This is a genomic window from Comamonas sp. B21-038 (genome assembly GCF_022387135.1).
Lineage (GTDB): Bacteria > Pseudomonadota > Gammaproteobacteria > Burkholderiales > Burkholderiaceae_C > Comamonas > Comamonas sediminis.
This window is the reverse complement of record NZ_CP092462.1, coordinates 1,723,681-2,638,646: the sequence shown is the minus strand read 5'-3', so window position 1 is coordinate 2,638,646 and position 914,966 is coordinate 1,723,681. Positions and strand designations below refer to the sequence as shown.

At 62.8% G+C, this 914,966-nt stretch carries 829 protein-coding genes, 11 tRNA genes, 3 rRNA genes, 1 other RNA gene, 12 pseudogenes and 1 riboswitch (1 of these 857 running past the window's edge); of the genes and pseudogenes, 452 read left to right on the top strand and 404 right to left on the bottom strand.

Features of this window, described 5'->3' with window-relative positions; translation table 11 throughout:
* Both MJ205_RS12035 and MJ205_RS23785 read right to left on the bottom strand, forming a co-directional pair.
* Positions 1-411, bottom strand: the 5' portion of a protein-coding gene (locus MJ205_RS12035; protein WP_239808694.1) for a BRO-N domain-containing protein. Its footprint begins 405 nt before the window's first position; the window shows 411 of its 816 coding nt (coding positions 1-411); it begins with the start codon at positions 409-411; its stop codon lies beyond the left edge, outside the window.
* The gene (locus MJ205_RS23785; protein WP_446715026.1) at positions 408-581 is read right to left on the bottom strand and encodes an Arc family DNA-binding protein; all 174 of its coding nucleotides are present in this window, start codon (positions 579-581) and stop codon (positions 408-410) included. The genes MJ205_RS12035 and MJ205_RS23785 overlap by 4 nt, the downstream gene beginning before the upstream one ends.
* Positions 582-701: 120 nt before the next feature.
* On the opposite strand from MJ205_RS23785, the gene MJ205_RS12030 reads away from it, so the two are divergent.
* Positions 702-1,160, top strand: coding sequence for an Arc family DNA-binding protein (locus MJ205_RS12030; RefSeq protein ID WP_239808693.1), 459 nt, complete (start codon positions 702-704; stop codon positions 1,158-1,160).
* Positions 1,161-1,218: 58 nt separating this feature from the next.
* Here the strand turns inward: MJ205_RS12030 and MJ205_RS12025 are convergent, their stop codons facing one another.
* The 3 genes from MJ205_RS12025 to MJ205_RS12015 are packed head-to-tail and all read right to left on the bottom strand — an operon-like array spanning position 1,219 to position 2,270.
* Entirely contained in the window at positions 1,219-1,821 is a 603-nt protein-coding gene (locus MJ205_RS12025; protein ID WP_239808692.1) for a hypothetical protein, read from the bottom strand.
* The gene (locus MJ205_RS12020) at positions 1,818-2,099 is read right to left on the bottom strand and encodes a hypothetical protein (RefSeq protein WP_230772965.1); all 282 of its coding nucleotides are present in this window, start codon (positions 2,097-2,099) and stop codon (positions 1,818-1,820) included. The genes MJ205_RS12025 and MJ205_RS12020 overlap by 4 nt, the downstream gene beginning before the upstream one ends.
* 33 nt (positions 2,100-2,132) lie before the next feature.
* The gene (locus tag MJ205_RS12015; RefSeq protein ID WP_239808691.1) at positions 2,133-2,270 is read right to left on the bottom strand and encodes a hypothetical protein; all 138 of its coding nucleotides are present in this window, start codon (positions 2,268-2,270) and stop codon (positions 2,133-2,135) included.
* A 284-nt stretch (positions 2,271-2,554) separates the two neighbouring features.
* On the opposite strand from MJ205_RS12015, the gene MJ205_RS12010 reads away from it, so the two are divergent.
* The gene (locus MJ205_RS12010; protein ID WP_239808690.1) at positions 2,555-3,280 is read left to right on the top strand and encodes a hypothetical protein; all 726 of its coding nucleotides are present in this window, start codon (positions 2,555-2,557) and stop codon (positions 3,278-3,280) included.
* Between the two features lie 529 nt (positions 3,281-3,809).
* Here MJ205_RS12010 and MJ205_RS12005 read toward each other — a convergent pair.
* Both MJ205_RS12005 and MJ205_RS12000 read right to left on the bottom strand, forming a co-directional pair.
* Entirely contained in the window at positions 3,810-4,493 is a 684-nt protein-coding gene (locus MJ205_RS12005; protein ID WP_239808689.1) for a LexA family transcriptional regulator, read from the bottom strand.
* A 270-nt stretch (positions 4,494-4,763) separates the two neighbouring features.
* The gene (locus MJ205_RS12000) at positions 4,764-4,982 is read right to left on the bottom strand and encodes a hypothetical protein (protein WP_239808688.1); all 219 of its coding nucleotides are present in this window, start codon (positions 4,980-4,982) and stop codon (positions 4,764-4,766) included.
* A 69-nt stretch (positions 4,983-5,051) separates the two neighbouring features.
* Between MJ205_RS12000 and MJ205_RS11995 the strand changes: the two genes are divergently transcribed.
* From MJ205_RS11995 to MJ205_RS11955, 10 genes are all read left to right on the top strand, one after another.
* Positions 5,052-5,570, top strand: coding sequence for a hypothetical protein (locus MJ205_RS11995; protein ID WP_239808687.1), 519 nt, complete (start codon positions 5,052-5,054; stop codon positions 5,568-5,570).
* The gene (locus tag MJ205_RS23685) at positions 5,567-5,698 is read left to right on the top strand and encodes a hypothetical protein (protein WP_256460928.1); all 132 of its coding nucleotides are present in this window, start codon (positions 5,567-5,569) and stop codon (positions 5,696-5,698) included. Before MJ205_RS11995 ends, MJ205_RS23685 begins: the two co-directional genes overlap by 4 nt.
* Positions 5,695-6,630: a hypothetical protein gene (locus MJ205_RS11990; protein WP_239808686.1), complete on the top strand. Its 936-nt coding sequence runs from the start codon at positions 5,695-5,697 to the stop codon at positions 6,628-6,630. The genes MJ205_RS23685 and MJ205_RS11990 overlap by 4 nt, the downstream gene beginning before the upstream one ends.
* The gene (locus MJ205_RS11985; RefSeq protein WP_239808685.1) at positions 6,627-8,174 is read left to right on the top strand and encodes a DEAD/DEAH box helicase; all 1,548 of its coding nucleotides are present in this window, start codon (positions 6,627-6,629) and stop codon (positions 8,172-8,174) included. The genes MJ205_RS11990 and MJ205_RS11985 overlap by 4 nt, the downstream gene beginning before the upstream one ends.
* Positions 8,171-9,076, top strand: coding sequence for a toprim domain-containing protein (locus MJ205_RS11980; protein WP_239808684.1), 906 nt, complete (start codon positions 8,171-8,173; stop codon positions 9,074-9,076). Before MJ205_RS11985 ends, MJ205_RS11980 begins: the two co-directional genes overlap by 4 nt.
* The gene (locus MJ205_RS11975) at positions 9,073-9,288 is read left to right on the top strand and encodes a hypothetical protein (protein WP_239808683.1); all 216 of its coding nucleotides are present in this window, start codon (positions 9,073-9,075) and stop codon (positions 9,286-9,288) included. The genes MJ205_RS11980 and MJ205_RS11975 overlap by 4 nt, the downstream gene beginning before the upstream one ends.
* Before the next feature lie 363 nt (positions 9,289-9,651).
* On the top strand, positions 9,652-10,077 hold the full coding sequence (locus MJ205_RS11970; protein WP_239808682.1) for a hypothetical protein: 426 nt from the start codon (positions 9,652-9,654) through the stop codon (positions 10,075-10,077).
* Position 10,078: 1 nt separating this feature from the next.
* On the top strand, positions 10,079-10,522 hold the full coding sequence (locus MJ205_RS11965) for a hypothetical protein (protein WP_239808681.1): 444 nt from the start codon (positions 10,079-10,081) through the stop codon (positions 10,520-10,522).
* A gap of 721 nt (positions 10,523-11,243) precedes the next feature.
* On the top strand, positions 11,244-11,504 hold the full coding sequence (locus MJ205_RS11960) for a hypothetical protein (RefSeq protein WP_239808680.1): 261 nt from the start codon (positions 11,244-11,246) through the stop codon (positions 11,502-11,504).
* Between the two features lie 81 nt (positions 11,505-11,585).
* A complete protein-coding gene (locus MJ205_RS11955; protein WP_239808679.1) occupies positions 11,586-11,774 on the top strand; it encodes a hypothetical protein in 189 nt (62 codons plus the stop codon).
* A 115-nt stretch (positions 11,775-11,889) separates the two neighbouring features.
* Here the strand turns inward: MJ205_RS11955 and MJ205_RS11950 are convergent, their stop codons facing one another.
* Positions 11,890-12,279 carry a Rap1a/Tai family immunity protein gene (locus MJ205_RS11950; protein WP_239808678.1) on the bottom strand — a complete coding sequence of 130 codons (390 nt, stop codon included), beginning with the start codon at positions 12,277-12,279 and terminating at the stop codon, positions 11,890-11,892.
* 36 nt (positions 12,280-12,315) lie between these two features.
* Between MJ205_RS11950 and MJ205_RS11945 the strand changes: the two genes are divergently transcribed.
* From MJ205_RS11945 to MJ205_RS11820, 27 genes are all read left to right on the top strand, one after another.
* Entirely contained in the window at positions 12,316-12,555 is a 240-nt protein-coding gene (locus MJ205_RS11945; RefSeq protein WP_239808677.1) for a hypothetical protein, read from the top strand.
* Positions 12,556-12,840: 285 nt separating this feature from the next.
* Entirely contained in the window at positions 12,841-13,014 is a 174-nt protein-coding gene (locus tag MJ205_RS23780) for a DUF2158 domain-containing protein (protein ID WP_446715025.1), read from the top strand.
* 12 nt (positions 13,015-13,026) lie between these two features.
* On the top strand, positions 13,027-13,245 hold the full coding sequence (locus tag MJ205_RS11940; RefSeq protein ID WP_239808676.1) for a hypothetical protein: 219 nt from the start codon (positions 13,027-13,029) through the stop codon (positions 13,243-13,245).
* A 9-nt stretch (positions 13,246-13,254) separates the two neighbouring features.
* Positions 13,255-13,617, top strand: coding sequence for an HNH endonuclease (locus tag MJ205_RS11935; RefSeq protein WP_239808675.1), 363 nt, complete (start codon positions 13,255-13,257; stop codon positions 13,615-13,617).
* Between the two features lie 209 nt (positions 13,618-13,826).
* Positions 13,827-14,303: a phage terminase small subunit P27 family gene (locus MJ205_RS11930; protein WP_239808674.1), complete on the top strand. Its 477-nt coding sequence runs from the start codon at positions 13,827-13,829 to the stop codon at positions 14,301-14,303.
* A complete protein-coding gene (locus MJ205_RS11925) occupies positions 14,296-15,996 on the top strand; it encodes a terminase large subunit (RefSeq protein ID WP_239808673.1) in 1,701 nt (566 codons plus the stop codon). The genes MJ205_RS11930 and MJ205_RS11925 overlap by 8 nt, the downstream gene beginning before the upstream one ends.
* A 9-nt stretch (positions 15,997-16,005) precedes the next feature.
* Positions 16,006-18,000: a phage major capsid protein gene (locus MJ205_RS11920; protein WP_239808672.1), complete on the top strand. Its 1,995-nt coding sequence runs from the start codon at positions 16,006-16,008 to the stop codon at positions 17,998-18,000.
* Positions 18,001-18,076: 76 nt separating this feature from the next.
* Positions 18,077-18,424, top strand: coding sequence for a hypothetical protein (locus MJ205_RS11915; RefSeq protein WP_239808671.1), 348 nt, complete (start codon positions 18,077-18,079; stop codon positions 18,422-18,424).
* A gap of 8 nt (positions 18,425-18,432) precedes the next feature.
* Positions 18,433-18,642: a hypothetical protein gene (locus MJ205_RS11910; protein ID WP_239808670.1), complete on the top strand. Its 210-nt coding sequence runs from the start codon at positions 18,433-18,435 to the stop codon at positions 18,640-18,642.
* Positions 18,635-20,011 (top strand): phage portal protein, encoded by a 1,377-nt coding sequence (locus MJ205_RS11905; RefSeq protein WP_239808669.1) that lies wholly within the window; start codon positions 18,635-18,637, stop codon positions 20,009-20,011. Before MJ205_RS11910 ends, MJ205_RS11905 begins: the two co-directional genes overlap by 8 nt.
* Entirely contained in the window at positions 19,992-20,759 is a 768-nt protein-coding gene (locus tag MJ205_RS11900; protein WP_239808668.1) for a collagen-like protein, read from the top strand. The genes MJ205_RS11905 and MJ205_RS11900 overlap by 20 nt, the downstream gene beginning before the upstream one ends.
* A gap of 2 nt (positions 20,760-20,761) precedes the next feature.
* Positions 20,762-21,112: a head-tail connector protein gene (locus tag MJ205_RS11895; RefSeq protein WP_239808667.1), complete on the top strand. Its 351-nt coding sequence runs from the start codon at positions 20,762-20,764 to the stop codon at positions 21,110-21,112.
* Between the two features lie 7 nt (positions 21,113-21,119).
* The gene (locus MJ205_RS11890) at positions 21,120-21,440 is read left to right on the top strand and encodes a phage head closure protein (RefSeq protein ID WP_239808666.1); all 321 of its coding nucleotides are present in this window, start codon (positions 21,120-21,122) and stop codon (positions 21,438-21,440) included.
* Position 21,441: 1 nt separating this feature from the next.
* Positions 21,442-22,038, top strand: a complete 597-nt coding sequence (locus tag MJ205_RS11885) for an HK97 gp10 family phage protein (protein WP_239808665.1) — start codon at positions 21,442-21,444, stop codon at positions 22,036-22,038.
* Positions 22,039-22,041: 3 nt separating this feature from the next.
* On the top strand, positions 22,042-22,395 hold the full coding sequence (locus tag MJ205_RS11880) for a DUF3168 domain-containing protein (RefSeq protein WP_239808664.1): 354 nt from the start codon (positions 22,042-22,044) through the stop codon (positions 22,393-22,395).
* A 108-nt stretch (positions 22,396-22,503) separates the two neighbouring features.
* A complete protein-coding gene (locus MJ205_RS11875; RefSeq protein WP_239808663.1) occupies positions 22,504-23,145 on the top strand; it encodes a phage tail protein in 642 nt (213 codons plus the stop codon).
* Between the two features lie 103 nt (positions 23,146-23,248).
* The gene (locus tag MJ205_RS11870; protein WP_239808662.1) at positions 23,249-23,641 is read left to right on the top strand and encodes a phage tail assembly chaperone; all 393 of its coding nucleotides are present in this window, start codon (positions 23,249-23,251) and stop codon (positions 23,639-23,641) included.
* 53 nt (positions 23,642-23,694) lie between these two features.
* On the top strand, positions 23,695-23,973 hold the full coding sequence (locus MJ205_RS11865; protein WP_239808661.1) for a DUF1799 domain-containing protein: 279 nt from the start codon (positions 23,695-23,697) through the stop codon (positions 23,971-23,973).
* An 87-nt stretch (positions 23,974-24,060) separates the two neighbouring features.
* The gene (locus tag MJ205_RS11860) at positions 24,061-29,787 is read left to right on the top strand and encodes a phage tail length tape measure family protein (RefSeq protein WP_239808660.1); all 5,727 of its coding nucleotides are present in this window, start codon (positions 24,061-24,063) and stop codon (positions 29,785-29,787) included.
* Between the two features lie 12 nt (positions 29,788-29,799).
* A complete protein-coding gene (locus tag MJ205_RS11855) occupies positions 29,800-30,729 on the top strand; it encodes a hypothetical protein (RefSeq protein ID WP_239808659.1) in 930 nt (309 codons plus the stop codon).
* Between the two features lie 81 nt (positions 30,730-30,810).
* A complete protein-coding gene (locus MJ205_RS11850; RefSeq protein WP_239808658.1) occupies positions 30,811-31,875 on the top strand; it encodes a hypothetical protein in 1,065 nt (354 codons plus the stop codon).
* 232 nt (positions 31,876-32,107) lie between these two features.
* Positions 32,108-32,914: a hypothetical protein gene (locus MJ205_RS11845; protein ID WP_239808657.1), complete on the top strand. Its 807-nt coding sequence runs from the start codon at positions 32,108-32,110 to the stop codon at positions 32,912-32,914.
* Between the two features lie 9 nt (positions 32,915-32,923).
* A complete protein-coding gene (locus MJ205_RS11840) occupies positions 32,924-33,466 on the top strand; it encodes a hypothetical protein (protein ID WP_239808656.1) in 543 nt (180 codons plus the stop codon).
* A gap of 65 nt (positions 33,467-33,531) precedes the next feature.
* Positions 33,532-33,873, top strand: coding sequence for a hypothetical protein (locus MJ205_RS11835; RefSeq protein WP_239808655.1), 342 nt, complete (start codon positions 33,532-33,534; stop codon positions 33,871-33,873).
* Positions 33,870-34,394 carry a glycoside hydrolase family protein gene (locus tag MJ205_RS11830; protein WP_239808654.1) on the top strand — a complete coding sequence of 175 codons (525 nt, stop codon included), beginning with the start codon at positions 33,870-33,872 and terminating at the stop codon, positions 34,392-34,394. The genes MJ205_RS11835 and MJ205_RS11830 overlap by 4 nt, the downstream gene beginning before the upstream one ends.
* Entirely contained in the window at positions 34,391-34,930 is a 540-nt protein-coding gene (locus tag MJ205_RS11825; RefSeq protein ID WP_239808653.1) for a hypothetical protein, read from the top strand. Before MJ205_RS11830 ends, MJ205_RS11825 begins: the two co-directional genes overlap by 4 nt.
* Positions 34,931-35,158: 228 nt before the next feature.
* Complete coding sequence (locus MJ205_RS11820; protein ID WP_239808652.1) at positions 35,159-36,397, top strand: DmpA family aminopeptidase; 1,239 nt, start codon at positions 35,159-35,161, stop codon at positions 36,395-36,397.
* A gap of 383 nt (positions 36,398-36,780) precedes the next feature.
* Here the strand turns inward: MJ205_RS11820 and MJ205_RS11815 are convergent, their stop codons facing one another.
* The 4 genes from MJ205_RS11815 to MJ205_RS11800 all read right to left on the bottom strand — a co-directional run bounded on the left by MJ205_RS11815 (position 36,781) and on the right by MJ205_RS11800 (position 42,450).
* Complete coding sequence (locus MJ205_RS11815; RefSeq protein WP_239808651.1) at positions 36,781-37,194, bottom strand: helix-hairpin-helix domain-containing protein; 414 nt, start codon at positions 37,192-37,194, stop codon at positions 36,781-36,783.
* Between the two features lie 81 nt (positions 37,195-37,275).
* Positions 37,276-38,667, bottom strand: coding sequence for an NF038132 family protein (locus MJ205_RS11810; RefSeq protein WP_239808650.1), 1,392 nt, complete (start codon positions 38,665-38,667; stop codon positions 37,276-37,278).
* Positions 38,668-39,647: 980 nt separating this feature from the next.
* The gene (locus MJ205_RS11805; RefSeq protein ID WP_239808649.1) at positions 39,648-40,580 is read right to left on the bottom strand and encodes a pyridoxal-phosphate dependent enzyme; all 933 of its coding nucleotides are present in this window, start codon (positions 40,578-40,580) and stop codon (positions 39,648-39,650) included.
* A 304-nt stretch (positions 40,581-40,884) separates the two neighbouring features.
* Positions 40,885-42,450, bottom strand: coding sequence for an MFS transporter (locus MJ205_RS11800; protein ID WP_239812731.1), 1,566 nt, complete (start codon positions 42,448-42,450; stop codon positions 40,885-40,887).
* A 128-nt stretch (positions 42,451-42,578) separates the two neighbouring features.
* Between MJ205_RS11800 and MJ205_RS11795 the strand changes: the two genes are divergently transcribed.
* Positions 42,579-43,523 carry a LysR family transcriptional regulator gene (locus tag MJ205_RS11795; protein ID WP_239808648.1) on the top strand — a complete coding sequence of 315 codons (945 nt, stop codon included), beginning with the start codon at positions 42,579-42,581 and terminating at the stop codon, positions 43,521-43,523.
* Between the two features lie 217 nt (positions 43,524-43,740).
* Here MJ205_RS11795 and MJ205_RS11790 read toward each other — a convergent pair whose 3' ends face one another.
* The 4 genes from MJ205_RS11790 to MJ205_RS11775 form a co-directional block, all read right to left on the bottom strand.
* Complete coding sequence (locus MJ205_RS11790) at positions 43,741-45,717, bottom strand: HEAT repeat domain-containing protein (RefSeq protein ID WP_239808647.1); 1,977 nt, start codon at positions 45,715-45,717, stop codon at positions 43,741-43,743.
* Between the two features lie 292 nt (positions 45,718-46,009).
* Entirely contained in the window at positions 46,010-47,005 is a 996-nt protein-coding gene (locus tag MJ205_RS11785; RefSeq protein ID WP_239808646.1) for a Bug family tripartite tricarboxylate transporter substrate binding protein, read from the bottom strand.
* Between the two features lie 65 nt (positions 47,006-47,070).
* Positions 47,071-48,276 (bottom strand): CaiB/BaiF CoA transferase family protein, encoded by a 1,206-nt coding sequence (locus MJ205_RS11780; protein ID WP_239812614.1) that lies wholly within the window; start codon positions 48,274-48,276, stop codon positions 47,071-47,073.
* A gap of 57 nt (positions 48,277-48,333) precedes the next feature.
* A complete protein-coding gene (locus tag MJ205_RS11775; RefSeq protein WP_239812613.1) occupies positions 48,334-49,287 on the bottom strand; it encodes a hydroxymethylglutaryl-CoA lyase in 954 nt (317 codons plus the stop codon).
* 98 nt (positions 49,288-49,385) lie between these two features.
* On the opposite strand from MJ205_RS11775, the gene MJ205_RS11770 reads away from it, so the two are divergent.
* Entirely contained in the window at positions 49,386-50,312 is a 927-nt protein-coding gene (locus MJ205_RS11770) for a LysR family transcriptional regulator (protein ID WP_239812612.1), read from the top strand.
* A gap of 73 nt (positions 50,313-50,385) precedes the next feature.
* On the opposite strand, the gene MJ205_RS11765 is transcribed toward MJ205_RS11770, so the two are convergent.
* From MJ205_RS11765 to MJ205_RS11715, 11 genes are all read right to left on the bottom strand, one after another.
* Positions 50,386-52,026 carry an ABC transporter ATP-binding protein gene (locus MJ205_RS11765; protein ID WP_239812611.1) on the bottom strand — a complete coding sequence of 547 codons (1,641 nt, stop codon included), beginning with the start codon at positions 52,024-52,026 and terminating at the stop codon, positions 50,386-50,388.
* 44 nt (positions 52,027-52,070) lie between these two features.
* Entirely contained in the window at positions 52,071-52,844 is a 774-nt protein-coding gene (locus tag MJ205_RS11760; RefSeq protein WP_239812610.1) for an SDR family oxidoreductase, read from the bottom strand.
* Positions 52,841-54,376 (bottom strand): class I adenylate-forming enzyme family protein, encoded by a 1,536-nt coding sequence (locus tag MJ205_RS11755; protein WP_239812609.1) that lies wholly within the window; start codon positions 54,374-54,376, stop codon positions 52,841-52,843. Before MJ205_RS11755 ends, MJ205_RS11760 begins: the two co-directional genes overlap by 4 nt.
* Before the next feature lie 38 nt (positions 54,377-54,414).
* On the bottom strand, positions 54,415-55,299 hold the full coding sequence (locus MJ205_RS11750; RefSeq protein ID WP_239812608.1) for an ABC transporter permease: 885 nt from the start codon (positions 55,297-55,299) through the stop codon (positions 54,415-54,417).
* Between the two features lies 1 nt (position 55,300).
* Entirely contained in the window at positions 55,301-56,269 is a 969-nt protein-coding gene (locus MJ205_RS11745) for an ABC transporter permease (RefSeq protein ID WP_239812607.1), read from the bottom strand.
* Positions 56,270-56,283: 14 nt separating this feature from the next.
* The gene (locus tag MJ205_RS11740; RefSeq protein WP_239812606.1) at positions 56,284-57,903 is read right to left on the bottom strand and encodes an ABC transporter substrate-binding protein; all 1,620 of its coding nucleotides are present in this window, start codon (positions 57,901-57,903) and stop codon (positions 56,284-56,286) included.
* A gap of 15 nt (positions 57,904-57,918) precedes the next feature.
* Positions 57,919-58,347 (bottom strand): PaaI family thioesterase, encoded by a 429-nt coding sequence (locus MJ205_RS11735; protein ID WP_239812605.1) that lies wholly within the window; start codon positions 58,345-58,347, stop codon positions 57,919-57,921.
* A complete protein-coding gene (locus tag MJ205_RS11730) occupies positions 58,344-59,357 on the bottom strand; it encodes a quinone oxidoreductase family protein (RefSeq protein WP_239812604.1) in 1,014 nt (337 codons plus the stop codon). Before MJ205_RS11730 ends, MJ205_RS11735 begins: the two co-directional genes overlap by 4 nt.
* A 21-nt stretch (positions 59,358-59,378) precedes the next feature.
* Positions 59,379-60,518, bottom strand: a complete 1,140-nt coding sequence (locus MJ205_RS11725; RefSeq protein WP_239812603.1) for a M14 family metallopeptidase — start codon at positions 60,516-60,518, stop codon at positions 59,379-59,381.
* Positions 60,515-60,829, bottom strand: coding sequence for a VOC family protein (locus MJ205_RS11720; protein WP_239812602.1), 315 nt, complete (start codon positions 60,827-60,829; stop codon positions 60,515-60,517). The genes MJ205_RS11725 and MJ205_RS11720 overlap by 4 nt, the downstream gene beginning before the upstream one ends.
* 272 nt (positions 60,830-61,101) lie before the next feature.
* Positions 61,102-61,323 (bottom strand): hypothetical protein, encoded by a 222-nt coding sequence (locus MJ205_RS11715; RefSeq protein WP_239812601.1) that lies wholly within the window; start codon positions 61,321-61,323, stop codon positions 61,102-61,104.
* 189 nt (positions 61,324-61,512) lie between these two features.
* Here MJ205_RS11715 and MJ205_RS11710 point away from each other — a divergent pair, with 189 nt between their 5' ends.
* The 5 genes from MJ205_RS11710 (at position 61,513) to MJ205_RS11690 (ending at position 67,182) form a co-directional block, all read left to right on the top strand.
* Complete coding sequence (locus MJ205_RS11710; protein WP_239812600.1) at positions 61,513-61,929, top strand: hypothetical protein; 417 nt, start codon at positions 61,513-61,515, stop codon at positions 61,927-61,929.
* Between the two features lie 211 nt (positions 61,930-62,140).
* Positions 62,141-62,542, top strand: coding sequence for a BLUF domain-containing protein (locus tag MJ205_RS11705; protein ID WP_239812599.1), 402 nt, complete (start codon positions 62,141-62,143; stop codon positions 62,540-62,542).
* A 634-nt stretch (positions 62,543-63,176) separates the two neighbouring features.
* Positions 63,177-63,998 (top strand): 2Fe-2S iron-sulfur cluster-binding protein, encoded by an 822-nt coding sequence (locus tag MJ205_RS11700; protein ID WP_239812598.1) that lies wholly within the window; start codon positions 63,177-63,179, stop codon positions 63,996-63,998.
* On the top strand, positions 63,985-64,977 hold the full coding sequence (locus tag MJ205_RS11695) for an FAD binding domain-containing protein (protein WP_239812597.1): 993 nt from the start codon (positions 63,985-63,987) through the stop codon (positions 64,975-64,977). The genes MJ205_RS11700 and MJ205_RS11695 overlap by 14 nt, the downstream gene beginning before the upstream one ends.
* Positions 64,978-64,995: 18 nt before the next feature.
* Complete coding sequence (locus MJ205_RS11690; RefSeq protein WP_239812596.1) at positions 64,996-67,182, top strand: xanthine dehydrogenase family protein molybdopterin-binding subunit; 2,187 nt, start codon at positions 64,996-64,998, stop codon at positions 67,180-67,182.
* A 68-nt stretch (positions 67,183-67,250) separates the two neighbouring features.
* Here MJ205_RS11690 and MJ205_RS11685 read toward each other — a convergent pair whose 3' ends face one another.
* The 3 genes from MJ205_RS11685 to MJ205_RS11675 form a co-directional block, all read right to left on the bottom strand.
* Positions 67,251-68,222 carry an XdhC family protein gene (locus tag MJ205_RS11685; protein ID WP_239812595.1) on the bottom strand — a complete coding sequence of 324 codons (972 nt, stop codon included), beginning with the start codon at positions 68,220-68,222 and terminating at the stop codon, positions 67,251-67,253.
* Positions 68,209-68,814, bottom strand: coding sequence for a nucleotidyltransferase family protein (locus tag MJ205_RS11680; RefSeq protein ID WP_239812594.1), 606 nt, complete (start codon positions 68,812-68,814; stop codon positions 68,209-68,211). The genes MJ205_RS11685 and MJ205_RS11680 overlap by 14 nt, the downstream gene beginning before the upstream one ends.
* Positions 68,815-69,132: 318 nt before the next feature.
* Complete coding sequence (locus MJ205_RS11675; RefSeq protein ID WP_446715070.1) at positions 69,133-70,074, bottom strand: LysR family transcriptional regulator; 942 nt, start codon at positions 70,072-70,074, stop codon at positions 69,133-69,135.
* Positions 70,075-70,178: 104 nt separating this feature from the next.
* Between MJ205_RS11675 and MJ205_RS11670 the strand changes: the two genes are divergently transcribed.
* The 3 genes from MJ205_RS11670 (at position 70,179) to MJ205_RS11660 (ending at position 74,484) form a co-directional block, all read left to right on the top strand.
* Positions 70,179-71,315 (top strand): iron-containing alcohol dehydrogenase, encoded by a 1,137-nt coding sequence (locus tag MJ205_RS11670; protein ID WP_239812593.1) that lies wholly within the window; start codon positions 70,179-70,181, stop codon positions 71,313-71,315.
* 111 nt (positions 71,316-71,426) lie between these two features.
* Positions 71,427-72,758: an MFS transporter gene (locus MJ205_RS11665; protein WP_239812592.1), complete on the top strand. Its 1,332-nt coding sequence runs from the start codon at positions 71,427-71,429 to the stop codon at positions 72,756-72,758.
* 133 nt (positions 72,759-72,891) lie between these two features.
* Entirely contained in the window at positions 72,892-74,484 is a 1,593-nt protein-coding gene (locus MJ205_RS11660) for an aldehyde dehydrogenase (NADP(+)) (protein WP_239812591.1), read from the top strand.
* A 174-nt stretch (positions 74,485-74,658) separates the two neighbouring features.
* On the opposite strand, the gene MJ205_RS11655 is transcribed toward MJ205_RS11660, so the two are convergent.
* Positions 74,659-75,099, bottom strand: a complete 441-nt coding sequence (locus MJ205_RS11655; RefSeq protein ID WP_239812590.1) for a hypothetical protein — start codon at positions 75,097-75,099, stop codon at positions 74,659-74,661.
* A 362-nt stretch (positions 75,100-75,461) separates the two neighbouring features.
* Between MJ205_RS11655 and MJ205_RS11650 the strand changes: the two genes are divergently transcribed.
* Positions 75,462-79,544 (top strand): CheR family methyltransferase, encoded by a 4,083-nt coding sequence (locus MJ205_RS11650; RefSeq protein ID WP_239812589.1) that lies wholly within the window; start codon positions 75,462-75,464, stop codon positions 79,542-79,544.
* A gap of 331 nt (positions 79,545-79,875) precedes the next feature.
* Here the strand turns inward: MJ205_RS11650 and MJ205_RS11645 are convergent, their stop codons facing one another.
* On the bottom strand, positions 79,876-80,367 hold the full coding sequence (locus MJ205_RS11645) for a hypothetical protein (RefSeq protein WP_239812588.1): 492 nt from the start codon (positions 80,365-80,367) through the stop codon (positions 79,876-79,878).
* Positions 80,368-80,873: 506 nt separating this feature from the next.
* On the opposite strand from MJ205_RS11645, the gene MJ205_RS11640 reads away from it, so the two are divergent.
* Positions 80,874-81,773: an aminoglycoside phosphotransferase family protein gene (locus tag MJ205_RS11640; protein WP_342395181.1), complete on the top strand. Its 900-nt coding sequence runs from the start codon at positions 80,874-80,876 to the stop codon at positions 81,771-81,773.
* A 99-nt stretch (positions 81,774-81,872) separates the two neighbouring features.
* Here the strand turns inward: MJ205_RS11640 and MJ205_RS11635 are convergent, their stop codons facing one another.
* Positions 81,873-82,622: an SDR family oxidoreductase gene (locus MJ205_RS11635; RefSeq protein ID WP_239812587.1), complete on the bottom strand. Its 750-nt coding sequence runs from the start codon at positions 82,620-82,622 to the stop codon at positions 81,873-81,875.
* 135 nt (positions 82,623-82,757) lie between these two features.
* Between MJ205_RS11635 and MJ205_RS11630 the strand changes: the two genes are divergently transcribed.
* On the top strand, positions 82,758-83,675 hold the full coding sequence (locus tag MJ205_RS11630; RefSeq protein ID WP_239812586.1) for a LysR family transcriptional regulator: 918 nt from the start codon (positions 82,758-82,760) through the stop codon (positions 83,673-83,675).
* On the opposite strand, the gene MJ205_RS11625 is transcribed toward MJ205_RS11630, so the two are convergent.
* Complete coding sequence (locus tag MJ205_RS11625; RefSeq protein ID WP_239812585.1) at positions 83,669-84,304, bottom strand: HAD family hydrolase; 636 nt, start codon at positions 84,302-84,304, stop codon at positions 83,669-83,671. The genes MJ205_RS11630 and MJ205_RS11625 overlap by 7 nt on opposite strands.
* 261 nt (positions 84,305-84,565) lie before the next feature.
* Here MJ205_RS11625 and MJ205_RS11620 point away from each other — a divergent pair, with 261 nt between their 5' ends.
* Both MJ205_RS11620 and MJ205_RS11615 read left to right on the top strand, forming a co-directional pair.
* Positions 84,566-85,033 carry a GNAT family N-acetyltransferase gene (locus MJ205_RS11620; RefSeq protein WP_239812584.1) on the top strand — a complete coding sequence of 156 codons (468 nt, stop codon included), beginning with the start codon at positions 84,566-84,568 and terminating at the stop codon, positions 85,031-85,033.
* 119 nt (positions 85,034-85,152) lie between these two features.
* Positions 85,153-85,539, top strand: a complete 387-nt coding sequence (locus tag MJ205_RS11615; RefSeq protein WP_239812583.1) for a hypothetical protein — start codon at positions 85,153-85,155, stop codon at positions 85,537-85,539.
* Positions 85,540-85,686: 147 nt separating this feature from the next.
* Here the strand turns inward: MJ205_RS11615 and MJ205_RS11610 are convergent, their stop codons facing one another.
* Positions 85,687-87,027 (bottom strand): midcut-by-XrtH protein, encoded by a 1,341-nt coding sequence (locus tag MJ205_RS11610; RefSeq protein WP_239812582.1) that lies wholly within the window; start codon positions 87,025-87,027, stop codon positions 85,687-85,689.
* Positions 87,028-87,582: 555 nt separating this feature from the next.
* On the opposite strand from MJ205_RS11610, the gene MJ205_RS11605 reads away from it, so the two are divergent.
* Together MJ205_RS11605 and MJ205_RS11600 are read left to right on the top strand one after the other, a co-directional pair.
* On the top strand, positions 87,583-88,212 hold the full coding sequence (locus tag MJ205_RS11605) for a LuxR C-terminal-related transcriptional regulator (protein WP_239812581.1): 630 nt from the start codon (positions 87,583-87,585) through the stop codon (positions 88,210-88,212).
* Positions 88,213-88,221: 9 nt separating this feature from the next.
* Positions 88,222-89,994 carry a hybrid sensor histidine kinase/response regulator gene (locus tag MJ205_RS11600; RefSeq protein ID WP_239812580.1) on the top strand — a complete coding sequence of 591 codons (1,773 nt, stop codon included), beginning with the start codon at positions 88,222-88,224 and terminating at the stop codon, positions 89,992-89,994.
* An 88-nt stretch (positions 89,995-90,082) separates the two neighbouring features.
* Here the strand turns inward: MJ205_RS11600 and MJ205_RS11595 are convergent, their stop codons facing one another.
* Positions 90,083-90,382 carry a hypothetical protein gene (locus tag MJ205_RS11595; protein ID WP_239812579.1) on the bottom strand — a complete coding sequence of 100 codons (300 nt, stop codon included), beginning with the start codon at positions 90,380-90,382 and terminating at the stop codon, positions 90,083-90,085.
* Between the two features lie 41 nt (positions 90,383-90,423).
* Between MJ205_RS11595 and MJ205_RS11590 the strand changes: the two genes are divergently transcribed.
* The 8 genes from MJ205_RS11590 (at position 90,424) to MJ205_RS11555 (ending at position 97,185) form a co-directional block, all read left to right on the top strand.
* Positions 90,424-90,618 carry a hypothetical protein gene (locus tag MJ205_RS11590; RefSeq protein ID WP_239812578.1) on the top strand — a complete coding sequence of 65 codons (195 nt, stop codon included), beginning with the start codon at positions 90,424-90,426 and terminating at the stop codon, positions 90,616-90,618.
* Positions 90,619-90,670: 52 nt separating this feature from the next.
* On the top strand, positions 90,671-91,045 hold the full coding sequence (locus MJ205_RS11585) for a hypothetical protein (RefSeq protein WP_239812577.1): 375 nt from the start codon (positions 90,671-90,673) through the stop codon (positions 91,043-91,045).
* Positions 91,014-92,051: an aliphatic amidase gene (locus tag MJ205_RS11580; RefSeq protein ID WP_239812576.1), complete on the top strand. Its 1,038-nt coding sequence runs from the start codon at positions 91,014-91,016 to the stop codon at positions 92,049-92,051. The genes MJ205_RS11585 and MJ205_RS11580 overlap by 32 nt, the downstream gene beginning before the upstream one ends.
* A gap of 74 nt (positions 92,052-92,125) precedes the next feature.
* Positions 92,126-92,608, top strand: a complete 483-nt coding sequence (locus tag MJ205_RS11575; RefSeq protein WP_239812575.1) for an AmiS/UreI family transporter — start codon at positions 92,126-92,128, stop codon at positions 92,606-92,608.
* Positions 92,609-92,613: 5 nt separating this feature from the next.
* Positions 92,614-93,456, top strand: coding sequence for a CbbQ/NirQ/NorQ/GpvN family protein (locus tag MJ205_RS11570; RefSeq protein ID WP_239812574.1), 843 nt, complete (start codon positions 92,614-92,616; stop codon positions 93,454-93,456).
* Positions 93,457-93,469: 13 nt separating this feature from the next.
* Positions 93,470-95,272, top strand: a complete 1,803-nt coding sequence (locus MJ205_RS11565; RefSeq protein ID WP_239812573.1) for a nitric oxide reductase activation protein NorD — start codon at positions 93,470-93,472, stop codon at positions 95,270-95,272.
* Positions 95,273-95,413: 141 nt separating this feature from the next.
* Positions 95,414-96,559, top strand: a complete 1,146-nt coding sequence (locus MJ205_RS11560) for a transporter substrate-binding domain-containing protein (RefSeq protein WP_239812572.1) — start codon at positions 95,414-95,416, stop codon at positions 96,557-96,559.
* A 2-nt stretch (positions 96,560-96,561) separates the two neighbouring features.
* A complete protein-coding gene (locus tag MJ205_RS11555) occupies positions 96,562-97,185 on the top strand; it encodes an ANTAR domain-containing response regulator (RefSeq protein WP_239812571.1) in 624 nt (207 codons plus the stop codon).
* 142 nt (positions 97,186-97,327) lie between these two features.
* Here the strand turns inward: MJ205_RS11555 and MJ205_RS11550 are convergent, their stop codons facing one another.
* Positions 97,328-97,891 carry a GNAT family N-acetyltransferase gene (locus MJ205_RS11550; RefSeq protein ID WP_239812570.1) on the bottom strand — a complete coding sequence of 188 codons (564 nt, stop codon included), beginning with the start codon at positions 97,889-97,891 and terminating at the stop codon, positions 97,328-97,330.
* A 165-nt stretch (positions 97,892-98,056) separates the two neighbouring features.
* On the opposite strand from MJ205_RS11550, the gene MJ205_RS11545 reads away from it, so the two are divergent.
* Positions 98,057-98,593: a hypothetical protein gene (locus MJ205_RS11545; protein ID WP_239812569.1), complete on the top strand. Its 537-nt coding sequence runs from the start codon at positions 98,057-98,059 to the stop codon at positions 98,591-98,593.
* A gap of 92 nt (positions 98,594-98,685) precedes the next feature.
* On the opposite strand, the gene MJ205_RS11540 is transcribed toward MJ205_RS11545, so the two are convergent.
* Entirely contained in the window at positions 98,686-99,678 is a 993-nt protein-coding gene (locus MJ205_RS11540) for a LysR family transcriptional regulator (RefSeq protein ID WP_239812568.1), read from the bottom strand.
* A gap of 123 nt (positions 99,679-99,801) precedes the next feature.
* Between MJ205_RS11540 and MJ205_RS11535 the strand changes: the two genes are divergently transcribed.
* The 12 genes from MJ205_RS11535 (at position 99,802) to MJ205_RS11480 (ending at position 113,953) form a co-directional block, all read left to right on the top strand.
* Positions 99,802-100,740, top strand: a complete 939-nt coding sequence (locus MJ205_RS11535; protein WP_239812567.1) for a dihydrodipicolinate synthase family protein — start codon at positions 99,802-99,804, stop codon at positions 100,738-100,740.
* A 316-nt stretch (positions 100,741-101,056) separates the two neighbouring features.
* Positions 101,057-102,031 carry a Bug family tripartite tricarboxylate transporter substrate binding protein gene (locus MJ205_RS11530; protein WP_239812566.1) on the top strand — a complete coding sequence of 325 codons (975 nt, stop codon included), beginning with the start codon at positions 101,057-101,059 and terminating at the stop codon, positions 102,029-102,031.
* Entirely contained in the window at positions 102,021-102,719 is a 699-nt protein-coding gene (locus MJ205_RS11525) for an SDR family NAD(P)-dependent oxidoreductase (protein WP_239812565.1), read from the top strand. Before MJ205_RS11530 ends, MJ205_RS11525 begins: the two co-directional genes overlap by 11 nt.
* 35 nt (positions 102,720-102,754) lie before the next feature.
* Positions 102,755-103,921 carry a mandelate racemase/muconate lactonizing enzyme family protein gene (locus MJ205_RS11520; protein WP_239812564.1) on the top strand — a complete coding sequence of 389 codons (1,167 nt, stop codon included), beginning with the start codon at positions 102,755-102,757 and terminating at the stop codon, positions 103,919-103,921.
* A gap of 449 nt (positions 103,922-104,370) precedes the next feature.
* On the top strand, positions 104,371-105,594 hold the full coding sequence (locus MJ205_RS11515; protein ID WP_239812563.1) for an ABC transporter substrate-binding protein: 1,224 nt from the start codon (positions 104,371-104,373) through the stop codon (positions 105,592-105,594).
* Positions 105,594-106,424 (top strand): SDR family NAD(P)-dependent oxidoreductase, encoded by an 831-nt coding sequence (locus MJ205_RS11510; RefSeq protein WP_239812562.1) that lies wholly within the window; start codon positions 105,594-105,596, stop codon positions 106,422-106,424. The genes MJ205_RS11515 and MJ205_RS11510 overlap by 1 nt, the downstream gene beginning before the upstream one ends.
* A 52-nt stretch (positions 106,425-106,476) precedes the next feature.
* Positions 106,477-107,460, top strand: a complete 984-nt coding sequence (locus MJ205_RS11505; RefSeq protein WP_239812561.1) for a Bug family tripartite tricarboxylate transporter substrate binding protein — start codon at positions 106,477-106,479, stop codon at positions 107,458-107,460.
* Between the two features lie 63 nt (positions 107,461-107,523).
* On the top strand, positions 107,524-108,702 hold the full coding sequence (locus MJ205_RS11500) for an acyl-CoA dehydrogenase family protein (RefSeq protein ID WP_239812560.1): 1,179 nt from the start codon (positions 107,524-107,526) through the stop codon (positions 108,700-108,702).
* Between the two features lie 3 nt (positions 108,703-108,705).
* Positions 108,706-109,857, top strand: a complete 1,152-nt coding sequence (locus MJ205_RS11495; protein WP_239812559.1) for an acyl-CoA dehydrogenase family protein — start codon at positions 108,706-108,708, stop codon at positions 109,855-109,857.
* 11 nt (positions 109,858-109,868) lie between these two features.
* The gene (locus MJ205_RS11490) at positions 109,869-111,986 is read left to right on the top strand and encodes an acetate--CoA ligase family protein (protein ID WP_239812558.1); all 2,118 of its coding nucleotides are present in this window, start codon (positions 109,869-109,871) and stop codon (positions 111,984-111,986) included.
* Positions 111,983-112,564 carry a nuclear transport factor 2 family protein gene (locus MJ205_RS11485; RefSeq protein ID WP_342395180.1) on the top strand — a complete coding sequence of 194 codons (582 nt, stop codon included), beginning with the start codon at positions 111,983-111,985 and terminating at the stop codon, positions 112,562-112,564. The genes MJ205_RS11490 and MJ205_RS11485 overlap by 4 nt, the downstream gene beginning before the upstream one ends.
* A 195-nt stretch (positions 112,565-112,759) precedes the next feature.
* The gene (locus tag MJ205_RS11480; protein ID WP_239812557.1) at positions 112,760-113,953 is read left to right on the top strand and encodes a porin; all 1,194 of its coding nucleotides are present in this window, start codon (positions 112,760-112,762) and stop codon (positions 113,951-113,953) included.
* Positions 113,954-114,018: 65 nt separating this feature from the next.
* Here the strand turns inward: MJ205_RS11480 and MJ205_RS11475 are convergent, their stop codons facing one another.
* Together MJ205_RS11475 and MJ205_RS11470 are read right to left on the bottom strand one after the other, a co-directional pair.
* Entirely contained in the window at positions 114,019-114,666 is a 648-nt protein-coding gene (locus MJ205_RS11475) for a TetR/AcrR family transcriptional regulator (protein WP_239812556.1), read from the bottom strand.
* A 348-nt stretch (positions 114,667-115,014) separates the two neighbouring features.
* A complete protein-coding gene (locus MJ205_RS11470) occupies positions 115,015-115,788 on the bottom strand; it encodes an enoyl-CoA hydratase/isomerase family protein (protein WP_021028139.1) in 774 nt (257 codons plus the stop codon).
* A 388-nt stretch (positions 115,789-116,176) separates the two neighbouring features.
* On the opposite strand from MJ205_RS11470, the gene MJ205_RS11465 reads away from it, so the two are divergent.
* The 3 genes from MJ205_RS11465 (at position 116,177) to MJ205_RS11455 (ending at position 120,684) form a co-directional block, all read left to right on the top strand.
* Positions 116,177-117,883, top strand: a complete 1,707-nt coding sequence (locus MJ205_RS11465; RefSeq protein ID WP_239812555.1) for an ATP-dependent nuclease — start codon at positions 116,177-116,179, stop codon at positions 117,881-117,883.
* A gap of 1 nt (position 117,884) precedes the next feature.
* Positions 117,885-119,516 carry a UvrD-helicase domain-containing protein gene (locus tag MJ205_RS11460; protein WP_239812554.1) on the top strand — a complete coding sequence of 544 codons (1,632 nt, stop codon included), beginning with the start codon at positions 117,885-117,887 and terminating at the stop codon, positions 119,514-119,516.
* Positions 119,517-119,700: 184 nt separating this feature from the next.
* Positions 119,701-120,684: a hypothetical protein gene (locus MJ205_RS11455; RefSeq protein WP_239812553.1), complete on the top strand. Its 984-nt coding sequence runs from the start codon at positions 119,701-119,703 to the stop codon at positions 120,682-120,684.
* Between the two features lie 269 nt (positions 120,685-120,953).
* On the opposite strand, the gene MJ205_RS11450 is transcribed toward MJ205_RS11455, so the two are convergent.
* From MJ205_RS11450 to MJ205_RS11415, 8 genes are all read right to left on the bottom strand, one after another.
* Entirely contained in the window at positions 120,954-121,778 is an 825-nt protein-coding gene (locus MJ205_RS11450) for an SDR family NAD(P)-dependent oxidoreductase (RefSeq protein ID WP_239812552.1), read from the bottom strand.
* A gap of 2 nt (positions 121,779-121,780) precedes the next feature.
* Positions 121,781-122,794: a branched-chain amino acid ABC transporter permease gene (locus tag MJ205_RS11445; protein ID WP_239812551.1), complete on the bottom strand. Its 1,014-nt coding sequence runs from the start codon at positions 122,792-122,794 to the stop codon at positions 121,781-121,783.
* 64 nt (positions 122,795-122,858) lie between these two features.
* A complete protein-coding gene (locus tag MJ205_RS11440) occupies positions 122,859-123,740 on the bottom strand; it encodes a branched-chain amino acid ABC transporter permease (protein ID WP_021028133.1) in 882 nt (293 codons plus the stop codon).
* A gap of 17 nt (positions 123,741-123,757) precedes the next feature.
* Positions 123,758-124,450, bottom strand: a complete 693-nt coding sequence (locus MJ205_RS11435; protein ID WP_239812727.1) for an ABC transporter ATP-binding protein — start codon at positions 124,448-124,450, stop codon at positions 123,758-123,760.
* 52 nt (positions 124,451-124,502) lie between these two features.
* Positions 124,503-125,276, bottom strand: coding sequence for an ABC transporter ATP-binding protein (locus MJ205_RS11430; protein ID WP_239812550.1), 774 nt, complete (start codon positions 125,274-125,276; stop codon positions 124,503-124,505).
* Positions 125,277-125,290: 14 nt separating this feature from the next.
* Complete coding sequence (locus MJ205_RS11425; RefSeq protein WP_182327830.1) at positions 125,291-126,043, bottom strand: SDR family NAD(P)-dependent oxidoreductase; 753 nt, start codon at positions 126,041-126,043, stop codon at positions 125,291-125,293.
* A gap of 48 nt (positions 126,044-126,091) precedes the next feature.
* Positions 126,092-127,012 carry an SMP-30/gluconolactonase/LRE family protein gene (locus MJ205_RS11420; protein WP_239812549.1) on the bottom strand — a complete coding sequence of 307 codons (921 nt, stop codon included), beginning with the start codon at positions 127,010-127,012 and terminating at the stop codon, positions 126,092-126,094.
* A gap of 97 nt (positions 127,013-127,109) precedes the next feature.
* Positions 127,110-128,762: a long-chain fatty acid--CoA ligase gene (locus tag MJ205_RS11415; protein ID WP_239812548.1), complete on the bottom strand. Its 1,653-nt coding sequence runs from the start codon at positions 128,760-128,762 to the stop codon at positions 127,110-127,112.
* Between the two features lie 254 nt (positions 128,763-129,016).
* Between MJ205_RS11415 and MJ205_RS11410 the strand changes: the two genes are divergently transcribed.
* The 7 genes from MJ205_RS11410 (at position 129,017) to MJ205_RS11385 (ending at position 138,994) form a co-directional block, all read left to right on the top strand.
* Complete coding sequence (locus MJ205_RS11410; protein ID WP_239812547.1) at positions 129,017-130,681, top strand: flavin-containing monooxygenase; 1,665 nt, start codon at positions 129,017-129,019, stop codon at positions 130,679-130,681.
* Between the two features lie 105 nt (positions 130,682-130,786).
* On the top strand, positions 130,787-132,892 hold the full coding sequence (locus tag MJ205_RS11405) for a 3-hydroxyacyl-CoA dehydrogenase NAD-binding domain-containing protein (protein WP_239812546.1): 2,106 nt from the start codon (positions 130,787-130,789) through the stop codon (positions 132,890-132,892).
* A 65-nt stretch (positions 132,893-132,957) separates the two neighbouring features.
* Positions 132,958-134,142 carry an acetyl-CoA C-acyltransferase gene (locus tag MJ205_RS11400; protein ID WP_239812545.1) on the top strand — a complete coding sequence of 395 codons (1,185 nt, stop codon included), beginning with the start codon at positions 132,958-132,960 and terminating at the stop codon, positions 134,140-134,142.
* A gap of 177 nt (positions 134,143-134,319) precedes the next feature.
* Positions 134,320-136,167: an acyl-CoA dehydrogenase gene (locus MJ205_RS11395; RefSeq protein WP_239812544.1), complete on the top strand. Its 1,848-nt coding sequence runs from the start codon at positions 134,320-134,322 to the stop codon at positions 136,165-136,167.
* 153 nt (positions 136,168-136,320) lie between these two features.
* Positions 136,321-136,620: a hypothetical protein gene (locus MJ205_RS11390; protein ID WP_239812543.1), complete on the top strand. Its 300-nt coding sequence runs from the start codon at positions 136,321-136,323 to the stop codon at positions 136,618-136,620.
* Positions 136,621-137,558: 938 nt separating this feature from the next.
* Complete coding sequence (locus MJ205_RS23775; protein WP_446715069.1) at positions 137,559-137,858, top strand: SMI1/KNR4 family protein; 300 nt, start codon at positions 137,559-137,561, stop codon at positions 137,856-137,858.
* A 782-nt stretch (positions 137,859-138,640) separates the two neighbouring features.
* The gene (locus MJ205_RS11385; protein WP_239812542.1) at positions 138,641-138,994 is read left to right on the top strand and encodes a hypothetical protein; all 354 of its coding nucleotides are present in this window, start codon (positions 138,641-138,643) and stop codon (positions 138,992-138,994) included.
* A 141-nt stretch (positions 138,995-139,135) separates the two neighbouring features.
* Here MJ205_RS11385 and MJ205_RS11380 read toward each other — a convergent pair whose 3' ends face one another.
* Positions 139,136-140,119: an NAD(P)H-binding protein gene (locus tag MJ205_RS11380; protein ID WP_239812541.1), complete on the bottom strand. Its 984-nt coding sequence runs from the start codon at positions 140,117-140,119 to the stop codon at positions 139,136-139,138.
* 96 nt (positions 140,120-140,215) lie between these two features.
* Here MJ205_RS11380 and MJ205_RS11375 point away from each other — a divergent pair, with 96 nt between their 5' ends.
* Positions 140,216-141,118, top strand: coding sequence for a LysR family transcriptional regulator (locus MJ205_RS11375; RefSeq protein ID WP_239812540.1), 903 nt, complete (start codon positions 140,216-140,218; stop codon positions 141,116-141,118).
* A gap of 182 nt (positions 141,119-141,300) precedes the next feature.
* On the opposite strand, the gene MJ205_RS11370 is transcribed toward MJ205_RS11375, so the two are convergent.
* Together MJ205_RS11370 and MJ205_RS11365 are read right to left on the bottom strand one after the other, a co-directional pair.
* A complete protein-coding gene (locus MJ205_RS11370) occupies positions 141,301-141,930 on the bottom strand; it encodes a hypothetical protein (RefSeq protein ID WP_239812539.1) in 630 nt (209 codons plus the stop codon).
* Positions 141,931-142,046: 116 nt separating this feature from the next.
* Positions 142,047-142,211, bottom strand: a complete 165-nt coding sequence (locus tag MJ205_RS11365) for a hypothetical protein (RefSeq protein ID WP_239812538.1) — start codon at positions 142,209-142,211, stop codon at positions 142,047-142,049.
* Positions 142,212-142,885: 674 nt separating this feature from the next.
* Between MJ205_RS11365 and blaOXA the strand changes: the two genes are divergently transcribed.
* The 3 genes from blaOXA (at position 142,886) to MJ205_RS11350 (ending at position 145,879) form a co-directional block, all read left to right on the top strand.
* On the top strand, positions 142,886-143,692 hold the full coding sequence (blaOXA, locus tag MJ205_RS11360) for a class D beta-lactamase (protein ID WP_239812726.1): 807 nt from the start codon (positions 142,886-142,888) through the stop codon (positions 143,690-143,692).
* A gap of 13 nt (positions 143,693-143,705) precedes the next feature.
* On the top strand, positions 143,706-144,632 hold the full coding sequence (locus tag MJ205_RS11355; protein ID WP_239812537.1) for a polysaccharide deacetylase family protein: 927 nt from the start codon (positions 143,706-143,708) through the stop codon (positions 144,630-144,632).
* Positions 144,633-144,952: 320 nt separating this feature from the next.
* A complete protein-coding gene (locus MJ205_RS11350) occupies positions 144,953-145,879 on the top strand; it encodes an NAD-dependent epimerase/dehydratase family protein (protein WP_239812536.1) in 927 nt (308 codons plus the stop codon).
* A gap of 138 nt (positions 145,880-146,017) precedes the next feature.
* Here the strand turns inward: MJ205_RS11350 and MJ205_RS11345 are convergent, their stop codons facing one another.
* The gene (locus MJ205_RS11345) at positions 146,018-146,518 is read right to left on the bottom strand and encodes a MerR family transcriptional regulator (RefSeq protein WP_239812535.1); all 501 of its coding nucleotides are present in this window, start codon (positions 146,516-146,518) and stop codon (positions 146,018-146,020) included.
* 236 nt (positions 146,519-146,754) lie between these two features.
* On the opposite strand from MJ205_RS11345, the gene MJ205_RS11340 reads away from it, so the two are divergent.
* Positions 146,755-147,591, top strand: coding sequence for an alpha/beta fold hydrolase (locus tag MJ205_RS11340; RefSeq protein WP_239812534.1), 837 nt, complete (start codon positions 146,755-146,757; stop codon positions 147,589-147,591).
* Between the two features lie 221 nt (positions 147,592-147,812).
* Here MJ205_RS11340 and MJ205_RS11335 read toward each other — a convergent pair whose 3' ends face one another.
* A complete protein-coding gene (locus MJ205_RS11335) occupies positions 147,813-149,615 on the bottom strand; it encodes an IPTL-CTERM sorting domain-containing protein (RefSeq protein WP_239812533.1) in 1,803 nt (600 codons plus the stop codon).
* A gap of 642 nt (positions 149,616-150,257) precedes the next feature.
* On the bottom strand, positions 150,258-151,214 hold the full coding sequence (locus MJ205_RS11330; protein WP_239812532.1) for a DMT family transporter: 957 nt from the start codon (positions 151,212-151,214) through the stop codon (positions 150,258-150,260).
* Positions 151,215-151,322: 108 nt separating this feature from the next.
* Between MJ205_RS11330 and MJ205_RS11325 the strand changes: the two genes are divergently transcribed.
* Positions 151,323-152,297, top strand: coding sequence for a LysR family transcriptional regulator (locus MJ205_RS11325; protein ID WP_239812531.1), 975 nt, complete (start codon positions 151,323-151,325; stop codon positions 152,295-152,297).
* A 215-nt stretch (positions 152,298-152,512) separates the two neighbouring features.
* On the opposite strand, the pseudogene MJ205_RS11320 reads toward MJ205_RS11325, so the two are convergent.
* The 10 genes and pseudogenes from MJ205_RS11320 to MJ205_RS11275 all read right to left on the bottom strand — a co-directional run bounded on the left by MJ205_RS11320 (position 152,513) and on the right by MJ205_RS11275 (position 161,775).
* Positions 152,513-153,495, bottom strand: a pseudogene (locus tag MJ205_RS11320) (tripartite tricarboxylate transporter substrate binding protein).
* Positions 153,496-153,513: 18 nt separating this feature from the next.
* Positions 153,514-153,793: pseudogene (catC, locus tag MJ205_RS11315) on the bottom strand (muconolactone Delta-isomerase).
* A gap of 22 nt (positions 153,794-153,815) precedes the next feature.
* Positions 153,816-155,166: pseudogene (locus MJ205_RS11310) on the bottom strand (MFS transporter).
* Between the two features lie 30 nt (positions 155,167-155,196).
* Positions 155,197-155,614 (bottom strand): annotated as a pseudogene (locus MJ205_RS11305) (RidA family protein).
* A gap of 102 nt (positions 155,615-155,716) precedes the next feature.
* Complete coding sequence (gene benD, locus MJ205_RS11300) at positions 155,717-156,514, bottom strand: benzoate diol dehydrogenase BenD (protein ID WP_239812530.1); 798 nt, start codon at positions 156,512-156,514, stop codon at positions 155,717-155,719.
* Positions 156,511-157,548 carry a benzoate 1,2-dioxygenase electron transfer component BenC gene (gene benC, locus MJ205_RS11295; protein WP_239812529.1) on the bottom strand — a complete coding sequence of 346 codons (1,038 nt, stop codon included), beginning with the start codon at positions 157,546-157,548 and terminating at the stop codon, positions 156,511-156,513. Before benC ends, benD begins: the two co-directional genes overlap by 4 nt.
* A gap of 17 nt (positions 157,549-157,565) precedes the next feature.
* The gene (benB, locus tag MJ205_RS11290) at positions 157,566-158,075 is read right to left on the bottom strand and encodes a benzoate 1,2-dioxygenase small subunit (protein ID WP_239812528.1); all 510 of its coding nucleotides are present in this window, start codon (positions 158,073-158,075) and stop codon (positions 157,566-157,568) included.
* Positions 158,072-159,436 (bottom strand): Rieske 2Fe-2S domain-containing protein, encoded by a 1,365-nt coding sequence (locus MJ205_RS11285; RefSeq protein WP_239812527.1) that lies wholly within the window; start codon positions 159,434-159,436, stop codon positions 158,072-158,074. The genes benB and MJ205_RS11285 overlap by 4 nt, the downstream gene beginning before the upstream one ends.
* Before the next feature lie 133 nt (positions 159,437-159,569).
* On the bottom strand, positions 159,570-160,505 hold the full coding sequence (gene catA, locus MJ205_RS11280; protein ID WP_239812526.1) for a catechol 1,2-dioxygenase: 936 nt from the start codon (positions 160,503-160,505) through the stop codon (positions 159,570-159,572).
* A gap of 58 nt (positions 160,506-160,563) precedes the next feature.
* Positions 160,564-161,775, bottom strand: coding sequence for a muconate/chloromuconate family cycloisomerase (locus MJ205_RS11275; protein WP_239812525.1), 1,212 nt, complete (start codon positions 161,773-161,775; stop codon positions 160,564-160,566).
* A 143-nt stretch (positions 161,776-161,918) separates the two neighbouring features.
* Between MJ205_RS11275 and MJ205_RS11270 the strand changes: the two genes are divergently transcribed.
* Positions 161,919-162,872, top strand: a complete 954-nt coding sequence (locus MJ205_RS11270; protein ID WP_239812524.1) for a LysR family transcriptional regulator — start codon at positions 161,919-161,921, stop codon at positions 162,870-162,872.
* A 231-nt stretch (positions 162,873-163,103) separates the two neighbouring features.
* On the opposite strand, the gene MJ205_RS11265 is transcribed toward MJ205_RS11270, so the two are convergent.
* Positions 163,104-165,596 (bottom strand): DUF11 domain-containing protein, encoded by a 2,493-nt coding sequence (locus MJ205_RS11265; protein ID WP_239812523.1) that lies wholly within the window; start codon positions 165,594-165,596, stop codon positions 163,104-163,106.
* A gap of 338 nt (positions 165,597-165,934) precedes the next feature.
* Positions 165,935-166,555, bottom strand: coding sequence for a LysE family translocator (locus MJ205_RS11260; RefSeq protein ID WP_239812522.1), 621 nt, complete (start codon positions 166,553-166,555; stop codon positions 165,935-165,937).
* 104 nt (positions 166,556-166,659) lie between these two features.
* Here MJ205_RS11260 and MJ205_RS11255 point away from each other — a divergent pair, with 104 nt between their 5' ends.
* Positions 166,660-167,115, top strand: a complete 456-nt coding sequence (locus MJ205_RS11255) for an Lrp/AsnC family transcriptional regulator (protein WP_239812521.1) — start codon at positions 166,660-166,662, stop codon at positions 167,113-167,115.
* Between the two features lie 245 nt (positions 167,116-167,360).
* Here MJ205_RS11255 and MJ205_RS23680 read toward each other — a convergent pair whose 3' ends face one another.
* The 6 genes from MJ205_RS23680 to MJ205_RS11220 form a co-directional block, all read right to left on the bottom strand.
* Entirely contained in the window at positions 167,361-171,140 is a 3,780-nt protein-coding gene (locus tag MJ205_RS23680; RefSeq protein ID WP_256460977.1) for a DUF1566 domain-containing protein, read from the bottom strand.
* Between the two features lie 809 nt (positions 171,141-171,949).
* Positions 171,950-172,168, bottom strand: coding sequence for a HEPN domain-containing protein (locus MJ205_RS11240; RefSeq protein ID WP_239812520.1), 219 nt, complete (start codon positions 172,166-172,168; stop codon positions 171,950-171,952).
* A 17-nt stretch (positions 172,169-172,185) separates the two neighbouring features.
* Positions 172,186-174,132, bottom strand: coding sequence for a sensor histidine kinase (locus MJ205_RS11235; protein ID WP_239812519.1), 1,947 nt, complete (start codon positions 174,130-174,132; stop codon positions 172,186-172,188).
* Positions 174,030-174,722, bottom strand: a complete 693-nt coding sequence (locus MJ205_RS11230) for a LuxR C-terminal-related transcriptional regulator (RefSeq protein WP_239812518.1) — start codon at positions 174,720-174,722, stop codon at positions 174,030-174,032. The genes MJ205_RS11235 and MJ205_RS11230 overlap by 103 nt, the downstream gene beginning before the upstream one ends.
* 112 nt (positions 174,723-174,834) lie before the next feature.
* Positions 174,835-175,140 carry an excalibur calcium-binding domain-containing protein gene (locus tag MJ205_RS11225; RefSeq protein WP_239812517.1) on the bottom strand — a complete coding sequence of 102 codons (306 nt, stop codon included), beginning with the start codon at positions 175,138-175,140 and terminating at the stop codon, positions 174,835-174,837.
* A 132-nt stretch (positions 175,141-175,272) separates the two neighbouring features.
* A complete protein-coding gene (locus MJ205_RS11220) occupies positions 175,273-176,301 on the bottom strand; it encodes a DNA topoisomerase IB (RefSeq protein ID WP_239812516.1) in 1,029 nt (342 codons plus the stop codon).
* A gap of 306 nt (positions 176,302-176,607) precedes the next feature.
* On the opposite strand from MJ205_RS11220, the gene MJ205_RS11215 reads away from it, so the two are divergent.
* Positions 176,608-176,829, top strand: coding sequence for a hypothetical protein (locus MJ205_RS11215; protein WP_239812515.1), 222 nt, complete (start codon positions 176,608-176,610; stop codon positions 176,827-176,829).
* Positions 176,830-177,023: 194 nt separating this feature from the next.
* Here MJ205_RS11215 and MJ205_RS11210 read toward each other — a convergent pair whose 3' ends face one another.
* Entirely contained in the window at positions 177,024-178,373 is a 1,350-nt protein-coding gene (locus MJ205_RS11210) for an aminotransferase-like domain-containing protein (RefSeq protein ID WP_239812514.1), read from the bottom strand.
* Positions 178,374-178,517: 144 nt separating this feature from the next.
* On the opposite strand from MJ205_RS11210, the gene MJ205_RS11205 reads away from it, so the two are divergent.
* From MJ205_RS11205 to MJ205_RS11190, 4 genes are read left to right on the top strand one after another with little or no spacing between them, the layout of a single operon-like run.
* The gene (locus tag MJ205_RS11205) at positions 178,518-178,961 is read left to right on the top strand and encodes a VOC family protein (protein ID WP_239812513.1); all 444 of its coding nucleotides are present in this window, start codon (positions 178,518-178,520) and stop codon (positions 178,959-178,961) included.
* On the top strand, positions 178,958-179,590 hold the full coding sequence (locus MJ205_RS11200; RefSeq protein WP_239812512.1) for a LysE family translocator: 633 nt from the start codon (positions 178,958-178,960) through the stop codon (positions 179,588-179,590). Before MJ205_RS11205 ends, MJ205_RS11200 begins: the two co-directional genes overlap by 4 nt.
* 48 nt (positions 179,591-179,638) lie before the next feature.
* Positions 179,639-180,484, top strand: a complete 846-nt coding sequence (locus tag MJ205_RS11195) for a PhzF family phenazine biosynthesis protein (RefSeq protein WP_239812511.1) — start codon at positions 179,639-179,641, stop codon at positions 180,482-180,484.
* A gap of 21 nt (positions 180,485-180,505) precedes the next feature.
* A complete protein-coding gene (locus MJ205_RS11190; RefSeq protein WP_239812510.1) occupies positions 180,506-181,081 on the top strand; it encodes a DinB family protein in 576 nt (191 codons plus the stop codon).
* A 5-nt stretch (positions 181,082-181,086) separates the two neighbouring features.
* On the opposite strand, the gene MJ205_RS11185 is transcribed toward MJ205_RS11190, so the two are convergent.
* The gene (locus MJ205_RS11185) at positions 181,087-182,313 is read right to left on the bottom strand and encodes a DUF11 domain-containing protein (protein WP_239812509.1); all 1,227 of its coding nucleotides are present in this window, start codon (positions 182,311-182,313) and stop codon (positions 181,087-181,089) included.
* Between MJ205_RS11185 and MJ205_RS11180 the strand changes: the two genes are divergently transcribed.
* The 8 genes from MJ205_RS11180 (at position 182,312) to MJ205_RS11145 (ending at position 190,173) form a co-directional block, all read left to right on the top strand.
* The gene (locus tag MJ205_RS11180; protein ID WP_239812508.1) at positions 182,312-182,539 is read left to right on the top strand and encodes a hypothetical protein; all 228 of its coding nucleotides are present in this window, start codon (positions 182,312-182,314) and stop codon (positions 182,537-182,539) included. The genes MJ205_RS11185 and MJ205_RS11180 overlap by 2 nt on opposite strands.
* Before the next feature lie 200 nt (positions 182,540-182,739).
* Complete coding sequence (locus tag MJ205_RS11175; protein ID WP_239812507.1) at positions 182,740-183,951, top strand: hypothetical protein; 1,212 nt, start codon at positions 182,740-182,742, stop codon at positions 183,949-183,951.
* 65 nt (positions 183,952-184,016) lie between these two features.
* A complete protein-coding gene (locus MJ205_RS11170) occupies positions 184,017-184,265 on the top strand; it encodes an acyl carrier protein (RefSeq protein ID WP_239812506.1) in 249 nt (82 codons plus the stop codon).
* 17 nt (positions 184,266-184,282) lie between these two features.
* A complete protein-coding gene (locus MJ205_RS11165; RefSeq protein ID WP_239812505.1) occupies positions 184,283-185,524 on the top strand; it encodes a cytochrome P450 in 1,242 nt (413 codons plus the stop codon).
* A gap of 6 nt (positions 185,525-185,530) precedes the next feature.
* Positions 185,531-186,283, top strand: coding sequence for a SapC family protein (locus tag MJ205_RS11160; RefSeq protein ID WP_239812504.1), 753 nt, complete (start codon positions 185,531-185,533; stop codon positions 186,281-186,283).
* Positions 186,270-187,907, top strand: coding sequence for an AMP-binding protein (locus tag MJ205_RS11155; protein ID WP_239812503.1), 1,638 nt, complete (start codon positions 186,270-186,272; stop codon positions 187,905-187,907). The genes MJ205_RS11160 and MJ205_RS11155 overlap by 14 nt, the downstream gene beginning before the upstream one ends.
* Positions 187,900-189,129, top strand: a complete 1,230-nt coding sequence (locus MJ205_RS11150; protein WP_239812502.1) for a GNAT family protein — start codon at positions 187,900-187,902, stop codon at positions 189,127-189,129. The genes MJ205_RS11155 and MJ205_RS11150 overlap by 8 nt, the downstream gene beginning before the upstream one ends.
* Positions 189,130-189,732: 603 nt before the next feature.
* Positions 189,733-190,173, top strand: a complete 441-nt coding sequence (locus tag MJ205_RS11145) for a DNA-directed RNA polymerase subunit alpha C-terminal domain-containing protein (protein ID WP_239812501.1) — start codon at positions 189,733-189,735, stop codon at positions 190,171-190,173.
* Positions 190,174-190,342: 169 nt separating this feature from the next.
* Here MJ205_RS11145 and MJ205_RS11140 read toward each other — a convergent pair whose 3' ends face one another.
* Entirely contained in the window at positions 190,343-190,486 is a 144-nt protein-coding gene (locus MJ205_RS11140) for a hypothetical protein (RefSeq protein ID WP_239812500.1), read from the bottom strand.
* 416 nt (positions 190,487-190,902) lie between these two features.
* Here MJ205_RS11140 and MJ205_RS11135 point away from each other — a divergent pair, with 416 nt between their 5' ends.
* The gene (locus tag MJ205_RS11135) at positions 190,903-191,646 is read left to right on the top strand and encodes a sulfite exporter TauE/SafE family protein (protein WP_239812499.1); all 744 of its coding nucleotides are present in this window, start codon (positions 190,903-190,905) and stop codon (positions 191,644-191,646) included.
* A 199-nt stretch (positions 191,647-191,845) separates the two neighbouring features.
* On the top strand, positions 191,846-192,217 hold the full coding sequence (locus MJ205_RS11130) for a response regulator (protein ID WP_239812498.1): 372 nt from the start codon (positions 191,846-191,848) through the stop codon (positions 192,215-192,217).
* Between the two features lie 34 nt (positions 192,218-192,251).
* On the opposite strand, the gene MJ205_RS11125 is transcribed toward MJ205_RS11130, so the two are convergent.
* From MJ205_RS11125 to MJ205_RS11100, 6 genes are all read right to left on the bottom strand, one after another.
* Positions 192,252-194,225 carry a response regulator gene (locus MJ205_RS11125; RefSeq protein WP_239812497.1) on the bottom strand — a complete coding sequence of 658 codons (1,974 nt, stop codon included), beginning with the start codon at positions 194,223-194,225 and terminating at the stop codon, positions 192,252-192,254.
* 5 nt (positions 194,226-194,230) lie between these two features.
* Complete coding sequence (locus MJ205_RS11120) at positions 194,231-195,106, bottom strand: sensor histidine kinase (protein ID WP_239812724.1); 876 nt, start codon at positions 195,104-195,106, stop codon at positions 194,231-194,233.
* Positions 195,107-195,171: 65 nt separating this feature from the next.
* Positions 195,172-196,188, bottom strand: coding sequence for an ATP-binding protein (locus MJ205_RS11115; RefSeq protein ID WP_239812496.1), 1,017 nt, complete (start codon positions 196,186-196,188; stop codon positions 195,172-195,174).
* Positions 196,179-196,595: an anti-sigma regulatory factor gene (locus tag MJ205_RS11110; protein ID WP_239812495.1), complete on the bottom strand. Its 417-nt coding sequence runs from the start codon at positions 196,593-196,595 to the stop codon at positions 196,179-196,181. Before MJ205_RS11110 ends, MJ205_RS11115 begins: the two co-directional genes overlap by 10 nt.
* Positions 196,573-196,947 carry an STAS domain-containing protein gene (locus MJ205_RS11105; RefSeq protein WP_239812494.1) on the bottom strand — a complete coding sequence of 125 codons (375 nt, stop codon included), beginning with the start codon at positions 196,945-196,947 and terminating at the stop codon, positions 196,573-196,575. The genes MJ205_RS11110 and MJ205_RS11105 overlap by 23 nt, the downstream gene beginning before the upstream one ends.
* Before the next feature lie 10 nt (positions 196,948-196,957).
* Positions 196,958-197,794, bottom strand: a complete 837-nt coding sequence (locus MJ205_RS11100) for an STAS domain-containing protein (protein WP_256460976.1) — start codon at positions 197,792-197,794, stop codon at positions 196,958-196,960.
* Between the two features lie 406 nt (positions 197,795-198,200).
* Between MJ205_RS11100 and MJ205_RS11095 the strand changes: the two genes are divergently transcribed.
* The 4 genes from MJ205_RS11095 to galE all read left to right on the top strand — a co-directional run bounded on the left by MJ205_RS11095 (position 198,201) and on the right by galE (position 201,159).
* On the top strand, positions 198,201-198,809 hold the full coding sequence (locus MJ205_RS11095) for a hypothetical protein (RefSeq protein WP_239812493.1): 609 nt from the start codon (positions 198,201-198,203) through the stop codon (positions 198,807-198,809).
* 16 nt (positions 198,810-198,825) lie between these two features.
* Positions 198,826-199,395: a cysteine hydrolase family protein gene (locus MJ205_RS11090; RefSeq protein ID WP_239812492.1), complete on the top strand. Its 570-nt coding sequence runs from the start codon at positions 198,826-198,828 to the stop codon at positions 199,393-199,395.
* Positions 199,396-199,414: 19 nt separating this feature from the next.
* Positions 199,415-199,894, top strand: coding sequence for a DUF421 domain-containing protein (locus tag MJ205_RS11085; RefSeq protein ID WP_239812491.1), 480 nt, complete (start codon positions 199,415-199,417; stop codon positions 199,892-199,894).
* A 200-nt stretch (positions 199,895-200,094) separates the two neighbouring features.
* Positions 200,095-201,159: a UDP-glucose 4-epimerase GalE gene (gene galE, locus MJ205_RS11080; RefSeq protein ID WP_239812490.1), complete on the top strand. Its 1,065-nt coding sequence runs from the start codon at positions 200,095-200,097 to the stop codon at positions 201,157-201,159.
* A gap of 21 nt (positions 201,160-201,180) precedes the next feature.
* Here galE and MJ205_RS11075 read toward each other — a convergent pair whose 3' ends face one another.
* Genes MJ205_RS11075 through MJ205_RS11060 form a run of 4 tightly spaced genes read right to left on the bottom strand, consistent with a single transcriptional unit; the run spans position 201,181 to position 204,256 of the window.
* Positions 201,181-201,831 (bottom strand): D-sedoheptulose-7-phosphate isomerase, encoded by a 651-nt coding sequence (locus MJ205_RS11075; RefSeq protein WP_256460975.1) that lies wholly within the window; start codon positions 201,829-201,831, stop codon positions 201,181-201,183.
* On the bottom strand, positions 201,828-202,319 hold the full coding sequence (locus tag MJ205_RS11070; RefSeq protein ID WP_239812489.1) for an adenylyltransferase/cytidyltransferase family protein: 492 nt from the start codon (positions 202,317-202,319) through the stop codon (positions 201,828-201,830). Before MJ205_RS11070 ends, MJ205_RS11075 begins: the two co-directional genes overlap by 4 nt.
* A 21-nt stretch (positions 202,320-202,340) precedes the next feature.
* Positions 202,341-203,522, bottom strand: a complete 1,182-nt coding sequence (waaF, locus tag MJ205_RS11065) for a lipopolysaccharide heptosyltransferase II (protein WP_239812488.1) — start codon at positions 203,520-203,522, stop codon at positions 202,341-202,343.
* A complete protein-coding gene (locus tag MJ205_RS11060) occupies positions 203,513-204,256 on the bottom strand; it encodes an SDR family oxidoreductase (RefSeq protein ID WP_239812487.1) in 744 nt (247 codons plus the stop codon). The genes waaF and MJ205_RS11060 overlap by 10 nt, the downstream gene beginning before the upstream one ends.
* A 198-nt stretch (positions 204,257-204,454) precedes the next feature.
* Here MJ205_RS11060 and MJ205_RS11055 point away from each other — a divergent pair, with 198 nt between their 5' ends.
* Genes MJ205_RS11055 through MJ205_RS11045 form a run of 3 tightly spaced genes read left to right on the top strand, consistent with a single transcriptional unit; the run spans position 204,455 to position 209,120 of the window.
* Entirely contained in the window at positions 204,455-205,282 is an 828-nt protein-coding gene (locus tag MJ205_RS11055) for a mechanosensitive ion channel family protein (protein WP_239812486.1), read from the top strand.
* Positions 205,275-208,091 carry an ATP-binding cassette domain-containing protein gene (locus MJ205_RS11050; RefSeq protein WP_239812485.1) on the top strand — a complete coding sequence of 939 codons (2,817 nt, stop codon included), beginning with the start codon at positions 205,275-205,277 and terminating at the stop codon, positions 208,089-208,091. Before MJ205_RS11055 ends, MJ205_RS11050 begins: the two co-directional genes overlap by 8 nt.
* Positions 208,092-208,103: 12 nt before the next feature.
* Positions 208,104-209,120: a hypothetical protein gene (locus MJ205_RS11045; RefSeq protein WP_239812484.1), complete on the top strand. Its 1,017-nt coding sequence runs from the start codon at positions 208,104-208,106 to the stop codon at positions 209,118-209,120.
* A gap of 70 nt (positions 209,121-209,190) precedes the next feature.
* Here MJ205_RS11045 and rpoN read toward each other — a convergent pair whose 3' ends face one another.
* On the bottom strand, positions 209,191-210,567 hold the full coding sequence (rpoN, locus tag MJ205_RS11040; RefSeq protein WP_239812483.1) for an RNA polymerase factor sigma-54: 1,377 nt from the start codon (positions 210,565-210,567) through the stop codon (positions 209,191-209,193).
* 338 nt (positions 210,568-210,905) lie between these two features.
* On the opposite strand from rpoN, the gene MJ205_RS11035 reads away from it, so the two are divergent.
* Positions 210,906-211,838 (top strand): hypothetical protein, encoded by a 933-nt coding sequence (locus MJ205_RS11035; protein WP_239812482.1) that lies wholly within the window; start codon positions 210,906-210,908, stop codon positions 211,836-211,838.
* Between the two features lie 401 nt (positions 211,839-212,239).
* Here MJ205_RS11035 and MJ205_RS11030 read toward each other — a convergent pair whose 3' ends face one another.
* Positions 212,240-213,004 (bottom strand): L,D-transpeptidase, encoded by a 765-nt coding sequence (locus MJ205_RS11030; RefSeq protein WP_239812481.1) that lies wholly within the window; start codon positions 213,002-213,004, stop codon positions 212,240-212,242.
* Positions 213,005-213,164: 160 nt separating this feature from the next.
* Between MJ205_RS11030 and MJ205_RS11025 the strand changes: the two genes are divergently transcribed.
* The 5 genes from MJ205_RS11025 to MJ205_RS11005 are packed head-to-tail and all read left to right on the top strand — an operon-like array spanning position 213,165 to position 217,721.
* A complete protein-coding gene (locus tag MJ205_RS11025) occupies positions 213,165-213,659 on the top strand; it encodes a hypothetical protein (RefSeq protein ID WP_239812480.1) in 495 nt (164 codons plus the stop codon).
* 34 nt (positions 213,660-213,693) lie between these two features.
* Positions 213,694-215,046, top strand: coding sequence for a glycosyltransferase family 4 protein (locus tag MJ205_RS11020; RefSeq protein WP_239812479.1), 1,353 nt, complete (start codon positions 213,694-213,696; stop codon positions 215,044-215,046).
* Complete coding sequence (locus MJ205_RS11015; protein WP_239812478.1) at positions 215,043-215,603, top strand: D-glycero-alpha-D-manno-heptose-1,7-bisphosphate 7-phosphatase; 561 nt, start codon at positions 215,043-215,045, stop codon at positions 215,601-215,603. The genes MJ205_RS11020 and MJ205_RS11015 overlap by 4 nt, the downstream gene beginning before the upstream one ends.
* Positions 215,600-216,751, top strand: coding sequence for a glycosyltransferase family 9 protein (locus MJ205_RS11010; protein ID WP_239812477.1), 1,152 nt, complete (start codon positions 215,600-215,602; stop codon positions 216,749-216,751). Before MJ205_RS11015 ends, MJ205_RS11010 begins: the two co-directional genes overlap by 4 nt.
* Complete coding sequence (locus MJ205_RS11005) at positions 216,729-217,721, top strand: glycosyltransferase family 4 protein (protein ID WP_239812476.1); 993 nt, start codon at positions 216,729-216,731, stop codon at positions 217,719-217,721. Before MJ205_RS11010 ends, MJ205_RS11005 begins: the two co-directional genes overlap by 23 nt.
* 54 nt (positions 217,722-217,775) lie before the next feature.
* Here the strand turns inward: MJ205_RS11005 and MJ205_RS11000 are convergent, their stop codons facing one another.
* From MJ205_RS11000 to MJ205_RS10990, 3 genes are all read right to left on the bottom strand, one after another.
* Complete coding sequence (locus MJ205_RS11000; RefSeq protein WP_239812475.1) at positions 217,776-219,227, bottom strand: sigma-54-dependent transcriptional regulator; 1,452 nt, start codon at positions 219,225-219,227, stop codon at positions 217,776-217,778.
* A gap of 392 nt (positions 219,228-219,619) precedes the next feature.
* Entirely contained in the window at positions 219,620-220,621 is a 1,002-nt protein-coding gene (locus MJ205_RS10995) for a bifunctional heptose 7-phosphate kinase/heptose 1-phosphate adenyltransferase (protein WP_239812474.1), read from the bottom strand.
* 110 nt (positions 220,622-220,731) lie between these two features.
* A complete protein-coding gene (locus MJ205_RS10990) occupies positions 220,732-223,131 on the bottom strand; it encodes a catalase (protein ID WP_239812473.1) in 2,400 nt (799 codons plus the stop codon).
* A 264-nt stretch (positions 223,132-223,395) separates the two neighbouring features.
* Between MJ205_RS10990 and MJ205_RS10985 the strand changes: the two genes are divergently transcribed.
* The 6 genes from MJ205_RS10985 to MJ205_RS10960 all read left to right on the top strand — a co-directional run bounded on the left by MJ205_RS10985 (position 223,396) and on the right by MJ205_RS10960 (position 228,540).
* Entirely contained in the window at positions 223,396-223,818 is a 423-nt protein-coding gene (locus MJ205_RS10985; protein WP_239812472.1) for a hypothetical protein, read from the top strand.
* A 41-nt stretch (positions 223,819-223,859) separates the two neighbouring features.
* A complete protein-coding gene (locus tag MJ205_RS10980; protein WP_239812471.1) occupies positions 223,860-225,023 on the top strand; it encodes a zinc-dependent alcohol dehydrogenase in 1,164 nt (387 codons plus the stop codon).
* Between the two features lie 188 nt (positions 225,024-225,211).
* Positions 225,212-225,391, top strand: a complete 180-nt coding sequence (locus tag MJ205_RS10975; RefSeq protein ID WP_239812470.1) for a hypothetical protein — start codon at positions 225,212-225,214, stop codon at positions 225,389-225,391.
* A 243-nt stretch (positions 225,392-225,634) separates the two neighbouring features.
* Complete coding sequence (locus MJ205_RS10970; protein WP_239812469.1) at positions 225,635-227,446, top strand: S9 family peptidase; 1,812 nt, start codon at positions 225,635-225,637, stop codon at positions 227,444-227,446.
* Positions 227,447-227,531: 85 nt separating this feature from the next.
* Complete coding sequence (locus MJ205_RS10965; RefSeq protein ID WP_239812468.1) at positions 227,532-227,969, top strand: hypothetical protein; 438 nt, start codon at positions 227,532-227,534, stop codon at positions 227,967-227,969.
* A gap of 67 nt (positions 227,970-228,036) precedes the next feature.
* The gene (locus tag MJ205_RS10960; RefSeq protein WP_239812467.1) at positions 228,037-228,540 is read left to right on the top strand and encodes a DUF4142 domain-containing protein; all 504 of its coding nucleotides are present in this window, start codon (positions 228,037-228,039) and stop codon (positions 228,538-228,540) included.
* A gap of 94 nt (positions 228,541-228,634) precedes the next feature.
* Here MJ205_RS10960 and MJ205_RS10955 read toward each other — a convergent pair whose 3' ends face one another.
* From MJ205_RS10955 to MJ205_RS10935, 5 genes are all read right to left on the bottom strand, one after another.
* Positions 228,635-230,836, bottom strand: a complete 2,202-nt coding sequence (locus MJ205_RS10955) for a hybrid sensor histidine kinase/response regulator (protein ID WP_239812466.1) — start codon at positions 230,834-230,836, stop codon at positions 228,635-228,637.
* Positions 230,837-231,339: 503 nt separating this feature from the next.
* Positions 231,340-231,513 (bottom strand): hypothetical protein, encoded by a 174-nt coding sequence (locus MJ205_RS10950; RefSeq protein ID WP_158400602.1) that lies wholly within the window; start codon positions 231,511-231,513, stop codon positions 231,340-231,342.
* Between the two features lie 216 nt (positions 231,514-231,729).
* Positions 231,730-231,894: a hypothetical protein gene (locus tag MJ205_RS10945; RefSeq protein ID WP_239812465.1), complete on the bottom strand. Its 165-nt coding sequence runs from the start codon at positions 231,892-231,894 to the stop codon at positions 231,730-231,732.
* Positions 231,895-232,077: 183 nt separating this feature from the next.
* A complete protein-coding gene (locus MJ205_RS10940) occupies positions 232,078-232,347 on the bottom strand; it encodes a hypothetical protein (RefSeq protein ID WP_239812464.1) in 270 nt (89 codons plus the stop codon).
* A gap of 633 nt (positions 232,348-232,980) precedes the next feature.
* The gene (locus tag MJ205_RS10935; RefSeq protein ID WP_239812463.1) at positions 232,981-233,586 is read right to left on the bottom strand and encodes a hypothetical protein; all 606 of its coding nucleotides are present in this window, start codon (positions 233,584-233,586) and stop codon (positions 232,981-232,983) included.
* A 1,093-nt stretch (positions 233,587-234,679) separates the two neighbouring features.
* Between MJ205_RS10935 and MJ205_RS10930 the strand changes: the two genes are divergently transcribed.
* Together MJ205_RS10930 and MJ205_RS10925 are read left to right on the top strand one after the other, a co-directional pair.
* A complete protein-coding gene (locus tag MJ205_RS10930; protein ID WP_239812462.1) occupies positions 234,680-238,591 on the top strand; it encodes a prealbumin-like fold domain-containing protein in 3,912 nt (1,303 codons plus the stop codon).
* Positions 238,489-240,189 (top strand): DUF11 domain-containing protein, encoded by a 1,701-nt coding sequence (locus tag MJ205_RS10925; protein ID WP_239812461.1) that lies wholly within the window; start codon positions 238,489-238,491, stop codon positions 240,187-240,189. Before MJ205_RS10930 ends, MJ205_RS10925 begins: the two co-directional genes overlap by 103 nt.
* A 170-nt stretch (positions 240,190-240,359) precedes the next feature.
* Here MJ205_RS10925 and MJ205_RS10920 read toward each other — a convergent pair whose 3' ends face one another.
* The 7 genes from MJ205_RS10920 to MJ205_RS10890 form a co-directional block, all read right to left on the bottom strand.
* Positions 240,360-241,031 (bottom strand): glycosyltransferase, encoded by a 672-nt coding sequence (locus tag MJ205_RS10920; protein WP_239812460.1) that lies wholly within the window; start codon positions 241,029-241,031, stop codon positions 240,360-240,362.
* Between the two features lie 10 nt (positions 241,032-241,041).
* The gene (locus MJ205_RS10915) at positions 241,042-241,620 is read right to left on the bottom strand and encodes a methyltransferase domain-containing protein (protein WP_239812459.1); all 579 of its coding nucleotides are present in this window, start codon (positions 241,618-241,620) and stop codon (positions 241,042-241,044) included.
* Positions 241,617-242,375: a PIG-L deacetylase family protein gene (locus MJ205_RS10910; RefSeq protein ID WP_239812458.1), complete on the bottom strand. Its 759-nt coding sequence runs from the start codon at positions 242,373-242,375 to the stop codon at positions 241,617-241,619. The genes MJ205_RS10915 and MJ205_RS10910 overlap by 4 nt, the downstream gene beginning before the upstream one ends.
* Entirely contained in the window at positions 242,363-243,349 is a 987-nt protein-coding gene (locus MJ205_RS10905; RefSeq protein WP_239812457.1) for an acyl-CoA dehydrogenase family protein, read from the bottom strand. The genes MJ205_RS10910 and MJ205_RS10905 overlap by 13 nt, the downstream gene beginning before the upstream one ends.
* A 167-nt stretch (positions 243,350-243,516) precedes the next feature.
* Positions 243,517-244,950: an alpha,alpha-trehalose-phosphate synthase (UDP-forming) gene (locus MJ205_RS10900; RefSeq protein ID WP_239812456.1), complete on the bottom strand. Its 1,434-nt coding sequence runs from the start codon at positions 244,948-244,950 to the stop codon at positions 243,517-243,519.
* The gene (otsB, locus tag MJ205_RS10895; RefSeq protein WP_239812455.1) at positions 244,947-245,714 is read right to left on the bottom strand and encodes a trehalose-phosphatase; all 768 of its coding nucleotides are present in this window, start codon (positions 245,712-245,714) and stop codon (positions 244,947-244,949) included. The genes MJ205_RS10900 and otsB overlap by 4 nt, the downstream gene beginning before the upstream one ends.
* Positions 245,715-245,756: 42 nt before the next feature.
* A complete protein-coding gene (locus MJ205_RS10890) occupies positions 245,757-245,969 on the bottom strand; it encodes a hypothetical protein (protein ID WP_239812454.1) in 213 nt (70 codons plus the stop codon).
* Between the two features lie 298 nt (positions 245,970-246,267).
* Here MJ205_RS10890 and ku point away from each other — a divergent pair, with 298 nt between their 5' ends.
* The 4 genes from ku (at position 246,268) to MJ205_RS10870 (ending at position 250,568) form a co-directional block, all read left to right on the top strand.
* Complete coding sequence (gene ku / locus MJ205_RS10885; protein WP_239812453.1) at positions 246,268-247,284, top strand: non-homologous end joining protein Ku; 1,017 nt, start codon at positions 246,268-246,270, stop codon at positions 247,282-247,284.
* A gap of 23 nt (positions 247,285-247,307) precedes the next feature.
* Positions 247,308-249,857: a DNA ligase D gene (ligD, locus tag MJ205_RS10880; protein ID WP_239812452.1), complete on the top strand. Its 2,550-nt coding sequence runs from the start codon at positions 247,308-247,310 to the stop codon at positions 249,855-249,857.
* Between the two features lie 203 nt (positions 249,858-250,060).
* Complete coding sequence (locus MJ205_RS10875; RefSeq protein WP_239812451.1) at positions 250,061-250,255, top strand: hypothetical protein; 195 nt, start codon at positions 250,061-250,063, stop codon at positions 250,253-250,255.
* A gap of 142 nt (positions 250,256-250,397) precedes the next feature.
* A complete protein-coding gene (locus tag MJ205_RS10870; protein WP_239812450.1) occupies positions 250,398-250,568 on the top strand; it encodes a hypothetical protein in 171 nt (56 codons plus the stop codon).
* Positions 250,569-250,637: 69 nt separating this feature from the next.
* Here MJ205_RS10870 and MJ205_RS10865 read toward each other — a convergent pair whose 3' ends face one another.
* Entirely contained in the window at positions 250,638-250,790 is a 153-nt protein-coding gene (locus MJ205_RS10865) for a hypothetical protein (RefSeq protein ID WP_239812449.1), read from the bottom strand.
* 796 nt (positions 250,791-251,586) lie between these two features.
* Here MJ205_RS10865 and MJ205_RS10860 point away from each other — a divergent pair.
* Together MJ205_RS10860 and MJ205_RS10855 are read left to right on the top strand one after the other, a co-directional pair.
* Positions 251,587-252,276: a response regulator transcription factor gene (locus MJ205_RS10860; protein WP_239812448.1), complete on the top strand. Its 690-nt coding sequence runs from the start codon at positions 251,587-251,589 to the stop codon at positions 252,274-252,276.
* A 30-nt stretch (positions 252,277-252,306) separates the two neighbouring features.
* On the top strand, positions 252,307-253,524 hold the full coding sequence (locus tag MJ205_RS10855) for a sensor histidine kinase (RefSeq protein ID WP_239812447.1): 1,218 nt from the start codon (positions 252,307-252,309) through the stop codon (positions 253,522-253,524).
* Between the two features lie 24 nt (positions 253,525-253,548).
* Here the strand turns inward: MJ205_RS10855 and MJ205_RS10850 are convergent, their stop codons facing one another.
* The gene (locus tag MJ205_RS10850; RefSeq protein ID WP_239812446.1) at positions 253,549-255,216 is read right to left on the bottom strand and encodes a phosphoethanolamine transferase; all 1,668 of its coding nucleotides are present in this window, start codon (positions 255,214-255,216) and stop codon (positions 253,549-253,551) included.
* A gap of 246 nt (positions 255,217-255,462) precedes the next feature.
* Here MJ205_RS10850 and MJ205_RS10845 point away from each other — a divergent pair, with 246 nt between their 5' ends.
* From MJ205_RS10845 to MJ205_RS10815, 7 genes are all read left to right on the top strand, one after another.
* Positions 255,463-257,004 carry a rhodanese-like domain-containing protein gene (locus MJ205_RS10845; RefSeq protein ID WP_239812445.1) on the top strand — a complete coding sequence of 514 codons (1,542 nt, stop codon included), beginning with the start codon at positions 255,463-255,465 and terminating at the stop codon, positions 257,002-257,004.
* 89 nt (positions 257,005-257,093) lie between these two features.
* Complete coding sequence (locus MJ205_RS10840; protein WP_239812444.1) at positions 257,094-258,632, top strand: ABC transporter substrate-binding protein; 1,539 nt, start codon at positions 257,094-257,096, stop codon at positions 258,630-258,632.
* Entirely contained in the window at positions 258,629-259,546 is a 918-nt protein-coding gene (locus MJ205_RS10835) for an ABC transporter permease (protein WP_239812443.1), read from the top strand. The genes MJ205_RS10840 and MJ205_RS10835 overlap by 4 nt, the downstream gene beginning before the upstream one ends.
* Complete coding sequence (locus MJ205_RS10830; RefSeq protein WP_239812442.1) at positions 259,543-260,463, top strand: ABC transporter permease; 921 nt, start codon at positions 259,543-259,545, stop codon at positions 260,461-260,463. Before MJ205_RS10835 ends, MJ205_RS10830 begins: the two co-directional genes overlap by 4 nt.
* The gene (locus MJ205_RS10825) at positions 260,460-262,220 is read left to right on the top strand and encodes a dipeptide ABC transporter ATP-binding protein (RefSeq protein ID WP_239812441.1); all 1,761 of its coding nucleotides are present in this window, start codon (positions 260,460-260,462) and stop codon (positions 262,218-262,220) included. The genes MJ205_RS10830 and MJ205_RS10825 overlap by 4 nt, the downstream gene beginning before the upstream one ends.
* 55 nt (positions 262,221-262,275) lie before the next feature.
* Entirely contained in the window at positions 262,276-263,580 is a 1,305-nt protein-coding gene (locus MJ205_RS10820; protein ID WP_239812440.1) for an NtaA/DmoA family FMN-dependent monooxygenase, read from the top strand.
* A gap of 55 nt (positions 263,581-263,635) precedes the next feature.
* Positions 263,636-264,868, top strand: a complete 1,233-nt coding sequence (locus MJ205_RS10815; RefSeq protein WP_239812439.1) for an acyl-CoA dehydrogenase — start codon at positions 263,636-263,638, stop codon at positions 264,866-264,868.
* 1 nt (position 264,869) lies between these two features.
* On the opposite strand, the gene MJ205_RS10810 is transcribed toward MJ205_RS10815, so the two are convergent.
* Positions 264,870-266,414, bottom strand: coding sequence for an MFS transporter (locus MJ205_RS10810; protein ID WP_239812438.1), 1,545 nt, complete (start codon positions 266,412-266,414; stop codon positions 264,870-264,872).
* Positions 266,415-266,416: 2 nt separating this feature from the next.
* Complete coding sequence (locus MJ205_RS10805; RefSeq protein WP_239812437.1) at positions 266,417-266,953, bottom strand: GNAT family N-acetyltransferase; 537 nt, start codon at positions 266,951-266,953, stop codon at positions 266,417-266,419.
* 83 nt (positions 266,954-267,036) lie between these two features.
* Here MJ205_RS10805 and MJ205_RS10800 point away from each other — a divergent pair, with 83 nt between their 5' ends.
* Entirely contained in the window at positions 267,037-267,909 is an 873-nt protein-coding gene (locus MJ205_RS10800; RefSeq protein WP_239812436.1) for a LysR family transcriptional regulator, read from the top strand.
* Here the strand turns inward: MJ205_RS10800 and MJ205_RS10795 are convergent.
* Entirely contained in the window at positions 267,906-269,327 is a 1,422-nt protein-coding gene (locus MJ205_RS10795) for a short-chain fatty acyl-CoA regulator family protein (RefSeq protein WP_239812435.1), read from the bottom strand. The two genes, MJ205_RS10800 and MJ205_RS10795, sit on opposite strands and share 4 nt — an antisense overlap.
* A 162-nt stretch (positions 269,328-269,489) precedes the next feature.
* On the opposite strand from MJ205_RS10795, the gene MJ205_RS10790 reads away from it, so the two are divergent.
* The 12 genes from MJ205_RS10790 to MJ205_RS10735 all read left to right on the top strand — a co-directional run bounded on the left by MJ205_RS10790 (position 269,490) and on the right by MJ205_RS10735 (position 285,131).
* Complete coding sequence (locus tag MJ205_RS10790) at positions 269,490-269,888, top strand: acyl-CoA thioesterase (RefSeq protein WP_239812434.1); 399 nt, start codon at positions 269,490-269,492, stop codon at positions 269,886-269,888.
* The gene (gene prpC, locus MJ205_RS10785) at positions 269,885-271,063 is read left to right on the top strand and encodes a bifunctional 2-methylcitrate synthase/citrate synthase (RefSeq protein ID WP_239812433.1); all 1,179 of its coding nucleotides are present in this window, start codon (positions 269,885-269,887) and stop codon (positions 271,061-271,063) included. Before MJ205_RS10790 ends, prpC begins: the two co-directional genes overlap by 4 nt.
* A gap of 87 nt (positions 271,064-271,150) precedes the next feature.
* Positions 271,151-273,790 (top strand): Fe/S-dependent 2-methylisocitrate dehydratase AcnD, encoded by a 2,640-nt coding sequence (gene acnD, locus MJ205_RS10780; protein ID WP_239812432.1) that lies wholly within the window; start codon positions 271,151-271,153, stop codon positions 273,788-273,790.
* A 25-nt stretch (positions 273,791-273,815) separates the two neighbouring features.
* Complete coding sequence (gene prpF, locus MJ205_RS10775; RefSeq protein ID WP_239812431.1) at positions 273,816-275,015, top strand: 2-methylaconitate cis-trans isomerase PrpF; 1,200 nt, start codon at positions 273,816-273,818, stop codon at positions 275,013-275,015.
* Positions 275,016-275,030: 15 nt separating this feature from the next.
* Complete coding sequence (locus MJ205_RS10770) at positions 275,031-275,891, top strand: isocitrate lyase/PEP mutase family protein (RefSeq protein WP_239812430.1); 861 nt, start codon at positions 275,031-275,033, stop codon at positions 275,889-275,891.
* Positions 275,892-276,021: 130 nt separating this feature from the next.
* Positions 276,022-276,711 (top strand): response regulator, encoded by a 690-nt coding sequence (locus MJ205_RS10765; protein WP_239812429.1) that lies wholly within the window; start codon positions 276,022-276,024, stop codon positions 276,709-276,711.
* A 70-nt stretch (positions 276,712-276,781) separates the two neighbouring features.
* Positions 276,782-277,612, top strand: coding sequence for a hypothetical protein (locus MJ205_RS10760; RefSeq protein WP_239812428.1), 831 nt, complete (start codon positions 276,782-276,784; stop codon positions 277,610-277,612).
* Between the two features lie 13 nt (positions 277,613-277,625).
* Positions 277,626-278,690, top strand: coding sequence for a PAS domain-containing sensor histidine kinase (locus MJ205_RS10755; RefSeq protein ID WP_239812427.1), 1,065 nt, complete (start codon positions 277,626-277,628; stop codon positions 278,688-278,690).
* Positions 278,691-278,822: 132 nt separating this feature from the next.
* On the top strand, positions 278,823-279,419 hold the full coding sequence (locus MJ205_RS10750) for a GbsR/MarR family transcriptional regulator (protein ID WP_239812426.1): 597 nt from the start codon (positions 278,823-278,825) through the stop codon (positions 279,417-279,419).
* A 9-nt stretch (positions 279,420-279,428) separates the two neighbouring features.
* Entirely contained in the window at positions 279,429-280,871 is a 1,443-nt protein-coding gene (locus tag MJ205_RS10745; RefSeq protein WP_239812425.1) for an efflux transporter outer membrane subunit, read from the top strand.
* A 22-nt stretch (positions 280,872-280,893) separates the two neighbouring features.
* Positions 280,894-282,051 carry an efflux RND transporter periplasmic adaptor subunit gene (locus tag MJ205_RS10740; protein ID WP_239812424.1) on the top strand — a complete coding sequence of 386 codons (1,158 nt, stop codon included), beginning with the start codon at positions 280,894-280,896 and terminating at the stop codon, positions 282,049-282,051.
* The gene (locus MJ205_RS10735) at positions 282,048-285,131 is read left to right on the top strand and encodes an efflux RND transporter permease subunit (RefSeq protein ID WP_239812423.1); all 3,084 of its coding nucleotides are present in this window, start codon (positions 282,048-282,050) and stop codon (positions 285,129-285,131) included. The genes MJ205_RS10740 and MJ205_RS10735 overlap by 4 nt, the downstream gene beginning before the upstream one ends.
* Before the next feature lie 166 nt (positions 285,132-285,297).
* On the opposite strand, the gene MJ205_RS10730 is transcribed toward MJ205_RS10735, so the two are convergent.
* Positions 285,298-285,534 carry a hypothetical protein gene (locus MJ205_RS10730; protein ID WP_239812422.1) on the bottom strand — a complete coding sequence of 79 codons (237 nt, stop codon included), beginning with the start codon at positions 285,532-285,534 and terminating at the stop codon, positions 285,298-285,300.
* Between the two features lie 139 nt (positions 285,535-285,673).
* Positions 285,674-285,928, bottom strand: a complete 255-nt coding sequence (locus tag MJ205_RS10725) for a hypothetical protein (protein ID WP_239812421.1) — start codon at positions 285,926-285,928, stop codon at positions 285,674-285,676.
* 233 nt (positions 285,929-286,161) lie between these two features.
* On the opposite strand from MJ205_RS10725, the gene MJ205_RS10720 reads away from it, so the two are divergent.
* Positions 286,162-286,464, top strand: a complete 303-nt coding sequence (locus tag MJ205_RS10720) for a DUF883 family protein (RefSeq protein WP_239812420.1) — start codon at positions 286,162-286,164, stop codon at positions 286,462-286,464.
* Between the two features lie 169 nt (positions 286,465-286,633).
* On the opposite strand, the gene MJ205_RS10715 is transcribed toward MJ205_RS10720, so the two are convergent.
* The gene (locus MJ205_RS10715) at positions 286,634-287,167 is read right to left on the bottom strand and encodes a hypothetical protein (RefSeq protein WP_239812419.1); all 534 of its coding nucleotides are present in this window, start codon (positions 287,165-287,167) and stop codon (positions 286,634-286,636) included.
* A gap of 261 nt (positions 287,168-287,428) precedes the next feature.
* Between MJ205_RS10715 and MJ205_RS10710 the strand changes: the two genes are divergently transcribed.
* The 8 genes from MJ205_RS10710 to MJ205_RS10675 all read left to right on the top strand — a co-directional run bounded on the left by MJ205_RS10710 (position 287,429) and on the right by MJ205_RS10675 (position 294,791).
* Complete coding sequence (locus MJ205_RS10710) at positions 287,429-288,547, top strand: 4-oxalomesaconate tautomerase (RefSeq protein WP_239812418.1); 1,119 nt, start codon at positions 287,429-287,431, stop codon at positions 288,545-288,547.
* Between the two features lie 69 nt (positions 288,548-288,616).
* Positions 288,617-289,645, top strand: coding sequence for an amidohydrolase family protein (locus MJ205_RS10705; RefSeq protein WP_239812417.1), 1,029 nt, complete (start codon positions 288,617-288,619; stop codon positions 289,643-289,645).
* 29 nt (positions 289,646-289,674) lie between these two features.
* Positions 289,675-290,358: a 4-carboxy-4-hydroxy-2-oxoadipate aldolase/oxaloacetate decarboxylase gene (gene ligK / locus MJ205_RS10700; RefSeq protein ID WP_239812416.1), complete on the top strand. Its 684-nt coding sequence runs from the start codon at positions 289,675-289,677 to the stop codon at positions 290,356-290,358.
* 10 nt (positions 290,359-290,368) lie between these two features.
* Positions 290,369-291,289 carry an amidohydrolase family protein gene (locus MJ205_RS10695; RefSeq protein ID WP_239812415.1) on the top strand — a complete coding sequence of 307 codons (921 nt, stop codon included), beginning with the start codon at positions 290,369-290,371 and terminating at the stop codon, positions 291,287-291,289.
* A gap of 76 nt (positions 291,290-291,365) precedes the next feature.
* Entirely contained in the window at positions 291,366-291,803 is a 438-nt protein-coding gene (gene ligA / locus MJ205_RS10690; protein ID WP_239812414.1) for a protocatechuate 4,5-dioxygenase subunit alpha, read from the top strand.
* A gap of 1 nt (position 291,804) precedes the next feature.
* Entirely contained in the window at positions 291,805-292,671 is an 867-nt protein-coding gene (locus MJ205_RS10685; RefSeq protein ID WP_239812413.1) for a class III extradiol dioxygenase subunit beta, read from the top strand.
* 77 nt (positions 292,672-292,748) lie between these two features.
* Positions 292,749-293,705 (top strand): Gfo/Idh/MocA family oxidoreductase, encoded by a 957-nt coding sequence (locus MJ205_RS10680; RefSeq protein WP_239812412.1) that lies wholly within the window; start codon positions 292,749-292,751, stop codon positions 293,703-293,705.
* 69 nt (positions 293,706-293,774) lie between these two features.
* On the top strand, positions 293,775-294,791 hold the full coding sequence (locus MJ205_RS10675; protein ID WP_239812411.1) for an aldo/keto reductase: 1,017 nt from the start codon (positions 293,775-293,777) through the stop codon (positions 294,789-294,791).
* Between the two features lie 105 nt (positions 294,792-294,896).
* On the opposite strand, the gene MJ205_RS10670 is transcribed toward MJ205_RS10675, so the two are convergent.
* From MJ205_RS10670 to MJ205_RS10655, 4 genes are read right to left on the bottom strand one after another with little or no spacing between them, the layout of a single operon-like run.
* Positions 294,897-295,613 (bottom strand): SDR family NAD(P)-dependent oxidoreductase, encoded by a 717-nt coding sequence (locus MJ205_RS10670; RefSeq protein ID WP_239812410.1) that lies wholly within the window; start codon positions 295,611-295,613, stop codon positions 294,897-294,899.
* Positions 295,614-295,622: 9 nt separating this feature from the next.
* Positions 295,623-296,702, bottom strand: a complete 1,080-nt coding sequence (locus tag MJ205_RS10665) for a 2,3-butanediol dehydrogenase (protein ID WP_239812721.1) — start codon at positions 296,700-296,702, stop codon at positions 295,623-295,625.
* The gene (locus MJ205_RS10660) at positions 296,702-297,946 is read right to left on the bottom strand and encodes an MFS transporter (RefSeq protein ID WP_239812409.1); all 1,245 of its coding nucleotides are present in this window, start codon (positions 297,944-297,946) and stop codon (positions 296,702-296,704) included. The genes MJ205_RS10665 and MJ205_RS10660 overlap by 1 nt, the downstream gene beginning before the upstream one ends.
* 24 nt (positions 297,947-297,970) lie before the next feature.
* On the bottom strand, positions 297,971-298,504 hold the full coding sequence (locus MJ205_RS10655; RefSeq protein WP_239812408.1) for a 2,4'-dihydroxyacetophenone dioxygenase family protein: 534 nt from the start codon (positions 298,502-298,504) through the stop codon (positions 297,971-297,973).
* A gap of 391 nt (positions 298,505-298,895) precedes the next feature.
* Between MJ205_RS10655 and MJ205_RS10650 the strand changes: the two genes are divergently transcribed.
* From MJ205_RS10650 to MJ205_RS10455, 40 genes are all read left to right on the top strand, one after another.
* Complete coding sequence (locus MJ205_RS10650) at positions 298,896-299,831, top strand: LysR family transcriptional regulator (protein ID WP_239812407.1); 936 nt, start codon at positions 298,896-298,898, stop codon at positions 299,829-299,831.
* Positions 299,832-300,034: 203 nt separating this feature from the next.
* On the top strand, positions 300,035-300,814 hold the full coding sequence (surE, locus tag MJ205_RS10645) for a 5'/3'-nucleotidase SurE (RefSeq protein WP_239812406.1): 780 nt from the start codon (positions 300,035-300,037) through the stop codon (positions 300,812-300,814).
* Positions 300,811-301,611, top strand: a complete 801-nt coding sequence (locus MJ205_RS10640) for a protein-L-isoaspartate(D-aspartate) O-methyltransferase (protein WP_394681916.1) — start codon at positions 300,811-300,813, stop codon at positions 301,609-301,611. Before surE ends, MJ205_RS10640 begins: the two co-directional genes overlap by 4 nt.
* Positions 301,612-301,622: 11 nt before the next feature.
* The gene (locus tag MJ205_RS10635) at positions 301,623-302,468 is read left to right on the top strand and encodes a peptidoglycan DD-metalloendopeptidase family protein (RefSeq protein WP_239812405.1); all 846 of its coding nucleotides are present in this window, start codon (positions 301,623-301,625) and stop codon (positions 302,466-302,468) included.
* Positions 302,468-303,535 carry an RluA family pseudouridine synthase gene (locus tag MJ205_RS10630; protein ID WP_446715068.1) on the top strand — a complete coding sequence of 356 codons (1,068 nt, stop codon included), beginning with the start codon at positions 302,468-302,470 and terminating at the stop codon, positions 303,533-303,535. Before MJ205_RS10635 ends, MJ205_RS10630 begins: the two co-directional genes overlap by 1 nt.
* 198 nt (positions 303,536-303,733) lie before the next feature.
* On the top strand, positions 303,734-304,612 hold the full coding sequence (gene scpB, locus MJ205_RS10625) for an SMC-Scp complex subunit ScpB (protein ID WP_239812404.1): 879 nt from the start codon (positions 303,734-303,736) through the stop codon (positions 304,610-304,612).
* Positions 304,602-306,059 (top strand): pseudouridine synthase, encoded by a 1,458-nt coding sequence (locus tag MJ205_RS10620; RefSeq protein ID WP_239812403.1) that lies wholly within the window; start codon positions 304,602-304,604, stop codon positions 306,057-306,059. The genes scpB and MJ205_RS10620 overlap by 11 nt, the downstream gene beginning before the upstream one ends.
* A 79-nt stretch (positions 306,060-306,138) precedes the next feature.
* Positions 306,139-306,564 (top strand): nucleoside-diphosphate kinase, encoded by a 426-nt coding sequence (ndk, locus tag MJ205_RS10615; RefSeq protein WP_021027513.1) that lies wholly within the window; start codon positions 306,139-306,141, stop codon positions 306,562-306,564.
* Positions 306,565-306,623: 59 nt separating this feature from the next.
* The gene (rlmN, locus tag MJ205_RS10610; RefSeq protein WP_239812402.1) at positions 306,624-307,745 is read left to right on the top strand and encodes a 23S rRNA (adenine(2503)-C(2))-methyltransferase RlmN; all 1,122 of its coding nucleotides are present in this window, start codon (positions 306,624-306,626) and stop codon (positions 307,743-307,745) included.
* A 97-nt stretch (positions 307,746-307,842) separates the two neighbouring features.
* Positions 307,843-308,604, top strand: a complete 762-nt coding sequence (gene pilW / locus MJ205_RS10605; protein WP_239812401.1) for a type IV pilus biogenesis/stability protein PilW — start codon at positions 307,843-307,845, stop codon at positions 308,602-308,604.
* Entirely contained in the window at positions 308,601-309,518 is a 918-nt protein-coding gene (locus MJ205_RS10600; protein ID WP_239812400.1) for a helix-turn-helix domain-containing protein, read from the top strand. Before pilW ends, MJ205_RS10600 begins: the two co-directional genes overlap by 4 nt.
* A gap of 33 nt (positions 309,519-309,551) precedes the next feature.
* Positions 309,552-310,796: a flavodoxin-dependent (E)-4-hydroxy-3-methylbut-2-enyl-diphosphate synthase gene (gene ispG, locus MJ205_RS10595; protein WP_239812719.1), complete on the top strand. Its 1,245-nt coding sequence runs from the start codon at positions 309,552-309,554 to the stop codon at positions 310,794-310,796.
* A gap of 61 nt (positions 310,797-310,857) precedes the next feature.
* The gene (hisS, locus tag MJ205_RS10590) at positions 310,858-312,162 is read left to right on the top strand and encodes a histidine--tRNA ligase (protein WP_239812399.1); all 1,305 of its coding nucleotides are present in this window, start codon (positions 310,858-310,860) and stop codon (positions 312,160-312,162) included.
* Between the two features lie 50 nt (positions 312,163-312,212).
* Positions 312,213-312,857, top strand: coding sequence for a YfgM family protein (locus MJ205_RS10585; RefSeq protein WP_239812398.1), 645 nt, complete (start codon positions 312,213-312,215; stop codon positions 312,855-312,857).
* A 22-nt stretch (positions 312,858-312,879) separates the two neighbouring features.
* On the top strand, positions 312,880-314,031 hold the full coding sequence (bamB, locus tag MJ205_RS10580) for an outer membrane protein assembly factor BamB (RefSeq protein ID WP_239812397.1): 1,152 nt from the start codon (positions 312,880-312,882) through the stop codon (positions 314,029-314,031).
* A 21-nt stretch (positions 314,032-314,052) separates the two neighbouring features.
* Positions 314,053-315,393 carry a ribosome biogenesis GTPase Der gene (gene der / locus MJ205_RS10575; protein WP_239812396.1) on the top strand — a complete coding sequence of 447 codons (1,341 nt, stop codon included), beginning with the start codon at positions 314,053-314,055 and terminating at the stop codon, positions 315,391-315,393.
* Between the two features lie 128 nt (positions 315,394-315,521).
* Positions 315,522-315,773: an RNA chaperone Hfq gene (gene hfq / locus MJ205_RS10570; RefSeq protein ID WP_021027521.1), complete on the top strand. Its 252-nt coding sequence runs from the start codon at positions 315,522-315,524 to the stop codon at positions 315,771-315,773.
* Positions 315,774-315,870: 97 nt separating this feature from the next.
* The gene (hflX, locus tag MJ205_RS10565; RefSeq protein WP_239812718.1) at positions 315,871-317,028 is read left to right on the top strand and encodes a GTPase HflX; all 1,158 of its coding nucleotides are present in this window, start codon (positions 315,871-315,873) and stop codon (positions 317,026-317,028) included.
* 57 nt (positions 317,029-317,085) lie between these two features.
* On the top strand, positions 317,086-318,450 hold the full coding sequence (hflK, locus tag MJ205_RS10560; RefSeq protein WP_239812395.1) for an FtsH protease activity modulator HflK: 1,365 nt from the start codon (positions 317,086-317,088) through the stop codon (positions 318,448-318,450).
* 9 nt (positions 318,451-318,459) lie between these two features.
* Positions 318,460-319,344, top strand: a complete 885-nt coding sequence (gene hflC, locus MJ205_RS10555; protein WP_230776001.1) for a protease modulator HflC — start codon at positions 318,460-318,462, stop codon at positions 319,342-319,344.
* A 189-nt stretch (positions 319,345-319,533) separates the two neighbouring features.
* Positions 319,534-320,682 carry an ATP phosphoribosyltransferase regulatory subunit gene (locus MJ205_RS10550; RefSeq protein ID WP_239812394.1) on the top strand — a complete coding sequence of 383 codons (1,149 nt, stop codon included), beginning with the start codon at positions 319,534-319,536 and terminating at the stop codon, positions 320,680-320,682.
* A 29-nt stretch (positions 320,683-320,711) separates the two neighbouring features.
* Positions 320,712-322,085 (top strand): adenylosuccinate synthase, encoded by a 1,374-nt coding sequence (locus MJ205_RS10545; protein ID WP_239812393.1) that lies wholly within the window; start codon positions 320,712-320,714, stop codon positions 322,083-322,085.
* 32 nt (positions 322,086-322,117) lie between these two features.
* Positions 322,118-322,642, top strand: a complete 525-nt coding sequence (locus tag MJ205_RS10540) for a phosphoribosyltransferase (RefSeq protein ID WP_239812392.1) — start codon at positions 322,118-322,120, stop codon at positions 322,640-322,642.
* 428 nt (positions 322,643-323,070) lie between these two features.
* Positions 323,071-324,599: ribosomal RNA gene (locus tag MJ205_RS10535) — 16S ribosomal RNA — on the top strand.
* Positions 324,600-324,770: 171 nt separating this feature from the next.
* Positions 324,771-324,847 (top strand) — tRNA-Ile (locus MJ205_RS10530).
* 158 nt (positions 324,848-325,005) lie between these two features.
* Positions 325,006-325,081 (top strand) — tRNA-Ala (locus MJ205_RS10525).
* Positions 325,082-325,488: 407 nt separating this feature from the next.
* Positions 325,489-328,366, top strand: a 23S ribosomal RNA gene (locus MJ205_RS10520).
* A gap of 228 nt (positions 328,367-328,594) precedes the next feature.
* A 5S ribosomal RNA gene (rrf, locus tag MJ205_RS10515) occupies positions 328,595-328,707 on the top strand.
* The 16S, 23S and 5S rRNA genes sit together here with 2 tRNA genes alongside, the layout of an rRNA operon.
* A gap of 96 nt (positions 328,708-328,803) precedes the next feature.
* Complete coding sequence (locus MJ205_RS10510; RefSeq protein ID WP_239812391.1) at positions 328,804-329,544, top strand: 16S rRNA pseudouridine(516) synthase; 741 nt, start codon at positions 328,804-328,806, stop codon at positions 329,542-329,544.
* A 164-nt stretch (positions 329,545-329,708) separates the two neighbouring features.
* Positions 329,709-330,644, top strand: coding sequence for a YncE family protein (locus MJ205_RS10505; RefSeq protein WP_239812717.1), 936 nt, complete (start codon positions 329,709-329,711; stop codon positions 330,642-330,644).
* Positions 330,645-330,682: 38 nt separating this feature from the next.
* Complete coding sequence (locus MJ205_RS10500) at positions 330,683-331,519, top strand: polysaccharide deacetylase family protein (protein WP_239812390.1); 837 nt, start codon at positions 330,683-330,685, stop codon at positions 331,517-331,519.
* Between the two features lie 64 nt (positions 331,520-331,583).
* Positions 331,584-332,603: a sterol desaturase family protein gene (locus MJ205_RS10495; RefSeq protein ID WP_239812389.1), complete on the top strand. Its 1,020-nt coding sequence runs from the start codon at positions 331,584-331,586 to the stop codon at positions 332,601-332,603.
* Between the two features lie 84 nt (positions 332,604-332,687).
* Positions 332,688-333,596 carry an EI24 domain-containing protein gene (locus MJ205_RS10490; protein ID WP_239812388.1) on the top strand — a complete coding sequence of 303 codons (909 nt, stop codon included), beginning with the start codon at positions 332,688-332,690 and terminating at the stop codon, positions 333,594-333,596.
* 383 nt (positions 333,597-333,979) lie between these two features.
* A complete protein-coding gene (gene glnA, locus MJ205_RS10485) occupies positions 333,980-335,395 on the top strand; it encodes a type I glutamate--ammonia ligase (RefSeq protein ID WP_116927832.1) in 1,416 nt (471 codons plus the stop codon).
* Between the two features lie 261 nt (positions 335,396-335,656).
* Positions 335,657-336,184 (top strand): hypothetical protein, encoded by a 528-nt coding sequence (locus MJ205_RS10480; RefSeq protein WP_239812387.1) that lies wholly within the window; start codon positions 335,657-335,659, stop codon positions 336,182-336,184.
* Positions 336,185-336,214: 30 nt separating this feature from the next.
* Positions 336,215-337,288 carry a nitrogen regulation protein NR(II) gene (gene glnL, locus MJ205_RS10475; protein ID WP_239812386.1) on the top strand — a complete coding sequence of 358 codons (1,074 nt, stop codon included), beginning with the start codon at positions 336,215-336,217 and terminating at the stop codon, positions 337,286-337,288.
* Positions 337,289-337,356: 68 nt separating this feature from the next.
* Complete coding sequence (ntrC, locus tag MJ205_RS10470) at positions 337,357-338,925, top strand: nitrogen regulation protein NR(I) (RefSeq protein WP_305852728.1); 1,569 nt, start codon at positions 337,357-337,359, stop codon at positions 338,923-338,925.
* A 133-nt stretch (positions 338,926-339,058) separates the two neighbouring features.
* A complete protein-coding gene (locus MJ205_RS10465) occupies positions 339,059-339,985 on the top strand; it encodes a hypothetical protein (RefSeq protein WP_239812385.1) in 927 nt (308 codons plus the stop codon).
* 403 nt (positions 339,986-340,388) lie between these two features.
* Positions 340,389-341,720 (top strand): dicarboxylate/amino acid:cation symporter, encoded by a 1,332-nt coding sequence (locus MJ205_RS10460; protein WP_239812384.1) that lies wholly within the window; start codon positions 340,389-340,391, stop codon positions 341,718-341,720.
* Positions 341,721-341,884: 164 nt separating this feature from the next.
* The gene (locus MJ205_RS10455; RefSeq protein WP_239811420.1) at positions 341,885-343,165 is read left to right on the top strand and encodes an IS4 family transposase; all 1,281 of its coding nucleotides are present in this window, start codon (positions 341,885-341,887) and stop codon (positions 343,163-343,165) included.
* A 50-nt stretch (positions 343,166-343,215) separates the two neighbouring features.
* Here MJ205_RS10455 and xth read toward each other — a convergent pair whose 3' ends face one another.
* Positions 343,216-343,992, bottom strand: a complete 777-nt coding sequence (xth, locus tag MJ205_RS10450; protein WP_239812383.1) for an exodeoxyribonuclease III — start codon at positions 343,990-343,992, stop codon at positions 343,216-343,218.
* A gap of 335 nt (positions 343,993-344,327) precedes the next feature.
* Between xth and MJ205_RS10445 the strand changes: the two genes are divergently transcribed.
* Together MJ205_RS10445 and MJ205_RS10440 are read left to right on the top strand one after the other, a co-directional pair.
* Entirely contained in the window at positions 344,328-344,501 is a 174-nt protein-coding gene (locus MJ205_RS10445) for a hypothetical protein (RefSeq protein WP_239812382.1), read from the top strand.
* 586 nt (positions 344,502-345,087) lie between these two features.
* Entirely contained in the window at positions 345,088-346,884 is a 1,797-nt protein-coding gene (locus tag MJ205_RS10440) for a S8 family serine peptidase (protein ID WP_239812381.1), read from the top strand.
* A gap of 460 nt (positions 346,885-347,344) precedes the next feature.
* On the opposite strand, the gene MJ205_RS10435 is transcribed toward MJ205_RS10440, so the two are convergent.
* Positions 347,345-348,469, bottom strand: a complete 1,125-nt coding sequence (locus tag MJ205_RS10435; protein ID WP_239812380.1) for an SLC13 family permease — start codon at positions 348,467-348,469, stop codon at positions 347,345-347,347.
* Positions 348,470-348,605: 136 nt separating this feature from the next.
* Here MJ205_RS10435 and MJ205_RS10430 point away from each other — a divergent pair, with 136 nt between their 5' ends.
* Positions 348,606-349,310, top strand: a complete 705-nt coding sequence (locus tag MJ205_RS10430; protein ID WP_239812379.1) for a nitroreductase — start codon at positions 348,606-348,608, stop codon at positions 349,308-349,310.
* 14 nt (positions 349,311-349,324) lie between these two features.
* Here the strand turns inward: MJ205_RS10430 and MJ205_RS10425 are convergent, their stop codons facing one another.
* From MJ205_RS10425 to MJ205_RS10400, 6 genes are read right to left on the bottom strand one after another with little or no spacing between them, the layout of a single operon-like run.
* Complete coding sequence (locus tag MJ205_RS10425) at positions 349,325-350,518, bottom strand: AAA family ATPase (RefSeq protein WP_239812378.1); 1,194 nt, start codon at positions 350,516-350,518, stop codon at positions 349,325-349,327.
* A 4-nt stretch (positions 350,519-350,522) separates the two neighbouring features.
* Positions 350,523-351,716, bottom strand: a complete 1,194-nt coding sequence (locus tag MJ205_RS10420; RefSeq protein ID WP_239812377.1) for a thiolase family protein — start codon at positions 351,714-351,716, stop codon at positions 350,523-350,525.
* A 14-nt stretch (positions 351,717-351,730) separates the two neighbouring features.
* A complete protein-coding gene (locus MJ205_RS10415; RefSeq protein WP_239812376.1) occupies positions 351,731-353,227 on the bottom strand; it encodes an AMP-binding protein in 1,497 nt (498 codons plus the stop codon).
* Positions 353,224-353,820, bottom strand: coding sequence for a biotin transporter BioY (locus MJ205_RS10410; protein WP_239812375.1), 597 nt, complete (start codon positions 353,818-353,820; stop codon positions 353,224-353,226). The genes MJ205_RS10415 and MJ205_RS10410 overlap by 4 nt, the downstream gene beginning before the upstream one ends.
* Before the next feature lie 46 nt (positions 353,821-353,866).
* Complete coding sequence (locus MJ205_RS10405) at positions 353,867-354,460, bottom strand: energy-coupling factor transporter transmembrane component T (protein WP_239812374.1); 594 nt, start codon at positions 354,458-354,460, stop codon at positions 353,867-353,869.
* On the bottom strand, positions 354,460-355,242 hold the full coding sequence (locus MJ205_RS10400) for an energy-coupling factor ABC transporter ATP-binding protein (protein ID WP_239812373.1): 783 nt from the start codon (positions 355,240-355,242) through the stop codon (positions 354,460-354,462). The genes MJ205_RS10405 and MJ205_RS10400 overlap by 1 nt, the downstream gene beginning before the upstream one ends.
* 679 nt (positions 355,243-355,921) lie before the next feature.
* Here MJ205_RS10400 and MJ205_RS10395 point away from each other — a divergent pair.
* Together MJ205_RS10395 and MJ205_RS10390 are read left to right on the top strand one after the other, a co-directional pair.
* Positions 355,922-356,089, top strand: coding sequence for a hypothetical protein (locus MJ205_RS10395; RefSeq protein ID WP_239812372.1), 168 nt, complete (start codon positions 355,922-355,924; stop codon positions 356,087-356,089).
* Positions 356,090-356,345: 256 nt separating this feature from the next.
* Positions 356,346-357,182 carry a MetQ/NlpA family ABC transporter substrate-binding protein gene (locus tag MJ205_RS10390; protein WP_239812371.1) on the top strand — a complete coding sequence of 279 codons (837 nt, stop codon included), beginning with the start codon at positions 356,346-356,348 and terminating at the stop codon, positions 357,180-357,182.
* Positions 357,183-357,219: 37 nt separating this feature from the next.
* On the opposite strand, the gene MJ205_RS10385 is transcribed toward MJ205_RS10390, so the two are convergent.
* The 10 genes from MJ205_RS10385 to MJ205_RS10340 form a co-directional block, all read right to left on the bottom strand.
* Positions 357,220-358,437, bottom strand: coding sequence for a leucine-rich repeat-containing protein kinase family protein (locus tag MJ205_RS10385; protein ID WP_239812370.1), 1,218 nt, complete (start codon positions 358,435-358,437; stop codon positions 357,220-357,222).
* A gap of 69 nt (positions 358,438-358,506) precedes the next feature.
* A complete protein-coding gene (locus MJ205_RS10380; protein ID WP_239812369.1) occupies positions 358,507-358,893 on the bottom strand; it encodes a copper-binding protein in 387 nt (128 codons plus the stop codon).
* Between the two features lie 38 nt (positions 358,894-358,931).
* A complete protein-coding gene (locus MJ205_RS10375) occupies positions 358,932-359,462 on the bottom strand; it encodes a DUF411 domain-containing protein (RefSeq protein ID WP_239812368.1) in 531 nt (176 codons plus the stop codon).
* A 2-nt stretch (positions 359,463-359,464) separates the two neighbouring features.
* Positions 359,465-359,968, bottom strand: a complete 504-nt coding sequence (locus MJ205_RS10370) for a cupredoxin domain-containing protein (protein WP_239812367.1) — start codon at positions 359,966-359,968, stop codon at positions 359,465-359,467.
* A 16-nt stretch (positions 359,969-359,984) separates the two neighbouring features.
* The gene (locus MJ205_RS10365; RefSeq protein WP_239812366.1) at positions 359,985-361,370 is read right to left on the bottom strand and encodes a multicopper oxidase family protein; all 1,386 of its coding nucleotides are present in this window, start codon (positions 361,368-361,370) and stop codon (positions 359,985-359,987) included.
* Position 361,371: 1 nt separating this feature from the next.
* On the bottom strand, positions 361,372-362,826 hold the full coding sequence (locus MJ205_RS10360) for a TolC family protein (RefSeq protein ID WP_239812365.1): 1,455 nt from the start codon (positions 362,824-362,826) through the stop codon (positions 361,372-361,374).
* Positions 362,823-363,185: a hypothetical protein gene (locus tag MJ205_RS10355; protein WP_239812364.1), complete on the bottom strand. Its 363-nt coding sequence runs from the start codon at positions 363,183-363,185 to the stop codon at positions 362,823-362,825. Before MJ205_RS10355 ends, MJ205_RS10360 begins: the two co-directional genes overlap by 4 nt.
* Before the next feature lie 77 nt (positions 363,186-363,262).
* Entirely contained in the window at positions 363,263-363,745 is a 483-nt protein-coding gene (locus MJ205_RS10350) for a hypothetical protein (RefSeq protein ID WP_239812363.1), read from the bottom strand.
* A gap of 83 nt (positions 363,746-363,828) precedes the next feature.
* A complete protein-coding gene (locus tag MJ205_RS10345; RefSeq protein WP_239812362.1) occupies positions 363,829-365,079 on the bottom strand; it encodes an aspartate aminotransferase family protein in 1,251 nt (416 codons plus the stop codon).
* Between the two features lie 23 nt (positions 365,080-365,102).
* The gene (locus MJ205_RS10340) at positions 365,103-366,239 is read right to left on the bottom strand and encodes a phosphotransferase (protein WP_239812361.1); all 1,137 of its coding nucleotides are present in this window, start codon (positions 366,237-366,239) and stop codon (positions 365,103-365,105) included.
* 272 nt (positions 366,240-366,511) lie between these two features.
* Here MJ205_RS10340 and MJ205_RS10335 point away from each other — a divergent pair, with 272 nt between their 5' ends.
* A complete protein-coding gene (locus MJ205_RS10335) occupies positions 366,512-367,183 on the top strand; it encodes a GntR family transcriptional regulator (protein WP_239812360.1) in 672 nt (223 codons plus the stop codon).
* 36 nt (positions 367,184-367,219) lie between these two features.
* Here the strand turns inward: MJ205_RS10335 and MJ205_RS10330 are convergent, their stop codons facing one another.
* Together MJ205_RS10330 and MJ205_RS10325 are read right to left on the bottom strand one after the other, a co-directional pair.
* Complete coding sequence (locus MJ205_RS10330) at positions 367,220-368,563, bottom strand: HipA domain-containing protein (RefSeq protein WP_239812359.1); 1,344 nt, start codon at positions 368,561-368,563, stop codon at positions 367,220-367,222.
* 98 nt (positions 368,564-368,661) lie between these two features.
* On the bottom strand, positions 368,662-369,546 hold the full coding sequence (locus MJ205_RS10325) for a LysR family transcriptional regulator (protein WP_239812358.1): 885 nt from the start codon (positions 369,544-369,546) through the stop codon (positions 368,662-368,664).
* 77 nt (positions 369,547-369,623) lie between these two features.
* Between MJ205_RS10325 and MJ205_RS10320 the strand changes: the two genes are divergently transcribed.
* Positions 369,624-370,583 carry a DMT family transporter gene (locus tag MJ205_RS10320; protein ID WP_256460974.1) on the top strand — a complete coding sequence of 320 codons (960 nt, stop codon included), beginning with the start codon at positions 369,624-369,626 and terminating at the stop codon, positions 370,581-370,583.
* A 10-nt stretch (positions 370,584-370,593) separates the two neighbouring features.
* Here the strand turns inward: MJ205_RS10320 and MJ205_RS10315 are convergent, their stop codons facing one another.
* Both MJ205_RS10315 and MJ205_RS10310 read right to left on the bottom strand, forming a co-directional pair.
* Positions 370,594-371,049, bottom strand: coding sequence for a hypothetical protein (locus MJ205_RS10315; RefSeq protein WP_239812357.1), 456 nt, complete (start codon positions 371,047-371,049; stop codon positions 370,594-370,596).
* 83 nt (positions 371,050-371,132) lie between these two features.
* The gene (locus MJ205_RS10310; protein WP_239812356.1) at positions 371,133-372,023 is read right to left on the bottom strand and encodes a LysR family transcriptional regulator; all 891 of its coding nucleotides are present in this window, start codon (positions 372,021-372,023) and stop codon (positions 371,133-371,135) included.
* A 202-nt stretch (positions 372,024-372,225) separates the two neighbouring features.
* On the opposite strand from MJ205_RS10310, the gene MJ205_RS10305 reads away from it, so the two are divergent.
* Positions 372,226-373,374, top strand: coding sequence for a serine hydrolase domain-containing protein (locus MJ205_RS10305; protein WP_239812714.1), 1,149 nt, complete (start codon positions 372,226-372,228; stop codon positions 373,372-373,374).
* A gap of 243 nt (positions 373,375-373,617) precedes the next feature.
* Here MJ205_RS10305 and MJ205_RS10300 read toward each other — a convergent pair whose 3' ends face one another.
* The 3 genes from MJ205_RS10300 to MJ205_RS10290 all read right to left on the bottom strand — a co-directional run bounded on the left by MJ205_RS10300 (position 373,618) and on the right by MJ205_RS10290 (position 375,023).
* The gene (locus tag MJ205_RS10300; RefSeq protein ID WP_256460973.1) at positions 373,618-374,004 is read right to left on the bottom strand and encodes a GNAT family N-acetyltransferase; all 387 of its coding nucleotides are present in this window, start codon (positions 374,002-374,004) and stop codon (positions 373,618-373,620) included.
* A gap of 209 nt (positions 374,005-374,213) precedes the next feature.
* Positions 374,214-374,621 carry a GFA family protein gene (locus tag MJ205_RS10295; RefSeq protein ID WP_239812354.1) on the bottom strand — a complete coding sequence of 136 codons (408 nt, stop codon included), beginning with the start codon at positions 374,619-374,621 and terminating at the stop codon, positions 374,214-374,216.
* A 105-nt stretch (positions 374,622-374,726) separates the two neighbouring features.
* The gene (locus MJ205_RS10290; RefSeq protein ID WP_239812353.1) at positions 374,727-375,023 is read right to left on the bottom strand and encodes a cupin domain-containing protein; all 297 of its coding nucleotides are present in this window, start codon (positions 375,021-375,023) and stop codon (positions 374,727-374,729) included.
* Between the two features lie 290 nt (positions 375,024-375,313).
* Between MJ205_RS10290 and MJ205_RS10285 the strand changes: the two genes are divergently transcribed.
* Positions 375,314-376,042 carry a right-handed parallel beta-helix repeat-containing protein gene (locus tag MJ205_RS10285; protein WP_230777501.1) on the top strand — a complete coding sequence of 243 codons (729 nt, stop codon included), beginning with the start codon at positions 375,314-375,316 and terminating at the stop codon, positions 376,040-376,042.
* Between the two features lie 16 nt (positions 376,043-376,058).
* Positions 376,059-377,111, top strand: coding sequence for a fibronectin type III domain-containing protein (locus MJ205_RS10280; RefSeq protein ID WP_239812352.1), 1,053 nt, complete (start codon positions 376,059-376,061; stop codon positions 377,109-377,111).
* A 102-nt stretch (positions 377,112-377,213) separates the two neighbouring features.
* On the opposite strand, the gene MJ205_RS10275 is transcribed toward MJ205_RS10280, so the two are convergent.
* The 4 genes from MJ205_RS10275 to MJ205_RS10260 form a co-directional block, all read right to left on the bottom strand.
* Complete coding sequence (locus MJ205_RS10275) at positions 377,214-378,566, bottom strand: Nramp family divalent metal transporter (RefSeq protein WP_446715084.1); 1,353 nt, start codon at positions 378,564-378,566, stop codon at positions 377,214-377,216.
* A gap of 60 nt (positions 378,567-378,626) precedes the next feature.
* Positions 378,627-378,854, bottom strand: a complete 228-nt coding sequence (locus MJ205_RS10270; protein ID WP_239812350.1) for a hypothetical protein — start codon at positions 378,852-378,854, stop codon at positions 378,627-378,629.
* A gap of 83 nt (positions 378,855-378,937) precedes the next feature.
* A complete protein-coding gene (locus MJ205_RS10265; protein ID WP_239812349.1) occupies positions 378,938-379,909 on the bottom strand; it encodes a ferritin-like domain-containing protein in 972 nt (323 codons plus the stop codon).
* A gap of 451 nt (positions 379,910-380,360) precedes the next feature.
* On the bottom strand, positions 380,361-381,272 hold the full coding sequence (locus MJ205_RS10260) for a LysR substrate-binding domain-containing protein (RefSeq protein WP_239812348.1): 912 nt from the start codon (positions 381,270-381,272) through the stop codon (positions 380,361-380,363).
* Positions 381,273-381,383: 111 nt separating this feature from the next.
* Between MJ205_RS10260 and MJ205_RS10255 the strand changes: the two genes are divergently transcribed.
* Positions 381,384-382,727, top strand: coding sequence for an SGNH/GDSL hydrolase family protein (locus tag MJ205_RS10255; RefSeq protein ID WP_239812347.1), 1,344 nt, complete (start codon positions 381,384-381,386; stop codon positions 382,725-382,727).
* Between the two features lie 77 nt (positions 382,728-382,804).
* On the opposite strand, the gene chrA is transcribed toward MJ205_RS10255, so the two are convergent.
* The 12 genes from chrA to MJ205_RS10195 all read right to left on the bottom strand — a co-directional run bounded on the left by chrA (position 382,805) and on the right by MJ205_RS10195 (position 396,801).
* Positions 382,805-384,163: a chromate efflux transporter gene (gene chrA / locus MJ205_RS10250; RefSeq protein WP_239812346.1), complete on the bottom strand. Its 1,359-nt coding sequence runs from the start codon at positions 384,161-384,163 to the stop codon at positions 382,805-382,807.
* A gap of 92 nt (positions 384,164-384,255) precedes the next feature.
* The gene (locus MJ205_RS10245) at positions 384,256-385,293 is read right to left on the bottom strand and encodes a histone deacetylase family protein (RefSeq protein ID WP_239812345.1); all 1,038 of its coding nucleotides are present in this window, start codon (positions 385,291-385,293) and stop codon (positions 384,256-384,258) included.
* The gene (locus MJ205_RS10240; RefSeq protein ID WP_239812344.1) at positions 385,290-386,135 is read right to left on the bottom strand and encodes a GntR family transcriptional regulator; all 846 of its coding nucleotides are present in this window, start codon (positions 386,133-386,135) and stop codon (positions 385,290-385,292) included. The genes MJ205_RS10245 and MJ205_RS10240 overlap by 4 nt, the downstream gene beginning before the upstream one ends.
* Position 386,136: 1 nt before the next feature.
* Positions 386,137-387,102 carry a DMT family transporter gene (locus MJ205_RS10235; RefSeq protein ID WP_239812343.1) on the bottom strand — a complete coding sequence of 322 codons (966 nt, stop codon included), beginning with the start codon at positions 387,100-387,102 and terminating at the stop codon, positions 386,137-386,139.
* Positions 387,095-388,147 carry a histone deacetylase family protein gene (locus MJ205_RS10230; protein ID WP_239812713.1) on the bottom strand — a complete coding sequence of 351 codons (1,053 nt, stop codon included), beginning with the start codon at positions 388,145-388,147 and terminating at the stop codon, positions 387,095-387,097. Before MJ205_RS10230 ends, MJ205_RS10235 begins: the two co-directional genes overlap by 8 nt.
* A gap of 8 nt (positions 388,148-388,155) precedes the next feature.
* On the bottom strand, positions 388,156-389,538 hold the full coding sequence (locus MJ205_RS10225; protein WP_239812342.1) for an aspartate aminotransferase family protein: 1,383 nt from the start codon (positions 389,536-389,538) through the stop codon (positions 388,156-388,158).
* Positions 389,539-389,594: 56 nt separating this feature from the next.
* Positions 389,595-390,605 (bottom strand): 2-hydroxyacid dehydrogenase, encoded by a 1,011-nt coding sequence (locus tag MJ205_RS10220; protein ID WP_239812341.1) that lies wholly within the window; start codon positions 390,603-390,605, stop codon positions 389,595-389,597.
* Positions 390,602-392,260, bottom strand: a complete 1,659-nt coding sequence (locus MJ205_RS10215; RefSeq protein WP_446715083.1) for a dipeptide ABC transporter ATP-binding protein — start codon at positions 392,258-392,260, stop codon at positions 390,602-390,604. Before MJ205_RS10215 ends, MJ205_RS10220 begins: the two co-directional genes overlap by 4 nt.
* 38 nt (positions 392,261-392,298) lie before the next feature.
* On the bottom strand, positions 392,299-393,198 hold the full coding sequence (locus tag MJ205_RS10210; RefSeq protein ID WP_239812340.1) for an ABC transporter permease: 900 nt from the start codon (positions 393,196-393,198) through the stop codon (positions 392,299-392,301).
* Positions 393,199-393,212: 14 nt separating this feature from the next.
* On the bottom strand, positions 393,213-394,187 hold the full coding sequence (locus tag MJ205_RS10205) for an ABC transporter permease (protein ID WP_239812339.1): 975 nt from the start codon (positions 394,185-394,187) through the stop codon (positions 393,213-393,215).
* 118 nt (positions 394,188-394,305) lie between these two features.
* Positions 394,306-395,868, bottom strand: a complete 1,563-nt coding sequence (locus MJ205_RS10200) for an ABC transporter substrate-binding protein (protein WP_446715082.1) — start codon at positions 395,866-395,868, stop codon at positions 394,306-394,308.
* A 120-nt stretch (positions 395,869-395,988) separates the two neighbouring features.
* Positions 395,989-396,801, bottom strand: coding sequence for a class II aldolase/adducin family protein (locus MJ205_RS10195; protein WP_230777563.1), 813 nt, complete (start codon positions 396,799-396,801; stop codon positions 395,989-395,991).
* Between the two features lie 532 nt (positions 396,802-397,333).
* Between MJ205_RS10195 and MJ205_RS10190 the strand changes: the two genes are divergently transcribed.
* The 6 genes from MJ205_RS10190 to MJ205_RS10165 are packed head-to-tail and all read left to right on the top strand — an operon-like array spanning position 397,334 to position 403,309.
* Positions 397,334-398,416 carry a LuxE/PaaK family acyltransferase gene (locus MJ205_RS10190; RefSeq protein WP_239812337.1) on the top strand — a complete coding sequence of 361 codons (1,083 nt, stop codon included), beginning with the start codon at positions 397,334-397,336 and terminating at the stop codon, positions 398,414-398,416.
* Positions 398,413-399,918, top strand: a complete 1,506-nt coding sequence (locus MJ205_RS10185; protein ID WP_239812336.1) for an acyl-CoA reductase — start codon at positions 398,413-398,415, stop codon at positions 399,916-399,918. The genes MJ205_RS10190 and MJ205_RS10185 overlap by 4 nt, the downstream gene beginning before the upstream one ends.
* A gap of 10 nt (positions 399,919-399,928) precedes the next feature.
* The gene (locus MJ205_RS10180) at positions 399,929-400,675 is read left to right on the top strand and encodes an ABC transporter ATP-binding protein (protein ID WP_239812335.1); all 747 of its coding nucleotides are present in this window, start codon (positions 399,929-399,931) and stop codon (positions 400,673-400,675) included.
* Positions 400,672-401,445: an ABC transporter permease gene (locus tag MJ205_RS10175; protein WP_239812334.1), complete on the top strand. Its 774-nt coding sequence runs from the start codon at positions 400,672-400,674 to the stop codon at positions 401,443-401,445. Before MJ205_RS10180 ends, MJ205_RS10175 begins: the two co-directional genes overlap by 4 nt.
* 39 nt (positions 401,446-401,484) lie before the next feature.
* Entirely contained in the window at positions 401,485-402,522 is a 1,038-nt protein-coding gene (locus MJ205_RS10170; protein ID WP_239812333.1) for an ABC transporter substrate-binding protein, read from the top strand.
* Between the two features lies 1 nt (position 402,523).
* Complete coding sequence (locus MJ205_RS10165) at positions 402,524-403,309, top strand: SDR family oxidoreductase (RefSeq protein WP_239812332.1); 786 nt, start codon at positions 402,524-402,526, stop codon at positions 403,307-403,309.
* Positions 403,310-403,342: 33 nt separating this feature from the next.
* Here MJ205_RS10165 and MJ205_RS10160 read toward each other — a convergent pair whose 3' ends face one another.
* From MJ205_RS10160 to MJ205_RS10150, 3 genes are read right to left on the bottom strand one after another with little or no spacing between them, the layout of a single operon-like run.
* Positions 403,343-403,945 carry a hypothetical protein gene (locus MJ205_RS10160; protein WP_239812331.1) on the bottom strand — a complete coding sequence of 201 codons (603 nt, stop codon included), beginning with the start codon at positions 403,943-403,945 and terminating at the stop codon, positions 403,343-403,345.
* The gene (locus MJ205_RS10155; RefSeq protein ID WP_239812330.1) at positions 403,946-404,860 is read right to left on the bottom strand and encodes a glycosyltransferase; all 915 of its coding nucleotides are present in this window, start codon (positions 404,858-404,860) and stop codon (positions 403,946-403,948) included. It lies immediately after the preceding gene.
* Positions 404,790-405,848, bottom strand: coding sequence for a UDP-glucuronic acid decarboxylase family protein (locus MJ205_RS10150; RefSeq protein WP_239812329.1), 1,059 nt, complete (start codon positions 405,846-405,848; stop codon positions 404,790-404,792). Before MJ205_RS10150 ends, MJ205_RS10155 begins: the two co-directional genes overlap by 71 nt.
* Before the next feature lie 370 nt (positions 405,849-406,218).
* Here MJ205_RS10150 and MJ205_RS10145 point away from each other — a divergent pair, with 370 nt between their 5' ends.
* The gene (locus MJ205_RS10145; RefSeq protein WP_239812328.1) at positions 406,219-409,203 is read left to right on the top strand and encodes a hypothetical protein; all 2,985 of its coding nucleotides are present in this window, start codon (positions 406,219-406,221) and stop codon (positions 409,201-409,203) included.
* A complete protein-coding gene (locus MJ205_RS10140; RefSeq protein WP_239812327.1) occupies positions 409,157-410,140 on the top strand; it encodes a UbiA family prenyltransferase in 984 nt (327 codons plus the stop codon). Before MJ205_RS10145 ends, MJ205_RS10140 begins: the two co-directional genes overlap by 47 nt.
* A 1-nt stretch (position 410,141) precedes the next feature.
* Here the strand turns inward: MJ205_RS10140 and MJ205_RS10135 are convergent, their stop codons facing one another.
* The gene (locus MJ205_RS10135) at positions 410,142-411,248 is read right to left on the bottom strand and encodes an MrcB family domain-containing protein (protein ID WP_239812326.1); all 1,107 of its coding nucleotides are present in this window, start codon (positions 411,246-411,248) and stop codon (positions 410,142-410,144) included.
* 411 nt (positions 411,249-411,659) lie between these two features.
* Here MJ205_RS10135 and MJ205_RS10130 point away from each other — a divergent pair, with 411 nt between their 5' ends.
* The 5 genes from MJ205_RS10130 (at position 411,660) to MJ205_RS10110 (ending at position 419,796) form a co-directional block, all read left to right on the top strand.
* Positions 411,660-414,062, top strand: coding sequence for a glycosyltransferase (locus MJ205_RS10130; protein WP_239812325.1), 2,403 nt, complete (start codon positions 411,660-411,662; stop codon positions 414,060-414,062).
* Positions 414,059-416,635, top strand: a complete 2,577-nt coding sequence (locus tag MJ205_RS10125; RefSeq protein WP_239812324.1) for a phytanoyl-CoA dioxygenase family protein — start codon at positions 414,059-414,061, stop codon at positions 416,633-416,635. The genes MJ205_RS10130 and MJ205_RS10125 overlap by 4 nt, the downstream gene beginning before the upstream one ends.
* Positions 416,635-417,483, top strand: a complete 849-nt coding sequence (locus MJ205_RS10120; protein ID WP_239812323.1) for an ABC transporter permease — start codon at positions 416,635-416,637, stop codon at positions 417,481-417,483. Before MJ205_RS10125 ends, MJ205_RS10120 begins: the two co-directional genes overlap by 1 nt.
* Before the next feature lie 28 nt (positions 417,484-417,511).
* A complete protein-coding gene (locus MJ205_RS10115; protein ID WP_239812322.1) occupies positions 417,512-418,264 on the top strand; it encodes an ABC transporter ATP-binding protein in 753 nt (250 codons plus the stop codon).
* A 74-nt stretch (positions 418,265-418,338) separates the two neighbouring features.
* Entirely contained in the window at positions 418,339-419,796 is a 1,458-nt protein-coding gene (locus MJ205_RS10110) for a cryptochrome/photolyase family protein (RefSeq protein ID WP_239812321.1), read from the top strand.
* A 53-nt stretch (positions 419,797-419,849) separates the two neighbouring features.
* On the opposite strand, the gene MJ205_RS10105 is transcribed toward MJ205_RS10110, so the two are convergent.
* The 3 genes from MJ205_RS10105 to MJ205_RS10095 form a co-directional block, all read right to left on the bottom strand.
* Entirely contained in the window at positions 419,850-420,374 is a 525-nt protein-coding gene (locus tag MJ205_RS10105; RefSeq protein ID WP_239812320.1) for a GNAT family N-acetyltransferase, read from the bottom strand.
* Positions 420,375-420,552: 178 nt separating this feature from the next.
* A complete protein-coding gene (locus MJ205_RS10100; RefSeq protein ID WP_239812319.1) occupies positions 420,553-420,798 on the bottom strand; it encodes a hypothetical protein in 246 nt (81 codons plus the stop codon).
* A gap of 88 nt (positions 420,799-420,886) precedes the next feature.
* Positions 420,887-421,051 carry a hypothetical protein gene (locus tag MJ205_RS10095; RefSeq protein WP_239812318.1) on the bottom strand — a complete coding sequence of 55 codons (165 nt, stop codon included), beginning with the start codon at positions 421,049-421,051 and terminating at the stop codon, positions 420,887-420,889.
* A 214-nt stretch (positions 421,052-421,265) separates the two neighbouring features.
* Here MJ205_RS10095 and MJ205_RS10090 point away from each other — a divergent pair, with 214 nt between their 5' ends.
* From MJ205_RS10090 to MJ205_RS10080, 3 genes are all read left to right on the top strand, one after another.
* A complete protein-coding gene (locus MJ205_RS10090) occupies positions 421,266-421,520 on the top strand; it encodes a hypothetical protein (protein WP_239812317.1) in 255 nt (84 codons plus the stop codon).
* A 163-nt stretch (positions 421,521-421,683) separates the two neighbouring features.
* Positions 421,684-422,226: a Chromate resistance protein ChrB gene (locus MJ205_RS10085; RefSeq protein ID WP_239812316.1), complete on the top strand. Its 543-nt coding sequence runs from the start codon at positions 421,684-421,686 to the stop codon at positions 422,224-422,226.
* The gene (locus MJ205_RS10080; RefSeq protein WP_239812315.1) at positions 422,210-423,439 is read left to right on the top strand and encodes an MFS transporter; all 1,230 of its coding nucleotides are present in this window, start codon (positions 422,210-422,212) and stop codon (positions 423,437-423,439) included. The genes MJ205_RS10085 and MJ205_RS10080 overlap by 17 nt, the downstream gene beginning before the upstream one ends.
* A 203-nt stretch (positions 423,440-423,642) precedes the next feature.
* Here MJ205_RS10080 and MJ205_RS10075 read toward each other — a convergent pair whose 3' ends face one another.
* Positions 423,643-424,137, bottom strand: a complete 495-nt coding sequence (locus MJ205_RS10075) for a hypothetical protein (RefSeq protein ID WP_239812314.1) — start codon at positions 424,135-424,137, stop codon at positions 423,643-423,645.
* Positions 424,138-424,415: 278 nt separating this feature from the next.
* Here MJ205_RS10075 and MJ205_RS10070 point away from each other — a divergent pair, with 278 nt between their 5' ends.
* A complete protein-coding gene (locus MJ205_RS10070; protein WP_312451139.1) occupies positions 424,416-425,330 on the top strand; it encodes a transglutaminase-like domain-containing protein in 915 nt (304 codons plus the stop codon).
* A gap of 394 nt (positions 425,331-425,724) precedes the next feature.
* Entirely contained in the window at positions 425,725-427,371 is a 1,647-nt protein-coding gene (locus tag MJ205_RS10065; RefSeq protein ID WP_239812313.1) for an IPTL-CTERM sorting domain-containing protein, read from the top strand.
* A 1,050-nt stretch (positions 427,372-428,421) separates the two neighbouring features.
* Here the strand turns inward: MJ205_RS10065 and MJ205_RS10060 are convergent.
* Together MJ205_RS10060 and MJ205_RS10055 are read right to left on the bottom strand one after the other, a co-directional pair.
* Positions 428,422-429,429 carry a Bug family tripartite tricarboxylate transporter substrate binding protein gene (locus MJ205_RS10060; RefSeq protein WP_239812312.1) on the bottom strand — a complete coding sequence of 336 codons (1,008 nt, stop codon included), beginning with the start codon at positions 429,427-429,429 and terminating at the stop codon, positions 428,422-428,424.
* Positions 429,430-429,449: 20 nt separating this feature from the next.
* Positions 429,450-430,631 (bottom strand): M20 aminoacylase family protein, encoded by a 1,182-nt coding sequence (locus tag MJ205_RS10055; protein WP_239812311.1) that lies wholly within the window; start codon positions 430,629-430,631, stop codon positions 429,450-429,452.
* A gap of 128 nt (positions 430,632-430,759) precedes the next feature.
* On the opposite strand from MJ205_RS10055, the gene MJ205_RS10050 reads away from it, so the two are divergent.
* Positions 430,760-431,668: a LysR family transcriptional regulator gene (locus tag MJ205_RS10050; RefSeq protein ID WP_239812710.1), complete on the top strand. Its 909-nt coding sequence runs from the start codon at positions 430,760-430,762 to the stop codon at positions 431,666-431,668.
* 49 nt (positions 431,669-431,717) lie between these two features.
* Here MJ205_RS10050 and MJ205_RS10045 read toward each other — a convergent pair whose 3' ends face one another.
* From MJ205_RS10045 to MJ205_RS10015, 7 genes are all read right to left on the bottom strand, one after another.
* Positions 431,718-432,344 carry a LysE family translocator gene (locus MJ205_RS10045; RefSeq protein ID WP_239812310.1) on the bottom strand — a complete coding sequence of 209 codons (627 nt, stop codon included), beginning with the start codon at positions 432,342-432,344 and terminating at the stop codon, positions 431,718-431,720.
* A 129-nt stretch (positions 432,345-432,473) separates the two neighbouring features.
* Positions 432,474-432,851 carry a nuclear transport factor 2 family protein gene (locus MJ205_RS10040; RefSeq protein WP_239812309.1) on the bottom strand — a complete coding sequence of 126 codons (378 nt, stop codon included), beginning with the start codon at positions 432,849-432,851 and terminating at the stop codon, positions 432,474-432,476.
* 74 nt (positions 432,852-432,925) lie between these two features.
* Positions 432,926-434,695, bottom strand: coding sequence for a cytochrome c biogenesis protein DipZ (locus tag MJ205_RS10035; protein WP_239812308.1), 1,770 nt, complete (start codon positions 434,693-434,695; stop codon positions 432,926-432,928).
* Positions 434,696-434,724: 29 nt separating this feature from the next.
* Entirely contained in the window at positions 434,725-435,747 is a 1,023-nt protein-coding gene (locus MJ205_RS10030; RefSeq protein WP_239812307.1) for an alpha/beta fold hydrolase, read from the bottom strand.
* Positions 435,748-436,127: 380 nt separating this feature from the next.
* A complete protein-coding gene (locus MJ205_RS10025) occupies positions 436,128-436,877 on the bottom strand; it encodes a response regulator (protein WP_239812306.1) in 750 nt (249 codons plus the stop codon).
* A gap of 30 nt (positions 436,878-436,907) precedes the next feature.
* Positions 436,908-438,221 (bottom strand): ATP-binding protein, encoded by a 1,314-nt coding sequence (locus tag MJ205_RS10020; RefSeq protein ID WP_239812305.1) that lies wholly within the window; start codon positions 438,219-438,221, stop codon positions 436,908-436,910.
* Between the two features lie 35 nt (positions 438,222-438,256).
* Complete coding sequence (locus MJ205_RS10015) at positions 438,257-438,676, bottom strand: Ohr family peroxiredoxin (RefSeq protein WP_239812304.1); 420 nt, start codon at positions 438,674-438,676, stop codon at positions 438,257-438,259.
* A 246-nt stretch (positions 438,677-438,922) separates the two neighbouring features.
* Here MJ205_RS10015 and MJ205_RS10010 point away from each other — a divergent pair, with 246 nt between their 5' ends.
* From MJ205_RS10010 to MJ205_RS09995, 4 genes are all read left to right on the top strand, one after another.
* Positions 438,923-439,237, top strand: coding sequence for a type II toxin-antitoxin system RelE/ParE family toxin (locus MJ205_RS10010; protein ID WP_021026784.1), 315 nt, complete (start codon positions 438,923-438,925; stop codon positions 439,235-439,237).
* Positions 439,238-439,240: 3 nt separating this feature from the next.
* Entirely contained in the window at positions 439,241-439,537 is a 297-nt protein-coding gene (locus tag MJ205_RS10005; protein ID WP_043339850.1) for an addiction module antidote protein, read from the top strand.
* Between the two features lie 89 nt (positions 439,538-439,626).
* The gene (locus tag MJ205_RS10000) at positions 439,627-440,148 is read left to right on the top strand and encodes a demethoxyubiquinone hydroxylase family protein (RefSeq protein WP_239812303.1); all 522 of its coding nucleotides are present in this window, start codon (positions 439,627-439,629) and stop codon (positions 440,146-440,148) included.
* 686 nt (positions 440,149-440,834) lie between these two features.
* Complete coding sequence (locus MJ205_RS09995) at positions 440,835-441,254, top strand: hypothetical protein (RefSeq protein WP_239812302.1); 420 nt, start codon at positions 440,835-440,837, stop codon at positions 441,252-441,254.
* Between the two features lie 216 nt (positions 441,255-441,470).
* On the opposite strand, the gene MJ205_RS09990 is transcribed toward MJ205_RS09995, so the two are convergent.
* The 12 genes from MJ205_RS09990 to MJ205_RS09935 form a co-directional block, all read right to left on the bottom strand.
* The gene (locus MJ205_RS09990; protein WP_239812301.1) at positions 441,471-443,342 is read right to left on the bottom strand and encodes a DUF2075 domain-containing protein; all 1,872 of its coding nucleotides are present in this window, start codon (positions 443,340-443,342) and stop codon (positions 441,471-441,473) included.
* Complete coding sequence (locus MJ205_RS09985; RefSeq protein ID WP_182340752.1) at positions 443,339-443,713, bottom strand: nucleotide pyrophosphohydrolase; 375 nt, start codon at positions 443,711-443,713, stop codon at positions 443,339-443,341. The genes MJ205_RS09990 and MJ205_RS09985 overlap by 4 nt, the downstream gene beginning before the upstream one ends.
* 1,042 nt (positions 443,714-444,755) lie before the next feature.
* Positions 444,756-445,196, bottom strand: coding sequence for a hypothetical protein (locus MJ205_RS09980; RefSeq protein ID WP_239812300.1), 441 nt, complete (start codon positions 445,194-445,196; stop codon positions 444,756-444,758).
* 361 nt (positions 445,197-445,557) lie between these two features.
* Positions 445,558-446,763: a reverse transcriptase domain-containing protein gene (locus tag MJ205_RS09975; RefSeq protein ID WP_239812299.1), complete on the bottom strand. Its 1,206-nt coding sequence runs from the start codon at positions 446,761-446,763 to the stop codon at positions 445,558-445,560.
* Between the two features lie 46 nt (positions 446,764-446,809).
* A complete protein-coding gene (locus tag MJ205_RS09970; RefSeq protein ID WP_239812298.1) occupies positions 446,810-447,226 on the bottom strand; it encodes a hypothetical protein in 417 nt (138 codons plus the stop codon).
* An 803-nt stretch (positions 447,227-448,029) separates the two neighbouring features.
* Positions 448,030-448,105 (bottom strand) — tRNA-Thr (locus MJ205_RS09965).
* A 53-nt stretch (positions 448,106-448,158) separates the two neighbouring features.
* Positions 448,159-449,166, bottom strand: a complete 1,008-nt coding sequence (locus tag MJ205_RS09960; protein ID WP_021026772.1) for a class 1 fructose-bisphosphatase — start codon at positions 449,164-449,166, stop codon at positions 448,159-448,161.
* A gap of 38 nt (positions 449,167-449,204) precedes the next feature.
* Positions 449,205-450,305, bottom strand: coding sequence for a tetratricopeptide repeat protein (locus tag MJ205_RS09955; RefSeq protein WP_239812297.1), 1,101 nt, complete (start codon positions 450,303-450,305; stop codon positions 449,205-449,207).
* On the bottom strand, positions 450,305-453,031 hold the full coding sequence (gene pepN, locus MJ205_RS09950; RefSeq protein ID WP_239812296.1) for an aminopeptidase N: 2,727 nt from the start codon (positions 453,029-453,031) through the stop codon (positions 450,305-450,307). The genes MJ205_RS09955 and pepN overlap by 1 nt, the downstream gene beginning before the upstream one ends.
* The gene (locus MJ205_RS09945) at positions 453,021-453,692 is read right to left on the bottom strand and encodes an HAD family hydrolase (RefSeq protein ID WP_239812295.1); all 672 of its coding nucleotides are present in this window, start codon (positions 453,690-453,692) and stop codon (positions 453,021-453,023) included. The genes pepN and MJ205_RS09945 overlap by 11 nt, the downstream gene beginning before the upstream one ends.
* Positions 453,693-453,807: 115 nt before the next feature.
* Positions 453,808-454,912 (bottom strand): peptide chain release factor 2 gene (prfB, locus tag MJ205_RS09940; protein ID WP_239812294.1). Its coding sequence is split into 2 segments (ribosomal slippage): positions 453,808-454,830 and positions 454,832-454,912, totalling 1,104 coding nucleotides; the frame shifts between segments, so codons are not numbered across the junction.
* A 147-nt stretch (positions 454,913-455,059) separates the two neighbouring features.
* The gene (locus tag MJ205_RS09935; RefSeq protein WP_239812293.1) at positions 455,060-455,731 is read right to left on the bottom strand and encodes an NUDIX hydrolase; all 672 of its coding nucleotides are present in this window, start codon (positions 455,729-455,731) and stop codon (positions 455,060-455,062) included.
* 886 nt (positions 455,732-456,617) lie between these two features.
* On the opposite strand from MJ205_RS09935, the gene MJ205_RS09930 reads away from it, so the two are divergent.
* The 3 genes from MJ205_RS09930 (at position 456,618) to plsY (ending at position 459,049) form a co-directional block, all read left to right on the top strand.
* Positions 456,618-457,679, top strand: coding sequence for an aldo/keto reductase (locus MJ205_RS09930; protein WP_239812292.1), 1,062 nt, complete (start codon positions 456,618-456,620; stop codon positions 457,677-457,679).
* 177 nt (positions 457,680-457,856) lie between these two features.
* A complete protein-coding gene (ybaK, locus tag MJ205_RS09925) occupies positions 457,857-458,348 on the top strand; it encodes a Cys-tRNA(Pro) deacylase (RefSeq protein WP_239812291.1) in 492 nt (163 codons plus the stop codon).
* Positions 458,349-458,416: 68 nt separating this feature from the next.
* Positions 458,417-459,049, top strand: coding sequence for a glycerol-3-phosphate 1-O-acyltransferase PlsY (plsY, locus tag MJ205_RS09920; RefSeq protein ID WP_239812290.1), 633 nt, complete (start codon positions 458,417-458,419; stop codon positions 459,047-459,049).
* A gap of 96 nt (positions 459,050-459,145) precedes the next feature.
* On the opposite strand, the gene MJ205_RS09915 is transcribed toward plsY, so the two are convergent.
* Positions 459,146-459,856 carry a retropepsin-like aspartic protease family protein gene (locus MJ205_RS09915; RefSeq protein WP_239812289.1) on the bottom strand — a complete coding sequence of 237 codons (711 nt, stop codon included), beginning with the start codon at positions 459,854-459,856 and terminating at the stop codon, positions 459,146-459,148.
* Between the two features lie 273 nt (positions 459,857-460,129).
* Here MJ205_RS09915 and MJ205_RS09910 point away from each other — a divergent pair, with 273 nt between their 5' ends.
* Positions 460,130-462,271 carry a TonB-dependent receptor gene (locus tag MJ205_RS09910; RefSeq protein WP_239812288.1) on the top strand — a complete coding sequence of 714 codons (2,142 nt, stop codon included), beginning with the start codon at positions 460,130-460,132 and terminating at the stop codon, positions 462,269-462,271.
* A gap of 74 nt (positions 462,272-462,345) precedes the next feature.
* Here the strand turns inward: MJ205_RS09910 and MJ205_RS09905 are convergent, their stop codons facing one another.
* Entirely contained in the window at positions 462,346-462,831 is a 486-nt protein-coding gene (locus tag MJ205_RS09905) for a YajQ family cyclic di-GMP-binding protein (RefSeq protein WP_021026760.1), read from the bottom strand.
* Between the two features lie 65 nt (positions 462,832-462,896).
* Here MJ205_RS09905 and murB point away from each other — a divergent pair, with 65 nt between their 5' ends.
* Entirely contained in the window at positions 462,897-463,997 is a 1,101-nt protein-coding gene (gene murB / locus MJ205_RS09900; protein WP_239812287.1) for a UDP-N-acetylmuramate dehydrogenase, read from the top strand.
* A 37-nt stretch (positions 463,998-464,034) separates the two neighbouring features.
* Here the strand turns inward: murB and MJ205_RS09895 are convergent, their stop codons facing one another.
* The 6 genes from MJ205_RS09895 to MJ205_RS09870 all read right to left on the bottom strand — a co-directional run bounded on the left by MJ205_RS09895 (position 464,035) and on the right by MJ205_RS09870 (position 469,346).
* Entirely contained in the window at positions 464,035-465,264 is a 1,230-nt protein-coding gene (locus MJ205_RS09895; protein WP_239812286.1) for an MFS transporter, read from the bottom strand.
* 159 nt (positions 465,265-465,423) lie between these two features.
* Entirely contained in the window at positions 465,424-466,200 is a 777-nt protein-coding gene (locus tag MJ205_RS09890) for an ABC transporter ATP-binding protein (protein ID WP_239812285.1), read from the bottom strand.
* Between the two features lie 19 nt (positions 466,201-466,219).
* Complete coding sequence (locus MJ205_RS09885; protein ID WP_239812284.1) at positions 466,220-466,933, bottom strand: ABC transporter permease; 714 nt, start codon at positions 466,931-466,933, stop codon at positions 466,220-466,222.
* On the bottom strand, positions 466,930-467,616 hold the full coding sequence (locus tag MJ205_RS09880) for an ABC transporter permease (RefSeq protein WP_239812283.1): 687 nt from the start codon (positions 467,614-467,616) through the stop codon (positions 466,930-466,932). Before MJ205_RS09880 ends, MJ205_RS09885 begins: the two co-directional genes overlap by 4 nt.
* 208 nt (positions 467,617-467,824) lie before the next feature.
* Complete coding sequence (locus MJ205_RS09875; RefSeq protein ID WP_239812282.1) at positions 467,825-468,586, bottom strand: transporter substrate-binding domain-containing protein; 762 nt, start codon at positions 468,584-468,586, stop codon at positions 467,825-467,827.
* A 280-nt stretch (positions 468,587-468,866) separates the two neighbouring features.
* Positions 468,867-469,346, bottom strand: a complete 480-nt coding sequence (locus MJ205_RS09870) for a hypothetical protein (RefSeq protein WP_239812281.1) — start codon at positions 469,344-469,346, stop codon at positions 468,867-468,869.
* A gap of 413 nt (positions 469,347-469,759) precedes the next feature.
* Here MJ205_RS09870 and MJ205_RS09865 point away from each other — a divergent pair, with 413 nt between their 5' ends.
* The 3 genes from MJ205_RS09865 (at position 469,760) to MJ205_RS09855 (ending at position 474,195) form a co-directional block, all read left to right on the top strand.
* The gene (locus MJ205_RS09865) at positions 469,760-471,304 is read left to right on the top strand and encodes an acetolactate synthase large subunit (protein ID WP_239812280.1); all 1,545 of its coding nucleotides are present in this window, start codon (positions 469,760-469,762) and stop codon (positions 471,302-471,304) included.
* A gap of 49 nt (positions 471,305-471,353) precedes the next feature.
* Complete coding sequence (locus MJ205_RS09860; protein WP_239812279.1) at positions 471,354-471,791, top strand: hypothetical protein; 438 nt, start codon at positions 471,354-471,356, stop codon at positions 471,789-471,791.
* Between the two features lie 220 nt (positions 471,792-472,011).
* Positions 472,012-474,195, top strand: coding sequence for a TonB-dependent copper receptor (locus MJ205_RS09855; protein WP_446715067.1), 2,184 nt, complete (start codon positions 472,012-472,014; stop codon positions 474,193-474,195).
* Positions 474,196-474,252: 57 nt separating this feature from the next.
* Here the strand turns inward: MJ205_RS09855 and MJ205_RS09850 are convergent, their stop codons facing one another.
* Both MJ205_RS09850 and MJ205_RS09845 read right to left on the bottom strand, forming a co-directional pair.
* Positions 474,253-474,723 carry a CopD family protein gene (locus MJ205_RS09850; protein WP_239812278.1) on the bottom strand — a complete coding sequence of 157 codons (471 nt, stop codon included), beginning with the start codon at positions 474,721-474,723 and terminating at the stop codon, positions 474,253-474,255.
* A 76-nt stretch (positions 474,724-474,799) separates the two neighbouring features.
* Positions 474,800-475,297 carry a flavodoxin family protein gene (locus MJ205_RS09845; RefSeq protein WP_239812277.1) on the bottom strand — a complete coding sequence of 166 codons (498 nt, stop codon included), beginning with the start codon at positions 475,295-475,297 and terminating at the stop codon, positions 474,800-474,802.
* Positions 475,298-475,416: 119 nt separating this feature from the next.
* On the opposite strand from MJ205_RS09845, the gene MJ205_RS09840 reads away from it, so the two are divergent.
* Complete coding sequence (locus MJ205_RS09840) at positions 475,417-475,842, top strand: PaaI family thioesterase (RefSeq protein WP_239812276.1); 426 nt, start codon at positions 475,417-475,419, stop codon at positions 475,840-475,842.
* Between the two features lie 57 nt (positions 475,843-475,899).
* Here the strand turns inward: MJ205_RS09840 and MJ205_RS09835 are convergent, their stop codons facing one another.
* Both MJ205_RS09835 and MJ205_RS09830 read right to left on the bottom strand, forming a co-directional pair.
* The gene (locus MJ205_RS09835; RefSeq protein ID WP_239812275.1) at positions 475,900-476,688 is read right to left on the bottom strand and encodes an enoyl-CoA hydratase/isomerase family protein; all 789 of its coding nucleotides are present in this window, start codon (positions 476,686-476,688) and stop codon (positions 475,900-475,902) included.
* 54 nt (positions 476,689-476,742) lie between these two features.
* Positions 476,743-477,732, bottom strand: coding sequence for a Bug family tripartite tricarboxylate transporter substrate binding protein (locus MJ205_RS09830; RefSeq protein WP_239812274.1), 990 nt, complete (start codon positions 477,730-477,732; stop codon positions 476,743-476,745).
* Positions 477,733-477,941: 209 nt separating this feature from the next.
* Here MJ205_RS09830 and MJ205_RS09825 point away from each other — a divergent pair, with 209 nt between their 5' ends.
* Entirely contained in the window at positions 477,942-478,736 is a 795-nt protein-coding gene (locus MJ205_RS09825; RefSeq protein ID WP_239812273.1) for a crotonase/enoyl-CoA hydratase family protein, read from the top strand.
* A 15-nt stretch (positions 478,737-478,751) separates the two neighbouring features.
* On the opposite strand, the gene pdxR is transcribed toward MJ205_RS09825, so the two are convergent.
* Entirely contained in the window at positions 478,752-480,188 is a 1,437-nt protein-coding gene (gene pdxR / locus MJ205_RS09820; RefSeq protein ID WP_239812272.1) for a MocR-like pyridoxine biosynthesis transcription factor PdxR, read from the bottom strand.
* A 123-nt stretch (positions 480,189-480,311) separates the two neighbouring features.
* Here pdxR and MJ205_RS09815 point away from each other — a divergent pair, with 123 nt between their 5' ends.
* The 3 genes from MJ205_RS09815 (at position 480,312) to MJ205_RS09805 (ending at position 482,239) form a co-directional block, all read left to right on the top strand.
* Complete coding sequence (locus MJ205_RS09815; protein ID WP_239812271.1) at positions 480,312-480,749, top strand: carboxymuconolactone decarboxylase family protein; 438 nt, start codon at positions 480,312-480,314, stop codon at positions 480,747-480,749.
* A gap of 33 nt (positions 480,750-480,782) precedes the next feature.
* Complete coding sequence (locus MJ205_RS09810) at positions 480,783-481,508, top strand: SDR family oxidoreductase (RefSeq protein ID WP_239812270.1); 726 nt, start codon at positions 480,783-480,785, stop codon at positions 481,506-481,508.
* Positions 481,509-481,570: 62 nt separating this feature from the next.
* A complete protein-coding gene (locus tag MJ205_RS09805) occupies positions 481,571-482,239 on the top strand; it encodes an FMN-dependent NADH-azoreductase (RefSeq protein WP_239812269.1) in 669 nt (222 codons plus the stop codon).
* A 221-nt stretch (positions 482,240-482,460) separates the two neighbouring features.
* Here the strand turns inward: MJ205_RS09805 and MJ205_RS09800 are convergent, their stop codons facing one another.
* Positions 482,461-483,003, bottom strand: a complete 543-nt coding sequence (locus MJ205_RS09800) for a hypothetical protein (RefSeq protein ID WP_239812268.1) — start codon at positions 483,001-483,003, stop codon at positions 482,461-482,463.
* 144 nt (positions 483,004-483,147) lie between these two features.
* Positions 483,148-483,865: pseudogene (gene lexA, locus MJ205_RS09795) on the bottom strand (transcriptional repressor LexA).
* Positions 483,866-483,995: 130 nt separating this feature from the next.
* Here lexA and MJ205_RS09790 point away from each other — a divergent pair.
* Positions 483,996-485,000, top strand: coding sequence for an asparaginase (locus tag MJ205_RS09790; protein WP_342395179.1), 1,005 nt, complete (start codon positions 483,996-483,998; stop codon positions 484,998-485,000).
* A gap of 113 nt (positions 485,001-485,113) precedes the next feature.
* On the opposite strand, the pseudogene adk reads toward MJ205_RS09790, so the two are convergent.
* The 7 genes and pseudogenes from adk to MJ205_RS09755 form a co-directional block, all read right to left on the bottom strand.
* A pseudogene (gene adk, locus MJ205_RS09785) lies at positions 485,114-485,771 on the bottom strand (adenylate kinase).
* Between the two features lie 220 nt (positions 485,772-485,991).
* The gene (gene kdsB / locus MJ205_RS09780; protein WP_239812267.1) at positions 485,992-486,786 is read right to left on the bottom strand and encodes a 3-deoxy-manno-octulosonate cytidylyltransferase; all 795 of its coding nucleotides are present in this window, start codon (positions 486,784-486,786) and stop codon (positions 485,992-485,994) included.
* Positions 486,787-486,895: 109 nt separating this feature from the next.
* Positions 486,896-487,480: a hypothetical protein gene (locus tag MJ205_RS09775; RefSeq protein WP_239812266.1), complete on the bottom strand. Its 585-nt coding sequence runs from the start codon at positions 487,478-487,480 to the stop codon at positions 486,896-486,898.
* A gap of 184 nt (positions 487,481-487,664) precedes the next feature.
* Complete coding sequence (locus MJ205_RS09770) at positions 487,665-487,862, bottom strand: Trm112 family protein (RefSeq protein WP_239812265.1); 198 nt, start codon at positions 487,860-487,862, stop codon at positions 487,665-487,667.
* A gap of 8 nt (positions 487,863-487,870) precedes the next feature.
* Entirely contained in the window at positions 487,871-488,992 is a 1,122-nt protein-coding gene (gene lpxK / locus MJ205_RS09765; protein ID WP_239812264.1) for a tetraacyldisaccharide 4'-kinase, read from the bottom strand.
* 42 nt (positions 488,993-489,034) lie between these two features.
* Entirely contained in the window at positions 489,035-489,451 is a 417-nt protein-coding gene (locus MJ205_RS09760) for an ExbD/TolR family protein (protein WP_239812263.1), read from the bottom strand.
* A 19-nt stretch (positions 489,452-489,470) separates the two neighbouring features.
* The gene (locus tag MJ205_RS09755) at positions 489,471-490,091 is read right to left on the bottom strand and encodes a MotA/TolQ/ExbB proton channel family protein (RefSeq protein ID WP_239812262.1); all 621 of its coding nucleotides are present in this window, start codon (positions 490,089-490,091) and stop codon (positions 489,471-489,473) included.
* A 619-nt stretch (positions 490,092-490,710) separates the two neighbouring features.
* Between MJ205_RS09755 and xseA the strand changes: the two genes are divergently transcribed.
* The 11 genes and pseudogenes from xseA to MJ205_RS09700 all read left to right on the top strand — a co-directional run bounded on the left by xseA (position 490,711) and on the right by MJ205_RS09700 (position 505,730).
* Positions 490,711-492,066 carry an exodeoxyribonuclease VII large subunit gene (gene xseA / locus MJ205_RS09750; protein ID WP_239812261.1) on the top strand — a complete coding sequence of 452 codons (1,356 nt, stop codon included), beginning with the start codon at positions 490,711-490,713 and terminating at the stop codon, positions 492,064-492,066.
* A gap of 252 nt (positions 492,067-492,318) precedes the next feature.
* Positions 492,319-492,900, top strand: a complete 582-nt coding sequence (locus tag MJ205_RS09745) for a superoxide dismutase (protein WP_021026539.1) — start codon at positions 492,319-492,321, stop codon at positions 492,898-492,900.
* Positions 492,901-493,129: 229 nt separating this feature from the next.
* Positions 493,130-495,382: a TonB-dependent receptor gene (locus MJ205_RS09740; RefSeq protein WP_239812260.1), complete on the top strand. Its 2,253-nt coding sequence runs from the start codon at positions 493,130-493,132 to the stop codon at positions 495,380-495,382.
* A gap of 473 nt (positions 495,383-495,855) precedes the next feature.
* Entirely contained in the window at positions 495,856-496,491 is a 636-nt protein-coding gene (locus MJ205_RS09735; RefSeq protein WP_239812259.1) for an RNA polymerase sigma factor, read from the top strand.
* Positions 496,488-497,564, top strand: a complete 1,077-nt coding sequence (locus tag MJ205_RS09730; protein WP_239812258.1) for a FecR family protein — start codon at positions 496,488-496,490, stop codon at positions 497,562-497,564. The genes MJ205_RS09735 and MJ205_RS09730 overlap by 4 nt, the downstream gene beginning before the upstream one ends.
* A 267-nt stretch (positions 497,565-497,831) precedes the next feature.
* Positions 497,832-500,297, top strand: a complete 2,466-nt coding sequence (locus MJ205_RS09725) for a TonB-dependent siderophore receptor (RefSeq protein ID WP_239812257.1) — start codon at positions 497,832-497,834, stop codon at positions 500,295-500,297.
* 634 nt (positions 500,298-500,931) lie between these two features.
* Positions 500,932-501,504, top strand: coding sequence for a hypothetical protein (locus MJ205_RS09720; protein ID WP_239812256.1), 573 nt, complete (start codon positions 500,932-500,934; stop codon positions 501,502-501,504).
* A gap of 292 nt (positions 501,505-501,796) precedes the next feature.
* Complete coding sequence (msrP, locus tag MJ205_RS09715) at positions 501,797-502,777, top strand: protein-methionine-sulfoxide reductase catalytic subunit MsrP (protein WP_239812255.1); 981 nt, start codon at positions 501,797-501,799, stop codon at positions 502,775-502,777.
* A 9-nt stretch (positions 502,778-502,786) separates the two neighbouring features.
* A complete protein-coding gene (locus tag MJ205_RS09710; protein ID WP_239812254.1) occupies positions 502,787-503,425 on the top strand; it encodes a sulfite oxidase heme-binding subunit YedZ in 639 nt (212 codons plus the stop codon).
* A 114-nt stretch (positions 503,426-503,539) separates the two neighbouring features.
* Complete coding sequence (locus MJ205_RS09705; RefSeq protein WP_239812253.1) at positions 503,540-504,250, top strand: response regulator transcription factor; 711 nt, start codon at positions 503,540-503,542, stop codon at positions 504,248-504,250.
* Positions 504,247-505,730: pseudogene (locus MJ205_RS09700) on the top strand (sensor histidine kinase). The gene MJ205_RS09705 and the pseudogene MJ205_RS09700 overlap by 4 nt, the downstream one beginning before the upstream one ends.
* Positions 505,731-505,855: 125 nt before the next feature.
* Here the strand turns inward: MJ205_RS09700 and MJ205_RS09695 are convergent.
* From MJ205_RS09695 to MJ205_RS09680, 4 genes are all read right to left on the bottom strand, one after another.
* Positions 505,856-505,946, bottom strand: a tRNA-Ser gene (locus MJ205_RS09695).
* A gap of 87 nt (positions 505,947-506,033) precedes the next feature.
* Positions 506,034-506,124 (bottom strand) — tRNA-Ser (locus MJ205_RS09690).
* A 120-nt stretch (positions 506,125-506,244) separates the two neighbouring features.
* Entirely contained in the window at positions 506,245-507,159 is a 915-nt protein-coding gene (locus MJ205_RS09685) for an SPFH domain-containing protein (RefSeq protein WP_230778027.1), read from the bottom strand.
* 192 nt (positions 507,160-507,351) lie between these two features.
* Positions 507,352-507,792: an NfeD family protein gene (locus MJ205_RS09680; protein WP_239812252.1), complete on the bottom strand. Its 441-nt coding sequence runs from the start codon at positions 507,790-507,792 to the stop codon at positions 507,352-507,354.
* Positions 507,793-507,950: 158 nt separating this feature from the next.
* On the opposite strand from MJ205_RS09680, the gene MJ205_RS09675 reads away from it, so the two are divergent.
* Positions 507,951-510,509 (top strand): arginine/lysine/ornithine decarboxylase, encoded by a 2,559-nt coding sequence (locus tag MJ205_RS09675; RefSeq protein WP_239812251.1) that lies wholly within the window; start codon positions 507,951-507,953, stop codon positions 510,507-510,509.
* 103 nt (positions 510,510-510,612) lie between these two features.
* Here MJ205_RS09675 and MJ205_RS09670 read toward each other — a convergent pair whose 3' ends face one another.
* The gene (locus MJ205_RS09670) at positions 510,613-511,509 is read right to left on the bottom strand and encodes a DNA ligase (RefSeq protein WP_239812250.1); all 897 of its coding nucleotides are present in this window, start codon (positions 511,507-511,509) and stop codon (positions 510,613-510,615) included.
* 133 nt (positions 511,510-511,642) lie between these two features.
* Positions 511,643-513,373, bottom strand: a complete 1,731-nt coding sequence (gene msbA / locus MJ205_RS09665) for a lipid A export permease/ATP-binding protein MsbA (RefSeq protein ID WP_239812249.1) — start codon at positions 513,371-513,373, stop codon at positions 511,643-511,645.
* Between the two features lie 211 nt (positions 513,374-513,584).
* Here msbA and tolB point away from each other — a divergent pair, with 211 nt between their 5' ends.
* The 5 genes from tolB (at position 513,585) to MJ205_RS09640 (ending at position 517,216) form a co-directional block, all read left to right on the top strand.
* A complete protein-coding gene (gene tolB / locus MJ205_RS09660; RefSeq protein ID WP_239812248.1) occupies positions 513,585-514,898 on the top strand; it encodes a Tol-Pal system beta propeller repeat protein TolB in 1,314 nt (437 codons plus the stop codon).
* A gap of 58 nt (positions 514,899-514,956) precedes the next feature.
* Entirely contained in the window at positions 514,957-515,493 is a 537-nt protein-coding gene (gene pal / locus MJ205_RS09655) for a peptidoglycan-associated lipoprotein Pal (RefSeq protein ID WP_239812247.1), read from the top strand.
* A 9-nt stretch (positions 515,494-515,502) separates the two neighbouring features.
* Complete coding sequence (gene ybgF, locus MJ205_RS09650) at positions 515,503-516,264, top strand: tol-pal system protein YbgF (protein WP_239812246.1); 762 nt, start codon at positions 515,503-515,505, stop codon at positions 516,262-516,264.
* Between the two features lies 1 nt (position 516,265).
* On the top strand, positions 516,266-517,066 hold the full coding sequence (locus MJ205_RS09645; RefSeq protein ID WP_239812245.1) for a tRNA threonylcarbamoyladenosine dehydratase: 801 nt from the start codon (positions 516,266-516,268) through the stop codon (positions 517,064-517,066).
* 74 nt (positions 517,067-517,140) lie between these two features.
* Positions 517,141-517,216: transfer RNA gene (locus MJ205_RS09640), tRNA-Lys, on the top strand.
* A gap of 495 nt (positions 517,217-517,711) precedes the next feature.
* On the opposite strand, the gene MJ205_RS09635 is transcribed toward MJ205_RS09640, so the two are convergent.
* The 3 genes from MJ205_RS09635 to MJ205_RS09625 are packed head-to-tail and all read right to left on the bottom strand — an operon-like array spanning position 517,712 to position 523,573.
* Positions 517,712-519,181: an efflux transporter outer membrane subunit gene (locus MJ205_RS09635; protein WP_446715081.1), complete on the bottom strand. Its 1,470-nt coding sequence runs from the start codon at positions 519,179-519,181 to the stop codon at positions 517,712-517,714.
* Positions 519,174-522,377 (bottom strand): efflux RND transporter permease subunit, encoded by a 3,204-nt coding sequence (locus MJ205_RS09630; RefSeq protein WP_239812707.1) that lies wholly within the window; start codon positions 522,375-522,377, stop codon positions 519,174-519,176. The genes MJ205_RS09635 and MJ205_RS09630 overlap by 8 nt, the downstream gene beginning before the upstream one ends.
* Positions 522,378-522,388: 11 nt before the next feature.
* Positions 522,389-523,573, bottom strand: a complete 1,185-nt coding sequence (locus MJ205_RS09625; RefSeq protein ID WP_239812243.1) for an efflux RND transporter periplasmic adaptor subunit — start codon at positions 523,571-523,573, stop codon at positions 522,389-522,391.
* A 218-nt stretch (positions 523,574-523,791) separates the two neighbouring features.
* Between MJ205_RS09625 and soxR the strand changes: the two genes are divergently transcribed.
* Positions 523,792-524,262 carry a redox-sensitive transcriptional activator SoxR gene (gene soxR / locus MJ205_RS09620; protein WP_239812242.1) on the top strand — a complete coding sequence of 157 codons (471 nt, stop codon included), beginning with the start codon at positions 523,792-523,794 and terminating at the stop codon, positions 524,260-524,262.
* 141 nt (positions 524,263-524,403) lie between these two features.
* On the opposite strand, the gene MJ205_RS09615 is transcribed toward soxR, so the two are convergent.
* Both MJ205_RS09615 and MJ205_RS09610 read right to left on the bottom strand, forming a co-directional pair.
* The gene (locus tag MJ205_RS09615) at positions 524,404-524,727 is read right to left on the bottom strand and encodes a helix-hairpin-helix domain-containing protein (protein ID WP_239812241.1); all 324 of its coding nucleotides are present in this window, start codon (positions 524,725-524,727) and stop codon (positions 524,404-524,406) included.
* Positions 524,728-525,133: 406 nt separating this feature from the next.
* Entirely contained in the window at positions 525,134-525,574 is a 441-nt protein-coding gene (locus tag MJ205_RS09610; RefSeq protein WP_239812240.1) for a hypothetical protein, read from the bottom strand.
* A gap of 59 nt (positions 525,575-525,633) precedes the next feature.
* Here MJ205_RS09610 and MJ205_RS09605 point away from each other — a divergent pair, with 59 nt between their 5' ends.
* Entirely contained in the window at positions 525,634-525,816 is a 183-nt protein-coding gene (locus MJ205_RS09605) for a hypothetical protein (protein ID WP_239812239.1), read from the top strand.
* 23 nt (positions 525,817-525,839) lie between these two features.
* Positions 525,840-525,896, top strand: a pseudogene (locus MJ205_RS23770) (hypothetical protein); the annotation flags it as partial.
* Between the two features lie 559 nt (positions 525,897-526,455).
* On the opposite strand, the gene MJ205_RS09600 reads toward MJ205_RS23770, so the two are convergent.
* Positions 526,456-526,674 carry a hypothetical protein gene (locus MJ205_RS09600; RefSeq protein WP_239812238.1) on the bottom strand — a complete coding sequence of 73 codons (219 nt, stop codon included), beginning with the start codon at positions 526,672-526,674 and terminating at the stop codon, positions 526,456-526,458.
* Positions 526,675-527,063: 389 nt separating this feature from the next.
* Between MJ205_RS09600 and MJ205_RS09595 the strand changes: the two genes are divergently transcribed.
* Positions 527,064-527,273: a hypothetical protein gene (locus tag MJ205_RS09595; protein ID WP_239812237.1), complete on the top strand. Its 210-nt coding sequence runs from the start codon at positions 527,064-527,066 to the stop codon at positions 527,271-527,273.
* A gap of 118 nt (positions 527,274-527,391) precedes the next feature.
* Here the strand turns inward: MJ205_RS09595 and MJ205_RS09590 are convergent, their stop codons facing one another.
* Positions 527,392-527,616, bottom strand: coding sequence for a hypothetical protein (locus MJ205_RS09590; RefSeq protein WP_239812236.1), 225 nt, complete (start codon positions 527,614-527,616; stop codon positions 527,392-527,394).
* Between the two features lie 706 nt (positions 527,617-528,322).
* Here MJ205_RS09590 and MJ205_RS09585 point away from each other — a divergent pair.
* The 5 genes from MJ205_RS09585 to MJ205_RS09565 all read left to right on the top strand — a co-directional run bounded on the left by MJ205_RS09585 (position 528,323) and on the right by MJ205_RS09565 (position 533,204).
* Complete coding sequence (locus MJ205_RS09585; RefSeq protein ID WP_239812235.1) at positions 528,323-529,447, top strand: branched-chain amino acid ABC transporter substrate-binding protein; 1,125 nt, start codon at positions 528,323-528,325, stop codon at positions 529,445-529,447.
* Between the two features lie 89 nt (positions 529,448-529,536).
* Entirely contained in the window at positions 529,537-530,460 is a 924-nt protein-coding gene (livH, locus tag MJ205_RS09580; protein ID WP_116927424.1) for a high-affinity branched-chain amino acid ABC transporter permease LivH, read from the top strand.
* Positions 530,457-531,689 carry a high-affinity branched-chain amino acid ABC transporter permease LivM gene (locus MJ205_RS09575; RefSeq protein ID WP_446715080.1) on the top strand — a complete coding sequence of 411 codons (1,233 nt, stop codon included), beginning with the start codon at positions 530,457-530,459 and terminating at the stop codon, positions 531,687-531,689. The genes livH and MJ205_RS09575 overlap by 4 nt, the downstream gene beginning before the upstream one ends.
* Before the next feature lie 37 nt (positions 531,690-531,726).
* On the top strand, positions 531,727-532,494 hold the full coding sequence (gene livG / locus MJ205_RS09570) for a high-affinity branched-chain amino acid ABC transporter ATP-binding protein LivG (protein WP_239812234.1): 768 nt from the start codon (positions 531,727-531,729) through the stop codon (positions 532,492-532,494).
* Positions 532,495-532,502: 8 nt separating this feature from the next.
* Positions 532,503-533,204 (top strand): ABC transporter ATP-binding protein, encoded by a 702-nt coding sequence (locus tag MJ205_RS09565; protein WP_239812705.1) that lies wholly within the window; start codon positions 532,503-532,505, stop codon positions 533,202-533,204.
* Between the two features lie 92 nt (positions 533,205-533,296).
* Here the strand turns inward: MJ205_RS09565 and MJ205_RS09560 are convergent, their stop codons facing one another.
* From MJ205_RS09560 to ffs, 12 genes and pseudogenes are all read right to left on the bottom strand, one after another.
* The gene (locus tag MJ205_RS09560; RefSeq protein ID WP_239812233.1) at positions 533,297-534,160 is read right to left on the bottom strand and encodes an LOG family protein; all 864 of its coding nucleotides are present in this window, start codon (positions 534,158-534,160) and stop codon (positions 533,297-533,299) included.
* A 145-nt stretch (positions 534,161-534,305) separates the two neighbouring features.
* Positions 534,306-534,689: a fluoride efflux transporter CrcB gene (crcB, locus tag MJ205_RS09555; RefSeq protein ID WP_230778069.1), complete on the bottom strand. Its 384-nt coding sequence runs from the start codon at positions 534,687-534,689 to the stop codon at positions 534,306-534,308.
* Positions 534,690-534,758: 69 nt separating this feature from the next.
* Positions 534,759-536,579, bottom strand: a complete 1,821-nt coding sequence (locus MJ205_RS09550) for a peptidase M14 (RefSeq protein WP_239812232.1) — start codon at positions 536,577-536,579, stop codon at positions 534,759-534,761.
* 136 nt (positions 536,580-536,715) lie between these two features.
* Entirely contained in the window at positions 536,716-537,093 is a 378-nt protein-coding gene (locus MJ205_RS09545) for a monovalent cation/H(+) antiporter subunit G (RefSeq protein ID WP_239812231.1), read from the bottom strand.
* Complete coding sequence (locus tag MJ205_RS09540; RefSeq protein WP_182322531.1) at positions 537,090-537,368, bottom strand: K+/H+ antiporter subunit F; 279 nt, start codon at positions 537,366-537,368, stop codon at positions 537,090-537,092. Before MJ205_RS09540 ends, MJ205_RS09545 begins: the two co-directional genes overlap by 4 nt.
* On the bottom strand, positions 537,365-537,853 hold the full coding sequence (locus MJ205_RS09535; RefSeq protein WP_239812230.1) for a Na+/H+ antiporter subunit E: 489 nt from the start codon (positions 537,851-537,853) through the stop codon (positions 537,365-537,367). Before MJ205_RS09535 ends, MJ205_RS09540 begins: the two co-directional genes overlap by 4 nt.
* Positions 537,850-539,619 (bottom strand): monovalent cation/H+ antiporter subunit D, encoded by a 1,770-nt coding sequence (locus MJ205_RS09530; RefSeq protein ID WP_239812229.1) that lies wholly within the window; start codon positions 539,617-539,619, stop codon positions 537,850-537,852. Before MJ205_RS09530 ends, MJ205_RS09535 begins: the two co-directional genes overlap by 4 nt.
* Positions 539,619-539,984, bottom strand: a complete 366-nt coding sequence (locus MJ205_RS09525; protein ID WP_021028259.1) for a Na+/H+ antiporter subunit C — start codon at positions 539,982-539,984, stop codon at positions 539,619-539,621. The genes MJ205_RS09530 and MJ205_RS09525 overlap by 1 nt, the downstream gene beginning before the upstream one ends.
* A gap of 12 nt (positions 539,985-539,996) precedes the next feature.
* Positions 539,997-542,919, bottom strand: a pseudogene (locus MJ205_RS09520) (monovalent cation/H+ antiporter subunit A).
* A gap of 420 nt (positions 542,920-543,339) precedes the next feature.
* Positions 543,340-544,506, bottom strand: a complete 1,167-nt coding sequence (lapB, locus tag MJ205_RS09515) for a lipopolysaccharide assembly protein LapB (protein ID WP_239812228.1) — start codon at positions 544,504-544,506, stop codon at positions 543,340-543,342.
* Entirely contained in the window at positions 544,496-544,807 is a 312-nt protein-coding gene (locus tag MJ205_RS09510; RefSeq protein WP_239812227.1) for a LapA family protein, read from the bottom strand. Before MJ205_RS09510 ends, lapB begins: the two co-directional genes overlap by 11 nt.
* 98 nt (positions 544,808-544,905) lie before the next feature.
* Positions 544,906-545,001: signal recognition particle sRNA small type (gene ffs, locus MJ205_RS09505), an RNA gene on the bottom strand.
* Positions 545,002-545,156: 155 nt separating this feature from the next.
* Here ffs and dnaX point away from each other — a divergent pair.
* The 4 genes from dnaX (at position 545,157) to MJ205_RS09485 (ending at position 550,184) form a co-directional block, all read left to right on the top strand.
* The gene (dnaX, locus tag MJ205_RS09500; RefSeq protein WP_239812226.1) at positions 545,157-547,418 is read left to right on the top strand and encodes a DNA polymerase III subunit gamma/tau; all 2,262 of its coding nucleotides are present in this window, start codon (positions 545,157-545,159) and stop codon (positions 547,416-547,418) included.
* Positions 547,419-547,482: 64 nt separating this feature from the next.
* The gene (locus MJ205_RS09495) at positions 547,483-547,815 is read left to right on the top strand and encodes a YbaB/EbfC family nucleoid-associated protein (RefSeq protein ID WP_239812225.1); all 333 of its coding nucleotides are present in this window, start codon (positions 547,483-547,485) and stop codon (positions 547,813-547,815) included.
* A 101-nt stretch (positions 547,816-547,916) separates the two neighbouring features.
* Positions 547,917-548,507, top strand: a complete 591-nt coding sequence (gene recR / locus MJ205_RS09490; protein ID WP_239812224.1) for a recombination mediator RecR — start codon at positions 547,917-547,919, stop codon at positions 548,505-548,507.
* Between the two features lie 363 nt (positions 548,508-548,870).
* Positions 548,871-550,184: an MFS transporter gene (locus MJ205_RS09485; protein WP_239812223.1), complete on the top strand. Its 1,314-nt coding sequence runs from the start codon at positions 548,871-548,873 to the stop codon at positions 550,182-550,184.
* A gap of 105 nt (positions 550,185-550,289) precedes the next feature.
* Here the strand turns inward: MJ205_RS09485 and MJ205_RS09480 are convergent, their stop codons facing one another.
* Both MJ205_RS09480 and MJ205_RS09475 read right to left on the bottom strand, forming a co-directional pair.
* Positions 550,290-551,411 carry an EAL domain-containing protein gene (locus tag MJ205_RS09480; RefSeq protein WP_239812222.1) on the bottom strand — a complete coding sequence of 374 codons (1,122 nt, stop codon included), beginning with the start codon at positions 551,409-551,411 and terminating at the stop codon, positions 550,290-550,292.
* Positions 551,412-551,643: 232 nt separating this feature from the next.
* Positions 551,644-552,450: a ferritin-like domain-containing protein gene (locus MJ205_RS09475; RefSeq protein ID WP_239812221.1), complete on the bottom strand. Its 807-nt coding sequence runs from the start codon at positions 552,448-552,450 to the stop codon at positions 551,644-551,646.
* Between the two features lie 105 nt (positions 552,451-552,555).
* Between MJ205_RS09475 and MJ205_RS09470 the strand changes: the two genes are divergently transcribed.
* A complete protein-coding gene (locus tag MJ205_RS09470) occupies positions 552,556-553,083 on the top strand; it encodes a gamma carbonic anhydrase family protein (protein WP_239812220.1) in 528 nt (175 codons plus the stop codon).
* 68 nt (positions 553,084-553,151) lie between these two features.
* Entirely contained in the window at positions 553,152-554,141 is a 990-nt protein-coding gene (gene hslO / locus MJ205_RS09465) for an Hsp33 family molecular chaperone HslO (RefSeq protein WP_239812219.1), read from the top strand.
* A gap of 21 nt (positions 554,142-554,162) precedes the next feature.
* Here hslO and MJ205_RS09460 read toward each other — a convergent pair whose 3' ends face one another.
* From MJ205_RS09460 to MJ205_RS09435, 6 genes are all read right to left on the bottom strand, one after another.
* Positions 554,163-554,723: a hypothetical protein gene (locus MJ205_RS09460; RefSeq protein WP_239812218.1), complete on the bottom strand. Its 561-nt coding sequence runs from the start codon at positions 554,721-554,723 to the stop codon at positions 554,163-554,165.
* A gap of 86 nt (positions 554,724-554,809) precedes the next feature.
* Complete coding sequence (locus tag MJ205_RS09455; protein WP_021028246.1) at positions 554,810-555,088, bottom strand: FtsB family cell division protein; 279 nt, start codon at positions 555,086-555,088, stop codon at positions 554,810-554,812.
* 60 nt (positions 555,089-555,148) lie between these two features.
* Positions 555,149-556,435 (bottom strand): phosphopyruvate hydratase, encoded by a 1,287-nt coding sequence (gene eno / locus MJ205_RS09450; protein WP_239812217.1) that lies wholly within the window; start codon positions 556,433-556,435, stop codon positions 555,149-555,151.
* A 99-nt stretch (positions 556,436-556,534) separates the two neighbouring features.
* Positions 556,535-556,825, bottom strand: a complete 291-nt coding sequence (locus MJ205_RS09445) for a DUF1330 domain-containing protein (RefSeq protein WP_239812216.1) — start codon at positions 556,823-556,825, stop codon at positions 556,535-556,537.
* Positions 556,826-557,683: a 3-deoxy-8-phosphooctulonate synthase gene (kdsA, locus tag MJ205_RS09440; protein WP_239812215.1), complete on the bottom strand. Its 858-nt coding sequence runs from the start codon at positions 557,681-557,683 to the stop codon at positions 556,826-556,828. It lies immediately after the preceding gene.
* 111 nt (positions 557,684-557,794) lie between these two features.
* On the bottom strand, positions 557,795-559,450 hold the full coding sequence (locus MJ205_RS09435; protein WP_230778111.1) for a CTP synthase: 1,656 nt from the start codon (positions 559,448-559,450) through the stop codon (positions 557,795-557,797).
* Between the two features lie 189 nt (positions 559,451-559,639).
* Between MJ205_RS09435 and coaBC the strand changes: the two genes are divergently transcribed.
* A complete protein-coding gene (gene coaBC, locus MJ205_RS09430; RefSeq protein WP_239812214.1) occupies positions 559,640-560,854 on the top strand; it encodes a bifunctional phosphopantothenoylcysteine decarboxylase/phosphopantothenate--cysteine ligase CoaBC in 1,215 nt (404 codons plus the stop codon).
* Positions 560,855-560,907: 53 nt separating this feature from the next.
* Here the strand turns inward: coaBC and MJ205_RS09425 are convergent, their stop codons facing one another.
* The 3 genes from MJ205_RS09425 to MJ205_RS09415 form a co-directional block, all read right to left on the bottom strand.
* Complete coding sequence (locus tag MJ205_RS09425; protein ID WP_239812213.1) at positions 560,908-561,933, bottom strand: Ldh family oxidoreductase; 1,026 nt, start codon at positions 561,931-561,933, stop codon at positions 560,908-560,910.
* A gap of 12 nt (positions 561,934-561,945) precedes the next feature.
* Positions 561,946-562,530, bottom strand: a complete 585-nt coding sequence (locus MJ205_RS09420) for a peroxidase-related enzyme (protein ID WP_239812212.1) — start codon at positions 562,528-562,530, stop codon at positions 561,946-561,948.
* Positions 562,531-562,662: 132 nt separating this feature from the next.
* On the bottom strand, positions 562,663-563,106 hold the full coding sequence (locus MJ205_RS09415) for a DUF192 domain-containing protein (RefSeq protein WP_446715079.1): 444 nt from the start codon (positions 563,104-563,106) through the stop codon (positions 562,663-562,665).
* A gap of 316 nt (positions 563,107-563,422) precedes the next feature.
* Here MJ205_RS09415 and icd point away from each other — a divergent pair, with 316 nt between their 5' ends.
* From icd to MJ205_RS09370, 9 genes are all read left to right on the top strand, one after another.
* Positions 563,423-564,691 (top strand): NADP-dependent isocitrate dehydrogenase, encoded by a 1,269-nt coding sequence (gene icd, locus MJ205_RS09410; RefSeq protein ID WP_239812211.1) that lies wholly within the window; start codon positions 563,423-563,425, stop codon positions 564,689-564,691.
* A gap of 62 nt (positions 564,692-564,753) precedes the next feature.
* Positions 564,754-565,392, top strand: coding sequence for a trimeric intracellular cation channel family protein (locus tag MJ205_RS09405; protein ID WP_239812210.1), 639 nt, complete (start codon positions 564,754-564,756; stop codon positions 565,390-565,392).
* A 31-nt stretch (positions 565,393-565,423) separates the two neighbouring features.
* Entirely contained in the window at positions 565,424-565,975 is a 552-nt protein-coding gene (locus MJ205_RS09400; protein ID WP_239812209.1) for a DUF1439 domain-containing protein, read from the top strand.
* Positions 565,976-566,198: 223 nt separating this feature from the next.
* Complete coding sequence (locus MJ205_RS09395) at positions 566,199-567,188, top strand: sulfate ABC transporter substrate-binding protein (RefSeq protein ID WP_239812208.1); 990 nt, start codon at positions 566,199-566,201, stop codon at positions 567,186-567,188.
* Positions 567,189-567,260: 72 nt separating this feature from the next.
* Positions 567,261-568,133 carry a sulfate ABC transporter permease subunit CysT gene (gene cysT / locus MJ205_RS09390; RefSeq protein WP_239812207.1) on the top strand — a complete coding sequence of 291 codons (873 nt, stop codon included), beginning with the start codon at positions 567,261-567,263 and terminating at the stop codon, positions 568,131-568,133.
* A gap of 12 nt (positions 568,134-568,145) precedes the next feature.
* Complete coding sequence (cysW, locus tag MJ205_RS09385) at positions 568,146-569,111, top strand: sulfate ABC transporter permease subunit CysW (RefSeq protein ID WP_239812206.1); 966 nt, start codon at positions 568,146-568,148, stop codon at positions 569,109-569,111.
* Between the two features lie 23 nt (positions 569,112-569,134).
* A complete protein-coding gene (locus MJ205_RS09380; protein WP_239812205.1) occupies positions 569,135-570,268 on the top strand; it encodes a sulfate/molybdate ABC transporter ATP-binding protein in 1,134 nt (377 codons plus the stop codon).
* 132 nt (positions 570,269-570,400) lie between these two features.
* Positions 570,401-570,898 (top strand): disulfide bond formation protein B, encoded by a 498-nt coding sequence (locus MJ205_RS09375; RefSeq protein ID WP_239812204.1) that lies wholly within the window; start codon positions 570,401-570,403, stop codon positions 570,896-570,898.
* A 218-nt stretch (positions 570,899-571,116) separates the two neighbouring features.
* Positions 571,117-572,190 carry an alcohol dehydrogenase gene (locus MJ205_RS09370; protein WP_239812203.1) on the top strand — a complete coding sequence of 358 codons (1,074 nt, stop codon included), beginning with the start codon at positions 571,117-571,119 and terminating at the stop codon, positions 572,188-572,190.
* A 96-nt stretch (positions 572,191-572,286) separates the two neighbouring features.
* Here MJ205_RS09370 and MJ205_RS09365 read toward each other — a convergent pair whose 3' ends face one another.
* Positions 572,287-572,607 carry an FHA domain-containing protein gene (locus MJ205_RS09365; RefSeq protein WP_239812202.1) on the bottom strand — a complete coding sequence of 107 codons (321 nt, stop codon included), beginning with the start codon at positions 572,605-572,607 and terminating at the stop codon, positions 572,287-572,289.
* 539 nt (positions 572,608-573,146) lie between these two features.
* On the opposite strand from MJ205_RS09365, the gene MJ205_RS09360 reads away from it, so the two are divergent.
* The 3 genes from MJ205_RS09360 (at position 573,147) to MJ205_RS09350 (ending at position 574,090) form a co-directional block, all read left to right on the top strand.
* Positions 573,147-573,326 (top strand): CsbD family protein, encoded by a 180-nt coding sequence (locus tag MJ205_RS09360; protein ID WP_239812201.1) that lies wholly within the window; start codon positions 573,147-573,149, stop codon positions 573,324-573,326.
* A 34-nt stretch (positions 573,327-573,360) separates the two neighbouring features.
* On the top strand, positions 573,361-573,747 hold the full coding sequence (locus MJ205_RS09355; protein WP_373449083.1) for a PRC-barrel domain-containing protein: 387 nt from the start codon (positions 573,361-573,363) through the stop codon (positions 573,745-573,747).
* Between the two features lie 266 nt (positions 573,748-574,013).
* Positions 574,014-574,090, top strand: a tRNA-Arg gene (locus MJ205_RS09350).
* 195 nt (positions 574,091-574,285) lie between these two features.
* On the opposite strand, the gene MJ205_RS09345 is transcribed toward MJ205_RS09350, so the two are convergent.
* Complete coding sequence (locus MJ205_RS09345) at positions 574,286-575,827, bottom strand: M14 family metallopeptidase (RefSeq protein ID WP_239812199.1); 1,542 nt, start codon at positions 575,825-575,827, stop codon at positions 574,286-574,288.
* 58 nt (positions 575,828-575,885) lie between these two features.
* Between MJ205_RS09345 and MJ205_RS09340 the strand changes: the two genes are divergently transcribed.
* Positions 575,886-576,134 (top strand): hypothetical protein, encoded by a 249-nt coding sequence (locus MJ205_RS09340; RefSeq protein WP_239812198.1) that lies wholly within the window; start codon positions 575,886-575,888, stop codon positions 576,132-576,134.
* Between the two features lie 177 nt (positions 576,135-576,311).
* Here MJ205_RS09340 and MJ205_RS09335 read toward each other — a convergent pair whose 3' ends face one another.
* Entirely contained in the window at positions 576,312-577,424 is a 1,113-nt protein-coding gene (locus tag MJ205_RS09335) for an endonuclease/exonuclease/phosphatase family protein (protein WP_239812197.1), read from the bottom strand.
* 115 nt (positions 577,425-577,539) lie between these two features.
* The gene (locus MJ205_RS09330; RefSeq protein WP_239812196.1) at positions 577,540-579,318 is read right to left on the bottom strand and encodes a DEAD/DEAH box helicase; all 1,779 of its coding nucleotides are present in this window, start codon (positions 579,316-579,318) and stop codon (positions 577,540-577,542) included.
* A gap of 254 nt (positions 579,319-579,572) precedes the next feature.
* Between MJ205_RS09330 and ettA the strand changes: the two genes are divergently transcribed.
* The 9 genes from ettA (at position 579,573) to MJ205_RS09285 (ending at position 597,293) form a co-directional block, all read left to right on the top strand.
* Entirely contained in the window at positions 579,573-581,234 is a 1,662-nt protein-coding gene (gene ettA / locus MJ205_RS09325; protein WP_230778157.1) for an energy-dependent translational throttle protein EttA, read from the top strand.
* Positions 581,235-581,297: 63 nt separating this feature from the next.
* Positions 581,298-583,337 carry a DUF1631 family protein gene (locus MJ205_RS09320; RefSeq protein WP_239812195.1) on the top strand — a complete coding sequence of 680 codons (2,040 nt, stop codon included), beginning with the start codon at positions 581,298-581,300 and terminating at the stop codon, positions 583,335-583,337.
* Between the two features lie 195 nt (positions 583,338-583,532).
* Positions 583,533-584,555, top strand: a complete 1,023-nt coding sequence (locus tag MJ205_RS09315; RefSeq protein ID WP_239812194.1) for a tripartite tricarboxylate transporter substrate binding protein — start codon at positions 583,533-583,535, stop codon at positions 584,553-584,555.
* A 136-nt stretch (positions 584,556-584,691) separates the two neighbouring features.
* Positions 584,692-588,285 carry an exodeoxyribonuclease V subunit gamma gene (recC, locus tag MJ205_RS09310; RefSeq protein ID WP_239812193.1) on the top strand — a complete coding sequence of 1,198 codons (3,594 nt, stop codon included), beginning with the start codon at positions 584,692-584,694 and terminating at the stop codon, positions 588,283-588,285.
* Positions 588,282-592,103: an exodeoxyribonuclease V subunit beta gene (gene recB, locus MJ205_RS09305; protein WP_239812192.1), complete on the top strand. Its 3,822-nt coding sequence runs from the start codon at positions 588,282-588,284 to the stop codon at positions 592,101-592,103. Before recC ends, recB begins: the two co-directional genes overlap by 4 nt.
* Positions 592,104-592,114: 11 nt before the next feature.
* The gene (gene recD, locus MJ205_RS09300; protein ID WP_239812191.1) at positions 592,115-594,322 is read left to right on the top strand and encodes an exodeoxyribonuclease V subunit alpha; all 2,208 of its coding nucleotides are present in this window, start codon (positions 592,115-592,117) and stop codon (positions 594,320-594,322) included.
* Positions 594,323-594,753: 431 nt separating this feature from the next.
* On the top strand, positions 594,754-595,083 hold the full coding sequence (locus MJ205_RS09295; protein ID WP_239812190.1) for a hypothetical protein: 330 nt from the start codon (positions 594,754-594,756) through the stop codon (positions 595,081-595,083).
* Positions 595,084-595,216: 133 nt separating this feature from the next.
* Positions 595,217-596,758, top strand: a complete 1,542-nt coding sequence (gene rlmD / locus MJ205_RS09290) for a 23S rRNA (uracil(1939)-C(5))-methyltransferase RlmD (RefSeq protein ID WP_256460972.1) — start codon at positions 595,217-595,219, stop codon at positions 596,756-596,758.
* A 127-nt stretch (positions 596,759-596,885) separates the two neighbouring features.
* Positions 596,886-597,293 (top strand): GlcG/HbpS family heme-binding protein, encoded by a 408-nt coding sequence (locus tag MJ205_RS09285; RefSeq protein ID WP_239812189.1) that lies wholly within the window; start codon positions 596,886-596,888, stop codon positions 597,291-597,293.
* A 90-nt stretch (positions 597,294-597,383) separates the two neighbouring features.
* Here MJ205_RS09285 and MJ205_RS09280 read toward each other — a convergent pair whose 3' ends face one another.
* From MJ205_RS09280 to MJ205_RS09250, 7 genes and pseudogenes are all read right to left on the bottom strand, one after another.
* Positions 597,384-598,469 (bottom strand): metallophosphoesterase, encoded by a 1,086-nt coding sequence (locus MJ205_RS09280; protein ID WP_239812188.1) that lies wholly within the window; start codon positions 598,467-598,469, stop codon positions 597,384-597,386.
* Positions 598,470-598,606: 137 nt separating this feature from the next.
* Entirely contained in the window at positions 598,607-599,131 is a 525-nt protein-coding gene (locus MJ205_RS09275) for a dihydrofolate reductase (RefSeq protein WP_239812187.1), read from the bottom strand.
* Positions 599,128-600,207 (bottom strand): acyltransferase family protein, encoded by a 1,080-nt coding sequence (locus MJ205_RS09270; RefSeq protein WP_239812186.1) that lies wholly within the window; start codon positions 600,205-600,207, stop codon positions 599,128-599,130. The genes MJ205_RS09275 and MJ205_RS09270 overlap by 4 nt, the downstream gene beginning before the upstream one ends.
* 113 nt (positions 600,208-600,320) lie before the next feature.
* A complete protein-coding gene (locus MJ205_RS09265) occupies positions 600,321-600,989 on the bottom strand; it encodes a glutathione S-transferase (RefSeq protein ID WP_239812702.1) in 669 nt (222 codons plus the stop codon).
* A gap of 300 nt (positions 600,990-601,289) precedes the next feature.
* A pseudogene (gene trhO, locus MJ205_RS09260) lies at positions 601,290-601,946 on the bottom strand (oxygen-dependent tRNA uridine(34) hydroxylase TrhO); the annotation flags it as partial.
* A 284-nt stretch (positions 601,947-602,230) separates the two neighbouring features.
* Positions 602,231-602,761, bottom strand: coding sequence for a DUF3617 domain-containing protein (locus MJ205_RS09255; protein WP_239812185.1), 531 nt, complete (start codon positions 602,759-602,761; stop codon positions 602,231-602,233).
* Positions 602,762-602,923: 162 nt separating this feature from the next.
* Positions 602,924-603,799: a LysR family transcriptional regulator gene (locus tag MJ205_RS09250; protein ID WP_239812184.1), complete on the bottom strand. Its 876-nt coding sequence runs from the start codon at positions 603,797-603,799 to the stop codon at positions 602,924-602,926.
* A 157-nt stretch (positions 603,800-603,956) separates the two neighbouring features.
* On the opposite strand from MJ205_RS09250, the gene bla reads away from it, so the two are divergent.
* Positions 603,957-604,805, top strand: a complete 849-nt coding sequence (bla, locus tag MJ205_RS09245) for a class A beta-lactamase (protein WP_239812183.1) — start codon at positions 603,957-603,959, stop codon at positions 604,803-604,805.
* 83 nt (positions 604,806-604,888) lie between these two features.
* On the opposite strand, the pseudogene argA reads toward bla, so the two are convergent.
* A pseudogene (argA, locus tag MJ205_RS09240) lies at positions 604,889-606,236 on the bottom strand (amino-acid N-acetyltransferase).
* Between the two features lie 264 nt (positions 606,237-606,500).
* Between argA and MJ205_RS09235 the strand changes: the two are divergent.
* The 4 genes from MJ205_RS09235 to hrpA all read left to right on the top strand — a co-directional run bounded on the left by MJ205_RS09235 (position 606,501) and on the right by hrpA (position 613,126).
* A complete protein-coding gene (locus MJ205_RS09235; RefSeq protein ID WP_239812182.1) occupies positions 606,501-607,496 on the top strand; it encodes a tripartite tricarboxylate transporter substrate binding protein in 996 nt (331 codons plus the stop codon).
* Positions 607,497-607,562: 66 nt separating this feature from the next.
* The gene (locus tag MJ205_RS09230; RefSeq protein WP_239812181.1) at positions 607,563-608,168 is read left to right on the top strand and encodes a flavin reductase family protein; all 606 of its coding nucleotides are present in this window, start codon (positions 607,563-607,565) and stop codon (positions 608,166-608,168) included.
* Positions 608,169-608,216: 48 nt separating this feature from the next.
* On the top strand, positions 608,217-608,975 hold the full coding sequence (locus MJ205_RS09225) for a glycine-rich domain-containing protein (protein WP_239812180.1): 759 nt from the start codon (positions 608,217-608,219) through the stop codon (positions 608,973-608,975).
* 80 nt (positions 608,976-609,055) lie between these two features.
* A complete protein-coding gene (hrpA, locus tag MJ205_RS09220; RefSeq protein ID WP_239812179.1) occupies positions 609,056-613,126 on the top strand; it encodes an ATP-dependent RNA helicase HrpA in 4,071 nt (1,356 codons plus the stop codon).
* Between the two features lie 55 nt (positions 613,127-613,181).
* Here the strand turns inward: hrpA and MJ205_RS09215 are convergent, their stop codons facing one another.
* The 4 genes from MJ205_RS09215 to MJ205_RS09200 are packed head-to-tail and all read right to left on the bottom strand — an operon-like array spanning position 613,182 to position 616,538.
* Positions 613,182-613,847, bottom strand: coding sequence for a cysteine hydrolase (locus MJ205_RS09215; RefSeq protein ID WP_239812178.1), 666 nt, complete (start codon positions 613,845-613,847; stop codon positions 613,182-613,184).
* 40 nt (positions 613,848-613,887) lie between these two features.
* A complete protein-coding gene (locus MJ205_RS09210; protein WP_239812177.1) occupies positions 613,888-614,730 on the bottom strand; it encodes an ABC transporter permease in 843 nt (280 codons plus the stop codon).
* Between the two features lie 2 nt (positions 614,731-614,732).
* A complete protein-coding gene (locus tag MJ205_RS09205; RefSeq protein ID WP_239812176.1) occupies positions 614,733-615,521 on the bottom strand; it encodes an ABC transporter ATP-binding protein in 789 nt (262 codons plus the stop codon).
* Positions 615,522-615,530: 9 nt separating this feature from the next.
* Positions 615,531-616,538, bottom strand: a complete 1,008-nt coding sequence (locus MJ205_RS09200) for an ABC transporter substrate-binding protein (protein WP_239812175.1) — start codon at positions 616,536-616,538, stop codon at positions 615,531-615,533.
* Between the two features lie 218 nt (positions 616,539-616,756).
* Here MJ205_RS09200 and MJ205_RS09195 point away from each other — a divergent pair, with 218 nt between their 5' ends.
* Both MJ205_RS09195 and MJ205_RS09190 read left to right on the top strand, forming a co-directional pair.
* Positions 616,757-617,377 carry a hypothetical protein gene (locus tag MJ205_RS09195; protein ID WP_239812174.1) on the top strand — a complete coding sequence of 207 codons (621 nt, stop codon included), beginning with the start codon at positions 616,757-616,759 and terminating at the stop codon, positions 617,375-617,377.
* 71 nt (positions 617,378-617,448) lie between these two features.
* Positions 617,449-619,170, top strand: a complete 1,722-nt coding sequence (locus MJ205_RS09190) for a long-chain fatty acid--CoA ligase (RefSeq protein WP_239812173.1) — start codon at positions 617,449-617,451, stop codon at positions 619,168-619,170.
* Positions 619,171-619,210: 40 nt separating this feature from the next.
* Here MJ205_RS09190 and MJ205_RS09185 read toward each other — a convergent pair whose 3' ends face one another.
* From MJ205_RS09185 to MJ205_RS09175, 3 genes are all read right to left on the bottom strand, one after another.
* Positions 619,211-619,435, bottom strand: coding sequence for a hypothetical protein (locus MJ205_RS09185; protein WP_239812172.1), 225 nt, complete (start codon positions 619,433-619,435; stop codon positions 619,211-619,213).
* Between the two features lie 77 nt (positions 619,436-619,512).
* On the bottom strand, positions 619,513-619,827 hold the full coding sequence (locus tag MJ205_RS09180; RefSeq protein WP_239812171.1) for a cupin: 315 nt from the start codon (positions 619,825-619,827) through the stop codon (positions 619,513-619,515).
* A gap of 16 nt (positions 619,828-619,843) precedes the next feature.
* A complete protein-coding gene (locus MJ205_RS09175; RefSeq protein WP_239812170.1) occupies positions 619,844-621,889 on the bottom strand; it encodes an ABC-F family ATP-binding cassette domain-containing protein in 2,046 nt (681 codons plus the stop codon).
* Between the two features lie 241 nt (positions 621,890-622,130).
* Here MJ205_RS09175 and MJ205_RS09170 point away from each other — a divergent pair, with 241 nt between their 5' ends.
* On the top strand, positions 622,131-623,009 hold the full coding sequence (locus MJ205_RS09170) for a ferritin-like domain-containing protein (RefSeq protein WP_239812169.1): 879 nt from the start codon (positions 622,131-622,133) through the stop codon (positions 623,007-623,009).
* A gap of 30 nt (positions 623,010-623,039) precedes the next feature.
* Here the strand turns inward: MJ205_RS09170 and prmB are convergent, their stop codons facing one another.
* The 9 genes from prmB to MJ205_RS09125 all read right to left on the bottom strand — a co-directional run bounded on the left by prmB (position 623,040) and on the right by MJ205_RS09125 (position 633,487).
* Complete coding sequence (gene prmB, locus MJ205_RS09165) at positions 623,040-623,951, bottom strand: 50S ribosomal protein L3 N(5)-glutamine methyltransferase (RefSeq protein ID WP_239812168.1); 912 nt, start codon at positions 623,949-623,951, stop codon at positions 623,040-623,042.
* Between the two features lie 98 nt (positions 623,952-624,049).
* Positions 624,050-625,198 carry a succinyl-diaminopimelate desuccinylase gene (gene dapE, locus MJ205_RS09160; protein WP_239812167.1) on the bottom strand — a complete coding sequence of 383 codons (1,149 nt, stop codon included), beginning with the start codon at positions 625,196-625,198 and terminating at the stop codon, positions 624,050-624,052.
* A gap of 104 nt (positions 625,199-625,302) precedes the next feature.
* On the bottom strand, positions 625,303-626,463 hold the full coding sequence (locus tag MJ205_RS09155; protein ID WP_230778243.1) for a PilT/PilU family type 4a pilus ATPase: 1,161 nt from the start codon (positions 626,461-626,463) through the stop codon (positions 625,303-625,305).
* A 289-nt stretch (positions 626,464-626,752) separates the two neighbouring features.
* Complete coding sequence (gene dapD, locus MJ205_RS09150; protein ID WP_239812166.1) at positions 626,753-627,577, bottom strand: 2,3,4,5-tetrahydropyridine-2,6-dicarboxylate N-succinyltransferase; 825 nt, start codon at positions 627,575-627,577, stop codon at positions 626,753-626,755.
* A 3-nt stretch (positions 627,578-627,580) separates the two neighbouring features.
* Positions 627,581-628,789 carry a succinyldiaminopimelate transaminase gene (gene dapC / locus MJ205_RS09145; protein WP_239812165.1) on the bottom strand — a complete coding sequence of 403 codons (1,209 nt, stop codon included), beginning with the start codon at positions 628,787-628,789 and terminating at the stop codon, positions 627,581-627,583.
* A 103-nt stretch (positions 628,790-628,892) separates the two neighbouring features.
* Positions 628,893-629,624: an RnfABCDGE type electron transport complex subunit B gene (locus tag MJ205_RS09140; RefSeq protein WP_239812701.1), complete on the bottom strand. Its 732-nt coding sequence runs from the start codon at positions 629,622-629,624 to the stop codon at positions 628,893-628,895.
* Positions 629,625-629,662: 38 nt separating this feature from the next.
* Positions 629,663-630,991, bottom strand: a complete 1,329-nt coding sequence (locus MJ205_RS09135) for a polyhydroxyalkanoate depolymerase (RefSeq protein ID WP_239812164.1) — start codon at positions 630,989-630,991, stop codon at positions 629,663-629,665.
* A gap of 286 nt (positions 630,992-631,277) precedes the next feature.
* Positions 631,278-632,348, bottom strand: a complete 1,071-nt coding sequence (locus tag MJ205_RS09130) for a GTP pyrophosphokinase (protein WP_239812163.1) — start codon at positions 632,346-632,348, stop codon at positions 631,278-631,280.
* Positions 632,349-632,401: 53 nt separating this feature from the next.
* Positions 632,402-633,487 carry an AI-2E family transporter gene (locus MJ205_RS09125; protein ID WP_239812700.1) on the bottom strand — a complete coding sequence of 362 codons (1,086 nt, stop codon included), beginning with the start codon at positions 633,485-633,487 and terminating at the stop codon, positions 632,402-632,404.
* A 247-nt stretch (positions 633,488-633,734) separates the two neighbouring features.
* Here MJ205_RS09125 and MJ205_RS09120 point away from each other — a divergent pair, with 247 nt between their 5' ends.
* From MJ205_RS09120 to MJ205_RS09080, 9 genes are all read left to right on the top strand, one after another.
* A complete protein-coding gene (locus MJ205_RS09120; RefSeq protein ID WP_239812162.1) occupies positions 633,735-636,614 on the top strand; it encodes a 2-oxoglutarate dehydrogenase E1 component in 2,880 nt (959 codons plus the stop codon).
* Between the two features lie 39 nt (positions 636,615-636,653).
* Complete coding sequence (odhB, locus tag MJ205_RS09115) at positions 636,654-637,916, top strand: 2-oxoglutarate dehydrogenase complex dihydrolipoyllysine-residue succinyltransferase (protein WP_239812161.1); 1,263 nt, start codon at positions 636,654-636,656, stop codon at positions 637,914-637,916.
* 18 nt (positions 637,917-637,934) lie between these two features.
* Positions 637,935-638,444, top strand: a complete 510-nt coding sequence (locus tag MJ205_RS09110) for a hypothetical protein (RefSeq protein ID WP_239812160.1) — start codon at positions 637,935-637,937, stop codon at positions 638,442-638,444.
* Positions 638,445-638,446: 2 nt separating this feature from the next.
* A complete protein-coding gene (lpdA, locus tag MJ205_RS09105) occupies positions 638,447-639,874 on the top strand; it encodes a dihydrolipoyl dehydrogenase (RefSeq protein ID WP_239812159.1) in 1,428 nt (475 codons plus the stop codon).
* A 113-nt stretch (positions 639,875-639,987) separates the two neighbouring features.
* Positions 639,988-641,091, top strand: a complete 1,104-nt coding sequence (gene zapE / locus MJ205_RS09100; protein WP_239812158.1) for a cell division protein ZapE — start codon at positions 639,988-639,990, stop codon at positions 641,089-641,091.
* A gap of 14 nt (positions 641,092-641,105) precedes the next feature.
* Positions 641,106-641,813: a hypothetical protein gene (locus tag MJ205_RS09095; RefSeq protein ID WP_239812157.1), complete on the top strand. Its 708-nt coding sequence runs from the start codon at positions 641,106-641,108 to the stop codon at positions 641,811-641,813.
* A gap of 119 nt (positions 641,814-641,932) precedes the next feature.
* Positions 641,933-644,557, top strand: a complete 2,625-nt coding sequence (gene alaS / locus MJ205_RS09090; protein WP_239812156.1) for an alanine--tRNA ligase — start codon at positions 641,933-641,935, stop codon at positions 644,555-644,557.
* Positions 644,558-644,752: 195 nt separating this feature from the next.
* Complete coding sequence (locus MJ205_RS09085; RefSeq protein WP_239812155.1) at positions 644,753-646,171, top strand: short-chain fatty acid transporter; 1,419 nt, start codon at positions 644,753-644,755, stop codon at positions 646,169-646,171.
* Between the two features lie 133 nt (positions 646,172-646,304).
* Positions 646,305-647,048, top strand: a complete 744-nt coding sequence (locus MJ205_RS09080; RefSeq protein WP_239812154.1) for a DUF3011 domain-containing protein — start codon at positions 646,305-646,307, stop codon at positions 647,046-647,048.
* 30 nt (positions 647,049-647,078) lie between these two features.
* On the opposite strand, the gene MJ205_RS09075 is transcribed toward MJ205_RS09080, so the two are convergent.
* Entirely contained in the window at positions 647,079-648,497 is a 1,419-nt protein-coding gene (locus MJ205_RS09075; protein ID WP_239812153.1) for a glycerate kinase type-2 family protein, read from the bottom strand.
* Positions 648,498-648,608: 111 nt separating this feature from the next.
* Between MJ205_RS09075 and rlmB the strand changes: the two genes are divergently transcribed.
* Positions 648,609-649,370 (top strand): 23S rRNA (guanosine(2251)-2'-O)-methyltransferase RlmB, encoded by a 762-nt coding sequence (gene rlmB, locus MJ205_RS09070; RefSeq protein WP_116925577.1) that lies wholly within the window; start codon positions 648,609-648,611, stop codon positions 649,368-649,370.
* A 94-nt stretch (positions 649,371-649,464) separates the two neighbouring features.
* On the opposite strand, the gene MJ205_RS09065 is transcribed toward rlmB, so the two are convergent.
* Positions 649,465-650,115 (bottom strand): PepSY domain-containing protein, encoded by a 651-nt coding sequence (locus MJ205_RS09065; protein WP_239812152.1) that lies wholly within the window; start codon positions 650,113-650,115, stop codon positions 649,465-649,467.
* 141 nt (positions 650,116-650,256) lie between these two features.
* Between MJ205_RS09065 and MJ205_RS09060 the strand changes: the two genes are divergently transcribed.
* The 3 genes from MJ205_RS09060 to MJ205_RS09050 are packed head-to-tail and all read left to right on the top strand — an operon-like array spanning position 650,257 to position 653,138.
* Positions 650,257-650,997 carry a PepSY domain-containing protein gene (locus MJ205_RS09060; protein ID WP_239812151.1) on the top strand — a complete coding sequence of 247 codons (741 nt, stop codon included), beginning with the start codon at positions 650,257-650,259 and terminating at the stop codon, positions 650,995-650,997.
* A 6-nt stretch (positions 650,998-651,003) separates the two neighbouring features.
* Positions 651,004-651,669, top strand: coding sequence for a response regulator transcription factor (locus MJ205_RS09055; RefSeq protein WP_239812150.1), 666 nt, complete (start codon positions 651,004-651,006; stop codon positions 651,667-651,669).
* A gap of 20 nt (positions 651,670-651,689) precedes the next feature.
* Positions 651,690-653,138, top strand: a complete 1,449-nt coding sequence (locus MJ205_RS09050; RefSeq protein WP_239812149.1) for a sensor histidine kinase — start codon at positions 651,690-651,692, stop codon at positions 653,136-653,138.
* A 40-nt stretch (positions 653,139-653,178) separates the two neighbouring features.
* On the opposite strand, the gene MJ205_RS09045 is transcribed toward MJ205_RS09050, so the two are convergent.
* The 3 genes from MJ205_RS09045 to MJ205_RS09035 all read right to left on the bottom strand — a co-directional run bounded on the left by MJ205_RS09045 (position 653,179) and on the right by MJ205_RS09035 (position 654,583).
* Positions 653,179-653,541 carry a DUF1428 domain-containing protein gene (locus MJ205_RS09045; RefSeq protein ID WP_239812148.1) on the bottom strand — a complete coding sequence of 121 codons (363 nt, stop codon included), beginning with the start codon at positions 653,539-653,541 and terminating at the stop codon, positions 653,179-653,181.
* Between the two features lie 73 nt (positions 653,542-653,614).
* A complete protein-coding gene (locus tag MJ205_RS09040) occupies positions 653,615-654,082 on the bottom strand; it encodes an SRPBCC family protein (protein ID WP_239812147.1) in 468 nt (155 codons plus the stop codon).
* 42 nt (positions 654,083-654,124) lie between these two features.
* Positions 654,125-654,583 carry a VOC family protein gene (locus tag MJ205_RS09035; protein ID WP_239812146.1) on the bottom strand — a complete coding sequence of 153 codons (459 nt, stop codon included), beginning with the start codon at positions 654,581-654,583 and terminating at the stop codon, positions 654,125-654,127.
* A gap of 183 nt (positions 654,584-654,766) precedes the next feature.
* Here MJ205_RS09035 and MJ205_RS09030 point away from each other — a divergent pair, with 183 nt between their 5' ends.
* Positions 654,767-655,540 (top strand): SIR2 family NAD-dependent protein deacylase, encoded by a 774-nt coding sequence (locus MJ205_RS09030; protein WP_239812145.1) that lies wholly within the window; start codon positions 654,767-654,769, stop codon positions 655,538-655,540.
* 19 nt (positions 655,541-655,559) lie between these two features.
* Here the strand turns inward: MJ205_RS09030 and MJ205_RS09025 are convergent, their stop codons facing one another.
* Positions 655,560-656,522: an aldo/keto reductase gene (locus tag MJ205_RS09025; protein ID WP_239812144.1), complete on the bottom strand. Its 963-nt coding sequence runs from the start codon at positions 656,520-656,522 to the stop codon at positions 655,560-655,562.
* A 197-nt stretch (positions 656,523-656,719) separates the two neighbouring features.
* On the opposite strand from MJ205_RS09025, the gene MJ205_RS09020 reads away from it, so the two are divergent.
* Positions 656,720-657,157 carry a universal stress protein gene (locus MJ205_RS09020; RefSeq protein ID WP_239812143.1) on the top strand — a complete coding sequence of 146 codons (438 nt, stop codon included), beginning with the start codon at positions 656,720-656,722 and terminating at the stop codon, positions 657,155-657,157.
* Positions 657,158-657,313: 156 nt separating this feature from the next.
* The gene (locus tag MJ205_RS09015) at positions 657,314-658,063 is read left to right on the top strand and encodes a 2OG-Fe dioxygenase family protein (protein ID WP_239812142.1); all 750 of its coding nucleotides are present in this window, start codon (positions 657,314-657,316) and stop codon (positions 658,061-658,063) included.
* Between the two features lie 83 nt (positions 658,064-658,146).
* Here the strand turns inward: MJ205_RS09015 and MJ205_RS09010 are convergent.
* Positions 658,147-659,132 (bottom strand): annotated as a pseudogene (locus tag MJ205_RS09010) (Bug family tripartite tricarboxylate transporter substrate binding protein).
* Between the two features lie 240 nt (positions 659,133-659,372).
* On the opposite strand from MJ205_RS09010, the gene MJ205_RS09005 reads away from it, so the two are divergent.
* Positions 659,373-659,930, top strand: a complete 558-nt coding sequence (locus MJ205_RS09005; protein ID WP_239812141.1) for a peroxiredoxin — start codon at positions 659,373-659,375, stop codon at positions 659,928-659,930.
* A gap of 92 nt (positions 659,931-660,022) precedes the next feature.
* On the top strand, positions 660,023-660,838 hold the full coding sequence (locus MJ205_RS09000) for an MlaE family ABC transporter permease (protein WP_239812699.1): 816 nt from the start codon (positions 660,023-660,025) through the stop codon (positions 660,836-660,838).
* Here MJ205_RS09000 and MJ205_RS08995 read toward each other — a convergent pair.
* From MJ205_RS08995 to MJ205_RS08925, 15 genes are all read right to left on the bottom strand, one after another.
* Positions 660,835-661,056 carry a hypothetical protein gene (locus MJ205_RS08995; protein WP_239812140.1) on the bottom strand — a complete coding sequence of 74 codons (222 nt, stop codon included), beginning with the start codon at positions 661,054-661,056 and terminating at the stop codon, positions 660,835-660,837. The genes MJ205_RS09000 and MJ205_RS08995 overlap by 4 nt on opposite strands.
* A 255-nt stretch (positions 661,057-661,311) precedes the next feature.
* Positions 661,312-661,590: a pyocin activator PrtN family protein gene (locus MJ205_RS08990; RefSeq protein ID WP_239812139.1), complete on the bottom strand. Its 279-nt coding sequence runs from the start codon at positions 661,588-661,590 to the stop codon at positions 661,312-661,314.
* Between the two features lie 105 nt (positions 661,591-661,695).
* Positions 661,696-662,175 carry a hypothetical protein gene (locus MJ205_RS08985; protein ID WP_239812138.1) on the bottom strand — a complete coding sequence of 160 codons (480 nt, stop codon included), beginning with the start codon at positions 662,173-662,175 and terminating at the stop codon, positions 661,696-661,698.
* Between the two features lie 2 nt (positions 662,176-662,177).
* Positions 662,178-662,573, bottom strand: coding sequence for a hypothetical protein (locus tag MJ205_RS08980; protein WP_239812137.1), 396 nt, complete (start codon positions 662,571-662,573; stop codon positions 662,178-662,180).
* A 120-nt stretch (positions 662,574-662,693) separates the two neighbouring features.
* Positions 662,694-663,362 (bottom strand): hypothetical protein, encoded by a 669-nt coding sequence (locus MJ205_RS08975; RefSeq protein WP_239812136.1) that lies wholly within the window; start codon positions 663,360-663,362, stop codon positions 662,694-662,696.
* Positions 663,363-663,386: 24 nt separating this feature from the next.
* Complete coding sequence (rdgC, locus tag MJ205_RS08970) at positions 663,387-663,581, bottom strand: recombination-associated protein RdgC (protein WP_446715066.1); 195 nt, start codon at positions 663,579-663,581, stop codon at positions 663,387-663,389.
* Positions 663,582-663,640: 59 nt separating this feature from the next.
* On the bottom strand, positions 663,641-664,714 hold the full coding sequence (locus tag MJ205_RS08965; protein ID WP_239812135.1) for a hypothetical protein: 1,074 nt from the start codon (positions 664,712-664,714) through the stop codon (positions 663,641-663,643).
* A 7-nt stretch (positions 664,715-664,721) separates the two neighbouring features.
* Positions 664,722-665,456, bottom strand: coding sequence for a hypothetical protein (locus MJ205_RS08960; RefSeq protein WP_239812134.1), 735 nt, complete (start codon positions 665,454-665,456; stop codon positions 664,722-664,724).
* Positions 665,449-666,216 carry an ERF family protein gene (locus MJ205_RS08955; protein WP_239812133.1) on the bottom strand — a complete coding sequence of 256 codons (768 nt, stop codon included), beginning with the start codon at positions 666,214-666,216 and terminating at the stop codon, positions 665,449-665,451. The genes MJ205_RS08960 and MJ205_RS08955 overlap by 8 nt, the downstream gene beginning before the upstream one ends.
* Before the next feature lie 99 nt (positions 666,217-666,315).
* Positions 666,316-666,492, bottom strand: coding sequence for a hypothetical protein (locus MJ205_RS08950; RefSeq protein WP_239812132.1), 177 nt, complete (start codon positions 666,490-666,492; stop codon positions 666,316-666,318).
* Positions 666,485-666,670, bottom strand: coding sequence for a hypothetical protein (locus tag MJ205_RS08945; RefSeq protein ID WP_239812131.1), 186 nt, complete (start codon positions 666,668-666,670; stop codon positions 666,485-666,487). Before MJ205_RS08945 ends, MJ205_RS08950 begins: the two co-directional genes overlap by 8 nt.
* Positions 666,660-666,857 (bottom strand): hypothetical protein, encoded by a 198-nt coding sequence (locus MJ205_RS08940; RefSeq protein ID WP_239812130.1) that lies wholly within the window; start codon positions 666,855-666,857, stop codon positions 666,660-666,662. The genes MJ205_RS08945 and MJ205_RS08940 overlap by 11 nt, the downstream gene beginning before the upstream one ends.
* Entirely contained in the window at positions 666,857-667,168 is a 312-nt protein-coding gene (locus MJ205_RS08935) for a hypothetical protein (protein WP_239812129.1), read from the bottom strand. Before MJ205_RS08935 ends, MJ205_RS08940 begins: the two co-directional genes overlap by 1 nt.
* A gap of 340 nt (positions 667,169-667,508) precedes the next feature.
* A complete protein-coding gene (locus MJ205_RS08930) occupies positions 667,509-668,048 on the bottom strand; it encodes a hypothetical protein (RefSeq protein WP_239812128.1) in 540 nt (179 codons plus the stop codon).
* A 488-nt stretch (positions 668,049-668,536) separates the two neighbouring features.
* Positions 668,537-669,235: a LexA family protein gene (locus tag MJ205_RS08925; RefSeq protein WP_239812127.1), complete on the bottom strand. Its 699-nt coding sequence runs from the start codon at positions 669,233-669,235 to the stop codon at positions 668,537-668,539.
* Positions 669,236-669,319: 84 nt separating this feature from the next.
* On the opposite strand from MJ205_RS08925, the gene MJ205_RS08920 reads away from it, so the two are divergent.
* From MJ205_RS08920 to MJ205_RS08740, 37 genes are all read left to right on the top strand, one after another.
* Positions 669,320-669,565 carry a transcriptional regulator gene (locus MJ205_RS08920; RefSeq protein ID WP_239812126.1) on the top strand — a complete coding sequence of 82 codons (246 nt, stop codon included), beginning with the start codon at positions 669,320-669,322 and terminating at the stop codon, positions 669,563-669,565.
* A gap of 191 nt (positions 669,566-669,756) precedes the next feature.
* Positions 669,757-670,035 carry a hypothetical protein gene (locus MJ205_RS08915; RefSeq protein ID WP_239812125.1) on the top strand — a complete coding sequence of 93 codons (279 nt, stop codon included), beginning with the start codon at positions 669,757-669,759 and terminating at the stop codon, positions 670,033-670,035.
* Positions 670,032-670,334, top strand: coding sequence for a hypothetical protein (locus MJ205_RS08910; RefSeq protein ID WP_239812124.1), 303 nt, complete (start codon positions 670,032-670,034; stop codon positions 670,332-670,334). Before MJ205_RS08915 ends, MJ205_RS08910 begins: the two co-directional genes overlap by 4 nt.
* A complete protein-coding gene (locus tag MJ205_RS08905; protein WP_239812123.1) occupies positions 670,331-671,278 on the top strand; it encodes a helix-turn-helix domain-containing protein in 948 nt (315 codons plus the stop codon). Before MJ205_RS08910 ends, MJ205_RS08905 begins: the two co-directional genes overlap by 4 nt.
* Positions 671,279-671,280: 2 nt before the next feature.
* Positions 671,281-672,054, top strand: coding sequence for a hypothetical protein (locus MJ205_RS08900; RefSeq protein WP_239812122.1), 774 nt, complete (start codon positions 671,281-671,283; stop codon positions 672,052-672,054).
* A complete protein-coding gene (locus MJ205_RS08895) occupies positions 672,051-672,275 on the top strand; it encodes a LexA family protein (protein WP_239812121.1) in 225 nt (74 codons plus the stop codon). Before MJ205_RS08900 ends, MJ205_RS08895 begins: the two co-directional genes overlap by 4 nt.
* Positions 672,272-672,772, top strand: coding sequence for a hypothetical protein (locus tag MJ205_RS08890; protein ID WP_239812120.1), 501 nt, complete (start codon positions 672,272-672,274; stop codon positions 672,770-672,772). The genes MJ205_RS08895 and MJ205_RS08890 overlap by 4 nt, the downstream gene beginning before the upstream one ends.
* Positions 672,773-672,781: 9 nt before the next feature.
* Positions 672,782-672,988, top strand: a complete 207-nt coding sequence (locus MJ205_RS08885; protein WP_239812119.1) for a hypothetical protein — start codon at positions 672,782-672,784, stop codon at positions 672,986-672,988.
* Entirely contained in the window at positions 672,985-673,407 is a 423-nt protein-coding gene (locus tag MJ205_RS08880; protein WP_239812118.1) for a hypothetical protein, read from the top strand. Before MJ205_RS08885 ends, MJ205_RS08880 begins: the two co-directional genes overlap by 4 nt.
* Positions 673,400-673,921: a DUF1367 family protein gene (locus tag MJ205_RS08875; protein ID WP_239812117.1), complete on the top strand. Its 522-nt coding sequence runs from the start codon at positions 673,400-673,402 to the stop codon at positions 673,919-673,921. The genes MJ205_RS08880 and MJ205_RS08875 overlap by 8 nt, the downstream gene beginning before the upstream one ends.
* The gene (locus MJ205_RS08870) at positions 673,918-674,235 is read left to right on the top strand and encodes a hypothetical protein (RefSeq protein ID WP_239812116.1); all 318 of its coding nucleotides are present in this window, start codon (positions 673,918-673,920) and stop codon (positions 674,233-674,235) included. The genes MJ205_RS08875 and MJ205_RS08870 overlap by 4 nt, the downstream gene beginning before the upstream one ends.
* A 47-nt stretch (positions 674,236-674,282) precedes the next feature.
* Positions 674,283-674,693 carry a hypothetical protein gene (locus tag MJ205_RS08865; protein ID WP_239812115.1) on the top strand — a complete coding sequence of 137 codons (411 nt, stop codon included), beginning with the start codon at positions 674,283-674,285 and terminating at the stop codon, positions 674,691-674,693.
* A gap of 109 nt (positions 674,694-674,802) precedes the next feature.
* Complete coding sequence (locus MJ205_RS08860; RefSeq protein ID WP_239812114.1) at positions 674,803-674,991, top strand: hypothetical protein; 189 nt, start codon at positions 674,803-674,805, stop codon at positions 674,989-674,991.
* Between the two features lie 99 nt (positions 674,992-675,090).
* Entirely contained in the window at positions 675,091-675,741 is a 651-nt protein-coding gene (locus MJ205_RS08855) for a hypothetical protein (RefSeq protein WP_239812113.1), read from the top strand.
* Positions 675,734-677,011: a PBSX family phage terminase large subunit gene (locus tag MJ205_RS08850; RefSeq protein ID WP_239812112.1), complete on the top strand. Its 1,278-nt coding sequence runs from the start codon at positions 675,734-675,736 to the stop codon at positions 677,009-677,011. The genes MJ205_RS08855 and MJ205_RS08850 overlap by 8 nt, the downstream gene beginning before the upstream one ends.
* A gap of 81 nt (positions 677,012-677,092) precedes the next feature.
* Positions 677,093-677,464 (top strand): hypothetical protein, encoded by a 372-nt coding sequence (locus MJ205_RS08845; protein ID WP_239812111.1) that lies wholly within the window; start codon positions 677,093-677,095, stop codon positions 677,462-677,464.
* Positions 677,457-679,808, top strand: a complete 2,352-nt coding sequence (locus tag MJ205_RS08840) for a portal protein (RefSeq protein ID WP_239812110.1) — start codon at positions 677,457-677,459, stop codon at positions 679,806-679,808. The genes MJ205_RS08845 and MJ205_RS08840 overlap by 8 nt, the downstream gene beginning before the upstream one ends.
* Complete coding sequence (locus MJ205_RS08835) at positions 679,792-680,127, top strand: holin (protein ID WP_239812109.1); 336 nt, start codon at positions 679,792-679,794, stop codon at positions 680,125-680,127. Before MJ205_RS08840 ends, MJ205_RS08835 begins: the two co-directional genes overlap by 17 nt.
* Positions 680,124-680,735, top strand: a complete 612-nt coding sequence (locus MJ205_RS08830; protein ID WP_239812108.1) for a glycoside hydrolase family 108 protein — start codon at positions 680,124-680,126, stop codon at positions 680,733-680,735. Before MJ205_RS08835 ends, MJ205_RS08830 begins: the two co-directional genes overlap by 4 nt.
* Positions 680,732-681,262, top strand: coding sequence for a hypothetical protein (locus MJ205_RS08825; protein ID WP_239812107.1), 531 nt, complete (start codon positions 680,732-680,734; stop codon positions 681,260-681,262). The genes MJ205_RS08830 and MJ205_RS08825 overlap by 4 nt, the downstream gene beginning before the upstream one ends.
* 11 nt (positions 681,263-681,273) lie before the next feature.
* The gene (locus MJ205_RS08820) at positions 681,274-682,296 is read left to right on the top strand and encodes a hypothetical protein (protein WP_239812106.1); all 1,023 of its coding nucleotides are present in this window, start codon (positions 681,274-681,276) and stop codon (positions 682,294-682,296) included.
* Between the two features lie 50 nt (positions 682,297-682,346).
* Positions 682,347-682,508, top strand: a complete 162-nt coding sequence (locus MJ205_RS08815; RefSeq protein WP_239812105.1) for a hypothetical protein — start codon at positions 682,347-682,349, stop codon at positions 682,506-682,508.
* Positions 682,509-682,588: 80 nt separating this feature from the next.
* Complete coding sequence (locus MJ205_RS08810; RefSeq protein WP_239812104.1) at positions 682,589-683,704, top strand: N4-gp56 family major capsid protein; 1,116 nt, start codon at positions 682,589-682,591, stop codon at positions 683,702-683,704.
* A 35-nt stretch (positions 683,705-683,739) separates the two neighbouring features.
* Positions 683,740-684,195, top strand: a complete 456-nt coding sequence (locus tag MJ205_RS08805) for a hypothetical protein (RefSeq protein ID WP_239812103.1) — start codon at positions 683,740-683,742, stop codon at positions 684,193-684,195.
* A gap of 76 nt (positions 684,196-684,271) precedes the next feature.
* Complete coding sequence (locus tag MJ205_RS08800; RefSeq protein ID WP_239812102.1) at positions 684,272-684,631, top strand: hypothetical protein; 360 nt, start codon at positions 684,272-684,274, stop codon at positions 684,629-684,631.
* Between the two features lie 9 nt (positions 684,632-684,640).
* Complete coding sequence (locus MJ205_RS08795; protein WP_239812101.1) at positions 684,641-685,261, top strand: hypothetical protein; 621 nt, start codon at positions 684,641-684,643, stop codon at positions 685,259-685,261.
* Positions 685,252-685,878 (top strand): phage adaptor protein, encoded by a 627-nt coding sequence (locus MJ205_RS08790; protein WP_239812100.1) that lies wholly within the window; start codon positions 685,252-685,254, stop codon positions 685,876-685,878. The genes MJ205_RS08795 and MJ205_RS08790 overlap by 10 nt, the downstream gene beginning before the upstream one ends.
* Before the next feature lie 74 nt (positions 685,879-685,952).
* Positions 685,953-686,369, top strand: coding sequence for a phage tail fiber protein (locus MJ205_RS08785; RefSeq protein ID WP_239812099.1), 417 nt, complete (start codon positions 685,953-685,955; stop codon positions 686,367-686,369).
* A 16-nt stretch (positions 686,370-686,385) separates the two neighbouring features.
* Positions 686,386-687,144, top strand: a complete 759-nt coding sequence (locus MJ205_RS08780) for a hypothetical protein (protein WP_239812098.1) — start codon at positions 686,386-686,388, stop codon at positions 687,142-687,144.
* Between the two features lie 4 nt (positions 687,145-687,148).
* A complete protein-coding gene (locus tag MJ205_RS08775) occupies positions 687,149-687,433 on the top strand; it encodes a phage fiber-tail adaptor protein (protein ID WP_239812097.1) in 285 nt (94 codons plus the stop codon).
* Between the two features lie 3 nt (positions 687,434-687,436).
* A complete protein-coding gene (locus MJ205_RS08770; RefSeq protein WP_239812096.1) occupies positions 687,437-688,903 on the top strand; it encodes a hypothetical protein in 1,467 nt (488 codons plus the stop codon).
* Entirely contained in the window at positions 688,903-689,211 is a 309-nt protein-coding gene (locus MJ205_RS08765) for a hypothetical protein (protein WP_239812095.1), read from the top strand. The genes MJ205_RS08770 and MJ205_RS08765 overlap by 1 nt, the downstream gene beginning before the upstream one ends.
* Positions 689,204-689,524 carry a hypothetical protein gene (locus MJ205_RS08760; protein ID WP_239812094.1) on the top strand — a complete coding sequence of 107 codons (321 nt, stop codon included), beginning with the start codon at positions 689,204-689,206 and terminating at the stop codon, positions 689,522-689,524. Before MJ205_RS08765 ends, MJ205_RS08760 begins: the two co-directional genes overlap by 8 nt.
* Positions 689,525-689,570: 46 nt before the next feature.
* Complete coding sequence (locus MJ205_RS08755; protein ID WP_239812093.1) at positions 689,571-692,150, top strand: hypothetical protein; 2,580 nt, start codon at positions 689,571-689,573, stop codon at positions 692,148-692,150.
* Positions 692,147-694,039, top strand: a complete 1,893-nt coding sequence (locus tag MJ205_RS08750; protein WP_239812092.1) for a phage tail tip fiber protein — start codon at positions 692,147-692,149, stop codon at positions 694,037-694,039. Before MJ205_RS08755 ends, MJ205_RS08750 begins: the two co-directional genes overlap by 4 nt.
* Positions 694,036-694,434 (top strand): tail fiber assembly protein, encoded by a 399-nt coding sequence (locus MJ205_RS08745; protein ID WP_239812091.1) that lies wholly within the window; start codon positions 694,036-694,038, stop codon positions 694,432-694,434. The genes MJ205_RS08750 and MJ205_RS08745 overlap by 4 nt, the downstream gene beginning before the upstream one ends.
* Before the next feature lie 346 nt (positions 694,435-694,780).
* Positions 694,781-695,101: an FHA domain-containing protein gene (locus MJ205_RS08740; protein ID WP_239812090.1), complete on the top strand. Its 321-nt coding sequence runs from the start codon at positions 694,781-694,783 to the stop codon at positions 695,099-695,101.
* A gap of 682 nt (positions 695,102-695,783) precedes the next feature.
* Here MJ205_RS08740 and MJ205_RS08735 read toward each other — a convergent pair.
* The 6 genes from MJ205_RS08735 to MJ205_RS08710 form a co-directional block, all read right to left on the bottom strand.
* Complete coding sequence (locus MJ205_RS08735) at positions 695,784-695,957, bottom strand: hypothetical protein (protein ID WP_239812089.1); 174 nt, start codon at positions 695,955-695,957, stop codon at positions 695,784-695,786.
* Between the two features lie 523 nt (positions 695,958-696,480).
* Positions 696,481-697,359, bottom strand: a complete 879-nt coding sequence (locus MJ205_RS08730) for a DNA adenine methylase (RefSeq protein WP_239812088.1) — start codon at positions 697,357-697,359, stop codon at positions 696,481-696,483.
* Positions 697,360-697,376: 17 nt separating this feature from the next.
* The gene (locus MJ205_RS08725; RefSeq protein WP_239812087.1) at positions 697,377-699,098 is read right to left on the bottom strand and encodes an ATP-dependent nuclease; all 1,722 of its coding nucleotides are present in this window, start codon (positions 699,096-699,098) and stop codon (positions 697,377-697,379) included.
* Positions 699,099-699,289: 191 nt separating this feature from the next.
* The gene (locus MJ205_RS08720; RefSeq protein ID WP_239812086.1) at positions 699,290-699,937 is read right to left on the bottom strand and encodes a helix-hairpin-helix domain-containing protein; all 648 of its coding nucleotides are present in this window, start codon (positions 699,935-699,937) and stop codon (positions 699,290-699,292) included.
* Positions 699,938-699,957: 20 nt separating this feature from the next.
* On the bottom strand, positions 699,958-700,455 hold the full coding sequence (locus MJ205_RS08715; RefSeq protein WP_239812085.1) for a helix-hairpin-helix domain-containing protein: 498 nt from the start codon (positions 700,453-700,455) through the stop codon (positions 699,958-699,960).
* Positions 700,456-700,525: 70 nt separating this feature from the next.
* Entirely contained in the window at positions 700,526-701,989 is a 1,464-nt protein-coding gene (locus tag MJ205_RS08710) for an NF038132 family protein (protein WP_239812084.1), read from the bottom strand.
* A gap of 373 nt (positions 701,990-702,362) precedes the next feature.
* Between MJ205_RS08710 and MJ205_RS08705 the strand changes: the two genes are divergently transcribed.
* The 4 genes from MJ205_RS08705 to MJ205_RS08690 are packed head-to-tail and all read left to right on the top strand — an operon-like array spanning position 702,363 to position 705,913.
* On the top strand, positions 702,363-702,767 hold the full coding sequence (locus MJ205_RS08705; protein WP_239812083.1) for a GNAT family N-acetyltransferase: 405 nt from the start codon (positions 702,363-702,365) through the stop codon (positions 702,765-702,767).
* Entirely contained in the window at positions 702,745-703,602 is an 858-nt protein-coding gene (locus MJ205_RS08700; protein ID WP_239812082.1) for a hypothetical protein, read from the top strand. Before MJ205_RS08705 ends, MJ205_RS08700 begins: the two co-directional genes overlap by 23 nt.
* Positions 703,603-703,625: 23 nt before the next feature.
* Positions 703,626-704,372, top strand: a complete 747-nt coding sequence (locus tag MJ205_RS08695) for a phosphoadenosine phosphosulfate reductase family protein (RefSeq protein WP_239812081.1) — start codon at positions 703,626-703,628, stop codon at positions 704,370-704,372.
* Positions 704,363-705,913, top strand: a complete 1,551-nt coding sequence (locus MJ205_RS08690) for a hypothetical protein (protein WP_239812080.1) — start codon at positions 704,363-704,365, stop codon at positions 705,911-705,913. Before MJ205_RS08695 ends, MJ205_RS08690 begins: the two co-directional genes overlap by 10 nt.
* 1 nt (position 705,914) lies before the next feature.
* Here MJ205_RS08690 and MJ205_RS08685 read toward each other — a convergent pair whose 3' ends face one another.
* On the bottom strand, positions 705,915-706,130 hold the full coding sequence (locus tag MJ205_RS08685) for a hypothetical protein (protein WP_239812079.1): 216 nt from the start codon (positions 706,128-706,130) through the stop codon (positions 705,915-705,917).
* A gap of 93 nt (positions 706,131-706,223) precedes the next feature.
* Between MJ205_RS08685 and MJ205_RS08680 the strand changes: the two genes are divergently transcribed.
* Positions 706,224-714,002, top strand: coding sequence for an LPD38 domain-containing protein (locus MJ205_RS08680; RefSeq protein ID WP_239812078.1), 7,779 nt, complete (start codon positions 706,224-706,226; stop codon positions 714,000-714,002).
* 64 nt (positions 714,003-714,066) lie between these two features.
* On the opposite strand, the gene MJ205_RS08675 is transcribed toward MJ205_RS08680, so the two are convergent.
* Positions 714,067-715,524, bottom strand: coding sequence for a KAP family P-loop NTPase fold protein (locus tag MJ205_RS08675; RefSeq protein ID WP_239812077.1), 1,458 nt, complete (start codon positions 715,522-715,524; stop codon positions 714,067-714,069).
* A 204-nt stretch (positions 715,525-715,728) separates the two neighbouring features.
* Here MJ205_RS08675 and MJ205_RS08670 point away from each other — a divergent pair, with 204 nt between their 5' ends.
* Together MJ205_RS08670 and MJ205_RS08665 are read left to right on the top strand one after the other, a co-directional pair.
* Positions 715,729-716,004, top strand: coding sequence for a hypothetical protein (locus MJ205_RS08670; protein WP_239812076.1), 276 nt, complete (start codon positions 715,729-715,731; stop codon positions 716,002-716,004).
* Between the two features lie 25 nt (positions 716,005-716,029).
* Complete coding sequence (locus tag MJ205_RS08665; protein WP_239812075.1) at positions 716,030-716,686, top strand: SOS response-associated peptidase; 657 nt, start codon at positions 716,030-716,032, stop codon at positions 716,684-716,686.
* Here MJ205_RS08665 and MJ205_RS08660 read toward each other — a convergent pair.
* Both MJ205_RS08660 and MJ205_RS08655 read right to left on the bottom strand, forming a co-directional pair.
* Positions 716,683-716,922, bottom strand: coding sequence for a hypothetical protein (locus MJ205_RS08660; protein WP_239812074.1), 240 nt, complete (start codon positions 716,920-716,922; stop codon positions 716,683-716,685). The genes MJ205_RS08665 and MJ205_RS08660 overlap by 4 nt on opposite strands.
* 718 nt (positions 716,923-717,640) lie before the next feature.
* On the bottom strand, positions 717,641-718,666 hold the full coding sequence (locus tag MJ205_RS08655; RefSeq protein WP_239812073.1) for a site-specific integrase: 1,026 nt from the start codon (positions 718,664-718,666) through the stop codon (positions 717,641-717,643).
* A 116-nt stretch (positions 718,667-718,782) separates the two neighbouring features.
* On the opposite strand from MJ205_RS08655, the gene dusA reads away from it, so the two are divergent.
* From dusA to MJ205_RS08640, 3 genes are all read left to right on the top strand, one after another.
* On the top strand, positions 718,783-719,841 hold the full coding sequence (gene dusA, locus MJ205_RS08650) for a tRNA dihydrouridine(20/20a) synthase DusA (RefSeq protein WP_256460971.1): 1,059 nt from the start codon (positions 718,783-718,785) through the stop codon (positions 719,839-719,841).
* Between the two features lie 283 nt (positions 719,842-720,124).
* Positions 720,125-721,717 (top strand): TM2 domain-containing protein, encoded by a 1,593-nt coding sequence (locus MJ205_RS08645; RefSeq protein ID WP_239812071.1) that lies wholly within the window; start codon positions 720,125-720,127, stop codon positions 721,715-721,717.
* On the top strand, positions 721,714-722,151 hold the full coding sequence (locus MJ205_RS08640; protein WP_239812070.1) for a YfbM family protein: 438 nt from the start codon (positions 721,714-721,716) through the stop codon (positions 722,149-722,151). The genes MJ205_RS08645 and MJ205_RS08640 overlap by 4 nt, the downstream gene beginning before the upstream one ends.
* 12 nt (positions 722,152-722,163) lie before the next feature.
* Here the strand turns inward: MJ205_RS08640 and MJ205_RS08635 are convergent, their stop codons facing one another.
* The 4 genes from MJ205_RS08635 to MJ205_RS08620 form a co-directional block, all read right to left on the bottom strand.
* Positions 722,164-723,078, bottom strand: coding sequence for a thiamine phosphate synthase (locus MJ205_RS08635; protein WP_239812069.1), 915 nt, complete (start codon positions 723,076-723,078; stop codon positions 722,164-722,166).
* Positions 723,079-723,090: 12 nt separating this feature from the next.
* Positions 723,091-723,900 (bottom strand): thiazole synthase, encoded by an 810-nt coding sequence (locus tag MJ205_RS08630; RefSeq protein ID WP_239812068.1) that lies wholly within the window; start codon positions 723,898-723,900, stop codon positions 723,091-723,093.
* Positions 723,901-723,970: 70 nt separating this feature from the next.
* Positions 723,971-724,168, bottom strand: coding sequence for a sulfur carrier protein ThiS (thiS, locus tag MJ205_RS08625; protein WP_133857360.1), 198 nt, complete (start codon positions 724,166-724,168; stop codon positions 723,971-723,973).
* Between the two features lie 37 nt (positions 724,169-724,205).
* Positions 724,206-725,318, bottom strand: a complete 1,113-nt coding sequence (locus MJ205_RS08620) for an FAD-dependent oxidoreductase (RefSeq protein ID WP_239812067.1) — start codon at positions 725,316-725,318, stop codon at positions 724,206-724,208.
* 289 nt (positions 725,319-725,607) lie between these two features.
* On the opposite strand from MJ205_RS08620, the gene thiD reads away from it, so the two are divergent.
* Positions 725,608-726,462, top strand: a complete 855-nt coding sequence (gene thiD / locus MJ205_RS08615; protein WP_239812066.1) for a bifunctional hydroxymethylpyrimidine kinase/phosphomethylpyrimidine kinase — start codon at positions 725,608-725,610, stop codon at positions 726,460-726,462.
* A 750-nt stretch (positions 726,463-727,212) separates the two neighbouring features.
* Here the strand turns inward: thiD and MJ205_RS08610 are convergent.
* The gene (locus tag MJ205_RS08610) at positions 727,213-727,869 is read right to left on the bottom strand and encodes a gamma-glutamylcyclotransferase (RefSeq protein ID WP_239812065.1); all 657 of its coding nucleotides are present in this window, start codon (positions 727,867-727,869) and stop codon (positions 727,213-727,215) included.
* Positions 727,870-728,311: 442 nt separating this feature from the next.
* Here MJ205_RS08610 and MJ205_RS08605 point away from each other — a divergent pair, with 442 nt between their 5' ends.
* On the top strand, positions 728,312-729,319 hold the full coding sequence (locus tag MJ205_RS08605; RefSeq protein WP_239812064.1) for a D-2-hydroxyacid dehydrogenase family protein: 1,008 nt from the start codon (positions 728,312-728,314) through the stop codon (positions 729,317-729,319).
* A 148-nt stretch (positions 729,320-729,467) separates the two neighbouring features.
* Complete coding sequence (locus tag MJ205_RS08600) at positions 729,468-730,748, top strand: IS4 family transposase (RefSeq protein WP_239811420.1); 1,281 nt, start codon at positions 729,468-729,470, stop codon at positions 730,746-730,748.
* 50 nt (positions 730,749-730,798) lie between these two features.
* On the opposite strand, the gene MJ205_RS08595 is transcribed toward MJ205_RS08600, so the two are convergent.
* Positions 730,799-731,791 (bottom strand): Bug family tripartite tricarboxylate transporter substrate binding protein, encoded by a 993-nt coding sequence (locus MJ205_RS08595; RefSeq protein WP_239812063.1) that lies wholly within the window; start codon positions 731,789-731,791, stop codon positions 730,799-730,801.
* 309 nt (positions 731,792-732,100) lie between these two features.
* On the opposite strand from MJ205_RS08595, the gene MJ205_RS08590 reads away from it, so the two are divergent.
* A complete protein-coding gene (locus tag MJ205_RS08590) occupies positions 732,101-732,628 on the top strand; it encodes a retropepsin-like aspartic protease family protein (protein WP_239812062.1) in 528 nt (175 codons plus the stop codon).
* Between the two features lie 13 nt (positions 732,629-732,641).
* On the opposite strand, the gene MJ205_RS08585 is transcribed toward MJ205_RS08590, so the two are convergent.
* From MJ205_RS08585 to MJ205_RS08575, 3 genes are all read right to left on the bottom strand, one after another.
* Positions 732,642-733,073 (bottom strand): hypothetical protein, encoded by a 432-nt coding sequence (locus MJ205_RS08585; RefSeq protein WP_239812061.1) that lies wholly within the window; start codon positions 733,071-733,073, stop codon positions 732,642-732,644.
* 152 nt (positions 733,074-733,225) lie between these two features.
* Positions 733,226-733,858 (bottom strand): uracil phosphoribosyltransferase, encoded by a 633-nt coding sequence (gene upp, locus MJ205_RS08580; protein ID WP_021028434.1) that lies wholly within the window; start codon positions 733,856-733,858, stop codon positions 733,226-733,228.
* 113 nt (positions 733,859-733,971) lie between these two features.
* Positions 733,972-734,955, bottom strand: a complete 984-nt coding sequence (locus MJ205_RS08575) for a threo-3-hydroxy-L-aspartate ammonia-lyase (RefSeq protein WP_239812060.1) — start codon at positions 734,953-734,955, stop codon at positions 733,972-733,974.
* A gap of 248 nt (positions 734,956-735,203) precedes the next feature.
* Here MJ205_RS08575 and MJ205_RS08570 point away from each other — a divergent pair, with 248 nt between their 5' ends.
* Both MJ205_RS08570 and MJ205_RS08565 read left to right on the top strand, forming a co-directional pair.
* On the top strand, positions 735,204-735,968 hold the full coding sequence (locus MJ205_RS08570) for a basic amino acid ABC transporter substrate-binding protein (RefSeq protein WP_239812059.1): 765 nt from the start codon (positions 735,204-735,206) through the stop codon (positions 735,966-735,968).
* A gap of 65 nt (positions 735,969-736,033) precedes the next feature.
* On the top strand, positions 736,034-736,810 hold the full coding sequence (locus MJ205_RS08565; RefSeq protein WP_239812058.1) for an amino acid ABC transporter permease: 777 nt from the start codon (positions 736,034-736,036) through the stop codon (positions 736,808-736,810).
* Between the two features lie 62 nt (positions 736,811-736,872).
* Here the strand turns inward: MJ205_RS08565 and MJ205_RS08560 are convergent, their stop codons facing one another.
* Positions 736,873-738,381: a helicase HerA-like C-terminal domain-containing protein gene (locus tag MJ205_RS08560; RefSeq protein ID WP_239812057.1), complete on the bottom strand. Its 1,509-nt coding sequence runs from the start codon at positions 738,379-738,381 to the stop codon at positions 736,873-736,875.
* Between the two features lie 78 nt (positions 738,382-738,459).
* Here MJ205_RS08560 and MJ205_RS08555 point away from each other — a divergent pair, with 78 nt between their 5' ends.
* The 7 genes from MJ205_RS08555 (at position 738,460) to rng (ending at position 745,238) form a co-directional block, all read left to right on the top strand.
* Positions 738,460-739,179, top strand: coding sequence for a YebC/PmpR family DNA-binding transcriptional regulator (locus MJ205_RS08555; protein ID WP_133858840.1), 720 nt, complete (start codon positions 738,460-738,462; stop codon positions 739,177-739,179).
* The gene (purD, locus tag MJ205_RS08550) at positions 739,176-740,453 is read left to right on the top strand and encodes a phosphoribosylamine--glycine ligase (RefSeq protein WP_116925614.1); all 1,278 of its coding nucleotides are present in this window, start codon (positions 739,176-739,178) and stop codon (positions 740,451-740,453) included. Before MJ205_RS08555 ends, purD begins: the two co-directional genes overlap by 4 nt.
* Before the next feature lie 30 nt (positions 740,454-740,483).
* Positions 740,484-741,443, top strand: a complete 960-nt coding sequence (gene hemF / locus MJ205_RS08545; RefSeq protein ID WP_239812056.1) for an oxygen-dependent coproporphyrinogen oxidase — start codon at positions 740,484-740,486, stop codon at positions 741,441-741,443.
* A 269-nt stretch (positions 741,444-741,712) separates the two neighbouring features.
* Positions 741,713-742,429: a ribosome silencing factor gene (gene rsfS / locus MJ205_RS08540; RefSeq protein ID WP_239812055.1), complete on the top strand. Its 717-nt coding sequence runs from the start codon at positions 741,713-741,715 to the stop codon at positions 742,427-742,429.
* Between the two features lie 72 nt (positions 742,430-742,501).
* On the top strand, positions 742,502-742,969 hold the full coding sequence (gene rlmH / locus MJ205_RS08535; protein ID WP_239812054.1) for a 23S rRNA (pseudouridine(1915)-N(3))-methyltransferase RlmH: 468 nt from the start codon (positions 742,502-742,504) through the stop codon (positions 742,967-742,969).
* Positions 742,970-743,124: 155 nt separating this feature from the next.
* Positions 743,125-743,739, top strand: coding sequence for a Maf family protein (locus tag MJ205_RS08530; RefSeq protein WP_239812053.1), 615 nt, complete (start codon positions 743,125-743,127; stop codon positions 743,737-743,739).
* 11 nt (positions 743,740-743,750) lie between these two features.
* On the top strand, positions 743,751-745,238 hold the full coding sequence (gene rng / locus MJ205_RS08525) for a ribonuclease G (RefSeq protein ID WP_239812052.1): 1,488 nt from the start codon (positions 743,751-743,753) through the stop codon (positions 745,236-745,238).
* 91 nt (positions 745,239-745,329) lie between these two features.
* Here the strand turns inward: rng and MJ205_RS08520 are convergent, their stop codons facing one another.
* The 3 genes from MJ205_RS08520 to MJ205_RS08510 form a co-directional block, all read right to left on the bottom strand.
* Positions 745,330-746,493: a pyridoxal phosphate-dependent aminotransferase gene (locus tag MJ205_RS08520; protein ID WP_239812051.1), complete on the bottom strand. Its 1,164-nt coding sequence runs from the start codon at positions 746,491-746,493 to the stop codon at positions 745,330-745,332.
* A 90-nt stretch (positions 746,494-746,583) separates the two neighbouring features.
* Entirely contained in the window at positions 746,584-747,525 is a 942-nt protein-coding gene (locus tag MJ205_RS08515) for a CysB family HTH-type transcriptional regulator (RefSeq protein WP_239812050.1), read from the bottom strand.
* 168 nt (positions 747,526-747,693) lie between these two features.
* A complete protein-coding gene (locus MJ205_RS08510; RefSeq protein WP_239812049.1) occupies positions 747,694-748,089 on the bottom strand; it encodes a sirohydrochlorin chelatase in 396 nt (131 codons plus the stop codon).
* Between the two features lie 239 nt (positions 748,090-748,328).
* Here MJ205_RS08510 and MJ205_RS08505 point away from each other — a divergent pair, with 239 nt between their 5' ends.
* From MJ205_RS08505 to MJ205_RS08490, 4 genes are read left to right on the top strand one after another with little or no spacing between them, the layout of a single operon-like run.
* Positions 748,329-749,621, top strand: coding sequence for an efflux RND transporter periplasmic adaptor subunit (locus tag MJ205_RS08505; RefSeq protein WP_446715065.1), 1,293 nt, complete (start codon positions 748,329-748,331; stop codon positions 749,619-749,621).
* A 26-nt stretch (positions 749,622-749,647) separates the two neighbouring features.
* The gene (locus MJ205_RS08500; protein ID WP_239812048.1) at positions 749,648-752,818 is read left to right on the top strand and encodes an efflux RND transporter permease subunit; all 3,171 of its coding nucleotides are present in this window, start codon (positions 749,648-749,650) and stop codon (positions 752,816-752,818) included.
* A gap of 20 nt (positions 752,819-752,838) precedes the next feature.
* Positions 752,839-754,359 (top strand): efflux transporter outer membrane subunit, encoded by a 1,521-nt coding sequence (locus tag MJ205_RS08495; protein ID WP_239812697.1) that lies wholly within the window; start codon positions 752,839-752,841, stop codon positions 754,357-754,359.
* 54 nt (positions 754,360-754,413) lie between these two features.
* Complete coding sequence (locus MJ205_RS08490; protein WP_256460970.1) at positions 754,414-755,550, top strand: NAD(P)/FAD-dependent oxidoreductase; 1,137 nt, start codon at positions 754,414-754,416, stop codon at positions 755,548-755,550.
* Between the two features lie 34 nt (positions 755,551-755,584).
* Here the strand turns inward: MJ205_RS08490 and MJ205_RS08485 are convergent, their stop codons facing one another.
* From MJ205_RS08485 to MJ205_RS08470, 4 genes are all read right to left on the bottom strand, one after another.
* A complete protein-coding gene (locus MJ205_RS08485) occupies positions 755,585-756,124 on the bottom strand; it encodes a GNAT family N-acetyltransferase (RefSeq protein ID WP_239812695.1) in 540 nt (179 codons plus the stop codon).
* Between the two features lie 5 nt (positions 756,125-756,129).
* Positions 756,130-756,801: a pyridoxamine 5'-phosphate oxidase gene (gene pdxH / locus MJ205_RS08480; protein WP_239812047.1), complete on the bottom strand. Its 672-nt coding sequence runs from the start codon at positions 756,799-756,801 to the stop codon at positions 756,130-756,132.
* An 87-nt stretch (positions 756,802-756,888) separates the two neighbouring features.
* On the bottom strand, positions 756,889-757,425 hold the full coding sequence (locus MJ205_RS08475; RefSeq protein ID WP_239812046.1) for a superoxide dismutase family protein: 537 nt from the start codon (positions 757,423-757,425) through the stop codon (positions 756,889-756,891).
* A gap of 107 nt (positions 757,426-757,532) precedes the next feature.
* Positions 757,533-758,471 carry a LysR family transcriptional regulator gene (locus tag MJ205_RS08470; RefSeq protein WP_239812045.1) on the bottom strand — a complete coding sequence of 313 codons (939 nt, stop codon included), beginning with the start codon at positions 758,469-758,471 and terminating at the stop codon, positions 757,533-757,535.
* Positions 758,472-758,557: 86 nt separating this feature from the next.
* Here MJ205_RS08470 and MJ205_RS08465 point away from each other — a divergent pair, with 86 nt between their 5' ends.
* Positions 758,558-759,565 (top strand): bile acid:sodium symporter family protein, encoded by a 1,008-nt coding sequence (locus tag MJ205_RS08465; protein ID WP_239812044.1) that lies wholly within the window; start codon positions 758,558-758,560, stop codon positions 759,563-759,565.
* 51 nt (positions 759,566-759,616) lie between these two features.
* Here the strand turns inward: MJ205_RS08465 and MJ205_RS08460 are convergent, their stop codons facing one another.
* A complete protein-coding gene (locus MJ205_RS08460) occupies positions 759,617-760,099 on the bottom strand; it encodes a hypothetical protein (RefSeq protein ID WP_239812043.1) in 483 nt (160 codons plus the stop codon).
* Between the two features lie 158 nt (positions 760,100-760,257).
* Complete coding sequence (locus MJ205_RS08455; RefSeq protein ID WP_239812042.1) at positions 760,258-761,412, bottom strand: DUF72 domain-containing protein; 1,155 nt, start codon at positions 761,410-761,412, stop codon at positions 760,258-760,260.
* Positions 761,413-761,628: 216 nt separating this feature from the next.
* Between MJ205_RS08455 and MJ205_RS08450 the strand changes: the two genes are divergently transcribed.
* Positions 761,629-764,019 (top strand): Tex family protein, encoded by a 2,391-nt coding sequence (locus tag MJ205_RS08450; RefSeq protein ID WP_239812041.1) that lies wholly within the window; start codon positions 761,629-761,631, stop codon positions 764,017-764,019.
* A 162-nt stretch (positions 764,020-764,181) separates the two neighbouring features.
* On the top strand, positions 764,182-766,146 hold the full coding sequence (locus tag MJ205_RS08445; RefSeq protein ID WP_239812040.1) for an AI-2E family transporter: 1,965 nt from the start codon (positions 764,182-764,184) through the stop codon (positions 766,144-766,146).
* 78 nt (positions 766,147-766,224) lie between these two features.
* Here MJ205_RS08445 and MJ205_RS08440 read toward each other — a convergent pair whose 3' ends face one another.
* Positions 766,225-767,124: a LysR family transcriptional regulator gene (locus MJ205_RS08440; protein ID WP_239812039.1), complete on the bottom strand. Its 900-nt coding sequence runs from the start codon at positions 767,122-767,124 to the stop codon at positions 766,225-766,227.
* A gap of 75 nt (positions 767,125-767,199) precedes the next feature.
* On the opposite strand from MJ205_RS08440, the gene MJ205_RS08435 reads away from it, so the two are divergent.
* Entirely contained in the window at positions 767,200-768,381 is a 1,182-nt protein-coding gene (locus MJ205_RS08435) for an MFS transporter (RefSeq protein ID WP_239812038.1), read from the top strand.
* 284 nt (positions 768,382-768,665) lie between these two features.
* Entirely contained in the window at positions 768,666-769,469 is an 804-nt protein-coding gene (gene dkgB / locus MJ205_RS08430; protein ID WP_239812037.1) for a 2,5-didehydrogluconate reductase DkgB, read from the top strand.
* An 85-nt stretch (positions 769,470-769,554) separates the two neighbouring features.
* On the opposite strand, the gene MJ205_RS08425 is transcribed toward dkgB, so the two are convergent.
* The gene (locus MJ205_RS08425; RefSeq protein ID WP_239812036.1) at positions 769,555-770,499 is read right to left on the bottom strand and encodes a LysR family transcriptional regulator; all 945 of its coding nucleotides are present in this window, start codon (positions 770,497-770,499) and stop codon (positions 769,555-769,557) included.
* A 172-nt stretch (positions 770,500-770,671) separates the two neighbouring features.
* On the opposite strand from MJ205_RS08425, the gene MJ205_RS08420 reads away from it, so the two are divergent.
* The 14 genes from MJ205_RS08420 to MJ205_RS08355 all read left to right on the top strand — a co-directional run bounded on the left by MJ205_RS08420 (position 770,672) and on the right by MJ205_RS08355 (position 782,090).
* The gene (locus tag MJ205_RS08420) at positions 770,672-771,340 is read left to right on the top strand and encodes an aspartate/glutamate racemase family protein (RefSeq protein WP_239812035.1); all 669 of its coding nucleotides are present in this window, start codon (positions 770,672-770,674) and stop codon (positions 771,338-771,340) included.
* 140 nt (positions 771,341-771,480) lie between these two features.
* Entirely contained in the window at positions 771,481-772,497 is a 1,017-nt protein-coding gene (locus MJ205_RS08415) for an N-carbamoyl-D-amino-acid hydrolase (protein WP_239812034.1), read from the top strand.
* Positions 772,494-773,528 (top strand): threonine/serine dehydratase, encoded by a 1,035-nt coding sequence (locus tag MJ205_RS08410; RefSeq protein ID WP_239812033.1) that lies wholly within the window; start codon positions 772,494-772,496, stop codon positions 773,526-773,528. Before MJ205_RS08415 ends, MJ205_RS08410 begins: the two co-directional genes overlap by 4 nt.
* Positions 773,529-773,620: 92 nt before the next feature.
* Positions 773,621-774,040, top strand: coding sequence for a VOC family protein (locus tag MJ205_RS08405; RefSeq protein ID WP_239812032.1), 420 nt, complete (start codon positions 773,621-773,623; stop codon positions 774,038-774,040).
* Positions 774,041-774,188: 148 nt separating this feature from the next.
* A complete protein-coding gene (gene hydA, locus MJ205_RS08400) occupies positions 774,189-775,661 on the top strand; it encodes a dihydropyrimidinase (protein WP_239812031.1) in 1,473 nt (490 codons plus the stop codon).
* A 198-nt stretch (positions 775,662-775,859) separates the two neighbouring features.
* Positions 775,860-776,714 carry a transporter substrate-binding domain-containing protein gene (locus tag MJ205_RS08395; protein ID WP_239812030.1) on the top strand — a complete coding sequence of 285 codons (855 nt, stop codon included), beginning with the start codon at positions 775,860-775,862 and terminating at the stop codon, positions 776,712-776,714.
* Between the two features lie 40 nt (positions 776,715-776,754).
* Entirely contained in the window at positions 776,755-777,552 is a 798-nt protein-coding gene (locus MJ205_RS08390; RefSeq protein WP_305852727.1) for an amino acid ABC transporter ATP-binding protein, read from the top strand.
* The gene (locus tag MJ205_RS08385) at positions 777,549-778,232 is read left to right on the top strand and encodes an amino acid ABC transporter permease (RefSeq protein ID WP_239812029.1); all 684 of its coding nucleotides are present in this window, start codon (positions 777,549-777,551) and stop codon (positions 778,230-778,232) included. The genes MJ205_RS08390 and MJ205_RS08385 overlap by 4 nt, the downstream gene beginning before the upstream one ends.
* Before the next feature lie 10 nt (positions 778,233-778,242).
* Positions 778,243-778,923, top strand: coding sequence for an amino acid ABC transporter permease (locus tag MJ205_RS08380; protein WP_239812028.1), 681 nt, complete (start codon positions 778,243-778,245; stop codon positions 778,921-778,923).
* 115 nt (positions 778,924-779,038) lie between these two features.
* The gene (locus tag MJ205_RS08375) at positions 779,039-779,989 is read left to right on the top strand and encodes a 2-hydroxyacid dehydrogenase (RefSeq protein WP_239812027.1); all 951 of its coding nucleotides are present in this window, start codon (positions 779,039-779,041) and stop codon (positions 779,987-779,989) included.
* A gap of 440 nt (positions 779,990-780,429) precedes the next feature.
* On the top strand, positions 780,430-780,579 hold the full coding sequence (locus MJ205_RS08370; protein WP_239812026.1) for a hypothetical protein: 150 nt from the start codon (positions 780,430-780,432) through the stop codon (positions 780,577-780,579).
* 122 nt (positions 780,580-780,701) lie between these two features.
* Positions 780,702-781,226, top strand: a complete 525-nt coding sequence (locus MJ205_RS08365) for a hypothetical protein (protein WP_239812025.1) — start codon at positions 780,702-780,704, stop codon at positions 781,224-781,226.
* An 80-nt stretch (positions 781,227-781,306) separates the two neighbouring features.
* On the top strand, positions 781,307-781,567 hold the full coding sequence (locus MJ205_RS08360; RefSeq protein ID WP_239812024.1) for a hypothetical protein: 261 nt from the start codon (positions 781,307-781,309) through the stop codon (positions 781,565-781,567).
* A 232-nt stretch (positions 781,568-781,799) separates the two neighbouring features.
* Entirely contained in the window at positions 781,800-782,090 is a 291-nt protein-coding gene (locus MJ205_RS08355; protein ID WP_239812023.1) for a hypothetical protein, read from the top strand.
* Between the two features lie 294 nt (positions 782,091-782,384).
* On the opposite strand, the gene MJ205_RS08350 is transcribed toward MJ205_RS08355, so the two are convergent.
* From MJ205_RS08350 to MJ205_RS08300, 11 genes are all read right to left on the bottom strand, one after another.
* On the bottom strand, positions 782,385-783,488 hold the full coding sequence (locus tag MJ205_RS08350) for a hypothetical protein (RefSeq protein ID WP_239812022.1): 1,104 nt from the start codon (positions 783,486-783,488) through the stop codon (positions 782,385-782,387).
* A 357-nt stretch (positions 783,489-783,845) separates the two neighbouring features.
* Complete coding sequence (locus MJ205_RS08345; protein ID WP_239812021.1) at positions 783,846-785,198, bottom strand: zonular occludens toxin domain-containing protein; 1,353 nt, start codon at positions 785,196-785,198, stop codon at positions 783,846-783,848.
* Positions 785,195-785,518, bottom strand: a complete 324-nt coding sequence (locus tag MJ205_RS08340; protein ID WP_239812020.1) for a DUF2523 family protein — start codon at positions 785,516-785,518, stop codon at positions 785,195-785,197. Before MJ205_RS08340 ends, MJ205_RS08345 begins: the two co-directional genes overlap by 4 nt.
* A 3-nt stretch (positions 785,519-785,521) precedes the next feature.
* A complete protein-coding gene (locus MJ205_RS08335; protein ID WP_239812019.1) occupies positions 785,522-786,928 on the bottom strand; it encodes a hypothetical protein in 1,407 nt (468 codons plus the stop codon).
* A gap of 107 nt (positions 786,929-787,035) precedes the next feature.
* Positions 787,036-787,278, bottom strand: coding sequence for a hypothetical protein (locus MJ205_RS08330; RefSeq protein ID WP_239812018.1), 243 nt, complete (start codon positions 787,276-787,278; stop codon positions 787,036-787,038).
* 79 nt (positions 787,279-787,357) lie between these two features.
* On the bottom strand, positions 787,358-787,573 hold the full coding sequence (locus MJ205_RS08325) for a hypothetical protein (protein ID WP_239812017.1): 216 nt from the start codon (positions 787,571-787,573) through the stop codon (positions 787,358-787,360).
* Complete coding sequence (locus MJ205_RS08320) at positions 787,573-787,695, bottom strand: zinc ribbon domain-containing protein (RefSeq protein WP_239812016.1); 123 nt, start codon at positions 787,693-787,695, stop codon at positions 787,573-787,575. The genes MJ205_RS08325 and MJ205_RS08320 overlap by 1 nt, the downstream gene beginning before the upstream one ends.
* Positions 787,688-787,903, bottom strand: coding sequence for a hypothetical protein (locus MJ205_RS08315; protein ID WP_239812015.1), 216 nt, complete (start codon positions 787,901-787,903; stop codon positions 787,688-787,690). Before MJ205_RS08315 ends, MJ205_RS08320 begins: the two co-directional genes overlap by 8 nt.
* The gene (locus MJ205_RS08310; protein WP_239812014.1) at positions 787,903-788,118 is read right to left on the bottom strand and encodes a hypothetical protein; all 216 of its coding nucleotides are present in this window, start codon (positions 788,116-788,118) and stop codon (positions 787,903-787,905) included. Before MJ205_RS08310 ends, MJ205_RS08315 begins: the two co-directional genes overlap by 1 nt.
* A gap of 2 nt (positions 788,119-788,120) precedes the next feature.
* Positions 788,121-788,438, bottom strand: a complete 318-nt coding sequence (locus MJ205_RS08305; protein WP_239812013.1) for a hypothetical protein — start codon at positions 788,436-788,438, stop codon at positions 788,121-788,123.
* Positions 788,439-788,461: 23 nt separating this feature from the next.
* Positions 788,462-789,688, bottom strand: a complete 1,227-nt coding sequence (locus MJ205_RS08300; protein WP_239812012.1) for a replication initiation factor domain-containing protein — start codon at positions 789,686-789,688, stop codon at positions 788,462-788,464.
* A gap of 359 nt (positions 789,689-790,047) precedes the next feature.
* Here MJ205_RS08300 and MJ205_RS08295 point away from each other — a divergent pair, with 359 nt between their 5' ends.
* Together MJ205_RS08295 and ggt are read left to right on the top strand one after the other, a co-directional pair.
* Complete coding sequence (locus MJ205_RS08295) at positions 790,048-790,398, top strand: hypothetical protein (protein ID WP_239812011.1); 351 nt, start codon at positions 790,048-790,050, stop codon at positions 790,396-790,398.
* Between the two features lie 176 nt (positions 790,399-790,574).
* Positions 790,575-792,575, top strand: coding sequence for a gamma-glutamyltransferase (gene ggt / locus MJ205_RS08290; RefSeq protein WP_239812010.1), 2,001 nt, complete (start codon positions 790,575-790,577; stop codon positions 792,573-792,575).
* A 97-nt stretch (positions 792,576-792,672) separates the two neighbouring features.
* Here ggt and phnX read toward each other — a convergent pair whose 3' ends face one another.
* The 5 genes from phnX to MJ205_RS08265 form a co-directional block, all read right to left on the bottom strand.
* Positions 792,673-793,509, bottom strand: a complete 837-nt coding sequence (gene phnX, locus MJ205_RS08285; protein ID WP_239812009.1) for a phosphonoacetaldehyde hydrolase — start codon at positions 793,507-793,509, stop codon at positions 792,673-792,675.
* A 90-nt stretch (positions 793,510-793,599) separates the two neighbouring features.
* On the bottom strand, positions 793,600-794,733 hold the full coding sequence (locus tag MJ205_RS08280) for a TIGR03364 family FAD-dependent oxidoreductase (protein ID WP_239812008.1): 1,134 nt from the start codon (positions 794,731-794,733) through the stop codon (positions 793,600-793,602).
* A 44-nt stretch (positions 794,734-794,777) separates the two neighbouring features.
* A complete protein-coding gene (locus MJ205_RS08275) occupies positions 794,778-796,499 on the bottom strand; it encodes a putative 2-aminoethylphosphonate ABC transporter permease subunit (RefSeq protein WP_239812007.1) in 1,722 nt (573 codons plus the stop codon).
* Positions 796,500-796,580: 81 nt separating this feature from the next.
* A complete protein-coding gene (locus MJ205_RS08270; RefSeq protein ID WP_409411467.1) occupies positions 796,581-797,711 on the bottom strand; it encodes a putative 2-aminoethylphosphonate ABC transporter ATP-binding protein in 1,131 nt (376 codons plus the stop codon).
* A 101-nt stretch (positions 797,712-797,812) separates the two neighbouring features.
* Positions 797,813-798,847 carry a putative 2-aminoethylphosphonate ABC transporter substrate-binding protein gene (locus MJ205_RS08265; RefSeq protein WP_239812006.1) on the bottom strand — a complete coding sequence of 345 codons (1,035 nt, stop codon included), beginning with the start codon at positions 798,845-798,847 and terminating at the stop codon, positions 797,813-797,815.
* Positions 798,848-799,096: 249 nt separating this feature from the next.
* On the opposite strand from MJ205_RS08265, the gene MJ205_RS08260 reads away from it, so the two are divergent.
* Positions 799,097-799,543, top strand: a complete 447-nt coding sequence (locus MJ205_RS08260; protein ID WP_239812005.1) for a ribonuclease HI family protein — start codon at positions 799,097-799,099, stop codon at positions 799,541-799,543.
* 34 nt (positions 799,544-799,577) lie between these two features.
* On the opposite strand, the gene MJ205_RS08255 is transcribed toward MJ205_RS08260, so the two are convergent.
* Positions 799,578-800,666, bottom strand: a complete 1,089-nt coding sequence (locus tag MJ205_RS08255) for a DNA-binding protein (RefSeq protein WP_239812004.1) — start codon at positions 800,664-800,666, stop codon at positions 799,578-799,580.
* A 103-nt stretch (positions 800,667-800,769) separates the two neighbouring features.
* Between MJ205_RS08255 and MJ205_RS08250 the strand changes: the two genes are divergently transcribed.
* Positions 800,770-801,882, top strand: a complete 1,113-nt coding sequence (locus MJ205_RS08250; protein ID WP_239812003.1) for a site-specific integrase — start codon at positions 800,770-800,772, stop codon at positions 801,880-801,882.
* Positions 801,883-801,916: 34 nt separating this feature from the next.
* Here the strand turns inward: MJ205_RS08250 and MJ205_RS08245 are convergent, their stop codons facing one another.
* From MJ205_RS08245 to MJ205_RS08220, 6 genes are all read right to left on the bottom strand, one after another.
* Positions 801,917-802,738 carry a heparan-alpha-glucosaminide N-acetyltransferase gene (locus tag MJ205_RS08245; RefSeq protein ID WP_239812002.1) on the bottom strand — a complete coding sequence of 274 codons (822 nt, stop codon included), beginning with the start codon at positions 802,736-802,738 and terminating at the stop codon, positions 801,917-801,919.
* A 149-nt stretch (positions 802,739-802,887) separates the two neighbouring features.
* Positions 802,888-802,964, bottom strand: a tRNA-Pro gene (locus MJ205_RS08240).
* 160 nt (positions 802,965-803,124) lie between these two features.
* Positions 803,125-804,639 (bottom strand): efflux transporter outer membrane subunit, encoded by a 1,515-nt coding sequence (locus MJ205_RS08235; protein WP_446715064.1) that lies wholly within the window; start codon positions 804,637-804,639, stop codon positions 803,125-803,127.
* A 21-nt stretch (positions 804,640-804,660) separates the two neighbouring features.
* Positions 804,661-807,906, bottom strand: a complete 3,246-nt coding sequence (locus MJ205_RS08230; RefSeq protein WP_239812001.1) for an efflux RND transporter permease subunit — start codon at positions 807,904-807,906, stop codon at positions 804,661-804,663.
* A 24-nt stretch (positions 807,907-807,930) separates the two neighbouring features.
* On the bottom strand, positions 807,931-809,181 hold the full coding sequence (locus MJ205_RS08225; protein WP_239812000.1) for an efflux RND transporter periplasmic adaptor subunit: 1,251 nt from the start codon (positions 809,179-809,181) through the stop codon (positions 807,931-807,933).
* Positions 809,182-809,561: 380 nt separating this feature from the next.
* On the bottom strand, positions 809,562-810,413 hold the full coding sequence (locus MJ205_RS08220; protein ID WP_239811999.1) for an alpha/beta hydrolase: 852 nt from the start codon (positions 810,411-810,413) through the stop codon (positions 809,562-809,564).
* 173 nt (positions 810,414-810,586) lie between these two features.
* Here MJ205_RS08220 and MJ205_RS08215 point away from each other — a divergent pair, with 173 nt between their 5' ends.
* A complete protein-coding gene (locus MJ205_RS08215; RefSeq protein WP_239811998.1) occupies positions 810,587-811,501 on the top strand; it encodes a LysR family transcriptional regulator in 915 nt (304 codons plus the stop codon).
* 10 nt (positions 811,502-811,511) lie between these two features.
* On the opposite strand, the gene MJ205_RS08210 is transcribed toward MJ205_RS08215, so the two are convergent.
* The 15 genes from MJ205_RS08210 to infA all read right to left on the bottom strand — a co-directional run bounded on the left by MJ205_RS08210 (position 811,512) and on the right by infA (position 829,686).
* Positions 811,512-812,309 carry a (2Fe-2S) ferredoxin domain-containing protein gene (locus MJ205_RS08210; protein ID WP_239811997.1) on the bottom strand — a complete coding sequence of 266 codons (798 nt, stop codon included), beginning with the start codon at positions 812,307-812,309 and terminating at the stop codon, positions 811,512-811,514.
* Positions 812,302-813,093 (bottom strand): ABC transporter ATP-binding protein, encoded by a 792-nt coding sequence (locus tag MJ205_RS08205; protein WP_239811996.1) that lies wholly within the window; start codon positions 813,091-813,093, stop codon positions 812,302-812,304. Before MJ205_RS08205 ends, MJ205_RS08210 begins: the two co-directional genes overlap by 8 nt.
* Positions 813,090-814,196, bottom strand: coding sequence for a FecCD family ABC transporter permease (locus MJ205_RS08200; protein WP_239811995.1), 1,107 nt, complete (start codon positions 814,194-814,196; stop codon positions 813,090-813,092). The genes MJ205_RS08205 and MJ205_RS08200 overlap by 4 nt, the downstream gene beginning before the upstream one ends.
* Positions 814,193-815,296 (bottom strand): ABC transporter substrate-binding protein, encoded by a 1,104-nt coding sequence (locus tag MJ205_RS08195; protein ID WP_239811994.1) that lies wholly within the window; start codon positions 815,294-815,296, stop codon positions 814,193-814,195. Before MJ205_RS08195 ends, MJ205_RS08200 begins: the two co-directional genes overlap by 4 nt.
* A 13-nt stretch (positions 815,297-815,309) precedes the next feature.
* The gene (locus MJ205_RS08190; RefSeq protein ID WP_239811993.1) at positions 815,310-817,361 is read right to left on the bottom strand and encodes a TonB-dependent receptor; all 2,052 of its coding nucleotides are present in this window, start codon (positions 817,359-817,361) and stop codon (positions 815,310-815,312) included.
* Positions 817,362-817,587: 226 nt separating this feature from the next.
* A riboswitch (cobalamin riboswitch) is annotated at positions 817,588-817,861 on the bottom strand.
* A gap of 59 nt (positions 817,862-817,920) precedes the next feature.
* Positions 817,921-818,901: a LysR substrate-binding domain-containing protein gene (locus tag MJ205_RS08185; RefSeq protein ID WP_239811992.1), complete on the bottom strand. Its 981-nt coding sequence runs from the start codon at positions 818,899-818,901 to the stop codon at positions 817,921-817,923.
* A gap of 182 nt (positions 818,902-819,083) precedes the next feature.
* Positions 819,084-820,466: an MFS transporter gene (locus MJ205_RS08180; protein ID WP_239811991.1), complete on the bottom strand. Its 1,383-nt coding sequence runs from the start codon at positions 820,464-820,466 to the stop codon at positions 819,084-819,086.
* A gap of 94 nt (positions 820,467-820,560) precedes the next feature.
* Positions 820,561-822,237: a hydantoinase B/oxoprolinase family protein gene (locus tag MJ205_RS08175; protein ID WP_239811990.1), complete on the bottom strand. Its 1,677-nt coding sequence runs from the start codon at positions 822,235-822,237 to the stop codon at positions 820,561-820,563.
* A 2-nt stretch (positions 822,238-822,239) separates the two neighbouring features.
* A complete protein-coding gene (locus MJ205_RS08170; protein ID WP_239811989.1) occupies positions 822,240-824,342 on the bottom strand; it encodes a hydantoinase/oxoprolinase family protein in 2,103 nt (700 codons plus the stop codon).
* A 439-nt stretch (positions 824,343-824,781) separates the two neighbouring features.
* Positions 824,782-825,084, bottom strand: coding sequence for a class I ribonucleotide reductase maintenance protein YfaE (yfaE, locus tag MJ205_RS08165; RefSeq protein ID WP_305852726.1), 303 nt, complete (start codon positions 825,082-825,084; stop codon positions 824,782-824,784).
* On the bottom strand, positions 825,081-826,214 hold the full coding sequence (gene nrdB / locus MJ205_RS08160) for a class Ia ribonucleoside-diphosphate reductase subunit beta (protein WP_239811988.1): 1,134 nt from the start codon (positions 826,212-826,214) through the stop codon (positions 825,081-825,083). The genes yfaE and nrdB overlap by 4 nt, the downstream gene beginning before the upstream one ends.
* Before the next feature lie 14 nt (positions 826,215-826,228).
* The gene (nrdA, locus tag MJ205_RS08155) at positions 826,229-828,490 is read right to left on the bottom strand and encodes a class 1a ribonucleoside-diphosphate reductase subunit alpha (RefSeq protein WP_373448923.1); all 2,262 of its coding nucleotides are present in this window, start codon (positions 828,488-828,490) and stop codon (positions 826,229-826,231) included.
* A gap of 496 nt (positions 828,491-828,986) precedes the next feature.
* A tRNA-Pro gene (locus MJ205_RS08150) sits at positions 828,987-829,063 on the bottom strand.
* A 218-nt stretch (positions 829,064-829,281) separates the two neighbouring features.
* Positions 829,282-829,358 (bottom strand) — tRNA-Pro (locus MJ205_RS08145).
* 79 nt (positions 829,359-829,437) lie between these two features.
* Positions 829,438-829,686, bottom strand: a complete 249-nt coding sequence (gene infA / locus MJ205_RS08140; RefSeq protein WP_133856176.1) for a translation initiation factor IF-1 — start codon at positions 829,684-829,686, stop codon at positions 829,438-829,440.
* A 456-nt stretch (positions 829,687-830,142) separates the two neighbouring features.
* Between infA and MJ205_RS08135 the strand changes: the two genes are divergently transcribed.
* Positions 830,143-830,625, top strand: coding sequence for an EVE domain-containing protein (locus MJ205_RS08135; protein WP_239811986.1), 483 nt, complete (start codon positions 830,143-830,145; stop codon positions 830,623-830,625).
* A gap of 140 nt (positions 830,626-830,765) precedes the next feature.
* Positions 830,766-831,080 carry a DUF2322 family protein gene (locus tag MJ205_RS08130; protein WP_239811985.1) on the top strand — a complete coding sequence of 105 codons (315 nt, stop codon included), beginning with the start codon at positions 830,766-830,768 and terminating at the stop codon, positions 831,078-831,080.
* Here MJ205_RS08130 and MJ205_RS08125 read toward each other — a convergent pair.
* The 3 genes from MJ205_RS08125 to MJ205_RS08115 all read right to left on the bottom strand — a co-directional run bounded on the left by MJ205_RS08125 (position 831,053) and on the right by MJ205_RS08115 (position 834,298).
* Positions 831,053-831,835: a glutamine amidotransferase gene (locus MJ205_RS08125; protein WP_239811984.1), complete on the bottom strand. Its 783-nt coding sequence runs from the start codon at positions 831,833-831,835 to the stop codon at positions 831,053-831,055. The two genes, MJ205_RS08130 and MJ205_RS08125, sit on opposite strands and share 28 nt — an antisense overlap.
* A gap of 77 nt (positions 831,836-831,912) precedes the next feature.
* Positions 831,913-833,025 (bottom strand): YbdK family carboxylate-amine ligase, encoded by a 1,113-nt coding sequence (locus tag MJ205_RS08120; protein WP_239811983.1) that lies wholly within the window; start codon positions 833,023-833,025, stop codon positions 831,913-831,915.
* Complete coding sequence (locus MJ205_RS08115) at positions 833,015-834,298, bottom strand: cation:proton antiporter domain-containing protein (RefSeq protein WP_239811982.1); 1,284 nt, start codon at positions 834,296-834,298, stop codon at positions 833,015-833,017. The genes MJ205_RS08120 and MJ205_RS08115 overlap by 11 nt, the downstream gene beginning before the upstream one ends.
* 736 nt (positions 834,299-835,034) lie before the next feature.
* Here MJ205_RS08115 and panS point away from each other — a divergent pair.
* Positions 835,035-835,988, top strand: a complete 954-nt coding sequence (panS, locus tag MJ205_RS08110; protein ID WP_239811981.1) for a ketopantoate/pantoate/pantothenate transporter PanS — start codon at positions 835,035-835,037, stop codon at positions 835,986-835,988.
* A 22-nt stretch (positions 835,989-836,010) separates the two neighbouring features.
* Here the strand turns inward: panS and MJ205_RS08105 are convergent, their stop codons facing one another.
* The 4 genes from MJ205_RS08105 to MJ205_RS08090 form a co-directional block, all read right to left on the bottom strand.
* Positions 836,011-836,913, bottom strand: coding sequence for a TIGR03915 family putative DNA repair protein (locus MJ205_RS08105; RefSeq protein ID WP_239811980.1), 903 nt, complete (start codon positions 836,911-836,913; stop codon positions 836,011-836,013).
* Between the two features lie 11 nt (positions 836,914-836,924).
* On the bottom strand, positions 836,925-838,253 hold the full coding sequence (locus MJ205_RS08100) for a putative DNA modification/repair radical SAM protein (protein WP_239811979.1): 1,329 nt from the start codon (positions 838,251-838,253) through the stop codon (positions 836,925-836,927).
* A 200-nt stretch (positions 838,254-838,453) separates the two neighbouring features.
* Positions 838,454-839,386 carry a tripartite tricarboxylate transporter substrate binding protein gene (locus MJ205_RS08095; RefSeq protein WP_239811978.1) on the bottom strand — a complete coding sequence of 311 codons (933 nt, stop codon included), beginning with the start codon at positions 839,384-839,386 and terminating at the stop codon, positions 838,454-838,456.
* A gap of 173 nt (positions 839,387-839,559) precedes the next feature.
* The gene (locus MJ205_RS08090; RefSeq protein WP_239811977.1) at positions 839,560-840,507 is read right to left on the bottom strand and encodes a tripartite tricarboxylate transporter substrate binding protein; all 948 of its coding nucleotides are present in this window, start codon (positions 840,505-840,507) and stop codon (positions 839,560-839,562) included.
* 265 nt (positions 840,508-840,772) lie between these two features.
* Here MJ205_RS08090 and MJ205_RS08085 point away from each other — a divergent pair, with 265 nt between their 5' ends.
* Positions 840,773-841,414 (top strand): VOC family protein, encoded by a 642-nt coding sequence (locus MJ205_RS08085; RefSeq protein ID WP_239811976.1) that lies wholly within the window; start codon positions 840,773-840,775, stop codon positions 841,412-841,414.
* Positions 841,415-841,515: 101 nt separating this feature from the next.
* Here MJ205_RS08085 and lpdA (MJ205_RS08080) read toward each other — a convergent pair whose 3' ends face one another.
* Genes lpdA (MJ205_RS08080) through aceE form a run of 3 tightly spaced genes read right to left on the bottom strand, consistent with a single transcriptional unit; the run spans position 841,516 to position 847,797 of the window.
* A complete protein-coding gene (gene lpdA, locus MJ205_RS08080) occupies positions 841,516-843,375 on the bottom strand; it encodes a dihydrolipoyl dehydrogenase (protein WP_239811975.1) in 1,860 nt (619 codons plus the stop codon).
* A gap of 15 nt (positions 843,376-843,390) precedes the next feature.
* A complete protein-coding gene (gene aceF, locus MJ205_RS08075) occupies positions 843,391-845,070 on the bottom strand; it encodes a dihydrolipoyllysine-residue acetyltransferase (RefSeq protein ID WP_239811974.1) in 1,680 nt (559 codons plus the stop codon).
* A 21-nt stretch (positions 845,071-845,091) separates the two neighbouring features.
* Positions 845,092-847,797 (bottom strand): pyruvate dehydrogenase (acetyl-transferring), homodimeric type, encoded by a 2,706-nt coding sequence (gene aceE / locus MJ205_RS08070; RefSeq protein ID WP_239811973.1) that lies wholly within the window; start codon positions 847,795-847,797, stop codon positions 845,092-845,094.
* Between the two features lie 216 nt (positions 847,798-848,013).
* On the opposite strand from aceE, the gene MJ205_RS08065 reads away from it, so the two are divergent.
* The 5 genes from MJ205_RS08065 to MJ205_RS08045 all read left to right on the top strand — a co-directional run bounded on the left by MJ205_RS08065 (position 848,014) and on the right by MJ205_RS08045 (position 855,234).
* Positions 848,014-850,533, top strand: a complete 2,520-nt coding sequence (locus MJ205_RS08065; RefSeq protein WP_239811972.1) for a PAS domain-containing sensor histidine kinase — start codon at positions 848,014-848,016, stop codon at positions 850,531-850,533.
* Between the two features lie 36 nt (positions 850,534-850,569).
* Positions 850,570-851,202, top strand: a complete 633-nt coding sequence (locus MJ205_RS08060) for a response regulator transcription factor (protein ID WP_133856160.1) — start codon at positions 850,570-850,572, stop codon at positions 851,200-851,202.
* 162 nt (positions 851,203-851,364) lie between these two features.
* A complete protein-coding gene (folD, locus tag MJ205_RS08055) occupies positions 851,365-852,213 on the top strand; it encodes a bifunctional methylenetetrahydrofolate dehydrogenase/methenyltetrahydrofolate cyclohydrolase FolD (RefSeq protein ID WP_239811971.1) in 849 nt (282 codons plus the stop codon).
* Between the two features lie 202 nt (positions 852,214-852,415).
* Positions 852,416-854,473, top strand: coding sequence for a M3 family metallopeptidase (locus MJ205_RS08050; protein ID WP_239811970.1), 2,058 nt, complete (start codon positions 852,416-852,418; stop codon positions 854,471-854,473).
* A 104-nt stretch (positions 854,474-854,577) separates the two neighbouring features.
* Positions 854,578-855,234 (top strand): glutathione S-transferase N-terminal domain-containing protein, encoded by a 657-nt coding sequence (locus MJ205_RS08045; RefSeq protein WP_239811969.1) that lies wholly within the window; start codon positions 854,578-854,580, stop codon positions 855,232-855,234.
* A 76-nt stretch (positions 855,235-855,310) separates the two neighbouring features.
* Here the strand turns inward: MJ205_RS08045 and rpiA are convergent, their stop codons facing one another.
* A complete protein-coding gene (gene rpiA / locus MJ205_RS08040; protein WP_239811968.1) occupies positions 855,311-855,982 on the bottom strand; it encodes a ribose-5-phosphate isomerase RpiA in 672 nt (223 codons plus the stop codon).
* Positions 855,983-856,036: 54 nt separating this feature from the next.
* Between rpiA and MJ205_RS08035 the strand changes: the two genes are divergently transcribed.
* Positions 856,037-857,092: a quinone-dependent dihydroorotate dehydrogenase gene (locus MJ205_RS08035; protein ID WP_239811967.1), complete on the top strand. Its 1,056-nt coding sequence runs from the start codon at positions 856,037-856,039 to the stop codon at positions 857,090-857,092.
* Between the two features lie 85 nt (positions 857,093-857,177).
* Here MJ205_RS08035 and bioB read toward each other — a convergent pair whose 3' ends face one another.
* From bioB to MJ205_RS08020, 3 genes are all read right to left on the bottom strand, one after another.
* Positions 857,178-858,206 carry a biotin synthase BioB gene (gene bioB / locus MJ205_RS08030; RefSeq protein ID WP_239811966.1) on the bottom strand — a complete coding sequence of 343 codons (1,029 nt, stop codon included), beginning with the start codon at positions 858,204-858,206 and terminating at the stop codon, positions 857,178-857,180.
* A 476-nt stretch (positions 858,207-858,682) separates the two neighbouring features.
* On the bottom strand, positions 858,683-859,102 hold the full coding sequence (locus MJ205_RS08025) for a glyoxalase superfamily protein (RefSeq protein WP_239811965.1): 420 nt from the start codon (positions 859,100-859,102) through the stop codon (positions 858,683-858,685).
* A gap of 13 nt (positions 859,103-859,115) precedes the next feature.
* Positions 859,116-859,583, bottom strand: coding sequence for a VOC family protein (locus MJ205_RS08020; protein ID WP_239811964.1), 468 nt, complete (start codon positions 859,581-859,583; stop codon positions 859,116-859,118).
* A 383-nt stretch (positions 859,584-859,966) separates the two neighbouring features.
* On the opposite strand from MJ205_RS08020, the gene MJ205_RS08015 reads away from it, so the two are divergent.
* Both MJ205_RS08015 and MJ205_RS08010 read left to right on the top strand, forming a co-directional pair.
* On the top strand, positions 859,967-862,486 hold the full coding sequence (locus MJ205_RS08015; RefSeq protein ID WP_239811963.1) for a putative bifunctional diguanylate cyclase/phosphodiesterase: 2,520 nt from the start codon (positions 859,967-859,969) through the stop codon (positions 862,484-862,486).
* Positions 862,487-862,834: 348 nt separating this feature from the next.
* Positions 862,835-863,974, top strand: coding sequence for a YncE family protein (locus MJ205_RS08010; RefSeq protein WP_239811962.1), 1,140 nt, complete (start codon positions 862,835-862,837; stop codon positions 863,972-863,974).
* Positions 863,975-864,088: 114 nt separating this feature from the next.
* On the opposite strand, the gene MJ205_RS08005 is transcribed toward MJ205_RS08010, so the two are convergent.
* Positions 864,089-866,602 carry a YgiQ family radical SAM protein gene (locus tag MJ205_RS08005; protein WP_239811961.1) on the bottom strand — a complete coding sequence of 838 codons (2,514 nt, stop codon included), beginning with the start codon at positions 866,600-866,602 and terminating at the stop codon, positions 864,089-864,091.
* Positions 866,603-867,007: 405 nt separating this feature from the next.
* Complete coding sequence (locus MJ205_RS08000) at positions 867,008-867,190, bottom strand: hypothetical protein (RefSeq protein WP_239811960.1); 183 nt, start codon at positions 867,188-867,190, stop codon at positions 867,008-867,010.
* 217 nt (positions 867,191-867,407) lie between these two features.
* Between MJ205_RS08000 and MJ205_RS07995 the strand changes: the two genes are divergently transcribed.
* The 3 genes from MJ205_RS07995 (at position 867,408) to MJ205_RS07985 (ending at position 868,925) form a co-directional block, all read left to right on the top strand.
* Complete coding sequence (locus MJ205_RS07995; protein WP_239811959.1) at positions 867,408-868,001, top strand: IMPACT family protein; 594 nt, start codon at positions 867,408-867,410, stop codon at positions 867,999-868,001.
* Between the two features lie 158 nt (positions 868,002-868,159).
* Positions 868,160-868,774 carry a GAF domain-containing protein gene (locus MJ205_RS07990; RefSeq protein WP_239811958.1) on the top strand — a complete coding sequence of 205 codons (615 nt, stop codon included), beginning with the start codon at positions 868,160-868,162 and terminating at the stop codon, positions 868,772-868,774.
* Between the two features lie 77 nt (positions 868,775-868,851).
* Positions 868,852-868,925, top strand: a tRNA-Gly gene (locus tag MJ205_RS07985).
* Positions 868,926-868,981: 56 nt separating this feature from the next.
* On the opposite strand, the gene phbB is transcribed toward MJ205_RS07985, so the two are convergent.
* The 3 genes from phbB to MJ205_RS07970 form a co-directional block, all read right to left on the bottom strand.
* Positions 868,982-869,719, bottom strand: a complete 738-nt coding sequence (gene phbB, locus MJ205_RS07980; protein WP_230777286.1) for an acetoacetyl-CoA reductase — start codon at positions 869,717-869,719, stop codon at positions 868,982-868,984.
* Between the two features lie 363 nt (positions 869,720-870,082).
* Positions 870,083-871,264 (bottom strand): acetyl-CoA C-acetyltransferase, encoded by a 1,182-nt coding sequence (locus tag MJ205_RS07975; protein ID WP_239811957.1) that lies wholly within the window; start codon positions 871,262-871,264, stop codon positions 870,083-870,085.
* 133 nt (positions 871,265-871,397) lie between these two features.
* Positions 871,398-873,164 (bottom strand): PHA/PHB synthase family protein, encoded by a 1,767-nt coding sequence (locus MJ205_RS07970; RefSeq protein ID WP_239811956.1) that lies wholly within the window; start codon positions 873,162-873,164, stop codon positions 871,398-871,400.
* 110 nt (positions 873,165-873,274) lie between these two features.
* On the opposite strand from MJ205_RS07970, the gene MJ205_RS07965 reads away from it, so the two are divergent.
* Positions 873,275-873,508: a hypothetical protein gene (locus MJ205_RS07965; RefSeq protein ID WP_239812847.1), complete on the top strand. Its 234-nt coding sequence runs from the start codon at positions 873,275-873,277 to the stop codon at positions 873,506-873,508.
* On the opposite strand, the gene MJ205_RS07960 is transcribed toward MJ205_RS07965, so the two are convergent.
* The 7 genes from MJ205_RS07960 to maiA form a co-directional block, all read right to left on the bottom strand.
* A complete protein-coding gene (locus MJ205_RS07960) occupies positions 873,505-874,926 on the bottom strand; it encodes an MFS transporter (protein WP_239811955.1) in 1,422 nt (473 codons plus the stop codon). The genes MJ205_RS07965 and MJ205_RS07960 overlap by 4 nt on opposite strands.
* A gap of 33 nt (positions 874,927-874,959) precedes the next feature.
* Positions 874,960-875,463, bottom strand: a complete 504-nt coding sequence (locus tag MJ205_RS07955) for a GNAT family N-acetyltransferase (RefSeq protein ID WP_239811954.1) — start codon at positions 875,461-875,463, stop codon at positions 874,960-874,962.
* Positions 875,464-875,545: 82 nt separating this feature from the next.
* The gene (locus MJ205_RS07950; protein WP_239811953.1) at positions 875,546-875,974 is read right to left on the bottom strand and encodes a PaaI family thioesterase; all 429 of its coding nucleotides are present in this window, start codon (positions 875,972-875,974) and stop codon (positions 875,546-875,548) included.
* Between the two features lie 112 nt (positions 875,975-876,086).
* The gene (locus MJ205_RS07945; RefSeq protein ID WP_239811952.1) at positions 876,087-877,400 is read right to left on the bottom strand and encodes a type II toxin-antitoxin system HipA family toxin; all 1,314 of its coding nucleotides are present in this window, start codon (positions 877,398-877,400) and stop codon (positions 876,087-876,089) included.
* Positions 877,401-877,429: 29 nt separating this feature from the next.
* Positions 877,430-877,741, bottom strand: coding sequence for a helix-turn-helix transcriptional regulator (locus MJ205_RS07940; protein ID WP_239811951.1), 312 nt, complete (start codon positions 877,739-877,741; stop codon positions 877,430-877,432).
* Between the two features lie 128 nt (positions 877,742-877,869).
* A complete protein-coding gene (locus MJ205_RS07935) occupies positions 877,870-878,751 on the bottom strand; it encodes a polyphenol oxidase family protein (protein WP_239811950.1) in 882 nt (293 codons plus the stop codon).
* Positions 878,748-879,419 (bottom strand): maleylacetoacetate isomerase, encoded by a 672-nt coding sequence (maiA, locus tag MJ205_RS07930; RefSeq protein ID WP_239811949.1) that lies wholly within the window; start codon positions 879,417-879,419, stop codon positions 878,748-878,750. Before maiA ends, MJ205_RS07935 begins: the two co-directional genes overlap by 4 nt.
* A 191-nt stretch (positions 879,420-879,610) precedes the next feature.
* On the opposite strand from maiA, the gene MJ205_RS07925 reads away from it, so the two are divergent.
* The 3 genes from MJ205_RS07925 (at position 879,611) to MJ205_RS07915 (ending at position 881,567) form a co-directional block, all read left to right on the top strand.
* Positions 879,611-880,309 carry a fumarylacetoacetate hydrolase family protein gene (locus MJ205_RS07925; protein ID WP_239811948.1) on the top strand — a complete coding sequence of 233 codons (699 nt, stop codon included), beginning with the start codon at positions 879,611-879,613 and terminating at the stop codon, positions 880,307-880,309.
* A gap of 86 nt (positions 880,310-880,395) precedes the next feature.
* The gene (locus tag MJ205_RS07920) at positions 880,396-881,007 is read left to right on the top strand and encodes an NUDIX hydrolase (protein WP_239811947.1); all 612 of its coding nucleotides are present in this window, start codon (positions 880,396-880,398) and stop codon (positions 881,005-881,007) included.
* Positions 881,008-881,021: 14 nt separating this feature from the next.
* On the top strand, positions 881,022-881,567 hold the full coding sequence (locus MJ205_RS07915; protein WP_239811946.1) for a hypothetical protein: 546 nt from the start codon (positions 881,022-881,024) through the stop codon (positions 881,565-881,567).
* Between the two features lie 110 nt (positions 881,568-881,677).
* On the opposite strand, the gene MJ205_RS07910 is transcribed toward MJ205_RS07915, so the two are convergent.
* From MJ205_RS07910 to smc, 4 genes are all read right to left on the bottom strand, one after another.
* On the bottom strand, positions 881,678-882,442 hold the full coding sequence (locus MJ205_RS07910; protein ID WP_239811945.1) for a hypothetical protein: 765 nt from the start codon (positions 882,440-882,442) through the stop codon (positions 881,678-881,680).
* A 170-nt stretch (positions 882,443-882,612) separates the two neighbouring features.
* Positions 882,613-884,706 (bottom strand): NAD-dependent DNA ligase LigA, encoded by a 2,094-nt coding sequence (gene ligA, locus MJ205_RS07905; protein ID WP_239811944.1) that lies wholly within the window; start codon positions 884,704-884,706, stop codon positions 882,613-882,615.
* A gap of 154 nt (positions 884,707-884,860) precedes the next feature.
* Positions 884,861-885,994, bottom strand: coding sequence for a cell division protein ZipA C-terminal FtsZ-binding domain-containing protein (locus MJ205_RS07900; RefSeq protein ID WP_239811943.1), 1,134 nt, complete (start codon positions 885,992-885,994; stop codon positions 884,861-884,863).
* Positions 885,995-886,016: 22 nt separating this feature from the next.
* Entirely contained in the window at positions 886,017-889,544 is a 3,528-nt protein-coding gene (smc, locus tag MJ205_RS07895; RefSeq protein WP_239811942.1) for a chromosome segregation protein SMC, read from the bottom strand.
* Between the two features lie 341 nt (positions 889,545-889,885).
* Between smc and MJ205_RS07890 the strand changes: the two genes are divergently transcribed.
* From MJ205_RS07890 to gloA, 6 genes are all read left to right on the top strand, one after another.
* The gene (locus MJ205_RS07890) at positions 889,886-891,427 is read left to right on the top strand and encodes a protein adenylyltransferase SelO (protein WP_239811941.1); all 1,542 of its coding nucleotides are present in this window, start codon (positions 889,886-889,888) and stop codon (positions 891,425-891,427) included.
* The gene (gene msrB / locus MJ205_RS07885; protein WP_239811940.1) at positions 891,424-891,834 is read left to right on the top strand and encodes a peptide-methionine (R)-S-oxide reductase MsrB; all 411 of its coding nucleotides are present in this window, start codon (positions 891,424-891,426) and stop codon (positions 891,832-891,834) included. The genes MJ205_RS07890 and msrB overlap by 4 nt, the downstream gene beginning before the upstream one ends.
* Before the next feature lie 255 nt (positions 891,835-892,089).
* Positions 892,090-892,635, top strand: a complete 546-nt coding sequence (locus MJ205_RS07880) for a septation protein A (protein WP_239811939.1) — start codon at positions 892,090-892,092, stop codon at positions 892,633-892,635.
* 85 nt (positions 892,636-892,720) lie between these two features.
* Positions 892,721-893,005, top strand: a complete 285-nt coding sequence (locus tag MJ205_RS07875) for a BolA family protein (RefSeq protein ID WP_239811938.1) — start codon at positions 892,721-892,723, stop codon at positions 893,003-893,005.
* A 47-nt stretch (positions 893,006-893,052) separates the two neighbouring features.
* Entirely contained in the window at positions 893,053-893,838 is a 786-nt protein-coding gene (locus MJ205_RS07870; protein ID WP_239811937.1) for a peptidylprolyl isomerase, read from the top strand.
* A 177-nt stretch (positions 893,839-894,015) separates the two neighbouring features.
* On the top strand, positions 894,016-894,429 hold the full coding sequence (gene gloA, locus MJ205_RS07865) for a lactoylglutathione lyase (protein ID WP_239811936.1): 414 nt from the start codon (positions 894,016-894,018) through the stop codon (positions 894,427-894,429).
* Between the two features lie 98 nt (positions 894,430-894,527).
* Here the strand turns inward: gloA and MJ205_RS07860 are convergent, their stop codons facing one another.
* Positions 894,528-896,252 carry a diguanylate cyclase domain-containing protein gene (locus MJ205_RS07860; RefSeq protein ID WP_239811935.1) on the bottom strand — a complete coding sequence of 575 codons (1,725 nt, stop codon included), beginning with the start codon at positions 896,250-896,252 and terminating at the stop codon, positions 894,528-894,530.
* 576 nt (positions 896,253-896,828) lie between these two features.
* Here MJ205_RS07860 and MJ205_RS07855 point away from each other — a divergent pair.
* A complete protein-coding gene (locus MJ205_RS07855; RefSeq protein WP_239811934.1) occupies positions 896,829-897,098 on the top strand; it encodes a DNA-directed RNA polymerase subunit alpha C-terminal domain-containing protein in 270 nt (89 codons plus the stop codon).
* Positions 897,099-897,351: 253 nt separating this feature from the next.
* On the opposite strand, the gene eda is transcribed toward MJ205_RS07855, so the two are convergent.
* The 3 genes from eda to MJ205_RS07840 all read right to left on the bottom strand — a co-directional run bounded on the left by eda (position 897,352) and on the right by MJ205_RS07840 (position 900,495).
* Positions 897,352-897,993 carry a bifunctional 4-hydroxy-2-oxoglutarate aldolase/2-dehydro-3-deoxy-phosphogluconate aldolase gene (gene eda, locus MJ205_RS07850; protein WP_239811933.1) on the bottom strand — a complete coding sequence of 214 codons (642 nt, stop codon included), beginning with the start codon at positions 897,991-897,993 and terminating at the stop codon, positions 897,352-897,354.
* A complete protein-coding gene (gene edd, locus MJ205_RS07845) occupies positions 897,978-899,825 on the bottom strand; it encodes a phosphogluconate dehydratase (protein ID WP_239812691.1) in 1,848 nt (615 codons plus the stop codon). The genes eda and edd overlap by 16 nt, the downstream gene beginning before the upstream one ends.
* 136 nt (positions 899,826-899,961) lie before the next feature.
* Entirely contained in the window at positions 899,962-900,495 is a 534-nt protein-coding gene (locus MJ205_RS07840; RefSeq protein ID WP_239811932.1) for a gluconokinase, read from the bottom strand.
* A 189-nt stretch (positions 900,496-900,684) separates the two neighbouring features.
* Here MJ205_RS07840 and MJ205_RS07835 point away from each other — a divergent pair, with 189 nt between their 5' ends.
* Positions 900,685-901,758, top strand: a complete 1,074-nt coding sequence (locus MJ205_RS07835) for a LacI family DNA-binding transcriptional regulator (protein WP_446715063.1) — start codon at positions 900,685-900,687, stop codon at positions 901,756-901,758.
* 12 nt (positions 901,759-901,770) lie between these two features.
* Here the strand turns inward: MJ205_RS07835 and MJ205_RS07830 are convergent, their stop codons facing one another.
* The 8 genes from MJ205_RS07830 to scpA all read right to left on the bottom strand — a co-directional run bounded on the left by MJ205_RS07830 (position 901,771) and on the right by scpA (position 911,526).
* Positions 901,771-902,541 (bottom strand): YdcF family protein, encoded by a 771-nt coding sequence (locus tag MJ205_RS07830; protein WP_239811931.1) that lies wholly within the window; start codon positions 902,539-902,541, stop codon positions 901,771-901,773.
* 83 nt (positions 902,542-902,624) lie between these two features.
* The gene (accC, locus tag MJ205_RS07825) at positions 902,625-904,673 is read right to left on the bottom strand and encodes an acetyl-CoA carboxylase biotin carboxylase subunit (RefSeq protein WP_239811930.1); all 2,049 of its coding nucleotides are present in this window, start codon (positions 904,671-904,673) and stop codon (positions 902,625-902,627) included.
* A gap of 50 nt (positions 904,674-904,723) precedes the next feature.
* The gene (locus MJ205_RS07820; RefSeq protein ID WP_239811929.1) at positions 904,724-905,929 is read right to left on the bottom strand and encodes a hypothetical protein; all 1,206 of its coding nucleotides are present in this window, start codon (positions 905,927-905,929) and stop codon (positions 904,724-904,726) included.
* A 14-nt stretch (positions 905,930-905,943) separates the two neighbouring features.
* On the bottom strand, positions 905,944-907,476 hold the full coding sequence (locus tag MJ205_RS07815; RefSeq protein WP_230777196.1) for an acyl-CoA carboxylase subunit beta: 1,533 nt from the start codon (positions 907,474-907,476) through the stop codon (positions 905,944-905,946).
* 60 nt (positions 907,477-907,536) lie between these two features.
* Positions 907,537-908,574 carry a methylmalonyl Co-A mutase-associated GTPase MeaB gene (gene meaB / locus MJ205_RS07810; protein ID WP_239811928.1) on the bottom strand — a complete coding sequence of 346 codons (1,038 nt, stop codon included), beginning with the start codon at positions 908,572-908,574 and terminating at the stop codon, positions 907,537-907,539.
* 91 nt (positions 908,575-908,665) lie between these two features.
* Positions 908,666-909,124 (bottom strand): GNAT family N-acetyltransferase, encoded by a 459-nt coding sequence (locus MJ205_RS07805; RefSeq protein WP_239811927.1) that lies wholly within the window; start codon positions 909,122-909,124, stop codon positions 908,666-908,668.
* Complete coding sequence (locus tag MJ205_RS07800; protein WP_239811926.1) at positions 909,121-909,291, bottom strand: hypothetical protein; 171 nt, start codon at positions 909,289-909,291, stop codon at positions 909,121-909,123. Before MJ205_RS07800 ends, MJ205_RS07805 begins: the two co-directional genes overlap by 4 nt.
* 60 nt (positions 909,292-909,351) lie before the next feature.
* Positions 909,352-911,526 carry a methylmalonyl-CoA mutase gene (scpA, locus tag MJ205_RS07795; RefSeq protein ID WP_239811925.1) on the bottom strand — a complete coding sequence of 725 codons (2,175 nt, stop codon included), beginning with the start codon at positions 911,524-911,526 and terminating at the stop codon, positions 909,352-909,354.
* 131 nt (positions 911,527-911,657) lie between these two features.
* On the opposite strand from scpA, the gene MJ205_RS07790 reads away from it, so the two are divergent.
* Positions 911,658-912,296, top strand: a complete 639-nt coding sequence (locus tag MJ205_RS07790) for a GntR family transcriptional regulator (RefSeq protein WP_239811924.1) — start codon at positions 911,658-911,660, stop codon at positions 912,294-912,296.
* Positions 912,297-912,316: 20 nt separating this feature from the next.
* On the opposite strand, the gene MJ205_RS07785 is transcribed toward MJ205_RS07790, so the two are convergent.
* Positions 912,317-913,609, bottom strand: coding sequence for a TIGR03862 family flavoprotein (locus MJ205_RS07785; RefSeq protein WP_239811923.1), 1,293 nt, complete (start codon positions 913,607-913,609; stop codon positions 912,317-912,319).
* Positions 913,610-913,762: 153 nt separating this feature from the next.
* Between MJ205_RS07785 and moaA the strand changes: the two genes are divergently transcribed.
* A complete protein-coding gene (moaA, locus tag MJ205_RS07780; protein ID WP_305852725.1) occupies positions 913,763-914,905 on the top strand; it encodes a GTP 3',8-cyclase MoaA in 1,143 nt (380 codons plus the stop codon).
* Positions 914,906-914,966: the final 61 nt, after the last annotated feature.

Genomic DNA, 914,966 nt, shown 5'->3' with positions numbered 1-914,966 from the left:
AGCTTTAATCTCGGCCTGCTTTTGCTCAACAGCCAGCAGGGCCTGCGCGCTGGCCAGCAGCATCTCGCCGGGGGTGCGCGGGGCAGCTTGGTAGCCGCCGGTCTGGCGGATGCTTGGCAGCACCTCCTCAAACACCCAGCGCTCAACCCGTTCGGCGGTGGGTAGGGTGCTGTTAACGATGAGGCGCATCAGATCCGGCTCGTCAATGATTCGAGTGTCCTGCAGCCGGCCGAGCGCATCGGGGATGGGGTAGCGTTTGGCGACCCCACGGCAATGCGTGTTCAGCGCGTCCGATTCATTTGCGTAGCCCAACGATGCGGCTGCGTCCTTGCCGACAAAGTAGGTCTTGCCGTCGATCTGGACTGTGCGAACGGTGATGTTCTCCAGTCGGTGGAGAAGGATGGTGCTCATGGCGGGGTTCCTTTCTGCGCGTCTGGCGCTTGGGGGCGGGTTGATTCAAGCCTAATAATCACTTCAGCGGTGAGGCTTCGGCGTTGGGCTTCGGCTTGCCCTTGGAGCCATTGCTTAAGCTCTAGAGGCAGCCGCACTTTGAACTGTCCGGTGTCTGCGTTCTTAAGCATTTGCTGCTCCTTCTTTGGACCACCGTGGTCCGTTAACTAAATGTACACCACCGTGGTCCATTTCTATAATTCCTTGCTTGATGATGTGGTCTTTGCACCACCGTGGTCTATGATTGCGTCATGAGCCGTGAAGACCCACAGATGAAGATCCGCTTGCCCGCTGAGTTGAAGGCGCGCATTGAAGCTGCTGCCACGGCAAGCACTCGAACGCTCAATGCTGAAGTTGTTGATCGACTTCAAGGTAGCTTTGAGGCCGGCGCCTCACCGGACTTAATCGTTGATCAAGCGAAGCAGATTTACGATTTGCGCCGACAACTAGCTTTCAACCTCATGGCTATGGCGGAGGCGGCGGCTTTGATTGGCGAATTGAAGCCTGATGAAAAAGCATTGATTCAAAGCCTCAAGGAAGAAGTTGAGAAGGCTAAACCGCAAGTGGCCCTGGGGTTAACCAAGATTTCCGACGGCGCTACTGATGACGAGCGGGCCAAGCAGCTTTCATTCATGGAGCAATTCATCGACTCCGCTATAACTAGCTACGGCCGAAAGGCGAAGGGTCGCGTCAGTAGTAAAAAGAACTGATCTCTCTACGACGGCGTAGTCAAAAACGGTGAGGTGCCGTTTTCTGTTTTTAGCAGCGTCATTGAACAGATGTTCCTGCCAGACGATCCATAAGCGGCGTTTCCCGAAACTCGCCAAACGCGCCACCAAAGGTTTCATTGGCTATGTCGTGCACAGCCTTGCTCAGCTTCCCGTTGGTCTGCATGGCGTTCATAAATGCCATCGTGTGGCACCACTTCAGCGGCCGGATCTCGATGTCATCATCTTGGGTCGCGGAGTTTTCAAGGTCCAGGATGCAGATCAAGTGGTGAGATTTATCGCCATACTTGCGCACATCCTCGGTGTCTCGGTCTGCATGGCTGGTGTTGATGGCGTCAAAAATCAGCGCCCGGGGCACCTTCTGATCCATTTCATGGCAAAGGAACATCAAGTACTTGCCAATTTCAATTTCATGGAATTCGCAGGCGAGACGGTTTTCTTCGATTGCCGCGATCAAGTGGTTTGTTAGGGTCCAGTCATCAGACCCTACGGCTGTGAGCGCCAGTTTTGCCCTGTATCCCGCCAGCAGCTCACCGGATTGCCTGCGGGTTCGCACGTTTTGCCGGGCCAGCATGCGCAGCGCCACCAATTGTTTGACCAGATCGGCGGCTGTCTCTTCGCCCGTTATTTCCAGCGCTTTCAAAGCTGCACCCCTCTCGCAATTGCGCTGTGCAGCCGGCGCAGCGCGTTGCGCTCCTTGCGCTTTGCGGCTTCCTGCAGCTGGTACTCCGGATCGGTCGCAACCATCATCCGGTCCCATTCATCGCTGTCTCGTTCTATGCGATGAAAAGTACCCGTGCCGTGGGCCCAGCGCACATAAGCCGCTTTGAGGTTGTCGCTGGCCTCCTTCCGGCGCTTGGTGCATTGGTGCAACTCGACGGCAATCAATCCAATCTCTTCCAGGGTCTTAGTCTGTGCCATGTATCGGCTCCTTCTCGGTTAAGTGGTGACGGGTTAAAGGCGTGCGCGCAATTCGGTGCGCGCGTTGCGCCACACCAGGCCGAGGGCCCAGGCAGCAGCTTTGAACCAGCTGGCGCCGGCCCAGCGGCGCATGTTGAAGAGGCGATAGGCGAGGGTGATTTGTTCGGCCATAGCGGCTCCGTTGTCAGTGCCCAAGTGGGCGGGGTTATCAGTGGCCGCAGGGCAGGCCTTCGCCTGGCTGTGGTTCGCGTTCAACGGGAGCACCGCAGCTGCCGCAGCGGAAGGGAGCGGAAGAGTTGTTTTCAGCCATGTTGGGCTCCAGAAAAGAAAGCGCCCGCTCAGGTGGCGGGCTGGGTTGAAGGGTGCCGGGCCCCAAAGGGCGAACCAAACGCGGAGGAGGACGCGCATGGACCGGCGAAAACCGATTAATAATCTCCAGATACAGGAGGTTACGAATGTCAATGTCTGCTGAGGGTCAGCTTCGCTTGGAGGGGTGTACTGTGCTGGGCGCGAACGGATTTCCGTTTGCAGCTGGAGGCACGTTGAGCGTGCAGTTTGAAGAGAAATCTGTCAATTTCATCGGGCCAGGTAGAACGGCATCATTCAGCTATGCCGAGCTTGCCGAGCTAGATATTTCCGGTCCTGGATCTGTGACCACGGGGGGTGGCTTTGTTGGGGGTGGCTTTGGGGTTGAAGGAGCGCTTCAAGGAATGGCAATTGCGACGGTACTCAATCTGATATCTACACGTACCAAAATCCACACCTTTTTGACTCTCATCACCAACTTTGGAGAGATTCATCTTCACTATTCGGGCATGGAGCCAAGTGCTCTCCGCATCGCGTTGGCTCCCGTCTTCGTAAAGTTACGACGTTTGGACCCTGCCTGGATTGCTCAGAGAACAAGCGTCCTGGATCAGCAATGCGCAGCTGGTGTAATAGATCGAGAATCGTACGTAGCTGCTATGCGCAGATTGAGCGTTGCCTCTGATTGGAAGGACCCCGTTCTTGAGATGCGGGATTTAAAGGCCCTCAAAGAGGCCAGTGACCAAGCGCTTCTCGATAGTGCCCCTAAAGGATCCTGTCCAAACTGCGGGAGCGTCATCCCGGTGATTTCCGAGTCATGCCCGAAATGCAAAGCTGCCTTTGGAATCGGTTCAGCTTGGCAAATTCTTCCGTTATAAAGCGGAAACCTAAGCCCTCTGTCACAAGGCTTGGGTTTCCCGCCCGGATACGCTCCGGGTAGGCGCGCTGGCATTCCAACCAGCGTTGCCGTTCCTGTTCTTGGTCGCATTCACCTCACCAGTTGAGCCTTGCAGGGCTACGGCTGGGCACCGCGCAGAGCAGCGGCCGTGCCCGCTGGTGCAATTGGCCGGACGAATGCCCCACTGGCGGGGCAGGCAACATCGGCTGCTGACTTTTTAAAGACCTGGAGGGGGCTCGCTCGATCACTGGCACCCATCGCCTGGTGCAACTGCTGCGTGGCCATCCCGGTGTGTTGGGCCTGGCCTCCAGCTGCCGGCGGTGATTCACCGGCTTAGGCCCCTACGCATACCAATCGCTTCGGGGTGGCTGGATCGCTTCGTTGCTACGATGGAATGTAATGTAAGTGTGCTAACTTAAATTGTCAAGCATACTTACATCTTGAAGTAAGCATGCTGCATTCGGGCGAAAAAAACCCGCCTAAGGGCGGGCTGGATGCGTGGATTGATCTCAGAGTCTCTCACTCTGTTTATGGATGATTTCTCCGATGAGGTGAACGTCCGCATGACACGCTTTGCGCGGATAGCGACGCTGGTCAGGATTGTCTGAAGACAGCCACCATTGCCCCTCATCTCGAATCAGGCGCTTAATGACAAGTTCCCCCTCGTAGTTCACGGCAAAAACCCGCCCATCCTTAGGCTCGGATTGCTCTGTATTCACGATCACAGTGTCCCCGTCATAAAGGCCAGGTTCCATACTGCCATTCGCCACATCAGTCGCAAAGAGTTTGTTAGGCCTGTAGCCATTGCGCTCAAACCATTCGCGCTGGAACACGATTGGAGCACCCCGACCCTTGTCGTATTCAACACTGAAGCCAGAGGCGCCCGCAGACAGCTTGAATCGCACACGCTGAATCGCCGGGTAATCGGGATTGTTCTCTAAATCAATAGGCGTGAGAGAAGTCAGCCCATCATCCTGCATTTTCTTGGGACCGTCCCCAGTTGCGATCCACATGGCTCGGTAGCCAGTCTTTTCGGACAAACGTGTCGCTGGTGCAGTCTTGATCGTCTTAGTCGGGCCCTCCTTCCATTGAGTGACAGCCGACGAAGACACCCCTGCGATGTCTGCAATGTCCCCAACCGATAGGCCGGCGGTCGCCATGATTTCCGCGATGCGTTCTTGAAGCGTGCTCATAACGTTAGCTTACTTGTTGTTTTGGTTAGCGTGCTTGCCGAGTGCTAGTAAGAGTGCTAACATGCGGTCGCATATGAACAAGCATGACGCAATCCAACTCCTCGGCGGTTCAGTTAGTTCCGCCGCCAAGGCCATGGGCATTAAGTCTCAGGCGATTTCTCAATGGCCCGAGGTGCTGACGCCAAGGTTGGTTGACCGGGTACAGGCCGCACTTTGGCGCACTCATGTCGCGCGCCGCTCGAAGCCTGCGGCAAGCCAGCGAGCCACCGCTTAGGCCCCAACCTTCGCCAACTCTATGGTCGAGCCCGAAAACCGGATCAGAAGCTCACCGCTCACCCAGTTCAACTCCAAGCAAGAAGTTTGCAGAGTGCGGGTGGAGTGGCCGGATGCATCGACGTTTTGGGCGAATCGGGTTTGGGTGCTGCTGTGTACCTGCTTACCAAGCAAGGGTTGGCGGCGGGCGGTGGCGGAGGTGTTTTGCATTTTCATGCAGCCAGTATCTGAAATCAAAGCCAGGCCCGCCAGCCTGAAATGAACTCACTTTCAAGGGATAGAAAAATGACTTGCCACCTCTCTCAAACCGACTGGCGCGATGTTGTCTACAACACGGTCCGCAGCACCTCAGGCGGCGTTGTGGATGCAGCCCGCTTCCTTACCGAGCGCCGCGGTCGTTCGATACATCCAGAGACTTTGCGCGCTCGGCTGCGCGGCATCGATTCGGAATTTATCAACCTCGAAATGCTGGAGCTGCTGACCGAGTGGATGCAGGAGAAGACCGGATCCAAACCTTTGGACTGGCTCAAGGCCCTGAGTCACCGCTTTGGCATGGTCTCCATGGAGCTGCCGCCAGCTCCAGAGGGTGGCTGGGCCTGCGAGGTCAGCGCCATCAGGCAAAAGCTGCTGCAGCTGAACGTGGAGGGCGGATCGCTCACAGCGCTGGGGATGAAGGTCACTGATGACCTGTCGATCAGCCCCCGCGAAGCCGAGGAAATGTCGGCCCAGATCATGGCCGAGGTCGAGCTGCTGCTGCGCTTGCGCCGCAATATCTGCCGCGCTGCAGGGATGGAGTCGGCATGACCACTCCCGCGAAGACTGTCGAGCAACTCGAAGCTGAGTTGGCTGAGGCAGAGCGCATCGCTGCCGGGCTGCGTGAGCAGCTGGAGCACGCGAAATGGATCAAGGAATATACCGAAGCACAGGCATGAATCAGTACCAGCAGCATCCCCTCTCCGCCGCATTTCCAGCAATGAGCGATGAGGAGTTTCAGACCTTAAAGGCCAGCATCGAGGAGATCGGCGTCCAAAACCCTATCACCTTGTTTGAGGGGATGGTCCTGGATGGGTGGAACCGCTACCGCGCAGCGCATGAGGCAGTCATGTCTTGCCCAAGCGTCGAGCTGGCAGATAGTGTTGACCCTCGGGACTTCGTGCTGGCGCAGAACAAAGCCCGCAGGCATGTGACGCAGGCGCAATTGGCTATGGCCACTACAGCGGTTTATGCATGGGCGCCTGCAGGAAAACCCAAACTGCACACTGAATGTGCAGTTAAGACAGCCAGCGAAATGGCGGGCATTGCTGGAGTGCATCGCAACACGATTGTGCAGGCCCAGGCAGTGCAAGCCAAGGGATCCCCTGCAGTGGTGGAGGCGGTGAAGTCGGGTGCGATCGGCCTGCCCAAGGCTGCGGCAATCGCGCAATTGCCCGAGGCAGAGCAGGCTGCCGCAATTGACAAGCCCCTGTCTGAAATCAAGTCGAAGGCCTCACCCCAGGAAAAAGTCGAGGCAGCACGCAAGGCTGCCGGCCCCTCGCTGGCTGAGATGTCCAAGGCGGAATTGATTCAGGCCAAGGCAGCCGTGGACCGCACCTTGGCACAAGACATTCCCGAATACGACGGCCCCAGCGACGAGGAAATCCGAGCCGCTCAGATGCAGGAGGCGGCAGACCAAGCTGCGTTCAATGCCTTGCTCCTGGCGGACGACAAGCTTGCAGCGGCATATGCAGAGGTCAAGCGCCTCAACGGCATCAACTCTGTCCTAGAGAGTCGTCTGCAGGGGTTGATGAACGAAAAGAACGAAGCCATCAAGCTTTGCAAGAGCTTGCAGCGGCAGGTCGATCGCTTGAAGAAGGGGGCAGCATGACCGCTTACGCAATGATGCAGCGACTGTTTGACGATGCCCCACGGTACGCTAACACCTCATTCCCACCACCGCGCCCGTTCCAGCAGGCAGCTCACGATGCCCTCCGCCAGGGCTTCCGCGAAGGCCACAAGAACCAGTTGATCATGGCTCCCACCGGTGCAGGTAAAACCTACCTGGGCCACCGCATTGCCCATGAGGCACTGGTGAAGCACAAGAAGGTTGTGTTCGTCTGTGATCGCACCACTTTGATCAATCAGACCAGCGAAGCAGCAGACGAGTATGGGCTGTCCGCGCACGGAGTTGTCCAGGCAAATCACTGGCGCCGAGCGGTCGATATGCCTTACCAGATCGCCAGCGCGCAGACCATCGCCAAACGTGGCTACTGGCCCGAAGCGGATGTAATCATCATCGATGAGGCGCACACGCAGCTGAAGGTCTGGACGGAATTCGTGAACCAAACCAAGGCGGCTTGCATTGGCCTGTCCGCAACGCCGTTCTCACCCGGCCTGGGCAAGCTCTTCACGAACTTGATCAACGCTACCACTATGCACGACCTCACGCAGTCGGGCGTACTGGTGCCTATGCGCGTGCTCTCTTGCAAGCGTGCTGATATGAATGGCGCCGCTACCTCAGGGGGCGAGTGGACCGATTCTGCCGCGGAAGAGCGGGGCATGCAGATCGTCGGCGATGTAGTCAAAGAGTGGATTGCCCACGGCCAGCATCGCAAGACCATCGTCTTTGGCGCCACTATCAACCACTGCAAGGAATTGGCCAGGCAATTTGTTGACGCCGGAGTGATGGCCGCAGTTTTCACCAGCGAGACAACAGAGGTTGAGCGGGAGATGCTGCGGGCTGAATTCAAGAAGCCAGACGCAACGCTACGAGTTTTGATCAGCGTGGAAGCGTTGGCCAAGGGCTTTGACGTGCGCGATGTGGGCTGCGTGGTGGACTGCCGACCGCTGCGTAAATCTCTATCCACGGCAATCCAGATGTGGGGGCGCGGCTTGCGCGCATCGCCGGAGACAGGCAAAAAGGATTGCATCCTGCTTGACCACAGCGGCAACATCACGCGCTTTGCAGAAGACTTTTCAGAGGTCTATTTCCACGGCCTGGAAGCTCTGGATATGGGCGAAAAACTGGATAAGAAGGTCCGTCACGACGACGAAGATCGAGAGGCCAAAGGCTGCCCCTCGTGTGGCTACAAGCCCTTCCACAAGCGCTGCATGTCCTGCGGATTTGAGAGAAATGAGCCGGTGCTGCAGGAAGCTGTAGCAGGGGTCATGGAAGAAGTGGTGATGCTGGGCAAGAAGAAGCTGGCAGACGATCAGCGCCACTTGTGGGCGCAGTTGTGTGCCTACGCTCGCGCTCACAGCCTGCCCAGCAAACAGCGCGGCCGCGCCTGGCACCTGTTCCAGAAGATCACGGGCCAGCAGCCACCCAGCACATGGGACTTTGACAGCACGCCCAGCGCTGAGGTCACCGCAAACGTGCGCAACAAGATCAAAAGCATGGACCTGGCATTCGTGAAGGCGCGCAAATCATGAGCGACTTCATCACATTCGCCCGGGCCCATGGAGTGGACATCAACCCGACAAAGTTCTGTGCCCGAGACAAGGTGCAGCGCTGCGGAACTGTGGACAAGCCCAAATCAAGCAACGGCGCCTACTTCTGGGATGGTGAGCGGGGCTGGGTGTTCAACTGGTCCGCAGAAGCGCGGGTGCAGTGGTACAGCGATTCCAACGCGAAGCCATGGACGGAGGAAGAGAAGGCCGCATGGCGCCAGCGCAAGAATGCCGCGCAGGCCTCCCAGGAGCAGAACTATGCGAAGGCCTCGATACGCGCACAGGAGCTGATGAAGGCGACTAAGCCAGATCAGCACGCGTACTTGCATCGCAAAGGCTTCCCAGAGGCAAAAGGCTTGATCGCTGAGGACGGTGCGTTATTGGTGCCCATGCGTGACTTCCAGACTGGCAACGTGAGCGGGGTCCAGACCATCCGCTGGTTGGAAGACGAGCGCAAGTTTGAAAAGAAGATGCAGCCCGGGATGCGCGCCAAGGGCGCCGTGTTCCGCATTGGCACAGGCCGCGAGTCGATCCTCTGCGAAGGCTACGCCACCGGCCTCTCGATTGCGAGCGCAGCGCGCTCCGTGGGCCTGTCTGCCGCAGTGATCGTCTGTTTCAGCGCCCACAACCTGGAGCACGTTGCACGCCTGATGAAGGGTAGGGCATTCGTGTTCGCCGATCACGATGAAACCACCAAGCCCGAGCGCGAGAAGCGCGACCGCGGCGAGCCCTTCGAGGCCCGAGGCCCTGGTGAACTGGCGGCGGTTCATACCGGCCTGCCGTACTGCATGAGCCCTGTTCTTGGCGAGGACGCCAACGACTTGCATCTGCGCGCTGGCTTGTTTGCCGTGGCACAGCTGCTGATGGAGGTGCGCCGCAAATGATCTACCTGTTCAACGAACGCAAGTCGAAGTCGATGGCCCACCTGTGGTTCGGCTCGGACACCACATGCCGCCTCTGGAGCACTGGCGGGATTAAACAAAGCCGCCCGGGCTGGATTACTTCGCCTACGCCTATGGGCCGCTCCTTGTGTCAGATGTGCCTGCTCAATGCCGGGACCGAACCCGCACGTAAACAGCCCTCAGCAGTGCCGTGAGTGCAAGCGTGGGTCCCGCGCAAATGTATTGGGCTTGTATCGGCCAGCAGGACAAGAAAGACAAGGGCAGCGACCCCTTCAAAAAACCGCTACCGAGGTCTTAGGTGCAATTCCAGACTCTCGGCAGGTGCTGGCTGACCTTCGGGGCCGTTCTACCTGGGGACTGTGGGGAAAGAGAGCCGATACCCATGGAAAGAACGGATACATGCTGGAGAGTCTCCCGCCCCTTGGGGGTAGGGGGGCTATTGGCTGGAGCCACTTCTAAAAGATAGGAGAGGCAATTAAGCAATTTGCGCCGCGGCGATGGGCACAACGGCTCATTTTTGAACCGAAACGAATTTTGATCAGATGGAAGGCCAAACAATGAACTTTGCAGAGACAGCAGCACTATCCACCCCAGCGCGCCGCAGCGCCCGGGGCTATGTGGACTTCAACGCGGTGCCAGCGGAACACCGGCAAATCGATGCTCGCCTGGTCAACTGGGGGCGCTGGTGCCATGGCTCCGTGGCTCGCCAGGTCTCGCCGATGTTCCGCATGGTGCCCCCAGAGCCGAAGGACAGCGCACAGGCGCGCATCGAGACTGGCGAGCGGATTGACCACCTGGACGCCGCCAAGATTCATGCTGCTGTGATCCATCTGCCTCTGCAGCATCGCGGCGTTCTGAACTGGGTTTATGTGAAGCCCTGGATGACACCGAAGAAGGCGTGCCAGGTCATCGGGACAAGTCTGGTGGAGCTGGGCCGACTGCTCACCGACAGCCGCAACATGCTGCTGACCAAGGGGGTGTGAAATGCAAGGGCCTTACCCATCCATTGAAGAGATGCTGGTGAATGAGCACATCCTCGAACAGTGCATGCACCCCGGCTTCAAGATTTGCCGGGATGAGTCACTGCTCTACAGCGTGTGCCCGATTTGCCAAAAGATGATCTATCTCAAGGGTAGGCCCAGCCGTGAGGAAGTCAGCAACGAGTGGCGCCGCAACCAGATCCGGCCGGCGCACAACCCCATCAACGCCAATCATGTGGTGCGCAGGTTGTCAGCTCAGGGTTGGACCGTCATGCACTTCCAGCGAGACGGAGTGCGCTTTCGGTGCATTGCGCAACGGGCCGGTGAGCGGCTGCAATCTGAGGTCTGCGCATCAAGAAATGAAGCCATTGTGCAGGTCGCTGCAAAAATAGTTCGCGGGGGCTTGTTTACCCACTATGGATGTGGTATCGTCCTACCCATCGATTGAGCGCAGACGCACAAGAATCGCGGCATCCCTGGAAGGAGGCGGCGGTGTCTTTAAAGCTCAGTGATTGAGCGCTCCAACAGGGGCGCTTTTTGTTTCTGCCTGAGCATCCATTTACGCGGCACCGGTGTGCGACAAGGTGTTACATTTGCTGCATGACAAGACAGAACTTTGAACTCGGAGTGTGGCGCCTTTACCATGTGGTATGGGTCTTTGGCATTCTTTCATTGCTGGTACTGATTGGTTTTGCTATTAGTGACGCATACAGTTTTGAGGAGAGTCCTGAGTGGTCAAAATTTCTCTTGGTGTTAGTTTCCTCAGTCTTGGGGCCACTCATTTTTAAGTACGTTGTGCGATGGATTTACCGAGGATTTTTTCCGCAGGCATAGATCCCGCGCTGTAGCCAACATCTACCCAGCCTCGCCAAGTGCGGGGCTTTTTCATGTCAGCTGCAGCAAGCGCGGCCCGCACCCGAGCGGTATGAAGGTGCGGCATCTCCTACTGAGAGTTTCCCAGTGCTTGAAGAAGCAAACAGCAACCCCAGCCCATGAGGGTTGTCTGATGTGGTGACATTTACGCTGTGTGCCCGAGTGGAAGGGTGACCATATCAAGAGGATGCACGGGGCGAATGGAGCCAATGCGTGTGTGCTTCCCCGGTTCGAGTCCGGGCACAGCAACTATTCCAAGGCCAGCCAAGTGCTGGCTTTTCTTTTGGAGCAAGCGAATGAAAGAGCGAATTGCAAGGCTGATCGACTACATGACGGCGCGCGAGGCGCTCGCTCAAGGGTTCACCAATGAGGGCGCTATGTATGGCGTGCCTTGTTGGATTGGTGACGTGGACTCAATGGGTCCGATGGTTGCCACGAAGTGGGGCCCTATGGGGCATTTCATTTCACTTGGCCATTGGATCATGGGTTTCATGCAGAGCATTCGAGGTGATGAGCCTCACTTTGCAATCCAGATCGGGGCCGAGATCAAGCGCTAACCAGTTACCGCAGGGCAGGCTCTCCGCACACGCGACCTACACACTTGGAGCCTAGCCCCTGCGACCCGATAGGAGAGAGCGATGACCGACCAGCAGTATCTGCATGAGCGCACGGTGTTGGCTGCTCGATTCAGCGCCTTCGTCTTGACAGCATGCAGATGGCTGTACCGGCGTCCAGTGGGAGCCAGGCGCGCTGCTTGGGTTGTGATGTTCGACCGCAAGCTGCTGGGATACCAAGGCGCAGCGACGAGGCGAGCAGAATGGGATTGAAGACACTCAAGCCCAGGCTACAGACTCACACCAGTAGCAGACTGGCAACCCTCAAGACTCAGACTCCAGTACAGAAGGCTCGCACTCGCACAAATTGAAATGTATCGGGGTGCCGTCAATTCCGCTTTGTGGCCGGCTGTCCTTTAGCGTCACATGGGAATTCTTTATGCAGCGCTAGAAGAACAAAAACATTTGCAGAAAGACTCTTGGAGTGGTCTTGCGGCCGAGAGCGCAGATCTCGGGAAACAACGTCAGCAAGATCTAGCAAAGTGCGTGATTTTGGAACGCAGATCCTGCCATGGGCTGTAAGTTCATCGGCCATTGCTCTCATGTATCCGAAAGCTGCTCCAGCTTGAAATTGATCTGCCGCGACCCCCTTATTTACCTTTTGAAGTTCAGCTAAAGCCTCTGCTAGTTCATAGCCTGAGAAGGGGATGGACGCTCGGTTGGCGAGCGCAGGCCCTTGAATTAAGAGGGCTAGAGAAAGCGCGATGTAGCGGAACAAGCTGGCTCCTGGGGGTGGTAGTTCTGGAAATTCTATATGGCAAATCATCTTGTGCCAGAGCGAAAACGCGGCCGATGGCTGCTGCGCTTCAGGGATCGCCACTTCGCGGCCAACCCTTTGTGTGTGATGTGTGAGCGCGAGGGGCGAGTAAGCCTGGCGACTCAGCTGGACCACATCGTTGCGCTGACCAATGGTGGTCTGGATTTCGACAAGGACCCGAGCCAAGCTCAAGGGGTGCTTGAAGAGCGAGCGGCAATCCTCAGCCCGTCCGGGTAGTCCGATGAGGCGAACTATTCAGGAGCCAGCCATTGCGCTGGCCTCATTCATTTTGGAGAGAGCCATGAGCGCAGTTCAGTATTTCGGCTTGATCACGATGATCTGTGTAGCCCACAACATTACGCCTTCCCAGCGGACCGTACTCGGTGGCCTGAGCTTAGTGCTCGCTGCACTCTCTGCTGTGTTCCTTGGGGGTAAGCCTTGACAGCCCCAAGCAATGGTCGCACGGGCCTGAGCAGCGGAGCATTCCTCGCTTCTGACCTTGTGAAGTTGCAGCGCCCACCTATGTTGGCCAAGGTCTGGCCTGGAAACCGCGTGCAGCTCGCATCCGGTGGACCGGAGATGACCGTGATGGATGTAGCAGGGGATCAGGTGACGTGCTGGTGGGATGCTGGCGACGGTACTACAGGCAAGCACACCTTTGATTTAGCGCTGCTGACCTGCTATGGGGCGCGCTGACAGGAGGCGGACATGAGCCTGGACAAAGCAATCGCCTCCGGTAAAGAACACCGCAAGGGATATGCAGAGCGAGGCAAGCCGGGCCGGTATGACAAGACGTGTAGGCCGCACGGCGGCGGCTGCGCACCCGCAATGGTCTGCACCTACTGTGTGCGCAACCGGCTGTTTCGGCAGCTGCGCCAGGTAGATGCAGTTGCTCGGACCCAAGAGGGATGGGACCTGCAGGATTGAGGAGATGAGATGCCAAGGAAGCTGCCTAAGCCTTGCACCCAGCCCGGATGCAAAGCGCTCTCGGTTGATGGTAGCGGTAGATGCCCGGCACACCCGAAGCCCAAATGGGAGAAGAGGTCAGATGCGACAAAGCGGATCACCGGCAGAACACTCCAACGACTGAGGGAAAGATTGTTTAGCGCCGAGCCACTGTGTGCCGAGTGCTCCCGGCAAGGGAGTGTGGCAGAGGCCACTGAGCGCGATCACATCATCCCTCTCTCGGAAGGGGGAGAAGACATTGAAAGCAATGTTCAAGGGTTATGCCTCTCATGCCATGAGGCGAAGAGCAAGGCGGAGCGGCTTAGAGCGATCAAGCGGGGCAGGAGAGGTTAGAGAGGGCTGTGGCTACCTTGGTATGGACCGGATGCATTCGTTCGCGTGTGGAGGCTGTGAAAGGCGTGACGCGCCATCTTCAACGAAGTGAGCCGGCAGACATACACGGGGGGGGGGAGTAGGTCAGGTCGGGGGCGATCCGACCGTAAACCGACCTGTTCGTCACATTTCTACGCCCGCGAAATATGAGATTTAACCGGGGAGGGGCTATGCCTGGAACAACGCGGTCAGGCCGGCGCCCAAAACCAACGGCCAAGAAACAGCTTGCGGGAAACCCCGGCAAGCGTGCATTGAACACCAATGAGCCTGATTTCGGTCTGGTCGTGACAGTGGAATGCCCGTTCTGGATGGGCGACAACGGTCGGGCGCTATGGGACACGGTCTGCCCGCTGCTGTGCCGTGAGCGTGTGCTTGCGGCAACTGACATTCAGAACCTGGAGGTCTACTGCAACGCCTATGACCAATTCCGCATGGCGCAGGAAGAGATCAAGAACAACGGAGTGACGGTCGCTGGAGCGACTGGCGGGGTGGTCAAGAACCCGGCAGCTACGGTTTTGAAGGAAGCGGCGGCAATGATGGCCACCTACGGCAGCATGCTGGGCCTGGACCCTTCCAGCCGTCAACGCCTGATCGGCAAGCCACCAGAGGGAGGCGGCAACCCGTTTGCCGAGTTGATCAATGGCTAAACAACCCGCAATTGAGCTGGCGCACAAGTGGGCCAAGGACGTTATCGCCGGGAAGTTTCCGGCCTGCCGCTATGTGGTTCAGGCCTGCCAGCGACATTTCGACAACCTGGAAGCCAGCAAGGGCGATGATTACCCGTACTACTTCGATGAGAAGGAAGCGGCCAAGAAAATCGCCTTTATCGAGTTGCTTCCCCACACCAAGGGGGAATGGGCATTCAAGCGGCAGCTTGTGACCCTGGAGCCCTGGCAGAAGTTCGGCATAGCTTGCACCTTCGGCTGGAGGCGCAAGAAGGACGGCATGCGCCGCTTCCGAGAGAGCTATTGGGAGGTCAACCGCAAGAACGGCAAGAGCGTGATTGCTGCTGGCGTGGGCCTGTCTATGTTTGCCGCTGATGGCGAATTCGGCGCAGAGGTCTACTCAGGTGCCACCACGGAAAAGCAGGCCTGGGAAGTGTTCCGGCCTGCCCGGCTGATGGTCAAGCGCTCTCCGATGCTGGTCGAGGCTGCGGGAATCGAGGTAAACGCTTCAAATCTGAACAAGCCAGCCGACGGCAGCCGGTTCGAGCCGATCATTGGCGATCCTGGCGACGGTGCGAGCCCATCATGCGCCATCGTGGATGAGTACCATGAACACGATTCTGACGCGCTGTACACCACAATGCTGACCGGCATGGGGGCGCGCAAACAGCCGCTGATGTTCATGATCACGACAGCAGGCTACGACATTGAGGGCCCGTGCTACGACAAGCGCCGCGAAGTGATCGAAATGCTGGAGGGAACCGTCCCGAATGATGAATTGTTCGGGTGGATCTTCACCATTGACGAAGGCGACGATTGGAAATCTCCCCTGGTGCTGGCCAAGGCCAACCCGAACATGGGCGTGTCGGTCTATCAGGAGTACCTGGAGAGCCAGCAGCGCCGGGGCATACAGCAGGCCCGCTTTACCAACACCTTCAAGACCAAGCATCTGGGCGTGTGGGTGACGGCAAAGGCGGGTTTCTTCAATATGGCCCAGTGGGAGGCGGCGAAAGACACCTCCCTGACCCTGGAGCAGTTCGAGGGTCAGTCTTGTGTGCTGGCATTCGACCTGGCGCGCAAGCTGGACATGAACAGCATGGCGCGGCTTTTCTGGCGGGACATTGCAGGCAAGCGGCATTACTACTCGGTCGCTCCCAAGTTCTGGGTTCCCGAGGACACGATTGCCAACATGGACAACCGGCGTATGGCCGAGCGCTATCAAAAGTGGATGAATGCAGGATTGATGATCCCTACCGATGGTGCAGAGATCGACTACCGGGAGATTCTGGAGGAGGCCAAGGAGGCCAACCGCCTCAACCCCGTGCAGTGCGCTCCGCTGGATCCGCATGGAGCGACCAACTTGGGGCACCACCTGGATGACGAAGGGCTCACGCCCATCACCATCACCCAGAACTACATGAATATGTCCGACCCGATGAAGGAAATCGAGGCGGCTATTGCGTCTGGGCGGTTCCACCATGACGGCAATCCGATCCTGACCTGGTGCATCTCAAACGTCATTGGTAAGTACCTGCCTGGCAATGACGACATTGTGAGACCCATCAAGCAGGGCAATGACAACAAGATTGACGGGGCAGTGTCCCTGATCATGGGCGTGGGGCGCATCCTCCTACCGCCTGAACCGGAAAAGAACTACGGAGTCTTTTTCATCTGAGGAATGTTTATGAATCAGCCAGATCGTATTTATGGCGTCATGCGCGTCAAGTCGGTGGATGAGGATGCCCGGGAAATCACGGGCATTGCCTCGACCATTGGCAGCGACCGGGACGGGGACATTGTTGACCCCCAGGGAGCGCAGTTCAAGCTACCGATCCCGCTGCTGTGGCAGCACGACAGCAGCCAGCCTATTGGCCAAGTCGTGACGGCCAAAGTGACGGCAGAGGGGATTGAGATCAAGGCCAAGCTGGCGCTGCCCACTGCGGACATGCCCAGCCAGATGGTTGCGCGCTTGAATGAGGCCTGGGCCTCGATCAAGTCCGGCCTGGTGCGGGGCCTGTCCATCGGCTTTCGCGCGCTGGAATATGCCTTCCTTGACTCGGGCGGCATCCACTTTACGCGCTGGGATTGGCATGAGCTGTCAGCCGTCACGATCCCGGCCAACTCCGAGGCGACCATTACCGCCATCAAATCTCTGGACCTGTCACAGCGCGCCGCGTCTGGCACACCGCCTGACAAGTTCAAAGCACCTCCCGGCGTTTCGGGAACCCAGAAGCAGCCCGCACCAAGCGGGTTTTTTTACGCCCAAACACAGAGAGGCAACAACGTGAACGTACAAGATCAAATCAAGGCGCTGGAAGACAAGCGCAAAGAACTGGCAGCAGAGCGCCTGTCTATCCAGACCAAGGCCGCAGACGAAGGCCGCACCAAGGACGCCGACGAGCGCGAGCGCTTTACCACGCTGAATGCGGAGATTTCGGCGATCGATACCGAGCTGGAAGATCTGCAGGTGATGGCCAAGGACCTGGCCAAGAGCGCCAAGCCTGTCGCCGGTGGCAATACTGCTGATGCAGCAGCTTCGCGCACCCCTGGTGCTGGCCAGCCTCACATCACTGTGAAGCACAACCATGCCGAAAAGGGACTGGCCATGGCGCAGTACATCCGTATCCTGCACCAGTCCAAGGGCATCCCCCATTACGCGCTGCAGCTTGCAGAAGGCCAGAAGGGTGCCATCGACCCCCGCGTGATCGACCTGGTGAAAGCGGCTGTACCGGCTGCCAGCACCGGTGTTCCCGAGTGGGGCGGCAACCTGATTGCCCCAGGTGGTGTGATCGGTGACTTCGTGGAATTCTTGCGCCCTGCAACCGTGCTGGGCAAGTTCGGCACGGGTGGCATTCCTGCCCTGCGAACTGTTCCATTCGATGTGCCCCTGATCGGCCAGACCTCTGGCGGTGAGGGCTACTGGGTGGGTGAGGGCAAGGCCAAGCCGCTGACCAAGTTCAGCTACGGTTCGGCAACCCTGACCCGCCTGAAGGTGGCGAACATCGCAGTGATCACCGATCAACTGCTCAAGCGCGCCAGTCTGCCAGCCGACACCATGATCCGCGATCAACTGGTTGCAGCCCTGGCATCGCGCATGGATACCGACTTCCTGCTGCCTACCAAGGGTGCAGTTGCTGGCGTGTCGCCTGCCTCTGTCACCAATGGCGTGACGGGCATTGCCTCCAGCGGCAACGATGCTGCCGATGTGCGCACCGATGTGCAGAAGGTCTTTGCGGCCTTCCTGGCTGATGGCAACGTGCCTTCGGCTGGTGTGTGGGTGATGCGTAGCGAGACGGCCATGGCGCTGACGCTGATGCGCAATGCGCTGGGTGGCCGCGAATTCCCCGACATGACCATGACCGGTGGCATTTTCGAGGGCCTCCCTGCCATCGTCTCCGACTACGCCCCTGTGGGTGTGGTGGCGCTGATCAACGCCCAGGACGTGTATTTCGCGGACGAAGGCGGCTTCCAAGTCGATATGTCCACCGAGGCATCGCTGGAGATGAAGACCGACCCAGCGCATGACAGCACGACCCCAACGCCTGCTGAACTGGTGTCCATGTTCCAGACCAACTCTGTTGCATTCCGCGCAGAGCGTGAGCTGAACTGGTCCAAGCGCCGCCCAGGCGCTGTGCAGGTGCTGACCGGCGTGAAGTGGGGCCAGCCTGAAACGCCATAAGGCGCCATAACTCAGGGGTCAGGCAATAGGGGGTTTCTTAATGGGAGCCCCCTTTTTCAAGACAAGAGGATCCGCAATGAATGTGATATTCACCTACAACAGTGGCCGCGAGCGCCGCATGACGCGCGCTGAAGCTGAAGTGCTGCAGCTCCTGGGCCATGGTCGCTATGAGGCGCAAGCCGTCTCTGCTCCATCCCCAGCGCCTGCACCTTCCGCAGCCACTGCACCTGTTGCGCAAGAGCCCGCACTGGCTCCGGACGGCACTGCCCCTGCGGCCCCACCCTCTGTCCCTATGGATGAGCTGGACGGCCTGGATGCCGCAGCGCTGCATGCCTTGGCAAAGGAGCGCGGTGTCAAAGTCCACCACAACGCCGGGGCTGACAAGGTGCGCGCGGCACTGCGCGATGCAGCTCTGGCCAACTGAGGAGGCCCATGAAGCAGAGCATCGCCAAGTTGGCCAATTTCCTAGGCTCCCTCCTGGTATCAGCATTCTTTTGGCTGCTGGTGTTCTCGGTGGGCGGCGCCGCGCTGATCGCGGTGGGCGTGGGCATGCAGTTCGGCGTAGGCCTGGGCTGCGCTGCTGGCGGTGTTTTGGCGGTGCTTTACAGCGCTGTCGTGTTGAAGGGGATGAGTGATGGCTAAAACACTGGCGTCAGCAATCACGAAGGCGGCGAGTCCATCGGCAGCGCCTGTGCATAGCGGTAGTGGTGGATGGCGCTCGATCATCAAAGAATCGTTTGCTGGCGCCTGGCAACGCAATCAGGCGCTGAGCCAAGAGGATGTGCTTTCTTCCCCCATCGTGTATGCCTGTGTGACCCGGATTTCCAACGACTTCGGCAAGCTGCGCGCACGCAAGGTGGTGTGTGACAAAGATGGCATCTGGACAGAAGATCAGTCGGCCAACGCGATCAATCGCCTGCTGCGCCGCCCGAACCGCTACCAGAACCAGGTGCAATTCAAGCAGTGGTGGCAGACCTCCAAGCTGACCAAGGGCAACGCCTATGGCCTCAAGCAGCTCAATGCCAAGGGGGAGATTGAGAGTATCTACATACTCAACCCCGACATGGTGACGCCTTTGGTGTCCGATGACGGCACGGTTTTCTACCAGCTTGGCCAAGACAATTTGGCGGGCCTGCAGCAGGGGGTGATTGCGCCGGCAGAGGCGATCATCCACGACCGCATGAATTGCCTGTATCACCCGCTGGTGGGTGTCGCGCCCCTGTATGCAGCGGCAATCGCTGCGGGCATTGGGGTGAAGATCCAAAACAACACTATGCAGTTCTTCGCCAACAGCGCAACGCCCAGCGGGATTCTGATTGCGCCCGGGACGATTTCGCCGGAAAACGCAGCTTCCATCAAGGAACAATGGCAGTCGGGCTATTCGGGCGCGAACGCTGGCAAGGTGGCGGTGCTGGGTGAAGGCATGAAGTTTGAGCCCATGGCCCAGACGGCAAGCGATTCTCAGTTGATCGAAACCCTGCGCTGGACGGATGAGCGAATCTGCTCAGTATTCCATGTTCCTGGGTACAAGGTCGGGGTTGGGGAGACGCCCGCCTACAACAACATTGAAGCGCTGGATCGGGCCTATTACTCGGATTGCCTGCAGTCGCCTATTGAGGAGTTTGAGGCAGTAATGGATGACGGCATGGGGTTTGACGGCATCAAGCAGGGTATCGAGGTCGATATTGATGGCCTGATGCGGATGGACTCCAAGACCCTGATGGAAACGCTCTCTGAAGGTGTGAAGGGCCGGATCCTGGCGCCGAACAACGCCCGCAAGCGCGTGAACTTGCCTCCATTGAAGGGTGGCGACACGGTGTACATGCAGCAGCAGGACTATCCGCTGGAGCAGGTGCGTTTGAACCGGATCGACCAGGGTACGACAACTCCAGCGCCTCTGCCACCTGTGGCGCCACCACCTCAAGAGGACAAGGGGCTAACCCCTGAACAGGTCGCCTACTTGGCTGACCGCATTCGCAAGGCAAACGCCCATGAACACAAAACAACTTGATTCAATCGCGGAGGTGGTCTCCCTGGTGGTAGCCGAGTCCCTTGCGCCTGTGCTTCAACGCCTCAAAGCGCTGGAGGAGCTGCGCACCAAGGCTGCAGAGCCTGGCCAACCTGGCCGAGATGGCAAGGATGGAGCTGACGGGCGTGACGGCAAGGACGGTGAACCCGGTACAGATGGGCGTGACGGCCTAGATGGTAAGGATGGCCAGCCCGGAAAGGATGGGGTGGATGGCAGGAGCTTCACCATCGAGGACGCCGACGCGCTGCTGAGCGAGAAGATGGCCCGGTGGGAACTGGATTTCGAGCGCCGAGCAGCCGACAAGCTGGATGCAGCCATTGCCAAGATGCCTATACCCAAGGATGGACGCGACGGGCGCGATGGTGCGGATGGCAAGAATGGCGCTGATGGACTGGATGCCTTCCAGCTAGAAGACGCGGCATTTGAGATGCAGGCCGATGGCCGGACTCTCAAGATTCTGTTCCAGCGCGAAGGCGATGCATGGAAGTACACCCATGCCGTCAAGCTCTCGCACATGGTCTATCAGGGGATTTACTCCGAGGCCAAGAGCTACGACAAAGGCGACTGTGTGACTTTCGGCGGCAGCCTCTGGCACGCCAAGCACGATGCAGTGACCGCCAAGCCCGGCACCGATGAGGATGCATGGGCGCTGGCTGTCAAGAAGGGGCGTGATGGCCGAGACGGGCGAGATGGAGTCGACAAATCAGCACCAGTCAAGCTGGGAGGTTGACGATGGAAATCATAACGATAACCCAGGCTCGAGAGCATTTGCGCAGCGACACAAACGATGATGATGCTGACCTGCATATGAAGATTGATGCGGCCACGGATGCGGTGTTGGATTACATCAGCGTTCCTGCGAGTGATCTGTTTGATGCGGATGGAGAGCCTAAAACGGGAGAGGATGGCCAGGTTGTTCGCGGCGCTCGCCGGGTGCAGCAGGCCATTTTGCTCACTGTGGGATGGTTCTATGAGGACCGAGACGGATCGATGGAGCAGGCGGTGAAAACCGGCCATGGATACCCACTTCCCCGAGGTGCTACGGCCTTGCTGTATTCGTTGCGAAAACCCACTATTGCGTGAGGAATCGATGACAACCATTGGCCAACTTCGCGACCGCGTTACGATCCAGCGCCGCACTGGCGGTGCTAACGAGGTGGGTGAGCCCTTGCCTGAGGCATGGGAGGACTTCGCCACCCTCTGGGCTTATGTGCGGCACCCGTCCGGCGTTGAGTCCATTCGCTCAGGCGCTGACACCTCGGTGGTCAAGGCCTCGGCGCGCATCCGCTGGCGAACCGATGTCAACGCTGGCATGCGTATGGTCCACCTGGGCCAGAACTACGACATTGAGGCGGTGTTGCCAGGCCTGGATCGCAAGTTCACTGATCTGTCATGCAAACTGGTGGTGTGACATGGTGCGCCGTAGCGATACAACGCTCAGCCGCAACGGTCAGCGCAAACTTGGCGGGCGCAACACCTTCTCCATGGATTTGGACACCTCCGGGCTAAAGCAATATTTGCAGCAGCTCGATGATGGGGTGAAGGAAGCCATTCGGCCAGCTGCGCAAGCGGCGGCCCAGGTGGTGTACGACCGTGTGAAGCTCAACGTGCAGGGCATCGGTAAGGTGACTGGCAATCTGGACCGGTCTATCTACCAGGCCTTCAGCCCGGAGAAGTCCAAGACTGGCCATCGCGCCGAATATCACATCAGCTGGAACCACAAGAAGGCGCCGCATGGCCACCTGCTTGAGTACGGCTGGACGCAGCGGTATGTCGCCATCACAAACAAGCGAGGGCAATGGGTGACGCTTGTTCGACCTGAAAAGGTTGGCACGCCCAAACCCAAACGCCGGGCATCGCTTGCAGAGAAGGATGCCTATTACGTTCTGCGGCCAGGCGGCCCTAAGCAGCATCCTGCGACCGCGTTCATGCGCAGCGCATCGAGCGCCATGCCGGCGGCCTTGGCTGCGGCGCAAGAGACGCTTATCGCACGCATCAGGAAGGGGTAAAAAGTGCTTGAAATTGATCTGCAGGCCGTCTTGAAGACGGTTTGCCCCCAGGTGTTCATGCGCGTTGCGCCATCGGGCACCAAGGGGCAATACATCACCTGGCAGCACCTCGGCGGCGATCCGATCATCTTCTTGGACAACAACCAGGGAGACAAGCGCAATGCGCAGATCCAGATCAATGCCTATGACAGCACCGGCCTGGATGCGCTGCGGCTCCTGCAGGCCGCTCAGGCCGCCGTGCTGGCAGCGACCGACAAGTTTGCCGCCAGTCCATTGTCCGAGCCCATTACCGCGCTTGATGATGCGGACGACGTTGCAGGCTACCTGCAGTCTTACTCCATAACCGGGAAGCGATAGCAACCCACCCAGACTCCGGCTTAGGCCGGTTTTTTGTGCCCGTCATGGGCTGATCCCACCCGCAAAGCAATGGCCGAGCGGGATTTTTCGTTCTTGAAAGGCCCAATTATGGCTATTCGTCTCCCTGACGGCTCGACCGTCGCAATCGCTACCGCTTACGGCGCCGTCAAGTCCGTGACGGCCATCTCCAACGCAAACCCTGCGGTGCTGACCTCGGCGGCGCACGGAGTGCCCAACAACTCGTTTTTCGAGTTCAAGACGCCTTGGCAAAAGGTCAGTGAGCGTATCTGGAAGGCGGGCAATGTCGCGGCCAATTCGCTCGAAATGGTTGGTGCTGACACTACCGATCTGAACCGCTTCCCTGCAGGCCCCACCGGCAGCACATTGCGCGAGATCACGGCCTGGACGCAGATCTCCCAGATTCTGGACTTCCAGACCTCTGGCGGTGATCAGCAGTTCTGGACGGGCTCATTCCTGGAAGACGACTTCGAGCGCCAGTTGCCGACTGTGACCAGCGCCCAGTCCATCACCCTGGGCATTGGTGATGACCCAACCCTGGCCGGTTACCAGGCGCTCAAGCTCGCAGGTGAACGCCGCGACATTCGCGCGCTGAAAGTAACTCTGCCCGATGGATCGGCGATCCTCTACAACGGCTACGTTTCGTTCAACGAGACCCCAACCCTGTCCAAGGGCCAAGTGATGCAGGTGACTGCGACTTTCTCCCTGAACGGTCGCCCAGTCCGCTACTAAGCGGCATCAACCCTCTGCACCGACCCAGCCGCTTCGCTCCTTTCAGTGGGGCGGGCGGCTGGGCACGGGCTTTATCTTTCCTCTCCACTGAAAAGAACACATCATGGCAAAAATCGTACTGGGCAAGCGCCCCGAAACCATCACCGCATTCGTTGACATCCCGCTGATGAGCGGCGAGAAGGCCAAGGTCTCTTGCCAGTTCAAATACCGCACCCGCCAGGAGTTTGCCAAGTTCCTGGATGAGAACGCCGAGGCCAAGCCAGAAGTCGGCACGGACGGCGAGAAGATCACCTTTGAGAGCCTGGCCGTCAAGGGCATGGCATCCAATGCTGCCCGGGCACTGGAATTCCTCAAAGGCTGGAATCTGGAGGACATCGAGCTGACCCAGGACAACCTGGCGCAGCTTTTCAACGAAGAGCCAGCCGCCGGCGCCGCGCTGTGGGGCGCCTACCGTGCAGCTTGCACCGAGGGCTACCTGGGAAACTCCGAAGCGTAGCCCGGGCGAAGTACGAAGCGCCGCCCAGCGATGCAGAGATGGCGGCCTTCGGCATGAAACGGTCAGACTATGCGAAAGACATCGTGCTGCTCTGGCCGGAGACTGAGCCAGTTTGGAGCCTCTGGGAGCAAATCCGCAACCAGTGGCGTGCTGGCGCAGTCGGTGCCTATGCTCTGGACTACAACGTGCTGTTCTACCGACTCGACCGCATGGGCTTGCCGCCAGACGAGCATCAAGACCTGTTTGACGGCATCCGGGTGATCGAGGCTGAAGTTCTGTCCATCTGGATGGAAGAGCGTGAGGCTGAAGAGAAGAAGCGGGCCAAGGCCTAGGCTTCTCGCGATTAGGTGTGACGCCATCAAGGCGTCTTTTCATTTTGGGCTCGCCTTTTGGCGGGCCTTTTCTATTGGTGGCGCAGCATGTCAACTGAAAACCAAAAATTCGGCTTCACTGTTGCTGCTGAGAACGAGGCCTCGCAGACCTTCCAGCAGATTGGCAATGACGCCGACAAGATGGCCGCCAAGGTCAACCAAGCCGGTCAGAAGGCCGCCGAGGGCGTGGGCGCCATTGGCGACGGTGCTGAGAATGCAGCGGAAAAGCTCACCCGCGCCGAGAGCCGCATCGCTTCTGCCATGCGCAAGGCCACCGAGGAGACTTTACAGGCCGCTCAGGCTGCCAAGAGCCTCTCGGGCAGCTTCGAGCTCAAGATGGATATGCGGGGCATGGATGCCTCGCGCCTGCAGCCTTACATCAAGGCTCTGCGCGATGCAGAGAGTGAGCTGTCGGTTTTCAAGGCTGCTGAGGCGGAGGTGGGCCGCCAGAACGTATTTGCTGAGAAGCACCGCCAAGCACAGCAGCTTGCGAAGTCGGCAGATTACGTGCGCTTCTGGAATCAGGAGTTGGACCGCATGTCGGCCGCTGAAAAGCGTGCGGCCAGTGAGAGCGCTTTTCTCAACTCGTTACGCGAGCAGTCGAGCGCCATCGGCAAGACCCGTGCCGATCTTCTGGAGCTGCAGGCAGCGCAACTGGGTGTTGCTACCCAAGCAGCGCCAATGATTGCAAAGCTGCGTGAGGCTGAGAGCGGAGTGGGGAAGGTTGGAATGAGTGCGGCTGCCATGAATGCCGCGCTGCGCAACGTGCCCGCCCAGTTCACCGATATTGTTGTGAGCTTGCAGGCCGGCCAGGCGCCGCTTACCGTGTTGCTGCAGCAGGGTGGCCAGCTCAAGGACATGTTTGGCGGCGCTGGCGCTGCAGCAAAGGCATTGGGCGGCTATGTGTTGGGCCTGATGAATCCTTTCACTGTAGCAGCGGCTGCTGCTGCGACCCTAGGCCTTGCGTACTATCAAGGTCACCAAGAGCAGATTGCCTTCGTGAAGGCACTCACCCTGTCGGGCAATGCGGCAGGCGTGACCACCACACAACTGACGGAATATGCGCGCCAGATTGACGCCATTGTGGGTACTCAAGCGCAGGCGACTGCAGCGCTTGTGGCCTTCACACAGGCTGGTGTGACCGGTGCGGACCAGCTGCGAAAGTATGCGCAGACCGCTATCGAATGGGAAAAGGCCACCGGCCAGGCAGTGGGTGACACGGCAAAGCAATTTGCGGACCTGCAGAAAGACCCATTAAGTGCTGTCGTCAAGCTCAATGAGGGGATGAATTTCCTCACAGCTGATGTGTACGAGCAGATCAAGGCCCTCAACGATCAAGGCAAGTCTGCCCAGGCCTCAGCGGTGGCGATGGATGCGCTGGACAGCGCTATGCGCGATCGCAGCAAGACCATCAAGGAAAGCCTGGGATACCTAGAGCGTGCGTGGAACGCCATCAAGGGCGCTGCTGCTGACGCATGGGATGCAATGCTGAATGTGGGCCGCCCCAATACGATCAATGATCGACTGGGTGCTGTGCGCAAGGAGCTGAACTCGCTGATCGATCAGCAGGGCTGGGGCGAGACTGGGGGCGGAGCTGCAACCGGTCGCGTGACTGCGGAGACTAAGCGCCGCGTGCAGGAGCGGATCGAGGCACTGCGCGCTGAAGAGTGGCAGCTTGAGAATAATGCCGCGGCTGAGCAGATGAACGCCGCAGCGCAAGAGGTATCCGCCAAAGCCACCCAGGCTTCGATCAAGTGGCAGGAAACGCTCGACCAGCATCTGACTAAGTCGGAAAAGCTGACTCGGGCTCTGGCTGCCGCTCGGGAGGAGTACAACAATAAGCTGTCATTCGTCCCTCAGGATGACCTCAAGAAGCGCAGCGAATTGGCGCAACAGCTCGCCAAGGTCGAGGCCAGCCTGCGCGACCAGTACAAGGAGAAAGGCCCGAGCAAGACTGGCGGCGTCAGCATGAGCGACACCCGTCTGTCTGGGCTTGAAGCTCAGCTAGAAGCGGCCCGCCAGTACGGCAAGCAGCTGCAGGAGCTGGGTCTCGCGGCAAAGGACCTGAATGCTGGCGAGCGCGAGTCGCTGAAGATCTCCGCCGAGATGGAGAAAGCGACCGATGCGAAAACCGTCGCCAAGCTTAAAAACGCCAAGGCGATTGCAGACGAGCTGGGAGCGCAGCTGCGAAGTAATGAGACCTCCGAAGAGTCGATGAAGGCCAAGGATGCTCTGATCAAGGGCATGTACAAGAGCGCTGACGCGACCTCAGAAGAAGCCGCTCGCTTGGAGGCATCGTTGAGCGTCTATGGCAAGGCCCGGGTAGAGATCGAGCGCATGACGTTGGCTAAGCTGCAGCAGCAGAAAGCCGACATGGGCTTGATCGCCAATCCTGAGTACATGGCCGCGTTGGACAAACAGATTGCGAGTCAACAGGCTGTGATTGCAGGCCTGGAGAAGCTGGACTTCAAGAAATTCAGCGAGACCATGGGCAAGTCGCTGGACGCCGCCAAAGAAGAGTTGGCTCTTCAACAGGAGGGAATTTCTCTTTTGGGGATGGATGAAGTGGCCCGCCGCAAGATTCTGGCCGTTCGCAAGATCGATCTGGAGGTTGCCAAGCAGATCGCTGAAGTGGAAAAGACCAAATACAGCGACAACAGCGATGACAACGAGCGCGAGAAGGCGGCGCGGCGCAAGCTGATCTGGGAGAAGTCCGAGGTGGACACCCAGATTGCTATCGGCAAGATACAAGAAGAGTATGCGCTGCAGAACGCCGAGAAATACAACGACATCTTCCGTCAAGGCTTCGCTGACTTCGTGAACAACGGCGCTGATGGCCTCAAGGCCTTTGGCAAGTCGCTCAAGACCACCATCTTGACTTCTGCGTCCGACGCCCTTTACCAGGCATTCGCGCAGAAGTTCGTGATGAATATCGCCGCGAACGTCACGGGTTTGATAGGTGCTGGTGCAGGCTTCCTTGCAAGCTTGTTTGGCGGCGGATCTGAAGGTTCTGCCGGCGGCAATGTTGGGAACCTCATCAGTGCTGGATCGACTGGCTACAGCCTGTACTCCGGCCAAGGTCTTGTGGGACAGGGGTCGCGCTACTTGGCCAACTTGGCGGGGTGGGGCACCGAAGCTGCGCCTGCAGCGGGTTACGCAGCACCAGCAGGGGCCGGCTTTGCAGAAGGTGCGGGTGGAGCGGCAATTCCAGAGGCGTCCTGGGCTTCCAGTGCATCCGAATGGGTGGCGGCTGGCGGCTGGGTCATGGCTGTGCCGCTGATCGCAGCCTATCTGGGTGGCATGTTCAAGGAGGAAAAGCAAGTCGGGAGTGGCATTACTGGCGAGTTGGGTGGCGACCTCTACGGCTACCAATTAATGCGAGAAAGCGGCAGCCTGTTTGGCGGTCCGAAGTACCGCTACCTGGTGGCAGAGAAGGAGATCGAGAAGTCCAAGGCAGAGATCGAGCGCCTCAAAAAGGAGATCGCCGATAACCCGAACGATGCCCGAAACGCTTACCGTGAGCGCCAAATCCAGCAGCAGTACAGCCGCTTGGACATGCTCTCACAGTACGACGGAGCCATTGAAGGCTCTAAGGGACCCATCAAGGTTCTGCAGGATGCCTTCAAGGGCATGCGTGAGGACACAGCCTCTCGGGCCGATAGCTTGGGCCTTGACGGCGACGCGATTCGGGCCATGAAGGTGACCCTGGGGCTGGACGAAATCCACCCGGACACCGGCGGCAAGGGGCTGAACCTGACGGGGCTTTCGCAAGAGGAGGCATCGGCAAAGGTGCAGCAAGCGCTGGCGGAGGCCAATGAGGAATTGGCGCGCTCGGTTCTTGGCAAATGGGAGGAGCAAACCCGCGAAGTGGCCCGCATGCAGTGGGATAGGGTCGAACTGCCATCCGATGGCGACACCCAGCAATACGGCATGGTTGGCCGCGAGGTGACAGAGACGATCACCGAGCAAGTATTCGTTATGAGCGAGTACGTGCGTGCAGGTGAAACGGCTGTGCAGGCACTTACCCGCCTCTCTGACTCGCTCTTTAGCGTGAACTCCGTCTTCGACATGCTTGGGCTCACCCTCATGGATACGTCGCTGGCCGGTGCTGATATGGCCTCGGACATCATCGATGCCTTTGGGGGCGCTGATAAGTTCTCTGCAGCTACCGGCAACTACTACGACAAGTTCTACACCGACCAAGAGAAGGTGAAGAACCAGACGCGACTGCTCAACGACCAGCTCAAAAAGCTGGGCATTGAGACCATGCCGGCAAGCCGCGAGGCGTTCAAGGAATACATCAACGGGATCGACAAGAGCACGGAAGAGGGCCAAAAGCTCTTTGCCAGCCTGCTGGGGCTCGTGGATGTGTTCGACATGATCTACACCTCTGCCGAGAACATTGCCTCGCTCAAGGGCGATCTGCAGATTCAGCTGCTGCGTGCCAAGGGCAACGATGCGGAAGCAACCCGCCTGGAGCGCGCCAAGCAGATTAAGGAGCTGGAGAAGTTCAACGATCCAGAGCTGGTGAAACTGCAGGTTGAGATCTGGGACACCGAGGACAAGGCCAAGGCCGATGAGGCCGCCAAGACGCTGGCCCAGCAGAACCTGCAAGCCGCCATCTCCCGTGAAAAGGAGTACTGGAACCAGTTTGCAGCGGACGCAAAGGATGCCTTCACAAAGGCGTCCAGCTATGTGGACCTGTTCAAGGGCAGTGCCAAGTCTCTGCGGGCGAGCGTGGACGACATGGCGAACTCGCAGGCTGCGGCCGGCATGGTGTACATCGAGCAAGCGCTCGAGAATGCGCGCCGAGGCCTTGGCTTTGGAGACTACGACCAGACGCAAAGCGCGATCAATGCAGCCACTGGCGGCCTCGTCATGGACAACTACGCCACCCAGGCGGAGCTGGACTATGACAAGAAGGTTCTTGCTGGCCAGTTGGACGAGTTGGGCGAGTTCGCGGAGTTGGCCAAGACCGATGCGCAGAAGCAAATCGACTTGGCAACCTCGCAGCTTAAGCGCCTGGACGATATCCAGACCTTCTGGCAGACCTTTGGTGAAGACCAGGTGGATGCGACGCTCAGCGTTACAGATGCCGTCAATGCCCTCTATAAGCTCTTGGACCCCAAGGAACAGGAGCGGATTAAGAAGGAGGAGGCTGCAAAGGCTGGGCTGGGCGGCGCAGTCACACCAACCGGGAGCGGCTCGGGTGGAGGCTCAGGCGCGGCACTCGGTGGAACGGTCTCCGGCACGGTGGGGCGCAGAGTAATCGGCTTCACGGCAGACGGTCGAGCCATGTGGTCGGATGGCACTGTCGAAAAGTATGCCGCAGGGCAGTCCGAGTACGACGGCCATTTGATGATCGGGTCAGGCAACTTGACCGCCGAGCAGTGGGCAGCCATGCAAGCCGGCCAGAACGTCTACGGCAGCGGCTGGGACTGGGATGCGAAGCAAGGCCTGTGGGTCAAGCGCAAGTCATTTGCCGTGGGTACGAACTATGTGCCCTACGACATGACGGCGAACATCCACAAGGGCGAGCGGATCATTCCAGCGGCCGAAAACCGCGCGCTGATGGAAGCAGTTCACGGCCAGTCTCGTGGTCCAGATACGGCTGCAGGGGCTGCGCGTGTAGAGGCCATTCTCTTGCGCGTGGAAGCTGTGGTGGTTTCGGTCAATGAGCATGCCCGCAAGCTGTCCGACAACCTGGATCGCGTGACCAATGGCGGATCGGTCATAACCGCTGAGGTTGTGAACCGTATTCGCGTTCAACAATAGAAAGGAAGGGGCATGGCAATTGTCTTAGTCCCCATCCCCATCACCGATGCAGCGTTTCGCCCGGGCTCCGTGCCTGAGGTGGACGCTACAGCTGGTGAGGTGGCATGGACATCGGGTCAGGTTGTGGCAGTGGGTACAGAGCGCGTTTATCAGCGGCGAGTGTGGAAGTGTGCAGTGGTTCCCGCTGACGCGACCGTGCCGCCAAACATCGACCAGCGCGCCTGGGAGGATATGCGACCCAGTAATCGCTGGGCGCCTTTTGATAACGAAGTACAGACCGCAGGGGTAGGGCGCAAGGGGTCGGCCAAATATGTGCTGTTCATGCGTTTTGTCTCTGGAATAGCTGTGCACAACCCTATTGGCAACCGGCTCACCTTGACCGTCAAGGATGCGGACACTGGGGAGGACTTGAGCCCGCCCATCGACCGCTCGCTGCGCGCCTCAAGGCCTTCGCTCTGGAACTACCTCTATGGTCCCAAAACGCCAGTAACCAGCTTTCGGGTGGATGGGATCACACTTCGCCCCCGAGTGCTGGTGACGCTGGAGGTGACTGGCGGTGCGACAGACGATGTAGGCGTGGGTTTCTTCTCGATTGGTTCATGGGTGACTATGGGCCTGTTCACGGGGCGGCCTGGTGTTCTGTACACGGCGCGGGCAGAAGTCGTGAACTACACCACCAGGACAGAAGGGGTGGATGGGCGATACCGGCAGGTCCCGCGCGGCAGTGCCACGAATCTGACGCTTCCCGTTGCAATCAATCCCGAGGACGCAAACCGCATCTGGTCAGCGCTGGTGCAGCTCAAGGACACGCCCGTTTCAGTGTTTGCGAGCCGGCAGGAAAAGTTTCGCTATCTCAGCTCGGTCGGTTTTGTGACTTCGGATCTGTCGCCTGAGAACCAGGCCATTACCAAGGCCAACATCTTTGTGAAAGGGATTGTCTAAATGGCAACTCCAGTACCTCCTATTGACCCCCAATTGCCACCGTTCCCAGGGCCTAACACGCCCGAATCGGCATATGACGATATGGCATTTGATTGGGGCTCGGCCATGCCTGGCTTCGGAAATCGAATCGCGGTAATTGGCCAAAATGTTTATAACAATGCTGAGGAAGCAAGGCTGAAGGCCCTGGCAGCTGAAGGATCTGCGGAGGCGGCAGCCGCACGCCTGGTCGATGTGCAAACGGCAGCAAATGGCGCCTTTGCTGCAGCGAACTACAAAGGGGAGTGGTCCACTCTCACCGGATCTTTGAACGTGCCGGCCACGGTTACCCACCTTGGGCGCCTGTGGTATCTCAAGCTGAACCTGGCCAACGTGACCACACAGGCCCCGGCTCTGGGTTCCACCTACTGGGGTGAGGTGAGCCGCAACGATTTCACGGTACTGCCTTGTCCTGCTGGGACGACAAATGCGGCGGACCGTGGCTTGTATCGGATGACTTCCAGCACTTCGGTGCTGCTGCTTCCTGCTGCGCCTTGGCACGGGATGGTCGTGGCGGCGGCCAATGTCTCTGGCACGTTGACGCCTGTGATCTCGCGCAACGGCAAAACCATCTGCGGTGATGCTGAGAACTTCACGATGAATGTTCTGGGTTTCCAGATCGTGTTGCAGTACGACTCCATATCCGGAGATTGGATGCGGGTTTCTGGCCTGACGGCATTTACAGCCGCGCAGCCCGCTATCGGAACCTCCAATATCTGGACAGCCTCCCAAAACTTTACTGGCGGGCTGAATATGAACAGCATCCCGATTGTGGAGAGAGGTAGTAACTCGGATGGGGAATATGTGAGGTATGCAGATGGAACGCAATTTTGCTCAAAAATCCAAACTGTAAATACCGCGATTTCCAATAGTGACGGAGGTGGTGTTCTGTACAGTCCTGCGGTTAATCTTGGCTCTTTCGCCAGGGCTTTCTCGCCACAGGCCCCGTCTGTAACTTTGACTGTCTCAGGCGGCGCCGGTGCATTTATTACTAGCGGCTCGACACCACAGACGACTACAAGTTGGGGGAATTGCTTTGTGTCCTCTGGCGCGTCTCGTGCTGCGACCAACTATTACATATCGTGCCTTGCAAAAGGCAATTGGTTTTGATTAGGGGATGACATGGCTAATGCGGCACAACTTGCTCAAACAACCCTTGCAGCGCCCTTTACAGGCGGAGTTTGTGATCTGTCTAAGAGGACCTACTTTGCTGACACAGTATCAGGTGCAATTGTTTTCTCATTTGTGAACAGACCGGCCGACTGCATGATGTTTGAAGTGGAGGCAAATCTGGTTTCTGGAACAATGACCTGGCCTGCAAATGTGAGATGGGTATGGGGTGGTGGGCTTCCTCAAAATCTCCAGACTGCGAAGATTCATCTTTTCCAGTTCAGGCGGCCCCAATCCACTGGAACCGATCAATGGCTCGGGTCCTATCAGGGGAACTATTGAAATGGCTCATAGACCATTCCTTCTAAAAGGCCCGGTGTACATCACCATTACAGCCAGCGTCAGGAGCCCGGATATCCGGGCTCTTGCTATTTCTGCGGGTTGGGTTGGCTACGAGCCTCTTTACTGCACCATCAACGCGGGAGTGGATGTAGCGGCGCTCAGCATTGCAAATATCCCAAGCGGGTTGCTCACCATCATCAATCGCGGGCGAATTGGCGCAATGGTTGGCGGCGCCTTTGGACTCTACACCCGAACCTTGATCAATATCGACAATGCGGGCGGCACGATCTTCGGCGCCGGTGGCGCAGGCGGGACCGGCGGATCCTTGCGCATTCAAAACCCTAACTCACCTTCGTACTACGCCGCAGGTAATGGCGGAGCTGGAGGGGCAGGTGCGGGCTTCACTACCACCAGCACACTGACTTTGCAGCCTGCGGGCAACGGCGATTCTGGGCAATCCGAGACGCTTGGAGGATCCTCGGTCGGTGGCATTGGCGTCTCAACAGGCGGACGCGGGGGCAATGGAGGGGCCATTGGCCAGCCTGGCGCAAGTGGCGAGTCCGGTACTGCATCTGGCAACTACAACCTGATTCAAGTCTTCCCACCAGGTGCAGGGCAGGCCGCAGGCAACTATGTGGACGGCAACGCCTATATCAACTGGCTAGCTACGGGCACGCGCCTGGGCAACGCAATCTAAAGGACCAGCATGTACATCGACAAAGAAACAGGCGACTACCCGCTGAGCCAGGCTGACATCATCTCCAGGCACGCCCACAACATGTCTTTTCCCGTGCCGTTTGAGGCGCCAGAGCAGTATGCCCTGGTAGAGCCGGCAAGCCCGCCCGCGTTCGTTCAGACCACCCACAAAGCAGTGGAGCTGGCCCCACTGGAGACAGAGGAAGGCTATCTGCAGCAGTGGGAAGTCGTGCCGCTGAGCGCTGATGAGCTGGCTCAACTGGAAGCCGATCGGCTAGCAGCAGAACAAGCGGCACGAGACGCTGCACGGGTGACCGTGACCAAGCGCCAGGCATTGCTTGCGCTGTTCGATATGAAGGGCATCAAGAACGAGGACATTGAGGCACAGATCAACCTGATCCCCGATGAGTTCGACCGCTACCGGGCCCTGGTGGACTGGCAGGGATCGGCGGCCATCGAATCGGACAGTCCCACCGTGCTTAAGCTGGCGGCAGGCCTGAACCTGACCGAGGCCGATTTGCACGAGCTGTTCGGGTACGCCGAGACCCTGTAGCCCTCGCCACAACACACAACACAACCCGCTTCGGCGGGTTTTCTTATTTCTGAGGGAGTGTCTCAATGCAGAGCACAGATATCAGCATGCCGATCGCAAAGGCAACCAGTGCGGTGACATTGGCCACGGCCGCGCAAGCCGATGTGGCAGACAAGATCGCCCAGGCGGCGACGGTCAATTCCAGCTTTGAGACTTGGTTCTGGGTGAACTCCATCCCGTGGGGGACCATTGCCTCTATCGTGGCGGCGCTCTATACGGTGCTGCTCATCTGCGAGTGGTTCTGGAAGAAGCTATGGCGGCCGGCGTTTGAGCGCTGGGGCTGGGTCAAGCCACGACTGGGCCCGCGCATCATCACGCTGGACGAGTACCGCCAGATGAGCGAGACGCAGAGGGCGGACCTATCATGAGCAACAAGCAACGGGTCGCAGTGGCGGCCCTTACTGTTTCTGCCGCGGCGATCCTGAGCTTGTTCGGCGCGGAGGGCTTCCGCTCTGCACCCTACATCCCCACACAGGGCGATGTGCCGACCATTGGCTACGGCTCTACGGTCTACGAAGACGGCACCCGCGTGACTCTGGCAGACCCGCCCATCAGCAAGGAAAGGGCCCTGCAAATCGTGCGTGACCACAAGAGCAAGGACGAAGCCATGTTCCGGGCCAGCCTGCCAGGGGTGAAACTCACACAGGGCGAGTATGACCTGTACATGGACTTCACCTACCAGTTTGGCATCACCAACTGGCGGGCCAGTTCCATGCGCCGGCACCTCCTCAATGGTGAGTACCTGCAGGCCTGCAATGCTCTGCCTGCTTGGCGCAAGCAAGCGGGCCGGGATTGCTCACTGCCTCAGAACTGGGGCCCGAAAGGCTGCAAAGGGGTATGGACCCGGCAGCTGGAGCGACAGGCCAAGTGCCTCGGGGAGCAATCATGACCTGGCAGGTCAAATCCACTCTCGCCGCCGTCATCACCGCGCTGGCCTTCTCCGCCGGCTGGGTTGTCAAAGGCTGGCAGGCCAGCAAGACCATCGCCGAGCTGCGCGCCGAGCAATCCCAGGGCCAGGCCACCCGCGCCAAAGCCGCCCGCACCGACGAAACCCAAACCGCGATCAAGGAAAGCAAGCATGCCCAAGAAACGATCTACAACGCCGATCGACTGGCGAACCTCAAGACTGGCATTGATGTGGATGTGCGCGCTGAGCTTGCCCGCGCTGAGCGCCTGCACCGCGACACCGACAGCCGAGCCGCCACTTATCGTGCGCAAGCCCAGGCCGACGCCGCTGCCCACAGCGATCTTGCAGATAAAGCGGCAGCCCTCGACCGACAGCTTGCAGAAGGCCTCGGCGTGGTCGCAAGCCTCGGAGGCGACCTTAGGCGACGAGACGCCGAAGTAGCCGCGCTATGCAACCAGGTGAACATCGAGCGCCGGCTGAACGGCGACGACAGCGACCAGGCCTGCACAGCGCAATAAAAAACCGCCCGGAGGAGGTTTGGAATTTAGTCTTGACGCCTACGGAGTCTACTAATGCCAAACATGGCCATCAGAGAGGTCAAGCCTATCAAAGTCCATGTTGTCTGCTTGGCGACCGAGCATGGCATGGTTGTTGCTTGAAAATACGCCGCTACCCGATCTAGGCGCCTTGCGGTGCAAATGCGCCCCTGAGGGTAATGCAACTCCAACTTCACTAGAAAGCACACCATGCGTTTTACACGCTCGATTTTAGCCAGTGCATTGATCGCTGCATCGCTCACCTCCACTTATGCGCAAAATGCCGACAACGTCGCGCAGCGCCCGCGTGCCCGTGATATTGGTCTAGTCAACGGCGTATTGCCGACGGGCAAGCTCAATGCCATTACCGATGTGGCGGGCGTGCGTGTAGGCCAGACCACGCTTATCCAGAATGAGGGTGTTCGCACTGGCGTGACAGCCATCTTGCCGCACGGTGGAAACTTGTTTCAAGAGAAGGTGCCCGCTGCGGTCTACGTTGGCAACGGTTTTGGCAAGCTGATGGGCGTCACGCAGATCAAAGAGTTGGGTGAGATTGAATCCCCCATTTTGCTAACAGGGACGCTGAATGTGCCGCGCGTGGCCGATGCGGGAATGGACTGGATGCTGGGCCTGCCAGGCAACGAACAGGTGCGCTCGATCAATATGGTGGTGGGCGAGACCAATGACGGTTACCTCAACGATATTCGCGGTCGCCATGTCGGTAAGGCAGAGGTGTTCGCTGCATTGAAGAGTGCAAATGAAGGCCCGGTGCAGGAGGGTGTCGTGGGCGCGGGTGTCGGTACGCAGGCTTTTGGTTTCAAGGGTGGAATTGGAACCGCATCGCGTGTGGTGCCACAAAGTGCGGGCGGCTATACCGTAGGCGTGCTGGTGCAAACCAACTTTGGAGGAGTGCTAACGATGAACGGCGCGCCCGTGGGACAAGAGTTAGGCCGCTACTTCCTGAAAGAGGAGCTTGAGCGTGAAAAAGCCAACAAGCAGTCCAGCGCGACCGGTGGTCCAGTTCAAGTGGCGGCTAATGTGATTGATTTGGACAAGGTTAGCGACAAGGCTGATGGCTCCATCATGATGGTGGTGGCCACGGACGCGCCATTGGGTGCGCGAAATCTAGAGCGCTTGGCCAAGCGCGCCATGATGGGTTTGGCGCGGACGGGGTCACCCGCCACCAATGGCAGTGGAGACTACGTGATTGCCTTCAGCACGGCCACGCAGGTGCGTGTGAAGGCCTCAGAAGCGCTGCGCACTACGCCGGTGCTGGGTAATGGCTCAGTCTCGCCACTTTTTTTGGCAACGGTTGAAGCAACCGAGGAGGCTATCTACAACTCACTGCTGCGTGCTACCACGACCAAGGGCGTAGATGGTCATGTGGTCGACGCCCTGCCAATCGACGAGACTGTCAAGATCTTGAAAAAATACAACGCGATTCGGTAATTAGCCGCGCCGCTCTAACAGAAAGAAAGGGTTTTCAAAACTGCCTGGAGCGGACTCAAGGGTGCGCTGCTGTCCCTGGTGTTTTCGAAGTCCAGAAAATCACACGCGGTGCGTAAGGGGAGCGAGGAGCCTATTCTCTGGAGAATCCTACAAGGCCCGTCGAACAGCTAGCTTCTGGTGCTGATGTGTTCGAGCTGCTGCATGTGGCGTGCTTACCAACTACACCCGACCAGCGCTGAAATAGACATAGCCTCCCCGGCGCCACTACGGCACTGGGGAGGCTCTTTTTCTGTTTGTGGGGCTGTTCTAAGTGGCGGACTACAGGCACCATACATTCACAACTCAGGCAACGTCGTCCACTTCCTCCAACCGCGAGGCAGCTCTTAGCGTTTGCTGGGATAGAAGATCTTCTCGATCTCCCTGAGCTTCGCAGGTCCAAAGCCTTCGATCTTCAGCAGATCTTTTGGCTCAAATTCAACAAGCTGTTCAGCCGTAAAGAGTCCCCCACGAGCGAGGGCTTGGACAGTAGCTGGTGATAGGACGCCGTTAAGAGACGAGCTCTTGACCCGTTTTATCGGGCGGTAGCTTCGCTCTGGAATGTAAAACTGACCTGGGAACAGGACAGTCTCAATTTGCCTGAAGCGAAGAAGTCCCAAGCCCCATAAGTTGAGCAGCTCATACGGATAGGCCTTACGCACTCCCTCCACGTTGGTGATCTCGTTCCGCGCTAGAACCCGTGTCACGTACTTGGGTAGCAAACTGCTCAATGGGGTTTCGGTTCCTGATTCTTCCGACATGCTGAACATCATAGGCGAGCTATGTCCTATGGAATAGGGCCAGGTTGAGACGTGAAAAAGCCCTCCGAAGAGGGCTGCCGATCAGTTCGACTTGCGTCGGCGGATGATGCCCATGGATCCAGCAAACAGCCCCGAGAGCAGAAGCAGGCCAACGCCGCCCACGGCGGGTACTGGGGTTGGAGAAGACCCGTTTCCATTGCCTTGCACATTAAATGTGAGTACTGCATCGTCACACACCGTGCTGTTTGGTGTCGGCAAGCATACACGAACTGTAGCCGTAGTCGTACCCGAGAAATTGGGAGTGGGTGAGTATGTAAACGCGCCAGTTGATGGATCGATGGACAACTGCCCTTGAGCGGGTGGTGTCAATACCTCGAAGACAGAGTCAGGAGGGACTTGTCCGCCATTGCCTGCATTCCCAATAACTGCGTTACTTGCTTGAGTGCTGAAGCTTGCATCGTTGATGACGGGGGGCGTTACAGGAAGTGCTGTAACCGTAAAGTCTTGCGTTTGAGTGCTAGTCGAACCCGTGAGAGTTGCGGTCACAGAGTACTGACCGGCAGGCAAACCTGCACCTTGCGTACTATAGGTATTGTCCGGATTCAGCGTAACTTGAATGTTTTCGGTGTATCCATTAGGACCAGTGATCACTAGGTCCACCGTTGTGGATGAGCCGGGGTTTGCGACTGAACCAGAGTACAAAGGCTGGGTCATGGCTGGTAATGTTCCGGGATTCGTAAGAGCCAAACTTGAAGGCAGTTGTCCTGCCACAAGTAGTCCATCGACGGCGAGTCCGGACTGATAACCGGTGTCAGACCAGTTAACTACTCCAATTTCAAGACGGTAGGACCCTGCAGAAGGAACATTGTATGTAGCTTGAACCCAACCAGAATAGCCGCAGCCTGCATTGAAGCATGTATTCGTGCCGTAGTTAACAGTCCCCAATGGTGTCCAACTGGGAGCGCCCGCAATGATTGGCACACTTGGCGGAGTGAGTGTTGCTTGATGCGGTGGCATTCCGTTACCAGGCACTACGGATTCCACTGGATCTGTACGCGCCGTAAAAAGAAGCGCCACTTCATTCCCTGAACTATCCAAGAGTCTCGCCCATGCAAAATCTGAGTAGATTCCGCCGTCGCTGGTTACATAGTTAAATTGAAAACTAATAGGTGAATTAGCCGCAGGGACGGCAAATGTGGGAGAAGTGTAGGTTGCGCCGTTACTAATTTGAGCTGTCGGAACTCCAGTGGGGAGACCGGAAAGGGGAAAATTAGGAGGTGTGGCGCTGCTCTGTTGTGTGCTTACCCATGCATATCCAGTGGTTCCCGCAACAGGAGCGTCAGTTACAACACCGTTGGCCGTTGATGTGCCACACCCAATAAGATTGCTGCATGTCCAGCCAGTGGTGTCAATTGCCCAGGACTGGGCAGAAAAAAATAATCCGGCTGTAGCTAATAGGGTCGTAATTTTCATGTTTTCTCCTCATAATTGAGCTGTAAAAACTTTGGATGCTTCTTCAATGTCGTTGTTGCGGGATTAATCACGCCGTTAAAGCGAACACACTTGAGCAAAAAAAGGAATCGCTCTGCAGTTTTCAGTAAATGTATGAATGTGAACGTATTGTCACGAAATGTCTATCCCTGAAATTAGTGATAGTGAAAACCCGGAGCCGTCAGTAAAAGCGCGCAAAAAAGCCCGCGTCTGCGGGCGGCTGGGTGGGGTGGATGGTGCCTGGCTCTGGAGCCGCCTGCATGCGGCGCAGACCCAGCGGGCTGCCCCTGGTCCAGCATCCGCCATCCCTAAATCTGCCCCAAAATGAGCCAATTCCAGCGTATCCAGGCGGATAGCTCACCTCTGGAAAAGCCGCTTGGATACGCTGTAAAACTCACTCTCTAGGGTTCGAATCCCTCCGTTTCCGCCAAGTACCAACCCCTGAGTGTTCGCACTCAGGGGTTTTTGGTTTTCGGGGCCCTCCATACCGCAAAACCCGCCAATGCGGTCTTTTCGGCCGGATTGCCGGGGAGAAATCCCGCTATCGACCTCTCGGCAGCCAGATTCATCCAGGCGTGGCCCAGCGACCCCATCGTATGCATGGCCTGCGCCATGGCTTACAGGCTTTTGGAAAGGCAGCATGCCAAGGCTCGCAGTGACATGGAGGCTGTGCAAGCCCCGGTGCCGAAGGCGGGAGCGCCTGCGCTAGGCATTGTCCCGTGGCTTTTGCTGAGGGGCGATGGCGCCCGCAAGGTGTGGGTGTTGCGATTTGCCTTCAACGGCAGATGCAGCAGGAGAGTTCACCGGGCAGTGACCGGATAGCGCAGCGCGGCACCAAAAGAGTAAGGCTGCACAGCAGCTGGCGGCCCCTGCGCCCAACAGCCTCTGCGCATCTCTGGCGATGCGGGAGCCCGCGACCTCCACCCGGGCGCGGGTGGATGGCGCCGCCGCTGCGGTCTCTGTCAGGCGGCAGCACCCAGCTGCTGCCGCCATAGGCGCAGCTGTTCGACAGTCGCCGTAGCGCCACCACAAACGATGACCAACGGCGCTTTCAACCCGTCGAGAGCGGGAGGCTGGGCACTGTAGAGCGGGGCGAGCGAAGCGCCACATGCTGGCTCAACGAGAATGCGATGGTCGAAAAGGAAGCGTTCGCAGGCGTCGAGTGCTTCCAGGTCAGTGACGACGTGCGTGCGAATGTCATGCGTGCGGGTCAGGTTGAAAGCGTTCTCGCACACCTGCTTTGCGCCGAGCGACGTGGCGATGCTGGTGATGGCAGGCAGCTCGATGCGGGCACTATGCTGGACAGACTGCGACAGCGAATCAGCACCTGCCGTCTCGATCGCTACCACGGGCATCTTGCTCAGCCCATTGCGGTCCAGGCCTGCCACGACACCGGAGAGCAAGCCGCCGCCGCCCACGGACAGCACAACGCAGTCGAACTCGACCCCGGCGCGCACCGCCTCATCGACCATCGTCGCGTGGCCTTGCCACATGGTCTCGTTGTCGAACGGATGCACGAATGCGGTGTCGTCATCGAGTTGCGCCAGCGCGAGCGTATTGGCCTCCTGCCAGGAGGCGCCATGCACGACAACTGCGGCACCTTCCTGTTCAATCAGTTGCTTGGCGCGTGCGGTCGTGGTTTCCGGCACGTAGACCGTCACCGGGATGCCAAGCTGACGACCGCTATAGGCGACCGCAATTCCGGCATTGCCGCCGGACGAGGAGATGAATCGCTTCTTGCCCTGGCGCACATGGGCTTCGCAAAGGGCACCTACACCGCGAAGCTTGAAAGAGCCCGAGGGTTGCAACGCGTCCAACTTCAGCCAGACGTCTTTGGCGCTCAGCAGGCTGAGCGGTTGCGATCGGACGAGAGGGGTTTCAATGTGGAGTGGCATGGCAGATCATGGGCCCGATGGGCGCGGTTCGTTGGCGGGGATTTGGCGTGCTGACAATGGCGGCATACGCAGGCTTGCCAAGGCGAAGCTGCTGAGGATCAGCAGCATGCCCGCCCAGACGGGTGGTGCGGACTCGCGAAGCAGCAAGGCGCCCGTGAGCGCCCTGAAAACCAGGAGCCAGTGTATGCGCTGCCGGGTGCTCCCTGAATAGCCAGCGGTAGCTTGCGCGATACCGGCAAGCGGCTTGGGCGGACGCGCCCCGGCGTTTGTACGTCCCTCATCGATGCCTTCGGCGATGGGGCGGTCACCGCCTGGGCCTGCCACCGAAAAATATCACAGCGCTTCCCAGCGCCAGCAGCCATACCGCAATCGCTGCATACAGCATCAAGTCGCTGAAGCCATGGGCCAGTGCCTCGCGGGCAATGCCGGTCAGAGACGGCGTGGACGTGCCGGCGTCGGCGCTCGCCTGCAGCGCGTGCAAGTTGCCGGACGCAACCCCATTGGCCATCTTGCGCAGTGACTCGGCATCCACAGCGCCAGGCAATGCAGCCTGCAGGTGCTGCTGCACGCCATGGACCAGCAAAAAGCCCATCAACGAGATGTTGATCGACAGCGTGATCATGCGCGCACTCATGTCAATGCCGGAGGCCATGCCGGCGCGGTTGTGGGCGACCGAGCCCGTGGTGGTGTTGGTGACCGGGGTGTTGGTAAGCCCCAGCCCGGCACCAGCCATCAGGCAGCCTGGCAGCACGTACAGCCAGTGGAGATGGACAAGCTGGCTGCCTATCAGCATCAGCACGAAACCCAGTCCAATGACAAACAACCCCAGCGGAATCGCAATATGCGGGCCATAGCGCATCGCGATGCGCTCGCCAACCACTGGAAACACCAGCGTTGGAAGCGTGTAGGCCAGCAGGGAAACACTGGCAGCCGCGACATCCTGGCCCAGCGCGCTCTGAAAATAAATGGGCAGGTAGATGATAAATGCCCAAAAGCTGAAGTTCATGCCCATGGAGCCCATCAGCGCACCCGAGAAATGGCGCACCCGAAAGACGGAGAAGTCGAACATGGGATGCGGGGCATGCAACTCCACCCACACAAACGCAGCAAAACTCAGCAGGCCAACAGTGATGGCGGCCAGCGCGGGCACGCTGGCAAAACCGGTGTATGCGCCCTGCGTCACAAAGAAAGCCAGACCGAACACCGCGAGAGACAGCGTCACGATGCCCGCGATATCCAGCGTGCCGGCGTCCGGATCATGGGATTCCTGCACGGCCATCGCGGCCGGAATCAGCGTGAATGCGGCCAGGAATACATGTACCCAGAACACCCAGCGCCAGTCTGCCAGGGCGACGATCAGGCCGCCTATCAGCGGGCCAAAACCCAGACCGATACCCAAAATGATGCCCCAGATGCTGAATGCGCGGCTGCGCTCGGCGCCTTGGGGAAACTGGTGAGAGAGGACGGACACCAGGCAGATCAGCATGGCGCCGCCGCTGGCTCCCTGGAAGGCGCGGCTGGCAATCAATAGCGGCGTGTTCCATGCCATGCCGCACAACAGCGATGCGACTGCGAACAGCACGGTAGAGATCAGAAAGACCCTCTTGCGGCCAAAACGATCGGCCAACGATCCGGTCGCCATGAGCACCGAGACGCATGCAATGGTGTAGGCATTCATGATCCACTGAATGTCCTTGAAGTCGCTGTGGAGCACGGACTCCAGCGTTGGCAAGATCACCGGCACGCTGGAGATCTCGAGGCTGAACATCAGCGCTGCCAGACAGACAGAAAGCAGCGCGAGGCGATTGCGGCGGGCCATGGTCAGAGGCAGGCGGTCTGTGGTTGATCCATGGGTATCTCTCAAGGACATGGTTAAACGCTCCAAAAACAGGAAAGCGGCGTTCTGGTGCAGAACACTCCATGCGAGTTTGCGGGAATATAATTCCCGGATTAGCGCAATAAATTCCCGCTTATGACGCCTTTTGGGAACCAATAAAGATGGCAGTACAGGACCCTCTCGACGGTGTATCCACATTTGTGCATGTGGTGGACGCCGGTGGCTTCACCTCGGCTGCTGCGCGTATGGGTGTGACGCGTTCGGCGGTCGGCAAGGCCGTGGCCAAGCTGGAGGCGCGCCTGGGAACACGGCTTTTGCAGCGCAACACGCGCAGGCAGACCCTCACCGAGGAAGGGCAGATCTATTACGAGCGCTGTATTCGCGCCCTGAAGGAGCTGGAGGCGGCCGAGTCGGATCTGGACAGCGGACGAATGCAGCCCAGCGGCCGCCTGCGGGTGAGTGTGCCCGAAGGCTTCGGTCAGTTGTGCGTGACACCCATCCTGCTGAATCTGACGCGGTTGTACCCGCGATTGAGCATGGATCTGTCATTCAGTGACCGGGCCGTCGATCTGATCGAAGAGGGCTTTGATCTGGCCATACGCATAGGCCCGCTGCATGACAGTGGCACGTTGTCTGCGCGCCTGCTGGGCACGCAGCACATCAGCATCGGTGCGTCTCCGGCCTATTTGGCCCGCCATGGAACACCCCGGAATCTGGAGGCGCTCGATGGCCACACCGTCCTGGGCTATTCGAGATCGGGTGTGCTTGCGCCGTGGAATGCCCTGCCAGCCACAGGGGGCAGCGCGCCAGCAAGCCATCGCCCGCAACTGCGCTCTCAAATCAGCATGGACGATATCCAGGCCCTGGCTGCTGCTGCCGTCGCCGGCTATGGCATTGCCTGGGTACCTTGCTGGCTGCTGAGCAGCTATGTCCAACGTGGTGAGCTGGTACACATCCTGCCCGCATACCGGGTCCGTTCCTATGAGATCCATGCTATCTGGCCCCAGACGCGGCAATTGCGTTGCAAGCTCCGCGTGGCCATCGATGCGCTGGTGGCAGAGATCCCTGCATTGCTGAATGCAGATGGGGTGCAGAAATCACCATGAACGGCGTCACGTCCTGCACTGCTCCAGCCTGCGCGTCTCCAGCGGGTGGACTGTGTATGTCTCCATCCGCACCGGCACTGCAGATCGAGAGAATGCCTGCGGGATCGGGATGTACCGCGTGCGCCGCAATGGGGGCAGGAGGTGCCTGCCAGCCCCGCTCACCCCATCCGGCAATCCGCTGACAAAGGCACTGCGCCGGCGCCGCCGGACCTGCGTGCTAGCGTTGCTTGCACCGCTGCCGGGCATGGGCCAACAGGAATGCGCGCGTGCCCGGCACATCCTGCCCGTCGAGTGCGCCACCGTCTACCGCTCCGCTGGCCAGCCAGGCATGCATTGCAGCCTGTGCCACCGCCAGATCAAGCTCGGTCAGCAGCAGCTTGACCAGCGGCGCCCCTGCTGCAGGGTCTGCGATCTGGCCCAGCGCCATGGCAGCACCCTGGCGGCGGCGCGCATGGGGGCTGCTGAGTTGGTCGACCAGTGCAGGCACGGCCGCTCGATCGCCCAGGCGGCCCAAGGCCTCCAATACCGCCTCGGTGGCGGCATCGGTCTGCAGCGCCCGTATCAAATCGGGGATCGCCTCGCGCGTGGCTGCTTGCGCCAGCGCTTCGGTGATCAGCCGCGCATCGGCAGGCGACGCCGCCAGCGGCAATGCAGCAGCCAGCGCTGCATGGGTCTCGGCGCTGGGCGTGGCCGACAGCGACAGCGTGGCCGCGTCCCGCAAGGGGTTGCGGCGGACCATGAGCGGTGCCAACAAGCTGGCGCCTTGCGGGTCGCGGAACTCGGCAAGCGCCGCACTGTAGCGGTACCGCAAGCCGTCGCCGGCCTCCTGGGCTGCGCCGATCAGCGCAGGCAACACCTCAGCCCCTTGCGCAGCCAGCGCTGCGCAGACGTTATGGACATACTCGTTGCGGATGCCGGGCAGCAGGCCCAAGAGCAGGGCCTGCACCTGGGGGCCGCGAAGATTCTTGCAGGCGTATGCGACGGCGCTGGCGTTCCAGTGATGGGGATCGTCTTCCAATGCCCGCGCGAAGCCTTCGAAACCCTCCCCACAGCCCATGGAGACCAGCGCCTCGGCCACGCGCACAGCGTCGCCGCTGGAGAGCTGGGGCAGCAGGGCGCGCAGATGCTCTGCCGCGTCCTCGGGCGCCGTGCGCGCCAGTTGCAGCGCAGCGGCCCGGCGCACCTGCAACGACGCCGACTGCAACCCGGCGCGGGGCCACTGCTGCTCGCCGGGCCCTTCCAACTGCGCCAAAACTTCGGCCCATTCGCTGGCATCGCGCGGTGTCCTGGCCTGCTCCAGCAGGGCCATCAGTTCGGGCACGGCTTCTTGCGCCTTCAGCAGGCCCAGCGCCGGGCCGGCAACCGCCACCCCGGCACGCAGCAGCGGCGCGATCGCACGCGCGTCGCCCAACTCGCCAAGCACCTTGACCAGTTCCATCCGCAGCTGCAGAGGCATCCCCCGGCGCGGGTGTTCCAACGTCTCGATAAGCGGGACCACCGCTGCCGCGTCGCCCAGGCGCCCTAGTGCGCTGATGCAGGTCCGGCGGACTCTCGCGTCCGCGTCGCCGAGTCCTTCGATCAGCAGTTCGAGGTTGGAGCGCGTGGATTTCTGGACCACCGTGCTGCACAGCGTGTTGATCACCTCGTCGAAGTCCTTCTTTTTGTCGGCCTCTTCGCGCCGCAGCGTGCGGATGGCCTCCAGCAGTTCGGCAATCCAGTGCTCGTCGGCATGGCTGTGGATGGATGTCGCGGCATACGCGCGCACCGCCGCGCTGCGGTGGCCCAGGGCCTTGAACAAGGGCGCACGCGCCTGCGGCGAGGAGATACGGCCCAGGAACATGCAACCCGAGCAGGCTTCGTCAACGCTCTTGGATTTGGCCATGCGCAGGTACAGGGGCAACGCATCATTGGAGGGGCGGGCCAACAAGGCCTGCTTGGCCGCGTCTGCCACCTTGGCGTCTTCGTCCAGCGTGGCTTTGAGCAAAAGCGCGGGCGCACGATCCGCCAATGCGTGCAGCGCACTTCGGGCCAGCGGCGCCCGATTTTCCGGCGCGGACCGTAAAAAGGCCGTGGTGGCCTCGAAGGCCACTGCCGGGTCTGCATGAGACAGCGCTTCCAGCGCCAGGAACACATCGACGTTTTTCGTCGAGCTCTGCAACTGGTCTGCCAGTGCCTGGCTGAGATTGTCGTTCATAAGTACTAGAAGGCTCGGCAGGTTTGCCGGGGTGCTACCTGCCCAAGAACGGTCCCCGCATGGCAACCGCCCCGAGGCCGCCAGGGAACAAGTCGCCCGCCCATAAATCGTCCGCTTGCAGGGCAGTGGGCCAGTGTAGCGTGCTAACACACTCGGCGGGAATGACGCTGTCGCAGAGCGGGGAAGTGGCGGCATGCGTGCTCAGCCGTGCTGCCCGGTTGCGATGCCGCAGCTGCCGCCATTCAGCGTCCGGTGTGGGAGTTCATTGGAGGAGCTTGACCCATCCGCGGGCTCAATCCATTTTGACTTGGGCGGCTTTCACCGCCGCCTGCATGCGCTGCTTTTCGCTCGCCATAAAACGGGCTGCCACTTCCGGCGGGGTGAGCTGGATCTCGTAGCCTTGGGCGATGAGCGCTTCGCGGGCTTCTGGGGAGGCAATGCCTTGCACAAAGCCTTGGTAGAGGCGGTCCATCTCGGCCTTGGGTACACCCGCTGGGGCAATGGCGGCGATCCAGCCGTCCAGCTCGTACTGCGGCAGGCCTTGTTCGGCAATGGTGGGCACATCGGGCAGGCTGGCGCTGCGTTTGGCGCTGGTGATGCCGATGGCGCGCAGGCTCCCGGCCTTGATGTGGGCCATGGCGGGTGCGACCGCCACCACGCCCAGCTGCACCTGGCCGCTGAGCAAGTCATTCATCAGCTGGCCCATGCCTTTGTAGGGGATGTGGGGCACATCGATCTGGGCCTGCTCGACAAACATGGCGGCGCCCAAGTGCAGGATGGTGCCATTGCCCGATGAGCCGTAATTGAGCGTGCCGGGATGGGCCTTGGCGTGGGCAATCAGCTCCTGCACGGTACGTGCGGGCACCTTGGGGTTGGCGACCAGCACAAAGGGCGTGGTGCCGATGATGGTGATGGGCGCGATGTCCTTGATTGAATCAAAGGGAATGTTTTTGTACAGGCTGGGGTTGACGACATGGTTGTTGCTGACGATGCCGATGGTGTCCCCATCTTTGGGCGCCCGCACAATCTGCGCCGTGCCGGTGATGCCGCCTGCGCCGGGCAGGTTCTCAATCACCAGGGGCTGGCCCAGGGCTTTGCTGATGGGCGTGCTGATGGCGCGGATGGCGCCGTCGGCCCCCGAGCCCGCCGATAGCGGCAAGATGACGCGCAGCGCTTTGTCGTGCCCTGCAGCCTTGGTTTGCGCCAGCGCGGGCAAGGCGCCACTGGCGAGGCTGGCCAGAACCATCGCCAGTGCGGTGCGGCGGGGGATTGGGCGGGTGGGGTGCATGTTTGTCTCCTGATTGCGGCTTTTCGCCTGTCTGTAAAGGATGGTTTGCTCTTATATTGGTAGCGTTACGTCGCTGCCTGGGTAGCCTGCATGGCGCTGATCTGCGCGGCGTCGTAACCCAGGCTGGCCAGCAACTCGGCGGTGTGCTCGCCCAGGCGCGGCGGGTTTTGGCGTACGGCCAGGCGCTCGCCCGCCATGCGCAGCGGCAGCAAGGTGGTCTGTGCGGTTTGGCCGGCGCGTTCGCCGTCGGTCAGCGTTACCTCGGCCAAGCCGCCGGTGGCCAGCAGGTGCGGGTCATCCAGCAGTTGTTCTGGCTTGCTGATGGGGGCGTAGGGCAGGCCGTTGTCTTCAAAGATTTTGGCGACCTGTTCGACATCCATGCGGGCCAGGCGCGCGCGCAGATCGGCGAGCAGGGCCGGGCGCGCGCGTACGCGTTCGTTGTTGGTGGTGTAGTGCGGGTTGGCCAGCAGATCGGCCCAGCCAAAGGCCTGGCACATGGCGCGCCACTGGGCATCGCTCACGGCCGCCAGAAAGATCTGCTCGCCGTCCTGGACGGTGAACACGTCGTACACCGACCAGGCCGAGATGCGGTTGGGCATGGGATCGGCCGCCTCGCCCGTCACGGCGTACTGCATCATGTGCTGGCCGACGAGAAAGACGTTGTTCTCGAACAGCGCCGAGTCAATCTCTTGCCCCTTGCCGGTCTGTGCGCGCTGCATCAGCGCTGCCATGGCGCCGATTGCGCCAAACATGCCGCCCATGATGTCGTTCACGCTGGTGCCCGCGCGCAGCGGGTCGCCGGGGCGGCCTGTCATGTAGGCCAGGCCCCCCATCATCTGCACGACCTCGTCCAGCGCCGTGCGGTGCTCATAAGGCCCGGGCAAAAAGCCGGTATGGTTCACATAGATCAGGCGCTCGTTGAGCTTGGACAGCGCGGCATAGTCCAGGCCGTACTTGGTCATCACGCCGGGCTTGAAGTTTTGCGCCACCACATCGGCCGTGCTGGCCAGGCGAATGGCGGCTTCCAGTCCCTGGGGCTGGCGCAGGTCCAGCGCAATGCTTTTTTTGTTGCGATTGAACATGGGGAAGAAGCCGGCACCCGCACCCAGCAAGTGGCGCGTGCGGTCGCCCTCGACAGGTTCAACCTTGATGACTTCGGCGCCCAGGTCGGCCAGCACCATGCCGCAGGTGGGGCCCATGACCATGTGGGTGAATTCGACCACGCGGATACCGGCGAGGGGGAGCGATGGGGTGGGAGAGGGGTTACTCATATTTGGGTAGCTACTAGCGCGCATGGTGTGGCACCAGCGGTTGATTGGGTTTAAGAATTAAGTGCAAATGGCGGCACAAGCCTGGGGGGCTGCAATCACACCGGCTTGCCACAGGCTGCCGTGCAGTTTCTCGTTGGGCAGCCAGGCGTGCATGCGCTGGCGCAACTGCAAAAGGGCGGGAACATCCAGACCCGTATCAACGCCCATGCGCTGCAGCATATAGGCCAGGTCTTCGGTGGTGACATTGCCGCTGGCACCCGGTGCATGCGGGCAGCCGCCAATGCCGCCCAGGCAGGCGTCAAAGTGGGTGATGCCGGTTTGCCAGGCCGCATAGGCGTTGGCCAGACCCATGCCGCGGGTGTCGTGAAAATGGGCGGTACGCAGCCGGCCGTCCACCAGGCGCCGGGCTTTTTCAAACAAACGGCGCACACTGTCGGGGTCGGCATAGCCCACGGTATCGGCCAGGCTCACATGGTCGGCGCCGGCGTCCAGCAAGGCCTGCATCAGGCGCAGCACCTCGCTTTCGGCCACATCGCCTTGCAGGGTGCAGCCAAAGGCCGTGCCCACGCCGCCCTCAATTTGGGTGTGGCTCCCCGCTGCGTCGCGCACTGCGCGGATGCGGGCGACTTCTGCCACGACTTCGTCCGGGGTTTTGCGCAGGTTGGCCAGGCTGTGCGCGTGGCTGGCCGACAGCGGCACGACCATGGACTGCGCGCCCGCTGCCAAGGCGCGCTCGGCGCCTTTGAGGTTGGGCACTAGCACGGACGCGAGCAAGCCCGGTTTGCTGCAGGCATGGGCGAGCACGGCTTCGGTATCGGCCAGCTGGGGCAGCAGGTGTGCTGGCACCATCGATCCCACCTCCATCTCGCGCATGCCGGCGTCGTAGGCGGCGTCAATCCAGGCGCATTTGTCGGCGGTGCTGACGATGCTGGCCAGGCTTTGCAGGCCATCGCGCAGGCCAACTTCGCGGATGCTGGCGCGCTGTGTCGCAAGGGTTGAGGTGGCGGTCATCGTGTCTCCAGGCTTTTGTCGTTGGTTTTGATTTTAGATTTTCCAAAGTATCAGCAATAATCGAATACGGAACCGGTTTCGTTCCAAAAAGGAAAATCATGTATGACCTGAGTCTGCTGAACCTGCGGCTGTTTGTGCAGGTCTGTGAGCAGCGCAGCATTGCCCGTGTGGCGCAGGCCGAGGCGCTGGTGGCATCGGCCATCAGCAAGCGGCTGGCCCAGCTTGAGCACCAGATGGGCGCGCCCTTGTTCATCCGCGAACGGCGCGGCCTGCGCCCCACGGCGGCGGGTGAGACTTTGCTGGAACATGCGCGCACCATGCTGGCCGCCGCCAACCACATGCAGCAGGAGATGGCGGCCTATAGCAAGGGCGTACAGGGGCAGGTACGGGTGCTGGTCACGGCGTCGGTGATGGCCGAATCCTTGGCTGACCATGTCGCAAGTTTTTTGCAGCAACCTGCGCACGCCAGTATCCGTGTGACTTTGGAGGAGTGCGTGAGCCCGGATGTGGTGCGCGGCGTGCGCGAAGGGCGCGCGGCCATGGGGATTTGCTGGGACGCAGCCGATTTGAGCGGCCTGCAGACCCAGCCCTATGGCAGCGACCACCTGGCCATTGCGGCGCACAAAAGCCACCCCATCGCACGCATGGCGCAAAGCGCAGCAGTGCACTTCTCCGACGTACTGGACTACGAACATGTCAGCATGCCGGCGTTGAGCGCAGTGCAAATCTTGCTCACCCGCGCTGCCGCGCAAGAAGGAAAGGCGCTGCGCCACCGCGTGCACGTCTCCAACTTCGATGCCGCGCTGCGCGTGGTTCAGGCCAACCTGGCGATCAGCGTGGTGCCGCGCGAAGTGGCACTGAGCTTTGCCGCCAACACGGATGTTCGGGTGATTCCGCTGGCGGACGGCTGGGCGCAGCGGCAGTTTGCGATCAGCTACCGGGATGCGGCCTTGCTGTCGTCGGCGGCCAAGGCGTTGTTGAGCCATTTGGCGGCGCAGTCGCCGCAGGCGTTGCACACGCCATGAATAATCCTTTTGCGGCGCAGCAGGGGCATGGTTTTCGCGGCCAAGCAGGCAGGCGGCCCGGGGGACGAGGCGCTCAGGCGACCTCGGCCATCTTCGTCTGGACGGCTGCCTCGGGATGCCAGTGCCGGCCCGGCACTGCCGCCAGCAAGGCCTGCGTATAGGGATGGGACGGCTTGCCGAAGACATGGGTGCTCTCACCCTGTTCCACGATCTGGCCCGACTTCATCACTGCGATGCGGTCGCAGACCTGCGCAGCAACGCGCAAATCGTGGGTGATAAAGAGAATGGACAGATGCAACTGGTCCTGCAGCCGTGCAAGCAGCTCCAGCACCTGTGCCTGCACAGATACATCGAGTGCAGAGACAGGTTCATCGGCCACCAGAATCTTGGGATCCATCGCCAGTGCGCGTGCCAGGCCGACGCGCTGGCGCTGCCCGCCGGAGAACTCATGGGGATAACGCTCCAGCGCATCCGGCGCCAAGCCGACCAGATCGAACAATTCGCGCGCATGCCGCCATGCACCATCATGCGTCTTGCCGTGGGCGATGGGCCCTTGGGTGACGATATCGCCCACGCGGCGGCGCGGGTTCAGCGATGCATATGGATCCTGAAACACCATCTGCACCAGTGACGCGTGGTGCCGGCGTCCGGAGGGCGTGCGCAGGTCCACCGCTTCGCCGAACACCTTCATCTCACCGGCTTCGGGCACCAGCAGGCCCAGCACATTGCGCGCCAATGTGGATTTGCCCGATCCACTTTCACCCACGATGCCCAGCGTGCTGCCGGCGGCCAGTTCGATCGAGACGTCGCTCACCGCATGCGTGATGCGCGCATTGCGCTTGAACCAGCGCTTCTTGCCATAGGTCTTGGATAAATGGCTGACAGACAACGCCACCGGCCGTCCTTCGGCACGCGCGCGCAGCGCTGGCTCCAGCGGCGGCACGGCCGCAATCAAGGCACGCGTATAGCGGTCCTGCGGATGGTTGAGCACTTGCTCGGCCGGGCCGCTTTCTACCAGCTTGCCTTTCTGGATCACTGCCACGCGGTCGGCAATGTCGGCCACCACGCCGAAGTCGTGGGTAATGAACAGCACGGCGGTGCCTTTGCGGCGTTGCAGCTCATGGATCAGCTTCAGGATCTGCGCCTGCGTGGTCACATCCAGCGCCGTGGTGGGCTCATCGGCGATCAGAAGCTGGGGTTCCAATGCCAACGCCATGGCAATCATGGCGCGCTGGCGCTGGCCGCCGGACAGCTCGTGCGGGTACGCCTTTGCGGCAGCAGCCGGGTTCGGAATATGCACCGACTCCAGCAACGCCACCGTGCGCGCTTCGATCTCCTTGCGGCGGAGTGGGGTGTGGGTGCGGAACAACTCGGCAATCTGGTCGCCAATGGTTCGCAGCGGATTGAGTGCCGTCATCGGCTCCTGGAAGATCGTGCCCACTTCCTTGCCGCGCAGCTGGCGCAGGCGCTCGGGGCTCGCGCAGCGCAGGTCTTCGCCGTTCCAGGCGATGCGGCCGCCGGTGACAGACACACCCTCGGGCAGCAGGCCCAGCACGGCCGCTGCCGTCAGCGATTTTCCCGACCCGCTTTCACCGACCACGCACAGCACTTCGCCGGGATGTATGTCCAGGTTGACGCCGGAGAGCGCATGGGGACGGTCAGCACCGGGCGGCAGCGCGACGGTGAGGTTCTGGAGTGAAAGCAGGGCAGTCATAAATCAATCTTGGCGATCTTGGTGTGGACCGGTCCAATGCGGTTTCAGAGGCGTTGGCCACCGGTGGCATCGATGTTCTGGCCGGTCACCCAGCGGCCCGCGTTGCTGGCCAGAAAGGTGACGATGTCGGCGATGTCATCGGGCTGGCCGACGCGGCCCAATGCGACCGTCTGGGCAATGACCTTGGCGGTTTCAGGATCGCGGGCGCGCTGGTTGAGGTCGGTTGCCGTCGCGCCGGGCAGCACGGCATTCACCGTGATGTTGCGCGGGCCGAGTTCCGCTGCCAGCAGCAAGGTCAGCGCTTCCAGCCCGCCCTTGGCCGGGGCATACACGCTCATTTCCGGATAGGCCGCCCGTGTGCCCATCGACGACACGTTGATGATGCGGCCGCCGTCGCGCAGCACCGGCAGCAATTGCTGGATCAGGAAGAACGGCGTCTTCAGGTTCACCTGCAGCACGCGGTCAAAGTCTTCTTCGCGCACATCGGCAATGCGTGCGCGTAAGCCAACACCGGCGTTGTTGACCAGGATGTCCAGGCCTCCTGCGGACGCGTCCCTGACGATGGCCTTGACCGCATGGGCCAGCACGCTTGCACCATCGGCGGCAGACAGGTCTGCGGCCACGGTCCAGGCCTCGCCGCCTTGTGCGCGGATCTCGGATGCCAATCCGTCAGCGGCATCGCCGGCCTGGTGGTAATGCACGATGATGCGCGCACCTTGTTCCGCCAAGGCCACGGCGATGGCACGGCCGATACCGCGGCTGGCGCCGGTCACCAGCGCGATTTTTCCGGTCAGATCAAAGCGGTTGTGCTGGCTCATGCGACCACCTCGTCATCGGCGTGCAGCCAGCCTTGCCCGGCTTCAAGCTGGCGTGCCAACTGGATCAGCACATGGCGGTCCACCTTGTTGGTGCCGGCCCATGGCAACTCCGCGACAAAGCGCACACGGCGCGGATGCTGGTAGGCGGGGCCGTTGTCCAGCGCAAAGCGCTTGAGCGTGTCGGCATCGAGCGTGCTGCCCGGGCGGCGCACCACAAAGGCCACCGGCACATGCGCGCGTTCTTCATCCGGCAATGGCACCACGCTGACCTGGATGACATCGGGATGGCGCTCCAGCAGTTTTTCCACTTCCACCGGATAGATGTTTTCACCCGAGCAGACAAACATGTCGTCGGCGCGGCCGATGAAGTAGTAAAAGCCTTGCTCGTCGCGCCGCATCACATCGCCGCTGGTGTACCAGCCGTCATGGAGCACCTGTGCGCTCTTCTCGGGCAGGTTGTGGTAGCCGGCCAGCACGGCGGGGTTGCGCATCAGCAGCACGCCTTCGTTCTCATTGGGGCCATCGACCAGCCGCACATGGTCCACATGGATCGGATGGCCGACCGCCAGGTCCGGCAAGGGGATGCCGTCCGGATGGGGGCCAAACACCGCCGGCCCGGCTTCGGTCGTGCCATAGCCATGGGCAAACTGGGTCGCGGGAAAGAGGGCCTTGAGGCGGCCGAGAAGGTCCAGTGTCATCGGAGCGGATGCCAATGCCACGCGCTTGAGGGACGAGAAATCGCGGCCTTGCAGACGTGCCGGATCACGGATCAAGCGGGCGAACATGGTCGGCACAGCGGTCACCGTGTTGATGCGGTAGCGTTCCAACGCGGTCAGGTAATGGTCCACATCGAAGCCCGGCAGGATCACCAGCTGCGAATGCAACGCAAAGGCGCGTTTGGCCATGAACAGGCCATTCATGTGGAACAGCGGTTGCGCCAGCAGCAGGCGTTGCGGCTCCGCCGGCGGCGGCGTGGTGACTTGGAGCGCCCACAATTGCCCGCTATGGGTCAGCGGCACACCCTTGGGTATGCCGGTCGATCCGGAGGTGTACAGCATCTGGCCTTCTTCATCCGCTTGCGGGCGAATGCTCTCGAACTCGGCCGGTGTGATCTGTGCAGCAAAGCCCTCGGGGCCGGCATCGTCGAAGTCGACCACGCGCACATAGGCAGAAAAGGTATTGCGTCGTGCACCATCGACAAACGCCAGCACGATATGGGCGTCCTGGAGCACGTAGGCAATGGTTTGCTCGGGTTGCTTGATGTTGATCGGCACGGCGACGTAGCCGGCGCGCATGATGCCGAAATAGCTGATCAGAAACTCAGCCCGGTTGAGCGAGGCGATGGCGATGCGCGAACCACGCGGCAGGCCTTGCGCCTGCAACCAGCGAGCGACGCCGCCGGCCAGCCCCCGGATATCCGCATGGCTGTATTCACGGGGCTGGTCAAAGTCACGCAGGTCGACGATGGCCGGAAGGTCAAGGGGAAGGGCGGGATCGTTCAGATCGCCGAGGTTGTAGCGAAAGTCAGTCATGGTGCGTTGGCGTAAGGAAAGGATTGCAGCGCGGGCGGTCAGCGTTTGCGCAGTTTGGGATTCAGGGCGTCGTTCAGACCGTCGCCGACCAGGTTCAGGGCGAGCACGATCAACATAATCGCCACGCCGGGCACGGCACTCAGGAACCATGACGATCGGATCAAGGTGCGGCCCTCGCCGACCATGCGGCCCCAGCTGGCGATGTTCGGGTCACCGAGGCCCAGGAAGGACACCACCGATTCGTACAGGATGGCGCCGGCCACCACCAGCGACGCCATCACGATGACCGGCGGCAGCGCGTTGGGCAGAATCTCGCGGAAGATGATGCGCCCCGGACTGAGCGCCACGGCACGGCAGGCCTGTACGAACTCACGCTCCTTCAGCGACAGGAATTCAGCACGGGTGAGTCGTGCAATCGGCGGCCATGACACCAAGCCCACGGCGATCGTGATGTTGCCGATCTTCGGTCCCAGCACAGACACCACCGTGAGCACGAAGACCACGTTCGGGATGATCTGGAACAGCTCGGTCAGGCGCATCAAAATCTCTTCCACCCAGCCGCCGTACCAGGTCGCCAGCGCGCCGACGGTAACGCCAATGGCGGTGGCCGCCGCAGCCGCCACCAGGCCGATCAGCAAGGTGGCGCGCGCGCCATGCACGATCATGGCGGTGATGTCGCGGCCCAATGCATCGGTGCCGAGCGGGTAGGCGCGGTCGGTGAAGGGCCAGATCTCCGGCGCGGCGACGATGCGCAGCGGATTGCCGGGGTACAGCAGGTCTGCCGTCATTGCCATCAGCACTACTAGCGCGAGCAACAAGGCACCGACCACTGCGCCGCGATGGCGGGCAAAACGGGCGATGAGTTGGTCGCTGCGCTTGGCGCGAACGGTGGGCGCCGGCGCGAGCGTTAAGGGCGTTGTCATGTCAGTGGGCCTTGATGCGCGGATCGAGCCGGGCGTAGAGAAGATCGATCAGGATGTTGGCCAGAATGACCACCACGGAACTCAGCACCAGAATGCCGAGCACCACCGGATAGTTGCGGCTCATCACGCTGTCGAACAGCACCCCGCCGATACCCGGCCAGCTGAAAACGGCCTCGACCACGATGCTGCCGCCCAGCACCGCGCCAAGTTGCAGACCAAACAGCGTGACCACTGGCAGCATGGCGTTGCGCGCCATGTGCCGCAGCACCACGGCACTGTGTTTCAGGCCTTTGGCGTGGGCGGTACGCACGTGGTCCATGCGGCTGACTTCCAGCATCGAGGCGCGCATCACGCGGGCATAGTTGGCGCTGTAGAACAGCCCGAGGGTCAGCGCGGGCAGGAACAGGTGATGCAAGATATCCACCGCTTGCGTCCACCAGCCCCCGTCGAGGCCGATGGTGACCATGCCGCCCACCGGGAACCAGCCCAGCTTCACGCAGAACAGGATGATCAGCATGATGCCGAGCCAGAAGCTTGGCGCGGCAAAGCACAGCACGGCAAACACCGACACCGCCGTGTCCCACCAGGTGTTCACCTTGAGCGCAGAGACGATGCCCGCAGCCGACCCCACCAGCACCGCGATCAGCAAGGCTGCAAACATCAGCAGCAAGGTCGCCGGCAGGTGCGCCCACAGCACGTCGATCACCGGCAGGTTGTGGCGGTACGAATAGCCCAGGTCCAGCTTGGCGACCGAGCCGATGTACTTCGCCAGCTGAATGGCCGGTGGCTGGTCCACCCCGTAGGTCACGCGCAAGCGATCGATCATGGCCTGGTCGGTCACCTGCTGCTCGGCCGTCATGACGTCCAGGAAGGTGCCGGGCACCATCTGGATCAACGTAAAGTTGAGGACAATCACGCCAAGCAGCAGGGGCACGGCCTGCAGGAGCCGGCGCAGCAGAAGAGCAAGCATTTCAACCCACCTTTTTAGCTGTCGATCCAGGCGTCATCGAGCGACTCGCCCTGGACGTTGGCACCACGCGTGACATTGCGTACCTTCTTGCCGGCCAGCGTGAAGGACTCCATTTCCACCAGCGGTACGATCGGCACATCGGTCGAGGCCAGCTTGGCAAAGTCTGCAGCCAGTTTCTGGCGTGCCTTTGGATTGGTTTCCGTCATCAGCTGTGACACCAGCGCATCCATGTCCTTGCTGGAGTACCCGGTTGCATTGCGGAAGGCTGCACCCTTGACGATGCCATCGGTCGTGAAAAACTGCGTCACCGTCGGCACCAGCTCCAGCGGCGCGGTGAAGTTGGAGATGGCAATGTCGTAGTCGTAGTCGCCATAGATGCGCTTGAGCGCGGTAGCGCGATCGACCGAGTCCAGCTTGACCTCCACGCCCACATCTTCGAGCGCCTGCTTGATGTACTGACCAAGCTTGGCATTCTCTTCAAACCATGCAGCAGCCACCACATTGACGGAAAAGCGCTTGCCGTCTTTCAGCGGCAGGCCGGCGGCGTCCAGCAGCGCGCCCGCCTTCTTGGGATCGAACGCATAGCGCGGCACATCGTCGGTATAGAACTGCTTGTTGCTGCTGAAGATCGGCGAGATGGCGGGCTTGCCCCGGCCGAAATAGATCGTATCGACGATGAACTGGCGGTTGATTGCATGCAGCAGCGCCTGGCGCACCTCCTTGCGCTTCACATGCTCACGGCGCTGGTTGAATTCGGCAGTCACGGTCCATGCCGAGTTCTCGTAGCCACGCGTGTCGACGACGACCTTGCCGGTTTTCACCAGACGGTCGATATCGCGTGCAGGCACCGGATTCGAATAGGCCACCGACAGCTCGCCGGTCTCCAGCGCCGCCGCGCGCGAAGCCGGGTCGCCCCACCAGCGGATGATCAGTTTGTCGAGATAGGGGCGGTTGGCGCTCCAGTAATTGGCATTGCGCGCATACAGCACATGGCTGCCGCGCACCCACTGGCCGTATTTCCACGGGCCGGTGCCGACCGGCGTGTTGTTCAGCGGGTTGGTCAGCAGGTCCTTGCCTTCGTACAGATGGCGCGGTACCACCAATTGGTATTGGCCCGCCAGGATGGACTTCAGGAAGAACTCAGGGGTCGGCTGGTCGAAGGTCAGCACCACGGTGTGGCTGTCGGGGGCGGTGACCTTGCTCAGGGCCTTGAGCGCGATGCCGGCCGAAATCGGCTTCCAGTGCTGCAGGAAGTTATAGACCACGTCTTTGGCGTCGAACTCTGCACCGTCATGCCACTTCACGCCTTTGCGCAAGGTGATGGTGTATTGCTTGAAGTCGGCAGATGGCGTGATGGTTTCTGCCAGCACCGGTTGGAACTCCAGTTTTTCGTCCAGCTTGAGCAGGCGCTCCAGGATTTTGGTCGAAGTCTGGAACGGGCTTGAACCTCCGCCGCCCGGCACGAACAGCGCTTGCGGCTCCAGGCCGCCCCAGGTGGCGACCAAGGTACCGCCGCGTTTGGGCGTGGCGGTTTGCGCGAAGGACGGAAGCGCCCAACCGCCAGAGGCCGCTAGTGCTACGCCAGAGATGCTGCGGAAATTGAATTGACGGCGTGACAGGCCGGACGTGCTCATAGGTGGTTCCTTGGTTCAGGGCAGGGTGGAGTAGCTGGCGCGACCGATGGCCAGCAGCACGCCTTGGTCGTTGTACAGGTCGACATCGGCGACGCCGACCGACTTGCCGGCGCGGCGCACGGTGGCAACGGCCAGCAAGTTGGTGTTGATGGCCGGGCGCAGGTAGTCGACGCGGAAGTTGATGGTCGGCAGGCCACGGCCGATCTGCATGCCGACAGCGAAGTCGCCCACCGTGTCGATGATGGCGGCCAGCGGACCGCCATGCCATTGGCCGGTGTTCGCACCGCGCTCGAAGGCCGGCAGAAAAGGAGCGGCCACCGTCAGCACGCCCTTGTCATGGTCGACTTCCTTCACATCCAGCTTCAGCGATGCGATGAAGGGGGAGTTCTCGAAGATGGCCTGGATATCGGCGGCGCCGAGTTTTTGGGGAGAGGGGATGCTCATGCGCCCACCAGTACCTTGCCGAAGACGTTGCGGTCTTCCAGGCTGGCGAGTGCCTGCGCGCCTTGCTCCAGCGGCCATTGCTTGTTGACAAGCACTTTGAGCTTCTTGGTTTGCACCAGCTCCAGCAGGCGGTGCAGGTCCTGGCGCTCCCAACCGTTCGAGCCAAGGATCTGCAGCTCGAAGGTCCAGATGAAGCGCAGGTCTTCCTTCGGATCGTAGCCGGCGGTGGCGCCGCAGGTCAGCACGCGGCCTCCCACACGCAGCACGCGAAGCGATTGGGTCCAGGTATCGCCGCCGGTGAAGTTGACCACGACATCGACACCGCCTTGCGGACCGTTGCGGCGGCGTCCGGGCTTGCCGTAGCGTGCGTAGATGGCTTTGACGAAATCCTCTTCGGTATACAGGATCACGTCGTCCGCCCCCAATTCACGCAGACGGTCGGCCTTTTCTTTGGAGCCGGCAGCAGCGATGACGGTGGCGCCGGCCAGCTTGGCCAGCTGCACGGCGCAGACGCCAACGCCGCCGCTGGCGCCGAGGATCAAGACCTTCTCTCCGGCTTTCACCTGGCCAATGGTTTCCATCATGCGCAGCGCGGTGCCATAGGCCACCGGCAAGGCGGCGGCTTCAGCAAAGCTGACGTCTTCCGGCAGCTTGATCAACTGGTGCGCGCCGACGCGGCACAACTCGGCCAGGCCGCCGTGGATGGTCTCGCCGACCAGGCCTCCGTTGACACGGTCGATCGGATCCACCAGCACGCGGTCGCCGACTTTCCAGTCGCTGACGTTGGCGCCGACTTCCGCTATTTCACCGGCCACGTCCAGGCCGATGATGATCGGGAAATCCAGGCGGATGCCCGGCATGCCACGGCGCGTGAACACATCGTGGTAGTTCAGCGACGATGCCTTGACGCGGACGACGACGTCATCAGGGCCGGGTGCCGGATCGGGGAATTGGGTGTCCAGCGTCAACTTGTCGTTGCCGCCGTGTTCGTGCAAAACAATGGCTTTCATGGGGAAACTCGCATCAAAAAATTACCAGGAGGCCAGACCTTGCAAGGCCTGCTCCGTGATGTGAATGCCGTGGCTCAGCACCGACTGGCGCCAGCCGCTGGCATAAGGAACGAATGCGTCGATCAGGTCATGGCGAAGGATGTCGTCGCGGGTGGCGTCCGCTGCCTGGCTGCTCTTGAAGCGCAGCCATTGGTCCAGCCGCAGCGCTTCGCCGACCTGGCGGCCGCGTGTGCCGAATTCGACGACGGCGCCGGCCACCTGGCGGCCCGGCAGGAACTGCTCGACACCACGGAATACCAGGCCTTGGTAGTTGGGGCGCGCCAAGCCGTGCGGACGCTGGTCGAGCACGCGCTCCTTGCCCCACCAGCTGGCGGCTTGTTGCTGCTCTTCGCTGCCTTCTTCGTTGAAGCACAGGAAGAAAGGCTCGCCGTATTCACCAATGCCGGTGTGCCAGTCGATCAGCGCCACTTTTTGCGACTGCGCCAGGTGCTCGCGCAGGATGGTTTCCAGTGTCAGGTTCGACCACTCACGCTGCTCTCCGCCATAGACCAGCCCTTGCGGATACTTGTATTGACCGCTGGCAGTGGCGTTGAAGGTGGCGTCTGCACCGTGCTCCTTGCGGAAGGCATCGACCGCTGCTGTTGCGGCTGCCAGCCCGGCCTGCGTCCACTGCGCCGGCACCAGGTGCGGGTGCAGAAGATCGTAGGCATCGTTGGGCGGATACGGCTTGCTGTGGTCGACAAAGTTGCGGTTCAGGTCGACGTTGTTTTCCGTTGTGCGTGTCTGGTGCGACCAGCCGTAGGGATTGATCGCGTGGATCAGCACCACGTTGGTGTCCGCCGGCAACGCGCGGGCGCTGCCGGTGGCCAGCCAGCCGATCTGCGCGGCCGAACCCGCAGCACCTTCGAGGCCGTGCGTGCCGCTGATGAGCAGCAAGGTGCGCGTTGCATCCGCAGGGCCGAGCCGGGCGACATCGATGCGCAGCGGCTGGCCATCGGGCGTCGTCTTGTCGGGGTGCGTGTAGCTGTGTACCGACGCGCCGACCGATTGGGCTTGCGTGATGAAGCGCAGGCGCGCATCGGCGTAGTCGCGCGAGAAAGCCTGCCAGTATTCCGGAATGGTGTCGGGCACTGGAGCCTCTACCGTAGACGCGGTGCTCATATTTGTTTCTCCTGCCCGAAGGCTTGCAAGCTGCCGGCCGCGATACCAGTGGTTTGCAGCGCCACCGCCACCGGGCCTTCATCGGTGTCGGCGAAATCGTTGAAAAGCGACGTGGCACGCTGGCCGGGCGCAAAGTTCAGCAGCTCGATGTAGTTGGCATCGAGGATCAGCGTTTGGTTGGTGGTTCCGGTGTGGTGGCGCCCCTGGGGCGCAAGTGAAAAACCCAGCTTCTGGTACGACGCGGTGGCGGCTTGCAGATCGTTGACGCGGACAATGGAATGGACCAGCCCGGTCACGGAAGGCAGTGACATCAAAGGTTCCTTGCTTGCTTGAAAGGGGGCAAGGTTCGCATGCAGCGCTGATGTGCGTCTACGAAGATTTCTTAATATTGGTATGCGGAATTTGGGTCGGCCGTCACTGTCTTCACTCTCTCCCGCTCGGCATGAAGCGGGGTAATCGGCGAGGTGTTGCATGGACCCGTGGCGTTGGCAGACTCAAGCGGGTTGCTGCCCCAAGCCGGTTTCCCGGCAGTTGCTGCCGCCCATTCAGACGGCTTGGAGCGCCGCCTCGCAGCCTCGTCGGATCAGCCCACACCCTGGCCATTCACGGCGCTGCCAGCAGCCCGGTGGGATGTCAGCTGCTGGATGGCAGAAAAATCAAACCGTTCCAGCAGATCGCGGAGCGCAGCGAAGAAGGGTGCGCTATCGCCCGAGGCGCTTTGGACGTCGATCCAGCGCTCCATATCGGTCAGGCGGCCCTGAAGCGCCAGATGGGTGAGTTCCTCCAAAGCCTGGTCTGCCGGCATGGCGTTCAGGGTTGGTGCAGCATCTCCCGTCTGCTTGGCAGGCTGCATCGGTGTTCGTGCCAGAACGGGCCACTCTGCCCAGGGGCCCTCGGTTAGCGGTGCAAGAAAGCTGAACGAAAACGTCGTTCCTGCGCCCGCGGTGCTCGTGACTCTCAGGGAGCCCCGATCGCCGAGACAATGCGTTGTGCAATGAACAGCCCCAAACCGGTGCTGCCGTTTTCCTTCTGCATTTGCTGGAAGGCGCCAAAAAATACCAATGCCCCGGTCCAGGTCAATGCCTGTTCCGGTATCGCTGACCGCAAAGCACAGCCCGCAGCCGCTTGCCTCCGGCCTGGTTCGGCCGCGGACTATCCGCGCGCGGGTGAAGCCGGCTTGCCCGCGCTTGCCGCCCGCACGGGCCACCAGGTCGCTCAGCTGTTGGGGCTCGCGAAGGCACCACCTCTGCGGTCCGAAGGCGCTGCCCAGCGCCCGATGACGTTCGACGACCGGCCGCTGTGCGGCTATGTGGAGGGGATCGACGGGCTGTTTGCATTGGTGGCGCATCCTGGCGTGATCCTGGCACCGTTCTTGGGCCGCCGCTGCGCGCAATCCGTTCTGATGGCATGAGGCGGACAGTGGCCGTCGGCCGAACCAGGCCGGTGGCACGCGGCCCAGGGCGTCCCGTAGCTGCTGCACTGCCGAACCCCCGCACGACTACTGTCTGCCGGCCCGGATTTTGTGGGCAGTCATTGCGCTACTTCACCAAATAAGCTGCAAAAAAGCAAAGGTCTATTGAATAAGGGTTTACAGTGGGTCAATATTCTTGAAAGGCGCCACCATGTCGACACTGTTGGGTTACTTCCTCTATTCAAGTCGGCTGGCTCCCGATTGCGATCCCACCGAAGTGGGCGCCATTGTGAAGGTAGCGCGGGAATTCAATGCGCTGCACGGCATCACCGGCATCCTGGTGTTCGATGGTGAGCGATTCACCCAGTACATCGAAGGGCCCGGTAGCGAAATCGATGCACTCGTACGCAATCTTGTCCGGGACCGCCGGCATACGGACTTTCTGCAACTGAATGCAGGCAGCGCACTGGAAGAGCGCCGCTATGCGACATGGTCGATGGGTTACAGCGATGTCAGCCTGGAAGAGCTGGACATCGACCTGATGGCCACCATTGATGGGGATGCGGCGCTGGACCTGTTTACGTCCGCCGTGGCGGAATTGGACCGTTTGTAACCCGTTGACAGCAGCAGCGATGGCACCCTCGGTGCTGCTGTCCCGGTGCATCCTGATCCCCCGATCAGCGATCCGCTCAACTTTCCTCCCACGATGGCGCAGCCGCCATACATTGCGCCGTCACCGCCTGGTTGGTGGTGACAACAGCGCAGGCAGGCCCTCTGCCGCCGTGCTGCCATGTCCACTGGATGCGCATCCGGGGGCGGGCGCGGCGCCTGCAGCGCCCTAGCCCAGCACAGTCTTGCCGCCAGCGCTGAAGGGGCCGGCCAGATGCGGCCGGGTGTGAACCCCGGCATGCTTGCGCTTAGGCTCCGGCCGCCTCGCCCATCCTCGTTCGTGTCGCCCGCAGTTTGTACGACCAGCCCTTCGGACAAACGGGGTTGCAGTCCCACCTGCGTTTTCCGCTACCGGCACTAGGATGTACTGGCGTGCGGTGCAACAGGTCCCGGGCCGGGCCACGGCACCGCGCAGCGCCAGGCGGGACATGCTGGAAAGCTGGAGAGCGCCGCTATGGCCTCCGCGACCCACTGCTCCGTTGCATGCCAAGCCCCATGCGTCGCCTCGAACGGCCTGGCCTGGTCAGCGCTGTCCCATTGCATGCGCCTTTTTCCGGCGCGCCACCAAGGAACCCACGATGACACATTCCGACGATGCTGATTTTCCGGCAAGGCTGAGCGCTGACGAGGCGGCCTTGCTCCAAGCAATGCCGCAACTCCAGGGCGTAGGCCAGGCACGGCGCAGCTTCATGATCCACTCGGCTGCCGGCAGTGTGGGCCTGTTTGCCGCTGATCTGCTGGCGCAGGAGGCGGCGCTGGCGCAGATGCCGCTGCCCCACGGTGCGGCGGTGGCGCCCACCAATGCGCAGAACGTGGTGAAGGTGGCTTTCCAGGTCAACGGCACAGCGCAGACGCTTGAGCTCGACTCGCGCGTGGTGTTGCTGGACGCGTTGCGTGAGCATCTGGCGTTGACGGGCTCCAAGAAGGGCTGCGACCAGGGGCAGTGCGGCGCCTGCACGGTACTGGTGGACGGCCAGCGCGTGCTGTCCTGCCTGACCCTGGCGGCGACGCTGGAAGGGCGCGAGGTGACCACCATCGAGGGCCTGGCCCAGGGCGAGCAGCTGCACCCGGTGCAAGCGGCCTTTATCAAGCACGACGGCTTTCAGTGTGGCTACTGCACCCCGGGACAGATCTGCTCGGCCATCGGTATGCTCGACGAGGCCCAGCGCGGCCATGTCAGCCATGTCACGGGCGACGTGCGCAAAACTACCACTCGCCTGACGGACGAAGAAATCAAGGAACGCATGAGTGGCAACATCTGCCGCTGCGGTGCCTACCCGGGCATGGTGGCGGCCGTGCAGGATGTCCATTCAGGGCGGCAAGCGGCCCAGACCTGGGGCTACGCCACCCAGACGCAGATCGCGTCCGACCGCAAGGAGGATGGCCATGCGACCATTTGAATATCTCCGGGTGTCCGATGCCGCATCTGCCGCCTCGGCCATCGGTGGCGTGCCAGGCGCCCAGTTTCTCGCTGGCGGCTCCAACCTTGTCGATCTGATGAAGGAGGATATCGAGCGGCCCACGCGCCTGGTCGACATCCGCCAACTGCCGCTGCGGCAGATCCAGCGCAGCCGCGCGGGACTGTCGCTGGGCGCGTTGGCCACCAACACCGAGACCGCCAACCATCCCCTGGTGCGCGAGAACTATCCGCTGCTGACCCAGGCCATCGTCGCAGGCGCCTCGGGGCAGTTGCGCAACATGGCGACCAATGGCGGCAATTTGCTGCAGCGCACGCGCTGCAATTATTTTTATGACACTGCCTCGCCCTGCAACAAGCGCGAGCCCGGCACCGGCTGCGGTGCGCGCGAAGGGCTGAACAAGATCCATGCGGTGTTCGGCTGGAGCGATGCCTGCGTCGCCACCTACCCGGGCGATATGGCCAACGCGCTGTATGCCCTCGATGCCAGCGTGCGCGTGCGGGCCACGGACGGGCGCGAGCGGCTGGTTCCGATTGCCGATCTCCACCGTTTGCCCGGCGATACGCCGCAGCGCGATACCAACCTGGCGCATGGCGACCTCATCGTGGCCATCGAGCTGCCCGTTGCGTCTGCGGAATTTGCCAGGCATTGCCACTATTTGAAAGTGCGCGACCGCAGCTCCTACGCCTTTGCGATGGTGTCCGTGGCAGCAGCGCTGCAACTGGAAGGGGGCACCATCCGCCAGGCGCGCGTGGTACTGGGCGGTGTTGCCCACAAGCCCTGGCGCAGTGCCGAGGCCGAGGCGGCCCTGGTGGGCCAGCGTGCCGACGAGGCAGTTTTCGCCAAGGCCGCCCAAGCGGCGCTGAGCGGTGCCAGGCCGCTGGCCCATAACGGCTACAAGGTGGAGCTGGGCCAACGTTCCGTGGTACGGGCGCTGATGCGTGCCGCCCAATGGGTTTGACGGCGAAGGAGGATCACCATGGCACGTTATCTAGGTAAAGGGACCACCCGCGTGGACGGGGTGGCCAAGGTCACTGGCAAGGCCAAGTACACGGCTGAATTCCGGGTGCCGCATGTCGCCTATGGCTTTGTCGTGCTGAGCACGGTGGCCAAAGGGCGCATCACGGCCATCGACACCCGCGAGGCCGAGCAGGCGGCCGGCGTGGTGCGCGTGTTCACCCATCTCAATGCCGGGCGGCTGGGCAAAGCGCCGGCTGCCGACGCAGAGCCGCAATGGGCCTGGCCGCTGCAATCGGACCGGGTGTTTTTCAACGGCCAGCCGATAGCGTTGGTGGTCGCGGAAAGCTACGAGCAGGCGCGCCATGCGGCGCGTCTGGTCAAGGCCAGCTACCAGAGCGAGGCCCATACCACGGCGTTGGAGGCGGTGCTGGACAAGGCCAAGCCCTCGTCTGACAACACGCCCCCACGCGGTGACCCTGACAAGGCACTGCAAGCAGCGGCCGTCAAGGTGGACGCCGAGTACCACATCCCCATCAACCACCACAACCCGATCGAGCCGCATGCCGCGATCGCACTGTGGGAGGGCGACAAGCTCACGGTCTTTGACAAGACCCAGGAGGTCTATGGCGTGCAAAAGCACCTGGCCGAAGGCCTGGGCGTGCCGGCGGAGAACATCCGTGTGGTGTCGCCCTTTGTCGGCGGCGCCTTTGGCTCCTCGCTCAAGCCCAACTACTATCCCTCGCTGACGGCGATGGCCGCCCGCGAGCTCAAGCGTCCGGTCAAGCTGGTGCTGACGCGCGCGCAGATGTTCACCGCGCATGGCTACCGGCCGCAGACGATCCAGAAGGTCAGGCTGGGCGCAGACGCCCATGGCAAGCTGCAGGCGATGGTGCAGGAGGCTTTCCACAACACCTCGTCGTTCGAGACCTTCTCGGACAACACGACCGGATTTCTCAAGCAGGTTTATGCCTGCGAGAACCTGAACATGCCGCTGAAGGTGGCCGCCACCGACCTGGCCACCCCCACCTGGATGCGTGCACCCGGCGCAGTGAGCGGTATGTTTGCGCTGGAGAGCGCGATGGACGAGCTGGCCTATGCGCTGAAGATGGATCCGATGGAGCTGCGCCTGGTCAACTATGCCGAGGTGGATCCCGAGAGTGGCAAGCCTTTCTCCAGCAAGGCGCTGCGCGAGTGCTACCGACTGGGGGCCGAGAAGTTCGGCTGGAAAAACCGCAAGCCTGAGCCGCGGTCGATGCGCGACGGCAAGCTGCTGGTGGGCTGGGGCATGGCATCGAGCGTGTGGGGAGCCATGCAGATGCCTGCAAGCGCCAAGATCACGTTCCGGCCGGATGGGACGGCGACCGTCTCGAGTGCCACCAGCGACATTGGCCCGGGCACCTACACCGTGATGACGATGATTGCGGCCGAGTTTCTGGGCCTGCAGCTGGACCAGGTGAGCTTTGAGCTGGGCGACACGCGCCAGCCGAAGGCGCCTGCGCAAGGCGGGTCCTGGACCACCTCCAGCGTCGGCTCGGCGGTGCGCGGCGCGGCCCTGGCCATCACCGCCAAGCTGCTGGCGCTGGCCCAGCGCGATGCCCACTCGCCATTGCAAGGCGCCAGTGCTGACGATGTGGAGATGCTCGATGGCCGCTTGCAGCGCAAGAGCGATACGGCGCGCGGGGTGGATATTGCCGGGCTCATGCGCAGCACCGGCACGGACGAGATCACCGAGGTCTACCAATCAACCCCATCGCCCGAGCGTGACAAATATGCCTCGCTCGCCCATGGCGCACAGTTTGTCGAGGTCAAGGTAGACCCCGATCTGGGGACGGTCCAGGTCACCCGCGTGATCGAGATCACTGCCTGCGGCAAGATCCTCAATCCGCTCGCCTCGCACAGCCAGGAGATTGGGGGAGTGGTGTGGGGCATCGGGATGGCGCTCGAAGAGGGCACCGAGGTGGACCACCGCACCGGGCGTTTCATGAATGCCAATTTGCAGCACTACCATGTGCCGGTCAATGCCGATATCCATGCGATCGAGACCGTGTTTGTCGAGGAGGACGACACCATCGTCAATCCGCTGGGGGTCAAGGGCATGGGCGAGCTGGGCATGGTCGGCATTCCGGCGGCCATCGCCAATGCCGTCTACCATGCCACCGGCAAGCGCATCCGCAGTCTTCCGATCACCCCGGACAAGCTGCTGTAAGTGCAACGTGTAAGGCAGCGGGCCGCGCACCGGTCCGCTGCAGTCCATCCGCTCGCCGCCGGATACGGTCAGCGGCGGGGTTGCAGAATGCTGTTCTTCACGGCCAGCACTTCGGCCATCGCGCTCACCGCGATCTCGGCCGGGGTCTTGCTGCCAATAGGCAGGCCCACTGGCGAATGCAGCCGCTGCAGCGATTGCTCCGTCTCGTCAAAGTGCTCGATAAAGCGTTGCTTGCGGCTGTCGGCGTTGCGCCGCGATCCTATTGCACCGACAAAGAAAGCCGGGCTGTGCAGTGCTTCCAGCAGCGCCAGGTCATCGAGCTTGGGGTCATGGCTCAACGCCAGGATGCAGCTGCGCGCGTCCGGCTTCATGCGGCGCACGGCGTCGTCCGGCATCTCGGTGCTGAGCTGGGCGCCTGCCACCGACCAGGTGTCGCGGTGCTCCATGCGCGGATCGCAGACAGTCACCTCGAAGTGGTTGAACAGCGCCATCACGGCCACATACTCTGCCAGTGCGCCCGCGCCGATCAGCAGCATGCGGTACTGGGGCCCCAGGGTGACTGAGAGCCTGGCACCATCAAATTGCACCGCCTCAGGTGCCGAGGCATCTGCCAGGCTGACACGCCCGGATTGGCAATCGACCGTGCGCTGCACCAGCTGACCTGCCTCCAGGCGCTGCACCAGCTCATCCATCACCGCTGGCGCCGGCGCAAACTCCAGCAGCAATTCCAAGGTGCCGCCACAGGGCAGGCCAAAGCGGTGGGCCTCGTCGGCGGTGATGCCATAACGCACCAGCTCCGGTGTGGACTGCGGCAGGGGACTGGCGCCATAGGCGCTGGTGTAGCGGTGCACCAGGTCGTCCTCAATGCAACCGCCGGACACCGAGCCGATGCAGGGACCGTCTTCGCGCAGCGCCATCATCGAGCCGATGGGGCGGGGGGACGATCCCCAGGTCTTGACGACGGTCACCAGCATGACGCGGTAGCCGCTGGCCAGCCAGCCGCGCGCGCAGCGCAGCACCCGCGCATCAACGTTTTCCATCGCTGGCCCCCTGTGCAAAAGCTCCGCTGGCCAGCAGCGCCTGTGCCCGCGCCAGGTCATCGCAGGTGTCGATATCGATGGCGATGCCAGGATCGTCCAGCAGCAAGCTGTGGGCCGTTCCCGCTTGCCGATGGGCACGCACAATGGCGCTGGCCCCTGTGTCGCCCTGCAGCTGCAGCAATGCCTCACGGCAAGTTCTGCCAAAACCCACCGGGTGGCCCTGTTGATCGCCACATTGCGGCACCACCACCGCATGCGTGGCCAGGCTTTGCGCTACCGCTGTCAGGCTCTGCCAGCGCACCAACGGCAGGTCGCCAGGCAGGACAAGCCAGCCATCGGCGTCTGCCGTCGCCGCCACGCCCCGGGCAATCGAATAGCCCATACCGTCCATCCCGGAGGATGAAACACCCTCGGCACGGCGAACCACATGGCAGGGCAGACCGGATGCCATAACGCTGCGCAGCACCTGCGCCAGCACCGTCCCATCTCCCAGCATCGCGTCGAGCTTGTAGGTTGTACCGCCCGAGCGCGCAAAGCGCCGGCCGTGGCCCGCGGCCAGGACCAGGACGGTAGGGCTGAAAGCTTGCAACATCTGGCTAGACCTCGGAATTGTTGCCTTGCACAGGCGGCAGGCTGACCGGCTGCCTGCCGGTGTGGGGCTGGGCGTTGAATGGTGGCTGGAGCACAGGCAAAACTTTCGTGCGGAGGGCACACGATCCATGCTGTGCCCCAGGTGGTTCTCCCGCTCGATTCTGATGGAAGCGATCGCGGGAACTCATTTGTGAAGCTAATAAGTGTATGAAGTGCTCATCAGCCGGTGATGTCCCGAACCGAGGCAGTGTCTGTCAGACCAGATGGACAGTGGCGTGATCGCTTGGCGGCCTTGTTCAGCCCAAACGCGCTCCGCTCTTCACATTGCTGGCGTGCCCCCGCACAGCGCATCCACCAGCAGCCCCAGTGCAGCGCTGCGGGGCGCGCCCTTGCGCAGCACCAGCTCATAGGGCTCGCTGCGCGATTGGAGGGTCAGATCGATGATGCCGACCAGGCCGTTGCGCGAGAAGTAGGTCGCGATGTCGTCGGAGACCAGGGCCACCAGGTCGTTGTTGCGCCCGAGCATCGTGACGGTGGCCAGCGCCGAAGTGGTCTCGATCAGGTGCGAGGGGAAATGGAGTCCCGCTTCCTGGAACTCGCGCTCCAGCAAACGGCGCATCGGCATGCGGGCGCGGTACACCAGCCAGCGGCTGTCCTGCAGGTCTTGCAATTGCACGGCCTTGGCGCCCATGGCAGGGTGGCGCACGCTGGCAATCACCGACAGCGACTCCTGCTTGATGAACAGGGAGTCATAGACCTCGGGCGTGCGGCTGACCGAGGAGCGGCAGATCGCCGCATGGATCTGGCCGCGCTCGATCATGCCCAGCAAGGTCTCGCTGGTGTCCTCGATGATCTCCACCGACATATGCGGCTGGCGCGCCAGCACGTTCGACAGCGCATCGGACAGCAGCGGCACCGCGCCCATGATGGTGCCGATGGCCAGGTGGCCGCCGACGCCGCTGGCGATGGCATCGAGCTCAAAGCGCAGCTGGTTGATGTCCGACTGGATCAGGCGGGCGAAACGCAGCGCGCAGTGCCCGGCCTCCGTCGGGATTAACCCTCGGTTTGTGCGTTCGAACAGGTCCACCTGCAACGTCGACTCCAGCTCGCGCAGCGCCTTGCTGGCGCCCGGCTGCGTGAGGCCGACTTTGTCCGCGGCGCCAAGCAGGGAGCCGCTTTCCTCGATGGCGATGAGCAGGCGCAGCTGCTTGGCATGCAGACGCGACATGACGGAATTGAGGCTGGGGATGCCGCTGGCCATGAATAAAAGTTATATCGGTATGGGAAGTCGTCAGTGTACCGAATGGGCCGTGCTGCCTAGACTTCGGGCCTTCTGATAGCAATGGATATAACTGGTAAAACGTTATGGCTCTGATCAACTATGTGACCGAAGTGCGCTTTGGCGCCGGTGTGCTGGCGGAACTGAAGGAAGTGTGCGAGAAGCTGGGTATTACCAATCCTTTGATCGTGACCGACAAAGGGGTGGAGGCCGCTGGCATCATCGACCAGGTCAAGCAGGCGCTGGGCGCTGCCCGGTTCAGCCTGTTCAACGGCACACCGCCCAATCCGTCGGAGACGGCCGTGCGCGCCGGCGTCGAGGCGCTGAATGGCAGCGACTGCGACGGCATCATCGCCGTGGGTGGCGGCTCGTCGATTGACCTGGCCAAGGCGGTGGCAGTATCGGCCCGCCATGAAGGCCCGCTGCGCCAGTTTGCGCTGATCGAGGGCGGTGCGCTGAAGATCACCGCCGCCACCTTGCCCCTCATCGCCGTGCCCACCACGGCGGGCACCGGCAGCGAAGTAGGGCGTGGCGCCATCATCATCCTGGACGATGGCCGCAAGGTCGGCATCCTCTCGCCCCATGTGATTCCCAAGGTCGCCATCTGCGACCCCAACCTGACCCTGGGCCTGCCGGCGGGCCTGACAGCCGCCACCGGCATGGATGCGATTGCGCACTGCATCGAGACCTTTCTGGCGCCTGCCTTCAACCCGCCGGCCGATGGCATTGCGCTCGATGGCCTGTGGCGCGCCTGGCGCCATATCGAGGTGGCCTTCCGCGATCCCGCCGATGTGGAGGCGCGCAGCAACATGATGAGTGCCTCGCTGCAAGGTGCGCTCGCCTTCCAGAAGGGCCTGGGCTGCGTGCACAGCCTCAGCCATTCGCTGGGCGGCATCAACCCCAAGCTGCACCACGGCACGCTCAACGCCATCCTGCTGCCGGCGGTGATCCGCTTCAACCGGGGCGCAGAGTCGGTGGTGCGCGACGACAAGATCGCGCGCCTGGCGCAGGCCATGGGTCTGCCCGAGGGCGTTTCGGTGGAGGAAGCCCTGGTCACCAAATCCCGCGCACTGCAGCTGCCCACGGGCCTGGCCGAGCTGGGCGTGAGCGAAGACCTGTTTGAGCGCATTGTGAAGGGCGCGCTGGCCGACCACAGCCACCGCACCAACCCGCGCGAGGCCAGCGCAGACGACTACGTCGAGATGCTGCGCCAGTCGATGTAATCCGGCACCTTCTACAAAACAGACGCAAGCCCGGCCGCCGCCGCGACGGCTGGCAGGCCGCAGGCTTGCGCACAGGCAGACATTCATAAATCAACAACCCGAGGTGGAGACATGAGCAGCAGCTCTCTGAATCACACGGCCACGATGGCCGACAAGGAAACCATGGTTCCGGATGCGGAACGCAAGCGCGCGCTGATTGGCAGCGCCGTGGGCAGCACCATCGAGTGGTACGACTACTTCCTCTACGGAACCATGTCGTCCATCATTTTTGCCAAGCAGTTTTTCCCCAGCGACAACGCGCTGGTCAGCCAGATGCTGTCGCTGGCCACGTTTGCGCTGGCCTTCCTGATCCGCCCGATTGGCGGCGTGATCTTCTCGCACATCGGCGACCGCATTGGCCGCAAGAAGACCTTGGCGATGACCCTGTCGATGATGGGCCTGTCGACCGTGCTGATGGGCCTGCTGCCCAATTACGCGCAGATTGGGATACTGGCGCCCATCCTGCTGACGGTATTGCGCCTGCTGCAAGGCCTGGCGCTGGGCGGCGAGTGGGGCGGCGGCGTGCTGCTGGCGGTCGAGTATTCGCCCCGCAAGAAGCGCGGTTTCTACGGCGCCGTGCCGCAGACCGGCGCGGTGCTGGGCCTGGCGCTGGGCAACATCATCACCTCGCTGCTGAGCGCAAGCATGAGCGAAGAGGCCTTCCTCTCCTGGGGCTGGCGCATTCCTTTTGTCGGCTCCATTGTGCTGGTGATGGTCGGCATGTGGATCCGCAATGCGGTGGGTGAGACGCCCTCGTTCAAGAAAATCCAGGCCAGCCGCAGCAGCGCGCCGATTCCGATCAAGCAGACCCTGCAGTTCCACTGGCGGGAAGTGCTGATCGCCATCGGCGCCAAGGTGGTGGAGACCTCGACCTTCTTCCTCTACGCCACCTTCACCATCTCGTACATGATGGACCACGGCTTTGCCCGCGCGACGATTCTCAATATCGTGCTGGTCTGCGCGCTGGTCGCCTTCCCCTGCATGCTGTGCTTCGGGCACCTGTCGGACAAGATCGGCCGCAAGAAGGTCTTCATTGGCGGCAGCATCGCGTTCATGCTCTGGATCTTCCCGTACTTCTGGCTGCTCGACCAGAAATCCGTCGGGGCAGCGGCGCTGGCCGTCGGCGTGGGTCTGGGCATCATCTGGTCCAGCTATGGCGCGATGATCGGCACCCTGCTGGCCGAGGCCTTCCCGCCGGACATCCGCTACACCGGCATGTCGCTGGGCTACCAGATTGGTGCAGCCCTGGTGGGCGGCCCGATGCCACTGATCGCCACCGCGCTGATCGCCTACTACAGCGGCAGTTATGTGCCGGTGGTGGTCTTCCTGGTGCTCTGTGCGCTGGTCTCCATCGTCGCCGTCGGCATTGCCCGCGACCGCAGCGGCCTGCCGCTGGACGAGTGATGGCCGGAATGCTGGCCTGAGCGGCCGGACCTGCCGCAGCGCTGCTGGCCTGCGGCAGGTCTTGCCCTTCCTGGCGGCCTTCGCGCGTCCCCTTCATCTTTTCCCCCAACGCAACTTCTTGAGGAAATCCTCCATGCAGATCACTGGAGACATGGTCATTGGCTACCGCACAGTGCGCGGCACCAGCGGCAGCCAACGCGCCTTCAACCCCACACTGAACGCCCCCATTGCCGAGCCCGAGTTTGGCCTGGGTGGCGACCACGAGGTCGAGCGGGCGGCCCGCCTGGCCGCTGCTGCCTTCGACCCGTATCGCCATCTGCCGCTGGCGCAGCGCGCGGCCTTTTTGGAGGCGATTGCCGAAGAAATCCTGCAACTGGGCGATGCGCTGATCGAGCGCGCCCATGCGGAAAGCGGTCTGCCGATTGCCCGGCTGACGGGCGAGCGCGGCCGCACCGTGGGCCAGTTGCGCCTGTTTGCCCAGGTGGTGCGCGACGGGCATTTTCTGCGCGCCACCATCGACACCGCCCAGCCCGATCGCCAGCCGCTGCCGCGTGCCGATCTGCGCCTGGCCAAGATCCCGCTGGGCCCGGTGGCAGTGTTTGGTGCCAGCAATTTTCCGCTGGCATTCTCGGTGGCTGGGGGTGACACCGCATCGGCACTGGCCGCTGGCGCGCCGGTGATTGTGAAGGCGCACAGCGCGCATCTGGGCACCTCTGAAATGGTGGCGCGGGCCGTGCAAAAGGCCGCGCAGCGCCAAGGCATGCCCGAAGGCGTATTCTCGCTGCTGGTGGGCGCAGGCCGTGGGCTGGGCGAGGCGCTGGTGGCCCACCCGGAGATCAAGGCCGTTGGCTTTACCGGCTCGCGGCAAGGTGGCCTGGCGCTATTGCGCATTGCCAACCACCGTGCGGAGCCCATCCCCGTCTATGCCGAGATGAGCAGCATCAACCCCGTCTTCTTGCTGCCCCAGGCGCTGGCTGCGCGGCCCGAGGCGCTGGCCCAGGGCTTTGCCGATTCGCTGGCGATGGGGGCAGGGCAGTTCTGCACCAACCCCGGCCTGGTGCTGGCCATCGACAGCCCTGCGCTCAGCACCTTTATCAGCGCGGCAGCCACCGCTATCCGCGCCAAGGGCGCACAAACCATGCTGACCGCCGGCATCCACCAGGCCTATGAGGCCGGCCGTGCGCAGCTGCAAGCCGCCGCTGGCGTGGAGCAGCTGGCCGCTGGCGTGGCCGCTGACCATGCCAACGCAGCCCAGGCCGCGCTGTATGTGACCAGCGCCCAGACCTGGTTGGCGAACGAGGCCTTGCAGTCAGAAATGTTTGGCCCGGCTTCCATCGTCGTCAAAGCCAGCAGCGTGGAGGAGTTGCTGCAGGTCGCCCAGCACCTGGAAGGCCAGCTCACCGCCACCTTGCACCTGGAGCAGGGCGACCACGACGGCGCCCGCGCGCTGCTGCCGGTGCTGGAGCGCAAGTGTGGCCGCATCCTCGTCAATGGCTTCCCCACCGGCGTCGAAGTGAGCCACGCGATGGTCCACGGCGGCCCGTTCCCCGCCACCTCCAACGCCATGTACACCTCCGTCGGCGCGAGTGCGATCGACCGCTTCCTGCGCCCGGTCTGCTACCAGGACCTGCCCGATGCGCTGCGGCCCGTGGCTTTGCAGAATGGCAATGCGCTGGGGCTGTGGCGGTTGGTGGATGGGCAGCCCAGCCAGGGGGCGGTGGGCTGAGGTTGGGTGCCAGCGCGCTGCAAGGGCTTTTTTGAGTAGCAAGCCAGGCGTTCCACCGCAATGGGGCGCCTGGCTCTCTGGGTGGAGGTAGCGCGCATCACCGGTGCCCGTCTTGCTGCGCTGGAGCGCCTGTTTTTGGTGGCGCGCACGCTGCCGCCACCACCTGGCGCGCGCTTATACCTTGGCGAGAAAGGCCGCCGCGTCACCCGCTTCGCACTTCCAGTCCGCGAAGACGCCCACCAGATTGCATTCCACGCAGTGGCAAGCGATGTAGTACCAGCGCACGTCATGTGTGCCCTTGTACACGGAGACGCCGGACACTAGCTCGAACACCTCGTTCTCACACACGCAGGCATGCCCCTCGGGGGTGGCTTCTTCCAGGTAGTCCGCGCTGTCGCCCATCAGGTGTTCCTGCCCGCAGTCGCTGCAGGTGCGGATGGCCACGCCGGCTTCTTCATCGGTCTGCAGCGCAAAAGTACGGCAGCCGCAATCGCATTTGGACGAGGCAAACCGGGTGGCCTCATAGCCATTCGCAACGCTGTAGCTGCGCAGCTCGGCCTGGGTGTCGCCGGACGTCGTCCCGTACATGAAATCGCCCTTTTTCGTCAGTGCCATTGGTGTTGTTCCATTCTTCAAGGTGGGCATACCGGCAGACCTGAGCCCAGGCTGCCTCGATCGGCTGAATTTTGCCTGAATGCACGGTGAATCGGCGCGAAGGGGCCAGGGCGGGGTGGTTGCCGACCATGCACACGCCAAACAGGCCGCGCTGTAGGTGACTAGCACGATCCTGACACTATGGCGAAAGCCTCTGTCTTGACGCTTTGGCACAAGAAAGGTACGCAATTCAGGCGCAATCTCAGGCGGGCTGTAACGGTATATCGCCCATAATGTTCCTTCGCCGATTCGGGCAACAATATCTCGCTTAGCGTTGGACTCACTACCAGGTCGGTCCTGGGCGGGCTTCAGAGGGACGCATCATGAGCGAACACAAGACCAGCCCGCAGGGTAAAACCATCCAGTTGTCAACACTGCCATTTCCCGTGGTGGGCATTGGCGCTTCGGCGGGGGGCATTTCGGCCGTCATTCGCCTGCTTGAGCATGTACCGCGCGACAGTGGCATGGCTTTTGTGGTGGTGCTGCACCTGTCGTCCAGCCACGAGAGCCACGCGCCGAAGATATTTCAGCACGCAACGCCGATGAAGGTCGTCCAGGTCAGAGAGACGACTGCCATCGAAGCGGACCATGTCTATGTGATAGCACCGGGCTCTCAGCTGCAGATGGATGACAGCCACCTGGTCGTCGAGCCGGGCCAGCGTCCCCGCGGTGCCCTGGTGACCATCGATGTGTTTTTCCGCACGCTCGCCATCGCGCATCGTGAGCGGGCGATTGCGCTGGTGCTGTCGGGTGGCGGCAGTGACGGCTCCGTGGGCCTTGCCGAGATCAAGCAGGAAGGTGGCGTCACGATGGTGCAGAAGCCTTCGGACGCAGAGCACTCCAGCATGCCCAATGCGGCTGTGGAAACGGGCCTGGCCGACTTCATACTGCCGGTGCACGAGATGGGCCAGAAGCTGGTGGACTTGTGGCAAAACGCCCGCACCATGCTGCTGCCCCAGGTACCGGAGCCGCAGCCTGAGGCATCGTCTTCTGCAGAGATCGAGGACGAGATGGCGCAGAGAGCCATCCGCGACGTTCTCGATATTCTGTTGCAACGTACGCAGAATGATTTTCACCACTACAAGCTGGGGACGGTACTGCGACGGCTGCAGCGAAGGATGCAGATCACCCGTCAGCCCAGTCTGCAGCATTACCGCGAATACCTGGTCAGCCATCCGCAAGAAACCAGCCCGCTGCTGCAGGACATGCTGATCAGCGTGACCAGCTTCTTTCGCGACCGCGAAGCCTTTGACATGCTCGACCAGCTCTACGGGCAGTTGCTTGCCAAGCAGCGTCCGGAGCAAGCCAGAGCTTGGGTGGTAGGTTGCGCGACCGGTGAGGAGGCTTACTCGGTGGCCATGATGCTCAACGACCACGTGGCCGAGATGAAGAGCGTGAGTGCACAGATATTCGCATCGGACATCGACGAGCGGGCCTTGGCCCGCGCGCGTACGGGCCACTATCCATCGGGCGCCGCCCACGATATCTCTGCGACACGTTTGCGTCGGTATCTGGAGCCCACTGACAACGGCCTGCGTGTCAAGAAGGCACTGCGCGAGCAGATCCTGTTCACCCGCCACAACGTGTTGCGCGATGCGCCTTTCTCGCGGGTCGACATCATTTCATGCCGCAATCTGCTGATCTACCTGGACCGTTCCATCCAGATTGAGGTGCTCAAGGTCTTCCACTTTGCATTGAATCCGGGCGGGCTGCTCATCTTGGGCTCGGCGGAAACGGCAGACGCCATGCCCAACCACTTTGCGGTGGTGGACAAGAAGCACCGCATCTACCGCGCCACCCCATTGGCGGCTCAGCGCCGCGAGTTGCTGCCGCTGCGCACGGTCTCGATCCCTACCGCACCCGTGCCTGAGCTGGAATCGCAGTCATCTCCGATTGCTGATCTGCACCAGCGTTTTTTGCAAGTCCATGCTGGCGTCAGCATTTTTGTCGATGCGCAATTCAAGATACTGCACACCAGCAAGGGTGCGAGCCATTATTTGCGCTATGCCGAGGGCCAGCCCTCGCAAGGGCTGATGGAATCCCTGCTTCCCAAGCTCGTGCCATCGCTGCGTCCAGCGCTGTTGCTGGTGGCCCGCGAGGGCGGCAGCGCAGCTGCTCGGCCGGTCACCATCGATGGAGAAGTGGGCCCGATTGTGGTGCGCATGTCTGTGTATGGCGGCTCGCTAATGGCTGCCAGCGGCCAGCTGCTGATCAGGTTCGAAGAGGTGCATCAGGACCTGGGTATGGGCAGTGAAGGCGTCGATCCCGCCGTGGATATCCTGGAGAGGGAGCTGCAGCGGCTGGGACAGCAGCTGCAGGGGACATTGGGTGAATCGGTCTATTCGGACGAGGCATTGCGCGCCTCGAATGAGGAGCTGCAGTCGATGAACGAGGAAATGCGTTCAACGACGGAAGAGCTGGAAACCAGCAAGGAAGAACTTCAGTCGGTCAATGAGGAACTGTCTACCGTCAACTTTGAGCTCAAGCACAAGGTGGAGGAGGCGGACCGGGTCAATGACGATCTGAGCAATCTGATCGCGTCGATGAACATCGCCACGCTGTTCGTAGACCGCGATCTCCGCATCAAAGGATTCACACCGCTGGCAAGCTCGGTGTTCAGCGTTCTGTCGTCGGATGTCGGGCGGTCCTTGCTGGACCTCACCCACCGCCTCAAGCATGAGGGGCTGAGCGAAGATGTGCAGCATGTGATCGCCACCCTGAGCCCGATCGAGCGCGAGCTGGCTTCGGCAGATGGCCGCTGGTACCTGATGCGTGTCTCGGTCTACCGCACCAGCGAAAACCGTATCAATGGCGCCGTGCTCAACTTCATTGACGTAACCGAGCGCCGCCAGGCGCAGGAGGCCGTACGCGTTCGGGACGAGCGCCTGCGCATGGTGGCAGAGACCACGCGTGACTATGCGATGGTCACCATGGACAGTGCAGGCGCCATCACGGGCTGGAACCGAGGCGCCGAGCTGATGTTCGGCTACACCGAGCTGGAAGTGCTGGACCAGCATTTCCGCATGCTGTTTTCACCTGAAGACCGCCAGGCCGGTCAACCCGAAGAAGAGCTGCGCCAGGCCCTTGCAGAGGGCCGCGCTCTGGATGAGCGTTGGCATCTGCGCAAGGATGGTTCGCGTTTTTACTGCAGCGGAATCACCAGCTGCTTTTTTGAAGGCACCACCCATGCGTTCGCAAAGATTGCGCGCGATCTGACTGAGCGGCAACGCTTGGAGAAGCAGCAGGCCGATCTGCTGCGTGCCGAGCAGCAGGTGCGCAAGCGCCTGGAATCCGCTACCGCGGCGGGCAGCGAGTTTCTGGCGGTGATGTCCCATGAGCTCAAGGGGCCGCTGAACCTGATGCTCTTGAACGCCGAGGTGCTCAGCCGCGCCGAGCAGATCCAGTCCGCTGCTCCGCTGATCCGGGCCGCTGAAAACATCAAGCGCACGGTGCGCTCGCAGGCACGCATCATTGATGACCTGCTCGACCTGTCGCGCCTGAACACCGGAAAACTGGCATTGCAGCCAAGCACCTTCGCCGTTCGGCCATTGATTGATCGCATCATTGAAGCGATCCAGGTCCATGCACGCACCAAGCAGATTTCGGTGAGCTGCAGCGGAGACGATGTCACCATCGAAGCCGACCCTATTCGCATAGAGCAAGTCATCTGGAACCTGGTGAGCAACGCAGTCAAGTTCACGCCGCCTGGAGGCACGGTCAAGGTGGCGGTGGGCGAGAGCGATGGCTGGGCTTCCATCTCGGTGGCGGACAGCGGCAAGGGCATTGCGCCGCAGTTTCTCCCGTATGTCTTTGACATGTTCATGCAGGAAGATGGCAGCGCCTACACCCGCAAGTCCGAAGGGCTGGGGATTGGGCTTGCGCTCGTCAAGAGTCTTGTAGAGCTGCATGGCGGTGAGGTGGGTGTGACTTCCTCCGGGCTTGACCAAGGTGCCTGTTTTACCCTGCGTCTGCCCTTGCTGGTCGGCTCCAGGGGCAGCCCGCAGCCCGGAAAGCCCGGTGGGCTGCCGTCGCAGGGCGTGCGCGTGCTGCTGGTCGATGATGACGAAGATGCGCTGGAGCTGACATCACTGCTGCTGGAAGACAGTGGTTTTGCGGTAACCAAGGCGGGAGATGCCAGCCAAGCCATTGCGCATGCCCAGCAGTCCGATTTTGACGTGATCGTTTCCGATATTGCGATGCCCGTCATGGACGGGCGCCATATGCTCAGGGAGCTCAAACACTTGCCGGGCACGGCCAATGCAGCGGCCATCGCGGTCAGCGGCTTCGGGCGGCCGGAAGATGAGCAACTGTCGCTGCAGGCGGGGTTCGACCTTCACCTGAAAAAGCCTATCACGATCCAGGTGCTGGTGACCGCCATCGGCATGTTGCTGGAGCGGGCGCGCTGAGATCAGCAACGCAGTTGCAAGCTGGGCACAGGCGGCTCCTCGTGGCTTGGGCTGCTGACCTGGCCTGTGGGTGATGACGAAATGCTGGGCGGCTCTAGGGAAGCTGTCCGACACAAACCATGCGGTGGAGACGAAGCTGTGCCAAAGCAGGCAAGAGTCGCCGGGAACTAGTAGACTTGCCGCCGCCATCGGCCCAGCTTCACATCTGGCCCATCCCCCATCCGCAAAAAACGCCGTCCCCACAATGAACCCGGACTCCATGGCCGCCAGGCGCAGCAACGTCGCAGCGATTTCTTCCGGCGTGCCAAATTGGGCCAGCGCGGCCTGAAGCTCAGTCCTCGCCGGGACGCGGATAGCCTGCTTCGGCCCAACGTTGCGCAGACGCTCGGCTAAGGCTATGGTCCGGCCTGACGCGGGCCTTGGCCAACGCGCTGCCATCCTCTGCGGTGGCGGTGAGGGTCGCGGAGGGATTGTCCTCGTCGGGCTCAATATCGAGAGAGACGGTCACGCGCGATCCATTCACCACGATCTGGATGTCCTTGTGCAACTGGGCCGCCAGGTGCTGCTCATGCCGCCGCATGACTTCGTGGGCAGTCTTGACGAGGGTGTTGAAGGCAGAAACGTCAAGCGGCTTGGGATTTTTCTTGTCGCGGCCCATCGTCCATGGCCCCACCAGGCTGGGCTCGGCCTGGCCGTCCTGGGTCATGGCAACCGCCCAGCCATCGTCGTCTTCATTCTTGATGACGCGGGCCTCCCAGCCGTTGTGATGCCAAAGGCAGTCTTCGAAGACGGAGGCAGCTTCTTGTTGGAGCTCTTCAGACATTTTTGGGCCTTTGTGAAAACTATCAAGGGCAGAATTTTACTGTATATTCATACAGTCTTGCGTGCTTGGGTCTTATCTTAACGGTGTCGGCTTCAGAAGGTCGTCAGCAAGCCCGGTGTTCAAAGCGGCTGACATCAAAGATCCAGGCCGCGTAGTTGCGTCGATCGCTGGCATCCACAGCCTAAAGCTGTCACTGGCAGCAAATGCGTCAACTGCAGCTTCAAGACCCAGGCAGTAACTGCGGCGCAGCGGTCTAAGCCCATGCGCCGGCACCTGCTGCCCCCACCTCACATCTGGCTCATCCCCCCATCCGCAATAATCTCTGTCCCCACAATAAACCCAGATTCCTTGGACGGCAGGCTGCCACGATGGCGCGGTGCTCGTCTTGTGACGCCTTGAGGCCGAAGCGATGTGATGGCTGGGTGCGCAGTTGTATATCGATGCTGCGCACCAGGTCTTCGATCATCTGCAGCAGTCTGGAGCGGGCGCAGGCGGCACCTGCACCTATGTTTATCAACGGGCTTGCCGCTGGATGCCTGGGAACTTCCACGACAATCTGGTGGATGCCAGACCTCGACCTCCATCTCTTCCAAGCCCATCTCCAGCGCTGGGGCGCGCAGCCCGCAGGCAGGCCTTTGGCCACGTCTACCAGCGATCTTCTGCCTGTCAGCCTGACGGGGAAGTGGAATGGCCTCCCGGCGATGATCAAAATCAGCCGAGACTTGGACGAGCGCATCGGCGGACAAGTGTTGCAATGGTGGGATGGCGCCGGTGCGGCTCGCGTTTATGCTTCTGACCCGCCGTCAGGCGCGCTGCTGATGGAGCGGGCCACGGGCTCCAGGCATTTGCTGCGCATGGCTTTAGAGGGAGAAGATGACGCAGCGACGACCTGTATCTGCCTCAGCCTTCATCAACTGCATTCCCACCGGCCTTCTGCGCCGCCGCCTGAAAACCTGCTGCCTTTGGCGGATTTCTTTCGATCGCTGGCGCCGATGGCCGCGCAGCAGGGCGGCCTGATGGCTGAATGCGCAATGGTGGCGCAAGAGCTGCTGCAGGATCAGCGTGAGCAGGTCGTCCTGCACGGGGATGCACACCATAGCAATATCCTCGATTTTGAACAGCGCGGATGGCTCGCGATAGACCCCAAGCGCGTCACCGGTGAGCGGTATTACGACTACGTGAATGTGCTGTGCAACCCGGACCTGAAAACCTGTACCGACCCGGAGCGCTTTGCGCGGCAGTTGGCCGTGGTGGTCGATGTGGCAGGCCTGGAGCGTCAGCGCCTGCTCCGGTGGGTGATGGCCCATGCCGCGTTGTCAGCGGCCTGGTTTTTGGAAGACGGATGCAGAACCGAGGCCGATGAGGAGTTGGCTGTTGCACAACTGGCCAGGCAGGCGTTGGCTTGACGATCCCATCGCTGCGGTCTTCTCAGTTGCTTCCACTCGCTGTACCCCACCGCCTGGCCCATGCGGGGGGCGTTTGCGGCAGAACGTGCGCCCACCCCCTCACATCTGGCTCATCCCCCCATCCGCAATAATCTCCGTCCCCACAATAAACCCAGACTCCTTGGACACCATATGCAACACCGTCGCAGCGATTTCTTCTGGCGTGCCAAAGCGGCCCAGTGGAATCTGCGTCTGGATGCCGGCGGCCATGGCCTGGGCCTGGTCGGGTGCCAGGCCCAGCTTGCCGTAGAGCGGGGTGCTGACGGGGCCGGGGCTCACGACATTCACACGCACGCCTTGGGGCAGCAGCTCGGCCGACAAGGTCTTGGCCAGGGAGATCAGTGCGGCCTTGCTGGCCGCGTAGACGCTGGAGTTGGCCATGCCGATGTGGGCGTTGATCGAGCCGTTCAGCACGATGGAGCCGCCTCGCGTCATCAGCGCAGCGAGGCGTTGGATCAGGAAGTAGGGGCCTTTGACATTGGTGTCAAAGCTGCTGTCCCACAGCGCCTCGTCGATCTGCGGCAGCGGGCCAAACTTGGCCACGCCGGCGTTGATGAACACACCATCGATCACGCCCATCTGCGTTTGCAACGCGGCGACCAGCGCGGCTTGGGCGGAGACGTCACCGGCTTCGCTGACCAGGGCCAGCGCGTCAGGGCCCAACGCGGCCTTGACGCGGGCCAGGCTGTCGGTATCGCGGCCGGTGATCGCTACCCGGGCGCCTTCACGGGCAAAGGCGATGGCGGCTGCAGCGCCGATGCCGCTGCTGCCACCGGTGACCAAAATATTCTTTCCTTCAAAGCGGTTCATGATTTTTCTTTCGTTTGTTTCGTTGATGTGTTGCTGGGTTATCAGCCCCAATGCAGGGCTGATGGATGAAGTATCTGCCGATGGATCGCGCTACAGACACCAGGATTTCGATGAACTCGTGCAAAAATACCGAACATGTTGAGTCTCGAAGATCTCCAGCTGCTCGAAGCGGTGCGCGCCACCGGTAGCCTGTCGCGCGCGGCCGAGCGGCTGGGCAAGGCCGCATCCACCGTGTCCTATGCGGCGCGCCAGCTGGAGGAGCGGCTCGATGCCCTGCTGTTTGACCGTGCGGGCTACCGCATCGCGCTCACGCCTGCCGGCTTGCTGCTGGTGGAGCAGGGCGCGCAACTGCACGCCCAGGCGCGGCGGCTGACGGAGCGGGTCAAGCAGGTGGCGCGGGGCTGGGAGTCCGAGCTGCGCATCGTGACCGACGAACTGGCCAATACCGAGGCGCTGCTGCCCTTGATCGCCGACTTTGATGCGCTCAAGAGTGGCGTGCGGCTGCGCATGGCCCATGAGGTGCTGGGCGGCACCTGGGAGGCCTTGCTGGACCAGCGCGCCGACCTGGTGGTAGCCGCCACAAACGAGCCGCCGGCGATGGCGCATCTGCAATGGTTTGAGCTGGCGCAGCTGGAATGGGTGTTTGCCGTGGCACCGCACCACCCGCTGGCACGCGAGGCACAAGACGGGCAACCGCTATCGGTGGAGGCCATCGCCGCGCACCGCTCGGTCGTCGTGGCCGATACCTCGCGCCTGGCGGTCGCCCGCAGCTACGGTGTGCAGACGCACCAGGAGCGCCTGGCGCTGCCCAGCATGCGCGCCAAGATCGCCGCCCAGGTAGCAGGACTGGGCGTTGGCTGGCTACCGCTGGAGAAGGTGCGCGATCACCTGGCCCACGGCAGCCTGGTGGCGCTGGCCACGCAGGACTCGCGTGACCCCAACCTGCTGTTTGTCGGATGGCATTCGCACCGCGCAGGGCCGGCGCTGCAGTGGTGGGTGGACAAGCTGCGTGATCCGCGCCTGGTGCCGCCATTGCTGCATAGGAACTACTGAGCCCGTTCGCTGATCTCCATCCCCAGTGCCCGCAATCTCGCCCGAAGATCCTCAGCACCCGCAAAATGGATCGCTTGCATTCCCTGGCGCATCGCTGCCTCGACATTGCGCAGGCTGTCGTCAATGAATACCGCCGATGCAGGATTCAGGTTGAAACGGGCGATGACCAGCTCGAAAATTTCTGCTTGGGGCTTGGCAAGGCGTTCATGGCCGGACACCACGATGCCGTCGAACCAGGCGAGAAAATCAAAGCGCGCCTGCGCAATCGGAAAGGTTTCGGCGGACCAGTTGGTCAAAGCGAGCAAACGCAGCGGCTGTTGCCGCAGCTCCTTGAGGATGGCAACGGCATCGTCGATTGCTCCAGGCACCATCTCCGGCCAGCGGTCGAAGTAGGCGCGAATGGCAGCCTCCTGCGCCGGATGCCGTTCAATGGCCTCGGCAATGCCTTGCTTCCACGGCCGGCCCCGATCCTGCTGGTCGTTCCACTCGGCGGTACACACCTCCGCCAGAAAGGCTTCCATGCCCGCCTCATCGCCCACAAAGATTTTCCGGTACAGATGTCTGGGATCCCACTGGATCAAAACGTTGCCAAGATCGAAGATGACGGTGTCGATGGGTGGTGTTTTCATCTGAATGGTGGGTGCGGCCCACTTTAAAAAATTGGTTCTCAGCGCGTCGGGGCGCCTTGTACAGCGGCGGCCTGTAGCTGCGTGAAAGGGGTCACCGCAGTGGAGGCCAGCGCAACGCAGCCGTTGCGATGCTTGTCCTGGCCCGGGGGACGACAGCGTGCTGCGGCGAAAGGCGCTCTTCCTGCGCTGCAAAGCCTGCTGCATCGCCTCGCGATGAGGCATGATCCTGCCAGCCAACCAGTTTAAAGGGATCCATTGCCCATGCCCGCTGTCCCCGACCTCGTATTCCGCCCAGCGCTGGACGCTGATCTGCCGCAGCTCTATGCCTGTGATCCGTATGCACAGGAGCATGGAAGCAGACGGTCCGAGCTCAGGCGCATGGTCGAGCAATCCTCCTGTATCGTGGCCGTCGAGGGCGGCCTGCCGCTGGGGTTTGCGGTGCTGGAATACCACTTCTTCGGATGCGGTTTCATACCGCTGGTGTGCGTCGCTCCCGCACACCGCGGCAAAGGGGTTGCGCTTGCTTTGCTCATCGAGCTGGCGTATCGCTGCGTCACCCCCAAGCTGTTTACCAGTACGAATGCTTCCAATGCACCGGCGCAGAGCCTGTTTGTCCGCGCGGGTTTCATGCGAAGCGGCATCGTCGAGAATCTCGACCCGGGTGACCCTGAGCTCATCTACTTCCAGGATCTGGCCAGCGGCAAGGCGCAGCAGCCGCTGGATCCATAGGGGGCGAGCACCGGGGGTGCCGTGGCGTTGGCGCTGCTTGCCCGCACCTCTGCCGGCCCACCTGGAGCCGGGATTGGCATACACTCCCCCGCATCCCTCCATTGCGCTATAACCCACCCGTGACGACCCAGCACCAGATAACCGATGCCGAACTGCAGGCCTTTGCGGCCGAGGCGGCAGCCCAACCCCGTTGTGCTGACTGCGCGCCGTTGTGGCGGCGGGGTTGGGAGTCGATGTCTGCCGCAGCGGGTACCGACCACCTGGCGTTGCTGGGCGCGCTGGGCAGCGAAGCGTCGTGGGAGCAGCTGGAAGAGTTTCATCCAGCGGGCACCAACTTCTGGTCCCCCGATGCCCCGATAGCGCCTGGCTGGCACCCCTACACCCGCAGTACCTTGTGGCGCTGCGCCCGCTGTTCGGGGGCGTTTCTCCGGTACACCGAATACGGCGGCTATTACCTGGAAGAGCGCATCCGCCCGTTGTGGGCGGATCTCATCGTTCGGCCTTAGATCAGGCGGTGCCGGAGCGGCCGGACCGCCAAACGGGCCTGCCTGCCGCCGCCACCGGCCCTCACGGCCAGTGCCCATCAGACTGTGGAGGCCTGATCCGCTGCGCATGGCCGCTGATCACGCCTCCATCATTGGCAGTTGCCAGATTTAAGCCGGCTCGTTCCAGCAGGCGTACGGCAGTGTCCAGGTCATTGTCTTGGTGTTGCCGGGTACAAACACATAGCCGTCCGGCGCGGTGGAGGTGACGATGGTGAACCCCGAGGTCAGCGCTTCCGGGTTCGACACGAAATTGTTGCTGTCGTAGGTGGCCTCGGTGGCATTGCGGACATAGCTGCTGACGGTCGTCACGCCCGTCTCATTGAAGGTGGGCTCGTTCACGAGACGCGGTGCATACGCATAGAGCAGTCCATCCAGTGGCTCGGCCGAGTTGTAGGGGTAGCTTGCAATGATGTCCGTCGTGCAGGTGTTGGTAGGCGCAGCGGTGACGCTGATGGGCAGAAGCGGCGCGGGCGGTGTGCATGAATAGGCTTGCGTGGTGCAACTGGCGCCTGGTGCGATTTCTGAATTCACTACACAGCTTCCCGTCTCTGCGGAATTGCCGTTCGCGGTAATGCGCATGCGTACGCCACTGGTATTGGTGACCGTCAGCAGCGGCGCAGGATCGGCGTAGGGCACACTGCTGTCTGCCAGCGTGCCGCCCGCTGGATTGACAAGTTCATAAGGGCCCGCTGCGCGCACTGATTCGATCCATGATCCACCCCCCAGCGACAACAGACTGACCGCCGCTGCCATGCCTGCGATGGCCAGCATGCGCGCTTTGTAGCCATCGCGGCGGCTGCGCCAGGCAAGCACTGCAATGAATGCCGCCAATGCTGCCACGGCAAAAATGCCCAGGCTGGGAACTGGCGTGGTAGGTCCCACAGGCACCGTGACCACCGGCGTATAGCCCAAGGATATGTCGCAGGTGTTCACGACCTGGTCGGTGACCGTGATGGATATGGCGGTCGGTGGAGCGCATTTTTCCGACAAGGTTTCTGCGGTCATCTCGCCGGTGGAATTATTCATTCGGAATCCCCCCGGGAAGCACACCTGGTATTCCATTGAATACGTGCCCGGGGGCACCGAAGCGGCTGCTTTCACTGCACCCGTCGATGTATTCAGCGTCACTCCCGGATGGGACGCCGGGGTGACCACGGCCAGTTGAAAATAGTGGATGCTGGCTGGCTCCACCCTGTCCGGCTCAAAGGTATCATCCGTACTCCAAAACACCGTGTCATTCGCCAGCACATTGGCAATGGCGATCGTGTCTGCGCCGGAAGGCGTACTCCCTGAGTCTGGTGACGCGCTGAGATAGGTCGCATCCGACACTATCTGACAGGCTTGGAGCGTGGACATGTAGATTTGGCCAGCGGGACACACCAGCAACGATAAATCCTGCGCTTGCGCCTGCGTCAGCCCGCCAAGCACAAGCAGCAAGCTGCACATCATGCGCTGTCGTGCTCTGCCAAAACAGGATTTGAAATTTATCATGGCGCCGCCTCTCGTTTGAGAATATCTAGCTGAAGTTATTCCAGTGCAGCACCATTATTTTGGTGATTTATTATTTTCTGTATGCGTGTTTTTCCTATCCCTATTAATGGCTTATAAAATGCTTTTTTAATGAGTTTTCCAAGAAAACCAAAGATACTTCAAATTAATAAAAGGATTTGAATATCTGGCTGTGCTAGGGATTCTCTGCAAAACTCCCTGCCGTGGTCAGAATGCAGGCCCGGGCGATTTGCGGCGTTGTCTTTCTTGTCTATAACCTTGCAATTGACTGCAGAAGACGCCTCGCGTCTTATCTGGTCCGCGTCCATCCGATGGGGCACGGGTTCTGCAGACGATCCCCTGGAGCGCCTGGCCGCCGCAGCAGTCGGCCGGCATCAGCAGCGGCACTGCCATCCGTCTATAGGACAAATAGCTGGGGTTGCCTGCACGCGGCCAGCGTCATACTGTGCATATGTCTTCCCGTCCCGCCCATCTGCTGTTGATTGAGACCACGCCTTGTTTCGGACAGGTCTGCGCCTGATCGTGCAGGAGCATCCGGAGGTGGGTGCCATTTCCGAGGCCGGCTCCATCGCCGAGGCCTGTGCGCTCGCGCAGCGTGCCCCAGCATCGGGTGGGGGTGGGGCGGTTGACCTGGTGTTGCTCGATATCATGCTGCCCGGTATGAACGGGTTCGATGGCATGCCCTCGTTGCGCAAGGCATTTCCGCAGGCGCGCATCGTGTTTGTGTCGGCCAGCGTGGCGCCTGATGGCGTGCGCGAGGCGCGCGCACGGGGCGCCGATGGCTTTCTGTCCAAATCCGCCAGCGGCAATGACATTCTGCAGGCCATCGGTGCGGTGCTGGCGGGGCAGCCGTGCTTTGCGGTGCCAGCGTCCTCCGGCCCGCTGCCGGACGGGGTTGCGCTTACGCCGCGTCAGCGTGACGTGTTGCGCCTGCTGAGTGCCGGCAAGCCCAACAAGGTCATTGCACGGCAGCTCGACTTGAGCGAAAGCACAGTGCGTGGGCATGTGACAGCGATCTTTGCGCAACTGGGCGTCGACAACCGCAGCGCCGCCTTGCTGCGCGCGCAGCACCTGGGCCTGGTGGATGTATTGCCTGCCTATGCCGGGCCTGCGTCCGCGGCTTGAAGGTCTGGTATGCCCAACGACGCAAGCCTTGCCCCTCTTTGTGCCGCTGAGCAGACGGCGCTGGTGGATCTGCTCTACCGGCAGTCGCACGCGATGCTGTTCATCAATTTCGTGATCCCCATTCCAGCGGTCGCCGTCTTCTGGTCCCATCTGCCGCACGCGCTACTGCTGGCCTGGGGTGCATCGATCATGTTGGTAACGCTTGCACGCATTGCGCTGGCACGTGGCTGGAGCCGCCATACGCAGAACCCCGCAATGGCTGCCAGGGGCGACGCCAGCCGGGTCTGGGCCTGGCGCTTTGCCGTGGCCTGCGGGCTGTCCAGCGCGCTGTGGGGCGCCATGGGCTGGGCGTTCTACCTTTCAGACCAGCCGCAGTTGCTGGCGTTCCTGGCCTTTGTCATCGCGGGCATGTCCTGCGGCTCCATCACCTCCTTCGCCGCGTTTCCTCCAGCAGCCGTGGCAGCGCAAACGCTGCTGATCCTGCCCTTTGCGGTGCGCAATCTGGGCCAGGGGCATGGGCTGCCGCTCGTCTACGGGGTGTTCGCGCTGTGTCTGTATGGCGCCAACCTGTTCTATACCCGGGTCTCCTACCGCACGCTGGTGGACAGCGTGCGCCTGCGCTTCGAGAATGCCGCGCTGGTCGATCAGTTGAAAAAAGAGCGCGACCGCGCAGAAACCGCCAACCTGGCCAAATCGAAATTTCTGGCCGCCGCCAGCCACGACCTGCGCCAGCCGCTGCACGCGCTGGGACTGTTTCTGGACTCGCTGCAGCGCAGCGCCCTGTCGGAGCGGCAGGCAGAGGTGTTGGGGCATGCGCGCGCCGCCTCGGTCGCCGCGTCTGAAATGCTCACGACGCTGCTGGACTACTCGCGCGTTGAAGCGGGGGTGGTGCGCACGCAGGAGGCACCCTTTGCCATCCAGCCGCTGTTGAGCGCGCTGGAGCGGGAGTTCGGTGCGCAGGCCGATGACGCAGGCTTGGTCTACCGCTCGCGCGAAACCACGGCAGCGGCATTGGCGGACAAAGCATTGGTGGACCTGGTGATGCGCAACCTGCTGTCCAACGCGCTGCGCTATACGCAGACCGGTGGCGTTCTGGTGGCCTGCCGGCGCCGGGGCCAGCAACTGGCGCTGGAGGTGTGGGACACCGGCTGCGGCATTGCGCCCGAACACCTGCAGTCCATCTTTGAAGAGTTCCACCAGCTGGGCAACCCCGAGCGCGACCGCCGCAAGGGCCTGGGACTGGGTCTGGCCATCGCACAACGCCTGGCCTTGCAACTGCATACCCGCATCGACGTGCGCTCGCTGCCCGGGCGTGGCTCGGTGTTCCGCCTGTGTTTGCCGCTGTGGTCGGGTGCGCTGCAGAGCGTGCCGGACCCGCTTGCAGCCCCTGCGGCATCCGAAGACCGCCTAGCCGGGCTGCACATCGTCGTGATCGATGACGACGAGGCGGCACGGCGCGCGATGCAATCGCTGCTGGAGAGTTGGCATTGCCACTGCACCTGCGCAGAGTCGGGACCGGATGCATTGCAGCAACTCAGCGCCACAAAGCAGCTTCCGGATGCGATCATCACCGACTTCCGTCTGCGCAACGGCGAGACCGGCAAGGAAGCGCTGCAGCTGCTGCGGGAGCATGGGCAGCATCCCGTGCCCGCCATCATCGTCACCGGAGACACCTCGCCGCAACGCCTGCGTGATGCGCAGTCCACGGCGGCCCTGCTGCTGCACAAACCGGTATCCACGGCGGACCTGCAGCAGGCGCTGATCCGGCTTTTGCACCCCTAGGCACTGCGCCATGGTCCTCATGCGCGCTGCCCAGGCTGCTACCAGTCCCCGGTCGCGTGCCCGATCAGCCCGGTGCCGTTGACCGGCATCACTGCGGCTCCCGGAGCAGCTGCGCGTATTTTCGGTAGCCCCATACCGCTGCGACGACGACCCCGATACCGACTCCCCAGGCTACGGGGACACCGAAGCCCAACACCAGCAGCAGGGTCAGGCCGATGCTGACCAGCGCGATCCACACGGCGGTGACGAAGTCAAAACGGGCCACCGCGATGGCGTCATCGGCGATGCCGCGACTGGCATGGCCCCGTTTCTGGCGCTGGCGCCTGAACACCCATACATCGGCAAAGAATGCCGCGACCCCGGCGAGAAGATCGGTGACGAGACTCATGGTGGAACGGCTTTCGTTGCAGTGGTTGGGGTCTTCAGCAGATGGCTGGGTCCATCGCGCTGATCCCGATCGCGAATGTAGCCGAAAAACAGGAAACCGGAGCCACCCGGCTCAAGCAGGTCAAGCTGGGCACCGCGCTGTCTGCGCAGGCGGCCACGGCGGCAGGTGGTTTTGGTGGGCACTGGACCGGCGCGCGGGGGCGCTGCACTGCCAGCCTTGCACCGCTGTGCCCCTAAGTGCTGTGCCTGGCGCGCATCGGTCCGGTTCCTGCAGAGGGCCAGGCGCGGCTTGCCAAATACCACCATCGCTCAACAGCTGCAACCGGTAGATGTTCTAGGCGGCCATCGCCACAATCGCTTTAACATGGCCTGGCGGCGGACCAACGCCACGCAGATTTCGTTGCAGATTTTTGACATCAGCTGCCAAGGTTGCCAGCGCAGATGTCCGGCAATAAAGCCCGAATCGATTCATTCCAGAGTCGATTCGGGCTTTTTTTTGTCCGCTTTTGCATTCCCGTTTTCCGAACCCTGCATGGGTTCGCAGGCGGAGCTTTGCCTACGCTGCTCTGAAGCCTCTGCGCTGCTGCCCGCCGGACCAGTCGCACTTTTTCTCACCAACTTGGAGCACAGCCATGAGACATGGAGATATTTCGAGCAGCAATGATTGCGTAGGGGTTGCCGTCGTCAACTACAAGATGCCACGCCTGCACACCAAGGCCGAGGTGCTGGACAACTGCCGCAAGATCGCAGACATGGTGGTGGGCATGAAGCGAGGGCTGCCGGGCATGGACCTGGTGGTGTTCCCCGAGTATTCGACGCACGGCATCATGTACGACGCCAAGGAGATGTACGAGACCGCTTCGGCCATTCCCGGTGAAGAGACGGCCATCTTTGCCGATGCCTGCCGCAAGGCCAATGTCTGGGGCATTTTCTCGCTCACCGGAGAACGCCATGAAGAGCACCCCAACAAGGCGCCCTACAACACCTTGATCCTCATGAACAACCAGGGCGAGATCGTGCAGAAATACCGCAAGATCATGCCCTGGGTGCCTATCGAAGGCTGGTATCCCGGCGACTGCACCTATGTCAGCGAAGGCCCCAAGGGCATGAAGATCAGCCTGATCATCTGCGACGATGGCAACTACCCCGAGATCTGGCGCGATTGTGCGATGCGCGGCGCCGAGCTGATCGTCCGCTGCCAAGGCTATATGTACCCGGCCAAAGAGCAGCAGATCATGGTGTCCAAGGCCATGGCGTTCATGAACAACACCTACGTGGCCGTGGCCAATGCGGCAGGCTTTGACGGGGTCTACTCCTATTTCGGGCACTCCGCCATCATCGGTTTTGACGGCCGCACCCTGGGCGAGACGGGTGAAGAGGAAATGGGCATCCAGTATGCCGAGCTGTCCAAATCGCTGATTCGCGACGCCCGCAAGAACGGCCAGTCGCAGAACCACCTCTTCAAATTGGTGCACCGGGGCTACACCGGCACCATCAACTCGGGCGACGGCGACAAGGGCGTTGCCGCCTGCCCCTACAGCTTCTACAGCCAGTGGGTCAACGATCCCGAGGGAACGCGGGAGATGGTCGAGTCGTTCACGCGCACGACAGTGGGCACCCCTGAATGCCCCATAGAAGGGATTCCGCACGAAGCGCCCCAGCACCGCTAAAGCCTGCACCCCAGTGGGCATGGCCGCCCGGTAGCGCGCAGCCATGCCATCCAATAAAAAACAAGGAGACAAGCATGCTGGGTATTGCGCTTTTTTTCATTGGCGTCGTGCTGATCGTCAACGGTGTGGGGCTGAGCGGCCGCATGGATGCGCGGGACTCTGCGCCGGTCAATCTGCTCGTGGGTTTGCTGGCTTTGTTCCTCAATGCCGTAGGCATTCTGCGTGCAGACACCGACCCCGATTTTTTCGCTGCCGCAGGCGGCCTGCTTTTTGCTTTCACCTACCTGTATCTGGCGGTGGTGCAGTGGTGGGCCCTCAAAGGCGTGGGCCTGGGTTGGTACTGTCTGTTTGTAGCGGTCAGCGCGCTGGCCTTTGCCGCCACTGCGGGTGATGTCCGCGTCATCGCCATGTGGCTGGTCTGGTCGAGTCTGTGGTTTTTCTTCTTTCTTGCGCTGGGGTTGGGCAAGCAACTGCGCTTTCTGGCGGCCTACACGGTGCTGGTGGGCATTGTGACCTGCTGGATTCCAGGTTTGATGTTGTTGACGGGGAAATGGTGAACATGATGAACGCAAAAGACCCTCTGCTAGCCGCTCGCGGCGATGACCCGCTGGCCGGGTACCGCCTGGCCCAAGAGCCGTTTTACCGGCCCGCGCGCAATGAGATCGCGCTGTACGAACAGGCCTACCGGCACCGTATGCCGCTGATTCTGAAAGGGCCGACCGGATGCGGAAAGACGCGCTTTGTCGAGCGCATGGCCTGGGCGCTTCGGCGCCCGCTCATCACGCTGGCCTGCAACGAAGACATGACCGCCTCTGACCTGGTCGGCCGCTACTTGCTCGATGCCGGTGGCACGGCCTGGCACGACGGGCCGCTCACCATGGCGGTGCGTTACGGTGCCATCTGCTACCTCGATGAGGTGGTGGAGGCACGGCAGGACACGACGGTCGTCATCCATCCGCTGACCGACGCGCGCCGTGTGCTTCCGCTCGACAAGAAAGGGGAGGTCGTGCACGCCCATCCGGATTTTCAGCTGGTGGTCTCCTACAACCCCGGCTACCAGAGCAGCGCCAAGGACATGAAGCCCTCGACACGGCAGCGATTTGCCGCGCTGGAGTTTGACTACCCCGACCTTGCCACCGAGGCCGACATCGTCGCGCACGAAGCGGGCATAGACCATGCGCAGGCCGAGCGCTTGGTCGCGCTGGCCCACAGCACGCGCGCGCTCAAACACCATGGCCTGGATGAAGGCGCCTCCACCCGCATGCTCATCTATGCCGGCTTGCTGATGCGCGATGGTGTATCGCCCGCCGACAGCTGCGACATGACCATCACCCAGGCCTTGACGGATGACCCCGATACCACCGAGGCGCTGAAGAAACTCGTGCATGCCAAATTTGGTAGCTAGGAAGCACACCGCCATGGCCCCACCATCCGCGCCTCTGTACAGCGAGCGCTCAGCGACACGCTGGATCGACGACGGCACACCCGCTTTCGAGCGCCTGGCCAGGCTGGCATCCGGTCTGGCGTTGATGCAGGTGCAAGTCCATCCGTTGCAGGCTGCCAGCCCGCGTCAGCAGGCGGGCGGACTGCTGGGTGGCGCAGCGGCCCCACCTGCCTCTGCGCAGCGCGCCATTGTGCTGGCTGCAGACGAGGGGGCGTCTTCAAGCGCAGTGCGCTTGGTGCTGCCACCGCTGCACGGTGTGCCCGACGCTGAACGTATCCACCGGCACACCGCGATGGTGGCGCATGCTGCGGCGCATCTGCTGCATTCACCCGCGCGCCAACCGAGCCAGGCCTTGAAGCCCATGGGCCAGGCGGTCGTCTCGGCGATAGAAGACGCCCGCGCCGAGCGCCTGTTGCTGCGCGACTACCCCGGCGCACGCCCCTGGTTCCAGGCGCAGATCGCGCCCGAGCCCGAAGCGGAAGACCTGGGTTTCACCGCTTTCATCGCGCGGCTGGACCGGATCTTGTTGCAGGTGGACAGCGACAGCGCCAACCACTGGGTGCACAAGGCGCAGCAGCTTTTTGAAGACACGGTGCACCGGCATGGACTGGAAGACTATGCGGCATTCCGTGCCATTTCCTCCATCCTCGCCAATGACCTTGGCCAGATGCGCGTGCGGATGGATCCACAGCACTACGCCGGGCCCACGCTCTACCGGGATGACAACAGCTACCTCTGGGCACATCCCGAATCCGAAGACAACCAGGACGAGGCCTTGCATCTGCCCCAGGCCGCCGCGCAACCGCAGGCGGCGCGCCCTAGAGACGCGCAACAGCCACCCGAGCCGTCGCAAACGCCCCAGGCGGCTGAAGAGTTCGAGATCGCCCGCTTTCACTACCCGGAATGGGACTGCCAGCGCGAGCAGATGAAGCACGACTGGTGCCAGGTGATCGAAAAGCTCCCTGCGTGGCAGGGGCTGAGCGAGATCGGCGGCCCGCGCCCCTCCAGTACCACCCGTGTCGACCGTCTGGCGCTGCGCCATCCCCACATCCTCGACCGGCACCACCGGCTCCGCCGCCAGTGGGAGGGCGATGCGCTGGACCTCAATGCAGCCATCGAGGTGCAGGTGGACATGCGTATGCAGCTGCGCCCCGACCCGCGCCTTTTCATGCGCGCCGGCAAGGGCCCACGCCCTGGCAGCATGTTGGTGCTGCTGGACATTTCCGAATCGGTCAACGACCTAGGGCCACAGGGCCAGAGCCTGCTGGCTTTGGAAAAGCAGGCCGCATTGTTGCTGGCGCAGGCCAGCTCGCGCAGCGCTGAGCGCCTGGCCATCCATGCGTTCTCGTCCAACACCCGTGCCGAAGTCAACTACTACCGCCTGCTGGATTTTGGCCAAGGGCACAGCCGCGCCACGGCCGCGATGATCCAGGCGGTGCGCGGGCGCTTTTCCACCCGCATGGGCGCGGCGCTGCGCCACGCCAGCAGCTTGCTGCGCCATGAACCCGAAGGGCAGCGCAGCCTGTTGGTGGTCACCGATGGCGCGCCCCACGATATCGATGTACACGACAAGCGCTACCTGATCGAAGACGCACGGCATGCTGTTCAAGAGGCCAAGCGTGCCGGTGTGCGCGTTTGCTGTCTGGCCGTCGATGCCCAGGCCGATGCCTATGTGCGCCACATCTTCGGCTGGCGGGGTTACGACATCGCGGACGACGCCGCGCAACTGGTGCCGCGCCTGACCAGGATGAGCGCGCGCCTGGCGGCTGGGAGCTAGATGCGCAGGGCGCTGTCCAGCCTGGCACAGAACAGGCAAGCCAGCGCCCGCAGTTGCGCTAAGCTGGCTGGCTTGCAGCCATTTCACCGTGCCCGCTCCACTGCACAGCGCAGGGGTGCGGGACAGACCAGGAGACAGGTTTTGGCAAACAACGATCCCTTGCGCGTCGGCATTCTTTTTTCGGAAACTGGCACCACGTCCACCATCGGTCAATCGCAGCTGCAGGGCAGCCTGCTGGCCATCGACGAAATCAACAACGCCGGCGGCGTGCTTGGGCGGGAGCTGGTGGCCGTGCGCTACGACCCGGCTTCCAACCCTGCCGAGTACGCGCGCCTGGCCGAGCAGTTGATCATGCACGACCGCGTCAACACCATCTTTGGCTGCTATATGTCCAGCAGCCGCAAGGCCGTGCTGCCCGTGGTCGAGAAATGGAACAAGCTCTTGTTCTACCCCACGCTCTACGAAGGCTTCGAGTTCTCGGCGAACATCATCTACACCGGCGCCGCCCCCAACCAGAACAGCGTGCAGTTGGCCGATTTCATGACCAGCAGCTTTGGTGCGCGTGTGTACCTCATCGGCTCGGACTACATCTACCCGTACGAATCCAACCGCATACTGCGCGAATTGGTTCTGCAGCACCCCGAGGGAGAAATCCTCGGCGAGCGCTACCTGCCGCTGGCGGCCACCGAGCAGGACTACCAAATCGTCATGGAGGATGTACGCCAGAAGCGCCCTGACTTCATCTTTTCCACGGTGGTCGGCGACTCCACCGCCCGGCTGTACCGCGCCTATGCCGATGCCGGGTTCGACACCAAGGAAATGCCCATTTGCAGCCTCACGACGTCGGAGGCCGAGATCGGACAAATGGGTTTTGACATCGCAGCCGGCCACATCACCTCGGCGCCTTATTTCCAGTCGATCCAGTCTGCTGCCAACCAGCGCTGCCTGGCCCACCTCAAACGGCTGTTCGGCGATGACTGCCGCCCCAATCTGTGCTGGGAAGCGTCCTATTTCCAGATGCATATGTTTGCCAACGCCTTTCGCCGCTCGGGCAGCGACACCATCAGCGAGTTGCTGCCTCATCTGCTGGGCAGCGAGTTTGATGCCCCGCAGGGGCGTGTGCGCATCGATCCCGGCAACCACCACACCTGGGTCTACCCCCGTATTGGCCGGGCCAATGCGCAAGGAGCGTTCAGCATTCTGCGCGAGGCCAAACGCGCCGTATCGCCTGACCCTTATCTGGTCACCCATTCCCTGGGCGACTGGACGGCGAAGATCGAGGTCTGAGCGTGAACCAGCAGCAGCCCCGCGCCACCTCGCAGCACCTCAAAGAGCTGCGGCAACTCAACATCATCCTGATGCACCCCGATGATGCCGATGGCTTGCTGCTGGCCCAGCAGCTCCAGCGTATCGGCTGCCAGGTGCGCAGCGTCTGGCCACCGGTGCAGCAGTTGCCGGGCGACCCGGATATCGTGCTGTTGGCGGTACGCCCTGATTTTTTACACCTGCTCATGCCGTGGGCGAGCGGCGAGCAGGCGCCCGCCCTGGTCGCGGTGGTGAACTATGAAAACCCCACCATCGTGTCTGCCGTGCTGGAGCTCAAGGCCCAGGCCGTCCTGCCTTCGCCGATACGCTCCTTTGGCCTGCTCTCCACCCTGGTCGTTGCGCGGCAGATCCACAAGGAGCACCGGCAGATGCAGCAGCACGTGCACAAACTGCAAAACAAGCTGCTGGGCCAACGCCGTGTGACCGACGCCAAAGCCATCCTCATCGCCACCCACCAGGTCAGTGAAGACCGCGCCTACGAAATGCTGCGCGAGCAGGCCATGAAAAAGCGCGTATCCGTCGAAGAGATCGCCCAGGCCATCATCGGCGCGAGCGAATTGTTGGGGATGAAAGGCAAGCCCGAGTAATTGCAGCCGGGTTGTGGGGAGGCGTGGAAGACCCTCGGTCTGCTGCAGAGATGGCCATGGGCGCATGGCACCGAGGCGAGGCTGACAGCCCACAGCAGCCCATCTGCCCAGCCCGCCGCCGTCCCATTACGGCACTCGCCGGCTACCGTGTAGAGGCATAGACGCAGCCGTTCTTCAACTGCCCCGACGGGGTGATGCGCTCATTTTTCATCACGCCCTCCAGCAGCATCCCCGCGCTGGCGCAGGTCGCGCGGCTGCCCGCGTTGTCTTCATCGGTGCGCGCAAACACCCGCCGCGCCTTCAATTGCGTGAACGCCAAGTGCAGCACTGCGGTGACCGCTTCTTTCGCAAATCCGTTTCGGTGCATGCCAGTGCGCATCCAAAAACCCATCTCCATGCTGGGAATGTCCCAGCGGATCGTGTGCAGGCCCACGCTGCCGACCAATCGCTGCTGGTGGTCCCACACCAGAAATGCCAGGCCCGTGCCGTTTTCGCGGTCACGCATGCTCGCCAGGCAGAAGTCTTCGGAGGCGGATGCCGATGGCTCATACAGTGCCCAGGGCAGCGAGGTGGGCCAGGCGCGCAGGCTGTCCAGGCTTTCTACGACGGCAGCGTAAACGGCTTGGCCATCGCCGGGGCCGGCTAGGCGCAAGCTCAGGCGGGGTGTTGGAATGGGGGTGTCGACACTGTCAGGGAACACGGGCATTGTCATTGGCTTGCACAAGGCTTGTTAAAAGGCAGAGGCTGGCAGTGTACGACGCCCACAAAATGATCGAATGGGTTTATTCAGCGGAGCATGTAGTATCCAGGCGTCCGGCACTTAAACGCCGTTTTGATGGCGCACACCCGTTAGAAAAATTGGAATACCCACATGGACCAAAGCTTTCCAAATCGCACGATAAAGCCTTTTCGCATGGGTCGAATCCCCAGCTATCCAGTCTCGGGCGATCAACTGGTGGCCGATGCAGAAAATCGGCTCCAAAACCAGGGCGATATTTTTGGCTGTGCGCTATTCCAATCGCGCAACGACATTCTCTCCACGCTGGCTGCGCTGGTCGAGGACGAGGATTACCGCGAGAAATTTGGAAAAGTAAACAGCGAGCCCTTTGCCGCGCTGGCCGAGCTGCCTCCGGAATCGCAAGCCGCTGCCATGAAAATCGCGGAGCTGGCGATGAATCGGCTCATTGAAGCCATGGTGGGCCAACTAGCCGCAGGCGAAAGAGCATTGCCTGGCGACTATTGCGTCAGCTACAAGCTAGAGGCGCAGCTGGAGAAAATCACAGGCGCCACCGCCAATGGCGTCAAGCTGAGGAAGGTTGATAAATGCACAATCGTAGATGCGAACCAGAGTGTGTTGCCCGCGTCCCTGAATAGCTGGCTTCGGCGCTTTGGCCAAAGCGCCGTTTGAGTGCTTGGTAGAACGCACTGGGTGGAGCGCCGCTCCACATGAACAGGTCATCCAGCGCGATATTCGCTGCTTGACTGCAGCTCTATGGCTCATCAGCCGGCTTGCTTCTTATCCGTACTCTCAGCCTGCTGCCCCTGCACCAGCGCCCACAAAGCCTCCGCCGCCGGCGCCATCTCCGACCGTTGGCGGTACAGGCGGATCTCCACCGGTACGTTCCAGCGGTCGTCGCCAGCGGGCACCAAGCTGCCGCTGCGCAGTTCTTCGGCGATGAGGCTGTGGGGCAGCCAGGCGATGCCTCGGCCTTCCAGCGCCATGGTTTTGAGTAAGGCAGCGTGGTGGGCGGTGAACACGACGGCGACGCCATGCTCGATGCCGGGCTGGGCGGCGTGCACGGCGTCGGCGCCGTCGGCAAACATGCCGCGCATGCGCGATCGCATGATGCGGCCCAGGCCCGAGGCTTCGCTGTAGGCGAGGACCGGGACGGCGCTGTGCTGGCCGATGCGGTGCAGCGGCTGGCCGGGGGCATCGGGTGCGGCGGCGCTGACGGGGCACAGCAAATCATCGGACAGGCGGAGCATGGGGTACTGGCCTTCGTCCAGGCGGCCGGGCACGGCGGCATGGCCGTGGCACAGCACAAACTGCACGCGCCGCTGCAGCATCAGGTCTTCACAGGCGAGGGAGCTGTCGCTCATCGTCTGGATCGGGCCCATGCGCAGCTGCGCTTCCATGCCCACCAGCCAGCGCGGAAAGAAAGTGAGCGACAGCACATGGGTGGCAGCAAAGCGCAGGCTGGCGGCCGCCGCATCATGCGCGGCGCGGGCCTTGATGCGGGCGGCCTCCAGGTTGGCCAGCACGTTCTGCAGCAGCGGCAGAAAGCGCTGGCCGGCAGGGGTGAGCGCCGCAGGGTGGGCGCTGCGGTCAAACAGCTCCACGCCGACCCAGTCTTCCAGCGATCGGATATGGCGGCTGAAGGCCGGCTGTGCAATGGCGCGGGCCTCGGCTGCGCGCGAGAAGTTGCCGGTGTCGGCCAGTGCCATGAAGTCTTCGAGCCACTCCAGATCGAGCGGGCGGTTGCCGGGTCCCATGGGTTTCCTTGGAGCCTTCCTGGCTCATAGATACATGTATGCGTTTCGGGTATTGGACAGCAGGGGCAGCGTGCGAAATGATGAACACCGTTGACCACCAGCACCCCTCACGGAGACAAAAACATGCCTGCCATCGCGAATTATCGTGGAATTATTCCTGCCATCTCTTGCCCTTTCACCCCGGACCACCGCATTGACGAACCCGCACTGCGCAAGCTCGCATCCTGGCTAGCCGGCCACGATGGCGTGGTGGCGATCATGACCAACGGCCATACCGGCGAGGTGTTCTCGCTGACTCCGGCCGAGCGCGCTGAGGTGACACGCATTGTGGCCGACGAGCTCAAGGGCCGCATGCCGGTGATCTCGTCCATCGTTTGCGAAGGCCTGGCCGATGCGGCCGAACATGCCCGCGCTGCGGTGGAAGCCGGTGCCGTGGCGCTGGATGTGATGCCCCCGCACCACTGGCTGCGCTTTGGCTTCACCTCCGGCCATGCGCTGCAGTATTTCGAAGCCATCCACAAAGCCGCCCCCAATGCCGACCTGGTCTGCCATGTCTACCCGGCGTGGACGCGTGCTTCCTACTCGTCGCAACTGCTGGCCGACCTGGCCAAGCTGCCATACCTGCAGGCCTTCAAGGTGGGCCAGCGCGACATGAACAAGTACGCCCGAGACATCCAGGCGATCCGCGAGGCCGATGCCTCCAAGGCCATCCTGACCTGCCATGACGAGTACCTGCTCGCCTCGATGGTGCAGGGCGTGGACGGCGCGCTGGTGGGCTTTGCGACGTTTATTCCGCAGCTGATCATCGACCTGTGGAACGCGGTGAAGGCAGGCGACCTGAAGAAGGCGATGGACGTGCAGGCCATCATCACCCCGCTCAAGGATGCCGTGTACGGCGGGGGCGAGCCCACCGGCGAGGCCCATGCCCGCATGAAGGGCGGCATGTACCTGGCCGGCGTGATCGACGACGCCACCGTGCGCCCACCGACCGAAGCGCCCAATGCCAAGGAAGTGGAGGCACTGCGCGCCGCCGTCAAGCAAGCCGGGCTGCTCAAGCGCTAAGCCTGCTGTTGAAGCGGGGCAGGGGATTATGAGTCCTCTGCTCCTGGGGTCCCGAAGAACGTGTTGACGATTTCCTCGCGCCTCGACAGTGCCCTTGCGGAATGAAGTGATGCGTGCACCTCAAGACGGGGTGTCCGCAAAGTCACTGTCCCTACGGGTTGACGTGAAATCGGGCGATTTCTTCGCGTTGGCTCTTGCTTGCACCTCGGTGCAAGCTGCGAACCACCGCTTCGAACTCATCCCGATTGCACGCCAACGCGGCTGCGTAGAGATCGTCAACACGTTCTAGAAAAAAATCGACAGGAGACAAGACACCATGCAACGCCAACAATTCATCCGCACCGCGCTACGTACCGCCATTGGCGCTGCCGCCTTGGCCATGGCCGCCAGCGGCTTTGCGCAGACCTACCCGAACAAGGCGATCCGTGTAGTGATCCCCTTTCCACCAGGCGGCACCCTCGATGCGGTGGGCCGCATGCTGGGGCAAAAGCTGGCCGACCAACTGGGCCAGCCCTTTGTTATCGAGAACAAGCCCGGCGCCAGCGGCGTGATCGGCGGCGAGACGGTGGCCCGCGCGCCGGCCGATGGCTACACCCTGCTGTTCAGTGCTTCTACGCATGTGACAGCGCCACTCACCCTCAAGTCCGTGCCCTACAACGTGACGCAGGATTTTGCGCCGCTTGCGCTGGTGGCCAAGGCCCCGCTGTCGGTGGCCATCAACAAGAACTTGCCGGTGACCGATATCAAGTCGCTCATCGCCTATGGCAAGGCCAACCCCGGCAAGATGACCTTTGCCGTGGGTTCGCTAGGCTCGGCCGGGCATTTGTCGACCGAGCTGCTCAAGCGCGCGGGCGGGCTGGATTACCTGATCGTTCCCTACAAGGGCACGGCGCCCGCGTTCCAGGATTTGATCGGCGGGCAGATCGACGGTTTTATCGACCCCATCCTTGGCTCGCTCCAGTACCACAAGGGCGGCATGCTGCGCGTGGTGGCCGTTACCTCGGCCCAGCGCGTACCCAACTTGCCAGATGTACCCACGGTAGCAGAGACCATTCCAGGCTATGAGTTCTACAGCTGGTATGGCCTCTGGGCACCGGCCAAGACCCCGCCCGCACTGGTGCAGCGGCTGAACGCCGAGGTCAACAAGGCCCTGGCCGAGATGGGCCCCAAGCTCAAGGAGCAGGGCCTGCTGTCCACCCCGGGCAGCGTGGAGGACTTTGCCCAATTCCAGCGCAGCGAGATCGAGCGCGCGCAAAAGATCGTGAGCGAAGGGAACATCCGTGCCGAATGACGCCCGCCATGCCGTCGTGACCGGTGCCAGCAGTGGCATTGGCCGGGCCATTGCCCAGGCGCTGCTGGCGGCGGGCTGGCGCGTCACGGGGCTGGACCTGGCGCCGGCCGCCATCGTGCATGGCAGCTATGCGCATGTGGCGGTCGATCTGACGGACGGCGCTGCCATCGCACGTACCGCTGCCGACCTGCCCGCCGTGGATGCGCTAGTGCATGCTGCCGGCGTGCTGCGCGTGGGTGCGCTGGGCCAGCTTGACCATGATGGCGGCACGCTGATGTGGCGCCTGCATGTGGATGCCGCCACGCGCCTGGCCGATGCCATCGTGCCTGGCATGGCGCAGCGCGGCCAGGGCCGGGTGGTGTTTATTGGCAGCCGGGTGGCGCAGGGCATGGCAGGGCGCGGCCAGTATGCGGCCACCAAGGCGGCCTTAATCGCGCTGGCGCGCAGCTGGGCGGCCGAGGTGGCTGCGCAGGGCGTGACAGTAAATGTGGTCTCGCCCGCAGCCACGGCAACGGGCATGTTGAACGACCCGGCCCGCGCCGGCAGTGCGCCGCGCCTGCCACCCATTGGCCGCTTGATCGAGCCGGCCGAGATCGCCGCCCTGGTGGGCTTTCTTCTGTCTCCGGCGGCGGCAGCCATTACCGGGCAGGACATTGCCATCTGCGGTGGCTCGTCCCTGGCCCGCTGATATTTCATCCACTATTTTCACAACCGATGACCACCATGAAGATCGTCAACATCCTCGAATCCACCCGTCCCATCAAGTCGGACATCCGCAACGCCTACATCGACTTCTCCAAGATGACCTTGAGCCTGGTCGCCGTGGTCACCGATGTGATCCGCGATGGCAAGCCCGTCATTGGCTATGGCTTCAACTCCAACGGCCGCTACGGGCAGGGCGCGCTGATGCGCGACCGCTTTATCCCCCGCGTTCTGGAGGCCGAGCCTGGCAGCCTGCTGGACGAGACCGGCGAGAACCTGTACCCGCACAAGGTCTGGGCGCGCATGATGATCAATGAAAAGCCCGGCGGCCATGGTGAACGCTCGGTGGCTGTCGGCACCATCGACATGGCTGTCTGGGATGCCACCGCCAAGATCGCCGGCAAGCCCTTGTTCCAGCTGCTGGCCGAACGCTATGGCAATGGCACGCCCAACCCGCGCGTGTTTGTCTATGCAGCTGGCGGCTACTACTACCCCGGCAAGGGCCTGGATGGGTTGAAGAAGGAAATGGAAAGCTACCTGGCGCGCGGCTACTCGGTGGTCAAGATGAAGATCGGCGGCGCCACCCTGGCCGAGGACTGCGAGCGCATTGAATCGGTGCTGAAGATCCTGGGCCCTGGCCAGCAGCTGGCGGTGGATGCCAATGGCCGCTTTGACCTGCATACTGCTATCGACTATGGCAAGGCGCTGTCGCAGTACCCGCTGTTCTGGTACGAAGAGGCCGGTGACCCGCTGGATTTTGAACTGCAGGCCAAACTGGGTGAGGTCTACAAGGGCCCCATGGCCACCGGGGAGAACCTGTTCTCCATGCAGGATGCCCGCAACCTGATCCGCCACGGCGGCATGCACAAGGACCGCGACTGGCTGCAGTTTGACTGCGCGCTGAGCTATGGCCTGGTGGAGTACCTGCGCACCTTGGACATGCTCAAGGAATACGGCTGGTCGCCCAGCCGCTGCATTCCCCACGGCGGCCACCAGATGTCGCTGGCCATCGCCGCAGGCCTGGGCCTGGGTGGCAACGAAAGCTACCCGGACCTGTTCCAGCCCTATGGCGGCTTCCCCGATGGCGTGAAGGTGGACAACGGCTATGTCACCCTGCCAGCGCTGCCGGGCATTGGCTTTGAAGGCAAGTCCGATCTGATCGCGGAGATGCGGGCCCTGGCGTCTTGATCGTGTCCGGCCACAAGCGCTTGGGAACAGGGCGCTTGCGGCAATTAATTTGAGAATCGGCAAGTGCTCGCGCCAGGCGACGCTTGCTACGGCCTCCCCCAGCGGCGCCTTCTATGCGCCTTCGCGCCTCTGCTTATCCAAAGCCGAGGGGTTTTCTTGTTGGCCCCTGCCTGCTGGGGCATGCGCAACGGCCGCCCAGAGCAGGGCGCCTTCGGCAGTTTCTCAGGCCTTTGGTTCCCGCCAGCACTACCCGTGCATCAGCCTCCCCAGCCCCATCCAGCAGCGGCAAAAACACACAGCTCCGAGCGACCAAGGGTTAGCACTGAAAGCCATTCAGGCTTTTGTTTGTACTATTTACCTGTCGGCAGGTATGTAGTCCAACGCCAAGATCTGGACGGCCGGCCAAAGACACGGTTCATCGCAAAAAAAGAGCTGATCAAGGAGACAACGTGAAATCTGTACGCCCGCATGCATTGCTTTTGTCGTTATCGGCGGCCATGGCCGCGCCGTCCGCGTCCTGGGCCCAGGTCAGTGATGACGTGGTCCGCATTGGTGTGATGGGGGACCAGACGGGGCCTTATTCGGGCAACGGCGGGCCCGGCCATGCGCTGGCCGTCAAGATGGCGGTCGAGGACTTTGGTGGCAAGGTGCTGGGCAAGCCCATCGAGGTGGTGGTAGCGGATGACCAGAACAAGCCCGACATTGGCCTGAGCATCACCCGCCGCTGGCTGGATGTGGAGAAGTTCGACACGATCGTCGGCAACTCCGCCTCGTCGATCGCGCTGACGGTGGCCCAGCTGATGAAGGAGCGCAGCAAGCCCTACCTGATCGCAGGCACCACGACGGCCGACCTGACCAACAAGGCCTGCTCGCCGATGAATTTCAACTTTGTCGCCGACTCCTACGCGATGCCCAAGGCAGGGGTGAAGGCGCTGCTGAAGCAGGGCGTCAAGAGCTTCTACTTCATCGCGGTCGACTACGCCTTTGGCCAGGCCTACCTGGACGAGGCCACCCGCTTTATCAAAGAGGGCGGCGGCAAGGTCGCCGGGGTCACGCGCCATCCGCTGGGCACGGCCGATTTCTCGTCCTACCTGCTGCAGGCGCAGGCCAGCGGTGCCGAGGCGATTGTCATCATCAACGCGGGGCTGGATCTGTCCAACGCACTCAAGCAAGCGGCTGAATACCGCATTGCGCGGGGTGGACAGAAGGTCGCCGTGTTTGGCATGACGATCAACAGCGTCACCGCCATGGGCCTGGATGTGGCCCAGGGCCTGCAGCTGGCGCTGCCCTTCTACTGGGACCAGAACGACGAGACCCGGGCCTGGTCCAAGCGCTTCATGGCGCGCTATAACAATGGCGCACCCACCTACCTGATGGCCGGTGCCTACAGCGCCACCACGCACTACCTGCAGGCGGTGCAGGCTGCCGGTACCGACGAGGGCAAGGCCGTGGCGGCCAAGATCCGCGAGCTGCCGGTCAACGACTTCTTCTCCAAGCAGGTCAAGGTGCGGGCCGACGGCCAGGTGCTGCGGCCGCTCTATGCGGTGCAGGTCAAGACGCCGGCGGAGTCCAAGGCCAAGTTCGACTACTACAAGATCATCGGCACCATCGCGCCGGAAGACGCCTGGCGCCCCGCCTCCGAAAGCGTCTGCGACCTGCTCAAGGGGCAGTGATGGGCCGCACCCTCGTCACCGGTGCCGCACGCGGCATTGGCCGCGCCATTGCGCTGCGCCTGGCCCAGGATGCCCAGGACCAGGGCGGTAGGGCGCAGCTGACCCTGCTGGACCAGCATGCCGCCGAGCTGGATGCGCTGGCCGCCGAGCTGCAAGCGCTGGGCGCCCAGGTCCAGGTGCTGGCGGGTGATCTGTCGGGGCTGGACTTTGCCGCCCAGGCCCTGGCCGCTGCCGTGCAGCACTGGGGCGGGCTCGATGGGCTGGTCAGCAATGCGGGCGCGGCCTTTCCCGGTGCGCTGAGCGATTACCCAGTCGCCGACTGGGACCGGACCTTCGCGCTCAATGCACGTGCGCCGTTGCTGCTGGCCCAGGCGGCGCTGGCGCCGCTGCGTGCCAGTGGCGGCAGCATCGTGGTCATCACCTCGGTATCGGCCAGCCATGCCACGCCGCCGCTGGGCGCCTACAGTGCCAGCAAGGCAGCCGCGCTGATGCTGGTGCGCCAGCTGGCGACCGAGTGGGGGCCGCTGGGTGTACGCACCAATGCGCTGTCGCCCGGTTTGATTGCCACGCCGGGTACTGCGCTGGCCTATGCCGACCCGGCCGCCAAGGCCCACCGCGAGCAGCGCGTGCCGCTGCGCCGCATTGGCGGGCCGGGTGATATAGCGGGCGCCGTCAGCTTCTTGCTGAGCGATGCGGCTGCCTACATCAACGGCGCCGAGCTGGTGGTCGATGGCGGGCTGGCCCACACCATGATGGCCTCGCTGCCCCAACAGGCCTGGCAGGACCAGGCGGCGCAGCGCCGCGTGCCCCAGGCCGCTGCCGCTGGCTAGGCCGCAGTTGGCCAGCCCATAGCAACAACGTACTGTGTGATGGAGACCTGCCGTGTCTATCTCTCAAAAATTCAAGCGGGCCGCCAGCTGGGGCGTGCTCATCGGTGCCTGGGCCGGGGCGGTGGTGCAGGCGGCGGAGTTCCCTGACAAGCAGGTCACCATCGTCGTGCCCTATGCGGCCGGCGGCTTTACCGACCAGGTGGCCCGCGCCATGGCACCGGTGCTGGCCGAGAAATGGGGCAAGCCGGTGGTGATCGACAACCGCCCCGGCGGCGGCACCACGATTGGCACGGCCCTGGTCGCCCGGGCCCCGGCCGATGGCCATACCCTGCTGCTGAGCAGCCTGGGTTACCTGACCAACCCGCTGATGATGGCCCGGCTGCCCTATGACCCGCAGGACCTCAAGCCGCTGATGATGGTGTCCGAATCACCCAGCGTGCTCTATGTGGGCAAGCAGGTGCCCGCCAGCAACCTGGCCGAGTTCGCCAGCTATATGCGCGCCAACGATGGCAAGGTAGCCTTCGCCTCGTCGGGCGTCGGATCCAGCCCGCATATCTGTGCCGAGATGCTGGCCTCGGCCGTGGGCGCGCACATCATCCACGCACCGTACCGGGGCAATGCCCCGGCGTTGAATGCCTTGATGGCTGGCGAGGTGGCTGCGTTGCTGGATGCGCCCAGCTCGGTCAGCTACGTACAGGCAGGTCGCATGAAGGTGCTGGGCGTTGCCAGTGACAAACCGGTGCGCAGCGCGCTGCCGCTGACCCCGTTCTCCCAGTCGTCCGCGCCTGAGCTCAAGCGCTACAGCTGCAGCAGCTTCTTTGGCTTTTTCATGCCGGCCAAGGTGCCCGCCGCACTGCAGCAGCGCATCTACCGCGATCTGCGCGCCGTGGTGGAAGTGCCAACCGTAGCAGAGGGCGTGACCCGTCCCGGTGGCGAGCTGCATCTGCTCGGCCCCGAAGACTTCACGGCCTACCTGGATGCCCAGCGCCCGCGCTGGGCCGCCGTGATCCGAGAAAAGCACATTACCCAGGAATGAGGGCAGGGGGCCCTCAGCCCCTGCCAACCCCTTGTCGTTTGATTTGACCTTGAACCCGGAAACATGACAGCAACCACCGATCCCTATGCCGACTTTCGACAAACCCTGCGCGACTTTGCGCAGCAGCACTGCCCGCCCGCGCTGAAAGCCAAGGTCCGCGCCAACGAGAAGCTGGGCCGCGCCGAGATGAGCGCGTGGGCCAAGATCCTGCAACGCAAGGGCTGGAGCGCCCCCAACTGGCCGATCGAGTGGGGCGGCACCGGCTGGGACATGCAGCAGCGCTACCTGTTTGAGGAGGTGATGGCGCAGGAAGACTGCCCGCCGCTCTACCACCATGGCATCGGCCATATCGGCCCGGTGATCATGCACTTTGGCACGCCCGTGCAAAAGGAGCGCTACCTGCCGCGCATTGTGGACGGCAGCGAATGGTGGTGCCAGGGCTACTCCGAGCCCGGTGCCGGCTCCGACCTGGCCTCGCTGCGCACCGCAGCAGTGCGCGATGGCGATGACTATGTCATCAACGGCCAGAAGATCTGGACCTCCCATGCGCAGGAGGCGGACATGATGTACACCCTGGTGCGTACTTCCAAAGAGGGCAAGAAGCAGGCCGGCATCTCCTTGCTGCTGGTGCCGATGGACACGCCCGGCATCGAGGTGCGCCCCATCCCGACGATTGACCACTGGCACCATGTCAACGAGGTGTTCCTGCGCGATGTGCGCGTGCCCGTGGCCAACCTGATTGGCGAAGAGGGCGGCGGCTGGGCTTGCGCCAAGTTCCTGCTCGACCGCGAGCGCCTGTCGCCCGCCACCGTGCCGCGCCTGGTGCGCCTGTTGGAGCAGATCGAGCAGCCGCTGCGCGAGCGCGGCCGCACGCAACAGGGCGCCAGCCAGCACATGCTGCTGGAGCGTCTGTTCCTGGCCCAGGCAGCCGTGGCTGGCGCCAAGGAGATGCTGATCAGCGCCATCGACGAAGAGATGCAGGGCACCCTGGCCTCGTCCAAATCCTCGGCGCTCAAGCTGTTCTGCTCCGACCTGGCCCAGCAGATCATCGGTATCGCCTTCGACATGAGCCCCGACTACGCGGCGCGCCTGATTCCGAGCCTGCCCGAGGGCAGCCCCGCCGATGTGGAGCTCAAGCGCGAGCTGATCCACACCTATCTCTTCTACCGCTCACGCACCCTGGCCGGCGGTACCAGCGAAGTACAAAAAAACGTGATTGCACGCGATATCTTTGGAGCCTGACCCATGCCTTTTCAAGCCTCTCCCATGTTTCCGGGCGACCTGTATGACACAACGCTGCGGGTGGCGGCCAATGCCCAGGCGGTGAATGCCACGCTGACCGAAGCCGAGCCCTCCGACCAGGCCAGTGACAGCTGGCAGCAGTTTCTGGAACTCGGCTGGCAAGCCGTGCTGGTGCCCGAGGCCAGTGGCGGCGCGGGCTCGACCTTTGCCGATGTGGCCTCCATCGCAGAGGCCGCTGGCCGCTATGGCCTGACCACGCCGCTGGTCGCACGCTGCGCCGTGGTGCCAGCGGTGCTGGGCGCCATCCCCGGCCGCGACGATGTGGCCCAGATGCTGGGCCTGCTGGCCGCGGGCGAAGTCTCCATCGCCCCCGTGTTTGCGCATGACGGCAGCTGCAGCCTGACGGCGATGGTCGATGCCGAAGGCGTGCAACTGCAGGGCAGCCTGCGCGGCATCGACTTGAGCGAGCCGGCCAGCCATCTGCTCTTTCTGGCCCGCAGCGCTGCTGGCGAAGCCTTGCTGCTGCTGGCCAGCCGCGACCAGCTGGGCGGCAGCCTGCAAAGCTGGGCTGGCCATGACGGCCGGTTGACCGCCGACTTGAGCCTGAAGGCCACACGCCTGCCCGCCAGTGCCGTGCTGCAACGGGGCCGGGCGGCCGTGGCCGCTGCCGAGCGCGCCAATACCGTGGGCGCGCTGGTCTGCTGCGCGCAGATCGTCGGCGCCATTGGCGCGATGGTGGAGCAGACCATCGAGTACCTGAACACGCGCCAGCAGTTTGGCGTGCAGCTCTCCACCTTCCAGGCGCTGCGCCACCGCACGGTAGAGATGTATGTGGCCTATGAGAGCGTGCGCGGCATGGTGCGCGAGCGCGTCGTGGCCTTTGACCTGGGGGATAGTGACGCGCATGCAGTGGCGCTGCTCAAGCACTACCTGTCGATCGCGGCCCGCCAGGTGGGCGAGTCGGCGATCCAGCTGCATGGCGGCATTGGCATGTCGCGCGAGCTGCCTGCGGCCCGCCTGGCCATGCATGCGATAGGCTGCAGCCTGCAGTGGGGCGACCGCTACGAGCAGCTCGACAGCCTGGCAGCCGACATGGCCGCCGAGATTGCGGCTGAAGTCGCCGCAGAATCGGCACCCACCGCCGCCCGCGCCTGAGAGGAGCCGCCATGAGCCACGCATCTTCGTCCCTCGACGCCTTGTTCCACCCCCGTTCGGTAGCGCTGGTGGGCGCCTCGTCCGATCCCGAGCGCATTGGCGGCCGCCCGCTGCGCTTCATGCTCGAAGCCGGCTTTGCCGCGCCCATCTACCCGGTCAACCGCAGCGGCGCGCTGATCCAGGGCCTGCAGTCCTACCAAAAGGTGTCCGATATCCCTTTCCCGGTCGACCAGGCCATCATCTGCGTGCCGGTGGCCGGGGTGGAAGAGGCCGTGCGCGATGCCATTGCCAAGGGCGTCAAGGCCATCCAGGTGATGACGGCCGGCTTTGCCGAGATTGATGCGGCCGGCCGCGCGCTGCAGGACCGCATGGTGGGCCTGTGCCGCGCTGCCGATGTGCGCATGCTCGGCCCCAACTCGCTGGGCCTGCTCAATGTGCCGGCGCGCTTTTTCTCGACCTTCTCCACCTTTCTCAATGGCGCCCAGCCCCGGCCGGGCGCCATCTCGCTGGCCACGCAAAGCGGCGCCTTTGGCTCGGCCGCCTACGGCATGGCCACCTTGCGCGGCCTGGGTTTCAGCAAGATCATCGCCACCGGCAACGAGGCCGATGTCGATGTGGCCGAGAGCATCGACTACCTGGCCGACGACCCGGACACCCGCATCATCTGCGCGGCGGTCGAATCTTGCCGCGACGGCAACCGCCTGCGCCGCGCCCTGCTCAAGGCGGCCCGCGCCGGCAAGCCAGTGCTGATCATGAAGGTAGGGCGCACCGAGCTGGGTGCCGCCGCTGCCTCCACCCATACCGGCTCGCTGGCCGGCAATGACAAGGTCTACGACACGGTGTTCCGCGAATGCGGCGCCCTGCGGCCCGAGTCCATCGAGGAGATGCTGGACATCGCCTACCTCTACACCGTCAGCGGCGTGCTGCCGGCCAATGACGAGTTGGGCGTGTTCACCGGCTCGGGCGGCATTGGCGTGCTGATGGCCGACGAGGCGGGCGCCCAGGGCATGGAGCTGCCACCGTTGCCCGCCCCCGCCCGCGAGGCGACCCTGGCGCTGCTGCCTTTTGCGGTGGCCGCCAACCCGCTGGACATGACGGCCCAGGTCACCTCGGTGGCCAGTGGCACCGCGCGCACCCTGGGTGTGATGCTGGAGCACACGCGCTATGGCGCGGTGCTGGGCTACCTGGCCCATGTGGGCCTGTCGCCCGAGCGCTTTGCCAGCACCCAGCAAGAGATTGCGGAACTGGCCGCGCAGCACCGCGAGCGCCTGACCATCCTGGTGATGCTGGCCTTGCCCCAGGTGCGCAGCGCGCTGGAGCAGCAGGGCGTGGCCGTGTTTGAGGACCCGACCCGCGCCGTGCGCGCCGTAGCCGGCCTGGCCAAGATCCGCCAGCGCTGGCAGGCGCTGTACCAGCTGCCCGGCGGCGAACCGCCTGCCGCGCCCGCGTTGGCGCTGGACGATGTGCATACCGAAAGCGGCGCCAAGCGCGCGCTGTCGGCTGCCGGCCTGCCGGTGCCGCCGGAGTACCTGTGCAGCACCGCCGCCCAGGCGGCCGCAGCAGCGGCAGAAGTCGGTTTCCCGGTCGTGGCCAAGATTGTCTCGCCCGACATCGCGCACAAGACCGAGGTCGGCGGTGTACTGCTCAACCTGCAGGATGCTGCTGCCGTCGAACGCGCCTTTGGTACCTTGATGGACCGCGCCCGCACAGCGCGGCCCGGTGCCCGCCTGGAGGGCGTGCTGATCGCCCCGATGCTCAGTGGCGGTGTGGAGGTGATCCTGGGCCTGCACCGCGACCCGACCTTTGGCCAGATGGTGATGTATGGCAGCGGCGGCACGGCGGTGGAGCTGTTCCAGGATGTGGCGCTGGCATCGGCACCGCTCACGGCAGACCGCGCCCAGGCGCTGGTCGATGCGGTGCGCTCCAGCCAGCTGCTGCGCGGCTGGCGCGGTGGGCCGCACTACGACGAGGCCGCACTGGTGCAGGCGTTGTGCCGGCTGTCGGAGTTTGCGATGCAGCATGCCGACAGCATCCAGAGCGTGGACATCAACCCGCTGATGGTGCGCACCCGGGGCGCCATGTGCCTGGATGCGGTGATCGAGCTGCGCGCGCAGGAGGAACAGCCATGAGCATGAGCAGCGAAGCCAGGCTGGCCCAGCTGGAGGCGCGGCTCCAGGCGCTGAGCGACCGCGAGGCGATCCGCGAAGCCCTCTACTCCTACTGCCGGGGTATTGACCGGGGCGACGAAGCCGCCCTGCGCGCCGCCTACTGGCCGGATGCCACCGACCGCCATGGCGCCTACCAGGGCAGTGCGGAAGGCTTTATCCAGGCAGCGCTGCCCCAGCTGGCCAAGGGGCGCTACATCCACAACATTGCCAACCTGTCCATCCACCTGAACGGCGATGCCGCTGCGGTGGAGGCGTATTTTCTGGCCTACCAGACGGACACCGATGCCGCTGGCGCGCCGCGCGCCACCTTCTTGTGTGGCCGCTATGTCGATCTGTTCACCTGCCGCGCCACGGCCACCGCAGAGCGTGAATGGCGGGTGGCCAGGCGCGTGGTGGTTTATGACTGGCAGGACATCTGGTCCGCGCCCACGCAGGACGAAGCCACGCGCTTTGGCCGGCGCCTACCGATTGGCGCCAGGGCGCCTGACGACCCCTGGTACGCGTTGATGCGCGAGGTGGCCATGCCTGCCAGTCCCTAAGCGCACCCCTACTCAGGCGGATCGCATCCGCCCCTTCTGCCCCTGCGCCTGATGCCAGGGACTTCCTTTCTCACTGCGCTACCTAGCGCGGTGCGGATCTGCTCGGTCTAACAAAACAGCAAAGCGTTTTCACCGTGGTCGTGCATGGGGCCAGGCCCGACCACGTCTTTCCAAAAGTACTACAGGAGACAAACCATGAAAGCCAACAAGCCCAGACTTCATCCGCTGCTCGCAGCACTCATCGCTACCGCGGCGGCCGGGGGCGCAGCGGCGCAAACCGCGCAGACCCAGGAGCTCAAGCAGATTACCTCGCCAGCCGGGGGGCTGGCACTGGGCAGCAGCAGCTCGGTACAGGTCTATGGTCTGATCGACAGCAGCGTGGCCAGCGTATCGATGCAAGGCCAACGGGCCACCAAGCTGGAGAGCGGCCACATGATGGGCTCGCGCCTGGGCTTCAAGGGGAGCGAGGACCTGGGCGGCGGCCTGCGGGCCAACTTCCAGCTGGAGATGGGCATCAACACCTCCAACGGCGCGCAGCAACAAAACCAGGGCTTTGGCGCCAAGGCCTTTGGCCGGGGCTCGCTGATCAGCCTGACCGGCAACTTTGGCGAGCTGCGCATGGGCCGTACCCTGGCATCGCTGCCGACCGAGGTGCAGGCGGTGGGTGACCCCTTTGGCCTGGGCGGCGGCGGCAACCTGCAGGGCATCCAGCCATCGCCCGGCCGGCAGAACAACAACATCCTCTACCAGAGCCCGTCGATCGGTGGCTTTATCGGCAAGGCCGCCTACACGATCAGCGAGTACACGCGCCAGAACATCGACATCGAGCACCGCGCCCACCAGTACACCCTGGCGCTGTTCTACAAGAACGATGCCTGGAGCGCAGCCGTATCGGCCACGCGCATGACCAACCCCACCGATGGATCGGCAACGCGCTATTTCAACTCGGCGCTGGCCTATGACTTCAAGGCCTTCAAGCTGTTTGGCTCGTTTGCCACCTTCAAGAACCCCGGCGCGGCCATCACACCGACCGTGAACACCGGCCTGGACAACAGCGGCCAGCTCGCCGGCTTCCCCTCGGTCGGCTACTACGAAGGCCAGGACGACCGCAGCTTCTCGATCGGCGCCTCCGTCAAGCTGGGCCCTGGCACCTTGCTGCTCAACGCCATCGACCTGAACGACACCGGCCCGCTGAACCGCGATGCACGCCAGTACGGCGTGGCCTACCTGTACCCCATGTCCAAGCGCACTACCTTGTACACCGACTATGGCTATGTGAAGAACAAGAACGGTGCTGGCTACACCTTGACCGGCGCGGTGACTGCGGCCGGCTTTACCAACAACGGCAACAGCAATGCCTACCGGGTGGGCATCATCCACAGCTTCTAACGGCAGGCGAAAGCAACAAGGCCCAGGCGTTTGCAGCGCCTGGGCCCTTTTTATGGGGAGTAGCTTTAGCGTGTTGGATTGCTAGCCAGCAGCCCCTGGAAAATCATGTCAATGTACTGCTGCACCACCTGGCGGGTGCTGAGCCGCCCGGTGGGCGAGTGCCAGCGGGGCAGCTGGTTCAGCACGGCCAGCAGCATGCGGCTGGCAATGGTGGGGTCCACCTTCTGGAACACCTGGCTGTCCACAGCTTGCTGGATCGCGTCGCGCAGCAGTTTTTCATACTGGTCGCGCAGGGCCAGATTCTCGGTACGGGGCTTGGCATTGTCGCCAAACCAGAACATGTTGGAGCCGGCGATCCAGGAGTCGCGGTTGCGCTCCATATAGTCTGCCGAGGACAGCATGAACTCGCGCACCTTGGCCTCGGGGCTGGTCACCTTGCCCATGGCTGCAGACACGTAGTTGACGAGGGTGCGCATGCCATCGACCAGGATGCTTTCGTAGAGCGCATCCTTGTTGGGGAAGTGGTAGTACAGCGCGGCCTTGGTGATCTGGGCCTCTTCGGCAATGTCGCGCAGCGAGGTGCCGTCAAAGCCCTTGGTGGCAAACAGCCGCATCGCTATTTCTATCAGTTGCTCTTTCCGGTCTTCCACACGCATGCGCGTGATGCTGCCTTCTTCGGGGGCGTCGGAGGTTTTCGTCGTGTTTTTTTGCATAGTCACCAAAATTTATTTGCCCTGATATCGCCCGGGAGACGGTCGATCCGCACCCGGCGGCTTGTGGCTTCTGGGCGGTGGCACCATCATAGTTCAACGAAAATCATCCATCCATCGGGCCCAGCCCGACGCTGTCGGGGGGGCGCAAAGGCTGCGTTGCCCCAGGGTTGTAGCCCAGGGGCGGCAGCGATCGATGATTCTCGGCACGTGGGAAGGGGGGCCGCTAACAAGGCCCAGCAAACCGATGGTTTGCAGTTGAGGCTCGCCCCCGGCAGGACAGGGCGCGACCGGCGAGGCAACAACCTATCAAGGCCTGTGTCAGCGGCTCTTAGCGGTACCCGGCTAGTCTCAGCGGCCCTTGTAGACCGGCTCGCGCTTTTCCAAAAACGCCTGCTGCGCCTCGCGCGTGTCTTCCGTCTTGGACAGCGCCACGGTGTTGCCTTGCTCGTAGCGGTAGGCATCACGCGTGGGCATCAGCAAGGTCATGCGCGCAGCTTCCTTGGCCAGGCGCAAGGCGATGGGGCTCTTGGAGGCAATCTCGCGCGCCATCTCCATCGCATAGGGCATCAGCTGGTCGGCGGGCAGGCAGGCCTCGATCAGGCCCAGGCGGTACATCTCTTGCGCCGACACCTTCATGCCGGTAAAGAACATGCGGCGCGCGCGCGATTGGCTGAAATAGCGCTGCAAGAAGGTCACGCCCCCCGCCAGGCCCACATTGATTTCAGGCATCGAGAAATAGGCATCTTCCGAGGCCACCCAGATGTCCGAAGCCATCACCAGCCCAAACCCAGCCCCCAGCGCCGGGCCGTTGATCGCCGCAATGATGGGCTTGGAGCATTCCATGATCGCGTTGTTCGACTCGCGCACCAGGCGGTTGTGGCGGCCATAGGCACCGGGCTCACCCGCCAGGTTGGGGCGCTCGCGAATGTCGGCACCGGCCGAGAACACCTTGCCCGTGCCCGTGAGCACGATGCAGGCCACATCGTCGCGGTCAGACAGCTCGTCAAACAGCTCCATGATCTCGTTGCGAAACTCCTTGTTCTGCGCGTTGACGGGCGGGCGGTTGAGGGTGACAACGGCAATCTTGTCCTTGATGTCGACGATGAGCGTGTTGTAGGCCATGCAGGGTCTCCTGGTTGAATACTAGTAATTTACCGGTCGGCAAGTAAATATTAGCGAATAACGGCGGAGGGCTCAAGCGGGTTGGTACGGGGAGGGGGTGGGGGTGTCGCTCAGGTGATTGGGGGGATGAAAAGCTTGGCTCGGATATGGCGCTACTGGGGCGGGGGACTTCTCGTGTGGGCGTTGAAAGTACATGGGATATGCATGGGCCGTTGTACCCAGTGGAAGTCATCTATTGACTTCAGTTAGCTGCGGAGGCCTGGAGACATTCACGGTTAGGATAAGGGGAGACGTATCTGAACTTACCGAAAATTAGCCTTTCATCATGGATAGGTTTGACTTCTGAGGCGGGTGAGCTGCTTTCTAAGACTTGTAAAAAGGAAGAGAAATGGAAATAGAGAAGATTTCAATAGCAGGTTTTCGAAACTATCTAAATGCTGAAATTAATTTCAATAAAAGCACTTTGGTGATAGGGGCCAACGATAGCGGGAAGACCAATCTAATATATGCGATGCGCCTCTTGCTTGATAAAAGCTTGGCGGAAAGTGAACTTGAACCATCCGAGGCAGATTTTCACTTTGAACTCAATGGCAAACAAAGTGATGACATATGCATCGATCTGTATTTTAAAGAAGTTACAGAGGATGCAGTTCTTTCAATACTCAAAGGAAAAGTTGGAGATGATGGTAAATGTATCCTACGGTATGCCGCAAAACGGGATAGTCTAAGCTATACATTGTGGTGTGGTCCTGCGTTGAATGATCTTGAAGAGGTTGCCGGGAGATATTATTTAAAATATTTGAATTTGAGATATGTTAAATCCCAAAGAGACTTGGAAAAATATATCAACGCTGAAAAGCGCCAACTTCTGAAAATTTCGCAAGAGAATCGTTGTGAAAAACAAATAGAGGAAGATAAAGTTAAGCTTACGACGATTGAGAAGGGGTTAAGTTCCATCAATAAACGTGTTCAAGAGTTGCACTACGTAAAAGGAGCAACCGAGGCGGTAAATGCTGAATTGTCAAAGCTCTCTCATGACCTTTCTTCTTATTCTGTGCATTTGGACTCAGGGGCGATAGAGACACAGCAGTTCATTGACAGTTTGAAATTGGGAGCAAGCACTGCTGGTGCTCGTATTTCACTTGGCGGAGATGGTAGAAATAATCAAATTCTGCTTTCACTTTGGAAAGCAAAAAGCGAAAGGGAATTCGACCCTGATAGTGAAGTTGTATTCTATTGTATCGAGGAGCCTGAGGCACACCTTCATCCGCATCAGCAAAGAAAGCTGGCTGACTACCTAATAAGCGAGCTTCCCGGGCAAACATTTATTACTACGCACTCCCCTCAAATAACAGCTAGATTTTCTCCTGAATCTATTGTGCATATAAAGTTGAAGGGCGGTAAAAGTCATGCTGCAAGTGGAGGTTGTGCAAAATGTATCGACGATGCCTGGGATGAGCTAGGGTATAGAATGAGTATTCTTCCAGCAGAAGCATTTTTTGCGAAAAGCGTGTTTCTCGTCGAGGGCCCGTCAGAACAGCTATTTTACACGGAATTAGCAAAATGTCTTGATATAGATCTTGATTTTTATAATATTTCTATTCTTGGTGTTGATGGTGTGCAGTTTCAAGTCTATGTCAATATATTAAATGCGATGGAAATCCCTTGGACAATAAGAACCGATAATGATTTATCTGATGTCACAAAAAAGAAAAGGTTATATAAAAATTTAGCTGGAATTAATCGATGTTTAACAATAGCAGGTTTTAAGAAGCAAAATCATATGAGTGAAAAAACTACTCATGATGACTTAATTTCTAATGGACTTTGGCAGGAATGCTCTAGAAAAGTTAACAAGAAGGGAATTTTTCTTTCCAAAATTGACTTGGAGCATGATTTGGCAATAGAAATGCAGAGTGAAATTTTGGAATATACGTCAAAAGCAGATATTTCATCGGCTATCACATACCTTCAAGCTAAGAAGGCTATAAGGATGCGGGAGTTTCTAAGTAGCCAATCTTCCAATTTGTCTAAAATCAGAGATGGAGAAATAGCTCGCGCTTTATTCCACTGCATTAATCAAGCAAGAGGATAAAATGATAGATTTCACCGACGGCCAGATAGATGCTATCAAATATCCTGGAAATTTAGTTATCACTGCATGTCCAGGGAGTGGGAAAACGACTGTTATTTCTGAAAAAATTAGAAACGAAGTTGATTCTCTAAAACGGCATCAAGGTATTGTTGCTATTACATTCACGCGAAAAGCTAGCATGGAGCTCTCAGAGAGGTGTAAGCGCCAGGGGAAAGATGTTAAGGCTAGCTTTTTTGGCACTATAGATGCATTCTGTATATCGGAAATAATCCTCCCCTTTTCTAAATTTATTTTTAATTGCACATCTAAGCAAGAACCAAAATTTCCAGATGAGCTATCAAGTCAAGAGAAGGAGGCCATTGATGAGATTGAGCAGCAAATTGGGGAAATGACTTCTGAAAACTTCGAGAGCTATTTAGCTACGATAGAAGAGCTTTACAAAATTGGGTGCTTATATTTTCCATATATACCATTTCTTGCAAATCATATTCTTAGTAAATCTGAGGCGTGTCGTCGTTATATTAAGGCAAGATATTCTACCGTTTATATAGATGAATATCAGGATACTTCGGCTGCCCAACATCAGTTATTTTTGCAGTTGCTGAAGATTAATATTCGTGGAGTTTGCGTGGGAGATGTACAGCAATCAATATATGGCTGGAGAAAAAGTAGTCCAGAATTTCTCAAGCAGCTTGTAGCACTTTCAAGCTTTCATCATATTGCTATCTCCATGAATCACCGCTGTCATATATCAATTTCTAATTACGCGAATCGACTTTTCTCATCGAGTGTTAGTATTTCTGAATGTGATGATTTGCGAGTGTATCAAATTTTAATGGATGGCACTGAGCTTGATGCTGCCGAAAAAATAAACAAAATAGTTCCCCAAATTGCTAAAAAATTTGCAGTGAAAAGCAACTCAAATATTGGGATTCTTACAAGGTATAATTCAGGTCTTAAACGGCTTCGGGAGAAACTCTCCATACCCTGTAAAATTTTCTTCGACGATGATCTTACGAAGATAGAGTCCAAGATCTCTCAGCTTTGGGTGTTGCTTCTCGAATACAAATTTAATAATGAGTTGCTGGCTGATGATATCGTAAACGCATATAGCTCAGTATCAGATGGTAATAGAGGTCGAATTAGATCACTCCGTGACAGCATTAAAAAAGTACGGAGCGTTGCTGTAGATGAGTTGGAGGAGTGCTTAGTTGCTGCTTCTACAGTTCTGCTCGACAAGCTGCCTACAGCCTACGAACAGGATGTACTTCGTCGGATTATCAACGATCGTGAGGCACTAAATTATTATCTTCCAGCGACCCAAGATCAAGTTCAGTGTATGACACTTCACAAATCGAAGGGTTTAGAGTTTGATGTCGTAATTCATTTAGATTTGGTTGACTGGGTCTTTCCCAAGCGCGTGCCTGGTAAGAGCTACAGTGATCGTGTTTTCCCGGATTGGGAACAAGATCTCAACCTGCATTATGTTGGGATCACTAGAGCAAAAAACGCATGTTTCTTAGTTCACACTAGTAAGCGAATTAATGCAAGTGGTGAAACTAAAAATGCCAGTCCTTCGGATTTCTTGGGGTTGCCTGGTCTTGAAAATCTATTCAAATCTTTGAATCGTTAAAAATAAATTCCGATCGATATTGCCATAGGGCCTAGTTTGGTTCATGCATTGAGAATGCCATTAATATATCTTTGGTGCTAGCGCTTGATTCTCAGTAGGAATTTTCCAGTTTAAATATAATGAATCGCGCGTCACGGGTGAGGAAATATATTGAAGTAATGGGCGCCATAGAAGGAAGAGAGTGATGATTGATCTGCTGCCAGTGCTTGAAACAACTACGAAAAATATCAGAAAATCGATGAGGCAATGGTTTTCAGGCTACCCTGCAGGTATGCCATGGACAATCGTTTCAGATTACTGCATCGACGATAAAGAAAAGAAGAACGATGTTTTCTCGTTTGTGGTCATCGCGCACCACGACAAGACAGCGGAAATCATGGAGTACCTCTCAGCGGTTGCACCGCAGGATATAAAAAAAGTTCAACGAGTGCCAATAGGGTTGATGCAGTACCTGACGTGTCCAGAGCCGGTAACGTTTAGCGTATCTTTCGTCATAGAAAGAAAGTCTGCTCTGCTACGAGACTATTTGCGTATCGAAGACATGTTAAATTTCATACCCGACGTCTGTGATTTTATTGAATCGATGGGCATTAATTCGCCTGCTAGCGATGCAGTCGATTCGATGTATTTTAAGGAAGTGACTCAGCGGCTGCGAATTTTTGCGAAAGATTTGGCAAGGAAGCAGCCGAATGCCAAGCTGGCTAGGCAGATTCACCTCGCGTCTGCATTCGCAGCGACCATGTTCTATCTTGTTGCGCATTCTACTCGCGCGGGGGATATGAGGTGGATTTCAGACAGGGATAAGCTAATTGAGCATAACGACACTGTGGTTTATGACTTGGCGTATGTCTATTTTGTGCTGATGATGTCTTCTCAGGCTCGGTCGCAAGAGGTTGGTGCACAAGGTAGACTAATATTGGAGCTGCCGAAAATCTGGTTTGAATTGCCAGAGAAGGCAGGTGAGAATAGGTTCGACGCGCTTATCCGTCTGGCTGATTATCTCGCTGGGACACTGGCAGACCTGGGGCCAGACCTGTCATATTCAAAACCGAAGTTTGGTGAGATGCTAGACGGTGTCTTAGTTGACTCTTCAACAAATTGCGTCGTACAAATGCTGTCGGATGGTGAGCGTATTGGGGGAAGATACGCATCCATCCGTTCGCTCTAGATGGCATGCGTCGCGTAGTCGGCCCCTGTCCACACGCGCACGTCAGCGCCATACGTGTAAGCTTCTTAAGGTCTTCTACCGTCGCTCTTGCTACTAGATCAAGTAGGGTCGGTGCCTAGCTAGATCTTGCTGAAGTAGCTAAAGGGGCGATTAAGAATGATGCCCTTATCGCGCAGCGTCATCATTTGCACGTACGCCTTAGCCAGTACATAGACGGTTGTCTTCGATCATTGTTAGAGATGATCGACGGCGCTTAACAAACACCCGCCCTAAACCGCCACCGTCCCTCCATCCACCGGCAACGTCACCCCATTCACATAACTAGCCAGCCCCGACACCAAAAACACCGCCGGCCCGGCCAGCTCTTGCGGCACGCCAATCCGCCCAGCAGGCGTGCGCTGGATAAAGCCTTGTAGGCGCTGCGGGTTGTTGCGGGTGGCTTCGGTCATGGGGGTGTGGATGACGCCGGGGGCGAGGGCGTTGACGCGGATGCCGTCGCGGCCCAGGTCCAGGGCCAAGGTCTGGGTGGCCATTTTTACGGCACCTTTGGAGGCGGAGTAGCCCATGGCGTTGCCTTGGGCGATAAAGGCCGCGCCGGAGGCGATGTTGAGGATGCAGCCGCGCGTGGCGCGCAGCGCAGGCAGCCAGGACTGCACCATGTTGTAGAGGCCAAACACGTTCACATCGATGACCTGGCGCAGGTGGCGCGATGCCTGGGGGTGGTCGATGCCTTCGCGGATCAGCAGGCCGGCGTTGTTGACGAGGGTGTCCACCGGGCCGATGTCGCTGCCGATGCGGGCGGCCAGTGTTTGGCAGGCCTCCAGATCGGTGACGTCGAGCGCAAAGGCCCAGCCGTCTGTGCCTGCGGCTTTTACCTGGGCCAGGGTGTCGGCGCAGCGTGCAGTGTCCAGGTCGGTCACGATGACGCGGGCGCCGGCCTTGGCAAAGCTGATGGCTATGGCCTGGCCGATGCCGCTGGCTGCGCCGGTGATGAGGGCCAGGCGGCCTTGCAGCAAGCCGGGCGTTTCGGGGAAATGGCTGGGGGCTTGGGGCTGGACAGCGGCTTGCGCGGGTACGGATGTTGGGTCGCTCATGCTCATGCTCCTTGTCCAGTTTGGCTGCGGCTCTGGCGCTCGGCTTGGTTGTGGGCCTCCAACTGTGGTGCCGCCTGGCGTGCCTGGCGGGTTTCCAGCCAGGCGTAGAGCTGGCCGATGATGCCCTTGCGGAACAGCATCACGACGACGACAAAGACGAGGCCCTGGATGATCAGCACCCACTCGGCCATGGCGACCAGGTAGTTCTGCATGCTGACGATGATGGCCGCGCCGATGACAGGGCCCAGCAAGGTCTGCAGGCCGCCGACGATGCAGATGAGCAGCGCCTCGCCCGAGGTGGTCCAGTTCACATCGTTGAGGGTGGCCAGCTGGAAGGTGATGACCTTGAGCGCACCGGCCAGGCCGGCGAGCGCGGCCGACAGCACAAAGATCACCAGCTTGTAGCGCAGCACCTGGTAGCCCAGCGACTGGGCGCGCGCCTCGCTGTCGCGGATGGCGCGCAGCACCTGGCCGAAGGGCGAATAGACGATGCGGTAGATGAGCCAGAAGGCGGCGGCGACCAGGGTGGCGGCAAAGTAGTACAGCGTGGTGTTGTCGGCCAGCGAGATAAAGCCAAACACCTCCGGCCGGGGCACGTTCTGGATGCCGTCCTCACCACCGGTAAAGGGCAGGCGCAACGCGAAGAAGTAGATGACCTGGGAGAAGGCCAAGGTGATCATCGAGAAGTAGATGCCATGGCGGCGGATGGCCAGCAGCCCGGTGACCACGGCCACGGCCATCGCGCAGAGCATGGCCAGCAGGATGGCGGCCGAGCCGTCCCAGCCCCAGACCTTGATGGCATGCGCGGCGGCGTAGCCGGCCGTGCCAAAGAACATGGCGTGGCCAAAGGACAGCAGGCCGGCGTAACCCATCAGCAGGTTGACCGATGCGGCCAGCAGCGCGTAGCACATCAGCTTGATCAGAAAGACCGGGTAGGCCACCAGCGGCGCCAGCAGCAGGGCCACCAGCGCCAGCACCAGCAAGATGGTGTTGGTGCGTTGTGAGAAGAAATGCATGTTCAATCCTTGGGAAAGACAAGAGCTTGGGTGGAGACCCAGGGTGCAGGGCGGCGCGGGCGCATCAGTGCGCTCTACCAAACAGGCCGTTGGGGCGCACGGCCAGCACGATGATCATCACGATGAAGATGACCACGCCGGCGCCTTCGGGGTAGATGACGCGGGTCAGGCCTTCGATGGCGCCCAGCGCAAAGCCGGTGATGATCGATCCCATGATCGAGCCCATGCCGCCGATGACGACCACGGCAAAGACGATGATCATCAGGTTCGAACCCATCAGCGGGCTGACCTGGTAGATGGGCGCGGCCATCACGCCGCTGAAGCCGGCCAGGCCCACGCCCAGCGCATAGGTCAGGGTCAGCATGCGCGGCACATTGATGCCGAAAGTGCGCACCAGCGGCGTGTTCTCGTTGGCGGCGCGCAGGTAGGCGCCCAGCTTGGTTTTTTCGATAAAGTACCAGGTCACCAGGCAGACGGCCAGGCCCGCCAGGATCACCCAGACGCGGTACATCGGCAAAAAGCTCAGGCCCACATCGATGCCGCCTTGCAGCGGGTTGGGGTAGGGCTGGCCGCTGACGCCAAACCACAGCCGGAAGGCGCCCTCCATCAGGATGGAGATGCCGAAGGTGAGCAGCAGCGCGTAGACATGGTCCACCGCGTACAAGTGGCGCAGCATCGTGCGCTCCAGCAGGATGCCAAAGGCCGCCACCACCAGCGGCGCCAGGATCAGCGCCCACCAGTAGCTCAGCCCCAGGTAGTGCAGCAGGCCCCAGGCCACAAAGGCGCCCAGCATGTACTGTGCGCCGTGGGCAAAGTTCACCACATGCAGCAGGCCGAAGATGATCGACAGGCCCAGGCTCATCAGCGCGTAGAACGAGCCATTGATCAGGCCCACCACGAGCTGGCCGATCAGCGCGGCTGTCGGGATTCCGAAAAGAGTATCCATCGTATTGTCTCCGCCTGTCACAGTCCCAGCAGCGCTTCGATCTCGTCGCGCCGCGTTTCCAGCTCGGCGCGGTGGAAGTGGCTGGCCAGGCGCCCTTCCTCGATCACGTAGAAGCGGTCCGCCACCGATGCGGCAAAGCGGAAGTTCTGCTCCACCATCAGCACCGTGTAGCCGCGCGCGCGGATCATCTCCAGCGTCTGGCCGATCTTCTGCACGATGACCGGTGCCAGCCCTTCGGTGGCCTCATCGAGCAGCAGCAGGCGCGCGCCGGTGCGCAGAATGCGGGCAATGGCCAGCATCTGCTGCTCACCGCCCGACAGGCGGGTGCCCGGGCTTTTGCGGCGCGCATGCAGGTTGGGGAAGACCTGGTAGATCTCCTCCACCGTCAGCCCGCCGGGGTGCAGCAGGGGCGGCAGCATCAGGTTCTCTTCGGTGCTGAGGCTGGCAAAAATGCCGCGCTCCTCCGGGCAATAGGCCACGCCCAGGTGGGCAATGGCCTCGGGCGGCAGGCCTTCGGTGGGCTTGCCCTGGATGCTGATCTGGCCCTCACGCTTTTTGAGCAGGCCCATGATGGCGCGCAAGGTGGTTGTCTTACCGGCGCCATTGCGGCCCAGCAGGCAGACGACCTCGCCTTCGCCGACATGCAGGTCGATGCCGTCGAGCGCCAGCGTTTCGCCATACCAGGCGCGCAGGTTCTGCACCTGCAGCATCTGGCGCGGTGCGGTGTTGCTGCCGTTGTTGGCGTGGGCGTTTTGGTTGTTCTCAGGCATGGGCGGCCCCTCCGACATAGGCTTCAATGACCCTCGGGTCGCGCGATACCTCGTCATAGCTGCCTTCGGCCAGCACCTGGCCGGCCTGCAGCACGGTGACGGTCTCGCACAGCTGCGATATCACCTTCATGTTGTGCTCCACCATCAGCACGGTGCGCCCCTGCGCCACCTTGCCGATCAGCTCCACCACCGGCCAGATGTCCTCATGGCCCAGGCCCGCCATGGGCTCGTCCAGCAGGATCATTTCGGGCTCCATCGCGATCGTGGTGACCAGCTCCAGCACGCGCTTGCGGCCATAGGGCAGGTCGCAAGCCTTGACGTTTTTCCAGCGCGTCAGGCCCACGCTATCGAGCAGGTCCATCGCGCGCTCGTCCAGCGCGCTCAGCACCTTGACTGAGCGCCAGAAGGTGAACGTGCCGCCGGTCTTGCGCTGCAGCGCAATGCGCACGTTCTCCAGCACCGTCATGTGGCTGAAGACAGCCGCAATCTGGAACGAGCGCACCAGACCCAGCGCCGACACGCTGGCCGGGTCGCTGCGCGAGATATCACGCCCGTTGAACAGCACCTGGCCCGAGCTGGGGCGCAAAAAGGTGGTCAGCAGGTTGAAGCAGGTGGTCTTGCCGGCACCATTGGGGCCGATCAGCGCATGCACCGAATGGCGCTTGACCTGGAGGTTCACATCCTTGACGGCATAGAAGCCGCTGAACTGGCGGCAGAGCTGGCGCGCCTCCAGGATGGGGGCATCGGCCTCGGGGGGAGCAGTCATCGCGGCGCCTCCGATCAGATGAAGGACTGGGTGGCGCCGCCGTCGACCAGCATCGATTCGCCGGTGACAAAGCGGCTGTCGTCAGACGCGAAAAAGCAGGCGGCGCGGGCAATGTCCTGCACCGTGCCCAGGCGCCCCATCGGCGTCTTGGCGATGCGCAGGCGTACTTTTTCTGCATCGACATTGATGCCCACGCCTTCGGTCGGGATGGAGCCGGGGCAGACCGAGTTGACGCGGATGCCGCGTGGCCCCAGCTCTGCCGCTGCTGCGCGCGACAGGCCCAGCGCCCCGGCCTTGACGCCGCAGTACACCATGCCCTGGGGCATGCCGATAAAGGCGGCCGCCGAGGCGATGTTGACGATGCTGCCGCCGTCGTCCATGGCTTCTGCTGCTGTCTGGATGCCCCAGACGATGGAGTTGAAGCCGGTGCCCACCATGCGCTGCAGCGCCTCTGGCGTGATGTCGGCAATCGGGCCGTAGCGCACCCAGATGGCGTTGTTGACCATGATGTCGAAGCGGCCGTAGCGCTGCTTCAGATCGGCAATCGCGCTGCTAAAGCTGTCGCGGTCGGCCACATTGCCGCCATAGGCATGGGCGCGGCCGCCCTGGGCCACGATGGCTGCGGCCACCTCGGCGGCCTTGTCCTCGGCGCGGTCCAGAATGCCGACGCTGCCGCCCTCATCAGCGATGGCCTGGACGATGGCGCGGCCGATGCCCTGTGCGCCGCCGGTCACGAGTGCGACCTTGCCTGCAAAGCGTTGTGTCATGGTGTTTGTCTCCTGGTATCAATAAAAATGGGGTTCGCCGCGCCGGTCTCAGCGGGGGCTCTGGCTGTCGTCAAAACGCGCTTCTTCCAGCCCCGGCAGGGCCAGGCCGTCGATGACGAAGACGGCCCCCGCATCCGGGTGGCTGGAGCGCAGCAGGTTGCCGCTGTTGCTGATCGAGGTGAGGTAGATGGTCTGCAGCGCGGGGCCACCAAAGGCCGGGCAGGTGATGAAGGCATCGGCGGGAAAGTCCACCGTGGCCGCCAGCTCGCCACTGGGCGTAAAGCGGGCCAGCTGGCCGTTGAGCACCATGGCCACCCAGAGGTAGCCCTGGGCATCGACGGTGGCGCCATCGGGCGCCAGGCCCAGTGCAGCGGTATCAATAAAAGCCTCACGCGCACCGCAGGCACCGGTGGCCGGGTCATAGGCATAGCGCCAGATCTGGCGTGCCGGGCTGTCGGCAAAGTAGAGCCAGCGGCCGTTGGGGCTAAAACAGGTGGCGTTCGCGACCTGAAAGCCTTGGTCCAGCTCGCGCAAGCGGCCATCGCCGCTCAGCTGGTAGAGCTTGCCGGTGGGGGACTGCGGCGTCATGCTCATCGAGCCGACCACAAAGCGGCCGCCCCGGTCGCAGCGCCCGTCGTTCAGGCGCATGCGCTCGGCGCTGTGCTGTACCTGCACGCGCATCGGCGTGGTCTGGCCGCTGTCCGGGTCCAGAAAATGGAAGTCATCTTCCAGCGCCAGCAGCAGGCGCCCGCTGCGGCACAGCGCGATCGAGCCGATATGGGCATGCAGCGCCCACTGCTGCTGCCGGCCATCTGCCGGCCAGTAGCGGTGTACCAACTGGGCGCGGCCATCAATCCAGTACAGCGATTGCGTGGCCACATCCCACAGCGGGCATTCGCCCAGCAGATCGCGCTGGGGCAGCAGAGGATGGATGCGCGCGGCCAGCGCCGGCGCGGTGAGGGCGTTCATGTCTTGTCTCCTGGTGCGGCAGCCAACGGGGCCCGGCTGCTGCGGCTGCGCCGGCCTTTTCTGGTGGGGCCGTGCGCGTACCGGGCGGGTGTTTTAGTTAGTGGGCAGCTGTTGCGGCCGGCAGCTGGTAGCCTTTGAACTGCTCGCGCAGCCGGGTCTTGAGCAGCTTGCCGGTAGCCGTGTGGGGCAGCTCATCGACAAACTCCACCGCATCGGGCAGCCACCAGCGCGCCAGCCGGTCCTTCATAAAGTCCAGCACGTCCTGGCCGCTCACATCGGTGCCGGGTTTGCGCACGATGACCAGCAGCGGGCGTTCCTGCCAGCGTTCGTGGTGCACGCCGATGACGGCGGCTTCCTTGACAGCGGGGTGGGCCAGCGCCAGGTTCTCGATGTCGATCGACGAGATCCATTCGCCGCCGGACTTGATGACATCCTTGGCGCGGTCGGTGATCTGCACAAAGCCTTCTTCATCCATCCGTGCCACATCGCCGGTGCTGAACCAGCCTTGCGCATCCAGCGCCGAGCCGGCCTCTTGCCCGTAATAGGCGGAGATGACCCAGGGGCCGCGCACGCGCAGCTCGCCAGGGGCCGGGTCGCCGGGCGGCAGCTGCTGACCCTCGTCATTGAAGATGGCCACATCCACGCCATACATGGGCCGGCCCTGGCGGGCGCGCACATCGATGCGCGCGTCGCGGGCCAGTGCCTCATGCTGGGGCAGCAGGGTGCTGACGGTGGCGACGGGGCTGGTCTCGGTCATGCCCCAGGCCTGGTTGGCGGTCACACCCAGCAGGCTGTCGAACTGGTCGATCATTGCGCGGGGCGCGGCAGAGCCGCCCATCATGATGCGTTCGAGCTTTAAGGCCTCCTTGTCGCCGGCGGGCAGGCTCTCTACATATTGCAAAAAGCCCATCCAGACGGTGGGAACGCCCAGCGAGAAGGTGCAGCCCTCATCGCGCATCAGCTGGTACAGCGCCTTGCCACTCAAGTCCGGCCCGGGCAGCACCAGCTTGGCGCCGCACATGGCGCTGGCATAGGGCAGGCCCCAGGCGTTGACATGGAACATCGGCACGGTGAGCAGCACGCAATCGCGGGCGCGCAAGGCCAGGCCATCGGCAGCGCAGACCACCCAGGAATGCAGCACGGTAGAGCGGTGGCTGTAGAGCACGCCCTTGGGGTTGCCGGTGGTGCCCGAGGTGTAGCACAGCGATGAGGCGCTGTCTTCGGCCAACTCGGGCCAGTCAAAATCGCCGGCGTCCTGGGCCACCAGGTCTTCGTAGCACAGCAGCGGGGCGGGCAGGTCCATGGCGGGCAGCTGGCCGGGCTGGCACAGCGCCACATAGGCCTTCACGGTTGTGAGGCTGGGCGCCAGTTCGGCCACCAGGCCGGCAAAGCTCAGGTCAAAGAACACATAATCATCGGCCGCGTGGTTGAGGATGTAGCGGATCTGGTCGGCAAACAGGCGCGGGTTGACAGTGTGCAGCACGGCGCCCGCGCCCGACACGGCGTAGTACAGCTCCAGGTGGCGGTGCGTGTTCCAGGCCAGAGTAGCCACGCGTGCACCGCTGGCCATGCCCTGGCGCAGCAGGGCGGCGGCCAGGCGCCGCGAGCGCTGGGACACGGTCAGCCAGTTCGAGCGCGTGAGCGCGCCATCCGGCGTGCGGGAGACGACTTCCACCTGGGGATGAAAGCGTGCTGCATGTTCCAGCAAGCCGGAAATCCGCAGCGCGCGCTGCTGCATTAACCCTTGCATGTTGCTCCTTGTTTTGTTTTATATACCTGTCGGCAGGTAAAAAGTTTAGCAGCCGCAGCAGCGCTGCAAGCCCGGGATTACCCTGGACCTGTCCCCTCCAAAACGCTTGCGGGGAAACCCTGTTGTTTACCGGTCGGCAAGTAGGCATGATGCAGCGAGAACAAGGCGGAGGCGGCCTGCCATCCCCTATCGAGCCGGTGCCCCGCTGCGGTGTGGCGGGGCGGCCGGCACCAGCCAGCAGGAGACAAAGAGCAATGGACAATCACACAATCCACCAGGTGGATGCGGTCATCGTGGGCGCCGGTTTTGGCGGTCTGTGCGCAGTGCACAAGTTCCGGGAGATGGGGCTGAAGATCCAGGCCTTCGAGGCCGGCGGCGATGTGGGCGGCGTCTGGTACTGGAACCGCTACCCCGGCGCGCGGGTGGACCTGCCCAGCATCGACTACAGCTTCTCCTTCTCGCCCGAGATCGAGCAGGAATGGACCTGGTCGGAGCAGTTTGCAGCGCAGCCCGAGCTGATGCGCTACTTCAATTTTGTCGCCGAGCGGCTGGACCTGCGCAAGCACTACCAGTTCAACACCCGCGTCGACAGCGCCCGCTGGGACGATGCCCGCCAGCTCTGGGTAGTACGCACCAACCGGGGCGAGTGCTATGAGGCGCGCTACTGCATCATGGCGACCGGCCCGCTGTCGGTGCCCAAGGAGCCCGAGATTGAAGGCATTGCGCGCTTTGGCGGGCAGATTCTGCGTGCAGCGCGCTGGCCCCATGAGCCGGTGGATTTCAGCGGCAAGCGCGTGGGCGTGATCGGCACCGGATCGACCGGCATCCAGATCGTGCAGGAAGTGGGCAAGCAGGCGGGCGAGCTGTTCGTGTTTCAGCGCACGCCGAGCTTTACGATGCCGATGCGCAATGTGCCGCTGGAGCCCACGTACGTGGCCGAAGTCAAGCGCCACTATGCCGGCATCCGCGAGCTGGCGCGCAACAGCAATGTGGGCGGCGTGCGGCCGCAGTCGAGCCGCCCGTTTTTCAGCGTGACGCCAGCGCAGCGCCGGGCGCTGCTGGAAGATGCCTGGCTGCAAGGCGGCCTGGCGATGCTGGGCACCTTTGCCGACCTGATGCAAAACGAGCAGGCCAACGAGGAAGTGGCCGAGTTTGTGCGCGGCAAGATTGGCGAGGCGGTGGATGACCCGGCCACCGCCGAGGCGCTGAAGCCGCGCGGCTACCCCATCTTTGCGCGCCGCCCCTGCCTGGACACCGGCTACTACGAAACCTACAACCAGCCCCATGTGCATCTGCGCGACTGCATCACGGACCCGATCGTGTCCATCACCGAGAAGGGCGTGCGCACGCAATCGGGCGAGGTGGAACTGGATGTGCTGATCTTTGCCACCGGCTACGACGGCCTGACCGGCGCGCTGCTGGCCTTTGAGGTGGAAGGGCGCGACGGCCTGACGGTGCAGCAGAAGTGGAAGGAGGGCGCGACCTCGTGCCTGGGCATCATGATGCATGGCTTCCCCAACCTGTTCATGACCACCGGGCCCAACGGCCCTTCGGCCCTGGCCAATGTGGTGCGCACCAGCGAGAACGATGTGGACTGGACGGCTGCTGCCATCCGCCACCTGCAGGCCCATGGCTTGAGCAGCATCGAGCCGAGCGCGCAAGAGGAGCAGGCCTGGATGGACCTGGTCCATTCGCTGGCGCCGCGCACCCTGCTGTCCAAGGCCAAGACCTGGTACGTGGGCGCTAACGTGCAGGGCAAGGCCCCGGGCCTGACGATGTTTACCGGCGGCTTCCAGAAGTACCGCGAGCACTGCCTGGCTGCTATCCACAAGGGCTTCAGCGGCTACCACTTTGCGCAAAAGCGCGAACGCGAGCGCGCGGCAGACGCCAGCGCAACAGTGGAAAACGCCACGCACTGATAACCTCAGTCCCCGAACCTTTGGATGGCCCTGCGGCCATCCAGGCGCTGTGCCTGCCTGCACCCTGCAGGGGGCATTGTTGTCTTCCACCAAGAGCTGCCAGCCATGAGCAACGTCACCTTTCACAGCGCAGACGGGATAGGCCGTATCTGCATCTCCCACCCGCCGTTGAACCTGTTCTCGCACCGCCTGCTGACGGGGCTGAGCGCCGCGCTGGCGCAGTTTGAGGCCGATGCCTCGCTGCCGCTGCTGCTGATCTACTGCGAGGGCCCGTCCTTTGTCGCGGGCGCGGACATTGCCGAGTTCGACAACCCGGCCTTTTCTGCCGAGGCCATCAATGCGCTGCTGAACCGCATCGAGGCGCAGACGCGTCCGGTGGTGGTGGCCGTGCATGGCACGGTGCTCGGCGCCGGCATGGAGCTGGCCTTGGCCTGCCACTACCGTGTGGCGCAACAGGGCACCAGACTGGGCCTGCCCGAGGTGAAGCTGGGCATTCTGCCCGGCGCAGGCGGCACCCAGCGCTTGCCGCGCCTGGTGGGCGCAACGCTGGCGCTGGACATGATGCTGAGCGGCCGCCCGGTGCCCGCGCAAGAGGCGCTGGCCAGCGGCATCGTCGATGCGGTGGAAAAGGGCGACCCGCTGGCATTCGGCCTGGCCTTTGGCCGCCAGTTGCTGGCCAGCGGCGCCCAGCCGCGCCGCCTGAGCGCGCAAACTGCCCCGCCCGGCGAGCACAGCCAGGCCATTGCAGCGGCGCTGGACGCTGCGCGCAAGAGCCCGCAGTACCCCGCCAAAGAGGCCATCGTGCTGTGCGTGCAGCAGGCACTGAATGGGGACTTTGCCAGCGGCGCCCGCGCCGAGGCCGAGGCCTTCAACCGCTTGCTGCCATCGGCACAGTCGCGCGCACTGCGCCATTTGTTTTTTGCACAGCGCCGCAGCCGGCAGATTCCCGGTCTGGAGCGGCAGGTGCCGGCCGGCAACATCGAGCAGGTCGGCATTTTGGGAGCAGGCACCATGGGCAGCGGCATTGCAATGTGCTTTTTGAACGCCGGCATCCGCACCGTGCTGGTGGATGCCGCGCCTGCGGGGCTGGAGCGCGGGCTGCAGCTGATCCGCTCGACCTACGAGGCCCAGGTGGCCAAGGGCCGCATGGGTGCCGACCAGGCCAGTGCGCGCCTGGCTTTGCTGACCACCTCACTGGACGACCAGGCGCTGGCGCCCTGCGATCTGGTGATCGAAGCGGTGTTTGAGGACATGGCGCTGAAGCTGCAGGTCTGCCGCCGCCTGGGCGAGGTCTGCAAACCCGGCGCCATCATCGCCAGCAATACCTCGACCCTGGATGTGGATGCGCTGGCCCAGGCCACCGGGCGGCCTGCCGATGTGGTCGGCATGCACTTCTTCAGCCCGGCCAACATCATGCGCTTGCTGGAGGTGGTGCGCGGCGCGCACACCGCCCCGCAGGTGCTCAAGACCGTCATCGACCTGGCCGGCAAGATCGGCAAGACGCCGGTGGTATCGGGCGTCTGCTTTGGCTTTATTGGCAACCGCATGGCCGAGGTTTACCTGCGCGAGGCCGAATTTTTGCTGATGGAAGGCGCAAGCCCCGCGCAGATTGATGAGGCCGTGCAGGCGCTGGGCCTGGCGATGGGCCCTTGCCGCATGCTGGATATGGCCGGGCTCGATGTGGGCGCCAAGACCGTCATCGAATGCGGCAAGGCCGGCGGCCTGCCGCCCGATGCCAGCTACCGCGCAGTGGTGCGCAAGATGTTTGAACTGGGCCGCTTTGGCCAAAAAAGCGGCCTGGGCTACTACCGCTACGAGGGCCGCCAGGCGCTGCCCGACCCCGAGACGGGCCGCATTGCTGCAGAACTTGCCCAGGCGCATGGCATTGCCCAGCGCAGCGATATTGCGGCGCAGGAGATTGTCGAGCGCCTGCTCTACAGCATGGTCAACGAAGGCTGCAAGATTCTGGACGAGGGCATTGCCTACCGCGCCAGCGATATCGATGTGGTCTGGGCGGCCGGCTATGGCTTTCCGGATTTTCGGGGCGGGCCGATGTTCATGGCCGAGCAGATCGGCCTGGCGCAGATCGTGGAGCGGCTCGAGCACCAGGCCACAACGCGCGGCAACCGCTATGGCTACTGGAACGTATCGCCGCTGCTGCAGCGGCTGGCCGCTGAGCGCCAGGGATTTGACAGCCTGCAAGCCGCCTGAGGGCCTGAGCACCAGAGCCTCAGCGCCTCAGCGCCGCAACCCCATCACCATCCAGGAGCACCGCCATGAAAGACGCCGTCATTGTTTCCACCGCCCGCACGGGCATCGGCCGGGCCTACAGAGGCTCACTCAACCACACCCGCTCGCCCCACCTGATGGGCCACACCATCGAGCACGCGGTGGCGCGCGCCGGGGTGGACCCGGCGGAGGTGGACGATGTGATCGTCGGCTGCGTGCTGACCGGAGGCACCGCCGGCATGAACCTGGCACGCAATGCCTTGCTGGCCGCAGGCCTGCCGATGAGCGTGGCGGGCCAGACGGTAGACCGGCAATGCGCCTCCGGCCTGATGGCGATTGCCAGCGCAGCCAAGCAGGTGCTGGTCGATGGCATGCAGGTGGTGGTGGCAGGCGGCTGCGAGAACATCACCGCCGTGCAAACGCCTTATATGGAATGGGCCAGCCGCGAGCGCGATCCGGCCGTCATCGCCCATGCCGCCCATGCCTATATGCCGATGCTGCAAACGGCCGAGCATGTGGCGCGCCAGTACCGCATCAGCCGCGAGGCGCAGGATGCCTATGCGCTGGAGTCCCAACTGCGCACCGCACGCGCCCAGGCCGCTGGCCTGTTCGACCGCGAGATCGTGCCCTTCAGCACCCAGATGGAGGTGACCGACAAGCAAACCAAGGAAGTCAGCCTGCAGGCCGTGACCCTGGCCCGCGACGAAGGCAACCGCCCTGACACCAGCCTGGCAGGGCTGGCCGCCCTCAAACCGGTGATCGAGGGCGGCGTCATTACCGCCGGCAATGCCAGCCAGCTGTCGGATGGCGCCTCGGCCTGCGTGGTCATGGATTCGGTATTGGCCGAGCGCCGGGGCCTGGAGGTGCTGGGCATTTACCGGGGCATGGCGGTAGCAGGATGCGCGCCGGAAGAGATGGGCATCGGCCCCATCTATGCGATCCCCAAACTGCTGGCCCAGCACGGGCTGGGCGTGCAGGACATCGGCCTGTGGGAGCTGAACGAGGCCTTTGCCTGCCAGGCGCTGTACTGCCGCGACCAGCTGGGCATCGATCCCGAGCGCTTCAATGTCAACGGCGGCGGCATCTCCATCGGCCACCCCTATGGCATGACGGGCGCCCGCATCGCCTGCCACGCGTTGCTGGAAGGCCAGCGCCGGGGCGTGCGCTATGTGGTGGCCACCATGTGCGTGGGCGGGGGCATGGGGGCCGCTGCGCTGTTTGAGGTGGGGTAAGAACGTGCTGACGATCTCCTCGCGCCGCGACAGTGTCCCTACGGGTTGGAGCGAAATCGGGCGATTTCTTCGCGCTGGCCCTTGCTTGCACCCCGGTGCAAGCTGCGTTCCATCCCTTCGAACTCATCCCGATGGCTCTCCAACGCAGCTGCGTAGAGATCCTCAACACGTTCTAACATGCAACTCGACTACGCCAGCATCCGCCAGACCCTGGATTTTTTGCTCTACGACTGGCTAGAGGTAGAAACGCTCGGCCGCCATGCGCGCTATGCCGGGCACGACCGCCAGACCTATGGCGCGGTGCTGGACCTGTGCGAGCGGCTGGCCGCCGACAAGTTCGAGCCCTTCAACCGCCTGGTCGACCAGCAGGAGCCGCATTTTGACGGGCAGCAGCTGCACCTGCCCGACTGCACACCGGCGGCATGCGCCGCCTATGCCGAATCGGGCATGCTGGCGGCATCGCACGACTACGAGGTGGGGGGGATGCAGCTGCCCTGCGTGCTGGAGATGGCGGCCAACAGCATGGTTTCGGCGGCCAGCATTGCCCTGAAGGCCTATTCAATGCTGACGGCGGCCAATGCCGGCCTGCTGATGGCCCATGGCACGCCCGCGCAGCAAAAGGCCTTTGCGCTGCCCCAGCTGCAAGGCCGCTTTTTTGGCACGATGAACCTCAGCGAGCCGCAGGCCGGCTCCAGCCTGTCGGACATCACGACGCGTGCCGTGCCCGATGGCGCCGGCTTTGCCGACGACCCGCTGGGCCCGCGCTACCGGCTGACGGGCCGCAAGATGTGGATCTCTGGCGGCGAGCATGCGATGGGCGAGAACATCGTCCACCTGGTGCTGGCCAAGGTGCCCGACGACAGCGGCCAACTGCCCGCAGGCGTGGGTGGCATCTCGCTGTTCATCGTGCCCAAATACTTGGTCGATACCGAAGGCCGGGTGACCGGCGAGCGCAACGATATTGCACTGGCCGGGCTGAACCACAAGCTGGGCTACCGGGGCACCGTCAACACCTTGCTGCACTATGGCGAGCGGGGCGGGGCCATTGGCTACCGCGTGGGCGCGCTGGGCGCGGGCCTGCAGTGCATGTTCCACATGATGAACGAGGCCCGCATCCAGGTGGGCCTGGGCGCCACGATGCTGGGCTATGCCGGCTACCTGCAATCGCGCGACTATGCCCGCCAGCGGCCCCAGGGCCGCCCGGTCGCTGCCGGCCAGAAGGTGGTGAAGAACGCGCAGCAGCCCCAGGTACCCATTGCCGAGCATGCCGACGTCAAACGCATGCTGCTGGCGCAAAAAAGCTATGCCGAAGGCGCGCTCGCGCTGCAGCTGTACTGCGCCAGGCTGGTCGATACCCAGCGCGCCGGCGCGCCGCAGCAGGGCGATGCCGCCCAGTTGCTGCTGCAGGTGCTCACCCCCATCGCCAAGAGCTGGCCCAGCCAGTGGTGCCAGGAGGGCAACAGCCTCGCCATCCAGGTGCTGGGCCGCTATGGCTACACGCGCGACTATGCGGTAGAGCAGCACTGGCGCGACAACCGGCTCAACATGATCCATGAAGGCACCCACGGCATCCAGGCCCTCGACCTGCTGGGCCGCAAAATGCGCATGGACGGCGGCGCCGCCTGGGCCTTGCTGCAGGCTGAGATCGCACAAACCGTCGCCGCTGCCAGAACGGTCCCCGCATGCACCCCCTGGGCCGACAGCCTGGCCACCGCCACCCAAGCCCTACAAGCCGCCACCGATGCCGCCTGGTCCAGCGGCAACGCCCAACTGGCCCTCGCCAACGCCACCGCCTACATGACCGCCTTCGGCCATGTCACGCTGGCCTGGCTGTGGCTGGATATCGCTGTCAAAGCGCATGCGGGCATGGCGGCGGCCGATGCTGGGCAGCAGGCCTTCTTGCAAGGCAAGCTCGATTGCGCGCGCTATTTTTACGCGTATGAGTTGCCGCTGGTGCAGGCCTGGCTGGCGCCGGTGATGGCGGGGGAGGGGTTGTTTTTGGAGGTGGAGGGGAGCGGTTTTTGAGCGGAGGGGTGTGAAATGGCCAGGTCGGGGCTTGTGTTGGATGCTCCGCCGCGTCGCCGTTTCAGGGCAGAATCCGCCAACCTGCGGACTCTCCATCGCCAGCAATTGCAAACCGAATAGCGGTGCCTGGCTTTACTTCACTGACAACGCTGCATGAACCAAGCGCAAATTTCTACCTGCCTGCTTGCCGGACTCGTTCAACTCGAGGATTCTGGCGATGTGGTCATGACACACAGCAACCTAAAGGCACTCGCAGATCAACTAGGCAGCCTCTTGGTCAAGGAGTGGGGCGCGGAGTTCTTCGATGAGCCTCCTTATGGGGTCATGGTCGAGAATTGCATTCAATCCTGCACTTCCATCTTGCAGCGCAAGTTTTCCATGGATGAGGCTGAAGCCCGTTCAGCGGTCTCAAGGTTTCTTCGAGAAATCGGCGCGGACACGACCCGTCGGTAGCTTTGCGAACTGGTCTTGCATCAGGGCGACATGGAGATATCGGACGGAACTTACTATTGCATCTGTCTTGGCAACGGCAGCGATACCTATTACAGCGACCACCATCTGCGCTGGAGAAGCGCGTGCTACCTCAGCGCGCAACGCTGAGAGCAGCGTTGATCGAGCCGATTTGGACATGGTTCCTTTGGTTGCAGGCGCGGCGACAGATAGCTAATGGGAGTGATCGCCCGTTTGCTGCAACCAGACTGTTGAGCTGCTAACGCTCATCGTCCTCATGAGGCAGCCGCTCCAAATACACACCAGACCCGGATAGCCGCAACTCCACGTCCGTCAGGCGATAAGTCTGTAATGTGCCAACCAGCAGTCCGTCGGACGATGACAGTTGTGCCGCAAGCACGCCCAAGGGGAGCTGTCTTGCCTCAGCGAAGACGTCTCGCACGCATTTGAGTGCTGCCGCTGACGCTGGCCCTGTAACCTTTGCCGCCATGATGGGCATGCGCTCCGAAGGCCGCATGTCTGGCCAGTTGTAGCTGACGGTCCCCTCGACCGTCCAATCACAGCTCAGACAATGAATCTCGAAGAGTCCACCAGCTTCGCTGAATGTTATTTTTCCATGGCATTGGGGACAGGATGGGTGCATGCCGTCAGGATATCCGATGGAGAGTACGTCCGCAGCGACTGCCGGGTGCAGCTGCCAAGCTGCGCTAGGATGCAGCTTGCGACCGAAAGCGATCTTTCTTGCCTCGCCGCTGATCTATGACTTTGCAACCATGACATACGCATTCTGTGAACGGCCAGCATCCGGCTATCGCTTGCTCAAGGACTCGCTTGTTTAAAGCCTTTACTGATCATTTTCGACCAGACCTGTCCCCCGAGCCCGTGGCAAACGGAAGATCGCGTCAGAGTCAGCTGCAGTGGACTATCTTTTTGAGGAATCCATGAAAACTGTGCGTGAGAGGCTCATAGCCGCGTCAGCAAACGGGAGAGATATATGGACTGCTGGTGGTGCGAATGAGGCGCAAATCCAAGCGCTGGAACGCGCATTGCAGCTGAAGTTGCCGCCATGTTATCGGGAGTTTCTTAGTTCCACGGGCGCTGAACTTAGACGGAGTCGAAGTCGCCGGAATCATCGACGGGAATCCTCTCGACCTCTCGGGTGGATCGGCGTATGGGGAGACCATGCGCTCTCGGATGGACTTCGGTTTGCCTCTCTCGCTTCTGGTCATTCAGCCGGATGATGCTCCACACTGCATTGATTTGGCATCTACCAACTCGTCAGGAGAGATGGCAGTCGTCTGTTCCCAACTCAACACCCATCGTCCTTCGCCAGTGGCGAAGGACTTCAACGCTTGGCTCCGCACCAGGGTGCTGGAGGTTGAATAGCCCCAAATGGATATTTGATCTTGTGTCTAAATTCGATGAAACATCCGCTTTGCGTCCATGCCGCGCTTGATCAGCTTGCCACTTTAGTCGGTGGCGACGTCGCAGTGCAGGGTATCCTTTGCTTTGAATTCGAAGGAACTGCCTTGGACCATTTCCCCAAGGCAGAACGTCGCAATGTGCCAGATGGGGGGCCGGTAATGCCATCTAGCATCTGGCTGAGTATTGGGACGGGCGCATTGCAGTTCAACGAAAAACAGCTCCGGCGATGGCATGGCAAACGAGTCATCGTGCTCGGGACCTTGCTTGGTCCTAATGAGAAGCTTGGAGGGTGCGGCCATTTCTCGGCATTTCCTGCTGAGATTCTGGCTAGATCAATCGAACGGCTTTAGTCGGCCAGCAGCGGAAGTTGGGGAAATGAGCGATACAGACATGGAGCGGTAACAGGAGACACCCATTAAGCGGCTTGCCGACATCTATGTGATGGACGTAATAGGCGCACTACCTGCAGACATTCGCGTCAAGATGCACTGGGTGGACTATTGCGTAGGGAGGCTGTCTCAATTGATGCAATACTGCAGATGGCTATGAAAGCCGCTCGAGTCTGAGAAAATTATGCAATAAATGGCCATGTGAAGTCATGAAAAAATTAATTATTTCTTCAGCTTTTATCGGGAGGGGAAGATTTGTGCGCCAGGCTGGTGGAATCCATCGGTATGGAGAAGTCATGCTGTCAATCGAGAACTCGCTTGGAGATCTTGCATTTAGCTGGCAGGTGTCTCAAGAGCAAATCCCCGATATTTTCAAAGCGTCCGTATTTAATGCAGTTAAAAGGTGCTTCGAAATTAATGGATCATTAGATGGTTTTGCTTCGAGTGGATTGCTAGTGCGTATATTGGATGGCGAGTTTCATGAGGCGGATTCGAATGAAGGAAGCTTTATGATAGCTACTTTTATGGCTATCTCTAATGCCCTAGCTTCTCGTAATGCATAGCTTGGTGTGCCACATCGAAGTCCCATAGCATTTGCTCGGGCACTTCTCATTTCAGAGCAGGTCAGTCACAACATTCCAACGTGGATATCGCTCAAGCGCATGCGGTAGGCACCGCTGCGATGAAGACTATTTGACGGGGCGTCACTTGCCAACAGCCATTGCCGGCAGGCAACCCATACCTTCCAAGGCAGCCTCCACAGCGTCATCCAGCGGCGTATGCGGTTCATGCCCAAGCGTTGCGACCAGCTTGGCGTTCTTCATCTCTACCCGGGTGGTCCACAAATAGCGCATCTCACGCAGCTCATGCAGTGTCGGTACAAAGGTAGCGGCAAGCGCGGTAAGCCGCCAAGGGAAGGCTCTGACTTTAGGCCGGACTCCGCCGCGCTTGACGACTACGCGGCAGATTGCTTCGGCCAGCTGGGTGCCGTCGGCATCCCAATGGCCGGCCATGTGGAAGCTAGCAAAGGGTGCCAGCGTGTCGCGCCGTTCCGCCAGCTCCACCATCGTGCGGGCAACGTCAGGGAGGTAAGACCATTGATGTCCCACGCCGGGTGCGTTGGGAACGCTGATGGCCTTGACGGGGCGGCCCGGCTTTAGCATGCCCTGTGAGAACCAGCTATTGCCTGGCTTAGGTCCGAAAAAATCCCCCGCGCGCACCACAACCACTTTGCAACTTCCACTGCTGGCCTGCTGCAGGCGCCGCTCCATCTCGACACGGATGGCCCCCTTCCGGGTGACGGGCTGTTGCGGTGAATCCTCACCTAAGGTGGGAAAGGCGCTGGGGCCATAGTTGTAGACGGTGCCGGGCAGCACGATGGTGGCGCAGTTTGCCTGCGCGGCAGCGATGGTGTTGTCCAGCATGGGCAGTACCAACTCACCCCAGCGAAGGTAGCCGGGAGGGTTGACGGCATGGACAATGACGGAGCAGCCTTTGGCAGCGGCCAGGACGTTGTCCAAGCTCATCGCATCGCCGCGTACCCAGACCATGCCGTCGCGCTGCTCAATGTGGTGCTCACCGCTGCGGCGCAATGCACGCACTGTCCAGCCTGCATCGCGTAGTTGTCGGGCTACTTCACCACCGATACCGCCAGTGGCGCCTAGAACCAAGGCCATGTTGCTTGCCATTTCAATACTCCTGAATCTGTTGCGATGTTGGGAGTTTCGGGCGAGCCATGCTATTAAGCAATTGACCAATATATGATAGTCGTTATACATTTTTGTATGACTATCGACAACACCACCGAGATTGGCTGGGAGCTGTACCGCTCTTTCTTGGGCGTGCTGGACGCGGGTTCACTGTCCGGTGCGGCGCGCGCCATGGGAATTGCCCAGCCAACTGTGGGACGGCACGTGGTCTCGCTGGAAAAGGCGCTGGGCGTGACGCTATTTACCCGTTCGCAAACGGGGCTGCTGCCCACCGAGGCGGCGCTGGCCCTGCAGCCCTTGGCTCAGGCCATGCAACGGGCGGCCACTGCGTTACAACGTGCGGCCAAAAGTCAAGGATCGGGCATCCAGGGTACGGTGCGGGTGACGGCCAGTGAAGTGATAGGTCAAGAGGTGTTGCCACCGCTCCTGGCACAACTGCAGGACACCTACCCCGACCTGACGGTGGAACTGGTGCTGACCAGCCGTGTGCAGGACTTGCTGCAGCGTGAGGCCGACATCGCTGTACGTATGACACAACCCCGCCAAGAGCAATTGATTGCCCGGCGCGTGGGGGTGATACCACTTGGCCTGCATGCGCATAAGCGTTATCTGGAAAAGCATGGCACCCCTGCCTCGCTGGCCGATCTGACGCAGCACGCGCTGATTGGCTTTGATGAAGAGACGCCGTTTGTTCGTGCCGCGCGCAAAGCATTCCCAATCTGGAGCCGGGAGAACTTTGCGCTGCGCACCGATAACGATATGGCGCAGATGGCGCTGATCCGAGCAGGCTACGGTATTGGCGTGTGCCAAGTGAATCTGGCAGCGCGCGAGCCCAATCTGGTGAACATATTGCCGGGAAGCATACCGTTGAGCCTGGAGACTTGGATCACCATGCACGAAGATCTGCGCAACAACCCGAGTTGCAAGGTGACGTTTGATGCGCTTTTGACCGGGCTAAAGAGCTACATAGCTTCATAATAGCCCGGCATAGCGCATGGCAAGGTGCGGTAGTTTGCCAATGGCGCAAGCAGCAGATTGAGATGAGCAGTGAAGCAATACAGGCGTTGCCATTCAAAGGACGGCTTGAATTACGAGAGCAAGGATCTGGTACCACTGACTCTTCAATTGAGCCTACGGTCACAGGCTACCGCTAAGCAAAATCAATCCGCTCTGAGCAAACGAGGCCGCACTGCCGAGGCCCCCTCAACTTTCAAGTACGCGATCCTGGTCTTGAAACGCTCTTTCAGTGATTGAAGTGCAGCTTCCAATTCCCTAGTGTCATCGGTCAAGGTTTTCACGATGAAGCGATCAGTTGCGGGATCGTAGTGGCCGCTGTATACGAGTTCCAGCAGATTTGCATCCTTGGCCAGCGTTTCGCCAATGGTCTGGTTGATCTGCGCTGCCTCGGTTTTGTTGAGCTGGCTGTTGACCAGCGTCACTAGCGCATATTGCGGCTGGGAGGCGATGTACTTTCTGTCCTGGGGGCGGAGGTTCTTGACATATACCTTCAGCGATGGGTAGCCCGCCCGGGTATTGTCGATCTCGGATTGCATGTGGCGGTCAGAAAAGTAGGCCACCAGTTCCTCGTTGAGTTGGGCGATAACGGCAGATGCCTGGATGTGCTGGTTGACGGTCCCCGGGCTCAGATCCTTGTTGCCGTTTTGAAGAAGGTTCTCCTTGACGGCTTCATAGAGGGGGCTGCCGGGCGGAAAGGTCGAGACCGTTTGCGCAGTGGCCATGCCGTTGAGAAATACGACCAGCAAACACCCAACCATACGGCTCTTGAGCATCGTCCACACCTTTGAAAAAAATGGGCATGTTGTTGCCCGAAGCCCGAATGGGGTTTCAAGCAGTGACTCTATGTGGCAGGTCAGGAGATATATGGGAGAGTTGAGGCCGTTTGCAGTCAGCCACGCAGCGACATGCCTAAATCCTGCAGATCCTGCACGCACCGTCGCAGGTGCGCCTGCATCTTCTCGGTTTGCACCAGCATCGGCTCCAGCGCATGGCTGCAAGCATCCACCGCAGCAGCAAACGCAGCCACCATCTGCACGCACACAGCATTTTGCAAAGCCGCGTAAAGCGCATCAGGGCCAGTAACACCCGCTGGCAGCACCACGGCAGCGGCTTCCGTTGGCAGCACCGGCAACCCATAGCCCCCCAAATGCCCTCGCAGTGGCTCGCGGATCTCTACCTCAACCCGCGCAGCAACCTCAGCAGACCACACAGACAGCGGACCCGCGTACAACTCCAGCAACCCAGGCAGCGCTGGGATGGTCTTGCGCCAAGCGGCGCGCCGCATGGCCGCCTTGCAGTGCTGCAGCCGCTTTGCTCCTGGGCCAAAGCCAGTTGCAACTGCTGCAGCTGGGGCAGCAACTCGGTGTCGATGGCGCCTAGTACGTTTTCTTCCTGGTGGTGCAGCAGCACCTCGGCCGGTTTGCGCTGTTGGCAGGCCTGGGCGGGGGCCAGTATTTCAGTGATGCCGGGAGAGGGGCTATTTGTGGAGGTGGCGTCGGGCAGTCTTTGAGTGGCGGCTGAAGCCCGCTACGGCGGTGCCTGGGGGGGGCCTGGCGCGCTGGCGCCGAAACCATTTTGTGAAATACGCCACGCGCGAGGCCAGAACACTGCGACACTACCCCCACACTGGGCCGGCATCGTCGGGTTCTTGGGGTGACAGGACCCGCAGGACGCTCCACCGGCATGCCCGGCGCTGTAGTCCTCTCCTTTCTTTTGGAAACCTTTTACATGTGCAAACGCGCTCTCCAGGCCACTGCCGCCGCAGTGGTCTTCGTTCTTTCAGCGCCCATCGCCACCGCGCGTACGCTATGCACGCTGATGGCAGACGCCGATTCCGGCCAGCTGCTGGTGCAGCAAGGCCCGGCCTGCTCCGAGCGCGTGACACCTGCCTCGACTTTCAAGCTCGCCATCAGCCTCATGGGCTACGACGCGGGAGTGCTCAAGGATGCTGCAGAGCCTGCCTTGCCGTACCAGACGGGCTATCCGGATTGGGCGGGCGATGCCTGGCGGCGGGACATCACGCCGACCACCTGGATGCGGGATTCGGTCTTCTGGTACTCGCAGCAGGTGGTCAAGCGGCTAGGGCAGGAGCGCCTCGCGCACTACGTGAAGGCATTCGAATATGGCAATGCCGATGTCTCTGCGGTACCGGTCGATGAACCGGGGCAGAACGGGGTCTGGGTGATGAGTTCGCTGCGTATCTCCGCTGAGGAACAGCTCGCGTTCATGCGCAAGATCGTGCGCCGCCAACTGCCGGTGAGTGCACATGCCTATGACATGACCGCCGGCATTTCGAACTACGGCACCGAGGTCAACGGCTGGACTGTGCATGGCAAGACGGGCACCGGGTCGCCGGGCAGCGACCACCGCTATGACGCGAACCACGCGTATGGCTGGTACGTCGGCTGGGCGACCAGGGGCGCGCGCAGGCTGGCGTTTGTGCGCCTGATCCAGGATGCGCAAGCCCTCAAGCCCAACGCGGGGCTGCGTGCGCGCCAAGAGCTCCTTGGGCTTTTGCCCACCACTGACCAGTAAGAAGGGCATCGCCATGGTCGTGCTGCGTCGCGCGCTTGCCGCCGTTCTTTTGCTTTTCAGCGCATCCTGTGTTCCGGCCCAGACCTTGGCACTGACGTTTGATGACGGCTTGGACCCTTCAACCGAGCCTGCGGCTGCATCGTGGAACCGGCAGATCCTGAAATCGCTCCGCGATGCGGGCATCTCGTCCATGGTGTTTCCGTCACTGGTGCGTACCGGCCGGGGTGAGGGGTTGGACCTCATTGGGGACTGGGGGCGTGCAGGCCACGCCGTGGGCAACCACACGTCCCGGCACCGCAGCCTGGGGTCGCCTCAAGTGCCGCTTGCGGACTTTATTGGCGATGTCAAGGAGGCCGGCGCCGTGCTGAGCCGGGTACCTGGTTGGACGAAGATGCTGCGCTTTCCGTACCTCAAGGAAGGCAACACGCTGGCCAAGCGGGACGGCATGCGCCTGTGGATGCAGGCCGCAGGCTACAGGGCGGCTCCGGTGTCGATCGACGCGAGCGACTGGTACTACAACCAGGTGTATGTGGCCTGGCTGAACGACGCAAATGCCGCCAAGGCCGACCAGGTGAAGGCCGCGTACATCGCGCATCTGCTGGACCGCGCGGCCTACTACGACGGCCTGGCCCGGCAGGTCCTGGGCCGCAGTCCAGCCCATGTGATGCTGCTGCACACCAACAGGATCAATGCTGCCGCGCTCGATGAATTGATCCGGGCATTCCGGGAGCGCGGGTGGAGTTTCACCACGGCCAGGAGCGCCTTCGATGACCCGATCTATACCGAGCAGATCGATACCTTGCCAGCAGGCGAGAGCATCCTCTGGGCCAGCGCCAAGGCGGCGGGGATACCGGGTCTGCGCTACCCGGCCGAGGATTCCGTCTACGAGGCGCCCCCGCTACGCGCCCAGGGACTGATACCGGCGCACATGGCGCAGTAATGCACTGGCAAGGGGTTTGACGATGGTGCGGCAGGGGAGCCGCGCTGGGCATTGCCAGCAGCTCGCCGTCTCTCGGCATCGGTTTGCGCAACACCACCCAGCGCAGCGGGCGGCCGCCCTCAGCGCAGTAACCGTGCCAACCAGCGGCGGCGGGCCTGTGTACGGCCTTCGGCAGGTGGGCGATGCCCCTTTGGCGCGCAAAGCCTGCGGTCTGGTCTTCTGCCCGAAGCCGGACGGGTGCCGTGAGCGCTTGACATTCAACTTAACTTGAAGCTTAAGCTCGCTGTCTTCTCACCACATCCGATGCTGCAAGGGTAGACATGCAAACCATCTTGGGGGCCAATGGCCAAATCGCGACCGAGTTGGCGCGTGCGTTGAAGCGCCACTACACGCAGAACCTGCGCCTGGTCAGCCGCCAGCCGCGCAAGGTCAACGATACCGACGCACTGGTCCGCGCCGACCTGCTCGATGCCATACAGACCCTGGACGCAGTGCGTGGCAGTGAGGTCGTGTATTTCACCGCTGGCCTGCCTCCGGACAGCGCATTATGGGAAACGCAATTTCCGGCCATGCTGCGTAACGCAATCGATGCCAGCCGGGCAGCGGGGGCCAAGTTTGTCTACTTTGACAACACCTATATGTATCCGCAAAGCGCGCAGCGGCAAACCGAGGAAACCGTTTTTGCCCCGACAGGGCGCAAGGGCCGCGTGCGGGCCTTGATGGCAGAGATGGTGCTGGCCGAGATGCAACGCGGCGATATCCCCGTTGCCATTGCCCGTGCGCCAGAGTTCTATGGCCCTGGCAAGACCCAGAGCGTCACCAACACGCTGGTGATTGAGCCGCTCAAGGCTGGCCGAAAGGCCAAGGTACCGGTACGGGATGACACGCTGCGTACGCTGATCTGGACGCCCGATGCCAGCCGCGCGATGGCGATCATTGGCAATACGGAGGATGCATACGGCCAGACCTGGCACCTGCCTTGCTGGGACGAGCGCCTGACTTACCAAGCCTTTGTGCACGTGGCCGCCACCACTTTCGGGGTGGCGCCACGCTACCGCGTGCTGAGCCATTGGGCGCTGGTGGCTGCGAGCTGGGTGTCCAAGCCGGTGCGCGAGCTGCGCGAACTGCTACCACGCTACGCGCACGACCTTGTTTTTGATTCGTCCAAGTTCCGGCGTCGTTTTCCGCACTTTGTGGTCACCAGCTACGAACAGGGATTGAGGCACATCGCGCAAGCGTCTTCCTGAGCACACAGCGTTCCCTGCAGGGCGCCGCCCAGCGCGAGGATGGCGGCCACCCTGTGCACGCCAGGGCGCGGTGGCTGCCAGAGTTGAGCCGGACCGGCCCGGGAGGTGTTTGCCGCGCAACGCGACTTGGGCACCTGTTCAGGTCTTGGCGCCGTTGGCCCGCTGCTTGCGCCCGGCACGCATCAGCCGGCCCATCTTCTCTTCGGCAGCGGATGCAGAGGGCAGCGATGCAGACTGCTGTGCCAGCACATGGGTGAGCACGCGGCGCGCGTTGTCCTGGCAATCCATGTCATCTGGCCGCGCCTCTATGTCGGCCAACAAGGCCTGCACCTGCCTTTTGCTGGTTTGCAGTTGTTTTTCCATGGCCTTGATGTCGGCCAGTTTCTGGCGCAAGGTGGCCACGACTCCGTCATGGTCCCAGCCTTGCAGGCCGCGTGGCAGCAATGCGCGAATGTCCTCCAGGCTGAAACCCACCTTTTGCGCCATGACCACCAACTCCAGCATCTGCACCATCTCCGGCGGGTAGCTGCGGTAGCCGTTCAAGCCCCGCTGCGCCGCTGGCAGCAGGCCGCTTTGCTCGTAGAAGCGGATGCGCGATGTGGACAGACCTGTGCGTTTGCTCAGTTCACCAATATTCATACGTCATTCTCGTGGTGCATTGAACGTCCCTGCACGTTGAAGCTTACTGCGCTGGCAAGGCCAGTGCTGCAGAGGCGGTTGGTGGTGCGCGCCCTCCACCCGCCATGCCAGCGGACGCAACCGGGCCATTGCCGCACGCGGCCCCCTGACAACGTCTTACACAGCGGTGCAACAGCCTTATTTTAACGTTCACAGGCTTGGCACCCTTCTTTTTCGTCAACCGCTAGGAGTTTTTCATGTCCTTTGTCACTACCAAAGACGGCGTCCAGATTTTTTACAAAGACTGGGGGCCCAAGGACGCACAGCCGATCGTCTTTCACCATGGTTGGCCGCTGAGCGCTGATGACTGGGACAACCAAATGCTGTTCTTTCTTGCCCAGGGCTTTCGCGTGGTTGCGCATGACCGCCGTGGCCATGGCCGCTCCAGCCAGGTCAGCGAAGGCCATGACATGGACCATTACGCGGCGGACGCTGCGGCGGTAGCCGAGCATCTGGATCTGCAGCGGGCCATCCATGTGGGCCACTCCACCGGCGGTGGTCAGGTGGCGCGCTATGTGGCCCAGTACGGTCAGCCCCAGGGACGGGTGGCGAAGGCCGTCCTCATCAGCGCCGTGCCACCATTGATGGTCAAGACCCCGGCCAACCCCGAAGGCACACCGATGGAAGTTTTTGACGGTTTTCGCGCCGCGCTGGCCGCCAACCGTGCGCAGTTCTACATCGACGTGCCCACTGGCCCCTTCTACGGCTATAACCGCGCTGGGGCCAAACCGGTGCAGGGCACCATCCAGAACTGGTGGCGCCAAGGCATGATGGGCAGCGCCCAAGCGCACTATGAAGGCATCAAGGCATTTTCAGAAACGGACCAGACGGCCGACCTGAAAGCCATCACCGTGCCTACCTTGGTGCTGCAAGGCGATGACGACCAGGTGGTGCCCTATAAAAACGCGGCGGTGCTGCAAGACCAGCTGCTGGCCAACAGCGAGTTGAAAATCTACAAGGGCTATTCGCACGGCATGCATACCGAAAACGCGGATGCCATCAACGCAGATCTGCTTGCGTTCATTCAAAAGTAAGCGCTAGAAGACCGGGGCGCCCTGCTGATGAGCCGCCTTGGACCATGCGGCAATGGTCCAGGGTGGGCGCGCCGAACGGCGCCCTGGGTGGATAGGCACCCGCATTCAACCCATGGGGGCCTCAGCCGCTGATGGGCGTCTGCCCATCGACAGCGTTCCAGCGCAGGACAGGCTTTGCTATGGCCATCCACTGCCGTTGCGCCTTGCACGGCTTTGCGCCATCAAGACGCTGGTGGCACAGGCACGCGCTGCCCAGGCCGGCGTGTTCGCCAGCCACCGGCCATCAGCATCAAAGATACCAGCAGTATCGAGCCCCATTGGCCCAGCGTAGGCACCGGGGTGGCTACCGCGTTGACGGGGACGCCGCCAACGATGGTCAGCGTTGCCAGCGCCGTGTTGTTGGCGGTATTGCTGTCTGTGCTATCGGTCACAGCCGCTGTGGCAGCAAAGCTGCCTGCCGCTGTGGGCGTGCCGGTGATGGCACAGGTGACACTGCCGCCGACTGCGAGATTGGCGATATCGCAGGCGCCTAACACCAGGCCTGCGGGCAGGCCGGTCACCGAAGCGGCAGCGCTTGCACTGGCAGGCGCCGTACCACTGTTGGTGATGGTGATACTGCCGCTGTAAGCCGATCCAACCGTGCCTGCGGGGAGGTTGGTGCTCACGGCCAGGTCTGGAAAAGCACCCACGGCAATGGTGGCGATGGCGCTGTTGTTGCGGGGGTCGAGATCGGCCGTGTCCGTGGCAGCCGCCGTCACAGCGAAGCTGCCTGCTGTGTTAGCGGTGCCGTTCACGCTGCAGGTGACGCTGGCGCCGGCGGCCAGATGGGCCACGTTGCAGCTGCCCAGCGTGAGTCCATTGGGCAGGCCTGTGATGGACACCGAGGCAGCGGCATCTGCCGGTCCCGAGCCGTTGTTGGTGATGGTGACCGTGCCGCTGTACGGCATGCCGACCGTAGCGTTGCCAGGCAGGGCGACTGCCATCACCAAGTCGGAAAACACCACCTTGCGGACCACCCCGTTATAGGCGTCACTGATAAACAGGGCGCCTGCGCTGTTGAACGCGACTGCCGAAGCGCCTCTCAGTTGTGCACTGGTAGCAGGACCCCCATCGCCCGAATAGCCGGCAGCACCGGTTCCGGCCACCACCGTGTTGACGCCATTGGCGTCCACTTTGAGGACGTCGTTATCCTGCCCGTTGGAAATATAGAGATTGCCGACACGGTCAAAAGCGAGGCCCGAGGAGTAGCGGCTGGTTCCCATGTCATTGCTGAAGTTTGCTCCTGGCACCGTGCTGATGATTCCACCGGCATCGATCTTGCGCACGACCCGGTTCTGTACATCGGCCATGTGCAGATGGCCCGCTGCGTCAAAGGCAAGTCCGGTGGGGAAGTTCAGGGCCGCGCTGGTGGCGGCTCCTCCATCGCCGCTGTAGCCCGCAGAGCCCACTCCCGAAACCGTGGTGATGGCGCCGCCGCCATCTACTTTGACAACGAGGTGTTGAAACGCCAGCGACGTATAGAGGTTGCCGCTGCTGTCCACCGCTATTCCGAATGGACTGCGGCCATTCAAATCAGAGAACAAGGTCACCGTGCCGCTGGCATCGATCTTGCGAATCCCTCCCGCCATCGAGCCCACATACAGGTTGCCAGCGTTGTCGAACGCGAGCCCGGTGATCTCGTTGAAGGAGGCGCTGGTGGCAGGGCCACCGTCCCCACTGTTTCCCGCACTCCCATTGCCCGCAAACGTGGTGATGCTTCCATTGGTATCCAACTTGCATATGACATTGCTTTCGGCTATGTATAAATTGCCTTGGCTGTCCACTGCGATATCGTTGCCGCCGTACTCCAAATTGACCTGGGTCGCGGCCCCACTGCCGCAACTGCTAATAGGAGTAATGGTGGTGCCGGTGCCCGCCACTGTCGAGATGGTCTGGGCCTGTGCGATACCAGTAATGGCGAGCAAGCCGGTGATGACCAGGCTTCGCCTGGCAGAAGACGAGCCAATAAAACGCTTGAACCACATGGGAAATACTCCTGAACCCCATAGACCTGTTATGAGGGGTTGGTAATCATTGGTTTGGTATGGGTACCGTCATCCAGCTGCACGCTGAGAGGTCAATATCCAAGGCAAGCAGAGCCATTCATTGGACTGGTCATCGGATGGCTAGGCGCCTATAAAGAGGCAGTGCTTATTGAGTCAAGGGGGTGAATGGCCGGCATCACAAAAAAATAATATATATGCTTGATGCGGGTCTGTTGGGTGATTGAGGGTATGACTATGGCGGCAATATTCCATGATATGGATATCGGATGGCTGCAAAACACCTCATGCTGGTGCCGGATAACTTTGACGCATGATTGGCTTTTACTCCATTCGGACAATCACGTAGAAATAAACAAAGAGTTTTGAATGAAATCAAAAATACTGGGCGCGCTCTCGCTCGGATAATGGGAGGGTTTGAATGCCTGTGGCGCTGAAAATGCAAGCTCCGCGGTGTTAGCTGCGATAAACGCGTGCCATTTAACCCGCGGTGCAGCCATGCGCCCACTTTCCCGGGAAGCGCATCCGGCCTCAGGCCTTGCCGGTGTGCCCCTGGAGGCGCGAGGTGGATAGGCAGGAGGCCGCGCTCCATGCCGCGCATGGCGCCCTCTTGCCAGCGCGCAATCAAGCAGCCTGCGGGCGCAGATCCTGCCAACGATAGCCCAGCACCGCCAACACGATGGTGCCCATGCCCAACCACTGAGGCACGGTGGGGTGGGTGCCAAACCAGAGAAGATCCACCGCCAACGCAACTGCCGGGTAGATAAAGCTCAGCATCGCCACTGCCGGGGCGCTGAGCCGCTGAAACGCACCGTACATCAGTCCATACATCCAAGCGGTGTGCAGCAGCCCCAGAATCAGCACGCAGACCACGGTGCTGGCACCGGGAAGACCGGTGCTGTGGCGCATGGCCTGCAACAGCGCAGGGGCGGACCAGCATGCCAATGCGGCGCCGCCTGCCAGCATCTGCACCATCGCAATCTGCGCTGGCACGATGTTCTTGACCCGCCGGGTGCTGATGACGGTGGCGGTGTAAAGCGCGGCAGCCAGCAGCGCCAGCGCTATTCCCCATACCGGCGCGCTCGTGGACGGGGCCAAACTGGCCACGGCATCCGTGCCCAGTCCGCTGCTCAGTACCACGCCGCACAGTGCCGGCAGCATCCATAGCAGCTTGCGCCAACCGATCGCCTCGCCGCCCAACGCTGCCGCCAGTACCAGCATGAAAGGCTGCACATGGTAGACCACGGTGGCAACGGCGATTCCCACGTAGGCATAGGCATGGAACAGCGCCACCCAGTTGGCGACCAGAGCCGCGCCACCGAGCACCATGGAGAGCCAGCCCGACCTGCTCGGCGGCACCCAGGCTCGTTGCCACAAGATCCACAGGCCCAATCCCAGCGCGCCAAGCAGGCAGCGCAGCAGGACGACATGCTCTACCGGCAAACCACTTTCGATGACGACCAGCCCGATCGTCCCTGACAGAGCCATCGCGGCCACCATGCGCCAGGTGCCGCCGCCTTGCACTGCAGTGAATGCACTGGCCTTGACTGGAGGGATGCCCGCTACGCTTGAGGAGTTCATGATTTCATCGAGGAGATAAGAGGAGTGCGATGGTCAGGCCTTTCGATAGAATTGACAATATGGCTTGAAATCAATTAATTGTTGCCTGTGATGCAACGATCTATGCCCATGAATACCGACTCTCTTCCGCTCGCCGACATGCAGGTATTTGTCCAGGTGGTGGCCCAGCATAGTTTTGCGGGTGCGGCGCGCCACCTGCGCCTCACCACCAGTGCCGTGAGCCGTAGCGTTGGCCGCCTGGAGTCCGAGCTGGGGGTGAAGCTGCTCAACCGCACGACCCGGTCCTTGTCGTTGACGGAGGTGGGTGCGGCCGTGCACGCCGATTGTGTGCTGATGCTGCAAAGCGCCGAGCTTGCGGTGTCGCGTGCCACTGCCCACCGCCAACAGCCGCAGGGCGTGTTGCGCATGAGTGCCCCCTTGGTCTTTGGCGATTGGTGGCTGGCCCCGCTGCTGCCCGGTTTCTGCGCGCTTTTTCCCGAAGTTCAAGTCCAGCTGACCATGCGCGATGAACTGCTCGACCTGACCGCCGAAGGGCTGGACCTGGCGATCCGCATCAGCGGGGCCGATGCGCTGCCGCCCGCGATGGTGGCTCGGCCGCTCAAGCGCATTCGTTATCTGCTGGTCGCGCACCCAGCCTACCTGCAGACCCGGCCGCCCATCACCGAACCCCAGGATCTGATGGCCCATCGCTGCATGAGCCTGGGTTATGGGCCGTTTCAGAACGTGGTGGAACTCGCTTGCGTTGCGAGCCCTGCTGCGCCCCCCGTCAAGCTGCGGCTGAACACGCCCATCACGATTGCCAGCAGCCATGGTTTGCTCAACGCGCTGCAATCCAATGCCGTCGCTGGCATTGCGCTCATGGCCGAATTCGTGGCCTGCAACCATCTCGCCCAGGGCAGCCTGGTGGAGGTGCTGCCCGGTTGGCAGTTGGTGGGAAGCTATGCCCCTCGGACCGCCTATGCCTTGCATGCACCAGGCCCCCATGTACCCCCTAAATTGCGGGCCATGCTGGACTATTTGCAAAGCCAGACCGCCGAGGCGGTGACGAGCGGCACACCCCTTGCAAGCGCTGGTTCCAGGTAGCTCGGCAGACAACAGCGGCCACTGGTCCGCATACCGCTCCAGCAACGCCGGCAGCGCTGGGATGGTCTGGCGCCAAGTGGCGCGCAGCATGGCTGCCTTGCTTTGCTGCAGGCGCTCCTGCTCCTGGGCCAAGGCCAGTTGCAGCTGCTGCAGCTGGGGCAGCAGTTCAGTGTCGATGGCGCCTTGGACGTTTTCTTCCAGGCCAGGCTGCGGCGTCAATCCAGGCGGATGCCGCGCTCTTTGATCAGCTTGCCCCAGCGCGCCAGCTCCTGCTGCAGGTGCGTGGCCAGTGCCTGGGGCGTGCTGCCAATGGGCTCGGCGCCCACGCTTTCGAGCTTTTTGAGAGTATCGGGCTGCTGCATCGCGCCGTTGAGCACCTGGTTGAGCCGGGCCACCACCTGGGGCGGCGTGCCGGCGGGCGCAAACACCGCAAACCAGGGTGATACCTCGTAGCCGGGCAGGCCGGCTTCGGCAATCGTGGGCACGTCGGGCAGCGCGGAGGAGCGCTTGGCAGTCGTCACACCCAGCGCGCGCAGCTTGCCCGACTGGATATGGGGCCGCGCCGAGGTGATGCTGTCAAACATCAGATCGACCTGGCCGCCCAGCATGTCGGTAATGGCCGGGCCGCTGCCTTTGTAGGGCACATGCATCAGCGCCACCCCGGCGGTGGAGGCAAAACACCTCACCGGCCAAATGGATGGAGGTGCCGTTGCCAGCGGAGGCATAGCTGAGCTTGCCGGGGTTGCGGCGCGCATGGGCCAGCACATCCTGCACCGATGTGTCGGGGCTGCGGGCGGCATTGACCACCAGCACATTGGGCACCACCGCCAGCAGGCTGATGGGCGCAAAGTCCTTGACCGGGTCATAGGCCAGCTTGGCGTACAGCGCCGGGTTGGTAGCCATGCCGATCGAGGTGATCATGATCGTGTAGCCATCGGCAGGCTGCTTGGCGACATAGTCGGCGCCGATATTGCCACCGGCGCCGGGCCGGTTCTCGACCACAAAGGGCTGGCCCAGCTCGCGTGCGGCTCTATCACCTGAAGTTCGGGCAATCACATCCATCGCGCCACCCGGCGGAAAAGGGCACCACCCATTTGATGGGCTTGGCCGGCCAGGCGGCATCGGGTTGTGCCATTGCCGCGCCTGGCAGCGCCAGCGCTGCCAGCAGCAGGGCCAGGGTTCTGCGTTGCATTGTCATCTGCATATGCCTGTCTGCTTATCGGATGGAGGAGGGGTGCTTGGCCAAAGGCGTCACTGTTATCTGCATGTAGGGGAACAGCGGCAGCTGGCTCAGCGTGCTGTGCAGCTCGTCGTTGCTGGCTACATCGAAGACGCTGTAGTTCGCATACTCGCCCACCACACGCCACAGGTGCGGCCATTGTCCGGATTCCTGCAGCTGCTGCGAATAGGCTTTTTTCCGCAGCCTTGATGCGCGCGGCCTCTTCGGCGGGCACGCTGGCGGGGATGTTGACGACCATATGAACGAGATAGAGCATGGGTTTTTTTCCTAAGGAGCGATCAAACGGCGGGGCGCACGGCAGCAACGACGACCTGGGGCGCCTCTTGCTTGCCACGGTAGTAAAGGATGAAGAAGCCGATCGCGAGCGCCGCCACCAGGCCCGGTACGGCAAATACCAGGAAGTTCATCTGCAGCGGCAGCGCTGCGGCCATCAGCCAGCCGCCCAGCAGCGGGCCCACAATGGCGCCGGTGCGCCCGACACCCGAGGCCCAGCCCAGCCCGGTGGAGCGGATGGCCTGTGGGTAGAACTGGGCGGTGTTGGCATACAGCAGTATCTGCGTGCCGATGGTGGTGGCGCCGGCTATCGCGATCAGCAAGTACAGCACCGGCATGGGGCTGTTGAAGCCCAGCAGCGCGATGGCCACGGTGCCCAGCGCAAAGAAGGCCAGCACCACCTTGGGCAGGCTGAAGCGGTCCCCCAGCCAGCCGCCGGCAATGGCGCCGACGACGCCGCCAAAGTTCAGCATCAGCAGGAACGACAGGCTAGACCCCAGGCTGTAGCCGGCCGTCGCCATCAGCTTGGGCAACCAGGAGCCCAGTGCATAGACCATCAGCAGGCAGCAGAAGAAGGACAGCCAGATCATGAAGGTGCCCATGGCGCGGCCCTTGAGGAACAAATCAAGCATGGGCACGCCTGCGCCCTTGGCATCGGTCTGCAGCAAATGCACATCGCTGCCCAGGGCTACACCGGGTGCTACCTGCGACAGCATCTGCCGCGCCTTGGCCTGCTGGCCCTGGCGCAGCAAAAAGCCCACGGACTCGGGCAGCTTCCACAAGATCAGCGGCAGCAGCACCAGCGGCAGGGCGGCGGCCAAGAACATGGACTGCCAGCCAAAGCGCGGCAGCATGTAGATGCCCAGGCCCGCGCAGAGCACGCCGCCCAGCGAGTAGCCGCTGAACATCAGCGCCACCAGGGTGCTGCGGGCGCGCTTGGGCGCGTATTCATTGATCAAGGCCACGGCATTGGGCATCAGTCCGCCGCAGCCCAGACCGGCGATAAAGCGGAAGATGCCAAACTCGGTCGGCGAGGTGGCAAAGCCGCTCATGAAGGTGGAGATGCTGAACAGCACAAAGCTGATCGCCACGCCCTTTTTTGCGGCCGATGCGGTCGGCCAGCGGACCAAAGATGAAGGCGCCAAACATCATGCCGAACAGCGCATAGCTGCCCAGGGCGCCGGCCTGCACCGGCGAGAGGCTCCACTCCTTCATCAGCACCGGCAGCACGGCGCCGTAGATGAACAGGTCATAGCCATCAAACACCAGCAGCAAGCCGCATAGCAGGGTGACCATCCAGTGGAAGCGCGTAAAGCGGGCGTTGTCTATGACTTGGTTGACGTCCAAGGTTGTCATCTCTGTCTCCTTTTATAGGGGCTGGGGGGTTCAGCCCGGTTGGGCTTCATGGGCCGGTATCACTGCAATGGCCTTGATCTCCACGATGTAGCCGGGCGCGCCGCCCAGCATGTGCGCGCCCCACCGCCGTCCAGGCGGGAAGCGGGTCACTGCGCAAGAAACGGTTGCGCACCTGCATGAACAAAGGCAGGTCGCGCATATCGGTGTGGAAGCTGGTCAGATCGACCACATCGGCCAGGCTGGCGCCTGCGGCCTCCAGCACCCGCTGCAGGTTGGCAAAGGCCTGCGTGATCTGGGCTTCGCGGTCTTCGACCAGCTCCAAGCCGGGCGTGCGGCCGATCTGGCCGGATACATAGACGGTCTGCCCGACCCGGATGGCCGGGGCATAGCCGATCTGCTCGTACACCGCCTCCATGCCGGGCGGAACAATGGCTTGGCGATCAGTCATGGTGTCTCCTGGGCCCGCGCATTGCTGCAGCCTTGCAGTGCTGCGCGGGCGCGGTTTTTTCTTTTTTAGCGTGGGTAGGGCGGTCGGCGGCGGGTCAGCAGCTCAGCCGTTGTCGCCACCGGCTACAGGCAGCACCGCACCGGTGATGTAGGCCGCCTCGTCGGAGGCCAGAAACAGGATCGGGCCGACCTGGTCATCGAGGCTGCCGTAGCGCTTGAAGTAGTTGGACTCGGTCACCTGCTGCACGGCCTCGCGCATCCAGGCCTGCTCCTCAGGGCTGTCGCCTGCGGCATTGCGCGGCACACGCCGGGGCGGCGCATGGGTGCCGCCGGGGGCCGAGGCGACGACGCGGATGTTCTGCGGTGCGTATTCCATCGCCAGCGACTGCGTCAAGGCATTGACGCCGCCCTTGGCCGCCGAGTACGGCACCCGGCGAATGCCGCGCGTGGCGTTGGACGACACATTGACGATGGTGCCGCCGCCGCGTGCCAGCAGATGCGGCAGCACGGCATGGCAGGCGTACAGCGTTGGCATCAGCGAGCGGCGGATTTCTGCGTCGATCTGCGCGGGCTCGAACTCGGCAAAAGGGCGCATGCGGATCGCGCCGCCCACGCCGTTGACGAGGATGTCGATGCCGCCAAACAGCTGGCTCGCCCGCGCCATGGCGGCCTGCGCGCCTTCGTAGGTTTCCAGGTCGGCCACCAGGCCAGCGGCATTGGCGCTGCCCGCCTCGGCCGCCACCTCGGCGATAAAGTCGGCCCGGTCCACCAACAGCACCTGGGCGCCTTCGGCCACGGCGCGCAGCGCCACGCCCCGGCCAATGCCCTGGGCCGCGCCGGTGACCACCATCACCTTGCCGGCAAAGCGCTGGTAGCTTGCGGGGTGCAGGGGCGCGGTCATGCCAGAGCCTCCGCCACGGCGGCCAGCGGTTGGGTGGGCGTGAACTTCTCGTAATGGAAGTGGGCGGGCACTATGCCTTCGGCCTTGAAGTGCTGCTGCACGGCATCGACCATGGGCGGCGGGCCGCAGAGGTAGACATCGACATTGCCGCCATGCAGCGCCTGGGCGGGCAGATGCTGGGTCACATAGCCTTGGCGCGCGTGCACGGTTTGCGGATCGGCCACGCAGGTGCTGAAGGTGAAGCCCGGGATCTGCAGCGCATAGGCCTGCAGGCGCTCGACCAGCACCAGGTCTGCATCGCGGGTGACGCCATAGACCATGTGTATGGGCTGGGTTGCTCCGTTGCGGGCCAGCACTTCCAGCATCGACAGGAAGGGCGCCAGGCCCGTGCCGCCGGCCAAGAACAGCAGCGGCCGTGTGACTGCGCGCAGGTAGAAGCTGCCCAGCGGCCCGGTCATCTGCAGCGGCTCGCCCTGGCTGGCGCCCTGGAGCCAGCTGCTCATCAGGCCGCCCGGCACCTGCTTGATCAGGAAGCTCATGCGGCCATTGCCGGGCGCGGAACTGAACGAGTAGGACCGGTGCAGGCTGCTGCCCGGCACGCCGATATTGATGTACTGCCCGGGCAGAAACGCGGGTGCGGCGTCTGCCACATCCAGCACCAGTTCATAGGCGGCATCGCCAAGGGGCTGCACGGCGCTCACCGTGGCGCTGAACTGGCCCGTGCCGGTCTTGCAGGCGGTGGAGGGCACCGGCACCGCGATCACGCAGTCGGACTGCGGCACCATCTGGCAGGTCAGCACCAGGCCCTGGCCGGCCTCATCCTCGGTCAGCGCGTCATCGATGTAGTCGTCGCCCAGGTCGTAGGTGCCGCTTTCGGCCTTGCACTTGCAGGTGCCGCAGACGCCGTCCGAGCAGTCCATCGGCAGGTTGATGCGGTTGCGGAAAGCGGCATCGAGCACCTTCTCATGGGCGCCGCAGTCCACAAAGCGGGTAACCCCGTCCTCAAAATTCAGGGCAATGCGATAGCTGTTCATGCTGGTCTCCTGGCGTGTCAGATGTGGTAGACATCAATGACCTGGCGGATGTAGTCGTTCTTGAGAACGATCTTCTTGCGGGCGATCAGAAAGCTGTCAGCCACTTTGCGCAGGGTCAGAAAGACCGTTCCGAAGAAATGATCGGTCTGCTTGTAGCGGTGGCTCAGCGTGTGAAAGTTGTAGCGCAGCTCCACCGTATCGGCGTGCTCGGCCAGCACTTCCACATTGGTGATCATGTGGTTGGTGCGCGGCTCGGGCATCGAGGCGCTGGAGCGCTCGGTCTTGATGCGGAAGACCCGGTCCTCCAGCCCATTGCGGTTGGGGTAGTAGATCAGCGAGATCTGGCTGTGCGGGTCGTCGGTGAGCTGGTCATCGTCGTCCCAGGCGGGCATCCAGTACTCGGCATCGGGCGCGTAGAGCGCGAGCCAGGGCTCCCATTCGCGGTCGTCCAGGTAGCGGGCCTCGCGGTACAGAAAGGCGCAGATGGCGCGGTGGTCTGCCGTGTTGCTGTAGCTGCCCGTGCTCATGGCTGGGCTCCTGCGCGCTCTTGCTGCACGGCCTTGCGCATGGTCTTGGCCCAGTAATCATGCTGGCAGACAAACAGGCCCTCGTCCTCGCTGCGCTCGCCGCTGAGCAAGGGGCGCATGCCCATCTTCTTCGCGTTCTCGTCGGGGCCCTCGATCCACAGCGGCGCGCCCCGGCTCATGTCGTTCCAGCGCACTGCGCTGCCGGCGTAACCTGCCTGGCAGGCGCGGAACTCTTCCAGGTCATCGGCCGTGCCCATGCCCGAGACATTGAAGAAATCCTCGTACTGGCGGATGCGGGTGGCGCGGTCTTGCGCGCTTTCGCCCTTGGGGCCAAAGCAGAAGATGCTGATCTCCGTCTGGTTCACGTTCAACGGGCGGGCCACGCGGATCTGGGTGCCGAACTGGTCCATCAGGAACACATTGGGGTAGAGGCAGAGGTTGCGGGTCTGGCGCACGATGAAATCCGCGCGCTCCTGGCCCACGCGCTGGGCGAGTTCCTCGCGCTGGTTCCAGATCGGGCGCACCTCGGGGTTCAAGGTGTTGGTCCACAGCAGGATGTGGCCGTTCTCGAAGCCATAGACGCCGGCGACCGACTTGCTCCAGTTGTTGGCATCGGTGGCCTTGGTGCCTTCGGCATTGCGGCGGCTCATCGTGGCGGCATAGTTCCAGTGCACGGAGCTGACGTGGTAGCCATCGCAGCCGTTTTCCATCTGCATCTTCCAGTTGCCGTCATAGATGTAGCTGGAGTTGCCGCGCAGCACTTCCAGGCCTTCGGGGGCCTGGTCCACGATCTGGTCGATGATGACCCGGGTCTCGCCCAGGTAGTCCTCCAGCGGCTGCACATCGGCGTTCAGGCTGCCAAACAGAAAGCCCCGGTAGTTCTGGAAGCGCGCCACCCGGGTCAGGTCGTGCGAGCCGTTCTTGTTGAAAGTGATGGGGTACTCGGTGGTCTTCTCGTCCTTGACCTTGAGCAGCTTGCCGGCGTTGCTGAAGGTCCAGCCGTGGAACGGGCAGGTGAAGCTGCCCTTGTTGCCATGCTTTTTGCGGCACAGCATCGCGCCCTTGTGTGCGCAGGCGTTGATCACCGCATGCAGCTCGCCCTGCTTGTCACGGGTGATGATGATGGGCTGGCGGCCGATCGACGTGGTGTAGTAGTCGTTGTTGTCGGGGATCTGGCTCTCATGCGCCAGGTAGACCCAGTTCGACTCGAACAGGTACTTCATCTCCAGCTCGAACAGCTCGGGGTTGGTGAAGATGTCGCGTCGGCAGCGGAAGATGCCGGCGTCCTTGTCGTCTTGCAGTGCCGTCTCGAGCAGCTGTTCGACGGCGCCGAAGCGGTCGGCAGAGGCAATCGTGGTCATGGTGAGGTCTCCTGGGGGTACAGCTCCGCCTCGCTACGCAGAGTGCGGCGCGACAGGCAAGGGGCGGGAGGATGGGTCTCGGCGCTGGGGCACTGCCTGCTCGGCAGTACCCCGGCCGTGTGGCGTCAGGCGATCAGGCCGCCAAGCGCGGGCGGACCACGATCTGGTTGTCGACACCGTCCACCAGCGCGCTGAGCCGGATGTCGAAAACGATTTCTGCAAACGGGCCGCTCAGACCGTGGGCGCGGATGCTGGCCTCGTCGCTGCGCTCGGTCAGCGGCGGCACCAGACCTTCGCGGGTGGCGTAGGCAAAGTCGTCGAACACCAGCGGGTCGCCATCGATGTTGATCTGCGTGGTGAGCTTGCGGTGGCCATCGGCCGTGACGAAGAGGTGGATGTGCGCCGGGCGGTTGCCGTGGCGGCCCAACTGGTTGAGCAGGGCCTGCGTGGGGCCATCGGGCGGGCAGCCGTAGCCCATGGGCACGATGCTCTGGAATTTGTAGCGGCCTTGCTCATCGGCAATGATGGTGCGGCGCATATTGAACGGCTTTTGCTCGCCGGTGGGATCGAAGTGCGAGTAAAAGCCCTTGGTGTTGGCATGCCAGACCTCGACCTGCGCCCCGGGCAGCGGCTGGCCATCGGCGCCGTAGACGGTGCCGTGCATGATGAGGGTGTGGCCAGCGGTGTCGCTGCCGTCATCGAGGCGGCCATGGCCTTGCACCACGGGGGCGCCTGCCACGTAGAGCGGGCCTTCAATCGTGCGTGGCGTGCCGTTGGCCACGCCCAGCGCGGCGTCTTCGGCATCCATGCGCATGTCGAAGTAGCGGTCCAGCCCCAGGCCGGGCGACAGCAGACCGGCCTCGCCGCGCGCACCGAGCTGGTTCAGGTAGGCCACGCCGGCCCAGTATTCGTCGGGTGTGATATCCAGGTCCTCGATGGCCTTGAACAGGTCGGACAGGATGCGGTGGATGATCTGCTTGGTGCGCGGGTTGCCACCGTCCTGGTTGAGGCCGCTGGCCAGACGCAGAAAATCCTGCACATCGGGGGTGTGGAAGATAGGGGCGCTCATCGTAGTCTCCTTGTCATGAATTCTTGGGGTGAATCCGTCTGTCCGTCTATGGGCGGCGTCAGGCGGCGGCTGGCGCGGCGACCGGCACGGTGATGCTGCTGCGGTCCCTGCGGAAGTGCCGCACGCGTTCTTCATCCAGTGTGATGCCCAGGCCCGGTGCCGTGGGCACCGTCAGGTGGAAATCCTTGTACTCCAGCGGCGTGGCCAGAATCTCTTCGGTCAGCAGCAGCGAGCCGAACAGCTCGGTGCCCCATTGCAGCGCGCGGAACGTGGAAAACGCATGGGCCGACGCGATGGTGCCCACGCCGCCTTCGAGCATGGTGCCGCCGTACAGCTCGATGCCGGCTGCATCGGCAATGGCCGCCACCTGTTGCGCCGCCTGCAGCCCGCCCGATTGCTCTGTCTTGATCGCAAACACATCGGCGCCGGCCACGCGTGCCAGTGCCAAGGCGGAGGCCGGGCCGGTCAGCGATTCATCGGCCATGATGGCAATCGGGTAGCGGCCTTTGAGGCGGGCCAGCACATCGGCGCTGGCCACCGGCTGCTCGGCCAGCTCGCAGCCCGCATCCACCAGGCCGGCCAGGCCGTGGTGCGCCTCCAGCTCGCTCCAGGCCATGTTCACATCAACCCGCACCGAGGCCAGATCGCCCAGCGCCTTCTTGATGGCCGCTACGTGGGCCACATCATCGCGCACTGCCTTGCGGCCGATCTTGAGCTTGAAGATCTGGTGGCGGCGCGTCTCCAGCATGCGCTGCGCTTCTTCGATGTCGCGGCCGGTGTCGCCCGAGGCCAGCGTCCAGGCGACGGGCAGGCGGTCACGCAGGCGGCCGCCCAGCAGCTCGGACACCGGCAGGCCGGTGCGCTGGCCCAGCGCATCGAACAGCGCCGTCTCGACCGCGCACTTGGCAAAGCGGTTGTCGCGGATGGCCTGATTCAGCCGCGCCATCAGCGCTGGCACACGGTTGGCGTTGGCGCCCACCATCTGCGGCACAAAATAGGTATCGATGGCCAGCTTCATGCCCTCGGGCGATTCCGCGCCATAGGCAAGCCCGCCAATGGTCGTGCCCTCGCCGATGCCCACCGTGCCATCGGAGCAGCGCACGCGCACCAGCATCAGGGTCTGGCCGTTCATCGTGGCCATCGACAGCTTGTGGGGGCGGATGGTGGGCAGATCGACCAGCAAGGTCTCCACCTGTTCGACGACAACGGAGCCTGCTGCCGTAGATGCCGCAGGTCGGGCGCTGTCTTGGTGCGGGTGTGTGTTTTGCATAGGTGCTATTGAACGACGCAGGCCCACACTTGATCCAACACCAAATTTGTCTTGTTTCATACCTTACAGGTATGGTGTGTGGTTTGATTATTAAATAACAATGACTTAAAATCGCTGCATTCCCATATCTATGGTTTTCCCTGATGGATCTGCGCCATATCCGGTATTTCGTGGCCGTGGCCACTACCCGCAACTTCACCCGCGCGGCTGAGCAAATGCATATCGCGCAGCCGCCATTCAGCCGCCAGATCCAGCAGCTGGAGGACGAGCTGGGCGTGCAACTGATCCAGCGCAACAGCCGCCCGGTGCGCCTGACCGAAGCAGGGCGCCTGTTTTATGAGCAATCGCTGCAGGTGCTGCAGCGGGTGGAGCAGATGAAAAGCGCGGCCCGCCAGGTGGGGCTGAACCAGCGCCAATCGATCTCGATCGCCTATGTGGCCTCTACCTTGTACGGCGGCCTGCCGATGCTGGTGCGCATGTTCCGCAAGCGCTACCCGGATACCGACGTGCACCTGGTGGACATGGGCTCGATCCAGCAGATCCAGGAGCTGCGCTCGGGCCGCATCGACCTGGGATTTGGCCGCATCCGCACCAATGACACCTCGGTCGCGCGCACCGTGCTGCGCGAAGAAAAGCTGGTGCTGGCCATTGCGCCGGGCACCCCGCTGGCCACCGACACCGGCCGCATCCGCCTGCCCGCGCTGGCAGGCCAGCGCCTCATCGTCTACCCCAAGGACCCCCGCCCCAGCTTTGCCGACCATGTGCTGGGCCTGTTGCATGACCAGGGCATACAACCCGCCGAGGTGCATGAGGTGCGCGAACTGCAGGCCGGCCTGGGCCTGGTCGCCGCCGAGATGGGCGTCTGCATCGTGCCTGCAGCGGCACGGCTGCGCTCGGACCTGGTCTACCGCCTGATCGACGACGAGCGCGCCACCTCACCGATCATCCTGAGCCACCGGGTCAATGACGACTCCTGGTACATCGCGGCGATCAAGGAGCTGACGGCCGAGATGTACGCGCAGAACCCGCCCTGGCTGGATTTTGAGACGAATGCGTTTCCGGCGGGGGATAGCTATGGGCTTGCCGGGAAGCGGTGAGGGGCTTGCTGAGCTCTTGGAGTCTCAGTTGCGGGTGGGGCGAGTGAGCGCTTTGTCTGTTCTCAGATTATTGCGATGATCGTAGAGACGGGGCGTTGATGAATTGGATGGCGGTTAGCGACCCAAGACCGACGCTCACGCTTTCGCAAAGCAGCCATTCATCGCAAGCTTTGTCTCATCAAAAGCCAAGCCACCCGAACTTGGCCCGGCGATGCTTTGAGGTGCAGGCGTTCAAGCACGGGCAGACCTGTTTCTCCAACGGAAGCCCAAAACGCTCAGCACGGCAATCAGATTCAGCAGCGCGACACCCCAAGCTCCAATGGAAGGGACCGGTGTAGCCGCAGTTGGCGTAGCCGCAGCCACCATGCCGGTAAACACTTGGCTGGCAGTAGCGGCGGCCTTGGTGGTGACGGACATCCGCTGGGATGTTCCACCGCCATCTGCAACGGTTATCAAGGTGCTGTAACTACCCGCAGACGTGGGTGTTCCTGTCAGTAAACCAGATGCTGACAGACTCAATCCCGCAGGCAATGGCTGTGCAGCATCGGCTGCAGACCATAGGTAGCTTCCGCTGCCACCAGATGCGCTCAACTGCAGGTCCGAGAGCGCTTGCCCGACTTGCAAACTGCCGAACCCCGTCGTCGTGATGGCCAAACTAGAAACGCAACTCACCGCCACATCACTCACATTGCTGACCCCCATCGTGCCGCTGCCTTGACTCACAGTGCAAGTCTGCTCTGCGGGCTGGCTCAACACAGTCACCACATAAGCATTGCCGTTGGTGACTTGGGTAGCAAAGGTGAACACACCATTGGCAAACACAGTCAGGTTGTCACCGCCATTGTTTTGCAAGACCACCGATTTGCCGGTTGCCAGGCCAGACACGTTGCCACCGACTGAACGGGGCAAGGCGGAAATCGAGTCTGTATCGGTTGCACTGTTGTTCCCGGGATTCGGGTCTGTCACGCCTGCGGGAGCTGCCACCGTTGCGGTATTGCTAAGAGTGCCTGTCGCAGCGGCAGACAACACCGCACTGGCCGTGTAAGTGACGCTGCCCCCGGCGGGAAGGTTCACCGTATCGTTGATGTTGCCACTGCCCGCTGCGGTACAGGTTCCTCCACCCGCTCCGACACAGGTCCAATGAGCGGTCAGGCTTGCGGGAAGAGTGTCTGCCACTGTTGCGCCAGCGACATTGCTCGGGCCCATGTTGCTGGCTGTGATGGTGTAGTTCACACTGCCACCCGCCGCCACTACGGTCACGCCGTCGGTGTTGGTGATCGACAAATCTGCACTGCGGACGATGGTGTCAGTATCGGTCGCACTGTTGTTCCCGGGATTCGGGTCTGTAACGCCTGCGGGTGCCGCTACCGTAGCGGTATTGCTGAGAGAACCTGTCGCAGCGGCAGATAACACCGCGCTGGCCGTGTAAGTGACGCTGCCTCCGGCCGGAAGGTTTACCGTATCGTGGATGTTGCCGCTGCCCGATGCTGTGCAGGTGCCTCCACCGGATCCGGCGCAGGTCCACGTTGCCGTCAGGCTTGCGGGGAAAGTGTCCGCCACGGTCGCGCCGATGGCATCGCTTGGGCCTGCATTGCTGGCTGTGATGGTGTAGGTCACGCTGCCACCCGCGATCGCCGTCGTCACACCCTCAGTTTGGGTGACACTGAGGTCCGCCAGCGGCACAAAGCAGACTGTCGCATCATTGAGCGTGGGTGTCAGCGCGGTGTCTGCCGAGGCCAGATAAGCCTTGTACTTCAGATATCGAAGCCCGTTGAACTGCGACAACGATGAACCGGAAGTCTGGAAATACGTATCAGCAGTGCCATCGGGCCCGACAAAATTAAAGGGGCCCGCAGGGTTGCTGGAGCCCGCCGCTTGGAACCCTACCGAAGTGTTGGCCGGGGTGATGGATGTCCATGTCAGCGCGTCCCAATCGGTGGCTGCGCCAGCGTCTTTCAGGCTCGAGACAAGGTTGCCCGACGAGTAGCCTTGGTCAATGTAAATCTTGAAGTTGTAATCCCTGGTGGTGTCAGTGCTCCAAGACGTACCACTGTTGGTCGCAACTACGCGCGAGCCGCTGGAGTAGGTGCTGGGAGAAGACCGGATCCAGAAATAGCCGCTCCCAGTGGGTGCCGATACGGGACGCAGAACCAATGCATACTGCGCTCCGGATGTCAGCGTGAGGGGAGTGCCAAAGGTCGCAGTAAAACTGGCTGTCGTACCACTGGCGAATGTGGTGCCAGGGATGGTTGTGTTTGCGAGGTCTGCACCTGTCGGGAGTCCGGCACTTGTGGCACGCACGGAAAGCATGAGGTCGGGAGGAGAGGCTCCGCAACCATTGCAGAAGAGTTGAACCTCGGCTTGGGTGAGCCGGCCAGTCATCCCTGAGATGAAGGTTTGGCCAGTCCAGTTGGATGCCCCAAAACCTGTGCCAGTCGTGGTTCCTTCAGTGTTCTGTTGGTCGATAACCAGCGCGTGCGTCAGTGTTGCGTCTCCGGGGCTGGTGTTGAGATCAACGTTTGTTGGCACGCCAGCCAGGAAATCCGATTGGGTGGTATCGGCAAGGCAAGTGGCTCCCACAGCCGAGTGGGTCACGGGAACATAAAGCACCATTCCCAGCAAGCCGAGCAACATGGGCATAGCAGCGCTCCGCACTGTTTTGTTGAGCATTCCCCTATGCAGCCGCTGAAGACTCAGCACACCAAGTTTCTTGATTGCATCCATGATGCCCCCGTCAAATGTAGAAAACCACGAATTGCATCGCAGGCAAAAGCAATCAGACGCACGACGGTGGGCAAAACTGAAAAGAGCCGGACATAGGCTCGCGGAAGGTCTCTCTTTGGGCTTCCTCAATCGATTCCACAGTCAGCGTTTAATATGTAACCATACGAAATATAAATCTAATTTTAGTAAGAATATGCACAATTTTGGCAGTTGCCTATCCCTGAAACAAGTGAATTTGCGGGATGACGGGCTGGTGTTTCCTCTTGGTTTGGACCTGAATGCCAAGTTTGGGTGGGTTGGGTGGTGCCGCAGCTGCTAATCCACTGCCGCTACCTCCATCAATGCATCGCCCGCTCAGCCAGCAGCAACAACGCGATACCGACCATCAGCGCCCCTGACACACGGGATACCACCAGTGCCGCGCCTGGACGCGTGCCCAGCACGCGCTGCGCTGTAAAACCAACCGTTAGATACACGCCGCAGCAGCTCAGCGCATGCACGGCACCGAGCACCATGATCTGCAGTGCGATGGGCCATGCACTTTCGGCGTGCACAAACTGGGGCAGCAACGCCAGGAGCAAGAGAATCAGCTTGGGATTGAAGCCGCTGATGCCTGCGCCTTTGCATGCCCATTTCCATCCGCCTCCCACCAGCGCGGATTGCGCACTGACTGCGGCTGCAGGGCTGCGCAACATGGCCACGCCCATCCAGAGTAGATAGGCAGAGCCGGCCACCGTGAGCACCGTCAAGACCACAGGGTGGCGGGCGACCAGCGCGCCAACGCCTGCGGCCACGGCCGCAGTGGCCAGCAAGGCACCACAGGCCAGACCGACGACCGCTGCGCAAGCCAGGCGGCGACCCCGCAGGCCTGCAGAAATGACATAGGCCCAATCGGCACCCGGGGTGATCACCAACGCAAACGACACCGCCCAGAAGGCGGCTACAGCGGTCAAAGGCACAGTACTTCTCTCGTCAAGCAAAGGAGAGAAGGATAGGCAACATGTAGCAGAATGTGCTCTCAATAAATTCCGATAAATGACAGAAAAGTGGAAGCTATTACAGAATGAATGCACTGGACCGGAAAATTCTTGCAGCGCTGGAGCTGGATGGGCGCTTGAGCCTCACCGACCTGGCCGCTCAGGTGGGGCTGAGTTTGTCCTCCTGCCACCGGCGGGTGCGCACCTTGGAGGAGGCGGGGGCCATTCGCGGCTACCGTGCCGATCTGGCACCTGCGGCACTGGGTTTGGAATTTGCAGCCATCGTGTTTGTCACGCTCAACAGCAGCAAGATCGTGCGCGACTTTGAAAAAGCGGTCGCCGAGCTGGACAACGTGATCCAGGCCCAGCGGCTCTTTGGTGACCCAGACTATCTGCTGCAGATCGTTGTCAGGGACTTGCCTGCTTTTCAGAAGCTCTACGACGAGAAGCTGACGGCCTTGCCGGGGATGCAGCGCATGACATCGACCTTGGTCATGAAGGATGTGGTGATCAACCGCCCGCTGACCTCGGCGTTGGGCTGATCGGCGCCGCCAGGCACGGCACCCAAAGCCTGGTCCACCCTCCAGATTGCAAATTCAACGCTGGCCGCGTGCTAGGCTGCACCGCAAATGGGGCGATGCGCGCCGTGCGGCCCATCTGGCGCAGGGTGTTTTTTGAGCCTGCCATTGCGCCATGGACCAGTGGCAGCACCGGATCGGCGTGCTTGTCTGACCACTGCTGGCAATCGGCGCGGCTGAAGGCGCGCAGACACCTTCAACAGCATTCCCTAGGCGTTTCGCTGCCGCCAAGCTGCGAACCCGATGCCAATGGTCATCAACATCCATACCAGCTTCGCCCACTGCCCCAGCATCGGAACCGGTACCGGTACTGCGGCCGGTTGAACGGCGGTCGGCGCTACCGGGTCGACAATGGTGCCGTTCTCCTGCCAGTCGTCGTCGCCTTTCTGCCCGTCGATCACGGTGAATGTCGTGGTGTTGCCGCTCACGCTCAGGTTGCTCGGTGCGAAATAGCTGGGCGGTGCTCCAGCGCTTTCCTGCCCCCACTTGGTCAGTCCGCCGACGGGTTGCGGCCAGTCGATGCTGACCGTGACGGGGGTGGTGTCACAGCCCATCAGTTGAAATTTGAACATGCCCATGGGCAACAGCTGGCCGGCAGGCGGAGCAACGGGCGCTGCAATGAATGCGGTGTTGGCGGCATCGACCCGGCAGGTATCACCGCCACCGGTGAAATGCGCCGTGGCCTCGCCACCGGCGGCATCCGGCGAAATGGTAATGCCGCTAAAGGTGGTGACCGGAACGAACTTCGCGGTGACCTTCTGCGGGGCTTGAACATTCAGCAGGTTGCAATCAGAACCGCTGCAATCCTGCGCAAACCCCGCCAACGTAAAGCCAATGGCTGGGCTGGCCATGCAATGGGCGTCAGCGCCATGGGGCACCGGGTTGGGGCTACAAGTGACGGTGCCACCCGCCGTTGGTTGGGCCACCACGGAAATGGGATAGATCTTGGCCTCAAAGCGGGCTGTGACCGTTTGCTGCCCTTGCGGCTCGAACACACAGACCGGCGATGCACCCGCCGTGGAACAAGCCCCATCCCACCCAACGAAGACATGGGCATCATCAGAATGGGCCGTGAGCGTCACGTTGACGGGATCGCTTTCGCTCTGAAATTCAGCGCTGCATGGGTGGTCGGGTGTGCACTCGGCCAATGAACCCGAGCCCGGCAGATGGGGGCTAACCGGCACACCGGTCACCACACCAGCGCCCGACACGTTGACGACCAGCGTGCGCAAACCGACACGCCGCTCCACCGCACCCACATCACAGCGCGTGCCCTGTGGCCGCGATACGCCGCGCTGGTCCATGGTCATGCCAGGTTCGCAGCTGACACCGTCGAGCAAGGGGCTATCCGGTTCGGGCACCAGCACATCGGCCAGGCCGCCGTGCAACACGGACGGCTGAGATGCGAGCCGCGCAGCCGCGACCGACGTGCTGCCTCCGGCAAAACCTCGCTGGCTGCTCATCAGATTGCCCGTGCCTTGGCTTGTACTGCTTCCGTCTCGAATGGCGTCCACTACCACCTGCGCCGTGCCGCTTACCGCGCCCACTGCAGCAGAACGATGGATCTCCAACGCCGCTACGCCGCCTGTTGCACAGGGGTTGGTGCCAGCGGTGCACTGGGCATCGCCCAGGCTGTAGACGGCGGCGCCGTCGGCATCGCCCGGTGCAGGGCGCTGCGGATCCGAGCTGCGTCCAAATGGCAGGTTGGCTCCGTTGTCTGCAGGAGCGGCGCCAGCGACAACCGCGTTGTCCGACAGCGTGACATGGTCCAGCCGCAGTGTGCCTGCGTAGTTGAACAGCGCACCACCATAGCCGGCACCCCCAGCGCCGTAGCTAAAGCTTTGTCCCCCGGCTGCCTGGTTGGCATGCAGGCTCACGTTGACCAGTGTCACCGTGCCAGCATCGTTGAAAACCGCACCGCCCATGCCGGCGCCGGCTCCTCCCTCCTTGCCTCCAACCCCTCCACCAAAACCACCGGCCTCTCCCCGGGGGTAGGTCGGTTTTGGTTCTGTATCACCCACCTTGACGATTCCATAGCCGCCGCCACCAGCACCGAAACCGCCGCCGCCGGCTGCTCCACCAAAGCCGCGGGGGACCGATGTCGCACCCCCGCCTCCAAATCCGCCCCAGTTGCTTCCCGTGCCGTAACCACCGCCGCCACCATATCCCCCTGAGGCGCCGGCGCCGTTGGACATGCAAACGGGCTTTCCGTCTGGCCCCACATAACAGGACACCTCCGCCGAGGCACCGCTGTTGGGGCCGCCGCTGAAGTGCTCGCCCGTCGCTGCATCTGCGCTGGCAGATGCGCCAACGCCTCCGCCTGCGGAGCCAACGGCATAGCTGAAGCTCCCGCTGTACCCGCCTGTGGCCTGGTTTGCGATGAAACTGCTGCGCTCTGCCACCAGCACGCCACGGTTGAAGATGGCGCCACCCGCCCCCAGTGCACCGCCACCCGCAAAGCCCCCACCGCCCCAGGCCACACCGCCTGTGAGGGTGACGCCCCGCAAGGTCAGGCCGCTGCCCACGGAGGCATCAATGTCAAAGAGGCGAAAGCATGAACCCGCCGAGCAACCGGCATTGGCTGCGGTTGCCGACAGCACTACGCCTTGGGTAAGTCCCGCCGTGGCGTCGATAGTGATCGATTTCCCACTGATGAAGAATGCACTCGGTCCGAACTGCGTGACATGCCGCTGCGTGAACGATCCTGGCACCAGCGGCCACTGGGAAGGCGGCAGGCAAGTGGCTCCAGCCTCCTGATTGAGCTTCAGGCAATTGGTATGGCGCGTGAGCGAGATGGTCTGTCCGTCGAGTTCGGCCGCAAAAACGATCTTCTCGCCGTGGCGAGCGCTGTTGATGGCATCGCGCAAGGTGCTGCAGCGGCGATCGCCACTGTCGGCACTGCACTGCGCGCGTCCCAGATCATCACCGGGGCCGATGTCGCCCACGCTGGTGACGGTAATCGTTCCAAGCTGCGCCTGTGCCACCGGCTCGAAGTTGGCCAACACGGTGCCCGAGCCCATGACTGTATCGAGCTTGCAGGCCGTGGTGGTATCGGTGCCCGCACAGATGCCGCCCCAACGGTAAAGCCGGTAGCCCGGTGCTGCCGTGGCGGCGCAAGTGGTGGACGTGCCTTGGCGCAGCGGGTTAGGCGAACAGGCCACGACCCCGCCGTTGCCCGGCTCGGCAACGGCATTGAGAGTGATCATCAAGGCCTTGAAACTGATGTTCAAGTCGCAGTCGGCGTTGGGCATGCCCATCACATAGATCCGGTTGCCGTCGATCCGGCGCAGCGGGCAGGTGGTCGTGGCAGTGTCGAGTTGATAGCCGAGCTCCGGCTCAATATCGAACCGGGCACCACTGCCTTCACCGCCAAAGGCTACAGGCAAGCGCGACGGCACCGCTGCGCCCCCAGGACCCGTGACAACAGCATTGATATGCGCCACCCGGGAGGGGTCAGGCGAACGTACCAGCAGCACCATGCCTGAAAAGCGGGCTGGCGCCATAAAACCTGCATCGTCGCTGCGAAAATCCACCAGCCAGGTGTTGTCGCCGTCTGAGAGCAAACTCGACCACACACGACGCTGCGAGTTGAGCCAGGGCACGGTGGGAAACGCCGCTCCCGATGTATCCGGCTCGCCAGTGGCCAGTGCATAGAGCTCATCACGGCCCGGCAAACGCCAGTCGTTGAAGCCATCACGCCCGGCTCCTGCGTTTTGCGCGTTGGCGGCGCGCACGGCATCAAAGGCCTCGCCAAGACTCAAGTCGCGCACGGTGCCGGTACAGGTATTGGCCTGCGCGTCCCAGGTCAGACCTTCGATGCAGCGTTGCCACATCAGACCCGTGCTTCCATCGGAAACCAATGCCGGATTTTGCGGGTCAAAAACAAACGGTCCGGCAGCCTGTGCCACGGCACATGCCAGCCCCGCGCACAACACAGTCAGCCGCGCAGCGAGCGCGGTGATGAAACGAAGCAGAACAGAGTTTTTCATCGGGGGACCTCCGGCATCGGCTGCGGTTGCCACAAGGTCAGCGCGCTGTGCATGGCGCAAGATGAAGCACGGGCGTAAGAGGGTATTCAAGCCGGTAGCAATGCCAAAGCTGCGCAGCTTTAGCAAAAGCTGCGGCTTATGGAGGACCTTGGTATCTGGCGCTTCGCCATTGCTGGCGTCCAAGCCATTTGACATGCTGTTCAACATCTACTCCCCCCGCTTATAAAAATGGAATGGGGCCCGGCGTGGTCGGAGCTTTTTCTTCGTCACGCCTTCTCTGCTGCTGCACCCTCAACATGGCAGCCAGGCGCGACAGCGCCATTCCCAACTGCCCCCACTTGCACCACCAGGGGCGGCTTCACTGCCGCAGCGCTGGAGGCCAGACGCAGGTTCTGAGTGGTTGCGCGGTGATGCTACGGAAATAAACGATTCTGCGAATCACGTAAATTAGTGAGAGAGGACGCGCCCGTCGGTGGCGGTGACGTTAACGACGCTGGCGCTGTGACCTTGACCCAGTTGCGAGTGGTGGTCACCGCGCCTCCTGGTAGCGGCGGCAGCAATCCGATCGCGGAACAATTGCTGTCTGGCTGGGTGCAGGCATGTTGGCGACGCTGCTAGGCGGGATGGGCTTGGTCGCGCGCGAGGTGCAGCGGCGCCGGGCCATTCTGCATTGCAGGGGCCTTGTGCCGAGATTTTTGGATAAGCAGAGGAGGAGGTAGTGCAGGAGGGCAGGGTGACGAGACCCTAGAGCAGGGCTGGCTTGGCAGCGGCGGCTAGGTAAGCGGTTTGCCTTTTCGACGCTTGTACCATCACTCGCCCTCAAGAGCATGTTCCCTGGCAGTGACAAGGCCAGTTAAAAAACGGATGGCTTTTTCCAAGTCATCACGCTTGACCAAATGAGGCGCGGGTGTCCCAACTGTTACTGGTTTCGAGCGATGAACCACATCTCCACGGCGGCTGATGAGTTGATCCAGCGTCTTTTTTGCTAGCGCAGTATCGTAGGGAAGCCATTTCCATCCTGCGGTCACATCGGCCTGCAAGTGAGTCAGGCTTCAGTTATATCCCGCACTTCTGCCTCAGCCGGCAGCGGCACCCGCAACTCCACCATCGTCCGCCCCCCTCGCGACCCCACCGACAGTTGCGCGCCCAGGCGCTGCGCCCGGGCCTGCATGCTGCGCAGGCCGGTGCCGTGCGTGGGGGTGTTGGCTGCCTGGGCCGCAGGCAGACCTACGCCGTTGTCTTGCACCTGCAGCAGCAGCTGGCCGGCCTCACGGGCCAGCACCACGTCCACGCGTCTGGCCTGGCTGTGTTTGAAGGCGTTGGTCAGGGCCTCCTGCAGAATCCGCAGCACCTCCAGGCTGGCGCTGGTGGGCAGGTGCAGTTGCTCGATATGGCTCAGCTGCCAGTGCACCTCGATACCATGCACCTCGAAGAGCTGGCTCATGCGGTGGCGCATGGGGGCGAGCAGCTCGCCCAGCGACAGCTCGCCATAGTGCTGGGCAGAGGCCAGGTCGATGATCAGCCGCAGGTCATCGCGCATGCCTCGGAGCATGCCCAGCACCTGGTCGGGCGGTAGCGGCCCGCGTGTGCGTTCCAAGGTGGTGATATTGCCGATCAGCATGCCGCCCAGGCCATCGTGCAAGTCATGGGCGATGTTGACCCGCTCGCCCAGCCGGGCCTGCAGCAGCTCCAGCTCATGGCGGCCAGCCAGCGATTCGGTCAGCTCGGCGCGGGCCTCGGCCACATGGTGCTGCATCTCGTCGTTGAAGCTCTCGACGCGCCGGGTGTTCTGGACAAAGGTCCAGGCCAGGGTCAGCGCAATGCCCACCGTGGCCAGGGGCTCCGTGTAGGTGGCCAGGTAAAAGTTGTCGTCCACGATGCGGGTGAAGACAAGCAGGTCATGCGCCATCGCCAGGGCGCTGGCCAGTGCCGTGAGCGACAGCAGGCGCTGCGCCTGGTTGCCGTTGCGCCAGGCCAGGCCGACAAATACGCCAGCGGTGGTGAACAGCAGGGCCGACGAGGCCCAGGCCATCACGTTGCGCATGTCTCGAAGCTGCGCCTCGGGCACCAGCAAGGTGGCGGCCGACAGCACGGCGATGGCCAGCCACATGCCCGCTTCGCGCCTGGGCCAGCGGCGGCCCATGAAGCGCAGCACAAACATGGCATTGCAGCCGTGGTAGAGCACATAGGCAACCGACACCATGGCCGCATAGGTGTTGAGGTTGTGGAAGGGCCAGGGCGTAGCGCTGACAAAGTTCACGGTAAAGCCCACCCAGGCGGCCTGGCGTGCGGCATACCAGCCATAGGCGGCCTCTTGCCGGCGCATCAGCCACAGCACCAGGAAGAAGCAGCCCAAGGTTGCCCCCACGCCCAGGTGCAGCCAGTTGAGGTTGTGCCGTACCAGGTAGCTGTGCTGCTGCGCCGTGCGCAGCAGCTCCGGTGGGCCGATCTCGACCGGGCCCAGCGCAGGCTGGTAGGCGTAGTAGCCGCTCACGCGGATCAGCAGCTCATTGCTGCCGCTGTGCAGCAGGGGCGCCGGCAGCACCAGGTAGCGTGGTGTGTTCCAGGCGCGGGTCATCGGCTCGGTGAGCTGCGGGTCGCGCTGCAACTCGACGCCGTTGACCGCAATGACCCCGGCTTGCATCAGGTAGTGGATGTAAAGGCCCTGGGTCTGCGGCTCGCCGGCAATGTCCCAGCGCAGCCGGTACCAGACGACACCGCTGTAGCCAGGCCATTGCTGGTTCCAGTCGTTGGGCACCTTCACCGGCACCCAGCCGGTAGCGGGTGGCTGCTGGGCATCCCAGTCCGAGCGCGCAGCCTCGGCCGTGCCCGGCCAGGGTTGGGCCTGGGCCTGCGCGGGCAGCGCCAGGCACAGCGCCGCCAGGCAGATCAGTGCAGCAAGCCATGCTCGCGCGCACGCCGCAAGGCCTGCGTGCGCGAGCTCACCGCCAATTTGTCGTAGATATGCCGGATATGGGTGTCTATGGTCCATCGGGATAGGTGCAGGCATTCGGCGATTTCGCGGTTGCTCATGCCGGCGGCGACATGGTCCAGGATCTGCCGCTCGCGCTCGGTCAGGGCCTCGCGCAGCGCGGGGTCGGGTGGCTGCGACGGGGTGGCGGGGCGGCCAGCCGGGCGGCCCACCAGGTCGAGAATGCGCCGGGCAATGAAGGGGTCGATGGGCGCACCGCCCTTGAGCACATTGCGCACCGACAGCGCAATCTCCAGGTCGTCGCGCTCCTTGAGCACATAGCCGTTGGCGCCTGCGCGCAGCGCGCCCAGGATCATTTCCTCGGTGCTCCAGGCCGACACCACCAGAATCGGCAGCTGGGGGTTGCGCGCACGCAGCCAGCCAATCAGGTCGATGCCATTGCCATCGGGCAGGCCCAGGTCGATCAGCGCCATCACCAGCGGCTGCAGGCCGCCGTCAGGCGCGGTCACCCATCGCTGGCATTCGGCCAGCGAGCCGGCCCCGAGCAGCTGCTCGCGCCCCACGCCCACCGAGCCCAGCACTTCGCCCAGCCGGGCCAGCATGTCCGGATCGTCATCAACCAGCAGTACGGGGAGGGGGGAAACAGCCATCGCTACATTTTGACGCAAAGCGGATGGTCTGCCATCACGCATTTACGGTAAATGGGCGGGTTGCCGCTGCATGGTATTGCCAGAGCAGACGGAGAGGGCCAGCCGACGCCCGCTACGGCCGTTTGTTGACGGTGCACAGCTGACGCTCGCAAGGCACGCCGTCGTTGTCGCCGTCCATCTGGGTATCAGGGCAGTTCTGCAGGAAAAAGGTGGCCTCCTGGCAGGAGGTCATTTGCGAGCACCGGGTGCGGCCGTCGCACTTGAACAGCGGGTGGGCAGCGCTGGGGCGCGGGGTATCCGGCTCGGAGAGCACAGGCTCGGAATCGCCCTGCAGCGACGCCGCCTGCTGATGCGCATAGCGGCTGTACACCGCCCATGCGGCCAATGCAATCAGCAGACAGATGACGGGCCTGAACACGGTCTCCCCTTCGTTGAGTGTTAGTGAGTGTAACTACTCTAGCCCAAGTGCTGTGCACGCTGGGGAGGGGGAAGCCCTTGAACTTGGTGGGCATCCGTTGCCGGGCCTGCGGCAGCGCCATGGCTGCCGCGATCACGGGCGTTGCTTGGCGCCTCTCTTACTGCGGGCCAAAAAAGCCATCAGCGCACGTTCGGCCGCATGCAATCCCGAGCTGCCCCGCAGCTTGCCGGCGTACGCGTCGCAACGGGCCCCCGCTTCGGGGCCTTCGCACACCTCCATCACCAGCGGGTGGATGTAGAACTTGCGGCAGACGGAGACCGTGTTGCCCAGGTGCTGGGCCACCTGCTTGACGATGTCGGGCGCGGTCAGCGGCGTATCACTGCTGCGCGACTGCAAGGCCAGCGACAGTGCCAGCACGCTGGCATGCCAGGTGCGAAAGTCCTTGGCGCTGAAATCTTCCCCTGCAATCTCGTGCAGGTAGGCGTTGACATGCTCGGAGCGCAGCTGCTTGCGCTGGCCGTCGTCATCGAGGTACTGGAACAGGCGCTGGCCCGGCAAGTCCTGGCAGCGCCGCACGATGCGGGCCACGCGGGGGTCTTCGAGCTCCACGCGCTGCTCCACGCCGCTCTTGCCTTTGAAGGCCAGCTGTATGCGCGATGACCGCATCTTCACATGGCGGTTGCGCAGGGTCGTCAGCCCAAACGATCCGTTCTCGCGCGCATAGCTGTCGTTGCCAATACGCAGTGCGGTGGTGTCCAGCAGCCGGACCACGGCGGCCGACACCGAGGTCTGCGTGGTATCTCCGGCTTTCAGGTCGCGCTGAATGCGCCGGCGGATCAGCCCCAGCTTGGCCGCAAAGGCCGCCATGCGGTCGAACTTGGTCTGCTTGCGTTGCTCTTGCCACAGCGGGTGGTAGCGGTACTGCTTGCGCCCCCGTGCATCGCGGCCGGTGGCCTGCAGATGGCCTTGCGGATCCGGACAGATCCAGACATCGGTGTAGGCGGGCGGTATCACCAGCTTGCGGATGCGATCGAGGTGACCGGCGTTGCGAATCACCTGACCACGCTGGTTCTTGTAGACAAAGCCATCCCCCTGCGGGATGCGCTGCCACCCCGGAGTTGCGTCCGTCACATAGGCCAGCGGCCTGGGGAGTTTGACCATGGGTATGCCTTTGTGCCTTCGCGGTGGGGGTGATGCGCTGAGATTAGCGGGCGCCGATGCGCGGCGCTGTCAGAGCGCAGCTTGCGACGGCGGGTCGTTTGCTCGCATTTGTGTTTCGGACGGAGCCGGGCGCTGGGCCTGCCGGTGCAGCGCTGCAGCCAGGCCGCATGCGGTGCAAGCGCCACAGGCCGGATGCACGGGTGTGTAAGCGCAGGACTGTCGTTCTTGTAGTCCACGCCCTGGCTGATAGTTTTTGCCCCATAAATATGAATATTCAATTTTCCAAAGAAAAACAAGGAAAACCAAATGTCAACGCATGCGGATGACCAGAAGGACCCGGGGGTGAGGCTGACGGCATTGAGAGAAGAGGGCGCCGAGTTGCTGGCTCGCAGGCCGGTGCCCGGCAGCAGCGACCATGCACGTCTGGCCTGGATCGACGCCGAGATCGCCGAGGTGACGCAGCGGCTGCCGCGCGGTGGCATCCAGCCTGCAGCGCACGATCGGATGCCTCCAGGCTGTGCCGGCTAGAAATCCCCATACAGCCGTCGCTCATGAGGGTGGATGCGGGCCGGGCTGCGCGGCAATGCGTCTTTGAAAAGCGGCAGGCACCGTACAACGCCCCGGCGGGGAGCTTGCCGCCCTCCGGCCACTGCAAGCGGCACATCCCGATGGTGGCCGGGGCGCAGGTCTGCCGCTTTCCCTCGGCGCGCTGGCATGTCCCTTCACGCCGCGCTTGCGCTCAGCAGGGCTGCCAGCAATGCCAACGCGGCATTCAGATCGTCCCAACTGGCGGCACCCAGGCAGATGCGCAAGCCGCTCGCACTGTCACTGGGTCTGAGCACCATGCTGTCGGGCGGTGTCAGTTGCACGCCCCTTGCCGCTGCTGCCGCCACCAGGGCCTGGGCAGCGTCGCGTGGCATCGGCAGCCAGACGTTGTAGGCATCCGGGTGCGCGACCAGGCCGCTCGAACCCAGCAGTGAGACGGCCAGCTGGGTGCGGCGCTGCGCCTCATGGCGCAAGTCTTGCTGGATCGACGCCACGGCGCCAGAGGCCAGCCAGTCATCGACCACGGCACAGGACAGCGCGGATGGCGCCATCGGCATCTCGGCCAGCAGCGCCTGCGCGGCGGGGCAGTGGCTTGCGGGCAAGGCCAGCATGCCGATCTGCAGCCCCGGGCCCAGCGATTTGGAGAGCCCGTTCACATGCAGGCAGATGTCGGGCGCCAGGGCCGCGATGGGCGGCAAGCCAGGAGACGAGGCCGCGTACACGCCGTCTTCAATGATCCAGGCCCCTGCCTCGCGGCAGATATCGGCAATGGCCTGCCGCCGCCCGATCCCCATCGAGGCGGTGGTCGGATTGTGGAGCGTCGGCGTCACGTACACCACGGGCTGGGGATGGCGCTTGCGCCTTGCAAGTGCTTGAGCAAGTGCCTCGGGCACCATCCCCTCGGCATCGATCTCCACCCCTTGCGCCCGGTATCCCTTGCGCCGCATCAGCGCGATGGCACCGGGGTAGGTGATCCTTTCGGTCAGGACCAGGCCCTGCCGGTCACACACCAGGTCGAAAGCGAGCGCCAATGCCTGGCGGGCGCCGCTGGTCAGAAACAGATGCGCGGGTTCCACGTTCAGACCCAGCAGGCTCAGCCAGTGGGCGAGTACGCGGCGGTGTTCATCATGGCCGCCCGCCGGTGCATACAGATTGATGTGGTCTGCGTCGATCCTGCGCGCAATTGCCACCAACGTGCGCGCCAGAAGGCGCGCGCCCAGCGCTGCCGGCGGCGCGTTGCTGGACAGATCGATATGCCGATGGCCATGGGCCTGCTGGATCGCCACGAAGGTGCCCCGTCCCTGAACGCTGCGCGTCAGGCCGCGTCGCTCCAGCAGTGCGTAGGCCTTGGTCACGCTCCCCAAGCCGATCTGCAGGGTCCTGGCGAGGTCCCGGTGGGCTGGCAGCCGATCGCCTGCGGCCAGCCGCCCTTCAACAATGTCATCGGCCAAAGCCAGCGCCAGTTGTTCGGCCACGGTGGCCCCTTTGCTGGCCAGATGGGGAATCCAGGGGGATGCAAGCAGCACGGGATCGCCTCCAGAAAAATATTAGTGTCACGTTACACTATTTAATTTATCCAATAGTGTAACGTGCAGGTTGGTGCTTGCAGAGAGCAGTTGTCGTTGTGAAAAGCGCCCCGGCGCTGGTGCCGGGAAGGCCTGGAGGGCGGTATGTTCAGTCACATTACGGTCGGTGCACGGGAGCTGGAGCGAAGTGGCCGCTTCTATGACGCGTTGCTCACCCCGTTGGGGCTGGCGCGCAGAATGGTCACGCCCGATGGCGGGCCTGCCGCGCTGTGCTGGGCCGCGGCAGATGCCAGCTTGCCGCGCTTTTACGTCTACCGCCCCTTCAATGGCGCATTGGCAAGCGCTGGCAACGGCAGCATGGTGGCCTTTCTTGCACCGTCCATCGAGGCGGTGCATGCCGCCTATGCCGGGGGCCTGCAGCACGGCGGCGGGGATGACGGTGCCCCCGGGCCGCGCCCCCGCTATGGCGCGGGCTATTACGGCGCCTACCTGCGCGATCCGGACGGCAACAAGCTGCATATCGTCCATCGCGCCGACCTGCTGCCCCGGCGCATGGAGCGCACGCCCGCCAAGGACTCGCTGCCATGACCGCAAGCCAGATCGCCCTGGTCTATGGCACCTACCTGATCGCCACCGCCAGCCCTGGGCCCAGCAACATGGCCATCATGGCCAGGGCCATGCGCAGCGGACGGCGGCCTGCGCTGGTCCTGGCCGCAGGGGTCGTCACCGGCTCGCTCTTTTGGGCGATCCTGGCGGCGACCGGCGTTTCGGCGGTGCTGACCGCCTATGCACAGGCGCTGGTGGCGCTCAAGATCGCGGGCGGCCTCTATCTGCTGTGGCTGGCCTCTCGCGCAGCCAAGTCCGCGATGAAGCGGGGCCACGATGCCGGTGGGATGGCCCTTGCGGACGAGCAGCCACGCTATCGGTCCCTCTACCGGCAGGGCGTGCTGATGCACATCGGCAACCCCAAGGCCATTTTGTCCTGGGTGGCCATCATGTCGCTGGGCCTGCGCGAGCAGTCCCCTGCCCAGGGGCCGCTGATGGTGGTGGGCGGCTGTGTACTCCTGGGCATTCTGGTGTTCGGTGGCTATGCCATCCTCTTCTCGACCCCGGCAATGGTGGCGCTGTATGCACGTTTGCGCCGAGGGATCGAGGGCGTTCTCTCGCTGGTGTTTGCGGTGGCCGGCCTGAGGCTGCTGGCCATGCGCGGCGGATGAAGCGCCGCCAGCCTCAGCGCCGACCATTTCATCAGAAGGGACCTCTCCATGGCTTTGGCTATCCATATCGTCGACGTTTTCGGCGCCGGCCCCTGCTCGGGCAATCCTCTGGCCGTTGTCTCCGGCGCCGAGGGGTTGGACAGGGCTGAGATGCTGCGCTTGACGCGCTGGCTCCACTTTTCCGAGACTGCCTTCGTGTTTGCGCCTACCGATGCGCAGGCCGACTACCGGGTCAGAATTTTCACGCTGGACAGAGAGATGCCGTTTGCAGGCCACCCGACGCTTGGCAGCTGCCACATGTGGCTGGCGGCCCACCCCGAGCGCGCGCAGCAGGCGCAGATCGTGCAGGAATGCGGCGCAGGGCTGGTGAGGATTCGCCGCGACGGCGAGCGGCTGGCATTCGCAGCGCCGCCGCTGGCCCGCTTTGGCCCACCGACGCCGGCAGAGCGCGACCAGGCGCGGCAATTACTAGGTTTGGACGACAGCGACATTCTGGATGCCGCCTGGATCGACAACGGCCCCGGCTGGCTGGGGCTCAGGCTGGCGTCGGCGGAGAAAGTGCGGTCGATCGATCCCGCCAGGCGATGGCCGACCCGCATGGACATCGGCGTCATCGGCCCGCACCACGGCGCAAGCGGCTCCGGTTTTGAAGTCCGTGCCTTTTTTACCGACCATCTCGGCGCCATCGTTGAAGACCCCGTGACAGGAAGCCTCAACGGCGCATTTGCGCAATGGCTGTTCGGTACCGGTCTCATCGGTGACGACTATGTGGCCACCCAGGGCGCCTGCCTGGGCCGGCAAGGCCGCATTTACCTGGCCCGCGACGATGCCCAGCAGGTGTGGGTCGGCGGAGAAACACGCACCCATGTGGCGGGCGCGTTGCGCGGCCATTGACAGCATAGAAGGATCTCGGTCATGACAACCAGCTTGCAGAATGCATCCGTTCCCACCCCGCCCGGTGATGGCCCGGGCAGCCCGGCTTCGGCGATCAGCACCTTGAGGATGCTGGTGCGCTACAAGCGTTGGGCCAATGGGCTGACATTCGACAGTGTGCGCGAGCTCCCTGAAGGGGAGGCTTTGCGCCAGCGGCCCACGCGCTTTGGCAACATGGTGCACACCTTGAACCATGTCTATGTCGTCGACGATATCTTCCGCCACCATCTGCTGGGAAAAAAGCACGGCTACACGTCGCGCAATACCGATGGCACGCCCGCCGTGGACGCTTTATGGGCGTCTGTCCAGGAGATGGATGCCTGGTATATCGATCTGGTCGACAGCTGGTCGAATGACGATCTGGCGAAGGTCGTCCGTTTTGAGTTCGTCGGCGGTGGACAAGGCGCGATGACCCGCGAACAGATCGTTCTGCATGTCGTCAACCACGGCACCTACCACCGTGGCTTTGTCGGCGACATGATGTACCAGGTGCCGTTCATGCCACCGTCGAACGATCTGCCGGTCTTCATCCGCGACCATGTCCAGGGGCGGTACTGACACCGTCAGCTGCGGCGCCTGAAGAAGCTGCCCACACCCGCCAAGCCCATCAACGAGGACAGTGCCAGCAGGCCCAGGAGGCTGGTGGCAGGCACAGGCGTTGGTGCTGCCACGGGCGGCACCGTGGCTGGGGTGTCGGTATCCGTCGCCGAATCATTGGAAGGATCGGGATCGGGGTTGGTATTGATGGCGCTGGCGCTGGTGCCATCGGCCTGCACCGTGGCGGTATTGACGAGATCGCCGCTGAAACTGGCGGGTACCGACAGCGTCAAGGTGTAGGTGGCGGTGGCGTCCTTGGGCAGCGTGATGGTGTCTGCAATGCCGCCGCTGCCGCTTGCGGTACAGCTGCCGCCGGACGAGGCGGTGCATGACCAGGTGGCTGCAGTGACGCCCGCTGGCAGCGCATCGGTCACCTGGGCACCGGTCGCGGTGAAGGGGCCATTGTTGGTCACCGTGATCGTATACACCACATTGGTTCCCGGCCTGTAGGTGGTCTGGTTGTTGGTTTTGGTGATGGCCAGATCGGCCGGGAAACGAATCGGAGCGTCGGGGCAATTGGCACCGTCATTGCTTCCAGAGCCGGGCGAACCTGAAATCAGGGTCTTGGCGCCGGTCAGCAGATTGATCTGGTAAAAGCCGCTGCCGTTGTTGGCAGAGCCAAACATCCCATTGGTTGCGCCGAACTGTGCCCCGAGTACGCCACCGGTATTATCAGCGGTGCCCAAGGCCGTTACCGTGCCGTCCCCCACGTTAATGGCGTAGAGCTGCCCGGTATCCGACACCGAATACAGCCCGCCCGAGGCGCCGCCCACCCACGCCAGGTCGGACGTGGTGAATGCGAGGCTGAGGTTGATGGCGGTGGCGGTATTTGCCGCCGTGTCGATGGCATATACCACTTGGGTATTGCCCAGGGGTTTCACGTAGTAAACCCCATTGCTGCCCACGGTACCCGAGTTATAAACCGGCGTTGCAGGCAGGCCGGTGACGGCCCCGGTATCCGTGACCACGCCGGTTGTCTGATTGATGGCCAGCAGGTGGTTGCCGTTGCTGTCCGTGCGCATCGCGTAGAGCGTGCCGTTGCTCGCCGAATAACCCAATGCGTTGTATCCCTCTGCGGCGGTCGTGCCAATGTCGGTAAAGACCAGCGGATTGGCCTCGGTTGACACGCCATTGAGCTTGGTGGGGGAGCCCTGGGACAGAAACAGTTTTCCATCACAAGCGGACTGCGCCATGGCGAAGGCGGGCGCTATCAAACCAAGCGCCAAGATCATTTTCCTGGCTTTGTGGCTGCCGCGCTGTACGGCGATTGAACGAGAAATCATCGGTGTACCTACATCAGATGTGAACGGAACGGACCAGGCAAAACGCAAACCATGGTATGCGCTCGGAAATATTATCCGCACCCGCCGTGTAAATGCTTTCTTCGTGGTGGTTTCACCACAAAGTCTCGGTATTTAAAATCCAGCTTTAAGGGTTATCGAGTGGGTTGGAGAGGGGTGTCAGTGAAAAAACAAAGATATTTAATAAATAGCAAAAAATTAATAAAAAACTAGCGAGTTTTAAACAGTCATTTTGTATTTCTATAATCGTATTAAATGATTGCATATCGCTGCTTCGGTATTTAAACTTCGGCGCATCGGTTAACTTTGAATCACGCCATGAACGCATTTTTGGATCGCTCGCTCCCATCGCCGCTCAGGATCCGCAGTCCTCTGGTGCAGTCACTGGTGCTCGTAGGGCTGTTGGGTGCCCAAAGTGCCTGGGCGGCCACCTGGAATATCAACTTCACGCCCAAGCAAACCACCGGCACACCTTCCCAGCCGGTGTTCAGTTGGACACCGCCAGACAGCGCCACCTTATTTGGCACCACGGTGGAATGCACCGATGGCACCATCACGCCGAGCTCGAGTGTCTATGGCCTGGAAGCCGCGCCTTACCGCCGTGCGTTTGTTCAATTCAGCCAGATCTACGCGTCGCCTTCGAGCGCAGCAGTGACCGTCACACCGGATACGCCCGGCGGAACCGCCAACTGCGCGCTGTCGCCGATCCCGACAAGCTTTAATCCCGGCTCGGGAGAAGGGCCTGCGTACGACGTCAATGCCAGCATCCGTGATGGCTGGGTGTCTGGGATCTTTGCGAATGAGGATCCAGCCGGCTGGCAGCTGGCTTATTCGGCGGGCACTAATTTCGGCTCCAACACCATCTTCTTGAACGACCCGTATACCGGCAACGGCATTGGAACCGGGCTGGAATCGGGCCCGATCACCGACAGTGCGCCGGTAACGACGAACCTGTTCATGAATGGCAAGACCACGTCTGCGACGGTCGAGTACGCGCTGACGCAGCCGCAACCGACGGACACCACCATCACGTTCACGGTGCAAGCCGATCCGCAGTCGTATGACACGGTCTATGATCCGGAGGCGCTGGGTTATCAACAGCCCGCATACACGACGCCCAAGACGATCACGGTGACGATTCCTGCGGGTGCCACCTCGGTTCAAGTGCCGATTCCCGATATCTTGCCGGGCTCGCAGGTCACCGTGACTCCGGTGAGCCATGATGGTTTCAATATCGTGAACAGCCCGGTGCTCATCAAGACCACGCCACTGCCCGTCGCCACGTCAATGGACCCTTCAACCTTGGTCAATCTGGTGCCCCCGGGTACTGCCGGTGTCTATACCCAGACCTCTGCGACCAACGCCGTTGATTTCAAGGTGGTACTGGACAAGCCGGTGGTCCAACCGCCCGATCCTGAGCCCAAACCTGCCACCCCGGTGCCGGCGCTGAATGCAGCGGGCCTGGGTCTGCTGGGGCTGTTGATGGCAGGCGCCGCCGCTCTACGCAGCCGTGCAGTGCGCAGGCGTTGAGCTTGCCATCAGCATGACGTTCACCAGCGGCAGGCGACCGCATGCCGCTTTTTCACCCTCTGACCATGACCACCAGCCTGCTGCGCGCCAAGACACTGCTTTCGCATTGTTTGCTGATTCCTGTAGACCACATCGAAGACGACGCAGAGGTGGGCGATTTGCGCGATGTCGACAGCCTCATGTTCGAGGGCATCGTGATCGAGATTGAAAACACCATCGGCACCGAGGTGGATGTGATGGACCTGTTGCAGCTGCGAACCGTGCGCGACGTCGCCAAGCTTTTGGATGGGCAATCCCTGAGCCTGCCGGGCTGAGCGCTGCGCGGGGCCTGATGAATCCATCCGATATCTGCAATGAGCTTTACCGCCTCGCGCGTACGCAGCCAGGCGAGACTTTGCTGGACCACCACAGCGGCCGCAGGATATGGGTCGTGCAGAACCAGCAAGACGCCCAGTGGATTCTCAAAGCCCATGCGGGTAACTGGCCCAAGCACATGGCCTGGATGCGCCAGACGCTGGGGCCATCGCGCATGTCGGAAAACGGCAGAGGCTGGATGGTGCGGCGCTCATTGACGCAGCCGCATTTCAACCACTACGACGCGGAAAAAACCGCCGATGCCGCGCGCCGCGCGCTCAGGCAGACGCTGCCTGCATTGATTGCGCACACGGCCAGCGGCCCCTTGCCTGATGCGCTGCTGCGTACGATGACGCTGCAGGTGCTGTCGGAAGTGCTTTTTGACATCGACTTTCGCCAGACCGGTGTGGACCCGCAGCATCTGTTTGAGCTTTTGGAGCTGAGCGCGCAATATGCGTTCGTACCTGCCGGTGATCTTGCAGGCGACACGCGGCGCCGGCACCTGCGCCTGCTGAATGCGGCCAAGGCGCAGCTCATGCAGGACTTGCGGATTTTCCGCAGCGCCGAATACGCATCCAAGCCGGTGATCCGGGAGATGCTCGCTGCCGAGGCCGCAAGCCGCCACCTGCCCGATCGCTTCGTCCTGGAGCAGGAGCTGATCACGCTGCTGGCAGCGGGCTCGGAGACCAGCGCCAGCACCTTCGGCTGGGCCTGCCACTTGCTGGCCCAGCATCCGCAAGTGCAGGAACAGCTGCGCGATGAAGCAAGCCGGCCAGCGGCGGGATCGGCCTTGCTTGACGCATTCCTCAGCGAAACCATGCGCCTGTTTCCTGCGAACCCGATCCTGGCACGGTACGCGCTGGGCGAGGACAGGCTGAGCGCAGGAGCAGTGCTGCCCGGTGATGTGGCGCTCGTGTCATTGGTGGGGCTGCAGACGCAGGCAGGCACCGGCCAGAGGCCCTGGCAGCTTGCACTGTCAACCTCTCGATCCGCTGAGAGGACCGAGCGGAGCTTTGGCACCGCATTCGGCCTCGGTGAGCGCGTCTGCGGAGGCAGGCTCTTTGCCATCACTGAAATGCGCACGCTGGTGCAGGAGCTGCTGCTGAGCGCGCGCTTGCAGCCCATCGCCCACGAGCCGCCCGACCAGCCGCTCGATATGCAATGGTGTTCCCTGATGGTTCGGCGTGGTGGACACCGTCTTCGTATACAAGCTTGGTAATTCTTTATGGCTCCTCACCTTCAGCCTCTTTCTGCAGACCAGCATCTGGGTCTCGGCCTGCGTTCCTCGGCGGACTGGGCGTTTTGCAGGACGCTGGATGCCGTACCGATTGCGCTGCCGGAGTTTGCCGACCTGGCGGGCTGGCATCCCATCGTTTTTTCCGCAGGGAGCGTGCCGGTGCCGATGGCAGTGCTGGGAGCGCAGCAGGGGAGCAATGACTATCTGGACTGCTGCGGCCACTGGCCTGCGTACCTGCAGCCCGCGACCGTGCTCAAGCTCCATCCGTTCTCCTTGGCGCTGAATGCATCAGACAGCCAGCGCGCTGTCGTGCTGGTCGATGTGCAGGACAAGCGGCTTGTGCCGCTGGAAGAAGATGAGGAGGCGCAGCCCCTGTTCACCTTTGACGGCCAGCCATCGCCCACGCTGGCGTCGATCACCCAACGGCTCTCGGCCCATGCATCCGCGTTGAAGGAGGCCGCTGCGCTGGGGAAGGCGCTGCAGCAGAGGGGCCTGTTGGTGCAGATGCATGCCGACATCCGCGCGCCCGACGGGACGAGCCACCGGACCCGGAGCTTTCGGAGCGTCGATGGCTCCAAGTTCCGCCAGTTGCCCACGGCGGAGCTGGACCGGTGGTTTCGCCGGGGCTGGACCGATGCCATCGCACTGCATCTGGCTAGTCTGCAGCGCTGGGTCCAGCTGTTCGAGAGGCAACACGCGCGCATCGCCGCGTCCGCCTGCGCATCCCATGCCGCCGATTGACCCGGGCGCAGCCGCCCCGCCAGCTTCCAGCCTGGCCCAGGCGCTTGCGCACGCTGCGGCGGGCACGCAGGGGCTGCGGATCTTCAACGGGCAGGGCGAGCTGGAGACGCAGGCCAGCTACCGCGAGCTGCTGCTGCAAGCGCGTGCGCGGGCCACGCAACTGCGCGGCCTGGCCAGAAGGGGCCCGGTCCCCACCGTGGTGGGCTTGATTGCGCAGACGCACTGGCCGTTTCTGGTGAACTTCATGGCCTGCCAGTGGGCGGGCATGTTGCCGTGCCCGCTGCCCCCGCCGTCAGTGGGTCAGGGGATCGGTCCCTATGCCCGGCGCATCCGCGCCATGCTGGCCGCTGTTCAGGCCAGCGCTTTGTTGCTCGATGACCTGCACAGCCCGTTGCAGAGCCATTTCAGCGCGCTGGAGACGCCAGAAACCACCGAACTGCCCGTGGTGCCGGTCTGCGCGCTGCCACCTGCCGATGAGACCGCCGCGTTGCAGCCGCTCCAACCCGATGAAGGCGCCTATATCCAGTTTTCGTCGGGGACCACCAGCGCTCCCAAAGGCATAGAGATTTCGCAACGGGCGATATGCAACAACCTGAACAGCATTCTGCATGGCGGCCTGCGCATCCAAGCGGGCGATCGCGCCTTTTCCTGGCTGCCGCTCTACCATGACATGGGACTGGTTGGCTTCTTTCTGGCGCCGGTCATGGGCGGCGTTCCGCTGGACCTGCTGCCTGCGCAGGCCTTTGCACGCCGGCCCCAACTGTGGCCCAGGCTCATGGCGCAGCTGCAAAGCACGGTCTGCTTTGCGCCCAGCTTTGCCTGGCGGCTCGCCGCCGACAGAACCACGCCCCACGAAGCCGCTGAGCTGCAGCTGCGTCTGCGGGTCGCAGGCGTCGGCGGCGATGTTGTGCGGACCGATGACCTGAACCGCTTTGCCGCGCGATTTGCCGCCAGCGGCTTTGCGCCCGGGCAATTTCAGCCTTCGTATGGCCTGGCAGAGGCCACGCTGGCCGTGTGCATGGGGCCGGTGCATGTCGATGAGGAAGGCCGCCTTGCGTGCGGCCGGCCTTTGCCGGGCTGGCAGGTCCGGGTTGTCGATGACAGCGGCGCCAGCGTGCCCGCGTTGCAGACCGGGCGTATTCAGATACAGGGCAATGCCTTGATGACCGGTTACTGGCAGGGCGGCCAGCGGCAGCCGGTGGCGCCAGGTGACTGGTTCCAGACCGATGACCTGGGCTATCTGGCGCGCTCTGGCGCGTTGGTGGTGACCGGCAGGCAGCAGTCACTGCTGGTGCTGCGCGGACGCAATGTGCAGGCCGAGGCCATCGAGACCGCAGTCGGCGCTGCGTTGCAACTGCCCCATGGCACGGTGATGGCGTTCCAGGATGCCACGGCTGCCTCATCGGCTTCGTCGGCCTCGGGGCTGACAGTGCTGGTCGAGTGTGCGCTGCAGGACGAGGCGATGCGCGAGCAGTGCCGGTCCATCGCCCGCAAGGCCGTGTTCATTGCCTGCGGCAATGCAGCGGACGTCCGTCTGGTGCCGCCCCGCACGGTGAAGCTGACCACCTCGGGAAAGGTGGCCAGGCGCAGCACCATTGACCAATTGGCGAGAGCCCATGACTGATCGCGCTTCTTCCTCTGCCACCTCCGCTGCGCCTGCCGGGCTGCTGCCCCGGCTTGTCCGTCTGCAGCGCACGGACCCACCCCGAGACTGGTCCTGGCTCGGCCCTGAGGCCCGCGCCAGTCTGGGTACGGTGATCCCGCTCACCGGGGGCGAGCAGATGCCCGCCATCCTGGCCCGTGCGAATGTACAAGCCTGGGCGGTCGAGGTGGCCGGTCAATGGCAGGGCGTCTACCTGTGCGCCGACAACGTCCAGCACCGGGTGACGCGCGTGGCCTGGGCTGCACTGCCGGGCGCTGCCGGGCTGGCGCTGCTGGAGCGCAGCTTTGCGCAGCTGACCGACCAACTGCTGTCGGGCGGTAGCGAGAAAGTGACGGTTCAGTTGTTGGCCAGCGCATGCAGGCGGCTGTGGCCGTTGCTGCGGCGCAATACGCGGTTCTTTCTGGAGGGGCGGCTGCGCCAGCAATGGCAGCCCGGCCTGCAACGGTATGAAGATCTGTTCATCCTCTCGGCGCTTGCACAAGCCGACATGCGGCCGCAACGCGGCAGCTTGTGGTTGAGCGAGCCTGCCAGAGCGTCGGGGCAGCGCTTTTTTGGCCGTTGGGCTGCGTTGCCCCCCAGCGCACCGCTGGCCGAATCGACGGCGCGCGGCAGCACGCTGATCGACACTCCGCCTTACCAGTTGCGCACCCTGGGTGCCAAGGATGTCAATGACCGGCTGGTGGAGTTTCTCAATGCCCCAGAGCTTGCCGCCAGCATGAACCTGCCGCGCTTTCGCTTCACGCTGGCAAGCGCCCGTGCGCTGCTCGCCAGCTTTGACCGCCACCTGCACCAGTTCATTGGCATCTTCCGGCAGGAAACGGCAGAACTCATCGGTTTCTACACGGTGTCGGTCAACGAGGCTGCGCGGCACGCCCATCTCGCGCTCGGAATCCATCCTGCGCAAGCGGCAGCCTCGCACACCATGGTGGACACCATCACCCCGCTGACGGACAGCTATTTTCAGCGCTTCGCGATAGAGAAGATCACCGGCAACGTGCTGGTCTCCAACCGAAGGATGCTGCTGACCCTGGCGCACAACTACACGTTCCTGCTGGAGGCCGTGCTGCGCCAGGAATGCGTGGTCGGCGGCAGCCGGCAGGATGTGGTGGTCTTCTCCACGTTCCGGGACCGGTCCCTGCGCCCGCAACGCGGCAGTTTCTCGCCCGGCCGCGAGCAGGAGTGACTGGGTCCGGTGCCAGGTGGGCGATGCACCTGGCATCACCAGACCCCAAGGAGTGACAGCTGCGGTCAGGTAGGGCGGTCGGCCTGGGGCCGGCCGCCCCATTGCTTCGCGGCCCTGGCTCCAGCGCAGCGCTGCAGCGAACACGCAGATCCCGCCCCGCCTGGTGCGGCCGGCCCGTCAGCGCAGCAGACGTGGCCGGCGATGCACGGCAGATTATCAAAGCGGGCGGTGTGGGAATGCGGGTTGGCATTTACCGGATGGATGCGGCTGAGAGAGACGATAGAAAAATAGGTTTTTGCAGCTTAATCAAATTATTTTAAATTTAAGCAAACAATAATATGCAAATGATCTGCTAGATTTGTCATTGCTTCTTGGTTTCAGCCAGATCTATAGAAATTATTAACCAGGAACTGGTCGGTGGCCAGCGCCTGGTTGGGCCGATGGCGTGTGGCAGGCGGGGTGTCCGGTCCAGCAATGGCTGCTGCCCTTGCAGAGCGCGTTCCGGACTGCGCTGACAAGGCGCTTGCCATCAAGGAAAGCCTGCCACAGAGGGCCCTGGTGTTCGTGATTTGTGCTGTGCTGAATAATCAATAAACAGTATCTATGAATACCAGAATCTGGGTGGCGGATAGGCCGCTCAAAGATATATTGCCTTTGCATCTGTGGCGTATGCTCGCCCGCCACGACATTACTACGCTGGAGCAGCTGGAATCCCTCTATCCAGAGAAACTATGGAGAATGCACTATGTCGGGAAAATCAGCTTCCGGCAACTGGAGCAGTATCTGTTCCCGGGCAAGCACTATGAGCCCGCGGCACCGGAGTCCCCCGAGCGGCGGGTGCTGGAAGATGGCTCGCTCGACGGATTGGTCTCCGCGCGGGTGCTGCGCACGCTCAGAAGAAACGGAATCGATACCGTGCGGCAGCTGCGGGCGGCCTACCCCGAGCGCCTGAAACAATTGTCCGGATTCGGGAGAACGGCCATGCAGGAGGTAGAGGGCGCTTTTCAGGTGCTGACGCCGGCCGAGCCCAGGACGCGTAACTGATCCTGGTCTCCGTTCCGTTGTCGCAGCCGGAGAGGGCGGGTTCGGGGGGCGATCCCCAGCACTGCATCGCAGAAGCCCGTCGCTGGCAGCCCGCTCCAGGCCCTGTATTTCCACGCTGAATGCGCCTGTCGCTGCCCGCGCCTGCCGTGAGCGGCGCACGGCTTGCCCATCAGCAGTTCCCCTTTTTGGCCTGGCCGGGCGGACAACCATGGGGATGCGGTTTTTTGCCGGCGTCGTCATAGTAGCCGTCGCTGTAGACCGCACAACCGCTGAGCATCCAGGCCAGCGCAGCGAGTGAGAAAAGCTTTTTCATAGAACTACCTGAAGTGATCAGAGGTTGAGTTTATAAGGTTGGCTCCGTGTGGCGGTAAATCATTGTTTCGCCATTGCTTTGCGGCGAAGCAGTCCGGACCGCTGACAGCCAGCCATACCGCCCGTGCGACGACGGTGGCGTTGCGCATCCGCTGCCATTGCGGGCGCGGTGGCGGCCATCCTCAGGATGGGCCGAAGCAAGGACCGCAAATTCCGAATTGTGCTGCGGTGTGCAAACCCGTCCAATAGCACCCTATGGCGTTGCGCTGCAAGCCCGCTGGCTGGGTGGCGACCGCCGGGGGGCTGCCGCGTTGTCTTGCTGCCATGGGCCCCGCTGCACGACACGCCTGGTGTACCACGGACCGGTGTGCGGCCCCTGTAGTGAGGGCTGTGCAAAGGGCTGCCTCAAGGTTTGGAATGAATGATCTGCTTTTCCACGGGTTGCTGACCGCTACCTTCGTTGTTGCCGGAATCGTCAAGGGCGTCACCGGCATGGGGCTGCCTACGGTGGCCATGGGGCTGCTGGGCATGGTCATGCCCCCGGCGATGGCGGCGTCGCTGTTGGTCATGCCTTCGCTGGTGACCAATGTCTGGCAGCTCTTTTCCGGCGGCGCTGTGGGAGGGCTCGTGCGGCGCCTATGGCCGATGCTGGTGGCCATTGTGTTCGGTACCGTGGGTGGCTCCGCGCTGCTGGTGTACATCGACCCCGCCTGGTCAGGCCTGGCGCTCGGTTCGGCGTTGGTCGTCTACGCGCTGTATGCATTGTGGGCACCGGCGCTGTCCGTGCCGCGCGGAACCGAACCATGGCTGTCCCCGGCCGTGGGGCTTGTCACAGGGCTGGTGACGGGCGCCACCGGTGTCTTTGTGGTGCCTGCCGTCCCGTACCTGGGCGCGCTGGGACTGCCAAAGAACGAGCTGGTGCAAGCACTAGGGCTGTCGTTTACCGTGTCGACCCTGGCCCTTGCGGCAGGCTTGCTGCTGAATGACGTGTTTCGCGTCCACCAGCTGGGCCTGTCGGCGCTGAGCGTGCTGCCTGCGTTGGCGGGGATGTGGCTGGGCACCCGCATAAGAGCGCGTATCAGCCCCAGACGTTTTCGGCAGTGCTTCCTTCTTTTCCTGGTCGTATTGGGACTGGAGCTTGCTGCGAGGCCCTTCTTCTGAGGCCAGGCGGGCTATGCCAGCTGGCAGACGCCTTCAACTCCCAGGCTGACGCGCGCGCCAATGGCTGGCCGGTGTGGCCGCTGTCCCACACTGCAAGCAGACCGCTCCGGCAGAGACAGCGGGCTGTGGATCGCAGAATAGCTAAAGATGCTTTTTCCCAGCCGCAACGGCGGCGGAGCATGCTGTAACGATGGAAGCCATGATCACCTATCTGTATGTAGAGGATGACGAAGACATCCGCGAAGGCTTTATGGCCGTCATGGAAGCGCCGCACCGCAAGATCGTTGGCGTGGCCGATGCGGAAGCTGCACTCGCGCTCGATGGCCACGAACGCTTTGATGTGCTGGTGACCGATGTGAGCCTGCCGGGTATGTCAGGCAGCGATCTGGCCCGGCAGTGGCTGGTAAATGACAGCCAACGCCATGTGCTGCTGATATCCGGCTATGAGTTCAAGCAGGGTCTGACCAATATCGGCACCAACGTGCGGGCCCTGCTCAAAAGCTGCGAGCCCGAGGACCTGGAAGCGATGTTGACGAACATCGAGACGCTGCTGGCCGCCCAGCGCCAATAGGTGCTAACGGACCGCCCACGCGTGTCCTCCGCAGTCAGGCGCGCGGGTTGTCGCTCAATGACTTGATCAGCGCCACCAGTTTCTGAGGCTGCAGCGGCTTGGCCATATGGACATCAAAGCCCGCGGCAAGCGCAGCCTGCCGGTCCTCTTCGCGGCCAAAGGCCGTCAACGCAATCGCCGGAACGCGGGAAAAGCGGTCTTGCGCAGCGCGTATATGGCGCATCAGCGCATAACCGTCCTTGCCGGGCAGGCCGATGTCACTGACCACGATGTCGGCTTGCGACGATTGCAGCGACGCCAGCGCGCTGTCAAAGTCTCCTGCGAGCGCAACGCTGGCGCCACGCTCCTGCAGGATCAGCACCAGCAGATTGGCGACTTCCGCATCGTCTTCAACGACGAGGATGCGGATGCCGCCCAGTTCATCCTGCCCGCCATCCTGGGCAGAGCCCGCAGATTCGTGCTTGGGCAGCTCCTTCGGGGCGCCATGGCCCAGCGGCAGCGTCACCGTCACCAAGGTACCCAGACCCAGGCCTTCGCTGGCCACCGTGATGGTGCCGGCATGCAGATCGACCAGGTGCTTGACGATGGGCATGCCCAGGCCCAGGCCGCTGGCAGGGCGGCTGCCGGGGCTGGCAGCCTGGGTGAATTTTTCGAATATGCGCTCCAGAAAGGCCGCTTCGATGCCCTTGCCATGGTCGCGCACGCTGAGTACCAGCTGCGTGTCCTGCACGGCCAGCGCCACCTCGAGCAGGCCTGCATCCTGCGAGAACTTCACGGCATTGCTCAGGATGTTCCAGAACACCTGCTGGAACCGCGCCGGATCGACCAGTGCCTTGCGGCCCTGGGTGTCCATCGCCACATGCAGCACCAGCTTCTTGGCATCGATCGCCGCCTTCAGCGAGTCAAGCGAGGAGGTGATCAGTGCCGCCGGATCCACCCATTCCCGCTCCAACGTCAGTTTGCCGGAATTGATGCGCGAGACGTCGAGGATATCGCTGATGATGCGCGCCTGCGTGCTGGCATTGCGCTTGATCGCGTCCAGGTTTTTCGCGAACTCAGGCGGCGGTGATTTGCGCAGCACCTGGTGCACATTCATCATGATGGCGCTCAGCGGGTTGCGCAGCTCATGCGACAGCACGGCGACAAAGTCATCCTTGGAGCGGCTGTAGCGCTCCGCGGTGGCGCGCGCCGCCTGCTCACGCTCGAGCAGCTGTTTGCGCTCGAGCTCCAGCTGGATGCGGTTGGAGACGTTGGCCACGGCGGCCACGCGCAGCTCGCCGTTGACGCGAGCGGCCATGCTCCACTCCACATGCAGCGCTTGGCCGGTGGCGTCCAGCAGCACCACTTCCTCGCGCCACAGGGCCTGGCTGCTTTGGGGGGCGCACATCGCCTCGATGCGGGCCTGATGACTGGGTGCGGCAAAGGCCGATACCGGACGGCCCAACACCTCTGCGGCGCTGCGGCCCAGCATCTCCAGCATGGCCGGGTTGGCATCCACAAAGCACCCGTCGTCGTCGATCAACGCAATGCCGCTCTGGGCCTGCTCGTAGATCGAGCGGAACTTGGCTTCGCTGCGGTGCACCCGCACTTCGGCCATTCTGGCACGTACCAGTGCCTGGATGGTCGCCACCAGCATCGCCGGCTCGGCCGGGTGGGTCAGGTAGGCATCGGCGCCGGCGTTCAGGCCTGCGACCTTGTCGGTGTCCGCGACAAAGGCCGCAGACAGATGCACGATCGGCAGCGACATGGTCTGCTCCCGATCCCGCATCATCGCGCAGACTTCGAAACCGCCGATGTCAGGCAGGTGGACATCCAGCACGACGGCGGAGATATCACCGAGCGACAGATCCAGGGCTTCCTGTCCGGTGCCTGCTTCGACCGTCTTGAAGCCGGCCGCCCGCAGGGCGCGGGCAGTGGCATAGCAAGTCGCAGGGTTGTCATCGACCACCAGCACCGTGTGCTTCGAGCGGTCGATGCTGACATTGAGCCGGGCTGAGACAGAGGGCATGGCGCTTAGGAGGGTGAGCTTTCATCAAAAACATGCGCGGACGCAGGCGCCACGCTGATCGGGATCGTGACATAGAAAGTCGAGCCCTTGTGCGCTTCGCTCTCCAATGCTACTTCGCCGCCCAGCAGTTCGGCAAGCCGCTTGCTCAGCGACAGGCCCAGACCTGTGCCGCGCAGCCGTTTCTGGATCGGGGAGTCGATCTGGGAATAGTCCTGGAAGATCGCGTGGTGGAACTCCGGGGCAATCCCGATGCCCGTGTCGGCCACGGCAAACTGCACGGCCTGGTCCGACACCCGCTTCGCGCTGACGCGGATCTCGCCGTGCTGGGTGAATTTCAACGCGTTGCTGATGAAATTGCGCAGGATCTGTGCGAGCTTGCGGTCGTCCGAGAACAGCTTGGGCACGCCATGCGGCTCTTCAAAGATCAGCACCACGTCGGGATTGGTGATCACCGGTTTGAACATGCCGCGCAGCGCGGAGAACACATCGACCATCTCGAACCAGCCCGGCGACACCTCGATGCGGCCGGCCTCCACCTTGGCCAGGTCCAGCAGGTCGTTGACCATGTCGGCAAACTCGGCCGATGTGGTCTGGATGAAACGCACCTGCTTTTCCTGCTCGTCGGTGAGCGGGCCGTCCACCCGGTCCTGCAGAATGCGCGCAATGCTCTGTATCGCGCCGATCGGTGTGCGGAATTCGTGGCTCATATAGGCCAGAAAACGGCTTTTCAACTCGGTCGCCTGGCGCAGGTTCTCGGCCTGGGCATCGAGTTCGGCGTAGAGCGCCAACACGCCGCGGTTGGTCTCGTCGAGCTCGGCACGCAGGGCCTCCAGCTCGGCCTGGGTGGCGGCCAGCGTCCGGGCCATCTCGTCCGCGGGCATCGGAGCGGGAGCCGCCGGGCCCGCTGCGCCGCTAGGCGGTGGGGTCACGTGGTTCATGGTGTCTTTCATTCTGTGCGGCGCACGATGAGCACGGTCACATCGTCGCGCCCGCGCCCGTAGTCACGTACCAGTACCGCAACGGCCAGGCCCGGGTCACGGCCGAGCAGCGCGGTCACCGCCTCTGGGGGCCAGCGCGATTGCAGGCCGTCGCTGTGGCACACCACCATCGCATGCGCGGGCCAGTCCATGCAAATGTCCTGCACCTGGCGCATCTGTACCCCGACGGTGCCGTGTTGCACCAAGACCGACCGGTTGTACACGCCGCTCACCAGCCGTATGGCGACATTGCCGGCACCGGCAGCCAGCAGTGTGCCCGCCTCGCCATCGAGCTGCACGCAGGTCACCGCAGCGCCGCGTGTCATCCGCAAAGCGGCATGGGCATCTTCAAGGCCAGCCTTGATATCGCCAAACGGCTGCTTCAAAAAAACCTCGACTGCCGCCTGTGAGGCTTCGGCCGCGCGCACACCATGGCCCAAGCCATCGGCCACGAGGAGCGCAGCGCGCGGGCCATCCAGTGCCAGGGCCCAGGCATCGCCGCAGACGGTTTCGCCCGGCGCCGGCACGGCCATCACCGACACGCGAAATGCCCGCTGCTGCGCGGCTTGCGTGGTCGCGGGCCGAAAGCGCGCCAGCACCACGGTGCCCTTGCCAGGCTCGGAGTGGATGTCGAAATCCGCCGACAGGCGCTCCACGGCGCCCAGGCCTGTGCCTGGCGTGCCTCCCGTCGAGTACCCGTCGCGCATCGCCTGCGGCAGATCGGCAATGCCGGGCCCCTCATCGACCGACAGGATCTCCAGCTCGGGCGCGTCGCCACTGCGGGTGGCGATCCACAGCTGCCCCTGCTGCGCATGCCGGCAAAGGTTGTTGCCCAGCTCGTTGACGACAATCGCCGCCTGGCCAGCCAGCACATCGTCAAAGCCCAGCGTGCGCGACAAGTGGGCGACATGGCGCCTGGCTTCGCCCACGCAACTGGGGTCGGAGACGGAAAAGGCGCGGTGGGTCGTGCCCTGAATTATTTCCATCGGGTCACGCTGACGCAGGTGCCAACCCCCACCGTTGATTCCAGCTCGAAGTCATGGACCAGCCGCTTGCTGCCCGACAGTCCCAGCCCCATGCCCTTGCCCGAGGTCCAGCCATCTTTGAGGGCCAGGCCCAGGTCCGGGATACCCGGCCCCTGGTCCCGAAAGCGCAGGCGAAGCCCCTGGCGCAGGCCATCGGCCAGCAGCTCCCATTCCATGTCACCGCCCCCGCCGTAGACCACCGTATTGCGCGACAACTCGCTGGCAGCCGTGATCATCTTGGTCTGGTCGACCAGCGAGAACTTCAGCTGAACGGCCAGCTTGCGCACCATCTGGCGGCTGGCGACGATGTCAGCCTCACTGCGCAAGGGTACGGAGCCCTGGGTTTCATGCGACAAAGTCATCTCCATCAGCGCGGGCTTGCAAAAGCGCCATCCCGCGGCTCACATTCAGTGCGGTTTTGACACCGTCGAGCGACATGCCCAGCTCTACCAGCGTGATGGCGACCGCCGGCTGCATGCCGACAACCACCGTGGTGGCATCCAGAATCTGGCCAATGCCCGATATCGCCGCCAGCATGCGGCCCACGAAGGAATCGACGATTTCCAGGGCGGAGATGTCGATCAGCACGCCGCTGGCGCCCGTCTTCGAGATCTGCTCGGCCAGGTCATCCTGCAGCGCCATGGCAGTCTGGTCTTCCATATCGATCTGGATGGTGACCAGCAAGGTCTGCCCCATGCGCAAAATAGGAATGCGGTACATGGTGCGTGGCCTACTTGGTCTTTGTGAAGGTATAGCCGTTGCGCTTGAGCGCCAGCGCCAGTGCATCGGCCAAGGTCGCCTTGGTCGTCACCGACTGCAGGTCGATGCCCAGATGCACGATGGTTTGTGCAATTTGCGGACGGATGCCGCAAATAATGCAATCGGCGCCCATCAGGCGGATGGCGGTCACGGTCTTGAGCAGGTGCTGGGCCACCAGGGTGTCCACCGTAGGCACGCCGGTGATGTCAATGATGGCCAAGGCCGACTCGGTCTCCACGATGCGCTGGAGGAGCGACTCCATCACCAGCTGCGTCCGGCTCGAATCGAGTGTGCCGATCATCGGTACCGCCAGCACACCCTCCCACAGCTTGATGACCGGGGTGGACAGCTCCAGCAGTTCCTCCTGCTGGCGGGAGATGAGTTGCTCGCGTGTGCGCTGGTAAGCGTCCATCGTCCATTGCGCCAGTGCATCGACGTACCGCGTCACCTGTGCAATCGCCTCGACCAGCGTATGCGAGTCGGTGGCCAGCTCCCGCTGCAAGGCTTCGAAGATCGGTTGCTTGAGCGCCAGCACAAAGGCACTGGTGCTGCCTGCCGTGCTGCCCTGCGCCGCGCGCGAGGCGGACAGGCGCTCCAACGCTGCTTTGACCGGCTGCCATGCGGCAGAGCCGGAGTTCTGCAGATCACCGGAGGCCACCGCGGGCAGCAAGGCCGTCAGGATTTCTGCGGCCTCGGTTCGCGCTTTTTCCGGGGCCTGCGGACCGCTAGCAGCCAGCATCCAAGAATCGACCAGCGCGGATTTCTCGCGCTCCAACAACCCGACCAATAACTGCTGATGAGTGCGCACGGCAACCCCTTTGTGAACGTCAATATGTTTACACCTGTAAGAATTATGGTGCAGCGCCACTGCGGCTGGCCCCGTCAGCAGGGTTCTGCCTGCATGTCGGCGCCTTGGCCTACACAACGGACAGGGCTGTGGGGGATCGGACCCCCTGCCCGACAGGCGTTTGCGCTTCTCCCGATGAGATCGCGCCCGGCCCCAGGCCAGCCGCCAGAATATGTGTCCGCGCACCGGAGGAGGGCATGGCAAACAGCGTGCCTGGCACGCCCTTCAAGCCCATGAATCCATGTAAAAAAGTTCAATTTTGGTTTTTTGGATCGGCGGCTACAGCGCTATACGCCAACTCCTACTTGGAACCTGCGAGGAGGAAGGCCACCATCAAGGGCATCTTTTCCACCCACAGGAGTCCACGATGACCAAACCACGCTATGACGAAGCCGCCTTGAAAGACCTGCTGCTGCAGATGATGGAGACTGAACTCGGGGGTGAGCAGGTCTACCGCGCTGCACTGGACTGCGCGGTCAACGAAGACCTCAAGAAGGAATGGCAGGAATACCTGGACGAAACCCTGACCCACCAGAAAATCGTGCGCGCCACCTGTGAAAGGCTGGGCATCAACGCCGATGAGGCGGCCCCGTCGCGCCAGGTCGTCAAGCACATTGGCCTGTCGCTGGTCAAGGCGATGCAGCTGGCCCAGGCCGGCGGCGATCCCCAGGCAGCCGAAGTGGTCGCCTGCGAATGCGTGGTCCATGCCGAAACCAAGGACCATGCGAACTGGGAGCTGCTTGGCAAGGTGGCAGACGTGGCCAAGGGGGATACGGCCAAGGCATTGAAGGAGGCACACAGCCAGGTGGAGAAGGACGAGGACCACCACCTCTACCACACCCAGGGCTGGTGCCGTGAGCTGTCGATCGCGCGCATGGGCATGCCAGCGGTGCTGCCGCCGCCTGAAGAAGTGAAGAACGTCGAGACGGCGATTGGTGCCTCCCGGGCCGAGCAGCAGCGCGAGCGCATGCTCTGAGGAGGGGCGTCTGCCCATGCCTGCCCAGCCGTCCTTGCAGCCCACGCGGCTGCCTCGCAGCCAGGTGGCGATGCTGTTGGTGGATGTGATCAACCCGTTCCAGTTTCCGGGGGCCGACCGCATGCTGCCGGACATTCTGGAGGCAGCACGTGCCATCGCGCAGCTCAAGCGCCGCATGCGCCAGCGCGGGGCCATCGCCGTCTATGCCAACGACAATTACGGCACCTGGCACAGTGAGTTCAGCGATGTGCTGGGCAACTGCCAAGCGTTGCCGGGGCTGCGCGGCGATGTTGCACAAATGCTGGCACCGCACGCGCAGGACCTGCGCGTTCTCAAACCCCAGCATTCGGGCTTCCATTCCACCCCTTTGCAGCATCTGCTGTCCAAGATGGGGGTCAAGAAGGTCGTCGTCGTCGGCTTCATCACCGATATGTGCGTGTTCACGACGGCGACCGATGCCTGCATGCTGGGCTACCAGGTGGCGGTGCCGTCGGATTGCACTGCCAGCGTGACGGCCGAGCGCAAGTGCGCGGCACTCGCGCAGCTGAAAACCGCGTTTGGCTGCTCCACGGCCAAAGGCCGCTGAAACGTCCCAAGAGGTGTTCATGTTCGAAATGGATCTGGATGTGTGGGAGCTCATCGCCAGAGGGGCGGTGGTCTATGTCGTGTTGCTGCTGCTGATGCGGATGAGCGGCAAGCGTACGGTCGGCCAGTTCACGCCGTTTGATCTGCTGGTGGTGATGCTGCTGAGCGAGGCGGCGGGGCCCTCGATGGTCGGCAAGGACCAGTCGCTGTGGGGCGGGCTGATCGTCTGCGCAGTGCTGCTGCTGGTCAATGCCCTGGTGGCCTTGGTGACGACCCACTTCGGCGCGGCCGAGCGCATTTTGGAGGGAGAGGCGGTGCTGCTGGGCCGCGACGGGGTGCTGTTCGACGCCGTCAGAAAGCGCCACCGCATCTCCCGCAACGAGATCAACACCGCCTTGCGGGCATGCGACTGCGAGATGGACCAGGTGCAGTCGATGTTTCTGGAGGCTGATGGCCAGATCACGGTGCAAAAAATCCCGTCCGCGCGCACCGAACGCTGACGCAGCAACCGCTGACGCGGCCGCGCGGACCCGGGCGCGGCTGCGGTGCAAGACACTGCGCCCACGCCACACCGCCCCGCCATGCCCATGCAGGCATGGCGATTGCCGCCGGGGCTGGTATCGCTCCATGTCAGGGGCACCTGCCGTGCTGCGGGTGCGCTGACCTCCATCCCGGGGAGCGAGGCCCACGGAGAGCGCGCATGCACCTGCTGGTGACTGGCGGCGCAGGCTATATCGGATCGCATATGTGCCTGCGCCTGCTCGAACACGGCGATGACGTCACGGTCATCGACAACCTCTGCAACAGCGCCCCAGAGGCGCTGCGCCGCGTGCAGCAGATGGCAGGGCGCAAATTGCGCCTGGTGGTCGGCGACGTGCGTGATGGCAGCGCACTGCAGCAGGCGTTGACGGGCCCACACAAGGTGGATGCGGTGCTGCATTTTGCCGGACTGAAGGCCGCAGGCGCCTCGGTGGCGCTGCCGGTCCACTATTACGCCAGCAATGTCGCCGGGAGCTTGCAGCTGCTGGAAGCGATGCAGGCCCAGGGCGTGCAGACCCTGGTGTTTTCGTCGTCGGCCACCGTCTACGGCGCGCCGCTGCCCCAGCACCTGCCGCTGACCGAATCGGCCCCCTGCGGCAACACGCAGAACCCCTATGCGAGCAGCAAATGGATGGTGGAGCGCTGCCTGGCCGATCTGCAGGCGGCGTCGCCGGACTGGCGTATCGCCTGCCTGCGCTATTTCAACCCGTTCGGCGCGCATGCCAGCGGGCGGCTGGGGGAGCACCCGATCGGCGTTCCCAACAACCTGATGCCGTTCATCAGCCAGGTCGCCAGTGGGCGCCGCGCCCACCTGTCCATCTTTGGGGCGGATTACCCCACGGCCGATGGCACCTGTGTGCGCGACTATCTCCATGTGATGGACCTGGTGGAGGGCCATATGGCTGCGTTGCAGTACCTGCGTGGCCAGCGCCAAGGGGGGATGGTCACCGTCAACCTGGGCACCGGCCGGGGCTATTCGGTGCTGGAGATGGTGCGCGCCTTTGAAGCCGCCAACGGCCTGCGCATTCCGTTCCGGATCGAGGCGCGGCGGCCGGGCGATGTGCCGGCCTACTTTGCCGACGCAACGCGCGCCAGGCAGTTGCTGGGCTGGCGTGCCACCCGCAGCCTGCACGACATGTGTGTGGACAGCTGGCGCTGGCAGCGCGACAACCCCGACGGCTACACCGAGCGGCATTGCGGGAGCCCGCTGGGCGCTTGCCGGTAAGGCGCCGCCCGGTGCCCCGGCTCAGTGCAGCGGCGCGGTGGTGCTAAGTTGGCCGTTTTTGTACAGGCCCTCTTCAATGAGCGCGCACAGCGCGTGGCCGACAAAGATATGCGCTTCCTGGATGCGGGCCGTGGTCGCAGAAGGCACGACGATCGCCGCATCACACAGGCTGCGCAGGCGCCCGCCGTCGCGGCCGGACAGTGCGACCGTGCTGATCTGCAGGCGCTGGGCGGCCTCGACCGCCTTGACGACATTCGCCGAAGTACCCGAGGTGGAGATGGCCAACAGGCAGTCACCGGGGCGCCCCAGGCCGATGACCTGGCGGGAGAACACCTCGCTGAAATCGTAGTCGTTGCCAATACAGGTCAGCGCCGAGCTGTCGGTGGTTAGCGCGATGGCCGCCAGGGGACGGCGGTCCTGCACAAAGCGGCCGGTCAGCTCGGCGGCAATGTGCTGGCTGTCGGCGGCCGATCCGCCATTGCCGCAGAGCATCAGCTTGCCGCCGCTGCTCAGGGTGCGCACCACCATCGCGGCGGCGTTCTGCACGTCCGCCTGCAGGCTGTCCAAGGTGTCAAACAGGCTCAGGTGCTCGCGCAGTGCCACGGCATAGGAGCGCGGCTCTTCGGCGCTGAGCGGAAGCGGCGGGAGGGGCAGGTTCTTGAAGGCTCTCATGTGGAAATCCCCATGGTTTGGATATGGTGGGCGCGGCGTATCAGCGCGGTGGTCGAGTGGCCGGGCAGGTAGTCGAGGATGGCGGTGATGCCGCCCCATTGCTCCATCAGGCGCGCTTCCTGCAAGGTGCTTTCGTGGTAGTCGCCGCCCTTGACGTAGATGTCTGGCCGCAGCGCTTCGATCAGGGCCAGCGGGGTTTTTTCGTCGAACAGCACCACCAGGGACACGCACTCCAGCGCGGCAATCAGTGCGGCACGCTCGGCTTCCGGGTTCAGCGGCCGGCCGGGGCCCTTGGCCAGCATCTGGACCGAACGGTCGGTATTGATGCCGACCACCAGCGACGCGCCCTGCTGCTGCGCCGCTTCCAGGCATTCGACATGGCCCAGGTGCAGCAGGTCGAACACGCCATTGGTGAACACCAGCGGGCGGGGCAGCGCCCGGGCACGCTGCGGCATATCGGGGCGGGGGCAGATTTTGTCGGTGTACATAGGATGGGAGGCCTGTGGTGGTCAGGGAATGCCGCGCAGCAGCGCTGGCATCGGGGTGGTGATCAGGGGTGCATGGGCGCGCGAGGGCAACGGCTGTGCCACTGAAGGCGATGGCGCTGGCACCGGCAGTCCCAGCAGGTCGAGTACGGCGTGCACCACGCGTTCCGGCTCGATCAGCGCCAGGCAGTGGTGGTGCAGCTGCGGGCACAGGCTCTTGAGGCAGTTCCTGCAAGGCACGTCGTGGCTCAGCACCCGCGAGGGAGACTGCCATGGCGTGTGCTGCGGGTTGGTCAACGCATACAGCACGACCACCGGCGTCTGCAGCGCCGCTGCGATGTGCGCCGGCCCGGTGTTGTTGCAGACCAGGGCGCGCGCACCGGCAATCAGCGCGGCCAGCTCACCCAGGCTCAGATGGCCCATCAGGTTGACCGGCATCTGCGGCATCTGGGCCGTGGCCTCGATGGCCAGGCCGATCTCATCACGCGCGCCGCTGAAGATGATCTGCATGCCCGTGTGTGCCTGCAACTGCGCAGCTGCACGCCCAAAGGCCGCCGCCGGATAGCGCCGGGATGCGGCGCTGGCACCGGGGTGCACCACCAGATAGGGGCGGCTGGCATCGCCGCCAAAGGCGGCCATCGTCTCGCGCATGCGCTGCACATCCTGCGCACTGTACTGCAGCTGCAGGCGCTCGTCGCGGGTCTCGAAGCCCACATGGCACACCAGGTCCAGCTGCCGTTGCACCTCATGGCGTGCCACGGCGATCGCGGTGTCGGTCTCCGGCACCCAGTCGCTCAGCAGCGCATAGGGGTTCTCACGCGCATGGGCCAGCCGCAGCGGAATGCCCGCCAGCCTGCAGGTCAGCGCGGCCGGCAGCGCGCTTTGCGTACAGACCGTGAACACCACGGCCGCATCGAACTGGTGCCGGGCCAAGGTCTCGATCAGGCGCAGATCGGTCTGCGCCGAGCGGCTTTGGCTGCCAGGACCGCCAGACCAGGGCGCGTCATAGATGAGGGTCCGGTCGACCGCCTTGATGCGGCGGGCCGCCTGCGCGCCGGCGGCCGAGGTCAGCAAGGTGACGCGTGCCTGGGGGTGGCCGCTGTGCAGCGCACGCAGTGCCGGCGAGGTCATCAGCACATCGCCCATGTTGTCCAGGCGCACCGCCAGGATGTTGCGGGCCTGGGCCCAGCGGCTGTTCATGGCCATGAGGTCTCCTGGTCGGGCAGCACCATCACTTCGGCCACGACCGAGCCGCGCGGCATGCCCAGCAGAAACTGCACCATGCTGGCCACGTTGTCCGGGTCCTGCAGCAGCGTCTGGTCGATATCCGGAAAGCGCTCCAGCAGAAAAGGGGTGCGCATGCCGCCAGCAAACAGCGTGGTCACCCGGATGCCCAGCGCGCGCAGCTCGGTATGCATCGCTTCACTCAGGCCCCGCAGGCCCCATTTGCTGGCGTGGTAGGCACTGGCATTGGGCCAAGCCCGCAAGGAGGCTGTCGACGCGACGTTGACGATGTGCCCGCCCCGGCCCGCGTCCGATTGGCGCAGCAGCGGCAGCGCCGCCTTGGTCAGCAAAAACGGCCCATAGAGGTTGGTGTCCACCACGCGGCGCCATTCCTGCTCGCCGATCTCGTCAATCGATGCCGTATGGTCGGTGCCGGCGTTGTTCACCAGGATATCGAGGCCGCCCCATTGCGCCTGCAACGCGGCCATGGCCTCGGCCACTTCGGCGGGCTTGCTGACATCAAAGTGCAAGGACATCGTTGCGGTGCCCCAGCCGTCGGAGCACAGCGCCACCTTGCCGACTTTGCCGCCCTGGCCCGAGGGCAGGTCGGCCAGCGCAACGCGGGCACCAGCGCCCACCAGCTGCTTGGCGATGGCAGCGCCCAGGCCGCTGGCCGCTCCGGTGACCAGCGCAATCTTGTTGTGCAAAGCATGCATGTTGGGTTCCCATTGATAGTCTTCCCATCCCTGGGCAATCGCCATGCCCGCACGCTGCCCACCGCTGCCGCAGCGCCGGCTGGGCTGCGGGTAAGCGATGCCGCAACGCTGCCATGCCATCGGTAAATGCTGCCGCAGCATCGTCCAGCACCCCCGGCGCGGCGTGGCTGGCAGGTACGCCGCTTGCCCCCGGTTGGCATGCTCTTGGACACCCTGACTTCCCAATCGGCCTGGCTTTCCAGGATCTTCGGCTTTGTGCTGGTGCAGATGGGCGACCTCCGGGTCACCGTCGGCACCCTTGCCAAACTGCTGCTGCTGGTCACCCTGCTGGTATGGTTTGCCGGCGCGATGCAGCGCTGGCTGGTGCGCCATATGCCGCAGCGCTGGCATGTGGACGAGGGCACCCGCATCGCGATTGCGTCGGTGCTGCGCTACCTGGTGCTGGTGCTGGGCATGGTGCTGATCCTGCAGAATGTCGGCATCAAGTTGTCGGCGCTGGGTGTTGTCGCCGGGGCCGTGGGTGTCGGCGTGGGTTTTGGTCTGCAGAACATCGTCAGCAACTTCATCAGCGGGCTGATCGTGATGCTGGAGCGTCCGATCAAGGTCGGCGACCGGGTCGAAGTGGGCGCCGTCGAGGGCGTGGTGCGCGAGATATCGGCCCGGCGCACGACGATTGTCACGGCGGACAACATCGCGGTGCTGATACCGAACCAGCGCTTCATTGTCGAGAATGTCAGCAATGCCGCGTACCTGGGCGAGCCGGTACGCCTGCGGCTGACTGCCGGTGTGCCGCCGGCCACGGACCGGGCTGCACTGCTGCAACTGTGGCGCCAGGTGGCAAGCGCCCATGCAAAGGTGCTGGCCGAGCCTGCGCCCGCGCTGCTGCTGCGCAACCCGGGCGGCAGCCCGCAGTGGGAGCTGACCGCCTGGTACTGGCCCGAATCGACCAGCCGCGAGCAGCTGTCCAGTGAGCTGGCGGCGGCTTTCGCCGAGCACGTGCCGCGCCTCGAGGCAGCACATGGTTGAGGCCGCAACGCCAGGCCCGGCTGCTGCCGCTGAGGCGCCGCCGCCGCAGCGCTGGGCGCTGGCGGCGCAGCTGTGGCAGGCCGCCTGGCGTTTTCGGGGGCGTACCGTGCTGGCCGTGCTGCTGCTGGTGCTGGCCAAGCTCGCCAGCGTGGCGGTGCCGCTGGTGTTCAAGAAGATCATCGACCTGTTCAGCACCCCGGGCAGCCTGGTCAGCGACGTGGTGCCCGGCACCTCGCCGCTGTTGCCCGGCGGCGGCCATGTGCTGGTGCTGCCATTGCTGCTGCTGGCCGGCTACGCGCTGCTGCGCTTTTGCAGCACCTTGTTCACCGAGCTGCGTGACCTGTGCTTTGCGCGGGTGACGCTGGTGACGGTGGCCGATTTTGCGCAGCGCGCGCTGGCGCATCTGCACCGCATGGGGCCGCGCTTTCACCTGCAGATGCAGACCGGTGCGCTGATCCGCGATGTGGAGCGGGGCACGGCAGCGGCCGGTTTCTTGCTGGCGGCGGCGCTGTTCACCTTGCTGCCTACGGTGGTGGAGATCGCTGCGGTGGTGGCGATTCTGGCGATGGCCTACAGCGCCTGGTTCACCGCCATCATTGGCGCCACCTTTGTCGCCTATGCGGCCTACACCGCAGTCATGACGCGGCGCCGCGTGGCGCGCCAGCGCCAGGTCAATGCGATGGACTCCCGGGCCAGCGGCCTGCTGCTGGACAGCCTGGTGAACCAGGAGGCCGTGCGCAACCATGCGCATGAAGCGCAGGAAGTGGCACGCTACGGGAGCGCGCGGCTGCAGTGGGTGGCGCAAAGCGTCGAGAGCCAGAAGGCGCTGTCGGCCCTGCACCTGGGCCAGGGCGCGATCATCGCCGCCGGTGTCGGCGCGGTCATGGTGTTTGCCGGGCTGCAGGCGCTGCAGGGGCACATCACGGTAGGCGATCTGGTGCTGCTCAATGCCTATGTGATCCAGATCTGCCTGCCGCTCAATGCGCTGGGCTTTCTGTTCCGCGAGGCGAGAGACGCGCAGACCCATCTGGAGACCTTGCGGCAATTGCTGGCCTGGCCGCCCGAGGTGCAGGACGGTCCCCAGGCGCAGCCACTGCCGGTCTCGCATGGCGAGGTGGTGTTTGAGCATGTGGATTTCTCCTATGAACCCGGCCGGCAGGTGCTCTGGGATGTGAGCTTTCGCATCGCTGCAGGGCAGACCTTGGCGGTGGTCGGCGGCAGCGGCTCGGGCAAATCCACGCTGGCACGGCTGCTGCTACGTGTCTACGATCCGCAGCAGGGCAGGGTGCTGGTCGATGGCACCGATATCCGCACGGCCACCTTGGCCAGTCTGCGCCAGGCCGTCGGCATTGTTCCGCAGGACAGCAGCCTGTTCAACGACAGCGTGGCCTACAACATCGCCTATGGCCGCCCGGGCGCGGGCATGGCCGATATCGTCCAGGCCGCACAGGCGGCCCAGATCGATGCGCTGATCCGCACGCTGCCGCAGCAGTACGACACGCCGGTAGGCGAGCGGGGCATGAAACTCTCGGGCGGCGAAAAGCAGCGCATCGCGATTGCGCGGGCGTTCCTGAAAAATGCGCCGGTCATGATCCTGGACGAGGCAACCTCGGCGCTCGACACCCGCTCGGAAAAGGCCATCCAGGTGCAGCTGGACCGGCTCTCGGCGCAGCGCACCACGCTGGTGATCGCGCACCGGCTCTCGACCATCGTCGATGCCGACCAGATCCTGGTGCTGGACAAGGGCCGCATCGTCGAGCAGGGGCGCCACGACGAGCTGCTGGCGCAGCGCGGCCTGTATGCGCAGCTGTGGGAGCTGCAGCTGCAAAAGCAGGAGTTCGACCGGGCTGAGCGGCGCCTGTTGCGCCAGTCGCTCCAGTTGGCGGTGCTGCTGGCCAATGTCGTCGATGGCATTCGCGCTCCGCTCGACGCCCGCGGGGTGCAGCTGTACACCCATCTGGCGTCCGAGCCGCTGTATGTCAGTGGCGACCCGGCAGTGCTGTCGCAGGCGCTGACCGACATTGCGCTGCATGCCATCCAGGCGAGCCCGCCGGGCGGGCGTATCGAAATCCGGCTGGAGCGTGTGCAGCAGCGTGCGCGCATCCTGTTGAGCGACAGCAGCCACCGCGCGCCAGCGCCGTCCCAGGCCCCGCCCCCCGGGGCGGCCAGGCTGGACCCGCTGGTGCTGGCCTCGGCCCTTGAGCGCCAGGGCGGGCGCTTCGAGATACAGCTGCCCACGGCGCTGCGTGGCGCGCGTTACCTGGTCGAGCTGCCGCTGCGGGCGCCGGAGGAATCCCCCGATGCCGCGCCCCAGGCGCAGCAGCAGCCCGGCCAGCGCCTGGCGGCGCTGCAGGTGATGGTCGTCGATGACAGCGGCAGTGCCCGCGCATCACTGGCGCAGCTGCTCGGCCAGGAGGGCGCGGAGGCCGCGTTGTTTGCCGACGGTGCGCAAGCGCTCGGCTGGCTGCAAAGCCGGGGTGGGGCGAATGGCGCGCCTTGGCCGCAGGCACTGCTCTGCGATATATCGCTGGGCGAGGAGGATGGACGGCAGGTATTGCGGCAAATTCGGGCGTTGGAGGAGGAGCGCGGCCTGCCGTTGGAGCAGCGCATGTTCGCCGTGGCCCTGACCGGCGCCGACCTGCCCAGCGAACGGCTGGTGGCGCTGATGTCCGGCTTTCAGACGCATCTGCCCAAGGCGGCGCTGCCTACTGCGCTGGTGCCGATGCTGGCCCAGCTCACCGGGACCGCGCAGGCACGCGGATTGCCCGATGAACCAGGCAGGCCCGCTCCGAGGCCTGATGTCACATGAAAGGACTCAGCAATGACACAGCATGACGACAACGGCCGCCAAAGTGCACGCCGCCAGATGCAGCAGGACATGGAAGACCGGCAGCAAGGCGGTGGGCGCAGCCAGGAAGACTACCGCCGCCCATCCGGTGGCAGCGGCCAGGGTGACTGGCGGTCCGAGCAACAGCAAGGCGGCTACCAGAACGAGCAGCAAGGCGGCTACCGGGGCGAACAGCAAGGCGGCTACCGGGGCGAGCAGCAAGGCGGCAGCTACGGCGGTGAGGGCGGCTATGGACGCGGCGCTTCAGGCGGCTACCAGGACGACTATGACCGTGGCTATGGACGCGGTTCGCAGGGGCGCGGCCAGCCAGGGCGCGGTCAAGGCGGCGAGGCCTGGGGCGGGGGCTACCAGGGCAGTACGGGCGGCGGTGGCTATTCGCAAGGCTATGGCTCCAGCTCCGGCCAGCGTGGCTTCTATGACGACCAGGACTTCTCACGCGGCGGACGCCAGGGTGGCCAGGGTGGCTACCAGGGGAACTACCAGGGCTCGCAGGGCGGCTACCAAGGGGGCTCGCAGGGCAGCTACCAGGGCGGTTTTCCCGGCGGCGGCCCGCAGGACTTTGGCCGCAGCTACGACAGCCAGGGTCAGGGCGGGCAGACCTACTCCCGCCAGGGACAGCAAGGTGGGCGCCACCAGCAAGAGCACTACGACCCCGACTACCACCAGTGGCGCGATGAGCAACTCCACGCGCTCGACGAGGATTACCGCTCCTGGCGCAACGACCGCTACAAGAAGTTCTCCGATGAGTTCTCCCAGTGGCGCAGCCAGCGCGCAGGCCAGGGCGGCCAACGGGGTGGCAGTACCGGCAGCGGCAGCACCGCCGGCAACACCAGCGCCAGCACCGGTGGCGGCTCCAGCGCGGGCACCAGTGGCAGTGCGGACTCCGGCGCCGGCAGCAGTGCCGGTGGCAGCACGAGCAGTGGCAAGGACAGCGGTACCTTGTCGACCGGCCAGAGCGGCTCGGCGTCCGGCGGCAAGACCAGCAAGTAAACCCGGCTTCGCGGTCTGAACGCTGCCCCCGCCTGTGATGGGCGGGGGCATTGCCATTCCTATTGCCGCTTCAGCTGTGGCGCCGGCGCTTTTCCACCGGCTCCAGCCGCAGCAGCTGCCGGTACTTGGTCACCGTACGGCGGGCCACGACCAGGCCTTGCGCGGCCAATTGGCGGGTGATGTCGGCATCCGACAGCGGCTGCAACGGGTTTTCTGCAGCGATCAACTCGGCAATCACCTCGCGGATCGCGGTGGCCGAACAGGTCTTGCCACTGGCGCTCAGCAACGGGCGAGAGAAAAAATGCTTGAGCTCGAACACGCCCTGGGGCGTGGCGATGTACTTGTTGTTGGTGACACGCGAGACGGTGGATTCATGGATGCCCAGCTCCTGCGCAATTTCGCGCAGCATCAGCGGCTTCATCGCCATCGCGCCAAACTCCAGAAAGCGGTGCTGGCGCCGCACCAGCGCCTGCGCAACATCCAGGATCGTCGCGCAGCGCTGCTCGACGTTGCGCAAGGTCCAGCGGGCATCCTGCAGATGCTCGCCCAGATCGGCATGGCCGCGTTGCCGGTGGCGCTGGAACAGGCTTTCATAGACCCGGTTCATCCGCACCCGGGGCATCGCTGCGGGGTTGAGCTGCACATGCCAGTGCGCACCGCTGCGCTGCACGATCACATCCGGCACGATGTAGTCCACCTGCTGGGCGCCATAGGCCCAGCCGGGGTGCGGGTTGAAGCGCTTGATGGCATCCATCGCCCGCTCGATGTCACAGCGGCCTTTTTTCAGCTGCCGGGACAGTTTGGCCACATCATGGGACGCCAGCGCGCGCAGATGGTCCTGCACCATCGCCAGCGCCAGCGCGCGTACTTCCGGATCGGCAATCGTCTCGCACTGCAGCGCCAGGCATTCGCCAACATTGCGGGCGGCCGTGCCGGCGGGCTCCAGCGATTGCACCAGGCGCAGTGCCACCAGCAGCTCGTCCATCTCGAGTGCAGGGCTGGCGGGCAGCAGCGCCAACAGGTCCTCGAGCGGCGTGCGAAGATAGCCGTCATCGTCCAGCGACTCGACAATGGCGCGCGCCGCACACAGGTCTCTGGGATTCAACGGCATCACGTTGAGCTGGCTGTGCAGGTGCATGGCCAGGCTGACCGGGCTGGCGGCCAGGTCCATCGCCGACGGCTCGAGCCCGGCACTGACCTGGGCGCCCAGGCCCGGCTCAGCGGTCCACATCAGCCGGTCGTCGGCCGCCGCATCATGCAGCACCACACTGGGCTCCTGTTCCTCGCTGTCATCGGGCTCTTCGAGAAACGGGTTTTCGTCGATCTTGTGCCGCAGCAGCGCCGAAAATTCGAGCGACGACATCTGCAGCATCTGCACCGCCCGCTGCAGCCGTGGTGACAGGGTCTGGGACTGGTGCGTGTCGGCGCGCAATAGCATGGAGCCCATGTGCATTCCTTGTGGTGAAGCTAAACACAGCCGTCAATGCAATGATCATGCCCAGTGGCGCAGTGGGGGCGGGCCTGCATGCCGCCGGGAGCGCAAACTGCAGAGGCAGTGGGGACCGGCGCGGTGGTTGCGGCGAAAACGGCCCGCAGCGCAGATCCGGATGCCCGTATTTGCAGAAAATCTTTCCGTCTGATGGCGGTTCCATCGGCAATTTCTGCCAGCGCGGCAAAGCTAGGAAGAGGTACAGACATGCACAACAGCAGCGGGCCAGGCCCGGCAAGAACGGGCGATAGCCGCAGCGGTACCCACTGCGGCGGCAAAAGCGGGCAGGACACAGCATGGACAGCACATTGAAACCGGGGCTCGTCTGTCTGCTGGTCGTCGCCGCCGCTGCCGGTGCGGCGGCGGCGATGGCCCTGGTGGACCGCTGGGGTGCAGGCACATCCAGCCGCGCTGCGGCCGGCTGGCTGGCACTGTGGCTGGCCGTGGCGTTGGGCGTGCTGCTGGGCTGGCGCTGGCGGGCGGCGGCAACTGCCAGCCGGCCCACGGCAGTAGACCCCGGATTGCGGGCAGCCGCTTACCGCCAGGTCGCCGACCGCTTTTCCCATGAGCTGAACAACCAGCTGGGCATCATGAGCAACAGCGCCTACCTGATCGAGCGGCGCTCGCAGGACCCCCGGCTGGACATGCCGGTGCAGGCCATGCTGCGGGCGGCCGACTGTGCGAGCAAGCTGGGCTTTCACCTGTACCGGCTCAGCAGCAGCCAGGGCAGGCCGGGGCAGACCATGGACATCAGCCATTGGCTGCCCAGCCTGCAGGATGTGATGGCGCTGGCGTTGGGCAAACGTGCCAGCCTCGACCTGCATGCCGCGCCTGCAGGCCTGCAGATCTGCATCGATCCAGATGCGCTGGAGCTGGCGATGGCGAGCCTGCTGTCCGGCATCGGGCCCAAGCTGGAACCTGGCAGCCGTGTCGGCCTGAGCGTGCACCAACTGGAGACTGCAGAAGGCTGGCCGATCCCGCCCGGCGCCTATGTGGGCCTGCATTTGCAAATGCTCTGTGTGGTGCCGCCCGGCGCGGTGGGCGAGGGGCCCCGGCCTGATGCGCAATGGGTCCCTGCCCAGCAAGCGGACGACGCCGGCATGCAGTTGCTCGGCCAGGTGGTGACGCTCGAAGGGGGGCATGCGCGGCTGCGCGAGGAGCCCGGTGGACGGGTGGCGCTGTGGGTACTGCTGCCCCAGGCGCTGAGCCCGCTGCGGGCAGCCACTTAAGCCCTTGTCCCACGGCCGCTGGGCATGGACCTTGCCGGACCGGGAGGCGGTCGCCTTTGACCGTCACCACAGTCACAGGAGCACACCATGCACTCGTTCCATACCTCGGCCCTGGTAGCCATCTCCGCCTGCATCCTCATGCCTCTGGCCGCCAGCCATGCGCAAACGCCCTCGACGGGCATGTCCGGCAATGCCGACGCCCAGCAGACCCAGCCCGCGTCATCCGGCGCCAACGCCACTGGCCAAGGTGGCAGCAACGCCAGCGGCAGCACGAGCGGCGCCACCGGCAGCAGCGGCACAGCGACGCCACCGGTAGGGGATTACTCCAACCGTCCGGGCGCTCCGAGTTCGCCCGCCAATGCAGGCGGCACGAGCGGTGCAGGCAGTACCGCAACGGACCGTCAGTCCACCGGAGGCGCGGGCACGGGCGGCACCGGCGGCACCAATGGCAACGCCAGCGGTGCCACCGGTGGCAGCAGCAGCGGCAATGGCGCCATGGGCAACACGCGTCCTGCACGCGCCGACCGGGGCTGAGCGCCCCCCACGCCCCCCTGCGCCCTGGCAGCCGCAGCCCGCGCTGCCAAGGGCTGCACGAACGGAAAGGCCTGCCGCAAGCTTTGCACCTCCGGGAGCACATAGGCGTAGCCACCGCCGCTGGAAAATGCAGCGTGTAGGCTGCGGTTGTAAACGGCGATCGGCACGTTGATGCAGCCGTAGGAGATACGGTTGTCGGCGGCCGAGCGGGTCATCAGCCGCGGCAGCCGCCGATCCTGCGGTCCGCCGGGCCGTACCCGGTGCAGCGAGACGGCCGCACCATAGTCCAGCCACAAGATGTCTTCCCCCGCCAGATTGCGTCCCGGCTCCAGCCAGAAGCGCCCGGCAGGTGTCGTGCGTTCATCAGCGCGAATCTGGCCGAGCGGGCGCTGGCCGATGCCGGGCACTGAGGCATCACCTCTGGCACTTCCCAGCAGCACCGCCGTGCTCTCAACCAACTGGCCGCGCGCATCGTAGATCCACAGCCGGGCCTCGCGCTTGTCGACGATCACGAACGGGCGCGCGCGGTGGTCGCCGGTCCGCACAATCCAGTGCTGCATGCTGGCCGCCTCGGCTGAGGGCTGCGCCACCTGCGCTTGGCTGGTGGGCACCAGCAGTACCAGAACGGGCATCAGCGCCCGCGCTGCACTGCAGCGCAGAGAGCCGGCGGTTCGCCGCTGTGGCGGTGGTTGCATACGAATTCCTTCGCTGGGGGGTGGCGCTGGCAGGGCAAATGCTGTGCCGATGCCGCCGCGCGTGGCCCGCAGGAATGCCGATTGCCCGAGACCGGCCATGAAACCCCATAGCCATTTTGTAGACCACGATGCGGCCCGCGCGGCCGTTGCGCTGGCGCTGCCGTCCATCGAGAAACTGCTGCAGTGCCCCGGCGTCAGCGCCTGCCATGTGCTGCATCTGGTGGTGCTCGACCCCGGCCGCCCCCATGGCAGCTGCCCGTTTGATGAAGCGGTGCTCTACGAGCATTCGGTGGGTCCGCGCGCGCACTGGGATGCCGACTACGCCCAGTTTGCGCGCGACAAGGCGCGGCTGTGCTGGCGCCACCGCATGGGGGGCCGCCAGCTGATCCTGATGGAGCCCCACCGTTTGGCCCATGACGACTCCCTGCTCTGGGGCGGCGTCTGGCTGGACGGCCTGGTGGTCGCGGCCAGTGGCGCCCTGTCCAGCTGGGACGAGGCCTGCTCGCTGATGGTGGCGGCCCACTTGCGTGCGATTGCGCTGGACCGCTCCACGGGTATGGAAATTGCCGGGGTACTGGCAGTGAAGTCTTGAACCGGTACAGCGATCCAACAGCAAGGAGCGAGTGATGGATGACGACAAGCGTTTGAACATTGCAATGATCAGCGAGCATGCCTCGCCCCTTGCGTTGACCGGCAGCACCGATGCCGGGGGCCAAAATGTCTATGTGGACAGCGTCGCCCGCTGCCTGGGGGAGATGGGCCACCAGGTGGATGTGCTGACGCGCCGCGACGACCCCCATCTGCCGGCCGAGGTTGAGATGGCGCCTGGCGTGCGGGTGCTGCATATCGATGCAGGCCCTGCCCACCACATTCCCAAGGAAAAATTGCTGCAGTGGATGCCTGATTTTGCGCAGCAAGCGCGCAGCTTGCTGGAGCCCCGCCGCCGTTATGACGCGATCCATGCGAACTTTTTCATGTCCGGTTGGGTGGGCATGGCCCTGCGCAGTGCGCTGCGTGCGCCGTTGGTGACGACCTTCCATGCGCTGGGGCTGGTCCGGCGCGAACACCAGGGCGCGGCCGACGGGTTTCCGAATGAGCGCGAGACCATCGAGCGGGCGCTGGTCCATGGCTCGGACCGGCTGATTGCCGAATGCCCGCAGGACCGCAGCGACCTGATCCGGCTCTATGGCGCAATGCCGTCGCATATCGACACGGTGGCCTGCGGGGTCGACACCCAGCTGTTCCGTCCCGGCTCGCGCAGCGAGGCGAGGGCGCGGCTCGGACTGGTGCAGGATGAATTCATCGTGCTGCAGCTGGGGCGCATGGTGCCACGCAAGGGCATTGACAACGTGATCCGCGCACTGGCGCTGTTGCCGCGCACAGTGCCCGCCCGGCTGGTGGTGGTCGGTGGCGAGCAGCGCATTCCGGACCCCGAGACCTGCCCTGAGCTGCACCGGTTGATGGGCCTGTCGCATTCGCTGGGTATCAGCGAACGGGTGAGCTTTGCCGGCCGCCGCGATCGTGAGGAGCTGCGTGACTGGTACCTGGCGGCCGATGTATTCGTCACCACGCCCTGGTACGAGCCGTTCGGCATCACGCCGCTGGAGGCGATGGCATGCGGCACCCCGGTGATCGGCAGCAAGGTGGGCGGCATTGCCTATACCGTCTGTGATGGGGTGACGGGCTACCTCGTCGAGCCCAAGCAACCGCAGGCGCTGGCGCAGGCTCTGCAGAAGCTCCATGCGCAGCCGCGCCTGGCCCGGGCGATGGGGCTGGCCGGGATGCAGCGCGTGCACAAGCATTTCACCTGGGGCCAGATTGCACGCGACCTCGCTGCTGTGTTCCAGCGCCTGTCGTCCGCCGGCGGGCGCCTGGGGGCTGCAGCCCCGGCATCGCCGGGCCCCTGGAACGCGCTGTCTGCGCCGCCCTGGCAAACTCCCGCGCTGGGGCAGGGGGGCTATGCGGGGTGGCAGCGATGACCGGCCGCAAGCCCGCGATTTTTGTCGACAAGGACGGCACCCTGGTCGAAAACGTGCCTTACAACGTCAACCCTGAGCTGCTGGAGTTCCGCCCGGGGGCATTGCAGGCCATGGCCGACTTGGCGCAGCAGGGCTATGAGCTGGTGGTGGTGACCAACCAGAGCGGCGTGGCCCGCGGCTATTTCTCGGAAGCAGAGCTGCTCGTGCTGCGCGATGCGCTGGCCCGGCGTCTGCGCGAGGAAGCCGGTGTGCAGCTGCGTGGTTTCCAGTTCTGCCCCCACCAGGCCAGCCCGGATGGGGCGCCGGTCTGTGTGTGCCGCAAACCTCTGCCCGGCATGATCGAGGAGGCCGGTGATCTCTACGACATCGACCTGGCGCGTTCCTGGATGATCGGAGATACCTTGGACGATGTCGAAGCGGGCAGCGGCGCCGGTTGCCGCACCATCCTTTACGACTCCGGCGGGGAGACCGTCTGGAAGCCAGGACCCGGGCGCGCGCCTTCGGCGCGCTGCACGGCGTGGGAAGAGGTCGTCCGCATCATTCTGGAGCCCGCATGACCTCGGCCTCTGGCGCACTGGCGCCACGCCGGGTGGCGGTGTTCCGGGCGCTGATGCTGGGGGACATGCTGGTGGCGACCCCTGCATTGCGTGCTGTCCGCGCGGCTTGGCCGCAGGCGGAAATCACCCTGGTGGGGCTGCCCTGGGCCGAGGCGCTGGCCGACCGGCTGGACAGCATCGATCGTTTTGAGCCCTTTGCCGGTTGGCCCGGTCTGCCCGAAGTGGCTGAGCCCACGCGGCAGCAGCGCGAGCGGTTTCTGCAGCGCATGCGCGCGCGCCATTTTGACCTGGTGCTGCAACTGCACGGCTCGGGCGGCATCGTCAATGCGATGCTGGCCCAGTGGCAGGCCGGCCGCTTGGCCGGGTTCTGCGAAGAGGGGGCCTGCCCGGGCGGGCGGGATGCGCCGGATGCCCCGGATGCAGCCCTTTTTTTGCGCTGGCCGGTCCAGGGCCATGAGCTGCAGCGCCTGCTGGCGCTGACCCGGCACCTGGGCCTGCCCGCCACCAGCAGCGACCTGGATTTCCCGCTGCACGCGGCAGACTACCAGCGCGCCCATGCGCTGGTGCCGCGCAACCGCCGCTACGTGATCGTGCATGTGGGCTCGCAACTGCCGTCGCGCCGCTGGCCGGCCGGCTATTTTGCCGAGGTGGCCGACCGCCTGGCCGAGGCGGGCTGGCCGGTGGTACTGACTGGCACTGCGGCCGAGCGCGAGCTGGTCGCCTCGGTGGCCTCGCTGATGCGTGCGCCGTGCACCAACCTCTGCGGCCAGACCGATCTGTGGACCCTGGGCGTGTTGATCGACAGCGCCGCGCTGCTGGTCTGCAATGACACCGGCGTCTCCCATATCGCCGCTGCACTGCAGACGCCCAGCGTCGTGGCGGCCTGCGGCAGTGACACCGGCCGCTGGGCGCCGCTGGACCGTTCCCGCCATCGGGTGCTGGCCCATGCGCTTGAGTGCCGGCCCTGTGCGCACCGGGTCTGTCCCATCGGCCATCCCTGTGCCTGGGGGCTGTCGGCCGATACGGTGGCGCAGGCCGCTCTGGAGCTGCTCACCACCGGCCGGTGGCACACCGGCCCCTCGTCAGGCGCACCGCAAGTGCCCGCCTGGCCTTACAAGGAACACCATGAGCATGCAACTCTCCGCTGAGCGGACCGTGCCCGTACTGCTGCAGCCGCGCAGAAAACTGCGGGTGCTGACCTGGCACGTCCACGGCAACTATCTCTACAACCTGACGCAGGTGCCGCACGCGTTCTGGCTCGTCACCGATACGGCGCGCAGCACCCACCACAGTGGCCGCAGTGGCAGCTTGCCCTGGGGGCCGGATGTCCATGAAGCGCCGCTGGCGCAGATCCAGTCGATGGAGTTCGACGTGGTGCTGTACCAGTCCAGACAGGCCTGGGAGACGGACCGCCATCTGCTGAGCGCGGCGCAGCAGCGCCTGCCCCGCATCGTGCTGGAGCATGACCCGCCGCAGGACAGCCCTACCAACACGCTGCACTGGTGCCAGGACCCGCAGGCTTTGCTGGTCCATGTGACCCATTTCAATGCGCTGATGTGGGACAACGGCGTCACGCCTTTCCGGGTGGTGGAGCACGGCGTCAAGCCGCTGGCCGAGCATGTCTGGAGCGGCGAGCTGGCCCAGGGGCTGGTGGTGGTCAACAACATCGGGCGGCGCGGCAGGCGGTTGGGGCTGGATGTATGGCAGCAGGCTGCAGCGCAGGTGCCGTTGTGTCTGGTGGGCATAGGCAGCAAGGACGTGGGAGGCGCTGGCGAGGTGGCGCAGCAGGCCTTGCCCGAGCTGATGGCGCGCCACCGCTTCTTCTTCCATCCCGTGCGCTACACCAGCCTGGGCTTGGCCGTCATCGAGGCGATGATGATGGGCTTGCCGGTCGTCGGGCTGGCGACCACCGAGCTGGCCACGGTCATCACCAGTGGCAAGAACGGCTTTATCGACAACCGGATCGACCGCCTGGTCGAGACCATGCAGCTCCTGCTGCTTGACCGTGGCCTGGCGGCGGAGTGGGGCAGCCAGGGCCGCCGGCTGGCGCGCGAGCGCTTTGCGATCGAACGCTTTGCCAGCGACTGGAGCCGGGTGCTGGAGGAAGTGACCGCATGACCAGGGGGCGGTTACCCGGCCACGCGGACAGGCCACCCGCCCTGTGCAGCGCGCTCACTGTGGGCTGGTGTAGCCCTTGAGGCGGTTGTACAGGGTCTTGAGACTGATGCCCAGCACGGCGGCCGTGCGCTCCTTCTGGTAGAGGCATTCCTTCAGCGTCGCCTCGATCAGCTGGCGCTCGGCGGTCGCCATCGAGATACCTACCGGAAGCTGCAAGGTGGCCTCGGCTGCCGGCGGCTGCGGCGTGTCGGGGTCCCCGGCGGCGGCGGTTGCCGCCAGCGGGCGGATCTGTGCCGGCTCCTGGACGTCCATCACCGCCAGCGGCGCGCCGGTTCCGGTCTTGGGCAACCATTCCTCGTCAATGACGCCGCCCTCGGCCATGACATAGGCCCGCTGGATGGCATTGCGCAACTCGCGCACATTGCCCGGCCAGCGGTAGCTGGTGATCTGCGCGATGGCGGCTGCGCCGAGCTTCTTGGGCTCGCCTTCCTGGGCCGAGATGGCACGCAGAAAATGCTCGGCAAGCAGGGGCACATCGCTGAGCCGCTCGCGCAACGGCGGCATCTGCAGCGGAAACACATTGAGGCGGTAGAGCAGGTCCTCGCGCAGCCGGCCTTCCTTGACCGCTTCGAAAGGGCAGCGGTTGGAGGCGGCAATGATACGGACATCGGCCTGCAGGCTCTGGGCCGAGCCGACGCGATGGAAAGTGCTGGTCTCCAGCACCCGCAGCAGCTTGACCTGCAGGTCCAGCGGCATTTCGGTCACTTCGTCCAAAAACAGGGTGCCGCCGGCGGCGCGCTCAAAAAAGCCCTGGTGCTGGCGGTCGGCGCCGGTGAAACTGCCTTTTTCGTGGCCGAAGAATTCACTCTCCATCAGGTTCGGAGAAATCGCGCCGCAATTGACGGCGACAAACGGCTTGGCGCTGCGGGCACTCCTGTCATGCAGGGTCTGCGCCGCCATCTCCTTGCCGGTCCCACTCTCTCCGGTGATGAAGACCGTGATGGACGTGGGAGCCACGCGGGCAATCTGCGCATAGATGCGCTGCATCACAGGCGCGCGGCCCCACAGCCGCCCAAACTGGCCCTGCGCGGTCATCGTGGGCGCCAGTGCCGCATCGCGCGCTTCGGCGCTCAGCGGGCGGGACGCGGGTGACAACGCGGTCAGCTGCGCCAGAATTTTTTTCAACCGGGGAAACTGCACCGGCTTGACCAGGTAATCGGTAGCGCCATGGCGCAGGGCCGCGATCGAGGTGTCCAGGCTGGCATGGCCGGTGACCAGCACCACCAACGCATCACCGACGACGTCGGCGTCCTTGAGCAGGTCCATACCACTGCCGTCAGGCAGCTGGATGTCCAGCAATACCAGCGCCGGTTGCTGCAGCGCCATCTGGCGCCGCGCGTCGCGCAAGCTGTGCGCCACGGCGACCGAAAAATCATCGTCGGCGATCAAGGCCCGCATACTGGCTGCCGAGTCGGTATCGTCATCGACGATCAATACATGCTTCATAACCCTCGTTCCTCCACGACCCCCACAGACAAATCAACACTGTCATGATGGCACCGAAGGCGGCGACAGACTGTGTGAAAAAGTGTCAATTTAGGTGAAGATGCTATTTGCCTTGTAGGAGAAATCTGGAGAATCCTGTCCCGCAACTGACGCTGGCTACAGGAGGCGCTATCGCATGGTGTGCTGGCAGGCGAAGACCCTGGGGCAGGCGGCTGCGGTGGCGCTAGGTATTTTTATTCGTAAAATCTATAACGATTGTTTATAGCTACATAGGCAGCGGACCGATAGTGTGGCTGCTGTCGGGTGGGCACGGCGCCATTGCGCGTCGTGAATGCCATGCCATCCAACTGTCAGGTGCCCACGGCATGCGCTGCGCGGGCGGTAGGGGGGTGTCAGTGCGCCGGCAACCGCGCCTTGCGGGCAGTTTGGGCCCGCGCCTGCAGCAGCTCCGCTTCTGTCACTACGGCGGTACCGAACTTGGCTACCGCGAGGCCAGCAGCGGCATTGGCGCCCCGCACCGCATCGTGCAACGGCTCGCCTGCCGCCAGGCAGGCCGCCAGCGCGGCCAGCACCGTGTCGCCCGCGCCGCTGACATCGAACACCTCATGCGCTGCCGACGCGATGTGCACCGCAGGCTGGCCGGCGCTGAACAGTGACATGCCCCGGCTCCCCCGGGTCACGAGCAGATGCTCCAGGCGCAGCCGCGCCCGCAGCGCTTCCATCAGAGAGGCGAACTCGGTGTCATCGCTCCAGCTGCCGGTGACGGCAGCCGCTTCCTTTTCATTGGGTTTGAGCAGCCAGGCACCGGCATACTGGTCAAAGCAGCTGCCCTTGGGGTCCACCAGCACCTGGCAGCCCTGTTGCCGGGCCTGTTGCAGCAGCTGGTCGCACTGGGCCAGCACGCCTTTGTGGTAATCGCTCAGCACCACCCAGGGGTGTTGCGGCAGCAGCTCGGCCACCAGCGCGCACAGCGCCTGCAGCGCGTCCGGCGGAATGGGCTGCTCAATGTCGACGCGCAGCAGCTGGTGGTGGCTGCAGACGGCCCGGATCTTCTGGGTCGTCGTCGCCTGCGGGCTGCGTACGGCCTTCAGGGTCACACCGGCCGCCTCAATGAGACCGCTCAACTGGTCACCCGCTGCATCGCCACCCAGCCAGGTGACCAGGGTGGAGACACTGCCGAGCGACGCCAGATTGGCAGCCACATTCGCCGCGCCCCCTGCGCGTTGCCACTCATGGTGCATCGACAGGACCGGCACCGGCGCCTCTGGGGAGATGCGGTCCACCTGGCCGTCCCAGTAGCGGTCAAGCATGCCATCGCCCACGACGAGTACGGGCTGCGCCGCGCGGGACGGCAGGAAGCCGGATGGATAGCCATCAAGAGGGAGATAAGTCATCATGTGCTCCTGCAAAAATGCCTGTCGAAGCGGAATATCCGGTTCTGTGGCGGGCGTGCGCCAGCGCAGGGCGCAGGCCGGCCGGGTCCGCCGGCCAGCCTGCCCGGCGCTTACACACGCGGTGGATCGCTCTCGCGTTCGAAATGGCGATGCTGGGTGATCGCGCTGACGAAGTCCTCGAAATCGGAGGCCGTCGCACCCATCACCACCCCAGGGTCCTGCTCGCCGCTGGGCAGCGACGTCGGAATCTTGGCCATCTGCATCAGCGCCGAGGCATCGGGCATCACCAGGATGGGCTTGCAATGGCGGTACTGGTTCAGGATGTACTCGGCGGTATAGCCATTGGCGGCCAGCGCCTGCACCCCTGCATCCCCATTGGCCAGCGCCAGCGCGTCGAACAGAAAGCTCGGCTCGTTTTCCAGCGATGCATCGGCATCGATCGCGACGCCGTCAGCGGTTGCCACCGGGCCGATGCGCGGCGCGACAAAGCGGGGCACCGCGCCCTGCGCAAACAGCGCCTGGTGCAATGCGACGGCGCTCTCTCCATCGGAGCCGTCCGCCACCAGGATGGCGACCTTGCGGCCCTGGATATGCATCTCGCCGGGGCGCGAGACCAGCGACAGCGCGGGCGACTGCAACACCTCGGGCGTGGCAGGTTGCACCAGCGCCAGCGGCATGGCCTCGGGCAGCGCCGCGATGCCCAACCCCTGGGCGACCTGCATGGCCAGCGCGTCGGAGACATTGCGCAGCGACGAGACCATGCGCTCGCGGATGGCGGGCACCGTCACCTTGCTCAGCTCGAAACGGAAGGCGGCAGCAATATGGGCCTGCTCGACCGGGCTTTGGCTATCGAAGAACAGCTTGGCCTGCGTGTAGTGGTCGGCAAACTTCTCCGGTTTGGCGCGCACCTTGCCTTGGGCCTCCTGCGCCTGCATGCGCGCCGGCACCGAGACAAAGCCCTGCGCGGCGCCCGCCTGGAACGGGCAGCCACCGGCCAGCGAATTGGGCTCATAGGCGACCTTGCCCCGCGCAATGGCCTGCCGGTGCATGCCATCGCGCTGGTTGTTGTGCACCTGCACGACCGGTGCATTGATCGGGATTTCATGGAAATTGGGGCCGCCCAGCCGAGATATCTGGGTGTCCACATAGGAGTGGATGCGGCCGGCCAACAGCGGGTCGTTGGAGAAGTCGATGCCCGGGATCACATGGGCGGCGCAGAACGCGACCTGTTCGGTCTCGGCAAAGAAGTTGTCCGGGTTGCGGTTGAGCACCATGCGCCCGACGGGGCGCACAGGCACCAGCTCTTCCGGGATGATCTTGGTGGCATCCAGGATGTCGAAGCTGAAGCCATCGGCTTCTTCCTCGGTGAAGACCTGCACGCCGAGTTCGTACTCGGGGTAGGCGCCGGCCTCGATGCGCTCCCACAGATCGCGGCGGTGGTAGTCGGGATCGGCGCCGGAGATCTTCAGTGCTTCGTCCCACACCAGGGAATGCGTGCCGGCCATCGGCGTCCAGTGGAATTTGACAAACACCGACTGCCCTTCGGCATTGACCAGACGGAAGGTGTGCACCCCGAAGCCCTGCATCGTCGCATAGCTGCGCGGTATTGCCCGGTCCGACATCAGCCACATCAGCATGTGGGTGGACTCGGGCATCAGCGACACAAAGTCCCAGAACGTGTCGTGCGCACTGGCGGCCTGGGGCATCTGGTGGTGGGGCTCGGGCTTGACGGCATGGACCAGGTCGGGAAACTTCATCGCATCCTGGATGAAGAACACCGGCATGTTGTTGCCGACCAGGTCCCAGTTGCCTTCGTTGGTATAGAACTTGACGGCAAAGCCTCGCACATCGCGGGCCGTGTCCTTGGAGCCGCGTTCTCCCTGCACCGTTGAAAAGCGCACGAAGACCGGGGTGACCTTGCCGGCCTTCTGAAAAGGCGCCGCACGCGTCAGGTCGGTCAGCGGCTCGTAGCACTCGAAATAGCCATGGGCCCCAGAGCCTCGGGCATGGACGATGCGCTCAGGAATGCGCTCATGGTCGAAGTGCGTGATCTTCTCGCGCAGGATGAAGTCCTCCAGCAGCGCTGGACCTCGCTCGCCATATTTGAGCGAGTTCTGGTTGTCGGCAACCGGCACCCCCTGGTTGGTGGTCAGGACCTGGCCCTCGGAGTCCACGCGCACCCGGTCGAGCGTGCCGATGGTCGCGTTCGTGCCAGCGGGCGCGATGCTGCCGGTCTTGGCCGAGGTTTCCAGCTCCGACAGCGTGCTGGCGGTGGGAAGCCGGGATGGCGCATCGGCATGTGCGCCGGGCGCCGGGCTGAGGCCGCTGTCGAAGCCATGCTCGCCCGCCTTGTTGGGGTTGTAGGGGCGGGCTGCGGCCAGTTCCTCGGTTTGCGCTGCTTTGAGCGACAGCAGATCGGCCGCCCCGCTGGCAGCCGGCCCGCTGTCCGTATTGCGCGCAGGTGCGGCTTGGGTGCTGGGGCTGGACACGGAATCAGTGGTTTTGGGCATGGAACACCTTTTCATGGGGGAGGGAAGAGCAGGCCCGCGAGCGGGTCACAGAGCGCGACGGCGCCTTCGGCCTGTTAGGCATCTGCCTGTACCGCATGCCACAAGAGGCTTGCGGCAACGGACGGCTCCCCACACAGGGCAAATGCCGTGCCTGCGGGCCTGCGGCGGCAGAAACCAAGGCAGAACCCATCTCCTCGCGGCCAGGCACGCCAATTGCCGGTGGCATGTCGAGGATCTATGCCCTGCATCACCCAGGAGAGCCCTATGACCCCTTCTTATGACCGTGCACCCTTCCTCGCTGCCGTGCTGGGACTGGCGGCGGCGCTGCTGCCACCGCTGGGGTATGCCCAAGCGGCTGCTGCGGCCCCCGACGCGGATGCGTCGCATGGCGCGATCATCGACCGGACGCCCGAGCGCCGGGTGCCGGAGCGCCCCGCTGTTCCGGCCCCCCGCAGCACCGATCCGGAACCCGATGGCAGCCGCCAGACGCTTCCCGATGCCGACAGGCGGCATGACACGCGCCCGGACCACGACGCATCTGGGCGCCTGGCTGTGCCGCAGCCCGACCGCGATGGCATTCCGGATGCGTCCACGGCACCTGCTGCCCCTGCGGCCAACGGTGCCCCCGGCGCACCGCCTGACCGACCCGCTCCCGGACGGACCCCTGTACCTGCCCCCGTCCGCTGAACCCCGGCCCCCAAGAACCTCGACACCGAAGGAAACCCCCTATGAAAGCCTTGACCTACCACGCTGCCAAGGATGTGCGCTACGAATCGATGCCCGACCCCGTTCTTCGCGACGATGAGGACATCATCATCCAGGTCACCGCCACGGCGATCTGCGGCTCGGACCTGCATATCTACCGGGGCAAGATTCCGGACATGGAGTCCGGGGACATCCTGGGCCACGAATTCATGGGCGTGGTGCAGGAGGTCGGGCCCGCAGTGCGCCATGTCCAGAGAGGCGACCGCGTGGTGGTGCCGTTTGTCATCGCCTGTGGGGAGTGCTTTTTCTGTGACAAGGCCTTGTTTGCCGCCTGCGAAGAGACCAACCCCGGGCGGGGGGCGATTCTCAACAAGAAAAAACTCCGGCCGGGCGCGGGCATGTTCGGCTACAGCCACCTCTACGGCGGCTATTCCGGCGGCCAGGCGGAATATGCGCGGGTGCCCAAGGCCAATACCGGGCCCATCGTGATACCGGCGGCCCTCAGCGATGAGCAGGTGCTGTTTCTGTCCGATATTTTGCCGACCGGTTACCAGGCGGCGCTGAACGCGCGTGTGAGCCCGGGCTCATCGCTGGCCATTTTTGGCGCCGGGCCGGTGGGCCTGATGGCGGCGCTGTGTGCCCGTTTTCTCGGTGCGGAGCGGATCTTCATGGTCGACGACAACGATGAGCGCCTCGATTTCGCGCGGCAGACCTACGGTGTCACGCCGATCAATTTCGACAAGATCGACGATCCGGCCGACTTCATCCTCGAAGTGACGAAGGGCCGGGGGGTGGACGCGACGATCGACGCCGTGGGCTTTGAGGCCAAGGGCAGCGCGGTCGAGACCTTGCTGACGAACCTGAGGATCGAAGGCTCCAGCGGCAAGGCGCTGCGCCAGTGCATTGCCGCCACGCGCCGGGGCGGCGTGGTCAGCGTTCCCGGGGTCTATGCCGGGTTCATCCACGGCTTCCTGTTCGGCGATGCGTTTGAAAAGGGGCTGTGTTTCGAGATGGGCCAGACCCATGTGCAAAAGTACCTGCCGGAGCTGCTGGGCCATATTCTCAGCGGCGCGATGCATCCCGAGGTGATCATTTCCCACCGCATGGCCTTGGCCGATATCGTCAAGGGCTATGAGATTTTCGACAAGCAGCAGGACCATTGCCGCAAGGTGATATTGACGCCCTGATGCGGGCAGGCACTGCCGGGGCATGGTGGTTTCATGCGCAAGCCTGCAATTGTTTCTGCAAATCTTTCTCTCCGCTGCGGGAGTAAAGCCCGGCACAACGGCGTTTCCCTCGACGTGTTCCCATGGCATGGATCCTGCATTAATCGGTGTGCCGAAGCTCTTTTCGGTAATTCCTCCAGGAGAGAATCATGACCCAGCAACATCGCAATGATACGAACCAGAAGCAGGACAACAACGCCAAGTCCGAGCAGCAACGCGGCGGCGCGCAGCAGCAGAACCAGGACAGCAGCCAGCGCAAGCAAGACCAGCAAGGCAACAAGAGCGAAGGCAGCAGGAACGACGCCAACAAAGGCAGTCAGCAGCGCTAAGCGGCCTGCGGCTTGGTAGCCATTACCAAGCCGCTTTTTGATGACCTCATCGCTTCCAGGTTCTATCCCATGCCCGATGCTTTCACGCCCGATGATGTTTTTCTTGACCAGGTTATCTCCGGCTTGGATATGTCCCAAGATAACCAGGTGCTGTGCACAGTCCAATATGCGGACAAGGACAAAGATGATTATCTCTCCGATATATGGCTGCTTCCCACCGAACCGGGGGCAGCACCGCGGAAGTTGACGGCTGAGCAGTCCAAGAATACAGCGGCGCGCTGGTCTCCGGACGGCCGGCAGATCGCGTCTCTGTCGGACCGGCGTGATGGCACCGCGCAGCTGTACCTGATGCCGGGTGAGGGCGGTGAGGCCCGGCAGATCACCAACCTGGCCCGTGGCGCCAACGATATCCGCTGGCGCCCCGATGGCCAGGCACTGCTGGCGCTGGGCAATGTCACCGTGGACCCCGACGCGGGCCGCGAAGGTGCGCGCCAACGCGACGGCGCCCACCGGGCAGCCCCGGATCTGAATGCGCCGCAGCGCTGCTGGCGGCTGCCGTACAAGATGGATGGCAGGGACTACACGCTGCATACCCGCAACCACCTGTTTTTGGTGGCGGTGCCCGGCGGCCAGACCACGCAGCTGACCGCAGGTGACTACGATGTGCGCGCGGCCGCCTGGAGCCCGGACGGCAACAGCATCTGCATTGCCAGGACGCGTGAGGCAGACAACGAATACCACTGCACCGATATCTGGTTGCTGCACTTGCAGGACGGCCAGGTTGCGCAGTCCGAGCGCCTCAGTGTGGCGCAAAGCAACAGCGCCTCGCCGAGCTGGTCACCCGATGGCCGCTGGATCGTCTTCATGGGGGCCGAGCAGGCCGGCGATGCCCAGAACCGGCTGTGGCTGATCGATCTGCACAGCAAGAAGGTCAGCGGCCTCGGGTCCGCATCGCTGGAGGTGCTGGCCGGCGATCTGTGCTGGTCCAAGGATTCGCGGTCACTGGGCTTTGTGCAGGTCAAAAACGGTCTGCAGTGCGCCGCCTCGATAGCCATACCTGCGGGCGAGGTCCGGATATTGCGGGGCGGAGATTTCCATGTCGGCGCGCTGGTTCAGGCCGATGGCCTGGCGTACACGCGGGAAGACCTGGTGCATCCGCAGGAAGTCTATTTCCAAGGGCCCGGCGATGCGCAGGAACGCGCCATCAGCCATTTCAACGACTGGCGGAATGACCGGCACGCGCTGGTGGCCGAATACCGCCGTTTTCAGGTGCCCGATGGCAACGGAGGCAAGGAGTCTGTGGATGCCTGGATATTGCGTCCGGACAAGGCATCGGGGTGTTTTGCTCCGTCCACCAGGCCCTTGCTGCTCGATTTTCACGGCGGCCCTGCCAGCTATGTGGACCTGACATTTGCATCGCACGCTTACTGGCAGATGCTGGCATCCCAGGGCTGGACGGTGGTGTCGGCGAACGCGGTGGGATCGAGCAGCTACGGCAGAGCGTTTTGTGGCCGCCTGCGCGGCAAATGGGGCGAGCTGGACCTGCCCCAGCACCTGGATATTGTCCGTCAGCTCCAAGCGGAGGACCTGGTGGACGCGCATGTGGCAGTGACTGGCAACTCCTATGGCGGATTCATGACGGCCTACAGCATCGCGCATGAGAGCAGCTTGAAAGCCGCCGTTGTCAGTGCGCCTGTCGCGAATATCGAATCCCATTTCGGCACGTCGGACAGCGGGTACTACTCGGATACCTATTCGATGGACGTGCCGCAGGAAGATTTCCGCCGCACAGTCTACCGCCTGTCGCCGACCTTTTCGATCGAACATGCGACGGCACCGACCTTGTTCATTCAGGGGCTGGAAGACCAGCGTTGCCCGCGTTCGCAGACCGAAGAGCTGTATGTGAAGCTGGCCTACCTGGGTCAGGCCAGAACCGAGATGGTGCTGTATCCGGGAGGCAGCCATTCGTTCGCGGTGTCCGGCAAGCCGTCGCACCGGGTCGATCTGCTCGAGCGCATGCGGGCCTGGATGGCCGATTCGCTGCCAAAGGCATGACCGGGATGCGCTTTTTCAATCGAGGGCTGAGCGGCGGTGACCTTGTGTCCGCAGCCGCCAACAGCCCAGCAACCAGGAGACCGAGATGAATGCAGACAAATCGCCCAGCCGGGCCCGGCGGGTATTGCCGGGGCTGGCGTTAGCCCTGGCCAGCATGCTGGTGCTGAGCGCCTGTGACCGCGACAAGGCAGACTCCGCGTTTCCCGTCCCCAAGGTGCCGCCACCGCCTGCAGAGCCTGGCGGACCGGGCGCGACCTACCCGGGTGCCGGCAGCCCGGAAAGAGGCAGCAATGCCGCGCGGGTGGATGCCCAGGGCCATGGCGCCACGATCACCGGCAAGGACCCGGACCTGGGCGTGACGCCGAAAGCGCCCGATTCCGGCGCTGGAGGCGCCAGCGCGCCGCCTGCAAGCAGCGCTGCGCCGAGCGACAACGCAGCCTCCGGTGGGGCTGCGCCCGGGGGCAGCGGTGCGGTGCCCGACGGCTCCACCCCCAGTGCGCCTGCCGGTGGTGGCGGCCACTGAGCCCGCACAGGCCATTCCATCCCAGGCAACCGACGTTCCCCTTTCCGTGTATTTCAAAGGAGCAGCCATGACAACCATCACCCGTTTTTCAGCGATTCTCTGCGGTCTGGCATGGGCGGCCTCGGCGCAAGCCGACGTCAGCAAGCAGGACGAGGCCTTCCTGCAGCAGGCCGCTGCCGGGGGGCTGTACGAGGTCCAGGCAGGCCATCTGGCGCAGCAAAAGGGCACCAGCTCGGCGGTCCAGTCGTTCGGCTCGACGCTGGTCAAGGACCACACGGCGGCCAACGCGGAACTCAAGGCGCTCGCCAGCAGCAAGGGCGTGCGTTTACCGACAACGCTGCCGAATGACAAAACCCAGCGCCTGGCCAATGTGGCGCAAGCGAAAAACTTCGACCAGACCTTTATCGATGAGGTGGGGTTGAACGACCATGCGCACGACATCGGGCTTTTCGAGAAGGCCAGCAGGTCCGCTGATGATGCCCAGGTGCGGGCCTTTGCCGCCAAGACCTTGCCGGCCCTCCAGGCCCACCGCACACATGCGCTGGGCATGAAAAAGAACCAGGGACAATAGGCAGTGCCGGCCCAGGCTGTGGCAACTGCCCCGCGTCCGGCATTGCAGCAGCGCAGGTCTGCTGCCCGCTTTGCCGGACGGGCTGACACGGGGCTCACATGCCGGTGCCAAACGATGCCATCAGCTTTTGCATTGGCAACGTGCTGAGCATGTCGGTCAGCAGCTTGATGTTGACGGGCTTGACCAGGTGGGCGTCAAAGCCTGCTTCCTCGGACTGGCGCCTGTCTTCTTGCTGGCCCAGACCGGTCAACGCGATGATGGTGATGGCCCGGCCCCAGGGCAGCTGGCGCATGCGGCGGCAGACTTCCAGGCCATTCATGTCGGGCATACCAATGTCCAGCAGCACCACTTCAGGCTGCAGGACCTGGCCCTGGCTCAGCGCGTGGGCACCACTGCAGGCGGTTTGCACATGGTGACCTTCCATTTTGAGTATCGTGGCCAGCGACATCGCTGCGTCGGCATTGTCGTCGGCAATCAGCACGCGGCGCGGGATGCTGTTGCGTGGAGCGAGTGGCAGCGGCAGCGGCGGGGTTTCCAGCTCAGCCTGCGGCAAAGCGACGCAGAAGCGGCTTCCCCTGCCCAGGCCTTCACTGTGCGCCTGGACGCTTCCTCCGTGCATCTCCACCAGCCGCTTGACGAGCATCAGGCCTATGCCCAGCCCACCCTGTGAACGCTCCAGGCTGCGGTCCACCTGGCTGAACATTTCAAAGATATGGTCGAGTTGGTCCTGGGGGATGCCCGAGCCGTTGTCCTGGACGGCGATCAGAACGCGAGGACCACTGCTCTCCACCTGCAACTGGATGAGCCCGCCCGGGGCCGTGTATTTGGCTGCATTGGTCAGCAAATTGCCTAGGATCTGCGTCAACCGGGCAGAGTCGCCATTGACCGCCACGGGTTGCGAGGGCAGTGTCAATTGCAGTTGGTGGCCCCGTGCGTCCAGCGCGGGGCGGCACATTTCAACGGCTTGCCGAACGGCGTCTTCCACCGCGACGTTCTCCATGCGCAGCTCCAGCTTGCCGCGGTTGATGCGGTTGACATCGAGCAGGTCATCCACCAGGCGCACCAGCTGCTGGAGCTGGCGCTCCATGACTTCATTGGCTTCCATCACCTGCTGCCAGTTGCCGCGCGAGCGTCTCTGCACCTCCAGCATGTTGCGCATCGGTGCCAGCGGGTTGCGCAGCTCATGGGCCAGCATCGCCAAGAATTCGTCCTTGTGCTGGCGCTCCTTCGCCAACTCCGATTCGCTTTGGTGCCGCTCAATGAGTTCGGCCGCCTGACGCGCCAGCAGATCGATGTAGCGCAGCGCATCGGGGGAGGGCCCCCCGGGCTGGCGGTAATGGTTGTTGAGCATGCCCAGCAGCCGCCCATCGCGGCTCAGCAAAGGGGTGCACTGGATAGCGCGGATGTCATCCTCGACGACGATCTCCAGCCCGACGGTGCCGCGCAGCGCTTCGAGTTCCAGCACATCGGGAACGACCAGGCGCTGTATATTCCGCGCTGCCTCACCGCAACTGGCATCCCAGCCATCTTCAAGAAAGTGTGCGACGAGGCGCTCGCCCAAGCCCTGGTGCACGACGATACGCAGGCTGCGTTTGTCTGGATCCCATATCTGGATATTGCCCTTATCGGTGCCCGAGATATCGGCCGCCGCCGCCAGAATCTTTTTCAGCAGCAGCTCGAACTGGCCCGGCCCGACCAGCTCGGCGCTCAGCGCCTGCAGGCGGGCCAGCGAATCGAGCTCCTTGCGCAGATGCGCCGCAGCGCGTTCGCGCTCCACGACGATGACGGTCGCCAACGCACCGAATTCGGCCACGCGGCGCTCCCAGGCATTGGGCTCGCGTGCCTCGCTCAGACACAGAAAGAAAGAGCCGACAGCCCTGGAGCCATGGCCTTGGGCCGGGTGGGAGTGGCACGCGCGAATTCCGTTTTCCAGGCACAGCCGCCGCCAAGCGGGGGACCATTGCGACGAATTCTCTACGTCGGCGCAGGTGACCGGCTCGCCGGCGTAGATCGCGGTGCCACAGGTGCCGATCAGGGCCTCGCCGATGGGCAGACCCCGGACCGACTCCGAAAAAGACGGCGGAAAATGCGAGGAATAGCCACCGGCCATCTCGCTGCGGTCATGGTTGGTCAGCAGCACACAGGCCCGTGTGCCCGGAGCCAGGCGCCCCACGGCCTCGGTCAGCGCATCCAGGCACGTGGCCATTGGTGCGCCTGAGGCGATCATCAGCAGCGCCTGCCTTTGCTCCAGGTCGAGCTGCGCCATCTGCTGGGCCAGTTGAAATGGTGAATCCAAGGGGCTCTCCAAATAGGTACAGCGAGGCCGTACGAGGAAATCGCTACAAAGGCATGGAGAACAGGGAGTGCTAATTCCGCAGGCCATGGCGGCAGTAAGGACGGTCACCCATTGTCCGCACAATATGAACAATTGTGAGTCAGCAGGTGCCTCTATACGGCGTAGGAGTCACCTAGGCGGCTCCCGGGCTGGACATCGTCCGGTGAAAGGAGTAGAGCACCGAGTGGAATGCGAAAGCCCGCTGGCAGGGCCAGTGGGCTTCGGACAACGCAGAGGGCCGTCAGGTCATTGCGATAAGAAAGCCGATGCTTGCGAGAAGCCGTTCATGCCAACTTGAACCGGATGGAGGGGAAATGCATGAACTCGGCAGGAAACGGAATGGGAGGTTGGAGAACCTCACGCAGACGTTCTGCGCACGGACATCTCACGGTCGTGCGCTCCAGACAACTGCGCATTGACAATGCTTTATCTGCATCGCGCAGTGCGCAGGTCTACGAACGCGTCTACGTTGCCAACTGCTTGGCGTTTTGGAGGGCGGCGAGACGGCGGTATTTTTCGAAGGTCTTGCTGATGTCCGTGGACACGGCGGGAACATAGCGGTTTTGCTTCTCACCACGCTGCGCGACTAAGGGTCGGGTTGGCATGGTCAGCATCGGAAATGATGGCTGGTGTTGCATGACGAACTCCTTTCTTCGATGGCTCCATCATCTGCGCTCAAGCGGGGGTGCAGTGTAGGCATCGTCTGAGGAATGTCAAAAGGTTTTAGCTGACTGCCTGTAGTGCTTTTGCCATTGCAGCCATCGCAGCTGTCCCGGTTACCGCCAGTGTCTGGTCTACGGTGAGCAAAAAAACGCCCGCATGAGCGGGCGTACAGTAAGAGGAATGCCGAGCCATCACTGCTGCGACTGCTGGCGCAGGCGCTCGCGTTCAGCATCGCCCCCGTCCTGGTGCTCGCGCTCCTGGTGTTCAGGGGGGAGCCTCAGTTGGTCCTGCATCTTGGCTTCATCCTCGGGCTTTTCGCCATTGGGACTTTGGAATCCTTGCTGTCGGTTCGTCATCGCTATCTCCTCATCGGTACACGCAGCTGTCAAGGCTGCAAGACCAGCTTAGGCGCGAAGGGGCTTGCGCGGTGTAGTCGCTGTTCTCGCATGGTCGTAGTGCGGCGAATGCGCCGCAACTGCCTCAACTTCCTCAACTCCCTGCGGGCATGCGGGACGGGCTGTCCGCACAGCCGCCTTCAGTCACTTTGCGCTAGGAGAAGGAGGCTGCCTGTCCAGCAGCACGAGTTCGCCGTCCACTTCGATGGCGTTATGCGCCAAGGATTTTTGCAATGGCATCCCCAATACCCGTTGTTCCCAGAAATCCGGGATGCTGGGTGTCCAGGAAGCTCCCAACGTTGGGTCGTTGATCAGCGTTTGAAGACCTGCCTCGGTGAGATGGAGCCGGTGAGGAGTGCGCCCGCTTTTCAACACCTGAAGGAAAGCCGATTCAATCGTGTCGTACAAGCTCATAGCAGTGGTTGGATGAATAAGGTGATAGGCCCTGTAATTAGTGCGGAGGAAATGGTAGCGCAGTTCCCAACGCTGTGAAAAGCGGGGTGGAGGCACGTGTAACGCAGGCGCGGGGAAATGGCCGGCAATGGATGCCTTGCCATGGCGCGCACGGCGTGCGCCTTATCGGCGATCTGCAATAACGTCAGATGCGCAGCCCCTATAAGCCGTTGGCAGGCGATGGCCATCGAGGGACCCTCTGCATATTTCCCTGCCCGGGCCGCGCGGCCTCAGGTAATCGCCAGGTGGTCTCTGTTGTCAATGACCGGCTATGAACTGCAAGAGACGCGTTGCCTGCCATGCCGGCCTGCGTCCTTCGCATGGGGGCGAGGATTTTGCAGACTCCCTGGCGCATGGCGAAGGGAGTAGGCGCGATAGGCCGATTCCAGTGCATAAAGCCGCCTGAAGAGGCGGGTCCCGAAAAGGTCCGGCCGGCGTTGCGGTACCTTATTTGAATCGGCGGGTTAATAGCATGTTTTATTTTTTAAATAACCACGGAGAATTTTGTAGCGAGCGGGCTCGGATGGCCATAGCCCAGGCGCTGTCGGCAGTGGCTCAAAAAAGCCGGCGCTGTCGGGGCCGGCGATAGGTCATTTACTGGGAGGGCTTGCTTTTATTGTCGGAAACAGCAGTGGCGTCTGTGGTGGTGGTGCTGCTGCGGTTGCGGCTGCCGCGCCAGCGGTTGAAGTCATCGGAAAATGTCTGATAACGCTCACCACGCCAGGCTTCATAATCGCTGTCCAGATTCGCGATCTGCTCCTGGCGCCACTGGTGATAATCCTGGTCATGCTGGGAATACTGCCGGCCTGGCGCGTCCTGGCCTGGGCCGTAGGCCGAGTGGGCCCCAGATGGATGGCGGCTCCCGGAAAAGCTGCCTTCGTCGCTGCTGCCCGCGCCGGAGCTGCGGCGCATGCCATATTGGGGATAGACATCGTCGGGCTGCGCGATGGAAGGATCAGCGGCCCCGCGGCGCCAGTCTGGCGAGGCTGAGAATCGCCCCCCGTTCTCCCGCCTTTCATACTCGGCATTCCAGCCCCGGTTGTCGCCCCAGCCTTGCTCCCGGTAGCTGCGGTCCTGTGCCCGGCTGGACCTATAAGGCCCAGAGCTGCCGCGCTCGGCGTCGCCGCTATCGTTTGTCGCGGTGCCATGTCGGACCTGGCTGGGATCCGCATATCCACTATCACCGTCCGAGTGCCTCATGTCAGATCCTCCATGGGGGTCATCCCGGCCATGTCCCTGCTTGTCAAAATACCTGGTGCTCATCGGTGTGCTCCTGTTGTCGACCGCTCGGTCGGTCATTCCAATTTATGGCTCCTGACCATCCCGGTTTGTAGGGCATGTCTTGTGTAGTCGTAGGCGTTCGAGGGGCGGAGAAGGCCTACCAACGCTCATTACTGGTGAGGGTGCGTTTGGGAATTGAACGACGGCGCCCTTTATTCAATAAATTTACTTCTAGATACGATTTAATGGCGAACTATCGAAGCTTGCGCTGTTTCGGCAGCGCTCCCTAGAGCGAACCGCGATCCAGCTGGCGTTTCAATGAAGGCGTATGGGACCGTACGGAGCGGGTGTTGGTGGTTACCTGCGGTTCGTCGCCAAATGCCTGCCGACGGGTGTGGATTTTTGTTCTGGCAACAAATGCGGTTCTCTCATCGCTCAACAGAAGCAGCCGTGGACAAGGATGCTTGGTACCCGGTGCCAACGCCCTGTAACTGGCGATACTGCGCAAAGTGGGCACAGCGATGGTGAATGCCTGGCGTTAATGCCTGGCCTGCGCCCGAATACCGCGCAGGTATTTTCAGTGCGCTGCGCGCGACCTATACGTTTGTATATTTTGTCAATACCTTTTTCAAGTTTCAGCCGCGAAATGCCGTGAGGCCTGCGGCCGATCCCATGGTTTACACCTATTTTTCCATAGCATTTGCAGTATTCCTGCTACAAGACCATTAAATGAATTGTATTTGGAGCCAGGCTGGTTAGAATATTAATAATGCCCATTAATTATTAAAGTACTTAAATTGATAGATGTTTTAAATAATTGATGCCGCATGTGCGTGCAGAGGCACGCTGCCATTTGATTTTTCGGTGAGTGACTTCTAACCATTTGAGGTTTCCGATGAAAAGAACCATTGGTGTTTTTAATGTGCATTCAGGGTCGAGATGGCTGGTGCTATGGGTATTGCTGGTTTGTGCATGGTCTGCACGGGCGCAGACCTGTGACCTGGGCGGCAACAGCGCTGCCTCGGGGCAGACGTTTCCACTGGTGGGCTATAACAGCACTGCTTCGGTGACGATGAGCACCGCCTCCACGTTCAACAACGGCGGCACCGTGACATTTCAAAATGTCCAGGGCCTGGAGAGATCGGTCACGACACCGGCCTTTTTGCGAGCCACCGGCAACACGGTGCTCAGCTATACGTTTTCCCCTCCGGTGCCTGCCAATCGCATAGCGCTGTTCATTTTTGACATCGGCATTGCCTCGACACCCACTTATACGCCGAGCATGACTCTGGCCGTGACCGGCGGGGCCAGCCCCAGCCATTTCTCCTTGTCGACGATGTCGGCCGGTGGTGCTGCGCCGTATGATGTCTTCAATTACAACCCCGCAACGGGTGTGATCTCGCGAGGCAACCCGTCGCCGACCGTCAGAGAATCGGGTGCCGTTGTCGGTAACTCCAGCAGTCTCGTCTCCAGCCTGACACTGACGACGTCCGGCCTGGCCAACGGTGATCTGGTAGGTTATGGATTGGCCTCGATACCGACCTGCGTCACGACAAGCAAAGTGAGCTACGGGGCAACCGGCAATTTTGCGTTTGCCCATACCAACCTTTCATCGCCCACAGCGTCGCTGACGACCACGGCTGTCAACACGCCCGTTACCAGCGCCCCCGCTTACGTTCCCAATCCCACATTGCCGGTCAGCATCGCGGAAACGCTGCCGGCGTCTCCACCGGGTTGGCGCCTGGCAACGGCTTCCTGCACCGATGCCAACAGCGCCATCACCGGCAACACCGGCCTGTTGGGCAGCCGCACAGGCAATACCATTTCCCTGCCAGCCAGCGTGCTCCATCCCGCTGCCAACATCAGTTGCCAGATGACCAATTCGCTGCTGCTCGCAGCGGACGACACCCAGACCACCTTGATGGATGTGCCAGTCAACGGGACGGCTTCGATCTTCGCCAACGATACCGGGACCAATGTGGCCTTGGTCGGTCTGAACGGCGCTGCCTGCACCGCCTTTCCCTGTGTGCGCAATCTGGCGGGCGGAACGCTCTCGGTCAGCGCGGCGGGCGACTACGGCTTTGTACCAGCAGCTGGCTTCACTGGGGTCGTCACCGTACCGTACCAAATCACCGATGCAGCCGGACTGACGGCGAATGCCAATATCATCATCACGGTGACACCGGCGCCCCGGCTGGGCCTGGCGAAATCCAGCAACGGGCCCTGGGCGGTGCAGCAGAGCGGGGCGCTTTATACATTGAGCGTCAGCAACACCGGAACGGCGCCCACCTCGGGTCTGGTGACCGTGCGTGACAGCCTGCCAGCAGGTATTTCTGCGACTGCGGGCACCTACGGCGGCTGGAACTGTGCGGTCAGCGGCCAGGCGGTCAGCTGCACCAGCAGCGCGCCGATTGCGGTTGGCGCTGTCTCTGCGATTGCCCTGCCGGTGACGGTGGGCGCCGCCGCGGTGCCCGGTGTGGCCAACAGTGCCACCGTGGGCGGCGGCGGAGACCCGGCCAACGGCGGCAATGCGCCGGAACCCGGCAGTTGCAGCGCCGGCGATCCACGCTGCGCCAGCACCAGTACGGCAGTGGCCGTGCAGGCCGATCTGGGCATCACCAAATCGGCCAGTCCCAGTGGCAGCTATCTGCCCGGGCAAGCCCTCAACTACCAGATCGTCGTCAGCAACGCCGGCCCCAGCGATGCCAATGGCGTCACGGTGACCGACAATGTGCCGGCCAATGTGGCAGTCAGCAGCTGGAGCTGCACGCCGGTGGCCAACTGCGGGGCCAGCAGCAGCGGCACCGGCAACGCCATCAGCCTGACCGGCGTCAACCTGGCGAGCGGCCAGAGCGTGACGGTGAATGTCAGCGGCGTGGCGCAACTGAGCGCCACCGGTGACATCGTCAATAGCGCCTCGGTCACGCCCCCGGCCGGGGTGGGCTGCAGCGTGCTGCCTTGCGCGAAGACGAGCACCACCACCAACACCAACAGCGGCGCGCCAGCGCTACGTATCCAGAAATCGGCGACCCCTGCGGCCTTTGCGGTCGGCCAGCCCGGCACCTACTCGATTCTGGTGGGCAATAGCGGCACCAGCAGCACGGTGGGCCCCATCACCGTCAATGACACGATGCCCGCCGGTGTAAGCATCAACCTGCCTGTTACCGCAACGGGCTGGGATTGCAGTGCCAGCTCGTCCAGCCAATTGGCCTGTACCACCAATGCGGTGTTGCTGCCGGGCTCCAACGCCCCGGTCATCAATGCACCGGTCAGCGTGGCCAATGGCACATCTGCTTTGGTCAGCAATTCTGCGACGGTCTCCGGCGGTGGCGCCAGTTGTACGACTGGTTGCCAAAGCACGGTCAATACCAGCGTCAACACGCCCCGACTGGATGTCGTCAAAACCCTCAGCAGCCCGTTTGTCGTGGGCGTTGCCAGCCAGTATGTGATCACGGCCACCAACAACGGCCAGGCACCCACCTTGGCCGGCACCATCACCGACGATATCCCGGCCGGCTTGGCCATCGGCAACCTGCCTGCAGCCTGCACGGCCGCAGGCCAGACCGTGACTTGCCAGGTCCCTGCTGGCATTGCCACCGGCGGCGCGGTCAGCTTCACGATTCCCGTGACGCCCCAGCCCAGTGCCATTGGCCAAAGCCTGGTCAACACCGCGCAGGCCGATGCCAACACCGGCGACCCCAGCTGCCCGGCTGAGGCGCACTGCAGCGGCACCACCGACAACCCCGTCACCGCCCCGCAGCTGAGCTTGACCAAGCAAAGCTCCGTCGGTGCCTTCACCGTCGGTGTGCCTGCCCAGTACGTGCTGACCTTGAGCAACACCGGCACGGCTGCCACCACCGAGGCAGCGGTGGTGACCGACACCATGCCGGCGGGCCTGACCATCGATACGGCCAACCTTCCTGCCGCGTGCACGCAAGCGCCAGCGGGCAGCCAGACGCTGGTCTGCACGGCAGCGGCCGGCTTGGCCAGTGGTGCCAGCACCAGCTTCACCATCGGTGTGACGGCGCAAATCGCAGTCAACGGCCAATCGGTCAGCAACCAGGCGACCGCTACCGGCGGTGGCGATCCGCTGTGCGCAGCAGGCACGGCCACGGCTGACCTGCCCGCACGCTGCAAGCCCCAGTCCACCACCGCAGTGGATGCGCCCCAGCTCACGCTGGCCAAAACGGCCGGTAGCCTGTCGGTCGGTGTCCCTTCGAGCTACACCTTGACGGTGACCAACACCGGTACGGCGCCCACCAACGCGCCCATCACGGTGACCGACCTGGTGCCATCGAGCATGACCCTGGGCACCTTGCCCGCAGGCTGCACCGCCGCCGGCCAGCAAGTGAACTGCGTGAGCGCCGCGAGCCTGGCGGCCGGATCGAGCATCAGCTTTGTGCTGCCCGTCACCCCCCAGGCGAGCGCAGCACCGAGCGTGAGCAACTCAGCGAGCGTGCAAGGCGGTGGTGACCCCACTTGCCCCACGACGGACAACTGCAAGGTCACCAACACCACGGCCGTCGATGCGCCCAGCCTGCAGCTGAGCAAGACCGACAATGGCCCCTGGGTGGTTGGCCAGGCAGGCGCCCAGTACACGTTGACCGTTGCCAACACCAACGCCAGCGTGGCCACGGTGGGCCCCATCACCGTGCGTGACAGCATGCCAGCTGGCATCACCCCGGCAGCGGGCACCTACGGCAACTGGGTTTGCACCGTCAGCGGCCAGGAGGTGGGCTGCAACAGCGCGGCCAGCATTGCCGGCGGCGCCAGCGATACGATCAACCTGCCTGTCGCTGTGACGGCAGGAGCCAGCGGTGTAGCGGCAATGTCACCAACCATGCCTCGGCCGCAGGTGGTGGTGATCCCTACAACGGCGGTGTGGTACCGCAGCCGGGTGCCGCCTGCAGGGATGCATCGCATTGCACCAGCAAGCTTACTTCCGTCAGCACCGCTGCAGCGCTCAGCATCGCGAAGGCGCTGACCCAGGTCAATGGCGCAGCATCGCCCGCCGGCTACCAGGCGCAGCCCGGCGATACCCTGACCTACACCATCACCGTGACCAACAGTGGCGGTACGCCGGGGCAGGTCACATTGACGGAGACGGTCTCGGCGGGCACCAGCTATGCCGGTACGGCAGAAGGCTGGAGCGCGGGCGAATGCACGACCGCAGGCACCAGCTGCACGCAAACGGTCCAGGTGGCAGCCGCATCGAGTGCCGTGGTGGGCTTCACGGTACTGGTGGATACGCCACTGGCGCAGGCGGCGATCAGCAATGCCATTACCAGCAATCTGCCAGGCGCTTGCGGGGCGGACTGCACGGTGAGCACCTCCGCGGCCTCTGCCAATGTGGTGGTAGCGACGCAGCCGCCGGTCACTGTGGCCGTGGGCAGCCCTGTCACCGTTGTCAGCGGCTGTACCAACCAAGGCCCTGCGGCGGCGCGCAATGCGGACTGCGTGGTCTCTGGCGTGCCCGCTGATGCCACCAATGTGAGCACGGTATGCACGGTCGACGGCACGCCAGTGACCCCCCCGGTGGCCAATCTGGCAAGTGGCGCGGCCATCAGCTGCACGACCACCTTCACGCCGGCAAGTCCGGGCGTGGTGAGCATCACCACCGCTGGCCGGAGCAACAGCTATGACCCCGACAGCAGCAACAATACCGCCTCCACGGGGGTGAACGTCAGCCTGACACCGCCTGCGTTGGCACTGAGCAAGACCAGTGCCGGGTCGGTGGTCGGTGGTGAAAGCCTCAGCTACACCTTGACGGTGACCAACAGTGGCCAGACCGACGCTGCTGCAGGCGTGCTGGTCTATGACCAGCTGCCAGCGGGCATGGTGGCTACGGCGGCCACCGGCGGCGTCTGCACGCCATTGGGCAGCGCCGGTGCGTTGCTCAGCTGCGCCGTGGGCAGCCCGGTGCCGGCCAACGGTGGCACCGCAGCGATAGTGCTGACTGCCACTGCGCCCGATGTGGAAGGCAATCTGACCAACTACGCCTCGGTGGACCCTGCTGGCGGCACGCCGGCCGTGCCGGGTCCTGGCTGCGCGGGAGCGAACTGCGCCAGCGCCACGACAGCCGTCAGCGCCCAGCCGGGGCTGGTGCTGCGCAAGACCAACAACGCGAGCAGCGTGACCGCGGGCAGCACGGTGACCTATACCGTCAGTATTTCGAACCCCGGCAGTGTGGCGGTCAGTGGATTGCGCTGGTCGGACACCCCGGGCAGCGGACTGAGCGATGTGGCGGTCACTGGGCAAACGGGTGATGACAAGGGCTCCGACCCGGGCGCCTGCACGGGCCTGACCTGCAGTGCCATCAGCGTGGCTGCCGGTGGCCAGGTGAGCTATACCGTGCGCGCCAAGGTCAACGGCGCCGCCGGTGGCACTGCCGCCAACAGTGCCGTGCTGGAGGGTGGCCGCTGCACGGTGGATGCCCCCTGTACGGCCACCGACAGCGATGCCATCGTCTCTGGTGAGGTGATCCCGGTGCCTCTGGGTTCAGACGCGGTCCTGGTGCTGCTGGCGCTGCTTTTGCTGGCAGGGGGCTGGACCCAACTGCCTGCCCGAGCCAGGCGGCGCTGATATTGTTGGGCCTGGCGCCTGGCCTGGCACTGGGCGCCAGTCCCGCCAGAAGACGGAAAGAGCTAAAAAACAGCAGGCCACCGTAGAGGTGGCCTGTTGATGTCTGCTTCTTGTTTTCAGCGCGTCGCTGGTGCCTGGGGCGGCAGGTTCAAAAGGGCAGGCTGGCGCGTTCAGCGCAGCGCCTGCGCCGGATGGAGCCGGATGGCACCGGCAAAGCCATGTTCGACGCGCGAGAAAGGACGGCCGCTCGTCAGAACGCGCGGCCGTGCCGTCCAGGCGATATGGGCGCCCAGTGCTTCCAGCCTGTCCACCAGCGCCTGGTCTTCGCCGCATTCGCGGGCATCAAAACCCCCGGCCTGCAGGTAACAGCTGGCAGACAGCGCGAGATTGGCGCCGTGCACATGCCGGTGCCCTTCGCGGTCCTGGTAACTGGCTTCGAAGCGGCTGCGCGCGGCCTGGGCCTGCAGCCCATGGGCGGCCCAGCTGTCGACCTCGACCGTGCCGCAGACGACATCGGCGCCCAGCGAAAGTTGCGCTGCGAGCCAGTCGGGTGCGACACAGGTGTCCGCGTCGGTGAAGGCCAGCCAGCGGGCCTGGTGGTGCAGCAGATGGCGGGCGCCTGCGGCCCGGGCACGGCCGACGTTGTGTGCGTCCACTGACAAGGCGATGACCGGCCATTTCGCCACCAACGCAGCGGTGCCGTCCGTGCAACTGTCGAGCACGACCACTACCTTGACAGCTTCGCCGCCCAGGTCGGGGTGCGCGGCCGCCGTCAGGACGCTGTGCAGGCAGGCCTCCACCAGGTCCTCTTCGTCATGTGCAGGTATACAGATGCCAATCATGGTGTGCCCTCTAGAGTTTTTCCCAGACGTCCAGCAAGAAATCGGGTTCGCGGTGCTCAACCAGGCTGCGCAGCGCGGTATTGGCGCCCATCTGCGCATGCAGCGTGTCTGCGGCCTGTAACAGGTCAGCGGCCTCGTGGCGCCAGTGGCACATCAGCCAATGGCCGCCGGGCGCCAGCGATTGCAGGCAGCGCTCGCTGAAAAGCCCCAGCTCCGAGTCGCTGAGGTAATAAGCCAGTTCGGACACCACCAGCAGGTCAAAGCCGCCTTCGGGCACCTGCGGCCACTGCCGGGGCACCTCCAGCTTTTGCAGATGCAGGTCCCGCCGGCTTTCGCGCTGGATGCGCGCATTGCACAGCAGGATCGCGGACTCGGAGAAGTCGGCGGCGACCAGCTGGTCGCAGCGGTCCAGCAGCGCTATCGTCATTTCACCATTGCCGCAGCCTGGCTCGAACGCGTGGCGGTAGCGCTCGCGCGGAAGCGCAGCCAGCAGCAACTGCCGTTTGCGCCGCTCGTACCACGCGGTTTGCACGTTCCAGGGATCCGCACAGGCCTGGTACAAAGACTCAAAATGCTGGCGCTGGCTCATCGCAGTACCACCTCGAAGTTGCGCAGCAGGCGCGCCGTGGCCCAGCGGGGCAGGATGGCAGGCCGGCCGGTCGACGGATCGGGCAGAAGCTGGGTGCGGAAGCAGGACACGGCCAGGCATTTGCGGTCCAGCTGCTCAGCGCTGAGCGGAATGCGCACGGCCTGCTGCCAGGGAACCCGCACATCGCCCGGGCTGGCCCAGTGCCAGGTCCAGATCGGCACCTCGAACCGGCGGCTGCCGACTTCCTGGGCCGCCGCAGCGCAGGCCTCGCCGGTCGCCTCGTGGTCAGGGTGGCCGTCGTAGCGCCAGGGGCAGAACACCGCATCGGTCGGCCGCAGCAGTTGCTGCAGGCGCGACTCCAGCTGGGGCTGGTGGTCCTGCACCTGGCCGTCGGGAATGCGCAGGTGGATGATCTGGCTGCCGGGGCATAGCAGCGCCAGTGCCTGCGCGCTTTCCCGCTCGCGGGCCTGGGCCAGCTGGTCGGGCGTCCACAGGCGCGAACCAGGGTGGCTGGCCTCGCCGGAGGTGACGGCGATCACCGTGCAGGGCAATCCGCTATCGGCACAGTGCTGCATGATGCCGGCGGTCGCCAGGATTTCATCATCGGGATGGGGGGAGACGATGACCACCCGCTGGCAGCCTTGCAGCAGACCGGACAAGGGATCGTCGGCCAGCGGTGCCTGGGCCAGCCAGGGCTGCCACTGCAGTTCAGGTGTGCCTTCGCCGAAAATCTCACGGGATATCAGAGCTTCCATGGAAGGGTGTCTTTCTGTTCGGTAATGGATTGGCCCAGCGCTGCCAGATCGCGCTCGGCATGGCTTTGGCGGATGAAGATCGGCAGATCGGCAAGCAGCAGCGCCAGCTGGCGGTCCTTGCACAGCGGCCCCGGGCCCAGCGCGCGCGGCACACGCCGCAACACCTGCTGCGCCGCCGACTCGGCCGCCAGACGGGTGCGATTGACCTCCAGGTGCCAGCCCTGGTCAGGACGGGTGTCGATGCGGGCGGCAGTGGCGCGCAGCAGCGCAGCGGTACTGCTGAGTGCGACATCGACCGCACCGAGGTGTGCCAGCGCATGCGGGTCTTCGCTGGTGCAGGCGCTGGCAAGCAGGTAGTCGGCGATGCGGGTGCTGGCGCCATACCAGCAGGCCGCAACGCCGGCGCCCCCATGGGTGAAACCGGGGCGGGCCAGGTAGTCGCCGGGCTTGCCGACCAGCGTGCCCGATGCGTTCTTCAAGCGCACATCGACGCTGGCGCTGGCGGCCATGCCGACGGCTTCCCAGCCATCGCCGGTAACCTCGACACCTGGCTGGTCCAGTGCGACCGCCACCAGGCAGCGTTTCGCGCCGGGAAGCCAGGCGGTGATCAGCGCATGGTCCACACTGCGTGCGCCGGAGCACCAGGCCTTGGTGCCCGACAACTGGACCGGGCTTCCGGGATCGAGGCGATGGACGGTGTTCAGCGGCGTTGCCTGCACCTGGTTGCCGGGCGGCTCTGCGCCCCATACGGCCCAGGTCTGGTTGCCCGCCAGGGCCGTGGCGCCCAGTTCGGCGAGAATCGCCAGCGCATCGGTATGGCCTTCATAGAGTTTAGCCAGGCTCAAATTGCAGGCGGCTACGCTCGCCAGCGCTTGCCAGCGGCTCAGTGTCTGGCCATGGCCGGGCAGCGGCAACTGGTCCAGCTGCTGGTCGATCAGCGCACGCAGCTGGGCCATGGGTTCCGCCTGGGGCATGCGGTCCAAGAGGTCGGATATATCGTCGGAATCAATCATTGTGAGGCCGCCCCGTTGCGGCACCGGACAGGGGCCGCACAGCGGGGGCGGGGGCTGGAAACATGCACATCCATGTATCCTGCATGGCATACCGCGTGGACGTGGAAGGACGGCCCACCGACTCCTTGTCAGTGCCGGCTGACCGCGGTGGCATGGCGCTCGAAGGCGTAGCGCGCGGGAGGCGGCATGCCGAACGTCGTGGGCCGCGCAAGCGCTGCCAAGAAACGCTTGCACCACCAATGCACATCCTGGGCCTGGATGCGCGCCAGCAGCCGCCGGTGGCGGTCAAGGCGTTCGTCCAGCGGCATCTGCAGCGCCTGGTCGATGGTGTTGGCCGTCGTATGAATGTCGTAGGGGTTGACGAGCAGCGCTTCCTGCAGCTGCTCAGCCGCCCCGGCAAAGCGGGACAGCACCAGCACACCGGGGTCGTCCGGATCCTGGGCGGCAACAAACTCCTTGGCGACCAGGTTCATGCCGTCGCGCAACGGGGTGACCAGGCCGACAGCGGCGGCGCGGCACAGACCCGCCAGGTGGGCGCGGGTCAGCACCTGGTGGATGTAGCGTACCGGCATCCAGTCGAGCTCACCGAAGTCGCCATTGATGGCCCCGCACAAGGTCTCGAGCCGTGCCCGTATCTCCGCATAGGCCTGCACGCTTTCGCGGGTGGGCGAGCCGATCTGCACCAGCGTGGCACTGCGCCGGTGCTGCGGATGGCGGGCCAGCAGATCGCGGAAGGCGCAGATGCGCTCGGGCAGGCCCTTGGAGTAGTCGAGCCGGTCGATGCCGAGCACCAGCCGGCGCTGGCTGTATTCGCGTTGCATCGTCGCATGGACCTGCAGCGCCTCGCTGGTCGTGGTCAGCGACGCAAAGGCCTGGGCATCGATGCCGATCGGGAACGACTCGCACCGGGTGCGTTTGCCAAAAGCCTGGAAGTGGCCGCCAGGCCGTGCCTGGCCGCGCGCCTGGTCAACCACATAGCTGCTGAAATGCCGCAGGTCCTGTTTGCTCTGCAGCCCCACCAGGTCATAGGTCATCAGGGACTGCATCAGTGCCTCGTGCTGCGGCAGCGCCATGAAGATGACCGGTGGCGGAAACGGGATGTGCAAAAAGAAGCCGATCCGCTGGCGGCAGCCCAGCGCCCGCAACTCCGCTGCCAGGCCGATCAGGTGGTAGTCATGCACCCAGACCACGTCGTCCTCCTGCAGCAGCGGCAGCAGCTGCCGGGCGAACTGCTGGTTGACGCGGCGGTAGCCATCCCAGTAGCCCGCGTCGAAGGCCGCCAGATCGAGCCGGTTGTGGAACACCGGCCAGAGCATGTTGTTGCAGTAACCGGCGTAGTGGCTGTCATGGTCCTGGCGGCGCAGCTCGGTGGTGACCCGGGTCACGTCATGCCACTGTTCGCAGTGCATCTGCGGCGTGTCGCTGTCGGTGACGGCACCGCTCCACCCAAACCAGAGGCCGCCCTGGCGCTGCAGCGCCTCTTCCAGCGCCACCGCGAGCCCGCCCGGCGCAGTGTCATGCGGGTCTGCGACGCGGTTGGAGACAATGACCAGGCGGCTCATACGCGCGCCTCCAGGCTGTGCCGCGCAGTGAGCTGCGCACTGGCGGTATGCAGCCAGGCATGGACCTGGGGTACGCGGCCGAGCCGATAGCGGGCGCAGCTGGCGCCGGGCCCGACCTTGATGGCCACCCCTTGCTGCTGCTGGACCACTGAAAAACCGGTTTCATCCGTCACATCATCTCCTGCAAAGCAGGCCGTGCGGCCTGCAAATGGTGCCTCTTGCATGAACGCCGCAATGGCGGCGCCTTTGTTGATGCCTGCCGGCAGGGCCTCGATCACGCATTTGCCACGCACCAGCACCCAGTCGGGGCGGCCTGCGACGGCTGCCTCCAGCACACGCAGGCATTGCTGCTCGAGGGTGGGATCGCGGCGGTAGTGCAGCGCCACACCGCTGGGTTTGGGCTCCACCAACAACGCAGGGTGGCGCGCGGCCAGTTGCCAACAGGCAGTAGCGATGTGCTCCAGACCATCGCCCAATAGTTGGCTTTGCTGCCCATTTGCCCGCCTGCGCTCGGCACCATGGCTGCCTGCGCAGGGCAGGCGCAGCGGATGGACATACCGGTCAACGGCGGCAATCTCGCGGCCGGAGATGATCGCCACAGCGCCGCCCAGCACGGTCTGCAACTGCTCCAGCAGCGGCACCAGACCCGGCGGCACGACGATGCTGTCGGGCGTTGCAGCCAGCGGCACCAAGGTGCCATCGAAGTCAAGGAAAAGCGCCATATCCGGCTGCGGATAGGGCGGCATCAGCGGGTCAGTGGGCATCACAGCCTTTTGCAACAGGTTCAGGAACGGCGCGAGGGGATATCAGGGATCTAATGGCTCGGGGCTCACGACCCGCTCCGCTTCAGGGTCCTGCGGAATGTCGGGCTCGTTGTCCGGGGAGAAGGGCGGGTGGGGCGGGTCATCGCCGGGCTCGGGCGTCAGCGGCTCCTGCTCGGGATACGGTTCGCCGACCGGGTCCATCGATTCGTCTTCGGGGAAATTCCGGGGTTCGCCGGTGGGTTGGGCAGTGGCCATGGTGCGCTCCTCAAATCAATGGTGGATGGTCCAACGGTCAGCGCCGCCACGGGCGGGGACCGCATGTCCTGTAGATTGACCCGGCCAGCGCCGCAGGTCTGTAGGATTTGTGCGCCCGCGCTTGGAGTCCTGCGGGCGCGTTACTGCGCCGTGCAGCGTGGTGGCTGTGATGGCCTCGCCAGGCTTGTGGGACCTCTCCGGCAGGCCCGTCGTCCCGCGTCTGCTGCGCAAGTTGTCATTTCCTCTCACGGGGTTCGGGGCCAGACGTTCACACTGGAGCGAACCACAGGAGGCAGGCATGAAAGACCAGCAAGGGAACGCTCCAACATCGACACGCACCATCTGGAAAGGCGCCATCAGCTTTGGGCTGGTGCATGTGCCGATCGGCCTGTACACGGCCACGCGCGACTCGGGCATTGACTTTGACTGGCTCGACAAGCGCTCGATGGAGCCGGTGGGCTACAAACGCATCAACAAGCGAACCGGCAAGGAGATCGCGAGCAGCGACATCGTCAAGGGCGTCGAGTATGAGGACGGACGCTATGTGATCCTGAGTGCTGAGGAGATCAGCGCGGCGTTTCCGAAGACGACGCAGACCATCGAGATCGAGGCCTTTGTCGATGCCGACGAGATTCCGCTTATTTATCTGGAGCGGCCCTATTACACGGCGCCGCTCAAGCGCGGCGAGAAGGTCTACGCGCTGTTGCGCGAAGCGCTGCGCAAGACCAACAAGGTGGGCGTGGCCAAGGTGGTGATCCAGACCAAGCAGCACCTGGCGGTGCTGGTGCCCTGCGGGCGGGCGCTGGTGCTGAACCTGCTGCGCTGGGGCGGCGATATCCGCTCGTTCGAACAGCTCGATCTGCCGCCGATGACCGCCAAGGCGGCGGGCATTTCCAGCACCGAGATGGACATGGCGGTCGCGTTGATCGAGGACAAGGCCCAGGCCTGGAATGCCGATGACTTCCGCAACTCGTTCTCGGAGGAGATCCACAAGCTGATCGACGCCAAGGTCAAATCGGGCGATGTCGAAGAGGTCGCCAAGGTGGAGCAGAAGCCCGAGCTGTCGGCAGGCGCCGAGATTCTGGACCTGACGGCCTTGCTCAAGCGCAGCCTGGCCGGTGGAGCGGGCGCCAAAACCGGCGGGGATTCCAAGCCTGCGCCGGCGGCGTCCAAACCCAAGGCGGCGCCGGCAAAGAAGAAGGCAGCCACGGCCACCCAGTCTGCCCGCGCTGCAAGCAAGGGCCGGGCCGGCACTGCGAAGGCATCCAAGACTTCCAAGACGGCCAAGGCTGCGCCAAGGCGCCGCAGCGCCTGAGCTGCTGGTAGGAGGATTTCAGCATGCCCAGCTCCTTGTCCAAATACCAGAGCAAGCGCAATTTCGCGGTCACGCCCGAGCCGGCCGAGGGCGGTGAACCGGTCGCCGGCCAGCTGCAGTTCGTCATCCAGAAACACTGGGCCAGCCATCTGCACTACGACCTGCGGCTGGAGCTCGACGGCGTGATGAAAAGCTGGGCGGTGCCCAAGGGGCCAAGCCTCGACCCCAGCCACAAGCGTATGGCTGTACAGGTGGAAGACCACCCCATTTCCTACAACCGTTTTGAAGGCCAGATTCCCGCAGGCAACTATGGCGCAGGCAAGGTCATCGTCTGGGACAAGGGCCTGTGGACGCCGCTGGCCGACCCGATGGAGGGCTACCGCAAAGGCAAGCTGCACTTTGAGTTGCAAGGCCACAAGCTGCAAGGCCGCTGGACCCTCGTGCGCATGAAGGGCAAGGAGAGCGACCGGCAGCCGCCCTGGCTGCTGATCAAGGAGGCGGACGACTTTGCCCGCAGTGCCGAGGAGTTTGAGGTGGTCGAGGCCCAGCCCGACAGCGTGGCAGGCCTGGCGCCGCCGCTGCCGCCTGCCCAGGCCCCAGGGCGTGCAACGCCCGCTGTTCCGGCAAAGCCCAAGGCCAAGGCGAAGGTGAAGGTGAAGGCGACGGCGAGTACCAGGACCAAGACATCGCCGCTGCCCAAGACCTTGGAGCCCCAGCTGGCCGTGCTGGTTGATGCCCCGCCTGCCGACGCCGAGCATTGGGCCTGGGAACTCAAGTTTGACGGCTACCGCATGGTGGCGCGGAAAAAGGGTGCGCAGGTTCAGCTGTGGACGCGCAATGGCAAGGACTGGACGGCGAAGATGCCCGGCCTGGCGCAAGCGCTGGGCCGGCTGCCGCTTGCCGATGCCTGGCTGGATGGGGAAGTGGTGGCACTCAATGCCCAGGGGCTGCCCGATTTTCAGCTGCTGCAAAATGCGTTCGATGGCAGCGCCCAGACCCCGCTGGTCTACTACCTGTTTGACCTGGCCTTTGCCGATGGCCAGGATTTGCGCGGACAGCCCTGGCAGGCGCGGCGCGAGACCTTGCAGGCGGCGCTGCAGTCCAGCGAGCAACTGGGCGACGCGATTCGCCTCAGTGAGGCTTTCGCAGGGGATGCGGCGCAGCTGCTGGCCTCGTCCTGCGCGTTGGGCATGGAGGGCATCATCGGCAAACGCAAGGATGCCGCCTACCACGCGGGACGCACGGCCGACTGGATCAAGCTCAAATGCCAGAAGCGGCAGGAGTTCGTCATTGGCGGCTACACCATTCCCAAGGGATCGCGCACCGGGCTGGGCTCGCTGTTGCTGGGTGTGCATGATGGCCAAGGGCGGCTGGTCTATGCCGGCAATGTCGGCACCGGCTTCAATGAGGCCAGCCTGCGCGAGCTGACCCGGCAGCTCGAGCGCATCCAGGTGCGCATCTGCCCCTTTGCAGATCCTGAGCGCATTGACTACCAGGCGCAGTGGGTCAAGCCCATGCTGGTCGCCGAAGTCGCGTTTGCCGGGTGGACGGCACAAGGCCGGGTGCGCCAGGCAGTTTTCCATGGATTGCGGCAGGACAAGCCTGCGCGCCAGATCACCAGGGAGGATAGTGCGACGATGCCCCCAACGCAAAAAGCAAAGCCTGCGCCCGCTGCAGCGATCGAGGTCAGCCACCCGGAGCGCGTGATGGACGCCTCCACCGGTGTGACCAAGCTGGACCTGGTGCGCTATTACGAGCGGGTCGGCCCGCTGATGATGCCGCACCTCAAAGGCCGGCCCACGTCGCTGATGCGCACGCCCGACGGCGTGGCGGGCGAGCATTTCTTCCAAAAGCATCTGCAGACGCGCGAGATGGAGGGAATCGTTCAGCTGCCCCAGTCGCTGGATCCGGAGCATCCGCCGCTGCTGAGCATTGCCAGCATCCAGGGCCTGCTGCAGGCGGCACAGTTCAATGTGGTCGAGTTTCACACCTGGAATGCCCAGCGCGACAAGATCTTGCGGCCTGACCGCATGACCTTTGATCTGGACCCCGGCGAGGGCGTGCCCTGGTCTGCGGTGCAGGAGGGCGCAGAACTGGTGCGGGTGCTGCTGCAGGAGCTGGGGCTGTCTGCTTTCTTGAAGACCAGCGGCGGCAAGGGCCTGCATGTGGTGGTTCCGATCCAGCGGCGCCATGACTGGGACACCGTCAAGGGTTTCTCCAAGGCGATCGTGCAGCATCTGGGCGAGACCATCGCGCAGCGCTTTGTCGCGAAAAGCGGGCCCAGCAACCGCAAAGGCAAGATCTTTGTTGACTACCTGCGCAATGGCTGGGGCGCGACCACGGTCAGCGCCTGGTCGGCACGGGCGCGGCCCGGGATGGGGGTGTCGGTACCTATCGAATGGGCTGAGCTGGATCGGGTCTCGAGCGGCGCGCACTGGTCCATCACCTCGGTGGAAGAGCGTTTTCGCAAGGGCAATGCACCCTGGGATGGCTACAGCGCCGCAGCCGTGTCGATCACCGCAGCGATGAAGCAGCTCGGCTATTCGGCCGAGCATTCCGCAGCCCAGCGCTAACGATGCCAGCGCGCGCCGAGCAGCCGGTCTTTCGGCTGTTGAATGGATATTGAAATGGCTATCCGTCAGTCAAATAACTGCGCAGCGCTTTCCGATGGGCCTGTAGGAATTTATGGGTTCTCTCTGTAATTTAGTGTTTTCTGACTAGAAATTCTTGGTAGTTTTGTTACAGTTTCTGCACCATAAAGCATTGGAGGCCAGAGATGTCTACGCAAACCGGAAACGACCAGGAAAAAGATGCCTATCTGGACACCCTGAAAGCCCAGGGTGCGGAGCTGCTGGCTGAGTTGCCGGCCGAAGGTACGATTGAACACGCCCGCCTGTCGCTGATCGACGCCAAAATCGAGCAGCTGACCCGGCCGATTACCGCCGGCAGCTGGAAGCTGCCCGACGAGTGAGCCGGGCACCGGTGCCAGGCACCGGTGGCCAGCGTGGGTATATGTAAAAGAACTTTGCAATCTGCTTGAAAAGCGTTAAGGTAAATAACCTGAATATATAAACACTTTTGCATCGTTTATGCTCGGGTGGAAAGGGGGTCTGATGCGACAAGCACAGGACCTGCTTGTGACTACACAGGCGCAGTACGAGCGTTTGGAACTGGAAGTGATTGGTTTGCGGGACCTGGAGCCCCTGTTGGGCTCGCCGCAATATGATCGTCTGCAGGATGTGGAATTGGCACTGAAGCATTACCAAGCGCAATTTCGCCGCTAAGCGACACGACATAAAGCCCGCATTTGCGGGCTTTTTCATGCGTGCCTGAGACAGGCTGCCGCACAGGCGTTATTGCTGCTGCGACTGCTCTTGCTGGCGCTGGTTCTGTTCGCGGCCTTGTTGCTGCTGCTGCGCAGGGCGTTGCTGGTTTTGCTGGTCCTGCTGCTTTTCTGCAGGTTGCTGGCCATTGGGGTTCTGGTTGGGTTGCTGCTGGTAGGTCATTCGGGGTCTCCTGAAAGTGGAATCACAGCATCTGTTTCGCTGCCCTGTCAGGTTAAGGCTGCCAGGCCCTGGGGACTGTAGTCGGGTTGCTTGCAAGGTTGTAGTGGCCGGCGGTGCGCTGCCGTCAACGCAGCGCCCGGCGGTTTGACTGTCTGGTCAGACAGCAGGGCTGCGTTTCATCGGCCTTGGTAACAAGCTAGGATTGGATGCTGTCCGCCCACGTCCTGCTGGGTTTGTGCATGGGGAGCTGGCGGTAGCGGGTGGATTGGCGACGCACTTGGTGCTAGCAGCGGCGGTGGGCTGGCGACGTCCATCATCGTTGGGGGGCGTGGACTAGATGAGCTGGATGATGGAGGCCGCGGCAGCGCTGTATGTCGGGATGCTCAACACCGGCATTGCGAGGGCAGGTGGTGCATGGCGGGGGTCTGCAGGCCAATCATTGGCTGGCAACGGCTTGGGCTGCATTGGCGCTGTTGCTGATCCTGGGCCCGGCGATGGCCCGGCGTGGTGCAGAGTCAACAAGCAAGGCCTCTACCAACGCAGAGCCCAGTGAGCCCAAGTTGAACTAATTTCATTAAATTTATCAATAATCAAAAACGAATAGAAATTAACGATAAATAAAGATTAGAGTCATGCCTTGCAGCGCAATGCCGCTAGTTTCGGGATTCTCTATAACTTCAGATTCTTTTTAAAACGTAACCGAGACCCTCTGTGCTGCTATTGATTTAATAGCTTCAATCATCTTCCCCAGTCTGCCGGGACTAGATCATTCAAGAATTTCAAATGCCTATTGACTATGACCCGAGTGCTGATTGTGGAAGACAACCCCGAGCTGGTGGGCTGTCTGTATGCCTTTTTGGAGCCGCTGGGCTATGTGCTGGACGATGCCCGCGATGGGCTGACAGGGCTCAGGACGGCGACCCAGAATGACTACGACGCTGTCTTGCTGGATGTGACGCTGCCGCAACTCGACGGTCTCGCGCTGTGCCGAAGGTTGCGCCAAGAGTTCCAAAACCCGGTTCCGGTGCTGATGCTCACGGCGCAGGCCAGCGTCGATGACCGCGTGCGCGGCTTGGCACAAGGGGCCGATGACTACCTCGTCAAACCCTTCTCTTTGCAAGAGCTGCATGCCCGTATCCAGGCCATAGTGCGCCGCGCCCAGTGCCGGCTGGTGCAAGGCAGCTTGGTCTGGGAGGATTTGACGGTGGACACCCAATTGCCGCAAGCCTGGCGGCAGGGCCAGCACATCAGCCTGACGCCAACGACCCATAAGCTGCTGCTCTGCCTGATGCGCACGGCACCGGCTGTGGTCCGAAAGCAGGAGATGGTCTACCTGCTTTGGGGTGATGAGCCCCCCGCAAGTGATGCCTTGCGCACCCATATCCATGATCTGCGCCAGCAGATTGGCAGGAACTTCTCATCGGCTCTTATCAAAACCGTGCACGGCATCGGCTGGAGCCTGGACCGGGGCCAGGACGCGGCATAGCCCTGATCGATTGCCGAGGAGGTGGTCAGCATGATGCGTTTTGCCAACCAGATGACGCTAAAAGTGCGCATCACATGCGGCATTGTCCTGTTGATGTTGGCGGCACTGGCCCTGATCGCCGCTGCGGAGTGGCTGGATGCAGAGGCGCGGAAAGAATGCATCATCTCGGAGCATTTGCACCAGGAGAAGGACCGTATCCAGCGTGCGATGCAGCAGGGCAAGTCTCCCGTCATGGCCGATGACTACCAGCTCTATGACATGCGCAACGTGGCAGAGTCATTCAGGCACTATGGCGTGGGTTACCACAAAGTTGACGGAAGCCGCTGGCACCTGTTGGTATTTGACATCCAGGGGCAGCCGTACTTCCTCGTTCATACCGATGCTCGGCGCAGCTATTTTGAACGCGTTATTGCAGGATATGCCTTGCTGGCTATCGTGCTGTGCCTGCTGGGCGCAGCGTGGGCAGGCCATTGGGTATCCAAGCGAGCCGTGGCGCCCATCAGCGATCTGGTTTATGCCCTGCAGCGCAAGCAAAAGTCGTTTCCATTTCTCCATGAAACCCATGAAATTGGGGTGCTGGCGCGCGCCATTGCACAACGCCAGCAGGAGGCCGAACAGTTTCTACAGCGTGAGCAGTGCTTTGTGAGTGATGCCAGCCATGAGTTGCGCACGTCGCTGGCGATTGTTGCTTGTGCAGCGGAGACACTCGTGTACCAACTGCCTCAGGACAGTGCCCTGACTGCCAGCGCTGCGCGCATTGTGCGCACGGCGCAAGAGATGGAGTTGCAGCTGGAGAGCTATTTGCTGCTATCTCGGGAGCCGCAAAAGCTGTCGCGCACTGTCCTCCCTCTGCTTCCCTTAGTGCAAGATTGCGTAGACCGCTGCCAGCCCTGGGTGGCCGATAAACCTCTCTTGCTGGTACTGGATGTATTGGCGGAGGCGCGAACCAGCGCCAACGCTGAATTGGTGCGCAGCGTGGTCTGGAATTTGGTGCGCAATGCTTGCCAATACACCAGCTGTGGAGAAGTGCGTATTACCCTCAGTGCGCGCAGCCTGGTGGTCTCCGACACCGGGCCAGGCTTGCCTGCAGGTATGGACACGCATCATTTTGAGCGTTTTGCGCCCAGCGCAAGCGCCCGTGGGCAAGGACTGGGTCTGTCGATCGCGCAACGCATGGTGGCCCACCTGGGCTGGCGTATGGTGGTGCACAGCAGCAGCCGAGGTTGTCGCTTTGGTCTGGAGTGGTAGAGGGCGTGCTTGGGCTCACATCCCTCAAAAGCCGGGAGCGTTGGCAGCCACACGGCAAGGCGAGAACAGGTCGAGATGCGGCTGGTAGACACTGGTTTCGATGTTGAAGAGCCCCAGCATGGAGTGGTAGAAATGGTCGTGGCTGTAGTGCGCGCTGTCCGCATTCTGGCGCAGGCAGGAGACATCCACTTGGCTGCTCTTGGCGAATTCTGGTGAGAGCCACATCACCAGCGGCACATGGGTCTGCTCTTTAGGGGCAATGATGTAAGGAGTGCCGTGCAAATACATGCCCTTTTCTCCCAGTGATTCACCATGGTCCGAGAGGTAGACCATCGCCACATCGCGCACCATCGCATGCCGTTGCAGCAGTGCAATCGCCTTGCTCAGTTTGCGGTCGGTGTAGACCAGTGTGTTGTCGTAGGTGTTGGTAAGCGCTTCGTTGCTGCAATTCTGAATCTGATTGCTATTGCAGACAGGATGAAAGCTGGCGGTTTCTGCAGGGAAGCGCTCAAAATACGTCGGGCCATGGCTGCCCAGCTGGTGCAGCACGATCAGCGCATCTCCTTGCAGCGCTTGGATGCGGGCGTCCAGCTCGTGCAGCAGCACATCGTCATAGCAGGTGCCATCCTTGTTGACGCAAAGCCCGGCCACCTTCACTTTGGGCATGTTGTCGGTGGGCACGCGCGCGCAGACCCCTTTGCAACCACCGTTGTTGTTGTTGCGCCATAAAACGTCCACGCCGGTGCGTTGCAGCACATCGAGCAGGTTCTCTTCGGTCGCTGCGCGGACCTGGTCGAACTGCTGCCGGCTCAGGCGCGAAAACATGCAAGGCAGCGACACGGCGGTGGACGTGCCGCAGGAAGACACATTTTTGAAGCTGATGATGTCATCTCTTTGAGAGAGCTCAGGGTTTGTCGCGCGCGGGTAGCCGTTGAGCTGGAAGTTCTGCGCGCGCGCTGTCTCGCCGATGACGGCAATGACGAGCTTGGGTCGGCTGTCGGCGGCGCTTTGTGTGCGCCGTGCATCCTCTGCCACGGTCCGGATCGGTTGGGAGCGTGCCTGGTGCTTGCGCTTGAGGTAGCTGTTGGTGTTGTGGACGAAGTTGAAGAAGAGGACCTGGCTTCGGATTTCCTGGTTGTTGCGAAGCAGTGATGCGTAGTCTTTGTAGAACAGCATGGCCAGCGTTGCCAGCATGGTGGCTGCCACCACCACATTGCCCAGCCACCAAAAGGCAGTGTGCCAGCAGCTGGGCAGGCTTTTGCTCGGGATCGACACCATCAGTGCTGCGGGCAGTACGCCGAGTACAACGATGGTGAGCAGCAGGGAAATGGAGAAATAGGAGCTGAACTCCGCCTGGTTGGTCTCAAAGAAGTTCTGAACCATGCTGCGGTCGATGAGCACCTGGTAGTGGTACATGAAGTAACTACAGCTTGCGCTGACCACCACCAAGCACACCAGGATGGGCTTGCGCACATAGGGCAGCGCCAGCACAGGCGAGAGCAATAGATTCAAAAAGCAGAAAAGGAAAACAGGCAGGCTGAGGAAGAACAGCAGGCTGTGCAGGCTGTTGACTTCCACCTTCGCGAACAAGGTTTGCCACAGCACCAGGTTTCCCAACGTGGTAAAGAAAAGAGCGGCGACCCAGCTGAGCTGCACCGGGTTCAATCGTATGGAGGTAAAAGGTCTTGGCACGCACAGGTTCCTGGGAATAAACGGTGTGTGCAGTGTCAAAAACCAAGTGTCAGAAAGTTGTTAAGCATCACGCGGCGTGGCAACTATGCACGCAGCCTCTTGACGGCACCCGGACACGCTGGCAATACCTCCATAGTCACTGAGCAAATATGCTAAGTAGATTTAATTCGTTTTCGCGGCGTGGGCCCCTGCGCACAATCGCAGCTCTCCCCCGGGCGCCTTTGCGTCCGGGGCTGTGTCCGAGAGATGATGGTTTTTATGCAAGCACTGAGTCCCCTGTCCGTGAAAGCCCTGTTGGCGGACGGCAAAGAGTTCGCGTTTCTGGATGTGCGCGAAGCTGGTGAGTTTGGGGAGGGGCATCCGTTCCTGGCGATTCCGCTGGCCTATAGCCGGCTGGAAGCCGATATCGACCGCCTCGTGCCCAGGCGGTCCACCCGCATCATCCTGATCGATGGCGGCAACGGCGTTGCCCGCCGCGCTGCAGAGGCCCTGGCCGCATGGGGTTACAGCGATCTGTCCATCACCGAGGGCGGGGTGGCTGCCTGGCAGGCCGCTGGCCTGGTGCTGTTCAAGGGGGTCAACCTGCCTTCCAAAACCTTTGGTGAGCTGGCCGAGGCCGCGCTGGGCACGCCCCATATCAGCGCGCGGCAGCTGCAGCAATGGCAGGCATCTGGCCACCCGCTGGTGGTACTGGATGGCAGGCCGCTGGCTGAGTTCAACAAGATGAGCATTCCCGGCGCGATCAGCTGTCCCAATGGGGAGCTGGCGCTGCGCCATGCAGACCTGATACCCGATGCGCAAACCACGGTGGTGGTCAACTGCGCAGGCCGCACCCGCTCCATTGTGGGCGCGCAGACCCTGCGCGATCTGGGCCTGCCCAACCCCATCTATGCGCTGGAAAACGGCACCCAGGGCTGGTATCTGAACGACCTGCCGCTCGACCATGGCCAAAGCCGCAGCTACCCCGAACACCGCCGTGCACCGGCACCCGAGGTAGCGGCCCGTCTTGCCCAGCTGAGCGCCGAGCATGGGGTGGAGCGGATCGGCGCGGCTGGCCTGGCTGCCTGGCTGGCCGATCCGGAACGCACCACCTATCTGCTGGATGTGCGCTCGCCCGAAGAATTTGCTGCCAGCCCGATCGCCGGGGTGGCCCATGCGCCCGGCGGCCAGCTGGTGCAGGCCACCGACCAGTACCTGGGAACGCGCAATGCGCGCCTGGTGCTGGTGGATACCGACGGCCTGCGCGCGCCGATGACGGCGGTCTGGCTGCGCCGCCTGGGGCATGAGGCCTATCTGGCCACGCCCGATGCGCTGCCTGCCATCCCCGCAGTGCAGCCGGCCGCAGCGGCGTTGCCCCGCATCCGCAGTGCCGATCTGGCTGCAGACCTTGGCGCCTATGACCTGGTCGATTTGCGCGACAGCGCCAGCTACCGCGCTGGCCATATTGCGGGCGCGCGCTGGTCCATCCGGCCGCTGCTGCAGCGCAACGATGGTGCCCGTCCCACCGTGTTCATCACGGCGGAGCCAGCGCTGGCGGCCGCCGCGGCACGCGATGTGGGCGGCAACGCGCTGGTGCTGACCGAGGGGCCCGCGCAGTGGCGGCATGCGGGTCTGGAGGTGGTGGCCAGCGCCGATGTGCCCAGCGACGCCGAGCGCATCGACTACCTGTTTTTTGTGCATGACCGCCACAGCGGCAACAAGGCGGCCGCACAGGCCTACCTGGAATGGGAAACCGGCCTGCTCGCGCAGATCGATGCGCAGGAACGGGCGCTGTTCTGTTTGCGCTGATCCGCGCCTTCCATTGCCTGCATTCGCCAGGGGCCGTAGCGCGGCCCTTGGCAGCCTCTTTCTCCCTCTCTTTTTGATTCGAACACTCCATGCCTACCAGCCGCCGTATCTTTTTGAAAAACGCCGCCGCCTCCGCCAGCGTAGCCGCGCTGCCCTTTGCGCTGCCGCAGATCGCCTTTGCCGCAGGGTCCACGACGTTGACCATTGCACAGAGCAACGACATCCTGTCGCTCGACCCCGCCAACCACGAGAACAACAGCACGCAGTCGGCGCTGGTCAACCTCTACGAATACCTGGTCAACAAGGAGTTTCCGAACGGCAAGATGGTGTTCACGCCAGCACTGGCCCAGTCCTGGAAGCAGGAAGACCCGCGCACCTGGGTGTTTGAGCTGCGCAGCGATGTGCGCTGGCATGACGGCAAACCGTTCACCGCCGACGATGTGAAGTTCACCGTCGAGCGCATGAAGGGCAACCCCAAGCTGCTCAGCGCGGTGGAGAAGTTCCGCTCGGTCGAGAAGGTCGAGGTGCTGGGACCGCACCGGGTGCGCCTGGTTACCAGCAAGCCCGATCCGCTGTTCCTGCACAACTTTGTCGGCAATGGCGGCTCGATCCTGCCCCAGCATGCCTTCCAGGCCGCAGGCAGCGAAGAGGCCTTTTTTGCCAAGCCCATCGGCACCGGGCCCTACCGGTTTGTCGAGTGGAAAAAGGCCGACCGCCTGGTGCTGGCGCGCAATCCGCAGTGGTGGGGTGGGGCGCCGCATTGGGAACGGGTCGTGATCCGTGCGATCCCGGAGACGGCGACGCGGGTGGCCGAGGCGCTGTCCGGCGGGGTGGACCTGGCGGTGAACATTCCGCCCGAGGATATCGGCCGTCTCAAGTCCAATGCCGATACCGGCATCGTCGCCTTCAATATTGCGCGCAACTTTGGTTTGCACCTGCGTACCGAGCCCGGTGTGGTCACCCACGATGCGCGGGTGCGTGAGGCGATCGACCTGGCGATCAACCGGCAGGAACTGGCCGACGTCGTGGCCGATGGCTACGCCACCGCCACGCGCGGCCTGTTCCCGCCCGAGATTCCCAATGCCAACACCCGCCTGACGGCAACCAACTCCTTCAACCCCGACAAGGCCCGCCAGCTGATCCAGGCGGCCGGCGCCAAGGGGGCGAAGATCCGCTTTGGCTCGCCCAGTGGCCGCTACATCAAGGACCGCGAGGTCTCCGAGGCCATTGTCGGCTACCTGCAGGATGTGGGGCTCAATGCGCAGCTCGAAGTGCAGGAGTGGAGCATCTACAACGCGCGTGTGGGCAGTGACTCGCATGGCGAGATCTACTTCTGGGGCATGGGCTCCTACACCGATGCCTCCTTCATCCTGAACATGGGCTCGCTCAAGCGCTTCAACCCGCACTGGAAGAATGCCGAGTTCGAGCGCTTGGCAGCCGAGCTGCCCGCCACTACGGGCGAGAAGGAGCGCCAGGCCATCATCTGGCGTGCGCAGGAGATCATCACGCAGGACCGCGCCCGCATCGGCGTGCTCTACCCCAAGGCGATCTACAGCGTCAACAAGCGGGTGCAGTTTGCCGGCCGCTTTGACGAGATGATCCCGGCTGAACAAGTGCGGCGCGCATGATTTTCTCGGCCTTGTGGCGCTTGCTGCTCCAGGCAGTGCCGGTGCTGTTCACGGTCACCCTGATCGTGTTTGCGCTGGTGTTTCTGGCCGGCGACCCGACCGTGATGATGATCCCGGACCAGGCCTCGGAGGCGGACCGCCTGGCCATGGTGGCCGCCTGGGGGCTGGACCAGCCGGTGCACATGCAGTACTTCAACTACATGCGCAACCTGCTGCATGGCGATTTTGGGACCTCCTACCGCTATGGCAGTTCGGCGCTGCCCATCGTGCTCGAACGCCTGCCCGCCACGTTGCTGCTGGCCGCTGCATCGATGCTGGTGGCCGTGCTGATCGCGGTGCCTGCCGGCATGGCAGCGGCCTTGCGTCGCGGCAGCTGGGTCGACCATGCGGTCTCCGGCGTGGCCGTGCTGGGCAAGGCCATGCCCAATTTCTGGGTCGCCATCATGCTGATCCTGGTGTTTGGCGTCAGCCTGCGCTGGCTGCCGGTATCGGGCAGCGGTACCTGGGCGCACCTGGTGATGCCGGCATTGACCCTGGGCACCGCCTTTGCCGGGGACCTGGCCAAGCTGGTGCGGGCCAGCATGCTTGAGACCTTGAGCCAGGACTACATGCGCACCGCCTATGCCAAAGGCATCCCCGACTGGCTGGTGATCGGCAAGCACGCGCTGCGCAATGCCGCGATTCCGACGGTGACGATGACCTCGCTGCACGTCGTGGCGCTGCTGGGCGGGGCGCTGGTGACCGAGACCATTTTTGCCTGGCCGGGCCTGGGCCAGTTGATCGTGCAGGCGATCAACACCAAGGACATGGCGGTGATCCAGATCAGTGTGCTGGTGATCACCGCGATGACCTTGCTGGTGAACTTTCTTACCGATGTGGTCTACCGCCTGATTGATCCGAGGATGAAACTATGAGCGGCGTGGTTCTGAACACCGGCACGGCCCTGCAGGCCGATGCGCCCGCAGTGGCGGCCCAGCCATCGCGCCTGCGGCACTTTTTGCGCGCGCTGTGGCGCAGCCGCAGTGGCCGCTTTGGCGCCATCTTGCTGCTGCTGATCCTGCTGGCCACCTTGGGCGCCGATCTGCTGCCGCTGGCCGACCCGGTCAAACGCCATCTGTCGCTGCGCTACCTGCCGCCCGTCTGGCTGGACAAGGGCCAGTGGGCCTATCCGCTGGGCACCGATGGCCAGGGCCGCGACATGCTGGCGCGCATCATCTATGGCGCGCGCAGCTCGGTGGTGGTGGGGCTGGCGGCGGTCGCGCTCTCGGGCGCCATCGGGGTGGCCATCGGCGTGCTGGCAGGGCTGCGCGGCGGCTGGCTGGACCAGGTGCTGATGCGTGTGGTCGATGCGATCCTGGCGATTCCGGCCATGCTGTTCATGCTGGTGGTTGCCCTGGTGGCCGGCGCGGGCCTGGCACCGCTGATTGTGGTGATAGCGCTCACCAACTGGGTGATCTACACCCGCATTGCGCGGGCCGAGGTGCTGCGCGTCAAGGAGCTGGAGTTCGTGGCGGCGGCGCGGGTCAGCCGTGTGCGCAGCTCACGCCTGCTGCTGCGCCACATCTTGCCCAATATCCTGCCGGCGCTGGTCGTCGTGGCCACCTTGAACATCGGCACCGTCATCCTGACGGAGTCCTCGCTGAGCTTTCTGGGCTTTGGCATCCAGCCGCCCGATATCTCCTGGGGCCAGATGCTGGCCGACGGACGCCAGCAGCTGGCGACCAGCTGGTGGATCAGCACCTTTCCCGGTGTGGCGCTGACGGCCACCGTCTTTAGCATCATCTTGCTGGGCGATTGGCTCAGAGACTACCTGGACCCCCGCCTGCCATGACTGCTGCCCCAAGCCTCGCCCCTGCGGCCAACGCCCCCAGCCTCGCCGTGCTGCAGACCCGCCGGGCAGATACGGTTCTGCGCTACCGCAATGCCGGTGTCACGCTGCAACCCCACGATGGCGGCGAGCCGCTGCGCCTGGTGCGTGGCGTGGACCTGGAAGTTCAACGCAGCCAGGTGGTGGCACTGGTGGGCGAGAGCGGCTCTGGCAAGACCTTGACGGCCTTGAGCGTGCTGGGCCTGCTGCCGGGCAATGCCCGCTTCAGTGCGGATGAGGCCCTGCTCAATGGCCGTGATCTGCGCCAGCTGGGCAAGGCCGATTGGCGCCGCCTGCGCGGGGCCGACGTGGGCATGGTGTTCCAGGAGCCGCTGTCGTCACTGAACCCGGTGCTGACCATTGGCGACCAGATCGAAGAGGTGCTGTACTACAAGCGCCAGCTCACGCGCCGCCAGCGCCGGGCCGAGGCCATTGACCTGCTGGCCCGCATGGGCCTGCCCCGACCGGCGCAGCTGCTGCAGGATTACCCGTTCCAGCTCTCGGGCGGCATGCGCCAGCGTGTGATGCTGGCCATTGCGATGGCGGGCGAGCCAGCCTTGCTGATTGCCGACGAGCCCACCACCGCGCTGGACAACACCGTCCAGGCCCAGGTGCTGGAGCTGATGGTGCGCACCGCCGAGCAGTCCGATGTGGGGGTGCTGCTGATCACCCATGACCTGTCGGTCGTCGCCCAGGTAGCCGACCAGGTGCATGTGATGCGCCACGGCGAGATGGTCGAGTCTGCGCCGGTGCAGCAGCTGTTTGCCCGGCCGCAGGCCGCCTATACGCGCCAGTTGCTGGCGCTGGCGCCGCGCATTCCTGCGGTGGCGCGCCAGCCGCTGGCGGCAGCCGGCTTGCCAGCGCCGCAGGCTGCGCAGCAAGCGCCAGCGATTCTGCAACTTGATGCCGTGAGCAAGTACTACCAACAGCCCCGCGCCTGGCATTTCAAAGCCCAGAAGCACCTGGCGCTCGATAGCGTGTCATTCTCTCTGCAACGCGGCCGCACCCTGGGCCTGGTGGGCGAGTCGGGTAGCGGCAAGTCATCGCTGGCACGCATCATTGCCGGCCTGGCGCAGGCCGATGGCGGGCAACTGCGCTTTGAGGGCGCCGATCTGAGCGACCCGGCAGTGCGCGCAGGCGCCAGTATCCAGATGGTGTTCCAGGACCCGTATGCATCGCTGAACCCGCGCATGCGCATTGGCCAGTTGATCACCGAGCCGCTGGCCGAGCAACCGGGCTGGACCGCAGCGCAACTGCGGGCGCAAGCGGCCCGGTTGCTGGAGATGGTGGGCCTGCCGGCCTCGGCCCTGGACCGCTTTGCCCATGAGCTGTCGGGCGGTCAGCGCCAGCGCGTCTGCATTGCGCGGGCGCTGAGCGTGAAGCCCCAGTTGCTGGTCTGCGACGAGCCCGTCTCCGCACTCGATGTCTCGGTGCAGGCCGAAATCCTGGCGCTGCTGCAGCGGCTCAAGAAGGAGCTGCAGCTGAGCATGGTGTTCATCGCCCATGGGCTGGAGAGCGTCTACGCGATCTCGGACGACATCGTGGTGCTGGAAAAGGGCCGGGTGGTGGAAGCCGGCCCGCGTGACCAGATCTTTGGCGCGCCGCGCCACGCCTACACCCGCAGCCTGCTCGATGCGATGCTCGACATCGACCCGGCGCGCAGCCGCTTCAAGACCCGCCCGGCTGCGCCGGCCGGCGCCGCGCTGGCCCGGGTGGCCTGATGCCGCGCCGTGCTTGCGCTGATTTCTTTTTGATTCCCACAGTGTGTAGAACACGATGAGCCTGCCCACCCAACTTCATCTCAACCTCAATATCTATGGTGCAGGCGCCCATGCCGCTGCCTGGCTGTGGCCGCAGAACGACCCGCTGTGGCCGGTAACGCCCGACTATTTTGTCCGCCTGGCCCAGACGGCAGAGCGGGGCGGCTTTGACGCGGTGTTCTTCTCGGACCGCGCGGCCTTCCCCGGCAACAGTCTGCACCGCCCGTTTCCGGCCATCGAGCCCAGCATCCTGCTGACCCTCATCGCCGCGAAGACCCAGCACATCGGCCTGTTGGCGACGGTGTCTTCGTCGTACAACGAGCCCTTCAACATTGCGCGGCGCTTTGCATCGCTGGATCTGGTCAGTGGCGGGCGCTCGGGGGTGAACATCGTCACCTCGGCCGATGTCGAGGCTGCGCGCAACTTTGGCCGCAGCGCGCCGCTGGCGCATGCCGACCGCTACCGGCGCGCGGCGGAGTTCAGCCAGGTGCTCAAGGACCTGTGGGCCAGCTGGGGCCCCGGCGGCATTGTGGCCGACCGCGCAACGGGCCAGTACTTTGACCCGGCGCAGATCCATCCGATCGCGCACCACGGCGAGTTCTTCTCGGTCGAAGGGCCCATCAACGTGCCGCCCAGCCCGCAAGGCCGGCCGCTGGTGGTGCAGGCCGGCGGCTCGGATGCCGGCCTGGACCTGGCCGCCCAGCATGCCGATGCGGTGTTTACGTTGGCGCCGTCGCTGGCGCAGGCGCAAGGCTACCGCCAGGCGTTGGATACCCGGCTGAAGGCGCTCGGCCGTGCCACCAGCGCCGTCAAGGTGTTCCCCGGCCTGGTCACCGTGCTGGGCGGCACCGAACAGGCTGCGCAGCAGCGCGCCCAGGCGCTGGCCGACCTGGTGCCCATCGAGCAGGGGCTCAACTACCTGTCCGACCTGCTGCAGACCCGCTTTGGCCATGCCGACCTGGACCAGCCGCTGCCCGCTGACCTGCAACTGCCAGGCAACGGCATGACCACCTTTGCGAAGAATGTGCTGGACAAGGCGCGCAGCCATGGCTGGACGGTGCGCGAGCTGATCCGCGCGCAAAACGGCGGCGGCAGCAACCACAACACCATCGTCGGCACGCCAGAGCAGGTGGCCGACTACATGCTGACCTGGTTCCGCAGTGGCGCCATCGATGGCTTCAACCTGATGCATGACGTGCTGCCCTCGGGGCTGGAGGACTTTGTCGACCAGGTGGTGCCGCTGCTGCGCAAGGCAGGGGTCTACCGCGACAGCTATAACGCCAGCACCTTGCGCGGCAACCTGGGGCTGGCTGCGGCCTGAGCCCCTCTTACAACACCCCCGCCGGGCCCGGCCCGCGCTTTTTGCAGAACCGTTTATGAAAATCGACCCTCCCCAGACCCTGACCCCCGCAGCACAGAGCGCGGCCAGCGGAACCGCCCGCACCGACTGGCAAGCGCTGTTTGACGAGATCGCCGCCGGCTCGGCCGAGCGCGAGGAAAAGCGCATTCTGCCGTTTGCGCAGATCCAAGCCTTGAAGGACCGCCGCTTTGGCGCCTACCGCCTGCCGGTGGCCGATGGCGGCACGGGGGCCAGCATGGCGGGGCTGATGGAGCAGGTGATAGCGCTGGGCGCAGCCGATTCCAACGTTGCGCATATCTTGCGCAACCACTTTGTCTTTGTGGAGCGCTTTGCGCGCAACCCGGTCAGTGCGCAGGCGCATTTCTGGCGCGATCAGGTGGCCCAGGGGGCGATCTTCGGCCTCGCCAACACCGAGCTGGCGCAGGCCAGAAGCGGCGAAAAGACCTTCACACGCCTGGTGCCCGACGGCGCCCACTTTCGCATGACCGGCGCCAAGTTCTACAGCACTGGCAGCCTGTATGCGGATTTCGTCATCGTGCGGGCACGCGACGCGCAGGAGCGCGATGTCACTGCCATCATCCCCACGCGGCGCGAAGGCGTGAACCTGGTCGATGACTGGGATGCCATGGGCCAGCGCATGACCGGCAGCGGCACCACCTTGTTCGACAGCGTGCGGGTGGAGCCCGAGGAGATCATCGTGGACAGCGCCGGCACCGGCTACAGCCGGCCCTACAAAAGCACCTTGCCCCAGCTGTTCCTGACGGCGGTGAACACCGGCATCTTGCGGGCCATTGTGCGTGATGCGTCGGCGATGCTGCACAAGCGGTCGCGCAAGGGCTTTTTCTTTGCCGCTGCCGATACCCCGGCAGAAGACCCGTTGCTGCTGAAGATCGTCGGCGATCTGTCGGCCCAGCTGTTTGCCGCTGAGGCAGTGGTGGCTGCGGCCAGCCATGCGCAGGATGCCTCGCTGGCCACGGCGGAGGGCGACCCCGCGCTGAAAGACACTGCCCACCATGCCGCCGTGCTGGCTGCCAAGGCCAAGCTCATCGTCGATGGCCTGGTGCTGCAGGCCGGCACGGCAGTGTTTGACCTGGGCGGCGCCTCCTCCACGTTGCGCACGCAGAACCTGGACCGCCACTGGCGCAATGCCCGCACCGTGGCATCGCACAACCCGGCGCTGTACAAGGCGCTGGCGCTGGGCAAGCTGGCCGTGCATGGCGAGCCGCTGCCCGACAAGGACTTTTTCTAAGTCAGTGCCCTTCGCTGGCCACCGCGCCGCTGCGGTGCCCCACGGTGGCCTGTTGCTGACCACGGCTGCGCAGCAGCGCCACCGCCAGCGCTGCGGCCAACACCAGCACCACGGCAGTGGCCATCACCGCCATAAAGCCCTGGTCAAACGCCGCGTGGGCCAGGCCCAGCAGCTGGGCCGCTGCCTCGGGCGGCAACTTTTCTGCAGCCAGCAACGCGGCGTCGATGCCATCGCTGGCGCCGGTGGCCTGCAGGTTGGCCGGCAGCACCAGGCTGCTGGTATAGCGCCAGGACAGCACGCTGCCCAGTAGCGCCACGCCCAGCACGCCGCCAAACTCGTAGGAGACCTCTTCGACCGAGGCGGCCATGCCCGCGTGCTCGGGCGGCGCGCTGTTCATCACCGCATTGGAGGCGGCGGTGATGGTGGCGCCCACGCCCAGGCCCAGGACGGCCAGCACGGCGATTTTCTGCAGGCTGTGGGCGCCCGTGTTGAGGCTCATCGTCAATGCACACAGTGCCACTGCGCTGACCACCAGGCCCGCCAGAATCAGCCGCTGCGTGCCAAAGCGCGACAGCGCCCAGCCAGCAATGGGGCCGGCCACAAAGGCCGCCACCGGGATCGGCAAGATCGCCAGCCCCGCTTGCAGCGGGCTCAGCCCCAGCACCAGCTGCAGGCGCTGGCTGAACACCAGCTCCACGCCCACCAACGCGACGGCTGCCACCACGGCCGCAATCACACCGCCCGAGAACGTCGGAATGCGGAACAGGCGCAGCTCGATCAGCGGCTGGGGACGGCTGAGCTGGCGGCGGATAAAGACCGCCAGCACCACCGCGCTGAGCACGCCCATCAGCGCGGCAAAGCCCAGTGATGGCGCAGGCTTGGCCAGCTCCTTGATGCTCAGCACCAGACTGACCATGGCCACCATGGCCTGCAGCGAGCTGGTGTAGTCCCAGCCAGCCAGGCTGGCCTTGTGCTGGAGGCGGTCTGCGGGAATCAGCCACACGGTCAGCACCAGCGCCAGTGCCACGATGGGCACATTGACCAAAAACACCGAGCCCCACCAGAAGTACTCCAGCAGCACGCCGCCGACGACAGGGCCCAGCGCCGCGCCGCCCGAGGCGACCGAGGCCCAGATGCCGATGGCCACCGAGCGCTCGCGCTGGTCGGGAAAACTCATGCGGATGATGGCCAGGGTCGCGGGCATCATGATGGCCGCGCCCACGCCCAGCAGCGCGCGGGCGGCAATCAACATGCCTGCATTGGGGGAATAGGCAGCCGCCAGCGAGGCGGTGCCAAAGACCACCAGGCCGAGCATGAACATGCGCCGGTAGCCCAGGCGGTCGCCTAAAGCGCCGGTGCTCAGCAGCAGGCCGGCGACGACCAGCGCATAGGCGTTGACGATCCACAGCTTCATCGAGGTGGACGCGGCCAGGTCATGGGTGAGCGTCGGCAGCGCGGTGTAGAGCACCGTCATGTCGACGACGATCAGCAGCAGGGCCATGGATACGATGGCCAGCACCAGCCATCTTCTGGAATGCAGTGCCATGGTCAGACTCCCAGTTCTTTCATCATCGTGACGGACACGGGCTGGCAGCCCAGGCGCTCGAACAGCCGGTGCGCGCCCTGGTTGCCGATGCCGCTTTCCAGAAACAGGCGTTGCAGCCCTTGGGCCTGCAACTGCGCGCAGACCCAGCCAAACAGCGCCTGGCCCAGGCCCTGGCCGCGTGCGGCGGGGCTGACCACGAGGTCATCCAGGGTGGCAAACGGGGTGGGCGCGCGCTGCTCCTCGTCGAGCGAGACAAAGGCGATGCCGACCAGCGCATCGCCCTGGTGGGCGGTGGCGATGCGCTGCATCGCGTTTGCTTTGGGCGCGGCCAAGGTGGCCTCAATTTGTCGGGCCATGTTGTCGGCTAGCTGGGGGCTCCATTGGCCCGGTGCGATGGCGCGCGGAGACTGCAGCTCGCCATGGGAGATGTAATGGGGACTGAGCTGGCCCATGAACAGCGCCAGGATCGCTGGCGACTGTGCGGGGTCGTGGCACCAGGCCATCGTCAGGGCGGGTGCTTGTTTGTTGATCGATTGCATAGCCTGGATATTGCGCCATAAAAATAGATCGATAAAGTTGGAATCCATCAGTAAAACAGATGGATGCGTTACAGTGCCAGGCTATGGAATGGACCATTGAACAATTGCGGCAGTTTGTGGCCACCGCCGACAGCGGCTCTTTCTCAGCCGCTGCACGCAGCCTGGGCAAGGCGCAATCTGCTGTCAGCACCGCGGTGGGCATGCTGGAGGTAGACCTGGGCGTGGTGCTGTTTGACCGCTCGCACCGCAATGCCCAACTGACCGATGCGGGCCGGGTGCTGCTGCTGGAGGCGCGCGAGCTGCTGCGCCAGGCCGAGCAGCTGGACCAGCGCGCGCAGGCGCTCAGCGGCGGGGCCGATGCCGAGCTGGCACTGGCCATTGACGAGGCGCTGCCCTATACCGCCGTGGCGACCATGCTGCGCGAGATGGCGCAGCGGTTTCCGAGCCTGGAATTGCTGCTGCTCAACGGCACCGCCACCGAGGTGGCCGACTATGTGGCCCAGGGGCGCGCCGGCATCGCCATCCACATCGACCGGGGGCCCGTGCTGCACCATTTTGAGCAGCGCCACCTGGGCACCGTGCCCCAGGGCGTGTTTGTGGCCGCCGACCACCCACTGGCCGATGGCCAGGCCGTGAGCCTGCAGGCGCTGGCCCAGCACCGGCAGCTGCTGATGCACACCGAGGACGTGCATGAGCGCGCCTATAGCCCGCGCGTCTGGCGCTCGGACAGCTTCTACAACATCGCTGACATGGTGGCCGACAACCTGGGCTGGGCGGTGCTGCCGGTCAATATTGCGCACTACGAGGGCAACCGCCAGGCGCTGCGTGAAGTGCCTTGCCCGGCGCTGGCGCTGCCCCGGCTGTCGGTGCGCATGCTCTGGCGCCAGGGCGCGCAACGCAGCCCGACAGCGAAGTATGTGGAAGCCCGCTTTGGCCAGTTGTTGGCGGCTATTTAGTGCGCGCCGTAGGGCGTGGAGTAGCTGGTGTTTTCATCGACTGCCAGCTTGGCGCCCAGATACGGAAAAGCCCGCTGCGGGCACTGCGTGCGCTCGCAGACCTTGCAGCCCATGCCGATGGGGGTGGCGGCTTCCGGGTCTTCCAGCGCGATGCCGTTGGCATAGACCAGCTGCGGTGCATGGCGCAGGTCGCAGCCCAGGCCGATGGAAAAGGTTTTGCGGGGGGCGCCATAGCCGCGCTGCCCGCCGGAGACGCTGCGGGCGATCCACAGATAGCGCCGGCCATCGGGCATGGCAGCCAGCTGCGCGAGTACCTGGCCGGGCTGGCCAAAGGCCTCGTAGACATTCCACAGCGGGCAGGTGCCACCGGTGCGGCTGAAATGGAAATGCGTGGCCGACTGGCGCTTGGAGATATTGCCGGCCCGGTCCACGCGCACAAAGAAAAAGGGCACGCCGGGGTTGTCGGGCCGCTGCAAGGTGCTGAGCCGGTGGCAGACGGTTTCAAAGCCGACGGCAAAGCGCTGGCCCAGCAGGTCGATGTCGTAGCGCAGCGCCTGGGCGGCCTGCAAAAACGGGTCATAGGGCAGCAGCAGCGCACCGGCAAAGTAGTTGGCCAGGCCCAGGCGCGCCAGCCGCTGCGCGGAAGGGTCGTCGGCCAGCGCGGGCACGCGGATGAGGCTGTCGAGTTGGGGGCCGATCTCCAGCAGCGCCAGCTGCGTGGCCAACTGAAAGGCTTGCTGCGCCGGCGCCAGCGTGGGTGACAGCTGCAGCAGGCGCGAGGCCGGGTCAAACTGCCGCTTGCTGGCGCCTGCGCTTTGCACCTGCTGCACCTGAACCTGGTGCTCGCGCTCCAGGCGCTGCACCAGCCAGTCCACCAGGGGACCGCCCTGGGCCTGCGCCTGCATCGCCAGGTCTTCGGCTGCGCGGTCCACCGCATCGAAATAGTTCTGGTGCGAGAAGAAGAAATCGCGCACCACCTCGAATGGCATCGCGGCCGGCCCTTTGGCATGGGCACGTTCATCGCTGCGGTCGTCACCCAACTGCAGCGACAGCGCTTCGAGCCGCTCCATGGTGTCCAGATGGCGGCGGTACAGCGCCACCACCGCCGCGCCCAGCGCCGGCATTTGCGCGGCCACTTCTTGCAGCTCGGGCAGGGCGATGGCCTCGGGTGCATCGGCCAGGGCTTCGCGCAGCCCCGCAACCAGGCGTGCCTCCTCGTCTTCGGAAAACTGCTGGATGTCCACCCCCAGGCTGCGGTGCAGCTTGAGCAGCACCGACACCGTCAAGGGCCGCTGGTTTTGCTCCAGCTGGTTGAGGTAGCTGGGCGACAGGCCCAGCGCGTGGGCCAGCGCAATCTGCGACAGGTTGCGCTCGGCACGCAGCTTGCGCAGCTTCACGCCCATAAAGGTTTTTTTCATAGCCAGATCTCTTGTTTCATCCGGGGTAGTAGTCGCGGCGAGGGTTTGCCAATTTTGCGGATTCTATCAATTCGCAAAATTCGCAAAATGGCTATTTTCATTCGCAGAAATTCGCCATTTCAGTGCTATCCACGGCATGGCATTTTGCGTAAATTGCGAAGCATGACACAACCCATCGGCATTGTTGAACTGCAGGAACTGGTACTGCCGGCGCTGGCCAACCACCACGGCACGCTGTTTGCGGGCCAGGGTCTGCAGTTGATGGCCAAGGCCGCGTTTCTGGCGGCCCGCAGCCTCGCGCAACGTGAGGTGGTGATGGCGGCAGTCAGCCGTGTGGACTTTGTGGCACCGGCACCGGTAGGCCATGGGCTGACCCTGCGTGCCTGGGTCAGCCGGGTGGGGCGCAGCTCGATGACCGTCTGCGTCACCGGCCTGGCCGATCTGCCGGGCATCCCACCCGAAGAAGTTCTCAAAGGTTTGTTTGAAATGGTGGCCGTCGATGCCAAAGGCCGGCCAGTCTCCCTTGATTGCGCGTATTTGAACCAGGAAACCCCGCTATGACCACCACGACCACCGAGGCCGCAGCGCCCAGCACGCCTTCGACCTTCAAACCCAAGAAATCGGTTGCGCTCTCAGGCGTGACGGCGGGCAACACCGCCTTGTGCACCGTGGGCCGCAGCGGCAATGACCTGCACTACCGGGGCTATGACATTCTGGACATGGCCCAGGTCTGTGAGTTTGAGGAAATTGCCCACCTGCTGGTACACGGCAAGCTGCCCAACCGGGCGGAACTGCGGGCCTACAAGGACAAGCTCAAGGCACTGCGCGGCCTGCCCGCCAGCGTCAAGCAGGCGCTGGAGCAGCTGCCGGCGGCCAGCCACCCGATGGATGTGATGCGCACGGGCGTATCGGTGCTGGGCTGCACCCTGCCCGAGAAGGACGACCACAACCTGCCCGGCGCCCGCGACATTGCCGACCGCCTGATGGCCTCGCTGGGCTCGATGCTGCTGTACTGGTACCACTTCAGCACCTCGGGCAAATGCATTGATGTGGAGACCGATGACGACTCCATCGGCGCGCATTTTCTGCACCTGCTGCATGGCAAAAAGCCCAGCGCGCTGTGGGAGCGGGCCATGCACACCTCGCTCAATCTGTATGCCGAGCATGAGTTCAACGCCTCGACTTTCACCGCGCGTGTGGTGGCCGGTACCGGCAGCGACATGTATTCGTCGATCACCGGCGCGATTGGCGCGCTGCGCGGCCCCAAGCACGGCGGCGCCAACGAGGTGGCCTTCGAGATCCAGAAGCGCTACGACAGCGCCGATGCTGCCGAGGCCGATATCCGCCGCCGGGTGGAGAACAAGGAGGTGGTGATCGGCTTTGGCCACCCCGTCTACACCGTCAGCGACCCGCGCAACGTCGTCATCAAGGGCGTCGCCAAGGAGCTGTCGCTGGAGGCCGGATCCACGAAGATGTACGACATTGCCGAGCGCCTGGAGACGGTGATGTGGGAGGTCAAGAAGATGTTCCCCAACCTCGACTGGTTCAGCGCTGTGAGCTACCACATGATGGGCGTGCCCACTGCGATGTTCACGCCGCTGTTTGTGATTGCGCGCACCAGCGGCTGGGCTGCGCATGTGATCGAGCAGCGCGTGGACAACAAGATCATCCGCCCCAGCGCGCATTACACGGGGCCGGAAGACCAGGTGTTCCAGCCCATCGACCAGCGCGGATGATCAACTGCCGGCTGATCCGACTTCTCCCGATCCCTATAGATATAGCGACACCGTGCGGGTGGCCTGCCCGCCGGTTTGCACTGCCCCATGAACACCGATTACAGACAAGCACTGGCCGGCACCGGCCTGGATTATTTTGATGCGCAGGCGGCAGTCGATGCGCTGGCGCCCGGCGCCTGGGCCCGCCTGCCGTACACGGCGCGGGTGCATGCCGAAAACCTGGTGCGCCGCGCCGACCCGGCCCAGTTGCCGGACTACCTGCGCCAGCTGATCGAGCGCAGGCGCGATATCGACTTTCCCTGGTTCCCCGTGCGCGTGGTCTGCCATGACATCCTGGGCCAGACCGCCTTGGTGGACCTGGCGGGCCTGCGCGATGCGATTGCCCAGGCGGGCGGTGACCCGGCCGCCGTCAACCCGGTGGTGCCGGTGCAGCTGATCGTGGACCATTCGCTGGCCGTGGAATGCGGCGGGTTTGACCCCGAGGCCTTTGAGAAGAACCGTGCGATCGAAGACCGCCGAAACGAGGACCGCTTCCATTTCATCGAATGGAGCAAGAAGGCCTTTGCGAACGTGGACGTGATCCCGGCGGGCAACGGCATCATGCACCAGATCAATCTGGAGAAGATGTCGCCCGTCGTCTATGTGCAGCATGGTGTGGCCTTTCCTGATACCTGCGTGGGCACGGACAGCCATACCCCGCATGTGGATGCGCTGGGCGTGATTGCGGTGGGCGTGGGCGGCCTGGAGGCCGAGAACGTGATGCTGGGCCGGGCCTCGTGGATGCGGCTGCCCGACATTGTCGGCGTGGCCCTGAGCGGCCGGCCCGAGCCTGGCATCACCGCGACCGACATCGTGCTGGCGCTGACGGAGTTTTTGCGCCAGCAAAAGGTGGTGGGCGCCTATGTGGAGTTTTATGGCGAGGGCGCGCGCAGCCTCTCGATTGGCGACCGCGCCACCATCGCCAATATGTGCCCGGAGTACGGCGCCACTGCCGCGCTGTTTGCGGTGGATGAGCAGACCTTGGCCTACCTGCGGCTGACGGGCCGCGATGAAAAGCAGGTGCAGCTGGTCGAGACCTATGCCAAGACCGCGGGCTTCTGGGCCGACAGCCTGGCCCAGGTGAGCTATGAACGGGTGCTGCAGTTTGACCTGTCGACCGTGGTGCGCAATATGGCCGGCCCCTCCAACCCGCACCGCCGCCTGCCGACTTCGCAGCTGGCCGAGCGCGGCATTGCCGGCGCCGAGCCCCTGGCGCTGGCGCGCGCCCAAGAGGCGCAGGGCCTGCTGCCCGATGGCGCCGTCATCATCGCCGCCATCACCAGCTGCACCAACACCAGCAACCCGCGCAATGTGATGGCTGCAGCGCTGCTGGCGCGCAATGCCCGGTGCCTGGGCCTCGTGCGCAAGCCCTGGGTGAAGACCTCGCTCGCGCCCGGCTCCAAGGCGGTGGAGCTGTATCTGCAAGAGGCTGGGCTGCTGGAGGACCTGAAGGCGCTGGGTTTTGGCATCGTCGCCTTTGCCTGCACCACCTGCAATGGCATGAGTGGCGCGCTCGATCCCCGGATTCAGCAGGAGATCATCGATCGCGACCTGTATGCCACGGCCGTGCTCTCGGGCAACCGCAATTTCGATGGCCGCATCCACCCCTATGCCAAGCAGGCGTTTCTGGCCTCGCCCCCGCTGGTGGTGGCCTATGCGATTGCGGGCACGGTGCGCTTTGATATCGAGAAGGATGTGCTGGGCGTCGTCGATGGGCGGGAGATCCGTCTGCAAGACCTCTGGCCCAGCGACGCAGAGATCGATGCCGTGGTGGCCCAGGCCGTGAAGCCAGCGCAGTACCGCGCCGTGTATGAGCCCATGTTTGCGCTGCGCGTGGACGATGGCGAGCAGGCCGAGGCGCAGTATGCCTGGCGCCCCCAGTCCACCTATATCCGCCGGCCGCCGTATTGGGACACCGAAGGCGTGGGCGCGCTGGCCGCGCACCCGCGCAGCCTGCAGGGCATGCGGCCGCTGGCGCTGCTGCCGGACAACATCACCACTGACCACCTGTCGCCCTCCAATGCCATTCTGGCCAGCTCGGCCGCCGGGGAGTACCTGGCCAAGATGGGCCTGCCCGAGGAGGACTTCAACTCCTACGCCACCCACCGGGGCGACCACCTGACGGCGATGCGCGCCACCTTTGCCAACCCCCAGCTTGTCAACGAGATGGCCGTGGTTGATGGCCAGGTGCAAAAGGGTTCGCTGGCCCGCATCGAGCCCGAGGGCCGGGTGGTGCGCATGTGGGAGGCGATGGAGACCTATCTGGCGCGCCGCCAGCCGCTGATCATCATTGCCGGCGCCGACTACGGCCAGGGCTCCAGCCGCGACTGGGCCGCCAAGGGCGTGCGCCTGGCCGGGGTGGAGACGGTGGTGGCCGAGGGCTTTGAGCGCATCCACCGCACCAACCTGATCGGCATGGGCGTGCTGCCATTGGAGTTCAGGCCCGGCACCACGCGCAAGACGCTGCAACTGGATGGCACGGAGACCTATGATGTGGAAGGTGAACGCACACCGCTGGCCACGCTGAGCCTGGTGGTCCGGCGCCGCAATGGCCAGATTGACCGCGTGCCGGTGACCTGCCGCCTGGATACCGGCGAGGAGCTGTCTGTCTACGAGGCAGGCGGAGTGCTGCAGCGCTTTGCGCAGGATTTTCTGGCATCCCGCGCTGCGCAAGCCGCCCCGGTGTGAATGCACAGTTTTTTTCTGAACGACCATGACAACCCTGACCGCCCATCCTCCCCAGATCAAGATCCCCGCCATCTATATGCGCGGTGGCACCAGCAAGGGGGTGTTTTTCCACGTGCCGGATTTGCCGCTGCCCGCGCAGCAGCCCGGCGCGGCGCGCGACGCCATCCTGCTGCGCACCCTGGGCAGCCCCGATCCCTATGGCAAGCAGATCGATGGCATGGGCAATGCGTCGTCGAGCACCAGCAAGGCGGTGCTGCTGGCCAGGAGCACGCAGCCGGACCATGATGTGGACTACCTCTTTGGCCAGGTCGCTATCGACAAGCCCTTTGTGGACTGGACTGGCAACTGCGGCAACCTGTCGGCAGCGGTGGGCCCTTGCGCCATCGCGATGGGCCTGATCGATCCGGCCCGCATCCCGCAGGACGGCGTTTGCACCGTGCGCATCTGGCAAGCCAATATCGGCAAGACCATCATTGCCCAGGTGCCTATCAGTAACGGACAGGTGCAGGAGACTGGCGACTTCGAGTTGGACGGCGTGAGCTTTCCGGCCGCCGAGGTGCAGCTGGCCTTTATGGACCCTGCCGACGAGGGCGAGGATGGTGGTGCGATGTTCCCCACTGGCCAGTTGGTGGACCGGCTCGATGTGCCCGGGGTAGGCAGTTTTGCCGCCACCTTGATCAATGCGGGCATCCCGACGATCTTTCTGAACGCACAAGACCTGGGCTACAGCGGCCGGGAGCTGCAAGGCGACATCAATGGCGATGCCCAGGCCTTGGCGCGGCTGGAGACCATTCGTGCCCATGGCGCGCTGAAGATGGGCCTGATCCAGGACCTGAGCGAGGCCGCCAGCCGCCAGCACACGCCCAAGCTTGCCTTTGTGGCGCCGCCGGCCAGCTACACGGCATCCAGCGGCAAGGCGGTGGAGGCGCAGGATGTGGACCTGCTGGTGCGGGCGCTGTCGATGGGCCAGTTGCACCACGCGATGATGGGCACGGCAGCGGTGGCGATTGGCACCGCAGCGGCGGTGCCGGGCACTCTGGTCAACCTGGCCGCCGGCGGGGGCGAGCGCAACGCGGTGCGCTTTGGCCACCCCTCGGGCAGCTTGCGGGTGGGGGCCGAGGCACGCTTGCAGGATGGCCAGTGGGTGGTGGCCAAGGCGCTGATGAGCCGCAGCGCACGCATTCTGATGGAAGGCGCCGTGCGCGTGCCGGGCGATTGTTTTTGAACAGGGGACTGTGGAATGGATACCAAGAAACTGCTGAAAGACATGGTGGCAGCACGCCGGGGCGTGCTGGTGCCGGGGGCCTTCAATGCGCTGTCGGCCAAGGTGATCGAGGACCTGGGCTTTGAGGCCATCTATGTGACCGGCGCGGGCGTGACCAACATGTGGTTTGGCCTGCCGGACCAGGGCTTTATGGGGCTGGCGGAGATTGCCGACCACACGGCGCGCATCCGCGATACGGTCAGCCTGCCCTTGCTGGTGGATGCCGATACCGGCTTTGGCAATGCGCTCAATGTCTACCACACGGTGCGCACCCTGGAGCGCGCCGGTGCGGATTGCATCCAGCTGGAGGACCAGGTGGCGCCCAAGCGCTGCGGGCATTTCAACGGCAAGGAGGTGGTCTCCACCGACGAGGCGGTGAGCAAGATCAAGGCCGCCGTTGATGCCCGGCGCGATCCGAACCTGCTGGTCATGGCGCGCACCGATGCGGCGGCCACCCATGGTTTTGAGGCGGCCGTGGAGCGTGCCCAGCGCTTTGCCGAAGCCGGGGCCGATATTCTGTTTGTGGAGGCCGTCACCACGGCCGAAGAGATCCGCGCACTGCCGGCCCGGCTGGCTACCCCGCAGCTGATGAACATGGTGATTGGCGGCAAGACCCCCATTTTTGATGCGGAGCAGCTGGGCGAACTGGGCTACGGCATCGTGCTCTATGCCAATGCGGCGCTGCAGGGCGCTGTGGCCGGCATGCAGAACACCTTGACCGTGCTGCGCGACCAGAAGGCGGTGCAGGAGTCCAGCGGTTGGGTGGCGACCTTTGCCGAGCGCCAGCGCCTGGTGGGCAAGCCCGGCTGGGATGCGCTGGAGAAGCGCTTTACCTGATAGCTCCATGCTGCCCGCTGCCATGCGGTGGTCGTGAAACTGTCATGGCGCTGAAATTCACCATTTTCAGTGAGGGGCAAGGGCCTGGGCTTGCGGAATAATTGCAGCACTTGGAATATAAACGGACCCCATGCCCACCCAGATGCTCACCGCCGATCTCGCACTGCCCGCACCGGTACTGGTGGTGGAGGACAACCCGCTGGTGCGCAACCGGCTCCAGGGCCTGCTGCAGCAGCTGGGCTACAGCAGCGATGCGCTGGTGATGACCGGATCGCTGGCCGAAGCGCGCGCTTACCTGGCGGGCGAGGCGCACACGGTATCGCTGGTGCTGGTGGACCTGGGCCTGCCCGATGGCAGTGGTGTGGAGCTGATCGAAGAGCTGCATGCCCAGGCGCCCAACCTGCCGATGCTGGTGGTATCGGCCTGGAGCACGCAGGAGATGATCTGGGCTGCGTTGCGCGCTGGCGCCGTGGGTTATGTGCTCAAGGAGCGCGATGACATGGAAATGGCCATGGCCTTGCGCAGCGTGCTGCGCGGCGGCGCGCCCATCGACCCCTTTATTGCGCGGCGCATCATTGAGGAGCTGCCGCTACAGGCCCCGCCTGCCGTGCAGGCGGCAGATGACCCCGGCTTGAGCGCCCGTGAGCACACCATCCTGCACCTGGTGGTCGAAGGCCTGAGCAACCGCGAGATTGCCGAGCGGCTATTTTTGTCGCGCTACACGGTGGAGTCGCACATCAAGAATGTCTACCGCAAGCTGTCGGTGTCCTCGCGCACCCAGGCGGCGCAGGAAGCGCGCCGGCGCCGCCTGGTGGATTGAGCCGCGCAGCGCGCAGCCCTGTCTCGCTGTCCCCGTAATCGCCCGCCCATCCGATCTGGAGTGACTGACCGTGCCCCACACTTATTTTGATCCGCCTTTGCTGATTCGAGACGGCATGGGCACATGGGTCGATACGCAGACGACGCCTTATGTCTGCAACATCGATGGCATGCCCCAATTCAACGAAGCACTTCCTGCAGGCGTCAAGGAGCTGCAGCCTGTGGCCGGCAGTCCGGTGGCCGGCACCCCGGTGGCCGGGACGCTTGAGCCTTCCTGGGGGCGCGGTTACCAGGTCAGTGGCACGCATAGCCAGCCGCCGACAAAATTTGGTGAGGAGACCAAGCTGGAGTTCCTCGCCACCGAGGTGGTGTACGAGCCGCTGTGGGCCACGCGGGACGCAGCAGCTGCCTTTGGCATCACATTGATCGAGCCGGGGCAGGGGCTGCGCATGCAAAGCCCGATCCGCCATCTGGAGAACACCCCGTTCGAGTACGGCATGTTTGCCGGTCAGCAGTGCCCCTATCTGGACGAGGCGCACCGCAACCAGCTGCAGCCCACGGTGTGTACCGATCTGGAGCACCATGATTTTCCGCATGTGTTCTCTTCGGTGGATCCCCAGCTTCCGCTGGTGATTTCGGTCGGGCGCTATTGGCCGCAGCGGGCTAAAATCTTTCTCGCCGATCTTTGGGTGCCGCAAGGCATGGCCCTGTACATTCCGCCCAGGCCCAAAAATCCCCATGCGGCCTATATCGATCTGCACGGCAATCGCAATTCCGCGCTGGCCTGTTGGCGGGGTGGCACGCAAACCAGCGTGCAGACCCTGACCTTGCTGCCCAAGGACAGTGGCTACTTCTACTGGTTCTGGAATGCATTGCCGACGGTTCACCCTTTGTTGAAGTAACGCTGACACCTCTATGCTCGATACGCAGCCCCGTCTACGCACCCTGGAGCCAGACACCCACAACGGTCTCTACCAGACGCTGCTGGAGTCCACCTTGGCGATTCCGTTCCGCATCGATTGGGCGAGCAAAAAGTACACCTATGTGGGGCCGCAGATCGAGGCGCTGCTGGGCTGGACCCCGGACAGCTGGCAGACGGTGAACGACTGGGCCGAGCGCATCCACCCCGACGAGCGCGACACGACGGTCAACCGCTGCGTGGAACTGTGTCTGGCAGGGGTTGACCATGAAGCCGAGTACCGGGCATTGACCAGCGATGGCAACTTTGTCTGGGTGCGCGAGGTGGTGCATGTGCTTTGCGATGCGCAGGGCGAGACCACGGGGCTGATCGGTTTCACCTTTGACATCAGCGAGCAGAAGAAGGCCGAGCAACTGCGTGCCGAGCTGGATGCGCAGAAGCTGTCGAATGCGCGCCTGCAGGAGCGCCTGAACCTGACCCATGACCTGCATGACGGACTGGGCGGCTCCTTGGTACACATGATTGCCGCCGTGGAGCAGGGCGGCGATGGCGGCCTAACCCGGCCGCAGGTGCTGTCCATGCTCAAGCACATCCGCGATGACCTGCGCCAGACCATCGACAGCAATTCTTCGGCCCAGGTGCGCGTGCCTGGCTCTCCGCAGGAATGGCTGGCACCTCTGCGCCACCGCTTTGCCAACCTGTTCGATGCACTCGACATCCGCTGCGACTGGCAGTACGCGCCCGCCTGGCGCACGCCGCCCGATGCGCTGCAGTACCTGGCGATGACGCGCCTGGTCGAGGAAGCGCTCACCAATGTGATCAAGCACAGCCAGGCGCGCCATGTGCGCCTGTCCTTCCTGCAGCCCGAGGCTGACGACCTGGTGCTGGAGATCGAGGACGATGGCGTAGGCTTTGATGTGGCGGCGGTGGATGCCTCGGGTCTGGGCATTGGCATGCGCTCGATGGCCGTGCGTATGGGCCGCGTCGGCGGTGTGCTGGAGATCGATTCCGAGCCGGGACGCACCCTGCTGACCGCGCGGCTGGCTTTGCGCCAGTCCTGACTCTCCGAACGGAAGGGCTGTATACCTCGGCCTCTTTTTCCAATTTAGCGTTACTTTTGAAAACCAGGGTCAACCCGAATTCGTTTATATTGTTCAGCGGTGACTGAACAATATGAATGAAGGATGGTGGCTGTGACCCAGCAGGACAAGGCGAAAGCGGCGTTGGAGGCGCGCGAGCTGTTCATCGAGCGCAATGCGATCCAGGCGGAGACCAGCGGTCTGCCCCGGATCGCGGGGCGCCTGATCGGCATTTTTTTGCTCGATGGCGGGCCCATTAGCTTTGCCGAACTGGCCGAGCGCATGCAGGCCAGCCGGGCCAGCGTGAGCACCAATACCCGTCTGCTGGAGCGCATGGGCATCATTGAGCGGGTGGCGATGCGCGGTGAGCGGCAGGATTTTTTCAGTCTGCGCGCCAACCCCTTCTTGATTGTGCTGGAGCAGAGCATTGCCGATTGCCAGCGCTTTACAACCTATGTGGACGAGTTGCTGGCAGCCAGCCCGCTGCCCGCCGAGGCCACCGCGCGCCTGCAGCAGGCGCAGGATTTTCACGCTGTGACGGCCCAGACCTTGCAGGAGCTGCTGGGCAAACTGGCCGATCGGCAAACGCAGACGGCCACCCGAGCGGTGCCGGCCAAGCGCAAGGCAGGTGCTCCTGCCTCGGCCCCTGCCTCTGCACCGAAAGCGCGCAAAGCGCGCAGCACTGCAGCCCGCCGCACCACCAAAGACTGAGGCCCTGCAATGAAACACGTTCTATGGGCGGCAGCGCCGCTGTGCCTGGCGGCTTTGTCGGGCTGCTCCTCGGTGCCCGATGCGCGCGCGCCGGCCCCGGTGGTGGCCGCCCAGTTTTCGGTCGCGCCTTCTGCGGCCGGTCCCCAGGCTGTGCAGGCCGCGCCGCAACTCGATACCTGGTGGACCTTGTTCGAGCAGCCGCTGCTCAATCGCCTGGTGGACCAGGCCTTGGCCGCCAGCACCGAGGTGCGCATGGGCCTGGCGCGGGTGCGCGAGGCCCGTGCGCTGCGCGAGGCCGCACTGACGCAGTACCAGCCCCAAGGGGGGCTGCGTGCCAGTGGCGACCACCGCAACGTGCAGCGCCTGGGCGGTGCCGCGGCGGGCGGCGCCGGCCTGGGCCGGCAAAGCAGCGCCGGGCTGGACTTTCAGGTGTCCTGGGAGCTCGATGTGCTGGGCCGGGGCGATGCGCTGGCGCGCCAGGCCGATGGCGACTACGGCGCGGCGCTCTATGGCGCCTATGGCGAGCGCGCCACCTTGGTCGCCGAAGTGGCGCGCAGCCTGTTTGAGGCGCAGCGCCTGACCGCCGCGCTCGCCGATGCGCAGGCGACGATCACCATCCAGACGCGGCTGCAGCAGGTGCTGGCGCGCAAGCTCGAGCGTGGCCTGGTGGCGCTGGCCGATGTGGCGCGGGTCGATGCCAGCTTGCTGGCGGCCCAGGCCAATGCACTGGTGCTGCAGTCGCAGCTGGATGCCGCGCGCCGCGCGTTGCTGGTGCTGGTGGGGCAGGGCGACCAGCCCTTGTCCGCGCTGGTGCTCGATGACAGCCAGACCCGCGCGCCGGCGCTGCCGCAGGCCTTGCCGGCGGATTTGCTGGCACGGCGCCCCGATGTGCTGCAGGCCCAGGCCCAGATGGATGCGGCCGCTGGCGGGCTGGAGCTGTCGCGCCTGGCGCTGCTGCCCAGCATCACTTTGACCCCCGGGCTGGGGCTGAACTGGCAAAAGCAGGGCGCGTCACTCAGCACCGGGCTGTGGTCGCTGGCTGGCAATGTGGCCATGCCGGTGCTGGACCGGCCGCGTTTGCTGGCCAATGCCCGCGCCCAGGGCGCCCGCGCCGAGCAGGCGGTGATCGCCTATGAGCAGGTGGTGCAGCGCGCGTTCTCCGAAACGGACCAGGCGCTGCTGCGCATGGCGCCCGATCGGCAAAGGCTGCAGGTGCTGGCGCAGGCTGAGGCACGCGCGCAGACCGCGTATGAAGCGGCACGCAAAGGCTATGAGGCCGGTTTTTTTGACCTGGTCGTGGTGCTCGATGCCGAGCAGGTCTACCGCGACTCACGCGGTGGCCTGACCCAGGCGCGCGCCGAGGCGCTGGCGCATGCGGTGCAGGTGTTCCAGGCGCTGGGCGGCGGTTGGCCCCGGGATGCGCTGGGCGCCGATACAAAGAAGACGAATTGAGAGGGATGCAATGCGGCAATCAATGAAAAGCGGATGGCGTGTGGGTGTGGGGCTGGGCCTGGGGTCGGTCGCGCTGCTGGGGCTGGTGGCCTGCTCCGACGGCAGTGCAAACAAAGCCCCCAAGCCGGTGGCCGAGGTGGTGCGCACGGTGAGCGTGGCGCAGGTGGAGCTGCGGCCCATGGGCGGGGTGCAGCAGGCATCGGGCCTCTTGGTGGCGCGCGAAGAGATCGCCATTGGCCCGGAGCTGGGTGGCTACCGCGTGGCGGCATTGCTGGCCGATGAGGGCGATACGGTGCGCGCCGGCCAAGCGCTGGCGCGGCTGGACGATGGCCTGCTGCAGGCCAAGATCGCCCAGGCGCAGGCCAGCCTGGTGCAGGCCCGGGCGCAGGCCAAGCAGGCCCAGGCCGAATCGGCGCGGGTCGAAGGGCTGGACGGCCAGGGCGTGCTGTCGGACGAGCAGATCCAGCAGCGCCGCACGGCCGCAGCCAGTGCCACTGCGAATGCCGATGTGGCCGCAGCCAACCTGGCCGGGCTGCGCGTGGAGGCCGAGCGCATGGTGCTGCGCGCGCCGGTGGCCGGTGTGGTGCTGCAGCGCAATGTGCGCCGTGGCGATGTGGCCAGCCCCGGCGGCGAAGCGATGTTCCGCCTGGCGCGGGACGGCATGGTGGAGCTGGCTGCCGAGGTGCCCGAGGACCAGGTGGACCGCATCCAGCCCGGCGACAAGGTGGACGTGGCGCTGGCATCAGGCGTGGAGCTGGAAGGGAAGGTGCGCCTGCTGTCGCGCCGCGTGGACGACAAGACCAAGCTGGCCCAGGTGCGCGTGGTGCTGCCGGTGCGGGCCGATCTGCGCCCGGGCGGCTTTGCGCAGGCGCGTTTTGCCCAAGCCGCGGCCCCGGTGGCGGCGGTGCCGGAAAAAGCCATCCACTTTGAAGCCGGTGGCCCGCAACTGGCCACCATTGATGCGGACAGCCGCATCCGCAAGCTGCCGGTGAGCCTGGGCGCCCGCGCCCAGGGCTGGGTGGCCTTGCGCGATGGCCCACCGGTGGGCACCCGCCTGGCCTTGGGCGGCGGCGCCTTTGTGCTGGATGGCGACCGGGTACAGGTCAGCACAGCAGCCAAACCGGCGGTAGAGCCCGCTAAGGCGGCAGACAGTGCTGCAGCGGCCGGAGGCCAGCCATGAAGCTGCGTATCTCCGCCTGGTCCATCCAGAACCCGATCCCCGTGGTGGTGCTGTTCATCGCCATCATGGTGGCCGGCCTGATGGCCTACCGGGTCATGCCGATCAAGCTCTACCCGGATGTGTCCTTTCCGATTGTGCAGGTGGCCGTCGCCTTGCCCAGCGCGGCGGCCACCGAGGTGGAAACCCAGGTCACCCGGGTCGTGGAAGACGGCGTGGCCAATGTGGCCCGGGTCAAGCATGTGATCTCTACCGTCACCCAGGGCATGTCCCTGACCGTGGTGGAGTTCGAGATCGGGCTGGACCCGCAGCGGGCTGTGGACGAGGTGCGGGCCGCCATTGACCGGGTGCGTGCCAACCTGCCAGCCAGCATCGAGCCGCCGATTGTGGAGCGGCTGGATTTTGATGCGCTGCCGTTGCTGACCTATGCGGTCGCAGCGCCGGGCATGGACGATGTGGAACTGAACTGGTTCATCGAGGATGTGGTGGCGCGCAAGCTGGTGGCCCAGCCAGGGGTGGGCCAGGTCACCCAGGTGGGCGGTGTGGCGCGTGATATCACGGTGACCCTGGACCCCGCCCGCTTGCAGGCGCTGGGCCTGACGGCCGTGGCCGTGAACGATGCGCTGCGCGCCCACAACCTGGATGCATCGGGTGGCCGCACGCAGATTGGCGCGCAGGAGCAGCAGGTGCGTATCCTCGCTGCTGCCCCCTCGGTGCAGGAGCTCGAGCAGCTGGTGATTGCCACGCGCGATGGCCGCCATCTGCGGCTGGGCGATGTGGCCACGGTGGCCAGCGGCGCCAGCGACCGGCGCGGCTTTGCGGCCTTGAATGGCGAGGCGGTGGTGGGTTTTCAGGTGATGAAGACCAAGGCCGCATCGGATGTGGATGTGGAGAGGGCGGTGGCCAAGGCGGTGGCGGCCCTGGCCAAGGAGCAGCCGGGTGTCTCCTTCCAGCTGGTGTCGTCGGGCGCCAAGAACACCCGCGATAGCTTTGATGCCACGGTGGCGACCTTGCTCGAAGGCATGCTGCTGGCGGCGGTGGTCGTCTTCATGTTCTTGCGCGACTGGCGCGCGACAGTGATTGCCGCCGTGGCCATGCCGATCTCGCTGATCCCGACATTTGCGGTGAACCACTGGCTGGGCTATTCGCTCAACATGCTGTCCTTGCTGGCGCTGACCCTGGTGATCGGCGTGCTGGTCGATGACGCCATCGTCGAGGTGGAGAACATCCAGAAACGGGTGCAGGCGGGGGCATCGCCCTGGCGTGCCGCCATGGAAGGGGCGGACGCCATTGGTCTGGCGGTGGTGGCCACCACGTTGGCGATTGCCGTGGTGTTTTTGCCGGTGGCATTCATGGGCGGCTATGCCGGGCCGTACTTCCGCGAGTTTGGGGTGACGGTGGCCGTGTCGGTGATGTTCTCGCTGCTGGTGGCGCGCCTCTTGTCGCCGCTGATGTGCGCCTATCTGCTCAAGCCCTCGGCGCAGCCCCATCCGCACAAGCCCTTTGTGGGCCGCTACCGCCGGCTGCTGGAATGGGCGCTGGCGCACCGCTGGCTGTCGCTGACGGCCGGTGTGCTGATCTTTGTCGGCTCGCTGATGCTGGCCTCGCTGTTGCCCACCGGCTTTGCGCCCAAAGGGGATGGCGGCACGGTGCAGATCAGCCTGCAAGGCCCGCCGGGCGCCACCACCGAGGACATGCGCTCCTCGGCCGCCAGCCTGACCCGCTTGCTGCGCCAGCAGGTTGATGTGCAGGATGTGTTCGTCAGCGTGGGCAGCAGCCAGCGCGATGGCGATCCGCGCAAGGGCTCGGTGATTGTGCAGCTGAAGTCGCCGCGCTCGATGACGACCAAGGCCTTCCAGGACCATATGCGGCCCTTGCTGCTGCAGGTGCCGGATGTGCGGCTGAGCTACAGTGAAAGCGAAGGCGGCGGCACGCAGAACCTGCAGGTGATCCTGGGCGGCCATGATGGCGAGCTGCTGCGGCGCACGGCCGCAGATGCCGAGCGCGAGCTGCGCAGCCTGCCGATGCTGGCCAATGTGCACCAGGTGGCGCCCAACCCGGGCCCCGAGTTGGTAATACGGCTCAAGCCCGATGCCGCCGCACGCCTGGGCGTGACCCCCGATGTGGTGGCCGAGGTGGCACGCATGGCCAGCCTGGGCGATCTGGATGCCACGGCCTCCAAGTTCAACACCGGACGCCAGCGCCTGTCGGTGCGGGTGCGGCTGCCGCAGGATGCCTTGCGCGATCTGGACGGTATTGGCGCGCTGCGCGTACCCACGGGGCAGGGCGGCACGGTGCCCCTGTCGGCGGTGGCGGACATGCATTTCCAGGTGGGCGAATCGCACATCGACCGCTTTGACCGCGAGCGCCGCATCACCTTGGAGGCGGAGGTCAATGGCGTGTCGCTGGGCCAGGCCAAGGCGGCCGTGGATGCGCTGCCGTTCCTGAAGAACCTGCCCGCAGGGGTATCGCGCCCGCTGTACGGCGATGCCGAGGGCATGCAGGAGCTGTTTGCCAGCTTTGGCCTGGCCATCATGGCGGGGGTGGGGCTGATCTTTGGCGTGCTGATCCTGCTGTTCCGCAGCTTCGTCAAGCCAGTGGTGATCCTGGCGGCGCTGCCGCTGTCACTGGCGGGCGCCTTTTTGGCCTTGCTGGCGACGGGTGGGGAGCTGAACCTGCCGGTGCTGATTGGCTTGCTGATGCTGATGGGCCTGGCGGCCAAGAACTCAATCCTGCTGGTGGAGCATGCGGTGGAGGCCGAGCGCATGGGTAAGAGCCAGACGGAGGCCTTGCTGGAAGCCGCGCATGAGCGGACCCGGCCGATCATCATGACGACGATTGCGATGGCCATGGGCATGCTGCCGACGGCGCTGGGCGTGAGCAGCGGTTCGGAGTTCCGCCAGCCGCTCGCCGTCGCCGTCATCGGCGGGCTGGTGTCGTCCACGGCGCTGTCACTGGTGCTGGTGCCGGTGGTCTACGCGGTGATGGATGATTTCGAGAACTGGCTGCGGCCCAAGCTGGCCCGCTGGGTGACTCTGCCGAGCGCCCAGGAACAGCAAGAGACGCTGCAGACCGGCGCATAAACGGCCGGGCGCCTGCGCTGGATCTCTCATCGCCAGGCCGGGCGGCAGGGACGTAGACCGGGAGGGCGCCCCATCATGCCCGGTCTGCGGGCTGGCTGTGCAGCGCGGTGCCTGTGCGTTGCGATGGCTCGGGCCAATAAAAAGCCCGCTTGAAGCGGGCGGCGTCTCAGGAGCCTGTGTCCTTCCAGTGGGGGACCGTTATGGGGCTGGTGAGTTGGTCAATCTTGGCATCAATCAGCATCATCTTGGCGTGCTCGGGCGTACCTTCCTGTGGATTGCGCATCAAGAGACTGGCGCCCTCAGCTTTGAGCTGGTCTAGGTACTCGTCTCTGGCGGCATCCTCTTGCTTTCGTTGCAACACGGCATACCTTCCTGTCAGCGCCACGTACATGGGCACTAACATGGTCAGGGTAACCGTTATGCAGGAATTGTCCTATAGGGTTTGGCAATAAATCTATATTGTTACCGCTTGATGCCTGTTTTCGCATGCGCTTGATCGCAGGGCAGTGCCTCTTTGGAGCTTCATTCTCTCCTCTGAAGCTCTAGGCAGTGGGTTTTTTGCTGCCCTTGGGACGCCCGTCAGCAGCCCGCTCATCGGTGTCCACCAAACCGTCTTTCAGGTCCTGGTGCGCCTGTTCAATCGGCGGGGAAGGCTCGGGATTCACCTCTCCGACAGACTGGTCCCGTTCATGGGGCATCTTGGCGTGGACGCCCGGATCCTGGGGATGCTGCTTGCGGGTGGTGTTGATCTGGGTTTCTTCACTGGGCGGGGGGTTCTTCAGTTCTTTGTCTTTCATAGGTCCTCCAACAGCGGGGCCGCTGTGCCACCATCGTCGCCCATCAGCCTTCCTGCCCCTGTAGGAAAACCTATCTCAGTCCATGTACGGCAATGCGGCAACTGTATCTGGCGCTGCGTTGTGCTGCGGTCAGCACATGCAGGCGGGCCGCATTCCTACATGGCCGGTGCATGGCTTTGGATAAGGTAATGACCGAAGCACGTTGTGGACGTGCGCACAAGAAAGGAAAAAGCATGTTCTTCAAAAAGCACCAGGTCAGCCTGTCGGATGTAAAGGGCGATGTCGACAAGCTGGTGGACGATGTGCGGTCGCTGCTGTCGGTCAAGGAGCTCGACGCCATCCCGGAAATCAAGCGCATCCGTGAGCGCATGGACGAAGGGATGGGGATCGCCAAGGATTCGGCCGCCCGCGCGATTGCCCAGACCAAACACACTGCTGCCTGCACGGACAAATATGCGCATGATGAGCCCTGGCGGTTTGCGGGCGCAGCCCTGGCCATCGGGGTGGTGCTGGGCTATGCAGTCTGCCGGCGCTAGATCGGTAGGCAGTGATCGGACGGAGGCCATTGCGCTTCCCTGCGTGTAGAACAAAGGCCTCTGGCCGATGCCCTCTTCAAGGGGTGCATCAGCCAGGGGCTTTTGGTTTTCTTTCACATCGTCATCTGATCCATCGCGCCCATACCATCGCAGCCGCGCGGCCGCTGCATCAGCGTGCGGGCGGCGGCAGCGGTGCTGCGCTGTCCAGCGGCGCCTGCGGAGGTGTCTGCAGGGGTGCCAACGTGGAGTCGGTCGAGACCGCAGGAGGCGCTTCCACCTGGCGAATGCGTGCATCCTGCTGCGCGCGCAGGTAGGCCTGTTCCGCGTCTCGCTTGCAAACCTTCACCGCCTCTCCGCGCATGTCGTTGCAGCGTTCATGGGCGACGCGGTAGTCCGCCTGGGCCCGGGCGAGCCTCACCTGGTATTCGTGCTCGGCGCCCCCTTGCAGCTTCAGATCGCGCTCGGCCTGCGCCACGCGCCGGCTGCCTTTGGCATCCTCTTCGCATATCTCACGCATATTGCCCTGCAGCGTGCGGCAGTGCGCCATCGTCTGCTCATACTGCAACGCGATGCGCTGGGTTTCTGCACGTGCCTCTTCGGCGCTCATCGCCGAGACGCTGGTGGCCGTGGTCAGTGCTGCGGCCGTGATCGCCATGGTGCCGGCCCTCAGGAAAATGGCGGTGTTCAAACGGTGGATAAACATGGTTCCGATGCTATCGGCGCGGCCTGCACCGCATTGAAGGTGCTCGCTTGCAGCGCCCGTAGGACGGGACAGTATTCATGGCCGCGCCGCAGCCGGGACCCGCAAAGCACCTGCCGGCGCCGATGGCAGCGTGTTCTGGCGCGGCCCCGGGGCTTGGCTTAGATATGCTCAGAGGTTATAGCTGCTAGGCGGGCGCGTACGTGGCTCTTTGGCATGTCTCTCTCCAGAATGGATGGCACGAGACCACACCGGGAGAAATGCATGCCAACGGCCATTCCATGTCTGCTGATGCGAGGCGGCACCTCCAAGGGGCCGTTCTTCAACGCCGCCCATCTGCCCGACGATGTGGCCACCCGCGACCGGGTGCTGCTGGCCGCGCTGGGCTCGCCCGACCGCAGGCAGATCGATGGCCTGGGCGGGGCGCATCCGCTGAGCAGCAAGATCGGCATCGTCAGCCTGTCGACGCAGCCCGGGGTGGACCTGGAATTTCTGTTTGCCCAGGTGCAGCCCGACCGGGATGCCGTCGATACCCGCCCCAATTGCGGCAATATGCTGGCCGCAGCGGTGCCATTTGCGCTGGAGACCGGCATGCTGCAGCCCCGCGGCGATCGCGCCACCTACTGCGTGCTGAGCCGCAATACCGGCATGCGTACAGAGATCACGGTTCCGCTGGACAAGGGCCAGCTCGCCGAGCTTGGTGATGCGCATATCGATGGCGTGCCCGGCAGCGCAGCACCGATCGAGGTCCGTTTTCTGGAGACGGCCGGCTCGGTCTGCAAGCGCTTGCTGCCGACCGGCAATCCGCGCGACCGCTTCAACGTCCGGGGTGCGGGGTTTGCGCCGTTCATTCTCGATGCGACCTGTATCGACAACGGCATGCCACTGGTCATCTTCGAGGCTGCCCATGTCGGCGCGACCGGCTATGAGACGGTTGCCGAGCTGGATGCCCACATGGATCTGCGCCGCCGGGTGGAAGCGCTGCGCCTGCAGGCCGCCGTCGCGATGGGCCTGGGCGATGTGAGCGCCAAGAGCTATCCCAAGATGACGATGATCGCGCCGCCCCGCCATGGTGGCGCGCTGACCACCCGCAGCTTCATTCCCCATGTCTGCCACGAGAGCATTGGCGTATTGGCCGCCGTTACCGTTGCCACGGCCATCACCTTGCCCGGTACGGTCTGCGACGGACTGGCGGTGCGCTGTCCAGGTCCTGGCACCGAGCGGCTGTCGATCGAGCATCCCTCCGGGGCGCTGGCGATGAACCTCAGCGATGCAGCGGCGCAGAACCCCGCGTTGCCGAAGGTGGCCCTGCTGCGCACGGCCCGCGTGCTGATGCGCGGCGAGGTGATGGTGCCCAGCACCGTCTGGAAAGGGCCCGCATGAGGCGGCTCGCACCGGGCGCCGCCGAACGGCCCGCGCCTACACCCCCCTACACGCAAGGAGACATTCCGCATGATCATTGATGTACATGGCCATTACACCACTGCACCGGCAGCCTTGGGCCAGTGGCGCGATCTGCAGATGGCCGGCCTGCGGGACCCGCGCAAGGCACCTGCCGCCACCGATCTGCGCATCAGCGACGACGAAATCCGCGAGACGATCGAGAACAACCAGCTCAGGCTGATGCGGGAGCGGGGGCTGGACCTGACCGTTTTCAGTCCACGTGCCAGCTTCATGGCCCACCACATCGGGGATTTCGACACTTCAAGTGCCTGGGCCGAGGTCTGCAATGAGCTGTGCTTTCGCGTCAGCGAACTGTTCCCCGAGCACTTCGTGCCTGCAGCGATGCTGCCGCAGTCCCCCGGCGTCGATCCCCGCAGCTGCATCACCGAGCTGGTCCGCTGCGTCGAGCACTACGGCAATGTGGCGATCAACCTGAACCCTGATCCCTCCGGCGGGCACTGGACGGCCCCGCCGCTGTCCGACCGCTTCTGGTACCCGATCTACGAAAAGATGGTGGAGTACGACATTCCCGCGATGGTGCATGTCTCCACCAGTTGCAACGCCTGCTTTCACACCACTGGCGCCCATTACCTGAATGCCGACACCACGGCTTTCATGCAGTGCCTGAACAGCGCATTGTTCCAGGACTTTCCGACGCTGCGGTTCGTGATTCCCCACGGCGGCGGGGCCGTGCCCTACCACTGGGGGCGGTTTCGGGGTTTGGCGCAGGCGCTGAACACGCCACCGCTGGAGACCCATCTGCTGAACAACCTGTTTTTCGATACCTGCGTTTACCACCAGGCCGGCATTGACCTGCTGACCCGTGTCATTCCGACGAAGAACATTTTGTTTGCCAGCGAGATGGTCGGCGCGGTGCGCGGCATGGATCCGCTGACCGGCCACCACTTCGACGACACCAAACGCTATATCGAGGCCACGCCTTACCTCAGTGAGGAAGACCGTCGCCAGGTGTACGAGGGCAACGCGCGCCGCGTGTTTCCGCGTCTGGATGCCGTACTTCGCAACCAAGGGCGGTAAAGCGCCCGCCCACAGACAAGGAAATGCTTATGTATGAACTCGGCGTTGTGTACCGCCATATCCAGCGTGCGGATCGTGCGGCTGCCGACGGGCTGGCCTGCTTGGGATCGGCTACCGTGCACGAGGCCTTGGGGCGGGTGGGGCTGCTGCAGCCAGCGCTGCGCCCCATCGCAACGGGTCAGCAAGTTTCCGGGACGGCCGTCACCGTGTTGCTGCAGCCGGGCGACAACTGGATGCTGCATGTCGCCGCCGAGCAAATCCAGCCTGGCGACATCGTCGTAGCGGCGGTGACCTCCCCATGCAGCGATGGCTATTTTGGCGATCTGCTGGCCACCAGCTTCCAGGCGCGCGGCGCGCGGGGCCTGGTCATTGACGCGGGTGTGCGCGATACCAAGACCTTGCAGGACATGGGCTTTCCTGTTTGGAGCCGCACCGTGTCGTCCAAGGGCACGATCAAGGCGACGTTAGGCTCCGTCAATATCCCGATTGTGTGTGCCGGCATGTGGGTGACCCCTGGGGATGTGATCGTGGCCGATGACGATGGGGTGGTCTGCGTCCCTGCGGACAGGGCCGTTACCACGTTGGAGACCGGCTTGGAGCGTGAGCGGCTCGAGCGCAGCAAACGGGCCCAGCTCGCTGCCGGGGTACTGGGTCTGGACCTGTACCAGATGCGCGGCCCGCTGGCCGGCTCCGGCTTGCGCTACATCGACTGAGGAGCGCAGCATGCAGTCACTCCCCCCTAAAACCCCCGGCTGGCTGGACTGGCATCCCAAGCCCGCGAAGCCGCGCTTGGTATTGCCGCCAAGTGCGGTGGATGCGCATTGCCATGTGTTTGGCCCGGCGGCAGAGTTCCCCTTTGCCGCAGAGCGCAAGTACACCCCTTGCGACGCGAGCAAGCAGCAGCTTTTTGCGTTGCGCGACCATCTGGGCTTCTCGCGCAATGTGATCGTGCAAGCCACCTGCCATGGTGCGGACAACCGGGCGATGGTCGATGCCTGCAAGGCCTCGGAAGGCAGGGCCCGGGACGTGGCCACGGTCAGGCGCGACGTCAGCGACCGGGAGCTGGAAGCGCTGCACCTGGCCGGCGTGCGGGGCGTGCGCTTCAATTTTGTCAAAAGGCTGGTGGACGTGACGCCGCAAGATGAGTTGCAGGAGATTGCCGAGCGCATCGCTGACCTGGGCTGGCATGTGGTGGTCTATTTTGAAGCGGAAGACCTGCCAGATTTGTGGCACTTCTTCAGCCGCCTGCCCACCCCTGTAGTGGTCGACCACATGGGGCGGCCCGATGTCAGCAAGCCCGCGCATGGGCCCGAGTTCGGTCTGTTTCTGCAACTGATGCAGGCGCATGACAACGTCTGGTGCAAGGTCAGCTGCCCGGAGCGGCTGTCGCTGACGGGCCCGCAGGCGCTGCAGGGTGAACAGCGCGCCTACCAGGATGTCGTGCCTTTTGCGCGCCGGGTGGTCGAGGCCTTTCCCACCCGCGTGCTTTGGGGCACGGACTGGCCCCATCCCAATCTGAAGGACCACATGCCCGATGACGGTCTGCTGGTGGATTTCATCAGCCAGATCGCCCCCACGCCCGCCCTGCGGCAGCAGTTGCTGGTGGACAACCCGCTGCGCTTGTATTGGCCCGAGGACGCGTAAATCCAGAGATGCACTTGTCTTGGGTTGGCTGCCTCCGTGCAGGCCAGGAATCAATAACAAACTTGGAAAGATAAATATGGCATTGGAAAAACCCTATCTCGATGTGCCCGGCACCGTTATTTTTGATGCCGACCAGTCACGCAAAGGGTACTGGCTCAACCAGTTTTGCATGTCTTTGATGAAGCCTGAAAACCGCGCGCGTTTCAAAGCAGACGAGCGCGCCTATCTGGAAGAATGGGAGATGAGCGAGGAGCAAAGGCAGGCGGTGATGGCCCGGGACCTGAACTGGTGCATACGCACCGGGGGCAATATCTATTTCCTCGCCAAGATTGGCGCCACCGACGGCAAGAGCTTTCAGCAGATGGCCGGATCCATGACGGGGATGAGCGAGGAGGCCTACCGCGCGATGATGGTGGCCGGTGGTCGGTCGGTGGAGGGGAACCGGTTCATGCATGAGGCAGCGGGCACACCCGCCCAGACCACAGGCGCAGGCGCCGGCAAGGAGGGTGTCTGACATGGCACGCATCAGCGCATCGGTATTTACGTCGCACGTGCCCGCCATTGGCGTGGCCATCGACCAGGGCAAGACCCAGGAGGCTTATTGGCAGCCGCTTTTCAAAGGCTATGAATACTCGCGCCAGTGGATGCGCGATAACCGGCCCGATGTCATTTTTCTGATTTACAACGACCACGCCACGGCTTTCAGCCTGGATCTCATTCCCACCTTCGCGATAGGGACCGGGGCCGAGTACTTCCCCGCCGATGAAGGCTGGGGGCCGCGCCGCGTGCCCAAGGTGGTGGGGCATCCCCAGTTGGCATCCCATATTGCGCAGTCGGTGATCCAGCAGGACTTTGACCTGACCATCGTCAACCAACTGGACGTGGACCATGGGCTGACGGTTCCGCTGTCTTTGATGTGCGGAGAGCAGCCGGTGGACGGAGCCTGGCCTTGTCCGGTGATTCCCTTTGCGGTGAATGTGGTGCAGTACCCGGTGCCTTCGGGCCAACGCTGCTTCAACCTGGGCCGTTCGATCCGCAAAGCCGTGGAGAGCTTTGACGAGGACCTCAATGTTCAGATCTGGGGGACGGGAGGCATGAGCCACCAACTGCAAGGTGCACGCGCGGGGCTGATCAACCAGGAATGGGACAACTGCTTTCTGGACCAGCTCGTCCATCACCCTGCGACCTTGGCCAAGGTACCCCATATCGACTATGTACGTGAAGCAGGCTCGGAAGGCATCGAGCTGGTCATGTGGCTGATTGCGCGGGGTGCCATGGCGGATGTCGATGACCCGGCGAGAACGCCGACGGTCAAACACCGCTTCTACCACGTGCCGGCCTCCAACACCGCTGTGGGTCACCTGATTCTAGAGAACGGTTGAAAAACACTTATGCCGCTGATTTTCGGTATGTATCGCCCCGGCGCTCTCTGGGGCACCCAGACTTTCTGGAGGATGTCATGACACTTCGCAAGCTCAAAGTGGCGCTCGCAGGAGCGGGCGCCTTCGGCCTCAAACACCTTGAGGGCATCCGCCAGATCCCCGGGGCGGAAGTCGTCTCCCTTGTCGACCCGGATCTGTCCAAGGCGCGCGAGCTGGCCGAGCAGTATGGGATTGGGCATGTGGCCACCAATCTGCAGGACAGCCTGGCGCGACCGGAGGTGGATGCGGTCATTCTGTGCACGCCCACGCAGATGCACGCCAGCCAGGCCCGCCAGTGTCTGCTGGCCGGCAAGCATGTGCAGGTCGAAATTCCGCTGGCCGACCGGCTCGAGGATGCGCTGGCCGTGGTGGCCCTGCAAAAATCCAGTGGATTGGTGGCCATGTGCGGGCACACCCGCCGCTTCAACCCCAGCCACCAGTGGGTTCAGCAACGGGTGCAGGCGGGCAGGTTCAAACTCCAGCAATTGGATGTGCAGACCTACTTCTTCCGGCGCAGCAATATGAATGCGTTGGGCCAGCCGCGCAGCTGGACGGACCATCTGCTTTGGCACCATGCGGCCCACACCGTGGATCTGTTCGCCCACCAGGCAGCCAGCCCCATTGTCCAGGCCAATGCGGTGCAGGGGCCGCTGCACCCGGAGCTGGGCATTGCGATGGACATGGGCATCGTGCTCAAAGCCGCCAACGGCGCCATCTGCACGTTGAGCCTGTCGTTCAACAACGATGGTCCTTTGGGAACCTTCTTTCGCTATATCGGCGATACAGGGACCTATGTGGCCCGCTACGATGGGCTGGTCAATGGCAAGGATGAGGCCATCGATGTATCCGGGGTGGATGTATCGATGAATGGCATTGAACTGCAGGACCGTGAGTTTTTTGCGGCGATCCGGGAGGGCCGCCAACCGCGCTCGAGCATCTCCCAGGTACTGCCTTGCTACCAGGTTCTGCATGCATTGGAGCAGCAGCTGCAGTAATATCCACCCAAGCCGCCGCTGACCGCCCGCACAAGTTTCAGCGGGCGGTTTGGTTTTTGAGGAGAGATGATGAGTGAGCGTTCTATAGGCCCCTTCCAGGTTGGTCCCGTCGCGCTGGGATGCATGAACCTGAGCCATGCCTATGGCCACCCGGCCACGGCCGAGCAATCCCAGGCGCTGCTGCATGCAGCGCTGGATGCTGGCGTCGACCTGTTCGATACCGCAGCGCTGTATGGCTTTGGCGCCAATGAGTCGTTGGTGGGGCCGATCCTCAGGCCCCACCGCAGCCGGATCACGCTGGCCAGCAAGGGCGGCATGGCTGGCGAGCGAGGGGACGATGGCGCCATGCGCCGTGTGATCGATGGCCATCCCAGAACATTGCGCCGCAACTGCGAAGACAGCCTGAAGCGCCTGGGGACCGATGTCATCGACCTGTATTACCTGCACCGCTGGGATCCCCGGGTGCCGATCGAAGAGTCGGTCGGTGAAATGTCGCGCCTGGTGGAGGAGGGCAAGGTGCGGGCGCTGGGTGTGTCAGAAGTCGGTGTCGACACCTTGCGCCGTGCCCATGCCACTTACCCGATTGCAGCCTTGCAGAGCGAGTATTCGCTGTGGTCGCGCAATGCCGAGCTGGGCACCTTGCAGGCCAGCCGCGAACTGGGCATTGCCTATGTGGCCTTCAGTCCGATGGGCCGGGCTTTTCTGTCGGGCAAATTGCCCGCTGACACCACCTGGGTGCCAGGAGACATCCGTGCCGGCATGCCACGCTTTCAGCCCGAGGCCTATGCAGCGAATCTGCGGCTGCTGGCCCCCATGCAAGCCATTGCGAAGCGCGCGGACTGCAGCCTGGCCGAACTGGCCATTGCCTGGGTGCTGCACCAGGGCGAGCATGTGGTGGCATTGCCAGGCACCACCCGTATCGATCACCTGCATGAAAATCTGCGCGGTGGCCAGGTGGCCTTGGATGCTGCGTTGCTGGCCGAGCTTGACGCGCTGTTTGCACCCGAGGCGATCCGTGGTGACCGCTATGCGCTGGCCTCGCAGCGCGAGGTGGATACCGAGAAATATGCGTTTGAGCAGCGCTGATGCCAGGCTGATAGACGGCTGGTAGCGTACGCAGAGCCTGAGGCAGATCACGCTGCCTGCAGGCTCTGCCATCTTTGGCTGCCTGTAGCCCATCCTGGACTGCTGTTACACGGTCAGATAACCACCATCGACGGGGATGACGGCACCGTTGACAAAAGATGCCGCTGGCGAGCACAGAAACCCGATGACTGCCGCCACTTCGGCGGCCTGGCCCCAGCGCTGCAGCGGGGTGCGGGACAGAATCGTTGCCGAGGCGGCTGGGTCGGCCATCAGCCCCTCGCTCAGCGGCGTAGCGATCCAGCCGGGCGCTACCGCATTGACGCGCACGCCTTCATGCGCCCAGGTTTGTGCAAGGGAGCGCGTCAGTTGCATGATGCCACCCTTGCTGGCGCTGTAAGCGGGGCGGTCCTTGCTGCCGAAATAGCTGTACATCGAGGCCACGTTGACAATGCAGCCGCTGCTTTGCAACAGGCGTGGGGCTGCGGCCATCGATGCCCGCATGACCGCAGTGAGGTTGGTGTGCAGCACTTGCAGGAAGGCCTCCGGTTCGTACTCCTGCGCATGCCGGCTGATGCCTGCTGCGTTGATCAGCGCATCGAGTCGGGGTAGCGCGGCGATGGTCTGCTGCAGTTGGCCGCTGTCGCAGACATCCAGCTCGATGCACCGGATGCGGGGATGGCGCGGGGCATGCCGCCCGTGCGCATCCAGCCCCAGCGCAAGCACGGAGGCGCCGGCCTCGGCAAAATGCAGCGCCGTGCTTGCACCGATGCCGGAAGTGCCTCCAGTTACGAGGATGGTTCTTTGTTCCTGGGAGTTGTTCATTGCGGTGTCCTAACGCTTGTGGTTGCGGCCCATCGGCGGGCTGACCAGAATCTTGATCTGCGAACGGTCCTGCACCAGTGCTGCAAAGCCTTCGCTGACTGCGTGCTCCAGCGGAACCGTCTTCGTGATGATCGAGGTGGGGTCGAAGCGGCCCGCTTCGATGAGGCCCATCAGCTCTTGGTAGACATCGCGGTAACCGACGCTGGCGACCAGGCTCAACTCGCGGTTGACGGCGTCGAATGCGTCGAGGCGGGCCTCGGACATCAGGCCGACCATGACCATGTTTCCGCCTTTGCGCAGTGCGCGCAACGCCCCTTCAAAGGTGGCTTGCAGACCTGCGGCCTCAAAGCTGGTGTCCACGCCCAAGCCGTCGGTGGCCGAGGCAATGGTGTGCCGCAAGGCGCGAGGAGTGAGGCCCTTGCCGTCGATGACCAGGCTGGCACCAGCCTGTCGTGCCATTTCAAGGCGCTGCGGCGATACATCCACCGCAATGATGGTGCCTGCTCCCTGCAGTTTGGCGAGCTGGACCAGCAGCAATCCGATGGGGCCCAGCCCAAAGATGGCGCAGCTGCCGCCAGCCGGCAGCTGGCTGCGGCGCAGCGCATGCAGTGCGACGGCGGCGGGCTCCATCACGGCAGCCTGCTCCAGGCTTACCCCTTCGGGCAGGCGGTGCAGCATATAACTGGGCACCACGGCAAAGTCGGCCATGCCGCCATCGCCCATCAGCCCGGCGAAGCCCATATCGGCGCAGAGGTTGTAGGCGCCGCTGCGGCAGTAGGCGCAGTGGCTGCAGCGGTATTCGGGTTCCACCGCGACGCGGTCGCCCACCTGCAGGCTGCTGACCGCGCTCCCCAGCTCGACCACCGTGCCGCAGAACTCGTGGCCCAAGGTCAGTGGCGCGGTACGGCCCGAGACTGCGTGGGGGGTGCCAACGGGGATAGCATGCGGCCCCGATTCGAATTCGTGCAGATCGCTGCCGCAGATGCCGCAGTATTGCACGGCGATGCGTACTTCCTGAGGTCCGGGCTTCGGGGTCGGGATCTGCTCCACGCGCAGGTCCTGGGCGCTGTGCCAGCGCAGTGCGCGCATCATGGCGTTGCTCCTGCCGCCGCACGGCGTTGCAGCACCAGCGGTGCGGTTTCCTTCAAACCCAGCGCAAGCGCACCGGCGATCAATGCGCCGCCTGCCGACATCCACATTGCGACGGGCAGGCCGTAATGGTCTGCCGCAAAGCCCGCAATCGTGGGGGCGAGGAAGCCGCCTACCAGTTCGCCCGCGCCCATGATGAGACCGAGCGCGCCCGTCAGCACTTGGGGCGGAACGGTTTCTGCGGGGACGGTGGCCATGAAGAGCGTGAAACAGCCCAGGCCGGTATAGGTGAAGAACACCACCATACCCAGTGCGAGGACGGAGTCACCGTAGATCAAGGCGATGGGGCACAGTGCCGCAATCGGCGCAAAGATGACCAGGGTGGGTTTGCGTCCGATGCGGTCGGAGATGGCTGGCACCGCAAAGCCCCAGAATACCCAGGCGGCGCCCAGGCAGCTCATCACAAAGCCCATGTCAGCGGCCGAGAACTCGCGGTACTTGACGAGGAAGGTGGGTGCAAACGAGATGATGATGATGAACCAGGTGAGGAAGAAGCAGCTGATCAGCATGCACAGCAATACATTGCGCTCCCGCAGCAGCGCCCAGCGGTTGATGGCAGGCGCCTTGGCCTGGGTGGCCGCTGGGGCTTGGCCTGGATGCTCATGGACCCAGCGCCAGATGGACAGGGCGATCAAAATGCCAGGAATGACAGTGACATAGAAGGCGACGCGCCAGCCGAAATTCGTGGCCAGACCAATGACCACGGGCGGGCCAATCATTGCGCCAATCAGGCCCGCAGACGAGCCCTGCAGCAGGCCCATGTTCAGGCCGCGCCGCGCTGGGGTGGAGCTTTGGATCATCAAAGACTGGGCAATGGGCAGCACCGGCCCTTCAGCCAGGCCCATCAGCGCGCGGAACACCAGCAAGCTGACGAAGCCGCCCACCAGCCCGGACATGGCCGAGCAGATGGAAAACCCCAGCACGGACACCACCAGCAGCGCCTTGCGCTTGGAGCGCGAATCGGACCAGGCACCTGCGATGGCCCCGGAGATGGCCCAAGTCAGCGCCAGGGCCGATGAGATCATGCCCAGCTGGGTTTGGCTCAGGTCGAGCTCATCCTGCATGAACGGGAACAGAAACGACAGGGCCAGGCGGTCAAAGAAGACAAAGCCAAAGGTCAGGAAGAGGATCAGCAACAGCCGATTCTCGTAGGTCCACAAGGAGCGAGAGGGGGTTGGGTGCATGGTGTTCTCCAGAGTCGGTGGCCGTTAGCGGAAGAGCTTTTCCACGGCTTCGGCGCCCAGACCCACTTTTTCGTAATGGGCCTTGCACATGGCGATGTAGGAATGGACATCAAAGTAGCCGTCCGGTTTGCCCTGCTCGTCCAGCCAGATCAGCGGACCCTTGACGATGAAGAAGGCCCGCATGGGTTCGGGATGGTCGAACGCCACCAAGGTATGGCCTTCTCCGGGCGTCTCGTAGACGAAGTCGCCCTTGGTCGCTGTCCAGTCATGCTCCAGATAGCCCCATTTGCCGGAGATCGTGTAGGCAAAGACTTCATGGGGGTGGTAGTGGCGGTTGACCAGGCCGGCTTGCTTGGCCATCAGGATGTCGCACCACTTGTTCTGGGATGGCGAGATCCAGAGAGGCCGCGAGAACACGGTGTCGGTGAACGGCACATACAGGCGTTCGTCTTCGGGCACGGCGTTGGGGGTGTACACCTCTGGCAGTGCATCGGGCATGAAGGGGTTGGCGATGGGGCTGAGGCTTTGCCAAAACTCGCTGCTGGCTTTTTCGACCATGGTTGTGCTCCTTGAATAGCGGAATAGGAAATGGAAAGAGGGCAAGGCTGGCGATGGCGCCAAGCGGATGCAGCCCGGACTGATGAAGGTCACCGGAGAGCGGGGGGCAGGGCAGCCGAAGACGCTGCCGTCACTGTCTGGGGGAGGGGTGTCTGTCAGGTTTGCGCGTCCAACTCCGACTGAGACAGCGCGGAGACGCAATGCCTGGCCAGGCGGTGGTGGGGGGGAACGGCATGCAGGGTCTCCTTGGCTCTATGTGTGGGGGATGTGAAACTTCATTCTGTGGAAGATGTCCCCAACGACCTAGGTGCCCGTATAGCTAGCAGCTATAGCAAAATGGCATAATAATAGCTAAAAATTATTAATATTCAATGCACTAAAGAGGGTGGCTATGAATTTGCAGCAAATCGAAACTTTTGTCGCTGTTGCCGAGACCGGCAGTTTCAGCAAAGCGGCGATGTTGTCCGATTCAGCGCAGCCGGCACTGAGCCGTCAGGTGCGGGCGCTCGAGATGGAACTGCGCGAGACGCTGCTGATCCGTACCGGGCGGGGTGTGACCTTGACGGAGGCAGGGCGCCGGTTGCTCGAACATAGCCATGCGATCTTGCAGCATGTGGCCCAAGCCAAGGAGGATCTGGGTTGCGAGCGCAATGAACCGGTAGGCCGCATCGTCGTGGGCCTGCCCCCGAGCCTGGCCCGGCGTTTGACCTTGCCACTGATCGATGCCTTCAGCTGCACGATGCCCAAGGCGCGCATCGCCATCGTCGAAGGCTTCTCGGTGCAGATGGCCGAATGGCTGGCCTCCGGGCGCATGGATCTGGGTCTGGTCTATGCACCCGAACCCCATCCCCATATTGAAACCACGCCAGTGCTTCAGGAGCGGCTGTGTTTGGTGGGCCCCGCCTCCGCGCTGGGAGGGCTGGGGACGCTGGGCTTTGAGGGACTGTCTGCGTTTCCGCTGATCATGCCCCAGTACGGCCAAATCTTCCGCAAGCTGATGGAAGCACAGGCCAGGCTCTCCCAGGTCAAACTCAATGTTGTCTGGGAGGTGTCCAGTGTTCCTGCCATTTTGGACCTGGTGCGCGGCGGCTATGGGTATGCTGCGTTGACGCGCAGCGCCCTTGACGGGCATGAAGTGGGTGACCAACTCGTCGTGGCACCGATCGAGACGCCTGCGGTGATGATCCCTCTGTTCATGGCCCAATCGGCCAAGCGCAAGGCCACACCGTTGCTGCGCTGCACAGCTGCTGTGCTGCATGAGCTGGCCACCCAGGTGTGCAAAAAGGCCGAACTGGCTGCGAATGCTGCAGGTGAGCCGCTGGCCTAGGCGCTTCATCGTAAATTTGTGTAGCAAATGCACTGCTGCACGGAGTCAGTGCCGCCGCGCTCACTACAATGCGGAGGCTTGACAAGGCGCCCTTGCGCGCCATGGGCTGCGGGCGCCGAAGGGCCTGCAGGTCGCTTTGCTGCCACACTCCGCTCGGGTTCTGTGTTGGCACCCCTACAATGCAGTGCAACTGGTTCAATGACATGAAGATACTGCTTTGTAACGATGATGGTTATCAAGCGCCCGGCATCGTGGCGTTGCATGATGCATTGCAGGCAGTGGCCGATGTCGAGGTGGTCGCACCAGAACACAACAACAGTGCCAAATCCAATGCGCTGACCTTGCATTCGCCGTTGTACGTGCAGCGTGCCGCCAATGGCTTCCGCTACGTCAATGGTACGCCGGCGGACTGCGTGCATATCGCGCTGACGGGGCTATTGGGTTATAGGCCTGATCTGGTCATCTCCGGCATCAATAACGGTGCCAATATGGGCGATGACACCATCTACTCGGGCACCGTGGGCGCTGCGATGGAAGGCTATCTGTTCGGCATCCCGGCGATGGCCTTCTCCCAGATCGACAAGGGTTGGGGCGAGCTGGAGTCAGCCGCCAAAAAGGCCTGCGAGCTGGTGCAGCAGTTCGAGGCCTCCAAGCTCGTCACGCTCAAGCCCTGGCTGCTCAATATCAATATTCCCAATCTGCCGTTTGCGCAGATCAAGCCCCTCAAGCTGTGCCGCCTGGGGCGCAGGCATGCGGCAGAGAAAGTCATCACCCAGACCAGCCCCCGGGGCGAGACCATGTACTGGATCGGCAATGCCGGCCTGGCCATGGATGATGCAGAGGGCACCGACTTCCATGCGACGGCGGCAGGCCATATGGCGGTGACACCGCTGAAGGTGGATTTGACCGACCATGAGAGCCTGGCCTATTGGGCGCAGACGGCCACCAGTTTGCGCAGCAACGACCTGGAGGTGCCAGGGTGACCTTGCGCAAGCCCGGCTTTCCTGCCCGTGGTGCCCTGCCTGTGAGCACCAAGCCCCAGGCGAGCAGCGTGCACCGGCAATGGGCCAGGCTGCCGGCGGAGCTGTCACCGGTGCCGATGGCCGTGCGTGAATCGCTCGGCCCCGAAAGCGTGGATTTCACATCGGCGCGCTTGCGCATGGTGCAGCGCCTGGCCGCATCGGGGGTGGAGCACACCCGGGTGCTGAAGGTGATGAATTCGGTGCTGCGCCACCAGTTTGTTGACAGTGCACTGGCCGTTCAAGCCTATGAAGACACCAGTTTGCCTATAGGATTAGGGCAGACCATCTCCAAGCCCAGCGTGGTGGCACGGATGTGCGAGCTGCTGCTGCAATCTCCGGCAGGCAAAATGGGGCTGGGGCGCATTTTGGAGATTGGCACCGGCTGCGGCTACCAGGCGGCGGTTTTGAGCCTGATGGCCAAGGAGGTGTATACCATTGAGCGGCTGCGTGCGTTGCATGAAAAGGCGCGGGTCAACCTGCGGCCTTTGCGGCTGGCCAATGTGCACCTGATCCTGGGCGATGGCATGCTGGGTTTTGAGAAGGGTGCGCCTTACGCCGGGATCATCGCAGCGGCTGGTGGGGATTCCGTCCCGCAGGCATGGTGCGACCAGCTGGCGGAAGGCGGCCGGCTCGTGGCCCCGGTGATGGGACCGGGCCAGCAACAGGTTTTGCTCGTCGTGGACCGCAGTGCTGATGGGTTTCAGCGCACGGTTCTGGAGCATGTTCATTTCGTGCCCCTAAAATCGGGGCTTGGTTAAGAAGGATAGGTATGTTGGATTCACGTGGTGTTTTGACGTGGGGTGCCAGTGTGGTGGCAGCCATGGTGCTGGCAGGATGCGGTAGTACATCGCTGAACCAAGCGCCCGTGGAAGATCGGGGCTTGTCGGCAGGTCGCGCACCGACGTCGACCACGGCCACCCCGAACCGCATTGATCCAGCAACCCTGCCGGGTGCCGAAAACGCGGGCAAGCCTGGTTACTACACCGTCAAGCCGGGCGAGACCTTGATGCGCATTGCCGCCGACAACGGCCAGAACTGGCGTGACATCGCGCGCTGGAGCAATTTGGAAAATCCGAATGTCATCGAAGTGGGTCAGGTGCTGCGCGTGGTGCCACCGGTCACGGCCACCGCCACCGCTGCCCCGGCAGCTACCGCACCTGCAGTAACCGGCGCCAACACGCCAGCGGCGACGCCTGCACCGGCCCCGGCGCCTGCTGCTGCAGCGTCTGCACCCGCTGCAGCCGATGGCAACCTGGGCTTTATCTGGCCCTCGTCGGGCGCCGTGATTGCGGGCTTTGACGACGCGCGCAACAAGGGTCTGGACATCGGTGGCAAGGCGGGTGACCCCGTCGTGGCAGCCGCCGATGGCCGCGTGATCTACTCGGGGGCCGGCCTGCGCGGCTACGGCAACCTGATTCTGATCAAGCACAACAACACCTACCTGACCGCCTACGCCCATAACCAAACCTTGCTGGTCAAGGACGACCAGGTCGTCAAGAAGGGCCAGAAGATTGCCGAGATGGGCAGCTCCGACGCCGACCGCGTGAAGCTGCACTTCGAGGTGCGCCGCCAGGGCAAGCCGGTCGATCCATCGCGCTACCTGCCTTCCCGCTGATGCCAGGTCCTTCATTGAAGCCGACATCGCCGCCCGCCGACGATGTCGGCTTTTCCCATTTGGACGACGCTGCGCTGGCGCCGCAAGAAGGGGATGAAGAGCCGGCGGAGGTCGAGTCGCAGAGCTGGGAAAGCCGGACGGTCACCGCTGGCGTGGATGCGCACGGCATGCGCCTGGACAAGGCGCTGGCGCTGTGGGTGCCGGAGTTCTCGCGCAGCTATCTGCAGGCCTTGCTGCTGCAAGGCGCAGTGCTGGTCAATGGCAAATCCGGTCTCAAGCCCAGTGCCAAGGTCAAGGCCGGTGACCAGGCGGTGGTCGAGCTGCGCCCCACACAGCAAAGCCAGGCGTTCTTGCCGCAGGATATTCCGCTGGACGTGGTCTACCAGGATGAGCACCTGCTCATCATCAACAAGCCTGCCGGCATGGTGGTGCACCCGGCGCCGGGCAACTGGAGTGGTACCTTGCTCAATGCGCTGCTGGCCCACGACGCGAAGGCGGCCCAGCTGCCGCGCGCAGGCATCGTGCACCGGCTGGACAAGGACACCAGCGGCCTGATGGTGGTCGCGCGCGAGCGCCAGACGATGGACGCGCTGGTCAAGCTGATCGCTGCACGCGATGTGCGCCGCAACTACCTGGCGCTGGGCCACAAGCCCTGGCAGGGCGCGGCGCAGACCTCGGTCAGCCTGCCCATTGGCCGCGATCCGCGCAACCGCCTGCGCATGGCGGCGGTCGATCTGGCCCAGCACCCAGGCAAACCGGCGCGTACCGATATCCGCCTGCTGGTCAATGGCCAGCAAGGTTGCGCGGTGTTCTGCAGCCTGCATACCGGGCGCACCCACCAGATCCGCGTGCATATGGCTTCGCTCCAGCACCCACTGCTGGCCGACACGCTCTATGGCGGCACGCCTGCGGCTGGCATGGAGCGCCAGGCCCTGCATGCGCTGCGGCTGGCCTTTGTCCATCCGGTCACGGGCCAGAGCATGTCCTGGTTCGCGATGCCGCCCGCCGATATCACCTCGGCGATGGAAAATTGGGATCTTCGGTATAATTTGGCGGAATTGGCCTAAGCGCTGCCCCTGCAGGTCTGGTTTTTCAGCCAGCGCAAACACCCGGTTTGCACACTGCATCGGTGGCGCCCAGTGCCGGCGGCTATGGGCGCTTATGCCTGCGCCGTGATCTTGGCCATGCAAACGCGGCCCTCTTGATACGCATTCCTTTGTCTCAACACGCAGCTGCGCGCTGGCGTGAAAACAGGGATTTATCGCATGCATACTTTGGAAGCAAAACGGGTGCTGGAGACTGCGCTGATCTGCGCGCCCCAGCCCATCACCGTGCGTGAGCTGCGGGGATTGTTTGCGGATGATCTGGGAACGGACACGCTCAAGGTGCTGTTGCAGGAGCTGCAACTGGACTGGGCGCACCGGGGGGTGGAACTGGTGCAGGTGGCATCGGGCTGGCGCTTTCAGAGCCGGCCGGAGATGCGCGAATACCTCGATCGCCTGCACCCGGAAAAACCGCCCAAGTACTCGCGTGCGACTCTGGAAACCTTGGCCATCATTGCCTATCGGCAGCCGGTGACCCGTGGCGATATCGAAGATATCCGGGGTGTGACGGTCAACAGCTTGATCATCAAGCAGCTGGAAGACCGGGGTTGGGTGGAAGTGATTGGCTACCGGGAGACCATCGGGCGGCCTGCGCTGCTGGCAACCACCCGGCAGTTTTTGGATGATCTGGGCCTGCAGTCGCTGGACCAGTTGCCCGAGCTGGACAGCAGCAACCAGACGCAGGCGATGTTTGACAGCCTGCCGCTGGAGGCGCCGCAAGGCGAGGCCGAGCAGCAGGACGCAGGGCCAGCGGATGCCGAGGCATTCGAGCTGGTGGGCGAGTCGATGGCCATGGCGGCGCCGGTTGCCGATGGCGAGGCGTTGGAAGACGCAGAGGATGCGCAGACTTTGCCTGAGGCTGGGTCTGCTGATGATGAAGATGCGGCCGCCGTGACGGCGGCAGAGTCCCCGCAGGCAGGTGGTGATGCGGATGCCGCCACTGCCGGGGTTGAAGACAAAGATGCGGATCCTTTGGTCCGTGATGACGATGCACATAATTCCGCAGCAGGCGGGGTAGAAAAGCAAAAAGATGATGAGTGATACCAGCGATATGAATGCGCCCCAGGACGGAGATAAGGTCTTGCAAGAAGGTGCTGCGCCGTCTGAAAAGCGCCGTGCACCGCGCAAGCGTGCCGCGCCGGCGCAAGCCGTGCCGGCAGATACGGCCGACGCGGCAGCGGCCCACGAAGGCGAGGGTGAAGGGTCGGCGCAGCCGGCTGCCGAGCCTCGTACACGCCGTGATGGCGAGCAGCGCGTGAGCCGTTACCCGGCCCGGGCTCGCCGTTTCCGTGAGCGTGATGGACAGCCGCGTGATGCGCAGGGCGCAGAAGGCGATGCGCCTGCCGCCCGTGGCCGCGGTCCGGCGGGCCGTCCGCAACGCCATGCCGAGCCGGAAGGCTATGCATTCGAGGACGTGGTGGCTGGCGCGCTGGAGGCGGCGGAAGACTCGGATGCACCGGCTCCGGTCAAGCGCGTGCTCCAGCCCCATGTGGAAGCGCCCAAGCTGCACAAGCTGCTGGCGCAGGCCGGCATGGGCTCGCGCCTGGAGATGGAGCGCCTGATTCTGGAAGGCCGCATCTCCGTCAACAATGAGCCGGCCCACGTGGGTCAGCGCATTTTGCACAGTGACAAGATCCGTGTGAACGGCAAGCTGATCACGTTCCGCATCGAGCAGCCGCCAGCGCGCGTGCTGGCCTACCACAAGCCAGTGGGCGAGGTGGTAACGCATGACGATCCGCAGAACCGCCCAACGGTGTTCCGCAAGCTGCCGCGCGTCTCGCACGGCAAGTGGCAGTCCATTGGCCGTCTTGATCTGAATACCGAAGGTCTGCTGCTGTTCACCAACTCCGGTGAGCTGGCCAACAACCTGATGCACCCGCGCTTCGGTCTGGAGCGTGAGTACGCGGTGCGCGTGCTGGGCGCGCTGACCAATGAAGAAAAGGCCTTGCTGCTGGCTGGTGTGAACCTGGAAGACGGCGTGGCCAGCTTCGGCTCCATCGACGATGGCGGTGGCGAGGGCGCCAACTGCTGGTACCGGGTCACCATCTCCGAAGGCCGCAACCGCGAAGTGCGCCGCATGTTCGAGTCGGTCGGTCACGCGGTCAGCCGCCTGATCCGTATCCGCTACGGTGCCATGGTGCTGCCGCGCGGCTTGCGCCGGGGCTCCTGGGTGGAGCTCGATCAGCGCGACATCCAGGCGCTGACGGTGGCTGCCGGCGGTGTGGTCGAGCGCAAGCCCCGTGAGCAGAATGCGGCTGGCCGGGGAGGGCGCAGTGACAACCGTCCCCAGCACAACGGCCCGCGCCCATCGGTCGGCCCGGCCAAGAACACCCGCGGTGGCGGCTTGCGCAAGGCACCCGAGAAGCGCAATACCCAGCCCGATCCGATGAAGACCTCGCTGGGCTACATCGGTCATGACAGCCTGACGCGTCAGCGCCAGGGCCAACGCAAGAGCGGTGGCGGATTCAAGCGCGGTGGAAGGTCGTAGTCACGCCGCTGACTTCCAGGACACCGTACAATCAAAGGTTTGCTTTCAGAGCAAAAAAACCATCAACAGGAAATTTATTATGGCAATCGAACGTACCCTCTCGATCATCAAGCCCGATGCAGTGGCTAAGAATGTTATCGGTCAAATCTACGCACGCTTTGAAGCTGCTGGCCTGAAGATCGTGGCCGCCAAGCTGGTGCAACTGTCGCGTCAAGACGCTGAGCAGTTCTATGCTGTGCACGCTGCCCGTCCTTTCTTCAAGGATCTGGTGGACTTCATGATCTCCGGTCCTGTGATGATCCAGGCTCTGGAAGGCGAAAACGCCATCCTGAAGAACCGTGAGCTGATGGGCGCTACCGACCCCAAGAAGGCCGACAAGGGCACGATCCGCGCTGACTTCGCTGACAGCATCGACGCCAACGCCGTGCACGGCTCCGACGCCGCTGAGACCGCTGCTGTGGAAGTGGCGTTCTTCTTCCCCGGCATGAACGTTTACTCCCGTTAATTGACTTGTGCGCGGCCTTCAGGCCGCGTGGCATAGGTAAGTGGCCCGAGCGTATATCCATGACCACCAATTTGCTTGATTTTGATTTGGCTGGTTTGACCGCCTTTTGCGAAGGGCTGGGAGAGAAGCGCTTCCGGGCCACGCAGCTTTTTCGCTGGATCCACCAGCGCGGTGCAGCCGATTTCGACCAGATGACCGATCTGGCCAAGTCCCTGCGCGAAAAACTCAAGGGCACGGCCCATGTCACGGCCTTGCCCGTGATCACCGAGCATGTGTCCTCCGACGGAACGGTCAAGTGGCTGTTCGACGTGGGTGACGGCAATGCCGTCGAATCCGTATTCATTCCCGAAGATGACCGTGGCACCTTGTGCGTCTCTTCGCAGGCAGGTTGCGCGGTGGGATGCCGCTTTTGCTCGACGGGGCACCAGGGCTTCAGCCGCAACCTGACCACCGGCGAGATCATGGCGCAGCTGTGGTTTGCCGAACACGCGCTGCGCAAGCGCCTGGGGCGCGATGAGCGCATCATCTCCAATGTGGTGATGATGGGCATGGGCGAGCCCCTGCAAAATTACACGGCCCTGGTGCCCGCGCTGCGCACCATGCTCGATGACCATGGCTATGGCCTGTCGCGCCGCCGCGTCACCGTTTCCACCTCAGGTGTGGTGCCGATGATGGATCGCCTGTCGCAGGACTGTGCGGTGGCTCTGGCGGTCTCGCTGCATGCACCCAACGATCCCCTGCGCGATGCCCTGGTGCCGCTGAACAAGAAATACCCGCTCGACGAGCTGATGCAGTCCTGCCGCCGCTACCTGGAGTTTGCGCCGCGTGACTTCATTACCTTTGAGTACTGCATGCTCGATGGCGTCAACGACCAACCCGAGCATGCCCAGCAATTGATAGCACTGGTGCGAGAGTATGCGGGCAACGGCGGGGCATGGTGCAAGTTCAATTTGATTCCATTCAACCCTTTTCCGGCATCGGGTCTGTTACGATCACCTGCCAACCGGGTGACCGAATTTGCCAAGATGCTCTCGGATGCCGGTGTGGTGACCACCGTGCGCAAGACCCGGGGCGATGACATCGATGCGGCCTGTGGCCAGCTCGCTGGCGATGTGAAAGACCGCACCAAAGCGGCGGAGCGCATGGCCAAGAACCGGGTCATACCGCTGGCACAAGTCTAGAAATAGTCCAATCAGTTTGAGGAGGGTGTGCATGCAAGAGGCTGTGACAACAGGGCAACCGAGGGTGCATCGCCTCACGGCTGCCACCTTTTTAGGCTTGGCCCTGATAGGTGGTTTGTCGGGCTGCGGTACCGCCAGTAACACGGCCCGCGAGGATGCCGCCTATGTCACGCAATCCGATGAGAGCGAGATCCACCGGCGCGCACGCATCCGGCTGGAACTGGCAGCGAGCTATTTCCAGACCGGCCGCGCCACGATCGCGCTCGACGAGATCAAGCAGGTGCTGGCGCTGGATCCTTCCAATGGCGATGCCTACAACATGCGCGGGCTCATCTACATGCAGTTGGGCGAGCCGGACATTGCCGACGAGAGCTTCAGCAAGGCACAGTCGCTCAAGCCCACTGATGCGAACATCATGCACAACCATGGCTGGTTGCTCTGCCAAGAGAAAAAATACGACGCGGCAGACCGCTACTTCAACCAGGCTCTGGTGCAGCGCCAGTATTTTCAACAAGCCAAGACCTTGATGGCGCAGGGCCTGTGCCACGAGGCCGCCGGCAAGCCTGCCGAGGCCGAGGCGAGCTTGCTCAAGGCCTATGAGTACGATGCGGGCAACCCGGTAGTCAGCTTCAATTTGGCCAAGCTGATGAACCAGCGTGGCGACCCGCGCCGCGCCCAGTTCTATATCCGCCGCCTCAACAATGGCGAGCTGGCCAATTCCGAGTCCTTGTTCCTCGGTATTCAAATTGAAAAAGCCCTGGGTGATGGAGCGAGCGCGCGTTCGCTGGCAGCCCAATTGCAAAAGCGTTTCCCCGACTCCAAAGAGGCGGCACGTATTGCTGGTGGAGGCGTGCTGTGATCGAGTCTGATATCCAAGAAGCAACCAACGCAAACCATGCAGCCACGGGTGCACCCCTCAGCGCGGGCGAGATGCTGCGCCATGCGCGCGAGGAGCTGGGCTACCACCTGCCCGCCGTGGCAGCGCACCTGAAGGTGTCCGTCCACAAGCTCGAAGCGCTGGAAGCGGGCGACTGGAGCGCCTTCCCGGATGTGGTCTTTGTGCGCGCGCTGGCCTCTGCCGTGTGCCGTGTGCTCAAGATCGATCCCGCGCCCGTGCTGGCCCAGCTGCCCAAGCCGCCTGGCAAGGACCTGAGCCCAGGCGTGGAAAGCGTCAAGACCCGCGTGGCCGTGGGCCCGGCGCAGAGCAAGAAAAATGACTTCCCCAGCAGCAAGCCCTTCCCCTGGATGGGGGTGGTCGTGCTGCTGATCGTGGCGACCGTCGGGGTGCTGTTCTATCCGCAGTTGGCAGACTACTGGAAGAGCCGGGCCGCCGCTTCTGCCCCCGCGCCTGTGCGCTCCAACAACGTCGCCGGCGTGGCTGACCAGTCCGAGTCGGTCGCGCTGGGTGGTAGCTCGACCGATCCGGTGCCCGAGGCGCCGGCCAATGGCCCCGCCGAAGTGGGTGGCACTGCTGCGCTGGCAGGCCCGGTTAGCCCAGCCGCTACAGCCCCGGTGGCGGCTGCTCCTGCAGAAGGCGCGCCATTGTTGCATTTCAAGGCTAGCCAGGACAGCTGGGTGCAGGTCAAGGAAGCCAGTGGCAAGGTGGTGTTTGAGAAGACCATCCGTGCCGGCGCGACCGAAGATATCGCGGCCACGCCGCCCCTCAAGCTCATCGTGGGCAATGCGGTGGGTGTGGAGATGCAGCTGCGCGGGTCGGTTTTTGATCTGAAAAAAGTGACCAAGGGCAGCACCGCCCGTTTTGAGGTGAATTAAGTGCAAGAAGAGAACATCCTGTTGCCCGTGCCCATGGTGGCGCCGGCCGCCCGCAAAAGTCGCCAGGCCCGTGTGGTCTGGGGTGACCGTGTGGTGACGGTGGGGGGCGATGCGCCCGTGCGCATACAGTCGATGACGAATACCGACACCGTGGATGTGATCGAGACGGCCATCCAGGTCAAGGAGCTGGCGCAGGCGGGCTCGGAGATGGTGCGCATCACCGTCAACACGCCAGAGGCCGCAGCTGCGGTGCCCTATGTGCGCGAGCAGCTCGACCGCATGGGTGAGAACGTGCCGCTGGTGGGCGACTTCCACTACAACGGCCACCGCCTGCTGACCGAGTTTCCTGACTGCGCCAAGGCGCTGTCCAAGTACCGGATCAACCCCGGCAATGTAGGCAAGGGCGACAAGAAGGACAAGCAGTTCGGCCAGATGATCGAGGCGGCCATGCAGTACGACAAGGCCGTGCGCATTGGCGTGAACTGGGGCAGCCTGGACCAGGAGCTGCTGGCCGAGCTGATGGACGAGAACAACCGCCGCGCCGTACCCTGGGATGGGCGCCAGGTGATGTATGAGGCGCTGATCACCTCGGCCATTTCCTCAGCGCAGCGTGCCGAGGAAATGGGGCTGAACGGCGACCAGATCATTCTGTCCTGCAAGGTCAGTGGCGTGCAGGATCTGGTGGCGGTCTACCGCGGCCTGTCCGCCCGCTGCGACTATGCCCTGCACCTGGGTTTGACCGAGGCGGGCATGGGTACCAAGGGCACGGTGGCCTCAGCCGCTGCGCTGTCGATCCTGCTGCAAGATGGCATTGGCGACACCATTCGCGTGTCGCTGACCCCGCAGCCGGGCGAGGCCCGCACGCAGGAGGTGGTGGTCGCCAGCGAGATTCTGCAAGCGATGGGCATGCGCAGCTTTGTGCCCAGCGTCACCGCCTGTCCGGGCTGTGGCCGCACCACCAGCACCACCTTCCAGGAGCTGGCGCGCGACATCGACCAGCACCTGCGCTCGCAAATGCCGGTATGGCGTGTGAAGTACCCCGGCGTCGAGAAGATGAAGGTGGCCGTGATGGGCTGCATCGTCAATGGCCCTGGTGAAAGCAAGCATGCCGATATCGGCATCAGCCTGCCGGGCAATGGCGAATCGCCCGCAGCGCCCGTCTTCATTGACGGCGAAAAGGCCATGACCTTGCGCGGTGACCGGATTGCGCAGGAGTTCCACGAGATCGTGCAGGCCTATGTGGAACGCCGCTACGGTGCTGCCAAGGTAGATAATTGATAGCTGCACTTGCTGGCCTGGCAAGTGTTTGCAAGCATACTGAACAGAGAGATTGAAGCCCATGGGCATGAATGAAAAGCTGGCCGCCATCAAAGGCATGAACGATATCCTGCCGCCCGATTCGGCCATGTGGGAATGGTTTGAAGGCAAGGTGCGCGACTTGATGGGGCGCTTCGCGTACCGCAACATCCGCACGCCGCTGGCAGAACACACGGCGCTGTTTGTGCGCGGTCTGGGCGAGGTCACCGACATTGTCGAGAAGGAAATGTATTCCTTCGAAGACCGGGCTGACAAGCATGGCCAAGCCGAGCACCTGACCCTGCGCCCCGAAGGCACCGCCGGTGTGGTGCGCGCCGTGGTCGAGAACAACATGCTCTATGACGGCGGCAAGCGCCTGTTCTACATCGGCGCCATGTTCCGCCGTGAGAAGCCGCAGCGAGGCCGCTACCGCCAGTTCCACCAGGTCGGCGTTGAAGCCATGGGCTTTGGCGGCGCCGAGCTCGATGCCGAAGTCATCCTGCTGGCGGCGCAGCTGTGGAAGGACCTGGGCATTGAAGGCGTGCGCCTGGAGCTCAACAGCCTGGGCCAGCCCGAGGAGCGCCGCGCCCACCGCGAGGCATTGGTGGCCTATTTTGAGCAGCACACCGATGTGATGGACGAAGAAGGCAAGCGCCGCATGTACAGCAATCCGCTGCGCGTGCTCGATACCAAGAACCCGGCGATGCAGGCGATGGTCAATGCTGCGCCCCAACTGCTGGACTTTCTGGGTGAGGATTCCAAGGCCCACTTGAAGGCCGTGCAGGACATTCTGGACGCCAATGGTGTGGCCTGGTCGGTCAACCCGCGCCTGGTGCGCGGCATGGACTACTACAACCTGACGGTGTTCGAGTTCATCACCGACAAACTCGGCTCGCAAGGCACGATCTGTGGCGGCGGCCGTTATGACTACCTGATCGAGCAGATCGGCGGCAAGCCCGCACCAGCCGTGGGCTGGGGCATGGGCATCGAGCGCGTTCTGGAGCTGATCAAGGAGCTGAATATCCAGTGGGATCGCCCGTCTATTGACGCCTACGCTATCCTGCCGGACGCAGTATTGCTGCCGCAAGCCATGCGTGTGATCCAGACCTTGCGACAAGCAGGGGTGCGGGTGCAGATGCATGGCTCGGCCGTGGCAGGAAGCCTGGGCAGCATGAAGTCGCAGTTCAAGAAGGCCGATGCCAGCGGCGCCGCGTGCGCACTGATCTTTGGCAGCGACGAGATGCAGCGCGGCATGGTGACCGTCAAGCAACTGCGCGATGGCGAGGGGGCCCAGGCCGAACATGCGATCGACGCCGTGGCCCACTGGGCAGCGCAACTGCGCGCATAAGTGCAGCCTCGGCTGCAAGCAATTTTTTGAACCAACTCCCTTAGAACAATATGGCTACGCATTTAGATCTGGAAGAACAGGAACAGATAGACCAGCTCAAGCACTTCTGGAACAAGTGGGGCACCTTGATCACCACGGTGCTGGTGATTATGCTGGGTGGCTTTGCCGCCTGGAACGGCTACCAGTACTGGCAGAACCGCCAGGCCTCGCAAGCCAGCGCGCTGTCGTCTGCGGTCGAGGCTGCGGTCAACTCCGGTGACAAGACCCGCATCGACCAGGCCTTTGGCGACCTGCGCAGCAACTATGGCAGCACCATGCAAGCGGCACATGCCGGCCTGCTGGTGGCCAAGGCTGCGGGTGACAAGGGCCAGATGGACGATGCCAAGGCCGCGCTCACCTGGGTGGCAGAAAATGCTTCGGATGAGGGCCTCAAGGCCACTGCCCGCGTGCGTTTGGCTGCGGTGCTGCTCAACAGCCAGGCCTACGATGAGGCGCTCAAGGTGCTGGGCACCAAGATGCCGACCGAGTTCGATGCCGTGGTGGCAGACCACAAGGGTGATGTTTATCTGGCCAAGGGCGACAAGGCGCAAGCCATTGAGTCGTACAAGGCGGCTTTGCAAAAGACCGAACCGGGCGTGGAATACCGCAACGTGATCTCCGTCAAGCTCAATGCGCTGGGCGAAGATCTGAAGTGATGGATGGCAGAAGGCAGTGCGCATGAAACAACAACAGGCATATGCTGCAGCGGCTGCTGCAGCCAAGGTTTTGACGGTATCGGCAGTGGCCCTGGCCATTGCGGGCTGCTCTTTGTTCTCGTCGGACAAGCGCAAGCCTGCCGAGCTTGAGCCCAATGTCGCACTGCTGTCGGTGCAGCAGGTGTGGACGCAGCGTATGGGCAAGAGCAATCCCACCCTGGTGATGAATGTCAGCGGCAATGTGGTGACCTTGGCCTCTGCCGATGGCCAGGTGGCCGCCGTCAATGCGGACACGGGTGCTGATCTGTGGCGCGTCAATGTGGGCCAGAAGCTCTCGGCCGGCGTAGGCAGCGATGGCAAATGGGCTGCGGTGGTGACCGAAGACGGCAACCTCGTCGCGCTGAGCCAGGGCAAGGAAATGTGGCGCAAGCGCCTGACAGCGCGTGTCTATACCGCGCCGCTGGTGGCGGGCGAGCGCATCTTTGTGCAAAGCGCGGACCGCTCGGTGCAGGCCTTTGATGCGGCCTCCGGCCAGGCGCTGTGGAGCCAGGCCAAGACCACGGAAGCGCTGGTGCTGCGCCAAAGCGGGGTGCTGACCGCCTACCAGGACACGCTGGTCGCTGGCGTGTCGGGCCGTTTTGTCGGTATCGACCCCAACAGCGGTGCATTGCGCTGGGAAGTGCCGATCGCCAGCCCCCGTGGCACCAATGACGTCGAGCGTCTGGTGGAGCTGGTGGGCGGCGTTGCGCGCCAGGGCTCGGTGCTGTGCACCCGTGCCTACCAGATGGCGGTGGGCTGTATTGACGCATCCACGGCGCAGCTGCGCTGGACCGTGCGTGCCGACGGTATCAATGGCATCTCCGGTGATGCCGATGTGGTGGCTGGTGCCGATGGCAATGGCGTGATCACGGCCTGGGCGCACGATGGCGGCAGCGTGGTGTGGACGAGCAATCGCCTGCGCTACCGCAAGCTGAGCCAGCCGCTGGTATTGGGCCGCTCTGTGATTTTTGGTGATAGTTCGGGTACGGTGCATATGCTGTCCAAGAAAGACGGCTCGCCACTGAACCGCTTCTCGACCAACAGCTCTGGTATTTCCGTGGCGCCGGTCGTGGCGGGCAACACCATGGTGGTGCAGACGAATGATGGCGCGGTGTATGGCTTTCGGCCCGAGTAAGAAAAGAAAAAGTAGTCAGGAATGAAGCCAGTTATTGCTTTGGTGGGGCGCCCCAATGTGGGCAAATCCACCTTGTTCAACCGGATGACAAAGTCGCGCGACGCCATTGTTGCCGACTTTGCCGGTTTGACGCGTGACCGCCACTACGGCCAAGGCCGTCAGGGCAAGCACGAATACATCGTGATCGATACCGGTGGTTTCGAGCCCGATGCGACCAGTGGCATTTTCAAGGAAATGGCCAAGCAGACCCGCCAGGCCGTGGCCGAGGCGGATGTGGTGCTGTTCGTCGTCGATGTACGTCTGGGCCTCTCGGCCCAGGACCATGAAATTGCCGGCTACCTGCGCCGCCTGGGCAAGCCCGCCATGCTGGTGGGCAACAAGGCCGAAGGCATGAAGGATGGCGGCCAGCTGGCCGAGTTCTACGAGCTGGGTCTGGGCGAGGTGTTTCCGGTCTCGGCTGCGCATGGCCAAGGCATCCGGACGATGATCGACATGGCGCTCGAGCAGTTGCCCTGGCTCAACCAGGACGAGGATGCCGAAGCCGAAGAAGACGAACAGGTCATCAAGCTGGCCGTGGCCGGGCGCCCCAATGTGGGCAAGTCCACATTGATCAACACCTGGCTGGGCGAAGAGCGTCTGGTGGCCTTCGACATGGCTGGAACCACGCGGGATGCGATCGCGGTGCCGTTCGAGAAGAATGGCCAGAAGTTCCAGCTGATCGACACCGCTGGCTTGCGCCGCAAGGGCCGCGTGTTCGAGGCGATCGAGAAGTTCTCGGTGGTCAAGACCTTGCAGGCCATTGAAGGCGCCAACGTCGTGTTGCTGCTGCTCGATGCCACCCAAGGCGTGACCGACCAGGATGCCCACATCGCCGGCTACATTCTGGAAAGCGGCCGCGCCGTGGTGCTGGCCGTCAACAAATGGGATGCGCTCGACGACTATGGCCGCCAGATGCTGGAGCGCTCGATCGAGCTGCGCCTGTCCTTCCTCAAGTTTGCCCCGCTGCATTTCATCTCGGCCAAGAAGCGCCAGGGTCTGGGCCCGTTGTGGACCTCGATGACCCAGGCGCACAAGTCGGCCCTCTGCAAGATGCCCACGCCGGTGCTCACGCGTGTGCTGCTGGAGTCGGTGCAGTACCAGACGCCCAAGAAGATCGGGCCATACCGCCCCAAGCTGCGCTACGCACACCAAGGGGGCATGAACCCGCCGGTGATCGTGATCCACGGCAACTCGCTCGAACACATCACCGATGCCTACAAGCGCTTCCTGGAAGGGCGTTTCCGCAAGGAATTTAATTTGATCGGTACCCCCTTGCGGATTGAATTCAAGACCTCACATAACCCTTACGCTGACAAAGATTGATAGCGTACAAGTGAGATGAGGTCTGATCCACAGACCCATCACATGAAACAACCATTTATCGTTCAGTTAGGTTGCCACTGTGGTAAGGTGGCGTTTTACAACAACACTGTCCGAACACGGAGAATATCGTGAGCAACAAAGGCCAACTTCTGCAAGACCCCTTCCTCAACGCTCTGCGCCGCGAGCATGTGCCTGTGTCCATTTACTTGGTCAACGGCATCAAGCTCCAAGGCCAGATCGAATCCTTTGACCAGTACGTTGTGCTGCTGCGCAACACCGTTACCCAGATGGTGTACAAGCATGCGATCTCGACCATTGTCCCCGGTCGTGCTGTGAATTTCTCGGCACCTGACTCGCAAGACAACGAAGCTGCAGCCTAACGCTTTTGATAGCAACACACTCGCGCCAATCGCGGGTGAAAGCTCTACATCATTGAGTAATCAACAAAATTCCAACGACAATAAATCCACCCCGGTCATGCTGGTCGGGGTGGATTTTGGTTTTCCGCACTTCGATTCCGAGCTCGAAGAGCTGGGTCTGCTGGCGCAAACGGCCGGCTTGAACCCGGTGGCGCGCCTGGTGTGCAAGCGCAAAGTGCCCGATGCCGCACTGTTTGTGGGCAGTGGCAAAGCCGATGAGATCCGCATGGTGGCGCAGACCTATGGCGCGACCGAGATTCTGTTCGACCAGGCGCTCAGCCCGGCCCAGCAGCGCAATCTGGAGCGCCATTTGCAGATGCCGGTCAATGACCGTACCTTGCTGATCCTGGAGATCTTTGCCCAGCGCGCGCGCAGCCATGAGGGCAAGCTCCAGGTCGAGCTGGCCAAGCTGCAGTACCTCAGCACCCGCCTGGTGCGCCGCTGGTCGCACTTGGAGCGGCAGCGCGGTGGCATTGGCACGCGCGGCGGCCCGGGTGAGACGCAGATCGAGCTGGACCGCCGCATGATCAACGATGCGATCAAGCGGACGAAGGACCGGCTCGTCAAGGTCAAGAAGCAGCGCAGTACCCAGCGCCGCCAGCGGCAGCGCAATGACACCTTCAATGTGTCGCTGGTCGGCTATACCAATGCGGGTAAATCGACCTTCTTCAATGCCGTGGTCAAGGCACGCGCCTATGCCGCTGACCAGTTGTTTGCGACCTTGGATACGACGACGCGGCAGATGTACCTGGAGTCGGCACAGCGCTCCATCTCCATCTCCGACACGGTCGGTTTCATTCGGGACCTGCCCCACGGGCTGGTCAATGCTTTCGAGGCAACGCTGCAAGAGGCGGTAGATGCAGATCTGCTGCTGCATGTGGTCGATGCCTCCAACCCTGCCCACCCGGAACAAATACAACAAGTCCAAAAGGTTCTTCGGGAAATTGGGGCAGAAAACGTGCCGCAGGTTCTGGTATTCAATAAACTGGATGCCATTGAGCCAGACCGGCGGCCACCAGCGCTTGCAGACAGCTATGAGCTCGATGGGGTGCAGGTTCCACGATTCTTTGTCAGTGCCGCCAAGGGGCAGGGGCTGGAGGCCGTGCGTGAGCACCTGGCCCAGGCTTTGCTGGCGCGGCAGGCATCGCTTGATGCAGCCGGCAACTGGGAGATAGCCCCAGATGCCGATGACGAATTGCTGGGAAATGCTCCTTAGGGTGCCACAATGGTTGCTTGCATGCGCTTGTAACGCTGATTCATAGAGACATCGCTAATGAAACTTCATTCACGTTTTCCGCGCCTGGCCTTGCTGCCGCAAGGCCTGCGCGGAATGTTCAACCTGAACGATCCTCGCTGGGGGCGGGGTGATGATGGCAAGGACGACAGCAGCAATGCAGGTCAAGAGCCTTCCCGTCCGCCCTACAACCCACCCGAGCAAAACAACCGGCCCAACGCCCAGCGACCCAGCACCAATGGTGCGCCGGATCTGGACGAGCTGTGGCAGGACCTGAACAAGAAGCTCGGTGGTCTGTTCGGCGGTGGCAAAGGCGGTGGCTCGGGTCGAGGCAATGCCAGCCAGCCGCCGGAGTTCAAGGGCGCCGGTGTCGGCCTGGGCTTGATCGTGGGTGTCGCTGCGCTGATCTGGCTGGGCACCGGCTTTTTCATCGTGCAGGAAGGCCAGCAGGCTGTCATCACGCAGTTCGGCAAGTACCACAAGACCGTCAATGCCGGTATCAACTGGCGCCTGCCGTACCCGGTTCAGCGCCATGAGCTGGTCTATGTCTCGCAGATCCGCTCTGCCGATGTGGGCCGCGACAGCATCATCAAGACCACCGGCCTGCGCGAATCGGCGATGCTGACCGAAGACGAGAACATCGTCGAGATCAAGTTTGCCGTGCAATACCGCCTGAGCGACGCCCGAGCCTGGCTGTTCGAGAGCAAGGCGCCTGCAGACACCGTCATCCAGGTGGCTGAAACCGCTGTGCGTGAGGTGGTCGGCAAGATGAAGATGGACGCCGCACTAGCGGAAGAGCGCGACCAGATTGCGCCCCGTGTGCGCGAGCTGATGCAGGTGATTCTGGATCGCTACAAGATCGGTGTCGAAGTCGTCGGCGTCAATCTGCAGCAAGGCGGCGTGCGTCCGCCGGAGCAGGTGCAGGCGGCATTCGATGATGTGCTTAAGGCCGGTCAGGAGCGTGAGCGCACCAAGAACCAGGCCGAAGCCTATGCCAACGATGTGGTGCCCCGTGCCACCGGTACGGCTTCGCGTCTGATGGAAGAGGCTGCGGCGTACAAGGCGCGGATCGTGGCACAGGCGCAGGGTGATGCCCAGCGTTTCTCGTCGATCTATGCCGAGTACCAGAAGGCGCCGGTGGTCACGCGTGACCGTCTGTACCTGGAGACCATGCAACAGGTCTACAGCAATGTGACCAAGGTGGTGGTCGATTCCAAGCAAGGCTCCAACCTGCTGTACCTGCCGCTGGACAAGATCATGCAACAGACCCAGGGCGGGGCTGCTGCAGGTGATGCTGCTGCCAGCTCGAACGCGTCCACGACCAGCGCACCTGCGCCCGCACCATCGGTGCCCGATGCCCGTGCCCGTGATACCAGCCGTACCCGTGACCGCGAGTCGCGCTAGGAGTGATTTGTGAATCGAATGGGATTTTTAGCTTCAACCGTCCTGGTGGTGCTGGCGTTGCTCAGCTCCACCGTGTTTGTGGTCGATCAGCGGCAGTTCGGCATCAAGTATGCACTCGGCCAGATCAAGGAAGTCATCACGGAGCCGGGCTTGAACTTCAAGCTGCCGCCGCCGCTGCAGAACGTGACCTACCTGGACAAGCGCCTGCTGACCTTGGACAGTACGGACACCGAATCGATGCTGACTGCTGAAAAGCAGCGTGTGGTGATCGACTGGTATGTGCGCTGGCGCATCACCGACCCATCGGCCTATATCCGCAATGTGGGTACGACCGAAGGCCAGGGCGCGATCCAGCTCAACCGTGTGGTGCGCAATGCTTTCCAGGAGGAAGTCAACCGCCGTACCGTGCAGGACATGATCTCGGGCAAGCGCGAGCAGACGATGGCTGACGTCAAGCGTGAAGTGCTCGAAGCCGTCAAGGGCAGCAAGCCCTGGGGTATCGACATTGTCGACGTGCGTATCACGCGTGTCGACTATGTGGAGGCCATTACCGAATCGGTCTACAGCCGTATGGAAGCCGAGCGCAAGCGCGTGGCCAATGAGCTGCGCTCTACCGGTGGCGCCGTGGGTGAAAAGATCCGCGCCGATGCCGATCGCCAGCGCGAAGTGACCGTGGCCAATGCCTACCGGGATGCCCAGGCCCTGAAGGGCGAGGGCGATGCCGAAGCGGCCAAGGTCTATGCCGACGCGTTTGGCAAAGACCCGCAGTTCGCGCAGTTCTACCGCAGCCTGGAGGCCTACAAGTCCAGCTTCAACAAGAAGTCGGACGTGATCGTGGTCGATCCATCGTCTTCGGACTTCTTCAAGGGCTATCGCTCGTCAGGCTCCAAGTAAGCACGGCATAGCGCCTTCATCAAGCCACTTTGCATTCGCAAAGTGGCTTTTTTCATTGGGGTTTCTTATAGCACCCCGAGGAGCTCAGCCGGGTAATGGCCGCAAAGGCGCAGTGCCGAGAGCAGGAAATGCGGATCGCCTGCTGTCATCCCTGTAGAATCACGTTTTTAACAGCCCTCCCAATTCCCCATGTCTGCTTGGATCCTTCCGGATCACATTGCCGATGTGCTGCCTTCTGAAGCGCGACACATCGAAGAGCTTCGGCGTGGCCTGCTCGACACGGCTTGTGCTTACGGCTACGAACTGGTGATGCCTCCGCTGCTGGAGCATCTGGACTCTCTGTTATCCGGATCCGGCGAAGCGCTGGATCTGCTGACGTTCAAGCTCGTGGACCAGCTATCGGGCCGCACCCTGGGCATTCGCCCTGACACCACCCAACAAGTCGCGCGCATCGATGCCCATTTGCTCAACCGCAAGGGTGTTACGCGTCTGTGCTACTGCGGGCCGGTGCTGCATGCCAAGCCCGACCGCCCCCATGCCACCCGCGAGCCTTTGCAGTTCGGTGCCGAAATCTACGGCCATGCAGGGGTGGAGGCGGATGTCGAGGTGATTGCGCTGGCGACCCAGTCGCTGCGCGTCGCCCAGCTGCATGACTTCTCCGTGGATCTGGCCGATGTGCGCATTGTTCAGCGTCTGCTCGCCGGCCTGTTGGTGGATCTGCCGACCCTGCGCCGCGTGCATGCGGCGCTCGCGGTCAAGGATGCGTCCGAGCTTGCCTCGCTGACCCGCGATTTCCCGCAGGCACAGCGTGACGGTTTGCGCGCCTTGCTCCACCTGTACGGCGATGTGGAGGTGCTGGCCGAGGCTGAAAAGGCGCTGGCGGCCATCCCGGGTGTAGCACCCATTCTGGCCGACCTGCGCCAGTTGGCCAGCCGCATCGACAGCCCGGCCGTCACGTTTGACCTGGCTGATCTGCGTGGCTACTCGTACTACAGCGGCATGCGCTTTGCGATCTATGCGCAAGGGGTGACCGACGCGCTGGTGCGTGGTGGCCGCTATGACGAAGTGGGCGCTGCTTTTGGCCGTAGCCGTCCCGCTGTCGGTTTCAGTCTCGATATCAAGCAGCTGGTGCCGGTGGTCGAGCCGCGTCCGCTGAAGGCCGCAATCCGTGCGCCCTGGGTGGACCGCCACGACATGCGTGAGGTCATCGCCCGCCTGCGCCAGACCGGCGAAACCGTGGTCTGCGCGTTGCCGGGGCATGACGATGAAGTCGACGAATTCAATTGCGACCGCGAACTGGCCGAAGTGGATGGCCAGTGGATCGTGCGCAGCATTTAACCGTATTTTGTTCTTGGATGGGAAAAGACATGGCTATCTCCAAAGGTCGCAACGTTGTTGTGGTTGGCACTCAATGGGGTGACGAAGGCAAGGGTAAGTTGGTCGATTGGCTGACGGAGAGCGCACAAGGTGTGGTGCGCTTCCAGGGCGGCCACAATGCGGGCCACACCCTCGTCATCAATGGCGTGAAGACGGCACTGCATCTGATCCCCAGCGGCATCATGCGCCCCGGCGTCAAGTGCTTCATTGGCAACGGTGTGGTGTTGTCGGTGGGCAAGCTATTTGAAGAAATCGAAGGCCTGGAGAAGGCCGGCGTTCAGGTCCGTGATCGTCTGCGTGTGTCCGAAGCCTGCCCGCTGATCCTGCCTTTCCACCAAGCGCTGGATGTGGCCCGTGAGGCAGCCCGTGAACAAGGCGGTGTGCAAAAGATTGGCACTACCGGCAAGGGCATTGGCCCCGCCTACGAAGACAAGATTGCCCGCCGTGCACTGCGTGTGCAGGACCTCAAGCACCCAGAGCGTTTTGCCACCAAGCTGCGCGAACTGCTGAATCTGCACAACCATATTCTGGTGAGCGTGCTGGGTTCGCAGAAGTTTGACTTCGGTCCGCAACTGGCTCCGTACATGAAGAATGGCGAGATCCAGTTCGATGCCGTCTACAACGAAGCGATGCAACACGCCGAGCTGATCAAGCCGATGATTGCCGATGTGTCGTCCGAGCTGAACCAACTGCACGCCGAAGGCAGCAACCTGCTGTTCGAGGGCGCGCAAGGCTCCCTGCTGGATGTGGACCATGGCACCTACCCCTATGTGACCTCGTCCAACTGCGTGGCTGGCAATGCCGCCGCCGGTGCGGGCGTCGGCCCGGGCCTGCTGCACTATGTGCTGGGCATCACCAAGGCGTACTGCACCCGTGTCGGCGGCGGTCCCTTCCCGACTGAGCTGGAATGGCAAAAGGAAGGTACGCCAGGCTGGGTGATGAGCACCGTGGGCGCGGAGAAGGGCGTCACCACCGGTCGCTATCGCCGCTGCGGCTGGTTTGATGCAGCGTTGCTCAAGCGCTCCGCCCAAATCAACGGCCTGTCCGGTCTGTGCATCACCAAGCTGGATGTGCTTGATGGCATCGAAGAGCTGCAACTGTGCGTGGGCTATGAGCTCGACGGCGAACGCATCGACCTGCTGCCACTGGGTGCAGACGACATCGAGCGTTGCAAACCCATCTATGAAGCCATCCCCGGCTGGACCGACACGACCGTGGGCGTCACCGAATACGACAAGCTGCCTGTCAATGCGCGCCGTTATCTGGACCGCATTGCCGAAGTCACCGGCGTGCCGATCGCCGTTGTCTCGACCAGCCCAGATCGCGACCACACGATCCTGATGCACAACCCCTACCAGGCCTGAGCCCTGGTTGCTACTTTTGATTGAGGAAACCCATGCTTACTGAAGACGGCAAGCACCTGTATGTCAGCTACGACGAATACCATGGCCTGATTGAAAAACTGGCCATCAAGATTCACCAATCCGGCTGGGAATTCGATACCATCCTGTGCCTGGCGCGTGGAGGCATGCGTCCTGGCGACATCCTGAGCCGTATTTTTGACAAGCCCCTGGCCATCATGTCGACCAGTTCCTACCGCGCCGAGGCCGGCACGCAGCAGGGCCATCTGGACATAGCGCGCTTCATCACCACGCCCAAGGGCGAGATTGCAGGGCGCGTGTTGCTGGTGGATGACCTGGCGGACTCGGGCCACACGCTCAAGGCCGTGATCAACATGCTCAAGAACAACTACGCGCCCATCACCGAGCTGCGCAGTGCGGTGATCTGGACCAAGGGTGTCTCCACCTTCACCCCGGATTACTCGGTGGATTTCCTGGCAACCAACCCCTGGATCCACCAGCCATTCGAAGGCTACGACACGTTGCGCCCGGAGAAGCTGCTGGAGAAGTGGAAGGTCTGAGCCGCCTCTGCAGTTGAAAAAAATTGCAATTTCGTGAAGTGCTGTCGGAAAACGCCTATACAATAGCGTCTATCGACAGCATGATGCCTTGCAAAGCTGCCAGACTCGAAAGAGGGCGGTTCGCAAGGTTTGTTTTTTTGAGGTGCTGACAAGGGGCTGGCGGAGACGCTGAAAACTTTGTCAAACAGTTCAAAAAACTGTGCTACAATACAAGGCTTCGCTGATCGCGGCGAGGGGAATCTGAGGGTCAAGGCTCTTGGGTCAGGTCTTTAAAAATTAACAGCCGATAAGCGTGGGCGTTTGGTGGCGATTGCCATATGTTCTTCGGAGCAAAACAAGCGCTCACTTTAAACAGTAATGAGGAAGATTTTTAATCTTCTTGATTCCGTCAAGTGAGTGAGTAGTCGAGAGACTTTAAATTCAAGATCGAACTATAGAGTTTGATCCTGGCTCAGATTGAACGCTGGCGGCATGCTTTACACATGCAAGTCGAACGGTAACAGGTCTTCGGACGCTGACGAGTGGCGAACGGGTGAGTAACACATCGGAACGTGCCTAGTAGTGGGGGATAACTACTCGAAAGAGTAGCTAATACCGCATGAGATCTAAGGATGAAAGCAGGGGACCTTCGGGCCTTGCGCTACTAGAGCGGCTGATGGCAGATTAGGTAGTTGGTGGGATAAAAGCTTACCAAGCCGACGATCTGTAGCTGGTCTGAGAGGACGACCAGCCACACTGGGACTGAGACACGGCCCAGACTCCTACGGGAGGCAGCAGTGGGGAATTTTGGACAATGGGCGAAAGCCTGATCCAGCAATGCCGCGTGCAGGATGAAGGCCCTCGGGTTGTAAACTGCTTTTGTACGGAACGAAAAGACCTTTTCTAATAAAGAGGGTTGATGACGGTACCGTAAGAATAAGCACCGGCTAACTACGTGCCAGCAGCCGCGGTAATACGTAGGGTGCGAGCGTTAATCGGAATTACTGGGCGTAAAGCGTGCGCAGGCGGTTATGTAAGACAGAGGTGAAATCCCCGGGCTCAACCTGGGAACGGCCTTTGTGACTGCATGGCTAGAGTGCGGCAGAGGGGGATGGAATTCCGCGTGTAGCAGTGAAATGCGTAGATATGCGGAGGAACACCGATGGCGAAGGCAATCCCCTGGGCCTGCACTGACGCTCATGCACGAAAGCGTGGGGAGCAAACAGGATTAGATACCCTGGTAGTCCACGCCCTAAACGATGTCAACTGGTTGTTGGGAATTAACTTTCTCAGTAACGAAGCTAACGCGTGAAGTTGACCGCCTGGGGAGTACGGCCGCAAGGTTGAAACTCAAAGGAATTGACGGGGACCCGCACAAGCGGTGGATGATGTGGTTTAATTCGATGCAACGCGAAAAACCTTACCCACCTTTGACATGTACGGAAGTGACCAGAGATGGACATGTGCTCGAAAGAGAACCGTAACACAGGTGCTGCATGGCTGTCGTCAGCTCGTGTCGTGAGATGTTGGGTTAAGTCCCGCAACGAGCGCAACCCTTGCCATTAGTTGCTACGAAAGGGCACTCTAATGGGACTGCCGGTGACAAACCGGAGGAAGGTGGGGATGACGTCAAGTCCTCATGGCCCTTATAGGTGGGGCTACACACGTCATACAATGGCTGGTACAAAGGGTTGCCAACCCGCGAGGGGGAGCTAATCCCATAAAGCCAGTCGTAGTCCGGATCGCAGTCTGCAACTCGACTGCGTGAAGTCGGAATCGCTAGTAATCGTGGATCAGAATGTCACGGTGAATACGTTCCCGGGTCTTGTACACACCGCCCGTCACACCATGGGAGCGGGTCTCGCCAGAAGTAGGTAGCCTAACCGTAAGGAGGGCGCTTACCACGGCGGGGTTCGTGACTGGGGTGAAGTCGTAACAAGGTAGCCGTATCGGAAGGTGCGGCTGGATCACCTCCTTTCTGGAAAACAGCTTCGCTGTTTCGGTGGATGCTAACTTTGTGCAAACAAAGTTAAGTGCCATCGGCACGGCAGGAGCCAAAAAAGCAATCAAGATTGAACGCCCACACTTATCGGTTGTTGGAACACAAGCCAAGCAGCTAGCTCACTAAAAAGAGCCAGTTGCATGGAATGGGTCTGTAGCTCAGCTGGTTAGAGCACTGTGTTGATAACGCAGGGGTCGTTGGTTCGAGCCCAACTAGACCCACCAAATACTTCCAACGGATTTAGAGGTTGAGCTTATGCCGCTTTGGTTGATTGGCTAAATGCTGATTGACTAGAGCCAAGCAGTGCGAGGCGTCTGATGCGAAGCACACTAGCGTGTGTGAGCAGCAGGCAACGAAGCAATGCGCCGGCTATAGGCAATCAGGGGGATTAGCTCAGCTGGGAGAGCACCTGCTTTGCAAGCAGGGGGTCGTCGGTTCGATCCCGTCATCCTCCACCAATACCACGATAAAAACTTATCAAGATTGACCTTAATGGTCATCAACACCAAAGCAGTTTGGCGACAGACTGTTTTGTTGTTGAGCGATATAGATCGCACAACACGGCTGTTCTTTAAAAATTCATAGAGTCGAAAATCAGCGTTGCTGGTGGAAACTGCACAAACGTAGAAGGTTTAGTGCAGACCGTGCCGCCAGCAACAATTTGATTGCGTCAAAACGAATGAAACTTTGCGAGAGCAATTTTTATTCAGTAATGACGAATATTCTTCAAGAATGTGAATCTGGGAAACTGGGTTTACAGCAAAGATATTCACATTACGGCATAACGCGCGAGGTGAGAGACCTCGCATAAGCAGTTGCTTGGGTTCTTGTGCTTGAGATCTAGCGATAGATATCAAAGTTATAGGGTCAAGTGACTAAGAGCATGTGGTGGATGCCTTGGCGATGATAGGCGACGAAAGACGTGATAGCCTGCGATAAGCTTCGGGGAGTTGGCAAATAAACTTTGATCCGGAGATTTCTGAATGGGGGAACCCACCTAGCAATAGGTATCACTGAGTGAATACATAGCGCAGTGAAGCGAACCTGGAGAACTGAAACATCTAAGTACCCAGAGGAAAAGACATCAACCGAGATTCCGATAGTAGTGGCGAGCGAATTCGGAAGAGCCTTGCAGTGATAGTCAGTGTGTTAACAAAACGGAATGGAAAGTCCGGCCATAGTGGGTGATAGCCCCGTATGTGAAAACGCATTGGTGGTACTAGGCTGCAGATAAGTAGGGCGGGGCACGAGAAACCCTGTCTGAATATGGGGGGACCATCCTCCAAGGCTAAATACTCATCATCGACCGATAGTGAACAAGTACCGTGAGGGAAAGGCGAAAAGAACCCCGGGAGGGGAGTGAAATAGATCCTGAAACCGCATGCTTACAAAAAGTCGGAGCCCTTAGGGGTGACGGCGTACCTTTTGTATAATGGGTCAGCGACTTACATTCAGTGGCAAGCTTAACCGAATAGGGAAGGCGCAGAGAAATCGAGTCCGAATAGGGCGACAAGTCGCTGGGTGTAGACCCGAAACCAAGTGATCTATCCATGGCCAGGATGAAGGTGCCGTAACAGGTACTGGAGGTCCGAACCCACTAGTGTTGCAAAACTAGGGGATGAGCTGTGGATAGGGGTGAAAGGCTAAACAAACTTGGAAATAGCTGGTTCTCTCCGAAAACTATTTAGGTAGTGCCTCAAGTATTACCTGCGGGGTAGAGCACTGTTTAGGCTAGGGGGTCATGGCGACTTACCAAACCTATGCAAACTCCGAATACCGCAGAGTACAGCTTGGGAGACAGAGCACCGGGTGCTAACGTCCGGACTCAAGAGGGAAACAACCCAGACCGCCAGCTAAGGTCCCTAAAACGGGCTAAGTGGGAAACGAAGTGGGAAGGCTAAAACAGTCAGGATGTTGGCTTAGAAGCAGCCATCATTTAAAGAAAGCGTAATAGCTCACTGATCGAGTCGTCCTGCGCGGAAGATGTAACGGGGCTAAGCCAGTTACCGAAGCTGCGGATGCACAGTTTTACTGTGCGTGGTAGGAGAGCGTTCTGTAAGCCTGTGAAGGTGTCTGGTAACGGATGCTGGAGGTATCAGAAGTGCGAATGCTGACATGAGTAGCGTTAAAGCGGGTGAAAAGCCCGCTCGCCGTAAGCGCAAGGTTTTCTACGCAACGTTCATCGGCGTAGAGTAAGTCGGCCCCTAAGGTGAGGCAGAGATGCGTAACTGATGGGAAACGGGTCAATATTCCCGTACCGATGTGTAGTGCGATGTGGGGACGAAGAAGGTTAGCTCAGCCAACTGTTGGATATGTTGGTTCAAGCCTGTAGTCGTGCTCGGTAGGCAAATCCGCCGGGCTAAGATGAGGGGTGATAACGGGTCTGCTTGCAGACGAAGTGAGTGATACCCAGCTTCCAGGAAAAGCCACTAAGCTTCAGCTACACACGACCGTACCGCAAACCGACACTGGTGCGCGAGATGAGTATTCTAAGGCGCTTGAGAGAACTCAGGAGAAGGAACTCGGCAAATTGACACCGTAACTTCGGGAGAAGGTGTGCCCCAAGTAAGTGAAGTTGAACAAATGGAGCTAAACGGGGTTGCAAAGAATAGGTGGCTGCGACTGTTTAATAAAAACACAGCACTCTGCAAACACGAAAGTGGACGTATAGGGTGTGACGCCTGCCCGGTGCTGGAAGATTAAATGATGGGGTGCAAGCTCTTGATTGAAGTCCCAGTAAACGGCGGCCGTAACTATAACGGTCCTAAGGTAGCGAAATTCCTTGTCGGGTAAGTTCCGACCTGCACGAATGGCGTAACGATGGCCACACTGTCTCCTCCTGAGACTCAGCGAAGTTGAAATGTTTGTGATGATGCAATCTCCCCGCGGAAAGACGGAAAGACCCCATGAACCTTTACTGTAGCTTTGTATTGGACTTTGAACAGATCTGTGTAGGATAGGTGGGAGGCTTTGAAGTGAGGATGCTAGTTCTCATGGAGCCAACGTTGAAATACCACCCTGGTGTGTTTGAGGTTCTAACCTTGGTCCATGATCTGGATCGGGGACAGTGCATGGTAGGCAGTTTGACTGGGGCGGTCTCCTCCCAAAGCGTAACGGAGGAGTTCGAAGGTACGCTAGTTACGGTCGGACATCGTGACGATAGTGCAATGGCATAAGCGTGCTTAACTGCGAGACTGACAAGTCGAGCAGATGCGAAAGCAGGACATAGTGATCCGGTGGTTCTGTATGGAAGGGCCATCGCTCAACGGATAAAAGGTACTCTGGGGATAACAGGCTGATACCGCCCAAGAGTTCATATCGACGGCGGTGTTTGGCACCTCGATGTCGGCTCATCTCATCCTGGGGCTGTAGTCGGTCCCAAGGGTATGGCTGTTCGCCATTTAAAGAGGTACGTGAGCTGGGTTTAAAACGTCGTGAGACAGTTTGGTCCCTATCTTCCGTGGGCGCTGCAGATTTGAGGAAGCCTGCTCCTAGTACGAGAGGACCGGAGTGGACACACCTCTGGTGTATCGGTTGTCACGCCAGTGGCATTGCCGAGTAGCTATGTGTGGAAGAGATAACCGCTGAAAGCATCTAAGCGGGAAACTCGTTCCAAGATGAGATCTGCCGGGGGCTTGACCCCCCTGAAGAGTCGTTCTAGACCAGGACGTTGATAGGTTGGGTGTGGAAGCGCAGCAATGCGTTAAGCTAACCAATACTAATTGCTCGTGCGGCTTGACCCTATAACTTTGATCGGCCCCTCCCTTAGATGGGGGCCCAAGCAAAGAAACACTGCAACTGCAGTTATGCCAAAGACTTGAGATCAGATGAACACCACAGCGTGTTACAATCATTGGCTCAGGTCGGCGCAATCAAATTAAACGCTGATAGCACCAAGCCCAAAGCTTGATGCCGACTCTATGAATTCGCTGCGCTGCCTAACAAACCTGGCAGCAAAGCAAAAAGTTATGCCTGATGACCATAGCAAGTTGGTACCACTCCTTCCCATCCCGAACAGGACAGTGAAACGACTTCGCGCCGATGATAGTGCGGATTCCCGTGTGAAAGTAGGTCATCGTCAGGCTTTTATACTGATCAACCCCTCTGCTCTACCGAGTAGAGGGGTTTTTCTTTTTATCTCGCTGCAGCAGCGGTCTGCAGCTCGCTTGTAGAGGTTGTGATGCAGTTGCAGGATATGTTGTATTCGCAGGGTTTTGGTGTACGCCGCGTGTGTTCCGGCTTGGTGCAGCAAGGCTGGGTGCAGTTGTGGGATGCACAGGCGAATGAATGGCTGTCCGTCACCGACTCGACCGCCGAGGTGGATCCGGATGGCCTGCGCTTCAAGGTCCAGGGCGTGGAGTGGGAATACCATGCACTGGGCTATGTGCTGCTGAACAAGCCTGCGGGTACCGAATGCTCGCAAAAGCCGTCGGCCTACCCCAGTATCTACAGCCTGCTGCCGGTGCCATTGCGCACCAGGCCCAACAAGAATGCCATTCAGGGTCTGCAGGCGGTGGGGCGGTTGGACCAGGACACCACCGGCATGCTGCTGCTCAGCGATGATGGCCAGTTTATCCATCGCATGAGCTCGCCCAAAAAGCATGTTCCCAAGCGCTACCAGGTGACGGCCAAGCATGCGGTCACCGAGCAGCAGGTCGAGCGTCTGTTGGCAGGCGTGGTGCTCGATGACGACCCCAAGCCCGTGAAGGCTGCTGCCTGCGTGAAGACGGGCGACAATACCTTGGATCTGACCCTGACCGAAGGCAAGTACCACCAGGTCAAACGCATGTTGGCGGCGGTGGGCAACCGTGTGGAAGGGCTGCACCGGGCCCAGATTGGCGGTCTGGTTCTGACGGAAGAGCTCAAGCCGGGTCAGTGGCGCTGGCTCACTGCCGAAGAGCTGGCACTGCTCAAGCCCTGACGGTTTTTGACCTTGTGTGGCTTTGGCGCAAGTTCAACGATTATTTACATCACCAATCGCCCCCAAGCGGTGCTGCCATTTATCGCAGGCAGCTACACTCGCTGCGTTACTAGTAGGAATCGCTTGTGAAGCCCCTCGTTTTTGTCCGTTCTCTGGTCGCGGTGATGGCCCTTGCAGCCACTGCGGTGCATGCTGCCAACCCGATCCTTGTGCTCAATTCCCTCGATGCCAGCATCAGCGTCATCGATCCGGCAACCTGGAAAGAGGTCAAGCGCATTCCCACCGGCAAGGAGCCGCATCACCTGTACCTGACGCCGGACAGCAAGTCGGTGATCGTGGCCAATGCCACCGGCGATTCGCTGACCTTTGTCGATCCCAAGACAGCGGAGGTGCAGCGCGTGATCCAGGGTATTTCCGATCCCTACCACCTGCGTTTTTCGCCGGACATGAAGTGGTTCGTTACCGCCGCCAATCGTCTCAACCATATCGACATCTATCGTTGGGATGGGCAGGAACCCAAGCTGGCCAAGCGCATAGCGACAGGCAAAACTCCGAGCCACCTGTGGATCGACAGCAAGAGCACAACGATCTACTCGACGATGCAGGACAGCGACGAGCTGGTGGCGATCGACATAGCCACACAGACCCTCAAGTGGCGCACCAAGACGGGGCAGATGCCGGCCGATCTGTATGGGAGCCCGGACGATAAATTCGTGTTCATTGCGCTCACCGGCAGTGACGGCGTTCAGGTGTTCGACGTCAGTGGCGCCGAGCCCCGGCTGGTCAATACGATCAAGACCGACAAGGGTGCGCACGCCTTCCGCGCGACCGGCGATGGCCGCCATCTTTTCGTCAGCAACCGGGTGGCCAATACCATCAGCAAGCTCGACATGGTGAGCCAGAAGGTGGTCGACCGCTACCCTGGACCGAGCGGCCCCGATTGCATGGATGTGAGCCCGGACGGCCGCTACATCTACCTCAGTTCGCGTTGGGCAGGCAAGATGAGTGTGATCGACACGGTTGAGCGCAAGGTGGTCAACCAGGTCAAGGTCGGCAAATCGCCGCACGGCATCTGGGTGCTGGACCACGCACCGCGCTAGTGCATCGTTGAGTCAGCCGCAGAGGGGATAGCCACGCCATGCGCAGCACATTTTTCTGGCTTCTGGCCGCCCATTTGGGCAGCGCCGTTGCCTTTGCCCAGCCTGCTGCTTCAGCGCCTGCCGCAGCGGCCGCTGCGGGAGCGAGTTGCAGCAAGCCCGTCTATCTGACCTTGGACACTGGCCACATGGGGGTGGCCAACCAGATCGCCGAGGTTCTGCACAAGACGCAGGTCAAGGTCACCTTCTTTGCGGCCAATGAACGCACCAAGGAGGGCGATGGCAGCCTGGGTGACCACTGGGCGCCCTGGTGGCGTGCGCGCGCCGCAGAAGGCCATGCCTTTGCCTCCCACACCTGGGACCACACCTACTGGCGTGGCGATGTCAAAGTGCCGGCAGGCGCTGCGCCCCGGTTCAAAGTGCAGCCGTCACAAGGCCCGCAGGCCGGGCAACGCTTTGAATGGACGGCCGCGCAGTACTGCGCGCAGATTCAACAATCCGAGGACCGTCTCGCCAAGATCACCGGCGTCAAGCCCTTGCCGCTGTTTCGCGCGCCGGGTGGCAAGACCTCGCCCAGCCTGATAGCCGCCGCCAAGGGCTGCGGCTATGCGCATGTCGGTTGGTCGCCGGCGGGTTTTTTGGGCGATGAACTGCCCAGTGACCAATACCCCAACCAGCAGTTGCTGAACAAGGCGCTCCGGGACATCCGCCCCGGCGATATCTTGCTGGCCCACCTGGGCATCTGGGACCGCAAGGACCCTTGGGCGCCGGCCGTACTGCAGCCGCTGATCGAAGGCCTGCAGGCCAAGGGATTTTGTTTTGCCACCTTGCGTGAGCATCCGCAATACAAGGATTGGATTCGTCAGCATGGTGGCTGAAAGCGCGCGCAGTAGCGCACACTGGCTGCAGCGCTGGAAGCCCGATTCGCACTAATGGTTTGCCATGGAATTTCTCAGCACGCTTTTTGATAACGCGCAGCAGTGGCTGTTCGAGCAGCTGCTGCAGCCGCTGCTGTTCAACCTGGGCCTTGCCAGCTACCTGGAAGATGGCTACACGGCAGCGGGCTGGTTCTTGGTCGGTTGCCTGCAGATCGTCATTATGGTCCTGGTCATCGCGCCGCTGCAGCGCTGGCGGCCCGTCGAGGCGGTGACCGACCGGCATGCGATCCGTGTGGACATGCTCTACACCTTTATCCATCGCCTGGGTCTGTTCCGTCTGGCCTTGTTCTTCACCATCGATCCGCTGTGGGACATGGTGGTGGGCGCGCTGCGCGTGCGCGGTTTTGAGACCTGGCATCTGGATGCACTCTGGCCTGGTGTCACGGACCTGGGCTGGGTAAGCCTGCTGATCTACCTGGTGGTGTTCGACTTCGTCGCGTACTGGATCCACCGGGGCCAGCACCAGTTTGTCTGGTGGTGGCGGCTGCATGCCTTGCACCATTCCCAGCGGCAGATGACGATGTGGAGCGACAACCGCAACCACCTGCTCGATGACCTGGTGCATGACAGTATTTTGGTGTTCATCGCCGTCTTGATCGGTGTGGCGCCCAGCCAGTTCGTCGCGATTGTCGCCATCACCCAATTGAGCGAAAGCCTGCAGCACGCCAATCTGCGCCTGTGGTTTGGCCGCCTGGGCGAGCGCCTGTGGATCAGCCCGCGCTTTCACCGCCGCCACCATGCCATCGGCATTGGCCACGAGTCACCCACGTCTTCTGCGGCGCCCAGCCCTGCCGTCAAGGCCGGAGAGGCCGTGCCCCGTACGCGATTGGGGGGCTGTAATTTTGGTGTACTGCTGCCATGGTGGGATATGCTTTTTGGCACTGCCAACTTTGAGCTACGCTATGACCCCACCGGTATCCGTGACCAGGTGCAGCCCAACCGCCACGGGCAGTTGCGCGATTACGGGCGCGGTTTTTGGAGCCAGCAGTGGCGTGGTCTGTTGCGGTTGCTGGGCCGTGCCTGAAGCGAAGTCCATGCCTGCCATCCGCTTCCGCAGAGGGCAATTCCCTGTCCTGCGGTGCCGCTGAAACCTACAAGGAGTTCACCCATGCCCTCAGCGTCTGCCGGCTCCAGCCTGATGTTTGATGCTTTCTGGCGCGCTGCCGCCTATTGCTTCCGTCCGCGTGTGATGCTGCTGTCCATTTTGCCGCTGGTGGTGATGTTGGTGGCTCTGGGGGGCTGGAGCTATTTCTTCTGGTCGGGCACGGTCGCGACCATGCAGCACTGGGTGGAGACCATTGGCTGGCTGCGCACGGTGTTCAGCTGGTTTGGCAGCAGCGGCACCGAGGGTTTTGCAGCGGGCATCGCGCCCTTTGTGGTGCTGATCCTGATCACGCCCGTGGCAGCGGTGGTTGCGCTGCTGGTGATTGCACTGCTGATGACGCCCGCGCTGGTCAATATGGTGACCGAGCAGCGCTTCCCCCTTTTGGAGAAGAAAAAAGGCATGGGCCTGGTGACCAGTGTGCTCTGGGCCCTGAGCACCTCGGCAGTGGCTGTCGTGGCCTTTGTCGTGACGATGCCGCTGTGGCTGATCCCCCCTTTGGTGCTGATTGTGCCTCCCGTCATCTGGGGCTGGCTCACCTACCGCGTGATGAGTGTGGATGCGCTGGCCGACCATGCCAGCAAGGCCGAACGCGACACCCTCCTGCAGCGCCACCGCTGGCCGCTGCTGCTGATGGGCATCATCTCCGGCTATATCGGCATCGCGCCCAGCATCGTCTGGGCTTCGGGCATGGTCTTCACGATTGGCTTTGTGGTGCTGATTCCGATCGCCGTATGGATCTATGCGATCACCTTTGCGTTTTCCTCGCTATGGTTCATCCATTTCTGCCTGGCTGCGCTGCAGCAGCTGCGGATTGCCGATGGAGATCCGGGCGCACAGCTGCCGGTGACGGAGCCCGCGCTGCGCGGCAAAACCGATGGTGTGCGAGTGCCAGACTCCGGAGATGCGATGTAGGGGTCTGGGCGGGGCAGGGCGCGGAGGTTGCAGGCTCACAGCCTATTCCTGCAGGCAGCGCACCAATGCAGTGCGCTAATACCCATTTTGGTGCACTAACGCTTCTCAAGTTGCGTCACCCCCGATTTGCACCATTTTGGTGCCAATGCCGTATCCTAGCCCTCGCGCTGCACGGATCTGGGCCGCCGGCTGCAAAATCCTCAGCGCCCCTCTGGGGGTAGGCCAAAAGCGCGGTACAGTCTGGCTTTGGGCACAGTACGAATGCAGGGGCATTCGCCAAGCCCGCGTTTTCCGGTCGGTATGGGCATGTCACAAAACTGGCACGTAAACTGCTTTAGTCTTGGCACAGCCCTTTTTATTCACGATTTTCTTTGGAGCATTAGATGGCCAAGAGCGTTGCAGATGTGATGAGCATGTTGGACGAGAACGAGGTCAAGTTCGTTGATCTGCGTTTCACCGACACCCGTGGCAAGGAACAGCACGTCACGGTGCCTATCTCGCACTTTGACGAAGACAAGTTCACCTCGGGCCACGCGTTTGATGGCTCCTCCATCGCTGGCTGGAAGGGTATTGAAGCCTCCGACATGCTGCTGATGCCCGATCCCAACACGGCCAACATCGATCCGTTCTTTGACGAAACCACGATGTTCCTGCAGTGCGACGTGATCGAGCCCGGTGACGGCAAGGCCTATGACCGCGATCCACGTTCGGTGGCCAAGCGCGCTGAAGCCTACCTGAAGGCATCGGGCCTGGGCGATACCGCCTATTTCGGTCCAGAGCCAGAATTCTTCATCTTCGACGGCGTGCGTTGGAGCACCGAACCTAACAACCCGTTCTTCGACATCGAAGAATACGAAGCACCCTGGAACAGCGGCGCCAAGTTCGACAATGGCAACCGTGGTCACCGTCCACGCGTCAAAGGCGGCTACTTCCCCGTGCCTCCCGTGGACAGCACCCAGGACATGCGCGCTGAAATGTCCCTGCTGCTCGAGTCGCTGGGCATCCCCGTCGAAGTGTTCCACCACGAAGTGGCCGGCGCTGGCCAGAACGAACTGGGCACCCGCTTCTCCACGCTGGTGGAGCGTGCAGACTGGACCCAGGTGCAGAAGTACGTGATCTGGAACGTGGCGGACACCTACGGCAAGACCGCAACGTTCATGCCCAAGCCCTATTCGGGCGACAACGGCTCGGGCATGCACGTGCACCAGTCTGTGTGGAAAGACGGCAAGAACCTGTTCGCCGGTGACGGCTATGCCGGTCTGTCCGATTTCGCGCTGTACTACATCGGCGGCATCATCAAGCACGCCCGTGCACTGAACGCCATCACCAACCCTGGCACCAACAGCTACAAGCGCCTGGTTCCTGGTTTCGAAGCCCCTGTGAAGCTGGCTTACTCGGCCAAGAACCGCTCGGCATCGATCCGTATTCCTTACGTGAGCAACCCCAAGGGCCGCCGCGTGGAAGCACGTTTCCCCGATCCACTGATGAACCCCTACCTGGGCTTCGCAGCGTTGCTGATGGCCGGTCTGGACGGCGTGGAAAACAAGATCCATCCAGGCGAAGCTGCCACCAAGGACCTGTACCATCTGCCTCCGGAAGAAGACAAGCTGGTCCCCACCGTGTGCCACAGCCTGGACCAGGCCCTGGAAGCACTGGATGCCGACCGCGCCTTCCTGACCAAGGGCGGTGTGTTCAGCGACAGCATGCTGGATGCCTACATTGAGCTGAAGATGGGCGAAGTGACCCGCTTCCGCCAAGCGGTGCACCCTGTCGAATACGATATGTACTACTCGCTGTAAAGCCGTTCCCGCCAGGCTTTTCGGCCTAGCCCCGCTGGACAAAGCGACCTGTCAACCTTCCAAGGTGGCAGGTCGTTTTTTATCAGGGGTCCGCCGCGCTGGCGTTGGCGGCTTGCGGCGAATCTGTAACAGCAGGAACTGTTCGGCGTGATCGACCTCCTTTGTAGCTACACTGCGGGTTGCAGAGGGGTCATCGTGCAAAGTCGCTAAAGGCTGTCACGGGTTTAAAGGCAAAGTGGAGCGAACGGGCGAAACGGGGTTATGCATACAAAGTTGTTGTTTTTGATGGTGGCAGTGGCATGTGCGCAAGGCGCGGTGGCGCAGGATCGCATTTACCGCTGTGGCAATGAATACACCAACGATGTGGCCAAGGCACGGCAAAAAGGCTGTGCCGTGGTGGAAGGCGCCAACGTCACCGTCGTGCAAGGCACACGCCCGCATACGCCCGCTGCCAGCCCGGCACCCGCACCAAATGCCCCGGCCGCTGCGCCACGCCCCGCGCGTGCACCCGCTGCCGCCACACCCGCGCCACGCTCTACCACGGCCGAGGGCCGCGCCCGCGATTCCGACGCGCGCCTCATCCTGGAGACCGAGCTGAAAAAAGCCCAGGACAAGAAGACCGCGTTGGCGCGCGAGTACAACAATGGCGAGCCTGAGAAAAACGCCTTGGAGATGCGCAACCCCGCCTTCTACACCAAGCGCGTGGAAGATCTGAAGCAGGAAATCGCGCGCAACGACAGCGATATCGCTGGCATTCAGCGCGAGCTCCAGCGCTTGCCGGCCCCATAATCAGGGCTTCTACCTTTCTGGGCACACCCCATGTCTGACCTCCGTGCCATCGATCGTGAATGGCAGGCGCTGGAACATATCGCCACCCTGGTCGCCGTGATTCGTCTCGACGGCGCCGCTGAACGGGTCAATGCAGCCCTGGAGAACGCGCTGGGCGTCTCGCGCAAAAGCATCCTGGGGCATTACTTCGGCGGTTTTTTTCAGGATGACGAACTGGTCCACAAGGCCCTGGTCGATGCGCGGGCGCAGCGCTTCTCGTCGCTGCGCTTCGAGGCGCAGTTGCGGCGCAGCTTGCAGGACTCCTTTCCGGTGCATGCCAACCTCTCGTGGTGGGAAGAGGAGGAGAGCATTCTGGTGGAGCTGTGGCCGCTGGAGCAGCAGGTGCGCCAGGACCGCGAGGAGCGCGTGCGCGAGCAGGCGTTGGCCAACAAGGAGTTGATACGCAACCTTGCCCATGAGATCAAGAATCCGCTGGGTGGCATACGCGGTGCTGCCCAGCTGCTGGAGCTGGAGCTGCCCGATGCCCAGCTCAAGGAATACACCGACGTCATCATCCATGAGGCCGACCGCCTGCAGGCGCTGGTCGACCGTTTGCTTGCGCCACACCGCCATCCGCACACGGTCGGCGATGTCAATATCCACGAGGTCTGCGAGCGCGTCTGCCAGCTGGTGTTGCTGGAGTACCCGCAAGGCCTGCGCATTGAGCGTGATTACGACACCTCGCTGCCCGAAATCCGCGGTGATCGCGAGCAGTTGATTCAGGCATTGCTGAACATTGTGCAGAATGCAGCACAGGTGCTGGTGCCGCAGATTGCGCAGGACAATGCACGCATCACGTTGCGTACACGCATTGCCCGGCAGTTGACCCTGGGTCGCAAGCGGCACAAGTTGGCACTGGAATTGCATGTCATTGACAACGGTCCTGGCATCGAGCCGGACATCAAGGAGCGGATCTTCTACCCCTTGGTGACCGGACGTGATGGCGGCACAGGCCTGGGTTTGCCTTTGGCGCAGACCTTTGTGCAGCGGCACGAAGGCCTTATCGAATGCGAGAGCGAGCCTGGGCGCACGGATTTCCGCATCATGCTGCCGTTGACAGACTAGGGTGCAGATCGCATCCCTTGCTGCAGGACCACGGTATGTAGAACTGTAAGGGTAGGGTGATAGCGACAATGAAACCAATCTGGATAGTGGATGATGACCCGTCGATCCGATTCGTACTGGAAAAGGCACTCGCCCGCGAGCAGCTGCCCACACGCAGCTTTGTGCATCCCAAGGAAGTACTGGAAGCCTTTGAAAGCGTGAGCGACCAGGCACTGGCCCCGTCAGTGTTGGTCAGCGACATCCGCATGCCAGGCGGCAATGGCCTGCAACTGCTGGAACAAGTGCATGAGGACCACCCGCAGCTGCCGGTCATCATCATGACCGCCTACTCGGATCTGGACAGCGCCGTCTCGGCCTTCCAGCGCGGCGCATTTGAATACCTGCCCAAGCCCTTTGACCTGCCCAAGGCGGTGGAGCTGATCAAGCGTGCCGTGCAGCAAAGCGAGAGCCAGGCGCCAGAGCTGTCGCAGTCCGCCGGCAACGGTGAGATGCTGGGCCAGGCCCCGGCGATGCAGGATGTGTTTCGTGCCATCGGCCGGCTGTCGCAAAGCAATGTCACGGTCATGGTGACCGGCGAATCGGGCTCGGGCAAGGAGCTGGTCGCACGCGCGCTGCACAAGCATTCGCCGGTGGCGGGCGGTCCGTTTGTGGCCATCAACACGGCCGCCATCCCCAAGGATTTGCTCGAGAGCGAGCTGTTTGGCCATGAGCGTGGCGCCTTCACTGGCGCCCAGACCCAGCGCCGAGGCCGCTTTGAGCAGGCCGAGGGCGGCACCCTGTTCCTCGATGAAATCGGTGACATGCCGTTTGACCTGCAGACCCGCCTGCTGCGCGTGCTGTCTGATGGGCATTTCTACCGCGTGGGGGGCCATGTGCCTGTCAAGTCCCACGTGCGCGTGATTGCCGCGACCCACCAGAATCTGGAAGACCGGGTGCACAAGGGCGTGTTCCGCGAAGACTTGTTCCACCGCCTCAATGTCATCCGCTTGCGCCTGCCGCCTCTGCGTGAGCGCAAGGAGGACATTCCAATGCTGGCGCGCCACTTTCTGGCGGCCAGCGCCAAGCAACTGGGGGTAGAGCCCAAGCAGCTGTCCGAAGCTGCACTGACCCAGTTGGCCCAGTTCGCCTTTCCGGGCAATGTGCGGCAGCTGGAGAACATCTGCCACTGGATCACCGTGATGGCGCCCGCGCAGTGGGTCTCCGCACAGGATCTGCCGCCGGAAGTGCTGCAGGCCACACCGGCGGCGCCGCTGGCCTCTGCGGGCATGCCTGGCCTGGCACCTGCGGTGCAGGCACCCGCACAGGAATACAGCTACCGGCCCGCCGCCGTTGAGCCGCCTGCCCAGCCCGCAGCCCTGTCCATGCCCGTCCACGGCAGCGCGAGCGGTGCCATCCACGGCGCAGCTGCGGGCGGTGATTGGGAGGGCGATCTGGCGCGCGAGGCCGATGCGCTGCTGCAGTCCGGCAGTACCGAGGTCTGGGATGTGCTCAGCCGCCGCTTCGAATCGCAGCTGATCAAAAGCGCGCTGGCCGCAACCCATGGCCGGCGCATGGAGGCAGCCCAGCGTCTGGGCATTGGCCGCAACACCATCACCCGCAAGATCCAGGAGCTTGGGTTGTCGGCCAGTGACGATTGAGGCAGCGCAACCTGGGATCCCCCGATAAACCGCCGCCTCCCCAGGCGGCGGTTTGGCTTACAGACACCTGCCACGGCTGCGGTTTGAACCGTGCCACAATGGGTGATTCCCTGTCTGCCCGGTGGTGCTCTCCATGCAAAAGATGACTTCGGTGTTTTCGGCCCAGGCGTACCGCAATTCGCCTGAGCGCATTGGCCGCCAGCGCTCGGCGCTGTTCAATACCTTGCGGCTGGCAGCGTCCACCGCCAGTGGCATGGCCCATCTGGCGGGCGATGCACTGCACGGCGCAATGGCTGGTGGCCTGCCACCCAAGGCCAAGGCCTTGTGGGGCAATCCGGCGCGGGAAGACAGCTACTGGCGCAGCCACTACCAGAGCATGGATTTTTATGTGGCGGGTCAGCCCTTCGAGGCCTACCGCCCGGCGCTGGCACTGGGCTGGTATGCAGCACAGCGCAACCCTTCAGGCTTTGACGCGTTGGTCAACCAGCTCGAAGTGCAGTGGCAGCACGTACGCGGCAGCAACCCCATGGATTGGCCCGAGGCGAGCGCCATCGCCCGCGCCGCCTATGAGCATGCGATCAGCGGTCTGGAGGGGGAGCAGTTGTCTGGCGCGGAGGTGCAGCATGCGGTACGCGTGCTGCAGCAAGGCCTGGCTGATTGTGAGGAGTGTCTGGTAGCAGGCAGCGAGCAAGCGCGAGCCATTGCGTTGCGCAGCCACTTGTATGCGCTGGCCGAGCACTTCCGTGCGATGGACTGGCAGCTGCAGGATGTGCAGTTGCAACTGGCCGAGCCCAGCCCGCTGGTGGAGCGGCCCGGGCTCAGCGCGGCAGGCCGCATGCACCGCCGCTGGACCGAATTCAAGCAGCGGGCCAACCTCCACAGCGACCGTGACCTGATCGCCGAATGCAATCTGTGCCTGGTGCTGGTGGCCGAGCGCTACCAGCGCGTGCTGGAATCGGCCTTGCCACTGGAGGTGCGTCCCCTGCTGCAAGCGCAGGCGCAGCAGCTGCGCCGCTATACCGATGAGCTGCAGCACATGCAGGACGCCCGCGCCCGCTAGCACGGTTGTCTCTCAATAGGCTCGTACAAAGCGTCGATCCACAGTGGAGAAGGTCGGCAACGCACCCGCCTGCGGCCCGATGAAACTTACTGGGTAGCCGCGCAAAATTCCCGTGAATTGGGAAAAAAACTCCATGTAGGCGCCCACTTTCTCGGGTTAGGCGCGCTCAGCCGCAAAAACTTGCGGCTACAATCGGGCCCGCAGAACCTGCAATCCTGCCGTCCAAGGCAGCCTCATCGCTCTTTCCTTGTGCAGCGGATTTACCACCTTCACCCGGCAGCCAGCCTGCCCGGGCTGGTCATGGCGCACTCCCTCCAGCATGGCCCCCGTGCTGGTGTGCCGCACAAGAGGCCCGCAGCGCCCTGGACAGCACCATAAATCACACACATCAAAGGTATTGGTTATGGCTCTCACGGGCAAAAAGGGCTCTTCGTCCGCGCTGTGGATTTTGGCGGCGATGCTGGCTGGCATTGCGCTGGGCTACGCAGTCAACGCAAGCGCCGGTGATGCAGCCGCCGCCAAGGATATTGCTGGCTACATCTCCATCGTCTCCGATGTGTTCCTGCGGCTGATCAAGATGCTGATCGGGCCGCTGGTGTTCTCGACCCTGGTCGTGGGCATTGCGCACATGGGCGATGCCGCATCGGTGGGCCGGGTGTTTTTCAAGGCGATGATGTGGTTCCTCACCGCATCCTTGGTGTCGCTGCTGTTGGGCATGGTGCTGGCCAATGTGCTGCAGCCCGGCGCCAACCTCGGCCTGCCGCTGCCGGACGTGAGCGCGGCCACCAACCTCGCCACCGGCAAGTTCACGTTGCGCGAGTTCATCAACCACACGGTACCCAAATCGTTTGCCGAAGCCATGGCAAACAACGAGATTCTGCAGATTGTCGTGTTCTCGATGTTCTTCGGCGTGGCCATGGCTGCGCTGGGCGACAAGGCCAAGACCTTGCTGGCCGCCATCGATGAGCTCTCGCATGTGATGCTCAAGATCACCGGCTATGTGATGAAGCTCGCGCCACTGGCAGTGCTGTCGGCCATGGCTTCGACCGTCGCCATCAATGGCCTGGGCATTCTGCTGAAGTTCGCCGTGTTCATGGGTGAGTTCTACCTGGGCCTGTTCATCCTGTGGTCGCTGCTGGTGCTGGCAGGTATGGCCTTCCTGGGCAAGCGCGTGTTCAAGCTGCTGACCTTGATCAAGGAAGCCTTCATGGTCTCCTTTGCCACCGCCAGCTCCGAGGCCGCCTATCCCAAGATCCTCGACGCGCTCGACCGCTTTGGCGTCAAGCGCAAGATCTCGAGCTTTGTCATGCCCATGGGCTACTCCTTCAACCTTGATGGCTCGATGATGTACTGCACCTTTGCGACCTTGTTCATCGCACAGGCCTATGGCATCGAGCTGTCCTTGGGCACGCAGATCACCATGCTGCTGGTGCTGATGCTCACCTCCAAAGGCATTGCCGGCGTGCCGCGCGCGTCGCTGGTGGTGATTGCTGCCACCTTGAGCCACTTCAACATCCCTGAAGCCGGCCTGCTGCTGATCCTGGGCATCGACACCTTCCTGGACATGGGCCGCTCTGCGACCAATGCCGTCGGCAACTCGCTGGCCTCTGCCGTGGTTGCGAAGTGGGAGGGCGAACTGCTGTCTGAAGAAGACGCCGAAGCGCTGAGCCGCAAGCTCGATGCCGAGGCTGCGCTGGCGATGCATGCGCTGCCGGAGACCGACAGCAAGGCTTGATCTGGATGCTGCGCTCAGCGTAGTACAGACACAAAAAAACGGGCTGCGGCCCAATGCCAATCAGTTAAGCTCAGGCGAGGCTAATAGCGGCTACAAAGGGAACGTGTTCAACGCGTTCCCTTTTTCTTTTGGCCGGCCTGCTGCAAACCACCCTGAATGAGACCTTGGCCGACCTGCCTGCTGGCGGCGTGTCCGAGTTGAGCGCGTTGATTGATCCAGCCTGGATCGAACAAGCTCTATGTGCCACCGGTAAAGCGTCCATCCGGCGTCGCAAGCTGCCGGCCGAACACGCGGTGTGGCTGGTGATCGGGCTGGCCCTGTTCCGTCAGATGCCTCTGTGGCAAGTTGTGCAGGAGATGGCACTGACGCTGGAGGGCAAAGAGCTGCCCGTCCCCAGCGCCAGTGTGCAGGCCCGTCAGAGACTGGGTGCTGAGCCGCTGGAGCATCTGTTCGGACTGCTCACCCAGGCCTGGGGACGGGTCCACCCGGTGCACGAGGAGACGTTGCGGGTGTTGGCAGTCGATGGCGTGGTCTGGTCAGCCCCGGACAGCACGGACAACCGCCAGGTGCTGGGCAGTGGCCAGACGCAGTACGGCCCGCAGCCCTGGCCCATGGTGCGAGCCGTGTGCTTGCTGGACACCGACAGCCACGAGCTGCTCGACGCCAAGCTGGGCGATTACAGTTGTGGCGAGCTGACGCTGGCTGCAGGTTTGCGCGGGCTGGACCACTCGATCACGCTGTTCGACCGGGCCTACTTCTCCTCGGCTTTTCTGCTGGACTGGCAGCAAGGCGGCGCAGAGCGCCATTGGCTCATGCGCGCGCGGGACAACCTGCGCCATGAGGTGGTGCAGACGCTGGGAGAGGACGACTGGCTGATCCGCATGCCCGTCTCGCAGCGGGCCAGGCAACTGCGCGCGGAACTGCCTAGCCACTGGCAGGCCCGGATGATCCAGACGCAGGTCGATGGCAAGCCCAGGCGTTTCATCACCTCCATGCTCGATGCCCAAAGGTTCGCAGCACCACAGTTGGCGCAGTTGTACCGCCAGCGCTGGGAGATCGAGCTGGGGTTTCGGGAGATCAAGCAATCACTGCAGCAAGGCCATAGCGTGCTGCGCAGCCGCCAGCCCGAGTTGGTCATGCAGGAGGTCTGGGGCGTCTTGATCGCCCACACGTTGCTGCGCCGGTGCATGCGGCTGATGGCCCAGCATGTGCAAGTGGAGCCCGTGCGCATCAGCTTTCACACGGCGCGCCACGCCATCGTGGGCGCACTGCGCAGCGTGCACCTAGCCCGTGTGGGTGTGGTCCCTCAACACCTGCAATGGCTGATGGACGAGGCCCGGCACTTCGTGCTGCCGCCACGCAGGCACGGCCGCAGCTTTCCTCGTGAAGTCAAGCGCTCTACACGCGGCAAGTACCCACCAAAGAAAATGCCAGTCAGGGCTTAACTGACTGGCATTGGGCTGCGGCCCGTTTTTTGCATGGGTTGAAAGCCGGATCAGCCCAGGGTCACCACCACCGGTGCATGGTCGCTGGGCTGCTTGTTCTTGCGCGGTGCGCGGTCGATCGTGCAGGCGCTCACCGAGCCCTTGAGTGCTTCGCTCACCAGGATATGGTCAATGCGCAGGCCCCGGTTCTTCTGAAAGCCCAGCATGCGGTAGTCCCACCAGCTGTAGCTTTTCTCGGGCTGCTCGAACAGGCGGTAGGCGTCGGTCAGACCCAGCGCCAACAGTCCCTGGAAGGCATCGCGCTCTTCCTTGGTGTGGTGGATGGTGTCGCGCAGACCATCGGGGTCGTAGCTGTCGCGGTCTTCCGGCGCGACGTTGAAGTCGCCCACCAGCACCAGGCGCGGGTGCAAGGCCATCTCGGCCTTCACATAGGCTTCCAGTCCTGTGAGCCAGCGCAGCTTGTAGGCAAACTTGTCCGAGCCCGGCTCCTGGCCGTTGACGAAATAGCAGTTGATCACGCGGATATCGCCGGCCGGGCTGGCCACCGTGCCGGCAATGATGCGCGACTGCTCATCGGCAAACTGCGGGTTGGCGCGCACCACATCCTTGAGCTCGCCCCGGCTGAGCAGCGCCACTCCGTTGTAAGTCTTCTGGCCAAACGCCACCGCCTGGTAGCCAGCCTCCGCCAGCGCCTCATGCGGAAACTTGTCGTCGGTGAGCTTGAGTTCCTGCAGGCCCAGCACATCGACGGGGTTGGCGGCCAGCCATTCCAGCACCTGCGGCAGACGGACGGAGAGGGAGTTGACGTTCCAGGTGGCTATGCGCATAACAATTTCTTTCTATTAATCAATGATGTGCAGGAGCGTTGGGGCCGCTGAAAAACTCTGGCTACCATCCCCGCTGCTGGTCCTTCGCACCATCGGAATTCTTGCTAGGCTCCATTTTGCTGCATGCTGGCGTTCGGATGCTTGTCGATCCGGTCGGCGGTGGTTTTGCTAGCTCTTTATCGACCTATAGCAAGGCAATTACTATCCCCATGACCAACCTGAAGATGATGGCTGGTCGCCGTCCTTCCGGGTGAACGTGCAGGACCTTGATCGCAATGGATTCCACGTGGCGTTCACAGCATAGACTCTGAAAAGGAGCGGGAGGGCGCCGATTCATGACGCACATCGTAGGAATGCTGATGATCGAGCACCCTGCGGAGAAAGTTGAATTCTCTTTCGAAGATCTGGTGAAGAACGGCATGCGCCAAGCGGCCGACCTCGTGACCGGCTGGAATCTGAAAGGATGGATTCAATGTGGACAGCCTGGTCGAGCTGGAAGGGCTCGCTGACAAAAGTGCTAGGCAAGTACCAGGCAGCCCTACTCACTCCCCAACTGGGAAACTCAAGCGGATAGCCCGATCACCGCTTGAGCCTCCTGCCACGAACGCTGAGGCTCAAGCAGCAGAGCTTGAGCTAGAAGACTGCCCACACTCCGAGATCGTCGAAGTCTGGCCAACAATGAGGCGGCGCTGGATATCGCGCTGGTGATGGGCACACGATCGATCTTCACAGCGACGAGTGGGGCGCCGCTCGGAGTGCAGAGAGGTGACTGTCTACTAATCGGCTGCCTACTAATCGGTCGGAAGGCCACTGGTGAGGTTTGGAACGAACTTATCAGTATCTTATGTTCATCGACGCTGCGCACCCACGAACCCCCGCGAATTTGCTCCATAAAGTAAACAATCACCCAACCTGTTTTTGTATTCGTCCCAAGTCAGAGTAATTTAAGCTATGAAAAGCATAGTAAATATTTGCAGACTTACACATAACTACAAAGTACGTCGCTGACGTAAATTTCACGTAAGTATTCGGCGGTAAAAAGGATGGGCTGTTTATTATTCTCAGCAATCATTACTATCTTCTTGGAGAGATAAATTGAAAAAAACGGCTATTGCATTCGCTGCATTAACTTTGACATCTTTGACCTACGCCGGGCTTTATAAGCCAGAGGGGTTTACTCCAATTTCAATCGAAAAAGCTGATAATCCGATATACTACACTAATATTGTATCAAGAGGTGAAAATAAAAATCTCAAGTTGCATCAAGTAGAGTTAAATCCCTTTTTTGTACGCCATATTTCGGATGCCAACCCTCTGTCGAAGGATCGCACAATTGATTTTGACGGATTGTTGGTGCCTGAGATCTACGACATCGCAGTATCTGAGTTAATTTCTGACTATAAGATCGTCGGTGTTGAACATAAAAGTGAATATCGCGCTGTTGTTAATGCTTTTCTAAATGAGGCTCAGGCTAATAGCTTGTCGTCGGATGAAAGAGTTACTTACATCAAAGAGTTGCATAAAAAAGAATTTACTCCCAAGCAAATTTACTCAAAAGTTTCTGGTGATGTTGTTGTTGGGTCTCAGGTTAAACCGTGGCTGGTAGATTTTGTTAATGCTCAGTCGGGAACTGCTACAAATCCAATGTATTTGGTGGAGGGGTATGAAACATATTATACCAACCCCCAAATGCATCCTAATATTAATCTTGACCTAAATTTAATTATTCATGGTCACCCCTGTGCCGGCTGCACCGGTGAGGGAATACAATATAACTATCATTTCGGCCATATTGCCGGCATTGTGGGGGCGAAGGATAATAATCTTAACATCCGAGGGGTGAATCCGGGTCAGCCTATTAAATATTATCGCTCTGTTATGGGTGATGGCCCAAATATAAGGGAGGCCTTAGAAAGGGCTGCGAGAGACGCCGAGGCTGAAAATATCTTTTCCACGCTGAATTTGTCTTCTAACTACGACGGAGACGCGGAGGTAAATTCCTTCGGGGCGAACGATGATGTGGGTCTTGGTATTAGGTATGCAAGCAATCGCCTGTTTGTGACAGAGTCTGCAGGGAATTACGAAGCAAATGCCTGTCAATATTCCTATAATAATCCGCAGGCCTACGATGGAGTTATGGTTGTGGGGGCAGTTAAACAAAATGGATCTCGGATGTTAACGGCAGATGGCGGTACAAATCCAACGCCTGTAGATCCCCAATATAACCCAGCACTCTCGGGGGTTAAGGGTTCTAATTATGGGTCGTGCGTTGAGGCTTGGGCCCCTGGATATCAAATAACTTCACTTGACTATTATACCGGCGGTACGCGTGTTTCTTCTGGCACCTCTTATGCTTCTCCCATTGTGGGCGCCATTGCCTCGAGAGCCGGAGGTTCTCAAATTCGACCCATAACCCGAGAAGATTACATCTATCAGAACGTTGTTTCCGGTCTGGCTGGGCCTCTCGCCAAAATAGGAACAAACTCGATCCTCATGCATCATTTGCCGCTTTCAAAGGTGGAGAATATTGCATCTCCAGGAGATATTCCATATTTGCGGAATGGGAAGTATTTTGATGGTCAGGCCTATAATTTTATGGCTAAAGTGGGTAGTATGCGGGTTAATATGGCGAGTGGTTCGCCAATAGTAAGGGGGGTAAGGATTTCACTCGGGACCTCAGCTGGTCCTAAGGAGGTGGCTCCGATAACTATTGTAGCTTATGATGCTAACAATAACTTAATTGGCAATCAAACGATTGTTAATCAGTATGATAACACTCCAATTTTTATGGCTTTTACTAATCATGTGCGGACGAACTCGATAAGATTTGAGGTTAATAACCAAGTGTCATGGTTCGCCTTGTATGAAGTCGAAATCTACGGTTCGCCATAACATGTCGATGGAAACGTGGAATCTGACGAGCAATTCTGTGATTCTTTAATTCTTATTCATTGTCTCGAGGCTCGCTTCGGCGGGCCTTTTGCATGTGCTCACGCATATTTGTGGGCCTTTTTTATTCGGTACGCCATATCACCGATGTATCAGCAGTCGGAATCTCGATAGAGACCTCAGTTCTCGATAAGGGCATCAAGAAGCTAGACGAGTTAACTCAGCAAGGGCCCAGAAAGCCGCATGTTCGGGCCGGTCGTTTGGTCAACAAAGCAGCTCGTTATTCCGATAGAACGGAGCAAGAGATTTACGCACTTTACTGTCCTAAAGGCTTGCGAAGTTGAGACAGGTCTTCGCGTCACCAAACCCGCAGGCGGCCGCATGAGCTCCGCAAAGGCGAAAGCCCAGCAATCGCGAATTGCGACGCTTTCTGAATGACTCGGTATAAAGGTTAAACGCTTTATCACCCCAAGCGCAACAACGCCGCCGAGGCCGCGCACACCAGCAAAAACGGAATGCTGATGCGATGAAACTCCCACAAACCATTGGGCAGCCGGGCCAGGCGCAGCGCGATTAGGTTGGCCAGCGAGCCCAGCACGCAGCCAAAGCCGCCGACGCTCACGCCAGCGGCCAGGGCGGGCAGGTCGCGTACGGTGCCGTCCAGCAAGATGGTGGCCGGCACATTGCTGATGACTTGTGAGGCCACAATGGCGGCCAGGTAGGCGCGCCAGCCCTCGGCAATCGGCCACTGCAGCAGCAGCGTTTGCATGGCGGGCAACTCTGCTACCTGGCGCAGCACCACAAACATCAGCGCAATGGTGGCCAGCAAGGCCCAGTCCACGCCGCGCAGCACCCGCGGTGCTGCCAGTGCAAACACGCCAAACACCAGGCCCAGGCCGGCCAGGGTCCAGTGGCGCTCCAGCGCGATGACAAAGACCACAAACAGCAGCACCGCCATGGTCAGCAAACGGGGCTGCACAGCGGTGGGTGCTGCCGCTGGCTTGAGGGTGATGGCCGTGCGTGGCACCAGCCACCACACTGCCACAAAGACCCAGGCCAGCATGATGGCCACGGTCGGGCCCATCATCGCCATAAAGCCCAGAAAGCTCTCGCCAGAGCGGTGCCAGAGGTAGAGGTTTTGCGGGTTGCCGATGGGGGTGAGGGCGGAGCCGGCATTCACCGCCAAGGCCTGCAGCACCACCAGCCGCGCCAATGGCAAATGGGCCTGGGCGGCCAGCACCGCCGTCAGCGGCACCAGCAGGAAGAGGCTGACATCGTTGGTCACCAAGGCCGAGAGCAGGGCAGCCGTTGCGGTGAGCAGCAGCGCCAGGCCGCGCAAGGTCGATACCCGTGTCAGCAGCCGCTGCGCGGTGGCTTGCAGCATGCCGCTGCGCTCGACGGCCTGGGTGATCGCCAACAGGCCCGCCAACGCGCCAATGGTCTGCCAATCGACCAGCGCCATGGTCGCCTGCGGGCTGCGCGGCTGCCAGGCGGCGAAACCTATCGCCAGCGCCAACAAAATCCAGAGCAGCATATTGCCGCTGGGGGCGTCTTGCGGCGAGTCAGAAGAGGGAGAGGAGGTCGTCATAGCGGTCGCCGAGGAAAAACACTCCGGCACGGCGGAGAAGTGGATGGATTGTGCTGCAAGTCGGTGCTGCCTGCGCGCCTCAACGCGGCTGGATGGCAAATTCAGGAGCCCATTCACTACAATGGCGGCCACTGCCATGAACAAGCCCCTGTCTCCATCTCTTATCCGAACCGCATCAGCATCACCCCACAGCGCACAGCTGCGCCGTTCGGTGCGCGGTTTTACCTCGCAGCCGGTGGCCGATGCGTTGCTGCGCGATTGCCTGCAGGAAGCGCGGCGCGCGCCCAGTGGCGCCAATTTGCAGCCTGGCTACTTCTGGCAGGTGTGCGGCGCGCGGCGCGAACAGCTCACCAGCCGTCTGCAGCAGGCCTATGAGGCGGGCGCCCAAGAGGCGGAGGATTACGGTTATTTCCCCAACCCACTGCCGCTGTCGCTGCGCAAGCGCCAGGTCGCAGCCGCCCAGGCTTTGTATGGTGCGCTGGGGGTGGAGCGGGGCGATGCAGCGGGGCGGGGCGCGCAGTTCGGGCGCAACTTTCGCTTTTTTGATGCACCGGTGGCCCTCATCATCACCATCGACAGCGGCTTTGGGCCGGGCGGCTATATGGATCTGGGCATGGCCATCTACGGCCTGATGCTGGCGGCCCAGTCACGCGGCTTGGCGACCTGTGCCATTGGGGCCATGGCCTCCTACCCGGGCCTGATCCGCGATGCGCTGGCGCTACCCGCCACGCAAACCGTGGTCTGCGGCATGGCGCTGGGCTACGAGGATACCGCTGCCGCAGTGAACCGGACATTGACGGCCCGTGCCGAGCTCGACGCGTACTTCCAACGGCTGGACTGAGGCCGAGCGTCTGGCTAGCGCTCATGCCATTGCCAGCGCGGTAGCTCGCTGGCCGGGATATTGGCGATATGGGTCTCGCCCAGGTTCTTTTCCAAATGGATGGCCTGGTAGTCCAGCTCGGCGGCGGCATCTTCCAGCGCGGCCAGCAGGCGGTTGGCGTGTGTGACGACGATCACCTGGGTCTGGCGCGCAGCCAGGGCGACCAGGCGGCCCAGCGCGGGCAGCAGATCGGGGTGCAGGCTGGTTTCCGGCTCGTTGAGTACCAGCATCTGTGGCGGGCGCGGCGTCAGCAGCGCGGCAATCCATAGCAGATAGCGCAAGGTGCCGTCCGACAGCTCATTGGTTTGCAGCGGGCGCAGCAGGCCGGGCTGGTGCATCAGCAGCGCCAGGCGGCTGCCATCCTGGTGCACGGAGATCTTGGCGCCGGCAAAGGCATCGTCCACGGCCGCCATCAGCGCCTCATGGTCGCCAATGGCGGTGATGGTTTCCCATGCGGCGGCCAAGTCCGCGCCATCGTTGCTGAGCACCGGCGTGTAGGTGCCCAGCTGCGGCTGGCGGGCAGGGGCATCCACATCGCTGCGGAAATGGTCGTAAAAACGCCAGGAGCGCAGTTGCTCGCGCACCGTCAGCATCTCCGGCGCGGCAACCGGATCGACAAACTCGGTCAGCATGCTGGCCCAGCGCGGGACAGGGCGCTCCACCGGCAACCAGCTCGCTGCACTGCGGCCACCTCCGCGCAACCGCAGTTGTGCGGCCTGGCGTTCCACCAAGGTGGCGCTCGGGCGCCACAGCGGCCCAGCCCAGAGCGCTTCGTGCTTGATCTCCGGGTCATGTGCAAATGCTTTGAGAATCGTCGAGGGCGTGGGCATGCCAATATCGATCGCGTAGCCGAAGCCGTCTTCATCCGACGCGAAACCCAACTGCAGCTGCACCGGTTTGCGCCGCACCGTGCCTTGCACCGGTACGTCGCCACGGCGCATGCGTGCGGTGATTTCTTCCGGCCCGGCCCACAGTGTCGACGCCAGCCCGCCCTCGCGCACCAGCGAGCGCACCACGCCGCCATGGGCGATATCGGCCAGCAGGCGCAGGGCCTTGTAGACGCTGCTTTTGCCGCTGCCGTTGGGCCCGGTGATGACGGTAATCTGCCCCAGGGGCACCAGCAGTTGGCGCAAGGAGCGGTAGTTGGCAATGGCTAAGGTGCTGAGCATCCGGTCAATATAGCAGCGGCGCCTGGCGCACCAGGGCCGCGCTGCCCAGGCCACCGGCACCGGCGGCGGCAGCAAGCCCGAGGGCGGCAGATGTGCCCGCCGTTGCCTGCAAATCAGCCAATACGCGGACCAACGCGACAGCGGCCGATGCCCCAATCGGGTGGCCGCGTGCAATGCCGCTGCCATGGCGGTTCAGGAGGCTGGCATCCGCATCCTGGTCTTGCAGCAGCGCCTGCCATTGCAGGCCTTGTACCGCAAAGGCGTCATGCAACTCGATGGCAGCCAGCTGCGGCCAGGACACTCCCTGGCGCTGCAGCAAGGCCTGCGCAGCGTCAAAAGCCAGCACCAAGGGCATCGCAGGGGAGCCGCCCTGCGACCGGTGGCCCAGCCATTGCGCGCTGGGCTGCACGCGCCAGCGGCGGCAGGCCGCTTCGCTGACCAGCAGCACCAGCGCCGCTGCGTCGGCCTTGGGGGAGATGGCGACCGTGCTGACGGCATGCGCGCGGCGCGCCTCATCGGCAAGGCTGGCATCGGTCTGCGCTACCACCGGCATGCGGTCCAGCTGGCGCTGGCTCAAGGCGCGCGGAAAGGGGTCTTGCACGACACCCGCCACGGGAATGATCTCTTGCGCCATCACCGCAGCGCTTGCCAGCGCACGTGCATGGCTGGCGGCCGCATAGCCGTCTTGTACGGCGCGGCTGTAACCCGCACTGGCGGCATAGCGGGCGGCGGCCAGCAGCAGATCCGGGTCCTCATGCGGTGGAGGGGCAAACGGCGGGCGCTCATACGGCACGGCGCTGTCCCCGGCTTGCAAGGGGCGGGCCGCGCGGATGGGGGCACGGCTCCAGGCCTCAGCACCGCCGGCCACCACCACCTCGGCCTGGCCGCTGGCGACCAGGCTGGCGCCCAGCGCGATGGCGTCGAGCCCGGCGCAGCACTGTGTATCGACCGAGTAGGCGGCGCAGTGCAGCGGCAGCTGGCCCGCCAGCGCCAGCATGCGTGCCGGGTTGCCACCAGCACCCAAGGCGTTGCCCAGCACGACGGCATCCACAGCATCTGCCGTCAGCCCGGCGCGTTGCAGCAGGCCTTGCAGCACAGGCGCGGCAATCTCATGCGTGTGCAGATGCTTGAACGCGCCGCCCACCGGCACCACGGCGCTGCGCGCATGGCTGGCGATAAAGACGGGTGGGTTGGGCATGGTAGCGCGCGCGATCAAGCGGTTTTGTCGGCACTGGGCAGTGCTGCTGCCAGCCATTGTGCGAGCCTGGGGTGGTCCGTCTTGCCGCTGGCCGTCTGGGGCCAGGGCGCGGCGCTGAACCAGCGGCGTGGGCACTTGTGTGCTTCCAGCCGGCTGCGGCACCACTCGGCCAGCTCGCGGGCCAGCGCGGCATCGGCCAGCGGCTGCAATGGCGCCTGCGCAGGCAATGTGGGAGTATCGTCACGCAATTGCAGCGCCACCCAGACCTGCTTGCCGCGCAGCGCATCGTCGACGCCATGCACCGATGCCGCAGCCACGCGCGGGTGCTCGCAGAGCACCGCCTCCACCTCTTCGGGGAACAGGTTCTTTCCCTGGGTGACGATCATGCGCTTCTCGCGCCCCACCAGGGTCAGCATGCCTTGCGCATCGAGGCTGCCCATGTCGCGTACGCTGAGCCATTCGCCATCGCGCAGTGCAGCCGTCGCATCCGCCTGCGCGCCCACATAGTCGGTAAACAGCATGGGGCTGCGCAGCCAGATGGTGCCCACCTCGCCGTGGGGCAGCGGCTGCAGCCTGGCATCGCGGATCTGCAACTGCACATTGCTGAAGGGCCGGCCCACCACTTGCGGTGCGGTGTCCGCGTGGGCGTCCATCCAGGCGATAAAGCTCGCCTCGGAAGCGCCATAGAACTCCACAATCCGGGCGTTCGGGAACAGCGCCTGCAGCGCCGGCGTGTGCTGGCGCATCCAGCGCGCACCGCTGATCATCAGCAGCGCCAGCGAGGTGATCGGCGCCAGCGCGCGGCGCTCGGCCAGCTGCAGCATCACAAGCAACTGGCTGGGCACGGCGACGAGGCAGGGCGTCGCCTGCTGGCGCAACGTGGCCAGGCACTGGCTGGCAGAAAAGCGCGGTTGCAGCTGCGTGCCGCCACCCGTCCAGATGCCTTGCACCGCACCAAACAAAAACAGCGAATGCGACAGGCTGCCTGGCGCCATCACGCAGCTGTTCGCGGCCTGGCCAAAGCTGTCCACGCAGACGCGAAAGCTCTCGCTCCAGGACTGGTGGTGGCGCCTGAAGCCCTTGGGCAGGCCCGTGCTGCCCGAGGTAAAGCCAATGTAGAAAGGTTGCAGTGCGGCATCGCCATGATCATCGCTGCGTGGCGTGGCGGCCAGCGCATCAATCCATTGCTGCGCCTGCGCTTGCTGTGCGGGTGACCAGGCCCTGTCGCCCAGCGCCGCGCAGCGGCCGCTGGCATTGGTGGCCAAAAAATCGGTGATCAGCGCTGCCGGCGGCTGGCTGGCATCCAGCAAGCGGGTGTGGGGGGCATTCTGGGCCTCCAGGGCCTGGGCGTGTTGCTGCACGGCGGCATGCAGATGAGCAAAGCGGATGCGTTGCTGGCCGTCATCGATGGCAATGGCATCGGGCCGCTGCTGGGCCCAATGGGCCAGCGGGCCATGCACCAGGCGTTGCCAGCCGGCCAGCGGGGCCGATGGCGCTTGCGAGCCGCTCACAGGCGGCGCCCGCCAAAGCGCCAGTCGGGCAGGCCGCGCGCCACCGTGTGCACCATCAGTGCCACCAGCACGCACTTGACCAGATCCCCCGGCACAAACACCAGGGTGCCTAATGCCGCCTGCACAAAGCTCAGCTTGGCCAGCAGCATCAGGCCCAGCACCCCAAACACATGGACGACCACGATTCCGCCCAGCACCGAGGCCACAAAGGCACAAGTGGCCAGCCGCATGGGCGATGACGGGCCGGTGCCGGCCAAGCTGCGCATGACCAGCCCGGCAACCGCAGCGGCCAGCGGGTAGGAGAGGAGATAGCCTGCGGAAGGCAGGAAAAACACGCCCATGCCACCCCGGCCGCCCGACAGCAACGGCAGGCCCAGCGCGACCGCCGCGAGAAACAGCAAAAGGGCCTGGAAGCCCATCGCGGCTCCCAGCATGCAGCCGGCCAGCATCACGCCCATCGTCTGCGCGGTAATCGGCACGCCCAACGGCAGATCGATTTTGGGAATCAGGCCAAAAGCGGCCATCAGCGCGGCAAACAGCGCCACCAGGGCTATGCGCTGAGCGCGGGTTTCGGGGCGGTGCTCGGAGGTCATAGGCATGTCCGTGTCTTTCAAAAAAGGGGATGAGGGCGCAGCGCTGCTAGAGCTTGAGACGAATGGCCAGCGCATCGGCCACCTTGCGGGCGGTGATGAGCATATGAATGGTGAGAGGTGCCAGCAAACGCCAGCCGCCTGCGCGGCCGGTGCGCACCCGGTAGGCATCGGCCAGGCGCTGCCACTGCACAAAAAACTGCTCGGCAAAGCGCAGCATCAGCCCCAGTTGCAAGGCCAGGCGCTCCACCGGCACGCCCAGGCGGGCGAGCGGCGACAGCAGCCATTCGGCCACACCCAGCAGATCGCCAAAACGGGTGGTCGCCGTCAGCATCGCGCCCAGCATCGTCGTGCTGACCAGGCGCAGGCCGCTGGCCAGGCCCAGCCAGGGCTGGCCGGTCGCCGCATGCAGGCCGCCTACCAGCGCAGACGCCATAACGGCCACCACTACCAGCCGGCGCGTGGGGCGGGAGGCTGCGCCCAGGCTGGCGTACAACAAGACAATCGCCGCAAAGGCCAGCGCTTGCAGGCGCAGATCACTGAGCGCCAACAGGGCGATACTGCTCAAGGCCAGCAGCAGGAGCTTGAGCCCGGCAGGCAGCCGGTGCATCCAGCTGGGGATGTCGCTGTAGAGGGTGCCCATCACTGCGCCCCTGGTCGGTTGTGGGCAGCGTCTGCTGTTGCCGCTGCTGCATCCAGGGGCTGGCCCATGCGTGCCTGCACGTCGGCCTCATAAGCCGCGCAAACATCGGCCCCCGGGCCATCGCCACGCACTTGGCCATGGTCCAGCCACAGCACGCGCTCAAAGTGGCGCACATGGTCCAGCACATGGGTGGAGATGATGACCTGGGCGGGTGCAGCATCCAGCTCACGCGACAGGCGTGCCTGGCCAGGCAGATCCAGGCTGGCAAAAGGCTCGTCGAGCAGCATCACCTGCGGAGCCGCCATCAGCATGGCCAAAAAACAAACCTGCTGGCGCTGGCCCTGGCTCAGGCCACTGACGGCGCGCGGCGCCCAGTCTGCCAGGCCCCGCGCCGCCAAAAAATCCCGTGCCTGCACGATGGCTGCCTTGCGGGATACGCCCCGGTATTGCAGGCTCAGGCCCAGCTCCTCCTCCACGGTCGGGAAGATGATCTGGTCATCGGGGTTCTGGAACATCAGGCCGACAACGCCGGGCAGTTGCTCGCGCTGGCGTTGCACATCGCATCCTGCGACCTGCACGCTGCCCTGGTAGGCATGCTCCAGCCCGCACAGCAGCCGGAACAGGCTGGTCTTGCCAGCACCGTTGTCACCGATCAGCCCGATGCGCCGCTCGGTCACCTGCAGGTTGAGGCCCTGAAACACCGTCTGTGCACCGCGCTTGAGGTGCACATCGCTCAGGCGGATGTCTGCCACGGAAACGGTGTGGGCCAAGGAGGGTGTCATGTCAGCATTGCAAGGCAGGGCGCAAGCCGCTGCCGCTGGTTTCAAAAAATACACGTGCTCGCCTTCGCAAGGGGCGATAGGGTGGCAGGTTTAGTACCCCATCGCCTGTGCCGGTGGTGGCCGCGCGGCGGGTGGGCAGGTCTGCCTGTCACGGGTAGCAAAGCCCATACGGACGCGGCTTGCGGGCGTCCTGCAGAGCGGTGCCGTATTGTCGCACCAAGCGCAGGCCCGGTGCAGGGGGGCAGAGGGGCGCAGCCGGTGACCGCTGCCGTGGTTTGGGACCGTGTTTTGCACGTGGTTGCCAGATGTTGAGGCACAGATGTCGGCAAGTTCGCCTAACCATGCGGCAACATGCTGGCTCTGGCGACCACCACGCATGCCGACAGGCAGACGCCTGATATCAAAAAAGATAGCACCGGATGAGATGGACTAAGGGCTTGTGTAGATCTGCCTTCTGAAGCGCAGATCGACTCCCAAAAAGTGCCAAGCTGCTTGTGGGGTTATCAGCCCGTTTCCGAGGCGCCGTGTTCAAGAAATCGCTGTACAAGCACAGAACTTTTCTGACAGACACCGGGGAATCCCCATGGTGCAATAGAGACATTCCACAGTTCCCATCTCATGTCGGGGTGGCAGAGGCCTCTGTTCAGCAGTACCCGTCTCGGTGGAAAGGAGGTTCACCATGTTTCACCACCACAGCCATTGGTTAGATGCAGCCTCTTTTATTGCCTTGGTGCTGGCCGTATTGCTGGCATTCATGTTGACGATCTGGCCCGTCACCACGGCGGCGGCCGCAGACTCTCTGGCGCATATGCTGCAAGGCATGATCCAGGTCTGGGACCGCCCCTGAATTCTTAAGCGCTCCGGTCGATGCCTGATGGCACCGGCCGTTTCATGACGAGCCGCCTGTTTTCGCGACAGGCGGCTTTTTGCTGGATGCTTCTGAGACATTAGCTCTATATATGCGTTTGGAATGAGCTGATTTCGATAATTTCTGAGTGAAAGGTAGTATGCAGGTTCATACTCGCTGCTTTGCTGCGGTACCGAGAAAACGTTGAAATGTTTTGTCGGGTCAGCAGCTGTTTTCTGATTGCTCGGAGTTTCTGATGTCCGCTCGTTTTTCCTTCGCCGCTGGGCGCCGTGCCGTGATGGCTGGCGCTGCCCTTGCTCTGATCGCTGCTGTGTCTCTGCCTGCCATGGCCCAGGATGCGGCCAAGAAGAGCCTGAAGATTGGCGCTACCGCCGGCTCCAACTACGACCTGCTGCAAAAAGGCATCCTGCCGCAGCTGGAGAAAAAGGGCTACCAGATCAAGCTCATCGAGTTCAACGACTATGTGCAGCCCAACCTAGCGCTGTCCGATGGCTCGCTGGACGCAAACTTCTTCCAGCACCGCGCCTACTTTGACCAGTTCACCACCGACCGCAAACTGGCGCTGACGGCCATCGTGCAAGGCCCGGTGGCACCGATGGGCGTGTACAGCAAAAAGCACAAGACTCTGGCCGATATCCAGAACGGTGCCAAGGTGGCCTTGCCCAATGACCCGAGCAACCTGGCGCGTGCACTGCTGGTGCTGCAGCAGGCAGGCCTGGTCAAGGTGAAGGAGGGTGTGAACCCTGCCCGTATCTCTGAGCTGGACCTGGCCGCGAACCCGCACAAGCTCAAGTTTTTGGCGCTGGATGCGGCCCAATTGCCGCGTGTGCTGGAAGACGCCGATTACGTGGTCGTCAACGGCAACTTTGCCGTCTCCTCGGGCCTGAAGCTGAGTGAGGCCGTGGTGCTGGAGAATACGCCCGACCAGTACCTGAACGTGGTCGCCGTCAAGACCGGCAACGAAAAGAGCGCTTGGGCCCAGGACCTGGCTGCCGCCTACCGCTCGCCTGAGTTCAAGGCCGTGGTGGACAGCCAGTTCGCCGGCTACGCCAAGCCTGCTTTCCTGAAGTAAAGCATTGCGCCCGTTGCGCCCGGCGCGCCGGGCGCAGTCAGTGCGTCCGCGCCTGCACCTCGGCTTCCAGATGCTGCAGCGCGCGCAGCTCCATCTGCTGCAGCTGCAGGCGCTGCGCCGCCGGCAGCTCGCCCAGCATCGATGCCGCCCCCAGGTCGCTCAGCACCGCATCGCCGGTGGCTGGGTTCCACAAGATATTGTGGGCATACAGGTCACCATGCAACATGCCGTGGCCATGCAGATGCGCGACGGCGCTGCGCACTTGCGCCAGCATGCGCTGCGCGGCAGCCGCAGAAAACCGGGCACCATCGGCATAGACATCACGTGTGCAGCTGGCCAGGCTGGGGGGGCCCGCCAGCGGTTGCAGGCCGGGCGGCAGCAATGGCAATACCATCGCCAGTTCTTGTGAGCTGGCATGCACATCCGCCTGCAAAATCGCCAGCGGTGTCAGCAAATGTGGGTGCTGTCCCGCTGCCAGACCCGCCGCCATTTCTGATTGGGGCGTGCCGTCGCTGGTCTGCCCCGCCTTGAACACTTTAAGCGCTACATCGGGCCCACCATCCACAGCGCTGGCGCGGTAGATGTGGCCGCTGGCGCCCTGGCCCAGCAGCTCCTGCCGTTGTAGATCGTCACCGCGCCAAGCCGCTGCCGCGTTGGCCTGCAGCACCTGCTGCTCACTGTGCAAGGTCATCGGGTTGCCGGCCATCGCCAGCCAGGCCAGCGCTGGCATGGCCAGCACTTCGGGCGGCAGTGCGGCAAAGCGGTTGCCGGCCAGCCGCAGCAGCTCCAGCCGGGGGCTGTGGGCCAGGCCGCTTGGCAGGCTCTGCAGCTGGTTGCAGGCCAGCATCAGCTTTTGCAGGCGGGGGCGCTCGCCCAGGGTATCGGGCAACTCCGTGATCTGGTTGTCGGTCAGGATCAGCCAGCGCAACTGCGGCGGCAGGCTGTCGGCCGTCACCGTGCGGATCTGGCAGGCCTTGAAGCCCACCATCTCCAGCCGGGGCATGCGGCCCAGCACGCGCGGCAGTTCGGTGAACGGGTTGTTCGACGCAAACAGCACCCGCAACTGGCTAAAACGGGTCAGGTCATCGGGCAGGCTGGAGAGCTGGTTGCCGCTGAGGTCGAGCATTTCGAGGGTGTCTGCGAGCGCAAAAAGCTCGCGTGGAAACTCGCGCAGATCCGCAGTCAGCGTGATCTGGCGGGCTCCGCGCAGCGCACCGCTGTGCAGCTGCTCTTGAAGGGCTTGTAGGCTTTGCATGGCTGCACAGTGTAGGTGCTGGCAGCGCATGCCGGCCCCAGATCTGGCTTGATTTGGGGTGTGCGGCGATTACTGGGTTCGCTCAATGCGGGTGATGGTCAGGCTGCCGCCTTCATCCTGCACATGAAAGCGCACCTTGTCGCCCGCGTTGAACTGCGCTATTTGCGTGGCGTCCTTGAGCCCGAACACCATGGTCATCGGCGGCATGTCCAGGTTCTTGATCTCTGCATGGCGAATGGTCAGCTTGCTGCCGCGCTTGTCCACGCGGGTGATCTCGCCTGCGGTCATCACCGCATCGGCGGCTGTGGCTGCCATGGGTGAGGATGCCGGTGCTGCGGCCGCAGCCGGTGCAGCCCCGCCATGGCTGGCGTGGTCGGCGTGGTTCTGGGCCAGAGCCGGGCTCAGCAGGCTGCAAGCCAGGGTCAACGCGGCCAGGGTGGTGGTGGTGTGGTTCATGTGATGCTCCAAATGTCAATGCAAAAAGATCCGCGCGCTCAGTCGCGGTAGGCGCTGAAAACGCGGGTGGTGACGTCGCTGCCCGCGCCAGTCCTGGTGACCAGCAGCACATCGAACGGGTCTTTGCGGCCGCCGTAGGCGGGGCCGTCCATGCCGGGGCTGCCGATGGGCATGCCGGGCACCGCAATGCCCAGCGCCTTGGGCTTTTGCTGCAGCAGCTTGCGCACATCGGCAGGTGGTACATGGCCTTCCACCAGGTAACCGCCTACCAGCGCGGTGTGGCAGGAGCCCAGGCGTGCAGGCAGGCCCAGCTGGGCGCGCACGGCGTTGTTGCCGCTGTCGTGGACCTTGGCGCTAAAGCCGGCTTGTTCCATCAGCGCGATCCAGTCCTTGCAGCAGCCGCAGTTCGGGTCTTTCCAGACTTCGATGGGGGTGGGTGCTGGCTGGGCCGCCAGCGCGGCTTGGCCGGTGGCTGCGGCAGTGGCCAGACCGGCTGCCAGCATCTGCAGGGTGCGGCGGCGGTTATAGGCATGGGGGTTGCGCATCGTGGGCTCCTGGCTGTGGTTCATCGTCATTCCGTTACCGTGAAGGTGCCCGTCATCCCCGCCTGGTAGTGGCCGGGGATCAGGCAGGCAAAGTCAAAACTGCCGGCGCGGTTGAAGTGCCAGACCAGGTCCTCGCTTTTTTGCGGCGCCACATGGGCCATGTAGGGCTCGGCATGCTCCATGCCGGGGTACTTCAGCATCATTTGCGCGTGCTGCGCGAGCGAGGCCTTGGTGCCCAGCACCACTTCGTGCATCACCTGGCCCTTGTTGATGACGCGTAGGCGCAGGGTTTCGCCCTTTTTGACGCTGAAGTGCGCGGGCGAGAAGCGCATGTCATCACCCATGTTCAGATCGATGCTGCGGCTGGCCTGCCTGGCATCGCCGGCAATGCCCCAGTCCTTTTGTACCGGGGGTGCGGTGTGGGATGCTGCCTCTGTGGGTGCAGTGGCGTGGCTTTCATTGCCGTGTGCAAAGGCGTTGCTGGCGCTGGCCAGCAGGGTGCATGCCAGCAGGTGTGAAATAGTTTTCATAGGGTCACTCCGGGGTTCAGTGGTTGGCATGGCCGCTGCCAGCGGCGGGCTTGTGGACGCTGGGCGCACCGGGCGCCGTGCCGGGCAGGGTCTGGCGTGGCGCCTGCGCGTCCAGCGGCGCGCCTTGCCATTCATAGGCCACGGTGCCTGGAGGCTGCGCATACCAGCCCGGGTCGCGGTAGTCCTGCGCGGCCAGCCCTTTGCGCACCTTGAAGCTGGTGAACATGCCGCCCATCTCGATATTGCCGAAGGGGCCCTTGCCGGTCATCATCGGGAAGGTGTTGTCGGGCAGCGGCATCTGCATGGCACCCATATCGCCCATGCCGCGCTCGCCCATCAGCATGTAGTCGGGCACGATCTTCTGGATCTTGCCGACCAGGCCTTGGTGCTCCACGCCGATCATGGTTGGCACATCGTGGCCCATCGCACCCATGGTGTGGTGGCTCTTGTGGCAGTGAAAGGCCCAGTCGCCGGGCTCGTCGGCGATCAGCTCGATCTGGCGCATCTGGCCCACGGCCACATCGGTGGTCACCTCGGGCCAGCGCGCGCTGCGCGGCACCGGGCCGCCATCGGTGCCGGTCACCTCAAACTCATGGCCATGGATATGGATCGGGTGGTTGGTCATCGTGAGGTTGCCCACGCGGATGCGCACGCGCTCGCCCAGGCCGGCCACCAGTGGCGTGATGGCGGGAAAGGCGCGGCTGTTGAAGGTCCAGATGTTGAAGTCCGTCATCTCGGCCACGCGGGGTGTCATCGCGCCGGGCTCCACCGCATAGGCGCTGAGCAGGAAGGCGTAGTCGCGCGCCACATCGGCAATCTGCGGGTGGCGGCCCTTGGGGTGGGTGATCCACAGGCCCATCATGCCCATGGCCATCTGCACCATCTCGTCCGAATGCGGGTGGTACATGAAGGTGCCGGGGCGGCGCGCATCGAACTCATAGACAAAGGTCTTGCCAGGCGGGATGTGGGGCTGGTTGAGCCCGCCCACGCCGTCCATGCCATTGGGCAGGCGCTGGCCATGCCAGTGCACGGTCGTGGCTTCGGGCAGGCGGTTGGTGACGAAGATGCGCACCCGGTCACCTTCGACCACCTCGATCGTGGGGCCGGGTGACTGGCCGTTGTAGCCCCACATGTTGACAAAAAAGCCCGGTGCCACCTCGCGCACCACGGCCTCGGCCACCAGGTGGAACTCCTTGACACCAGCGTTCATGCGCCAGGGCAGCGTCCAGCCGTTGAGGGTGACCACCGGCTGATAAGGCCGGCCATTGGGCGGCGCCAGCGGCGCGGCGGTATCAGCGCTGGTCTGGATGACGGGCTCGGGCAGGGCAGCCATGGCTACCGGGCTGACGGCGGCAGCCGCCACGGCCGAGGCGGCGCCGGAGAAGAATTGACGGCGTTGCATATCAGTGGCCTTGGGGTTCGGTTGCGGGAGCGGCAGGTGCTGCAGTGTTGCGGGCAGCGCGCGCATTGGCGCCTGCCGCTTGCGGCGATGTGCCGCTGAGCGCCAGTTGCAGATCGGTCTCGGCGAGCCAGAAGTCGCGCTGCGCCTCGGTCGCCGTCAGCACCGCCTGCGTGGTGCTGCGGGCCTGGGCCAGCAGCTGCCAGACGCTGACAAACATGCCGTTGTAGCGGTAGATGGTTTCTTCCTGCACCAGCTGGGCCAGGGGCAGCACTTCGGTCTGCTGCTGGTGGGCCAGATCCCAGGCAGTACGGTAGGCGCGCCAGCTGCTGCGGGCCTCGCTGCGCGCCCGGATGGCGCTTTCACGCAGCTGCGCCGCATTGGCCTGCACCTGGTGGCGCGCCATGCTGCTGGCCGCTGACCCCCAGTCGAACAGCGGCAACGGCACATCCAGCTCCCAGCCCCGCGTGCGGTCCTGGTGGCCGCTGTCCCGCTCGGTGCTGGTAGTGCGGCTGTAGGTGGCGCCAATATCGCCAAACACCGCGCCGAGGGTGGCCCAGCCCTGGCGGTCGGCGCTGACCTCCAGGTTGCGGCGCAGCGCGCCCAGGTCCAGGCGCTCGCGCAGCGCCGTGGCCTCGGCATCGTCACCGCTGCGCAGCTCGCTGGCCGCTTTGGGCAATGGTGGCAGCGCCTGGGGCAGCACAAAATCCAGCTGCTGGCCCCACAGGCCCATGCGCTGGGCCAGTTGCTCACGCGCCTGTTGCGCGGCCAGCGCGGCCCGCGCCAGTTGCGCAGCGGCTTGCTGCTGCTGGGCCAGCTCGCGTGCCTGGTCCAGTTTGCTGAAATTGCCCACCGCCGCCATGCGCCGGGCCAGCTCGCCGCCCAGTGCGGCTGCCTCGTGCATGCGGGTATGGGCAGCCAGAGCTTGCTCGGCGGCCACGGCGTTGAGCCAGGCGCGGCGCGTGTCGGCCGCAAGCAGCAAGGTTTGCTGCGCCGCTTCCAACGTGGCCTGCTCCATCTGCCAGCCTTGCCAGCGGCTGCGCCAGGGCAGGGTCAGCAGATCGACCAGGCCAAAGCCCAGCTTGCGTTCAAGCTCCCGCTCATGGCCATTGCGAAACCAGCCCAAGGTCAGACTGGGGTTGGGCAGGGTGATGGCCTGCACGCGCTGGGCATCGGCAATGCCCAGTTGCGCCAGCTGTGCCTGCAGACCGGGATTGTTCAGCAGCGCGATGCGCACGGCGGTGTCCGCATCGACCGGTTGCTGCAGCCAGGCGTCGATCTGCATCTGCGCCGATTGCTGGCCCTGTGCATCGGGGGCGGGCAGTTGGGCCTGGTCGGGCAGGCGCCCTTGCAGCCGCTGGGCAACATCGCTGCGCAGCCCATCGGGCGAGACGCTGGCGCAGCCGGCCAGCAGCAGCGCGGCGGCGAGGGTGGAAAGGCGAAGGCTCAGACGCTTCATCGCGGGCCTCCTTCGCCGTGCTGGCCATGGGCGCTGTGTTCGCCATGCGCGCCATGGCCGGGCAGCGCCGTTGAGCCGGCCGGTATGGCCTGGGCGGCGCCCGGGGTGGCCTGGGATTTTTCCCAGGCGACAACATCGGCATGGCCGCGCGCAAACGCGCCTACGGCTGCATTGGCCTGGCGCCAATCACTGGGCGCATTGACGATGCTGCCGCTGCTGGCGAGCGGCCGGTGCTGGAGCGCCGATGTGGGCGCGTTGGGGTCGGCGGGGGCCGGAGCCACCGTTTGGGCAGATAGCCAGCTGGTGACAGCCAGCCCGCCCGCGCCGGCAAGCCAGCGCAAGACATGCGCAGTGCGCATAGGGTTCTCCTGAAAGCGTGGTCAAAGCAGACGCCTGCACGGCAGCTGCCATGCGGACGCACCTCGGGTGTCAGCGATCAGGAAATGGGTGGTTTGGAGACTTGGGCGAGCAGCGCGCTGGCAAAGGGCGCGCTGCCGCTGGCACGGGCCAGCAAAGAGGCGGGAAGGGCAGCAAAGCCCGCTTCGTTGAACAGGTCCACCGCCGAGTGGCAGATGCCACAGGCCGAGCAGCTGGCGCCATGCTGGGCCGGGTCATGCTCGCTGTGTTGGCCATGGCTGTTGTGGTCACCATGGCCCGTGGCCTCGATCCCGGTAGCGCAGTGGCTGGGGGTTTGGAGGGCATCTGCTGTGCCATGCTCGGCATGGTCCAGCATGCAGCTGGCGTGGTGTTCGGCCAGCGCCACAGGCATGACCGGTGCGACGATGCCCATGGCCATGGCGTCGCCCATGAGGCCGCGCAAGGCCAGCATCAGCATCAGCAACAGGGACAAACAGGCACGCATGGTGGGGTCAGACAGCGCAGGGTTCGGAAAGTTCCACAGCGGCTGAGTGTAGCGCAAGCTGCACGCCAGCGGTGCCAGCCGTGCGGGCAAAGCGTGGCCGGACGGCGGTGCCGCCGCTCGGCCGCTCCAGCGGGCAGCCCTCAGGCCCGTACACGCAAGGCCTCGTCGAGCGCCGAGGTCAGCAGATCGGCATGCTCGGTCTCAAAGGGCAGTGGCGGGCGGATCTTGAGGGTATCTCCCAACGGGCCGCTGGTGCTGATCAGCACGCCGGCCTGGCGCAGGTGGTTGACGACGGCGCTGGCCAGGCTGCCGCTTTGCAGCTGCACGCCCCAGTACAGGCCTTCGCCACGTATCTGCGTAATGCTGGCGTGCTGCGCCGCCAGCGACTGCAGTGCCTGCTGCAGATGGCCGCCCACGCGGCGCACATGGGCGGGGGCATCCATGCGCTCCAGCTCGTCAAGCACGGCCATCGCTACTGCGGCCGATACCGTGTTGCCGCCAAAGGTGTTGAAGTAGCGGCAGCGCTTGCCAAATACCTCCATCAGCGGTGTCTTCAATACCAGCGCGGCGATCGGGTGGCCATTGCCCATCGGTTTGCCCATGGTCACCATATCGGGCACCACCGATTCGCGGCCAAAGGCCCACCAGCGGCCTGTGCGGGCAAAGCCGCCTTGCACCTCATCGGCAATGAAAAGACCGCCGCGCTTGCGCACCGCCTGGGCAGCGGCTTGCAGGATGGGCGCGGCATCGATATGCACGCCATCGCTGGCAAACACGGTGTCGAGCAGCAAGGCGCTGACCGGCGTGCCCCGCGCCTGCAGCGCGTCGGCGGCAGCATCCACGCGCTGGGCAAAGGCAGCGGCAGCGGCCTGCGCATCCATGCCCTGGAAGGCGGGCGGGTCGATGACTTCCACATGCGCTGCCGGCGGGCACAGCGACGGCGAGCACTGCGCCAGCGCCATGGTCACGCCGTGGTAGGCATGGCGGGTGATGACCAGGCCCTGGCGGCCGGTATATTCCTGCGCCACGCGCAAGGCCAGGTCATTGGCTTCGCTGCCGGTGCAGGTGAAGACGCTGGTGTCCAGCTCGGCCGGAAACAGCGCCCGCAGGCGCTCGGCCAGCTGCACCACGTTGTCATGCAGGTAGCGGGTATGCGTGTTGAGCAGCTGGCTTTGGGCGATGAGCGCCGCGTTGACCGCTGCGTTGGCATGGCCGACCACTGGCACGTTGTTGTAGGCATCCAGGTAGCGGCGGCCCCCAGCATCGAACAGCCAGACGCCTTCGCCGCGCACCGGGTGCAGGGGCTCGTCGTAGAACAGGCGGTAAGAGGGGCCGAGCGCGCTTTGGCGGCGCGCCAGCAGGCGCTGGTCGTCTGCGGAAAGGGTTGGCATGGCGTGGTGCTCCAAAAGTCGGGTCAGGCAGTGGCCGGGGTGGTTGCGCTGCTGGCTGCGCGCTCAGCGGCAGGGGCGGCATGGCGCTGCAGCCAGTCGCCAATCATGTGGCTGAACAAGGCCGTGGCGGTGGCCTGGCTGCGCAGGATATAGACGCGGTTGTCCGGGTAAAGGCGGGCGCGCCAGGCGGTGATCACCATGCGCTGTGTGAGCCGGGCCAGGATCAGATCGGGCAGCAGCGCTTGCTCGGCAGCCGTCAGCGGCAGCAGGCTTTCATAACCGGTCCGCATCGCCGCCAGCGCAGCTTCGGGCCTGTCCGTCAGCGGCATTTGGTACGAGGCGGCAATGGCCAGATCGGCCACGCGCGGGGCCAGCAGCATGTCGCCAAAATCCAGCACGCCGGCAATGCCCAGGCCATCGTCGCTGCTCAGCAGGTTGCTGGGGGAGAGATCGTTGTGGATGGTCTGCACCGGCAGCGCAGGTCCCTGCTGCGCCATCCGCTGCTCAAAGGCCGTCCAGAACGCGGCAATCTGCGCGCGCAGCTGTGCATCGTCCACTACCTCCAGCCAGGGGCGCAGCAGCGGCGCGCGGCGTGCATCCCATAAAAAAGGGCGCTCGGTAGCAGGGTGGGCAAAGTCTGCCATGGCTCCATGCAACTGGGCAATCGCCCTGCCGCAGGCCTGCCAGGCGCTGGTATGGCGCTGCAGATCGCTGCCCGCCTTGCCATCGAGAAAGCTGTAGCAGCGCACCCGCAACAGTTCACCGGTGGGGCTGCACCAGTCCAGCCAATCGGTGCTGGCGATGCTGCTGGCAGTGGCAGTGCGTCGCAGCGGATAGTGCAAGGGCACCGGCACGGCGCAGCGGCCTGCCAGGTGCTTGAGCACTGCGATCTGCATCTCCGTCTCCGCCAGTGATTCGGCCGTGCTGATGAATTTGAGGGTGACGGCGCTGCCATTGTCCGAGCGGATCACAAAGTTGCGGTCCCGCTCACCGGACAGGGCTTGTGCTTTGCCTTGAATGCCATAGGCCTCATGGGCCAGGGCCGTCGCCTGTTCTGCGCTGACTTGGGGCACCGCCGTCAGGAAGGCTTGGCTGGCTTGTGCCAATGCATCGGGTTCATCAGGCGGGACGGAATTAGTAGCTGGCGGGGGGCGTTTCATGGCGGCGGCAGGTGGTGCGAGGCGGGAGGCTTTGGCAAAGAGGGTGCGGATGGCTTGCGGCCGGGTCAAAGCGGCAAGGTTCTAATTTGATGTTTGATGCATCATAAATGGGATGGGTTGATTGGAACAGCAACCATGAAGGTAGGCATCCGGGTAAACCTGAGTGCGCGCATTTTTGCTTATGATGCATCTTGCAGTGTGGGTCGGCGCAAGGTGTGCATCGTTTTTGCCGACTGCAGTGCCTACAAGAACACCAGCGGGAGCAATGGCAGATGGCAGAGCGATTTGAGAGTGTCAACACCGAGAGCAAGGGCGAGCAGATCTACGCCCAGCTGGCGCAGGCGCTGGTCAAAGGGCAGCTGCTGCCGGGCGAACGCCTGAAGATACGCGAGCTGGCCGCGCAAATGGGCACCAGCGTGACGCCGGTGCGCGATGCCATCCTGCGGCTGGTGCAGCATGGGGTATTGGTGATGCTCAGCCCCCGCGACATACGGGTGCGGCGCCTGACGCTGGACGAGTACCTGGAGATCCGCAATATCCGCGTCGAGCTCGAAGGCATGGCCGCCAGCCAGGCGGCCCTGCGTGCCACCGCCGACGAAGTGCAGCGCCTGGCCGAGCAGGTGCAGCACAACGAAGAGGCCGTGCGGCGCGGCGACATCGCCCAGGCCATTGCGCTGAACCAGGATTTTCACTTTACGCTGTGCCAGCTGGCGCGCATGCCGTTGCTGTCCGAAATCCTCTACGGGCTGTGGCTCAAGATGGGGCCGCTGATAGCACAGAGCTACAGCGAAGGCGGCCGCAGCATGATCGACCACCATTACCCTGTCGTCGAGGCCCTGCGCCGCAACGATCCGCATGCTGCGCGGGTGGCGATTCAGACGGATTTGCTGTCTGGTGGGCAGTCGATTTACGAGCGGTTTGGGCAGGCGGAGGCGGGCAGGTAAGCCCTGCGGGCCATAACACCCAACCGTTGAGCTGGCTTACTGCGCGGGCAGCAGCGGCGCCGCAAACGCCCGCGCCACCTCGCGGTTGCGCGCCGCCAGCTCGCGCATCGCCTCTGAGATAGGCGCCGCCAGCTGGGCATGGCTGGCAGCCTGCCAAAACGCATCGGCGGCGCGGGCCGCCAGGCTCCAGACCTGGGGCACGGCGCCGATGGTGCTGACCTGGGGCTCGATCGGCACCAGCGCCGGATCCAGTCCTCCGCCAATGGGCGCGTAGCGCATCGGCAGAATGTCATAGGCCGGTGCGATGCCCAGGTATTCACCATCGTCGCCGATCAGCAGCGAGATGTTTTCAAAATGGCGGTCGGTATTGCCGATCAACTCGCTGAACGCAGCCATCACGGCCACACGCTGGGCGTGCTGTGCGCTGAAGTAGTCCGCGTGCACGCAGCGTGCAGCGAACTCCGGCCACGTATCGCGCGCACCAAAGAACTCGTCATCCACGGCGCCTGCCGAAAGCATGCCCAAGCGTCCTTGTTGGCCCACGCGGTCAAAGCGCTGCACCTCCAGAAAGACATATTCGTCTGCCATGAGAATCTGGGTCTTGGCGGCGGGCACCCCGACATCGGCCAGTGCCGACAGTGCCAAATGCTCCAGTGGCAGCAGCTCGGCCATGCGGCTGCCCAGCCGTGCGAATTTGACGATGACCGAGCCCGAATCCTCGGCCACCCAGAGGAACTTGGGCTGCTCGCCGCCGGCGCTCGACCCATAGGATTCATGCTTGAGTTGCTGTGCGAGCCCCACATAGATGCCGAGCTTGTCCTGCGGCTGCTGGCGTGGCTGGCGCAGCAGATCCAGCTCGCGTTGCAGAGGCTGGTCGCCAAAGATCAGGTTGCCCGGCAGGTTCAGCCCCTGGGTAAACAAAAAGGCGATGCGGTGGTCGTCGCTCCAGTCGTTGAGGCTGGCCGGAAAAGGCTGGTTGCGCGCAGCGGTCTGGGCCAGTTGGCGGCCCAGAAAACCCGAGGGAGCCGCGAACAGCATGTAGGGCGGCAGGCCCTCGTAGAGGCGAATGGCGCCTGCCTCCTGGCGCTCCAGGGTCCCTCCGCCGGCGAGAAATTCCAGATCCGCGTATGGAACGATGTGGCCGGTCGACAGAAAGCGATAGACACGCTGGCGCGGGTTGAGCCCCAGCGGCAGTTTGCGCAACCACGCGTATTGGGGTGTGCGCTGCCCCGGTTCGCGAAACATGCTGACCGCAGCGGATAGTTCGCGAATAGTTCGAGATAGAGTCGGCTGGCTGACGCCCAGCGACTCCAGCAACTGCTGGCCCGAGCGCGGTCCACCGGCCAGTGCGCGTTGAATGGCCTGGTGAAGATCGGTCATCGGAGATCGAAGGGGGGCAGACATGAGGTAAGTGCTGAATAGATCAAGAATTTTATATGAATATGAAATCTGGTGTCTTATGGCGGTAGCGATGGCCTTTAGCCAGCTGCTGTCCCAAGTCCCTCGCGCAAGGTATTCACCAGCAGCTTGTACAAACCATCGACCGCTTTGGAGCGCCGCGATTCCTTGCTGCGGTACACGGCCACCTCCATCGGCGCCAAAGGACCCAGGCCGTGCTTGCTGCCCAGCACCTGCAAATGCGGCGGGGCACTGCACTGGGTCAATGCCGCTACCGCCAGACCGCTCTCAACGGCGGCAATCTGGCCCGCCAGGCTGGAGCTGTTGTAGACCACGCGGTGCTGGCGCCCTTGCTGGGCCAGCGCATGCAGCGCGCCGCGCCGGGCCAGGCTGGCCTCTTCGTACACGGCAATCGGCAGCGGATCGCGCCGCCAGAGTTCAAAATGCTCCGAGCCCACCCAGACCATCGGCTCGTGGAACAGCAGACTACCGCGCCGGGCGTGGTCGCGCGAGATAAGGGCCAGATCCAGCTCACCTGCCGCTACGCGCGGAATCAGTGCGGTCGATTGCTCGCAGCTGAGGATGATCTCCACACCGCTATGGCGAGGCGCAAAGCGCCTGAGAACGGGGGTGAGGTACTTGGCGGCATAGTCATCGGGGACGCCCAGGCGCACGCTGCCCTTGAGTTCCTCGCCGTGCAGCGCCCACTGCGCTTCACTGTGCAGATCCAGAATGCGCCGGGCGTAGCCCAGCAGGCGCTGGCCCTCTGGCGTGATTTGCTGGCTGCGGCTGTCGCGCTCCAGCAGGCGATGGCCGACTGCCGCCTCAAGCTTTTTGAGCTGCATGCTGACGGCGGATTGGGAGCGGTGCACCTCGCCCGCCGCGCCCGACAGCGATCCGGTGTCGACCACTGCGACAAAGCACTTGAGCCAATCCATCTGAAGGTCTTGCGAGGTGTCAGGCATGGGTTTTCGAAAAGCGAATAGCTGATGCGAGAATTATGCGCTTTTCGGTGGGTGCTCCACGCAGCACACTGGCATCCATGACCAGATACCCAGACCCAGCGCAGATGGCCGCTGCAAGCATTCAGCACTCCACCGACCCGGTGCCCCGCACTGCGGGCGATGCGCTCGGTGGCGTGCTGCCCTTCGTGGCAGGCAGTGCATTGCTGGGCAGCATTGGCATTTTTGTGCATATGGCCCAGGCCGGTGCGCTGACGGCAACCTGGTTCCGCTGCGCATTCGGGCTGCTGGGCTTGACGGCCTGGCTGCTGTGGCGCGGGCAACTGCGCTTTTTGCGTCTGGGCCGGGGCAGCGCGGGATGGGCGCTGCTGGCCAGTGGCCTGATGGTGCTGGGCTGGGTGCTGTTCTTTGCGGCGATGGAACGCATCTCTGCCGGGGTGGCCGTGGTGCTGTTCCATATGCAGCCTATGTGGGTGCTGGTGCTCGGTGCCCTCTGCCTGGGGGAGCGGCCAGGCCGCCAACGGGTAGTTGCCGTGGCGGTGGCCATGCTCGGGCTGGTGCTGGCCACCGGTGTCTTGCAGCAAGCCGCATCGCCGCATGCCGCACAGCCGCAGTACTGGTGGGGCGTGGGCATGTGCTTGCTGGGCGCGTTCTTGACCGCGGCTGTCACCGTCATGGCGCGCCGCCTGCGCGCACTGCCTGCCGGCGTGCTGGCCTGGTGGCAATGCGCCATCGGCACCGCCATGCTGTGGATGGCACCCGCCACGCAGGGCTGGCCGGCCTGGGGCGCTACTTGGGGCTGGTTGGCTGCCTTGGGCCTGGTGCATACCGCTACCGCCTATGCGTTGATCTACACCGGCATGGCCAGGCTGCCCACGGGGCGCATTGCGGTATTGCAGTTTGTCTACCCGGCCATCGCCATCCTTGTGGATTGGCAGTACTTTGGGCACCGGCTGGGGGCGTGGCAGATGGTCGGGGTGGTGGTGATGGGGGTGGCTATTGGGTATGCGGAACGCCGGGCATCCGCTAAAACCGTCTGATTGTCAGGGGCTAGCGTCGCTTGTTCTGCCACACCAAGACAGCAAAGCCAAGCCAGGTCAAGACCAGGGGGATCAGTGACCAGATGAGCGCGTTTGACTTGCTGACGATCGCGTAAAGCGCTGCACCCAGTAAAGCGCTCAGCAAAACATGGAGCTGCGGACGGTTACGCGCCATTTTGGCTACCACATAGCCTGAGAGCCCAGGCGGAAACAACAGGAACAACAGGATCAGAAAAGCGGGCGCAAATCCGTAGAAGGGGGTATCGGGCAATAAGGCGGTTAGCAGCGCAAACGTGATTTTCTGCAGTACGAGTGCGATCGCACCATAGCTCACGGCAAACGCGACCAGGATCGCTTTGAGGTCAATGTTGAAGAGCATCTCTATCTGTAACGTTGTTGCTTTCGGGACCGCATGGCCTTCATCACACACTGTGGAATGCCGATGCCTTGTGGGGATCGACAACATTCTGGGTCTTCAGCAGCCTGTTTTGACCGTTGGGTTGCCTGCATGCCACGTTGTCCTCTCAAGAGAGATGGCTGTCAATGCGATCAATGGTCAGCAAACATCCGCGCACAAAGATAATCCACCAGTGCCCTGACTTTGGGCGCTGCATGCCGGCCTGCAGGCCACAGAATGTGGAACACCCCAGTGCGCTCCGCCAGCCCCGGCATGACCTGCACCAGCCTGCCCTCGGCCAGCGCATCGCGGATCGCAAAGTCGGGCAGGCAGGCGATGCCGCGTCCCCGCAGCGCAAAGCAGGCGCGGGTTTCGATGTTGTTGCAGACCATCGAGACGGGCAGGTTGACGGGCTCGCCGCTGTCGGGCGGCGGTAGCGGCCAGGCCTCCAGCTTGCCGCTGTGGGGCCAGCGGAAATGCATGCATTGGTGGGCTTGCAGGTCTTGCACCTGCCGGGGCATGCCATGGGCGGCGATGTAGTCCGGCGACGCCACCAGCAGCATCTTGAAATGGCCGAGCTTGCGGGCCACCAGGCGCGAATCGGCCGGCTCGCCGGTGCGCACCACAGCGTCAAAGCCTTCTTCCACCACATCCACCAGGCGGTCGGAAAAATCCAGGTCCAGCTGGATGTCCGGGTAGTCGCGCATGAAATCGGCCAACACTGGCAGCACCAAGGTACTGACCAAGGGCAGGCTCACCCGCAGCCGCCCCCGGGGTGCCGACGAGGCTTGTGACAGCTCCGTCTGTGCCGCCTCGATCTCTGCCAGGATGCGCCTGCTGCGCTCCAGCAGCAGCAGGCCTTCGGCCGTCGGGGTGATGCTGCGGGTGCTGCGGTGGAACAGGCGCACACCGAGCTTTTCTTCCAGCCGCGCCACGCTCTTGCCCACGGCGGATGCAGAAATGCCCAGCAGCCGGCCAGCCGCTGTAAAGCTGCGGGTTTCGGCCACCTGCACAAACACCGTAAATGCGTTGAGGCTATCCATGCGTTTTCACCTGCGTTTCTGGACCGGTATCACGGCCCATGATTGCGGACATTGCAGTCCTGAAAGTGCGGAACTCTATCCTAGTTTTTCTGGGATCGCTGACTGCCTAAGCTGATGCCTGTGTTCCAACCAAGGTAGCGATGCGATGGATTTTTCAGTTTCAGACATGCACGACAGCCGTGTGCAGCCGGGTGTTTCTGGCATGGCGGCGCAATGGGCACCGGTCGCCCAGGTGTTGAATACGTCCCTGGCCGAGCAGCGCCTGGTGGGGGCCGTGGTGCTTGTCTACCAGCATGGGCTGGCGCTATGCCGCATCGCAGCTGGCTGGGCGGACCGGGAGGCCCGCATCGCGATGGCCGAGGATACGGTGTTTCGCTGGGCCTCCGTCAGCAAGCCCGTTGTCAGTGCGGCGGTCATGCGGCTGGTAGCCGATGGGCGAGTGGACTTGGACGAGCCCATCACCACGTGGCTGCCGACCTTTCGCCCCCGCTTGCCGGACGGGCGCGAAGCGCGCATCTCCGTGCGCCAGTTGCTGAGCCATACCGCCGGGCTGGGCTACCGCTTTTTTGAGGCAGACGACCAAGGGCCTTATGCCAAAGCGGGGGTATCCGACGGCATGGATGCCAGCGGCATCGACCTGCAGGAGAACCTGCGCCGCATCGCCAAGGTGCCGCTGCTGTACGCGCCGGGCACCAGTTGGGGTTACTCGTTGGCGGTGGATGTGCTCGGTGCGCTGATCGAGGCGGTATGCAACACCCGCTTGCCGCAGACGGTAGAAGCGTTGGTGACGCGCCCCTTGGGCATGGCCGATGCCGGCTTTGTCTGCCGGGATGCGGCGCGCCTGGCAACGCCCTATGTCAATGGCGGCCCGGTGCCCCATCGCCTGCAGGAGGGCGAGGTGGTGGCCCCGTTCGATGGAACGGTGGGCATCATCTACAGCCCATCCCGTGCCTTGGATGCGGGCGCCTTTCCCTCTGGCGGCGCCGGCATGGCCGGTACGGCCGATTATGTGCTGCGGCTGCTGGAGGCGCTACGCACTGGCCATAATGGCTGGATGCCCGGGCATCTGGTCGCTGAGATGGCCCGCGACCAGACCCACGGGCAGGCACTGGCTGCCGGCCCGGGTCTGGGGTTTGGCCTGGGCTTTTCGGTGCTGCGCGATCCCGCGCTGGCACAGTCTCCTGAATCGCCAGGCACCTGGCGCTGGGGCGGCGCTTACGGCCACGCGTGGTGGGTGGACCGGCCCCGAGGCCTCACGGTGGTGGCGCTGACGAATACCTTGTACGAGGGGATGTCGGGTCGGTTTGTGGTGGAGCTGCGGGATGCCGTGTATCAGGGTCTCGGGGGGTGACGGTTGAGAGCTGAGGGCTGAGGGCTGCGCTCGGGATGACAGGCGAGACCGCTGCGCAAGGCGGCGGCTGTTTCCGGGCACCATCCATCGTCCACCTGGATCCCTGCGGGGGACGCCTATGAACGCTTTGGGGCCAACAGGCTTACCGCGCAGCGGGCTCTTCAAGAACCACCTCTCGAGCGCTGATGGCCGGAGACCTCCCGCCGGTGCACATCCTGTACGCAGCGCCACACGGCCCATCGCCTATGCCTGCGAATACACCATCGGTACAAAGACCACGCCCCGGGACTGCTGCGGACCAGCCACGGCAACAAAGCCCAAGCGTTCATAGACCGGGACTGCATGCAGGGAGGCGTTGACCGTGAACGTGGCGTGGCTTGACTGCTGCTTGGCATGCAGCCAAAGGGCGCGAGCGATTCCCCGGCCTTGGGCATCCGCCCGCACAAACAGATGGTAGACATGCGAGCCGTCGCGCAATGCCACAATGCCACACAATCCGGCTGCGTCCTCTGCAACGTAATGCTTGAATGGCGAGGAACTGAGCCGCTCAGCGTAGGCCGAGGGGCTCAGTCCTGCCATGAAAGGAGCGGCCTGCGCAGAAGCCGGATCAGCGAGGAAGTAATGTGCCAAGCCGGTGACAAGGTGGCTGGCCGCTTCTGCATCGAACGCGGCGCTTGACGAATGGTGAAATTCATAGGTGCTCAGGACGGATCCACAGACGCGGGGTTTCGCAGGGACTGGCCTTCAGCCGGCCCCCCGTGCAGGCTGCCCGCCGCAAAAGCCGCTGATCTGGCCGGCACACAGGCGTCCCACTGCCAGGCTGCCAAAAATCCATCGCATCAGGGTTGACCGTCGTGTGTCTCGCTCACCCCTGCAAGGGCCACCCAGGGCCGGCGCCGTTTCGTCCAGATCTCCCGCTGCGGGGTTCCCAGCGCATCGCGTTGCTGGAGGACGCCAGTGCGCAGCGAGTAGGCCTGCGGATTCTCCACGGCGCAGGCATACAGCGGGCTGCCACAGGTCTCGCAGAACGCCAGATTGCGCTTGGTACCGCTGGCAGTCGTCTTGACGAAGGTGCGCGGCACGCCCTTGGTCAGTTTGAAACCGGCCGCCGGGGCAGAGATATTGGCTCGGAAGGCTGAGCCCGAGTGCGTTTGGCAATCGAGGCAATGGCAGACCGTCATGCTGCCTGGTTGCACCTCTGCCTCAAATTCAATGGCGCCACATAGGCATCGGCCTGCTACTTTCATGCGCATCCTTTTTTAGAAACGCCGTCGCAGTGGCGTTGATACGTCGGTCAAAGCTAGGGATGGCCCAGGCTTTGCAGTCGAGCCCATCACCCCAGGTTCGGCAGGTCAGAGGTCCACAATCACCAGAATGCCCTGGCTGCCGGATAGAACAGCATGAGGAACGCCAGCCTCGGCCATGTACATCTGACCCGCTTCCACACACAGGGCCTGGCCGGCCACTTCCAGCATCATCTGGCCACTGACGACCAGCAACGCCTCGTCGTAGTCGTGCACCTCTTCGCCATAGGGCATCTGGTCCATGCGCAGCAACTTGACGTTGGACGCGCCTACTTTGCCCAACACAGTGGAACGCCACGCAGCGGGCAGACCATCGGCGATGGTATGGAGGTCAAATAAGGACATGCTTGTCTACTTTCCAGTCTCGATCAATCAGCAGCCACCATCCGTGCGCGTCGCAAGCACCGCAGATGCGCTGAAAGAACAAACTTTACCCGAAAGGCGCATCGGTTTCGTGCGTGCAATTATTTTGATGATGTGCCTATCACCTGCATCACTTTTAGGCGGGTCAGCAGTTGCCCGGTGCCGGCGTGGTAAAGCGCCTCACTGGCACGATCCAGGGTAAACACGAGGGTGGAAACAAAGGGGTAGAGCTACATTTCGATAACTAATCCACATTTGCGAACGAGGCAGCCATGCGCATCCATCTGAGCCGGATCCATTCTCGCGGGGTTCCGCTGCTGGCGGCATCGCTGGTGGCCCTTGCAGGCGCCATGGCGGCGCCGTCCGCCTTTGCCCAGGCTACGCGAACCTGGGTGTCCGGGGTCGGGGACGACGCCAATCCCTGTAGCAGAACGGCGCCCTGCAAGACTTTTGCCGGAGCCATCTCCAAAACTGCCACCGGGGGGCTGATCAACAGCCTCGATCCCGGTGGGTTTGGTGCAGTCACCATTACCAAACCTATCTCCCTGGATGGAGCCGCTTCTGGCACCGCAGGCGTGCTGGCCGCTGGAACGAACGCCATCATCATCAATATCGACCCGGCAGTGCACGCCAATGGCACTGTGGTTCTGAGAAATCTGAATGTCGAAGGAGCGGGCTCGGGCCAGTCCGGGGTTCAGGTCCGCCGCGCGTCCAAGGTGGTCATTGAGCACACCCAGATTCAAGGCTTTCAGACGGGCGTTGAAGTGCAGAGCGGCGCCAATGCGCAGTTGCTGGTGCAACGCGCTGACATCGTGAACAACAGCACCGCAGGCATTTCATTGAGCGATGCCAATAGCAAACTCTATCTCTCCGACTCCTCGTTGTTTGGCAACGCTACCGCGTTCAGCATCAGCGCAGGCAATGTGACGACCTATAACAATAATCGTCTGGAGGGCAATACCAGCCCCAGCACGCCCACCGCAACGCTGTACGAGCGCTGAGCAGCAGGGGATCGTCATGGCATGTCCTCGACACTACCGGCTTGGCAGCGGCACGGCGCTGGTCTTGCTGGCCGGCATCCTCACCCCTGCTGCGCACGCTGCAGAGCTGGTGGTCAATGGCGGCTTTGAGCAAAACGCCGGCGCAGGTTCCATGGGCTTTAGCGGCTGGCAGGCGATGTCACAGCCAGGATCGCAGGGCGGCTTCTATGCCCAGCAGGGCAGCCAAAGTGCGCTGACGCCTGTCGCCGTCGCCGCGCCGCCCCAAGGGGTGTTTGCGGCGATGTCCGATCAGCCCGGCCCTGGCGCGCATGCGCTGTACCAGGACATCGCCATTCCGTCAGGCAAGAGCGCTACGCTGAGCGTGCAGGTCTATCTGCAAAATGCCGCTGCTCCTTCGGTAGCACCCGCGACCCTCGACTTTCTGACGGTGCCCAACCAGCAGGCACGTATCGACATCATGGATCCGGCAGCGGCCTGGAACGATGTGGGAGCAGGTGTCCTGGCCAATGTCTTTCAATGGTCTGGCGGCGCAACCTCTGGCGGTTACCAGAGCATTCAGCGCGATGTGACCGCCTATGCAGGGCGCACGATTCGTCTGCGGCTCGCCGAGGTGGACAATCGCCAGAGCCTGTTCTTCGGGGTGGACGCGGTCAGCGTCATCTCCTCCGATGTCACGCCTCCGGCGAGTGTTGGCGCAGACAGGCAAGGCAATACCGTCACCCTGACTTTCCCTCCCGTCGCATCCACCCCCACCGAGACCGTCACGGGCTACCAGGCGCAGTGCGTGCCCGCGGGCGGAGGTGACACCATCACGGCCACCGGCACGCAGTCACCCATCGCGGTGTCGGGCTTGGTGCCAGGCGTGGCGTACACCTGTACGGTGGCAGCGCAGACCAGCGTCGGCAGCGGGCCAAGCAGCCCACCGGTCACGGTGCCCGGTTCGCCTGCCGCAGCAGCGGCTCCCATACCCGCCTGGAGCCTGCTCAGCACGCTGCTGGCGTCGTTGCTGGTGCTTGGCGGCGTGGGCTTGGGTGCCCGGCGCAGGGCCGTGCGTGTTCTGCGGCGCTGACAAGCCTTTGCATACCGCTTGCCCCACCGGGTGACGATGAACTGTCCATGGGCGCGTTCCGCATCAGGGCGCCATTCTGCAAAGGGCGCCAACGGAGCTGCCTCACAGCGTTAAAAGCCTTTGCAGCATCCACAGGTTCAGCGACACGACGAGGGCTGCACCGCTCCACAACAGTATCGACATGGGCCGGCCAAAGGTCAGCGCGCCCAGTGCATTGCGGCGGGTCGTGAACATCAGCAGCGGCACGATCGCAAACGGCAGCTGCATGCTGAGGACCACCTGGCTGAACACCAGCAGCGCGCTGGCGCCCTCGTTGCCGTACCAGGCGGTGGCGATGACGGCGGGCACGATGGCGATAAGCCGGGTCAGCAGCGCCCGCATCGCCGGCGATAGCCGAATTTGCAGAAAGCCTTCCATCACGATCTGGCCCGCCAAGGTGCCCGTTACCGAAGCGCTGAGGCCCGAGGCGAGCAGGGCGGTGCCAAACACTGCGCTGGCGATGCCGACTCCCAGGATAGGCGACAGCAAATGGTAGGCGTCTGACAGCTCGGTGACGGGGGGTGTTCCCGGGCGGTTAAAAGCACCCGCTGCCACGACCAGGATCGCGGCATTGACGAACAGCGCCAAACCCAGCGCCACGGTGGAGTCGATCGTAGCGAAGCGGATCGCCTGGCGTGTGCCCTCCAGGGTCCGGCTGTGTTCACGCGTCTGCACGATGGCCGAATGCAGATACAGGTTGTGTGGCATGACCGTCGCGCCGACGATGCCGACGGCCAGGTAGAGCATCTCCGGGTTGGCCACGATCTCCGAGCGCGGAATGAAGCCGGACAGCACCGTCGCGAGCGGCGGGTGCAGCCACAGCAGTTGGGCGCCAAAGCAAATGCCGATCAAGGCCACCAGCCCGATGACGACTGCCTCCAGCGCACGAAACCCTCTACTTTGCAGCGCAAGAATCAGCATCACATCGACCATCGTGATGCATACGCCCACGATCAGTGGCAGGCCAAACAGCAGGTTCAGGCCGATGGCCATGCCCAGCACCTCGGCCAGGTTGCAGGCCACGATGGCAATCTCGCAAAAGAACCAGAGCATCAGGTTGATGCGCGGCGGAAACTGTTCGCGGCAGGCCTGGGCCAGGTCGCGCCCGCTGGCCAGACCCAGCCGCACTGCAGCTGCCTGGAACAGCATGGCCATCAGGTTGGACGCAAAAATCACCGCCAGCAACGAATAGCCAAACTGAGATCCGCCTGCAATCGAGGTGGCCCAGTTGCCGGGGTCCATGTACCCGACCGCCACCAGATAACCGGGCCCGGCAAATGCCAGCATGCGCCTTGCGTTGGCCGAGCGGCTGGTGCCGCCCGGCACCGCAATGCTGCGGTGAACCTGGGGCAGGCTGGGCATGCCTGACTTCACGCTGTCCGGATCCGCTTTGCCTGAGGCCTGTGGCTTTGGCATGCCCCCTTCGTTGTGGAGGGGGCTGCAGGTGGTGAAGGCAGGTGGCGGCATGGTCGCTCCTTATCTGGAGGCCGGTGCCAGGTGCAGCGCAGCGGAAGCGGGTGTTGCAGCTGGTCCCGCAGTGATGGCGCCGCCGTTTAACAGTGCCAGCACATCCGAGGTGACGATGGCAAGCCCTGCCAGCACGATCAAGCTCCCTACACAACGGCGCAGCAACGTGGCGGGTTTCAGCCGCCGCGTCTTGCTGGGGGCCGTTGCTTGCGAGGATGGAGACAATATGGACTTCATCGCAACTCCTTGGCAGAGAAACACCGGTCTCGGGTCCGTCTTGCGCATTCCTGCCCCGGAAAGGGGCAGGTTGAACGACCGCGTCAAGCGTAGGCCGTGCTCATCACCAGCGCACCATTGACGCCTGCCGGGAAGAAGCCGCCCTTGGTGGCAGAGTCCTTGGTCAGGTAGACGATGTTCAGCACGTCGCCGGGTGAGCGGCTGTAGGCAATGCCGTCGGCATCCAGCGGCACGATGTTGGAGGTGCTGTCGTCCCCGGTGATGCCCTGGTCCACATCGGAGGAGCCGTCGAGGCTGTCGCGCGCATCCGAGATGGCGCCGGCTGCCGAGCGCAGCGCAGGCGTGGCGAGGCCCTTGGCGTAGAGTACCGTGCGCACCAGACCTGCGTGGTAGGCCTCGGCAGACAGAATGCCTGCAGCAGCTTCCAGGTAGGTCTTGTTGGTGATCAGCGGCGAGGCGCCCTTGTAGGCGGTCACCCCCACGTCCTCGAAGATAAACGCGCCGAGCAGGAAGTTCTCGTCACTGGCATAGGGATCGAAGGCCACGCCCGCACCTACCAGACCGGCTGCGCGTGCGGCCACCGAGAAGGCCCCGTTCGGGTCGGTGCCGCCGATATCGATCTGTGGCTGCGCGACCGCTGCAGAGCCCAGCGCCTTGCGCAAAAAGGCCACATGGGCCACCTCATCCTGGGCAATCTCCTTGGCGTACTGCGCGACCAGCGGGTCCTTGAACGCCACCGCCCGCCCGCCGGTGATACTGCCTTGCGTGCCAGTGCCCGATTGCATATTGGCGGGCAGCCCGGTGCCAAACACGGCGTAATGGTAGAACTGCGACTCCAGGTATTCCAGGTTCAGCGCAAAGTTCAGGATCTCCACATCGGTCGGGCCGTTGTTCTGCGCATTGGCATCACTGCCACCACCCCCGCAAGCCGTCAGGATGGCACCGCCTGCCATACCCGCTGCCACGCCTCCGGTCTTGCGGAAGAATTGACGCCGGTCTTCCAGTTTTCTGGCCCGCTGTTGCAATACACCTATCAACACTGATTCGTCAGACATGTGATTTCCTTTCGAGTTGCGCTAAACGCGCCTACCTACACAGGAATGCGCCGTCACGCGGAGGGCACACGGTGCAGCAAGAAGCAGCTCAGCACCAAATCCTTGTCAGTGGAGACGGAGGATGTCGACTCTTGCTACTTGCGGTGTACGCAGCAGGTGGCAAGGTGGATTCACCAATGTTGGCATCTTTACAATTCGCCGCTTCTTTCCAACTCGTCGGGAGGAATGGGGGATTACCAATTTTTGGATTGCTGGGTCTAGAAGGCTGTGACACCAACAATGGCCTGGACGGCATCCAGGAGCCATCGGCTGCGCTTGCCTGTGCTGGAACTGACCAATGCCGGGCTGAACGACAAGTGCACATTGTTGCAGTTCTGGACGGGGTACCCAACGAGCCGATGGATGACCGCTGTTAGGAATTTCCTAACCCGTCTTAGTACCTTTGTCTGCCTCAATGCTTGCTGAGATCGACCGTCTGCACCAGAAAATCAAGAAAAGCGCGCACGCGCAGCGGCAGATAGCCGCCTTGGCCGACATAGACGGCGTGTACCTCTTCGATATCGCCCGGATTGCAGTCTTCAAGAACTGGTAGCAGGCGGCCTGCGGCCACGTCCTCGCGTACCTGGAAAGCGGCCAGACGCGCCAGGCCCAGCCCCGCCAGCGCCAACTGGCGCAAGGCTTCGCCGTCACTGGCCTGCGTATTGCCATTGATGGGAAGGACGGTATCTTCACCAGCGTGCCGCAGCGGCCAGCCCGGTTGCGCCCGGGCATAGTTTGCACCCAGGCGGTTGTGGTGCTGCAGTTCCTGCGGCGTGGCGGGCATGCCATGGCGGGCCAGGTAGCTGGGCGCCCCCACTATCAGCATGCGTGTGCCGCCCAACTTTCGCGCCACCAGGCTGGAATCCTTCATCGGCCCGGCACGCACGGCCACATCGGTACGCTGCTCCAGGATGTCGATCACCGCATCGGTCAATACGATATCCAGGGTCACGTCGGGATGGGACGCCAGAAAGGCAGGCGCGAGCGGCAGCAAAAAATGGTGGCCGAAGGGGACGTTGGCATTGACGCGCAGCCGGCCGCGCGGCGCAGTGTGTGTACTGGCGCAATGCTCTGCCTCTTCCAGATCGGCCAGGATACGCACCCCGCGCTCGTAGAAAACGCAGCCTTCGGGCGTGAGCTGGAGCTGCCGGGTCGACCGGTTCACCAGCCTGGTGCCCAGCCGCTGTTCCAGGCGCGCTACCAACTTGCTGACCGCAGAAGGCGTCATGCCAAAGGCGCGCGCAGCGGCGGAGAAGCCCCCCGATTCGATCACGCGCACAAATACCTCCAGTTCGCCGGACCGATTGACTTCCAGACGCGCCATGCGGGCCTCCTTGATGAGATCAATTCACAAATGATGTTCTTGCGGCCAGTCTATGCCAATCTGGTCTTTGAATTCATCATCCGTTCTTCTAAGGACTTCGAATTCACTGATATGACAAGACTGACTGTGCCGCTCGCAAGCGCCGAAGCCGCCGCGATGCTGGCGTTGACCCTCACGCTGGGCGCCGTGACCGTCGTGCCCGCACGGGCAGCGGATGCTGCTCCCGGCAACCGCTGGGTGGCCACCTGGCAGGCCAGCCCGCAGCCTGTGTGGGGCACGGATTTTCTGTTTCCGACCCACCTCCCGGCCGCGTTGCATGCGCAAACCGTGCGCCAGGTGGCGCGCATCAGCCTGGGGGGCGAGCGATTGCGCATCTTGCTGTCCAACGCCTACGGCAAGCAACCGCTCTTCGTGGGCAAGGCGACAGTGGCCCGTTTTCGGGAGGCCAGCGCCGCTGGCGCGGTCACCGATGGCAGCCTGCGGGCCGTCAGTTTTGGTGGTCAGGAGGGCGTGACGATCCCGCCGGGGGCCTCATGGATCAGCGATCCGGTGGCACTCCCGGTGCCGGCGCTGTCTCAGGTGGCGGTGAGCCTGTACCTGCCCCAGGCCACACCGATCAGCACGTTCCACTGGGATGGCCGCCAGACGGGCTGGATCGTGCCTGGCGATCAAACCCAGGTGCCGAGCCTGCAGATCACCGATCCCGACAGGCAAAGCACCACGGCCCGCCCATTGCTGACCGGGATTGCGGTGGAGACCGGGCCGGCCGCGCGCGCTGTGGCGGTGCTGGGTGATTCCATCACCGATGGCGCCACAGCCAGCCTGGACAAGGACAGCCGCTGGCCGGACTTTCTGGCTGCCCGGCTGGCGCCGCATGGCGTGGCGGTGGTCAATGCGGGGATCTCAGGGGCAAGGTTGTTGTCCGATGGCATGGGCGCCAATGCGCTGGCGCGGCTGGAGCGTGATGTGCTGGCGCAACCGGGGGTGCGAAGCGTCATCGTGCTGCTGGGTATCAACGACATATCCTGGCCCGGTACCGCATTTGCAAAGCATGCAGAGCCGCCCACCCTGGCATCCCTGACCGCGGGCTACCGCCAATTGATAGCACAAGCGCACAGCCGGGGCATTCGCGTTCTCGGTGCCACCCTGACGCCATTCGAGGGCGCATTGCCCGGCACGCCGCTGGCCGACTACTACCAACCCGGCAAGGACGCGCTGCGCGCACAGGTGAACGACTGGATCCGCCACAGCGGAGCCTTCGACGCCGTCATCGATTTTGACGCGGCGCTGCGCGATCCAGCGAATCCGGCACGCATCGCCGCGCGATTCGACTCGGGAGACCATTTGCACCCCGGCGATGCAGGCCATAGAGCCATGGCCGAGGCCGTTGCGGTCGATGCCCTGCTACCGGGCCTGGAGTCAAAGGCCGCTGGTGCGTTGCCGCAGGCGCGCTAGAGCCATCGCTATGCGGTGTTGTCCGTTGCGGCTCGCACTTCTGCTGCTGCGTCTGGCCCTGCATGCGCTGCGGGCAGTCAGAGCAACAGCCGCACCAACAGGCCGGCAAAGCCCGCAGCCACAATCACATACACCACATTGACCCGGTAGCGGAGCAAGGCAATGGCCGCCGCCAGCCCGATGGCCATCGATGCCCCATCCAGGCTTCCCGCGAAGCCCTGGGGCCACAGCACATGGTAGGCAAAGAAGACAGCCAGATTCACGATGACACCGACAACGGCTGCGGTGATGCCCACCAATGGCGCGGTGAACTTCAGGTTGCCGTGGGTGGACTCGATGAACGGGCCGCCCAGCAATATGAAAAGGAACGAAGGCAGAAAGGTGAAGAACGTGACCACCACGGCCGACACCACGCCCGCCAGCAGCAGTGAATCCGCACCGAAGACGGCCTTGGTCCAACCCCCGACAAAAGCCACGAAGGACACCACCATGATGAGCGGGCCAGGGGTGGTCTCACCCAAGGCCAACCCGTCCATCATTTGGGGGGCGGTCAACCACTGGAAGTTCTCCACGGCCCCTTGGTAGACGTAAGGCAGCACTGCATAGGCGCCTCCAAAGGTCATCAGCGCTGCCTTGGTAAAGAACCAGCCCATTTGTACCAACACGGAATCCAGCCCAAACAGCGCCGCAAGCAGGGCCATGGCACCGGCCCACAGTGCCAGGCATACCAGCGCCACGGACCAGAATCTCCGCCAGGAAAACCGGGCATGCGGCGGCGTGGGGGTGTCGTCGTCTATCAGTGCATGTTCCCCCTGCCGCACTGCGGTGCCTTGGCCATGGCTGGCGCCACCAAAGGCGTCTGGCTGCAGCTTGCCGCCGAGGTAACCGACCGCAGCAGCCACCACCACAATGAGCGGAAACGGAACATTCAGCGCAAAGATGGCCATGAACGCAGCGGCCGCAATGCCCCAATGCCAGCGGTTCTTGAGGGAGCGGGACCCCACGCGGTAGGCGGCCTGTGCCACCAGCGCCGTGACAGCCGGCTTTATGCCATAGAAGAAACCTGCAATGACGGGCATGTCACCATGGGCCATATACAGCCACGCCAGCGCAATGATGAGAAAGAGGGACGGCAGAACAAAAAGAACGCCGGCCAGCACACCGCCCCAGGTCCGGTGCAGCAGCCAGCCCAGATAGGTGGCCAGCTGCTGCGCTTCCGGCCCGGGCAGCAGCATGCAATAGTTGAGGGCGTGCAGAAAGCGCTTTTCGGAGATCCACCGGCGGCGGTCAACCAGCTCCTCATGCATGAGGGCGATTTGACCGGCAGGGCCGCCAAAGCTGATGAACCCCAGCTTCAGCCAGAAGCGTAAAGCGTCAGACAGTGACAGAGACGTAGGTGCAACGGGGTCCGTTGATCTGGGCAAACCGGTGTCCATAAAAAACTCCATAGAGAATACCCAGCACTTGGACGGGACACCGTCTACCCTTGCGGGCCGGGAGGCTGCTATCCCGGTCGCAGAATTCTAGCCTACCTGTAGCCTGCTCCCGTTTCGAACCCGCGCAGCGCACTCTCCAGGTTCAAGCCCAAATCCTCACTCAGATACCCGCCTTCCTGCACGATCACCGTGGGCAGCCCCAGCTGCGCGATTTTTTCGGTGATGCGGGCGAAGCCGGGGGTGTCGATGGCCAGGGCCTGGTAGGGGTCGTGTTCGTGGGCGTCCAGGCCCAGCGCCAGCACCAGGGCGCCGGGCGCGTACTGGCGGATGGTGGTGAGGGCGGTTTCCAGCGCGCGCAGGTACTGGTCGGTGGTGGTGCCCTTGGGCTGGGGCAGGTTCAGGTTGTAGCCCAGGCCTTCGCCTTCGCCGCGCTCATGCGCATGGCCGGTGAAGAAGGGGGTGCAGAAATGCGGATCGGCATGGATCGATACGGTCAGCACATCGTTGCGGCGCCAGAAGATGCCCTGGGTGCCGTTGCCGTGGTGCACGTCGATGTCGAGCACGGCCACGCGGGCATGCTTGCTGCGCAGGTGCTGGGCGGCAATGGCGGCGTTGTTCAGGTAGCAAAAGCCGTTGGCGCGGTCCACATAGGCGTGGTGGCCCGGTGGGCGGCACAGCGCGTAGGCGGCTTGTTCGCCTTGCAGCACCAGCTCGGCGGCATGGGTGGCGCAGTGGGCGGAGTGGATCGCCGCGTGCCAGGTGTGCTCGCCCATGCTGCAGGCGCAGTCACCCATGTGGTAGCCGGCCTGGCCGACCAGGTGGTCCGGGTAGGTAAAGGGCTGGCCGGGGAAGGGGAAGACATTGGGCAGCACTTCGAGCGAGGCATCGGGCAGCGCCTGCCAGCGTTGCCAGGCGGTTTGCAGAAAGTGCAGGTACTCGGGGGTGTGGACGGCTGCGCGCGGGCCGGGGCCAAAATCTTCGGCCAGCATCGGCTGGTGGCCCGCCTTTTGCGCGGAGCGCAGCAGGATCTCGGCGCGTTCGGGTTGCTCATTGCTGCGCTTGAGTTGGCCGCGCACCATGAATTGCTGCGGGTCGTGGCTGCGGTGCGCGTGGCTGTAGATGAATTTCATGGTCTGGGCGGTTTTCGTCGGGAGGAAGAAACGGGAGATGCGGTGGCGCCGGCCTTGGGCTTGGCCTGGGTGGCGGGTACCGGTGCGGATGAGGGCATGGCGCTGGGGCGGGCATCCGGCGCCTGGTCGCCGTGCAGCACCTGGGCATGGGCCTTGTCCTGCGCGTCCACCAAGTGCACGCGCAGCGCTTTTTCTGCGGCATCGGCATCGCGGCGCAGGATGGCATCGACCACCGGGAAGTGCGATTGCGCGATGAACACCGGGTCGCGGTACTGGCGCTCGATAAAGCCCTGGCAGATGCGGATCTCGGCCTGCATATTGGCAAAGATGCGCTGCAGGTATTCGTTGCCCGACAGGCGCGAGATGGCGGTGTGCATGCCCAGGTCCATCGTGACGCGCTCGATATTGCTCAGGGTCGGTGCGCGCTCGAGCATGTCATCGGCATAGGCCTTGAGCGATGCCAGCTGCGCATCGGTGGCCACCTCGCAGGCCAGGCGTGCGGCCATCACTTCCAGGCCCAGGCGCACCTGGAACAGGTCCTGGATCTCCTTGGGGCTGAAGGTGCGCACGGTAAAGCCTTTGCGTGGCGTCGAGACGATGACGCCCTGGCTCTCGAGCCGCCGGGCCGCTTCGCGCAGCGGGGCGCGGCTCACGCCCATCTGGCGCGACAGCTCGGCCTCGACAATGCGCGAGCCCGGTGGCAGCCGGCCTTCAAAAATGGCCTGCAGCAGCTGGCGCTCCACCAGCTCCACCAGATCGGGCACGCGGATCGACGAAAAGCCGGGGTTGTCTGTCTCCTCGCCGTGCAAGGCGATGTTTTTGCGAAGGGTCTCAGATGTCATGTCAGGATGCCTGGTGAGCGGTGTGCTTTTGCCGCCGGGGCCATGCAAGGTAGACGCCGGCAGCGCTGATCATCAGCATGCCATAAAGGGCCAGGCTGTCTGGCGGTCGTTGGAACCAGAAGGTGCTGATCAGCACCGCCAGCAACAGTTGTACATAGTTCATCGGCGCCAGGGTCGAGGCCGAGGCGCGCTGGAAGGCCTGCAGCAGCAGCAACTGCGCGCCACCGCTGACAAAACCACCGGCCAGCAGCAAGGCCAGCTGTGGCGCATCGGGCCATTCGGTGATCGGGTGGAAGAGGGCCGGCAGGTTGGTGATGACCAGGCAAAACAGCGCCATATAGGCAAACTGCACCGCCGTCGGCACCACCCCCGAGAGCTTGCGCGTGAGCACCTGGAACAGCGCATAGCAGACCGCCGAGACGGCCATCAGCACGGTGCCGGCAAGTGGCAGGGCATTGCCCGGGCGGACGATGAGCAGCATGCCGGCAAAGCCCAGCAGCACCGCCACCCATTGCACGCGGCCGACCCGCTCGCCCAGCAGCCAGGGCGAAAGCGCCACCATGATGAGCGGCGCGGTGAAATAGATGGCGGTGGCCTCGGCCAGCGGCATGGTGGCCAGCGCCGTCATGAAGCAGGTGGCCACAATGGCCAGCATCAGGCTGCGCAGCAGCAGCAACTTGCCGCTGCGCAGGCGTCCCCAGCGCAGTGCCGACCAGTCGCCATGCCGGTGCATCACCCACAAGGCCAGCACGCCGATAGCGGTGTAGCGCGAGAGGTTCATCACCGTGGCCGGGTAGCGGGCCAGCATGTGCTTGGCAAAGGCGTCATAACAGGCAAAGCACAGCAGCGCTGCCAGAAACAGGCCCAGCCCCTGGCGCAGCCGGCGCGCGGCATCGGCCTCGCGCTGCGCTGGCAAGGGCGCTGGGCTGCCGATCTGGCTGTGGTGCTGCGCAGCCTGCTCAGCCATGGAGGCCCTCCAAAAAGGCCTGCAGGCCCGGGCCGATGGCTTCCACCAGGTAGCCGCCTTCCTGCACGACCACCAGAGGCAGGCCGAGTGCGCGCAGCTTTTGGCCGACGGCGCGGTAGGCCTCAAAGTCCACCTTCAGCACGCTGATCGGGTCGTCCTTGAAGGTGTCAAAGCCCAGGGCCAGCACCACGGCCTGCGGGGCAAAGGCACGCACTGCTTCCAAGCCGGTGTCCACCGCAGCCAAAAACTCCGCATTGCCGCTGCCATGGGCCAGCGGCAGGTTCAGGTTGCAGCCCTCGCCCGCGCCGGCGCCGCGCTCATCGGCGTAGCCGGTGTAGAACGGAAAGTAGCTGCTCGTCTCCGCATGGGTAGAGACCGTCAGCACATCGTCCCGGGCATAGAAGATGCTCTGCGTGCCATCGCCATGGTGGGCGTCGACATCGAGCACGGCCACCCGCCCAAAATGCCCGGCCAGGCGCGCGGTGGCGCAGGCGTTGTTGTTGACATAGCAAAAGCCGCTGGCCCGGTCCCAGTGCGCATGGTGGCCCGAGGGACGGCACAGCGCATAGGCCATGCGGTCGCCGGCAATCACCGCATCGGCAGCGGCCACGGCACTGTGGGCCGAGCGCAGGATGGACTGCCAGCTGTCCGGCCCCAGCGGGCAGGACAGGTCACCCAGGTAGTAGCCTGTTTGCGGTATCAGCGCCGGCGATGGGCAGCGCGGGCGGCGCTGGCCGGCAGGCACGCCGGCGTAGGGCGCGAGGTTGGCCATCACCTCGGGGCCGGCATTGGCGCCGCTGGCCAGCATGGCTTGCCAGCGCGGCCAGGCGGTTTGCAGATAGTCCAGGTAGTGCGGGGCGTGCACGGCCTCCAGCGGCGCGCGGCCCATGTCGGGCGGGGTGCTGACGGCCAGGCCCGCCTGCTGCAAGGCATCGGCCAGGGTTTCGGCGCGGCTGGGCAGATCGGGCGCGGGCACCAGCTTGCCCAGGCGCATGAACTGGCTGGGGTGGTGCAGCGCTTGGTCAGGGCTGTAGAAGGCTTGCATGGCGGCGCTCATGGCAGGGTGGCCTGCAGCTTGTCCAGCGCCCGGTCCAGGCGCGCAAACATCTCGGCCATCTCGGCTTCGGTGATGATCAGCGGCGGACACAGTGCCACCGCGTCGCCCATGGCGCGCACGATCAGGCCTTCTTCCTGTGCGTACTGGGCCAGGCGGTAGCCCAGCTTCAGCGCCGGGTCAAAAGGCTGGCGCGTGGCCTTGTCGGCCACCAGCTCGAGGGCACCGATCATGCCCACGCCCCGCGCCTCGCCGACATGGGCGCGCTCCAGGTAGCCGCGCAGGCGGCCTTGGAAGATGGGGCTGAGCCGGTGGACATGGGCGAGGATCTGCTCGTCCTCGTAGACCTTGAGCGTCTCCAGCGCCACCGCCGCCGCCACAGGGTGGCCAGAATACGTATAGCCATGGCCAAAGGTGCCGATCTTGCCGCTGTTGGCGGCCATGGCCTCGTAGATCCTGGGCGAGACCATGACGGCCGATATCGGCACATAGCCGGAGGACAGCGCCTTGGCGCAGGTCAGGATGTCGGGCTGGATGCCGAAGGTCTGCGAGCCAAACATCTGGCCGGTGCGGCCAAAGCCGCAGATGACCTCGTCGGCCACCATCAGCACCTCGTACTTGCGCAGCACGGCCTGAATTTTTTCAAAATAGGTCTCGGGCGGCACGATGACGCCGCCAGCGCCCATCACCGGCTCGGCAATGAAGGCGGCGACGGTATCGGGCCCCTCCTGCAGGATGCGCTGCTCCAGCGCATCGGCCAGGCGGGTCGCAAAGTCGGCCTCGCTTTCGCCGGGCTGGGCAAAGCGGTAGTGGTGCGGGCATTCCACATGGCCGATGCGCGCAATCGGCAGGTCAAAATCCTGGTGGTTGGCGGGCAGGCCGGTCAGGCTGGCGGCTGCCACCGTCACGCCGTGGTAGCCCCGCTGGCGCGCCAGGATCTTTTTCTTGGCGGGTTTGCCAATGGCGTTGTGGTAGTACCAGATGATCTTGATGGCCGTGTCATTGGCTTCCGAGCCCGAATTGGCAAAGAAGACCTTGGCCATCGGTGCCGGGGCCAGCTGGATCAGCCGGTCCGCCAACTGGGCAATCGCCGGGTTGGAGCGGTGGTTGAAGGTGTGGTAGTAGGGCAGCGTTTGCAGCGCATCGGTGCCGGCCTGCACCAGGCGCGGGTGGCTAAAGCCCAGCGAACTGCACCACAGCGCCGACATGCCCTCGATGTACTTGCGGCCTTGTTCGTCGATCACATGGATGCCATCGCCCCGCGTGATCATCAGCGGGCCCACGTCCTCATGCGCTGCCAGGTTGGTGTAGGGGTGCAGGTGGGCGCCAATGTCCTGTGCGTCCAGCGCGCTGCGTTTGGGGGTGTTGTCTGCTGCGTTCATGTCCAAATCTCCTGGGGGCTGGGTGGTGCTTACTCTCTAACGGGCTTGCGGGGGCGTCAGTAACCGCGTCCCAGGTCCACGGCCACCTCGGCGGCCTGGCCTGCACGGATGCGGCTGAAGTTGTGGGCGGTCTGCCGGGCGATGACGCGCGGATCGGTGCGGGTGGCGATATGCGGGGTCACCAGAATGCGCGGGTCCTGCCAGAACGGGTGGTCCGCTGGCAGCGGCTCGGTGCTGAAGGTGTCCAGGGTGGCGGCGCCAATCTGGCCTTCGGCCAGCGCGGTCAGCAGATCGGCCTCGACCAGGTGGGCGCCCCGGCCCACATTGACCAGGTGCGCGCCGCGCGGCAGCTGGCGCATCAAGGCCAGATCGAGAAAGCCATGGGTCTCATCGGTCAGCGGCAGCAGGCACACGAGGGTGTCGCATCCGCTCAAAAACTCTGCCTTCTGCGCCTGGCCGTGGAAGGTCTGCAATCCCTCCAGTCCAGCGGGCAGACCCTGCTTGGCCGACCGGCTCCAACCGCGCACCTGGTAGCCCATGGCCAGCAGCGCTTTCGCGCAGCCCTGGCCCAGGGTGCCCAGGCCGGCAATGCCCACCCGGTGCTGGCTGGGGGCGGCGATGGGCTCCTCGCGCCACTGGCGCTGCGCTGCATGGGCCACATAGCGGTCCATATGGCGCTGGCGGTGGATCACCGCCCAGCTGACAAACGCTGTCATGCCATAGCCCATGGTGCTGTCCACAATGCGGCACACGGGCGTGCTCGCAGGCAGCGCCTGGGTGTCGATATGGTCAATGCCGGCGGCAATCGATTGCACCAGCTGCAGGCCAGCGGACTGGGTCAGCTGCGCGAGTTGGGCAGCGGGCGGGTGCCAGCAGACTGCCACCTCGATATCGCTGTGCTGGCCAGCATCGAGCAGCGCCTGCAGCTCGGCACCCAGCAGCAGCCGGCTGCCGGGGAACTGCGCCTGGTAGGCGGGCAGCAAAAAGTCCATCGCAATGCTCTTGCTCAAAAAGGCAATGCTGCGGGGTGCGGCCGTGGGGGCATCGGTGCTGGGCATGGCGGTCATGCGCGGCTCCGCTGTTCTGCGATGGGCGCTTCATCGCTGCGGTGCTCCAGCGAGGGGATGGCGTCGATCAAGGTTTGCGTATAAGCGTGCTGCGGGTTACCCAACACCTGGGCGGTGGGGCCGTATTCCACAATGCGGCCCCGCTGCATGACGGCCAGGTGGTCGCACATCTGGCCGGCCACGCGCAGGTCATGGGTGATGAAGACCATGCTGAGCTGAAAGCGCTCGCGCACCTCGGCAAACAGCTTGAGCACCTGGGCCTGCACGGACACATCGAGCGCGGAAACCGGCTCATCGGCCACCAGCAACGAAGGCTCCATCGCCAGTGCGCGGGCAATGCCGATGCGCTGGCGCTGGCCGCCGGAGAACTCATGCGGGTAGCGCTCGGCCGCCTCTGGGCCCAGGCCGACCAGCTCCAGCAGCTCCATCGTGCGGCGCATGGCCTCGGCCTTGGGGACACCCTGGGCAATGGGGCCGCTGGCAATGGCCGCGCCAATCTTGTGGCGCGGGTTGAGCGATGCGTACGGGTCCTGGAAGACCATCTGGATCTTGCCCTTGGCCTGGCGGCGCAGTGCGGCGCCCGAGCTCAGGCGCTGGCCGTTGAAGAGGATATCGCCGCTGTCAAACGGTGCCAGGCCCACAATGCAGCGGCCGAGCGACGACTTGCCCGAGCCCGACTCGCCGACGACGCCCAGGGTCTGGGCGCGCCCCAGGTCAAAGCTGATGCGCTCGGCGGCCACCACCTCACGGGCGGGCCGCAAAAAGCCGCCGCCCGTGCGGTAGACCTTGCACAGGTCCTTGACCTGCAGCACCGGCTGCGCCGTGCTGGCCTGGGTCTCGCGCACATTGCCATGCGGAATGGCGGCCAGCAGCTTCTTCGTATAGGCATGTTGGGGATTGCGCAGCACCTGGCGGGCCGGGCCGGCTTCGACCACGACGCCGGTCTGCATCACCACCACATGGTCGGCAATCTCGGCCACCACGCCAAAGTCATGGGTGATAAAGAGAATGGCCATGCCGCGCTTTTTCTGCAGAGCACGCATCAGCTGCAGGATCTGCGCCTGCGTCGTCACATCCAGCGCGGTGGTGGGCTCGTCGGCAATCAGCAGGCTGGGCTCCAGCAGCATCGCGATGGCGATCATCACGCGCTGGCGCTGGCCGCCCGACAGCCGAAACGGGTAGGCATCGATCAGGCGCTCGGGCTCGGGCAGGCCCACATCGGTCAGCGCGGCGATGATGCGGCGGCGCTTGTCGGCAGCGGGCAGCTGCAAGTGGGCATCCAGTGCCTCGGCCATCTGGTCGCCAATGCGCATCACCGGGTTCAGCGCCGTCATCGGCTCCTGGAACACCATGGCCATGCGGCTGCCCCGCAGCTCGCGCAGCTGGTCTTCGCTCAGGCGCAGCAGGTCCTGGCCATCAAACAGGATCTCGCCGGCCACCGGCTCCACCTTGGGGCGGGGCAGCAGGCCCATGATGGCGTTGGCGATCATCGACTTGCCCGAGCCCGATTCGCCGACCACGCAGAGGGTCTGGCCGGGCAGGATCTGCAGGTTGGCCTGGGTGACGGCCAACGCGCGGTCGGCGCCCCGCGGCAGGCGGATGTCCAGGCCGCGCACGGTCAGCACCGGCTCCGGGGTGTTGGGCTGGTCAGGCATGTGTGCAAGCATATGCAGGGCTTCGTGTGAGTAGGCGTTCATTTCGTCTTCCCGTCCTGGCGCGCATTGAGTCCGTCGTTCAGCCCTTCGCCCACCAGGTTGAAGGCCAGCACGGTGAGCAGAATGGCGACGCCGGGGAACACGGCCATCCACCAGGCCTGGCGCAGCACGGTGCGGGCCGAGCCAATCATGTAGCCCCAGCTCATCAGGTTGGGGTCACCCAGGCCCATGAAGCTCAGGCTCGATTCCAGCAGGATGGCGGTGGCCACCATCAGCGAGGCCATCACCACGATGGACGAGGCCGCATTGGGCAGGATCTGCGCCAGGATGATGCGCGGCGTGCTTTGGCCGGCCAGCTGGGCGGCGGCCACAAAATCACGCTGGCGCAAGGTCAAAAATTCGCCGCGCACCAGGCGCGCCACCGGCGGCCAGGAGACCAGCGCAATGGCCACGATGATGGAGTTGACCGAGGGCTCAAAAATGGCCACCAGCACCAGGGCCAGCGCAAAGCTGGGCACGGACTGGAACATTTCGGTAAAGCGCATCAGGCTGGCATCGACCCAGCCGCCAAAGTAGCCCGAGATGGCACCCATGCCCACACCGATCAGCAGCGACACCAAGGTGGAGATCACCGCAATCAGCAGCGAGATGCGGGCGCCCAGGACCAGGCCCGAGAGAATGTCGCGGCCCATGGTGTCGGTGCCCATCGCAAAGCCTTCGCGCTCCATCGGCGGCAAAAATGGTTGCTCCACCATGTCCCAGGGGTTGTGCGCGGCCAGCAGCGGGCCAAAGCAGACCAGCAGCGCCACCAGCAGCAAGATGGCCAGGCCCAGCAGGGCGCCACGGTTGCGGCAAAAGCGGCGCCAGAAGGTGGACCGGTGCTTGTTCTTGGCGGGGGGCGTGTCGGCCGCCAGGGCCGGTTCAGAGAGGGCAGTCATCGCAAGGCTCCGTTTCAGCCCAGCTCGATCCGGGGATCGACCAGGGTGTAGACAAAATCAGTGATCAGGTTGAACAGCACCGCCACGGCGGCTGCGACCAGGAAGCAGCCCAGCAGCAGGTTGTAGTCGCGCTGCAGCAGGGCATCGAACATCAGGCGGCCAATGCCGGGCCAGGCAAACACGGTCTCGGTCAGCACCGCCCCGCCAATGAGGCCGCCAGCCTGGATGCCCGCCAGGGTGACGATGGGCAGCAGGGCATTGCGCAGAATGTGCTGGCGCTGGATGCGGCCCATGCGCACGCCCTTGGCGCGGGCGGTTTTGACAAAGTCCATCTGCGCGACTTCGAGCATCGAGGCCCGGGTCATGCGGGCATAGACCGCCATATAGAAAAGCGCCAACGTGAGCGAGGGCAGCACCAGGTGCTGGGCAATGTCCCAGGCGCGGGCCAGGCCGGTGGCATCGCTGCCGACGGTGAAGTAGCCAAAACCGGGCAGCCAGCTCAGCTGCACCGAGAACACCAGCACCGCCATCATCGCCAGCCAGTACAGCGGCGTGGCATAGAACACCAGCGCCACAAAGGTAATGGCGCTGTCCACCCATTTGCCGGCATGGCGGCTGGCCGTGGCGCCCAAGGCCACGCCAAAGATCAGCGACATCACAAAGGCACTGCCGGTGAGCAGCAAGGTGGCGGGCAGGCGCTCGGCAATCAGCTCCAGCACCGGGCGCTGCTGCCGGTAGGAAAAGCCCAGGTCCAGCTGCGTGATGTGGCCCAGGTAGTTGGCCAGCTGGGTGGTGACGGGCTTGTCCAGGCCAAACTGCTCGCGCAGCTGGGCGACGAACTGCGGGTCCGAGGCGCCGGCTTCACCGGCGATCACCGCGACCGGGTCGCCGGGCGCAGCCCGTATCAGCATGAAGTTGACGGTGGCTATGCACATGAGTACCAGCAGACCCTGGAGCACCCGGACGGACATGTAGCGGAGGCGGTTCATAGCGGGGAGACCTTGGAGCGAGACAAAAGCGTAGCCATCCCGCACGCGCCAGTGGGGCTGGCAGCGTGCAGAGTTCAGCAAGAAGAGATGCGCTGTGGCCGGGGGCCACAACCGGTGCTTAGCCTATCGAGGCTCGGCTCAGGCTGTCATTCAGCCCCACGCCGGAGCTGATCGGGTTCTTGATCTTGGTGCGGTAGAGCGTGGGGAAGTTGATCTCATGTAACCACGCCACCGGCACCTCCTCGGTCAGGATCTTCTGCACCTCGGCATAAGCCTTGGCGCGGTCGGCATCGGTCAGCGCCTTGGCGCCGGCGTCAAACAGCGCATCCACCTTGGGGTTGACATAGCCTTCGATGTTGTTGAAAGGCGAGCCCTTGGCGATCGTGTGGCTGGTGTAGGTACGGGCCACGCCCAGCGCCGGATCGGGGTACTGGTAGACATAGATGATGGCCATGTCGAAATCCCATTCGGCGGTGCGCTGGTTCCAGCCGGCCACATCGGTGCCGGTGGTCTCCACCTTGATGCCGGCCTGGATCAGGTTCTGGCGGATCATCTCGGCCAGGCGCTGCCAGGATTCGCCATAGGGCAGCGGCAGCAGGCGCACGGACTCGCCCTTGTAGCCGGCTTCCTTGAGCAAGGCCTTGGCCTTGTTCAGATCACGCGGGTACTTGGTGACGTCGTCGGAGGCGAACTTCACATGCTGGTTGAAGGGGCCGGCCGCCGTCTTGGCAAAGCCCTGCCAGGCGACCTTGACCATGGCCTCGCGGTCCATCGCATACATGACGGCCTGGCGGAACTTGGGGTTGTCAAACGGCGCCTTGCGGTTGTTCAGCACCAGCCAGGAATGGGGCGAGTAGAACTCCCAGCCCTTGGTGGTGACGGCAGCTCCAGGCAGCTTGGCCAGGCGCGCCACGTCAAAGAACTCGACCGCGCCCCCTGGCACCACATCGACCTTGCCCGATTCAAACGCCGCAGCGCGCGAGGCTGCATCGGGAATGATGTGGAAGTAGAGGTTCTCCACCATCGGCTCGCCCTTGGTGTGGTAGAGCTCATTGGCCACCAGCTGGATGTAGGAGCCCCGCACCCATTCCTTGTACTTGAAGGGGCCCGTGCCAATCGGCTTGGCATTGGCCGGGTTGGTGGCGTAGTCGGTGTTGTCGTAGATGTGCTTGGGGATCATCGGCATCGAGCCGGTGTCGAACAGGCTGATGAAGGGGCCAAACGGGTACTTGAGCTTGAATTCCACCGTCTGCGCATCGATGGCGCGCACGCTCTCGAGCGGCTCCAGCGATGCGCGCAGGCGGGCATGGGTCTTGCGCAGAAACTTGTCGACCGAGAACACCACGTCATCGGCAGAGAAGGGCTTGCCGTCATGCCACTTGACGCCGGACTTGAGCTTGAAGGTGTAGGTCAGGCCGTCGTCGGAGCGGCTCCAGGCCGTCGCCAGCAGGCCATGTGGCTCCAGCTTGTCGTCGTAGCGCAGCAGGCCCTCGTAGATATAGCCCGATACCAGCTGGGTCGGGCCGTTTTGCACGATGCCCAGCATCAGGCCCGAGGGCTCGGGCTGCACCATCACGTTGATCGTTCCCTTGGTCTGCTGTGCCAGGGCCGCCATGGGCACGCCCGCGATGCTGAGGCCGGCTCCTGCCAGGCTGTAGGAGATGAGTTCACGCCGATTGATCATGGTTGCTTCCTGTCTTGGTATCGAGGGGTGCCTGGCCCGTTGGGGTTGCGGCGGAGGGGCCGCAAAGGCGGCGGCATGCAAGGGTCGGGGGCGTCAGTCGCAGGTCCGTCGCGCTGGTCAGTCGCGGTAGTGGCTGCGGCCGGGCGGCTGCAAAAAGCCCAGCAGGCCCTGCCATTCGCGCTCATGCGGGTCGGCGCGCTTGGGCTGGCCGGGCATCACATCGGTGTCGCCGCTTTCGTACTGGCGCGCGGTCAGCTCGCACACCTCGGGCGGCACGGGGTTGATGGCCTGGCCGCTGGACTGGATGGCCAGCTGCACACGGCAGGCGCGGTCCAGGTTCAGCATCAGGATGAAGGCTTCGGCGACGCTGTTGCCCAAGGTGAGCAGGCCGTGGTTGCGCAGCACCATGGCCTTGGCCGTGCTGCCCAGGTCGGCGACCAGGCGCTCGCGCTCATGCAGATCCAGCGCGATGCCTTCGAAGGTGTGGTAGACAACGCGGTTGTAGAACTGCAGTGCCCATTGGTTGCTGGGCTGCAGCCCGCATTGCAGCGACGACACCGCCACGCCCGCTTCGGTGTGGGAGTGCACGACGCAGGCGGCGTCGTGCCGCGCGGCATGCACGGCGCTGTGGATCACAAAGCCGGCCGGGTTCACCTGGTAGGGCGTGTCCTCGACGATGCGGCCCTCGGCGTCGATCTTGACCAGCGAGCTGGCCGTGATGTCCTTGAACAGGGTGCCAAAGGGGTTGATGAGGAACTGGTCAGTACGGCCCGGCACCCGCGCCGAGATGTGCGTGTAGATGCTGTCGTCCATCCCGAAATGGGCCATCAGGCGGTAGGCGGCGGCCAGGTCTTCGCGAACCCGCTGTTCGCTCTCGGTATGCGATTTGTCGTAGCCGGATTGGACGTCGGCATCAGCCATTGCAAGCATTGTTGTCCTCGTTGAATTTATGTCGTCTAGCGACAGTCGTCTGTCGACAGGACATAAGTTAACAGACTGAATCGCAGAAGAAAAGGGTGCCGGACTAGGTGATTTCCAGCATGGCTGCTTTGATCTGCCGCAGAAAATTTGCAAGGCACCACAATGGGTTACGTGGATACCGGGCCGCCTGGATATGGTGCAAGAATGGGCAGGAAATGCCTTGGCCTGGTGCATGTGCGACTGGTGGAAGGACGCGCATGCACCATCGCGGTGGCTCTGGTGTTTTCCCTGGTTTGGGCTTGGCGGAGGTCGTGGGATTGACCGTGGCGCAGACCATGGCTTGAAGCCCGCTCGGCCTCGTGCCGGTGGTGCTCGGTTAAGATGGCGCCTGCTCCGGGGTGCACGCCAGTGCTGAGATCTACACCCGAGAACTTGAACCGGGTCATTCCGGCGGAAGAAGAGCCAGTTCCCTGCCATGGGCCGCGTTGCGCGCATGGGGGGAGCCTTCGGAGCATGATGTCACCGCTCTCGAAGGAATTCCATGGACAAGGCCGATACGCTGGTCGCAGACCTGCTTGCATTCATCGCAATGGATGGCTGCACCGATGACCAGTTTGACCAGCTCGCGCTGCGCCTTTTTGCCTACCAATACGCATCGAATACGCCGTTCCGCAGCTTTTGCCAGCGCCGTGGCGCCAGCCCGCGCACGGTCAAGACCTGGAGCGACATCCCGGCCGTGCCCATCGATGCCTTCAAGGCGCTGGAGCTGCGGAGCGAGCCGCCGTCGCAGGCCGAACGCGTCTTCATGACCAGCGGCACCACCGGCCGCGCCGCACGGGGCCGGCATTTTCATCCGGGCTTGCAGGTGTATGACCTGTCGATGCAGCGGCACTTCGCCACCCGCTTCATGCAGGGCACGGCGCGCATGCCGATGGGCATCCTGTTCCCCGATGAAGTGGCCATGCCCAACTCCTCGCTGGCGCATTACCTGGCGCTGGCCAAGTCGAGCTTTGGTACGCCGGAGAGCCGCTATTTTCTGGGGCCGGAGGGCCTGGATATGGACGGGCTCTGCGCGGTGCTGGAAGCGGCCGAGCGCACCGGCCAGCCCTATGCGCTGCTGGGCGCGAGCTTCAGCCTCGTGCATGTGATGGATGCGCTGCGCGCCCAGGGCCGCCGCTTTCAGCTGCCGGCGGGCAGCCGTATTTTGGACACCGGCGGCTACAAGGGCCAGTCGCGCGATTTGCCGTTGGCCGATTTTTATGCCGGCCTGACCGAACTGCTGGGCGTGCCGCCCGAGCTCTGCATCAACATGTATGGCATGACCGAGCTGAGCACCCAGTTCTATGACAACGGCAATGCCCGCTTGCCTTCGGTAAAGTCCGGACCGCACTGGATTCGCTCGCGCCTGGTCGAGCCCGTCAGCGGCCGCAGTGTGGCGCCGGGTGAGCGCGGCATTCTGGTGCACTGCGACCTGGCCAACTACAACGCGGTCAGCACCATCCTGACCGAGGATGTGGGCCAGTGGGCCGAGGGCGGCTTTTTGCTGCTGGGCCGGGCCGAAGGGGCTGCCGCCAAGGGCTGCTCGCTGGCGGTTGACGAGTTTGTGCAAGCGGCGCGCGCATGAGGGCGCCGCAAGCGCCTGAACGCGGGGCCGAGCGCATGCGGGCCGGCTACCTGCCCGGCCTGGATGACAACCAGGTGCGCTGGCAGGTGCTGGTGTTCGAGCGCGCGGGCGCCCACCTGGAGGTCGAGGTGCCGGTGCTCAGTGGCGCACAGATGCAGGCGCTGACGGCGCGGGTGCGAGCGGCCGCGCAGCGCCAGCTGCAGCCCATGCCGCTGGCCGAGATCGTCGCCGCCATTGACCGCGCGATGGCCCGCCTGCTGGACCCGGCCGACCCCTATCGCCGCCAGATCGATGCCTGCCTGCCGCTGGTCTGCGGATATGACGCGGCAATGGTGCGCCTGGGGCTCAACGGCCTGTTCAAGACCTTTCGGGCGCCCCAGCTGTGGCGCTTTGCCGGCGAGGATTTTGCCAACCCTGCTGTGCTCGATGGCTTTGTGCCTGCCGTCAAAGGCGGGGCCGTGCGCGCCTATGGCCCGGGCCTGCTGCTGCACAGCTGGGCCGGCAATGTGCCGGCGCTGTCGCTGTGGAGCCTGGTGTGCGGCCTGCTCGTCAAAGCGCCCAGCATTGGCAAGCTGGCCAGTGCCGAGCCGCTGTTTGCCGGCTGGTTTGCGCGTTTGCTGGCCGAAGTGCATCCACCCCTGGCCGACTGCCTGGCGGTGGTCTGGTGGCCCGGCGGCGCGCAGACGGGCGACAGCGCCGACGGTGCGCAAGTGCTCTACGCCCAGGCCGATACCGTGATGGCCTATGGCAGCAACCAGACCCTGGCCGCGCTGCGCCAGCAGTTGCCGGTGACGACGCGATTTTTGCCCCATGGCCACAAGCTGGGGTTTGGCATGGTGGGTAAGGCGGCGCTGGATGCCGTCAAGGCGCCGGCCAATGCGCGGCTGGCTGCCTGGGATGTCATGCGCTACGACCAGCAGGGCTGCTACTCGCCCCATGTGTTCTATGTAGAGCGGGGCGCTACGGTCGCGCCCCGCGCCTTTGCCGATTACCTGGCGGCCGAGCTCGCCAATCTGCAGCAGCGCTTTGCACGCCGGCCGCTGGATTTGGAAGAGGGCGCTGGCATGGCCCGCTGGCAGCAGTCGCTGGAATGGCGCGCGCCCGCCGATGACGGCACCGTCCCGCAGCTGATTGGCCCGGCCGATGCGCCCTGGAGCGTCGCCTATAGCGACAGCCTAGAGCCGCTCGCGCCCACCGCGCTGTACCGCAGCATTGTGGTGGTGGGGGTGGACCGCCTGGAGCAGGCGCTGCCGCTGGTGGCAGCCCAGCGCGACTACCTGCAAACCGCAGGCCTGGCTGTGGGCCCCGAGGATTTGTACCGCCTCGCCAGCCTTCTGGGCGCTGCCGGAGTCACCCGCATCAGCGCCTTGGGCGCCATGGGCGTGCCCGAGGCCGGTTGGCACCATGATGGGCGCTTCAGCCTGCTCGACCTGGTGCGGATGACCGAGATTGATGCCGCTGCCGAGGCCGCCGCCCAGCCGCTGGCGCGCTATGCAGACTGAGAGTGGCGCAATGGCATGGATTGATATTGAACGCCTGCACTTTGCCTACCCGGGCCAGGCCCCGGTTGTGGATGGCGTGAGCTGGCAGATGGCGCAAGGCGCCTTCCACTGCCTGCTGGGCCGCAGCGGCTGCGGCAAGACCAGCTTGCTGCAGCTGGTTGCTGGCCTGCTGCAGCCCCAGGCGGGCCGCATTGTGCGCGCCGGCGGCAGCCTGGCCGCACCCGGCCCGCAGTTGGGCGTAATGTTCCAGTCGCCCACGTTGCTGGACTGGTTGACGGTGCTGGACAATGTGCTGCTGCCGCTGTCGCTGCAGCGCAAGCCCACGGCGCAGGACCGTCACGCGGCCGAGCAGCTGCTGGCCCAACTGGGCCTGGCAGCGCTGGCCCGGCAGCAACCCGGCCAACTGTCCGGCGGGCAGCAAAGCCGGGTGGCGCTGGCGCGGGCCTTGATGCGTGAGCCCGCCTTGCTGCTGCTCGACGAGCCCTTTGCCGCCCTCGACGCCATCACCCGCGCCGAGCTGCAGGATGAGCTGCTGCGCAGCTGCCGCGCGCGGGGCACCACGGTGCTCTTTGTCACCCATGACATCAACGAGGCCGTGTACCTGGGGGACCGGGTGGCGTTGATGCACGGCGGGCGCCTCGTCGCCGATATCGCCATTGATCTGCCGGCGCCGCGCACCCAGGCCATGCGCCATGGCCCGGCCTTCAACGTCTATGCGGCCCAGGTGCGCGCTGCGATGGACGGGGCCAGCGCATGACCCCCCTGTTGAAAGCCCGGCTGTGGGCCGCTGCGCTGCTGGTGCTGCTGCTGGCAGTGTGGGAGGGCGCAGGGCGCCTGGGAGGTATCTCGGCGCTGGTGCTGCCGGTGCCGTCGGCGGTGCTGCAGGCCTTGTGGACGGGGCTCGCGTCGGGCTATTTCTGGCCGCACATTGCCGCCACCGTGCAGGCGGTGCTGCTGGGCCTGGCGGCGGGCGCGTCTTTTGGCTTGCTGGCCGGCATGGCCTTGGCCGAGTCGGTGTTGCTGGAGCGCGTGCTCCGGCCCTATGTGGTGGTCAGCCAGGTGGTGCCCAAGCTGGCACTGGCGCCGCTGTTTGTGCTGTGGTTTGGTTTTGGCATGCTGCCGACGGTGCTGATCACGGCCCTGGTTTGCTTTTTTCCGCTGATGGAAAACACCTTGACGGGCCTGCGCCAGGTCGATCTGCAGCGCCTGCAGCTGTTTCGCATGCTGGGGGCCAGCCGGCTGCAGACGTTATTGCGGCTCAAGCTGCCCACAGGCTTGCCGGCCATTCTGGCGGGCCTGCGCGTGGCTGTGGTGCTGGCGCTGGTGGGTGCGGTGGTGGCAGAGTTCATGGGCGCCAGCCAGGGGCTGGGCGCGGTGGTGATTGCCGCCCAGGGAATGATGGACACCACGTTGATGTTTGCCGCACTGCTGCTGATCGCAGCACTGGGCCTGCTGCTGTACCAGGCCTGTTTGCTGCTGGAGCGCAGATTGCTGCGTCGCCATGCGGTCGCTGGCGCAGGCCGTTGATTTTTGATTTTTGCCCGATTGCTTCTGGATGGACCGTTTATGTCTGCACTTTTTCTGACCTCCTCCCTCTCGCGCCGCCGCTGGCTGGGCGCCTCTGCTGGCCTCTTGGGCCTGGGCCTGGCGGGCACGGGCATCACAGCGGGCGCTGCAACCCCGGTCAGCGGCAAGATCCGCCTGGCCGGCTGGAGCAAGCCGATCAGCGAAATCACCAACATCCTGGCCGAACCGGACAAGGGCTTTTTCAAGGCCCAGGGGGTGGACCTGACCTACCTGCCCGGTGCCGGTGGCGGCGATGCGATCCGCAATATCCTGAGCGGCCAGGGCGATGTGGCCTTTACCGACCCGGGCTCGTTCTTCATGGCGCTGGACAAGGGCGAGAAGCTGGTCGCCATCTACGACATCTACCCGCAAAACGTGTTCAATGTCGTGTCGCTGCGCTCCAGCGGCATCCGTACACCGGCGGATCTGAAGGGCAAGACCATTGGCGTCTACAGCCTGGCCAGCGGCACGCGCCAGAACCTGCTGGTGATGCTGCACCAGGCGGGGCTCAAGGAATCGGATGTGCGCATTGTCGTCACCGGCCTCTTGAACTTTGCGCCGCTGATGCAAGGCCAGGTCGATGCGACGGCCGCCACTGACACCGGCCTGGCCGTGGGCCTGCGCAAGGGCATGGGCGAGGTGCATGTGATGCCCGTGCGCGACTACCTCAATATGTCGAGCGACATGTTTGTGGTGCGCCGGCAGACGCTGGAGCAGCAGCCGGCGTTGCTGCAGGCTTTCTTGCGCGGCTACCGCGACAGTGCGGCCTGGATGATCGCCCAGCCTGAAGAGGCCGCCACTCTGGCCACCAAACGCGCGATCGATGGCACCCAGCGCGACATCAACCTCGATGTGATCGGGCTGCGCAATGCATCGGCCCAGCCTAGCTTGCGGGTGCAGGGCAAGGCCGCGCCGCTGGGCAGCTTTGACCTGGATGCGCTGCAAAAGGGTGCCGATGCCTACCATGCGCTGGGTATGGTGCAGCAGCCCATCAAGGTGGCCGATGTGGTGGACAGCCGTTGGCTGCCGGGGGCCTGAGATGCTGGACAGCAGTGCGTTGAACCTGCGCGGCAAGGTGGTGCTGGTAACAGGTGCCAGCCGGGGCATTGGCGCGGCCATTGCCCAGGCCTTTGCGCGCGAAGGCGCCACCGTGGCGGTGAACTACCTGGCCAATGAGGCGGCAGCGGCCCAGACCGTGGCCGCCTGCCAGGCCGCTGGTGGCGACGCCTGGGCCGTGCAGGCCGATGTGGGCAACCCGGCGGCAGTGGACGCGATGGCCCAGGCGATTGCGCAGGAGGCCGGGCCCATCGATGTCGTCGTGAACAATGCCTTGCGCCCCTATGCCTTTGACCCGGAGCGCCGCCAGCCGCTCGATGCCCTGGCCTGGAGCGACTACCAGGCGCAGTTCGATGCCGCCGTGGGCGGCGCCTTCCATGTCTGCCGCGCGGTGCTGCCGCAAATGCGCCAGCGCGCCCGGGGCAGCATCGTCAATATCACCAGCAATCTGGTGGAGCACCCTGTTGTCGCTTACCACGACTACAGCACGGCCAAGGCCTCGCTGGTGGGCTTCAGCCGCAACCTCGCCAGCGAGCTGGGGCCCTTTGGGATACGCGTCAATTGTGTCGCCCCGGGCCTCGTCTACCCCACCCAGGGCAGCGCGCAAACCCGCGAATCCTTCCGCGAATCGCTGATGGCCGCCACCCCGCTGCGCCGCCTGGCCAGCCCCGAGGATGTGGCCGGGCCGGTGCTTTTCCTGGCATCGGACCTGAGCCGGTTCATGACGGGGCAGGTGTTGCTGGTAGATGGGGGCTTGGTGATGCGCTGATGGGCCACAGGAAGCCCAGGCCACGCAAGCTGTTCAATGGCAGCGGTAGTCGGGCGCTGACTGGCTGTGGGCAAAAGGGTCAACCAGATCGGCCGAGTAGCTGTCGCCAATCAGGCGCTGGTGTGGCAGGCCATAGTGGCGGAACCACCGGCTGAAATGCGCCAGACGCTCGCCCCGGGGCGTCAACAGCACGCAGCCTTGGTCATCGATGCGGATGGTGCCCGATACCAGCTGTTCGGTGAGCCGGATGTCGATCAGGCGGTGCTCGTGCATGTATTCGTCTTTGAAGACCTGGTCCATCTTGCTGCGCGCAATGCCGCCGCCCCGTTGCTGCAGCTTCTCCAGAATGTAGAACGACAGCGAACGGTCAATCACCGTGGGCACGCTCAGGGCCAGCGCGTAACCCGTCAGCGCGCAGACCAACAGATGCTGGCATTTCTCCAGGATGCTGAAGGCCCGCCAGGTTGACAGGCAGCACAGCAGCAGTGCCTGCAGCACCAGCGCAAGCGCTGCAGCGGCCAAGGCAGCGTAGAGCACTACATCGACCGTGAGCAGCCGAATATAGAGCAGGTAGCTGAGGGCCGCCAGCACGGGGTAAGCCAGCCAGGACAGAAGCGCGAACCGCAGCTTTTTCATTCAGGCCTCCGGTGCCTTGCGCTCAGGTGCTGGCACATCAATGGTCGCGGCGACCATGGCCATGTCGGGCTGAGGATAGCTGTCTCCCAGCTTCCAGGCCAGCAGCCCGTACACCAGCGCGTACAGCAAGGCCAGCGCCGTGCAGCCCCAGAACCCGAACAGCGCCAGGCCTGCGCCCCTCTGTCCAGTGCTGAGCCAGGCCAGCACGGCCGCCAAACCCGCCAGCAGCAGCGCGGCGTGGCGCAGACGCTGCAGTACGCGGGCCTTGAATACCCGGATGGCGCGCAGCCCATGGCCCACCAGTGCAGGCAGGTTCATCTTGGAGACCCCGGCATAGCGCTTGGCCCGGTCCACTGTATGGCGGCCCAGGCGCAAGTCGCTGGCCAGCAGGCTGGCGGCAATATGGACGGGCAAGCTGGGGTAGGCGGCGAGCGCCTGCGCGGCGGGCGCAGACAGCACCATGAAATTGCCAAAATCCAGCACCCGCCCTGTGCTGAGGCGAAAGAGCAACTGGTAGGCGCGGTAGCAGGCGACAAAGGTCCAGCGCTCACGGCGCTTGCCCCGGGCTGCGACGATGGCATCGATGGCGCCGGCAGATTGGCTGAGCTTGGCCAGCAGGCCGGGGACGGCCTCGGGCGCATCTTCGCCATCGGAATCCATGAGCACCAGTTGCTGCTGGGAATGCAGATGTGGGGCCAGGTACTGCAGGCCCAGGGCCAGCGCCTGCTGGTGGCCGGCATTGCGGCGCAAGCGCAGAATGCGCCCGGGCAGTCCTGCGTTGGAGAGTGCGCTCGCCGTCAGGGACTGCTGGGGCGAGCAGTCGTCGACGAAGAGCACAAAGCAGTCAGGTCCGAGCTGTGCGTGCAGCGCTTGCAGCAAAAGCTGACAGGCCTGGATGTCCTCGTAGTAAGGCATCAGCAACAGGGTCTTGGCTGTGGGCGGTAGCAAAGGCGGCAGCACGTTGCAGCTGGGCATGGGTGTGGGAGAGTCCATTGTCAAGCGAAACCTGGGGAGCCCAGCCCAGCATCTGCCGCGCCTGGGAAATATCGGGCTTGCGCTGCCGAGGATCGTCCGGCTGGCCGGGGAGAAATACCGGGGCAGCGGCGCTCCCTGTCAGTGCAGCAATCTTTCTGGCCAGGCCGAGCACGTCGATCTCTTCGGGGTTGCCCAGGTTCAGCGGGCCGGTGATGGCGGCATCGCTGTTCATCATGCGCATCAGGCCCTCTACCATGTCGCTCACATAGCAAAAACTGCGGGTCTGGTGGCCATCACCATGAATGGGCATGCCACTGCCTTGTAGTGCATGGCTGAAAAAGCTGCTGATGACCCGGCCATCACTGGGCAGCATACGCGGCCCATAGGTGTTGAAGATGCGCACGATCTTGATGGACAGGCCGTGCTGGCGCTGGTAGTCGGCAAACAGGGTTTCCGCGCAGCGCTTGCCCTCGTCATAGCAGGCGCGTGGGCCAATGGGGTTCACATTGCCAAGATAGCTCTCAGGCTGCGGGTGCACCAGCGGATCGCCATAGACCTCGCTGGTGGACGCCTGGAGCACCCTGGCTCCGCAGCGCAGGGCCAGATCGAGCACCTGCATGGCGCCCAGCACATTGGTCTTGAGGGTCTGTACCGGGTTGCGCTGGTACAGCTGCGGTGAGGCAATGCTGGCCAGGTTGTAGATCTGGTCGACTTGCAGCAGCCCAATGGGATCCACCACATCCTGCTGCAGCAGACTGAACGCGGGGTGGTCGAGCAGTGCGGTGATGTTGCCCGGCGAGCCGCTGGAGAAATTGTCCAGGCAGACCACCTGGTGGCCTTCGGTCAGCAGGCGTTCGCACAGGTGGGAGCCCAGAAAACCCGCACCTCCGGTGACCAGAATGCACTTGGGAGATGGTGTGACTGTCATAGGGCTCTGCGCAGCGGATGGATTAGAAAATAAATTCGATCAATTGGTAAATAAATTACTAATCTCAATTGTCACAATGGCTTGCATCGCATTGTGCAGTATCAAGCTATCTTTCCCAGATATTTACATGCGGCAGTGGGCGCATACTGCCCGACAAACGTAGAATTATGCTTGCAAAAAGTAACGTGTAGCAACATTTAAATAACCGCCGTGTATGCGTTTTCACTTGGTTCGCAGGGTTTGGGAGAAGGCTCTGAGAGCACTGACGCAGATACCGGTGCTGAGCCATCGACCCCAGCCCTTCCGTATAAGGCATCTCGCGGCCTGTCTGCTGCTGGGCGTGGTCAGCTTTGCTGTGTACAACGCGAATATGCGCTCTATAGGCGCGGGCGACAACTATCCAGCGCGCTACCTGCCACTGTCGCTGTGGAAATACACCACCCTGAGCCTGGACCCCGTTGCTGACCTGGTGGCACAAGGGCACAGGCTGCCCAGCAAGCCTGGCGAGATTGGCAAAGCTGGCTGGGTGGTGCGCGGCACGGACGGACGCCTGTTCTCGCTCTATCCCATTGTCACCCCCTTGCTGGTAGCGCCGCTGTACCTTCCCGCTGCGCTGTATCTGTCGTACTGGGACTGGGCCCCTGCGCATGTGGATTCGGTGGCCCGCATCATGGAAAAGCTCGTGGCCTCGCTCGTCGCATCGGCTTCGGTGATGCTGATATACCTCTTGCTGCTGCGCCAATGCAGTGGCCGCATGGCAATGGGGCTGGCGCTGGCCTATGCCTTTGGCACCAGCACCTGGGTGATCAGCAGCCAGGCGCTGTGGATGCATGGTGTGGCCCAATTGCTGGTGACTTGCGCGCTATGGATTGCTACCAGTGAGCGCTGCACTCCCAGGCGGGCCTGGGCCTATGGCCTGGTATGCAGTCTGATTGCCTGTAACCGCCAGCCCGACACGTGGCTGGCACTGGGCTTTGCCGCCTACGCGCTGGTCTGGGCACGGGGGCACTACCGGCTGTTTCTGGCCGGCGCCTTGCCACCGGCGCTGCTGACCCTGGCCTACAACCTGTGGTGGGTGGGCTCATACATGGGCGGCTACTACGTTTTTGTGCTGAACCACAGCACCGATGCCTCCTGGCTGGGCCTGCCCGAAGGGGTCGCCGCCTTGCTGTTCAGCCCCGTGTATGGGTTGTTGGTGTTCTCGCCATTCTTGCTGCTGCTGCCGCTGCGTGGGTCCGCCATCTGGCGCCTTAGCCGCTGGCGCTTACTGGCCATGGTGATGGTGGCGGCGGTGGTGCTCCAGATTCTGTTCTATGCGGCTGCGCACTGGATCCAGGGCATCAGCTGGGGAAGCCGTTTTTTGACCGACATGCTGCCCATTCTGGTCTGGTTGCTGCCGCCCGCGTTGCTGGGTCTGTCTGCTTGGGGTAGAGGGGCATTCACGCTGGCTGTGCTGGCGGCGGTGGTTGCAGAAGCCATTGGGGCCTTTGGCTACACTGGGCAAGCCCATGCGGCCTATATTGAGCGCCAGGGCGCAGCCACAGTGGCCGAGCGTTTTGCCGCGCAAAAGCGTGCGGCCTGGCAGTTGCAGAACTCGCCGTTACTCAGCCATCCGAGGTGGCTGCATGACCTGGGCTGGCTGCTGCACGGTGGGGTGGAACAGGTCAGTCTCAGCAATGACGACCAGGTGGTTGTGGAGGGCTGGGCGCTGGCGGGGGGCCGTACACCGTATGACTTGCACCTGCTTGTCGATGGCCAGCCATGGCCTGCCGCCACGGCCCAGTTTGCGCCCCGCAAGGGGCAAGGGGCGGGGGCAGGCCAGGCACCAGCGAGCGGCTGGGCGCTGACCTTTGCGCGTGGCAATTTGGCCGTGGGTGAGCATGCGTTCAGCGCTCTGGTGCGGGCAAGTGCCGATACCCAGCCCCGGTTGCTGCCCGTCACCATGCACCGCGTAGCCGCTGCACCGCAGGCCTCTGGCCGCTTGCCCGGAGCGCATGGATCGATCGACACGGCCCAGGTAACCGCTGGTGACGCCGTCGATGTGGCCGGCTGGGCCCTGGTCGATGGGCAGACCCCTGCCGGGGTCGCGGTATTGCTGGACGGCGGCCAGGTGCTGGCCAGCAGCAAGGCGTTTTTCACGCGCCCGGACGTGGTGCAGTCGCTGGGCATCGCGAATGCAGCAGGCTGGCGGCTGCGTTTTCCGGTCGGCACTTTGGCGGCTGGCAAGCACCGGCTGCGTGTGCTGGTGACGCCGGTGTCGGGCGCGCCTGTCTACTTGGCGGCCAGTGCCGAATTTGAGGTCACTCGGCCAGCACCCGTAATGCCATCCCAGGGCAGCCCGCTGTCCGAAGCGGCGCGCTACGCGGCCCAGATGTTGGCCTACCGGCAGCAAGAAGGCGGTTACTGGCTGACCGAGCACACCCAGACTGCCATGTTCCGCCAGCCCGCGCCAGAGCTGAATATCTTTGCCAATGCGCAGATCGTGGACATTCTGACTCCCGTGGCGGCGGCTGCTGAGGTGCAGCCGATGGTGGCGCGTACGCGCCAATTTCTGCAGCAGCAGATCGAAAGCACCGGCCTAGTGCGCTACCACGGCAACCCCGCGCTGCCGACCCACGGCAGCCTGAGCTGCAAGATCACACCGGATGCCGATGACACAGCCCTGGTTTGGCGTCTGGCGCCATTGGCCGATACCGCGCTGCAGGACAGAGCGCTGGCGACACTGCAGCGGTTCCGCAACAGCGATGGCCTTTACCGGACTTGGTTGGCCCGGCGCGAAGATTACGAATGCATAGATCCAGGCAGAGACCCCAATCCGGTCGATATCGGCATCCAGATCAATGTGTTGCGCTGGCTGTACGAAGTGCAGCCGCCCGCCGCCCAAGCCTTGTGCCAGGCACTGCAGCAGCGGGCAGGAGATACGAACTTGTGGGTCTACTACCAACGGGCACCGGCGGTGGTGCGCTGGTCGCGTGATGGCTTGCAGCGTGCTGGCTGCACGCTGTCGTTGCCTGAGGGACTGCTGAGCACCTCGGTGCCTGGCCAGCAGCGCTGGCTGGATCTTATTGACCGCATCCACCGCCTGGGCGCACCACAGCGCTCGCAACCCACGCCAGCGGAGCGAGCCGCCGACGCGGAGATGCTGGCGAGCCTGGCAGCCGACGGCTTTGCGGCACTGCGGCAGGAGCCGCTGCTCTTCTACCACAACGACCTGACTGCCACGGTTAGCCGCTATTACTGGTCGCAAGAGATGGCCTATGCGCTGTGGCTACGGCTTTATTACGAGCATCTGGGCCAGGCGCAGGGAGATGCACCGCCTTCTGGCCGACAAGACCCGGGTGGACGCCATGGCTGAGGCCCGCCAGCCCACTGCTGGCGCCCGCCAGTTCCTCCAGCCGCAATGGCTTCGCCTGTTGGCCAGTATCCGGCTCGGCGAGGTGCTGGTGTTGCAAGGCACCCCGCTGATGGGTGCCATCTTGGCACTGGGCAACCTTGCGCCATGGCATGGGTGGACCATAGTCTGGCAAGGCCTGTGGCTGGTGACTGCCAACCTCTTGTTTGTGGCGCATGTGTTTGTCGCCAACGATTGGGCCGGCATTGATGCGGATCTGCGCGACCCCCAGCGCCAGGGCCTTACTTTCGTGAATCAGGGCGTAGGGCGGCGCCTGTTTGGTTGGCTGGGCGTGGTGCTGTTTGTGGGCGCCCTTCTGGCGCTGCTGCCTCTGGGCTTCCAGGCGCTGCTCCTGGGGCTGGCGCTCTGCGCCGCCAGCGCGCTGTATTCGCTGCCTCCTTGGCAACTGAAGGGCCGGCCACTGTGGAGCTCGCTAATGCATTTGCTGGGAGGCAGCCTGCACTTTCTGCTGGGCTGGGTGGCATTTGCGCCCATCCATGGCCCCAGTCTTGCGATCAGCGCATTTTTTGGTCTGGTGTTTGCGGCCGGCCACCTGGTGCATGAGGCCCGAGGTGTGCAGGGTGACTGTCTCAATGGCATCCAGACCAATGCCGTTCGCTTTGGCGCCAAGCGCTGTTTTGTAGCCGCGTTTGTGCTGTTCAGCGCCGCCTACCTGCTGCTCGCCGTGCTGTGCCTGCGCCAACTGCTGCCCACCGCGCTGCTGCTGGCGGTCTGCCTCTACCCCCTGCATGTCTGGGCGACCTGGCAGGCCTACCGGCAGCAACTGAGTTACCTGAGCCTGCTGCGTCTGCAAAAGTGCTACCGAGCCATGTATGCGCTGACAGGTATGTTGATCCTGGGGGCGGTACTGTGGGAGCGAGGGCTGGGTGCGGGCTGGTAGCCTAATCAACCGGCACTTGATAGCGGAACGATAACGCCGTAAGGCGTTCGCTCTCCACCCTCCATGGGTGTACGGCCAATAGCTCTCCTCCAGTGGCGGTGGGTTGGTGATGGCAACGGTTCAGGTGCACGCCATGGACAACAATCAAAAAGGTGTAAGGGTACCGCGCCTGACTGAGCTGGACTTCATTGGTGGTAAGGAAGACTTCCGCCGGTCCGGACGTCGTGCCCTTTACTTCAACGGTGTATTCCTGGCCTGCCGCGTCGGTAGCCAAAATGTCATAGGACTCCGAAGCGGATACGTCTTTAGTGGTGTAGCCGAGCTGTTCCAAGTAACAGGTGGCTTGGGACATAGCCCGCTGCTCAACGGCGCGGCGCTCTGGGGCAGTCAGACCAAATCCTTGGCCAGTTCTTTTTTGAGTTTGAAGTGGGTTGGCAATTTTGTCGATGGACTGTATCGCTGCAGCGATATCCGGGGCGGGCGCCTCGGGAGCATTCCCGGTGTCCTGGGCGTCATAAACCGTTGCGAGCAATTGAGAAAATAACTTGGCATCGTCCAGCAGTTGGTCTGCCAACGGAAGTGCATCGAGGCTGTACCGGATCGCGAGAGCTGTACTTCTCTCGTATGACGGTCCTAGTTTGGTACGCCCATTGAGGGAGATTGAACTGATGATTCGAGGATGGTCGAGCGCAGATTTCTGCAATAACCCCCGAGCCCAGGATACCAGACCCTCCAGTTCTTCAGCACTTCTGGGTTTGAACTCTCCATCTCGGAAGCGGGTGGCTGCATGCATCAAACAGAGGTAAAGAGCATTGCCTTTGGCTTCGAAGAGATACACGCAGTACCAGCCCTCTGTGGCGCTGGGAGAGTGCGATTTTGAGCAAAATCGAACCCAAGGAATTTCAGTCTTTCTCCCCGTGCCATCCCTGCCTTCAACGACAAAATCTGGTTCAGGCCTGCCTAAGGCTTGCACCAGCTCGGCACGGTGTCTGCGCAGCCATAGAGGGATCTCTGACCTGATCAGCGCGCCTCGCTCTTGCATTTCTGCAGAGTTTTTATGGGTCCAAAAGGGCTGTAAGCCCATCACTTTTAACGCAACGCTATGCATTACTTCTCACCTGCTTTTCTTTCGATCTTATTCGAAGGAGAGAAGTGAATTGAATAATATGATTAAAGCAATAGATGGATACGTGGGGGCTAGCAACGGCCGGGGCTCTGACCCTCGGTCCCAGCAGCGTGATCTGTGTGACCTCCAGCCTTTCTCTAACGCCGAGCCTTGATTTACTAAGCTGAGCAACACGGAGGAACGGCCAAGTGAGGCCGAACCACTTGTCTAGATTGGGGACGCTCACTGTTGTTCGTTAGCACTGTCTAATGGCCGTCGCCGCCCCACGATCGAGCCGTCCTATACGATAATTCACGATGTTTCACAAAGTGAATCTGGTAAACATCTGATTTCCCTACAGACGCTCCAGTGCAGGTCTGGGGTGTGTTTGCCAAGGCATCCCCTGGCATATCCATGATTCCGAACAGCCGGCGCACTATTTTTACCATCTGCTCGAACAACTACCTGCCCATGGCCAGGGTGTTGCTCCAAAGTGCGGGCCAGCAGCATCCCGAAGCAGATATCTATCTTTGCCTAGCCGATGCGCTGTTGGAAGAGCCGGACTTCTATGCGGGCGACTTTGAGGTGGTCACCGCCGAGGCGCTGGGCATTCCGGATTTCAGGGAGTTTGCGTTTCGCTACGGGATCATGGAATTCAACACGGCGGTGAAGCCGTTCATGTTCCGCTACCTGATGGCGCAGGGCTATAACCAGATGGTCTACCTCGACCCGGATATTGAGGTGATGGCGCCGCTGGTCCATGTCTTTGCCTTGCTGGACGATGGCGCTTCCCTGGTGCTGACCCCGCACCTGACCCGGCCCGCGGAGCGGGACGCGTTTCCGGACGATGTGGGCATCATGCGCGCGGGGGTTTTCAACCTGGGTTTTCTGGCGGTGAGTGCATGCCCGGAGGCCGAACGCATCATGGCCTGGTGGGGCGGACGGCTGCAGTACCAATGTGTTAACGAGCCCGAGCGCGGCCTCTTTGTCGACCAGAAGTTCATGGACCTGGTACCGGGCTTTGCCGCGGATGCTCGCATTCTGCGCGAGCCAGGCTACAACCTGGCGTACTGGAACCTGCACCAGCGCAACCTTCAAAAGCACGGCAATGGCTGGACGGTCGATGGTGAGCCGCTGCGGTTTTTCCATTTCAGCGGCATTGACCCTGCAGACCTGCGGCAGCTCTCCAAATACACCACGGCCTTTGGCCCCGGCGCCATCTCCCCTGCATTGGCGGCCCTGATGCAGCGCTATGCTCGGCAGGTGCTGGCGAATGGCCATGGCCGCGTGCCAGCGGCCAGCTATGTTTATGGACGGTTTGCCTCGGGCACGCTGATTCCCGATGCCGTGCGCCGCATGTTCCGGGATGGGCACCGCTGCTGGTCGGGCGGCGATCCTTTTGAGACCTATGAGGCCTACCTGCAACTGCCCAGCCCCCACAGTCCCCTGTGTGGCAAAGGTTATGTTACGCGGATGATGGCAGGGTTGCATGCGCGCGAGGCCTGGTTGCAGCAGACCTTTGACCTGCGTTCCACGCAAGGGGTCGCTGCCTATATTGACTGGTTCTGTCTGCATGCCCGCACCCAACTGGGCGATGCACGCTTGGTGGAGCCGGTGCAGCTGCGAGCGGCGCGCGTGTCCGTTGCGCTGCCGCCAGTGCGCATGCCAGTGCCGGCCTCGCTTGGCGAGGCACAGTTGACTGTGGTGGGCTACCTGCAGGTGGCATCGGGCGTTGGGGAGGCTGGGCGGCAGACGCTGAGGGCCGCGATGCATGCGGGTTTTCGCGCGCAGGGCCTGGCGATCCGGCCACCTTCCTTGCCTGAGGCAGTCGACGTGGAGCAGGCGCCCTGGATCACCGAGGCCCAAGCCGCCCAAGTGCAGATCTTCAATGTGAATGCCGACCAGTTGCCCACGGTCATCCGCGACCTGGCGGACCGCTTGCCGCGCAACAGCTGGCGGTCGGTGGTGCCATTTTGGGAGCTGGAGCATTTTCCGGATGACTGGATGCCAGCCTTCGACCTGGTGGATGAGGTGTGGGCCCCGACACGCTATGTGCAGAAAATGCTGGTCAACCGCTTGAACAAGCCGGTGCTGTATATGCCGCCGCAACTGAGCTTTGTGCCGCCGCCGCCGGCACCGCGAGCGCAGTGGGGCGTGCCTGAGCAGGCCTTTGTGTTCTTCTTTGCATTTGATTTTCTGTCTTATGTCGAACGCAAAAATCCACAGGCCTTGTTGCGTGCGTTCCGCGATGCCTTTCCGTCCCAGGGAGCCGCAGAGGTTTGCCTGGTCATCAAGACGCTGAACGGCCACCAGGCCGGCGCGCACAGCCAGGCCTTGTTGGAGACGCTGCAGCGCGATCCCGGCGTGGTATTGGTCGACCAACTGCTAAGCCGTGCGCAGAGCCTGCAGTTGATGGCCTGCTGCGACGCCGTAGTATCGCTGCATCGCAGTGAGGGGCTGGGCTTGCTGGTGGCTGAGGCCATGCAGCTGGGGCTGCCTGTGGTGGCGACTGACTATTCGGCCACTACCGAGCTTGTTTCTCCCTCCACCGGATGGCCGGTGGCCTGCAAGCTGTGCCCTGTGCCGGAAGGTGCTTATCCCTACCACGAAGGGCAGGTGTGGGCCGAGCCGGATGTGGAGCATGCTGCCTGGCAAATGCGGCAGGTCTACCTGCACCGGGCCGAGGCCGCGCGCCGTGCCAGCCATGCGCGTGCGCGGCTGGAGGCGGAATTTGGCGCCGATGCCACTGCACAGCGGCTGCGCCGCCGGCTTGCAGCGTTGCTGGCCGGTGGCGAGCGCTTGGGAGATGCGGCATGACCAAACCGGCCAGCACCCCAGCAGCGACCATGATGCGGCGCTGGCTCGTCGTTGGTGATATCGGCGGCGCGGCGCAGTTCCATGTTGGTGACGAGGCCATGTTTGCAGCCAATCTGCAACTCCTGCAGCGCCTGTGCCCGCAAGCGCAGCGCATAGCCGTCTCCCGGGATCCGGCATTCACGGCGGCCACCTATGGCATCGCTGCCGTGCCGCGCCTGGGCTTTGCCGATTGCGCGGATGAGGCCGAGCGCGAAGCCTTGCTGGCGCAGCTCTGCGCAGCTTCGCATGCCCATTGGACGCAGCGCAGGCCCGCCGCGATGGAAGCTTTGCGTAATGCGCAGGATGGCCTGCTCATCTCCGGTGGTGGCAACCTGCGCAGCACCTGGCCGGCTTTTTTGTACGAACGCCTGGCCTTGGCGCGCCATGCACAGCGCCTTGGTGCGCCCGTCGTGGTCCTGGGCCAGACCCTCGGCCCGGAGCTGACCGACCGCCACCGCGCCATGCTGGCCGAGCTGCTGGCGATGGCTACGTGGGTCGGGGTGCGAGAGCAGCCCAGCTACCAATTGGCGCTGGCGCTGGGCGTGGATGCCAGCCGGCTGTCTCTGCAGCTGGATGATGCCCATGGACTTTGGCAGCAGCCCATTCGCGATGGCTATCTGCCGCAGCCCTTTGCGTTGGACCGGCCCTGGATGGCGCTGAGTTTTCATCCACTTTGCGATCTGAGCCGCAACGATCGCTTACTCGACAGCCTCGCCCAGCAGCTGGAGCAGGCGGCGCGGTTGACCGGCTGTAGCCCGGTGTTCATCCCCCATGCAAGGGCAGATGCAGCCCATGGCGCGCCCTGGTCCGATGAGGATATGGGTCGGGCGCTGGCGGAGCGCATGCGTCATACCCCCATGCTTCTGCTGCCTGTGATGTTGCCGGAGCAGGTGGCATGGCTCACCGCACAGGCCCATCTGGTGATCAGCTCGCGCTACCACCCGCTGGTGTTTGGCCTGGCGGCTGCCAAGCCTTGTCTGGGTGTCTGGAGCGACCAGTACACCCGCACCAAACTGCGAGGCGCCTTGGAGCATCACGGCAGCGCCCATGCCGCCTGCAATGTGCAAGAGCTGGATGAAGGCTTGCTGATCCGCCGCCTTGCCGCGTTGTGGCAGGGCCGCCAAGCCTGGCAGGCCCACCTGGCCGCGCAAGGCCGGTTGCTGGCCGAAGACGAAGCGCGCAGGCAACAGGCGCTGGCGACCTTGCTGGTGACCGGCCAGAGGCTAGAAACGCCCATTCCTTCCATCGCTGTCGGCAAGTCCACCGCTGCGGTGGATGACACGCCGGCCAGCGCACCGCCTCTTTCTCCCGACGCTTTCCACAGGAGGTCTCCGATGCTTACCGAGGCAGACTGGCAACAATTCGCCCAAGACGGTTATCTGCACCTGGGCCAGGTGCTTGCGCCCGAGGCGCTGGAGGCATTGCGGCAGCGTGCCGATGCGCTGGCGCTGGGAGAGGTGTACAACCCGGGGGTGCAGATGCAGCTCGATACCGGTGGGGCCTACGAGGAGCTGCCCGGGGCCGTCGAACGCTTTGACGAAGGCACACTTCGTTACCGCAAGATCCAGGGGCTGGAGCATGACCCGCTGTACGCAAAGCTGATCGAGCAGCCGGTCTTCAGGACCATCTGCGCAGGCATGTATGGCGCGCATGCGGCGGTATCGATCTTCCGGGCGATGGTGATGAACAAGCCTGCCGGCCATGGCACATTGCTGCCCTGGCACCAGGATGGCGGCGCCGTCTGGCAGCTGGACCGTGACCCCTTGGTCACCATCTGGGTCGCGCTGGACGATGCCAATACCTCCAATGGTTGCATGGATGCGGTCCGGGGATCGCACCGGCTGGGCTTGCTCAGCACGCAGGGCAGCACCTTGACCGAAGACGCGGTGCGCGCGCATTGCCCACCCGAATTGACAGTGCCGCTGGAGGTGAAAGCCGGGCATGCGCTGCTGATGCACAACTGGCTGATCCACCGCTCGGGCCTCAATACGTCGCGCACGCCCCGGCGCGCCTTCACGATGTGCTGCATGGATGCGCGCACGCGCAACCTGCTGACCGGGACGCATTTTCCGGTGGTGTATGGCTCGCAAGTCAGTGCGCCCGATGCCTACGTGCAACAGCTGCAGGCGGACTTGGCCGCGCAGACTGAGCGATTCGACAATGCAGAGCGCTATGCCCAGGACCTGCTGGCGACCAATGACGAGCGCCAAGCGATGATCGATGAGGCCACGCAATATGCGCGCAGCCTCGAGGCCGAGCTGGCGCGTTGTCAGCAAGGTGGCAACGCTGCGCAAGACGTACGGCGTGCCAGCGCTGCGGTGGCGCAGATGCGTGACGAGATTCTGGAATTGAACCATGCCCTCAAAACCGCGTATGAGCAGGGCGTTGGAGACGGGCACGAAATGGCGCGCTTGCGCCAGCAGGTGGTCGATTTGCATGCGAGCGTCGAGGCGCTGCACCAATCGGCTTCATGGCGCATCACCGCGCCACTGCGCCACTTGTATGAGCTCCTGGTGCTGCGCACGAAACGCTGATGGCCCCACGTAGCATTCCCCCCACAGAGCGACAGGCTCCGGAAAGCCGCTGGCAGCACCAGGCTCAGTTGCTGCTGCAGGACCTGTCGCAGTCGCTGCGGCAGTGGTCGCTGTGGACACATCTGGGCTGGCAAGATTTGCTGCGGCAGTACCGTCGGTCTGTATTCGGACCAGCCTGGATTGCCATCAATATGGCGATATTTACCGCTGCCTTTGGCTGGATCGGCTCACAGCTCTTCAACCAAAACCCCAAGACCTATGTGCCTTACTTCTGCCTGGGCAATGTGTTTTTCGGCTTTCTGACGACGATGTTCAATGAGGGCTGTCGCACCTATGTCGATGCAGCGGCCTTCCTCAAGCAGGCCGCTTACCCCAAGTTCAGCTTTGTGTTCCGAGTGATGTGGCGCAGCCTGCTGATGTTGCTGCATCAGCTGCCGCTGATCGTGGTGGTGCTCTGGTATGGCGGTAACCTGGGTGGCGCGCTGTGGCTGCTTTGGTTGGCAGGGCTGGCCCTGACCGTGCTCAGCGCCACATTGGTGTTAGCCGTGTTGGCGGCACTGGCCACGCGCTACCGTGATGTGCCCATGGTGGTGGCCAGCGTGCTGCAAATCGCCTTTTTTGTGACCCCAGTGATGTGGCATGCCAGCCAACTGAGCAGCGAACGCGCGCAGTTGCTGACCGCCCTCAATCCGCTGGCCGTTTGGCTGGATCTGATGCGCCAACCGCTGCTGGGAGCTGCGCCCCCGACCAGTACTTGGCTGGCGTCCGGGCTGGTGTTGGGACTTCTGCTGGTGGTGTGCAGCTTCACCTATCTAATTGCGCGCCGGCGTATCAATTACTGGCTCTAAGCCCTGCAAGACACCCCGAGGAGGCAGTATGCAACCCTTCATCCAGCTCCGCGATGTCGACATTGCGTTCCCTGTGTTTGATGCGCAAAGCCTGGGCCTCATCAATACGCTGGTGCGGTTCGGCGGCCTGCGTGGCAGGCGTGTTGCGGGGCCGGCGCCGATGCGCTCCGTGCAGGCCCTGCATGGCATCAACCTGTCTCTGCAGTCGGGCGACCGCATTGGCCTCATCGGCCACAACGGAGCGGGCAAGTCCACGTTGCTGCGGGTGCTATCCGGGGTGTATGAGCCGGTCCGGGGTGAGGTGTGCCAGCACGGCAGCGTCTCGGCACTGACTGACATCATGCTGGGCATGGACCCGGAGGCCTCGGGCCTCGATTTCATCATTACCCGCGGCATTGTGATGGGACTGTCGAAACGGCAGGCGGCTGACTGGGTAGAAGAGATTGGCGCCTTTACCGAGCTGAGCGAGCGGCTGCACATGCCCGTGCGTACCTATTCTGCAGGCATGCTGCTCAAACTCGCCTTTGCGGTGGCCACGGCGATCACGCCCGATATTTTGCTGATGGACGAGGTCGTGGGTGCCGGGGATGCCAAGTTCCAGGAGCGGGCGCAAAAGCGCCTGCATGCACTGATGTCGCGGGTGAGCATTCTCGTGGTGGCCAGCCATAACGAGCAGCTGCTCAAGTCCTTTTGCTCGCATGCGCTGGTGCTGCGGCAGGGCACAATAGAGTACCGGGGCACGGTGGACGATTGCCTGGCTTACTACCATGCACATGCCTGAGCAGCCGCAGGGCAAGCAGCAGGCTGCCGTATCCCCATCACCGGATAGATAGCCAGAACAGGAAACCGATCACCATGGCCAGCCGCGCCCTGGTATGGATGCGCCGCGATTTGCGCTGCGACGACCATGCCGCTCTCTACCATGCCTTGCGCCGCTTCGAGCAGGTGTATTGCGTCTTCGTCTTTGACACCGACATCCTGGACCTGCTGCCGACGCGCGAGGACAGGCGGGTGGACTTTATCCATGCCAGCGTGCTGGCGCTGGATGAGGACCTGCGCCAGCTGGCAGCGGGCAGCGGTACGCCTGGCGCGGGCTTGCTGGTGCGGCATGGCTCGGCTGCGCAAGAGGTGGTGCAGCTGGCGCAGGCCCTGGGCGTGCAAGAGGTGCTGACCAACCGCGACTACGAACCCGAGGCCATCGCCCGCGATGCGCGCGTGGCCGGTGATCTGCAGGCCGCCGGCATTGCGTTCAGCGATTACAAGGACCAGGTGCTGCTGGACCGCGATGAGGTGCTGACCCAGCAAGGCCATCCCTACAGCGTGTTCACCCCCTATAAGCGCGCCTGGCTGCATAAGCTCGATGCCTTCCAGTGCCAGGCCTACCCGGTTGCGCGCTATGCCGGGCATCTGGCGGCGCTGCCCCAGGGCGAAGGGATACCGTCGCTCGCCGATCTGGGTTTTGCGCCCAGCAATCTGGCATCGCTCAAGATACCTACCGGCAGCCGGGGCGCGCAGCAGCTGCTGCAGGATTTTTTGCCGCGCATGGCGGCCTACCAGGAGGCCCGGGATTTTCCGGCGGTCAAGGGCGTGTCCTACCTGTCGGTGCATCTGCGCTTTGGCACCGTGTCGATTCGCCAACTGGCCGCGCTGGCCGTGGCGCAGGCGCGTACGGGCTGCGAGGGCGCGCAGACCTGGCTGTCGGAGCTGGCCTGGCGTGACTTCTACGCGATGATTCTTTGGCACCACCCGCAGGTGGTGACCCAGTCGTTTCGTCCCATCTATGACAAGGTGCAGTGGGACGATGCACCCGAGCTGTGGCAGGCCTGGTGCGAGGCGCGCACCGGCTACCCGCTGGTGGACGCCGCGATGCGCCAGCTGCTGCAGACCGGCTACATGCACAACCGCCTGCGCATGGTGGTGGCCAGCTTTTTGACCAAGGACCTGGGCATTGACTGGCGCGCGGGCGAGCGCTTTTTTGCCCAGCACCTCAATGACTATGACCTGGCATCGAACAACGGCGGCTGGCAGTGGGCGGCCTCGACCGGCTGCGATGCCCAGCCCTGGTTCCGCATCTTCAATCCCATCACCCAGTCGGAGCGCTTCGACCCGGATGGCAAGTTCATCCGCCGCTACCTGCCCGAGCTGGCTAAGGTGCCGGACCGGTACATCCACTTCCCTGCGGCGATGAAGCCGCTGGAGCAGCAGGCCTGCGGTCTGCAACTGGGGCGCGACTACCCGCAACCGGTGGTGGACCACGGCCGGGCACGCGAGCGGACCTTGATGCGGTTTCACTTCATGAAGAATCCGGATTGACGGAGCAGCCTGGCTGCAACTGCGCTAACGCGCAGGCCCGCGCCGTCTCTTGATCAGCGCGGCGCAGTGACCCTGGCTACCGGAAGCCGCATCGCGATGCGCCGCTCCGGCGGCAGCCCATGCAAGGCCTCCGCGTCCAGCGTGTCTTGCAGGCGTGGCCCCGGCTGCGGCAGCTGCTCAAAGCCCCGTTTGGCATAGGCAGGCGCACACCACGCGAGGTCTGAGAAGGTCGTCAACGTCAGCGCGCTCAAACCCTGCGTGATCGCATGCCGGTAAGCACTGTCGATGAGCAGGGTGGCAATGCCTTTGCGCTGCCAGTCCGCGTGGACGGATAGCTCCCAGAGGTGAAGCTCGGTGCCGAAGATCTCGGTGCTGATGAAGCCGGTCAGAATGCCGTTATCGGCCTCGGCCACCCATACCGATTGCTGGAGGATGCGGCTTTCATGCTCAGCCTGCGCGATCAGGGGGCCATCTGCCAGCCAGGCCAGGCCGGCGGCATTGTCATACAGCTGTGCGGCAGACTTTTCAATGGCTGGCAAATCTGCAGCGTCTCTGAGGCGGGCAGGGCGGATCAACATACAGGGGCTCCAGATGCACACCGTGCTCTCTGGGGGAGAGGTCGGACGGCCTGGCATTGTAGTTCTGTCCTGAAGTGCTGTGGACCCAGAATGCGGAGCTGCCGAGCCGCATCCTGCGCGCCGCTCAGCATTTGCATGGGGTCATCACGACTGGCTCCGTGCAAGACCCCTCAAAAAATCAATCAATCTTCAAACCAATCGCGCTGAACATCGCGCCATAGCGGTCCAGCTCGTCCTTGCTGCGCACGCCTAGCGTGGTCAGGCGCCCCTTGGCATCGGCATCGTTGAGCGCTTCTTGCAGAGCCCGATTCAGTTGGGCGAGGACCCCGGGGCTGGTTTTGGCGGGCGCTCGACGCTGGCCATGGCCAGGGGGCGTACTTAGGCTGATGTGATCAGCGGCGTGGCACTGGTCTTCAGCAACCACCCGTTAGTCACTGTCGTGCTAGTTGCTCCCTAGGGACCCTCTGCAAAACTCCCTGCCGTGGGCTGAACGCGGCCTCGGGCGATCCGCGCTACTTCCTGGCGTTCTGCAGCGCGATCAGCCTGCGGTATTTATCGAAGGTCCTGCTGACGTCGGTGGATGCTGCAGGCACATAGCGTTTGGGTTTGGCGCCTCCCAGTGCGACCAGGGGGCGCGTGGGCATCGTCAGCATCGGTGGGGTGGTGGGGGATGGCATGGTTATCTCCGTCGATGGCCTTGATGTTGCGTGGCCCGCAGGGCAAAAAATGTCGGCGGTTGCCGCGAGTGACTGTCCCCAGCCGTGCCATGTGAAACAAGCTGCTCTAGCTATGTTATGTTTCCACTAGTTTCAGGATGACTGCAAACGGCCGGACGGAGGGCCGGAGGCACAGACCTGATTGTCATGGCGATGCGCCCGAAGAGGAGGCTGTATGAGATCCCGTGCAAAGTCTTTGTCGGAACTGCAGATCACCGTCGTCACACCTGACCAGAGCAAGCTGTTCAGGATGGCGTATCTGGCGGGCATCACCGATGCTGCGGCCATCTTCAACGTAGACAGCGCGCTGGCAGCCAGCGACGAGGCGGCAGCCCGGATTACGCAGGCGCTCGATGACGCGGTCGCCGCATTCGAAGAAGACTGCCTCTCGGTCGGGCCCGGCCATCTGGCGCCGGAATCCGATACCTGACTAGCCTCCGATGCCCTGCCAGCCCCGCACCACATGCGGGGCTTTTTTTAACGCTTTCGCAGCTACGCGCGCACTGCAACAGCCCTATACCTTTATCAGGCACCGTGGAGAGTATCTGTTGATAAACATACAATGAAACGGTCGTCACAAATTTTGATGCGCAATGGATTCCATCAAATGGTTGCTGCTGACTTATAAAGTCCCGGCCGAACCCACCGCCAAGCGGATGGCGCTATGGCGGCGCCTCAAGGCGCTCGGCGCGGTATACCTGCAAAACGGCGTATGTCTGTTGCCCAAGACCGACGACCATGTGCGCCGCCTCAAGGTGCTGGAGAATGACATTGCGGCCATGGATGGGGACTGTGTGCTGCTGGAAACGGTGGCGCTGGACCGCTTGCAGGAGGACAAGGTCATCACCCGCTTCAAGGCCGACCGGGATGACCAGTACCGCGAGCTGCTGGGCCGTTGCCAGGATTTCGAGGCCGAGATCGCCAAGGAAATCGCGATCGAGAAGTTCACCTATGCCGAGCTGGACGAAGAAGAGACCGATCTGAAGAAACTGCAGGCCTGGTACGAGAAGATCCGCAAGCTGGATTTCTACGATGCACCGTTGGCCGTGACAGCGGCCGAGCGGCTGCAGCACTGTGAAGCCTTGCTGGAGGCCTACGCCCAACGGGTGTATGACGCGCATGACGAAAACCGTTGAAACCCCCAAGCCCGCAGACGGCAGCGCATTGCCGCGCGGGGCGCGAGCGGTGCCGCGCAGCGTCTGGGCGCTGGGCTTTGTCTCGATGCTGATGGATATCTCGTCGGAAATGGTCCACGCGCTGCTGCCCATCTACATGGTGGCCGTGCTGGGCACCTCGGTGCTGGCGGTGGGGCTGATTGAAGGCATCGCCGAGGCGACGGCCTCGATCGTCAAGGTGTTCTCCGGCGCCATCAGTGACCGCTTTGGCAAGCGCAAGCTGCTGGCCGTGCTGGGCTATGGCCTGGGCGCGCTGACCAAGCCGGTGTTTCCGCTGGCCGGCGGCCTGGAATGGCTGGTGGGCGCGCGCTTTGTGGATCGCGTGGGCAAAGGCATACGCGGCGCGCCACGCGATGCGCTGGTGGCCGATGTGACGCCGCCGCATCTGCGTGGCACCGCTTACGGTCTGCGCCAGACCCTGGACACCATCGGCGCCTTCACCGGTCCCTTGCTGGCCATTGGCCTGATGTGGTGGACGGCTGACAACTACCAGCAGGTGTTCTGGCTGGCAGTGTTACCCGCATTTGCGGCGGTGGCCGTGCTCGTATTTTTTGTGAAGGAGCCTGCCGCGCCGGTCGCTCCCAGACCCCGCCAGTGGCCGCTGTGCAAGCGCGAACTGCTGCGCCTGCCCAGTGCCTATTGGATGGTGGTGGGACTGGGTCTGGTGTTCACGCTGGCACGCTTCAGCGAGGCATTTCTGATCTTGCGTGCACAGTCGGCAGGTCTGCCGCCGATGTGGGCGCCTGCGGTGCTCGTCGTGATGGGCATCGCCTATGCGCTGTCCGCGTATCCAGCGGGGGTGTTGTCGGACCGCCGTCCCCGGCAGGATGTGCTGCTCGCGGGCCTGGGGCTGTTGATGGCTGCCGATCTGGTGCTGGCTTTTGTACCGGGACTTTTGGGTCTGGGGCTGGGCGTGGCGCTGTGGGGCCTGCATATGGGGTTCAGCCAGGGCTTGCTCAACGCGATGGTGGCCGACAGCGCGCCCGCTGAACTGCGGGGCACCGCCTTTGGCATTTTCCATTTGCTCACCGGTGTGGCGCTGCTGCTGGCCAGCGTGATCGCCGGCCTTCTCTGGGATACCCTCGGCTACCGGGGCACCTTTGTCTGTGGTGCAGGTTTTGCACTGCTGGCAGCGCTGGGCTTGCTGCTGCAACGCCGGCGCGCTCGGGCTTGATGCACTTCTAAACCGGTGCGCGCAGGGCGCGGGCCGGGCTGGTAGAACCAGGTTGCACCTCGGCTTCTGTGCCAAAACATGCCAAGTCCTCATGATCACCGCAGACAGCTTTGGTCTGCAGGCCCCTGCAATGGTCTGATTTTCCACGCAGCAACGCCGCGCCAGGCATGCCTGACGCGGCGTATGCATCAGCGCGTAGCGCTTCAGCCCTGATTGGTCTGTTTGTAAGACCGGTTGGCACGCTCCCAGGCTGCCTTCACGGCAGGCTCTGCCTGAGTCCAACCCAGGCGGCTCTCCGCGCGCTCGGCTTCCCAGCGGCGTTCCCAATCGCTGCGAGCATCGTTCCAATCGACAATGCCGTCGCGCACCGATTGGTAGCCCGCGCGGTAGGCGGGGGCATAGTCATCGTAGGTATAGCCCTGCGCAAAATAGGGCTCGCGCTGATAGGCATCGGCCCAGTAGGCGTCTTCTGCGGTAGGGTTCACCGCTTCTGCAGCACCCTTGCCCGCCAAGCCGCCAATCACGGCGCCGACCACACCGCCGACAGCGGTGCCAATTGGCCCTGCGACCGAGCCGGCTGCTGCGCCGGTAACGGCGCCACCAGCGGCACCGATGCCCGTGCCAATCGGATGCGCACCTGGCTCATCGGTGATTGGGTCCGGGTTGAGGTTGTTGTTGGGGTCCTGGGGATGGGTCATGTCGTGCTCCTGAGTGGATATTCCGATTGATTGGGCGGATCCCGCATGTTCGGCTGGTGTCCGTCCTCGCCACTCCATGGTGCAACGCAGCCCTGGCGCACACCGTAGGACAAGCGCAGCAGCACCAGTACGACGGACCTGCGCAGCCCTGTCAACGCTGCCTTGCAGGCTGTCGCCTGGGACCACAGCAGCGCAGGGCGTTTGCCTGACAGACGGAAATGGCGGCGCTGCGCACACTGGAGTTAGCGCAGCGGCGTGCACTTTGCATGCGCACCGGCATGCACGCACTGCCACAAATCTTCCTCAATGATGACCCAGAAACCGATGCCATGATCCGATTGCAGTTCTCTTTGGAGCTTGCCTACACGGTACTGACTCCGAGCGCCGACTTCTTCTTCAACTTTCATCCCGCCTTCACCGCGCACCAGACCGTGGCGCATGAACGGCTGACCGTCAACCAAAGCGGTGCCACCTGGGCGCTGCAGCAGGACGCCGCCGGCCAGCGCAGCATGCGGCTGCAGGCCCAGACCGGTCCGCTTCAAGTCAACTACGAAGCAACGGTGGAGATGCGCCACTACAGCGATGACCCTGCGCAGATTGCCGAGGTCCCTGTCTACCAGTTGCCGCTGGAGGTGTTGCACTACATCTACCCCAGCCGATACTGCCAATCTGACCGGCTTGCGGGCTTTGCCTACGACCTGTTCGGGAATCTGGCTCCCGGCTATGCGCGGGCCCAAGCCGTGTGTGACTGGGTGCAGCGGCATGTGAAGTTCCGCTCCAACAGCTCATGCGGCACGACCTCGGCGATGGACACACTGGTCGATTGTGTGGGCGTCTGCCGCGATTTTGCCCACCTGATGATCGCGCTGTGCCGTGCCATCAACCTGCCAGCCCGTTTTGTGACCGGTACCGACTATGGCGCCGATCCGAAGCTGGGGCCTCCGGATTTTCATGCCTATGTCGAGGTCTACCTGGGTGGCCGCTGGTACCTGTTTGACCCCTCGGGCACGGCCATCCCGATGGGCATGATGCGGCTGGCCACCGGGCGCGACGCAGCCGACGCTGCGTTTGCAACGATCTTTGGCGGCGTCACCAGCGAGCCGCCGCGCATCGAGGTGGTGGCCGAGCAGGACGGCGCGCAGTGGCAGATGCCGGTGCATACCACTCAGGGTTTGTCGACTGCGCAGGTGTGATGCCTTGCAGACACGCGCCACTCAGTCGGTGCTCAAGCCCACTGCGGGCCCGTGCGTGTTGATATGTAAGCCGAGGCTCATTGACAGCGGCTACTTCACGCAGTAGGGCCTGAGCGCCAGTCAGCATCAAAAAGGGAGCGAATTTCAACACTGGGCGTCCAGGTTCCACGCGCTCACAAGCGTTTTTGCTCCGGATGGCGCGAGTCTGGTCACCCATTTGTATGAAATAAACAACTCCCATCGACATAGGAGACACATTTTAGGTATCCAAGGGTAAGTGAATTGTTAATTCTGTGACAATTCTTGCGCAAATCTTACCCTTTGGAAATCCATGAACTTATTTGAAGAGTTGTTTAAGCGATGGGCTGCTGCCAAACGCGCTATCGCGGCAGCCATGTTCGCACTGCTTGCGGCGTTACCGGGCATCGCATTGGCGCAAGAGGTGCTTTACCTGACACCGGATAAAGCCACTCCGGATAACTTCAACATCCTGACCTTTACCGCTGGAGGTTTGACCAACCGCTTCGGCGAGCCTGGCGAAGGTTGGGTGGATGGCCGGGGTTGGCTGTCACAGGAGGCCCCGTTGAATCCCACTATCTTTGACGGCAAGAAGCTGGTGGTGGTAACGACGGTATTTGAGCCGCTGAACGTCAACCAGATTGAAGTGCTGAAAACGGCGATGACAACACGCCCCGAAACCGCGTTTGTCATCTTCTCCGATGGGTGCTGCGCGGTCAGTGGCAATCTGACGCCGATCGTGAAAATCCTCAACGATGCCACCCAATGGGGTATCAGCCTCCCTGCGACACAGGTGGGCGGCAAGGTCGCGGCACCCCTCAATACTGCCTCTCCGTACCAGGCCAGCTTCAGCAGCCTGAACCCCTTGCAGGGCGCGGCGTATCTGACCATCAGCAATGTGCCGACCCCTAACGCGCTGTACCTGCCGCAAGGCACTGCCGTTCCGGTGGCTGCAGCGCGTACCTCCGCCTATGGTTTCTTTGTGCCGAAATCGGCGATGAACGGGGGGAGCTGCACCTTCCTGACTGCAGATGCCTCGCCTTTTGGTACCGATAGCAACACCACCCAGGCCCGCTCCAACGAGATCATCAGTGCGTTCGCCAAGGCGGCATTGGATGAAGATGGTGCTTGCAATCAGGCGGTGCCCGATGTGGATCTGGCTGTCAGCTTCACCGGCCCTGCTGCGCTGGCCGCCACGCCCCAGACCTATACGTTGCAAGTGAAGAACTTGGGCAACACCGCCAGCACCGCGCAGGCGATGGCCACCGTGACGCTACCCGTGGGCTACACCGCCCAGCCATTGCCAAACGGCTGCACCAGCCTGGCGGCGCCGCAAAATGGGTTTGCATGCACGGTCCCGCCACTGGCGGCATTGACAGGGCAGATCAGCTACAGCATCGATGTGGTACGTGCCACCGGTGCTGCGCCGGCCACGGGCACGGCGTTTGTCAACCCTGTCGTGAACGGCGAGACGGTGACGGCGAACAACACGTCCACGTTGCTGTTCACCACCGCTGCCGATGTGCGCATCGACCTGGCTGGCCTGCCTGCTTCCGGCAAGCAGGGTGATGCCTACAGCGGCAGTTTCCAATGCACAAACAGCGGCACAGCAGCGATGGCCAATGCCGTCTGCACCGTCACCGGCCTGCCTGCGGGTGTGCAGATCGCCGCATGTTCGAGCAACGGTGCCGCCTGGACGTCTCCCGCTACGATTCCTGAAGGTCAGACTGTTGTCTGCCAGGTCAGCGGTACCGCCACGCAGGAGAGCGTTTTCCCGGTACAGGGCACCGGTGGCAGCAGCACGGCGGCTGCCGATGTGACCATCGCCGCGCCAACGCCAGACCCTGTTCCGACACCTGTACCTGAGCCAGCGCCACAGCCGGTTCCTGAGCCCGAACCCGTCCCAGAACCTGGCGCCGCCATCCCCGTGCCATCGCTGTCGCAATGGGGCCAATGGCTGCTGAGCGGTCTGCTGGTAGCGCTGGGCTTGGTGGTGGTGCGCCGCAAGCATGGTCAGCACTGATAGGTGAGTGAAAGCTGCAGTGCGGGCCTGGGTTTGCACGGTGGCAGGGCGTTGTGGGCTGGTTTCCATGCCCCCAAGCCTCAGTGTTCAGTCCCTGCGCTGAGTGCTACCAGCAGTTACGAGTCGCGTCTCCAGGGACGACTGCTTGCTTGATAGGGCACAGAGCTTTGTGATTTACGCAGCGTCTGCACTCAACCAAAAAAATGCCGCCCCTGTTGGGGCGGCATTGCATTCAAGAAGAAAGCCGATCCTGAAAATCAGGATGTTCATGCAAGTCAAGAGAGGGAGGGAGGGTACGCATGAACTCGGCGAAACCGATGCTCAAATTCTAGGGCGGCCACCGGTATTTGCCTGTTAAACGCGATGCGCAATAGTCAGCAATTGACAAAAAAAGAGCCCGCATGGTGCGGGCTCCAAGGTTGTTTTCCTTTTCTTGTACTTCTACCTCCCTCCAGAGGAACCGAGATCATATGCCGAAACTATGATGGCTTGTTTGTCATAAATTCAACAAATGTCAGCTTTTCGAAAGCTTATGGATTTCTAGAAGAAATCCCATCGCATTATGCAAAATGCTATCAGCCTATACATGACGCGAGTATTTCAATATTCCTTGAGGTACCTGGTTTGAATACACCCGTTGCCGCTGCGCACATCAAGAAGGCAGCCAGGTCATTCGTGTCAATAGTTACTGGGTGTGGAGATTGCTAGCACGCACACTGCGCAACTGATTGTTGGCAGTGCAATATTATGTACTAATTTTGACGGTGCTCACGGGCACACGGCCGGGCGTATAAGCGACTCAGGGTAAGCGATAGTGCTTGGGGATTCGGCCATGAAAAGCGTGAGGCTTGGGAGAAGGCCAGACCTCTGTGTAAGGGCTGGCGATCAAGACGGGGCGCTGGGCCGGTTTTGTGCTTTTAGGCCTCCGCACAACTCCCTGCGATGGCCTGAAGGGGTCTTGGGCGATCCGCCGGGTGGTCCATCCCGGCAATCCTGCCGGTCATCCCAATCCGCGCCCAGCCCAACGGGCCAGGACGCTGCAGCATGGGTTCAGGCGACCGGTTTGCGGCCTACCGTGCGGATCAGCTCGCCCACGCGCAGCAGGTATTGGTCAAAAGCCTGGTTGGCCGCCGCCTGGTTGCTGGTGGGCTGGGCCACGGTGCGGCCTTCGGCCTCCAGGCGGGCGCGGATCTCGGGGTTGAGCAGGGCCGCACCAATGGCGTTGCGCAACAAGGTGACGCGCTCGGCCGGGCAGCCTTGCTTGACGAAGTAGCCGCCGCTGATGGTGTAGGCAAAGTCAGGCAGCTGCTGGCTTTGGCTGATCAGTGGGATATGGGCCAGCGGGGCGGGCAGCTCTTTGGAAAAGCTGGTCACGATCTTGAGCCGGCCCTGCGCCTGCATCGCATCAAAGCTGGTCTGGTAGGGGAGGATGGCCAGGTCCACCTCGCCCCCGGCGACGCCCTGCAGCGCCGGAGCACCACCCTTGTAGGGCACATGCAGCAAGCTTGCACCCACGCGTGCGGCCAGCGCCTCGCCCATCAGGTGGTAGATGGAATCAATGCCCACGGTGGCATAGGTGAGGGGCTTGGCGCTGCTTTGCTTGGCCAGCGCAATCACCTTGTCCAGCGAATCGGCCTGCAGGCCATTGCGGGCCAGCAGCACGATATGCGCTTCGCTGATCGGTGCGACCAGGCTGAAATCCTTAGGCGTATAGCGGGCCGAGGGGTTGAGCATCGGCGCCAGAAACACCTCGTTGATCGAACCATGGAAGAAGGTATAGCCATCGGCCTGCGCGCTCAGCACCTTGTTGGCGCCAATCAGGCCGGTGCCGCCGCCGTAGTTCTCCACCACGACTTGCTGCTTGAGGCTCTTGCCGATCGATTCACCAAAGATGCGGGCGGCAGTATCGCTGGCGCCGCCGGCGGGGTAGGGCACGACCAGCGATAGCGGCTTGGCTGGGTAGGTGTCGGCGGCCCAGGCCTGTGGCGTGGCAAGCCACGGGGCACCCGCCAGCAGGCTGGCGTATTGGAGAAACTGGCGGCGATGGGTGGCGGTCATGGTGCTCTCGCTCGGTGGGTTTATTGCAGATAGCTCTGTGCCAGGCTGGCCCAGAAGGCCGCGCCAATGGGCAGGGCCTTGTCGTTGAAGTCATACAGCGGGTTGTGCACCATGCAGCCGCCGTCCTGCCCCAGGCCATTGCCCAGCCGCACATAGGCCCCGGGGCGGTGCTCCAGCATGTAGGCAAAGTCTTCGCTGCCCATCACCGGGCCCCGGGTCACCACGTTGTCGGCGCCCAGCAGCTGCGCAGCCACGGCGCGGGCGCGCTCGGTTTGCGCGGCGTGGTTGACCAGCACCGGGTACTTGCGCTCGTACAGCAGATCGGCCTGGAGCTGGTAGCTCTGGGCCTGGGCGCCGACAAAGTCGCGCAGCCGGGTTTCGATCTGGTTGCGCACCTCGGGGTTGAGCGCGCGGATACCGATCTTGATCGTCGCGCTTTCGGGCACGATGTTGTAGGTGGCACCGGCCTGGATGGAGCCGACGGTGATGACGGCCGACTTGAGCGCATCGACCTCGCGGCTGACCAGCGACTGCAGGCCCAGCACGATGCTGGCGGCGGCCTGCATCACATCGATGCCGTGGTGGGGCATGGCGCCATGGGCGGAGCGGCCGGTCAAGGTGACGGTAGCACGGTCGAACGAGGCCATTGCGGGCCCGGTGATCATGCCGATTTGGCCCACCGGCAGGCCCGGTGTGTTGTGCAGCGCATAGATTTCATCGCAGGGAAACTGCTCGAACAGGCCGTCATCGACCATGCGCAAGGCGCCCCCTTCGTTCTCTTCCGCTGGCTGAAAAATCAGGTTCAAGGTGCCGTTGTAGTCCACCGATTCGGCCAGGTAGCGCGCCGCGCACAGCAGGATGGCGGTGTGGCCATCGTGGCCGCAGGCGTGCATCTTGCCGCTCAGGGTGCTGGCATAGGGCAGGCCGGTTTTCTCCTGGATCGGCAGCGCATCCATGTCGGCGCGAATGCCGATGCTGCGGCTGCCCTGGCCTTTTTTGAGGCGGCCCACGACGCCGGTGCTGCCCAGGCCCCGGTGCACTTCGTAGCCCCAGGACTGCAGGCGCTCGGCCACCAGGTCGCTGGTGCGCAGCTCTTCAAAAGCCAGCTCCGGGAAAGCATGGATCTGGTGGCGGATGCCGACAAACTCAGGCGCAAGGGCCTGTACGGCAGATAGCAAGGCAGGGTTGAGAGGTGCGTTCATGGTGGGGCCGTCACAAAAAAGTCAAACCATTATCGAAAGCGCTATCCGTCGCGTCCATGACAACGCAAGCAATCAAACGTTGCAAGAATCGCAACAATGGGCGGAGGCGAGCAATGTTGAACCTGGGTATGGACGATGTGCTGGACCGCAAGCGGGCGCTGTGCCTGCTGCAGATCATGGAAACCGGCTCGGTGCGCGGCGCCGCTGACGTGCTGGAGGTGGACCCGTCGATGGTCAGCCGCACGGTGGCCCGGCTGGAGCAGGACACCGGCCTGGTGCTGCTGGAGCGCCGTGGCCGGGGCGTGGTGGTCACCGATGCCGGCCGCATGCTGGCGCTGTTTGCCCGCCGCCAGCAGGACCTGCACGACACCTTTGTCGCCGAGGTCAACAGCCTCAAGAACGCGCAATCAGGCCATCTGGACCTGGTGCTGGGCGAGGGCACCCTGGACATGGTGATGGCGCCGGTGCTGCAGGATTTTGTCAAAGCCCATGGCGATGTGCGCTACCACGTCAAGGTCGCCGGCACCGAGGAGGCCGTGCAGTGCATTCTGGAGGACCGTGCCCATATCGGCATCGTGTTCCAGCCGCCGGCCGATGCGCGCCTGCGCTCCCACCATGCCCGGCTGGCGTCCGTGCGGGTGCATGTGCGCAAGGGCCATCCTCTGGCCAGCCACAGCGGGCCGTTGAGCCTGGCCGATCTGGCGCCTTACCCGGGGGCGGCGCTCGAGGAATCCTTTGGCGTGCGCAAGCACATCCAGGCCGCCGAGCTGGAGGAGAACATCCGCCTGCAACCCATGCTGACCACCAACTCCTTCAAGGTGCTGTGGGATTTTGCGGTGATGGGGCTGGGCTACATCATGACGCCGCGCTCCATCCCGCTGCAGGGCGTGGCGCTGGATACCTTGGTGTCGCTGCCGCTGGCCAGCCCGGTGCTCAACCACAGCCAGCTGCATGTGGTCACCCGCAGCGGCCGGCCGTTGTCGCCGGTGGCGTCGCAACTGCTGCGGCATATGGTGGGGGTGTTTTCAGCCGCTTAGGGGGCCTGGGCCTTGGTGCGGATTCCAGTCCCCAACCTGGCGCCTTCGCTTACCCCGGCCGCCGGGCCAACAGTGCCCACACTCCTGCTGCCGACAGCAAACTGCCACCGGCAATATGGAACCGGCGCAAAGCTGTTGGCGAGGACAGCAGCTTGCGCGCAGACGACGCAAAGACGGCATACAGCGTGGCATTCAGGGTGGCCATCGCGACAAAGGTGAGGGTCAGAATCCAGAGCTGCTGGTGAGCGGGCGCGCCTGCGCTGATGAACTGCGGCAGGAAGGCCACAAAAAAGACGATGCCCTTGGGGTTGAGTGCGGTGACCAGGTAGGTATTGGCAAACAGTTTCCAGCGCGAGCTGGAGACAGGCGCGGCAGCCAGCGCGGATGGCGAAATACCCGCGCGCAGCAGCTTGATGCCCAGATAGATGAGGTACAGGCCGCCTGCCCATTTGACGGCGCTGAACCAGAAGGCCGATGCGGCCAGCAACGCACCCAGCCCCAGCAAAGACACGACCAGCGCCGTCGAATCGCCCAGCGCCACCGCTGCGACCAGCGGCACATTGGCGCGCCGCCCTTGCGCCATCGAATAGCTGATCACCGTGAGAATCGTTGGCCCCGGGATGATGAGCAGCACGGCGGATGCGGCGACAAAGGCTAACCAGAGTTCGATGGGCATGGGGGCTCCTGTTGGCGGGGTATCAGAGGCGGTGGCGCTGCCTAGCTGGCACGGCCACGGTGCATGGTAAGGCGGATCGCAGCTGGCCGCTGCCGGTAGCGCGCCTGAGCGGACCGGACCCGCCATCCGTTACCAGCTATCGAGTGCCGGTGTGCCCTGGTGGTAGCGCAGCTGCCAACGGCCATCTGTCAGCAACCAGATCGACGAGCGCAAAGTGTGTTTGCTGCGAGCGCCTTGCACATCGCGCAGGGCGCTGCGGTAGGTCAGCAGCACCACGCCGGGCGCCAGCGCGGTGGCGGCATAGCCGTCCGCCACGATCTCAGCGGCATTCGATTCGGCGCGCAGCGCTTCCACCACCACGTCTCGCGTATAGCGCTGGCCGGATCGGCCCGTCTCCTCAAAGGCCGGGTGCAGCAGTTGCGACACGCGCTCGGGCTGGTGGCGGATATCCGGAAGGTGGAGCTGGGCTTCCAGTTGGGAAAGCTGCTGGGTCAGGGTGGGGTCCATGCTTGTGGTGTGGCTGGTGCGGGATGCCCGCAAGAGGAAGCAGGCATCCTAGCAGCCGCTCGGTGCACGACCTATTAGCCAAACGTAAACGCGTAGCCCTGCGCCCCCGTATCCAGAAACTCGATCTCCACCGTGCGCTCCTTCACCGGGCCCTGCTGGCGTACCAGCTGGTACAGCCGCGTGGCATCGACCTGGCCGTAGCCCTGGGCATCGACATCGCTGCCGTGGTGAATGCCTGGGGGCTGGCCGTCGATGGTCAGGCGAAAGCGCAGCGGGCCTGAGCCTGCAGCGCCCAGCACCACGTTGGCATCGCGGGCCTCAAAGCGCAGCGCCAGGCGGCTGCCCGCGTTGTTGGCTTGTACCCACTCGGGCGTCAAGGTCCAATTGCCCTGCAAGGTCCAGGTGTTGAGCCGCAGCGCCGCTGGCTGGTAGTCGGCTGGCTTGTCGGGGGCAGGGCGGCCTGCCAGGCGCAGGCTGCCGCCTTTGTCGTAGCCCAGGTACAGCTCCGGGCTGCGCAGGCTGGCGGTGTCGGCGGCCATGCCCAGGCCCTGGGTGTCGGGGACCGTGTTCGCAGTAGACGCAGGCGCCGTTGCCGCTGATGGCGCCTGGGCTTCGCGCAGCAGCTCGTTCAGCGCGCGCTCGGTGGCCGCGTAGCCGCCTTCGCCAAACTGGTGGTGGCGCACCCGCCCTTGCGCGTCGACCAGGTAGAGAGCCGGCCAGTATTGGTTGTTGAAGGCGCGCCAGATGCGAAACCCGTTGTCCTGCACGACGGGGTAGCTGATCTTGAGCTGCTGCAAGGCCTTCTCGACATTGCTGCGGTCCTTCTCGAAGGCGAACTCAGGCGCATGCACCCCCACCACCACCAGGCCGCGATCGGCATACTTTTGCGCCCAGGCATTGACATAGGGCAGGGTGCGCAGGCAATTGACGCAGGAGTAGGTCCAGAAATTGACCAGCACCACCTTGCCGCGCAGCGCGGGGATGGACTGCGGCTCGGCATTCAGCCATTGCGTGCCGCCGTCCAGGCTGGGGCGGGTCGATTCCCCCGGCAGGGAGCTGGTGTAAAGGGCGCCGTTGCCCAACTGTGCTGCGGTATTGCCTGCCCGCTCCGCCGCTTGGGCCGAGGGCATCGCTGCTTGCAGCAGGCTGCTCTCCAGCCCATTGCTGCCCAAACCGTTCAATGCGCCCGATTGTGCGAGCAGGCGGCTGTCCAGCCCGGTGGCCACGGCCAGCACGGCGGCCAGCATCGCGGCGCCAGCTGCTCGCCGGCCGCGCTCGCCCGGTAGCCAATGGGCCCGCAGGCGTGCCATGGTGCCGGCGCTGATGCGCAACGCGGCCCACAGGGCCAGGCTGGCGCCGGCCGCATAGCTCAGCAGCAGCAGGCTGGTGGCGGTGCCGGGCCCCGCCAATGCGGCACCCGACAGCAGCAGGCCCAGTACCGGGCCGGCGCAGGGCGACCAGATCAGGCCGGTGGCAACGCCCAGCAGCGCGGAATGCAGCCAGCGCTGCTTGGGGTTCTGGGCGGCCAGCTTTTCTCCGATCTGCACCAGTGGCCGGCTCCACCAGACGGCCAGCCCAGGGAACAGCAGGGAGGCTGCGAAAACGCCCAGGCCCAGCAGTGCCAGGCCTCGGCCCCACTGGCTCAGCTGCACCGCCCAGGCGCCGGCGGCAGCGGCCAGCGATGCGGCGGCCGCAAAGGCCAGCGCCATGCCGATCAAGAGCGGCAGGCTGCCGTGGCGGCTGGGTTGGCCCTGGCGTGCAAAGACAAAGGGCAGAACGGGCAGGATGCAGGGGCTCAGCACGCTGAGCACCCCGGCGGCAAAGGCAACAAGGTACAGGGCCATGGCAGCTCCTTTTGTGGCTAGTTAAGGGCTTATATGCGGGTGACGTCAATCACCGCCTGGGCAAAGGCGGCAGGCGCCTCTTGGGGCAGGTTGTGGCCAATGCCGCCCTCCAGGTTGCGGTGCTGGTAGGGGCCGCTGAACTTGGCGGCATAGGCAGCAGGCGCGGGGTGCGGCGCGCCGTTGGCATCCCCCTCCATCGTGATGCTGGGCACGGCAATGCGCGGCGCGCTGGCCAGCCGGGCCTCCAGCGCATCAAAGCGCGATTCGCCCTGTGCCAGCGCAATGCGCCAGCGGTAGTTGTGCACCACGATGGCGGCATGGTCGGGGTTGTCAAAGGCCTGGGCGCTGCGCTGGTAGGTGGCATCGTCAAACTGCCATTGGGGCGAGGCCTGCTGCCAGATAAAACGGTTGAACGCGGCGGGGTTGGCAGCATAGCCGTCGCGGCCCCGGTCGGTGGCCAGGTAGGACTGGTACCACCAGGCGTATTCGGCAGCAGGCGCCTGGGGCTTGGCATTGGCCTGGGGGTTGCCGATCAGGTAGCCGCTCACCGACACCAGGCCGCTGACCCGCTCGGGCCAGATCGCCGCGATAATGCAGGCGGTGCGCGCGCCCCAGTCAAAGGCGCCCAGCACCGCCTGGCGCACGCCCAGCGCATCCATCAGCGCAATGATGTCCTGCGCAACTGCGCCTTGCTGGCCATTGCGTACTGTGCTGGCCGACAGAAAACGCGTGCCGCCGTAGCCGCGCAGGTAGGGCACGATGACGCGGTAACCCGCTGCCGCCAGGCGCGGCGCCACATCGACAAAGGCATGGATGTCATAAGGCCAGCCGTGCAGCAGGATGGCGACGGGGCCGTTGGCGGGGCCCGCTTCGGCGTATTCGACCCGCAGGTCGCCGGCATCGATCTGCTTGAGCGGGCCAAAGCTGGTGGCGCCTGCCGGGCTGGCGGCGCGCGCGCTGCTGGCCAGCAAGCTGCCGATGGGCGCCAGGGCCAGGCCCAGGGCGGCATGGCCCAAGAAGCTGCGGCGGGAGGAGGTGGTGATCGGGTTCATGGAGGGCCTTTGCTGGGTGAAGGTGGTTGGGGTGCTCGGTGCCGAAACTCGTTTGTCTTGGCTGTTAGCTAGTAGACCGCCGCCATGTATGTGGCATGTGTCATGCGTACCCCCCAAATGCATGGCCGTGTAGCAAGTGGCGCGGGCAGATACACAGCTATACAAAGCCGGTTATGGCCGACCCCGGAAACGCCACCGCCACCTGAAAGGTGGCGGTGTGGGGTGTGATAGGGCCTACTTGGCGGTCCTAAGCACGAGGCCCGCGTTTGCGCAGCGGGGTCGAGCTGCTGGCCAAGGGGCAGGGCCGGCCTGCGGGCGAGGCGATCTCAGCGGCCGCACAACCCAGCAAGAACATGCAGGCATACAGCCATTTGCGAACACTAAACATCCTGGGCCTCCACCTGGCTGGCAAACACATAACCTTCGCTGCGCACCGTCTTGATATAGCGCGGCTCGCGGGCATCATCGTTCAGGCATTTGCGCAGGCGGCTGATCATCAGGTCGATCGAGCGCTCAAACAGCTCGGCCTCGCGCCCCTGGGTGATGGACAGGATCTGGTCGCGGCTGAGCACCTTTTGCGGGTGGTCCACCAGCACGCGCAGCAGCCGGTATTCGGCGCCGCTCAGCGACACCATCACGCCATCGTGGTCCAGCAGTACGCGCTCGACGGTATCGAGCCGCCAGTCGCCAAAGGCCAGAAAGCGCGCTTCTTCACTGCTGCGCATATTGGGCGGCAGCATGCGCGTGCGCCGCAGTACCGACTTGATGCGTGCCAGCAGCTCGCGCGCGGCAAAAGGCTTGGGCATGTAGTCATCGGCGCCCATCTCCAGGCCCAGCACCCGGTCGGTCTCATCGCCGCGTGCCGTCAGCATGATGATGGGCGTGGTCTTGAACTTGCCGGCGCGCAGGTCGCGGCACAGGGTCAGCCCGTCTTCGCCGGGCAGCATCAGATCCAGGACGACCAGGTCAAACGAGCCGGCCGTCTCCAGCAGCTGCCGCATATGCCGGCCTGTGGGTGCGGTGGTCACACGAAGGCCATTTTTTTGCAGGTAGGCGCTGACCAGGTCGCGGATATCCCGGTCGTCATCCACCAAAAGGATGTGGTCGCTGGCAGCGGAGGTGCTTGTCATGGCAGAAGGTTGGGGTGGTGTCAGTGGGTGTCAGTGGGTGGCCGGCAGCTGCAGGCTGGCGCGCAGGCCGCCTTCGGGGCGGTTGTGCAGGCTCAAGGTTCCGCCCAGCGACAGGCTCAGCTGGTGGGCAATGGCCAGGCCCAGGCCGGAGCCGCCGGTGTCGCGGTTGCGGGAGGCCTCAACCCGGTAAAAGGGCTGCAGCACGGCTGCGAGCTGCTCCTCGGGGATGCCCGGGCCGGCATCGCAGACGTCGATGGTCAGATGGCCGGCTTCTAGGCGCAGATGCACATCGGCGCGCTGGCCGTATTTCAAGGCGTTGTCGATCAGGTTGCCCAGAATGCGGCGCATCGCATTGGGGCGGGTGCGGATGGGCTGGCCCGCAGCGCCGTCCATCGTCACCGGGCTGCCGGTGTCGGCATAGTCGTTGACGATGCTGCGCAGCAGCGCATCCATGTCCAGGCGCCGCACTTTCTCGTCGGAGCCTTGCAGGGTCTTGGCATAGTTCAGGCCTTCGTGCACCAGGCTGCGCATGGCCTCCAGGTCCTGGCGAAACTTGTCGGCATCAGGCATATCGTCCATCAGGTCCACCCGCAGACGCATGCGCGTGATGGGGGTCTGCAGATCGTGCGAGATGGCGGCGAGGATTTGCATGCGCTCGTTCAGGTAGCCCGCAATGCGCCGCTGCATGGCGTTGAAGGCGCGTGCGGCGCGCACCACCTCGGCGGGGCCGGCCTCGGCCACCACGGTGGGCTGCAGGTCCGGGCCCAGTTGGTCGGCCGCTGTGGCCAGCCTCTCCAAAGGCCGGGTGACCAGGCGCACCGCCAGCCAGGCCAGGCCGGCCAGCACCAGCAGCTGGCCCAGCAGCAACCAGGTAACCCAGCCCGATACCGGCATCGGCACACGGCGCGCCACGATGTACAGCGGTGCGCCGTCGCTCAGCCGCAGCTGCATGCGCACGGCATCGGCGCGGTCGCCCAGCTGGCCCATCGCCAGCACCGGAAAAGGCTGCAAGGCATCGGTTACCACCTGCGCAAAGCGGGCCAGGGCCGGGTCGGAGGGCGCGGCATTGCTGACTGCGCCCTCCAGAGAAAAGCTGTAGTTGGGCCGCTCAAGCTTGGGGAACCAGTCCTGGCGCTCATTGGCCGGCAGCCGGTCGATCAGCGCGACCGAGCTGGCGATATCGCGCTCAACCCCGCTGATCATCAGCCGCATCAGCGCCTGCTCACGCTCATGGCGAATGGCCATATAGGTAAGCAGCTGCGCCACCCCCATGCCCAGCACCACCAGCAAGGCGACGCGCGCCAGCAGGGTGGAAGGGACAAGCCGTTGAAGAATGCTGCGCATGGGAGGTCAGGCCGGGTGGGAAGCCAATGGGCCGATCAGGCCACGGAAAGATCGACCTGGATATTGCCGCGTGTCGCCTTGGAGTACGGGCAGATCTGGTGCGCCGCCTGCACCACGGCCAGCGCCTGGTCCTGTGCCACGCCCGGCACTTTGACGTTGAGCCGCGCCGCCAGCGCAAAGCCCTCGGCGTTTTGCACCAGGTCCACCTCGGCATCGACCGCCAGGTCCGCCGGCAGCTTCACGCCCAGCGGCTGCGCGGCCCGCACCATCGCCCCCATAAAGCAGGCCGACCAGCCCGCCGCAAACAGCTGCTCGGGGTTGGTACCCGTGCCTGCCGTGCCAAACTGGGTCAGGCGAATATCCAGATGCCCGTCATCGCTGCGCGATGCGCCGGAGCGGCCGCCGGTGGTGGTTGTGCGGCCGGTGTAGAGAACCTTGTCTTGTGCAGCGCTCATGGTCAAATCCTTTGGGAGGTGTTGTTTTGTCAAACTGACGGAGCGATTGTTCAAGCCCACGGCGCTTTGGCAAAGGGGTTTTCTGACCGAATGTAGCGCTGGGAGAGGCAGTGTACAAAACTATACAAAAGTCTTTGTTCAAGCGCATCGCGTCATGCCTTGTGAGCGATGGCATGGTGTCTGGAGTGTGTGCTGCCGCTAATGAAAAAACTGGCGTTGGTGTGAACGAACGATTACAATCCTGAAATGTTCACCGTCAAGCGCACTGTTGAATTCGATGCCTGGCTCCATGGTCTGCGTGACACGATGACGCGTATTCGCCTGGCCAAGCGTTTGGACAAGGTCACACGTGGTTTGATGGGCGACTGTAAATCCGTTGGCGCAGGCGTTTACGAAATGCGAGAAGACTTTGGCCCAGGCTGGCGTATGTACTACGTGCAGCGTGGAGATGTGGTGGTAGTCATGCTGGGCGGTGGTGACAAGTCCAGCCAACAAGCGGATATCGCTGCTGCCCAGGCGCTGGCTGCCACTTTGGAGCCGGAAGAGGGCGAGAAGGAGTAGATGATGGTCAAGATTGCAGACCTGCCCAACTTTGACATGGCAGAGCATTTGAAAACGGATGAAGAGGTGGCCGCCTATTTGACCTTGGTGATGGAGGAAGAAGATCCTTCCGAGCTTGCGCATGCCCTGGGTGTGATTGCGCGCGCGCGTGGCATGGGCGACATAGCAAGTGCCAGCGGCCTGACCCGAGAGGCGCTGTACAAGGCGCTGCGTCCGGGTAGCCATCCGCGCTTTGAAACCATTTGGCGTGTGTGTGCAGCGCTCGGTGTTCGCCTGGTTGCGCAGCCGATCAATCCCTAGGATTTGCCTAACCATTTGGGAGTGGCCGGAAGGCGCTGGACCTCACGAATCTCAAATGTCACACCGGGTATGACGCAACTGATTGATCTATGAAGGCGAAAAACTTTGCCGGGCGTGTACTTAAGGTGAACCATGCAGGGGAGCATGGCGCTGTCAATATCTATGCCGCTCAGATCCTGGTCGCGCGATGGACTGCGCCATCTATCGTTCCAACGCTCCAGGCATTCAAGGCGCATGAAGAATCGCATCGCACCATCTTCTGGGACGACCTTCTGCGCAGAGGTACCAGCCGTTGCCGCAGCTATTGGTTGTGCGGACTGGGTGGATTTGCACTGGGCTTGATAACGGCACTTTTTGGATTGCAGGCGATTGCTGCAACGACCGCTGCTGTAGAGCGCGGAGTGCTGGGCCACTTGAAGCATCAGATCCACTTGCTGGACGGTCAGGATGATGCTGCGGTCGCGGCCATTGCAAAAATCGTGGCCGATGAAGAGCAGCATCTGGAGCAGTCGGTGATGCATCTGGCGCCTGGCCAGTTCTGGCCCAAAGTGTTGACTCCGGTGGTGACTGCATCGACACAAACCGTCATCTGGTTGGGAATGCGTTTGTGAGTACTTGTTGAAGCGTCTGCACGTTACGAAGCAATACCAAGCTCGAAAAAATCCTCTAACGCCAGCCTGGGTGCGCTGAGGTTATTTCCTTTAACGCCCAAGCGCTCACCCTAAGCATCGCCAGTGGGTTGGAGCGCATCAATGCCATAGACCGTAACGGCTTACCGATCCGGCAGGGCCGGTACCGCTTCATTGAGGAGGACCGAGAGGCTCGGGCAGAAGAGGGGGCAAATAATGCGCCACACCTCAACACTCCCATTCCTGCCGTGCTACAGTTACGCCGCTGCGCCAGTAAAGCGCAGTCGGGATTGGCGTCCCGGAGCATCTCCACGACGTAAGCCGTGGTCTCTATTTCGCAGAGTCTGCGGCTCTCTTGTCTGTGCCCCGGTTTATGGTGGCTCGGATGGGGGAGCGAAAGCTCCGCCGGTTCTCGCAGGAGGTGCCCGGTACGCCAACCTGTTCGAGCTACCGCCTTCTATTGGCGTGGGAGGGGGTGGTTTTAGCAAACTGCACCACCTGGAGTCCACCATGGCTCAGTCCTCCCTCGCGCGCATCTCTGCGCCCACTTCCTGCCTGGGCGAAGTCGCCCTTATCCAACTGCATCCTGACGCGCATAACGCGCTGCACATGGCCGTACAGGCACGGCCTCTACTCCGCAACCTGTCCCGGAGTCAGGAGGCGTCATCATGAACAGCAAGCCCCAAGCTGCCCGCGCGACAGCAAAAACCGCTGCATCTGTGGATTCCAGCTCAGATACATCGTCCAGCCTAGATACCGCTTATGCCGATGCCATCCAGGCCCTCGCTGGCCATGGCGATCAGCCTTTAGACATTCATGACATTTGCAGGCTCCGCAGGGCTGGCGGCTTTACGGACGACCTGGCGCTGACGGAGTGGGAAGCCCAGGCGATCAACACGCGCTTGTATGGCTTGAGTGCTATATCGACTCTGCTGATCGGTGCGGATGATGGCGGGTCGTTCAAGCTGAGCAAGTGGCTTCAAGGCGGTTTGCACAGTGCTTTGTATGCGCTGACGGAGGATGCGCAGGCGGTGTTGCATCGGGCTAATGAGAAGGCTGCTGAGGGGCAGAAGGGTGGCGCAGCGTGAATCGCAGCGCTTGCCTTGCTTAAGAGCGAGCAGAGCGCCAACAGTCGGCATTCGTGGATGCCGACACGTGTGGGGTTGGGTGGGACTGCAAACCGCGCGCGCCACATTCACAATTCATCAATTTGCAGGGGGAGTAAGAGCTCGGTTGTCGCATACCCATGGGAGCGACGAACTCTTTTGCGCTGCCAGAACTGAAGTCTCAATGCGGTGTGCAGGCTAAGCGGACTGCGTTTGCTTGCCACGGGACCTGAGATAGGCGGCCAGCTTTGCGTCAGTCGCATAGACATAGCACCCCTTCATTCCACGCGTCATTAGCGTGCGGTACGTATTCTTGATGATCATGTCCGCCTGCCGTGCAGCTTCAGCAGGCTGTTCCTTGGACATCTTCACGAAGCCTTTCATGGTTTTATCGTGCCGATCGCGTGCTCTGGGTCGAGTGGCAAGTTGCTCTCCGTCCATCACCAGATCCGGACCGATGATCACGCCGATGTAGTCCACTTCCAGGCCTTGGCAGGTGTGGATGCAGCCCACTTGCTGCACTGAATGGGGGGCCGTAATCCAAAGACTGCCGTCTTGGTCGAGATTCCATTGACGCTGGTAATCACCGATCACCACATCCATCTGCTTGGAGTCCTTCTTGCTGTTCCAGGGCCAGCAATATCCGGCGACCACGCGCGCTCGATTGGCGCCGTTTTTTGCCTCGATTGCTGCGTGCATTTCCTCGGGATCATCGAATACTTGAAAGTCAAACGGAATGTCCTCAAGGCTGCCGTTCGCAGTCGCTTTGATTTGCAAGACATCATCCACCCAGGCAAGGTAACCATCTGAACCTGAACAGCGAAACTGCGAGGTAAGAGCGTATTCTTCAACCACCGCTCCGCGAGCGGCCGCAAACGCACGGATGGCTGCCTTGGTGCCCACATCCTTGAGCGTTACACGCTGGTCTTCATCAATAAAGAAAATGCTGCACTTGGCTGAGTTGATAAGCTCCTTTACTTGGTGCGTACCCAGGTTCCCGTAGAAGCCGCTTTTCTCGGTCAGGCGGTGCGCCTCGTCAACAACCAGCACGTCAAAGGCATCCTTGCTTGTTTCAGTGAACGAGCCCGAGCCACCAAACAGATTGACCAGATGCGCGTTCTCTCTGGTCTGGATGAGCTTTTCGCTATACACCGCACGCGGTGCCGCATTCTTGGAGATGTATTTAACAGTCAGCCCTTCTCGCAAGGCTGCCAGCAGGTTTACTGCTACGACCGATTTGCCGGTTCCTGGACCGCCTTCAATGATCACCACACGAGGTTGGTTGGAAGCGCTCGCTTGACGGCATGCAGACTTTGCAGCTTCAAAAATCTCTTTCTGATCATCGATCAGCGCGAATTCTTCGTTGCCTTTGAGAAGCTTCCCGACGACGTCAGCAAGCGCTTTGGAAGGGCGAAGACGGCCTTGGTCCAGATCGAACAGCACCTGACGACCTCGTCCATGGCGAAGATGCTGTTTTATGAATTCTCTGAGTCGCTTGCGATCATCATCACCTTTCAGGAACAGTGGCGCACGATCAATATAGGGTTGATAGTGAGCCGCATCGATGATCCCATCCGCTGCGTAATTGTGCAGGTAGGCGCAAGGGCGTACTTGCAAACCGCCATCGTAGACAGCCTCGTTGAAGCCTTCCAAAAATGCGGTGTAGGACCATGCTTGGTAGCTGGGATGCACACGCATTTGGTCTGAGCGACCGCCATGGCGTAGCAACACAATGGCATCGCGGTCTGTAGCGTTTACTGAGGACCACCGCTTTAGCTCCACAACAATCAGACGTCGCGAACCATCGTCAGCATGTCCAGCAAGAATGACGTCGATGCGTTTGGCAGATTGCGGAAGGATAAATTCCACCGCCACCCCAACATCGTCGGCAATTTCCGGGTCACTCAGGACACGTGCCACATAGCCCAGGGACTCTCGCCAGGATCGGATCTCTGCCTGCGCGACTCTTCGGTCTGTGGCAGCGCGGTACTTTTCGTAAATGACGTCCTCGATGTCACGATCGTTGTAGTCAACCAAGAATTCCTTCTTGTCAGCTTGATAGACGATCATGGCTTTGGCAACTGGTCGTACTTGGTACTCACTCCTTTGGAGAGTTCGATGGGGTACTTGGCAGCGTTGGAAGCGAGTTTGCTGCTCACTGCGGCATTCAGGTCAACCCCAAGCACGTCGGCAAGTCGCACAAGGTAAAGCGCGACGTCCGCGAGCTCATCGCGCACTGCTTGGGATGTTTTTGGTGAGGTCGCAGCACTGAGCGAATCCGCTTCCGACATCCACTGGAATATTTCGGTGAGTTCGCCCACTTCTCCGGAGAGCGCCATGACCAGATTTTTGGGCGAGTGAAATTTATGCCAATCTCGCTCTTCAGCAAATTGCCTCAATGCTTGAGCGGCGCCATCAACGTTAACAAGAGTTTTTTCCACGGGTCATACCTTTGGTCTCAGCTTGGGGTTCAAACTGATCTCGGGATTCGGGCATCCGAACGATGCTGCCTGCAGCACTAAAGTGCTTCTTCTGCGTGAGAGGGCAACATGTTCGTTTTGAACAGATGATAAGGTTATTTATCTGTGTTCTGATGTTTTTCGAAGGGCCTTTGCACAGCCCTTCTTCCCTTTGTTCGCTGGTGGATGCAGCGCGTCGGTTCATGCAATGGGGACTGGCACTGTCAGCAGTTTTTTTCACAGCCTTTGCAACCGCCTGCTGCCGAATGCCTGGAAACGCGGGACATCTCCTATGACGTCCAAGCGCAGACCTTCTGCATCGCCAACGAGTGGAATGGCACTGGCGCCAACCCATCTATCGGGCCCACTGGCCTACACCAACTGGCCACCCATCTACTGGCGCGATCCCACCAGCTTGGATGCATCCAGCCCGGATACCGCGCATGTTGATGCCTTCCAGTCCATCGTGGGCCAAGACGACCGACCTTTAGACATTCACGACATTTGCAGGCAACGTAGGGCCTGCGGCTTTAGGGACGACCTGGCGCTGACGGAGCGGGAAGCCCAAGCGATCAACACGCGCTTGTATGGCTTAAGTGCTATATAGGCGCTGCTGATTGGTGCGGATGACGATGGGTCGTATAAACTGAGCAAGTGGCTGTAAGGCGGTCTGCACAGTGCTTTGTATGCGCTGACCGAGGATGCACAGGCGGTGCTGCATCGGGCAAATGAGAAGGCTGCCGAGGGGCAGAAGGGTCGTGCAGGGTGAGATTACAACACTTTCCCTGCTTATGAGGACCCTGAGCGCTAATAGGCTGCATTGTCGACCTCACTTGAGATGGACGCCATCGCGTATAAACATCTCTCTCGCCGCTGTATCTGCTATTGACCGGCCGAGGCGATGGATGCTGATGTAGTGCGCCTAGGTTTAACGAGCAGACACTAACGAGTGGGCAGATAACGCGTTTGATCCGATGTTTAACCGCTAAGTTGAGCTTCGAAATCTTGGGCGACCCTGCGGCTGTTACGAATAAGCATGCGTAAGGAATTTACTGACGAGACGATTTGCTAAGTCTCTCGGAAAACCCATTTCTTCATCACACTGTGTCAAAGCTTGTTCCGGTGTAAATAGCTCTGTATGTGAAAAAACCTTTTCCAATGGACTTGGGTGCATTGCAAAAATAGGGGCATTGTATTCGGGAAACTGATGTGCAGTAGGGTCGAGAACACAGCCATTTGCTTCAACCCAAAAATGCATTCCGTAACCAGACGCTTGTGTCCCTTTAACAACTAAAACATCTAATTGATGATCCAGTTTTTGAAGGATGGCCGCAAGCATTGCACTGGTTGACTCACAGCTGTTTACAGGGTAAGTGCTAATGAAGGGAATGCCCCGGACACCCTTTAAGCTTTCAAAAAATGGAATTGCACGCAGAAATATTTCATTCAGTTGTTGGTTGGTCATGGGACTTCTCACTGATGGTTCTTGGAACAGTTGCTCTTGCAAGACTTGTCAAAATGCGTTTGGCGCCATGCGCTAAATAGTCTCTGCGAAGCATGTTGATCACAGATTAAATCAGCTGCGCCTGTTGCTGACCCTCTTAATCCGCACCTCAAGCGCCTTCATATGTTGCTCAGGAGTAAACTTCATGCGGCTTTATTGATGGGCATGGCTGCAGATATTGCACCAACGGTCCAATCAAGCTAACCGTGCTTTCGTCGCGACATTGACACTTCCGATTTATATTCAATGTCATACCTGCGCTACGCCTAGGTGCATGTCAACTCGCTTTTTCTATTGGCTCAATACATTGCTCAATGCTGATTTATCTAAGACCTAGCAGCCATTGCGCGTCTATACTGAGAGTAGCGGCAGAAATGCCAACATTATTCAGAACTTTTTTAATAACCCCATTTGTCCAGTGGCTCATCTGATTTTCTAATTCTTGAATATTATCGCAGTAATCGTAACAGGCGCTATAAGCATTCTTTTTTGAATCTAATACGGCTTGTAATTTTCCGAGCGTAAGGTTCTTTGATTTCAACTCTGAAATGCCGCATAGATTATAGAAGCTTCCTTTGATGTCTAGAAATTGCTTCTTCCCAACCAGAAGAGAGTAATTTCCTTTCCCATCTGGAGAAAGCTCGACTCCTAGAAAAGAAACCGAATCATCTGGGCCTGCAATTACACTCTTGCTGCTTTCTTCTATATCTGGAATGCTAAGCTCTAACTTAGCTAGCCGCTCCTTGCATTCTTGGTGAATGGCAATGGCTTGATCTTTGCTCTGACAGAAAAATATTAAATCATCTGCATAGCGAATGGCTTTTATATGAGATTTTATGCAGTATTTGTCAAAGTCGGATAGCATTAAATTAGCGAAAAATGGCGAGAGAGGCATCCCTTGCCTAACACCTTCTCCAAATTTAATGCCTGCTTGCTTTATTTGAATCGATTCCGATCTAGGGCCCAGCTTGATTTCGCAATGCATGGCCTGCTGCAAGAGGTTGTGAATTGAGCGCTGCCTTATTTTTTTTCGCACCTCTTCTTCTAGGAGCGGACGCTTTACCCGGTCAAAGAATTTTTGGATATCGGTCTTGAAAACCCAGGGGGAGGATTCTCTAAGCTCTTTTGCTTTTTTTACAGCGGAAACTACCCCTTTTTGTTCATCTGTTCTTGGTATAAAACCATAACTAATCTCATTGAATAGCCAGGCTTGCGATTTGGCAATTCTATCCAAGATTGCTCTTTGAACAATGCGATCGGCGATAGTCGGGACGCAGATAATTCGTCTCTTATTTTTTATCGGGTCGTGAAGAATAATTGGTTTTAGCTGAGAGAATTGAAAAGAATCGCTTTTCAATCTCTTGGAAAGAGACAAAAGCTTGGAGTCAATATTTTCTGCGAATGAATTTATTGATACTCCGTCTACGCCTTGAACTAGTCCAGAGGGGCGACCAAGTCGGCCTTTGGAAATATGGCTAAAAGCTTGCCGCAGGCCATCTACGTGGGAAATTTCGGATAAGTAAGTCAATTCTCTGATCGCAATCGGCTAAAAAATGCCCCTGAGATTGCCAGATTTAAGACAGGCCACCGAGCACCACTTCTGCGCGTACACGCAGTTGCACTGTGCTTTGTCCGGTGAATGTGCTCGCCGCTTCGCAGCGTTGAGAACATTGTCGCCGAGGTTCGTCGTTCTGCAACCGCCACGTGAACACACTAGCGCTCACGCATGCGGCGAAAATGCAAATCAAACTCATTCGTACCTTCATCACGACACTCCAAGTGTATTGAATATGCAGGATGCGGGCGCGAAATTTCGCCACGGCACCCATCTGCGGCGTTTCGCGCGCCTCTGACGGGTCAGTTCCGTCCACCGCATCCACGCCTCGGCCTGTTGCATAACGACTTCTATCAGCCCGCGTAGCTTCAGGGGCCACGAGCTGCACCTCGATCAGGCCACCGAGCACCACTTCTGCGCGTACACGCAGTTGCACTGTGCTTTGTCCGGTGTATGTGCTCGCCGCTTCGCAGCGTTGAGAACATTCGCGCCGAGGTTCGTCGTTCTGCAACCGCCACGTGAACACACTAGCGGGAGAACTGGGTGTAAGTATCGCATATTTTTAAAGAGAGGAGTTACACGTCTAGGATGGGCAGTGGTTGGTTCGCAATCGCGGAATTGATCACGTGCTGCATACTAATGCGGCGCCGCACATGCGGGACGGATGATCGCGCTTAGACGTCGTTGGCAGTAGAGCCAACACCAAGATTGAGCTTGCCATCCTGGAGGCTCGCTAGTAATCCAAAAGCCGTAGTTATTTTGTCGGTGCGATTGATTTCACAGACTATGCCTCGCGCCAGTAGTGCCTCGCCCAGAGCCACATCCAGCTACAGTTCTTGCAGCTTCGCTATCTCCCGACAGACGCTAGAAAACAGTATTACTGGTTCGCCTTGGTCAATCAATGTGGTGCGCGCCATCTTTGCACTTTACACGCATTGCTGGCTTTTCAGAAAGCCACTCAAAAGGACTGGCGTTTCACGTTGCTGGTTGTACGGTGTAAGTGCAACCTGTGCTTGTACTGGCTAGGCTCTGTGCTCTGCGTTATACCTTGGGTAGCAGAATTTCCTGAGAAACGTTGATAGTTGGACGCTTAACAATGGGAGACTGACGTTGGGGAAGTTGCCGAGGCGGGTATAAAGCTGGAATGAAGCTTCCCATATGCTCTCTGACAAGCATTGAATTCAATAGAAAAACCGCCCTAGTCTGTGAAGACTAGGGCGGTTTCTTATTTCGGAATTTTGGTGCCGGAGAGATGAATCGAACACCCGACCTTCTCATTACGAATGAGCTGCTCTACCGACTGAGCTACACCGGCGTTAGAGAGAAATTATAGCGTGAAATTTTGGCTCTCAGACCAAATTGCGGAATTTATGCTTCCGTGTGGTAGCGGGTGATGCGCTCGACCTCGTTCTTCGAGCCCAGGACCACGCTGACGCGCTCGTGCAGCTTGGTGGGCTTGATGTCGAGGATGCGTTCGCGGCCGTTGGTGGCGGCGCCGCCGGCTTGTTCTACCAGCCAGCTCATGGGGTTGGCTTCGTACATCAGGCGCAGCTTGCCGGGCTTGTTGGGTTCGCGCTTGTCCCAGGGGTACATGAAGACGCCGCCACGGGTGAGGATGCGGTGTACGTCGGCGACCATCGAGGCGATCCAGCGCATGTTGAAGTCCTTGTTGCGGGGTCCTTCCACACCGGCCAGGCATTCGTCCACATAGCGCTTGACGGGGGCATCCCAGTGGCGCATGTTGCTCATGTTGATCGCGAATTCCTTGGTGTCTTCGGGGATGCGCACGTTTTCCTGGGTCAGCACAAAGCTGCCTTGCTCGCGGTCCAGCGTGAACATGGCGACGCCGTCACCAAAGGTCAGCACCAGCGTGGTTTGCGGGCCATAGACGCAGTAGCCGGCGGCCACTTGCTGGGCGCCTGCCTGCAGGAAGTCGTCTTCGGTCACGCCAGGGTGGCCTTCGGGCTTTTTGAGCACGCTGAAGATGGTGCCGATGGACACGTTCACATCGATGTTGGACGAGCCGTCGAGCGGGTCAAACATCAGCAGGTATTCGCCTTGCGGGTAGCGGTTGGGCACCAGGTAGATGCTGTCCATCTCTTCGGAGGCCATGGCGGCCAGGTGGCCACCCCATTCATTGGCTTCGATCAGCACTTCGTTGGCGATGATGTCCAGCTTCTTCTGCACTTCGCCTTGCACGTTCTCGCTGCCGGCGGTGCCCAGCACATCGCCCAGCGCGCCTTTGTTGACGCTGTGGCTGATGCGCTTGCAGGCGCGGGCCACCACTTCGATCAGCAGGCGCAGCTGGGCGGGGATGAGGCCGTCTACGCGTTGCTGCTCGACAAGGTAGCGGCTGAGGGTGATGTTTTTCTTCATGGGTGGAACTCCTTCAAACTTGGTCAATCGGGGTGGGCTCAGCGCTTGGGCTGGCGCGCTGGCTGTGGGGCTGGCGGTTGGGCCGGCTGTTGCGGCGGGGGCGCTGCTTCGCGGCCGTTCAGCTCGTCGCGCAGCTGTTGGGCGCGGGCCAGTTGGTCGCTGTGCCCCTGGGCGCGGGCATATTGCTCATAGGTGCTGAGCCACTGCCGCGCTTGCTGCGGGTCATTTTGTTCGTGGGCCAGCACCATCAGCTGAAAGTAGCTGTCGTACACGGTGGCGTGGTCGCCCGCGCCAAGGGCGATCTGCAGGCGCTCTTGCAGGTAGTTGCGGGCGGCATCCACCTGGCCGAGCATGTAGCTGTTCTGCGCCAGGTTGGCCAGCAGGCCGCGCAGGCGCGGGGTCTCGCCCATCGCTTGCAGGCGCTCGCGCGCCACGGGCAGCAACCGCTGGTTGGCTTGCAGCGCCTGGCGGTACTGGCCTTGCTCGTGCAGCACATAGCCCAGGTCTTCGTAGATGCCCAGCACCTGCAGCTGCGTGGGGAAGTCGGCCGGCTGCGGGGTGGGGGTGCTGTTGTCCCAGCGCATCTGCGTGGGCAGCTGGGCCACCTGTTGCAGCGGGTAGCGCACGGCCAGGGTCTGCACCTGTTTCAGCGCCGCCTCGTAGTGCCCGCCTTCTGCCAACCAGCGGACGCTGGCAATGCTCAGCTCCAGATGCGGGTAGGCCCATTGCGGATCGCTGGGCTTGGGCATGGCCGTGATGGCCTTCTGCGCTGCCAGGCCCGCCTCAGACGGCATGCCTCGGCGGTTGAAGAGGGTGGCCTGGGTGTAGTACAGCCGGAAAAAATCCAGCGCCGGCGCTTTGGTGCGCTTGAGTATGGGTTCAAGCGCTTGCAGGTCAGCGCTCATCGCACTGCCGCTAAAGCGCCCGCCTTCGGTAAACACCGCTGCATAGAGCGGTGCAAAGCGCTTTTCAAAATTGTTGTTGCCCGTGGTGGGCAGCGCAGCTTCGGCCGGGGATGTGGCTACCGCATTGGCGTTGCCGCCGGTTTGTGCGGTGGCCAGCAAGGGCATGGCTGCAGCCAGGCTGGCCAGGGCAGCGATGCCCTGGGCCAGCAGCTGTTGGCGCATGCCTTGGCGCATCAGTCCGCCATTGCGCGCGTGATCACTTCGCGCACATCGTTGCTGAGCTTGGGCTTGGCGGCGACCTTGGCAATCGCGTCGCCTGCTGCGCTGCGGTAGGGCTCGGGCAGCTTCTTCCAGCGGTCCAGCGCGCGGGCCAGGCGGGCAGCCACTTGCGGGTTGAAGGCGTCCAGCGCCACCACCTGCTCGGCCCAGAAGGCGTAGCCAGCACCATCGGCGCGGTGGAAGCCACCGGGGTTGCCATTGCAGTAGCTGAAGATCACGCTGCGGGCGCGGTTGGGGTTCTTGATGTTGAAGTCGGGCTGCTTCATCAGCGCGCGCACGGCGGGCAGGGCGCTGCCGTTCAGGTCCGGTGCGCTCGCTTGCAGCGCAAACCACTTGTCCAGCACCAGCTCGTCGTTCTTGAACATCTGGTGGAAGCTCTGGATCGCCGACTCAGCCAGCGGGCTGCCGCTCACCACCAGCGCGCTCAAGGCGTTGTAGCGGTCGGTCATGTTGCCCGCGTCCTTGTAGCGCTGCAGGGTCTTGCCAGGCCAGACCTTGTCGCCCGATTCGCGGGCGGCCACGCAGAGCATCAGCAGCGCGTGGCCGGCCAGTGCGCGCTTGCCGGCGCTCACTGCATCGGGCACATAGGCGCCGGTGTGGCTGCATTCGTCGTAGGCCCAGGCCCAGTCGGCAGCCAGCTCGGTGGCCAGTTGCTGGCGCATGGCTTCGCGCACCGCGTGCACGGTTTGCGGGTCGACCTGGTCGAGCTGCTCGGTGATATAGCCTTCGGATGGCAGGGTCAGCGCCAGGTCCTTGAAGGCGGCGTCGAGCTGCGGATCGCGCAGCACGTCGCGCATGGCCTGCACAAACGATGCGGGCAGCAGCTTGGCTTGCGGCGCAGCGGCATCGGCACCAGCGGCGCTGCGCGCAGCAATGGCTTGCAGCGCAAAGCGCAGGCCCAGGCGTTGGCCGGCTTCCCAGCGGTTGAAGGCGTCTTCGTCGTGGGCCAGCAGGTGCAGGAGCGCGTCATCGCTCTCTTCGATCTGCAGCACCACCGGGGCGCTGAAGTTGCGCAGCAGCGATGGGGCAGGGGCTTGCTCGACACCGTCAAAGACGATGGTGTGCGATTCCTCGGTCAGCACCACGGTGTGGTTGGTGGCGCTGTGGGCGATGCTGCTGAGCGCCTGGCTGGGGCGGATGTTCAGCGGCAGGCTGCGGCCATCGGCTGCCAGCAGGCCCAGCGTGACGGGGATCACGAACGGCTCCTTGCCAGGCTGGCCCGGGGTGGGCGGGCAGGACTGGGTCAGCGTCAGGGTGTAGGTCTGCGCTTCTGCGTCGTACACACCTTGCGCGGCCACGCGGGGCGTGCCCGACTGGCTGTACCAGCGTTTGAACTGCGGCAGGTGCTGGGCCAGCGGCGAGCCGGGGTTGGCATCGGCAATGGCCTGGGCGAAGTCGTCGCAGGTCACGGCCTGGCCGTCATGGCGCTCAAAGTAGAGCTTCATGCCCTTGGCAAAGCCTTCGCGGCCCACCAGGGTGGACTGCATGCGCACCACTTCCGAGCCCTTCTCGTAAATGGTGACGGTGTAGAAGTTGTTGATTTCAAGGTAGCTGTCCGGGCGCACGGGGTGGGCCATGGGACCGGCGTCCTCGGGGAACTGCACGGTGCGCAGCACGCGTACATCGTCAATGCGCTTGACGGCGCGGGCCGAGGCGCTGCCGGCCATGTCCATGCTGAATTCCTGGTCGCGGAAGACGGTCAGGCCTTCCTTGAGCGAGAGCTGGAACCAGTCGCGGCAGGTGACGCGGTCACCCGTCCAGTTGTGGAAGTACTCGTGGCCCACCACCGACTCGATATTGGCGTAGTCGGCATCGGTCGCGGTGGCCTGGCTGGCCAGCACGTACTTGGTGTTGAAGATGTTCAGGCCCTTGTTCTCCATCGCGCCCATGTTGAAGTCGCTGGTGGCGACGATCATGAAGCGGTCCAGATCCAGGCTCAGGCCAAAGCGGGCTTCGTCCCAGGCGATCGAGGCCATCAGCGAGTTCATCGCGTGCTCGGTCTTCTCCAGGTCGCCGGGGCGCACAAAGACCTGCAGCAGGTGTTCGTTGCCGGCGCGGCTCTTGATCTTCTGCTCGCGGGCGACCAGGTTGCCGGCCACCAGCGCAAACAGGTAGCAGGGCTTTTTGTGCGGATCGACCCACTTGGCAAAGTGGCGGCCGTCGGGCAGATCGCCTTGCTCGACCAGATTGCCGTTGGACAGCAGCACCGGGAACTGGGCCTTGTTGGCGCGCAAGGTCACGGTGTACATGGCCATCACATCGGGACGGTCCAGAAAATAGGTGATGCGGCGAAAGCCTTCGGCCTCGCACTGCGTGAAGAACGAGCCATTGCTGGTGTACAAGCCCATCAGCTTGGTGTTCTTCTCGGGCATGCAGGTGGTGAAGATCTCCAGGTCCACCGGGTCGCTGCCCTCGGGCAGGTTCTCCAGCACCAGGTCCGAGCCGTCCATCTTGAACGAGGAGGCGGCGCCATTGACCATCACGCGGGCCAGGTTCAGCTCGTCGCCATTGAGGTGCAGCGGCTGCGCTGGCACATCGGGGTTGCGGCGAATGCGCATCTTGTTGAGCACGCGCGTCTTGGCCGGGTCCAGGTCAAAAGTCAGATCGACCGTATCAATCCACCATGCCGGGGCCTGGTAGTCGGCGCGGTACACGGTGTGTGCTTGTCCTTCACGCATCATGGAGCTTCTCCAAAAATTGGTTGTTGAGCAGGGTCGAGAAATCGGGCGCCCATGCCAATACATGGGGGCCGCTGAGTTGCTGTGCATCGTGCGTGGTGCCAATGCCCACCGCACGCATGCCGGCGCGCCGCGCCGCTTCAATGCCGTGCGGCGCATCTTCAAACACGATGCAGGCGGCCGGGTCTATCGCCAGGCGTTCGGCCGCCTTCAGAAAAATATCGGGGTGGGGCTTGCCGGGCAGGCCCTCGTCGCCACGCGCAATCGCCTGGGCCGGGGGCTGCATCTGCAGGTTGTCCAGCACAAAGCGTACATTGTCCTGGTCGCCTGCGGTGCCAATGGCCACTTTGAGGCCCATGTCTCGTGCCTGGGCATGAAAGCGCGCAAAGCCATCGACCGCGCAGAAGTGGGCGGCAAACAGCTCGCGGTAAATGCCTTCCTTCTCTGCGGTGATGCGCTCGCTCTCTTCGGCGCTCACCGTGCGGCCCATCAGCGCGCAGGCGCATTCAAAGGCGTTCTTGCCAGTGGTCTGCGCCATGAAGGCGGGCACATCCAGATCCATGGCGTGGCGGCGCGCGTACTCCACCCAGGCCTGGGTATGCCAGGGCATCGAGTGGACCATGGTGCCGTCCATGTCAAAAATCAGCGCTTCGATCGCGGGCATTGGGCTTGTCTTCAGGTCCGTATCGGCTGGGAGTCCCAGCCAATCGATAGAGGGGCTGTGGCGCACCGCATGCGCAGCAGGGAGGGCGCGCTGCATAGGGTGGGCCACAGGTTTTTTAAACGCCTTGCTTGAGCGAGGCTTCGATGAACACGTCCAGGTCGCCGTCCAGCACCTTTTGGGTGGCGGAGACTTCGACGTTGGTGCGCAGGTCCTTGATACGGCTGTTGTCCAGCACGTAGCTGCGGATCTGGTGGCCCCAGCCCACATCGGTCTTGGTGTCTTCCAGCTTTTGCTGCTCTTCCATGCGCTTGCGCATTTCAAAGTCATAGAGCTTGGAGCGCAGGCGCTGCCAGGCCACATCGCGGTTGCTGTGCTGGCTACGGCCATCCTGGCACTGCACGACAATGCCGGTCGGGATGTGGGTCAGGCGCACGGCCGAGTCGGTCTTGTTGATGTGCTGGCCACCCGCGCCGGAGGCACGGTAGGTGTCGGTGCGCACATCCGAGGGGTTGATGTTGATCTCGATGGAGTCATCAATCTCGGGGTAGACAAACAGCGACGAGAAGCTGGTGTGGCGGCCGCCCGACGAGTCAAACGGGCTCTTGCGCACCAGGCGGTGCACACCGGTTTCGGTGCGCAGCAGGCCAAAGGCGTACTCGCCCTCGACCTTGATCGTGGCGCTCTTGATGCCGGCGACATCGCCCGGGGTTTCTTCTTCGACGGTGGCCTTGAAGCCCTTGCGCTCGGCGTACTTGAGGTACTGGCGCAGCAGCATGCTGGCCCAGTCGCAAGCCTCGGTGCCACCGGCGCCGGCCTGGATGTCGATAAAGCAGTTGAGTGGGTCGGCCTCGTTGCGGAACATGCGGCGGAACTCGAGCTCCTCGATCAGCGGGCGCAGCTTGGCAGCCTCGGCTTCGATGGTTTCCAGCCCGGCGTCATCGCCTTCTTCCTTGCTCATCTCGAAGAGCTCGGTGTTGTCCGCCAGCTCGCTGGTCAGCTTCTGCAAGGTCAGCACGACGGAGTCGAGGGCCTTCTTTTCCTTGCCCAGCTCCTGGGCCTTCTTGGGATCGTTCCAGACGCTGGGGTCTTCCAGCGAGGCGTTTACCGTGCGCAGTCGTTCGTACTTTGCATCGTAGTCAAAGATACCTCCGAAGCTCTTCTGTCCGGCTGGACAGGTCTTCGAGGGTGTTGCCGATTTGGTTGATGCGTTCTGCTTCCATGTCACTGTGTCCTATTATTGCGGTCTAGCCTGCTATTGTCGCATGCTGGCAGGGCTTGGCCGGCCAGTGGTGCTTTAGGGCATATGCTTGATAAATAATGTTTTTGCTCCCGCTGCGCGGCGTTTGCGGCGGCGGTCGTGGCGGGGCTCACTTCCAGGCAAACCGGGGCTGGTCAAAATGCGCCACCCGGGTGGGCTGGCCGCGCAGGCACACCTCGCGAAACTGGTACAAGAATGCGGCCGTGGGCGCAGCCACCCAGCTCTTGCCCATCGGCATGCGCAATACCGGGTGCGGCGAGGCATCGGTAGGCTCCAGCATGGGCGCATCGCTGCGCAGCAGCTCGGCCAGCGGGATGCGGTGCACACTGGCCACTTCATCGGGGTTGGGCTGCAGCTGGGCGGTGGCGCCGGCCCACACCACCACCGGGGTAATGACAAAGCCCGAACGCGTTGCGTAATCATCGAGGCACCCAAGCACCTGGCTGGGCGGCAGCAGCAGGCCTGCTTCTTCATGCAACTCGCGCAACGCGGCTTGCGCGGCCGTCTCGCCTGCCTCGATGCGGCCACCGGGCAGGGCCCATTGGCCGGGGTGGTTGCGCAAGTGCAAGGCGCGGCGGGTCAGCAGCAGCGCGGCCTCATTGCTCCACTGGGCGGGCCGCTGCATACCTTCGAGCCCGGCGCCTGGGCCTTCGTCCAGCAGCACCAGCGCGACCGCTGCCTGCGCCTGGCCGCCACCGCCCATGCGCTGCACCTCAAAATGCTGCAGGCTGTGGTGGATGCGCGATCGCAGTGCGTCGCTCAGAGGTATGGCGTCGGTCATAGGGCTGCTGCATTGTAGAAGCGGCCCGGCCGGGCAGTGGGCGCCGGCGAGACAGTGACCGTGGCGGCGGGTTTGGCCGCATCAATTGGAGCGGCTCTTGTGACGCAGGCAGACCTGGAACATCCACCCAAAAGCTGCATCAGGGCCAAATTGTGCCGGCAGCGGTTCGCCCGTTGCCAGCAGTAGCTTGCCGTGCAGGACGCTGGCATTGCTGGGAAGTGAGGTAATCAGAATCTCGGGGCCACACCCCCCCGGCAGCAGCACCCGCAGTGTCTGGCCTGGCCGGAAGTGGAGGGGGCCTTGCGGTTCGAAAATGAGCCGGACGGTGCCATGGGCGTGTCCGCTGGTATCGCAGAGCATGCAATGAACGATGCCCTGAAGGGAAGGTTGCGCAGTGAGTGGATCTTTGCCGTGGTGCCCCGGCCCCATGCCGCTGAAGGCCCGTGCTTGCCTGCCATGGTCAGCGCACTGCGAGCAGTGGACTTCGGTGCACCGCGTGGGCAGGGTCTTGCCGATTTGGGGCCTAGGCTCGCGCGGCTTGTCCGGGCGGGGGAATGGCGGAGGGTGGCTGTGGTGATTGGGCGGCTGGAACATCATGGGGCTGTCTCAGTATCTGTATTGAACGAAGCAATGGTTTCGATAGTTTTTTATAAATAGTAAAAGATGAAGCTTCGATGGAACTTACGGGCGTTTGGCGACTGATGTAGATCAAAAGACGGCTGAATGGCACTTGACAGCCGTAGGGGCGGTTGCAAGGCGCTGCATGGTGTGGGTGTCGTCAGCGGTCGCGGGCCCAAGGGCAGTCTCAGATGGTGGCCATGGCCAGCAAGGTGTCAAAAAATGCTTTTACACTTGGTTTTTTGACCGACTTCGCCGAATTTTTCTTATGCAAGACATCCTCCTTGGCCGCAGTGATTTGAAGGTTTCGCCCATTTGCCTGGGCACGATGACGTTTGGCGAGCAAGTCAGCGAAGCCGATGCCCATGCGATGCTCAGTCATTCGCTGGAGCGCGGCGTGTATTTCTGGGACACCGCAGAGATGTACGCGGTGCCCGCCCGCGCCGAAACCTATGGCGCCACCGAGACCATCATCGGCAACTGGTTCAAGGCCAACCCGGGCCTGCGTGACAAGGTGGTGCTGGCCAGCAAGGTGGCCGGCCCGTCGCGCGGCATGCCTTGGGTGCGTGAGGGCAAGGGCATGACGGCGGCCGATATCGTGGCCTCGTGCGACGCCAGCCTGCGCCGCCTGCAGACCGATGTGATCGACCTCTACCAGATCCACTGGCCCGAGCGCCATGTGCCGGCCTTCGGCAATCTGTACTACGACCCGAAAAAGGAAACCAGCGAGACGACGATTGGCGAGCAGCTGCAGGCGCTGGCCGGGCTGGTCAAGGCAGGCAAGATCCGCCACATTGGCCTGTCCAATGAGACGCCTTACGGCGTGCACGAGTTTGTGCGCCTGGCCGAGCAGCATGGCCTGCCGCGCGTGGCCAGCGTGCAAAACCCGTACTGCCTGATCAACCGCAGCTGGGAAAACGGCCTGGATGAGACCTGCGACCGCCTGGGCGTGTCGCTGCTGGCCTATTCGCCGCTGGCCTTTGGCCTGCTGACTGGCAAATACGACGACAGCGGCATCACCGGCCCGCAGGCGCCGCAGGGCGCACGCATTGCCAGCTATGAATCGGTGCGCAAGCAGCGCTGGGGCCGCCCTGAGGCGCTGGACGCGGCCAGGCGCTACAACCAGTTGGCGCGCGACCATGGCCTGACCCCCACCGCGTTGGCGCTGGCGTTTTGCTACAGCAAATGGCAGGTGGCCAGCACCATCATTGGCGTACGCACGATGGAGCAGCTGGACGAAGACCTCAATGTCTGGGGCACGCAACTGTCCGAGGCCTTGCTGCAAGAAATCGACGCGCTGCGCTGGGCGCTGGGCGATCCGGCGCAATAAGCTTCACCGTCCGTCATCGGGCGATTGACGGACTGGTGACGGCAGTGACTCGCAGGCCCTGGTGCAAACCAGAGCCTTTGGCATTGCAAAGGCCGCTATGCTTGGCGGCGCCCCACCCATTTTTTTCGAGACAATAGGGGCAGATTTTGCATGGCGCCTGCCGCCATCCAGTGAGTTATGAGCAAAAAAAACCATATCAGCGAAACGCCGGCCACCCAGTTTTTGAAGGCGCACAAGGTGGCGTTTACCGAGCATCCTTACGAGTATGTGGAGCATGGCGGCACGTCCGAGTCGGCCCGCCAGCTGGGGCTCGATGAGCATGTCGTCGTCAAGACCTTGGTGATGCAGAACCAGGATGCCAAGCCGCTCATCGTGCTGATGCATGGCGACTGCAAGGTGTCGACCAAGAGCCTGGCGCGCCAGATTGGCGCCAAGAGCATTGAGCCCTGCACACCCGAAGTGGCCAGCCGCCACAGCGGCTACCTGGTGGGCGGTACCTCGCCGTTCGGGCTGCGCAAGGCGATGCCGGTATACATTCAAGAGACGATTCTGGAGTTGCCGCGCATCGCCATCAACGGCGGGCGGCGTGGTTTTTTGGTGCAGATCGACCCCAAAGCATGCGTTGAAGTGCTCGGCGCCCAGCCGGTGCAATGCGCGCTGGCAGAATGACGCCTGCATTTCAGTGACATCAACCAGCTTGGCGCCCGCCACCGGCGCGCGCGAGCAAGGGGAGCAATTTGAGTACCGTTTATTCCATCCTGGCCACCATCCTGGCCTACCTCATCGGGTCGTTGTCGTTCGCGGTGATCGTCAGCCGCAGCATGGGTCTGAGTGACCCGCGCACCTATGGCAGCAAAAACCCGGGCGCCACCAATGTGCTGCGTTCGGGCAGCAAGGCGGCCGCCATCGTGACCTTGCTGCTGGATGCCGCCAAGGGTTGGCTGCCGGTGGCGCTGGTGGCCTGGTTTGGCAAGCCGTATGGCCTGGAAGAGGGCAGCATCGCGCTGGTGGGCATTGCGGCATTCTTGGGCCATCTCTGGCCGGTGTTCTTCAAGTTTGAAGGCGGCAAGGGCGTGGCAACGGCGCTGGGCGTGCTGCTGGGCTTCAGTGGCTGGCTGGGTTTGCTGACCCTGCTGGCCTGGGTGGCTGTGGCCGCCATCTGGCGTTATTCGTCGCTGTCGTCGCTGGTGGCGGCGGTGCTGGCGCCCGTGTTCTACATCCTCATCGGTGGCGAGCTCTGGGATTCTCATGCCGAGATCTTTGTCGCGATTCTGGCGATGTCGGCCTTGCTGGTCTACCGCCACAAGCTCAACATCCAGCGCCTGGTGGAAGGCAAGGAATCCAAGCTGGGCCAGAAGAAAACCAAGTGATGCAACGCGCTGCCCCCGGGCAGGCGGCAGTAGGGCTGAACACCATCGCGGGTTCAGCCCTTTTGTTTTGCCGAGATTCAGCGCCGCGGCCGGGCGCTATTTGATCCGGTCCAAGGTCATCTGCGGGCCGGCGCGTTTCATCTCAAAGGCATTCAGAAAACTGTTGCCCAGCAGCACATAGGGCATGTTGGCGGAGGTCACCACGGCATCCACATTGCGCAGTTCCACATCGGAGATGCGCACGCTGCTCAGCTGCAGATACCAGCCGTTGCTGACGCCATTGGCAGTGCCCATGCGCACCGCACGGCCCTTGCGGTAGTCAATGCCCAGCTTGAGCGCTTCGCTCATCCCCAGGCTGACCGTCGTGGCGCCGGTATCGACCAGAAAGCGCGTGGCCTTGCCGTTGATCATGCCGGCGGTCATGAAATGGCCGCTGGCATCGGCCGCCAACACAATGCGGCCGGTGTTGCTGACGGGCAGCGCGGCATCGGCCACGCTGACCGGCGACTCGCCCATGCGCAGGCTGTGCGCTACGCCGGCAATCCTGACCTGCGCCTGCCCATCCTTGACACTGAGGACCTGTACCTGCTGGTAGCTGCTGCCGGCAGCCACGGCCTTGGGTGCCCGGCCATCGATGACGAGCAAGGCCTTGTCGCCCAGAATGCCGGCGAGCGCCACCGAGCGGGGGCCTTCGGCCGCATCTTGGGCATGGGCTGCCCAGCCCGCGCTGCCACACAGGGCCCATACCAGCAGCCAGCGGTGCAGGCGGGCGGGCGCGGGGCGGGCTGGGGAGAACAAAGGCTTCATAGGTGGCGAGGCAGGGGTATGGATGCAGGCGCTCGGGCAGTGCCAAGTTTCATGGCGGCCATCGGTGGGCGGATCGCTTTACATCGTAAACGAAGCGGCATGCGCCAGGACCCGGGATTTATTGTTTGACCCAAGGGCTAGCCCGTTGTTTTTTGGAAAAGTAACTGCCAGTTGAAGGTTAATACATTGCTATTGATAATTGTTATCATTAGCATTCCTGACTCAAATTTACAAGCCGTTAACCAAGCGGAATTATTGTTTCAGGAGTTTTCAATGATCCAAGCCCTTCGCAGCGAGACGCTCGCGCGTACAAGAGGCGAGCGCGCCGGCCTGTCGGTCGCCGCGCTGTTGATGCTGGCAGCGCTGCCGGCCATGGCGCAAGAGCACACCTTGCCAACGGTCCAGGTGTCGGCCGACCAGTTCGATCCCGACGATGTGCGGCCCGAAGGCGTGACCACGGCGACCAAGACCTATATGGCGCCCAAGGACATCCCGCAGACCATCGACACCTTGGAAGTCAACAAGTTCAAGAGCTACGGCATCAATGACCTGTCGGTCATGCTTGATGGCGTGCCGGGGGTCAATACCAGCTACGACATGCGCGGCGAGGGGGTGATGATCCGCGGCTTCAATGCCGACAGCGGCGACATATACCGCGATGGCGTGCGCGAATCCGGCCAGGTGCGCCGCAGCACCGCCAATGTGGAGCGCATCGAGATTCTGAAAGGCCCCGCCTCGGTGCTGTACGGCCGTGGCGCTGGCGGCGGCGTCGTCAACATGGTCAGCAAGCAGGCGCGCTTTGATGGCGTCAGCAGCGTCACGCTGCGCGGTGGCTCCTGGGAGAACGTGGGCGGCACCATCGACATCAACCGGGTGATAAGCCCCAATGTGGTCATGCGCCTGACGGCCGACCGCGAGCAGGCGCACAGCTTTCGCAGCGGCATCCGCAACCGCAACGAGATGGTCTCGCCCAGCATCCTGGTCGATACGCGCACGGGCCTGCGCTGGACCGGCCAGTACACCTATGACAACGTCTGGCGCGTGCCGGACCGGGGCCCTGCCTACGACCAGATGCCGCCGGGCATGTCGCTGCGCCAGGGCTTTGCCCAGCCAGGCGACTTTGTCGAAGACCGCCTGCGCGTGCTGCGCTCGGACCTGTCCTATGAGTTCAACAACGCCTGGAGCGTGCGCTGGGTGGCCAGCAAGCGTGAAGCCAGCCAGGACTTTGACCACTACTTTGCCGGCACCTACTGCAACCCCCAGGGCCTGACCCCGGCGGGCGCCAAGTGCGCCAACCCCGGCCTGCTGCGCCAAAGCTATGCCTGGCAGCAAACCGAGAACCGCACCACCACCCACACCGTCGATGTGACCGGCAAGCTGGACCTGGCCGGCATGCGCCATGAGCTGTTGCTGGGCGTGGAGCACAGCGAGGAAGAGCGCGCGCCGCGCCTCTTCAGCACCGCCAGCAGCAATGGCTATATCGACCCGAACAACCCGGTGTTCGATGCCGTGCGCCCGCCCCAAGGTGCGCCTTCGCAGCACAACCTGCACAAAGGCACGGCCCGCGCGCTGTATGTGCAGGATCTGATCAGCCTGAGCGACCAGTGGAAGCTGCTGCTGGGTGCGCGCTATGACAACTTTGATTTCAACAGCACCAACCAGCTGAACAACGCCAGCCGCAGTACCGACGGCCACTCGGTCAGCCCCCGCGCCGGCCTGGTCTGGCAGCCGGTGCGCGAGCACAGCCTGTATGCGTCCTGGAGCCGCAGCTTCTCACCCTATGGCGGCCGCGGCATCTTGTCGGTCGATACCGGCGCCGGCGCGGTGCTGGACGATGAGCCCCAGCATTCGCAGCAGTTCGAGGTGGGGGTGAAGAGCGATTGGCTCGATGGCGCGCTGTCCACACAGCTGGCCGTCTACCAGCTGGAGCACTACAACATCCGCTACCGCCCCGATCCGGACAACGACCCCTTCACCTGGGCGGTGCGTGGCAAGGAGCGCTCGCGCGGTATCGAGTTCAGCGCGGCCGGCCGTGTGGCACCGTTCTGGTATGTGCGTGGCGGCGTCGGCATCATGGCGGCCAAGGTCACCGAGAACAAGGCCAACCCGGCGCTGGAGGGCAACTACCTGGCCAACACCGCGCGCCGCAATGGCAATGTCTTTCTGCGCTATGCGCCTGCCGGCAACTGGTACGCCGAGCTGGGCGTGACCCACACCAGCGCGCGCTACACCAACGACGCCAACACCAGCCGCGTGCCCGGCTACACCCGATGGGATGGCCTGGTAGGCTGGCGCGCCGCGCCCTGGACCGTCACCCTGGCGGTGTCCAACCTGACCAACAAGGAATACTGGCGCAGCAGCAGCATGCCCGGCACGCCGCGTGGTGCTTTGCTGAGCGCGAACTACCAGTTCTAAAAGGTAGGCGCCATACCAACAGGCCGCGCTGCAAACCATGCAGCGCGGCCTGTTGGTATTTGACCGATGGCGGATCAGTCGCGGAAGTTGTTGAACGACAGCGGCACGTCGGTCACGTCTTTCTTCAGCAGCGCCATTGCCGCTTGCAGATCGTCGCGCTTGGCGCCGGTGATGCGCACGGCATCGCCCTGGATGGCAGCCTGCACCTTCATCTTGCTGTCCTTGATGAGCTTCTGGATCTTCTTGGCCAGCTCCTGCTCGATGCCGTTGCGCACCTTGATCACTTGCTTGACCTTGTCGCCGCCGACCTTTTGCACATCGCCCTTGTCCAGAAAGCGCACATCGACATTGCGCTTGGTCAGCTTGTTGCGCAGGATGTCTTCGACCTGCACGAGCTGGAAGTCGGCATCGCCGTACATGATGATCTCTTTGTCCTTGAGCTCGATACCGGCCGACGTTCCCTTGAAGTCGAAACGGGTGCCAATTTCCTTGGCGGAATTCTCAACAGCGTTCTTCACCTCGACGAAGTCGGCTTCGCAAACCGTGTCAAACGATGGCATAAATACTCTCCTTGCAGGCCAGGCTGAGCGCCTGAGTGGGTCGCGACAAGTGCGACAATCTACCGATGTTAGTCGAGAAAAATGCCCCGCTGCAGCAATACAACACCTTTGGCATCATGGCGCGGGCCATGAACCTGGTGCGCGTGCAGACCCCGCAGGATATCCGTGATTTTCTGGCCCAGCCCCCGTTGGGCGCCAGCCGCCAGGTGGTGGTGCTGGGGGGCGGCAGCAATATCGTTATCACCGGCGATGTCGAGCCCACCGTCTTCAAGATGGAAATCATGGGCAAGCGTCTGGTCGAAGAGACCGACAAGCACTACATCATCGAGGTCGGTGCCGGTGAAGTCTGGCACGAGGTGGTTGCCTGGAGCCTGGCCCAGGGCTACCCTGGGCTGGAGAACCTGGCGCTGATCCCCGGCACCGCGGGTGCGGCGCCGGTGCAGAACATTGGCGCCTATGGCGTGGAGCTGCAAGACCGTTTTGACTCGCTCGATGCGATCGACCTGAGCAATGGCGAACACTTCAGCCTGCAGGCGGCGCAGTGCGCGTTTGGCTACCGGGATTCGGTGTTCAAGCATGCGCCGGCTGAAACCATGCCGCTGACGATGATCGCCCGCGCCACCGGCGTCGCCGAGCCCCGGGGCATGGGGCTGGCGGGCCGCGCGGTGATCACCCACGTGCGCCTGCGCCTGGCCAAAGATTGGAAGCCCGAGCTGGGCTACCTGGACCTGGCCCGCAAGCAGGCCGAAAAAGGCATTGCGCAGCCCACGGCCCAGGATATTTTTGACTGGGTGGTGGAGATCCGCCGCGCCAAGCTGCCCGATCCGGCGCAGATCGGCAATGCCGGCAGCTTTTTCAAGAACCCCCAGGTAACGGCCGACCAGTGCGAGGACATCATCGCGCGCGAGCCCAAAATCGTGCACTACCCGATGCTCGATGGCAGCATCAAGCTGGCTGCGGGCTGGATGATCGATGCCTGCGGCTGGCGCGGCAAAAGCATTGGCAAGGCCGGTGTGTATGACCGCCAGGCGCTGGTGCTCGTCAACCTGGGCGCAGGGGAGGGCAGCGTTACCGGCGGTGAGGTGGTCACCTTGGCGCGCGCGATCCAGACCAGCGTCTATGAGCGCTTTGGTATCCAGCTGGAGCCGGAACCGGTCGTCTGGTAGGCGCTAACGCCCCTTTGCACCCACTGGTGGGCGCAGATCAGCGCTTGGCAGGCGGTATCCAGCGCGCCAGTGCAGCGGCCGCACCCCAGGCCAGCAGGCCAATGCAGGCAATGCCGCTGGCCAGCGACAGGCTGCCGGCCAGAAACGACAGCAGCGCTGGCCCGAGCGATGAGCCCAGATCGGCCGCCAGGCGCCATATCCCCAGAAAATGCGCCCGGGCATGGCGCGGTGCGTGGTCGGCGCCCAAGGTCATGATCAGGCCTGAGCCAATGCCGTTGCCAAAGCCCAGCGCCATCGCGGCCAGCAGCAAGGTCGTCACGGTGCCGGTCAGCGGCATCAGCAGCATGGCGGTGCCCATCACCAGCATCGATGGCACGGCCACCCAGCGCCGGCCTTTCAGGTCCATCAACTTGCCGGCGGGGTAGAAGACCAGCATGTCGATGGCGCCCGCCAGCCCGTACACCAGCGATGCGGCTGCAGGCGCCAGGGCCAGATGGTCGGCCCACAGCGGAATGACCACCTGGCGCGAGGCGCGCACGGCGCTGACCAGCAGCACGCCCATGCCCAAGGTGAGAAAAAGCCGGTGGTGATCGCGCAGAATGCCGGCGATGGACGGCGCCTCGGTGGGCAGCGGCTGGCCTGGCAGCGCGCTGGGGGCCGCCAGATCGGGTACACGCAGACCAATGGCTGCGGCGCAGAGCACACCCACAATACCCACCGCAAAGGCGGCATGCAGCCCCCAGGCATGCATGGCCCAGGCGCCGATGAAAGGCCCGATGAACATGCCGATGCGCATTACGCCGCCCAGGGTGGACAGCGCACGGGCGCGGAACGACACCGGCACCGCCTCAGTCAGATAGCTTTGCCGCGCCAGGTTGTAGACCGCCTGCGACATGCCCACCATCAAGCAGCCCAGCGCAAACAGCCAGAGCTGCTGGGTGGCCAGGCACAGGGCCATGCCCAGCGCGCTCCACAGGCCTGCGGCCACAATCGCCCAGCGCTCGCCCCAGCGGGCTGTGATCAGCGAGGCCGGGATATTGCTGAGCAAGGAGCCAATGCTGACCAGCCCCACCACCAGCGCTGCGATGGGAACCGAGGCGCCCAGATCGCGCGCCATCAGCACGATGACCGGCAGCACCGCACCCTCGCCAATGCCAAACAGCAGCGAGGGGCCAAAGGCGGCCACCGCGATGCGGCGCAGCGAAAACTCTGCGCCGCTGTCTGCGACCGGATCGGTTGGGGGAGGCGGGGAGCTGGGCGTGCCCATGTTGGGTGATGGGGTATCGGATCTGCGCTGAAGGGCCGGGAGTGATGGGTGCTGCTGAAAACCTCCTCAAGGTTCTCGGCAGCACCGGGCGCTATTTTGCGCCTGCCCGGCGCTCGGATGGCGCAGGTCCTGTCGCGGGCAGAACTTGGCCTGCGCGGTTTACTTCAGGCTGCCCGAGAGGAAGCGCGCCAGGCGCTCACTCTTGGGGTTGGCCAGCACCTCGCGCGGCGGGCCTTGTTCCTCGATCAGGCCCTGGTGCAGGAAGATCACATGGTTGGAGACCTCGCGGGCAAAGCCCATTTCATGGGTGACGACCAGCATGGTGCGGCCTTCCTGGGCCAGCACCTGCATGACCCGCAGCACTTCACCGACCAGCTCGGGGTCGAGGGCAGAGGTGGGCTCGTCAAACAGCATCACCTCGGGCTCCACCGCCAGCGCGCGGGCAATGGCCACGCGCTGCTGCTGGCCGCCGCTCATGTGGTTGGGGTAGCTGTCTTCCTTGTTCTCCAGGCCCACGAGCTGGAGGTACTTGCGGGCACGGGCCACGGCCTCGTCCTTGCTGATGCCCAGCACATGCACCGGCACTTCGATGATGTTCTGCAGCACCGTCATATGGGCCCAGAGGTTGAAGTGCTGGAACACCATGGCCAGCTTGCTGCGCAGGCGCTGGAGCTGCTTGGGGTCGACGGCGTCCAGCGCGCCATTGCGGCCGGTGCGCAGCTGCAGTGCTTCGCCGGCGACGATGATCTGGCCCTGCTGCGGTTGCTCCAGCAGGTTGATGCAGCGCAAAAAGGTGCTCTTGCCCGAGCCGGAGCTGCCGATGATGCTGATCACGTCGCCAGCACAGGCATTGAGCGAGACGCCCTTGAGCACCTGGTTGCTGCCATAGCTCTTGTGGATGTCCAGCGCCTGCAGTTTGTAGTTGGATGCGTTCATATCTCGATGCTCGAATATCTTAGGCCTTGCGCGGAGCCAGGTAGCCCAGGAAGCGGCGCTCCGCCACGCGGAAGATGCCAATCAGGATGAAGGTGATGCACAGGTAGATCACCGCTGCGGCGATATAGGCTTCAAACGGCAGGTAGTAATCCGAATACACCCGGCTGGCGGCGCCGGTCAGGTCCACCAGCGACGGCACGGTCGAGGCCAGGCTGGTCGAGTGCAGCATCATCACCACCTCGTTGCTGTAGGCGGGCAGGGTGCGGCGGATGGCGCTGGGCAGCACGATGCGGCGCATCAGCTGCCAGCGGCCCATGCCCATCGCCCGGGCCGCTTCCACTTCGCCCTTGTAGGTTTCGCGGATCGAGCCGGCCAGCATCTCGGCCGTGTAGGCGGCCGTGTTCAAGGTGAAGGCCAGGAAGGCGCAGAAGAACGGCTCCTTGAAATAGGTCCAGGGCCAGACCGCATCCCAGCGTGCCTGCACCCATTCGAGCTGCGAGAAGCCGTAGTAGATCAGGTAGACCTGGATCAGCAGCGGCGTGCCGCGCATGAAGTAGGTAAAGGCGCCCACGGTCTTGCGCAGCAGCCAGGAACGGCTGACCAGGGCGAGCGCGCCCAATAACGCCAGCACCGCACCAATCGCCAGGCTGGAGAGCAGCAGCTTGAGCGTGGTGACCAGGCCCTCGCCATACAGCGCAAGGGTGTCCGGCTGAAAAATGACTTCCCAGTTCATAGCTGCACCTTTTCGGTTCCCAGGCTGTAGCGCGCATTGAGGCGGCCCAGCGCCCACAGCGATACCGAGGTGTAGATCAGGTACAGCGCAGCAGTGAACAGGAAGAAGATGAAGGGCTCGCGCGCAGCGGCGCTGGCCTGCTTGGCCAGGTAGGTCATGTCTTGCAGGCCGATCAGGCTGACCAGCGCGGTGGCCTTGATCAGCACCAGCCAGTTGTTGGTAAAGCCGGGCAGTGCGTATCGCACCATCTGCGGCAAGGTGATGCGGAAGAAGGTCTTGACCGGGCTCATGCCGAAGGCCCAGGCCGCCTCCATCTGGCCTTTGGGGATGGCCAGGATCGCGCCCCGGAAGGTTTCAGTCATGTAGGCGCCGTAGATGAAGCCGATCGTGAACGCGCCGGCGACAAAGGGGTTGAGGTCGACGGAGCTTTCGCTGCCCATCTTCTCGAGCAAGGTATTGAGGCCGATGGCGCCGCCGTAGAAGATCAGCAGCATCATCACCAGCTCGGGGATGCCGCGCACGATGGAGGTGTAGAACGTGGCCAGCACCACCAGCGGGCGGCGGCCTGAGAGCTTGGCACTGGCGCCCAGCAGCCCCAGCACGGTGGCGATGGCAGCCGACGCCAGCGAGACCGCCACGGTGAGCAGCGAGCCCATCAGGATCGATTGAAAGTAATCACTCATAGTTTCTGGCCTTAGGCGGCGGTATTGCGGTGTGCAATAGCGCTGGTGAATGGCCTGGTGGTTGCCTCTGAAGGCGCTTGCAAAAGGGGCAGGGCACCATGGAATTGCGGCGCGTTCCAGTATGAAGACTCTGGAGCACCGCGCCGCTTGGTGTTAGCCCTGATCCAAAGCCTGACCGCACCGGGAGTGCAGCAAGGCTCTGCACGGATCAGTTGCCGTAGGGGTCGAAATCGAAGTACTTCTTCGCAATCGTGGCATAGGTGCCATTGCTGCGGATGGTCTTGATCGCCTCGTTGATCTGCTTTTTCAGATCGCCCTGGTTCTTGCGCATCGCGATGCCGATGCCGTCGCCGTAGTACTTGGTCTCGTACTGGTCCGGGCCCTTGTAGCCGTAGTCGGCGCCTTCGGGCTTGCGCAGGAAGCCGCCATTGACCTCGACCTTGTCGGCCACGGTGCCATCCAAGCGGCCGGACTTGATGTCCAGGTAAACCTGGTCCTGTGCTTCATAAGGCACGATGGTCGCACCTGCAGGCTTGAGCTCGCCGTTGGCCCACTTTTCCTGGGTGGAGCCCTTGAGCACGCCGATCTTCAGACCCTTGGCCGATGCCGGGCCCTTGTATTCCACGCTTTTCTTTAGCACCACCGCGCTGGGGGTCTTGTAGTAGCGGTCGCTGAAATCCACGACGCGGCGGCGCTCATCGGTCATCGACATGGAGCTGACGATCACGTCATATTTCTTGGCTTGCAGGCCGGGAATCATGCTGTCCCAGACCTGTTCGACAAACACGCATTTGCGCTTGATCTGCTCGCACACCGCCTTGGCGATGTCGACATCGAAGCCGGTGACGTCGCCTTGGGGCGTCTTGAAGGTGAACGGTTCGTAGGTCGGGTCGACAGCTACTTTCAGGTCTGCAGCAAATGCGGGGGCTGCGATAGCGGCCACTGCCAGTGCGATCAAGGTTTTACGCATAGTGAATCCTCGGATCCTAATGTTGATGAGGTGGCTAGCATGCTAGTGCTTTTGCAGCCCTTCGTCGGGGTCTCCATCAGCGTGTGGCGACCCGGCGACAGCCCTGCGCCGTGCTTTTGGCCGAAGCGGCGAGCTTGTGCGCATTATCACCAGCCTAATTGCCCATTAAGCGTAAAAATCGACGTTGAAGCGTCAATTTTTACGCCCTATCCAGGGAAACACTGATAAGTAACTGTTGTGATGGTCGTTCTGATCGTCTATTTTGTCGAAACGTCTGCGCTTACTTCTTCCAGTAACCGGGGCGGATCAGCAGGCTGTGCACCCGGTAGGGGGCCTTTTCCTCGATGCCGATGTCCATCGGCACATACGCCTTGTCGCATTGCAGCAGGTAACTGGTGATGTAGGGGGTGGGGCTGGTCATCTGCGCGGCCACCTTGCAGCTGCCCACGCTCTGGTGCACGTCATTGAACACCTGCTTCATCTGATCGCCATTGACCTGCTTGTTGAAGTCGTCGGTAAAGGTTTTGGCATCGGGCAGCGCGGCCTTGCCTTCAAAGGCCGCCAACAGCGCCTGGAAACGCTGGGCCAGGGCCTTCTCTGCTGCCGGGTTGGGCGCAGGGGCCTGCGGTGCAGCATCGCTGCTGGCTGCGGCAGAAGGCGCAGGTGCGCTGGACGCCTCGGGCGTGCTCTGGGCCTGGGCCACAAAAGCGGCGCAGGCCAGGGCGGTGGACAGCAGGGCGTGGCGGGACATACGTTGCATGCGGGTTTCCTTGGTGTGGTTGTGCATCGGGCCATCCTAGGCGCTGCGGGCGCGCTAGTGGTAACACTTGGTATTCAGATGCGGCATAGCGGATGAGGGGCTGATGGCGTTTCGGAACGCCATCGTGCAGCCCGGAATCGGCCAGCGCAGTCCGGACTGCGCGGCCCATTCCTGTGAAGGCACCACTGTGCAGCGCAGCCAGGGCCTACGCCGCCATCCAATGCCGTAACAGCGTTTGAGAATTGGCCTACATAAAACCTGAATGCAAAACCCTGTGCGGTGCCTGTGCCAGCGCGCTATTGCCGCGCGCTGCCGCGTTGCCGGCGCTGCGCGCTTTCATCTTGGTGACCCGGTTTTCGCACCATTGCGGCTAAGGTGTCGCGCAGTGATAGGCAACCCCGAAGGACATCGAGATGAATGGCGCACACAGTCTGGTCAAGACCTTGCTGGCGGCAGGTGTGGACACCTGCTTTGCAAATCCTGGCACCAGCGAGATGCACTTTGTAGCAGCTTTGGACCAGATACCCGGCATGCGCTGCGTGCTGGGCCTGCAGGAAAACGTGGTCACCGGCATGGCCGATGGCTATTACCGCATCGCGCGCAAGCCCGCTTGCACGTTGCTGCACTGCGGCCCGGGCCTGGCCAATGGCCTGGCCAACCTGCACAACGCCCGGCGCGCGCGCAGCGGCATCGTCAATATCGTCGGCGACCAGGCCACCTACCACCGGCCTTTTGATGCGCCGCTGACGGCCGACACCGATGGCCTGGCCCGCGCGGTATCGGGCTGGGTGCATACCAGCACCCACAGTGCGGACCTGGGTCAGGACGCGGCGATGGCGGTGCGTGCCGCCTCGACTTTCCCCGGCCAGATCGCCAGCCTGGTCCTGCCGGCCAATGTCTCGTGGGATGAGGGCGGTGTGGTGGCGCAGCCGCTTGCGGTGCCCACGCCGCCAGCGGTGGATGGCCATGCGATTGATAACGTGGCCAAGGTGCTGCGCCAGGCCGGCGGCAAGGCCTTGATTTTGCTATCGGGCGCGGCGGTGTTTGCGCCGGCCCAGGCGCTGGTGTGGCGGCTGGCGCAGGCCAGCGGCGCTGCGGTGCTGGCCGAGTACGGCGCATCGCACCTGCAGCGCGGCCAAGGCCGTATGGCGCTGGAGCGTGTGCCCTATGGCATGGAGGCTGCCATCAAGACCCTGGCCCGGTTTGAGCACATCATCCTGGTGGGGGCCAAGCCGCCGGTGGGCTTTTTTGCCTACCCCGGCCTGCCGTCCACCCAGTACCCAGACAGCGCCCAGCTGCATGTGTTGACGCGCCCCGAGCAGGAGCCGCTGGCCGCACTGCAGGCCCTGGCCGATGCGCTGCAGGCGCCGCAGGCCGCCATACCCGATGCGGGCCCCCGGCCCGAAGCGGCCACCGGCGCGCCCACGCCTGAGGGCCTGGCCCGCACCGTGGCAGCGCTGATGCCCGAGGGTGCCATCGTCTCGGACGAGAGCATCTCCTACGGCCGGGGCTTTTACCCGCACACCCATGCCGCGCCAGCGCATGACTGGCTGCACCTGGCGGGCGGCGCGATTGGGGATGGCATGCCGGTCGCGACGGGCGCGGCGATCGGCGCGGGCAAACAGCGCCGGGTGATCAATCTGCAGGCCGATGGCTCGGCGATGTATTCGCTGCAATCGCTGTGGACGCAGGCGCGCGAGCAGTTGCCTGTCACCACCATCGTGCTGAACAACAGCCGCTACAACATCCTGATTGGTGAATACAAGGGCGTGGGCGCCACGCCTGGCGCCACCGCCATGCAGATGCTGGACCTGGGCAACCCATCGATCGGCTGGGTGAAACTGGCCGAAGGCATGGGTGTGGAAGCGGCACGGGCCACCAGCATGGAAGAGTGCGCCAGGCTGATGCAGGCCAGCTTTGCCCAACCTGGCCCCTATTTGATTGAATTGATAATTTAATAAATTCTGAAAGTTCAACTTTGGATCTCACCTACACTGCTGCCTGACCATGCTCCAACGCCTGCGCAGCCGCCCTCGCTTTTCCGCCGTGATCACGGCGGTTTTTGCGTTGCTGCTGCTGGTGGCATCGGTGGCGGGTGTGCAGGTGCGTGTGCTGGCACAGCCAATGGCCGCGGCGCTGGCGGCCGATGTCTGCAGCGTCAATGCACCGGCGCTGGATCTGGCACTGGCCCATGCCGATCACCAGACCTCCGATGATCTTCTGCCCGATAGCGGCATAAACCATGCCGACCACAGCGCGCACAGTGCACACGGCGCCGATTGCGTGCTCTGTATCGCCATGGCGCTGCCGCAGGCCTTTGCCGCCGATGTGCACCGGCCAGCGGCCCCTGCCTTCCACCACCAGTGGCAGGCCCAGACAGCGCACAGCCTCCCTGCGCCGGGCGCGCCACTGCCCGCGCGTGGACCACCACCCGTCCTCGTCTAAGTGTTGATGCCGCAGTGATGCTGCCGCTGCCACCTCTGCACTTTGCGTGCGGAGGGCCGTCCTGCAGCCTCTGCGGCCCATGGGCCTCGTCGTCCTGCTTGTGATGCCTGCTTGGGCCGCCTTGGCTGCGGCCGGCTGGGCCTGGGCATGGCTGCGAGCGCCCGCACCCCCCATTGATGCAAGCCGCTGCGCCCTGCAGCGCTTGCTGCGAGAGACATTGATGACTTCCTACTTTTTAGAGGCAGCGCCCAATCTGCGCCTGCCTGCCCCACCGCGCGCCCGTTTGCAGCGACCGCAGATGACGCTATCCGTGCTGATGTTGGCCAGCAGTGCTGCCTGGGCGCAGGCGCCGGATACGGCCGATGCCCCGGTGCTTGCTGCGGCCAGCGCGCCTGAAATCAGCCTGCAGGAGACCGTGGTGACAGCGGTGCACGAGCACTCCCCGCTGCAGGTGGTGGCCGATCCCAAGCAGCCGCGCCAACCGGTGCCGGCCAGTGATGCGGCCGACTACCTCAAGAGCATTCCGGGCTTTTCGGCGATCCGCAGTGGGGGCTCCAACAGCGACCCGGTGTTCCGGGGCCAGTTTGGCTCGCGCCTGCCGATTCTGACCAATGGGCAGACCTTGCTGGGCGCATGCCCGGCACGCATGGATTCGCCCAGCTCCTATATTTCGCCGGAGACCTACGATGTGCTGACGGTGGTCAAGGGCCCGCAGACGGTGATCTGGGGGCCCGGTGCATCGGCCGGAGTGGTGCGCTTTGACCGCGAAAGGCCGGCGTTGGACAGCGGCCAGGTGCGCCTGTCTGCCAGCCTGCAAGGTGGCACGGCCGCGCGCAGCGACCAGAACATCGACCTGCTGGCCGGCAATGCCGAGTACTACGTTCGCCTCACCGCCAACCATTCGCAAAGCAAGGACTACCGCGATGGCGATGGCCAGCGCGTGCCTTCGCACTGGGACAAATGGAACACCGATGTGGCGATAGGCTGGACGCCCGATGCCAACACCTGGCTGGAGCTGAGCGCAGGCCAAGGCGATGGCGAGGCGCGCTATGGCGGCCGGGGCATGGATGGCACCCAGTTCAAGCGCGAAAGCTATGGCCTGCGGCTGGAGAAAAAGAACCTGAGCGAGCGATTGACCAAGCTGGAAGCGCAGCTGTACTACCACCGCGCCGACCATGTGATGGACAACTTCAGCCTGCGGCCCTTTGTGCCGGAGGGGGGCATGTCGATGCCGATGGCGGCCAATGTGCGGCGCACCACCACCGGCATGCGGGTGGCGACCACCTGGCAACTGGGGCCGCACACCGAAGCGGTGCTGGGCGTCGATGCGATGGGCAGCCCGCACGACAGCCGGTCGGGCACGGAGATGCAGTCCTACCGCAACAAGCCCTGGGCGCGGGATGCCAAGTTCAGCAACCAGGGCATGTTTGCGCAGGCCACGCAGCACCTGGGCAGCGAGGACAAACTGGTGGCCGGCCTGCGGCTGGACCGGGCACAGGCCTGGCGCTACCCCAGCGACAGTGGTATGGGCGGCATGGATGGCATGGGCGATATGGGCGGTATGGGGGGCATGCAGGCCGTGGCCGGCATGGATGGCCGTATGCCCGCCACGGCCAGCAACCACCGCGAACGCAGCGCCATGCCCAGCGGCTTTTTGCGCTGGGAGCGCGCCCGCGCCGATGGCAGCACGCTGTATGCCGGTATTGGCCATGTGCAGCGCTTTCCGGATTACTGGGAGCTGATATCGCCCAGCAACAGCGCCGCAGACCAGGGTGATGCCTTCAACCACCTGCGGCCGGAGAAAACCACGCAGATCGATGTGGGCGCAAGCTGGAAGGGTGCGGGCTGGCAGCTCTGGACCTCCGCCTATGTCGGCCAGGTGCAGGACTATCTGCTGTTTGACTATGTGGGCATGGCCTCCAACGTGCGCAATGTGCAGGCGCGCACCGCTGGTGCCGAGCTGGGTGGCAGCTACCAGCTGACCCCCGGCTTGACCGCCCAGGCTACGATGGCCTACAGCTGGGCCCGCAACCGCAGCGATGGCAAGCCGCTGCCGCAGGTGCCGCCGCTGGAGGCCAAGCTGGGCCTGGACTACCGGCAAGGCCCCTGGAGCGCTGGCGCGCTGTGGCGCCTGGTTGCCGCACAGCACCGCTATGCCAGCGGCCAGGGCAATGTCGTCGGCCAGGATCTGGGGCCCAGTGCCGGTTTCGGGGTGCTATCGCTCCATGCCGGCTACAAGCTCAGCGAGCAGCTGCGCCTGAATGCCGGTATCGACAATGTCTTTGGCAAGACCTATGCCGAGCACCTGAACCTGGCTGGCAATGCGGGCTTTGGCTTCCCCGGCGGCGTGCGTATCAACGAGCCGGGGCGCACTCTGTGGCTGCGGGGCGACTTCAAGTTCTGATGCAGGCCTGCGCCGCTGCCAGCTAGGTGCTGGTGGCGGCGCGCGGCTTTGTACCAGTTACAGCGGTACGCGCAAGAAAAGCACAATCACAACGCCCAGCGCCAGGTTCAGCGCGACGAGCTGGCGAATCTGGCCCAGCGCCTTGCCGCCTGCCGGCCAGTCCTTGGCGTTGACGGCCTGGTCCAGCCGCTTGAACAGCGCAAACCGGATGTGGCCAAAGACGGCCATCATTGCCAGGCCCAGCACGGCCATCACCATCCAGGAGACGGGCATGCTGAACTTGGCACCGGCCTGCGCGGCCATCTTATGAACCAGGCCCATCATGCCGATGCCTGACAGCAGCACGGCCGCGATGATGACCAGCACCACGGCAAAAAAGCGTTGGAGCACATCGCGCATCAGCACCAGGCGCTGGGGCGGCTCCAGCTGTTGCAGGGCGGGGCGCAGAAAGAAATGCGCAAAGGCCATGCCGCCCAGCCAGACGATGATGGACAGCAGGTGCACGGTTTTGAGAATGATGTAGAGCATCGGGGGCGGCATATTGAGGTGTGGGGATGCGCTATGGTACGCGCCAAGCCGCCCTGGCTGGCGATGCGGGGCAGCTTTAAAAAATACCCATGCTGATGCCTGCGGCCATGGCCTCGCCCAGCTCGCGGCAGCGCTGCAGATCGTCTGCGCCAATCTGTTTGGCCGCTGCAATGGCCTCGGGCGTTTGGGCATGGGTGCACACCACCAGCGGCTCCGCGATGGGCTTGAGCCGCCAGCCTGTGGCGATGCGGGCGATCTGCCTTGCCGCGTTGCTGCCATCGCTACCAGCGCAAATCAAGCATGCATAGGGGCGGCCCTGGATGCGGTCGAGCGCCGGGTAGTAGCAGCGGTCAAAAAAGTCCTTCATCAGCCCGCTCATCGCGGCCAGGTTCTCGGGGCAGGCAAACAGGTAGCCGCTGGCGGCCAACACATCATCAGGCCCGGCATCGGGTGCGCAGAGCAGGCGCACTTCCACTCCTGCCTGGCTGGCAGCGGCGGCGCGGGCGGCTTCGGCCATCTGGCGGCTGCCGTCCGTGTGGCTGTGGTAAACGATCAGGAGTTGGGCGCTGTCCATGGCCACAAGCATAGTGGCAAAGGCAGCTGTCATGTGCAGGACGCGGGGCCATGCCACGGGCTGCGCTGCATGCTAGATTGGCTGATCACCAGCCTGTCCTGGGCGCAAGGCATACCACCATGAACGCACTGTTTGAACGCATCTCCACCAGCTTCCATGCCCAAGGGCTGATGCAGACCCTGGGCGCGAGCCTGGTGTCCGTGCAGCCGGGGGAGGTGCAGATTGCGCTGCCCTACCAAAAGGCGCTGTCGCAGCAGCATGGTTTTTTGCATGCTGGCGCCGTCAGCAGTGTGGTGGACAGCGCAGCGGGCTATGCGGCGCTGACGGTGGCTGCCGAGGGCTATGAGGTGGTCACGGCCGAGTTCAAGATCAACCTGATGCGCCCGGCGATTGGCGAGCGCTTTGTCGCCATCGGCAAGGTGGTGAATGCCGGCAAGCTGCTGACGGTGTGCAGCGGCGAGGTGCTGGCCTATGGCGCAGATGCTGCAGCGGCGCCCAAGGTGGTGGCGCTGCTGCAGGCGACGATTGTCAATGTGAAGTACTGAGGCGGCTTACCAGCCAGCCACGTTGGGGCGGCTTGCTGGTGCGGCCTCAGGCTGCGCTCAATCCTGCCACTGGAACAGCGGCGGCTGCTTGCCGACAAAGCGGGCAATGGCCTCCTGGTGGAAGGCGCTTTCGCGGCACAGCGTCTGGGCCAGTGCTTCTTGCTGGTAGATCTCGTCGCGCTGGGTCTCAAACGCGCGGTTCATCACGCGTTTGGTGTAGCCCATGGCCTCGGTCGGTGCGCTGGCAAAGCGCTCGGCAAAGGCCAGTGCGTCAGCCAGCACGTCTTCGCTACCGATCTTGTAGACCATGCCCATCTGCTGGGCCTCCGGGGCGGCCACGACGCGGGCGGTAAAGGCCAGCTCCTTGGCTGCCTGCAGACCCACCAGGCGCGGCAGCAAGTACATGCCGGCCAGGTCAGGCACAAAGCCGATCTTGGCAAACACGCAGCAGAACTTGGCAGAGGGCGCAGCCAGCACAAAATCACCCGCCAGCGCCAGCGACAGGCCGGCGCCAAAGGCGCTGCCTTGCACGGCGGTGATGACGGGCTTTTCCATGTCCAGCAGCGCATCAAACCAGCGGTGCAGGCCCAGCATGCGGTTGCGGCTGTCAAACACATCCTGCTTGCCGGCGACAGTGGCCTGCATGCTCTTGATGTCGCCACCGGCGCAGAAATGGCCACCGGCACCCGTCAGCACCACCGCCTTGATGGCGCGGTCATCGCGCACCTGGGGGATGAGGCGGGTGAAATCTTCGCGCATCTGCTCGTCGAGCGCGTTGCGGGCCTGGGGGCGGTTCATCGTCAGCACGGCGGTGGTGCCATGCATGCTCAGGGTCAGGGCGGTCATATCAGTCGGTTTTCAAAATAAAGCGGTAAGGCGGGCCAGCAGCGGGAGCGGGGGTTATTCGGCACGAATGCCCAGTTTCTGGGCCACCGGTATCCAGCGTTCGCGCTCCGAGGCTACAAACTGCCCCCATTCTGCGGTGCTGCCCGCCATCGGCTGCGCACCTATGCGACGCAGGCGCTCCTGCACCTCAGGCTTGGCGAGGGACTGGTGGATGGCGCGTGCCATGCGCGCCACCGCGTCGGCCGGTGTGCCGCTGCGGGCCACCACGCCAAACCAGGCGCTGGCCTCGGTATCGCCAAAGCCCAGCTCGGCCAGCGTGGGCACCTGGGGCAGCGCTGCAAAACGCTGCTTGTCCAGCAGCGCCAGCGGCACGATGCGCCCGCCCATCGCCTGCTGCATGCACGAGGGCAGCGCGTCGAACATGATGTCCACATTGCCGCCCATCATGCTGGTGATGGCCGGCGCACTGCCGGAGAACGGCACATGGGTGACCTGGAAACCCATGCGCTCGCTGGCGTATTCGCCCGCCAGATGGGTGATGTTGCCGCTGCCGGCCGACCCCATGCTGAGCGTCTTGCCCTGGCGCTGTGCCTGCTGGGCCAGCGCGATCAGTGCGCGCAGATCGCTGGCGCCCAGGTCCTTGCGGGTGACCAGCAGCAAAGGCGCCTTGCCCAGGCCTGCGACGGGCACAAAATCCTTGACCGGGTCGTAGCTCATCTTGGCGTAGATGGCGCTGTTGATGACCAGCGGCGCATTGGATCCGACGAAGAAGGTGAGCCCGTCGGCGGGTGCGCGCAGTGCGGTCTCGGCGGCAATCATGCCGGCGGCGCCGGCCTTGTTCTCGATGACGATGGGTTGCCCGCTGCTCTGGCCCACATCCTGGGCGACGATGCGCGTGATCTGGTCGGCTGCACCGCCTGCGGGGTAGGGCACGACCCAGCGCAAGGGGGCATCGGCCCCGCGCGCCAGCCAGGGGCTGGCCAGGCTGGCGGCCGCGCCCCATTGCACAAGACGGTGGTGGAACTGGCGTCGGGATACGGGCATCAACTGTCTCCTAGGCAGCATCTAGTTATGGGCATGTGGGGGGCTGCCTGCCCCAGCATCCATGCAGGCTAGGGCCGTTTTTGGGCAGCGTCCAATACCAAATTGCACTCAGCTGATATGCAGTCGCATGTGGCCTTTACCCGTATGCTGGCCCGTGAGGCGCACAGCGCTGACTGCATCGAGACCTACCGGAACCAGGAGCCCTTTCCATGACTGCATTTTTGAACTACGAACAGCAAGGCCATGTCGTCACCCTGACGATGTGCCAGCCCGAGCGCCGCAACCCGCTGACCGGCAACACGGCGGTGGCCGAGATCCTGGCCGCCTGCGAGCGGATTGCGGCCGACAGCAGTGTGCGCGCGGTGATCCTGACGGGCGAGGGCCCCGCGTTCTCGTCGGGCGGCGACATCAAGACCATGCAGCAGCAGTCCTTTGGCGATGTCGATGGCATGCGCATCCGCGATGACTACCGCGGTGGCATCCAGCGCCTGCCGCTGGCGCTGTTCAACCTGGAAGTACCCACCATCGCCGCCATCAATGGCGCGGCCGTCGGTGCGGGCCTGGACCTGGCGTGCATGTGCGATCTGCGTGTGGCCTCGGACAAGGCCAGGTTTGCCGAGAGCTTTGTCAAGATGGGCATCATCCCCGGCGATGGCGGTGCCTGGCTGCTGCCCCGGGTGATTGGCATGGCGCGCGCGGCCGAGCTGTCGCTGACCGGCCGCATGATCGACGCTGCCACCGCGTTGCAGTGGGGTCTGGTGTCGCAGGTGGTGCCGCCCGAGGAACTGCTGAACGCCGCCAACGCACTGGCCAGCGAGATTGCCGCCAACCCGCCCCAGGTCACCCGCATGACCAAGAAACTGATGCGCGAAGGCATGCACCAGAGCCTGGCTTCCTTGCTGGAACTGTCGGCTGCCTACCAGGCGCTGGCGCACCAGACGGCCGACCACCGTGAGGCCGTGAGCGCCTTCCTCGACAAGCGTACGCCGGAGTTCAAGGGCTAACGCGCCGTTCGTCCGCTAGCCGAAGGCTTGTTGGATCTGCCCGGCCAGCTGCAAGGCCTGCGCCTCGCTGGTGATATTGGCAAAGCCCATCAGCAGGCCTTGGCGGGGCGCGGCATCGATATACCAGCGCGATAGCGGATGCGTGGCCAGGCCTTGCGCGCGGGCGCGCTGGGCCACCAGGCTGTCGTTGTCGCTGTCCCGAATCTGCCCGAGCAAATGCAGACCGCCGGGCTGCAAGTCAATGCGCAGGCGATCGCCCAGCACCTGCTGAAAACTGCGCTGTGCCACCTCGCGGCGCTCGGCGTACAGCAGCCGCATCTTCTTGAGGTGGCGCGCAAAGTGTCCCTGGGCCATGAAATCGGCCACGCTGGCCTGCAGCAGATAGGGGCAGCCGGCATTGAGGTTGGAGCTGACAGCCTGAAAGCGTGGCACCACCTCCAGCGGCACTACGGCGTAGGCCAGGCGCAGGCCCGGAAACATCACCTTGCTGAAGGTGCCGGCGTAGATCACGCGGTCCTGCTGGTCCAGGCTTTTAAGGGCGGGCAGGGGCCGGCCCTGGTAGCGGAATTCGCTGTCGTAGTCGTCTTCGATGATCCAGCTGCCGGCCTCATGCGCCCAGTCCAGCAGCGCCATGCGCCGCTCCAGCGACAGGGTCACGCCCAGCGGGCTTTGGTGGGATGGCGTGACCATCGCAAACCGGGCATAGGGGCTCCGCTGCCGGCCAAGTTCCACCTGCATGCCCTGGGTATCGACCGGCACCGGCACGATCTGCACTGAGGCATTCTGTAAAAACGGACGGGCCAGGATATAGCCCGGGTCCTCAAACCAGAACGCATCGCCGGGGCTGGCGAGGCTGCGCAGGCTCAGCTCCAAGGTATTGCGCAGGCCAGTGGTGACAAATACCTGCTCGGGCACGCAGGTCACGCCACGCGAGACCGCCAGGTAGGCCGCAATGCGCTGGCGCAGTTCCTCATCGCCTTGCGGGTTGGGGTAGGCCAGGCGGTAGGGCTCGCTGCTGCGCAGGCGGTGGGTGACCAGCCGGTTCCAGACCTTGCGCGGAAAGGCATCGATCGCCGGCAGCCCCAGCTGCAGCGGCCGGGGCTGCAGGCCATCGTAGTCGACGATGTGGGTGGCCGGTGGCTGGGCAATGGCTTGCGGCGCCATTGCGGACGCGGCGGGGGGCAGGCCCGGTGATATGACCGTGCCCGCCGCCCCGCGTACCTGGAAATAGCCTTCATCGGCCAGGATGCGGTAGGCCAGATCGACGGTGCCGCGCGACAGGTTCAGCTCGGCCGCCAACGCCCGCGACGCCGGCACCCGGTCGCCCGCGCGCAGATGGCCTTGCGCAATGGCGGTCTTGAAGCGCTGGCAGATCTGCAGGTACATGGGCAGCTGCAGGCTGCGGTCTACCTGCAGCTGCAGCGCGTTTACGGGGAGGGTGGGGTCGGACATGCAGGCACTCCTATCTTGGCCTAGTCATTTTTGCATTTCTTGGCTCTTTTGGCTTGGCCAAGACCATCGCATACTGGCTGCCAGCAACGGAATTCACCGACGCAACCCTGGATGGAGATAGATATGCAAACCCGACTCGACTTCTACACCGCTGACCCCGCCATCATGAAAGCGCTGCTGGGCGTGGAAAACCAGATTGCCAAAGGCAGCCTGGACATTCTGCTCAAGGAACTGGTGCGCCTGCGCGCCTCGCAGATCAATGGCTGTGCCTTCTGCCTGGACATGCATGTGACCGATGCGATGAAGGCCGGTGAATCCAGCCGCCGTCTGGCCACTGTCGCCGCCTGGCGCGAAACCCCGTTCTTCAGCGACCGTGAGCGCGCTGCGCTGGCGTGGACCGAGGCGCTGACCCTTGTCTCGCACGACCATGTGCCCGATGCTGTCTGGGAAGCCGTGCGCCCCCACTTCACGGATGCCGAACTGATGGAGCTGACCGCCGTGATCACCTCGATCAACAGCTGGAACCGCTTTGCGATCGCCTTCCGCAAGATGCCCGTTTAAGACGCAAGCTCCCGGCACGGCGCAAGGCGGCCTATGAAAATCCTGGTTCTGGGCGGCTGCAAGCCGCTGGGCACGAGGGTGGTCAGCAATCTGCGGCAACTGGGTTACCCGGTGGTCGCCGATGCAGACCCCAGGCTGCCAGCAGCGCTGCATGGCATTGAAGTGCTGATCGATGTGCGCGAGCCGCCTGTGATGGAAACGGCCGATGCGCTGCAGGACTGGGCGCGCGCATGCCGCCAGCTGAATGCCGCCATTGCCGCTGCGGCTGTGGCGCACCATATTGCGCTGTCGGCCTTGGGTGTGCAGCGCTTGCAGAGCAGCAATTACTACCATGCCATCGCGTTGCGAGAGCAGCTGATCCAGGCAGGCAGCACGCCTTATACGGTGCTGCGTGCGGCACCTCTGTACGAAAGCCTGGCGCAGCTGGCACACAAGGGCGCAGCAGCTGCCGAGCTAACGATACCCGTGGCCCAGGTGCAGCCGATGGCGGCAGAGGACTTGGCGATGCAGACGGCCGATGCCGCTTTGGCGCGGCCTTTACAGGGCTGCATGGACGTGGCCGGCCCGCAGAAGATGGCGATGGCCGACTGGGTGCAGCAGTACCTGCGCTTGCAAGGCGATCCTCGCACCGTGCTAGGCGATGCCGATGTGCCTTACCGGGGCGCGCTGCTGGACGATGACTGCCTGGTCCCCGTGGGGCCCGCACGCCTGGGGCGGACCACACTCGCCGCCTGGGTCTGCAAATCCCGGGCGGTTTGATGCCGTAGAACTTTGCGGAATCTGCCCACCTTGGCCTAATTTTTCAAACGATTGGACAAACCATGACCCGTACCTTGCTCTTGAACTGTGGCCCACATGGCCAGGCCAGCCATGGCTACCAACTGGCGACCGACATGCTGGCGGAGCTGGGCCTTGCGCAGCAGCCGCTACTGGAGCGCGATCTGGTGGCGGCCCCCATACCGCCCATCAGCCGTGACTATGCGTTGGCAATCACCTCGAATGCCAGCGCCGATGCGCCCGCGCTGGCCTGGTCGGAAACGCTGATTAAAGAGCTGGAAGACAGCGATCTACTGATGATTCTGACCCCCATGCACAACTTTGCGGTGCCGGCCACGCTCAAGCTCTGGCTCGACCAGGTGATCCGTATCCACCGCAGCTTTGCATCGACGCCCGAAGGCAAGATCGGATTGATGAAGGATCGGCCCACCTTGGTGTTGGTGAGCTCCGGCGGCTTCCATGCAGGTCCCCGGGCGCGTCAGGAGGACTTTTTGACGCCTTACCTGCGCTATGCGCTGGCCTCCATCGGCATCCGCAATGTGCATTTTGTGTTGTTGCAAGGGCTGGTGTTTGGGCCCGATGCGGTGGCTGCTGCCGTGGATGGCGCGAGGGATGCGCTGCGTGAGCAGCTGGCGCCTTTCAAAACAGCAGGCGCTGGAGGCCGCTGCCGCGCGTTGAGCGAATGGCTGGCAAGAAAAAGCCGCCAGCATTGAGGCGGCAGCCGGGGATGTGTGGCTGAGAGCTTGGGGCTGAAGGCTAAGCACGGCAGGCGCCAACCTGGCGCCTGCCCAGCATGCCCGTAATGACCGATGCGCTCAGCGCCTGCCTCACCGCAGCATGCCCATCTTGCTGTCCCAATTTTTGATGCCATCGACGGCCGCCCTGCAGCTACCAGCAAGCTGGCCGCTACGCACCAGCCCGGGCTTGCACCGGCTTACACCGCGTGCAGATGTTCCAGCCGCTCCAGGCGTTCGAGCTCGGCACAGATATCGGCCATGCTGCCGGACATGGCCCAGCGCATACCCTTTTGGCGGTGCAGGCTGGCCGGTTGCGCCCAGTACATCTTGATGGGGGCATCATTGGCGGCCTGGGCGCTGCAGCGCTGTACGGAGAGGAAGGGGCGCGTGTGGGACTGTGCACCCACCGAGAGGCGGCGGCGCGCGGCGGGTTTGCGCGGCAGACGGATGCGGTCGATGGGGCGCTGTGCGGGGGCCTCATCGGCAGGGCTGTCCGCGCCAGGCTGAGCGCTGGGGCCATCGAGCAGGCTCAGTTGCTGCACGGCACCGCGCTGGGCGGCAGCGCTGGACGCGGTGGCAAAGCAGTGCACCTGGGCGGCAAGCTGGCCATCATTGGCGGCACCGTGACCTGGGCGACGGCGGCTGCTGCGGACGATGGCGCGTTGGATGGACTGGAACCAGGGCAGGCCAGCGACGAGGGAAAAAGGCGCAAGCGCGCGCAATGCATCTGCTACGAGCATGGGAGACTCCTTGGTGTACGGCTGACAGCAGGATTGCGCAAGGCGAGCGCATTCCCCAGGGTTGTGGGCCGGGTGCCCACAACGCCCGCTACCTGGGGTTGCGCAGAAAGGGAAGGGCCAAAGTGGCCGGAAGGGCCGCTAGGCCTAGTTCAGCATCGTGTTGCGGATGAGGCCGACAGCGATGCCTTCGATCTCGAAGGGCTCGCCGGGCTGCACGATGATGGGCAGGTAATCCGGGTTTTCGGCCAGTAGCTCAATGCCATCCTTGGTGCGCTGCAGGCGCTTGACGGTGACGTCGTCGCCCAGGCGCGCGACGATGATCTGGCCATTGCGGGCCTCACGGGTGGCTTTGACGGCCAGCAGATCGCCATCGATGATGCCGACATCGCGCATCGACATGCCGCGTACCTTCAGCAGGTAATCGGGCTGCTGCTGGAACAGGCCACCTTCAACGGTATAGGTCTGGTCGACATGCTCTTGCGCCAGGATGGGCGAGCCCGCTGACACGCGGCCAATCAGCGGCAGGGCCAGCTGGGCGAGCTCTTGCACCACGCGGCCCAGGCCGGCGGTGGCGTTGGACACGCCTGCCAGCGGCGACGAAAAAACGCGTGCCGCGCGCCGCATTGATGGAGCGCACGGTATCACTTTGCAGGCGAATCCCCCGGGAGGTACCGCTGACCAGCTCGATCACACCCTTGCGTGCCAGCGCCTTGAGGTGGTCTTCTGCCGAATTGGCCGATTTGAAGCCCAGCTTGCTGGCGATTTCGGCGCGCGTTGGCGGGGCGCCGGTGCGCGAGATGGCCGTCTGGATCAGGTCCAGAATTTCTTGTTGGCGCGCGGTGAGTTTGGGATGGTCTCGCATAAGATCTCCGTGTGATCTGTGGTGCCGGGTGGCAGCCAAACTGCCGTGCACTCCAACACCTGTATATCAATCCAGTACCTGTATTTTTAACCAGTTTTTTGCAGGAGGCAAGCTTTGCAGCCAAAAATTTTTGATCATCGGCACCGGCGGCACCATTGCCGGCATGGCCGATGATGCCGAGAATCCCGGCCAGTACCGTGCGGCGCAGCTGTCGGTCGCGGCCCTGCTGGCGGGGGTGAGCGGAATCGAGACCGCTGCGGCGGGCCCGCTGGATGCAATGCAGATCGCGCAAATTGATAGCAAGGACATGAGCGACGAAGTCTGGCATGCGCTGCTCCAGGCTTGCGATGCAGCAATGCGCGACGAGGCGGTACGCGGTGTTGTTATCACCCACGGAACGGATACCTTGGAGGAGACCGCCTGGTTCCTGCATTGCGTTTTAGGGCGCCTGGCCAAGCCGGTGGTGCTGACCTGTGCGATGCGCCCGGCCAATGCCTTGATGCCCGATGGCCCGCAGAATCTGAAGGATGCCGTGGCCGCCGCTGCGGCGCTGGATGCGGACGGCCATCCGCTGTTGCGCGAGGTGGTCGCGGTGACCGGCGGGGGCGAGCTGCACAGCGCGCGCTGGCTGCAAAAGGTGCACCCGCACCGCTTGCTGGCCTTTTCATCGGGCGAACAGGGGCCGCTGGGCTGGGTGGATGGCACGAACGTGCGCCTGCGCCAGGGCTATGCACCGCAGGCAGCAGATACGGAGGGCGGCTACACCGGCAGCGCATGGCTGGCTGCCTTGCCCGCGCCGGCCAGTACGCCCTGGCCGTGGGTGGAGATCGTCACCAGCCATGCTGGCCTGCGCCCGGGGCTGTTGAAGGCGCTACAGGCCCAGGGTGTGGAGGGCCTGGTGGTGGCAACCACCGGCAATGGCACGGTGCATGAGGTGCTGCTGGATGCGATGGCGCGCGCACGCCAGCAAGGTTTGCCGGTGTGGCGCAGCAGCCGCTGCAGCGATGGCGTGATCAGCGATGCAGTATTGCCCAGGATGGCCGATCTAGGCAACGACCTGGCCGTGGCCTTGACGCCCTACAAATGCCGGGTCAGCCTGCAGCTGGCGCTGGTGCAGGCCCGATCCAAAATCTAAGTACGGGCATCGGAGCCAACGGCAGATACCGGTTTATTTACCGATAAATAGACGGGCATAAAAAAAGCCACTGTCGCACGACAGTGGCTTGGTAGATGAGGCAGAGTTGCTTATCAGGCCTGCAGGGCGGCAATCGCGCGCTGCGTGATTTCTTCGACCGAGCCCATGCCGCTGATCGCGCGGTACTTGGGGGCGGCGGCCGGGTCTTGTGCAGCCCAGCTGCTGTAGTAGTCGACCAAGGGGCGGGTCTGGCTGCTGTAAACGTCCAGGCGCTTCTTGACGGTTTCTTCCTTGTCGTCTTCGCGCTGCACCAGGGGCTCGCCAGTCACATCGTCCAGGCCTTCGGTCTTGGGCGGGTTGAACTTGACATGGTAGGTACGGCCCGATGCGGGATGGCTGCGGCGGCCGCTCATGCGCTCGATGATGGCTTCAAACGGCACATCGATTTCCAGCACGTAGTCGAGCTTGACGCCAGCGGCCTTCATCGCGTCGGCCTGCGGGATCGTGCGGGGGAAAACCGTCAAACAGGAAGCCATTGGCGCAATCGGCCTGGGCGATACGTTCCTTGACCAGGTTGATGATCAGATCGTCACTGACCAGCTGACCGGCATCCATCACGGCCTTGGCCTGCAGGCCCAGTGGCGTGCCCGCCTTGACCGCTGCGCGCAGCATGTCGCCGGTGGAAATCTGGGGAATACCGTATTTTTGGCAGATGAAGGCAGCTTGCGTACCTTTGCCGGCGCCGGGTGCTCCCAAAAGAATTAATTTCATGGCGGTCCTTGGAGAATAAAAAACTTGCACGGCAAAAAGCGGGCACTGAAGCCCGCTTTTTACGCAAAAAAACTGGGCTTGAGCATATCACGCATCAGGGGATTGTCAGCGAACTGGGCACCAATACCGTGTCTCGGCTGCGCAAGACAGGCATGCTGCGCCTTTTTGCTTACGGTGTGCTTGCAGCAGGGGCGATGGTGGCGCATGGCTGGCACGCGGGTTACATCACGGCGCCAAGCAGCTGTCGCACACGCACCAGGTCCTCGGGGGTGTCCACGCCGGAGCCGGGGATCTGCCGCGTCACATGCACGGCGATGCGGTAGCCATGCCAGATTGCGCGCAACTGCTCCAGCATCTCGATCTGCTCGGTAGGCGCCTGGCTGAGCGTGGGGAAGGTATGCAAAAACTGGGCGCGGTAGCTGTAGATGCCCATATGGTGCAGCGGCGCAAAACCGGGCGTGCCGGTGGTGCCGGGGTTCTTCCACCAGGCCATATTGACAAAATCACGGCCCCAGGGGATGGGCGCGCGGCTGAAATAGCTGGCCAGGCCTTGGGCATCGAGGACCACCTTGACCACATTCGGGCTGAGCAGCGACTCCAGATCGGCCATCGGATGGGCGACGGTGCCCATGCTGGCCTCGGGCCGCTCGCTGAGCAGGGCGGCGACCGCATCGATCAGCGCTGGCGCGATCAAGGGCTCATCCCCTTGCACGTTGACCACGATGTCGTTACCGGCGAGCTTCAGCAAGCTGCAGGCCTCGGCCAGGCGGTCGCTGCCGCTGGGGTGGCTGGGCGAGGTCATCACCGCTTGGATGCCATGCTTTTTGCAGGCATCGATGATGCGCTCGTCATCGGCAGCCACCACCACGCGCTGGGCGGCGCTTTCCTGCGCGCGCTTGGCCACGCGCACCACCATCGGCAGACCGGCGATGTCCACCAGCGGCTTGTTGGGCAGGCGCGAGGACGCCATGCGCGAAGGAATCAGGACGGTGAACGGCGCGGGTGCGGATGCCATGGTGCGAAAGAAAGAAGAGTGGAGCCGGCTGGAATTGTAGCGAGCCCGCATGGCGGGCCGGGCGCAGGCGATCTGGGTGGGTGCGGCTGCGGCGGCAGGGTGCCAGGGCTCAGGGCGCCGGTTTGACCGGTGTAGGGGCTTCGTTGCTGCCGAACAGAATCGCCTCGATGGGGCGCAGTTTCTTCGCGTCGATCACCTCGCGCAGCTTGGGCAGGATGGCGACCAGGCCATCATAGCCCTGGGCTTTTTCCAGCTGCAGTTGCAGACGGAAGCCCTTGAGGCCCAGGCCACTGACCAACTGGCTGGCCGCTGCATAGGCCTTGATATAGCGTTCGCTGTGGTTGTTGATGCCAGCGGCTGCATGGCTGGCGGCAACCGGTGCGGCAGCGGCAGCCGGCGGTGGCGTGGGTGCGGGTCCAGCCAGGCTGTCGATGATGTCGCTGGGGTTGGACGGCGGCTGGCCCGCATCACCGGGGCGCAGCAGTTCCAGCAGGCCATGCTGCAGCAGCTGTTTGATGTCCTCCAGCACCTGCATCTGTCCGCCTGCAGAAGGCGACAGCGCTATCACCTGCTCAATGCTCTTGTGTCCATCGAACATGATGAAGGCCGGACGCATGCGGTGGGGCAAGACAGGATCCCGGGCGCGCAGCGCCTCCATGCCTTTGTCGGTTTTCTTGAGGATGAGGGTATGCATGGCAATTTGCTGAATGGGGCGGATGCAGTCCGGCAGGCAGACCCTGCAGGCCTGTGCTGCGGGGTCTCCAAGGCGGATGCCTAAAAATTCAGCAAATTGTGTCTGTTTTTTACAAAGCGGCTATTGGGGTTTGCCTGTGCGGCCCAGGATTCGGCGCGGAATGGGGCCGCAATGTCATCGATGTTTAATCTGCGGCAGACAAGGCCTCAATTTCCTCATCACTGAGGGTTCGCGCTTCGTTCTCCAGCATGATCGGTATGCCATCGCGCACAGGGTAGGCCAGGCGTGCGCTGCGCGAGACGAGCTCCTGGCGTTCACGGTCATAGCGCAAAGGGCCTTTGGTGACAGGGCATACCAGCAGTTCGAGCAGTTTCGGGTCCATAGCGGCAATCAGTCTTTCTTTACAGGGGGCGATGCGGTCTGGCATGGGCGCAGCAGGGCATCGACATGCTGGCCAAAGGCGGGGTCGATGGTGACCTCCAGAGGAACGGCCAGCGCATGCGGGGCAATGCACCAGAGCTTGTGCGCATCCTTTTCGGTGCACAGCAGCACGGGGGCATCCGGTGCGTCTATTGTAGGGGCGCTGTCCGCCACCAACCCCAGCCTGGCCAGCCATGCCGGGTCGTCCAGCGGCGCATGGTCGGGCAGCGCATCGCTGCGTACCAGCTGCAGGCCCTGGGCTTGCAGCATCGCAAAAAATTCCTGCGGATAGGCAATGGCTGCCAGTGCATGCACCGGGCGGCCACGCAAATCGGCCAGACGATGGCGACGGCCATCCTGGCCCACGGCATGGCAGGCCAGGCTGCGCTGCAGCGGCCAGGCCGCTGCGCCGGAGGCCGCCAGATGCGGGGGCGGCGGGCCGGCGTAGAGCGCAACGTCCAGCCGCCTGGGCCAGGGTTCGCGCAGCGGCCCGGCCGGCAGCTGCCAGCCATTGCCCACGCCTTGGGCGTTGAAGACGGCAATCTCCACATCGCGGGCCAGTGCCAGGTGCTGCAGGCCATCGTCGCAGACCAGCACATCCACCTCAGGGTGGGCCTGCAAGGCGGCCCGGGCGGCCGCAGCGCGCAGTGCAGCCACATACACCGGTACGCCGCTGCGCTGGGCGATCAGCAGAGGCTCGTCGCCGACCTGACGCGGGTTGCTGCCCGGGAGGACGGCAATGGCGTTGGGATCGTTGCGGGTGTCGCGCCCATAGCCGCGCGAGATGACGGCGGGCCGCCAGCCCTGGGCTTGCAAGGCCTGCACCAGGTGCAGGGTGACGGGCGTCTTGCCGGCGCCACCGGCAATCACATTGCCCACCACCACCACCGGCACCGGCGCGCGGTAGGCCTTGCAAAGGCCGCTGCGGTAGAGGGTGCGGCGCAGCGCGCCCAACGCGGCATAGCACCACGACAGCGGCAGCAGCGCAATGGCCAGCGGGCCTTTGCGCTGCCATGCGTCGGTGATGCGTGCCGAGCCAGGGCGCGTGACAGCAGCTGAGGGCGCGGGATGGGGAGGGGGCGGGACGGTCATGCAGGCTGCATGCTAGCACTGCCCAGGCGCGGGGCCTGGGGTTTACTGTGCGGCCGTCTGTGTGGCGAAGGTGATCTGCTGCAGGCCCACACGGCGGGCTGCTTCCATCACCGAGACCACGGACTGGTGCGGTGCCAGTGCATCGGCGCTGATGATGATCACGCTGTCCTTGCCGGCAGTGGCGGCATTGCGCAGCGCCTCGGCCATGTCGGTCACGGTCTTGCCTTCCAGCGCCACCTTGCCGACGGCGTAGCGCCCGTCGGCCGCCACGGAGACGATGATTTCCTTGGGCCGGTCGCGCAGCTGCTCGGCATTGGCGGTGGGCAAGGTCAGCTGCAGCTCGGTGAATTTGCTGTAGGTGGTCGAGAGCATCAGGAAGATGAGCACGACCAGCAGCACATCAATGAACGGGATCAGGTTGATCTCGGGCTCTGTCGTGGTGCGGGGGCGAAAGTTCATGCTGGCTCCTGCCCGGCGGTCAGCTGCGGCGCAGCTTGTTCAGGTGGCGCAGGAACTGCTCGGCCGACAGCTCCAGTGTCAGCAGATAGCCATCGACGCGGCTGCGGAAGTAGCGCCAGAAGATCAGCGCAGGGATGGCCACCATCAGACCGAAGGCGGTGTTGTACAGCGCGATCGAGATACCGTGGGCGAGCATGCTGGGGTTGTTGCCGCCACCGCTTTGCGAGCCGAAGATCTCGATCATGCCGATCACGGTGCCCAGCAGGCCCAACAGGGGCGCAGCCGATGCAATGGTGGCGAGCGCGGTGAGGTATTTCTCGAGCTTTTGGGCTTCCCGGCGGCCGGTGCTCTCCAACGTGGCGCGCAGATCGGCTTCAGAGATGCGGGGCTCCAGGGTGATGGTGCGCAGGCCGCTGGCCAGCACCTCACCCAGCGAGGAGTTCTGGCCGAGCTGGTTCACGACTTCGGCGCTGGGCACACCATGGGCGGAGACGGAAATGGCCTCCTGGAGCAGGTTGGCCGGTGCAACTTTGGCCGCTTTCAGGGCCACGAAGCGCTCAACGATCAATGCCAGCGCCAGGATGGAGCAGGCAATCAAGGGCCAGATCGGCCAGCCTGCTGCTTGGATGATGGAAAACAAGATTCTCTCTCCGCTCTTTCTTTTTTCAGCGGCCATTATGGCCCAAGGCCACTGCCGGTCCGCCTAAAATCGGGCCAGGCGCTGCGTCCAACCCACAGTGCTTGGATGCCGGAAAGGCCGAGTCATCCACAAAAAATGTGGATAACTTTGTGGGTAATGTGTCATCAGCCGGAAAAATGGCCCAATTTACGGGGTTTTTCTTAGATTGCTTAAAAAATAAGCTGATAAAAATATTGAAAAATCAAAAGCTTGTACGTAGGTTCAATATTTTGTGCTACAGAGTATGACGTATGCATGACGCTGTCACAGAGCTGCCTTCTTGTGGACTACTGCCCGCCAGAGGTGTGGGAAAAGGCGATTTTGGGGCGCTGCCAAGGCGTCTATGTCGTTGCTGTGACGGGAAAAAATGCCCCGGTCAACGGTTGTCTTGGCAGCTAATTGGCAGCCCGCTCGATAGCTGAAAGGCGGCATCCGATCGAGAAGGGCCGGCCCGCTGCACCCATGGCGGACCGCCCAGCCGCTACCATGTCTGCTGCTTACCCGCTGCGCTGCGGTGCAACCCAGACCTACCCATCGTTATTTCCGCCGAGCCGGGCCTGCCGCCCAGCCGGCCACTTTCATGGACACCACACACTACCCGCCCAGCTCCGCTGCCAACGCCGCCCCCAGCCCCCGTATCTGGGATGTGGGCGCGCTGTGCCGAGCGGTGGCTGACACCTTGGCTGCGCGCTTCAACCCGGTGGAGGTGCGTGGGGAGCTCAGTGGATTTTCGCGGGCGGCCAGCGGCCACTGCTACTTCAACCTCAAGGATGCCAATGGCCAGGTGCGCTGTGCGATGTTTCGCCGCGCCGCGCAGGCGCTGGACTTCAACCCCCGCGATGGCGAGCTGGTCGAGGTGGTGGGCAAGCTGGGGGTCTATGAACAGCGCGGCGATCTGCAGCTGATTGTCGAAGGCATGCGCCGGGCCGGGCAGGGGGCCTTGTTCGAGCAGTTCCTGCGCCTCAAGGCGCAACTTGAGTCCGAAGGCCTGTTTGACAGCGAGCGCAAGCGGCCGCTGCCTTTGATGCCGCGTGGTATCGGCATCGTCACCTCGCTGGGCGCGGCGGCGCTGCATGATGTGGTGACCGCGTTGCGCCGCCGCGTGCCGCAGCTGCCGGTGGTGTTGGTGCCGGCACTGGTGCAGGGCGAGCAGGCCGCGCCGTCGATGGTGGCGGCGCTGCACAAGCTCTACCGCCTGGCCGAGGCCCAGATCGCCTATGACGCGCGCCTGCGCATTGACGCTCCGGCCGTCGCCATCGACACCATCTTGCTGGTGCGCGGTGGTGGCTCGCTGGAGGACCTCTGGGCCTTCAACGATGAACAGCTGGCCCGTACCGTGGTGCAAAGCCCGGTGCCGTTGGTGAGCGGTGTGGGGCATGAGACCGACTTCACGATCGCCGATTTCTGCGCCGACCTGCGCGCGCCAACGCCAACGGCCGCTGCCGAGCTGGTCTGCCAGCCGCGCGATGTCTGGCTGGGCGCGTTGCAACTTGCGGAGCAGCGCCTGGCCGATGGCGTCGAGCGCCACCTGGACCGCCAGCAGCAGCGCCTGGACATGGCGGCGCGCCAGATTGGCAGGCCTTCGTCACTGGTGCACGGCCAGCAGCAGATGCTCGACCGCCTGGGCCGCCGCCTGCACGGCGCTGCCCAAGCCCAGTTGCATGGGCAGGACAAGCGGGTGCAGCATCTGGCCAGCGTGTTTCCGGCAGCAGCCTCGCGCCATCTGGAGCGCAGCGAGCAGCGCCTGGCGCAGCTGCATGCGCGGCTGGAGCTGCTCAACCCGCGCCAGGTGCTGTCACGGGGTTACGCCTTGCTGACGGACATGCAAGGCCAGGTGGTGAGCTCGGTAACGCAGGCGACACCGGGCAAGGCCATGCATGCCGAGCTGGCCGATGGCAGCGTGGACGTGGTGGCGACGCAGCGCTTGTTGGTCTAAGCCGGGTCTGGCGCTTCTCGGTGGAGGCAGCGGCTGCCTTGCAACGCGGCCCGAGCCGATTGGCGGTGGATTCTGACGCCGTGGGGCTTGGCTCGCATGCTATCGTCGTCATAGTAATCTGGCTGAACCCGTATTCATGAACGGGTCGATTTTCCTTTTTACAATCGACCACTGCGACTCCCGCCGGGCGTATTGCCTGACAGCACCGTCCGGGACGGCTTTGCAACCTATACCAACCACGAGGAAACCACGATGGAACGCACTCTGCCACCACTGCCCTACGCGATTGATGCGCTGGCCCCTGCTTACAGCCAGGAAACGCTGGAATACCACCACGGCAAGCACCACAAGGCCTACGTGGACAAGCTCAATGAACTGCAAAAGGGCACCGAGTTCGAGAACCTGGAACTGGAAGCCGTGATCAAGAAGGCCACCGGTGGTATCTACAACCAGGCTGCCCAAATCTGGAACCACACCTTCTTCTGGAACTGCATGACCCCCGGCGGCGGCGCTGAGCCCAGCGGCGCGCTGGCCGATGCCATCAACAAGAAGTGGGGCAGCTACGCCGAGTTCAAGAAGGCCTTCCAGGCGTCGGCCGTGGGCAACTTCGGTTCGGGCTGGACCTGGCTGGTCAAGAAGCCTGATGGCTCGGTGGACATCGTCAACACCGGCGCCGCTGGCACCCCGCTGACCACCGACGACAAGGCCCTGCTGACCGTCGACGTCTGGGAACACGCTTACTACATCGACTACCGCAATGCCCGCCCCAAGTTTGTCGAAACCTTCTTCGACAAGCTGGTGAACTGGAAGTTTGCTGAAAGCAATTTCGCCTGATAGCGGTTGCCCGGCCTGGTTGCCGGCAAACACGATCAGACAAAGGCCGGATGGTGCACTGCACCGCATCCGGCCTTTTGCATTTGGGGGAGGGCAGCGCAACCTCGCCAAGCTGTCACCTGCAGGCAACACTTGCCTCTGGCAAAGCCCCTGATTTGCGCCAGTTTGCCGGGGCGCTTAGATGGATGATTGATAATCAGTCTCATTTGCTTCTTGGCTGGTTGTCTGTATGTTTTTTGCTTCCCGTTTTGCGCTCCACCCGGTGGCTGGCGCAGTTGTCCTGCTGGTGTCTTTTGCTGGCGCCCCCGCTTTGGCCCAAACCCAGGAGGGCGCTGCTGACACAGACCCCGCCACCGCCGCAGCGGCCCCAACTGCCAGCGGAGATACCGTCTTGCCGACGGTCACCGTCAACGCCAGTGCCGATGCCTCGGCGCAGGGCCTGTCCAAGGCCTATGCCGGCGGCCAGGTGGCGCGCGGCGGGCGTGTCGGCATTCTGGGCACCGAAGACATCATGAACACGCCGTTCTCGACGACGGCCTACACGCAGGATCTGATCCGTGACCAGCAGGCCCGCAGCGTGGGCGATGTGCTGCAAAACGATGCCTCCGTGCGTGTCTCGCGCGGCTTTGGCAATTTCCAGGAATCGTATTTTGTGCGCGGCTTTGTGCTGGGCTCGGACAGCATTGCCTACAACGGTCTCTACGGCCTGCTGCCACGCCAGTACGTGTCGGCCGAGCTGTTTGAGCGCGTGGAGCTGCTGCGCGGTGCCAGCGGCTTCTTGAATGGCGCCTCGCCTGCCGGTGACAGCATTGGCGGCGCCTTGAACCTGCTGCCCAAGCGTGCGTCGAACGAGCCGCTGACGCGGGTCAGCGTGGGCGGATCCAGCGGCGCGCAAGGCTATGCCGCGGCCGACATCAGCCGCCGCTTTGGCCCCGACCAGGCCACCGGCCTGCGCCTGAACGTGGCCAAGCGCAAGGGCGACACACCGATCGACGACGAAGGCGTCGATCTGAGCGTGGTGTCCCTGGGTATGGACTGGCGCTCCAGCCAATTGCGCCTGTCGGCCGACGTGGGCTACCAAAGCCACAAGCTGACCACGCCACGCCCCAATGTGACCCTGGGCGCCGCGGTGACCCAGGTGCCCAGCGCTCCTGACAACAGCCGCAACTTTGCCCAGCCCTGGACCTATTCGAACGAGCGCGACAGCTTTGGCTCGGTGCGCGCCGAGTACGACATCAACAGCCGTCTCACAGCCTGGGTGGCCGGCGGTGCACGCTTTGGTCGCGAACGCAATTCGCTCGCCAGCCTGACCTTGAACAACGGCAGCACCGGCAGCGGCACCCAAGGGCGCTTTGACAATACCCGCGCCGATGACATCTTCACCGGCGAAGTGGGCCTGCGCGGCAAGCTGACGACGGGCAGCATCGGCCACAGCCTGGTGCTGGCCGCCTCAGCCTTCTCGGACAAGCGCAAGAACGCTTTCTACTCGCAGCCCGCAGCTGGCGCACTGGCCACCAACCTGTACGATCCCGTCTACGGTGCGGCCCCGCCTTTGGGCGCCAGCTCGAACGATCTGGACGACCCGGCCGTGCAGGCCCGCATCAAGCTGTCGAGCCTGGCGCTGTCGGACACGCTGTCGATGTTCGACGAGCGCCTGCTGCTCACCCTGGGCCTGCGCCACCAGACCATCGAGACGCAGACCTTTGCCTACAACACCGGCATTGCCGCGCCCAAGGTGGACAAGAGCCGCACCAGCCCGATGGCTGCGGTCGTGTTCAAGCCGGCAGAGAGGGTCTCGCTCTATGCCAACTACATCGAAGGCCTGACCCCGGGCGAGATCGCACCGGCGCTGTCTTCGGGCCTGCCCGTGGCCAATGCAGGCGCGGCGCTGGCGCCTTATGTCTCCAAGCAAAAGGAAGTGGGCCTGAAGTGGGACGGTGGCGATATTGGCGCCGGCCTGGCCTGGTTCACCACCGACAAGCCGCGCGTGTTCCGCAATTCCATCTCAGGCGTTTATGGCCCTGAAGGCATGGACCGCCACCGTGGTCTGGAGCTGAATGTGTTTGGCCAGGTCACACGCGGCCTGCGTGTGCTGGGCGGTGTCACCTGGCTGGATGCCAAGCAACTGGCCGATGGCCACAACCCCAATGCCGGCAAGCGCGTGATTGGCGTGCCCCGCCAGCAAGGCAATCTGGGCCTGGAGTGGGATGTGCCGGGCGTCCGTGGCCTGACCCTGGATGGCCGCGCCGTGGCCACCGGCAGCAGCTATGCCAACGCCACCAATACCTTGCGGGTGGCAGGCTGGACCCGCTTTGACCTGGGTGCGCGCTACCTGACCGAAATCGACGGCCGCCTGGTGACCCTGCGTGCCCGCGTGGAAAACGCGGCCAACCGCAACTTCTGGGCTTCGGTCGGTTCCACCGGCTACCTGGTGCTGTCCAACCCGCGCACCTTCACGGTCAGCGCCAGTGTGGATTTCTAAGCGCTGAATGCCTGACTGTGGTGTGCAACCATGACCGTGACCAGTCCCTTGCCCCTCAGCCCAGCAGCGGCCATGCCGGATGTGGCCACGCTGTATGTGGAGCACCATGGCTGGCTGCGCCGCCGCTCTCTGCACGCTACGAGTTCTAAACACTGGTGGGCATAAAGGAGGGGAGGGCTTGGCAGGCGCGGCCTGAGCGCCATTGAAAAGCGCGCATTTGGATGGGAATGAGAATTCTTCTCAGTACAATGCATCCGCGCTTTGCCACGGCATCGCGCGTTTCAGCAGGCGGACTTGAAAGGGTGCGCCTGCCCTTGCTTTTCCAACTGGCTGCGCGCTGGGCCATGGTCTGGCGCTGCTGGCCTGTCCGCTGACTGTGTTCTTGCCTGCCATGCACCGTTCTTTGATCTGCGATTTGTTTGCTGAATGCGGCAGCTGTGCGGGCGGCTGTGCGTGGACTGGCCTTGTGCCCCATGCGGCCTGATCTGTTGCCCCATGGCGAGGCGGGTGCGCCGGAGCCCGCTGGCGGGCACCTGGCGAGCCTGTACCAGCGCTGGCGCACACCGGTGATGCGCATGCTGCGGCGCCATTTTGGCAATGCAGCCGATGTGGAGGATGCCACCCAGGAAGTGTTTGCCCGGGTGGCCGCCACCGGCAAGGTGCTGCAGCCCGACGAAGAGCAGCCCTATTTGCGCAAGACCTTGCAAAGCGTGGCCGCGCGCGATTGGCAGCAGAGCGCGCAGGCCCGGGGGCTGGAGCTGGTATCGGGAGACGAACACCCGCAGGCGATGGAGGCCCAACTGCACAGCAGTGCCGAGGAGGTGAACCAGCAGGCGGCCCAGCAGCAGCGGCTGCACCGTTTGCACCAAGCCATCCAGGAGCTGCCTGAACGACAGCGCCAGGCCTTTGTGCTGCACCGGGTCGAAGGCCATACCGTGCAGCAGACGGCCGAGCAGATGGGCATCTCGATGCGCATGGTGGTCAAACACCTGGCGCGTGCCGTCGCCTATTGCGAAACCCGCGTGCAATTTGCCAGTGCGCAGCAGATGCAGCAGCTGCAAGCCCAGCAACTGGCGCTGAGCGCTGCCGATGAGGAGCCACCCCTATGAGCGCAACGCAGACGCCCCGATCGTTGCAGAGCCTGACGCCTGCACAGCTGCTGGCGCTGAACCATGCCGCCGGCGACTGGCATGTGCGCCGCCTGCTGCCTGACTGGACCGGCGCCGATGAAAGGGCCTTGAATGCCTGGCTGGCCGAGGATGCGCTGCATGCGCAGGCCTTGGCGCGCATCGCACAGACCTGGCAGGATGCGCAGGCGCTGCAGCAGATGTTTCCAGCTTCTTATTCCGCAGGCCAGACTGCGGCGCCGGATGTAAGGGCCAAGCCGGCTGCGTCCGTGCGTCCTCCACGGCAAGCCACTGCGCAGGGCGTCAGCCTGGGCTGGCGCTGGGGCTGGCCGGCCCAGGCCTTGCTGGCGTCGTTGCTGCTGCTGGTGATCGCCGGCATGGGCTGGCAGCACTGGTGCAACACGGCTTACTACAGCCTGGAGGCAGCGACCGGCACCGGCGAGCTGCGCGATCTGGCCTTGCCCGATGGCAGCCAGGTGGCGCTGAACGCCAACAGCCGCCTGCAGGTGCATTACTACCCCTACCGGCGCGAGACGGTGCTGGACAAGGGCGAGGCCTTTTTCAAAGTGGCGCCCGATACGAACAAGCCCTTTACAGTGACCAGCGGGCACAGCGAGGTCCGCGTGGTGGGCACGGCCTTCAATGTGCGGGCTGCGCCGCCGGAGGTGGTGGTGCAGGTGCAAGAGGGGCGGGTGGCGCTGCGCTCCACGCTGCCGGGCAGTCCGCAGCCGGTGACGCTGACGGCGGGGATGGCCATGGCGCTGGAGCCGGCCCGCGGCCACTACCGGCAGTTGGCGGTGAAAGCTGACGAGGTGGCCGAATGGCGCACAGGCCAGGTGTATTTTCAGCGCCGGCCGCTGGCGCAGGTGGCCCAGGAGCTGGCCCGTTACCTCGATGCCCCCGTCGAGGTGGCTGATCCGGCGATCCGCGCGATCCCTATCTCGGGCCTGCTGGCCTTGGCAGACCCGGAGCGTTTCTTGCTCGCCTTGCCGAGCGTGGCCGATGTGCGGGTGCAGCGCTTGCCCAAAGGTGGCTGGCGCATTCGCCGGCAATAAAAAACATTTTGTTTCATTTGCGCGGGTTCCATGTTTTAGGCCTTTTGTGCTTCTTCATAAGGTGCGCGCCAAAGATCTGAGCGCCACACGGGCTGCCAGCCACGGATCCGAGCCTTCCGCTTTGTTATTCCCAGCCAATGGCCGCAAACCACAGCGGCGCCTGGTGCAAGCGCCCGCTCCCAGCCTGTCCACTCGGGCCTGGAGCGGGAAAGCTGCCCGGGCAGGGCCGTTGTCATTGATGCAGGAATACACAGGAGTGCGAGAGCCATGGGATGCGAGATGTTGATGGGGGAAGAGGGCGGATGCCCGTTGAAGAAGGTGGTGCGCGGGAACGCGCAGGCCCCGGTGCTGCGGCCACGATGGCTGGCCATATTGGTAGCGGCTGCGATGGCGGGTGTCAGTGTGCTGCCCGCCGCTGCCCAGGCGCAAGCCGCTGCGCAGGCGGCGCGCCAGAGTTTCAATCTGCCGGCCCAGCCGCTGATTGAGGGGCTCAAGGCCTTTGGCCGGCAAACCCAGCAGCAGGTGCTGTTTGACGATGCGCTGGTGCAGAGCTTGCGGGCAGCGGCCGTCAGCGGAAATCTGACCCCGCCAGAGGCGCTGGCGCGCATGCTGACAGGGACGGGCTTGACGGCAGTGAGCACGCAGCCGGGCAGCTTTACGTTGCAGCGCATGCCCACAGCGCCCCAGTCGATGACCCTGGAGACCGTGACCGTGACTGCCGATGCGCTGCAGGATGGCCGCACAGAAGACACCGGCAGCTACACGCAGCGCGGGCCGAGCGCCACAGCCACCGGCCTGGCATTGACCTTGCGCCAGACGCCGCAGTCGGTCAGCGTGATGACACGCCAGCGCATGGATGACTTCAAGCTGCAGACCTTGACCGATGTGATGGAGCAGACCCCCGGTGTGACGGTGGACCGCCAGGGCGATGGCAACAACATCATGGTGCGGGGCGACAACGTCAACCTGCAGATCGATGGCCTGCGCCAGATGGCCAGCGGCTGGTATGCCAATACCCAGATGCTCTACACCATGGACGACATGGCCGAGATCGACCGCATCGAGGTGCTCAAGGGCTCGTCCGGCCTCACCAATGGCGATGGCAAGTATGGCGCAACAGTGAACATGATCCGCAAGCGTCCGACGCAGGAGTTCCGCGCCAGTGTGGGCGCAGGCGTAGGCAGCTGGGACAACTACCGCGCCGATGTCGATGTCGGTGGCCCGCTCAATGACCGTGGCAGCCTGCGCGGCCGCCTGGTGGCCGCTGCATCGGATGGCCATGATTTCCGTGACAACGTCAAGCGCAGCAACCAGACCTTGTACGGCACCCTGGACCTGGACCTGAGCCGCGATACCTTGCTCAACATCGGCTTTGTGCACCGCCACCGCGAGTACTATGGCGCGGGCAGCACGAGCATGATCCAGGCCTATGCCGCCAATGGCGACTTCCTGGGCCTGCAGCCGCGCTCCTTCAACATCGGCGCGCCCTGGTCGGGCTATGAGCAGGACACCGACACCTTGTTTGCCAGCCTGGAGCACCGTTTTGACAACGGCTGGACGGCCAAGCTGCGTGCCAGTACCGAAAAAACCAAGATGCCGTACGGCGAAACCGGCTCCTGGTTTACCGCGTCCCCCCAGGTGGTGGACCTGAGTCGCGCCGAGGACCATGCCAACCGCAACCGCAGCATGGCCGCCGATCTGCGTGGCCCCTTCGAGCTGCTGGGCCGCAGCCATGAGCTGATGCTGGGCGCCGATACCGCCCGCACCAGCTCGGACACCTACTCGGCCAACAAGCGCTTCACCAATCTGGGCCTGGACTACAGCGATGGCGGCAGCGCGATTGTGCGGCCCGATGACATCGTGAACTATCCCGTCGACAACCACAGCTATTTCAGCTCCAAGCGCAGCTCGGTCTACGGCGCGGTGCGCCTGAATGTGGCCGACCCGGTCAAAGTGATTGGTGGCGCCCGCATCACCAACTACGAGCAGTACGATCTGACGCCGTACGCCTACTCGAACTACGACTTCAAGAAGAACAATGTCGTCACCCCTTACCTGGGGCTGGTGGTGGATGTGCATGAGCAGGTCTCGCTCTACGGCAGCTATGCCAGCATCTTCAAGCCGCAAAGCGCCCTGGATGCCAGTGGCAAGACCTTGGACCCAGAAGAGGGCCAAACCTATGAGATTGGCGCCAAGGGCGAGTTTCTGGACAAGCGTCTGAACGCCAGCCTGGCCTACTTCTGGATGAAGACCGACAACGTGGCCGACGCCACGGGCGAAACCATGCCCGATGGCACGGCCATCTACCGCTCGGTCTCTGGTGTCAGCAAGCGCGGCTATGAGCTGGAACTGTCGGGCGAACTGGCCCCCGGCTGGCAGGCCCAGGGCAGCTATGTGCTCAACAGCACCAGCCTGAGCAACAGCAACTATCTGCCCCGCAACCAGCTCAAGCTGGGCAGCACCTACCGCATGGGCGGAGCGCTGGGCGGCCTCACCATCGGTGCGGCCACCCGCTGGCAAAGCAAGACCTCTGCCGGCCCCTTGCTGCAGCCCGCCTTCTGGGTGCTGGATCTGATGGCGCGCTACCAGGTCAACCAGAAGCTCAGCGTCAACTTGAACATTCGCAATGCGCTGGACAAAAGCTACTTTGCCGGCATGCGCGATTTTGGCCGGGTGCAGTACACCTGGGGCGCACCGCGAAGTGTGACGGCGAGTGTGCGTTACGACTTCTGAGCGGCCTTTTTATAGGCGTTTAGCATCGACTCGGGCTTGGTCCAGCGCCAAGCCCCGGCTTGCGCCTGGGAATATGGTTTCGCCCTCTAAAAGGCGCATTGGCATCGATGGCTGCCCATTGTTGGGTGTATTGGCGTGGGGGCTGGATAGCCCTTGTAGTTGTTGTTAGCCACTTTGTTGGAGGTGTCTAATGCAAAAAATATAAGTAACCAAGCTATTTATATTTTACTGGTCGTCGAATTTACCGTTGTGAAAAATAGCTGCGGTGATGAGGGCTGCGCAAAGGTTGTCACGTTGAATTGAAAGACAATTCAAGCGATAGGCGCCTGGTGGGATGTTGGAAATTATTATATTATAGAGAGCTTTTGTAGCATTATTAGATAGTCTGCGGCTTTGATCAATGGCAGCTTATAGACTGAATGGGTAACAGTTTGAGCGCATTTCAATTTTCAACAAATGCTGTGTGTTCGATGAGGATGGATCGCCTATTATTAAAATGCCGTTGATGATAAGCATCAGGGTATTTTTTTAAATGTCTTGGTTATACAGGAGCATATCTGTGTTTATCCGATCCATCACTACGACTGCCATTCTGTTGGCAAGCGCTGCCGCCCATGCACACGCAGTGGCCCCTATGACGGACTTCTCGTTGCGCAACGACACGGTCGACACAGGCATGCGGTTTCGCTCAGCCGAACCAAGCCCGAATGCGCAGCAGTCACCCGCATCCTTCCCATTCACTGCGTTGGAAAAAAGCACTCACAATGGTCTTGAGTTTTCTCATAACCCCGAGGTATTGCCGCAGTTCAGCGCTTCGCAGCCTCTGTTGTTCGTGAACCTCGAGGCTGATCCGTTCAAGGAGGGGTTCCATGCCAGCCCGCTGACGGACTGGGAGCACCCAGCAGTGACACGCTATTACAACGCAGCCCCGGACATCCCGCCCCATGTGGCGCCTCCCATCTTTGATCCGCAGATGCGGTCCTGTGCCGATCCAGACCTTCACAGGGATCGACCGTCCGTAGCCATCACGTATGAGGAATTGACGGCCAGGGCGGATCGATTCAGTCCCGGCTATGCGGCAGGCTTGTCATTGGCTACACCGCTTCCAGAAGATCGCTTTGATTGGTCTTGCATCGCTATCAACGGACGGGAATGCCCCCGCAGCTTGCACCAAGCAGCTTTTGCATCAGGTCCTAGACGTGCCTAACCGGGTTGTGTATCTTGTAGCGCTTGTCCGATAGCGAAGGCCGCTGCAGCCCTCTCAGAATGGGATGGCCTTTTGCCGTGCGGTGAGCTCCGCTTGCGCTGGCCTTGTTTGTCGGCTGCGCTCCGAAGCGCTGCCCACAGATGGCCCCCTCGCTGGCCATTTATAACTTTTTGTTTAACAAATACTGAGCAGCGCTTGAAATCTTTGCGCTGCAGATGGTGTCTATTAGAGGTAACCGAGGCAGGCCCGCGGCCTGCCTCATCTGCATCCACCCACTTCAGGAGCGATACCCATGCTGATACGTACCAACAATTCGGGCTTTGACCACGGCAGCAGCAGCGACATCACGCCTCAGCATCTGTATGTGAGCCGCCGCGACCTGCTCAAATTCGGCGCGGCAGGCGGTACAGCGCTGGCCACAGGAGGGGCCTGGGCGCAAGCGGCCAAGTCCGATGGCACGCAGCCGATCAGCACGGTTCGCTCAACGGTGCCTGGTGCGATATCGATGGAGACGCCCACCTCCTTCCAGGATGCCAGCACCTACAACAACTACTACGAGTTCGGCCTGGATAAAAGCGACCCGGCGCGTTACGCCCACACCTTGCAGACCAGGCCCTGGACGGTGCGGGTCGAAGGCCTGGTCAACAAACCCAAGACCTTTGATATTGAAGAGCTGCTCAAGCTCAGCGCCCAGGAAGAACGCATTTACCGGCTGCGCTGTGTTGAAGGCTGGTCGATGGTGATCCCCTGGGTGGGCTATTCGTTGTCCAAGTTGCTGGCGCAGGTGGAGCCACAAGGCAGCGCCAAGTATGTGGAGTTTGTCACCTTGGCCGACCGCAAGATGATGCCCGGCCTGAACAGCGGCGTGCTTGACTGGCCCTACACCGAGGGCCTGCGCATGGACGAGGCCATGCACCCGCTGAGCCTGCTGGCCTTTGGCATGTACGGCAAGACCTTGACCCCGCAAAACGGCGCGCCGGTGCGCCTGGTGCTGCCCTGGAAATACGGTTTCAAAAGCGCCAAGAGCATCGTGACCATCCGCGTGGTCGAGAAGCAGCCCGGCACCGCCTGGAACAAGGCAGCGCGCAATGAGTACGGCTTTTACTCCAACGTGAACCCCGATGTGCCGCACCCGCGCTGGAGCCAGGCAACCGAGCGCCGCATCGGTGAAGGCGGCCTGTTTGCCAAGCGCCACAAGACCTTGCTGTTCAACGGCTACGAGGCCCAGGTGGGGCAGCTCTACGCTGGTATGGATCTGCGCAAAGACTACTGATACCTGCCCATGCCCAACACCTCGCGTTTCACGGCCAAGTCCGTACAGCGGCTGCTGCTGCACCTGTTGTGCCTGGTGCCCGCCGCCTGGCTGTTTTACCTGGCTGCCACTGATGGCCTGGGCGCCAATCCAGCCGAGGCGCTGCTGCGTTCGCTGGGCGACTGGGCCATCCGCTTTATCTGCTTTGCGCTGGCGGTCACCCCCTTGCGCCAGTGGCTGCGCTGGAACGCGCTGGCAGCCTATCGCCGCATGCTGGGCCTGTATGCCTTCTTCTATGCGAGCCTGCACTGGCTGGCGTATGTGGTGTTTGACATGGGCGTGGACTGGTCCGCGATCGTCGACGATCTGGTCAAGCGTCCGTTCATACTGATAGGCACCCTGGCCTGGCTGATCCTGCTCGCGCTGGCCGTCACTTCGGTGCCCAGAATCATCCGGCGCATGGGCGGCAAGCGCTGGCAGATGCTGCACCGCGCCGTGTATGGCGCGGCTGCGTTGGCAGTGCTGCACTTCTGGTGGATGCGCGCCGGCAAGAACAACTTTGCCGAGGTGTGGTTGTACGGGCTCATCCTTGCCGGCTTGCTGGCGGCGCGCTGGGTGTTCCAGAAGCGCAAGCAGATGCAGGCGGCCGCCAAGGCGGCCCGGGCCTGACCAGCGACAGTCCGCTTCACACTTTTTTCGCAGCCGCTGCCTGCAGGCTCGATGGGCTGTTTGCAGCTGGCTGCCGATTCCAGCAGACCATCGCCTGTACCGCACAATGACAGCATGAATCCCAGCAAACGTATCTTGATCGTGGAAGACGATGCCCCCATCGCCGAGCTGCTGCAATTGCATCTGCGCGACGAAGGCTATGAAGTGGTGCACATGGCCGACGGCGATGCGGGCATGCAGGCCTTGGAGCGGGGCGGTTGGGATGCGCTGGTGCTGGATTTGATGCTGCCCGGAGTGGATGGCCTGGAGATCTGCCGGCGCGCCCGCGCGATGGCCTATTACGTGCCGATCATCATCACCAGTGCCCGCTCCAGCGAGATGCACCGCATCCTGGGGCTGGAACTGGGCGCGGACGATTACCTGGCCAAGCCGTTCTCGGTGCTGGAGCTGGTGGCGCGAGTACGCGCGCTGCTGCGCCGCAGCCAGGCCCTGGCGCAAAACGCCCGGCTGGATGCAGGAGTGCTGGTGCTCGGCAATCTCGAGATCGACCCGATATCGCGCGAGGTAAAGGTGGACGGCGCCCAGGTAGAACTGACCCCGCGAGAGTTTGACGTGCTGCATTTTTTTGTGCGCAACCCCGGCAAGGTGTTCTCCCGGTTTGACCTGCTCAACCAGGTTTGGGGCTACCGCCATGATGGCTATGAGCACACGGTCAACACCCATATCAATCGCCTCCGGACCAAGATCGAAGCCGATCCTGGCAGCCCCAAGCGCATCTTGACGGTATGGGGCCATGGCTACAAATGGGCGGAGGAGACGCCATGAAGCTCGCATCCACCACGTTGGCCCAGCGCCTGAGCGTGGTCTTTGTGCTGCTGCTGTTGGCCTGCAGTGCGGCCACAGTCTGGCTGCAGATGCGGGTATCCGACCAACGCGAGCAAGAGGTGGTGCAGCGCCTGTCGCAGGATCTGGCCGCGCGCATCGCGCGCTACCCGGAGTTGATGCGTGCCGATGGCCTGAACGCCGGAGCCAGCCGCGAGCTGTTTGGCAAGCTGATGCAGGTCAATCCGAGCGTGGAGGTCTACCTGCTCGATGACAGTGGCGCCATCCAGGCCTACGATGCGCCGCAAGAACGGATACTGCGCCAAAAGGTCGATCTGGAGCCCTTGCAGCGTTTGTTCAGCGGCGCGGCGTTGCCGGTATTGGGTGATGACCCGCGCAGCATGACGGAGCGCAAGGTGTTCAGTGCAGCGCCGTTGATGCAGGGCGGCCAGCGGTCGGGCTATGTCTATGTGATCCTGCAAGGCCAGGGCCGTGACAGCCTGGCCGCCCGCGTCAGCAGCGATGGCGCGCTGCGCACACTGCTCTGGTCGCTGCTGGTCGTCGTGGTGCTGGGCGCAGTCGCAGCAGCCGTGGCCTTTGGCATGATCACCCGGCCGCTGCGGCGCCTGACGGCAGCCGTGCAAGAGCTGCAAACCGACGGCCTGGCCGATCTGCCCCAAGCCCAGGCCAAGCTGCAGCAGGCCGCGCACGGAGGTGCCGATATCGCCGTACTCAGCCAGGCCTTTGCACAGCTGGCGCAACGCACCTGGGAGCAGTGGCAAAAGCTGCGCACCCAAGACCAGCAGCGGCGCGAGCTCTTCGCCAATATCTCCCATGACCTGCGCACACCTTTGACCTCCTTGCATGGCTATCTGGAAACCTTGCAACTGAAGGCGGATGTGCTGTCGCCCGACGAGCGCCGCCGCTACCTGGGCATTGCACTGGACCAAAGCCGCAAGGTCGGCGACCTGGCGCAAAAACTGTTTGAGCTGGCGCGCCTGGAATACGGCGTGGTCAAGCCCGAGCCCGAGCGCTTTTTTCTGCCCGACCTGCTGCAGGACGTGTTCCAGAAGTTTGAGCTTGCCGCCGAGGCCAAGGCGCAGCGCCTGCACGCGGTGATCGACCCGGATCTGCCCCCCGTCACCGCCGATCTCGGCATGCTCGAACGGGTCCTCGTCAACCTGATCGACAACGCCATCCGCGCCACGCCGCAAGGCGGCGATATTCAGGTGGAGCTGCGTGCCGCAGAGCATGGCCTTATCAGCGTAACGGTGCAGGACAACGGCCCAGGCATCCCCCGGCGCTGCGCGACAGCCTGTTCGAGCGCCCCACGTTGAGCCGCATGCACAGCCGCAGCGATGGGCGGTCTGGTGGCTTGGGCTTGATGATCGTGCACCGCATTTTGCAGCTGCATGACAGCTCGATTGAGCTGTTGAGTGGGGCGGGGGATGTGGGGACGCGGTTTAGGTTTTATTTGCGTTAGACCCGCCAAAACGCATCACGCCCGAAACAAGAAAGGCTGCAAACCGAAATTTGCAGCCTTTGCTTTGTGCGCTATCTGGTAGCGCCAGATTCAAAAGCCCTTGCAGCGTTTGAACCGGTCATCTGTGGCGGAGAAGGCGGGATTCGAACCCGCGGTGGGCTATTAACCCACACACGCTTTCCAGGCGTGCGACTTAAACCACTCATCCACCTCTCCGCATGTTTTGTACGTTTTACGTCCTGTGGTGGCCAGGAAATAAAAAGCCAAGCGTGGACAGCTTGGCTGACAATTTCACCTGTTGACTGGCGGAGAGGGCGGGATTCGAACCCGCGGTGGGCTATTAACCCACACACGCTTTCCAGGCGTGCGACTTAAACCACTCATCCACCTCTCCAGTCGGTGAAGCGTGTATTCTAGCCTGAAATTTGGCGGCTTCCGGCAAAGAGGGTGGTTGTTTGGAAAAAATGCAGCGCCTCCGGAAGGGTTGGCGCTGCATGCACGCTGGCCAGGTTCTTTACTGGCCCTTGCCGGTCTGGATCATGCGCATGGCCGAGGTGATCAGGCTGGAGACCTCGGTCATGTTGCTGGGGACGACCAAGGTGGTGGTGGCGTCGCTGGCCAGCTTGCCGTAGGCATCGACGGCTTGCTCGGCCACCTTCAGCTGCACGGCTTGCTCGCCGCCTGGCTGGCGGATGGCGGAGGCGATGCGCTCCAGCGCTTGTGCGGTTGCATCGGCCACGGCGGTGATCGATGCGGCCTCGCCTTGTGCCTTGTTGATGGCGGCTTGCTTCTCACCTTCGGAGCGGGCGATGAAGGCTTCGCGTTCGCCGGTGGCGATGTTGATTTGTTCTTGGCGGCGGCCTTCGGAGGCGGCGATCAGTGCGCGCTTTTCACGCTCGGCGGTGATCTGGGCTTGCATGGAGCGCAGGATTTCTGCCGGTGGCGTCAGATCCTTGATTTCATAGCGCAGCACCTTGACGCCCCAGTTCAGCGCGGCCTCGTCGATGGCCGAGACGATCTGGGCGTTGATCATGTCGCGCTCTTCAAAGGTCTTGTCCAGCTCCAGCTTGCCGATCACGCTGCGCAGCGAGGTCTGGGCCAGCTGGGTGACGGCCATGATGTAGTTGGACGAGCCGTAGCTGGCGCGCATCGGGTCGGTCACCTGGAAGTACAGGATGCCGTCCACCTGCAGCTGCGTGTTGTCGCGGGTAATACAGATCTGGCTGGGCACATCCAGCGGGATTTCCTTCAGGCTGTGCTTGTAGGCCACTTTGTCGACGAAGGGGATGATGAAGCGCGGGCCGGGGGCCAGGGTGCCGGCATAGCGGCCCAGGCGCTCTTTGATCCAGGCGTGCTGCTGGGGCACGATCTTGACGGACATCGCGATGAAGATGATGGCGATGACAAATATGATGATGGCGACTTCCATGGGCTCTCCTCGTGTGGGCGCAGGCGTTGGGGCATGCGCCGGTTTTAGCGGTGATGGGCTGGGGGCGGGCCCCTGGCTCAAAGGGCCTGGCCATTACACCATGCAGGTGTGACGGCCAAGCGGGGGGGGCGGGGCATGGGTTTGGCAGCGCCTGTTATTTATGTTGTATGCCCCAGTGATTGCACGCGGTTCTTAGTGTGCGGCCGGGTCGGCAGGTTCCACCAGCAAGCGGTTGCCGTCCAGCCGCACCACGCGGTAGGCGCCGGGCAGCGCTGGGTGCTGGCCGAGCAAGCTGGCCGACCAGGGCGCGCCCCGGTAGCGCACCTGGGCGGTGCGGTCGGCATCCCAATGGTCGATATGGACCTGTTCGCCAATGTCCAGGTGCATGTCCTGATCGCGCTCGCCCGACAGCAGCGAACCACGGCGCTTTTGCCGCATATAGCAGGCCAGTACGGTGGCCGCGCCCACGATGGCCGCGATGAGGATCTGCGCCACTTCGCTGGCACCCAGGTGCGCAGCGATGGCAGCGGCGGCCATGCCGATCGCGACCATCAGCAAATACAGGGTGCCGGTGAGCAGCTCGGCGACAACGGCCAGGCCGGTCAGCAGCCACCACACGGTTGAAATCTCCATAAGTCCCCCTCGTTGGAATAGGTTTGTAGGCCGATTGTGCGATATGCCGACCAATTTTGCGGCAATTGATGCAGGATACATAAAAAGGGCGTGCAAATTCCGTACACTTCGCGGCTGTTTCGATTGTTTTACTGAGGCCCGCGGCTGCGGGAACGCCCATGAAGTTTCGCTTTCCCATCGTCATCATTGACGAGGACTTTCGCTCGGAAAACACTTCCGGCCTGAGCATCCGCGATCTGGCGCATGCCATCGAGGAGGAGGGCTTTGAGGTGCTGGGCGTGACCAGCTACGGTGACCTGAGCCAGTTTGCGCAGCAGCAAAGCCGCGCCAGTGCCTTCATCCTGTCGATCGATGACGAGGAGTTCCAACTGGGCGGCGGTGATGACCAGATCGTGCACAACCTGCGTGACTTCATCACCGAAGTGCGACGCAAGAATCCCGATGTGCCGATCTACATCTACGGCGAAACCAAGACCAGCCGCCACCTGCCCAACGACATCCTGCGTGAGCTGCACGGCTTCATCCACATGTTCGAGGACACGCCCGAGTTCGTGGCCAAGCACATCCTGCGCGAAGCCAAGAACTACCTCGAAGGCATCCAGCCACCGTTCTTCAAGGCGCTGCTGGATTACGCCGAAGACGGCTCCTACAGCTGGCACTGCCCCGGTCACGGCGGCGGTGTGGCTTTCTTGAAGAGCCCGATTGGCCAGATGTACCACCAGTTCTATGGCGAGAACATGCTGCGCTCCGACGTCTGCAACGCTGTGGAAGAGCTGGGCCAGCTGCTGGACCACAACGGCGCGATTGGTGAGAGCGAGCGCAATGCGGCGCGCATCTTCAATGCCGACCACTGCTTCTTTGTGACTAACGGTACCTCGACCTCGAACAAGATGGTTTGGCACCACACGGTAGCGCCCGGCGATGTGGTGGTGGTGGACCGCAACTGCCACAAGTCCATCCTGCATTCCATCATCATGACGGGTGCGATTCCGGTGTTCCTGAAGCCCACGCGCAACCACTTCGGCATCATCGGCCCGATCCATGAGAGCGAGTTCTCGCCCAAGACCATCGAGGCCAAGATTGCTGCGAACCCGCTGCTCAAGGGAGTCGATCCAAAAACGGTCAAGCCCCGTGTGCTGACCCTGACGCAATCGACCTACGACGGCGTGCTCTACAACACCGAGACCATCAAGCAAAAGCTCGATGGCTATGTCGACAACCTGCACTTTGACGAAGCCTGGTTGCCACATGCGGCCTTCCACCCCTTCTATGGCAGCTACCACGCCATGGGCAAGAAGCGCGCGCGCCCGAAACACTCGGTGGTGTATGCCACCCAGTCCATCCACAAGTTGCTGGCCGGTATCAGCCAGGCATCGCACGTGCTGGTGCAGGACAGCCAGACCCAAAAGCTGGACTTCAACCTGTTCAACGAGGCGTACCTGATGCACACCTCGACCAGCCCGCAGTACAGCATCATCGCCAGCTGCGATGTGGCCGCTGCGATGATGGAGCCGCCCGGCGGCACCGCGCTGGTGGAGGAGTCGATCCTGGAGGCGCTGGACTTCCGCCGTGCGATGCGCAAGGTGGACGAGGAATTTGGCGAGGACGACTGGTGGTTCCAGGTCTGGGGCCCCGAAGCCCTGGCCGATGAAGGCGTGGGCTCGGCCCAGGACTGGATCATTCGTGGCCCGGATGCATCGCGCAAGACCAAGGGCAAGAACGGCAAGGAGTTCGACAACTGGCACGGCTTTGGCGATCTGGCCGATGGCTTCAACATGCTGGACCCGATCAAGTCCACCATCGTGACGCCCGGTCTGGACCTGGACGGCGACTTCGACGAGACCGGCATCCCCGCGTCCATCGTCACCAAGTACCTGGCCGAGCACGGCGTGGTGGTCGAGAAGACCGGTTTGTACTCGTTCTTCATCATGTTCACCATTGGCATCACCAAGGGCCGCTGGAACACGATGCTGACCGCGCTGCAGCAGTTCAAGGACGACTACGAGAAGAACCAGCCGATGTGGCGCATCCTTCCCGAGTTCTGCCAGCAGCACAAGCGCTATGAGCGCATGGGTCTGAAGGATCTGTGCCAGCACGTGCACCAGCTCTATGCCAAGTACGACATCGCCCGTCTGACCACGGAGATGTACCTGTCGGACCTGACGCCTGCTATGAAGCCGTCGGACGCGTTTGCGCACATCGCGCGCCGCAAGACCGAGCGTGTAGAGATCGACCATCTGGAAGGCCGCGTTACCGTGGGTCTGGTCACGCCTTACCCACCCGGCATTCCGTTGCTGATTCCTGGTGAAGTCTTCAACAAGAAGATCGTGGACTACCTCATCTTTGCACGTGAGTTCTCCAAGCTCTGCCCAGGTTTTGAGACCGATATCCACGGCCTGGTCGAACTGGTGGACGAAGAAAGTGGCGAAGTGCGTTACTACGCCGACTGCGTCGCGATGGACGCCAGCGACCAGGCAATGCAGACCCAGGTGGTTTCCGCCCCAGTGGCATCGTCGAAGAAGCGCAGCCCCATGCTGGAAGGCAAGGCGCCCGCATCGTCGGCCAAAAAGCGCAGCACCGCTGCGATGAAGAAGTCGCTCAACGCTGAAAAGCCCTTGGGTGATGCCAGCGAGGGTGTGGTGTCGCCCGTGGCCAAGACGCCGCAAGCCGCGCCCAAGCCGCGCCGTGTGGCCAAGCCACGCACGCCCAAGGTCTGATCGGGCAGGGGCGTAACTGCGGGGGATTTTGAGACTCCTGTGTCACGCTCGCCTCACCTCAAAAGCAGCGCAATGCGCTGCTTTTTTTATGCCTGTTCGTCACTCATGGCGTGCTTGCCAGGTCGCTTGCCGGGGAGGGTGGCATGCCTTCTTCACGCACGCGCCAAAAGCTGGCAAAGCGCGGCTTGCCGCTGTCGTGCAGGCCACGGTAGCGGTAGGTGACCCAGCTGCCGAGGGCGGGTGGATCGCGGCGCTGCGCATCGCTCAAACCGCTGCCCAGTTTGAAGTCAATACCATCGGCAGTGCGGACCAGCAAGGCGCCAGTCATCCCTTCGTATTTGCCGCGTCCCGGTGCATGGCCCACCACCTGGGCTTCGGCATCCTCATGCGGTTTGAGCTTGAGCACATCGCCGCTGCGTCCACTGCGGTAGGCGGCGCTGGCCTTGTGCAGCATCAGCCCTTCGCCACCTTCGCGCACGATGCGCTGCATCTGCGCCATCAGGCGGGCTTCCTCGCTCTCCCGCCATTGCGGCGTGGCCTTTACCCAGGGCTGCTGCACAGCGTCTACAAACTGCGCAATGGCCTGCAGGCGCTCGGTAAAACTGCCGGGCGTGGCAGGCGCATCAAACACCATGAAGCGCAGGGCTTGCCAGTCGGCATCCGCCGGCGTGGCTTTGCTGGTGATGGACTGGGCGCGTGCAAACTGGCCGCGCCCGGCCCATAGCTCACCCTCCATCGGCGTGGCTGGCCAGCCAGCGGTGTACCAGGCCGGGGCAGTAATGGCTGTGCCTTGGCGGGTCCACAGGGCTTGGCCATCCCAGTAGCCGCGCACTCCGTCGTATTTCTCACTCACCCAGTACTGCTGCAGATCCAAGCCACCGGGGTATTTTTGCGCAAGCCACAAGGCTGGCTTGTTGCTGGCCTGGGCCAGTGCTGCCCAACAGCAGAGCAGGGCGGCCAGCCAGAGCTGGCGCCAACTGGGTAAGAAATAACTACGCATGCAGCCCCCTCCAAATAGCGACCGGGATGGTCGTCTATCTGCATGCTAGCGGCGATAGCGCAAGGCTGTCACCCGCCGCTGTGGTTCTGCGCGGTAAGCAGATGTTGGGGCCTCCTGCTGAGGCCCCGTGGGTTCAGTGGGGGCGCGACTGCAGGCGTGCGTACAGGCCGCCCAAGTCGATCAGTTGCTGGTGCGTACCTTGCTCCACGACCTGGCCGCGCTCCATCACCACCACACGGTCGGCATGTTCGATCGTGGACAAGCGGTGGGCGATGACCAGGGTGGTGCGGCCCTGCATCAGGCGCGAGAGGGCTTCTTGCACGAGACGTTCGGACTCGGTATCGAGGGCCGACGTGGCTTCGTCGAGGATCAGGATCGGCGCATTCTTGTACAGCGCGCGGGCAATGGCCAGGCGCTGGCGCTGGCCGCCCGACAACTGGTTGGCATTGTGGCCGACCAGGCTGTAGATGCCCTGCGGCTGGCGTTCGACAAAGTCCTGCAGATTGGCGGCAGCCAGGCATTCGAGCAGGCGTTTTTCGTCCACATCCTGGCCCAGCGCCACATTGGCGGCGATGGTGTCGTTGAACATCACCACGTCCTGGCTCACCATCGCAAACTGGCTGCGCAGGCTGTGCAGGTCCCAGTCGCCCAGCGCCACGCCATCAATGCTGATCTGGCCCTCGCTGGGCTCCACAAAGCGCGGCAGCAGGTTGACCAGCGTGGTTTTGCCGGCGCCCGACGGGCCGACCAGCGCCACCACTTCGCCCGGGTGGATGGTCAGGCTCAGGTGGCGCAGCGCCGGGGCCTTGTCTTCGCCAAACCCCACGCTCACATCCTGCAGCGCAATGGCACCACGTGCTTGTTCCGTCTTGTAGCCACCGCCTTGTTCGGGCGGGATTTCTTCGAGCAAGCCCAGTCCGCGTTCCAACGCAGCTACGCCCCGGGTCAACGGGTTGGCCACATCGGCCAGGCGGCGGATAGGCGCAATCAGCATCAGCATCGCGGAGATAAAGGCCACAAAGCCGCCGACGGTCACATCCTTGGCATTGATGCCGGTGGTGCGGCTTTGCCACAGCGCAATGCAGATCACCGCAGACAGTGCGACGGCCGCCAGCAGCTGGGTGAGAGGCGTCATCGCTGCCGATGCGATGGTGGCCTTGATGGCCAGCTGGCGCAGCTTGCGGCTCAGAATCTGGAAGCGGCCCGACTGGCTGGCCTGGGCGGCGTGGATGCGCACCATGCGGTGTGCCAGCACGTTTTCTTCGACCACATAGGCCAGCTCATCGGTGGCCTGCTGACTGGCCTTGGTGATGTGGTAGAGGCGCTTGGAGAGCTTCTTCATGATCCACGACACGCTGGGCAGCAGCACGGCGACGATCAAGGTCAGCTGCCAGTTCAGGTAGAGCAAATACATCAACAGTGCAATGACCGTGAAGCCATCGCGCGAGAGCATCAGCAAGGCCTGCACGATGAGTGTGGAGCCGTTTTGCACCTCGTACACCACGGTGTTGGACAGCGCACTGGCCGATTGCTTGGTAAAAAGGCCCAGGTGTGCATCGAGCACCCGGCCGAAGAGGTTCTCGCGCAGGCGCATCATGCCGTCATTGGCAATGCGTGCGAGTGCGTATTGGTTGATGAACTGCGCCAGACCTCGGATGAAAAAGACGCCGACGATGGTGACCGGCACTGCCCACAGCGGCAAGGTGCCACCGGTGAAGCCCTGGTCCAGCAAAGGCTTGAGCAGTGCGGGAATAGCCGGCTCGGTGCCTGCTACCACGATCGTCGCCAGGATCGCCAGTACCCAGGTCCAGCGTTGGTAGCCAAAGTAGGGCGCCAGGCGCGACAAGCGTGCGCGCAGTGGCATCTGCGCAACGCTAGCGGCCGGATTGTGGCCTTCAGCGCCCGCTGGCGCGTCAGATGCACGTGCAGAAGATGGTTTTTCAGTTGTGGACATGTAGAGGTGATTCTAAAATGCACGGCTGTCGACGTTGAACGATAATAAAGAATTTGTGGGGTGTGTAACATCCTGCAGCCTTCAGGGCTTGTCATGCATAGCGCATTTATGATGGTCGGTAATGACTAAAACTCGCTTCCCATCTCTTCTCTCGGAGGCGGCCAAGCCGCTATTCCATCGTCGTCACGTTCTAGGTGCTGCACTCGCAGCCCCTGCAGTTCCCGCCCTGGCGCAGTTCCGGGTTGAGATCAGTGGCGTTGGCATCAAGCAAATCCCCATCGCCTTGCCCAAGTTCCGGGGCGAAGATGCGTCGCCGCAAAAGATCTCTGCCATCGTGCAGGCCGATCTGATCCGCAGCGGTCTGTTCAAGCCAGTCGATGCTTCAGGCGAACAACTCGATGAGAGCTCGCGTCCCGATGTCGCCAAGTGGTCGGCCGCAGGCGCCGAGTACCTGTCGGTCGGTAGCGTGACCCGGGGCGCCAATGGGTTTGATGTGCGTTTTCGTCTGTGGGATGCCGTCAAGGGCGCCGACATGGGCGGTCAGAGCTACAGCGTGCCGCAAGCCGATCTGCGCTTGGTGGCGCACAAGATTTCGGACTACATCTACGAAAAGATCACCGGCGAAAAAGGCGTGTTCTCGACCCGCATCGCCTACGTGACCAAGGCCGGCCCCCGCTACACGCTGTGGGTGGCAGACTCTGACGGTGAGAATGCACAGTCGGCACTGGCCAGCCCAGAGCCCATCATCTCGCCCACCTGGTCGCCCGCCGGCACGCAGCTGGCCTATGTGTCCTTCGAGTCGCGCAAGCCCGTGGTCTATGTGCACGAGGTCTCGTCCGGCCGCCGCCGCCTGATCGCCAACTTCCGGGGCTCCAACAGCGCACCGGCCTGGTCGCCCGATGGCAGCACCTTGGCGGTCACCCTGAGCCGCGATGGCGGCTCGCAGCTCTATACCATCCCTTCGAGCGGTGGTGAGCCTCGCCGTCTGATGCAAAGCAGCGGCATTGACACCGAGCCCACCTATTCGAAGGACGGCCGCTATATCTACTTCGTCAGCGACCGTGGCGGTGCGCCGCAGATCTACCGCGTAGGCGCCCAAGGTGGTAATGCTGAGCGCGTCACGTTTAGCGGGTCCTACAACATTTCTCCTTCCATCAGTCCTGATGGCAAGACACTTGCTTACATCACGCGCGCCGGTGGTGGATATAAATTGCAGGTCATGGATCTGGCTTCCGGAACTCCAGTGTCGGTCACAGACACCACAAGTGATGAAAGCCCCAGTTTTGCTCCGAACAGCCGACTCATCGTCTATGCAACCCGCGAAGGCGGTCGTGAAGCCCTCATGACTACGACGCTGGACGGCAAGATCAAAGCACGACTGGCAGGGCAGAGCGGAGACATACGGGAGCCCGATTGGGGCCCATACCAGCCCTAAGATTGGTTTTGGCGAGTCAATTATTTTTATACGAGAAAATCGTTTCGGAGAGTTATACATGTTGTCATTGAAGAAAGCTTCGTTGGCCCTGGTGGCCGCTGCCGTGTTGGCTGGTTGCAGCTCTGCACCTCCTCTGGATAACGCACCTGTCGAAGACAAGGGTGGCGTTACCGCTGGTCAAGGCGCTGGCACCGGTGGTGCAGGCCAAAGCACGGTGCCAGGCGTGGACCTGAACAGCAGCGCAGCCAACGGCCAAGGCCCCGTCGGCGTTGCACGCATTGTTTACTTTGACTTCGACAGCTACTCGGTCAAGCCAGATGCACAATCGATGCTGGATGCACACGCACGCTTCCTGAAGGCCAACCCGTCGCGCAAGGTCATGCTGGAAGGCAACACCGACAACCGCGGTGGCCGTGAGTACAACCTGGCCCTGGGCCAAAAGCGTGCTGAGGCCGTGCGCCGTTCGCTGACCGTGCTGGGCGTGAGCGACAGCCAACTCGAAGCCGTGTCGTTCGGCAAGGAAAAGCTGGCTGCTGAAGGTAACTCGGAAGATGCGCACGCCCAAAACCGCCGCGTTGAACTGAACTACCGTTAATAAGGCTCCATGAACCTCACTCGCAGTACTCCCCGTTGGATTGCACTGGCCGCATTGATGGCCTGTGCAAGTACCTCCCAGGCCGCTTTGTTCGAAGATGGCGACGCACGCCGCGCCATCCTTGAGCTGCGTCAGCGCGTTGATCAGCTGACGCAAGGCAACAACCAAAATGGTGAGGACACCTCGCAAGTGCGTCGCAGCCTGCTGGACTTTCAATCGCAGATTGAATCCATGCGTGGCGAGATGAACAAGCTGCGTGGCGAAAACGAAACTCTGCGACGTGAGGTTGCCGATCTGAAGCGCGGTCAGACTGATTTGGCCAAGGGTGTTGAAGCCCGGCTCCAGCAGTTTGAACCCGTTTCGGTCACCGTAGATGGGCAGGAGTTCAAAGCCGACCCTGCTGAAAAGCGAGATTTTGAAGCCGCCCTGGGCGTGTTTCGCACCGGCAAGTTTGCCGATGCCGCGGGCGTGTTCAGCAGCTTCATCCAGCGTTATCCCAAGAGTGGCTACGTGCCCTCGGCACGCTTTTGGCTGGGCAATGCGTATTACGCTACCCGCGACTACAAGCCTGCTATCGATAATTTCAAGCTGATCCTGGCCCAGGCGCCCGAGCACATGCGTGCGCCTGATTCGGCACTGTCGATTGCCAATTGCCAGATCGAGCTCAAGGACACCAAGGCTGCCCGCAAGACCTTGGAAGACCTGATCGCCGCCTACCCGCAAAGCGATGCGGCCACAGCGGCCAAAGAGCGCCTCTCCAAACTGAAGTGATATGAGTGCACCGTCTCCATCGGCGCCCGATCGGCAGGACGCCGAAGTGGACGTTGACACGCAAAGGCGCTTTGGCGGCTTGGACCGCCTGTTTGGTGTCGAGCCGGCCGCGCAAATGCGCGCAAGCTGCATCGCCGTCATCGGCATCGGGGGCGTAGGTTCCTGGACGGCCGAAGCGCTGGCCCGAAGTGGCGTTGCCCGCCTTCGGCTGATCGACCTGGACAATGTGGCCGAGTCCAACATCAACCGGCAGATCCATGCATTGACCGACACGATTGGCATGGCCAAGGTCGATGCGATGCGCGACCGTATCCGCCAGATCAACCCCCATTGTGTCGTCGAGGTGGTCGAAGATTTCCTCACCGCCGAGAACTGCGCTGCACTGCTTGACGGCGTCGACGGCTTTGTCGATGCCTGCGACCAGGTGCGTGCCAAGGCTGCGATGGCCAGCTGGGGGCGGCGCAACCAGCGGCCTTTCGTCTGCATCGGTGCGGCGGGCGGCAAGCGCCTGGCATGGAAGGTGGAGCAGGCCGACCTGTCGCAGACGACGCACGACCCTTTGCTTGCCCAGGTGCGCTACCGTTTGCGCAAAGAATATGGTGCCCCCAAGGATGGCAAGAAGATGAACGTGGCCTGCATCTACAGCCAGGAAGCCGTCGCTGGCCCTGATCCTTCCTGCGCGGTCGATGGTGATGGTTCGCTGAACTGCCACGGCTATGGGTCGTCAGTGGCGGTGACCGCAACCTTTGGCATGTGCGCTGCGAGCTGGATTCTGGAAAAATTGGCGCATTCCCAAAAATGACAAAAAACCTACGCTATAATCTAAGTCTGTTGTGAGCAAGACCTCTTCTTAGGAATTTGTCAAGCAAACGCGGCGGGTCTTTAGCTCAGTCGGTAGAGCAGCGGACTTTTAATCCGTTGGTCGCGAGTTCGAATCTCGCAGGACCCACCAAACATTGGTTATTTGAATCAAGCCCTTGCGCAAATCGCGCAGGGGCTTTTTTCTTGTCTGTTTGTCCGTGATCTCAGGGAATATTCCGCAATCTGTCGGTTGGCTTTGCAGCTGCGCACGCACTCAGACAGAAAAAAAAGCCACCGGCTAGGATGGCTTAAATGCCCGCAGGGTACGGGCGGGAGGGATCTCTGCAAAGGGCTGATTCGTCAGCAATGCCAATGACTTGCGACGATCGTAAGCAAGCATCTGGGTGGGAGTTTGTCTCTCCTGTGAAGCTGTATGTAACTCTTTGAAACTAAACCGTTGGCCCGAGTTCATCGCTTCCGGCCTAGTGGCTTGAGCTTTTGCAACGGGTATTTCTGCTGCCGCGTGTTTCATGGATTCCGTTCGAGCGTAACCGCGCCATGTCATCCGCATGTTTCCATGGCCGGTCTTGGCGGAGACAAGGCACTGTGCTGCGGGATCCCAGCGTCCATATGCCCCGTCTCACCGTCACTTAGCGGCGAGTGTCTCTGCTGGCTGCGGCAGCCCAGTCCACCCACCTGCCAGTGCCTTGTACAGCGCAATGCTCGAACGTACGCCAGCGATCTGGCTTTGGGCTCGGGCATCCTGCGCTGCCAGCTGCTCATGCTGGGCTTCCAGCACTTCGTACAAGCTGATGGAGCCGCCTCGGTACATGCGCTGGGCCAGCTGCTCAGCCTGGTCCCTTTCGGCCTGCGCTTCCTTCAAAGCGCTGAGCTCGTCGCGGTTGCGATGCACCGTTGCCAACGCGTTCTCGGTTTCTTCCAACGCCAGCAGCACACTTTGCTGGTACAGCGACAGGGCCTCGGCGGCATCTGCCTGGCTCGCTGCAATGCGGGCGCGCACGCGGCCCACATCCAGGAACGACCAGTCGATGCCGAGAAAGGCACTGCTTTGCAGGGTGTCACCCGCAAAAAGATGGCGGCCGGCCAGCGTGGTGCTGCCCAGCACAGCGCCCAGCGAGAGGCGGGGGAACAGGTCCGCTGTCGCGACACCAATGCGTGCTGTGGCGGCATGGAGGCGCAATTCTGCTGCGGCGACGTCAGGCCTGCGCCGCAGCAGATGAGCGGGCGCCCCCGGGTCCAGCGCGGATGGCATGGCTGGCAACGCAGCTGTGTTGGAGAGCTGGGCTGACAAGCGATCCGGCGAAAGACCCAGCAGCACCGCCAGGCGATGCTGTTGAACCGCCATCTGCGTCTGCCATCCGGGAACCCGCGCCTGCGTGTTCAGCCACTGAGCCCTCGCACGGGCGGCGTCCAGATCGGTGCTGCGTCCTGCCTGCAAGCGCCGCTCGACCAGCCGCAGGGTGCTGCGCTGGTTTTTCTCAGCAGCCCGTGCAATCTGCAGGCGCAGCTGGGCGCCGCGCAATTGGGTGTAGGCGTCTGCCACCTGTGCTGCGATGATGATTTGCAGTCCCGCGACATCGGCTTGCGTCGCTTGCATGCTGGCCTGCGCTGCCTCCACCGACCGCGAGATGCGCCCCAGAAAATCCAGCTCCCATTGCGCGGTGATGGCACTGCTGTAGAGGCGAGCCGACCGTGGCTGCCCCGGGCTGTTTTGCGCAGCACTGCGCTTTTGCTGCCGGCCCTCGGCGTTCATCGTGACCGTGGGGAAGCGATCCATTCCTGATTGCCTGAAAAGCGCCTCCGCCGACTGGAGCCTTGCCAGCGCCGCACCCAGGTCGTTGTTGTTCTGCAGCGCTTGCTGTACCAGCTGGGTGAGTAGCGGGTCGCCGAACTGGTTCCAGAATGGGGCATCGTGGATATCGGTGGAAGGCAATGGCGGCGCATCTGCCTGCGCAGACCTTTGCTGCTGCGCAAACCGGGTGGGCAGGCTGTCTTCAGCAAGCGGCGAATGAAAATCGGGCCCTACTGCGCTGCAGCCTGACAAGCTGATGCAACAGGCGGCAGCGATGCTTCGCAGATGGAGGTATTTAGTCATGTGCCGGCTCCTTGGCGATTGCAGGTGCTGCACGGCCGGGCTTCAATGCCTCTGCAGTGTCGGATGTATGCAGCTGGGTGCCACTGAGCTTGCGCAAAGTCACATAGAACACCGGCGTGAGGAACAGCCCAAAGAGCGTGACACCCAGCATGCCGGAGAAGACAGTAATGCCAGTAGCAGCACGTACTTCCGCGCCAGCGCCCTGGCCGATCAGCAGCGGCACGGCGCCGGCAATGAAGGCAATGGATGTCATGACGATAGGGCGCAGACGGAGCCTGCATGCTTCGCGTGCGGCATCCCAGGTGCTGGCGCCTTGCATCTCGCGTTCGCGGGCGAATTCCACAATGAGGATGGCGTTCTTGCAGGCCAGGCCCATCAGCACCACCAGGCCCACCTGGACAAAGACATTGTTATCGCCGCCTGACAGCCAGACGCCAAACAGCGCCGCACAAATGCAGACGGGTACGATCAGAATCACGGCCAACGGCATGGTCCAGCTCTCGTACAGCGCGGCGAGCACCAGGAACACCAGCATCACTGCCAGGGTGAATACGACGGCTGCGGCATGGCTTTGCTCGACTTGCTGGTAGCTCATGTCCGTCCAAGCCAGTTCAATGCCCGGTGGCAAGGTCTTGTCCGCAATGTCACGCAGCTTCAGCAGTGTCTCTGACGACGACAGAACGGCAGGATCGGCATCACCGATGAGGTCGGCAGCCGGAAAGCCGTTGTAGCGCAAAACCGGATCGGGCCCGTAGCTGGGCACGAGGGACACCATGGAGGCCAGCGGCACCATATCGCCCCGGTTGTTGCGCGTCTGCAGTTTTCCGATGTCCTCTGCCGTCTGGCGGTGGCTGGCGTCGGCCTGCAGCACGACGCGGTAGACGCGGCCCAGCGCATTGAAGTCATTCACGTAGACCGAACCCAGGTAGGCCTGCAGGGTCTGGAATAGATCGTTCAAGGCGACGCCCTGGGCTTTCGCCTTGGTGCGATCCACCTTCACGTCGAGCTGCGGAATATTGGACTGGTAGGCGCTGACGGGGTAGTGCATGCCCGGGGTCTTGGCAATCTCTGCCTGAAACGCTCCCAGCGCTTGCTGCAGGGCAGCGTAGCCCAGGCCGGCGCGGTCTTTCAGAAACAGCGAATAGCCCGATCCATTGCCCAAACCCTGGATCGGCGGCGGCATCAGCGCATAGCCATAGCCGCCCTCCATGCCCGCGAGCTTTTGGTTGAGCGCATTGCTGATCTCCGTCGCGCTGCGCTGGCGCTCCGCAAAAGGCTTGAGGATCACATAGGCGCTGGTGAGATTGGGTGTATTGGTTCCCTGCAGCGCATTCATTCCGGCAAAGGCCGGCACCGATTCCACCCCGTCGATGGCCAGGGCGTGGCGCGTGAGCTCTTGCGTCACTGCATCGGTGCGTTGCAGCGATGCGCCCTCGGGTAATTTGGCGCCGGCAAACAGGTAAAGCTTGTCCTGCATCGGGATAAAGCCACCGGGCACCTGGTTGAACAGCAGGGCGGTGGCACCCAGCAGCGCCAGGTAGATGGCAAACACCAGCCCGCGCCCCTGGAATGAGCGCGCCACCGCATGTTCATAGCGCTGCGCGCTGCGGTCGAACAGGCGGTTGAAGCGCCTGAAGAACCAGCCCAGCCCCGTGTCCATGCTTCGCGCCAGCCAGTCTTTGCGCGCGCCGTGGCCCTGCAACAGCTTGGCCGCAAGGGCGGGCGACAAGGTGAGCGAATTGATGGCCGAGATGACGGTCGAGATGGCAATCGTCACCGCGAACTGCTTGTAGAACTGGCCAGTGATGCCATCGAGAAACGCCATGGGCACAAACACGGCGCACAGCACCAGCGCAATGGCCATGATGGGGCCTGACACCTCCTGCATGGCCAGGTGCGCGGCATCGCGCGGGCTGTGGCCTTTTTCGATGAAGCGTTCCACATTCTCGACCACGACGATCGCGTCGTCGACAACGATCCCGATCGCCAGCACCAGTCCGAACAAGGTCAGGGTATTGATCGAGTAGCCCAGCAGGTACAGCCAGGCAAAGGTGCCGACAATCGATACCGGCACCGCGAGCAGCGGGATGATGGAGGCGCGCCAGGTCTGCAGAAAGACAATGACCACCAGGACGACCAGGACCACGGCTTCGATCAACGTGTGCTGTACCGCCTTGATCGAATCCCGCACAAAGACGGTCGGGTCCCACAGGTACTTGAACGCGGTGCCGGGCGGCAGGTCGCCGGACAGGCGGTCCAGCGTCTTGTACACCTCTTGGGCCACGCCCAGCGCATTGGCGCCCGGTGTCAGAAAGATGCCGATGGCTGCCATGGGTTTGTTATCCAGAGAGGCTCGCAGTGTGTAGTCGCTGGCACCCAGCTCCAGCCGGGCCACATCGGACAGGCGCACCAGTTGCCCATCGGCGCCTGTCTTCAGCACAATGCTGCCGAACTCCTCTTCGCTCTGCAGACGGCCTTGCACGTTGATGGACAGCAAGGTGTCCGTGGCGCGGCCACTGGGCTCGGCGCCGAGCTGGCCCGCTGATACCTGGACGTTCTGTTCGCGCACGGCGGCAATGACCTGGTCGGTGGTCAGCTGGCGGGCTGCGACCTTGTCCGGGTCCAGCCATATGCGCATCGCATAGTCACCAGCGCCGTAGACGCCCACGTCGCCGATGCCGGGGAGGCGCGCGAGTTCATCCTTGACGCGCAAGGTGACGTAATTGCGCAGATACAGCGTGTCGAGGCTGCCAGTCGTGGAGACGAGGCCGACATACATCAGTGGCGTGGCCGATTGCTTTTGCGTGGTGATTCCGTACTGGCGCACCTCTTCGGGTAGGCGGCTTTGGGCCTGGCTCACCCGGTTTTGCACCCGCACCGCAGCGGCGTCGGGGTCGGTGCCCGGGCGGAAGGTGGACACCACCTGCAGGCTTCCGTCCGAGGCCGCGACGGACTTCATGTACATCAGCCCTTCGACGCCATTGATGGCCTCTTCCAGGGGTACTGCCACTGATTCGGCGATTTCCTTGGGGTTGGCGCCGGGGTAGGTCGCACGCACCACCACGCTGGGGGGAACGACTTCGGGGTATTCGCCAGACGGCAGCTGAGGAATCGCAATCAGTCCAACGGCGAACATGATGACCGACAGCACGATCGCGAAGATGGGCCGGTCGATGAAGAATTTGGAGAAGTCCATGTGTCCTTTGCTCATGGCTGCGCTTTCTGGGCAGGTTTCTGCGTTTCCGGCAGTGCGGCGCCCGCAGCTTGGCTGTCCAACCGCTGGGGCGCCAATGGCATGCCGGGGTAAAAAATGCGCTGCATGCCTGCCACCACCAATTGCTCGCCGGGCGCAAGCCCGGACTCGACGATGCGTTTGCCGTCCACCATCCTCCCCAACTGCAGATCGCGCCTTTGTGCACGCTGGGCAGCGTCCACGACATAGACGTATTTGCGGCTCTGGTCGGTGAGCACTGCCTTGTCGTCAATCAGTACGGCGGTGACCGTGCTGCGCTCCTGCATTTGCACCCGCGCAAACATGCCCGGCTTGAACAGCCCTTGGTCGTTGTTCAACGTGGCGCGCAGTGCCAACGTGCCCGTCTGCGGATCCAGCCGGTTGTCGGTGAAGCCCACGCGGCCCGTGTGCGGAAAGCCTTCATCGCTGACCAGGCCGACACGCACCATCGCATCGCTCGGGGCCGCGCTGCTGTTTTGCATGCCACGCAGCAGGCTTTGCTCATCGGCATCGAAATGCACATACACCGGATTTTGAGAAACCACGGTCACCAGGACACTGTCGTCCGCGCGCGCAAGGTTGCCGGTGGTCAGCAGCGCGCGTCCGGCTATGCCAGCAATGGGGGCACGGACTTCGGTGAAGCCCAGATCCAGTTGGGCGGCTGCCACCGCAGCTTCGGCAGCCGCTACCTGGGCTCGGGCTTGGGCCAGCGTTCCAGCGCGGTTATCGGCTTCTTCAGCAGCGATGGCGCGGTCCGCCACCAAGTCGCGTGCACGCCGGTCCTGCGTGGCAGCCAATTCCGTCGCTGCTTTGGCACGCTGCAGTTGTGCTTGTGCGCTCGCCAACGAGGCCCGGTAGGGGCGGGCATCGATGCTGAACAGCAACTGGCCTTTGCGCACGGGCTGCCCCTCGCGGAAATGGACATGTTCGATGTAGCCTGCCACGCGGGAGCGGATTTCCACGGTTTCCTGCGCAGCAATCCGGCCGTTGAACTGGTTCCACAGCTGTACCGGCTCAGCGCGTACCGTGGCAGTCGTGACGGCGGCTGGCGTTGGTTCGCCCGGCGCACTGCTGTCCTCTGGTGGCTTTGGGGGTCCACAGGCTATGAGTGCGGCGGACAATGCAAGGGATAGCGTGATCACGCGCACGGCAGATGCCATCGCAGGACCTGTGCCAGCAGCAGTCGCCTGCGGGCAGATCTCTGATCTCATATTGGAATTCCTTTTCTTGAAGACTCGGGCGTCTACCGTCCTGAGCGGCAAGCGACGGGGACGCAGAAGGGCTCAATGACTTGCGAGAAAAAATTTCCCTCGTCATTGCCGGAGCGGATTCTTCAAGTTAAAGTTAACTTTAAGTCAAGCGAAAAGGAAGAAGCACCATGACTCCTGGGGATGATGAACTGCTGCCCATCGGAAATATCGCAAAGCGCAGCGGCGTCAACGCGTCGGCGCTGCGTTACTACGAGTCACTGGGCTTGATCGAATCGGTGCGAAGCGCTTCGGGGCATCGCCGTTACCGGCGTTCAGCACTGCGCCGGGTGGCCTATATCGTGTTCGCGCAGCGGCTGGGATTTCAGCTCGAGGAGATCGCGTCGCAATTGGAGGGCCTGCCCAAGCACCATGCGCCCTCTGGGGAGGAATGGCGTGGCCTGTCGAAGACCTGGATGGCGCGGGTGGATGAGCGCATTCAGGAACTGACGCATCTGCGCAAAAGTCTTGAGAACTGCATCGGCTGTGGCTGCCTGTCGATGAAGGTCTGCCACGTGTTCAACCAGGCGGACTATATTGGCAAACGGGGTGCTGGTCCCCGGTTGTGGCTGGGCGATGCGCTGAAAGCCGCAGAGGAGTGATGGTGGGCGCGGCGGTCTGCCCCGCGGGTATGTCCACGCGGCAGAGAATCCGTTGGCACGAACGCTGGGGAGGGGCCCCAATTGAATGGGCGGCTGGACCCGGGCGGCTGGGCTTCCCGGTCATTCAACAGCCCGCTGTCCTTACTTGAGGTCGTGCCGCCTCAGCGCATTCTGAGTGCGACGGAAAAAGGGGAGGGCCCTGGATGTCTGGTCCAGACCAGGCTGCACGGCACCTTCCTGCTGGGGCGGCGCATAGTGCTTACCGGGAAACAGGCTTTCTTCAATTTTTCTAAAGGTTCTAGGGCCCACGCTGGGCATCAGCAGCAGCTTTTCTGGGTAACTCTGGGCTGCCTGTTCAATGGTCGTAATGCCATTTCTTGCCAGTACCCTCCACAGATGCGGAGGCAGCAAGCCTTGCAGGGTAGGGGCCGCATCGAACAATGGGTGTGCAGTGCTGGTATTCATCTCTAGCCATCCAACAAGGTGGAATTGAAACTCAGCAACCCCGGTTGGGCGGTTAAGCGAGGAGCTGCTGAGTTATAAGCATAGAGAGGCTAAGTAACAATTGGTATCACTGAAAATAGTGATTCTGTCAGCGTTTACACCGTACAACGCGAGGCTGCAATATTCTGGATCCAAGAGCAAAGAGCCTCCGAATTAAGGCCAGACACGATATGCAGCTATCAGGTGCAAGCACCCTGCCCATGGGGCCGGTGCGCGGGGAACAAGGTTCCGGAGTAGTTCCACTTCATTCAATGCCGTCTTTGCCAAGCTGATGGCGGCAGTGAGAGTATCCAGCCAAACGCATCTGAAGATGTGCGCAACTGGTGCGGATAGGCCAGCTTGCCAGTAGCGCGGGCATGCCTATCGCTTATTCCAATTCCAGATCCAGGCGCCGCTTGGCCATGCTCAGGTTGTCTTCCAATGCGGAAAAGCGTAGCGAGTAGTCGTATTTTGTCTCTCCCGACTTGGCATCTATGCCGTCCAGAAAAGTCATGAAGGCCACCTGGTAGTCCTTGAGGACCTTTTTGGCATCGCTTCCCTTGGCTTTGCCGAGCACCTTTTTATAGACCTCCTTGGATGCTTTCGACACAGGGCCTCTGCAGCTCAGAAAATCGCTGTAAGCCTGCTGCAGAGTCGTTTCGCCCTGGCCAGCCTTCAACAGTCCAATCATATATTCCTCCTTGCAGATCATGGCCTTGATTTTCAAGGTCTCGTATGCAGAGGCTTCTTGCGATGCAGGGCTGGCGTGTGCCAGACCTGCGTATACCAAAAAAATACAGGTGAGTGAAACCTTGAAGCGGGACAACATAGAAAACGCCTTGTGTGCTTGGGATGGAGGCAGTTTAGCGGCCAGTCGAGCAGTGGTTCGTGTTTGGTGTCGCCACCCGACATTTTCAGCAGAAGTTCGCTGCCCTTTCTGCGTGCGTGTTTTTGCGCATCCATATGAATTCAACCTTCATGCCGCTGACCGGCGGTGCTAAGCGTCCGGCAGCGTCTGTTCCACTGCTGGGCATGGCTATCCTTGATCTGTATATGGCGCACAGCATGTAGGCACGTCACATCTCCAGTCTTCAGCGATCGGGGAACGAAGCATCTGCAAGCTGCCCGATGGGCGGGTAATCGACGAATGAACATGCGACAGGCGGGATCTTCACTAAATGGCTACCTCCCGAGCCAAAAAAAGGCCACCCGAAGGTGGCCTGAGGCGCTGAAGAAAAGCCGTTCCTGATCGCTCAGGATGTTCATGCAAATCTAGAGAGGGAGGGAGGATGGTGCATGAACCCGGCAAATCATTAGATATATTCTATAGATTTATGCAAATCGATTCTTGAAGGGTATTCCCTAGGTCTGAACCAAGGACAGCCTGGGATCTGCAGGCTCTCCACCGGTGAATGGCGCCAGTTGGTCTCAAGTACGCGCCCATGTTCAGCCAACCATCAGCTATACCGGTTGCCTGCTTGAGCATCTCTAAATATCAACTGCCAAGGCGGCGGGGTAGGGTGTGGGCCCATTGATATGGAGGGCGTGGGAACTCTCCACGTAGCTTGACTGCGCCCCTATCGCCTCGCTATGCAGCGAGGCGAACCAGGACAGAGGGCTTGGTGCCTACCCAGCCCAGGCCTGCCCAACGAGGGGCCTCACTCCGCTGAGAAAGCGCCTTCCTTGCCCGCGAGAGGCGCTACGATAAGCTCAGCTCACCAGCAAGCTTCCCGCATCGAGCGATGGCGGACGTAAGAGATCATCGTTGACGCCCATCGCCAGGCTGGCGCGCTCAATGGCTTGCCAAAGCTGCGGGGGCATTTGCAGAATTTCTTCCGGGGTGGTGGACTGGTCGATCCATGCGCTGATCTCACCATGTTGGTCATGGGTGAGCAGATCCAGACTCAGCATTTCGTCGATGGTTTTCATAGCAGTCAAGCGGTGGGCATGACAACGTGACCAGGGTCAGCTGCCAGCGGCAATCAAAGGGAAATCTCGGCGAAGTGGGAGCGGGGGCTTAAGTCGGCTGAGAACGCCAAGGAGAGGGGGCTGCCTGCGGCGGGTCTCCATGTGCTTGCAGGCCTGGGCAGCGATGGCGTTGCGCGTTGTGGGCCATGGGATCCTCCTGGTGTTATGCCCCACTGTAACCGGTTCCTGGGGGCGCTCAGGCAAATTGGCCGCCACGCAACATGGTCCGTGGAGATGGTCTTACAGAAGGTGCTGGGCCAGCCGTGGACGGGGAATGACCGATGGCGCAGCAACACGGGCAGTCCGGCATTTCGCCGGACAATAGCGGCTGTAGAAAACAAGGAACTGTTGTGAGCCCTTCCCCTGAACATGCGGACCTGATTGCCAGCTACCAAAAGCTGGTGGCCGAGGTCAACAAGAAAACTGATCTGGTGCGTGTTGCATCGCTCAAAGGCCCTCAGGCCATGCGTGCCGCGATGGCCACTGCTGAGAAAGCCGAGCGCCGGCGCGATGTCATGGCATCGAAGCTGGCCGCCCTGGGCGTAGTGCTGGGTGATTGAGCGCTACCAGCAATCGCGGCTAAGTATCAGCCTGCCCAGCCGATGAGGCTGAGCGGCGACGAGGGCATGCCGCATGCCTTGCCCGAGAGCCGGAGGCGCGCGACCCAACCCCCAGCGCTCAGACCGGCGCGCAGAACGCCCGGTTGGGATAGAGAATATCGGTCAGCACATGCTGGCCACGGGTCTGCAGCAGGTAGGTGCCTGGACCACCATCGGCAATGGCCTGCTCCAGCAGTTGCAGGAATTGCTGGCGATGGTGGACATCATCGGGCAGCCAGGCAGAGGCAGCAGCGGCGTTGTCTGCGCCGGTGCCCTTGGAATTGATCAACCTAATTTCTTTCATGTTGAACAATTCTCCATCCCTGATTGATATTGTGCAAGTGGTTTTTGCTTGAGTTAGCAATGGTTAAAGAACCAATGAATGAGCACATTCTGATGGTGCGTAGGTCGAGCATTCAATAAGCCTTTAGACATCAAACGCTTTACGGTGGTCTTCGATGGGCATGCCTATCGGCCCCACCAGCTCCCGAGCGTGATCCATGGCTAGATGTAACAGAGGCGGGCGAGGTGCATGGACGGGCGCGCGCGTCTTGGCTACAGATCAGGGTTTCCACAGCCCTGGTTTTGTGCGTGGCGGGATCTTTTTCGCGCACAATGCTGCCTCTCGCGGCGAAGCTGCCCGGGTTCTGAAATTTGCGGTGGCCGCTGGGCTCAGTGCGAGACAAGGGAGCCGGGACGGCACCGATGCCGAGGAGGCGCTTGGGGCATTTCAGATTGATGCTACTAAATGCATCAAAATGTATAGGGTCTGAGCGCCTTGCGCGGTGGCTTTAAAGGTGTTTTGCACATTATTGGTGCATGAATGCCCGTTAATGCCCTGATTAGGTGCAAAAATCACTTTTTGCTAGCACATAAGTGACATATTTGGCAATCCTAGGCATCCCTGTTGCGAGAGTTTATTAGACCTATATGCTGTCTCCGCATCGCACTTGATAGTTGCTCTATTGTCAATGTCTGCGATCCATAGCTTGATTAAAAAGGATTCCGATATGAAGGTACCGTTTCGCCTCAACTCGATGGTGGTTGCATTTGGTCTGGCCGGCAGCATGCTCGCTGGCGCAGCCCAGGCTCAAAATATCAAGATCGGCGTGGTCATTCCTGCGACGGGTCCGCTGACCCAGTACGGTGACATGGTCAAGGAGGGTGTGGATACGGCGCTCGAGCAGATCAATGCTGCCGGCGGCATCAATGGCAACAAGCTTGAAGCAGTGATCGTTGATGATGCCTGCGAACCCAAGCAGGGCCCTGTGGCCGCCAACCGCGTCGTCAATGCGAAGATCCATTACGTGGTGGGACCTGTATGCTCGGGCGCAGCCATCGCTGCAGCACCGATCTACAACAATGAAGGTGTGGTCGTCGTGACCCCTTCGGCCACCTCGCCTGCGCTGACCGAAGGCAAGAACTTCACGTCGGTCTTCCGCACCATTGGCCGCGACGACCAGCAAGGCCCGTTTGCTGCCAAGTTCATTGCCCAGACCGTCAAGCCCAAGAAGGTTGCGGTGCTGCATGACAAGCAATCCTACGGCCAGGGCATTGCCACGGCCGTGCGCGATACGCTCAAGGCTGACGGCATCAATGTTGCGCTGTTTGAAGGTATCAACGCCGGTGACAGCGACTACTCGGCCGTGATCACCAAGCTCAAGAGCGCCGGTGTGGACTTTGTCTACTACGGCGGCTACCACCCAGAAATGGGGCTGCTGCTGCGCCAATCGGCAGAGCAGGGCCTGAAGGTCCGCATCATGGGCCCTGAAGGCGTGGGCAATCCCGAAATCAATGCGATCGCCGGCCCCGCCGTTGAAGGCATGCTGGTGACCCTGCCCGCCGACTTTGCTGGCAACCCGAAGAACGCGGCCATCGTCAAGGCCTTCAAGGACAAGAAGCGCGATCCTTCCGGTTCGTTCCAGATGGGCTCGTACACCGCCGTGCAGGTCATCGCTGACTCGATCAAGGCCGTGGGCAACGATGGCACCAAGGTGGCCAAGCACCTGCATACCGCTACGTTCGACACCCCGCTGGGCAAGCTCGCCTGGGATGCCAAGGGCGACCTGAAGTCCTACGACTTCCAGGTCTTCAACTGGCACAAGGATGGCAGCAAGTCGCCAGCGTCTAAGTAAGTGTTTGACAAAAGCATGGCTCTAAAACATAGAGCCATGCTTTTTTATTTTGGCGGCCACAAGCGCCAAAGGAATTGGGTTGGTACGGTATGAACGATTTTTTGCCCCAATTCATACAGCAGTTGTTCAATGGTCTGTCCCTGGGCGCGATCTACGCGCTCGTGGCCATTGGCTACACGATGGTGTATGGAATTATCGGAATGATTAATTTCGCCCACGGCGAGATTTATATGATTGCGGCCTATATCGGCCTCGTGACCTTGTCGGCCATCGGCACGCAAAGCGGGTTGCCGGTGTTTGTGGTGATCGGTGCGATGCTGCTCGTTGCAGTGGTGCTCACCGGTGTTTACGGCTATGTGGTGGAACAGGTGGCGTACAAGCCCTTGCGCAGCAGCCCGCGCCTGGTGGCGCTGATCTCGGCCATCGGCATGTCCATCTTCTTGCAGAACTGGGTAGCCCTGGGGCAGGGCGCACGCGATATGGCCGTGCCCTCGCTGCTGCCCGGTGCATTCAACTTTCACATGGGTGATTTCGAGGTCTTTGTGCCTTACACCCGCATCTTGATCATTGTGGTGGCGGTGGTGCTGATGGCCGCGCTGACCTTCTACATCCGCCACTCGCGCATGGGCCGCGCATCGCGCGCCTGCTCGCAAGACATGCAAATGGCCAACCTGTTGGGCATCGACACCAACAAGGTCGTGTCATTCACCTTCATCCTGGGGGCGGTGCTGGCGGCTGTAGGCGGTGTGCTGATTGCGCTGGCGATCGGCAAGCTCAACCCCTACATCGGCTTTGTCGCCGGTATCAAGGCCTTCACCGCTGCGGTGCTTGGCGGTATCGGCAGCATTCCGGGGGCGATGCTGGGCGGCGTGCTGCTGGGTGTGGCCGAGACCATGGCCGCAGCCTATATCTCTTCGGAATACAAGGACATCGTTGCTTTTGGTCTGCTGGTGCTGATTTTGCTGTTCCGCCCCACCGGTCTGCTGGGCAAGCCTGAGGTGGAGAAGGTCTGATGATGAAAGCGAACTTCAAGAACGCCATCATCTCGGCCGTGCTGGCCGCTTTGGTGGTGGTTCCCATCTTCGGCCTGCACTTGGAGCGCAAGGGCGGCCAGAACTACATTGAGCCGCACTGGAATCTGGTGATCTGGGGCTTTGTGATTGTGCTGGTGCTGCAGCTGATCAAGCCGCTGCTGGGCAAGCATATGGCCCGGGTGCAGGCGCCGCGCCTGCCCGAGGTCAGCGCCCGCATGCGGATGACCCTGCTGTGGCTGGTGATTGTCGCGGCCATTGCCTGGCCGTTTTTCAGTGGCCGCAATGCGGTGGACATTGCCACCTTGGCGCTGATCTACGTGATGCTCGGCCTGGGCCTGAACATCGTGGTGGGCTTTGCCGGTCTGCTTGACCTGGGCTTTGTCGGCTTCTACGCGGTGGGTGCCTACACCTATGCCTTGCTGTTCCACTGGGCCGGCTGGTCGTTCTGGGAAGCGTTGCCGCTGTCCGGCGCCGCCGCCGCGTTGTTCGGCTTCTTGCTGGGCTTTCCGGTGCTCCGTCTGCGTGGCGATTACCTGGCAATCGTGACCTTGGGCTTTGGCGAAATCATTCGCCTGCTGCTGGTCAACCTGGTGGATGTCACCGGCGGGCCGGACGGTATCTCGGGCATTCCCAAACCGACGTTGTTCGGCTTTGAGCTGACGCGTACCGCCTCGCAAGAGGGTGCGCAGACCTTGCAGCAACTGATGGGTATCGAGTTCAACACCATGCACATGGTGATCTTCCTCTACCTGCTGGCGCTGTGCCTGGCGCTGGTCACCTTGTGGATCAGCAACCGCTTGATTCGCATGCCGATCGGCCGCGCCTGGGAAGCACTGCGTGAGGACGAAGTGGCTTGCCGTTCGCTGGGCATGAACCCCACCAAGATCAAGCTCTCCGCTTTTACCTTGGGTGCCATGTTTGCAGGCTTTGGCGGTGCATTTTTTGCAGCGCGGCAAGGCATTGTCAGCCCCGAGTCGTTCAGTTTCATCGAGTCGGCCCTGATCTTGGCCATCGTGGTGCTGGGCGGCATGGGCTCGCAGATTGGCGTGGTCGTGGCTGCGATCCTGATCACGGTGCTGCCGGAGCTCGCACGTGAGTTCTCGGAATACCGCATGCTGATTTTCGGCCTGGTGATGATCTTGATGATGGTCTGGCGTCCGCAGGGCTTGTTCCCGATGAAGCGCTACCACGAAGAGTTGAAGCAATGACCGTAAACACGGAAAACGCAAACAGGGAGAAGTGTTTATGAGTCAAAGCATCTTGAAGGTGGAAGGCCTGTGCATGCGCTTTGGTGGCTTGCTCGCAGTCGACCAGGTCGCACTCGATGTCAAGCCGCAGGAGGTGTTCGCCATCATCGGCCCCAATGGTGCGGGAAAGACCACGGTGTTCAACTGCATCAGCGGCTTCTACAAGCCGACGGCCGGTACGGTCTCGCTGGGCGGGCAATCGATTGCCGGCCTGGCCAGCCATGAGGTCGCCAACCATGGCGTGGTGCGTACGTTCCAGAACGTGCGCCTGTTCAAAGGCATGACGGTGCTGGAAAACCTGCTGGTTGCGCAGCACCAGCAGATCAAGCGCAACCTGCTGTCGGGTCTGTTCAAGACCAAGGCCTACCGCGAAGCGGAAGAGAACGCCAAGCAGCAAGCTGCGCACTGGCTGGATGTGATGGGCCTGCGTGCCTTCACCAACCGCGAAGCGGGCAACCTGGCCTATGGCCACCAGCGCCGGCTGGAGATCGCGCGTTGCATGATCACCAAGCCCAAGCTGCTGATGCTCGATGAGCCGGCCGCCGGCCTCAACCCGCAGGAGAAAGTGGAGCTCCAGCACCTCATCGACCGCTTGCGCAAGGAGTACGGTGTGACCGTGTTGCTGATCGAGCACGACATGAGCCTGGTGATGGGGGTGTCCGAGCGCATCCTGGTGATGGAGTATGGCAAGCCGATCGCACTGGGGGTGCCGGAGGTCATTCGCAATGACGAACGCGTGATCAAGGCGTACCTGGGAGAGTCCTGATGCAGCCGATGTTGGAAATCAAGAATATCAGCACGCATTACGGTGCGATCTGTGCAGTCAATGATGTGAGTCTGCATGTCAATGAGGGAGAGATCGTCTCGCTGATCGGCAGCAATGGCGCGGGCAAGACCACGTTGTTGATGAGCGTCTGCGGCAATCCCTGCGCGACCACCGGCTCGATCAGGTTCGAGGGCGAAGAGCTGGTGGGGCAGTCGTCTCACCTGATCATGCGCAAGGGCATTGCGATATCGCCCGAAGGCCGCCGTGTGTTCAAGGATCTGACGGTCATGGAGAACCTGCAGATGGGCGCGTTCTTCTTGAACAAGCAGGAGATCGCCCACGGCATCGACTATGTCTATGGTCTGTTTCCCCGCCTCAAGGAGCGTGCCGACCAGCGTGCCGGCACGATGTCCGGGGGGGAGCAGCAGATGCTGGCCATTGGCCGGGCGCTGATGAGCAAGCCGCGCCTGCTGCTGCTCGATGAGCCCACGTTGGGCCTGGCGCCGCTGATCATTGCGCAGATCTTCGAGATCATCAAGGCCGTGCGCGAGCAGGGCGTGACTGTGTTCCTGGTGGAGCAAAATGCCAACCAGGCGCTGCAGATCGCCGACCGTGGCTATGTGCTGGAGACCGGCAAGGTCACCTTGGAAGACACCGGGGTCAACCTGCTGCGCAACCAGGACATCCGCAAGGCGTACCTGGGCGGCTGATGGGTGCGGCGGCAGAGGCTGCCGCTGCACAAAGCAAAACCGCTCCTGGCTGCATGGCCAGGGGCGGTTTTTTTAAGGGGCCGAACGCTGCCTTAGCGCTGGTAGTAGGCCTGGATGATGCGGCAGGCCTCATGTACATCGTCGGTGATGTGGAACAGCTTGACGTTCTCGGGTGAGATGGTGCCGTATTCGATCATCACGTCGAAGTTGAGCATGCGCGACCAGAAGTCCACGCCAAACAGCACAATCGGCACACCCTTGGCCTTGTGGGTCTGCACCAGGGTCAGCACTTCGAACAGTTCATCCATCGTGCCAAAGCCGCCTGGGAACACCACCAGGGCGCGTGCACGCATCATCAGGTGCATCTTGCGCAGCGCAAAGTAGTGGAACTTGAAGCACAGCGCCGGCGTGATGTAGCGGTTGCCCGACTGCTCGTGGGGCAACGTGATGTTCATGCCGACATTGGGTGCATGCTCTTCGGAGGCGCCCCGGTTGGCGGCTTCCATGATGCCGGGGCCGCCGCCGGTGCAGATGTAGAGGCGGTCCTCGAGCTTCTGGGTTTCGCTGAACTTGGCGACCAGGCGTGCAAAACGGCGCGCCGCATCGTAGTAGCGGCTGGTCGCCATGGCGCGCTGCGCCACAGCTATCGCCTGCGCATCGCCCTGGGCCTGGGCAGCGGCCAGCAGTACCTCCGCCTCTTCGGGGGCTACGAAACGCGCACTGCCAAACACCACCACGGTGTTGTTGATGCCCTGGGCGGTGAGCTCCAGGTCGGGTTTGAGCATCTCCAGCTGAAAGCGGATCGAGCGGGTTTCGCGGCGGCTCAGAAACTCCGGATCGGCAAAGGCCAGGCGGTATGAATCGCGTTTGGCGGCTTGCTCGGGCGGCATGTCGGCGCCGAACAGGTTCCAGTCATGCGCCATGACTTGTTCGTCGAGTTGGGTGTTGGCGTCCATGGTCTTCTCCAGCTTTCACAATGCCGGCGCCGGGGCAGGCACCAGCGGTCACAAAAAACACGAGCAGCACAAGCGGGGCCTGTGCTGCTACTGAATATAGAGCGTTTTGGGCATGCGCTTGGGGCAATGCGTTGAAAAAAGTCGTTCAGCGCCCACCCCAGAGGGCTTGGCCGGTGGCCAGCCCCAGGGCCGTCAACGCCAGCGAACCGAGCAGATGCAGGCTGCACTGCAGCAGCGCCAGACCATAGCGCTGCGCCTGCAGCATGGACACCGTCTCGGCGGAGAAGCTGGAAAAAGTCGTGAGTGCACCCAGAAATCCGGTGATCAGCACCAGGCGCCAGACCGGGTCGATGCCGGGGGAGTTCTGGAACAGGGCCACCAGCAAACCAATGGCGTAGCCGCCGACCAGGTTGGCCGCCAGGGTGCCCCACGGCAGCAGGGCATGGGGCTGGTTGAGCCAGCGGCCCAACTGCCAGCGTGCCAGCGCGCCCAGGCAGGCGCCAATCGATATGCCAAGAACGTTCCACATGCCCGCGAGCTTAGCAGGGCCCCGCTGTGTTGGGGAGAAATCCAGCGCAGAAAGGCTCCGCTTGATGCGTCAGCGCGCCTGCACGATGTCCTGCCAGGCGGCATAGGCGGCCAGCACGGCTGCGCGTTGTGCGGTATGCGCGAACACCAGCGCATCGCCCACCACGGTCTGGTCCGGGAACTCGGTGATCAGGCTTACCGGCGTGAGGCCGTTGTCATCCACTTGCATCGAGCAAGGGGTACCGTGCCGCAACTCAAACGGCTGGCGGCCGGAATGGCTTTGGTACAGCGCCAACTGGCGGCGGTTGTATTCCGGCAAACCTTCCACCTTCAGCAGCGCCTGCGCCACCCGTTCGGCCAGGGCCTCGGCTTGCGCCTGCCAGTCTTTCCGGTAGCGCAGAATCAGGAAAAAGCCCTTGGGAATGGTCCAGAGGTCAAAGCCCTGGGGCACGTAGCCCGACAGGGGGCGGGTCCATTCGTGTGCGGGGTAGCCATGCAGGCTCAGGTGCAACTGCGCACCACTGGCGGCAATTGCATCACGCCGCAGTGCGCTCTCGTACCAGGGGGCGTGGTCGCGGTAGGCCAGGTCGTCGCCCAGCGCGGTGTAGCGCGCTGCATGGTGCATCTGCTGCGGTGCGTAGTCGCAGTACCACTGGTGCAGGTCATAGCCGTCCGGGTTTTCAATGGGGATGTAGGCGAAGTGGCTGTCGGCCTGCTGCGCCAGCGCCAGCGCCCCGCGCAGAGCGCCGGTGACGCCAGAGATCTCGTTGGCATGCTGGCCGCCGCTCAGCACCACCGCGTGTTCGCTGCCTTTTTTATAGGTGGCGGCAATAGGGCGGCCTTGTACGCTTTGGCCCTGGCAGGCGCTGCCATAGGCGGCGAACAGCGGCTGGACCAGCGCATCCATCTGGGCCAGGCTGGGGGCACGCTGCAGCTGCGCCGCATGGAAAGCAGCGTCTTCGATGCTGTTGGGGCGGAAGAACGCTGGCGGCAGGCCCTCAGGCGCGGTGGGCAACGGCTCTGACAGCGCCAGTGCGTGTATTTGCAAGCCGACGGAGGTCTGTTCAAGCGGATGGGATTGTGCGGCGATCCGGATGTCGGGCACGATCTGGCCCGGTTGCAGCCGGCGGTCGCCTGCTGCACGCCCGGACAGCTTCTGGAAGTGCTCGAGCAGCGAGAAATACAGGTCCTCATGCATGGCTTCCGGTGTACTCATGGTCTCACCAGTGCCGGCAATCTCCTGCTCAAAACCGGTCAACTGCATCGCAATGTGCAGGCGGCCGAAAAAGGGCTCGGTCTGCGGCCAGGCATGGTGCTCGATCGCATGCAGGGCCTGGGCGTAAGCAGCTTCGTAGTCGGTTTGCAAGGCGGCATCGTGCACGGTGCGCCCCTGCGCATCCTGCGCCTGCTGCCAGCCGCAGGGGGTGATGCCGCTGCTGCCGTGTGCGGTGTGGAAAGACCGGTTGGGTGCGAATACCTGCAGGTTCTTCGTGTGCCCGTCGTGGTAGCGTAGCGCCAGCGTGTAGCTGTCGGTGTGCTGACCGGCCTGCATCTGCAGGTCCACCCCCGGCGGCAGCATGGCGGCCAGGGGGTAGGCTTCCAGCATGAAACGATTGGGCGCGGCATCCGCATGGAGCGGGTAGTGCAGATGCAGGCTTTGCAGCCCGGTGGTATCGAGGTCTTCCAATACCGCATGCACCAAGGGCTTGTAGGCGCTGCGGATGCGGGCGTGGATGCCCTGCTTGCTCAGCATCTCCTCGGCCGCACGGCGCGCTTCAACGCCTTCGAAACACCACAGCTGCCAGGACCACTCGGGCTGGGGATGGGCCAGGCGCTCTGCCACCCACTGGGTGAGCGTACGGTCTAGGGTGCTGGAGAGGAGGAGCGTCATGGTGTGGCCTGCGGTGTAGATGCTTGTGATCCACCAGCATAGAACAAGCACGCTGTTCTTGCTGCACGCCGGCGCTTATTCCCGCTGACACTCCATCCCACATGGTTTTATTTAGCCGGCTATCGCCATCTGGCCCTCAGGCGTCGTTGCCTTCCGGGTTGGCAGACACGATGCGGCTCAGGCTGGGTGGCACGTCCTTGCCCATGCGCCGATCGCGGAACAGTGCCGCACGCATCAGGAAGATATTGGTGATCGGCACCGCGACCGACAGCAGCACGGCAATCAGCAAGGTGTGGAAACTGGGCTTGTGCGACTGCAGGCTGAAAAAGAAGACCGAGCTCCAGACAATGAGCCAGCAGCCGGCGCACGCGATGATGGAAGGTGTATGCACGCGCTCGTAGTAGCTGGGCAGTCGAAACAGGCTCAGTGCCCCGATCAGCGTGATCAAGGTGCCGCCAAGCACCAACACCGACACGAGGATCTGTACCCAGATGGGCAGGTCGACTTCGGTCATTCGATCACCTCCCCGCGCAGCAGGAATTTGGCCATCGCTGTCGAGCTGACAAAACCGAACAACGCGATGAGCAGCGCGGCCTCAAAGTAATTGACGGACGCATAGTGGATGCCCAGCACCAGCATCGCGAGCATCCCGATCAGATACATGCAGTCCAGCGCCAGAACGCGGTCTTGGGCCTGTGGGCCCTTGAGCAGGCGGATCATCGCGAACAGCATGGCCAGCAGCAAGATGAAAAGGGCTGCCGGCATGGTCCAGGCAAGAATGATGTTCATTCGAAAATCTCCATGAGGGGCCGTTCATAGAAGGCCTTGATGTGGTCGATAACGCCTTGCGGGTCGTCTGCCTCCAGCACATGCAGCAGCAGGATGGAGCGGTCGCGCGATATCTCGGCCCACGCGGTACCGGGGGTGATACAGACGATCATTGCCAGCACGGCCAGGCCGTTGGGGTCGCGCAGCTGCAAAGGCACATGAACAAACCCTGCCGGCTTTTTTCGGCTGCCCGGCATCAGCAGCAGTCGCAGCACGGCCACATTGGATTGCAGCGAATCCGCAGCCACACGAAAGCCCAGCCGGATGATGGTCCAGGGTTTTTTGATGCTGACCGAGCGTGGGCGCAGCCCCTGGGTGAGCATTGGAATCAGCCAGCCCAGCAGCACACCGAGAATGATCTGCCCGGGGCTGAGGCTGCGGTTGAGCAGCAGCCACACCAGGCACAGCAGCACGGACAGCAGGGGCGCAGGGAAAAGGCGCTTCATGGCTCGGTACCTCCTGCAGGAGCTTGCGGCGCAAGCCCAAACCCCGTCTCAGGGAGCACGGTCGGGATCTCGGGAGCGACCACGGGCTTGGCCGTGGGGGAGGGCTTGGGATGGGTCTCCAGCACGGCGCGGATGTAATTGCCGGGCGCGTGGAGGTTGTCGGCAGCCCGCTGGGTAAAGCGCATCACGCTGGCACCATGGGTCACCATGAGGATGCAGCAACCGAGCAAGATCGCTAGCGGCAGGCCCTCGATGACCTTCAGCTCAGGGGTATTGCGGCTGATGCTGGACCAGAACTCCCGAATCCCGATCCGCACCAGGGCGGTCAACGCCATCAGCCCCGTGGCGATCAGCAAGCCCATGAAAAGCCAGCCCAACCAGCCGATCTGCGTACCTGCCGAAGAGCCCAGTCCCAGGGGATTGAGCAGCGCCGAGAGCATGGCGAACTTGCCGATGAAGCCGGACAGCGGCGGCAGGCCCGATATCACCAAGGTGCAGAGCATGAACGACAGCCCCAGAAATGCCATCGCTGCCGGAATGGCCCGGCCGATCAGCACTTCCTCGTCTTCGTCGAGGTTGAAACCATCGCGCGGCAGCAGTTCGGCGGTCAGGAACGGCGCCTCCTCATCCTCGAAGCGTACGCTGGCACCGTCGGTCGTGCGCCATCGCTCGATCAGGTCGGTGATCAGGAACAGCGCCGCCACCGCAAGCGTCGAGCTCGGCATGTAGTACAGCAAGGCGCTCGTCATCAGGTTCTGGCCAAAGCCGGCGGCAGCCAGCAACGTGCCTGCGGACAGGATGGCGGCATAGCCCGCCACATAGCCCAGGCGCTGCGTGCCAAGCATGGAAATGGCCGCATACAGCATCGTGGCCAGGCCACCCAGGATCAGCCAGGCGCTGCCAAAATGGGCCGATGGCCCGGCCTCGCTGCTGAACATCAAGGTCCACAGCCGCACAATCGTGTAGATGCCCACCTTGGTCATCAGCGCAAAAATGGCGCCGACCGGGGCCGTGGCCGAGCCATAGGCGGGCACCAGCCAGAAGTTCAGCGGCCAGACCGCTGCCTTGATCAGGAAGGCGGTGGCCAGAATGCCGGCGGCGGTATGCAGCAAGCCCCGGTCCGCGCTGCTGACGCTCGGAATGATGCGCGCCAGGTCGGCCATGTTCAAGGTGCCGGTGATGCCATAGAGCATCGACACGCCAATCAGAAACAGTGACGACGCTGCCAGGTTGATGGCGATGTAGTGCAGGCCATGCTGAACCCGGGACTTGCCTGAGCCATGCAGCAGCAGGCCATAGGAGGCAGCGAGCATGATCTCGAAGAACACGAACAGGTTGAACAGGTCGCCCGTGAGAAAGGCACCGGCCAGGCCCATCATCTGGAACTGGAACAGCGGGTGAAAATGCACGCCTACCCGGTGCCAGCGCGCGCCCGAATACACCACTGCACACAGCGCAACCACGCTGGTGGTCAGCAGCATCAGCGCCGAGAGCCGGTCGAGCACCAGCACAATGCCAAACGGCGCGGCCCAGTTGCCCGACAGGTAGACATTCATCGAGGTGGCCATGCCATCCTGGTTGCTCCATTTGACCAGCGCCATCGCAATGACCAGGCCGATCAGGCAGGAGCTGATGTTCATCAGCAGTTTGGTGCGTTGGTACTTCTCGCCCAGGGTCAGCATCAAGGCTGCGGTCAGCATGGGCAGCAAAATCGGTGCCAGCAGCAGGTGCGGCATCAGGCGCTCAGTCAGCGTCATCAGCGACATCAAGGCGCCTCCTGCACGTCATTGGACAGGGACCCGTCCACGTGGTCGGTGCCCGTCATGCCGCGCGAGGCGAGCAGCACCACCAGAAAGAGCGCGGTCATCGCAAAACCGATGACGATCGCCGTCAGCACCAGCGCTTGTGGCATGGGGTCGGCATAGTGCATCAGATCAGTCGGTACACCCGGCTGCAGTATCGGTTCGCGGTCGATTGCCAGGCCTACGCGGCCCATGCTGAAGATAAACAGATTGACCGCATACGACAGCAACAGCAGACCCATGATGATCTGGAACGTCCGTGGGCGCAGCAACAGCCAGACGCCGGAGCCGGTCAATACGCCAATGGCAATGGCCAGTACGATTTCCATTTGGTATTGTCCTTAGGATTGAGATGCCGAGTCGCTGCGCTCGCCTTGCTGGCGTTCGTGGTAGCGGAAGCCCCGGACGGATTGGTGGGCAATGCTGGTGAGCATCAGCATCGTGGAGCCCACGACCAGCGAGAACACGCCGATATCGAAGAACAGTGCGCTGGCGATATGGATCTCGCCTACGACCGGCAGGGTCAGGTGTGCGGTGTGGCTGGTCAGGAACGGATAGCCGAAGTACCAGCTGCCCACACCGGTGCCCAGTGCAAACAGCAGACCGGCGGCAATCCAGCGGCGCGGGTAGATGGGCAAATGCGATTCGACCCAGTGCGTACCGGAGATGATGTACTGCAGCAGCAGACCGATGGCCAAGGTCAGGCCGGCGACAAATCCCCCGCCGGGCTCATTGTGGCCACGCATGAACAGGTACATTGCAACAATGGCGGCAAACGGCAGCAAGAGGCGCACCAGCACAGCGGGCACCATCAGGTAGCCCACAGCGGTATCGGTGGCGCTGCGCGGGTTGAGCAGGTCGGTCTGTAAGTCAGCTGGCAAAAAGCGCTGCTGCTCGGGCACGTCCATCGCCTCGGGTGCCGGGCGGAAGCGCCGCAGCAGCGCATACACGGTCAGCGCAACAATGCCGAGCACGACGATTTCGCCAAAGGTATCAAACCCACGGAAATCGACGAGCATCACGTTGACAACGTTGGTGCCACCGCCTTCCGTTTGCGCACGCTCCAGGAAGAAGGTCGAGGTGCTTTCGGGGAAGGGCCGGCTCATCATCGCAAACGACAGCCAGGCCATGCCGCCACCGGCCAGCAACGTGATCAACAAGTCACGCCAGCGGCGCAGCGTGACCAGTGCGCCTTGCTGGGAGACTTTCTTGAGCTTCTTGTCGCGCTTGGGCAGCCAGCGCAGACCCAGCAGCAGCAGCACCGTGGTGACTACTTCAACCACCAGCTGGGTCAGCGCGAGATCAGGCGCGGAGAACCACAGGAAGGTCAGGCAGGTTGCCAGCCCGGCGCCGCCCAAGGTGACCAGCGCCGCCAGGCGGTGGTACTTGACGAGGAAGGCTGCTGCCAGCGAGCAGCTGATGCCGATCAGCCACAGAATGCCAAAGGCGGGGGACAGCGGTTGCAGGCCGCGGTTGCCCAGCTCCAGGCCATGGATCAGCAGCGGAAGCGTAGCCGTCAGCAATGCCGCCAGCACCAGCCACAGCGCCTGCCATTGCCAGCGGCGCGTGCCCAGCCAGCGGCGCAGATGGCGCGCACCGTTGGTGATGATCGCCATCACCGCCTGGAACACCCATTGGCCATTGATGCGCCCGACCAGCGGTGCATCATCGAGGTATTGCTTGGCGCGCAGCAGACGCAGCAGCAGATAGAGCAGAATGCCAGCGAGCATGGCGATGATGCTCATCACCAGCGGCGCATTGATGCCATGCCACAGCGCCAGGCTGAACTCCGGCAAGCTGCCGCCCACCACCGGCGAGGCGGCCGCATCGAGGTACTGGCCGACCGCCCAGGCCGGAAAGATTCCCACCAGCAGACAGATCAGCACCAGCAGCTCGACGGGCACCCGCATCCAGTGCGGTGGCTCATGCGGCTCATGCGGCAGATCGGTGGCAGGCGGGCCAAAAAACACATCGACGGTGAAGCGCAGCGAATAGGCGACGCTGAAAATACCGGCCAGGGTAGCTGCCACCGGCAACGCCGTGGTCAGAAACGGTGTGGTGTTGATGTACACCGTTTCGGCAAAAAACATTTCCTTGGACAAAAAGCCGTTGAGCAGCGGCACACCGGCCATGGCCGCACTGGCCACCATCGCCAGGGTGCCGGTGATCGGCATCATTTTCTGCAAGCCGGAGAGCCGGCGGATATCACGCGTGCCCGATTCGTGGTCGACAATGCCGGCCGCCATGAACAGCGAGGCCTTGAAGGTCGCATGGTTCATGATGTGGAACACGGCAGCGACGGCAGCCAAGGGGCTGTTGAGGCCGAGCAGCAAGGTGATCAGGCCCAGGTGCGACAAGGTCGAATAGGCCAGCAGCGCCTTCATATCGTGCTGGAACATGGCGATGTAGCCGCCCAACAGCAAGGTGATGGCGCCGGCACCCCGACGAGCCAGAACCATTCCTCGGTACCGCTCAGCGCTGGCCAGAGGCGCGCGAGCAAGAAGACGCCTGCCTTGACCATGGTGGCCGAATGCAGGTAGGCCGACACGGGGGTGGGTGCTGCCATGGCGCGCGGCAGCCAGAAATGGAAGGGAAACTGTGCACTCTTGGTCAGTGCTCCCAGCAACACCAGCACCAGCGTAACGCGGTAGAGCTCGTGGTTGCGGATCTGGTCGCCCGCCGCCAGCACATTGTCCAGTTCATAGCTGCCGACGATATGGCCCAGCAGCAATACGCCCCCAGCAGGCACAGGCCGCCGGTGCCGGTCACCGTCAGCGCCATGCGTGCGCCCATGCGTGCATCCTTGCGGTGGTGCCAGTAGCCGATCAGCAGGAAGGAGAAGAGGCTGGTCAGTTCCCAGAAAAACACCAGCTGGATCAGGTTGCCCGAGAGCACTACCCCCATCATCGATCCCATGAACGCCAGGAAAAACGAGAAGAAGCGTGGCACCGGATCGGCTTGCGACATGTAGTAGCGGGCGTACAGCACCACCAGGCTGCCAATGCCCAGCACCAGAATGGAGAACATCCAGGCAAAGCCGTCCATGCGGAAGTGCAGATCCAGGCCCAACTGGCCCAACCAGGCCACGTTGTGGTGCACCACGCCATTGTTCTGCGTTTCCGGGAAAAGCATGGCGACTTGAACCACACAGAACACGGCTATGGCCCCTGCCAAGGTGGACTCGGTGTTACGCGCGTTGGCAGGCAGCAGCGCCGCGATGGCGCTGCCGATGAAGGGGAGGAGGATCAGGTAGGAAAGTGCCATTTCTTTGTAAATTCTACAAGCTGGCTCGATCCCAGCTGCTACTAAAACCCGAGCAAGTTCAGGATATTGGTCATGGCTTATCGATAGTCAATACCCTATGTTAGTGACTGCAAATGCGCGAGCAAAGGCGGTTTCTGGATGGATGTTTTGGACATGGGCCGATGCATGCTTTGCATGAATAGGCAGGCCTTTGGCCATAGGCCAACACGGCGGCCGGGCTGCAGCACCTGGGATGGGTATCAGGTGGAAAATGGTGCGTCGCGGCGAGCCACCCGGCGACGTGCACGTGCGACGCGCCGCTGAGGCGCGCTCCATGGTGGGCTGGGCTTGGGTGCATGGGGTCCGGTGCCGAGGCATGTCTGGGCTCCTGCGCCCCAGGGCAGGGCGTCAGCGCATCCTAGCAGAAGCGACCGGGATGTCCTATTGCTCTTCCACCCGGCGGGGTGGGTAGCTGTCCCAGGATTGGCAGCCGGGGCACTGCCAGAAATGCTGGCGCGCTTCAAAACCGCAGGCGGCGCAGCGGTAGCGTGTCAGCGGCTTGGCGGCATTGTCCAATGCGCGCTGGATAGCCGGGTGGTGTTCCTCATGACTGAGGGTTTCCTGGGTCAGCCAGCGACCCGCAGCCACCAGCGAAGGCTCATGGCGCAGATGCTCGATGTACCAGTCACGCCCGGCAGGCGCCGCCGCGTCCGGCACCATCGCATGCTCGTCCATCTGAACGAGGCTCTCCATCACATCCAGCGACGGCGCGTTCTGGTAGTTCGCCTCCAGCAGCGCACGCACCTGCGGCTTGCGCTCATCGGTCTTGACCAGCTCCAGCATCAGCGGGGCGACCAGCGGCACCGAGGAGGGCGACACCGATGCCAGTTCGATCAACGAACTCAGCGCCAGCGAAGGATGTCCACTCTTGTGCTGCAGATGGGCCAACTCAATGCGGGGGCGCGGTGCATGCGGGGCTTCGGACTGGGCTTGCTGCAGCAGGCTCAGTGCAGCGTCGCGCTGGCCCTGGGCCTGCTGGCCCAATGCTTGCTCGCACAGGTAATGGGCAATGCGCACACTGTAGTCGCCCTGGTTGTGGCTGTGCATCAGGCGTGCAATCTGCACCGCCTGGGGCCAGTCGTGGGCACGCTCGTAGATGGCCAGGCGCGACAGGCGTGCCTCGTTCTCATAGGGCGTGCCGTCCAGTCGGGACAGCGCATCCTCGGCGCGGTCCAGCAGGCCCGCCTTGAGAAAATCGAGTGCCAGCGCGTGCTGGGCACGTTCGCGCTCGGGCTTGCTGATATCGGCGCGTGAGAGCAGATGCTCATGCACCCGCACCGCGCGGCTGTACTCGCCCCGGCGGCGGAACAGATTGCCCAGCGCAAAGTGCAGCTCGGCGGTATCGGGGTCGTTCTGTACGGCCTCGATAAATGCATCGATGGCCTTGTCCTGCTGCTCGTTCAGCAGGAAGTTCAGCCCCTTGAAGTAGGCCTTGGGGGCGCTGCGGTTCTCGCGGCGGATCTGGCGCAGGTCAAAACGCGAAGCCAGCCAGCCCAGCACAAACGCAGCGGGAAAGCCCAGCAGGATCCAGGAGATGTCAAATTCCATGAGGGGGCAGCGGGGTGGATTCGTCCGCAGGGGCGTTGATGGAGAGGGCGGGCTCAGCCGCGGCCGTTTGCGCTGCCGCTGCACGCTGCGCGGCTTTGCGGTGCTTCCACCAGCGCGGCACCATGCCGATGATGCCGACAATCACACCCGCGCTGAATGCGAGCAGCACGACCAGAACGAGGGGGGCCTGCCACTGGGTGCCGAAGAACAGGTGCACCACCACATCCCGCTGGTTATTGAGCGCAAATGCAAACAGGGTGAAGAAGATGACAGCTTTGAGCAGCCACAGCAGGTATTTCATGGCAGTGACAGGAATGGCTTGGGCGCCATTCTACGTGCATTCCCGCGCCTGGCCTGGAAAAGCAAATGCCAGCACGAGGCTGGCATTGGTCAAAAGAAGGTGACGAGCCTGACCCCGGCACTGGATCCACAGTTAGGGCTGCTTGGTTCCCCACCTGACCCGGTTGGCCGCTTCCCCATGCGAGGAGGCCCGTCAGGAACCGATTGTACCTAAAGAATGCATGTGTTCCGGCCAGGCGGGCCAAAAAGTCCCTGATCGTCCGGGTGGCAGGGTGCGGCGCCTAAAAGTATTGCATGCAGCGCGGAGCCAGCGCCGTGCATGGCTGCGACTGACCGTAGAATGCGGTGCTATGTCTTATCTTGTTCTCGCTCGCAAATACCGTCCACGGAATTTCTCTGAAATGGTAGGCCAGGAGCATGTGGTGCAAGCGCTGTCCAATGCGCTGGTACAGCAGCGCTTGCACCACGCCTATCTGTTCACGGGAACCCGTGGTGTGGGCAAGACGACGGTCTCGCGCATTCTGGCCAAGTCGCTCAACTGCACCGGGGTGGACGGCCATGGCGGCATCACGGCTGCACCATGCGGCGTGTGCCCGGCCTGTACCGAGATCGACAGCGGGCGCTTTCCCGATTACACCGAGCTCGACGCCGCGTCCAACCGGGGCGTCGACGAAGTACAGGGCCTGCTGGAGCAGGCGGTGTACAAGCCGGTGCAGGGCCGCTTCAAGGTCTTCATGATCGACGAAGTGCACATGCTCACCAACACCGCCTTCAACGCCATGTTGAAGACCTTGGAAGAGCCGCCCGAATATCTGAAGTTTGTGCTGGCAACGACCGACCCGCAGAAGGTGCCGGTCACGGTGCTGTCGCGCTGCCTGCAGTTCAACCTGCGCCCCATGGCGCCAGAGACCATCCAGGAACACCTGGGACGCGTGCTGGTGCAGGAGCAGATTTCCTCCGAGCCACCGGCGCTGCGCCTGCTGTCGCGCTCGGCCCGTGGCTCGATGCGCGATGCGCTGTCGCTGACCGACCAGGCGATCGCCTTTGGTGGTGGCCAGCTGCAAGAGGCCAGCGTGCGCCAGATGCTGGGCGCCGTCGATTCCAGCCACGTGTTCCGCCTGATCGATGCGTTGGCACGTGGTGACGGTGCCGAGGTCGTCGACACCGTCAACCAGCTGCGCCACCAGGGCTTGTCGGCTGCGTCTACGTTGGAAGACATGGCCGTGCAGCTGCAGCGCATGGCCGTGTTGCAGGCGGTGCCCGACAAGGCGCAAGCCGCTGCCAGCGAAGACGACGGGGAGCAGCAGGAACTGCTGCGCTTGGCCCAGCAAATGCCGGCGGACGAGACCCAGCTGCTCTACAGCATTGCACTGCATGGCCGGGGCGAGCTGGGACTGGCGCCTGATGAATATGCCGCGTTGACGATGGCGCTGCTGCGGCTGCTGGCCTTCAAGCCTGCGGGCTCGGCTGAAAAAAAAACTCTGAATAGCGCGGTTGCCGCACCCAAAACGGCGGCGGCCCAGGCTGCCGTTGCGTCTGTCGCTCCGCCTGTAGCGGCGCAAGTACCGCCATCGCCATCGCCATCGCCATCGCCAGCCGCAGCTTCTCAACCACCGCAGTTGGCCAGTGCGTTGGCTGCGCCCATAGCTGCACCTGCGCCTGCGCCTCTCGCTGTAGCCCAGCCGGTTGCCGCGCCTGCTGCGCCGGTAACTACTGCCGCACCCGCCCCGGCCGTGGTGGCCAACTCGATGGCCCAGCCCGCTTCCGGCGCGGCCGCAGGAGCCGGTCACATTGCCGCGCCTATCGTGGAGGCTGTCAAGCTGCCAGTGCGCAGCGCAGAGGATTTGATTCCGGCCCGTGCCGCTGCGCCGGCGCCTGCGGCGATCGACCCGCCGACACCGGCCCAGACAGAGAAAGAACTGGTGGAGGAGGAGCAACCGCAAGCCCATGACGACGATAGCTTGCCGGACGCGGGCAGCGATGCCGATGACGAGACCGCTGCGCCTTATTTCGACGAAGTGCCGATCGACGCCTACGCCGATGATGAGCCCCCGGCATTGCCGGGCCGCTCCGATGCCGTAGTGGCAGTGCAGACGACGGTGGTGGTGGCTGAAGAGCGCGCAAGTCTGATCGCCTTGCCGGTGCAAACGCCGCAGGCCAGCGAGCTGGACCGGCCCGCTGCCAGCTTTGGCGAAAACCTGGGACGGGTTCCGCCTGAGTTCGAGGACACCGAAGAGGGCCGTTTCTGGAACGACACCGTCACCGGGCTGGTGCAGGCCGAGGCCATCACCGCTGTGGCACGCCAGTTGGCGCTGCGCTCCCAGCTGATCCAGCGCGAGGCCGAGGTGTGGTCGCTGCGCGTGGACCTGGAATCGCTGGCGCAGCCTGGCACGATCGAGCGTCTGCGCACGGCCTTGGTGGCCGCTGGTCTGGTGGGCAAGATCCAGGTGTCCGTTGGCCCCGTGACGGACTGCCCCGCACGCCGCAAGGCCCATGCGGTGCAGGCGCGCCAGCGTGCGGCCGAAGCGACGGTGCGCAACGATCCCTATGTCCAGTCTTTGATACAGCAATTTGGCGCGAAAATAGTGCCCGGTAGCATTCAGCCTCTATGATGCGGCGTTCGCGGGCCGATGGGAGCTCCCACCTGCCGCAGGTTTTTATACAAAAGGATTTTCCATGTTCAACAAAGGACAACTCGCCGGTTTGATGAAGCAAGCCCAGGCCATGCAGGACAACCTCAAGAAGGCCCAGGATGACCTGGCTAACATCGAGGTCGAAGGTGAGTCCGGTGCCGGCCTCGTCAAGGTGCTGATGACCTGCAAGCACGACGTCAAGCGCGTGACCATTGACCCCAGCCTGCTGGCCGAAGACAAGGACATGCTCGAAGACCTGGTGGCTGCCGCTTTCAACGCTGCCGTGCGCAAGGCAGAAGAGACCAGCAACGAGAAGATGGGCAAGATCACCGCTGGCATGCCAGGCCTGCCCGGCGGCATGAAGTTCCCGTTCTAAGCGCTTCGTTTTGCCACAAGCTCTGAGCGTTCTCCAGCCCTTGACAGCTGCGCGCCGTCACGGGCTTGGCTGCCCCATGCACTGCCCGGAAGGACTGGTCCATGTCTGATACGGGCACCTTGGATGCACTGGTGCAGGCGCTGCGCCGCCTGCCAGGGGTGGGGGTGAAGTCGGCATCACGCATGGCTTTTCACCTGCTGCAAAACGACCGGGAGGGGGCCGAGCTGCTCTCGCGTGCACTGCACGAGGCCAGCAGCCGTGTGCAGCACTGCGAACGCTGCCACACGTTTACCGAAAACCGCATTTGCGACACCTGTCTGGATGAAGGGCGGGATGCCGCACGCCTGTGCGTGGTGGAGACACCGGCGGACCAGGCTGCACTGGAGCGCACCGGCGCCTACAAAGGCTATTACTACGTGCTGATGGGGCGCCTGTCGCCGCTCGATGGCGTGGGCCCGCGCGATATTGGGGTGCTGCAGCTGTTGCAGCGGGCCACGGATGGCGTGGTGCAGGAGGTGATTCTGGCCACCAATTTCACCGCTGAAGGCGAGGCCACTGCCCATGTGATCGGGGACGCCTTGCAGCGCAAAGGCATTGGTTTCACGCGCCTGGCACGGGGCGTGCCCATTGGCAGCGAGTTGGAGTATGTGGATCTGGGCACGATTGCCCATGCGTTAGCCGACCGCCGCTGAAACCGAACGGCGCACGCGGTAGGCAATACGCTTGCGGCGGAGCGCAGCGTTGCCGTCGCTGGCGCCGCGGCTTCCCGCAGGCTGGGAAAAGCGGTTTTCCTGCGCCTGACCCTTAGGCTAAATGCCGCTTTGGCGTCCTGCGCGCCGTTTTCCACCCATTACAATTCAATGCTGATCTCGGTGGTTATTTATGCATTTCATGCATGAATCCAGCCTGGTGCGGTCTGTGGTTTGGCTTTGCTCGCCTTGCTGCGCCGCATGCCCGGTTTCCTGGTGGTAGCCGTTCAAAGATCGTTTTCCGTTACGTTATTGCATCTAGCCGTGTTGCTGCCGGCTGTGCCTCGTGTTTTTTAGGATTTTTGCGTGCAATCTACTGCTGTATCCAAGCGAAATATTCTGGCCGCTGTCATTGGCAACGCGCTTGAATGGTATGACTTTCTGGTCTTTGCCTTCATGACGCCGATCGTGGCGAAGCTGTTCTTCCCCTCCAATCCCAATGATCCCAGTGATGACCTCAACCGCATCCTGATGACCACGGCCGTGTTTGGCGTAGGCTTCTTTATGCGCCCCGTCGGCGGCATCCTGCTGGGACTGTATGGCGACCGCAAGGGCCGCAAGGCCGCGATGGTGATGGTCACCGGCATCATGGCGGTGGCCATTGCGCTGATCACGTTTGCGCCCACCTACCAGGGTGTGGGTATCTGGGCGCCGATCTTCATAGTGCTGGCGCGTCTGCTGCAGGGCTTTGCCGCTGGCGGTGAGTTCGGTACCTCCACCGCACTGCTGATCGAGCTGGCACCCAAGGGCAAGCGCGGCTTTTACGGCTCCTGGCAGATGACAGGCCAGATGGCGGCTCTGCTGATTGGTGCGGCGGTGGGTACGCTGATTACCGACTTTTTCACGCAGGAGCAGCTGATGTCCTGGGCCTGGCGCATTCCGTTTGCTGTAGGTCTGTTGATCGTGCCAGTCGCCATCTACATTCGCCGCCATGTCGAAGAGCCTGAGACTTTTGTGAAGATGCAGGCCGCGCAAAAGGCGGGTACCGTCAAACAAGTTGGTGTACTGGAGATGCTGCGCACCCATGCGCGTGAAACCCTGGTGGGCATGGGCCTGGTGGTAACGGCCACCGTGTCGATCTACATCACCTTCACCTACCTGGTGACCTACTCCACCGTGACCTTGAAGCTGCCGCTGCACGACACCTTCATGGTCCAGATGGCGGGTGCCGCCATGATGGTGGTGCTGATGCCTTTCATGGGCGCCTGGTCGGACCGCGTGGGCCGTCGTCCTTTGATGATCGGCTCGCTGCTCGGTTACCTGGTGGTGCTGTACCCGCTCTACGCTTGGCTGACCGATGGCCCGACCATTGCGAAGCTGATGACGGTGCAGGTCGTGGTCTGCCTGTTTGTGTCGGTGTTTTTCGGCGTCTTCAGCACGGTGATGGCAGAGCTGTTCCCCGCCCATGTGCGTTCGGTCGGCATGTCAATGGCCTACAACATCGCTGTGATGGTGTTTGGTGGTTTTGCGCAGTTCATCGTGACCTGGTTGATCAAGACGACGGGCTCGACGATGTCGCCTGCCTTCTACGTGATGTTCGGCGTCACACTGGGCCTGATTGCCTCCTTCTTCATCCGCGAGCGTGCGCACGACGACGACCTGGATGCCTCGATCGGTTAAGCCTGCTGCATACAGCACCTGCAGGTGCTGGTAACCGCATGGCCCAAAAGAAAGCCCGGTGCTGCACAAGCACCGGGCTTTTTTGCGATGACGGAAAGGGCGGGGTCAGGCCAGCGCAGGCAGCATGGCCTGCCACTCGGAGGCCAGCAGGCGCACCGGTTGGGCCAGTGCACCGGGCAGCAGCTGGTCGGCGGTTTGCGCGACGGTCATACCCAGCATATGGCCGAGCAGCAAGGCGCTGGCCATCAGCTGGAGGCTGCCTGCCGGGGCGTCGGGCCATCGCATCTGTGCCTTTGCAGCCAGCTCCGCACTTTGGTGCGGGAAAACTTTCTCGCAGTACTGTATTTGCGGCAGCTGGGGAATCTTCGTGGCCACTGCCTGGAGCAGGGTCTCCCAAGCCTTCAACTGTTCGGCCGAATAGGCCTGGATCAAGGTCAGCAGCGACTGGTAAGGCGTGCGCGCATCCAGGGCTTGCGAGTGCGCCATGCGCAGCAGATTGAACAGCAGGGCCGGGCGGCGCTGCATCAGCTCCACCAGTGCGCCGGCGTCTGCCTGGCTGCTCAGCACAGCCGCCAGCGCGGCAACATCGGCCGTGCTGGGCAGCACCACCCTGGCAGGCACCGGCTCGGGCCGGCTGACCGCATAGCCCTGCAACAGGTGGGCCTTGTTCTCCTTGGCCAGTTGGAGCTGTGCGGTGGACTCGATCTTGTCGGCAATCAATGTCGCGCCAGAGATGCGCCGGGCCCATTGCAGCATCAGCACGGCACGCTCGGCCGACAGCACCGAAAAGTCAATCTTCAGGTAATTGACCAGGTCATGCCAGGGTGCGTAGGCGGAATCGAGCACGGAATGGTTGAAGGCAAGCGCAAAGCCCCTGGCACGCAACGCTTCCAGCGCCGGGCGGCGGGCCATGGCTTCAGACGATGCGGCGTGGCCGAGCGAGGGTATTTCCAGCACGATCTGGTGCGCGGGCAGCAGATCAAGGTGGCTGCCATGCAGGCTCTCGAAGGTCGTGTTCAGAAAAAGCAACCCGTCGCCGAGCAGCGGGGCGGGTTCAATATGTGAAAGCACGGCATGGGTCAATGCCAGGTCGGATTCCAGCGTATGGGCCGACGCGGTGCGGGAGCGGTTGAATATCTCGTGGCCGATGACGGTGTCATCGGCATCTTTGATCGGCTGCCAGGCAATCGGGGGGGCAGGCGACGTAAACACCAAGGCCGTGGCCAAGGAGGATGGGGTTGCGGAGGGCGCGCTCGTCTGTTGCATGTACGGCTGAACCATGGCATGCATCAGTGGTGCCTCACCAGCAACTGGCGCAAGCAATGTCTGCATTTTGTTATCTCGGGATCGACGTGCATTGTCCTTCATATCGGGCATTTCACGCGTCTGAGGATAGAGTGAACCTGCAGGTTTTGTAGCAAACTGCACACGCTTTTGGGGTTTAAAAAGCGTCAGTTTGTTACAGTTGTCCCTGCAGCCAGTCCAGTTCGCTCTCGCTGAAGCCGGCCAGGCGCCGCGCAGACAGATTGATGGGCGGGCGCGGGCGTGGTGCTTCGTAATGCCCGACAAGCCAGCTGTAGTGCTGTTCCGGATTCAGATTGCGCTGCGCGCAGAGGTACCGGTACCAGTGGTTGCCGATCGCGACATGGCCCACCTCTTCGCGCAGGATGATGTCCAGAATGGCCACGGCCTCCAGCGCATCATCGGCAGAAGTTTGTTGCAATTTTCCCTGAATCTGGGGAGTTGCATCCAAACCACGGGCCTCCAAGGTGCGGGGCACCAAGGCCATGCGCGCCACGATGTCATCGGCGGTTTTCTCGCACATGGTCCACAGCCCCTGGTGGGCCGGGTAGTCGCCATAGTCGTGGCCCCATTTGCGCAAATGGGCGCGCAATAGCCGGAAATGCTTGGCTTCCTCTGCCGCCACCTGCAACCAGTCCTGGTAGAAAGCCTCGGGCATGCCGCCATAGCGCCAGATGGCATCGAGCGCCAGGTTGATGGCATTGAATTCGATATGCGCGATGGCGTGCAGCAAGATGGCGCGGCCCTCGGCCGTGGCGGGCGAGCGCCTGCCCATGGCGGTATGGACCTTGAGCTCGGGCTTGGCCGGGTGGCCGGGCAGGGTGACGCCCTGGGGGACCGCCAACTGCGCCTGGGGTGCTATTGAAATTGTGGCTCTTTGCGCATACATGGCAAGGGTGAGCGCGGATTTTTCCTCGGCATCGGCCACACACAGGGCCTGCAAGGCGGATTGACGTAATTCCATCCCTACAATTATGAGGCTGGTACGCATGTGGCGGCGTGCTGCCCGGCGGGGCGTCTCTGATGCCTGTGAGGCCTTGGCCCGGAACCATAAACCGATGGAGACATGATGGCAAAGTATGAACTCGATGGCGTGCAGCCGCAGGTTGCAGCGTCGGCTTGGATTGCAGACAGCGCGCAGGTGATCGGCCGGGTGGAGATGGCTGCAGACAGCAGTGTGTGGTTCGGCGCCATCCTGCGCGGGGACAATGACCCGATCCGCATCGGCGAGGGCAGCAATATCCAGGACGGCAGCGTGCTGCACACCGACAAGGGCAAGCCCTTGGACATCGGCAAGCATGTGACCATCGGCCATAACGTCATCCTGCATGGCTGCACGATCGGTGATGAATCGCTGATCGGCATGGGGGCCATTGTGCTCAATGGCGCCAAAATCGGGCGCCACTGCCTCGTAGGTGCCGGTGCGGTCGTGACCGAGAACAAGGAGTTTCCGGAAGGCAGCTTGATTGTGGGCAGCCCTGCCAAGGTGGTGCGCACGTTGAGCCCGGAACAGATCGATGGGCTGCGGCGCAGTGCAGAGGGCTATATGGCCAACGCCCGGCGTTTCAAGGCAGGTCTGCGAAAATTGCCCGATTGAGGCGCTGTTGCGCCGGGCAGCATGCCCGGGCGCTGCCGGCCCGCATGTATTGAATGGGAAGAATCACAGTGTCTGAACTGCATAAATTTTTGTTTGATGGGCTGCCCGTGCGGGGCGCCATTGTCCGACTGACCGATGCCTGGCAAGAGATCTTGCAGCGCCGCGCAGTCAATACCAGTACCGGCCCGTACCCACTGCCGGTGCAGGAGATGCTCGGCGAGATGACCGCCGCCGGCGTGCTGATGCAGTCCAATATCAAATTCAATGGCGCGCTGGTGTTCCAGATTTCGGGCGATGGCCCGGTGAAGCTGGCCGTCACCGAGGTGCTGACCAACCTGAGCGTGCGCTCCACCGTCACGATGATCGGTGATCTGCCAGCTGACGCGACCCTGACCGACATGGTCAATGTGCATGGCAAGGGCCGCTGCGCGATCACGCTGGACCCCAAGGACAAGCAACCCGGCCAGCAACCCTACCAGGGCGTGGTGCCGCTGGTCGATGTGGATGGCCAGCCGCTGGAGAGCATGGCCGCGATCCTGCAGCAGTACATGCGCCAGTCCGAACAGCTCGACACCGTGCTGGTGCTGGCGGCCAACGACAAGGTGGCCGCCGGCCTGATCGTGCAGCGCATGCCGATCAAGGGCGAGGCCAACCTGGCAGCCGGGGCGCAGAATACCGAAGAGGTCGACCAGATCGGCCTGAACGAAGAGTACAACCGCATTGCCCATCTGGCTGCCAGCCTGACCCGCGATGAGCTGCTGAACCTCGATGTCGAGACCATCCTGTACCGCCTGTTCTGGGAGGAAAAGCTGCTGCGCTTTGTGCCCGAAGACGGCGAAGGCGGCCCGCACTTTGCCTGCACCTGCAGCCGCGAGCGCGTCGGCAACATGCTGCGCAGCCTCGGTCAGGAGGAATCGGACAGCATTCTGGAAGAGCAGGGCATGATCGAGGTCGGTTGCGAATTCTGTGGCCAGCAATACCGCTTCGATGCCGTTGATGTGGCGCACCTGTTTACCGAACGCGGCAATGACCCGCCAGCCTCCAACCTGGTGCAGTGACGTCGGGCGCCCTGGTGGCGCCTAGCTGGCCGAGGGGGTGATCAGGCCCTGGAACAGGCGCAGCTCGCAATCGGGATCGCTGCATTTTTCGCAGTTCCAGCGTGCACGCGCGCCGGGGTTGGCCTGGCGCAATGCCGTGCGCAAGGCCTGCAGGCCCGGCGCCTCCGGGAACCAGTTGCACAGTGCCGCCAGCGCCTCTTGCTCCAGCCGGTGCCCCTGGCTGAACAACAATTGAAACGCCTGCCCCTGGGTCGCCAGGTGCAGGCGTGCCTGCATCAGCAGGGTCTGGGCGGGATCGGCTCCGCTTGCACTGTCACGCATCGGTGGCGCCAGCAGCAGCACCGCGTCATGCCGGGCCAGGAACGCAGCTGGCAGCTCTGCCATGGGCGAGGCGGTGAGTTGTGCAAAGCTGCAGGCCTGCAGCACAAATGCGGGTGGCGATGCCCTATTGCACTGCGCCAGGTAATGCGCCAGTTGCTGCGCGAGCTGCTCTGCATCCGCGCAGGCTGCCGAGGCCAGGTAGACCGCCGGTGGCGAGCCCATGGGGCGGGGTGTGATGGCAGAAGAGGGCAGCGCAGGCATGGCGGCGATGATACGGCCTAAGGCAGGCCAGGGCGACAAAAAAGCGCCTCCTGGGAGGCGCTTGCGGGGGCCGGGGCCGCGCTGTCTTATTTGCGCGTGTACTGCACAAACACTTCATTGGGCTTGACCATGCCGAGCTCATTGCGGGCCTTGCCCTCGACCATGTCCATGCCCTGCTTGAGGTCGTTGACCTCGGTCTCCAGGCGCACGTTCTCACGCGTGGCCGCTTCGTTCTCCGTTTTCTGGGTGGCGATTTGCTGCTTCATGTCCTTGACGTAGGGCACGCTGCCGCGCCCACTCCAGAGCTGGGCATGGATGCTGACCAGGATGGCCAGCAGCACAAAAGGAACAATGCGAGAGATCATGGCAAACAGAAGTCCGGGAGGCAGTCAGGACACGGCTGTCAGCCATGTCCCGAGACAAGCTTAGCGCAGATTGTAGAAGGCGGCGCGGCCTGGATACACTGCCACTTCGCCCAGGTCTTCCTCGATGCGCAGCAGTTGGTTGTACTTGGCCATCCGGTCCGAGCGGCTCAGCGAGCCGGTCTTGATCTGGCCGGCGTTCAAGCCCACGGCGATGTCGGCGATGGTGCTGTCTTCGGTTTCGCCCGAGCGGTGCGAGATCACGGCGGTGTAGCCGGCGCGCTTGGCCATCTCGATGGCGGCAAAGGTTTCGCTCAAGGTGCCGATCTGGTTGATCTTGATCAGGATCGAGTTGGCGATGCCCTTGTCGATGCCTTCCTTGAGGATCTTGGTGTTGGTCACGAACAGGTCGTCACCGACCAGCTGCACCTTCTTGCCCAGGCGCTCGGTCAGCACCTTCCAGCCATCCCAGTCGCCTTCGTGCATGCCGTCTTCGATGGAGATGATCGGGTACTTGTCGCACCAGGCGGCCAGCATGTCGGTCCACTGCTCGGCCGTCAGGCTGATGCCGCCTTCGCCTTCGAGCACGTACTTGCCGTCCTTGTAGAATTCGGAGGCAGCGCAGTCCAGCGCCAGCGCGATCTGGTCGCCAGCGGTGTAGCCCGCCTGGTCGATGGCTTCGAGGATCAGCTGAATGGCCGCTTCATGGTTCTCGACCGATGGCGCGAAACCGCCTTCGTCGCCCACGGCGGTGGGCATGCCACGGCTGTCGATGATCTTCTTCAGCGCGTGGAACACTTCGGCACCCCAGCGCAGCGCTTCCCGGAAGCTCGGCGCACCGACGGGCACGATCATGAACTCTTGCAGGTCCAGCGAGTTGTTGGCGTGTGCGCCACCGTTGATGACGTTCATCATCGGCACTGGCAGTTGCACACCGCCCATGCCGCCAAAGTAGCGGTACAGCGGCAGGCCGGCTTCTTCGGCAGCGGCGCGGGCCACGGCCATCGACACGGCCAGCATGGCGTTGGCGCCCAGGCGGCTCTTGTTGTCGGTGTTGTCCAGGTCGATCAGGGTCTTGTCCAGGAAGGCCTGCTCGGCGGCATCCAGGCCCAGGATGGCTTCGGAGATTTCGGTATTGATGTGCTCGACGGCCTTGAGCACGCCCTTGCCCAGGTAGCGGCTCTTGTCGCCATCGCGCAGCTCGATGGCTTCACGCGAACCGGTGGAGGCGCCCGATGGGACGGCCGCGCGGCCCATCACACCCGATTCCAGCAATACATCACATTCCACGGTGGGGTTGCCACGCGAATCCAGAATTTCGCGGCCAACGATATCAACAATTGCACTCACTTTAGAGCCTTTCAGAGATTGAGAAACGGGATGGTGCGCTGCAAACGGGTGGACTGCAACTGCACGGAATCAAAAGGGGTGGGCAGGGCGAGGCAGCGCTTAAACGCCTTCGACCAGTACCATGCGCATGATGGCGGCACCGGCACGCGCTTCGCGCGCCTTGCTGTACTCGGGGGAGTCGTAAAAACGGCGGGCCTGCTCGCTGTCCTTGAACTTCAGGATCACGGTGCGGCCGGGGTTCCAGTCGCCCTCGATCACCTCGACCTTGCCACCGCGCACGCAGACTTCGGCATCATAGGTCTGCATGGCGATGGTGCTGAACTTGCGGTACTCCTCGTACTGCTCCGGATCGGTGACGGTGACCGATGCAATGATGTATGCGCTTGGCATTTAAGCTCCAAAATTGTTTTCCAGGAAACCGTTCTTCTTGGTGATGCCGTCGAGCGCCACCATGGTTTCGAGCAAGGCCTTCATGTGCTTGAGCGGTACCGCATTGGGGCCATCGCTCAGCGCATTGCAGGGGTCCGGATGGGTTTCCATGAACACGCCGGCGACGCCTACGGCAATTGCTGCGCGGGCCAGCACGGGAACCATCTCGCGCATGCCGCCGCTGGAGGTGCCATTGCCGCCGGGCAGCTGCACGCTGTGGGTGGCATCGAACACCACCGGCGCAAGGGTCTCGCGCATGATGGCGAGCGAGCGCATGTCGCTCACCAGGTTGTTGTAGCCAAAGCTGGCGCCGCGTTCGCAGGCCATGAAGCTGTCCTCGGGCAGGCCCACTTCCTTGGCGGCAGCGCGGGCCTTGTCGATGACATTCTTCATGTCATGCGGGGCCAGAAACTGGCCCTTCTTGATGTTGACCGGCTTGCCGGATTGGGCGACCGCCCGGATGAAGTCGGTCTGGCGGCACAGGAAGGCCGGTGTCTGCAGCACATCGACGATGCTGGCGACGTAGGGCACTTCGGCTTCGGTGTGCACATCGGTGAGGATGGGTACATTCAGCTCTTTTTTCACCTTGGCCAGAATCTCCAGGCCTTTTTCCATGCCAGGGCCGCGAAAGCTCGTGCCCGAGCTGCGGTTGGCCTTGTCAAAGCTGCTCTTGAAGATAAAGGGGATGCCCAGGCTGGACGTCATTTCCTTGAGCTGTCCGGCCACATCCATCTGCAGCTGCTCGGACTCGACCACGCAGGGGCCGGCGATCAGGAAAAACGGTTTATCAAGCCCGATATCAAATCCGCACAATTGCATGGACGGTGTTCCTTAAGGATGGGGTGAAAGCAAAGACGCCATGAGAAACGCAGCGTTGGTGGGTGCTTTGTTTGTCATGGCTTCAGTGTGTGCCGCAGCGTGGCCGCAATTTTACTTGGCTGCCTGCTTCTTGCGATCGACTGCTGCCTTGATGAAGGCATTGAACAGCGGATGGCCGGCCCAGGGGGTGGACTTGAACTCGGGGTGGAACTGCACGCCGATGAACCAGGGGTGTACCGCCTTGGGCAGCTCGACGATCTCGGTCAGGTGCTCGCGCTGGGTCAGCGCGGAAATCACCAGGCCCGCGTTGCGCAGCTGGTCCAGGTACTGGGTGTTGGCTTCGTAGCGGTGGCGGTGGCGTTCGGTCACCACATCGCCGTAGATGCTGTGGGCAAGCGTGTCCTTTTGCACATCGGACGATTGCGCGCCCAGGCGCATCGTGCCGCCCAGGTCCGAGTTCTCGTCGCGGGTCTTGATCGTGCCGTCGGCATCCTTCCACTCGGTGATCAGCGCGATCACGGGGTGGGGGGTCTGGCGGTCGAACTCGGTGGAGTTGGCATTGTCCAGCCCTGCCACATGGCGGGCGTATTCAATGGTGGCCACCTGCATGCCCAGGCAGATGCCCAGGTAGGGCACCTTGCCTTCACGGGCAAACTTGGCCGTGGAGATCTTGCCTTCCACGCCGCGCGAGCCAAAGCCGCCGGGCACCAGGATGCCGTCATAGCTCTTGAGCAGCTCGGCTGCATCGCTGTCGTGGATGGTTTCCGAATCCACGTGCGTGATCTTGACGCGCACATGGTTTTGCATGCCGGCGTGCTTGAGCGCTTCGTTGACGGACTTGTAGGCATCCGACAGCTCGACATACTTGCCCACCATCGCAATGGCCACTTCGCCCTTGGGGTGCTCGGTCTCATAGACCAGGTCATCCCAGCGCTTGAGGTTGGCCGGAGGTGTGTTCAGGCGCAGCTTGTCGCAGATGAGGCCGTCCAGGCCCTGCTCGTGCAGCATGCGGGGCACCTTGTAGATGGTGTCCACATCCCACATGCTGATGACGCCCCAGGACTGCACATTAGTGAACAAGGAGATCTTGTCACGCTCTTCCTCGGGGACGGCATGCTGGGCGCGGCACAGCAGCGCATCGGGCTGGATACCGATTTCGCGCAGCTTCTGCACCGTGTGCTGGGTGGGCTTGGTCTTGAGCTCGCCGGCCGCTGCGATGTAGGGCAGGTAGGTCAGGTGCACAAAGGCCGAGTTGTTGGGGCCGAGCTTGAGCGACAGCTGGCGCACCGCTTCGAGGAAGGGCAGCGACTCGATATCGCCGACCGTACCACCGATTTCGCAAATGGCGACATCGACAGCGTGGTCGGTGCCGATGCCGGCGCCGCGTTTGACGTACTCCTGGATCTCGTTGGTGATGTGGGGAATGACCTGCACGGTCTTGCCCAGGTAGTCACCACGGCGTTCTTTTTCAAGAACACTTTGGTAGATGCGGCCGGTCGTGAAGTTGTTGGACTGGCGCATGCGCGTTTCGATGAAACGCTCATAGTGGCCCAGGTCCAGGTCGGTCTCGGCGCCATCGTCCGTCACAAACACTTCGCCGTGCTGGAAGGGGGACATGGTGCCTGGATCCACGTTGATGTAGGGATCCAGCTTGATCAGGGTGACTTTGAGTCCGCGCGATTCCAAAATCGCTGCAAGGGAGGCTGAGGCGATTCCCTTGCCCAGGGAAGACACCACACCGCCAGTAACGAAGACAAATTTGGTCATGTCTTTTAGGGAGGTGGGAAATTCTGATTATAAAGGCGTATGCCAGCCCCTGCGGACAGCTGCGACAAATGGGCTTCAACGGCCACGGGTTTGCGTGCGATGGCGCGCGGCAAAGATAGCCGTTCTTGCGCTGCTCTCTTGTCTGCTGCAGTGCAGCGGTGGCGCTGTGCCTCTGCTACATTGGCGGGCATGAACCAGCTCCACGGAAAACATATTGTCCTCGGCATGTCGGGCGGCGTTGCTGCCTTCAAATCGGCCGAGCTGTGCCGCCGATTGATCAAGGCCGGAGCGACCGTGCAAGTGGTCATGACCGAGTCGGCCACCCAATTCATGACCCCGGTCACGATGCAGGCGCTCTCCAACCGCCCGGTCTATACCTCGCAGTGGGATCCGCGCGAGCACAACAACATGCCGCACATCAACCTGAGCCGCGAGGCCGATGCGGTGGTGGTGGCGCCTTGCAGCGCCGACTTTATCGCCCGCCTGGTGCAGGGCCGGGCCGATGAGCTGCTGAGCCTGTTGTGCCTGGCGCGTCCCATCGACCGCGTGCCCCTGATCCTGGCCCCTGCGATGAACCGCGAGATGTGGGCCCACCCTGCGACGCAGCGCAACCTGCGCCAGGTGCAGGCCGATGGCGCCGTGGTGCTGGGCGTGGGCAATGGCGACCAGGCCTGTGGCGAGACCGGGGACGGCCGCATGCTGGAGGCGGCCGAGATCGAGGAAGAGCTGCAGTATTTTTTCAGCGCCAAGGCGCTGGCAGGCAAAAGGCTGTTGATCACCGCAGGCCCCACGTTCGAAGCGATTGACCCGGTGCGGGGCATCACCAACCTGTCCAGCGGCAAGATGGGCTTTGCGATTGCGCGTGCGGCGCAGGCGGCGGGCGCCGAGGTCACGCTGGTCGCCGGTCCGGTGCATCTGCCCACGCCGCGTGGCGTGCGCCGCATCGATGTGCAATCGGCGCAAGACATGCTGCAAGCGGTGCTGGCCAGCGTGGAAGGCGCCGATGTGTTTGTAGCCACCGCTGCGGTGGCCGACTGGCGCCCCGCCCGTGCAGCGGACCAGAAGATCAAGAAGGACGGCAGCGGCGAGGTGCCCCATCTGGCCTTTGTCGAAAACCCGGACATTCTGGCCACCGTCGCGCAGCTGCCGCGTGCCAAAAGCGGCGATCTGTACTGCGTGGGCTTTGCCGCCGAAAGCGAAAACCTGCTGGCCAACGCCCAGGCCAAGCGCCTGCGCAAACAGATTCCGCTCCTGGTCGGCAATATTGGCCCCGCCACCTTTGGCAAGGACGACAATGCCTTGCTGCTGGTGGACGCGCAGGGCCACCAGGAGCTGCCCCATGCCAGCAAGGCGGCCTTGGGCGAGCAATTGGTGGCCGAGATCGCCAAGCGCATCGCGCGCTAGTTCTCAAACGCCGCGCCCTGCAACTGTCCGCATCGGCGGCTGTGTGCCTGGCGTCAGTCCAACAAGGCCAGGATTTCGTCGTGCAGCTGGCGTGGCAGGCGGATGCCTTGCTGCGCACTCAGCGCCCGCGCTGCATAGCGCCGCTCGGACGGCAGTCGTGCACCCTGGCCTTTGATGGCTACAAACATGGCCTCGGCACGCGCCTGGTGCCCGGGCCAGTCTTCGCCGGCAAAACGCTGCGGATCAAAAGCCAGCACCAGGTGGCCGTGGCAGGGCATGCCGCCTGCACCGGCGTCCAGTGCCATCGATTCCTGGCTGCCCAGATCGCCAATCAGCATGCCGGCCATCAACTCCACCATGGTCGCCAGGGCCGAGCCCTTGTGGCCGCCAAAGGTGCGCATCGCGCCCAGTGCGACGGCTTCCGGGTCGGTCGATGGCTGGCCTTGCGCATCGATGCCCACGCCTTCGGGCAAGGGGGTGCCGGCGCGCCGGTGCAGGTCCAGATCGCCGCGCGCTATGGCGCTGGTGGCAAAGTCAAACACATAGGGGAAGGGCCCGGGCCGGGGCCAGCCAAAGGCGATCGGGTTGGTGCCAAACACCCCCTGGGTGCCGCCGGCCGGCGCAACCCAGGCATGGCTGGGTGTCATCACCAAGGCGGCCAGGCCCTGGTCGGTGAGCATCTCCACCTCCGGCCACAGCGCCGTGAAGTGGACGCAGTGGTTGATCACCAAGGCGCCCATGCCCAGCTGGCGGGTGGTTGCCACCAGCGGCGGCAGGCCCATTTCCAAAGCCCAGGGCGAGAAGCCGCGCTGGGCATCGACCCGGGTGATCGCGCCTTGCGTAGGCTGCAGCAGTGGCCGGGCTTGCAGATCCACCATGCCGGTGCGGATGGTGTGGGCTGCGCTCAGGATACGGTAGGCGCCATGCGATTGGCAGGCATCGCGCTGCCCAGCGACGACGATGCGGGCAATGGCCTGGGCATGGGGCTCGCTCAGGCCCAGGTGCTGCAATACCTGCAGCGCCAGGCGCTGCAGGTCGCTTTCGCTGACCAGCAGGCTGTCTTCTGGTGCGTGGTCCATTCTTGACCCGTCTCAGGCCTTGCTGCGGGGGATGCGGCCCATCAGATAGAACTCGTCATTGGGCTGCATGCCGGCAAAGCTGGCCATGCGGTTGCTCAGGCCAAAGAAGGCGGTGATGGCCGCTATGTCCCAGATGTCCTCGTCATCAAACCCATGGGCATGCAAGGTGCTGAAATCGGCTTCTTCAATCTCTTGCGAGCGGGTGCAGACCTTCATCGCAAAATCCAGCATTGCGCGCTGGCGTGCCGAGATGTTGGCCTTGCGGTAGTTGACGGCCAACTGGTCGGCCAGCATCGGGGCCTTGTCGTAGATACGCACCAGCGCGCCATGCGCGACCACGCAGTACAGGCACTCGTTGTGTGCGCTGGTGACGGTGACGATCATCTCGCGCTCGGCCTTGCTCAGGCTGCTTTCCTCGCGCTCCATCAGCGCATCGTGGTAGGCAAAGAAGGCGCGCCATTCCGCCGGGCGGCGCGCAAAGGCCAAAAACACATTGGGGATGAAGCCGGCCTTTTCCTGCACCTGGGCAATGCGGGCCTGGATGTCTTCAGGCAGGCTCTTGAGATCGGGCAGGGGGTAGCGCGCAGTTGCAGCCATGGTCATGTCTCCACAGGGTTGTTCTGCGGGCCATCATAGAGGCAAGCCCTGCGCCGGGCCTGCCTGTTGGTGACTGGCTGCTGATGGCTACGTCCGGGTGTCTACGAAAAGTGATCGCCCTTCAGCGCCCACTCATTGCGCGCTGAAGGGGCGGCCGCGCAGCTTGGTGCCGGCTGCAATGCCTTTTTGCTTGAACCAGCCCTGGTTCATCTCCAGCACATAGCGCACCGGCTTGCTGGAGCAGTGCGAATCCTCCGTCATCGGCTGCATATCGGCCAGGTTGACGATGGTGCCGTCGTCGCTGACAAAGGCGGCGGTCAGTGGCAGGAGGGTGTTCTTCATCCAGAAGCACTGGGTGCCGGGGCGGTCAAACACAAAGAGCATGCCTTCGTTGGCTGGCATGTCCTTGCGGAACATCAGGCCGATTTCCTTCTCGCGCGCCGTCTGGGCCACCTGTGCATGGATGCGGTGCATGCCGGCCGTCAGCTCGGTGCGGGCCAGCTGCATCTGGGGCTCCCCGGTGGGAGCCGCCTGCTGCGCCGCAGCCGGCAAGGCAGCCGCCATTGCGCAGGCCATGGCCGAGGCGGCGAGGCAGCGTTGAGCGAGGCGGGAAGAACGGGTTACCAAGGGGGTGGGGAACATAGGGGTCAAGACTCTCACAAAGCAGGGCGCACGAGATGTGCAGCGGCGGCGCGGCGCGCCATAGCCGGTTTTATACACCATGCCAGCGCAGCTGGGGGGCCGTTGTACCTTGCCCGGGGCCGGGTTCAGATGTCACAGTTTGTGCAGTCAGGCCGGGCCGGTATTTGTCGATAGAATCGTTGGCGGTAACACATGCGCCTGGTGCCTGGTGTGGGGCTGGGCGAAGAACCAGATTGGGAGATTTGTGACGATGCGTGCTCAACCTATCCAGCAGCCCGAAGGCGGACAGGCCATCACGGCCAATGCGGACCACAGCCTGTGCGTGCCAGACCGGCCCATCATTCCCTTCATCGAAGGCGATGGCGTGGGCCGGGACATCACCCCGGTGATGCGCAAGGTGGTGGATGCGGCAGTGGCCCAGGCCTATGGTGATACGCGCCGCATTGCCTGGATGGAAGTGTTTGCCGGTGACAAGGCGCTGGGTCTGTATGGCGAGGGCCAGAGCCTGCCGCAGGAAACCATGGACGCTATCGGCCAGTACCTGGTCGCCATCAAGGGCCCGTTGAACACGCCGGTGGGCGGCGGCATCCGCTCGCTCAACGTGACCTTGCGCCAGACCCTGGACCTGTACGTCTGTCTGCGCCCCGTGCGCTACTTTGAAGGCGTGCCATCGCCAGTGCGTGAGCCGCACAAGACGCACATGGTGATCTTCCGCGAGAATTCCGAAGACATCTATGCCGGGATCGAGTTTGCGGCGGGCTCGGACCTGGCGGTCAAGCTGATCGCCTTCTTGCAGCAGGAGATCGGTTCGCAGAAGATCCGTTTTCCGCTCAGCTCGGGCATCGGCATCAAGCCGGTATCGCGCGAAGGCACCGAGCGCCTGGTGCGCCAGGCCATCCAGTATGCGATCGACCATGACAAGCCCAGCGTGACCTTGGTGCACAAGGGCAACATCATGAAGTTCACCGAAGGCGCGTTCCGCGACTGGGGCTATGCGCTGGCAAAGCAGGAGTTCGGTGCCGAGGTCATCGACGGCGGGCCCTGGATGCGCCTCAAGAGCCCCAAGGATGGCTCCGAGATCATCATCAAGGATGTAATTGCCGATGCCTTCCTGCAGCAGGTGCTGCTGCGCCCGGCCGATTACTCGGTGATCGCCACGCTCAATTTGAATGGTGACTACATCTCGGACGCGGTGGCCGCGCAGGTGGGCGGTATCGGCATTGCGCCGGGCGCCAATCTGTCGGACCGGGTGGCGGTGTTCGAGGCCACACATGGCACGGCGCCCAAGTACGCCGGCAAGGACTATGTCAACCCCGGCTCGCTGATCCTGTCGGCCGAGATGATGCTGCGCCACATTGGCTGGACCGAAGCCGCTGACCTGATCATTGCCGCGATGGAGGCTACGATTGCCTCCAAGCGCGTCACTTACGACTTTGCGCGGCTGATGGAGGGGGCCACGCAGGTCAGTACCTCGCGCTTTGGCGACGAGATGATCAGCAACATGCAATCGGTTGCCTGACCTTCCACCGGCGGGGCTGCGGCTGAAGCCGCATCCCGCCCCTTAGCTTGCTGCCCATGGCCATGGACACACCGCACATCATCGACACTGCGCGCCAGGTGCTGGAGATCGCGGCGACGATTGCATTTGCGCTGTCCGGCGTGATCAAGGCGGCGCACAAGAAACTGGATGTCGTCGGTGTCTGTGTGGTGGCCTTTGTGGCTGCTTTTGGCGGCGGCACCTTGCGTGATCTGCTGCTGGACCAGCGGCCGTTTTTCTGGGTGCGGCAGGAGACCTTTGTCTGGGTGATCCTGGGCATCAGCCTGCTGGCCATCGTATTTTTGCGGCAGCGCCACTTTGCTTTGACCGAGCGGGCCATGCTCTGGCCCGATATGCTGGGCCTGGGCCTGTTTGCTGCGGTGGGGGTGGACATGGCCGCCGAGCAGGGCCTGCCCGCACTCATCTGCGTGATGATGGGCGTGATCACCGGGGTGTTTGGCGGGGTGCTCCGCGATGTGATGTGCGGCGAGATTCCGCAGGCCTTCCGTGACCACCAGCCCTATGCTGTCTGTGCCTTCGTCGGCGGTTGGGTGGATCTGCTGCTGCGCAGCTCGCCCGTGCCCGAGATGGCGCCGATGCTCGGCTGTGTGCTGGTCACCGCAGGCTTGCGGGCGATTGCGCTGTGGCGGCATTGGCGGCTGCCCAGTTGGCGGGTGGAGTGAGCGAGATGGATGCAACAGAAGGGATGCAGGCATGGGGAAAAAATGGACATGGTCACTGCTGGTGCTGCTGGCCTTGGTGGGCAGCGCGGTCATCTGGTACCTGGCGGGTAAAACCTACGAGATACGCATCAGCCAGGCGCAGTTGGAGCAGAAGCTGGCCGAGCGCCTGCCGCTGACGCAGCGCTATCCGCTGGTCTCTGTCACCATGGCCCAGCCAAGGGTGCATTTGAAGGAAGACAGCGAGCGCGTCGACTTTGGTGTGAACATGACGGTCAACACCCATTCCAGCGGCACGCAGCTGTTGGGTGCGCAGATCGATGTGTCTTCCTCCCTGCGCTATGACGCCGAGCGCGGGGCGATCTTTCTGGACCAGCCGGTGATGGACAAGCTGGTAGTGCAGGGCCTTGATGAGCGGCGCACGGCGATGGCCCAGGTAGCGCTGGAAGCGGCGATGGCCTCGTACCTGGCCCAGCAGCCGATCTACACGCTCAATGCTTCCGACACGCGCCAGCGCCTGGCGCGCATGGCGGTGCGCGATATCAAGGTGGACAAGGGCGTGCTGGTGGTCATCCTGGGGCTGTGAGCCCGCCAGGTTCTGCGCCATTGGCTGCACCGGGCTGAGCGCGGTGCCGGGCGGATGGCGCACAGGCCGCCTGGAGACCGGCGGCAAGACGCTTGCCTGATTCCTTTATTCTCAAAACACCATAAATTAACAAAAATATATTCGTTTGAGTTTTAAGTACAAAAGTCCACAATTTGCAACATCACTTCATACGAACGGGTAGCAGAACATGAAACTGGGTGGATTGAAATCTTTGGTGGTTGCCGCAGCGGTGGTGACCAGTGGCTCGGTGCTGGCACAAAACCAGCTGCTCAATGTTTCGTACGACGTCGCCCGCGAGTTCTACAAGGACTACAACGCGGCCTTTATCGCCCACTACAAGAAGACCAAGGGCGTGGATATCAAGGTGGACCAGTCCCATGGCGGCTCCAGCGCCCAGGCGCGCGCCGTGTCCGAAGGTCTTGCCGCCGATGTGGTGACCTTCAACACCACGACCGACGTCGAGTTCCTGGCTGAAAAGGGCGTGGTCGCCAAGGATTGGACCAAGAAGTTTCCCAACGATGCGTCGCCCACCACATCGACCATGCTTTTTCTGGTGCGCAACGGCAACCCCAAAGGTATCAAGGACTGGGATGACCTGATCAAGCCCGGTGTGCAGGTGGTGGTGGTGAACCCCAAGCTGGGTGGCAATGGCCGCTACGCCTATCTGGCCGCCTGGGGCCAGGCCCGTGAAAAGGGTGGCTCGGATGCGGATGCCCAAGCCTACATCAGCAAGTTGTACAAGAATGTGCCGGTGCTGGCCAAGGGCGGGCGCGATGCGACTGCTGCCTTCCTGCAGCGCAATGTGGGCGATGTGCTGATCACCTTTGAATCCGAGGTGGTTTCCATTGACCGCGAGTTTGGCAAAGGCAAGGTGGATCCGATCTACCCATCGGTGAGCATCACGGCGGAAAACCCGGTGGCCGTGGTGGAACGCACGGTCGAGAAAAAGGGTACGGCCGAGCTGGCCAAGGCCTATCTGGATTACCTCTACTCGGATGAAGGGCAGGAAATCGCTGCCAACCATGCCATCCGCCCCCGCAGCGAAGCGGTGCTGAAGAAGCACGCCGACGTGTTCAAGCCGATCAAGCAGTTCACCGTGGCCAAGTACTTTGGCAGCCTGGGTGAGGCGCAGAAGACCCACTTTGGAGATGGCGGCTACTTCGACAAGCTGTTCACCGAACCCAAGAAGTGATGAGCCAGCAGCAGCGCCCGCCAGCCGGGCGCTGACTGCGCATTTCCTGTAGATTTTTGCCGATCGGAATCCATGTCAGCTGCCATCACTGCTCCGGCGAATGCCGTGCCCAGTGCCAAACGCCGTAGTGCCAAACGCGTACTGCCAGGCTTTGGACTCACCCTGGGCTACACCATTTTCTACCTCAGCATCATCGTGCTGATCCCGCTGGCCACGTTGTTGTTCAAGACCTTCGAGCTCAGCTGGGACCAATTCTGGACAACGATCTCCGCCCCCATTGCCGTGGCCGCCTACAAGGTCACCTTCGGCGCATCGCTGATCGCGGCGCTGGTGAACCTGGTGTTCGGCATGCTGATCGCATGGGTGCTGGTGCGCTACCAGTTTCCCGGCAAGAAGATCGTCGATGCGCTGGTCGACCTGCCGTTCGCGCTGCCCACCGCTGTGGCCGGTATCTCGCTGACGGCATTGCTGGCGGACAACGGCTGGATTGGCCAGTACTTTGCGCCCCTGGGTATCCAGCTGGTGTTCAACCGCGTAGGTATCGTGTTTGCGCTGATCTTCATCGGCCTGCCGTTCGTGGTGCGCACGGTGCAGCCGGTGCTGGAAGATTTTGAGAAAGAGCTGGAAGAGGCCGCCGGCAGCCTGGGTGCGTCGCGCTGGCAGACCTTCTACAAGGTGATCCTGCCTGCGATCGGCCCGGCGTTGCTGACCGGCTTTGCGATGGCCTTTGCGCGCGCAGTGGGTGAGTATGGCTCGGTCATCTTCGTCTCCAACAACATCCCGATGGAGTCGCAGATCACACCCTTCGTCATCATGGCCAAGCTGGAGCTGCACGACTATGCCGGTGCCACTGCGATTGCGATGGTGATGCTGGTGATCTCCTTCGTGCTGCTGCTTCTCATCAACGGCCTGCAAAGCTGGCAGCGCAAGCGTTCGGGGGCCTGAACCATGCCAACCATGTATCTCGTATTGATTGCCATCGTCGTGGTGGTGCTGGGCACCGTGCTGGCGCGCTACCAGTATGTGGCCCGCCATGTGCCTGAAGTCCAGAGCACCGTGACCGAGCCGCGCTGGGTGCGCTGGACCCTGACCGGTATTGCGCTGGTCTTCATGCTGCTGTTTTTGCTGCTGCCATTGCTGGCGGTGTTCTTTGAGGCGCTGCGCAAGGGATGGGACGTCTATGTGAGCGCGCTGACCGAGCCTGATGCCTGGTCTGCCATCAAGCTGACCTTGATCACCGCGCTGATTGCCGTGCCGCTGAACCTGGTGTTTGGTGTGGCAGCCGCCTGGGCAATTGCCAAGTTCGAGTTCAAGGGCAAGGCCTTGCTGACATCGCTGGTGGACCTGCCTTTCTCGGTGTCCCCCGTCGTGGCGGGCCTCACCTATGTGCTGCTGTTTGGGGCCAATGGCTGGTTTGGGGCATGGCTGGAGGCCCATAACCTGAAGGTGATTTTTGCGGTGCCCGGCATTGTGCTGGCCACTGTGTTCGTCACCTTCCCGTTCATTGCCCGTGAGCTGATTCCGCTGATGCAGGCCCAGGGCAATGACGAAGAGCAGGCAGCCATTGTGCTGGGGGCTTCGGGCTGGCAGACCTTCTGGCGCGTGACCCTGCCCAACATCAAATGGGGTCTGCTGTACGGCGTGATCCTGTGCAATGCGCGCGCCATGGGCGAATTTGGTGCGGTCTCTGTGGTGTCGGGCAGCATCCGCGGCCAGACCAATACCATTCCGCTGCATGTCGAGATTCTGTATGCCGACTTTCAGTCTTCTGCAGCCTTTGCGGTGGCTTCCTTGCTGGCTCTGCTGGCGCTGGTGACCCTGGTGCTCAAGTCGATCGCCGAGTGGCGCGCCGAGAAAGAGCACAAAGAGGCAGCCAGTCTGCCACCCGAGCGTCCGCGTGATGACAGCGCAGCCACGGCATAAACCCGGTATTTTCGAGGTCGGATATGAGCATTGAAATCCAAAACATTTCCAAGTCGTTTGGCAGCTTTAAGGCGCTCAATAACGTCAATCTGGACATCCAATCCGGTGAACTGATTGCGCTGCTGGGCCCGTCGGGCTGCGGCAAGACCACCTTGCTGCGCATCATTGCCGGCCTGGAGTCTGCTGACCAGGGCACGATCCAGTTCAGCGGTGAGGACACCACCGATGTGCACGTGCGCAACCGCAATGTGGGCTTTGTTTTTCAGCACTATGCGCTGTTCCGCCATATGACGGTGTTCGAGAACGTGGCTTTTGGCCTGCGCATCAAGCCCCGCAAGGAGCGCCCGAGCGAAACCCAGATCCGCGAAAAGGTCATGAGCCTGCTCAAGCTGGTGCAGTTGGATTGGATCGCGGACCGCTATCCCTCGCAGCTGTCGGGTGGCCAGCGCCAGCGGATCGCGTTGGCCCGGGCGTTGGCGGTGGAGCCCAAGGTGCTGCTGCTCGACGAGCCCTTTGGCGCACTCGATGCCAAGGTGCGCAAGGAGCTGCGCCGCTGGTTGCGCCGTCTGCACGATGAGCTGCACGTGACCAGCATTTTCGTGACCCATGACCAGGAAGAAGCGCTGGAAGTGGCGGATCGTGTGGTCGTCATCAACAAGGGCCAGATCGAGCAGGCGGGCACGCCGCAGGAAGTCTGGGACAGCCCGGCCAGCCCCTTTGTTTATGGCTTCCTGGGTGACGTCAACCTGTTCCGAGGCCGTGCTACCGGTGGCCATACGGTGGTCGAAGGCGGCGTGCAGATCGATTCGCCCGAGCTGGCATCGGCCAACAATGCCCAGGCACTGGCCTATGTGCGGCCACACGAGCTGGACGTGGAGCGCTACTCGCCCGGCCAGGAAAAGGACGCCGATGGCCGCCAGCGCGGCATCGTGGCCCAGCTTGACCGTGCGATTGTTGTCGGCCCCATCGCCCGTCTGGAACTTATTGCCGTTGGCGGGCACCAAGCCCCAGGTGCCGAGGCTTCGGACAGCGACAAGCTCATTGAGGCGCAGATTTCTGCGCAACAGTTCAAAGCCATGGGCCTGAAGGAAGGCGAGACGCTGGTGGTGACACCGCGGCAAGCCCGAGTTTTTCTCGATCAAGCGGCCAATATCTAGCGCCTGACGCTCGCGCCTGCGCCTGAAGCTGTGAGACCCGGTTCTGCCCTGTGGGCGGGCCGGTTTTCTGGTTTTGGGCTCCTGCAGGTCTGTACGCGTAAGATGGCGGGATTGGCAGCATAAGGACATGACTTGAACTGGATCTGGAACGCACCGCGCCGCACCTTGGCGCTGATTTTTGTGGCCTGCGCGGCCATGATGGCTTTTGGCATGTATTTGCAGCACGTGGTAGGGCTGGAGCCTTGTCCGATGTGCATCGTGCAGCGCTACTGCCTCATTGCGGTCGGTGTATTTGCGCTGCTGGGCAGCCTCAAGCCGTCGACGGCCGGTTGGTGGAAGAGTTTCGGTGGCCTGGCGCTGCTGTTTTCCGCCTTCGGCGCATTCACTGCAGCGCGCCAGAGCTGGCTGCAATGGAACCCGCCAGAGTTCGCGACCTGCGGGCGCGACTTCTACGGCATGATCGAGAACTACCCGATCAGCCGCTCGCTGCCTATGATTTTCCGAGGATCCGGTGATTGCACCGCGATCGACTGGACTTTCCTGGGTCTGTCGATCGCCAACTGGTCCTTTATCGCCTTTGCAGGCTTTAGCATCGTGCTGCTGTTGGCCCTGTTCAAAGCCAAGCGCTAAGCGCCAGTCAACCGCATGCGAACGCCCCTTTTGAGGGGCGTTTTTTATGGCTGCATCAAGCAGGGGATGGCCCGCCAGACCTATATCGCCAATGCGACTGGTGTTCGTGATAGCCAGCTTGTGCAGAAACAACGCGGCACTAATATGCTGATCTGTCAGGCATCGAAAGGGACAGCCAGTCCCGGCCCAGTACAAGCAACAAGCAATAAGGAGATCGCATGATCAGCTATGACGTCACAGGCTTTGGTGAGCCCCTGGTGCGCAGCGAGCGCCCCACCCCCGTACCGACCGGAGACCAGGTGCTGGTGCGTGTCGAGGCTGCGGGTGTCTGCCACTCGGACCTGCACATCTGGCACGGCGAGTACGACCTGGGCAATGGCAAAAAGCTGTCCATGGCCGACCGTGGCATGAAGCTGCCCCTGACCTTGGGCCACGAGATTGCCGGCGAGGTAGTCGCCATGGGCCCGGACGCCAAGGGCGTCGAGATCGGCAAGCGCTATGTGGTCTTCCCCTGGCACGGTTGCGGTGAATGCAAGGTCTGCAAGCGCGGTGATGAGAACCTCTGCCTGGCCGGCAAATCCATGGGTGTCTACCAGAACGGTGGCTACGCCGACCATGTGCTGGTCAACCATGCCTACTACCTGGTGGATATCGGCGATATGCCCGCCGAGCGCGCCGCCCCCTATGCCTGCTCGGGCCTGACCACCTACAGCGCGATCAAGAAGATCGATCCCCAGGTCTTCAAGGATGAGAAGATCGTGCTGTTTGGCGCCGGCGGTCTGGGGCTGATGGCCATCCTGCTGATGAAGGCCATGGGTGGGGCCGGTGTGGTGGTCGTCGAGCCCGATGCCAGCAAACACGCGGCAGCGTTGAGCGCAGGCGCCGACGTGGTCATTGATCCCAAGTCGCCCGACTTCATCGCCCAGGTCAAGCAGGCCGCTGGCGGCGCAGTCTGGGCCATCATCGACTGCGTGGGCTCCAGCCAGACCGTGCAGCAGGGTATCGACATGCTGACCAAGGGCGGCCATCTGGTGCAGATCGGTCTGTTCGGCGGCCATGTGGATCTGCCCACCCCCACGCATGCGATCCGTGCGATCACCTACCAGGGTACCTATGTGGGCAATCTGGGTGATCTGCGTGAACTGATCGCGCTGGTGCGCGACAAGAAGCTGAACCCCGTGCCGACCACCTGCATGCATTTCAGCAAGGCCTTCTCCGCGCTGGTGGCGCTGGAGCAGGGCAAGGCGGTAGGCCGTCTGATGCTGACCCCCAACGAGGAAGCCGTGGCCTGAGCCCCTGGCCACTGAATCGGGCGGGCGGAGTCCAATCCATCAGCCACCATGCAAAAAGTCCGCACATGCGGACTTTTTTCGCTGGGTAGCAGGCAGTCAGTCTTGTGTTTCCAAGCTGGGCACGGAGCCGGACTTCACCACGATGTCGAAATTGCCGACAGAGACCTGGTCTCCGGCATACAGCACCTGGCGCTTGACCCGGCGGCCGTTGACAAAGATGCCATTGGTGCTGTCATGGTCCTCCACCATCAACAGACCGATGTAGTAGCTGAAGGCGCCGTGGTCGCGGCTGATGCTCGGGTCGCTCAGGAACAGACCGCTGCTCGGACCTCGGCCGATGGCCGTGCAACCGCGCTCCAGTTGGATAGCGCGGGGAGGGGATTGCAGATCAGAACGAACAAGGATTTCCGGCAACATGGTGAGCTCCTGAAGGAACTGGCTATTGAAAAGTCTGAACGGATTATGCATCTATTATTGGTTCAGATTCGATAAACATTGCCAATCATTGTCATAGCTGTGCGTATTTTGCAGAAACTATGAAAAAAACCAAACAAAAATAAAAAATCTAAAAGATGGGTGGGCGATTGTAGGGGGTGCTACTCATCTGGTGTGCCGGGTGTGTGTCAATCCCCACTGATTTGCTCGGCAGCGTGGGCTGATCGTGGCACGCGTTGGCCTGCGGTGCGCCTCATGGTGTTACGGCACCCAGTGGATCAACCCGGTTAACCGAGACCTGCCGCTGAATGCGCATGAGGTAGTGCGCGAGTGTTCAGGGTGAAGCGTATGCAGTGCTTTCCGGACGGGCGCTTGAAGGCGCGCATTCCGAGCAACTCCAGCGAGGCCTGTAAGCCTAACCCCACTGTCTAACAAGTTGTGCACCTAACTTCTTCCATCGCGTTGCGCGCTATCGTTGACCTATCCCAACGTTGCGCTGCAACACCACTGAAGGAAAACGCATGAACAAGAACCAAGTCGCGGGTGCCGTAAAAGATGCTGCTGGCAAGGTGCAGCAGAAGGTCGGCGAAGCAGTCAACAGCCCTGAGCAGCAGGCCAAGGGCATTGCCAAGCAGGTCGAAGGCAAGACCCAAAAAGCAGCGGGCCATGTGCAAGAAGCGGTCCAAGACACTAACAAGTAACAAGGAGTTGATGATGCAATCCAAATCTATGTTGATGCTCGGCGCTTTTGCCATCACGATGGCTGCGGGCACTGCTTTCGCGCAGACACAAGTGCCAGTCGCAGGTGGCGTCAAGCTGGGTGTAGAGCAGACCGAAATCCAGGCGGTCGCCACCGGTTGGAGCCTGAAGAAGTCGGTGCTCGGCAAGAACGTTTACAACGAAGAAGGCAAGTCTGTCGGCAAGGTCGACGACGTGATCGTTGCACCTGACAAGGCCGTCTCTTACGCCATCATCGGTGCCGGCGGCTTCCTGGGCGTTGGCAAGCATGATGTCGCCATCCCCGTGGGCCAGTTCCGTGTGCAAAATGACAAGATCACTTTGCCCGGTGCAACCAAGGATGCGCTCAAGGCGCTGCCCAAGTTTGAGTACGCGAAGAAGTGATAGCTGCCCGGAGGCAGATATCCTGGAAAGCCCCGCAAGGGGCTTTTTGCGTTGTAAGCCTTCAGCCATTTTGCGCAAAGGTTCCGCAGTGGTACCGTCTGATCCATCTTTTGCGTTGACCACGCCAGCGCTGAAGTTGGAGCCGATGATTCAGTGCATAATGACGCCCAGTCATAAAAAACAAAAACGGCCCTTGCGGAGCGCTCCGCAAAACCAGGGTCTCAGGTTGCGCCCTTCACGGCAAAATACCTTCATAAATCAAGCATCTGCCCGTAGCTCAGTTGGATAGAGCAACAGCCTTCTAAGCTGTGGGTCACAGGTTCGATCCCTGTCGGGCAGGCCAAACTCCTCGGCTGTATTGAGTCCGCTGCCAGACTGCAACATTGCATTCCCCCCATAGCAGGGCAGTCACGTCGCATCGAGTCGTGCCTTCAATGCACAAATAGCAATGCCCGCAGTGCGATCACACTGCGGGCATTGTCAATTCCGACCCAGCCATGCATCGATCCAAGCATGGCCGAAGAGGGCAGGGCAGCGCTTACTCGGTTTCTTCGTAAACCAGCGAAGGGTTGTTCATCGAGCGAGCCACATCGTTGAGGCCGGCGATGATGTGGTTGGCGAAAAAGCTGCTTTGGGTATCTGGCTCCAGGGCCGCGATGGCCACATTGGCCAGCGACTGGTTCAGTGGCACATAGTAGCTGCCCTCGGGCACATCGATGGCAACGCGCTCCAGGCCGACCTTGACCCGCTCCACGCTTTGCTGTCCCGGGCCCAGTACATCGCTTTTGGCGTTGCTGCTGCGTTCTTGCTCCTGGTAGGTATCGGCCAGCAGGTTGCCCGGTTCGGCGACGCGCAGCACCTGCAGCCCCAGCGCGCGGAGCTTGTCGACCGCATCGGTGGCACTGCTGGCCAGCCAGTATCCGCAAGGGCGAGCACGCTTGGGGCCAGGGCTGAGCTTCACCGAGGAGTGCCAGTCCACTTCCTGCTGCATGTCCTCACCCGTTTGCGGATCGAGGAAGAGAACGCGGCGCTTTTCGGTGGTCTGCTTCGCCTCCAGCGTGAACTCACCTCGGCACGCCTGGGAGGCGATGTCGCGGTTGACGAAGGTGCGCACCTGCTCGAGCTCCTTGGTGCGCTGAGCGGTGGTCTCCAATGCAGACGCCAGTGCCACATACTGCGCATGCACGCGGCGCTGGATGTGCGCGCGGCCAATACCGACGCCGCGCGTCTCGATCAGCATCGTGGTGGCGTTCTTGAGTGCGTTCACGTTGCGGCCGGTGTCGGGGCGTACGCCGCCCATCGACAGCGACAGGTCCTGCGGATCACGGGTGGTGGTGTAGTACCAGTTGGTCGCCAGCCTTTGCTCGGTCAGCGCCTTTTGGATCGGCAGCAAATACCATTCGTTGGCCGCCTTGCTGACGAACTCATGGACATTGGCGGTCGTCGGGGGCTGGAGAAGGGCGTCATAGCGCTGCACGCCCTTGAACTTTTCCAGGTAGCGGCCGGCGACTGTGAACTCATGGGCATCCAACACTGCCAGGGGCCGGTAATTCCGGCTGAGCTTGGCAAGGGCCTGGGCTTCCGGCGTCTGCAGCAGCAGGTGGTCGCGGTTCATGTCCAGGCCGTTGGCAGTGGTGCGCCGTCCGGTGGCAGCCCCATCGGGATTGGCACGTGGCACCAGCAGTACGTTGATCTTGTCGAGGACGGCCGACAGCGGGCCTTGTTTCAAATCCTGCGCCAGGGCCAGCAGCGCTTCGCTGCCGGCGGGCTCATCACCATGCTGCTGGCCAATCAGCAGCACGGTAGGGCGCTGGCTTTGGTCCAGGTCGTGCAGGCTGGTGCTGGCAGCGCGGGTCAGCAGCAGCGCCAAAATGGGCTGGCCTTCCTGGGAGGTGCCGGCGGTGACCAGCTCGGTCTTGGTGCCGGACTGGTCCGGCGTCGCCAGCTGGCGCAGCCACTGGCCCAGTTCGGCATTGCTGGTATAGGTGGTGCGGCCCGCACTCAATCCAGGGGTGATGTAGTTGCGTTGGGGATCGGGAAATCGGGCAGCGACTTCGTCGCTCTCCTTCCATCCGCTCAAAGGACTGCCCTGCAGGGGCACCGTTTCAACCGGGGTTGACACCACGCCGGAGTTGCTGATGCCCGGAATTTGCACGGGGCTGGGACCACTGGCCGGCCTGGTCGTGACCGTGCCCGGCGCCGGTTGGCCGCCGGCTATCGGCGTGCTGTTCCAGGCAGGCAGTGGCGTGCTCGAGCACGCGCTCAGCGCAAGCGCTGCCGCAATCACGGTCAGGCTGGTCCAGGCGGGCATCGTGCGCTGGATGGATGGGGATGCTGCGTCGGATTTCATCATCATTGTCGTGCGTGACGAATCACGCCCCTCCTGAAAAATACGTTGCCATTATGCAAAGCTATGCACGGCTTTCACGTAGGATGGGTGCGAAACAATAAGTTTCCGAGCGTAACTGGCGCAGGCTGATGCGCCGCCTTAGTGTGCGCCGCAGTGCCGACCTCCAGCGAGGAATCGGCGCGGCTTGCAGTCGTTTGCATTGGACGCTATGTTGCTAGGCCCCATCACTGGGCCGCTCGAAAGTGCCTGCCGTCTCCAGATCCGGGGCTACATCCCCGGGCGCGGCGCCAGGTACCGGCGCCTGCATGCGCAGCAATGCGCGAACAAATCCGTGGTCGGAGCGGCTGCGGTCGCGCCCTTCATGCAGGTGGTCGTTGAAGTAATCCACGCGGCGCACATCGCCCACCGCATGGCGGCTGCGCGGATCGAACTCCTCGCTGACCAGCACCTGGTCCAGAACGGCCGGCGCCCCCTGGTGGATATGGGAGTAGGCCACGTCTTTTTTCAGCGCCGCATCGCCCAGCAGATCGAAGGCATTGAACAGCGCGCGATCACGGGCCTTGCGGTCATAGGCCACTTCGGCGCTGGCCGAGATCATCTGCGTGGTGACGCTGTCGGGCGTGTCGTTGAAATCGCCCAGCACCACCAAGGGCATGCGGGTGTGGCGCAGCAGGTCGATGACCAGGCAGCGCAGCGCCGTCGCTTCCACGCCCCGCATCACCAGCGAGCGCAACGAGGCGAGTGCGGCAATCTTGGGGTTGTCGCGGTCTTCCAGAGGGTTGCCGTTGGCATCGAGCAGGAACTTCGGGCGTTTGGATTTGAGATGGCAGGTCAGCACCGTCAAGACCTGGCCACGCTTCATCTGCAACGTGGCCACGAGCGGGGGACGCTCAAAACGCGTGTGGACGCCCAGCCCCGGAATGGGCTGGCCCAGCCCGGCAGGAAAGTCGGTGAACGAGCGCGTGGCCAGCACCTTCAGGCGGGTGGCCAATCCCACGCGCGGGGTGCCGCTGGCGCCTGGCCGGCCCTCGCTGTTTTCTGCGCCGGGCACAGCCGCATAGTGGTAGCGCAGACCGCTGGCGGCCAGCGACTGAGCAAAGGCAGCCTCGTCCCAGACTTCCTGCACCGCCAGAATGTCGGCATTCAGCGCCTGAAAGCGGTCACCCAGCCATTGTGTTTTGCGCTCGTACTGGGCCCGGGTGTAGGGCGCCTGGTTGGCGTAGAACTCCCGCTCAGGCAGTGCCAGATTGAGAACATTGCAGGTGGCCACCGTCAAGGTGTCGGGTGCCAAAGAGGGCGCTGCAGGGTGGGCAGCGGAAGAGGGCATAGAAAAAGGCCGCATGAAACTCGCTTTCGAATGCGGCCTAACCCTAGCGGAAGTGGGCGTCCAAATCAACTGCCATCAGCGATGACAGTTGGGATTCGTCCCCACTTCACGCTGCTTATCGCGAGAACGAGTGGTTGCGGCCACCTCGGCCAGCACCACCGCCGCCGCCATTGCGGTTGCCACCGCCGAAGCCGCCACGGCGGCCGCGTTCGGCCATGCTGTCCACGCTGGTGCGCATCGGATCGGGCTGTGCCGCGCCGCTGCGGCGGTGGTCACGGCCATCGACCGTGCCGCCAAACTGCGTGCCCAGGTGGGCATCAGCGCGGGGCTGGCGTTCGCTGTCCTGGCGGGGGCCACGGGCAGCACCAGCGCCGCCTTGGCGCGGGCCTTGTGACTGGCGTTGTGGGCCGCGTGCCTCACCCGATGGGTGGCGTGGGCCTTGGCGGCCGTCGCGGCGTGGTGGGCGCTGCTCGCGGCGTGCCTGGTCCATGCCTTCGCCGCCAAAATCAGCACCGCCTTCGGCGCGCTCACCGCGTGGGCCGGGGCTGCGCTTGGCATTGCCGCCGCGCTGGCCACCACCTGCGTTACCGCCGCCGGGGCCACGTGCCACCTTGTTGGTACGCACGCGTTCCATCATTTCCTGGCGCGCAGCCTTGGCCGCTGCCTGCATCACATCACGGCCAGGGGCCTTGCCCGCGCCGCCCCAGATGGTCTGGCGGCCCATGGCGATGGGCTCGGCCTTTTCGCCTTCTTCAGGGCCAAAGCCTTCGAGCACCTGCACAGGGATGTCCTGCTTCGTGAAGCGCTCGATGTCCATCATGAAGCCTTCTTCATCCATGCACACCAGGCTCACGGCGTTGCCTTCGCGGCCCGCGCGGCCGGTGCGGCCAATGCGGTGCACGTAGTCTTCAGAGACATTGGGGATTTCGTAGTTGACCACGTTGGGCAACTCGTCGATGTCGATCCCGCGCGCTGCGATATCGGTGGCGACCAGCGCACGCAGGTCGCCGGACTTGAAGCCTTCCAACGCCTGGGTGCGGGCGCTTTGGCTCTTGTTGCCGTGCAAGGCCATGGCCGAGACGCCATTCTTGCTGAGGTATTCGGCCACGTTGTTGGCGCCGAACTTGGTGCGGGTGAAGACCAGCACCTGGCTCCAGTTGTTCTCCTGCACGATGTGCAGCAGCACCTGCTTTTTCTTGCCGCGGCCCACCGGGTGGATCACCTGCTTGATGCGCTGCACCGTGGTGTTGCGCGGCGTCACCTGGATGGACTGGGGATTCTTCAGAAGGCCGTTGGCCAGCTCGCGGATCTCATCGCTGAAGGTGGCGGAGAACAGCAGGCTTTGCTTGTCCTTGGGCACCAGGGCCAACACCTTCTTCACGTCGTGGATGAAACCCATGTCCAGCATGCGGTCGGCTTCGTCGAGCACCAGGATCTCGACCGTGGACAGGTCCAGAAAGCCTTGTTGCTGCAGATCGAGCAAGCGGCCAGGTGTGGCCACCAGCACATCCACACCCTTTTTGATGCGGTCGATCTGGGGGTTCATGCCAACGCCACCAAAGATGACGGTGGACTTGATGTCCAGGTGTGCAGCGTAGAGGCGCACATTTTCTTCCACCTGGGCGGCCAGTTCGCGGGTAGGGGCCAGGATCAGGGCGCGGATGGCCTTGTTGCCCCATTTGTTGAGGCTGCCTTGGGACTCGGTCAGGCGCTGCAGCATCGGCAGCGTGAAGGCGGCCGTTTTGCCGGTGCCGGTTTGTGCGCCGGCCAGCAGATCGCTGCCTTGCAGCACCAGCGGGATAGCCTGGGCTTGGATGGGAGTAGGCGTGTCGTAGCCTTGTTCGCGCACAGCCTGCACAATGGCAGGTGCCAGATTCAGTTCTTCAAAGTTCATTGGATCAGATGCGTCCAACCTGGACGCTGGGTATCGGCCTCGTCTAAGCAATTTTTTGGAATAATTGCAGCCAGTCAGATAGGCAGATGGGTTCAAAGAGGGAGCCCGGAACTGTGTCCATCGTCCCCAGCATAAGCGCTGAAGTCCTAGGCAACTGGAGCCTTTGACTGCAGGTATTGTCGCATGCACCGATAATCCCAGGGTGGCCGCGATCAAAAATCGCATATTTTTTTACTGATTTACCAAAAGAACACATGGCTCAATACGTTTTTTCGATGAACAACGTCACCAAGACGGTTCCTCCGAAGCGACAGATTCTGAAGGGTATTTCTCTGAGCTTCTTCCCGGGCGCCAAGATTGGCGTGCTGGGGCTGAACGGTTCGGGAAAGTCCAGCTTGCTCAAGATCATGGCAGGCGTCGACAAGGAATTCGAAGGCGAAGCGATCCCGATGGCAGGCCTGTCGATCGGCTATCTGCCGCAAGAGCCCCAGCTCAACCCCGAGCACACCGTGCGCCAGGCGGTGGAAGAGGCGATGGCTGAGGTCAACAACGCCAAGGCACGCCTGGAAGAGGTCTACGCTGCTTACGCCGAAGAAGACGCCGACTTCGATGCGCTGGCTGCCGAGCAAGGCCAGCTGGAAGCGGTGATCGCCGCTGCCGGCACCGACTCCGAGCACCAGCTGGAGATCGCTGCAGACGCGCTGCGCCTGCCTGCCTGGGATGCCATTGTCGGCCAGCTGTCCGGTGGTGAAAAGCGCCGCGTGGCGCTGTGCAAGCTGCTACTGTCCAAGCCTGACATGCTGCTGCTCGACGAGCCGACCAACCACTTGGATGCCGAATCGGTGGACTGGCTCGAACAGTTCCTGCACCGTTTCACCGGCACCGTGGTGGCCATTACCCACGACCGCTACTTCCTGGACAACGCGGCCGAGTGGATTCTGGAACTGGACCGTGGCCACGGCATTCCCTACAAGGGCAACTACTCCGACTGGCTGTTGCAAAAGGGCAACCGCCTGGAGCAGGAGCAAAAGGGCGAAGAAGCCCGTGCCAAGGCGCTGAAGAAGGAGCTGGAATGGGTGCGCCAGAATGCCAAGGGGCGCCAGGCCAAGTCCAAGGCCCGTATTGCCCGCTTTGAAGAGCTGAGCGACTACGAATACCAGCAACGCAACGAAACACAGGAAATCTTCATTCCTGTGGCCGAGCGTCTGGGCAGCCGCGTCATCGAGTTCAAGAATGTCTCCAAGGCCTTTGGCGATCGTCTGCTGATTGACAACCTCAGCATGAACATCCCTGCGGGCGCCATCGTCGGCATCATCGGCCCCAACGGCGCAGGCAAGTCCACGCTGTTCAAGCTGATCGCCGGCAAGGAGCAGCCTGATTCGGGCGAGGTCGAAATCGGCCAGACCGTGAAGATGGCCTTTGTGGATCAGCACCGTGATGCGCTGGCCAACGACAAGACCGTGTGGGAGGACATCTCCGGTGGTCTGGACATCATCAACGTGGGCAAGTTCCAGATGGCGTCGCGTGCCTATGCGGGCCGTTTCAACTTCAACGGCCAGGACCAGCAAAAGAAGGTCGGCAACCTCTCCGGCGGTGAGCGCGGCCGCCTGCACCTGGCCAAGACCTTAATCCAGGGCGGCAACGTGCTGCTGCTGGACGAACCGTCGAACGACCTGGACGTGGAAACCCTGCGTGCACTGGAAGACGCGTTGCTGGAATATGCGGGTACAGTATTGGTCATTTCCCACGACCGCTGGTTCCTGGATCGCATCGCGACCCATATCCTGGCGGCGGAAGGGGATAGCCAGTGGGTATTTTTTGATGGAAACTATCAGGAATACGAGGCAGATAAGAAGAAGCGGTTGGGAGAAGAAGGGGCGGCACCCAAGCGGATGCGCTACAAAGCCCTGAAGTAAACCCACACCGTACGCCCGTCGCTTTACAGAAGCGGCGGGCGTTTTAACTGGGAGAGGTGAAGCGTGGAGCAACGGGCCGTATCGGTATTTGACACCTGTCTGGAGCAGGCATTGCAGGAGGCGGAGCCTTTGATGGCCGCCATGGTCAATGCTGCATTGGCTTCCCTGGCTGCGCAATTGTCGTCTTACAGCAACGCTGAAGATCAACAATTGTTGCGCCACGCGCAAGGCCAGCTCGCCAGCAAGAAGGCACAGCTGCCGCTCGCGTATGCGCTGCGTCTGCGCCAGGCCGTGTTTGCCATTGCCGAAGGCAAACGTGAGGACTACCACGCCCAGATGAGCAGCCAGGGCCTGACCGATGGCCTGCCCGAGGACCGCAATGCGCTGCGTGCCCAGATCGAGTGGGGACGCATGCAGATCAACCTGCTGCAGCAGACCGAGCAGAGCCTGACAGGCCTGGAGCGCGTCTACCGCCCGTTGCGCAAGATCACCCGTTACTGGCGCAATGGCAACCCGTTGCACCATACCGTCTACCTCGACAGCCTGCAGGCCACGTTGAGCGATGTGGAGATGTCTGCAGACGCCACGGCGCTGTTCTTGCCGGACATGGTGGGCGTCATGGCGGACCACCTGCAGACGAACTACCAGCGCATCATGACCTTGGCGATGAACAGCTATGCCGAGCTGCTGGCCAGGGCCGAACTCAAGCGCCGCGCTGCCAAGGACAACACCCGCAGTTTTGTGCAGCGGATCAAGACACTGTTCGACATCCCCGCGCATTGTCCTGTGGGTGCCGTCAGAGCCTACAAAACCCTGATCCCGGTGATGGAGCGCATGGCCGCCCAGGATGCATCGTTCTGGAGTGATTCCGACCACCCTGCGCGCGTGCTGGTGCAGACCATCGTCGACAAGGCCACCGTGCTCAAGGAAGAGGGGCGTGCGCTGTCCGACCCGCAGTTTCCCCAGCTGGTGAGCGAAACCGTAGAAACGCTGTCGGCTCTGGCCCAGCCCAGGGCCGAGGATTTTGCCCAGGCGCTCAGCCGCTTCGGGGTGCGGCTCAAGCCCCGTTTGTCGTCTGCGCTGCAGGATGTCGATGATTCCGGTTACGCCAGCAGCATGCTGCTGGAGAGCCAGTGGGGCGCATCAGGGTTGATCAGCATCAGCCCCGAGTCTGACTGGGCGCAACTGGCCCAGATGCAGGCAGAGCGTGATGCCCCGGTACCGCCCACCCCGCAAGCCGTGCCGCTTCAGGCCCCGGCGGCAGGCGCATCCGTGGCGTCTGCTGCACCGATCACGGTCCCAGCCGCCACGGACGACAGCGCCTCGGCCAGCCTCGAAAAGATCGAGGCGGACGTGATGCTGCGCCTGGCGACCAGTCTGCACAGTTTTGATGTGGATCCCGCGCTGCTGGCGGCATTGACGGGCGCCTGGCCCAAGGTGCTGCAGCAGGCGGCCGAGCGCTCGGGCATCTCGTCATCGCATTACCGCGCCTACCAGGAGGCGGTGGACGATGTGCTGGCACTGGCCGGCGCCAATGCCAGCGCAGGCATGCACCACGATGCGGACATGCTGATCCCCTCGCTGCTCACGCGCCTCAAGGCTGGGCTGACCAGCATCGGGTGGATGCCGGAGCGCATTGCACCGGTGCTGACCGCCGTGGCGCAGATGGCGCCGAGCGCGCTGGTCGAGCTGCAGATGGTGCAGGAAGAGGGGCTGCACCCGGCGCCCGCTGTGGCACGCGCCCTGCCGGCTTCATCGGCGGCCGCTGGCGTGTCGCCTGCGCCCTCTCCTTCGGCATGGGCACAGCTGCCCGATGCCGTCGATGCGATTGGCGATGATGAGCCCGCGATCATCGTGACCGGCTCGATGCTGGATGCGCCCAAACCCGACAGCGTGGGGCTGTGGATTGGTGGCAAGCGGCTGGAAGCCGGTGTCTGGCTGGAGTTTTTGGGCCAGGGCGGTGGCTGGGTGCCCAAACAGCTGAGCTGGACCAATGCGCGCTCGACGATGTTCCTGTTTGTCGCCAGCGGCGGCGCGAGCCAGTCAATCACGCGCCGCATGCTGGAGAAGCTGGCGCAAGAGCAGGCCGTGCGGCCGGTCTGAGATCGTTGTACGGCTTTTCGGACCTTTCCATGCAGTGCAAAGGTCATAGCGTCTCAGGCGCACGCTGCCGTGGCACAATCTTGCGGTTTGGGGTGATCTGCCCCGAAGGTCTGCCGCCGCATCAGGCTGCAGCCGCTACAAGCCTATAAGCCAACCGCCTGGATGTGCTCAGCGTCCAGGTGCCAAGGAGACACCATGAGCCCCTCTTCGTGCAGCCGCATCGCGGCCGCCTGCATGCCCTCGCGCCGTCACGTGCTGGCTGCCACCCTGCTGGGTGCCGCCGCGCTGCTGCCCCTGGCCTCGCAAGCCGCAGACCCCAAGAAATACCCCGAGCGCGCCGTGCGCGTGGTGGTGGGCTTTTCTGCCGGCGGCACCACCGACGTGGTGGCACGCATCATGGCCAAGGAACTGACCGCCGAGCTGGGCCAGTCCTTCGTCGTGGACAACAAGCCAGGCGCCGGCAGCAACATCGCCACCGAGCAGGTCGCGCGTGCCGAGAACGACGGCTACACCTTGCTATTTGTCGCGGTCACCAGTGCCATCAACCAGACCCTCTACCCGAAGGTGCGCTTTGACCTGGAAAAGGACTTTGCACCGGTCGCGCTGGGCGCCAAGGTGCCCAATGTGCTGGTCGTGAACCCCAGCGTGCCTGCCAACAATGTGCAGGAGCTCATCGCCTTTGCCAAGGCCAACCCCGACAAGGTCTCCTATGCGTCGTCGGGCAGCGGTACCTCGATCCACATGGCCGGTGAGCTGTTCAAGCTGCGCACGGGTCTCAAGACCCAGCACATCCCTTACAAGGGCAGCTCGCCTGCGCTCACCGACCTGATGGCCGGCCAGGTGCAGTTCATGTTCGACAACATGCCTTCGGCCTGGCCGCATGTGAAGGCGGGCAAGCTCAAGGCGCTGGCGGTCACCACCACCAAGCGCTCGCCCGCCGCCCCCGATCTGCCGACGATGGAAGAAAGCGGGATCAAGCCTTTTGATGTGTCGTCCTGGTTCGGCCTGATTGCACCGGCTGGCACGCCACCTGAAGTGGTGGCAAAGCTCAACGCCGCGATGAACCGTGCCTTTGACAAGCCCCAGGTCAAGGAAGCCTATGAAAAGCTGGGCGCCGTGGCCGAGAAGAACACGCCCGAGCAGTTTGGCGCCTTCATCAAGTCCGAAGTGGCGGCCTGGGCGCCGGTCGTCAAATCCTCGGGCGCGACCGTGGATTGAGCCGGGCCGATTCCCCCTCCGCACAGGCAGCTTCGGCTGCCTTTTTTATCGGCCTCACCGACCTTTGCAATCGCGGTGGGCCGGGCCTGCGTTACAGTCCCAAGCTGGCACAGCCTGACCGATCTTTCCCCCTCTGATGCAATCTTCCCCCGTCCCAGCGATGACCCCCGGCCTGATGGTGATACACAGCAACCACCCGGAGGCTTTGCGTGACCTGGTCGTGGCCTGGATGCAGCGCTACCCGCTGCGGCCCCTGGAGAGCGAGACGATCCTGGTGCAGAGCAATGGCATTGCGCAGTGGCTCAAGCTGTCGATGGCGCAGCCGGTCGCGGAAGGAGGATGCGGCATCACTGCCGCCGTCGATCTGCAGTTGCCCGCGCAGTTTCTGTGGCAGGCCTACCGGGCAGTGCTCGGCAAGCACGAGGTCCCCGAAATCTCGCCGTTGGACAAGCAGCCGCTGACCTGGCGCCTGATGCGCCTGTTGCCCGGTCTGCTGGCCCAGCCTGCGTTCGCCGCGCTGCAGCGGTTTCTCGCCGAGGACCATGACCAGCGGCGGCGCTTCCAACTGGCCGAGCGCATCGCCGACCTGTTCGACCAGTACCAGGTCTACCGCGCCGACTGGCTGCGCGACTGGGCGGAAGGCCGTGACCAACTGCGCAGTGCGCGCGGCGATGCGAAACCGCTGGAGCAGGAGCAGCGCTGGCAGGCACAGCTGTGGCGCAGCTTGCTGGACGACGTGGGCGCTGCCGGCATGGAGACCAGCCGCGCCGCCGTGCACCAGCGCTTCGTGCAGTACTGGCAGTCGCCCCAGGCCCGGCACATGCCCGGGCTGCCGCGCCGGGTGGTGGTATTTGGCATTTCTTCTATGCCGGCGCAGACCTTGCAGGCGCTGGCTGCTATGTCGCGCAGCAGCCAGGTGCTGCTGTGCGTGCACAACCCCTGCCGCCACCACTGGTCAGACATCGTTGCCGACAAGGATTTGCTGCGCCACCAGTACCGGCGGCAACAGCGCAAGGGCAGCATGCAGGGGCTCATCCACGACGATGACCTGCACCAGCATGCCCACCCGCTGCTGGCCGCCTGGGGCAAGCAGGGGCGCGACTATATCCACCTGATTGACGAATTCGACCAGCCTGACCAGTACGCCGCGCTGCTGAGCCCGGTCAACGGCGGGCGCATTGATCTGTTTGGCGAGGCCGAGCCCCGCCACATGCTGGCCCAGTTGCAGGACGACATCCTGGACCTGCGGCCGCTGGCCGAAAGCCGCGCGCTGTGGCCGGCGGTGGACCCGGCGCAGGATGGCTCCATCCGCTTCCAGACCGCGCATAGCCCGCAGCGCGAGGTGGAGGTGCTGCACGACCAGTTGCTCGCCCGCCTGGGTGCCGACCCGGGCCTGCGCCCGCGTGACATCATCGTCATGGTGCCCGACATCCAGGTCTATGCACCGCATATCGATGCGGTGTTTGGCCGCATAGCCCGCAGCGATGCGCGTTTTATTCCCTATTCGCTTGCCGACCAGAGCCAGCGCGGGCGCGAGCCGATGCTGGTTGCGCTGGAGCATGTACTGGCCATGCCCGAGAGCCGCTTTGCCGTCAGCGAAGTGCTCGATCTGCTGGCCGTCGATGCGGTGCGCCAGCGCTTTGGCATTGACCCGGATGATCTGGCGTTGCTGCACCGCTGGATTGAAGGCGCCGGTGTGCGCTGGGGGCTGGATGCCGCGCAGCGCGCACGCATTGGCCTGGCCCAGGCCGGGGAGACCAACAGCTGGCGCTTCGGCCTGCGCCGCATGCTGCTGGGCTTTGCCGTGGGGCGTGGTCAAGCGCTGGACGATATCCAGCCCTACGATGAGATTGGCGGTCTCGATGCCGCAGCACTGGGTGGCCTGGCGGCCCTGCTGCGCGCGCTGGAGCAAGCCTGCAGTCTGCTGGACCAGGAGGTAACGCCCAGCGCCTGGGTGGAACGGGCACGAACGGTGCTGGAGCTGCTGTTCGATCCTCAGCACGACCATGAAAAACTGCTGCAGATGCAGCTGCTGCAAGGCTTGGAACGCTGGCTGGGCCAATGCGAGGCGGCGGCGTTTGACGAAGCGTTGCCGCTGTGTGTGGCACGCGAGGCCTGGCTGGCAGGCCTGGATACCAGCAGCTTGAACCAGCGCTTCATGGCGGGGGCCGTGAGCTTTTGCAGCCTGATGCCGATGCGCGCGATTCCTTTTCGCGTGGTGTGCCTGTTGGGCATGAACGATGGGGCCTACCCGCGCCCGGTGTCGGTGCTGGACTTTGACCTGATGCGCCAGCAGTACCGGCCCGGCGACCGTTCGCGCCGCGATGATGACCGCTACTTGCTGCTGGAAGCTGTGTTGTCGGCCCGCGAGCAACTCTACATCAGCTGGGTAGGGCGCAGCATCCGTGACAGCACGGCCCGCCCGCCATCGGTGCTGATCGGCCAGCTGCGCGACCATCTGGCCCAGGGCTGGCAGTTGGCAGGCGCCCCCGCCGGGCTGTCGGGCCCTGCCTCGGGGCAGGCGCTGCTGCGCGCGCTCACGCAGGAGCACCCGCTGCAACCCTTCAGCCCGCGCTACTTCGCACAGCCCCCTGCGCAGGCGGGCAGCGATGGCCTCTATACCTATGCGCAGGAATGGCATGGTGTGCACGGTGAAGGCCTGCCGACCGAGGCAGCCGAAGACGCGTTGGAGGCCTTGCCCGAGATGGGGCTGGACGCAGCGCTGAACCTGCGCCAACTGCAGGACTTTGCGCAAAAGCCCGTCGCCGCATTCTTCCGCCAGCGCCTGCGCGTGTATTTTGAGGACGAGGACCTGACCGGCCAGGACGAGGAGATGTTTGCCCCGGACGGCCTGCAGGCCTGGAGCCTGCAGGCGGGCTTGCTGAGCGCGCTGGAGCCCTGGGTGCGCGACAACCCCGGCGCGGCGGCCGATGCGCCCCAGCTGCGCGCGCAGCTCGATGCTGCGGCCCAGCGCCTGCGGCTGGAAGGGCGGCTGCCGCTGCGCGCCTTTGCCGATTGCGCGCTCGAGCCTGCCTGCGACGCGGCCCTGCGTGCGCTGCAGGTGTATGCAGCGGCACTGCGCTACTGGCCGCAGGCTGGCAGCGATGCGCTGGAGCTGCGCTACAGCGGCGGCACGCAGGGCCCGGCCGTGGCCGACTGGTTGCGCGGTCTGCGCTGGACTGATGCCGCCGGCCAGCGGCATGCCGCCAAGATCAGCCTGTCCGCCGGCCGCTTGCATGCCGGTGAGCAGCTGCGCTATGACCGCCTGGTGCGCGCCTGGGTGGAGCACCTGGCCTGGCACAACGCCGGCCAGGCGCTGACGACGGTGGTCTGCACCGAATCGGGCATTGCGGTGTTTCCCGCGCTGGCCGCTGGCGATGCCCGGACGGCGTGGCGCCAGTTGCTGGCACTGTGGCAGCAAGGCATGCGCGCGCCCTTGCCGGCAGCGGTTCGTACCTCCATCGCCAGCCTGTCACCGGCTGCATCGGCCGGGCAGCTGGCGTCGCTGTACGACGACAGCTACCGGGGCACCGGCGAGCTGCAACGCTCGGCCGAGCTGGCCCGGGCGTTTCCGGATTTTGATGCGCTGCTGGCTGCCGGTCTGCTGGACGTGGCCCAGCAGCTGTATGGCGACATGCTCGCCCATGTGCAACTGGTCAATGGCCAGCATCCGCAGGCGTTGGCGCGCTTTGCAGAGGGTGGTGCGGGCGATGGGGAGGGGCCGCGATGAGCGCGATGCCACCCGATACCACCTTGGCATTGGATCCGCTGCGTTTTCCGCTGTGGGGCAGCCGGCTGATCGAAGCCAGTGCCGGCACCGGCAAAACCTATACGATTGCTGCGCTGTACCTGCGGCTGGTGCTGCAGCATGGAGGAGAGCAGGCCTTTGGGCGGCCTCTGGCGCCGCCCGATATTCTGGTGGTGACCTTTACCGATGCCGCCACGCAGGAGCTGCGCGACCGCATTCGTCACCGCCTGTCCGAAGCGGCCCAGCTGTTCGCGCAGGACCCGGAGGGCAGCGGCAGCGAAGAGGCAACCGACCCCTTGCTGCTGGCGCTGCGGGCCGATTACCCCAGCAGCCGCTGGCCTGCCTGCGCCCGTGTGCTGCACGAGGCCGCCAACTGGATGGACGAGGCAGCGGTATCCACCATCCACAGCTGGTGCTACCGCATGCTGCGCGAACATGCATTTGACAGCGGCAGCCTGTTCCAGCAAAGCCTCATCACCGACCAGAGCGAATTGCTGACCCAGGTGGTGCAGGACTACTGGCGCCGCCAGTTCTACGACCTGCCCGCGACGTCGCTGCGCAGCTTGCTGCAGGTGGTGGCCACGCCCCAGGCCTTGCAGCAGGCCATCCAGCCCATGCTCAGCCGCCAGGATGCCGACTGGCGCTACGAGGGCGCGCAACTGGCGCCTGCCGGCCAGGTCGACCTGCCGGCCTTGCTGGCCCAGGCCAGCGAGGCTGCCGCCCGCCATGGCGCGCTGGAGAATGCCGCCCGCCAGTTGTGGCAGCAGCACCGGGCCGAGCTGGAGGCGTTGCTCATCGCGCTGGTGCCGGGCCTCAACGGCGTCACCTATCCCAAGAAGGACGAGCCAGGCGTGTTCGAGGCCTGGTTGGCCGCGATGGCGGCCTGGAGTGCTGGCGAGCTGGCGCCCGCCAAGATACGGGCCTTCGGCCAGTCGGGCATCAAGGCCAAAAAAGGGGTCGTGGTGCCCGAGCATGCGGCCTTTGCTGCGATCGACGCCTGGCTGGAGGCGGTGGCGCAAGACGCACAAGCGGCCACGCCGCTCAAGCCGCTGCTTCTGCGCCATGCAATGGCCCACATACAGCGCGCGCTGGAGGGCGAGAAGCAGCGCCGTGGCGAACTGGGGTTTGACGACCTGCTGCAGCGCCTGGATGCTGCGTTGCATGCGCCCGGGGGCGACGCTCTTGCGCAGCGCATCCGCAGCCAGTTTCCGGTGGCAATGATCGATGAGTTCCAGGACACCGATCCACTCCAATACCGCATTTTTGAACGCATCTACCGCATTGCGGACAACGACCCCGCGCAGGGCCTGTTCATGATCGGCGACCCCAAGCAGGCGATCTACGCGTTTCGCGGTGCCGATATCTACACCTACCTGCGCGCCCGCGCTGCCACCCAGGAGCGCCATTACTCGCTGGGCACCAACTACCGCTCCACCCAGGCTGTCGTGCAGGCCATCAACCATTGCTTTGTGCATGCCGAGGGCCATCCCCGGGCGGCCTTTCGCTTCCGCGAGGACGCGCAGCACAATCCCGTGCCCTTTGTGGCCGTTGATGCCAACGGCCGCCGCGACGCACTCTTTTTGCAGGGCGAGACCACGCCGGCGATGACCTTGTGGACTATGGAGGCCGGCACGCAAGCGCAGGCCGATGGCGCCGACGAGCATGGCGATGCCGCAGGCGCTGGCAAGAGCGCGCGTACCGGCGTGGCCGAATCCGCCTACCGCCAGCGCATGGCACAGTCGGCCGCCAGCCAGATCACCGCCTGGCTCAATGCTGCCCGGGCCGGGCAGGCCGGTTTTGGCCGATCGCCGGATGCGCTGGGCCGGCCGCTGCGTCCGGCCGATATCGCCATTCTGGTGCGGGGCCGTGCCGAGGCCGAGCTGGTGCGCGATGCGCTCAAGGACCGGGGCCTGGCCAGTGTCTACCTGTCGGACCGCGACTCGGTGTTCCAGACGGGCGAGGCCGCTGACATGCTGCGCTGGCTGCGCGCCATCAATGCGCCTGGCGATGACGGCCTGCTGCGGGTGGCGCTGGCCACTGCGTCGATGGACTGGTCGTGGCAGGAACTGGAGCGGCTCAACCATGATGAACAGCATTGGGAGCACCTGGCGCTGCGCACACGGGTACTGCAGCAGCTGTGGCAGAAAAAAGGCGTGTTGCCGATGCTGCGCCAGTGGCTGCTCGATTTTGACCTGCCCGCCCGCTGGCTCGGCCAGCCGGGCGGCGAGCGGCGCCTGACCAATGTGCTGCACCTGGCCGAATGGCTGCAGCGTGCTTCTACCGAGGTGGAGGGTGCGCAGGCGCTGATCCGGCGCCTGGCCGAGCAGATGGACAGCCCCGAGGGTGAGGAGGAGATCCTGCGCCTGGAGAGCGATGCGGACCTGATCAAGGTGGTCACCATCCACAAGTCCAAGGGCCTGGAATACCCGCTGGTGCTGCTGCCCTTCATCAGCAGCTGGCGCGATTTTGATGGCAAGAGCCGGGGCTATGCGCAGTACCACGATGCTGCTTCGGGTGACCTGGTCGTGGAGCTGAACAACAAGCATGCCGAGGCGGTCAGCGCCCACAACGACGAGCGCCTGAGCGAAGACATGCGCCTGCTCTATGTGGCGCTGACGCGGGCCCAGTACGCACTGTGGCTGGGCGTGGCGCCGCTCGCCAAGGGCATGAGCCGGGCGGGCAGCCTGGAGAAAAGCGCTGTCGGCTACCTGCTGGCGGGCGGGCAAAAGCTGCCCGATCTGGCGCTGCATGCCTACCTGCAGGAATTTGCCAGCAGCTGCCCGCAGATGGCAGTGCAGCCGGTCCCCGAGGTCAGCCTGCAGCGCTACCAGCCCGAGCGGCCGCCGGCCGTCCACCCGGCGCGTCGCCCCCGCAGACAAGCCGATGAGCACTGGTGGATCGCCAGTTTCTCCGCACTGACCGAGCGGCTGGGGCTGGCGTCCCCCTCGCAAGGGCTGTGGACCGAAGAAGCCGTCACTGCGGCCGAGCCCGAAACCGCAGAGCAGGACCAGTACCTCGAGCCCCAGGAAGCGCTGCCCCAAGCCACCGCGCCCGGCCTGCCGCAGCCGGGCAGCCTGCATGCGTTCCCCAAGGGCCCGGATGCGGGCAACTTTCTGCACGGCCTGCTGGAGTGGTGCGCGCAAGAGGGTTTTGCCACGGTACTGAGCAAACCAGCGGCATTGGATGGCATCATCGCCTACCGCTGCCAGGTGCGCGGCTGGGGGGACTGGGCCGCACCCTTGCAAGGCTTCGTCCGGCAATGGCTGCAGACGCCGTTGCTGCTGCAGGGTGCCCCGAGCGAGACGCCTGCCGCACTGCAGTCGCTGGGCGATTACCAGGTCGAGATGGAGTTCTGGCTGTCGATCAACCGGGCCTCGACCGGTCAGCTCGACACCCTCGTGCAGCAGCATGTGCTGCCGGGCCAGCCGAGGCCGGCGCTGCTCCCCAACCAGCTCCATGGCATGCTCAAGGGCTACATGGACCTGGTGTTCGAGCATGGCGGCCGCTATTACGTGATGGACTACAAATCCAACTGGCTGGGCGCGGACAGTACGGCCTACACGCCGCAGGCCATGGCGGCTGCTGTGCTGCAACACCGCTATGACCTGCAGTATGTGCTGTACACCTATGCGCTGCACCGCTTGCTGCAGCAGCGCCTGCCCGGTTATGACTACGAGCGCGATGTGGGCGGCGTGCAGTACTGGTTTTTGCGAGGCGTGGGTGCGGAGCACCAGGGTCTCTACCAGGACAAACCCCCGCGCGCGCTGATGGATGCGCTCGATGCGCTGTTTGCGCGATGATGAAGAATGCAATGACGACAGAACCCGAGGACGGCATGCCCCCGCAGGGCGTGCCCCACCAGCAATCCGCAGTACGTACGCCGGCCGTGCCGGACGGCGCGACCGCCAGCCTGCTGCACACGGTAGAGCGCTGGACCGCCCATGGATGGCTGCGCAGCCTGGACCAGGCGCTGGTGCTTTTTCTGCATGAACTCGATCCCGGCGCATCGCCGCTGGTGCTGCTGGCCGCTGCGCTGGCCAGCCACCAGCTGGGCCGTGGCCATGTCTGCCTGGATCTGCAAGCCACGTTGGACAACAGCCGTTTTGCGCTGTCGCTGCCACCCGATACTGCTGCGCAGGGCAGCGGCGCGACCGAGCCTACGCCATTGCCGCTGCCCAGCGAGCTGCTGGCCCAGGTCAACCTGCTGCAATGGCAGTCGGTGCTGCAGGCCAGCGCGCTGGTGGCGGCACCGGGCAAGCCCAGCCAGGGTGGCACACCGCTGGTGTTGCAGGGCGATCGCCTCTATCTGCGCCGCTACTGGCAGTACGAGCAGGACGTGGCGCAGGCCATTGGCCAGCGCATCACTGCCAGCCAGCATTTGCGCCAGGGCCGCAGTGCCGCGCAGGATGCGATGCTGCGCCAGGCACTGGACCAGCTGTTTGCACCGGCACCGCACCAGGTTCCCGATTCGCCCGACTGGCAAAAAATGGCCTGCGCCTTGGCAGCATCGAGCGCGTTTTCGATCATTACCGGCGGCCCGGGCACCGGCAAGACCACCACCGTTGTCAAGCTGCTGGCGCTGCTGCAGAGCATGGCCTTGCAGCAAGGCGGCCGGCCCCTGCGCATTTGCCTGGCGGCGCCCACCGGCAAGGCGGCAGCGCGCTTGTCCGAATCCATCGTGCAGGCCTTGCAGCGCCTCGATGATGCGCAGCTGCCTGCCTTGCCGCCGGCCGAGGGTGGTGGGCCCCGGAGCTTGAAGCCGCTGATCCCGTCGGAAGCCCAGACCTTGCACCGTTTGCTGGGCAGCCGGCCTGACAGCCGGCATTTCCGCCATGACGCCCAGCACCCATTGGCGCTGGATGTGCTGGTGGTCGATGAGGCGTCGATGGTTGACCTGGAGATGATGGCCGCCTTGCTGTCGGCGCTGCCGCCGCAGGCCAGTCTGGTGCTGCTGGGCGACAAGGACCAGCTCGCATCGGTGGAAGCCGGCGCGGTGCTCGGGGAGCTTTGCGCCCAGGCCGAGCGCGGCCTCTACTGGCACGAGACGGCGCAATGGCTGCAGCAGGTGACCGGCCAGCAGGTACCTGCAGAGCTGCAAGATATTGCAGGCAAGCCGCTGGACCAGGCGGTGGTGATGCTGCGGGTCAGCCACCGTTTCCATGCCGACAGCGGCATCGGCCAGTTGGCCGGTGTCGTCAATGCCGGAAGGCGCAAGGCCATCAAGCCGCTGCTGAAGGCAGGCTACCCCGATCTGGCCGCGTATGCGGTACCGGACCCGACACATTCATCCCTCGCGCAACTGGTGCTCGATGGCGGCGGCAAGCGTTTTGTCGACAGCGCCGCCAAGCGCGATGCCGGGCCCGTGGGCTATGGCCACTACCTGCAGGTGCTGCGCGAGATGCCGCCCAACCCCGGCCCCGAGGCCTTGAATGCATGGGCGCTGCGGCTGTTGAAGGCGCATGGCGAGTTCCAGGTGCTCTGCGCGCTGCGCAGTGGCCCCTGGGGTGTGGAAGGGCTCAACGAGCGCATTGCCCAACTGCTGGCCCACCGCGAGCTGATCGCACAAAGCAGCGGCTGGTATGCCGGCCGGCCGGTGCTGGTGACCCGCAATGACTACAGCCTCAAGCTGATGAATGGCGATATCGGCATCACCGTGCAGATGCCGGCGAACCAGGCGCCCGAGACCGGCGGGGCCGGTATGGCACCGGGTGCGCTGCGCGTGGTTTTTGCGACCAGCGAAGGCCTGCGCTGGGTGCTGCCCAGCCGCTTGCAGGCCGTGGAGACCGTCTACGCGATGACGATCCACAAATCGCAGGGCTCGGAGTTCAGCCATGCGGCCGTCGTGTTGCCGCCCAGCCTGTCGCCCATCATGACCCGAGAGCTGGTCTACACCGGCATGACCCGGGCCAAGCGCTGGCTGACCGTGGTGGCAGGCGGCAGCAGTAACTTCTCGGTGTTGGAAGAGGCGACGGAACGCCAGGTGAGGCGCTCGAGCGGATTGCGGCAAGGCGAGCTGTAGCAGCGGGTGGTGGAGATTGCGGAGCCGTGGACAACGCGGGCCGGTGCGGCGGCGATGGGCAGGGGCCATGGACTGCGCGGGCTTCATCGAAAAAATGCGTGGCTGTGCGAAAAAATCGTTGGCTGGCCAAAACGACCCTGGGGCTGAACGGGCCCCAAGAGTCGCCCCACGATGAAACCATCACCGTTGCGAGGGCCGGAGGCATGTCTGCATGCACCCAGCCCCTGACAGCGGCGATGGGCGAATCTTAGCATTGAATGAGAATAATTATCAATACTAAATCTGAATAGAACTGCGACAGGCGCTCGTTTTGTGTAAGTTTTTGTTTTTGGTTGATTTTTCTTGACCTTTCCCCGGCAAATGGGGATGCGCCGTTTGGGAAAATTTGGTAACTTCACCGGATCGATAAAAAATATTGCGGGAGTCCTACCATGCCTGGTTCCAGTTACAGCTTCAAATCCACAGCACTTGCGATGCTGGCGCTCACCGCCTCGGCCTGGGCGCAGGCGACCTGCTACACGGTCTATGACAGCAAGAACGAAGTGATTTACCGCAGTGCGGAACCACCGGTCGACATGTCCAAGCCGCTGCACCAGACTGCAGGCGAGCTGCCCAGCGGCAGCCGCGTGGTCTTCACGCCCAACAACAGCGTCTGCGTCACCGAAGTGCATGCGCTGCCGGGCGCCAAGAAGCGCACATCGAGCAGTGCCAACATGGTGACTGACCAACTGAACATGGGCAGCATGATCACTGCGCAGTAAATCGGCGGCCTGGCACCACGCCGTTGCCTTGGATACCGAGCAGGGCAGCCGAGAGGCTGCCTTTTTGCGTTCGCCCACGCCAAATTGCCAGAGGTTGGCCGCAGGCCATTGTCCAGCCTGCGAAAATACCGGGATGAGCGAAGCGCAGACCCCACAGACCATTTCCGAATCCCCCGATGCCGCCGAGGCAGCCCAATTCCCCGCAGATGCCTTGAAGATCGTGTCCATGGACATGGACGCCCAGGGTGTCGCGCGCCGTGCCGACGGCAAGGTCGTCTTTGTTGACGGTGCCTTGCCCACCGAATGGGTGAGCGCCAAGACCCGGCGCAAGAAAAACAACTGGGAGCAGGCCGATCTGCTGCAGATCCACCGCGAGTCGTCGCAGCGTGTGCGGCCCGGCTGCCCCAACTTTGGCTTGCATGCCGGTGCCTGCGGTGGCTGCAAGATGCAGCATCTGCACGTCGGCGCCCAGATTGCGACCAAGCAGCGCGTGCTGGAGGACAACCTCTGGCACCTGGGCAAGGTGGTGCCCGAGACGGTGATGCGCCCCATTGAAGGCCCCAGCTGGGGTTACCGCTTCCGCTCGCGCCTGTCGGTGCGCTATGTCGCCAAGAAGGGCAAGGTGCTGGTGGGTTTCCATGAGCGCAAGAGCCGCTACATCGCCGACATGGAAACCTGCAAGATCCTGCCGCCGCATGTCGATGCCTTGCTGATGCCGATGCGCGCGCTGATCGGCAGCCTCGATGCCCGCGAGACCTGCCCGCAGATCGAAGTCGCCTGCGGCGACCATGTCACCGCGTTGGTGCTGCGCCATCTGGAGCCGCTGAGCGACGCCGACATGCAGCGCCTGCGCGATTTTGCCGCAGCCCATAACGTGCAATGGTGGCTGCAGCCCAAGGGGCCGGACACCGTGCACCTGATGGACGGCATCGGCGAGCAGCTGTCCTATGCACTGCCCGATTTCGGCATCACGATGCCGTTCAAGCCCACCGACTTCACCCAGGTCAACCCCCATATCAACCAGGTGCTGGTGACGCGCTCGCTGCGCCTGCTGGATGCGAAGAAGACCGAGCGCGTGGTCGACTGGTTCTGCGGTCTGGGCAACTTCACCCTGCCCATCGGCACGATGGCCGGTGAGGTGCTGGGCATCGAAGGCTCGGAGACCCTGGTGCAGCGCTCGCACGAGAACTATGCCGCCAACAATGCCAGCCGCCCCGCCAGCAATGCGCTGGCGCCCACGCGCTTTGTGGCTCGCAACCTGTTCGAGATGACGCCGGAGATGCTGATCGCCGATGGCCAGGCTGACAAATGGCTGGTCGATCCTCCGCGTGAAGGCGCATTCGCACTGTCCAAGGCGCTGGCTGATATCCACAAGGCCCGCCACCAGGTGCCCGACACGGCGCCGCTGCCCGACAGCGCCAAGGACTGGACACCGCCCAAGCGCATTGTGTATGTGAGCTGCAACCCGGCGACCCTGGCACGCGATGCCGGTCTGCTGGTGCACCAGGCCGGCTACCGCTGCGTGGCTGCCGGTGTGGTCAACATGTTCCCGCATACGGCCCACGTCGAGAGCATGGCGGTGTTTGAGTGGGATGGCCATGCGCCGTCGGTCAAGACCGAGACCGAGATGGCCGATGCAGAGGCCTCCGCTGCTGCGGAAGGTGCAGCCGCCTAAACCGATGGGGATTACCGACGTTTTAGGCACAAATGCTGTGATGCCGCTGATCAATTAGCGCGCTGTAATGCCGTTATGCTGGCATGCTGAACAACCGGGTTTCCCCCATCTTTTCCAAGGAGTCACCATGAAAACCAAAGCAGTGCTGGAGTTGGCCGATGTCAAGGCGGTGTTGAATGCGGCCGAGGCCGAAGCGGTCAAGAACCAGTGGATTGTGAGCATTGCCGTGGTGGATGACGGCGGCAACCTGCTGGGTATGATCCGCCGCGACGGCGCAGCCCCCGTGTCGGCCCACATCTGCGTGGCCAAGGCCCGCACCTCGGCACTGGGCCGCCGCGAGAGCAAGGGTTTTGAAGACATGATCAACGGTGGCCGCACCGCTTTCCTGAGCGCTCCGCTGATCGATGGCATGCTCGAAGGCGGCGTGCCGATCATGAAGGACGGCGAATGTGTGGGCGCTGTGGGCGTCAGCGGTGTCAAGGCACCGGAAGATGCGCAGATCGCCAAGGCGGGCATTGCAGTCCTGGGCCTGTAAGGCACTAGCACTCCAAACAGGGCAGCGAGCCCATCAACGACGAAGCGGCCACTGGCCGCTTTTTCCATGCATCAGGGGCTGACCCGGGCGTCACACCAGCGCTGGCACGGCCGCCTGCATAAAGCCGGTGGTGGGCTCTGCACTGCCGTCATCGAGCACCAGCACCCGCTCCGGCCAGCGCAGCGCCGCGAGCTTGAAGTCCTGCTCCGGCGGCTGGCCGGCGAGCCGGGCCGTCCAGCGCGCGCCCACGGAAAAGTCCACGCAAAAAACATTGCCGCGCAGCCCGTGCCAGGCGTGGGGGTCGATATCGGCGAACAGGTCCTGGTCCCCCTTGCCCAGCACCGAGCGGTCGAGCTCATGGATGCGGCGCCAGTAATGGCCGACGACGACAGGTGTGCTGTCCGTATAGGCATCCCACCAGGCCACCCGCTCGACAAAACGCCATTTGCCGCCCGCAAAAAAGGGTTCGCTGCCTCTGCGCTCCACCCCGCAACTCAGCACCTTGAGGGGGTTGTACTGGGATTTGTTCAACTCGCTGTCGGCATGCGCCGGCATGAAGGGCGGGCAATGGGCGCCATCTTCGAGGTGGTAGGGCCAGGCCTGGTTTTCGGCCTTCAACTGGGCGGGGATGCCCAGCGTTTTTGCGTGCAGATAGGCCTCTTGCTCCAGCCGGTCATAGTCTTGCGCCACCCGCCCAAGCGGCAGTGCCCGGGCCTGGTCGATCTTGTCGCCGATCCATGCGGCATGAACGATGCGCAGGTCTGCGCGCTCCAGCGCGAGCGGCAACTGGCGCAAAAACGGCAGCATTTCGTCGTCAAAGGCCCTGTCCGCACGCGCATAAGGTGCATATTTGAGGTTGTCGGCCTCGATGCGCTCGTCAAAGTACCAGCCCGAGCCGTCCTTGGCGTCTTCGCGCAGCAGGTTGATCTCGTGGTTGCCGAGCACGGCGCAGGCATTGCCGGCTTCCACCCAGCGGCGCACGAGGGCCAGCACGCCAGGGCTGTCGGGGCCTCTGTCACAGAAATCGCCGACGAAGACCAGCGTACGGCCGGCCGGATGGATGCCATTGTCGTCATAGCCCAGATGCCGGACCAGCGCTTCCAATGCCAGGCGCTCGCCGTGCACATCGCCGATCACATCCAACGGGCCGGCGGGCAAAGCTTGTACCAGGCTCATCGTCACAGTGTTCCGTCTTGTTGCGTCGCCCCAGCGCTTGGTCCGGCACGCCGCAGATTGCTATTTGATGAAATCCATTTTGCATCAATTTGCTGCGCTGCACCAGCGTGGTGCCCTGGGACCTCGGCCTGTCCTACTCAGGACTTTGGGGCCTGCCTACGCTGGTAGCAGACAAACGCAAACGGCAGACCATTGCTGCTGGTCTGGGCTTCGCGCGAGACCTCGTGCCACTGGTCATCCAGCCCGGGTGCATGGGCGTCGCCGTCAAAATCCTGGTCGATCTCGGTCACCCAGACCTCGTCTGCCAGCGCGAGCGACTGGGCATAGATCTGCGCGCCGCCAATCACCCAGACCGGTTGGCCCAGCCCCTGGGCGGTGGCCAGCGCCTGCGGCAGGTCAGCAGCGACATGCACCCTTTCGCTAGCAGGGCTGGGCTGCCAGCCGCTCTGGCGGGTGACGACTACATTCTCGCGGCCCGGCAGCGGGCGAAAGCGCGGCGGCAGCGAATCCCAGGTCTTGCGGCCCATGACGACGGTGCCCCCGGCTGTCTTTTGCTTGAAAAAAGCCATGTCCTCGGGCAGGTGCCAGGGCAGTTGGTTGTCGCGGCCGATCACGCCATTGCGGGCGCGGGCATAGATCAGATGGATACGGGCTTGGGTCATGGCTTGGGAGCCGCCCAGCGCGCAATGGCGCGGCGGCAGGCTTGGTAGATGGGGTGTTCGATGGCGTGGTAGTACAGCGCAGAAAGCGCGACCAGCGCCGCCAGCACCAGCAGCAGGCTGAAGGCGCGGTGCGGTATTTCCAGCGCCATCGAGGTGATGGAGTGCTGCGCGAGCTGGAACACCAGCAGATGCAGCAAATAGATGGCAAAGGCGTAGTCGCCCAGCTTGGCGAGCAAGCGCCATGCCGCATGCCGGGGCGCTGGCAACAGCAAGGCGGCACCGACCAGGGCGGTGGCGGCAGCCCCCACCAGCAGGGCACGCTCCGGCCAGTGGAAAAAGCCGACGATGCCCGGCGCATACAACGTGGCGGTGACGCTGTAGTAAACGGCAGCCGCGCAGAGCAGGGCGCTGGCCAGCAGCCAGGCCCACCAGTGTTGCTGGGGCCTGCGCTGCAGCCAGCGGTACAAGAAGTACCCGGCAAAGAACTCGAGCACCAGCGGCGCGGCATAGAACCAGACCAGCGGCGTCGCTTGCGAGAACATGTCCGGGCGGTAGCGGCCTGTTGCGGCGTAATACAGCACCAGCACGGCGATGACCAGCGCCCAGAGCGCCAGCGCGCGGTCGCGCCAGGGCTTGGCCAGCAGCAGGCTGGCGCCGATGAGCAGGTAGAAATACAGCTCGTAGACCAAGGTCCAGATCACCGCATTGATATGGAGGCTGAAATTGGCCGGGTAGAGCAGCGCGGACGACAGCAGATGCACATCGGGCGGCATGGTGCCCAGCGCCTGCAAACCGGCTGCATAAAGCAGCATCGTGGGCCACCAGCCCGTGTAGATGCGGGCAAAGCGGGTGGCGACAAACTGGGCCGAGGGCCGCAGGCCGGTGGCGGTGTGGGTAGTGGCCAGCGCCATGATGACGCCACTGACCACAAAGAAGATGTCGACACCGACAAAGCCCCCGTCGGCGATGGCGCGCAGCCAGGGGGGGAGTTCGGGGAAGAAACGGTAGTTCCGCGCGTGGTAGAGCGCCACCCACAGGGCGGCGGCAAAACGCAGGATCTGGATGGACTGGATCATGGCACGGTCGTGGGCGCAGGCGGTCGGTGCCGGGCAAGCGCTGCAGCGGGCGCAGGGCTGCGCATCCGCGGGCAGTGCCTGTCACTCGCGTGCCGGGAGGGGGCGGCGCCCGCTCAGCGGAACAGCACGCCCGCTTCGTCCGGGTGCCAGGCAGGGTATTTTTCCATCACCTGCTCAAAAAGTGCCGAGTCGGTCAGACGCAGCAACCAGGCTTGGAGATGGGGCCAGGGGTGATTCTGCCATGCGGCTTCGTCGATACCGGCGAACTGGCGCACAAAGGGGCGGATGGCCATGTCGGCCAGGCTCGGGTCGCGGCCAAACAGGTAGCCGGTGGCAGTCAGCTGCTGGTTCAGGGCGTCCAGAAACGCATGGGCAGTGGCCGCTGCGGCCGCCGCATCTGCTTGCGGGTAGCGGCTGGGGTATTTGCAGCGGTCCAGCGCGGGCTTGAATACGCTGTCGTGGCGGGCGATGAGCGCGAGCATCTCGTCGAGGCTGCCGTCGGTAGGGCTCAGCCACTGGTCGGGGTCATTCTGGCGCAGCGCCCAGAGCATGATCTCCAGGCTCTCTTCCAGCACGGTGCCATCCGCCAGCACCAGCACCGGCACGGTCGCCTTGGGCGATGCATCCAGCAGCGCCTGGGGCTTGTCCTTGAGCACCACTTCGCGCAGCTGGCAGGCCACGCCGGCGTAGGCAAGCGCCAGGCGCGCCCGCATCGCGTACGGGCAACGGCGGAAGGAGTACAGCACCGGCAGGCCCTGCAAGGCCTCTTGCTGTGCTGCCATTTTTTGCTGGCGCGACTGCTGCGAGCTGGTCTGGGTGTGGCCCAGGTGGGTGTCACCGCGCTCATGCGCCAAATCCATCTGCCGCTGGCGCTCAGCCAGCGAAGCGAGTTGCTCCGGCGTGCGGCTGCCGTGGCAGTAGGGGCAACTGACGCCGCGCACATAGTGGGCATGGGCCAGTTCGTCCGCCCCCAGCGGCATGCGGCAGCTGCGGCAGAGCTGGTGCGGACCGCGCACCAGGCCATGGCCGACCGACACGCGCTCGTCAAACACAAAGCAGTCGCCCCACCACATCGATGCGTCAGCGTCCACCGTCTCCAGGTATTTGAGAATGCCGCCTTCAAGATGGTAGACCTCGTCAAAGCCCTGGGTCTTCATATAGGCGGTGGATTTTTCACAGCGGATGCCACCGGTGCAGAACATCGCCACCTTTTGCTTGCCGTGCAGCGCGCCACCCGGTTGGGACTGCTCGGCCACCCATTGCGGAAACTCGGTGAAGCTCTTGGTGCGTGGATTGATCGCGCCCTCAAAGCTGCCAATGCCCACTTCGTAGTCATTGCGGGTGTCGACCAGCACCACATCGGGCTGGCTGATCAGCGCATTCCAGTCCTCAGGCTTCACATACTGGCCGGCGTTGAGCGCCGGGTTCAGCTCGGGCACGCCCAGCGTGACGATCTCCTGCTTGAGCCGCACCCGCATGCGGTAGAAAGGGTTGCTGTCGGCAAAGGCTTCCTTGTGCACCAGATGGGCCAGGCGCGGGTCGCGCTTGAGCCAGTCCAGCACCGCATGGACATCGCCGGGCAGGCCGGCGATCGTGCCGTTAATACCTTCATGGGCGAGCAGCAGCAAGCCCTTGACCTGGTGCTGGTCACACAGCGCCTGCAAAGGTTGCTGCCACTGGGCAAACTCCGGCAGGTCGATGAACTGGTAAAGCGCGGCGGTAAGGTATTGCTGGGACATGGAGAAAATCTACGATAGATGCCTGCCGGTGGGCAGCATCTGTCGGGTATGGCAGAGGAAAAGCCGGGTGGACGCGAGGAGGGCCCTGGAATGCCATCTCGGGACGGCTGCATGGGGCTGGCGGGCAGCGCCAGCGCGGGCAGCACAGGGCGGGCCGCAGTCCAACGGCTGAACATCGTACTGTATCTGAATCACCCATTTCTAGATCTGGATCAGCAAAATGGCCCGGCGTACAGACGTAAAAAAAGCCCGGCATGGCCGGGCTGTTGGACAGGTGCCAAACCTTACTTGGGGCTCAGGCCCGTGACGTCGTAGAAGTTGATCTTGCCGCCACCGTCGAATACGCGGTCGCCAGGATGGATGCCGGCGGGGCAGGCGCCCAGGTATTCGCCCTTGATATTGCGGGTGGTCTCCACGGTGCTGCCATCGGGCATCTGCTGTTTGGTGACCGACAGCACATGGAAGTTATGCTGGAAATCGCCGCTGATCTTGCGGCTGCTCTCGATGCGCTGCTCCGTCTGGCCTACCTTGCAGTTGGAGGTGAACTGCCAGCCATTGCTGTCCCGGAGGCTGCTCGTCTTGCATTGCTGCACATCGTACTTGGCCTTTTGCAGCTCACGTGTCTTGTAGAAAGTGTCCTTGTCCATGCAGTCCTGGAACTGGACCGTCTGGCCATCCTGGTCGGTGGAGCTGATTTGCCAGTGGCCCGACTTGGGGCGCGGCAGGTCTTCGATGTCGCCGGTAGAGGCGCAACCTGCAGCCAGCAAGGCGGCAGCAACAGCGGACAGGGAGGCGATATAGCGGGTGGAAAGCATGGATGTCCTCTCGGTGGTTGTGGTTCTGCGTAGACGCAGACTTGTTGTACAGGAACGCGTCACTGCCTATCGTAGGCCTGGCCTGGTTTACCCACTGTCTGACAAGCGCCGGGGCCTTTGTAGGAGACGGCCCGGCCTGGGTCCCGAGACCATCGCGGCCGGCTACTGGCCAGCGGCTGGTGGGCTGCACTGCTCCAGCAGCCAGCGCTCAAACGTCTGCATGGCCAGCGAGGGGCTGCGCGACTTCAGCTGGGTCAGCCAGTAGCTGCCGGTATCCAGACATTGCGCCAGCGGCGCCACGAGGCGGCCGGCCTGCAGATCGCGGGAAAACAGCCGCAACGGCAGCAGAGCGACGCCCAGTCCTTGCGCAGCTGCCTCGGCCAGGGTCAACGAGGAGTCGAAGACCGTGCCACGCAGCGTCGGACAGGTCTGCCGGGTATGGGCAAACCACTGCTCCCACTCTCCGGCGCGGTAGGAGCGCAACAAGGTCTCATGGGCTAGGTCGGCCGGTTGCTGTATCCGCGCGGCAATGGCTGGTGCACACATCGGCGTCAGCGGTGCCTGCAGCAGTTGCCGGGCCGCTGTGCCATGCCAGGCGCCGTCGCCAAAGCGGATCGCACAATCCCAGCCCTCGCCAGCCAGGTCCACCCGGTTGTTGTGGGTGAACAGCCGCAGGTCGACAAAGGCGTGGGCTTCCTGAAAGGCCCGCAGCCGGGGCAGCAGCCAGCCCACGGCAAACGTGCCCACCACGCCCACGGACAGCACCTCGTGCGGCCTCCGGTCCTGTACCTGTACCAGCGCCCGCGACAGGCTGCCAAAAGCCTGGGCCACCACCGGCACCAGGGCCATGCCCTCATCGGTCAGTGCCAGGCCGCGTGGCAGGCGGCGAAACAGCGGCTTGCCCAACTGGTCCTCCAACTGTCGTATGTGCTGGCTGATGGCAGCCTGGGTCACATGCAGCTCCAGCGCCGCCCGCGTCAGGTTGAGGTGGCGTGCAGCGGCATCGAAAGCGCGCAGGGCATTCAGAGGCAGGTGCATAAGCTATAAGTTTTTCTTGTGGGTTTTCTTGGTTTTCATCGTTGGTAAAAACGTCGCTAACCCGGTAAATTCAGTGTCATCTATCGATGAACCATGAATTCTAAGGAGTGAATCAGTGTATAGAAGAAAGTTTTTCTTGACTATGGGTGCAGCGAGCATGATAGCGAACTCGTCGCGCGCCTGGGCGGCCACACCTGCGCTTCGTTCGCCAGCGGAGCGGGCGTTTCTACGCGCGATGGAGGCGCTGGAGCGCTCGGTGGGCGGGCGGCTGGGGGTGTCGGTGCTGAACACCGGCACGGGCGTGGCACTGGGCTGGCGCCAGGATGAGCGTTTCCCGATGTGCAGTACCTTCAAGATGCTGCTGGCGGGCCAGGTGCTGTCCCGCGTGGATGCAGGGCAGGAAAAGCTGGATGCACAGGTCACCTTTGACCGGTCGGCGCTGGTGAGCTATTCGCCGGTTATCGAGAAGTTTGCTGGCAAGGCGCCGATGACGGTCGACGCGCTTTGCGACGCCATCGTCACGGTGAGCGACAACGGTGCTACCAATCTGCTGCTGGAGCGTGTCGGCGGCCCCGCAGGCTTTACCGCCTACATGCGCAGCTTGAAAGACCAGGTCACGCGGCTGGATCGCATCGAGCCTGCCATGAGCGAGTCCAAGCCTGGCGATGTACGTGATACGACCAGCCCGCTGGCCATGCTGACCAGCATGCAGACCTTGACCCTGGGTACCGCCCTGAGCCCGGCAAGCCGCGACAAGCTGGTAGCTTGGCTGCTTGCCAACACCACCGGGGACAACTGCCTGCGCGCGGGCGCCAAGGGTTGGAAGGTGGGTGACAAGACCGGAGCCGGTCCAGACACGCGCAATGATGTGGGCCTGCTCTGGCCGCCAGGCGGTGGTGCCCCCATCTTGGTGACCAGCTATCTGACCGAATGCAAGGCCGAGCCCAAGGCCCGCGATGCCGCACTGGCCGCCGTGGCGGCCGAAGTGGTCAAGCTCTGGGGCTAAGGCGGCACCGATAGCGCCGGCATCGAAAAAAAACTGCCCCGGGTCAGGGGCAGTTTTGCTGTGCGCGCTTCAAGCCCGCGCGATCACAGGTACTTGACCAGCACCTGGCTCTTGCGGCTCCAGTTGTACTTGGCCTTGCGCTGCTCGGGCAGCCAGTCGGGATCCACCGGCTGGAAGCCGCGCTTGAGAAACCAGTGCATCGTCCGGGTGGTGAGCACAAAAATGCTCTTCAAGCCCGTGGCACGGGCGCGTTGCTCGATGCGCTTGAGCAATTTTTTCGCCATCGCCGGTGCCCTGGCTCTGGGGCGATACCGTCACGGCGGCCATCTCGGCGGTGCCCGCTTCCGGGTAAGGGTAGAGGGCAGCGCAGCCAAAGATCACGCCATCGTGCTCGATGATCGTGTAGGCAGAGATGTCACGCTCGATCTCGGTACGGCTGCGCTTGACCAGGGTGCCGTCCTTCTCGAAGGGCTCGATCAGCTGCAGAATGCCGCCGACATCATCGGGCTTGGCTTCGCGCAGCTCTTCCAGGCGCTCGTCGATCACCATCGTGCCAATGCCATCGTGCACATAGATTTCCAGCAGCAGCGCGCCGTCGGTCGCAAACGGCAGAATGTGGCTGCGCTCCACGCCTTCCTTGCAGGCCTTGACGCAATGCTGCAGGTAAAAGCCCACATCGGTCGGCACGGTAGCAGGGGGCAGCTCGGCCAGCAGCTTTTGCGCTGCATCCAGCGGCAGCTCGGTGTCCACCGGGTTGTCTTCCCCTTCGGCTTCCAGCGGGTTCAGGCGGATGCCGGCCACTTCGGTCAGGAACATCAGCTTGTCGGCCTTGAGCTCGATCGCCACGCGCGTGGCCACTTCTTCCATGCTGAGGTTGAAGGCTTCGCCGGTGGGCGAGAAGCCAAATGGCGAGACCAGCACCATCGCACCCATGTCCAGGGTGCGGTGGATGCCGCCGACGTCCACCTTGCGCACCAGGCCCGAGTGCATGAAATCCACGCCATCAACAATGCCAACCGGGCGCGCGGTGACAAAGTTGCCTGAGATCACCCGCACCGTGGCGCCCGCCATCGGCGTATTGGGCAGACCCTGGCTGAAGGCCGCTTCAATCTCGAAGCGCAGCTGGCCAGCGGCCTCCTGGGCACAATCGAGCGCGACCGAATCGGTCACGCGGATGCCATGCGAATAGCGCGGCGCATGCCCTTTGGCTGCGAGCTGCTCATTCACCTGGGGCCGGAAACCATGCACCAGCACGATCTTGACACCCAGCGCCTGGATCAAGGCCAGATCCTGGGCAATGGATTGCAGCTTGCCCGCTGCAATCGCCTCACCTGTCACGCCCACTACAAAAGTCTGGTTGCGAAACTTATGGATATAAGGCGCCACCGAACGGAACCAGGGCACAAAGGTGAAATTGAATACAGCGGACATGGGGGGTGGGGGTGGGGTATTTCCTAGAAGCACGCCAGATCGGCGGTTTGCGGCTGCCGCTATTGTTATACAAACATGGCGCCCCTGCATGCAGTTCGCACCGGAATCGGCCCTGTGGCCATGGGAAAAAACCATCAATGGCGTCTGTTTCATTTCTGCTGGCGCGAAGTGGAGGTTTCGCAATCACAAACGGCACGGGTGTGGGCAAAGCAGCGCGCCGGGCCGATGATGGCGGTTTCGCAAAAAAACAGCCTGGAGACAAGCATGACCACCACCATCAACCGCCGCCAGCTGCTGGCCCTGGGCGCAGCGCCCCTGGCCGCCGGCTTGCCTTTGCTGCATGCGGGGGCTGCGCATGCGGCCGACTACCCCAACAAGCAGGTCAAATTCATCGTTCCGTTTCCGCCCGGCGGCCCGGTCGACACGACGGCGCGGGCCTTTGTACCGCCGCTGGGCCAGCTGTGGGGCCAGGGCACCTTTATCGACAACCGCGCCGGTGGCGGCGGCATCATCGGTGCGGAGACCGCAGCCCGCCAGCCCGCCGACGGCTACAGCCTGTTTGTGGGTGCGATCCACCATTCGGTCAACCCTTCGCTGCATGCCAAGCTGGGCTATGACATCCAGAAGGACTTTGTGCCGGTGAGCTTTGCGGCCATGTTCCCGGTGTTTCTGGTCGTCAACCCCAGCGTGCCGGCCAAGAATGTGCAGGAGCTGATCGCACTGGCCAAAAAGCCCGGAAGCAACCTGGCCTTTGCGTCGTCGGGCAATGGCGGCGGCACCCATTTGGCGGGCGAGCTGTTCAACATGCATGCGGGCACCCAGCTGCTGCACATTCCGCACAAGGGCAGCGCTCCGGCGATGACCGATGTGCTGGGTGGCCAGGTGGCGATGATGTTCAGCGATGCGCCTACCGCCATTGGCCATATCAAGAGCGGCAAGGTGCGGGTGCTCGGTGTTGCCAGCCCCAAGCGCTCGGCGCTGATGCCCGAGGTGCCGACCATTGCCGAGCAGGGCCTGGCCGGCTACGAGGCCTATTCCTGGGCAGCGCTGTTTGCGCCGGCCGGCACGCCCAAAGAGGTGGTTGCCAAGGTCAATGCCGATTTCAACCAGGTGATGCGGAACCCGGAGGTGCGCCAGCGCCTGTATGTCGCCGGCGCCGAGGCCGATCCCGGCACGCCCGAAGAGATGGCGCAGCGCCTGCAGTCCGAGATCGACAAATGGGCAAGGGTGGTCAAGACCGCGAAGATCCGCATCGATTGAGCCACAGCCTGCGCAGCGCGACGCAGACATGCACAATGGAGGGATCTTGTACTTGCAGACCCACCTATGGACCTGATCTCTGGCAGTGCCGATCCCCATTTTCAACCCGTCGCACTGGAGAAGGCCTACCGCCTGCTCAACCACGGGCCCACGGTGCTGGTGTCGGCCGCCGATGGCGTCGAGCGCAATGTGATGGCCGCTGCCTGGGCCTGCGCGCTTGATTTCTCACCGCCCAAGGTGACCGTGGTGCTGGACAAGGCCACCCGCACCCGCGCGCTGGTGGAGGCCAGCGGCCGCTTTGCGCTGCAGCTGCCCACCGTGCCCATCGCCGCCTTGGCGGTGGAGCTGGGCACCCTCAGCGCGCTGCAGCACCCGGACAAGCTGGCCCGGTTGGGTGTGCAGCTGTTCGATGCGCCAGGCCAGCAGACCCCGCTGGTGGCGGGATGCGCCGCCTGGCTGGAATGCCGGCTGGTGCCCGAGCCCCATAACCAGCAAAGCTATGACCTGTTCATTGGCGAGGTCACCGCCGCCTGGGCAGATGACCGGGTGTTCCGGGACGGCCACTGGCATTTCGAGACCGCGCCACAGGCGCTGCGCACGCTGCACTATGTCGCGGGCGGCCATTTCTATGCCATCGGGGAGGCCATTGATGTACCGGTGCCCAAGGTTTGATCGCGTTCCTGGCTGCTGCTGCGCCCAAGCCGGCGCTGGGCGGGTCTGATGTTTCTGATCTTTGCCGCCATCGTTGCGGCGCTGTTGGCCGTGCTGGGCTGGCGCATGCTGCGCAAACGCCGGCAACTGCGTTTTTTGCAGCAGTACCGGCTGGACGCCGCCTACCGCAAGGCGATCTGGCGTGACCACCCCTACCTGAACGATGCGAGCCTGGCGCAGGCCGAAGAGGCGCTGCGCCAGTTTTTCATCATGCACTGGCTGGCGCCGCGCGCGCAGCTGCAGATGCCCTCGCGCCTGGCCGATGCGCTGTGGCATGCGTTCATTCTGGATACGCGGAGCTACCAGCAGTTTTGCCAGCGCGCCTTTGGGCATATGCTCCACCACCTGCCGGCGCAAGCATCCAGCACTGGGGCTTCGCAGGACCGGGCAGCGCAGATGCAGCCAAGCTGGAATGCGGCGATGCACACCCGGCGCTATATGGTGGGTGCGCTGCTGGGCGGCATTCCGCTGCTGTTTGCGCTCGATGCGGCTGCGGCCATCGAGGACGGCTGGCACTACCCGCCGGAGCTGCTGGACCAATGGGCAGCGGCCTTTGCGCAGGCGTCCGCTGCGGCCAGCAGCAGCACCGACACCATGTCCAGCCCGGTATCGGGCAGCGACAGCAGCCACCACCGGGGCGACAGCAGCAGCGCTGGTGATGGCGCCGATATGGCCAGCAGCACGAGTGCAGACAGCGATGGCGGCTCGTCCGGCTGCAGTGGCAGCAGTTGTGGCGGTAGCAGCTGCGGGGGCGGCAGCAGCGATTGAGCGGCAAAGCCTGCGCGGGCCAAGGCGTTGTTGCGGCTTCGCAACCGGTGGAGGCCTGCTGCGGGGATAATGCTGCCCCTATGTCGCTCAAGATTACGTTTCCCGAATCCCTGCCAGTTTCCGCCCGCCGTGATGAAATCATGGAGGCCATGGACCGCCACCAGGTCATCATCGTCTGCGGCGAGACCGGATCGGGCAAAACCACCCAGCTGCCCAAGATTGCGCTGGCCCTGGGCCGAGGCAAGATCAATGCCACCCCCAATGACAAGGGGGAGGTGCGCGGCCACCTGATCGGCCACACCCAGCCCCGGCGTATTGCGGCCAGCAGCGTGGCCAAGCGCATTGCCGAAGAGCTGCAGACCCCGCTGGGCGATGTAGTGGGCTACAAGGTGCGCTTCCAGGACCGTTTGTCCAAGGACGCCTCGGTCAAGCTGATGACCGACGGTATCTTGCTGGCCGAGACCCAGACCGACCCGCTGCTCAAGGCCTACGACACCTTGATCATTGACGAGGCCCATGAGCGCAGCCTCAACATCGACTTTCTGCTGGGCTATCTGCGCCAGATCCTGCCAAAGCGCCCGGACCTGAAAGTGGTGGTGACCTCGGCCACCATCGATGCCGACCGCTTTGCCAAGCACTTTGCCGGCCCCCAGGGCCCGGCGCCGGTGATCATGGTTTCGGGCCGCACCTTTCCGGTGGAGATGCGTTACCGCCCCTTTGAGGATGCGAAGGACTACGACCTCAACGATGCGATTGCCGATGGCGTCGACGAGCTGTGGAGCGGTGGGGCCGGCGGCGACATTCTGATTTTTCTGCCGGGCGAGCGCGAGATCCGCGAGGCCGCTGACCACCTGCGCAAGCACCTGCAGCATTCGCCGGTACTGCGCAATGCCGAGGTGCTGCCGCTGTTTTCGCGCCTGTCGCAGGCCGAGCAGGACCGTATCTTTGAAGGCCATACCGGCCGGCGCATCGTGCTGGCCACCAACGTGGCCGAAACCTCGCTCACGGTGCCCGGCATCCGTTATGTGATCGATGCCGGTACCGCCCGGGTCAAGCGCTATTCCTTCCGCAGCAAGGTCGAGCAGTTGCTGGTCGAGCCGGTCAGCCAGGCAGCGGCCAACCAGCGCGCCGGCCGTTGCGGCCGCGTGGCCAACGGTATCTGCATTCGTCTCTATGACGAGGCCGATTTCCAGTCGCGCAGCCCCTTCACCGACCCGGAAATCCTGCGCTCGTCCTTGGCCGGCGTCATCCTGCGCATGAAGGCCTTGCGCCTGGGCGATGTGGTGAACTTCCCGTTTCTGGAAGCGCCGTCCGGCCGCGCGATTGCCGATGGCTACCAGTTGCTGGCCGAGCTCGGTGCGGTCGATGAGCAGGGCGAGCTGCTGCCGATGGGCCAGGCCTTGTCGCGCCTGCCGCTGGACCCGCGCGTGGCCCGGATGATTGTCGAGGCGCGCGAGCGCGGCGCACTGGCCGAGGTGCTGGTGATTGCCTCGGCGCTGAGTGTGCAGGATGTGCGCGACCGCCCGCTGGAAGCCCAGCAGCAGGCCGACCAGCAGCATGCCAAGTTCGACGACGAGAAGAGCGAGTTCAGTGGCTACCTGCGGCTGTGGAAATGGCTGCAGGATGCGCGCGGCGGCAAGGTGGTGGCCAAGAGCCGCAAGGACATGGCCCAGCAATCGGCCCCGGCCAAGGGCCAGGCAATGGGGCGCAATGCCGCCTTTTTGCCGGTGGCCCAGCGCAGCACCGGTGCGACCGCAGCGCTGGAGTCGGCCGCGCCGCTGGCTGCCTTCACGCCGCAGGACAGCGTTGCCGACGAGGCCAGCCACAAGCTGAGCAACCGGCAGTGGGAGCAGCTGCTGCGCCAGAACTTCATCAACATCCGCCGGGTGCGCGAGTGGCGCGACATCCATTCGCAGCTGCTCACGGTGGTCAAGGAGCAGCGCTGGCCGATGAACGAGGAGGCTGCCGGCTATGAGGCCGTGCACCTGTCCATGCTCTCGGGCCTGCTGGGCAATATCGGCTTCAAGACCGAGGAGGGTGATGGCTACCTGGGCGCGCGTGGCATCCGCTTCCATCCGCACCCCGGCGCGCATCTGTCCAAAAAACCTGGCCGCTGGATTGTGGCGGCCGAGCTGGTCGAGACCTCGCGCCTCTACGGGCGTGGCATTGCTGCCATCGAGCCCCAGTGGCTGGAGCAGGTAGGCGCGCACCTGCTGCGCAAGCAGTTGCTGGACCCGCATTGGGAGAAAAAGCAGGGCGAGGTGGCTGCCTATGAGCGCGCCACCTTGTATGGCCTGGTGGTCTACAGCCAGCGCCGCATCAGCTACGGCAAGATCGACCCGCAAGGCGCGCGCGACATCTTCATCCGCCAGGCGCTGGTCGAGGGCGACTGGGAGACACGCCTGCCATTTTTGCAGGCCAACCAGAAGCTGATTGCCAAGGTCGAGGAGCTGGAGCACAAGAGCCGCCGCCAGGACGTGTTGGTCGACGATGCACTCATCTATGCGTTCTACGACCAGCAGATTCCGCAAGACATCTGCACCGGCCGGGCGCTGGAGCGCTGGGTCAAGGACGAGAGCGCGCGCAACCCCGATCTGCTGCGCCTGTCGCGCGAAGAGCTGATGCGCCATGAGGCCGCCGGCATCACGACCGCCGCCTTCCCCAAGACCATCAGGATGGGCGGGGTCGATTGCACGGCCAGCTACCTGCACCAGCCCGGTGACCCGCGCGATGGCGTGACCGTCACGGTGCCGCTGTTCGTGCTCAACCAGGTCAGCGAGGAGCGTGCCGAATGGCTGGTGCCGGGCATGCTCAAGGACAAGATCCAGGCCCTGCTCAAAAGCCTGCCCCAGCGCCCTCGCAGCCGCTTTGTGCCGTTGGCTGAAAACGCCCAGCGCCTGGCCGAGTTGCTGGGCAGCGCAGAGCGCTTTGGTGCCGGCAGCCTGGTCGAGGTGCTGCTCAAGCAAGCACGCGACGAGACCTCGCTGGACATCAAGCGCGCTGATTTCAAGCTGGACATGCTCAGCCCCCACCTGTTCATGAACTTCCGCATCAGCGACGAGCATGGCCGCCAGCTGGGCCAGGGCCGCAACCTGGGTGCCTTGAAGGCCCAGTGGGGCGCCAAGGCGCGCGGCGCCTTCCAGGCCTTGGCCGAGCTCAAGATCGCGCCACAGGCCGAAGGCACGGCCGCCGCTGCACCGGCGCAAGCCCCCGCCGCCGCTGCCAAGCAGGCGGGCAAGGCGGCCCCGGCGCCCAGCAGCGGTGCAGCCCAGGCCAAGCCGTCGGGGCCCGTGCATGCGGCCGACAAGCTCTGGACCGATTGGAGCTTTGGCGCCTTGCCCGAGCTGATGGAGATCAAGAAGGGCAACCAGACGCTGATTGGCTTTCCCGCGCTGATCGACCACGGCTCCGGTGTCGGCATCGAGGTGTTCGACGAGCCCGAGGTGGCGGCCAGCCGCCATGCGCTGGGCCTGCGCCGCCTGTTTGCACTGCAGATCCGCGATGCGCTCAAGTACCTGGAGAAGAACATCCCCGATCTGCAGAAGATGGCGGTGGGCTATATGCCGCTGGGCACGCAGGAAGAGCTGCGCGAGCAGATCATCAATGTGGCGATTGACCGCGCCTTTCTGCAAGAGCCGCTGCCCGCCGATGCCGAGCAGTTTAAGCAGCGGGTGCAGGAGGGGCGCGGGCGCCTGACCCTGATCGCCAACGAGGTAGCGCGCATGGCCGCCGGCGTGCTGCAGGAATACATGGCTGCCGTGCGCAAGATCAAGGACACCAAGAACGCCCCCGAAGCCACCGCAGACGCCCAGCAGCAGCTGCAAAAGCTGGTGCCCAAGAACTTCATCGCGATCGCGCCCTGGGCCCAGCTGGGCCACTATGCCCGCTACCTCAAGGCAATCACCGCGCGCCTGGACAAGTACCGGGCCGACCCGGCACGTGATGCCGCCAAGCTCAAGGAACTACAGCCGCTGGAGCAGCGCTACTGGCGCCTGGTAGCAGAGCGCAAGGGCCAGGTGGATGCGCGCATGCAGGAGTACCGCTGGATGCTCGAGGAGCTGCGGGTGAGCTTTTTTGCCCAGGAGCTGCGCACGCCGTACCCGGTCAGCAGCAAGCGGCTGGACAAGGTCTGGCAGCAGCTGCAGCAGTAGGGATGCAGCGACACCGGCCATGCTGCGTGGCGCACCATGGCCGGGTTTTTGGGGGTCAAGCCAGGCGCTCGGCGACCTCGTCCACCGTCAGCACATCGCCAAAGAACAGCATCCAGTTGTTCAAGCTGTTGACATGCTCATGGGGCGTCACAGCGGCCAGCGCGTCGTCGACCATCACGGTGGCGTAGTCCAGCATCATCGCGTCGCGCGCAGTCGATTCGCAGCAGACATTGGTGACGGTGCCGCCGATCAGCACCGTGCGCACGCCCCGTGCCTTGAGGACGGCGTCCAGGTCCGAGGCGCCGGGGGCGAGGGCGCTGTAGCAGCGCTTGACGACGGTGAGATCGCCCGGCATTACCTCCAGCGCTGGCGGCATCGCAAAGCCGGCGTGGCCACTGCCCAACTCCCGCAGCCGGCGTGCGCTGCGCTCGGGCGTCAGCATATGACGGTGGTGGTGGGACCAGAACTGGTCGGCGCCGTCGGCACTGGTCTTGATCCACACCACGGTGCCGCCCTTGGCGCGCAGCGCCGCAGCCAGCTTGTTGACCTGGCCAAAGATGGCGCGGGCCGGTGCGCATTCGCCCTGAAAACCGGGCTGGGTGTAGTAGTTCTGCAGATCCACGATGACAAAGGCCGTGGTCGCGGCATCGAACTGGTCATAGGGGTGGAGCACCCCCTGGCGGGCCAGCACGCGTTCTTCAATCCAGGGTTCAAACTGCATGGGGTTGTCGTTTCTTGAAATGGGGGATCATGATCAGCGCTCAGGCGTAGCGGTGCTGCACGCTTTTCTCCAGCCGGGTGACCGCCATGTACATCACCGCTGACAGCAGCGCCAGCACGACGATCGAGGCCATCACCACATTGAGCTTGAACACCTGGCTGCCATTGACGATCAGAAAGCCCAGCCCGGCGCTGGAGGACTGGAACTCGCCGACGATGACGCCGATCAGCGACAGGCCGATGTTCATCTTGATCGCGGCGATCACCGCTGGCACGCTGCCCGGGAAGACCACGTACTTCATCACCTGGAACTTGCTCGCGCCCAACGTGGTGGCCAGTTTGATCTTGTTGGGATCGATGGCCTGAAAGCCTTCATAGACCACCATGATGGTGATGAACAGCGAGATCGCAACGGCCATGCCGTAGACCGAATATTCCGAGCCCAGCCAGATGTAGAAGATCGGGACAAAGGCAATCTTGGGCATGGCGTTGGCAATCACCAGGAAAGGATCCAGTACCTTTTTGACAAAGCTGCTCCACCACAGCAGGGCGGCCATGCCGATGCCCAGCAGCATGCTGATTGCGAAGCCGATCACCGTGGCCTTGAAAGTGACCCAGGTGTGGCCCAGCAGGTCGCCGCTGCGGGCCAGATCGACCAGGGTGGGCAGTACCGCAGACGGGTAGCTGGTGAGCATGGGGTTGAGGATGTGGCTGCGCGCCAGTACCTCCCAAATCAGCAGGAATGCCAGCAACAGGCCGGCGCGGCTCAGCGCCACCAGGCGCTTGCGGCGCTGGATCTGGGCCAGCCACTGGCGGTATTCGGGGCTGCGGGTGTCGGCCTGGGCCGGGGCAGCCGTGTTGGTGGTGTTCATGACGGTGCTCATGCTTATCCTTCCACGTGGGCGTCGATCTCGTCCCACAGTACATTGAAGTAGTCGTTGAATTCCGGGCAGCCCCGGGCCTCGAAGGGCGTGGGCCGTTTGCCTGCCTGCGAGGGGAAATCCATGTGGTGTACCGATTTGATGCGCCCGGGCCGGCGCGAGAGCACGATGACACGGTCGGTCATCGCAATGGCCTCGCCAATGTCGTGTGTCACCAGGATCACCGACTTGCCTTCGTCGCGCAGCACATCGACCACCTCATCGGCAATCGACAATCGGGTTTGCGAGTCGAGCGCGGAGAACGGTTCGTCGAGCAGCACCACATCCGGGTTGGTGACCAGGGTGCGGGCCAGCGCCACCCGCTGGCGCATGCCGCCCGAGAGCTGGCGCGGGTAGTGGTGCAGGTAGTCGCCCATGCCGCATTTGTGCAGCAGTTGCGTGGCGCGCTTTTCGGCGGCGGCCAGGTCCTTGTTCTGGATCTGGGCGCCCAGCAAGGTGTTCTCCAAAATGGTGCGCCATTCGAACAGGTAGTCCTGCTGCAGCATGTAGCCGATGCGCGGGTTGGGGCCGATGATGGTCTGACCGTCCACCAGCACCGAGCCGCTGGACGGCGGCAGGATGCCCGCCAGGATCGACAGCAAGGTGCTCTTGCCGCAGCCGGACTGGCCGATCAGGCTGATAAATTCCCCGGCCTTGACAGAGAGGTTGATGTTCTGCAGTGCTTGGGTTTCGCCCTGGGGCGTGAAGTAGCGCAACGAGACGTTGTCGACATGGATACGGTAGGGGTGGTTCATCGCAATTCCTTATTTTTGGGCCAGGCTCTGCACCAGGCCCATGTCCACAAAACGCGCGTAGTCGACTTTCTTGCCAGCCTCCAGCACACCGCCTTGCACCAGCATCTCTTGCAGCTGGTCCATCGCCTGCTTCTCGACCATCGGGGTTTTCTTCCACAACTGCAGTTGCTGGTAACGCTCGATCGCACTGACCAGTTCAGCCTTGTTCACGCCGGTGAAGTACTCAGCCACCAGGTCCGCCAGCTCGCCTGCTGGAGCGGCCGCCGTGTACTGCTGGGCCTTGGCCACTGCCTGGGTCCAGGCCTGCACGGCGGCCCGGTTTTTCTTCAGGTAGGCATCGGTGGTGGTGAACACGGTGTAGTCGACCATGCCTGCTTCCTTGCCCACTGACCCCAGCGGAAAGGCCTTGCCTTGCTTCTCCAGGCTGCTGGCCTCGGGCTCCAGGAAGGTCGCATAGTCGTTTTGGCCGGCCAGCCAGGCACCGGTGCGGGCGGCCGGGCCGATGTTGCTCACGAGCTTGACATCCTTCTTGGGATCCAGCCCCTTCTTGCGCAATGCCGCTTCCAGAAAGATATCGGGGTTGGAGCCTGGACGGAAGGACATGATCTTGCTGCCCTGGAGCTGCTTCCAGTCAAAGTTGGGCTCGGGCTTGCGGCCCATCAGCAAGAAGCCGTCGGTGGCGGTCAACCCGGCAAAAACAATGGGTTTGACGGGCGACTCGCTGTTGGCGACATAGATCGAGGCCTCGGGTCCTATCAGCACAATATCGGCGCTGCCCGAGAGCAGGGCGGCCATGCCCTTGTCGGTGCCCTGCGAGGTTTTCATGCTCATCTCGATGCCGGCCTCCTTGAACATGCCTTTCTGGATACCCACATACATGGGAACATAGAGCACGGAGCGCACCACCTCTTCGTAACGGATCTTGTGCGTTGCCTGCGCCTGGGCCTGGGACAGTGGCACCAGCGCTGCCATCATCGAAGCGAAGACGGCCGCACGGCGGCTGAACATGAACGTCATAACCCACTCCTTGTATACAGAAAATGCAAACTGACGAATGAAAAACAGTTCCATGCAAGAACAGTGCCTAAATAATTGCTGAAAATTTCGGTTCAAAGTTCTTTTATGTATTCAGTATCCAATTTATCGTGCTGCCCGAGGATCGGTGTTAACCAGCAGCCGGAGCACCCAGGGCGGCTTGGGCGGGCTGGCGCAGAGCGTTCCAGCAGGAGCGCCTGTTGACCCGGGCACGATCGCCCCGCGCATGGCTGCCAAGGCTGCGGCGCGCACTGTTTTGGTCCCGGCCGCTGAACGCGGCGGAATGGGCGCTGCTGGCGCGCTACTTTGGCCAGCCGCAGCACCCGGGCTGGGCGCGCATGCGGCTGCACCTTCGCCGTCTCGGCGATACGCGGCGGGCGCTGTCGTTCAATGGCGGCTTTGTGTCGATGCCGGCCAGCTGCTTTACCGGATCGGACCCCCGGCAATGCCTGCGCCTTGACGAGCCACTGATGGCCGGATGGCTGGCCCATGAGGCTTTTCACCACTGGCAGCGGCTGCAGGGCCGCGCGGTGACCTGGCAGGCGCTGCGCCTGCAGTGGCGCTTCTGGCGCCATGGCATCAACCCGTATGCCTACACCCCGGGCGAGTCGCCAGCGGCCTTGCTGGCCCAGTTCCAGCACGCCCAAGTGGAGCAGCAAGCGCAGATGTGGCAGGACGCCGTGATGGCCGACATCGCCTGGCGCCAGGCCGCCCCAGGTGCGGACCAGCAGCGCCTGGCCGCCGCCGCCCGGCGCTGGCATGCGGTGTTGCACTGGGTGCAGATGCAGGCGGTGCCGCCGCCGCCCCCGCTGGTCCCCTAAGCGACGGGGTGCTGCCCCGGCCGCTGGGCATACTGGCCTGAACCTCGCTTTTCGATTGTTCGGAACACGCCATGACCTCTGCTGCAGACCTGCCTGCACCGACCTCCACTTCCCCGTACTGGCCTGGGCGCGTGCCCCGGCGGTTGACCGTGCCGGCCACCTCGGTCTGGGACAACCTGGCCGTCAACGCCAGCCGCTATCCGGACCATGCCGCACTGGTGTTTTTTGACCAGTCCATCAGCTATGGCCAGATGTGCGAGCAGACCGAGCGCCTGGCCGCCCATTTGCACCAGCAGGGCGTGCGCAAGGGTGACCGGGTGATCCTGCTGATGCAGAACTGCCCGCAGCTGGTGCTGGCGCACTACGCCATCCTGCGTGCCAATGCGGTGGTGGTGCCCGTCAACCCGATGAATACCGCCGCCGAGCTGGCCCACTACATCAGCGACGCCGATGCACGCGTGGCCATCACCACCGCCGATCTGGCGGCTGCACTGTGTGAGGCCAGCGCCAGTCTGCCACCTGCGCAGCAGCTGGTGCATATGCTCATCAGCCATCTGTCAGATACGATGCCCGCAGATGCCGCAGCGCAGCCGGATTTTCCACCGGGTTGGGTGCCCTGGTTGCTGGGCAACCCGCCTTTGCCAGCTGCGGACCGGCTGGGTGCGACCACCGTCAGCCGCTGGCGGGATGCGGTCCAATGCACCGCCGAGCCACCGGCGATCGCGGTGGCGGCCAGCGACATGGCCATCCTGCCCTATACCAGCGGTACCACGGGCCTGCCCAAGGGCTGCATCCATGCGCACAGCCATGTGCAGCATGCGGCGATGGCGGGCGTGCTCTGGGGCCGGCAAAGCACCGAGAGCGTGAACCTGGTGGTGGCGCCGATGTTCCATATCACCGGCATGGTCTCCATCATGCATGTGCTGGTCTGTGCCGGGGCCACCTTGGTGATCATGCCGCGCTGGGACCGGCAACTGGCGGCTGCACTGATGGCGCGCTACCGGGTAACGCACTGGGCCAATATCCCGACGATGGTGGTCGATCTGCTGGCCAGCCCGAACCTGGCGCAGATGGACACCCGCAGCCTGGTCTACATGGGCGGCGGAGGCGCGGCGATGCCGCAATCGGTGGCGCAAAGGGTCAAGGAGGTCTGGGGCCTGGATTATATCGAGGGCTATGGCATGACCGAGACCTGTGGTGCCTCCCACGCCAACCCCTATGAGCACCCCAAGCAGCAGTGCCTGGGGCTGCCGCATATCGGCATGCAGTCATTGGTGATCGACCCCGACACCGGGCAGCCGATGGCCGACGGCGAGGTGGGAGAGATTGTGGTGCAGGGCCCGCAGGTGCTGCAGGGCTACTGGAAACAGCCTGCGGCCACGGCCGCTAGTTTTGTCGAGGTGGAGGGCCAGCGCTTTTTCCGCACCGGTGACCTGGGTTACCGCGATGCCGATGGCTATTTCTTCCTGACCGATCGCTTGAAGCGCATGATCAATGCCAGCGGCTACAAGGTCTGGCCGGCCGAGGTCGAGAGCCTCATGTACCGCCACCCGGCGATCCTGGAGGCCTGCGTGATCTCCGCCCGCGATGACTACCGGGGCGAGACCGTCAAGGCCGTCGTGGTATTGCGGCCAGAGCAGCAAGGCATGGTCAGTGCACAGGACATCATCGACTGGTGCCGCGAGCACATGGCGGTGTACAAGGCGCCGCGCCTGGTGCAACTGGTGGAGCAGCTGCCCAAGAGTGGCAGCGGCAAGGTGATGTGGCGCCTGCTGCAGGAAAAGGAGCAGTGACTGGCGCGCAGGCGGCCCGTTTGCGCAGTGGAGAAATGCGCTACCACCAGCGCATCAGCTGCAGCGCCCTGTGCCAGAAACCATCGCCATAGTGGAGCGCAAACCAGGCGCAAACCGCTGCGCAGATGACGCAGAGCAAGGCCCATGCCGTCCAGCTGGGTTCGGCATGAAAGCCGATGACAGCGGCAATGAACAAGCCCAGCAGGCTACCAAAAAAGAGGCGTACGTTGCGCTCGCTGCTGTCGCGGGGTGGGTCTTCATGCATGGCTTGGAGGGGCAGTGCCGGGCCTGGCAGTGTAGGCGGATGCAGTCTGCGCTGCCAAGCCAGACGTAGGGTGCAGGCTACACGCTGCCCGCCTTTTCAATCACCAAGATGCGTGCCTCGCCCTGCGGGTGGGCCACATGCTCACAGCCCACGCCAGCGTGGAAGATATCGCCGGCCTGCAAAAGCGCTTGCTTTGCTTCGCCGGCCTCCCGCCAGTGCATCACCACCTGGCCCTGCATCACCGCAAAGACTTCCTCGCCGTCGTTGACATGCCAGATGTAGGGCTGGTCCGTCCAGTGCAAACGGACGCTGGTGCCGTCCATCTGGGCAATGTCCTGGGCGCCCCAGGGGCGTTCGGCAGTGAAGTCCTGGCTGCGGATGATGCGTTGCATGGTGTCTTAACGCCCTTTACGCGGTCGCGTTCAGCTCCTGGCTGATCGCCTCGATCTGCTCGGACAGTTCCAGCCAGCGCTCTTCGAGCTGCTCGATCTCGCCATTGACGGCGCTCAGCTGCTTGCCGGCGTCGACGATGTCCGCGCCCGACAGACCGGGGGTTGCCAGCTTGGTCTCCAGCGCATCGCGCTGGGTGTTGAGCTGGGGCAGCTTCTTGTCGATCTGTTCCAGCTCTTTCTTGAAGGGCTTGGTCTTGTCGGCCAGTTGCTGGCGGGCCAATGCAGCGAGGCGGCGCGCTTCCTTGGGGTCGCCCACGGGCTCGGCCTTGGCTGGCGCAGGCGCAGGCGCGGGTGCTGCCGCCACTGGTGCGGCGACAGGCGCAGCCTGGGGTGCGGGTGCTGCATCCTTGCTGCGCGATTGCATATCGGCCTGGCGGGCCTCTTCGCGCAGGCGCTTGGATTCGTCCAGCAGGTAGCGCTGGTAGTCGTCCAGGTCGCCATCGAAGGGGCCGACCTGGCCCCGGCCGACCATCCAGAAGTCTTCGCAGACGGCGCGCAGCAAATGGCGGTCATGGCTGACCAGCATGACGGTGCCGTCAAAGTCGTTCAGTGCCATCGCCAGCGCTTCGCGGGTGGCCAGGTCCAGGTGGTTGGTTGGCTCATCGAGCAGCAGCAGGTTGGGGCGCTGCCAGACGATCATCGCCAGCACCAGACGGGCTTTTTCGCCACCGCTCATACTGCCCACAGCCTGCTTGACCATGTCGCCGCTGAAATTGAAGGTGCCCAGGAAGTTGCGCAGGTCCTGCTCGCGGGCGCTGTTGCCTTCGCTGCCGATTTCCTTGGCCAGGCGGATCATGTGCTCGAGCGGGTTCTCGCTGGGGCGCAGCACGTCCAGCTCCTGCTGGGCAAAGTAGCCGATGTTGAGGCCCTTGCCTTCCGTCACCGTACCGGCCAGCGCCTTCATCTCGCGGGCAATGGTCTTGACCAGGGTCGATTTACCCTGGCCGTTGGCGCCCAGAATACCGATGCGCTGGCCTGCCAGCACCGAGCGGTTGACACCTTGCAGAATCGTGGTCTGCTTGCCGTCTTCGTCCTCGTAGCCAAAGGCGGCATCGGTGATGGCCAGCATCGGGTTCGGCAGGTTGGCCGGTTCCTTAAACTCGAAGGTGAACTCGGCCTCGGCCAGCACCGGCGCAATCTTTTCCATGCGGTCGAGCTGCTTGACCCGGCTTTGCGCCTGCTTGGCCTTGCTGGCCTTGGCCTTGAAGCGGTCAATGAACTTCTGCAGATGCGCCATCTTCTCTTGCTGCTTGGCAAAGCTGGCCTGCTGCAGCTCCAGTTGCTGGGCACGCAGCTCTTCGAAGCGGCTGTAGTTGCCGCCGTAGCGCGTCAGCTGCCCACCCTGGATCTGCAACGTGACATTGGTGATCGCATCGAGAAACTCGCGGTCGTGGCTGATGGTGATCAGGGTGCCGGGGTAGCGCTTGAGCCAGGCTTCGAGCCAGACGAGGGCGTCCAGGTCCAAGTGGTTGGTCGGCTCGTCGAGCAGCAGCAGATCGCTGGGGCACATCAGCGCGCGGGCCAGCTGCAGGCGCATGCGCCACCCGCCCGAGAAGCTGTTGACCGGGTGTTCCAGCTCCTGCACCTTGAAGCCCAGGCCCAGGATCAGCGCCTGTGCGCGGGGCACGGCATCGTGGGCACCGGCATCGGCCAGGTCGGCATAGGCCTGGGCAAGCGCCATGCCGTCGCCCGATGCTTCAGCGGCCTCCAGCTGGGCCTGCACTTCCACCAGACGGGTGTCGCCTTCCAGCACGAACTGGGTGGCTGATTCATCGGTTTCGGGCATGTGCTGGGCCACCTGGCCCATGCGCCACTGGGCGGGGATGTGGAAATCGCCACCGTCTTCCGTCAGCGAGCCGTTGAGCAGCGCAAACAACGTGGACTTGCCGGCGCCGTTGCGGCCGACCAGGCCCACCGATTCGCCCGGGTTGATGGTGGTAGTGACGCCGTCAAGCAGCACTTTGGTGCCGCGGCGCAGGGTGATATTTTTCAGCGTAATCATGAATGGCTCCGATTATCGCCGCCCTGGGCTTGGCCCAGGGGCTTGGAGGGCATAGCCGTTGGTGGGCCGGCCCTAGCGCTGGCGCTTGCAAAATGCGTGTAGGCCACCGCCTTGACCTGTTGTCAGTGGAAATGGGAGTAGGAATCAGTCACATGCTCAGGCTATCCAAGCGGCCGCAGCAGGGCCATACTGCCATGTGCAAACGCCATATTTCAGCGATGGCAATCATAAGGACAGTGCTATGACGACAGCCTCTGAAATACATGGACGGTCCGCCGACGACCACCAGGATGCAGGAGAGGCGGTTTCCGCCCGGCACCACTGGCGGCTGGCCGACATTGACTATGCGCATATCGACCATGCTGCGGTCGCGCAGGACGAGGACATGTTCTACCTGCTGATGAGCGCCTCCTTTGTCGAGACCGGCTCGGACACCTATGCGGCCAACCTCGGCGCGCACTACGCCCGCTACCCGGACATCCAGCACTGGCTGGAAGACCGCTGGGAGCATGAGGAACTGCAGCATGGCGAATCGCTGCGGCGCTATGTGGAGACCGTGTGGCCCAGTTTTGACTGGCAAAAAGCCTATGACAGCTTTTTTGCCGAGTATTCACTGCTGTGCACGCAGGAAGCGCTGCTGGAGGATCCGCGCCTGGAGATGGTGGCACGCTGCGTGGTGGAGACCGGCACCACCGCCTACTACCATACCCTGCGCTCGCTCAGCAACGAGCCGGTGCTCACGGGGCTGCTGGGCCATATCCGCAATGACGAGGTCGGGCACTTCAAGCATTTCCTGGCCTACTTCAAAAGCCTGCAGGCCCAAGAGCCCGTGGGCCGGTTGCGCATTGCCCAGGCGCTGTACAGCCGTCTGAAGGAATTGCGCGAGAGCGACTCGGATGTCGCGCTGCGCCATGTGTATGCCAACAAGGGCCAGCTGTTCAGCGACCGGCAGCGCAGCTTTGATGATGTGGCCCAGCGCATCTACCACCTGATCAGCACCGGCCTGCCGGCCCAGCTGGCGGTGCAGATGCTGCTCAAGCCCATGCTGCTGCCGCCCAAGCTGGAATCGTGCCTGCACCGGCCTATCAGCCGGCTGGCCTGCAGAATGCTGGCTTACTGAGCAAGAACAGGGTTCGCTTAGAACAGGTTCTTAAAGCTGGGTGGGTTGTTCTTGCGACCAGTGCATCAGCGCCTCGCGGGTCAGCAGCAGCACCTGGTCATCACCGGCGCTGGTGTCCATCCAGAACACCGGCAGGCCGGGAAAGGCGGCCTCGAAAAAAGCACGCTCGTTGCCGATCTCGAGCACCAGCACACCGTCTTCGCTCAGGCGCTGGGGCAGCTCCAGAATCAGGCCGCGCACAAAGTCCATGCCATCCTCGCCACCGGCCAGCGCCAGCACGGGTTCGGCTTGGTATTCCAGCGGCAGGCTCGCCATGCTTTGGGCATTGACATAGGGCGGGTTGCAGAGGATCAGATCCCAGGGGCCGCGTGCGTTGGCCATGCCGTCCGACTGCACCAGCTGCACACGCTCCTGCAGGCCATGCTGGTCCACGTTGATGCGGGCCACGGCCAGCGCATCGGCCGACAGGTCGGCGCCGGTGACCTGCACATCGGGGTAAGCCATGGCCGCCAGGCAGGCCAGGCTGCCATTGCCGGTGCACAGGTCCAGCACTAGGCGGGTCTTGTCGCTCAGCCAGTCGTCAATGCTGCCATCGGCCAGCAGCTCGGCGATCAGGCTGCGCGGCACGATCGAGCGTTGGTCGATGTAGAAGGGCACGCCCTGCAGCCAAGCCTGCTGGGTCAGGTAGGCGGCGGGCTTGCGGCTGCGGATGCGCTCGGCCACCAGTTGTTCGAGCTTGACGCGCTGTTCATCGCTGACCGCTTGGTTCGCGACCGAGCCGGCGCCATCCGGGCTGGTGTCGCTGTCCACCGGCAGGCCCAGCGACCAGAGCACCAGCCAGCTGGCCTCGTCTTCCGCATTGGTGGTGCCATGGCCAAAATGCACGCCAGCAGTGCGCAGGGCAGCTGCGCTGTCATCAATCAGGGTGCGGATGGTGGTCATGGCTCAACTCGGGCAAAAATCAAAGACCGCCATTGTAGGCTTGATGGCAGCCGCAAGGCGCCAGGCTGGGCTGGTGCCAGGGCCATCCGGGTGCTGGCTTAGCGTGCCAGGTTTTCCAGAATGCGGCGGTAGATGTTCTTCAGCGGCTCGATATCGGCCACGGCCACACACTCGTCGATCTTGTGGATGGTGGCGTTCGACGGGCCGATCTCGATGACTTCCGGGCAGATGTCGGCGACAAAACGGCCATCGCTGGTGCCGCCGGTGGTCGAGAGGGCGGTTTCCAGCCCGACTTCGTCGCGGATGGCCTGCTGCACGGCAGTCACCAGCACGCCTGGTGTGGTCAGAAAGGGCTTGCCGCCCAGGGTCCATTTGAGGTCGTACTCGAGCGCATGGCGCTCCAGGGTGGATTTGACACGGGCCTTCAGGTTCTCGGCCGTCGATTCGGTGCTGAAGCGGAAGTTGAAGTCCACCACCATCTGGCCCGGGATCACATTGCCAGCACCCGTGCCCGCATGGATATTGCTCATCTGGAAGCTGGTGGGCGGAAAGAAGGCATTGCCTTCGTCCCACACCGTGGCGGCCAGCTCGCCCAGCGCACCCAGGCCCTGGTGGATGGGGTTGCGGGCCAGTTGCGGGTAGGCGATATGGCCTTGCACGCCATGGATGGTGAGCTTGCCGGTCAGGCTGCCGCGCCGGCCGTTCTTGACCATGTCCCCCAGCTTCTGCACCGCAGTGGGTTCGCCCACCAGGCAGTAGTCCAGCACCTGGCCGCGCTGGCGCAGCTGCTCGACGACCACCGCCGTGCCATCCACGCTCGGGCCTTCTTCGTCGCTGGTCAGCAGCAGCGCAATATCCAGCGGCGCTGCAGCGTTCTGGGCGACAAACTCCTCGGCGGCCACGACAAAGGCGGCGATCGAGGTCTTCATGTCGCTGGCGCCACGGCCGTAGAGCTTGCCATCGCGGTGCGAGGGGGTGAAGGGGTGCGAGTTCCACTGTTCCAGCGGACCGGTGGGCACCACATCGGTATGGCCGACAAAGACCACGGTCTTGGCGCCCGCCACGCCGCTGCGGCGCAGCGCCCAGAGGTTGCTCACCCGAAAGCTGTCGGGGCCGCTGTCCATGCGCTCGCAGGCAAAACCCAGCGGTTGGAGCAGGTCGGAAATCATTTCCAGACAGCCTTCGTCGTTGGGCGTCACGGAGGGACGGGCGATCAGTTGCTCGGTCAGTTGCAGGGTGCGGGACATGGCGTCAAAAGGGTGGGGGCGGAGAGGTCAACAACAATGCGGCCCGCAGGCCGCATTCAAGGCGTATTGCCACGGGGGCGTGGTGCAGGGCAACGGCCGCTATCTTACTCTTGGTTCACGTCGAGCACGATTTCCGTGAACGAGGCCGCGTCGTCCAGCTCGGGCTTGGCGGCCACCTGGGCCTTGGCCGCATTGGCCGCCATCTGGAAGTCGTTTTGCAGGCGCCACATCAGGTTGGTGGGCGAGTCGGAATTGGCCAGGCCTTCTTCGCGGCTGATCTTGCCACTGTGGATGAGCGCGGCCAGCGCGCCTTCAAAGGTGACTGAGCCTTCGGCCATGGACTTTTCCATCGCCTCGCGCACGGCCGAGAAGTTGCCTTGCTCGATCATCTCGCCCACCAGCTTGGTGTTGAGCATCACCTCGATGGCTGCGGTGCGCTTGCCGGTGACGGTCTTGACCAGCCGTTGCGACACGACGGCGCGCAGCGCAGATGCCAGGTCGCCCAGCATCGTGGGCCGGACTTCGACAGGGTAGAAGCTCAGGATCCGGTTGAGCGCGTGGTAGCTGTTGTTGCCGTGCAAGGTGGCCAGGCACAGGTGGCCCGATTGCGCATAGGCAATGGCGGCCGACATGGTCTCGCGGTCACGGATTTCGCCGATCATGATCACGTCAGGCGCCTGGCGCAGTGCATTCTTCAGCGCGGTTTGCAAAGAGGCGGTATCGCTGCCCACTTCACGCTGGTTGATGATGGAGCGGCGGTTGGAGAACTGGTACTCGATCGGGTCTTCCACCGTCAGGATGTGGCCGCTTTGCTGGCCATTGCGGTGGTCGATCATCGCCGCCAGCGAGGTGCTCTTGCCCGAGCCGGTGGCACCGACAAACAGCACCAGGCCGCGCCGGGCCATGATGAGTTCCTGAAAGATCTCGGGCAGCTCGAGCTGCTCCAGACTGGGAATGTCCTGCGGAACATAGCGGATGACGACGGCGCAGCTGCCGCGCTGGTGCATCGCGCTGACCCGGAAGCGGCCCACGCCCTCGAGCGGCACACCGATGTTGAGCTCACCGGTTTCGTCGAGCTCTTCAATGCGCTCGGGCGGTACGATCTCGGCCAGCAAGGTGCGCGGCGCATCGGGCGTCAAGGTCTGGTTGTTGAGGGGAATGCACTCGCCCTGGATCTTGACCAGCGCGGGCGCATTGGCTGACAGATAGACATCCGAGGCTTTGTTGTCCGCCATCAGGCGCAAGATTCGCTCCATGGTTCCCATGTCAGTTCCCTCCAGTGATTTGTGCTTAGAACGTGTTTACAAATTCACTCCAGTCCGCAGGGACCGTGGCGTTGAAATGCCCGGCCAGGTGCCGCCCGAGCGTGTCCCATCCCGCAAAACTGCTGTCGCGGCGCGAGGACATCGTAAACACGATCTTGGATTGTAGGCTTAGCGAAGCGCTGAATAAACGATGTTGCATCCTCGCCGCAGCCTGGCGGGGCGCAAAGCGACGACAAAAAAGCCCTGCAGCGCAAAGCTTGCAGGGCCTGTTGATCGCCTCGGCGGCAGATCAGTCGCGCAGCAGGTCGTTGATGCTGGTCTTGGCGCGGGTCTCAGGCGTCACTTGCTTGACGATCACCGCGCAGTACAGGCTGTGGCTGCCGTCCTTGGCAGGCATGGAGCCGCTCACCACGACCGAGCCCGAAGGCACGCGGCCGTAGCTGACTTCGCCGGTCATGCGGTTGTAGATCTTCGTGGACTGGCTGATGTACACGCCCATCGAGATGACGGAGTTTTCTTCGACGATCACGCCTTCAACGATTTCGGAGCGGGCGCCGATGAAGCAGTTGTCTTCGATGATGGTGGGGTTGGCTTGCAGGGGTTCGAGCACGCCGCCCAGGCCCACACCGCCCGACAGGTGAACGTTCTTGCCCACTTGTGCGCACGAGCCCACGGTGGCCCAGGTGTCGACCATCGTGCCTTCGCCCACATAGGCGCCGATGTTCACGTAGGAAGGCATCAGGATGGCGCCCTTGGCCACAAAGCTGCCGCGGCGTGCCACGGCAGGCGGCACCACGCGCACGCCGGTGGCGGCGATGTCGGCTTCGGACATGCCGGCGTACTTGGTCGGCACCTTGTCGTAGAAGTTCAGGTCGCCGGCCTGCACCAGCGCGTTGTCCTTGAGGCGGAACGACAGCAGCACGGCCTTCTTGATCCACTGGTGCACGGTCCATTGGCCCACGCCTTCACGGGTGGCCACGCGCAGCTCGCCCTGGTCCAGGGCGTTGATCACATGGTCGACTGCATCGACGATTTCTTTGGGTGCCGAGGCAGGCGAGAGCGTCGTGCGGGCTTCCCAGGCGGATTCGATGATGGTTTGCAGTTGTTGCGTCATGGTTTAGGCTTTTTTCCAGGATTGAATGAATTGGGCAATGCGCTGGGCGGCTTCCAGGCATTCGGCGGTCTGGGCGACCAGGGCCATGCGGATGCGGCCAGCGCCAGGATTGCTGCCATTGAAGTCACGGGCCAGATAGCTGCCTGGCAGAACCGTGACATTGTATTGGGCATAGAGTTCGCGCGCGAACTCGGTGTCTGACAAGCCCATATGCGCGGGCACGCCGGCCCAGAGGTAGAAGCTGGCATCGGGCAGTTGCACGTCCATCACTGCTGACAGCACCGGCGTGACTTCGGCAAATTTGCGGCGGTACTGCTCGCGGTTGTCCTCGACATGGCGCTCGTCGCCCCAGGCCGCAATGCTGGCCGCCTGCACCGGCGGGCTCATCGCGCCGCCCTGGTAGGTGCGGTAGAGCGTGAAGGCCTTGATCAACTCGGCGTCACCGGCGACAAAACCGCTGCGCAGGCCCGGCACATTGCTGCGCTTGGACAGACTGGTGAACGAGACCAGACGGCGGAAATCGCTGCGGCCCAGCTGCGCTGCCGCCTGCATGCCGCCCAGCGGTGGCTCGTCGCGGAAGTAGATTTCGCTGTAGCACTCGTCCGAGGCAATGACAAAGCCATAGCGGTCGGAGAGTTCAAACAGCTTTTTCCACTCGTCGAGCGGCATCACGGCGCCGGTGGGGTTGCCTGGCGAGCAGACAAAGATCAGCTGGGTGCGCTGCCAGATGTCCTCGGGCACGCTGGCCCAGTCCACCGCAAAGTTCTTGCTGGCGATGCTGGGCACGTAATAGGGCGTGGCGCCTGCAAGCAGGGCCGCGCCTTCGTAGATTTGGTAGAAGGGGTTGGGGCAGAGCACGACCGGGTCGGGCTTGCTGCTGTCCACCACCGTTTGCGTGAAGGCAAACAGCGCCTCACGGCTGCCATTGACCGGCAGGGTGTGCTTGTGCCCATCGACCTGCAGGCCATAGCGCGTGGACAGCCAGTTGGCAAAGGCTTCGCGCAGTGCAGGCGTACCCGCGGTGGCCGGGTAGACCGACAGACCGGCCAGATTGCCCGAGAGCGCCTGTTCGATGAATGCGGGGGTGGGGTGGCGGGGCTCACCGATACCCAGGCTGATCGGCGCCTGGTCTGCGGGCGGTGTCACACCGGCAAACAACTGGCGCAGGCGCTCAAACGGGTAGGGCTGCAGTTTCTGGAGCAAGGGGTTCATAAGCCAGCCATTATGGTGCAGTGGCGCGCGTTTTTTTGCGCCGTTCTGTCATGCCCGGTAGGGGCTTGGCGGCCTTGGGCGGCGTCCCAGCGCCAAGCGGCCATTAAGACGAGCGGTTGCCGCCTTGTTGCTGCTGGGCTTTGGCCAAAATGGCGGCCAGGATTGCCTTTTTGTCTGCTGCGGCCGGGGCTGCCACTGTGGCCTTGCTGGCCGCGTTATTTTGCGCGGCGGCTGCACTGACGGCTGCGGCCTGGGCCGCTTGGGCACTGATGGCTGCGCTGGCGATGCGGGGCGAGAGCGGTGCATCGGCTGTCGGGCTGGGCGCCGGCGTCCGGTCGGCATGGCCGAGTCGCTGTTGGTGCTTTTGGTAGCGCAGCCGGGCCTGCTGGGCCTGTGCGGGGCTCCAGGCGGCCCAGCCGGTGGCTTCGCCGCTGGCATTGTCCAGCACGATGCAATCGACCGGGCAGACCGGCAGGCAGAGCTCGCAGCCGGTACAGGCCTCTGGGATCACGGTGTGCATGCGCTTGTTCGCACCCAGGATGGCATCGGTCGGGCAGGCCTTGATGCACAGGGTGCAGCCGATACACCAGTTCTCATCGATGCGGGCAACCGTGCGCACGGCTTCGAGGCCGTTGTCCGGGTTCAGCGGCAGCGCGGCCTGACCGGTGATGGCCGCCAGGCGTACCACGCCTTCCTGGCCGCCGGGCGGGCATTGGTTGATCGGCGCCTGGCCCTGAGCAATGGCCTGGGCATAGTGGTGGCAATCGGGGTAGCCGCAGCGCGTGCACTGGGTCTGCGGCAGGGCCGCATCAATGGCGCCAATGAAAACAGCCAGCGCAGAGGCTGGCTGGTGGCTGGTTTTGAGAAAGTCGGTCACACCGTGTGCAAGGTATTTTGCTTGGAAGTCGCCGATTTTACGTTGCCTGGGCGTTCCTCGACGCGGTTGTTGGCGAGGATGAAGTCCTTGAGCATCGGATAGACCATGGTGCGCCAGCGCTTGCCGCTGAAGATGCCGTAGTGGCCTGCGCCCTTGACCTCGAAGTGACGGGTGTCGACCGCCTTGAGGCCGGTGCACAGATCATGCGCCGCCTGGGTCTGGCCGGAGCCGGAGATGTCATCGAGCTCGCCTTCAACCGTCAGCAGCGCGCTGTGGCGGATGTCCTGCGGTTTGACCAGCTCCAGGTTACCCTCGGGCGAACGCACCTCCCAGGTGCCCTTGACCAGCGCAAAGTCCTGGAACACGGTCTTGATGGTTCCCAGGTAGTAGGCCGCATCCATGTCGAGCACGGCGTTGTACTCGTCGTAGAACTTGCGGTGGTGCTCGGCGCTGTCTTCGTTGCCCTTGAGCAGGTCCTTGAAGTAGTCGTAGTGGCTCATCGCATGGCGGTCGGGGTTCATGCTGACAAAGCCCATGTGCTGCAGGAAGCCGGGGTAGACCAGGCGGCCGGCACCCGGGAAGTTGCCTGGTACCGGATGGATCACATTCGACTCGAACCACTGCAGGTCGTGCGTGGTGGCCAGGTTGTTCACCGTGGTGGGCGATTTGCGGGCATCGATGGGGCCGCCCATCATCGTCATCGACAGCGGTGTCTTCTCGCCACGGCTGGCCATCAGCGACACGGCAGCGAGCACCGGCACCGTGGGCTGGCAGACGCTCACCACATGGCAGTTGCCATAGATACCCTGGATGTGGCGGATGAACTCCTGCACATAGTTCACATAGTCATCAAGGTGGAAGATGCCTTCGCTTTGCGGCACCAGGCGCGCATTGGTCCAGTCGGTGATGTAGACCTTGTGGTCCGCCAGCATGGTGCGCACGGTCTCGCGCAGCAAGGTGGCGTAATGGCCCGACAACGGTGCCACAACCAGTACCACGGGCTGCTGCTTCATCGCCGCCAGGCTGGTCTGGTCATCGGAGAAGCGCTTGAAACGGCGCAGCTCGCAAAAGGGCTTGGTCAGCTCGACGCGCTCGTGGATCGCGATCTCATGACCATTGGCCTCGACGGTGTTGATGCCGAAAGCGGGCTTCTCATAGTCCTTGCCGAGCCGGTAGAACAGGTCAAAGCCCGCCGAGGCGCGCTGGGCCGTGTTGGTCTGGCTGATCGGCCACAGCGGATTGCTCAGCATCTTCGATGTGGCGTGGGCGTATTCTGCGAAGGGCTCCATCAGGGCCCGCTGGGTTTCATACAGTTGGTACAGCATCAAAACTCCGTGGATGTTGCGTTGCAATATAGCAGCAGCCTGTGTCAAAAAGCACGGTCGTGCATGCTCGTAAACACGGGGAGGGGCCTGAAAACCGGGTTCTGCGCCTTTGTCTGCATTGTGCTAACCGCGCCTGGCAGCCGCATGGCCGCTGCAATGCGGCAGGGCGGCTGGCCCGGTTGACAAAGATTGACTTTAGCTAATGGCTGAGGGCCTTGCTAGAGTATTGTTCCGGCGTATGCGTAGGTCCCTGGCGCACGGCCTGAGGCGGCCAGCGCTGCGGTGCTTAATCTTCGCTGGTGCTGTTGGCCGGCTGCCGCTGCAGCCACTCTTCAAAGGCCTCGCGGGCGGAGTTGCGCAGCGTTTTGCGAAAGCGCTGCTTGTCTTCCAGATAGAGGCAGTGGCGCATGACCGTGAAGGGGTTGAAGCTGCTGGATGGATAGCGGTGCTGGAAGTCTGCCTTGTAGTGGCGCACCGTGGTGACATGCTTTTGCACCACGGCAAACAGCCAGCCCGCGTGGCGCACGGCAAAGTCGTGCAGCAGCTCGTCGAGGAAGAACTCCACCTTCTGCGGATCGAACTCATAGCCCGGAAAGTGCTTGTGGCCAAAGGCGACAAAGCTGAAGGCATCGAGCGGTTCGTTGTTGTCGCTCAGTCCGTCGCCAAAGGCGCCCTCGGCCTCGTCCTCAGCACGCGAGAGCGCCAGGGCCTGGCTGGTTTCGTTGCGGATCTGCAGGAACTCGCGGTCCGCCAGTTCAAACAGCGCAGACAGGATGTTGATGCGGCGCTTGAGATTGGTCGGGATGGACTTCTTGTACTTGATCTTGTGGTCCAGCTCGCTCCAGGAGTCCTGGATGATCGTGCGGATCTGCAGCTCGAACGCCTGGTCGGCATAGGCCTGGTGTTCGGTCAGCTGCGCTTGCTGCGCATTGAGCCGCAGGTCCATGTGGATGCCCTTGTAGCCAAACTCGGACTCCGAGTCTTCCATCGGCGAGGTCTTGTCGGTGATCTCGATCACATCAAAGTACTCGCGCACGCGGGACATGATCGCCGGTGGCTCGTCTTCATAGAGACAGACCACGCGCACGCCGATCAGGTCGGTGATGTAGTCCTGGATGGCATAGTCTTCGGACTGGTCTTCGACGAAGTTGCGGTACTTGCGCTTGAACTTGCGCACGCATTCGTCGGCAGTCTTCACCCGGCACTCGAACTTGGCGATGTTGACGCCTTCGAGGTTGCTCAAAATGGCGTGGATCAGCGCATTGAACGAAGCCGCCGCTGCCTTGAGGGTGGGCAACTGGGCGGCATAGAAATCCAGGAACTCCTGTTTGCGGGATTCAAAATCGCGAGCGGGCATGGGTCGGGGCAGCAAAGAAAGGGCAGGCGCCGTGCGCCCACCAGAAGAAAAGGTTACCTGGCGCTATTGTCTACCTCAGCGGAATCGCTGATGTGGGCCTGGGGCGCAAAAAGATCCCAGACGGCAATGAACAGCGCGGCAATCAGCGGGCCGATGACGAAACCGGTGAGGCCGAACAGCGACAACCCGCCCAACGTGGAGATCAGGATCAGGTAGTCGGGCATCTTCGTGTCCTTGCCCACCAGCAGCGGCCGCAGCACGTTGTCGACCATGCCCATGATGCCGGCACCGTAGGCCGCCAGAATGAGACCTTCAGTCGTGGAGCCTGTCGCAAAGTAATAAATGGCGACGGGGCCCCAGACAATGGCTGCACCGACGGCAGGCAGCAGCGACAGGAAGGCCATCACAACGCCCCACAGCAGCGATGCCTCAATGCCCAGAATCCAGAAAATGATGCCGCCCAGCGCGCCCTGCGTGGCAGCAACGGCCAGGTTTCCCTTGACGGTGGCGCGCACCACGGTGATGAATTTGGCGCCGAGCTTGCGCTTGTGCGCATCATCGAGCGGCGTGGCGGCCAGGATCTTGCGGATCAATGTCTTGCCGTCGCGCAGGAAGAAGAACAGCAGGTAGAGCATGATGCAGAAGCTCACCAGGAAGCCCATCGTGTTCTGGCCGATGGCCAGCACCTTGGTGGCCACATACTGGCTGGCCTGCACCGAGATGCCCGAGACCTTCTCCTGCACGACCTTGGGATCGTTCAGGTTGAAGCGGGCCAGCAGGTCCAGCACCCACTGGGGCATGGCGTTGTAGATCTGCTGGAAGTACTGGCCGAAATTCATTTCGCCCGAGTGCACGCTTTCATAGATGGTGGCCGCTTCCTTGGCCAGGGAGATGCTCAGCAGGATCAGCGGCAGGATCACCAGCACCAGGCACAGAATCAGCGTAATCAAGGCCGCGATAGTCGGGTATTTGGGGAGGCGAACCAGTATTTTTTTGTGTAGAGGCGTAAACACAACAGCGAAGATCACAGCCCAGAAAACGGCGCCCTGAAAGGGGAAAAGCACGGCAAAAAAAGCAATGCTGACGCCTATTAGCAGCAAGATGAATGCTTTGTCGTGAAGAGAGTGGTTGTTGAACATCGAGCGCATCGGTGTGAATGGATAGCGCAAATGTATCTGGTTCCTGCATAAACCTACGCTATTCCAGGCCTGTGGCCGCTGGCGCAAGGCCATCGAAGGACAAGCCCAGACGGAAGTGGCACAATACCGGTTGATCGGCCCTTCCCAGCCACAGTCGCATCCGCCAATCGGTTCAGCCGTGTCGCGGAAGGTTGTTTATATGCACCAGCTAATGCTTTCCAGAGGAAAGCGGAGGTCAGCGGAGAAAATGAGCGATACAAACTCTGTGTATCAAGCCTACCAAGGCAACACCTATCTTTTCGGCGGCAATGCCCCCTATGTCGAAGAGATGTATGAGAACTACCTGGCCAACCCAGGCAGCGTACCAGACACCTGGCGCGCTTACTTTGATGCACTGCAAAACGTCCCCGCATTGGACGGCAGCAACGCCAAGGACGTCCCTCATCTTCCCGTAGTCAATGCCTTCGCCGAGCGCGCCAAGCAGGGCGTGACCAAGGTGGTGGTAGCGTCTGGTGCTGATTCGGAACTGGGCCGCAAGCGCACCGCAGTGCAGCAGCTGATCGCTGCGTACCGCAACGTCGGCGCACGCTGGGCCGATCTGGATCCGCTCAAGCGCCAAGAACGCCCCGAAATTCCTGAGCTCGATCCCGCCTTCTACGGCTTCACCGACGCCGACCAGGAAACCGTGTTCAACATCAGCAACACGTTCTTCGGCAAGGAATCGATGACGCTGCGCGAGCTGCTCAATGCACTGCGCGAAACCTATTGCGGCACGCTGGGTGCGGAGTACATGTACACCGCCGAGCAGAACCAGAAGCGCTGGTGGCAGCAAAAGCTCGAAACCATTCGCAGCAAGCCCGCCTTCAACGCCGACCAGAAAAAGCGCATTCTCGATCGCCTGACCGCGGCCGAAGGCCTGGAGCGTTTCCTGCATACCAAGTATGTGGGTCAGAAGCGCTTCTCGCTCGAAGGCGGCGAGTCCTTCATCGTTGCGATGGACCAGCTGATCAATGCCGCTGGCCAGACCGGCGTGCAGGAAATCGTCATCGGCATGGCCCACCGTGGCCGTCTGAACGTGCTGGTCAACACCTTGGGCAAGATGCCCAAGGACCTGTTTGCCGAGTTCGACCACACCGCTCCTGAAGAGCTGACCGCGGGCGACGTGAAGTACCACCAGGGCTTCAGCTCCGACGTGTCGACCGTGGGCGGCCCCGTCCACCTGTCGCTGGCCTTCAACCCCTCGCACCTGGAAATCGTCAACCCCGTGGTCGAAGGCTCGGTGCGCTCGCGCATGGACCGCCGCAACGATCCCCAGGGCAAGCAAGTGCTGCCCGTGCTGGTGCACGGTGACGCGGCCTTTGCGGGCCAGGGCGTGAACCAGGAAACGCTGGCACTGTCCGAAACCCGTGGCTACACCACGGGTGGCACGGTGCACATCATCATCAACAACCAGATTGGTTTCACGACCTCCGATCCCCGCGATCTGCGCTCGACCACGTATTGCACGGACATCGTCAAGATGATCGACTCGCCCGTGCTGCACGTGAACGGCGATGATCCGGAAGCGGTGGCGCTGGCGATGCAGATGGCTTTGGACTTCCGCATGGAATTCTCCAAGGATGTCGTGGTCGACATCATCTGCTACCGCAAGCTCGGTCACAACGAGCAGGACACCCCTGCGCTGACCCAGCCGCTGATGTACAAGAAGATTGCCCAGCACCCCGGCACGCGCAAGCTGTATGCCGACAAGCTGGCCACGCAAGGCCTGGGCGAGACCTTGGGCGACGACATGGTCAAGGCCTACCGCGCTGCCATGGATGCGGGCAAGCACACGGTGGATCCGGTGCTGACCAACTTCAAGAGCCAGTACGCCGTGGACTGGAGCCCCTTCCTCAAGCAGAAGTGGACCGACAGTGCCGACACCGCCATTCCAGTGGCCGAGTGGAAGCGTCTGGCCGAGCGCGTCACGACCCTGCCTGACTCGGTGAACCCGCACCAGCTGGTCAAGAAGGTGTACGACGACCGTGCAGCGATGGGCCGTGGTGACATCAACGTCGACTGGGGCATGGGTGAAACCATGGCCTACGCGTCGCTGGTGGCGTCGGGCTACCCCATCCGCCTGTCGGGTGAAGACAGCGGCCGTGGCACCTTTACCCACCGCCACTCGGTCGTGCACGACCAAAAGCGTGAAAAGTGGGACGAAGGCACCTACATCCCACTGCAGAACGTGGCCGACAACCAGGCTCCGTTCACCGTGATCGACTCCATCCTGTCGGAAGAGGCAGTGCTGGGCTTCGAATACGGCTACGCGTCCAACGATCCCAACACCTTGGTGATCTGGGAAGCGCAGTTCGGCGACTTCGCCAACGGCGCCCAAGTGGTGATCGACCAGTTCATCGCCTCCGGTGAAGTCAAGTGGGGCCGTATCAACGGTCTGACCTTGATGCTGCCTCACGGCTACGAAGGCCAGGGCCCTGAGCACAGCTCGGCTCGCCTGGAGCGTTTTATGCAGCTGTCGGCTGACCAGAACATGCAAGTGACCCAGCCCACCACGGCTGCGCAGATCTTCCATTTGCTGCGCCGCCAGATGGTGCGTCCGCTGCGCAAGCCGCTGATCATCATGACCCCCAAGTCGCTGCTGCGTAACAAGGACGCGACTTCGCCCGTGTCGGAATTCACCTCCGGTGGCTTCCAGACGGTGATCGGTGAGCGCGATGAGGCCATCGTCGCCAATGCCGCCAAGGTCAAGCGCGTGATCGCCTGCTCGGGCAAGGTCTACTACGATCTGGTCAAGAAGCGCACCGAAGAAGGCAGCACCGATGTGGCCATCATCCGCGTCGAGCAGCTCTATCCGTTCCCCCACAAGGCCTTTGCCGCTGAACTGAAGAAGTACAGCGCCGCCAAGGAAGTGGTGTGGTGCCAGGACGAGCCGCAAAACCAGGGTGCATGGTTCTTCGTGCAGCACTACATCCACGAGAACATGCTCGACGGCCAAAAGCTGGGCTACTCCGGCCGTGCCGCTTCGGCATCGCCTGCAGTGGGCTATTCGCACCTGCACCAGGAGCAGCAAAAGGCGCTGGTTGAAGGCGCATTCGGCAAGCTCAAGGGCTTTGTGCTGACCAAGTAAGCACGACCTCAGCATTTAACGAATACAGAAAGAATTGTTATGGCAATCGTAGAAGTCAAAGTCCCCCAGCTGTCCGAGTCGGTCGCTGAAGCCACCATGCTCACCTGGAAGAAGAAAGCCGGTGAAGCTGTTGCTGTCGACGAAATCCTGATCGAGATCGAAACCGACAAGGTCGTACTCGAAGTGCCAGCACCCGCCGCTGGCGTGCTGACCGAGATCGTGCAAGGCGACGGCGCTACCGTCATCGCTGACCAGCTGATCGCCAAGATCGACACCGAAGCCGTGGCCGGCGCCGCTGCCGCCCCTGCAGCCGCAGCGCCTGCCCCAGCTGCTGCCGCTCCAGCCACCGCCGCTGCGCCTGCAGCTGCCGGTGGCAACAAGGGCGATGTCGCGATGCCTGCCGCTGCCAAGCTGCTGGCGGACAACAACCTGTCGGTCGGCGCCGTGGCCGGCTCCGGCAAGGATGGCCGCGTCACCAAGGGTGATGTGCTGGCCGCTGTGGCCGGTGGCGTCAAGTCCACTGCTGGCGTGATCCCCACCGGCGCACCGACCAAGTCGCTGCCCCAGGTGGCATCGCCCGCCGCTGCCCAGGACCTGGGCGAGCGTCCAGAGCAGCGCGTGCCGATGAGCCGTCTGCGTGCCCGTATCGCCGAGCGTCTGCTGCAATCGCAGTCGACCAACGCGATCCTGACCACGTTCAACGAAGTGAACATGGCACCGGTGATGGCGCTGCGCAAGAAGTTCCAGGACGACTTCACCAAGGAACACGGTGTCAAGCTGGGCTTCATGTCCTTCTTCGTGAAGGCCGCAGTCCACGCACTGAAGAAGTACCCCGTGCTGAACGCCTCGGTCGATGGCACCGACATCATCTACCACGGCTACTTCGACATCGGTATCGCCGTGGGCTCGCCACGCGGTCTGGTGGTGCCCATCCTGCGCAATGCAGACCAGATGAGCTTCGCCGACATCGAAAAGAAGATTGCCGAGTTCGGCAAGAAGGCTGCTGACGGCAAGCTGGGCATCGAAGACATGACCGGCGGCACGTTCTCCATCTCCAACGGTGGCACCTTCGGCTCGATGATGTCCACCCCCATCATCAACCCGCCCCAATCGGCCATCCTGGGCGTGCACGCGACCAAGGACCGCGCTGTGGTCGAAAACGGCCAGGTGGTGGTGCGTCCGATGAACTACTTCGCGATGTCCTACGACCACCGCATCATCGACGGCCGCGAAGCCGTGCTGGGCCTGGTGGCGATGAAGGATGCGCTGGAAGATCCATCGCGTCTGCTGTTCGACCTGTAATTGGGTCGCCGGGCAGTGATGCTACGCGTTTTGGTGGCTGCAGCGTCCGCACTCGTGCTGGGCGCCTGCGGCACCTTGCCCCGTCCTGCTGCGCAGGATGTGGCCACGCAAAGCTGGAGTGGTGACTACCGCTTCCAGTGGGCAGCAGGCACACAGGCCGCGCGCCGTGGTGTGCCCGCTCCCGCACAGGTTCGCATCCGCCCGATCACATCCGCCAAGGAGGTGCCCGGCGCGAAGGCGGACGGAAATGGCCCGCAATGGGCCATTTCGTTTGTCGGTGAGCCGGGAGCGCCGCTGCCGCTCATCCCTTTCAAGGCCAGGGGCTATGAAGAGATGGGCTGGGCCGCGATGCGCGCTGGCGGCAAGATTGCGTGTCTGGAGTCCGGTTCCTTCATGTTCGTCTGCCGCACCCATCCCGGCACCACCTTGACGTTCGGTCGCCAAAACGACGAACAACTGACTACCAAGACGGGCCTCTTCGGTGTGGCATTGCACCAGGGCAGTTTTGAACTAACACCATTGGATTAATCATGAGCAAGCAATTTGATGTCGTCGTGATCGGCGGCGGCCCCGGCGGTTATGTAGCGGCCATCCGTGCAGCCCAGCTGGGCATGCAGGTGGCATGTATCGACGAGTGGAAGAACGCAGCCGGCGGCCCTGCACTGGGCGGCACCTGCACCAACGTCGGTTGCATTCCGTCGAAGGCACTGCTGCAGTCGTCCGAGCATTTCGAGCACGCCAATCTGCATTTTGCGGACCACGGCATCTCGACCGGCAAGGTCAGCATGGATGTGGCCAAGATGATTGCCCGCAAGGATAACGTCGTCAAGCAAAACAACGACGGCATCCAGTACCTGTTCAAGAAGAACAAGGTCACCTTCTTCCACGGCCGTGGCTCCTTCGTGAAGGCCGCCGATGGCGGCTATGAAATCAAGGTCACGGGCAAGGAAGAAGAATCCATCACCGGCAAGCAGATCATTGTGGCCACCGGCTCCAATGCCCGCGCGCTGCCGGGCGCGCCTTTCGACGAAGACCGCATCCTGTCCAACGATGGCGCACTGCGCCTGGGCGCCACGCCCAAGAAGCTGGCCCTGATCGGTGCTGGCGTGATCGGCCTGGAAATGGGCTCGGTCTGGCGCCGCCTGGGCACCGAAGTGACGGTGCTCGAAGGCATGGACAAGTTCCTGCCTGCCGTGGACGAGCAAATCGCCAAGGAAGCCAAGAAGTCCTTTGACAAGCAAGGCCTGAAGATCGAGCTGGGCGTCAAGGTCGGCGACATCAAGGCCGACAAGAAGGGTGTGCAGATCAGCTACACCAACGCCAAGGGTGAAGCCCAGCAACTGGACGTGGACCGCCTGATTGTGTCCATCGGCCGCGTGGCCAACACCATTGGTCTGAACCCCGAAGCCGTGGGCCTGGCGCTGGACGAGCGTGGCGCGATTGTCGTCGACGAGAACTGCAAGACCAACCTGCCCGGCGTGTGGGCAGTGGGCGATGTGGTACGTGGCCCGATGCTGGCCCACAAGGCCGAGGAAGAGGGCGTTGCCGTGGCCGAGCGCATTGCCGGTCAACACGGCCATGTGAACTTTGCGACCATCCCATGGGTGATCTACACCAGCCCTGAAATCGCCTGGGTGGGCCGCACCGAGCAGCAGCTCAAGGCCGACGGCGTCGCCTACAAGGCAGGCACCTTCCCGTTCCTGGCCAATGGCCGCGCACGTGCGCTGGGCGACACCACCGGTATGGTCAAGTTCCTGGCAGATGCCACGACCGACGAAATCCTGGGCGTGCACATGGTAGGCCCGATGGTCTCGGAGCTGATCTCCGAAGCCGTGGTGGCGATGGAGTTCAAGGCATCGAGCGAAGACATCGCCCGCATCTGCCACGCCCACCCATCGCTGTCGGAAGCGACCAAGGAAGCGGCACTGGCCGTGGACAAGCGCACCCTGAACTTCTGATCCTGAAGATTTAGGTGAAAATAGCCTCTAGTGCAGATGGGTTCTGCGCCAGAGGCTATGTCATTTAGAAGACCGTCAACAGGTTCTTAGAGCAACAAGAGATTGAGACACCCATGGGTACAGCGGTAAGAGATGCATACGAGGCCGAACTCAAGGCCAAGGGTTTTCAAAGTGATCCGGCACAGATGCGTGCGGTGGAGGCCTTGCAGCGCTGTGCCGATGCCTGGGAGCAGTACAAGAACAAGCGCTCGAACCCGATCAAGAAGCTGATCAACCACCCCGACATTCCGCGCGGGGTCTACATGTACGGCGGGGTGGGGCGCGGCAAGAGCTTCATCATGGATTGCTTTTTCAATGCCGTGCCACTGCGCCGCAAGGTGCGTCTGCATTTCCATGAATTCATGCGCGAGGTGCAGCGCGAGCTGACCTTGCTCAAGGGCACGCAGGACCCGCTCGATGTGCTGGGCGCCAGGATCGCCAAGAAGTACAAGCTCATCTGCTTTGATGAGTTCCATGTGGCGGACATCACCGATGCGATGATTCTCTACCGCTTGCTGTTGGCGCTGTTCAACAACGGCGTGGGCTTTGTCACCACCTCCAACTTCACGCCCGATGGCCTCTACCCCGACGGCCTGCACCGCGACCGCATCCTGCCGGCCATCGATCTGCTCAACGAGCGCATGGATGTGATCAACGTCGACAATGGCACGGACTACCGCCGCCGCGCACTGGAGCTGGCCCAGCTCTACCATTGCCCGCTGGGGCCCGAGGCCGATGCGGCGATGGAGCAGACCTTTGGCCAGCTCGCCGAAGTGCCCGACGAGAAGCCGGTGTTCAAGATCGAGTCGCGCGAGCTCAAGCCGCGCCGGCGTGCGGGCGGCGTGATCTGGTTCGATTTCCATGAGCTCTGCGTCAATCCGCGCTCGCAGAACGACTACCTGGAGCTGGCCACCCAGTTCCACACCGTGCTGCTGTCCAATGTGCCGCAGATGTTCGTCAACATGGCCTCGCCCGCCCGCCGCTTCACCTGGCTGGTCGATGTGCTCTATGACCGCCGGGTCAAGCTCATCATGTCGGCGGCGGTGCCACCGGAGCAGCTCTACACCGAAGGGCCGCTGTCCCATGAGTTTCCGCGCACCGTCTCGCGCCTCAACGAGATGCAGTCGCAGGAGTATTTGTCGCTGGAGCGGCGCGTGGTCGACACTGCGCTGACCTGACAGGAGAGGGCACCATGCCTCGTTTGAACACCCTGACTTTGTTGCTGCTGCTGACTGCCGGCAGCCTGGCCCATGCGGCCTCTGGCAAGACCTCGAATGCGCAGGAGCGCACGCAGGCGCGTGCCCAGATTTCGCAGGAGCGCAAGGACAGCGAAGCGCGTCTGGCCAACAACGAAAAGATCTGCTACCAGCACTTTGCGGTAACGGACTGCCTGCAGAAGGTGCGCAGCCAGTACAACACCGAAGAGCGCGCGCTGCGCCAGCGCGAGCTCGCCATCAACGCGCAGGAGCGCGAAGAGAAAACCGCCAACCAGCGTGCTTCGCGTGCGTCCAAGCAAAACGATTTTGAGCGCAAGCACCCCACACTGGATGGTGGTGCGCTGAATCAGCCCGATCTGGAACAGCGCCAGAAGGAGCATGACGAGCAGGCTGCCCAGCGCAGCAGCCATGCGCCCAAGCGCAATGCCGAGAGTATGGCCGAGCAGCAGCAGCGCCGCGAGCAGGACGCTGCCCGCCGCGCTACCAGCCAGGCGGGCAAGCTCGACAGCAAGCAGCGCGCGCAGCAGCGCCAGAATGCAGAGCGCCCCGACAACATCAGTGAAGCCCAGGAAGAATACGATGCCAAGCAGCAGGCCGCGCAGCGGCGGCTGGAGGCCCATGAAAAACGCATGAAGGAGCACGAGGGCAAGCGCAAGGCGGCTCCTCTGCCCGTGCCCCAGTAAACCGCAGCGCAGGGCCTGGTACGGGCTGCGCCTCTGGTAACGACCAAACCCTATAATGGAAGATTCGCGCCCGCACCGCTTCAACGGAAGCCGGGCAGGCGCCACCACCGCTTCACACCATGAGTACACCCACTTTTTCCGTCGCTGAGATCCGCAAGACCTTTCTGGACTTTTTCGCGTCCAAGGGGCACACCATTGTTCCGTCCAGCCCGCTGGTGCCGGGCAACGATCCCACGCTGATGTTCACCAACTCCGGCATGGTGCAGTTCAAGGATGTGTTCCTGGGCACCGACAAGCGCCCCTACACCCGGGCGACCAGCGTGCAGACCTGCCTGCGCGCCGGTGGCAAGCACAACGACCTGGAAAACGTGGGCTACACCGCGCGCCACCACACTTTCTTCGAAATGCTGGGCAACTGGTCGTTTGGCGACTACTTCAAGCGCGAATCGCTGAAGTGGGCCTGGGAGCTGCTGACCGAGGTCTACAAGCTGCCGGCCGAGAAGCTGCTGGCCACCGTCTACGAAGAGGACGACGAGGCCTACGACATCTGGACCCAGGAAATCGGTCTGCCCCCCGAGCGCGTGATCCGCATCGGTGACAACAAGGGTGGCCGCTACAAGAGCGACAACTTCTGGATGATGGCCGACACCGGCCCTTGCGGCCCTTGCTCCGAGATCTTCTACGACCACGGCCCGCACATTGCCGGCGGCCCTCCAGGCTCGCCCGATGAAGACGGTGATCGTTTCATTGAAATCTGGAACAACGTGTTCATGCAGTTCGACATGGCCGAAGACGGCTCGGTCAAGCCGCTGCCCGCCCCTTGCGTTGATACCGGCATGGGCCTGGAGCGCCTGGCCGCTATCTTGCAGCACGTGCACAGCAACTACGAGATCGACCTGTTCCAGGCACTGATCAAGGCCGCTGCACGCGAGACCCATATCGATGATCTGGAAACCCCATCGCTGAAGGTCATCGCCGACCACATCCGCGCGACCGCGTTCCTGGTGGCCGATGGCGTGATCCCATCGAACGAAGGCCGGGGCTATGTGCAGCGCCGCATCATCCGCCGCGCGATCCGCCACGGCTACAAGCTGGGCCAGAAGACGCCGTTCTTCCACAAGCTGGTCAAGGACCTGGTCGCCGTCATGGGCGATGCCTACCCCAAGATCCGCGAGCAGGAAGCACGTATCACTGAGGTGCTCAAGGTCGAGGAAGAGCGCTTCTTCGAGACCCTGGCCAATGGCATGGACATCCTGGACAGCGCGCTGGCCGGTGGCGCCAAGGTGCTGCCCGGTGATGTGGCCTTCAAGCTGCACGACACCTACGGCTTCCCGCTGGATCTGTCCAACGACGTGGCGCGCGAACGCGGCCTGAGCGTGGACGAGGCAGGCTTCCATGCAGCGATGGAGCAGCAAAAGAGCCAGGCCCGCGCAGCGGGCAAGTTCAAGATGGACCGCGCGCTCGAATACACCGGCGCAGCCAATGCCTTCACCGGCTACACGCAACTGAGCGAGCCCGCCAAGGTCGTGGCGCTGTATGTCGATGGCAGCAGCGTCAACGCGATCGAAGCGGGCCAGACGGCCGTGGTGGTGCTGGACACCACCCCGTTCTACGCCGAATCGGGTGGCCAGGTGGGCGACCAGGGCGTGATCTCGGCCGGTGCGAACCGCTTTGTCGTGGAAGACACGCTGAAGATCAAGGCCGATGTGTTTGGCCACCATGGCCAGCTGGCTGCGGGCAGCCTCAAGGTGGGCGATGCAGTGCAGGCCGAGGTGGACACCGCCTTGCGCGCCGCCACCATGCGCAACCACTCGGTCACCCACATCATGCACAAGGCGCTGCGTGAAGTGCTGGGCGAGCACGTGCAGCAAAAGGGCAGCCTGGTCAACGCAGAACGCACCCGTTTTGACTTTGCGCACAACAGCCCGGTGACCGATGCGCAAAAGCGCGAGATCGAAAAGCGCGTGAATGCCGAGATCCTGGCAAACACTGAAACCGGCGCGCGCGTGATGGACATCGAGAGCGCGCAGAAGACTGGCGCGATGATGCTGTTTGGCGAAAAGTACGGCGAGACCGTGCGCGTGCTGGATATTGGTTCGAGCCGTGAACTCTGCGGCGGCACCCATGTGCAGCGCACCGGCGATATCGGCCTGTTCAAGGTCGTCGCCGAAGGCGGCGTGGCCGCTGGCGTGCGCCGTATCGAAGCGGTGACCGGCGAGAACGCGCTGGCCTACCTGCAGTCGCTGGAATCGACCGTGGACGAAGCCGCCGCCACGTTGAAGGCGCCTGTGGCCGAGCTGAACCACCGCATCGGTGGCGCGCTCGACCAGATCAAGGCGCTGGAGAAGGAGCTGGCGCAGCTCAAGGGCAAGCTGGCTTCGAGCCAGGGCGATGAGCTGGCCGGCCAGGCGGTGGACGTCAAGGGCATCAAGGTGCTGGCCGCTACGTTGGATGGCGCCGATGCCAAGGCGCTGCGCGACACGATGGACAAGCTCAAGGACAAGCTGGGCACCGCTGCCATCGTGTTGGCGGCTGTAGACGGCGACAAGGTGCAACTGGCCGCAGGCGTGACCAAGGACAGCATTGGCAAGGTCAAGGCCGGTGAACTGGTGAACTTTGTCGCCCAGCAAGTGGGCGGCAAGGGCGGCGGCAAGCCAGACATGGCGATGGCTGGCGGCACCAACTCGGCCGGCCTGGCGCAAGCGCTGGCGGGCGTTCAGGCCTGGGTGGCCGAGCGGGTCTGATCGCGCTTTAACCCGCTTCGCACTCCCCAACGAGCCTCCTGCAGTGCAGGGGGCTTTTTTGCGTCTGCACGGCAGCCATCCCTTCGCCACTCTGACTATTTCGCATGGCGGTACGTAGTCGCACTTAACGAAATTGACCTGCCCGCGTGAGAAGATCGCCGCGCTTTGAATTTAACGAGAGACAGAAAGGTGACTATGTCGGTGCAATTGGAAGAGAGCCGTTCGGCGCGGTTTGCGATGCGGTGTGCGGCTTGGGCCGAGAAGTGGTTTCCCGATTCCTGGGTGTTTGCGGTCGTGGGTATTGCGATCGTGGTGCTGGCTGCGCTGGCCATCGGTGTGCCAGTGCAAGAGACCAGCAAGGCCTTTGGCAAGGGTTTTTGGAGCCTGATCCCGTTCACGATGCAGATGGCCTTTGTGGTGATTGGCGGCTATGTGGTGGCCAGCTCCAAGCCTGCATCGCGGCTGATTGAAGCGCTGGCCAAGGTGCCGGGCAATGGCCGCAGCGCGGTGGCCTGGGTGGCACTGATCTCGATGGTCGCCTCGCTGCTCAACTGGGGCTTGAGCCTGGTGTTTGGTGGCCTGCTGGTCAAGGCACTGGCCCGCCGCACCGATCTGAAAATGGATTACCGCGCCGCCGGTGCGGCTGCCTACCTGGGCCTGGGCGCTGTCTGGGCGCTGGGCATTTCCTCGTCGGCAGCGCAGCTGCAGGCCAATCCGGCCAGCCTGCCGCCGTCCATCCTGGCGATCACCGGTGTGATCCCGTTCACCGAGACGATTTTTCTGTGGCAATCGGGCGTGATGCTGCTGGCGCTGGTGCTGATCTCGCTGGTGATTGCCTACGTGACGGCGCCCGGCGCTGCCAACGCCAAGGATGCCGCCGCCTGCCAGGTGGACATCAGCGCCGAAGCGCAACCGGTGACCAAGCCCACCCGCCCCGGTGAATGGCTGGAGCACAGCCCGATCCTGATCATTTTTCTGGTGCTGCTGGCGGTCGGCTGGATGGTGGAAGAGTTCTCCAGCAAGCCGGCGATTCAGGCCATCTCGGGCCTCAACACCTACAACCTGATTTTTCTGATGGTGGGTGCCCTGCTGCACTGGCGCCCGCGCAGCTTTCTGGATGCGGTGGCGCGCGCCGTGCCGACCACCACCGGTGTGCTGATCCAGTTCCCGCTGTATGGCTCCATTGCCGCGATCATGACCGAGGTCAAGGGCGTGGATGGCCATACGATTGCGCACTACATCTCGACCTTCTTCACCCAGATCGCCACGCATGACACCTATGCGCTGCTGATGGGCGTCTACTCGGCCATCCTGGGCTTCTTCATCCCCTCGGGCGGCGGCAAGTGGATCATCGAGGCACCGTATGTGATGCAGGTGGCCAACGACCTGCAGTACCACCTGGGCTGGGCCGTGCAGATTTACAACGCCGCCGAGGCCTTGCCCAATCTGATCAACCCCTTCTACATGCTGCCGCTGTTGGGCGTGCTGGGTCTCAAGGCACGCGATCTGATCGGCTTCACCTTTGTGCAGCTGCTGGTGCATATCCCGGTGGTGCTGTTCCTGCTGTGGTTCCTGGGCCAGACGCTGGCCTATATTCCGCCGGTGATGCCCTGAGCGTCATTGGGTGGCAACCCACCGTGACCCAGGCGAGCGACGGCTCGCCTTTTTTGCTGGCTTGGCTTACAAAACCGCCGCTGATTTCGGGTTAACCTTGGCCCCCATCGACGACAACAACGAGGAGAGAGCAATGGCGACAACGACATGGAGCGGCGCCGCGCTGGGCGCGTTGGCACTGGCATTGGCGGCCATCGCCCCTGCGGCGCAGGCGCAATACGGGCGCGATGGTGAGGTGACCTGTGAGAGCCAGGACGGACGCACGCGCGAATGCCGCACCCCCTTCCGCGACCCGGTGGTGAGCGAGACCTTGTCGAGCGCCTCCTGCGTGGAAGGCCGCAGCTGGGGCCACCGTGGCGGAGGCGTGGTCTGGGTGACCGACGGCTGCCGCGCCCGTTTTGCCGATGGCCGAGGTGGTGGCGGCTGGAGTGGCGGTGGCTGGGGAGGCGGCGGCAGCAACCAGCTGGTGCGCTGCGAAAGCAATGACGGCCGCATGCGCGAGTGCGCGATTCCACGCGGTGCCCGGGTCGAGGTCGCCCGCCAGCTCTCGGATTCGCGCTGCGATGAGGGCCGCAGCTGGGGCCAGAGCGGTGATTCGGTCTGGGTCAGCCGTGGCTGCCGTGCCGACTTTGCAATCAGCAGCGGCTACGGTGGTGGCCGGCCCAACCCCGGCTATGGCCAGGGCCGTGAGCTGACCTGCAGCAGCGATGACCGCCGCGACAACAGTTGCGACTGGAATGCGCGCTGGGGCCGCCCGGTGCTGCTGGAGCAGCTGTCCAGCGACAGCTGCCGCGAAGGCTACACCTGGGGCTATGACGACCGCGCGCGCCGCATCTGGGTCACGCGCGGTTGCCGTGGCCGTTTTGGCAGCCGCTGAGCCAGGCAAACGATGACGAAGCGGTCAGCGTCAGCTGGCCGCTTTTTTCATCGCGGCATCCATCGGCTGCAGCACCAGCAGCGCCCGAAAATCATTCACATTGGTGTGGGTCGGGCCGGTCACCACCAGGTCGCCCAGCGGGCCAAAAAAGCCATAGCTGTCATTGCGGTGCTGGTAGGCGGCGGGTTTGAGCTGCAGCGCAGCGGCCCGGGCCAGGGTGTCCGGCGTCACCACGGCGCCGGCATTGTCTTCCACTCCATCAATGCCATCGGTATCAGCGGCCAGCGCCCATACGCCGGGCACGGCCTGCAGCGCCTGGGCCAGGCCCAGGCAGAACTCGCCCGCACGGCCGCCCCGGCCCCGCGCGGCGCCGTCGGCCGGTTTGCGCACCGTCACGGTGGTCTCACCGCCAGACAGAATCACACATGGCCGTGCAAAGGGCTGGCCATGCAAGGCCACGGCACGGGCCAGCGCCGCATGCACCTTGGCCACCTCACGCGATTCACCCTCCATCTCGTCGCTGAGCACATGGCAGGCGATGCCGGCATCGCGTGCGGCAGCGGCCGCTGCCTGCAAGGACTGCTGCGGCGTGGCGATCAGTTGCACCTGGTGGCCGGCAAAGCGCGGGTCGCCGGGCTTGGGGGTTTCCAGCGCGCCGCTGTGCAGCGCTGCACGCACAGGCTCGGGTAGCGCAATCGCATAGCGCTCCAAAATCGCCAGCGCATCGGCGCAGCTGCTGGGGTCGGGCACCGTGGGGCCGCTGGCGATGATGGCGGGCGAATCACCAGGCACGTCGCTGATCAGCAGGCTGACCACCTGCGCCGGGTGGCAGGCGGCACCCAGGCGCCCGCCCTTGATGCGCGAGAGGTGCTTGCGCACGCAGTTCATCTCGCCAATGTGGGCGCCGCTCTCCAGCAGCTCCCGGTTGATGCGCTGCTTGTCGGCCAGGCTGAGGCCTTCGGCCGGCAAGGTCAGCAGCGCGGAGCCGCCGCCCGAGATCAGGCAGACCACCAGGTCATCGGCGCTCAGCCCCTCAGTCAGCGCCAGCATGCGCTCTGCCGCAAGCAGGCCGGCGGCATCGGGCACGGGGTGGGCGGCTTCCACCACCTCAATGCGCTGGGCCAGGCCCGGCGGGCGCGGCGGTATATGCCCGTAGCGGGTAACAACCAGGCCCGACAGCGGCGCCTGCGGGGGCCAGAGCTGCTCCATCGCCTGCGCCATTGCCGCGCCCGCCTTGCCCGCGCCAATCACCAGGGTGCGGCCCTTGGGCACTGCGGGCAAATGCTGGCGCAGGCCTTCGAGCGGCAGTGCATCGCGCACCGCCACCTGGTACAGGTACTGCAGGAAGGGCAGGGGATGCAGATGGGGATCGGGCACAGGCTGGGCGCCATCGCTGCCATGGATATCGATCACGTGGGCCGCAAAGGCTGCGGAGGGGGTAGAGGTCATGGGCTGGGAGCGTCGCTGAGTGAGCCGTTTTGCGAAGGCGCGGCTGGTCGCCCTTGCGCAGGATTGTCGCTGTGCCCCCGGGGTATGGGCAAGCAGCGATAATGCTGCCCTATGTCATCCCCCAAAGTGTTGTTCGGCTTCCATGCCGTTGGTGTGCGCATGAAGACTGCGCCCAAATCGATCATCGAAGTCTATTTCGAGTCCACGCGCCGCGATGCGCGCATGCGCCAGTTCCTTGAGCGCGCCAAAGAGGCGGGGGTGCGGCTGATCGAAGCGGATGCCCCACGCATCGCGAAGCTGGCAGGCTCGCATGGCCACCAGGGCGTGGCTGCCCGCGTCGAAGAGATCAAGGACACCCGCACCTTGGATGAGCTGCTCGACGACCTGGAAGAAGCCGGCGTCACATCGCCGCTGCTGCTGGTGCTGGACGGCGTGACCGATCCGCACAATCTGGGTGCCTGCCTGCGCGTGGCCGATGGTGCCGGCGCCCATGCGGTGATTGCGCCCAAGGACCATGCCGTGGGCATCAACGCCACGGTGGCCAAGGTGGCCAGTGGTGCCGCCGAGACGGTGCCGTATTTCATGGTGACCAACCTGGCGCGTACCTTGAAGGAGCTCAAGGAGCGCAATGTCTGGATCATTGGCACCAGCGACGACGCCCCCAACACCTTGTACCAGGTGGACCTGAAGGGCCCCGTGGCCCTGGTGCTGGGCGCCGAAGGCGACGGCATGCGCCAGCTCACGCGCAAGACCTGTGATGAACTGATCGGCATCCCGATGATGGGGGCCGTCTCCAGCCTCAACGTGTCGGTGGCCAGCGGCGTTTGCCTGTATGAAGCGCTGCGCCAGCGCACGCCTGCCAAGGCGGGTTAACAACCCCTTCCCGCTGCGCAGCGTCCCAGGCGCTGCGCCAAAGAAAAAAGGCTGAACCCCATCGGGCTCAGCCTTTTGCTTTTGTGGGGGCGGCTTAGTCGTCCAGCTTTTCACGCAGCACCACACCGGTTTCGGGGTGGATCTTCAGCTCCACGCGGAAACCCTGGGCATTGATCGCATCGGCTTCCCAGATGCCGTCATCGAGCTCCAGGTCGCGGATATGGGTATAGCCCGCCTGGGTCAGCAGCTGGTGGATCTGCGCTGCGCTCAGCATGGCGCTGCCTGCACCGGCACCCGGGTTGGGGGCAGGCTGGCCGGGCTGGGACAGCACCTCCAGGCTTACCGGGTGCAGCACCAGCTTTTGCTTGATGCCATTGGCGCCGCGCACCTTGGCCTCCCAGAAACCATCGTCAAACTCCACCTCCTTGATCTGGCCATAGCCGAGCGACTGCAGCTTGGCAGTGACCTGGCTCGCACCTGGGTAGGTGGTGCCCAGCTCGGCCTTGCGGATGGCCAGCAGGCTGCCGTCAGCATCGTTCACCAGCACATAGGCGCGGTTGCCGTCCTGCTGGGTGGCCTTCGCGGTCCAGTAACCGTATTGCTTTTCCAGGTCCTGGGGGGCAACCAGACCGCTGGCGGTGATGCTGTTGAGCACTTCCTGGGCGTTGTAGGCCTGGGCGGCAAACGGCAGGCTGGCAGCGACGCTGGCGGCACCCAGGATCCAGGCAATGGTGGTCTTCTTCATGGTTCAATCCCTTCAATGTTGTGGCATGCAAACCAGCAGGTGGCTGATTCGTCATGGACTGAAGTATTGAAAAACGGCCCTAAACGCAGTGTGAAGCGGCCGTTCATGGTCTGTTTAATCGCGCTTGTCATAATGCCAGCCATGGCGCAAATTCCACCCCGCTTTTCTTGCATTGCTGCCTGGTCGCTGGCCGGCAACTTGCTGCTGGGCGGCGCCAGCCAGGCCGCCGAGCATGATGCCGTGCGTGCGGCGGTAGCCACCGGCCAGTACAAGCCGCTGTCGGCCATCCTGAGCGATATTGCCGCCAGCCAGGCCGGCCGCGTGGTGGATGTCGAGACCAAGCGCGGCCCCAAGGGCGAGCTGCGCTACGAGATCAAGCTGGTGGACCACCAGGGCCTCAAGCAAGAGCTGCTGATCGACGCGGCCAGCGGCCAGACCGTGCAGCAAGTTGCCAAGGACCGCTCGCAGGCACTGGGCATGCTGGAGCTGGCCCAGTACCTGGCCAAACTGGCCCAGCAGCACACCAGCCGCATCACCGATGTGGAGTTCGAGCGCGATAGCCAGGGCCGGGGCGTCTATGAAATCAAGCTCAGCGCGGACCAGCAGGGCTACCGCAAGCTGGTGATGGATGCGGCCACTGGCCAGGTGCTGTCATCCGCCCAGGCCAAGGCCCGCAACCCGGCGCCGCTCAAGCGGGTGGACGAGGTATTGCACGCGCTGGCGCCCCGGTTTTCTGGCCAGGTGCTGGAGGTGGAGCTGGAGCATGACGAGAGCCAGGGCTCTTATTACGACATCGAGTTGCTGCAGGGCAACGGCAACACCTTGAAGCTCAAGGTAGACGCTCGCAGCCTGCAGGTGCTCAAGCAAAAAATAGAGGATTGACTGCCGATGCGCATTCTGGTCGTGGAAGACGATGCCGAACTGGCGGCACAGATGGAGCAGGCGCTGGTGCGTGCTGGCTTTTCGGTCGATGTGGAGGCCGATGGCGATGCCGCATCCTTTGCCGGCAGCACCGAGCAATACGATGCAGCCGTGCTGGACCTGGGCCTGCCCCAGCGCGATGGTTTGACGGTGTTGCGCGATTGGCGCGAGGCGGGCTGCCAGTGGCCCGTGCTGATCCTGACCGCCCGCAACCGCTGGAGCGACAAGGTGGCGGGATTTGGTGCAGGCGCCGATGACTACCTGACCAAGCCCTTCATGCTCGATGAGGTCGTACTGCGCCTGCGCGCCATGCTGCGCCGCACCTCGGGCAGTGCTGCCACGGTGCTGCGGGCGGGGTGCCTGGAATACGACGTGACGGCAGGCCGGTTTTCACAGGAGGGCCTGAGTCTGCAGCTCACGGCGCAGGAGCACAAGATTCTGGCCTATCTGATGCACCACCCCAACCGGGTGCTGACGCGCACCGAGATCAGCGAGCATGTCTATGCCCGCGATCTGGACCCGGACTCCAACACCATCGACGTGCTGATCGGCCGCATACGGCGCAAGCTGCGCCAGTCCGATCTGCTGGTAACCGAGCGCGGGCAGGGCTTTCGCCTGAACGCGCCCAGCTAGCGCTGCCGATGCCCAGCACCATGGTCTTGCCTCTGAGCCCTGCCTCCCGGCGCCCGCATGTGCGGCGCTGGTCGCTCGCTGCGCGCATGGCTGCGTTGGTCATCGTGCCCAGCCTGCTGGTGATGGTGCTGGGCGGATGGTGGCTGCGCTACGAGGTGCATGCCAGCCTGCTGGGCAGCATGTCGCGTACCTTGGAGGAGAAATCCGAGCGCATCAACGCCCGTCTGGCGTTGCTGCCCGATGGCAAGGTGCAGGAGGCAGCCGGCGGCAGTGACGAGTTCAGTGCCATTTTCTCAGGCTGGTACTGGCAGCTGCAGGGCCAGGCGCCTGCGCAGTTACGCACGGCGGCTGCACCGGTAGTGCTGGCCCGCTCGCGATCGCTGTGGGACCAGCCGGACCTGGTGGTGGAGCAGGGCGGGCTGTGGGGCAGCGAACGCCTGCAACAGGCGGTCGGCCCACAGCGGGAGGCGCTGTTGGTGCAGCATTTTCCGGTGCCACTGGGCGCAGGCGCAGCGCCGATGTATTTGCAGGTCTTTGGTCCCGCGCAGCCATTGATGGCCAGCCTGCGCCGCATCGACCAGATCCTAGGAGTCACCGGCGCGGTGCTGCTGTTGCTGATTGGCGCGCTGGTCTGGCTGCAGCTGCGCGTGGGCCTGGCCCCGCTCAAGCGCCTGGTCGATGTGATTGCCGGCCTGGGCAAGCCGTTGCCAGGGGCGCCGTCTGCCACCGAGCAGATTGCCCAGTTGCCGCTGGGCACGGACTTGCAGCCCTTGCAGCAGGAGTTGGCGGCCTTGCTGGCACGCAACACCCAGGTGGTGGAGCGCTCGCGCTCGCACGCGGCCGACCTGAACCATGCGCTGAAAAAACCCTTATCGCTGCTGATGGCCCATGCCGGCAGCGGCGCAACCGTACCAGCGCAGCTGGTGCAGCAGCAGACCACGGCGATGGCGCGGCTGATTGACCGCTACCAGGCCCGTACCTTCAGCGATGCGACCTTGGTACATGGCGCAAGCGCGGGCTTGCCGATCGACGTGCTGGCCTGCGCGCGGCAGATGCTGGCGATGCTGCGCCAGCTGCACCAGGCCAGCGGCCTGGACTGGCAGCTGGTGGAAGCGGACAACGCCTTGTGGTGGCGGGGTGAGCGCGCCGATCTGGAAGAGTTGCTGGGCAACCTGCTGGACAACGCCGGCAAGTGGGCTGCCTCCCAGGTGCGGCTGACGGTGCAGGGCAGCGCCACCCAGGGCCTGGTGCTGCAGGTAGAGGACGATGGTCCGGGCATGACGGGCGCACAGATGCAGGCGGCCGGTGCGCGGGGCAAGCGCTTTGACGAAACGGTCGCAGGCACGGGCCTGGGCCTGGCGATTGCGCAGCAGATTGTGCAGGGCTATGAGGGCCAGCTGCAGCTGCGCAAGAGCGAGGTCTTGAAAGGGCTGCTGGTGCGGGCCGAGATGGCCGGGGTTTTGGGCTGACGGCGCTCAGCCTGGCTTGGCCGGGCCGGGGCCGGGGCTATCAGGTTCCCAGTTGCACGACCGGTGTAAAGCCGCCAAAAATCATGCGCTTGGCATCGAACGGCATGTTCGCAGGTTGCATGTCGGCCAGACGCGGGTCGGCCATCACCGCGGCATTGATGCGGTCGCGCTCGGCGCGTGAGGTGTAGACGATCCAGGAAAAGCAGGCGACCTCATCAGGCTGCAGCTTGACGGCCATCGGGAACGAGGTGACTTCGCCATCGGGCACATCGTCGCCCACACATTCCCAGTACTGCAGTGCGCCATGTTCCATCCAGACTTTGCCGGCTGCCTCGGCCATGGCACGGTAGGCATCCAGCTTGGCGCGGGGCACCGGCACTACAAATCCATCGACATAGGGCATGGGGGTCTCCTTGGCGCCCAACGGCGCTGTGATGCATAGCCGCTACATGGCAACGGCAGCGGCCACGCCTTGGCTACAGCGTGGCAGCCAGGGCCACCAACTGGTCAGTGGCCAAGCCCCAACCGGTGTGAAAGCCCATGGCCTCATGCTGCTTGCGGGTCTCTTCGCTCCAGTGCCGCACGGTAGCGGTGTAGCGGGTCTGGCCGCCATCGGGCTCAAACTCGATGATGGCCGTCATGAACGGTTTGGTACTGGGTACCCAGCCAGCGGTGTAGGCATCGGTAAAGACCAGCCTGCGGTCCGGCACCACCTCCAGGTACACGCCGGCATTGGGGTACTCGTTGCCTTGCGGGTCGCACATGACGATCTGGCTGCCGCCGCCGACGCGCACATCGATGTCGGCGCTGGCAATCGTCCAGGGCCTGGGCACAAACCATTGGCTAAGCAGTGCAGGCTCGGTCCAGCAGCGGTAGAGGGTGGCGGCGGGCGCGTTGATCTGGCGGCTGAGTACCAGATCATGGAGATGGGGCTGTACAGACATGGTGGGTGGCTCGGTTCGGTGGTTGGGCCTCAGACAGCGGGATCAGGCAGCGGGCTGCGTTTGGACGTTCACCATCCACGGCGTGCCAAAACGGTCGGTCACCATGCCAAAGCCCGGTGACCAGAAGGTGGCGGAGAAGGGCATCGCGACCTGGCCACCGTCCGCCAGGCCGTTGAAGATGCGCTGGCCATCGGCTGCGGAGTCCACACCGATGGACACCCACATGCCCTGGGGTTTGACATAGCCGCCACCACAGGTCTCGGGACCGCCGCCTGGCACTGCAGGCATCGTGTCCGAGGCCATGATGGCCTGGCTGCCCACCTGCAGATGCGCGTGCATCAGCCGGGATTGCGCTTCAGGCGGAAGCGGCGGCATGCCTTCGCTGGGTGGCATGTCGCTAAAGCGCATCTGGTGCATGATCTGGCCGCCAAACAGCTGGGCGTAGAAAGCCATGGCCTCGGCACAATGGCCATCGAAGTTCAGATAGGGGATGAATTGCATCTGTGTCTCCTTGTTATGGTCAGCCATTCTGGGCGCTGGCGCGGGCATCTGTCCATCACCAAATGGCAGCGGCCGTTTCAGAATGTAAGTCGCATTGCGGTGGCATCCAACACCAAGCCGCAGTGCGGCGGCAGTGCTTGCGGCTTGCCGTATGCTGGGCACTCCGTGTTTGACTTGGCATATATGACTTTTGACTCTTTGCATGCGCCCGCAGGCCCGCCTATTGCTGATACAGAAATTGCCAGCCTGCGACAGCGCTTGCAAAACGCGCGGCATGTGCTGGTGCTGACGGGCGCGGGGGCCAGTGCCGAGTCGGGTGTTCCCACGTTTCGGGATGCGCAGACGGGCTACTGGGCCCAGTTCAGACCGGAGGAGATGGCCAGCGAGGCGGGTTTTCTGGCCCATCCGCAGCGGGTCTGGGACTGGTACCAGTACCGCCGTGATCTCATCGGCCGGGTGATGCCCAATGCCGGCCATATGGCGCTGGCGCAATGGCAGGCGCGCCATCCTGATCGGATGACCCTGGTCACACAGAATGTGGATGGCCTGCACCAACGTGCCGGCAGCAGGCCGGTGCTGTGCCTGCACGGCAACCTGATGGACAACCGCTGGCTGCTGCCGCCCAAGGCCTGTTGCGATGCCCGTTTCACCGAAGGCGATGCGCCGCCGCAGTGCCCTGGTTGTGGCAACTACCTGCGCCCGGGTGTCGTCTGGTTTGGCGAAGCTCTGCCACAGGCCGAGCTGCAGCAGGCGCAAGATGCGGCCAAGGGCTGTGACCTGATGCTGGTGATTGGCACCTCTGGCCATGTGTACCCTGCGGCTGGCCTGGCCCATATTGCGGCCCGCGGTGGCGCCCATGTGGTGGTCATCAACCCCGAGCCCACCGAACTGGACAGCGTGGCTGACCAGTGCTGGCGCCTGCCTTCGGCGCAGATTTTGCCGGCTCTGCTGGCCTAGCCTGTCTAGCCCAGGGGCTTCAAGCCTCGGCGCTGGCGGCGTTGAGCGTGGCCATGGCATCGGCATCCAGCTGCAACTGGCTGGCGCGGATCAGCGACTGCAGCTGCTCCAGGTTGCTGGCACTGGCAATCGGCGATGCAATGGCCGGCTGGCGCATGACCCAGGCCACAGCCACTTCGCCCATCGGTGCAGCGACACGGGCGCTGACCTGTTCCAGCGCAGCCAGAATGCGCAGACCCCGGTCGTTGAGGTAGAGCTGGGTGGTCTTGGCGCCGCGCGGGCTTTTGCTGGCATCTTCGGCCTTGCGGTATTTGCCGGTCAAAAAGCCGGCGGCCAGGCTGTAGAAATTGATGACGCCTACGCCATGCGCAACGCACAGCGGCTGCAGCTCTTTCTCAAACACGGCACGGTCGTAGAGGTTGTAGAGCGGCTGCAGACTCTCATAGCGGGCCAGACCATGCTGTTCGCTGGTCTGCAGCGCCTCTGCCAGCCGTGCAGCGCTGTAGTTGCTGGCACCTACCGCCCGCACCTTGCCCTCGGCGATCAGCTCGCCAAAGGTGCCCATCACATCGGCCAGCGGCACCTGCGTGTCGTCGTCATGCGATTGGTAAAGGTCGATGTAGTCGGTCTGCAGGCGCTGCAGTGAGGCATCGACCGCCTGGCGAATGTACTCCGGGCGCAGGCCGACCTTGCCATCGCCCATGTCCTTGCCGACCTTGGTCGCCAGCACCACTTGCGCGCGTTTGCCCGAGCTGCGCAGCCATTTGCCCAGCACGCGTTCGGACTCGCCACCGCTGTGGCCTGGCGCCCAGCGCGAGTACACGTCAGCGGTATCGACAAAGTTCATGCCGGCATCCAGCCAGGCGTCCAGCAGCCTGAAACTGGTGGCCTCGTCGGCCGTCCAGCCAAATACATTGCCACCCAGGCACAGAGAAGAGACCTGCAGAGGGGATCGACCAAGAGAGCGCAGCGGTGTTGTCATGGTTTCAAGAGGCGTAGGTGCCCAGCAGGGCGGAGCAGACATTATGCGGCGCAGGCAGCGGGCCCAGCCACCCTTTGATGCAGCGCAAACCCTGCGCAACCACCGCAGGGCGCTGCCGCGCAACCGGTGCGCGTCCGTTTGCCGGGGCATGCGTTTTAGAGTAAGTTATGCATGGAACAACTAAAAGGAGTGACACTATGTTCAAACATATTCTGGTGCCGGTCGATGGGTCTGCCACCTCCATGCTCGCAGTCAACAAGGCCGCCGGTCTTGCCAAGGCCTTTGGCAGCCAGGTCACGGCGGTCTATGTGATCGATCCTTATCCCTTTACCGGCGTGGGCGCCGATTTTGCCTATGGCCAGGCGCAGTACCTGTCGGCCGCCACGGCCGATGCGCACACCGCGCTCGACGCCGTCAAATCCGCGATGGAGCAAGCGGGTATCCCCGTCGACACCGTGATGGGTGAAGGCCACTCCGTACACGACGGTGTGATGGAAGCCGTCAAAACCACCGGTGCCGACCTGATCGTCATGGGGTCGCATGGCCGCAAGGGCCTGGAAAAGCTGGTGCTGGGCAGCGTGACCCAGCGGGTGCTGAGCGACAGCCTGATCCCGGTGCTGGTCGTGCGCCAGTAAGACCGCGCGCGCCGCCCGGCGACAGGGATGGCGCGAACCGGGCCCCATGCGCGTGCCACGGCATACCAGCGGGCAGTGCTGCGGCGCTGCCCAAAGTTGTGTAGCACGCAATGCTTTTGAGACCGCCGTAAGCTCGCCCGCTTGACGGAGTTTTACATGCAGTCCTTTCCCCCTCCCTATTGCGATGCCGACACAGTAGACGGCACCTTGCGCGCCTATGGTTATGCGGTGCTGAGCCCCGCAGCGGTTGCACAGTGGGCCGCCTGCCAGCCAGAGGAGCTGGCGGCGCTCAGCGGCCACTGGGAGGCGATGCCCGACGATGCGTACCTCAAGGATGGCGGCCGGTACCGCAAGCGCCGCCATTCCTGCTATGTGGTGCAGGATGACCAGGTGCAGGCGGTGGCCCACCGTGCCCACTGGCAGCCGGTGGAATACAACGCCTTGCATGGCGGCATGCAGCGCTGGTTTGAACCGGTGACGGACACCACGCAGGCGCTGCCGGCATGGAGCCAGATCATGCGGGCGCTGGGGCACACGGCGCAGGCGCTGTTTCCCAGCGCTGAACATGCGCGTTGGTACACCGAGGCCCACCAGTTCCGCATCGACACCGCCGAAGGCATTGGCCGGCCCACCCCCGAAGGCGCGCACCGCGATGGCGTGGACCTGGTGGCGGTGTTTCTGGTGGCACGCGAAGGCATCAAAGGCGGGGAGACCCGGGTGTTTGATGCGCAGGGCCCGCAAGGCCTGCGCTTTACGTTGACGGAGCCCTGGTCGCTGATGCTGCTCGATGATGCCCGCATGATCCATGAGAGCACGCCGATCCAGCCCCTGGGCGAGGCCGCCGGCCACCGCGACACGCTGGTGGTGACCCTGCGGCGCGGGGCATTCCAGGGCGACGGCGCCTGAGCGCCTGCAGCGCCGTGGGCCACTGGGCGTGGCCACAAAAAAGGGCACCTGCAAGGTGCCCTTGTCGCGCCGAAGCCTTCGGATTACTGGATGGTCGCGCCGGAGGCTTCGACGATGGCCTTGGCATCCTGGAAGTCCTTGTGGAAGAACTTGTCAAAGTCAGACACCGACATGGCTTGCGGCTCGGCGCCCTGGGCCAGGATGGAATCCTGCACTTCCTTCTGGCCCAGCAGCTTGTTCACCTCGGTGTTGAGCTTGCTGACGATGGGGGCGGGCAGGTTCTTGGGGCCAAACAGGCCATACCAGGTGCTCACATCAAAGCCTTTCATGCCCAGCTCCGCGACGGTGGGCACATCCGGCAGCGACGTGCTGCGCTTGGCCGAGGTGACGGCCAGCGGACGCAGCTTGCCAGCCTTGATCTGACCGATGGCCGAGGGCACCGAAGAGACCAGCAGGTCGACATTGCCGGACAAGGTGTCGAGCAGCGCGGGGTTGGAGCCCTTGTAAGGCACATGGGTCAGCTTGACGCCGGCCGCCTTCTCAAACAGCACGCCGGCGATGTGGATGCTCGTGCCATTGCCGGGAGAGCCGTAGGTGATCTTGCCGGGATCGGCCTTGGCTGCTGCGATCACATCGTTCAAGGTCTTGAATTTGCTGTTTTCCGACGTGGCGATGATCACCGGCGAATAGGCCACATGGGCAATGGGCGTCAGGTCCTTGCCGGGGTTCCAGGGCAGGCCCTTGTACAGGTAGTAGCCCAGCACCACATTGTCCTTCTGGCCCATGACGATGTCATAGCCGCTGGGCTGGGCCTTGGCCACTTCGCTGATACCGATGGTGCCGCCGGCGCCCGCACGGTTGTCAGCCACCACGGTCCAGTGGTTCTGCTCGCTGAGCTTTTGGGCAATGATGCGCGCGAGGATATCGGTGCCGCCGCCTGGCGGAAAGGGCACGACCATGCGGACGGGCTTGCTGCCGGGGTAGTCTGCCCCGGGCCCTGGGCCATGGCACCCGATGCTGCACCCACCGTAAGGGCCACAGCGGCGCATTGCAGAATCTGTTTCATCATTGTGTTGTCTCCTTGAGAGTGACACCTTCGCATGGCTTTCGCAGAGGCGGCCAAGGAGGTAGTTGCATAAACGGTCAAAGGGGTGATGATGCATGCCATCACGCCAGGTGGCATATTCTAGGGGCTGTGGTGTTGGGCGATGTTGCGCAGGCAGGTTGCAGCATGCAAAACATGACAAGCGGCTGACAGCCCCGCCTTGGGCGTATGCAGATGACAACAGTGACAACAGAAGGATCGACTATGAAACCAAAATTCGTGGGGGCGCTGGCCTCGGTAGTCATGGGCTGTGCGGCCTTGGTCAGCCTGCCCAGCCATGCGGCGCTGGCTGTTGGCGCCCAGGCGCCGCTCTTCAGCACCCAGTCGGCATTGGCCGGCAAGGTGCAGCGTTTTGACATGGCCGACGCCTTGAAGCGCGGCCCCGTGGTCCTGTACTTCTTCCCCAAGGCCTTCAGCCAGGGCTGCACCATCGAGGCGCATGCGTTTGCCGAAGCCACGCCTGCTTTTGCGGCATCCGGTGCCCAGGTCGTCGGCATCTCGCACGATGACATCGCGACGATGCAGCGCTTCTCCAGCGAAGCCTGCCGCGACCAGTTCAGCGTTGCGTCCGATCCCGATGCCAAGGCCATCAAGGCCTATGACGCGGGCTCGGCCGCACGGCCCGGAACAGCATCGCGCATTTCCTATGTGATCGCTCCGGACGGCAAGGTGATCTATGCGCATGAGGGCAGCGATCCGCTGGAACACGTGCAGCAGACCTTGAAGGCGGTGCAGGACTGGAAGGCGCGCCAGAAGTCCTGAGCTGCTGCAGCAGCGGGCGGCGGCCATGCTGGGCGCTGCCGGCATGCTGCTGAACACTGCCCATGCTGGCATCTATCGCCTATGATCGCCTGATGCTGGCAAGTCTGCTCCAACCCCAATGGCCCCACCGGACCTGGCGCACCGCGCGCCGCTGGGCGGTGGCCTGGTGGCGCATTTTCTATCTGGGCGCCGTGGTGCTGGTGATGCTGATGTCACCCAGCAGCTATGGCCCGCAGACGCGCGCGCGCCTGATGCGCCGCATGTATGTCGACACGGCGCCCATCCTGCTGGGCTTTACCGCACTGGCCGCGTTGCTGTGCCTGGTGGTGGCGCGCATCGTCTTTGTTACCGCGACCAGCTATGGCCTCTCGCGCGTGGCCGTCGAGATGGTCATCCGCGTGCTGGTGCTGGAGCTGATTCCGCTGACGGCCGCGCTGTTTGTGGCGATGCGCTGCTCCATCCCTGCGGGTGCCTCCTTGGCCAAGATGCGTGAGGACGGGCATTTTGAGCGTCTGCGCCAACACGGCTATGACCCCGTACGCACCGAGATGCTGCCGCTGGTGGTGGCCAGCATGTATGCCTCGATCACGTTGGCGGCCTTGTCCTGCGTGGTGTCGCTGGTCATGGTGTATTTCAGCGTTTATGGGCTCAGCTGGGTCGGGTTTGATCTCTACACGCGCATGTTTGCCAGTGTATTCACACCGATGGTGACCTGGCTGTTTGGGCTCAAGACCGTGCTGTTCGGACTGGCCGTGGCGTTGATCCCCACCGCATCGGCCATGTACCGGCCTTACGGCATGGACCGCAACGAGACCCTGGGCCCCGCATCCGACCTCAGCGGTCTGGCGCGCATGTTTGCGGTGCTGCTGCTCATTGAGGTCGGGTCGCTGCTGGGGAACTACTACTAGCGAATCACCCGGCCGGCCGCCGCGCGTGGCGGCAGCGGCCCAGCCCTAGCGCGCAAAGCGCCCAGGCCTACCAGATCAGCCACCGCCAGCGGTTTGCTTTTGTGTACGACCCGCAGCAGGTCTTCGTCGTACAGATCTGCATCGTCCTGCGGCGCGCGTCCAACATGCAGCGCCACCGCGTTCGACAAAGCTGGGCCCCCGGGTGGCAGAAGGCGCATGCGCAGGCCTTTTTGAGGCCGGTCAGCGCCCGGGTGGCGCAACATTTAAAATACACCATTGCCTGCATGAGTTCCTGCCTCAACTGCACGCCACCCCTTCTTGGGCCATGCATTGGCCGCGCAACCACCATGACTGATTCTCTCTCCCACAGCCCTTGGCGCATGTCCGTCGCGCCGATGATGGATCGGACAGACGAACGCAAAAAATCCCCATAAGTACAAAGACTTATGGGGATTCTCTTTTTGCATGTTGCTTTATTGTTGCACCCGTTCGCCATTTAGCTGCTTCGATTCCTTTACACCGGCTGCTCGTTGAGCATCGATGTATGTGGCCAGATCGGTGAGATGGACGCCCTTTGCCCCCTTCTGTGAATTGGGCTCGATGCGGGTCAAAGGGAGCTTGATTTCGCCCGCAGCGATCTTGCGCAGGAACTTTTGCGTTCCCAAGTGCGGGAAGTAGTCCTTGACCACTTGATCGAGCGGAATCACCGCCATGGCGTTGTACTGAGCCATAAGCAGAAATGCCGTATTCATTTGGATTCCTCTGTGCAAAAAAGGACCCCGCTCATTGGCGGGGTTTGGTAGGTATTCGCTCACAGTAAAACGTGAGCTGAGTAAGGATCCCAGTTCTATAGAAATCTAATCACTGACTGGACTAAAAAAGACACCTGCGTCGGCAGGTATGGTCACTAGATTTGGGTCAGACGAATAACCACCTCGGGAATCCACATACTCGTCGATGACGGGACGAGTGAGCTTGAGAATGGCCCTTGCAAGCGCCCTAGCTTCTGGTTGTCTACGTGCGTGTGCGTGCATGCCTACCCAGCGCGCGGCGGCAATGAGCTGCAGGGCGATGCCCACCACGTCGCATGGCGCCTTGCCGCCTTCCGGGATGGCCTGGTGCAGCAAGATGCTGCCGCTGTCGGGATAGTCAGCCAGCCAGCAGTGGAGGTTGGGCACACCTGGTGCGACGTAGGCAAAGGTCGGTTCCAACCCGATGCACACTCGTTCATTCAACTGCTTTTCTGTTCGCTCGGGAGCAATGGCGTTGAGTGCGTCCAGCAGCTGGTGACCATTGAGGATCAGCGGCGCCGCTGAATGGCGGGTGTTTTGGTTCATGCCTATCCTTTAATGAGGTGCTTGCGGCTTCCGAGGCCATGCCAGGGGTGGCCTGGCCGAGGCCCGGTACTCAGGAGAGCCTGCTCTCGCTCTTCGGGCGTGCGCGGCTCTGGCTCCGGCTCTGCGAGTTGCGGCGCTGTCTCGGCCACTGACATAGCAGGACGGTAGGGCCGCTCGGTGACGCCGTTTTGGCCTTCAACGTAGGGCAGTGTGATAGCGCCGTCGATGGCTTTCACATAGTCCACTTCGACCTTCGCGCTATTGATGATGACCTGCGCCGTGTTATTGGCGATTTCTGCTCGCTTGAGGTCTATGTCCTGTGCTGGATCGGTCAGCGCTTCGAGCTGCTTGAAAAGCATTTGACGGAGGTGTTCACCGGTGTTTTTGCTGATGTTCATTTTTTGTATCGTCCAAGTAGTCCAAAACAAACGAATCCACGATAGTTGAGACTGCGCCGAGCACGGCAGTAATGCGCTCGGCAGGAACTCGACCTGACCGTATAGCGCGCAGGGTGGCCATCATTTCCCTTTTAGCTTCTTCGCTTCTCTTACGATTTGGCGCTTTAACTGCGCTAACTCCTGAACCTCTGGCGGCAGGTGTACGCCTATGAGAGTCGGCCATAGTTCATCCTTTTTGATTAGCCGCAAATTGCTCGGCGCCCGGGGAAGATATTTGTTAGCGATCATCAACGTGTAGCCATCGGGCACAGGTCCGTTGATTTCCTCCCACTGAATAACATCGACACGCTTCCAATTCGCTGTGCGGCTCAAAGGTGCATCTGCTACTTTTCTCCGGGTTAAACCGGTTTTAGGGTCGGAATATTCATAGCCAACTGGCCTTGTGTCTTTTGGGCGGCGAATTCCTATTCGCTCTAGACGCTGGCATACAGACTTTGCCGTTCGGCCCATATAACGCCCAATTTCAACTGGGCGTTTTCCTTCGCTGTATTGACGACTCAGAAATTCGTCATCAGCGTTGGTCCATACGCGTAGATCATTACGCTTGAAGAGCCGAAGATCTGCAGCTTTCCGTTCAGTGCTGTAGAACGAGTGACCTATCCTCTCAGCAATCTCCTTTACGGGGTGATTTCCATACATTCTGCGAAGCGTAATGAGATCCTCATCTGTCCAACCTTTGCGTGCAGTCTTGTTTGATGCAGGGTTGAGTGGAGTGGCTGGCCGTGTCATACGATTTTTTCTCTCCTTCCCAAGTTAACCATTTTTGAAACAATGCCTTGGTGCTCCATGGCTTCCAGCAGAATGGCAGCGCGGCGCCACCCAGCCGGTGGAGTGCTCTTGCGTGGCGCAACACACCTCAAATTTCTGCTTGGCCAGCGCATGGTCGAGCTGCATCAGGTCGGGCTCACAGCTTTCGGAAATACGATAGATGATCAGATTTTTAAACATTTGTGTTACAGAAGTGCATCGAGTCCACATGTTGGCGGGACTGGGAAAGGGGGAGGGCATTAGGCTGCCAATGGCAGTTCAAGGCCCAGACTCGCCAAGTGCAGGATCATGGCCTGGCGGATGGCTGGCAGATCGCAGGCGCGATACAGGCGCTTTGACTTGTCGGTGGCCACAGGCGGAAAACCTAGCTGTTCCAGGCCAGCGGCATCGATGCTCAGCGGCGCAATCAGGGTCTTGATCTGGCCCAGCGATACGCGCGCATCTGTATCCACCTCGGCGGCCGGTGCAGCGCCGGCGGCGGCACGCGCGGCAGGTTGCTGCATGGCGGTGGGTGCTGGCCGCGCAGCAGCGGCGGCGGCGGGCGCCGGCGCAGGTGCCGCTTCAGGTTCTGCAACTGGTGCCGCTAGCGGCGCGGGCGCCAGGGCCTCACGCTGGCGGGCCAGCTCGGCGGCCTGCTCATCCAGCTTGCGCTGCTGCGCGGCCAGCTCGGCCGCTACGCGCTCGTTTTCCACCCGCTGGGCCTCGGCGGCGTCAGCTGTGCGGCGGTCGGCGGCCATCTGCTCCAGCCGGCTGATGGTCGCGGCCTTCTCGCCGGCGGCGCGCTCGGCGAACTCCTCGAACACCGCCGCGCTCACGTCGATGCCGCGCACGTAGGCGATGCCCGCTTCGATGCGCTCCACCGCCAGGCCGCGCGCCTTGTCCGAGTAGCCGGCGATGGTGGCGATGGCGTCGGTGTGTTTCTGCACGCGCGCGGCCTCGGTCTTTTCCTTGGCTGCTTTCTCGTCGGCAAGCTTCTGCTCATGGGCCTTGATCTGCTTGTCGATCGCAACCTCTGCGGGCTCCACGATGGCGATCAGGCGGGTAGCCTCAGTCTCGATCACCGTCTTGCAGTCGTTCAGTTGCCCCTTGGTCTGGTCGCGCAGGCGCTGGATGGCGAAGCGGCCAGACTCTCGCAGCTCCAGACGCGCATCGCGCGCAGCCTTGGCGCCCTTGGTGGTGGTCATGTCGTAGGCCACGTTGTGGTACTTGGCGGCCAGCGCCGTCATATCGGCCTCCAAGGGCGTGAACAGCGCCAGGGCGGCGTCGTTGATGCTGGGGGTGCCCAGGGCGGTGGTTGTCAATTCGTTGCTCATGGCGTCCTCATGCTGCAAATGGGTCTGCGATCACGGCGTTGCCCATGGCCTGGGCGACGGCGGCCTGGGCCTGCGGGTAGGCAGCGGCCATGTCCGTGTGGTGGGAGTGGGTCTGGTCGAACTCGGTCAGCGCCTGGCGGAAATATTCCTGCGCGGCTTCCAGGCGCTGCTGGATCAGTGCTTCCTTGGCAAGGTCGCGCTTGATGGTCCAGCTGGTGACGCGGTGGTGCTCGGCGATGTGGTCCACGATGTGCATCGTTGGGGGCTCGTAGCCGATCAGCTTGTCCGGGGTGTTGACCAGGCAGTAGTCGACCTGCCATTCGTCAGCGTCCCAAAGCATCATGTAGGCGCGCATCTGCCACTCGTAGATGGGGTCCATGCAGTCCTTGAGCCAGCCGGGGAAGGTCTTGGCCGACCAGGATGCTTTGATGTCGTGCCCGCGCCGGTTGGCCGCGTCGAACAGGTCGCACTCGCCGCTCAGCCAGGTGTTGGTGCGGCGCTCGGTGTTCTTCACCAGGGCCAGGCCGCGCACGCGGTTGAGCAGCTGGATGCATTCCTGCTCGACCTCGATGCCCTTCTGGGTTTCCTTGCTGGAAAACTCGAAGTCGATGCCGAAGATTTCCTGCTGAGCCAGGCTGCGGATGTAGGTCTTTGCGCCCACGGACAGCATGCCCTCGGCCTTGGTCTTGGGCTCGGTCATGATGCGGCCCAGGCTGTGGCACCGAAAGAGAGTGTTATGCATTGGCACCCCCCATTGCTGCGTTGAAGTCCTTGAGGCCCTGGATGTCGCGGGCCTTGCTGATTTCGGCGCGCGCTTGCTTGCAGGCGGCCTGGAACTCTGGCGTTCCCTTGACGCTGAGCGCGTAGTCGATCCAGCCCTGTGTGAATTCCGAGACGGGCTTGGGCGGTGCGGTGCCGGGCGGGCTGGCAGCGTTGCCGTCGTCGTCGTCTTCACCCACGGCCACGTTAAAGATGTCCTTGAGCAGGTAGCGCTTGCCGAAACTCTTGCCCGAGCCAACAGCGTGCGTGCGGGTCATCACATCGCCGCCCTTGGGGCCCTTGCCGTCGGCGGGCATGTCGCAGTGGTAGGTGCGGGTGTGGCCGCCGATGTGGGCGACGTAGCAGACCACGCGCACAAAGCCTTCTGCAGCGCCTTCGCCTTCGTCAAAGCTGAGGGAGAAGCCGTAGGAGGTGTAGAGGGGTCGGAGGTGCCGGTCCAGCTGCGCATAGCTGGCGTACTGGCTGCGCGTCTGCGGGTTCACAGCGTCTGCAGCGATCCGGCCCATCTGCGACTGCGCGCCCACCATGGCCATGTTGAATTGCTGCTCTGCCTCCTTCGCCGTGATGCGCTCGTGCAGGTCCAGCAGGCGCTCCATCTTGTCCATCTGGATTTCTGGATTCTTCGCCGCGGCGATGATGGCCCGGGTCAGCTTCGCGGCTTCGGTGTTGTCCTGCTGAAGGGGCAGGGAAGGTGCTGGGGGGCGGGTGGTGACTTCGTTCATGGCTTTACAGGAATGAGGTGGTGGTGGTCGCAATGAGGTTCACGGCGGCGATTGCCAGCCCGTTCACCGCGAGATACAGCAGAGCCCAGAGGGGGAGCTTCATTGGTCGGTTCCTTTCTTGGTGCTCAGTGCCACCTGCTGGGCGGCGTGCACGGCGTCCTGCACATCGGCGGCCGTGGCCTGCTCGACGGCCAGGTCAGTACCAGGGTCGGAAAAGAAGATCACCGCCAGCAGGGCGGCCAGCATCCAAGCTGTGTGGATTGCGTTTTTACGCATAGCGGCTCCAGATAAATGCGATCAGGACCAGCGCGGCGGCCAGGCCCAGCCAAAAGAAAAGCCGCTGGTGCAGCGGCTTGGTGTAGTGCTCAAAGGGGTGGAAATACTCGGGCCGGTGCCCGCAGGCCTCGTCCAGGGTTCTTGGCGTCTTGAGTTGGAGAGGCCTCTCACGCAGCATCGTCGGCCCCATCGATCTTGAATTGCCAGGCCCCGGGGTTGACGATGGTTGAGGGGCGCAAAAGCACAGCCATCGCCGTGCTGGAGGCATCGAACAGCGGCGCAAACTCATCGTCGTCGGGCGGCTTTACCCGCAGTTGAAGGCCAGCTGCAAGGGCCCGCAGGTAGGTGGCGTTGACGTGCTCCATCACCAAACCTCCGCTGCTTCTTGGTCCAGCACCTCATCAACGCCGTCTTCGCAAACTTCCAGGAGATAGTCCCGGAGGATCTCGCCGGCGGCGGCATCGTTGCCAGCCTGCAGCTGGCAGCACAGCTTGGCCAGCGTGGTGGGGTCGAAGTTGCCCAATGCCTCCTGCACCACTCCATTGAACCTGGGCAGGAAGGGCGAGTTGGTCGCCCAGGTCTGCTCCAGCCAATTGGCCCGAGCGTCTTGGCGATCTGTGGCCGCTTGGTGGGCAGAGGCCAGGCGGGCATGGTGGGCGTCAGAAAATCCGTTCATTTCGAGTCCCCAAATAAAAAGGCCCGCACAAGGCGGGCAAGGCGCTGAATGTTCCGAAACAGCGCACCGTGGAAGAAAGCCGGTGCCCAGGGGCTACCGTGGAAATCGAGACGGGAGGGGGTGCTCCACGGTCCGGCGAAAAGTTTGGCTGGTTGACCATCACTGCTGCACCCGGCCCCAGGAATCCGCCTACGCGGCGGCCCTTTGGGTTGCCCTGTCGGGAGCATGTTGTTGGAGCCGACACACCGTGTATCCAGGTGCGGCAGTGATGGTCCTCGCATGAGGAGCACCTCAAGCATCAAATCACCCGATCTGATGCGCTGAGTAGGGCGTTTGGGGGTTAGTAGGGCTTTGTGACTTTGCCCTGGTCCTGAAGGCTTTTGACGCGGAACAGGTCATTCAGCATGTTGTCCATGACGCTGGCCAACTGGCCGCGTAGACCATCCTTAAGATGCCCTGCAATGTTGGTTGCGTGTTTCTTCATTTCTTCCGAGAAGTCCTCGGCGCAGATTTGCGTCATCAAGTATTCGGCACGCGTTGTGCTGTTGTAGCTGTCGCCCGGCTTGCCGGTGCGCAAGTCCACCTTCGTTGTCCAGTAGCCGCCAATTAGCTTGTCAAGCTGCGCGCGGATCGTTGTCTTCTCGCCCTCTGGTTGCCCCCAGTTGTTGACGCGTTGGTACTCAACATCGAAGCCCTTCTGCACAGCAGCATCCACTGCAGCAGCGATCTGTGCGTCGGCGCGGTCTACAAAAATCTTCTCGATCCGGCGCTGCACTTCTTTGCTCACCATGGCGCTCAGGTCTTCGTCGTGCCTCAGCAGTTCATCTGCAGTCTTCTCAACAATCGCATTCTTCAGGTCGTCTTCATTGATATTCAGCATGATCACTCCTTGTAAAAGCAAAAAGCACCTCAGATGAAGTGCTTTTTGATCTGCCCCTGTTTCCAAGGGCGGTGCGTTTTCACGCTGGGCTTTGCTTTTCTTGGCAACCCTGTTTGCCTCACCCCGTACACACCCAGGGACCGGTGCCGCAGCTGCCATCTCGTTCGTTTGTTTCCCCGTATCCACGGTCCTATCTGGATTCTCACCAGCCTACTAGCCTTAGCTGCGTGATCCTTTCGCCCCCCTGCGGGTTCAAGCCCGTCTCTTGGAAGCCCGGGCGATCCCCCCGGGTCTTCGGGGGCTGGTGATCCTGGCTCCCTACGAAGCTCATTAGCTCCGGTAGGATGCATCTTAGCCTGAGGCTAATATTTTCGTCAATAGCTCTAGGCTAACTTTCTCGAAATTTTTCACAGTCGAGCTTTTTCGAGCCAAAAAAAACGCCCGATCGGGCGTTGGTGATGAAGTTGGGAGAGGCTCTGGTCAAGGGCCTACCTATAGGTCCGGCGATGTTCAACCATCGTTCCGATGATCTCTATAGCTTGCTCGTCTGAGCGCATGGTTGGATAGTCATCGTTCAGTGGCACCAACTCAAAGATATCGTTCCCGAGCACATCAACAGATCGGTGGCGATACTTTTTGAAAGTAGCTTCCTCGCGACCATTCTTTGCGACAACGAACGAGCCTGGCCGAGGACGCACGGAGGGATCAATGATTATCAAATCACCGTCCTTGAAATCCGGCTCCATCGAATTGCCCCGCACAGTGAGAGCGAAGGTCTCCACAGAATGGGCATCACTGGAGATGAGCCAGTCGTATGCATCCGACAGCTGAAAGCTGTTTGCAATTTCCGTCCATGCTCCTGCTTGCACGTATGAAATCTGAGGGATCAAGCGCGAGCCTTTGGGTAACTTGAACTCCACATTGGATCCGCCTGGCGTGGACAAATCACCTGATTCGGCGGGAACATCCATCCAGCCCTCAGGCTTACCGGCCTTGGCCTCTATCTCTCGAGCGACGGCATTGCTCATCACTCGCGGCTTGCCAGTTTTTGAGTTTAACGACGCGTTGAGCCATTGGCTGATTTGGGCCGGGGCTTTCCCGATCGTGTCGGAAAGAGCGGCTTGACTCCCTGCTTCCTTGATGAGCAGGCCCAGTTTTTCACGGCGAGTTACGTCTATCGGTTGCATGGCATGAGTATTTAGCGTGAAGCTAACATTGGCAATGAGCGTGGGGCTATTGACTTTGGTTAGCCTTAGGCTAATAATTCGTGAATGACCCTATCCGAATACATCAACGCCCAGGGCCGGGGCGCAATTACCGCCCTCGCAAGACAGATCGGCGCACCTACCCCCGACGTGTCGCGTTGGGTGTCCGGAGAACGTCCCGTACCCATCGGACGCTGTGTAGCCATTGAAGCTGCTACTTCAGGTGTGGTGACGCGGAAGGATTTGAAGCCCAGTGACTGGCCTCGCTTCTGGCCAGAACTTGCCAGCCAAGATGAAACCGCTGAAGCCTAGCGGAGACATCCGCGAACAGTACACAGAGCTTCAGAACCGGGGCTCATTTTTCCCCCTGCTGCGCCACTTTGGCGGCGCATACGCCGTGAGAGCGCTCTACGGGCAGCGCTGCTTGCGGACACGTTCTCATCAACAAATTCAAACCGATACGCGGGCCGAGCTACGCCCGCGCTGTCCACAAGGATCACGCTATGACAGACGATTTCACACCGATCCCCTTCTCTCGCTCCCTCATTGGCGGCAAGAAAACTGAGAAGTTGGAGTCTCGGATTTCCGACGAGCTCAAGGAGCTTGCGCGCCGCAAATGGATGGACGAGGGTTTCCAGTCCGAATCCGAATACCTCGAATTCGTCGTCGCTGTTGATGTGTGCGGTGTTGACCATGTACGCAGTTTGATTCAGCAACGCTACGGCCGGGTCTTCTCTTTGTCTGACAAGCGCCAGACCGGTGAGGGGAGCGGCCAGCGATGATTGAAACCCCGTACCAAAAACACAGCGACACCTCCCGCTCAGCGGCAGAGGCCATCGTTGATGTCGCGCACACGTTCAAGGCCAAGGTTCTGGACGCCATCCAAAAGGCCGGTGCCAATGGCATGACCGACGAAGAGTGCGCACGGCAACTGCTGCTCGACCCCAACACGCAGCGCCCGCGCCGCGTGAAGCTGGTGGAGGAGAAGCTGGTGGTGGACAGCGGCCAGCGCCGCAAGACACTGGGCGGCCGCAATGCAATCGTGTGGGTGGCTGCGCCCTTGGAGCAGGCCAACCAATGAGCACGATCATCATGGCGGCCTGCTGGCCGCTGCAGGGCATGTCACCAGCTCAGAAAGCGGTGCTGATTTCGCTTGCCGACCAGGCTAGCGACGACGGCGTGTGTTGGCCAGCAGTAGGCACCATTGCCAAGCGCACCTGCCTGTCTGAGCGCGCAGTGCGTGATGCGCTGGCCTGGCTGCAGGCATCGGGAGCCGTGTTCCGCGAATACCGGCCCAACACCAGCACCAGTTACACCATCAGCCCCAAACGTTACGACCCGGCCAAGGCTCCAGAGGGAAGCAAGCGCGCAAACAGTCGCAAAAAAGCTGTACCGGCAGATGCCGCCCCTGGGGCAAATGCCGCCCCCCCGGCAGATGCCGCATCCCCGGCAGATGCCGCATCCCCGGCAAATGCCGCATCCCCTGGGGCAGATGCCGCCCCAGCTCCGGCAAATGCCGCCCCTCTAGGGGGGCAGATGCCGCCCCCAAATCATCAGTTGAACCATCACCTAACCATCAATGAATCACTACCGGCCGCTTCGCCGCCGGTCGAGAAGCTGGTTGCTACCCCGGTGGATGCAGTGGAGACACAGCTGCAGGCAGCTTGCAAGGCGACTTGGCAAGCGTACAGCGATGCCTATTTCCGTCGCTACGGCGCCAAGCCAGTGCGTAACCAGACCGTCAACAGCAAGGTCAAGCAGTTCGTGCAGCGCCTGGGTCACACCGAATCGCCCGAGGTCGCAGCGTTTTATGTGGACCGCGTTAGCGAACGCTTCGTTATCCAGCGCATGCACGACATCGGCCTGCTGCTCTCCGGAGCAGAGGGCTATCGCACGCAATGGGTAGCTGGCACTGCCATGACCGAAACCCGTGCCAAGCGGGCCGACCAATCGCAATCGAACTACGACGCTGCAGATGAGGCCATGGCCATCATCCGCGCGAATCGGGAAAAGAAGGGAGCATGACCATGACCGAGCAAGAGATGCAATGGCTTGTGAAGCAGCTGATCGGGACCGCTGAGGTGCTGGGCCAAGCTTTGAGCCCCGCCGCTGCTGCCCTGATGGCTGAAGACCTGAGCAGCTTTCCTCAGCTGGTCCTGGCCCGCGCATTGAGCCGGGTGAGAAACGAGCACGCGGGGCGATTGACGCCCAAGGCCATTCTGGACCGCATCGATGAGGCTGTCGGCCGGCCTGCCGCAAATGAGGCATGGGCCATTGCATCGACTGCTCTGGACGAACGGGCCACCGTCGTGTGGACCAACGAAATGGCCGCCGCCTGGAGCCTGGCCCGCCCGGTGGCCGAGGCTGGTGACATGGTGGGCGCGCGCATGGCGTTCATCACCGCCTACGAGCGGGTCGTGCGCGGCGCGCGTGAAGCCAAGGCCATGCCCACCGTCACCGTTTCCATCGGCTGGGATGCCGAAGGGCGCAACCCGGCAATCGAGAAGGCCCTGCAGCTGGGCTACATCACGCCCGAGCGCGCTGCGCAGGAAATGACCATCACGCTGCCGCCGCCCGTCTTCAACCCCGTTGCCCTGCTGACAGGCCGTGTGGAAGAGACGCCGGGCGCAGGCCTGACGCCGGAGCTGCGCGCCCGCCTCAAATCTTTGCGCGATGACCTGGCCAACCGCCCCAGCCGCACCGGCGCAGCAGAGCGCCTGGAGCGCATCAAGCAAGCCCGCTACAAGCGCGAGTTGAACCAGCGCGTGCAGCAGCGCCTGGCAGAGGAAGGTAAGGCATGAAGACGATTACGCCCCGCCAGCTGGAGGTGCTGACCTTCATGCAGGCCTTTTTTAAGGACAACGACCAAACCCCCCCAATGGCGTTGATTGCCAAGCACTTTGGCTTTCGCTCCCCCAACGCCGCGCAGTACCACATCGATTGGCTGCTGCGTCACGGCTACCTGGAGCGCAACAGCCTGGGCAACCTGAAATTTTCCCGAGACAAGACACCCCAGCCATGAGCAAAGAAATCACCCTGAAAGAGATCTACGACCGTTGCGACGAGGTCGGCACCTGCTGGATCTGGCGCGACGCCACCACCACGGGCGGCTATCCGATCATCAAAGGTGGTGGTCGTTGCCTGTATGTCCGCCGCGTGGTGGCGGAGCTGAACGGCGATGCGCCGGCATTCCGTCAGCCCGTCATCACCACCTGCGGCGACAAGCTGTGCTGCAACCCCTTGCACGTCGAAACCTCAACCACGGCAAAGGTAGGCCAGGCAGCGGCCAAGCGCCGCGCGTTTTCCTCGCTGTCTCGCCGTATGAAGGTGGCCGCCGCCAAGCGGGCCAGCCCGTCGGCCAAGCTGACCATGGAGAAGGCCACCGAGATCCGCCTGTCCACCAAGACGGGGAAAGAGTTGGCCAAGGAGTACGGGGTCAACCTGAGCGTCATCAAAGGCATACGCCAAAACCGGATGTGGGTGGACTTCAGCAGCCCCTTTGCAGGACTCATGCGATGAACCAGAAAAATGACCGAATTCCAGAAAACACGCGACTGGCTGGTGACGCTGGCCATGACGCCGGGGTGGTGGCACTACAGCAGGGAGCAGGCCGCCCAGCTGGAGAACGACCCGCAAGCGGCCGGGGCCTGGGCGGGGATGCGGGAGGCAGTGCGGACGCAGCTCAAGGCCAAGGGCTTCCGGCCGCCGCCGGCGGAGCTGGAGCCTCTCGCGTGATTCTGGGCATCGATCCAGGCGCCCACACGGGCGTGGCAACCTTTGTTGCTGGCCAGCTCGTGGGCCTCCACACGATAGAGCCGCTGCATATCGAGCGCTTCATTCGGGAAAGGGCTCCCATGCGCGTGGTGTTTGAAGACAGCCGCCTGCAGTCACACACCTGGACAAAGGCGTCCAGCCGCGCTGCCGCTGCCAAGATGGCGCGCAACGTGGGCCAGGTCGATGCCTGGTGCAGCCTCATCAATGCCGTCTGCGCCGAGTTGGGCATACCCGCGCACGGTATCAGCCCGGCCGGCAAGGGCGGCAAGCTGGATGCCGAGGCATTCAAACGCAAGACCGGTTGGCCCGGTAAAACAAACGAGCACGCCCGGGATGCCGCCATGGTGGCCTGGCCATATCGAGGAGCAACCAATGCCTGAAATCACGATTGTTCGACAGGAAGCTGTGCAGATCAGCGAACAGGACGCCGCAGTGGCGCGCCGGGTCATCTTCGGCATCGTGGATGGCCTGGGTGAGCGTGGCCGCAGCCAGTGGCGCCGCCTGTGGAACCGCCTGATGCGCCTGGAGCCCGGTGAAATGGTCGAAATCAAGACCGTGCAGCCGCGGCTGGGCTGGTATCACCGCAAGCACATGGCTATGGAGCAGGCGGTATTCGAGACGCAGGAGCGCTTCGAGGACTTCGAGAGCTTCCGCACCTGGCTGAAGGTGGGAGCAAGCTTTGTCGACTGGTATCCGGGGCCCAAGGGTGGCGTGATTCCGGTGCCGCGCTCCATCAGCTACGCAAACCTGGAGCAGGGTGACATGGAGCAGTTCCACGCGGACGCCGTCAATTTCCTGCGCAGCGAGCACGCCGGCGCAACCCTGTGGAAGCACCTGGGGCCCGCGCAGCGCATTGAGATGATCGAAACCGTCCTGAGGAGCTTCGGGGAATGAGCCGGATGAAGGAATGGAACGACGCGCAGCTGTACGAGCTGGCCGGCTGCGTGGAGCGGCGCATGACCTGGGCCCAGATCGCCGAGGAGTACCAGATCAGCATCCCATGGGCCAAGCAGGTCTACAAGCACTACCTGCACCGGCAGGCCACTGGCACCTTTTCCCACTGGACCCCGATGCGGATCATGAACATGTACCTGGACCACAAGCGCGGCGCGGGTGCAAGCACGCTGGCCCACAACTACAAGAGCAATGTGATGGTGGTGATGCAGAAGCTGGGGTATGCCCGGCGCCTGGTGAAAGGTGAGCTATGAAGCGCGGAGGATTCAGGCAAGTCGCCTGGGCCCCGGCGCCCAAGACTGTGCACCAGCCTCTGGCGAGCGCTCCGAACTATGCGAGCGCGGCCGGCGCCACAGTGCCACCGATCAAAAAAGGCGAGCATCTGCGCAATGAAGACTACCGCCGTGCCGTGGCAAGCCTGCCATGCTGCGCGTGCGGCATCGTGGGGTACAGCCAGGCGGCCCACGCCAACCACGGCAAGGGCGCAGGCCTCAAAACAGACGACCGCACCTGCTTTGCACTCTGCTGTGACCGGCCGGGCGTGAAGGGGTGCCACCCGAAGTTCGACCAATACGAGCTGTACCCCAAGGCTGCTGCAGCCCTGGTGGCCGAGGCCTGGGGCGCTGACACACGCCGGCGCTTGGTGCTGATGGGCAAATGGCCAAAGGATCTGCCAAAACTGGAGGAGGTGGCTGATGTGCTTGAACGGTGACGGTATCAGCTGGATGGCTGGGCAGCTGGGCTCGAGGGCCGAGCCCCCGAGGAGCCGGGCACACAACCCCCGGCCGCCTGGCGTGATCCGGCCAGGTAGCGGGACCGACGTGCTTCTGCGCTTCCTGCGGGCCAGCCCTAAGCGCAGCTACTACCACTCAGAGCTGGTCCTGGCCCTGGGCCGCTCCAAGGGGGAAGTGGATTGGGCGCTGGTCTACCTGAAGGAGAGCCAGCTTGTGAAAGCGGTCGTGGTTGAGCTGCCAGGGCGCAAGCCCGTGATGCGGTACGAGCTGCTGTAGCAGGCTGCTGGCCGGAAATGGAAGCCCCGTGCGTTACTGCCGGGGCTTTTTCATTGGTGCGCACGGCCGTAAGCGTGCCAAGCATGCCAAGTTGCCCGCATGAGCACAGAGAAACCACAAGCCCCTGCGGACTGGGACAAGATCGAGCTGGATTACCGGGCTGGGATCAAAAGCCTGCGTCAGATCGGCGCAGAGCATGGCATCAGTGAGGGGGCAATCCGTAAGCGCGCCAAGCGTGATGAGTGGACGCGTGACCTGTCGGAACGCATCCAGGACAAGGCAGAGCAGCTGGTACGCAAAGAGGCGGTACGCAAAGAGGTACGCGCGGAAAGAGCTGCGTCCGAACGTGAGGTGGTGGACGCCAATGCTCAGGCTGTGGCCGACATCAGGCTGGCCCACCGCCGTGACATCAGTCGGGCGCGCAGGGTGACGAATGCGCTGCTGGACGAGCTGGAGCAGCAGGCCGACCCTGAAACCGTGCAATTGCTGGAGACACTGGGCGAGCTGCTGTACAAGCCAGACGACAAGGGCCGCGACAAGCTGAACGAGCTGTACCAGGCGGTTATCTCCCTGCCCGAGCGCTCCAAGACCATGAAGGTGCTGGCCGAGAGCCTGGCCAAGCTGGTGGACCTGGAGCGCACGGCGTTCGGCATGGATTCAAAGGAGCTGGTCGGCGTGGCTGCTCGGGCCGGCGCGCGCATCGCTGTCGAGTTCGTCAAGCCTGCACCGGTGGAGGATGACGATGATTGAGCCGCCACACGCCCGGCTGCAGCTGCCGGAGAAGATGGCCGACATCTGGCTGCCGTGCCGCTACAAGGTGATGTACGGCGGCCGGGGTGGTGGTAAGTCCTGGTCGGTGGCTTCGGTGCTGCTGGTGATGGCGGCAGAGAAGCCGCTGCGCATCCTTTGCGCCCGCGAAATTCAGAAGTCTATGCGCGACTCTGTGCACCGACTGCTGAAAGATGCCATTGTGCGGCTGGGCCTGGAATCGTTCTTTGAGGTGCTGGACACCGAGATCCGTGGCGCCAATGGCTCCCTGTTCCTGTTCGGCGGCCTGCAGAGCCACACCGTGGACCCGATCAAGTCCTTTGAAGGTGTGGACATCGTCTGGGTGGAAGAAGCGCACAGCGTGAGTAAGAAGTCCTGGGACGTGCTCACGCCCACCATCCGGAAGGAGGGCAGCGAGATCTGGATGACCCTCAATCCGGACATGGAGACGGACGAGACATACAGCCGCTTCATCAAGACCAAGCGCGCTGATGTTTGGCTGTGCGAAATCAACTGGCGGGATAACCCGTGGTTTCCCCATGTGCTGGACCTGGAGCGCCGCCAGTGCAAGCTGCTCGATCCCGACAGCTATTCGAATATCTGGGGCGGGAAGCCCAAGCGGACTGCGGCCGGCGCGATCTATGCCAAAGAGATCGAGAAGCTTTACCAGCAGGGCCGCGTGTGCCGCGTCAGCTACGACCCGCGCTTGCCCGTGCATACCGTGTGGGACTTGGGCTGGGCCGACTACATGGCCATCTTGCTCATTCAGCGCACGCACATGGACTTCCGCTGCATCGCCTACTACCAGGATAGCCACCGGACCGTCGAGGACTATGTGATCCAGCTGGAGAATGAGTGGGACGTGATCTGGGGCACCGACTTCCTTCCGCACGACGCGCGCACCGGTGACCACAAGAGTGGCACGACCGTGGAGGGCATCATGCAGGAGATGGGCCGAACATCGCATGTGCTTCCGGTGTCTGGCATCGAGGCGGGCATACGCCTGGCGCGGTCCCTCTTCCCCAAAGCCTACATCGATGAGGAAGAATGCGATGTCTTCCTGGACTGCATGAAGCGCTACAAACGGATGATCGACCCGCGCACCGGTGAGCCAGGCGCGCCGCTGCACGATGACGCCAGCCATGGCGCTGACGTGTGGCGCTATGCCGGACAGGCGGTGCCGCTGATGGACAACGGTGTCACCACCAGCGCAAAAGCTTTGCGCCGGCGCGGCGGTGCAATGGTTCGATAGCGTGCCAAGCCTGCCACTGTGGCGGGCATGCCTGCATGTATCGACCTGCGCAAAGCGCACATTCACCGCCAGCACGGGGACTTGCTCGCCGTCTACACCTGGATCAACGCCGAGCGGGCGCTGGTCCTGATCCCTGCTTACCGCTCGAAGTCGCCGTGGTACGTGCTCATGGAGAGCGCGGCCTACAAATACGACGATCCCAAGTACCTGGCCAGCCAGTGCAAGGTCGCCTGCGATGTCCTGGGCATCGAGCCCAGCCGGGCAAACTGGGTTCGAGTGGCCACCATCCTCAACGAAGGCTTGCCCGATCTCTACCGCATGCCGTCTGAGCCTGTCTGGAACAAGCCAGAGGCCGGGCGCGAGTTCGGTGAGCTGATAGTCAAGCAGGACGGCAAAGAGGTGGCCCGCGAGGCGCTGACGCTGCCGGAAGACAAGGGGGCGGAATATGCCTGACTTTGAATTCAGCCCCAACCGCGCCTATGCACCTGGCGAGAACGTCGTCAACGTGGACGAGGGCAAAACTGAGGAAGGCAGCGAGCAGCCGGCGCACATCCTGGACCGTCCGGAGGCCCGCAAGTGGCACAAGAAGCTCATGGGCTGGTACTACCGCGAGCGCGAGATTCAAGCCGAGAACCGCATGCAGATGGCGGTGGACCACGATTTCTATGACGGCGACCAGTGGGACTTCGCCGACGCTGCCGAGCTGGAGGAGCGCGGCCAGGCGCCGCTGGTGTTCAATGAGGTGGCCCCCATGGTGGACTGGCTCATTGGCACCGAGCGCCGGGCACGCGTGGACTGGAAGGTGCTGCCGCGCACCGAAGATGACGTGGAGATGGCCGATGTGAAAACAAAGGTCCTGAAGTACGTCACGGACCTGAACCGCAGCCAGTTCAACCGCTCCCGGGCCTTTGAGGATGCTGTAAAGGTGGGTATCGGCTGGGTGGACTCTGGCGTGCGCAACGACCCCACCAAGGACGTGATCTACGACAAGTACGAGGACTGGCGCAATGTCATCCACGACTCGTTCTCGCTGGAGCCAGACCTGTCCGATGCACGATATATCTTCCGCTCCCGCTGGACGGACGAGGACGTGGCTATGGCGATGTACCCAGAGCGGGCCGACATGCTGCAACGTGCCTCGATGCACGATGACCAGTACAGCGCCACGCAGTGGACTGAGGACGAGTTTTACTACCAGGGCGAGGTCAAAGGCTCGCACACCAGTGACACCACTGGCAAGTTCCTCTCTTCGGGCCGGGGCAACGTGGGCGGTGAGCCGCGCAAGCGTGTTCGCCTGATCGAGGCGCAGTTCCGCATGCCGGTATCGGCGCGCGTGGTATCCAGCGGCCCGTTCAAAGGCTCGTTCGTTGAGGAGTGGGACGATGCGCTGAATGCGGTGGTGATGGCCTTTGGCGGCTCCATCACCGACTGTGTGGTAATGCGCATGCATGTGGCGGTCATGACCGAAGAGCACCTGCTGGCCCTGGGCCCCATGCCCATGCGTCACAACGCCTTCACCCTGACGCCCATCTGGTGCTACCGGCGCGGCCGGGATCGCATGCCCTATGGCGTGGTGCGGCGCGTGCGCGATCTGCAGATGGATCTGAACAAGCGTGCCAGCAAGGCGCTGTTCTCCCTGAGCACCAACCAGATCCTGGCAGAAGAGGGCGCCGTCACCGATATCAACGAGACGCGTGACGAGGCCAACATGCCAGATGGCGTGATCATCTACAAGGCAGGCAAGAAGTTGGAACTGCACCGCGACAGTGAACTGGCCGCTGGCCAGGTGCAGATGATGACCCTGGATGCGCAGGCCATCCAGAAGAACGCGGGTATCTCCAACGAGAACCTGGGCCGCCAGACCAACGCCAGCAGCGGCGAGGCCATCAAGGCCCGGCAGATGCAGGGCAGCGTGGTCACCACCCAGCCATTCGACAACCTGCGCTTTGCCGTGCAGGTGCAGGGCGAAAAGCTCCTCTCCCTGGTGGAGCAGTGGTACACGGAAGAAAAGGTGATCCGTCTGACGGGCCACCGTGGCGCCCTGGAGTGGGTGAAGGTCAACCAGCCTGAGCAGCAGCCAGATGGCTCGGTGCGCTACCTGAACGACATCACCGCCAGTCTGGCCGACTTCGTGGTGTCCGAGCAGGATTACTCGGGCACGCTGCGCCAGGTGATGTTCGATGCGCTGAACCAGATGGCCGGCCGCATGCCACCAGATGCGGCCATGCGCCTGCTGACCATCGCCATGGAGTACAGCGACCTACCCAACAACGAAGCGATCGCGGACGAGCTGCGCAAGCTGACGGGCGAGCGCGACCCCAACAAGCCTCTGACACCCGAAGAGCAGCAGCAAATGCAGGAGCAGATGCAGGCCCAGGCCGAAGCCCTGCAGCTGCAGCAGCAGCAGGCGCGTGCGGCGCTGGAGGAGCAGGTGGCTAAGGTGCGCGAGGTCAATGCCCGCGCCCAGAAATTGGAAGCCGAGGCCGAGCAGCTGCGCACGGGCGGCGGCAATGCTGAGCTGGCCCAGCAGATGGAGGGGGTGGCCGCCACGGTGAAGCGCGATGCCGACCTGGAGCTGGGCCAAGTGCAAAAGCAGCTGGCCAAGGCCCAGGCTGATCTGGCCAACAAGACCCTGCAGATTAAGAGCGACGGCGATGTGAAGCTGCAGGTAGCCCGCATCGAGGCGGATTCGCGCGAGCGCGTGGCCGAGATCCAGGCCGCCAGCCGCCAGCGCATGGACGGCATGAACAAACAACTCAACCAATTTGAAGGGCGTGGCAATGGCAATCAAGATTGAAACCGTTGAAAGCGTTGCTGCAGCTGGCAACAAAGTTTCAATGGCAGGAGCGGGCATGACAGGTCTCGGGTGGTTCACATCCAACGAATTCTTCGGCATGGTTGGTGCCATGGTGGCCATCGGCGGTTTGCTGATCACCTGGTACTTCAAGCTCGAAGCCTCCAAACTTCGACGGGTCGATGATGCGCGGCGTCAGAAGGAGCACGAGCTGCGGCAGAGCGAGCGCCAAATGCGTATTGATCTGATGCGCTCGACCGGGCGCCCCGTCTATGTGCCGGAGCGCGACACGGACCTGGGCGTGCTGGAGGTCGATGAATGAGCGACAAGGCCAAAATTTGGGGCTCCACCCTGGCAGCAGCGGCGGCAATCGTGGGCGCGCTGTTCGCGGTCGAAGGCGGTTTCGTCAATGACCCGAAGGATCCAGGTGGGGCTACCAACCACGGAATCACGGAAAAGGTAGCCCGCGACCACGGCTACCAGGGGTCTATGGAGCAGCTGCCAAAGGAGGTGGCTGTCGACATCTACTCCCAGGACTACATCAACGAGCCGGGCTTTAACCGGGTCATAGCCATCTCGCCGGCGGTGGGCCACAAGCTGGTAGACGCCGGCGTGAACGCGGGAGCTGGGCGGGCCAGTCGCTGGTTCCAGGAGGCGCTGAACCAGCTCAATCGCGGCGGTCAAGACTATCCCATGTTGACCGTAGACGGCCAGCTGGGCCCCCGCACTTTGGCCGCATACCAGGCGCTGGAGCGCAAGCGAGGCCGGGCCAAGGCCTGCGAGATGGTGCTGAAGCTGGTGGACGTGCAGCAGGGTGCTCACTACATGCGCCTTGGCATGCCTACCTTCGTTGTCGGGTGGGTAGACCATCGGCTCGGCAATGTGCCTTTGGCGCGATGTGCTGAGACAGTAGCAGGGGGTGGACAGTGATCTACAGCCACCTCATTGCCGCAGGACTGGCCCTGGCCATCGGTGCATCCGGTGCCGCCTATGTGCAGGCCAATCGCTACGAACGGCAGATTGCCCAGCTGAAGCTGGATGCGTCTGGCCAGGATCTGCAGGAGGCCCGGAAAGTGCTGGGTGACATGGCCGGTTTTCATAAAGGATTTACAGATGCTCTATCCAACTTCCAAGCTGGCAACAGCGCCAATGCGAAAGCGCAGCAAGAGCTGGGCACTCTCATTCTTGATGTGCGCGGCACTGCTGCAGGGCTGCGGGGCGACTTTGCCAAGCTCCCCCAGCGCATCACTGACGCTGCCCGACCCGCCCTCGCAGAGTACGCCACAACCTGCACAGCCGTATTCGAAGCAATGGCAGCTGCAGGTGGAAGACTGGCAGAGGGTGGTGCGGGAATCGCGGGCCAAGCTGAAGGACACGCTGCTGATGCGCGACTGATGCAGGAGGCCTGGCCTCGTACCAAGCCTGCCATTGTCGTGGCACCTTCAGCAAACCAATAGGAGCGCACATCATGACCACCGAAGACCGCAACCGTCTGCTTTCCGCCGAGGAGCTGGAAGCCCTCGAAGATGACGACTACGACGCTGACGCTGACAACGCCGCTGCGCTGGCGGCGCTGGGCCAAGGCTCGCTGGACGGCGACGACAACGACGACGATAACGACAAGAACGACGATCAAAGCGACGATGACAAGACGGGCCAGGGCAAGCCTGATGACGGCGGTGACCCTAACAAGGGTGGCAAGCCAGATGGCGGCAAGCAGTCCGAAGCTGACAAGAAGCCCGAAGGTGGCGAGCCCGAGAAGAAGCCTGAACCCACGGACAAGCCCGACGAAGATGCTGGTGAAGCTGGCAAGGATGCGGCGACGCCATCGGCGAAAGCCAAGGGCGGGTACTCGGTCACAGTCCCGGATGACCTGGACACGCAGCTCGCCGACAATCGCAAGGCCATGCACGCCCTGCGCCGAAGCCTCAACGATGGCGACATCGATGCCGATGAGTACGAGGCGAAGCTCGATGAGCTGGAAGACAAGCGCGACAGCCTGCGCGACCTGAAGAACCGCGCGAGCATCGCCGAGGAGATGCGCCAACAGTCCCAGGCTGATGCTTGGCTGAACGCTATCAACACTTTTGTCGCCGATGCCGCCAAGTCTCCCGAGCTGGGCATCATCGACTACACCAAGGACACGGCCAAACAGGCGGAGTTCGACACGTTCCTGCGTGCCATCGCGGCCCAGCCAGGCAACGAGAACCGCGCATCGCGCTGGCTGCTGGAAGAAGCGCACAAGCGCATGGTGGTGCTGCACAGCATTCCGACCACGGCCGCGAAGCCTGGCGCAGTCAACCGCAAGCCCGACACCTCCAAGGTGGTGAACACCCTGGCCGACGTGCCAGGTGGTGCAGGTGATGCCGATCCGATCAGCAATGAATTTGCCGAGCTGGACAAGCTGGAAGGCCTGGATTATGAGCGCGCCCTGTCGGAGCTGAAGACGCGCTCACCCGAGAAGCACGCGCGTTACCTGCGTTCGGCCTGAAGGGTGCAATGACTTCGGCTGACAAGACCCCCCAAACCCGGCGCATCTCCATGGAGCTGCGCACGGGTGACGTGCTGATCATCGGCGGCGTGCGCATCGAGCTGGAATACAAGAAGGGCAAGACTGCCCGTATGGCCATCTCGGCGGACTCAAAAACCGTGATCACAAAGAACACAGCAGCTGCAAGGCCCGTGCCAAGCCTGCCATCGTAGCTTCTGTCAGACCCCGCACCGTGGGGCTGATGAATTTCAAACCGGGGCGCTGGAGTGCTCGCAACCACTAGGAGCAATCCATGGGTAAAACCATTGTGGGCGTGAACAGCCCCCGTGCCGTCAAGCGCTTTTCCGGCGAGTTGACCCTCGAAGCCTCGCAGGCTTCCTACTTCGGCAAGAAGTTTTCTGCCGTGGGCCAAGGTGCCCGAGTGCCTATCCAGGTGCTCACCGATCTCGAATCGGAGCAGGGCGACCTGATCACCTATGACCTGCTGGCCGAGCTGCGCATGGCGCCGGTCGAAGGCGATGACACGCTGGAAGGCAAGGAAGAGGCGCAGCGCTTCTACACCGACCAGCTGTACATCGACCAGGCGCGCGGGGGTGTGAACACCGGCGGCCGCATGACCCGCAAGCGCACGCTGCACAACCTGCGTGAGCGCGCCAAGACCCAGCAAGCCAGCTGGTGGGGCCGCTTCCACGATGAGCTGAACTTCACCTACCTGTCTGGCTCGCGCGGCGTGAATGAAAACTTCCTGCTGCCGCTGGGCTACCAGGGTCGAGCCGGCAACCCTCTGACTGCACCATCGGTGTACGCGCACCTGTTCGGCGGCGATGCTACGGCCGTGACCAACATCGACGCTACTGACAAGATGAGCCTGAAGGTGATCGGCGCTGCCAAGACGCGTGCCGATGTCCAAGGCGGTGGTGCTACCAACGTGCCCGTGATGCAGCCTTGCATGGTGGATGGCGAAGAAGTCTATGTCATGGTGATGCACACCTGGCAGGAAGACGACCTGCGCAACAACACCGCTACCGGCGAATGGATGGACCTGCAGAAGGCCGCCGCTGGTGCGCTGGGCTCCAAGTCGCCCCTGTTCAAGCAGGCGCTGGGCATGCACCGCAACGTGATCCTGCACAGCCACCGCAATGTGATCCGCCACAACAACCACGGCGCCGGCGGCAACGTCGAAACCGCGCGTGCGCTGTTCATGGGTGCGCAGGCTGGTGTGATCGCGTTCGGCTCGCCTGGCACTGGCATGCGTTACGGCTGGCACGAAGAAACCGCCGACCGTGGTAACCAGGTGATCATCACCACCTCGTCCATCTTCGGGGTGAAGAAGTCCACCTTCGACTGGGACGGCACTGCGCACGACCAGGGTCTGTTCGCTGTGGACACTGCGGCTGCCCGCCGCTAATCCGGCCACCCCCTCAACCAAGCAAGGAGAAAGAAATGCCTGCTTTCAAGCAACTGAGCGCGGTGGCCGCCGGTCACCAAAACCCTATCACCCCTGGCGGTCCAGAGCTGGTGCGCTCCCAGTTCGGCCAGCCTATCGCGGTGGCCGATCATGCCGCTGGCGTCATCGGCCAGATTGGCACGCTGCCAGCAGGCACTCTGCCTGTTGTGGTCTACGTCCGTGCCCCTGCTGCCCTGGGCGCCGGTTTCAAGGCCTCTATCGGCCTGTCCAATGCTGACGGCTCCGACTTCAGCGCTGATGCTGCTGACGGCGGCGCTGCCTGGATCGTGGACAACGATACCGGTGTGGCTGGTGGCTATGTGCAGTTGGTGCCGGCAGCCTTTGGCAAGGTCACCCCCAGCCAAGTGGACCGCAAGATCCTGCTGAAGATCACCGGTGCCGGCACTGCCGCTGGCATTTTCGGCATCGATCTGGTGTACGCCAACGCCTGATGTGCGCGGCCCTGTGGGCCTTCCTACCCCGGCAGCTTGAAACCTGCCGGGGCTTTTTGAACCACTGGAGAAGAATATGAAACTGCTTACTATGCTGCCCGCGCGCAAGGATGGCACCCTGAATGTGGTGCTGAATGACGGAGCCGCCTACAAGTTCAAGGGCGAGCCCCTGGCTTGTGAGGTGGAAAACGAGGACCATGTTGACGAGCTGAAGGTGCTGGGCTTCATGGATGAAGACGAATTCGACATCGAACAGAAGTTCCAGAAGCAGCGTGCAGAGCGCCAAGCGCGTCTGTCCGCCCGTACCGAGAAGGCCGCAACTGGCGCGCCGGCTGTGACTGGCGACAACGAAGACGGCGACTTCACCACCGGCACCGGCTTGCCTCAAGAAGAGCAGTCCAAGCCATCGGGCCGCGTGCGCCGCGCACCCAAGTAAGGGGCAGTCATGGCGTCATGGGATAACTGGTTGCCTGAGCTGCAGCTGGTGGCACCAGCGGCGCCAGTGCCGCTGATCTACCAGTGCATCAACCGGGCTGCGCGCTCTTTCCTGCGCCAGACCCGTGCCTGGCAAGAGTGGCTTGAGCCCGTCGAGGTGACGGGAGAGGCCTTCAAGGAATACACCTTCGACCTGCCCCAGGGCTCCGAGCTGCTGCGCATCGAGCGCGCAACGGGTGACGGCCGCCCCATCAGCGTGGCCAATGGTCGGGATCTGCCATCTGACCCTTGGCGCCATTCCCAACGCGGGTGCGCCTATCTGGTGTCGACCGACCTGCGCAATTTCACCGTGGGCGCTTCTGGCGTCTCCAGCCCGGTGCAGGCCTACGTGTCCCTGGTGCCCACCACGCGGGCCACATCTGTGCCCGATACCGTGGGGACGCTGTATCACGAAGCGATAAGGGACGGGGCCAAGGCCGAGCTGCTGAACACCCCGGGCACGACTTATTACCAGCCCGACCAGGCCGCCGTCGCTGTTGCGCTGTTCCAGCGTGCGATTGATCGGGGATCCACCGATGTGTGGCGCTCCAGCACTGGCCGGGTCTCACGCGGGAGAACGCGATGGCTTTAACCGTTACCCAATTGATCAGCGATGTTGCACGCGAGGTGCAGGACGAAACGCATGTGCGCTGGACCCGTCCCGAGCTGCTGGACTACTTCAACGCTGCGCAGCGCACCTTCGCCGAGCAGCGGCCCGACCAGCTGGTGCAGGAGCTGGACCTATCTATTGCGGGATGGCGGCACGAACTTGCGCCGAACATCCACACCCTGATGGACATAACCAACAACGGCAACACCGCCCGAAAGCGGATCACCAAAACTGATCTGTGGGTGCTGGATGCCACGGTGCCAGGCTGGCGGGCGCAGGCCCCACAGCGTGAGGTGCTTCACTTCATGCACGACATCCGAAGCCCGCGCGAAGTGTTGTTCTACCCGCCTGCCGTCGCTGGGACTGTTGTGCGCTCCGTTGTGCAGCTGGCCATCGCGGATCTGACGGACGAGAGCCAAGACGCCTCGATCCCCGAACGCTGGATGGACGCGCTGCGCCACTTCGTGCTGTTCCGAGCCTGGAGCAAGGACGCCGAATACGGCGGCAACGAGGAACTGGCGGCCAGCCATCTCATGCTGTTCAACCAGATCTTGGGCGTGCAGAGCAAGGCTGCAAACGAAATGGCCCCGGCCATGTAGCGTGCCAAGCCTGACACGCTGGACGCATCACTGTAATTGGGGCGCTGGAGTGCTCGAAAACCTAAAGGACTGTCATGTCTGGATTTTCGACCTCGATGGCGAACGCGATCATCAACGCCACCTTGCGCGGCCAAGCCTTCCCTGCGATCCGCACGCCTTACTTTGCCCTGTTCACTGCAGACCCCACTGACGCCTTTACCGCTGGCACCGAGGTGGCCGCTGCCTGGTATCAGCGTGTCCCCACTGGCGCCTTTGCGGCGCCCGCTAACGGCGCTTCGTACAACGCAACACGGGCCGAGTTCCCGCCTGTGACGGGCGCACCCGTGACGGTGTCCCACATCGGCATTGTTGAAGGCGACTCTGCCGGTGACGCCACGGCCACGCTCATGTTCTCCGAGCCCCTGCCAGCGCAGCGCACTCTGCAAATCAACGATGTTTTTGTGGTGGACAGCCAGGCATTGACCGGCGACTTTGTATTGCAGCTGCTCTAACAGCAAGGGGTAGGGTGTGAACCGGGGGCTCATCAACGGCGTAATGATCAACGGGCGCAAGGGCGACCCTGTGGTTCGCGTGCGCATTGATGCCCGAGGTGTTGCCCGCATCAGAACGACTGACCGCGTGCTTGCGTACTGCAAGCTCACAGCCCTTGCGCAGGCGGCCGCGGTCGGCAACTTGGGCAAGGTCGAAGGCCACCTGACTGCCACCACCCTAGCGCGGGCGGTGGTGGAAGGGGTTATTGGTAGGGTCGATGTCCGTTCTTTGCTGGCTGCTACTGGTCGGGTGGTGGTGGAGATAACGCTCCCGCCAGTCCATGGCCGCGCCAAGGTGCTGGCCAAGGCCAAGAGCACTATCAAAGCCCATGTGCTTGCACGCGCAGCAGTCCAATCCCAGGGCATAGCCAAGTTCAGCCCTGTTACGCGGCGTGCGATACGTGGCCCTGTGAACAGCAAAGGTGTCGCTCGGGCCAAAGCGGATGGAACTGTCTATGTCCGCCGTTGGCTGCGCTCGCCAGTGCAGGGCAAGCCGCAGGCTTTTGTGGTCAGCACCAACCATGTCGAGGCGCGCTTGCATGCGTTGCTGAAGGCCACTGCCAAAGGTTCCGCTACCTCCCGCGTGCTGCGTAGGGCGCTGGTGCATGGCCAGGGCATTGCCCATATCGAGATCAACCCCGAGATCCTCAAGCGTCTGCCGTTCGATGAACCGGCGCCGGATTCGCGCGTTTTCATCGTCCAAGCCACCCAGCTTGTTTTCTATGTGACGGAGTAACAGCATGACCATTTTAGGAACCGTCACCCAGCAGCCGGCGGACGTTCAGGACTACGACATCGAATTCGGGGAGTGGTTTCCACCTGGCGATGAGATCGTGAATTGCGTGATCAGCGTCAAGCCAGCAATGCCCATGCCGCCCAGCTATGCGATCCAAGGGCAGCGGGTCAAGATCTGGATTTATGAAGGGGGCACCACTGGCGTGAAGTACCAGGTCAGCGTCTGCCCAGAAACGAATGACGGGCGTAAGAAGGAGGTTGAGCTCTTCGTCCGGATCAAGGAGCTATAAGTTATGGCACAGCTTTATCTCAACAATTTTCAGACGGTGTTTATCGCATCCGTCAAAGCAGCGCCGGTATCTGGGGCACCGGCCACCGAGCTGGACTACGGAGTGCTTCGCGTTTCGGATGGCGCTGCTGGGCAGCTGATATCGCCGGCAGAAGGAGACTGGTACATCCTGACCGCTTACCAGCGTGAGGGAACGCTGGAGTCGAACATCGAGGTGATGCGCGTTATTTCGGTGGACAACTCGGTGGTGGGCGAGTGCCGCCTAACTGTGTTGCGTGCGCAAGAGGGAACCAGCCGCCACTCCTACCAGCCGGGTGACATGTTGGAAATGCGCATTACGGCGGGCAGCATGCGCGAATTTCCGCAGAATGAGGACGTACGGCTTGCAAACCCCAGGCCGCCCACCGGCGTAGCCGGTGGTGTTCTGGCGGGCAGCTACCCCAACCCAGTCTTTGCGCAGCCCATGGCTACCACGGCAGAGCTCGGGGGCAAGGTTGATAAGGTGGCCGGGAAAGGCTTGTCGACGCAGGACTATTCGACCGCAGAACGGGACAAACTGGCAGGTGTAGCGGTGGGTGCGACAGCCAACGCCAGTGATGCCCAACTACGCGATCGCACGACACACACCGGCACGCAGTCGATAGCAACAGTTGCTGGTCTGCAGGCGGCGCTCGACAGCAAGGTGGAAAAGGTCGCCGGTAAGGGCCTCAGTACCAACGACTATTCGACCGCTGAAGCAACGAAGCTTGGTGCCATTGCAGAGCAAGCTACAAAGAACGCGACCGATGCACAGCTGCGCGACCGTAGCACGCACACCGGAACGCAGGCTATTGCCACCATCGACAACTTGCAGTCCACACTGGATGCCAAGGTAGACGCGCAGGAGGGCAAAGGACTGTCCTCAAATGACTTCACAGCTGCAGAGAAGGCGAAGTTGGCCGGCATCTCCGGTGGCGCTACCGCCAATAGCAGTGATGCTCAGCTTTTGAACCGCGCAAATCACACGGGCATCACGCCGCTCGCAGGCGGGGGCACCGGTGCTTCTACGGCAGCGAATGCTCGGACTAACCTGGGCCTCGGCGCGGCTGCCATCGCCGCAATTCTGGGCGTTGTCTCCCAGTCTGGCGGCGTGCCCACGGGAGCGATTTTTCAAACTGGAATTAATTCAAATGGCGAATTCATCCGCTATGCAAGCGGGTGGCAGATCTGCACGCTATATGTAGGCCTATCTTCGAGAGCTATCACTACCGTCACATCTAACGTTGGCGGCTGGGCCTACCCTGCTGCTTTTGTACCTGGGACGGTTCCATTCGTCCAAGTCCGACACGTTGGCGGGTTTGCTCCATCTGTGAGAGCTGATGCAGAGGGGCCAACCAATACCAGCATCCCAGCCATTTATATGACGGCATACAGTGACCCGCAAACAATTACCCCAACTCTTGTGATGCTGGCGATTGGAAGGTGGTTCTAATGAAAATCTATCTCTCTCCCCAAGTCCGCGCCGACGTACTGGAAGTGCTCAAGGCTCGTGACAAGCTCACCATCAACGGCGAGCTGTTCGACTTCACGCCTCTGGCCGAAGGCGCCATTCTGCCGGCGGCCGCAGTGGATTGCGATTTCATCATCGGCGACGTGCGCCGCGAAGGTGGCGATCTGCAGCTGACCCTGCTGCTGCCCATTGCCTGGGATGCGCCCGAGAGCTGCACCTTCCCTCAGCCGATCCTCAACCCAGCAGACGGCCGCGTGCCCCTGCCTACCGACGAGGTACCCAATGCCTAACATCGACTGGGACCAACTCAAGACAGCCGAGCAGATTGCCGAAGAAGAGCGCCGCGCCCGTGTGCCGGCGCAGATCAGTCGGGCTCAGGGACGCGCCATCCTAGGGTTGCGTGGCCTGACCCCAGGCGTCGAGGCCTACATTGCCCAGATCACCGACCAGGAAGAAGCCATGTGGGCAGACCTGGCTTGGAACCACACCAGCAGCTGGAACCGGTACGGCTCTCCTTTCCTGACCAAGGCAGCTACCGCCCTCGGACTGACTGAGAGTGCGCTGGACGAGATGTTCATCGCCGGCGAGCAAATCACTATCTGAACAAAGCCAGGCCACCCTAGCGTGCCAAGCCTGCAAGCATGGGGGCATGACGACATACAAGCTGTCCGCCTTTGCTGGGGAAGCGCCCAGCGTCTCTGACCGAGCCCTGGGCGCAAATTACGCCCGGGCCAATTTCAATCTGTTCTTGCCGAGCAATGAGTTTCGGCCGCTGCGCACGGACCGCCGGCATTCAGCCTGTGTGCAGGGTGCGCTGAGCCTGCACCGATTCCACCGCAATGCCAGCGGCGAGGTCGTCCAAGACCCCAATGCTGCTATCCGCTCCTATGCGCAGGAGCTGTCGTTTGTCAAAGGGCAGATCAACGACGAAGCCACTGAGCGCACCTACCAGACGACGAACGATGGCAGCGCCCGGCCGCGCGCCATCGACACGCGCGGGAATGACCGGCTGCTTGGGGTGGTCCGCCCAGTTAAGCCGGTGATCGCGGCGCAGGTGGTGGACGAGTTCACGCCCGAGGAGGCTGACAACTGGATGTATGGCGATTTCGCGGATGCCATTCTTGCTGACATCCTGGCCACCGTGATTCCGCACGAAGGCAATGCCCTCAAGGTGCGCTGGGGAGATGATGGCAAGTCCTATGCGGGTGTCAGCCAAAACCACGGCTTGACGCTGCCAGCTGGCATACCCGGTAGCAATCCTTCCATGCTTTATGCAGTGGTCACCGCTGAGCGGGCCAGCAAAACTGGCATGAACACCACGAAGCTGGGTGCTTTGAGCCATGCGGGCGGCTGGGCCCTCCCGGTGTCGGCCGCACCCTATGCCTACCCGTTCCGATGGGAGGAGCTTGAGCAGGCGCTGGTACTGCACCAGTTCCCGGACACTTCTGGGGATCGCTCCGGAGAGGCCGTATTCACGGCGGCTCAGGCCGGCAAGCTTGTCGACGCGATCAAGGGCTACGTGGCGCCGAAGGCTTCGGCGACGAAGCTGCGTGACGAGCTGGACGCATTGGTGAAGGAGTTTGCCGCGCTGGCCCTGACGAAGTCCTGGGATGTGCCCGCATCTGCACCGGTCAGGCCCAAAACTCCTACCTCACCTCAATGGATCACTTCGGGTGGAGGAGATTCGCAGCTTTCAACCGAGAACCCAGAATGGATCGAGTACCGCGCAGCCATGGATCGGTACAACGAAGCGCTGGAGCAATATGCGAATGCCGAAAGCAATGGGAAATCTCAGGCTGACAGCCTGAACGCGCGCATGGTCGAGATCCAGCAGAAGGCAGCCACCATCGTGGCCAGCATTGGCACCCAGCTGGGCAACCAGTTCACTGCCTTGATCGATGGCACTGCGGTGGTGGGCGACATGCTCACCGGCCAAGGCGGCGTATCCGGCATCCTGGGGGATGGCCTGGTGGAGCGCGTGGTGGACTCGCGCTTCTATGTGGTGGCCTTTGTGACCGATTGGGGTGAGGAGTCAGAGCCATCGCCCATCACCGACATGGTTGAGGTGGACGCCAATGACACAGTGACCATCACGCGGCCCGGGGCCATGACCGGCGAGGCCTTGGCGGCGCGCAATGTGAAGCTGTGGCGGATCTACCGCAGCAACACGTCGACCACTGCTGCGGCCTGGCAGCTGGTGGCGGAGCTGGATGTTGGCGTGGGCCAGTTCCTTGACGACAAGGCCAGCGAGGAGCTGGACAGCTTGCAGCCCCAGTTCACCTGGACGGCGCCGCCGTACCGCATGGATACCCAGTACGACAGTGAGAACAAGCCCACATCGGGCGTGAATCCCTTCCTGCGCGGTCTTGTCGGCATGCCCAACGGCATCATGGCCGGCTTCATCGACAACACTGTGGCGTTCTGCGAACCCTATGTGCCCTATGCCTGGCCGGTGGATTACCAGATCACCACTGAATACCCGGTGGTGGGTTTTGGCGTTTTTGACCAAACCCTTTTTGTGGGCACCACCGGCAAACCGTATCTGATCACTGGCGCACATTCGGCCAGCATGACGGCCATCAAGCTGGATAGCAACCAGTCCTGCAGCGCGCGCCGCTCCATTGTGGGAGTGCAGGGTGGCGTGCTCTATGCGTCACCCGATGGGCTGTGCCTGGCCGGCCAGGGCGGGGTGGAGGTTGTGACACGCACCCTCATCAACCGCGACGAGTGGCAGGCACTCCAGCCCGCCAGCATGTTCGCGGTCGAGCACGAAGGCGTTTACTACCTGTTCTACAGGGGCAGCGGAGGCGGCTGCTTGGCCTTCAGCCTCAAGGATGGTTGGAAGCTGGGCCATGTTGACCTGGCTGGCACGGCCGCATGGGTCGACAAGTTCAATGACCTGATGTACGTGGCCAGCGGCACCGATCTGATGGAGTGCTACACCGGAATGGCCCTGCGCGTGGGCCGCTGGAAGACGGGCGTAGCCACCCAGGGCGCGCAGTCCATTCTGGCCTGGGCCAAGGTCTACGGGGATCAGACGCAGGCCAATCCGATCACCTTGAGGCTTTGGGGTGATGGAGAGCTGCGACACACGGCCACCTTCACCAACCTGCAGCCGCAGCGCCTGCCGCCCGGCCGCTGGCTTGAGCACCAGGTGGAAGTCGAGGGCGCGGCCCGTGCAACCACGGTGGTGCTGTGCTCAACCAGCGATGAACTGAAGGCCATATGAACAACCGCGTGAAACGAGATACTGGGCCTGCCAAGCTGCCGGCGCTGCCTCGACTGAGCCTGGCCGACAAAGGCCTGAGCAACTGGGTCAGTGCTGTGACCGAGCATCTGCAGGTGCGCAGCGGTGAGCGCGGGAATGAGATGGAGCGCGCTGTCACCCTGCGCGAGCTGAAGGAATTCACGGGCTCGGAAGCCATCACCATACTGAAAGAAGAGAAGGTGGCCGGGCCCGGCGAGGCGGTGATTGATCTGGGCGGCGGCCTATCGGCCATGGTGGCGATCGAGCGCTTTGCGCAGTCCATACTCGATTCCAAGCTGTTCAAGAGCTTGATGAAAACACTGGATGACCCGACGCGCTTCGACCACCTGGCCGAAGAGATGCGGGAGGTACTGCTGCGCAATATCGCCGATGAGGCGGCCAAGCGTGGGGCGGCGATCCAGGAAGTCGAAACCATCATCCAGAACAACCAGCGCAGCCTGGCCATGTTTGTGCGCGAGACGACGGCCAGTTTGGGCCAGGCCGCCGCCGGCGTGCGCCAGATGCAGGCGGCCTGGTCGGACGGACAGCGTGCGGTGGCCACTAACATCTTTCAGCTGCAGGCCTCCCTGGGCAACTACTACCAGGACGGCCGCCCTGGCCGTGCCAGCCTGGAGCAGGAGATGACGGTAATTGCCGATTACACGGAAGGCCTGCGAGCGCAGTACACCATGAAGGTGCAGGCGGGCGGGGCGCTGGCGGGCTATGGTCTCGCGGCCGAGGAGGTGAACGGCAAAACCTCCAGTGCATTCATCATCATGGCCGAAGCCTTCGCAATTGTTCCATCCAATTACTCAGGGGGTATGCTGAAAACACCGCGCCCTGAGGATCTGGTTTTTGGTACGGATACCGAGGGAATTTACTTTCAGCGGAATGTATATCTCAAGGGAAACATGCGGGTTGACGGCACCGGGCGCAAGCTCAGCGACGGCATGCGCGGCTCCGTGATGTTGTCGGCCAGCGGCTCCAACTGGAGTGATGCCACCGCACGGCAGGCCGTATGGGCCAGCCTGGGCAATAGCGGCAGCGCACCCAACAACAACCATCTGGTGATCGGCGATGCGGTGACCATCACCAGTGGGAGCTTCACCCAAACCCGACACTGGATGGGCTCATCGTGGACCATACCTGCAGCCGTGTTCAATGGCGATCTGCTGGTAGACGGCACAGTGGCCGCGCGCAAGGTGAATACCAATGGCCTCACTGTTCGGGACAACAGTGGCAGGATCATTTTGGATGCCAATGGGCTGGACGCCACCTGGCTGCGCAACCTGAAGGCTACTCAGGTCGAAGGCTTGGGACCCCTGGCCACCGCCCCCGGCGCCGTCATTGGCAATACGGTGAAACTGCCTGATGGCACCACCATGAACACCTGGGACTTCGTAAACCGGCTCAATAAGATGGGCTCCGGGAACATTGCCAACTTCATGGATGTGGCGGCCATCACGCGAGCCTATATCGGGTCCGCAGCCATTGGCACATTGGAGATCGGAGGCAATGCGGTAACGGTTCCCACAGCAGCGATGGTGCGCGGTCCCATTGCGGGAGTGGGTTGGGGAAGTTGGCGGGATGTGCTCACGATGGCCATCAACCTTGATTTGGCCGGTGTTGTGACCATTCTGGTGACCGGCTATGTTTCCTACGGTGCAGGGTGGCGCACAGCTGGCACGCGCCTTTGGGTGGACGGCGTGCTGATGTCAGAGCATGCCATTGACCTTGCCTATACAACGGTTTGCCATGGATATTCCTCACCCATGGGCCCCGGCCTGCACACCGTCACTCTGCAGTTCTCCGGTGAAACGGGCTGCAGCGTTGGCAGCCTCAGTGGATTCATGACAGGAGCCAAAAGATGAAGTCCTATTACGTGGTCGATGATGAGGGCTATATGGTGGCTTCCGGCCATTACAACCATGATGCCGAGCTGAAGTTTTACCGGGCGCAGCATGGCGCACGCCTGCGGCTGGGCACGCCCCAGAACTTCGTGCCTACCGATGCCCCATCGATGACGCATCGATGGCACGTTGGCCGGTGCTGCTGGGTTTGCCCAGCTATCGACATTGCGTCCGAGTGGGAAAAAGTCCGCTACAAGCGTGACAAGCTACTGGCCGCCTGCGATTGGCGGATCTTGCCGGATGCTCCGACCCCTCAGGAGGAGCGGCAGGCCTGGCTTGAATACAGAACGGCGCTACGCGACATCACTATGCAACCGGATCCGTTAGAAATCAGCTGGCCTATAACACCCGTTTGAGATGAGATGGCTAGAGAAGGGTGATGGCACAGATGCCATGAGAACCGTCGAGTTCCCGAGGTACGCAAGTGCCACGTCAGTTGTCGTAGTTCGCGGCAATGGGTGGTGAGGCCCGGAGCAGGGCTAGAGCGGCTAGGGTTGGGCGCATGGTGGGATGGTAGCGCAAATGCGAAGAGAGCCGTCGAGGTGCCGGGCGGGTCCTTAGAGTTCGGTGATAATGCGCTCCGCCAAGAGTGTTCATTCTTGCGTTTAAGCTATCGATAAGGATAGGTCATTAGCATTGAAAATCCTCAAGATCTCATAGATCATCTGGTTTCTTTGTTAGTTATTTTCCATTGACATCGAAATGTTCCCAGAAATTGTTGTGACTCATGAGGCATCAATGATGCTTCGTTCGTACACGCTGCAAGAGGGCTTCACCACCTTTGGGCGGTATACAGACAGCGAGATTTGCCTTGATGATCCAACGGTGAGCAGAGACCACGGAGCGTTTTTATTACGTTCTGGCGTGTTGGTGGTAGAAGATCACCAGAGCTCCAATGGAATATTCATGAACGGTGTAAGGATCAGGCGGCGGGTGCTCTTTCAAGGAGACCGCCTAACCGTCGGCCCCTTTGAGATCTATGTGAAGCAGGCAACTGTGCCCTCTCAAGATCTAGCTGCCTAGCTTTATTAACAGCTACCCTCTCACGTTGGTAGCTGACCTACCCACCCAGCCTGGGCCTCGCACCAGCGGGGCCTTCTCGCTTGTGGCAACAACGAGCAGAGACGGCCTGGAGGTAGTTGGGTGAAGCGTTAGTTTCAATCAGTGCTTCGGACAACCTCGGCTTGACCCTTGACCCCTATCTGGTCACAGAGCCTCTCTGCAACACCGTCTGAGTATTCAACTCGCCATTGATCAAGTTCGTCCATCTGTGACAGGTCATAGACGACTCGCCCTGTTTCTCCAGAGGGGTGTCTTAGCACGTCACCCTCCAATATCTCATGACCGCCGAAATCGGTCCATGGTGCTTTTTGCATAGCCGTAAGCCTTTAAATTGAATGGGTAGGCAGGCTCTAGGAGCACGCATTGGGATCGGCCTTTACAGGCCGTTGCTTGGAAAATACAGGAAACTATCTTGAGAGATCGATCTCAAGTCCTTCACGCAGCGCGAGAGGAAAATGAAAAAGAGGGGAGCCGACCTTAGGAAGCAGCTGAGGCACAGAGAGCTTGCCTAAGGTGGTGTTGTCGAGGCTTGAAGGCTCAACGTTTTGACGAATCAGAGGGCAAGCATGCCCTGATCAGAAATTCAGGTTAGCACAGATCAATTGAGTTTGCAGGCTTATTTGGTACTCGTGCGCCCAAAGTGTCATTTGATGCCGAAAGTTATCTTCCGCCGGAGCCCCTCACGGTACAGATGGCCGCCGATCTCTGCCAGCGAGAACATCTCTTCTTCTGAGATGGTCCCCTCTATCTCACTCATAAACACAGCCAAAAGCGCCATAGCAGCGTCTGGGTCACAAGGGATGCCGAGCTGGTCCATGCGTTCAGCCTGTAGGCGGAAGCTCTCGATGTGTGGGTCTGGTCTAGTCATAAGGGCCTCCGGCGTTGTGACAGGCAAAAAAAGAGCCACCCGACCGGGTGGCGAACGTTGGAAAGAAAAGGCCGATCCTGGTCCACCAGGCAAGCGTGCAAGTGTTATGAGGGAGGGAGGAGGGTGCGCACGACTTCGGCATAAAAGCAGTGGATCCATCTTAGACCACTTCTCGTTGGTCGTGAGTCTCGCACGCGTTGCTCATGCAATGTGAAGCAAAAAAATGCCCGCACAAGGCGGGCTGTGGGACATATACCCGAAGTACTCCTCCCTCCAGAGAAGTTAGATAAATATAACAAATATATCGATATCTTTTCGTTGATTGATGTCAACTAGTGTCACATCGTTGAACAAGACTCTGTCAATGTCGGGTGATCCTGATGGAGACTCTGCAACCAGGCAAAAGAAAAGCCACCCGGAGGTGGCTAACAAACTTTTCACGAAATGCGTAACTACGTGAGACTTACTTAGATCACGCGGCCATGAGGCCATAGGCGTCCGGCGATATACATTCAATATCTAATGACGTTTTAAAAAACATAACCTCAGAACCTACGTAGCGTCTTTGAGCAGAATAGTTTAAGCCGTAAGTGTATGTTTTTGATGCTGAATACATTTCTCTAATTTGCTCCACATTGTCGTATGACACGATCCACGGAACTCTAAATTTAGAGGTTAATAGAATCTCAGCTATCGCAACGTGGTCATCGTGATCGTAGAAATTTCTATACAAACCTTGACCTTTGACGTAATAAGGTGGATCGAGGTAGATTAGAGAATTCTTTGGAAGAAACGTCGATATACCTTTCAGCAACGTCAATGCATCTACGTTATACACAGAAATAGCATCGGCGTGACTGGCAATTTTCTCAATTCGCTTGGTCAACACATCCTTCTTAAAACGCGCATCCAATTTGTAGACTCCTACCTGTTGGAGCCCCCCTATAACTCCGCCTTTGAGCACCCCGGAGCGATTGGTACGATTCATAAACAACGTGGCAAAGCCTCGCTCAACCTGGCCCACCTCTATTTCGCCTCTCAATACCGATCGCCAATAGAGCCATTGCTCCATCGTGACAGGGGTGTCTCTCAGCAATTTCAACAAAGACTCTGGTTGTTGCGTAACGCCGACCCAGAAGTCGTAGATGGCGGTATCAAGGTCATTGATGTGGATGTGAGAGGCAACGCCATGGAAGAGTAGATCCAGCGCTACGCCTGCACCTCCGGCGAACGGCTCTAAATAGTGCCCCCCTGCTAACCCATTGTTTTCCATCACCTTACTGATGAGGGGAGCGAACTGTGCCTTCCCGCCAGGGTAGCGCAACGGGGTGTAGAGTCTCTTGGAAAACATGGAGACGATTCTATACGTTATGGGTTAGCTTGGCCAGCCTTCAAGTGAGGGATCGCTGCGGCTATAGCCTTCTCGAAGTCAGCTCTGAATTTCTCTGCTTCATCGGGGCGTCGCTTCACCCATTCACTTATTAGCCCCCATTTTGATATGAGCTCGTATTTCTCTTTCCACCATTTCTTTGTCTGCTCCCGTTTTGAAAGAATTGTCGTCTCTCCATCGAGAAGATGCTCTTTTAATTGATCGGTGGTAACATCAATGAGTCCTAGGTTTTCTAAAGTCGACTCATTTTCATCCGGTAAATTTATTATATTCAAAATGAACTGCAGAAGACTTCTCTCTGGCGCAAGTGGCTTGTCTACGATATCCTTATTTTCGTTTCCAATCAGAGGGGCAGAGTATGAATCGCCAGGAAGAAGGGCGATATTTGCGTGCAACGGGTTGTTGGCATCTACTTTGGAATCAGCATCAAGAATTATAACTACTGATTTAAAGTAGCTGTCATGCGCGGAAAGGCTCGATAAATTGCCGCACCCAAGACCTAACGGGAGAGGTTGAATGGAAATTCCTAATTCGGCGCCTAGGTTATCAATGTATTCATTTGTGGCTATTGCAGAAAATATTGATTTTGCCTCATCATCTTCAAAATATACTTTTAAATTAGGTGGGGCAATTAATTTAACTCCGGGTGGAATTAAATTCATGTCGTTAATGATCTGGGATAAAGTAGGTGACTTTAATAATTTTGGACTCGCGGTATCGCGAATGTAAATGATGGCGTCAAGCGGATTCTTGTTGTGTGGCTCGGATTCAGGATGAATCGCCTCTATTAGTCGTGGTGAGTGCGTTGTGGCTATGATCTGTAATCCTAAATTTCGAGCCAGTTTTTTAAGATGCCGCGCCAAAGATCCTATAGCGTGCGGGTGAAGGCCTGAATCAATTTCATCAATTATAAGTAATCCTCCAGGGTAATTATCCCATTCTCTTTTTAATTTCTGAAAGGATGCTAAGGCAAGTGCAATACTACCCAAACTATCTTGGCCAACTGAAACGCATCGCGCATCAAAAGCATGCTTGGGTTGTCCCGATATTTTTCCAGTGTTGCTTATCTTCTGAATGGTAACATTAGCAGGAGTTGTATTGCTTCCTGGAATTACATTGTTTATGAATTCGGATATTAATTTGCTATCATCTGGATGCGCATTAAGTGCTGCACTAGAGGCGCTACCTTCTTCTGCTTCCCCTAAGGGAAGGAGGCGGGTCATGCCTAGGTATATAGTAGGCAACGGCACTTTCTGTGCAGGACCTACTGTAATTGATTTATCCGAGCTGGTGAAGCTCTTTGTTGAAGGTTTAATTGTGCGAGCAACAATTCGTGCTTCCGTCTTATCTCTTGGTCCGAGTCTGCACGCTTTAGTTAGCGAATCAGTTTTGTTAATTGTGTACGTTACGCTGGGTTCTGAAAGTGTTTTTGGGGGGCCAAGTTTGCTCTGGAAATCATCGATAAAATCGATATGAATTATTTGATTGAAATTGGCTTGATATGTTTTGCCAAAGTAAGATTTATACTTTCTAGAGGTTAATCCTGATGGGTGCGCCAGGAGTGCTAAAATTGTCGATTTTCCTATTCCATTATGTCCTGCAATAATTGTAATTCTGTTCGCAATCGGAATGGAAATGGATTTCAACTTGCGAAATTTGTTTTCGCTAAATGATAGCTCTTTGATGGAGATAGAAGGCAATTTTTTGTACTCCCGATTATAGAATTCAATTTCTCGAGTTGTGTGTGCTTAAATATTGATCATGATGAAATTAATTGCACAGCAACCCAAGCATAATTTTTTCAGATGCAATTAGCTGGGCGAGGGCGAACAAGATCCTATCAGGTCTTTCTTACGTCGACTTACAGTTAGCCAGCTGACGGAGTGATGGACTAAGAAAGCTCCGGAAAGTACACGCTCTCAATCTCCCTCAGCTTGAGTGCACCCAGACCCCTGATGTTCATCAGTTTCTTCCGCTCCGCGGCAAGCAGCTGCTCAAGCGTCGTGATCCCACCGCGGGCCAAGGCTCGCACAACGGCTGGGGATAGGGAGCCATTGAGAGAGGAGCCCTTGATATGGCGGATCGGCAAGTCGTCCCGTACTGTAGTGGCCGACTTGCCCAGCAATAACAATCTATCAATCTCCCGAAGCTTTGTCGGCCCCAAAGCTTTTATGGCGAGGAGATTCTTCCGGCTAGCTGCACGCAGTTGCGCGACGGTCGTGATACCGCCCCGAGCGAGGGCTTGTACAGTGCCAGGCAACAGCATGCCGTTTAGGGACGATCCCTGCGCATATGGAATTGGAGGGGGCACCCGACGTGGCGTGAAGGTCTCACCAGGAAACAGAATCCGCTCCAGTTGCCTGAACTTGCTTATGCCCATGCCTGGCAGCTTGAGCAACTGATCTGGGTAGGCCCTGAACGCTGCCTCTACTGTGTAGATCCCGTTACTTTCAAGGAGGTTCTTGAGGCGCAGTGGAAGTATCTTGTCCAGGGGCAACTCAGCTGGAGGTGAGGGATCATCCTGCATGGCAATCATCATAGATGTCGGCGGAGGAGAACTCAAATGTCCGTTAGCAGGTTGCCAGCGCTATCCGGTAGCGTCGGCGCCGGGCGCCTGCCGCGTGGCACTTCATAGTGCTGACCTGGAAAGAACACGATCTCGATCTCCCGAAGCATCCCAACGCCCAGCCGTTCGATCTTTAGTAGGTCAGCCGGCTGTGCAGCTTTGAGCTGATCAACAGTCGTAATCCCACCACGCGCCAAAATTCGCACGATTGCAGGAGAGAGTACGCCATTCAGAGAAGATCCTTTGACGTGACGTATCGGTGAGAGCACTCTGGCCGGCTCAAACTTCTTGCCTGGGAAAAACGCCGCCTCAATCTGTCTGAACTTGGACATACCTATGCCCCGAAATTTTAGGAGGGTGTGGGGGTAGGCCTTGCGCACGTCCTCCACTGTGTGAACCCCATTCTTCTGAAGGAGGGCTTTCACCCCGAGGGGCAACAGCTCATCCAGGGGTGTTTCGGTTTGAGGTGCATCCTGCATGTTGAACATCATAGGCTGTGCCGCATTCAGCTGCGATAGGGAATGCATAGGCGGAAAAAAGCCCTCCGAAGAGGGCCCGCGATCAGATCGATTTGCGCCGGCGCATGAAGCCCATGGACCCAGCAACCAGCCCCGAGAGCAGTAGTAGACCAACACCGCCGAGGGCGGGGACAGGGGTTGGAGAAGACCCATTTCCATTGCCTTGCACGTTAAATGTAAGTACTGCATCGTCACACACTGTGCTGTTTGGAGTTGGCAAGCAGACGCGAACTGTAGCTGTAGCTGTGCCCGTGAAATTCGCAATCGGTGTGTATGTAAACGCGCCAGTGGATGGATCGATGGATAACTGACCTTGAGTGGGTGGGGTCAATACCTCAAAGACAGAGTCAGGGGGGACTTGTCCGCCATCGCCCGCGTTCCCAGTAACTGGCTTATTTACCTGGGTGCTGAAGCTTGCATCGTTGATGACGGGAGGCGTTACAGGGAGAGCCGTAACCGTAAATTCTTGCGTCTGAGTGCTACTCGTTCCTGTGAGTGTTGCGGTTACAGAGTACTGTCCCGCAGGCAATCCTGCACCTTGAGTAGTGTAGGTATTGTCGGGATTCAGAGTGGCCTGAATGTTTTCGACGTACCCATTTGGACCAGTTACAACTAAGTCAACAGTGGTTGATGTGCCGGGGTTAGCAACTGATCCAGAGTACACAGGCTGAGTAAAGGCTGGCAATGTTCCGGGATTCGTCAGAGCCAAGCTTGAGGGTAGCTGACCAGCAACCAGAAGACCGTCAACCGCCAAACCGGACTGCTGAGCATTGTCAGACCAATTGACCACTCCGATTTCAAGTCGGTAGGATCCTGCCGCAGGAACATTGTATGTAGCTTCAATCCAGCCCGAGTAGCCACAGCCGGTGTTGTAGCATGTACCAGTGCCGCCGCCTGCAGTCCCCAATGGAGTCCAAGTCGGAGCGCCTGCAATAATTGGCACACTTGGTGGAGTGAGTGTTGCTTGGTGTGGTGGCATTCCGTTTCCTGGCACTACGGATTCCACTGGGTCTGTCCGAGCCGTGAAAAGAAGCGCAACTTCATTACCAGATGCGTCTAGAAGCCTTGCCCAAGCGAAATCAGAAAAACCTGCCCCGTCACTAGTGACATAGTTGAATTGAAAGCTAACGGGAGCGTTGGCTGCAGGAACTGCAAAGAGTGGGGAAGTATATGTTGCGCCGTTCCTGACTTCTGTGTTCGGAACGCCGGTGGGCAACTTGGTCAAGTCAAAATCATCAGGGCTAGAGCCATCGGCATTTATTTGAGTACTCACCCATGCATAGCCAGTAGTGCCTGCTACAGGAGCATCGGTGACTACACCGTCGGCCGTTGAAGTTCCACATCCAATCAGGTTGCTGCACGTCCAGGCAGTAGTATCAATTGCCCAAGACTGGACTGAGAAAACTAATCCGGCAGTAGCCAAAAGAGTCTTAACTTTCATTTTTTCTCCTGAGAGTTGAGCTCCAAATTGAAGCGGATGAACACATCCTTCAAGGTGAAGATTCAAGGCTTTGAACTGTTTGAAGGCAAGGGCCCTTGGACAGGCCAGGCGATGAGGATCACAATTTTCTATAAAACTATAAATGTAAACAGATTGTTGCGAATTGTCTATCACTGAAACTAGTGATAGGGATATCCCGGAATCACAAACACAAAACGCAAAAAAGCCCGCGTCTGCGGGCTGCTGGGAGGGGGGATGGTGTCCAGGAGCTGGACATCATCAGCTAAGCGGACGTGAAAAAGCCCTTTGGTGAGGCAGCAGAACGCACCCCCTCTGTAGTTCTACTGAGGCAGCCGCTCCCGACGCGCTGGAAGCAACTATGCCCTCATATGCTGGCTTTTTGTTGGGCGAGTCGTGCCAAGCCTGACACCCTCCCTGCATGTTGGTGTTTGAAGCCGATCAGGTCTATGACTATCTGAAATCCCGCATGCCAGGCCTTCTGCGCCTGGAGAGCGGGGTTGGTATTGGCTGGTCCCGTGATGGGGAGCTTGTGGCCGGGGCAGTGTTTGAGCAACACAACGGCGTCAGCGTCTGGGCCCATGTGGCCATTGATGACGGCCATCTCCCTCGCACTTTCCTGCGCGCCTTTCTCGCCTATCCCTTTAAGGTCTGCAAGGTGCAGGCCGTGCGCGGATATGTGGAGGCCTCGAACCACCGACTTCGGAATCTGGCGCGCCGGCTTGGCGCGGTGGAAGAAGCAACTTTGAAGCAGGCCACGCCCAACGGGGATGTGGTGATCTGCACCCTTTGGAGACGAAACCATGTCGCGCTGGCACAAAACTGAATGGGACATGCTCCCCGAGCATGCGTTTCGCCCGCGCCCGGGCGGGATGACCTTTGAGGGCGGCACCTCCACGCCGGCGCCTGACCCGCGCCTGGTCGAGGCCCAGGTTAGAAACCTCGGAGTTCAGGATGACATGATCCGGCAGATCATCCAGAACACCAACGACATGGCGCCCGTCCAGAAGGAGCAGACTCAGTTCGCTCTGGACACCGCGCGCCAGTCCTGGGAGCAGTCGCAGGCCGACCGTGAATATGCAATCGGCCGGCGCGACCAGCTGACCGGCCTGCAAGACACGATGATTCAGGACGCGAAGACCTTCAACACGGAAGCGAAACGCGAAGAGCTCGCAGGCCAGGCAGCGGCCGACGTGTCCCAGGCATACACCAGCGCGCAGCGCACCCAGGCGGCCGAGATGGCGCGCATGGGCGTGAACCCGGCCGATGGCAAATACGGGTCGATGTCGAATGCGCTGTCAGCCACCACGGCACTTGCTTCCGCCTCTGCCAAGAACGGCGCTCGCACGGCCGCGCGACAGGAAGGCCAAATGCTGACCGATCGTGCGTCGAATGCGCTGGCCGGTTACCCGGCAATGGGGATGCAGACCACGGCCGCCACGGCAGGCTATGGAGGCATGGGCCAATCAGTGGCAAACACCGGATTGGCGGGCTTGAACTCCGGCTACGGCCAGGCCGCCGGTATGGCGGGAAATGCTGGCAACAGCGCAGCCAACATGTGGGGCCAGCAGTCCAACGCCTACCAACAGTCACAGGCCTCCTCCGGTGCAACTACGGGCACGCTGCTGGGCGTAGGCATGTCTGCGGCAATCGCAATATGACCACTGGACCCGATGCACTCGATGTGATCCAAGTGGATGCCCTTTTGTCTGGCAGACGCTGCGCGCTGCAATTCTCCGGCGGCAAGGACTCGCTGGCATGCGTCTACCTCCTCAAGCCGTGGGTGCTTGCCGGCCTGCCGGTTTACTGGACGCACACGGGCGACACCATCCCGGAGACGCTGGCAGTGGTGGAGCAGGTGCGCCAGTGGGTGCCAGATTTCCGCGTGATTGAGGCTGATGTGTTGGCCTGGAAGCACGTCAACGGCACGCCCTCCGATGTGACCACAGCGCAGTCCACCTGGATGGGCCAGCAGTACGCCATGACCGACACCCAGCTGGTGGGGCGGTTCGATTGCTGCTGGCACAACCTGATGAAGCCCATGCACGACCGCATGCTAGCCGATGGCGTGGATCTTGTGATCCGTGGCACCAAGCTGGCCGATACAGGAAAGGTGCCTGCCAATGGTGCCACCGAGCATTACGACGTGCTGCTGCCGCTGCTGAACTGGAGTCATGCCCAGGTCTTCGACTACCTGCAGGAGGTCGGCGCGCCCATGAGCCCGGTGTATGAACATTTCAAAGCCATCAGCGCGCCCGAGTGTCTGCACTGCAGCGCCTGGTGGGATGACGGCAAAGCGCAGTACCTAAAGCAGCTTCACCCGGAGAAGGTGCCGCAGTACCAGGTCAGCCTGCAGCAAATACGAGCAGAGCTGAGCAAGCGCCTGCAGGAATTGGACAGTGAATTGAAGGAGTGCGAATCATGGCATTAGGCGATGCATTTGGGCGCGGTTTCGCGCAAGGGCAATCAATTTTCAGCGGCATGCAGAAGCAGTTTGAGGACGCGGAGCAGCGTCGGGAACTGGCAAAAATTGCCGAGGCCAAGCCAGAGACCTCCACCGGCTACACAGCAGATACCGGCGCCGAGCTGGAAAAGCTGGCCGGCCAAGGCTACAAGGTGGACTTTGACCAGGCCAAAAACTCCTATGTCGCAACCAATGATGCAGGTGACACGAAGTCCTTTGCCATGCAAGGCATCACCGATTTCATGGGCAAGCGTACCGCCGGCACCATGTCGCAGGCCCAGGTCGACAACAGCAAGATGCTGGCCATGGCCGATGTGATCGGCAAGAGCGACCCCATGGCTGCGCTGCGCATGAAACGAGAGGTGCGCGAAGGCGACCACCAAGCAGCCCGCCAGGCGCGCGAGCAGAAGACCTGGGCAAAAGAGGACGCGGTGGAGGCGCTGGATACCCAACTGGGCCAGGAATTCGAGGCAGGCCTAGTTGGTGAGGACGGGAAAAGGCGCGCTCCCACGGCTGACGACTACATGAAGGCGAATCAGCAGCGTGCCTTTAAATACGCCGCAGCCGGGCACATGAAAGAGGCGCAATCGGCCTTTAAAGATAACCTGGCATCCGCATACACCAAGATCCAGATGGATGGGGCAGAGCGCAAGCAAGCGCTGGGCCCGGCCATGGCCGCGCTGTCGAGCGGCGACTATGGCGCAGTGGCGGACTTTTACAACCGGTTTGTTCCGAGCGGTGCCAAGGTGACCGGCATCGAGGCGGGCAAGGATGGTGGCCTGGTGATGCAGCGCACCGGCGTGGATGGGCAGCCGATGTCGCCGCTGCAGGCCAAGGACAAGCGCGAGGCCATGGCCATGCTGCAGTCCTTGGAAAACCCGTCCGCCTTGTACCAATACTCGCAGGACGAATTTAGCAACCAGCTCAAGCTAAAGCAGGACGCACGGGCCGACCATGCCGACAAGCGCGCCGACGCGCAGCTGGAGCTGAGCCGCAGAGCAGATGCGCGCGCTGGTGCAGCAGCTGGGCGGGCAGCATCGAACGATTCGCGTGAGCGATCGGAAAAGCAACAGCGTGCCGATGCGCGAGTGCAGTTGGCCCTGGAGCAAAACCCCAAGCTCTCAGATGCGCAAAAGAATGCGATCCGTTACGGCGTCATGGAGCTGCCAGGCCAGGCTGACAAGGGCGAGAAGCACACCTACAACCCGGTGGAGATCCAGAAGTCTTTCGGTGAGGTGGTGAGCGATCCGCTCTCGGGTAAAGAGTCGATCAAAAGGAACGCAGCCAAGGAGCAGAAATTTATTGACTGGTGGGCCGATAACCCCCAATTCAAAAGTCAGGACCGTGCCTTGCAGGAGTTCAATCGGACAGACTCCAAGCAAAGGCGCGCGTCTACTTCACTGGGCGTGCCTATTCGCGCTCTGGAATATCTCAAAGCGAACCCGGATCAAGCAGCAAATTTCGATAGGAAATACGGGGAAGGTGCTGCAGCCAGAGCATTGAAGTAAGCTATTTAGGGTCGAACTTATCAAAGGGATTGGCCGGTGGCTGAGGGATGGGCTTTAGCTCCCGCGTGCCCGTGGTACCTGCCGCAAGAATGGACCCGGTCCATCTATCCAATCGATAAACGACACTGTTATCACTTGCAGCCACCAGGTCGTAACGAAAAAGCCAAGCTGCAATAGCTGCCAAAAAAATGAGGGCGATGTAGCTTGGCTTGTTCATGTGCATTTCTAAGTGGTGGTTTCTTAATGTATCAGAGCTAAGAACTACTCTCGTCCCAAGCCTGCCAACCTCCTTTCATGATTAGGAGTAGGTATGGCCAAAAACCCGTTTGATCAGTTCGATGAAGTCAACCCCTTTGACCAGTTCGATGAGAAGAAGCCGGATGTAGCAAAACCAAGCAAGGGGCTGCTATCGACACTGGCAGAGGTGGGGGGGGATTTTGCAAAGCGGATGAGTGGCGCCGGTGTTAGTGGCGTTGCGAGCATTCCAGAGGCAGTGCAGTCATCGGCACGCGCAGGCGTTCGTAGCGGCGCATCTGGTGAGCCGAGTTCGGTTATGCCTGGAGGGGTGTTCATTCCCGGGATTGACACGGACGAAGCAATCAATGGGCCCATGGATGACGTTGCCAAGGCCAAACGCGAACTCGGCGCAGAGCGTTTGGCTCTGAACGTGAAGGTTCCATTCGCGGGTGCGATTGCCAAGGCGGGCAAGGACACCCAAGAGGACATCAACAAAACAACCAGCCTGGCGACCCAGGATGCGGTAGCCAACTCCCAGATCACGGGCAATTTGCTCAAGGGTGAAATCGCCTTCGGCAAAGATCCATCGGTACGTGGAATTGTGATGCAGGGCGCCGACGTGTTCGGCAGCATGCTTCCCACGGTGGCCACGGCGATTATCACGCGTAGCCCCGGCGTGGCTGGAGCAGTGGGCGGCGCCATGGCCGCCGGCGAAGGTGTGGGCAATGCACGGGACTTCATAGCCAAGCAGACCCATGAACAACTGCTAGAGCACTCGCCGATTTACAAGCGGATGGTGGATGCCGGGGCCAGCCCGGAAGAAGCGCGGGCCATCACAAGCGCACGGGCTGAGGACACGGCCGCGCTCATGCAAGGTGCTGTTGCTTCTGTGGGTGACCGATTCACCGGCAAGCTTGTGACTGGCGGCTTTGACAAGCTTCTCACGCGTGCAGCTGGCAAGTCTGTCGTGGGACGTGCCGCAGCGGGCGCAGCGGTTTCAGGCTTGGAGGAGGGAACGCAGGAGCTGAGCGAAGGCATTGCGTCTGATCTGGGCATCAAGAGTGTGACCGGGAACAAGGAGGTAGGCGAGGACTCGGCGGCAAACTTTGTGCTGGGCGCGCTGGGCGGATCTGCTCCCGGCGCTGGTCGCGGAGTGGTGTCGGGCGTAAAGGACCGCTTGGCCGACCGTGCCGCCGGTAAGCAGGTGGACAATGCTGCCCCTGCACCAGGTGCACCAGGTGCACCACCAGCAGCACCTGCAGCACCTGCAGCACCTGCAGATACCGGTGGGAATGTGGCCGCGCCTACGCCGGCCAGCACTGCGCCGGTCAGCCCAGCACCTGCACAGCCCCAGACTGAAGGCCAGGTGGCAGGCAACCCTGATAGCCAATCGCAGCCTGCGCCCGCTGGCGTGCCCGAGGATGTTGCGCGAGCGCGGAATCCAGATGGTGCACCTGAAACCATGTCGGCCGAGCTGGCTGAAACGCGTCTGGCTGAACTGGAGCTTGAAGCCAGCACCACGGGTCTGAATCCTGCGCAGGACGCAGAACGCCAGGCACTGGCCGAGCGAGTTGCTGTCGATCGCGCTCAAGAAATGGATGCCGAGGCCATTGGTGTGCCCGTCGATGAGGCGGCAGCACCAGGGACAGAACAAGGCTCAGCGCGGGCCGCAGCGGAAAATGGGACTGCAGCAGCACCAGCTGCCGGCGTCGATTCTGCCGCCAAGGAATCGACGGCGCGCACCTGGCCGCAGTTTGTGCTGGAGCAGGGCGAGCGGGTGTCCGAGCTCAAGAAGGGCACCCCTCGATGGAACGAGCTGAAGGCATCGTGGGATGCCCTCAAGATCACCCGCGCTGGCCAAGATTCGGAAGGCACCGGCGCAGCGGGCGAGCCCAAGGCAGAGATCCAGAACCGTGATCGCAGTCGCCCGGCCTCTGTTATCCAGATGCAGGGCATGGCCGCCAACCCGGATTACATGCGATTGGGCGTCTCCCGCTCGCCAGAGTCTGGTGCGCCCATGGTGTTTGCAGTGGGCGACCAAGCGCAGGCGGCGGTGGCTACAGGGCGCGGTGACACTGCGGTGATGAGCGACGGCCAGCGCGTGCCATTCCAGTACGCGGTCATGGAGGCGGCGGATGTGCAGCCGTCCAATTTTGCGGACGGCGCCGTCAACCCGCTGTTTGATTCTGCCCATCCTGGCACCGTCAAGGCACTGAACAACGGCCGCACGGCTGGCCTGCGCGCTGCCTATGAGCGGGGCACGGCCGAAGGATACAAGCGCGAGCTGATCGCCGACAGCGACATGCACGGCATCGATCCGGCAGTCATCGAGGGGATGAAAGCCCCTGTGCTTGTGCGCATGTACAGCGAGGCTGACAACCGCACGAACATGGGCGCCAAGAGCCAAAGCCAGGCTTTGGGGCTCTCCGCCTCCGAGCAGGCGGCCACTGATGCCGCACTGATGGATAACTCGGTGGTCGATGCGTTCGCCACTGGCGCGCTCGACAGCGCGGCCAACCGTGATTTTGCCCGTGCCTTCATCGGCAAGCTGCAGGCCGCTGGCCAGGATGTAGCCGGCATGATGGATGCCAATGGCGCGCTCTCGCCCGCCGGCGTGACCCGGCTGCAGGCCGGCCTGGTGCACAAGGCCTACGGCGATGGTGACCTGGTTGAATCCCTGTTTGGCTCCACCGATAACGACATTCGTGCCATCGGCGAAGCGCTCAAGGACGTGGCCGGCGAATGGGCCAACCTGCGCAGCTCGGTCAAGGCCGGGGCCATCAATCCCGAAGTGGACGTGACGGCCAACCTCCTGCAAGCGATCCGTGTGGTGCAGAAGGCGCGGCGCGAGCGCGGCTCGCTCCATGACGCGATCAACCAGGTGGACATGGTGACGGGCGATGTCCTGGACCCTCTCACTGTCGGCATGCTGCGCCTGCTGTATACCGGCCACTACCTCACCCGCGCCACAGGCCGGGAACGACTGACAGAATCGCTGCGCGAATACATGGCTGCCGCCTTGGCAACCAGTGTGGGCGGTGATATGTTTGGTGAACAGGTCGGCCCTGCCGAAATTCTCAACGCTTTGAGCGCGGCGCCCGCGCAACCCCAAAATGAATCAATCTCAGCCCGACAAGACCAGTCCCCAACCGCGCAAGGCGAGCGAGTCGCCCCTGGCAGCGACCCTGCTGGCAGCCGTGCTGATGAAGCAGGGCAGCCAGCACCAGGACAAGAATCAAGTGGAGCAGGGCCAAGCGTTGCTGAAGCTGGCCGACGCAGCGAAGGGCAAAATGCCCAAGATCCCGGCGGACAGCAAGATCGGCAAAGCGCTGAAGGACCTGGCCAAGACGGCAGTGGCACCGTAGCGCCTGAGCTTGAGCTATCCAGCTATTCGGCAGAAGAACTCAAAGCACGCCAAGAAGCGGAGGAGCAGGCTGTAACAGCTAAATCCAAGGCGGATGCTGAAGAGAGCAGCCGAGCTGAAGCTGATGCAGAGCGTGCAAACTTCGGGCTGACGGGCAGCGATCGTGCCGCCGACACCCTTGCGGCGCAAGGTCAGGCGCCGATGTTCAGCCGCAGCGCGTCAACTCAACAGGCGTATGAGGCGCGCATTGACGCCTTGTTTTCAGGCCAGGCACAGAAGGATTCGCGGACGGGTGTGCGTGTGCTGGACCGTTCGGACATGCTCGCGTTCCTTGGTATGGGTGACGGGCCAGTGAGTCTGGCCGAGAGCAAGGTGAATGCGGCAAAGCATCCCAATATGACTGCAGAGGTGTGGAAGAAGATTCCGCAGTGGCTGGACAACCCTGCAGCGGTGTTTGATTCGGCCACTGTTCAAGGCCGCTTGGTGATGATTGCGCCCCAGTTGGTCAATGGGGCGCCTGTATTGATGGTGGTGGAGCCGCAGAAGGGCGGCATGCAGGTTCACCTGCTGCAGAACGCCTATGACAAGGACGATAGCCCCCCACCTGTGGGACGTTGGCTTCGTGAAGGCCTTGCGCATTACGTCAACCAAAAAGAATTCCCAGCTATCTTGCAGCAGTCTGGACTCCAATTGTCCAGCAGTGCTTGGCAAAATAAACCGGGAACACGCAAGATTTTAACGGAAAAGAATTTTTCTGGCTATCTCAAAGCGAATCCATTCGCCGCTACTGAGCCGGCAGCCAAACCTATCCAGCAAGACGATGAATCTGGAAAGCAGAAGTCCCCAACTGCCGTAAAAGCCTCTGGGCTCCAATTGCCCAGTACAGCCCTGCAAAGCCAGCCGGGAACAGACGGGATAGTAACCGAAGAGCGGAATTCAGAATCTCGGAAACGAGACCCGGATGAGCCCGCGTTGAGCCGTGGCGAATCTGCTACCAGTGCGCAGGACACATCGCGCGTGCAACGGGTGGTAGACGGGTTTGTCAAAGGCTGGGCCAATGCGCCTGAAGTGATCGTGATCAGCGACATGCAAGACGCCAAGGTGCCCAAGGCCGTGCGCGACTACGACGCTGCCATGCGTAGCGATGGCGCAGAGGGGGTGCCGGAGGGCTTCTACTACAAGGGCAAGGTCTACCTGGTGGCGAGCCAGCTGCGCACCCCCATGGACGTGGTGCGCGTGTTGTTCCATGAAACCCTGGGCCACCACGGGTTGAAGCACGTATTTGGTGCCCAGCTCGATCCGATCCTGCAGCAGCTGGCCAGCCAGCGTGCAGCGCAGGTGAAAAAGAAGGCTGCAGAGTATGGCCTGGATATGGCCGACCATGCGCAGCGCTCCATGGCTGCCGAAGAAGTGCTGGCCGAGATGGCGCAAACGCATCCTGAGCTGGGCTACGTGAAGCGCGCGATTGCCGCGGTTCGCCAGTGGCTGCGCAAGAACGTGCCGGCCCTGGCCAAAATGCAGCTGACCGATGCGGACATCATCCATTACTTCATCCTGCCGGCGCGTGATTTCGTGGTGCGCGGCAAGGCCGAAGCCTCTGGCCAGGTGAAGGCTGGTGCGGCGCCGGCATTCAGCCGGGCACCAGCGCCTGTTGGTGCACCGCCGGGCGGGAACGGCAAGCTGGCCCAACTACAGGCCAAGGCCCGCAGCCTGCTGGATCCGTCGAAGGTGGATACCTGGCTCTACCACTGGCAAGACAAGTTCATCGATCTCAAGCGTATTCAGGAGCAGATCAAGGCCTTGAATGGCACGGTGTCCGAAACCAACGATGCCTACCGGGGTGAAGAGCTGTACCACAAGCGTGTTGCAAAGCGCGCGGCGAATTTCCTGCGCGACGAGGTGCGGCCGCTCATGAAGGCCATGAACGACGCCGGCGTGGGCATCGAGGAGTTTGAGCGCTACCTGCATGCCCGGCATGCTGCCGAAGCCAATAAAGCGATGGCAGAGCGCAACCCGAGCCAGCAGGAGCTGGTGGCCAAGCGCGCTACAGCGGACCAAACGGTGACCGATCTGCGAAACCAGCTGCAGCGCGCGCAGGCGCAGGGCCTGGCCACAGTCGCAATCCAGAAGGCACTGGGTCAGGCGCTGATCGAAAAAGCTGATTGGGATGGTGCACAGGCCTTCAACGGCTCCGAAGACCAACGCCTATCGCTGTCAGGCATGAGCGATCAGGAAGCGGCCAAGATCCTGGCCAGCTACACCGGTGACGCCAAGAAAGCCATCGAGGACCTGGGCGCGCGCGTGGACCAGATGAACGAGGGCACGCTGCGCACGCTGGATGACTATGGCCTGATGGATAAGGCGACGCTCAACGCCTGGCGCAACGCCTACCAGCACTATGTGCCCCTGCATCGTGATGAGGCGAACCCGGACAGCAAGGCCCATCCTATTGGCCAGGGCTTCAGCACCAAGGGTGATGCGGCCAAAAAGCGCACCGGCTCGAATGAGAAAGTGACCAACATCCTGTCTCACATCGTGATGCAGCGCGAGGCTGCGCTGACGCGGGGAGAGAAAAACAACGTGGTCAAGCGCCTGTACCTGCTGGCGGCCCAGAACCCAGATGCAAGTCTGTGGAGCCTGGATCTGCCGAAGAAGAAGATGCTCGACCAAGACACCGGCTTGGTGCGCACGGTGGCGGATCCGGCCGCGCGCCTCAAGGACAACGTCATAACCTTCCGTGTTGGCGGCAAAGACAAGTACCTGGTGTTCAACGAGCGCAATGAGCGCGCCGCCCGCTTGGCGCTGGCTGTGAAGAACATGGATGCTGCTGAGCTGGATTGGCTCAGCCGGACCATGGGGCACGCCACGCGATGGATGGCAGCTGTGAACACGCAGTACAACCCAGTGTTTTCCGTCTTCAATATCGTCCGCGACCTCCAGGGGGCCAGCCTGCAGCTGTCCGACACTAAGCTGGCCGGCAAGCAGAAGGACGTGTTGGCCAACATCGCTAAGAACACCGGCAAGATATGGGCCGAGCTGCGGCGCGAGCGCAGGGAAGAGGGCGTTGGCACCGGGCCATGGGCCCAGCTCATGGAGCAGTTCCAACTGGACGGCGGTACCACCGGCTTCCGCGAGCTGTACAGCGATCCGGCGGACCGGTTGAAGGCTCTGCAAAAGGAGCTGCACAAAGGCACCCAAGGTGCCGCAGCCAAGGGTGCCAGTTTCGCCTTGGGTGTGCTGTCCGATTTCAATGAGTCGCTGGAGATGACCACCCGCCTGGCAACCTACAAGGTAGCGCTGGATAACGGCCTGAGCAGGCAGGAGGCCGCGAGCCTGGCCAAGAACATCACGGTGAACTTCAACCGCAAGGGGCGCGTCACCAGTGTGCTGGGCAGCCACTATGCGTTTCTGAATGCGGCGATCCAGGGCAATGCCCGGCTGCTGCAGACCATGACGGGCCCGGCCGGCCGCAAGATTGCGCTTGGCGGGGTAGGCCTGGGCGTGATGATGGCGCTGATGGGCCAACTCATGATGGGAGGCGGGGATGGTGCCGACGATGAATGGAAGAAGATTCCCGAATTCGTCAAGGAGCGCAACGTCATCATTCCGCTGTCGCGCACCCAATACGTGACGATCCCCATGCCGCTGGGCTTCCATGTGCTGCCCAACCTGGGCCGCAAGATGGTCGATGCTGCTTTCCACAATGATCCCACCGTCAGCCGGGCAAAGTATGTGGGCGACATGGCGGCCATCGCGTTGAGCGCCTACAACCCATTTGGCGGGTCGGACAACATGATGCAGATGTTCACCCCCACCTGGGCGGACCCTGCTATTGCGCTGGCCACCAACAAGGACTGGATGGGCAAAAGCATCTTCAAGGAGGTGCGTGACATCAACCACCCCACGCCAGGCCACGCCCGGGTTAAGGACGCTACGGCTCTGCCATATCGCTGGGCGGCCAGAGGTATCAATGCCGCCACGGGCGGCAGCGAATGGGAGCAGGGCGCGATCAGCCCCACGCCTGAGGCTATCCAGTACCTGGTCGAGCAGGCTTTTGGCGGCGTGCTGCGGGAAGCCAACAAGCTGGGAGCCACGGCCACGGCCGCAGCCACCGGGGAAGAGCTGGCACCGCACCAGTGGTTCTTGGCGGGCCGCGTCTACGGCAACACCACCGGCATGAACGGCCAGAGCGGCACCTACTACGACAACGCTAAACGTATCAACGTCGCGCTGGCCGAAGCTAAGGCCCGGGTTGAGCGAGGCGAAAACGTGGATGCGGTGCTGAAGGATGTGCCACTGGCCAAGGCCGCTGGCGTAGAGAAGCTGGCGGATAAGCGTGTGGCAGAGCTGACGAAGCTTCGCCGCAAAGTGCAGGCCAGCGACTTGCCGGACAAGAAAGACCAGGTCAAGGCCATCAACAAGGAGATCGAAGGCACCATGCGCCTGCTGAATCAGGCGGTTTCGGATGTTCTAAAGCAACAAACATAGCTATTTGTTTACTTAGGGATTCGGATCCGCAAATCGCTGATAACGCACAGAATAATTTTTGAGATTAATTGGACTCTAAGGATCCGGCCATCCTCAATAAGGCTGGGTAGCTTTTAATCAGTTTGTGAGCGCTCTTGGAATTGTAAACCCTCTGCAAGATCTGGCGTCTATACCGTGAGTCTTCACTTAATATGCTATTTATATCGCTTTGCTCAAGATCAGTCGAAATGTATTGATAAAAAACAATTAAATCTTTTATTGTTGTTGTCTCTGTGGTAATTCTTGAAATTTGATTCGTGCGGAAACTTTCTATAAACTCACGCCCGTTCCCACTAATCATTGTGTCTAGATCTGGAATTCTTTTGAAGCTCCCCATGCAAAGCTCATCAATTATTTTAGGGTTTTTGTGCATGATCGCGGCAAGTGCAAAGATGTAGAGGCAGTGGATTTCCTCAAGTTCGCTAATCGATGCAATTGCTGCCTCAACCTGCCCAAATATTTGATTGATGCTTCTTAAATCTAGTTGGAAGATATTTGCAATATCCGCCAGAACATCGGATGGTTTGTCTTGGTATTCTGAGCCTGTGATTCCGCTAAACAAACGTGGATGATTTGATAGAAAGCTTTTAGAGAATAAGTGAGCGCAGAATGAAAAATTGTCTGGGTAGTTTAATTTGTACTCATAGTCGATGAATCGTTTCAGATATGCTCTACCGTCGAAACTTCCACCGTACACAGCCTTTATGGATTGAGACAGTTGATTGATGTTGGTCGCAAGAATAAAGCAAATTCCTTTTGCATTAAATATATGCTTAATGCTCTCTAGTAATTTAATTGCATATGTCGGTCTACATCTATCAAGCTCATCTATGAATATATAAATTGGTGGTTTGATATCGATGAAAGATAAACCTTCAGCTATATATTCCAAATCTCTAGTGAGGGTTTCAATAGAGGCTTGCTGCATTTCATGAGTTTTTAACGCTGCATCGAAATATTTTTCTATATGTTCTGATTTTAATTCAAAAATATTCGAGTCATCTGCATTTTTATTGCTTGAAATATTTGCAAATATTTGCGTCCCTTCATTGGAAATATATTTCATCGCATTGTGCTTAATAAATTCCTTTCCCAGTGGGATAATAGCGTGAGCTGCATTGGTGAAAATTTGAGTTGCTCTTGATTTAATTTTATCGGGTACTGTTTCTTCACCTTTTATTTTTCGAATCCAATCTTTGAGTCCGGAGTTTATTTGGGATATGAAACCAATTAATGGATCATCAGATAAATCATTCTTCCAAGCGTCGAAAAATATAACGCATCGACCATCTTCTCGAAGGGTCTCACTCCATTTGTCAATAAAAAAAGATTTCCCTGTGCCCCAATCGCCATCTATGGCCATGCAAATAGCGTTTTTATCCAAGCTATTTTTGTTTCGAGTGTCTATTATGTTTTGCAAAAATATAGAAGCTTGCTTTCTCTGAAGCAAATCATTTTTCCAGTGTGATGTATTAGATTCCATGCTTCGATCCTGTACTTATCCAAATGAATTACTAGGTTGGGGAACCTTCAGAAGCCTCATTGTAACAAATCGTGATGGGTCAATGAGCTCTGTTCCTGTTAGGGTTCTGGATGTTCCAGATCCAATCAAAAAATGGTATGCATCTACTACCGTTCATCTTAATGTTCTGTTTACCTTCTGTGATTGGCTTATTAAAATTCGCAGATGACAGAAGATGAACGCATTGCACATCTCATGCGAATAGAGCAGGAAGGACAGAACTCGTTCCTCTCAGGATTCCCTATGGAGAAGCGATATCCCTATGACTCGCCAGAGTACAACGCCTTTGAAGCTGGTTGGCGCAAGGGATTTCGGAGCGCTGGTCATCAACAGTCATCATTGATTCCTAGGTGGGCCGTGGAGTCGTTTGAGCCATACAAGCCACCGGCGAAATTCAATTCCTATGCTGAGGCAAAAGGAAAGCCTCAACCTGATGATTGATGCGTAAGTCACTTGAAGGCGAACAATGTGCAATCGCTACCACTCCCCAGACGAGGGCTACATCCAGCAGTACTGGCGGCTGAACCCCCGGCAACTGGGCCTGGGTGCCCGCGACGTGTTCCGGCGCTCGCCAGGAGGATTCATTCGGCGCGCCGTGGATGATCACGGGTACAGCAAGGAGCTGATAGTGGGGCGCTGGGGTCTCATCCCCTGGTTCAGCGAGACGCCGGACATCAAGTACAGCACCAACAATGCCCGGGCCGAGGAGGTGGCGGACAAAGCCAGCTTCAAAGACCCATGGAAGCGCGGCCAGCGCTGCATCATCCCGGCGACGACTTTTGATGAGCCCAACTGGGAGAGCGGGAAAAACGTGTGGTGGAGGTTTGCCCGGGCCGACGGCGACCCGTGGGGCCTGGCGGGGCTGTGGAATACCTGGAAGGATCCAGCAACCGGCGAGCTCATAGAGAGCTACACCATGCTCACGCTCAATGCAGATGAGCACCCGCTGATGAACCGCATGCACAAGCCAGACCCGAAGCTCGCAGCTGACAAGCAGGACAAGCGAAGCGTGATCCCTATTGAGCTGGGCGACGTGGACCAATGGCTGGAAGGGTCGATCAAGGACGCGCAGGCGCTGCTGAGGCTTGCACCGGTCGAAGTGTTCGCGGCAGGGCCGGCCTAGCTTTCGATATCCTCAGCAATCCACTGATGAATCGTTGGGTATGCCTGCCTTGGCATGTCGAGTAGGTGAGGGTGGCTGGCCTGAAGGTACTCATAGAACAAGTGCACCTGTTTGCCGGTGTCGTAGTACGGGAACCATCCATCACTGAGGTCGCGCATGTTTTGGCGCCAAGCTCGCCAAAGACCAATGACGACACCACGGCGTTCAGAAAGGGACATCTGGTTCCAAGCTTTCATAGAAGGCTGCCGCATCAGACGACAGAGGCGTGCCATGCAAGATCATAGTGCCCAAGACAGGCATGGCCTCAGGAAAGTCCTCCTTGATCCCATCCCATCGCTCGTGTTCAGTGGTCTGTGACCACCCCTGGTCGCTCCTTACATGCCACCGCCAGTATCTTGATTGAACCATAGACACCTCCAAAAGACTGTATATTTATACAGTAAATGGAGCAAGCAATGGAAGCTGTCAGGAAATTCGCGGGTGAAAATTTGCCGGGTCTATACCTGGGCATGGCCACACCTGGCACTGAGCTAGATCTGGAGGGCAAACGGCGGGTTGGATGTGATGCCTATGTGCTTCGGTTGCGCTTCAACGGGGTCTATCTACCAGCCGAAATATTGGCTCGGCGAGCTAAGTCCACAGGAATGCTGCTCAGCACCCCAATGACAGATGGCAGCTTCCAAACTTGGCTAGTCGATCGCAATGAGCCAATGCGGCTCATCATTCATGGGCTAGAGCGTGTCGAGGTATGGCGTCAACGCCAGTCAGGCACTCTCTTGCTTCGAGGTTTAGAGTTTGATGAGGGGGAGCTTCAACGCTGGCCTCAGACGTGGATGTGCGGCACCAATCTCAGGGAGATGCAAGAGATCTTGGGGGAGATGTCGCCCTGGCTTTCAGCCAAGTACAGGGAGGTCAAGCGGGCGCCGTACCCCCATGTTCGACCGGGCTAAAAGTCTACCCAGCCAAGAGCTTAGTCTTCCATTCCCAGTTTTCGTATCTATCTCCAACCTTTTTGAACTGGGTGTAGCGCTGCAGGCTCTGCCAAGAACGATGCCCTGAGACTTGCGCAACATGCGGAATGTTCCAGCCCATCTCAAACAGCCGGCTGATTCCTTCATGTCGAAGGTCATGGAAATGCAGATCCTCAATTCCGAGGAGCTTGCATGCTCGAGTAAAGCTGGTGCTGACAGACTCAGCGTTGTAGGGCCAGATGCGACCCTTGGCTACTTTGCGGTTCTGGATAAGCTTGAGCGCTTCAGGCGGGAGGAGGGTGGTGACATCATTGCCTATCTTTTCACCCGGGTTTTTCATGTCGCGAACGATAACCTCAGAGCTTTCTACATTCACATCCTCGCTCAAGATGCGGCAGGTTTCTTCCTGACGGCGCGTGGAGAATAGGCTGAACAGTATGATGTAGGTCATGGGGATAGAATCCTCCCGCTTCCGTTCATAGACCGAGTAGTAGGTCATGAGCTTGTTCAACTCCTCAAGAGTTGGGCGGCGTGTGCGCTGCTTTGACCTGGAAATTAGCCCAAGCTTTTCAGCCACTACGCGTGAGTCTTCACAAGCTTGCTTGTCGAGGGGGTAGCCCCAAGCAGGCCGGGCTACAGTGAAAATGGCTGAAAGGTGGGAAAGGTAGTTGCCTCGGGTTTGAGGCTGACTGGTTAGGCCCTCTAGGTACTTGATAACCATCGCACTGTCGATCTGGGAGCAATGTGTGTCACCTAGCCAAGAGTTGGCAATTGTGCGCAAAACCTGATCCTTGGTCTTCCCGTGTGGCTTGAGCTTATCCTCCAGGTACTTCTGGATGACGACAGATAGGATTGGGTCTTCAGGTTTATCAAGGGCGCCGGGTTCCGCAAGCTCTGTCTCGCGCTTTTTGATCCAGGTTTTGGCCGCTGCTTCACGATCGAAGGTCTGGGTCTCAGCGTGAACTACCTTGCCACCCTTTTTGACGCGGACTTGGGCGGTGTAGCCCACGCTTCCGTCTTTGCGCTCACGGCGAATTATGGTTCCCATAGTCTCGGTGCAACATTGAAAAATTGTTGCACCGAATGTAGCACCGAAGTGCTAAAAATGGCATGAAATTAGATCAAATGGCATCGAATCAGACAGTCGAAAAATCGTTGGTTTCCATAGGGAAAACGCCTCTTCATTGGCCAGGGCGCATGTCCGTCGCGCCGATGATGGACTGGACTGACCGCCATTGCCGCTATTTTCACCGTCTGCTGACCCGCCAGACCTTGCTCTATACCGAGATGGTGACCACGGGCGCGCTGATCCATGGGGATGTGGCGCGGCATCTGCGCTTTTCTGCGCAGGAGCACCCGGTCGCGTTGCAACTGGGCGGCAGTGAGCCGGCGGACCTGGCCCAGTGCGCCCAACTGGCGCAGGATTGGGGCTATGACGAGGTCAACCTGAACTGCGGCTGCCCCAGCGAACGCGTGCAGCGCGGAGCCTTTGGCGCCTGCCTGATGAACGAGAAGGAGCTGGTCGCCGATGGCGTCAAGGCCATGCGGGACGTGGTGGACATCCCCGTGACGGTGAAGCACCGCATTGGCATCGACAAGAACGAAAGCTATGACTTTGTGCGCGACTTCATCGGAACGGTCGCCGATGCGGGTTGCGAGGTGTTCGTCGTGCATGCCCGCAATGCCTGGCTCAAGGGGCTCTCGCCCAAGGAGAACCGCGAGATCCCACCGCTGCGTTATGACGTGGTGGCGCAGCTGAAAAAGGATTTCCCGCATCTGACCATCGCCATCAACGGCGGCATTGCCGATGACGCCACGGTGCTGGCACAGCTGGAGCAGGTTGACGGCGTGATGGTGGGGCGTGAGGCCTACCACAACCCCTGGTGGCTAGCGACCTGGGATGCGCAGTTCTATGGCGCCGAACCCGACAACGGCATCAGCCGCGAATCGGTGGAAGAGGAGATGGTGCGCTACATGGAGCGCGAGGCGGCCGAGCATGGCACGCACTGGTACGCCATCGCACGCCATATGCTGGGCCTGCGACAGGGTATGCCCGGTGCGCGCCGCTGGCGCCAGGTCTGGAGCGACCACCGCATGAAGCATCTGCCACCGCACGAGGTGATGCAGGCCGCCCGCACCAAGCCGGAACGCCACGCCGAAGCCACCGCATCGGCAAGTATGTGACAGGGCAACGCCGGTGCCCCCTTGGCGGTGCCGGTCGGCTTCACGCAGAGTCTTTGCCGCGATTGGCGTCTGCGCTGCACGCCTATGCATGCTGGGCGGCAGGCCCGAAATGCTCTCTTGGCCACTGCAGTGCCCCAGCCATAGCGCCCGCGCGCACCGGCAGCCCTCGCGTGGCCGATAGCGGTTGCTATACTTCCCGCGATACAGGCCGCCCCGGGAGGCGCCAACACGGTGCAAGTCCCGGTCGTAAAGTGCAGAGCCAACAAAGCACAAGGGAAGAGGGATGGGAGAGAAGAATCCGCGATGGGCCTTGGGCCTGTTGTTGGCGGTGGGCTGGCTGGGCGCCCACCGCTTTTATTTGGGGCGCCATGCAAGCGCCGTCGCGCAGCTGGCCTTGTCCCTGCTGTGCGCGGCGCTGTGGCTATGGGGTGGACCAGCTGCACGCTACGCGCCTTATCTGCTGGGCCCGATTGTCTTTTGGCTGCTGCGCGATGGCTTCTGGCTGTTCGACTATTTTCGGGTCGAAGAAGACATGGACTCGCGCTTGTCGGCCTTTGCCCAGTCGCAGCTGGATGAGCAGGCATCGATGCCTGCAGCCAAGGCACAGGTGGCCGCTGCGCCTATACCCGTCTCGGTGGCCCAGCCTTCTATAGCCGCCGCTCTACCGGCTGATCCGCCACCCAAACCCGCCGCCGATCCGCAGATTGACAAGAAGTCCTTGGCCATCCAGATGGCGCAAAAGCATATTGGCGATGCGCTGGCAAGCCAGGATGTGCAGACTGCCCACGCGGAGGCGGACACACTGGTCAGATACCTGGCACAGCGCAGCCGCAAACCCCAAAGCGACCCGCACCTGGCGATGGCCTATCTGCTGCAGGGGATGACTTTCTACCAAACAGGGCAACTGGATGCGGCGCGCAAAAAGCTGCAAATGGGTGTGCACCTGGGCGCTGCCTTTGCCGAGCTGGCGCAGCCCGTGCAACAGGCCCAGGTGCTGTTGCAGCGCCTGCGCTCACCCCAGACGGCGCCGGGGGGCGCTACGCTGCCGGCGCTGCAGCCGGGACAGTATCCGCTGCTGATGCAATCACAGGACTGGGCCCAAGCGCTTACCTGGTGTGAACAGACCATTGCGATGCGCCAAGCGGGCCAGGACGGGGATGTGCACGACCTGGCACAGCACCACCTGCATGCGATGGAGATCGCCCAGCACCTGGGCGATGCAGAGCGCCAACGTGTGCATGGCCAGGCGGTACTGGCGCTGTCCCTGCGTGACGGTGGGGGCGTGCCCGCGCCGATGCAGCGCAGCGCGTTGCAACAGCTGGGCGATCTGTACCTGGCCCAGGGGGAACACCGCCGGGCCAATGGGCACTATGCACAAGCGCTGGCGCTGGTGGATCTGCGCAGCAGTGGCAACGCCGCCGCGCAGGCCTTGGGACTGTGCATGCTGTTGCAGCGCCTGGCCAGCACCCATGCGGCGCTGGGTGAGACGGCACAGGCCCTGCAATGCTGGCAGCGGCTGGCGCTGTACCTGGACAGCCTCGACCGGCTGGACCAACAAGGCCAGCACATGCCCGATCCGGAGGCGGTGTCGTTCATGCTGGCCGACTACGCAGCCTTTGCCATCCGCCACCAGCCCACGCGGGTCAAAGCGCTGGTGCAGCAGGCCTTGCGCATACAGCAGCGCAGTTGCCGGGGCTATTCGTTGGCGGCTGCGCGCGCCTATGAGGTGTTTGCAGATTTTCTGGCGGCCCACGGGCAGACCGACGCGCGCCGCAGCGCGCTGAAAAAAGCACTGTTGCTGGTGCAGATCTGTGACCCCGACAACAGCGCTCATCTGATGCAGCTGAAAACATCCATCAGGGGGGAGGCCGCATGAGCGTGCAAGGGCTTTTTTATGCGATGCCGCGCCATGGCTTGCGGGCTTTGCTGGTCGAGCCTTCGGCGATGGATGACTACCTGCAGCGCAGTGCTGAACAAGGCGGGCCGCTGGCCGTGCTGGACCAGGGCAGCTGGTGGCAGCAAGACATGCAACGCCTGCGCGAGATCGAACCCGGCGTGGCGGTGGAAGGCACCTTGGCTCAGCATTGCTGGGCCTGGCCGGCCGATATGGTGAACGACAGCGCGCAAGGCTTGGCGGCGATCAGCGCCAGCGAACTGGTGCAGCGCATGCATGCCTGGCAAAAGGCGCAGGATGGAGCGCCGGCTGATATCGACGCGCTGCGCCACTGGGTGCGCCGGCAGGCCGCGCTGCGCAGCTTCTGGCAGGCAGCGGCCCAGCGGCGTGATGCTGTGCTGCTCTACGTGGTGTAGCGGGTTAGGGGATTAACCCATCAGCGCCATCAAGTCGGCGGCAGCCGCCTCCGGGTCGTCCGCGTTGACGATGGCACGCACCACGGCGATCGATCCCACGCCGCTCTCGCGCACCTGCGGAAACTCCGCTGCCGAGATGCCGCCAATGGCGACCTGGGGGTAGCTGCGCGTCAACGCGGCATAGCGCTCCAGGCGCGCCAGGCCTTGCGGAACGGTGGCCATTTTCTTCAGGGTTGTCGGGAAGACCGCTCCCATCGCGATATAGCTGGGCTGCGCCTGGCTGGCACGCACCATTTCGGCATAGCCATGGGTGCTGACACCCAGGCGCACGCCGCTGGCACGTAGTTCAGCCAGCTCGGCGGCGCTCAGCGCATCCAGGTCTTCCTGGCCCAGATGCACGCCATAGCTGCCAGCGGCAATGGCCTGGCGCCAGTGGTCGTTGATAAAGAGCAGGGCGCCAGTCCCCGCCACTGCGGCGACAGCAGCTGCGATTTCTGCATCAATGGCCTGGGCATCGTCGGACTTGAAGCGCAGCTGCACGGTGGGCACGCCGGCGCGGGCCATGCGGCCGACCCATTCGGCCGTTGGCAGTACCGCATACAGGCCCAACTGCTGGGGACAGGCCGCAAAGGCCTGGGGGCCGCCGCCGGTCACCAGGCCAAAATCGGCAGCTTGCGTGGGCCAGGCCTGCGCGTCGAACCGGCCAGTGCGTGCGCTCTGCGCGCTCCAGGCGCTGGCCAGGCATTCGGCATCAATAGCGATAAAGCCCAGCGTGCTGCAAGCGGCCAGGGCGCCGGCATAAACGGCATCCTGCTGGCGGTCTGCGGGCAGCGCAGGGGCAGGTTGGGGCGGAAAGCTGGCAAACGCGGCCTGGTGGGCGGCGGTAATGGCCTGCGCGATCTGGGTGGCGATGGGGGTAGCGTGCATAGGCTCGGTCTCTCAGTGGCTCTGGTGCCAGAACGGCGTGCCCAGCACCGGCGTGCTGGGTTGGGCCATGTCCTGCGCCTGCATCGCGCCGGCGCGGTAGGCGGCGTGGCCGGCGGCGGTGGCATCGGCAAAGGCGCCGGCCATCGCGACCGGGTCTTGCGACAAGGCGACGGCCGTGTTCAGCAGCACGCCGTCAAAACCCCATTCCATGACCTGGCAGGCATGGCTGGGCAGCCCCAGGCCTGCATCGCAGATCAGCGGCACATCCAGGCGCTCGCGCAAGGTTTGCATCGCATAGGGGTTGACGGGGCCACGGCCGGTGCCGATCGGCGCGGCCCAGGGCATCACGGCCTGGCAGCCCACATCGACCAGGCGCTGGCAGAGCACCAGGTCTTCGGTGCAGTAGGGCAGCACCTGGAAACCGTCCTTGATCAGGATGGATGCGGCCTCGACCAGGTTCAGGGTGTCGGGTTGCAGGGTGTAGTCGTCGCCAATCAGTTCCAGCTTGATCCAGGGCGTCTCGAACACCTCGCGCGCCATCTGGGCCGTGGTGATGGCTTCCTGCAGGCGCATGCATCCGGCGGTGTTGGGCAGCACCGGCACATTCAGACGCTTGAGCAGCGCCCAGAAGTCACTGCCGGTCTCGGCGGCATTGCTGCCCTGGCGGCGCAGCGATGCGGTCACCATGGCCGGCTGGGCGCGGGCGACGGCCGCTTCCAGCACGGCAGGCGATGGATAGCGCGAGGTGCCCAGCAGCAAGCGGCTTTGAAAACGCTGGCCATACAGCACCAGCGCGTCGTCGGAAGAGGAAAGGGCGTTCATGGCAAAGGCCTTGGTAAATGCGGTACAGGGGCGCGGAAGGTGTCGGCCCGCGCGGAGGGCGCTGGGCAGCCTAACCGCCGGTGACCGGCGAGATGACTTCCAGTTTGTCGCCTGCGTGCAGCTGGCGGCTGTCGTACTGGCCCTTGGGCACGAATTCGGTATTGACGGCGACCGCAAACGGCGGGCGCGGCTGCAGCTGGGCCAGCGCCACGGCAATGGTGGCGCCTTCGGGCAAGGCCGTGGCCTGGTTGTTCAAGAGAATCTGTATCGTCATCGTTCAAGGCTCATCATAGGGCTGCGGTCCATCAGGCGGCCGCGAGCAGGCGCACATCCATGTCAAAACGCGTGGCCAGAGGGGACTGGCCGGTCAGCAGCAGCTCGACCGCGCAGTCCAGCACGGCGGGCGAGATCATGAAGCCATGCCGGTACAGGCCATTGATCTCCAGCACCCGGGGGCGTACCTGGCGGATGGCTGGCAGATTATCGGGCAAAGTCGGGCGGCACTGGGTGTTGATCTCCAGGATGCGCGCCTCGGCAAAGCCGCTGTGCACGGTGTAGGCTGCGCTGAGCAGCTCCATGGCCGAGCGCACGCTGGCCGGCGACATGTCGTCGGACTCGATCTCCGTCGCGCCGATGACGAAATGGTGGTCCTGCTTGGGTGCAATATAGATCGGGTAGCGCGGATGCATCAGGCGCGTGGGGCGGCGCAGTTGCACTTCAGGGGCATGCACGCGCAGCACTTCGCCGCGCACGCCGCGCAACTGGCTCCACTGCGGTTTGGCACCCAGGCCACGCGTGTCGATCAGCAGGTCGGGTTGGCCCTGCGTGCCGGGCGCAAAGTCATCCAACTCGCGCGCTTGCTGCCAGTGCAGGCGCACGCCCCGCGCCTGCAGTGCAGGCACCAACGCGGCCAGCAGCTGGCGGTTGTCCAGCTGGCCCTCGCCTGGCAGGTAGTAGGCGGCCTGGAAATGCCCCGCCAGCGCTGGCTCCAGCGCGGCGATCTGGGGGCCTCCCAGGCTTTGCAAAGGCGGCAGCTCGGGGATGGCCGCCTGGGTGCGCTGCAGGATGCCATGGAAGCGCTGGGCTTCGGGGGCGTCCTGGCGGTGCCAGACCACCATGGTGCCGGCCTGCTGCAAAAACACGGGGGCATCCAATTGCGCAAGCAGCTCCGGCCAGCGCTGTAGCCCGTACTGGCCCATGCGCACCACGCCATGCTCGGTCACGGCCGATTCGGCCAGCGGCGCCAACATGGCGGCGGCCACGCGCGCTGCGGCGTGCTCGGCTTCTGGGCCGCCCCGGTCGTACAGATCGATGGAGAATCCCCGGCCCGACAGCTCCAGCGCCATCAGCCGGCCCAGCAGGCCACCGCCGAGGATGGTGATACGGGCTTGGGGAGAAATGAATGGGTGAGAGGACATGTTTTGTGCTTGGCAGTAGACAAAACAGTGCGCGCAGCTGCCGAAAACTCCCCACGCCAGCATGACCTGGATCGGGTTGCGGAGCGCTGCCATGGTGGCTCGCTCCAGGGTCTAATCTCAGTCGCGCTGCAGCCAAACTGCTGCAGGGACACCCCTGTTTCGTCTCAGGCTGCATTACAACACAGCGCTGCGCTGGGGGCATGGGGCTGCGTCAAGCCGTCGTCACAATCGTGGATAATTTTGCCCAGGCCGGGCCAGTGTTGCCCGGCATTGTTTTTGGACTGCTGCCATGGCCTCACTGAATCCTTCTTCTCCCGTCTCCTTGCCGCGCTATGCACGGGTGCTGTCGATTGCGGGTTCCGACAGCGGCGGCGGGGCCGGTATCCAGGCGGATCTGAAGACCATGTCGGCGCTGGGCTGCTTTGGCATGACCGCGATCACGGCGCTGACGGCGCAAAACACGCAGGGCGTGCGCTCCATCCATGGCGTGCCGCCGGCTTTCCTGCAGGAGCAACTGGACGCCGTGCTCGAGGACATTGGCTGCGATGCGGTCAAGATCGGCATGCTGCACGCGCCCGAAATTGTGGCCGTCGTTGCCGCTGGGATTGACCGCTATGCCTTGCCCCATGTGGTGCTGGATCCGGTGATGGTCGCTACCAGCGGAGATCGGCTGATTGCCGAGGCAACGGTAGGTGAACTGGTGCGGGAGCTGTTTCCCCGCGCCGCGCTCATCACCCCCAACCTGGACGAGGCGGGTTTGCTGCTGGGGCGCCGCCTGGAACACGCCGATCAGCTGGAGCAGGCCGCGCAGGACTTGCTGGCCCTGGGCGCCAAGGCGGTGCTGATCAAAGGCGGCCATTTGCCCGGCGATGAGGTCGTGGACCTGCTGGCCACGGCCGACGGCGAGCGCCTTCGTCTGGCTTCCACCCGCATCCACACCCATAACGGCCATGGCACCGGATGCACCTTGTCATCGGCCATTGCCTGCCAACTGGCCCTGGGGCAGCCACTGCCGCAGGCCGTCAGCTTGGCGCGGCAGTACATCCTGGGCGCCATCGCGTCGGGTGCCGACGTGCATACCGGCCAGGGCCATGGCCCGCTGAACCATGGCTGGAACCCGCAAAAGCAGGTGATTGTGCGTTGAATGCATGCGCTCGGCAGCGCTTCTGTAAGCAGCGGTGAGGGTGGCGGTGCAGTCGATTTTTCGTCCGTATTTATGTCGAAATGGCGAAATAATCGATGATTTAAAATCGAAATGACCTAAAACATGTCGATATTACGACGAAATGCAATATTTAACGCGCATTGAAGGGCGTTGCTGTTAATTTAAGTTACTTTCTATGTTTGCGATTTAAGTTCATGATAAATATCAATAAATCTATGAAAATGCAGCCTGAATCAAACTTTTGATACATTTTTCATTGTTGTTTTTCATGGGTTAAATATTGGAAGGTAAACAGTGCGTAAACATTCAAATTTGTGGAGCCTGTTGTCAACGGCGTCGTAGGCCCCGGCGTTGAACAACCATCTTTAGGAGATTGTTCACATGACCACCGCAAATGTTTTCAGCATCTGGCCAGAAGACGAACGTGATCGCAAGCGCTAAGCACTGGCGCCAGTAACTCTTTATCGTGCTTGCCGTGATGCTGAACTCGGCAAGCCACCCCAGTAAACGGCTCCTTGATGGAGCCGTTACTTGCGAATAGGACGCGGAGCCTTCCGTGCCCCCCTTGGATGGTCGAAAGACTGTCCACCCGCCTCAACATGCACCTCGCTTCCGATGCCGTCTGGCTCAGGGAAGGCGGGGTGTTTGTTTTTCTGCGTCTGATGGTGGGGCGCCGGAACGCCAAGTACCCTAACGCCAGGCACCAGGGGTGCAGCGGTCGCTGGGAGGTCAGGCGGCAGAGCGCTCGGCGTTGAGGCGTTGCTGGCCTCGAACGTCCTGGCCTGCGCCGGAGCGCGAAGCGGACAGTCGCAGCAGCCGCTCCAGCGCCCGGTCCTGAATGCCTCGGTTTTTGAGGGCCGTATAGGTGGACTCGGCATAGTCCAAGGTCGTGCCGTAGATACCGCAGGACTGGGCAAAGATGCGGCGGTAGTCCTCTTCGCTCAAGGTGCCGGTGCAGCGCGGGCTGGACTTGGACAACGTGAAAGCCAGCGCTTTGACGGGGCCGTCGTCGGTCTGGCAGTCGAGCCACTTGGGGTCATAGGAATCGGTCGCCATCTCGCGCTGCCACAGCCGTGGCATCATTTCCGGCACATGCTGGCGGGCAATGCGAAACGCCATACCCCGGCAGCTGCCGCCCGAGAACATGCCAAACACCAGGCCAGGGCATTCCGGCGTGCCGCGGTTGATGTGGCTCCACATCTTGAGCGCGCGGTGCCAGCCAAAGACCCTGGCGTGGCGGCATTCCAGAAATTCAAACTCCGGGCGCCAGATCAGCGAGCCGTAGGCAAAAACCCAGAGGTCATCCGCTCCTCCCCACTCCTGCATGGTTTGCGCGAACATTTGTTGCGGGCAACGGCTGCGGGAGGAGGCGACCAAATTCGTCATAGTGGTATCGACCGACAAAACTAAGAGATAAGCAATTGTTATAGCGCTTGACCAGTGCCAACGCTAGGGCTGCTGGGTGTCTGGCATCATCTTTTGCGTGGAAAGCAACAGTTTGGCGATGTCGGACACCGCCTACCTAACGCGGTAGAGGGCCTGGGCGATGACAAGCCCGGAGGATGTTGGAGCATGGCGGGCCGCGATCCTGCGACGGCAGGCCCACTGTGTTGCCCAGCCGCTGCAGAGCAGGGTCTTGGCTGCTTGCCCGATTGCCTGACTAAGACGCAGAATTATTCAGTGCTATGATGTTCATAGCTGATGCGGGGCTGGCCTGTGCTTGGAAATCGGTTTCCTGCTGATTTCCGCTGCCGGCGGGCTGGTGGGTACAGGTGGCATGCGTGGGGCAAGGCCGCCTGGCGGGCATACAACGAGAATGGTCCTTCCTATGAATATTGTGATCTTGGACGATTATCAAGATGCGGTGCGCAAACTGCAGTGCGCGTCTGTTCTCGACGCCTATTCGGCCAAGGTCTATACCAACACCGTCAAGGGCTTGGGCCAGTTGTCGGTGCGCCTCAAGGATGCGGACATCATCGTGCTGATCCGCGAGCGCACACATATCAACCGCCTGCTGCTCGACAAGCTCCCCCGGCTCAAGCTGATTGCCCAGACGGGGCGCATCGGCTCCCATGTGGATTTGACAGCCTGCACCGAGCGCGGCGTGGCAGTGGCCGAGGGTGTGGGGTCGCCGGTCGCGCCTGCCGAGCTGACCTGGGCGTTGATCATGGCCGCTGCGCGCCGGCTGCCGCAGTACATCTCCAACCTCAAGCATGGCGCCTGGCAGCAGTCGGGTTTCAAGGCGGCCAACATGCCGCCCAATTTTGGCCTGGGTACGGTTTTGCGCGGCCGCACCTTGGGCATTTGGGGTTACGGCCGCATTGGCCAGCTGGTTGCCGGTTTTGGCAAGGCCTTTGGCATGGATGTGCTGGTCTGGGGCAGCGATGCCTCGCGTGCCAAGGCGCTGTCGGACGGCCACAAGGTGGCGTCGAGCAAGCAGTTCTTCTTTGCCAACAGCGATATGCTGACCGTGCACTTGCGCCTGAGCGAACAGACCAAGGGCTGCATCAGTTTTGAGGATTTGGCACAGATGAAGCCGTCGGCCACTTTCGTCAACACCTCTCGGGCCGAGCTTGTGCAGCCCGATGCGCTGATTGCGGCGCTCAACCGGGGACGCCCCGGTATTGCGGCGGTGGATGTGTTCGAGAGCGAGCCAATCCTGCAGGGCCATGCGTTGCTGCGGCTGGAGAACTGCATTTGCACCCCCCATATCGGCTATGTCGAGCAGGACAGCTACGAGCAGTACTTCGGCGTGGCCTTTGACAACGTGGTCAACTTCATCAAGGGCCGGCCGTCGAACATCGTCAATCCGGGTGCCTTGCAGGTTCGCCGCTAAAACCGTTGGATGCACAGAAAAGGGCCCTGCGAGGGCAATGCCAATCAGTTAAGCTCAGGCGAGGCTAATAGCGGCTACAAAGGGAACGTGTTCAACGCGTTCCCTTTTTCTTTTGGCCGGCCTGCTGCAAACCACCCTGAATGAGACCTTGGCCGACCTGCCTGCTGGCGGCGTGTCCGAGTTGAGCGCGTTGATTGATCCAGCCTGGATCGAACAAGCTCTATGTGCCACCGGTAAAGCGTCCATCCGGCGTCGCAAGCTGCCGGCCGAACACGCGGTGTGGCTGGTGATCGGGCTGGCCCTGTTCCGTCAGATGCCTCTGTGGCAAGTTGTGCAGGAGATGGCACTGACGCTGGAGGGCAAAGAGCTGCCCGTCCCCAGCGCCAGTGTGCAGGCCCGTCAGAGACTGGGTGCTGAGCCGCTGGAGCATCTGTTCGGACTGCTCACCCAGGCCTGGGGACGGGTCCACCCGGTGCACGAGGAGACGTTGCGGGTGTTGGCAGTCGATGGCGTGGTCTGGTCAGCCCCGGACAGCACGGACAACCGCCAGGTGCTGGGCAGTGGCCAGACGCAGTACGGCCCGCAGCCCTGGCCCATGGTGCGAGCCGTGTGCTTGCTGGACACCGACAGCCACGAGCTGCTCGACGCCAAGCTGGGCGATTACAGTTGTGGCGAGCTGACGCTGGCTGCAGGTTTGCGCGGGCTGGACCACTCGATCACGCTGTTCGACCGGGCCTACTTCTCCTCGGCTTTTCTGCTGGACTGGCAGCAAGGCGGCGCAGAGCGCCATTGGCTCATGCGCGCGCGGGACAACCTGCGCCATGAGGTGGTGCAGACGCTGGGAGAGGACGACTGGCTGATCCGCATGCCCGTCTCGCAGCGGGCCAGGCAACTGCGCGCGGAACTGCCTAGCCACTGGCAGGCCCGGATGATCCAGACGCAGGTCGATGGCAAGCCCAGGCGTTTCATCACCTCCATGCTCGATGCCCAAAGGTTCGCAGCACCACAGTTGGCGCAGTTGTACCGCCAGCGCTGGGAGATCGAGCTGGGGTTTCGGGAGATCAAGCAATCACTGCAGCAAGGCCATAGCGTGCTGCGCAGCCGCCAGCCCGAGTTGGTCATGCAGGAGGTCTGGGGCGTCTTGATCGCCCACACGTTGCTGCGCCGGTGCATGCGGCTGATGGCCCAGCATGTGCAAGTGGAGCCCGTGCGCATCAGCTTTCACACGGCGCGCCACGCCATCGTGGGCGCACTGCGCAGCGTGCACCTAGCCCGTGTGGGTGTGGTCCCTCAACACCTGCAATGGCTGATGGACGAGGCCCGGCACTTCGTGCTGCCGCCACGCAGGCACGGCCGCAGCTTTCCTCGTGAAGTCAAGCGCTCTACACGCGGCAAGTACCCACCAAAGAAAATGCCAGTCAGGGCTTAACTGACTGGCATTGCCCTGCGAGGGCCCTGGTTGTTGGCGCAGCGTGGAAATCACTCCAGTTGCAGCTTCTTTTTCGCGATCAAGGCGTTGTACATCTTGCGGTCACTGCTGATGCGGGTTTGCAGTGCGGTGGGCGATGCATCGTCCAGGGTCCAGGCCTGGCGCAGCAGCTGATCGCGGATATCGGCGGTATTGAGCACCTTCAGCAGGGCATCGCTCAACGGGGTGCGGATGGCGGCAGGCATGCTGGCCGGGGCCATCAGCGCGTTCCAGACTTCGATATTCACATCCTGGGCACCGATCTCGCGCATCGAGGGCGTCTGCGGCATCAGTTGCGTGCGCTGGGCCGAGGTGACGGCCAGCGCCGCCAGCTTGCCGCTTTGCACCAGCGGCAGCACCGACGAGATGGGCAGCAGCGCGCAATCGAGCTGGCCACCCATCAGTGCGGAGACGACACCGGGAGCGCCGGTAAACGGGATATGCACGGCATCGAAGTGCAGCGCGTCCTTCAGCAGCTCCATGCCCAGATGGCCGCCGGAGCCCAGGCCCGTGGAGCCGTAGCTGGCCGCATTGCCCTTTTGGCGCAGGCTGGCGAGCGCCTTGTCGGTCTGTGCGCCGGCGCTGGCGGGCACCACCCAGGCCAGGGGCGAGACGCCCACCAGGGCCAGCGGCGCAAAATCCTTCACCGGGTCGTAGGGCAGCTTGGCATATAGCGCCTGCGATGAGGTCAGCGGGCCGTTGCCGACAATGCCAAAGCTGTGGTCGTCGGTCGCGCGGGCCACCTGGTCCGCACCGATATTGCCGCTGGCACCGGGCCGGTTGTCGACCACCACCGGCTGGCCCAGGATCTGTGCCAGCGGCTGCGCGATCATGCGCGCCTGCATGTCGGGCGAGGAGCCGGCCGGGTAGCCAACGATAAAACGCAGGGGTTTGCTGGGCCAATGGGTCGGGGCAGCATGGGCGCTGGTCCAGCCCGCTGGCAGGACGGTGGCTGCGGCAAAGCCCGCGAGGGAGTGCAGCAGGTGGCGGCGGTCGATGGTCATGAAAAACTGGGCAGGGTGGTAACTGGCGGCCATCCTAACCCAGACGGCACCCGCCCGAGGCGCTGGGCCTGTCCGCCTGGCGGCAGTGGCCTGCGACGAATAAAGCGCTGCAAGCGCCAGCGCACAGTGCAGCAGCGTGGCCTGGTCCATGCCAGTATGATTTATGCTTTGTCCCCGGCCGCCGCACAGTTTGCTTGCGTAGGCGAAAAACCCTGATCCATGAGCCGATTACGCACCCGACGCCCCGATTCTTCTGCCGCTGCTCAGTCCGCAGGCGCCGCTCTGCCACCATCCTGGACCGGTGCACCCGTGCCCACAGGGTCCCCGGGGCCGCAGCGCACCCCGCCTGAAGCCAACCGCCGCACCACCTGGATGCTGCTGGCCATCTGGATCGGGGTGATGTTCGCCATCTACCTCGTCACCGAGGTCTATCGCAAGCCCAGCGAGGGCAAGGTCATGGCCCATGGCGTGCTGGAGATTCCCCGCGACCGCGATGGCCATTTCCGTGTGGCGGGCTCGGTCAACGGGGTGCCGGTGCAGTTCATGGTGGATACGGGCGCCAGCCTGATCAGCATCACTGATGCGGTCGCCGAACGTGCCAACCTGGGCGAGGGCGTGCCCATCAGCTTTCAGACCGCCAATGGCGTGCGCCAGGGCATGATGAGCCGGGCCGAGCGGATTGAGGTGGGGCCGCTGGCCGTCAATGGCTTGCGGGTGGGCACGGGCTACACCGGAGAGAGCGCACGCGATGCGCTGCTGGGCCAGAATTTTCTGCGCTATTTTGATGTCAGTATCTCGGGCAACAGTATGGTGCTCAAGGCCCGCGACGGCGAGTGAGGCCAGCGGTGGCTCAGCCCATCACCGGCCTGGAGTCAAACGCCGCCTGCAGGCCATTGTTGCCATCGGGCAGGCGCACAGCCGCCGGTGATGCACTGGCCTCGTACAAACCGACGCAGTGCTGAGCGGCCAACTCCCGGGCCGCCTCCAGCGCGGCACCGGCTTGCGCTGGCTGCACCGCGACAAAAACAATATTGCGGCCAATGCTGTAGTCGGCCAGCAGACTCTTGTCTTCGGGGGGAAGTTCTTCGCGGTAGGGGCCACTGCGCGGCGGAAAGCGCTGCATCATGTCCAGGCACCAGGCCTTGAGCGACAACGTGGCAACCGCTGGGTCCTCGTAGTCATGGTGCTCTGGCCATTCGGTCTGCGCCTGGAACCAGAGCCCAAAGGCCGCGGGTTCCCGGGGTGCAGCGGCGGGCGCAAAAACCAGCAAGTGGTAGCTCATGGTGGGGCCTCCAGACGGAGATGCTCTGGACGCCATTTAACCAAAGTCGCCGTGCGCTGTATGTGAGATTTTGTCTTACGCGCAGACACTGGCGGGCAGGCTGCGGCGTCTGGCATGCCCAGCGCGTGGTGGGCATGCCAAGGGGGCTGGGCTTACTTGGTGCCGAAGATGCGGTCGCCCGCGTCGCCCAGGCCCGGCAGGATGTAGCCGTGGTCGTTGAGCTGGCGGTCCACAGCAGCCGTGTAGATGTCCACATCGGGGTGGGCGGCCTGCATGGTCTTGATGCCTTCAGGCGCGGCCAGCAGGCACATGAACTTGATCGACTTGGGCTGGCACTTGTCCTTGAGTTGCTGCACGGCGGCGGCGGCCGAGTTGCCGGTGGCCAGCATCGGGTCCACGACGATCACATCGCGCTCGCCCATGTTGTCGGGCATCTTGAAGTAGTACTCGACCGGCTGCAGGGTTTCAGGGTCACGGTACAGGCCGATGTGGCCAATGCGGGCGCCGGGCACCACGTTGAGCATGCCGTCGAGAAAGCCATTGCCGGCGCGCAGGATGGAGACCAGCGCCAGTTTCTTGCCGTCGATGACCTTGCCGACCATCTTTTCCATCGGCGTCTCGATCTCGAGGTCCTGCAGCGGGAAGTCGCGCGTGATCTCGTAGGCCATCAGGGTGGACAGCTCGCCGAGCATGCGGCGGAAGCTGTTGGTGGATGCTTCCTTGCGGCGCATCAACGTGAGTTTGTGCTGGACCAGCGGGTGGTCGATGAGGTGAACGGTGCTCATGGTAGTTGCCAATGTCATTTTTGGCCGCAATGGTAGCAGCGCAGGCCCGAAGGCGTGCGCGGCCTGCGAATATATTTACCGAATGGTGAGGCTTTTGCGTGATGCATGGCCCCTCATGCAGTCCCCAGCAATTGCGCGTAGCGGCCCAGGTCCACATTGCCGCCGCTGATCAGCACGCCAACGCGGGCGCCCTGCAGATCGACACCCCCAAAGCGTGCGCCTGCCAGGCTCAGCGCGCCGGTGGGCTCGACCACCATCTTCATGCGCTCGGCATAAAAACGCATGCTGTCCACCAGCTGCGGGTCGCTGGCGGTGACGATGTCGGTCACATCGCGGCGGATGATGGCATAGGTCAGATCGCCCAGTGCCTGGGTCTGTGCGCCATCGGCAATGGTGCGGGGTGTGGCGATCTTGACGATCTCGCCCTTGCGCAGCGATTGCTGGGCATCGTTGCCGGCCTCTGGCTCGACGCCGTAGACCTTGCACTGGGGCGCCATGGCCTTGGCCGACAGCAGGCAGCCCGACAGCAGGCCGCCACCCCCCAGGCAGACAAACAGGTAGTCGAGCTGGGGCACGTCCTGGAACAGCTCCATCGCGCTGGTGCCTTGGCCGGCGATCACATCGGCATGGTTGTAGGGGGGCACCAGCGTCATGCCGCGCTCCTGGGCAATGCGCTGGCTGATCGCTTCACGGTCTTCGGTAAAGCGGTCATAGGTGATGACCTCGGCACCGTAGCCGCGGGTCGCATCCAGTTTGGCGGCCGGGGCGTCTTCGGGCATCACGATGGCTGCGGGCATGCCCAGAATGCGGGCAGACAGGGCGATGGCCTGCGCATGGTTGCCCGAGGAGAAAGCCAGCGCGCCGCGCTGCGCCTGCTCGGGCGAGAAGCGGGCCAGCGCGTTGTAGCCGCCCCGGAACTTGAAGGCACCCATGCGCTGGTAGTTCTCGCATTTGAAGAAGAACTCTGCGCCCGTCAATTTGTCGAGGGTGGATGAGCGCATCACCGGCGTGCGGTGGGCAACGCCTTGCAGGCGCTGGGCAGCCGCTTGCACATCGTCAAACGTGGGGAGGGGGGTGGCGTGGACAGAGGCGTTCATGGTCGGTCAGGTGGCAGAGGCGTCGAAGGGATTCATGGTAGTGGCTTTTTGGCGATTCCGTGTCGCTCTGGCGGTCCGTTCTGGGGCAGCGCAGCGCATCGGCTTGCGCAATCCCCTTGGCATGCTGGCGGCCCCGCTTGTGCGCAACGGCAGAGCCGCGCTGGCCACCGTGCGTTCGCCGCCGCTGTCTGCAAGCGTTTACGTATAATCGGCCGCTTGTATGAGCTTATGTTGCTAAAGGTTGGGGTATGTGGAACAAAAAATTTGCGCTGGCCGTGGGCGCTGCAGCGGTCTCGGTGTTGGCCGGCGGTGCCGCGCAAGCGCAGGGCCGTGATCTGGTGGTGGCCTCCAGCGCCACCTACGCACCCTTTGCATTCGAGAACAAGGACAAGCAGATCGTCGGTTTTGACATCGACATCGTCAATGCCATTGCCAAGCAGCAAGGCATGAAGCTGCGCATCGTCAACACGCCTTTCAGCAGCATCTTCGCATCGCTCAACAATGGCGATGTGGACTTTGTCATCTCCGGCGTGACCATCAATGACAAGCGCAAGCAGAGTTTTGACTTCTCGCAGCCGTACTTTGACGCCCGCCAGCTGATCGCGGTGCCCAAGGACAGCGCGGTGGCTTCGCTCAAGGACCTCAAGGACAAGAAGGTCTCGGTGGTCAGCGGCTCGACTGGCGACGATGTATTGAGCCGTGAAGTCGGCAAGACCAGCCCCAATATCCGCCGCTTCGAGAGCACGCCACTGATCATCTCCGAGTTGGCAGCCGGCGGCGTCGATGCCGCCATTGGCGACAATGGCGTCATCGCCTACCGCGTCTCCCAGTATCCCGCATTGAAGACTGTGGATGATGCCAGCTTCCCCAAGGAGCATTTCGGCATCGTCGTGCGCAAGGGCGACAAGGCCTTGCAGGAGAAGATCAACGCCGGCCTGGCCGCCATCCGCGCCGATGGCAGCTACAACGTGATCTACAAGAAGTGGTTCAACCAGGACTACAAGCCTCAGTAAGGCCGCCGCGACATCCGCTGCAATGACGGCCCGTTGGCCGTCATTTTGTTTGAAAGAATTGATTGATGGACAACAACACCCCCGTAGAGTGGTTCGGCTGGTTCCGCCCCGACATCCTGGTGGAATACAAGCAGATGTTTTGGCAGGGCGCGATGGTCACCATCGGCATGACGGTGGCCTGCGTGATCATGGGTTGCGCGCTGGGCCTGATGCTCGCGCTCGCACGCCTGGCTGATACCCGCCATCAGCCCTGGAAGGGGGTGTGCAAATACCTGCTGCGCTGGCCCTCGACGGCCTATGTCAGCTTCTTCCGGGGCACGCCGCTGTTCGTGCAGATCCTGCTGATGCATTTTGCGGTGATGCCGCTGTTTGTGCACCCGGTCAACGGGCTGATCATCAGCGGTGACCTGGCCCGCACGCTCAAGCAGGACCATGGCGCGCTGATGTCCGGTGTCGTGGCGTTGACGCTCAACTCGGCGGCCTACATCTCCGAGGTGTTCCGCGCCGGCATCCAGTCGATCGCGATTGGCCAGAAGCAGGCGGGCATGTCGCTGGGCATGACGCATGGCCAGATGATGCGCTATGTGGTGATTCCGCAGGCTTTCCGCCGCATGCTGCCTCCGCTGGGCAACAACATGATCTCGCTGCTCAAGGATACTTCGCTGGTCTCCGCCATTGGCCTGGCCGAGATGGCCTATGCCGCGCGCACCGTGGCCGGTGCCTATGGCCGCTACTGGGAGCCTTACCTGGCCGTTGCGCTGGCCTACTGGCTGATGACCTTCATGCTGACCCTGGGCCTGCGGGCGCTGGAAAACCATATGGCACGCACCGACCGCAGTTGATAGCGCAGCGCACACGCAAAAAAGCCGGCATTGCCGGCTTTTTCTTTGCGGTGCGCCTCAGGCTACTTTTTGCCGCCCATGATGCTGCCCAGCACGCCGCGCAGAATCTGGTTGCCCAGCTTGGTGCCAAAAGAGCGGGCGGTGGACTTGGCCATCGACTGCACAATGCCATCCTTCTTGCCGCCGCGCGGGCCGGTGGTGCCAAACAGGATGTCGTTGATGCTGCCCATCAGGCCGCCATCCTCGGCAGCGGCACTGCCTGCACCCGCCTTGCCGCCTGCTGCAGCGGTCGCCTGGCCAGTGCGAGCCTTCAGGATCTCGTAGGCCGACTCGCGGTCCACCGGCGTGTCATAGACGCCCGCGACCAGCGAGTTCTTCAGCAAGGCCTGGCGCTGCTCGGTGCTGATGGGGCCAATCTGGCTGCCCGGCGGCAGTACATAGACGCGCTCGGTCACGCTGGGGCGGCCTTTTTCGTCGAGAAAGCTCACGAGCGCCTCACCGACGGCCAGCTCGGTGATCGCGGTCTCGATGTTCAGGCCCGGGTTGGCGCGCATCGTGGTCGCCGTGGCCTTGACGGCTTTCTGGTCGCGCGGCGTGAAGGCACGCAGCGCATGCTGCACGCGGTTGCCCAACTGGGCGAGCACGCTGTCGGGAATGTCCAGCGGGTTTTGCGTGACGAAATACACGCCCACGCCCTTGGAGCGCACCAGGCGCACGACCAGCTCGATGCGCTCTTGCAGCACCTTCGGCGCGTCATTGAACAGCAGGTGGGCCTCGTCAAAGAAGAACACCAGCTTGGGCTTGTCGGGGTCGCCAATTTCCGGGAGCTTCTCGTACAGATCGGACAGCATCCACAGCAGGAAGGTGGAGTACAGGCGCGGCGAATTCATCAGCTTGTCGGCTGCCAGGATGTTGACCACCCCCTGCGTGCCCACGGTCTGCATCATGTCGTCGATGTTGAGCATCGGCTCGCCAAAGAAGCTGTTGCCGCCTTGCTGCTCGATCTGCAGCAGGCCGCGCTGGATGGCGCCCACGCTGGCCGAGCTGATGTTGCCGTAGTCGGTGGTGAACTGCTTGGCGTTCTCACCCACGTAAGACAGCATCGCACGCAGGTCCTTGAGGTCGAGCAGCAGCATGCCGTTGTCATCGGCGATCTTGAACACCAGGTTGAGCACGCCCATCTGCGTGTCATTGAGGTCCAGCATGCGGCCCAGCAGCAGCGGGCCCATGTCCGATATGGTGGCGCGCACCGGGTGGCCTTGCTCGCCAAACACATCCCATAACGTGGTGGGGCAGGCCTTGGGCGTGGGCAGGCCAATACCACGGTCTTGCAAGGTGGCGGCCAGCTTGCCGCCAATCTGGCCCGCCTGGCTGATGCCGGTCAAGTCACCCTTGATATCGGCCATGAACACCGGCACGCCAATGCCCGAGAATCCCTCGGCCAATGTCTGAAGGGTTACAGTCTTGCCGGTGCCGGTCGCGCCGGTGATCAGCCCGTGTCGATTGGCCAGGCCAGGAAGCAAAAAACACTCCGTTGTGCCATTTTTGGCAACCAGTAGGGGTTCAGCCATCGTAGGTTTCCTCTCCAGCATCAAAGTCAAAAGTAAAATCGCAGTCTAGCTAGATAAAACAATAGCAAAGGAAATTCTGTGGCAGGACACAGCAAATGGGCCAATATTCAACACCGCAAGGGTCGTCAGGACGAAAAACGCGGCAAGGTTTGGACCCGTATCATTCGTGAAATTATGGTCGCTGCGCGGCAAGGCGGCGCAGATTTGAGCGCCAACCCGCGTTTGCGCCTGGCCATCGACAAGGCCAAGGCCGCCAACATGCCGGCCGACAACATCAAGCGCAACATCGACAAGGCCACCGGTAACCTCGAAGGCGTGACCTACGAGGAAATCCGCTACGAAGGCTATGGCATCGGCGGCGCGGCCATCATTGTCGACACCATGACGGACAACCGCGTGCGCACGGTGGCCGATGTGCGCCATGCGTTCAGCAAGCACGGCGGCAACATGGGCACCGAAGGCTCGGTGTCCTTCCAGTTCCGCAACCTGGGGCAGCTCGTGTTTGCACCGGGTGCCGATGAGGAAAAGATCATGGAAGTGGCGCTGGAAGCCGGCGCCGATGATGTGATCACCGACGAGGAGGGCGCCGTCGAAGTGCTGACGCCCCCGTCAGAATTTGAGGCAGTGCGCAATGCGCTGGAGGCAGCGGGCTTCAAGCCCGAGGTGGCCGAGGTGACGATGCGCCCCGAAAATACCGTAGATCTGGATGAGGAAGGTGCGGCCAAGATGCAAAAGTTGCTGGACGCGCTGGAAGATCTGGATGATGTTCAAGATGTTTACCATAACGCGGCGCTATGAAGGTACTTGTGATTGGTGGCGGCGGCCGTGAACACGCAATGGCCTGGAAGTTGGCGCAATCGCCCAAGGTCTCCAAGGTCTATGTAGCCCCGGGCAACGCAGGCACCGCACGCGACAAGCGTCTGGAAAACCTGCCGATCACCGATGTGGTCCAGCTGCGCGAATGGGCACAGGACAACGGTGTGCAGCTGTCCGTCGTCGGCCCCGAGGCGCCTTTGGCCGCCGGCGTGGTGGACGAGTTCCGCGCCCACGGCATGAAGATCTTCGGCCCGACCAAGGCCGCAGCGCAGCTGGAAAGCTCCAAGGCTTTCTCGAAGGATTTCATGGCACGCCATGGCATCCCGACGGCGCAGTACGAGACCTTCAGCGACCCGGTGGCGGCCCATGCCTATATCGACAAGCTGGGTGCGCCCATCGTCGTCAAGGCCGACGGCCTGGCTGCCGGCAAGGGTGTGGTGGTGGCCACCACCGCCCAGGAAGCGCACGATGCCGTCGACTTCATGCTGGTGGACAACAAGTACGGCGTCGCCCATAACGACGGCGGCGCCCGCGTGGTGATCGAGGAGTTCCTCGACGGCGAGGAGGCCAGCTTCATCGTGCTGTGCGACGGCAAGAGCGTGGCGGCGATGGCGACCAGCCAGGACCACAAGCGCCTCAAGGACGGCGACCAGGGCCCCAACACCGGCGGCATGGGTGCCTACTCGCCCGCCCCGGTGGTGACGGCCGACGTGCATGCCCGTGCGATGCGCGAAATCATCCTGCCCACCATCCGTGGCATGGAAAAGGACGGCATTCCCTACACCGGCTTTTTGTACGCAGGTCTGATGATCGACAAGGCCGGTCACCCCAAGACCCTGGAGTTCAACTGCCGCATGGGTGACCCGGAAACCCAGCCGATCATGATGCGCCTCAAGAGCGATCTGGTCGATGTGATGCAGGCTGCCACCGACGGCAAGCTCGACCAGATCGAGCTGCAGTGGGACCGCCGCACTGCGCTGGGCGTGGTGATGGCTGCCCATGGCTACCCGGACGCTCCCCGCAAGGGCGATGTGATCACAGGCCTGCCCGAGGACGAAGAGGAAGTGATGGTTTTCCACGCCGGCACCACGGTGCAGGATGGCAAGCCCGTCACCAGCGGTGGCCGCGTGCTGTGTGTGACCGCCTTGGCCGACAACGTCAAGCAGGCGCAGCAGCGCGTGTATGCCGCTGCCGCCCAGGTGCATTTCGATGGCGCGCAATACCGCCACGACATCGGCTACCGCGCGGTCAAGTGACGGCCTCCAAGCCCACAGGGAGCCAGGCACATGCTGTCTTCTTCCGTTGACCAACTGAACGCCGGGGCCCAGGCCCTGGCGGTGGCCGCCTATCTGCAGTCGCTGCAGGCCTCCATCACCGATGCGGTTGAAGCGCTGGAGCAGGAGGCAGGCAGCAATGTCCGTTTTCTGGCCGATGCCTGGCAAAAGGCGCCCGGTGAGAAGCTGCAAGGCCAGGGGCTGACCAAGATCCTGGAAGGCGGTACGGTGTTCGAGCGTGCAGGCGTGGGCTTTTCGCAGGTGCGGGGCCCGCAGCTGCCGCCCTCGGCCACCCAGCACCGTCCCGAGCTGACGGGTGCGCCTTTCACGGCCATGGGCGTGTCGCTGGTCTTCCATCCACGCAACCCCTATGTGCCAACCGTGCACATGAACGTGCGCATGATTGCCGCAGGCCACCCCGGCCAGCCCGCCACCTGCTGGTTTGGCGGCGGCATGGACCTGACGCCGTTCTATCCCTTTGCCGAAGACGCGCAGCATTTTCACCAGGTCTGCCACGATGCGGTGGCGCCTTTCGGTGACGATCTGTACCCGCGCTTCAAGCAGTGGTGTGACCGCTATTTCTTCCTCAAGCACCGCAACGAAGCGCGTGGCATCGGCGGCATCTTTTTTGATGACTTCTCCGAGCTGGGCTTTGAAGGCGGCTTTGCGATGCTGCAGTCGGTGGGCGATGCCTTTTTGAAGGCCTATCTGCCGATCGTGCAACGCCGCAAGGACCAGGCCCATGGCGAGCGCGAGCGGGACTTTCAGCTCTACCGGCGCGGTCGCTATGTGGAGTTCAACCTGGTCTGGGACCGGGGTACCCACTTTGGCCTGCAGTCGGGCGGGCGCACCGAATCGATCTTGCTGTCGATGCCGCCCATGGCCAGCTGGAGCTACCAGCGCCAGGACCCTGAGGGCTCGCCCGAAGCGCGTTTGCTGGCGGAGTTTTTGCAGCCGCGTGATTGGCTGTGAACAAGCCCGCCAGGGCTGCCGGTTCCGTGCCAAAGGGGTAGGCCCGAACGCCTTTTGCTCGCCCGGCGCCCATGCCGGAAGGCCATACCAGAGCGCCATTTGGCGCAGCTTGCGTATAATTCGCTTTCCGCTGACCATGCGCATGCCCCATTGCAGGCTGCGCGGCAGCTTCTCTTGAAGGCTTTGCCCTTTTGTCACTGCGTGTTGACGCGATCAACAATAACTGCAACACGCGCTATAGTAGAAACACTTTCATCCATCACCTACTGATGACCACCGCCAAAAAATCCGAATCCACTGCCAAGAAATCTGTGCAATTGCTGCAGCGTGCCATCGTTGATGGGCTGGAAGATGTGAAAGCACAAGATATCCAGGTTTTCAATACCGAGCACCTGTCGCCGCTGTTCGAGCGCGTGATCGTGGCCGCAGGTACCTCGAACCGCCAGACCAAGGCCTTGGCGGCCAGCGTCAAGGACGCCGTCAAGGAAGCGGGCTTTCCGAAGCCACGCACCGAAGGCGAAGACAACGGCGAGTGGATCATTGTGGACTGCGGCCCTGTCGTCGCCCACATCATGCAGCCGATGATTCGCCAGTACTACCGCCTCGAAGAGATGTGGGGCGATACGCCGGTGCGCGTGAAGCTGGGCGCTGCCAAGCCCAAGGCCGCCAAGCCTGCCAAGGCCCAGGCCGAAGCCGCTGCGGACACCGAAGCCAGCAAGAAAAAGCCCGCTGCACGCAAGACTGCCTCTGCTGACAGCGCGGCCGCTGCACCGGTAAAGAAGGTTGCCGCCAAGAAGCCGGCGGTCAAGAAGATCTCGGGCACCGTGGCCAAAAAGCCTGCAGCCAAGAAGACCAGTGCTGCTGCCACCGTCAAGACCGTCGTGGTCAACAAGCCCAAGGCCAGCAAGCCCGCAGCCAAGTCGGCCGCCGCCAAGCCTGCAGCCAAGAAGCCCGCAGCCAAGCGCGCAACCAGCAAGGTCAAGTAAACCCCCTCAACCTGCGGGTTGCAAAGAGCTGTACTGCCCCGCAGGACAGCTCTTTTTCATTGGAGAGTTCGCATGAAGATTTTCATCGTTGCGGTGGGCCAGCATGTACCCGATTGGGCGCAGACCGCCTATGACGACTATGCCAAGCGTTTCCCACCCGAGCTGAAGGTGGAGCTCAAGGCCGTCAAGACGGAGCCGCGTGGCTCCAAGACTGTCGAGACGCTGTATGCCGCCGAGCGCAAGCGCATCGAAGCGGCCATCCCACGTGGCACGCGCATCGTGGTGCTCGATGAGCGCGGCGCGAACCTGACTACGAAGGCGCTGGCCCAGCGGGTCAAGGGCTGGCAGCTCGAAGGCGACGATGTCGCGTTGATCATTGGTGGCCCCGATGGGCTCGATCCCGAGTTCAAGGCCGCGGCGCATGAGCGCATTCGCCTCTCGGACATGACCTTGCCCCATGCGATGGTGCGGGTGCTGCTGATCGAGCAGCTCTACCGTGCCTGGTCGGTCAATGCCGGCCACCCCTACCACCGCGAGTAAGCCGGTGGCACCAGCCGCAAGGCGGGGTGAGGGCAGCGCAATATCCCCGCTTGCCAGTGGGCTGCTGGATGCGTTATGCTGCAAAAATAATAGCTGCTTGCGCTGGATTGATGGGCGCAGGCGCTTTTTTCAAATCAAGGCCTCGCTCCCTTCCCATGCATTCCTTTGTCTACCTGGCCTCGCAGTCACCCCGCCGCAGTCAACTGCTCGAACAGATCGGTATCGCCCACCGCCTGCTGGTGGCGCAGGACCACGACCCCGAACCCCAGGACCCCGAGGCGCTGGAGCAGGTGCTGCCGCGCGAATCGGCCACCGACTATGTTCAGCGCGTGACCGGCTTGAAGCTCGATGCTGCCATCGCCCGCCTGCAGCGGCGCGGGCTGGAGCAGGCGCCGATTCTCTGCTCTGACACCACGGTGTCGCTGGGCCGGCATATTCTGGGCAAGCCCGGGTCGCAAGAACAGGCCCGCGAGATGCTGCAGGCGCTCAGCGGCAAGACGCACCGCGTCTTGACGGCGGTGGCGCTGCAAAGCGGGCGCAAGCGCCTGACCAGCCTGTCGGTCTCCAGCGTGGAGTTTGCGGTGATGGACAGCGCGCAGATTGATGCCTATGTCGCCAGTGGCGAGCCCATGGGCAAGGCGGGCGCCTATGGGGTGCAGGGGCGGGCGGCAGCGTATATTGCCAGGATCAGCGGCAGCTATTCAGGCATCATGGGGCTGCCGGTGTTCGAGACGGCCAATGTGCTGCGGGCTGCAGGGTTTGCCATCTGAGAATGACTTCTATGCAAAATGATATTTTGATCAACTGGGCCCCGCAGGAGACGCGGGTGGCGGTCATCGAGGGCGGCGCCGTGCAGGAGCTGCACCATGAGCGCACTCTGGAGCGCGGCCTGGTCGGCAATGTCTACCTCGGCAAGATATCGCGTGTGCTGCCTGGTATGCAGTCTGCGTTCATCGACATTGGCCTGGAACGCGCCGCGTTCCTGCATGTGGCCGATGTCTGGCAGCGCCAGGAAGGCGGTCTGGCGCCGATGTTCGCGCGCAAGGGCGAACCCCAGGTGCCGATTGAAAAGCAGATTTTCGAGGGCCAGTCCATCATGGTGCAGGTCATCAAGGACCCCATCGGCACCAAGGGCGCGCGGCTGTCCACGCAGATCAGCATTGCCGGGCGCCTGCTGGTGTACCTGCCGCAGGACGACCATATCGGCGTGTCGCAAAAGATTCCGCAGAACGAGCGCGATGCCTTGCGCGCCCGCCTGCAGGCGCTGGTGGGCACCGCGCAAACGGGTGGCGGCGGTGGCTTTATCTTGCGCACCAATGGCGAGGACTCCAGCGACGAGGAGCTGGCCGAAGACATCAGCTACCTGCGCAAGGTCTGGAAGCGCATCAAGGAAAGCGCCGCCAAGCAGGCTGCCAAAACCTTGCTGCACCAGGACCTGAGCCTGATGCAGCGCGTGCTGCGCGATATGGTGACGGAGAACACCCAGTCGATCCGCATCGACTCGCGCGAGCAGTTCGTGCTGCTGCAGCAGTTTGGCCAGGAGTTCATGCCCGCCGCGCTGCCCAAGCTGCAGCTGTACAAGGGCGAGCGCCCGATTTTCGATCTGTACTCGGTCGATGAGGAAATTGCGCGTGCGCTGGGCCGGCGTGTCGATCTCAAGTCGGGCGGCTACCTGATCGTCGACCAGACCGAGGCCTTGACGACCGTCGATGTGAACACCGGCGGCTATGTCGGTGCGCGCAATTTTGACGACACCATCTTCAAGACCAACCTGGAAGCGGCCCATGCGATTGCCCGCCAGCTGCGGCTGCGCAACCTGGGCGGCATCATCATCGTGGACTTTATCGACATGGTGCATGAGGACCACCAGGCGCAGGTGCTGCATGAGCTGCGCAAGCAGCTGCAGCGCGACCGCGTCAAGACCATGTGCGGCGAGTTCTCCCAGCTGGGCCTGGTGGAGATGACACGCAAGCGCACGCGTGAATCCCTGGCCCATATGCTCTGCACCTCCTGTCCGGTCTGCCATGGGGTGGGCGAGGTCAAGACCGTGCGGACGGTCTGCTACGACATCCTGCGCGAGATTCTGCGCGAGGCGCGCCAGTTCAACCCCAAGGAGTTCCGCGTGCTTGCCGCCCCGCCGGTGATCGAGATGCTGCTGGACGAGGAAAGCCAGCACCTGGCCGGGCTGTCCGATTTCATTGGCAAGCCGATCTCGCTGCAGGCGGAGGGGCGGGACGGCTCGGACCAGTACGATATCGTGCTGCTGTAGCACTGGGCCACTGACGGCTGACAGCAGGCAGCCAACAAAAAGCCCGGCGAGATGGGTTCTCGCCGGGCTTTTTGCCAGGGAAGAGGGCGCTTTACAGCTTGCGCAGACGTTCCAGCGCCGCGAGCAAGGTCTCGTCCTTTTTGGCATAGCAAAAGCGCACCACCTGCTGGTCAAAGCCGTTGCCATAAAACGCAGACAGCGGAATGGCTGCTACGCCCAGGTCCTTGACCAGCTGCTGGCAGAACTCTGCTTCGCTGGCATCGGTCACGGCGGAGATGTCCACGCACTGGAAATAGGTGCCGGAGCTGGGCAGCAGCTTCAGGCGCGAGCCTTCGAGGCCGGCGCGGAACAGATCGCGCTTCTTCTGGTAGAAAGCGGGCAGATTCAGGTAGGGCGCCGGGTCCTTCAGGTACTCGGCCAGGCCGACCTGCATCGGGGTGTTGACGGTGAAGACATTGAACTGGTGCACCTTGCGGAATTCCGCCGTCAGCGGCGCTGGTGCAGCAACGGTGGCGACCTTCCAGCCGGTGACATGGAAGGTCTTGCCAAAGCTGCTCACCACATAGGCGCGCGCGGCCAGGCCGGGGTAGCGCGATGCGCTCTCATGGCGTTCGCCGTCGAACACCATGTGCTCATAGACCTCATCGGCCAGCAGCAGGATGTTGGTGGGCGCCAGCAGGTCTTGCAGCTGCTGCATCTCCTGCGCGGTCCAGGTGGTGCCGCTGGGGTTGTGCGGCGTGTTGATCAGCAGCAGCCGCGTCTTGGAGGTGATCGCTGCGGCGATCTTGCCAAAGTCTGGGCGGAAGGTCTTGGGCGTCAGCGGTACGCGCACCGGCACGCCGCCGGCCAGCTCGATATTGGGCACGTAGCTGTCGTAGCAGGGGTCCAGCACGATGACTTCGTCGCCGGGGCTCACGCAGCTGAGGATGACGGTGAGGATCGCCTGCGTGGCACCGGCGGTAACGGTGATCTCGCTGTTGGCGTCGTAGCGCTTGCCGTAGAGCGCTTCGATCTTCTGGGCCACCACCTCGCGCAAGGCCGGTACACCGGTCATCGGCGGGTACTGGTTGTGGTCGGCCTGCATGGCGCGGCTGACGCTGTCGATCAAGGCTGGGTCGCAGCCAAAGTCCGGAAAGCCCTGGCCCAGATTGACGGCCTTGTGCTCGGCCGCGAGCGCCGACATGACGGTGAAGATGGTGGTGCCCACATGGGGCAGACGGCTGGGGAACGACGGGGTGTGGGCGGAGGCGGACATGGTGATCAGGGCTGGAAAACAACCGCAGCCGGCGAGCCGGACTGCGATCTATCGATCAGTAAGCGGTTTGGGTTGGGAGACGGGTGCGGGTCAGAGCTCGTAGTCAGCCACATGGCCGACCATGGCACGGGCGATCAGATCACGGCTGAGTCGGTCGCTGAGCAGCTCGGCAAATTTGTAGACAAAATTACGCATGTATGCGCCACGCTTGAAGGCCACGCGCGCCACGCTTTCGCCAAACAGATGGCCGACGGGCCGCACGGCCAGGTCCTTGAGCGGATCATCGCGCATGGCCATCTCGGCCACGATGCCGATGCCCAGGCCCAGCCGCACATAGGTCTTGATCACGTCTGAGTCAATCGCCTCCAGGACAATCTTGGGGGTGAGCTGGCGGGCAGCCATCGCCGCGTCGATCTTGCCCCGGCCGGTAAACGATGGGTGGTAGGTGATCAACGGCTCTGCGGCAATGTCCTCCAGATTGATGCGCTCCTTCTGGGCCAGAGGGTGTTGGTGCGGCATGACCAGCACGTGCTGCCATTCATAGCAGGGCAGGGTCACCAGTTCGGGGTAGTCGGCCAGCGACTCGGTGGCCATGCCCAGATCGGCCTGCTCGTCGATCACCATGCGTGCCACTTCGGCCGGTGTGGCCTGGTGCAGGCTGACTGTCACCTTGGGATAGTGCTCGCGCAGCCGTGCCACCGGCGTGGGCAGCACATAACGCGCCTGGGTGTGGGTGGTGGCGATGGAGAGGGTGCCGCTGTCCTGCGCGCTGTACTGGTCGCCGATGCGTTTGAGGTTGCCGACCTCGCGCATGATGATCTCGATGCTGCGCAGCACCTGCTGCCCAGGCTCGGTGATGCGCTTGAGCCGCTTGCCATGGCGCGCGAAGATGTCGATGCCCAGCTCCTCCTCCAGCTCGATGATGGCCTTGGAGACGCCGGGTTGCGAGGTGTGCAGTGCCTTCGCCGCCTCGGTCAGATTGAGGTTGCGGCGTGCGGCCTCTTGCACAAAGCGGAACTGATGCAGGTTCATACAATGATGCGGAATATGAATTTGCATCATTATGCTTGATTGGAATATAAAAATCAGCCTCTCTGCAGAAATCCAGCCTCTGGGGCGGATTTTTCAGACATGCACCCGCTGGAGCCTGCCGCAACCGGGTACCGGCGGCATATATGGGCCGCCGGAGATTTAGCGCGGCTACGCGCCTTCCAGGTAGCCGCCCGCCATGGCCGCCAGCAGCCCGATGACGCGCGCATCCTCGCCCATCGCCGGGGCAATGCGCAGCTGCACCTCGGGATGGAGGGGCGCGAGTTCCTCGACCAGCGCTGGAATGTCTTCGCTGGCATGTTTGCCGACGCCAAACAGCAGCGGCCAGATGGTGATTTGCGTCAATTGGGGATGCGACTGCAGCAGCTGGGCAACGGCGTGGCCGAGCGGTGGGTCGCACCAGTCAAGATAGGCGCAAGCCACCGCAGCGGCGGGTTGCGCTTGCTGCACCTGGGCGAGCAGGTGTTCCGCATTGCGGCGCCAGACCGGGTCCTTGGAGCCGTGGGACAACAGAATCAATCCGATGGAAGAGGTGGTGGAAGACATGTGCGTAGGACGTTAGCGGCTGAAACATAAGCCGCCGTGGGTAAAGCTAGGAACCTTTAGGCATTATCGCTTTCCCATACCCGGGCCCGATGGGCCACCGAAACGGATACGAATGTAGCAAAATGTACAGCTTGCGCAGCCAGGGTCTGAAACCTGGCAATCCCGCGCGGCGCTTTACACTGCCTACATATTTAGCTGTAAAAATAGTAGTTTGCTCTACCTTGAAGCCAAAACCGATGATGCCGGATGTTTCCAATTTTTCGCGCCAGTCCCTGGCAACGTTTCAATCCTTGGCAACCGTCGGAAAGCACTCATCCCCCCGCGCGTTGGGTCGTCTGGTCCGCACAGGTGCTGTGGTCGGCGCCATCGGTCTGCTGGCTGCGTGTTCGGACAAGCCCGCACCCGCAGCCGCCGCGCCGCAGGCACCGGAGGTCGGCATCATCACGGTCCAGGCAGCATCGCAGCAGCTGACGGCGGAGCTGCCCGGGCGCACCAGTGCCTTCATGATTGCCGAGATTCGCCCCCAGGCCAACGGCATTGTGGAAAAGCGCCTGTTCACCGAAGGCGCCGCCGTCAAGGCGGGTCAGGCGCTGTACCAGCTCGATGACCGGCCCGCGCGGGCCTCCGTCAACAGTGCCGAGGCGGCGCTGGCCAAGGCCAAGGCCACCGCGCAGACGGCGCGCAGCAATGCAGCGCGCAACAGCGAGCTGGTCAAGATCGATGCCATCAGCCGCCAGGTCTTCGATGACAGCCAGGCGCTGGTGGCGCAGACCGCTTCCGACGTGGCCGTCGCGCAGGCAGCGCTGGACAATGCCCGGATCAATCTGCAGTACACCCGTATCAGTTCGCCGATCAGCGGCAGGGTCAGCACCTCGGCGGTCACGCCCGGTGCGCTGGTCACCGCCAACCAGGCGACGGCGCTCACCACCGTGGTGCAACTCGATCCCATGTATGTGGACTTCACCCAATCGAGCACCGAGATGCTGCAGCTGCAGCGCGACCTGAAGGCGGGCCGCTTTCAGCGCCTTGAAGGCGACCAGATTCCGGTGCGCATCCGGCTCGATGACGGCACCGAGTACAGCCACGAGGCCAAGCTCAAGTTCTCCGGGGTGATCGTCAGCCCCACGACAGGCACCGTCACCTTGCGTGCCCAGGTCCCCAACCCCGATGGCGTATTGATGCCCAACATGTATGTGCAGGCGCTGCTGCCAACCGCAGTGGCGCCAGATGCACTGCTGGTGCCCCAGCAGTCGGTGGTGCGCGACCTCACCGGCAAGCCGACCGTGCTGGTGGTCACGGCCGACGACAAGGTGCAAAAGCGCGCGCTGCAGCTCGACCGTGCTGTGGGCAGCCAGTGGCTGGTGGGCAGTGGCCTCAAGTCGGGGGAGCGCGTGGTGGTCGATGGCTTCCAGCGTGTCAAGGAGGGTGACAAGGTGCGCGTCACCGAGGTGGATCTGAAGGCGCAGGCCGAGCGCGTCCGCAGCCCTGGGCGCGTGCCCGGCCAGGCCGCAGCGCCGGCAGCAGCCCAGTAACACCCCCAGAATCCGAGGCTGCATCCATGGCACAGTTTTTTATTCAGCGCCCCATTTTTGCGTGGGTGATCGCCATCATCATCATGCTGGGCGGGGCACTGTCCATCTCCAAGCTGCCGCTGGAGCAATACCCCGAGATTGCGCCGCCGCGCGTCACCATCGGTACCCAGTACACCGGTGCGTCGGCCGAGACGGTCGAGAACTCCGTCACGCAGATCATCGAGCAGCAGCTCAAGGGCATCGACAACATGCTCTACATGAGCGCGACCAGCAATGCCTCTGGCCAAGCCCGCATCACCTTGACCTTTGCGCCCGGCACCAATGTCGATGTCGCCCAGGTGCAGGTGCAAAACAAGATCCAGGGCGCGCTCAACCGCCTGCCCGAATCGGTCAAGAGCCGGGGCGTGTTCATCAACAAGGGCGGCCAGGATTTTCTGGTCACCTACAGCTTCTACTCCCAAGACCCCACGATGACCGAGGTCGACATTGGTGACTACATCAATGCCAGTCTGGTCGATGTGATCGGGCGCCTCGAAGGCGTGGGCGACATCAACGTCTTTGGCACCTCATATGCGATGCGCATCTGGATGGACCCGGCCAAGATGGAGAAATTTGGACTGATGCCGTCGGACTTGGCCAATGCGCTCAATGCGCAAAACGCCCAGGTCTCGGCCGGCCAGCTGGGCGCGCTGCCAGCGGTGAACAACCAGCAACTCAATGCGACGATCACGGCGCGCACCAAGCTCAAGACGGTGGACCAGTTCGAGGACATCGTGCTCAAGGCCGCCACCGATGGCTCGGTGGTCACCATGAAGGATGTCGCCCGCGTGGAGCTGGGCGCCGAAAACCTGAACGTGCAGGCCAAGCTCAACGGCATGCGCGGCGCCGGCATGGGCATCATCCTGGCCGATGGCGCCAATGCGATGGCGGTCTCCGATGCTGTTGCGGCCAAGCTGGCCGAGATGAAGCCGTACTTCCCCAACCAGATCGATTACTTCGTCAGCTCGGACTCCACGCCCTTTGTGCGCGCCTCCATCCACGAGGTGGTCGCTGCGCTGGGCGAGGCCATGGTGCTGGTGGTGATCGTCATGTTCGTGTTTTTGCAGAACCTGCGCGCCACGTTGATCCCGGCCATTGCCGTGCCGGTGGTGCTGCTGGGCACCTTTGGCGTGTTGTCGATCGCCGGGTACTCCATCAATACCTTGACGATGTTCGCGATGGTGCTGGCGATCGGCCTGCTGGTGGACGATGCGATCGTCGTGGTGGAGAACGTCGAGCGGGTGATGCACGAGACGGGCATGTCCGCCAAGGAGGCAACCAAGGTCTCGATGCGGGAGATCACACCGGCGCTGGTCGGTATTGGCGTGACCTTGTCGGCGGTGTTTGTGCCAATGGCCTTCTTTGGCGGATCCACCGGGGTGATCTACCGCCAGTTCTCGATCACCATCGTCGCGGCGATGGCGCTGTCGGTGTTTGTCGCATTGACGTTGACCCCGGCGCTGTGTGCCACCCTGCTGAAGGCGCCCGAGCATGCCGGCGGCCATGAGCGCGCCATCCGCAAGGGCCTGTTTGGCATCAGCGACCGGTTCTTCCGCTGGTTCAACCGCAATTTCGACCGCACGGCCACACGCTACCAGGGCATCGTCGCCCGCAGCCTGCGCCGCGCCAAGCGCATGATGCTGATCTTCATCGCCGTGCTGCTGGGCGTGTGGCTGCTGATGCACAAGCTGCCGACCTCGTTCCTGCCTGATGAAGACCAGGGCTTTCTCTATGTGAACGTCAACCTGCCGTCCGGCGCAGCCGATGCGCGCCTGCAGGACGTGCTCGACGAGGTGCGCGAATACCTGCTCAAGCAGCCCGACATCATCAGCTTCAACCAGGTCTCGGGCCTCAACGGCGACCAAAGTTCGGCGCGCGGCTTCATCCGCCTCAAGCCCTGGGATGAACGCCAGCTCGCGTCGCAGTCTTCCGCGGCCATTGCCAACAAGGCGACGAGAGACCTGTCGCGCATCCGCGATGCGCGGGTGCTGGTGATCCTGCCGCCAGCCGTGCGCGGTCTGGGTGCCAGCTCGGGCTTCAACTTCATGGTCAAGGACATGAACAGCATCGGCCACGACGGGCTGTTGGCAGCCAGCAACCAGGTACTGGCGGCCATGCGCGCCAACCCGAACCTGACGGCAGTACGCACGACCAATCTGGACGATGCGGCCGAATTGCGTGTGGATGTGGACGACCGCAAGGCCGCCGCGCTGGGTTTGTCATATGCCGACATCAACAGCGTGCTGTCCAGCGCGATGGGCGGCACCTATGTCAATGACTTCCTGAACAATGGCCGCGTCAAGCGCGTCTACATCATGGGCGATGCGCCGCACCGCATGCTGCCGCAGGACATCGCCAAATGGACGGTGCGCAACAAGAACGGCGAAATGGTGCCCTTTGGTGCGTTCTCCGACACGCACTGGGCCTACGGCTCGCCCCAGCTGCTGCGCTACAACGGCAGCCCGGCCTACGAGTTCGAAGGCCGCGCAGCACCCGGCATCAGCTCCGGCGCAGCAATGCAGGAGGTCGAAGCCATCCTGGCCAAGCTGCCAGCCGGCCTTGGCTATGAATGGACCGGCGCGTCGCTGCAAGAGCGCCAGTCCGGCGCCCAGGCGCCCATGCTGTATGCGATCTCGATCCTGTTCGTGTTCCTGTGCCTGGCCGCGCTGTACGAGAGCTGGACCGTTCCGCTGTCGGTGATGCTGGCCGTGCCGCTGGGGGTGATTGGTGCGCTGGCCGCCACCTATACCCGGGGCCTGACCAATGACGTGTACTTCCAGGTGGGCTTGCTCACCACCGTGGGTTTGGCGGCCAAGAATGCCATCTTGATTGTCGAATTTGCGGTGCAGCTGCAAGAGCAGGGCAAGCGCCTGTTTGATGCCACGGTGGAGGCGGTGCGCCTGCGCTTGCGCCCGATCCTGATGACCTCGCTGGCCTTTGGCTTTGGCGTGATTCCGCTGGCCATTGGCACCGGCGCCGGTGCCGGCGGGCGTAACGCCATCGGCACGGCCGTGCTGGGCGGTATGGTGGCCTCGACCGTGCTCGGTATTTTCATGGTGCCGGTCTTTTTCCTGCTGATCCGCAGCTGGTTCCGCTCGCGCAGCCGCCACGACGAGGCGCCTGCGCAAGCCAGCGCCGCGCCGGAGACCGCGCCATGAGCCGTTTTGATACTTTTTCCATGACCCGTGCCTACCGTTTGCCGCTGTCCCTGTTGGCAGCGGGCCTGCTGTCCGCTTGCAACCTGGCGCCGCAGTACCAGCGTCCAGAGCCTGCGGTACCCGCTACGCTCGATGGCGTGGCCCAGACCTTGCCTGCCGATTTTGTCGTGGAGCCGGCTGCAGCCGATACCTTGCAGCTGCTGCCGTGGCAGCAGTGGGTGGAGAGCGCAGGGCTGCGTCAGCTCATCGAGCTGGCCTTGCAGAACAACCGCGACCTGCGCGTGGCCATCGCCAATATCGAGAAGGCGCGCGCGCAGTACGGCGTGCAGCGTGCCGACCAACTGCCCAGCCTGAATGCCAACGCCCAGGCAAACCGCACCCGCACCGCAGACGATCTGCGCTCGGCCAGCGCGGCCTCGTCGGTGACCAACCAGGTCAGCGTGCAGCTGGGCCTGGCCAGCTATGAGCTCGATTTCTGGGGCCGGGTGCGCAACCTCAGCGAGGCGGCATTGCAGCAGTACCTGCTGGTGGAAGAAAACCGCCGCAGCGTGCAGCTGGGCCTGATCACGGATATCGCCAATGCCTGGGTGGCCCTGGCCAGCGACCACCAGCGCCTGCAACTGGCGCGCGACACATTGGCCACACGCGAGCAGGGCTACGGCCTGGTGCAGCGCATGCACCAGCTGGGCGCCACCAATGGTTTGGTGCTGGCCCAGAACCAGACGGCGGTGGAGACCGCCCGCAACGATGTGGCGGCCTACGAGTCGCAAGTGGCCCGTGATCGCAATGCACTGCAGTTGCTGGTGGGTGGCCCTTTGGCGGGCGATATGCTGCCGCCCGCGCCCACCGCGTCGCTCAGCACGAATGAGATCAAGAGCGCTGGCTCGGGCCAGTTGCTCGATGGTGCAACGCCCCAGGTCAAAACGCCAGGCGTGGCCACTGCCATGACCGTGGTGCCGACTGGCCTGTCGTCGCAGGTGCTGCTGGCCCGGCCCGATGTGGCGGCAGCCGAGCACAGCCTGCAGGCGCAGTACGCCAGCATTGGTGCAGCGCGCGCGGCCTTTTTCCCCACGATCAGCCTGACGGCCAATGCCGGCACCGCCAGCGATGCGCTGTCGGGCCTGTTCGATGGTGGCAACCGCGCCTGGAGCTTTGTGCCCCAGATCCGTTTGCCGATTTTTGACGGCGGCCGCAACCAGGCCAACCTCGACATCGCGCAAGCCAACCGCGACGCGGCACTGGCCCAGTACGACAAGGCCATTCAGGTGGCTTTCCGCGAGGTGAGCGATGCGCTGGCCGACCGCGCCACGATGCAGCGGCGGCTGAACGCGCAGGCAGCGCTGGTGCAGGCGGCCAGCCGCGTGCTGCAGCTGTCGCAGGCGCGTTTCAAGGCCGGCGCCGACGATTTTCTGACCGTGCTCGATGCGCAGCGCAGCCTGTACGCGGCCCAGCAAACCCAGATCACGTTGATGCAGGCCGAGCAGGTCAACCGCATCAGCCTGTACAAAGCGCTGGGCGGAGGCATCGACAGCGCGCAGTGATGGCGCATAAGCGCAATGCTGCGAGGGCAATGCGCGCTGCACTACGATGGCGCCATGACTGATACCTTGCCCACGCCTTCTGACCGCAAGGCCTCACCCGAGTTTGATGAATCCCAGGCGCAGGCGGTCGATGCGCTGATTGTGGGTGCCGGCCCGGTCGGCATGTTTGCAGCATTCCAGCTGGGTTTGCAGGGCGTGCAGGCCCAGTTGTGCGACAGCCTGCCGCAGATGGGCGGGCAGTGCATTGCGCTTTATGCCGACAAGCCCATCTACGATATCCCCGGCATTCCGCTGTGCACCGGCCGCGAGCTGGCTGCGCAGCTGCAGCGCCAGATCCAGCCCTTCGAGCCCGTCTTTCACGGCCATACGCAGGTCGCGCAACTGCTGCCCCATGGCGATGGCCGTTGGCGCTTGCAACTGCAGGCTATCGATGGGCCCCAGACCCGCTGGTTGCTGGCCCGCACCGTGGTCGTGACCGCCGGCGTGGGCGCCTTTGTGCCCAAACAGCTGCGCTTGCCTGGGCTGGAGACGTGGCTGGGCAGCCAGGTGTTCTACCACCCCACGTTGGACGATGCCTGGCTGGAGCCGATATTGGCCGGCCATGCTGCGCCACGCATTGTGATCAGCGGCGGCGATGAGGCGGCGGTGGAGGCGTTGCTGGCCGCGGCAGACCATGCACAACTGCAATCGGCGCAACTGGTGCTGATGCACCGGCGCGACCAGTTCAGTGCCCCGGATGCCATGCTGCAGCGCCTGGCACGGCTGCGCGCCAGCGGCAGGGTCGAGGTGGTCATTGGCATGCCGCAGGCCATCGAGGCCACCGAGCGTCTGCAGGGCATTGGCTACGTTGATGCCGACGGTGCTGACCAGCGCCTGGCCTGCGACCAGCTGTGGGTGTTCCAGGGCCTGTCGCCCAAGCTCGGGCCCTTGCTGGACTGGAATCTGGCGCTGGAGAAAAAACAGTTGCAGGTGGCGACCGACAGTTTTCAGACCAGTGCCGTAGGCATCTACGCCGCAGGCGATATCGTCAGCTACCCGGGCAAGCGCAAGCTGATACTGACGGGTTTCTACGAAGCGACGATGGCAGCCATGGCGGCCGTTGAATACCTGCGCGGCGAGAAGCTGCTGCTGGAATACACGACCACCAGCAAGCGCCTGCATGCGCGCCTGGGCGTCTCGCACCCGGACTGATCTTGCTGGGCTTCGCGCAGTTGCTGAAGCGGGCTTAGGCTGCTGGCGGAGATGGGGGCTGAAGCCGGTGCTGCATCAGCAGCTCATCGTGCAGCTCGCCGTCGACCAGCAGAGCCGCCGGCTCGGTGCCATAGGCCCGGAAGCCGGCTTGCTCATACAGGCGTATCGCGCTGGCATTGGCGGCGTTGACGCTCAGGTGGATCTGCACCGCCCCGGGAACCTGGCGGGCAAAGGCGACAGCCTGTGCCAACAGGGCCTGCGCGATGCCCTGGCCGCGACAGGCTGGCTCCACATACACGCCCCACAAGGCCATACGGTGGCGGGTCTTGAGGCCATCCTGGCGGCGAATGCCCAGCATGCCCACCAGCTGGCTGCGGGCAAAGGCGCCAAGCACACCCTGGTCAGCGCTGGGCGCCAGGCGCGCCTCGATGACCGCCAAAGAGCGGTCTTTTTCTTCTTCGTAGCTGGAGCCAAAGGCGCTCGGCGATGCGCGCAGGCCGGCCAGGCGCAGGCGCTGGAAAGCGGCGGCATCGGCCGGTGTCAGCCAACGGATCTCCCACGCAGCGGCGGCCATCGGGTTCAAGGCGCTAGGCGTTCGCGGATCCATCCGGTGCCGTCCGGCCCCGTTTGGCGGTAGCGCAGGCGGTCATGCAGCCGGCTCTTGCGGCCTTGCCAGAACTCCCAGGTATCGGGCACCAGGCGAAAGCCACCCCAGTGCGGTGGGCGCGGCGGCTTGAGCAGGAACTGCGCGCCATATTTGGCGGCATTGGTCACCAGCACGGCACGGCTGTCGATGACCTGGCTTTGCGGACTGGCCCAGGCGCCAATGCGCGAGTCGAGCGGGCGGCTGTTGAAGTAGGCGTCGCTTTCCTCGTCCGAGACTTTTTCCACACGGCCCTCGATGCGCACCACACGCTCCAGCTCCACCCAGTGGAACATCAGCGCGGCAAAGGGATTGCCTGCAATCTCGCGGCCCTTGCGGCTGTCGTAATTGGTGTACCAGACGATGCCGCGTGCGTCGTAGCCCTTGATCAGCACGATGCGGGTGCTGGGCCGGGCATCGGGGCCGACGGTAGCGACCGTCATCGCATTGGGTTCTGGCAGCTGCGACGCAACGGCTTCGTTCATCCAGCGGTCGAACTGGTCAATCGGCGCAGCGCAGGACGCCGATTCGTTCAGCTCGGCGCGTTCATAGCTTTTGCGCAAATCGGCAATGGAGTGGGAGAGTTCGCTCATGGCCCGATTGTGCATCGCTTTGGCGCAGTGCAGTGACAAAAAAGCCTGTGGGCCACCGGGCGCCACAGGCTGGGTTTGAGCAGGCTCTTGGTGCAGGACAGCTTACTGGATCACACCGCAGCCCAGACGTGCACCGGAATTGCCGGTGGGCTGGGTGGTGTAGTCGTCCTTGTCCTTGTGGACCACCACAGCGCGGCCCTTGATGTCGCTGGGCTTGCCGGTGCCGATCGACAGGTCCTTGGTTTCCCAGACCAGGAACGCGGTGCCTGCGGCATCGGCCATCAGGCTGGGCAGATCACCGACATGGGATTCGGGGCCGGCCTTGCCATGCTGGTGGCCGTTCGGGTTGTAGTGGCCGCCGGCGCTCATCGCATCGGGCGACGAGCAGTTGCCGTTCTCATGCACATGGAAGCCGTGTTCGCTGCCGGGCTGCAGACCCTTGACCTGCGCCATCACGCGCACCGTGTCGCGGTTGACTTCGTAGACGCGGAAATAGCCGCTGATGTTGTTGCCTTCGGTCGGGTTGATGGTCGCCTCGGCAATCGGTGTGGCGCGGTCGGTGTGGGCGCAGGCGCTCAGCAGCGCGGCCACGGTGGCCGCAGCAGCGAACTTGGCGATGGATGGAATGCGTTGGATCATGGGAACTCTCCTGGTGCCTTGGATTAAGGGTTGGTCACAGCCACCGTTTTTAGCACGCACGCAGCGCTTCTTTTGTAGTCTGATTGCCAGCAATCGCGGCGGCGCGTTTACGGTGTGGGGGCTGTTGTGAGGCGCCGGGCCACCAGATCCCAGACCGCTTGCGCCGCAGCGGGCAGGCTGCGCTGGCGGCGCCGCACCAGCATGATTGCGCGTTGCACCTGGGGCAGCAGATCGCACACCTGAAGGCTGCTCAACCCGTGGGCCGGGATTGCCAGGCCCGGCATGATGCTGATGCCAATGCCGGCCTCGACCATGCGGAAGGCAGTGGTGACATGGCCTACCTCCTGCACGACAGGGCAATGCTCAGGCCCGCAACCGCTGGCCAGCAAGGCAGCGTCCATCAGCCGGCGGCTGCCCGATGCATGGTCGAGCAGCACCAAGGGCTCGCCGCGCAGCTGGTCCCAGCGCAGGCTGGTGGCCTTATGCGCCTTCTGCGCCTTCTGCGCCTTCGGCATCAGCGGGTGCGCGGGCGGCAACACGGCCACAAAGGGGTCCAGCTGCAGGCTGATGTAGTCGAGATCGCCCAGCTCCGGCGGCTCCACCACGACCCCAAAATGCACATCGCCGCTGCGCACCTGGGCCAGCACCTCTTGCTGCAGGCGGTCCACCAGCTGCAGCTGGATCTGCGGCAGCTCGCGGTTGCAGGCGGCGATGCAGGCGGGCATCAGCGCCGCAGACAGCGTGGGGCTGCTGGCAATGCGCACCTGGCCACGTGCGGCATGGCCCACATCGGCGACCTCGGCCAGGGTATCGGCCAGCTCCTGCAGCAGGGGCGCGGCCTTCTGGGCCAGCAGCTGGCCGGCATCGGTCAGCAGCACCTCGCGCGTGGTGCGGTCCAGCAGCCGCACATGGAGCTGGCCTTCGAGCTCCACCATCGCGCGGCTGACGGCCGATTGGGTCAGGCCCAGCGTCTGGCCGGTCTGGCTGAAGCTGCGGCACTGGGCGACGCAGAGAAACACCTGGAGCTGGCGGAGGCTGACGTGCATGGTGGGAGACGAAACGGAGATATATGACTTTAAATCATTAATCAATCTTATAAATTAATTTTACTTTCGCCTGCAAACGGCGTCCAATGGCGCACATGAAATTCCGTCCCGACAACTTCACGCTGATGCTGGTGGCCACGGTGCTGCTGGCCAGTTTTTTGCCCGCTACCGGCCAGGTGGCGAGCAGCTTTGAGACCTTGACGACAGCGGCCGTGGCGCTGCTGTTCTTTCTGCACGGCGCCAAGCTCTCGCGCCAGGCGATTCTGGCGGGCATCATGCACTGGCGGCTGCACCTGTTCATTGTCGGCAGCACCTTTGTCGTGTTTCCGTTTCTGGGCTGGGCGCTCAAACCGTTGCTCACGCCGCTGGTCTCGCCCGAGCTGTATGTGGGGGTGATGTTCCTGTGCGTGTTGCCGTCCACGGTGCAGTCGTCGATCGCTTTCGTGTCGATGGCGCGTGGCAATATCCCGGCTGCCATCTGCAGTGCATCGGCATCGACCCTGCTGGGCGTCTTTATCACCCCGCTGCTGGTCAGTGTGTTCGTGACCGCCCATGGCACGAGCGGTTCTTTCGTCGATGCGGTGGTCAAGATCCTGCTGCAACTGATGCTGCCCTTCGCGCTGGGCCATTTGCTGCAGCGCTGGGTGGGCCCGTTCATCAAGAAGCACGGCAAGCTCACCAAGGTGGTGGACCAGGGCTCCATCCTGCTGGTGGTGTACACGGCGTTCAGTGCCGCCGTGGTGCAGGGCATCTGGCGCCAGGTATCGCTGACCACCTTGGTCGGCCTGCTGGTGATCAGCGCCATCATCCTGGCCTTGGCACTGTTCCTGACCACCTTCCTCTCGCGCCGCCTGGGCTTCAGCAAGGAAGATGAGATCACCGCCGTGTTCTGCGGCAGCAAGAAGAGCCTGGTCAGTGGCGTGCCCATGGCCAAGGTGCTGTTTGCCAGCAGCACGGTGGGCATGATGGTGCTGCCGCTGATGCTGTTCCACCAGATGCAGCTGATGGTCTGCGGCATGCTGGCCGCCAAGTACGCCAGGCGGGCAGAACTCGACGGCGACCAGGCCCTGGGTGCTGCGGCTGCGGGCAAGTAAGCCTCAGCGTGTCGTCAACACCGGGCCGGCGGCATCCAGCCCCGGCCAGCCTTACTTCAGCGCCGGGCTGAAGCTGATGCTGTATTTCTCCAGCGCGGGTCCGACCTCCAGCTGCATCGTACGGCGCTTGACCGCAGGCTTGCCACCGGTCACCTGGGCCGTGATCACAATGCCTTTGCCATGGGCGCGGCAGCGCAGGTCCTGCAAGCCCAGGTCTGCGTTGTCGTCGTTGATTTCGGCAAATCCCTGGGTATGGGCAGCCACTCCGCGCCAGTGGGGCGTGTCTTCGGGTTGGTTCATCCACTGCACGAACAGATAGCTTTGGCCGTTTTGCTCGCCCTGTACCACGCGGTAGGGCTGTACGGCCTTGTTGCTGCCCTGGTTGCGGTTGCCGCACAGCTGCACGCTGGTGATGCTGTCGCTCACGGTGAAGCGGTTGGCACGGGTCTCCGCCGCCTGGGCGCTGAAGGAAGAGGCCAGGCCGGCGCTCAAGGCCGCCAGGCAGGCAAATTGGCACAAAGTGCGGTATCGCATGGATTCAATCGCTCAAAGGGTAGTGGGTGCGGCGGCGGGCCCGAATGGCGCCGCGCTGCGCGCCCAGGCCAAACATCATAGGCCTGCGCCCATGCACTGCTGGGCAGATGCCTGGGCCACAGCGGCAAATTTGCGCAAAACATCGCAAGCGATTGCAATCAGACCGGGCTTGGGTTGTCAGATTTTTTCAGTTCGGCAATCGCCTCGGCCAGTCGCACAATGCTGAGCGGGCCGCAGCCCTCGGCCTCGTTGCTGACGGTGACATAGGCGGGCTGACCCTTGCCGCAGACGCCGGCCAAGGTGCTGGCCAGCAGCGCCAAGGTGGCGGGGTCGGGCTGCTGGATGCGGTCAAACGGGGCCAGTTGCTTTTCAGCATCGGCGTAGCCATAAGGGCCAAAGACAGGGTTCACATTCCAGCGGCAGACCAGCGGGCCGGGCCACAGCGCCCGCAGCAGCGGCAGTTGCTCGGGCATGCGTGGCATCTTGGCATGCAGGCCCAGGCAGTAGGTGGCACCGGCCTGGCGCAGAATCTGGGCCAGCTGCGGGGCGATCTCGGGGCGCAGCCAATCGGCATCACGAACCTCAAAGGCCACAATGGGCCGGCGCTCTGCGGGCAGGCCCGCCAGCTCGGCCTGCACGGCCAGCGCCAGTTGCTCAAGTTCCGCCAGGGTGCGCTGCAGGTTCAGCAACCGGCCCAGCGGCAGCGGGCTGAGCTGGAACAGCAGCACGCCGAGCTTGTCCAGCAGGCCTTCACAGGCCGGGCGCACATAGCTGCTGAGCGCCAGTTCCACATTCAAGAACGCGGGGTTGGGCTCTTTGCCGCGGCCTTCTTCACCGCGCACCTGCGCATCGCAGACCAGCGCCGGCCCCTTGACGATAAAACGGAAATCCGCCGGAACCTGGGCGGCGTAGACGGCGTATTCGGATGCTGCCAGTGGCCGGTAAAAGCTGCGGTCAATGCTGACGGTACGCAGCAGCGGGTGCTCGGCATAAGCGTTCAGGCCGCGTTGCGCAAGAATGCGCTCGCTGTAGGCCTTGTCCCAGACCAGGCCCTGCCAACCGGGGTAGGACCAGGATGAGCCGCCCATGCGCAGCAGCGCCGGCATGGCGGGGGCCAGGTCCTCCCCCAGCAAGGGGTACGCGGCGCCTACCGCCTGCGCACGGCTGCGCGCCTTGGCGGCAGGAGCGGGTGGCGGAGGGGACGCTTCGGTGTCTTGCGCGCCGGCAGGCGGCGCAGCGGGGGCGGGCGCAGCGGCCGCCGGCGCGGGCTCGGCGCCAAACAAATCCAAGTTCGAATCGGGCTCTGGGGACATCGCGGCCCAGTATGCCATCGACTGCGCCGCCCGATTCGCATTGTTTGACGATTGACCAAGTAGGACCCGAGCTCACCTGCTACGTAGCAGGCGCGTTCCGGACTGCTATAAAAATTACATTTTTCAAATCCGGCACCTGTTCAAATCCCCAGTGGCCGCCAGCAGCTATGGCACACTCGCTGTTTTGCCAGAGAAGCATTGGAGCGAGCGTAGAGCATGCAAAAGATCATTGCGCAGATTGCGGCTGAGCTGAAGGTGGCCGAGTCGCAGGTTACGTCGGCGGTGGAACTGCTGGACAGCGGGGCGACAGTGCCTTTCATTGCCCGCTACCGCAAGGAAGCCACCGGTGGTCTCGATGACACCCAGCTGCGGGATTTGGCCGAGCGCCTGACCTATCTGCGGGAGCTGCAGGAGCGCCGCGAGACGGTGCTCAAGGCCATCGACGAGCAGGGCAAGCTGACCGATGCGCTGCGCCTGGCCATTGCCCGCGCGCCCACCAAGCAGGAGCTGGAAGACATTTACCTGCCTTTCAAGCAAAAGCGCCGCACCAAGGGCCAGATCGCCAAGGAATTTGGCATTGAGCCGCTGGCCGACAAGCTGTTTGCGGACCCGAGCCTGGACCCGCTGCAGGAGGCCCAGGCCTTTTGCAAGCCGGCCACGGTGCTTGACGATGGCAAACCCGGTCCGGATTTCTCGACCCCGATGGCGGTGCTCGATGGTGTGCGCGACATCCTGTCCGAGCGCTGGGCCGAAGACCCGGTGCTGGTGCAAAAACTGCGCGAGTGGCTCTGGGCCGAAGGCCTGCTGCGCTCCAAGAAAGTGGAGTCCAAGAACGAGAACGACCCCGAGGTCGCCAAGTTCCGCGATTACTTTGACTATGACGAGCCGATTGGCCGCGTGCCATCACACCGCGCGCTGGCGGTGTTCCGGGGCCGGGCCCTGGAGGTGCTGGAAGCCAAGCTGGTGCAGCCCGAGCTGCAGCCTGGCGTGGCGCCCGAGCCTGGCCAGCCCAGCTTGGCCGAGGGCAAGATTGCGCTGCACCTGGGCTGGAGCCATGCCAAGCGGGCCAGCGATGACCTGATCCGCAAATGCGTGGCCTGGACCTGGCGGGTCAAGCTGAGCCTGTCGACCGAGCGCGACCTGTTCTCGCGCCTGCGCGAAGATGCCGAAAAGGTGGCGATCAAGGTGTTTGGCGACAATCTGCGCGACCTGTTGCTGGCTGCGCCTGCCGGTCAGCGTGCCGTGCTGGGTCTGGACCCGGGCATCCGTACCGGCGTCAAGGTCGCCGTGGTGGACCACACCGGCAAGCTGGTGGATACCACCACGGTCTACCCGCATGAGCCGCGCCGCGACTGGGATGGCTCACTGGCCGTGCTGGCCCGCCTGGTGGAAAAGCACCAGATCAACCTGATTGCGATCGGCAACGGCACCGCCAGCCGTGAGACCGATAAGCTGGCCGCCGACCTGATCCGCATTGCTGAGAAGGCGGGCAAGAAGATCGACAAGGTGGTGGTGAGCGAAGCGGGCGCCTCGGTCTATTCCGCCAGCGAATTCGCGGCGCTCGAGATGCCCGATGTCGATGTCAGCCTGCGCGGCGCAGCGTCGATTGCCCGCCGCCTGCAAGACCCGCTCGCCGAGCTGGTCAAGATCGACCCCAAGAGCATTGGCGTGGGCCAGTACCAGCACGATGTGAACCAGAGCGAGCTGGCCCGCCAGCTCGACGCGGTGGTCGAAGACTGCGTGAACTCGGTGGGTGTGGACCTCAACACGGCCTCGGCGCCGCTGCTCAGCCGCGTCTCCGGCCTCTCGGGCACGGTGGCCAAGTCGGTCGTGCGCTGGCGGGATGCCAATGGCTCGTTCAAGAACCGCAAACAGCTGATGGATGTGGCCGGCCTGGGTGCCAAGACCTTTGAGCAGGCCGCCGGTTTCTTGCGCATCCGTGGTGGCGACAACCCGCTGGACATGACCGGCGTGCACCCGGAAACCTACCCGGTCGTCGAGCAGATCATTGCGACCACCGGCAAGCCGGTGGACCAGCTGATGGGCCGTGGCGATGTGCTCAAGGGCCTCAAAGCCGAGCGCTTTGTCAGCGAGAAGTTTGGCGCCCTGACGATCTCGGACATTCTGGGTGAGCTGGAAAAGCCCGGCCGCGATCCGCGCCCCGACTTTGTCGTGGCCCGCTTCAACGAAGGCGTGGAAGATATCAAGGACCTGCGCGAGGGCATGACTCTGGAAGGCACCGTCAGCAACGTCGCCCAGTTTGGCGCCTTTGTGGACCTGGGTGTACACCAGGACGGCCTGGTCCACGTCAGCCAGATGAGCTACAAGTTCATCGAAGATGCCCGCGAAGCCGTCAAGACCGGCCAGATCGTCAAGGTCAAGGTGCTGGAGGTGGATGTGGAGCGCAAGCGCATCAGCCTGACGATGAAGCTGGACGCCGCGCCTGCGCGCCGCGATGGCCCGCGCGACAACCGCTTTGAATCGGCGGGCCGAGGCCAGGGCGGTGGCGGCCGGGGTGGCTACACGCAGCCGGCCCGCGCCAACCAACCTGCGCAGCAAAACGCAATGGCCTCGGCCTTTGCCAAGTTGCAAGGCCTCAAAAAATAAGTGCTGGGCCATTGCCTGCGCTGACCGCAAGTGCCAAACGGCCTTGCGGTTTTTTGTTGAGTGCTGCATCCCGCCAAGAATCGGCCAAAGATGACATCCGCCAGCCCGGAAATTGGATGTAATAACGGCTTGCGCCTCCCCACCTTCTGATCTCCCCACACCATGCCCCCCGACCACGCCGCGCCCGACGATGAGCCTGTAGCCCAGCCCGTTCCCGGACCTCAGCGGCCCTTGCGTCGCGCGCTGGCCGAGACGGGGCCAGGTGGCAGGCGTGGCGCGGGGCGCCGGCGCAAGGGCGCATCCACACAAGAGACCCTGGCCCCGCTGTTGGCGATCGTGCCGGGCCTGCGGTTGATGGTGGGCATGGTCATTGCGGCGGTGGTGATTCTGGGCCTGTATGTAGGCCGGGATGTGCTGCTGCCGGTGGCCTTGGCTGCGTTGCTGGGCTTTTTGCTCGATCCGGCCGTCAGCCGGCTCAAACGCTGGGGCCTGCCCCGGGTGGTGTCGGTGGCGCTGGTGATGGTGCTGGCTCTGGGCGCTTTGGGTGCAGGCGCGCTCTATGTGGGCAACCAGGTGACCAGCCTCAGCGCCGAGCTGCCGACCTACCAGAACACCATTCGCCAGAAGTTGCGCCACGTCAAACCGTATTTCAATGGCCCGGGGGTCTGGGACGGCGCGGTCAAGGTGCTCAACACGGTGGAAACCGAGATAGGGCAGGGCGATGCCCGCCGCCGCGTGCAGAAGGTGGAGGTGCAGGAGCCGGAGGTCAAGCCCATCCAAAAGGCGCTGGAGCTGCTGAGCAAGGTGGCTGAGCCTCTGGCCACTACCGGCATTGTGTTCCTGTTTGTCGTGCTGATACTGCTGGACCGCAGTGGCCTGCAGGACCGGCTGCTGCGGCTGATGGGGCCGAATACGCATATGGCTTCCGACGCGCTCGATGACGCTGCGACGCGCATCGGCCAGTACCTGCGCATGCAGCTGTTCGTCAACCTCAGCTACGGGGTTCCGATGGCGCTCGGGCTGTGGTGGATCGGGGTGCCCGGCGCCATTCTCTGGGGCATTCTGGCGGCGGTGCTGCGCTTCGTGCCCTATATCGGGCCGATGGCATCGGCCGTTTTTCCGCTCACGCTGGCGTTTGCAGTGGACCCCGGCTGGAGCCTGCTGCTGTGGACCCTGGCACTGATTCTGGTTCTGGAGTTGATCAGCAACAACGTGATCGAGCCCTGGCTCTATGGCGCCAGCACCGGTTTGTCGACCTTGTCCATCATTCTGGCGGCGACCTTCTGGACGGCGCTTTGGGGGCCGGTGGGGCTGATCCTGTCGACCCCGTTGACGGTGTGTCTGCTGGTGCTGGGCCGCTACATCCCGGGGATGGGTTTTCTCGAGATATTGCTGGGCAGTCAGGCGGTGTTTGATCCTCCGGAAAAATTGCTGCAGCGCCTGTGGCGCGGCGATGTCGACCAGGCCATTGACGTTGCATCCGAAAACATCGATGAAGCGCTGCCACCCAAGCCCAGCCAGCAGGACCAGGCATTGGCCGTCACCCATTTCTACGACGAGGTGGCCGTGCCGGCCCTCCAGATTGCGGCCCAGCAGTACCGCAGCGCTGCCAGCCCACCGCAACGCCAGCGCCTGTCGGAGGCGGTGGCCATGCTGCTCAGTGGCCTGCAGCGCCATTACCCGCCTGATGCATTGCCCGAGGCGGTCGAGGGTCAGCCGCCCCCGGCCTCGGTTGTCTGTGTCGGCATGCAATGGGACATTGACCGGCATGCCGCCACGATGGCAGCCCATGCGCTGCGGCTGCACGGGGTAGACAGCAGCACCCGCGCGGTGTCCATCGACACCGTGCTCCGTCAGGGTGATCTGTCGCTGTATGACGGTGTGCGCCACCTCTGCATCTGCAGCTTCCATCCGAACCCACTGGGCAGGCTGGCCCAGATGTGCGATAGCCTGCGCCAACGCTGTCCGCAAATGCAGATCACCGTGATGCTGCTGGGTGCGCAGGGCAGGGGGGGCGTGCGCAGCGACACCTTGAACAGCATGCGCGCGCACGATGCGGTCCAGCAGATCAGCGACCTGACGCGCCTGGTCTTGGGCGAAGGCGCCTCCCGGTTGGATGCCACCTGACGGAAGATCTGCAGACGCCTCTGGCGGGGCAGCGAACGCTCCGGGTGGCACCGGTGGCCGGTGGGTGCTTGGGCCTGTTCAGTCAAAGGGCTTGGCGCCCAATTTGGTGACCACGTGGTCGACAAAGCAGGTGATACGTGAGGCCAGCGCCGTGTTGCGGTAGTAGACCGCATGGATGGACTGGCGTACATCAAGCAGTTGGTCTTCGAACAACGGCACCAGCTGACCGCTGTCGCGGTCTGCCCGCGTCATGAAATCCGACAGGCAGACCATGCCCAGACCGGCCAAGGCCATATGGCGCAGCGTTTCGCCGCTCGAAGAGGCAACCGCCGGCTGTATGCGCAGCAGTTCGCCGCCGGTGTCACGCAGTGGCCATTCATTGAGCGAATCGGGCTGGGTGAATCCCAGCAACACATGCTGCGCCAACTGCTGGATATCGGTCGGGGTGCCGTGGCGTGCAAGGTAGGCGGGGCTGGCCAATACCCGGATGCGGCTGATCCCCACAGGACGCGCATGCATGCTTGAATCCTTGAGCGCGCCAATGCGAAAGGCGACATCGCTGCGCTTTTCGATCAGGTCCACAATGCCTTCGTGCGAGTGCAGCTCCAGCTCCACCTCGGGGTAGCGGGCGCGAAAGCTGTCCACCAGCGGCACCAGCACGTGCAGCATGAAGGGTGTGGCGGCATCCACCCGCAGCCGCCCGGCAGGCCGCACGCGCCGTGCGGCCATCAGCTCTTCGGCCTCGTCCACCGACACCAGGATCGCGCGTGCCCGCTGCAAGAAGGCGCTGCCTTCCTCGGTCAACTCCAGCCGGCGGGTGGTGCGGCGCAGCAGCGTGGTTTGCAGCTTTTCCTCCAGCCGGCCCAGGGTGCGGCTGGTGGCGGAGACGGTCTGGTCCAGCAGCTCGGAGGCGGCGGTGATCGAGCCGGTATCGACCACGGCCACAAAGGCCTGCAATTCGTCGAGCGTGGTCTTCATTGTTGCCCTGGCGTCAAAAGATTTTGGTGGCGATGGTACTTAATCTGCAAATATTAGCAGGGCACACTAGCAGCTATGAAGTCTTCCGCTGTATTGTTCGCATTGGCCATTGGCGCTTTCGCCATTGGCACCACCGAGTTTGCCCCGATGGGGCTGTTGCCTGTGATCGCCCAGGGGGTCGACGTCAGCATTCCCACCGCCGGCATGTTGGTATCGGCCTATGCCGTCGGTGTAATGCTGGGGGCACCTGTGATGACCTTGCTGTTCAGCCGCTTTGGGCGGCGTGCAGCGCTGGTCACCTTGATGCTGATTTTCACCGCCGGCAATCTGCTATCTGCATTGGCCCCTGGCTACACGACCTTGCTGCTGTCGCGGTTGGTGACCAGCCTCAACCATGGGGCCTTCTTTGGCATTGGCGCCGTCGTCGCGGCCAGTGTGGTCCCCAAGGACAAGCAGGCCAGTGCCATTGCTGCGATGTTCATGGGGTTGACGGTGGCCAATATCGGCGGCGTGCCCGCTGCCACCTGGATCGGCCAGCAAGTCGGCTGGCGGCTGGCCTTTGCCGGCACGGCTGCGCTGGGCCTGATCACCATTGCTGCGCTGTGGATGGTACTGCCCAAGGGCGAGGCCGGCACACGCCCGGACGTGCGCCGTGAACTCAAGGTGCTGACCCGCCCCGAGGTGCTGCTGGCCATGGGTACGACGGTGCTCGGTGCCGGCTCCATGTTCACGCTCTACACCTATGTGGCGCCGGTACTGACCGAGATCACCCATGCCAGCCCCGGCTTCATCGCCTTTGCGCTGGTGCTGATCGGCGTGGGCTTCACCATCGGCAACAGCCTCGGTGGCCGCCTGGCCGATTGGTCGCTCGATGGCGCTACACGCATCATCCTGCTGGCCCTGGCCCTCATCATGGTGGTGCTGCCTTGGGCGCTTGGTACGCATCTGGGCGCCGGCATGGGTCTGGTCGTGTGGGGTGCTGCCGCCTTTGGCATGGTGCCCCCGGTGCAGATGCGGGTGATGCAGGCCGCCGCAGAGGCGCCCGGCCTGGCCTCGTCCGTCAATGTGGGCGCTTTCAATCTGGGCAATGCCGTAGGCGCCGCCTTAGGGGGCGCCGTCATCAGCCAGGGGCTGGGCTATGGCGCAGTGGCTTGGGCAGGCGCGGCGCTGGCTGCCGGCGGGCTCGGTCTGGTGCTGATCCAGGGCCGCATGCGCCGTGGGCAGGCTGGCCACGCAGCAGCAGCGGGTAACCTCTAATCCCCGGCGCTGGCCCCAGGCTCCCCGTGCAGACCACAAGCTGCACGGGGAGCTTTTGCTTTTTTAAAGTGGGTTCTGCCTGGCCCGGCACTGCCCAAGAAACGCAAGAGCAGGGCGGTGGGTATAGTTGATATTTCATCAAAAGAATATTGTTGATACAGGGCTTTATCTGCAAGGATGAATAGCGCAAACTGTCCACCAATGCGATGAGGACCTGGTTGGGGCTGCCAACCACTGCAGGGCCACCGCACATTTCTGTCCGTATTTTTCTCAAGGAGTTTTTCATGTCTATTCCTCGCTTTGGTGTTGGTACTTTCCGTCTGCAAGGGCAGGTCGTGGTCGACTCGGTGCGCAATGCACTGGAGCTGGGCTACCGCGCGGTCGACACCGCGCAAATCTATGGCAATGAAGCCGAGGTGGGCCAGGCCATCGCCGAGAGCGGCGTGGAGCGCGAAGCGCTGTTTGTCACCACCAAGATCTGGACCGACAACTACAGCCAGGCCAAGCTGGTTCCCAGCCTCAAGGACAGCCTCAAAAAGCTGCGCAGCGACTATGTGGACCTGACCCTGATCCACTGGCCCGCACCCGGCAATGGCGTCGAACTGCAAGAGTTCATGACCGCGCTGGCGGACGCCAAGGCCCAGGGCCTCACGCGCCAGATCGGTATTTCCAACTTCAACATCGATCTGACCCGCCAGGCCATCGCAGCCGTTGGAGCAGGGGAGATCGCCACCAACCAGATCGAACTCAGCCCCTACCTGCAAAGCCGCAAGCTGACGGCCTTTCTCCAGGAGCAGGGCATTGCCGTGACCTCGTACATGACCCTGGCCTACGGCAAGGTGCTGAAGGACCCGGTGTTGGCAGAGATCGCCAGCAAGCACCAGGCCACCGTCGCCCAGGTCGCCCTGGCATGGGCGCTGCAATTGGGTTACGCCGTCATCCCGTCTTCCACCAAGCGCGAGAACCTGGCCAGCAATCTGCTGGCCCAGCAACTGGTGCTTGATGCCGATGACATGGCCCGCATTGCCCAGCTGGAGCGCAACGGCCGTGAGGTGAATCCCGAGGGACTGGCGCCTATCTGGGATTGAGGCGGTAAAAGCATTTGCCTGCATGGGCGCTTTGCAGCCAACGCGCCGCATCCCACGGAAGGATGGTTCTGCAATGTGGCCCGTGCTATTCGGCCATCGCCGGCGCCATATCCTTCTCGCGCGCAAGCACAAAGCCGTATAGCCCCACCAACTGGCGCAGCTCAGCGATAAAGCGCTGGGCCAGTTGGGACATGGGCTCGAATTTGTGGTGCACCAAATTGGTTTGCAGCACCGGTGCATTCTTCAAGGGGCGCACCATCACGGGTCGCAAGGCATGCCAGCTGCGTACCGAGAATTCATCGACCAGCGCAATGCCTACGCCCATCTCGACCATCGATCCCGCATTTTGCGGCGAACCCACTTCCACCACTTCATTGGGCTCCAGCTCCATGTCCTGGCAGTAGGCCAACACCCGCCGCCCCATCGGGGTGTCGTGTCCATAGCCGACCATGGGCCATTGCATCAAATCTTCGGGCGCGACTTCTTCTTTCTCGCACAGCGCGTGGTTGGCCGGCATGATGCAGACCAGGCGGTTGGTGCACAGTGGCGTGATGTCGAGATTGGGGTGTTCAATCGCTGAGCTGATCACGCCAAGATCGGCCTGGTGGTTCAGCAAGCGTTCGCGAATCTGCTCGTGGCCGTGGCAGGCAAAAGTCATCTTGCAATCGGGAAACTGCAGGCGAAAACTGGCGACGGCCTGCGGAATAAAGCTTTGCCCAATCGAGGGGCCTGAGACCAGGTTCAGAATGCCGGTGCGGTGCCTGGCCAGGTCGCCTGCCAGGTCATTGACGCGCTGGACCGACTGGTAGACCTGCTCGACCTCGCCTATCAGGCGGCGTGCCTCGGGCGTTGCAAACAAGCGTCCTTTGATGCGCTCAAACAAAGCAAAACCAATGCGCTGCTCGGTGTAGGCCAGCAGACGGCTGACGGCCGGTTGGGAGACAAACAGCATTTGCGAAGCGCCGGCAATGCTGCCGGTGCTCATCACAGCGCGAAATACCTCAATCTGACGCAAGTTCAGTGCGGCCATTGTGGTCCTTACTAGTCAAGGCGACTACAAAAGCGGCCAAGGCGCCGGGAGACTGCAGTGCGCTCCCGTCAAAGCCTTAACCTGATGTTAATCAAGACCGACATTTCAGCAATTTCTATGCCACGCGAATACTCGTAAATTGCAGTCATTCCAATTTGTACGAGGCGCGCTCATGTCATCGGCCATTTACGTCATCAACCCCAACAGCAGCTTAAGGGTCACCCAAGGCATTGATGTCGCGCTGTCGCCGCTGCGCATGTCTGGAGGACCGCGCTTCGTCAGTGACTGGCTGCGCAGCGGCCCGCCCGGCGTGCAAAGCCAGCAGGACGTCGATGGCGTCGCCATGCCCCTGGTGCAGCACTGCCTGGCCTTGCCGGATGACTGCGCAGCGGTGGTAATTGCCTGCTTTAGCGACCCCGGCCTGTACGCCGTGCGCGAGGCCATGCAGCCGCGTGGCGTGCCGGTGCTGGGTATCAGCGAGTGCGCGATGCTGACTGCGCTGTCGATGGGCCAGCGGGTGGGTGTGATTGCGATCCTGGAAACCTCGATTGCCCGGCATATGCGCAACTACGGTGCGATGGGCATCAGCAGCCGCATTGCGGGTGAAGCCGCGATTGGCCTGGGCGTGACCGAATTGGCCGACCAGGAGCGCACGCTCACACGCATGGTTGAGGTGGGCCAGCGCCTGGTGCGCGAGCAGGGCGCGAATGTGCTGGTGATGGGCTGTGCAGGTATGGCCTCCTACCGCGATGCACTGGCTGAAGCCACTGGCGTGCCGGTGGTCGAACCCACCCAAGCAGCTGCAGCGATGGCCTTGGGCCGCGCTCGGCTGGGCTGGTAGGCCACCGGCCGCCACGCCAGCGGCAGGGGCGCAAACCCTTTCTCCCCTTGGATTGACTTTGATGGTTTGACCTGGGCGCGCACTGCGCTGCCGTGTCACGCCAGGCCTGTTTGTTTTCCTAGCACTTGAGTTTTACTACTATGAAGCGTCTTATTACCGTAGCTGCCGCCCAGCTGGGCCCTATTCAAAAAGCCGAAGGCCGTGACTCGGTCGTCGCACGCATGGTGCGCCTGGTCGAGCGCGCCTACCAGCGCGGCGCCAATGTGGTGGTGTTCCCTGAGCTGGCTTTCACGACCTTCTTTCCGCGCTGGTATGTCGAAGACCTCGACCAGGCCGACAACTGGTACGAAGAAACCCTGCCATCGCCCGCCACCCAGCCGCTGTTCGATGCGATCAAGCGCTATGGGATCACCTGTTACCTGGGTTACGCCGAGATCGCCCATGAGGCCGATGAGACCGGCGTGCTGCGCAAGCGCCGCTTCAACACCTCGGTGGTCATTGCACCGTCGGGTGAGATCATTCTGAAGTACCGCAAAGTCCACCTGCCTGGCCACAAGGAGTTCTCCACCATCCGCAAGGTGCAGCACCTGGAGAAGCGCTATTTTGAAGTGGGCAACCTGGGCTTTCCGGTCACCCGCGCCCCGGTGGGCGAGGTGGAAGGCGTCAACATGGGCATGCTGATCTGCAACGACCGCCGCTGGCCAGAATCCTGGCGTGAGTTGGGTTTGCAGCAGGTCGAACTGGTGATGCTGGGCTACAACACCCCGGCCGTGAACCAGGAAAACCGTGGCTTTGAAGCCCACCACCTGCGCAACTTCCACTCGCAATTGTCGATCCAGGCCGGTTGCTACCAAAACGCCACGTTTGGCGTGGGCGTGGCCAAGGCGGGCAATGAAGACGGCTTTGAGCTGATGGGCCACTCGATCATCGTCAACCCGCAAGGCGAGATCATGGCCATGGCCACCAGCTGGGACGACGAGCTGGTCGTGGCCGACTGCAACCTCGCGATGTGCGAGCTGGGCCGCACGACCATCTTCAACTTTGCGCAGCACCGCCGCCTCGAAGCCTACCAGCGCCTCACCAACCAAACCGGCAGCACAGCGCCTGCCGTCTGGCAGCCCCAAGGCGCAGCCGTCGTTGAGGAGCAGAACCCATGAATGCGCCCAGCCTGGCCGAGCTGCCCAGCAGCATCCAGCATGAGCTGTTTGGTGCCATGCGCGTGCCTACATTTGCCGATGTCGAATTGGCCGCCGAGCGCATTGCGCCCTATATACGCCGAACGCCTTTGCTGTTTTCGCGCAGCCTGAGCGAACGCACGGGTGCACGCATCTGGCTCAAGCCCGAATGCCTGCAGATCACCGGCTCATTCAAGCTGCGCGGTGCCTTCAATGCGATCTTGTCGCTCAGCGAAGCGCAGCGCCACAACGGCGTGATCGCGTACTCCACCGGCAACCACGGCCAGGCGATTGCCTGGGCCGCTGCCACGCTGGGCGTGCAGGCGACGATTGTGATGCCCGCTGATGCGCCCAAGAACAAGGTCAAAAAAGCGCTGGACCAGGGCGCCAACGTGGTGCATTACGACCGCATGACGCAAAGCCGAGAGGAGATTGGCATGCAGCTGCTTGCCGAGACCGGCGCAACCCTGATCCCTCCGGGCGACTTTCCCGAAGTGCTGGCCGCCCAAGGCACGGTCGCCCTCGAAGCCCTGCAGGACTTGCCAGCAGATGACCTGGCGCAACTCGGTCTGTTTGCCGCCCCCTGTGGCGGTGGCGGCATGATGGCGGGCTGCAATTTGAGCCTGGCCGCCTTGAGTCCGCAAACCCGCCGCGTAGCCGTGGAACCGGCTGCGTTTGATGACACCGTGCGCTCACTGGCCAGTGGCACGCGCCAGAGCAATCCCAAATCGGCCGATTCGATTTGCGATGCCTTGCAGGCCGTCACACCGGCCGAGCTGCCTTATGCGATCAATGGCCTGCGCCTGAGCCAGGCTGTCAGCGTCAGCGACGCAGAAGTACTGGTCGCCATGCGCTTTGCGATCGAAGACCTGCGCTTGGTGGTCGAGCCCGGCGGCGCCGTGGCCTTGGCAGCCTTGCTCGCAGGCAAGCTGCCGCTAGAGGGCCAAAGTGCAGTGGTTGTGCTGTCAGGGGCCAATGTCGACCTGCCATTGCTCAGCCAGGCCCTGGCTTGATGCCATCTGCCTCGTCCCAAGCGGGCCTGCTCTTGCGTTCCATGCATTCGCCAGCGCCCGCACCGTCCAGCCATTTCCAGAGTCCATGCACCATGAATTTACCTTCCGCGTTCCACTTTGCCTTCAACATCCGTGACCTGGACAAGGCCAGGGCCTTTTACGGCGGCGTGCTTGGCTGCGTCGAAGGCCGCAGTACCGACACCTGGGTCGATTTTGATTTCTTCGGCCACCAAATCTCCTTGCACCTGGGCGAGCCCTTTGCCACAGCCAACACCGGCAAGGTTGGCCAGCACATGGTGCCTATGCCGCACTTCGGCATCATCCTGCTGTACCCCGACTGGCGGGCCATGGCCGACCGCCTGCAAGCGGCGGGCGTGGAGTTTGTGCTCGCGCCCCAAGTGCGCTTTGAGGGCGAGCCCGGTGAGCAATGGACGATGTTCTTTCGTGATCCCTTTGGCAATCCGATCGAGGTCAAGGGCTTCCGCTCGGAAGCGCAGATCTACGCGCACTAAGACTGCATTCACGGTCCCCAAACGGTGCCCCAATGCCGCTCCACGCACCAAAGCCCATGCACTGAGCACCAATCCGGTGCAGGTTGGCATGAAGCCTGCTTGCACCCAGGGCATTTGTGTGAACCTAGCTTGAGAAAGAAACGACGCCATGTTTGATCTGACCATCCGCAACGGCCGTATCAGCACTTCCCAAAAAACCTTTGTGGCCGATATTGGCATTCAGGGCGGCACCATTGCCGCCATCGGCGAGAACCTGCCAGCCGGGCGTCGTGACATCGATGCACAAGGCCTGTGGGTCATGCCCGGCGGCATCGACAGCCACGCCCATATTGAACAAGCCTCCAGCTCCGGGGTGATGTGCGCCGATGATTTCTACAGCGCCACCGTGTCGGCCGCGTTCGGCGGCACGACCTGCGTGATTCCGTTTGCCGCGCAGCACAAAGGCCAGCAAGTGCCTGACGTGGTCGCCGCTTACGCCAAGCTGGCCGCCGAGAAAGCCGTGATCGACTACGGCTTTCACCTGATCCTGTCCGAAATCACCCCGCAAATGCTGGAGCAGGATTTGCCACGTGCGATCGCAGAGGGCATCACCTCGTTGAAGGTCTACATGACCTACGACAAGCTCAAGATCGACGACTTCCAGATGCTGGATGTGCTGGAAGTCGCAGGCCGCGAAGGCGCGATGGTCATGGTGCATGCCGAGAACCACGATGTGATCCGCTGGATCGCCCGCCGTCTGCTGGACAAGGGCCTCACGGCACCCAAATTCCACGGCGTGGCCCACGATGCGATTGCAGAAATCGAAGCCAGCGCGCGCGCCATCCAGCTGGCCAATCTGCTCGATGTGCCGATTTTGCTGGTGCATATATCAGGCCCAGAAGCGATTGAAGTGATTCGCAGCGCCCGGCAACTGGGCAGCAAAGTGCATGCCGAAACCTGCCCGCAATACCTGTTCCTGACCGCCGAAGACATGGACCAGGAGGGACTGGAAGGGGCGAAATTCTGCTGCAGCCCACCGGTGCGCGACAAGGCCGCGCAAGACAAGGTCTGGCAGGGCTTGCTCGACGGCACCCTGAGCATCTACAGCTCTGACCACGCGCCCTACAAATTCGATGAAAGCGGCAAGCTGCCCAAGGGCGATGCCACCACCTTCAAGGAAATGGCCAATGGCGTGCCCGGCCTGGAGCTGCGCTTGCCGCTGCTGTTCTCCGAAGGCCTGCTGACAGGCCGCCTGACGCCCGAAGAATTTGTGCGTCTTACTGCCACCAACCATGCATACATGTATGGCCTGCAAAAACGCAAGGGCGACATTGCTGTCGGCCTGGATGCCGACATTGCGATTTGGGACCCCCAAGCCCAGCGCACCGTGCGCTGGAGCGACCTGCACGACCAGGTGGGCTACACGCCTTACGAGGGCCGTGTGGTCAATGGCTGGCCCATCACGGTGTTGAGCCGTGGCGAGGTCGTGGTCGAGAACGCCCAACTGCAGGCCGAGCGTGGCCGTGGCCAGTTCCTGCCTTGCGAATGCCCCGAGCCGATTTTGCAAGCAGCCCAGCAGCCCAAGCCCTCTGATGCCTCGCAATGGCTGGGGCTCAAAGGCAAGGCCTGGCAGCAGTATTGAGTGCCAAACGACGCCGCTTTTTGCGTGCCAAAGCCAGGCCTAGCTTGGCTTTGGCGGGCCCTTAACAACAGGTTAAGGCATACCGATAAAACGGCAGGCGACAGCCTGGCCAATGCGCCCAATAATTTTCTCAAGCTCCCAAGCAAATCAGGCCCAGCCAGCGATGGCTTTTCATCCATGAATGAACCAACCCCGCCCATGAACACCCTTGCCCACACCCTCGCTCTCGCCTCCTGGTTGACACTGGCACTGGCTTTGACCAGCGCCGCCCAGGCACAAACCGCTGCGCCTCTGAAAACCGCTTTGGACCCGACCTTTGCCCCGCAGGCCATGGTCAAGATCGGTGGCGGCCTGCAAGGCTTTAACGTCGACATGGGCGAAGAAATCGCCAAGCGCTTGGGCCGCAAGCTCAGCATTGATGCCACTGAGTTTTCGGGCCTGGTGCCAGGTCTCAACAGCGGCAAGTACGAGTTCCTACTCGCGCCGGTGACGGTCACGCCTGAGCGCGCCAAAGCCATGCTGTTTACCGAGGGCTACACCGAGACGAACTACACCTTCATAGGCCGCAAAAACGCAGCCGCGCTGGAATCCCTGGAGGCGCTGAAAGGCAAGGTCGTGGCGGTCAACAAGGGTTCGAACTACGACGCCTGGGCCAAAGAGAACGCCGACAAATACGGCTTCAAGTACTTCGTCTATGGCTCCAACGCCGATGCGATCCAGGCCGTCTTGACCAAGCGTGCCGACTACAACCTGACCGGTAGCACCGTGGCGGGCTGGGCTGTCAAGCAAGCGCCTGCGCTGCAAGCGGGCTACACCATCAAGACCGGCCTGGTCTGGGCGATTCCTTTCCGCCTTGACGACAAGGCCGGCCGTGACCAGGTCAGCAACGTGCTCAAGTGCATGAAGGCCGATGGCACGATCGCCAAGCTGGCCGAAAAATGGTATGGCTACTCGCCCGAGGCCAACAGCGTGGAGCGCACGGTCAGCCCAGGCCACGGCGTGCCCGGCACCGAGAACTACGATGCCACCCCTGTTAAGCCGAAGTGCGCGTAAGCACGCAATGGCTGTGATAACCCTGAAGTGCTGAGAACCTATGAGCGCCCCCATCCTTGAACTTGTTGAACTGCGCAAATCCTATGGCTCGCTGGACGTATTGCGTGGTGTAAACTTGCGTGTGTACCCGGCTGAGCTGGTCTGTGTTATCGGACCTTCCGGCTCCGGAAAAAGCACCATGCTGCGCTGCTGCAACCGGCTGGAAGAGCCAAGCGACGGCCAGGTGGTCATCAACGGCCAGGACATCATGCGCTCCGATGTCGATGTCAACCAGGTGCGCCAGAAAGTCGGCATGGTGTTCCAGCACTTCAACCTGTACCCGCACCTGAACGTGCTGGGAAACATCACCCTGGCGCTGCGCCAGGTGCAAAAAAAAAGCAAGGCCGAGGCCGAGGCCATTGCCCAAGAGGCACTGGCCAAAGTGGGTCTGGCCCACAGGGCCGCCGCGTTCCCCAGTCAGCTCTCGGGTGGGCAGCAGCAGCGCGTGGGCATTGCGCGTGGCATTGCGCTCAAGCCGCAGGTGATGCTGTTTGACGAGCCCACCAGCGCGCTGGACCCGGAGCTGGTTGAAGAGGTGTTGCAGGTGATGCGCGCACTGCGCGATGAAGGCATGACCATGCTGGTGGTGACCCATGAAATGGCGTTTGCCCACGCAGCGGCTGACCGCGTGATTTTCATGGACGGCGGCGTGGTCGCCGAAGCGGGCACCCCGGCTGAGATTTTTGAGCACCCGCAGCAAGAGCGCACCCGCAGCTTTGTAGGCCGCTACATGAATGGCACGAATGGAGCCAAAGGCGCTGCATTGCAGGCGTCCACGGGTGCAGGTGGCCACCTATGAGCGAGTCCAGCGGCGGCTTTTTATTCACCTTTTTCAACCTGGCCATCGCGCAGGAATACTGGGCCGACATCGCGCTTGGCATGCTGGTCACCATCGGGGTCGGCATCGCGGTCGTCATCACCGGCCTGGCACTGGGTCTGGCCATGGCGATTGGCCGCTCATTGCAGCTGCGCTGGCTGACGGCAGCCATCGTGATCTTCTCGGACGTGATGCGCTCGCTGCCACCGTTGGTGGTGCTGATCCTGCTGTACTTTGGCCTGCCGACCCTGGGGCTGGAGTTATCGGCCTTTGCGGCGACCTGGGTCAGCCTGTCGATGGTGCTGGCCGCTTATGCGCAGGAAAGCATCTCGTCGGCCATGGCCTCGCTGCCCAAAGGCCAGACCGAGGCGGCGCGCTCCACCGGCCTGACATGGTGGCAGGCGATGCGCTGGGTGGTCCTGCCCCAGGCGCTGCGCCGCGCGGTACCGCCGCTGACCAACCGCGTGATCTCAACGACCAAGAACACCGCACTGGGCTCGGTCGTTGCCTTGGGGGAAATCTTGAGCAATGCGCAGGCCGCATCGGCCGTGGCGGGCAACCCCACACCGCTGACGATTGGGGCATTTCTCTACCTGTTGGTGTTCTTGCCGATCGTGATTTTCTCGCGCTGGCTGGAGCACAAAACCAAAACCACCGCCTAAGTGCCAAGCCATGGAAATTTTCTTACAAAACTTCTTCAACCTTGAGGTCTTCCAGCAGGCGCTGCCGTATTTGCTGCAAGGTATGTGGACCACGGTCTGGCTTTCGGCGCTGGTGATTCCGCTGGGTGCAGCCGCCGGCTTGCTGCTGGCCTTGGGCCAGACGCAATCGAGCCGCCGCAGCCTGCGCTGGAGCATCATTGCCTACATCGATTTCTTTCGCGCCTTTCCGCCGCTGGTCCTGCTGATTTTTCTCTACTTTGGTCTGCCTTTTGTCATCGGCGATGTGCCCAAGCTGATGGCCGTGATGCTGGCCTTTACGCTGAACAACTCCAGCTACTTTGCCGAGGTGTTTCGCGCGGGCATGGAGGCCATTCCCACAGGCCAGATGGAAGCGGCCCGCTCCACGGGCCTGACCCGTTTACAAGCGCTGCGCTGGGTGATCTTGCCGCAGGCTACACGCCATGTGCAGGCCGACTTGCTGGGCAACTGCATTGAGGTCTTCAAGCTCACCGCGATTGCCAGCGTGGTCGGGATTCCGGAATTGCTGCGCAACTCCCGCGATGTGCAGTCTCTGGTCTACAACCCCTCGCCAGTGGTGCTGGCCGCGCTGCTCTACCTGGCCCTGTTGTGGCCGCTGACACGCTGGCTGGCGCGCCTGGAGCACCGCAAACTCGCCATGCTCAGCCACTGACAGCCACTGACAGCCGCTGAAAGCTGCTGAAAGCTGCTGAAAGCTGCTATAGCAGGCCTGCCATTGACTGGTTTCAATGGCAGCTTCCTTGATCCATATTCCTTGCGCACGCCCCATGACACCGCACGCTACCCCCATCCCCTTGCCCATTCTCGGCCCCTGGCTGGCCCAGGACCTCAGTGCCAGCTTGCCAGCCAGCTTCCTGCCTTTGGTCTTGCACAGTGCACCGGACTTTCTGGCCCAGCTCGCACCGCATGTGCCGCGCATTCGCGCCCTGGTGTGTACCAGCGGCGGGCAGGCGATTGATGCGGCCTTGATGGACCAATTGCCCCAGCTTGAACTCATTTTGAACCTGGGTGCGGGCACGGAGTGCGTGGATTTGGCCGCCGCACAGGCACGTGGCATTCAGGTGCTGACAGGCGCTGGCGTCAATGCGGTGGACGTGGCCGAGCTAGCCATTGGCATGATGATCGGGATGGCCCGGCGCATGCATTTTGCCGACCGCGAAGTGCGTGCGCTGCAATGGGGCGCAGACCGAAAGCCGGTGCGGCGTCTGGCAGGCCAGCGCGTGGGCATCGCTGGAATGGGCGCGATTGGCCAGGCGATTACCAAGCGCTTGGCCACATTCGACATGCCGATCAGCTATTTCTCGCGCCGCCCGCTGGAAGCACTGCCTTACACGCACCATGCCGATCTGCAAAGCCTGGCCTCTGCGGTGGATTTCCTGTTTTTAGCCTTGCCCGGCGGCAGCGCGACGCAGCATCTGGTCAATGCCGACATCCTACGCGCCTTGGGCCCTGATGGCTATGTGGTCAATGTGGGCCGTGGCAGCGTGGTCGATGAGCAAGCGCTGGCCCAGGCCCTGGCCGCAGGCCAGATTGCCGGGGCAGCCCTCGATGTGTTTGAGTACGAACCACAGGTGCCAGACAGCCTGATTCAAAGCCCCAACACCTTGCTGCAGCCGCACCGTGGTGGCTTTACGGTCGAAGCCCACGAGGAAATCATTGCGTTGACTTTGCAGCGTTTAGCCAGTTTGTACTTTCAGGGCAGTTCTCCTATCCTCTAAAAACCCATTTCCCACATTTGCAGATCTGGGAGGCTGACATCTCCCATTTGCCAATCCAGGAGAAGGTCGTCTATTTCAGTTTTGTCGCCGAGGGCCACTCACGCAAGATCGTGGTCTGTCCTCTGCACGCAAGCTTGCAAAACCGAGAAGGAGGCGCAGGTATGGAAGAAGAAGCTCAGGACGCCTAAAGGCACTCAGTCACTGGTGTGCCGTTCAGCCAGCGGAGTTCAAGGCGTATTTGCCCGTGCGTCGCAAATGCTGGCCCAAGGCATGACCGAGACACCGCACCCGCCGATGGTGGTAGAGAGCAGGGGAGGGGTCGGCCTGCTTGGCTTTGCCCGAGTAGTCCTCATTTCGCATGCGTGCAATATCCTGGAAGGCTCTCCCTCAACCAATGCCCGCACGAGGTTGTGCTATCCCTGTCCAAAGCCGAAACTTCCGTGCTCCAGCGCAGCGATACCCGCCAACGGCTTGCCGCCCAAGGCACCGACCTGGTCGCCATGCCATCGGCCCAGTTGGCCGAGAAGTTGCGCCGTGAGACCCAGGTGTATGGCGACATCATCAAGCGCTTTGGTATCAAGGCCAGCTGAGGAGGGCGCTGATACGCTGAAGACCTCAGCCACCACCAAATGCCTGCCCGTATGCAGACCTTTTTCAATGCCGGGAGCAGAAAAGCCGCTAGGATGCGCGCAGAGAATACGTAAGGAAATGTATGCGCTTTCTGATGGCGCTCGGCCTGCTGCTGGCAGGCTCAGCCGGTGCCCAAGAGGTTTACCGCTGCGGCAATAGCTACAGCTCCGAGCCCTGCAAAAATGCCAAAACCATTGATGTCACGCCCGCAGTCAGCAATCTCGATGGACCGCTGACACGGCTGATCTACCTCTGTAAACGACCTGACAAAACCGAACTGTGGTGGATAGACAGGCCATGTTCGCAAGAGCGATGGGACTTGGTCGAGAGCGTTAGAGTGCCCAGCAATGTGGATTGGAAGAGCCAAATGGCCATCGCCCAACGAAAACGGGCGGATGATGCGCGGCAAGCCAGCCAGGCTCGTCATCACTACCATTCGGCCGAGCCTGGCAGCGGTCGTTCCAGCGAGGCGCGTTGCGAGGAATTCAAGCAAAGGGTGGAATATCTGGATTCCGCCGCCAGAGCCGGCGGTACCGCACGCAAGATGGAATGGATCCGTGAAGAACGGCAACGCGCGCGGGACGAGCAATTCCGGGCCGGGTGCTGAGGTTCCTGTTACAGCGCTTGCATGCGTTGGCAGGGTTGCAGACCAGCGCGCAGCTACACTGCGCGGCAGGAGGAATGGCGATGGATTGGGCAAGATTGCAGATGGAGATAGACCGACAGCTCGCCTGGATGCTTTTCTGGTCGCTGATCGCTACGGTTATCTCGTTGTGGGTCGGTTATGAGCTGTTGAAGGCTGCGATCAAGAACGGCATCAATGCCTCAAACCTGGGCGACCGCCGCAGGTCGATGCAAGCGGCGCAGCCACCGGTGGCGCCGGCAGGTTACCGCTGGGTGCTGGTCAAGGATGACAAGCCGGGCGCTGACATGCGGCCGGAGCGCTGAGAGAGAGAGAGGTTGCTCGTGTCCAAGCAATGAGGCACGGGTTGTAGCCAGATGGCTCCTCACCAGTACTTAGCTAATTAATACGATGTATATTACTGTTAACTCCGAGATACAGAATTAACATATAAACAACATATCAAAGCACAAAAAGCCCACCGAAAAGGTGGGCTTTTTATTGGCCACTGACATTGCCATCAGCTTTAGGATGCGCGCATCAAACGTAAGGGAATGTATGCGCACCATCATCGCGCTTTGCGCATTTGCAGCAGGGTCGGTAACAGCTCAACCAAAAACCACATATGAAGCAGCAACCGAAGCAGGCGAACGAAACATGGTGCTGCTATACCAGTGCGTACCGAAAGATGGACGACCTTACTGGAGAGACAGGCCATGCGCGGAAGCGCCTGACGATCTCATTCACGTAAATAAGGCATGGGCACCAAAAAACGCGACCTTGTGCGAGCAGCTTGAATACATTTACCGTCAAAGGAGAAATGCTCCCATTCTTATCCCCATCAACTAAAGACAGGCACGAGATAGAACAGGCGTCCACATGGGGTTTGTCACCCCATACCCCGACCCCACCACAACGACAGAAGGTCTCCGTTCCAGGGGCCCCTGTTTGTATTCAAAGTGAAGCAGCGAAGGCTGCGAACGAAGCACGCTTAGCTGCAGCCCGTTTTGCGCCGGCCTGGTCAGAGGTAACTGCAGCCAGGTCGCTGTCACTACGAACCAGCCTAGTGTGCGCGCCAACCATTGATGAAAAATCGAAGGATGCTAAGGAATATTTCGTGGATAACTCTACTTTACCCATCTGTTACGGCTTACTGTTCTTAATTAAATCTTGCAATGCCCTCACGAAATCTCCTTGGGTAGCCCGTTCAATCTTAGCCTTCTCAAGCGCTGCGGTGCTTTGATCCTTCGTTAAAATGTAATTGCGTTCAGTAGAGGCGAGTGATTGAACCATCATGGCTATCATAGATGGATCGCCATATTTAATAGATGTTTGCAAGGCAATATGCTTAGACTCAGCATTTGTCAACTCGTTCTGAAAATATTTTATTTCCGCCAAACTTGCCTTATAGAGCGAGAGGAAAAAGAATGCAAATAATTCTATAAGAATTACCAATGTAAGGCGGGGGAGAAAATGGGATGCCATGACCCACGGATCTTTAACTGCAGAAGTTACCTCTTGAAAAACACCCCATCCAAGAATTACCAATCCAATTACAGTAGTAATGGCGCCCAAGGTCAAATTAACATTACCTCTAAAACCAAGTGCCTCTATCTCCTTTGTTAATCTCATTCTTATTTCTTCAAATTCAAAAAATAACTCTCGCTCTTTTTCAATACGGGCTTGCGATATAGAAACATTAGCCTCGATTTCAGCCAGAACATCCTTAGCAGTTTCTGACGTCAACTGATTCTTAAGATTTGCAATAAGAGCATCTTTATCCTGATCCCCCAGTTGCGCTGCAAGACTAGAGCTATATTTTAACTCTTCATTTGCATAATTAAGCTGATTGATCGCCTTATCAAGCTGCAGTTTGACGCGATCTGCTTCAGATTTGACGTCTTCATCAAGATTATTTGAAGCTGATCTACGATGAAGTATTAATCTGGCCTCCTCCATTAATTCAAATTGATCAGGATTTTTAAATCCCGTCTGTAGATATACCATAATCACTGCGGCTCCAGAAAAGCCGAGCGATATGATCGCAAGAATTTGAATTGTGGGTATAAAGCCGGATGCTATATCAGGCGAGCGATAAAATTGAGGAAATAAAAATAATATGACCGACAGCGCTATTGGAACTACTGCCAATGCAAAGCGTTTGCGATTTCGCTGTTGTAAATCACGTACTACTTGATCAATTTCAAATTGAAAATCTGCATCGTCTTCTTCCATTTCAATCGTCATTCATTTCCCCAATAAATATTATTTAAACCACTTCAAAATATCCAAGTAACTTTTATAGAATTTTTAATTAATCATCTATAAAAATCATACGCTGCTAAAGATGACAATATGTTACTCGATGTAGATGTGGAAGTTAGCAGAAAAAATTTGCACGCTTGCTCGTGAAAACAGCAGATGGCCTTAGAGCCGCTTGTGTGCTTCAGGTGCGGGGTGTGGGGAACGCGCCCCATGCGATGGGGCACAAGATAGAACCAGAGTCCACATGGGGTTTGTCACCCCATACCCCGACCCCACCACTGCGACACAAGGTCTCCGTTCCTGGGGCCCCTGTTTGTCCGCAAAAAGAAGCGGCAGGGCTTAGCGACGAGTAGTAGGAAAAATCGACTTCACCTCAGAGTTGCGGGCCTGCATGCGTTCTTCCCAGCCCATGGCTTCGCGCGTAGCACCGCCGACTGATGAAGGTTCATCGTTGCGATCAGAGCGCCGGCCTGATGCAGTGTCGATCACGACAGGCTTGTTGATCGAGCCGCCAAGATAGGGCGCATCGCAGGTGACGGGCCGGATCACATCCTTGTACGTGACGAAGGCCATACAGGTGCCGGTGACCTTAACTGTGTAGCCAGCGCCCTCAAGATCGACGCTAGTGAGGTCAAACAGCCTGCGGCTTTCAGCAGATACCACGAATGTCCAAATCTCCGTTCCTGCCTTGCCTATCTGGCCGGTCATATGCAGCATTTTTCCAAACAATGGGTCCATGGTCACCGGCTTGGGTTCTGCGGCCTGTGGCGGTGGCGTAGAGGCCCCTTGCGCTGGCCTGGAAGGGGCAGAGGAGGGCGGCACGATGAATGCGTTTGAGCCCTTTTGCGCCTCAAATGCAGACTTGCGCATCATTCCTGCTTTACCTGGCGTTGAAGTGCCAAACACCGTTCGCCCTTCCTGCGGCCAGAAGGCCCAGACGGCAACAACCAGGCAGATCAGGAGCCATATCCACTTGAAACGCGTGAAGTAAACGATGAAGGGCTTAACGTCCTGCACGCCAGCTTCTGCACTGCCGCCGCTTTGCGTATTGCTGCGGTACAGGCCGAAATACTGCGGCTCATACTTGCGCTCATTGCGCTGAATTTCCGCGCCGCGATAGCCCGCGTGCACCTTGCGAATGTAGTGATCCGCCTTGCCCAAAATATCGGCCTTGCGCACCTTGATCAGCGTGGCGATGAGCTGCGCGATGGGCTGATTGATATCGCGAAAGCTTTGCGTCATCAGCAGAACATCGGCATTGAAATGCCGGTGCAGTTTGAACCACTGCACAACGCTATCAGGGGTGCCCGTTTTTGGGAATGACACGTGGCATTCGTCAATGACGTAGAGCGGGCCTTGTCCCTTTGGGCCGCGCCAGGTGCTGTAGAAATCCCAGACAGTGCCAAAGGTGAACACGCTAACAGGCGGGTCTACAGGTTCTTTGTCGGTCCACAGTTGAAAAGCAGGGCGCTCTGCGATATCAGTTGCATCCCAATCGCCAAGCTGTTTTGCAGGCCGGGTGCGAAGCTCAATGAGATCGCGATAGCCAGGATCGAGGGCCGCAAACATGTCGATGTTGAGCGGCAGGTTTGTGATAACCAGGCGGCCCTGCTTAAGCGCCTCTAGGACGTGAAACACCACCCCCTCATAGCTCTTGCCAGAGCCCGGAATGCCCTCCAATCCGTTGATCATGAGCCAAGCCTTGTGAAGGGGATCAGCTGCAGCACCAGGCGTATGCCGATGGCCGCAATGATGATCTGCGAGGCAGTGCCCAGCCCGGCCATTTGCATGACGTTGAGAATTTCAGCTGGCACTTCTCCGACGCTGTTTGAGTAGCTGTCGAGGCCAGAGAGGTCTACCGCACTGACTGCCGACACGACAAGGCCGAGGATGCCATCGAGAGCCCAGCAGACGACGTCAGTCAGCAGGTCCCAAAGCTTTTGGAACTGCTCGCCAGCCAGGTCACCGAACCACTTCCAGATAGCCTGCAGTGTTTTGAGAATTGCTGCCATGGATCAACCTCCGAAGACAAGACGCCTTGCGACCGCGAGGGCACAAAGGATGGTGAATGCCTTAAGAGCGATCCAGACGCGAGGATCGAAATTAAGGTCGTACGAGCCCAGGTTTAGCTTGCCGCCCAGGTTCAAATCGATGATGTAAGAGGGCGCAGAGCCGCCATCACCGTAGTTCGGAAAGAGCTTGCCAGCGAGGCCACCGATAGATGAGTTTTTAAGGCCGTCGGCGTGCTTTTCCCAGACACCCTTGATACCGCCCTCATACTTTTTGTCATAGAGCTTTGGAGCACCAATTTCGGTGTATTTGTCATCAAGATCACCGCTGTCACCACCACCGCCGCCACCTTTGCCGCCTTGACCCTTTGTAGCACCGGACTGGTCTTCTTTGCGACCACACACTGAGCTCTCTGGATTCTTAGCGCAATAGGTCTGCCTATTTACATTATTAACAGTATTTGTGGTGGTTTTGATAATATCGCCATTTGAATCCTTTACGGTATTGGTTTCAGTAACCGTGCATTGATCGCCCTTACAATTAATATTGTTCTTGGTTTCCGTTACGGTTCCGTCTGGGCCTTTGGTGAGGCCAAAATCAACACCTTGTGTTTCCCCTGTCCAAGCTTCAATGCAAACATCTTTGCCATTTACCTCGCCTTTATATCCATCCTTGCATTCCTTGTCATTGGGCTTTACAGCGGGCTCATCATCGGGAAGTGGATTGTCTGTGAGATCGCAAGAAAGCTCGCCTTTAAGACGAGGGTCTTTTAAATCTTTTTCCGTAAATGCCCAGCTAAAGCCATTTGTCCACTCTATTCCATCAGCATCTTTAAAACCAAGATCACCTGTAAACATGTGCTTGCAACCTTTGCCGGAGCCATTTGGTCCCGATGGAGTACCAAAGCAAGCAATAGCGCCATCAGCAAATTTGCCATAAGGACCTCGCGCACGCCCAGACCGATCAGTAGTTAAAGTGGAATTCCAGATCATGCCATTAGTGGAGCAATCAGACTCGATTTGCGGTACGCATTGGTATACGCCATCAACAATTCGCTCTGCATGGTCGGTATTGCAAATGCACTTAGAGCCTGATTTAACAGAATCAGGAGGGCAAACTAAGCCCGGTGTTTTATACACGTTAGCTGCAAACTCAGCACCTCCTATGATGCGGCAATCCGCGCGATCGGCGGTAATATTGTGAGCTTGAAACTTCCAGCCAAATCCAATATATACCGGCTTCTTATCAAGAGCCTTGCAGGCTTCATCTGGCGATGAAAATACTCCGCCATATTCCTCATTATTTTGCCAGCCCTGTTTTGCATCAAATTCGGCGAATGCCGAAAAGCTGATTAGACAAAGAATAGCAATCAACAACTGGAGCAAATGCCTGATAGGATTTTGACTTTTCATCTTTAACCCTTTGCAAGCATGAAAAAGCAAGCCGCCCCCATTGCGCCAATCAACGCAAACAGGGCATGGATTGACACAATGAGGGCGATCAAAAGCATGGTGCTGCTTTAGATCTTGGCGACGATGCGCTTGACGATGGCAGGGCCCTTGATGACCAAGGAAATGCCCACGATGATCAGGCCCAGTGCCAGCACCTTGGCAGAGATACCAGCGAGGTCGATTTCATCGAACAGATCGTCCACGCCAGCAGCATGCGAGCTGACAGCCATCATGGCGGTACCAGCGGCCACACCCAGGCGGGCGTATTGGTGAGCAGCCAGGGCGGCCAGGTTTTGCAGTTTGGTCTTCATGACGTTTTTCCTTCAAAAAAAGAGAGTTGAAAAGGTGCGAGATTGCACCGGAGAGCCGCAAAGGCTCTGCGCTGAAATCTCAGATGCCGCGGATAACGCGAACGAGCCAGCCCACGACTAGGCCCATCACCGCAATCGAGAACACCATGCCGAAACCTAAGGTGAAAGCCATCCCGACAGTTCCCGGCGTGATGCCGATTGCGCCGAAATCCTCTACACCGATCTCAGTTACAAGCACCTGGCTTTGATCAGGGCAGGGCAGCTGGTCGGCGAGGCATACGAAGTAGTTCGCCATCAGTCGCCCCCGGCGATATCGTCAGAGCCGCATTCAGGGCATTCCAGGGCCTCTGGCGTCTCTTCAGCGCTCTCGTCAGCTTCGAAGTCAGCGCCGCAGTTATCGCAGTGCAATTCAGCCATGCAACCTCCAATAAAAATAGACACCTGCAATTACAAGAAGCGGCAGCGGCTCAAGGTCAATAGAGCGATGCGCATATGGCCGCCTAAACACGTCGTAGACCCAGACGTACAGACCAAAAAAGAAGCTAAACAGAAGAAAGCAGCAGCCCAGAGCAACGATCGGGTCAAGCACCTGAAGAAAGAGACCTGTATAGGTTTGGTAAGGCATCAGTAGTCCCCTGCAGTGCCCAAAAGGTCGAGGTCAACGATGGTCGGTTCTTCGTCCAAATCAGCGTGATCCACGACCAGCTGCAGCGCCATTTCTTCATCGGTGATGACTCCACCACCAGCTTCGCGAAGAGAGCGAACCCACTCCACGCCACCGTCGCCGGTAGGGCACAAGAAGCGGCCAGTCGTGCGGCTTTGGACGATGAACCGAGCCATGCTTAGGCCGCCTTTTTGCCTGCTGGCTTGATGCCCAGCAGCACCAGCTTGGAGTCGTTGCCAGCGCCTGCAGTGATGTCAAAATCGCAGTCGCACAATACGCCGCCTTGAGGCCACGAATCCTTGAATTGACGCCACTTTTCGAACTCGGCCGAGGTGCCCAACTTGAATGGGCGAGTCACTTGGCCGATGCTTTCGCCGCTACTGGTCTGGCCCAGGTCAACGGCGAGTTGAAACGTGGTGCTATCGAAGGGACGGCCTTCAAATTCACCCTTGCTGGTCTTGATGCCGGTGCACACGGCTTGCATCTGAACTTTCATACTCAAAAACTCCGAAATGGGCCTTAACACAGGGCAACTGCTGGACGGCCCGAAGCTCCAGCGCCTGTTACGTGGGAATACGCCTGCTGGACCGTCGTCACGACGTCCTGCTGGGTGAAGTGCTGCAGACGGCCTGGCAGTCGCTTGTCGTTCAGCAGCTCAAACATCTGTTCGAAGCCAAGGTGCTGATAGAGCAGGGAGGCAGTAGGGCCAGCAACGCGACGGAACCAAGTTATGGCCCGGGCCACTTCGGCTTTGACGGTTTCGACAGCAGCGGGCTGCATGACCGGAACACCTTCGGGAACGGCGTGCTGCGTCTCAAAATATTCGTTGTAGATGGCGTTGTGCCAGTCGCTTGCGCCCTTGAAGAAGTCATCAGGACGGCGCAGCATGTCGGAGGGCAGCACACGCAACTTGTTGCCGTACCGAAGCTCAATGCGAACCCATGGGGAGGGCGCTTCCTTGCCGTAGAGCTGGTGACCTTTTTCGTAGATATTGGTCTGCTTACCGGCTTCCTTGCTGCCGATATAGACACTGCGGCCGAAGCTGTTTGCCCAGTCGCCGTTATTGGCGTAGGCCGGCTGGTGGCCTCGCACGTTCATCAGGCCATCAAGGTAGTCTTTCAGCACGCGATCCATGCCACCGGCGATGCCTTGGAACAGGTCTAGCGCCAGGTCGCAACGAGTAATCTTGGCTTCGGTCGAGTCAATGAGACTGGCGAAGCGATCGCGGTAGCCAGGTGCAGCGAAGGTGCAGCCTGCGCCGGTGATATTGGCGTGGATCGTTTCGCTTTGCTTTTGCTGCCGTGGTGACTCGCTGGACGAGAGGAAACCGACCCAGGCGACTTCTTTGCTATTGCGGGTGATCGACCAGCGGAAACGGTAGAAGTCAAAGCCTTTTTTAAGCTCTGGCTCAATCACAAAATCAGGGCCGAGCGCGTCGCACACGTCTTCTGCCAGGGCCTTGGCCTGGGCAGATGCTGCGAAGTCTGGGTCTGGCATCTCTTGCAAGATGCGCATCAGGCGACGCCGACGGACTTCGAATTCCAGATCGTTGGACCAGCATTCGACCATCGACCCTTTGGGCGGGAACAGGTCATCAAGGCGAACCGCTGGAGCGTTGCGACGGATGACGGTAAATCGCAGCCAATCGACATGGACGACGTTACCGGTGCTTGCCCGTTCAGCTTCCAGGCGGAGCTTGATGGCGTTGCCATCCAGGACCAGCGATGACTTTGGCACTGCGCTCATTTTTAGTATCTCCCCGTGATTACCATCGGGGAGGGTTTGCGAACCGACGCCCTTGCAAAGCCAGCGCGGAGCGGCTTTTTCCCCGCAAGCGGGGCCCCTTTGGCCGCGCCGCGCACGGCTTTTTGACAGGCTGCATTTGCTGCAGCCAGCATGAGAGGTTCAATCAGAGATAGCCAAGTCTGGCGGTTGTAAAAGGCTTGCGCGGGCCATGTATGGTCCGCTGCGCTTTGATGCCCTCCAACTGCCTTGATCGCCATGCTTGCCCCCTGTGGTATAAGTCCGTTACTTACCAAAATTGATTGCACCAAAAAAGGTGCATCAAAGTTGGTGCAACTCTAAACCAAATTTGGTGTAGCCCTATGTACGATCATCCGTTAGTGGTAACCCTTATTGACATGGGTTCAAAACGACTTGGATCAGTCAGCAAGATTGCTAGCGAGCTTGAAATTCCGACTCAGCATGTGTTCGGATGGAAGTCCGGAAAAAGAAAAGCCCAGCCGCACGACATTGCTGCGCTGGCCGAGCTTGCTGGTCTTGATGCTCTTAAGTTTCTAGCAAAGGCACAGCTAGATGAGCTTGAGGGATCGAAGAAAGGAGCGATCTTGTCGAGGTCGCTGGGAAAATTAGCGCTAGCGATTGGCGGGGCAACCGCTGGCGTTTCAGCCCACGCAAGCCCGGTTTTTGAATTGATACGATGTATATTATGTTAAGTAACATTTCTACCTAGCCTGTACCTCTCGCCGAGCAGAGAACCTCAAACCTGCCCTGCCACTTGGCAAGGCAGTCACTTTGTTGCCAAATCGAGGGTTAACCACGGCTTATCCAGCCTCTCGATGATTCGTTTTACTAAGACAATTTCCTGTCATTCGATCCAAGGAATAGTTATATGAAAAACGAAAAATCGCTGGGTGCCGTGCCGGCGCGCTACAGCATGGCCGCGCTGGCCGCCATCGTCGCCCTGACGATGACCGCTTGCGGTGGCTCCAGCCATAACGACCAGGAGGATCTGGTGAGCACGGCCTGCGAGGCTGGCACATCGGATGGTTCGGTGGTCGTGGGCTCCGGTCTGCCTGGCGATCCTTCGTTCCCTGAGCTGGCTTCGGGTTACCGTACCGGCAAGAAAGTGGTCGAAGGCCATAAGTACATGGTGGTGACGGCCAACCCTCTGGCATCCAAGGCCGGTTGTGAAGTGCTGAAGTCTGGCGGCTCTGCGGTGGATGCTGCGGTGGCCGTGCAGATGGTGCTGGGTCTGGTGGAACCCCAGTCCAGCGGTATTGGCGGTGGCGCCTTCATGCTGTACTACGATGCAGCCACTAAAAAGGTGACGGCTTATGACGGCCGCGAAACCGCACCTGCGGCCGCGACGCCAGATTACCTGCGCTATATCGACAGTGGCACCCAGACCACGCCGCTGCCCAGCGCCCGTGCCAGCGGCCGCTCCATCGGCACGCCCGGCGCTGTGCGCATGCTCGACCTGGCCCACAAGGACCACGGCGCCAAGCCCTGGAAGGACCTGATCCAGCCGGGTATCGACCTCGCCACCAATGGCTTCAAGATCAGCGGCCGCATGTCCGATGCGCTGGCCGGCGCCAAGACCGCGCTGCAGGCGGATGCCGATGCGCTGGCCATTTATTTCAACGCCGACGGCTCGACCAAGGGCCTGGGTGAAACGTTCAAGAACCCTGCCTATGCCGCAACGTTGACGAAGATGGCGACTGGCGGTGCCGATGCTTTCTACACCGGATCGGTGGCGCAAGGCATTGTCGACAAGATCGCCGTGACCCAGAACGTGACCACCGGCGCGCCCATCACCCCCGGCGTGACCACGATGGCCGACCTGGCGGGTTACCAGGCCAAAAAGCGTGATGCAGTCTGCACCACCTACCGCGCCAAGTACGTGATCTGCGGCATGCCACCGCCCTCGTCCGGCGGTATTGCCGTGGCGCAGGCCATGGGCGTGCTGGAGAACTTTGACCTGGCCCCCCACAAGCCCACCGCGCTGGATCTGGAAGGCGGCAAGCCGACTGCCATGGGCGTGCACCTGGTGAGCGAAGCCGAGCGCATGGCCTATGCCGACCGCGACATGTATGTGGCCGACACCGACTTCACCCCCCTGCCCGGCCCGCTGTACAGCACCTTGCTGGACAAGAGCTACCTGAAGTCGCGCGCCGCGCTGATCTCGCCCACGCAGAGCATGGGCACTGCCAGCGCCGGCCAGTTTGGCAACACCCGTCTGGGCGTGGGCAAGGTGACCGAAGCCGGCACCACGCACATGACCATCGTCGATGGCAAGGGCAATGTGGTGAGCATGACCACGACGGTGGAAGCGGGCATGGGCTCCTACCACATGACCCAGGGCTTTATCCTGAACAACCAGCTGACCGATTTCTCCGCGGCTCCGGTGTCGGCCGATGGTCTGCCGATCGCCAACAAGGTGGAAGCGGGCAAGCGCCCTCGCAGCTCGATGGCGCCTACGCTGGTGTTTGACGCCACGGCTGACGGCCAACCCGGCGCGTTCAAGATGGCCACGGGCTCGCCCGGCGGTGCCACGATCATCCAGTTCGTGACCAAAACCCTGGTCGGCGCGCTGGACTGGGGCCTGGATGCGCAGCAAGCCACCAACCTGGTGAACTTTGGCGCCTCCAACAGCCGCACCACCAATCTGGGTGGTGAGCACCCCAACATCAATGCCACCAACAGCGGTGACAACGATCCGCTGGTGCTGGCACTGCGCGCCATGGGCCACACTGTGTCGGTCAATGCGCAATCCAGCGGTGTGGGCACCGTTATCCGTACCGCCAATGCGGCTGGCGAAGCACGCCTGAGCGGTGGCGCCGATCCACGCCGTGAAGGGGTGGTGCTGGGCGATACCTACAAGGCCAAGTAAGCCTCGGCTCTCACCACCGTCAAAAAGCCGCTGCGGGTCGATGCCTGCAGCGGCTTTTTAGTGCGCAGCGCCCTGCTCGTTCTATTGCGCTACAGCATCAAGCAGCTGCCGGGACGGGCAGTTCCTGGCGCTGCAGGTGCTGGTTGATCTGCCCGATCACCGGCAGCAGGTCGGCCACGCTGTCGATCACATAATGGGCGCCGGCGCTGCGCAGCTGTTCGCTGGCGGTGCTGCGTATTTCGGCTTGCTCGTCCGCGCTCAGCGCCTGCCATTCGGGCAAGGACAGGCCATTGGCGTTGCCGCTGACTGCCACACCGACCGTCCAGCAACCGGCGTTCAGGCCTTCGGCAATGCCGACGCCGGTGTCGTCTACCTTGACCACGGTCGAGGCTGGCCAGATGCCCAGGTCGGCAAAGCAGCGGTACATCATCAAGGGGCTGGGGCGGCCAGCGGCCAGGTCGCCGGCGCAGACGATGTTGTCCGGCGCATAGCCGGCGCGGGCGGCGATGGGTTCGAGCACATCCATGATCGGACGGTTGTAGCCCGTGGTGCTGCCAATCTTGATGCCATCGAGCCGCAGCCGGTTGACCACCTCCAGCGCACCGGGGATGAAGCCGGCAAAGTCACCCACTACGCGGGCGTTCATCGGCGTGAAAACCTCGTAGAGATGGTCGATATCACTGTTGGCGACCGGCTTGCCATAGCGTTTTTCCCACTGCGCTGCCACCTCGGGCAGTTGGCAGAGCGCTGCAATATGGTCCCATTTGGCCGACCCCATCGGGCCCCGGGCCTGGGCAATGCTGATCTCGATCCCGAAATCCCTGAACAGCTGCACAAAGGCGCCCATCGGGGCGCGTGAGCCAAAGTCGACGATCGTGCCGGCCCAGTCAAAAACAACGGCTTGTACGCGTTGGGGGTTGTGAAAGTTCGTCATGGTGTCCTCCGCTCCCATGGCGGCCGTTGGTCAGGCGCATGGGGGTATGTCTATATAGAAGATGGATCGTTCAGGAATGCGTGCCTGCCTTTACCAATGGGCAAAGGTGTCATGGGCCACGCCAAAACCGGTGCTGGCCCCCGTGCCGCTGGTGACGATCGCCACGCGGGTGGCAGCGTCCGGCGCCTCGATAAAGCAGTCCGTCTGCGGGGCCGATGGGTAGATGCCGACCCAGCGCTCGGTCACGCGGTAATCGCCGATGTTCAAGGCCTCGCGCATGTGGCGCAGCATCAGCGCATCGACATCGTCCTGCGCAAAGGGCTCGACGGAGGCGCCATAGTGGTGCGAATCGCCCACCACCAGGCTGCCGTCGGCGCTCTGCACGACGATCAGGTGGATGCCCTGAGCAAGGCTCTCGCCCTCTTCCTGCTGCAGTTGCTCCAGCAACGCGCGCGCCTCGGGCAATTTGCTGTAGCCGTGGTAGCGCACCAGGCTCAGGTCCCCCATCACCGATGCGTTCAGGCGCAAATTGGCAGCTGGCTGTACGCGCAGCATCTGCAGCTGGCACAGCTGCACCTGGTGCTTGGCAAACAGCGCGCTGTAAAGGCCATGGATATCCGCATTGGTGCAGACCACCACACGCTCGGCATGCAGCTGCCCCTTGGCCGTGACCACCTTGGGCGTGGCGACTTCCAACACCGCCTCGCCAAACCGGAAAGTCACCTGCATCTGCTCGGCCAGCCATTGGGTCAGCTGGGCAATCGCGTCGCGTGATTCCACCCGCAGGTCAATGGGGCTGTGCATCACGGCCTTGGCCTGCTCCAGCCGCAGCTCGGGCGCATGGCGGGCGGCCTCTTCGGCAGTCCATAGTGCGCAGTTCACGCTCTGGGCCATCTCGGTCTGCATAAAGGCCTGCAGCACATCCAGTGCCTTGTCGCGCGTGGCCACCAGGTTCAGGCCCTGGTGCTGCACTGTAATTCCGGCCTTCGGCGCAAGCTCGGCCCAGACGTCGCGCGCATGGCGGGCGCGTCGCCAGGTGTCCCCTGCCCCCTGGCCGGTCACCGTCACAAAGCCGAAATTGCGGATCGAGGCGCTCACGCAGGCGGCATCCCGGTCTACCACGCAGACCTTGAGGCCCCGGCGCGCCGCTTCATAGGCATGGGCCAGGCCGACAATGCCAGCGCCCACCACGATCACATCAAAACTTGTGCTTCCTACCGTCATTCCTGTCTTTCCTGGTTCTCAAATCATTTTGTCCATCATCGCGATCAACGCTGCCGCCATGCCTGCGTGTGCTTGTTCAACCACCAGCCCAGCGCCTGGTAAAGCACGGTCACCACGCAGCTGATTGCGGCGATCATCACGGCCATCGCAGCGGCGGCGGCCATGTCGCCGGCTTCATCCAGGTTCAGGATGGCAACGGCGCCCAGGCGCGTCTCCGGCGAGTAGAGGAAGACGACGGCCGAGATCGTGGTCATCGCGGCCACGAAGAAGTAGCGCGACACCTCCAGCAGGGCCGGCAGGCACATCGGCAGGGTCACCTTCCACAGGGTGCGGTAGAAAGGCACCTTGAGCGATGCGCTGACCGATTCAAACTCGCCGTCAATGGACTTGAGCGCCGTCACCAGGGTCATATGGCCGGTGGTGTAGTAGTGCATCACCGTGCACAGCACCATCAGCGGCATGGTCTGGTACAGAAAGTTCAGCGGGTTGCCGGGGGCGTTGAAAAAGAAGATGTAGCCCAGGCCCAGCACCAGGCCGGGCACGGCCATCGGCAGCATGGCCAGCATGCGTAGCACCGGGCGCAGCGCGGGCATGCCCTTGGTTTTTTCCAGCAGGTAGGCGCCCATGAAGACCACGATGGGCCCCGCCACGGCAGCGCTGGCGGCCATGGTCAGGCTGTTGAACACGGCGGTGTCCACACCGGCATCGACCAGGCCGCTGGTGTAGTGGCTCAAGGTCAGGCCCAACTGGTAGGGCCAGAACTGGACCAGCGAGGCATAGATGGCCATGCCGAACATAGCCAGCATCAATGCAGCCAGCGCCCAGCACAGCAGGCTGCAAAAGCGGTCGGTCGCGGCATGGCGGCTCGGCTGCAGCACTACGGCGCGCGCGGTCAACACAGCGGTCTGCTTTTTCTGCACATGGCGGTCGATCGCATAGGTGATGACGGCAGGCAGCAACAGCAGCAAGGCCACGACGGCGCCACGCTGGAAATCCTGCTGGCCGATCACCAGTTTGAACACATCGGTGGCGAGCATGTTGAAGTTGCCGCCGATCACCTTCGGGATGCCGAAATCGGTGATCACCAAGGTAAACACCACCAATGCCGCAGAGACCACGCCATAGCGCGCTGCCGGCAAGGTGACGGTCAGGAACTGGCGCGTGCGGCTGGCCCCGAGCGCAGTGGCGGCCTCATACAGGCGCTGGTCACCCAGCGCAAGTGCGGTGATCAGAATCATCAGCGCATGCGGAAAGGTCGCAAAGCACTGGGCCAGCACAATGCCGGGCGCGCCGTAGATGGTGTCAAAACCCAGGCCATTGAGGACGGACTTGAGCACGCCCTGGTTGCCAAACCAGTAGATCAGCGAGATGGCCGACAGCAGCGAGGGTGCCAGCAATGGCAGCAGGCTGATGCTGCGCAGCAAGCCCTTGGTGCGGATGCCCGAGCGGGTGATGGCATAGGCAAAGCCAAAGGCCAGCGGGATGACCACGGCGGTGACCACCAGCGAAACCCAGAGGCTGTTCCAGAGACTGCCCAGCAGCGCGGGCGACTGGAAATAGCGGACAAAGCGCATGAAGGCCGAGCCCTCTTCGCCCGAGGTGGGCGCAAAGGCCTGGCCCAGCAAGGCAGCCAGTGGTGCCAGCAGCCCCATCAACAGCAGCGCCGTGATGGCAACCAGCGCCAGTTGCGCGATACGGTCAGTGGGCGCTGCGCGCAGGCCGGTGTGGCGAGAAAGCGCTGCGGGCGCTGAAACGGATGAGGTCATAGTGGTGTCGTAAGTCCCCAGGGCCTGGGGCATGGCTGCAAGCGGCCCCGGCCCCGGCGCTTGCCGGGGCCGGGGGAGCGCTCAGGCGGCCTGGGCAAAAATCTTCAACTGCTGCGCATGGATGGAGAACTGCAACCAGCGGCCCGGCTGGATATCGAGCTGCAGGCATTGCGCAGGGCTCAGCTGCAGCTGCACATGGCGCTCGGGCAGGCGCTGCACATCCACGTGGACAATGCAGACCGCACCGAGAAACTCCAGCTGCTCCACCACGCCCGTCAGCACCGGCGAGCCATTGGGCGCGGGCGCGCTGGCAACAGGAGGCATGGCGGTACAGTCATGCACGCTGCAGTCTTCGGGCCGCAGATAGACATGCAGGCTTTGGCCCGGGGCCAGGCGCGGCGCCTGCGGGCAGTACAGCTTGTGGCCCGCCAGCGTGATGCCGCCATTGCCGGCGGCCAGCGCCTGCAGCTTGTTGGCCTTGCCGATGAATTCCGCCACAAACGGGGTGGCGGGGCGTTGGTAGATATCGCGGGGCGTGCCCACCTGCTCGACCACACCATGGTTCATCACCACCACGCGGTCGGCCATGGCCATCGCCTCTTCCTGGTCGTGCGTGACCATGATGGTGGTGACATACAGGCGCTGCTGCAGCGCACGGATCTCGTTGCGCAGGTGCACGCGCACGGTCGCATCCAGGGCCGACAGCGGCTCATCGAGCAGCAGCAGCCCGGGCGACATGGCCAGCGCACGGGCCAGGGCCACGCGCTGCTGTTGGCCACCCGACAACTGGGCCGGGTACTTGCCGCCACTGACCGACAGACCGACGGTATCCAGCAGGCTTTGCACCTTCTGGGCCACCAGGGCCTTGGGTTGGCGCTGGCTGACCAGGCCATAGGCGACGTTGTCGGCCACCGTCAGATTGGGAAACAGCGCATACGACTGAAAGACGATCCCATAGTCCCGCTGCGAGGCGGGCAAGGCCGAGATGTTCTTGCCGTCCTGCCAGATCTCACCGCTGGTCTGGGCCTCCAGCCCGGCAATCGCGCGCAGCAAGGTGGTCTTGCCGCAGCCCGAGGGCCCCAGAAAACACACCAGCTCGCCACGGCGAATCTGCAGGTGGATCGACCGCAACGCGGTAAAGCTGCCGTAGGACTTGTGCAGATGGCGGATCTCCAAAAAGGGCGCGCCGCCCTCTTCGTCGCCCTTGCGCAAGCCCGGCTCGGCGGACTCGAATGCATACGAGGTATCGCGCACGGCTGCGGGCTGCGCCGCGTGGCCCTGCGCTGCTGACAAACGCGCTGTCTCCCTGTCACTCACTTCTTGGCCTCGCTTTTGGCGTCGTAACGCTTGGTCCACTCGGCCAGCACGCGCTCACGGCTGTCAGCCATCTTGGAGAAGTCCAGCGGAATCAGGCGCGACTCGTAGTCGGCAGGGATATTGGCCAGCTTGGGGGCCACACCGGGCATGGCGGTGACGGCGAAGTTCTTGCCGTACAGCTCCATGGCTTCCTTGCTCACGGCCCAGTCCACCAGCTTCTGTGCGGCGTCGGCGTGCTTGGTGCCCTTGTAGATGCTGATGCCTTCCAGGTCCCAGCCCAGGCCTTCCTTGGGGAACACCAGCTCGATCGGTGCGCCCTTGGCCTTGTTGGCGTGCGCGCGGTACTCGAACGAGATGCCGGCAACATACTCGCCTTGGGCAGCCATGTTGCAGGGCTTGGAGCCCGAGTGGGTGTATTGCGCAATGTTCTCGTGCAGCGCATCCATGTACTTCCAGCCGCCGCCGTTGCCGTTGTCATCGCCAAACAGCTGCAGCCAGGCGGCTACGTCAAAGTAGCCGGTACCGCTGGATGCAGGGTTGGGCATGACCACCTGGCCCTTGAACTCGGGCTTGGTCAGGTCTTGCCAGCTGGTGGGCATGGGGATGTTGCGCTTCTTCGCTTCCACCGTGTTGAAGCAGATGGTGGCGCCGAACACATCCATACCGACCCAGTGGGGTGGGTTCTTGCTGTCGCGGTACTTGGCGGTGATCGCCTCCAGGCCCTTGGGCGCGTAGGCCTGGAGCATGTCGTTCTTGTCGAAGATGGCCAGGCTCGATGCGGCCACACCCATGATCACGTCGGCCTTAGGGTTGGCTTTTTCTGCCAGCAGCTTGGCGGTGATGACGCCGGTGGAATCACGCACCCATTTCAGCGCGATATCGGGGTGGTTCTTGTTGAAGGCCGTCTCGTAGGCCTTGAGCTGGTCCATCTCTAGCGCCGTGTAGACCGTCAGTTCCGTTTTCTGGGCATGCACCAGGCCTGCGGCCACCATGGCGGCGGCCGCAGCCACCAGCTTCTTCCAATGCGTCATTGCTTACTCTCTCGCCGGGTTAATGGGATCGGGAAAGTATCTGAACCCTTTATGACAACGGCATGGCAACCAGACGAAGCTTGGATGACACATGCTAGCCTCTCTGGGTCACCGATTCCGGCTGTATCGCAGGCGCTACAGCGAACGGGTATCGTGCAACGGCAGACCTTCATCACTTGGCGCTGCGGCATCGCAGGTTCGATGCCCGGTTCACTGAAGCAGGATTGACCGCGCCCTTATGCTGTCGGCATGTCATCAGCCACCTGGATCGCCTATATCGACGGCAGCGCCCTGCCCAACCCCGGGCGCATGCGCATTGGCGGCATCGCCTATGCGCCCGATGGGACCAATCATTCCTTTAGCCAGGCGCTGGGCCACAGCGGATGCAACAACGAGGCTGAGGCCGTAGCGGCGATCCATGCCCTCACGTGGCTGCAAGGCATGGGCGCCCGCGAAGTGGTGCTGCATACCGACAGCAGCATTCTGGCCGAGCAAATGGCAGAACCCGCCGCCAAACCGATTGCCCGCCTGGCGGCACTGTATGAACAGGCCCGCGCGCTGCGTGCCAGCTTTGCGCAACTGGAAGTGCGCTGGGTGCCGCGCCACAAAAATACCATTGCCGATGCCCTGGCGCGGGGTGATGCGGTGCCGGGCGCAGATGCGGTGGACGCATCGCCGCTAGCCAGCACGGCTTGATCAAGCCTGCGGCTGCCCGCGCAGCGCAGACTCACTAGTTCTTGCCCCGCAGGCGCGAACCGGGCAGCTTGCGCAAAGGCCGCGCCGCAGGTTGCGCGCTGCGCATCGGCCGGCGGCTGCTGCCTGCTGCAAGCTCGGCAGAGGCGCCAGTATCCCCTCCCCTGCCCGCGCTGTGCGCCCATTCCAGCTTGAACTGGGCCAACTCGCTTTCATGGCGGTGGGCTTGCAGTGCCAGTGCCTGCGCATGCGCCGCTTCTGCGGTCTGCAGGCGGTGCTGCCATTGCTGCGCCTCGGTTTGCGCCTGCTGCAACTGTACTGCTTGCTGCTCGCGTTGTTGCTGCAGCGCTTGCTTGTCCTGCTGCCACTGCGCTTCCAGTTTGGCCAGCTTTTCCTGCTCGGCGCGTTGGGCGGCCATGGCCTGCTTGGTGTCCTGGCGTGCACGGTCCAAGTCCTGCAGCGCCCGGTGCTGCTGCAGCTGGGCGCTGTGCTGCAGCTCGCGCAGCTGCTCGGCATGGGCCATGTCCGCCTCATCACGGGCCTTGCGGTTGGCAAACAGCTCCTGCTCCAGCGCCTGCAGGCGCTGTTGCTGGGTGGCGGCGAACTGGTCTTTTTGCCGGCCGGCCTGCTCCAGGTCGGCCAGGCGCCCGGTTTGCATCTTGATCTGCGCATGGGCCACCGCCAGCGCCTGCTCGGTGGTGGCACGCTGCTGGGCCATCAGGGCGCGCTCTTGTTCCAGCGCTTGCTGGGCGTCTTCCAAGGCTTGTTGCTGTGCCTGTAGATCCTCGCGCACGGGCTCCAGCAGCGCATCGGCCGCTTGGGTCGCTTGCGTTTGCACCTGCTCCCACACTTGCTGCAGCGCCTGCACCAGTGGGGGCGGCAAGCCGTTGGCAGTGGCGCCATCTGGGTTGCCGGCCAGTACGTTGCCCCCTCCTCCAGCGCCCAGCCGCGGGCCCAGGGTGGCAAACCAGGCTTCCAGCATGGGGCTCACGGTATTGGGCGAGCCCCGGCCAATCTTTTGGCGCACCCGCTCAATCGTGGGCCTCTTGCCCTCCAGCAACAGCGCATCAGCCGCCTGCCAGACATCTTCTTTTTGCACGCTGCGCGTGGCACGCGAAATTTCCATTTTTGAACCCTTTTTCCAATTACTATCGATAAGAGATTGTTATCGCAAGTAATCTGCTTGTTGTATGTAATATATCATACATAGCATGTAATATTTAATCAATATGAAGTCTTACATTCCACTTTCGGCCTCTCTGGATCCGGATTTGCTGCCTGCCGCGTCTCCCGGCACCGCCCCGTTGCAACCGGAGCTGTTGTCGGCGTCGGCCGAGGATGCGCTGCGTGCACTGCGGCTCGAGGCCGCGTCTGAAAACACCACCAGCAGCTACCAAAGCGCGCTGCGCTACTGGGCCGCCTGGTACTGGTTGCGCTATGGCCAGGCCATCGCGCTGCCCTTGCCGGCCAATGTGGTGCTGCAATTTGTGGCGGACCATGGCGAGCACCTGACGGCGCAAGGCGCGCAGTCCGGTCTGCCGCCCGCGCTGGATGCGCAGCTGGTGCAGCAAGGCTTCAAGGGAAGGCTGGGTTCATTGGCGCATTCGACCCTGGTGCACCGGATTGCCGTGCTCTCCAAGGCGCACAGCCACCAGGCCCTGCCCAACCCCTGCCACAGCACAGAGGTGCGCGAGGCGCTGTCGCACCTGCGCAAGGCCTATGCGCGCCGGGGCATGCTGGAGCAAAAAAAGGCGGCCCTTACCCGCCCCCTGCTGGAGCAGCTGTTGGCCACCTGTGATGACAGTGTGAAAGGCCGGCGCGACCGCGCCTTGCTGCTCTTTGCCTGGGCCAGCGGTGGGCGCCGGAGGTCCGAGGTGGCAGATGCGCGCATGGAGTGGCTGCAAACCATGGGCCCGGGCCAGTACCTTTACGACCTGCGCCTGTCCAAAACCAACCAGAGCGGCTCAGCGCGGCCAGAGAACTTCAAGCCCGTAGTGGGTGTGGCCGGTGCGGCACTGTCCCAGTGGCTGGAGGTCTCGGGCATCCGCGAGGGTGCGATATTTCGGCGCGTGTTCAAGAACGGCCAGGTAGGCGATGCCGCTTTGAGCGCGCTGTCGGTCAACAACATCGTCAAGGAGCGCTGTGCGTTGGCGGGGATGGAGGGGGATTTTTCTGCGCACTCGCTGCGCTCGGGCTTTGTGACCGAGGCCGGCCGGCAGAACATGGCCTTGGCCGACACGATGGCGATGACCGGCCACCAGAGTGCGGCGACGGTGCTGGGTTATTTCCGCGCCGAGGCACCGCTGGCGAACAAGGCTGCGCGCCTGCTGGACGAACCGTAAAGCGACTGAGTCAGCTGCCTGGTGCTGACCCAGATCAGTCCAGCGCCGTAGGCAGCAGCAATACCAGCAGCATCAGCCCACCCATCAGTACCAGCTGGTGCAGCATGTAGTAAGACAGGCTGTGGCGGCCCAACCAGGCGAGGCTGCGACACAGCGCGTTTTGCGCAGGCCGGGCCAAATACCCAGGCAGCCAGGCGCCTGACTTGGCGATTTGGTGGCGGCCGATCTGAAAGCCCAGCAGCATGATGCCCAACCAAGGCAGGAGCGGCACAAAATCCTCCGTGGCAGGCTTGCGCGTTACCAGACCCAAGGGGCTGAAGGCCTTGGCGTTGAGGAGTTCTACCAACGACGCGGGCAAGCCGCTCGCAACATATTGGTAGAGGCCTGGCGCGAGCAGGCAAAGCACCGCTAGGGAAAACAGCAGGCGGTTACTCCAGCCCTGCATCAGCCGCAACAGCAGCAGCATCACCGCCATGCCATGCAGCACGCCAAAGTAGATGTAGCTGTTGGGAAACACCAGGTAGGAGCCCGCGCTGACCAGCAGCGCGCATCCTGCAACCTGCAGCCAGCGCCGGCAGAACCGCGCAGCACTGGTTTGCTTGCTGTGGGCAGCCGCTTGCGCCAAACCAGCGCACAACAGGAACAGGCTGACGATGGCGGTGCGCTGCCAGGTCCAGACAGGGTTGCGGTAGAAATCCTGGCGCCACAGCTGCAGGTAGCTCAGATCAAAGCAGAAGTGGAAGGCCGTCATCCAGACCATCGCCAGCCCCCGCAATGCATCCAGGCGGTCCCAGCGATCGCGCGGCGCGCGGGGCTCTGACTGGGTGTAGGTGACAGGGTGAAACTGGGTGGGCATAGATCAAACACGGAGGCTGCGCTATCGTGCCACATCTGTACCGTGGCCGCTGCCCGGCGTTGTTGCCAAGCAGCAATCCCGCGGCCTGTCTTCACGGCGCCGGATATGAAAAAGCCTGTCGCACTCACATGCGACAGGCTTTTAAATAATGGTCGGAGCGGTGGGATTCGAACTCACGACCCTCTGCTCCCAAAGCAGATGCGCTACCAGGCTGCGCTACGCTCCGACTAAGCATCTATTGTAACCCGGTTTTGGACTGCGTTTGGAAAAATCGGAACAGGTCCATTGATTCAGCCGCACATATCAGGATCCGAGTCGTGCGATTTGCACCACAGGGTTCAGGCGCGGCTGTCAACCGCGCCTGATTGAGCCTGCGGTGCCTTCACTTAACCTGCTGCTTTGACCTCTGCATGGGCCGCCACCGGCGCACTCTCCCAACTGCCGCCCAGTGCACGAATCAGCGCAATGGTGGCGGTGTACTGGGCGGTGCGCACCTGCAGCGCCTGGCGGCGGTTGCGCAGTTCGTTGCGGCGGGCGTCCAGCAGCTCCAGCTGGCTGACCAGGCCGTTGCGGTAGCGCACATCGGAGAGGTGGGTGGCCCGCTCGGCCGACTGTACGGCCTGGCCCAGCACGGTGGCCTGGCCTTGCAGCAGGCGCAGGCTGCTCAGTTGGTCTTCCACTTCGCGGAAGGCGCCCAGCACCTGGCCGCGCTGGGCGGCCACTGCCGCTTCCAGCCGGGCCTTGGCGCCCTCTTCCTGCGCTTCGCGCTGGCCGCCGTCAAACAGTGGCAGCGACAGCAGCGCACCCAGGCCCCAGGAGCGGGCCGACCATTTGAACAGGTCGCCCAGGTCTGGCGAGGCAAAGCCGCCATTGCCGGTCAAGGTAATGGCCGGGAACCAGGCCGCCTGCGCGACGCCTACGCGGGCCTGGGCGGCCAGCACGCTGGCTTGCGCGGCAGACACATCGGGCCGGCGGGCCAGCACGGTGCCTGGCACGCCAGCCGGGATCACCGGCAGGCGCACCTCCCCCTGCGCAGCAGGCAGCACAAAGCCGGTGGCCACCTCACCCACCAGCACCGCCAGCGCATTGCTCAGTGTGGCTTGCTGGCGTTCCAAGGCCAGGGCCTCGGATTCGGTGGCGGAGACCTCGCTTTGCATGCGCACCACTTCCAGCTCGGCGGCATCGCCGGCGTCAAAGCGCCGCTGGATCAGGCGCAAGGTGTCGCCGTAGGCGGACAGGCTTTGCTGCACCAACTGCTGCTCGGTTTGCAGCGCACGCAGTTGCAGATAGGTCTGCGCCACATCGGACTGCACCATCAGCCGCGTGCTTTGCAGCAAGGCGGCACGCGCCTCGGCATCCAGTTGCGCGGCCTGGCTGGCCTGCGACAGGCGGCCAAACAGGTCCACCTCGTAGGACAGGTTGAGCCCGGCCGTCACCAGGGTCGCGGGCTGGAGCCCGTTGCTGGTGTTGGCACCAGCCTGGCGCGCCGCGCCGCCCGAGACACCGACCTGCGGCATGCGCTGGGCATCGGCAGAGCGCAGCAGCGCCCGTGCTTCTGCCAGGCGGGCGGCCGCCGTCTGCACATCGGTATTGGCATCGGCCGCGCGCTCAACCAGGCGGGTCAGCTCGGCATCGCCAAAAGCGAGCCACCAGGCGCCACGGGGCTGGGCCTCGGCCGGGGCGGCCGTGGTCCAGGAGGCTTGGTCCTGCGGCGTGCTGAAGGCGGCGGGCACCGGCACGCCAGCGTTTTGCACGGCGGGCGGCAGCGCGGTGGCGCAACCGGCCAGCAGCAGGGCCGCAGCCAGCGGCGTGAGCAGTGTCAAGCGCAGCGGTGCCAGCGATCGGCGCAGGCCCCGGCCCAGGGGCGCCTGGCCGGGTTTGGCGTTGAAAGACATCGTCATTTCTTGCATGTTGTTCTTCTCTTATTCGTCATGCCCGCGTGCTGCGGCCAGGAGGGGTTGGGCAGAGCCTGCGCCATGCACAGGTGCGGGCACCGGCGCCGTGATCGGGGCCACATGGGCACCGTGCTGCTTGAGCGGGCGGTTGCCTGCCAGCTTGCGCAGCAGCACATAGAACACGGGAGTCAGGAACAGACCGAATGCGGTGACACCAATCATCCCGGCGAACACGGCAATCCCCATGGCGCTGCGCATTTCGGCGCCGGCACCCTTGGACAGCACCAGCGGCAGCACACCCATGATGAAGGCCATCGAGGTCATCAGGATCGGGCGCAGGCGCAGGCGGCTGGCCTCGATCGCGGCCTGGATCGGCGAGCGTCCGGCAAATTCGAGTTCACGGGCAAACTCCACAATCAGGATGGCGTTCTTCGCCGATAGCCCCACCAGCACCACCAAGCCAATCTGGGTAAAGACATTGTTGTCGCCATGCGAGAGCCAGACCCCGGTCATCGCAGCCAGCAGGCCCATCGGCACAATCAGCACAATGGCCAACGGCAGGGTCAGGCTTTCATACTGCGCAGCCAGCACCAGGAACACCAGCAAAATCGCCAGCGGGAAGACCAGCGCCGCCGAGTTGCCCGCCAGGATTTCCTGGTAGGTCAGTTCCGTCCATTCAAAGCCAATGCCCTGCGGCAAGGTCTCGCGGGCAATGCGCTCCACCGCTTCGCGCGCCTGGCCCGACGAGAAACCAGGGGCTGGGCCGCCATTGACATCGGCCGACAGGAAGCCGTTGTAGCGCATCGCACGCTCTGGGCCAAAGCTGGGTTCGAGCTTCATCAGCGCGGACAGTGGCACCATCTCGCCGGTGGTCGATCGCACCTTCAAGGCGCCCACATCTTCGGCGCGGGCGCGGAAGCCCGCATCCGCTTGCACCCGCACGCTGTAGGTGCGGCCAAACTTGTTGAAGTCATTGGCATACAGGCTGCCCAGGTAGATCTGCAGGGTCTCGAAAATATCGGTCACCGGCACACCCAGCTGGCGCGCCTTGGTGCGGTCGATATCGGCGTAGAGCTGCGGCACATTGACCTGCCAGCTCGAGAAGATGCCAGCCAGCTCCGGCGTCTGGTAAGCCTTGGCCATAAAGGCCTTGACCGCGCCATCCATCGCTTCGTAGCCGAGCGAGCCCCGGTCTTCGATCTGCAGCTTGAAGCCGCCGGTGGTGCCCAGGCCCGACACCGGTGGTGGCGGGAACATGGCGATAAAGGCGTCCTGGATCTGGCCAAAGGCCTGGTTCAGTTGGCCCGCCACCGCGCCACCGCTCTGGTCGGCGCGCGTGCGCTCGGCAAAGGGCTTGAGCGAGACGAACACGATGCCGGAGTTCGAGCTGTTGGTGAAGCCATTGATCGACAGGCCGGGGAAGGCGATGGCGTCCTGCACATTGGGGTTCTCCTTGACGATATCGCCCATGCGTTTGATCACGTCCTCGGTGCGGTCCAGGGTCGCACCATCGGGCAGCTGGGCAAAGCCCACCAGGTACTGCTTGTCCTGTGCCGGCACAAAACCGCCGGGCACCATATGGAACAGGCCCCAGGTGGCGCCGACCAGCGCCAGGTACACGACGAACATGCCGGCCTTGTGGCCAATCACGCGGCGCACGCCGCCACTGTAGGCTTCCGAGCCACGGTGGAACACGGCATTGAAGCGGCGGAAGAAACCGCCCAGCACGCGGTCCATGCCACGGGTCAGCGCATCCTTGGGTTCGTCATGGCCCTTGAGCAGCAATGCGGCCAGTGCGGGCGACAGGGTCAGCGAGTTGATGGCCGAGATCACCGTGGAGATCGCAATCGTCACCGCGAACTGCTTGTAGAACTGGCCGGTCAGACCACTGATGAACGCTAGCGGCACAAACACCGCGACCAGCACCAGTGCAATCGCAATGATGGGGCCCGAGACTTCACGCATGGCCTGGTAGGTGGCCTCGCGCGGGCTCAGTCCGGCTTCGATGTTCCGCTCCACGTTCTCGACCACGACGATGGCATCATCGACGACGATACCGATGGCCAGCACCAGCCCGAACAGGCTGAGCGCATTGATGGAGAAGCCCAGCAGATGCAGCACCGCAAAGGTACCCACCACCGACACCGGCACTGCCAGCAGCGGAATGATCGACGCGCGCCAGGTCTGCAGGAACAGAATCACGACGATCACGACCAGCGCGATGGCTTCAAGCAAGGTGTGGATCACCGAGTCGATCGACGCCCGCACAAACTGGGTCGGGTCATAGGCAATGCGGAATTCCACGCCTTCTGGCATGTTCTTTTGCAGCTCGGCCATTGTGTTGCGCACGTTTTCCGAGATCTCCAGCGCATTGGAGCCCGGGGCCTGGAACACGCCCATACCCACCGCAGCTTCGTTGTTCAGCAGCGAGCGCAGCGAATAATCAGCCGCGCCCAGCTCCAGGCGGGCAATGTCACGCAGGCGCGTCACCGCACCATCCGAGCCGGTCTTGACGATGATGTCGCCAAACTCCTCGGTGCTGGACAAGCGGCCTTGGGCATTGATCGACAACTGGGTATCCACGCCAGGCAGACCCGGCGATGCACCGACCACGCCGGCAGCGGCTTGCACGTTCTGGCCACGTATGGCGGCCACCACGTCGCTGGCCGACAGGCCGCGCTGGGCGACCTTTTGCGGGTCCAGCCAGGCGCGCATCGAGTAATCGCCACCGCCAAAGATCTGCACCTGGCCTACGCCCTGGATGCGCGCGAGGCGGTCCTTGACGTTGAGCACGGCATAGTTGCGCAGGTAGTCGATGTCATAGCGCCCATTGGGCGAGACCATGTGAACGACCATGGTGATGTCCGGCGAACTCTTGACCGTGGTCACGCCCAGGCGCCGCACTTCTTCGGGCAGGCGCGGCTCGGCTTGCGAGACGCGGTTCTGCACCAGCTGCTGCGCCTTGTCCGGGTCGGTGCCCAGCTTGAAGGTCACGGTCAGGGTCATCACGCCATCGGTGGTGGCCTGGCTGCCCATATAGAGCATGCCTTCGACACCGTTGATGGACTCTTCGAGGGGCGTGGCCACAGTTTCGGCGATCACCTTGGGGTTGGCGCCGGGGTACTGGGCACGCACCACCACTGAGGGCGGCACCACCTCGGGGTACTCCGAGATGGGCAGGGCCCGCATGGCGATCAGCCCGGCCAGAAAGATCAGCAGCGACAGCACACCCGCAAATATCGGGCGGTCGATGAAAAATCGGGATAAATTCATACGCTTGGCTTTTTTGTTATCGGTTTAGGCGGCGGGCTTGGAGCCATCGTTGGCAGCCTGCTGCGCATCGCCCTTGAGCTCGGATTTGCTGGACATCGGCACCTCCTGCGGTGCCACCACGGCACCGGGGCGCACCCGCTGCAGGCCATTGACCACAATGCGCTCGCCGGCCTTCAGGCCCGAGGTCACCAGGCGCAGCCCTTCAAACGGCGCGCCCAACTGCACTTCGCGGTACTCGGCCTTGTTGCCCTCGCCCACCACCAGCACAAACTTCTTGCTCTGGTCCGTTCCCACGGCACGTTCGTTGATCAGCAGCGCCTGCTGGCTATGGGGCTGGCCCATGCGCACGCGGGCAAACTGGCCGGCCATCAGCGCGCCATCGGCGTTGTCAAACACCGCACGCACCCGCACGGTGCCGCTGCGCGCATCCACCTGGTTGTCAATCAGCTGCAGGTGGCCCTTGTAAGGCGTGGCGCCGCTGGTGCCCACCCCCATCTGCACGGGAATGCTCTCGATCAACGCACGGGCGCTCTTGCCCTGGCGCAGGCCTTGCAGCGCATTGGTCACGATCTGCTCGTCGGCATCAAAACTGGCATACATGGGGTTGACGGAGACCAAGGTCGTCAGCACTGGCGCGCCGGCACCGGCGCTGACCAGGTTGCCCACGGTCACATCGATGCGGCCCATCTTGCCGGCCACGGGCGCGCGCACCTGGGTGTAGCCCAGGTTGAGCTTGGCCGTCTGCAGCGCCGCCTGCGCTGCGCGCAGGTTGGCGTCTGCTTCGCGGCGGGCGTTGGTGCGCTCGTCCAGTTCCTTTTGCGCAATGGCGCGCTCTTCCCACAGACGGGCGGCGCGCTCGGCTTCGCTTTGCGAATAGCCCATGCGTGCCTTGGCGGCCACAACCTGGGCTTCGGCGCGGTCCACTTCAGCGGCATAAGGTGCGGGGTCGACCGTGAAAAGCAGATCACCGGCCTTGACCAGCGCACCCTCCTTGAAGTGCACCGCCTGCAGCGCGCCGGCGACACGCGGGCGCACGTCGACGCGCTGCAAGGCTTCGAGCCGGCCGGAGAATTCATCCCACAGCTGCACGTCCTGCTGCAGCACCTGGGCGACGGAGACAGGCATCGCGGGCGGTGCCGTGGCCTCTGCCGGCGCACTCGCGTGCGAGCTTTGCAGGCCCATTGCCGTGCCGCCTGCAGCCACCACGGCAGCTGCCAGACCGATGGCCGTCCACCAGCGGCGTTGAGGGGAAGTCGAAGTTTTGTTGTTGCTCATGGCCAAGTCCTGATGTGTGCGTGAATAGTTTTTGAGGTTTCTTGCGGCAACGGCATGCCCCTGCGGCTACAAAAGCCGACAGAAAATCCTTGCCACAGTGGAGCCTCTGCAAAACTCCCTGCCTTGGTCTGAACGTGGTCTCGGGCGATCCGCTGCGTTGTCTTCCTTGTCAATAGCTACGGCTATTGACTGCAAAAGACGCCTTGCGGCTCATCCCGATCCACGTCCATCCCACTGGGCGAGGGTTTCGCAAAATCTCCACACGGCAATGCGTTGCGAGAAAGCGTTTCTAAGGGTGGTGAAGGCGCAGCTGCCCGCCGCCGCTCCCCGGGCTTTACCGGAGGGAGGCGCCGCTCAAGCCTTGCGCTTCGTTCAGGGGATCAGGCTTGCGCCCGACATCGGGATGTCTCGAAGAAAAGTGCCAGTTGTTCCAGCACGGCCCCGGCACAGGGACAGGGCTCGGGAGCACGGGGCTCAAGCAATGCATCGGGCCACTGTTGCGCGACCTTGAATACATGCTGCTGCACCAGATGACCCGCTGCCTGCAGGCGGCTGGCATAGGCCAGTGCCTCGTCGTGCATCGGATCCTTATCGCCCACCATGATGAGCGTAGCGGGTAGTCCAGCCAGGCGCTGCGCCATCGCTGGCACGGCGTAGGGATGGATGCCGCCATAGGCGCAGCCCAGGAACTTGCTCCAGCCCTCGGCCCATTTGCATTCCGTTGCATCGCCATTGGCAGCGCGAAGCGACGCCGTGCCGGCACAGGGATTGAGCATGGGTGAGAGCAGGATCTGCCCCGCCAGCGGTGGATGGCGTTGATCACGCGCCATCAGACACACGCCGGCGGCAAGGTTGGCACCCGCCTCCTCGCCAGCCACATACATCGGCGCACCTTTGCCGGCAAGGCGTGTGCGATGTTTGTAGCTCCACTGAAGCATTTCATAACCGATCTCCAATGGACGCGGAAATGGATGCTCAGGCGAGAGCGGGTATGCCACCGACACCACACGGGCCCCTGCTGTTGCCAGCAGACCCGCAACGGTGCAGCCACTGTCCAGATCACCTTCGACAAAAGCGCCGCCATGAAAATGCAGCACCAAGGGCGAAGGCTCGCCGGACTTGCCTTTGCTACCGTACAGGCGCACGGCCACCGACTCGCCCGACGCCGTCGGAGCGACGGTGTCGATGAAGTCGGGAGCCAATACGCTGTTTTTTACGGTGGTGTCAGACATAAGTGAGCCTGTTGATGAGTAGGCATGGGTAAATGTAGTTGCGATGCTGCAACTGATCAATCGGCAAATTATGGCCGCACTATTTCCAAATCAGGAACAATAGCGCCATCTTTCGCGTGTGAGAATCCACCTACTTTTAGCGCGCGCGTGCGCGCCAGTGCAAGGAGAGGCAGATGGATCAGATACAGGCAATGCGGGTGTTTGCGCGGGTCGTGGAGTCGGGCACCTTCACGCTCGCGGCCACCTCGCTGCAGCTGCCCAAGGCCAGTGTGACCAAGCATGTGCAGGCGCTGGAAGACCGGCTGCGGGTCAAACTGCTCAACCGCACGACCCGCCGCGTGACGGTGACCACCGATGGCGCCGCCTACTACGACCGCGCCGTGCGGCTGCTGAGCGACTTCGATGAACTCGAAGCCAGCATGAGCCAGGTGCGTGCGACCCCGCGCGGGCGTCTGCGTGTGGATGTAGGCACCTCGATCGCCCGGCTTCTGGTGATTCCACAGCTGGCGACCTTTCAGGCGCGCTACCCGGACATCCAGATCGACCTGGGCGTGACCGACCGCACCGTGGACCTGATTGCTGACAATGTCGATTGCGTGGTGCGCGGCGGCGAGCTGCGCGACCAGTCACTGGTCGCGCGCCGTGTCGGGAACGTGGAATTTTTGACGGTGGCCTCGCCCGCCTATTTGCAGCGCCAGGGCACGCCGCAGCATCCGCGCGACCTGGAAAACGGCCACAACAGTGTGATTTACTTCTCGCCGGTCACCCAGCGCCGCTATCCGCTGGAGTTTCAGCACAACAGCGAGAGCATCGAGATTGCCAACCCCTCGACGTTAGCCGTCAACGAAGCCAATGCCTACACGACCTGCCTGCTCAGCGGCCAGGGTGTGGGCCAGATCACCAGCTACCAGGCGCGCGAGTATCTCCAAAGCGGTCAGCTGGTGCAGATCCTGCCGGAATGGACCCAGCCTTTGCTGCCGGTTTATGTGGTGTACCCGCCCAACTCCCATCTGAGTGCCAAGGTGCGGGCCTTTGTCGATTGGGTGGTGGAGATTTTCGCGGCCGATCCACTGCTGCAGTGCAAATAGCGCACTGCGCTCATTCGTCCGCATCGCTGCAGGGCGGAGGAGCCTGGAGCGTATGCACCCGGTGGGCTGCACAGGCCTCGCTGCCTTCGATGTGGCTCTTGAGCACCGGCACCAGGCTGTCTTCATCCAGATGACCGTACCAGACGCCCTCGGGATAGACGATCATCAGCGGCCCCTGGTTGCAGGGGTACTGGCAGCTGGTTTGCAGCAGCTGCAACTGCTGTTTGAGGGGCGCACTGGCCTGCACGGCCTGGCTGAGCCGGGGCCATAGCGCAGCGGCACCCTTGGCCACGCAGCGCGGCCCCATGCACCACAGCACATGGCGCTGGTGGGCGGGCACCGTGCTCCAGGCCACCGGATCGGTTTGCCAGCCCTCTTCGCCTTCCTCGGTCACCACATCGGGCCGCGACGTTGCCAGCGCCAGGTGGTTCAGCAACGCGGGCACGAGCCCCTGCCACTGCAGCAGCGGCTGCGCAAATACCAGCCGGGGCCGGGCATGGCCGGGCTGGCTGGCCAGCCAGCGCCTGGCCACCTTTTGCAGCCAGCGACGCAGTGCGGGCTCGTCGGGCACCATCGTGGGCTGGATGACAATCGTCTGCTGCGCCCCACCGGTAGGCGCAAGTGCAGCGCTCAGGCTGTCCAGCGCCTCGGGCAAGGCCGGCTGGTTGCGGTCCACAAAGGCCAGTTGCATAGCGAGGTCGGGGTCTGCCTGCTGGCAGGCCTGCAGCAAGGCCTGCAATTCGTTTTTGGCGGCAGACCCCAGTCCACCCCGGCCCAGCAGCAACAAGGCATCAGGTTTTCTAGCCATGGGGCTTGTCCATCCAGTAGCTCACACGCGCCTTGTCCAGGCGCGGATGGCGGTCCACCAGCGCCTCGACCTGGAACACGCGCGCAATGGTTTGCGAGGTCAGCACCTGCTCGGGCCTGCCCTCGGCCTCGATCACGCCGGCTTGCATCACGTAGATACGGTCACAGAACTGCGCAGCCAGGTTCAGGTCGTGCACCACGATCAGCACGGTGCAGCCAGAGGCGCGCACCAGGCTGAGCAGCTCCAGCTGGAACTGGATGTCCAGGTGGTTGGTAGGCTCGTCCAGAAACAGCAGCTGCGGCTGCTGGGCCAGCGCACGGGCGAGCAGCACCCTTTGGCGCTCACCGCCGGAGAGCGACGACAGCGGATGGTCGGCCAGGCGGCTGGCCCGCACCTGCGCCAGACAGGCGTTGACGATGGCCTTGTCCTCGGCACTGTCGCGCGCCCAGCGCGACTGGTGCGGAAAGCGGCCCATCATTACCAACTCCTGCACCGTGCAGTCAAAGCCCAGGCCCGTATCCTGGCCCAGCACCGCCGCCTGCTGCGCAAACTGCCGCGCGCTCATCTGCCAGATGTCGCGGCCCTGCAGCTGTATCTGGCCACCGGCCTCGGGCTGCAGCACACGGTAGAGCATGCGCATCAAGGTCGATTTGCCGCAGCCATTGGGCCCCACCAGACCGACACATTCGCCGCGCGCCACCTGCAGGCTGGCCTGGCGCACGATCGGTGTGGCCTGGCTGCCATGGCCGGCGCTCCATGACAGTTGCTTGGCGCTCAGCATCATGCGCTGCCTCCCGGAATGGCACTGGTGCGGCGCCACAGCATCCAGATAAAGAAGGGCCCGCCAATGAGAGACGTGATGACGCCCACCGGCAGCTCACTGGGCGCAAACCAGGTGCGGGCGGCCAGATCGACCAGCACCAAAAAGCTCGCGCCCATCAAGGCACTGACCGGCAGCACGCGGCGGTGGTCACTGCCCACCAGCATGCGGGTGATGTGGGGAATGACCAGGCCGACAAAACCGATGGCACCGCTGACTGCCACCATGGTGCCCGTCAGCAAGGACACCACCACGAACAATTGCAGGCGCAGGCGGGCGGTGTTGACTCCCAGCGTGGCAGCGCCCTCGTCGCCAACCAACAAGGCATTGAGCTGTCTCGCACACAGCAGCAGCCACAGCAGGCCCAGGCCCAGCACTGCGGCAGGCAGCCCCAGGGCGCTCCACTGGGTCGCTGCCAGGCTGCCCAAGGTCCAGGTCAGCAAGGCATTGGCCAGCTCGCGCTGGCCGGCGGTCAAGGTGATCAGGCTGGTCACACCCATCAGCATGTAGCCAATGGCCACACCGCTCAGGATCAGCCGGGTGGCATGCAGGCGCCCTTGCTGCTGGGCCAGCGCATAGACCAGCGCAGTGGCCAGCAACGCGCCAACAAAGGCGCCTGCGGTGATGGCATAGATACCTGCCATCGCCAAACTGCCATAGGCCAGCACCGACACCGCCCCCACTGACGCGCCGGAGGACACGCCGAGCATGTAGGGATCGGCCAGTGGGTTGCGCACCATCGCCTGCATCACCACGCCGACCACGGCCAGGCCGGCGCCCACCAGCGCCGCCAGCAGCACCCGGGGCATGCGCACCATCCAGACAATCTGGTAGTGCTGCTGGCTGATGCTGCCCTGCCCTGCATCGGGCTGCCCGCCGCCTCCCTGCAGCTGCTGGCTGACGACCGACCACACGGTGGAGGCATGCAGCGATGCCGAGCCCCAGGTGATGGCGGCCAGGCCGCTGGCCAGCAGCAAGACCAGCAGCAGCAACAGGCACAGCGCCAAGGACCAGGGCTTGCGCCGCTGGCGTTCATGCTGGCCGTCACAGCCCGGCGCATGGCTCACTGCTTGGACTCCGCCACAGGCAGCCATGGCACGGGGTCCACCGTGATGCGGCGATCCGGGTGCAAGGCAGCAGCCAGGCGCTGCGCCACGTTCACGTTGCGCGGCCCTGGCGTGGCCTCGGCATAGCTGATGACGAAAAAGCGCTGCTCGCGAATGGCCGACACCCCCGCCAGCTCCGGCTTGGAACGCAGAAAATCGATCTTGCCCTGGGCGCTGGGCTGGCCGTAGTCGATGATGATGATCCACTCCGGGTCGCGGGTGATCACATCCTCCCAATTGCCTCGAGGCCAGTTGCTGGGGATGTCCGCAAAGATGTTGCTGCCACCTGCGGCATCCAGCATGGCCTGGGGCATGCCGAAGCCGCCGACCGTCGTCGGTATCTTCTCGCCGCTGTCAAACACAAAGACACGCGGTTGCTGCGTGTTGCCTCGCATCTGCGTGGCCAGCTGGTTGATCGAGGCCTGCAGCTTGGCAATTTGCGGCTGCGCCTGGGGCTCGATGTCAAAGATGCGCGCCACATTGCGCAGGTCCGCCAAGGTGTCGGCCAGCGCCACACGCTCACGCTTGTGGATGCGGACGCAGGACTCGGACAGCACATAGGATGCGATGCCGTGCTTTGCCAGCAGCTCGGGCGTGACCCCGCCGGGGCGGAACCCATAGCTCCAGCCGCCAAATACAAAGTCGGCGCGTGCCTCCAGCATGGTCTCCAGGTTCATGTCCTGCGACGAGAGCTTGGGCACCCGGGCGAACTGGTCCACCAGCTCGGGGCTGATCTCCTTGCGCGACGGTATTCCCGTGTAACCGACCAGCTGGGGCCCCAGGCCCAGAAACAGGAACATCTCGGTGATGTTCACATCGTGCGTGATGGCGCGCTGCGGTACCCGGTCATAGCGCTGGGGCTGGCCGCAGACATCGATCACCAGCGGGGCAGCCCGCAAGCCTGCGGGCGCGGCAGCCGCCGCACTGGCGATGGGGACCGCTGCTGCCTGGGTGGGACGGCTGGGCGGCTGCGGGCCGGCTGGCTGGTCACAGCCGGCCAGCACCAGGGCGGCCGCTGCCGCCAGCGCGCGCAGAATGTGGCGGGAGGTGCTTGCTGTCATGCCTGGGCCTTGCTCAGAAACGCAGATGGGCCATCAGCTCAAAGCTGCGGCCATTGCCCATCAGCCATTGCGAGCCGTAGGACGATGCTGCATAGCGCTTGTTGGTCAGGTTGCGGCCAACGAGGTTCAAGCTGGTGCTGCGGTTCAGGTTCCAGCCCAGTACCGCATCGGCCACGGTGTAGGCGGGCAGCTGCGCGGTATTGGCATTGCTGGTGTAGCGGCTGGCAACATGGCGCAGACCCAGCGATGCCCGCCAATCGCCCGTCTGGTAGTGCGCCCAGGCATTGGCCGTGTAGCGCGGCACATTGGCGGGCTGGTTGCCGGCGCGGTCAATGGCGGTGGCGCCTTCGCGCAGCTCGTCAAACTGGGCATCGGCATAGGCCAGGTTGCCCTCAAAGCGCCAGGACGCAGTCGCCCGCCAACTGCCCGCCAGCTCGATGCCCTTGGACGACTGCTTGCCGCCCTGGATCGACAGCGCTGGGCGGTCCGGATCGCGCGTGATGATGTGCTTCTTGCGGATGTCGAAGACCGCCAGGGTCCACTCGCCCTGGTCATTGGGCAGTTGCTGCTTGATGCCCACCTCCACCTGGCGGCCCTTGCTCAGGGTGAAGCCGGTTTGCGACTGGCTCAGCGACAGCAGACTGGTAACCGGGTCATGGCCGGTGCTGACCTGGGCATAGACGCTGGTGTTCTGGTCCAGCTTGTGGGTCAGGCCCAGGCGCCAGGAGGTGCCGCCCAAGGTCTTGTCAAAACGGGCCGGGCTGAGCAGGTCCATGCGGTCAAAGTCATACAGGTCGCGGCGCACGCCGGCCATCAGCAGCCACTGCGCGCCCAGCTTCCAGGCGTCTTCGAGATAGAAGGCGTTCTGGCGGATGCGCGAGGTCATGCGCGCCTTGTAGGGGTCCGGGCTGTTCCAGTAGCCACTGGTGCCACCGGTCAGCGGCACATCGGACTCGCCGGTATATGGGGAGTTGTTGAGGGCGGTGAACTTGGCCTGCGACACGTCCCAGCCCATCGCAATCTCGTGCTGGCCGGGCTTGAATACGGCACCCAGGCGGTTGCCGCTTTGCTCCAGATCGTGGCCGATCTCCAGGTAATCGTAGCGGTGGACCGTGCGGGTGCCGGCATCGTAGTCGTAGCCTTCGATGTTCTTCCAGTGGCGGTCGGCCTTCATGTGGTAGGTCTCGTTGCGCAGCACCAGCGCGTCGCTCACGTTCCACTCGGCCTTGAGCTTGTAGCGCTGGTCCTTGTAGTGGATGTCGCTGTCGAGAACGTTGAAATTGCGGTCGCGCAGTGCCGCCACCGGCTTGCCATCAACGACGGGGGTACCAAAGTAGCGCTCGGGCCGCTGGTCGCTGACATCGGCCGTCAGGTCCAGGCGCAGGTCACTGTTGGCCTGCCAGCGGATGGCGCTCATCAGCTTCTTGCTGTCGCTGTTGCCCAGCTGGCGCTCGCCGTCCGTGCGATCACCGTAGACATCCAGGCGGTAGCTCAGGCTGTCGCTCAGTGCGCCGGTGGTGCCCAGGCCCGCACGCGCCGTGCCATGGGAGCCAGCGCCCAGCAACACTTCGGTCGAGGTGGTGCGGCTGGGCTCCTTGCGCACCGCATTCACGGTGGCGCCCATCGTGCCGCTGCCGTACATCAGCGATGCCGGCCCGCGCAGCACATCAAAGCGCTCATAGCCCCAGCTGGAATTGGGATAGGCCACGGTGCCTGCGGCCACGCCCAAGGCCAGACCGTCTTCGGCCACCCCCACCGAGTTGACGCCATTAAAGCCACGGCTGGAAAACGACAGTCCGCCGTTGCCAGGGGTGCCGGTCGTGCTCAGGCCCACGCTGCGGCCCACGGCGTCCACCACCTCGTAGTCGGCGCGCTCCTGGATCTGCACAGCCGATACCGAGCTGACGCTGGCCGGCAGGTCCTGCAGCGGAATGGCCAGCTTGCTGGCCGAGGTGGAAGGCAGCTGGAGCGCATGGGGCTCGCTGCGCTTGTCGGTCACCACCACTTCGGACAGCGATGCCTCTTGCGCATGGGCCACCGCCATGCCCAGGGCAGGCAAACACAAAACACAGGAGTGACCCACCAGGCGCAAGGAGGAAGAGAGCCGTCCGGCTGTCAGGAGCCGGTTTTTCGGAAAAGGAACTGCAGTCATTTCAACAAAAGGCGAAAACTGCCTGATGTGAGGGCCGCACTGCACGCGGTCATCCCAGGGACGGGGCCGCATGCCGAACCGCCGTCCACACCCCGCAGACAGTTGAGAGAGCGCCGTCCGGACAGAGAGGTCCGGAACACGCTACGACTACGAACAGGCCGGTCTCCGGGCTTACAGGCGGTACGGCGCAGGCGCCGACCCGGTAACCGGTCTTCCCAGGGCGGGCGTGTCTCATGGCCTCGCAGGCATGGACACACTCTCGACCCCAGTGACTGGGCCCGCGTGGGAGCGGGCCGCATCGGCTACTTTTCCTGTCTACCGTTGCGGGGGCAGCCAAGGCTTGGGGGAGCTTCCTCCCGACCTTGTTCCCGTTTCACTTGTGCATGACAAGCACCTGTAGATAGGCTTTTTTCAAAGCGCAGCCAGTGTACCAGCCGCGGGCCATTGGTGCGCCGTTCGACGGCAGGCTGTGTCAGCCCGGCGATACAGCGCTGGCTGGGGGGCGTGATCGGCTCTGCGGCAGGCGCGACGCGTAGCCGATGAAGTCGGTGCTGCTCAACTGGCCCAGCAGCCATTGCCGAAAGCTGGTCTGGATCGGCCGCTCCCCCCCGCCCCGGCGCGTGTAGAGGTGGAATTTGGGCGTTCTATCCATCGGCAGTTGGCGCAGCAGCTCCGGGCCAAAGGGCGCGAGCAGCTTGCCGCTATGGATATAGCTGAGCGCATCCACATAGGACAGCAGCCCCACCCCCTGCCCGCTGAGGACGGCCTGCAGCATCGCATCGTGTGTGTGCAGCAGCATCGGGCTGGCATGCTTGTCGCCCGGATCCAGGCCCAGCATGGCATAGATGTCCTGCCACAAGGTGTTGTGGCTGAGCGGCGAGATGAGCCGGTGGTGCGGCAGGTCCTGCGCGGTCTCCACCGGGTGCTCGGCCAGCAGCTGGGGTGCGGCAACGATGACCTTGAGGTCTTCGAGCAGCGGGGTTTCATCGAGGTGGTCCACACCGCCATAGCCCCAGACGATCGCAGCATCCAGATCACTGCTGTCAAACGAAGGCAGCTCCACGCCAATGGAGATGCGCAGATCCAGTGCCGGGTAATCCTTGGTGAACGACGGCAGCGAGCGGATCAGGTACTGGGTCGCAAAGTAGGGGCTGACCTGGATATGGAACTGTGCGTCGTTGTGGTGGGCGCGCACCGCCTCCATCCCCTGGCTCAGCGCATCCAGCCCCTGCTCCACATAGTGGTACAGCGTCTGCGCCTCCTCACTGGCGAGCAGGCCACGGGTGCCGCGCTCGAACAGCTGCACGTCCAGGGCACTCTCCAGCTGCTTGAGCTGCTGGCTGGCGGCCTGCGGGGTCAGGCACAGTTCGTCGGCCGCCTTGCGGATGGAGCCATGGCGGAAGACGGACTCGAACACGCGCAGCGGCTGCAGGGGCGGTAGCTTGTATTTCATGGAGTGGCGCCGGGCACGGACGACGACTGCCCGGGCTGCCGATGATTATAGGTGGCGGCCCGACTCCCGTCGGACCGGCTCAACACCGTTCCAGCCTGCTGCGCCCTGCCCGTTACGCTGATAAAAAAACGCATCCGGAAGGGATGCGTTCGGGCTGGCGCAGCGCGCAGCAGCGCATCGGCTTACTGCACCGGATCACCATGCATCGGCAGACCGGTACGATCCCGGCTGCTGACCAGGGCGATGAGGCCGATGATGGCCGCGCCGATCAGGTAGTAGGCAGGCACGACAGGGTTGCCGGTGCGGGCGATCAGCCAAGAGTTGATCATCGGCGCTGTGCCGGCGAACATGGCCACGGCCACGTTGTAGCTCAGCGCCATGCCCTTGAAGCGCACGCTGGTGTGGAACATTGACGGGATGATCGAGTAGATGCTGCCCAGGAGCATGGCCAGGCAGAAGTTCAGCACCATCAAGGACGAGACCTTGGCGGCGGTGCTGCCTTCAAGCAGCAGGTGGAAACAAGGCACGGCCAGCACCGCGATGGCCAGGCTGGCGGCGGTCATCATGGTCTTGCGGCTGAGCTTGTCGGCCAGCATGCCCATCAGGGGGATCATCACCACCAGAAAGAGCTGTGGGCCCAGGGACAGCTTGAGGCCGGTGGCCACATCCACATGCAGCGCGCTGACAAAGTAGGTCGGGATGTAGGTGACGACGGTGAACAAGGTGACATTGGTCACGATGATGATGCCGGCCGACTGGAACAGCTCCTTCTTGTGGGTGGCGAACAGCACCTTCCAGCTCGCCTGGGCCAGTGCGTCATGCTGCTGCTTCATTGCGACAAAGGTGGGGGTCTCTTCGAGGTACTTGCGGATGTAGAGGCCAATGGCGCCCAGCGGCAGTGCAATCAGAAAGGGAATGCGCCAGGCCCAGTCCAGAATCTGGTCGGCACTGAAAAACACGGTCAGGATCGCGGACACCGAGGCACCAAAGAAGAAGCCGGCCATGCACCCAACCTCCACCCAGCTGGTGAGCAAGGTGCGGTTGCGGTCCCGGCAGTATTCGGCCACAAAGATGGCGGCGCCACTGGCCTCGCCCCCGGCGGACAGGCCCTGCATCAGGCGCAGCACGATCAGCAGCAAGGGTGCGGCGATGCCGATGCTGGCATAGCCGGGCAGCACGCCGATCAGGAAGGTGGAGATGGCCATCATGATGATGGTGATGGTCAGCACGCGCTTTCGGCCGTACTTGTCGCCCAGTGAGCCAAAGAAGATGCCGCCGATGGGCCGGGCAAAAAACGCAATCGCAAAGGCCGCCCAGGATGCGGTGACCTGCATCGTGGGCGAGCTGCTGGCAAAGAATACCTTGCCCAGCACTGCAGCCAGGTAGCCGTAGACGGAAAACTCGAACCATTCGACAAAGCTGCCGACCACCGAGGCCAGCACCACGCGGTTGAGCTCCTTGGACTGCACCGTGCGCGGCGCGGCCGTTGATGAGGGGGACGGCCAGTCGGTAAGGCTGGCACTGGGGGCGGCAAAGCCATCTGCCGTGGGATTTTGTGTGCGCATCGGGAGTCCTTGGTGTCCTGCAGTGGGAGAAAAAGAAATGCGGGCCAGCGCGCTGGAAGGGCCAGCGGCAGCGCCGCTGGCCAGCCTCAGGCGATCAGGCCGGGGTCCGTGGTGCCGCATGGGCGTAATCGGCCTGGGCTTGCTCGGCGCTGATGTAGCCATAGGCCACATCGCGCTGCACCAGCGCTGCCGGGCGCTGGGCCGCATCGCCGTTGCCGCCGCCTCCGGGCAGGTCCAGAATCAGGCGGCGCCCCGCCGGGATCTGCTGCTTGCCCTTGCCGCGCAAGGCGGTGCCGTCATCGAGCGCGACCTGGCCCAGCGCGCCGCTTTGGCCGCCGTTGTGGCCCCGGGCCGCAAAATGGACGCGGTCAAACATGGCGTTCAGGTCGAACTCGAAGCCCTCGGCCGAGCCCACCTCGATGCGCTGGCCCAGACCACCCCGCCAGCGGCCGGCACCGCCCGAGTTCGGGCGCAGCTCCTTGCGCCAGATAATGATGGGGCCGATGCTCTCGGTCACCTCGACCGACATGGCCTGCACGCCGCTGGGGAAGGCGGTGGCGCTCAGGCCATCGCTGGACGGGCGCGCACCGGTGCCCCCGGTATTGAACATCAGGATCTCGTGCTGCTGGTTGCGGGTGGCCGGCGTGATGCCCTTGAAGCGCATCTGCAGGTTCCACAGCGAGCTGGCCCCTTCGGCCGGGATCTCGCCCTGGCAAATGGGCTGCAGCGCGCCCAGCACCACATCGGGGATCAGGTGGCCGATCACATGGCGCACGGACACCGGGCGCGGGCGGTGGGCGTTGAGGATGCAGTCCTCCGGGGCGCTGATCTCGAAGGGCTCCAGCGAGCCCCAGTTGTTGGGGATCTCCGGCGCAATCGCGCATTTGAGCGCATAGGAGGCATAGGCCTTGGTGTAGGTCAGCGGCACATTGATGCCGTAGCGGCTGGGGTCCGAGGTGCCGGCGAAGTCGGCGCGCAGCTTGTCGGCCGCAATCTCCACGGCCACCACCAGCTCGATGGGCTTTTCATAGCCATCGACGGTCATCGCGTAGCGCTGGGTGCCATCGGGCAAGGCGGCGATGCGCTCGCGGGTGGCGCGCTGGCTGTTGTCGAAGATGAAGCGGGCCAGGTCTTCCAGGTCGCGCAGTTCAAACTCGGCCAGCATGCCCTTGAGGCGGCGCATGCCGGTGGAATTGCAGACGGCCAGCGAATGGAAGTCACCAATCACCTGGTCGCGCTCGCGCACGTTGTTGCGCAGGATCTCGATCAGGTCCTCGTTGAGCGCACCGGCGCGGAAGAACTTCATCGGCGGAATGCACAGGCCCTCTTCGTAGACATCGCTGCCGTCCGGGCCAAAGCCGCGCCCGCCGATGTCCACCACGTGGGCGGTGGCGGCAAAGTAGCCGATGTGTTCGCTGTGGCCGTCAGGGCCATAAAAGACCGGCGTGACGACGGTGATGTCGTGCAGGTGGCCGGTGCCCAGCCACGGGTCGTTGGTGACCAGCACATCGCCATCCTGGAGCGTGCTGCGCTCAAAGCGCTTCGCAAAATGCGCGACCGACTCGGCCATCGAGTTCACATGCCCAGGGGTGCCGGTCACGGCCTGGGCCATCATGCGGCCCTGCCTGTCGAACACGCCGGCCGACAAGTCGCCCGCCTCCCGCACGCTGGTGCAAAAGGCGGTGCGAATCAACGTGACTGCCTGCTCTTCCACCACCGAGATGAGGCGGTTCCACATGATTTGGTAATGAACGTCTGTATTGTTTGCCATGATCACACTCCGCTGTCGATGCGTTCCACCAGCATGCAGTCGTCTGACTGCAGCACAACCTTGAAGCCGGGGCTGACATAGGTCGAGGTTTCCTTTTCCACGATCACCACCGGGCCGGGCACAGCCTGGCCCCGGGGCAGGCCCAGGCGCTCATAGATGTCGCAGGCATAGAACTGGCCTTGCTTGCCGTCGAACACCTCGCGGCGGTCCAGCACCGTGCCGGCCCCCTTTTGCGGCGTCCCGCCCTGCTGCAACGCAGCCTTGGCCGGGGGCAAGGTCTTGGAACGCAAGGACAGTGCCCAACTCACCACCTCGATGTCGAGGCCGTCGATTGCGTGGCCGAACAAGGCCACATAGTTCTGCACAAAGGCCGCATTGAGCGCGGGCACGCTGTCCGGCCCAAAGTGCTGCACGGGCACCGAGACCGGAATCTCCCAGCCCTGACCGCAGTAGCGCATGAAGGCGCGCAGCTCTTTGACGGTCTCGCCGCCATAGCCGGTGTCTTGCAAAAACGCGCTCACCTCCACCTCCATCTCGCGCAGCATCTGGTTGACGGCTTCCCCATCGAACTGGCTCATGCGCATCACCGAGCTGCGCAGCGACTCATAGGCAAAGGGCGCACGCAAGAAGCCGATGGCCGAGCCCACGCCAGCTCCGGTCGGGATCAGCAGACGCTGGATGCCGAGCTTCTCGCAAAGCCGCACGGCATGCAGTGGCGCCGCGCCGCCGTAGGCGATCATCGTGTAGGCCTCCAGGTCCTGGCCGGACTCCACCGCATGCATGCGCGCGGCATTGGCCATGTTCTCGTCCACCACCTCAGCCACCGCGTAAGCGGCGCGTACTGCATCCAGACCCTGGGCCTGGCCCACATGGGCGTCCATGGCTTGTTCGGCGGCGGGCCTGTCCAGCCGCATGCTGCCGCCGGCAAAGCGGGCCGGGTCGAGCTTGTGCAGCAGCAGATCGGCATCGGTTACCGTGGGGCGTGCGCCGCCCCGGCCGTAGCTGGCCGGTCCGGGCTCGGAGCCGGCGCTCTCGGGCCCCACACGCACCTGGCGCATATCGTCAACATGCGCGATGGAGCCGCCGCCCGCACCTATCTCGATCATCTCGATGACCGGGATCGAGATCGGCATGCCGCTGCCCTTTTTGAAGCGGTAGCTGCGCGCGACTTCAAACACCCGCGCCGTCTTGGGCACATGCTGGTCGATGAGGCAGATCTTGGCGGTGGTGCCGCCCATGTCGAAGGAGACGACCTTGTCCTGGCCATACTTGGCCGCAAAATCGCTGGCGTAGATGGCGCCGCCGGCCGGACCGGACTCCAGCAGGCGCACCGGGAATTCGGCCGCATTGGCCAGTGACATCAAGCCGCCGCCCGAGTGGATCAGGTAGAGCGGGCAGTGCATGCCTTCTGCCAACAGCGCCTGGGCCAGGCGCTGCAGGTAGGAGGACATCAGCGGCTTCACATAGGCATTGGCGCAGACGGTGTTGAAGCGCTCGAACTCACGGATCTGGGGCGAGACCTCGCTGGAGATGGACACCGACAGCTGGGGCAAAGCCTGGGCAATCAGCGCGCGCACCCGTTTTTCATGGACCGGGTTCTTGTAGCTGTGCATCAGGCCCACGGCCACGCTTTCGTACTCGCCCCGGCGCAGCTGCGCAATCACATCCTGCACCTGTGCCTCATCGAGTGGTTGCAGCTCCTGGCCCTTGGCATCAAGCCGGCCCTGCACGGTAAAGCGGTGGTTGCGGGCAATCAGCGGTGCGGGCAGCTGGATGGCCAGGTCGTACTGCTCAAAACGGCCTTCGTTGCGCATCTCGATCACATCGCGAAAACCTTCGCTGGTGATGAAGGCGGTCCTGGCACCGCGCCGCTCGATCAGCGAATTGGTGGCCAAGGTGGTGCCGTGGATCACCGTGCCGATTTGCGATGGCGCAATCCCGGCCTGGGCTGCCGCCTGTTTGAGGCCGGTGACGATGGCGCGCTCAGGTTTTTCATAGTCGGTCAGGACCTTCTCACTGAACAGGACGCCATCGACCTCCAGTGCGATGTCTGTGAAAGTGCCGCCGATATCTGCCCCGGCGCGTATGACTTGGCTTGTTGCCATCTGGTATCTCCGAATCATGCAAGCTATGTGGATCAGAAGCTCTGATCTGGCAGCGATGATCAAGCGATCGCGCAGTCGGCGCAAACAAGAAATTCGAGGGCGGGCACAAGCCAGGCTTCGCGGGTAAAAACCATTACGCGCTAACCCGGTGGCCCTGCACAGCCACAGTGCATGCATGCCTGGTTTTTGGCCGCCCCTGCACCAGGCCTGCGCGCTGCTGCACCAAGCGGTGGCGGCCTGTACCCATCCGGGGGCGCAGGGGCAGTCAAGCGGCCGTCCAGCCCCCAGGCCCCTGCTTGTGTAAAGTTCGCCAGAGCAGCAGGGGAATGTGCTGGCGGCAGGCATTGCTGAGACAAAAAGCTGTCATCGCTGTGCATTGCAGGCAGCAAAAAAAAGGCCCCAAGCTCAGCATGGGGCCTGCGCACATAACGGCAGAGACCTACAGATCCAAAGCCAGCTGGCTCTTGTCGTCGGCGCTGGTTTCCAGTTGCCGGAGGCTGCACTCCACCTTGATGGGGGTCTTGACCACGCAGCAGCAGGGAACCACTTCATGGGGCCCGACAAAGGCCAGCGGCTCCTGGGTGTAGACGACTTCGCCTTCGACCAAGGTGAGGCGGCAGCTGCCGCAATAGCCACCACGGCACTGGTATTCCACATTGTGGCCAGTGCGCTCCAGCGCTTCAAGCAGGGTCTCCCCTGGCAGCACGCGTATGAGGGTGTCCGTGGTGCTGACCGTAGTCACAACTCGATTCCGCTCAGGTCATCCAGCGAGACTTCGGCGTTGATCTGGCCCACCAGGTAGGAGCTCAGCTCCACCTCTTGCGGGGCCACCTGCACGGTGTCGGACGACAGCCAGGTGTTGATCCAGGGGATCGGGTTGCTCTTGGCGTTCTCGAACGCGGGTTTGAGGCCGATCGCCGACATGCGGATGTTGGTGATGTACTCCACGTACTGGCTCAGAATGTCCTTGTTCAGGCCGATCATCGAGCCGTCGCGGAACAGGTACTCGGCCCACTGCTTTTCCTGCAATGCAGCTGTTTTGAACATTTCAAAGCATTCCTGCTCGGTCTCTTTGGCGATCTTGGCAAAGTCCGGATCGTCCTGGCCCGAACGCATGATGTTGAGCAAGTGCTGGGTGCCGGTCAGGTGCAGCGCTTCATCGCGGGCGATCAGGCGGATGATCTTGGCATTGCCCTCCATCAGCTTGCGCTCGGCAAACGCAAAGGAGCAGGCAAAGCTCACATAAAAGCGGATGGCCTCCAGAATGTTCACATTCATCAGGCACAGGTACATCTTCTTCTTGAGCTGGTACACATCGATCTCGTGCACCACGCCATTGATCGTGTGGCTGCCCGGGCCCAGCTGGGCGTGCAGCATCGCATCACGGATCAGGTCGTCGTAGTACGACGAGATGTCGCCCGCGCGCAGCTTGATGCTCTCGTTGCGCATGATGTCGTCAAAGATCACCGATGGATCGTTGACGATGTTGCGCAGGATGTGCGTGTAGGAGCGCGAGTGGATGGTCTCGGAAAACGCCCAGGTCTCGATCCAGGTCTCCAGCTCCGGCAGCGACACCAGCGGCAAGAAGGCCATGTTGGGGCTGCGCCCCTGGATCGAGTCCAACAGGGTCTGGTACTTCAGGTTGCTGATGAAGATGTGCTTTTCGTGGTCAGGCAGGTTCTGGTAGTCGATCCGGTCCTGCGTGATGTCCACTTCTTCAGGGCGCCAGAAAAACGAGAGCTGCTTTTCGATCAGCTTCTCGAAGATCGGGTACTTCTGCTGGTCGTAGCGGGCGACGTTGACCGGATTGCCAAAGAACATCGGTTCCTTGAGCTGGTCATTGTCGACCTTGGAGAAGGTGCTGTATGCCATCGCCTTCTCTCCGCTTAGATCTTGCAGGCGCCGCTGGCGCAGTCGTCTTCTGCAGCCGCGCCCTGCATGTCTTCGGCACCATCACGGGTGTTGTGGTAGTACAGGGTCTTGACACCCAACTTGTAGGCCTGCAACAGGTCCTTGAGCAGTTGCTGCATCGGCACCTTGCCGTCGGCAAAGCGCTGCGGGTCGTAGTTGGTGTTGGCCGAGATGGACTGGTCGACAAACTTCTGCATCAGGCCCACGAGCTTCAGGTAGCCATCGTTGTTGGGCATTTGCCAGAGCAGTTCGTACTGGCCCTTCAAGCGATCGATCTCCGGCACCACCTGGCGCAGGATGCCGTCCTTGGACTGCTTGACCGAAACAAAGCCCCGTGGAGGCTCGATGCCATTGGTCGCGTTGGCGATCTGGCTGGAGGTCTCCGACGGCATCAGCGCGGTCAGGGTCGAGTTGCGCAGACCATGGGTCTTGATCTCGGTGCGCAGCGTTTCCCAGTCGAGGTGCAGGGGCTCGTCGGTCAGGCCGTCGATGTCCTTCTTGTAGGTATCGATCGGCAGGATGCCGGCGGCGTAGTTGGTTTCGGCAAAGGCGGTGCAAGGACCGAATTCACGCGACAGCTGCACCGATGCCTTGAGCAGGTAGTACTGGATGGCTTCGAAGGTGCGGTGGGTCAGGCCATTGGCCGAACCGTCGGAGTAGCGCACACCATTCTTGGCCAGGTAGTAGGCGTAGTTGATCACGCCCACTCCCAGCGAGCGGCGCTTTTCGGTCGCAATGCGGGCAGCGGCCACCGGGTAGTCCTGGTAGTCCAGCAGTGCATCGAGTGCGCGCACGATCAGGTCGGCCAGCTCTTCGAGCTCGTCGGTCGATTCCAGCGCGCCCAGGTTGAATGCCGACAGGGTGCACAGCGCGATTTCGCCGTTCTCGTCCTTGATGTCTTCGAGCGGGTGGGTCGGCAGCAGGATTTCCATGCACAGGTTCGACTGGCGCACGGGAGCGACGGCCGGGTTGAACGGGCTGTGCGTGTTGCAGTGGTCCACGTTCTGGATGTAGATACGGCCGGTGCTGGCACGCTCTTGCATCATCAGCGAGAACAGCTCCACTGCGGGCAAGGTGCGCTTGCGGATGGATTCGTCGCTCTCGTACTTGACGTACAGCTCTTCGAACTTGTTCTGGTCGGCAAAGAAGGCCTCGTACAGACCGGGCACATCATGGGGCGAGAACAGGCTGATGTTCTGGCCCTTGATCAGGCGCTGGTAGAGCATGCGGTTGATCTGGATACCGTAGTCCAGATGGCGGATGCGGTTTTCTTCGACGCCACGGTTGTTCTTCAGCACGAGCAGCGACTCGGCTTCCAGGTGCCACAGCGGGTAGAACAAGGTGGCTGCACCGCCGCGCACGCCGCCTTGCGAGCAGGACTTGACGGCCGACTGGAACATCTTGAAGAAAGGCAGGCAGCCGGTGTGCTGCGCCTCGCCGCCACGGATCTCGCTGCCCAGCGCGCGAATGCGGCCACCGTTGATGCCGATACCGGCGCGCTGCGACACGTACTTGACGATGGCGCTGGTGGTGGCATTGATGCTGTCGAGGCTGTCGTCGCACTCGATCAGCACGCAGGAGCTGAACTGGCGCAGCGGCGTGCGCACGCCCGACATGATGGGCGTGGGCAGCGAAATCTTGAAGCGCGAGACGGCATCATAGAAGCGCTTGATGTACTGCAGACGGCGGTCGGCCGGGTACTTGGCAAACAGGCTCATCGCAACCAGCACGTACAGGATCTGCGGGCTTTCATAGATGCGCTTGGTCACCCGGTTCTGCACCAGGTACTTGCCTTCGAGCTGCTTGACTGCCGCGTAGGAGAAGTCCATATCGCGCCAGTGATCGATGAAACCGTTGATCTCGTCGTACTCTTCGCGGCTGTAATCGGCCAGCAGATGGGGGTCGTACTTCTTGAGCTCGGTGAGCTTTTGCACATGCTCGTACAGATGCGGCGGCTCGAACTGGCCGAACGCAATCTTGCGCAGGTGGAAGATGGCCAGGCGCGCTGCGACGTACTGGTAGTCGGGCGCGTCTTCGGAGATCAGGTCGGCGGCGGACTTGATGATGGTTTCATGGATCGCATCGGTGCGGATGCCGTCATAAAACTGGATATGCGACTGCAGTTCGATCTGCGAGACCGACACATTGCTCAGGCCCTTGGCCGCCCAGTCAATCACTCGGTGGATTTTGTCCAGGTCGATGGGTTCAACGCGACCGTCACGCTTGGTGACTCTCATAGTGCTTGTCTGGTTCATTTGCGATGTTTCTAATGGGATAAAAAACGCAGGACCACGGGCGCAGGACGCAGCTATCCCGCGCCAAAACGCGCCCGGCATCGCAGGCGCGCAGTGGCTGGAGGAAGACCAGCATCGGATAACCAGTGGGGGAAGCGGTGGACACTACATATGGTGTCTATGGGATTGAGTGTACGCTACCTGTAGCGTTCCTGGCAGCAAAAAAGCAGGCCCAATTTCTGCTAGGCAAAGCCTGTTTCAGCGAAGAATGCAGCAAAATCAACGTGCATCGGCTCGGAAAATATATGTATCCAGCCGGATACATTCCCCGCCCCGCGCAAGGGCATCGCCAAGCCATGTTGACGGCGATCGCCATCTGATTAATGGCTTGGGCGATGGCGCCATGGACCCACTTTGATGGTGGGGCGCAGCTGGCGTTTTTGGAACTGCCCAAACGAAAAACCTGCTGCACTTGCGTGCAACAGGTTCTCAATAGGGATGGTCGGAGCGGTGGGATTCGAACTCACGACCCTCTGCTCCCAAAGCAGATGCGCTACCAGGCTGCGCTACGCTCCGACTAAGCCGCTATTGTATATCGAGCCGCAGCCCCTTCTGGCGAAAATTGATTACTTTGACAACTTTTTAGCGGATCGGACGGTTGGCAGGCAGCGCCCCACCTTGACCGGACGGTCAACCAGGGTTGCCAGCGCTTTAACAATACAAGCCGTATCGAATCGTGGATCAGCAAAACAAAAAACCTGCTGCACGTGCATGCAACAGGTTTTTAAATGGAATGGTCGGAGCGGCGGGATTCGAACTCGCGACCCTCTGCTCCCAAAGCAGATGCGCTACCAGGCTGCGCTACGCTCCGACTAAGCCGTTATTGTAACCAGGGTTTGGGCTGCTGCATTTCGTATTTGACGATTTTTTTACAGCGGCCCTGCATCCGGTCAACGTTGGGTAGGTGCCGGGCCGCGGCCTGGCAGGTGACGGAAAGTGATGCGGCCCTTGCTCAGATCGTAAGGCGACATCTCCAGCGACACCTTGTCACCGGCCAGAATGCGAATGTGGTGCTTGCGCATTTTGCCGCCCGTGTAGGCAATCAGCTCGTGGCCGTTGTCCAGCTTCACGCGAAAACGCGAATCCGGCAGCACTTCGGTCACGGAGCCTTGCATCTCAATCAGTTCTTCTTTAGCCATATAAGTCGACGAATCCTTGTCTAGTGGTGCATGAACGAAACCGGTTCGCCATGCTGTTCTCTGTGCCACCAACAAGCGGTGGCTCTCTCCATGGTTCGGGATGGTCTTGCCAGCTCTCACCTCCCAGGGGGCAAGCGCCGTGCCAGGCCACTCAGCGAAGCGGCCATCAGCGGGCCCGCCAACGGGCCCCAACAACCAGCATCCCGCACACGATGTACCGCGCAGCTGCCAGGCAGCCAACGCAGTCAAGCCACAAAAGCTTGCAAAGCTCTCTATTGTACTATGTTGCTGCTGTTTACGCTTGGGCTGTCTCGTATAAACGCCGCCTGGCATCAACACTGCCGCAGCGCTTGTGCTTCCATAAACAGAGCGGCGCATCGTTTAGCATCAGCAGCATGCGCGCTCAGGTCAGGGCCGCGCTACCAGCCTGCCCCGCCCTCCTTACATCCAAGCACCATGAACGCTGCATCGACCCGCTACTGGCTGATGAAAAACGAGCCCGATGAATTCTCCATCGACCGCGCGCTCAACGCGCCCCAGGCGACGATCGCCTGGGACGGCGTGCGCAACTACCAGGCGCGCAACTTCATGCGCGATGACATGCAGGTGGGCGATGGTGTGCTGTACTGGCATTCGAGCTGCGCCGAGCCCGGTATTTACGGCATTGCCCGCATTGCGGGCCATCTGCGGCCCGATGCCAGCCAGTTCGACCCGAACTCCAAATACTACGACCCCAAGTCCAAACCCGAGGCCCCGCGCTGGCTGATGCTGGATGTGCAGGCGCTGCGCAAGATCCAGCCCATCACGGTGGCTGCGCTGCGCCAATACCCAGCGTTAGAAGATATGCGGGTGCTGCAAAAAGGCAACCGCCTGTCGATCACGCCGGTGGATGCGCGGCATTGGGACTTCATCATGGGCCTGGTGAAGGCACAGGACTGACGATGGCTGTGGGCGGCAGGATGGCCGCCCTGCCCCCTTGGCCAGCAAGGCTTTGCTGCATAATACAAAACCCGTGAGCTGCCCATGCAATAAGCACCGGCAGCTATTTTTTTGATACCACTTCTGCGCCCAGGAGCCCCATGGCATTTGCTGACAACCTCCAATCCCTGCCTTCCATTGACCATATCGCCGAGCTGCAACTGATCGATGCCGATGGCCAGGTCGCAGCCACCATTCCGAATGCCCCCGGCAAGGCCGGTTCGGCCAAGGTCTACAACGCACTGGCCGCCAAGCATGGCGGCATCAATGTGGCAGCGGCCGAAGAAGGCCTGCAGATTTTTGCTGAACATACGGACGACGCCAAGGCCCGCCCCGGCGCGCATCCCAATATCGACCGACTGCTGGAAGTCATCGCCTCCGGCAAGGGCTATACCGTCAAAGTCGTCCCGGCCTGAGCACCCGAGGCCGTGTTCAGCGCCGGCGCGGTTGCTGGCGGGCAGGCATAGGCGGCTACAAAGCGCTGCAGCATCCGCTGCGGCACAGGCGTGTCGCGCAGCTGCTCCAGCATCGCCTGCGGGTCAAAGCCCTCCGACTGCAGCACCTTCGCACGCAGCTGGATGCAGGCTGCAGCCACCGTTTGGCTGAACTCCGGATGGAACTGGGTGGACACTGCATGGGCCCCATAGCGCACCACCTGGTGCGGGTCATGGGCTGATCTTGCGAGCACCCGGGCGCCTGGCGGCAGCTCCAGCACCGTTTGCATATGGGTCAGATGGGCTTTGAAGCGCGGGCCTGAGCCGGCCAGCAATGCCTCTTCCTCGGCCCCGGCCAGCAGGTCGATATCGAGGCAGCCCATTTCGCGGCCCTTGGGGTGGTAATCAACTTTGCCACCCAGCGCATGGGCCATCAGCTGGTGCCCGTAGCAGACGCCAAACAGCGGAAACCCCAATGCCATCGCGTCGCGTATCCACTGGGCCGCCGCTTCGCTCCACGGCAGACGATCGGTGACCATCGCCCAGGAGCCGGTGATGATCGCGGCGCTGTGCGCGTCATGCGGCGGCAAGGGCTCACCGTCGAACACCCGCACCACCTTGAACGCGGGCCCAGCAGCGAGCACGGCGGAGAACCACAGCGGCAAATCGCCGGCCTGGGCACGGATATCGTCGGGCGGTGTGCCGACCTGGATGAGCAGCAGAGATTTTTCAGACACGGGTGAAGGCAAAAAAGGCTGACCATGCACTGTAATGCAGGCCAGCCCCGGATGGCTTTCAACCCGGTGTATTTCAATCAATACCGAAAGCGCAGGGTGGACTGCCGTACCACCTCGGGCAGTTGCTGGGCCTGGGCATAGGCTTCGCGCAGGCGGCTGGCGTCGTTGACCCCTTCGTTGACGGTCTTGCGCAGCTGCAGCAAGGCCTCCTTGCTGTTGTCCGGCACATAGGACTGGATGCGCTGCAAGGTCAGCAGGATGTGCTCCCGCAGCCCAAAGGATTCGCTGCTTGCCGGGTCCACATAGGCGCCTTCCAGGCCGAATCGGCAGGCCTGGAAGCGGTTGTAGGTGTAGACCAGGTAGTCGTCCTCACTGGGCTCGAACGGCTCCTCGGCCAGGAACCAGGCCCCCAGCGCCTGCACATAGGCGGCCAGTGCAACGGCGCGCTCGATGGACAGCGGCGTGTCAAACACCCGCACCTCGACGGTGCCAAACTCGGGCTTGGGGCGGATATCCCAGTAGAAATCCTTCATGCTGTGGATCACCCCAGTGGCGGTCATCTTCTCGTAGTAGCGCTCAAAGTCCTCCCAGTGCAGCGCAAACGGTGCCCGGCCAGACAGCGGAAACGCAAACACCGAGTTCAGCCGCGCCGAATCGAAAGCGGTGTCCTGCCCTTGCACAAAGGGGCTGGAGGCCGACAGCGCAATAAAGTGCGGGATATAGCGCGAGAGCCGGTGCAGCATCATCAATGCCGCGTCGGCACCGGGGCAGCCCACATGCACATGCTGGCCAAAGATCGTGAATTGCTTGGTCAGGTAGCCATACAGCGCAGTGATCTCTTTGAAACGCGGCTTGTTGTAGATGCGCTGCTGGTGCCACTGCTGGAACGGGTGGGTTCCCCCGCCGGCCAGCGCAATATTGAGCTTGTCGGCCGCCTTGACCAGCGCGTCGCGCGTGACCGTCAGCTGCTGGTAGGCATCCTGCGCATCGGTACAGATACCGGTCGATATCTCGATCATGCTGGTGGTCACCTCCGGCACGATCGAGCCAGGCACCTGCGCATTCTTCAGCAGGGCCAGCATATCGGGGGCGTAAGGCGTCAGGTCATAGTGGTTGGTGTTGACCAGCTGCAGCTCCAGCTCCACCCCCAAGGTCAGTGCCTGGGATTGTTGGAAAGCTTCAAGCGTCATGGCGTTTCTCCTTGCTGGTGAGGGCGGACAGACCGATACCGCGGTGGGCCTCGCCACTGCGCCACAGCGCGAGCGAGGCCAGCAGCACACCGATCACCTCACACAGCACAATCATTGGCAGCGCAATCGACGATACGCTGATGGCGACATCCGGGTTGGTGGTGGCCCATTGCGCCACCTGGGCCGAGGCAATCAGCAGTGCCAGGCCCGAGCTGGGCGATTGCGCGCAGGCGACTGGCCACTGGCGCAGCCAGCCAATACCGGTGCCTGCGCCCAGCAAGATGACCCCGCCCATCTTCCCCAGCAGGCGCGCCAGGCTGGCTGCCGCCACCACGCTGATCAGCGCTGCGCTCGGCGCCATCTGGCCAGCCATGCTGGCCACCAGCACAAACATCAGCAGATTGAGCATGGTGTTGCCCGCCATGAAGGCCGTGGGCCAGATCATCGGCCTGGGGCTGAGATTGCGCAGCATCACGCCGGCGAGGACAAAAGCCAGCGCCGCCGAGCCGCCCAGGCGCTCAGACAGCAGGCTGGCTGCCACCAGCACGGCAAGCATGTACAGCGCGGTGGAGTCGCTGCGCGACGAGGTCCAGCGCAACACCGGCCACAAGGCGGCGGTGGTCAGCAGCGCCCACAACAGGGTCAGGCCCAGGTTCCACAACAGATGGCCCATGCCGGCTGCGGTCAGCACCAGGCCAGACTGGGCATCCGTGCCAGCCACCGGCGACCATGCCACGGTGATGACCAAGCCCAGCACCAGTGCGTATACGCAGCTGAGCGTTGCCATCAACACGCTGCGGTCGGTGACGGCCCCGCTGGAGCGCAGATCCGAGGAGATGCGCAAAAGAACGGATGGAGAGGCCGCCATCGCGATCACGCCAACACCCAGTGACACCGCCCAGCCCATGCCGAGCAGTTGCAGGGTGCCCGTGACCAGCACGAGGGCTGCCAGCGATTCGACCAGGCTTTGCAGCAGCAAAAAAGGCTGACGCACCAACCATTTGAGCGAGATTTGCGAGGCGGCAATCAGCATGCTGGTGCCTACGGCCGTGTGCAGCAGCACCTGGGTATTGCCTTGCAGCGGCCAGGGCAGATCGCCAAACCCGAGCCAGCCGGCCAGCAGGCCGACGACGGTATAACCCAGCATGCGGGGAAAGCCGGTGAGCCGAAAAACCATATGGCCGGCCAGCGCGGCGGCCGCTACCAGCACGCACCAGCTCATCAACGGGCCAACACTGTGTTCAAGCCAGCCGCCAACTTGCGGCAAGGGCATTGAGGATGCTGCATGGGGTGGCATAACTGCACCTTCCTCCCAAAAAATGTGTCCAGCGTGCATGGCCGCATGGCACCGAGTTAGAAATGGCCCTGGCGGCGCGTCGCAGCGGCAGTTCCAGAGCAGGAGATGCATTGCCACCAGTGACACTGTCATGGTGTTGCATTAATGCATCAGATCGTTAACCAATCTCAACGACTCTACCGGATGATCTGCAGATTGCAGCGGCGGCCTGCGTCCAAAGGTTACAAAATGCCTGCAGTCCTACAATAAAAACTGCAGTGGCCAAACCTTGCGCAGCGCCGCGCCGGCACTGAATGCGGCCCACACATGGGACCAACATTGCTATGCAGAACGTAGCAGGCTTCGGGTACAAAAAATGCCAACTTTGCGCGCGGCAGGGTCTGCGCCTGCAACAGGCATTGCGCCGACAGACACCCGCCTGCGGATATCCGAGTGTGCTGTGTTGCCACCGCAGCCTGCCCCCAACCAGTTGCAATCGTAACTTTATGATGGCAGGCCTGATGCGGCCCGCCACAAGCATCCGGCGCTTGCCCGCTACCACCTGTAGCCTGCATTCATCGCAGCGCTGTTGCACTGGCCGCTATCCCTGGCCCGGCACAGCGCCACCTCCGCCGCATCGCATCAGCCCCCACCCCGTTCTTCTCCCACGGGCGTTGCACCGGCCATGGCCGAAAGCGCAGCGCCCAGGCTTTGCTTTGGTCTGGATACTTCCGTGCTTGCTTTGTTGACCCGTCTTTTTCCCGTCTGGGCAGCTGTGATGGCGCTGATCGCCTACAGCGCGCCCTCCGCCTTCCTGGGCTTCAAGCCCCATATTGCCCAGTTGCTGATGCTGATCATGTTTGCGATGGGCGTCACCCTGCGCATCAGCGACTTCAGCCGCGTACTGCAGCGCCCTGCGCCGATTGCGGCCGGGTTGTTCCTGCACTACCTCATCATGCCGCTGGCCGCCTGGCTGATTGCCAAGGCGCTGAACATGCCGCCCGAGCTGACGGCCGGCATGGTGCTGGTCGGCAGCGTCGCCAGCGGTACGTCGTCGAATGTGATGATTTTTCTGTCCAAGGGCGATGTGGCGCTGTCGGTGACGATCAGTGCACTGTCCACCCTGGTCGGCATTGTGGCCACGCCGCTGCTTGCGCGCCTCTATATTTCGGCGTCGATCGATGTGCCGGTCAGCGCGCTGTTGATGGAGATTGCACAGATCGTGCTGCTGCCGATTGGCCTGGGCCTGCTGCTGAACCATTTCTGGCATGCGCAGATCAAGCGCGTCGAGCGTCTGCTGCCGCTCGTGTCGATGGTGGCGATCCTGCTGGTGCTGTCCACCGTCGTGGCCTTGAGCCGCGACCGCATCGCCACCGTGGGTGGCGTCGTGGTGGCGGGCGTGATTGCGCACAACCTGATCGGTTACCTGGGTGGTTACTGGGGCGGGCGCCTGCTGGGCTTTGACAAATCGGTCTGCCGCACATTGGCGATCGAGGTGGGCATGCAGAACTCGGGCCTCGCGGCCAGCCTGGGCGCGAAGTTCTTCAGCCCGATGGCCGCGCTGCCAGGCGCCATTTTCTCGGTCTGGCACAACATATCGGGATCTCTGCTCGCAGGCTACTGGTCGAGCCGGCCTACCGGCACGGCCAACGACCATGTGCGCCGCGAAGACGTATCACTGCACTGAGCCTGAAAAACCGCTGTCTGCGTCAGGCGCGCTGGGCGCCTGGCTGCGCCGCCAGCATGTCTCCGGTGCGGCTGCGCGCGCCTGCCACCAGACCGCTGATCAGCTGGGTCTCGGGCAGGTTCTTCCAGTACCGGCGCGGCATCTCGCGCAGCATGGCCTGTTCCTTGAGGCGCGCCGGGTTGAAGGTGGACTGGTAATAGGCCAGCCATAGCGCTTCACCCGCATCCGGGCCCGGCGCCTGGGCCGCCGTGGCGCCAGGGCCCCATTGCAGGCATTCCTGGTCCCAGAGCACGCTGCAGTCCGGAGTGAGGATCGCCCAGCGCATATTGCTGAAGCGCTCCATGAAAAAGCCCGAGGCCGCGCGAACGATGTGGTGCTCAGGCTCGAACCAGGCCACATGCAGGGGGTTGCCGTTTTCGTCCTGTGCGGGCCGGAAGCGCACAAAGGCATGCATCTTGTGGATCTCTCGCCGCACCGCATGCGCCAGGCGTTCGATATCGCGCCAATCGGCATCGAGCGTATCGCCCGCAAGGCCAGGCATGCACTGAACCCGCCACAGCCAGCGGTAGCACAGCATGAAGCGCCCCGGATTGCGGTGGCAGCAGGCATTGCGCAGCACAGCCAGCTGGGGTTTGCCGATGCGCACCGGCTGGCCGGGTGCGATGGCCAAACGGTCCAGCGCATCGGGGGTGATGGCGCGGGCTGCGGCGTCGATCGTCACTCCATTGGCTGCCGCGTTGGCTGCCACAGCATCAGCAAACAAATCACCCTCTTCCGCTTGGGTGGCCAGGTCATCCGTCCAGCGCCAGTGCACTGCGTCAGGCGCTGCGCCCAGGGCCAGCAACACCCGCGCGGCCTGGCGAAAGCCGGCAAAGTCATCCGGTGCTTCCAGCATCACCGTCAAGCTGTCGTTCTCCGCTGGCATGCCTGGCCTCCTCAAAACAAGGCGATCTGCGCCGCAGCCGCCAGTTGCATGCCACTGTGCCGGCGCTGCACAGCCCCCTGCCCCATCTGGGCAAGCAGCTGTTGGCGCAAGCCGGGGCTGTCGAGCATGGCCAGCGGCGGGTGGTAGTCATCGAGCTCGACAAAAGGCAGCACCTTGCTGGTGGCGACGCGCAGCTGCTGCAGATCGGCCAGCCGCAGCCGGCGCACCCTGCGCGCGGCCAACAGGCGCTCCACACTGCCGACACCCAAGCCCGGCACCCGCAGCAGCCAGGCCTTGGCCGCGCGGTTCAAATCCACCGGAAAATGCTGGCGCTGCGACAGCGCCCAGGCAAGTTTGGGGTCCAGCTCCAGATCGAGCATGCCGCCGCTCGCTGGCGCGGTGATCTCAGCCGGGCTGAATCCATAAAAGCGCATCAGCCAATCGGCCTGGTAGAGCCGGTGTTCGCGAATCAGCGGCGGCGCCTGCAGGGGCAGATCGGATGAGGCATCGGGGATGGGGCTGAAAGCCGAGTAGTAGACCCGGCGCAGACGCTGGCCGGTGTAGAGCGCGCTGCTGGTGAGCAGAATGGTCGCATCATTGGCGCTGTCGGCGCCGACAATCATTTGGGTGCTTTGGCCCGCAGGCGCATAGCTGGGCGCTGCCGCCCGGGCCGCCTGGCGCTGGCGGGGCAGCGATACCAGCTTGCTGCCCTGCTGGTCTTGCTTCTGCTGCCGGGCCACTTCGATATGCTCCGCGACCTGGTGCATGGCCGAGGCAATGCCCACAGCATCCTTTTCCGGCGCCAATTGCTGCAGGCCCTGCTGCGTGGGCAGCTCGATATTGATGCTGAGCCGGTCCGCATAGCGGCCCGCCAGCGCCAACAACTCGGGGGACGCATCTGGAATCGTCTTGAGGTGAATGTAGCCGCGAAAATCGTGGTCCTCGCGCAGGCTGCGGGCCACCTCGACCAGTTGCTCCATCGTGTAGTCGGACGACTGGATGATGCCGCTGGACAGAAACAGGCCTTCTATGCAGTTGCGGCGGTAGAAGTCCAGAGTGAGCCCCACCACCTCGGCCGCGCTGAAGCGGGCGCGCTGCACATTGGAGCTTTTGCGGTTGATGCAGTAGCGGCAGTCATAGATGCAGAAGTTCGTCAGCAGAATCTTCAGCAGCGAGACACAGCGGCCATCGGGCGTGTAGCTGTGGCAGATGCCTATGCCCTCGGTCGAGCCCATCCCCTTGCCGCCCAGGGAATTGCGGGGCTTGCTGCCGCTGGATGCGCAGCTGGCATCGTATTTGGCGGCGTCGGCCAGAATCTGGAGTTTGGCGAGGGTTTGCATAAATACTGTGTATATATACAGTATTCTAGCAAAACCTTCTCGCGATGGCCAGCGCTGCCTTCAATGCTGTCAGCGTAAGCAGACCCCTTCATAGAGGGGCGGCACCGATCAGATGAAGCGGTGTTTAACAAATACTGTATATAAATACAGTTTTCATCACCCTGCTGCCGTTGCCACGCCCATCGGTCGCCTCGGCTCCGTCAAGCCTGGGGACCCAGCTTGGCCAGCACGGCCTTTTCCTTGACGGTCGACTCGGCGGCAAACTTCTTGTAGTCGGCACTGTTCATGTAAATCGGCAGCATCTCAAAGCGCTGCAGCATCGCCTGGTAGCTTTCCATCTCCATCGCTTCCTTGAACGCTTTGTGCAAAGTGGCTTGCACATCGGCCGGCATGCCCTTGGGGCCCACCAGGCCAAACGGCGAGTATTGCGTGGTGGGCAGGCCGAGCTCGATCAAGGTGGGGGTATTGGGCAAGGTGGGCAGGCGCTTTTCGGTCCAGACGTTCAACGCGACCATGCGGCCCTGGTCTACATAGGGGATCACGGCACTGGTGTCGGCCGCGACCATCACCTCGCCTGCCATCGTCGCGCGCATCAGCTCCGCCGATCCTTTGTAGGGCACATGTACGACATCCAGTCCAAGCTGCTGCGCAATGATGGCCGAGGTGACATGCGGCGAAGTATAGGTACCGGTATTGCCCAAGGTCAGCTTGCCAGGGTGGGCCTTGGCCCAGGCTACGACCTCCTGCCAATTCTTGAGCCCGGACTGGGTGCTGGCCACCATGCAGAACGCATAGCCGGTGACATTGATGATGTAGCTCAGATCCTCCACCGGGTTCCATTTGAGGCCCGTGGTGAAAGGCAGGCGCATCACGCTCATCGGCAGCTGGGCGATGGTATAGCCATCGGCCACCGTGTTCTGTAGCTGGGCCGCAGGCAGCGAACCCGCCGCGCCGGGGCGGTTCTCCACCACAATCGGCTGGCCCAGCACCTTGGCGGCGTTCTCGGCGAGCTGGCGCATTGTCAGGTCGGTCGGCCCCCCGGCGGGAAAGGCCACTACGAGCTTGATCGCCCGGTTGGGAAAGCGCTTGTTCGCGTGGGCCAGCGATGCGCCGGCCCCGATATAAGCTCCCATTGTCGTGGCGGCCCCGGCTTGCACCAGGCTTCTGCGCGTCAACACCATGTCTTTGTCTCCATTTCGGTCTATAGGCGACAAAGAGTGTAGAAAAGCACATCCAGGCACTGGGACGCCTGGGTGACATGGTCGGCGGGGCGTAAGGGTTCTGGCCGCGCAGCCTGGGGGTAGCCCTATTCCACGGTCGCGCCCGATTGCTTGACGGCCTTGCCCCATTCCACCATTTCGCTGGCGACAAAGCGGTCCATCTCCGGGCCGCTGGTCGGTGCGGGCTCGGAGCCCCGGTCGCGGATGAATTTCTGCATCTCGGCGCTGCTGAGAATGGCCACCGTTTCTTGGGTCAACTTGTCGACAATGGCTTTGGGCGTCCCCTTGGGGGCCATCAGCCCGAGCCAGCCCACGGCCTCGAAACCCTTGAACTCAGGCAAGCCGGATTCAGCAATCGTTGGTACCTGGGGCAACTGGCTGGAACGGGTGGCTGAGGTCACGCCCAGCGGCACCGCCTTGCCGGCCTGGATGTTGGCCAACGCGGCAGTGACCGAATCCACCATCAGCGGCACCTGGTTGCCCAGAAAATCCGCCTGCGCCGGGCCGCTGCCTTTGTAGGGAATATGTTCGATCTGCAGCGCTGCGCGGGCCTTGACCATCTCCGCGCTCAAATGCTGGGTGCCGCCAATGCCGGCGCTGGCATAGCTCAGCTTGCCGGGCTCGGCGCGGGCCTTGCTCACCAGGTCGTTCATGCTTTTGATACCGCTGGCCGGATTGGCCAGAAAGACCAGCGGCACCTTGGCGATCAAGCTGATGCCAACCAGGTCGGCCCGCGGATCGAAGTTCACCTTTTTGTACAAGGTCTGGTTCACCGCCATCGCGCTGCCCGCCACCAGCAAGGTGTAACCATCGGCGGCGCTGCGCGCAACCTGCTCGGAGCCGATATTGCTGCCCGCGCCGGCTTTGTTCTCCACCACCAGCGGTTGACCGAGCCTTTGGCCCAGCTTGTCGGCCAGCGCACGGGCAAAGATATCGGTGGCCTGGCCGGGTGGGAACGGCACGATCAGCTTGATGGGCTTGTCTGGATAGGCGGCAAGGGCCGGATTGGCCGCAACGGCCAAGCTAGCAGCCATTGCCAATGCGGCAGCAGAAGCGAGCGCATGGGGGATCATGGGGTGGGTCTCCTGAAGAGCTGCAGCGGCGTTGGCAGAAAGCGCCGATGCGCTGCGCGAGCTTGTGTAGCCGGGATCTTCGCCCATCCAGTGGCGAATGGGCAGTCTGGGCTGTCTCCAAGACAACTGCTGGTGGTGGGTATCGTTGCTCGCTGGGGCGATCAGTTCTGATCGATGGCGCAGCCAAAAGCTATCATCAGCATTGTCATTTTTACCACCGCATGCCATGTTTTTTGGAATCAGCCACCTCGTCCTCCCCTGCAGCGATCTGGAAAAAGCAACGCAGCTCTGGCGTGATGTGATCGGCTTCAGGGCCGCGCGCAGCGGCGAGGGCTATGTCGATATCGACACCGGCAGCGCCCTGCTGCGGCTGCTGCAGGTGCCCAAGGTGGAGTCGCAGACGAGCCTGCGCCTGCAGGTGGCCGATGTGGCGCAGGCCTACCAAAGCCTGTTGGCGGCAGGCAGCAGCTCACGCTGTGCGCCGATGCGCACCCCCGAGCTCGAAGAGATGGCCTGCGTGAACGATGCCGATGGCCATGCGATCGTGCTGTGGCGCGCGTTGACAGAAGACGAATGGGGTTTTGTGCCGGAACTGCCCAAGCAAGGCGAATGGGCCGCCGATGCCGAGGAGCTGCTGCAACGCCTGCTCGCCCATGTGCCCGCATTCTTCCGCATGCTGGCCCGGCGCAAAACCACGCGCGTGATCGAGCAACTCGCCCAAGAAGCACACAGCCCTGTCACCCGTGAATGGGTCATCAAAGGCTATATCACCGCATCGGCCAAGGTCACGCGCTTTCGCTTGATTGAGCCGCTGCGCGCTGAAGGCATCGACCCGGAAGACTACCGGGCGGAGTTTGATGACGAATAAGCCCGGGCCCCTGTTGGCACGGCCTTGAACGCCTGACCAAGATGCAAAAAAAAGACAGCCCGTAGGCTGTCTTTTGCAGAGTGGCTCAAGACCGGCTGGTCTTATTTGCGCGCAGGCGGCACATCGGTGCAGGTGCCATGGGCCACTTCTGCGGCCATGCCGATGCTTTCGCCCAAGGTCGGGTGCGGGTGGATGGTCTTGCCGATGTCCACCGTGTCTGCACCCATCTCGATGGCCAGCGCGATCTCGCCGATCATGTCGCCGGCGTGCGTGCCGACCATGCCGCCGCCGAGGATCTTGCCGTGGCCATGGGCTTCGGGCGAATCGTCGAACAGCAGCTTGGTGAAGCCTTCGTCGCGGCCATTGGCAATGGCGCGGCCCGAGGCGGCCCAGGGGAACAGGCCCTTCTTGACCTTGATGCCTTGTGCCTTGGCCTGGTCTTCGGTGAGACCCACCCATGCCACTTCGGGATCGGTGTAGGCCACCGATGGGATCACGCGGGCATTGAAAGCGGCAGCAGCCAGTTCCTTGTTGCCTTGCAGCTCGCCGGCGATGACTTCAGCGGCCACATGGGCTTCATGCACAGCCTTGTGTGCCAGCATGGGCTGGCCCACGATGTCGCCGATCGCGAAGATGTGGGGCACATTGGTGCGCATCTGGATGTCGACATTGATGAAGCCACGGTCGGTCACGGATACGCCTGCAGCCTCTGCGCCGATCTTCTTGCCATTGGGCGTGCGGCCCACGGCTTGCAGCACCAGGTCGTACACCTGGGGTTCGGGCACCGTCACGCCCTCCTTGGCTGGCTCGAACGAGACCTTGATGCCTTCGGGCGTGGCTTCGGCAGCCACGGTCTTGGTGTTGACCATGATGTTGTCAAAGCGCGGCGCGTTCATCTTTTGCCAGACCTTGACCAGATCGCGGTCAGCGCCTTGCATCAGGCCGTCCATCATTTCGACCACATCCAGGCGTGCGCCCAGGGTGCTGTAGACGGTGCCCATTTCCAGGCCGATGATGCCGCCGCCCAGGATCAGCATGCGCTTGGGCACCGCCTTCAGGTCCAGTGCGCCGGTGGAATCGACCACGCGTTCGTCCTTGGGCATGAAGGGCAGATGCACCGCCTGCGAGCCCGCAGCAATGATGGCCTTCTTGAACTGCACGACCTTCTTGGCGCCGGTCTTGTCCTGGCCGTCGCCCGAGGTTTCCTGCACTTCGATGTGGTTGGCGCTGACGAAGTTGCCATAGCCGCGCACGATCGTGACCTTGCGCATCTTGGCCATCTGGCCCAGACCGCCGGTCAGCTTGCCGATGACCTTTTCCTTGTGGGCGCGCAGTTGGTCGATATTGACCTCAGGCGCGGCGAACTTGACGCCGGCGACTTCCAGGTGCTTGACCTCGTCCATCACGGCCGCCACGTGCAGCAGGGCCTTCGATGGGATGCAACCCACGTTCAGGCAGACGCCGCCCAGGGTCTTGTAGCGCTCGATCAGCACCACCTTGAGGCCCAGATCGGCCGCGCGGAATGCCGCAGAGTAGCCGCCAGGGCCACCGCCGAGCACGACCACGTCACAGTCTTCATCGACCCGGCCGCTGTAGTTGCTGGCCACCGGTGCTGGCGCCGCAGCTTGTGCTGCGGGAGCAGGCGCCGCTGCTGCAGGAGCTGGTGCGGGCGACGAGGCTGCAGGTGCAGGTGCTGGGGCAGCAGGCGCAGGGGCAGCGCCCTCAGCGGCTTCCAGCGACAGAATCACCGAGCCTTCGGCGACCTTGTCACCGATCTTGATCTTGAGTTCCTTGACGACGCCGGCATGGCTCGACGGGATTTCCATCGAGGCCTTGTCCGATTCGACGGTGATCAGCGATTGGTCCTTGGCGACGGTATCGCCAGGCTGCACCAGCAGCTCGATCACGCCCACTTCAGCGAAATCACCAATGTCGGGGACTTTGATATCTACGATTGCCATAGTATGCGTCTCCGATTACAGGATGATGCGGCGGTAGTCCGCCAGCACCTGGCCCAGGTAGGCATTGAAGCGTGCGGCCGAGGCGCCGTCGATGACGCGGTGGTCGTACGACAGGCTCAGCGGCAGCATCAGGCGTGGCACGAACTGCTTGCCGTCCCAGACGGGCTTCATCGCCGACTTGGACAGACCAAGGATCGCCACTTCAGGGGCGTTCACGATAGGCGTGAAGTGCGTGCCGCCAATGCCGCCCAGCGACGAGATGGAGATGCAGCCGCCTTGCATGTCGGCCGCGCCCAGCTTGCCGTCGCGCGCCTTCTTGGCCAGCTCGCCCATTTCTGCACTGATCTGGATGATGCCCTTCTTGTCGGCATCCTTGAGCACGGGCACCACCAGGCCATTGGGCGTGTCCGCCGCAAAGCCGATGTTGAAGTACTGCTTGTAGACCAGGGTGTCGCCATCCAGGCTGGTGTTGAACTCAGGGAATTTCTTGAGTGCAGACACCAGCGCCTTGATCACGAAGGCCAGCATGGTGACCTTGACGCCGCTCTTCTCGTTTTCCTTGTTCGTCGAGACGCGGAAGGCTTCGAGCTCGGTGATGTCGGCTTCGTCATTGTTGGTGACGTGCGGGATCATCACCCAGTTGCGGTGCAGGTTGGCGCCCGAGATCTTCTTGATGCGCGACAGATCCTTGCGCTCGACCGTGCCGAACTTGCTGAAATCGACCTTGGGCCATGGCAGCAGATCCAGACCTGCGCCAGAGCCACCACCGGCAGGCGCCTTGGCAGCTTGGGCCTTGGTCTGCACGGCACCGGCCATCACCTGCTTGGTGAAGGCCTGCACGTCGTCGGCGGTGATACGGCCCTTGTTGCCCGAGCCCTTGACCTCTTCCAGCGGCACGCCCAGCTCACGCGCAAACTTGCGCACCGATGGCGATGCATAAGGCAAGGCGCCCGATGGCGGTACGGTGGGGTTGTGGGCCGGCACGGCTGCAGCCGGCGCAGCGGCGACAGGTGCTGCTGCAGGAGCAGGTGCGCTGGCGGCTGGGGCAGGCGCAGCAGCAGCGGCGGCTTGCGCAGCCGGTGCGGATGCGGGCGCTGCAGCGGTGCTGCCTTCCAGGATCGCGACCAGATCGCCGACATTGATGGTGTCGCCGATCTTGACCTTGAGTTCCTTCACCACGCCAGCGGCGGGCGATGGAATTTCCATCGAGGCCTTGTCGGATTCGACGGTGAACAGCGACTGCTCTGCGGTGACGGTATCGCCCACCTTGACCAGCAGCTCGATCACGGCCACGTCCTTGAAGTCACCGATATCGGGGACCTTCACTTCGACCGGGCCCGAGGCCGCAGGCGCAGCAACAGCCTGGGGTGCAGGCGTCGGTGCAGCTGCAGCAGCGGGTGCCGCAGCAGCCGGTGCTGGCGCCGGAGCTTGCGCAGCGGGTGCCGCAGCCGCTGCATCCGCCGCTTCGAGCTTGACGATGACCGAGCCTTCGGCGACCTTGTCGCCAATCTTGACGATGATTTCCTTGACCACGCCAGCGTGGCTGGACGGGATTTCCATCGAGGCCTTGTCGGACTCGACAGTGATCAGCGACTGGTCCTTGGCGACGGTGTCACCGGGCTTGACGAGCAACTCGATCACGCCCACTTCTGCGAAGTCGCCAATATCGGGGACTTGAATGTCAATCAATGCCATTGTGGTGTCTCCTGGTGCAATTTAGGCGTACAGCGGGTTGATCTTGTCGGCATTGATGCCGTACTTGGCAATCGCATCGGCGACCTTCTGGGCGGGCAGCTTGCCGTCTTCGGCCAGCGCCTTGAGCGCGGCAACCACGATGTAGTGGCGGTCGATCTCGAAGTGCTCGCGCAGCTTGCGGCGGAAGTCCGAGCGGCCAAAGCCGTCCGTGCCCAGCACCTTGTAGGTGCGGCCAGCAGGAATGAAGGGACGAATCTGCTCGGCGTAGGACTTCATGTAATCGGTCGAGGCGATCACCGGGCCGGTGCTGTTGCCCAGCTCGGCGGTCACATACGGCACCTTGGCAGTTTCCAGCGGGTGCAGCAGGTTCCAGCGGTCAGCATCCTGGCCGTCGCGGGTCAGTTCGTTGAACGATGGGCAGCTCCAGACGTCGGCGGTCACGCCCCAGTCGGCAGCCAGCAGCTCTTGCGCAAAGAAGGATTCGCGCAGGATGGTGCCCGAGCCCAGCAGTTGCACGCGCAGGTCGCCGGCGCCACCGGCCTTGCACAGGTACATGCCCTTGAGGATCTTTTCCTCGGTGCCGGGCGTCAGGCCAGGCATAGCATAGTTTTCGTTCAGCAGGGTCAGGTAGTAGAAGACGTTCTCCTGGTTCTGCACCATGCGGCGCAGGCCTTCGTGCATGATCACGGCCACTTCGTGCGAGAAGGTCGGGTCGTAGCTGATGCAGTTGGGGATGGTGCCCGCCAGGATGTGGCTGTGACCGTCTTCGTGCTGCAGACCTTCGCCGTTCAACGTGGTACGGCCCGAGGTGCCGCCCAGCAAGAAACCGCGCGCCTGCAGGTCGCCCGCTGCCCAGGCCAGATCGCCAATGCGCTGGAATCCGAACATCGAGTAGTAGATGTAGAACGGAATCATGATGCGGTTGCTGTGGCTGTAGCTGGTTGCCGCTGCAATCCAGCTGGACATGCCGCCCGCTTCATTGATGCCTTCCTGCAGAATCTGACCCTTGGTGTCTTCCTTGTAGTACATCACCTGGTCTTTGTCGACCGGGGTGTACTGCTGGCCATGCGGGTTGTAGATACCGATCTGGCGGAACAGGCCTTCCATACCGAAGGTACGGGCCTCGTCGACCAGGATGGGCACGACGCGGGGACCGATTTCCTTGTCGCGCAGCAGCTGGGTGAGGAAGCGCACATAGGCTTGCGTGGTCGAGATCTCACGGCCTTCGGGCGTGGCTTCGAGCACGGCCTTGAAGGTCTCCAGCGGAGGCACGGTGAACTGCTCGTCAGCCTTTTCGCGGCGCTTGGGCAGGTAGCCGCCCAAGGCCTTGCGGCGCTCGTGCAGGTACTTCATTTCCGGGGTGTCGTCCGCTGGCTTGTAGAAAGGCAGGTCGGCGATCTGGCTGTCCGGGATCGGGATGTTGAAACGGTCGCGGAAGGCCTTGATGTCCTCATCGGCCAGCTTCTTGGTCTGGTGGACGTTGTTCTTGCCCTCACCGACCTTGCCCATGCCAAAGCCCTTGACGGTCTTGACCAGCAACACGGTCGGTTGACCCTGGTGGTTTTGTGCGGCGTGGAAGGCGGCGTAGACCTTTTGCGAATCGTGGCCACCACGCTGCAGGTTCCAGATCTCGTCGTCGCTCATGTGCTCGACCATCTTCAAGGTGCGTGGATCGCGGCCGAAGAAGTTCTTGCGCACATAGGCACCGTCGTTGGCCTTGAAAGCCTGGTAGTCGCCGTCGTTGCACTCCATCATGATCTTGCGCAGTGCGCCGTCATGGTCCTTGGCCAGCAAGGCATCCCAGCCCTTGCCCCAGATCAGCTTGATCACGTTCCAGCCGGAGCCACGGAACTCGCCTTCGAGCTCCTGGATGATCTTGCCGTTGCCGCGCACCGGGCCGTCCAGGCGCTGCAGGTTGCAGTTGATCACGAAGATCAGGTTGTCGAGGTTTTCACGCGCGGCCAGGCCAATCGCGCCCAGGGATTCGACTTCGTCCATTTCACCGTCGCCGCAGAACACCCAGACCTTGCGGTTTTCAGTGTTGGCAATGCCGCGGGCGTGCAGGTACTTCAGGAAGCGTGCCTGGTAGATCGCCATGATGGGGCCCAGGCCCATCGAGACGGTGGGGAACTGCCAGAAATCGGGCATCAGCTTGGGGTGGGGGTAGCTGGACAGGCCCTTGCCGTCCACTTCCTGGCGGAAGTTGAGCAGTTGCTCTTCGCTGATCCGGCCTTCCAGGTAGGCGCGGGCATAGATGCCGGGCGATACGTGGCCTTGGATGTAGAGGCAATCACCGCCGTGGTTGTCGCTCTCGGCGTGCCAGAAATGGTTGAAGCCGGCACCAAACATGCTGGCCAGCGACGCGAAGGAGCCGATGTGGCCGCCCAGGTCGCCGCCTTCTGGCGGGTGAATGCGGTTGGCCTTGACCACCATCGCCATGGCGTTCCAGCGCATGTAGGCGCGCAGGCGCTGTTCGATCTCGAGGTTGCCGGGGCTGCGGGCTTCCTGCTCGGTCTCGATGGTGTTGACGTAGCCGGTCTTGGCGGAGAAAGGCAGATCGACGCTGTTCTGGCGCGCGTGCTCCAGCAGTTGCTCGATCAGCGAGTGCGCGTACTCGGCACCTTCACGGTCGATCACAGCGGACAGCGCGTCCATCCATTCTCGGGTTTCTTGGCCGTCTGTGCGGGTGGGGCCGTTGACGGCTTTTTGTTCGGATGGTTCGGACATGCTGGCGTCTCCTTCAAGTGATCTGCTATGAATGACTGTGCCAGAGTTTCTCACATTTTTTGAAGATTTCAAATAGCGGTCTTCAATTTCATATTATGGAAAATTGCTGCAAACGCACAATCCACGGGCGCTACAGGACGATGCTTCGCGGACAAAACAGGAGATTTGCCCAGCATCAGGGCAAGGCTGCACCGCCCTCGTCTACACTCATCGACCATGAATTCGACCGAGCGCCCCGCCACCCCGCCCCCGAACAGCCGACCCCGTTTGGTGCAGATGTGGCAAACCTGGTGGCGCGGATTGTCACCTTCGAGACAAGACCGCTATGCGGCCATTGCTCCATTGGTGGCGGTGGTGATGTTCTTCATCGCGATCGTCGCGGCCTTTTGGTACCTGCGCAGTGAGGAGCTGGAACGCGAACGCGAGGCCATGCGCCGGGATGTGGAATATGCCCAGCAGCGCATTCGGCTGCGTCTGTCGGAGCGCCAGGAGCAGCTGATGCGCCTGGCCCGCGATGTGGGCAACCAGGACGTGGACAAGAACGGCTTCAATGACCGTGCCGATACGCTGATCAGCCAGTATGCAGAGCTGCAAGCACTGACCTGGATCGATACCGCGCGTCAGGTGCGCGCCACCCAGTTCGGCCCCAGCGTGGCGGCCGAGAACCTGCTCACCCTAGATGAGGTGATCCAGAAAAAGGAATTGCTGGAGCTGTTCGAGATGGCGCGCGACCTGCAGCAGCCCGTGTTCTCGCAGCCGCTGGCAACCAGCGAGACGGCACCGATGCTGCTGCTGGAGGTGCCCATCAGTCAGAAAGGCCGCTTTGGCGGCGTGCTGCTGGCCGAGTTCTCGATTGACAATCTGCTGCGTTACGGCACGCCCACCGAGATCCTCGCGCGCTATGCGGTAACGCTGCAGGATGGCAAGGGCACCACGCTGGCCGGCACGCCGCTGGCGCCGCGTGTGGCTGCCCAGCGGCTGCTGCCCTGGCGCACGGGGCCCAACGAATTCGACATGCCAGTCGCGCCGGTGGGCAACAGCCTCAAGCTGCGTGCGCAGGCCTACCACACCTCACTGGGGTTGGTCAGCAACGGGCTGTTCTGGCTTGTCTGTGTGCTGAGCTTCATGACGGCCTGGCTGCTGGTGGCCACCTGGCGCCATACGCGCAAGCGCATCCGCGCGCAGGAGGCGCTGCAGGGAGAAACCAATTTCCGCCGTGCGATGGAGAACAGCGTGCTCACAGGCATGCGTGCGCTCGATCTGCAAGGCCGCATCTCGTACGTGAATGCCGCCTTCTGCCAGATGACTGGCTGGAGCGAAGAAGAGCTGGTGGGCAAGCTGCCCCCCTACCCTTATTGGCCCGAAGGCGACCAAAGCACCTACCACGACATGCTGATCGACGAGATGAGCGGCAAGGTGTTTCCCGGTGGCTTCCAGATGCGGGTCAAGCGCAAGAATGGCACGATGTTCGAGGCGCGGCTTTATGTCTCGCCGCTCATCGATGGCCATGGCCGTCAGACCGGCTGGATGACCTCGATGACCGACATCACCGAGCCCAACCGCATCCGAGAGCAGCTCTCCGCCTCCTACGAGCGCTTTACCATCGTGCTCGAGGCACTGGATGCCTCGGTGTCGGTGGCACCGCTGGGCAGTGCCGAGCTGCTGTTTGCCAACAAGCTCTACCGGCAGTGGTTCGGCTCGCAAACGGTGGGCCATTTGCAACTGGTCGCCCAGGCGGGCGTGCTGCCCAGCAGCAGCAATGCCAGCACCAGCATGGACGATGAAGACGGGCTGATGGGCCTGCCCAGTGACCAGATCACGACGGCCGTCAGCGGCAACGCCGAGATCTACATCGCTGAACTGGGCAAATGGCTGGAGGTGCGCTCGCGCTACCTCAACTGGGTGGACGGACGGCTCGCGCAAATGGTGATTGCGACCGATATCACACCCCGCCGCCATGCCGAAGAGCAAGCCGCGCGCCAGGCCGAAAAAGCCGCCACCGTGAGCCGCCTGGTGACCATGGGCGAGATGGCCTCGAGCGTCGCGCATGAGCTCAACCAGCCGCTGTCAGCGATCAGCAACTACTGCTCGGGCATGATCACCCGCGTCAAGAACGGCAGCCTCAGCGAAGAGGCTTTGCTGGGCGCGCTGGAAAAGACAGCCCACCAGGCGCAGCGCGCCGGCCAGGTGATCCACCGCATCCGCTCGTTTGTCAAACGCAGCGAACCCAACCGGGCGCTGGCCGATGTCAGCGACATCGTCAGCGAAGCGGTCGAGCTGGGCTCGATCGAGCTCAAACGGCACAATGTGCGGCTTTCGCACCACGTTGCCGCACGGTTGCCCAAAGTGAAGGTGGACAGCATCCTGATCGAGCAGGTGCTCATCAACCTGATGAAGAACGGCGCCGAATCCATCGCCAACGCCGAGCGCCCGGCCCACCAGCGGATGGTCGAGCTGCGCGTTGTACCTCGCAAGATCGACGCCACGGATGTGATAGAGTTTTCCGTTCAAGATACGGGGCGCGGCCTGTCACCTGAAGCACTGGAGCGCCTGTTCCAGGCCTTCTTCTCCACCAAGAGCGAAGGCATGGGAATCGGCCTCAATCTCTGCCGCAGCATTGTCGAATCTCACCATGGCCGGATGCAGGCAGAGAACCTCTACAATGGCTCGGAGGTGACGGGTTGTAATTTCAGCTTCTGGATTCCGGTGGCCACGCCGGCGGAGTCCGCTGAATAGCCAGCGCTATACCAATACTGATAGAAGGAATTGTGCATGAGCTTGATCCCCAAAAAGGGCACGGTCTACGTAGTCGATGACGATGAAGCGGTTCGCGACTCGCTTCAATGGTTGCTGGAGGGCAAGGATTACCGTGTGCGCTGCTTTGATTCCGCCGAATCCTTTTTGGCACGCTACGACGCCCGCGAAGTGGCATGCCTGATCGTCGATATCCGCATGGGCGGCATGAGCGGCCTGGAACTGCAGGATCGTCTGATCGAAAACAAGTCGCCCCTGCCCATCGTCTTCATCACCGGCCATGGCGATGTGCCCATGGCGGTCGATACGATGAAAAAGGGTGCGATGGATTTCATCCAGAAGCCTTTTGACGAAGCCCAGTTGGACACCTTGGTGGAGCGCATGCTCGACCAGGCACGCGATGCCTTCGCAGGCCACCAGCAGGCCGCCAGCCGCGATGCGCTGCTGGCCAAGCTCACCGGACGCGAATCGCAAGTGCTCGAACGCATTGTCGCCGGCCGCCTCAACAAACAGATCGCCGACGACCTGGGCATCAGCATCAAGACCGTGGAAGCGCACCGCGCCAACATCATGGAAAAGCTGGGCGCCAATACCGTCGCTGATCTGCTCAAGATTGCCCTGGGCTCGAATGCAGCGGCCAAGGCAACGTGATAAATTAGCGGTCTTAGCGCCCTAAGGACGACGTTCCAACAACGCTGCTCAAAGCGCAATGCGCCGGTACCGGTTTCGGTACGGCGCATTTTTCAATTCCGCGCGCCATGCTGGGGGCTCGCCCGGCTTCTGGACCACGCGCAACCCTTTTTGGATGACCACATGACTGCTCAATTGATCGATGGCAAGGCCCTTTCCCAGCAACTGCGTGCCGATGTCAAGACGCGCGCCGACCAGCTCAAGGCCCGGGGCATCGTGCCGGGGCTGGCCGTCATCCTGGTGGGTGACAACCAGGCCAGCCAGGTGTACGTGCGCAACAAGGTCAAGTCCTGCGAAGAGTGCGGCTTCCACTCGGTGCTGGAGAAGTACGACGCCAACATGACCGAAGCCGAGTTGCTGGCCCGGGTCGAAGCGCTCAACAACGATCCGAGCATCCACGGCATCCTGGTGCAGTTGCCGCTGCCCAAGCACATCGACGACCACAAGGTCATCGAAGCCATCTCACCCAAGAAGGATGTGGACGGCTTCCATGTGGCCAGCGCCGGCGCGCTGATGGTGGGTGAAGTGGGCTTCAAGGCCTGCACGCCTTACGGCTGCATGAAGATGCTCGAATCGATCGGCATGAAGGACCTGCGCGGCAAGCATGCCGTGGTCATCGGCCGCTCCAACATCGTCGGCAAGCCCATGGCCATGATGCTGCTGGCCGCCAATGCCACCGTCACCATCACCCACAGCGGCACGGCCGATCTGGCCGCGATGACCCGCCAGGCCGACATCATCGTGGCTGCCGTGGGCAAGCTCAATGTGCTGACCGCCGACATGGTCAAGCCCGGCGCCGTGGTGATCGATGTGGGCATGAACCGCAATGCAGAAGGCAAGCTCTGCGGCGATGTGGATTTTGACGGCGTCAAGGAAGTGGCAGGCTACATCACCCCCGTGCCCGGCGGTGTCGGCCCGATGACGATCACGATGCTGATGGTCAATACGCTGGAGTCGGCCGAGCGCGCCTGATCTCCACAAAATCACCTCGATTCCGCGCCGATTTATCGCGCCGGTAAAACTATGAAAACGATAGCTGTTGGCATCCGCCTTGCCGGTGCCAGCGGCTTTTTTTTGTGCTTAAATGACAGGCAAGACCCAAGTGCCATCATGCCTTGCAAGCCTGTGCCAACATGGCATTGATTGCGGCGCGCGAGGCCCCATATACAGCACCATGACCAATCCATTGCTCGACTTCAGCGGCCTGCCCCGCTTTGACCAGGTCCAACCTGAACACATTGCCCCCGCCATCGACCAGCTTCTGGCCGACAGTGAAGCGGCCCTCAAGACAGTAACGGCGCCAGAGTTCCCGGCGCAATGGAACGAGATTGCCAAAGTGCTCGATGTCAGCACCGAGAAGCTGGGCCGCGCCTGGGGCATGGTCGGTCACCTCAATTCTGTTGCAGACACTCCCGAGCTGCGCGCTGCCTACAACGCCGAGATGCCCAAGGTCACGGCGTTTTGGACCCAGCTGGGTGCGGACGAAGCGCTGTATGCCAAGTACAAGGCCATCGACCCGGCAAGCTTGAACAGCGAGCAGAAGCAGGCCTGGGACAACGCAATGCGCAACTTTGTGCTCGGTGGTGCCGAGCTGCAAGGCCAGGCCCGCGAGACCTATGCCCAACTGCAAGAGAAAAGCGCTATCGCCTGCCAGAAGTACAGCGAAAACGCGATGGATGCGACCGACCAGTTTGCCTACTATGCCGAACTGGACGAGTTGGCCGGCGTGCCCCAAGACGTCATCCAGGCCGCACGCGCCGCAGCCGAGGCCGAAGGCAAGCCCGGCTACAAGCTGACCTTGAAGATCCCCAGCTACCTGCCGGTGATGCAGTTTGCCAAGAGCAGCGCGTTGCGCGAGAAGCTCTACCGCGCCTACACCACGCGGGCCAGTGAGTTTGGCGATGCCAAGCTCGACAATACGCCGCTGATGGTCGAGATTCTGAAGATGCGCGAGCAGGAAGCGCATCTGCTGGGCTACCCCAGTTTTGGCGAACTCTCGGTAGCGCCCAAGATGGCCCAGTCGTCAGTGCAGGTGATGGAGTTTTTGCAGGAGCTGGCGAGCAAGGCCAAGCCCTATGGCCAAAAGGATGTGCAAGACTTGCGCGACTATGCCCGCACCGAACTGGGCCTGGACAACCCCCAGGCCTGGGACTGGGGCTACATCGGCGAACACCTGAAAGAGGCACGCTACGCTTTCAGCGAGCAGGAACTCAAGCAGTACTTCCCTGCGCCCAAGGTGCTGGCCGGTCTGTTCCGCATTGTCGAGACCTTGTTCGGCGTGCAGATCAAGGGGGACCTGGCGCCTGTCTGGAACCAGGACGTGGCCTTCTACCGCATCGAGCGCGATGGCGAGCTGGTCGGCCAGTTCTACCTCGATCCGCCTGCCCGCAATGGCAAGCGTGGCGGCGCCTGGATGGACGATGTGCGCACCCGCTGGCTGCGCCCGGACAATGGCGAGCTGCAGACCCCCATTGCACACTTGGTCTGCAATTTCGCAGCCGGCGTGGACGGCAAGCCGCCGCTGCTGACCCATGACGACGTGATCACCCTCTTCCACGAAACCGGCCATGGCCTGCACCACATGCTCACGCAGGTCAATGAGCGCGATGTCTCCGGCATCGGTGGTGTGGAATGGGATGCCGTCGAGCTGCCCAGCCAGTTCATGGAGAACTTCTGCTGGGAGTGGGAAGTGCTGCGCCATATGACGGCCCATGTCGACACCGGCGAGCCGCTGCCGCGCGCGCTCTACGACAAGATGATTGCCGCCAAGAACTTCCAGTCCGGCATGCAGACCCTGCGGCAGATCGAGTTCTCGTTGTTCGACATGCGCATCCACACCGAGCTGTCAGGCGATGGCATCAACGCAGAGGCGATCTACCGCGTGATGCGCGACGTCCGCAGCCAGGTGGCTGTGCTCGATCAACCGGAGTTCAACCGCATGCCCAACACCTTCACCCATATTTTTGCGGGTGGCTATGCAGCGGGCTACTACAGCTACAAGTGGGCCGAGGTGCTGTCGGCCGATGCCTTTGCCAGCTTTGAAGAAGCAGCGCAAAAGCGCGGCAGCAGTGATGTGGTGGACCGCGAGGTGGGCCAGCGCTACCTGCATGCCATCCTGGAAGCCGGTGGCAGCCGTCCGGCGATGGAGTCGTTCAAGGCCTTCCGTGGCCGAGAGCCCCAGCTGGACGCGCTGCTGCGCCACCAGGGCATGGCGGAACCCCTGACCGCATGAGCCTCCCGGCTTGCAGCGCCGCCCCCTGGGGCCCTGCAAGCCGCTGATGGCGCTGGCGTTGCGAAGGCATAATGGAGCCACAACAGCTATAGAGAGGGAAACGCATGAGGACAATGGCTTTGGGCAGCATCCTGGTGGGCACCGCACTGGCCTGTGCCACTGGCTGGGCCAGCGCGCAAACGGTGTACCGGATCGTGGGGCCCGATGGCAGGGTGACCTTTTCAGACCGCGCGCCGACATCCGATACGCCGAGCCAATCGGTCTCGACCGGTGCGGTCACCGAGCCGACCGGTACCCGGCTCAGTGACTTGCCGCTCGAGGTCAAGCAAGCGGCTACCAAGTACCCCCTGACCTTCTACACCAGCAAGGACTGCGGCGCCTGTGACACGGCCCGCCGCTATCTGCTGACGCGGGGTGTGCCTTTCATGGAGAAGACGGTCACCTCCAACGAAGAAATCCAGGCGCTGCGCAAGCTCAACCCCGATGGCACGATCCCCTTTGCAACGTTGGGTGCGCAACACCTGAGTGGCTTCAACGAAAACGACTGGAGCGCCTATCTGGATGCCGCCGGCTACCCTGCCCAGTCCAAGCTGCCGTCCAGCTACCGCCCGGCCCCGGCCCAGCCGCTGATCCCCAAGGTCATTGCACCTGCTGCGCCGGCTGCCGCGCAGCCTGCAGCGCCAGGCTCACCGGCCTCGGGCAACCAGAATGTCGAACCGGAACGTGTCACGCCCAGCAATCCGACCGGGATTGTTTTCTAAGCCTGCGCACTGAACAACAATGGCCCGACCAGGCGTTGCCTGCGTCGGGCCATTTTGTCAGGTTTGACTGGTTGATTTAGAACTCGAGCGTCTCTACGCCTTGCTCGGTCCCCAGCAGGCAAACTGCCGCCTTCTGGTGCGCAAACACGCCAACCGTGACCACGCCGGGCCACTGGTTCACTTCCGATTCAAAAGCGGCAGGATCGGCAATCGCCAGACCGGTGACATCGAGGATGTGCTGGCCGTTGTCGGTTGCCAGGGGCTGGCCGTCCTTGAGGCGCAACCTGGCCTGGCCACCCTTGGCTGCGAAGCGGCGGGCAATCTGGGTGGCAGCCATGGGAATGACTTCGACCGGCAGCGGAAACGCACCCAAGGTTTGTACCTGCTTGGACGCATCAGCGATGCAGATGAAGCGGTCGGCCAGCGCAGCGACGATCTTCTCGCGCGTCAACGCAGCGCCGCCGCCCTTGACCATGAACCCCTGGTGGTCGATCTCATCGGCGCCATCGATATAGACTGCGAGGCGCTCGACCTCGTTGGCGTCCAACACCTTGATGCCCAGCGCCTGCAGGCGCTCGGTGCTGGCCACCGAGCTGGAAACGGCGCCAGGAATCTGGTCCTTGATGGAGGCCAGCGCATCGATGAACTTGTTCACGGTGGAGCCGGTGCCCACGCCTACGATTTCTCCGGCAACCACATATTGCAGGGCTGCGCGGCCAACCTCGGCCTTTAATTCGTCTTGTGTCATGGTAGTGCGATCAGATCAGCGAAAATACAGATAACGCCTTGATTATCCCATCCCATGTCCCTGATCCCCTATTCCCTCTCCCGCGCCGTTCTGTTCGGCATGCAGCCCGAAGCGGCCCACGACTTCACGATGGACATGCTGGCCAAGGGCCAGAACACGCCACTGGCCTGCGCCTGGCGCCAAAGCCGGGTCAATGACCCCATTAGCTTGGCGGGTCTGCAGTTTCCCAACCGGGTGGGCATGGCGGCCGGTTTGGACAAGAATGCGCGCGCCATCGACGGCCTGGGTGCCATGGGTTTTGGCTTTGTCGAGGTGGGCACGGTCACGCCGCTGGCGCAGCCGGGCAACCCCAAGCCCCGCATGTTCCGCATTCCGGAGCGCGATGCGCTGATCAACCGCCTGGGCTTCAACAACGAAGGTCTGGCAGCCTTTGTGGCCAATGTGAAAAAGGCGCAGTTCCGCAAGCAGGCATCGCCGCTGCTGCTGGGCCTGAACATTGGCAAAAATGCGGCCACCCCGATTGAAAACGCCACCAGCGACTACCTGGCTTGCCTCGATGGCGTCTACCCCCATGCCGACTACATCACGGTCAACATCAGCTCGCCCAATACCAAGAACCTGCGCGCCTTGCAAAGCGATGAGGCGCTGGATGCACTGCTGAGCGCGCTGGTGCAGCGCCGCGAGCAGCTGGCGCGCGAGCATGGCCAGCACAAGCCCGTGTTCTTGAAGATCGCTCCCGATCTGACCGAAGAACAGATCAGCGTGATTGCCAACAGCCTCAAGACCCATGGCATGGATGGCGTGATCGCCACCAACACCACCATCAGCCGCGATGCGGTGCAAGGCCTGCAGCATGCGGAAGAAACCGGTGGCCTCTCCGGCCGCCCTGTGTTCGAGGCCAGCAATGCCGTGGTTCGCCAGCTGCGTGCAGCCCTGGGCCCCCAGTTCCCGATCATTGGCGTGGGCGGCATCCTGAGCGGTGCCGATGCGGTCGAGAAAATCAAGGCCGGCGCCGATGTGGTGCAGATCTACACGGGCCTGATCTACCGCGGCCCCGGGCTGGTCACCGAGATTGCCCAGGCGCTGAAAGCTCAAGGCGGTCGCCGCTGATTCAGCCACCGGAACCAGCACCAGGCCAGCATGCGCTGGCCTTTTTTGTGCCCGCCTGCTTCGCTGGTGCGTCCAGGCGCGTCGTTCAGGCCGCAGTTTTCAAGCTCGCAAGTCCCAGCTTGGCCAGCAGCTTTGCGTCGCAGTCGGCCTCCGGGTTGCCGGTCACCAGCAACTTGTCACCATAGAAGATGGAATTGGCGCCGGCCATGAAGCACAGCGTCTGCACCGCCTCGCCCAGCTGCTGGCGGCCGGCAGACAGGCGTATGCGGGCCTTGGGCATGGCGATGCGGGCGACTGCGATCACGCGCACAAAATCCAGCGGGTCCACCGGCTCACTGTCGGCCAGCGGCGTGCCAGGCACGCGCACCAGGCTGTTGATGGGCACCGACTCCGGATAGGGCTGCATGTTGGCCAGTTGGGCCAGCAAGGCTGTGCGGTCGACTGGCGTCTCCCCCATGCCGACGATACCGCCACAGCAGACCCGGATACCTGCGGCCCGGACATGGGCCAGCGTATAGAGCCGCTCCTGGTACTGGCGCGTGCTGACGACATCGCGGTAATAAGCGGGGCCGGTATCCAGGTTGTGGTTGTAGTAGTCAAGACCTGCATCGCTCAGCGCCTGCGCCTGGTGGGGCGCCAACATGCCCAGGGTCGCGCAGCTTTCCAGCCCCAGGGCCTTGACGGCCGCAATCATCTCGCTGACCTGCGCGATATCGCGGTCCTTGGGTGAACGCCAGGCTGCCCCCATGCAAAAGCGGCTAGCCCCTGCATCCTTGGCGGCTTGGGCAGCGCGGATCACCTCTGCAACATCCATCAGCTTATCGGCCTTGACTCCGGTGTCGTGGGCCGCCGACTGCGGGCAATAACCGCAGTTCTCCGGGCACCCGCCCGTCTTGACGGAAAGCAAGGTTGCCAGCTCGATATCACCCGCTGGCCAGTGCGCATGGTGCACCGTCTGCGCGTGGAACATCAAGGCCATAAAAGGCATATCGAACAGGGCTTGCACCTGGGCTACCGGCCAGGGCTCTGCGGCCGACGTCCGATCGGTCACTGCTACTTTGGGATGCCAATGCAGCGCCGATGTGCTCGCATCGGGGCTATGTGGGCTGGACATGAAGCTCTCCTCAATCGCTACCCGGTGCGGGATGCCCGGGTATGGCACTTATTGTGTCCAATACCGAAGACTGGCCAGCCCGTGCAGAGCGGCCTCTGAAAGCGCCGTTTGGCAGCTTTGCAGCGCCGTTAATTTAGAGCGCTGTTGCAGGCAGATTGCAGGCAAGAAGAAGCGGCATTGCTGCAACTTGGTGCATTGCATCGTCAACGACCGTCTTTGGGAGCGCTTTAGATCGCCAAACAACACGCGCCAGGCATGCAATTAACGGCAAATAAGTGGTTGGCAAGGGGTGGAGCCCCGCAGCAAGGCCGGTCCCGTGCGTTTGCAGACCATCCAGCCCAATACCCCTGGCACTATTTGGGAGTTTATTGACGCCGGCGCCCCAGATTTGCCCTTGCAGCGCTGGGGGTCTTTGCAGATGCCGGGCATAAAAAAGCCGCAACGGCGTGCGGCTGTGGTGGAGGTTGGCATGGCGCTCAACCGCCAGCGCTCCCCGGCGCATCCGGCAGTTCTTCAAAAAACACCAGTTGGTTGCCAAAGGGATCGGCGATGCGCATCTCCAGCATGCCCCAGGGCATGCGCTCCAGCCCGGGCTTGGCATAGCGGTAGTTCTTGGCCAGCAGACTTTGCTGGAAGGCCTCCAGTTGCGGCCAGGCAATACGCACCGTACTGCCGGGGCAGGCATCGCCATGGTGCTCGCTCACATGCAGCACACAGGCCAGGCCCGCAGCGCTGCGCAGGCTGAGCTGCTCGTAGAGCGGAAAGTCATCACCAAAGCGGTGTGTCCAGTCCTGAACAAAACCCAGAAACCCTTGGTAGAACTCTGCAGCCCGTTGCGCGTCGAAGCTGCGCAACACCGGGATCACACAAGGCTGAAAGGTTGTGGCATCGGCCATCGCTGCGATCCCTTCAACCCAGCGCGGCAATCACATCGGCCGGCGCTTGCACCAGCTCGATCAGCACGCCCTCGCCTGCGATGGGGAACTCGTCATTGCTCTTGGGATGCAGAAAACAGATGTCATGGCCTGCAGCACCTGGGCGAATGCCGCCCGGCGCAAAACGCACGCCCTGGGCCGTCAGCCATTCGACGGCCTTGGGCAGGTCGTCTATCCACAAACCAATGTGGTTGAGCGGCGTGGCATGCACGGCAGGCTTTTTGTCGATATCCAGCGGCTGCATGATATCCACCTCGACCGCGAAGGCGCCCTTGCCCATCGCCAGGATGTCTTCATCGACGTTCTCCCGCTCGCTGCGGAAGCTGCCCGTTTGTGACAGTCCGAGCATGTCCACCCACAGTGTTTTCATGCGCTCTTTGTCAGTGCCTCCTATGGCCACTTGCTGAATTCCCAAAACTTTGAACGGACGCTGTACCGGCATGCTGAGTGGCTCCTTGTAGGTGGTGTGAGGCTTGCGCCGCAGACGCCATTGTGCCAAGGCCGGGCGCTGCTGGCGGTAGAGTGCGCGACCCGAAGCGCCGTCAGCCGCCATCATCGGCAGGATGAACGGTGGGGCGCCGATTACACATTGCTTCTAAATCAGTGACCGCAAAGCGTACAGTGTTTACCCTAAATAACTACAATTAAAAGGACTCATTTATCGAATAGCGTATTACTATATTTGGATAGCTTGAGGCACTCACCTGCGACGCTGCCCGGCCTTGTTCCCACCATGTTATTTGCTGACCTTCCCCGCTCCCACCTTCGACCGCCTGCCCTGTACGCAGCCGGGCTGGCCAGCACTCGCCGCGAACCGGGGGGACCATGCCCCGTCTAAGTCCTCCTGCCCCGGGCATCGATTCGGTAGGAACGCCGCCTGCGGCGCGCTTTAGCGGGCCCTTACGCAAACGCAGCCTGCTGCTGAGCATCTGGCCGTTTGTGGCGCTGGCCATCGTGCAAACCGTGCTGGCGATTTCCAGCCTGCATATTCTGGGAGCCATGCGGGCCTTCAGCTCCGGGGAAAGCCAGTGGAGCAAAGGCCAGAAGGACGCCACCTATGCACTGGCGCGCTATGCGGTCAGCGGTGACGCTGCCGCGTATGAGCAGTTCCACCAGGGCCTGCATATACCGATGAGCGATATGCAGGCGCGCCTGATGCTGGAGGATCGCGGCTACGCTGCCAGACCCCAGGCATCGCTGCTGCTGCTGCAAGGCCACAATGAGCCCGAGGAGATCAATGCCCTGATCTGGCTGACGGTGTATTTCAAACACACCGAGTCCATCGGCCAGCTGCTCGCCCGCTGGCGGGACAGCGACGAGCCCCTGCAGGAATTGCAGAACCTGGCGGGGGACATCTATGCCTGCCTGCAGCTGGCACCGCCCACACCGGCGCAAAAGCAAAGCTGGCTGGCCCAGATCAACTCGCTGCAGATTCAACTTTCCGAGGCCGAGCGGGCCTTCAACAAGGTCCTGGGCGATACATCGCGTGCGCTCAATGCATGGCTGTGGTCGATCAATATCGGCATCGCGGTGGCGATGCTGAGCTTGCTGATGGGGCACACCTGGCGCTTGCAGCGCAAGACCGCCCGCGCTGAAGACGCGCTGGATCTGGTCAGCGAGCGCGCATCGACGACGTTGGCAGCCATTGGTGAGGCGGTCATCACCACCGACGCGGCAGGCCATGTCATGTACATGAACCGGGCAGCAGAAGAGCTGCTGGGCATGTCACTGGAGCAACTGGTCACCTGTGAACTGGTGCAGCACATGCATGCACCCCCGTTGGTCACCGACAGGGACAAACCCGGTGTCGCCCCGCTGGTGCAGACCGCGATATCGGAGACCTTGCGGGGCCATGAGTACCCACGGGATACGATTTTCCGCCTCTACGACGCGCAGTTCCACCTGCGCGAAGTCAGGCTGGCATTCACGCCGATCGGTGACCATACCGGCACCACCGAGGCGGTATGGGTGCTGCACGATGTCAGCCAGGAACAAAGCTACATCCGCGAACTGGCCTGGCAGGCGACCCACGACCAGTTGACCGGCCTGATCAACCGCTACGAATTCGAGCGCCTGCTCGGTGTGCTGCTCGCCAGGAACCAGCAGTCCGACCTGCCCTCCGCAGGCAACGCGATCATGTACCTGGATCTGGACCAGTTCAAGGTCATCAACGACACTGCAGGCCACATTGCCGGCGATGCGATGCTGCGCGCGATCAGCGTGATGCTGCAGCGCTGCCTGCGCACTGGCGATGTGCTGGCGCGCGTGGGCGGCGATGAATTTGCCATTCTGCTGACCGAATGTGCATTCGGCGAAGCACAGCGGATTGCCGAACAGATCCGGGATGCCGCGCAGAATGTGCGCATACAGTGGGGTGAGCGCAGCCTGAGCGCCGGCATCAGCATCGGCCTGGTCAAGCTGGCTGCGCCGCTGGCCACCGTTGAAGAAGTGCTGCGGGTGGCAGACATGGCCAGCTATGGCGCCAAGCAGCGTGGCCGCAATACCGTCTATGCCTACGACCCTGGCGTCGATCAGGAGATTGCCCGCTATGTGGGCGAGATGGAATGGGTCGAACGGATCAAGGCCGCTTTGGAACGCGGGCATTTCTGCCTGTATGCCCAGACGATCGGCGCGTTGAACACCACGGCCGACGACATCGCCGGCGGCGGCCTGCATATCGAGGTGCAGATACGGATGCGCTTGCCCGATGGCAATATCATCAGCCCTGTGTTGTTCATCCCTGCGGCAGAGCGCTACGGGCTGATGCCGATGGTGGACCGCTGGGTGGTCAAGCAATCGCTGCGCACGCTGGCCCACTTGCAAAAATCCGGCCAGGTGCCTGCCATCTCCTGCTGTGCGATCAATCTGTCGGGCACCTCCCTGGGTGATGAGCGGCTGCTGGGCTTCTTGCAGGAGCAGATCGCGCTGCATGCGGTCGACCCGGGGACGCTTTGCTTCGAGATCACCGAGACCGCTGCCATCACGCACCTGCCCAATGCCATCCGCCTGGTCAAGGCGCTCAAAGCGCTGGGCTGCCGCTTTTCGATGGATGATTTTGGTGCCGGCGTGTCCTCGTTCAGCTCTCTGAAGAATCTCCCGGTGGATTTTCTGAAGATCGACGGCGCCATTGTGGCCGATATGCTCAACGAGCCAGCGCACCGCGCGATGGTGGACGCCATCAACCACCTCGGCCACGCACTGGGAATGCGGACCATTGCAGAATTTGCCTCCACGCCCGAGATTGTCGAGACGCTGCGCAGCATGGGTATCGACTATGCGCAAGGCTATGCGGTGGGTCGGCCTCAGCCGTTTTCCCACCAGGCTGCTGAACCATTCCCGGTCTGAGCCCGGCCTGTCACCCGGCCTGTCTCATGGCCTAGCCGGCAAAGGGTCGCGTTGCGTGGCCACCATTGCCACCTCAGTTGGACGTTGCCCTTTCCGCTGGATGGGCATGGGCCATGTTTCAAGCAGTCACGGACGCAGCATTCTGCATCCCACCATCCAACGAATGATCAATCTTTTATACCAATCGTTCTGAGTTGATGCCCTTCTTGGCAAACAACCCATCGATTGCCAACAATCCTTAGCCTGGGAGCCAATGCTGACACATTTACCATTTTGCAATGTACATTAATATAATTAATCAATTACATAATTTTAATCGTGTCAGTCAATGTGAAAGGATGGTTGTCAGTGGCCGTGCGCAACTGCAGCGCGCTGTTGCTATGCAGCGCTGCCGTATGGGCCCAGGCAGCAGCACCTTTGGCCTATGTCGTCAACCGTGACGACAGCCTGGTGTCGGTGGTCGATGTCGCGCGCCAACGCACGATCCGGACGCTGCCTGCAGGCATGGCCATGCCACAGGAAATCGCCATCAGCCCGGATGGATGCCTCGCCTACCTGTCCAGCGTCTGGTCCGCCACCATTGCCGTGCTGGACCTGGGCAAACAGCAGCTGCTGGCCGGCATTCCGTTGAACAGCGTCGGCAACGCCGTGGTATTTAGCCCTTCCGGCGGCCTCGCCTATGTAGACACTCCGACTTCCAGCGGCGGCGCCATTGCCGTCATTGACACTGCCAACCACCAGATCATGCGAACCTTTGTCGTCAGCCCCCAGAACACGCGTGGCATGGCCATTCACCCCGATGGTTCACGTCTTTATGCACTTGAACAGCACCGCCCCCCGGATGCCGGAAAGGTTGCGGTAGTCGATCCTGTCAGCGGCACCGTTCTGGAACGCATCAGCGTGGGCATGGATGCGACCGACATCAAGGTGCACCCTGCGGGCGCTTATGCCTATGTCGTGAATGGAGAGTCTCGCCAGGCCCAGGGTAGCGTCACCGTGATCAATACCCGCACCCACACCGTTATTGCGACCATCAAGGTCGGCAAGCACCCCAGCCGCGTCGCCTTTCACCCCGCTGGCACACCCGCCTATGTCACCAACAGTGGCGATGGCACAGTGTCCGTCATCGACACGGCCCGCCATGCGGTGGCCGGGTCCATTCCTGTTGAGCAGGCGCCCCAGCATTTGGTCTTCCACCCGGATGGCAAGCATGCCTATGTCAGCCATCCGCAATCCGACACACTGTCCGTCATCGATACCATGACCCAGCAGCCGCGGGGCAGCGTGACGGTCGGCAGCGCACCCTGGGGTGTGGCCTTTGCCAGCGACGCGCGAATGGCAACCGGCAAAGCCGACGGCAGCGGCCTGGAGGCGGGCAGCGTCGTGGCCGCCAAACCCATTCCGATCAGCGGCGTCTGGGCGGGCCTGCTGCTGGTGGTTGCGGGCATCACGGCGCTTCACCGCCATGGCCAGAAATTCACCGGTTGACCGTGCCGGTCGGCGGGTGGCGCGCCGTCTTGGCGCCTGCACAAAAAACCAAGGCGCCAAACCTGTGCTTGGCGCCTTGTTGGCGTAATCAGCGCTGGAAGGCGCAGAGCCGACTCAGCGGCCGCTTTTGCGCGCGGACCCGGGTTTCCTGGTCTGGCCAGGCTTGCCCGCAGCAGCGCGCACGCCCGCGCGGGGTGGCAAGCCGCTGTGCTGGGTCAGCAGCTGACCGGGCTTGGGCTGCGCAGTGCGGAAACGCACATCCCCCTTGGGCTCTTGCTGCTCTTGCGGGCGGCGCGGCGCCATCGCCACGGCCTTGCCCTCCTTGTTGGTGGTGTAGCCCAGGCCGGTGCCACTCTTGGAAGCGGTACTGTTCTTCTTGCGCGCACTCTGGTAGCTGCCGTCGACCAGCGGCTGGAAGGTCGGGATCAGGTGCTGCTTGCCGTTGCCGATCAGGTCCGAGCGGCCCATGGTCTTGAGCGCTTCGCGCAACAGCGGCCAGTTATTGGGATCGTGGTAGCGCAGAAAAGCCTTGTGCAGCCGGCGGCGCTTTTCGCCGCGCACGATGTCCACGCGCTCCTCGGCCTCGTCCCGCATCTGGCGGCGCACCTTGGTGAGCGTATTGCGGCCACTGTGGTACATCGCGGTGGCGGTGGCCATCGGGCTGGGGTAGAAGGTCTGCACCTGGTCGGCGCGGAAGCCATTCTTCTTCAGCCAGATCGCCAGGTTCATCATGTCTTCATCACTGGTGCCCGGGTGGGCGGCAATGAAGTAGGGAATCAGAAACTGCTTCTTGCCCGCCTCTTCGCTGAACTTTTCGAACAGCTGCTTGAAGCGGTCATAGCTGCCAATGCCCGGCTTCATCATCTTATTGAGCGGGCCGGCCTCGGTATGCTCAGGTGCGATCTTCAGGTAGCCGCCCACATGGTGCTGCACCAGCTCCTTGATGTATTCGGGCGACTTGACGGCCAGGTCGTAGCGCAGACCCGAGCCGATCAGGATCTTCTTGATGCCGGGCAGCTTGCGCGCGCGGCGGTAGATCTTGATCAGCGGACCGTGGTCGGTGTGCAGGTTCGGGCAGATGCCGGGGAACACGCAGCTGGGCTTGCGGCAGGCCGCCTCGATCTGCGGGCTCTTGCAGCCCAGGCGGTACATGTTGGCCGTGGGCCCACCCAGGTCGGAGATGGTGCCGGTGAAGCCCTTGACCTTGTCGCGAATCTCTTCGAGTTCCTGGATGATGGAGTCTTCTGAACGGCTCTGGATGATGCGGCCTTCATGCTCCGTGATCGAGCAGAAGGTGCAGCCGCCAAAGCAGCCGCGCATGATGTTGACCGAGGTGCGGATCATCTCCCACGCAGGGATCTTGGTCGCCCCTTCGTGGCTGCCGGTCTCATCGGCATAGGCCGGGTGCGGGCTGCGCGCATAGGGCAGGCCAAACACCCAGTCCATTTCGGCGGTGGTCAGCGGGATGGGCGGCGGGTTCATCCACACATCGCGGGCCGTGGTGCCCTCCCCATGGGCCTGCACCAGTGCCCGGGCGTTGCCAGGGTTGGTTTCCAGGTGCAGCACGCGGTTGGCGTGGGCGTAGAGAATCGGGTCGCTCTTGACCTCTTCAAAGCTGGGCAGGCGCAGCACGGTACGGTCGCGCGCCGGCATTTTGGATTTGTGACGCAGCGACAGGTTGGGCACAAACTGCAGCGGCTGCACATTCGACAGCGTTGGCGCGCCTGGGCTGGCAGCGCCTGCAGCGGTGCCGCAAGCGGTTGCGGCAGGCGCTGCATCAGCACCCTGCTTTTCCGCATCCTCCTTCGCGCAGCTCTGGCCTTGGGCCTCCGCCTGCTCGCTGGTGGTCATGTACGGGTTGATGTGGGGCTCGACCTCACCGGGCTCGTCGACGGTGGTGGAATCCACCTCGAACCAGCCCTCTTCCGACGCGCGGCGGAAAAACGAGGTGCCGCGCACATCGGTGATGTTCTCCACGGGCTCCCGCGCAGCGATGCGGTGGGCCACTTCGACCAGCGCACGTTCGGCATTGCCATAGAGCAGGATGTCGCACTTGCTGTCCACCACGATGGAGCGGCGCACCTTGTCGCTCCAGTAGTCGTAGTGGGCAATGCGCCGCAGCGAGCCTTCGATACCGCCCAGAACAATGGGCACATCCTTGTAGGCTTCACGGCAGCGCTGGCTGTAGACGATGGCCGCGCGGTCGGGGCGCTTGCCACCCACGTCGCCAGGGGTGTAGGCGTCGTCGGAGCGGATCTTGCGGTCAGCCGTATAACGGTTGATCATCGAGTCCATGTTGCCCGCCGTCACGCCCCAGAACAGATTGGGCTTGCCCAGGGCCTTAAAGGCATCGGCACTGTGCCAATCGGGCTGTGCAATGATGCCGACACGAAAGCCCTGGGCTTCCAGCACACGGCCGATGACGGCCATGCCAAAGCTCGGGTGGTCCACATACGCGTCGCCGGTGACCAGGATGATGTCGCAGCTGTCCCAGCCCAGCTGGTCCATCTCGGCACGGCTCATCGGCAGAAATGGCGCCGGGCCAAAGCGCTTGGCCCAGTACGGCTTGTAGCTGGTCAGCGGCTTGGCAGCACGTTCAAAAAAAGAGACATCAATCGGGGCAGACATGGGCAACAACAGTCGTGGAGTAATGCACGCGGGGCTCGGTGCCAGCGGTGGCAGGGTCCGATATTCTAAAAAAATAGCCCGTAGCGCGCATTTGTACGGGTATTGATGCTATGTATTTGGAAGCATCTACGGCGCAAAGCCCTAGCTCGGACCAGGGCGGTCAAGGGATTGCAGCGCAGCTCCAGGCCGGGGCCATCGCCGGCCCCTGGCTGGCGGGGCCATGGCCTCAAGGGCCTGAGCTGCAAAAACCGCATTTTTTTGCGCTGCATCAAATAGCCCGCCATTGTCGCATGGCTAGGCATTGCACCGCAAACAAAAAAGGCAGCCCAAGCTGCCTATCGCGTTAATGCGATGCGAGTTTCGTCAGTCAACCGGTACCGGAATCTGGCGCTCTTGTTCAGCGCCTTACCACTCGCCACCTTCGCGAACGCGTTGGGCCAGGTCCACGTAGCTGCCATCGTCGTTGGCACTGGGGGTAGTGAGCAGTGCTGCCAGCACCTCCGTCACATAGGCGGGCGTCTCCAAACCTGCACGTCCGAACCCATGGTTGTTCAAGGAATCCAAATTGGTTTGCAGTTGGTGTTGCATGATCGCTCCCGGGTAATGTGTCAGTCGGTGGTATGAAATGGTTCTTGGAAAAATCGGGGTAGACTTCGCGCCTGGCTGCGCCTGAGGTCTCCACTGCGGTCAGCCACTCCATCACTGGAGCGCTCCCGCCATTGAAACAATGATATGTGTCTAACGCATGACATCTAGGCGACGTTGACGCATCACAGTGTAAGCAAACGTCTTCTCCACGCAACGCATGCCCTACACCCTGGCCCAGGCCGTTCATAGCGAACTGGTCATCAAGAAAAGCCGCTTCATCGGCTGCGTCCAACCGGTGCAGGACCGCGCACAGGCGCTGGTCATCGTTCAAGGTCTGCGCGAGCAGCACCCCGGTGCCAACCATGTCTGCTGGGCGCTGATGGCGGGCGGGCAGTCTGCCGCCGTTGATGATGGCGAGCCCAGCGGCACCGCCGGCCGGCCCATGCTGGATGTTCTGCGCCACCAGCAGATCGAAGGCGCGCTGGCCACCGTGGTGCGCTATTTTGGCGGCGTCAAGCTGGGTGCTGGCGGCCTCGTCCGCGCCTACACCGATGCCATTGCCCAGGCCATGTTGAAGGCCGAAAAAATCGAGCGCCAGGCCATGACCCGTTTGCAATGCCGATTGCCCTATGCGCTTGAAGGCGGTCTGCGGCGCGAGGTCAGCAGCGCCCATGCGCAGTTGCTCCACGTGAGCCATGGTGACGATGTGCTGGCAGAGATCGAGCTGGTCGCGTCGCAGGTGCCCGATTTTGTAGCCCGGATGAATGAACTCGGCCAGGGACGCCTGGTTTGGATCGACGAGCCGGCCTGAATCCCGGCTGTCGACGTGCGTGCGGCATGGTCCCCCGCTTCGATGTAAAAGAATAATTCATTCCCGCCGCCAGACAGGCCAGCACTTTTCAGTGCCGTTATCATCAAATGCGACCGGGATGCGCTAGCGGGTAGCGCATGGAAATAGTGAGAGTAACTATGGCGATTCATTTATGGGATTACGCACCTGACGCGCTGGAGGTATCGATGAGTGAGCTGCTGGTGGCCACGGCCGAAGGCGCCGATGACCTGATCGACCAGAACGTGAAAGAGGTGCTGCACGGGCTGCGCGAGCATCTGAAGATGGATGTGATCTTTGTCTCCGAGATCCGCAACGGCCAGCGCACTTTCAAGCATGTGGACCACAGCGCCGACAAGGCCTTGATCGAGACCGGTGGTGGCTCCTCACTGGAGCAATCGTTCTGCCAATGCGTGCTGGATGGCCGCCTGCCGCCGCTGGTGCACGATGCCGCCCAATACACAGAGTCCGCGAAACTCCCAGCCACGCCCTTCCGCGTCGGCGCCCATTTGAGTACCCCCATCATCCTTGCCGATGGCCAGATCTACGGCACGCTGTGCTGCTTCAGCACCGAGCCCGATCCTTCGCTGCGCGATACCGATCTGCAAAAGCTGGCTGTCGTGGCCAAGCACACCGCCAAGCGCATCGATGTGCGCCGCGAGACGGAGCGTGAGGCGGAACTGGAAAAATGGAAGCTGCAGCCGTTAGAGGAGAAAAAGCAAGGCTGGCAGTTCCCAGACAAGAAGGGAAACTAGGCTGCACACCTGGCTGTAGCCTATGCGGCAGTGCGCAGGTGGGCGCAGCTGCTTATCACGCTACAATGCATCGATTCGCGGGTGTCGTTCAGTGGTAGGACTCTTGCTTCCCAAGCAAATAATGTGGGTTCGATTCCCATCACCCGCTCCAGACAAAACAAAACGCGCCTTGTGAGGCGCGTTTTTCATGGGCAGCTGCTGCGGCGATCAGTGGGTATGCAAACCACCGTTGACCGAGAACTCCGCACCGGTCGCATAACCGCCATCCTCCGATGCCAACCAGGCAATGATCGCAGCGATCTCGGTCGGTTCGCCCAGGCGCTTCATCGGAATGGTGCCGACGATCTTCTCCAGCACATCGGGGCGGATGGCCTTGACCATGTCGGTACCGATATAGCCGGGGCTGACCGTGTTGACGGTGACACCCTTGCCAGCGAGTTCCTGGGCCAAAGCCATCGAGAAACCATGCATGCCTGCTTTGGCGGCAGAGTAATTGGTCTGGCCCGCCTGGCCCTTGGCGCCGTTGACGGAGCTGATGTTGACGATGCGGCCCCAGCCCTTTTCCACCATGTCGGCGACGACCTGCTTGGTCACATTGAACATGGAGTTCAGGTTGGTTTCGATCACCGCTTGCCAGTCCTCTGGCGTCATCTTGATGAACATGCGGTCCCGGGTGATGCCGGCATTGTTCACCAGCACATCGATGCTGCCATGTTCAGCCTTGGTCTTGCTGAAGGCTTCCACCGTAGACTCCCAGTTGCCGACATTGCCAACAGAAGCGTGGAACTCATAGCCCAGCGCCTTTTGCTCACCGAGCCATTTCTGGAAATCGCGCGTGGGCCCGCAGCCCGCAATGACCTTGAATCCATCCTTGTGCAAGCGCTGGCAAATGGCCGTCCCAATGCCTCCCATACCGCCGGTTACGTAGGCCACTTTTTGACTCATTCACATCTCCTTGGTTCTGCTTGACATGCTTGTGCACTAGCACTGTAACCAAGAAACCGAGCACCGGAACGCTCGTTTACGCCAAGCGAACAAATTCTTGCAGTACCTATAAATTTCGGTGATTTCCAAAGAGCATTGCAACAGAAACGCGCCAGTTCCGTGCGCGGTTTTGCGCGTTTGCGCGCTCCATCATCGGAAACCCTATCACGAGGCACACCACCATAGTCAGGTATTCTGGCGTTGTCCGGCTCGGTTCCCGACGCTCAGCGTGATCGTTGGGCCACGCGGATCGCCATCGCCTTTGCTGGAGCAAAGAAAAACCGCCTCGAGAGGCGGTTGGTCATGACGCGCAGGGGCGAAAGGTCAGGCGCGTTCGACTGCCAGTGCCACGCCCATGCCGCCACCAATACACAAGCCAGCGATGCCGCGCTTGGAGCCACGTCGCTTCATCTCATGGAGCAAGGTTACCAAGATGCGCGCACCGGATGCACCGATGGGGTGGCCGATGGCAATCGCGCCTCCGTTGACGTTGACCTTGCTGGTGTCCAGACCCAACTCCTGGTTGACTGCACAGGCCTGGGCTGCGAAAGCTTCATTGAGCTCGAACAGGTCGACCTCTTCGGCCTTCCAGCCGGTCTTGGCCAGCACCTTGCGCACCGCATGCATGGGTCCCATGCCCATGATCTTGGGGTCCAGGCCGACGGTGGCAAAGCCGGCGATGCGGGCCAGCGGCTCGGCACCCAGTTCCTGGGCCTTTTTGGCGCTGGCAATCACCAGGGCGGCGGCGCCATCGTTGAGGCCGGACGCATTACCGGCAGTGACCGAGCCGGCCTTGTCAAAAGCAGGCTTCAAACTGGCCAAGGCCTCGCCATTGGTCTTGCGGTTGATGTATTCATCGGCCTTGAAGGCCACCGGGTCACCCTTGCGCTGCGGAATTTGCACGGTGACGATTTCTTCATCGAACTTGCCCGCGTCCTGCGCGGCGGCGGCCTTTTGCTGGCTGGCCAGTGCAAAGGCGTCCTGCTTGTCGCGGTCGATATGGAATTCCTTGGCCACGTTCTCGGCAGTGATGCCCATGTGGTACTGGTTGTACACGTCCCAGAGGCCGTCAACGATCATCGTGTCGGTCATCTTCCAGTCGCCCATGCGCTGACCGTCACGCGAACCGTTGAGCACGTGGGGCGAGAGGCTCATGTTTTCCTGGCCACCGGCCACCACGATCTCGGCATCCCCCTGGCCGATGGCCTGGGCCGCCAGCATCACCGACTTCAGCCCGGAGCCGCAGACCGCGTTGATGGTCAGCGCCGGGGTCTTTTTGTCCACACCGGCCTTGATCATCGCCTGGCGCGCCGGGTTCTGGCCCACGCCGGCGGCCAGGACCTGGCCCATGATGACTTCATCGACCTGGTCCGCTGCCACGTTGGCGCGTGCCAGCGCTTCCTGGATGACGGTGGCACCCAGGTCCGTCGCCGGCACCTTGGCCAGCGAGCCACCAAACTTACCCACTGCCGTGCGGACGGCGGAAATGATGACGATGTCTTCCATGATTCTTCCTTTTCAAAATGGCACGGATGCCGTTGTCTCTCACGGCGCCTGCGGTGCTAATTATTGCACTGCAGCATTTGAATGGCCACCCCGCAATGGCAATCGGGTGGTGAGAGCCCTGTGCGTTGGATGCTCAGGCTTTGGCTTGCACATAGCTTCCGGGCGCAGGCTCCAGTTCGCGGTACTCGGTGCGCGCGCGGCCATAGTTTTTGGGCGCCGCCACTTTCTTGCCGCCGTGCTGCGCTAGCCACTGGCTCCAGTCCGTCCACCAGCTGCCGGGCAGTTCGTCAGCGCCATCGATCCAGGCGTCGATATCGGCAGGCAACTGGCCATCGTCGCGCAGCCAGTGGCTGCGCTTGTTCTTGGCCGGCGGGTTGATGACACCGGCGATATGGCCCGACGCGCCCATGACAAAGCGCTTGTCGCCCCCGAGCACCTGGGTGGATGCGTAGGCCGCGCCAATCGGCACGATGTGGTCCTCACGCGAGCCGTAGATGTAGATCGGCATGTCGATCTTGCCGACATCGAGCTTTTCGCCGCAGACGCTGAGCGCACCGGGCTGCACCAGTTTGTTTTCCAGGTAGAAATTGCGCAGGTACCAGGCGTAGTAAGGCCCAGGCAAGTTGGTGCAATCGCTGTTCCAGTACAGCAGATCGAAAGGCGGCGGCGTCTCACCCTTGAGGTAGTTGCCCACCACATAGTTCCACACCAGGTCCACCGGGCGCAGAAAGCTGAAAGTCGAAGCCAGCTCCTGGCCGGGCATCAGGCCATTCTGGCCCATGGTCAGCTCGCGGAACTTGACGAAGTTCTCATCGATGAACACGTCGAGAATGCCGGTGTCGTTGAAATCCACCAACGTGGTGAGCAAGGTGGCACTGGCCACCGAATCATCGCCGCGCGCAGCCAGCACCGCCAGTGCGTTGACGAGCATGGTGCCGCCCACGCAAAAGCCCAGAGTGTTGATCTGCGGCTTGCCGGAGATGGCCTTGACCACCTCGATCGCTTCCAGCACGGCGCTGCCGATGTAGTCGTCCCAGCCCTTGCCGCCCAGGCTGGCATCCGGGTTGCGCCAACTGACCACAAAGGTACGTTGGCCCTGGGCCACGCTGTAGCGGATCAGCGAATTGTCGGGCTGCAGATCGAGGATGTAGTACTTGTTGATGCAGGGCGGCACAAACAGCATTGGCCGCTCATAGACCTGGGTGGTCAGCGGCTTGTATTCGATGAGCTGGAACAGCTCGTTCTGAAAGACCACGGCCCCTTCGCTGGTGGCCACATTGTGCCCCACTTCAAACAGCGACTCGTCGGTCATCGAGACATGGCCCTGGCGCATATCGGCCAGCATGTTCTGCAGGCCCTGGGCAATGCTCTGGCCCTGGGTGTCCAACGCCTTTTTCTGCGCTTCGGCATTGAAGGCCAGAAAGTTGCTGGGCGCCGTGGCCGCCAGCCACTGCTCTACCCCAAAGCGGACCCGGGCCCGGGTTTTCTCGTCGCCTTGCACGGCATCGACCATGTCCATCATGGTTTTGGCATGCAGCGCATAGCTGGCGGCGGTGAAGCTGGAGACCGGATTTTGCTGCCAGGCCTCGCCGGCAAAGCGCCGGTCCTTGGGCAGGGCCACCTCACCCTTGGCGCCTTCGGTCCACAGCGCCAACGCAGCTTGGGCGTATTGCGCCTGGATGGCCTGGAGCTTTTCCATGTCAAAGCTGACCGGTGGCGTGCCGCCCGGCAGGGCCCCCAGCCCCGGCAGCCCGGCACTGAGGCCCTTGGGTGCGCCGACGGCATTGAAAGGAGATGCCATGGTCTGCAAGGACTGCATGCGCTCCATCCATTGCTGGGTCATCTGGCTGAGTTGCTGGAGCTGGTCACTGCCCAGTCCCCAATACGGTTGCTGCGTCATCGTCGTCTCCCTGAACAGGCGCCACGCTGCGCGTAGGCGTCTGTGCATCTTAGGCGCAAAAAATGGCAGCCGTGTGCTGGAGGGGGGCAAGTTCGGGTAAATTCCAGGGCATGTACCTGATAGCGATAGCCTGGCTTTATGTGGTGGTGCTGATGGCTGTGGTTGAAGCGGCCAGCCCGCATGGCAGCCTGCTGGGCGCCTTTTTCACGTTGCTGCTGTATGGCGCACTGCCGCTGGGCTTGCTGCTGTTCATTGCCGGCACGCCCGCGCGGCGCCGCATGCGCCACTGCGCGGAAGCCGAGGCGCAACAGGCCCCTCCTCCACCGCCGCCCAGCGCGCCTTAGTGGGCGGAATGCCGCAGCCGCAGACTGCTGAACACCCCCGACATGGCGGCAAAGCCTGCCGCCAGGTACAGCGCCACCGTCGTGCCATGGCCGCTGGCCACCGGCCACAAGGTGAAGATGATGGCCACCAGCACAGCGCCCAGCGATTGCCCGGTCAGCCGTGCGGTGCCCAGCATGCCGCTGGCAGCGCCGGCGCGAGCCAGCGGAGCCGAGGTCACGATGGTGTGGTTGTTGGGCGACTGGAACAGCCCAAAGCCCAGGCCGCACAAGGCCATGCGCCAACCGATGTTCAGATCGCTCGGGTCCACCGGCAGCAGCGCCAGGCTCAGCAGGCCCAGCGCCAGAATCGCCATGCCGATGCCGCCCAGCAGACCGTCTTGCACCCGGCCAATCAGCCGGCCAGCCAACGGTGCCACCACCACGATGGCGACCGACCAGGCCGTCATCAGCATGCCCGCCGCAAAATGGCTGCGCTGCAGCGCATCCAGCAGCAAGAAAGGCAGTGCGATAAAGGACAGCATCTGCGCGGCAAATGCGCCAATCGATGCGCCCATCGACAGCACAAAAACTGGAATGCGCAGCAAGTCCAGCGGCAGCAGAGGCAGGCTCAGCTTGCGCTGGCGCAGCACATACCAGGCGCCCAGCAGCAAGCCCAGGCCCAGCATGAGCCAGCCCGATGCGGCAGAACCACCCGACTGCACGTCATGGCGTGCGCCGATGCGCTCGGCGCCCAGGAACACCAGCGAGAACATCGCAAAATTCAGCACCACATCAATCGGCGTCAGCTTGGCATGAGGCGCATCCAGCAACTGCTGCGGGTTGCGGGGCAAGGCCTTGCGGCCCAGCCACAAGGTCAGAATGCCCAGCGGCACATTGATGGCAAACAGCCAGGGCCAGCTGGCCACCGACAGAATCAGCGCCGCAACGCCGGGGCCGGCCACCGATGAAATCGCGACAACCAGCGAGTTGAGCGCCATGCCCTTGCCCAGCTTGGCAGCTGGGTAGGTCAAGCGCACCAGTGCGGCGTTGACGGCCATCACCCCGGCCGCGCCCATGCCTTGCAGGCCACGCGCCGCAATCAGCAGCCACAGCGATTGGGCCAGCATGGCCACGGCGGATGCCAGGGTAAAACAGACAAGACCCACCAGGTAGACCTTGCGGTAGCCAATGCGCTCGCCCAGCGCAGCCAAGGGCAGCAGCAGGCCCAGGGTGCCCAGCTGGTAGGCATTGATGATCCAGATCGCCTCGGCGGGCGATGCCTGCAACTCCTTGGCGACCGTGGGCAGCGCCAGGTTCATGATGCTGCCATCGAGGACGGCCACAATCAGGCCCAGCACGATGACCAGCATTGCCAGACGGCGCTCCGGCATCGGCAGGCCCTGGTTCAGCGAGGCCGGTTGCATGCCGGCCTCAGCCATGGCGAATCATCCCCATTTGGGGGTGCTTGCTTGTCATACAGCGGCGCTTTCCACGGCCTGGCTCTTGCCCGGGTAAAGCATGGTCAGGTGGGCAATGCCATCTTCCAGATAAGGCTCGGAGACAACCTCGAATCCGCAGCCTTCGTAGAACTTTTGCAAATAGGCCTGCGCGCCAATACGGATGGCCGAACCGGGCCAGAGGCGGTCCGTCTCCGCCATCGCGTGGCGCATCAGCTCCCAGCCAGCGCCGGTGCCGCGCATGGCCTGCATGACGGCTACGCGGCCAATCGAAGGCTCTGCATAGGCCAGGCCCGGGGGCAGCACCCGGACATAGGCTTGCAGCACGCCTTGCGCATCACGCCCCAGCAGGTGCCAGGCGTCCTGGTCCTTGTAGTCCAGGTCCTGGAAGGCGACCTGCTCGGCAATGAAGACCTGGCAGCGCACATGCAGCAGGTCATACAGCTGCTGCAGAGTGAGGGCCGAAAAGGGCTGGAAGGACCAGCTCAGCTGGTCTACCGTCGAAGAAGGCTTTGGCATGTTCTGTCCATCTATCAAAGGCCTGGGGACAGTGGCCACAGGCCCAGCTGCGCTAGAGCGCAGCATTGCGCAAGCGCGAGAATCAGTCCGTCTTGATCTGCTTTTTGGCCGCCTGCAAGGACTGCACGACCTCCGGCATCACATATTTGAAGGTACCCGTGGCGTGGCTGCACAACGCGCCCTGCTCGTCATACAGCCAGGCCTCACAAAAGGCCATGCGGCTGCTGCGCGAGAGCAGCTTGCCCTTGGCCACCAACGCGCCTTTGGCCGGCGCCATGAAGCTGGTCTTCATCTCGATCGTGACTGCGCCGCTGCCAGGGATGGCACTGCGCGCCGCATGGGCCATCGTCACATCAAGCAAGGTCATCGAGGCCCCGCCATGCGTCACCTCATAGCTGTTGAGGTGTTCGGGCCGGGCCTGGTAATGCAGTTCCGCCTCGCCGTTCTCCCAGCGGTGCAAGCTAAAGCCCAGGTGATTGACAAAGGGGATTTCGACTTCAAAGGGCAGCACAGCACAGGCTCCAGCAACAGGCAAGCGTGGAGCATACCGCTTTTGCGCGCCATCCTGGGGCAAACCCTGACATACAAGCGACAGCCCGTCGGGCAATACGCCCGCTGCCGCATTAGAGCGCGGCGATAGCGACCCCGCCGCGCAACCGCTGCTGCACCACGCCGGCCATGCCTGCCGGGGCCTGGGCCAGCAAGGCGGGCCAGCTGCTCTGCGCCTGCCGCACCACCTCCTTGAGCAGGCTGATATGGCGCGGCACCCGCAGAAGACCGGCGGTCTTCAGCAGTGCCGCCACATCGTCCCAGCGCAGCGCCCGCATGCTGCTGTCAATGACCTTGTTGACGGCGTACTGCTGCGGCGCCGAGCCCTCAAAGAAGGCGGCGACGCAGACACAGTCGTAGACCGGCGCCAGGCGCGGCCGCCGCCCATCGGGGTACACGAGCGCCCAGTTCTTCAGGTGGGCGTCGGTGTTGCCCATCAGGATGGCCGCCACGGTACGGGCCAGGAACTCGCGCGTGTCGGCCACCGGCTGGGGGCTGAGGCGATCGAGAACGCGCAGCATCGTCGGCCAGTCCTGCTGCAGGCCCTTGCCATACTTGTGGCGTGGTGCATAACCCAGGGCCTGGTTGAACTCCTCCATGTGCACACGGGAGCCGTCGGGCAGGTGGTCAAAGCGCTGCACGGCCAAGATCTCGTCAAACGGCAGGTGTTCGGGCAGATCGGCCTGGGCGCGGCTGATGATCTGCGCGTCAGCCGTCGTCAGCCCCACGGCCTGGCACAGCTGGTAGCAGCTGTACTCGTTGGCGACCAGATCGGGATGCTGGGTGCTGGGGAGCTTCAGGATCACGCTGCCGGCCGCGCCCCGGCGGCGCACCGTGTAGCGCCGGCCGTCTTGCACCGCGCTGAACTTGGTGACGATGCCCGGCAGCGATGCGGCATCGGCCACCGGAAACTCCACAAAACCGGGTTCGAGCACATCCAGGCCTTGCGAGGTATGCCAGTGGCGCACAACGTCCGGGATGGCTTCGTCGCGCGGCACCGGCTCCACTTCCAGCGCGCCCATCAGGTCGTGGCCGGCAGCGGCCAGCAGTTCAAACTCATCATCGGGCGAGCAGCCCCGCTCAGCGGCCAGGCGCTGGCGGTTATGGCCCTCGGGCAACAGGTTCTGAAAGTAGACCGGCCAGCGCCCATCGGTACGCACGAGCCGAGCGTCACGCGCGGCACGCAGGATGCGCTGGGTGTCGGCTTCGCTGGCACCCTGGTAGCTGAGCGACAACAAGGGCCGCTGGGGGTCGGCGATATAGCTGTCCTCGAACGAGACCCGCAAGATATCGCCGTATTGGGACAGATAACCAATCGCCCGCCGCCCGCCGCCCATGCTGTCAGGCAGATGCATGTACAGACGCAGGTAGCGGATGGAAGTGCTCATTGCGTGCCCCGCTTGCGCTCAGACAGGCCTCAGGGCTGGCGGCCCGCCAGGCTGTCCACCACCGAAGGGGGCGCTTCCGCACCGGTGGGCTGCCCTAAAAACTTGCCGCCCGCCTGGATAAAGGCCTGCAGCGCGGGCAGCAGATCCGCCGGCACGGCCACCAGCTGCATGCCCAGCACCCGGGCCATCTCGGCCACCGTCGAGTAGCGCGGGTCCACATCACCCGTTTCGGTGCGCTGCACCGCCATGCGCGACAGCCCCGCCTGCTCGGCCAGTTGGGCCTGGGTCAGTTGCTGGGCTTTACGGGCTGCCACCAAGGTGGCCATCAAAGGGGTAGTCATGCTGCATATTCTACTCTTTATTGAATAAATGAGTAGATTAGACAGCATACCAGGCACATTGAATATGCGAGAAGCACCCATTGTTAAAACCGGGTACTTTAAATATCAACCGCCTCAGATGCCCGCACCTAGGCCACCCAAATGCAAGCGGCAAAACGGCCGGTGCCTCCGGTCGGCGATCCATCACGGCGGTGCGAGAAGAAGCGCTCTGGGTTGGCGACGGTGCACCAGTCCTGGCTGCCGTTATTGCCAAACAGCTGGGCCAGGCCCAAGCGCTGCAGCCGGTGGCGCGCCAGACCGCTCAGGTTTGCAAAAAACTTGCCCGGTTTGCCGGGGGCAAACAGCGGCCCGCAATCCGAATCTGCTTCCACAAAGGCGGCCCGCACCTCGGCCCCCACCTCAAAGGCTGGCTGGCTGATGCAAGGGCCCAGCCAGGCGATGGTCTGCGCGGCAATCTGCGCATCGCTCAGGCCCGCCTGGCCCGCTTGGAGCCTCACGCGATCGGCGTATGCCGCAAAACAGTTCTCCAGCACCCCCACGCCGCCCTGCCCCAGCAAACCGCGCCAACCGGCATGGGCGGCGCCCACCACCGGCAGCTGCTGGTGGCAGAACAACACGGGCAGGCAATCGGCCGCCATCACGGTGCAACCCAGACCCGGCACATCGCTGACACTGGCATCGGCCGGCTGTTCATTCCCGCCGCCCTCGCCCAGCACCTGCACATGGGTGCCGTGCACTTGGCGCACAAACACCGGCTGGCGAGGGGGCGCGTTGTCTGCACCGCGGCCTGCCTGCATCTCCAGTGCCTGCATAGCCTCGGCCAGCAATTGCCTGTTGTTCTGCACATGGGCGGGCACATCGCCCACATTGAAGCTCAGGTTGGTGGTGCCGAACAGGCCTTCACTGGTACCGCCCTGGCGGGTCGTGCACAGCGCAAACACGCCGGGTGGCGTGGGCCACTGGGGCAGCAGCCAGTCCGCCGGAAAACGGGAACGTTCAACGGCGCTCATGGCTGGGCATCCGGGCATACGCCGGGCTGGGCTTGTTGCACCGCATCGGTCGCGAAGGCAGTGTCATAGGCCGCCATGGTCAGCGGCAGACCATCGAGGCTGACCTTGAAGCGCTGCGCATTGAAGATCTGTGGGACCAGCGCGCAGTCGGCCATGGTCAGGCTGTCGCCCCAGCAAAAACGCGATGGCGCCAGGCCCTGCGCCTGGCGCTCGGCCGCCAGCAGCACCAGTTGGCGCTCAAAGGCCTCTAGCCCGGTGCGGCACCAGTGCTGGTACCACTGGGCTTTTTCCGCATCGCTGTGGCCCAGCTCGCCCGCCAGGTAGGCCAGCACCCGCAGGTTGTTGATCGGATGGATCTCGCAGGCCACCTGCAGCGCCAGAGCGCGGATGCGGGCACGCGCCAGCGCATCGCCTGGCAGCATCGAGGGGGTCTGCGGGTAAGTTTCGTCCAGCCACTCGATCACCGCCAGCGACTGGTTCAACCACAGTCCATCATCGGTCTCGAGCGCCGGCACCAGCGCATCGCCAACATGGCTGGCAAAGGCGGGCTCGCGGTGCTCAGCCTTGACCAGGTGCACCGGCAGGTAGTCATAAGCCAGGCCCTTGGCCTGCATCGCAATGCGCACCCGGTAGGAGGCAGAGGAGCGGAAATAATTGTGCAGCTTCATGGCAACCGAGCATAACGCAGGGCGCTGCGGCCGCGAATGAGCCAGTCGCCGGCATGACAGCTGTCGCTGTCTGGCATGCCAAGACCAGCAACAGCCCGTGCGGAGAGCCTGCAGAGCAAGGTGTTTTGCCGCATAATTTTTGGCACCGCTTCAACCGGGCGGTATTTGTCCGCCTCCAACCAAAGTCCAGCATGAGCCAATACGTCATTCCCCCAGCCGCGCCAACGAGCGTGCCTGTCCAAGGCAGCGACCAGCTGTTCCCCGTGCGCCGCGTCTACTGCGTGGGCCGCAACTATGAAGATCATGCCAAGGAAATGGGCTTTACCGGCCGTGAGGCGCCCTTCTTCTTCATGAAGCCCGCCGATGCGGTGGTGCCTGTCGCCACCGGCAGCACCGGCCAGATCCCCTACCCAACGCTCACCAGCAACCTGCACCACGAGATCGAGCTGGTGGTGGCCATCGGCAAGGGCGGCAAGAACATTGCTGCAGCCGATGCGGCTGCGCATATCTGGGGCTATGGCGTCGGACTGGACATGACCCGCCGCGACCTGCAAAACGACATGAAAAAGCAGGGCCGCCCCTGGGAGATCGGCAAGGCCTTTGAAGCCAGCGCGCCGATTGCAGCGCTGGTGCCCGCCGCCCAGGCCGGCGATATCAACAACGCCGACATCTGGCTGAAGGTCAATGGTGTGGAGCGCCAGCACAGCAATGTGCAAAAGCTGATCTGGAACATTGCCGAGACCATCGAAGTGATCTCGCAAGCCTGGGAGCTGCAAGCCGGCGACCTGATCTTCACCGGCACGCCTGAAGGCGTGGCCGCCGTGGTCAAGGGCGATGTGCTGGAGGGCGGCGTGACCGGCCTGCCCGCGTTGAAAATCGAGCTGGTGTAATACCAGGACAACGCGCCACCCACTGCGGTGGCGCTTTTTTTCGCCCGTTGCCGCGAGCAACGCGGGCTTGACGCACAATAGACCGCATGACCTCTCGCGCCCCCGTTGATTATTGCCGCCGCTGCGGCACCAAGGTTGAGCACCGCCTGCCCGATGACGGCGATACCAAGATCCGCGCGATCTGCCCGGCCTGCCATACCGTCCATTACGAAAATCCGCTGAACGTGGTGGGCACCATTCCATACATGGATGACAAGGTGCTGCTGTGTCTGCGCAATATTGAACCGCGCAAAGGCTACTGGACCTTGCCAGCCGGCTTTATGGAGCTGGACGAAACCACCGGCCAGGGCGCCGAGCGCGAGACCGAGGAAGAAGCCGGCGCCGACATCACGATGGGCCCGCTGTTCTCGCTGGTCAACGTACCGCATGTCGGGCAAGTGCATCTGTTCTATCTGGCACAGCTCCAAAGCACCACATTCAACCCCGGCTGGGAAACCATGGAGACCCGTCTCTTCAGCGAAGCCGACATCCCCTGGGACGATATTGCCTTTCGCACCGTCAAGGTTACCCTGCAGCGCTATTTCGAAGACCGCAGGCGCGGTGCATTCGGCATCCATGTGATCGATCTGGAAACGCCGCCCGGCCCCTTGGTACCGCCCCAGCCGGCCGAAGCCTCCGCTGTCCCGACCGTTTCCTGACTCAAGTGCCTCCCATGACCTCTTACTTTGCCCGCACCTCCTCGGTCCGACGCCGCCTGCTTGGCGGCCTGCTCCTGCCCGCCGTGGCGGCCGGCAGCGCCTGGCTGCCCAGTCTCGCGCACGCCGCCAAACTGCAAGACCTGGCACTGGCGCTGGTCGAGAAATACAAGCTCGGTCACAGCCTGCCCCAAGTGGGCTTGCAGATTGCCGCCAAGTCGCCCGAATACCAGGCCCTGATCGACAAGGTGGGCCAGCAGCACGCCGGCCAGGCCATGATTGCTGCCACGCGCTCGGTCGCGGCGGACTACCAAAAGCGCTGGGACACGCAGCTGGCTACCGCCTATGCGCAGAATTTCAACGAAGCGCAGCTGCAATCGCTGCTGGACCAGGGGCCCCAGTCGCCCCACGCCCAGCTGATGCAAAGCAAGCAAGCCGACATCAACCGCATGATGCAGCAATCGAGTTCGGCCATGCTGCGCGAGATGATGGCTAAAGCGTATGCCAAAGCACAGCAACCTGCAGCCGCCCCTAGTGCGCCTGCCAAAAAACAGAAACCCTGACGCTGACGAGCGCTGGGCCCGCCGGGCCCATGATCCCCCGTCGGAACCCCCTAAAAAGGCCGTACCCCCTGCGCAGGACGTACGGCCTTTTTCATCGCTTATGTGTGCGGTCAGCGGCTGTCGCGCTTGGCCTGCGCGGCCTGGGTGCGGGACTGGCCACTGGCCTGGATTTTCTTGTTGACCGGCTTGGCTTTGATGGGGTTGCCCCGGCTGGCCGCTGCTGGTTGTGTCGTGGGCACGGCCCCTTGTGCTGCAGCCGTTGCGTTGCCGGCCACTTTCGGAGTGTTCGCTGCGGTCTTTGACGCTTTGGCTGGAGCCGCAGACGACGAGGCGGTTTTCTTCACAGCGGCCTTGGAGGCAGCCTTGCGAGCGCCGCTGGCTTTCTTCACTGCAGCAGCCTTGACCGCCTCGGCAGGGGATGCCTTGGTGGCGGACTTGGCCGCTTTCTTGCGTGGAGCAGCTGCTGCGGTTGTCTTGGCCGCAGCAGCGGGCTTTTTGGCAGCGCTCTTTGCGGGCGCGGGCTTGCTATTTTTCACAGCGGCGGTCTTGGCAGCCGTTTTCGTGGCATCGGCCTGTACCTTGGCGAGGCGCTCTTCGAAACGGCCCAGCACCTCCTGCATGACATCGGCCTTCACTTCGGTGCGGTTGTTGTCATTGCCAGCGGGCCGACGCGCAGCCGCTGGCCCTTTCTGGGTTTTCACCGTCTGGCGCTGGTAGAGATCGCGGTACTTGGCGCGCAAGGTACGGGTGCGGGTGATTTTGCTGCTGAGCTGACGCTCGGTCAGCTCCTTGATCGCATTGGCACGGCTGGCTTGGAACAGCTCCAGCTCCGGCTTGGTCAGCAAGGTCTGAACTTGTCTCAGGGTATAGCTCACGGCATCTCCTCTGCATAAAAAAAGCAGGGCCGCCGGATGGCAGCCACTGGCGTTTTTCATCGTATTGACATCTGGCAGGCGCCGATGTCGGAGAATGTCCCTATCCCTGCTCCGTGTGGCGCGAGATAGCAAGCCAGTGCAGCGCCATCGCGCTCCAACCTTCCGGCAACTCAAGGCGCTCCATGTTGCAAAAGCCGCAGCATCGCAGCCTCGTCCAGCACGGTCACTCCCAGCTCCTGCGCCTTGCTCAGTTTGCTGCCGGCATCGGCGCCGGCCACCAGGTAATGGGTCTTCTTGCTGACCGAGCCAGAGACCTTGGCGCCTGCGGCTTCCAGCAGGTCTTTGGCCTCATCACGGCCCATGGTGGGCAGCGTGCCGGTCAGCACCACCGTCATGCCGGCCAGGATCTGCGCGGGCTTTTCGGCAGGCACCGCTTCGTCCCAGTGCACGCCCGCAGCGCGCAGCTGCTCAACCACTTCGCGGTTGTGTGGCTGCGCAAAAAAGGTGTGCAGGCTGTTGGCCACCACCGGCCCCACGTCATTCACCTGCAGCAGCTCTTCGACCGACGCATCCATGATCGCGTCCAGCACGCCAAAGTGCTTGGCCAGGTCCTTGGCGGTGGACTCGCCCACATGGCGGATGCCCAGGCCAAACACAAAGCGCGCCAGTGTGGTTTTCTTCGACGACTCCAGCGCGGCCAGCACATTCTGTGCGGACTTCTCTGCCATGCGCTCCAGGCCTGACAAGGTCGCAATACCCAGTTTGTAGAGGTCGGGCAGGCTGCGGATCACACCGCTGTCTACCAGCTGATCGACCAGCTTGTCGCCCAGGCCTTCGATATCCATCGCGCGGCGGTGCGCGTAGTGCAGGATCGCCTCCTTGCGCTGCGCCACGCAGAACAGGCCACCGGTGCATCGGTGGTTGGCCTCGCCTTTCTCGCGCACCACGTCGCTGCCGCAGACCGGGCATTGGCTGGGCATCGAGAAATTGGGCACATACTGCGGGCGCACTCCAGGCACCCGCCCGGCGACCTCCGGAATCACATCGCCGGCCCGCCGCACGATGACGTCGTCACCAACGCGCACCCCTTTCTTGCGGATGTCGAACACATTGGACAAGGTGGCATTGGTGACGGTGACGCCACCGACAAACACGGGCGCCAACCGGGCCACTGGCGTGAGCTTGCCGGTGCGGCCCACCTGGACCTCAATGCCCTCCAGACGCGTGACCATCTCCTGGGCCGGGTACTTGTGGGCCACGGCCCAGCGCGGCTCGCGGCTGACAAAGCCCAGCTCCAGCTGCAGCGCGCGGCTGTTGACCTTGTAGACCACACCGTCGATCTCGTAGCCCAGGTTGGCACGCTCGGCGCCCATGCGCTGGTGAAAGGCCACCAGCTCGTCGGCGCCCTTGGCCACACAGACCTGGGGCGCGACCGGAAAGCCCCAGGCGCGCAGCTGCATCAGCATCGCGTAGTGGCTGTCCCACTGCATGCCGCCTTGGGCCACCGGGGTGACCTCGCCCAGGCCATAGGCAAAGAAGGACAGCGGGCGCTGGGCGGTGATGTTCGAGTCGAGTTGGCGCACTGCGCCGGCTGCTGCGTTGCGCGGGTTGACAAAGGTCTTGCCGCCAGCGGCCTCCTGCTTGCGGTTGAGGGCATCAAAATCATCGCGGCGCATATACACCTCGCCGCGCACTTCCAGCACCGGCGGCACCGCGGCATCGGCGCGCAGCTGCAGCGGTATCTGGCGGATAGTGCGGATATTGTGGGTGACGTCCTCGCCCACTTCACCATCGCCGCGCGTGGTGGCCTGCACCAGGCGCCCCGCCTCGTAGCGCAGGTTCATCGCCAGGCCATCAAATTTGGGCTCGGCCACATACTCGACCGGCGGGTCACCGGGGTCCAGGCCCAGCTCCTTGCGGATGCGTGCATCGAAGGCTTGCGCGCCGCTGGCTTCATTGTCGGTTTCGGTGCGGATGCTCAGCATCGGCACCGCATGGCGAACCGGGGTCAGCCCCTCGAGAATGGCGCCGATCACACGCTGCGTGGGCGAGTCCGGACTGTGCAGCTCGGGGTGGGCCTTTTCCAGCGCTTCGAGCCGCTGGTAGACCCGGTCATACTCGCCATCGGGCACCGTGGGCGCGTCTTGCACATAGTATTCATGCGCCCACTGCACCAGTTGCGCGCGCAAGGCCTGCACCTCGGCAGCAGCATCCTGCGGGGTACCGCTGGCGGGCGAGGCAAAAAGATCAATATTCTCAGCCATGTGGCTTGACTCCGAAAATCTGGCAAAGCGCGGGGCCCTGCCTGGTCTGATGCCTGCGACTATACGACCAAAGCCGCATCGCCATCGCGTAAACAGCAGCAGCCAGAATGCAAAAAGGCTGCACCGGCAGCCTTTGCGAAAAAAGGTACGAGGCTTAGCTGAAAAGGCGCCGTGCGGCCAGCGAGCCGGCGGCCAGATCGCGCAGTTCGAGCTGGTCGTAGAGGTTCTCCAGATCCTGCGCGATCGGGTCGACCACCATGATCGGCAGCGGCGTGCCATTTTGGTCGCAGATGACGCCGTCCATCTCTGCGCAAAGCGCTTCGGCGGCGGCGCGCATCTTGTCGAAAGGCTTTTCGCTGCGGGCCACATGCGGCACATCCAGGCTCAGCAGCACATCGCGCAAGGCGCTGGCCTCCGGGTCGTCGGCCAGTGCCGCCTGCGCGTCGTAGGTCAGCGCCAGGATCGCGGGCATCTGCTCGATGCCCGAGGGCATCACCATGCGGCCAGGGCCTGCCGGCACAAAGCCATGCTTGGCCGCCACCTGGGCCACATAGCCAGGGCTCCAGGAGGCGCGCTTGGCGCGCAGCATGAAGGCCAGCTGCGCATCATGCTCGCTCGCAAAGGCGTCGAGCTCGCGGGCGCGGGCCACTTCCTGCAGCATGTCGGGCGTGTCGTACGCCGCACCGATACTGTCTGCAAACTGCTGGACCTTGGTGACGAATTCGGAAAACTCGATCTCGTTCATCGGGCCATGGCGGTTGGCCAGCTGCACGCCGGCCTGAAAACCGGTGTAGCGGGCACCGGCGCGCGGCAGCTCCCAGGTCTGGCTGGTTTCATTCAGGCCCTCGATGTTGAAGGCCTTGTTGCCTGCGCGAAAGCTGCTGGGCATCGCCGCAATCGCGGCATTGCCCGAGACGATGCCGTCCGTATGAATGGTGGCAATCGCATCAGTGAGGGGATCGAGAATCTGCTGGCGGTCGCCCAGAAAGGTGCCCGGGTTGCCGCTGCGCGCCACCGCGCCTGCACCAAAGGCATCGGCGCTGTGACCGCTCAGGCGGGGACCCTGGCCGCCCAGTTGGGCGTCGAGGACCGGGTCACCGGTGGCTGCCGATGCGGCACGGCCATCAAAGCCGGGTTCGTAGCGCAGCTCGGAGTCGCCGCTCTGGCCGGGCTCCTCGGGCCGGGGTTTCTTGGGCTCGTTGCGGCGCGCCGACCAGGTGTTGTAGGCGATGTACAAAACCAGAATGACCCCAAAGGTGATCACCAACGCCAGTTGAAAATTACTCATACGTTTTCGTTCTAAAAATCTATCACGCCGAATCCGCCATCGACAACGCAGACTCCATATCCACAGCCACAATGCGCGAGACGCCCTGCTCCTGCATTGTCACACCAATCAGTTGCTGCGCGATCTCCATCGCGATCTTGTTGTGGCTGATGAAGAGGAACTGCGTGCCCCGGCTCATCGAGGCGACCAGCTTGGCGTAGCGCTCGGTGTTGGCATCGTCCAGCGGCGCGTCCACCTCATCGAGCAGACAGAAGGGCGCCGGGTTGAGCTGGAAGATCGCGAACACCAGCGCAATCGCGGTCAGCGCTTTCTCGCCGCCCGAGAGCAGGTGGATGGTCTGGTTCTTCTTGCCGGGCGGCTGCGCCATCACCTGCACACCCGAGTCCAGAATCTCGTCGCCGGTGATGATCAGCTTGGCCTGCCCGCCACCAAACAGCTCCGGGAACATGCGGCCGAAGTGGCTGTTGACGGTGTCGAAGGTGCCCGAGAGCAGTTGCCGGGTTTCGGCATCGATCTTCTTGATGGCGTCCTCCAGGGTTGTCATGGCCTGGGTCAGGTCTTCCATCTGCGAGTCGAGGAAGGTCTTGCGCTCGCGGGCATGGTTCAACTCATCCAGGGCAGCCAGGTTGACGGCACCCAGCGCTTCGATCTCGCGGTGCAGGCGGTCGATGTCGCCCTGCAGACCGGTCAGGCGCACCTGCCCATCCTTGACCGACGCGGCGATAACGTCCAGATCCGCCTGGGCCTCCTGCAGCAAGGTCGTGTACTGCTCCAGGCCCAGTTGCGCGGCCTGCTCCTTGAGCTTGAACTCGGTGATCCGGTCGCGCAGCGGCTGCAGCTCGCGCTCAAACTGCTGGCGGCGCTCATCGCTGCTGCGCAGCCGAGCCGTCAGGTCATCGTATTCGCTGCGGCGTGCGGCCAGGTCCTTTTCGCGCTCCATCTTGAGGTTCAGCGCATCCTGCAGCCCCCCCTGCGCTGCCGCGTCATTGAGGCGTTTTTGCTCTTCCTGCGCGCGAAGCTGTTCATCTCCGAGGGCCTTGGCCTGCTGCATCGCCGTTTCCATCGTGCGGTGGAGCTCGGCGCGGCGCGCTTCCATGCTGCGCTGGCCAAACACCGCTTCCTGCGACTGGCGCTCGAGCGCGCGCAGCTGCTCGCGGGCGCTGGCCAGCTTGCGCTCGGACTCGTAGACGGTTTCATCGAGCTGGGCATGGCGCTCCTGGCTGTCGGCCAGCTGCATGTCCAACTCTTCAAAGCGGGCCTCAGCCGCAATCCGGCGCTCCTGGATCTCTTCGAGCTGCTGCACCACTTCGCCCAGGTCGGTGTCGATCTGGGCCGCGCGGGCCCGGGCCTGCTCGGCCAACTGGGTCAGGCGCAAGGTCTCCACCTGCAGCTCATGGGCACGGTTGCGGGTCTGGGCAGCCTCGGCGCGCACGGCCACCAGGCGCTGAGAGGCATCGGCATAGGCGCTCTCGGCACGCACCAGCGCGTTGCGCGCCTCTTCGCCGATCAGCGATTGGGCGCGCAGCTCCTTTTCCAGATGCTCGATTTCCTGGGCCCGTGCCAGCATGCCGGACTGCTCGGAGTCCTGCGCATAAAAGCTCACGCTGTGCAGGCTGACGGAGTGGCCGGTCGGCACAAAAATGGTTTCGCCGGCCTGCAGACGGCTGCGCTGGGCCAGCGCCTCGTCCAGGCTCGGGCAGGTGTAGCAGCCGCAGAGCCAGTCGACCAGCACGGCACGCAGGCCGGCATCATGCACACGCAGCAGGTCGGACAGCTGCGCCAGTTTGCCCGCAGGGGCAGCGGCTGGTGCTTGCGGCACGCTGTAAAAGGCCAGGCGCGCCGGCGGTGCATCCTGGGCACCGGCGCCCAAGAATCCGCGCACCATATCCAGGCGGCTGACTTCCAATGCCGCCAGCCGCTCGCGCAGTGCAGCTTCCAATGCGTTTTCCCAGCCCGGCTCCACCTGGATGCGGCTCCACAGGCCTTGCAGGCCATCGAGCCCATGCTTGGCCAGCCAGGGCTGCAGCTTGCCGTCGGTCTTGACCTTTTCCTGCAGCGCCTTGAGGGCATCGAGCCGCGCCGACAGATCGGCCTGCTTGGCGCCTTCCTGGTTCACCTGCTGCTGCTTGCTGCGCCGCGCTTCATCGAGCTGGGGCACACTGTCCTGCAGCTCCAGCAGCCGCCCTTCGGCGATCTCGGCGGCCTCGGCGGCTTCCTCGTTTTGCTGCTGCAGGTTGGCCAGGCGGGTCTCGTCGGGCGCGGCCATCGCATTGCGGTCGCTGCGCAGGCGCTCGCTGCGTACCTCCAGGCCACGGCTTTGTTCGTTCAGGCTGCGCTGCTCGGCGGCCAGCACCTGGATCTGCTGCTGCACCTGGGTGACGGAGCTGCGCTGCTCATTGGCGCGCTGCTGGGCCAGGCGCAACGCTTCCTCCATATCGGGCAGTTGCAGGTTTTGCTCTTCGAGCTGGGCCGCCAGCATCTCGGCGCGCTCTTCCGCATCCATACCCTGGCCAGCCAGGTTTTCCAGTTCGGCCTCGGACTCGTCCTTGCGTATCGTCCACTGCGCAATCTGCTCGGCCAGTTGCACCAGACGGTTCTCCACCCTCTGGCGGCCTTCGACGACATAGCGGATTTCGGCCTCCAACCGGCCTACTTCAGCGGTGGCTTCGTACAGCTTGCCCTGCGCCTGGTTGACCGTGTCGCCGGCGGCATAGTGCGATTGGCGGATGGTTTCCAGGTCCGCCTCGACATGGCGCAGGTCGGCCAGGCGCGACTCCAGGTCATTGACGGCCTTGAGGCCCTCGATGCGCACCTTCTCCTGCTCTTGCTCGGCATCGCTGCGCTTGAGGAACCACAGCTGGTGCTGCTTCAGGGTGGCGCTGGCATTGAGCGCGTTGTATTTGGCGGCTACCTCGGCCTGCTTTTCCAGCTTGTCGAGGTTGGCATTGAGCTCACGCAGAATGTCTTCGACCCGGGTCAGGTTTTCGCGCGTGTCGTTGAGGCGGTTTTCCGTCTCGCGGCGGCGCTCCTTGTACTTGGAGACGCCGGCTGCTTCTTCCAGGAACAGGCGCAGCTCCTCGGGGCGCGACTCGATGATGCGGCTGATGGTGCCCTGGCCGATGATCGCGTAGGCACGCGGGCCCAGGCCGGTGCCCAGGAACACATCCTGCACATCGCGCCGGCGCACCGGCATGTTGTTGATGAAATAGCTGCTGCTGCCGTCGCGCGTGAGCACCCGCTTGACGGCGATTTCGGTGTACTGGCTCCACTGGCCGCCGGCGCGGTGGTCGCTGTTGTCAAACACCAGCTCCACACTGGAGCGGCTGGCCGGCTTGCGGTGCGTCGTGCCATTGAAGATCACATCCTGCATCGACTCGCCGCGCAATTCACTGGCCTTGGACTCGCCCAGCACCCAGCGCACCGCATCCATGATGTTGGACTTGCCGCAGCCATTGGGGCCGACCACGCCCACCAGTTGCCCTGGCAGCATGAAATTGGTGGGCTCCGCAAACGATTTGAAGCCAGCAAGCTTGATGGAATTGAGGCGCACAGTGCTCGTTTTCTCTTGGATGGGCGGCAATCACCTGCGATGCGCTGTCGCACACCGGCCGGCCCGCGCAAAACAGGGCTGGCCAGGCATGCCGGGCAAGTGCCGGATGGCCCAGGGATCTTTTCTGATGAACCAAGCGGTAGAACTCAGGCCGACATAATACCGTGCCCTCCCGGCCCACCAGAGACAAAAGCGCAGGGTGCGGCGGTTTTGCGCCCCGGGCAGGGTCAAATAATGTTGCGCCGCCGCACTGGATGGGCCCAAGAAGCCAGACTTGGTATATAGACACAGCGCCACCCGGGGAAAGCCGCAAGGCAGACAATGGCTGCATGGATTCAAGCATGTCTTCACGCCCGGCTGCCGCCGCAGGCCCCGCATCCACGCCTGCAGCAGCCGATTCTGCATTGCAGCCCGGTGCCCAATGGCACAACGGCTTTGCCGGTCTGCCCCCGGTCTTCTATACGCGTCTGCAGCCCACACCGATGCCGGCGCTGGCGATGCACGCCCGCAATGACGCGCTCGCCCAGCAGATGGGCCTGCGCCCCGAATGGCTGAGGGGCAGCGAAGCCACCGAGGTGCTGGGCGGCAATGCGTTGCTGCCGGGCATGGATGCGCTGGCCAGCGTCTACAGCGGCCACCAGTTTGGCCACTGGGCCGGGCAGCTGGGTGATGGCCGGGCCATACTGCTGGGTGAGATCCGCTCCCCGGCGGCCCCGCAGGGGCTGGAGCTGCAACTCAAAGGCGCAGGCAAGACGCCCTATTCCCGCATGGGAGACGGGCGCGCGGTGCTGCGCTCGTCGATCCGCGAGTACCTGTGCAGCGAAGCGATGCATGGCCTGGGCGTGCCGACCACGCGTGCGCTGTCGCTGGTGACCTCGCCGCAGCCGATTTACCGCGAGACCGTGGAAACCGCTGCCGTCGTCGCCCGCGTAGCGCCCAGTTTTGTGCGCTTTGGCCATTTTGAGCATTTTGCGGCCCGCGATGACCAGGACAGCCTGCGCAAGCTGGCGGACTATGTGGTGGAGCGCTACATGCCGGATGTTGCCCAACACGCCAGCGGCAGCGCCGAGCGCTATGCCGCGTTTTTGGCTGAGGTGGCCGAGCGCACCGCACGCATGATTGCGCTGTGGCAGGCCCATGGCTTTTGCCATGGCGTGATGAATACCGACAACATGAGCATCCTGGGCCTGACGATCGACTACGGCCCCTTCCAGTTTCTGGACCACTACGACGCCAACCACATCTGCAACCACAGCGATACCGGCGGCCGCTATGCCTTTGCCCGCCAGCCGCAGGTGGCGTACTGGAACCTGTTCTGCCTGGGCCAGGCGCTGCTGCCGTTGATCGGCGACGAAGCCACCACCCTGGCCGCGTTGGAGCGCTACAAAACCGCGCTGGAGCCTGCGATGCAGCGCGCGCTGGGCGCCAAGCTGGGCCTTGACCCTGCCCGCAGCACGGCGCCCGAAGCCGTGGCCGGCGTGGTCAACCCCTTGCTGGCGCTGATGCAGCAGCACCGCACCGACTACAGCCTGTTCTGGCGCGCGCTGTCGCAAGCGGTGGCCGATGACAGCCTGCCGGCGCTGGCCCATTGGTTCGATGGCGATACCGCGTTTGAGACCTGGCGTGAGCAGTACCAGGCGCTGCTGCAGCCCGGCGATGCGGCGGCCACCGCCGCACGCATGTTTGCCGCCAATCCCCGCTATGTGCTGCGCAACCACCTGGGCCAGCAAGCCATTACCGCCGCCCAGCAGGGCGACTGGGCACCGTTTGCCCGCTTGCAAACCGTGCTGGCGACACCATATGCGGAGCATCCGGGCTGCGAAGACCTGGCCGCCCTCCCGCCCGACTGGGCGCAACATATCGAAATCAGCTGTTCATCATGAGCTTTCCTGTCCAAAAATCGGATGCCCAATGGCAGGCCGAACTCGCATCCAAACAAGCCGAACCAGTGGCGTACCAGGTCACCCGGCATGCCGCTACCGAACGCCCGTTTACCGGCAAGTACGAGGCCCACTGGGCCGATGGCAGCTACCACTGCATCTGTTGCGGTGCCAAGCTGTTTGACAGCGGCACCAAGTTTGATGCTGGCTGTGGCTGGCCCAGCTTCTCCGAAGCCATTCCCGGCGCAATCCAGGAAAACGTGGACCGCAGCCATGGCATGGTGCGGGTCGAGACGGTCTGCGCCCAGTGCGGTGCCCATCTGGGCCATGTGTTCCCGGACGGCCCCCAGCCTACCGGCCTGCGCTACTGCATGAACTCGGCCGCGCTGGACTTTGAAAAGCAGGAATGACCCCAGGGCGCAGCAGGCGCCTGTGGCTTGCGCTTGCGCGGTGTGGAACTTTGGCAGCAGCACGCGCTCTGACAGCGCTGCAAAGCGTGGCGGGGGCTTCAGTCCAGCTTAAGCTGGCGGCAAAACCGCTCGCGTATCATTGGCGGCTTGCCCGCAGACGCGCTACTCAACAAAACACAAGCACCAAAGCCCTGCCTTCTTGTCCGCATCGTGCTCCGCTTTCAGCTACGCCGTGCACAGCCCGCATCGCCTGATATGAAATTTTTGATTGATTTTTTCCCCATCCTGCTGTTTTTCGCAGCGTTCAAGGTCTGGGGGGTGTTCGTGGCCACCGGGGTGGCCATTGCTGCGACCATTGCGCAAATTGCCTACCTGCATTTCAAGGTCGGCAAGGTGGAGCCGATGCAGTGGATCAGCCTGGGCGTGATCGTGGTGTTTGGCGGTGCCACGCTGCTCTTTCACGACGAAGCCTTCATCAAGTGGAAGCCCACCGTCTTGTACTGGGTGATGGCAGCCGTTTTGCTGGGCGGCCAGTGGTTCTTCAACCGCAACCTGATGCAAAAGCTGATGTCCTCGCAGGTGCAACTGCCCCAGCCTGTCTGGAACACGGTCAACTACAGCTGGGCCATTTTTTTCACCGTCATGGGCATCATCAACATCTGGGTGGCCTACCAGTTTGACCTGGACACCTGGGTCACCTTCAAGATGTTCGGTGGTCTGGGCCTGATGCTGGTCTTCGTGCTCGGCCAGGCCATGTACCTGAGCCGCCACATCCAGCACAACCCGGAAGACCAGCCCTGACAACCGCGGGCGCTGGCCGGCAGCGCATCGCGCTGAACGCTATGGCTGCCGCTGACACACCCGCGCCCATCTTTGCCTTTCCTCTATGCAAGCCCAGGACATTACCGCCACCGCCATTGAAGCGGTGCTGCGCGACAAACTCTCACCCACCCAGTTGGAAGTGATCGACGAAAGCGGTCTGCACTCCGGCCATGCCGGTGCCAATGGCAGCGGTTTTGGCACCCATTTTCGGTTGCGCATCGCTTCACCCTTATTTACTGGCACATCACGCATTGCCCAGCACCGGCTTGTGTATGATGCGCTCCAAGCATTCATTGACGCGGGTTTACATGCCCTTGCCATTGAAGTCCTGAATACACCAAAACAATGAAATCACTGGTGTATATTTCCTTCACAGATAAACAATTTGGATTTCGCATGAAAAAACAGCTCTTGTCCGGTCTGGTTGCAGCTGCCCTGCTTGGTTCAGCCGCGCTGCCCGCAGTGGCCCAGAACATTGGCGTTGTCAATGGCAAGCCCGTGCCTTCGTCTCTGCTGAAGACCTTCAAGGAACAAATGGAACGCAGCGGCCGCCCTGTGAGTGCCGAGCAAGAAGGCCAGATCAAGGAAGCCATCATCGAGCGCGAAATCTATGCCCAGGCTGCCAAGGCCCAAGGCCTGGATGCGACCGAGTCCTTCAAGGGCCAGGTCGAGCTGGCTCGCCAAGGCATCCTGACCCAGGAGTTGTTCGCCGCTTACGAAAAGGCGCACCCCATTTCTGACGCTGCCGCCAAGGCCGAGTACGACAAGTTTGTCGCCACCAACCAAGGCAAGGAATACCATGCCTTCCACATCCTGGTGGACAGCGAAGACAAGGCCAAGGCGCTGATCGCCCAAATCAAGAAGGGTGCCAAGTTCGAAGACCTGGCCAAGAAGGAATCCAAGGATCCTGGATCGGGCCAGCGCGGTGGCGATCTGGACTGGGGCAATGCAGCCAACTACGTGCCTGAGTTCTCCGAGGCCATGACCAAGCTGAAGAAGGGCCAGATGACGGACACCCCCGTCAAGACCCAGTTCGGCTACCACATCATCCGCGTGGACGATGTGCGTGAAGCACAGCTGCCCAAGTTCGAGGAAGTCAAGCCCCAGATCGAGCAGCAACTGCGCCAGCAACAAATCCAGAAGTACCAGCAAGAGCTGCGTGAAAAGGCCAAGGTCGAGTAATTCTCGCCGCCTCGCTTCTGCTTCCAACCCCTGCCCCGTGCAGGGGTTGTGCTTTGTGGGCTGCGGCTCGGCTGGTTGCAGCGCTACACTCAGATGGTTCCGGACAGACCGACAAGGTCGGCCCTCTTCCCTGCGGCGGCCGAGCGCTGCCGCTGCCTTTACAAGAAAGAAAACCCCATGCGTCTTTTGCACACCATGCTGCGCGTTGGCAATCTCCAGCGCTCCATCGATTTCTACACCCAGGTGCTGGGCATGCGCCTGCTGCGCACCTCGGAAAACCCCGAATACAAGTATTCGCTGGCCTTTGTCGGCTATGACGGCGGCAACCCCGGCCAGGCCGAGATCGAGCTGACCTACAACTGGGGCACCGAGAGCTATGACCTGGGCACGGCCTATGGCCATATCGCGCTGGGCGTGCCTGATGCGTACGCCGCTTGCGAAAAGATCAAGGCCAATGGCGGCAATGTCACCCGCGAAGCCGGCCCTGTGAAAGGCGGCACCACGGTGATCGCTTTTGTGACCGATCCTGATGGCTACAAGATTGAACTCATTCAACGTGCCGAAGGTGGCGAAGGTGGCGGTCTGCGTTAACAGACCCTGGGCCGCTTGACAGCAGGCCTCTCCACACCCCCAAGCCAGGCCCCGCCTGGCTTTTCTGCTTTCAGGCCCTCAACGGCCCATTGCGCTGGTCAACGGCTGTGGCCGCTGCGCTGCTTGTTCTTGTACATGTCCAGGTCCGCGTGCTTGAGCAGGCTTTGCGGATCGGCACCATCGGCCGGAAAGATGGCCTGCCCGATGGAGGCACCCAGGTGAACCACCACCCCCTCGGGCAAACCCTTCAGCGTCTGCAACGCCGGTGCGAGGGCTTCAAGGATCTTGGCTTTTACCACCTGGATCTGCGCATCACTGTGGACGCCCTGCAGCACGGCGACAAACTCGTCCCCTCCCAGGCGTATCAGCACATCGTTGCTGCGCAGTACTTCCTTGAGGCGCTGCACCACCTCGACCAGGGCCAGGTCACCGTTGTCATGGCCCCAGCGGTCATTGAGCGGCTTGAACTGGTTCAAATCAATGAAGAGAATCGCAAACACGGCAGGCTTGCCGCTGCCGGGCCGGGTCAGGGTTTCCAGAATGTGGTTCAGCGCGCTGCGGTTGGCAGCGCCGGTGAGCGCATCCGTAAACAAGCGGTGCCGCATATGGTGGACATTGTTGGCCAGTTCGCCAATCTCGTCGTTGCGTTCCACGCCGATCGGTACATCGATTTCACCTTGCCCGACACGGCGCACCGCATAGGTGAGCGAGCGCATGTCCTTGGCCAAACCGCCAAAGATGCGCAACCCCAGTGCCAGCGCACTGCCCAGCGCAAGCAAACCCAAGGCGACCACCAGCACAACATGGACGCGAATGCCAGCCAGCATCTGCTGGTGCGGCACGGCCACCACCGCCAGCCAGTTCAGGCCCGCCTCATCGGTGACGCGGCGGTAGGCCACTTCGATCGCATGGTCCTTGGCGTCGAAGATCAGCGCCGTGCGAGCCACCTCGTTGGACTGCGAGAACTCGTTGACCAGCTGCCGGTACACCGCCTTCAAGAGTGGATTGCCCGCGCTGGCAGCATTGACCCGGCTGGGCGGCTGCTCACCGCTCTGGCGGATATTGTCCATGCCCGTGCCGGCAACCAGGTCGCCATTGGGCTCCATGAGGAATGCCTGAGCCCCTTCGGACAAATGCAGGCCATCGACAAAAAGCCGCAATTCCTTCAGCGAGACATCGGTGGCCACCACACCAACGGGCTGGCCGTCCCGCCCAAAAACCTGCCGCGCCCGCGTCATCACCAGGTCCTTGGCATTGAAATCGATGTAGACAGGCGTCCAGATATGGCCAGCCACGCCCTGCGCAAGCCGGTACCAGGGACGGGTGCGCGGATCGAACAGATGGGACTCTTGGGACAGAAAGATGGGTTCGGCCTGAATCCCCGGCAGCAGGTAGATGCTGCGCACGTCCTGCGCCTGGAGCTTGATGCGCAGCTCCGCCTGGGTTGCATTGCGGCGCAGCAGGCCCATGCCCTGGCCATGGCGGTTGCCGTAGTAGACATAGTCGCCCTGGTGCTGTGTCAGCGACGTGGCCGCCCACAGCCGGGTGCGCAGCGCAGGCATATCGTCCTCGATCCGGTCAGGCGCCTGCAAACCGGCCGGAAAGCTCGCCTCGATGATGGAGCCGGAACTGAAGACATGCCGGTCCACCGCCTGGCTGATGCGCTCGGCCATCTCCACCATCAATTGCTGAGACAGCATCGAGACCGTCTTGCTGCCCGTCCAGTACCACAGCACGCCCAGCACCCCGGTCAGCAATGCGATCAGCATCACAAAAGGCAAAATCAAGGTGATCGTCAACGACGAGGCTTTACGAACGGGCATAACCAGACAATGGTAGGGCGCGGATAGCGCGCGGCGGGCAGCCAGGGATATTGATACTCTCCGCCCATTCTTACTTTAACCGTTTTTATGGATTACATAGCATGATAGACCTGCGTAATAACCCAACACCGGCCAGCGCAGCGGTGACGGCGGCCCTTGGCAAACCCTGTGATTTTCTGGTCCTTGCGCAGGCCCTCCCAGCCATTACCTGCAGTTTGGTTAAAGGATAGTTGCGCCGGAGATTCATTTTTTTAGGAGGAAAATACCGCTGGGAAGAAACGCAGACATTCCACCCCGCACATCGCTGAGTATATGCGCACAAATACATTTAATTACATTAATGTGGCGCAAATCAATCTCTCATCGGCAGAAATCGCCCGCCTCTGAGTTACAAATTAGCTATAAGCTGATAGAATCAATGAATAACAAAATGCGATTTAGCATGATTTGTATCCATTCCTGTCTCGTTGGGGCAAAGGCTTGGGCATCGCAACTCCCGCTGAAGTAGCAGTTGCCTGGCCCCTGTCTTCACTCCAACGACGGACGTTGCCGCTTTGTTTATAGATTGATGATCCCATGGCCACTGAACTCCTCCTGAACAAAAGGCTCTCTCGCAGAACCCTCAACAGCCTGGGGCGGCACGCGATCACCACCGTGGATCAGGTGGTCGAAGCATATCCCGAGCGCTTGCTCAAGCTCAATGGTGTGGGCATGACGGTACTGCGCGATATCGAGCGAACGCTGTTTCCCGGACAGCAGTTCCAGCCGCATTCCGGCCGCTACAAGGCGTGGACCGAAGATGCCTCCAGCCATTCCCGTGGGGATCAGACTCAGTCCAAGGAATAAGGGCCCCAAGGGGGCAGCCTGCGCCCTCGGCACTTGCGTCGCTGGGCAAATACCACATACCAGGCAGCGCTGTGCGGCGCGATGCCCAGCTGCGCCGCCTTGGTCATCCAAGAACGGAGTGGAAGCAGATGGCGCTGCAGCAGCCAGTCATGGCAGCATCGCGCCTGGCATGACTTCCATCGCCCGCAGGCCCTGAGAGGGGCCCGGGTAGGTAGCAGGCGCACAGCTAATCCGCACGCCTGCGGCTGCGCGGTCAGCCCTTGTACCGCAAGCCAGCGGCTTCGCGCGCCAGCAAGGTGATGTGTTCCCAGTCGCCGCGCTCCAGGGTATCGGTGGGCACCAGCCAGGATCCTCCCACGCAGACGACATTCTTCAACGCCAGAAACTCTGGCGCGTTGGTGGGCGTGATGCCGCCGGTCGGGCAAAACCGCACTTCGGCGAAGGGGCCCTGCCAGGCCTTGAGCATGTTGATGCCCCCGGCTTGCAGCGCGGGGAAGAACTTCAGTTCCTGGAAGCCATCTTGCTGCGCCTGCATGATCTCGCTGCTGGTGGCAACGCCAGGCAGCAGCGGCAAACGGGCCTCGCGGCAGGCTTGGCCGACGCTGGAGGTGTAGCCAGGGCTGACCGCAAAGCGGGCACCGGCCGCTGCAGCCGCATGCGCATCGGCGGCATTGCGCACGGTACCTGCGCCGACGATCGCCTCCGGCACGGCCTTGGCAATCGCTTCGATCGAGGGCAGGCCTTGGGGCGTGCGCAAGGTCACTTCCAGTACCCGGATACCGCCTGCGACCAGGGCCTTGGCCATGGACACGGCGTGGTTGACATCGCGCAGCACGATCACCGGGATCACCGGTGCATCTTGCATGATCGACAAGGCGGTCAGTTGCTCAGCCATGTGCAGGCTCCTTCTTCTGCGCTCAGCGCATTGCGCCGGAATCCGGCAAACAGTTCTCGGCCCAGACCACGGCCATTGGCGCGCAGCTGCTCGGCCGGTATCGTGGCAAGCGGGCGTGCCTCCCAGACGGCGGCATCCACTTCGGCCTGCATGATACCGGTTTCAGCGTCCAGCAGCACCATATCGCCGCTCTCAATTTTGGCCAGAGGGCCGCCGGCCAGTGCTTCAGGCGACACATGGATGGCAGCGGGTACCTTGCCCGAGGCGCCGCTCATGCGCCCATCGGTCACCAAAGCCACCTGGTAGCCCTTGCCTTGCAGCACGGCCAATGGGGGCGTCAGCTTGTGCAGCTCGGGCATGCCATTGGCTTGCGGGCCCTGCCAGCGCACCACGCAGACCACGCCGTTGTGCCCATTGGTCTGGCAGGCCTGCTCCAGCGCCCCCGACTTGAAGGCCTCTTGCAGCGCGTCCTGCGAGTCAAACACCCAGGCAGGCGCGCGCAGCACATGGCGATCGAGCGGCACGGCGCTGACCTTGATGACGCTGCGGCCCAGGTTGCCGGTCAGCAGCTTGAGGCCTCCGGTGGGACTGAAAGGCGCGCTGACGGGGCGCAGCACGCTGTCGTCACCCGATTCGGTGGCCGCTTGCCACACCAGTTGGCCCGCTTCGACGCGCGGCACACTGGCGTAAGCCGCCAGGCCCTCGGGGCGCACCGTCAGCACATCGCCATGCATCAGGCCTGCCGCCAGCAGCTGGCCAATCACATAGCCCGGGCCGCCTGCCGCCTGGAACTGGTTCACATCGGCTGCCCCATTGGGGTAGACACGTGCCAGCAGGGGCACGACCGACGACAGCTGTTCGAAATCATTCCAGTCGATGACGATACCCGCAGCCCGCGCCACTGCCACCCAGTGGATCAGGTGGTTGGTCGAGCCGCCGGTGGCCAGCAAGGCCACCATCGCGTTGACAATGCAGCGCTCGTCGACGACGCGGCCAATCGGCGCAAAGCGCTTGCCGGCAGTGATATTGAGCACCGTGCGCATCGCCTCGCGGGTCAGCAGCTCACGCGCGCCATCTCCGGGGTTGATGAAGGCATTGCCAGGCACATGCAGGCCCATGGCCTCGAGCAGCATCTGGTTGCTGTTGGCCGTGCCGTAGAAGGTGCAGGTGCCCGCATCATGGTAGGCGGCCATCTCGGCTTCCAGCAGCTTTTCGCGGCCCACCAGGCCCTGGGCGGCCAGCTCGCGCACCTTGGCCTTGTCGTTGTTGGACAGGCCCGAGGTCATCGGCCCTGCGGGCACAAACACCATCGGCAGATGGCCAAAATGCAAGGCACCGATCAGCAAACCAGGAACAATCTTGTCGCAGACGCCAAGCATCAGCGCCGCATCAAAGGTGTCATGGGTCAGTGCCACGGCGGTGCCCATCGCAATCGCATCGCGGCTGAACAGGCTCAGCTCCATGCCCGGCATGCCCTGGGTCACCCCGTCGCACATGGCGGGCACACCCCCTGCCACCTGCGCGGTGGCGCCGTGCTTGCGCGCCTCGTCCTTCAGGATGTCGGGGTAGCGCTGCAGCGGTGCATGGGCCGACAGCACATCGTTGTAGGCCGTGACAATGCCCACATTCGGGCCCTTGACCTCGACAATGCGCAGCTTGTCATTGGCAGGCACACCAGCCACCGCATGCGCCACATTGGCGCAGCCCATGGAGCGCATCTGCGGCGGCCGCTGGGCCATCGCGTCCAGCTGGGCCAGATAGTCGCTGCGCGTGGCCGCGCTCTTGGCGCGGATGCGGTCGGTGACCGCTTGAAGAACGGGGTGGATCTGCATCATGGGGAATCCTTTGCATTGCCGGGGCCTGCAGCCAAGGCCGCAGCATCCCCTTGTTTATGTAATTTTTATAGCACAGCCGCCGCATCCGGCGCTGGCACCAGGCTTTGTCAGCACTTAGAGCCTGTTGACGATCTCAAGGCTGCTGGGCATTGAGCCACTGCTGCACTTGCTGGGCTATGTGCCCCAGTGGGGTGTCGGCATCCACAGTCAATACCTGCGCCTCCTCGCGGGGGTCTTCCAGCGTCGCAAACTGGTTGGCCACCAGCTCGGGCGAGAAGAAATGCCCCGCGCGCTGCTGCACCCGTGCCAGGGCCGTCTCGTAGCTGAGATCCAGAAACACAAAGCCGAGCCGGGCCTGGGACGCGCGCAGCAACTCCCGGTACTGGCGTTTGAGTGCCGAACAGGTCAGCACCACACCCCCGCCATCATCCGCCTCTGCCAGCAACTGCGCCAGACGCTGCAGCCAGCCTGCACGGTCGGCATCAGTCAGCGCAATGCCCGCCTGCATCTTGGCCACACTTTCGGCCGCATGGTAGCTGTCGCCTTCGACCAGGCGCCATCCCAGGTGCGTTGCAATGGCTTCACCGGCGCTGGATTTGCCGCATCCCGACACCCCCATCACCACCAAAGCTACAGGCCGCCGACGCGAAGAATCACTAGAGGACATGGTCATTGGGTTAGCGCTATCCAATACAGGTAAAAAATAAGCACTGCCCTTGGATGACGCCTCTTGAACAAGCCGATTCAGCAATCAACTTAGCATTTGAGACGCCTGCAGGCACTGCCTTCCTTCCCCATCAAACTGGGATAGCGCTATCATACCGGATATTGCTTGCCGACTCGACCGGAGAATTGCTTGCCCCTGCCCTCTTCCACCCCATTGCCCGCGCAAGTGGCCGAGCCCGCTGGCCGCCGCTCGCGTGCCAGCGGCCGGGTCACCTTACAGGATGTGGCAGATGCCGCTGGCGTGAGCCCGATGACGGTGTCGCGCGCACTGCGCGGTGAGCGCCGGGTGGCTGCTGCGCTGGCAGACAAGGTGCGCGAGGTGGCGTTGCGCCTGGGCTATGTGCCGGACCCGGCCGCGCGCGCACTGGCATCGCAGAAAAGCAACCAGGTGCTGGTCATCGTGCCTTTGCTCAGCAATACCCTGTTTGTGGATTTGCTCGAAGCGGCGCACAAGGTACTGTTTGCCGCCGGGTACCACCTGCTGATTGGGGTATCGCATTACAGCGCCGCTGAGGAAGAGCAACTGCTGCGCGCCTACCTGCCGATGCGCCCTGCCGGCCTGATGCTGACCGGTTATGAGCGCAGCGCCGGCAGTGCGCAGTTGCTGGCAACCAGTGGCACGGCCTGCGTGCATTTGATGGAACTGCACCCGGCCAGCGCTGCCGCTGGCGTGCACAGCGTGGGCTTTTCGCAGGTGGATGCCGGTGTGACGATGACGGAGCACCTGCTGGCCCAGGGTTACCGCCGCATCGCCTTTTGCGGCGCCCAGCTGGATGCCCGCGTCATGCAGCGCCTGCAGGGCTACCGCCGGGCCTTGCAGCAGGCGGGCCTGGCCGACCCCAGCCTGGAGATCCTGAGTCCCGAGCGCTCGTCGCTGGCCTTGGGCGCTCAGCTGCTGGAGCAGGTGCTGCAGCTGGGCAGCGGCGTGGATGCAGTATTTTTCTGCAACGACGACCTGGCCCAGGGCGCGCTGCTGGCTGCCAACCGCCTGAGGCTGGCCGTGCCCGCGCAAATCGCGATTGCCGGTTTCAACGACCTGCCCGGCAGCGCGCAGATGGTGCCGCCGCTGACCACCATCCACACCCCCCGCAGCGCCATTGGTGCCCAGGCCGCCACGATGCTGCTGCAGCTGGTGCAAGGCCAGCCGGTGACGCAGAACCGGCTGGATCTGGGCTACCACCTGGTGCGGCGCGCCAGCACCTGACGTATTTAGCCGCTACCACTCCCCCAAGGCCCAGCTGCTGGCCACCGCAAAGTACTCGCGCAGCCAGACGTTGAACCGGGTCAGCAACGGTGTCGGGGCCGCCACGCCAATGGGCTGGCCAAAGCCCTGGCTGCGGGCAATCTGCAGCGCGCGCCAGAGGTGAAAATCGCTGCTGACAATCGCAATAGGCTGCGCCAGATCCACGCCGCGCTGCTGCAGCAGGGGGCCGGTCCATTCCAGGTTGAGCACGGTGCTGGTGCTGCGCGCTTCCACCACCATCGTTGCAGGGTCCAGCCCATGGGTCTGGGCCAGGTAACGCGCCATGATGGCGCCCTCGCTCTCGTCCTGCCCAAAGTCCACCCCGCCGGTCACTGCCAGCACCGCCTGCGGCTGCAAGGCCGCCAGCTGTGCGGCGGTATCCAGCCGCATGGCCAGCGCCGGGCGCGGCTTGCCGTCTTGCGTTCCGCTGCCCAGCACCACGATCGCAGCCACCGGCGGCGTGGTCGCCGGTGTCTGCCCCAGGCCGGCAATGCGCTGCCAGAGCCAGCCCACGCTGACCACCCACAAGGCCAAGCCCAACCAGGCGGCACGCCAGCATGCGCGGCGCCAGGGCGCAGCCGCGCACCAGGCCTGCACCGCCCACCAGCGCCAGGCCAGGTAGCCACCGGCCAGGCCCAGCCCCACAGGCACCAGCACCCCCAGGTGAAAGTGCCCGGCCGCCAATGGCACGGCGCCCAGCCCCAGCAGCACCAGCGCGGCCAAGGCCAACAAAGCTCGTTGCATTCCCATTCCCTCGTACACCCTTCTTGGCCCACAAAAAAACCCGCTGCGGGGCAGCGGGTCTGCATGCGGGCAAAGCAATCAGATCATTCGAACTCCAGGATGATATCGTCAACCGCCAGCGAATTGCCCTTGGCGGCACTCACCTTGCTGACAATGCCGTCCTGCGTCGCAAACAGGATGTTCTCCATCTTCATCGCCTCGATGACCGCCAGCTTCTCGCCGGCCTGCACCTTCTGGCCTGGCTGCACCGTCACATCGACCAGCAGGCCGGGCATGGGCGAGAGCAGGAACTTGGACAGATCCGGTGGCGCCTTGTACGGCATCAGCTGGTAGAGCGCGGCGCCGCGCTCGGACAGCACGAGGATGTCGCGCTGCGTGCCATTGTGGATCACGCGCAGCGCGAGCGGGTTCTTGGCCGTGCCGCGCTCGATCTGGGCGGTAAAGGGCTGGCCGTTGCAGGTGCCGTGGGTGACGACATCGCGCAGCACCGCTTCGCTGCTGAACTGGTAGACCTTGTCGCCAATGCTGACCTTGCAGACGCGGGCTTCGTCGTCAAAATCGGTCACCTCGGCCGAGACAAAGCGGTGCTGGCCTTCGGCGCCCAGCACCACGGCCGTGTAGCTGTGGCCCACACGCACCTGGTGGCCCAGCATCTGGCCGCTGATGGTGGAGGCTCGCGCGCGGTAGCGGCGGTTGCGGAACATCGCCAGCGCCACCAGAAAATCGGTGTCCTCATGAGGCACGTCCTCTGCATGGAAACCATGGCCGTAGTGCTCGGCGATAAAGCCGGTGTTGAACTGGCCCGAGACAAACTTGGGATGGGCCAGCAGCGCTGCCTGGAAGGGGATGTTCGAGCTGATGCCGCGGATCGCAAAGCCGTTGAGCGCCTCGCGCATCTTCGCAATCGCTTCGTTGCGGTCCTTGCCATGCACGATCAGCTTGGCAATCATCGAGTCGTAGTACATGGGGATCTCACCGCCCTCGTACACACCGGTGTCGACGCGCACCCCCTGCAAATGGGTGGTATCGGCCTGCCACATGGTCTGCTTGGGCGGCTCAAAACGCACCAGACGGCCGGTCGATGGCAGGAAGTTGCGGAACGGGTCCTCGGCATTGATGCGGCATTCGATCGCCCAGCCATCACGCTTCACATCGGCCTGGCTGATGGACAGCTTCTCGCCTGCCGCCACGCGGATCATCTGCTCGACCAAATCCAGGCCGGTGATGCACTCGGTCACCGGGTGCTCCACCTGCAGGCGCGTGTTCATCTCGAGAAAGTAGAAGTCCTGGTCCTTGCCGACGACAAATTCCACCGTGCCCGCACTCTGGTACTGCACTGCCTTGGCCAGCGCGACCGCCTGCTCGCCCATCGCCTTGCGGGTGGCATCGCTGATGAAGGGCGATGGCGCCTCTTCGATCACCTTCTGGTGGCGGCGCTGGATCGAGCATTCGCGCTCGTTCAGGTAGACCACATTGCCATGGCTGTCGCCCAGGATCTGGATCTCGATATGGCGCGGCTCCTGCACGAACTTCTCGATAAAGATCCGGTCATCGCCGAAGCTGTTGCGGGCTTCATTCTGGCAGGCGGTAAAGCCCTCCAGCGCCTCCTTGTCGTTATAGGCCACGCGCAGGCCCTTGCCGCCGCCGCCGGCCGATGCCTTGATCATCACCGGGTAGCCAATGCCCTGCGCGATGCCCACCGCTTTTTCTGCGTTCTCGATGGCATCGTTGTAGCCTGGGATGGTGTTGACCTTGGCTTCGTTCGCCAGCTTCTTCGACGCGATCTTGTCACCCATCGCAGCAATCGAATGCGCCTTGGGGCCGATAAAGGCAATGCCCTCGTCTTCGCAGCGCTTGGCAAAGGCCTCGTTCTCGGACAGGAAACCATAGCCCGGGTGGATGGCCTGCGCGCCGGTCTTGCGGGCCGCATCGATGATGCGGTCGGCCAGCAGATAGGACTCGCGGCTCGGAGCCGCGCCAATATGCACGGCCTCGTCGGCCAGCTTCACATGGCGCGCGTCCTTGTCCGCATCGGAGTAGACCGCAACGGTCTGGATGCCCATGGTCCGGGCCGTGGCGATCACGCGGCATGCAATCTCGCCGCGATTGGCAATCAGGATTTTGCTGAACATGGTTGTCGTCTCTTTGTTGAATCTCTCGGTTGGCCACCCTGCTGCCGTGCTTACGGCAGCGCCTTGTCATGTGCCCAATGCCCGCCGGGCATGAGCAGATAGTCTTCGCAATCGATCTCGCTGCAGCGCGCACTGCCCAGCAGCTGCAGCATTACCTGGTCCTGCGTGCGCACATCAGTGGAACGCCCTTGCACCTTCACAGCCAGCAGGCGGCTGTCCTTGCCCCAGCGGGCAATCTCCTGGCCTTCGACCACGGCTGCCGTGCCGTCCCAGCCATCGCGGTGGGCCGTGCGCACCGTCGCCAGCCTGCGCGACAGGATGCGCTCGGGCCGCACACCCACCAGCACCACCTGGCCGCGCAAGCTGGCCAGGTTTTTGTCCAGAGTGGGCAGGTCCACCACGCGCCGGGCCTGGTACTGGCGCACCATCGCCTGCAGCCGCTGGGCATTGGCGCTGTACTCACGCTGCTGTTCGGGCTGGCCGGCATTGTGCTGCTGCTGCGCCGCTGCGTTGTTGCTGTACTGCTGGAACAGCAGCTCACGCCCCTGCAGCGAGGCCGTGGCCCGCACCACCGGCGCGGGCAGATGGCCATCGGCGTCGGCCGCCAGCTCGAAGCCCTGGTACAGCATCAGCCGCACCAGGTTCTGCGCTGCAGCGGGGCAGGCACGCTGCCAGTGCTGCAAGGCCGCCTGCAGCCACTGCCTGGCCACCTGCTCGGAGCCCAGCGGTGAATGGATGTCCACCAGCACATGCAGCGCCACCGGTGCACAGGCATCGGCCGGCGTGTTGCCATCCAATGCCGCCTGCACCCACAGGCGCCCGCCCTTGCCTTCGCTGTCCGCCAAGGGCCCCAGATCGAGCAGCACTTGGCTGTCGGCCAGGGGCCGGGCAGCGCGCGCTGCCGGGCGGCTGAGGAAAATCCCCCGGTCAAAGCGGCCCTGCCACACCACCGGCGCCGCAGCGGCATCGCCGCGCGGCAGCCATTGCGCCCGTCCCTCGCCCTGGGCCAGGCCGTTTTCGCAGCCTCCCTGGTACGAGAACACATACTGCGTGGACTGGGCCAGAGGCGCGCCACTGCGAGCGACGCAACCGGTGCCCGGTGCCGCTCGCGAAATGGCAGGGGCTTGCGCCCACGCGGCCCCGGCAACGCCAGCCACGGCCGCGCACAGCAAGCGCAGCGCCAACAGGCGGCGCGCCTGCAATCGCTGCGCCAGCCGCGTTGCGGCCATGCGGGGTGTGGCGGGGGTGGGACGCATCGGGCCTGCGGCGCTTACAGCGGGATATTGCCGTGCTTGCGCCAGGGGTTCTCAAGCTGCTTGTTCTTGAGCATTTCCAGGCTGCGGCAGATGCGCTTGCGCGTCTCGTGCGGCAGGATCACATCGTCGATGAAGCCCCGGGCGCCGGCAACAAAGGGGTTGGCAAAGCGGCTTTTGTACTCGGCCTCGCGCTTGGAGAGCTTGTCCGGGTCGTTCTTGTCTTCGCGGAAGATGATCTCGACAGCCCCCTTGGCGCCCATGACCGCAATTTCCGCTTGTGGCCAGGCCAGGTTCACATCACCGCGCAGGTGCTTGGAGGCCATCACGTCATAGGCACCGCCGTAAGCCTTGCGGGTGATGACGGTGATTTTTGGCACCGTGCATTCGGCATACGCATACAGCAGCTTGGCACCGTGCTTGATGATGCCGCCGTATTCCTGGCTGGTGCCAGGCATGAAGCCGGGCACATCGACAAAGGTGACCACCGGGATGTTGAAGGCATCGCAAAAGCGCACAAAGCGGGCCGCCTTGATGGAGCTCTTGATATCCAGGCAGCCGGCCAGCACCAGCGGCTGGTTGGCCACAATGCCGACGGTCTGGCCGGCCATGCGGGCAAAGCCGATCAGGATGTTCTTGGCGTACTCGGGCTGCAGCTCAAAGAAATCGCCATCATCAACGGTCTTGGCGATCAGCTCCTTCATGTCATAGGGCTTGTTCGGGTTCTCGGGCACCAGCGTGTCAAGCGACATATCGGCACGGCTGACCGGATCGGTCGTCGCGCGCACCGGTGCCTTTTCGCGGTTGTTCAGCGGCAGGTAGTTGTAGAGGCGGCGCAGCATCATCAGCGCCTCGACATCGTTGTCGAACGCCATGTCGGCCACACCGCTCTTGCTGGTGTGGGTCAGCGCGCCCCCCAGCTCTTCGGCGGTCACCTGTTCATGCGTCACGGTCTTGACCACTTCGGGGCCGGTGACAAACATGTAGCTCGAATCCTTGACCATGAAGATGAAGTCCGTCATCGCCGGCGAGTAGACCGCGCCACCGGCGCAGGGGCCCATGATCATCGAGATCTGTGGCACCACGCCCGAGGCCAGCACATTCTTCTGGAACACATCGGCATAGCCGCCCAGCGATGCCACGCCTTCCTGGATGCGGGCGCCGCCCGAATCGTTGAGGCCGATCACTGGCGCGCCGACCTTCATCGCCTGGTCCATCACCTTGCAGATCTTCTCGGCATGGGTCTCGGACAGCGCGCCGCCAAACACGGTGAAATCCTGGCTGAACACAAAGACCAGACGCCCATTGATCATGCCGTAGCCGGTGACCACGCCATCGCCGGGGATCTTGGTCTCTTCCATGCCGAAGTCGGTGCAGCGGTGCTCGACGAACATGTCCCACTCTTCGAAGGTGCCGTCATCGAGCAGCAGCTCGATGCGTTCACGCGCGGTCAGCTTGCCCTTCTTGTGCTGTGCATCGATGCGCTTTTGCCCGCCGCCGAGGCGGGCGAGTTCACGCTTTTTCTCCAGTTGTTCCAAGATATCTTGCATGTTCCATCCTTGAAGCTTGCTAGGTTGTCTCTCTGTCTTGATCCGGGCTCGCAACCCGGGTCAATCCGCTTTCTGAATCATTGCTGCACCGCTTTGCGCCTGCAGCAGGTTTCTGGCCGCCGTCGATGCCGCCAACTGGCCCGATGCGACTTGCTGCTGCACAGCAGGCAGCATATCGCGCACGGCAGGGTGGCTGCGAAACGCCAGCTTGAGCCCATGGTCAATGCGCTCCCACATCCAGGCTAGCGACTGCTTTTCGCGCCGCATCGCCAGGCAGCCATTGCCGGTCTGCATCTGGCGGTAGCTGCTCACAGCCTCCCAGAAGGCCTCCACGCCATCGCCCAGCAGCGCGCTGATCTGTATCACCCGGGGCTGCCACAGCGCACCGCGTGCCGCAGGGTCATGGCTGCCATGCATGCCCAGCAAGCGCAGGCTGGAGGTGATCTGCGCCTGCGCACGGGTGGCTGCATTCTGATCGATATCGGCCTTGTTGATGACCACCAGATCAGCCAGCTCCATCACGCCTTTTTTGATGGCCTGCAGGTCATCGCCGGCATTGGGCAACTGCAGCACGCAGAACATGTCGGTCATGCCATGCACCGCAATCTCGCTTTGGCCAACGCCGACGGTCTCGACCATTACCACGTCATAGCCCGCCGCTTCGCAGACCAGCACGGCCTCGCGTGTCTTCTCTGCCACGCCGCCCAGCGTGCCGCTCGACGGGCTGGGCCGGATATAGGCTTCAGTCCGCATCGACAGTTGCTCCATGCGCGTCTTGTCACCCAGGATCGAGCCGCCTGACACCGTCGACGACGGATCGATCGCCAGCACGGCCACACGCAGGCCCTTGCCGATCAGATAGAGCCCCAGGGTTTCGATAAACGTCGATTTGCCCACGCCCGGCACGCCACTGATGCCCAGGCGAAAGGACTGGCCGGTGTGCGGCAACAGCGCCGTCAGCAGCGCGTCACCCAGCGCACGGTGGTCGGCACGGGTGGATTCCAGCAAGGTGATGGCCTTGGCCATCGCGCGGCGCTGCAGCGCCGGGTTGTCCCCTTGCGTAATGGCGGCAACGCGCTCGGCAACCTCGGTATTCATGCCGCCGCCCTGCCGCCACATAGCTGCAAAGCCTCTGCGCAACAAGCGCATGCAACCATCATTTGTTTCGCCAACACCATATCCACTACCTCTACGCCGGGGTCCACTGGTACAACAGGTCAATCGGATCGCCGCCCGTCTGCACAAAGCCATGGCGCTCGTAGAAACGGATCGCATCGCTCTGGTTGAGCACCTCCAACCACACCGCGCGGCCTTCGCGGCGCGCTTGGGTTTGCACCTGCTGCAGCGCCCAGTCGCCAATGCGGCGGTTATGCCAGGCCGGCAGCAGGTACAGGTGCTGCAGTTTCAGGCGGCCATCGTCATAGGGCACCAAGGTCAGCAGCCCTGCGCGCTGAGGGCCCTCGCCTGCGCCCTCATCCACACAGATGTGCTGCATGTACTGCGGCTCGAACTGGCGCTGAAAACGCTTGCGGGCATGGTCCATGTTGAAGATGCCCAGCCGCTCCAGGCTGGGGCGCATGGCGGCTACGCGCAGCGCGAACAGCGATTCGAAATCGCTGGCATCCACCGGGGCGAAGGAGAGATTCATCGTTTCTCCAGGCCTTTCTTCATCTTTTGGTGCAGTAAATAGCCGCCATAACCCAGGGCCACCCAAACGCCCAACCCGACCAGCACCTGGCCCCAGGCCGGCAAAGTTAGCACCCGGTACAACATGTACAAATATAGGATGCCAAGGACAGGCTCGACGAACATCATGACAAGGGTCTTCAAATAGTCTTGCCAGAAAGGTGCTTGTTGGCCCTTGCGCATACAGATTTATACGGAGACCGCCTTTTTGATCTGCTCCAGCACATCCTTGGCACTGGCCGGGATCGGTGTGCCCGGGCCGTAGACGCCCTTGACGCCGGCGTTGTACAGATAGTCATAGTCCTGCGCAGGGATCACGCCGCCGACAAACACGATGATGTCATCGGCGCCCTGCTTCTTGAGTTCTTCAATGATCGCGGGCACCAGCGTCTTGTGGCCGGCGGCCAAGGTCGAGACGCCGACGGCGTGAACGTCATTCTCGATGGCCTGGCGGGCGCATTCCTCGGGAGTCTGGAACAGCGGGCCCATGTCGACGTCATAGCCCAGATCGGCAAAGGCGGTGGCGACCACCTTGGCCCCCCGGTCATGGCCGTCCTGGCCGAGCTTGGCAATCATCACGCGGGGGCGGCGGCCTTGCGCTTCGGCAAAGGCAGCAATCTCGTCCTTGAGGTTTTCCCAGCCTTCGGCCGAGTCATAGGCGGCCGCGTAGACGCCGGTCACCTTTTGCGTATCGGCGCGGTGGCGGCCAAAGGACTTTTCCAGTGCGTCGGACACCTCACCGACGGTGGCACGCAGCCGAACGGCCTGGATCGCCAGATCCAGCAGATTGCCTTCGCCGGACTCGGCAGCAGCGCTCAGTGCGTGCAGTGCCTTGTCAACAGCAGCCGCATCGCGCGTGGCCTTGATCTGGTTCAGGCGTGCAATCTGGCTGTCGCGCACCTTGACGTTGTCCACTTCCAGAATATCGACCGGGTCTTCCTTGGCCAGCTTGTATTTGTTAACGCCGACAATCACTTCCTTGCCCGAATCGATGCGCGCCTGCTTCTCTGCGGCAGCGGCCTCGATCTTGAGCTTGGCCCAGCCGCTGTCCACCGCCTGGGTCATGCCACCCATGGCATCGACCTCCTCGATGATCTTCCAGGCGGCATCGGCCATGTCCTGGGTCAGCTTTTCCATCATGTAGCTGCCAGCCCAGGGGTCGATCACATTGGTGATGTGGGTCTCTTCCTGGATGATGAGCTGGGTGTTGCGCGCAATGCGGGCGCTGAACTCGGTGGGCAGCGCAATCGCTTCGTCGAGCGCATTGGTGTGCAAGGACTGCGTGCCGCCAAACACGGCGGCCATCGCCTCGATGGTGGTGCGCACCACATTGTTATAGGGGTCCTGCTCGGTCAGGCTCCAGCCGCTGGTCTGGCTGTGGGTGCGCAGCATCAGGCTCTTGGGGTTCTTCGCGTCGAACCCGGTCATGATGCGGCACCACAGCAGGCGGGCGGCCCGCATCTTGGCGATTTCGAGGTAGAAGTTCATGCCCACCGCCCAGAAGAAGGACAGGCGCCCGGCAAAGGCATCCACGTCCATGCCTTTGGCGATGGCGGTTTTCACATATTCCTTGCCGTCCGCCAAGGTAAAGGCCAGCTCCAGCGCCTGGTTGGCGCCGGCTTCCTGCATGTGGTAGCCGCTGATCGAGATCGAGTTGAACTTGGGCATGTTCTGGCTCGTGTACTCGATGATGTCGCCGATGATGCGCATGCTCGGCTTGGGCGGATAGATGTAGGTGTTGCGCACCATGAACTCTTTGAGAATGTCGTTCTGGATCGTGCCCGACAGCTGGTCCTGCGCAACGCCCTGCTCTTCGGCCGCCACCACATAGCCGGCCAGCACCGGCAGCACCGCGCCATTCATCGTCATCGACACCGAGACCTTGTCCAGCGGAATGCTGTTGAACAGGATCTTCATGTCCTCGACCGAGTCGATCGCCACACCGGCCTTGCCGACGTCACCCGTCACGCGGGGGTGGTCACTGTCGTAACCACGGTGGGTGGCCAGGTCAAACGCGACCGACACGCCTTGGCCGCCCGCCGCCAGCGCCTTGCGGTAGAAGGCATTGGACTCTTCGGCCGTCGAAAAGCCGGCGTACTGGCGAATGGTCCAGGGGCGCACCGCGTACATCGTAGCCTGCGGGCCGCGCAGATACGGCGCAAAGCCCGGCAAGGTATCGGCAAAAGGCAGGTCGGCAGTATCGGCAGCGGTATAGAGCGGCTTGACCGTGATTCCATCGGGCGTCAGCCAATCGAGGTTGGTGACATCACCACCCGGGGCGGATTTGCTGGCGGCCTTGTCCCAGGCAGCGCGGTCGGCCTTGGGGAACTCGGATGCAGTGTTGTGCTTCGCGGAATCAGTCATGTCTCAAGCTCGGAATATGTTATAGACAATACATATTGGCCTACCCACGGCCACCAGGCAAGTGTACATTATTCATAATTATGAATGCAGAATTTTGAATTTCAGTCGCCTTCTGTACAATGGCGCCACCGATGAGCCTCCCCAATTTTGCGCCACGCGCGCTGTACCAGGACGTTGCCGAGCTACTGCGGCAACGCATTTTTGCGCACCAGCTGCCGCCGGGCAGCTGGATCGATGAGTTGAAGATTGCCGAAGAAATAGGCATCAGCCGCACGCCTTTGCGCGAGGCCTTGAAGGTTTTGGCGACCGAGGGCCTGGTCACCATGAAGCTGCGCCGTGGCGCCTATGTGACTGAGGTGTCGCAAAAAGACCTGCTCCAGGTCTACCACCTGCTCGCATTGCTGGAAAGCGATGCGGCCGCCGAACTGGCCAGCTGCGCCAGTGCCGAGCAGATCGCTGAGCTACAAGGCCTGCACGACGCGCTGGAAGCTGCCGTCCATGAGCGCGATGCGTTCTTTATGGCCAATGAGCAGTTTCATATGCGCGTGCTGGAGATGCTGGACAACAAATGGCTCAGCCAGATGGTCGCCGACTTGCGCAAGGTGATGAAGCTCAACCGCCACAACTCGCTGTTCAAATCCGGCCGCATCGAGGAATCGCTGCAGGAGCACCGGGCGCTGATGCAGGCGCTGGCCACGCATGACAGCCAGGCAGCACGCGCCTGCGTGAAGCTGCATTTCAAGAACGGGCTGGCCGCAGCGTCCGCATAGCTGCTACCGCTGCGGTGGGATCAGCCCTTGAGAAAATGCGCAACACCCTGCGCCGCGCGCACGCCGCTCGACAACGCGGCGGTCAGCAGATAGCCACCGGTCGGCGCTTCCCAGTCCAGCATCTCGCCCGCGCAAAAGAGCCCCGGACGGGCATGGCACATCAGGTCATGCGACAGCGCGGAGAACGCCACGCCACCGGCAGTGCTGATCGCTTCATCCATCGGGCGGGTAGCGGTGACTGTGATGGGAGCCGCCTTGATGGTGGCGGCCAATTTCTGCGCATCCTGCATGCCCTCCTTGCCCAACACCTCGAACAGCAGTGCCGCCTTGATGCCGTCGAGCCCCAGCCGGCCCTTGAGGTGGCTGGCCAGGCTGCGCGAGCCGCGCGGGTGGCGGACCTCGGCGAGTACGCGCTCTGCGCTGTGATCGGGCAGCAGGTCGACAAAAAACGTTGCACTCCCCTGGGCCTTGATGGCCTCGCGAAGCGGAGCGGACACCGCATAGATGAGGCTGCCTTCCACGCCCGAGTCAGTCGCCACAAATTCTCCTCGGCGTGCAAAGCCCGCTTCGCTGCCATCGTCAAAACGGATGGCCACCGATTTGAAGGGTTGGCCGGCAAACTTGCTGGCAAAAAACGGCGACCAGCCGGGTGCGGTCTCGCCATGGGCCGCTGGCAGCATGCGCACATCAAAACCGCAGTTGGCTGGCTCCAGTGCCACGGTGCTGACGCCCGCCTGCGCCAGCAGCGGCATCCAGGCGCCGTCCGATCCCAGGCGTGCCCAGCTTCCTCCGCCCAGCGCCAGCACGGTGGCCCGGGCTTGCACGGCGGTCTCGCCATCGGGCACCGCAAAGCGCAGCGCGCCTGCATCATCCCAGCCCAGCCAGCGGTGGCGCATTGCAAAACGCACGCCTGCAGCCCGCATGGCCACCAGCCAGGCGCGCAGCAGCGGCGCCGCTTTCATGTCTTTCGGGAACACCCGGCCCGAGGTACCTACAAAGGTCTCGACACCCAAATCCTGCGCCCAGGCCTGCACTTCGGCAGCGCCAAAATACTGCAGCCAGGATGCGACCACCGCCTGCTGACGCCCATAACGCCCGACAAACGGTGCCATCGGCTCCGAATGGGTGAGGTTGAGCCCGCCGCGCCCGGCGAGCAGGAACTTGCGCCCCACCGACGGCATCGCGTCATACACCGTCACCTGCAGACCGGACTGCGCCAGACGGTGCGCCGCCATCAAGCCAGCCGGGCCGCCACCAATAACCGCGACATCCAATGGGGCGGGTGAAGAAGAGGAATGGCTGGGCAAGGTCATGGCAAAAATCACGCAAAGCAAAAGAGAACAAGGGGGCGAACCATACACCAACTCGGGCCACCGGCAACCGGGGATTGGTACTTTTTGCTGCTTGGCAAGGCAGCGCATAACCGCAAGGCCACATCGGAAGGCGCCCTCTAGTACCATTCGGCCATGGATCGTCCTGTCATTTCCCTGGTTGACCTGCGTCTGCGCGATGCAGGTCTGGCTATGCCCGCACCGGCCGGCGTCGCACTGCCGCACGGCAATGCGGTGCACGACCTGCGCCAGCGGCCGCTGCGGGATCTGCGCATCAGCGTCACAGACCGCTGCAATTTCCGCTGCAGCTACTGCATGCCCAAGGATGTGTTCGACAAGGACCACGTGTATCTGCCGCATGGCGATTTGCTCAGTTTCGAGGAGATCACCCGTACTGCGCGCCTGTTTTCGCAACTTGGCGTCGGCAAGCTGCGCATCACCGGTGGCGAGCCGCTGCTGCGCAAAAACCTCGAAGCGCTGATTGCCCAGCTGGCCGAGCTGCAAACGCTGGACGGCGCGCCGATGGACCTGACCTTGACGACCAATGGCTCCATTCTGGCACGCAAGGCCCGTGCGCTCAAAGACGCCGGGCTCAAGCGGCTGACCGTCAGCCTCGACAGCCTGAGCGATCCGCTGTTCCGCCAGATGAACGACATGGACTTTCCGGTCGCCACCGTGCTGCAGGGCATCGAGGCCGCGCAGGCCGTGGGTTTTGCCAACATCAAGGTGAACATGGTGGTCAAGCGAGGTGTCAATGACCACGAGATCGTCGCGATGGCGCGCCACTTTCGCGGCAGCGGCGTCACCCTGCGCTTTATCGAGTTCATGGATGTCGGCGCCACCAATGGCTGGCGGCTGGAAGAAGTGCTGCCCTCGGATGCGGTGCTGGAGCGCCTGCAGTCGGCTTTTGCACTGACCCCCTTGTCCGCGACTGCGCCTGGAGAGACGGCGGTGCGCTGGGGCTATGTCGGTGCCAACGGCCGGCATGATCCAAGCCTGGGGGAGATTGGGTTGATCAGCAGCGTCACGCACGCCTTCTGCCACGACTGCAACCGCGCACGCCTGTCGACCGAGGGAAAGCTGTTTCTGTGCCTGTTTGCCAGCGAAGGCTGGGACCTGCGCGCGTTGCTGCGCAATGGCGCCAGCGACAGCGATATTCGCCAGGCCATTGCCCAGGTCTGGGGCCAGCGCAGCGACAACTACAGCGAGCGGCGCAGCCAACACCCCGAGCTCGCCCAGCAGCGCCAGCGCGTGGAGATGAGCTATATCGGTGGCTGACTGCGCCATCACGCCCTTCTGATGGATGCCACCACCAGATCGCCTGAGTACCTGCTGCCTT

Coding starts and splice junctions, on each gene's coding strand:
- galE (WP_239812490.1), top strand. CDS start 200,095: ATGCACCTGCTGGTGACTGGCGGCGCAGGCTATATCGGATCGCATATG.
- MJ205_RS10015 (WP_239812304.1), bottom strand. CDS start 438,676: ATGAGCGCTGCACAAGACAAGGTTCTCTACACCGGCCGCACAACCACC.
- MJ205_RS10905 (WP_239812457.1), bottom strand. CDS start 243,349: ATGCCCCAGGCGGAACCCATGGCCCAGCTGCGTGCGCTGATCGACCAG.
- MJ205_RS11435 (WP_239812727.1), bottom strand. CDS start 124,450: ATGCTGCAGGTGCAGAACCTGCGCGCCTGGTATGGCGAAACGCTGGCG.
- recD (WP_239812191.1), top strand. CDS start 592,115: ATGACGACAGAACCCGAGGACGGCATGCCCCCGCAGGGCGTGCCCCAC.
- MJ205_RS10290 (WP_239812353.1), bottom strand. CDS start 375,023: ATGTCCTTATTTGACCTCCATACCATCGCCGATGGTCTGCCCGCTGCG.
- MJ205_RS11890 (WP_239808666.1), top strand. CDS start 21,120: ATGACAACCATTGGCCAACTTCGCGACCGCGTTACGATCCAGCGCCGC.
- MJ205_RS10060 (WP_239812312.1), bottom strand. CDS start 429,429: ATGACCGCCACCCATCGCCGCCAGTTTCTCCAATACGCCAGCCTGCTG.
- MJ205_RS08470 (WP_239812045.1), bottom strand. CDS start 758,471: ATGCACGTCAGCCTCCGCCAGCTCCAGGTGTTTCTCTGCGTCGCCCAG.
- chrA (WP_239812346.1), bottom strand. CDS start 384,163: ATGGACACCGGTTTGCCCAGATCAACGGACCCCGTTGCACCTACGTCT.
- MJ205_RS11010 (WP_239812477.1), top strand. CDS start 215,600: ATGACCTCGGCCTCTGGCGCACTGGCGCCACGCCGGGTGGCGGTGTTC.
- MJ205_RS11550 (WP_239812570.1), bottom strand. CDS start 97,891: ATGCCCGTGTTCCCTGACAGTGTCGACACCCCCATTCCAACACCCCGC.
- scpA (WP_239811925.1), bottom strand. CDS start 911,526: ATGACTGATTCCGCGAAGCACAACACTGCATCCGAGTTCCCCAAGGCC.
- MJ205_RS10790 (WP_239812434.1), top strand. CDS start 269,490: ATGACACAACCCATCGGCATTGTTGAACTGCAGGAACTGGTACTGCCG.
- MJ205_RS10380 (WP_239812369.1), bottom strand. CDS start 358,893: ATGAACCACACCACCACCACCCTGGCCGCGTTGACCCTGGCTTGCAGC.
- MJ205_RS09470 (WP_239812220.1), top strand. CDS start 552,556: ATGGCAAAGTATGAACTCGATGGCGTGCAGCCGCAGGTTGCAGCGTCG.
- pepN (WP_239812296.1), bottom strand. CDS start 453,031: ATGATGCGTGAAGGACAAGCACACACCGTGTACCGCGCCGACTACCAG.
- MJ205_RS11420 (WP_239812549.1), bottom strand. CDS start 127,012: ATGAACGCCCTCACCGCGCCGGCGCTGGCCGCGCGCATCCATCCTCTG.
- MJ205_RS11475 (WP_239812556.1), bottom strand. CDS start 114,666: ATGCAAAAAAACACGACGAAAACCTCCGACGCCCCCGAAGAAGGCAGC.
- der (WP_239812396.1), top strand. CDS start 314,053: ATGAAGCCAGTTATTGCTTTGGTGGGGCGCCCCAATGTGGGCAAATCC.
- MJ205_RS11145 (WP_239812501.1), top strand. CDS start 189,733: ATGAATACCAGAATCTGGGTGGCGGATAGGCCGCTCAAAGATATATTG.
- MJ205_RS09155 (WP_230778243.1), bottom strand. CDS start 626,463: ATGGGAACCATGGAGCGAATCTTGCGCCTGATGGCGGACAACAAAGCC.
- MJ205_RS11840 (WP_239808656.1), top strand. CDS start 32,924: ATGTACATCGACAAAGAAACAGGCGACTACCCGCTGAGCCAGGCTGAC.
- MJ205_RS09095 (WP_239812157.1), top strand. CDS start 641,106: ATGCCTCGTTTGAACACCCTGACTTTGTTGCTGCTGCTGACTGCCGGC.
- MJ205_RS11495 (WP_239812559.1), top strand. CDS start 108,706: ATGCCTTTTCAAGCCTCTCCCATGTTTCCGGGCGACCTGTATGACACA.
- MJ205_RS08530 (WP_239812053.1), top strand. CDS start 743,125: ATGCATTCCTTTGTCTACCTGGCCTCGCAGTCACCCCGCCGCAGTCAA.
- MJ205_RS11835 (WP_239808655.1), top strand. CDS start 33,532: ATGCAGAGCACAGATATCAGCATGCCGATCGCAAAGGCAACCAGTGCG.
- MJ205_RS10070 (WP_312451139.1), top strand. CDS start 424,416: ATGCACGCACTGCCACAAATCTTCCTCAATGATGACCCAGAAACCGAT.
- MJ205_RS11995 (WP_239808687.1), top strand. CDS start 5,052: ATGACTTGCCACCTCTCTCAAACCGACTGGCGCGATGTTGTCTACAAC.
- MJ205_RS08685 (WP_239812079.1), bottom strand. CDS start 706,130: ATGAACAAGCCAAGCTACATCGCCCTCATTTTTTTGGCAGCTATTGCA.
- MJ205_RS07960 (WP_239811955.1), bottom strand. CDS start 874,926: ATGGCTGAGGCCGGCATGCAACCGGCCTCGCTGAACCAGGGCCTGCCG.
- MJ205_RS08950 (WP_239812132.1), bottom strand. CDS start 666,492: ATGCGTAAAAACGCAATCCACACAGCTTGGATGCTGGCCGCCCTGCTG.
- MJ205_RS11425 (WP_182327830.1), bottom strand. CDS start 126,043: ATGACACAACGCTTTGCAGGCAAGGTCGCACTCGTGACCGGCGGCGCA.
- MJ205_RS11350 (WP_239812536.1), top strand. CDS start 144,953: ATGCAAACCATCTTGGGGGCCAATGGCCAAATCGCGACCGAGTTGGCG.
- lpdA (WP_239812159.1), top strand. CDS start 638,447: ATGAGCAAGCAATTTGATGTCGTCGTGATCGGCGGCGGCCCCGGCGGT.
- MJ205_RS11925 (WP_239808673.1), top strand. CDS start 14,296: ATGGCTAAACAACCCGCAATTGAGCTGGCGCACAAGTGGGCCAAGGAC.
- aceE (WP_239811973.1), bottom strand. CDS start 847,797: ATGTCCGAACCATCCGAACAAAAAGCCGTCAACGGCCCCACCCGCACA.
- MJ205_RS10045 (WP_239812310.1), bottom strand. CDS start 432,344: ATGCCCATCGAACTCTGGTTAGCCTTTGTCGCCGCATCCGCCGTGCTG.
- MJ205_RS10990 (WP_239812473.1), bottom strand. CDS start 223,131: ATGCCCAAAACCACTGATTCCGTGTCCAGCCCCAGCACCCAAGCCGCA.
- MJ205_RS09280 (WP_239812188.1), bottom strand. CDS start 598,469: ATGAGCCTGGTACAAGCTTTGCCCGCCGGCCCGTTGGATGTGATCGGC.
- MJ205_RS11045 (WP_239812484.1), top strand. CDS start 208,104: ATGACACAGCATGACGACAACGGCCGCCAAAGTGCACGCCGCCAGATG.
- MJ205_RS08445 (WP_239812040.1), top strand. CDS start 764,182: ATGCCCCCCGACCACGCCGCGCCCGACGATGAGCCTGTAGCCCAGCCC.
- MJ205_RS11500 (WP_239812560.1), top strand. CDS start 107,524: ATGACAGCAACCACCGATCCCTATGCCGACTTTCGACAAACCCTGCGC.
- benD (WP_239812530.1), bottom strand. CDS start 156,514: ATGACCGCGCCCCTGCACCCCGCAAGCTACCAGCGCTTTGCCGGCAAG.
- MJ205_RS11450 (WP_239812552.1), bottom strand. CDS start 121,778: ATGAGCGACCCAACATCCGTACCCGCGCAAGCCGCTGTCCAGCCCCAA.
- MJ205_RS11200 (WP_239812512.1), top strand. CDS start 178,958: ATGACCGCAAGCCAGATCGCCCTGGTCTATGGCACCTACCTGATCGCC.
- MJ205_RS08610 (WP_239812065.1), bottom strand. CDS start 727,869: ATGACGAATTTGGTCGCCTCCTCCCGCAGCCGTTGCCCGCAACAAATG.
- MJ205_RS09435 (WP_230778111.1), bottom strand. CDS start 559,450: ATGACCAAATTTGTCTTCGTTACTGGCGGTGTGGTGTCTTCCCTGGGC.
- maiA (WP_239811949.1), bottom strand. CDS start 879,419: ATGAAGCTGCACAATTATTTCCGCTCCTCTGCCTCCTACCGGGTGCGC.
- MJ205_RS07805 (WP_239811927.1), bottom strand. CDS start 909,124: ATGAATCTCTCCTTCGCCCCGGTGGATGCCAGCGATTTCGAATCGCTG.
- MJ205_RS11630 (WP_239812586.1), top strand. CDS start 82,758: ATGTTGAGTCTCGAAGATCTCCAGCTGCTCGAAGCGGTGCGCGCCACC.
- MJ205_RS10390 (WP_239812371.1), top strand. CDS start 356,346: ATGTCCGCTCGTTTTTCCTTCGCCGCTGGGCGCCGTGCCGTGATGGCT.
- MJ205_RS09400 (WP_239812209.1), top strand. CDS start 565,424: ATGGGGAAAAAATGGACATGGTCACTGCTGGTGCTGCTGGCCTTGGTG.
- MJ205_RS11965 (WP_239808681.1), top strand. CDS start 10,079: ATGCAAGGGCCTTACCCATCCATTGAAGAGATGCTGGTGAATGAGCAC.
- MJ205_RS09845 (WP_239812277.1), bottom strand. CDS start 475,297: ATGGACAGCGCCCAACTCCTGATCGTTTACCACAGCCACACGGACGGC.
- MJ205_RS10125 (WP_239812324.1), top strand. CDS start 414,059: ATGACCAAACCGGCCAGCACCCCAGCAGCGACCATGATGCGGCGCTGG.
- MJ205_RS10650 (WP_239812407.1), top strand. CDS start 298,896: ATGAATTTGCAGCAAATCGAAACTTTTGTCGCTGTTGCCGAGACCGGC.
- MJ205_RS10705 (WP_239812417.1), top strand. CDS start 288,617: ATGATCATTGATGTACATGGCCATTACACCACTGCACCGGCAGCCTTG.
- MJ205_RS08730 (WP_239812088.1), bottom strand. CDS start 697,359: ATGTTTTCCAAGAGACTCTACACCCCGTTGCGCTACCCTGGCGGGAAG.
- cysT (WP_239812207.1), top strand. CDS start 567,261: ATGTCAGCTGCCATCACTGCTCCGGCGAATGCCGTGCCCAGTGCCAAA.
- MJ205_RS09560 (WP_239812233.1), bottom strand. CDS start 534,160: ATGGACGCCAACACCCAACTCGACGAACAAGTCATGGCGCATGACTGG.
- MJ205_RS11680 (WP_239812594.1), bottom strand. CDS start 68,814: ATGTTGCAAGCTTTCAGCCCTACCGTCCTGGTCCTGGCCGCGGGCCAC.
- MJ205_RS10915 (WP_239812459.1), bottom strand. CDS start 241,620: ATGAGCCAGCGCCAGCATTTTGAGTCTTTGTACCAGGCCTGTGCGGAT.
- MJ205_RS09360 (WP_239812201.1), top strand. CDS start 573,147: ATGAACAAGAACCAAGTCGCGGGTGCCGTAAAAGATGCTGCTGGCAAG.
- MJ205_RS09705 (WP_239812253.1), top strand. CDS start 503,540: ATGAATCCCAGCAAACGTATCTTGATCGTGGAAGACGATGCCCCCATC.
- MJ205_RS09955 (WP_239812297.1), bottom strand. CDS start 450,305: ATGCGCCAAGGCATGCGCCAACAGCTGCTGGCCCAGGGCATCGCTGCC.
- MJ205_RS07890 (WP_239811941.1), top strand. CDS start 889,886: ATGTCTTCACGCCCGGCTGCCGCCGCAGGCCCCGCATCCACGCCTGCA.
- MJ205_RS10930 (WP_239812462.1), top strand. CDS start 234,680: ATGAGCACCGCCTCCACGTTCAACAACGGCGGCACCGTGACATTTCAA.
- MJ205_RS08325 (WP_239812017.1), bottom strand. CDS start 787,573: ATGGCGAACTACTTCGTATGCCTCGCCGACCAGCTGCCCTGCCCTGAT.
- MJ205_RS08390 (WP_305852727.1), top strand. CDS start 776,755: ATGAGCGCCCCCATCCTTGAACTTGTTGAACTGCGCAAATCCTATGGC.
- MJ205_RS09510 (WP_239812227.1), bottom strand. CDS start 544,807: ATGAAATACCTGCTGTGGCTGCTCAAAGCTGTCATCTTCTTCACCCTG.
- MJ205_RS09020 (WP_239812143.1), top strand. CDS start 656,720: ATGTTCAAACATATTCTGGTGCCGGTCGATGGGTCTGCCACCTCCATG.
- MJ205_RS10305 (WP_239812714.1), top strand. CDS start 372,226: ATGGCGGCGCAATGGGCACCGGTCGCCCAGGTGTTGAATACGTCCCTG.
- MJ205_RS11075 (WP_256460975.1), bottom strand. CDS start 201,831: ATGAGAGCCTTCAAGAACCTGCCCCTCCCGCCGCTTCCGCTCAGCGCC.
- MJ205_RS11165 (WP_239812505.1), top strand. CDS start 184,283: ATGAATCCATCCGATATCTGCAATGAGCTTTACCGCCTCGCGCGTACG.
- MJ205_RS10630 (WP_446715068.1), top strand. CDS start 302,468: ATGCCAGGTCCTTCATTGAAGCCGACATCGCCGCCCGCCGACGATGTC.
- MJ205_RS09125 (WP_239812700.1), bottom strand. CDS start 633,487: ATGTTCAACAACCACTCTCTTCACGACAAAGCATTCATCTTGCTGCTA.
- MJ205_RS10675 (WP_239812411.1), top strand. CDS start 293,775: ATGAGTGAGCGTTCTATAGGCCCCTTCCAGGTTGGTCCCGTCGCGCTG.
- MJ205_RS08855 (WP_239812113.1), top strand. CDS start 675,091: ATGAGCACAGAGAAACCACAAGCCCCTGCGGACTGGGACAAGATCGAG.
- MJ205_RS10330 (WP_239812359.1), bottom strand. CDS start 368,563: ATGACCGATCTTCACCAGGCCATTCAACGCGCACTGGCCGGTGGACCG.
- MJ205_RS11620 (WP_239812584.1), top strand. CDS start 84,566: ATGCCCGCTGTCCCCGACCTCGTATTCCGCCCAGCGCTGGACGCTGAT.
- MJ205_RS08320 (WP_239812016.1), bottom strand. CDS start 787,695: ATGGCTGAATTGCACTGCGATAACTGCGGCGCTGACTTCGAAGCTGAC.
- MJ205_RS08300 (WP_239812012.1), bottom strand. CDS start 789,688: ATGAGCGCAGTGCCAAAGTCATCGCTGGTCCTGGATGGCAACGCCATC.
- MJ205_RS09895 (WP_239812286.1), bottom strand. CDS start 465,264: ATGGGCACGCCCAGCTCCCCGCCTCCCCCAACCGATCCGGTCGCAGAC.
- MJ205_RS08670 (WP_239812076.1), top strand. CDS start 715,729: ATGACAGAAGATGAACGCATTGCACATCTCATGCGAATAGAGCAGGAA.
- MJ205_RS10725 (WP_239812421.1), bottom strand. CDS start 285,928: ATGAAAGACAAAGAACTGAAGAACCCCCCGCCCAGTGAAGAAACCCAG.
- MJ205_RS09980 (WP_239812300.1), bottom strand. CDS start 445,196: ATGACCAACCAACAACTGAATGAAATATTTCTGCGTGCAATTCCATTT.
- MJ205_RS11170 (WP_239812506.1), top strand. CDS start 184,017: ATGACCACCAGCCTGCTGCGCGCCAAGACACTGCTTTCGCATTGTTTG.
- MJ205_RS09405 (WP_239812210.1), top strand. CDS start 564,754: ATGGACACACCGCACATCATCGACACTGCGCGCCAGGTGCTGGAGATC.
- MJ205_RS10765 (WP_239812429.1), top strand. CDS start 276,022: ATGCCCACCCAGATGCTCACCGCCGATCTCGCACTGCCCGCACCGGTA.
- MJ205_RS11800 (WP_239812731.1), bottom strand. CDS start 42,450: ATGTCCTTGAGAGATACCCATGGATCAACCACAGACCGCCTGCCTCTG.
- upp (WP_021028434.1), bottom strand. CDS start 733,858: ATGAGCACCGTTCACCTCATCGACCACCCGCTGGTCCAGCACAAACTC.
- MJ205_RS08465 (WP_239812044.1), top strand. CDS start 758,558: ATGGCGCACATGAAATTCCGTCCCGACAACTTCACGCTGATGCTGGTG.
- MJ205_RS08330 (WP_239812018.1), bottom strand. CDS start 787,278: ATGAAGACCAAACTGCAAAACCTGGCCGCCCTGGCTGCTCACCAATAC.
- MJ205_RS08025 (WP_239811965.1), bottom strand. CDS start 859,102: ATGGCCGATGCCACAACCTTTCAGCCTTGTGTGATCCCGGTGTTGCGC.
- MJ205_RS11120 (WP_239812724.1), bottom strand. CDS start 195,106: ATGCCCGCGGACGAGATGGCCCGGACGCTGGCCGCCACCCAGGCCGAG.
- MJ205_RS10225 (WP_239812342.1), bottom strand. CDS start 389,538: ATGAACGCAGCAGACAACACCCCCAAACGCAGCGCGCTGGACGCACAG.
- MJ205_RS08230 (WP_239812001.1), bottom strand. CDS start 807,906: ATGAATTTATCCCGATTTTTCATCGACCGCCCGATATTTGCGGGTGTG.
- MJ205_RS07925 (WP_239811948.1), top strand. CDS start 879,611: ATGAGCCAATACGTCATTCCCCCAGCCGCGCCAACGAGCGTGCCTGTC.
- MJ205_RS10075 (WP_239812314.1), bottom strand. CDS start 424,137: ATGACCCATCCCCAGGACCCCAACAACAACCTCAACCCGGACCCAATC.
- waaF (WP_239812488.1), bottom strand. CDS start 203,522: ATGGCCATGAACAGCCGCTGGGCCCAGGCCCGCAACATCCTGGCGGTG.
- MJ205_RS09710 (WP_239812254.1), top strand. CDS start 502,787: ATGCCCAACACCTCGCGTTTCACGGCCAAGTCCGTACAGCGGCTGCTG.
- MJ205_RS11325 (WP_239812531.1), top strand. CDS start 151,323: ATGAATACCGACTCTCTTCCGCTCGCCGACATGCAGGTATTTGTCCAG.
- MJ205_RS11460 (WP_239812554.1), top strand. CDS start 117,885: ATGATAGATTTCACCGACGGCCAGATAGATGCTATCAAATATCCTGGA.
- MJ205_RS10040 (WP_239812309.1), bottom strand. CDS start 432,851: ATGGACCCCACCCTGACCCAGCAGCTTTCCCAACTGGAAGCCCAGCTC.
- MJ205_RS08440 (WP_239812039.1), bottom strand. CDS start 767,124: ATGAAGACCACGCTCGACGAATTGCAGGCCTTTGTGGCCGTGGTCGAT.
- MJ205_RS11590 (WP_239812578.1), top strand. CDS start 90,424: ATGGCTGGGTCCATCGCGCTGATCCCGATCGCGAATGTAGCCGAAAAA.
- MJ205_RS08095 (WP_239811978.1), bottom strand. CDS start 839,386: ATGGGAGCTTATATCGGGGCCGGCGCATCGCTGGCCCACGCGAACAAG.
- MJ205_RS10820 (WP_239812440.1), top strand. CDS start 262,276: ATGAGCCTGCCCACCCAACTTCATCTCAACCTCAATATCTATGGTGCA.
- alaS (WP_239812156.1), top strand. CDS start 641,933: ATGAGTACACCCACTTTTTCCGTCGCTGAGATCCGCAAGACCTTTCTG.
- ybgF (WP_239812246.1), top strand. CDS start 515,503: ATGAACCTCACTCGCAGTACTCCCCGTTGGATTGCACTGGCCGCATTG.
- MJ205_RS10130 (WP_239812325.1), top strand. CDS start 411,660: ATGATTCCGAACAGCCGGCGCACTATTTTTACCATCTGCTCGAACAAC.
- rpiA (WP_239811968.1), bottom strand. CDS start 855,982: ATGACACAAGACGAATTAAAGGCCGAGGTTGGCCGCGCAGCCCTGCAA.
- MJ205_RS09275 (WP_239812187.1), bottom strand. CDS start 599,131: ATGACCCAAGCCCGTATCCATCTGATCTATGCCCGCGCCCGCAATGGC.
- MJ205_RS10465 (WP_239812385.1), top strand. CDS start 339,059: ATGCAAAAGATGACTTCGGTGTTTTCGGCCCAGGCGTACCGCAATTCG.
- MJ205_RS11945 (WP_239808677.1), top strand. CDS start 12,316: ATGGCAAATCATCTTGTGCCAGAGCGAAAACGCGGCCGATGGCTGCTG.
- MJ205_RS10240 (WP_239812344.1), bottom strand. CDS start 386,135: ATGACATCTGAGACCCTTCGCAAAAACATCGCCTTGCACGGCGAGGAG.
- MJ205_RS09630 (WP_239812707.1), bottom strand. CDS start 522,377: ATGGACTTCTCCAAATTCTTCATCGACCGGCCCATCTTCGCGATCGTG.
- MJ205_RS11905 (WP_239808669.1), top strand. CDS start 18,635: ATGGCTAAAACACTGGCGTCAGCAATCACGAAGGCGGCGAGTCCATCG.
- MJ205_RS08575 (WP_239812060.1), bottom strand. CDS start 734,955: ATGAACGCCTCTGTCCACGCCACCCCCCTCCCCACGTTTGACGATGTG.
- MJ205_RS08360 (WP_239812024.1), top strand. CDS start 781,307: ATGGATTGGGCAAGATTGCAGATGGAGATAGACCGACAGCTCGCCTGG.
- MJ205_RS10550 (WP_239812394.1), top strand. CDS start 319,534: ATGTCTGCTTGGATCCTTCCGGATCACATTGCCGATGTGCTGCCTTCT.
- MJ205_RS11855 (WP_239808659.1), top strand. CDS start 29,800: ATGGCAATTGTCTTAGTCCCCATCCCCATCACCGATGCAGCGTTTCGC.
- MJ205_RS07915 (WP_239811946.1), top strand. CDS start 881,022: ATGACCTCTTACTTTGCCCGCACCTCCTCGGTCCGACGCCGCCTGCTT.
- MJ205_RS08690 (WP_239812080.1), top strand. CDS start 704,363: ATGGCATTAGGCGATGCATTTGGGCGCGGTTTCGCGCAAGGGCAATCA.
- MJ205_RS09065 (WP_239812152.1), bottom strand. CDS start 650,115: ATGAAGAAGACCACCATTGCCTGGATCCTGGGTGCCGCCAGCGTCGCT.
- MJ205_RS08935 (WP_239812129.1), bottom strand. CDS start 667,168: ATGAACGGATTTTCTGACGCCCACCATGCCCGCCTGGCCTCTGCCCAC.
- MJ205_RS08960 (WP_239812134.1), bottom strand. CDS start 665,456: ATGCATAACACTCTCTTTCGGTGCCACAGCCTGGGCCGCATCATGACC.
- MJ205_RS09315 (WP_239812194.1), top strand. CDS start 583,533: ATGAGCCCCTCTTCGTGCAGCCGCATCGCGGCCGCCTGCATGCCCTCG.
- MJ205_RS11390 (WP_239812543.1), top strand. CDS start 136,321: ATGAACCAAGCGCAAATTTCTACCTGCCTGCTTGCCGGACTCGTTCAA.
- hydA (WP_239812031.1), top strand. CDS start 774,189: ATGTTTGATCTGACCATCCGCAACGGCCGTATCAGCACTTCCCAAAAA.
- MJ205_RS10745 (WP_239812425.1), top strand. CDS start 279,429: ATGAAACACGTTCTATGGGCGGCAGCGCCGCTGTGCCTGGCGGCTTTG.
- MJ205_RS09740 (WP_239812260.1), top strand. CDS start 493,130: ATGTTTTTTGCTTCCCGTTTTGCGCTCCACCCGGTGGCTGGCGCAGTT.
- MJ205_RS10120 (WP_239812323.1), top strand. CDS start 416,635: ATGGCCCCACGTAGCATTCCCCCCACAGAGCGACAGGCTCCGGAAAGC.
- MJ205_RS10005 (WP_043339850.1), top strand. CDS start 439,241: ATGGTCAAGATTGCAGACCTGCCCAACTTTGACATGGCAGAGCATTTG.
- MJ205_RS11455 (WP_239812553.1), top strand. CDS start 119,701: ATGATTGATCTGCTGCCAGTGCTTGAAACAACTACGAAAAATATCAGA.
- MJ205_RS11395 (WP_239812544.1), top strand. CDS start 134,320: ATGCAACTCGACTACGCCAGCATCCGCCAGACCCTGGATTTTTTGCTC.
- MJ205_RS10370 (WP_239812367.1), bottom strand. CDS start 359,968: ATGAAAACTATTTCACACCTGCTGGCATGCACCCTGCTGGCCAGCGCC.
- ispG (WP_239812719.1), top strand. CDS start 309,552: ATGGTGGCGCCGGCCGCCCGCAAAAGTCGCCAGGCCCGTGTGGTCTGG.
- MJ205_RS11230 (WP_239812518.1), bottom strand. CDS start 174,722: ATGGCTGTTTCCCCCCTCCCCGTACTGCTGGTTGATGACGATCCGGAC.
- MJ205_RS09255 (WP_239812185.1), bottom strand. CDS start 602,761: ATGCTTTCCACCCGCTATATCGCCTCCCTGTCCGCTGTTGCTGCCGCC.
- MJ205_RS09050 (WP_239812149.1), top strand. CDS start 651,690: ATGGTCTTGCCTCTGAGCCCTGCCTCCCGGCGCCCGCATGTGCGGCGC.
- MJ205_RS08905 (WP_239812123.1), top strand. CDS start 670,331: ATGAGCACGATCATCATGGCGGCCTGCTGGCCGCTGCAGGGCATGTCA.
- MJ205_RS09035 (WP_239812146.1), bottom strand. CDS start 654,583: ATGCAATTCATCCCCTATCTGAACTTCGATGGCCATTGTGCCGAGGCC.
- MJ205_RS11015 (WP_239812478.1), top strand. CDS start 215,043: ATGACCGGCCGCAAGCCCGCGATTTTTGTCGACAAGGACGGCACCCTG.
- scpB (WP_239812404.1), top strand. CDS start 303,734: ATGCATACTTTGGAAGCAAAACGGGTGCTGGAGACTGCGCTGATCTGC.
- MJ205_RS08365 (WP_239812025.1), top strand. CDS start 780,702: ATGCGCTTTCTGATGGCGCTCGGCCTGCTGCTGGCAGGCTCAGCCGGT.
- MJ205_RS11530 (WP_239812566.1), top strand. CDS start 101,057: ATGCAACGCCAACAATTCATCCGCACCGCGCTACGTACCGCCATTGGC.
- MJ205_RS09915 (WP_239812289.1), bottom strand. CDS start 459,856: ATGAAGCCTTTGTTCTCCCCAGCCCGCCCCGCGCCCGCCCGCCTGCAC.
- MJ205_RS10735 (WP_239812423.1), top strand. CDS start 282,048: ATGAAGCTGCGTATCTCCGCCTGGTCCATCCAGAACCCGATCCCCGTG.
- MJ205_RS08800 (WP_239812102.1), top strand. CDS start 684,272: ATGAAACTGCTTACTATGCTGCCCGCGCGCAAGGATGGCACCCTGAAT.
- MJ205_RS09865 (WP_239812280.1), top strand. CDS start 469,760: ATGAATGGCGCACACAGTCTGGTCAAGACCTTGCTGGCGGCAGGTGTG.
- MJ205_RS08510 (WP_239812049.1), bottom strand. CDS start 748,089: ATGTCTTCCACCACCTCTTCCATCGGATTGATTCTGTTGTCCCACGGC.
- MJ205_RS11195 (WP_239812511.1), top strand. CDS start 179,639: ATGGCTTTGGCTATCCATATCGTCGACGTTTTCGGCGCCGGCCCCTGC.
- msbA (WP_239812249.1), bottom strand. CDS start 513,373: ATGCCACTGCGCGCACGCTTGTCGCGCCTGGCGCCCTACTTTGGCTAC.
- MJ205_RS10435 (WP_239812380.1), bottom strand. CDS start 348,469: ATGACGACCTCCTCTCCCTCTTCTGACTCGCCGCAAGACGCCCCCAGC.
- MJ205_RS07935 (WP_239811950.1), bottom strand. CDS start 878,751: ATGAGCGCCGTTGAACGTTCCCGTTTTCCGGCGGACTGGCTGCTGCCC.
- MJ205_RS11180 (WP_239812508.1), top strand. CDS start 182,312: ATGGCGAAGGCGGGCGCTATCAAACCAAGCGCCAAGATCATTTTCCTG.
- MJ205_RS11875 (WP_239808663.1), top strand. CDS start 22,504: ATGGCTATTCGTCTCCCTGACGGCTCGACCGTCGCAATCGCTACCGCT.
- MJ205_RS11700 (WP_239812598.1), top strand. CDS start 63,177: ATGACACATTCCGACGATGCTGATTTTCCGGCAAGGCTGAGCGCTGAC.
- rpoN (WP_239812483.1), bottom strand. CDS start 210,567: ATGGGCTCCATGCTATTGCGCGCCGACACGCACCAGTCCCAGACCCTG.
- MJ205_RS10770 (WP_239812430.1), top strand. CDS start 275,031: ATGGATACCAAGAAACTGCTGAAAGACATGGTGGCAGCACGCCGGGGC.
- MJ205_RS11410 (WP_239812547.1), top strand. CDS start 129,017: ATGGACAATCACACAATCCACCAGGTGGATGCGGTCATCGTGGGCGCC.
- MJ205_RS10400 (WP_239812373.1), bottom strand. CDS start 355,242: ATGACACCCTCCTTGGCCCACACCGTTTCCGTGGCAGACATCCGCCTG.
- MJ205_RS10080 (WP_239812315.1), top strand. CDS start 422,210: ATGACGAAAACCGTTGAAACCCCCAAGCCCGCAGACGGCAGCGCATTG.
- MJ205_RS08255 (WP_239812004.1), bottom strand. CDS start 800,666: ATGGAAATTTCGCGTGCCACGCGCAGCGTGCAAAAAGAAGATGTCTGG.
- MJ205_RS10685 (WP_239812413.1), top strand. CDS start 291,805: ATGGCACGCATCAGCGCATCGGTATTTACGTCGCACGTGCCCGCCATT.
- MJ205_RS11025 (WP_239812480.1), top strand. CDS start 213,165: ATGAAACCCCATAGCCATTTTGTAGACCACGATGCGGCCCGCGCGGCC.
- zapE (WP_239812158.1), top strand. CDS start 639,988: ATGGGTACAGCGGTAAGAGATGCATACGAGGCCGAACTCAAGGCCAAG.
- MJ205_RS08770 (WP_239812096.1), top strand. CDS start 687,437: ATGGCACAGCTTTATCTCAACAATTTTCAGACGGTGTTTATCGCATCC.
- MJ205_RS11755 (WP_239812609.1), bottom strand. CDS start 54,376: ATGACTGACTTTCGCTACAACCTCGGCGATCTGAACGATCCCGCCCTT.
- MJ205_RS08335 (WP_239812019.1), bottom strand. CDS start 786,928: ATGAAAAGTCAAAATCCTATCAGGCATTTGCTCCAGTTGTTGATTGCT.
- MJ205_RS12015 (WP_239808691.1), bottom strand. CDS start 2,270: ATGGCCGAACAAATCACCCTCGCCTATCGCCTCTTCAACATGCGCCGC.
- MJ205_RS10425 (WP_239812378.1), bottom strand. CDS start 350,518: ATGCTCAGCACCTTAGCCATTGCCAACTACCGCTCCTTGCGCCAACTG.
- MJ205_RS10950 (WP_158400602.1), bottom strand. CDS start 231,513: ATGCAACACCAGCCATCATTTCCGATGCTGACCATGCCAACCCGACCC.
- MJ205_RS09615 (WP_239812241.1), bottom strand. CDS start 524,727: ATGAATACCAGCACTGCACACCCATTGTTCGATGCGGCCCCTACCCTG.
- MJ205_RS08890 (WP_239812120.1), top strand. CDS start 672,272: ATGAGCAAAGAAATCACCCTGAAAGAGATCTACGACCGTTGCGACGAG.
- MJ205_RS07975 (WP_239811957.1), bottom strand. CDS start 871,264: ATGGAAGACATCGTCATCATTTCCGCCGTCCGCACGGCAGTGGGTAAG.
- pal (WP_239812247.1), top strand. CDS start 514,957: ATGTTGTCATTGAAGAAAGCTTCGTTGGCCCTGGTGGCCGCTGCCGTG.
- bla (WP_239812183.1), top strand. CDS start 603,957: ATGATAGCGAACTCGTCGCGCGCCTGGGCGGCCACACCTGCGCTTCGT.
- MJ205_RS08420 (WP_239812035.1), top strand. CDS start 770,672: ATGTCATCGGCCATTTACGTCATCAACCCCAACAGCAGCTTAAGGGTC.
- MJ205_RS11510 (WP_239812562.1), top strand. CDS start 105,594: ATGGGCCGCACCCTCGTCACCGGTGCCGCACGCGGCATTGGCCGCGCC.
- MJ205_RS07820 (WP_239811929.1), bottom strand. CDS start 905,929: ATGCGTCCCACCCCCGCCACACCCCGCATGGCCGCAACGCGGCTGGCG.
- MJ205_RS11985 (WP_239808685.1), top strand. CDS start 6,627: ATGACCGCTTACGCAATGATGCAGCGACTGTTTGACGATGCCCCACGG.
- MJ205_RS10945 (WP_239812465.1), bottom strand. CDS start 231,894: ATGACGAACCGACAGCAAGGATTCCAAAGTCCCAATGGCGAAAAGCCC.
- MJ205_RS11215 (WP_239812515.1), top strand. CDS start 176,608: ATGTCAACGCATGCGGATGACCAGAAGGACCCGGGGGTGAGGCTGACG.
- eda (WP_239811933.1), bottom strand. CDS start 897,993: ATGGCTGAGCAACTGACCGCCTTGTCGATCATGCAAGATGCACCGGTG.
- MJ205_RS10210 (WP_239812340.1), bottom strand. CDS start 393,198: ATGACTGCCCTCTCTGAACCGGCCCTGGCGGCCGACACGCCCCCCGCC.
- MJ205_RS11050 (WP_239812485.1), top strand. CDS start 205,275: ATGGTTGAGGCCGCAACGCCAGGCCCGGCTGCTGCCGCTGAGGCGCCG.
- MJ205_RS09170 (WP_239812169.1), top strand. CDS start 622,131: ATGACGACAGCCTCTGAAATACATGGACGGTCCGCCGACGACCACCAG.
- MJ205_RS11270 (WP_239812524.1), top strand. CDS start 161,919: ATGGATCTGCGCCATATCCGGTATTTCGTGGCCGTGGCCACTACCCGC.
- MJ205_RS08000 (WP_239811960.1), bottom strand. CDS start 867,190: ATGCAACACCAACTGCAAACCAATTTGGATTCCTTGAACAACCATGGG.
- MJ205_RS10115 (WP_239812322.1), top strand. CDS start 417,512: ATGCAACCCTTCATCCAGCTCCGCGATGTCGACATTGCGTTCCCTGTG.
- MJ205_RS10360 (WP_239812365.1), bottom strand. CDS start 362,826: ATGAAGCGTCTGAGCCTTCGCCTTTCCACCCTCGCCGCCGCGCTGCTG.
- MJ205_RS08835 (WP_239812109.1), top strand. CDS start 679,792: ATGGCAATCAAGATTGAAACCGTTGAAAGCGTTGCTGCAGCTGGCAAC.
- MJ205_RS10215 (WP_446715083.1), bottom strand. CDS start 392,260: ATGCCTGACCAGCCCAACACCCCGGAGCCGGTGCTGACCGTGCGCGGC.
- MJ205_RS11540 (WP_239812568.1), bottom strand. CDS start 99,678: ATGGGACCCGGCAACCGCCCGCTCGATCTGGAGTGGCTCGAAGACTTC.
- gloA (WP_239811936.1), top strand. CDS start 894,016: ATGCGTCTTTTGCACACCATGCTGCGCGTTGGCAATCTCCAGCGCTCC.
- MJ205_RS11735 (WP_239812605.1), bottom strand. CDS start 58,347: ATGAGCATCCCCTCTCCCCAAAAACTCGGCGCCGCCGATATCCAGGCC.
- MJ205_RS09235 (WP_239812182.1), top strand. CDS start 606,501: ATGACCACCACCATCAACCGCCGCCAGCTGCTGGCCCTGGGCGCAGCG.
- MJ205_RS09210 (WP_239812177.1), bottom strand. CDS start 614,730: ATGAGCACCGTCATGAACACCACCAACACGGCTGCCCCGGCCCAGGCC.
- MJ205_RS11150 (WP_239812502.1), top strand. CDS start 187,900: ATGACTGATCGCGCTTCTTCCTCTGCCACCTCCGCTGCGCCTGCCGGG.
- MJ205_RS09130 (WP_239812163.1), bottom strand. CDS start 632,348: ATGCCCGCTCGCGATTTTGAATCCCGCAAACAGGAGTTCCTGGATTTC.
- MJ205_RS07855 (WP_239811934.1), top strand. CDS start 896,829: ATGGCCACTGAACTCCTCCTGAACAAAAGGCTCTCTCGCAGAACCCTC.
- MJ205_RS09365 (WP_239812202.1), bottom strand. CDS start 572,607: ATGTTGCCGGAAATCCTTGTTCGTTCTGATCTGCAATCCCCTCCCCGC.
- MJ205_RS09735 (WP_239812259.1), top strand. CDS start 495,856: ATGCGGCCTGATCTGTTGCCCCATGGCGAGGCGGGTGCGCCGGAGCCC.
- MJ205_RS10805 (WP_239812437.1), bottom strand. CDS start 266,953: ATGCAATCGATCAACAAACAAGCACCCGCCCTGACGATGGCCTGGTGC.
- murB (WP_239812287.1), top strand. CDS start 462,897: ATGTTAGTCGAGAAAAATGCCCCGCTGCAGCAATACAACACCTTTGGC.
- lpxK (WP_239812264.1), bottom strand. CDS start 488,992: ATGACCGTCCCGCCCCCTCCCCATCCCGCGCCCTCAGCTGCTGTCACG.
- MJ205_RS11640 (WP_342395181.1), top strand. CDS start 80,874: ATGTTTATCAACGGGCTTGCCGCTGGATGCCTGGGAACTTCCACGACA.
- tolB (WP_239812248.1), top strand. CDS start 513,585: ATGACTAAAACTCGCTTCCCATCTCTTCTCTCGGAGGCGGCCAAGCCG.
- MJ205_RS10055 (WP_239812311.1), bottom strand. CDS start 430,631: ATGAACGCACCTCTCAACCCTGCCTTGCTATCTGCCGTACAGGCCCTT.
- MJ205_RS10445 (WP_239812382.1), top strand. CDS start 344,328: ATGACGCACATCGTAGGAATGCTGATGATCGAGCACCCTGCGGAGAAA.
- MJ205_RS10855 (WP_239812447.1), top strand. CDS start 252,307: ATGATGCGTTTTGCCAACCAGATGACGCTAAAAGTGCGCATCACATGC.
- MJ205_RS11940 (WP_239808676.1), top strand. CDS start 13,027: ATGAGCCTGGACAAAGCAATCGCCTCCGGTAAAGAACACCGCAAGGGA.
- MJ205_RS09745 (WP_021026539.1), top strand. CDS start 492,319: ATGGAACGCACTCTGCCACCACTGCCCTACGCGATTGATGCGCTGGCC.
- MJ205_RS09355 (WP_373449083.1), top strand. CDS start 573,361: ATGCTCGGCGCTTTTGCCATCACGATGGCTGCGGGCACTGCTTTCGCG.
- MJ205_RS11060 (WP_239812487.1), bottom strand. CDS start 204,256: ATGCATGCTTTGCACAACAAGATTGCGCTGGTCACCGGAGCGGCCAGC.
- hisS (WP_239812399.1), top strand. CDS start 310,858: ATGGGCATGAATGAAAAGCTGGCCGCCATCAAAGGCATGAACGATATC.
- MJ205_RS09805 (WP_239812269.1), top strand. CDS start 481,571: ATGACCCGTACCTTGCTCTTGAACTGTGGCCCACATGGCCAGGCCAGC.
- MJ205_RS08895 (WP_239812121.1), top strand. CDS start 672,051: ATGAAGACGATTACGCCCCGCCAGCTGGAGGTGCTGACCTTCATGCAG.
- MJ205_RS08235 (WP_446715064.1), bottom strand. CDS start 804,639: ATGACGATGTCTTTCAACGCCAAACCCGGCCAGGCGCCCCTGGGCCGG.
- MJ205_RS11160 (WP_239812504.1), top strand. CDS start 185,531: ATGGCTCCTCACCTTCAGCCTCTTTCTGCAGACCAGCATCTGGGTCTC.
- MJ205_RS11110 (WP_239812495.1), bottom strand. CDS start 196,595: ATGGAGATGACTTTGTCGCATGAAACCCAGGGCTCCGTACCCTTGCGC.
- MJ205_RS09725 (WP_239812257.1), top strand. CDS start 497,832: ATGGGATGCGAGATGTTGATGGGGGAAGAGGGCGGATGCCCGTTGAAG.
- MJ205_RS08415 (WP_239812034.1), top strand. CDS start 771,481: ATGAAGCGTCTTATTACCGTAGCTGCCGCCCAGCTGGGCCCTATTCAA.
- aceF (WP_239811974.1), bottom strand. CDS start 845,070: ATGGCATTGATTGACATTCAAGTCCCCGATATTGGCGACTTCGCAGAA.
- MJ205_RS08225 (WP_239812000.1), bottom strand. CDS start 809,181: ATGAGCAACAACAAAACTTCGACTTCCCCTCAACGCCGCTGGTGGACG.
- MJ205_RS11625 (WP_239812585.1), bottom strand. CDS start 84,304: ATGAAAACACCACCCATCGACACCGTCATCTTCGATCTTGGCAACGTT.
- MJ205_RS11220 (WP_239812516.1), bottom strand. CDS start 176,301: ATGGTCAAACTCCCCAGGCCGCTGGCCTATGTGACGGACGCAACTCCG.
- MJ205_RS08295 (WP_239812011.1), top strand. CDS start 790,048: ATGTACGATCATCCGTTAGTGGTAACCCTTATTGACATGGGTTCAAAA.
- MJ205_RS08830 (WP_239812108.1), top strand. CDS start 680,124: ATGAGCGACAAGGCCAAAATTTGGGGCTCCACCCTGGCAGCAGCGGCG.
- MJ205_RS08645 (WP_239812071.1), top strand. CDS start 720,125: ATGGGAGAGAAGAATCCGCGATGGGCCTTGGGCCTGTTGTTGGCGGTG.
- MJ205_RS08090 (WP_239811977.1), bottom strand. CDS start 840,507: ATGGCTGCTAGCTTGGCCGTTGCGGCCAATCCGGCCCTTGCCGCCTAT.
- MJ205_RS09015 (WP_239812142.1), top strand. CDS start 657,314: ATGCAGTCCTTTCCCCCTCCCTATTGCGATGCCGACACAGTAGACGGC.
- MJ205_RS10335 (WP_239812360.1), top strand. CDS start 366,512: ATGGCAGAGCGATTTGAGAGTGTCAACACCGAGAGCAAGGGCGAGCAG.
- rlmH (WP_239812054.1), top strand. CDS start 742,502: ATGAAGATTTTCATCGTTGCGGTGGGCCAGCATGTACCCGATTGGGCG.
- MJ205_RS08595 (WP_239812063.1), bottom strand. CDS start 731,791: ATGACCATCGACCGCCGCCACCTGCTGCACTCCCTCGCGGGCTTTGCC.
- MJ205_RS11370 (WP_239812539.1), bottom strand. CDS start 141,930: ATGCTCAAGAGCCGTATGGTTGGGTGTTTGCTGGTCGTATTTCTCAAC.
- MJ205_RS10430 (WP_239812379.1), top strand. CDS start 348,606: ATGAACAAGCCCCTGTCTCCATCTCTTATCCGAACCGCATCAGCATCA.
- MJ205_RS09675 (WP_239812251.1), top strand. CDS start 507,951: ATGAAGTTTCGCTTTCCCATCGTCATCATTGACGAGGACTTTCGCTCG.
- MJ205_RS10710 (WP_239812418.1), top strand. CDS start 287,429: ATGCCAACGGCCATTCCATGTCTGCTGATGCGAGGCGGCACCTCCAAG.
- MJ205_RS09265 (WP_239812702.1), bottom strand. CDS start 600,989: ATGGCAGCACAGCAAGAGGCCTTGCAGGGCCTGCCGGTGCTGTACTCC.
- MJ205_RS11565 (WP_239812573.1), top strand. CDS start 93,470: ATGGCCCCACCATCCGCGCCTCTGTACAGCGAGCGCTCAGCGACACGC.
- MJ205_RS11330 (WP_239812532.1), bottom strand. CDS start 151,214: ATGAACTCCTCAAGCGTAGCGGGCATCCCTCCAGTCAAGGCCAGTGCA.
- MJ205_RS09045 (WP_239812148.1), bottom strand. CDS start 653,541: ATGCCCTATGTCGATGGATTTGTAGTGCCGGTGCCCCGCGCCAAGCTG.
- MJ205_RS09800 (WP_239812268.1), bottom strand. CDS start 483,003: ATGCTCGTAGCAGATGCATTGCGCGCGCTTGCGCCTTTTTCCCTCGTC.
- MJ205_RS08105 (WP_239811980.1), bottom strand. CDS start 836,913: ATGCCAGCGGAGAACGACAGCTTGACGGTGATGCTGGAAGCACCGGAT.
- MJ205_RS08375 (WP_239812027.1), top strand. CDS start 779,039: ATGACACCGCACGCTACCCCCATCCCCTTGCCCATTCTCGGCCCCTGG.
- MJ205_RS08495 (WP_239812697.1), top strand. CDS start 752,839: ATGACCCGTGCCTACCGTTTGCCGCTGTCCCTGTTGGCAGCGGGCCTG.
- MJ205_RS10510 (WP_239812391.1), top strand. CDS start 328,804: ATGCAGTTGCAGGATATGTTGTATTCGCAGGGTTTTGGTGTACGCCGC.
- MJ205_RS10035 (WP_239812308.1), bottom strand. CDS start 434,695: ATGGCCCTGTACCTTGTTGCCTTTGCCGCCGGGGTGCTCAGCGTGCTG.
- MJ205_RS11575 (WP_239812575.1), top strand. CDS start 92,126: ATGCTGGGTATTGCGCTTTTTTTCATTGGCGTCGTGCTGATCGTCAAC.
- MJ205_RS09370 (WP_239812203.1), top strand. CDS start 571,117: ATGATCAGCTATGACGTCACAGGCTTTGGTGAGCCCCTGGTGCGCAGC.
- ligD (WP_239812452.1), top strand. CDS start 247,308: ATGCCCAGCTCCTTGTCCAAATACCAGAGCAAGCGCAATTTCGCGGTC.
- MJ205_RS08885 (WP_239812119.1), top strand. CDS start 672,782: ATGACCGAATTCCAGAAAACACGCGACTGGCTGGTGACGCTGGCCATG.
- MJ205_RS08280 (WP_239812008.1), bottom strand. CDS start 794,733: ATGACGGTAGGAAGCACAAGTTTTGATGTGATCGTGGTGGGCGCTGGC.
- MJ205_RS11055 (WP_239812486.1), top strand. CDS start 204,455: ATGCTCTTGGACACCCTGACTTCCCAATCGGCCTGGCTTTCCAGGATC.
- MJ205_RS09420 (WP_239812212.1), bottom strand. CDS start 562,530: ATGGCTGCAACTGCGCGCTACCCCCTGCCCGATCTCAAGAGCCTGCCT.
- MJ205_RS09585 (WP_239812235.1), top strand. CDS start 528,323: ATGAAGGTACCGTTTCGCCTCAACTCGATGGTGGTTGCATTTGGTCTG.
- MJ205_RS10140 (WP_239812327.1), top strand. CDS start 409,157: ATGCACCGCCTTCTGGCCGACAAGACCCGGGTGGACGCCATGGCTGAG.
- MJ205_RS11710 (WP_239812600.1), top strand. CDS start 61,513: ATGAACAGCCCCAAACCGGTGCTGCCGTTTTCCTTCTGCATTTGCTGG.
- MJ205_RS10410 (WP_239812375.1), bottom strand. CDS start 353,820: ATGACCTCCGAGCACCGCCCCGAAACCCGCGCTCAGCGCATAGCCCTG.
- MJ205_RS10995 (WP_239812474.1), bottom strand. CDS start 220,621: ATGACTTATCTCCCTCTTGATGGCTATCCATCCGGCTTCCTGCCGTCC.
- benB (WP_239812528.1), bottom strand. CDS start 158,075: ATGAGCACGGGCAGCTACAGCAACACGGCAGACCACCGCGCCATCTGC.
- rsfS (WP_239812055.1), top strand. CDS start 741,713: ATGACCACCGCCAAAAAATCCGAATCCACTGCCAAGAAATCTGTGCAA.
- rlmN (WP_239812402.1), top strand. CDS start 306,624: ATGACCACCAATTTGCTTGATTTTGATTTGGCTGGTTTGACCGCCTTT.
- dapD (WP_239812166.1), bottom strand. CDS start 627,577: ATGACGCAACAACTGCAAACCATCATCGAATCCGCCTGGGAAGCCCGC.
- MJ205_RS10835 (WP_239812443.1), top strand. CDS start 258,629: ATGATTTTCTCGGCCTTGTGGCGCTTGCTGCTCCAGGCAGTGCCGGTG.
- MJ205_RS07785 (WP_239811923.1), bottom strand. CDS start 913,609: ATGACCTTGCCCAGCCATTCCTCTTCTTCACCCGCCCCATTGGATGTC.
- MJ205_RS08705 (WP_239812083.1), top strand. CDS start 702,363: ATGTTGGTGTTTGAAGCCGATCAGGTCTATGACTATCTGAAATCCCGC.
- ligA (WP_239811944.1), bottom strand. CDS start 884,706: ATGGCTGAGAATATTGATCTTTTTGCCTCGCCCGCCAGCGGTACCCCG.
- MJ205_RS08680 (WP_239812078.1), top strand. CDS start 706,224: ATGGCCAAAAACCCGTTTGATCAGTTCGATGAAGTCAACCCCTTTGAC.
- MJ205_RS08130 (WP_239811985.1), top strand. CDS start 830,766: ATGGCATTTGCTGACAACCTCCAATCCCTGCCTTCCATTGACCATATC.
- MJ205_RS11235 (WP_239812519.1), bottom strand. CDS start 174,132: ATGGACCATAGACACCCATATCCGGCATATCTACGACAAATTGGCGGT.
- MJ205_RS10585 (WP_239812398.1), top strand. CDS start 312,213: ATGGCTACGCATTTAGATCTGGAAGAACAGGAACAGATAGACCAGCTC.
- MJ205_RS11580 (WP_239812576.1), top strand. CDS start 91,014: ATGAGACATGGAGATATTTCGAGCAGCAATGATTGCGTAGGGGTTGCC.
- MJ205_RS11820 (WP_239808652.1), top strand. CDS start 35,159: ATGCGTTTTACACGCTCGATTTTAGCCAGTGCATTGATCGCTGCATCG.
- MJ205_RS09185 (WP_239812172.1), bottom strand. CDS start 619,435: ATGCATGAAGACCCACCCCGCGACAGCAGCGAGCGCAACGTACGCCTC.
- MJ205_RS09530 (WP_239812229.1), bottom strand. CDS start 539,619: ATGTCGCTGATGACGCTGACTGAGCGCCTGATGCCGCACCTGCTGCTG.
- MJ205_RS09005 (WP_239812141.1), top strand. CDS start 659,373: ATGAAACCAAAATTCGTGGGGGCGCTGGCCTCGGTAGTCATGGGCTGT.
- MJ205_RS10265 (WP_239812349.1), bottom strand. CDS start 379,909: ATGTCTGACGAATCAGTGTTGATAGGTGTATTGCAACAGCGGGCCAGA.
- MJ205_RS11255 (WP_239812521.1), top strand. CDS start 166,660: ATGAATGCACTGGACCGGAAAATTCTTGCAGCGCTGGAGCTGGATGGG.
- MJ205_RS10655 (WP_239812408.1), bottom strand. CDS start 298,504: ATGGTCGAAAAAGCCAGCAGCGAGTTTTGGCAAAGCCTCAGCCCCATC.
- MJ205_RS11980 (WP_239808684.1), top strand. CDS start 8,171: ATGAGCGACTTCATCACATTCGCCCGGGCCCATGGAGTGGACATCAAC.
- MJ205_RS11960 (WP_239808680.1), top strand. CDS start 11,244: ATGAAAGAGCGAATTGCAAGGCTGATCGACTACATGACGGCGCGCGAG.
- MJ205_RS12010 (WP_239808690.1), top strand. CDS start 2,555: ATGTCAATGTCTGCTGAGGGTCAGCTTCGCTTGGAGGGGTGTACTGTG.
- MJ205_RS11760 (WP_239812610.1), bottom strand. CDS start 52,844: ATGAGCCAGCACAACCGCTTTGATCTGACCGGAAAAATCGCGCTGGTG.
- msrB (WP_239811940.1), top strand. CDS start 891,424: ATGAGCTTTCCTGTCCAAAAATCGGATGCCCAATGGCAGGCCGAACTC.
- MJ205_RS07800 (WP_239811926.1), bottom strand. CDS start 909,291: ATGATGTTCGTCGAGCCTGTCCTTGGCATCCTATATTTGTACATGTTG.
- MJ205_RS09055 (WP_239812150.1), top strand. CDS start 651,004: ATGCGCATTCTGGTCGTGGAAGACGATGCCGAACTGGCGGCACAGATG.
- MJ205_RS08020 (WP_239811964.1), bottom strand. CDS start 859,583: ATGCCGGTACAGCGTCCGTTCAAAGTTTTGGGAATTCAGCAAGTGGCC.
- MJ205_RS08275 (WP_239812007.1), bottom strand. CDS start 796,499: ATGACCTCATCCGTTTCAGCGCCCGCAGCGCTTTCTCGCCACACCGGC.
- MJ205_RS11805 (WP_239808649.1), bottom strand. CDS start 40,580: ATGCCACTCCACATTGAAACCCCTCTCGTCCGATCGCAACCGCTCAGC.
- MJ205_RS11970 (WP_239808682.1), top strand. CDS start 9,652: ATGAACTTTGCAGAGACAGCAGCACTATCCACCCCAGCGCGCCGCAGC.
- MJ205_RS10170 (WP_239812333.1), top strand. CDS start 401,485: ATGTCTGCACTTTTTCTGACCTCCTCCCTCTCGCGCCGCCGCTGGCTG.
- MJ205_RS08930 (WP_239812128.1), bottom strand. CDS start 668,048: ATGCTGAATATCAATGAAGACGACCTGAAGAATGCGATTGTTGAGAAG.
- MJ205_RS12020 (WP_230772965.1), bottom strand. CDS start 2,099: ATGGCACAGACTAAGACCCTGGAAGAGATTGGATTGATTGCCGTCGAG.
- MJ205_RS10255 (WP_239812347.1), top strand. CDS start 381,384: ATGACAAGACTGACTGTGCCGCTCGCAAGCGCCGAAGCCGCCGCGATG.
- catA (WP_239812526.1), bottom strand. CDS start 160,505: ATGAGCGCCCCTATCTTCCACACCCCCGATGTGCAGGATTTTCTGCGT.
- MJ205_RS10845 (WP_239812445.1), top strand. CDS start 255,463: ATGATGGTTTTTATGCAAGCACTGAGTCCCCTGTCCGTGAAAGCCCTG.
- MJ205_RS11070 (WP_239812489.1), bottom strand. CDS start 202,319: ATGTACACCGACAAAATCTGCCCCCGCCCCGATATGCCGCAGCGTGCC.
- MJ205_RS10190 (WP_239812337.1), top strand. CDS start 397,334: ATGGACAAGGCCGATACGCTGGTCGCAGACCTGCTTGCATTCATCGCA.
- MJ205_RS08500 (WP_239812048.1), top strand. CDS start 749,648: ATGGCACAGTTTTTTATTCAGCGCCCCATTTTTGCGTGGGTGATCGCC.
- MJ205_RS09720 (WP_239812256.1), top strand. CDS start 500,932: ATGACGGACTTCTCGTTGCGCAACGACACGGTCGACACAGGCATGCGG.
- MJ205_RS10155 (WP_239812330.1), bottom strand. CDS start 404,860: ATGCCTTACTACGAGGACATCCAGGCCTGTCAGCTTTTGCTGCAAGCG.
- otsB (WP_239812455.1), bottom strand. CDS start 245,714: ATGCCCACTGACCCGCTGATGCCGCCCTATCCGCAGCCGGATATGGCG.
- MJ205_RS11415 (WP_239812548.1), bottom strand. CDS start 128,762: ATGCAAGGGTTAATGCAGCAGCGCGCGCTGCGGATTTCCGGCTTGCTG.
- ndk (WP_021027513.1), top strand. CDS start 306,139: ATGGCAATCGAACGTACCCTCTCGATCATCAAGCCCGATGCAGTGGCT.
- MJ205_RS11570 (WP_239812574.1), top strand. CDS start 92,614: ATGAACGCAAAAGACCCTCTGCTAGCCGCTCGCGGCGATGACCCGCTG.
- MJ205_RS10340 (WP_239812361.1), bottom strand. CDS start 366,239: ATGAAACGCCCCCCGCCAGCTACTAATTCCGTCCCGCCTGATGAACCC.
- MJ205_RS08100 (WP_239811979.1), bottom strand. CDS start 838,253: ATGCAAACCCTCGCCAAACTCCAGATTCTGGCCGACGCCGCCAAATAC.
- soxR (WP_239812242.1), top strand. CDS start 523,792: ATGACTCCTGGGGATGATGAACTGCTGCCCATCGGAAATATCGCAAAG.
- MJ205_RS10385 (WP_239812370.1), bottom strand. CDS start 358,437: ATGCAAAGCCTACAAGCCCTTCAAGAGCAGCTGCACAGCGGTGCGCTG.
- MJ205_RS08005 (WP_239811961.1), bottom strand. CDS start 866,602: ATGTCTGCCCCGATTGATGTCTCTTTTTTTGAACGTGCTGCCAAGCCG.
- MJ205_RS10825 (WP_239812441.1), top strand. CDS start 260,460: ATGACTGCTGCCCCAAGCCTCGCCCCTGCGGCCAACGCCCCCAGCCTC.
- MJ205_RS11385 (WP_239812542.1), top strand. CDS start 138,641: ATGAAAAAATTAATTATTTCTTCAGCTTTTATCGGGAGGGGAAGATTT.
- MJ205_RS11380 (WP_239812541.1), bottom strand. CDS start 140,119: ATGGCAAGCAACATGGCCTTGGTTCTAGGCGCCACTGGCGGTATCGGT.
- MJ205_RS08925 (WP_239812127.1), bottom strand. CDS start 669,235: ATGCAACCGATAGACGTAACTCGCCGTGAAAAACTGGGCCTGCTCATC.
- MJ205_RS10280 (WP_239812352.1), top strand. CDS start 376,059: ATGGCATGTCCTCGACACTACCGGCTTGGCAGCGGCACGGCGCTGGTC.
- MJ205_RS08035 (WP_239811967.1), top strand. CDS start 856,037: ATGTCCCTGATCCCCTATTCCCTCTCCCGCGCCGTTCTGTTCGGCATG.
- MJ205_RS10870 (WP_239812450.1), top strand. CDS start 250,398: ATGCGACAAGCACAGGACCTGCTTGTGACTACACAGGCGCAGTACGAG.
- MJ205_RS08315 (WP_239812015.1), bottom strand. CDS start 787,903: ATGCCTTACCAAACCTATACAGGTCTCTTTCTTCAGGTGCTTGACCCG.
- MJ205_RS08310 (WP_239812014.1), bottom strand. CDS start 788,118: ATGGCTCGGTTCATCGTCCAAAGCCGCACGACTGGCCGCTTCTTGTGC.
- MJ205_RS11915 (WP_239808671.1), top strand. CDS start 18,077: ATGAATGTGATATTCACCTACAACAGTGGCCGCGAGCGCCGCATGACG.
- MJ205_RS09910 (WP_239812288.1), top strand. CDS start 460,130: ATGATCCAAGCCCTTCGCAGCGAGACGCTCGCGCGTACAAGAGGCGAG.
- xth (WP_239812383.1), bottom strand. CDS start 343,992: ATGCGCATAGCCACCTGGAACGTCAACTCCCTCTCCGTCCGTCTGCCG.
- prmB (WP_239812168.1), bottom strand. CDS start 623,951: ATGACCACCATCCGCACCCTGATTGATGACAGCGCAGCTGCCCTGCGC.
- MJ205_RS11830 (WP_239808654.1), top strand. CDS start 33,870: ATGAGCAACAAGCAACGGGTCGCAGTGGCGGCCCTTACTGTTTCTGCC.
- MJ205_RS08435 (WP_239812038.1), top strand. CDS start 767,200: ATGAAGTCTTCCGCTGTATTGTTCGCATTGGCCATTGGCGCTTTCGCC.
- MJ205_RS10020 (WP_239812305.1), bottom strand. CDS start 438,221: ATGCGCAGCATTCTTCAACGGCTTGTCCCTTCCACCCTGCTGGCGCGC.
- MJ205_RS10165 (WP_239812332.1), top strand. CDS start 402,524: ATGCTGGACAGCAGTGCGTTGAACCTGCGCGGCAAGGTGGTGCTGGTA.
- MJ205_RS08810 (WP_239812104.1), top strand. CDS start 682,589: ATGGGTAAAACCATTGTGGGCGTGAACAGCCCCCGTGCCGTCAAGCGC.
- MJ205_RS07920 (WP_239811947.1), top strand. CDS start 880,396: ATGACCTCTCGCGCCCCCGTTGATTATTGCCGCCGCTGCGGCACCAAG.
- MJ205_RS08405 (WP_239812032.1), top strand. CDS start 773,621: ATGAATTTACCTTCCGCGTTCCACTTTGCCTTCAACATCCGTGACCTG.
- MJ205_RS11490 (WP_239812558.1), top strand. CDS start 109,869: ATGAGCCACGCATCTTCGTCCCTCGACGCCTTGTTCCACCCCCGTTCG.
- MJ205_RS10980 (WP_239812471.1), top strand. CDS start 223,860: ATGAAAGCCTTGACCTACCACGCTGCCAAGGATGTGCGCTACGAATCG.
- MJ205_RS08520 (WP_239812051.1), bottom strand. CDS start 746,493: ATGTCCGCCTCCGCCCACACCCCGTCGTTCCCCAGCCGTCTGCCCCAT.
- MJ205_RS11000 (WP_239812475.1), bottom strand. CDS start 219,227: ATGAAGCATGTATTGATCGTCGATGACGATACCGACTCGGCAGCCAGT.
- MJ205_RS07965 (WP_239812847.1), top strand. CDS start 873,275: ATGTACCTGATAGCGATAGCCTGGCTTTATGTGGTGGTGCTGATGGCT.
- MJ205_RS10010 (WP_021026784.1), top strand. CDS start 438,923: ATGTTCACCGTCAAGCGCACTGTTGAATTCGATGCCTGGCTCCATGGT.
- MJ205_RS07880 (WP_239811939.1), top strand. CDS start 892,090: ATGAAATTTTTGATTGATTTTTTCCCCATCCTGCTGTTTTTCGCAGCG.
- MJ205_RS11725 (WP_239812603.1), bottom strand. CDS start 60,518: ATGAGCACCGCGTCTACGGTAGAGGCTCCAGTGCCCGACACCATTCCG.
- MJ205_RS09825 (WP_239812273.1), top strand. CDS start 477,942: ATGACTGCATTTTTGAACTACGAACAGCAAGGCCATGTCGTCACCCTG.
- MJ205_RS08215 (WP_239811998.1), top strand. CDS start 810,587: ATGGATCAGATACAGGCAATGCGGGTGTTTGCGCGGGTCGTGGAGTCG.
- MJ205_RS11650 (WP_239812589.1), top strand. CDS start 75,462: ATGAGCGAACACAAGACCAGCCCGCAGGGTAAAACCATCCAGTTGTCA.
- MJ205_RS07840 (WP_239811932.1), bottom strand. CDS start 900,495: ATGTCCTCTAGTGATTCTTCGCGTCGGCGGCCTGTAGCTTTGGTGGTG.
- MJ205_RS09175 (WP_239812170.1), bottom strand. CDS start 621,889: ATGATTACGCTGAAAAATATCACCCTGCGCCGCGGCACCAAAGTGCTG.
- MJ205_RS09085 (WP_239812155.1), top strand. CDS start 644,753: ATGTCGGTGCAATTGGAAGAGAGCCGTTCGGCGCGGTTTGCGATGCGG.
- rdgC (WP_446715066.1), bottom strand. CDS start 663,581: ATGTTTAAAAATCTGATCATCTATCGTATTTCCGAAAGCTGTGAGCCC.
- MJ205_RS08775 (WP_239812097.1), top strand. CDS start 687,149: ATGACCATTTTAGGAACCGTCACCCAGCAGCCGGCGGACGTTCAGGAC.
- MJ205_RS09415 (WP_446715079.1), bottom strand. CDS start 563,106: ATGGCCTGCGCAATGGCGGCTGCCTTGCCGGCTGCGGCGCAGCAGGCG.
- MJ205_RS11920 (WP_239808672.1), top strand. CDS start 16,006: ATGAATCAGCCAGATCGTATTTATGGCGTCATGCGCGTCAAGTCGGTG.
- benC (WP_239812529.1), bottom strand. CDS start 157,548: ATGAACAGCTATCGCATTGCCCTGAATTTTGAGGACGGGGTTACCCGC.
- MJ205_RS09200 (WP_239812175.1), bottom strand. CDS start 616,538: ATGACGTTCATGTTCAGCCGCCGTGCGGCCGTCTTCGCTTCGATGATG.
- MJ205_RS08980 (WP_239812137.1), bottom strand. CDS start 662,573: ATGAACATCAGCAAAAACACCGGTGAACACCTCCGTCAAATGCTTTTC.
- MJ205_RS08870 (WP_239812116.1), top strand. CDS start 673,918: ATGAGCCGGATGAAGGAATGGAACGACGCGCAGCTGTACGAGCTGGCC.
- MJ205_RS10920 (WP_239812460.1), bottom strand. CDS start 241,031: ATGATTGGCATCTGTATACCTGCACATGACGAAGAGGACCTGGTGGAG.
- MJ205_RS11335 (WP_239812533.1), bottom strand. CDS start 149,615: ATGTGGTTCAAGCGTTTTATTGGCTCGTCTTCTGCCAGGCGAAGCCTG.
- MJ205_RS08505 (WP_446715065.1), top strand. CDS start 748,329: ATGCCGGATGTTTCCAATTTTTCGCGCCAGTCCCTGGCAACGTTTCAA.
- MJ205_RS11400 (WP_239812545.1), top strand. CDS start 132,958: ATGAAAGACGCCGTCATTGTTTCCACCGCCCGCACGGGCATCGGCCGG.
- MJ205_RS08135 (WP_239811986.1), top strand. CDS start 830,143: ATGAACGCTGCATCGACCCGCTACTGGCTGATGAAAAACGAGCCCGAT.
- prpF (WP_239812431.1), top strand. CDS start 273,816: ATGACAACCCTGACCGCCCATCCTCCCCAGATCAAGATCCCCGCCATC.
- MJ205_RS08060 (WP_133856160.1), top strand. CDS start 850,570: ATGAGCTTGATCCCCAAAAAGGGCACGGTCTACGTAGTCGATGACGAT.
- MJ205_RS08790 (WP_239812100.1), top strand. CDS start 685,252: ATGGCTTTAACCGTTACCCAATTGATCAGCGATGTTGCACGCGAGGTG.
- MJ205_RS11730 (WP_239812604.1), bottom strand. CDS start 59,357: ATGAAAGCCATTGTTTTGCACGAACACGGCGGCAACGACAAGTTGACG.
- MJ205_RS10235 (WP_239812343.1), bottom strand. CDS start 387,102: ATGGCTGAGCAGGCTGCGCAGCACCACAGCCAGATCGGCAGCCCAGCG.
- MJ205_RS11715 (WP_239812601.1), bottom strand. CDS start 61,323: ATGCCGGCAGACCAGGCTTTGGAGGAACTCACCCATCTGGCGCTTCAG.
- MJ205_RS10545 (WP_239812393.1), top strand. CDS start 320,712: ATGGCTATCTCCAAAGGTCGCAACGTTGTTGTGGTTGGCACTCAATGG.
- MJ205_RS10965 (WP_239812468.1), top strand. CDS start 227,532: ATGAATGCAGACAAATCGCCCAGCCGGGCCCGGCGGGTATTGCCGGGG.
- MJ205_RS08720 (WP_239812086.1), bottom strand. CDS start 699,937: ATGATGATTGCCATGCAGGATGATCCCTCACCTCCAGCTGAGTTGCCC.
- MJ205_RS10540 (WP_239812392.1), top strand. CDS start 322,118: ATGCTTACTGAAGACGGCAAGCACCTGTATGTCAGCTACGACGAATAC.
- MJ205_RS11910 (WP_239808670.1), top strand. CDS start 18,433: ATGAAGCAGAGCATCGCCAAGTTGGCCAATTTCCTAGGCTCCCTCCTG.
- MJ205_RS08245 (WP_239812002.1), bottom strand. CDS start 802,738: ATGCCCACCCAGTTTCACCCTGTCACCTACACCCAGTCAGAGCCCCGC.
- folD (WP_239811971.1), top strand. CDS start 851,365: ATGACTGCTCAATTGATCGATGGCAAGGCCCTTTCCCAGCAACTGCGT.
- MJ205_RS10295 (WP_239812354.1), bottom strand. CDS start 374,621: ATGAAAGTAGCAGGCCGATGCCTATGTGGCGCCATTGAATTTGAGGCA.
- MJ205_RS08965 (WP_239812135.1), bottom strand. CDS start 664,714: ATGAGCAACGAATTGACAACCACCGCCCTGGGCACCCCCAGCATCAAC.
- MJ205_RS23780 (WP_446715025.1), top strand. CDS start 12,841: ATGTTGGCCAAGGTCTGGCCTGGAAACCGCGTGCAGCTCGCATCCGGT.
- MJ205_RS08850 (WP_239812112.1), top strand. CDS start 675,734: ATGATTGAGCCGCCACACGCCCGGCTGCAGCTGCCGGAGAAGATGGCC.
- MJ205_RS09770 (WP_239812265.1), bottom strand. CDS start 487,862: ATGGACCCGAAACTGCTCGAACTGCTGGTATGCCCTGTCACCAAAGGC.
- MJ205_RS11935 (WP_239808675.1), top strand. CDS start 13,255: ATGCCAAGGAAGCTGCCTAAGCCTTGCACCCAGCCCGGATGCAAAGCG.
- MJ205_RS09625 (WP_239812243.1), bottom strand. CDS start 523,573: ATGGCATCTGCCGTGCGCGTGATCACGCTATCCCTTGCATTGTCCGCC.
- MJ205_RS11810 (WP_239808650.1), bottom strand. CDS start 38,667: ATGAAAATTACGACCCTATTAGCTACAGCCGGATTATTTTTTTCTGCC.
- MJ205_RS10270 (WP_239812350.1), bottom strand. CDS start 378,854: ATGAAGTCCATATTGTCTCCATCCTCGCAAGCAACGGCCCCCAGCAAG.
- MJ205_RS11375 (WP_239812540.1), top strand. CDS start 140,216: ATGACTATCGACAACACCACCGAGATTGGCTGGGAGCTGTACCGCTCT.
- MJ205_RS11020 (WP_239812479.1), top strand. CDS start 213,694: ATGGATGACGACAAGCGTTTGAACATTGCAATGATCAGCGAGCATGCC.
- MJ205_RS08750 (WP_239812092.1), top strand. CDS start 692,147: ATGAACAACCGCGTGAAACGAGATACTGGGCCTGCCAAGCTGCCGGCG.
- MJ205_RS11610 (WP_239812582.1), bottom strand. CDS start 87,027: ATGATGTGCAGCTTGCTGCTTGTGCTTGGCGGGCTGACGCAGGCGCAA.
- MJ205_RS10110 (WP_239812321.1), top strand. CDS start 418,339: ATGGCCAGCCGCGCCCTGGTATGGATGCGCCGCGATTTGCGCTGCGAC.
- MJ205_RS10260 (WP_239812348.1), bottom strand. CDS start 381,272: ATGGCGCGTCTGGAAGTCAATCGGTCCGGCGAACTGGAGGTATTTGTG.
- MJ205_RS11930 (WP_239808674.1), top strand. CDS start 13,827: ATGCCTGGAACAACGCGGTCAGGCCGGCGCCCAAAACCAACGGCCAAG.
- MJ205_RS11275 (WP_239812525.1), bottom strand. CDS start 161,775: ATGCAAAACACACACCCGCACCAAGACAGCGCCCGACCTGCGGCATCT.
- MJ205_RS10420 (WP_239812377.1), bottom strand. CDS start 351,716: ATGCCCAACCCACCCGTCTTTATCGCCAGCCATGCGCGCAGCGCCGTG.
- MJ205_RS07990 (WP_239811958.1), top strand. CDS start 868,160: ATGGCGATTCATTTATGGGATTACGCACCTGACGCGCTGGAGGTATCG.
- MJ205_RS10355 (WP_239812364.1), bottom strand. CDS start 363,185: ATGCGCACTGCGCATGTCTTGCGCTGGCTTGCCGGCGCGGGCGGGCTG.
- ligK (WP_239812416.1), top strand. CDS start 289,675: ATGTATGAACTCGGCGTTGTGTACCGCCATATCCAGCGTGCGGATCGT.
- MJ205_RS10275 (WP_446715084.1), bottom strand. CDS start 378,566: ATGCCAAAGCCACAGGCCTCAGGCAAAGCGGATCCGGACAGCGTGAAG.
- MJ205_RS09815 (WP_239812271.1), top strand. CDS start 480,312: ATGCAAACCCGACTCGACTTCTACACCGCTGACCCCGCCATCATGAAA.
- MJ205_RS09685 (WP_230778027.1), bottom strand. CDS start 507,159: ATGGAAGTCGCCATCATCATATTTGTCATCGCCATCATCTTCATCGCG.
- rlmD (WP_256460972.1), top strand. CDS start 595,217: ATGAGCGAAGCGCAGACCCCACAGACCATTTCCGAATCCCCCGATGCC.
- MJ205_RS12000 (WP_239808688.1), bottom strand. CDS start 4,982: ATGAAAATGCAAAACACCTCCGCCACCGCCCGCCGCCAACCCTTGCTT.
- MJ205_RS11095 (WP_239812493.1), top strand. CDS start 198,201: ATGACCAAACCACGCTATGACGAAGCCGCCTTGAAAGACCTGCTGCTG.
- MJ205_RS11155 (WP_239812503.1), top strand. CDS start 186,270: ATGCCGCCGATTGACCCGGGCGCAGCCGCCCCGCCAGCTTCCAGCCTG.
- MJ205_RS08455 (WP_239812042.1), bottom strand. CDS start 761,412: ATGTCCCCAGAGCCCGATTCGAACTTGGATTTGTTTGGCGCCGAGCCC.
- MJ205_RS08910 (WP_239812124.1), top strand. CDS start 670,032: ATGATTGAAACCCCGTACCAAAAACACAGCGACACCTCCCGCTCAGCG.
- MJ205_RS09810 (WP_239812270.1), top strand. CDS start 480,783: ATGAAAATCCTGGTTCTGGGCGGCTGCAAGCCGCTGGGCACGAGGGTG.
- MJ205_RS10205 (WP_239812339.1), bottom strand. CDS start 394,187: ATGAACCGCCTCCGCTACATGTCCGTCCGGGTGCTCCAGGGTCTGCTG.
- MJ205_RS08115 (WP_239811982.1), bottom strand. CDS start 834,298: ATGCCCTTGCCGCAAGTTGGCGGCTGGCTTGAACACAGTGTTGGCCCG.
- MJ205_RS08760 (WP_239812094.1), top strand. CDS start 689,204: ATGCCTAACATCGACTGGGACCAACTCAAGACAGCCGAGCAGATTGCC.
- MJ205_RS11480 (WP_239812557.1), top strand. CDS start 112,760: ATGAAAGCCAACAAGCCCAGACTTCATCCGCTGCTCGCAGCACTCATC.
- MJ205_RS11900 (WP_239808668.1), top strand. CDS start 19,992: ATGAACACAAAACAACTTGATTCAATCGCGGAGGTGGTCTCCCTGGTG.
- MJ205_RS08660 (WP_239812074.1), bottom strand. CDS start 716,922: ATGAAAGCTTGGAACCAGATGTCCCTTTCTGAACGCCGTGGTGTCGTC.
- ku (WP_239812453.1), top strand. CDS start 246,268: ATGAAAGACCAGCAAGGGAACGCTCCAACATCGACACGCACCATCTGG.
- MJ205_RS08380 (WP_239812028.1), top strand. CDS start 778,243: ATGGAAATTTTCTTACAAAACTTCTTCAACCTTGAGGTCTTCCAGCAG.
- MJ205_RS10095 (WP_239812318.1), bottom strand. CDS start 421,051: ATGCCATCCCCCACCACCCCACCGATGCTGACGATGCCCACGCGCCCC.
- MJ205_RS11125 (WP_239812497.1), bottom strand. CDS start 194,225: ATGCCCTCTGTCTCAGCCCGGCTCAATGTCAGCATCGACCGCTCGAAG.
- pdxH (WP_239812047.1), bottom strand. CDS start 756,801: ATGCACAATCGGGCCATGAGCGAACTCTCCCACTCCATTGCCGATTTG.
- bamB (WP_239812397.1), top strand. CDS start 312,880: ATGAAACAACAACAGGCATATGCTGCAGCGGCTGCTGCAGCCAAGGTT.
- MJ205_RS08735 (WP_239812089.1), bottom strand. CDS start 695,957: ATGGACCAGCTCGGCATCCCTTGTGACCCAGACGCTGCTATGGCGCTT.
- dnaX (WP_239812226.1), top strand. CDS start 545,157: ATGTCTTATCTTGTTCTCGCTCGCAAATACCGTCCACGGAATTTCTCT.
- MJ205_RS09110 (WP_239812160.1), top strand. CDS start 637,935: ATGCTACGCGTTTTGGTGGCTGCAGCGTCCGCACTCGTGCTGGGCGCC.
- MJ205_RS11765 (WP_239812611.1), bottom strand. CDS start 52,026: ATGACTGCCCTGCTTTCACTCCAGAACCTCACCGTCGCGCTGCCGCCC.
- MJ205_RS09330 (WP_239812196.1), bottom strand. CDS start 579,318: ATGAACTTTGAAGAACTGAATCTGGCACCTGCCATTGTGCAGGCTGTG.
- MJ205_RS09590 (WP_239812236.1), bottom strand. CDS start 527,616: ATGAAAGAAATTAGGTTGATCAATTCCAAGGGCACCGGCGCAGACAAC.
- MJ205_RS08350 (WP_239812022.1), bottom strand. CDS start 783,488: ATGACGATTGAAATGGAAGAAGACGATGCAGATTTTCAATTTGAAATT.
- MJ205_RS08210 (WP_239811997.1), bottom strand. CDS start 812,309: ATGGCTAGAAAACCTGATGCCTTGTTGCTGCTGGGCCGGGGTGGACTG.
- recR (WP_239812224.1), top strand. CDS start 547,917: ATGTCTGATACGGGCACCTTGGATGCACTGGTGCAGGCGCTGCGCCGC.
- meaB (WP_239811928.1), bottom strand. CDS start 908,574: ATGAATACCGAGGTTGCCGAGCGCGTTGCCGCCATTACGCAAGGGGAC.
- dapC (WP_239812165.1), bottom strand. CDS start 628,789: ATGAACCCCTTGCTCCAGAAACTGCAGCCCTACCCGTTTGAGCGCCTG.
- phbB (WP_230777286.1), bottom strand. CDS start 869,719: ATGAGTCAAAAAGTGGCCTACGTAACCGGCGGTATGGGAGGCATTGGG.
- MJ205_RS11635 (WP_239812587.1), bottom strand. CDS start 82,622: ATGAACCGCTTTGAAGGAAAGAATATTTTGGTCACCGGTGGCAGCAGC.
- MJ205_RS07790 (WP_239811924.1), top strand. CDS start 911,658: ATGAGCCTCCCCAATTTTGCGCCACGCGCGCTGTACCAGGACGTTGCC.
- xseA (WP_239812261.1), top strand. CDS start 490,711: ATGGACACCACACACTACCCGCCCAGCTCCGCTGCCAACGCCGCCCCC.
- MJ205_RS11085 (WP_239812491.1), top strand. CDS start 199,415: ATGTTCGAAATGGATCTGGATGTGTGGGAGCTCATCGCCAGAGGGGCG.
- MJ205_RS10030 (WP_239812307.1), bottom strand. CDS start 435,747: ATGAACCCGATCACCACCTCCTCCCGCCGCAGCTTCTTGGGCCATGCC.
- MJ205_RS08340 (WP_239812020.1), bottom strand. CDS start 785,518: ATGGCAGCAATTCTCAAAACACTGCAGGCTATCTGGAAGTGGTTCGGT.
- MJ205_RS08755 (WP_239812093.1), top strand. CDS start 689,571: ATGACGACATACAAGCTGTCCGCCTTTGCTGGGGAAGCGCCCAGCGTC.
- MJ205_RS10900 (WP_239812456.1), bottom strand. CDS start 244,950: ATGAGCCGCCTGGTCATTGTCTCCAACCGCGTCGCAGACCCGCATGAC.
- MJ205_RS09995 (WP_239812302.1), top strand. CDS start 440,835: ATGAACAGCAAGCCCCAAGCTGCCCGCGCGACAGCAAAAACCGCTGCA.
- MJ205_RS08045 (WP_239811969.1), top strand. CDS start 854,578: ATGAGGACAATGGCTTTGGGCAGCATCCTGGTGGGCACCGCACTGGCC.
- MJ205_RS08385 (WP_239812029.1), top strand. CDS start 777,549: ATGAGCGAGTCCAGCGGCGGCTTTTTATTCACCTTTTTCAACCTGGCC.
- MJ205_RS10315 (WP_239812357.1), bottom strand. CDS start 371,049: ATGTTGTCGATCCCCACAAGGCATCGGCATTCCACAGTGTGTGATGAA.
- MJ205_RS10960 (WP_239812467.1), top strand. CDS start 228,037: ATGACAACCATCACCCGTTTTTCAGCGATTCTCTGCGGTCTGGCATGG.
- MJ205_RS08945 (WP_239812131.1), bottom strand. CDS start 666,670: ATGCTGCGTGAGAGGCCTCTCCAACTCAAGACGCCAAGAACCCTGGAC.
- MJ205_RS07860 (WP_239811935.1), bottom strand. CDS start 896,252: ATGCCCGTTCGTAAAGCCTCGTCGTTGACGATCACCTTGATTTTGCCT.
- MJ205_RS11470 (WP_021028139.1), bottom strand. CDS start 115,788: ATGGCCTACAACACGCTCATCGTCGACATCAAGGACAAGATTGCCGTT.
- MJ205_RS09025 (WP_239812144.1), bottom strand. CDS start 656,522: ATGACAACACCGCTGCGCTCTCTTGGTCGATCCCCTCTGCAGGTCTCT.
- MJ205_RS10740 (WP_239812424.1), top strand. CDS start 280,894: ATGAAAAGCGGATGGCGTGTGGGTGTGGGGCTGGGCCTGGGGTCGGTC.
- MJ205_RS11670 (WP_239812593.1), top strand. CDS start 70,179: ATGGCTCTGATCAACTATGTGACCGAAGTGCGCTTTGGCGCCGGTGTG.
- MJ205_RS10405 (WP_239812374.1), bottom strand. CDS start 354,460: ATGGGCACCCTCTACAGCGACATCCCCAGCTGGATGCACCGGCTGCCT.
- MJ205_RS08990 (WP_239812139.1), bottom strand. CDS start 661,590: ATGAATACGGCATTTCTGCTTATGGCTCAGTACAACGCCATGGCGGTG.
- MJ205_RS10135 (WP_239812326.1), bottom strand. CDS start 411,248: ATGCATAGCGTTGCGTTAAAAGTGATGGGCTTACAGCCCTTTTGGACC.
- cysW (WP_239812206.1), top strand. CDS start 568,146: ATGTATCTCGTATTGATTGCCATCGTCGTGGTGGTGCTGGGCACCGTG.
- MJ205_RS11035 (WP_239812482.1), top strand. CDS start 210,906: ATGGACAGCACATTGAAACCGGGGCTCGTCTGTCTGCTGGTCGTCGCC.
- MJ205_RS09455 (WP_021028246.1), bottom strand. CDS start 555,088: ATGATCTCTCGCATTGTTCCTTTTGTGCTGCTGGCCATCCTGGTCAGC.
- MJ205_RS09445 (WP_239812216.1), bottom strand. CDS start 556,825: ATGCCAAGCGCATACATCATTGCATCGGTCACCGTCACCGATCCGGAG.
- nrdB (WP_239811988.1), bottom strand. CDS start 826,214: ATGGCATACAGCACCTTCTCCAAGGTCGACAATGACCAGCTCAAGGAA.
- hflK (WP_239812395.1), top strand. CDS start 317,086: ATGAAACTTCATTCACGTTTTCCGCGCCTGGCCTTGCTGCCGCAAGGC.
- MJ205_RS08955 (WP_239812133.1), bottom strand. CDS start 666,216: ATGAACGAAGTCACCACCCGCCCCCCAGCACCTTCCCTGCCCCTTCAG.
- MJ205_RS08985 (WP_239812138.1), bottom strand. CDS start 662,175: ATGAACCAAAACACCCGCCATTCAGCGGCGCCGCTGATCCTCAATGGT.
- dkgB (WP_239812037.1), top strand. CDS start 768,666: ATGTCTATTCCTCGCTTTGGTGTTGGTACTTTCCGTCTGCAAGGGCAG.
- MJ205_RS11265 (WP_239812523.1), bottom strand. CDS start 165,596: ATGGATGCAATCAAGAAACTTGGTGTGCTGAGTCTTCAGCGGCTGCAT.
- MJ205_RS11185 (WP_239812509.1), bottom strand. CDS start 182,313: ATGGCGCAGTCCGCTTGTGATGGAAAACTGTTTCTGTCCCAGGGCTCC.
- MJ205_RS11695 (WP_239812597.1), top strand. CDS start 63,985: ATGCGACCATTTGAATATCTCCGGGTGTCCGATGCCGCATCTGCCGCC.
- MJ205_RS11445 (WP_239812551.1), bottom strand. CDS start 122,794: ATGCATTTCTTCTCACAACGCACCAACACCATCTTGCTGGTGCTGGCG.
- thiD (WP_239812066.1), top strand. CDS start 725,608: ATGGCCTCACTGAATCCTTCTTCTCCCGTCTCCTTGCCGCGCTATGCA.
- MJ205_RS10145 (WP_239812328.1), top strand. CDS start 406,219: ATGCGCTCTATAGGCGCGGGCGACAACTATCCAGCGCGCTACCTGCCA.
- MJ205_RS10495 (WP_239812389.1), top strand. CDS start 331,584: ATGGAATTTCTCAGCACGCTTTTTGATAACGCGCAGCAGTGGCTGTTC.
- MJ205_RS10860 (WP_239812448.1), top strand. CDS start 251,587: ATGACCCGAGTGCTGATTGTGGAAGACAACCCCGAGCTGGTGGGCTGT.
- MJ205_RS08975 (WP_239812136.1), bottom strand. CDS start 663,362: ATGACACGGCCAGCCACTCCACTCAACCCTGCATCAAACAAGACTGCA.
- MJ205_RS10490 (WP_239812388.1), top strand. CDS start 332,688: ATGCCCTCAGCGTCTGCCGGCTCCAGCCTGATGTTTGATGCTTTCTGG.
- MJ205_RS11865 (WP_239808661.1), top strand. CDS start 23,695: ATGAAACGGTCAGACTATGCGAAAGACATCGTGCTGCTCTGGCCGGAG.
- MJ205_RS09905 (WP_021026760.1), bottom strand. CDS start 462,831: ATGCCATCGTTTGACACGGTTTGCGAAGCCGACTTCGTCGAGGTGAAG.
- MJ205_RS10500 (WP_239812390.1), top strand. CDS start 330,683: ATGCGCAGCACATTTTTCTGGCTTCTGGCCGCCCATTTGGGCAGCGCC.
- MJ205_RS09340 (WP_239812198.1), top strand. CDS start 575,886: ATGCCCGGAATTTGCACGGGGCTGGGACCACTGGCCGGCCTGGTCGTG.
- MJ205_RS08765 (WP_239812095.1), top strand. CDS start 688,903: ATGAAAATCTATCTCTCTCCCCAAGTCCGCGCCGACGTACTGGAAGTG.
- MJ205_RS08665 (WP_239812075.1), top strand. CDS start 716,030: ATGTGCAATCGCTACCACTCCCCAGACGAGGGCTACATCCAGCAGTAC.
- MJ205_RS09040 (WP_239812147.1), bottom strand. CDS start 654,082: ATGTCTGTACAGCCCCATCTCCATGATCTGGTACTCAGCCGCCAGATC.
- MJ205_RS11885 (WP_239808665.1), top strand. CDS start 21,442: ATGGTGCGCCGTAGCGATACAACGCTCAGCCGCAACGGTCAGCGCAAA.
- MJ205_RS10285 (WP_230777501.1), top strand. CDS start 375,314: ATGCGCATCCATCTGAGCCGGATCCATTCTCGCGGGGTTCCGCTGCTG.
- pdxR (WP_239812272.1), bottom strand. CDS start 480,188: ATGTCCGACCCCACCCTCCCCGTAAACGCGCTGCAGCTGCAGGTAGAC.
- MJ205_RS11430 (WP_239812550.1), bottom strand. CDS start 125,276: ATGACTGCTCCCCCCGAGGCCGATGCCCCCATCCTGGAGGCGCGCCAG.
- rng (WP_239812052.1), top strand. CDS start 743,751: ATGCAAAATGATATTTTGATCAACTGGGCCCCGCAGGAGACGCGGGTG.
- MJ205_RS09250 (WP_239812184.1), bottom strand. CDS start 603,799: ATGCACCTGCCTCTGAATGCCCTGCGCGCTTTCGATGCCGCTGCACGC.
- MJ205_RS10220 (WP_239812341.1), bottom strand. CDS start 390,605: ATGACCGCCATGCCCAGCACCGATGCCCCCACGGCCGCACCCCGCAGC.
- MJ205_RS10720 (WP_239812420.1), top strand. CDS start 286,162: ATGTTCTTCAAAAAGCACCAGGTCAGCCTGTCGGATGTAAAGGGCGAT.
- MJ205_RS11535 (WP_239812567.1), top strand. CDS start 99,802: ATGCCTGCCATCGCGAATTATCGTGGAATTATTCCTGCCATCTCTTGC.
- MJ205_RS11850 (WP_239808658.1), top strand. CDS start 30,811: ATGGCATTTGATTGGGGCTCGGCCATGCCTGGCTTCGGAAATCGAATC.
- dapE (WP_239812167.1), bottom strand. CDS start 625,198: ATGTCCCGCACCCTGCAACTGACCGAGCAACTGATCGCCCGTCCCTCC.
- MJ205_RS09840 (WP_239812276.1), top strand. CDS start 475,417: ATGAACGCACTGTTTGAACGCATCTCCACCAGCTTCCATGCCCAAGGG.
- MJ205_RS10810 (WP_239812438.1), bottom strand. CDS start 266,414: ATGGCACTGCATTCCAGAAGATGGCTGGTGCTGGCCATCGTATCCATG.
- edd (WP_239812691.1), bottom strand. CDS start 899,825: ATGCAGATCCACCCCGTTCTTCAAGCGGTCACCGACCGCATCCGCGCC.
- MJ205_RS09890 (WP_239812285.1), bottom strand. CDS start 466,200: ATGAACGCATCCAACTACAAACTGCAGGCGCTGGACATCCACAAGAGC.
- MJ205_RS11790 (WP_239808647.1), bottom strand. CDS start 45,717: ATGAACGACAATCTCAGCCAGGCACTGGCAGACCAGTTGCAGAGCTCG.
- MJ205_RS12030 (WP_239808693.1), top strand. CDS start 702: ATGAGCCGTGAAGACCCACAGATGAAGATCCGCTTGCCCGCTGAGTTG.
- MJ205_RS07970 (WP_239811956.1), bottom strand. CDS start 873,164: ATGACGCAGCAACCGTATTGGGGACTGGGCAGTGACCAGCTCCAGCAA.
- MJ205_RS08560 (WP_239812057.1), bottom strand. CDS start 738,381: ATGGCTGAACCCCTACTGGTTGCCAAAAATGGCACAACGGAGTGTTTT.
- MJ205_RS08815 (WP_239812105.1), top strand. CDS start 682,347: ATGGAGCTGCGCACGGGTGACGTGCTGATCATCGGCGGCGTGCGCATC.
- MJ205_RS10085 (WP_239812316.1), top strand. CDS start 421,684: ATGGATTCCATCAAATGGTTGCTGCTGACTTATAAAGTCCCGGCCGAA.
- surE (WP_239812406.1), top strand. CDS start 300,035: ATGAAGATACTGCTTTGTAACGATGATGGTTATCAAGCGCCCGGCATC.
- MJ205_RS09205 (WP_239812176.1), bottom strand. CDS start 615,521: ATGAACCACCCCTACCGTATCCATGTCGACAACGTCTCGTTGCGCTAC.
- MJ205_RS11660 (WP_239812591.1), top strand. CDS start 72,892: ATGCAGATCACTGGAGACATGGTCATTGGCTACCGCACAGTGCGCGGC.
- MJ205_RS10890 (WP_239812454.1), bottom strand. CDS start 245,969: ATGGCCACTGCCCAACCCACCGGCGAACCCCGGAATTTCCCCGAAGAC.
- MJ205_RS09545 (WP_239812231.1), bottom strand. CDS start 537,093: ATGACCGAAGTCGACCTGCCCATCTGGGTACAGATCCTCGTGTCGGTG.
- MJ205_RS08675 (WP_239812077.1), bottom strand. CDS start 715,524: ATGGAATCTAATACATCACACTGGAAAAATGATTTGCTTCAGAGAAAG.
- MJ205_RS08170 (WP_239811989.1), bottom strand. CDS start 824,342: ATGGCAACAAGCCAAGTCATACGCGCCGGGGCAGATATCGGCGGCACT.
- MJ205_RS10865 (WP_239812449.1), bottom strand. CDS start 250,790: ATGACCTACCAGCAGCAACCCAACCAGAACCCCAATGGCCAGCAACCT.
- MJ205_RS09885 (WP_239812284.1), bottom strand. CDS start 466,933: ATGAACTGGGAAGTCATTTTTCAGCCGGACACCCTTGCGCTGTATGGC.
- MJ205_RS11750 (WP_239812608.1), bottom strand. CDS start 55,299: ATGACAACGCCCTTAACGCTCGCGCCGGCGCCCACCGTTCGCGCCAAG.
- rlmB (WP_116925577.1), top strand. CDS start 648,609: ATGTCATCCCCCAAAGTGTTGTTCGGCTTCCATGCCGTTGGTGTGCGC.
- MJ205_RS11780 (WP_239812614.1), bottom strand. CDS start 48,276: ATGAGTAACCCCTCTCCCACCCCATCGCTCCCCCTCGCCGGTATCCGC.
- crcB (WP_230778069.1), bottom strand. CDS start 534,689: ATGTGGAACGTTCTTGGCATATCGATTGGCGCCTGCCTGGGCGCGCTG.
- MJ205_RS09775 (WP_239812266.1), bottom strand. CDS start 487,480: ATGCATACCCTCATCCTCAAGAAAACCGACAAAGGCATGGAGGCGCTG.
- MJ205_RS10505 (WP_239812717.1), top strand. CDS start 329,709: ATGGCCCTTGCAGCCACTGCGGTGCATGCTGCCAACCCGATCCTTGTG.
- MJ205_RS07995 (WP_239811959.1), top strand. CDS start 867,408: ATGCCCTACACCCTGGCCCAGGCCGTTCATAGCGAACTGGTCATCAAG.
- MJ205_RS10150 (WP_239812329.1), bottom strand. CDS start 405,848: ATGACAGTCACACCATCTCCCAAGTGCATTCTGGTCACCGGAGGTGCG.
- MJ205_RS10175 (WP_239812334.1), top strand. CDS start 400,672: ATGACCCCCCTGTTGAAAGCCCGGCTGTGGGCCGCTGCGCTGCTGGTG.
- ggt (WP_239812010.1), top strand. CDS start 790,575: ATGAAAAACGAAAAATCGCTGGGTGCCGTGCCGGCGCGCTACAGCATG.
- MJ205_RS08915 (WP_239812125.1), top strand. CDS start 669,757: ATGACAGACGATTTCACACCGATCCCCTTCTCTCGCTCCCTCATTGGC.
- MJ205_RS07815 (WP_230777196.1), bottom strand. CDS start 907,476: ATGCAAGATATCTTGGAACAACTGGAGAAAAAGCGTGAACTCGCCCGC.
- MJ205_RS07940 (WP_239811951.1), bottom strand. CDS start 877,741: ATGACTACCCCTTTGATGGCCACCTTGGTGGCAGCCCGTAAAGCCCAG.
- MJ205_RS11405 (WP_239812546.1), top strand. CDS start 130,787: ATGAGCAACGTCACCTTTCACAGCGCAGACGGGATAGGCCGTATCTGC.
- MJ205_RS09850 (WP_239812278.1), bottom strand. CDS start 474,723: ATGCTCTACATCATTCTCAAAACCGTGCACCTGCTGTCCATCATCGTC.
- MJ205_RS08305 (WP_239812013.1), bottom strand. CDS start 788,438: ATGAAAGTTCAGATGCAAGCCGTGTGCACCGGCATCAAGACCAGCAAG.
- MJ205_RS11645 (WP_239812588.1), bottom strand. CDS start 80,367: ATGTCTGAAGAGCTCCAACAAGAAGCTGCCTCCGTCTTCGAAGACTGC.
- MJ205_RS09610 (WP_239812240.1), bottom strand. CDS start 525,574: ATGTTGTCCCGCTTCAAGGTTTCACTCACCTGTATTTTTTTGGTATAC.
- MJ205_RS08425 (WP_239812036.1), bottom strand. CDS start 770,499: ATGGCCGCACTGAACTTGCGTCAGATTGAGGTATTTCGCGCTGTGATG.
- kdsB (WP_239812267.1), bottom strand. CDS start 486,786: ATGGCATCCGCACCCGCGCCGTTCACCGTCCTGATTCCTTCGCGCATG.
- nrdA (WP_373448923.1), bottom strand. CDS start 828,490: ATGAGAGTCACCAAGCGTGACGGTCGCGTTGAACCCATCGACCTGGAC.
- MJ205_RS10185 (WP_239812336.1), top strand. CDS start 398,413: ATGAGGGCGCCGCAAGCGCCTGAACGCGGGGCCGAGCGCATGCGGGCC.
- MJ205_RS10800 (WP_239812436.1), top strand. CDS start 267,037: ATGGAATGGACCATTGAACAATTGCGGCAGTTTGTGGCCACCGCCGAC.
- MJ205_RS10695 (WP_239812415.1), top strand. CDS start 290,369: ATGCAGTCACTCCCCCCTAAAACCCCCGGCTGGCTGGACTGGCATCCC.
- MJ205_RS08795 (WP_239812101.1), top strand. CDS start 684,641: ATGGCGTCATGGGATAACTGGTTGCCTGAGCTGCAGCTGGTGGCACCA.
- MJ205_RS08820 (WP_239812106.1), top strand. CDS start 681,274: ATGACCACCGAAGACCGCAACCGTCTGCTTTCCGCCGAGGAGCTGGAA.
- MJ205_RS23685 (WP_256460928.1), top strand. CDS start 5,567: ATGACCACTCCCGCGAAGACTGTCGAGCAACTCGAAGCTGAGTTGGCT.
- MJ205_RS08220 (WP_239811999.1), bottom strand. CDS start 810,413: ATGTCTGACACCACCGTAAAAAACAGCGTATTGGCTCCCGACTTCATC.
- MJ205_RS10755 (WP_239812427.1), top strand. CDS start 277,626: ATGCTCGATACGCAGCCCCGTCTACGCACCCTGGAGCCAGACACCCAC.
- purD (WP_116925614.1), top strand. CDS start 739,176: ATGAAGGTACTTGTGATTGGTGGCGGCGGCCGTGAACACGCAATGGCC.
- livG (WP_239812234.1), top strand. CDS start 531,727: ATGAGTCAAAGCATCTTGAAGGTGGAAGGCCTGTGCATGCGCTTTGGT.
- accC (WP_239811930.1), bottom strand. CDS start 904,673: ATGTTCAGCAAAATCCTGATTGCCAATCGCGGCGAGATTGCATGCCGC.
- MJ205_RS11140 (WP_239812500.1), bottom strand. CDS start 190,486: ATGAAAAAGCTTTTCTCACTCGCTGCGCTGGCCTGGATGCTCAGCGGT.
- moaA (WP_305852725.1), top strand. CDS start 913,763: ATGGATCGTCCTGTCATTTCCCTGGTTGACCTGCGTCTGCGCGATGCA.
- acnD (WP_239812432.1), top strand. CDS start 271,151: ATGAACACCGATTACAGACAAGCACTGGCCGGCACCGGCCTGGATTAT.
- MJ205_RS09080 (WP_239812154.1), top strand. CDS start 646,305: ATGGCGACAACGACATGGAGCGGCGCCGCGCTGGGCGCGTTGGCACTG.
- MJ205_RS08355 (WP_239812023.1), top strand. CDS start 781,800: ATGCGCACCATCATCGCGCTTTGCGCATTTGCAGCAGGGTCGGTAACA.
- MJ205_RS09295 (WP_239812190.1), top strand. CDS start 594,754: ATGCCTGGTTCCAGTTACAGCTTCAAATCCACAGCACTTGCGATGCTG.
- MJ205_RS08875 (WP_239812117.1), top strand. CDS start 673,400: ATGCCTGAAATCACGATTGTTCGACAGGAAGCTGTGCAGATCAGCGAA.
- MJ205_RS10105 (WP_239812320.1), bottom strand. CDS start 420,374: ATGTTGATCCGCCCTGCCCGCCTCAGAGACGCTGCAGATTTGCCAGCC.
- MJ205_RS09335 (WP_239812197.1), bottom strand. CDS start 577,424: ATGCCCTCTTCCGCTGCCCACCCTGCAGCGCCCTCTTTGGCACCCGAC.
- MJ205_RS08640 (WP_239812070.1), top strand. CDS start 721,714: ATGAGCGTGCAAGGGCTTTTTTATGCGATGCCGCGCCATGGCTTGCGG.
- MJ205_RS11115 (WP_239812496.1), bottom strand. CDS start 196,188: ATGGAAATAATTCAGGGCACGACCCACCGCGCCTTTTCCGTCTCCGAC.
- MJ205_RS11815 (WP_239808651.1), bottom strand. CDS start 37,194: ATGTCGGAAGAATCAGGAACCGAAACCCCATTGAGCAGTTTGCTACCC.
- MJ205_RS08450 (WP_239812041.1), top strand. CDS start 761,629: ATGCAAAAGATCATTGCGCAGATTGCGGCTGAGCTGAAGGTGGCCGAG.
- MJ205_RS10910 (WP_239812458.1), bottom strand. CDS start 242,375: ATGGAAGCTCTGATATCCCGTGAGATTTTCGGCGAAGGCACACCTGAA.
- coaBC (WP_239812214.1), top strand. CDS start 559,640: ATGAACCAGCTCCACGGAAAACATATTGTCCTCGGCATGTCGGGCGGC.
- MJ205_RS11955 (WP_239808679.1), top strand. CDS start 11,586: ATGACCGACCAGCAGTATCTGCATGAGCGCACGGTGTTGGCTGCTCGA.
- MJ205_RS11690 (WP_239812596.1), top strand. CDS start 64,996: ATGGCACGTTATCTAGGTAAAGGGACCACCCGCGTGGACGGGGTGGCC.
- livH (WP_116927424.1), top strand. CDS start 529,537: ATGAACGATTTTTTGCCCCAATTCATACAGCAGTTGTTCAATGGTCTG.
- MJ205_RS08195 (WP_239811994.1), bottom strand. CDS start 815,296: ATGACAGCAAGCACCTCCCGCCACATTCTGCGCGCGCTGGCGGCAGCG.
- MJ205_RS08940 (WP_239812130.1), bottom strand. CDS start 666,857: ATGGAGCACGTCAACGCCACCTACCTGCGGGCCCTTGCAGCTGGCCTT.
- MJ205_RS09875 (WP_239812282.1), bottom strand. CDS start 468,586: ATGCGTAAAACCTTGATCGCACTGGCAGTGGCCGCTATCGCAGCCCCC.
- MJ205_RS09075 (WP_239812153.1), bottom strand. CDS start 648,497: ATGACCTCTACCCCCTCCGCAGCCTTTGCGGCCCACGTGATCGATATC.
- MJ205_RS11795 (WP_239808648.1), top strand. CDS start 42,579: ATGGCAGTACAGGACCCTCTCGACGGTGTATCCACATTTGTGCATGTG.
- hrpA (WP_239812179.1), top strand. CDS start 609,056: ATGTCGCTCAAGATTACGTTTCCCGAATCCCTGCCAGTTTCCGCCCGC.
- MJ205_RS08630 (WP_239812068.1), bottom strand. CDS start 723,900: ATGAACGCCCTTTCCTCTTCCGACGACGCGCTGGTGCTGTATGGCCAG.
- MJ205_RS10000 (WP_239812303.1), top strand. CDS start 439,627: ATGAAGGCGAAAAACTTTGCCGGGCGTGTACTTAAGGTGAACCATGCA.
- MJ205_RS11135 (WP_239812499.1), top strand. CDS start 190,903: ATGAATGATCTGCTTTTCCACGGGTTGCTGACCGCTACCTTCGTTGTT.
- MJ205_RS10660 (WP_239812409.1), bottom strand. CDS start 297,946: ATGCACCCAACCCCCTCTCGCTCCTTGTGGACCTACGAGAATCGGCTG.
- MJ205_RS10665 (WP_239812721.1), bottom strand. CDS start 296,702: ATGCGCGCACTGCGCTGGCACAGCGCCCAGGACCTGCGCGTGGAGCAG.
- MJ205_RS09225 (WP_239812180.1), top strand. CDS start 608,217: ATGTTTCTGATCTTTGCCGCCATCGTTGCGGCGCTGTTGGCCGTGCTG.
- MJ205_RS10940 (WP_239812464.1), bottom strand. CDS start 232,347: ATGAGCTTGTACGACACGATTGAATCGGCTTTCCTTCAGGTGTTGAAA.
- MJ205_RS11825 (WP_239808653.1), top strand. CDS start 34,391: ATGACCTGGCAGGTCAAATCCACTCTCGCCGCCGTCATCACCGCGCTG.
- MJ205_RS10320 (WP_256460974.1), top strand. CDS start 369,624: ATGACCAGATACCCAGACCCAGCGCAGATGGCCGCTGCAAGCATTCAG.
- MJ205_RS09475 (WP_239812221.1), bottom strand. CDS start 552,450: ATGGAATTACGTCAATCCGCCTTGCAGGCCCTGTGTGTGGCCGATGCC.
- MJ205_RS08565 (WP_239812058.1), top strand. CDS start 736,034: ATGGACAACAACACCCCCGTAGAGTGGTTCGGCTGGTTCCGCCCCGAC.
- MJ205_RS11345 (WP_239812535.1), bottom strand. CDS start 146,518: ATGAATATTGGTGAACTGAGCAAACGCACAGGTCTGTCCACATCGCGC.
- MJ205_RS09760 (WP_239812263.1), bottom strand. CDS start 489,451: ATGAACTTTCGCCCCCGCACCACGACAGAGCCCGAGATCAACCTGATC.
- MJ205_RS11665 (WP_239812592.1), top strand. CDS start 71,427: ATGAGCAGCAGCTCTCTGAATCACACGGCCACGATGGCCGACAAGGAA.
- MJ205_RS11440 (WP_021028133.1), bottom strand. CDS start 123,740: ATGGATACTCTTTTCGGAATCCCGACAGCCGCGCTGATCGGCCAGCTC.
- MJ205_RS10975 (WP_239812470.1), top strand. CDS start 225,212: ATGACCCAGCAACATCGCAATGATACGAACCAGAAGCAGGACAACAAC.
- MJ205_RS23775 (WP_446715069.1), top strand. CDS start 137,559: ATGAAAACTGTGCGTGAGAGGCTCATAGCCGCGTCAGCAAACGGGAGA.
- MJ205_RS09830 (WP_239812274.1), bottom strand. CDS start 477,732: ATGCCCGTATCCCGACGCCAGTTCCACCACCGTCTTGTGCAATGGGGC.
- MJ205_RS10795 (WP_239812435.1), bottom strand. CDS start 269,327: ATGAAAAAAACCTTTATGGGCGTGAAGCTGCGCAAGCTGCGTGCCGAG.
- MJ205_RS11545 (WP_239812569.1), top strand. CDS start 98,057: ATGGACCAAAGCTTTCCAAATCGCACGATAAAGCCTTTTCGCATGGGT.
- hflX (WP_239812718.1), top strand. CDS start 315,871: ATGCTGGTCGGGGTGGATTTTGGTTTTCCGCACTTCGATTCCGAGCTC.
- MJ205_RS09460 (WP_239812218.1), bottom strand. CDS start 554,723: ATGCCTGCGCTGCCCTCTTCTGCCATCACACCCCGCCCCATGGGCTCG.
- MJ205_RS10090 (WP_239812317.1), top strand. CDS start 421,266: ATGAGATCCCGTGCAAAGTCTTTGTCGGAACTGCAGATCACCGTCGTC.
- MJ205_RS08605 (WP_239812064.1), top strand. CDS start 728,312: ATGAATATTGTGATCTTGGACGATTATCAAGATGCGGTGCGCAAACTG.
- MJ205_RS10830 (WP_239812442.1), top strand. CDS start 259,543: ATGAGCGGCGTGGTTCTGAACACCGGCACGGCCCTGCAGGCCGATGCG.
- MJ205_RS09635 (WP_446715081.1), bottom strand. CDS start 519,181: ATGACTAAATACCTCCATCTGCGAAGCATCGCTGCCGCCTGTTGCATC.
- MJ205_RS10670 (WP_239812410.1), bottom strand. CDS start 295,613: ATGAACAACTCCCAGGAACAAAGAACCATCCTCGTAACTGGAGGCACT.
- odhB (WP_239812161.1), top strand. CDS start 636,654: ATGGCAATCGTAGAAGTCAAAGTCCCCCAGCTGTCCGAGTCGGTCGCT.
- MJ205_RS08180 (WP_239811991.1), bottom strand. CDS start 820,466: ATGCGCACACAAAATCCCACGGCAGATGGCTTTGCCGCCCCCAGTGCC.
- MJ205_RS11975 (WP_239808683.1), top strand. CDS start 9,073: ATGATCTACCTGTTCAACGAACGCAAGTCGAAGTCGATGGCCCACCTG.
- MJ205_RS09270 (WP_239812186.1), bottom strand. CDS start 600,207: ATGATCCAGTCCATCCAGATCCTGCGTTTTGCCGCCGCCCTGTGGGTG.
- MJ205_RS10325 (WP_239812358.1), bottom strand. CDS start 369,546: ATGCCTGACACCTCGCAAGACCTTCAGATGGATTGGCTCAAGTGCTTT.
- glnL (WP_239812386.1), top strand. CDS start 336,215: ATGTCTGACCTCCGTGCCATCGATCGTGAATGGCAGGCGCTGGAACAT.
- MJ205_RS09935 (WP_239812293.1), bottom strand. CDS start 455,731: ATGACCGACGCCATACCTCTGAGCGACGCACTGCGATCGCGCATCCAC.
- MJ205_RS08715 (WP_239812085.1), bottom strand. CDS start 700,455: ATGATGTTCAACATGCAGGATGCACCTCAAACCGAAACACCCCTGGAT.
- MJ205_RS07870 (WP_239811937.1), top strand. CDS start 893,053: ATGAAAAAACAGCTCTTGTCCGGTCTGGTTGCAGCTGCCCTGCTTGGT.
- MJ205_RS09535 (WP_239812230.1), bottom strand. CDS start 537,853: ATGAAGCGCCTTTTCCCTGCGCCCCTGCTGTCCGTGCTGCTGTGCCTG.
- MJ205_RS10620 (WP_239812403.1), top strand. CDS start 304,602: ATGATGAGTGATACCAGCGATATGAATGCGCCCCAGGACGGAGATAAG.
- MJ205_RS11720 (WP_239812602.1), bottom strand. CDS start 60,829: ATGTCACTGCCTTCCGTGACCGGGCTGGTCCATTCCATTGTCCGCGTC.
- MJ205_RS08585 (WP_239812061.1), bottom strand. CDS start 733,073: ATGAGCTACCACTTGCTGGTTTTTGCGCCCGCCGCTGCACCCCGGGAA.
- infA (WP_133856176.1), bottom strand. CDS start 829,686: ATGGCTAAAGAAGAACTGATTGAGATGCAAGGCTCCGTGACCGAAGTG.
- MJ205_RS08015 (WP_239811963.1), top strand. CDS start 859,967: ATGCCCCGTCTAAGTCCTCCTGCCCCGGGCATCGATTCGGTAGGAACG.
- MJ205_RS11870 (WP_239808662.1), top strand. CDS start 23,249: ATGGCAAAAATCGTACTGGGCAAGCGCCCCGAAACCATCACCGCATTC.
- MJ205_RS11105 (WP_239812494.1), bottom strand. CDS start 196,947: ATGTACCGCATTCCTATTTTGCGCATGGGGCAGACCTTGCTGGTCACC.
- MJ205_RS08205 (WP_239811996.1), bottom strand. CDS start 813,093: ATGATGCTGAGCGCCAAGCAACTGTCATGGAGCGCCGGCCATGGCAGC.
- MJ205_RS08745 (WP_239812091.1), top strand. CDS start 694,036: ATGAAGTCCTATTACGTGGTCGATGATGAGGGCTATATGGTGGCTTCC.
- MJ205_RS07900 (WP_239811943.1), bottom strand. CDS start 885,994: ATGAGTAATTTTCAACTGGCGTTGGTGATCACCTTTGGGGTCATTCTG.
- MJ205_RS11600 (WP_239812580.1), top strand. CDS start 88,222: ATGCCCAACGACGCAAGCCTTGCCCCTCTTTGTGCCGCTGAGCAGACG.
- MJ205_RS11090 (WP_239812492.1), top strand. CDS start 198,826: ATGCCTGCCCAGCCGTCCTTGCAGCCCACGCGGCTGCCTCGCAGCCAG.
- MJ205_RS08490 (WP_256460970.1), top strand. CDS start 754,414: ATGACTGATACCTTGCCCACGCCTTCTGACCGCAAGGCCTCACCCGAG.
- MJ205_RS08700 (WP_239812082.1), top strand. CDS start 702,745: ATGTCGCGCTGGCACAAAACTGAATGGGACATGCTCCCCGAGCATGCG.
- lapB (WP_239812228.1), bottom strand. CDS start 544,506: ATGGAATTTGACATCTCCTGGATCCTGCTGGGCTTTCCCGCTGCGTTT.
- MJ205_RS10050 (WP_239812710.1), top strand. CDS start 430,760: ATGGACGATGTGCTGGACCGCAAGCGGGCGCTGTGCCTGCTGCAGATC.
- MJ205_RS09930 (WP_239812292.1), top strand. CDS start 456,618: ATGCAAGACATCCTCCTTGGCCGCAGTGATTTGAAGGTTTCGCCCATT.
- MJ205_RS10065 (WP_239812313.1), top strand. CDS start 425,725: ATGTTCGCACTGCTTGCGGCGTTACCGGGCATCGCATTGGCGCAAGAG.
- MJ205_RS07955 (WP_239811954.1), bottom strand. CDS start 875,463: ATGCCAAAGCCTTCTTCGACGGTAGACCAGCTGAGCTGGTCCTTCCAG.
- MJ205_RS23680 (WP_256460977.1), bottom strand. CDS start 171,140: ATGAAAAACTCTGTTCTGCTTCGTTTCATCACCGCGCTCGCTGCGCGG.
- MJ205_RS09425 (WP_239812213.1), bottom strand. CDS start 561,933: ATGGACCACGCACCAGAAGACAGCCTGCTGGTCAGCGAAAGCGACCTG.
- MJ205_RS08840 (WP_239812110.1), top strand. CDS start 677,457: ATGCCTGACTTTGAATTCAGCCCCAACCGCGCCTATGCACCTGGCGAG.
- blaOXA (WP_239812726.1), top strand. CDS start 142,886: ATGTGCAAACGCGCTCTCCAGGCCACTGCCGCCGCAGTGGTCTTCGTT.
- MJ205_RS09860 (WP_239812279.1), top strand. CDS start 471,354: ATGCTCCAACGCCTGCGCAGCCGCCCTCGCTTTTCCGCCGTGATCACG.
- MJ205_RS08995 (WP_239812140.1), bottom strand. CDS start 661,056: ATGCGCCTTCTGCCACCCGGGGGCCCAGCTTTGTCGAACGCGGTGGCG.
- MJ205_RS07875 (WP_239811938.1), top strand. CDS start 892,721: ATGCAAGCCCAGGACATTACCGCCACCGCCATTGAAGCGGTGCTGCGC.
- MJ205_RS08805 (WP_239812103.1), top strand. CDS start 683,740: ATGCCTGCTTTCAAGCAACTGAGCGCGGTGGCCGCCGGTCACCAAAAC.
- MJ205_RS10460 (WP_239812384.1), top strand. CDS start 340,389: ATGGCTCTCACGGGCAAAAAGGGCTCTTCGTCCGCGCTGTGGATTTTG.
- MJ205_RS11355 (WP_239812537.1), top strand. CDS start 143,706: ATGGTCGTGCTGCGTCGCGCGCTTGCCGCCGTTCTTTTGCTTTTCAGC.
- MJ205_RS09645 (WP_239812245.1), top strand. CDS start 516,266: ATGAGTGCACCGTCTCCATCGGCGCCCGATCGGCAGGACGCCGAAGTG.
- ettA (WP_230778157.1), top strand. CDS start 579,573: ATGGCTCAATACGTTTTTTCGATGAACAACGTCACCAAGACGGTTCCT.
- MJ205_RS09960 (WP_021026772.1), bottom strand. CDS start 449,166: ATGAAGAAAAACATCACCCTCAGCCGCTACCTTGTCGAGCAGCAACGC.
- MJ205_RS10230 (WP_239812713.1), bottom strand. CDS start 388,147: ATGCAAGCCTTCTACAGCCCTGACCAAGCGCTGCACCACCCCAGCCAG.
- MJ205_RS09190 (WP_239812173.1), top strand. CDS start 617,449: ATGACCTCTGCTGCAGACCTGCCTGCACCGACCTCCACTTCCCCGTAC.
- MJ205_RS11465 (WP_239812555.1), top strand. CDS start 116,177: ATGGAAATAGAGAAGATTTCAATAGCAGGTTTTCGAAACTATCTAAAT.
- MJ205_RS11685 (WP_239812595.1), bottom strand. CDS start 68,222: ATGGAAAACGTTGATGCGCGGGTGCTGCGCTGCGCGCGCGGCTGGCTG.
- MJ205_RS09000 (WP_239812699.1), top strand. CDS start 660,023: ATGCTGGCAAGTCTGCTCCAACCCCAATGGCCCCACCGGACCTGGCGC.
- bioB (WP_239811966.1), bottom strand. CDS start 858,206: ATGTCCAGCCCACATAGCCCCGATGCGAGCACATCGGCGCTGCATTGG.
- MJ205_RS09670 (WP_239812250.1), bottom strand. CDS start 511,509: ATGCGTAGTTATTTCTTACCCAGTTGGCGCCAGCTCTGGCTGGCCGCC.
- MJ205_RS11895 (WP_239808667.1), top strand. CDS start 20,762: ATGGAAATCATAACGATAACCCAGGCTCGAGAGCATTTGCGCAGCGAC.
- MJ205_RS09495 (WP_239812225.1), top strand. CDS start 547,483: ATGTTCAACAAAGGACAACTCGCCGGTTTGATGAAGCAAGCCCAGGCC.
- MJ205_RS09730 (WP_239812258.1), top strand. CDS start 496,488: ATGAGCGCAACGCAGACGCCCCGATCGTTGCAGAGCCTGACGCCTGCA.
- MJ205_RS10985 (WP_239812472.1), top strand. CDS start 223,396: ATGACCCCTTCTTATGACCGTGCACCCTTCCTCGCTGCCGTGCTGGGA.
- ligA (WP_239812414.1), top strand. CDS start 291,366: ATGGCATTGGAAAAACCCTATCTCGATGTGCCCGGCACCGTTATTTTT.
- MJ205_RS09525 (WP_021028259.1), bottom strand. CDS start 539,984: ATGGAAATCGTACTGGCCATTGCCATTGGCGTATTGACCGGCTCCGGC.
- MJ205_RS08120 (WP_239811983.1), bottom strand. CDS start 833,025: ATGACGCTTGAAGCTTTCCAACAATCCCAGGCACTGACCTTGGGGGTG.
- MJ205_RS11705 (WP_239812599.1), top strand. CDS start 62,141: ATGTCGACACTGTTGGGTTACTTCCTCTATTCAAGTCGGCTGGCTCCC.
- MJ205_RS08260 (WP_239812005.1), top strand. CDS start 799,097: ATGTCATCAGCCACCTGGATCGCCTATATCGACGGCAGCGCCCTGCCC.
- MJ205_RS11595 (WP_239812579.1), bottom strand. CDS start 90,382: ATGAGTCTCGTCACCGATCTTCTCGCCGGGGTCGCGGCATTCTTTGCC.
- MJ205_RS10730 (WP_239812422.1), bottom strand. CDS start 285,534: ATGTTAGTGCCCATGTACGTGGCGCTGACAGGAAGGTATGCCGTGTTG.
- MJ205_RS11030 (WP_239812481.1), bottom strand. CDS start 213,004: ATGCCCGTTCTGGTACTGCTGGTGCCCACCAGCCAAGCGCAGGTGGCG.
- MJ205_RS11990 (WP_239808686.1), top strand. CDS start 5,695: ATGAATCAGTACCAGCAGCATCCCCTCTCCGCCGCATTTCCAGCAATG.
- MJ205_RS11005 (WP_239812476.1), top strand. CDS start 216,729: ATGAGCATGCAACTCTCCGCTGAGCGGACCGTGCCCGTACTGCTGCAG.
- MJ205_RS08185 (WP_239811992.1), bottom strand. CDS start 818,901: ATGAAATACAAGCTACCGCCCCTGCAGCCGCTGCGCGTGTTCGAGTCC.
- MJ205_RS09230 (WP_239812181.1), top strand. CDS start 607,563: ATGGACCTGATCTCTGGCAGTGCCGATCCCCATTTTCAACCCGTCGCA.
- MJ205_RS11655 (WP_239812590.1), bottom strand. CDS start 75,099: ATGGCACTGACGAAAAAGGGCGATTTCATGTACGGGACGACGTCCGGC.
- MJ205_RS11130 (WP_239812498.1), top strand. CDS start 191,846: ATGATCACCTATCTGTATGTAGAGGATGACGAAGACATCCGCGAAGGC.
- MJ205_RS09835 (WP_239812275.1), bottom strand. CDS start 476,688: ATGACCGCCCTGACCCTGAGCATGCATGGCACCACCGCCGTGCTGACG.
- MJ205_RS09880 (WP_239812283.1), bottom strand. CDS start 467,616: ATGAGTGATTACTTTCAATCGATCCTGATGGGCTCGCTGCTCACCGTG.
- MJ205_RS11340 (WP_239812534.1), top strand. CDS start 146,755: ATGTCCTTTGTCACTACCAAAGACGGCGTCCAGATTTTTTACAAAGAC.
- MJ205_RS11190 (WP_239812510.1), top strand. CDS start 180,506: ATGACAACCAGCTTGCAGAATGCATCCGTTCCCACCCCGCCCGGTGAT.
- MJ205_RS11485 (WP_342395180.1), top strand. CDS start 111,983: ATGAGCATGAGCAGCGAAGCCAGGCTGGCCCAGCTGGAGGCGCGGCTC.
- MJ205_RS11770 (WP_239812612.1), top strand. CDS start 49,386: ATGTATGACCTGAGTCTGCTGAACCTGCGGCTGTTTGTGCAGGTCTGT.
- MJ205_RS09990 (WP_239812301.1), bottom strand. CDS start 443,342: ATGATCGTCTATCAAGCTGACAAGAAGGAATTCTTGGTTGACTACAAC.
- MJ205_RS11520 (WP_239812564.1), top strand. CDS start 102,755: ATGAAGATCGTCAACATCCTCGAATCCACCCGTCCCATCAAGTCGGAC.
- MJ205_RS08635 (WP_239812069.1), bottom strand. CDS start 723,078: ATGCACGCTACCCCCATCGCCACCCAGATCGCGCAGGCCATTACCGCC.
- MJ205_RS09680 (WP_239812252.1), bottom strand. CDS start 507,792: ATGGAGATTTCAACCGTGTGGTGGCTGCTGACCGGCCTGGCCGTTGTC.
- MJ205_RS10635 (WP_239812405.1), top strand. CDS start 301,623: ATGTTGGATTCACGTGGTGTTTTGACGTGGGGTGCCAGTGTGGTGGCA.
- prpC (WP_239812433.1), top strand. CDS start 269,885: ATGACCACCACGACCACCGAGGCCGCAGCGCCCAGCACGCCTTCGACC.
- MJ205_RS10195 (WP_230777563.1), bottom strand. CDS start 396,801: ATGCTTGCAATGGCTGATGCCGACGTCCAATCCGGCTACGACAAATCG.
- MJ205_RS09030 (WP_239812145.1), top strand. CDS start 654,767: ATGACTTTTGACTCTTTGCATGCGCCCGCAGGCCCGCCTATTGCTGAT.
- MJ205_RS10875 (WP_239812451.1), top strand. CDS start 250,061: ATGTCTACGCAAACCGGAAACGACCAGGAAAAAGATGCCTATCTGGAC.
- MJ205_RS11740 (WP_239812606.1), bottom strand. CDS start 57,903: ATGAGCACGTCCGGCCTGTCACGCCGTCAATTCAATTTCCGCAGCATC.
- dusA (WP_256460971.1), top strand. CDS start 718,783: ATGGCATCGAATCAGACAGTCGAAAAATCGTTGGTTTCCATAGGGAAA.
- MJ205_RS10395 (WP_239812372.1), top strand. CDS start 355,922: ATGTTTCACCACCACAGCCATTGGTTAGATGCAGCCTCTTTTATTGCC.
- MJ205_RS09870 (WP_239812281.1), bottom strand. CDS start 469,346: ATGCAACGTATGTCCCGCCACGCCCTGCTGTCCACCGCCCTGGCCTGC.
- kdsA (WP_239812215.1), bottom strand. CDS start 557,683: ATGCAATTGTGCGGATTTGATATCGGGCTTGATAAACCGTTTTTCCTG.
- MJ205_RS07945 (WP_239811952.1), bottom strand. CDS start 877,400: ATGAGCACTTCCATCCGCTACCTGCGTCTGTACATGCATCTGCCTGAC.
- MJ205_RS11745 (WP_239812607.1), bottom strand. CDS start 56,269: ATGCTTGCTCTTCTGCTGCGCCGGCTCCTGCAGGCCGTGCCCCTGCTG.
- MJ205_RS11175 (WP_239812507.1), top strand. CDS start 182,740: ATGAACGCATTTTTGGATCGCTCGCTCCCATCGCCGCTCAGGATCCGC.
- MJ205_RS11205 (WP_239812513.1), top strand. CDS start 178,518: ATGTTCAGTCACATTACGGTCGGTGCACGGGAGCTGGAGCGAAGTGGC.
- MJ205_RS10680 (WP_239812412.1), top strand. CDS start 292,749: ATGACACTTCGCAAGCTCAAAGTGGCGCTCGCAGGAGCGGGCGCCTTC.
- ntrC (WP_305852728.1), top strand. CDS start 337,357: ATGAAACCAATCTGGATAGTGGATGATGACCCGTCGATCCGATTCGTA.
- MJ205_RS10180 (WP_239812335.1), top strand. CDS start 399,929: ATGGCATGGATTGATATTGAACGCCTGCACTTTGCCTACCCGGGCCAG.
- MJ205_RS08485 (WP_239812695.1), bottom strand. CDS start 756,124: ATGGCCGCCGCTGCGTGGGAGATCCGTTGGCTGACACCGGCCGATGCC.
- phnX (WP_239812009.1), bottom strand. CDS start 793,509: ATGACGAACTTTCACAACCCCCAACGCGTACAAGCCGTTGTTTTTGAC.
- MJ205_RS10345 (WP_239812362.1), bottom strand. CDS start 365,079: ATGCCAACCCTTTCCGCAGACGACCAGCGCCTGCTGGCGCGCCGCCAA.
- MJ205_RS10365 (WP_239812366.1), bottom strand. CDS start 361,370: ATGCAACGCCGTCAATTCTTCTCCGGCGCCGCCTCGGCCGTGGCGGCT.
- MJ205_RS08620 (WP_239812067.1), bottom strand. CDS start 725,318: ATGTCCTCTCACCCATTCATTTCTCCCCAAGCCCGTATCACCATCCTC.
- MJ205_RS10375 (WP_239812368.1), bottom strand. CDS start 359,462: ATGAACCACAGCCAGGAGCCCACGATGCGCAACCCCCATGCCTATAAC.
- MJ205_RS10840 (WP_239812444.1), top strand. CDS start 257,094: ATGCCTACCAGCCGCCGTATCTTTTTGAAAAACGCCGCCGCCTCCGCC.
- MJ205_RS11785 (WP_239808646.1), bottom strand. CDS start 47,005: ATGCACCCCACCCGCCCAATCCCCCGCCGCACCGCACTGGCGATGGTT.
- MJ205_RS08475 (WP_239812046.1), bottom strand. CDS start 757,425: ATGATCCAACGCATTCCATCCATCGCCAAGTTCGCTGCTGCGGCCACC.
- MJ205_RS08785 (WP_239812099.1), top strand. CDS start 685,953: ATGTCTGGATTTTCGACCTCGATGGCGAACGCGATCATCAACGCCACC.
- MJ205_RS08065 (WP_239811972.1), top strand. CDS start 848,014: ATGAATTCGACCGAGCGCCCCGCCACCCCGCCCCCGAACAGCCGACCC.
- MJ205_RS11775 (WP_239812613.1), bottom strand. CDS start 49,287: ATGACCGCCACCTCAACCCTTGCGACACAGCGCGCCAGCATCCGCGAA.
- MJ205_RS08175 (WP_239811990.1), bottom strand. CDS start 822,237: ATGGCAAACAATACAGACGTTCATTACCAAATCATGTGGAACCGCCTC.
- MJ205_RS08345 (WP_239812021.1), bottom strand. CDS start 785,198: ATGATCAACGGATTGGAGGGCATTCCGGGCTCTGGCAAGAGCTATGAG.
- MJ205_RS12005 (WP_239808689.1), bottom strand. CDS start 4,493: ATGAGCACGCTTCAAGAACGCATCGCGGAAATCATGGCGACCGCCGGC.
- MJ205_RS09540 (WP_182322531.1), bottom strand. CDS start 537,368: ATGAACATCATTCTTGCCTGGACCATGCCGGCAGCCCTTTTCATCTTG.
- MJ205_RS08570 (WP_239812059.1), top strand. CDS start 735,204: ATGTGGAACAAAAAATTTGCGCTGGCCGTGGGCGCTGCAGCGGTCTCG.
- MJ205_RS09215 (WP_239812178.1), bottom strand. CDS start 613,847: ATGCAGTTTGAACCCTGGATTGAAGAACGCGTGCTGGCCCGCCAGGGG.
- icd (WP_239812211.1), top strand. CDS start 563,423: ATGCGTGCTCAACCTATCCAGCAGCCCGAAGGCGGACAGGCCATCACG.
- MJ205_RS09135 (WP_239812164.1), bottom strand. CDS start 630,991: ATGCTGTACCAACTGTATGAAACCCAGCGGGCCCTGATGGAGCCCTTC.
- MJ205_RS10310 (WP_239812356.1), bottom strand. CDS start 372,023: ATGGATAGCCTCAACGCATTTACGGTGTTTGTGCAGGTGGCCGAAACC.
- MJ205_RS09285 (WP_239812189.1), top strand. CDS start 596,886: ATGAAAACCAAAGCAGTGCTGGAGTTGGCCGATGTCAAGGCGGTGTTG.
- glnA (WP_116927832.1), top strand. CDS start 333,980: ATGGCCAAGAGCGTTGCAGATGTGATGAGCATGTTGGACGAGAACGAG.
- MJ205_RS11285 (WP_239812527.1), bottom strand. CDS start 159,436: ATGACCACGATTGCCTCTGCCGACCGCTTCGGCGCCGTCGAACAGCTG.
- MJ205_RS07830 (WP_239811931.1), bottom strand. CDS start 902,541: ATGCAACGAGCTTTGTTGGCCTTGGCCGCGCTGGTGCTGCTGGGGCTG.
- MJ205_RS08250 (WP_239812003.1), top strand. CDS start 800,770: ATGAAGTCTTACATTCCACTTTCGGCCTCTCTGGATCCGGATTTGCTG.
- MJ205_RS09945 (WP_239812295.1), bottom strand. CDS start 453,692: ATGCCCGCGATCGAAGCGCTGATTTTTGACATGGACGGCACCATGGTC.
- MJ205_RS09550 (WP_239812232.1), bottom strand. CDS start 536,579: ATGACGCTCCTCCTCTCCAGCACCCTAGACCGTACGCTCACCCAGTGG.
- MJ205_RS09600 (WP_239812238.1), bottom strand. CDS start 526,674: ATGAAAACCATCGACGAAATGCTGAGTCTGGATCTGCTCACCCATGAC.
- MJ205_RS08740 (WP_239812090.1), top strand. CDS start 694,781: ATGTTCCCAGAAATTGTTGTGACTCATGAGGCATCAATGATGCTTCGT.
- MJ205_RS08920 (WP_239812126.1), top strand. CDS start 669,320: ATGACCCTATCCGAATACATCAACGCCCAGGGCCGGGGCGCAATTACC.
- MJ205_RS08265 (WP_239812006.1), bottom strand. CDS start 798,847: ATGACGCATTGGAAGAAGCTGGTGGCTGCGGCCGCCGCCATGGTGGCC.
- MJ205_RS09120 (WP_239812162.1), top strand. CDS start 633,735: ATGAGCGATACAAACTCTGTGTATCAAGCCTACCAAGGCAACACCTAT.
- MJ205_RS09855 (WP_446715067.1), top strand. CDS start 472,012: ATGACTTCCTACTTTTTAGAGGCAGCGCCCAATCTGCGCCTGCCTGCC.
- MJ205_RS08085 (WP_239811976.1), top strand. CDS start 840,773: ATGTTTTTTGGAATCAGCCACCTCGTCCTCCCCTGCAGCGATCTGGAA.
- MJ205_RS10025 (WP_239812306.1), bottom strand. CDS start 436,877: ATGACAAGCACCTCCGCTGCCAGCGACCACATCCTTTTGGTGGATGAC.
- MJ205_RS08410 (WP_239812033.1), top strand. CDS start 772,494: ATGAATGCGCCCAGCCTGGCCGAGCTGCCCAGCAGCATCCAGCATGAG.
- MJ205_RS09060 (WP_239812151.1), top strand. CDS start 650,257: ATGGCGCAAATTCCACCCCGCTTTTCTTGCATTGCTGCCTGGTCGCTG.
- MJ205_RS09180 (WP_239812171.1), bottom strand. CDS start 619,827: ATGCAACGCATCATCCGCAGCCAGGACTTCACTGCCGAACGCCCCTGG.
- MJ205_RS23785 (WP_446715026.1), bottom strand. CDS start 581: ATGCTTAAGAACGCAGACACCGGACAGTTCAAAGTGCGGCTGCCTCTA.
- MJ205_RS11675 (WP_446715070.1), bottom strand. CDS start 70,074: ATGGCCAGCGGCATCCCCAGCCTCAATTCCGTCATGTCGCGTCTGCAT.
- MJ205_RS11860 (WP_239808660.1), top strand. CDS start 24,061: ATGTCAACTGAAAACCAAAAATTCGGCTTCACTGTTGCTGCTGAGAAC.
- MJ205_RS08900 (WP_239812122.1), top strand. CDS start 671,281: ATGACCGAGCAAGAGATGCAATGGCTTGTGAAGCAGCTGATCGGGACC.
- MJ205_RS10935 (WP_239812463.1), bottom strand. CDS start 233,586: ATGAGGCACTCGGACGGTGATAGTGGATATGCGGATCCCAGCCAGGTC.
- MJ205_RS10245 (WP_239812345.1), bottom strand. CDS start 385,293: ATGAAATTCATCTACAGCCACGCGCACCGCAGCCACGACCCGCAGCAA.
- MJ205_RS08395 (WP_239812030.1), top strand. CDS start 775,860: ATGAACACCCTTGCCCACACCCTCGCTCTCGCCTCCTGGTTGACACTG.
- msrP (WP_239812255.1), top strand. CDS start 501,797: ATGCTGATACGTACCAACAATTCGGGCTTTGACCACGGCAGCAGCAGC.
- MJ205_RS10815 (WP_239812439.1), top strand. CDS start 263,636: ATGAAAATCGACCCTCCCCAGACCCTGACCCCCGCAGCACAGAGCGCG.
- MJ205_RS10715 (WP_239812419.1), bottom strand. CDS start 287,167: ATGTTTATCCACCGTTTGAACACCGCCATTTTCCTGAGGGCCGGCACC.
- hemF (WP_239812056.1), top strand. CDS start 740,484: ATGCTGTCTTCTTCCGTTGACCAACTGAACGCCGGGGCCCAGGCCCTG.
- MJ205_RS08460 (WP_239812043.1), bottom strand. CDS start 760,099: ATGCGATACCGCACTTTGTGCCAATTTGCCTGCCTGGCGGCCTTGAGC.
- lpdA (WP_239811975.1), bottom strand. CDS start 843,375: ATGGCAATCGTAGATATCAAAGTCCCCGACATTGGTGATTTCGCTGAA.
- MJ205_RS09380 (WP_239812205.1), top strand. CDS start 569,135: ATGAGCATTGAAATCCAAAACATTTCCAAGTCGTTTGGCAGCTTTAAG.
- recB (WP_239812192.1), top strand. CDS start 588,282: ATGAGCGCGATGCCACCCGATACCACCTTGGCATTGGATCCGCTGCGT.
- MJ205_RS08050 (WP_239811970.1), top strand. CDS start 852,416: ATGACCAATCCATTGCTCGACTTCAGCGGCCTGCCCCGCTTTGACCAG.
- MJ205_RS10160 (WP_239812331.1), bottom strand. CDS start 403,945: ATGAAAAAGCTGCGGTTCGCGCTTCTGTCCTGGCTGGCTTACCCCGTG.
- recC (WP_239812193.1), top strand. CDS start 584,692: ATGCAATCTTCCCCCGTCCCAGCGATGACCCCCGGCCTGATGGTGATA.
- MJ205_RS08515 (WP_239812050.1), bottom strand. CDS start 747,525: ATGAACCTGCATCAGTTCCGCTTTGTGCAAGAGGCCGCACGCCGCAAC.
- MJ205_RS10480 (WP_239812387.1), top strand. CDS start 335,657: ATGCATACAAAGTTGTTGTTTTTGATGGTGGCAGTGGCATGTGCGCAA.
- MJ205_RS09565 (WP_239812705.1), top strand. CDS start 532,503: ATGTTGGAAATCAAGAATATCAGCACGCATTACGGTGCGATCTGTGCA.
- ybaK (WP_239812291.1), top strand. CDS start 457,857: ATGAGCAAAAAAAACCATATCAGCGAAACGCCGGCCACCCAGTTTTTG.